General features: G+C 67.8%; 846 protein-coding genes, 9 tRNA genes, 8 pseudogenes and 1 riboswitch (2 of these 864 only partly in view). Of the genes and pseudogenes, 492 read left to right on the top strand and 371 right to left on the bottom strand.

From position 1 onward, the window contains the following. A protein-coding gene (locus tag QE360_RS05250) for a bifunctional precorrin-2 dehydrogenase/sirohydrochlorin ferrochelatase (protein ID WP_309699830.1) crosses the window boundary here: on the top strand, positions 1-599 show its 3' portion. The gene continues 175 nt to the left of window position 1, outside the view; the window shows 599 of its 774 coding nt (coding positions 176-774); its start codon lies beyond the left edge, outside the window; the stop codon is at positions 597-599. After that, positions 596-1,549 (top strand): zinc transporter ZntB, encoded by a 954-nt coding sequence (locus QE360_RS05245; RefSeq protein ID WP_309699828.1) that lies wholly within the window; start codon positions 596-598, stop codon positions 1,547-1,549. The genes QE360_RS05250 and QE360_RS05245 overlap by 4 nt, the downstream gene beginning before the upstream one ends. Positions 1,550-1,971: 422 nt before the next feature. Here QE360_RS05245 and QE360_RS05240 read toward each other — a convergent pair whose 3' ends face one another. From QE360_RS05240 to QE360_RS05155, 18 genes are all read right to left on the bottom strand, one after another. Then, positions 1,972-2,391, bottom strand: a complete 420-nt coding sequence (locus tag QE360_RS05240) for a flagellar protein FliS (protein WP_307102081.1) — start codon at positions 2,389-2,391, stop codon at positions 1,972-1,974. 1 nt (position 2,392) lies between these two features. Next, the gene (fliD, locus tag QE360_RS05235) at positions 2,393-3,847 is read right to left on the bottom strand and encodes a flagellar filament capping protein FliD (protein ID WP_309699826.1); all 1,455 of its coding nucleotides are present in this window, start codon (positions 3,845-3,847) and stop codon (positions 2,393-2,395) included. 100 nt (positions 3,848-3,947) lie between these two features. Then, entirely contained in the window at positions 3,948-5,075 is a 1,128-nt protein-coding gene (gene flhB, locus QE360_RS05230) for a flagellar biosynthesis protein FlhB (RefSeq protein ID WP_309691536.1), read from the bottom strand. After that, on the bottom strand, positions 5,075-5,848 hold the full coding sequence (gene fliR, locus QE360_RS05225; protein WP_309699824.1) for a flagellar biosynthetic protein FliR: 774 nt from the start codon (positions 5,846-5,848) through the stop codon (positions 5,075-5,077). Before fliR ends, flhB begins: the two co-directional genes overlap by 1 nt. Before the next feature lies 1 nt (position 5,849). Further along, positions 5,850-6,119 (bottom strand): flagellar biosynthesis protein FliQ, encoded by a 270-nt coding sequence (fliQ, locus tag QE360_RS05220; RefSeq protein ID WP_307102089.1) that lies wholly within the window; start codon positions 6,117-6,119, stop codon positions 5,850-5,852. Between the two features lie 192 nt (positions 6,120-6,311). Continuing rightward, complete coding sequence (gene fliP, locus QE360_RS05215) at positions 6,312-7,193, bottom strand: flagellar type III secretion system pore protein FliP (RefSeq protein ID WP_309699821.1); 882 nt, start codon at positions 7,191-7,193, stop codon at positions 6,312-6,314. Then, the gene (locus QE360_RS05210) at positions 7,190-7,546 is read right to left on the bottom strand and encodes a flagellar biosynthetic protein FliO (protein WP_307102093.1); all 357 of its coding nucleotides are present in this window, start codon (positions 7,544-7,546) and stop codon (positions 7,190-7,192) included. The genes fliP and QE360_RS05210 overlap by 4 nt, the downstream gene beginning before the upstream one ends. An 8-nt stretch (positions 7,547-7,554) precedes the next feature. Then, positions 7,555-7,845, bottom strand: coding sequence for a flagellar motor switch protein FliN (gene fliN / locus QE360_RS05205; protein WP_007406148.1), 291 nt, complete (start codon positions 7,843-7,845; stop codon positions 7,555-7,557). Continuing rightward, positions 7,842-8,828, bottom strand: a complete 987-nt coding sequence (locus tag QE360_RS05200) for a flagellar motor switch protein FliM (RefSeq protein WP_309691554.1) — start codon at positions 8,826-8,828, stop codon at positions 7,842-7,844. Before QE360_RS05200 ends, fliN begins: the two co-directional genes overlap by 4 nt. A 3-nt stretch (positions 8,829-8,831) precedes the next feature. After that, positions 8,832-9,515 (bottom strand): flagellar basal body-associated FliL family protein, encoded by a 684-nt coding sequence (gene fliL / locus QE360_RS05195; protein ID WP_309691556.1) that lies wholly within the window; start codon positions 9,513-9,515, stop codon positions 8,832-8,834. 10 nt (positions 9,516-9,525) lie between these two features. Next, positions 9,526-10,911: a flagellar hook-length control protein FliK gene (locus tag QE360_RS05190; protein ID WP_309699818.1), complete on the bottom strand. Its 1,386-nt coding sequence runs from the start codon at positions 10,909-10,911 to the stop codon at positions 9,526-9,528. A 10-nt stretch (positions 10,912-10,921) separates the two neighbouring features. Then, positions 10,922-11,359: a hypothetical protein gene (locus QE360_RS05185; RefSeq protein ID WP_307102103.1), complete on the bottom strand. Its 438-nt coding sequence runs from the start codon at positions 11,357-11,359 to the stop codon at positions 10,922-10,924. 21 nt (positions 11,360-11,380) lie between these two features. Beyond that, positions 11,381-12,718 carry a FliI/YscN family ATPase gene (locus QE360_RS05180; protein ID WP_309699816.1) on the bottom strand — a complete coding sequence of 446 codons (1,338 nt, stop codon included), beginning with the start codon at positions 12,716-12,718 and terminating at the stop codon, positions 11,381-11,383. Then, complete coding sequence (locus QE360_RS05175; protein ID WP_309699815.1) at positions 12,712-13,515, bottom strand: FliH/SctL family protein; 804 nt, start codon at positions 13,513-13,515, stop codon at positions 12,712-12,714. The genes QE360_RS05180 and QE360_RS05175 overlap by 7 nt, the downstream gene beginning before the upstream one ends. Beyond that, positions 13,508-14,521 carry a flagellar motor switch protein FliG gene (fliG, locus tag QE360_RS05170; RefSeq protein WP_309699813.1) on the bottom strand — a complete coding sequence of 338 codons (1,014 nt, stop codon included), beginning with the start codon at positions 14,519-14,521 and terminating at the stop codon, positions 13,508-13,510. Before fliG ends, QE360_RS05175 begins: the two co-directional genes overlap by 8 nt. Further along, a complete protein-coding gene (gene fliF, locus QE360_RS05165; RefSeq protein ID WP_309699811.1) occupies positions 14,521-16,344 on the bottom strand; it encodes a flagellar basal-body MS-ring/collar protein FliF in 1,824 nt (607 codons plus the stop codon). The genes fliG and fliF overlap by 1 nt, the downstream gene beginning before the upstream one ends. Position 16,345: 1 nt before the next feature. Beyond that, positions 16,346-16,720: a flagellar hook-basal body complex protein FliE gene (fliE, locus tag QE360_RS05160; protein WP_307102113.1), complete on the bottom strand. Its 375-nt coding sequence runs from the start codon at positions 16,718-16,720 to the stop codon at positions 16,346-16,348. After that, positions 16,717-18,000, bottom strand: a complete 1,284-nt coding sequence (locus QE360_RS05155) for a sigma-54 dependent transcriptional regulator (RefSeq protein WP_309699809.1) — start codon at positions 17,998-18,000, stop codon at positions 16,717-16,719. Before QE360_RS05155 ends, fliE begins: the two co-directional genes overlap by 4 nt. Positions 18,001-18,285: 285 nt before the next feature. Between QE360_RS05155 and QE360_RS05150 the strand changes: the two genes are divergently transcribed. Together QE360_RS05150 and QE360_RS05145 are read left to right on the top strand one after the other, a co-directional pair. After that, entirely contained in the window at positions 18,286-19,146 is an 861-nt protein-coding gene (locus QE360_RS05150) for a flagellin (RefSeq protein ID WP_309699807.1), read from the top strand. Between the two features lie 212 nt (positions 19,147-19,358). Continuing rightward, positions 19,359-20,213 carry a flagellin gene (locus QE360_RS05145; RefSeq protein WP_307102121.1) on the top strand — a complete coding sequence of 285 codons (855 nt, stop codon included), beginning with the start codon at positions 19,359-19,361 and terminating at the stop codon, positions 20,211-20,213. 137 nt (positions 20,214-20,350) lie between these two features. On the opposite strand, the gene QE360_RS05140 is transcribed toward QE360_RS05145, so the two are convergent. The 9 genes from QE360_RS05140 to QE360_RS05100 form a co-directional block, all read right to left on the bottom strand. Then, complete coding sequence (locus tag QE360_RS05140) at positions 20,351-21,577, bottom strand: ABC transporter permease (RefSeq protein WP_309699803.1); 1,227 nt, start codon at positions 21,575-21,577, stop codon at positions 20,351-20,353. Positions 21,578-21,672: 95 nt separating this feature from the next. Beyond that, a complete protein-coding gene (locus QE360_RS05135; RefSeq protein WP_309699801.1) occupies positions 21,673-22,482 on the bottom strand; it encodes an RNA polymerase sigma factor FliA in 810 nt (269 codons plus the stop codon). After that, positions 22,479-24,545, bottom strand: a complete 2,067-nt coding sequence (flhA, locus tag QE360_RS05130; RefSeq protein WP_309699798.1) for a flagellar biosynthesis protein FlhA — start codon at positions 24,543-24,545, stop codon at positions 22,479-22,481. Before flhA ends, QE360_RS05135 begins: the two co-directional genes overlap by 4 nt. A gap of 3 nt (positions 24,546-24,548) precedes the next feature. Further along, positions 24,549-25,415, bottom strand: a complete 867-nt coding sequence (locus tag QE360_RS05125; RefSeq protein WP_309699795.1) for a lytic transglycosylase domain-containing protein — start codon at positions 25,413-25,415, stop codon at positions 24,549-24,551. 213 nt (positions 25,416-25,628) lie between these two features. Continuing rightward, positions 25,629-25,940, bottom strand: coding sequence for a flagellar protein FlgN (locus QE360_RS05120; protein ID WP_307102131.1), 312 nt, complete (start codon positions 25,938-25,940; stop codon positions 25,629-25,631). After that, positions 25,937-26,230: a flagellar biosynthesis anti-sigma factor FlgM gene (flgM, locus tag QE360_RS05115; protein ID WP_307102133.1), complete on the bottom strand. Its 294-nt coding sequence runs from the start codon at positions 26,228-26,230 to the stop codon at positions 25,937-25,939. Before flgM ends, QE360_RS05120 begins: the two co-directional genes overlap by 4 nt. Positions 26,231-26,338: 108 nt before the next feature. Beyond that, positions 26,339-26,836, bottom strand: coding sequence for a flagella basal body P-ring formation protein FlgA (locus QE360_RS05110; RefSeq protein WP_309699793.1), 498 nt, complete (start codon positions 26,834-26,836; stop codon positions 26,339-26,341). Further along, positions 26,836-27,384 carry a flagellar motor protein MotB gene (locus QE360_RS05105; RefSeq protein ID WP_309699790.1) on the bottom strand — a complete coding sequence of 183 codons (549 nt, stop codon included), beginning with the start codon at positions 27,382-27,384 and terminating at the stop codon, positions 26,836-26,838. The genes QE360_RS05110 and QE360_RS05105 overlap by 1 nt, the downstream gene beginning before the upstream one ends. Next, positions 27,381-28,088: a MotA/TolQ/ExbB proton channel family protein gene (locus tag QE360_RS05100; protein WP_309699788.1), complete on the bottom strand. Its 708-nt coding sequence runs from the start codon at positions 28,086-28,088 to the stop codon at positions 27,381-27,383. Before QE360_RS05100 ends, QE360_RS05105 begins: the two co-directional genes overlap by 4 nt. 291 nt (positions 28,089-28,379) lie before the next feature. Between QE360_RS05100 and flgB the strand changes: the two genes are divergently transcribed. From flgB to QE360_RS05035, 13 genes are all read left to right on the top strand, one after another. Further along, a complete protein-coding gene (gene flgB / locus QE360_RS05095) occupies positions 28,380-28,736 on the top strand; it encodes a flagellar basal body rod protein FlgB (RefSeq protein WP_307102142.1) in 357 nt (118 codons plus the stop codon). Positions 28,737-28,739: 3 nt separating this feature from the next. Continuing rightward, the gene (gene flgC, locus QE360_RS05090) at positions 28,740-29,150 is read left to right on the top strand and encodes a flagellar basal body rod protein FlgC (RefSeq protein ID WP_307102145.1); all 411 of its coding nucleotides are present in this window, start codon (positions 28,740-28,742) and stop codon (positions 29,148-29,150) included. A 2-nt stretch (positions 29,151-29,152) separates the two neighbouring features. Continuing rightward, a complete protein-coding gene (locus QE360_RS05085; RefSeq protein ID WP_309699786.1) occupies positions 29,153-29,848 on the top strand; it encodes a flagellar hook assembly protein FlgD in 696 nt (231 codons plus the stop codon). A gap of 29 nt (positions 29,849-29,877) precedes the next feature. Then, positions 29,878-31,170, top strand: coding sequence for a flagellar hook protein FlgE (locus QE360_RS05080; RefSeq protein ID WP_309699783.1), 1,293 nt, complete (start codon positions 29,878-29,880; stop codon positions 31,168-31,170). Positions 31,171-31,212: 42 nt separating this feature from the next. Continuing rightward, positions 31,213-31,968, top strand: coding sequence for a flagellar basal body rod protein FlgF (locus QE360_RS05075; RefSeq protein WP_309691587.1), 756 nt, complete (start codon positions 31,213-31,215; stop codon positions 31,966-31,968). Between the two features lie 13 nt (positions 31,969-31,981). After that, the gene (flgG, locus tag QE360_RS05070; protein WP_309691588.1) at positions 31,982-32,770 is read left to right on the top strand and encodes a flagellar basal-body rod protein FlgG; all 789 of its coding nucleotides are present in this window, start codon (positions 31,982-31,984) and stop codon (positions 32,768-32,770) included. Positions 32,771-32,844: 74 nt separating this feature from the next. Beyond that, entirely contained in the window at positions 32,845-33,504 is a 660-nt protein-coding gene (locus QE360_RS05065) for a flagellar basal body L-ring protein FlgH (protein WP_307104708.1), read from the top strand. An 11-nt stretch (positions 33,505-33,515) separates the two neighbouring features. Beyond that, on the top strand, positions 33,516-34,610 hold the full coding sequence (locus QE360_RS05060) for a flagellar basal body P-ring protein FlgI (protein WP_307102152.1): 1,095 nt from the start codon (positions 33,516-33,518) through the stop codon (positions 34,608-34,610). Next, the gene (locus QE360_RS05055; protein WP_309699780.1) at positions 34,607-34,960 is read left to right on the top strand and encodes a rod-binding protein; all 354 of its coding nucleotides are present in this window, start codon (positions 34,607-34,609) and stop codon (positions 34,958-34,960) included. Before QE360_RS05060 ends, QE360_RS05055 begins: the two co-directional genes overlap by 4 nt. A 15-nt stretch (positions 34,961-34,975) precedes the next feature. Further along, a complete protein-coding gene (flgK, locus tag QE360_RS05050; RefSeq protein ID WP_309699778.1) occupies positions 34,976-36,328 on the top strand; it encodes a flagellar hook-associated protein FlgK in 1,353 nt (450 codons plus the stop codon). A 5-nt stretch (positions 36,329-36,333) separates the two neighbouring features. Continuing rightward, positions 36,334-37,227 (top strand): flagellar hook-associated protein FlgL, encoded by an 894-nt coding sequence (gene flgL, locus QE360_RS05045; protein ID WP_307102157.1) that lies wholly within the window; start codon positions 36,334-36,336, stop codon positions 37,225-37,227. A gap of 100 nt (positions 37,228-37,327) precedes the next feature. Further along, positions 37,328-38,191 carry a flagellar motor stator protein MotA gene (gene motA, locus QE360_RS05040; RefSeq protein ID WP_219018840.1) on the top strand — a complete coding sequence of 288 codons (864 nt, stop codon included), beginning with the start codon at positions 37,328-37,330 and terminating at the stop codon, positions 38,189-38,191. A 3-nt stretch (positions 38,192-38,194) separates the two neighbouring features. Continuing rightward, positions 38,195-39,088, top strand: a complete 894-nt coding sequence (locus tag QE360_RS05035; protein WP_309699776.1) for a flagellar motor protein MotB — start codon at positions 38,195-38,197, stop codon at positions 39,086-39,088. Positions 39,089-39,284: 196 nt separating this feature from the next. Here QE360_RS05035 and QE360_RS05030 read toward each other — a convergent pair whose 3' ends face one another. The 7 genes from QE360_RS05030 to QE360_RS05000 all read right to left on the bottom strand — a co-directional run bounded on the left by QE360_RS05030 (position 39,285) and on the right by QE360_RS05000 (position 45,191). After that, positions 39,285-39,776: a MucR family transcriptional regulator gene (locus tag QE360_RS05030; RefSeq protein WP_307102164.1), complete on the bottom strand. Its 492-nt coding sequence runs from the start codon at positions 39,774-39,776 to the stop codon at positions 39,285-39,287. A gap of 726 nt (positions 39,777-40,502) precedes the next feature. Continuing rightward, on the bottom strand, positions 40,503-40,856 hold the full coding sequence (locus QE360_RS05025; RefSeq protein ID WP_309699774.1) for a hypothetical protein: 354 nt from the start codon (positions 40,854-40,856) through the stop codon (positions 40,503-40,505). Positions 40,857-40,928: 72 nt separating this feature from the next. Next, positions 40,929-42,413, bottom strand: coding sequence for an RNA polymerase factor sigma-54 (gene rpoN, locus QE360_RS05020; RefSeq protein WP_309699772.1), 1,485 nt, complete (start codon positions 42,411-42,413; stop codon positions 40,929-40,931). A gap of 90 nt (positions 42,414-42,503) precedes the next feature. Beyond that, a complete protein-coding gene (gene lptB, locus QE360_RS05015) occupies positions 42,504-43,292 on the bottom strand; it encodes an LPS export ABC transporter ATP-binding protein (RefSeq protein WP_307102170.1) in 789 nt (262 codons plus the stop codon). Positions 43,293-43,354: 62 nt separating this feature from the next. Next, on the bottom strand, positions 43,355-43,897 hold the full coding sequence (locus tag QE360_RS05010; protein ID WP_307102172.1) for an LptA/OstA family protein: 543 nt from the start codon (positions 43,895-43,897) through the stop codon (positions 43,355-43,357). Between the two features lie 18 nt (positions 43,898-43,915). Beyond that, a complete protein-coding gene (gene lptC / locus QE360_RS05005; RefSeq protein ID WP_309699770.1) occupies positions 43,916-44,542 on the bottom strand; it encodes an LPS export ABC transporter periplasmic protein LptC in 627 nt (208 codons plus the stop codon). A 28-nt stretch (positions 44,543-44,570) separates the two neighbouring features. Beyond that, positions 44,571-45,191, bottom strand: coding sequence for a ribonuclease D (locus tag QE360_RS05000; RefSeq protein WP_307102176.1), 621 nt, complete (start codon positions 45,189-45,191; stop codon positions 44,571-44,573). A 300-nt stretch (positions 45,192-45,491) separates the two neighbouring features. Between QE360_RS05000 and QE360_RS04995 the strand changes: the two genes are divergently transcribed. The 5 genes from QE360_RS04995 to QE360_RS04975 all read left to right on the top strand — a co-directional run bounded on the left by QE360_RS04995 (position 45,492) and on the right by QE360_RS04975 (position 48,707). Then, on the top strand, positions 45,492-46,337 hold the full coding sequence (locus QE360_RS04995; RefSeq protein ID WP_307102178.1) for a cold-shock protein: 846 nt from the start codon (positions 45,492-45,494) through the stop codon (positions 46,335-46,337). Between the two features lie 320 nt (positions 46,338-46,657). Then, a complete protein-coding gene (locus tag QE360_RS04990) occupies positions 46,658-47,005 on the top strand; it encodes a low molecular weight protein tyrosine phosphatase family protein (RefSeq protein WP_309698067.1) in 348 nt (115 codons plus the stop codon). A gap of 87 nt (positions 47,006-47,092) precedes the next feature. Next, a complete protein-coding gene (locus QE360_RS04985; RefSeq protein WP_309699768.1) occupies positions 47,093-47,584 on the top strand; it encodes an SMI1/KNR4 family protein in 492 nt (163 codons plus the stop codon). Positions 47,585-47,670: 86 nt separating this feature from the next. After that, positions 47,671-48,132 carry a nuclear transport factor 2 family protein gene (locus QE360_RS04980; RefSeq protein WP_309699766.1) on the top strand — a complete coding sequence of 154 codons (462 nt, stop codon included), beginning with the start codon at positions 47,671-47,673 and terminating at the stop codon, positions 48,130-48,132. Between the two features lie 2 nt (positions 48,133-48,134). Beyond that, positions 48,135-48,707: a TetR/AcrR family transcriptional regulator gene (locus tag QE360_RS04975; RefSeq protein ID WP_309699764.1), complete on the top strand. Its 573-nt coding sequence runs from the start codon at positions 48,135-48,137 to the stop codon at positions 48,705-48,707. Between the two features lie 31 nt (positions 48,708-48,738). On the opposite strand, the gene QE360_RS04970 is transcribed toward QE360_RS04975, so the two are convergent. The 5 genes from QE360_RS04970 to lgt form a co-directional block, all read right to left on the bottom strand. Beyond that, positions 48,739-50,076, bottom strand: coding sequence for a cystathionine gamma-synthase family protein (locus QE360_RS04970; RefSeq protein WP_309699762.1), 1,338 nt, complete (start codon positions 50,074-50,076; stop codon positions 48,739-48,741). Positions 50,077-50,157: 81 nt separating this feature from the next. Further along, positions 50,158-50,922, bottom strand: coding sequence for a peptidoglycan editing factor PgeF (gene pgeF / locus QE360_RS04965; RefSeq protein ID WP_309699760.1), 765 nt, complete (start codon positions 50,920-50,922; stop codon positions 50,158-50,160). Beyond that, positions 50,919-51,428, bottom strand: a complete 510-nt coding sequence (locus QE360_RS04960) for a GNAT family N-acetyltransferase (protein WP_309699758.1) — start codon at positions 51,426-51,428, stop codon at positions 50,919-50,921. The genes pgeF and QE360_RS04960 overlap by 4 nt, the downstream gene beginning before the upstream one ends. Further along, entirely contained in the window at positions 51,425-52,507 is a 1,083-nt protein-coding gene (locus tag QE360_RS04955; protein WP_309699756.1) for an SAM-dependent methyltransferase, read from the bottom strand. Before QE360_RS04955 ends, QE360_RS04960 begins: the two co-directional genes overlap by 4 nt. A gap of 40 nt (positions 52,508-52,547) precedes the next feature. Continuing rightward, on the bottom strand, positions 52,548-53,429 hold the full coding sequence (gene lgt, locus QE360_RS04950) for a prolipoprotein diacylglyceryl transferase (RefSeq protein WP_405052565.1): 882 nt from the start codon (positions 53,427-53,429) through the stop codon (positions 52,548-52,550). A 477-nt stretch (positions 53,430-53,906) separates the two neighbouring features. On the opposite strand from lgt, the gene QE360_RS04945 reads away from it, so the two are divergent. The 3 genes from QE360_RS04945 to phbB all read left to right on the top strand — a co-directional run bounded on the left by QE360_RS04945 (position 53,907) and on the right by phbB (position 57,931). After that, positions 53,907-56,111: a molybdopterin cofactor-binding domain-containing protein gene (locus tag QE360_RS04945; RefSeq protein WP_309699754.1), complete on the top strand. Its 2,205-nt coding sequence runs from the start codon at positions 53,907-53,909 to the stop codon at positions 56,109-56,111. Then, entirely contained in the window at positions 56,111-57,124 is a 1,014-nt protein-coding gene (gene hemH / locus QE360_RS04940; protein WP_309699752.1) for a ferrochelatase, read from the top strand. Before QE360_RS04945 ends, hemH begins: the two co-directional genes overlap by 1 nt. Positions 57,125-57,208: 84 nt before the next feature. Continuing rightward, complete coding sequence (phbB, locus tag QE360_RS04935) at positions 57,209-57,931, top strand: acetoacetyl-CoA reductase (protein ID WP_309699750.1); 723 nt, start codon at positions 57,209-57,211, stop codon at positions 57,929-57,931. Positions 57,932-58,041: 110 nt separating this feature from the next. On the opposite strand, the gene QE360_RS04930 is transcribed toward phbB, so the two are convergent. After that, complete coding sequence (locus QE360_RS04930) at positions 58,042-58,380, bottom strand: glycine zipper 2TM domain-containing protein (RefSeq protein WP_307102199.1); 339 nt, start codon at positions 58,378-58,380, stop codon at positions 58,042-58,044. 190 nt (positions 58,381-58,570) lie between these two features. Between QE360_RS04930 and QE360_RS04925 the strand changes: the two genes are divergently transcribed. Continuing rightward, on the top strand, positions 58,571-59,572 hold the full coding sequence (locus QE360_RS04925; protein WP_309699748.1) for an esterase-like activity of phytase family protein: 1,002 nt from the start codon (positions 58,571-58,573) through the stop codon (positions 59,570-59,572). A gap of 481 nt (positions 59,573-60,053) precedes the next feature. On the opposite strand, the gene rpmB is transcribed toward QE360_RS04925, so the two are convergent. Beyond that, positions 60,054-60,362 carry a 50S ribosomal protein L28 gene (gene rpmB, locus QE360_RS04920; protein ID WP_307102206.1) on the bottom strand — a complete coding sequence of 103 codons (309 nt, stop codon included), beginning with the start codon at positions 60,360-60,362 and terminating at the stop codon, positions 60,054-60,056. A gap of 150 nt (positions 60,363-60,512) precedes the next feature. Between rpmB and QE360_RS04915 the strand changes: the two genes are divergently transcribed. After that, positions 60,513-60,725: a hypothetical protein gene (locus tag QE360_RS04915; protein ID WP_307102207.1), complete on the top strand. Its 213-nt coding sequence runs from the start codon at positions 60,513-60,515 to the stop codon at positions 60,723-60,725. An 81-nt stretch (positions 60,726-60,806) separates the two neighbouring features. After that, positions 60,807-61,235, top strand: coding sequence for a nucleoside deaminase (locus tag QE360_RS04910; RefSeq protein ID WP_309704061.1), 429 nt, complete (start codon positions 60,807-60,809; stop codon positions 61,233-61,235). Between the two features lie 7 nt (positions 61,236-61,242). Here the strand turns inward: QE360_RS04910 and QE360_RS04905 are convergent, their stop codons facing one another. Together QE360_RS04905 and QE360_RS04900 are read right to left on the bottom strand one after the other, a co-directional pair. Beyond that, the gene (locus QE360_RS04905; protein ID WP_309699746.1) at positions 61,243-61,476 is read right to left on the bottom strand and encodes a hypothetical protein; all 234 of its coding nucleotides are present in this window, start codon (positions 61,474-61,476) and stop codon (positions 61,243-61,245) included. 100 nt (positions 61,477-61,576) lie between these two features. Next, the gene (locus QE360_RS04900) at positions 61,577-62,254 is read right to left on the bottom strand and encodes an OmpA family protein (protein ID WP_307102212.1); all 678 of its coding nucleotides are present in this window, start codon (positions 62,252-62,254) and stop codon (positions 61,577-61,579) included. Between the two features lie 141 nt (positions 62,255-62,395). Between QE360_RS04900 and QE360_RS04895 the strand changes: the two genes are divergently transcribed. Then, on the top strand, positions 62,396-63,697 hold the full coding sequence (locus QE360_RS04895; RefSeq protein WP_309699743.1) for a hemolysin family protein: 1,302 nt from the start codon (positions 62,396-62,398) through the stop codon (positions 63,695-63,697). A 45-nt stretch (positions 63,698-63,742) separates the two neighbouring features. Here QE360_RS04895 and QE360_RS04890 read toward each other — a convergent pair whose 3' ends face one another. The 4 genes from QE360_RS04890 to purD form a co-directional block, all read right to left on the bottom strand. Then, positions 63,743-64,132, bottom strand: coding sequence for a hypothetical protein (locus tag QE360_RS04890; protein WP_309699741.1), 390 nt, complete (start codon positions 64,130-64,132; stop codon positions 63,743-63,745). A gap of 318 nt (positions 64,133-64,450) precedes the next feature. After that, on the bottom strand, positions 64,451-65,011 hold the full coding sequence (locus QE360_RS04885) for a hydrolase (RefSeq protein WP_309699739.1): 561 nt from the start codon (positions 65,009-65,011) through the stop codon (positions 64,451-64,453). Between the two features lie 34 nt (positions 65,012-65,045). Next, positions 65,046-65,759, bottom strand: coding sequence for a hypothetical protein (locus tag QE360_RS04880; RefSeq protein WP_309699737.1), 714 nt, complete (start codon positions 65,757-65,759; stop codon positions 65,046-65,048). A 44-nt stretch (positions 65,760-65,803) separates the two neighbouring features. Then, positions 65,804-67,096, bottom strand: coding sequence for a phosphoribosylamine--glycine ligase (purD, locus tag QE360_RS04875; protein WP_309699735.1), 1,293 nt, complete (start codon positions 67,094-67,096; stop codon positions 65,804-65,806). On the opposite strand from purD, the gene xseA reads away from it, so the two are divergent. From xseA to QE360_RS04860, 3 genes are read left to right on the top strand one after another with little or no spacing between them, the layout of a single operon-like run. Beyond that, positions 67,095-68,528 carry an exodeoxyribonuclease VII large subunit gene (gene xseA / locus QE360_RS04870; protein WP_309699733.1) on the top strand — a complete coding sequence of 478 codons (1,434 nt, stop codon included), beginning with the start codon at positions 67,095-67,097 and terminating at the stop codon, positions 68,526-68,528. The genes purD and xseA overlap by 2 nt on opposite strands. Positions 68,529-68,544: 16 nt before the next feature. Beyond that, positions 68,545-68,745, top strand: a complete 201-nt coding sequence (locus QE360_RS04865; protein ID WP_307102226.1) for a DUF2093 domain-containing protein — start codon at positions 68,545-68,547, stop codon at positions 68,743-68,745. Then, on the top strand, positions 68,742-69,596 hold the full coding sequence (locus QE360_RS04860; RefSeq protein ID WP_309699731.1) for a M23 family metallopeptidase: 855 nt from the start codon (positions 68,742-68,744) through the stop codon (positions 69,594-69,596). Before QE360_RS04865 ends, QE360_RS04860 begins: the two co-directional genes overlap by 4 nt. Positions 69,597-69,602: 6 nt before the next feature. On the opposite strand, the gene QE360_RS04855 is transcribed toward QE360_RS04860, so the two are convergent. Further along, complete coding sequence (locus QE360_RS04855; protein ID WP_309699729.1) at positions 69,603-70,037, bottom strand: hypothetical protein; 435 nt, start codon at positions 70,035-70,037, stop codon at positions 69,603-69,605. Positions 70,038-70,362: 325 nt separating this feature from the next. Between QE360_RS04855 and QE360_RS04850 the strand changes: the two genes are divergently transcribed. The 3 genes from QE360_RS04850 (at position 70,363) to QE360_RS04840 (ending at position 78,110) form a co-directional block, all read left to right on the top strand. Then, a complete protein-coding gene (locus QE360_RS04850) occupies positions 70,363-73,251 on the top strand; it encodes a TonB-dependent receptor domain-containing protein (protein WP_309699727.1) in 2,889 nt (962 codons plus the stop codon). Positions 73,252-74,158: 907 nt separating this feature from the next. Next, positions 74,159-77,230 carry a TonB-dependent receptor domain-containing protein gene (locus tag QE360_RS04845; RefSeq protein ID WP_309699725.1) on the top strand — a complete coding sequence of 1,024 codons (3,072 nt, stop codon included), beginning with the start codon at positions 74,159-74,161 and terminating at the stop codon, positions 77,228-77,230. Between the two features lie 139 nt (positions 77,231-77,369). Then, positions 77,370-78,110, top strand: coding sequence for a 2OG-Fe(II) oxygenase family protein (locus QE360_RS04840; RefSeq protein ID WP_309699722.1), 741 nt, complete (start codon positions 77,370-77,372; stop codon positions 78,108-78,110). A gap of 50 nt (positions 78,111-78,160) precedes the next feature. Here the strand turns inward: QE360_RS04840 and clpB are convergent, their stop codons facing one another. Continuing rightward, complete coding sequence (gene clpB, locus QE360_RS04835) at positions 78,161-80,740, bottom strand: ATP-dependent chaperone ClpB (protein WP_309699720.1); 2,580 nt, start codon at positions 80,738-80,740, stop codon at positions 78,161-78,163. A 213-nt stretch (positions 80,741-80,953) separates the two neighbouring features. Here clpB and QE360_RS04830 point away from each other — a divergent pair, with 213 nt between their 5' ends. The 5 genes from QE360_RS04830 (at position 80,954) to QE360_RS04810 (ending at position 88,099) form a co-directional block, all read left to right on the top strand. Next, positions 80,954-83,809 carry a pitrilysin family protein gene (locus QE360_RS04830; protein WP_309699717.1) on the top strand — a complete coding sequence of 952 codons (2,856 nt, stop codon included), beginning with the start codon at positions 80,954-80,956 and terminating at the stop codon, positions 83,807-83,809. Between the two features lie 12 nt (positions 83,810-83,821). Then, positions 83,822-84,121: a hypothetical protein gene (locus QE360_RS04825; RefSeq protein WP_309699715.1), complete on the top strand. Its 300-nt coding sequence runs from the start codon at positions 83,822-83,824 to the stop codon at positions 84,119-84,121. Between the two features lie 257 nt (positions 84,122-84,378). Next, positions 84,379-84,813 carry a hypothetical protein gene (locus QE360_RS04820; RefSeq protein ID WP_309699713.1) on the top strand — a complete coding sequence of 145 codons (435 nt, stop codon included), beginning with the start codon at positions 84,379-84,381 and terminating at the stop codon, positions 84,811-84,813. A gap of 622 nt (positions 84,814-85,435) precedes the next feature. After that, the gene (locus QE360_RS04815) at positions 85,436-87,241 is read left to right on the top strand and encodes a DUF885 family protein (protein WP_309699711.1); all 1,806 of its coding nucleotides are present in this window, start codon (positions 85,436-85,438) and stop codon (positions 87,239-87,241) included. Positions 87,242-87,286: 45 nt separating this feature from the next. Next, positions 87,287-88,099, top strand: a complete 813-nt coding sequence (locus tag QE360_RS04810; RefSeq protein WP_309699709.1) for an energy transducer TonB — start codon at positions 87,287-87,289, stop codon at positions 88,097-88,099. Positions 88,100-88,111: 12 nt separating this feature from the next. Here the strand turns inward: QE360_RS04810 and QE360_RS04805 are convergent, their stop codons facing one another. The 5 genes from QE360_RS04805 to glmM form a co-directional block, all read right to left on the bottom strand. Further along, on the bottom strand, positions 88,112-89,167 hold the full coding sequence (locus QE360_RS04805) for a 5-(carboxyamino)imidazole ribonucleotide synthase (protein WP_309699707.1): 1,056 nt from the start codon (positions 89,165-89,167) through the stop codon (positions 88,112-88,114). Positions 89,168-89,171: 4 nt separating this feature from the next. Then, the gene (gene purE, locus QE360_RS04800) at positions 89,172-89,651 is read right to left on the bottom strand and encodes a 5-(carboxyamino)imidazole ribonucleotide mutase (RefSeq protein ID WP_309699705.1); all 480 of its coding nucleotides are present in this window, start codon (positions 89,649-89,651) and stop codon (positions 89,172-89,174) included. Positions 89,652-90,098: 447 nt separating this feature from the next. After that, entirely contained in the window at positions 90,099-90,785 is a 687-nt protein-coding gene (gene gpmA, locus QE360_RS04795) for a 2,3-diphosphoglycerate-dependent phosphoglycerate mutase (protein WP_309699703.1), read from the bottom strand. A 57-nt stretch (positions 90,786-90,842) separates the two neighbouring features. Then, the gene (locus tag QE360_RS04790) at positions 90,843-91,067 is read right to left on the bottom strand and encodes a DUF1272 domain-containing protein (protein ID WP_294238197.1); all 225 of its coding nucleotides are present in this window, start codon (positions 91,065-91,067) and stop codon (positions 90,843-90,845) included. Further along, complete coding sequence (gene glmM / locus QE360_RS04785) at positions 91,067-92,407, bottom strand: phosphoglucosamine mutase (RefSeq protein WP_309699702.1); 1,341 nt, start codon at positions 92,405-92,407, stop codon at positions 91,067-91,069. Before glmM ends, QE360_RS04790 begins: the two co-directional genes overlap by 1 nt. Positions 92,408-92,503: 96 nt before the next feature. Between glmM and QE360_RS04780 the strand changes: the two genes are divergently transcribed. Further along, complete coding sequence (locus QE360_RS04780) at positions 92,504-93,748, top strand: cation:dicarboxylate symporter family transporter (RefSeq protein WP_309699700.1); 1,245 nt, start codon at positions 92,504-92,506, stop codon at positions 93,746-93,748. Next, positions 93,745-94,737 carry an aldo/keto reductase gene (locus tag QE360_RS04775; RefSeq protein ID WP_309699697.1) on the top strand — a complete coding sequence of 331 codons (993 nt, stop codon included), beginning with the start codon at positions 93,745-93,747 and terminating at the stop codon, positions 94,735-94,737. The genes QE360_RS04780 and QE360_RS04775 overlap by 4 nt, the downstream gene beginning before the upstream one ends. A 193-nt stretch (positions 94,738-94,930) precedes the next feature. Here QE360_RS04775 and QE360_RS04770 read toward each other — a convergent pair whose 3' ends face one another. Continuing rightward, on the bottom strand, positions 94,931-96,517 hold the full coding sequence (locus QE360_RS04770) for a peptide MFS transporter (RefSeq protein ID WP_307102257.1): 1,587 nt from the start codon (positions 96,515-96,517) through the stop codon (positions 94,931-94,933). Between the two features lie 149 nt (positions 96,518-96,666). On the opposite strand from QE360_RS04770, the gene QE360_RS04765 reads away from it, so the two are divergent. Both QE360_RS04765 and QE360_RS04760 read left to right on the top strand, forming a co-directional pair. Further along, positions 96,667-97,245, top strand: a complete 579-nt coding sequence (locus QE360_RS04765) for a nitroreductase (RefSeq protein WP_309704059.1) — start codon at positions 96,667-96,669, stop codon at positions 97,243-97,245. A gap of 83 nt (positions 97,246-97,328) precedes the next feature. Beyond that, the gene (locus QE360_RS04760; RefSeq protein WP_309691671.1) at positions 97,329-97,685 is read left to right on the top strand and encodes a GntR family transcriptional regulator; all 357 of its coding nucleotides are present in this window, start codon (positions 97,329-97,331) and stop codon (positions 97,683-97,685) included. Here QE360_RS04760 and QE360_RS04755 read toward each other — a convergent pair. From QE360_RS04755 to cobS, 4 genes are all read right to left on the bottom strand, one after another. Beyond that, positions 97,666-98,676 carry a PepSY-associated TM helix domain-containing protein gene (locus QE360_RS04755; RefSeq protein ID WP_309699695.1) on the bottom strand — a complete coding sequence of 337 codons (1,011 nt, stop codon included), beginning with the start codon at positions 98,674-98,676 and terminating at the stop codon, positions 97,666-97,668. The two genes, QE360_RS04760 and QE360_RS04755, sit on opposite strands and share 20 nt — an antisense overlap. 543 nt (positions 98,677-99,219) lie before the next feature. Continuing rightward, positions 99,220-99,465, bottom strand: coding sequence for a ribbon-helix-helix domain-containing protein (locus QE360_RS04750; RefSeq protein WP_309691674.1), 246 nt, complete (start codon positions 99,463-99,465; stop codon positions 99,220-99,222). Then, positions 99,462-101,285, bottom strand: a complete 1,824-nt coding sequence (gene cobT / locus QE360_RS04745) for a cobaltochelatase subunit CobT (protein WP_309691676.1) — start codon at positions 101,283-101,285, stop codon at positions 99,462-99,464. Before cobT ends, QE360_RS04750 begins: the two co-directional genes overlap by 4 nt. Before the next feature lie 5 nt (positions 101,286-101,290). Then, the gene (cobS, locus tag QE360_RS04740; RefSeq protein ID WP_307102269.1) at positions 101,291-102,298 is read right to left on the bottom strand and encodes a cobaltochelatase subunit CobS; all 1,008 of its coding nucleotides are present in this window, start codon (positions 102,296-102,298) and stop codon (positions 101,291-101,293) included. Between the two features lie 210 nt (positions 102,299-102,508). Between cobS and QE360_RS04735 the strand changes: the two genes are divergently transcribed. After that, a complete protein-coding gene (locus tag QE360_RS04735) occupies positions 102,509-103,273 on the top strand; it encodes a VOC family protein (protein ID WP_309699692.1) in 765 nt (254 codons plus the stop codon). Positions 103,274-103,642: 369 nt separating this feature from the next. Here QE360_RS04735 and QE360_RS04730 read toward each other — a convergent pair whose 3' ends face one another. Continuing rightward, positions 103,643-104,257, bottom strand: coding sequence for a J domain-containing protein (locus QE360_RS04730; protein ID WP_307102273.1), 615 nt, complete (start codon positions 104,255-104,257; stop codon positions 103,643-103,645). Positions 104,258-104,297: 40 nt separating this feature from the next. Between QE360_RS04730 and QE360_RS04725 the strand changes: the two genes are divergently transcribed. The 4 genes from QE360_RS04725 to QE360_RS04710 are packed head-to-tail and all read left to right on the top strand — an operon-like array spanning position 104,298 to position 106,614. After that, the gene (locus QE360_RS04725; RefSeq protein WP_309699689.1) at positions 104,298-104,582 is read left to right on the top strand and encodes a BolA family protein; all 285 of its coding nucleotides are present in this window, start codon (positions 104,298-104,300) and stop codon (positions 104,580-104,582) included. A 4-nt stretch (positions 104,583-104,586) separates the two neighbouring features. After that, the gene (locus tag QE360_RS04720; protein ID WP_309699687.1) at positions 104,587-105,279 is read left to right on the top strand and encodes a glutathione S-transferase; all 693 of its coding nucleotides are present in this window, start codon (positions 104,587-104,589) and stop codon (positions 105,277-105,279) included. Beyond that, on the top strand, positions 105,276-105,722 hold the full coding sequence (locus QE360_RS04715; RefSeq protein ID WP_309699685.1) for an NUDIX domain-containing protein: 447 nt from the start codon (positions 105,276-105,278) through the stop codon (positions 105,720-105,722). Before QE360_RS04720 ends, QE360_RS04715 begins: the two co-directional genes overlap by 4 nt. Then, a complete protein-coding gene (locus QE360_RS04710; RefSeq protein WP_309699683.1) occupies positions 105,715-106,614 on the top strand; it encodes a pirin family protein in 900 nt (299 codons plus the stop codon). The genes QE360_RS04715 and QE360_RS04710 overlap by 8 nt, the downstream gene beginning before the upstream one ends. A gap of 247 nt (positions 106,615-106,861) precedes the next feature. On the opposite strand, the gene QE360_RS04705 is transcribed toward QE360_RS04710, so the two are convergent. From QE360_RS04705 to QE360_RS04650, 12 genes are all read right to left on the bottom strand, one after another. Beyond that, positions 106,862-106,937: transfer RNA gene (locus tag QE360_RS04705), tRNA-Phe, on the bottom strand. 31 nt (positions 106,938-106,968) lie between these two features. Beyond that, positions 106,969-107,136, bottom strand: a complete 168-nt coding sequence (locus tag QE360_RS04700) for a DNA gyrase inhibitor YacG (protein ID WP_307102281.1) — start codon at positions 107,134-107,136, stop codon at positions 106,969-106,971. Further along, positions 107,133-108,083: a ribonuclease gene (locus tag QE360_RS04695; RefSeq protein WP_309699681.1), complete on the bottom strand. Its 951-nt coding sequence runs from the start codon at positions 108,081-108,083 to the stop codon at positions 107,133-107,135. Before QE360_RS04695 ends, QE360_RS04700 begins: the two co-directional genes overlap by 4 nt. Next, a complete protein-coding gene (locus QE360_RS04690) occupies positions 108,076-108,645 on the bottom strand; it encodes a nucleoside triphosphate pyrophosphatase (RefSeq protein ID WP_309699679.1) in 570 nt (189 codons plus the stop codon). Before QE360_RS04690 ends, QE360_RS04695 begins: the two co-directional genes overlap by 8 nt. 14 nt (positions 108,646-108,659) lie before the next feature. Further along, positions 108,660-108,878: a translation initiation factor IF-1 gene (infA, locus tag QE360_RS04685; RefSeq protein ID WP_007403889.1), complete on the bottom strand. Its 219-nt coding sequence runs from the start codon at positions 108,876-108,878 to the stop codon at positions 108,660-108,662. A gap of 159 nt (positions 108,879-109,037) precedes the next feature. Continuing rightward, a complete protein-coding gene (locus tag QE360_RS04680; protein ID WP_405052668.1) occupies positions 109,038-110,987 on the bottom strand; it encodes an alpha/beta hydrolase family protein in 1,950 nt (649 codons plus the stop codon). A 102-nt stretch (positions 110,988-111,089) separates the two neighbouring features. Next, positions 111,090-111,995 (bottom strand): thiamine-phosphate kinase, encoded by a 906-nt coding sequence (gene thiL / locus QE360_RS04675; RefSeq protein WP_309699674.1) that lies wholly within the window; start codon positions 111,993-111,995, stop codon positions 111,090-111,092. 16 nt (positions 111,996-112,011) lie between these two features. Continuing rightward, a complete protein-coding gene (nusB, locus tag QE360_RS04670) occupies positions 112,012-112,467 on the bottom strand; it encodes a transcription antitermination factor NusB (RefSeq protein WP_307102290.1) in 456 nt (151 codons plus the stop codon). A 176-nt stretch (positions 112,468-112,643) separates the two neighbouring features. Continuing rightward, positions 112,644-113,057, bottom strand: coding sequence for an aminoglycoside 6'-N-acetyltransferase (aac(6'), locus tag QE360_RS04665; protein WP_405052667.1), 414 nt, complete (start codon positions 113,055-113,057; stop codon positions 112,644-112,646). Further along, positions 113,057-114,352, bottom strand: coding sequence for a histidinol dehydrogenase (hisD, locus tag QE360_RS04660; protein WP_309699668.1), 1,296 nt, complete (start codon positions 114,350-114,352; stop codon positions 113,057-113,059). Before hisD ends, aac(6') begins: the two co-directional genes overlap by 1 nt. Further along, positions 114,349-115,011, bottom strand: a complete 663-nt coding sequence (hisG, locus tag QE360_RS04655; protein ID WP_261271083.1) for an ATP phosphoribosyltransferase — start codon at positions 115,009-115,011, stop codon at positions 114,349-114,351. Before hisG ends, hisD begins: the two co-directional genes overlap by 4 nt. A 186-nt stretch (positions 115,012-115,197) precedes the next feature. Further along, entirely contained in the window at positions 115,198-115,926 is a 729-nt protein-coding gene (locus QE360_RS04650) for a murein L,D-transpeptidase catalytic domain family protein (RefSeq protein ID WP_309691769.1), read from the bottom strand. Positions 115,927-116,124: 198 nt separating this feature from the next. On the opposite strand from QE360_RS04650, the gene QE360_RS04645 reads away from it, so the two are divergent. Further along, positions 116,125-116,727: a L,D-transpeptidase family protein gene (locus QE360_RS04645; protein ID WP_309699666.1), complete on the top strand. Its 603-nt coding sequence runs from the start codon at positions 116,125-116,127 to the stop codon at positions 116,725-116,727. Between the two features lie 100 nt (positions 116,728-116,827). Here the strand turns inward: QE360_RS04645 and QE360_RS04640 are convergent, their stop codons facing one another. Further along, positions 116,828-117,457: an HAD family phosphatase gene (locus QE360_RS04640; RefSeq protein WP_309699664.1), complete on the bottom strand. Its 630-nt coding sequence runs from the start codon at positions 117,455-117,457 to the stop codon at positions 116,828-116,830. A 39-nt stretch (positions 117,458-117,496) separates the two neighbouring features. Then, on the bottom strand, positions 117,497-117,622 hold the full coding sequence (gene ykgO / locus QE360_RS04635) for a type B 50S ribosomal protein L36 (protein WP_003046794.1): 126 nt from the start codon (positions 117,620-117,622) through the stop codon (positions 117,497-117,499). Positions 117,623-117,809: 187 nt separating this feature from the next. On the opposite strand from ykgO, the gene QE360_RS04630 reads away from it, so the two are divergent. Further along, a complete protein-coding gene (locus QE360_RS04630) occupies positions 117,810-118,427 on the top strand; it encodes a DUF4136 domain-containing protein (protein ID WP_307102305.1) in 618 nt (205 codons plus the stop codon). 4 nt (positions 118,428-118,431) lie between these two features. After that, positions 118,432-119,538 carry a M14-type cytosolic carboxypeptidase gene (locus tag QE360_RS04625; protein WP_309699662.1) on the top strand — a complete coding sequence of 369 codons (1,107 nt, stop codon included), beginning with the start codon at positions 118,432-118,434 and terminating at the stop codon, positions 119,536-119,538. A 134-nt stretch (positions 119,539-119,672) separates the two neighbouring features. Here the strand turns inward: QE360_RS04625 and pgmG are convergent, their stop codons facing one another. From pgmG to QE360_RS04610, 3 genes are read right to left on the bottom strand one after another with little or no spacing between them, the layout of a single operon-like run. Then, positions 119,673-121,046 (bottom strand): phosphoglucomutase/phosphomannomutase PgmG, encoded by a 1,374-nt coding sequence (gene pgmG / locus QE360_RS04620; protein WP_309699660.1) that lies wholly within the window; start codon positions 121,044-121,046, stop codon positions 119,673-119,675. Next, positions 121,039-121,308, bottom strand: coding sequence for a DnaJ domain-containing protein (locus QE360_RS04615; RefSeq protein ID WP_309699658.1), 270 nt, complete (start codon positions 121,306-121,308; stop codon positions 121,039-121,041). Before QE360_RS04615 ends, pgmG begins: the two co-directional genes overlap by 8 nt. Before the next feature lie 22 nt (positions 121,309-121,330). Then, positions 121,331-122,158, bottom strand: coding sequence for a division plane positioning ATPase MipZ (locus QE360_RS04610; RefSeq protein WP_307102313.1), 828 nt, complete (start codon positions 122,156-122,158; stop codon positions 121,331-121,333). 75 nt (positions 122,159-122,233) lie between these two features. On the opposite strand from QE360_RS04610, the gene panC reads away from it, so the two are divergent. From panC to QE360_RS04595, 3 genes are all read left to right on the top strand, one after another. After that, the gene (panC, locus tag QE360_RS04605; protein WP_309699655.1) at positions 122,234-123,076 is read left to right on the top strand and encodes a pantoate--beta-alanine ligase; all 843 of its coding nucleotides are present in this window, start codon (positions 122,234-122,236) and stop codon (positions 123,074-123,076) included. A gap of 76 nt (positions 123,077-123,152) precedes the next feature. Beyond that, positions 123,153-123,455, top strand: coding sequence for a hypothetical protein (locus tag QE360_RS04600; RefSeq protein WP_309691788.1), 303 nt, complete (start codon positions 123,153-123,155; stop codon positions 123,453-123,455). 57 nt (positions 123,456-123,512) lie between these two features. Continuing rightward, entirely contained in the window at positions 123,513-123,761 is a 249-nt protein-coding gene (locus QE360_RS04595) for a hypothetical protein (RefSeq protein ID WP_309699652.1), read from the top strand. Positions 123,762-123,888: 127 nt separating this feature from the next. Here the strand turns inward: QE360_RS04595 and topA are convergent, their stop codons facing one another. The 4 genes from topA to plsY all read right to left on the bottom strand — a co-directional run bounded on the left by topA (position 123,889) and on the right by plsY (position 128,774). Beyond that, positions 123,889-126,480 (bottom strand): type I DNA topoisomerase, encoded by a 2,592-nt coding sequence (gene topA / locus QE360_RS04590; protein WP_309699650.1) that lies wholly within the window; start codon positions 126,478-126,480, stop codon positions 123,889-123,891. Between the two features lie 113 nt (positions 126,481-126,593). Next, positions 126,594-127,100: a GNAT family N-acetyltransferase gene (locus tag QE360_RS04585; protein ID WP_309699648.1), complete on the bottom strand. Its 507-nt coding sequence runs from the start codon at positions 127,098-127,100 to the stop codon at positions 126,594-126,596. After that, positions 127,097-128,176 (bottom strand): DNA-processing protein DprA, encoded by a 1,080-nt coding sequence (gene dprA, locus QE360_RS04580; protein ID WP_309699646.1) that lies wholly within the window; start codon positions 128,174-128,176, stop codon positions 127,097-127,099. The genes QE360_RS04585 and dprA overlap by 4 nt, the downstream gene beginning before the upstream one ends. Then, on the bottom strand, positions 128,169-128,774 hold the full coding sequence (gene plsY / locus QE360_RS04575; protein ID WP_309699644.1) for a glycerol-3-phosphate 1-O-acyltransferase PlsY: 606 nt from the start codon (positions 128,772-128,774) through the stop codon (positions 128,169-128,171). The genes dprA and plsY overlap by 8 nt, the downstream gene beginning before the upstream one ends. A 105-nt stretch (positions 128,775-128,879) precedes the next feature. Between plsY and murI the strand changes: the two genes are divergently transcribed. Together murI and hemA are read left to right on the top strand one after the other, a co-directional pair. Continuing rightward, entirely contained in the window at positions 128,880-129,677 is a 798-nt protein-coding gene (murI, locus tag QE360_RS04570) for a glutamate racemase (RefSeq protein ID WP_309699642.1), read from the top strand. A 147-nt stretch (positions 129,678-129,824) separates the two neighbouring features. Next, complete coding sequence (gene hemA, locus QE360_RS04565) at positions 129,825-131,066, top strand: 5-aminolevulinate synthase (RefSeq protein WP_309699640.1); 1,242 nt, start codon at positions 129,825-129,827, stop codon at positions 131,064-131,066. A 514-nt stretch (positions 131,067-131,580) separates the two neighbouring features. Here hemA and QE360_RS04560 read toward each other — a convergent pair. Continuing rightward, a complete protein-coding gene (locus tag QE360_RS04560) occupies positions 131,581-132,027 on the bottom strand; it encodes a hypothetical protein (protein WP_309699638.1) in 447 nt (148 codons plus the stop codon). Between the two features lie 118 nt (positions 132,028-132,145). Between QE360_RS04560 and rpiB the strand changes: the two genes are divergently transcribed. The 5 genes and pseudogenes from rpiB to QE360_RS04530 all read left to right on the top strand — a co-directional run bounded on the left by rpiB (position 132,146) and on the right by QE360_RS04530 (position 135,805). Then, complete coding sequence (gene rpiB / locus QE360_RS04555; RefSeq protein ID WP_309699636.1) at positions 132,146-132,589, top strand: ribose 5-phosphate isomerase B; 444 nt, start codon at positions 132,146-132,148, stop codon at positions 132,587-132,589. Between the two features lie 19 nt (positions 132,590-132,608). Next, on the top strand, positions 132,609-133,907 hold the full coding sequence (glyA, locus tag QE360_RS04550) for a serine hydroxymethyltransferase (RefSeq protein ID WP_309699635.1): 1,299 nt from the start codon (positions 132,609-132,611) through the stop codon (positions 133,905-133,907). A 12-nt stretch (positions 133,908-133,919) separates the two neighbouring features. Next, a complete protein-coding gene (locus QE360_RS04545; RefSeq protein WP_309699633.1) occupies positions 133,920-134,111 on the top strand; it encodes a hypothetical protein in 192 nt (63 codons plus the stop codon). Continuing rightward, entirely contained in the window at positions 134,112-134,579 is a 468-nt protein-coding gene (nrdR, locus tag QE360_RS04540) for a transcriptional regulator NrdR (protein ID WP_307102340.1), read from the top strand. A 177-nt stretch (positions 134,580-134,756) separates the two neighbouring features. Then, positions 134,757-135,805, top strand: a pseudogene (locus QE360_RS04530) (TrmH family RNA methyltransferase). Positions 135,806-135,939: 134 nt separating this feature from the next. On the opposite strand, the gene QE360_RS04525 reads toward QE360_RS04530, so the two are convergent. Continuing rightward, positions 135,940-136,248, bottom strand: coding sequence for a chorismate mutase (locus tag QE360_RS04525; protein ID WP_307102347.1), 309 nt, complete (start codon positions 136,246-136,248; stop codon positions 135,940-135,942). A 102-nt stretch (positions 136,249-136,350) separates the two neighbouring features. On the opposite strand from QE360_RS04525, the gene QE360_RS04520 reads away from it, so the two are divergent. The 7 genes from QE360_RS04520 (at position 136,351) to aguB (ending at position 142,743) form a co-directional block, all read left to right on the top strand. Then, complete coding sequence (locus tag QE360_RS04520) at positions 136,351-136,575, top strand: hypothetical protein (RefSeq protein ID WP_307102349.1); 225 nt, start codon at positions 136,351-136,353, stop codon at positions 136,573-136,575. A gap of 160 nt (positions 136,576-136,735) precedes the next feature. Then, on the top strand, positions 136,736-137,350 hold the full coding sequence (rpsD, locus tag QE360_RS04515) for a 30S ribosomal protein S4 (RefSeq protein WP_183950038.1): 615 nt from the start codon (positions 136,736-136,738) through the stop codon (positions 137,348-137,350). 199 nt (positions 137,351-137,549) lie between these two features. After that, positions 137,550-138,017 carry a GNAT family N-acetyltransferase gene (locus tag QE360_RS04510; RefSeq protein WP_309699625.1) on the top strand — a complete coding sequence of 156 codons (468 nt, stop codon included), beginning with the start codon at positions 137,550-137,552 and terminating at the stop codon, positions 138,015-138,017. 75 nt (positions 138,018-138,092) lie between these two features. Next, complete coding sequence (locus tag QE360_RS04505; RefSeq protein ID WP_309699623.1) at positions 138,093-139,724, top strand: M28 family peptidase; 1,632 nt, start codon at positions 138,093-138,095, stop codon at positions 139,722-139,724. 11 nt (positions 139,725-139,735) lie between these two features. After that, positions 139,736-140,707, top strand: coding sequence for an agmatine deiminase family protein (locus tag QE360_RS04500; protein ID WP_309704057.1), 972 nt, complete (start codon positions 139,736-139,738; stop codon positions 140,705-140,707). Positions 140,708-140,984: 277 nt separating this feature from the next. Beyond that, a complete protein-coding gene (locus QE360_RS04495) occupies positions 140,985-141,875 on the top strand; it encodes a hypothetical protein (RefSeq protein WP_309699621.1) in 891 nt (296 codons plus the stop codon). A 19-nt stretch (positions 141,876-141,894) separates the two neighbouring features. Then, positions 141,895-142,743: an N-carbamoylputrescine amidase gene (gene aguB, locus QE360_RS04490; protein WP_307102357.1), complete on the top strand. Its 849-nt coding sequence runs from the start codon at positions 141,895-141,897 to the stop codon at positions 142,741-142,743. 40 nt (positions 142,744-142,783) lie between these two features. On the opposite strand, the gene QE360_RS04485 is transcribed toward aguB, so the two are convergent. After that, entirely contained in the window at positions 142,784-143,458 is a 675-nt protein-coding gene (locus QE360_RS04485) for a uracil-DNA glycosylase (protein WP_309699620.1), read from the bottom strand. A 22-nt stretch (positions 143,459-143,480) separates the two neighbouring features. Between QE360_RS04485 and folK the strand changes: the two genes are divergently transcribed. The 4 genes from folK to QE360_RS04465 all read left to right on the top strand — a co-directional run bounded on the left by folK (position 143,481) and on the right by QE360_RS04465 (position 147,811). Further along, positions 143,481-143,957 (top strand): 2-amino-4-hydroxy-6-hydroxymethyldihydropteridine diphosphokinase, encoded by a 477-nt coding sequence (gene folK, locus QE360_RS04480; RefSeq protein ID WP_309699618.1) that lies wholly within the window; start codon positions 143,481-143,483, stop codon positions 143,955-143,957. 20 nt (positions 143,958-143,977) lie between these two features. Then, positions 143,978-144,053 (top strand) — tRNA-Lys (locus QE360_RS04475). Between the two features lie 114 nt (positions 144,054-144,167). After that, positions 144,168-146,720 carry a DegT/DnrJ/EryC1/StrS family aminotransferase gene (locus tag QE360_RS04470; protein ID WP_309699616.1) on the top strand — a complete coding sequence of 851 codons (2,553 nt, stop codon included), beginning with the start codon at positions 144,168-144,170 and terminating at the stop codon, positions 146,718-146,720. Further along, positions 146,717-147,811: a glycosyltransferase gene (locus QE360_RS04465; protein ID WP_309699614.1), complete on the top strand. Its 1,095-nt coding sequence runs from the start codon at positions 146,717-146,719 to the stop codon at positions 147,809-147,811. The genes QE360_RS04470 and QE360_RS04465 overlap by 4 nt, the downstream gene beginning before the upstream one ends. Before the next feature lie 146 nt (positions 147,812-147,957). On the opposite strand, the gene QE360_RS04460 is transcribed toward QE360_RS04465, so the two are convergent. Next, positions 147,958-148,089 (bottom strand): hypothetical protein, encoded by a 132-nt coding sequence (locus tag QE360_RS04460; protein WP_309691896.1) that lies wholly within the window; start codon positions 148,087-148,089, stop codon positions 147,958-147,960. A 286-nt stretch (positions 148,090-148,375) separates the two neighbouring features. On the opposite strand from QE360_RS04460, the gene QE360_RS04455 reads away from it, so the two are divergent. Further along, on the top strand, positions 148,376-149,017 hold the full coding sequence (locus tag QE360_RS04455) for a phosphatase PAP2 family protein (protein WP_309699612.1): 642 nt from the start codon (positions 148,376-148,378) through the stop codon (positions 149,015-149,017). Here the strand turns inward: QE360_RS04455 and QE360_RS04450 are convergent. Together QE360_RS04450 and galE are read right to left on the bottom strand one after the other, a co-directional pair. Beyond that, entirely contained in the window at positions 148,994-149,845 is an 852-nt protein-coding gene (locus tag QE360_RS04450) for a CoA ester lyase (RefSeq protein ID WP_309699609.1), read from the bottom strand. The genes QE360_RS04455 and QE360_RS04450 overlap by 24 nt on opposite strands. Positions 149,846-149,850: 5 nt before the next feature. After that, positions 149,851-150,858: a UDP-glucose 4-epimerase GalE gene (galE, locus tag QE360_RS04445; RefSeq protein WP_309699607.1), complete on the bottom strand. Its 1,008-nt coding sequence runs from the start codon at positions 150,856-150,858 to the stop codon at positions 149,851-149,853. A 77-nt stretch (positions 150,859-150,935) separates the two neighbouring features. On the opposite strand from galE, the gene msrA reads away from it, so the two are divergent. After that, entirely contained in the window at positions 150,936-151,475 is a 540-nt protein-coding gene (msrA, locus tag QE360_RS04440; RefSeq protein WP_309691905.1) for a peptide-methionine (S)-S-oxide reductase MsrA, read from the top strand. 232 nt (positions 151,476-151,707) lie between these two features. Here the strand turns inward: msrA and QE360_RS04435 are convergent, their stop codons facing one another. Next, positions 151,708-152,643 carry an L-threonylcarbamoyladenylate synthase gene (locus QE360_RS04435; protein ID WP_309699605.1) on the bottom strand — a complete coding sequence of 312 codons (936 nt, stop codon included), beginning with the start codon at positions 152,641-152,643 and terminating at the stop codon, positions 151,708-151,710. Between the two features lie 107 nt (positions 152,644-152,750). Between QE360_RS04435 and QE360_RS04430 the strand changes: the two genes are divergently transcribed. From QE360_RS04430 to QE360_RS04355, 16 genes are all read left to right on the top strand, one after another. Beyond that, positions 152,751-153,569: an arylamine N-acetyltransferase gene (locus QE360_RS04430; protein WP_309699603.1), complete on the top strand. Its 819-nt coding sequence runs from the start codon at positions 152,751-152,753 to the stop codon at positions 153,567-153,569. Between the two features lie 466 nt (positions 153,570-154,035). Then, a complete protein-coding gene (locus QE360_RS04425; protein ID WP_309691914.1) occupies positions 154,036-154,350 on the top strand; it encodes an STAS domain-containing protein in 315 nt (104 codons plus the stop codon). Next, entirely contained in the window at positions 154,347-154,715 is a 369-nt protein-coding gene (locus QE360_RS04420; RefSeq protein WP_307102379.1) for a response regulator, read from the top strand. The genes QE360_RS04425 and QE360_RS04420 overlap by 4 nt, the downstream gene beginning before the upstream one ends. After that, positions 154,712-156,709, top strand: coding sequence for a chemotaxis protein CheA (locus tag QE360_RS04415; RefSeq protein ID WP_309699601.1), 1,998 nt, complete (start codon positions 154,712-154,714; stop codon positions 156,707-156,709). Before QE360_RS04420 ends, QE360_RS04415 begins: the two co-directional genes overlap by 4 nt. Positions 156,710-156,713: 4 nt before the next feature. Next, positions 156,714-157,217 carry a chemotaxis protein CheW gene (locus QE360_RS04410; protein ID WP_309699600.1) on the top strand — a complete coding sequence of 168 codons (504 nt, stop codon included), beginning with the start codon at positions 156,714-156,716 and terminating at the stop codon, positions 157,215-157,217. Between the two features lie 59 nt (positions 157,218-157,276). Further along, positions 157,277-159,061 carry a methyl-accepting chemotaxis protein gene (locus tag QE360_RS04405; RefSeq protein WP_309699598.1) on the top strand — a complete coding sequence of 595 codons (1,785 nt, stop codon included), beginning with the start codon at positions 157,277-157,279 and terminating at the stop codon, positions 159,059-159,061. 130 nt (positions 159,062-159,191) lie between these two features. Then, on the top strand, positions 159,192-161,117 hold the full coding sequence (locus tag QE360_RS04400) for a CHASE3 domain-containing protein (RefSeq protein WP_309699596.1): 1,926 nt from the start codon (positions 159,192-159,194) through the stop codon (positions 161,115-161,117). Further along, the gene (locus QE360_RS04395; protein WP_309699594.1) at positions 161,114-161,599 is read left to right on the top strand and encodes a chemotaxis protein CheW; all 486 of its coding nucleotides are present in this window, start codon (positions 161,114-161,116) and stop codon (positions 161,597-161,599) included. Before QE360_RS04400 ends, QE360_RS04395 begins: the two co-directional genes overlap by 4 nt. Before the next feature lie 72 nt (positions 161,600-161,671). Further along, complete coding sequence (locus QE360_RS04390) at positions 161,672-163,591, top strand: methyl-accepting chemotaxis protein (RefSeq protein WP_309699592.1); 1,920 nt, start codon at positions 161,672-161,674, stop codon at positions 163,589-163,591. Positions 163,592-163,793: 202 nt separating this feature from the next. Beyond that, positions 163,794-165,488 carry a methyl-accepting chemotaxis protein gene (locus tag QE360_RS04385; protein WP_309699590.1) on the top strand — a complete coding sequence of 565 codons (1,695 nt, stop codon included), beginning with the start codon at positions 163,794-163,796 and terminating at the stop codon, positions 165,486-165,488. Beyond that, a complete protein-coding gene (locus QE360_RS04380; protein ID WP_307102393.1) occupies positions 165,485-165,976 on the top strand; it encodes a chemotaxis protein CheW in 492 nt (163 codons plus the stop codon). Before QE360_RS04385 ends, QE360_RS04380 begins: the two co-directional genes overlap by 4 nt. Positions 165,977-166,045: 69 nt before the next feature. Then, positions 166,046-166,897: a protein-glutamate O-methyltransferase CheR gene (locus QE360_RS04375; RefSeq protein WP_307102395.1), complete on the top strand. Its 852-nt coding sequence runs from the start codon at positions 166,046-166,048 to the stop codon at positions 166,895-166,897. After that, positions 166,897-167,976 (top strand): chemotaxis response regulator protein-glutamate methylesterase, encoded by a 1,080-nt coding sequence (locus QE360_RS04370; RefSeq protein ID WP_309699585.1) that lies wholly within the window; start codon positions 166,897-166,899, stop codon positions 167,974-167,976. Before QE360_RS04375 ends, QE360_RS04370 begins: the two co-directional genes overlap by 1 nt. A gap of 14 nt (positions 167,977-167,990) precedes the next feature. Then, positions 167,991-169,733 carry a methyl-accepting chemotaxis protein gene (locus tag QE360_RS04365; protein WP_309699583.1) on the top strand — a complete coding sequence of 581 codons (1,743 nt, stop codon included), beginning with the start codon at positions 167,991-167,993 and terminating at the stop codon, positions 169,731-169,733. 211 nt (positions 169,734-169,944) lie between these two features. Then, positions 169,945-171,618 (top strand): ubiquinone-dependent pyruvate dehydrogenase, encoded by a 1,674-nt coding sequence (gene poxB / locus QE360_RS04360; protein WP_309699581.1) that lies wholly within the window; start codon positions 169,945-169,947, stop codon positions 171,616-171,618. Continuing rightward, positions 171,615-172,130, top strand: a complete 516-nt coding sequence (locus tag QE360_RS04355) for an FUSC family protein (protein WP_307102404.1) — start codon at positions 171,615-171,617, stop codon at positions 172,128-172,130. The genes poxB and QE360_RS04355 overlap by 4 nt, the downstream gene beginning before the upstream one ends. Before the next feature lie 10 nt (positions 172,131-172,140). Here the strand turns inward: QE360_RS04355 and QE360_RS04350 are convergent, their stop codons facing one another. The 3 genes from QE360_RS04350 to QE360_RS04340 are packed head-to-tail and all read right to left on the bottom strand — an operon-like array spanning position 172,141 to position 178,326. Further along, positions 172,141-174,783: a cellulosome protein gene (locus tag QE360_RS04350; protein WP_309699579.1), complete on the bottom strand. Its 2,643-nt coding sequence runs from the start codon at positions 174,781-174,783 to the stop codon at positions 172,141-172,143. 14 nt (positions 174,784-174,797) lie between these two features. Then, entirely contained in the window at positions 174,798-176,204 is a 1,407-nt protein-coding gene (locus tag QE360_RS04345; RefSeq protein ID WP_309699577.1) for an MFS transporter, read from the bottom strand. A gap of 55 nt (positions 176,205-176,259) precedes the next feature. Further along, positions 176,260-178,326, bottom strand: a complete 2,067-nt coding sequence (locus tag QE360_RS04340; RefSeq protein ID WP_309699574.1) for a glycoside hydrolase family 31 protein — start codon at positions 178,324-178,326, stop codon at positions 176,260-176,262. A gap of 63 nt (positions 178,327-178,389) precedes the next feature. Between QE360_RS04340 and QE360_RS04335 the strand changes: the two genes are divergently transcribed. Then, positions 178,390-179,454: a substrate-binding domain-containing protein gene (locus QE360_RS04335; protein WP_309699572.1), complete on the top strand. Its 1,065-nt coding sequence runs from the start codon at positions 178,390-178,392 to the stop codon at positions 179,452-179,454. A 211-nt stretch (positions 179,455-179,665) separates the two neighbouring features. Further along, positions 179,666-181,561 carry a beta-L-arabinofuranosidase domain-containing protein gene (locus tag QE360_RS04330; protein WP_309699570.1) on the top strand — a complete coding sequence of 632 codons (1,896 nt, stop codon included), beginning with the start codon at positions 179,666-179,668 and terminating at the stop codon, positions 181,559-181,561. Positions 181,562-181,846: 285 nt separating this feature from the next. On the opposite strand, the gene QE360_RS04325 is transcribed toward QE360_RS04330, so the two are convergent. After that, a tRNA-Val gene (locus tag QE360_RS04325) sits at positions 181,847-181,922 on the bottom strand. Between the two features lie 185 nt (positions 181,923-182,107). Between QE360_RS04325 and QE360_RS04320 the strand changes: the two genes are divergently transcribed. From QE360_RS04320 to QE360_RS04230, 19 genes are all read left to right on the top strand, one after another. Next, positions 182,108-182,584, top strand: a complete 477-nt coding sequence (locus tag QE360_RS04320; protein ID WP_309699568.1) for a hypothetical protein — start codon at positions 182,108-182,110, stop codon at positions 182,582-182,584. Beyond that, complete coding sequence (locus QE360_RS04315) at positions 182,584-183,894, top strand: terminase large subunit domain-containing protein (protein WP_309699566.1); 1,311 nt, start codon at positions 182,584-182,586, stop codon at positions 183,892-183,894. Before QE360_RS04320 ends, QE360_RS04315 begins: the two co-directional genes overlap by 1 nt. A 170-nt stretch (positions 183,895-184,064) precedes the next feature. Next, entirely contained in the window at positions 184,065-185,183 is a 1,119-nt protein-coding gene (locus QE360_RS04310; protein WP_309699564.1) for a phage portal protein, read from the top strand. Continuing rightward, positions 185,180-185,500 (top strand): DUF6127 family protein, encoded by a 321-nt coding sequence (locus tag QE360_RS04305; RefSeq protein ID WP_309699562.1) that lies wholly within the window; start codon positions 185,180-185,182, stop codon positions 185,498-185,500. Before QE360_RS04310 ends, QE360_RS04305 begins: the two co-directional genes overlap by 4 nt. Beyond that, positions 185,497-185,877: an HK97 family phage prohead protease gene (locus tag QE360_RS04300; protein ID WP_309699560.1), complete on the top strand. Its 381-nt coding sequence runs from the start codon at positions 185,497-185,499 to the stop codon at positions 185,875-185,877. The genes QE360_RS04305 and QE360_RS04300 overlap by 4 nt, the downstream gene beginning before the upstream one ends. 1 nt (position 185,878) lies before the next feature. Beyond that, positions 185,879-186,877 (top strand): phage major capsid protein, encoded by a 999-nt coding sequence (locus tag QE360_RS04295; RefSeq protein WP_309699558.1) that lies wholly within the window; start codon positions 185,879-185,881, stop codon positions 186,875-186,877. A 197-nt stretch (positions 186,878-187,074) separates the two neighbouring features. Continuing rightward, positions 187,075-187,572: a hypothetical protein gene (locus tag QE360_RS04290; protein WP_309699556.1), complete on the top strand. Its 498-nt coding sequence runs from the start codon at positions 187,075-187,077 to the stop codon at positions 187,570-187,572. Next, the gene (locus QE360_RS04285) at positions 187,569-187,958 is read left to right on the top strand and encodes a DUF3168 domain-containing protein (RefSeq protein ID WP_309699554.1); all 390 of its coding nucleotides are present in this window, start codon (positions 187,569-187,571) and stop codon (positions 187,956-187,958) included. Before QE360_RS04290 ends, QE360_RS04285 begins: the two co-directional genes overlap by 4 nt. Before the next feature lie 11 nt (positions 187,959-187,969). Beyond that, positions 187,970-188,377, top strand: coding sequence for a phage major tail protein, TP901-1 family (locus tag QE360_RS04280; RefSeq protein WP_307102433.1), 408 nt, complete (start codon positions 187,970-187,972; stop codon positions 188,375-188,377). Beyond that, positions 188,374-188,688: a gene transfer agent family protein gene (locus tag QE360_RS04275; protein ID WP_307102435.1), complete on the top strand. Its 315-nt coding sequence runs from the start codon at positions 188,374-188,376 to the stop codon at positions 188,686-188,688. The genes QE360_RS04280 and QE360_RS04275 overlap by 4 nt, the downstream gene beginning before the upstream one ends. Then, on the top strand, positions 188,685-188,885 hold the full coding sequence (locus tag QE360_RS04270) for a phage tail assembly chaperone (protein WP_309699552.1): 201 nt from the start codon (positions 188,685-188,687) through the stop codon (positions 188,883-188,885). Before QE360_RS04275 ends, QE360_RS04270 begins: the two co-directional genes overlap by 4 nt. Next, the gene (locus QE360_RS04265) at positions 188,878-189,414 is read left to right on the top strand and encodes a tail tape measure protein (RefSeq protein ID WP_309699550.1); all 537 of its coding nucleotides are present in this window, start codon (positions 188,878-188,880) and stop codon (positions 189,412-189,414) included. The genes QE360_RS04270 and QE360_RS04265 overlap by 8 nt, the downstream gene beginning before the upstream one ends. Before the next feature lie 42 nt (positions 189,415-189,456). Continuing rightward, positions 189,457-191,730 carry a DUF2460 domain-containing protein gene (locus QE360_RS04260; RefSeq protein ID WP_309699548.1) on the top strand — a complete coding sequence of 758 codons (2,274 nt, stop codon included), beginning with the start codon at positions 189,457-189,459 and terminating at the stop codon, positions 191,728-191,730. Next, positions 191,727-192,533 carry a DUF2163 domain-containing protein gene (locus tag QE360_RS04255; protein ID WP_309699546.1) on the top strand — a complete coding sequence of 269 codons (807 nt, stop codon included), beginning with the start codon at positions 191,727-191,729 and terminating at the stop codon, positions 192,531-192,533. Before QE360_RS04260 ends, QE360_RS04255 begins: the two co-directional genes overlap by 4 nt. Continuing rightward, positions 192,530-192,898 (top strand): peptidoglycan endopeptidase, encoded by a 369-nt coding sequence (locus QE360_RS04250; RefSeq protein ID WP_309699544.1) that lies wholly within the window; start codon positions 192,530-192,532, stop codon positions 192,896-192,898. The genes QE360_RS04255 and QE360_RS04250 overlap by 4 nt, the downstream gene beginning before the upstream one ends. Continuing rightward, complete coding sequence (locus QE360_RS04245) at positions 192,898-195,036, top strand: phage tail protein (RefSeq protein ID WP_309699542.1); 2,139 nt, start codon at positions 192,898-192,900, stop codon at positions 195,034-195,036. Before QE360_RS04250 ends, QE360_RS04245 begins: the two co-directional genes overlap by 1 nt. Next, a complete protein-coding gene (locus QE360_RS04240) occupies positions 195,029-195,532 on the top strand; it encodes a DUF2793 domain-containing protein (RefSeq protein ID WP_309699541.1) in 504 nt (167 codons plus the stop codon). Before QE360_RS04245 ends, QE360_RS04240 begins: the two co-directional genes overlap by 8 nt. Positions 195,533-195,648: 116 nt before the next feature. Beyond that, positions 195,649-196,776, top strand: coding sequence for an OmpA family protein (locus QE360_RS04235; RefSeq protein ID WP_307102452.1), 1,128 nt, complete (start codon positions 195,649-195,651; stop codon positions 196,774-196,776). 171 nt (positions 196,777-196,947) lie between these two features. Then, positions 196,948-197,487, top strand: a complete 540-nt coding sequence (locus tag QE360_RS04230; protein WP_354294117.1) for a PilZ domain-containing protein — start codon at positions 196,948-196,950, stop codon at positions 197,485-197,487. A 13-nt stretch (positions 197,488-197,500) separates the two neighbouring features. Here the strand turns inward: QE360_RS04230 and QE360_RS04225 are convergent, their stop codons facing one another. Beyond that, positions 197,501-198,265, bottom strand: a complete 765-nt coding sequence (locus tag QE360_RS04225; RefSeq protein ID WP_309699538.1) for a folate-binding protein — start codon at positions 198,263-198,265, stop codon at positions 197,501-197,503. A gap of 47 nt (positions 198,266-198,312) precedes the next feature. On the opposite strand from QE360_RS04225, the gene QE360_RS04220 reads away from it, so the two are divergent. Together QE360_RS04220 and QE360_RS04215 are read left to right on the top strand one after the other, a co-directional pair. Next, positions 198,313-199,632 (top strand): dihydroorotase, encoded by a 1,320-nt coding sequence (locus QE360_RS04220; RefSeq protein ID WP_309699536.1) that lies wholly within the window; start codon positions 198,313-198,315, stop codon positions 199,630-199,632. Continuing rightward, a complete protein-coding gene (locus tag QE360_RS04215) occupies positions 199,629-200,030 on the top strand; it encodes a hypothetical protein (RefSeq protein WP_309699535.1) in 402 nt (133 codons plus the stop codon). Before QE360_RS04220 ends, QE360_RS04215 begins: the two co-directional genes overlap by 4 nt. 105 nt (positions 200,031-200,135) lie before the next feature. Here the strand turns inward: QE360_RS04215 and QE360_RS04210 are convergent, their stop codons facing one another. Then, positions 200,136-200,888: a DUF1134 domain-containing protein gene (locus tag QE360_RS04210; protein WP_309692141.1), complete on the bottom strand. Its 753-nt coding sequence runs from the start codon at positions 200,886-200,888 to the stop codon at positions 200,136-200,138. A 164-nt stretch (positions 200,889-201,052) separates the two neighbouring features. Here QE360_RS04210 and QE360_RS04205 point away from each other — a divergent pair. After that, positions 201,053-201,142 (top strand) — tRNA-Ser (locus tag QE360_RS04205). 193 nt (positions 201,143-201,335) lie between these two features. Then, positions 201,336-202,532, top strand: a complete 1,197-nt coding sequence (locus QE360_RS04200; protein WP_309699533.1) for an alpha/beta hydrolase-fold protein — start codon at positions 201,336-201,338, stop codon at positions 202,530-202,532. A gap of 45 nt (positions 202,533-202,577) precedes the next feature. On the opposite strand, the gene QE360_RS04195 is transcribed toward QE360_RS04200, so the two are convergent. Beyond that, entirely contained in the window at positions 202,578-202,991 is a 414-nt protein-coding gene (locus QE360_RS04195; protein WP_309699531.1) for a DUF3597 family protein, read from the bottom strand. 154 nt (positions 202,992-203,145) lie between these two features. On the opposite strand from QE360_RS04195, the gene QE360_RS04190 reads away from it, so the two are divergent. After that, positions 203,146-203,721, top strand: a complete 576-nt coding sequence (locus QE360_RS04190; protein ID WP_309699529.1) for a DUF4142 domain-containing protein — start codon at positions 203,146-203,148, stop codon at positions 203,719-203,721. A 40-nt stretch (positions 203,722-203,761) separates the two neighbouring features. Here QE360_RS04190 and QE360_RS04185 read toward each other — a convergent pair whose 3' ends face one another. The 4 genes from QE360_RS04185 to QE360_RS04170 form a co-directional block, all read right to left on the bottom strand. Beyond that, positions 203,762-205,915 (bottom strand): TonB-dependent siderophore receptor, encoded by a 2,154-nt coding sequence (locus QE360_RS04185; protein WP_309699527.1) that lies wholly within the window; start codon positions 205,913-205,915, stop codon positions 203,762-203,764. 53 nt (positions 205,916-205,968) lie between these two features. Then, on the bottom strand, positions 205,969-206,943 hold the full coding sequence (locus tag QE360_RS04180) for a FecR domain-containing protein (protein ID WP_309699525.1): 975 nt from the start codon (positions 206,941-206,943) through the stop codon (positions 205,969-205,971). Beyond that, entirely contained in the window at positions 206,936-207,451 is a 516-nt protein-coding gene (locus tag QE360_RS04175; RefSeq protein ID WP_309699522.1) for a sigma-70 family RNA polymerase sigma factor, read from the bottom strand. Before QE360_RS04175 ends, QE360_RS04180 begins: the two co-directional genes overlap by 8 nt. A 140-nt stretch (positions 207,452-207,591) precedes the next feature. Continuing rightward, positions 207,592-210,303, bottom strand: coding sequence for a TonB-dependent receptor (locus tag QE360_RS04170; RefSeq protein WP_309699520.1), 2,712 nt, complete (start codon positions 210,301-210,303; stop codon positions 207,592-207,594). 271 nt (positions 210,304-210,574) lie between these two features. On the opposite strand from QE360_RS04170, the gene QE360_RS04165 reads away from it, so the two are divergent. Further along, positions 210,575-211,291 carry a phosphatase PAP2 family protein gene (locus tag QE360_RS04165; protein WP_309699517.1) on the top strand — a complete coding sequence of 239 codons (717 nt, stop codon included), beginning with the start codon at positions 210,575-210,577 and terminating at the stop codon, positions 211,289-211,291. Here QE360_RS04165 and QE360_RS04160 read toward each other — a convergent pair. Further along, entirely contained in the window at positions 211,269-214,103 is a 2,835-nt protein-coding gene (locus tag QE360_RS04160) for a TonB-dependent receptor domain-containing protein (RefSeq protein WP_309699515.1), read from the bottom strand. The two genes, QE360_RS04165 and QE360_RS04160, sit on opposite strands and share 23 nt — an antisense overlap. Before the next feature lie 96 nt (positions 214,104-214,199). Here QE360_RS04160 and QE360_RS04155 point away from each other — a divergent pair, with 96 nt between their 5' ends. The 5 genes from QE360_RS04155 to QE360_RS04135 are packed head-to-tail and all read left to right on the top strand — an operon-like array spanning position 214,200 to position 221,067. Continuing rightward, entirely contained in the window at positions 214,200-214,967 is a 768-nt protein-coding gene (locus tag QE360_RS04155; RefSeq protein ID WP_309699513.1) for an SDR family oxidoreductase, read from the top strand. After that, entirely contained in the window at positions 214,964-215,926 is a 963-nt protein-coding gene (locus tag QE360_RS04150; protein ID WP_405052559.1) for a glycosidase, read from the top strand. Before QE360_RS04155 ends, QE360_RS04150 begins: the two co-directional genes overlap by 4 nt. A 37-nt stretch (positions 215,927-215,963) precedes the next feature. Next, complete coding sequence (locus QE360_RS04145; RefSeq protein ID WP_309699511.1) at positions 215,964-219,968, top strand: Pls/PosA family non-ribosomal peptide synthetase; 4,005 nt, start codon at positions 215,964-215,966, stop codon at positions 219,966-219,968. Then, positions 219,965-220,534, top strand: a complete 570-nt coding sequence (locus tag QE360_RS04140) for a 4'-phosphopantetheinyl transferase superfamily protein (protein ID WP_309699510.1) — start codon at positions 219,965-219,967, stop codon at positions 220,532-220,534. The genes QE360_RS04145 and QE360_RS04140 overlap by 4 nt, the downstream gene beginning before the upstream one ends. Beyond that, positions 220,531-221,067 carry a GNAT family N-acetyltransferase gene (locus tag QE360_RS04135; RefSeq protein WP_309699508.1) on the top strand — a complete coding sequence of 179 codons (537 nt, stop codon included), beginning with the start codon at positions 220,531-220,533 and terminating at the stop codon, positions 221,065-221,067. Before QE360_RS04140 ends, QE360_RS04135 begins: the two co-directional genes overlap by 4 nt. 494 nt (positions 221,068-221,561) lie before the next feature. Here the strand turns inward: QE360_RS04135 and QE360_RS04130 are convergent, their stop codons facing one another. Continuing rightward, positions 221,562-225,059 (bottom strand): DUF3857 domain-containing protein, encoded by a 3,498-nt coding sequence (locus QE360_RS04130; protein WP_309699506.1) that lies wholly within the window; start codon positions 225,057-225,059, stop codon positions 221,562-221,564. Between the two features lie 158 nt (positions 225,060-225,217). Between QE360_RS04130 and QE360_RS04125 the strand changes: the two genes are divergently transcribed. The 3 genes from QE360_RS04125 (at position 225,218) to QE360_RS04115 (ending at position 227,689) form a co-directional block, all read left to right on the top strand. After that, the gene (locus tag QE360_RS04125) at positions 225,218-226,312 is read left to right on the top strand and encodes a Gfo/Idh/MocA family oxidoreductase (protein WP_309699504.1); all 1,095 of its coding nucleotides are present in this window, start codon (positions 225,218-225,220) and stop codon (positions 226,310-226,312) included. 99 nt (positions 226,313-226,411) lie between these two features. Next, complete coding sequence (locus QE360_RS04120; protein ID WP_309699502.1) at positions 226,412-227,266, top strand: MBL fold metallo-hydrolase; 855 nt, start codon at positions 226,412-226,414, stop codon at positions 227,264-227,266. A gap of 72 nt (positions 227,267-227,338) precedes the next feature. Further along, positions 227,339-227,689 (top strand): VOC family protein, encoded by a 351-nt coding sequence (locus QE360_RS04115; RefSeq protein ID WP_309699500.1) that lies wholly within the window; start codon positions 227,339-227,341, stop codon positions 227,687-227,689. A 15-nt stretch (positions 227,690-227,704) separates the two neighbouring features. On the opposite strand, the gene QE360_RS04110 is transcribed toward QE360_RS04115, so the two are convergent. Then, positions 227,705-227,884: a hypothetical protein gene (locus QE360_RS04110; RefSeq protein WP_007403839.1), complete on the bottom strand. Its 180-nt coding sequence runs from the start codon at positions 227,882-227,884 to the stop codon at positions 227,705-227,707. A gap of 157 nt (positions 227,885-228,041) precedes the next feature. Here QE360_RS04110 and QE360_RS04105 point away from each other — a divergent pair, with 157 nt between their 5' ends. Then, positions 228,042-230,198, top strand: a complete 2,157-nt coding sequence (locus tag QE360_RS04105; RefSeq protein WP_309699498.1) for a TonB-dependent receptor — start codon at positions 228,042-228,044, stop codon at positions 230,196-230,198. A 43-nt stretch (positions 230,199-230,241) separates the two neighbouring features. On the opposite strand, the gene QE360_RS04100 is transcribed toward QE360_RS04105, so the two are convergent. Then, entirely contained in the window at positions 230,242-231,999 is a 1,758-nt protein-coding gene (locus tag QE360_RS04100) for an aspartyl protease family protein (RefSeq protein ID WP_309699496.1), read from the bottom strand. Between the two features lie 335 nt (positions 232,000-232,334). On the opposite strand from QE360_RS04100, the gene QE360_RS04095 reads away from it, so the two are divergent. The 3 genes from QE360_RS04095 to QE360_RS04085 are packed head-to-tail and all read left to right on the top strand — an operon-like array spanning position 232,335 to position 235,983. Beyond that, a complete protein-coding gene (locus QE360_RS04095; RefSeq protein ID WP_309699494.1) occupies positions 232,335-233,618 on the top strand; it encodes an MFS transporter in 1,284 nt (427 codons plus the stop codon). Further along, a complete protein-coding gene (locus QE360_RS04090) occupies positions 233,615-234,736 on the top strand; it encodes a metallophosphoesterase (RefSeq protein ID WP_309699492.1) in 1,122 nt (373 codons plus the stop codon). The genes QE360_RS04095 and QE360_RS04090 overlap by 4 nt, the downstream gene beginning before the upstream one ends. After that, positions 234,733-235,983 carry an arsenic transporter gene (locus tag QE360_RS04085; RefSeq protein WP_309704053.1) on the top strand — a complete coding sequence of 417 codons (1,251 nt, stop codon included), beginning with the start codon at positions 234,733-234,735 and terminating at the stop codon, positions 235,981-235,983. The genes QE360_RS04090 and QE360_RS04085 overlap by 4 nt, the downstream gene beginning before the upstream one ends. Positions 235,984-236,092: 109 nt before the next feature. Here the strand turns inward: QE360_RS04085 and QE360_RS04080 are convergent, their stop codons facing one another. The 3 genes and pseudogenes from QE360_RS04080 to QE360_RS04070 all read right to left on the bottom strand — a co-directional run bounded on the left by QE360_RS04080 (position 236,093) and on the right by QE360_RS04070 (position 238,796). Continuing rightward, complete coding sequence (locus QE360_RS04080; RefSeq protein WP_309699490.1) at positions 236,093-237,316, bottom strand: threonine synthase; 1,224 nt, start codon at positions 237,314-237,316, stop codon at positions 236,093-236,095. A gap of 40 nt (positions 237,317-237,356) precedes the next feature. After that, positions 237,357-237,806: pseudogene (locus QE360_RS04075) on the bottom strand (SDR family oxidoreductase); the annotation flags it as partial. 360 nt (positions 237,807-238,166) lie between these two features. Next, positions 238,167-238,796 carry a DUF2238 domain-containing protein gene (locus QE360_RS04070; RefSeq protein WP_309699488.1) on the bottom strand — a complete coding sequence of 210 codons (630 nt, stop codon included), beginning with the start codon at positions 238,794-238,796 and terminating at the stop codon, positions 238,167-238,169. 103 nt (positions 238,797-238,899) lie between these two features. Here QE360_RS04070 and QE360_RS04065 point away from each other — a divergent pair, with 103 nt between their 5' ends. The 4 genes from QE360_RS04065 to QE360_RS04050 all read left to right on the top strand — a co-directional run bounded on the left by QE360_RS04065 (position 238,900) and on the right by QE360_RS04050 (position 242,173). After that, the gene (locus QE360_RS04065; RefSeq protein WP_309699486.1) at positions 238,900-239,643 is read left to right on the top strand and encodes a dienelactone hydrolase family protein; all 744 of its coding nucleotides are present in this window, start codon (positions 238,900-238,902) and stop codon (positions 239,641-239,643) included. Between the two features lie 90 nt (positions 239,644-239,733). Further along, positions 239,734-240,309, top strand: a complete 576-nt coding sequence (locus QE360_RS04060; protein WP_309699484.1) for a TadE/TadG family type IV pilus assembly protein — start codon at positions 239,734-239,736, stop codon at positions 240,307-240,309. After that, positions 240,306-240,851 carry a pilus assembly protein gene (locus QE360_RS04055; protein ID WP_309699482.1) on the top strand — a complete coding sequence of 182 codons (546 nt, stop codon included), beginning with the start codon at positions 240,306-240,308 and terminating at the stop codon, positions 240,849-240,851. Before QE360_RS04060 ends, QE360_RS04055 begins: the two co-directional genes overlap by 4 nt. Continuing rightward, positions 240,848-242,173, top strand: a complete 1,326-nt coding sequence (locus QE360_RS04050; RefSeq protein WP_309699480.1) for a pilus assembly protein — start codon at positions 240,848-240,850, stop codon at positions 242,171-242,173. Before QE360_RS04055 ends, QE360_RS04050 begins: the two co-directional genes overlap by 4 nt. 21 nt (positions 242,174-242,194) lie before the next feature. On the opposite strand, the gene QE360_RS04045 is transcribed toward QE360_RS04050, so the two are convergent. Further along, positions 242,195-243,979, bottom strand: coding sequence for an ATP-binding cassette domain-containing protein (locus QE360_RS04045; protein WP_309699478.1), 1,785 nt, complete (start codon positions 243,977-243,979; stop codon positions 242,195-242,197). 113 nt (positions 243,980-244,092) lie between these two features. Between QE360_RS04045 and QE360_RS04040 the strand changes: the two genes are divergently transcribed. The 3 genes from QE360_RS04040 to QE360_RS04030 are packed head-to-tail and all read left to right on the top strand — an operon-like array spanning position 244,093 to position 246,518. Continuing rightward, positions 244,093-244,398, top strand: coding sequence for a hypothetical protein (locus QE360_RS04040; RefSeq protein ID WP_307102527.1), 306 nt, complete (start codon positions 244,093-244,095; stop codon positions 244,396-244,398). Positions 244,399-244,441: 43 nt separating this feature from the next. Then, positions 244,442-245,128 (top strand): response regulator transcription factor, encoded by a 687-nt coding sequence (locus QE360_RS04035; RefSeq protein WP_307102529.1) that lies wholly within the window; start codon positions 244,442-244,444, stop codon positions 245,126-245,128. A gap of 25 nt (positions 245,129-245,153) precedes the next feature. Beyond that, positions 245,154-246,518 carry an ATP-binding protein gene (locus QE360_RS04030; protein WP_309692236.1) on the top strand — a complete coding sequence of 455 codons (1,365 nt, stop codon included), beginning with the start codon at positions 245,154-245,156 and terminating at the stop codon, positions 246,516-246,518. Between the two features lie 333 nt (positions 246,519-246,851). Here the strand turns inward: QE360_RS04030 and QE360_RS04025 are convergent, their stop codons facing one another. After that, entirely contained in the window at positions 246,852-247,853 is a 1,002-nt protein-coding gene (locus QE360_RS04025) for an LLM class flavin-dependent oxidoreductase (RefSeq protein WP_309699475.1), read from the bottom strand. 49 nt (positions 247,854-247,902) lie between these two features. Next, complete coding sequence (locus QE360_RS04020) at positions 247,903-250,185, bottom strand: S8 family peptidase (RefSeq protein WP_309699473.1); 2,283 nt, start codon at positions 250,183-250,185, stop codon at positions 247,903-247,905. A gap of 105 nt (positions 250,186-250,290) precedes the next feature. On the opposite strand from QE360_RS04020, the gene QE360_RS04015 reads away from it, so the two are divergent. Both QE360_RS04015 and dapD read left to right on the top strand, forming a co-directional pair. Beyond that, positions 250,291-250,953, top strand: coding sequence for a pyrimidine 5'-nucleotidase (locus QE360_RS04015; RefSeq protein WP_307102540.1), 663 nt, complete (start codon positions 250,291-250,293; stop codon positions 250,951-250,953). Between the two features lie 2 nt (positions 250,954-250,955). Continuing rightward, complete coding sequence (dapD, locus tag QE360_RS04010) at positions 250,956-251,783, top strand: 2,3,4,5-tetrahydropyridine-2,6-dicarboxylate N-succinyltransferase (protein ID WP_307102542.1); 828 nt, start codon at positions 250,956-250,958, stop codon at positions 251,781-251,783. 347 nt (positions 251,784-252,130) lie between these two features. Here dapD and QE360_RS04005 read toward each other — a convergent pair whose 3' ends face one another. Together QE360_RS04005 and QE360_RS04000 are read right to left on the bottom strand one after the other, a co-directional pair. Next, positions 252,131-253,672 carry a glycine betaine ABC transporter substrate-binding protein gene (locus tag QE360_RS04005; protein WP_309699471.1) on the bottom strand — a complete coding sequence of 514 codons (1,542 nt, stop codon included), beginning with the start codon at positions 253,670-253,672 and terminating at the stop codon, positions 252,131-252,133. Then, positions 253,669-254,454, bottom strand: coding sequence for an ATP-binding cassette domain-containing protein (locus QE360_RS04000; RefSeq protein ID WP_405052558.1), 786 nt, complete (start codon positions 254,452-254,454; stop codon positions 253,669-253,671). The genes QE360_RS04005 and QE360_RS04000 overlap by 4 nt, the downstream gene beginning before the upstream one ends. Before the next feature lie 122 nt (positions 254,455-254,576). Here QE360_RS04000 and glpX point away from each other — a divergent pair, with 122 nt between their 5' ends. Then, positions 254,577-255,548, top strand: coding sequence for a class II fructose-bisphosphatase (gene glpX, locus QE360_RS03995; protein ID WP_309699470.1), 972 nt, complete (start codon positions 254,577-254,579; stop codon positions 255,546-255,548). A 186-nt stretch (positions 255,549-255,734) separates the two neighbouring features. Further along, positions 255,735-256,460 carry a CPBP family intramembrane glutamic endopeptidase gene (locus QE360_RS03990; RefSeq protein ID WP_309699468.1) on the top strand — a complete coding sequence of 242 codons (726 nt, stop codon included), beginning with the start codon at positions 255,735-255,737 and terminating at the stop codon, positions 256,458-256,460. Positions 256,461-256,604: 144 nt separating this feature from the next. Here QE360_RS03990 and QE360_RS03985 read toward each other — a convergent pair whose 3' ends face one another. From QE360_RS03985 to QE360_RS03970, 4 genes are read right to left on the bottom strand one after another with little or no spacing between them, the layout of a single operon-like run. Then, the gene (locus QE360_RS03985; RefSeq protein WP_307102552.1) at positions 256,605-257,366 is read right to left on the bottom strand and encodes an ABC transporter permease; all 762 of its coding nucleotides are present in this window, start codon (positions 257,364-257,366) and stop codon (positions 256,605-256,607) included. Continuing rightward, positions 257,363-258,295, bottom strand: coding sequence for an ABC transporter ATP-binding protein (locus QE360_RS03980; RefSeq protein WP_309699466.1), 933 nt, complete (start codon positions 258,293-258,295; stop codon positions 257,363-257,365). Before QE360_RS03980 ends, QE360_RS03985 begins: the two co-directional genes overlap by 4 nt. Before the next feature lie 46 nt (positions 258,296-258,341). Next, positions 258,342-259,049 carry a DsbA family protein gene (locus tag QE360_RS03975; protein ID WP_309699464.1) on the bottom strand — a complete coding sequence of 236 codons (708 nt, stop codon included), beginning with the start codon at positions 259,047-259,049 and terminating at the stop codon, positions 258,342-258,344. Further along, positions 259,046-260,395, bottom strand: coding sequence for a M48 family metalloprotease (locus QE360_RS03970; protein ID WP_309699462.1), 1,350 nt, complete (start codon positions 260,393-260,395; stop codon positions 259,046-259,048). Before QE360_RS03970 ends, QE360_RS03975 begins: the two co-directional genes overlap by 4 nt. 117 nt (positions 260,396-260,512) lie before the next feature. On the opposite strand from QE360_RS03970, the gene QE360_RS03965 reads away from it, so the two are divergent. Next, complete coding sequence (locus tag QE360_RS03965) at positions 260,513-260,926, top strand: hypothetical protein (RefSeq protein ID WP_309699459.1); 414 nt, start codon at positions 260,513-260,515, stop codon at positions 260,924-260,926. Between the two features lie 216 nt (positions 260,927-261,142). On the opposite strand, the gene QE360_RS03960 is transcribed toward QE360_RS03965, so the two are convergent. Continuing rightward, positions 261,143-263,803 (bottom strand): ribonuclease E/G, encoded by a 2,661-nt coding sequence (locus QE360_RS03960; RefSeq protein ID WP_309699457.1) that lies wholly within the window; start codon positions 263,801-263,803, stop codon positions 261,143-261,145. 486 nt (positions 263,804-264,289) lie between these two features. Here QE360_RS03960 and QE360_RS03955 point away from each other — a divergent pair, with 486 nt between their 5' ends. From QE360_RS03955 to QE360_RS03915, 9 genes are all read left to right on the top strand, one after another. Further along, positions 264,290-265,525: an N-acetylmuramoyl-L-alanine amidase gene (locus tag QE360_RS03955; RefSeq protein ID WP_309692274.1), complete on the top strand. Its 1,236-nt coding sequence runs from the start codon at positions 264,290-264,292 to the stop codon at positions 265,523-265,525. Positions 265,526-265,595: 70 nt separating this feature from the next. Next, positions 265,596-266,024 (top strand): hypothetical protein, encoded by a 429-nt coding sequence (locus QE360_RS03950; protein ID WP_309699455.1) that lies wholly within the window; start codon positions 265,596-265,598, stop codon positions 266,022-266,024. 12 nt (positions 266,025-266,036) lie between these two features. Continuing rightward, a complete protein-coding gene (locus QE360_RS03945) occupies positions 266,037-266,426 on the top strand; it encodes a hypothetical protein (RefSeq protein ID WP_309699453.1) in 390 nt (129 codons plus the stop codon). Positions 266,427-266,489: 63 nt separating this feature from the next. Next, positions 266,490-267,464 (top strand): rhodanese-related sulfurtransferase, encoded by a 975-nt coding sequence (locus tag QE360_RS03940; RefSeq protein WP_309699451.1) that lies wholly within the window; start codon positions 266,490-266,492, stop codon positions 267,462-267,464. A 65-nt stretch (positions 267,465-267,529) separates the two neighbouring features. Further along, entirely contained in the window at positions 267,530-270,025 is a 2,496-nt protein-coding gene (locus tag QE360_RS03935) for a transglycosylase domain-containing protein (protein WP_309699449.1), read from the top strand. A 66-nt stretch (positions 270,026-270,091) separates the two neighbouring features. After that, positions 270,092-271,219, top strand: a complete 1,128-nt coding sequence (prfB, locus tag QE360_RS03930; RefSeq protein ID WP_307102574.1) for a peptide chain release factor 2 — start codon at positions 270,092-270,094, stop codon at positions 271,217-271,219. A 1-nt stretch (position 271,220) separates the two neighbouring features. Beyond that, the gene (locus QE360_RS03925; RefSeq protein WP_307102576.1) at positions 271,221-271,967 is read left to right on the top strand and encodes a class I SAM-dependent methyltransferase; all 747 of its coding nucleotides are present in this window, start codon (positions 271,221-271,223) and stop codon (positions 271,965-271,967) included. Positions 271,968-272,104: 137 nt separating this feature from the next. After that, positions 272,105-272,551 (top strand): hypothetical protein, encoded by a 447-nt coding sequence (locus QE360_RS03920; protein WP_307102577.1) that lies wholly within the window; start codon positions 272,105-272,107, stop codon positions 272,549-272,551. Further along, on the top strand, positions 272,548-273,300 hold the full coding sequence (locus QE360_RS03915) for a TorF family putative porin (protein WP_309699446.1): 753 nt from the start codon (positions 272,548-272,550) through the stop codon (positions 273,298-273,300). Before QE360_RS03920 ends, QE360_RS03915 begins: the two co-directional genes overlap by 4 nt. A 24-nt stretch (positions 273,301-273,324) precedes the next feature. Here the strand turns inward: QE360_RS03915 and QE360_RS03910 are convergent, their stop codons facing one another. Further along, on the bottom strand, positions 273,325-273,717 hold the full coding sequence (locus QE360_RS03910) for a JAB domain-containing protein (protein ID WP_307102581.1): 393 nt from the start codon (positions 273,715-273,717) through the stop codon (positions 273,325-273,327). A gap of 96 nt (positions 273,718-273,813) precedes the next feature. Here QE360_RS03910 and QE360_RS03905 point away from each other — a divergent pair, with 96 nt between their 5' ends. The 7 genes from QE360_RS03905 (at position 273,814) to QE360_RS03875 (ending at position 280,952) form a co-directional block, all read left to right on the top strand. After that, positions 273,814-274,608 carry a thymidylate synthase gene (locus QE360_RS03905; RefSeq protein ID WP_309699444.1) on the top strand — a complete coding sequence of 265 codons (795 nt, stop codon included), beginning with the start codon at positions 273,814-273,816 and terminating at the stop codon, positions 274,606-274,608. Next, the gene (locus QE360_RS03900; RefSeq protein WP_309699442.1) at positions 274,605-275,075 is read left to right on the top strand and encodes a dihydrofolate reductase; all 471 of its coding nucleotides are present in this window, start codon (positions 274,605-274,607) and stop codon (positions 275,073-275,075) included. Before QE360_RS03905 ends, QE360_RS03900 begins: the two co-directional genes overlap by 4 nt. A gap of 97 nt (positions 275,076-275,172) precedes the next feature. Next, complete coding sequence (locus tag QE360_RS03895; RefSeq protein WP_309699440.1) at positions 275,173-276,201, top strand: diguanylate cyclase domain-containing protein; 1,029 nt, start codon at positions 275,173-275,175, stop codon at positions 276,199-276,201. Positions 276,202-276,234: 33 nt separating this feature from the next. Continuing rightward, complete coding sequence (locus QE360_RS03890; protein WP_309699438.1) at positions 276,235-277,164, top strand: bifunctional riboflavin kinase/FAD synthetase; 930 nt, start codon at positions 276,235-276,237, stop codon at positions 277,162-277,164. A 45-nt stretch (positions 277,165-277,209) separates the two neighbouring features. Beyond that, positions 277,210-280,041, top strand: a complete 2,832-nt coding sequence (gene ileS, locus QE360_RS03885) for an isoleucine--tRNA ligase (RefSeq protein ID WP_309699436.1) — start codon at positions 277,210-277,212, stop codon at positions 280,039-280,041. Continuing rightward, positions 280,034-280,540, top strand: a complete 507-nt coding sequence (gene lspA / locus QE360_RS03880) for a signal peptidase II (RefSeq protein WP_309692308.1) — start codon at positions 280,034-280,036, stop codon at positions 280,538-280,540. Before ileS ends, lspA begins: the two co-directional genes overlap by 8 nt. Beyond that, complete coding sequence (locus tag QE360_RS03875) at positions 280,533-280,952, top strand: DUF3035 domain-containing protein (RefSeq protein ID WP_309699434.1); 420 nt, start codon at positions 280,533-280,535, stop codon at positions 280,950-280,952. Before lspA ends, QE360_RS03875 begins: the two co-directional genes overlap by 8 nt. A gap of 91 nt (positions 280,953-281,043) precedes the next feature. Here QE360_RS03875 and QE360_RS03870 read toward each other — a convergent pair whose 3' ends face one another. The 6 genes from QE360_RS03870 to QE360_RS03845 all read right to left on the bottom strand — a co-directional run bounded on the left by QE360_RS03870 (position 281,044) and on the right by QE360_RS03845 (position 288,492). Next, positions 281,044-282,180: an energy transducer TonB gene (locus QE360_RS03870; RefSeq protein ID WP_309699432.1), complete on the bottom strand. Its 1,137-nt coding sequence runs from the start codon at positions 282,178-282,180 to the stop codon at positions 281,044-281,046. 161 nt (positions 282,181-282,341) lie between these two features. Continuing rightward, positions 282,342-283,178 carry a TorF family putative porin gene (locus QE360_RS03865; RefSeq protein WP_309699430.1) on the bottom strand — a complete coding sequence of 279 codons (837 nt, stop codon included), beginning with the start codon at positions 283,176-283,178 and terminating at the stop codon, positions 282,342-282,344. 197 nt (positions 283,179-283,375) lie between these two features. Beyond that, positions 283,376-284,668 carry a mechanosensitive ion channel family protein gene (locus QE360_RS03860; protein ID WP_307102600.1) on the bottom strand — a complete coding sequence of 431 codons (1,293 nt, stop codon included), beginning with the start codon at positions 284,666-284,668 and terminating at the stop codon, positions 283,376-283,378. Beyond that, positions 284,665-285,861, bottom strand: a complete 1,197-nt coding sequence (metC, locus tag QE360_RS03855; RefSeq protein WP_309699427.1) for a cystathionine beta-lyase — start codon at positions 285,859-285,861, stop codon at positions 284,665-284,667. Before metC ends, QE360_RS03860 begins: the two co-directional genes overlap by 4 nt. A gap of 5 nt (positions 285,862-285,866) precedes the next feature. Then, positions 285,867-286,712, bottom strand: a complete 846-nt coding sequence (locus QE360_RS03850) for a sulfurtransferase (protein WP_309699425.1) — start codon at positions 286,710-286,712, stop codon at positions 285,867-285,869. A gap of 247 nt (positions 286,713-286,959) precedes the next feature. Further along, positions 286,960-288,492: a cryptochrome/photolyase family protein gene (locus QE360_RS03845; RefSeq protein ID WP_309699423.1), complete on the bottom strand. Its 1,533-nt coding sequence runs from the start codon at positions 288,490-288,492 to the stop codon at positions 286,960-286,962. A gap of 21 nt (positions 288,493-288,513) precedes the next feature. Between QE360_RS03845 and queF the strand changes: the two genes are divergently transcribed. The 4 genes from queF to QE360_RS03825 all read left to right on the top strand — a co-directional run bounded on the left by queF (position 288,514) and on the right by QE360_RS03825 (position 293,109). Next, a complete protein-coding gene (gene queF / locus QE360_RS03840) occupies positions 288,514-288,954 on the top strand; it encodes a preQ(1) synthase (protein ID WP_007403692.1) in 441 nt (146 codons plus the stop codon). A 78-nt stretch (positions 288,955-289,032) separates the two neighbouring features. Continuing rightward, positions 289,033-289,290 carry a DUF333 domain-containing protein gene (locus QE360_RS03835; RefSeq protein WP_309699421.1) on the top strand — a complete coding sequence of 86 codons (258 nt, stop codon included), beginning with the start codon at positions 289,033-289,035 and terminating at the stop codon, positions 289,288-289,290. Between the two features lie 205 nt (positions 289,291-289,495). Continuing rightward, complete coding sequence (locus tag QE360_RS03830; protein WP_309699419.1) at positions 289,496-291,766, top strand: glycosyltransferase family 4 protein; 2,271 nt, start codon at positions 289,496-289,498, stop codon at positions 291,764-291,766. A gap of 59 nt (positions 291,767-291,825) precedes the next feature. Next, a complete protein-coding gene (locus tag QE360_RS03825) occupies positions 291,826-293,109 on the top strand; it encodes a glycoside hydrolase family 130 protein (RefSeq protein WP_307102613.1) in 1,284 nt (427 codons plus the stop codon). Positions 293,110-293,252: 143 nt separating this feature from the next. Here the strand turns inward: QE360_RS03825 and QE360_RS03820 are convergent, their stop codons facing one another. The 5 genes from QE360_RS03820 to hflK form a co-directional block, all read right to left on the bottom strand. Beyond that, the gene (locus QE360_RS03820; RefSeq protein WP_309699416.1) at positions 293,253-295,244 is read right to left on the bottom strand and encodes an OPT family oligopeptide transporter; all 1,992 of its coding nucleotides are present in this window, start codon (positions 295,242-295,244) and stop codon (positions 293,253-293,255) included. 586 nt (positions 295,245-295,830) lie between these two features. After that, a complete protein-coding gene (locus QE360_RS03815) occupies positions 295,831-297,435 on the bottom strand; it encodes a helicase HerA-like domain-containing protein (RefSeq protein ID WP_309699414.1) in 1,605 nt (534 codons plus the stop codon). Between the two features lie 93 nt (positions 297,436-297,528). Beyond that, entirely contained in the window at positions 297,529-299,058 is a 1,530-nt protein-coding gene (locus tag QE360_RS03810; RefSeq protein WP_309692345.1) for a Do family serine endopeptidase, read from the bottom strand. Between the two features lie 106 nt (positions 299,059-299,164). After that, complete coding sequence (locus tag QE360_RS03805) at positions 299,165-300,031, bottom strand: protease modulator HflC (RefSeq protein ID WP_309692347.1); 867 nt, start codon at positions 300,029-300,031, stop codon at positions 299,165-299,167. Further along, on the bottom strand, positions 300,028-301,158 hold the full coding sequence (hflK, locus tag QE360_RS03800; RefSeq protein WP_307102620.1) for a protease modulator HflK: 1,131 nt from the start codon (positions 301,156-301,158) through the stop codon (positions 300,028-300,030). Before hflK ends, QE360_RS03805 begins: the two co-directional genes overlap by 4 nt. 71 nt (positions 301,159-301,229) lie before the next feature. Here hflK and QE360_RS03795 point away from each other — a divergent pair, with 71 nt between their 5' ends. The 5 genes from QE360_RS03795 (at position 301,230) to QE360_RS03775 (ending at position 303,950) form a co-directional block, all read left to right on the top strand. Continuing rightward, the gene (locus tag QE360_RS03795; RefSeq protein WP_307102623.1) at positions 301,230-302,192 is read left to right on the top strand and encodes an Mrp/NBP35 family ATP-binding protein; all 963 of its coding nucleotides are present in this window, start codon (positions 301,230-301,232) and stop codon (positions 302,190-302,192) included. Between the two features lie 95 nt (positions 302,193-302,287). Then, positions 302,288-302,722, top strand: a complete 435-nt coding sequence (locus tag QE360_RS03790) for a CoA-binding protein (RefSeq protein ID WP_309699411.1) — start codon at positions 302,288-302,290, stop codon at positions 302,720-302,722. Positions 302,723-302,753: 31 nt separating this feature from the next. Further along, a complete protein-coding gene (locus QE360_RS03785) occupies positions 302,754-303,023 on the top strand; it encodes a hypothetical protein (protein ID WP_309699409.1) in 270 nt (89 codons plus the stop codon). 109 nt (positions 303,024-303,132) lie between these two features. Continuing rightward, on the top strand, positions 303,133-303,519 hold the full coding sequence (locus QE360_RS03780; RefSeq protein ID WP_309699407.1) for a hypothetical protein: 387 nt from the start codon (positions 303,133-303,135) through the stop codon (positions 303,517-303,519). Further along, a complete protein-coding gene (locus QE360_RS03775; RefSeq protein WP_309699405.1) occupies positions 303,516-303,950 on the top strand; it encodes a hypothetical protein in 435 nt (144 codons plus the stop codon). The genes QE360_RS03780 and QE360_RS03775 overlap by 4 nt, the downstream gene beginning before the upstream one ends. Before the next feature lie 97 nt (positions 303,951-304,047). Here the strand turns inward: QE360_RS03775 and QE360_RS03770 are convergent, their stop codons facing one another. Next, entirely contained in the window at positions 304,048-304,611 is a 564-nt protein-coding gene (locus QE360_RS03770; RefSeq protein ID WP_309699403.1) for a 3'-5' exonuclease, read from the bottom strand. A 122-nt stretch (positions 304,612-304,733) separates the two neighbouring features. Here QE360_RS03770 and QE360_RS03765 point away from each other — a divergent pair, with 122 nt between their 5' ends. After that, a complete protein-coding gene (locus QE360_RS03765) occupies positions 304,734-306,023 on the top strand; it encodes a homoserine dehydrogenase (protein WP_307102634.1) in 1,290 nt (429 codons plus the stop codon). A gap of 193 nt (positions 306,024-306,216) precedes the next feature. Here the strand turns inward: QE360_RS03765 and QE360_RS03760 are convergent, their stop codons facing one another. After that, a complete protein-coding gene (locus tag QE360_RS03760; protein ID WP_309699401.1) occupies positions 306,217-307,173 on the bottom strand; it encodes a 2-oxoglutarate and iron-dependent oxygenase domain-containing protein in 957 nt (318 codons plus the stop codon). A gap of 85 nt (positions 307,174-307,258) precedes the next feature. Beyond that, complete coding sequence (locus tag QE360_RS03755; protein WP_309699399.1) at positions 307,259-307,768, bottom strand: hypothetical protein; 510 nt, start codon at positions 307,766-307,768, stop codon at positions 307,259-307,261. 165 nt (positions 307,769-307,933) lie between these two features. Between QE360_RS03755 and QE360_RS03750 the strand changes: the two genes are divergently transcribed. The 5 genes from QE360_RS03750 to QE360_RS03730 all read left to right on the top strand — a co-directional run bounded on the left by QE360_RS03750 (position 307,934) and on the right by QE360_RS03730 (position 311,222). Next, positions 307,934-309,181, top strand: coding sequence for a multidrug effflux MFS transporter (locus QE360_RS03750; RefSeq protein ID WP_309699397.1), 1,248 nt, complete (start codon positions 307,934-307,936; stop codon positions 309,179-309,181). A gap of 75 nt (positions 309,182-309,256) precedes the next feature. Further along, positions 309,257-309,598, top strand: a complete 342-nt coding sequence (locus QE360_RS03745; protein ID WP_309699394.1) for a DNA primase — start codon at positions 309,257-309,259, stop codon at positions 309,596-309,598. Continuing rightward, positions 309,595-309,921 carry an MliC family protein gene (locus QE360_RS03740; protein WP_309699392.1) on the top strand — a complete coding sequence of 109 codons (327 nt, stop codon included), beginning with the start codon at positions 309,595-309,597 and terminating at the stop codon, positions 309,919-309,921. Before QE360_RS03745 ends, QE360_RS03740 begins: the two co-directional genes overlap by 4 nt. Positions 309,922-310,151: 230 nt before the next feature. After that, a complete protein-coding gene (locus QE360_RS03735; RefSeq protein WP_307102644.1) occupies positions 310,152-310,796 on the top strand; it encodes an outer membrane protein in 645 nt (214 codons plus the stop codon). A 93-nt stretch (positions 310,797-310,889) separates the two neighbouring features. Further along, on the top strand, positions 310,890-311,222 hold the full coding sequence (locus tag QE360_RS03730) for an HNH endonuclease (protein ID WP_309704049.1): 333 nt from the start codon (positions 310,890-310,892) through the stop codon (positions 311,220-311,222). 361 nt (positions 311,223-311,583) lie between these two features. On the opposite strand, the gene QE360_RS03725 is transcribed toward QE360_RS03730, so the two are convergent. Then, a complete protein-coding gene (locus tag QE360_RS03725; protein WP_261268832.1) occupies positions 311,584-312,639 on the bottom strand; it encodes a ribonucleotide-diphosphate reductase subunit beta in 1,056 nt (351 codons plus the stop codon). A 46-nt stretch (positions 312,640-312,685) separates the two neighbouring features. Beyond that, the gene (locus tag QE360_RS03720) at positions 312,686-312,883 is read right to left on the bottom strand and encodes a hypothetical protein (protein ID WP_307102650.1); all 198 of its coding nucleotides are present in this window, start codon (positions 312,881-312,883) and stop codon (positions 312,686-312,688) included. Positions 312,884-312,939: 56 nt separating this feature from the next. Between QE360_RS03720 and QE360_RS03715 the strand changes: the two genes are divergently transcribed. After that, a complete protein-coding gene (locus QE360_RS03715) occupies positions 312,940-313,191 on the top strand; it encodes a DUF2171 domain-containing protein (protein WP_261268835.1) in 252 nt (83 codons plus the stop codon). A gap of 77 nt (positions 313,192-313,268) precedes the next feature. Here the strand turns inward: QE360_RS03715 and QE360_RS03710 are convergent, their stop codons facing one another. From QE360_RS03710 to QE360_RS03695, 4 genes are all read right to left on the bottom strand, one after another. Next, on the bottom strand, positions 313,269-313,661 hold the full coding sequence (locus tag QE360_RS03710) for a DUF559 domain-containing protein (protein ID WP_309699389.1): 393 nt from the start codon (positions 313,659-313,661) through the stop codon (positions 313,269-313,271). A 118-nt stretch (positions 313,662-313,779) separates the two neighbouring features. Continuing rightward, positions 313,780-315,693: a ribonucleoside-diphosphate reductase subunit alpha gene (locus tag QE360_RS03705; RefSeq protein ID WP_309704047.1), complete on the bottom strand. Its 1,914-nt coding sequence runs from the start codon at positions 315,691-315,693 to the stop codon at positions 313,780-313,782. Between the two features lie 374 nt (positions 315,694-316,067). Continuing rightward, entirely contained in the window at positions 316,068-316,508 is a 441-nt protein-coding gene (locus QE360_RS03700; protein ID WP_309699387.1) for a DUF3429 domain-containing protein, read from the bottom strand. 87 nt (positions 316,509-316,595) lie between these two features. Next, the gene (locus tag QE360_RS03695; protein WP_309699386.1) at positions 316,596-319,250 is read right to left on the bottom strand and encodes an EAL domain-containing protein; all 2,655 of its coding nucleotides are present in this window, start codon (positions 319,248-319,250) and stop codon (positions 316,596-316,598) included. 141 nt (positions 319,251-319,391) lie between these two features. Here QE360_RS03695 and QE360_RS03690 point away from each other — a divergent pair, with 141 nt between their 5' ends. After that, on the top strand, positions 319,392-320,915 hold the full coding sequence (locus QE360_RS03690) for a fumarate hydratase (RefSeq protein ID WP_309699384.1): 1,524 nt from the start codon (positions 319,392-319,394) through the stop codon (positions 320,913-320,915). Between the two features lie 283 nt (positions 320,916-321,198). Here QE360_RS03690 and QE360_RS03685 read toward each other — a convergent pair whose 3' ends face one another. The 3 genes from QE360_RS03685 to QE360_RS03675 form a co-directional block, all read right to left on the bottom strand. After that, positions 321,199-322,986: an AMP-dependent synthetase/ligase gene (locus tag QE360_RS03685; protein WP_309699382.1), complete on the bottom strand. Its 1,788-nt coding sequence runs from the start codon at positions 322,984-322,986 to the stop codon at positions 321,199-321,201. 71 nt (positions 322,987-323,057) lie between these two features. Then, positions 323,058-324,803, bottom strand: a complete 1,746-nt coding sequence (gene ggt, locus QE360_RS03680; protein WP_309699380.1) for a gamma-glutamyltransferase — start codon at positions 324,801-324,803, stop codon at positions 323,058-323,060. Positions 324,804-324,849: 46 nt separating this feature from the next. Next, positions 324,850-325,878 (bottom strand): quinone-dependent dihydroorotate dehydrogenase, encoded by a 1,029-nt coding sequence (locus QE360_RS03675; protein WP_309699378.1) that lies wholly within the window; start codon positions 325,876-325,878, stop codon positions 324,850-324,852. A gap of 347 nt (positions 325,879-326,225) precedes the next feature. Between QE360_RS03675 and QE360_RS03670 the strand changes: the two genes are divergently transcribed. Further along, positions 326,226-327,314 carry a catalase family protein gene (locus QE360_RS03670; RefSeq protein ID WP_309699376.1) on the top strand — a complete coding sequence of 363 codons (1,089 nt, stop codon included), beginning with the start codon at positions 326,226-326,228 and terminating at the stop codon, positions 327,312-327,314. Between the two features lie 28 nt (positions 327,315-327,342). Next, a complete protein-coding gene (locus tag QE360_RS03665; RefSeq protein ID WP_309699374.1) occupies positions 327,343-328,116 on the top strand; it encodes a metallophosphoesterase in 774 nt (257 codons plus the stop codon). A gap of 123 nt (positions 328,117-328,239) precedes the next feature. On the opposite strand, the gene QE360_RS03660 is transcribed toward QE360_RS03665, so the two are convergent. Then, on the bottom strand, positions 328,240-329,478 hold the full coding sequence (locus tag QE360_RS03660) for a hypothetical protein (RefSeq protein ID WP_309699372.1): 1,239 nt from the start codon (positions 329,476-329,478) through the stop codon (positions 328,240-328,242). 398 nt (positions 329,479-329,876) lie between these two features. Between QE360_RS03660 and rpoB the strand changes: the two genes are divergently transcribed. The 3 genes from rpoB to QE360_RS03645 all read left to right on the top strand — a co-directional run bounded on the left by rpoB (position 329,877) and on the right by QE360_RS03645 (position 338,876). Then, a complete protein-coding gene (rpoB, locus tag QE360_RS03655) occupies positions 329,877-334,055 on the top strand; it encodes a DNA-directed RNA polymerase subunit beta (protein WP_309699370.1) in 4,179 nt (1,392 codons plus the stop codon). An 84-nt stretch (positions 334,056-334,139) separates the two neighbouring features. Continuing rightward, a complete protein-coding gene (rpoC, locus tag QE360_RS03650; protein ID WP_309699368.1) occupies positions 334,140-338,426 on the top strand; it encodes a DNA-directed RNA polymerase subunit beta' in 4,287 nt (1,428 codons plus the stop codon). A gap of 270 nt (positions 338,427-338,696) precedes the next feature. Then, positions 338,697-338,876 (top strand): hypothetical protein, encoded by a 180-nt coding sequence (locus QE360_RS03645; protein ID WP_307102675.1) that lies wholly within the window; start codon positions 338,697-338,699, stop codon positions 338,874-338,876. A gap of 537 nt (positions 338,877-339,413) precedes the next feature. Here the strand turns inward: QE360_RS03645 and QE360_RS03640 are convergent. Beyond that, complete coding sequence (locus QE360_RS03640; protein WP_309699366.1) at positions 339,414-339,848, bottom strand: nuclear transport factor 2 family protein; 435 nt, start codon at positions 339,846-339,848, stop codon at positions 339,414-339,416. A gap of 281 nt (positions 339,849-340,129) precedes the next feature. On the opposite strand from QE360_RS03640, the gene QE360_RS03635 reads away from it, so the two are divergent. Then, positions 340,130-341,878, top strand: a complete 1,749-nt coding sequence (locus QE360_RS03635) for a hypothetical protein (protein WP_309699364.1) — start codon at positions 340,130-340,132, stop codon at positions 341,876-341,878. A gap of 98 nt (positions 341,879-341,976) precedes the next feature. Here QE360_RS03635 and rplL read toward each other — a convergent pair whose 3' ends face one another. Both rplL and rplJ read right to left on the bottom strand, forming a co-directional pair. Further along, positions 341,977-342,351 carry a 50S ribosomal protein L7/L12 gene (gene rplL, locus QE360_RS03630; protein ID WP_007403895.1) on the bottom strand — a complete coding sequence of 125 codons (375 nt, stop codon included), beginning with the start codon at positions 342,349-342,351 and terminating at the stop codon, positions 341,977-341,979. Between the two features lie 70 nt (positions 342,352-342,421). Beyond that, positions 342,422-342,943, bottom strand: a complete 522-nt coding sequence (gene rplJ, locus QE360_RS03625; RefSeq protein WP_007403805.1) for a 50S ribosomal protein L10 — start codon at positions 342,941-342,943, stop codon at positions 342,422-342,424. Between the two features lie 442 nt (positions 342,944-343,385). On the opposite strand from rplJ, the gene QE360_RS03620 reads away from it, so the two are divergent. The 3 genes from QE360_RS03620 (at position 343,386) to QE360_RS03610 (ending at position 348,131) form a co-directional block, all read left to right on the top strand. Next, on the top strand, positions 343,386-345,866 hold the full coding sequence (locus tag QE360_RS03620; RefSeq protein ID WP_309699362.1) for an alkaline phosphatase PhoX: 2,481 nt from the start codon (positions 343,386-343,388) through the stop codon (positions 345,864-345,866). A 96-nt stretch (positions 345,867-345,962) separates the two neighbouring features. Then, positions 345,963-347,054 carry a lactonase family protein gene (locus QE360_RS03615; protein WP_309699360.1) on the top strand — a complete coding sequence of 364 codons (1,092 nt, stop codon included), beginning with the start codon at positions 345,963-345,965 and terminating at the stop codon, positions 347,052-347,054. Between the two features lie 417 nt (positions 347,055-347,471). Next, positions 347,472-348,131, top strand: a complete 660-nt coding sequence (locus QE360_RS03610) for an HPP family protein (RefSeq protein WP_309692441.1) — start codon at positions 347,472-347,474, stop codon at positions 348,129-348,131. Positions 348,132-348,196: 65 nt separating this feature from the next. On the opposite strand, the gene QE360_RS03605 is transcribed toward QE360_RS03610, so the two are convergent. Further along, on the bottom strand, positions 348,197-350,515 hold the full coding sequence (locus QE360_RS03605; protein WP_309699358.1) for a TonB-dependent receptor domain-containing protein: 2,319 nt from the start codon (positions 350,513-350,515) through the stop codon (positions 348,197-348,199). A gap of 519 nt (positions 350,516-351,034) precedes the next feature. On the opposite strand from QE360_RS03605, the gene QE360_RS03600 reads away from it, so the two are divergent. Then, positions 351,035-351,679, top strand: a complete 645-nt coding sequence (locus tag QE360_RS03600; RefSeq protein ID WP_309699356.1) for a DUF47 family protein — start codon at positions 351,035-351,037, stop codon at positions 351,677-351,679. Positions 351,680-351,689: 10 nt separating this feature from the next. Then, positions 351,690-352,703, top strand: a complete 1,014-nt coding sequence (locus tag QE360_RS03595) for an inorganic phosphate transporter (protein WP_307102701.1) — start codon at positions 351,690-351,692, stop codon at positions 352,701-352,703. Positions 352,704-353,118: 415 nt separating this feature from the next. Here QE360_RS03595 and QE360_RS03590 read toward each other — a convergent pair whose 3' ends face one another. The 3 genes from QE360_RS03590 to QE360_RS03580 are packed head-to-tail and all read right to left on the bottom strand — an operon-like array spanning position 353,119 to position 359,005. Then, entirely contained in the window at positions 353,119-354,552 is a 1,434-nt protein-coding gene (locus tag QE360_RS03590) for an efflux transporter outer membrane subunit (protein WP_307102704.1), read from the bottom strand. After that, entirely contained in the window at positions 354,549-357,743 is a 3,195-nt protein-coding gene (locus tag QE360_RS03585; protein WP_309699354.1) for a CusA/CzcA family heavy metal efflux RND transporter, read from the bottom strand. Before QE360_RS03585 ends, QE360_RS03590 begins: the two co-directional genes overlap by 4 nt. Continuing rightward, positions 357,743-359,005, bottom strand: a complete 1,263-nt coding sequence (locus tag QE360_RS03580) for an efflux RND transporter periplasmic adaptor subunit (RefSeq protein ID WP_309699352.1) — start codon at positions 359,003-359,005, stop codon at positions 357,743-357,745. The genes QE360_RS03585 and QE360_RS03580 overlap by 1 nt, the downstream gene beginning before the upstream one ends. 257 nt (positions 359,006-359,262) lie before the next feature. Here QE360_RS03580 and QE360_RS03575 point away from each other — a divergent pair, with 257 nt between their 5' ends. Continuing rightward, complete coding sequence (locus QE360_RS03575) at positions 359,263-359,418, top strand: hypothetical protein (RefSeq protein WP_307102708.1); 156 nt, start codon at positions 359,263-359,265, stop codon at positions 359,416-359,418. Between the two features lie 34 nt (positions 359,419-359,452). Here the strand turns inward: QE360_RS03575 and QE360_RS03570 are convergent, their stop codons facing one another. Next, the gene (locus tag QE360_RS03570) at positions 359,453-359,788 is read right to left on the bottom strand and encodes a hypothetical protein (protein WP_309699350.1); all 336 of its coding nucleotides are present in this window, start codon (positions 359,786-359,788) and stop codon (positions 359,453-359,455) included. On the opposite strand from QE360_RS03570, the gene QE360_RS03565 reads away from it, so the two are divergent. From QE360_RS03565 to alr, 7 genes are all read left to right on the top strand, one after another. Beyond that, positions 359,787-360,416, top strand: a complete 630-nt coding sequence (locus tag QE360_RS03565) for a YoaK family protein (RefSeq protein WP_309699348.1) — start codon at positions 359,787-359,789, stop codon at positions 360,414-360,416. The genes QE360_RS03570 and QE360_RS03565 overlap by 2 nt on opposite strands. A 125-nt stretch (positions 360,417-360,541) precedes the next feature. After that, a complete protein-coding gene (locus QE360_RS03560) occupies positions 360,542-362,047 on the top strand; it encodes a CoA-acylating methylmalonate-semialdehyde dehydrogenase (protein ID WP_309699347.1) in 1,506 nt (501 codons plus the stop codon). A gap of 128 nt (positions 362,048-362,175) precedes the next feature. Then, complete coding sequence (locus QE360_RS03555) at positions 362,176-363,333, top strand: acyl-CoA dehydrogenase family protein (RefSeq protein WP_309699346.1); 1,158 nt, start codon at positions 362,176-362,178, stop codon at positions 363,331-363,333. Positions 363,334-363,450: 117 nt separating this feature from the next. Then, positions 363,451-364,500: an enoyl-CoA hydratase/isomerase family protein gene (locus QE360_RS03550; RefSeq protein ID WP_309699344.1), complete on the top strand. Its 1,050-nt coding sequence runs from the start codon at positions 363,451-363,453 to the stop codon at positions 364,498-364,500. Positions 364,501-364,513: 13 nt separating this feature from the next. Continuing rightward, a complete protein-coding gene (locus QE360_RS03545) occupies positions 364,514-365,290 on the top strand; it encodes an enoyl-CoA hydratase (RefSeq protein WP_309699342.1) in 777 nt (258 codons plus the stop codon). A 143-nt stretch (positions 365,291-365,433) separates the two neighbouring features. Next, the gene (gene mmsB / locus QE360_RS03540) at positions 365,434-366,309 is read left to right on the top strand and encodes a 3-hydroxyisobutyrate dehydrogenase (protein WP_309699340.1); all 876 of its coding nucleotides are present in this window, start codon (positions 365,434-365,436) and stop codon (positions 366,307-366,309) included. 424 nt (positions 366,310-366,733) lie between these two features. Beyond that, positions 366,734-367,762: an alanine racemase gene (alr, locus tag QE360_RS03535; protein WP_309699337.1), complete on the top strand. Its 1,029-nt coding sequence runs from the start codon at positions 366,734-366,736 to the stop codon at positions 367,760-367,762. A gap of 51 nt (positions 367,763-367,813) precedes the next feature. On the opposite strand, the gene QE360_RS03530 is transcribed toward alr, so the two are convergent. The 3 genes from QE360_RS03530 to QE360_RS03520 all read right to left on the bottom strand — a co-directional run bounded on the left by QE360_RS03530 (position 367,814) and on the right by QE360_RS03520 (position 373,428). Next, positions 367,814-370,999, bottom strand: a complete 3,186-nt coding sequence (locus QE360_RS03530; RefSeq protein ID WP_309692481.1) for a TonB-dependent receptor domain-containing protein — start codon at positions 370,997-370,999, stop codon at positions 367,814-367,816. Between the two features lie 186 nt (positions 371,000-371,185). Continuing rightward, a complete protein-coding gene (locus tag QE360_RS03525) occupies positions 371,186-372,358 on the bottom strand; it encodes an acetyl-CoA C-acetyltransferase (protein WP_309699335.1) in 1,173 nt (390 codons plus the stop codon). 23 nt (positions 372,359-372,381) lie between these two features. Beyond that, positions 372,382-373,428 carry an alpha/beta fold hydrolase gene (locus QE360_RS03520; protein ID WP_309699333.1) on the bottom strand — a complete coding sequence of 349 codons (1,047 nt, stop codon included), beginning with the start codon at positions 373,426-373,428 and terminating at the stop codon, positions 372,382-372,384. A 39-nt stretch (positions 373,429-373,467) separates the two neighbouring features. Here QE360_RS03520 and phaR point away from each other — a divergent pair, with 39 nt between their 5' ends. The 3 genes from phaR (at position 373,468) to hslU (ending at position 376,205) form a co-directional block, all read left to right on the top strand. Beyond that, positions 373,468-374,031, top strand: a complete 564-nt coding sequence (gene phaR, locus QE360_RS03515) for a polyhydroxyalkanoate synthesis repressor PhaR (protein WP_309699331.1) — start codon at positions 373,468-373,470, stop codon at positions 374,029-374,031. Positions 374,032-374,354: 323 nt separating this feature from the next. Beyond that, positions 374,355-374,897: an ATP-dependent protease subunit HslV gene (gene hslV / locus QE360_RS03510; protein ID WP_058744342.1), complete on the top strand. Its 543-nt coding sequence runs from the start codon at positions 374,355-374,357 to the stop codon at positions 374,895-374,897. Between the two features lie 12 nt (positions 374,898-374,909). Continuing rightward, positions 374,910-376,205, top strand: a complete 1,296-nt coding sequence (hslU, locus tag QE360_RS03505) for an ATP-dependent protease ATPase subunit HslU (RefSeq protein ID WP_309699328.1) — start codon at positions 374,910-374,912, stop codon at positions 376,203-376,205. A gap of 170 nt (positions 376,206-376,375) precedes the next feature. On the opposite strand, the gene QE360_RS03500 is transcribed toward hslU, so the two are convergent. From QE360_RS03500 to murC (QE360_RS03465), 8 genes are all read right to left on the bottom strand, one after another. After that, entirely contained in the window at positions 376,376-376,741 is a 366-nt protein-coding gene (locus QE360_RS03500; RefSeq protein ID WP_309699326.1) for a DUF6491 family protein, read from the bottom strand. Beyond that, positions 376,741-377,169, bottom strand: a complete 429-nt coding sequence (locus tag QE360_RS03495) for a hypothetical protein (RefSeq protein ID WP_309699325.1) — start codon at positions 377,167-377,169, stop codon at positions 376,741-376,743. The genes QE360_RS03500 and QE360_RS03495 overlap by 1 nt, the downstream gene beginning before the upstream one ends. A 37-nt stretch (positions 377,170-377,206) precedes the next feature. After that, positions 377,207-377,923 carry a hydroxyacylglutathione hydrolase gene (gene gloB, locus QE360_RS03490; RefSeq protein WP_309699324.1) on the bottom strand — a complete coding sequence of 239 codons (717 nt, stop codon included), beginning with the start codon at positions 377,921-377,923 and terminating at the stop codon, positions 377,207-377,209. 10 nt (positions 377,924-377,933) lie between these two features. After that, positions 377,934-378,350 carry a VOC family protein gene (locus QE360_RS03485; protein WP_309699322.1) on the bottom strand — a complete coding sequence of 139 codons (417 nt, stop codon included), beginning with the start codon at positions 378,348-378,350 and terminating at the stop codon, positions 377,934-377,936. A gap of 121 nt (positions 378,351-378,471) precedes the next feature. Beyond that, complete coding sequence (locus tag QE360_RS03480; protein WP_309699320.1) at positions 378,472-379,242, bottom strand: tetratricopeptide repeat protein; 771 nt, start codon at positions 379,240-379,242, stop codon at positions 378,472-378,474. Further along, on the bottom strand, positions 379,239-379,970 hold the full coding sequence (locus QE360_RS03475) for an alpha/beta hydrolase (RefSeq protein ID WP_309692503.1): 732 nt from the start codon (positions 379,968-379,970) through the stop codon (positions 379,239-379,241). Before QE360_RS03475 ends, QE360_RS03480 begins: the two co-directional genes overlap by 4 nt. Positions 379,971-380,056: 86 nt before the next feature. After that, positions 380,057-380,311: a DUF6356 family protein gene (locus tag QE360_RS03470; RefSeq protein ID WP_307102750.1), complete on the bottom strand. Its 255-nt coding sequence runs from the start codon at positions 380,309-380,311 to the stop codon at positions 380,057-380,059. A gap of 79 nt (positions 380,312-380,390) precedes the next feature. Continuing rightward, positions 380,391-381,782, bottom strand: coding sequence for a glutamate ligase domain-containing protein (gene murC, locus QE360_RS03465; RefSeq protein WP_309699317.1), 1,392 nt, complete (start codon positions 381,780-381,782; stop codon positions 380,391-380,393). A 73-nt stretch (positions 381,783-381,855) separates the two neighbouring features. On the opposite strand from murC (QE360_RS03465), the gene QE360_RS03460 reads away from it, so the two are divergent. The 6 genes from QE360_RS03460 to infC all read left to right on the top strand — a co-directional run bounded on the left by QE360_RS03460 (position 381,856) and on the right by infC (position 387,511). Next, positions 381,856-382,671, top strand: a complete 816-nt coding sequence (locus QE360_RS03460) for an LD-carboxypeptidase (protein ID WP_309699315.1) — start codon at positions 381,856-381,858, stop codon at positions 382,669-382,671. 23 nt (positions 382,672-382,694) lie between these two features. Next, positions 382,695-383,453, top strand: a complete 759-nt coding sequence (locus QE360_RS03455) for an SIMPL domain-containing protein (protein WP_309699313.1) — start codon at positions 382,695-382,697, stop codon at positions 383,451-383,453. 239 nt (positions 383,454-383,692) lie between these two features. After that, the gene (locus tag QE360_RS03450) at positions 383,693-383,890 is read left to right on the top strand and encodes a general stress protein (protein ID WP_307102756.1); all 198 of its coding nucleotides are present in this window, start codon (positions 383,693-383,695) and stop codon (positions 383,888-383,890) included. 117 nt (positions 383,891-384,007) lie between these two features. Beyond that, positions 384,008-384,757 (top strand): EAL domain-containing protein, encoded by a 750-nt coding sequence (locus tag QE360_RS03445; RefSeq protein WP_309699311.1) that lies wholly within the window; start codon positions 384,008-384,010, stop codon positions 384,755-384,757. A 102-nt stretch (positions 384,758-384,859) separates the two neighbouring features. Continuing rightward, on the top strand, positions 384,860-386,863 hold the full coding sequence (gene thrS / locus QE360_RS03440) for a threonine--tRNA ligase (RefSeq protein WP_309699309.1): 2,004 nt from the start codon (positions 384,860-384,862) through the stop codon (positions 386,861-386,863). Between the two features lie 114 nt (positions 386,864-386,977). After that, the gene (gene infC / locus QE360_RS03435; RefSeq protein WP_037569087.1) at positions 386,978-387,511 is read left to right on the top strand and encodes a translation initiation factor IF-3; all 534 of its coding nucleotides are present in this window, start codon (positions 386,978-386,980) and stop codon (positions 387,509-387,511) included. A gap of 574 nt (positions 387,512-388,085) precedes the next feature. Here the strand turns inward: infC and QE360_RS03430 are convergent. Then, positions 388,086-390,830, bottom strand: coding sequence for a [protein-PII] uridylyltransferase (locus QE360_RS03430; RefSeq protein ID WP_309699307.1), 2,745 nt, complete (start codon positions 390,828-390,830; stop codon positions 388,086-388,088). 263 nt (positions 390,831-391,093) lie between these two features. Between QE360_RS03430 and QE360_RS03425 the strand changes: the two genes are divergently transcribed. Genes QE360_RS03425 through QE360_RS03405 form a run of 5 tightly spaced genes read left to right on the top strand, consistent with a single transcriptional unit; the run spans position 391,094 to position 394,985 of the window. Beyond that, positions 391,094-392,368 (top strand): glutamate-5-semialdehyde dehydrogenase, encoded by a 1,275-nt coding sequence (locus QE360_RS03425; protein WP_309699305.1) that lies wholly within the window; start codon positions 391,094-391,096, stop codon positions 392,366-392,368. Further along, positions 392,365-392,964: a nicotinate-nucleotide adenylyltransferase gene (locus QE360_RS03420; RefSeq protein WP_309692534.1), complete on the top strand. Its 600-nt coding sequence runs from the start codon at positions 392,365-392,367 to the stop codon at positions 392,962-392,964. Before QE360_RS03425 ends, QE360_RS03420 begins: the two co-directional genes overlap by 4 nt. A gap of 12 nt (positions 392,965-392,976) precedes the next feature. Beyond that, a complete protein-coding gene (rsfS, locus tag QE360_RS03415; protein WP_307102768.1) occupies positions 392,977-393,381 on the top strand; it encodes a ribosome silencing factor in 405 nt (134 codons plus the stop codon). Between the two features lie 18 nt (positions 393,382-393,399). Further along, positions 393,400-393,822, top strand: coding sequence for a 23S rRNA (pseudouridine(1915)-N(3))-methyltransferase RlmH (locus QE360_RS03410; protein WP_309699302.1), 423 nt, complete (start codon positions 393,400-393,402; stop codon positions 393,820-393,822). Positions 393,823-393,824: 2 nt separating this feature from the next. Beyond that, positions 393,825-394,985, top strand: coding sequence for a peptidoglycan DD-metalloendopeptidase family protein (locus tag QE360_RS03405; RefSeq protein WP_309699300.1), 1,161 nt, complete (start codon positions 393,825-393,827; stop codon positions 394,983-394,985). A 20-nt stretch (positions 394,986-395,005) separates the two neighbouring features. On the opposite strand, the gene QE360_RS03400 is transcribed toward QE360_RS03405, so the two are convergent. After that, positions 395,006-395,766, bottom strand: a protein-coding gene (locus QE360_RS03400) for an IS5 family transposase (protein ID WP_309698734.1) whose coding sequence is annotated in 2 segments (ribosomal slippage) — positions 395,006-395,433 and positions 395,433-395,766 — 762 coding nt in all. Because the reading frame shifts where the segments join, the coding sequence is not laid out codon by codon here. A 289-nt stretch (positions 395,767-396,055) separates the two neighbouring features. Between QE360_RS03400 and QE360_RS03395 the strand changes: the two genes are divergently transcribed. From QE360_RS03395 to QE360_RS03380, 4 genes are read left to right on the top strand one after another with little or no spacing between them, the layout of a single operon-like run. After that, entirely contained in the window at positions 396,056-397,405 is a 1,350-nt protein-coding gene (locus tag QE360_RS03395; RefSeq protein WP_307102778.1) for a S41 family peptidase, read from the top strand. 1 nt (position 397,406) lies between these two features. Then, positions 397,407-397,901 carry a disulfide bond formation protein B gene (locus QE360_RS03390; RefSeq protein WP_309692545.1) on the top strand — a complete coding sequence of 165 codons (495 nt, stop codon included), beginning with the start codon at positions 397,407-397,409 and terminating at the stop codon, positions 397,899-397,901. After that, positions 397,898-398,440, top strand: a complete 543-nt coding sequence (locus tag QE360_RS03385) for a demethoxyubiquinone hydroxylase family protein (RefSeq protein WP_307102782.1) — start codon at positions 397,898-397,900, stop codon at positions 398,438-398,440. The genes QE360_RS03390 and QE360_RS03385 overlap by 4 nt, the downstream gene beginning before the upstream one ends. Before the next feature lie 24 nt (positions 398,441-398,464). Continuing rightward, positions 398,465-398,992, top strand: a complete 528-nt coding sequence (locus QE360_RS03380) for a hypothetical protein (RefSeq protein WP_309699297.1) — start codon at positions 398,465-398,467, stop codon at positions 398,990-398,992. A gap of 293 nt (positions 398,993-399,285) precedes the next feature. On the opposite strand, the gene QE360_RS03375 is transcribed toward QE360_RS03380, so the two are convergent. Next, positions 399,286-400,122, bottom strand: coding sequence for a CoA ester lyase (locus QE360_RS03375; RefSeq protein ID WP_309699295.1), 837 nt, complete (start codon positions 400,120-400,122; stop codon positions 399,286-399,288). Between the two features lie 140 nt (positions 400,123-400,262). Between QE360_RS03375 and QE360_RS03370 the strand changes: the two genes are divergently transcribed. From QE360_RS03370 to cyoD, 5 genes are read left to right on the top strand one after another with little or no spacing between them, the layout of a single operon-like run. Then, on the top strand, positions 400,263-400,715 hold the full coding sequence (locus QE360_RS03370; protein ID WP_309699293.1) for a hypothetical protein: 453 nt from the start codon (positions 400,263-400,265) through the stop codon (positions 400,713-400,715). Positions 400,716-400,762: 47 nt separating this feature from the next. Next, a complete protein-coding gene (cyoA, locus tag QE360_RS03365; protein WP_309699291.1) occupies positions 400,763-401,650 on the top strand; it encodes a ubiquinol oxidase subunit II in 888 nt (295 codons plus the stop codon). Next, positions 401,647-403,659 carry a cytochrome o ubiquinol oxidase subunit I gene (gene cyoB / locus QE360_RS03360; RefSeq protein ID WP_309699289.1) on the top strand — a complete coding sequence of 671 codons (2,013 nt, stop codon included), beginning with the start codon at positions 401,647-401,649 and terminating at the stop codon, positions 403,657-403,659. Before cyoA ends, cyoB begins: the two co-directional genes overlap by 4 nt. After that, entirely contained in the window at positions 403,656-404,291 is a 636-nt protein-coding gene (locus tag QE360_RS03355) for a cytochrome (ubi)quinol oxidase subunit III (RefSeq protein ID WP_309699287.1), read from the top strand. The genes cyoB and QE360_RS03355 overlap by 4 nt, the downstream gene beginning before the upstream one ends. Then, complete coding sequence (gene cyoD / locus QE360_RS03350) at positions 404,288-404,671, top strand: cytochrome o ubiquinol oxidase subunit IV (protein WP_309692566.1); 384 nt, start codon at positions 404,288-404,290, stop codon at positions 404,669-404,671. Before QE360_RS03355 ends, cyoD begins: the two co-directional genes overlap by 4 nt. Here the strand turns inward: cyoD and glgX are convergent. From glgX to ubiA, 8 genes are all read right to left on the bottom strand, one after another. Next, complete coding sequence (gene glgX, locus QE360_RS03345) at positions 404,668-406,467, bottom strand: glycogen debranching protein GlgX (protein ID WP_309699285.1); 1,800 nt, start codon at positions 406,465-406,467, stop codon at positions 404,668-404,670. The two genes, cyoD and glgX, sit on opposite strands and share 4 nt — an antisense overlap. 144 nt (positions 406,468-406,611) lie before the next feature. Continuing rightward, positions 406,612-408,237 carry an alpha-D-glucose phosphate-specific phosphoglucomutase gene (locus tag QE360_RS03340; protein ID WP_309699283.1) on the bottom strand — a complete coding sequence of 542 codons (1,626 nt, stop codon included), beginning with the start codon at positions 408,235-408,237 and terminating at the stop codon, positions 406,612-406,614. Then, the gene (gene glgA, locus QE360_RS03335; RefSeq protein WP_309699281.1) at positions 408,234-409,685 is read right to left on the bottom strand and encodes a glycogen synthase GlgA; all 1,452 of its coding nucleotides are present in this window, start codon (positions 409,683-409,685) and stop codon (positions 408,234-408,236) included. The genes QE360_RS03340 and glgA overlap by 4 nt, the downstream gene beginning before the upstream one ends. A gap of 8 nt (positions 409,686-409,693) precedes the next feature. Beyond that, positions 409,694-410,956 carry a glucose-1-phosphate adenylyltransferase gene (glgC, locus tag QE360_RS03330; protein WP_309699279.1) on the bottom strand — a complete coding sequence of 421 codons (1,263 nt, stop codon included), beginning with the start codon at positions 410,954-410,956 and terminating at the stop codon, positions 409,694-409,696. A 78-nt stretch (positions 410,957-411,034) separates the two neighbouring features. Next, positions 411,035-413,188, bottom strand: a complete 2,154-nt coding sequence (gene glgB, locus QE360_RS03325) for a 1,4-alpha-glucan branching protein GlgB (RefSeq protein WP_309699277.1) — start codon at positions 413,186-413,188, stop codon at positions 411,035-411,037. Further along, the gene (locus QE360_RS03320) at positions 413,185-415,617 is read right to left on the bottom strand and encodes a glycogen/starch/alpha-glucan phosphorylase (RefSeq protein WP_309699275.1); all 2,433 of its coding nucleotides are present in this window, start codon (positions 415,615-415,617) and stop codon (positions 413,185-413,187) included. Before QE360_RS03320 ends, glgB begins: the two co-directional genes overlap by 4 nt. A 90-nt stretch (positions 415,618-415,707) precedes the next feature. Beyond that, entirely contained in the window at positions 415,708-417,018 is a 1,311-nt protein-coding gene (locus QE360_RS03315; RefSeq protein WP_309699273.1) for an Nramp family divalent metal transporter, read from the bottom strand. A gap of 200 nt (positions 417,019-417,218) precedes the next feature. Continuing rightward, positions 417,219-418,127 (bottom strand): 4-hydroxybenzoate octaprenyltransferase, encoded by a 909-nt coding sequence (gene ubiA / locus QE360_RS03310; RefSeq protein WP_309699272.1) that lies wholly within the window; start codon positions 418,125-418,127, stop codon positions 417,219-417,221. A 29-nt stretch (positions 418,128-418,156) separates the two neighbouring features. On the opposite strand from ubiA, the gene QE360_RS03305 reads away from it, so the two are divergent. Next, positions 418,157-418,360, top strand: a complete 204-nt coding sequence (locus QE360_RS03305; RefSeq protein WP_309692589.1) for a hypothetical protein — start codon at positions 418,157-418,159, stop codon at positions 418,358-418,360. 67 nt (positions 418,361-418,427) lie between these two features. Here QE360_RS03305 and QE360_RS03300 read toward each other — a convergent pair whose 3' ends face one another. Next, positions 418,428-419,435 carry a glycosyltransferase family 2 protein gene (locus tag QE360_RS03300; RefSeq protein ID WP_309699270.1) on the bottom strand — a complete coding sequence of 336 codons (1,008 nt, stop codon included), beginning with the start codon at positions 419,433-419,435 and terminating at the stop codon, positions 418,428-418,430. 125 nt (positions 419,436-419,560) lie between these two features. Then, positions 419,561-420,328, bottom strand: a complete 768-nt coding sequence (gene ppk2 / locus QE360_RS03295) for a polyphosphate kinase 2 (protein WP_309699268.1) — start codon at positions 420,326-420,328, stop codon at positions 419,561-419,563. A 76-nt stretch (positions 420,329-420,404) separates the two neighbouring features. Between ppk2 and QE360_RS03290 the strand changes: the two genes are divergently transcribed. Together QE360_RS03290 and QE360_RS03285 are read left to right on the top strand one after the other, a co-directional pair. Further along, positions 420,405-421,148: a 16S rRNA (uracil(1498)-N(3))-methyltransferase gene (locus tag QE360_RS03290; protein ID WP_309699266.1), complete on the top strand. Its 744-nt coding sequence runs from the start codon at positions 420,405-420,407 to the stop codon at positions 421,146-421,148. Positions 421,149-421,193: 45 nt separating this feature from the next. Next, entirely contained in the window at positions 421,194-422,567 is a 1,374-nt protein-coding gene (locus tag QE360_RS03285) for a glutamate--cysteine ligase (RefSeq protein WP_309699263.1), read from the top strand. Positions 422,568-422,657: 90 nt separating this feature from the next. Here QE360_RS03285 and QE360_RS03280 read toward each other — a convergent pair whose 3' ends face one another. Both QE360_RS03280 and QE360_RS03275 read right to left on the bottom strand, forming a co-directional pair. Next, positions 422,658-423,926 carry a DUF1295 domain-containing protein gene (locus QE360_RS03280; protein WP_309699261.1) on the bottom strand — a complete coding sequence of 423 codons (1,269 nt, stop codon included), beginning with the start codon at positions 423,924-423,926 and terminating at the stop codon, positions 422,658-422,660. 38 nt (positions 423,927-423,964) lie between these two features. Then, positions 423,965-424,429 carry a hypothetical protein gene (locus tag QE360_RS03275; protein ID WP_309699259.1) on the bottom strand — a complete coding sequence of 155 codons (465 nt, stop codon included), beginning with the start codon at positions 424,427-424,429 and terminating at the stop codon, positions 423,965-423,967. Between the two features lie 160 nt (positions 424,430-424,589). Here QE360_RS03275 and QE360_RS03270 point away from each other — a divergent pair, with 160 nt between their 5' ends. Continuing rightward, positions 424,590-424,793: a hypothetical protein gene (locus tag QE360_RS03270; protein WP_309699257.1), complete on the top strand. Its 204-nt coding sequence runs from the start codon at positions 424,590-424,592 to the stop codon at positions 424,791-424,793. 29 nt (positions 424,794-424,822) lie between these two features. Here the strand turns inward: QE360_RS03270 and trmB are convergent, their stop codons facing one another. Beyond that, positions 424,823-425,503: a tRNA (guanosine(46)-N7)-methyltransferase TrmB gene (trmB, locus tag QE360_RS03265; protein ID WP_309699254.1), complete on the bottom strand. Its 681-nt coding sequence runs from the start codon at positions 425,501-425,503 to the stop codon at positions 424,823-424,825. 64 nt (positions 425,504-425,567) lie between these two features. Here trmB and QE360_RS03260 point away from each other — a divergent pair, with 64 nt between their 5' ends. Further along, entirely contained in the window at positions 425,568-426,377 is an 810-nt protein-coding gene (locus tag QE360_RS03260; protein ID WP_309699252.1) for a formate/nitrite transporter family protein, read from the top strand. 48 nt (positions 426,378-426,425) lie between these two features. Here the strand turns inward: QE360_RS03260 and metK are convergent, their stop codons facing one another. Both metK and lnt read right to left on the bottom strand, forming a co-directional pair. After that, entirely contained in the window at positions 426,426-427,625 is a 1,200-nt protein-coding gene (gene metK / locus QE360_RS03255; RefSeq protein WP_309699250.1) for a methionine adenosyltransferase, read from the bottom strand. 41 nt (positions 427,626-427,666) lie between these two features. Beyond that, the gene (gene lnt, locus QE360_RS03250) at positions 427,667-429,205 is read right to left on the bottom strand and encodes an apolipoprotein N-acyltransferase (protein WP_309699248.1); all 1,539 of its coding nucleotides are present in this window, start codon (positions 429,203-429,205) and stop codon (positions 427,667-427,669) included. 402 nt (positions 429,206-429,607) lie between these two features. Here lnt and QE360_RS03245 point away from each other — a divergent pair, with 402 nt between their 5' ends. From QE360_RS03245 to QE360_RS03235, 3 genes are read left to right on the top strand one after another with little or no spacing between them, the layout of a single operon-like run. Next, positions 429,608-430,039, top strand: a complete 432-nt coding sequence (locus tag QE360_RS03245; RefSeq protein WP_309699246.1) for a VOC family protein — start codon at positions 429,608-429,610, stop codon at positions 430,037-430,039. After that, complete coding sequence (locus QE360_RS03240; RefSeq protein WP_307102839.1) at positions 430,036-430,338, top strand: polyhydroxyalkanoic acid system family protein; 303 nt, start codon at positions 430,036-430,038, stop codon at positions 430,336-430,338. Before QE360_RS03245 ends, QE360_RS03240 begins: the two co-directional genes overlap by 4 nt. Before the next feature lie 41 nt (positions 430,339-430,379). Beyond that, the gene (locus QE360_RS03235) at positions 430,380-431,009 is read left to right on the top strand and encodes a LysE family translocator (RefSeq protein ID WP_309698094.1); all 630 of its coding nucleotides are present in this window, start codon (positions 430,380-430,382) and stop codon (positions 431,007-431,009) included. A 51-nt stretch (positions 431,010-431,060) separates the two neighbouring features. Here QE360_RS03235 and QE360_RS03230 read toward each other — a convergent pair whose 3' ends face one another. Further along, positions 431,061-432,392: a sorbosone dehydrogenase family protein gene (locus QE360_RS03230; RefSeq protein ID WP_309699243.1), complete on the bottom strand. Its 1,332-nt coding sequence runs from the start codon at positions 432,390-432,392 to the stop codon at positions 431,061-431,063. Between the two features lie 238 nt (positions 432,393-432,630). Between QE360_RS03230 and QE360_RS03225 the strand changes: the two genes are divergently transcribed. Both QE360_RS03225 and QE360_RS03220 read left to right on the top strand, forming a co-directional pair. Further along, positions 432,631-433,464, top strand: coding sequence for a hypothetical protein (locus QE360_RS03225; protein ID WP_309699241.1), 834 nt, complete (start codon positions 432,631-432,633; stop codon positions 433,462-433,464). A 323-nt stretch (positions 433,465-433,787) separates the two neighbouring features. After that, complete coding sequence (locus QE360_RS03220; RefSeq protein ID WP_309699239.1) at positions 433,788-434,066, top strand: hypothetical protein; 279 nt, start codon at positions 433,788-433,790, stop codon at positions 434,064-434,066. A gap of 110 nt (positions 434,067-434,176) precedes the next feature. Here the strand turns inward: QE360_RS03220 and QE360_RS03215 are convergent, their stop codons facing one another. From QE360_RS03215 to QE360_RS03160, 12 genes are all read right to left on the bottom strand, one after another. Beyond that, the gene (locus tag QE360_RS03215; RefSeq protein WP_309692636.1) at positions 434,177-435,082 is read right to left on the bottom strand and encodes a hemolysin family protein; all 906 of its coding nucleotides are present in this window, start codon (positions 435,080-435,082) and stop codon (positions 434,177-434,179) included. A 9-nt stretch (positions 435,083-435,091) separates the two neighbouring features. Next, positions 435,092-435,607, bottom strand: a complete 516-nt coding sequence (gene ybeY / locus QE360_RS03210; RefSeq protein ID WP_307102851.1) for an rRNA maturation RNase YbeY — start codon at positions 435,605-435,607, stop codon at positions 435,092-435,094. Between the two features lie 93 nt (positions 435,608-435,700). Continuing rightward, on the bottom strand, positions 435,701-436,699 hold the full coding sequence (locus QE360_RS03205; RefSeq protein WP_307102852.1) for a PhoH family protein: 999 nt from the start codon (positions 436,697-436,699) through the stop codon (positions 435,701-435,703). A gap of 412 nt (positions 436,700-437,111) precedes the next feature. Further along, a complete protein-coding gene (miaB, locus tag QE360_RS03200) occupies positions 437,112-438,434 on the bottom strand; it encodes a tRNA (N6-isopentenyl adenosine(37)-C2)-methylthiotransferase MiaB (protein ID WP_309699237.1) in 1,323 nt (440 codons plus the stop codon). A 98-nt stretch (positions 438,435-438,532) separates the two neighbouring features. Further along, positions 438,533-439,282, bottom strand: coding sequence for a lysophospholipid acyltransferase family protein (locus QE360_RS03195; RefSeq protein ID WP_309699234.1), 750 nt, complete (start codon positions 439,280-439,282; stop codon positions 438,533-438,535). After that, the gene (locus QE360_RS03190; protein WP_007406973.1) at positions 439,279-439,701 is read right to left on the bottom strand and encodes a Fur family transcriptional regulator; all 423 of its coding nucleotides are present in this window, start codon (positions 439,699-439,701) and stop codon (positions 439,279-439,281) included. The genes QE360_RS03195 and QE360_RS03190 overlap by 4 nt, the downstream gene beginning before the upstream one ends. 99 nt (positions 439,702-439,800) lie before the next feature. Then, complete coding sequence (locus QE360_RS03185) at positions 439,801-440,271, bottom strand: GNAT family N-acetyltransferase (protein WP_309699232.1); 471 nt, start codon at positions 440,269-440,271, stop codon at positions 439,801-439,803. Continuing rightward, on the bottom strand, positions 440,271-440,909 hold the full coding sequence (gene tsaB, locus QE360_RS03180; protein WP_309699231.1) for a tRNA (adenosine(37)-N6)-threonylcarbamoyltransferase complex dimerization subunit type 1 TsaB: 639 nt from the start codon (positions 440,907-440,909) through the stop codon (positions 440,271-440,273). Before tsaB ends, QE360_RS03185 begins: the two co-directional genes overlap by 1 nt. Positions 440,910-440,917: 8 nt before the next feature. After that, positions 440,918-441,508 (bottom strand): malonic semialdehyde reductase, encoded by a 591-nt coding sequence (locus QE360_RS03175; RefSeq protein WP_307102863.1) that lies wholly within the window; start codon positions 441,506-441,508, stop codon positions 440,918-440,920. Next, entirely contained in the window at positions 441,508-442,080 is a 573-nt protein-coding gene (locus QE360_RS03170) for a NifU family protein (RefSeq protein WP_307102865.1), read from the bottom strand. Before QE360_RS03170 ends, QE360_RS03175 begins: the two co-directional genes overlap by 1 nt. Positions 442,081-442,227: 147 nt before the next feature. Then, positions 442,228-443,970 (bottom strand): methyl-accepting chemotaxis protein, encoded by a 1,743-nt coding sequence (locus QE360_RS03165; RefSeq protein ID WP_309699229.1) that lies wholly within the window; start codon positions 443,968-443,970, stop codon positions 442,228-442,230. Positions 443,971-444,073: 103 nt separating this feature from the next. Beyond that, complete coding sequence (locus QE360_RS03160; protein ID WP_309699227.1) at positions 444,074-444,790, bottom strand: aspartyl/asparaginyl beta-hydroxylase domain-containing protein; 717 nt, start codon at positions 444,788-444,790, stop codon at positions 444,074-444,076. A gap of 200 nt (positions 444,791-444,990) precedes the next feature. On the opposite strand from QE360_RS03160, the gene QE360_RS03155 reads away from it, so the two are divergent. Both QE360_RS03155 and typA read left to right on the top strand, forming a co-directional pair. Next, the gene (locus tag QE360_RS03155) at positions 444,991-447,951 is read left to right on the top strand and encodes an insulinase family protein (protein ID WP_309699225.1); all 2,961 of its coding nucleotides are present in this window, start codon (positions 444,991-444,993) and stop codon (positions 447,949-447,951) included. A gap of 153 nt (positions 447,952-448,104) precedes the next feature. Beyond that, positions 448,105-449,946 (top strand): translational GTPase TypA, encoded by a 1,842-nt coding sequence (gene typA, locus QE360_RS03150; RefSeq protein WP_307102873.1) that lies wholly within the window; start codon positions 448,105-448,107, stop codon positions 449,944-449,946. A gap of 364 nt (positions 449,947-450,310) precedes the next feature. Here typA and QE360_RS03145 read toward each other — a convergent pair whose 3' ends face one another. The 3 genes from QE360_RS03145 to QE360_RS03135 all read right to left on the bottom strand — a co-directional run bounded on the left by QE360_RS03145 (position 450,311) and on the right by QE360_RS03135 (position 452,530). Next, positions 450,311-450,811, bottom strand: a complete 501-nt coding sequence (locus QE360_RS03145) for a hypothetical protein (RefSeq protein WP_309699223.1) — start codon at positions 450,809-450,811, stop codon at positions 450,311-450,313. A 135-nt stretch (positions 450,812-450,946) separates the two neighbouring features. Continuing rightward, the gene (locus tag QE360_RS03140; RefSeq protein ID WP_307102875.1) at positions 450,947-451,834 is read right to left on the bottom strand and encodes a TIGR00730 family Rossman fold protein; all 888 of its coding nucleotides are present in this window, start codon (positions 451,832-451,834) and stop codon (positions 450,947-450,949) included. Between the two features lie 33 nt (positions 451,835-451,867). After that, entirely contained in the window at positions 451,868-452,530 is a 663-nt protein-coding gene (locus QE360_RS03135) for an extensin family protein (RefSeq protein WP_309699221.1), read from the bottom strand. Positions 452,531-452,825: 295 nt separating this feature from the next. On the opposite strand from QE360_RS03135, the gene QE360_RS03130 reads away from it, so the two are divergent. The 5 genes from QE360_RS03130 (at position 452,826) to QE360_RS03110 (ending at position 458,719) form a co-directional block, all read left to right on the top strand. Beyond that, positions 452,826-453,980 carry a phosphoserine transaminase gene (locus QE360_RS03130; protein ID WP_309699219.1) on the top strand — a complete coding sequence of 385 codons (1,155 nt, stop codon included), beginning with the start codon at positions 452,826-452,828 and terminating at the stop codon, positions 453,978-453,980. 152 nt (positions 453,981-454,132) lie between these two features. Beyond that, complete coding sequence (gene serA / locus QE360_RS03125) at positions 454,133-455,710, top strand: phosphoglycerate dehydrogenase (protein WP_309699216.1); 1,578 nt, start codon at positions 454,133-454,135, stop codon at positions 455,708-455,710. Between the two features lie 116 nt (positions 455,711-455,826). Beyond that, entirely contained in the window at positions 455,827-456,213 is a 387-nt protein-coding gene (locus QE360_RS03120; protein ID WP_309699214.1) for an endonuclease domain-containing protein, read from the top strand. After that, positions 456,210-457,316, top strand: a complete 1,107-nt coding sequence (locus QE360_RS03115) for an ATP phosphoribosyltransferase regulatory subunit (RefSeq protein WP_309699212.1) — start codon at positions 456,210-456,212, stop codon at positions 457,314-457,316. Before QE360_RS03120 ends, QE360_RS03115 begins: the two co-directional genes overlap by 4 nt. A gap of 113 nt (positions 457,317-457,429) precedes the next feature. Next, positions 457,430-458,719 (top strand): adenylosuccinate synthase, encoded by a 1,290-nt coding sequence (locus QE360_RS03110; RefSeq protein WP_309699210.1) that lies wholly within the window; start codon positions 457,430-457,432, stop codon positions 458,717-458,719. A gap of 199 nt (positions 458,720-458,918) precedes the next feature. On the opposite strand, the gene QE360_RS03105 is transcribed toward QE360_RS03110, so the two are convergent. The 6 genes from QE360_RS03105 to QE360_RS03080 all read right to left on the bottom strand — a co-directional run bounded on the left by QE360_RS03105 (position 458,919) and on the right by QE360_RS03080 (position 463,892). After that, positions 458,919-459,305 carry a hypothetical protein gene (locus QE360_RS03105; protein ID WP_307102889.1) on the bottom strand — a complete coding sequence of 129 codons (387 nt, stop codon included), beginning with the start codon at positions 459,303-459,305 and terminating at the stop codon, positions 458,919-458,921. A gap of 62 nt (positions 459,306-459,367) precedes the next feature. Further along, positions 459,368-460,435 (bottom strand): chorismate synthase, encoded by a 1,068-nt coding sequence (aroC, locus tag QE360_RS03100; RefSeq protein WP_309699208.1) that lies wholly within the window; start codon positions 460,433-460,435, stop codon positions 459,368-459,370. Beyond that, entirely contained in the window at positions 460,432-460,977 is a 546-nt protein-coding gene (locus tag QE360_RS03095; RefSeq protein ID WP_309699207.1) for an N-acetyltransferase, read from the bottom strand. Before QE360_RS03095 ends, aroC begins: the two co-directional genes overlap by 4 nt. A 200-nt stretch (positions 460,978-461,177) precedes the next feature. Next, positions 461,178-461,969, bottom strand: a complete 792-nt coding sequence (fabI, locus tag QE360_RS03090) for an enoyl-ACP reductase FabI (protein WP_261269366.1) — start codon at positions 461,967-461,969, stop codon at positions 461,178-461,180. A gap of 8 nt (positions 461,970-461,977) precedes the next feature. Next, the gene (locus QE360_RS03085; protein ID WP_307102896.1) at positions 461,978-462,949 is read right to left on the bottom strand and encodes a YihY/virulence factor BrkB family protein; all 972 of its coding nucleotides are present in this window, start codon (positions 462,947-462,949) and stop codon (positions 461,978-461,980) included. Positions 462,950-462,956: 7 nt separating this feature from the next. Then, positions 462,957-463,892, bottom strand: coding sequence for a J domain-containing protein (locus QE360_RS03080; protein WP_309699205.1), 936 nt, complete (start codon positions 463,890-463,892; stop codon positions 462,957-462,959). Positions 463,893-463,991: 99 nt separating this feature from the next. Here QE360_RS03080 and QE360_RS03075 point away from each other — a divergent pair, with 99 nt between their 5' ends. Continuing rightward, the gene (locus QE360_RS03075) at positions 463,992-464,237 is read left to right on the top strand and encodes a hypothetical protein (RefSeq protein ID WP_307102899.1); all 246 of its coding nucleotides are present in this window, start codon (positions 463,992-463,994) and stop codon (positions 464,235-464,237) included. 197 nt (positions 464,238-464,434) lie between these two features. Here QE360_RS03075 and QE360_RS03070 read toward each other — a convergent pair whose 3' ends face one another. Genes QE360_RS03070 through QE360_RS03055 form a run of 4 tightly spaced genes read right to left on the bottom strand, consistent with a single transcriptional unit; the run spans position 464,435 to position 471,151 of the window. After that, on the bottom strand, positions 464,435-465,328 hold the full coding sequence (locus tag QE360_RS03070; RefSeq protein ID WP_309699202.1) for a transglutaminase family protein: 894 nt from the start codon (positions 465,326-465,328) through the stop codon (positions 464,435-464,437). After that, positions 465,325-467,781 carry a circularly permuted type 2 ATP-grasp protein gene (locus QE360_RS03065; RefSeq protein ID WP_309699200.1) on the bottom strand — a complete coding sequence of 819 codons (2,457 nt, stop codon included), beginning with the start codon at positions 467,779-467,781 and terminating at the stop codon, positions 465,325-465,327. The genes QE360_RS03070 and QE360_RS03065 overlap by 4 nt, the downstream gene beginning before the upstream one ends. 45 nt (positions 467,782-467,826) lie before the next feature. Continuing rightward, a complete protein-coding gene (ligD, locus tag QE360_RS03060) occupies positions 467,827-470,271 on the bottom strand; it encodes a DNA ligase D (RefSeq protein ID WP_309699198.1) in 2,445 nt (814 codons plus the stop codon). Next, complete coding sequence (locus tag QE360_RS03055; RefSeq protein ID WP_309699196.1) at positions 470,264-471,151, bottom strand: Ku protein; 888 nt, start codon at positions 471,149-471,151, stop codon at positions 470,264-470,266. Before QE360_RS03055 ends, ligD begins: the two co-directional genes overlap by 8 nt. Positions 471,152-471,247: 96 nt before the next feature. Between QE360_RS03055 and pdxH the strand changes: the two genes are divergently transcribed. Genes pdxH through QE360_RS03040 form a run of 3 tightly spaced genes read left to right on the top strand, consistent with a single transcriptional unit; the run spans position 471,248 to position 473,582 of the window. Next, positions 471,248-471,829 (top strand): pyridoxamine 5'-phosphate oxidase, encoded by a 582-nt coding sequence (pdxH, locus tag QE360_RS03050; RefSeq protein WP_309699194.1) that lies wholly within the window; start codon positions 471,248-471,250, stop codon positions 471,827-471,829. Continuing rightward, complete coding sequence (locus tag QE360_RS03045) at positions 471,826-472,779, top strand: cation diffusion facilitator family transporter (protein ID WP_309699192.1); 954 nt, start codon at positions 471,826-471,828, stop codon at positions 472,777-472,779. Before pdxH ends, QE360_RS03045 begins: the two co-directional genes overlap by 4 nt. Then, entirely contained in the window at positions 472,779-473,582 is an 804-nt protein-coding gene (locus QE360_RS03040; RefSeq protein WP_309699190.1) for a PhzF family phenazine biosynthesis protein, read from the top strand. Before QE360_RS03045 ends, QE360_RS03040 begins: the two co-directional genes overlap by 1 nt. Positions 473,583-473,776: 194 nt before the next feature. Here QE360_RS03040 and QE360_RS03035 read toward each other — a convergent pair whose 3' ends face one another. Continuing rightward, on the bottom strand, positions 473,777-477,163 hold the full coding sequence (locus QE360_RS03035) for an AAA family ATPase (RefSeq protein ID WP_309699188.1): 3,387 nt from the start codon (positions 477,161-477,163) through the stop codon (positions 473,777-473,779). A 182-nt stretch (positions 477,164-477,345) separates the two neighbouring features. Here QE360_RS03035 and QE360_RS03030 point away from each other — a divergent pair, with 182 nt between their 5' ends. Both QE360_RS03030 and QE360_RS03025 read left to right on the top strand, forming a co-directional pair. Further along, positions 477,346-477,537 carry a hypothetical protein gene (locus tag QE360_RS03030; RefSeq protein WP_307102915.1) on the top strand — a complete coding sequence of 64 codons (192 nt, stop codon included), beginning with the start codon at positions 477,346-477,348 and terminating at the stop codon, positions 477,535-477,537. Positions 477,538-477,614: 77 nt separating this feature from the next. Continuing rightward, positions 477,615-478,007: a hypothetical protein gene (locus QE360_RS03025; protein ID WP_309699183.1), complete on the top strand. Its 393-nt coding sequence runs from the start codon at positions 477,615-477,617 to the stop codon at positions 478,005-478,007. An 89-nt stretch (positions 478,008-478,096) separates the two neighbouring features. Here the strand turns inward: QE360_RS03025 and QE360_RS03020 are convergent, their stop codons facing one another. Continuing rightward, positions 478,097-479,374 carry an FAD-binding oxidoreductase gene (locus QE360_RS03020; RefSeq protein WP_309699181.1) on the bottom strand — a complete coding sequence of 426 codons (1,278 nt, stop codon included), beginning with the start codon at positions 479,372-479,374 and terminating at the stop codon, positions 478,097-478,099. A gap of 33 nt (positions 479,375-479,407) precedes the next feature. On the opposite strand from QE360_RS03020, the gene QE360_RS03015 reads away from it, so the two are divergent. Continuing rightward, positions 479,408-480,421, top strand: coding sequence for a 4-hydroxyproline epimerase (locus QE360_RS03015; protein ID WP_309699178.1), 1,014 nt, complete (start codon positions 479,408-479,410; stop codon positions 480,419-480,421). A gap of 223 nt (positions 480,422-480,644) precedes the next feature. On the opposite strand, the gene QE360_RS03010 is transcribed toward QE360_RS03015, so the two are convergent. The 3 genes from QE360_RS03010 to QE360_RS03000 form a co-directional block, all read right to left on the bottom strand. After that, positions 480,645-481,847, bottom strand: a complete 1,203-nt coding sequence (locus QE360_RS03010) for a Xaa-Pro peptidase family protein (RefSeq protein WP_309699176.1) — start codon at positions 481,845-481,847, stop codon at positions 480,645-480,647. Positions 481,848-481,898: 51 nt separating this feature from the next. Next, the gene (locus tag QE360_RS03005) at positions 481,899-485,216 is read right to left on the bottom strand and encodes a DNA methyltransferase (protein WP_309699174.1); all 3,318 of its coding nucleotides are present in this window, start codon (positions 485,214-485,216) and stop codon (positions 481,899-481,901) included. Between the two features lie 210 nt (positions 485,217-485,426). Continuing rightward, a complete protein-coding gene (locus tag QE360_RS03000; RefSeq protein ID WP_309699172.1) occupies positions 485,427-486,929 on the bottom strand; it encodes a S10 family serine carboxypeptidase-like protein in 1,503 nt (500 codons plus the stop codon). A 200-nt stretch (positions 486,930-487,129) separates the two neighbouring features. Between QE360_RS03000 and uvrA the strand changes: the two genes are divergently transcribed. From uvrA to QE360_RS02980, 4 genes are all read left to right on the top strand, one after another. After that, positions 487,130-490,030 carry an excinuclease ABC subunit UvrA gene (gene uvrA, locus QE360_RS02995; RefSeq protein WP_309699169.1) on the top strand — a complete coding sequence of 967 codons (2,901 nt, stop codon included), beginning with the start codon at positions 487,130-487,132 and terminating at the stop codon, positions 490,028-490,030. Between the two features lie 868 nt (positions 490,031-490,898). Continuing rightward, positions 490,899-491,309 carry a glycine zipper 2TM domain-containing protein gene (locus QE360_RS02990; protein WP_309699167.1) on the top strand — a complete coding sequence of 137 codons (411 nt, stop codon included), beginning with the start codon at positions 490,899-490,901 and terminating at the stop codon, positions 491,307-491,309. Positions 491,310-491,424: 115 nt separating this feature from the next. After that, positions 491,425-492,495: a type I restriction endonuclease gene (locus tag QE360_RS02985; RefSeq protein WP_309692751.1), complete on the top strand. Its 1,071-nt coding sequence runs from the start codon at positions 491,425-491,427 to the stop codon at positions 492,493-492,495. 149 nt (positions 492,496-492,644) lie between these two features. Beyond that, entirely contained in the window at positions 492,645-492,959 is a 315-nt protein-coding gene (locus QE360_RS02980) for a hypothetical protein (RefSeq protein ID WP_309699165.1), read from the top strand. 37 nt (positions 492,960-492,996) lie between these two features. Here QE360_RS02980 and QE360_RS02975 read toward each other — a convergent pair whose 3' ends face one another. The 14 genes from QE360_RS02975 to QE360_RS02910 all read right to left on the bottom strand — a co-directional run bounded on the left by QE360_RS02975 (position 492,997) and on the right by QE360_RS02910 (position 507,337). Then, on the bottom strand, positions 492,997-493,962 hold the full coding sequence (locus QE360_RS02975; RefSeq protein ID WP_309699163.1) for a cell wall hydrolase: 966 nt from the start codon (positions 493,960-493,962) through the stop codon (positions 492,997-492,999). A 101-nt stretch (positions 493,963-494,063) separates the two neighbouring features. Continuing rightward, positions 494,064-496,901: a pitrilysin family protein gene (locus QE360_RS02970; protein WP_309699161.1), complete on the bottom strand. Its 2,838-nt coding sequence runs from the start codon at positions 496,899-496,901 to the stop codon at positions 494,064-494,066. Positions 496,902-496,926: 25 nt separating this feature from the next. Beyond that, the gene (locus QE360_RS02965; RefSeq protein WP_307102939.1) at positions 496,927-497,139 is read right to left on the bottom strand and encodes a hypothetical protein; all 213 of its coding nucleotides are present in this window, start codon (positions 497,137-497,139) and stop codon (positions 496,927-496,929) included. A 22-nt stretch (positions 497,140-497,161) separates the two neighbouring features. Beyond that, positions 497,162-498,292: a tRNA guanosine(34) transglycosylase Tgt gene (tgt, locus tag QE360_RS02960; RefSeq protein WP_309699159.1), complete on the bottom strand. Its 1,131-nt coding sequence runs from the start codon at positions 498,290-498,292 to the stop codon at positions 497,162-497,164. After that, positions 498,289-498,792 (bottom strand): EF-hand domain-containing protein, encoded by a 504-nt coding sequence (locus QE360_RS02955; RefSeq protein ID WP_309699157.1) that lies wholly within the window; start codon positions 498,790-498,792, stop codon positions 498,289-498,291. Before QE360_RS02955 ends, tgt begins: the two co-directional genes overlap by 4 nt. After that, positions 498,789-499,826, bottom strand: a complete 1,038-nt coding sequence (queA, locus tag QE360_RS02950) for a tRNA preQ1(34) S-adenosylmethionine ribosyltransferase-isomerase QueA (protein ID WP_309699155.1) — start codon at positions 499,824-499,826, stop codon at positions 498,789-498,791. The genes QE360_RS02955 and queA overlap by 4 nt, the downstream gene beginning before the upstream one ends. Continuing rightward, positions 499,823-500,611, bottom strand: coding sequence for a peptidylprolyl isomerase (locus QE360_RS02945; protein WP_309699153.1), 789 nt, complete (start codon positions 500,609-500,611; stop codon positions 499,823-499,825). The genes queA and QE360_RS02945 overlap by 4 nt, the downstream gene beginning before the upstream one ends. 212 nt (positions 500,612-500,823) lie before the next feature. Next, positions 500,824-501,327: a pantetheine-phosphate adenylyltransferase gene (gene coaD / locus QE360_RS02940; RefSeq protein WP_307102949.1), complete on the bottom strand. Its 504-nt coding sequence runs from the start codon at positions 501,325-501,327 to the stop codon at positions 500,824-500,826. Further along, positions 501,324-502,223 (bottom strand): farnesyl diphosphate synthase, encoded by a 900-nt coding sequence (locus QE360_RS02935; RefSeq protein ID WP_309699151.1) that lies wholly within the window; start codon positions 502,221-502,223, stop codon positions 501,324-501,326. The genes coaD and QE360_RS02935 overlap by 4 nt, the downstream gene beginning before the upstream one ends. Positions 502,224-502,225: 2 nt before the next feature. After that, positions 502,226-502,465 (bottom strand): exodeoxyribonuclease VII small subunit, encoded by a 240-nt coding sequence (locus tag QE360_RS02930; RefSeq protein WP_007406073.1) that lies wholly within the window; start codon positions 502,463-502,465, stop codon positions 502,226-502,228. Positions 502,466-502,534: 69 nt separating this feature from the next. Further along, entirely contained in the window at positions 502,535-502,732 is a 198-nt protein-coding gene (locus QE360_RS02925; RefSeq protein WP_309692789.1) for a hypothetical protein, read from the bottom strand. Beyond that, complete coding sequence (locus QE360_RS02920; protein WP_309699149.1) at positions 502,711-504,510, bottom strand: diguanylate cyclase; 1,800 nt, start codon at positions 504,508-504,510, stop codon at positions 502,711-502,713. Before QE360_RS02920 ends, QE360_RS02925 begins: the two co-directional genes overlap by 22 nt. Before the next feature lie 141 nt (positions 504,511-504,651). Beyond that, entirely contained in the window at positions 504,652-506,970 is a 2,319-nt protein-coding gene (gene clpA, locus QE360_RS02915) for an ATP-dependent Clp protease ATP-binding subunit ClpA (RefSeq protein WP_307102958.1), read from the bottom strand. A 172-nt stretch (positions 506,971-507,142) separates the two neighbouring features. After that, positions 507,143-507,337 (bottom strand): DUF1192 domain-containing protein, encoded by a 195-nt coding sequence (locus tag QE360_RS02910; protein WP_309699147.1) that lies wholly within the window; start codon positions 507,335-507,337, stop codon positions 507,143-507,145. Positions 507,338-507,466: 129 nt separating this feature from the next. Between QE360_RS02910 and QE360_RS02905 the strand changes: the two genes are divergently transcribed. The 4 genes from QE360_RS02905 (at position 507,467) to QE360_RS02890 (ending at position 510,545) form a co-directional block, all read left to right on the top strand. Beyond that, positions 507,467-508,450 carry an NAD(P)H-quinone oxidoreductase gene (locus tag QE360_RS02905; protein WP_309704045.1) on the top strand — a complete coding sequence of 328 codons (984 nt, stop codon included), beginning with the start codon at positions 507,467-507,469 and terminating at the stop codon, positions 508,448-508,450. Between the two features lie 112 nt (positions 508,451-508,562). Next, on the top strand, positions 508,563-509,255 hold the full coding sequence (locus QE360_RS02900) for a hypothetical protein (protein WP_309699145.1): 693 nt from the start codon (positions 508,563-508,565) through the stop codon (positions 509,253-509,255). Between the two features lie 177 nt (positions 509,256-509,432). After that, entirely contained in the window at positions 509,433-510,107 is a 675-nt protein-coding gene (locus QE360_RS02895) for a DUF1013 domain-containing protein (protein ID WP_307102965.1), read from the top strand. Between the two features lie 117 nt (positions 510,108-510,224). Then, complete coding sequence (locus QE360_RS02890; RefSeq protein ID WP_309699142.1) at positions 510,225-510,545, top strand: hypothetical protein; 321 nt, start codon at positions 510,225-510,227, stop codon at positions 510,543-510,545. A gap of 185 nt (positions 510,546-510,730) precedes the next feature. Here QE360_RS02890 and QE360_RS02885 read toward each other — a convergent pair. After that, a tRNA-Trp gene (locus QE360_RS02885) sits at positions 510,731-510,806 on the bottom strand. Between the two features lie 306 nt (positions 510,807-511,112). Between QE360_RS02885 and rpsL the strand changes: the two genes are divergently transcribed. From rpsL to QE360_RS02750, 27 genes and pseudogenes are all read left to right on the top strand, one after another. After that, positions 511,113-511,484, top strand: coding sequence for a 30S ribosomal protein S12 (gene rpsL, locus QE360_RS02880; RefSeq protein ID WP_007406072.1), 372 nt, complete (start codon positions 511,113-511,115; stop codon positions 511,482-511,484). Between the two features lie 66 nt (positions 511,485-511,550). Then, positions 511,551-512,021, top strand: a complete 471-nt coding sequence (gene rpsG / locus QE360_RS02875) for a 30S ribosomal protein S7 (RefSeq protein ID WP_007406077.1) — start codon at positions 511,551-511,553, stop codon at positions 512,019-512,021. Positions 512,022-512,168: 147 nt separating this feature from the next. Next, on the top strand, positions 512,169-514,244 hold the full coding sequence (gene fusA / locus QE360_RS02870) for an elongation factor G (protein WP_309699140.1): 2,076 nt from the start codon (positions 512,169-512,171) through the stop codon (positions 514,242-514,244). A 135-nt stretch (positions 514,245-514,379) separates the two neighbouring features. Beyond that, positions 514,380-515,573, top strand: a complete 1,194-nt coding sequence (gene tuf, locus QE360_RS02865; RefSeq protein ID WP_007406059.1) for an elongation factor Tu — start codon at positions 514,380-514,382, stop codon at positions 515,571-515,573. 590 nt (positions 515,574-516,163) lie between these two features. Then, entirely contained in the window at positions 516,164-516,472 is a 309-nt protein-coding gene (gene rpsJ / locus QE360_RS02860) for a 30S ribosomal protein S10 (protein ID WP_007406109.1), read from the top strand. A 284-nt stretch (positions 516,473-516,756) separates the two neighbouring features. After that, positions 516,757-517,491, top strand: a complete 735-nt coding sequence (gene rplC, locus QE360_RS02855; RefSeq protein WP_175313818.1) for a 50S ribosomal protein L3 — start codon at positions 516,757-516,759, stop codon at positions 517,489-517,491. Positions 517,492-517,494: 3 nt separating this feature from the next. Next, the gene (rplD, locus tag QE360_RS02850; protein WP_056430747.1) at positions 517,495-518,121 is read left to right on the top strand and encodes a 50S ribosomal protein L4; all 627 of its coding nucleotides are present in this window, start codon (positions 517,495-517,497) and stop codon (positions 518,119-518,121) included. After that, positions 518,114-518,425 (top strand): 50S ribosomal protein L23, encoded by a 312-nt coding sequence (locus QE360_RS02845; protein WP_042491181.1) that lies wholly within the window; start codon positions 518,114-518,116, stop codon positions 518,423-518,425. Before rplD ends, QE360_RS02845 begins: the two co-directional genes overlap by 8 nt. Positions 518,426-518,429: 4 nt before the next feature. Continuing rightward, the gene (gene rplB, locus QE360_RS02840) at positions 518,430-519,281 is read left to right on the top strand and encodes a 50S ribosomal protein L2 (protein ID WP_042491179.1); all 852 of its coding nucleotides are present in this window, start codon (positions 518,430-518,432) and stop codon (positions 519,279-519,281) included. A 6-nt stretch (positions 519,282-519,287) separates the two neighbouring features. After that, entirely contained in the window at positions 519,288-519,566 is a 279-nt protein-coding gene (rpsS, locus tag QE360_RS02835; RefSeq protein ID WP_037569384.1) for a 30S ribosomal protein S19, read from the top strand. Next, positions 519,566-519,943 carry a 50S ribosomal protein L22 gene (gene rplV, locus QE360_RS02830; protein WP_042491177.1) on the top strand — a complete coding sequence of 126 codons (378 nt, stop codon included), beginning with the start codon at positions 519,566-519,568 and terminating at the stop codon, positions 519,941-519,943. The genes rpsS and rplV overlap by 1 nt, the downstream gene beginning before the upstream one ends. Further along, positions 519,943-520,654 (top strand): annotated as a pseudogene (gene rpsC, locus QE360_RS02825) (30S ribosomal protein S3). The gene rplV and the pseudogene rpsC overlap by 1 nt, the downstream one beginning before the upstream one ends. Positions 520,655-520,666: 12 nt before the next feature. After that, positions 520,667-521,101, top strand: a complete 435-nt coding sequence (gene rplP, locus QE360_RS02820) for a 50S ribosomal protein L16 (RefSeq protein WP_007406071.1) — start codon at positions 520,667-520,669, stop codon at positions 521,099-521,101. Further along, the gene (rpmC, locus tag QE360_RS02815; RefSeq protein WP_007406063.1) at positions 521,101-521,301 is read left to right on the top strand and encodes a 50S ribosomal protein L29; all 201 of its coding nucleotides are present in this window, start codon (positions 521,101-521,103) and stop codon (positions 521,299-521,301) included. The genes rplP and rpmC overlap by 1 nt, the downstream gene beginning before the upstream one ends. Positions 521,302-521,313: 12 nt before the next feature. Further along, positions 521,314-521,586, top strand: coding sequence for a 30S ribosomal protein S17 (rpsQ, locus tag QE360_RS02810; protein ID WP_037569382.1), 273 nt, complete (start codon positions 521,314-521,316; stop codon positions 521,584-521,586). Positions 521,587-521,824: 238 nt separating this feature from the next. Beyond that, on the top strand, positions 521,825-522,193 hold the full coding sequence (gene rplN / locus QE360_RS02805) for a 50S ribosomal protein L14 (protein WP_007406105.1): 369 nt from the start codon (positions 521,825-521,827) through the stop codon (positions 522,191-522,193). Further along, positions 522,193-522,510, top strand: coding sequence for a 50S ribosomal protein L24 (rplX, locus tag QE360_RS02800; RefSeq protein ID WP_261269266.1), 318 nt, complete (start codon positions 522,193-522,195; stop codon positions 522,508-522,510). Before rplN ends, rplX begins: the two co-directional genes overlap by 1 nt. Next, positions 522,503-523,084, top strand: coding sequence for a 50S ribosomal protein L5 (gene rplE / locus QE360_RS02795; RefSeq protein WP_309699135.1), 582 nt, complete (start codon positions 522,503-522,505; stop codon positions 523,082-523,084). The genes rplX and rplE overlap by 8 nt, the downstream gene beginning before the upstream one ends. 57 nt (positions 523,085-523,141) lie before the next feature. After that, positions 523,142-523,447 (top strand): 30S ribosomal protein S14, encoded by a 306-nt coding sequence (gene rpsN, locus QE360_RS02790; RefSeq protein ID WP_007406083.1) that lies wholly within the window; start codon positions 523,142-523,144, stop codon positions 523,445-523,447. A gap of 12 nt (positions 523,448-523,459) precedes the next feature. Further along, positions 523,460-523,855, top strand: coding sequence for a 30S ribosomal protein S8 (gene rpsH, locus QE360_RS02785; RefSeq protein ID WP_037569377.1), 396 nt, complete (start codon positions 523,460-523,462; stop codon positions 523,853-523,855). Further along, on the top strand, positions 523,855-524,388 hold the full coding sequence (gene rplF, locus QE360_RS02780; protein WP_307102999.1) for a 50S ribosomal protein L6: 534 nt from the start codon (positions 523,855-523,857) through the stop codon (positions 524,386-524,388). The genes rpsH and rplF overlap by 1 nt, the downstream gene beginning before the upstream one ends. Further along, the gene (rplR, locus tag QE360_RS02775; protein ID WP_007406066.1) at positions 524,388-524,744 is read left to right on the top strand and encodes a 50S ribosomal protein L18; all 357 of its coding nucleotides are present in this window, start codon (positions 524,388-524,390) and stop codon (positions 524,742-524,744) included. Before rplF ends, rplR begins: the two co-directional genes overlap by 1 nt. A 1-nt stretch (position 524,745) precedes the next feature. Then, the gene (gene rpsE / locus QE360_RS02770) at positions 524,746-525,462 is read left to right on the top strand and encodes a 30S ribosomal protein S5 (protein ID WP_307103002.1); all 717 of its coding nucleotides are present in this window, start codon (positions 524,746-524,748) and stop codon (positions 525,460-525,462) included. Positions 525,463-525,468: 6 nt separating this feature from the next. Next, a complete protein-coding gene (gene rpmD, locus QE360_RS02765; protein WP_307103004.1) occupies positions 525,469-525,645 on the top strand; it encodes a 50S ribosomal protein L30 in 177 nt (58 codons plus the stop codon). 247 nt (positions 525,646-525,892) lie between these two features. Beyond that, positions 525,893-526,423, top strand: a complete 531-nt coding sequence (gene rplO / locus QE360_RS02760) for a 50S ribosomal protein L15 (protein ID WP_307103006.1) — start codon at positions 525,893-525,895, stop codon at positions 526,421-526,423. Between the two features lie 159 nt (positions 526,424-526,582). Continuing rightward, positions 526,583-527,947 (top strand): preprotein translocase subunit SecY, encoded by a 1,365-nt coding sequence (gene secY, locus QE360_RS02755; RefSeq protein ID WP_307103009.1) that lies wholly within the window; start codon positions 526,583-526,585, stop codon positions 527,945-527,947. Positions 527,948-527,991: 44 nt separating this feature from the next. After that, on the top strand, positions 527,992-528,639 hold the full coding sequence (locus tag QE360_RS02750) for an adenylate kinase (protein ID WP_309699133.1): 648 nt from the start codon (positions 527,992-527,994) through the stop codon (positions 528,637-528,639). A 321-nt stretch (positions 528,640-528,960) separates the two neighbouring features. On the opposite strand, the gene QE360_RS02745 is transcribed toward QE360_RS02750, so the two are convergent. Then, a complete protein-coding gene (locus tag QE360_RS02745; RefSeq protein ID WP_309699131.1) occupies positions 528,961-529,746 on the bottom strand; it encodes a hypothetical protein in 786 nt (261 codons plus the stop codon). Between the two features lie 82 nt (positions 529,747-529,828). On the opposite strand from QE360_RS02745, the gene QE360_RS02740 reads away from it, so the two are divergent. Then, entirely contained in the window at positions 529,829-530,707 is an 879-nt protein-coding gene (locus QE360_RS02740; RefSeq protein ID WP_309699129.1) for a tyrosine recombinase XerC, read from the top strand. Between the two features lie 12 nt (positions 530,708-530,719). Here the strand turns inward: QE360_RS02740 and QE360_RS02735 are convergent, their stop codons facing one another. After that, positions 530,720-531,325 carry a DedA family protein gene (locus QE360_RS02735; protein WP_309692871.1) on the bottom strand — a complete coding sequence of 202 codons (606 nt, stop codon included), beginning with the start codon at positions 531,323-531,325 and terminating at the stop codon, positions 530,720-530,722. 113 nt (positions 531,326-531,438) lie between these two features. Here QE360_RS02735 and lepB point away from each other — a divergent pair, with 113 nt between their 5' ends. Further along, positions 531,439-532,248 (top strand): signal peptidase I, encoded by an 810-nt coding sequence (gene lepB, locus QE360_RS02730; RefSeq protein WP_309699127.1) that lies wholly within the window; start codon positions 531,439-531,441, stop codon positions 532,246-532,248. After that, positions 532,203-532,910, top strand: a complete 708-nt coding sequence (rnc, locus tag QE360_RS02725) for a ribonuclease III (RefSeq protein ID WP_373424724.1) — start codon at positions 532,203-532,205, stop codon at positions 532,908-532,910. Before lepB ends, rnc begins: the two co-directional genes overlap by 46 nt. Before the next feature lie 138 nt (positions 532,911-533,048). Here rnc and QE360_RS02720 read toward each other — a convergent pair whose 3' ends face one another. After that, positions 533,049-533,270, bottom strand: coding sequence for a hypothetical protein (locus QE360_RS02720; protein ID WP_309699123.1), 222 nt, complete (start codon positions 533,268-533,270; stop codon positions 533,049-533,051). 134 nt (positions 533,271-533,404) lie between these two features. Here QE360_RS02720 and era point away from each other — a divergent pair, with 134 nt between their 5' ends. Continuing rightward, entirely contained in the window at positions 533,405-534,301 is an 897-nt protein-coding gene (gene era, locus QE360_RS02715; protein WP_309699121.1) for a GTPase Era, read from the top strand. 182 nt (positions 534,302-534,483) lie between these two features. On the opposite strand, the gene queG is transcribed toward era, so the two are convergent. Next, complete coding sequence (queG, locus tag QE360_RS02710) at positions 534,484-535,533, bottom strand: tRNA epoxyqueuosine(34) reductase QueG (RefSeq protein ID WP_309699119.1); 1,050 nt, start codon at positions 535,531-535,533, stop codon at positions 534,484-534,486. Positions 535,534-535,573: 40 nt separating this feature from the next. Here queG and QE360_RS02705 point away from each other — a divergent pair, with 40 nt between their 5' ends. Genes QE360_RS02705 through msrB form a run of 3 tightly spaced genes read left to right on the top strand, consistent with a single transcriptional unit; the run spans position 535,574 to position 538,245 of the window. After that, positions 535,574-536,491, top strand: a complete 918-nt coding sequence (locus QE360_RS02705; RefSeq protein WP_309692885.1) for an ATP-binding cassette domain-containing protein — start codon at positions 535,574-535,576, stop codon at positions 536,489-536,491. Continuing rightward, positions 536,488-537,711, top strand: a complete 1,224-nt coding sequence (locus QE360_RS02700; protein WP_309699117.1) for an ABC transporter permease — start codon at positions 536,488-536,490, stop codon at positions 537,709-537,711. The genes QE360_RS02705 and QE360_RS02700 overlap by 4 nt, the downstream gene beginning before the upstream one ends. Positions 537,712-537,750: 39 nt before the next feature. After that, on the top strand, positions 537,751-538,245 hold the full coding sequence (gene msrB / locus QE360_RS02695; RefSeq protein WP_309699114.1) for a peptide-methionine (R)-S-oxide reductase MsrB: 495 nt from the start codon (positions 537,751-537,753) through the stop codon (positions 538,243-538,245). Positions 538,246-538,479: 234 nt separating this feature from the next. On the opposite strand, the gene QE360_RS02690 is transcribed toward msrB, so the two are convergent. Both QE360_RS02690 and QE360_RS02685 read right to left on the bottom strand, forming a co-directional pair. Beyond that, positions 538,480-538,989, bottom strand: a complete 510-nt coding sequence (locus tag QE360_RS02690) for a CHAP domain-containing protein (protein WP_309704043.1) — start codon at positions 538,987-538,989, stop codon at positions 538,480-538,482. A gap of 206 nt (positions 538,990-539,195) precedes the next feature. Then, on the bottom strand, positions 539,196-541,058 hold the full coding sequence (locus QE360_RS02685) for a M1 family metallopeptidase (RefSeq protein ID WP_309699113.1): 1,863 nt from the start codon (positions 541,056-541,058) through the stop codon (positions 539,196-539,198). A 99-nt stretch (positions 541,059-541,157) separates the two neighbouring features. Between QE360_RS02685 and QE360_RS02680 the strand changes: the two genes are divergently transcribed. Beyond that, the gene (locus QE360_RS02680; protein WP_309699111.1) at positions 541,158-541,556 is read left to right on the top strand and encodes an HIRAN domain-containing protein; all 399 of its coding nucleotides are present in this window, start codon (positions 541,158-541,160) and stop codon (positions 541,554-541,556) included. Between the two features lie 103 nt (positions 541,557-541,659). Here the strand turns inward: QE360_RS02680 and QE360_RS02675 are convergent, their stop codons facing one another. The 3 genes from QE360_RS02675 to QE360_RS02665 form a co-directional block, all read right to left on the bottom strand. Next, on the bottom strand, positions 541,660-541,896 hold the full coding sequence (locus QE360_RS02675; protein WP_307103037.1) for a hypothetical protein: 237 nt from the start codon (positions 541,894-541,896) through the stop codon (positions 541,660-541,662). Between the two features lie 249 nt (positions 541,897-542,145). Continuing rightward, on the bottom strand, positions 542,146-542,526 hold the full coding sequence (locus tag QE360_RS02670; RefSeq protein ID WP_309699108.1) for a hypothetical protein: 381 nt from the start codon (positions 542,524-542,526) through the stop codon (positions 542,146-542,148). After that, positions 542,523-543,200: an EI24 domain-containing protein gene (locus QE360_RS02665; RefSeq protein WP_309699105.1), complete on the bottom strand. Its 678-nt coding sequence runs from the start codon at positions 543,198-543,200 to the stop codon at positions 542,523-542,525. Before QE360_RS02665 ends, QE360_RS02670 begins: the two co-directional genes overlap by 4 nt. 127 nt (positions 543,201-543,327) lie before the next feature. Here QE360_RS02665 and QE360_RS02660 point away from each other — a divergent pair, with 127 nt between their 5' ends. Then, positions 543,328-544,320 carry an adenosine kinase gene (locus QE360_RS02660; RefSeq protein WP_309699104.1) on the top strand — a complete coding sequence of 331 codons (993 nt, stop codon included), beginning with the start codon at positions 543,328-543,330 and terminating at the stop codon, positions 544,318-544,320. A 104-nt stretch (positions 544,321-544,424) separates the two neighbouring features. On the opposite strand, the gene QE360_RS02655 is transcribed toward QE360_RS02660, so the two are convergent. The 8 genes from QE360_RS02655 to hisB all read right to left on the bottom strand — a co-directional run bounded on the left by QE360_RS02655 (position 544,425) and on the right by hisB (position 550,516). After that, positions 544,425-545,963 carry an amino acid permease gene (locus QE360_RS02655; protein ID WP_307103046.1) on the bottom strand — a complete coding sequence of 513 codons (1,539 nt, stop codon included), beginning with the start codon at positions 545,961-545,963 and terminating at the stop codon, positions 544,425-544,427. 189 nt (positions 545,964-546,152) lie between these two features. Continuing rightward, positions 546,153-546,530 (bottom strand): histidine triad nucleotide-binding protein, encoded by a 378-nt coding sequence (locus QE360_RS02650; RefSeq protein ID WP_309699102.1) that lies wholly within the window; start codon positions 546,528-546,530, stop codon positions 546,153-546,155. Between the two features lie 17 nt (positions 546,531-546,547). Continuing rightward, positions 546,548-546,862 (bottom strand): phosphoribosyl-ATP diphosphatase, encoded by a 315-nt coding sequence (locus QE360_RS02645; protein ID WP_307104744.1) that lies wholly within the window; start codon positions 546,860-546,862, stop codon positions 546,548-546,550. 32 nt (positions 546,863-546,894) lie between these two features. Beyond that, positions 546,895-547,050 carry a hypothetical protein gene (locus QE360_RS02640; RefSeq protein ID WP_307103050.1) on the bottom strand — a complete coding sequence of 52 codons (156 nt, stop codon included), beginning with the start codon at positions 547,048-547,050 and terminating at the stop codon, positions 546,895-546,897. A 787-nt stretch (positions 547,051-547,837) separates the two neighbouring features. Further along, the gene (gene hisF, locus QE360_RS02635) at positions 547,838-548,599 is read right to left on the bottom strand and encodes an imidazole glycerol phosphate synthase subunit HisF (protein ID WP_307103052.1); all 762 of its coding nucleotides are present in this window, start codon (positions 548,597-548,599) and stop codon (positions 547,838-547,840) included. Then, a complete protein-coding gene (gene hisA / locus QE360_RS02630) occupies positions 548,596-549,330 on the bottom strand; it encodes a 1-(5-phosphoribosyl)-5-[(5-phosphoribosylamino)methylideneamino]imidazole-4-carboxamide isomerase (RefSeq protein ID WP_307103054.1) in 735 nt (244 codons plus the stop codon). Before hisA ends, hisF begins: the two co-directional genes overlap by 4 nt. Continuing rightward, complete coding sequence (gene hisH / locus QE360_RS02625) at positions 549,327-549,932, bottom strand: imidazole glycerol phosphate synthase subunit HisH (RefSeq protein ID WP_309699097.1); 606 nt, start codon at positions 549,930-549,932, stop codon at positions 549,327-549,329. Before hisH ends, hisA begins: the two co-directional genes overlap by 4 nt. Continuing rightward, positions 549,929-550,516 carry an imidazoleglycerol-phosphate dehydratase HisB gene (gene hisB / locus QE360_RS02620; RefSeq protein WP_309699095.1) on the bottom strand — a complete coding sequence of 196 codons (588 nt, stop codon included), beginning with the start codon at positions 550,514-550,516 and terminating at the stop codon, positions 549,929-549,931. Before hisB ends, hisH begins: the two co-directional genes overlap by 4 nt. Before the next feature lie 72 nt (positions 550,517-550,588). On the opposite strand from hisB, the gene QE360_RS02615 reads away from it, so the two are divergent. Next, positions 550,589-551,074: an SspB family protein gene (locus QE360_RS02615; protein WP_261269238.1), complete on the top strand. Its 486-nt coding sequence runs from the start codon at positions 550,589-550,591 to the stop codon at positions 551,072-551,074. Between the two features lie 190 nt (positions 551,075-551,264). Then, positions 551,265-552,668, top strand: a complete 1,404-nt coding sequence (fumC, locus tag QE360_RS02610; protein WP_309699093.1) for a class II fumarate hydratase — start codon at positions 551,265-551,267, stop codon at positions 552,666-552,668. Positions 552,669-552,782: 114 nt separating this feature from the next. Here fumC and QE360_RS02605 read toward each other — a convergent pair whose 3' ends face one another. After that, the gene (locus QE360_RS02605; RefSeq protein ID WP_307103064.1) at positions 552,783-553,409 is read right to left on the bottom strand and encodes a trimeric intracellular cation channel family protein; all 627 of its coding nucleotides are present in this window, start codon (positions 553,407-553,409) and stop codon (positions 552,783-552,785) included. A gap of 134 nt (positions 553,410-553,543) precedes the next feature. On the opposite strand from QE360_RS02605, the gene QE360_RS02600 reads away from it, so the two are divergent. Both QE360_RS02600 and QE360_RS02595 read left to right on the top strand, forming a co-directional pair. Further along, positions 553,544-553,852 (top strand): glycine zipper 2TM domain-containing protein, encoded by a 309-nt coding sequence (locus QE360_RS02600; protein WP_058715332.1) that lies wholly within the window; start codon positions 553,544-553,546, stop codon positions 553,850-553,852. A gap of 169 nt (positions 553,853-554,021) precedes the next feature. Next, complete coding sequence (locus tag QE360_RS02595; protein WP_309699091.1) at positions 554,022-554,585, top strand: glycine zipper 2TM domain-containing protein; 564 nt, start codon at positions 554,022-554,024, stop codon at positions 554,583-554,585. A gap of 58 nt (positions 554,586-554,643) precedes the next feature. On the opposite strand, the gene QE360_RS02590 is transcribed toward QE360_RS02595, so the two are convergent. Further along, a complete protein-coding gene (locus tag QE360_RS02590; RefSeq protein WP_309699089.1) occupies positions 554,644-554,865 on the bottom strand; it encodes a hypothetical protein in 222 nt (73 codons plus the stop codon). Positions 554,866-554,985: 120 nt separating this feature from the next. On the opposite strand from QE360_RS02590, the gene QE360_RS02585 reads away from it, so the two are divergent. From QE360_RS02585 to QE360_RS02575, 3 genes are read left to right on the top strand one after another with little or no spacing between them, the layout of a single operon-like run. Next, positions 554,986-555,723, top strand: a complete 738-nt coding sequence (locus QE360_RS02585) for a hypothetical protein (protein WP_309699087.1) — start codon at positions 554,986-554,988, stop codon at positions 555,721-555,723. 49 nt (positions 555,724-555,772) lie between these two features. After that, positions 555,773-556,147 carry a fluoride efflux transporter CrcB gene (gene crcB / locus QE360_RS02580; RefSeq protein WP_309699085.1) on the top strand — a complete coding sequence of 125 codons (375 nt, stop codon included), beginning with the start codon at positions 555,773-555,775 and terminating at the stop codon, positions 556,145-556,147. Further along, a complete protein-coding gene (locus QE360_RS02575) occupies positions 556,144-557,238 on the top strand; it encodes an RluA family pseudouridine synthase (protein WP_309699083.1) in 1,095 nt (364 codons plus the stop codon). The genes crcB and QE360_RS02575 overlap by 4 nt, the downstream gene beginning before the upstream one ends. A 7-nt stretch (positions 557,239-557,245) precedes the next feature. Here QE360_RS02575 and QE360_RS02570 read toward each other — a convergent pair whose 3' ends face one another. The 3 genes from QE360_RS02570 to QE360_RS02560 all read right to left on the bottom strand — a co-directional run bounded on the left by QE360_RS02570 (position 557,246) and on the right by QE360_RS02560 (position 558,676). After that, positions 557,246-557,818, bottom strand: a complete 573-nt coding sequence (locus tag QE360_RS02570) for an HAAS signaling domain-containing protein (RefSeq protein ID WP_309699081.1) — start codon at positions 557,816-557,818, stop codon at positions 557,246-557,248. Then, entirely contained in the window at positions 557,815-558,159 is a 345-nt protein-coding gene (locus QE360_RS02565; RefSeq protein WP_309699079.1) for a PadR family transcriptional regulator, read from the bottom strand. Before QE360_RS02565 ends, QE360_RS02570 begins: the two co-directional genes overlap by 4 nt. A 124-nt stretch (positions 558,160-558,283) precedes the next feature. Continuing rightward, positions 558,284-558,676 carry a glycine zipper 2TM domain-containing protein gene (locus QE360_RS02560; RefSeq protein WP_307103081.1) on the bottom strand — a complete coding sequence of 131 codons (393 nt, stop codon included), beginning with the start codon at positions 558,674-558,676 and terminating at the stop codon, positions 558,284-558,286. A gap of 164 nt (positions 558,677-558,840) precedes the next feature. Between QE360_RS02560 and QE360_RS02555 the strand changes: the two genes are divergently transcribed. The 3 genes from QE360_RS02555 to QE360_RS02545 are packed head-to-tail and all read left to right on the top strand — an operon-like array spanning position 558,841 to position 560,398. Next, positions 558,841-559,506 (top strand): HAD-IA family hydrolase, encoded by a 666-nt coding sequence (locus QE360_RS02555; protein ID WP_309699077.1) that lies wholly within the window; start codon positions 558,841-558,843, stop codon positions 559,504-559,506. Beyond that, positions 559,503-559,718 carry a hypothetical protein gene (locus tag QE360_RS02550; protein WP_309699075.1) on the top strand — a complete coding sequence of 72 codons (216 nt, stop codon included), beginning with the start codon at positions 559,503-559,505 and terminating at the stop codon, positions 559,716-559,718. The genes QE360_RS02555 and QE360_RS02550 overlap by 4 nt, the downstream gene beginning before the upstream one ends. Then, on the top strand, positions 559,715-560,398 hold the full coding sequence (locus tag QE360_RS02545) for an ATP12 family protein (RefSeq protein ID WP_309692954.1): 684 nt from the start codon (positions 559,715-559,717) through the stop codon (positions 560,396-560,398). Before QE360_RS02550 ends, QE360_RS02545 begins: the two co-directional genes overlap by 4 nt. 381 nt (positions 560,399-560,779) lie before the next feature. On the opposite strand, the gene gmk is transcribed toward QE360_RS02545, so the two are convergent. The 7 genes from gmk to rsmI all read right to left on the bottom strand — a co-directional run bounded on the left by gmk (position 560,780) and on the right by rsmI (position 564,778). Continuing rightward, positions 560,780-561,439, bottom strand: a complete 660-nt coding sequence (gmk, locus tag QE360_RS02540) for a guanylate kinase (protein ID WP_307103088.1) — start codon at positions 561,437-561,439, stop codon at positions 560,780-560,782. A 79-nt stretch (positions 561,440-561,518) separates the two neighbouring features. Next, on the bottom strand, positions 561,519-561,728 hold the full coding sequence (locus QE360_RS02535; protein WP_309699073.1) for a hypothetical protein: 210 nt from the start codon (positions 561,726-561,728) through the stop codon (positions 561,519-561,521). Then, on the bottom strand, positions 561,725-561,934 hold the full coding sequence (locus tag QE360_RS02530) for a hypothetical protein (RefSeq protein ID WP_309699071.1): 210 nt from the start codon (positions 561,932-561,934) through the stop codon (positions 561,725-561,727). Before QE360_RS02530 ends, QE360_RS02535 begins: the two co-directional genes overlap by 4 nt. A gap of 87 nt (positions 561,935-562,021) precedes the next feature. Beyond that, on the bottom strand, positions 562,022-562,984 hold the full coding sequence (gene gshB, locus QE360_RS02525; RefSeq protein WP_309692966.1) for a glutathione synthase: 963 nt from the start codon (positions 562,982-562,984) through the stop codon (positions 562,022-562,024). Positions 562,985-563,071: 87 nt separating this feature from the next. Next, positions 563,072-563,449: a YraN family protein gene (locus tag QE360_RS02520; protein ID WP_309699069.1), complete on the bottom strand. Its 378-nt coding sequence runs from the start codon at positions 563,447-563,449 to the stop codon at positions 563,072-563,074. Between the two features lie 27 nt (positions 563,450-563,476). Further along, positions 563,477-563,845, bottom strand: a complete 369-nt coding sequence (locus QE360_RS02515; protein ID WP_309699067.1) for an STAS/SEC14 domain-containing protein — start codon at positions 563,843-563,845, stop codon at positions 563,477-563,479. A 63-nt stretch (positions 563,846-563,908) separates the two neighbouring features. Continuing rightward, on the bottom strand, positions 563,909-564,778 hold the full coding sequence (gene rsmI / locus QE360_RS02510) for a 16S rRNA (cytidine(1402)-2'-O)-methyltransferase (protein ID WP_309699065.1): 870 nt from the start codon (positions 564,776-564,778) through the stop codon (positions 563,909-563,911). On the opposite strand from rsmI, the gene QE360_RS02505 reads away from it, so the two are divergent. After that, positions 564,777-566,009 carry a penicillin-binding protein activator gene (locus tag QE360_RS02505; RefSeq protein WP_405052554.1) on the top strand — a complete coding sequence of 411 codons (1,233 nt, stop codon included), beginning with the start codon at positions 564,777-564,779 and terminating at the stop codon, positions 566,007-566,009. The two genes, rsmI and QE360_RS02505, sit on opposite strands and share 2 nt — an antisense overlap. Positions 566,010-566,106: 97 nt before the next feature. Here QE360_RS02505 and QE360_RS02500 read toward each other — a convergent pair whose 3' ends face one another. Both QE360_RS02500 and hemW read right to left on the bottom strand, forming a co-directional pair. Beyond that, on the bottom strand, positions 566,107-569,193 hold the full coding sequence (locus tag QE360_RS02500) for a carboxypeptidase regulatory-like domain-containing protein (RefSeq protein WP_309699063.1): 3,087 nt from the start codon (positions 569,191-569,193) through the stop codon (positions 566,107-566,109). Positions 569,194-569,557: 364 nt separating this feature from the next. After that, a complete protein-coding gene (hemW, locus tag QE360_RS02495; protein WP_309699061.1) occupies positions 569,558-570,712 on the bottom strand; it encodes a radical SAM family heme chaperone HemW in 1,155 nt (384 codons plus the stop codon). Here hemW and QE360_RS02490 point away from each other — a divergent pair. Further along, the gene (locus tag QE360_RS02490) at positions 570,711-571,334 is read left to right on the top strand and encodes a CAP domain-containing protein (RefSeq protein ID WP_309699060.1); all 624 of its coding nucleotides are present in this window, start codon (positions 570,711-570,713) and stop codon (positions 571,332-571,334) included. The genes hemW and QE360_RS02490 overlap by 2 nt on opposite strands. 30 nt (positions 571,335-571,364) lie before the next feature. Further along, positions 571,365-571,751, top strand: coding sequence for a hypothetical protein (locus QE360_RS02485; RefSeq protein ID WP_309699057.1), 387 nt, complete (start codon positions 571,365-571,367; stop codon positions 571,749-571,751). A 133-nt stretch (positions 571,752-571,884) separates the two neighbouring features. Here the strand turns inward: QE360_RS02485 and rdgB are convergent, their stop codons facing one another. Both rdgB and rph read right to left on the bottom strand, forming a co-directional pair. Next, entirely contained in the window at positions 571,885-572,511 is a 627-nt protein-coding gene (gene rdgB, locus QE360_RS02480) for an RdgB/HAM1 family non-canonical purine NTP pyrophosphatase (RefSeq protein WP_309699055.1), read from the bottom strand. Further along, positions 572,508-573,224 (bottom strand): ribonuclease PH, encoded by a 717-nt coding sequence (gene rph, locus QE360_RS02475; protein ID WP_261269213.1) that lies wholly within the window; start codon positions 573,222-573,224, stop codon positions 572,508-572,510. The genes rdgB and rph overlap by 4 nt, the downstream gene beginning before the upstream one ends. Before the next feature lie 295 nt (positions 573,225-573,519). Here rph and hrcA point away from each other — a divergent pair, with 295 nt between their 5' ends. Beyond that, entirely contained in the window at positions 573,520-574,560 is a 1,041-nt protein-coding gene (gene hrcA / locus QE360_RS02470; protein WP_309699053.1) for a heat-inducible transcriptional repressor HrcA, read from the top strand. Positions 574,561-574,572: 12 nt separating this feature from the next. Continuing rightward, on the top strand, positions 574,573-575,118 hold the full coding sequence (gene grpE / locus QE360_RS02465) for a nucleotide exchange factor GrpE (protein ID WP_309704038.1): 546 nt from the start codon (positions 574,573-574,575) through the stop codon (positions 575,116-575,118). A 222-nt stretch (positions 575,119-575,340) separates the two neighbouring features. On the opposite strand, the gene QE360_RS02460 is transcribed toward grpE, so the two are convergent. The 3 genes from QE360_RS02460 to QE360_RS02450 all read right to left on the bottom strand — a co-directional run bounded on the left by QE360_RS02460 (position 575,341) and on the right by QE360_RS02450 (position 578,822). Next, complete coding sequence (locus tag QE360_RS02460) at positions 575,341-575,799, bottom strand: vgr related protein (RefSeq protein WP_309699051.1); 459 nt, start codon at positions 575,797-575,799, stop codon at positions 575,341-575,343. 70 nt (positions 575,800-575,869) lie between these two features. Beyond that, positions 575,870-577,951 carry a LamG-like jellyroll fold domain-containing protein gene (locus tag QE360_RS02455; RefSeq protein ID WP_309699049.1) on the bottom strand — a complete coding sequence of 694 codons (2,082 nt, stop codon included), beginning with the start codon at positions 577,949-577,951 and terminating at the stop codon, positions 575,870-575,872. A gap of 439 nt (positions 577,952-578,390) precedes the next feature. Continuing rightward, a complete protein-coding gene (locus tag QE360_RS02450) occupies positions 578,391-578,822 on the bottom strand; it encodes a copper chaperone PCu(A)C (protein WP_309699047.1) in 432 nt (143 codons plus the stop codon). Between the two features lie 179 nt (positions 578,823-579,001). Here QE360_RS02450 and dnaK point away from each other — a divergent pair, with 179 nt between their 5' ends. The 4 genes from dnaK (at position 579,002) to QE360_RS02430 (ending at position 583,747) form a co-directional block, all read left to right on the top strand. Then, complete coding sequence (gene dnaK / locus QE360_RS02445; protein ID WP_309699045.1) at positions 579,002-580,900, top strand: molecular chaperone DnaK; 1,899 nt, start codon at positions 579,002-579,004, stop codon at positions 580,898-580,900. Positions 580,901-581,065: 165 nt separating this feature from the next. Beyond that, positions 581,066-582,199: a molecular chaperone DnaJ gene (gene dnaJ, locus QE360_RS02440; RefSeq protein WP_309699043.1), complete on the top strand. Its 1,134-nt coding sequence runs from the start codon at positions 581,066-581,068 to the stop codon at positions 582,197-582,199. Between the two features lie 512 nt (positions 582,200-582,711). Beyond that, a complete protein-coding gene (locus tag QE360_RS02435) occupies positions 582,712-583,149 on the top strand; it encodes a hypothetical protein (RefSeq protein ID WP_309699041.1) in 438 nt (145 codons plus the stop codon). An 85-nt stretch (positions 583,150-583,234) separates the two neighbouring features. Continuing rightward, positions 583,235-583,747 carry a thioredoxin family protein gene (locus tag QE360_RS02430; protein ID WP_309699039.1) on the top strand — a complete coding sequence of 171 codons (513 nt, stop codon included), beginning with the start codon at positions 583,235-583,237 and terminating at the stop codon, positions 583,745-583,747. A gap of 215 nt (positions 583,748-583,962) precedes the next feature. Here the strand turns inward: QE360_RS02430 and purB are convergent, their stop codons facing one another. Beyond that, on the bottom strand, positions 583,963-585,276 hold the full coding sequence (gene purB / locus QE360_RS02425) for an adenylosuccinate lyase (protein ID WP_309699037.1): 1,314 nt from the start codon (positions 585,274-585,276) through the stop codon (positions 583,963-583,965). Positions 585,277-585,491: 215 nt separating this feature from the next. Between purB and QE360_RS02420 the strand changes: the two genes are divergently transcribed. Further along, a complete protein-coding gene (locus QE360_RS02420) occupies positions 585,492-585,950 on the top strand; it encodes an EF-hand domain-containing protein (RefSeq protein WP_307103132.1) in 459 nt (152 codons plus the stop codon). Positions 585,951-586,145: 195 nt separating this feature from the next. Here the strand turns inward: QE360_RS02420 and QE360_RS02415 are convergent, their stop codons facing one another. The 5 genes from QE360_RS02415 to QE360_RS02395 all read right to left on the bottom strand — a co-directional run bounded on the left by QE360_RS02415 (position 586,146) and on the right by QE360_RS02395 (position 588,698). Continuing rightward, entirely contained in the window at positions 586,146-586,751 is a 606-nt protein-coding gene (locus tag QE360_RS02415) for a 50S ribosomal protein L25/general stress protein Ctc (protein ID WP_307103134.1), read from the bottom strand. A 122-nt stretch (positions 586,752-586,873) separates the two neighbouring features. Beyond that, positions 586,874-587,761, bottom strand: a complete 888-nt coding sequence (locus QE360_RS02410) for a TraB/GumN family protein (RefSeq protein ID WP_309699034.1) — start codon at positions 587,759-587,761, stop codon at positions 586,874-586,876. Positions 587,762-587,802: 41 nt separating this feature from the next. Continuing rightward, positions 587,803-588,237 carry a hypothetical protein gene (locus tag QE360_RS02405; protein ID WP_309699032.1) on the bottom strand — a complete coding sequence of 145 codons (435 nt, stop codon included), beginning with the start codon at positions 588,235-588,237 and terminating at the stop codon, positions 587,803-587,805. Beyond that, entirely contained in the window at positions 588,234-588,413 is a 180-nt protein-coding gene (locus tag QE360_RS02400) for a hypothetical protein (RefSeq protein ID WP_309699030.1), read from the bottom strand. Before QE360_RS02400 ends, QE360_RS02405 begins: the two co-directional genes overlap by 4 nt. 81 nt (positions 588,414-588,494) lie before the next feature. Beyond that, positions 588,495-588,698 carry a helix-turn-helix transcriptional regulator gene (locus tag QE360_RS02395; RefSeq protein ID WP_261269196.1) on the bottom strand — a complete coding sequence of 68 codons (204 nt, stop codon included), beginning with the start codon at positions 588,696-588,698 and terminating at the stop codon, positions 588,495-588,497. 246 nt (positions 588,699-588,944) lie between these two features. On the opposite strand from QE360_RS02395, the gene QE360_RS02390 reads away from it, so the two are divergent. From QE360_RS02390 to ppdK, 3 genes are all read left to right on the top strand, one after another. Beyond that, complete coding sequence (locus tag QE360_RS02390) at positions 588,945-589,784, top strand: glycine--tRNA ligase subunit alpha (protein ID WP_309699026.1); 840 nt, start codon at positions 588,945-588,947, stop codon at positions 589,782-589,784. Then, positions 589,784-591,958: a glycine--tRNA ligase subunit beta gene (gene glyS / locus QE360_RS02385; RefSeq protein WP_309699024.1), complete on the top strand. Its 2,175-nt coding sequence runs from the start codon at positions 589,784-589,786 to the stop codon at positions 591,956-591,958. The genes QE360_RS02390 and glyS overlap by 1 nt, the downstream gene beginning before the upstream one ends. A gap of 124 nt (positions 591,959-592,082) precedes the next feature. Continuing rightward, positions 592,083-594,743 (top strand): pyruvate, phosphate dikinase, encoded by a 2,661-nt coding sequence (gene ppdK, locus QE360_RS02380; RefSeq protein ID WP_309699022.1) that lies wholly within the window; start codon positions 592,083-592,085, stop codon positions 594,741-594,743. Positions 594,744-594,970: 227 nt separating this feature from the next. On the opposite strand, the gene QE360_RS02375 is transcribed toward ppdK, so the two are convergent. The 8 genes from QE360_RS02375 to QE360_RS02340 all read right to left on the bottom strand — a co-directional run bounded on the left by QE360_RS02375 (position 594,971) and on the right by QE360_RS02340 (position 602,412). Further along, positions 594,971-595,333, bottom strand: coding sequence for a hypothetical protein (locus tag QE360_RS02375; protein WP_309699020.1), 363 nt, complete (start codon positions 595,331-595,333; stop codon positions 594,971-594,973). A 66-nt stretch (positions 595,334-595,399) separates the two neighbouring features. Next, the gene (locus tag QE360_RS02370; RefSeq protein WP_309699019.1) at positions 595,400-596,401 is read right to left on the bottom strand and encodes a type II secretion system F family protein; all 1,002 of its coding nucleotides are present in this window, start codon (positions 596,399-596,401) and stop codon (positions 595,400-595,402) included. Further along, entirely contained in the window at positions 596,402-597,379 is a 978-nt protein-coding gene (locus tag QE360_RS02365; protein ID WP_309699018.1) for a type II secretion system F family protein, read from the bottom strand. A gap of 4 nt (positions 597,380-597,383) precedes the next feature. Beyond that, positions 597,384-598,646, bottom strand: a complete 1,263-nt coding sequence (locus QE360_RS02360) for a pilus assembly protein CpaE (RefSeq protein ID WP_309699017.1) — start codon at positions 598,644-598,646, stop codon at positions 597,384-597,386. Continuing rightward, positions 598,643-599,311, bottom strand: a complete 669-nt coding sequence (locus QE360_RS02355; protein WP_309699015.1) for a CpaD family pilus assembly lipoprotein — start codon at positions 599,309-599,311, stop codon at positions 598,643-598,645. Before QE360_RS02355 ends, QE360_RS02360 begins: the two co-directional genes overlap by 4 nt. A 26-nt stretch (positions 599,312-599,337) precedes the next feature. Continuing rightward, on the bottom strand, positions 599,338-600,867 hold the full coding sequence (locus QE360_RS02350) for a type II and III secretion system protein family protein (protein ID WP_309699013.1): 1,530 nt from the start codon (positions 600,865-600,867) through the stop codon (positions 599,338-599,340). A 2-nt stretch (positions 600,868-600,869) separates the two neighbouring features. After that, positions 600,870-601,865: a Flp pilus assembly protein CpaB gene (gene cpaB / locus QE360_RS02345; RefSeq protein ID WP_309699011.1), complete on the bottom strand. Its 996-nt coding sequence runs from the start codon at positions 601,863-601,865 to the stop codon at positions 600,870-600,872. Positions 601,866-601,917: 52 nt separating this feature from the next. Beyond that, positions 601,918-602,412: a prepilin peptidase gene (locus QE360_RS02340; RefSeq protein WP_309704035.1), complete on the bottom strand. Its 495-nt coding sequence runs from the start codon at positions 602,410-602,412 to the stop codon at positions 601,918-601,920. Positions 602,413-602,462: 50 nt separating this feature from the next. On the opposite strand from QE360_RS02340, the gene QE360_RS02335 reads away from it, so the two are divergent. Then, the gene (locus QE360_RS02335) at positions 602,463-603,398 is read left to right on the top strand and encodes an alpha/beta hydrolase (protein WP_309699009.1); all 936 of its coding nucleotides are present in this window, start codon (positions 602,463-602,465) and stop codon (positions 603,396-603,398) included. Further along, positions 603,395-604,474 (top strand): FAD-dependent oxidoreductase, encoded by a 1,080-nt coding sequence (locus QE360_RS02330; RefSeq protein WP_309699007.1) that lies wholly within the window; start codon positions 603,395-603,397, stop codon positions 604,472-604,474. The genes QE360_RS02335 and QE360_RS02330 overlap by 4 nt, the downstream gene beginning before the upstream one ends. Positions 604,475-604,495: 21 nt before the next feature. On the opposite strand, the gene rnhA is transcribed toward QE360_RS02330, so the two are convergent. The 3 genes from rnhA to ispH are packed head-to-tail and all read right to left on the bottom strand — an operon-like array spanning position 604,496 to position 606,843. Continuing rightward, positions 604,496-604,933: a ribonuclease HI gene (gene rnhA / locus QE360_RS02325; protein WP_307103169.1), complete on the bottom strand. Its 438-nt coding sequence runs from the start codon at positions 604,931-604,933 to the stop codon at positions 604,496-604,498. After that, positions 604,930-605,883, bottom strand: a complete 954-nt coding sequence (thrB, locus tag QE360_RS02320) for a homoserine kinase (RefSeq protein WP_309699005.1) — start codon at positions 605,881-605,883, stop codon at positions 604,930-604,932. The genes rnhA and thrB overlap by 4 nt, the downstream gene beginning before the upstream one ends. A 3-nt stretch (positions 605,884-605,886) precedes the next feature. After that, entirely contained in the window at positions 605,887-606,843 is a 957-nt protein-coding gene (gene ispH / locus QE360_RS02315; RefSeq protein ID WP_309699003.1) for a 4-hydroxy-3-methylbut-2-enyl diphosphate reductase, read from the bottom strand. Between the two features lie 101 nt (positions 606,844-606,944). On the opposite strand from ispH, the gene QE360_RS02310 reads away from it, so the two are divergent. The 5 genes from QE360_RS02310 to gcvPB all read left to right on the top strand — a co-directional run bounded on the left by QE360_RS02310 (position 606,945) and on the right by gcvPB (position 612,784). Continuing rightward, positions 606,945-607,595: a hypothetical protein gene (locus QE360_RS02310; protein ID WP_309699001.1), complete on the top strand. Its 651-nt coding sequence runs from the start codon at positions 606,945-606,947 to the stop codon at positions 607,593-607,595. Positions 607,596-607,845: 250 nt separating this feature from the next. Beyond that, positions 607,846-607,953, top strand: a riboswitch (glycine riboswitch). Positions 607,954-608,114: 161 nt separating this feature from the next. Further along, the gene (gcvT, locus tag QE360_RS02305) at positions 608,115-609,290 is read left to right on the top strand and encodes a glycine cleavage system aminomethyltransferase GcvT (RefSeq protein WP_309698999.1); all 1,176 of its coding nucleotides are present in this window, start codon (positions 608,115-608,117) and stop codon (positions 609,288-609,290) included. A 2-nt stretch (positions 609,291-609,292) separates the two neighbouring features. Continuing rightward, entirely contained in the window at positions 609,293-609,664 is a 372-nt protein-coding gene (gene gcvH / locus QE360_RS02300) for a glycine cleavage system protein GcvH (protein WP_309698997.1), read from the top strand. Positions 609,665-609,872: 208 nt separating this feature from the next. Continuing rightward, the gene (gcvPA, locus tag QE360_RS02295; RefSeq protein WP_309698995.1) at positions 609,873-611,231 is read left to right on the top strand and encodes an aminomethyl-transferring glycine dehydrogenase subunit GcvPA; all 1,359 of its coding nucleotides are present in this window, start codon (positions 609,873-609,875) and stop codon (positions 611,229-611,231) included. Beyond that, positions 611,228-612,784 carry an aminomethyl-transferring glycine dehydrogenase subunit GcvPB gene (gene gcvPB, locus QE360_RS02290; RefSeq protein ID WP_309698993.1) on the top strand — a complete coding sequence of 519 codons (1,557 nt, stop codon included), beginning with the start codon at positions 611,228-611,230 and terminating at the stop codon, positions 612,782-612,784. The genes gcvPA and gcvPB overlap by 4 nt, the downstream gene beginning before the upstream one ends. A gap of 124 nt (positions 612,785-612,908) precedes the next feature. Here gcvPB and QE360_RS02285 read toward each other — a convergent pair whose 3' ends face one another. Continuing rightward, positions 612,909-613,148 carry a SemiSWEET family transporter gene (locus QE360_RS02285; RefSeq protein WP_042484722.1) on the bottom strand — a complete coding sequence of 80 codons (240 nt, stop codon included), beginning with the start codon at positions 613,146-613,148 and terminating at the stop codon, positions 612,909-612,911. A 118-nt stretch (positions 613,149-613,266) separates the two neighbouring features. On the opposite strand from QE360_RS02285, the gene bluB reads away from it, so the two are divergent. Further along, positions 613,267-613,890, top strand: coding sequence for a 5,6-dimethylbenzimidazole synthase (bluB, locus tag QE360_RS02280; protein ID WP_309698991.1), 624 nt, complete (start codon positions 613,267-613,269; stop codon positions 613,888-613,890). Between the two features lie 127 nt (positions 613,891-614,017). On the opposite strand, the gene QE360_RS02275 is transcribed toward bluB, so the two are convergent. Then, complete coding sequence (locus QE360_RS02275; RefSeq protein WP_307103186.1) at positions 614,018-614,914, bottom strand: DMT family transporter; 897 nt, start codon at positions 614,912-614,914, stop codon at positions 614,018-614,020. A 71-nt stretch (positions 614,915-614,985) separates the two neighbouring features. After that, positions 614,986-616,113: a helix-turn-helix transcriptional regulator gene (locus QE360_RS02270; RefSeq protein ID WP_309698989.1), complete on the bottom strand. Its 1,128-nt coding sequence runs from the start codon at positions 616,111-616,113 to the stop codon at positions 614,986-614,988. Between the two features lie 113 nt (positions 616,114-616,226). Between QE360_RS02270 and QE360_RS02265 the strand changes: the two genes are divergently transcribed. Both QE360_RS02265 and proS read left to right on the top strand, forming a co-directional pair. Beyond that, positions 616,227-616,430 carry a hypothetical protein gene (locus tag QE360_RS02265; protein ID WP_309698988.1) on the top strand — a complete coding sequence of 68 codons (204 nt, stop codon included), beginning with the start codon at positions 616,227-616,229 and terminating at the stop codon, positions 616,428-616,430. Positions 616,431-616,494: 64 nt separating this feature from the next. Further along, positions 616,495-618,027 carry a proline--tRNA ligase gene (gene proS / locus QE360_RS02260; protein ID WP_309698987.1) on the top strand — a complete coding sequence of 511 codons (1,533 nt, stop codon included), beginning with the start codon at positions 616,495-616,497 and terminating at the stop codon, positions 618,025-618,027. Positions 618,028-618,152: 125 nt separating this feature from the next. Here the strand turns inward: proS and QE360_RS02255 are convergent, their stop codons facing one another. Further along, positions 618,153-619,121 (bottom strand): glutathione S-transferase family protein, encoded by a 969-nt coding sequence (locus QE360_RS02255; protein WP_309698985.1) that lies wholly within the window; start codon positions 619,119-619,121, stop codon positions 618,153-618,155. Between the two features lie 178 nt (positions 619,122-619,299). After that, positions 619,300-621,498: a ribonuclease R gene (rnr, locus tag QE360_RS02250; protein WP_309698982.1), complete on the bottom strand. Its 2,199-nt coding sequence runs from the start codon at positions 621,496-621,498 to the stop codon at positions 619,300-619,302. 143 nt (positions 621,499-621,641) lie between these two features. Here rnr and QE360_RS02245 point away from each other — a divergent pair, with 143 nt between their 5' ends. Continuing rightward, positions 621,642-624,140, top strand: coding sequence for a family 20 glycosylhydrolase (locus tag QE360_RS02245; RefSeq protein WP_309698979.1), 2,499 nt, complete (start codon positions 621,642-621,644; stop codon positions 624,138-624,140). A 19-nt stretch (positions 624,141-624,159) separates the two neighbouring features. On the opposite strand, the gene QE360_RS02240 is transcribed toward QE360_RS02245, so the two are convergent. Together QE360_RS02240 and QE360_RS02235 are read right to left on the bottom strand one after the other, a co-directional pair. Further along, positions 624,160-626,109, bottom strand: coding sequence for a beta-N-acetylglucosaminidase domain-containing protein (locus QE360_RS02240; protein ID WP_309698977.1), 1,950 nt, complete (start codon positions 626,107-626,109; stop codon positions 624,160-624,162). Between the two features lie 511 nt (positions 626,110-626,620). Then, positions 626,621-628,408, bottom strand: a complete 1,788-nt coding sequence (locus QE360_RS02235) for an ABC transporter transmembrane domain-containing protein (RefSeq protein ID WP_309698975.1) — start codon at positions 628,406-628,408, stop codon at positions 626,621-626,623. 228 nt (positions 628,409-628,636) lie between these two features. Between QE360_RS02235 and QE360_RS02230 the strand changes: the two genes are divergently transcribed. Next, positions 628,637-629,854, top strand: coding sequence for a polyhydroxyalkanoate depolymerase (locus QE360_RS02230; RefSeq protein ID WP_309698973.1), 1,218 nt, complete (start codon positions 628,637-628,639; stop codon positions 629,852-629,854). A 222-nt stretch (positions 629,855-630,076) separates the two neighbouring features. On the opposite strand, the gene QE360_RS02225 is transcribed toward QE360_RS02230, so the two are convergent. After that, the gene (locus QE360_RS02225; RefSeq protein ID WP_309704032.1) at positions 630,077-630,556 is read right to left on the bottom strand and encodes a pyridoxamine 5'-phosphate oxidase family protein; all 480 of its coding nucleotides are present in this window, start codon (positions 630,554-630,556) and stop codon (positions 630,077-630,079) included. Positions 630,557-631,134: 578 nt separating this feature from the next. On the opposite strand from QE360_RS02225, the gene QE360_RS02220 reads away from it, so the two are divergent. After that, positions 631,135-634,065, top strand: a complete 2,931-nt coding sequence (locus QE360_RS02220; RefSeq protein ID WP_405052664.1) for an L-glutamate gamma-semialdehyde dehydrogenase — start codon at positions 631,135-631,137, stop codon at positions 634,063-634,065. A 109-nt stretch (positions 634,066-634,174) separates the two neighbouring features. Here the strand turns inward: QE360_RS02220 and QE360_RS02215 are convergent, their stop codons facing one another. Then, positions 634,175-635,338 carry a mechanosensitive ion channel domain-containing protein gene (locus QE360_RS02215; protein ID WP_309698969.1) on the bottom strand — a complete coding sequence of 388 codons (1,164 nt, stop codon included), beginning with the start codon at positions 635,336-635,338 and terminating at the stop codon, positions 634,175-634,177. Between the two features lie 25 nt (positions 635,339-635,363). Then, positions 635,364-636,365, bottom strand: coding sequence for a DNA topoisomerase IB (locus QE360_RS02210; RefSeq protein ID WP_309698967.1), 1,002 nt, complete (start codon positions 636,363-636,365; stop codon positions 635,364-635,366). A 125-nt stretch (positions 636,366-636,490) separates the two neighbouring features. Here QE360_RS02210 and QE360_RS02205 point away from each other — a divergent pair, with 125 nt between their 5' ends. Beyond that, positions 636,491-637,063, top strand: coding sequence for a type 1 glutamine amidotransferase domain-containing protein (locus QE360_RS02205; protein WP_309693136.1), 573 nt, complete (start codon positions 636,491-636,493; stop codon positions 637,061-637,063). Between the two features lie 227 nt (positions 637,064-637,290). Next, positions 637,291-638,217, top strand: a complete 927-nt coding sequence (locus tag QE360_RS02200; protein WP_309698965.1) for a right-handed parallel beta-helix repeat-containing protein — start codon at positions 637,291-637,293, stop codon at positions 638,215-638,217. On the opposite strand, the gene QE360_RS02195 is transcribed toward QE360_RS02200, so the two are convergent. Continuing rightward, positions 638,192-639,550 (bottom strand): putative O-glycosylation ligase, exosortase A system-associated, encoded by a 1,359-nt coding sequence (locus QE360_RS02195; RefSeq protein ID WP_309698963.1) that lies wholly within the window; start codon positions 639,548-639,550, stop codon positions 638,192-638,194. The two genes, QE360_RS02200 and QE360_RS02195, sit on opposite strands and share 26 nt — an antisense overlap. Further along, positions 639,543-639,695 carry a hypothetical protein gene (locus QE360_RS02190; protein WP_307103216.1) on the bottom strand — a complete coding sequence of 51 codons (153 nt, stop codon included), beginning with the start codon at positions 639,693-639,695 and terminating at the stop codon, positions 639,543-639,545. Before QE360_RS02190 ends, QE360_RS02195 begins: the two co-directional genes overlap by 8 nt. 95 nt (positions 639,696-639,790) lie before the next feature. On the opposite strand from QE360_RS02190, the gene QE360_RS02185 reads away from it, so the two are divergent. Then, the gene (locus QE360_RS02185; protein WP_309698961.1) at positions 639,791-641,005 is read left to right on the top strand and encodes a TIGR04063 family PEP-CTERM/XrtA system glycosyltransferase; all 1,215 of its coding nucleotides are present in this window, start codon (positions 639,791-639,793) and stop codon (positions 641,003-641,005) included. Continuing rightward, positions 641,002-641,676, top strand: a complete 675-nt coding sequence (locus tag QE360_RS02180; protein ID WP_309698959.1) for a hypothetical protein — start codon at positions 641,002-641,004, stop codon at positions 641,674-641,676. Before QE360_RS02185 ends, QE360_RS02180 begins: the two co-directional genes overlap by 4 nt. Before the next feature lie 333 nt (positions 641,677-642,009). Here QE360_RS02180 and acnA read toward each other — a convergent pair whose 3' ends face one another. Next, positions 642,010-644,697, bottom strand: coding sequence for an aconitate hydratase AcnA (acnA, locus tag QE360_RS02175; protein WP_309698957.1), 2,688 nt, complete (start codon positions 644,695-644,697; stop codon positions 642,010-642,012). A gap of 393 nt (positions 644,698-645,090) precedes the next feature. On the opposite strand from acnA, the gene QE360_RS02170 reads away from it, so the two are divergent. From QE360_RS02170 to QE360_RS02145, 6 genes are all read left to right on the top strand, one after another. Continuing rightward, positions 645,091-645,288, top strand: a complete 198-nt coding sequence (locus tag QE360_RS02170; RefSeq protein ID WP_307103224.1) for a hypothetical protein — start codon at positions 645,091-645,093, stop codon at positions 645,286-645,288. A gap of 152 nt (positions 645,289-645,440) precedes the next feature. After that, positions 645,441-645,986: a helix-turn-helix transcriptional regulator gene (locus QE360_RS02165; protein WP_309698954.1), complete on the top strand. Its 546-nt coding sequence runs from the start codon at positions 645,441-645,443 to the stop codon at positions 645,984-645,986. 53 nt (positions 645,987-646,039) lie between these two features. Next, positions 646,040-646,387 carry a hypothetical protein gene (locus tag QE360_RS02160; protein WP_307103229.1) on the top strand — a complete coding sequence of 116 codons (348 nt, stop codon included), beginning with the start codon at positions 646,040-646,042 and terminating at the stop codon, positions 646,385-646,387. 50 nt (positions 646,388-646,437) lie between these two features. After that, positions 646,438-646,908 (top strand): hypothetical protein, encoded by a 471-nt coding sequence (locus tag QE360_RS02155; RefSeq protein ID WP_307103231.1) that lies wholly within the window; start codon positions 646,438-646,440, stop codon positions 646,906-646,908. Next, the gene (locus QE360_RS02150; protein ID WP_309698952.1) at positions 646,898-647,356 is read left to right on the top strand and encodes a hypothetical protein; all 459 of its coding nucleotides are present in this window, start codon (positions 646,898-646,900) and stop codon (positions 647,354-647,356) included. Before QE360_RS02155 ends, QE360_RS02150 begins: the two co-directional genes overlap by 11 nt. A 77-nt stretch (positions 647,357-647,433) precedes the next feature. Then, on the top strand, positions 647,434-647,793 hold the full coding sequence (locus tag QE360_RS02145) for a phasin family protein (protein WP_307103235.1): 360 nt from the start codon (positions 647,434-647,436) through the stop codon (positions 647,791-647,793). Positions 647,794-647,911: 118 nt separating this feature from the next. On the opposite strand, the gene QE360_RS02140 is transcribed toward QE360_RS02145, so the two are convergent. Genes QE360_RS02140 through QE360_RS02130 form a run of 3 tightly spaced genes read right to left on the bottom strand, consistent with a single transcriptional unit; the run spans position 647,912 to position 653,926 of the window. Beyond that, complete coding sequence (locus QE360_RS02140) at positions 647,912-649,489, bottom strand: efflux transporter outer membrane subunit (protein WP_309698950.1); 1,578 nt, start codon at positions 649,487-649,489, stop codon at positions 647,912-647,914. Further along, positions 649,489-652,716, bottom strand: coding sequence for an efflux RND transporter permease subunit (locus QE360_RS02135; protein WP_309698948.1), 3,228 nt, complete (start codon positions 652,714-652,716; stop codon positions 649,489-649,491). The genes QE360_RS02140 and QE360_RS02135 overlap by 1 nt, the downstream gene beginning before the upstream one ends. A 7-nt stretch (positions 652,717-652,723) precedes the next feature. Further along, positions 652,724-653,926, bottom strand: coding sequence for an efflux RND transporter periplasmic adaptor subunit (locus QE360_RS02130; RefSeq protein ID WP_309698946.1), 1,203 nt, complete (start codon positions 653,924-653,926; stop codon positions 652,724-652,726). A gap of 251 nt (positions 653,927-654,177) precedes the next feature. Here QE360_RS02130 and rpiA point away from each other — a divergent pair, with 251 nt between their 5' ends. From rpiA to QE360_RS02095, 7 genes are all read left to right on the top strand, one after another. Continuing rightward, positions 654,178-654,849 (top strand): ribose-5-phosphate isomerase RpiA, encoded by a 672-nt coding sequence (gene rpiA / locus QE360_RS02125; protein ID WP_309698944.1) that lies wholly within the window; start codon positions 654,178-654,180, stop codon positions 654,847-654,849. Positions 654,850-654,924: 75 nt separating this feature from the next. Beyond that, on the top strand, positions 654,925-657,012 hold the full coding sequence (gene tkt, locus QE360_RS02120; RefSeq protein WP_309698942.1) for a transketolase: 2,088 nt from the start codon (positions 654,925-654,927) through the stop codon (positions 657,010-657,012). After that, positions 657,012-658,136, top strand: coding sequence for a transaldolase (tal, locus tag QE360_RS02115; protein ID WP_309698941.1), 1,125 nt, complete (start codon positions 657,012-657,014; stop codon positions 658,134-658,136). Before tkt ends, tal begins: the two co-directional genes overlap by 1 nt. Positions 658,137-658,213: 77 nt before the next feature. After that, positions 658,214-659,197, top strand: a complete 984-nt coding sequence (gene gnd / locus QE360_RS02110) for a phosphogluconate dehydrogenase (NAD(+)-dependent, decarboxylating) (protein ID WP_307103249.1) — start codon at positions 658,214-658,216, stop codon at positions 659,195-659,197. Further along, positions 659,194-660,015 carry a Cof-type HAD-IIB family hydrolase gene (locus QE360_RS02105; protein WP_309698938.1) on the top strand — a complete coding sequence of 274 codons (822 nt, stop codon included), beginning with the start codon at positions 659,194-659,196 and terminating at the stop codon, positions 660,013-660,015. Before gnd ends, QE360_RS02105 begins: the two co-directional genes overlap by 4 nt. Next, positions 660,012-660,758 (top strand): HAD-IIB family hydrolase, encoded by a 747-nt coding sequence (locus QE360_RS02100; protein ID WP_307103253.1) that lies wholly within the window; start codon positions 660,012-660,014, stop codon positions 660,756-660,758. The genes QE360_RS02105 and QE360_RS02100 overlap by 4 nt, the downstream gene beginning before the upstream one ends. Positions 660,759-660,925: 167 nt before the next feature. After that, positions 660,926-661,264 (top strand): biliverdin-producing heme oxygenase, encoded by a 339-nt coding sequence (locus tag QE360_RS02095; protein ID WP_309698936.1) that lies wholly within the window; start codon positions 660,926-660,928, stop codon positions 661,262-661,264. Between the two features lie 179 nt (positions 661,265-661,443). On the opposite strand, the gene QE360_RS02090 is transcribed toward QE360_RS02095, so the two are convergent. Next, a complete protein-coding gene (locus QE360_RS02090) occupies positions 661,444-663,597 on the bottom strand; it encodes a histidine kinase dimerization/phosphoacceptor domain -containing protein (protein WP_309698934.1) in 2,154 nt (717 codons plus the stop codon). A gap of 180 nt (positions 663,598-663,777) precedes the next feature. Here QE360_RS02090 and QE360_RS02085 point away from each other — a divergent pair, with 180 nt between their 5' ends. The 5 genes from QE360_RS02085 to QE360_RS02065 all read left to right on the top strand — a co-directional run bounded on the left by QE360_RS02085 (position 663,778) and on the right by QE360_RS02065 (position 669,259). After that, on the top strand, positions 663,778-664,944 hold the full coding sequence (locus QE360_RS02085; RefSeq protein WP_309698931.1) for an acyl-CoA dehydrogenase family protein: 1,167 nt from the start codon (positions 663,778-663,780) through the stop codon (positions 664,942-664,944). A 139-nt stretch (positions 664,945-665,083) separates the two neighbouring features. Next, a complete protein-coding gene (locus QE360_RS02080; protein ID WP_405052552.1) occupies positions 665,084-666,682 on the top strand; it encodes a carboxyl transferase domain-containing protein in 1,599 nt (532 codons plus the stop codon). A 5-nt stretch (positions 666,683-666,687) separates the two neighbouring features. After that, a complete protein-coding gene (locus QE360_RS02075; protein WP_309698927.1) occupies positions 666,688-666,960 on the top strand; it encodes a barstar family protein in 273 nt (90 codons plus the stop codon). Further along, entirely contained in the window at positions 666,960-668,813 is a 1,854-nt protein-coding gene (locus QE360_RS02070) for an acetyl/propionyl/methylcrotonyl-CoA carboxylase subunit alpha (protein WP_309698925.1), read from the top strand. The genes QE360_RS02075 and QE360_RS02070 overlap by 1 nt, the downstream gene beginning before the upstream one ends. Then, positions 668,810-669,259: a MaoC family dehydratase gene (locus QE360_RS02065; protein ID WP_309698923.1), complete on the top strand. Its 450-nt coding sequence runs from the start codon at positions 668,810-668,812 to the stop codon at positions 669,257-669,259. Before QE360_RS02070 ends, QE360_RS02065 begins: the two co-directional genes overlap by 4 nt. A 104-nt stretch (positions 669,260-669,363) precedes the next feature. Here the strand turns inward: QE360_RS02065 and QE360_RS02060 are convergent, their stop codons facing one another. Next, entirely contained in the window at positions 669,364-671,412 is a 2,049-nt protein-coding gene (locus QE360_RS02060) for a TonB-dependent receptor domain-containing protein (protein WP_309698921.1), read from the bottom strand. A 268-nt stretch (positions 671,413-671,680) separates the two neighbouring features. On the opposite strand from QE360_RS02060, the gene ccmC reads away from it, so the two are divergent. The 6 genes from ccmC (at position 671,681) to QE360_RS02030 (ending at position 676,390) form a co-directional block, all read left to right on the top strand. Then, positions 671,681-672,406 (top strand): heme ABC transporter permease CcmC, encoded by a 726-nt coding sequence (gene ccmC / locus QE360_RS02055; RefSeq protein ID WP_309698919.1) that lies wholly within the window; start codon positions 671,681-671,683, stop codon positions 672,404-672,406. A 97-nt stretch (positions 672,407-672,503) separates the two neighbouring features. Next, positions 672,504-672,938, top strand: coding sequence for a cytochrome c maturation protein CcmE (gene ccmE, locus QE360_RS02050; RefSeq protein ID WP_309698917.1), 435 nt, complete (start codon positions 672,504-672,506; stop codon positions 672,936-672,938). Next, the gene (locus tag QE360_RS02045; RefSeq protein ID WP_309698915.1) at positions 672,935-674,869 is read left to right on the top strand and encodes a heme lyase CcmF/NrfE family subunit; all 1,935 of its coding nucleotides are present in this window, start codon (positions 672,935-672,937) and stop codon (positions 674,867-674,869) included. The genes ccmE and QE360_RS02045 overlap by 4 nt, the downstream gene beginning before the upstream one ends. Next, on the top strand, positions 674,866-675,393 hold the full coding sequence (locus tag QE360_RS02040; protein ID WP_307103276.1) for a redoxin family protein: 528 nt from the start codon (positions 674,866-674,868) through the stop codon (positions 675,391-675,393). The genes QE360_RS02045 and QE360_RS02040 overlap by 4 nt, the downstream gene beginning before the upstream one ends. Next, positions 675,390-675,764 (top strand): cytochrome c-type biogenesis protein, encoded by a 375-nt coding sequence (locus QE360_RS02035; protein ID WP_309693221.1) that lies wholly within the window; start codon positions 675,390-675,392, stop codon positions 675,762-675,764. The genes QE360_RS02040 and QE360_RS02035 overlap by 4 nt, the downstream gene beginning before the upstream one ends. Next, positions 675,728-676,390, top strand: a complete 663-nt coding sequence (locus QE360_RS02030) for a hypothetical protein (protein ID WP_309698912.1) — start codon at positions 675,728-675,730, stop codon at positions 676,388-676,390. The genes QE360_RS02035 and QE360_RS02030 overlap by 37 nt, the downstream gene beginning before the upstream one ends. A gap of 4 nt (positions 676,391-676,394) precedes the next feature. Here QE360_RS02030 and QE360_RS02025 read toward each other — a convergent pair whose 3' ends face one another. Further along, positions 676,395-676,607, bottom strand: coding sequence for a DUF3072 domain-containing protein (locus QE360_RS02025; protein ID WP_309698910.1), 213 nt, complete (start codon positions 676,605-676,607; stop codon positions 676,395-676,397). Positions 676,608-676,857: 250 nt separating this feature from the next. Further along, entirely contained in the window at positions 676,858-677,964 is a 1,107-nt protein-coding gene (ald, locus tag QE360_RS02020; protein WP_309698908.1) for an alanine dehydrogenase, read from the bottom strand. A gap of 129 nt (positions 677,965-678,093) precedes the next feature. On the opposite strand from ald, the gene QE360_RS02015 reads away from it, so the two are divergent. The 3 genes from QE360_RS02015 (at position 678,094) to QE360_RS02005 (ending at position 681,679) form a co-directional block, all read left to right on the top strand. Next, complete coding sequence (locus QE360_RS02015; protein WP_307103285.1) at positions 678,094-678,537, top strand: Lrp/AsnC family transcriptional regulator; 444 nt, start codon at positions 678,094-678,096, stop codon at positions 678,535-678,537. 338 nt (positions 678,538-678,875) lie between these two features. Beyond that, entirely contained in the window at positions 678,876-680,549 is a 1,674-nt protein-coding gene (locus QE360_RS02010) for an amidohydrolase family protein (RefSeq protein ID WP_309698906.1), read from the top strand. 65 nt (positions 680,550-680,614) lie between these two features. Continuing rightward, a complete protein-coding gene (locus QE360_RS02005; protein ID WP_309698904.1) occupies positions 680,615-681,679 on the top strand; it encodes a choice-of-anchor A family protein in 1,065 nt (354 codons plus the stop codon). A gap of 430 nt (positions 681,680-682,109) precedes the next feature. Here QE360_RS02005 and ctrA read toward each other — a convergent pair whose 3' ends face one another. The 3 genes from ctrA to QE360_RS01990 form a co-directional block, all read right to left on the bottom strand. After that, positions 682,110-682,811: a response regulator transcription factor CtrA gene (gene ctrA, locus QE360_RS02000; protein WP_307103291.1), complete on the bottom strand. Its 702-nt coding sequence runs from the start codon at positions 682,809-682,811 to the stop codon at positions 682,110-682,112. 100 nt (positions 682,812-682,911) lie between these two features. Next, the gene (locus QE360_RS01995; RefSeq protein WP_309698902.1) at positions 682,912-684,006 is read right to left on the bottom strand and encodes an AI-2E family transporter; all 1,095 of its coding nucleotides are present in this window, start codon (positions 684,004-684,006) and stop codon (positions 682,912-682,914) included. Beyond that, positions 684,003-684,926, bottom strand: coding sequence for a LysR family transcriptional regulator (locus QE360_RS01990; protein WP_309698901.1), 924 nt, complete (start codon positions 684,924-684,926; stop codon positions 684,003-684,005). Before QE360_RS01990 ends, QE360_RS01995 begins: the two co-directional genes overlap by 4 nt. A 138-nt stretch (positions 684,927-685,064) precedes the next feature. Here QE360_RS01990 and QE360_RS01985 point away from each other — a divergent pair, with 138 nt between their 5' ends. Together QE360_RS01985 and wrbA are read left to right on the top strand one after the other, a co-directional pair. Beyond that, positions 685,065-685,796: a pirin family protein gene (locus tag QE360_RS01985; protein WP_307103297.1), complete on the top strand. Its 732-nt coding sequence runs from the start codon at positions 685,065-685,067 to the stop codon at positions 685,794-685,796. Positions 685,797-685,823: 27 nt separating this feature from the next. Next, positions 685,824-686,426: an NAD(P)H:quinone oxidoreductase gene (gene wrbA / locus QE360_RS01980; protein ID WP_309693240.1), complete on the top strand. Its 603-nt coding sequence runs from the start codon at positions 685,824-685,826 to the stop codon at positions 686,424-686,426. Positions 686,427-686,835: 409 nt separating this feature from the next. Here the strand turns inward: wrbA and QE360_RS01975 are convergent, their stop codons facing one another. Beyond that, the gene (locus QE360_RS01975) at positions 686,836-687,609 is read right to left on the bottom strand and encodes a M15 family metallopeptidase (protein WP_309698899.1); all 774 of its coding nucleotides are present in this window, start codon (positions 687,607-687,609) and stop codon (positions 686,836-686,838) included. A 49-nt stretch (positions 687,610-687,658) separates the two neighbouring features. On the opposite strand from QE360_RS01975, the gene QE360_RS01970 reads away from it, so the two are divergent. Together QE360_RS01970 and arfB are read left to right on the top strand one after the other, a co-directional pair. Next, a complete protein-coding gene (locus tag QE360_RS01970) occupies positions 687,659-688,303 on the top strand; it encodes an RluA family pseudouridine synthase (protein WP_309698896.1) in 645 nt (214 codons plus the stop codon). A gap of 12 nt (positions 688,304-688,315) precedes the next feature. Then, positions 688,316-688,741 (top strand): alternative ribosome rescue aminoacyl-tRNA hydrolase ArfB, encoded by a 426-nt coding sequence (gene arfB / locus QE360_RS01965; protein WP_219020560.1) that lies wholly within the window; start codon positions 688,316-688,318, stop codon positions 688,739-688,741. Positions 688,742-688,918: 177 nt separating this feature from the next. Here arfB and QE360_RS01960 read toward each other — a convergent pair whose 3' ends face one another. Beyond that, complete coding sequence (locus QE360_RS01960) at positions 688,919-689,296, bottom strand: hypothetical protein (RefSeq protein ID WP_309693246.1); 378 nt, start codon at positions 689,294-689,296, stop codon at positions 688,919-688,921. Positions 689,297-689,421: 125 nt separating this feature from the next. Between QE360_RS01960 and QE360_RS01955 the strand changes: the two genes are divergently transcribed. From QE360_RS01955 to QE360_RS01930, 6 genes are all read left to right on the top strand, one after another. Then, positions 689,422-690,384 carry a metalloregulator ArsR/SmtB family transcription factor gene (locus QE360_RS01955; protein WP_309698893.1) on the top strand — a complete coding sequence of 321 codons (963 nt, stop codon included), beginning with the start codon at positions 689,422-689,424 and terminating at the stop codon, positions 690,382-690,384. Next, the gene (gene metF / locus QE360_RS01950; RefSeq protein WP_309698891.1) at positions 690,381-691,322 is read left to right on the top strand and encodes a methylenetetrahydrofolate reductase; all 942 of its coding nucleotides are present in this window, start codon (positions 690,381-690,383) and stop codon (positions 691,320-691,322) included. The genes QE360_RS01955 and metF overlap by 4 nt, the downstream gene beginning before the upstream one ends. 257 nt (positions 691,323-691,579) lie before the next feature. After that, a complete protein-coding gene (locus QE360_RS01945; RefSeq protein ID WP_309698889.1) occupies positions 691,580-692,626 on the top strand; it encodes a homocysteine S-methyltransferase family protein in 1,047 nt (348 codons plus the stop codon). A 133-nt stretch (positions 692,627-692,759) separates the two neighbouring features. Beyond that, on the top strand, positions 692,760-695,456 hold the full coding sequence (metH, locus tag QE360_RS01940) for a methionine synthase (protein ID WP_309698887.1): 2,697 nt from the start codon (positions 692,760-692,762) through the stop codon (positions 695,454-695,456). Positions 695,457-695,586: 130 nt separating this feature from the next. Next, positions 695,587-696,306: a guanitoxin biosynthesis heme-dependent pre-guanitoxin N-hydroxylase GntA gene (gntA, locus tag QE360_RS01935; protein WP_307103313.1), complete on the top strand. Its 720-nt coding sequence runs from the start codon at positions 695,587-695,589 to the stop codon at positions 696,304-696,306. Next, on the top strand, positions 696,303-696,899 hold the full coding sequence (locus QE360_RS01930; RefSeq protein WP_309698884.1) for an urea carboxylase-associated family protein: 597 nt from the start codon (positions 696,303-696,305) through the stop codon (positions 696,897-696,899). Before gntA ends, QE360_RS01930 begins: the two co-directional genes overlap by 4 nt. A 126-nt stretch (positions 696,900-697,025) precedes the next feature. Here QE360_RS01930 and QE360_RS01925 read toward each other — a convergent pair whose 3' ends face one another. Continuing rightward, positions 697,026-698,717 (bottom strand): alkaline phosphatase family protein, encoded by a 1,692-nt coding sequence (locus tag QE360_RS01925; RefSeq protein ID WP_309698882.1) that lies wholly within the window; start codon positions 698,715-698,717, stop codon positions 697,026-697,028. A gap of 67 nt (positions 698,718-698,784) precedes the next feature. On the opposite strand from QE360_RS01925, the gene QE360_RS01920 reads away from it, so the two are divergent. The 4 genes from QE360_RS01920 (at position 698,785) to QE360_RS01905 (ending at position 704,221) form a co-directional block, all read left to right on the top strand. After that, positions 698,785-700,812: a protein-disulfide reductase DsbD domain-containing protein gene (locus tag QE360_RS01920; protein ID WP_309698880.1), complete on the top strand. Its 2,028-nt coding sequence runs from the start codon at positions 698,785-698,787 to the stop codon at positions 700,810-700,812. A gap of 207 nt (positions 700,813-701,019) precedes the next feature. Beyond that, positions 701,020-702,513: a circularly permuted type 2 ATP-grasp protein gene (locus QE360_RS01915; protein WP_309704030.1), complete on the top strand. Its 1,494-nt coding sequence runs from the start codon at positions 701,020-701,022 to the stop codon at positions 702,511-702,513. After that, entirely contained in the window at positions 702,513-703,448 is a 936-nt protein-coding gene (locus QE360_RS01910; RefSeq protein ID WP_307103322.1) for an alpha-E domain-containing protein, read from the top strand. The genes QE360_RS01915 and QE360_RS01910 overlap by 1 nt, the downstream gene beginning before the upstream one ends. Next, positions 703,448-704,221, top strand: coding sequence for a transglutaminase family protein (locus QE360_RS01905; RefSeq protein WP_309698877.1), 774 nt, complete (start codon positions 703,448-703,450; stop codon positions 704,219-704,221). The genes QE360_RS01910 and QE360_RS01905 overlap by 1 nt, the downstream gene beginning before the upstream one ends. 53 nt (positions 704,222-704,274) lie before the next feature. Here QE360_RS01905 and QE360_RS01900 read toward each other — a convergent pair whose 3' ends face one another. Together QE360_RS01900 and QE360_RS01895 are read right to left on the bottom strand one after the other, a co-directional pair. Continuing rightward, entirely contained in the window at positions 704,275-705,072 is a 798-nt protein-coding gene (locus tag QE360_RS01900; RefSeq protein ID WP_307103326.1) for an arginyltransferase, read from the bottom strand. 128 nt (positions 705,073-705,200) lie between these two features. Then, positions 705,201-706,478 (bottom strand): threonine ammonia-lyase, encoded by a 1,278-nt coding sequence (locus QE360_RS01895; protein ID WP_309698875.1) that lies wholly within the window; start codon positions 706,476-706,478, stop codon positions 705,201-705,203. A gap of 441 nt (positions 706,479-706,919) precedes the next feature. Here QE360_RS01895 and QE360_RS01890 point away from each other — a divergent pair, with 441 nt between their 5' ends. From QE360_RS01890 to QE360_RS01870, 5 genes are all read left to right on the top strand, one after another. Further along, entirely contained in the window at positions 706,920-708,839 is a 1,920-nt protein-coding gene (locus QE360_RS01890) for a potassium transporter Kup (RefSeq protein ID WP_309698873.1), read from the top strand. Then, positions 708,836-709,348 carry a 2'-5' RNA ligase family protein gene (locus QE360_RS01885; protein ID WP_309698871.1) on the top strand — a complete coding sequence of 171 codons (513 nt, stop codon included), beginning with the start codon at positions 708,836-708,838 and terminating at the stop codon, positions 709,346-709,348. Before QE360_RS01890 ends, QE360_RS01885 begins: the two co-directional genes overlap by 4 nt. 55 nt (positions 709,349-709,403) lie before the next feature. Further along, positions 709,404-709,480, top strand: a tRNA-Met gene (locus QE360_RS01880). Positions 709,481-710,055: 575 nt separating this feature from the next. Beyond that, positions 710,056-710,391 carry a hypothetical protein gene (locus QE360_RS01875; protein WP_309698869.1) on the top strand — a complete coding sequence of 112 codons (336 nt, stop codon included), beginning with the start codon at positions 710,056-710,058 and terminating at the stop codon, positions 710,389-710,391. 395 nt (positions 710,392-710,786) lie between these two features. Continuing rightward, complete coding sequence (locus QE360_RS01870) at positions 710,787-712,019, top strand: GGDEF domain-containing protein (RefSeq protein WP_309698867.1); 1,233 nt, start codon at positions 710,787-710,789, stop codon at positions 712,017-712,019. Positions 712,020-712,026: 7 nt separating this feature from the next. Here the strand turns inward: QE360_RS01870 and fdhD are convergent, their stop codons facing one another. Genes fdhD through QE360_RS01855 form a run of 3 tightly spaced genes read right to left on the bottom strand, consistent with a single transcriptional unit; the run spans position 712,027 to position 715,635 of the window. After that, positions 712,027-712,833: a formate dehydrogenase accessory sulfurtransferase FdhD gene (gene fdhD / locus QE360_RS01865; RefSeq protein WP_309698865.1), complete on the bottom strand. Its 807-nt coding sequence runs from the start codon at positions 712,831-712,833 to the stop codon at positions 712,027-712,029. Then, positions 712,830-713,336, bottom strand: coding sequence for a molybdenum cofactor guanylyltransferase (locus QE360_RS01860; RefSeq protein ID WP_309693293.1), 507 nt, complete (start codon positions 713,334-713,336; stop codon positions 712,830-712,832). The genes fdhD and QE360_RS01860 overlap by 4 nt, the downstream gene beginning before the upstream one ends. Before the next feature lie 10 nt (positions 713,337-713,346). Next, complete coding sequence (locus QE360_RS01855) at positions 713,347-715,635, bottom strand: FdhF/YdeP family oxidoreductase (protein WP_309698862.1); 2,289 nt, start codon at positions 715,633-715,635, stop codon at positions 713,347-713,349. A gap of 121 nt (positions 715,636-715,756) precedes the next feature. On the opposite strand from QE360_RS01855, the gene trxB reads away from it, so the two are divergent. Next, a complete protein-coding gene (gene trxB, locus QE360_RS01850; protein ID WP_309698860.1) occupies positions 715,757-716,725 on the top strand; it encodes a thioredoxin-disulfide reductase in 969 nt (322 codons plus the stop codon). Positions 716,726-716,854: 129 nt separating this feature from the next. Here the strand turns inward: trxB and QE360_RS01845 are convergent, their stop codons facing one another. Then, positions 716,855-717,310, bottom strand: coding sequence for a universal stress protein (locus QE360_RS01845; RefSeq protein ID WP_307103347.1), 456 nt, complete (start codon positions 717,308-717,310; stop codon positions 716,855-716,857). A gap of 130 nt (positions 717,311-717,440) precedes the next feature. On the opposite strand from QE360_RS01845, the gene QE360_RS01840 reads away from it, so the two are divergent. The 4 genes from QE360_RS01840 to lpdA all read left to right on the top strand — a co-directional run bounded on the left by QE360_RS01840 (position 717,441) and on the right by lpdA (position 720,882). After that, positions 717,441-718,781 carry a pyruvate dehydrogenase complex dihydrolipoamide acetyltransferase gene (locus QE360_RS01840; protein WP_309698858.1) on the top strand — a complete coding sequence of 447 codons (1,341 nt, stop codon included), beginning with the start codon at positions 717,441-717,443 and terminating at the stop codon, positions 718,779-718,781. Positions 718,782-718,800: 19 nt separating this feature from the next. Continuing rightward, a complete protein-coding gene (locus tag QE360_RS01835; RefSeq protein WP_307103351.1) occupies positions 718,801-719,013 on the top strand; it encodes a hypothetical protein in 213 nt (70 codons plus the stop codon). Continuing rightward, the gene (locus QE360_RS01830) at positions 719,010-719,405 is read left to right on the top strand and encodes an acyl-CoA thioesterase (RefSeq protein WP_307103353.1); all 396 of its coding nucleotides are present in this window, start codon (positions 719,010-719,012) and stop codon (positions 719,403-719,405) included. Before QE360_RS01835 ends, QE360_RS01830 begins: the two co-directional genes overlap by 4 nt. Positions 719,406-719,469: 64 nt before the next feature. Continuing rightward, a complete protein-coding gene (gene lpdA, locus QE360_RS01825) occupies positions 719,470-720,882 on the top strand; it encodes a dihydrolipoyl dehydrogenase (RefSeq protein WP_309698854.1) in 1,413 nt (470 codons plus the stop codon). A gap of 164 nt (positions 720,883-721,046) precedes the next feature. Here lpdA and QE360_RS01820 read toward each other — a convergent pair whose 3' ends face one another. Then, on the bottom strand, positions 721,047-721,592 hold the full coding sequence (locus QE360_RS01820) for an isochorismatase family protein (protein ID WP_309698851.1): 546 nt from the start codon (positions 721,590-721,592) through the stop codon (positions 721,047-721,049). On the opposite strand from QE360_RS01820, the gene QE360_RS01815 reads away from it, so the two are divergent. From QE360_RS01815 to QE360_RS01805, 3 genes are read left to right on the top strand one after another with little or no spacing between them, the layout of a single operon-like run. Beyond that, positions 721,564-721,761: a hypothetical protein gene (locus QE360_RS01815; RefSeq protein ID WP_309698849.1), complete on the top strand. Its 198-nt coding sequence runs from the start codon at positions 721,564-721,566 to the stop codon at positions 721,759-721,761. The genes QE360_RS01820 and QE360_RS01815 overlap by 29 nt on opposite strands. Next, positions 721,758-723,140: a hypothetical protein gene (locus QE360_RS01810; RefSeq protein ID WP_309698847.1), complete on the top strand. Its 1,383-nt coding sequence runs from the start codon at positions 721,758-721,760 to the stop codon at positions 723,138-723,140. The genes QE360_RS01815 and QE360_RS01810 overlap by 4 nt, the downstream gene beginning before the upstream one ends. A gap of 46 nt (positions 723,141-723,186) precedes the next feature. Then, positions 723,187-723,525, top strand: coding sequence for a DUF3140 domain-containing protein (locus QE360_RS01805; RefSeq protein ID WP_309698845.1), 339 nt, complete (start codon positions 723,187-723,189; stop codon positions 723,523-723,525). A 302-nt stretch (positions 723,526-723,827) separates the two neighbouring features. On the opposite strand, the gene QE360_RS01800 is transcribed toward QE360_RS01805, so the two are convergent. Beyond that, entirely contained in the window at positions 723,828-725,582 is a 1,755-nt protein-coding gene (locus tag QE360_RS01800) for a fatty acyl-AMP ligase (protein ID WP_309698843.1), read from the bottom strand. Between the two features lie 132 nt (positions 725,583-725,714). Between QE360_RS01800 and QE360_RS01795 the strand changes: the two genes are divergently transcribed. The 5 genes and pseudogenes from QE360_RS01795 to QE360_RS01775 form a co-directional block, all read left to right on the top strand. Next, the gene (locus QE360_RS01795) at positions 725,715-726,245 is read left to right on the top strand and encodes a regulatory protein RecX (protein WP_307103362.1); all 531 of its coding nucleotides are present in this window, start codon (positions 725,715-725,717) and stop codon (positions 726,243-726,245) included. Between the two features lie 132 nt (positions 726,246-726,377). Continuing rightward, entirely contained in the window at positions 726,378-726,941 is a 564-nt protein-coding gene (locus tag QE360_RS01790) for a cold shock domain-containing protein (RefSeq protein ID WP_309704027.1), read from the top strand. Between the two features lie 36 nt (positions 726,942-726,977). Continuing rightward, a complete protein-coding gene (locus QE360_RS01785; RefSeq protein ID WP_405052662.1) occupies positions 726,978-727,451 on the top strand; it encodes a DUF192 domain-containing protein in 474 nt (157 codons plus the stop codon). Positions 727,452-727,649: 198 nt separating this feature from the next. Next, entirely contained in the window at positions 727,650-728,042 is a 393-nt protein-coding gene (locus tag QE360_RS01780; RefSeq protein WP_307104758.1) for an NADH:ubiquinone oxidoreductase subunit NDUFA12, read from the top strand. Positions 728,043-728,248: 206 nt separating this feature from the next. Further along, positions 728,249-728,482 (top strand): annotated as a pseudogene (locus tag QE360_RS01775) (DUF2155 domain-containing protein); the annotation flags it as partial. A gap of 35 nt (positions 728,483-728,517) precedes the next feature. Here the strand turns inward: QE360_RS01775 and aat are convergent. From aat to QE360_RS01760, 3 genes are all read right to left on the bottom strand, one after another. Further along, positions 728,518-729,276: a leucyl/phenylalanyl-tRNA--protein transferase gene (gene aat / locus QE360_RS01770; RefSeq protein WP_309698839.1), complete on the bottom strand. Its 759-nt coding sequence runs from the start codon at positions 729,274-729,276 to the stop codon at positions 728,518-728,520. Further along, a complete protein-coding gene (locus tag QE360_RS01765) occupies positions 729,273-729,986 on the bottom strand; it encodes a ParA family protein (RefSeq protein ID WP_309698837.1) in 714 nt (237 codons plus the stop codon). Before QE360_RS01765 ends, aat begins: the two co-directional genes overlap by 4 nt. 117 nt (positions 729,987-730,103) lie before the next feature. Next, entirely contained in the window at positions 730,104-730,490 is a 387-nt protein-coding gene (locus tag QE360_RS01760; protein ID WP_307103371.1) for a hypothetical protein, read from the bottom strand. A 185-nt stretch (positions 730,491-730,675) separates the two neighbouring features. Here QE360_RS01760 and QE360_RS01755 point away from each other — a divergent pair, with 185 nt between their 5' ends. The 21 genes from QE360_RS01755 to QE360_RS01655 all read left to right on the top strand — a co-directional run bounded on the left by QE360_RS01755 (position 730,676) and on the right by QE360_RS01655 (position 754,836). Next, the gene (locus QE360_RS01755) at positions 730,676-731,641 is read left to right on the top strand and encodes a cysteine synthase A (RefSeq protein ID WP_307103373.1); all 966 of its coding nucleotides are present in this window, start codon (positions 730,676-730,678) and stop codon (positions 731,639-731,641) included. Positions 731,642-731,762: 121 nt separating this feature from the next. Beyond that, positions 731,763-731,990 (top strand): hypothetical protein, encoded by a 228-nt coding sequence (locus QE360_RS01750; protein ID WP_309693344.1) that lies wholly within the window; start codon positions 731,763-731,765, stop codon positions 731,988-731,990. A gap of 457 nt (positions 731,991-732,447) precedes the next feature. Beyond that, positions 732,448-732,963, top strand: a complete 516-nt coding sequence (locus QE360_RS01745; RefSeq protein ID WP_307104761.1) for a division/cell wall cluster transcriptional repressor MraZ — start codon at positions 732,448-732,450, stop codon at positions 732,961-732,963. A gap of 14 nt (positions 732,964-732,977) precedes the next feature. Continuing rightward, entirely contained in the window at positions 732,978-733,949 is a 972-nt protein-coding gene (rsmH, locus tag QE360_RS01740; RefSeq protein WP_309704025.1) for a 16S rRNA (cytosine(1402)-N(4))-methyltransferase RsmH, read from the top strand. Next, on the top strand, positions 733,946-734,620 hold the full coding sequence (locus QE360_RS01735) for a hypothetical protein (RefSeq protein WP_309698835.1): 675 nt from the start codon (positions 733,946-733,948) through the stop codon (positions 734,618-734,620). Before rsmH ends, QE360_RS01735 begins: the two co-directional genes overlap by 4 nt. Continuing rightward, positions 734,617-736,335 carry a penicillin-binding protein 2 gene (locus QE360_RS01730; protein WP_309698832.1) on the top strand — a complete coding sequence of 573 codons (1,719 nt, stop codon included), beginning with the start codon at positions 734,617-734,619 and terminating at the stop codon, positions 736,333-736,335. Before QE360_RS01735 ends, QE360_RS01730 begins: the two co-directional genes overlap by 4 nt. 10 nt (positions 736,336-736,345) lie before the next feature. Beyond that, positions 736,346-737,776, top strand: a complete 1,431-nt coding sequence (locus QE360_RS01725) for a UDP-N-acetylmuramoyl-L-alanyl-D-glutamate--2,6-diaminopimelate ligase (RefSeq protein ID WP_309698830.1) — start codon at positions 736,346-736,348, stop codon at positions 737,774-737,776. After that, complete coding sequence (locus tag QE360_RS01720; RefSeq protein WP_309698828.1) at positions 737,773-737,904, top strand: hypothetical protein; 132 nt, start codon at positions 737,773-737,775, stop codon at positions 737,902-737,904. Before QE360_RS01725 ends, QE360_RS01720 begins: the two co-directional genes overlap by 4 nt. Continuing rightward, complete coding sequence (murF, locus tag QE360_RS01715; RefSeq protein ID WP_309698826.1) at positions 737,901-739,280, top strand: UDP-N-acetylmuramoyl-tripeptide--D-alanyl-D-alanine ligase; 1,380 nt, start codon at positions 737,901-737,903, stop codon at positions 739,278-739,280. The genes QE360_RS01720 and murF overlap by 4 nt, the downstream gene beginning before the upstream one ends. Further along, positions 739,280-740,350 carry a phospho-N-acetylmuramoyl-pentapeptide-transferase gene (gene mraY / locus QE360_RS01710; protein WP_307103386.1) on the top strand — a complete coding sequence of 357 codons (1,071 nt, stop codon included), beginning with the start codon at positions 739,280-739,282 and terminating at the stop codon, positions 740,348-740,350. Before murF ends, mraY begins: the two co-directional genes overlap by 1 nt. Beyond that, positions 740,347-741,633 carry a UDP-N-acetylmuramoyl-L-alanine--D-glutamate ligase gene (gene murD / locus QE360_RS01705; RefSeq protein ID WP_309698824.1) on the top strand — a complete coding sequence of 429 codons (1,287 nt, stop codon included), beginning with the start codon at positions 740,347-740,349 and terminating at the stop codon, positions 741,631-741,633. The genes mraY and murD overlap by 4 nt, the downstream gene beginning before the upstream one ends. 47 nt (positions 741,634-741,680) lie before the next feature. Further along, positions 741,681-742,862 carry an FtsW/RodA/SpoVE family cell cycle protein gene (locus tag QE360_RS01700; RefSeq protein ID WP_307104767.1) on the top strand — a complete coding sequence of 394 codons (1,182 nt, stop codon included), beginning with the start codon at positions 741,681-741,683 and terminating at the stop codon, positions 742,860-742,862. Continuing rightward, on the top strand, positions 742,859-744,010 hold the full coding sequence (gene murG / locus QE360_RS01695) for an undecaprenyldiphospho-muramoylpentapeptide beta-N-acetylglucosaminyltransferase (protein ID WP_309698822.1): 1,152 nt from the start codon (positions 742,859-742,861) through the stop codon (positions 744,008-744,010). The genes QE360_RS01700 and murG overlap by 4 nt, the downstream gene beginning before the upstream one ends. Further along, the gene (murC, locus tag QE360_RS01690) at positions 744,007-745,422 is read left to right on the top strand and encodes a UDP-N-acetylmuramate--L-alanine ligase (RefSeq protein WP_309698820.1); all 1,416 of its coding nucleotides are present in this window, start codon (positions 744,007-744,009) and stop codon (positions 745,420-745,422) included. Before murG ends, murC (QE360_RS01690) begins: the two co-directional genes overlap by 4 nt. Next, a complete protein-coding gene (murB, locus tag QE360_RS01685) occupies positions 745,419-746,306 on the top strand; it encodes a UDP-N-acetylmuramate dehydrogenase (protein ID WP_309698818.1) in 888 nt (295 codons plus the stop codon). Before murC (QE360_RS01690) ends, murB begins: the two co-directional genes overlap by 4 nt. 169 nt (positions 746,307-746,475) lie before the next feature. After that, complete coding sequence (locus QE360_RS01680) at positions 746,476-747,408, top strand: D-alanine--D-alanine ligase (RefSeq protein WP_309698817.1); 933 nt, start codon at positions 746,476-746,478, stop codon at positions 747,406-747,408. Beyond that, complete coding sequence (locus tag QE360_RS01675; RefSeq protein WP_309698815.1) at positions 747,405-748,358, top strand: cell division protein FtsQ/DivIB; 954 nt, start codon at positions 747,405-747,407, stop codon at positions 748,356-748,358. Before QE360_RS01680 ends, QE360_RS01675 begins: the two co-directional genes overlap by 4 nt. Positions 748,359-748,365: 7 nt before the next feature. Next, positions 748,366-749,625 (top strand): cell division protein FtsA, encoded by a 1,260-nt coding sequence (gene ftsA / locus QE360_RS01670; protein WP_307103401.1) that lies wholly within the window; start codon positions 748,366-748,368, stop codon positions 749,623-749,625. A 119-nt stretch (positions 749,626-749,744) separates the two neighbouring features. Continuing rightward, positions 749,745-751,253 carry a cell division protein FtsZ gene (gene ftsZ / locus QE360_RS01665; RefSeq protein ID WP_309698813.1) on the top strand — a complete coding sequence of 503 codons (1,509 nt, stop codon included), beginning with the start codon at positions 749,745-749,747 and terminating at the stop codon, positions 751,251-751,253. A 359-nt stretch (positions 751,254-751,612) separates the two neighbouring features. Next, positions 751,613-753,673 carry an SPOR domain-containing protein gene (locus QE360_RS01660; RefSeq protein ID WP_309698811.1) on the top strand — a complete coding sequence of 687 codons (2,061 nt, stop codon included), beginning with the start codon at positions 751,613-751,615 and terminating at the stop codon, positions 753,671-753,673. After that, positions 753,670-754,836 carry a deoxyguanosinetriphosphate triphosphohydrolase gene (locus QE360_RS01655; RefSeq protein WP_309698809.1) on the top strand — a complete coding sequence of 389 codons (1,167 nt, stop codon included), beginning with the start codon at positions 753,670-753,672 and terminating at the stop codon, positions 754,834-754,836. The genes QE360_RS01660 and QE360_RS01655 overlap by 4 nt, the downstream gene beginning before the upstream one ends. A 741-nt stretch (positions 754,837-755,577) precedes the next feature. Here the strand turns inward: QE360_RS01655 and QE360_RS01650 are convergent. Beyond that, on the bottom strand, positions 755,578-755,874 hold the full coding sequence (locus QE360_RS01650; RefSeq protein WP_309698807.1) for a hypothetical protein: 297 nt from the start codon (positions 755,872-755,874) through the stop codon (positions 755,578-755,580). A gap of 224 nt (positions 755,875-756,098) precedes the next feature. Here QE360_RS01650 and argS point away from each other — a divergent pair, with 224 nt between their 5' ends. The 8 genes and pseudogenes from argS to tatC all read left to right on the top strand — a co-directional run bounded on the left by argS (position 756,099) and on the right by tatC (position 762,884). Beyond that, entirely contained in the window at positions 756,099-757,823 is a 1,725-nt protein-coding gene (gene argS, locus QE360_RS01645) for an arginine--tRNA ligase (RefSeq protein ID WP_309698805.1), read from the top strand. After that, a complete protein-coding gene (locus tag QE360_RS01640) occupies positions 757,823-758,566 on the top strand; it encodes an SPOR domain-containing protein (RefSeq protein ID WP_309698803.1) in 744 nt (247 codons plus the stop codon). Before argS ends, QE360_RS01640 begins: the two co-directional genes overlap by 1 nt. A 52-nt stretch (positions 758,567-758,618) precedes the next feature. Further along, complete coding sequence (locus QE360_RS01635) at positions 758,619-759,623, top strand: glycoside hydrolase family 3 N-terminal domain-containing protein (protein WP_309698801.1); 1,005 nt, start codon at positions 758,619-758,621, stop codon at positions 759,621-759,623. Between the two features lie 287 nt (positions 759,624-759,910). Then, a pseudogene (locus QE360_RS01630) lies at positions 759,911-760,637 on the top strand (segregation and condensation protein A). Next, complete coding sequence (gene scpB, locus QE360_RS01625; protein WP_309698799.1) at positions 760,634-761,239, top strand: SMC-Scp complex subunit ScpB; 606 nt, start codon at positions 760,634-760,636, stop codon at positions 761,237-761,239. The pseudogene QE360_RS01630 and the gene scpB overlap by 4 nt, the downstream one beginning before the upstream one ends. Positions 761,240-761,380: 141 nt before the next feature. Continuing rightward, positions 761,381-761,617, top strand: coding sequence for a Sec-independent protein translocase subunit TatA (locus tag QE360_RS01620; RefSeq protein ID WP_007405493.1), 237 nt, complete (start codon positions 761,381-761,383; stop codon positions 761,615-761,617). Positions 761,618-761,646: 29 nt separating this feature from the next. Further along, positions 761,647-762,105 carry a Sec-independent protein translocase protein TatB gene (gene tatB, locus QE360_RS01615; protein WP_309698796.1) on the top strand — a complete coding sequence of 153 codons (459 nt, stop codon included), beginning with the start codon at positions 761,647-761,649 and terminating at the stop codon, positions 762,103-762,105. Continuing rightward, positions 762,102-762,884, top strand: coding sequence for a twin-arginine translocase subunit TatC (gene tatC, locus QE360_RS01610; RefSeq protein ID WP_307103423.1), 783 nt, complete (start codon positions 762,102-762,104; stop codon positions 762,882-762,884). Before tatB ends, tatC begins: the two co-directional genes overlap by 4 nt. 225 nt (positions 762,885-763,109) lie before the next feature. Here the strand turns inward: tatC and QE360_RS01605 are convergent, their stop codons facing one another. The 3 genes from QE360_RS01605 to QE360_RS01595 form a co-directional block, all read right to left on the bottom strand. After that, positions 763,110-763,244, bottom strand: a complete 135-nt coding sequence (locus QE360_RS01605) for an entericidin A/B family lipoprotein (RefSeq protein WP_007405456.1) — start codon at positions 763,242-763,244, stop codon at positions 763,110-763,112. A 284-nt stretch (positions 763,245-763,528) separates the two neighbouring features. Further along, on the bottom strand, positions 763,529-765,121 hold the full coding sequence (locus QE360_RS01600) for a histidine kinase dimerization/phosphoacceptor domain -containing protein (protein ID WP_309698793.1): 1,593 nt from the start codon (positions 765,119-765,121) through the stop codon (positions 763,529-763,531). A 12-nt stretch (positions 765,122-765,133) separates the two neighbouring features. Next, positions 765,134-765,283, bottom strand: a complete 150-nt coding sequence (locus QE360_RS01595; protein ID WP_307103427.1) for a NepR family anti-sigma factor — start codon at positions 765,281-765,283, stop codon at positions 765,134-765,136. A 270-nt stretch (positions 765,284-765,553) separates the two neighbouring features. Here QE360_RS01595 and QE360_RS01590 point away from each other — a divergent pair, with 270 nt between their 5' ends. The 3 genes from QE360_RS01590 to QE360_RS01580 all read left to right on the top strand — a co-directional run bounded on the left by QE360_RS01590 (position 765,554) and on the right by QE360_RS01580 (position 767,313). Further along, positions 765,554-766,354: a response regulator gene (locus tag QE360_RS01590; protein WP_183951702.1), complete on the top strand. Its 801-nt coding sequence runs from the start codon at positions 765,554-765,556 to the stop codon at positions 766,352-766,354. Positions 766,355-766,418: 64 nt separating this feature from the next. Beyond that, positions 766,419-766,556, top strand: coding sequence for a hypothetical protein (locus QE360_RS01585; RefSeq protein ID WP_309698791.1), 138 nt, complete (start codon positions 766,419-766,421; stop codon positions 766,554-766,556). Positions 766,557-766,674: 118 nt separating this feature from the next. Beyond that, on the top strand, positions 766,675-767,313 hold the full coding sequence (locus QE360_RS01580) for a sigma-70 family RNA polymerase sigma factor (protein WP_307103431.1): 639 nt from the start codon (positions 766,675-766,677) through the stop codon (positions 767,311-767,313). 110 nt (positions 767,314-767,423) lie between these two features. Here the strand turns inward: QE360_RS01580 and QE360_RS01575 are convergent, their stop codons facing one another. Further along, complete coding sequence (locus QE360_RS01575) at positions 767,424-767,591, bottom strand: hypothetical protein (RefSeq protein WP_309698789.1); 168 nt, start codon at positions 767,589-767,591, stop codon at positions 767,424-767,426. Between the two features lie 108 nt (positions 767,592-767,699). On the opposite strand from QE360_RS01575, the gene QE360_RS01570 reads away from it, so the two are divergent. From QE360_RS01570 to QE360_RS01535, 8 genes are all read left to right on the top strand, one after another. Continuing rightward, a complete protein-coding gene (locus QE360_RS01570) occupies positions 767,700-770,360 on the top strand; it encodes a bifunctional [glutamine synthetase] adenylyltransferase/[glutamine synthetase]-adenylyl-L-tyrosine phosphorylase (protein ID WP_309698786.1) in 2,661 nt (886 codons plus the stop codon). A 4-nt stretch (positions 770,361-770,364) separates the two neighbouring features. Then, a complete protein-coding gene (locus QE360_RS01565; protein ID WP_309698784.1) occupies positions 770,365-770,820 on the top strand; it encodes a peroxiredoxin in 456 nt (151 codons plus the stop codon). 2 nt (positions 770,821-770,822) lie between these two features. Then, the gene (locus QE360_RS01560; RefSeq protein ID WP_309704023.1) at positions 770,823-771,647 is read left to right on the top strand and encodes a ferritin-like domain-containing protein; all 825 of its coding nucleotides are present in this window, start codon (positions 770,823-770,825) and stop codon (positions 771,645-771,647) included. Positions 771,648-771,736: 89 nt separating this feature from the next. After that, on the top strand, positions 771,737-772,477 hold the full coding sequence (locus QE360_RS01555; protein WP_309693425.1) for a M23 family metallopeptidase: 741 nt from the start codon (positions 771,737-771,739) through the stop codon (positions 772,475-772,477). A 170-nt stretch (positions 772,478-772,647) separates the two neighbouring features. Then, complete coding sequence (gene erpA / locus QE360_RS01550) at positions 772,648-772,986, top strand: iron-sulfur cluster insertion protein ErpA (protein ID WP_307103440.1); 339 nt, start codon at positions 772,648-772,650, stop codon at positions 772,984-772,986. 1 nt (position 772,987) lies between these two features. Next, positions 772,988-773,764, top strand: coding sequence for an exodeoxyribonuclease III (gene xth / locus QE360_RS01545; RefSeq protein ID WP_309698782.1), 777 nt, complete (start codon positions 772,988-772,990; stop codon positions 773,762-773,764). A 512-nt stretch (positions 773,765-774,276) separates the two neighbouring features. Further along, positions 774,277-774,498: a hypothetical protein gene (locus QE360_RS01540; protein ID WP_309698780.1), complete on the top strand. Its 222-nt coding sequence runs from the start codon at positions 774,277-774,279 to the stop codon at positions 774,496-774,498. A 28-nt stretch (positions 774,499-774,526) separates the two neighbouring features. Continuing rightward, on the top strand, positions 774,527-774,784 hold the full coding sequence (locus tag QE360_RS01535; protein WP_309698778.1) for a hypothetical protein: 258 nt from the start codon (positions 774,527-774,529) through the stop codon (positions 774,782-774,784). 48 nt (positions 774,785-774,832) lie between these two features. On the opposite strand, the gene QE360_RS01530 is transcribed toward QE360_RS01535, so the two are convergent. Next, on the bottom strand, positions 774,833-775,984 hold the full coding sequence (locus tag QE360_RS01530) for an N-acetyltransferase (protein WP_309698772.1): 1,152 nt from the start codon (positions 775,982-775,984) through the stop codon (positions 774,833-774,835). A 135-nt stretch (positions 775,985-776,119) separates the two neighbouring features. Here QE360_RS01530 and QE360_RS01525 point away from each other — a divergent pair, with 135 nt between their 5' ends. Further along, positions 776,120-777,214, top strand: a complete 1,095-nt coding sequence (locus QE360_RS01525; protein WP_309698770.1) for a fatty acid desaturase — start codon at positions 776,120-776,122, stop codon at positions 777,212-777,214. Positions 777,215-777,636: 422 nt separating this feature from the next. On the opposite strand, the gene lptG is transcribed toward QE360_RS01525, so the two are convergent. The 14 genes from lptG to hspQ all read right to left on the bottom strand — a co-directional run bounded on the left by lptG (position 777,637) and on the right by hspQ (position 791,297). Then, the gene (gene lptG / locus QE360_RS01520; protein WP_309698767.1) at positions 777,637-778,734 is read right to left on the bottom strand and encodes an LPS export ABC transporter permease LptG; all 1,098 of its coding nucleotides are present in this window, start codon (positions 778,732-778,734) and stop codon (positions 777,637-777,639) included. Next, positions 778,731-779,930: an LPS export ABC transporter permease LptF gene (lptF, locus tag QE360_RS01515; RefSeq protein WP_309698765.1), complete on the bottom strand. Its 1,200-nt coding sequence runs from the start codon at positions 779,928-779,930 to the stop codon at positions 778,731-778,733. Before lptF ends, lptG begins: the two co-directional genes overlap by 4 nt. Positions 779,931-780,119: 189 nt before the next feature. Continuing rightward, entirely contained in the window at positions 780,120-781,985 is a 1,866-nt protein-coding gene (locus QE360_RS01510; protein WP_373424728.1) for an ATP-binding protein, read from the bottom strand. Between the two features lie 117 nt (positions 781,986-782,102). Continuing rightward, positions 782,103-783,365 (bottom strand): serine palmitoyltransferase, encoded by a 1,263-nt coding sequence (spt, locus tag QE360_RS01505; protein ID WP_309693447.1) that lies wholly within the window; start codon positions 783,363-783,365, stop codon positions 782,103-782,105. A gap of 22 nt (positions 783,366-783,387) precedes the next feature. Then, the gene (locus QE360_RS01500) at positions 783,388-783,633 is read right to left on the bottom strand and encodes an acyl carrier protein (protein WP_294272475.1); all 246 of its coding nucleotides are present in this window, start codon (positions 783,631-783,633) and stop codon (positions 783,388-783,390) included. Between the two features lie 66 nt (positions 783,634-783,699). Then, positions 783,700-784,596: an NAD(P)H-binding protein gene (locus tag QE360_RS01495; protein ID WP_309698762.1), complete on the bottom strand. Its 897-nt coding sequence runs from the start codon at positions 784,594-784,596 to the stop codon at positions 783,700-783,702. Further along, positions 784,593-785,693, bottom strand: a complete 1,101-nt coding sequence (gene proB / locus QE360_RS01490; protein WP_309698761.1) for a glutamate 5-kinase — start codon at positions 785,691-785,693, stop codon at positions 784,593-784,595. The genes QE360_RS01495 and proB overlap by 4 nt, the downstream gene beginning before the upstream one ends. Positions 785,694-785,910: 217 nt before the next feature. Continuing rightward, positions 785,911-786,960 (bottom strand): GTPase ObgE, encoded by a 1,050-nt coding sequence (obgE, locus tag QE360_RS01485; protein WP_307103463.1) that lies wholly within the window; start codon positions 786,958-786,960, stop codon positions 785,911-785,913. Positions 786,961-787,021: 61 nt separating this feature from the next. Then, entirely contained in the window at positions 787,022-788,641 is a 1,620-nt protein-coding gene (locus QE360_RS01480) for a pilus assembly protein TadG-related protein (protein ID WP_309698758.1), read from the bottom strand. Further along, positions 788,638-789,012, bottom strand: a complete 375-nt coding sequence (locus QE360_RS01475; protein ID WP_307103467.1) for a TadE/TadG family type IV pilus assembly protein — start codon at positions 789,010-789,012, stop codon at positions 788,638-788,640. The genes QE360_RS01480 and QE360_RS01475 overlap by 4 nt, the downstream gene beginning before the upstream one ends. 417 nt (positions 789,013-789,429) lie before the next feature. Next, positions 789,430-789,957 carry a GNAT family N-acetyltransferase gene (locus tag QE360_RS01470; RefSeq protein ID WP_405052661.1) on the bottom strand — a complete coding sequence of 176 codons (528 nt, stop codon included), beginning with the start codon at positions 789,955-789,957 and terminating at the stop codon, positions 789,430-789,432. Between the two features lie 204 nt (positions 789,958-790,161). Beyond that, positions 790,162-790,428, bottom strand: coding sequence for a 50S ribosomal protein L27 (gene rpmA, locus QE360_RS01465; protein WP_183951678.1), 267 nt, complete (start codon positions 790,426-790,428; stop codon positions 790,162-790,164). Positions 790,429-790,470: 42 nt separating this feature from the next. Further along, on the bottom strand, positions 790,471-790,770 hold the full coding sequence (gene rplU, locus QE360_RS01460) for a 50S ribosomal protein L21 (protein WP_007405484.1): 300 nt from the start codon (positions 790,768-790,770) through the stop codon (positions 790,471-790,473). 161 nt (positions 790,771-790,931) lie between these two features. After that, entirely contained in the window at positions 790,932-791,297 is a 366-nt protein-coding gene (hspQ, locus tag QE360_RS01455) for a heat shock protein HspQ (protein ID WP_373424686.1), read from the bottom strand. A gap of 146 nt (positions 791,298-791,443) precedes the next feature. Here hspQ and QE360_RS01450 point away from each other — a divergent pair. Next, a tRNA-Ser gene (locus QE360_RS01450) sits at positions 791,444-791,533 on the top strand. 792 nt (positions 791,534-792,325) lie between these two features. Here the strand turns inward: QE360_RS01450 and QE360_RS01445 are convergent. Then, positions 792,326-796,867 carry a hypothetical protein gene (locus QE360_RS01445; RefSeq protein WP_309698753.1) on the bottom strand — a complete coding sequence of 1,514 codons (4,542 nt, stop codon included), beginning with the start codon at positions 796,865-796,867 and terminating at the stop codon, positions 792,326-792,328. A gap of 320 nt (positions 796,868-797,187) precedes the next feature. Between QE360_RS01445 and QE360_RS01440 the strand changes: the two genes are divergently transcribed. Together QE360_RS01440 and QE360_RS01435 are read left to right on the top strand one after the other, a co-directional pair. Further along, entirely contained in the window at positions 797,188-798,921 is a 1,734-nt protein-coding gene (locus tag QE360_RS01440; RefSeq protein WP_309698751.1) for a hypothetical protein, read from the top strand. After that, a complete protein-coding gene (locus tag QE360_RS01435; RefSeq protein WP_309698749.1) occupies positions 798,918-800,666 on the top strand; it encodes a hypothetical protein in 1,749 nt (582 codons plus the stop codon). The genes QE360_RS01440 and QE360_RS01435 overlap by 4 nt, the downstream gene beginning before the upstream one ends. Positions 800,667-800,677: 11 nt before the next feature. Here QE360_RS01435 and QE360_RS01430 read toward each other — a convergent pair whose 3' ends face one another. Both QE360_RS01430 and QE360_RS01425 read right to left on the bottom strand, forming a co-directional pair. Further along, complete coding sequence (locus QE360_RS01430) at positions 800,678-800,815, bottom strand: DUF6471 domain-containing protein (protein WP_309698747.1); 138 nt, start codon at positions 800,813-800,815, stop codon at positions 800,678-800,680. 113 nt (positions 800,816-800,928) lie between these two features. Continuing rightward, positions 800,929-801,117, bottom strand: a complete 189-nt coding sequence (locus QE360_RS01425) for a hypothetical protein (RefSeq protein WP_309698745.1) — start codon at positions 801,115-801,117, stop codon at positions 800,929-800,931. Positions 801,118-801,353: 236 nt separating this feature from the next. On the opposite strand from QE360_RS01425, the gene QE360_RS01420 reads away from it, so the two are divergent. The 3 genes from QE360_RS01420 (at position 801,354) to QE360_RS01410 (ending at position 803,117) form a co-directional block, all read left to right on the top strand. Then, positions 801,354-802,300, top strand: a protein-coding gene (locus QE360_RS01420) for an IS630 family transposase (RefSeq protein WP_309698743.1) whose coding sequence is annotated in 2 segments (ribosomal slippage) — positions 801,354-801,690 and positions 801,690-802,300 — 948 coding nt in all. Because the reading frame shifts where the segments join, the coding sequence is not laid out codon by codon here. 147 nt (positions 802,301-802,447) lie between these two features. Beyond that, a complete protein-coding gene (locus QE360_RS01415; RefSeq protein WP_309698741.1) occupies positions 802,448-802,627 on the top strand; it encodes a hypothetical protein in 180 nt (59 codons plus the stop codon). Between the two features lie 13 nt (positions 802,628-802,640). Then, positions 802,641-803,117, top strand: a complete 477-nt coding sequence (locus tag QE360_RS01410) for a nuclear transport factor 2 family protein (RefSeq protein ID WP_309698739.1) — start codon at positions 802,641-802,643, stop codon at positions 803,115-803,117. Positions 803,118-803,260: 143 nt separating this feature from the next. Here QE360_RS01410 and QE360_RS01405 read toward each other — a convergent pair whose 3' ends face one another. Next, positions 803,261-803,632 (bottom strand): response regulator, encoded by a 372-nt coding sequence (locus QE360_RS01405; protein WP_309698736.1) that lies wholly within the window; start codon positions 803,630-803,632, stop codon positions 803,261-803,263. Between the two features lie 93 nt (positions 803,633-803,725). On the opposite strand from QE360_RS01405, the gene QE360_RS01400 reads away from it, so the two are divergent. Next, positions 803,726-804,486, top strand: a protein-coding gene (locus QE360_RS01400) for an IS5 family transposase (protein WP_309698734.1) whose coding sequence is annotated in 2 segments (ribosomal slippage) — positions 803,726-804,059 and positions 804,059-804,486 — 762 coding nt in all. Because the reading frame shifts where the segments join, the coding sequence is not laid out codon by codon here. Here QE360_RS01400 and QE360_RS01395 read toward each other — a convergent pair. The 3 genes from QE360_RS01395 to QE360_RS01385 all read right to left on the bottom strand — a co-directional run bounded on the left by QE360_RS01395 (position 804,480) and on the right by QE360_RS01385 (position 810,253). Further along, a complete protein-coding gene (locus QE360_RS01395; protein ID WP_309698732.1) occupies positions 804,480-805,778 on the bottom strand; it encodes a PAS domain-containing protein in 1,299 nt (432 codons plus the stop codon). The genes QE360_RS01400 and QE360_RS01395 overlap by 7 nt on opposite strands. Before the next feature lie 39 nt (positions 805,779-805,817). Next, positions 805,818-808,451 carry a PAS domain S-box protein gene (locus tag QE360_RS01390; protein ID WP_309698730.1) on the bottom strand — a complete coding sequence of 878 codons (2,634 nt, stop codon included), beginning with the start codon at positions 808,449-808,451 and terminating at the stop codon, positions 805,818-805,820. A 506-nt stretch (positions 808,452-808,957) separates the two neighbouring features. Beyond that, complete coding sequence (locus tag QE360_RS01385; RefSeq protein ID WP_309698727.1) at positions 808,958-810,253, bottom strand: phage integrase central domain-containing protein; 1,296 nt, start codon at positions 810,251-810,253, stop codon at positions 808,958-808,960. A gap of 476 nt (positions 810,254-810,729) precedes the next feature. Between QE360_RS01385 and QE360_RS01380 the strand changes: the two are divergent. Then, positions 810,730-811,335: pseudogene (locus tag QE360_RS01380) on the top strand (transporter); the annotation flags it as partial. Positions 811,336-811,575: 240 nt separating this feature from the next. Here QE360_RS01380 and QE360_RS01375 read toward each other — a convergent pair. Then, positions 811,576-812,307, bottom strand: a complete 732-nt coding sequence (locus QE360_RS01375; RefSeq protein ID WP_309704021.1) for a TetR/AcrR family transcriptional regulator — start codon at positions 812,305-812,307, stop codon at positions 811,576-811,578. Between QE360_RS01375 and QE360_RS01370 the strand changes: the two genes are divergently transcribed. From QE360_RS01370 to QE360_RS01360, 3 genes are read left to right on the top strand one after another with little or no spacing between them, the layout of a single operon-like run. Beyond that, positions 812,271-813,467, top strand: a complete 1,197-nt coding sequence (locus tag QE360_RS01370) for an efflux RND transporter periplasmic adaptor subunit (protein ID WP_307103829.1) — start codon at positions 812,271-812,273, stop codon at positions 813,465-813,467. The genes QE360_RS01375 and QE360_RS01370 overlap by 37 nt on opposite strands. A 6-nt stretch (positions 813,468-813,473) precedes the next feature. Then, positions 813,474-816,677 carry an efflux RND transporter permease subunit gene (locus QE360_RS01365; RefSeq protein WP_309693489.1) on the top strand — a complete coding sequence of 1,068 codons (3,204 nt, stop codon included), beginning with the start codon at positions 813,474-813,476 and terminating at the stop codon, positions 816,675-816,677. Positions 816,678-816,680: 3 nt separating this feature from the next. Next, positions 816,681-818,195 carry an efflux transporter outer membrane subunit gene (locus QE360_RS01360; RefSeq protein WP_405052549.1) on the top strand — a complete coding sequence of 505 codons (1,515 nt, stop codon included), beginning with the start codon at positions 816,681-816,683 and terminating at the stop codon, positions 818,193-818,195. A 285-nt stretch (positions 818,196-818,480) separates the two neighbouring features. Here the strand turns inward: QE360_RS01360 and QE360_RS01355 are convergent, their stop codons facing one another. Next, entirely contained in the window at positions 818,481-819,065 is a 585-nt protein-coding gene (locus QE360_RS01355; protein ID WP_309698725.1) for a transcriptional regulator, read from the bottom strand. Beyond that, complete coding sequence (locus tag QE360_RS01350) at positions 819,062-819,454, bottom strand: hypothetical protein (protein WP_309698723.1); 393 nt, start codon at positions 819,452-819,454, stop codon at positions 819,062-819,064. The genes QE360_RS01355 and QE360_RS01350 overlap by 4 nt, the downstream gene beginning before the upstream one ends. A 113-nt stretch (positions 819,455-819,567) precedes the next feature. On the opposite strand from QE360_RS01350, the gene QE360_RS01345 reads away from it, so the two are divergent. The 3 genes from QE360_RS01345 to QE360_RS01335 all read left to right on the top strand — a co-directional run bounded on the left by QE360_RS01345 (position 819,568) and on the right by QE360_RS01335 (position 820,522). Further along, on the top strand, positions 819,568-819,813 hold the full coding sequence (locus tag QE360_RS01345; protein ID WP_309698721.1) for a hypothetical protein: 246 nt from the start codon (positions 819,568-819,570) through the stop codon (positions 819,811-819,813). A 123-nt stretch (positions 819,814-819,936) separates the two neighbouring features. Then, positions 819,937-820,101 carry a hypothetical protein gene (locus QE360_RS01340; RefSeq protein ID WP_309698719.1) on the top strand — a complete coding sequence of 55 codons (165 nt, stop codon included), beginning with the start codon at positions 819,937-819,939 and terminating at the stop codon, positions 820,099-820,101. Between the two features lie 52 nt (positions 820,102-820,153). Continuing rightward, a complete protein-coding gene (locus tag QE360_RS01335; RefSeq protein ID WP_309698717.1) occupies positions 820,154-820,522 on the top strand; it encodes a DUF4440 domain-containing protein in 369 nt (122 codons plus the stop codon). Positions 820,523-820,580: 58 nt separating this feature from the next. On the opposite strand, the gene QE360_RS01330 is transcribed toward QE360_RS01335, so the two are convergent. The 4 genes from QE360_RS01330 to QE360_RS01315 form a co-directional block, all read right to left on the bottom strand. After that, positions 820,581-821,180, bottom strand: coding sequence for a phosphatase PAP2 family protein (locus QE360_RS01330; RefSeq protein ID WP_309698715.1), 600 nt, complete (start codon positions 821,178-821,180; stop codon positions 820,581-820,583). Positions 821,181-821,260: 80 nt separating this feature from the next. Further along, positions 821,261-822,805, bottom strand: coding sequence for a porin (locus QE360_RS01325; protein ID WP_309698713.1), 1,545 nt, complete (start codon positions 822,803-822,805; stop codon positions 821,261-821,263). A 104-nt stretch (positions 822,806-822,909) separates the two neighbouring features. Then, a complete protein-coding gene (locus tag QE360_RS01320) occupies positions 822,910-824,250 on the bottom strand; it encodes an MFS transporter (protein WP_309698711.1) in 1,341 nt (446 codons plus the stop codon). After that, positions 824,247-825,074 (bottom strand): substrate-binding domain-containing protein, encoded by an 828-nt coding sequence (locus QE360_RS01315; RefSeq protein WP_309698708.1) that lies wholly within the window; start codon positions 825,072-825,074, stop codon positions 824,247-824,249. Before QE360_RS01315 ends, QE360_RS01320 begins: the two co-directional genes overlap by 4 nt. A 199-nt stretch (positions 825,075-825,273) precedes the next feature. Between QE360_RS01315 and QE360_RS01310 the strand changes: the two genes are divergently transcribed. Further along, positions 825,274-826,545 carry a cation:dicarboxylate symporter family transporter gene (locus tag QE360_RS01310; protein ID WP_309698706.1) on the top strand — a complete coding sequence of 424 codons (1,272 nt, stop codon included), beginning with the start codon at positions 825,274-825,276 and terminating at the stop codon, positions 826,543-826,545. Here QE360_RS01310 and QE360_RS01305 read toward each other — a convergent pair. Together QE360_RS01305 and QE360_RS01300 are read right to left on the bottom strand one after the other, a co-directional pair. Then, on the bottom strand, positions 826,453-827,391 hold the full coding sequence (locus QE360_RS01305) for a LysR family transcriptional regulator (RefSeq protein ID WP_309693523.1): 939 nt from the start codon (positions 827,389-827,391) through the stop codon (positions 826,453-826,455). The two genes, QE360_RS01310 and QE360_RS01305, sit on opposite strands and share 93 nt — an antisense overlap. A gap of 64 nt (positions 827,392-827,455) precedes the next feature. After that, positions 827,456-828,517, bottom strand: a complete 1,062-nt coding sequence (locus QE360_RS01300; protein ID WP_309698703.1) for an SDR family oxidoreductase — start codon at positions 828,515-828,517, stop codon at positions 827,456-827,458. Between the two features lie 92 nt (positions 828,518-828,609). Here QE360_RS01300 and QE360_RS01295 point away from each other — a divergent pair, with 92 nt between their 5' ends. Together QE360_RS01295 and QE360_RS01290 are read left to right on the top strand one after the other, a co-directional pair. Continuing rightward, positions 828,610-828,990, top strand: a complete 381-nt coding sequence (locus tag QE360_RS01295) for a helix-turn-helix domain-containing protein (protein WP_309698701.1) — start codon at positions 828,610-828,612, stop codon at positions 828,988-828,990. Positions 828,991-829,438: 448 nt separating this feature from the next. Further along, complete coding sequence (locus QE360_RS01290; RefSeq protein ID WP_309698699.1) at positions 829,439-831,775, top strand: EAL domain-containing protein; 2,337 nt, start codon at positions 829,439-829,441, stop codon at positions 831,773-831,775. 6 nt (positions 831,776-831,781) lie between these two features. Here the strand turns inward: QE360_RS01290 and QE360_RS01285 are convergent, their stop codons facing one another. Further along, complete coding sequence (locus QE360_RS01285) at positions 831,782-832,690, bottom strand: LysR family transcriptional regulator (RefSeq protein ID WP_309698697.1); 909 nt, start codon at positions 832,688-832,690, stop codon at positions 831,782-831,784. 89 nt (positions 832,691-832,779) lie between these two features. On the opposite strand from QE360_RS01285, the pseudogene QE360_RS01280 reads away from it, so the two are divergent. From QE360_RS01280 to QE360_RS01255, 6 genes and pseudogenes are all read left to right on the top strand, one after another. Then, a pseudogene (locus tag QE360_RS01280) lies at positions 832,780-833,566 on the top strand (DODA-type extradiol aromatic ring-opening family dioxygenase). A gap of 22 nt (positions 833,567-833,588) precedes the next feature. Next, the gene (locus QE360_RS01275) at positions 833,589-834,434 is read left to right on the top strand and encodes an SDR family oxidoreductase (protein ID WP_309698695.1); all 846 of its coding nucleotides are present in this window, start codon (positions 833,589-833,591) and stop codon (positions 834,432-834,434) included. Positions 834,435-834,491: 57 nt separating this feature from the next. Further along, positions 834,492-834,878: a DoxX family protein gene (locus QE360_RS01270; protein WP_405052547.1), complete on the top strand. Its 387-nt coding sequence runs from the start codon at positions 834,492-834,494 to the stop codon at positions 834,876-834,878. Positions 834,879-834,949: 71 nt separating this feature from the next. Next, positions 834,950-836,419: a PAS domain S-box protein gene (locus QE360_RS01265; RefSeq protein WP_309698690.1), complete on the top strand. Its 1,470-nt coding sequence runs from the start codon at positions 834,950-834,952 to the stop codon at positions 836,417-836,419. Positions 836,420-836,595: 176 nt separating this feature from the next. Beyond that, positions 836,596-838,239, top strand: a complete 1,644-nt coding sequence (locus tag QE360_RS01260; RefSeq protein WP_309698688.1) for a hypothetical protein — start codon at positions 836,596-836,598, stop codon at positions 838,237-838,239. A gap of 110 nt (positions 838,240-838,349) precedes the next feature. Next, positions 838,350-841,178 (top strand): TonB-dependent receptor domain-containing protein, encoded by a 2,829-nt coding sequence (locus QE360_RS01255; protein WP_309698686.1) that lies wholly within the window; start codon positions 838,350-838,352, stop codon positions 841,176-841,178. 232 nt (positions 841,179-841,410) lie between these two features. On the opposite strand, the gene QE360_RS01250 is transcribed toward QE360_RS01255, so the two are convergent. Beyond that, entirely contained in the window at positions 841,411-842,082 is a 672-nt protein-coding gene (locus QE360_RS01250) for a 2OG-Fe(II) oxygenase (protein ID WP_309698684.1), read from the bottom strand. Between the two features lie 106 nt (positions 842,083-842,188). On the opposite strand from QE360_RS01250, the gene QE360_RS01245 reads away from it, so the two are divergent. The 21 genes and pseudogenes from QE360_RS01245 to QE360_RS01145 all read left to right on the top strand — a co-directional run bounded on the left by QE360_RS01245 (position 842,189) and on the right by QE360_RS01145 (position 861,950). After that, entirely contained in the window at positions 842,189-843,019 is an 831-nt protein-coding gene (locus QE360_RS01245) for a type II secretion system protein N (RefSeq protein WP_309698683.1), read from the top strand. Next, positions 843,016-845,238 carry a type II secretion system secretin GspD gene (gene gspD, locus QE360_RS01240; RefSeq protein ID WP_309698681.1) on the top strand — a complete coding sequence of 741 codons (2,223 nt, stop codon included), beginning with the start codon at positions 843,016-843,018 and terminating at the stop codon, positions 845,236-845,238. Before QE360_RS01245 ends, gspD begins: the two co-directional genes overlap by 4 nt. Positions 845,239-845,266: 28 nt before the next feature. Next, a pseudogene (gene gspE / locus QE360_RS01235) lies at positions 845,267-846,836 on the top strand (type II secretion system ATPase GspE). Between the two features lie 417 nt (positions 846,837-847,253). After that, positions 847,254-848,477: a type II secretion system inner membrane protein GspF gene (gene gspF / locus QE360_RS01230; protein ID WP_309693568.1), complete on the top strand. Its 1,224-nt coding sequence runs from the start codon at positions 847,254-847,256 to the stop codon at positions 848,475-848,477. Positions 848,478-848,494: 17 nt separating this feature from the next. After that, entirely contained in the window at positions 848,495-848,950 is a 456-nt protein-coding gene (gene gspG / locus QE360_RS01225; protein WP_307103881.1) for a type II secretion system major pseudopilin GspG, read from the top strand. A gap of 113 nt (positions 848,951-849,063) precedes the next feature. Beyond that, positions 849,064-849,567, top strand: a complete 504-nt coding sequence (locus QE360_RS01220; RefSeq protein ID WP_309698679.1) for a GspH/FimT family pseudopilin — start codon at positions 849,064-849,066, stop codon at positions 849,565-849,567. 73 nt (positions 849,568-849,640) lie between these two features. Beyond that, a complete protein-coding gene (gspI, locus tag QE360_RS01215; RefSeq protein WP_405052659.1) occupies positions 849,641-850,096 on the top strand; it encodes a type II secretion system minor pseudopilin GspI in 456 nt (151 codons plus the stop codon). Beyond that, a complete protein-coding gene (gene gspJ, locus QE360_RS01210; RefSeq protein WP_309698675.1) occupies positions 850,060-850,773 on the top strand; it encodes a type II secretion system minor pseudopilin GspJ in 714 nt (237 codons plus the stop codon). The genes gspI and gspJ overlap by 37 nt, the downstream gene beginning before the upstream one ends. Continuing rightward, positions 850,766-851,755: a type II secretion system minor pseudopilin GspK gene (gene gspK / locus QE360_RS01205; RefSeq protein WP_309698673.1), complete on the top strand. Its 990-nt coding sequence runs from the start codon at positions 850,766-850,768 to the stop codon at positions 851,753-851,755. The genes gspJ and gspK overlap by 8 nt, the downstream gene beginning before the upstream one ends. Continuing rightward, entirely contained in the window at positions 851,755-852,837 is a 1,083-nt protein-coding gene (gspL, locus tag QE360_RS01200) for a type II secretion system protein GspL (RefSeq protein WP_309698669.1), read from the top strand. The genes gspK and gspL overlap by 1 nt, the downstream gene beginning before the upstream one ends. Beyond that, positions 852,834-853,304: a type II secretion system protein GspM gene (gene gspM / locus QE360_RS01195; protein ID WP_309698667.1), complete on the top strand. Its 471-nt coding sequence runs from the start codon at positions 852,834-852,836 to the stop codon at positions 853,302-853,304. Before gspL ends, gspM begins: the two co-directional genes overlap by 4 nt. Next, positions 853,304-854,026 (top strand): type II secretion system protein N, encoded by a 723-nt coding sequence (locus QE360_RS01190; RefSeq protein WP_309698665.1) that lies wholly within the window; start codon positions 853,304-853,306, stop codon positions 854,024-854,026. Before gspM ends, QE360_RS01190 begins: the two co-directional genes overlap by 1 nt. An 81-nt stretch (positions 854,027-854,107) precedes the next feature. Beyond that, a tRNA-His gene (locus QE360_RS01185) sits at positions 854,108-854,184 on the top strand. 132 nt (positions 854,185-854,316) lie between these two features. Next, entirely contained in the window at positions 854,317-855,363 is a 1,047-nt protein-coding gene (locus QE360_RS01180) for a Glu/Leu/Phe/Val dehydrogenase dimerization domain-containing protein (protein WP_309698663.1), read from the top strand. 227 nt (positions 855,364-855,590) lie between these two features. Next, positions 855,591-856,046 carry an SUF system Fe-S cluster assembly regulator gene (locus tag QE360_RS01175; protein WP_309698661.1) on the top strand — a complete coding sequence of 152 codons (456 nt, stop codon included), beginning with the start codon at positions 855,591-855,593 and terminating at the stop codon, positions 856,044-856,046. Then, on the top strand, positions 856,046-857,509 hold the full coding sequence (sufB, locus tag QE360_RS01170; RefSeq protein WP_309698659.1) for a Fe-S cluster assembly protein SufB: 1,464 nt from the start codon (positions 856,046-856,048) through the stop codon (positions 857,507-857,509). Before QE360_RS01175 ends, sufB begins: the two co-directional genes overlap by 1 nt. Before the next feature lie 313 nt (positions 857,510-857,822). After that, positions 857,823-858,566 (top strand): Fe-S cluster assembly ATPase SufC, encoded by a 744-nt coding sequence (gene sufC / locus QE360_RS01165; protein WP_219019223.1) that lies wholly within the window; start codon positions 857,823-857,825, stop codon positions 858,564-858,566. A 145-nt stretch (positions 858,567-858,711) separates the two neighbouring features. Then, entirely contained in the window at positions 858,712-859,791 is a 1,080-nt protein-coding gene (locus tag QE360_RS01160; protein WP_309698655.1) for a SufD family Fe-S cluster assembly protein, read from the top strand. 142 nt (positions 859,792-859,933) lie between these two features. Continuing rightward, positions 859,934-861,139, top strand: a complete 1,206-nt coding sequence (locus tag QE360_RS01155) for a cysteine desulfurase (RefSeq protein WP_309698653.1) — start codon at positions 859,934-859,936, stop codon at positions 861,137-861,139. Then, the gene (locus QE360_RS01150; protein WP_307103911.1) at positions 861,136-861,594 is read left to right on the top strand and encodes an SUF system Fe-S cluster assembly protein; all 459 of its coding nucleotides are present in this window, start codon (positions 861,136-861,138) and stop codon (positions 861,592-861,594) included. Before QE360_RS01155 ends, QE360_RS01150 begins: the two co-directional genes overlap by 4 nt. Before the next feature lie 2 nt (positions 861,595-861,596). Next, positions 861,597-861,950 carry an iron-sulfur cluster assembly accessory protein gene (locus tag QE360_RS01145; protein WP_306998889.1) on the top strand — a complete coding sequence of 118 codons (354 nt, stop codon included), beginning with the start codon at positions 861,597-861,599 and terminating at the stop codon, positions 861,948-861,950. A gap of 277 nt (positions 861,951-862,227) precedes the next feature. Here the strand turns inward: QE360_RS01145 and QE360_RS01140 are convergent, their stop codons facing one another. The 3 genes from QE360_RS01140 to thpR are packed head-to-tail and all read right to left on the bottom strand — an operon-like array spanning position 862,228 to position 864,036. After that, positions 862,228-862,890, bottom strand: coding sequence for an HAD-IA family hydrolase (locus tag QE360_RS01140; RefSeq protein WP_309693611.1), 663 nt, complete (start codon positions 862,888-862,890; stop codon positions 862,228-862,230). Positions 862,891-862,900: 10 nt separating this feature from the next. Beyond that, entirely contained in the window at positions 862,901-863,437 is a 537-nt protein-coding gene (locus QE360_RS01135) for a superoxide dismutase family protein (RefSeq protein WP_309698648.1), read from the bottom strand. 47 nt (positions 863,438-863,484) lie between these two features. Continuing rightward, the gene (gene thpR, locus QE360_RS01130) at positions 863,485-864,036 is read right to left on the bottom strand and encodes an RNA 2',3'-cyclic phosphodiesterase (protein ID WP_309698646.1); all 552 of its coding nucleotides are present in this window, start codon (positions 864,034-864,036) and stop codon (positions 863,485-863,487) included. A gap of 122 nt (positions 864,037-864,158) precedes the next feature. On the opposite strand from thpR, the gene QE360_RS01125 reads away from it, so the two are divergent. From QE360_RS01125 to QE360_RS01110, 4 genes are all read left to right on the top strand, one after another. Beyond that, positions 864,159-864,905 (top strand): Bax inhibitor-1/YccA family protein, encoded by a 747-nt coding sequence (locus QE360_RS01125; RefSeq protein WP_309693618.1) that lies wholly within the window; start codon positions 864,159-864,161, stop codon positions 864,903-864,905. A 74-nt stretch (positions 864,906-864,979) separates the two neighbouring features. Beyond that, complete coding sequence (locus QE360_RS01120) at positions 864,980-865,759, top strand: transglutaminase family protein (RefSeq protein ID WP_309698644.1); 780 nt, start codon at positions 864,980-864,982, stop codon at positions 865,757-865,759. A gap of 63 nt (positions 865,760-865,822) precedes the next feature. Then, the gene (locus QE360_RS01115) at positions 865,823-866,098 is read left to right on the top strand and encodes a hypothetical protein (RefSeq protein WP_309698642.1); all 276 of its coding nucleotides are present in this window, start codon (positions 865,823-865,825) and stop codon (positions 866,096-866,098) included. Positions 866,099-866,395: 297 nt separating this feature from the next. Next, positions 866,396-866,953, top strand: coding sequence for a hypothetical protein (locus tag QE360_RS01110; protein WP_307103923.1), 558 nt, complete (start codon positions 866,396-866,398; stop codon positions 866,951-866,953). A gap of 35 nt (positions 866,954-866,988) precedes the next feature. Here the strand turns inward: QE360_RS01110 and QE360_RS01105 are convergent, their stop codons facing one another. The 3 genes from QE360_RS01105 to QE360_RS01095 all read right to left on the bottom strand — a co-directional run bounded on the left by QE360_RS01105 (position 866,989) and on the right by QE360_RS01095 (position 868,675). Beyond that, a complete protein-coding gene (locus QE360_RS01105) occupies positions 866,989-867,720 on the bottom strand; it encodes an extensin family protein (protein WP_309698640.1) in 732 nt (243 codons plus the stop codon). Then, positions 867,720-868,502, bottom strand: coding sequence for an NUDIX domain-containing protein (locus QE360_RS01100; protein WP_309698638.1), 783 nt, complete (start codon positions 868,500-868,502; stop codon positions 867,720-867,722). Before QE360_RS01100 ends, QE360_RS01105 begins: the two co-directional genes overlap by 1 nt. A 97-nt stretch (positions 868,503-868,599) precedes the next feature. Beyond that, positions 868,600-868,675, bottom strand: a tRNA-Ala gene (locus tag QE360_RS01095). Positions 868,676-868,922: 247 nt separating this feature from the next. Here QE360_RS01095 and QE360_RS01090 point away from each other — a divergent pair. After that, on the top strand, positions 868,923-870,197 hold the full coding sequence (locus QE360_RS01090) for a DUF2171 domain-containing protein (protein WP_309698636.1): 1,275 nt from the start codon (positions 868,923-868,925) through the stop codon (positions 870,195-870,197). Between the two features lie 69 nt (positions 870,198-870,266). After that, positions 870,267-871,283: an NADP-dependent oxidoreductase gene (locus QE360_RS01085; protein WP_405052546.1), complete on the top strand. Its 1,017-nt coding sequence runs from the start codon at positions 870,267-870,269 to the stop codon at positions 871,281-871,283. A gap of 48 nt (positions 871,284-871,331) precedes the next feature. Here the strand turns inward: QE360_RS01085 and QE360_RS01080 are convergent, their stop codons facing one another. After that, entirely contained in the window at positions 871,332-872,240 is a 909-nt protein-coding gene (locus QE360_RS01080) for a neutral zinc metallopeptidase (RefSeq protein WP_307103931.1), read from the bottom strand. Between the two features lie 125 nt (positions 872,241-872,365). Here QE360_RS01080 and QE360_RS01075 point away from each other — a divergent pair, with 125 nt between their 5' ends. Next, on the top strand, positions 872,366-873,151 hold the full coding sequence (locus QE360_RS01075; protein WP_309698633.1) for a 3-hydroxybutyrate dehydrogenase: 786 nt from the start codon (positions 872,366-872,368) through the stop codon (positions 873,149-873,151). Continuing rightward, positions 873,136-873,759 (top strand): DUF4893 domain-containing protein, encoded by a 624-nt coding sequence (locus tag QE360_RS01070; RefSeq protein ID WP_307103936.1) that lies wholly within the window; start codon positions 873,136-873,138, stop codon positions 873,757-873,759. Before QE360_RS01075 ends, QE360_RS01070 begins: the two co-directional genes overlap by 16 nt. Here QE360_RS01070 and QE360_RS01065 read toward each other — a convergent pair. The 4 genes from QE360_RS01065 to aceA form a co-directional block, all read right to left on the bottom strand. After that, positions 873,711-874,352 (bottom strand): hypothetical protein, encoded by a 642-nt coding sequence (locus tag QE360_RS01065; protein WP_309698630.1) that lies wholly within the window; start codon positions 874,350-874,352, stop codon positions 873,711-873,713. The genes QE360_RS01070 and QE360_RS01065 overlap by 49 nt on opposite strands. 8 nt (positions 874,353-874,360) lie before the next feature. Next, complete coding sequence (locus tag QE360_RS01060) at positions 874,361-875,320, bottom strand: cation diffusion facilitator family transporter (protein WP_309698628.1); 960 nt, start codon at positions 875,318-875,320, stop codon at positions 874,361-874,363. A gap of 130 nt (positions 875,321-875,450) precedes the next feature. Beyond that, positions 875,451-875,609 carry a hypothetical protein gene (locus tag QE360_RS01055; protein WP_307103943.1) on the bottom strand — a complete coding sequence of 53 codons (159 nt, stop codon included), beginning with the start codon at positions 875,607-875,609 and terminating at the stop codon, positions 875,451-875,453. 28 nt (positions 875,610-875,637) lie between these two features. Next, positions 875,638-876,918 carry an isocitrate lyase gene (gene aceA / locus QE360_RS01050; RefSeq protein ID WP_309698626.1) on the bottom strand — a complete coding sequence of 427 codons (1,281 nt, stop codon included), beginning with the start codon at positions 876,916-876,918 and terminating at the stop codon, positions 875,638-875,640. A gap of 188 nt (positions 876,919-877,106) precedes the next feature. Here aceA and QE360_RS01045 point away from each other — a divergent pair, with 188 nt between their 5' ends. Then, entirely contained in the window at positions 877,107-878,501 is a 1,395-nt protein-coding gene (locus QE360_RS01045) for a short-chain fatty acyl-CoA regulator family protein (protein ID WP_309698624.1), read from the top strand. Positions 878,502-878,559: 58 nt separating this feature from the next. Beyond that, positions 878,560-880,605 carry an EAL domain-containing protein gene (locus QE360_RS01040; protein ID WP_309698622.1) on the top strand — a complete coding sequence of 682 codons (2,046 nt, stop codon included), beginning with the start codon at positions 878,560-878,562 and terminating at the stop codon, positions 880,603-880,605. Between the two features lie 19 nt (positions 880,606-880,624). Here QE360_RS01040 and QE360_RS01035 read toward each other — a convergent pair whose 3' ends face one another. From QE360_RS01035 to QE360_RS01025, 3 genes are read right to left on the bottom strand one after another with little or no spacing between them, the layout of a single operon-like run. Next, complete coding sequence (locus QE360_RS01035) at positions 880,625-880,990, bottom strand: response regulator (protein WP_309698620.1); 366 nt, start codon at positions 880,988-880,990, stop codon at positions 880,625-880,627. A gap of 60 nt (positions 880,991-881,050) precedes the next feature. Beyond that, the gene (locus QE360_RS01030) at positions 881,051-882,007 is read right to left on the bottom strand and encodes an aldo/keto reductase (protein WP_309698618.1); all 957 of its coding nucleotides are present in this window, start codon (positions 882,005-882,007) and stop codon (positions 881,051-881,053) included. A 6-nt stretch (positions 882,008-882,013) separates the two neighbouring features. After that, positions 882,014-882,211, bottom strand: coding sequence for a hypothetical protein (locus QE360_RS01025; RefSeq protein ID WP_309698616.1), 198 nt, complete (start codon positions 882,209-882,211; stop codon positions 882,014-882,016). Positions 882,212-882,332: 121 nt separating this feature from the next. On the opposite strand from QE360_RS01025, the gene QE360_RS01020 reads away from it, so the two are divergent. Beyond that, entirely contained in the window at positions 882,333-882,785 is a 453-nt protein-coding gene (locus tag QE360_RS01020; protein WP_309698614.1) for a DUF4126 family protein, read from the top strand. 322 nt (positions 882,786-883,107) lie between these two features. On the opposite strand, the gene QE360_RS01015 is transcribed toward QE360_RS01020, so the two are convergent. Further along, positions 883,108-884,295, bottom strand: a complete 1,188-nt coding sequence (locus QE360_RS01015) for a Gfo/Idh/MocA family oxidoreductase (RefSeq protein ID WP_309704015.1) — start codon at positions 884,293-884,295, stop codon at positions 883,108-883,110. A gap of 121 nt (positions 884,296-884,416) precedes the next feature. On the opposite strand from QE360_RS01015, the gene QE360_RS01010 reads away from it, so the two are divergent. The 9 genes from QE360_RS01010 (at position 884,417) to QE360_RS00970 (ending at position 893,137) form a co-directional block, all read left to right on the top strand. Beyond that, positions 884,417-884,806: a c-type cytochrome gene (locus tag QE360_RS01010; RefSeq protein WP_405052545.1), complete on the top strand. Its 390-nt coding sequence runs from the start codon at positions 884,417-884,419 to the stop codon at positions 884,804-884,806. A 14-nt stretch (positions 884,807-884,820) separates the two neighbouring features. Continuing rightward, positions 884,821-885,861: a sugar phosphate isomerase/epimerase gene (locus QE360_RS01005; RefSeq protein ID WP_309704010.1), complete on the top strand. Its 1,041-nt coding sequence runs from the start codon at positions 884,821-884,823 to the stop codon at positions 885,859-885,861. A 69-nt stretch (positions 885,862-885,930) separates the two neighbouring features. Then, entirely contained in the window at positions 885,931-887,235 is a 1,305-nt protein-coding gene (locus QE360_RS01000) for an MFS transporter (RefSeq protein ID WP_309698612.1), read from the top strand. Then, entirely contained in the window at positions 887,232-888,152 is a 921-nt protein-coding gene (locus QE360_RS00995) for a TIM barrel protein (protein ID WP_309698610.1), read from the top strand. Before QE360_RS01000 ends, QE360_RS00995 begins: the two co-directional genes overlap by 4 nt. Positions 888,153-888,169: 17 nt before the next feature. Continuing rightward, positions 888,170-888,979, top strand: coding sequence for a DUF1080 domain-containing protein (locus tag QE360_RS00990; RefSeq protein WP_309704008.1), 810 nt, complete (start codon positions 888,170-888,172; stop codon positions 888,977-888,979). Next, positions 888,976-889,551, top strand: a complete 576-nt coding sequence (locus tag QE360_RS00985) for a gluconate 2-dehydrogenase subunit 3 family protein (protein WP_309698608.1) — start codon at positions 888,976-888,978, stop codon at positions 889,549-889,551. Before QE360_RS00990 ends, QE360_RS00985 begins: the two co-directional genes overlap by 4 nt. Beyond that, positions 889,548-890,393 (top strand): sugar phosphate isomerase/epimerase, encoded by an 846-nt coding sequence (locus tag QE360_RS00980; protein WP_309698605.1) that lies wholly within the window; start codon positions 889,548-889,550, stop codon positions 890,391-890,393. The genes QE360_RS00985 and QE360_RS00980 overlap by 4 nt, the downstream gene beginning before the upstream one ends. Positions 890,394-890,424: 31 nt before the next feature. Beyond that, positions 890,425-892,107: a GMC family oxidoreductase gene (locus QE360_RS00975; protein WP_309698603.1), complete on the top strand. Its 1,683-nt coding sequence runs from the start codon at positions 890,425-890,427 to the stop codon at positions 892,105-892,107. Positions 892,108-892,117: 10 nt separating this feature from the next. Continuing rightward, positions 892,118-893,137 (top strand): LacI family DNA-binding transcriptional regulator, encoded by a 1,020-nt coding sequence (locus tag QE360_RS00970; protein WP_309698601.1) that lies wholly within the window; start codon positions 892,118-892,120, stop codon positions 893,135-893,137. 284 nt (positions 893,138-893,421) lie between these two features. On the opposite strand, the gene QE360_RS00965 is transcribed toward QE360_RS00970, so the two are convergent. Then, on the bottom strand, positions 893,422-894,441 hold the full coding sequence (locus QE360_RS00965; RefSeq protein WP_309698599.1) for a class 1 fructose-bisphosphatase: 1,020 nt from the start codon (positions 894,439-894,441) through the stop codon (positions 893,422-893,424). Positions 894,442-894,653: 212 nt separating this feature from the next. Here QE360_RS00965 and epsC point away from each other — a divergent pair, with 212 nt between their 5' ends. Further along, complete coding sequence (gene epsC, locus QE360_RS00960) at positions 894,654-895,628, top strand: serine O-acetyltransferase EpsC (protein ID WP_307103980.1); 975 nt, start codon at positions 894,654-894,656, stop codon at positions 895,626-895,628. Further along, on the top strand, positions 895,625-896,365 hold the full coding sequence (locus QE360_RS00955) for a gamma-glutamyl-gamma-aminobutyrate hydrolase family protein (RefSeq protein ID WP_309698597.1): 741 nt from the start codon (positions 895,625-895,627) through the stop codon (positions 896,363-896,365). Before epsC ends, QE360_RS00955 begins: the two co-directional genes overlap by 4 nt. Positions 896,366-896,377: 12 nt before the next feature. Here QE360_RS00955 and QE360_RS00950 read toward each other — a convergent pair whose 3' ends face one another. After that, positions 896,378-898,852 carry a sulfite reductase flavoprotein subunit alpha gene (locus QE360_RS00950; protein ID WP_309698595.1) on the bottom strand — a complete coding sequence of 825 codons (2,475 nt, stop codon included), beginning with the start codon at positions 898,850-898,852 and terminating at the stop codon, positions 896,378-896,380. A 77-nt stretch (positions 898,853-898,929) separates the two neighbouring features. Between QE360_RS00950 and QE360_RS00945 the strand changes: the two genes are divergently transcribed. Continuing rightward, a complete protein-coding gene (locus QE360_RS00945; protein ID WP_309698592.1) occupies positions 898,930-901,164 on the top strand; it encodes a TonB-dependent receptor domain-containing protein in 2,235 nt (744 codons plus the stop codon). A gap of 22 nt (positions 901,165-901,186) precedes the next feature. Here QE360_RS00945 and QE360_RS00940 read toward each other — a convergent pair whose 3' ends face one another. After that, positions 901,187-901,630 (bottom strand): MarR family transcriptional regulator, encoded by a 444-nt coding sequence (locus QE360_RS00940; RefSeq protein WP_309698590.1) that lies wholly within the window; start codon positions 901,628-901,630, stop codon positions 901,187-901,189. A 69-nt stretch (positions 901,631-901,699) separates the two neighbouring features. Beyond that, a protein-coding gene (locus QE360_RS00935) for an HlyD family efflux transporter periplasmic adaptor subunit (protein WP_309698588.1) crosses the window boundary here: on the bottom strand, positions 901,700-902,115 show its final stretch. 772 nt of this gene lie beyond the right edge of the window; the window shows 416 of its 1,188 coding nt (coding positions 773-1,188); its start codon lies off the right edge, out of view; its stop codon occupies positions 901,700-901,702.

Raw genomic sequence — 902,115 nt, 5'->3', positions numbered from 1 at the left:
AAGCGCAGGCCGCCATCGCTCGGCTGAAGGCGCGCGGCGTGCTGGTCAATGCGGTCGATCGCCCGGCGGCGTGCGACTTCACCCTGCCCGCCATCGTCGAGCGGGGGCCGGTCATCGTCGCGGTCGGAACCGGCGGCGTCTCGGCCGGACTGGCGGCGGCGCTGCGCCAGCGGCTGGAGGCGTTGCTGCCCGCCGGGCTGGGGGCGCTGGCCGAGGGACTCTATGCCGCGCGGGCGGGTCTGCGCGCGCGCTTTCCCGACGGGGCGGAGCGGCGGCGGGCGATCGGGGCGGCGCTGTCGCCGAGCGGGCCGCTCGACCCGCTCAAGGCGGAGGGCGATGTCGCCGCCTGGCTGGCGGGGGCGGACCGGCCTGCGGCGCGGTTCGAGGCGTTCGTGCTGACCTCGACCGATCCCGACGACCTGACGCTGCGCCAGGCGCGCGCGCTCGCTGCGGCGGACCGGGTCTATCACCGCGCCGACGTGCCGGGCGCGATCCTCGACCGTGCGCGCGCCGATGCGGTGCGGATCGCCAGCGACGCCGCCCCCGCCGATCCGGGCGAGGGGCAGGTGGTCGATCTGGCGATGGCGATCCCGGCATGACCGGCTTTGCCTATCGCGTCGATCAGGGCCAGGCGACGACCATCCCGATCCGCGAGGCGATCGCGACTCAGGCCCGGCTGGTCTGGGTGCATCTGGAGACCAACGACGCGGTCGCGCAGCGCTGGCTGAGCGATTCGGCGCATGTCGGCGATTATGTCGTCGACGCGCTGACCGCGACCGAGACGCGCCCCCGGTGCGAGGCGGTGGGCGAGGGGGCGTTCGTCAATCTTCGCGGGCGGAGCAGCGAACCGCTCGACGGCTCCGACATGCTCGCCTCGGTGCGGATCTGGGCGGTGAAGGGCCGGGTCTATTCGGTGACGCGCCGTCCGCTGCTGGCGGTCGATCTGGTGCGGCAGGAAGTCGAGAAGGGCGCGATCGACGATCCCGGCGACCTGATCACCGCCTTCGCCACCGCGATCACCAACGATCTCGACCCCGATGTCGCGGGCCTGGGCGACGATCTGGACGATTGCGAGGAGCAGCTGGACGAACGCCGCGTCTTCCAGCTTCGCCGCACGGTCAGCCGGGTGCGGGTCGCCGCGATCGGCTATCGCCGCTTCCTCAACCCGCAGCGCGCGGCATTGGAGAAGCTGGCGGCGCTTCCCGGCGACTGGCTGGCCGATGACGACCGGCTGCACCTGTCCGCCGCCGCCGACCGCGCGGCGCGCATGGCCGAGGAGCTCGAGTCGATCCGCGAACGCTCGGCGCTGATCCACGAGACGCTGACCGACCTGCGCGCCGAACAGATCGACAATCGCGCGCTGGTCATCTCGATCGTGGCGATGGTGTTCCTGCCGCTGACCTTCATCACCGGGCTGTACGGGATGAACGTCAAGAACCTGCCCTATGCCGAGGAGCCCTGGGCGTTCGACGCGATCCTGGGCGCCTGCGCGCTGATCTCGGCGGGGATCGTGATCTACTTCGTGCAGAAGCACTGGTTCCGGCGGTAGGGCGGATCGGCATTCAGTATCGCTTCTTCTTCCCTCTCCCCTGGACAGGGGAGAGGGTTAGCGAAGCTTGCCAGCCTGCTGGCTAGCGCAGCTTGGGTGAGGGGTTGAGCGAGCCCAAGGGCTCGCGCGCTCGCTTCGCGAGCGCCCACCCCTCACCCAGCTCCGACTAAGCCTTTGCTCTCGCAAAGGCCAAGTCTGCGCAACCCTCTCCCCTCACGAGGGGCGAGGGACGGAAAGGCGTCGCTGAATGTCGATCGGCCTTAGGTCATACCGCCTTACGGTCCCAACGGCCGTTCACGCTGGGCGAAGTCGAAGCGCATGTTCCGCGTTTTGCCAGGAATCCCCTGTCATCCCGTGGCCTTCGACGTCGCTCAGGCTGAACGGAGGGAAGGGATCCGGTGAGAACCGGGGGGGAAAGGGCCTCAGCTGTCCTTCTTGGGGTTGTTCATCTTGCGCACCGTCTCCCATGCCTCGGCAATGTCGGCGATGCTGGCCGCGACGTTGCGGAACACCTGGGCGTTCTGGCCCAGCGAGGCATCGACGATCTGCTTGCGCGCGCCGCCATAGAGCTTGGCGAAGGTGATCGACATCTCGCCGCCATTCTCGAAATCAAGTCCCGCCTCCAGCGCGAACAGGATCGCGGTGGCGCGCGTCACCCGCTCGCTCTTGCGCGCCAGTTGGCCATGCTCGGTCGCCCAGGCGGCGGAGCGGAGCGCGGCGACCAGTTCCTCGTAGAGAAGCGTGACCAGCGCGGGGCCATCGGCCATGGCGGTGCGGCCGACCACGTCGATCTGGCGATAGACGGCGGCAGGATCGGTCAGAAGGGCGGAGGCGTACGTCATCTCAATTGCCCTTCGTCCACATCTTCACCTGCTGGTCCATGAAACTCTGTACCGATTTATAGGCGGTGACCCGGCTGTTCATCTGCGCGAAGCGCGCGGTCAGCGCGTCGCTGGCCGTCTGGCGGGAGTCCGCCAGCTTGGTCTGCGCCAGGGCCGTATCCGATTTCTGCTGGGTCAGATTGTTATAGGAGGCGGTCAGGCCATAGATGCTGCTGGTCGACGACATCTGGATCGTGTTCATCTGGGCCGACAGGCCGATGACATTGTCGTCGCTGGCCCGGAACATCTTCTCGACCACGTCGGGATATTTGCTGAGCGCCTGCGACAGGCGGGTCTGGTCGACGGTCAGCGTGCCGTCCTTCTCGGTCTTCACGCCCAGATCGGCCAGGGTCAGCGGGGCGCCCGCCGCCGAATCGCCGGGCACCAGCTTGGTCGTGGTGATGGTCCGCAGCGTCTGGGCCAGCGAACGCGCGGCGGGGTCGGCGCGCAGCGAGCCGGTGATCGGATCGGTCGCCTTGGCGATCGCCTTGATATTGTCGTTGAAGGTCGACACGAAGTTGGACACGACATTGCTGAGCGCGGTGGTCGGCGACGAACCGGTCAGCGACACCGCCTTGCTGGTCACCGCCGACAGGGTCATGGTCACGCCCTGGACCAGATCGCTGACGGTATTCGAAGAGCGTTCCACGGTGACGCCGTCCATCGTGATGCTGGCATTGGCCGCGGTCGACGAGGTGGAGGTGCCGCTCGCATTGTTGCCCACGTTCAGCCGCGACAGGCCGGCCGTGTCGCCTTCGCTCGCGGTGATGGTGAAGCTGTTGTCCTTGCCGGTCGCGCTCGAGAAGGACAGATAGGCGTTGCCCGACGAATCGGTGATGACCGCGGCCTTGACGCCGGTATTGGCGGCATTGACCTTGGCCGCGAGCGCCGACGGGGTCGAATCGGCGCTGTCGATGGTGACCGAAATCGCATCCTTCGACCCGACCTTGATCGACAGGCTCCCCGTGCCCAGCGAGGCGGTCGAGGAATAGGAGGATTTGGTCGAGGAGACCTGCGCGGTCGCGAGCGCGTTGATGGTGATCGACTTGGACATGCCCGCCAGCTTGGCGCCCGCCGAGGTGGTGACGGACAGGCTGTTGGGGTCCGAACTGACCGCCTGCGTCGCGAGCGTCCCCCCCTTCGCCAGCGAGGCGAGGGCGGAGGCGAAATCGGTGATGCTGCTCTTGATCGAGGACACGTCCGAAATCTGCGAGGTCAGCGTGTCCGACTGGGTCTTGAGCGCCGCCGTCTTCGCGGCGAACTGGGCCTCGATCAGCGCGGGGACGACCGACGACAGGTCGATGCCCGATCCCGTCTGCAGCGAGTTGAACAGCGCCTGGGCGGCCGTCTTGGTGGTGCTGGCGGTCGTACTGGTCGTCGTACTGGTCGACGACGCGGTCACGGAAACATCAGTCATCGGCAATCCTTCGGCACGCGCCCGACATCCTTAACGACCGCCTGCGTCCGAACTTTAGGCGGATGCGGCGAATGGAGCGCGGCGATCACGGCCTTGCCCCTCATGGCTGGGCCACGCCGTTTTCGTCGAAGCGGGCGCCCTCCGGCACTTCGACCGGCGGCTGGGCGGTGCCGCCCGCGCCCGCGTTGAGCCCGAAGACGAAGGCCAGGACGACCGCGATCGCCTGATACAGGTCGGCGCGCACCTCCTGCCCCTCGCGGCTGGTATAATAGACCGCGCGGGCGAGCTGCGGATATTCCAGCACCGGCGTATCGAGTTCGGCGGCAAGCTCGCGGATCGCCAGCGCGGTGGCGCCGCGACCCTTGGCGACGACGACCGGCACCTCGTCTTGGCCCCGCTCGTAGCGCAGCGCGACCGCGAAATGGGTCGGGTTGGTCAGGATGACATGCGCCTCCTGCACCGCCGCGCGCACCGCCCGGCGCGACATCTCGCGCTGCTTGCCGCGGATATGCGCCTTGGCCTCGGGGTTGCCTTCGCTTTCCTTATGCTCGTCCTTCACTTCCTGCTTGGTCATCTTGAGCTTGGACATCAGCTGGAAGATCTGGATCGGCACGTCGAAGCCCGCGATCAGGACCAGCCCCATGCCCATCACCAGCAGGATGGAGGTGAAGGTGCCGCCCAGCGAGCCGATCGCGCTGTTCAGGTCGGACTGGGCCAGCCCCATGGTGGTGCGCGACGAGCGCCACAACAGGACGCCGCCGATCGCGCCGAGCAGCACGACCTTGAGCAGCGACTTGCCCAGCTCGGTCCAGCCCTGCATCCCGAAGATGCGCTTCAGCCCCGAGGCGGGGTTGAGCTTGGACGGCTTGGGCGCCAGCGCCTTGGCGTTGAAGTGGAGCGAGCCCAGCCCCGCCTGCGACGCGATGGTCGCGACGATGGTCACCGCGAACAGCGAGGCGAGCGAGGGCAGCAGCTTCCATCCCGCCTCCATCAGCGGGCGGAACGGCTCGAAATCCTCGACATCGGCATGGGTGAACTGGAAACTGGTGGCCATCACCGCCTTGCACGCGCCGAGCAAGGTGGGCCCCGCGAACATCAGCCAGGCGATACCCGCCATCATCACCAGCGCGGCCGCCAGATCGCGGCTGCGCAGCACCTGCCCGTCGTCGCGCGCTTTGTCGCGGCGCTTTTGGGTTGGGGCTTCTGTTTTCTCGCCGCCCTCCGACATCAGCCGATCACCAATGTTTCGGTGGCGGACAGCGCCTCGCGGATGATGACGAGCATGTAATCGCCCATGGCGGGGAAGGCGACGGCGATGGCGATCACCCCGACGCCGAGCGCGGCGGGCAGGCCCACCGAGAAGAGGTTGAGCGCGGGCGCGGCGCGGCTCATCATGCCGACCACCAGATTCAGGCAGAGCAGCAGGAACCCGACCGGCAACGCCAGCAGCAGCCCGGCGAGGAACGCATAGCCGCCGAACAGCGCGATCGCCTTGAACTGCGTCGGGGCCATCCAGGCCTGGCCGGGGGGCAGCGCCTCATAGCTTTTCACGATCGTCTCGACGAGCACCAGATGCCCGTCGACCGACAGGAACAACAGGGTCAGCATGACGGTGAAGAACTGGCCCAGCGCCTGGGTCGAGCGGCCGTTGAGCGGATCGATGGTCGCGGCGAAGTTGATCCCCATCGACCCGCCGATCAGCTCGCTGGCGACCAGCGGGGCGGTGAAGGCGACCTGGAGGATCAGCCCCAGCGCCAGCCCCACGATCGCCTCGGCCGCGACCGACAGGATGGTGGGGACCGAGAAGATGACCGGCGGCGGCACCACCGGATGGACCGAATGGACGAGGAAGGCGATGGCCCCGGCCAGGCTGATCCGGACGGGCAGGGGGATCGACACCGCACCGAATACGGGCGCGGTGACGAACGCCGCCCCGATGCGGATCATCAGGAACAGGATCGCCCAGGCCTGCGGCTCGATCGAGAGGCCGAAGCCGAGCATGTTATTTTACAAGATCCGGGATGCGCTCGAACATGCTGACGGTGAAGTCGCTGAGCAGCCCGACGATCAGGCTGCCGAAGATCAGGATCGAGACGGCGACGACGATCAGCTTGGGGACGAAGGACAGCGTCTGCTCGTTGATCGAGGTCGCGGCCTGGATCATGCCGATCACCAGACCCGAGACGAGCACGGGCAGCAGGATCGGCGCGGCCGCGAGCGCCAGCACCCACATGGTCTGGTTGGCCAGCGTCAGGAAATATTGGGCGTCCATGATGCGGTCTTTGTCCCGTGTGGGTCAGGGTTTCCCATGGCCTTCGACTTCGCTCAGGCTGAACGGGGTTATGGTCTGAAAATGGTTAACGAAGGCCTTCCGCTACGGCCGTTCAGGCTGAGCCGATGAGGGGAGGGGGCTCTTCCCTTCAGCCGTTCAGGCTGAGCGAAGTCGAAGCCCACGCCCCACCCCTCAAGTCGCGAAACTGTTCGCCAGACTGCCCATGGTCAGCGCCCATCCGTCGACCAGGACGAACAGCAGCAGCTTGAACGGCAGCGAGATGATCGAAGGCGACAGCATCATCATGCCCAGCGCCATCAGCACGGTGGCGACCACCAGATCGATGACGATGAAGGGCAGGAAAATGAGAAAGCCGATCTGGAACGCGGTCTTCAGTTCCGAGGTGACGAAGGCGGGCAGCAGCACGGCATAGGGAATGTCGTTCGGGCTGGCATAGGGGCCCGACTTGGCCATTTCGGCGAACATCGTGACGTCCTTCACCCGCGTCTGCTTGGCCATGAAGGCGTGGAGCGGCGCGCCGGCGGTCTTGATCATCTCGGTGCCGGGCAGGCGACCCTCGGCATAGGGCTGGATCGCGTTCGCGTTGATCTCGCTGATGGTCGGCGCCATGATGAACAGCGACAGGAACACCGACAGGCCGATCAGCACCTGGTTGGGCGGGGTCTGTTGCAGGCCCAGCGCCTGGCGCAGGATGGCGAGCACGATGACGATCCGGGTAAAGCTGGTCATCATCAGGATGATGCCCGGCAGGATCGTCAGCAGGCCCATGATGATGAGGACCTGGAGCGACAGGCTCAGCGAGCCCGAACCGCCATTGGCCCCGCCGCCCAGCTGGCCCAGCGCGCGGTCGACCGCGTCGCCGACACCCGGTGCGGGGGCGGCGGCCGGGGCTGCGCCGGGCGCGGCCTGGGCGAAGGCGGGCATTGCGATGACCAGCGCCAGCAGCAGCGCGAGCAGGATCCACAGCGGCTTCAGGCTGCGGCGCGGCGCGTCCTGGCTATGGGCGCGGATCAGCGCGGGGCCGGTGCCGCGACGGGTGACGGAAATGCTCATTGGTCGAACGATGTCGGCTTGGGCGCGAAGCGCGAGACGAAGTCGCCGCGGCGCGGGGGCGTGGGCGGCACGGGCGCGGGGGCGATCGGGGCCTGGCCCTTGCCCTCCACCTTGTCGACCAGCTGGACGCCGCCGCGCCCGACCGAGACGAGCAGGTTGCGCCCCTCGAACTCGATGACCGCCAGCCGCAGGCCGGGCGAGATCATCATCGTCTCGCGGACATGGATCAGCCGCGTCGCGGGACGGCCCGGCATCCGGCTTTCCAGCCGCCGCCACAGATACAGGCACCCGATCATCAGCCCGCAGATCAGCGGCAGCAGGACGGCGAGCTTCAGGATGTAGGACCAGAGCATGGCGGGGGTCAGCCGCGCTTGTCGGGGTTGACCAGCTCGGTCATGCGCACGCCGAAACGGTCGCCGACCGTCACCACCTCGCCACGCCCGATCAGCGTGCCGTTGACCAGCACGTCGAGCAGTTCGTTGGCCTGGCGGTCCAGCTCGATCACGCTCGATTCGGACAGCGCCAGCAGCTCGCGGAGCGACAGCTGGGTCGAGCCGATCTCGACGGTCAGCTTGACATCGACATCCTGGAGCAGCCGGAAATTGGCGGCGACCGACGTGTCGACGGGGAATCCCCCGGCCATATCGTTCATTCTACGGGTCCTTCGTGGAAATTCTGCGCCAGACCTTCGGCCGAGCGGGCAAGCGAGGTGAGCTGGACGGCGGCGCGACCATTGGCGGTGCCGACCGTGCCCATGCCGAGCAGGTCGCCGCCGACCATCACCGGCACTTCGGGGCCGAAGCTGATCGGGATCACGTCGCCGATCTTCAGCTCCATCAGGCGGCTGAGCGAGACGACGGGTTCGGCCAGCACCGAGCGGACCGGGAAACGCACCGTCATCACCGCGCGGGTCAGGTCGCCGCGCCAGGTCGGATCGGCCTCGGCCTGCTTGTCGACGACCTTGCCGGTCAGCGCCGAGCCGTGCGGCTTCAGGGCGGCGACCGGATAGAGGATGTCGAGCATGGTCGGGCGGCGGTTATGCCCCGCAATGCCGAAGCGGGTGACGATCATCGCATCCTCGCCCTCCAGGCCCGGCAGCATCGCGGGCGAGGATTCGGGCGGGCCCGCGGTGAACTCGATCCGGGCGAGCGATTCCCAGGCGCGGCGCAGCGGCTCGGCCATCATGCCGCCCAGGCGGCGGATCATCGCGTCGGCGGCGGGCGAGAACTCGCCGGGCAGCGTGTCGGGCGCGGTGCCGTTCCCGCCGAACAGCAGGTCGATCAGCGACAGGCTGAACCCGCCCTCCAGCACGCACAGCGCATGGGCATTGTCCTGGATCGCGGGGCCGCCGACCGACACCATCGCCATCGGCAACCACGCGCTCAGGCCGTCGCCGCGCTCGGCGCGATAGTCGGAAAAACGCTGGACGACCAAAGGCTCGGCCCAGCAGCGCAGCTCTTCGCGAAGCAGCGATTCGAACAGCCCCCGCAGCGACCGCGCGAGACGCGCGGACAGATGCTGCATCGTGTGCAGGTCGCCGAACGGATTGAGCTTCGTCGTCCCCAGCACGCCGTGATCGGCGCTTTGGGGACGAAGACGCTCGCGTTCGTCGGCCTGGGCGGGGGCGTTAACCATGCCTCACTGAACAACGAAATTGGTAAAGTAGACGTTAGCGATACCCCCGAATCCCTCCTTTTGCCGAAGAATCTCGTTGATCGCGTCGACCAGCTTGCGTTGCAGCTGGCGCTTGCCCTCGCTGCTGAACACCTGTTCCTCATTGGCATCGCCCAGCGCCATCAGGATCGCCGAGCGGACCGCCAGGTCGTTGGTCTTCAGATTGTTGATGACCGTATCGTCATAGGGGGTCGACACCGCCAGCCCGACCTGGATGACATGCACCGAGTCGCGCAGGTTCGAGGTGAAGTCCTTGGGCATCTCGTAATAGTTGGACGCATAGCGTTCGCCGCCGTCGCCGACCGGGGTCGCCATGCCGACATGCTCCTTGGCCTCGCCGCCTTCGCCGCCCTCGCCGCCGCCATGGCCGCCGCCCTCGCCACCTTCGCCCTCGCCGCCTTCACCCGCGCGCTTCTGCTCGGACTTGGGCACCAGCTTGGGGCCGGGGTGGTTGGCCTCGGCCTCGGCCTCGCCATGGTCCTCTTCCTTGGCATGGCCGCCGCCGATCAGGCCCGAATTGGCGGCATAGAGCCCCGCGCCCACGCCCCCGCCCAGCAGGACGAGCACGCCGACCACCATCACGATGATCTTGCCCAGCTTGCCCTTCTTCTTGGGCGCCTTCTCTTCGGTTTCCTTGGCGTCGCTCATGTCTCAATCCTCAGGCGATTCGGGTGGTGGCGTCGGCGGGGGCATCCCCGGCGTCGCTGGAGGCCGTCCCCCCGGCAAGCGCCGGGCGGGTGGGCAGAACGGGTTCGGGCTGGCGCTGCGGCTGGCGCTCGCCGCCGCCGCCGCCCGACTGGCCCAGATCGACCGCCGTCTGGCCCAGCCGCATGCCCTTTTCCTCGGCAAGCCGGGCGAGCGTCGGCTGCGCATCGGCGAGCATCGTCGCGGTCTGCGCCTGGTCGGCGGTGAAGTGGATATGCGTCGCGCCGTCCTCATGGCGCAGCGCGACGGCGATGCCGCCCAGCGCGTCGGGGGACAGCTGGATCCGGGTGTCGGCGGTGGCGGCGTCCTCGCGCATCCGCTCGATCCGGTCGATCATGCCCTGCGGCCAATGGCCTTGCGTCATGTCGAGCGGGGCCTGCTCGGCGCCCGTCATCGCCGCGACCGGCGCGGCGGTCAGCGAATCGGCGCGGGTCAGCGTCGCGGGGTCGATGGCGCCCAGCCCTGCATCCTTGCGGCGGCCGGACCGCTCCTCGGGTTCGTCCTGTGCCGCGCGCATGGCACCGGCGAACAGCTGGAGGGCGGGCGCGGTCTGGCCCGTCTGCAGGATCGGGGCGGAGGCTTCGGCGGTCGGCGGCGCAGCGAGCGGCACCGCCTGCGCCGTGGCGGCAAAGCGCGCCGGTACGTCCGAGCGTAGCGCCGGGCCCTGCTCCCGAGTGGCTTGGGTCACGGTCGAATCGGTCGACAGGGTCGCCAACGCCGCTTCCCCCGTCGAGCGGAGGGTGGACCCCGTACCGGAGGGCAGGGGGGCGGTGGTCCGTGTCGCGGATGCCGTGGTGGCAAGGGCCTGCCCGTCGCCGGGAGCAGCCATCGCCTGTGCCGGTATGTCCGCAGCGACCGGCAGGGCTTCGGACGGGAAGCGGGGCGCCTTCGCCAAGCCTGTCGTGCCGCTCGATGCGACCGCATCGGCGGGCGCCGCGCCGTCGCCGGTGGAGGTGGCCACGGGCATCGCCTGTTCCGGCGAAACCGGCATGGTGGCGAGCAACGTCGTGATCGGGGCGGCCGAGGCGCGTACCGCATCGGTCGGCGCCGCCACGGTCGTCTCCTCGACCGGAAGGATCGGGAGCGGCGGCACCGCCGTCGGCAAGAGGGTGGCGTCGCTCGGCAAGGGCTTGCCGTCCTTGTCCGTCTCGCCGCCGGTCTTGCCCTTGCCCTGTTTCGCGGCCTCGCCCGTCTCCGCCGTGGCGTCCCCGCCCATGCCGGGCACCAGCGCGAACAGCATTGCGAAGGCGGAGCTCATCGCATCGCCCGCGCCCGCCGTCAGCGACGAGCGGACGGCGGAGGGACCGGAAGCGGGGACGGAGGCGAGGGGCGACATCATGACAGACATGTCAGCAAGGTTCGTGCCGATTGCGCCGGTTGCCGCCGCTGGACGGCATATCCTCCAGCGCGCGCATCTCGGCACGGATCGCGGCGAGGCGCGCGCGGTCGAGCAGCTTCTCGACGGCGGTCTGGTCGCGCTTGGCGGCCTTGGTCTGTTCGCCCGCATGGGCGGCGCGCTGTTCGGCGACCTGGATGCGCATGGTCGCGGCATCGGCCGATTCGAGCAGCCGGTTGCGGAAATGCGCATTGGCCATCAGCGATCCCGCCGAGGCGCTGGCGGTCGGGGCGGGGGAAACCGCCTCGATCAGCTGGCCGATACGCTGGGAGAGTTGCTGTTCGGTGGCGACGCGTTCCTGCGCGCGCGCTTCCTCCGCCATCGTCAGGTTGAGTTGCAGCGTGCGGACCCGGTGGAGCCGGTTCAGCATCGTCTGTTGCCGGGATGCCATGGATGTCCCCCTTTACCGGGCTCAGCCGAGCGGCTGGCCGAAAATGCCCACCAGTTCCTCGACCGCATGGTCGAGTGGCACGACCTCGTCGGCGTCCTGCCGGATATACTCCATCACCGCCGGATGGCAGGCGATGGCGGCGTCGATCGCGGGATCGGCGCCGGCGCGATAGGCGCCCATCAGGACGAGATCGCGGTTTTCCTCATAGGTCGCCAGATGACGACGCAGCGTCCGCGCGGCCTGGGCATGGGGCTTGCCGACGATGTCGGTCATCACGCGGCTGACCGAGGGGCCGATGTCGATCGCGGGATAGACGCCGCGCTCGGCAAGATGGCGGTTGAGCACGATATGCCCGTCCAGGATCGAGCGCGCCGAGTCGACCACCGGGTCATTGCCGTCGTCGCCGTCCGCCAGCACGGTGTAGATGGCGGTGATCGATCCCGGCCCGTGCGCATCGGCGCCCGCCCGCTCGATCAGATTGGGCAGCATCGCGATGGCCGAGGGCGGATAGCCGCGCGCCGAGGCGGGTTCGCCCAGCGCCAGCCCGATCTCGCGACCGGCATGCGCGACGCGGGTCAGCGAATCCATGATGAGGAGGACCTTCTTGCCCTCGGCGCGGAACGCCTCGGCAATGGCGGTCGCCCGCAATGCGCCGCGAATACGCAGCACCGGCGAATGGTTGGCGGGCACCGCGACCACCACCGAGCGCGCGCGGGCTTCACCGGCGACCTTGGTTTCCAGGAAGTCGGCAACCTCGCGGCTGCGCTCGCCGATCAGGCCGATGACGATGACGTCGGCTCGCGCGGCGCGGACCATCATGCCCAGCAGCACCGACTTGCCGACGCCCGATCCCGCCATGATGCCGACGCGCTGGCCCTGGCCGATGGTCAGCAGACCGTTGATCGCGCGCACGCCGACATCCATCGGCTCCAGCACGCGGCCCCGGTCGAGCGGCGACTGCATCCGGCCCGCCAGCGGCCAGCGGCCCGCGCCGCGAATGGGGCCCAGGCCGTCGATCGGCTTGCCCGATCCGTCGACCACGCGGCCGAGCATCGCCGCGCCCACTTCCGCCTCGCCCGGAGGGCCGAGCGGGCGCACCGGCGCGCGCGGGAGCAGGGGCGCGGGGCCGCCCAGATTCATCATCAGCGTGCGGCCGTTGCGGAAGCCGATCACCTCGGCTTCGACGCATGATCCGCCCTTCTCGCCGATCGCGCAGACCGTGCCGACCGGCAGCGAGAGGCCGACCGCCTCCATCAGCAACCCGTCATAGGAGGCCAGCCGCCCCGCCACCACGGGACGCGGCGCGAACTCGGCCTGGGCCAGCGTATCGAGATAATCGGCGGTGAAACGGTTCAGCATTGGGGAACGGGCACCTTGTCGATCGCGGCGGAAAGCTGGTCGAGCCACAGCGAGGGGCCGTCCTCGACGATGGTGGACGCGCTTTCGAGGACGAAGCCGCCGCGCTCCACGGCGGGGTCGCCGACCGGGAAGACGGTCTGGGGCAGGCGGCCTTCGAGCAGTGCGACATCGTCCGGATGGACGCGCAGCATCGCGGCTTCCTGCGTATCGGCGAGCAGGTCGATCGCGGCCTCGATCCGGCCGGTCAGCCGGTCGGCATCGACGCCGATTTCGCCCACCAGCTTGCCGACCAGGGCGAGGACGGTCTGGCGCAGCTGTTCGGCCATCATCGACCGGTCGACGCGCGAGGACAGCGCCTGCGCGATCGCATCGACCATCCGGCCGTCGCGCGCCTCGGCCTCGGCCCGCGCCTGGAACTGCGCGGCGGCGGCGGCCAGCCCGGCGGCATAGCCCTCGGCATGACCGGCGTCGTGCGCGGCGGTGATCGGATCGATTGCAGGGGCCGCCGCGTCCTCGCACGCCGCGAACGGGTCCCAGCCCTCGGTCGGGTCCTGGTCGCGATTGGCGGGGTGGAAGTGACGCGGTTGCCCCTCGGCCTGCCGGCGCGCGCCGCCGGTCTGGCCCCCGCCCGTGCCCGCCGGTCCCTGCGGCCGGAAGGAGATCGGCCCCGAACCCAGGTCGATGCCCAGTCCCGCCATGTTGGACGGCGCGAAGCCGCCCGGCGGGGCGAAGGCCTGGTGCAGTGCGGCCGCGGCGGCATTCTGGCGTGCGGAGAAACCCGCGACGAAATCAGACATAGTCGTCCTCGCCTCCGCCCATCATGATCGTGCCTTCCTTGGCGAGATTGCGCGCGACGGTGATCATCGCCTTCTGCGCCTCGAGCACCTCGGACAGCTTCATCGGTCCGCGCGACTCGATCTCGTCGCGGATACCCGCCGCCGCCCGCGCCGACATGCAGCCCAGGAAGCGTTCGCGGGCGGCCTCTTCCGCGCCCTTGAGCGCGCGGGTGAGGATTTCGCCATCGACGTTGCGGATGAGCGTGCCCAGATTCTTGTCGTCCATGTCGAGCAGGTTCTCGAAGATGAACAGTGCCTCCTCGATCTGCTTGGCGACGTCGCGGTCGATCTTGAACAGCTTGGGCATGACCCGCTGCTCGGTCGCCTTGCGCGCGCTCGACAGGATCTTGGCCGCCTCGCGCGAACCGCCCAGCGCCAGGCCCTGGCCGCCGCCGCTGCCCTCGCTCCAGCGCTTGAGGATCTCGTTCAGCGTGTCGATCGCCTGCGGCGTCACCGGGCCCAGCCGCGCGACGCGGTGGAGGATGTCGGGCTGCATCGTCTCGGGAAGCAGTTCCAGCACCTTGCCCGCGACGGCGGGATCGCAATTGGCGATCAGGACCGCGCCGATCTGCGGATGTTCCTTCTCGACGATCTTGGCGATGTCGACGGGATCGAGCCAGCCGAGCATCTCGATCTCGCACTGCGCCTCGGTGGGCACGATGCGCGACAGCACGCTGCCGGCGCGTTCGGGGCCGAGTGCGCGGTTCATCAGATTCTCGACGATCGGCTTGGGCTGGAACGCGATCGAGGCGCGGGCGCGGGCACAGCCGACGAAATCGTCCAGGACGAAGCCGACATCCTGCTCGCTGACATCGGCGATCGAATACATCGCCTTGCCCAGTTCGCGGACCTCGTCGGGCTCCAGCTTCTGGAGGATCGCGGCGGCTTCTTCCTCGCCCACCAGCATCATCAGGACCGCGGCGCGCTCGACACCCGAATAGACGCGCCCTTCTTCGGCAGAGGCCATTATTGCTGCGCCTCCGAACGGATCATGTCGCGGACGGCCAGCGCGGCGCGCGCCGGATTGTCACGGGTGAAGCCGCGCACCTTGGTGATGCGCTCGTTGAAATTGTTCGTGTCCTCGATCTCGTCGAGCGTCACGGCGGGCGGCTGCGTGCCGATCATGCCGGGCAGGGGCTGGCCGTCCGCGCCGACCCACACCGGCTGGCCGTTGGGGCCGATCCGCACGGGTTCGCCGTTGGGGCCGATCACCGGCTGGCCATCGGCGCCCATCAGCACTTCGCCGACACCCTCGCCCGCGCCCGCGCCGTCGGCGGCGCCCATGGGCAGCGCCTTGGCCGCCTCGGCCTCCGCCTTCTTGCGGGTCATCGCCTTGACCAGCGGACGCACGCCCAGCAGCAGGACCAAGAGCGCGATGACCAACGCGGTGGCGTTGCGGGCGACGATCGGCAGCCAGCTATTGTCGTACCAGGCGCGCTTGTCGTCCAGGCTGGCGTCGGCGAACTTGCGGCTGATGACGGTGACATTGTCGTTGCGCTGCTGGTCGAAGCCGACCGCCGACTTCACCAGGTCGGAAATCTGGGTGATCTCCATCTGGCTGCGCTTGCCGGTGGCGGGATCGCGCAGCAGGACCGCGACGGTCAGCCGCTTGATCGAACCCGGCGTGGCCCGCGTCACCGAAACCTCCTTGTTCAGGTCATAGGCGCGCTGGAAGGCGTCGGACTGTTTTTCCGGATTGAGGCCGGGACCACCGGCGACCGGCTTGCCATCGGCGGGCGGCGCGCCGCTCGCGCCGTTCGCGGGCTGCGGTTGTTGCAGCGTGCTGGCGGGCGGCGGCGTGTTGGACAGCGCGCCGGGGATGCCGCCGGGGGTGGTCGGGTCTTTCTGGTTGCCGGTCCAGTTGCCGGTTTCGGCCCGCAGCGCGCCGTCCTTGTCGTAACGCTCGCTCGTGGCGCTGGTCTCGTCCAGATTGACGTCGGCCTGCACCTCGGCCGTGAAATTGCCCGCGCCGACCAGCGGGGTCAGCAGCTGGATCAGCTGGGTGCGGTATTTCTCTTCCATGCGGCGCTGGAAATCGATCCGACGATCGTCGCCGGTCGCGCCGTCGGCGCCCTTCTTGGACAACAGGCCGCCCATCTGGTCGACCACGGTCACATCCTCGGGCTTCATGCCCGGCACCGACGAGGCGACGAGATTGACGATCGACTGGACCTGCGATTCCGACAGCGAGCGCCCGGCATTCAGCTTGAGCACCACCGAGGCCGAGGGCGAGGACTTGTCGCGGATGAAGGGCGAGGCGTCGGGCGTGGCGAGGTGCACGCGCGCCTCGGCCACCGCGTCGATCTCCTGGATCGAGCGGGCCAGTTCGCTCTCGCGCGCCTGGCGAAGCCGTTCGCCCTCGACCGCGCGGCTGACGCCCATCGGCAGCTGGTCGAGGATCGCATAGCCGCCGGGCGCCTGTTTCGGCAGCCCCTGACCCGCCAGCAGCATCCGCGCCCGGGAATAATCCTCTTCGTTGACGGTCAGCGCGCCGGTGCCGTCGTTGATCTTGCTCTTGATGTTCGCCGCCGACAGCGCGGTCGTCACCGCCTGCTTGTCCGCGTCCGACAGATTCTCGAACAGCGTCTTCTGCGTCGGGCTGGACAGCGCCATCCAGGCGAGCGCGGCGGCCGCGATCAGCCCGATCAGCAGCGCCATCGGCGCGGAGCGGCGGACGGCGGGCTGCGCCATCACCGACTTGATCTGGCGAAGCGGGTTGGCGAACTTTTCCGGCAGCGGCGGCAGGGCCGGTGCGGGATTGGTCGATGCGGGGGTGAGGGCAGTGCTCATCTTACACCGGCATGCTCATGATGTCCTTGTAGGCGGACAGGAGTTTGTTGCGGACCTGCAGCGTCGCCTCGAACCCGACCGACGCCTGCTGGCGGGCCATCATCACCTTGGCGATGTCGACGGTTTCGCCGCGTTCGTAGGATTCGGACAGGCGCGCGGCCTGTTGTTGGCCCTCGTTCACGCCCTTCAGCGCGGACTCCAGCGTGTCGGCAAAGGTCGCCGGCGCGGCCGGGGCTTGAGTCTGGGCGGCCTGTGCCGCCTGGTTGGCACCGGCCTGGCTTGCCGCCTTGAGCGCCTGATTGCGTTCCAGGATCTGGGCACGAAGCGCCATCACCCGGTCGACGCTCATCGCGCCGCCGACACCGCCGACGCTCATGCCATCATGGCCCGGCTAGAGGGGCGGATGATCTCCTCGCCCTGCTCGCGCGCCTTGGCGAGACGGTAGCGAAGCGTGCGCTCGGAAATGCCCAGGCGCTTGGCGGTCTCGACCCGGTTGCCGCCGCACGCGGCCAGCATCTCGCGGATCGCGGCGAATTCGCTCATCTGCACGACCTTGCCCAGCGTGGCTTCCGCGGTCGTCACGGTCAGCGGCATGTCATCGGTGTCGTTGGCGACCATCGGGCGGTCGAACACGATATGCTCGGCCTCGATCGTCGCACCGCCCGCGAAGAGCAGCGCGCGCTGGATCACATTCTCCAGCTCGCGGACATTGCCGGGCCAGTTGTGCATCGCCAGCTTCTCGATCGCGGCGGTGCTGGGCCAAGGCATCACGGTGCGGCCCGCGGCGTGGCGCAGGATCATCGTCGCGGCGAGCGCGGGAATGTCCATGCGGCGCTCGCCCAGCGCCTTGGTGGTCAGCGGGAAGACGGACAGGCGGTAGTAGAGGTCGGCGCGGAACCGGCCCGCCGCCACTTCGGCCTGGAGGTCGCGATTGGCGCAGGCGATGACGCGGACATCGACCGACTGCGGCATCGACGCGCCGAGCGGGATCACCTCGCGCTCCTGGAGGACGCGGAGCAGCTTGGCCTGGAGCTGGAGCGGCATCTCGGCGATCTCGTCGAGGAGCAGCGTGCCGCCGTCCGCCGCGCGGAAAAAGCCTTCGCCCGCCTGCGCCGCGCCGGTGAACGCGCCCTTCTGGTGGCCGAAGAGCAGTGCTTCCAGCATCGACTCGGGCAGGGCGGCGCAGTTGATCGCGACGAAGGGCTTGGCCGCGCGGGCCGACTGGGCGTGGATGGCGCGGGCCACCACTTCCTTGCCGGTGCCGGTCGGGCCGTTGATGAGGACGGTGATGTCCGACTGGGCGACGCGCTCGGCCAGCGTGAACAGCGCCAGGCTCTCCGGGTCGGCGGCGGTCGGCACGGTCGGCCCGGCGACCAGTGCACGCACGAAGCTGTTGCCCACGCCCGCCTCGGCCGCCGAATAGGTCACGGTGGCGGGGCGGCCGGCGCTTGCCGGGACGATGGCGGGGACCGGGCCGTCGATGACGACGACCGAGCGTGCCGGATGCTCGACCGGGTCGCCCTCGGCCAGCAGGAACATGTCCCCGGCCTGGGGAACGGCACCCGAGTCGGCGATCGCCAGGCCCTGGGCACGCAGCGCGGAAATCAGCGCGTATTTCTGCTTAACCAGCGCAGCGGAGGGGAAAATCGACGACATCGGGCTTGAGTCCTTTCGTGACTCTCCAATGCCCCTTCTTTGGTAAAACCGTGGTTAATGCGGCAACGCGAACGGCAAGTTTTTTCCGGGCGCGACGCGCGCCCGTATGTGTGCCCGCGACGCCCGGCTGCGCGCGCGACCGTTCCGGCAAAACCGGCAAGCCAACCGGCAAAAATTTGCATGCCACCGGCTAAAGCCTGCCGGAAAGCGGCCGTTACTCCACTCGGCGGCTCGGTGATCCAGAGGGGACACAGACGGATCGCCGAGCAGATTTGGAGACATCACATGACCGTTATTGCCAGCAATATCAGTGCATTGCGTGCTACCGCCGCGTCGACCTCGGCGTCCTTGGCCCTCAGCAGCTCGATGGAGCGCCTGTCGACCGGCCAGCGCATCAACTCGGCAAAGGACGACGCTGCCGGTCTGGCGATCAGCAACTCGATGACCGCGCAGATCAAGGGCATGGCGCAGGGCATCCGCAACGCCAATGACGGCATCTCGATGGCGCAGACGGCCGAAGGCGCACTGAACGAGGTCAGCAACATGCTGCAGCGCATGCGCGAGCTGAAGGTCCAGTCGTCGAACGGCACCTATTCGGCCGACGACAAGAAGAACATCACCAACGAGCAGACGACGCTCGCCGACCAGATCAGCTCGGTCGTGAAGAACACCAAGTTCAACGGCACGGCGCTGTTCAATGCGGCCTCCACGGTCTCGATCCAGACCGGCGCGACCAGCAGCGATACGGTCTCGATCAACCTGCGCGACATGACCGCGACCTATGCGGCCGGTACCGGCGGCGCGGCCGACACGGGTTCGAAGCTGAGCGCGGTGGTCGATTTCGCCCCGGCTTCGGGTTCGACCTCGCTGAAGTCGGACACGCTGGACAATTACGACGCCGCGATCGCCGACGTGTCGAAGATCCGCGCGGGCCTGGGTGCCACCCAGAACCGTCTCCAGTCGGCGGTCAACAGCGCGACGTCGAACATGACCAACCTGTCCGAAGCGCGCAGCCGCATCCAGGACACCGACTTCTCGGAAGAAACCACCGCGCTCGCCAAGGCGCAGATCCTGAGCCAGGCGTCCACCGCGATGCTGAGCCAGGCCAACCAGTCGCAGCAGGGCGTGCTGAAGCTCCTCGGCTAACGCCCTGGGCGAATGCCGACCGCGGTTATCCCCTCGGTCGCGGAAGGTGGACCCCCCGGTACCTTATAATAGGGTGCCGGGGGGCTCCGCCCGAAAAAACGCGCCCAAACGACTCTTTTCTCTAAAGTCTGGTCCCAGGCGGTCGTTACCCGTCTTGGCAGCTCGACCTTCGCCTTGGGGGCGGCGGAGAGCTCCGGCTTTGGAGAACGACCATGACGGTTATCGCCAGTAATATTTCGGCGTTACGCGCGTCGAGCGCCAATGGCGCCGCATCGGAAGCGCTGAACGTATCGATGGAGCGCCTGTCGACCGGCAAGCGAATCAATTCCGCGAAGGACGACGCCGCCGGCCTCGCCATCGCCGCCTCGATGTCGGCGCAGGTGCGCGGCATGAACCAGGCCATCCGCAATTCCAATGACGGCATCTCGATGGCGCAGACCGCCGAAGGTGCGCTCCAGGAAGTGAGCAACATGCTCCAGCGGATGCGCGAACTGGCGGTGCAGAAGGCCAACGGCATCTATTCGACCAACGACAAGGCGAACATCACCTCGGAACAGAACGCGCTGGCGGCACAGGTTTCGACGATCCTTCGCAACACCCAGTTCAACGGGCAGAAGCTGCTGAACGGCACCGCGGGCAATTCGGGCGCGGTCCAGATCCAGGCGGGCGCGAACACCAGCGACGCGATCACCATGAATTTCAGCGACCTGACGACGGCGACCGAAATGACCAACGTCATGGTCCTGGGCGATCCGAATGCCAGTCCGCCGACCGACAGCTCGGTGAAGTCCACGGCGACGCTCGAGAATTTCGACTCGGCCATCGGCAAGGTCGCCAATATCCGCGCGGGCCTCGGCGCCACGCAGAACCGGCTCCAGTCGGCGGTCAACAACCTGACCTCCAACGTCACCAACCTGACCGATGCGCGCAGCCGTATCGAGGACACCGATTTCTCGGCCGAAACCACCGCGCTCGCCAAGGCCCAGATCCTGAGCCAGGCATCGACCGCGATGCTGAGCCAGGCCAACCAGTCCCAGCAGGGCGTGCTCAAGCTGCTCGGCCAGTAACACCCGGTTCCTGAGCGCCCCGGCACCGCGCCCCCACTCGGGTGACGGGGCCGACCGGCCGCGAGTCCCTCGCCAGGCCGGTTTGCAGGACAAACCCCGGCGGCCTCCGTGCCGCCGGGGTTTACTCATGTCCGCGCTCAATCGGCGCGCAGCACCAGCGCGGGCGAGGTCCGCCCCGCCCGCCACGCGGGATAGAGGCTGGCCAGCACCGCCCCCGCCACCACGCTCAGGCCGATCGCGGCCAGCTCGGTCCGCGAAATTCCGATCGGCAAGGACAGGAAGACGTCCCATTCCGCCTGCCGCGCCGGGGACAGATGGCGCACCGCCGCGACGATCGCGGCGCGCTGGGTCAGCAATCCGGCCGCCAGCGCCAGGCCGACGCCCGCGCCGGTCAGTGCGATGATGCTGCCGACCGTCGTGAAGATCCGCGCGATGCTCGCCACCGACACGCCCATCGTCCGCAGGATCGCGATCTCGCGCCGCTTGGCCCGCGCCAGCAGCGTCATCGACGACAGGATGTTGAACAGCGCGACCAGGGTCACCAGCCCGACCGCGATCGTCATCCCGATCTTCTCGGTGACGAGCGCGGCGAGCAGCGCGCGATTCGCCTGCCGCCAGCTGGTGATCGGATAGCCGGGGCCCAGGCGCCTGCGGATCGCCGCCGAGACCGCCGCCTCCCGCGCGGGGTCGCTCAGGACGACGGCGATCCGGCGGGTGACGGCGGCGTCGTCCTTCAGGATGGGCAGCGAATCGAGCGGCGCGAACACCGTCACCCGGTCGCTCCCCTTGTCCTCGTCGGGATAGAAGGCGGCGACCCTTGCGTCGAACAGGTCGAGCGACGGCATATGGTCGGGGCCGAGCCGGACCCGGCCGATCGCGATGGTATCGCCGGGGAACAGCCCCAGTTGCAGCGCGGCATCCTGTCCGATCGCGACCGCATTCGCCGGGTCCGGGCTATGGGCCAGCGCCGATCGCATCGTCGGGACCAGCCGGGCGAGCGTCGCCGGGTCGCGACCCTGCAACTGGATGGGGGTGATCCGCCCGTCGATCGACAGCGCGGCGGTCAGTTCGCGAATCGGCTCGGTGCGCGCGACGCCGGGCAGGTGCGCGATGACGGCGGCGGCCTGGCCCTCGGTCATCGCGGCATGGGCGGGGACGGTGACGCTGAGATGGCCATCGACCGGCGCGACGCTGTCGGCCAGCCTGGTCTGCGCGCCGTTCATGACCGCGATGACCAGCACCAGCGCGGCGACGCCGATCATGACGCCGGTGCATCCGATCGCGGCGACCAGCAGGACCAGCCGCCCGCCCGCGCCCGGCCACAGATAGCGTGCGATCAGTCGGCGTTCATGGCGTGCGAACATCGGCGTCCCCGGTCATCGGGGACGCGCTTAGAGGAAGATGGCGCCATCGGAAATGGCGCGGGCCCATTCCTCCCCCTCGCAGGGGAGGAATCGCCTTATCGCTGGCTGGCGAGCGCCTTTTTCAGGCGGGCATGCGCCGCGCTCTTGATCTGGCAGATGCGCGCGGCGCCGACGCCCAGCACCTGGCCGATTTCCTCCAGGTTGAGTTCCTCGACATAATAAAGCTGGATCACCATCGCCTCGCGCTCGGGGAGCGCCGAGATGGCGGCGATCAGCGCGTCGCGCAGGTCGCTCTCGGCCAGTTGCTCGAAGGCGTCGGGGGTGTCGTCGGCGAACCAGGGCAGATCGTCGGCATAGACATCGTCGATCGCCTCCATCCGCACCGCCTCGGCCGTCTTGTAGTCGGCGCGCAGCCGCTCGACCGAGATGCCCAGCTTTTCCGCCACCGCCTCGTCGGTCGGGGCCTGGCCGCCGGACTGCGACAGGGTGGTGACCGCCTCGCTATACTGGCGGCGGCGGCGCATCGCACCGCGCGTCGTGGTGGCCTGGCGGCGCAGCTCGTCGATCATCGCGCCGCGCAGGCGCGACTTCAGATAATGGCCGAACTCGACCCCGCGCTCCTCGAACGAGGCGGCGGCCTCGACCAGCGCGACCAGCCCGACCTGGACCAGATCCTCGACCTCGATCAGGCTCGACATGGATCCGTGCACATGCCACGCGATCCGGCGGACCAGCGGCAGATGCTGGCGGATGATCGCGTCGGTGTCGCCGCCGGGGCGACGGACGACCGGCCGATAGGTGATCGGGCGGTCGGCGACCGTGGGGTTGGCCAGCGCCGGATCGAAATTCGCCGGGTTGAGGCTCTGGGCGTTGACGAACGCGCCGCTCAGGGGATGCGCGCTCATGCGGCCAGCGCCTGCGGAGCGCCGATCACGGCGACGACCTCGACCGCCTTCTCCTCGGGCACCTCGAAGAAGGACAGGACCGGCGTGTCGGGCATGCAGGTGCGCAGCAGCTTGCGCATCGCGATCCGCACACCCGGCTGGACGACCAGCGCGAACGGCTTGGCCTCGGCGATCAGCGGCTGGGCGGCATGGGTCAGCGCCTCGGTGATGCGGCGGCCCAGATCGGGCTCGATCACATGGCGGCGCGCGGTGTCGGCGCGCATGGCCTGGCCCAGCAGCCCTTCGAGCTGGCCGTCCAGCGTCATGACGCGCAGCGGCTCGCGCATCCCGCACAGTTTCTGGATGATGAGCGCGCCCAGCTGCGGCCGGATCAGCTCGACAATCTCTTCGGCGTCGAGCGTCTTCTGGGCCGCCACGGCGATCGCGCTGGCGATGCGGCGGAACTCCTTCAAGGTGATATTCTCCGAAAGAAGGCCCTTGAGAACCTGGGTCAGGGTGGTGAGCGGCAGGGGGTTGGGGCTGAGCGAGGCGGCGAGTTGCGCGGCGCGTTCCTTCAACCCGTCGAGCAGCGACTGGACCTCGTCGGGGCCGAGCAGCTCGGCGGCGTTGGAGCCCAGAATGTGGTTCAGATGGGTCGCCATGACGGTGCCCGGATCGACGACCAGATAGCCCATGCCGGTGGCGGCATCGGCGTCGCCCTTCAGGATCCAGGTCGCGGGCAGGCCGAAGGTCGGGTCCTGGACCGGCTTGCCGTCCAGCGTGCCGAAGGCCTGGCCGGTGTCGAGCGCCAGCATCTCGTCGGGCGACACCTGATCCTCGGCAGCGACGACGCCGTTGATGAGGATGCGGTAGTTGAACGGCCCGAGATTGATGTCGTCGCGGACCCGCGCCTGCGGCACGACGAAGCCCAGTTCCTTGGACAGCTGGCGGCGGACGCCGGTGATGCGCGCCATCAGCGGGGCGCCGCGACGCTCGTCGACCAGCGGCACCAGGCCATAGCCGATGTCGATATGCACCTGCATCCCGTCGATGACCTCGTCCCAGCCGATGCGCGAGGGATCGACCGGCTCGGCGGCGGGGGGCGGGGGGACGGGGACCGGGCGCTTCTCGATCTGGCGCAGCTTCCACGCGGTGAAGCCGGCAATGGCGGCGGCGGGCAGCAGCACCAGGTGCGGCATGCCGGGCAGCGCGCCGAGCAGGCCCAGGATCACCGCGACCGGGATCCAGGTCTTGGACGCGCCGAACTGCGATCCGATCTGGCCCGCCAGATCCTTGTCGGACGACACGCGCGTCACGATGGCGGCGGCGGCGATCGACAGCATCAGCGAAGGCAGCTGCGCGACCAGCGCGTCGCCGATGGCCAGCAGGATATAGGTCTTGGCCGCATCGGCCACGCCCATGCCGTGGCTGACCGGGCCCAGGATCAGGCCGCCGATGATATTGGCCGCCAGGATCAGCATCGCGGCGACCGCATCGCCCTTCACGAACTTGGACGAACCGTCCATCGAGCCGTAGAAATCGGCCTCGGTCGACACCTCGACGCGGCGCGCCTTGGCCTGGTCGGGGGTGATGAGCCCGGCGTTCAGGTCGGCGTCGATCGCCATCTGCTTGCCGGGCAGCGCGTCCAGGGTGAAGCGCGCCGACACTTCCGACACGCGGCCCGCGCCCTTGGTCACGACGATCAGGTTGATGATCATCAGGATCGCGAAGACGAAGAGGCCCACGACATAGTCGCCGCCGATCAGGAAGGTGCCGAACGCCTCGATGACATGGCCCGCCGCGCTCTCGCCCTCATGGCCATGGACCAGCACGATACGGGTCGAGGCGACGTTGAGGCCCAGGCGGAACAGCGTGGCGAACAGGAGGACGGTCGGAAAGGCCGAGAAGTCGAGCGGCTTTTCGGCGTTCAGCGCGACCATCAGGACGGCCAGGCTGATCGCGATATTGGCGACGAAGAAGATGTCGAGCAGCGCGGGCGGGATCGGCACGACCATGACTAGGACGAGCAGCAGGATCGCCGCGGGAAGGGCCATGGTGCGGCCGCCGGAAAACAGCTTGCCCATCGTTTAACCCCCCATGCTCGCGAGCATCATGTACGCCAGCCGCGCATGGTCGGGCTTGGGGCGCAGCACGCTGTCGCTGTCGGTGATGCTGGCCGATCCGTTGCGCAGGCCCAGCCGGTTCATCGTGCTGTTGGCCCAGGCCATGGCGTCGGCGGCGCTTTCGTTGTTGCCGGTGACGACCGTCGCATCCTCGCCCATGCCCTTCAGCGCGAGCGCCTGTGCGGCGAATTGCAGGTTGGCGGCGCGGGTCGCGTCGCTGTCGGCGCTGCTGCCCGCCAGCTTGTCGGCGAAGCGGTTATAGATGTCGGAGAGCGTGCGCGGCTGGCCGTTCGCGGCGTAGAAGATCGAGCGGTTGGCGCGCGCGGCGGCGGGGAACAGCGCGGCGCCGGTCGCCTGCGGGCTCGACGCCATGGTGCTCAGGAACTTGGTCGCGCCGCCCAGGCCCAGGAAATGCGCCATATACAGGTCGGTGCCGCCCGCCTCGCGACCCAGCGTCGCCTCCAGCGCGCTCTTGTTGTCCGAGGCATGTTCGGCCGCCATCAGCGAGGCGGCGGTGGGATCGTTGCGCAGCCCCATGACGGCGGCGCGCGCCTCGCCCGACACATGATAGCGTCCGCCCGACTGGCCGATCGAATCCGCCGCCCAGCCCAGGCCATGCTCGGCGCCGTGCTTCTTGACCACCGCGAGCCAGCTCTGCTCGACGAACTGGTACAGACCCGAGGCCGAGGAGGTCCCCGCACGGGCATTCGCGTTCAGCCCGGACTCGAGCTTGGCCTGCCCCAGCAGATAGCCGAAATCGACACCCGTGCGGCTGGACGCCAGCGCGATGGCCGATTGGATCCTGGTTTGAGAGACGGGTTGGACGGTCATGCTGTTCGGTAAAAGCCCTTGTTCGGGCTCTACTCAGCAAAGGGCGTGCCAATTCCCCGCGGCTGTGCCGGGGATCGGTGCGAATCCGGCGCGGGATAGGAAAAAAGCCCGGCAAAGCGGGCTTTCGTGCTGGGGACCGGCAGGGCCGGCCATCAGGGTCGGCAGGGGGCGTGGCGGCAAAGCGGCAACGGCTTGCCGCCCGGCAAGCGGCAATCAGGCGTAGGCGCGCATCGCGGGGCGATAGCCCATGCCGGCATCCCCGGTCAGGGTCTGGAGCTTGCGACGGACATTGGCCGCCATCAGGTTCACATAGATGCGGCAGGTCTCGTTCAGGCGGTTGGCCTCGTCGGCCAGCTCGCGCAGCTCGGGTCCGGCGGGGCCGGTGCCCAGCGCGGCGACCTGTTCGATCGCGGCCAGCTTTTCGGAGGTGGCGCGTTCGAGGGCGACCACGTCGTTCGACTTCAGCGCCGCGATTTCGCGGTGCAGGGCCTCGATGACCTGGATCAGGGCGTCACGGCGCGTCATTTACCGTTCCAGTCGAGCTTCAGGGCGATCATCTGGTCGGCGATGGTCGCCGGCAGGATCGGGAAATCGCCATTGGCGATGGCCTTCTTGATCTGGGCGACACGATCCATGTCGACCGGCGGCTGGGCCGCCAGGTCGCGCGCCAGATTGCCGACGCCGCTGGTCTCGCTGGCCGCCTTGGCCGGGTTCGGAGCGGTCTGGGTGCTCGCCGCGAGCGCGTTGGGACGCGTCACGGCGGCGATCCGCCCGATCCTCGCTTCCCCGGCACTCAGCCTTGTTACATCCACCATGTCCGCACCTTCTGGTTCCGCTGACATGGAGGGTAACGGCCGAATCCGGGGAATCTTTAGGGGGAATTTACGCTCTCGCCCCCGATTTTCCGGCCCATGGGCATTCCGCTATTCGGCCCAGCCGGGCAGGGTGGCGCGACCGCTGGCCAGCGCGACCGCCTGGACCGGCTGGCGGGACGAATCGATGCGGACCAGGAAATGCGCGCCGGGCGCGGCATCGGCCATCGCCACGCCTTCGCGGGTGATCGAAAAGCCGTTCGATCCCGCCTCGATCACCACCGGATCGCCGCGTCTGATGACCGGCTCCACCCGGGCGGCGGCGACGGGAATCGGGCGCGGCTCGGCGGCGGGCTTCGGCATGGCCAGCACCGGCACGAAGATGCGCCATTGCGGGCTGGAACAGGTGACGACCACCGCGTCGTGCATCTCGGTGCGCCATGATAGCGCGACGGTGGGGCATTGGCTGAGCTTCAGCCTGGCATCGACCGGCGACCGGGCGCCCCCCTCCACCCCGACGGGGCGGCCGGTAAAGGCGGTGACGGCGGCGTCGAGCGCGGCAATATCCTGAAAGCCGGCGGCACCGGCCAGAAGCAGCGACAGGATCATCAGGGTCTCCGTGGCGGATCGCCGGCAAAGACGAGCGTGACCATCGCGATGCGCGGGCCCGGCTTGGCGGCGGTGGAAAGGATCAGGCGGTCGGCGGCGGCGGGGCCGATCAGCGCGGCGGCGGCGCGGGCGCGATCGGCGGCCAGCACGACCGCGCTATGGGTGACGGGATCGACATCGGCGGCGCTGCCGTCGGTGGCCCCGGTGATCGACAGGCGGATGCGCGGATCGGCCAGCGCCTCGCGCGCCCAGGGGCCCAGCAGCGGGTCGGGATCGACCGGCTCGGCCGAACCGGGGGCGAAGCTCAACGAGGCGGTCGCGACCGGCATGGCGGGCGGCGGGGCGGGGGGCAGGCGGAGCGCCTGCGACGCGGGATCGGTGTTGGCGCCGAACTGCGCACGCAGTCCGTTGAGCAGCGCGGGCCGCCGCTCCGCCCCCGTCGCCTGGACGAGGACGAGGAAGCCGACCAGCAACAGGGCAAGGTCGGCCAGCGTGATCAGCCAGATCGGCCGCGACGGCACGGGATCGGGAAACACCGGATCGGTCATGCCACGCTCATCAGGCTGGGGGGCGAGGACGGGCCCGACTTGGACGACGCCGTCGATCCGCGCGAGGGGCGCGGGGCCTCGCGCGCGGCCAGGGCGGCGAGCGGGGCGACGATGCGGGTCCGCTCGAACGCCTCGATCCGCGCGGCGCGACGCAGCCGCATCGCGATCGGCTGGGCGACCAGATTGGCGAACAGCGCGCCATAGAGGGTGGCGAGCAGCGCGATCGCCATCGCGCCGCCGATCCGCTGCGGATCGTTCATCGTCGCGAACATCGCCGCCAGCCCGATCAGCGTGCCGACCATGCCCATGGCGGGCGCCACCTCGGCCGCGCCGGTCCAGATGTCGGCGACCGCGACATGGCGTTCGATCCGCCCCTGCCGCGCCAGGTCGAGCCGCGCGGTCACGGCGTCGGGGCCCTCGCCATCGACGATCGCGGCGATCGCCTCGGCCAGATCGGGGTCGGTGACGACCGAACGGTCGAGCGTCAGCACCCCGTGCCGCCGCGCGACGCGCGACAGATGCGCGATCTGTTCGATCAGCGGCTCGGCGGCGAAGGGCTTTCGCGCCAGCACGGCCAGCGCCCGGAGCGCGCGCCGCCCGTCACGCCACGGCGTGCGCAACAGCGTCGCGATCAGCGTCCCGCCCAGCACGATGGCGAGCGCCGCGGAGTCGAAGAACTGGTGGAGCGGTGGAAGGGCTATCATGCGCGCCGCCACGCAAAGACCGGGCCAAATGCCTGTGCGGATTCGCCAAAGTCGCACCCGGTGGGGGGAGCGCGTCGGCGCCGCGCGCGCGGCGCGGGCGGGGCGGCAGGACCATGCTGCCGCTTCGTTGCCGCCGACCGGCAAAAGGCGGCAACGCCTTGCCGGAGGGCGGGCGGGCCGGGCGGCCGGGCCAGCCCGACCCCGCGCCTTTCCGCGCCTTTCGACAGGTTGGCACGGTGATTGCGTATCCCCGGCTATCGCGATGATCCGCGTGGGAAAGGAGGTTGAACGATGGCCGCAGAAACGCTTTTCGGAATTCACGGCGCGGCGCTGGAAGTCCGGGCGCAGCGCATGGGTGTGCTGGCCTCGAACATCGCCAACGCCTCCACCCCCGGATTCAAGGCGCGCGACATCGATTTCAAGGCGGCGCTCGCCGCGATCGAGGGCGGCTCCGACCAGGGGCAGGGCAAGGGGATCGCCGGCGCGACGAAGTATCGCGTGCCGCTCCAGACCTCGCTCGACGGCAACACGGTCGAACTCAACCAGGAACAGACCGCCTTCGCCGAAAACGCCGTCCAGTATCAGACGACGCTGTCGTTCCTGAACGGCCGCATCTCCACCATCACCCGCGCGCTGAAGGGCGAATAAGCGATGGCCGACACGCCTCTCTCCATCTTCCAGGTCGCGGGCCGCGCCATGTCGGCGCAGCTGGTGCGGATGAACACCACCGCGTCGAACCTCGCCAATGCGGGCGGCGTCGCCGGGTCGGCCGAGACCGCGTACAAGACGATGAAGCCGGTCTTCCGCACCAGCTTCGACGCCGCGACCGGCCTGTCCACCGTCGACGTCGAGAAGATCGTGACCGCCGGGGAGGACCCCGCCAAGCGGCACGATCCGAACAACCCCTTGGCCGACAAGGACGGCAATATCTACGAGGCCGCCGTCGACGAGACCCGCGAGCTGGTCGACATGATGGAGACCTCGCGCACCTACCAGAACAATGTCGAGGTCATGCAGACGGCCAAGTCGCTGATCCTCGACACCCTCAAGCTGGGACGCTGATCATGACATCCACCGCGCTCGAGTCGACGCTCGACAGTCTGGGCATCGCGCGAACCGGGTCGACCGGCTCTTCCTCGACCACCACGGCGGCGAAGAAGTCCACCACGCTGGGCCAGGCCGATTTCCTGAAGCTGCTGACCGCGCAGCTGAAGAACCAGGATCCGTTCTCGCCGATGGACAATACCCAGATGGTCGCCCAGATGGCGCAATTCTCCAGCGTGGCGGGCATCTCCGAGATGAACACCACGCTGACCTCGCTCGCGAACAAGCTGACCGGGACCACGCCCGCGGCCGCGATGAACTATGTCGGCAAGACCGTGCTGACCCAGGGCACGACCGCCTATGGCCGCACCAGCGGCGGGCTGGCGGGCCAGGTCGAACTGGATGCCGCGGCGTCCAACGTGACGGTGACCATCGCCGATGCCAGTGGCGGGGTCCTCAAGACGCTGTCGCTCGGCGCGCAGAAGGCGGGCGCGGCCAGCTATGACTGGGACGGCAAGACCGCCGACGGCAAGAGCGCCGGATCGGGGCCCTTCACCATCTCGGTGTCCGCCAACAATGGCAGCACCGCCGTCACCAGCCGCTCGCTGGTCTGGGCGCCCGTCCAGTCCGTCTCGCTGCCCTCCACCGGCTCGCCGGTCCTGACCGTCGCCGGTCTGGGCCAGGTCCAACTCTCCGCCGTCCGCGCCGTCGGCTGATCCCCCTTCACGTACCAGGAAGATAGCCCATGTCCTTCTACACCTCGCTCAGCGGCCTTCAGGCTTCGCAGACCGACATGTCGGTCATCTCGCACAACCTCGCCAACGTCGGCACCAACGGCTTCAAGAAGAGCCGCGCCGAATTCGCCGACGTGATGGCCGCCAATTTCGCCACCGACCCGTTCAAGCAGGTCGGCTCGGGCACCGTAGTCAAGGCCAACCGGCAGGAGTTCAAGGAGGGCAATTACACCAGCACCTCCAACGCGCTGGACCTCGCCATTTCGGGCGACGGCTTCTTCACGGTGCAGGCGGGCGGCACCGCGGGTACGCTCCAGTACACGCGCAACGGCTCGTTCCAGGTCGACACCAACAACTATGTCACCGACACGCAGGGCAACCGCGTCCAGGTGTTCCCGGTCGACAAGGACGGCAACGTCACCGCCTTCGGCAATGACGGCCTGACCAGCCTCCAGCTGCCCACGACCAGCGGCACGCCGGTCGCCACCAAGAAGGTGACGATGGCCATCAACCTGTCGAGCACCGCCGTCGCGCCGACCGCCGCGTTCGACCGCACCAACATGGGCACGTACAACAACACGACCCAGACCAAGATCTACGACACGGCGGGCAATGCCATGACGCTGACCAACTATTATGTCCGCGCGCCGTTGCCGGTCGATGCGAATGGCAATGCGATCCAGCCCTCGGACGGCAGCAGCAGCTGGCTGGTCTACAGCTTCGTCGGCGATCAGCAGATGACGACCAATGGCGGGTCGAAGGACCCGATCAAGATGACCTTCGATTCGGGCGGCAACCTGAAGTCGCCGACCGGGGCGACCAAGTTCGACAATTTCACCCCGCGCACCTCGACCACGTCGCAGCCGCTGTCGATCGACTATACCGGCTCGTCGCAGTCGGGTTCGATCTTCTCGGTCGCCTCGCGCACCCAGGACGGCAAGTCGGTGGGTCTGTTGTCGGGCGTGTCGGTCGGCGACGACGGCCTGGTGACCGCCTCCTTCTCCAACGGCGAGACCGCCGCGCTGGGCAAGGTCGCGGTGGCGACCTTCGTCAACATGCCGGGCCTGCGCCAGGAGGGGAACAGCTATTGGGAGGCGACCGGCAAGTCCGGTGCGGCCAAGTTCGGCACCGCCAACCAGGGCGCCTATGGCGCGATCCGGTCGAGCACCATCGAGGGGTCGAACGTCGACATCACCGAGGAGCTGGTCAACCTGATCGCGGCGCAGCGCGATTTCCAGGCGAACGCCAAGGCGCTCGATACGTCGAGCCAGATTTCGCAGACCATCTTCAACATCCGCAGCTAAGCGAAACGGGCCGGGTAACGGGACAGGTAACGGGGGGCAGCGATGGACAAGCTGGTCTATACGGCGGCGACGGGACTGCGGGCACACATGTCGGCGCAGTCGGCGATCGCCAACAACATGGCCAATGCCTCGACGATCGGCTTCCGTTCGGACCGGGTCGTGTTCGACCGCATCGACCTGAAGGGCGGCGGCGCGGCGTTCGAGGCGCGGATGCCCACCGCCGAGGAAGTGACCGATGCCGACCGCCAGCCCGGCACCGTCCAGCATACCGGCAATCCGCTGGACGTCGCGGTCGCGACCTCCAGCGCGTGGCTGGCGGTGCAGGCTCCCGACGGGTCGGAAGCCTATACCCGGCGCGGCGACCTGGAGGTCACGGCCTCGGGCGTGCTGCAGACCGGCGACGGCTTTCCGGTGATCGGCCAGAACGGCCCGATCACCGTGCCCCCCTATAATTCGATGAGCGTCTCGCCCGACGGCACGCTGTCGATCGTGCCGCTGGGCGCGGGGCCCGGCACCCAGCCGCAGGTGATCGACCGGATGAAGCTGGCCGACACGCGCGGCAGCCAGACGGTCAAGGGGCTGGACAATCTGCTGCGCGTCAAGGGCGGCGGGGCGCTGCCGCAGGACATGGACGCCACCGTCCAGTCTGGCGCGCTCGAAGGGTCGAACGTCAACATGACCCAGACGCTGGTCGACATGATCGAGAACCAGCGCAGCTACGAGGTGCAGGCCAACCTCATGAAAGAGGCCAAGTCGATGGACGAGAACAGCGCATCGCTGATGCGGCTGCCGAGCTGAGGATTAAGGATTTATGTCTTCCGCCGCCATGCACATCGCGCGCACCGGGCTCGACGCCCAGGACATGCGCATGCGGGTCATCTCGAACAACCTGGCCAACGTCAACACGACCGGGTTCAAGCGCGATCGCGCCGCGTTCGAGACGCTGGCCTATCAGACGATCACCGCGCCGGGCGCGGCCAGCTCGACCGAGAGCAAATATGCGACCGGCCTGAACCTGGGCACCGGCGTGCGTATCCAGGGCACCGCGCGGATCAACACGCAAGGGTCGATGCAGACCACCAACAACAGCCTGGACATGGCGCTCGACGGCGAGGGCTTCTTCCAGGTGCAGATGCCGGGCGGGACGCTGGGCTATACCCGCGCGGGCAATTTCTCGCGCTCGGCCGAGGGGCTGCTGGTCACGTCCGAGGGCTATCAGGTGATGCCGGGCATCACCGTGCCGCAGGGCGCGACCCAGATCACCATCGGCTCCGACGGCACCGTGTCGGCCACCATCCAGGGCCAGGTCGCGCCCGCCGAGATCGGCCAGATCCAGGTCGCGACCTTCCCCAACCCGGCGGGCCTTCAGTCCAAGGGCGACAATTACCTGACCGAAACCGCCGCCTCGGGCGCGGTCGGCATGGGCGTCGCCGGGCTCGAGGGGCGCGGCCAGATCCGCCAGGGCATGCTCGAAGGGTCGAACGTCAACGTCGTCGAGGAGCTGGTCGACATGATCGAGACCCAGCGCGCCTATGAGGTCAACTCGAAGATGATCAAGTCGACCGACGAGATGCTCCAATACGCCAACCAGAATCTGTGAGGCCGGTGATGCGTCTGGCTCTTCCCCGTTTCGACTATTGGATCGAACTGGCGCTGTCGACGGCGGCCGCCGCGATGGTCGTCGCCGCGCTCGCGCCGTTGCCCGCGCAGGCCAGCCTCTTCGGCAAGAAGCAGCCGGTCGAGGATTTCACCACCACCCGCCCCGCGCCCATGCCCGCCCAGCCGGTCCAGCCCGCCAACGGCTCGATCTTCCAGGCGGCCGACGGCTATGCCGCGCTGTACGAGGGGTGGCGCGCGCGCCGGGTCGGCGATCCCCTCACCATCGTCCTCGTCGAGCGGACGGCGGCGTCCAAGTCGGCGACCTCCAAGCTCGGCTCGAAGGGCGATCTGGGGATCAATCCGCCGACCACCGGCCCGCTGGGCTCGCTGCTGAAGTCGACCGATATCGGCATGGGCGGCAGCCGCAACTTCAACGGTTCGGGCGCGGCCGACCAGTCCAACTCGCTGTCGGGCGAAATCAGCGTGACCGTGGCGCAGGTGTTCCCCAACGGCACCATGCTGGTCCAGGGGCAGAAGCGCGTGACGCTGAACCGCGGTGACGAGTTCATCCGGATCAAGGGGCTGGTCCGCATGGCCGATATCGGCATCGACAACCGCGTCGAATCGACCCGCGTCGCCGATGCGCAGATCGCCTATACCGGCAAGGGCGACGTCGCCCGCGCCAGCCGCCAGGGCTGGCTGAGCCGTTTCTTCCAGGCCGTCAGCCCGTTCTGAGGCATAGAGACATGATCCGCTTCCTCCTCACGCTCCTCGCCACGCTCCTGATCGCGGCCCCGGCCTCGGCCGACCGGATCAAGGACCTGGGCGGTTTCCAGGGCATCCGCACCAACCAGCTGACGGGATACGGCGTCGTCGTCGGCCTGCCGGGCACGGGCGACGACAATCTGGAATATACCGTCCAGTCGCTGAAGGCGGTGGTTTCGCGCTTCGGCCTGCAACTGCCGCCGGGCGCCAATCCGGGGATGAAGAACGCCGCCGTCGTGATGGTCACCGCCGAGCTGCCGCCCTTCGCCAAGCCGGGGCAGAAGCTGGACATCACCGTGTCCTCGATGGGCAAGGCCAAGTCGCTGCGCGGCGGCGCGCTGATCCTCACCCCGCTCCAGGGCGCCGATGGCCAGATCTATGCGATGGCGCAGGGAAATCTCGCGGTCGGCGGCCTGGGTGCCGAGGGTGCGGACGGTTCGAAGATCGTCGTCAACGTCCCCTCCACCGGCCGCATCCCCGAGGGTGCGACGGTCGAGCGTGCGGTCGCGACCGGCTTCGACACCGCGCCGATGCTGACCTTCAACCTCGCCCGCGCCGACTTCACCACCGCGCAGAATGTCGCGCAGGCGATCAATGCGCGGCTGGGCATGGGCATCGCGCAGGCGATGGACGCCGTGTCGGTCGCGGTCCGCGCGCCGATGGGCGCCGATGTCCGCGCCACGCTGATGTCCGAGATCGAGAATCTCGACGTCGCCTCCGCCGAGCCGCCCGCCAAGGTGATCGTCAACGCGCGTACCGGCACCGTCGTCATCAACTCGGCGGTCCGGGTCGGCCCGGCGGCGGTGACCCACGGCAAGCTGACCGTGAAGATCGACGAGCAGCAGCGCGTCAGCCAGCCCGGCCCCTTGAGCGGCGGCCAGACCGCGATCACCCAGAAATCGGGCGTCTCGGTCGAGGAGGAGCGTCGCCCGATGTTCGTCCTGGCCCCCGGTCCCAAGCTCGCCGACATCGTCAAGGCGGTGAACGCGATCGGCGCGGCCCCGTCCGATCTGGTCGCCATCCTCGAAGCGCTGAAGGAAGCCGGCGCGCTGAAAGCGGAGTTGATCGTCCTGTGACCCAGAGCATCGCACCCAGCTCGGCGATTTCGCCGACCCCCATCTCCTCCGGCGCCGCCGCTTCGGCGATTTCGGGAAGCGTGTCGACCGACACCCGGCGGCTGTCCAACGGCGCCAATCTGGACAAGGCGGGTACCCAGTTCGAGGCGATCTTCACCGGCATGATGCTCAAGGCGATGCGCCAGACCAAGCTGGGCGACACGATGTTCGAATCCAAGGCGCTGGACACGTTCCGCGACATGCAGGATCAGCAGGTCGCGCAGACGATGGCGGTCCAGGCGCCGCTGGGCATTGGCAAGGCGGTCACCGCCTTCCTCGCCAAATCTCAACCTGCCGTTAACCAGAAATAATGTAGCACGAGTCGCATGAGCGATCTGCTCTCTATCGGCGCTTCGGGCGTCCGCGCATATCAAACCGCGCTGACCGCCGTTGGTGAGAATATCGCCAATGTCGCGACGGACGGCTATTCGCGCCGGACGGTCACGACGCAGGAGGTCTCGCCGGCGGCGGGGCTGTCGGCGAACAAGGTGTCGGCGGGCTCGGGCGTGGTGGTGCTGGGCATCGCGCGTTCGACCGACGTCTATGCCACCGCCGCGGTGCGCTCGGCCACCTCCGACCTGTCGCGGACCCAGACGGGGGCGACCTGGCTGAGCCGGATCGAGAGCACGCTGACCGGCGATCAGGTGCAGACCCGCCTGACCTCCTTCTTCACCGCCGCGCGCACCCTGGCGTCGGACCCGAGCTCGAACGCGTTGCGCGCGACCATGCTGGAGGCGGCGCGGTCGACCGCCAGCGCCTTCAGCGCGACCAATGCGGCCTTCGACCAGGTCCAGTCCGATTTCGACGGCCAGGCGCGGCAGGCGGCGCAGGACCTGTCCTCGCTCGCCGTCTCGCTGGTGCGCGTCAATGACGGGCTGGGCCGGACCCAGGCGGGAACGGCGGCGGCGGCGCAGCTGACCGACCAGCGCGACCAGATCCTGACCAAGATGAGTGCGCTGGCCGACATCACCAGCACCACCGACTCTCTGGGGCGCGCGACGGTGCGGCTGGGCGATCGCGCCGGGCCGGTGCTGGCCGCACCCGATGTGACGGGTTCGGTGACCTATCAGCGCGGAACCGACGGCAGCGTGTCCTTCAAGGTGGCGGTGCAGGGCGAGCTTCACGACTTCATCCCCACCGGCGGGTCGATGGCGGGGATGCTCGACGGGGCGGAGCGGATCAACGCCACGCGCGGCGCCTTCAACCAGGTCGCGAAGGATTTCGTCAACACCGTCAACACCTTGCAGGCGGGCGGCCAGGACGTGAACGGTCAGCAGGGCGCGAAGATGTTCGCCCTGACCGACGGCACCGCCAATATGAGCCTGTTGCTGACCAGCGGCTCCGGCATCGCGGCGGCCAGCAATGGCGCGGGATCGCGCAACGCCGACAATCTGACCCTGCTCGAACAGGCGCGCAGCAACACGAGCACCGGCAATTTCGAAACCCGGCTGACCCAGATCGTCACCGGCAACGCCACCACGCTCAAGCAGCGCCAGACCGTCGCCGAGGCGCAGACCGCGATCAGCGACGGCGCCAAGGCGACGCTGTCGGCGGCCTCGGGCGTGACGCTGGACTCGGAGGCGGTGACGCTGATGCGGTTCCAGCAGGCCTATTCCGCGTCGAGCCGCGTCATCCAGGCCGCGCGCGACACCTTCCAGTCCATTCTCGAGCTCCGGTAACGGCCATGCAGATTTCCACCAACGTCTTCTATGAAACGGCGTCGCGCCGGATGTCGGAGCTGACGGGCAAGGCGAATGCGCTGCAGGTCGAGATTTCGACCGGCAAGAAGCTGCAGACCCCGTCCGACGACGCCGCCGCATCGGCCCAGATCGCGGAATTCAACCGGCGCGACGCCAATGACGCGGTCTACAAGACCAATCTGACGGTGGCGGGATCGCTGCTGCAACAGGCGGACACCACGCTGGGCCAGATCGGCAAGCAGGTGCAGAAGGCGCTGGAACTGGCGACCCAGGCCGCCAACGGCACGCTGTCGGCCGCCAACCGGTCGAGCGTGGGCGACCAGATCGCCTCGATTCGCGACGCCCTGGTCGGGCTTGCCAATTCCAAGGATGCGCGTGGCCTGCCGCTGTTCGGCGCGGCGGCGGGGACCGATGCCGTCAAGCAGGTCAACGGCACCTATGTCTATTCGGGGGCCAGTGTCTCCGACATCCCGATCGCCGACGGCCAGTCGATCGACGTGTCGGTCGGCGCGGACCGGGTGTTCAAGGCGGGCAGCGACGACACGCTCAACGTGCTTAACAACCTGGTTACCGCACTTCAGTCAGGATCTGGTGACGTCAGCGCGTCCATCAAGGACGCGATGAACAAGTTGAGTGCCGCGAACGACAATATCGCGAGCGTGCAGGCCTCGGTCGGCGCGCGCGCGGCGCGTGTCGAATTGCAGCAGGGGTTGCAGCAAAAGGCCGCCACCGACCGCACGGCGCTCCGCTCCAGCGTCGAGGACGCCGATGCCGTCACGACCATCACCCAGTTGCAGCAGACGATGACCGTGTTGCAGGCGACCCAGGCCAGCTTCACCAAGCTGTCGAACCTGTCGCTGTTCGATTACCTCAAGTGATGCTGTCCGGGCCCGCGCCCGGTAACCCTATTTTGACCTAACAGGCGTAGGCGGGTGGTCTGACAGGCACAGCGCCGGTCTTCGGGAGAATCGGTTCACCATGTTTCCTGCCATCGGCCTCGTCATCCTGCTCGGCATGGTGTTCGGCGGCTTCGCCATCACCGGCGGCAAGCTGGGCCCCGTGTTCGAGGCGATCCCGCACGAGATGCTCATCATCGGCGGCGCGGCCGTCGGCGCGCTCGTCATCGGCAATTCCGGCAAGGAGCTGAAGGCGCTGGGCGGCGCGATGGGCAAGATCTTCAAGGGCCCGAAATACAAGAAGCAGGACTATCTCGACGTCATCTTCCTCGTCTCGAAGCTGATGAAGATGCTGCGCACCGAAGGCCCGATCGCGCTGGAACCGCATGTCGAGGACCCGAAGTCTTCGTCGGTCTTCGCCGAATATCCGCGCCTCGTCGCCGACCATACCCTCGTCAACCTGATCGCCGACACGCTGCGGCTGGTCGTCGTCTCGTCGGGCACGCTCGACGTGCATGCGGTCGAGGAGGTGATGGACAATGCGATCAAGACCCACCACCACGAGGTCGAGGGGCCGCAGGGCACGCTTCAGAGCCTGGCCGACTCGCTGCCCGCGCTCGGCATCGTCGCCGCCGTGCTCGGCATCGTGAAGACCATGGGTTCGATCGACAAGCCGCCGAGCGTGCTGGGCGGGATGATCGGCTCGGCGCTGGTCGGCACCTTCATGGGCGTGCTTCTGGCATACGGCATCGTGAACCCGTTCGCGGGGCGGCTGAAGCAGGTGATCGACGCCGACGCGGCCATCTATCACGTGGTCAAGCAGATCATCATCGCCTCGCTCCACGGCCATCCGCAGCCGCTGGTCATCGAGGCCGCGCGCTCCGGCATCGCGCACAAGGACCAGCCCGGCTTCGCCGAGGTGTTCGACGGCCTGCGGGGCAAATAAGCCATGGCCCGCGCACCGCACGGCAAGAACGAGCCGCCCAAGATCGTCATCGTCAAGAAGATCATCGCCGATGGTCATGGCGGGCATCATGGCGGCGCGTGGAAGGTCGCCTATGCCGACTTCGTGACGGCGATGATGGCGTTCTTCCTGCTGCTCTGGCTGCTGGGCGCCACCACCGAGAAGCAGCGCAAGGGCATCGCCGACTATTTCGCGCCGACCCTGCTCGACACCAAGTCGGTGGGCATCGGCGGCGGCGTCCTGAACGGCGGCGCGGGGCTGGGCCAGATGCACAAGGAAAGCAGCGCGGCCATCACCCAGACCATGGTCATGAAGATCAACGGCCAGGGCGGCAACAAGGCGGGCACCGGCAACAAGGGCTCGCTGCGTAATCCCGACAGCATGGCGCGCGACCAGCAGACCTTCGACGCGGTCAAGCGCGAGCTTCTGAAGAAGATGGAGGTCACGCCCCAGCTCAAGAAGCTGGCGCAGCAGGTGCGTTTCATCCCGACCGATGACGGCTTGCGGATCGACCTGGTCGACAATGCCAATTATTCGATGTTCGCGATGGGGACGACCACGCTGACCCCGGAGGCGTCCGAGCTGATCGGCACCATCGCCAAGACGGTCGCCGACGTGCCCAACACCATCATGATCCGTGGCCATACCGACGGCGTGCCTTACGGCGATCCGCGCGCGATGAACAACTGGCTGCTGTCGTCCAGCCGCGCCGAGGCGACCCGCCGCCGGCTGGCATCGGGCGGGCTCCCGGAGTCGCGATTCGAGCGGATCGAGGGCGTCGCCGATCGCGAACCGATGATCGCCAACAACCCCTCCGACCCGCGCAACCGCCGCGTGGCGATCACCCTGCTCTACCGCAAGGGCTCCTTCGGCCAGTAAGCGCTCGGTCCGTTTCGTCCGGGCGTCTTTGGGGGATCGACAGTCCGTAATGGGTATTCTTCCCTCGCCCCTGTCCAGGGGAGAGGGAAGGGATGACAACCCCATCCAAGCAAAAGGCCCGCCCAACCATCCTGCTCCGGGAGACGAGCAGGACGGTCGGACGGGCCTTCATGCGATCGGTCGATCGCGCCGTCGCTTATTCGGCGTCGGCGGCCTCGGCCTTGCGCGGCTTGCGCGCGGCAGGCGCGGCGCCCGCGTTGCGCGGACCGGGCTTGCGGCCCAGGCCGATCTTCTTGGCCATCGCGCGACGGCTTTCCGAATAGCTCTCGGCGACCATCGGATAGTCGGGCTTCAGGCCGTAGCGCTCACGATATTCCTCAGGGGTCAGGCCATGGGTCGCCAGATGACGGCGCAGCGTCTTGTAGGGCTTGCCGTCGATCATCGAGACGATGTGGTCCTTCGACGCAAGCGACTTGCGGACCGAAACCGCCGGAACATATTCGGTCGGCGCTTCGACATCGGCGGCCTGCGGCGCGCTGCCCAGAAGCGAAGATACGGTTTCGTGCATCTTGTGCAGAAAGGCCGGAACCTCTTCGGACGAAGTGCGGGTGTTGGGATTACCCAGCCACGCGATGGTCAGTTCGGTCGCCAGTTCTACGGCATTCACATCGATAGGGTCGTCGGCCATGATACGCTCCTTTTTTATTTATGGTTTGACCTAACCGTCAATCTCGCCGCGTCAACCGTCCGGAGCGGAAATGGGTCAAATATATCCGTTTCTCTATTCGTTTGACTTGGTGGGGCGCCAATATCTCTATTTGGGACGGCGTTGCTGCGGCTGATGGGCGCAGATGCACGGCGATAGGGTCGGCAACCCGAACAATGCTTGGTGAAGCAGGTTTAAATCCAGATCAAGAATTGGATGGCGGCCCCGTCATCAGCGTGGTTTTGCAAGCAATTACCCAGCTGTTTCCACGCCCCTTCGGTTCCACGATTGCAAAAAATGCAACAAAAATTGTTTAGCTTGCAGTTGTGCTAATCGTGTCGATCGGCCAAAGAGAGCGGGCCTTTCAGGCATCCTCTCCTAAAAACTTTCACGGCTGGTCCTCGGACCAGCCTTTTTTTTGCTATGCATTCGGCGGGCATGCGCCTAGGTTGCCGCATCGCCGCGCTTCAATGACAAGATAAGCAGGAGTGGAAGCCGCCGGAAAGACCGGCATCGCGCGTCGGTGCCGGGGGTCGAGCGACCCGGGTCGCTCCCCCCGTCCAACCTGATTCGATGACCACCGGCGGCGTCAGCGCCGACAAGCGATCAGGTCGGCGCGCGTATCGCATCGCAATGATGGGCCGGGGATGGGCCGGGCGTCCCATGCGGTCGACCCCGGCCTGAAGGTGAGGGGCGACGCGACCGCGTCTATGCCTTGTCCTCGGGCGTCTTGCGGCGAATGAACTGGTCGAGCGCGGACAGCGCCATGCCCGCAAAGGCCGCCGCTTCCGAAACGCCGGGGACCGACGGAGCGGGATCGCGCGGCAGGCCGTCCTGCGGCGGCGGTCCGGAGGGTTCCTCGGCGCTCGGGCGTTGGGTATCGCGCGCCAGCGCGGCGGCGGCGACCACCAGGCCCGTGGCGATCAGCTGGCGTCCCATCGGGCTGCGCGCCTGATCCAGCAGGACCTGCCCGACCCGGTGCAGCGGCGACGCCGTGGCGGGCCCGGCCTGCTCGGCGCGTGCCGCCTTTTTCTGCTTCTTCTTGTGCTTCTTCTTGCCCATCGACGGCGCACTCCTGCCCTGGTGTATTTTCAATATAATACACCTTGGTCCGCGTACAAGGTGGCGGGGTGGTCAGCCGTTGAGCGCGCGCGCGCGCCGTCGCTGGACCGAGCTGCCGATCCCCATCGATTCGCGATATTTGGCGACGGTGCGTCGGGCGATGTCGAAGCCCTTGGCCTGGAGCAGTTCGACCAGCGTGTCGTCGGACAGGATCTTGGCGCCTTCGCCCGCGATCAGAGTCCGGATCGCGCTCTTCACCGCCTCCGCCGACACCGCATCGCCGCCATCCGCCGTCGCGATCCCACTTGTGAAGAAGTATTTCAGCTCGAACAGCCCGCGCGCGCAGCTGAGATATTTGTTGCTCGTCACCCGGCTGACGGTCGATTCATGCATCCCGATCGCCTCGGCCACGCGCGCCAGCGTCAGGGGTTTCAGATGCGCGACGCCGTTCAGGAAGAACGCCTCCTGCTGCTTCACGATCTCGGTCGCGACGCGGATGATCGTCCGCTGCCGCTGGTCGAGCGCCTTCATCAGCCAGTTGGCGCTGGCCAGGCAATCGGCCAGCCAGGCCTTCGACCCCTTGTCCTGCGGTCCGTGGCGCAGTTCCTGATAATAGCGGCGATTGACCAGCACGCGGGGCAGGGTGGCGGTGTTCAGTTCGATGCCCCAGCCGGCCTTGGTCCGCGTGACGAACAGGTCGGGCACCACCGCCTGTGCGGGTTCGCCGCCATAGCGACAGCCGGGCTTGGGATCATAGCCGCGCAGCTCGCGGATCATGTCGGCCATGTCCTCGTCATCGACCCCGCAGATCCGCTTGAGCCGGACCAGGTCGCCGCGCGCCAGCAGGTCGAGATTGGCGATCAGCCGCGCCATGCAGGGATCGTAGCGGTCGGACTCGCGCGCCTGGAGCGCCAGGCATTCGGCCAGGTCGCGTGCGCCCACCCCCGTCGGCTCCAGCCCCTGCACGACCGACAGGATCGATTCGACACGCGCCAGCGGGACGCCCAGTCGTTCGGCGATCTCGGCCAGCGGTGCGGTCAGATAGCCCGCCTCGTCCAGCAGGTCGATGATATGGGTCGCGATCGTCAGGTCGGCGCCCGACAGGATCATCGCGATCTGCGCGCCCAGATGCTCGGCGAGGCCCGGCGCATCATTGGCCAGCGAATCCCAGTCGGGTCCGTCCTCGCCGCCCAGGCCCCCGCCCGTGCCCGCGCCGTTCAGCGACAGCCCGCCATCGGGGCCGGTGCCGCCATCGGCGACGCTGTCCTGCTGGTGGCTCTCGGTCGCGTAATCCAGGTCGAGCCCGCGATCCTCGGCGGGCGCGGTGCCCGCGACCAGTTCGTCGGCACCGGCGGGCGCCTCGCGCTCGGGACGCTCGGGGGTGGCCACGTCGCGGATCGTGGTCGCGTCGAGCAGGGGGTTCTTCTCCACCTCCTCGGCGATGAACGCCTCGATCTCCAGATTGGACAGCGCCAGCAGCTTGATCGCCTGTTGCAGCTGCGGCGTCATCACCAGCGACTGGGACTGGCGGATGTCGAGGCGCGGGGCCAGGCTCATGCGGACGCCCCCGGTCCGACGCCCCGTGCCCATCGCCCGGCAAAGGCGATGAAGCGGAACGGGGCGGAGCGGGGCGCGGTCCTCATGCGGTCAGAGCGAGAAGCCCTCGCCCAGATAGAGGCGGCGGACATTGGCATCGGCCACCAGCTCTTCGGGCGATCCGGTGAACAGCACGCGGCCGTCATAGATGATGTAGGCGCGGTCGACGATGTCCAGCGTCTCGCGGACATTATGGTCGGTGATCAGCACGCCGATGTCGCGCCGCTTCAGGTCCTTCACCAGATCGCGGATATCGGCGATCGAGATGGGGTCGATGCCCGCAAACGGTTCGTCGAGCAGCATGATCGACGGATCGGCGGCCAGCGCGCGGGCGATCTCGGCGCGGCGCCGCTCGCCGCCCGACAGCGCCATGGCGGGCGCGGCGCGCAGGCGCGTCAGCCCGAATTCCTCCAGCAGCTTGTCGAGCTTGCGCGCGCGCTCGGCCGGATCGGGCTCGGCCAGTTCGAGCACGGTCAGGATGTTCTTCTCGATCGACAGTCCGCGAAAGATCGAGGTTTCCTGCGGCAGATAGCCCAGGCCCAGGATCGCGCGGCGATACATGGGCAGCCCGGTGATATCCTCGCCGTCCAGCATGATGCGGCCCGAATCGGGCTTCACCAGCCCCATGACCGAATAGAAGCAGGTCGTCTTGCCCGCGCCGTTCGGGCCGAGCAGCCCGATCACCTCGCCCCGCCCGACCGAGACCGAGACGTCGGTCAGGACGGTGCGCTTGTCATAGCTTTTGGCGATGGACACGACCTGCAGGCCGTTCGCCACGGGCGGCTCGGCCACAGGGGGCCTGTGCTCCTGCGCCTCGCGAATCGGGGTTTCCATATCCATCGGCCAGTCTTTTCCCTTCATTGGCAACCACGGTAGCGCGGGCGGGCGCCCGGCGTCACGCGTCAGTTGCGATCGGGGACCGAGAAGGTGCCCGTGACCCGGCCCGACGGCGCGCGCGACACGGTGCCGCCATTGCCGCCCGATGCGCCGCCCGCCACCGACGATCCGTCGATCACCGCGCGCCCGGTATCGAGATTGATGGTCAGCCGCCCGCCATTCACCGTGTTGCCGTCCTGGGTCAGGGTGACGTTGCCCAGCATGGTGATGACCCGGCGGTTCAGGTCATAGATGCCGTAATTGGCGCGCGCGGTCTGGTTGGGGCGCTTGACCACGACATTGCCCGACGCGTCGAAGCGCGACACCTGCGGCTTCCCGCCGATCACCTGGCCCGTATAGGTGATCGTCATCCGCGCGGCGGTCAGCGTCATCTCCGCCTGGCGCAGTGAGACATTGCCCGACAGGACGCCGCGATTCTGCTTGTCCTGCAACTCGATGACATCGGCACCGAAATCGATCGGCGCGCGGCTGTTGTGCCGGACCTGCGCCGCCGCGGACACGGCAAGGACGATGAGGGCAGGAGCCGTCGCGGCGATGAACTTGTTCATGGTCGGCTATTTCGTGCTTTACGGCACGATGCGCAAGCGGGCGTTGCCTTCCAGCCGGACGGTGCGATCCTCCAGATTGGCGCGCAGCTTGTCGGCGCTGAAATGGCCCTGCGGCATGCGGCCCGTCACCGCGCCCCCCGATACCAGCGTGCGCTGTTGCAGGTCGATCGTCGCGTTCTGCGTCTGGAGGTTGTAGCCGCCCTGCGACTGGACGTTGAGCGGGCCGTCCAGCTTCACCTGCTCGGTGCGCATGTCGTACAGCCCGGAATTGGCGCGCACCGTGGCGGGGCCGTCCGACAGCTGGATCGCGGCGGCCAGTCGGTTCAACTCCACCACCGGCTCGGCCGAGCTGCGCTGGATCGCCGAGCCCGCGTCGAGCGAGAAGGGCTGCCCCTTGTCGTCGACGCCGCGATATTGCGCGGCCTGGATCTTCATCCGTTCGCGCGCGACCTCGACCTTCTTCTTGTCGAGGACGAAGGACACCTCGCTGGAGGAATAGATCGGCGCCATCACCAGGAACGCGGTCAGCACACCGATCGCGCTGGGCAGGATCCAGCGCGCCGCCGTCACGAACCGGTCGTGGCGGCTGCCCGGCGCGGCCCAGCGCTGGCGCTGGGTGCGGACGCGATCGGCGATCTCGGACATGGCGGCGGCTTCCTCCGTGTGAATCGGATCAGGCGTGGGCGAAGATATCGACCTCGGGCCAGCCCGCCAGGTCCAGCTCGGCGCGGGCGGGCAGGAAGTCGAAACAGGCCTGGGCCAGTTCCATACGCCCCTCGCGCACCAGCCGCTTGTCCAGCTCGACCTTCATCCGGTGCAGATAGCGCACGTCCGAGGCGGCATATTCGCGCTGCGCATCGGACAGCTCGGGCGCGCCCCAGTCGGACGATTGCTGCGCCTTGGACAGCTCGACGCCCAGCAGCTCGCGGACCAGCTCCTTCAGGCCGTGGCGGTCGGTATAGGTGCGGATCAGCCGCGAGGCGATCTTGGTGCAATAGACGGGCGCGGCGACCACGCCCAGATAATGGCGGATCGCGGCGATATCGAATCGCCCGAAATGATAGAGCTTCAGCCGCGCCGGATCGGCCAGCAGCGCGCGCAGATTGGGCGCGGCATAGTCGCTGTCCGGGCCGAAGCGCACCAGATGCTCGTCCGGGCCGCCATCCGACAGCTGGACGACGCACAGCCGGTCGCGCGGGGTGATCAGGCCCATCGTCTCGGTATCCACCGCGATCGCGGCACCGGCGGCGAACAGGTCGGCGGGGATGTCTTCTTCATGCAGATGAACGGTCATATGTCCTGCCCTAGCGGGGGCGGGGGAAAGCCTCAACCGCGATCGGCCGAATCGGCGGGCTGATGCCCCCGCTTTTTCCCACAGGAATTGTGGAGTTTTGGCCACAATTCCGACGCAATCTGCCTCGTTCGCGATGAACAGAGGGGCGCGTGCACGATTTCGTTCGCGATGGGAGAGCTTCTGCGTTATGGATAGCAACTAGGCGCAAAAGGTTTGGCGCCAAAAGACCCGCGCTCTTCGTCCGGCGCACGGTTCTTGAAGATAGCATTTGCGGGCGAACCGGGAAGACGAACAGGGCTTATGGGTTTCGATAGAGGTAGCCGAGGCAATCGCGGCACGCGTGGTCGCGACAAGCGGGACAATTTCGGCGGCGGCGATGAAGGCGGCTTTGGTGGCGGCTTCGGCGGCGGTGATCGCTTCGGCGGTGGCGGCTTCGGCGGCGGCTTCGGTGGCGGCGACCGCTTCGGCGGTGGTGGCGATCGTGGCGGCTTCGGCGGCGGTGATCGCTTCGGCGGCGGCGGCGGCGGTTTCCGTGGCGGCGGCGGTGGCGGCTTCGGCGGCGGTCGTGGCGGCGGCATGCCCCCCCAGGTCGTTGGCGAGGGCACGGGCGTCGTCAAGTTCTTCAACGCGCAGAAGGGCTTCGGCTTTGTCGTGCGTGATGACGGCGGCGAAGACGTGTTCGTCCACATTTCGGCGGTCGAACAGGCCGGCCTGACCGGCCTGGCGGAAGGCCAGCCGCTCGGCTTCACGCTCGTCGATCGCGGCGGCCGCATCTCGGCCACCGAGCTGAAGATCGAAGGCGAGCCGCTTCCGGTCCAGGATCGCGCGCCCCGCGAACCGCGTGAAGGCGGCTTCGGCGGCGACCGTGACCGCGGTCCCCGCGGCGGTGCGGCCGGTGGTTTCGGCGGCGCCCCGCAGCGCCAGCTGACCGGCGAGAAGGCGACTGGCACGGTCAAGTTCTTCAACGCGATGAAGGGCTTCGGCTTCATTCAGCGCGACGACGGCCAGCCCGACGCGTTCGTTCACATTTCGGCCGTCGAGCGCGCCGGCATGGGTTCGCTGAACGAGGGCGACCGTCTGCAGTTCGAGATCGAAGTCGATCGTCGCGGCAAGTATGCGGCGGTGAACCTGCAGAACGAGGGCTGATCCCCTCGGCTGAATAAGCCATCCCTTTTCGGGCGACAGGGCCCGGCGTTGCAGCGATGCGACGCCGGGCCTTTTCGTTTTACGGACGGCCCGCGCCGCGCCACTGGTGGCGATTTCCGGCCTGGTGATGGCAGCCGCGATAACGGGTTGGCCGAACGCGCTCAGCCGCGCGGCCGGAGAGGCCATGCGGCCGCTCCGATTGCCCGTTGAACTCGCACCGGCATCCCCTACGTCCAGCGCCCGCCCCCTATCGCGGTCGGGCGAAAGTCCGCCGATCGAGGCTTCCCAGCAGCATCGCGAAACGGATAGGCTTGGGCGCCATGCCCCGCCGACCCGCAATCACCCATGTCCTGTTCGTGTGTAGCCAGAACCGGCTGCGCAGCCCGACGGCGGAGCAAGTTTTCGCGTCACGTCGTGACCTGGAGGTCTCGTCCGCCGGGACGAACAACGACGCCGAAAATCCGCTGACGGCCGAGCTAGTGATCTGGGCGGACGTCATCGTGGTCATGGAGAAGGTCCACCGAACCAAGGTTCAGCAGCGGTTCCGCCGGGCGTTGAACGGCAAACGGCTGATCTGTCTGGACATCCCCGACAACTATGCCTTCATGGATCCGGCCTTGATCGACCTGTTGCAAACGCGGCTGGCCCGGCATTTGCCTGAAGCGTGACCATGGCCATGGTGGAATGGAGGCGTTGAGGTGATCGCCTGGCTCAAGAGGCTTCCGTTCTTCGGGCGACCGGCATCATACCCGTGTGTGACCCCGCCGCTACTGGGCGACGCACCGGCGGAGCAACGCTATGCGGCTCTGGCCGATTACTGGGCGCTGGCAGAATCCAAATTCTATACGCCCGCCCATGACAAGGACGACATCGCGGCGCTGGAGTCGCGATATGGCATCCGTCTGCCACCCGAATTTCGCGCCTATCTCTCGATCGCGGCGCCGCGCCGGCAATTCATGGACCAAGTGACGATCAGCTGGTGGGCGGTCGGTGACATAAAGTCACTGGCGGAAGAATGCGCCAAATGGACACCCGGATGGGGCGATGCCGTCGAGTCCGACGCGCACCGTTACTTGGTCTTTGCGGACTATATGATCTGGTGCTGGGCCTGGGCGATCTGCTGCGTGGAAGGGCCAGATTACGGCCGGATCGCGCTGATTCGTGGCGATCCGCCCGATGCCTTCGTCGCCGACGATATGGGCGCGTTCATCGCCCTGGCCTTGCGCGACGATCCCCAGATACACTGACCGGCGGCCGTATCGCGTTGCACGACGCATTCCCATTCTGTACTGATCGATACAGACATGAATATGTGGTCAGGAGGTTTCTCACCATGCGCCCGCCCTTGCCGCCCTTCTCCGCCGAAAGCGCCGCGCAAAAGGTGCGCGCCGCCGAAGACGCTTGGAACAGCCGCGACCCCGAGCGCGTGGCGCAGGCCTATACCCCCGACTGCCATTGGCGGAATCGCACCGAGTTCATCACCGGCCAGACCGAGATCGTCGCCTTCCTGCGCCGCAAATGGGCGCGCGAGCGCGACTATCGGCTGATCAAGGAACTCTGGGCGCAGGAGGGGAGCCGGATCGCGGTTCGCTTCGCCTATGAATGGCATGACGATCACGGCCAGTGGTTCCGTTCCTATGGCAATGAGAATTGGGACTTTGCCGAGGACGGGCGGATGCGGCGGCGGATCGCGTCGATCAACGACCTGCCGGTCGCCGAGGCCGAGCGGTTGTTCCGCTGGCCGCTCGGCACCCGTCCGGCCGACCATCCCTCGCTGAGCGATCTGGGGCTGTAAAGGTGGCGCGGCTGATCGCGGAGCGGGCCGACGCGCTGCCGGGTCTGGCCGAGGTGTTTCGCGAACATGGCTATGCCGGGGCCAGCCTGTCGCTGATCGGTGCGGCGACCGGGCTGGGGCGGGGCAGCCTTTATCACTTCTTCCCCGGCGGCAAGCAGGAGATGGCGGAGGCGGTGCTGGCCGAGATCGGCGACTGGTTCGAACGCCAGGTCTTCGCGCCGCTTGCCCAGGCGGAGGACCCGCGCGGCGGTATCGATGCGATGATGGTCGCGATCGACCGTTATTACCGCTCCGGGCAACAGGCGTGCCTGATCGGCGCCTGGGGTCTGGGGGCGACGCGCGAACCCTTTGGCGTCGCGATCGCGGGCTATTTCCAGCGCTGGATCGCGGTGCTGGCCGATGCACTGGCGCGGGGCGGGGTGGAGGATGACCGCGCGCTGACCCTGGCGCAGGATGTGGTCAGCGGCATCCAGGGGGCGATCACCCTGTCGCGCGCACTGGCCGATCCCACGCTGTTCCGTGCGACGCTGGGGCGGCTGACCGCGCGGCTCTATACCGCGCTCGCCGCGGCGTGAGGGGGGAGGCGGCGCTCCCCCCTTCGTCCGGTCAGATCGCGGCCAGCGCCTGTTCGCAATCGGCGATCAGGTCGCCCGCATCCTCGACCCCGATCGAGATGCGCACCAGATTGTCGGTGATGCCCAGCGCCGCCTTGCGCTCGTCGGGGACCGACAGATGCGTCATCGCGGCCGGGTGGCTCGCCAGCGTCTCGGTCCCGCCCAGGCTGACCGCCAGCTTGGCGATGCGCAGGCTGTCGAGGAAGCGGAACGCCTCCGCCTCGCCGCCCTTGAGATAGAGCGAGAAGGTCGAACCGCCCCCGGTGCAGTGACGGCGATAGATATCGGCCTGCCGCTCCAGGCCGGGCGTGCTGTCGAGAAAGCCGAGATAGCCGACACGCTCGACCTTGGGATGATCGCGCAGATAGGCGCAGACCTTGGCGGCATTCTCGCCCGCGCGGCTCATCCGCAACTCCAGCGTCTCGAGCGAGCGGAGCAGCATCCAGGCGGTGTTGGGGTCGCAGATGGTGCCGATGGTGTTGCGCATCGACCGGATGGTGGCGATGTGCGCCTTGGACCCCAGCACGCCGCCCGCGACCAGGTCCGAATGGCCGCCCGCATATTTGGTCAGCGAATAGACGACCAGGTCGGCCCCGTGGCGCAGCGGCCGCTGCCACAGCGGCCCGAGAAAGGTGTTGTCGATCGCGATCGGGGGCTTTTCCGCCGAATCGGCAAAGGCCGCGTCGCGCGCCGCCGCCACCGCCTCGATATCGACCAGCGCGTTGGTCGGGTTGGCGGGGCTTTCCAGATAGATCAGCGCGACCCGGCCGATCTCCGCCGCACGGGCCATGACCGCGTCGATCTCCTCGCGCGTCGCACCGGCGGGGAAGTCGAGCCACTTCACCCCGAACCGGCCCAGGATGCGGCCGATCAGCGTCTCAGTTGCGGCATAGAGCGGCCCCGAATGGACGATCACGTCACCCGGCTGGATCATCGACAGGAACAGCGTGGCGATCGCCGCCATGCCGCTGGAAAAGGTCAGCGCGTCCTCCGCCTCGTCCCAGATGGCGAGGCGATCCTCCAATATCTCCTGATTGGGTCCGTTGAAGCGCGAATAGACCAGGCCGTCCGCGCCGCCCGGCCGCTTGCCGGTCACGCCCTCGAAATGGCGCTTGCCCGCGGCCGCATTGGGGAAGACGAAGGTGGAAGTCAGGAAGATCGGCGGCTTGAGCGATCCTTCGGACAGGGTCGGGTCGAAGCCATGGCCCATCATCAGCGTCGCGGGGCTCAGCTTGCGGTCGCCGATGCTGGTCGCATCGCTCCTGCGCTCGGCCGTGGCCGGGGTCTGAGTCTGGGGCGGGACGCCGGTCAGATCGGATTCGGTCGGCATGTCGGTTTCCTTGCGAACGAGGGGGCCGCTCTGTCGGCGGCGATACGGGCAGGATAGCGCGGCAAACGGCTTTGGCGAGGCTCAGGCCAGGCCGATCAGCGAAATCTGGCGGCCATAGGATGGCTCGGCGCGGTGGGTGGCACGGCGGAAGCTGAAGAATCGGTCGCCCTGCGCATAGGTGTCCTCGCCCAGCGCGGCGACGCGCGAGACCCCGGCGGCGGCGAGGCGGTGCGCGACATAGGCCTCCAGATCGAACTGGTAATGGTCGATGCGGCGACCATCGGCGAAGAAGCGCTCATTCTCGGGCGCCTGTTCGACGAAGCGCCGGAGGAAGGCGGCATCGACCTCATAGCTGGCGCGGGCGATGCACGGGCCGATCGCGGCGGCGATCCGCTCGCGCCGCGCGCCCAGCGCCTCCATCGCCAGCAGCGTGGCGTCGGTGATCCCGCCGAACGCGCCCTTCCAGCCCGCATGCGCGGCGCCGATCACCCCCGCTTCGGCATCGGCGAACAGCACGGGCGCGCAATCGGCGGTCAGGATGCCGAGCAGCAGCCCCGGCCGGTCGGTCACCAGCGCATCGCCATGCGGGCGGACATCGTCCTCGGGCGGGGTCAGCACCGTCACCGCCTCGGCCGAATGGATCTGGTAGCAGGTGACGAGCCGCGCGCCGGGCAGCACCGCGTCACGCGCGCGGCGACGATTCTCGGCCACCGCATCGGCATCGTCCTGCGAGCCGAGCCCGACATTCAGCCCGCCATGAATCCCCGCCGACACGCCGCCGCGCCGCCCGAGAAAGCCGTGCGGCACATCCCCCAATAACGGGGTGCGAAGCGTTTCGATGGTCATAGCGACAGCCTCATGATCCGGTCCTCGTCGATCGTGTCGCCGACCGCAAAGTCATAGCGCCCGACATCGACAAAGCCGTGGCGCGCGTAAAAGGCCTTGGCGCGGTGGTTGTCGACATAGACCGACAACATCAGGTCGCGCGCGCCGCGAAGCCGGGCCGCGTCGATCGCCCATTGCATCAGCGCGGGGCCGACACCCGCGCCCAGATGGCTCGACAGGACATAGAGCTGGTACAGCTCGACCGCATCGTCCGGCCAGTCGCCGGGAAAGGCGACGGGGCCGATCTTGGCAAAGCCGATCACCGCATCCCCCTGCAACGCCAGGCGTATCGAAAAGGCCGGATCGCCGATCTGCGACGGCAGGCCGTCCGGGCCGAAGGCCTCGTCCAGAAAGGCGTTCAGGTCGGCGGGCGGATAGAGATGGCCGAACGTCTCGGTAAACGCCGCCCGCGCCATGGCGGCGAGGGGGGCGGCGTCGTCCGGGCCTGCGTCGCGATAGGCGATCATTCGCCATAGCCCGCAGGAACCGGCCAGTCGGGCCGCGTCACCGCCAGCGCGCGGAACAGCGTGCCCATGTCCTGCATCAGCCGGTTGCGATCGGCGAGCAGCGCCTCGGCGCGGTCGGGATGCGCGCGGGCCAGCGCGGCGGTGCGCTGGTCGATTCCCAGCGCGCCGAGCAGGTCGCGCTGCGTCACCGGTCCGAAGGCGGCGAGGCCGGCGCCCTGCGCGGCAGCGGCCAGCGTCGTGAAGTCGACATGCGCGCTCAGATCCTGTTCGCCCGGCCGGTCGAAGGGATTGGCATAGGCATGGCCGCGCACCGCCTGGAGCGTGTCGGCGATGGCGGGGCCTTCATAGCCGTAATCGACGATCAGCGCGGCGCCCCCTTGCGCGGCGATCCGGGCGGACAGGCCGCGCATCACCGCGACGCTGGCGGGGGACACCTCGATCACCGACCCGGCCTCGGCCGCGCGCAGCGGTTCGGGGATGATCTCCGGGGGCACCGGCGGTCCGGCGATCGGCAGGAACAACAGGTCCTGCGCGGCGACCAGCCGCTCATGCCAGCCATCCCCGCGCCGGACGAGCTGGCGGATGGGCAGCGCGTCGAAGAATTCGTTGGCGACGACGATCAGCGGCCGGTCGGTGGGCAGCGTCTCGACGGTGTCGTGCCACTGGGCGTCCGCGACCCGCTCGCGCTGCGCGGTGCGGAGCGTCGCGCTGGTCTCGACGAAATGGATGGTCGGGGTCAGCCCCGCTTTCGCCATTGCCCGCCGCGCATCCGCCGCCAGCGTGCCGCGCCCCGGACCCAGTTCGACCCAATGTATCTCGGGCCGCCCCGCGCGGTCCCACAGGTCGGCGCACCACAGGCCGACCAACTCGCCGAACATCTGGCTGATCTCGGGGCTGGTGGTGAAGTCGCCGCCCGCGCCCAGCGGATCGCGGGTGCCGTAATAATGCGCATTGGCGGCGGCCATGAACTGCGCCACCGGGATCGGTCCGGCGAGCGCGATCGCGCGGGCGAGCCGTTCGGGCAGCGCGTCCTCGGGCTCGGGCTTGTGATCGGCGGGGGGGATCAGCGGGTTCGTCATGCCCCCGCTCTGCCCCCCGGCACGCCCGCCCGCAAGAGCGTCAGGCGACGCTGTCGGTGCCCGCGATCGGCTCGACCCGGACGCGGCGGGCCTTGGCGCTGTTCATCAGGTACAGCCCGCCCAGGATCATCGGCACGCACAGCCACTGGCCCATGTGCAGCCCGGTCATCTGCGCAAAGGCGCGCAGCTGCTGGTCGGGTTCGCGGAAGAACTCGACGATGAAGCGGGCGATGCCATAGCCGAGCAGGAACAGGCCGGACAGCTTGCCGGGATCGTAGCGCGCCTTGGTCCGCCAGAAGGCGAAGCTCATCACCGCGAACAGGACCAGCCCCTCCAGCCCCGCTTCGTACAGCTGGCTGGGGTGGCGCGCCGGGTCGGGCAGGCCGAAGGGGACGGTGCGCGGAAAGACGATCGCCCAGGGCACGTCCGACGGCTTGCCCCACAGCTCGCCGTTCACGAAATTGGCCAGGCGGCCCAGGAACAGCCCGACCGGCGCGGCGCAGACGAGATAGTCGAGGATGCGCAGCCAGTTGAGCTTGTGCTTGCGCGCAAACAGGATGACGCCGATCCCGGTGCCGACCGCGCCGCCATGAAAGCTCATCCCCCCGTCCCACAGGCGCAGGATCCGCACCGGGTGCAGGAACATCTCGGGCGCGTAGAAGATCACATAGCCGATCCGTCCGCCCAGGATGATCCCCAGCGTGGCATAGAAGACCAGATCGTCGGCATGGGTCCTCGACATCGGCGCGCCCGGCCGGTCGAGCATCCGGCCCAGATACCACCATCCGAACAGGATACCGGCGATATAGGCCAGGCTGTACCAGCGCAGCGTGAAGAAGCCGATCGAGAAGATGTCCGGGTGCAACCCCAGATCCTCGAACCGGATATGGCCGCCGGCGGCCGCGAGCATGGACAGGATCAAGCGCGTTTCCCTTTCTGGCCCGTCTCCATAGAGCGGTCGTGAGACAACACCAAGACCGGGGCTTCGGTGCCGTGGGGGCTTGGCGGGGTGGGGTGTGGCCTTCGACTGCGCTCAGGCTGAACGGTCTTTTGTATCCAGACCCATTCCCTCCCGCCGTTCAGCCTGAGCGAAGTCGAAGGCCACGCCAGGACGGTCGCCGAACCGGATTCACGCGAAGCCGCGAAGTCACGAAGATTTTTGCGCGCAGAGGCGCAGAGGTGTCCGGCCCGGCCGCCAGGCCAGTCTGCCTATCATGCACAACAGCGTCTGCCGATCGAGACGGCGGGATGATCGTGCGGCGGGTCCCCCTCTGCGCCCTCCGCGCCTCTGCGCGAACCAAAAGACTTCGCGGCATCGCGCGAACAATCGACTCCGTCGCTTTGAGACAGCGAAACCCCCGGCTTGTCTGCACCTGCCTGTCGGCTAAGGCTGGCGGGGATGGAGCTGAACCGGCGCAACATATTGATCGGCGGAGGCGCGGGGGCGGGGTTGCTGGTCGCCTGGGGGCTGTGGCCGCGCGCCTATGTGCCCGATCTCGCCACCGAGCCGGGCGAGCAGGCGTTCGGCGCATGGCTGAAGATCGGGCGCGACGGCATCGTCACCGTCGCGGTGCCCCAGGCCGAGCATGGGCAGGGGATCGCGACGACGCTGGCGCAGGTCGTCGCCGACGAACTGGGCGCGGACTGGCGGACGGTCGCGGTCGAGCCCGCGCCGCTCGGCCCGCTTTATGCCAATAGCGTCGGGGTCGATTCGCTGTTCGAGGGCGCGTTCGACCGGCTGCCCGAGGCGGTGCGCGCCGAGTGGCTGCGCCGGGACATGGTGATGCTGACCGCCGGGTCAAGTTCGATCCGCATGTTCGAGGCCCCCGCGCGCGCCGCCGCCGCGACCGCGCGCGCGCTGATGGCGCAGGCCGCCGCGCGCCGCTGGGGCGTCGCATGGACCGCATGCGAGGCGAAGGACGGCTTCATCATCCATGGCGCGCAGCGGCTGCGCTTCGCCGAACTGGCCGAGGCGGCGGCGGGCGAGACGGTGCCCGAGCCCCTGCCGCTGGGCAGCGGCGGTGCGGGGGCACTGGCGGGCCGGGATCTGCCCCGGCTCGATTCACCCGCCAAGGTCGATGGCTCGGCCAATTTCACCGCCGATATCCGGTTGCCCGAGATGGTGCATGTCGCGGTTCGCCATGCGCCCTGGGGGCGGACCCGCTCCATCGCGATCGACCGTGCGGCGGCGATGCGGGTGCAGGGCGTGGTCGATGTGGTCGAGGGCGACGACTGGGTCGCGGTCGCCGCCGCCAGCTGGTGGATCGCGCAAAAGGGCCTCGATGCGCTGGCACCGCGCGCCGTGACCGAGGGGCCGATCCCGACGACGGCGGACATGGCCCGCGCGCTCGACGCGGCGCTGGCGGGGAAGGGGCGCTCGGTCGCCTCGCAGGGCGATGTCGAGGCTACGCTGGAAGGCGGGGGGCGGATCGCGGCACGCTATCGGATCGGGGTGGGCGTCCATGCCGCGATCGAGCCGCGCGCGGCAGTGGCCGCCTGGCGCGACGGCGGGCTGGAGCTGTGGTTGCCGACCCAGGCCCCGGTCCGCGCGCGCGAAATCGCGGCGCGGGCGGCGGGGATCGCGCCGGACCGGGTGATCGTCCACCCCATGCCGATCGGCGGGTCCTTCGGCGTCGCGCTGGAGAGCGAGGCGGCGGCGCAGGCGGCGATCGTCGCAGTCCGGTTGAAGCGGCCGGTCAACCTCCTCTGGTCGCGGACCGAGGACCTGCGCCGCGACGCGTACCGCGCGCCGATGCGGGCCGAGATGACCGCACGCGTGGCGGGCGGGCGGCTGCTGGCGTGGCGGGCGCGCGTCGCCGCGCCTGACACCGGCCGCGATCTGGCCTCGCGGCTGATGCCTGGCGGGTTCGTCCGGGTGGGTATGGCGCGGGGCGACGCCTATGCGATGGGGGGAGCGGTGCCGCCTTATGCGATCCCGGCGCTGGCGGTGGATCATCACGCCGTCGACCTGCCCATTCCTACCGGCCATGTGCGCGGCGGCGCCCATGTCGGCCATGGCTTCGTGACCGAATCCTTTCTTGACGAATGCGCGCAGGCCGCCGGGGCCGATCCGCTGGCCTGGCGGATGACGATGCTGGGCGAGGCGCCGCGCCTGGCGCGCTGCCTGTCCACTGCCGCGTCGCTCGGCGGATGGGAAGGGGGCCGTGCGGGCAGCGGGCAGGGCGTGGCGGCGCACGCCTTTCGCGGCAGCTTCGTCGCGGTGATGGCGGAGGTTCACCGCGATGCCGCAGGGCGGCCGATCGTCGACCGGCTGGTCGCGGCGGTCGATGCCGGGCGGATCGTCAACCCCGACATCGTGCGCCAGCAGATCGAGGGCGGGCTGATCTTCGGCCTCGCCGCATGGCGCGGCGGCGCGGTCGGCTTTGCCCAGGGGCTGGCCGAGCCCGCGCGGCTGGGGGCGCTGAACCTGCCGCGCCTGGCCGACACCCCCGACATCACGGTCGAGCTGATCCGCTCGGACGAAGCCCCCGGCGGCGTGTCCGAACTGGCCGTGCCGCCGGTCGCGCCCGCCATCGCCAACGCGCTTGCCACCCTGCCGGGCTTCCCACGGATACGAAGCCTGCCGATGGAGTTGTCCGCCTGATGCTGCCCCCCGACCATCCGCCCGTCCCGCGTCCGAAGATCGGCGTGCTCCTGATGAATCTGGGCACCCCCGACGCTCCCGAGCCGCGCGCGGTCAAACGCTATCTGGGCGAATTCCTGTCGGACCGCCGCGTCATCGAGATTCCGGCCCTGTTGTGGCAGCCGATCCTGCGCGGCATCATCCTGAACACCCGGCCCAAGAAGTCGGCGCATGCCTATTCACTGGTCTGGCGCGAGGACGGCTCGCCGCTCGCCGCGATCACCAGGGCACAGGCGGCGGCGCTGAAGGACGCGTTCGGGCCCGGCGTCATGGTCGACTGGGCGATGCGCTATGGCCGTCCCGCCATTGCCGACCAGGTACAGGCGATGAAGGATGCCGGGTGCGAGCGGATCCTGCTCGCGCCGCTCTATCCGCAATATTGCGCGGCGACGACGGCGACCGCCAATGACCGGGCCTTCGCGCATCTGGCGACGATGCGCTGGCAGCCCGCGATCCGCACCCTGCCACCTTATTATGACGATGCGCTCTATATCGACGCGCTGAAGACGCAGCTGGAGTCGCAGCTCGCCGCGCTGGATTTCACCCCCGAGGCGGTCGTCGCCAGCTTCCACGGCATGCCGCAGCGGACGCTGGAGCTGGGCGATCCTTATCATTGCCATTGCCGCAAGACCGCGCGGCTGCTGGCCGAGGCGATGAAGGACACGCTGGGCGACCGCGAATTGCTGGTCGCGTTCCAGTCGCGATTCGGCCGCGCCAAATGGCTGGAGCCCGCGACCGACACCGTGCTGGAGGCGCTGCCCGGACGGGGCATCCGCAAGGTTGCGATCCTGGCGCCGGGTTTCTCGGCCGACTGTATCGAGACGCTGGAGGAACTGGCGATTCGCGGTCGCGAAAGTTTCGAGGGCGCGGGCGGCACCCATTTTGCCTATCTGCCCTGCCTCAACGACAGTGACGTCGGGATCGCGATGCTGCGCGGATTGATCGCACGCGAGCTTCAGGGGTGGTTGCCGTAGCGTAATATTACGTTTCGCCCGGTCTTCGCCATTGCGGATGACCTCTGCCCCTTTTAAGCCACAATCAGAAATGGGAGAGGTCTGATGGCACGGGTCGCGATTGTGACGGGTGGTACGCGCGGTATTGGCGAGGCGATCAGCCTGGCACTGAAAGAGGCGGGCGTGACCGTCGCCGCCAATTATGCGGGCAATGACGAACGCGCTCGTGAATTCTCCGAACGCACCGGGATCAAGGCGTATAAGTGGGACGTCGCCGATTATGACGCGGTCCAGTCGGGCGTCGCGCAGGTCGCCGAGGAACTGGGCCCGGTCGACATCGTCGTCAACAATGCGGGCATCACCCGCGACGGCACGCTGCTGAAGATGACCTACCAGATGTGGAAGGAGGTCATGGACACCAATCTGGGCGGTTGCTTCAACATGGCCAAGGCGGTGTTCCCCGGCATGCGCGAGCGCAAATGGGGCCGCATCGTCAATATCGGTTCGATCAACGGCCAGGCGGGCCAGTATGGCCAGGTCAACTATGCCGCCGCCAAGTCGGGCATCCATGGCTTCACCAAGGCGCTGGCGCAGGAAGGCGCACGCGTCGGCGTGACCGTGAACGCGATCGCGCCGGGCTATATCGACACCGACATGGTCGCCGCCGTCCCCGCCGACGTGCTGGAGAAGATCGTCGCCAAGATCCCGGTCGGCCGACTGGGCCAGGCGCATGAGATCGCGCGCGGCGTCGCCTTCCTGTGTTCGGACGAGGCGGGCTTCGTCACCGGCTCGACCCTGTCGATCAACGGCGGCCAGCACATGTATTGATGCAAGAACGCCGACCTCCACGGGGGAGATCGGCGTTCCGTCCTCGATACGCTACGCGAGGAAAACCGGGGCGGGTGGGGCGGATACAGGCCCCGCCCGCCCGAACTGTGTCAGCGGCAATAGCCCGGACGGCCCGACCGCTCGATCGCGCGGCCCGCCAGCGCGCCCGCACCGCCGCCGATCAGCGTGCCCAGCGTGCGGTCGCCATCGGTGTCGATCGTCCGGCCCAGCAGGCCACCAGCGACCGCGCCGACGATGGTGCCGGTGGTGCCGGAGCGGCGGCACTTGCGCGCCTGATATTCGGCGCGCGCGCCATCCTCATAACCCCGGTCGTAGCGATCGGCATGATAGGCCCGGCGATAGCGGTGCGCATCCGCGGCGGTCGCGGGCAGGACAGCGCCGCCGAGCATCGCCAGCGTGGTCGCCGCCAGGGTCAGGGTCTTCATCATGATATCACTCCCGATATTTCATTTCGATCGGCGGTCCCGTCCGCCGTTGATCCGCTTCTGGACGATTCGGCTTGAGCCTTTCCTGAATGCCGCGGTTATCCGCCGTTCATCCGCGCCGGCCTGTGCCGATCCGATCGGGTGGCCGTATTTTTGGCGCTGTCGTGTTGCGGCGCGGCGCGTATGAGGCGCCATGCGTATCCTCCTGTCCTGCCTGTTGCTGCTGGCCTGTATCCCCGGATGGTCGGGTGAGGCGCGGCTGGGCCTGCTGGAGCAGCCGGGGCAGATGGACGTGCGCCGCGTCGCGCTCGACCCGAATGATCCGTCGCGCCGGACGCTGGGCGCGCTGACCTATCTGGGCGGTGTGGCGCTGACCAGCCGCGATCCGGCCTTTGGCGGATTCTCGTCGCTGACGGTGACGGGGGACCGCTTCACCCTGCTCAGCGACGGCGGCAATGTCGTGCAGTTCGCAATGGGCGGGGACTGGCGTCCGCACGGCATCCACTTCGCCAACCTGCCCGCGGGGCCGGGGATCGGGTGGCAGAAATGGGACCGCGACAGCGAATCGATGGCGGTCGATCCGCGCACTGGCGCCCTATGGGTGGGGTTCGAGCGCTATAACCAGATCTGGCGCTATGCCCCCGACTTCGCGCGCGCCGAAGGATTCGTCGCGCCGCGCGCCATGAAGCGCTGGCCGATCAATGGCGGCCCCGAGTCGCTGGCCCGGATGCCCGACGGGCGATTCGTCACCATTTCCGAAGAGGCCAAGATCCGCCGTGCGCTATGGCGCGGCGGCGAGGCGTCGCGCAAGACCACGCGGCAGGGGCTGATCTTCGCGGGCGACCCGTTGCGCCACCGCCCGCGCCTGTTCGCCTATCGCGTGTCGCCCGATTACGACGTGGCGGACGCCGCCGCCTTGCCCGACGGCGCGCTGATCGTGGTCGAGCGGCGGTTCCGACTGCCGTTCCGATTCTCGAATCGAATCATGCTGGTCCCGGCGGAGCGAATCGCGCCGGGGCGGGTGGTGCGGGGGCATCTGCTCGCCGAACTCGACGCGCCGCTGATCCATGACAATTTCGAAGGAGTCGCGGTGACGCAGGAGGGCGGGGCGACGATCCTGTGGCTGGTGTCGGACGACAACCAGCTGCCGATCGAGCGCAGCTATCTGCTGAAATTCCGGCTGGACCGACGCTGATCGGGCGATTCGCGAACGTGATTCGCGTGGCCTTCGGCTTCGCATCGGCCGAACGGCGGTTTGGAATGGGCCAGGCGAATCGCGGACACGGATGCTGACACCCGTTCAGCCTGAGCGAAGTCGAAGGCCACGCCCCAGGGCCGATCGGCATTCCATGATGCCTTATCCTTCCCTCGCCCCTCGCAGAGGGGAGAGGGTTGCGCAGACTTGGCCTATGCAAAAGCAAAGGCTTAGTAGGAGCTGGGTGAGGGGTGGGCGCTCGCTTGGCGAGCGCCGCGAGCCTTCAGGCTCGCTCAACCCCTCACCCAAGCTGCGCTAGCCAGCAGGCTGGCAAGCTTCGCTAACCCTCTCCCCTGTCCAGGGGAGAGGGAAGAAGCAATCCTGACTGTCGATCCGACCTAGCCGACTCCGAACCAAACGTCGAAAACCCGCCGCTCCGGGGAGCGGCGGGCTTCGAAACCTCGGCAGTCGCGTCGCGCGATTACGCGGCGGCGGCTTCGGTCTGGGTCGAGGCCAGCTTCTTCACGACGTCGCGCTTCAGGCGACGGGCGCGCAGGCTGAGCTGGTCGTCCGAGGTCTTCACGAGCCAGTTGTCGAGGCCGCCATTGTGCTCGACCGAGCGCAGGCCGTGGGTCGAAACGCGAAGACGGACGCTCTTTTCCAGCGCGTCGGAAATCAGCGTGACGTTCTGCAGGTTCGGCAGGAACGTACGCTTGGTCTTGTTGTTGGCGTGGGAAACGTTGTTACCCACCTGCCGGCCCTTGCCGGTCAGCTCGCAAATGCGCGACATGATCGTTATCCTGGTTTCAGGCAATGCCCGGAAAGGCCGCGCGGATAACCCGTACCGGCGTCCGCGTCAACCGATTCCCCATCGGGGCACGTGCAACCGGCCCGGTGAACGGGGCGTTGTTACGGCAACGAACCTGATGGAGCCAGACCCATGCGCGCCTTTCTCGTCCTTATCGGCATCGTCCTCCTGCTGGTCGCCGGGGCCATGGCGATGGGCTGGGTCAATATCGACCAGACCCGTCCAGCGGTGGTGCAGGCGCCCGCTTTCCGCGCCGAGGGGCCCAAGGTCTCGGTCGGCACCGAGACCAAAACCGTCGAGGTGCCCACGGTGAAGGTCGAAAAGCCCGCCGACAACGCGCAATAAGCCATAAGGGGCAGGGGCACCGCTCTTGCCCCTGTTCGCCGCGCGCGGCAGGGAGGGGGCATGTTCCCGCTCCCCGCCCCGATGCGCGCCGCGCTCGACGCCGCTGCCCAAGCGGGGCAGGCCGGAGAGGTGCCGGTCGGCGCGGTGGTGATTCGCGATGGCGTGATTCTGGCCACGGGGGCCAACGCGCCGCGCCGCCTGCACGACCCCACCGCCCATGCCGAGATTCAGGCGATTCGCGCGGCGGCGGCCAAGCTCGGCCGCGACCGGCTGGAGGATTGCGACCTCTGGGTCACGCTGGAGCCCTGCGCGATGTGCGCGGGGGCCATCGCCCATGCCCGGATCGCGCGACTCTATTATGCGGCCAGCGATCCCAAGGGCGGGGCGGTCGACCACGGCCCCCGCTTCTTCGCCCAGCCGACCTGCCACCACCGGCCGGACATCTATGCCGGGATCGGCGAGGGGGAGGCGGCGGGCCTGTTGCGCGATTTCTTCGCGGTCCGGCGATGACGACGCGTCAGTCCGGTCCCTGGCGCGTCCGGAGGCGGCCCACCAGATAGTTCGCCAGAGCACCGCTCGACCCGCAGACAAGCACATTGCGCCATGTCGAATTCACACCGACATGCCATGCGTTGAGGATCATCAGCACGACGTAGGTGAACAGTCCCGTCAGCAGGGGCGACGCCCATCTGGAGGCCCGCCAGCCCGTCTTGCCCGCTTGTGCCTCCATGACCTTCGCCCCTTCGATCACCGAGGCATATCATAGGCGCGTGCGGGCGGGCCGCCCATGAAAAAAGGCCCGGACGGTATCCCGTCCGAGCCCTTTGCCCTGTTCGCGAATCGCGACTCGATCAGCGCAGGTCGCCCTCGCGGATCGGCACGATCTTGATCTCGACGCGGCGATTGGCGGCGCGGCCTTCCTCGGTGTCGTTCGAGGCGATCGGCTGCGACTTGCCGAAGCCGCGCGTGCCGATGCGGGCGGGCTGCACCCCGCGCGAGGCGAGATAATCCGCGACCGAGACCGCGCGCTGTTCGGACAGGCGCTGGTTGTACGCATCGCTGCCGGTCGAATCGGTGTGGCCGTACACGTCGATATAGGTCTGCTTATACTGCGACAGGATGTCGGCGACCTGATCCAGCGTCTGGCGGAACTGCGGCTGCACCTGCGACGAGTTATAGGCGAAGGTGATGCCCGAGGGCAGGTTCAGCAGCAGGTCGTCGCCCTGGCGGACCACCTGTACGTCGGTGCCCGCGGTTCGCGCGCGCAGGTCGCGCTCCTGCTTGTCCATATAGGCGCCGATCCCGGCCCCGGCGAGGCCGCCGATACCGGCGCCCAGGATCTTCTCGGTCCGGTCGCGTCGACCGCCGACGAGATCGCCGAGCAGATAGCCGCCGACCGCGCCGCCGATGCCGCCGATCGCGGCCTTGGACAGGCGCTGCTGTCCGGTTTCGGGATCTGTCGTGCAGGCCGAGGTGGCAAGCACCGCCGACATTGCGGCCATGGACAGGAACTTTGCGGACGTCTTCATGCGCATAACCCTTGTTAGATTGTCGCGTCTCACCCCCGGAAACGCGGACCCGGTCGCGCTTGTTCCGCAAGCGATCTGAACGGAACATGACGACGGGAGTTGTCGAAGGCCCTCCCGTCCCGCTATGAGCACCCTGTACCGATGGCACCGCTGCCCCCCTTTCCGTGGATCGACGTCCTCATCATCCTCGCGCTTGTCGCGTTGAACGGGGCGTTCGCGATGAGCGAGCTGGCGATCGTGTCGTCGCGCCGCGCCCGACTGGAGGCGATGGCGCGCAGCGGCCGCAAGGGCGCGCAGGCCGCGCTGACGCTGGCCGCCGATCCGGGCAAGTTCCTGTCGACCGTTCAGATCGGCATCACCCTGACCGGCATCATCGCGGGCGCCTATTCGGGTGCCAGCCTGGGCACGCCGACCGCCGCCCGGCTGGAGACGCTGGGCATCGCGCCCTCGACCGCCGCGACGCTGGGCTTCGCGCTGGTGATCGGGCTGACCACCTATGCCTCGCTGATCCTGGGCGAGCTGGTGCCCAAGCAGTTCGCGCTGCGCAAGCCCGAGCCGATCGCCGCCTTCGTCGCGGTGCCGATGCGCTGGCTGGCGATCGGCACCGCGCCGATCGTCTGGATCCTCGATTCGACCAGCGGGGTGATCTTCAAGCTGCTGGGCCTGAACCGCGACAATGAGGATCAGGTGACCGCCGAGGAGCTGCACCTGATCGTCGCCGAGGCGTCCAAGTCGGGCGTGATCGAGGAGCATGAACGCTCGATCATCTCGGGCGTGGTGCGGCTGGCCGACCGGCCGGTGCGCGAGGTGATGACGCCGCGTACCGAGATCGACTGGCTGGACTGCACGCTGGACGATGCCGCGATCCGCGCCAAGCTGCTCGAAAGCCCGCGCACCCGCCTGCCGGTGGGGGAGGGCTCGATCGACGCGGTGGTCGGGGTGGTGCAGGCGCGCGACATCGCGATGGCGCTGTTCCGGGGCGAGCCGCTCGACCTCAAGCAGCTGATGCGCAAGGCGCCGGTCGTCATCGACCGGATCGACGCGATGGACGTGCTTCTGGCGCTGCGCCAGGCCGAGGTGCCGATGGCGCTGATCCATGACGAGTACGGCCATTTCGAAGGGATCGTGACCCCGGCCGACCTGCTGGCGGCGATCGCGGGCGAGTTCGCCTCGGACGCCGATCCGGGCGAGGCCCCCTCGGTGGTCGAGCGCGACGACGGCTCGCTGCTGGTCGCAGGCACCATGGCGGCGGACGCGCTGGCCGACCGGCTGGGCATCGACCTGCCCGACGACCGCGACTATGCGACCGTGGCGGGCCTGGCGCTGGCGGTGTTCCGCCACCTGCCGACCGAAGGCGAGAGCTTCGTCGAGCAGGGCTGGCGCTTCGAGGTCGTGGACCTGGACGGACGGCGGATCGACAAGCTGCTGGTCAGCGAAGCGTAGCAGACCGATAGCCCGCTGCGGCGGCTCCGCCACGCGAAGACCCGCCTATCCGGCCCAGCGGAACTGGACCAGCGCCATGACGAGCGCGAACACATACGCATAGCCGAAGCGGTCCAGGCGGATCAGGGACAGACCCTTGCGCCGCCGGAGGCTGCCGATCACCGCCATGACGCCGCCCGCGACGAACGGCGTCACGATCACATTGATCCGGCGCCAGTCCGGATTGGTGATGGGCGAGGATGGGAACAGCAACAGGCTCAGCCCGCCTGCCGCCAGGCCCCAAAGGGCGAAGCCGATGGTGGCAATGACCGGGTTCTTCGGCTTGCTGAAGGTCTCGCTTATGCTGTGCAGCCCGATCTCCGCAGCCGTCTCGATCAGCAGCTGGATCAGGATTTCGCCGCCATATTGAATCAGTATCTCGAACAGGAATTCCATGCCGTTCCCCCACCCGTTTTGACCGAAAGGTCATGACCGATCGACATTCCGCAATGCCTTTCCGTCCCTCGCCCCTCGCAGAGGGGAGAGGGTTGCGCAGACTTGGTCTTTGCGAAAGCAAAGGCCTAGTCGGAGCTGGGTGAGGGGTGGGCGCTCGCTTAGCGAGCGCGCGAGCCTTTGGGCTCGCTCAACCCCTCACCCAAGCTGCGCTAGCCAGCAGGCTGGCAAGCTTCGCTAACCCTCTCCCCTGTCCAGGGGAGAGGGAAGAAGATGCAATACTGAATGGCGATCCGCCATGGGTGGGATCGATGGCGCGCCTCAGCTTCCCAACCGAATATCCCCGGACGCCACCACACGCGCGATCAGCGGCAGGATATGGTCGACCGCAAAGGCGTGGAGTTCGCTCGACCGCGATGCGCAGGCGTCCTCGGCGATGACCACGTCATAGGACAGCTCCCACGCCGACCGCGCGGTCGATTCGACGCCCATATTGGTCGAGATGCCCGCGATCACCACCGTCCGCACCCCGCGCCGCCGCAGTTGCAGGTCCAGGTCAGTACCGGTGAAGGCGCCCCAGTGATGCTTGAGCACCACGATGTCGCCGGGCTCGACCAGGCCGGGGACCAGTTCGCTGAAGTCGGGCGGGGTGCCCTCGGGCGGCAGGCTGGGGCGGTCGATACTCTGGCTGGGCATCGTCTCGGGCGTGAAGCCGACATGGACCAACACGACCGGCGCACCCGCCGCGCGGAATCGGGCAGCGAGCGTCTTGGCGGTGGCCACGACCTCGTCACCGGACCGGGGGCCACCGGCGCGCGGGACGATGCCCCGTTGCAGGTCGATGAGGATGAGCGCGGTGGTGGCGGGATCGAGTGTCGTCATCGCGCCTCAACCGACCGGAAAAGCCCCCGTTCCGTCAAAGCCTGCCGAACACCGCCTCGAAGCCCGCACGGTCGCCCGCCGCCAGCAGTCGCGCCTGTTCCAGCCAGCGGTCGCGCGCCATCCGGCCCGAAAACGGCCCCAGTTGCGCATCGAGCGACTGGGCCTGTGCCTCGCTCAGCCCCGCCATGTCGCCGACCGTGGTGATGCCATGTTCGGCCAGCTTCTGGGTCAGCTTGGGCCCCAAGCCCTTGAGCAGGGTGATCGGCTGATCTTCGGGCCGCGCGGCCTGGGCCGGAGCAGGTTGCGGAGCAGCCTCGGCGGCGGGGCTGGCGGCCAACGGGGCAGCCGCGGCAACCGGCTCGGCGTTCAGCGGCTCGTCCGCCACCGGCGATTCCTCCGGTGCCGCAGGGGCGGGCATGACCGGGGGCGGCGGCGGGGCGGCCGGAGCCGGAGCGGGTGCAGGCGCTGGTGCGGGTGCAGGCGCTGGTTCCGGAACGGGCCGGGGCTGCGTCAGCGCGGCCTCGCGGATCGGGGCGCTGTCGGGCTGGCGGAGCGCGACACCCGCTTCCTCGGCATTGTCCTCGACCTGGCGGGTGGCCTTGTTCCGGCGATGCTTGAGCCGCATCCCGATCAGGATGACCGCGATCGCTGCCACCGCGACCAGCGCGATCAGGGCGAAATGGATGGTGGTGATGGTCGCCACGCCATCGGGGATCAGGCTTTGCGCCGTCGCAGAAGTCTCGTTCATCGCCTTACCCTATTGTCCCATCGCCCCGATCGCGAGCCCAATCGTCAGGCTCCGGCCTCGGTTCCCTGCGCATCGGCCTCCCGCGCGACCTCGCGCCAGCCGATGTCGCGGCGGCAGAAGCCGTCGGGGAAGCGGATCGCGTCGACCGCGCGATAGGCGGCGGCTTGCGCCTCGCCCACGGTGGCGGCGCTGGCGGTGACGGCCAGCACGCGGCCGCCGCTGGCGACCAGCTGCTCGCCGTCCATCCGGGTGCCCGCCTGGAACACGACCGCGCCGGTCGCCTCGGCGGCGTCGATCGCATCGATGCTCCCGCCCGCGCTGGGCGTGCCGGGATAGCCCGAAGCCGCCATTACCACGGTCAGCGCGGGATCATCCGAGAAGGTGGGCGCGGGCAGCTCGGCCAGCCGCCCCTCGGCCACCGCCAGCATCACCGCCAGCAGATCGCCCTGGAAGCGCAGCATCAGCACCTGGCATTCGGGGTCGCCGAACCGCGCATTATATTCGATCAGCTTGGGCCCCTGCTCGGTCAGCATCAGCCCGGCATAGAGCACGCCCGAAAAGGGCGTCCCTTCGGCGCGCAGCGTATCCACGGTGGGGCGGACGATCCGGTCGATCGCCTGGCGCTCCAACTCGGGGGTCAGGACGCGCGCGGGGCTATAGGCGCCCATGCCGCCGGTATTGGGGCCGGTATCGCCATCGCCGACCCGCTTGTGATCCTGCGCCGAGCCGAAGGGGAGCAAGGCCTCGCCATCGGTCAGGACGAAGAGGCTGGCCTCCTCGCCCGCCAGGAATTCCTCGATCACCACCTCGGCACCGGGGACGGAGAACAGGTCGGCGATCGCGGCATCGGCCTCGGCGCGGGTGAAGGCGACGGTCACGCCCTTGCCCGCCGCCAGTCCATCGGCCTTGATGACGACGGGCAGGCCGAAGGTCGTGGCCAGCGCGGCCTGCGCGTCGGCGAGGGTCGAGACGCGGACATAGCCCGCGGTCGGGATGTCGGCGCGGCGGCACAGGTCCTTGGTAAAGCCCTTGGAGCCCTCCAACTGCGCGGCGGCCTTGCTCGGGCCGAACACCGGCACGCCCTCGGCGCGCAGCGAATCGGCCAGCCCGTCGACCAGCGGCGCCTCGGGCCCGACCACGACCAGGCCGATGGCGTGCTCCTTCACGAACGCCACGACGGCGGCGTGATCGGTCGCGTTCAAACCGACGCAGGTCGCATGCGCGGCGATACCGGGGTTGCCGGGCGCGGCGTAGAGCGTATCTAACCCGTGCGACTGGGCCAGCTTCCATGCCAGCGCATGTTCGCGGCCCCCCGATCCCAGCAGCAGGACGTTCATGCCCGATCCTTATCCCTATGACGAAAGTTCGAGGCTGGTAGCCGAGGAGATCGCCGGCGACAACGCGCTCGCGCTGTCGGTCGGCGAACTCAGCTTGAAGCTGAAGCGGATGGTGGAGGGCGAGTTCGGCCATGTCCGCCTGCGCGGTGAGATTTCCGGATATAAGCGCGCCACTTCGGGCCATGTCTATATGAGCCTGAAGGACGAGAATGCCGTCATCGACGCGGTGATGTGGAAGGGCGCGGCCAACAGCTTGCCCTTCCAGCCGCAGGACGGGATCGAGGTGATCGCCACCGGCCGCCTGACCACCTTCCCCGGCCGGTCCAAATACCAGATCGTCGTCGAACGGATGGAGCTGGCGGGCGCGGGCGCGCTGATGGCCCTGTTCGAGAAGCTGAAGGCGAAGCTGGCGGGCGAGGGGCTGTTCGCGCGCGAGCGCAAGAAGCCGCTCCCCTTCATGCCGCCGGTCATCGGCGTCGTCACCTCGCCGACCGGCGCGGTGATCCGCGACATCCTCCACCGGCTGGAGGATCGCTGCCCGACGCACGTCATCGTCTGGCCGGTCAAGGTGCAGGGCGTAGGCTCGGCGGAAGAGGTCGCCGCCGCGATCCGGGGCTTCGACGCGATCCAGCCCGGCGGCCCGGTGCCGCGCCCCGACCTGGTGATCGTCGCGCGCGGCGGCGGCTCGATCGAGGATCTGTGGTCGTTCAACGAAGAGGTGGTGGTCCGGGCGGTCGCGGAATGCACGATCCCGATCATCTCGGCGGTGGGGCATGAGACCGATACGACGCTGTGCGACTATGCCGCCGACCTGCGCGCGCCGACCCCCACGGCGGCGGCCGAGATCGCGGTGCCGGTGCTGGCCGATCTGCGCCTGACCGTGGCGAGCCACCGCCAGCGGACCGAACGCTGTGCGCGCCGCTATGTCGAGCGCGGGCGCGAGCGGCTGGACGCCATGGCCCGCCTTCTGCCCAAGCGCGACCAGTTGCTGGGCCCCCAACGCCAGCGCGCCGATGAGGCGGGGGCGCGGCTCGATCGCGGGCTGGAGCGGCGGGTGACGCTGGCGCGCGGCGGGCTGGACCGGGCGGGCGCGGCGCTGCGCCCGGCGGTGCTGGAACGCCAGGTCGAGCGCGGGCGGGACCGACTGGCCGCGACCTGGCGGCTGGTCCAGTCGCTCAACCCCGACCGCATCCTGGAGCGTGGCTATGCCCGGATCACCGCGCGGCCCGGCGGCGAGACCTTGTCCTCGGCCGAGGCGGCGCGCGCGGCGGACACGCTGACGCTGCGTTTCCGCGACGGGACGGTCGATGTCGCGGTGGACGGGGACGGTAGCCGGGCCGGGGTTGAGCGCCCCGCCCCCAAAACCTATGACAAGCCCAAACGGGAGCCCAGGTCGGATCAATCCCGGCCGGACCAGCCCACGCTCCTTTGACCCGAAAGTGACGAAGATGCTGATGTCGAACACCGATCGCCCCGCGCGGCTCCATTATCTGGCCAATGGCTTTCGCGTCCTGTCGCCGGGCGACCATGTCGTCTGCGCGGTGACCGGCCGTCGCATCCCGCTCGAGGAGCTGAAATATTGGAGCGCCAGCCGACAGGAAGCCTATGCCGATGCGCAGGCGACCGCGCAGGTGCTCGCCCCGCAATGAAGAAGGCGGGCGGTGTCGCGCTGGGGCTGCTGGTCGCGGGGCTGGGCCTGTCCCCGGTCCCGGCGCAGACCGTCGCGGTGCCCGCCGCCGCCCGCTCGGCGTTCCGCTGGACCGGCGAACTCAGCCAGGGCGGGTTGATCCGGGGACAGGCGCCTGCGGGTACGGTCGCGATGACGCTCGACGGACAGGATGTGCCGATTGCGCCGGACGGGGCCTTCCTGATCGGGTTCGACCGCGACGCCGGACCCACCGCCGAGCTGGTCGCGACGCTGGCGGACGGTCGCCAGTTGCGCCAGAGCCTGACTGTCGCGCCGCGCGCCTGGCGGATCGAGCGGCTCGACCGCCTGCCCAAATATCCCGTCCCCGATCCCGAATTCCAGCGGCTGCGCCCGCCCGAACTCGGCCGGATCCGCGCCGCCCGTGCCCAGGTCACCGATGCGGAGGGCTGGCGTCAGCCGCTGATATGGCCGGTTCGGGGGCGCATCTCCGGCCTGTTCGGGGCGCAGCGAATCTATCGCGGCGAGCCGGGCAGCTATCACTCAGGCACCGACATCGCCGCCGCCACCGGCACCATCGTCCGCGCGCCCGCCGACGGCGTCGTGATCCTGGCGGCGGACACGCCCTTCACGCTGGAGGGGCATCTGCTGATGCTCGACCACGGCCAGGGTCTCAACAGCGCCTTCCTGCATCTGTCGCGCATCGACGTCCGCCCCGGCGACCATGTCCGCCAGGGCCAACCCATCGGCGCGGTCGGCGCCACGGGCCGCGCCACCGGCCCGCACCTCCATTGGAGCCTGCAATGGCGCGGACGCAAGCTCGACCCGCTGCTGGTGACGGGGCCGATGGGGTGAGGGGGGTCATTCGACCCGTTCGATCCGTACCGCCAAGTTGCCGTTGAACGAGGCTCGGAAACTGCCCATCGCCGCCTTGAAGATCCGTACCGACTGACCGACCTCCGGATCGAATCGTGCCTTTTCGGTCGTGCGCCAGACGCCGCCCTGGTCCAGCCAGACGGTCCATTGGTCCCGCCCGAATGGGGCCAGTCGAACCACCTTGGAGTGGACCTCGCGGATTTCCGGCTCCTTGGCTTCCTCGTGGCCGAACAGCTGAATCTCCGGCAGGCGCAAGCCGAACAGCGATTGCCGCTTCTGTCGGACCTCGCCCCGGTCGAGCACGACCATCTGTCGTTCGCTGCGCGCCTTGGCAAGCGCGACCGCCGCTTGGTCGAAACAGGTCAGCCGCCGACCCGCATCGGCGATCGCGCGACAGGCCGTGATCTTGTCGATCAGCAACGCCGACTGCCCGCTATCCGGCGCATCCTGCGCCGCAGCCGGGCAGGCGCCCAGAATCGTGATCGCTAAAGCTATGACGTGTATAGCTTTTTTGGGTGTTTTTTGGGTCATTTTCCGCCGTCTACCCTTTCTGTGATCCGACACGCCCTGTGTCAGTTTTGTCACTAGATTGCTAAAAGCCACGTCATTTTTGCTGTTTGTGCGTGTTAGATTGTTGCCTGATGTCAAAACTATTGCATAAACCTTAACCCAGTCGATGGCGCACGGTCTTCGTGTGAGCATCGCCGATCCGCGAAGACGGATGAACAAAAAAAGGGGTTAGTATATGAAGGGAATGCGTTCGCGCTTGCTCGCGACGACGTTCATGCTGGGGGCTTTCGCGGCTGGCACGGCCGCTCAGGCGCAGACGGCGCCGGCCACCGGCGGTAACGCCGATGTCTCCACCTCCGCCGCAACGCAGCAGCCGGAAAGCGGCGAAGTCGTCGTCACCGGTTCGCGCATCGCGCGGCGTGACCTGCAGACGGCCGCTCCGATTGCGGTCGTGGGCCAGGAAGAGTTCCAGCTTTCCGGTACCGTGAACGTCGAGCAGGTCATCAACACCCTGCCGCAGGTGATCCCGGGTTCGACGGCCTTCTCGAACAACCCAGGTGGCGGCGTGTCGACGCTGAACCTGCGTGGTCTGGGCTCGCAGCGTACCATGGTGCTGGTCAATGGCCGTCGCTGGGTCTCTTACGACACCTCGCAGGTTGTCGATCTGAACACCATTCCGGCCTTCCTGCTGGAAGGTGTGGACGTGGTGACCGGCGGTGCATCGGCCGTTTACGGGTCGGACGCGCTGGCTGGCGTCGTCAATTTTCGTCTGCGCAACAACCTGAACGGCGTGATCGCCGGTGGCCAATATGGCATCACCGAGCGCGGCGATGGCCGTCGCTATGAGGGTTATGTCGCGATCGGCGGCGAACTCGGTGATCGCGGCCATGCGACGGTTTACGGCGAATATTACAACCGTGCCTCGATTTTCCAGAGCGCGCGTGACTTCTCGCGAGTCGCCCAGCAGGAGAATTTCGACGCCAACGGCAATCCGACCGGCTTGGTCGCTGGCGGGTCGTCGACCACCCCGAACGGCCGCGTCACCTCCACTTATGGATCGTCCGTCTGCCCGACGGGTAACGTCTTCTGTTCGCCGGGTGCCTTTTTCACTGCGCCGGGCGTCAGCCGTCGTCGGACCTCGACCGACCTCTATAACTATGCGGTCGACAATTATCTGATGGTCCCGCAGGAGCGTTACCTCCTCGGCGGCTATGCGGATTATGAGTTCAAGGACGGGCACACGGCCTATGTCGAGGCGACGTTCGTCAACAACCGCGTTGCCAACGAACTGGCACCGACCCCGGTCACGGGTACGTATCAAGTCAACATCAACGCCGTTTCGCCGTTCCTGTCGGCAAATGACGTGGCGGCGCTCCGTGCGCTGGATGCCGTCGCGGCGTCCGGTAACACGGTGGGCGATGGCATTGTCCCGCTCGCTATCCAGCGCCGTGTCAATGAAACCGGGTCGCGCAATTCGCTCGACGAGCGTAACGCATTTCGCCTGCTCGTCGGCGTTCGTGGTGCCATCACCGACGCTCTGAACTACGACGCATATTATTCCTATGCGCGGACCCGCAACTCGAACATTCAGGCCGGCAATATCTCCAAGTCGGCGTTCCAGGCGGGCCTGAACGGTTCGGCGAACGCGATCAATATCTTCGGTCCGGGTACCCTGACCAAGGCGATGGTCGATCAGATCTCGATCGTGGCACAGAACAGCGATATGTCGGTCCTGCAGGTGGCCAACGCCTCCGTGTCCGGCTCGCTTTTCAATCTGGGCCTGGGAGCCGGTGATGTCGGCTTCGCTCTGGGCGGCGAATATCGCAAGATGTCGGCCGAATTCGTGCCCGACACGGCGCTGTCGTCCGGTGACGTGATCGGCTTCAACGCCGGTGACCCCACCAGCGGTAGCTACAACGTCAAGGAAGTCTTTGGCGAATTGCGCGTGCCGATCGTTGCGGACCGCCCGTTCTTCCACCGCCTCGAACTGGGTGGTGCAGGTCGCTATTCCAGCTATTCGCTGGGTGGCGTGGGTAACGTCTGGACCTATGCGGCGGATGCCCAGTGGGCGCCAATCCGGGACATCACCTTCCGCGCTCAGTACCAGCGCGCGGTTCGTGCGCCGAACATCGCTGAACTGTATCAGGGGGCCGCAGTCAACTTCCCGACCGCGACCGATCCTTGCGCGCTGGCGTCGGCGGCGAACAATGCGACCATCCGGGCGCTCTGCATCGCGACGGGCGTTCCCGCATCGGCCGTCGGCAACGCAAGCACGCAGATCAACTCGCAGATTCAGGGCGTTTTCGGCGGTAACCCGAACCTGAAGCAGGAAGTGTCGGACAGCATCACCGCAGGTGCCGTGATCCAGCCGTCCTTCATCCGTGGGCTGACCATCAAGGCCGACTATTTCAACATCAAGGTCAAGGATGCGATCAGCGTCTTTGGCGGTGGTCTCGGAAATTCGCTCAGCCTTTGCTATAACTACTTCCAGAACATCAACAGCCCATATTGCCAGATCTTCGTTGGCAAGCGTAATGCATTGGGTCAGTTGGACGGTCAGAATCTGCCGTCGCTGCTGAATGCGAACGTCGGCAAGCTGGAAGTCGAGGGCGTCGACCTTGCCGTGGACTATGCCACCAAGCTGGGCTTCTCGGTGTTTGGTGGGGAACAGGCCAGCCGCCTGAACTTCTCGTTCCAGGGCACCTATACCGGCAAGAACACCCTGACTCCGGTCGCAACTGCGCCACAACTGAACAACAAGTGCGCGGGTGCCTTCGGCTCGCTGGCTTGCGGAAGCCCGACTCCCCGCTGGAAGTGGGCGAGCCGCGCATCGCTGCTGGATGGTCCGTCGACCATCAGCGTGCGTTGGCGCCATCTGTCGGGTGTTCGCGACGACGATCCGGATACGACCTACTTCGTCGAGCGTATTCCCGCGTATGACGTGTTCGATCTGACGTTCGCGTTCGATGTCACCAACAACATGAACTTCGCGATTGGCGTGAACAACCTGTTCGACAAGAAGCCGAAGGTCCTGGGCTTGAACCAAGAGCAGTCGAACACTTATCCGGGCGTCTATGACGTGCTGGGGCGTGATTTCTTCGCGTCGGTTCGTTTCACCTTCTAATTTTCGCTATTCATTGGCGAAATTCGCGGGCGGCAGGTCAATGATCTGCCGCCCATTTTTTTGGGCTATATCCCACGATGCCGGTTGAACGGTCCTGCATAGGTCCGGCGGCATTTTGCCTGTTCGCAGAACGAAGACGAGGGAGGCCATGGGGGTGCCCCGCGTAATATCCGCGCGATGCTGTGGACCACGCTCCCGGACCAGGGCCCCGCGTCGCGGGAGGTGAGCCTGATTGCAAGGTCAGGTCCTACCCTGTGACAACATGACCGACCCATGGCTGCGAGGTCTCACAGGTCAGGCCGATTCACGCGATGCACTGTCTGGGTTTTTCCCCCTTCCAAGCGCAGGCGGTGCCCGAAATCTGTCTGTCGTTCTTGATCGGGTCAGAGGACTGGCGAACGGGTCAAGTGGCGGAATAAGCCTTGGGCGGTCCTATCAAGACGCCCATTTTGCTGTCGACGGCGTCATTTTATCATCACGTCCTGATCGAGCGATATTGGCCTCGCCATGTCTACGCGCTGACCATGCTGGCGGATCTTGCCGGTAACCCATTCCGGTAGTTGATAACCCCCGATCCGGGCTTGCTCCGCGTCCGATGCTGACGGCTGTGGCTACGTTCACTTGCCGCACAAGCGACAGGGATGTTGTCATATCGTTTGCATTCAGAAACATGTCATCCTTGTGTCATGTGATGCCACGGCACCCGGAAAGGCCAATGTGGAAGTGGTTGTGTCATTTTTGCGACACGCGCACGCTTGATGCGATTGCGGCGGTATTCCGGACTTTACAGCGGCGAAACTTCGTCTCAATCAAGCAACATTCCATCACGAAACGCAATTTTTGTTTCACGAGGGTGGGGAGCCGCCGAGCCCAAGGCCGGACGGGTAAAACAAGAGGGGTAATAAACATGACCAATTCATGGATCGGTCAGCGCAAGCTTGGCTTGTTGGCGACCGTTGCGCCGCTGTCGATGCTGTTGGGCGCGCCCGCACTGGCGCAGACCGCGCCTGCCGCGAGCCAGAATGCCGAGAACAATGCGCAGGTCGCTCAGGGCGCCGAGCAGGCGAATGCGGGCACGAGCGGCGACATCGTCGTCACCGGCTCGATCATCCGCGGCGCCGATGTCGGCCCGTCGCCGGTGTCGACCATCACCGCCGAGAATCTCGACGTGCGCGGCATCAACACGGTGCAGGCCGGTATCCAGGCGCTGGCATCGAACAACGGCCCGGCGCTGACCAACTCATTCACCGCCAATGGCGCGTTCGCGACCGGCGCGTCGTCGGTGTCGCTACGTGGCCTGTCGACCAACTCGACGCTGGTGCTGTTCGACGGCCTGCGCGCCGCCTATTACCCGCTGTCGGATGACGGCACGCGCAACTTCGTCGATCTGAACACCATCCCCGACGACATTGTCGACCGCGTCGAAGTGCTGCGCGACGGCGCTTCGTCGAGCTATGGTGCCGACGCGATCGCGGGCGTGGTGAACATCATCACCAAGCGTTCGGTGAAGGGTATCATGGGCCGCGCCGAAGCCGGCATCTCCGAGCGTGGATACAACGCCAACCAGCGCCTGTCGCTGACCGCCGGCACCGGCGACCTCGATGAGCAGGGCTATAACGCCTATATCAGCGGCTTCTATTACCGCTCGGAAGGCGTGAGGGCGCGTCAGCTGCCCGCACCGTATAATTCGAGCGACGAGCGCGGCATCTGCTCCAGCCGCACCGGCACGCTGGTCTGCGGCCCCAACAACATCGCCAACGGCCTGGATCAGAACAACCAGTACACCAACGGCTTCGCGATCAACACGCCGAACTTCTATGTTCGTCCGGCGGATGCGACCAACACCACCGCGCTCGGCCGCTATCAGCTGCTGAACCCGTCGGCGGGCTGTCTGACCGGCAACCCGTACAACCCGACCGCGGCCGAACTCGCGCTGCCCGCCAACGCGACCGCACCGGGCACCGTCTGCCAGGTCGACGGCCAGAATCGATACGGCAATATCACCCCGGACATCGAGCGTATCGGCGGTTCGGCGCGCTTCACCGCCAAGATCGGTGACACGTCGGAAGCCTATCTGCAGGTCAATTTCCAGCAGGCGACGACCAGCTATACCGGCACCCCCACGGTGATCCGCGCCAATGCGCCGGCCGGTATCCTGTTCCCGCAATATTCGACGTCGCAGAACGCCACGCCCTCGATCGATCCCAACTCGTCGATCCTGGCGCTGCCGATCTATATCTGCCCGCGCTCGACCGTCGGCGCGTGCAACGCGACCAACGGCACGCTGAACCCGAATAACCCGTTCGCGGCCCAGGGCCAGGTCGCGCGTCTGGTCGGCCAACTGCCGGGCAGCTTTGAATCGACCCAGACCCGCAGCCGCGTCTATCGCGCCGCCTTCGGCATCCACGGCACGATCTTCGACGATGTCGACTATCGTTTCGATGCGACCGCGATGCACACCGATCTGCGTCTCGAGCAGAACGGCTATGTCTACATCCAGCACCTGCTCGATGTGATCAAGGACGGCAGCTACAACTTCGTCAATCCGGGCCTGAACAGCCAGGCGACGCTGAACTATCTGACGCCGACCAACATCACCAACGACAGCTCGGACCTGCTGCAGGCGCAGTTCACCCTGGGCAAGGCGATCATGGCATTGCCGGGCGGCGACCTGCGCGTCGCGGTCGGTGGCTCGATCTTCTACGAAGCGATCGACGCGCCCAGCGCCAATTCGGACGAGAACGGCCCGACCCAGCGCTATTTCCGCCTGAACGCGTTCGGCACCCAGGGCAATCGTACCGTCTCGTCGGCCTTCTACGAGGTCAATGCGCCGGTGTTCGACCAGCTGACGCTCAACGCCTCGGGTCGTTATGACCATTATTCGAGCGGCCAGAGCGCCTTCTCGCCCAAGTTCGGCGCGATCTTCAAGCCGATCCGCCAGGTCTCGCTGCGTGGCACCTACTCGCGCGGCTTCCGCATCCCCTCGTTCGGCGAGGCGAATGCGCTGCCCACCACGGGTTACGTGACCCAGCAGCTGACGAGCATCCCGGCGGCGTTCCTGCGCCAGTACAGCATCAATCCGGGCGCCAACCAGATCTGCTCGGCCCAGACGCCGCAATTCTGCTCGTCCTACATCACCAGCTACTCGATCGGGCAGACGACGCTGGCCTCGCAGAATCTCGACCCTGAAAAGTCGCGCAGCTTCACCGCGGGCATCAAGGTCGATCCGGTGCGCGGCCTGTCGCTGACCGTCGACTATTACAACATCCGCAAGACCGGGGCGATCACCACCCCCGACCTGTCGCCTGCCATCGCCGCTTATTATGCGGGCGGCGCGATCCCGTCCGGGTTCCAGGTCATCCCGGATGCCGTCGACGTCAACAACCCGACCGCCACGCCGAAGATCGCCTTCGTCCGTTCGCAGCTGATCAACGCCCAGACCATCAAGTCCGAGGGCATCGATTTCGGCATGAACGGCTTCTACGACTTCGGCACGTTCCGCTGGAACACCAACCTGAATGCCAGCCTGATCCTGGAGCTGAGCACGACGGTGAACGGCGTGCGGCAGACCTATGTCGACACGCTGGGCAACTTCAACCTGACGGCGGGTTCGGGCACGTTCGAGTGGAAGGGCAACTGGGTCAACACCTTCGACTTCGGCAACTTCGCCTTCACGGGTACGGTCAACTACACCTCGGGCTATGACCTGTCGGCCATGGACCAGGGCGATGCGTACAAGGATTGCGGCCAGGCACCGGCCTATTTCGGCTGCCGCGTGAAGAGCTACATCACGGCGGATGCGAACGCGTCGTTCAAGGTCAACGACAAGTTCACCTTCTACGTGAACGTCCTGAACGTGTTCAACCGCCTGCCTCCGATCGATCCGGTCACGTATGGCGCGTATCTGTACAACGCGGTGCAGGGCGGCGACGGCATCTTCGGCCGTCAGTTCCGCGCCGGCGCCAAGTTCAACTTCTAACCCCAGGGTTCGCTTCGGCGAGCCCTACTCGGGGGCGGTTCCTTCGGGAGCCGCCCCCAATTTTGTGGAGCGGACAAGCGCGACCGGCCGCGCATGTTAAGGGTTGCTGGCGGGTGGCGGATCGCCGAACAATAACGGCATGAACCTGCCCCCGCTTCACCTCAATCCATCCCTCGACCCGGATCGTCTGGCCGGGGATTTCGCGCGTGACCGCCGGGTGCGGATTCCCGATATCCTGACCGATGAATGCGCGGGCTGGTGGTACGATCATCTGCGTCAGCGCACCGATTGGCGGCAGGTGGTGAACAGCGGCGACCGGATATTCGAACTGGATCGTACGACGCGCGAAGGGATGAGCGCCGCGCAGCGACAGGCGCTGGACGATGCCGTCTATGCGGGCGCCCGAACCGGGTTCCAATATCGCTATGAGACGATCCGCACGCCCGATGGCACCGCCGCTCGCGAGGCGAGCGACGATCCGCTGACGGCCTTTGGTCGCTGGATGTCCGAAGGGGCCGTGTCCGACCTCTTGCGCAGGATCGTGGGCGACCCTGCCGTCGCCATGGCCGATACGCAGGCGACCGCCTATGCGCCGGGGGACTTCCTGACCGGCCATGACGATGGCATGGCGGGCAAGAACAGGGTGGCGGCCTATGTCCTGGGCCTGACGCCGGCATGGCGATGCGAGTGGGGCGGCCTGCTGCTGTTCCACCCGACACAGGCGGATGGGGATGCGGCGGAAGCCTGGGTGCCCCGATTCAACACGCTCAACATCTTCGCGGTGCCGCAACCGCATAGCGTGTCGGAAGTGACCCGCGCCGCGCCCTATCGTCGTTATGCGATCACGGGCTGGCTGCGACGCGGGCCGATTCCGGCCTGATCGGGCAGGGCGGGCGAAGCCGGGCATATCATCCCGGCTTCGCATGGACATCACCCCACCGACAACGCCAGTTTGCCGTCGCCTTCGTCCACGGTGACGGTCGCGCCGTCCTTCACATGCCCGCGCAGGATTTCCTCGGCCAGCGGGTCCTGGAGGTGCCGCTGGACCGCGCGGCGCAAGGGGCGTGCGCCATAGACCGGGTCGTAGCCCACCCGGCCCAGCCATTCGCGCGCGGCGTCGGTCAGGTGCAGGGTGATCTTGCGATCGCTGAGCAATTTGGCGACGCGGCCGACCTGGATGTCGACGATCGGGCCCATATGGCTCTGGCCCAGCCGGTGGAACAGGATGATCTCGTCCAGCCGGTTGAGGAATTCCGGGCGGAAATGCGCGCGGACGATCTCCATCACCTGCGGCTCGACGCTTTCGACGCTCTGCCCGTCCTCGACATTGGCCAGATACTGGCTGCCCAGGTTGGAGGTCAGGATGATCAGCGTGTTCGAGAAGTCGACCGTCCGCCCCTGGCCATCGGTCAGGCGACCGTCGTCCAGCACCTGGAGCAGCACGTTGAACACGTCGCCATGCGCCTTCTCCACCTCGTCGAACAGCACGACCTGATAGGGCCGCCGCCGCACCGCCTCGGTCAGCACGCCGCCTTCCTCATAGCCGACATAGCCGGGAGGGGCGCCGATCAGCCGCGCGACGCTGTGCTTCTCCATGAACTCGCTCATGTCGAGGCGCACCATCGCGGAGGGATCGTCGAACAGGAATTCGGCCAGCGCCTTGGTCAGCTCGGTCTTGCCGACGCCCGTGGGCCCCAGGAACAGGAAGCTGCCCAGCGGCCGGTTCGGGTCCTGTAGCCCGGCGCGCGCCCGGCGGACGGCGGTGGAGACGGCGCGGACCGCATCCTCCTGGCCGATCACGCGCGCACCGATCACCTCCTCCATGCGGAGCAGCTTTTCGCGTTCGCCCTGCATCATCCGGTCGACCGGCACCCCGGTCCAGCGGCTGACCACGCCCGCAATATCGTCGGCGGTGACTTCCTCGCGCAGCATCGCGCCCTCGGTCGCGGACTGGGCTTCGGCAAGCTGCTTCTCCAGCTGCGGGATGCGGCCATAGGACAGCTCGCCCGCCCGCGCGAGGTCGCCGCTACGCTGCGCCTGGTCGAGTTCGATCCGCGCCTGGTCGAGCTGTTCCTTGAGCTTCGCCTCGCCCGCGATCTTGTCCTTCTCGGCCTGCCAGCGCTGGGTCAGCGCGTGCGACTGTTCCTCCAGATTGGCGAGTTCCTCCTCCAGATGGCCGAGCCGGTCGATGCTGGCGGCGTCGCTCTCGCGGCGCAGCCCCTCGCGCTCGATCTTCAGGCGCAGGATGCGGCGGTCGAGCGTCTCGATCTCCTCGGGCTTGGACTCCACCTCCATGCGGATGCGGCTGGCGGCCTCGTCCATCAGGTCGATCGCCTTGTCGGGCAGGAAGCGGTCGGTGATGTAGCGGTTGGACAGCGTCGCCGCCGCCACCAACGCGCCGTCGGTGATACGCACGCCGTGATGGAGTTCATATTTCTCCTTCAGGCCACGCAGGATCGAGATGGTGTCCTCGACCGTGGGCTCGCCGACGAAGACCGGCTGGAACCGCCGCTGGAGCGCGGGATCCTTCTCGACGTACTTGCGATATTCGTCGAGCGTGGTCGCGCCGACACAGTGCAGCTCGCCGCGCGCCAGAGCGGGCTTGAGCAGGTTGGAGGCGTCCATCGCCCCGTCGCCCTTGCCCGCGCCGATCAGCGTGTGCATCTCATCGATGAACAGGATGATGTCGCCCTCGGCGGCCTTCACCTCGTCCAGCACGCCCTTCAGCCGCTCCTCGAACTCGCCGCGATATTTGGCACCCGCGATCAGCGCGCCCATGTCGAGCGCCATGAGCCTGCGGTCCTTGAGCGTATCCGGCACGTCGCCGTTCGCGATGCGCAGCGCCAGCCCTTCCGCGATCGCGGTCTTGCCGACGCCGGGTTCGCCGATCAGCGCGGGGTTGTTCTTGGTCCGGCGCGCCAGGATCTGGATGGTGCGGCGGATTTCCTCGTCGCGGCCGATCACGGGGTCGAGCTTGCCGTCGCGCGCCACTTGGGTGAGGTCGCGGGCGAATTTCTTCAGCGCGTCATAACGGTCCTCGGCGCCCGCCGTGTCGGCGGTGCGGCCCTGGCGCAGCTGTTCGATCGCGCCGTTCAGTCCTTGCGGATTGACCCCGCCCGCCGCCAGCGCCTTGCCCGCCGCCGTGGTGGAGGCGAGCGCCAGCGCGAGCAGCAGCCGCTCGACGGTGACGAAGCTGTCGCCCGCCTTTTGCGCGACCTGCTCGGCCTGGTCGAGCACGCGCACCAGGTCATTGTCGAGGCCGGGCGACGACTGCGCCCCCGAGCCGGAGACGGCCGGAATACGGCTGAGCGCCGCATCGGTCTCGCGCTCGACGCGCTTGGCGTCGCCGCCCGCCGCCTGGATCAGACCGGCAGCCATGCCCTGATCGTCCTCGATCAGCGCCTTGAGGAGATGTTCGGGGGCGATACGCTGATGGTTGTTGCGGATCGCCACGGTCTGCGCGGCTTGCAAAAAGCCTTTTGCGCGGTCGGTGAATTTTTCGAGGTTCATCTGGGGTTCCTGTCGCTTTCCAGGTCAGATGGTGTTGCAAATTGGCAACACAAGGGGTGGGCGCACGATGCTGTCCGCAAGATGGGATGGCCGTTTCGATTGCGAAAGGGTGGCAAGCGGGATGCGGCGAAATCACTGTGTCGGACCGGGATTGCGGTCCGTCGCGCGCCCGCTATGCTCGACCCCTTACTGAGTGGGGAGACTCAAAAGATCATGCGTATCAAGTCCGTGGCGCTGACCGGCGCCGCCGCCCTCGCGTTCGTCCTGCCGGGCCAGGCCGTTTTTGCACAGACCGCGGTCAAGGCCGCCGCCACCGCGAAGCCCGCGCCCGTATCGACCCTCGTGAAGGCGGTCGACATCCCCTATCAAACCTTCACCCTGAAGAACGGCCTGCGCGTCGTCGTCCATACCGACCGCAAGGCGCCCGTCGTCGCGGTCAGCGTCTGGTATGACGTCGGCTCGAAGCACGAGCCCAAGGGCAAGACCGGCTTTGCGCATCTGTTCGAGCATCTGATGTTCAACGGGTCGGAGAATGCGCCGGGCGATTTCTTCGCGCCGCTTAAGTCGGTGGGCGCGACCGACTATAACGGCACCACCTATTTCGACCGGACAAATTATTTCGAGACGGTGCCGACCGCCGCGCTCGACCGCGCGCTGTTCCTGGAATCGGACCGCATGGGCTATCTGCTCGGCGCGGTGACGCAAAGCGTGCTCGACGAGCAGCGCGGCGTCGTCCAGAACGAGAAGCGCCAGGGCGACAACCAGCCTTACGGCCTGACCCAGTACAAGATCCTGGAGGGGCTGTTCCCTGCGGGTCATCCCTATGCCCATACCACGATCGGCTCGATGACCGATCTCGACGCCGCGACGCTCGACACGGTGAAGGACTGGTTCCGGCAGCATTACGGCCCCAACAACGCCGTGCTGGTGCTGGCGGGCGATATCGACGTCGCCACCGCCAAGCCGTTGGTGGAAAAATATTTCGGCGCGATCCAGCCGGGCCCCAAGAGCGTCCTGCCGACCGTCGCCATCCCGACCCTGCCCGCCCCCGTCAACGAGGTGATGAAGGACCGCGTGGCGGCGGTCATGATCAGCCGCAACTGGGCGGTGCCGGGGCTGAACGATCCCGAAAGCGCGCCGCTGGTGGTCGCGGGGTCGATCCTGGGCGGGCTGGCCTCGTCGCGGCTCGACAATATCCTGGTCAAGCAGGAGAAGCTGGCGGTGCAGGTGTCGGCCAGCGACCGTCCCTTCGCACAGGTCGGCATGTTCAACATGACCGCGATCGTCCGCCCCGGCGTCGATCCGGCGCTGGTCGACAAGCGGATGCAGGAGATCCTGGCCGACTTCCTGAAGAACGGCCCGACCGCCGACGAGGTGCGGCGCGCGGTGACCCGGTTCGTGTCGGGCCGTGTCGAGGGGCTGGAATCGGTCGGCGGCTTCGGCGGCAAGGCGGTGGCACTGGCCGAGGGGGCGCTCTACTCCAACGATCCGGGCAAATATAAGAAGCAGTTGCTGGCGATCGCGGCGCAGACGCCCGCGACCGTCAAGGCGGCGGCCGACAAATGGCTGTCGCGCCCGGCCTATACGCTGACCGTCGTGCCCGGCGCGCGCGACGCCTATGAGGAGGCCAAGGTGCCGCCGCGCGCCGATGTGCCCGCCGCGCCCGACCAGCCCGTCAAGGGGACGCGCGGCAGCCTGCCCGAAGTCGGCGAGGTCAAGCCGCTGAGCTTCCCGGCGGTCGAGCGCAGCCGCCTGGCGAACGGGATCGAGCTGATCTACGCGCAGCGGACCGCCGTGCCGGTGACCCAGATCGCGATGTCGTTCGACGCCGGGATCGCCGCCGACGTGCCCGGCAAGCTGGGGACGCAGCGCCTGGTCCAGTCGATGCTGGACGAGGGCACCACCCACCGCAACACGATCGCGATCGCCGAGGAGCAGGAGCGGCTGGGCGCCTCGATCGGGTCGAGCGCGTCGAACGACCGCACGGTCGTCGGCCTCGACGTGCCGAGCGCCAATCTGGCGCCCGCGCTCGACCTCTATGCCGATATCGTCCGCAACCCCGCTTTCCCCGATGCCGAACTGGCGCGGGTCAAGGCGCAGACGCTGGCGGGCATCAAGCAGGAGCTGACCAGCCCGCAGGGGCTGGCGAGCCGTGTCCTGCCGCCGCTCGTCTATGGGCCGACCAGCCCCTATGCCAAGGCGCAGGGCGCGGGCGATCCGCGGGCGGTGGCGGCGCTGACCCGCGCCGACCTGATCGCGTTCCAGCAGGCGTGGCTGCGGCCCGACAAGGCGAAGATCTTCGTCACCTCCGACCGTCCGCTGGCCGAGGTGAAGGCGGCGCTCGACCGGGTGCTGGGCGACTGGCGCGGCACGGGCGCGGCGGGGGTCAAGAACTTCGCGGCGGGGCAGCCCTCGGCACCCAGGATCGTGCTGGTCAACCGGCCCGACAGCCCGCAGTCGATGATCCTGGCGGGCGCGCCGACGGGGCTGAAGGGCATCGACAATCTGCTGGTGCAGAACACCGCCAACGATGCGCTGGGCGGCAGCTTCCTCAGCCGGATCAACACCGATATCCGCGAGAACAAGCACTGGTCCTATGGCGTGCGCGGCGGGTTCCAGACCTCGGAATTCGCGGCGCCCTATGTCATGTCGGCGCCGGTGCAGGCGGACAAGACCGGCCCGTCGATCGACGCGCTGCGCACCGACGTCACCGAATTCCTGACCACCAAGCCGATGGACCAGGTGGAGTTCGACCGCGCGATCACCGGGGCGATCCGATCGCTGTCGGGCAGCTTCGAGACGTCGGGCGCGGTGCTGTCGGCGATGCAGGCCAACGACCTGTTCCGCCGTCCCGACGATTATTATGCGACGATCACCCGGCGGTATCAGGCGATGACGCTGCCCGAGCTGAACAAGTCGATCGAGGCGGCGTTGAACCCCAGGCAATTCATCTGGGTCGTGGTCGGCGATGCCAAGACGGTCAAGCCGCAGCTCGATACGCTGGGCCTGCCGGTCGAGGTGGTCGAGGCGGCCGATGTGGCGGGGCCCGCCCCCGCCGCCGGACAATAAGGGAGAGCGAATATGGCCGACATCGACGGCACCTGGAACTGCACCGTCAAATCGCCGCTGGGCGACCAGGAGATGACCCTGACCGTCGCCACCGAGGGTGATCGCTTCACCGGCTCGGGCGGTGGCCAGATGGGGGCGATGGATATCGAGGGAAGCGTGTCGGGCAACACGATCCACTGGAAGATGTCGATCTCCTCGCCCATGCCGATGACGCTGGACTGCGAAGCGACCGCCGATGGCGACGCGCTGACCGGATCGGTCGGCGCGGGCGCGTTCGGCAGCTTCCCGCTGTCGGGCACGCGCGCGGGGTGATTTCCACGCCTTGAGCGGGGGAAGGGCGGTGCGTCGCGGGACGGGCCGCCCTTTTTCTTTGGGGGGTTTCCCTTGGCCTTCGACTTCGCTCAGGCTGAACGGCTGTAGGGGAAAGCCCCGCACCCGACCGCCGTTCAGGCTGAGCGAAGCCGAAGCCCATGTGCAAACATCTTGTGTGATTGCGGTCCCGCCGCAAGCGGGAAACGGCTCTGCGGCATTCCGCTTGCGGACGTTCGCTGGACCGCTAACATCGCGCCATGGCTAAAGTCGCTGACCTAATTCCTGAATTGAAAAGGTGGAACGAAGGCACCGGCATTTCGCCTGAAGATTGGATATACATCGAAGGGCGAGCCGACCACGCGCTTGGCTTCTGCGCCCTTTTCTGGCCGGATTTTGTGCAAATAGACGATTACGTGTTGCGCGCCCCACTCGATGTTGATCGGTTAAGAGGTTGGGAAAGCACCGGGCATTCTAAGCAGCAGGTTGAGGCGGCTATGAACGCCTTCCTATTTGATTACATGTTCCCAGATGATGTCGCCCCAGTCGAACTGAAGAGCGCTCAACTCAACCGCCTGGCCACTATTATGTCCAATATGCTCGTTGCGAAGCTGAAGAGCGAATTTCCGGATCGCAACTTTTGCGCTTTCGTACTGGAAGGAGCCGATTTTGGGCTGTCATTCTATCAGGTGTGACGTCCATTTTTCGGCAAGTGAAGGCTATTTGGGAGAGCAGGCGATGCAAAGCGCGACCAAGCGGGACGCCTGACCGGACGATACTACAATTGGGCTGCCGAGGTTCGCGCTTGTGTCCGAGGTCGGCGCTGGGCCGCCTCACCATGGGTCGTTCGATGGCTGATCGAGGGCTGCTATCTACCTTGGACCGGCTCTGGTGGCACTCTGGTTACAGCGCAGTCGCCTCGACCTCGTTCTCTCGGGTTGCCCCCGCCTCGCGGCGGAGCTGGTAAAGGTGGAGCGGAGAGCGGCCCGCGCGATGAGCATCGGCCTCACCATAGCGCGCTGCTCGAACCGCCCCGACGCTATCCGGCCCGAGAGTTTCAGTCCGAAGGCGCGGAGCGTGCCGCGTACTTCGTTTTCAATGTCGCCGTACTTGACCAGCAGGGTCTTGCGGTTGGCCAGCAGCATGCGCAACTCCTGGCCGAACGGGGCTCTTGATGTGGACCGGCCGATACCAGCCGGCCCGGATCACGGTGCGCGTCGAAGAGTGTGAACCGCAATCACCCTACCCGCCCCATAACCGCTTCAATTCCCGCCAAATCCCGTTACGCTGCCCATCGAAAACCAAAAGGGGGCAAGCATGATCGACCGGCGGCATTTCCTGGGGGGCACGGCGGCGCTGGCCGTGGCGGCGGGCAGCGAGGGGGTTCTGGCCCAGACCAGCGCATCCGCCCGCCTGACCGCGCTGTTCGACACGCTGGTCCAGGAACAGCTCCGCCGCAGTCCGGAGGGCGCGACCAGCCTCGGCCTCGACACCGGTACCAATGCCGATCTGCGGGGGCGTCTGTCCGACCAGTCCCCCGCCGGGATCGCGGCGGCGAAGGCGGCGACGAAGGCCGATCTGGCCCGGCTCCAGGCGATCGACCCCGCCACCTTGTCGCCCGAGGAGCGGATCGACCTGGAATCGGTCCTCTATACCCGGCGCTCGGCGGAAGCGGTGCAGGCGTTCGATTTCGGCGGCTATTCCTATGGCCCCAGCCCCTATGTCGTGTCGCAGCTGTCGGGCGCCTATCAGTCGGTTCCCGACTTTCTCGACACCAAGCACAAGATCGCCAATGCGGGCGATGCCGATGCCTATCTGATGCGGCTGCGTGCCTTCGGGCAGCAGATGGACGCGCAGACCGACCGGATGCGCCACGATGCGGGGCAGGGGGTGGTGCCGCCCGACTTCATCCTCGACCTCGCGATCGAACAGATGGGCAAGACCCGCCAGCCCGCGAGCGAGGCGCTGGTCGTCCGGTCGCTCGCGCGCCGCGCCGCCGACAAGGGGCTGGGCGACCGCCATGCGCAGGCGGCCGCGAAAATCTATGAGGCGGAGGTGCTGCCCGCGCTGGATCGCCAGCTCGCCTATGCCAAGGCGTTGCGCGCCAAGGCGACGCATGATGCGGGCGTGTGGAAACTGCGCGAGGGGGCGGCCTATTATCCGGTCGCGCTCAAGGCCAATACGACGACCAGCTTCTCGCCCGACGAGGTCCATCGCTTCGGCCGCGACCAGGCGGCGATGCTGTCCGCCCGGCTCGACGCGCTGCTGAAGAAGCAGGGCTTCACCAAGGGCACGGTGGGGCAGCGCATGGCCGCGCTCTACAAGAATCCCGACCAGCTCTATCCCAATACCGACGAGGGCAAGCGCGCCGCCATCGCCTATTGCAACGCGCGGCTGGATGCGATCCGGACGCGCCTGCCGCAGGTGTTCGAACGCATGCCGCCCTATGGCTTCGAGGTGCGCCGTGTGCCCCCGCAGACCGAGGCGGGCGCGGCGGCGGCCTTTGCGCAGGGGCCCGCCATCGACGGATCGCGCCCCGGCCTGGTCTATTTCAACCTGAAGGACAGCGCCGACTGGCCCAAATTCTGCCTGGCGACGACCGTCTATCACGAAGGGTTGCCGGGGCATCAGATGGAGGGCGGGCTGGCGCTGTCCAACACGCGGCTGCCGCTGATCCGCAAGATCAACGGCTTTTCGGGCTATGGCGAGGGCTGGGCGCTCTATGCCGAGCAGCTGGCGGACGAGATCGGCATGTATGATGACGATCCGCTGGGGCAGCTGGGCTATCTGAAGTTCCTGCTGTTCCGCGCCAATCGCTGCGTGGTCGATACCGGGCTGCATCACCTGCGCTGGACCCGCGAACAGGCGATCCGCCATTTCGTCGAGGCCGAGGGCGAGGCGGAGGGGTTCGCGACGCGCGAGGTCGAGCGTTACTGCGTCAATCCCGGCCAGGCGGCGAGCTACAAGCTGGGCCATTCGGTCTTTGTCGACATTCGCGAGTCCGCCCGGAAGCAGCAGGGCGCGCGGTTCGACCTGAAGGCGTTCCACACCGCCGTGCTGCGCCACGGCCGCGTGCCGCTCGACGTGCTGCGCCGGATCGGTGAGGACTGGGCGCGGACTTGACGTCGATCAGCGTCGCGGTGATCCTCCGTCCGGGAGAATAGCGCGATGCAGGACAGCGTTTCGGTCCGGCGGGATCATGGGCGGCGATCGGTGGCGGTCGTCGCCACGGTCGCGGTCCATGCCGCGATCCTGGCGCTGCTGATCTGGGGGCAGCCCCGGCATCGCCTGATCGACGACCCGGCCCGGCCGGTGCTGACGCTGTTCGACGTGCCCCGCCCGCCGGAGCCTCCGCCCGTCCCCGTGCCGCCGCCGCCGGTCGCACCCGCCCCGGTCAAGCGCGAGAGCATGGTGCCGCGTCCGACCGCCGGGGGCGGATCGCCACGCCCGGCGCCCGCGCGCCCAGCCCGACAGGCCGCTCCGGCGGCGGTTGCGCCTGCCCGGTTCGACATGGTCGACCTGCCCGCCCCGGCGGCGGGATTGGCGGCCGAGCCGGCCTTGCGCGTCGGGACGGCGATTTCGGATGGGCTGGGGACGGGAATCGCCAGCGGGCGCGGGACGGGCGGCGAGGGGCGCGGCACCGGCAATGGACGCGGCGACGGCGATGGTCCGGGCGAAGGACGGCTCCGCTACGCGCTTGCCGAATGGATCGAGAAGCCGCCGCAGGAGCTGATCGACAAAGCCTTTCCCAAAATGGCTTGGGCGGGCGGGGTCAGCGGTATCGCGGTGCTGCTATGCGATGTGCCTAGGCCGGGAACGCCCAAAAGCTGTTCGATCGCGGCGGAGCGTCCCAAGGGGCGTGGTTTCGGCGCGGCGGCATTGGGGCTCTACCGGCAATTCCGGATCCGGCCGGTGATGAAGGGCGATCAGGTCTATCAGCCGCAGGTGCTGGTGCCCGTGACCTTCACCGTCCGGCGATAGCGTGACGCCCGCTCAGCGCGTCACGCGCGTGATATGCCCCATCTTGCGCCCCGGCCGCGACTCGGCCTTGCCATAGAGGTGGAGATGGGTGCCCTTTTCGGTGAACGCGCCGTCCCAGGCATCGTCGCCGATCAGATTCTCCATCTGCACCCACGCACCCGTCAGCGACGTGTCGCCCAGCGGCAGGCCGCAGATCGCGCGGATATGATTCTCGAACTGCGAGGTTTCGGCGCCCTCGATCGTCCAATGGCCCGAATTGTGGACGCGCGGGGCCATCTCGTTGAAGACGGGGCCGTTCTCGGTCGCGAAGAACTCGCAGGCCAGCACCCCGACATAGCCCAGCTGCTCGGCGATGCGGATGGCGAGCGCGGTCGCTTCCTCGGCCTGCGCCACGATCTCGGGCGGCGCGGGCAGGGTGGAGGTGCGCAGGATCGCGTCGCGGTGGATGTTATGCGGCGGGTCGTAGCGGACGGTCGTCCCGTCGGTCCCACGCGCCACCAGGATCGAGAATTCGTGGCTGAAATGGATGAACCCCTCCAGCACGGCGGGGCCGCCGATCGCTTCCCAGGCGGCGGGGGCATCGGCCATCTCGCGGATCAACGCCTGGCCCTTGCCGTCATAGCCGAAGCGCGTGGTCTTCAGGATCGCGGGACAGCCGATCCGCTCCAGCGCGGCGGTCAGGTCGGCGGCGCAGTTCACCGCCGCCCAGGGGGCGGGGCGGCCGCCGACCTTCTCGACGAAGCTCTTCTCGGCGATCCGGTCCTGCGCGACGCGCAGCGCGGCGGGTGCGGGATGGACGGGCAGCCGCTCGGCCAGCCATTCGACCGGCGTCACGTCGACATTCTCGAACTCATAGGTGACGACATCGCAGGCGGCGGCGAAGTCGGCGAGCACGACCGTATTGTGATAATCGGCGCGGGTCAGCGCGGACGCGGTCTGCGCCGCGACGCTTTCCTCGTCGGGGGCCAGCACATGGGTGCGATACCCCAGTTGCGCGGCCGCCACCGCCAGCATCCGGCCCAGCTGGCCGCCACCCAGAATCCCGATCGTCGAACCCGGCTTCAGCATCGGCTTACCCTTGTGGATCGTTGGCGACGCCGTCGGTCTGGCGTTGACGCCAGTCCTTCAGACGCTCGGCGAGGTCTTCGTCGGACAGCGACAGGATCGAGGCGGCCAGCAGGCCCGCATTGATCGCACCCGCCTTGCCGATGGCCAGCGTACCGACGGGGATGCCGCCGGGCATCTGGACGATCGACAGCAGGCTATCCATGCCCTTCAGCGCCTTGGACTCGACCGGCACGCCCAGCACGGGCAGATGGGTCATCGACGCGGCCATGCCGGGGAGGTGCGCCGCGCCGCCTGCGCCCGCGATGACGACCTTGATCCCGCGATCGGCGGCGGTGGTGGCGTAATCGTACAGACGCTGCGGCGTGCGGTGCGCGGAGACGACGCGGGTCTCATGCGCCACGCCCAGCGCCTCCAGCGTCTCGGCGGCATGCCGCATGGTTTCCCAGTCCGAAGTGGACCCCATGATGATCCCGACCGACGTCATATCCGCTGTTCCGCCTTAGCCCCTTTGGCCCCGTTGCCGGGGAAGCGGGCTGCCTAGCGGGACGGGGCGAGGGGGGCAAGTTTCCGTATGCGTTCGGGCATGGTGGCGGGTGATTTTGCCGGAGCGTGGGGGCGTGGGCTTCGACGTCGCTCAGCCTGAACGGAGGATGGAGTTTGGTTCGCGCGGAGACGCGGAGACGCGGAGGTGTCGGTATGGGCCGCCGCGTAGCCCTCCCTGTCGAACGGAAGACGATGGCAGGCTCCGATGGGAACAATAGACCTGCCGCGCGGACCAAATCTCCGCGCCTCCGCGCCTCCGCGCGAACAAAAATCTTCGTGTCTTCGCGGCTTCGCGTGAAATCAAATGGCTCACGCGAAGCCGCGATGGCGCGAAGAGGTCGGGGCGCGAGGCGATCGCACGTCAGACCGCCCCTCGTCTCCCGATCGCTTACCGCTCCGACAGATAATAACGGTCGGTCGGGGTCAGGTCGTCGGCCAGTTCATAGACGATCGGCTGCGCGGTCGGAATTTCCAGGCCGGTGATCTCGGCGTCGGGGATGTTCGACAGATGCTTGACCAGCGCGCGCAGCGAGTTGCCGTGCGCGGAGATCAGCACGCGGTTGCCGTCGCGCAGGGCAGGCGCGATGCGCTCTTCCCAATAGGGCAGAACGCGCGCGATCGTGTCCTTCAGGCTTTCGGTCTGCGGCACGTCGATGCCCGCATAGCGGCGGTCGCCCGACACGTCGAACTCGCCGCCCGCATCCGCCGGGGGCGGCGGCACGTCGAAGCTGCGGCGCCAGATCTTGACCTGCTCGTCGCCATGCTTGGCCGCCGTCTCCGCCTTGTCGAGGCCGGTCAGCCCGCCATAATGGCGCTCGTTCAGCCGCCAATGCTTCTCGGTCGGCAGCCAGAGGCGGCCCATCGTCTCCAGCGCCAGGTTCAGCGTCTTGATCGCGCGGGTCTGCAGGCTGGTGAAGGTCAGGTCGAAGTCGAGGCCCTTCTCGGCCATCATCGCACCCGCCGCCCGCGCCTCGGCGGCGCCCTGCGCGGTCACGTCGACATCCCACCAGCCGGTGAAGCGGTTCTCGAGATTCCAGGCGGACTGGCCGTGGCGGATCAGGACGAGCTGGGGCATGGAAACTCCTTCAATGTGATGATGCCCGCATAGAGCGGCGGGCACGCGGGGTCGAGGTCAGCCGCGAAAGCGGCCTTGCGTGGAGGCGGGATTGGCCTTCAGCACGCGGCCCATGCGGGTCGGCCGGTCGAGCAGCTCGCCGCCGCAATCGGGGCAGATCTCGTCCAGCTCGTCCGCGCATTCGGCGCAGAAGGTGGTTTCCAGCGAACAGATGAAGGCGCCACCCTGGCTGGGGGGCAGGTCCGCGCCGCAACGCTCGCAATCGGGACGCATCTCCAGCATCAGGCGGCCACCTCGCGCACCACGTCGCAGATACGGTCGACCAGGGTTTCGACCTGGCGCTTGTCCTCGCCCTCGGCCATCACGCGGATGACCGGTTCGGTGCCCGAGGGGCGGATGACCAGGCGGCCGCGCCCGGCCAGTTCGGCCTCGGCGGCGGCGATGACGCCCTGCACCTTTTCATGCTCCAGCGGCTTGCCGCCCGCGAAGCGGACATTCTTCAGGAGCTGGGGGAGGGGATCGAAACGGTGCAGCACCTCGCTGGCGGGTGCGCCCGCGCGCTTCAGCTCGGCCAGCACCTGGAGCGCGGCGACCAGCCCGTCGCCGGTGCGGGCATAGTCGGACAGGATGATATGCCCCGACTGCTCGCCGCCGACATTGTATCCGCGTGTCCGCATCGCCTCCAGCACATGGCGGTCGCCGACCTTGGTACGGATCAGGCCCAGCCCCTGCGCGGCCAGGTGCCGCTCCAGCCCCAGATTCGACATGACGGTGGCGACCAGGCCGCCGCCCGCCAGCCGCCCTTCGCGGGCATAGCTGGTTGCGATCATCGCCATCAGCTGGTCGCCATCGACCACCGCGCCGGTCTCGTCGACGATGATGAGGCGGTCGGCATCGCCGTCAAGGGCAATGCCGATATCCGCGCCGCTCGCGACCACCGTCTCGGCCAGGGTCTGCGGCGCGGTCGAGCCGACGCCGTCATTGATGTTGGTGCCATTGGGGGTCACGCCGATCGCGACCACGTCCGCGCCCAGTTCCCACAGGGCGGCGGGGGCGACCTTGTACGCCGCGCCGTTCGCGCAGTCGATCACGACCCGCAACCCGTCGAGGCGCAGGGCCTGCGGGAAGGTCGACTTGGCGAAGTGGATATAGCGCCCGGCGGCGTCGTCGACCCGGCGCGCGCGGCCGATCTTGCCCGAGGGGACCAGCGGGACATTCTGCTCGATCAGGCTCTCGATCGATTCCTCGGCCTCGTCGGACAGCTTGTAGCCATCGGGGCCGAACAGCTTGATGCCATTGTCGGCAAAGGGATTGTGGCTGGCCGAGATCATCACGCCGATATCGGCACGCATCGAATGGGTCAGCATCGCGACCGCAGGCGTGGGCAGCGGGCCGAGCATCACCACGTCCATGCCGACGCTGGTGAAGCCCGCGACCAGCGCCGATTCGAGCATATAGCCCGACAGGCGGGTGTCCTTGCCGATCACCACGCGGTGGCGGTGATCGCCGCGCTGGAAATAGGCACCGGCCGCCATGCCGACCTTCATCGCCATCTCGGCGGTCATCACCGCGCCGTTGGTCGCGCCGCGAATGCCATCAGTGCCGAAATATTTTCTTGCCATGCGGCCAAGTCCCTGCCGGATTAAGAGGAAACACCATGCGGTCGCGCCCCGTTTAGCGTGACCTTTCCAAAAGCTCAAAGGAACCGAGGGCCCTTCATGTCCCGTGCCACGCTGATCCTATTGTGTCTGGCCGCCGGTCTGTTGGTGGGGGTGGGGCTGGCGGCGGGCTCGCCCGGGGTGGCGCAAGCGGGTGTCGCGGTCGCGCGGCCGGTCGGCACGCTCTGGCTGAACGGGTTGCAGATGACGGTCATCCCGCTGGTCGTCACGCTGCTGATCACCGGCGTGACCGCCACCGCCGAGGCGGCGCAGGCCGGGCGGATCGCCGCGCGGGCGATCCTGACCTTCCTGATCCTGGTCACGCTGACCGCGACGATGGCCGCCGTCGTCACGCCCGCGCTGCTGCACGCGGTGCCGATCCCGCGCGACGCGGCGGAGGCGCTGAAGGCGGCGCTGGGCCATGCCGAGCCGGTCGCCGCCCCGCCGCCCATCGCCGAGTTCGTGACCGGCATCGTGCCGACCAACATCTTCGCGGCCGCCACCAACAATGCGCTGCTGTCGCTGATCCTGTTCACGCTGGCCTTCGCCTTTGCGATCACCCGGATCGAGGGCGAGGGGCGCGCGCTGCTGCTGCGTTTCTTCACCGCGATCCGCGACGCGATGCTGGTCCTGATCGGATGGGTGCTGTGGCTGGCGCCGTTGGGCGTGTTCGCGCTGGCCTTCGTCGTCGGGGCGAGCGCGGGCGGGGGCGCGTTCGGGGCGCTGGCCCATTATATCGCGATCATCGCCAGCATCGGGGTGATCGTCATGCTGATGGCTTACGGCGTGGCGATGCTGGGCGCGCGGGTGCCGCTGGCGCGCTTCGCCCGCGCGCTGGCCCCGGCGCAGGCGGTGGCGATCTCCACCCAATCCTCGCTCGCCAGCCTGCCCGCGATGGTCGAGGGGACGAAGGTGCTGCGCATCGCGCCGGGCACCGCCAGCCTGGTCCTGCCGATGGCGGTCGCGATGTTCCGCGCGACCCAGCCCGCGATGAACGTCGCGGTGGCGCTCTATATCGCCGACTGGTTCGGGATCGTGCCCGGCATGGCCTCGGTCGCGGCCGCCGTGGTCGTGGCGATCCTGTGCTCGCTGGGCTCGGCCAGCCTGCCGTCGCAGATCACCTTCTTCGCCTCGATCGCGCCGGTCTGCGTCGCGCTGGGGGTGCCCGCCGCGCCTTTGGGGCTGTTGATCGCGGTGGAGACGATTCCGGACATCTTCCGGACGCTCGGCAATGTCAGCATGGACCTTGCCGCCACCGCGACCGTTTCCCGAGCCAGCCGCACCATCGACGAGGACACCCCATGAAATACCGCACGCTCGGCCCCGAATTCGAGGTTTCCGCGCTGGGTCTCGGCTGCATGCCGATGGCCGGTGTCGGCCGGAACATGTACGGCCAGGCCGACGAGGCGGAGAGCATCGCGACCATCCACCGCGCGATCGAGTTGGGCGTGACCCTGTTCGACACCGCCGAAATCTATGGCCCGCTGGTCAATGAGGAACTGGTCGGCCGTGCCATTCGCGGCCAGCGCGACGCGGTGGTGATCGCGACCAAATTCGGTTTCCGCTATGACGAGAACGGCATGACGGGGGTCGATTCCACCCCCGCCAATGTCCAGCGCGCGTGCGAGGGCTCGCTCAGGCGGCTGGGGGTCGAGACGATCGACCTGTTCTACCAGCACCGGGTCGATCCCAATGTCCCCATCGAGGATACGATCGGCGCGATGGGGCGGCTGGTCGAACAGGGCAAGGTCCGGCGGCTGGGTCTGTCCGAGGCCGGCGCCGAGACGATCCGCCGCGCCGCCGCCGTCCACCCGATCGCGGCGGTCCAGTCGGAATATTCGCTGTGGGAACGCGATGTCGAGGCCGACATCCTGCCCGTGGTGCGCGAACTGGGCATCGGCTTCGTGCCGTACAGCCCCTTGGGGCGCGGTTTCCTGACCGGGCAGATCACCCGGCGCGAGGATCTGCCCGAGGACGATTATCGGCGGAACGATCCCCGTTATTCGGAGGAGAATTTCGACCGGAACATGGCACTGGTCGAGGTGGTGAAGTCCATCGCCGCCGCGCATGACGCGAGTGCCGCGCAGGTGGCGCTGGCATGGCTGCTGGCGCAGGGCGACGACATCGTGCCGATCCCCGGCTCCAAGCGGCGCGTGACGCTGGAGGATTCGATGAAGGCGGCCGAACTGACGCTCTCGGCCGGGGAGCTGGCGACGCTGGACGAAGCGGCTCCGCGGGGCGGCACGGCCGGGCCGCGTTATGGCGAGCGGGCGATGGCGATGACGCGGCTCTGAGCCGCTCGCCGGAGTAATACCCCCGAACCTCCGTTCAGGCTGAGCGAAGTCGAAGCCCACGCCCCGGCCTGTTCGCAGGCGTCATCCCGTGCACTTCGACTTCGCTCAGTGCGAACGGAGGTGGGGGTGATCGGAAGAGCAGGGGGGTAGGGAAAAAGGGGCGGCTGGGTCATTCCAAACCGCCCCATTTGGTTCACAGCGGCTTCTGCTCCAGCCGCGTATCGACGCCCGCCGCCGCCGGTTCGGCCAGTTCCTTGTCGCCCGCCAGTGCGGCATCGGCCTTCAGCAGGTCGAGGTGCATCAGCCTGGCGATGAAGGGCGACACGACCAGCACGACGACGCCGATCCCGATCGAGAACCAGCCGATCCGCGTATAGACGTCGAGCACCTTGTCCGGCCCCGCGCCCTCGCCGCCGGTCGCCTGCGCGATCAGCCCGGCGATGAAATTGCCCGCCGCCGTCGCGAGGAACCAGGTGCCCATCATCAGCCCGGTCATGCTGGGCAGCGACAGCCGCGTCATCGCCGACAGCCCGACCGGCGAGAAGCACAGCTCGGCCATGGTGTGGATCAGATAGACGAGGATGACGAAGATCACCGGCGTCGGCGCCCCGGCATATAGCGCGGCCCCCGCCACCAGGACGAGAAAGCCCGCGCCCACGCCGACCAGCCCGATGCCGAACTTGAACGGCGCGCTCGGCTCCCATCCCCGCTTGGCGAGCAGGGTCCAGACCGCCGCGAAGACCGGGGCCAGCAGGATGATGAAGATCGAGTTGACCGACTGGAAGGCCGAGGCCGGGATCGTCCAGCCTAGCAGGCTGCGATCGACCGAGCGGTCGGTATAGACGTTGAGCGAGGAGCCCGCCTGTTCGAACAGCGCCCAGAAGAGCGGGCACAGCGCGATCAGGAACAGCGCGGCCAGGATACGGTCGCGGTCGATTTTGCCCAGGGTGAACACCGCCCGCCACAGGATGAAGCCCACCGTGCCGATGCTGAACACGATCAGCAGCGTGCCGACCGCATCCTGGTGCCGGATCAGCTGCCACGTCACCAGCGTCGCCACGATCGCGCCCAGATAGATCAGCCATTCGCGCGACAGACCGGCCACGACCGGGGCGCGCAACGCGGGCAGCGAGGGCGCTTCACCCGCGCCATGGAGTTCGCGCTTCAGCCCGATAAAGGCGACCAGGCCCAGCAACATGCCGATGCCCGCCGCGCCGAAGCCATAGGCCCAGCCCACCGTCTCGCCCAGCACGCCGCACACGATCGGCCCCAGCGCGCCGCCGCCGTTGATCCCCATATAGAAGATCGAGAAGGCGGGATCGCGCCGCATGTCGTCGCGGGCATAGAGTTGCCCGACCAGCACCGAGATATTGGCCTTGAGGAACCCGGTGCCGATCACGATCGCGGCCAGCGCCAGGTAGAAGCCCTCCAGATAGACGCCTTGCGCGCCCTGCGGCCCTTCCATCACGGCGATCAGCAAATGGCCGAAGGCGATGAAGATACCGCCCGCCAGCACCGCGCGTCTGGCCCCCAGATAGCGGTCGGCCAGATAACCGCCGATCACCGGCGTGAAATAGACCAGCGACATATAGGCGGCGTAGATGCCGAAGGCCGGTTCGTCGGTGAACAGGAAATGCTTGGTCAGGTAGAAGACCAGGATAGCGCGCATCCCGTAGAAGGAAAAACGCTCCCACATTTCGGTGAAGAACAACAGGAACAGGCCTCGGGGATGCCCCAAAACCGTCTTGCCGCGCGCGGCGGCCTCATACGCAGTCGCCATGCCGGCGTTTACTCCATCGAAATCGCCCCGCGCGCCGGTCGGCACGCTGGGGCGTAATGGTTCGGTAACCTAGCGGCAAAGCCGCGACTGTAAATATCATGCGCGACGCCGTAAGGATCGAACCCATGAGCGATTCCTCCTCCGACATGGTGTTCAACGACCGTACGACCCCGCTTTCGCTGCTGGCGACGCGCCGCTCGGGCAAGCCGCGCGATCTGGTCGCGCCGGGGCCGGACGCCGCCCAGCTGGCCGAGATGCTGACCATCGCCGCGCGCACCCCGGACCACGGCAAGCTGGGGCCGTGGCGCTTCGTGATCGTGCCGACGGAGGCGCGCGGCCGACTGGCGGAGGTCATCACGACGGCGTACCGCGCCGAACGGCCCCAGGCGGGCGCGACCGAGATCGCCGCGCTGGACCAGTTCGCGCATCAGGCGCCGTCGCTGGTCGTCGTCCTGTCCTCTCCCCGCACCGAAAGCCACATCCCCTTGTGGGAACAGGAATTGTCGGCGGGGGCGGCGTGCATGAACCTGCTCCATGCCGCGCATGCCATGGGCTATGCCGGGGGCTGGCTGACCGGCTGGCCCGCCTTTTCCGATGCGGTGCGCGACGCGTTCGGCGCCGCGCCCGAGCGGATCGTCGGCTTCGTCTTCCTCGGCACGCCCGGCCGCCCGCTCGACGAACGGCCGCGCCCGGACATGGCGCGGATCGTGTCGACCTGGGGCGGATAGGCCGAGCCGCTGCCGCGACGATCGTGCAAACGTTGTCACCATAGCCCCTCGACTTTCCCGAGGCGTTGCTGTATTAACTTGGCATGACAGCTCTTAGCGGCGACGACAGCCCGGTTTACATCCGCCTGCGCGGGACGATCGCGGCGGGCATTCTCAACGGCACCTACCGGACCGGGGACCAGCTTCCCTCGGTCCGCGCGCTGGCGGCGGACCAGGGGGCGAACCCCCTGACGGTCGCCAAGGCCTATCAGAGCTTTCAGGACGACGGCTATGTCGAGGTGCGGCGCGGCGTCGGCATGTTCGTGATGCCGGGGGCCGCCGACCGGCTGCGCGCCGCCGAGCGCGAGAGCTTCCTGGCGGTGCAATGGCCGCGCATCCGCGACCATATCGACCTGCTCGGCCTGGACGCGACCGACCTGCTCAGCGTCGAGCGGGTCTGACCTTCGGACGCCGCGTCCAGGCGATCAGCCCGGTCGCTGCGGTTCCCAGCGCCAGCAGGCCGACCAGCACCGCCAGCGCGCGCCCGGCCCAGGACATGGCGCGACCATCATGCAGGCGGCGCGCCCAGGACAGCATCACCGGCGCGGCATGACCCGGCGCGGCGACCGCCCCGACGCTGTCATCGGCGACCTTGACGATGCCGGGCGCGGACCCCGCGAAATACAAGGTCCAGTCCGCCGAGCGTTCGGTCGGCCAGTCGATCGCCAGGAGCGACCCTCGTGACCAGCGCTGCGCGCTGGCGACCACCCGCGCGACGGGCAGGGCGGGGCGGGCGACCGGCGGCGCGGGGCGCGGCGCGGTGGCCGTATCGGACAAGGCGAGCGCGATGCCGCTGACGGTCATCGCCAGCACCGGGACCGCCGACCAGAATCCGACCCCCCGATGCCAGGCCCTGACGGCGTCGCCTCTCCGGGCAAACCGCCTGGCGGGCCGTTTGCGGGCCAGCGCTGCCCAGAACCCGCTCAGGCCGGTCAGGACGATGGCGATCCCGGCGATCCCCACGATCCATCGCCCCGCCGCCGCCAGGAACAGCCCGTCATGCAGGCGCCGGACCGCGCCGATCACCCCGCCGTCGCGCCAGCCGCTGGCGAGGATATGCGCGGTCGGCGGGTCGAGGAACAGCTGGCGCTGCGCACGGTCGCTCGCCCGGTCGAGCGTCACGACGACCGGCGTCGATCCCTCGCCGAGCGCCAGCGTGGCGATCCGCTCGCCGGGACGAAGGCGGCGAGACGCGGCGTCGCTATAGGCCTGTGCGGCGATCCGGGTTTCGCCACTGGTCCGGTATCGGTCCGGCGCGGCGATCCGATCGATCAGCGGCGCGCAGGCCAGGATCACGCCGGACAGCGCCAGCGCGACCGCGAACAGCCCGCTCACCAGCCCCAGCCAGCGATGGACCCGCAATCCCCGGTCGCGATGCGTAATGCCGGCCACACATACCCCGAAACAGACGGCGCGCCCTGCCGGAGCCGCGCGGCGGCGTCAATCGGGGAGGGGCGTCTTCCCCACCTCCGCTCAGGCGGAGCGACGTCGAAGCCCGCGCCCGGTCCTTTGCCTCAGGGGGCAACCGTCATCCCATGGCCTTCGACTTCGCTCAGGCTGAACGGAGGGAGGGGATGGGGGTGTTGTCGGTGTCGACAGCGATTAAGCCCTGATCATGCCAAGGGTTCGGGTGGCGTAGGTCCCTCCATCCGTTCAGGCTGAGCGAAGTCGAAGCCCACGCCCCGTCCTTCGCCCCGGGGGCAACCGTCATCCCATGGCCTTCGACTTCGCTCAGGCCGAACGGGGGGAGGGAATGGGGGCATGGTCTGTGTCGAAAGCGATCATGCTGCGGTCATGCCAAGGGTCCGGGTGGCATAAGTCCCTCCATCCGTTCAGGCTGAGCGAAGTCGAAGCCCACGCCCCGCCTTCCCCTCAAGGGCAATACTCATCCGTGGCGCGTCGACAACGCCCAGCTCCGCCGCTTCGCGAACCCGATCACCGCCGCAGGAACAGCCAGGACCGGATCGCGCTTGCCAGATTGGGGGGATCCTCCGCGCCGATCCTGAGCGCGTCGATCTCCGCCACCAGCGCGGACAGCGGCAGGGCATGCGCCACCGCCGCCTCTTCCAGCGCGGTCCAGAAGACCGGCTCCAGGCTGATCGAGGTCGCGTGGCCCGCGATCGTGATCGAGCGTTTGACCGGCCCGACGAAACCCTCCGCCGGGGGCGCGATCCGGCTCACGGGGTGTCGAACAGGCTGGCCAGCTGCTCGATGATCGTGCCGCCCAGCTGCTCGGCGTCCATGATCGTCACCGCGCGGGCGTAATAGCGGGTCACGTCATGGCCGATGCCGATCGCGACCAGCTCGACCGGGCTCTTGCTCTCGATCCAGCCGATCACCTGGCGCAGATGCCGCTCCAGATAGCTGCCCGAATTGACCGACAGCGTCGAGTCGTCGACCGGCGCGCCGTCGGAGATGACCATCAGGATGCGCCGCTCCTCGGGCCGCGCGACCAGGCGGCTGTGCGCCCACATCAGCGCCTCGCCGTCGATATTTTCCTTGAGCAGCCCCTCGCGCATCATCAGGCCGAGATTGTTGCGCGCGCGCCGCCACGGCTCGTCGGCTTGCTTGTAGACGATGTGGCGAATGTCGTTCAGCCGCCCCGGCTGCGGCGGACGCCCGGCGGCCAGCCAGGTCTCACGGCTCTGCCCGCCCTTCCACGCACGGGTGGTGAAGCCGAGAATCTCGGTCTTCACCCCGCACCGCTCCAGCGTGCGCGCGAGGATGTCGGCGGAGATGGCCGCGATGCCGATCGGCCGCCCGCGCATCGAGCCCGAATTGTCGATCAGCAGGGTGACGACGGTATCGCGGAAATCGGTGTCGCGCTCGATCTTGTAGGACAGCGACTGGCCGGGATTGACCACCACGCGCGCCAGCCGCGCCGCGTCGAGAATCCCCTCTTCCTGGTCGAAATCCCACGACCGCGACTGTTGCGCCATCAACCGGCGTTGCAGCCGGTTGGCCAGCTTCGACACCGCCGATTGCAGATGCGCCAGTTGCTGGTCCAGATAACCGCGAAGCCGCGCCAGCTCGTCGGCGTCGCACAGCTCGCCCGCCGCGATCACCTCGTCATATTGGGTGGTCCAGGGCTTATAGTCGAATTGCGACGCCAGATCGTTCATCGGGCGGTTGGGGCGGGTCGGCTGGCTGCCTTCGTCGCCATCCTCGCCGGGTTCGCCATCGAGATCGTCGAGCGAATCCTGGCTCTGCTCCTGCGATTCGCCGTCCTCGCTGTCCGAGTCGCGCTTCTCGGCGCGGGCTTCTACCTCGCCTTCGCCCTGGCCCTGTTCGTCGTCCTGATCGTCGCTTTCGTCCTCATTCTGCTGGTCCTCGCCCTCCTGGTCGTCGCCGCCCTCATCGGCCTGTTCGGGCTCGGCGGGGGGCTCGGCGAGTTCGAGGTCGGCGAGCATGCGCGCGGCCAGCGTCTGGAACCTCTTCTGATCGTCCATCGCGCCCGCCAGCGCGTCGAGATCGGTCGCCCCCTCCAGCCAGTCGCGGACCAGCGCCAGCGCGGGCGCCGTCTCGGCGGGCGAGGGGCGCCCCGTCATCCGCTCGCGCAGCAGCAGCCCCAGCGCGGTCGACAGCGGCACCTCGTCGCGGTTGCGCGCGCGCGTCATCGGATCGGAGCGCAGCCGCACGTCGAGCGCATGCGCCAGATTGTCGCCGATCCCGGCATAGCCCCGCGCACCCAGCGCCTCGATCCGTGCGGTTTCCACCGCGTCATAGACCGCGCGCGCCACCGCTTCGGTCGGCGCGGCGCGGGCATGGAGCGCGGTGTCGTGCAGCTTCAGCCGCAGCGCGAAGGCATCGGCAAAGCCGCGCGCCTCGGCCACCTGTTCGGGCGGCAGCGCGCGGCCGGGCATCGGCACGCGGATATGCTTGCCCGATTGCGCGGGCGCGTCGGCGGTGAAGGCCAGCTCCACCTCCGGCTCCTGCGCGATGGTGCGCGCCGTGCCGCCGAGGACCGCCTTGAACCGGTCGAGAGGGGTTTCGTTGCCCAAGGGAGTCAGGCCCGGCTGACGACGCTCTCGGGCAGGTCCTTGCCGAACACGCGCTGATAATATTCCGCAACCAGCGCGCGTTCGTTCTCGTCGCACTTGTTCAGGAACGACAGGCGGAAGGCAAAGCCCGGATCGTTGTTGAAGATCAGCGTGTTCTGCGCCCAGGTGATGACCGTGCGCGGGCTCATCACGGTCGAGATGTCGCCGTTGATGAAGCCCTTGCGGGTCATGTCGGCGACGCGGACCATGTTCTCGACCAGCTGCTTGCCCTCGGGCTTGTCATATTCGCCCGATTTGGCGAGCACGATCTGCGCCTCGGTCGCGGCGGGCAGATAGTTGAGCGTCACCACGATGTTCCAGCGGTCCATCTGGCCCTGGTTGATCTGCTGCGTGCCGTGATACAGGCCGCTGGTGTCGCCCAGGCCGATGGTGTTGGCGGTGGCGAACAGGCGGAACCACTTGCTGGGGCGGATGACGCGATTCTGGTCGAGCAGGGTCAGCTTGCCCTCGGTCTCCAGCACGCGCTGGATCACGAACATCACGTCGGGACGGCCCGCATCATATTCGTCGAAGACGAGCGCGGTCGGCGTCTGGAGTGCCCAGGGGAGCAGGCCCTCGCGGAACTCGGTCACCTGCTGCCCGTCCTTCAGGACGATGGCGTCGCGGCCGATCAGGTCGATACGGCTGATATGCGCGTCCAGGTTGATGCGGATGCACGGCCAGTTCAGGCGGGCGGCGACCTGTTCGATATGGCTCGACTTGCCGGTGCCGTGATAGCCCTGCACCATCACGCGGCGATTGTGCGCGAAACCGGCCAGGATCGCCAGCGTCGTGTCGGGATCGAACACATAGGCGGGATCGAGATCGGGGACGCGCTCATCGGCCTCGGAGAAGGCGGGCACCTCCATGTCGGTATCGATGCCGAACAGGTCGCGCACCGACACCATCTTGTCGGGTGCGTCGAGGATCGTCGTATCGCGGCTGTCGGGAAGCGTATTCGGGATGTTGGTCATCAGGCCCTCGTCTCGTCGCTCAACGCCTTAGGCCAAGCGCGGCTCCCTACTCAATGGCGGTGATCGCAGGAAGATGGCGGATCGGCCCGGTCGCGGCGATTGCGTCGGCGGGGCTTGGGCGTCATCGTCGGGGGAGCCGACGGGCCGCCGAATCGGCTCCGGGGAGCGTCATAACGCCCTGAGAGATCGGCAATAAGATGGGGTGGGGTGATGGCGAATTTCATCTGGTACGAATTGCTGACCGACGATGCGGCGGCGGCGCAGGCCTTTTATGCGGGCGTGATCGGATGGCAGGTGGGCGACAGCGGCATTGCCGACCTGGATTACCGAATCTTCGCCACGACCGAGGGCGAGGCGATCGGCGGCTTGATGCAGCGGCCGCCGGGGGCGGCGGGCAAGCCGGTCTGGCTGGGCTATCTGCCGGTCGTGGATGTCGACGAGTCGCTGGCCACCATCGTCGAGGATGGCGGATCGGTGCTGATGCCCGCCTGGACCATGGCGGGCGTCGGGCGGCTGGCACTGGTCGCCGATCCGCTGGGCGCGCCCTTCTATATCATGGCGGCGGAGGAGCAGCGCCCGTCGCGCGCCTTTGTCGAGCATGGCACCGGCCCCGCAACCGGGCATGTCGTGTGGAACGAGCGGATCGCCAGCGACCCCGACCGGGCGCTCGCCTTTTTCCAGCGGCATTTCGGCTGGGCCCATCGCGGCGGGATGCCGATGGGCGAGCTGGGCGAATATCGCTTCCTGGCCGATGGGCCGGTGGTGCTGGGCGCGTTGATGGGGTGCCCACCGGGGGGCGTGCCGGGATGGCATTTCTACTTTGCGGTGGACGATATCGATGCCGCGGCGGCGCGCGTGACCGAGCATGGTGGCACGATCGCGTTCGGGCCGATGGAGATTCCCGGCGGCGATTATTCGCTGTCGGCGCTGGACCCGCAGGGCGCGCGATTCGGGTTGGTCGGGCCGCGAAAGTAACTGGGGCGAATCCTTTCCTTCCCTCGCCCCTCGCAGAGGGGAGAGGGTTGCGCAGACTTGGCCTTTGCGAGAGCAAAGACTTAGTCGGAGCTGGGTGAGGGGTGGGCGCTCGCGAAGCGAGCGCGCGAGCCTTTGGGCTCGCTCAACCCCTCACCCAAGCTGCGCTAGCCAGCAGGCTGGCAAGCTTCGCTAACCCTCTCCCCTGTCCAGGGGAGAGGGGAAGAAGAAGTCCTGAATCGCGATCGGCCCCTTATTCCTCCCCTGCAAGGGGAGGTGGCAGGCCGCAGGCCTGACGGAGGGGTGTCCCGCTATCGAAAGCTTCACCCGCTTCGCTGGTCCCCTTCCCTTTACAGAGGAGAAATAAGGGGTTCAGGCGAACGCCGGGGCCTGGCGCAACTGCTGATAGGCCGCGATCACCTTTTGCAGCCGTCCCTCATGGCTCCGGTCGCCGCCATTGCGGTCGGGGTGATAGCGTCGCACCAGTTCGCTATAGCGGCGGCGCAGCGCGCTGCGATCCGCATTCGCCTCCAGCCCCAGTACTTTCAGGCTTTCGCGATCCTGCCCCGACAGCGGCTTGCCGTCGCTGCGCTCGGGTGCGGCCTCGCGGCGATAGCGCGCGGCGATGGCGTCGAGCGGGTCGGAGAAATCGGCCCAGCGCGGCCCCGGATCAGTGCCGCCTTGCGCAAAGGCGCGCGTCTCGCGCTCCCAGCCCGCATAGGGGCGTTGCGCGCGGTGAATCTCGTCGGCGCTCATGCCCTCGAAAAAATTGTACCGGCTGTTGAACGCGCGGACATGCTCCAGGCAGAACCAGCGGAACTGCCCCGGCCCGTCGCCGCTGCGCGTGCCCTCGGGCGGGGGCGCGCGAAACTCGCCCGCTTCGGCGCAACCGGCATGGTCGCAGGCGCGGCCGGTATTTTCGACCCGGCCGTGAAACCGCGCGCCGGGTTTGTCCTTGGAGGTATCGCTGCTCGACCGACGTACCACGGCTATCCGCTTGTCCCGAAAAACCGTCTATATAGGGGCCATGACCGATATCACCACCGCTCCTGTCGCCGACCAGATCACCGCCCGCCTGACGCAGGCGCTGGCCCCCACCCATTTGGAGGTCATCAACGAAAGCGCGATGCACCGGGGCCATCTGGGCGATGACGGCACCGGCGAGAGCCATTTTCGCGTCGTCGTCGAATCGCCCCTGTTCGCCGGGGAGTCGCGCGTCGCCCGCCAGCGCCGGGTGAACCACGCGCTAGCCGATCTGTTGTCCGAGCGTATCCATGCGCTGGCGATCAGCGCGAAGGCGCCCGGAGAATAAGCCCATGCCCTATGACCTGTGGTACTGGCCCGGCCTGCCGGGACGCGGCGAGTTCGTCCGGCTGGTGCTGGAGGCCGCAGGTCTGCCCTATCGCGACCGGGGCGTGGAGGAGGGCGCGGAGGCGCTGCTTGCCGATATGCGCAAGGGCAGCCGCCTGCCATTCGCGCCGCCCTATCTGCGCGCCGGGGGACAGGCGATCGCGCAGGTCGCCAACATCCTCCACTGGCTGACCGAGCGGCACGACTTGGCGCCCGCGCCCGAGCGTGTCTGGCTCCACCAGCTGCAACTGACGATCAGCGACATGGTCGCCGAGGTGCACAACGTCCATCACCCGGTCGCGGCCGGCGCCTATTATCACGAGCAGAAGCCCGAGGCCGCGCGCGCCGCCGTGCAGTTTCGGGGCGAGCGGCTCCCCAAATTCCTTGGCTATTTCGAGGATGCGCTCGAGGACCGCGACTGGATGGCGGGCGGACGCTGGTCGCCGGTCGACACCTCGCTGTTCCAGCTGGTCGCGGGCCTGCGCTACATGTTCCCGAAACGGATGGCGGCGGTCGAAGGCGACTATCCCGCGCTGATCGGCTTGCACGACCGTGTGAAGACCCTGCCCGGCATCGCCGCCTATCTGGACAGCGAGCGGCGACAGGCGTTCAATGAAGACGGAATCTTCCGCCATTATCCGGAGCTTGATGCCGAATGACCCGCTTGCCCCGTCCCGCCGCGCGCATCCTCCTGGTGGATGGGGCGGGCCGGACGCTGATGTTCCGCTTCACCCCCGGCGATCGCCCGCCCTTCTGGTGCACGCCGGGCGGCGCGGTCGATCCGGGCGAGAGCTATGAGGACGCCGCGCGCCGCGAGCTGCTGGAGGAAACCGGGCTCGACCGCGATTGCGGGCCGCAGGTCGCGCGGCGGCAGGTCGCGTTCCGCACCATCGAGGGGGTCGAGGTGGATGCCGACGAACGCTATTTCCGCGTCGACATCGACGCGCATGAGGTGACGGGCGCGGGCCATACCGCGCTCGAACAGCGGGTCATGCAGAGCTGGCGCTGGTTCACCCGCGACGAACTGGCCGCGCACGCCGAACCCTATTTCCCGACCGACCTGATCGAGCTGCTCGACGCCACGGAGGCGACCCATGTTTGACGATTTCCTGCTGCGCACGCTGCAACCGTCCACCCACGACCTGGGCGGGTTCAAGGTGCACCGGACGCTGCCCAACAAGGAGCGGACGATGGTCGGCCCCTTCCTGTTCTTCGACCAGATGGGCCCGGCGCAGCTGGCGCCCGGATCGGGGATCGACGTGCGGCCGCATCCGCATATCAACCTGTCGACCGTGACCTATCTGTTCGACGGAGCGCTGGGGCACCGCGATTCGCTGGGCACCGACCTGGTGATCGAGCCGGGGGCGGTGAACCTGATGACCGCCGGACACGGCATCGTCCATTCCGAACGCTCGCCCGGCGAGACGCGGCCGCAGGGGCCGATCCTGTCGGGCATCCAGACCTGGCTGGCGCTGCCCGAAGCGCAGGAGGAGATCGACCCCGCCTTCGAGCATATCGGGGCCGAGGCGCTGCCGGTGATCGCGGGGCAGGGGGCGACCGCGCGGGTCATCATGGGCGAGCTGTGGGGACAGCGTGCGCCGACGACCACCTATGCGGGCACCATCTATGCCGACATCGCGCTGGAGCCGGGCGGAAGCGTGCCCATCGATGCGTCGGCCGAGGAGCGCGCCGTCTATTGCGCGCTGGGCGAGGCGAGCCTGGAGGGGATGCCGCTGGAGCCGCAACGGCTGTACATCCTGAAGCCGGGGATCGCGGCGACGCTGCGGTCCGGATCGGGCGGGCGGGTGATGTTGTGCGGCGGCGATGCCTTCACCACGCCGCGCCATGTGTGGTGGAACTTCGTCTCCTCACGCCGCGAGCGGATCGAGGAGGCCAAGCGGGCCTGGCGCGCGCGGGAGTTTCCGACCGTGCCGGGGGATGATGCCGAGCGGATCGAGATTCCGGAGATTCCGAAGACCGTCAGCTATCCGTGAGGGGGGAGAGTCGCGGGCTGCCCACTCGGTGAGGCTCCTTGCCCTCCCCCAGCCCCTCCCGCCTGCGGGAGGGGAGTGGTGTTGGCATGGCCTTCGACTTCGCTCAGGCTGAACGGGGCGTAGGATCAGGTCCTATTTACAAACATCCGTTCAGCCTGAGCGAAGTCGAAGGCCATGGGTCAACGCCAACCACACGAAAACAGCCCGCAAGAGGCGAACCGTCAAAACACCATCGATGTCAGAAAAATGGTGCCCAAGGGCGGGATCGAACCACCGACACTGCGATTTTCAGTCGCATGCTCTACCAACTGAGCTACTTGGGCCCACACCGCGATTGCGATTGGAGGCGTGCCTTTACGGGTGGCTTTGCCCCGTGTCCAGCCCCTCTTCGTCATTTTCTTTGACCGGAATGCGATAACCCTCGCCCAGCCATTGCAGCAGGTCGCGGTCCTTGCATCCGCGCGAGCAGAAGGGGGCGTGGTCGGCGGCGGTCGGCTTGTCGCAGATGGGGCAGGTGGTCATGCGCGTTCCAGTTGCAGCGGGCGACCCGTGCGGCGCGCGCATTCGTCGCGCCAGTCGGGCTGGGCCATCAATCGATCGTAAAGGGGGCCGGGGAGCCGGTGGACCATCGCCGGGCCGGGCGGCTCGCGCTCCCATTGGCGCAGGATTGCGCGGGCGCGGGCGCCGACGGGGTCGATCCCCAGCCGCTCGGGGATCGAGGCACGCGGGCGCGGGCGCACGATCTGGAGGAAGCCGAAACCGTTGACCGCCGTCCGCTCGAAGGGAAGGGGGAGCGCCGCATCCAGCGCCTCCGCCACCGCCTGGCGCGGCGCCTTGCCCTCCAGCGTCGGAAAGTCGATCCCGATCGACCCGCCAATGCCGTGGCGCAGGATCGCCCCGGCCACCGCACGCGCCGCCGCGATCGCCAGCGGCTCATGCGGGGGCGAGCCGTCGACATCGAACAGCGTCATCGCCGGGGTCGGCGTCATCCGCAGCACGCCCGCGCCAAAGCCGATCTCCCCCGTCACCGCCTCGTCGAGCAGTTCGGACCAGCCCGCCGCTTCCAGAGCGTCCGCCTGATGCGCGCGCAATTCGCGGACCGGCAGGCCGGTGGCGGCGATGCGGGCGCGCAGATCGGGGCCGGGGGCGGGCGTCGCGTCGTCGGGGGCCTGTTGCGCCTTGGGCAGCTTGGCGCGGCCGCGCTCGGGTATGGCTTCGCGGGTGACGATGACGGTCAGCGCGGAGCCTTGCGTCATCCCCTTGGGCACCGGCGACAGCAGCACCTCGCCGCCGCCCGCCAGCGTCACCCGGCCCTGTCGACCGGGGAGCAGTTCGACCAGCCGCCCTTCGGCCACCGTGCCGACGGTCAGCGTGGCGGTCGGCTCGATTGCGGCCTGGACGATCCGGCCATCCGCAACCAGCGCGGCGCGCGCCTCGCCGATCCCGGCCTCATAGAGCCATTCAGACAAGCGGCAGCCCGGCGGCTTTCAACAGGGCGCGGGTCTCGAACAGTGGCAGGCCGATCACGCCCGAATGCGACCCTTGCAGGAAGCGGACGAACGCCTCGGCACGGCCCTGGATGGCATAGCCTCCGGCCTTGCCCAGCCCTTCGCCGCACGCGACATAGGCGTCGATCTCGTCCTCGGAGAGCGGCTTGAACGCGACGATGGTGTCGGCCAGCCGGGTGCGCGCCTTGCCGGTGGCATCGATCACGCACACCGCCGACAGCGCATGGTGCCGCCGTCCGGACATCAGGCGCAGCAGCTTGCGCTGAACGTCTTGCGTCTCGGCGGGGGGCAGGATGCGGCGGCCCAGCGCGATGGTGGTGTCGCCCGCGACGACGATCTCGCCCTCGGCACGCTCGACGGCCTGCGCCTTTTCCACCGCCAGCCGCAGCGCATAGACACGGGGAAGCTCGGCGGGGCGCGGCGCTTCGTCGATATCGGGGGAGGCGACTCGGTCGGGCACGACTCCCAGCCGCGCCAGCAGATCGCGGCGGCGCGGGGAGGAGGATGCAAGGACGAGCGGCATGTGGGGCCGGTCGCTCACTTGAAGCGGTAGGTGATCCGGCCCTTGGTCAGGTCGTACGGCGTCAGCTCGACGAGCACTTCGTCGCCGACCAGCACGCGGATGCGGTTCTTGCGCATCTTGCCTGCCGTATGCCCCAGGATCTCGTGATCATTCTCGAGCTGGACGCGGAACATCGCGTTGGGGAGGAGTTCCACCACGCGGCCGCGCATCTCGAGCAGTTCTTCCTTGGCCAAAAAATACCTCGGTTCGTCGTGTTATAGGGTATGTCGAAGAGGCGCCGCCATAGCCGCAATGGCCCCAAAAGGAAAGGCGCGCCGAATCCACCTAGGATATGGGGTTGCGGGACGCCTTCGACAAGGTGGAGGCGGCACCCCGCAACCGCGAGGGAACGGTCAGGCCGGGTTATGCTTGGCCAGGAAGGCGGCCATGGCTTTCAGGAATTCCAGCCGGTCTTCGGCGCGGGTGAAGTGGTGGTCGGCCAGCGGTTGTTCGATATAGTTGACCGGCTTGCCCGCCGCCTTCAGCGCCGCCACCATCATCCGCGACTGGTTGACGGGCACGCGCTTGTCCGCCTTGCCGTGCACGATCAACAGCGGGATCGTCATGTCGGCGGCGCCGAAACGCGGCGACACCGCGTGATAGTCGGGCGCCTGTTTCTGCAGCCAGTCGGCGCGCGTCTTGCTGAACAGGAAGCGCGAGTCGTAGCGCTTCATCGCCTGAAGGTCGGAGACGCCCGCATAGGAGATGGCGCAGCGATACAGCGCTCCGTCGCGTTGTGCCGCGCGCATGGCCGCATAACCGCCATAGGAGGCGCCGACCATGCAGACCCGCTTGGGGTCGGCAATGCCTTCCTTGGCGAGATAGGTGACCGCGTCGTTGAGGTCGTCCTGCATCTTCAGGCCCCATTCGCCTTCTCCCTTGCGGGCAAAGGCGGTGCCATAGCCGGAGGAGCCGCGATAATTGGGCTGGATCACGGCATAGCCCAGCTCCGCCAGATACTGGGTCCACCAGTCCCAGCTTTCCGAATCGCGGGCGAACGGCCCGCCATGGGGCAGCACGATCAGCGGCAGGTTCCGGTCCGGCTTGCCACGCGGCAACGTCAGTATCGCCTCGATCGACGTGCCGTCGCGCGCGCTATAGCGGACGCTGCGCACCGGGGAGAGGCGCCGCCCGCGCAACTGCGCATTGTTCCAGGTCAGGAACTGCATGGTCCCGTAATCGATATCCCAATAATAGAGCGCGCCCGCCTGGGACGCGCCGCCGACTTCGACCAGGAAGCGGTTCCGCACCTTGTCCCAGGAGGTGATCTCGGCGCGACGCGGCGCGACGGCCTTGTCGATCAGGCCCTGCAATTCCTTGATCCGCGGATCGGTCCAGGCATCGTGATAGGATTGGTCGGTATAGCGGATGGCGGAAATGTCGTTGCCCGCTTCGTTGCCGATGACCCCGTCAATGTCATAGCCGGTGACGCTGCTGAGCTTGCGGCCCAGCTTCAGGTCGGGAAGCGTGACTTCGTAGAGCGCGTCATAGCCGTCGCTGTCATCGATCGCGAGTGCGGTGCCGTCGGCGCGGAAGATGCGCGGAATCAACACCGATTCGTCCTTGCGGCCATTGGCGCGCGCGATGGTGTGGAACGATTCGGCATTGGACCGGCGATAGAGGACGCTCTTCTGCCGGGTATCGTCGCTATAGCGGACGCCCATGCGCAACTGGCCGTCACCATCGGCATACCAGTCCCACACATCGGTCTGGCCGGAGGCAATCCGCTTGACCCGCCCGGTCGCGACATCCGCCTCGTACACCGAGGGATAGACGTCCTGCATCTCGTAGATGCCGGTCTGCTTGGCGAACAGGATGCGGGTGCTGCCATCGCGTGCGGTCCACAGCAGTTCGTCGGCGCGGAAGCCCGAATTCTCCCAATCGATCCGCACCATCTTGGTCATGTCGGCGCGGATGCCGATCAGGCGGGTGACATAATAATCCTCGCCCCGGATCGTGTCCTGGCTGCCCAGCCCGACGACCAGCCATTCGTCATTGACCCAGCGCCACCAATTCACGTCGACCTTGTCGCTGAGCGCGGCCAGCGCGGGCTTGCCCTGTCCCTTGATCAGCGGGGCGACCATCAGATATTGCTTGCCGTCGATCGCGCGCTTGGCGGCGATGCGGGTGCCGTCGGGCGACAAGGCCGGGCTATCGAATTCGGGCAGCGCGGCAAAGGCCTCGACCGGGACGGGCGCGGCGGCCGCCGACGGACTGGCGGCCATGGGCGGCGGGGCGGCCTGTTCCTGAGTCATCGCGGTCAGGCTCATCAGGGCAAGCGCCATCACCGACGCGCCCAGCATCCTCGTCACACCCGTCGTCACGCTATCCCCCCTTGTCCGGGCGATCTCCCCATGCCCGGATGATGCAGGTTAGCAGCGGGCGATCGGCGTGGAAAAGGAAATTCAGCGCGAGGGCGCGTGCTCGAAACCAAGCCGTGCGGGCAGGGGAACCGGGCCGCCAGCGTCGAACAGGCACAGTCCTTCGCCCGGATCGAACTGGCCGACCCGCGTTGCCGTGACGGGGGGCGGGGTGTCGGGGGGCAGGGCGAAGAGGAGTTCGTAATCGTCGCCCGCGGTCGCTGCGGCCAGCCGGGCGGCGCGATCCTCGCCGCCATGGCTGCGCGCCTCGGCGGAGAGCGGAACCGAGTCGAGGTCGATCGCCACCGCCAGCCCGCTCGCGCCCGCCATGCGCATCGCGTCGATCAGCAGGCCGTCCGACACGTCCATCATGGCATGAACCACGGGGCCCAGCGTGCGGCCTTCGGTCAGGCGCGGGACGGGGCGGCGATAGGCGTCGCGCAGGATCGTGGGGCCATCGCCCTTCATCGCGATCGCGAGGCCCAGTCCGGCATCGCCGATCGTCCCGGTGACCCACAGGCCGTCCCCCGCCTTGGCCCCGTCGCGCGACGGGGCGGCGGCGTCGCGGCCGAAGGCGGTCAGCGTCAGTGTGCGGGGCCCGCGCATCGTCACCGTGTCGCCGCCGATCAGCCGGGCCCGGAACCGGGTCAGCACGGCGTCGAGCCCGGCGAGGAACGCGCGGTCCCAGGCGGCGTCGCCCAGCGGATAGTTGAGCAGGACGCCCTCGACCAGCGCGCCCTTGGCGGCGAGGTCGGACAGGTTGGTCGCGACCAGCTTCCACGCCACATCGGCGGGCGGGTCATGGGGCAGGAAATGCACCCCCTCGACCAGCGTATCGGTGGTGACAACCAGCGGCGCGGCGGTCAGCACCGCGCTGTCGTCGATCAGCCCGCGCGCGCCGGGATGCAGCGGCATCCGGCGCAACGCGGCGATGAACTCCGCCTCGGTCATCGGGGCGGTCGGGGCTTCAGGCCCGTGCGACCTTGGCGATCGCGTCGAGCAGGCCGTTGACGAAGCCCGATTCGCGCTTTTCATAAAAAGCGTGGGCGACGTCGACATATTCGCTGATGACCGCGCCGACCGGCACGTCGTGCCGCGCGAGCAGTTCATAGGTCCCGGCGCGCAGGATCGCCTTCATCGGCTTGTCGAGCCGGTTCAGCGACCAGCCCTTGGCCAGCTTGTCCTCGATCGCCCGGTCGATCTCGCCCAGGCGGGCATGCACGCCCTTCACGATGTCGTCGAAGAAATCGATGTCGGCATCGGCATATTCGACATCCTCGATGGTCGCGCCGATGCGGTGATTGTGGAATTCGTGGAGCAGCGTGGCCAGCGGCGTCTGTTCCATGTCATGCTGGTAAAGCGCCTGAACGGCGGCAAGGCGCGCGGCGGCGCGCGCCTGGGTACGGGCGGTGGGACGAGTCATTGGCGGGCCTTTACCGGGCTGTCGCCAATTCGTCACGTATTTTGGGAGAGGCTGGGTGGGACGGGTGCGGGGCGTGGCCTTCGACTTCGCTCAGGCTGAACGGAGGTTCGGGAGCTGGGCTGGATACCAAACCCCGCTCGGCCTGAGCGAAGTCGAAGGCCAAAGGGCCGAAACCCTCACAATTCCCGACGGAAATAGACCACCCGCTCGGTCTCGACGAACCCCAACGCGCGGTGCATCGCATGCGAGTCGGTATTGGCCAGCTCGGCGTCCGACGCGAACTCGGCACAATCCTGCGCCCGGCCCCAATCCGCCACCGCCGCGACCAGCGCCCCGGCCACCCCTTGGCGGCGATGGCCCGGATCGACATACAGCCCTTCGAGAAAAAGCACCGGCGAGCCGTCGCAGCCATTGACGTAATCGCGCCGCACCGCCGCCTCGGCAAAGCCGATCACCCGGCCGTCCAGCAGCGCGACGAAATTGCCGTCACCCTCGGGCAAATCCGCCGGATCGCCCGCCTCGTCGCCCCAGAGCGCCGCCCGCAACGCCAGCCATCCTTCCCGATGCTCTGGCGCGGCGGGCGTGACGATCACCGGTTGAGCCGCAACCGCAGCGCCACCGACTTGGCGTGCGCCGGAAGCCCCTCGGCATGCGCCAGCGCCACCGTCGCGGGGCCGAGTTCCGCCAGCGCAGTCTCGGTCAGGCCCAGGAAGCTGGTCCGCTTCATGAAGTCGAGCACCGACAGCCCGCTGGCGAAGCGCGCGCGGCGTCCCGTGGGCAGGACATGGTTCGGCCCGGCGACATAATCGCCGATCGCTTCGGGGGTATGGCGGCCCAGGAACACCGAGCCCGCATGGCGCAGCCGGTCAAACAGGGCCTGTGGATCGTCCACCGCCAGTTCCAGATGCTCGGGCGCGAGCCGGTCGACCAGCGGCATCGCGGCCTCCAGCGAATCGACCACGATGATCGCGCCATTCGCATCCCAGGCGGTGCGCGCGACGCTGGCGGTCGCCAGTTCGGGAATCTGCCGGTCGACGGCTTCGGCCACGCGGGTCGCGAAGTCGGCATCGTCGGTGAACAGGATCGACTGGGTGACGGTGTCGTGCTCGGCCTGGCTCAGCAGGTCGGCGGCGATCCAGTCGGGATCGTTCTTGCCGTCGGCCACCACCACGATCTCGGAAGGCCCCGCGACCATGTCGATGCCGACCATGCCGTACACCTGGCGCTTGGCCTCCGCGACCCAGGCATTGCCGGGCCCGGTGACGACATCGACCCGCTGGATGCGGCCCGCACCATAAGCCAGCGCGCCCACGGCCTGTGCGCCGCCGACCCGCCATACCTCGTCCACGCCCGCCAGATGCGCGGCGGCGAGGACGAGATGGTTGATCTCGCCCTTCGGGGTCGGCGTGACCATCACCAGCCGCTCGACGCCTGCCACCTTGGCGGGAATCGCGTTCATCAGCAGCGAGGAGGGATAGGCCGCGCGGCCGCCGGGGACATAGATCCCGGCCGCGTCCACCGCCGTCCAGCGCGCGCCCAGACGAACCCCTTGCGCATCGACATAGTCGGTGTCGGTCGGCTTCTGCTTTTCGTGATAGGCCCGGATGCGCGCGGCAGCGAGGTCGAGCGCGGCGCGCAGTTCGGGCTCCAGCGCGTCATAGGCGGCGCGACAGTCGGTCGGTTCGATCCGCCAGCCCGTTTCGCTCAGGTCATGGCCGTCAAACTGCTTGGTGAAGGCTGCCACCGCCGCCTCGCCATCGTCGCGGACCGCACGCAGGATCACCTGCACGTCGCGCGCGACATCGGCATCGCTCTCGCGCCGGGCGTCGACCAGTTCGTCGAACGCGGCGGCAAAGCCCGATTCTTGCGTGTTCAGCCGGATCATGCCGCTTCCCTCTCGGCCACCGCGCGGCGGAACGCCTCGACCAGCGGCACCACGGCGCTGCGCGTCTTCATCGCGGCGCGGTTGACGACCAGCCGCGAGGTGACCTCCTCGATCACCTCCACCTCGACCAGCCCGTTTTCCTTCAGCGTGCGGCCCGACGACACCAGATCGACGATGCGCGGCGCCAGGCCCAGCGTCGGGGCCAGCTCCATCGCGCCGTTCAGCTTGACGCACTCGGCCTGCACGCCCCGCGCGGCGAAGTGGCGGCTGGTGATATGCGGATATTTGGTTGCGACGCGGACATGACTCCATCCGCGCGGATCGTCGCCCTCGGCCATCGCGACGGGCTCGGCGACCGAGATGCGGCAATGGCCGATCTTCAGGTCGACGGGCGCGTACAGCTCGGAATAGCCGAATTCGGACAGCACGTCCGATCCGACGATGCCCAGCTGTGCCGCGCCATGCGCGACGAAGGTGGCGACGTCGAAGGCGCGGACGCGGATCAGCTCGATGCCGGGGACATCGGTCGCGAAGCGCAGCGCGCGGCTGTCCTTGTCGGTGAAGGCCGGTTCGGGCCGGATGCCGGCGGCGGCGAGCAGCGGCAGCGCCTCGGCCAGGATGCGTCCCTTGGGGACGGCGATGATGAGCGGCTGGACCATGAGGATCGGGGGCTTAACCCCCGCCATCGGGGATCGCAATGTCGTTTCCCTTCCTCCCCTGCAAGGGGAGGTGGCATCGCGTCGGCGATGACGGAGGGGTGTCACCCTGTCGAGAACGCCCCTGCCCCTCCACCACCGCTTCGCGGCGGTCCCCCCTCCCCAAGCAAAGATTGGGGAGGTTTGGATTTACACCTTCGCGGCGTAGATCATCCGGCCGGGGCCGAGATTGGCGAACACCCGGTCCAGGTCGCTTTCGCCGACCGCGAAGCAACCCTGGCTGCGGCCCAGCATCCCATGGGTGCGGATCATGTCGCGATTGGCGTACCAGGCCGAATGGATCACGATCGCGCGGCCCAGCGCATTGTCGTTGGTCGGGTCCAGCCCGACGAGACGCTGCGACCGGCCATGCTTGCCGACATAATAATCGTCGGTCAGGAAGGCGCCCTCGCTGCTGGCGTTCGAGTTGAACGCATTCGAGAAGCGCTGGAGATAGCCGCTGTGCGACGGGTCCGACCCGCTGCCGTGCGAGACGAGCAGCGACTGGCTCTTGCCGCTGACCAGATCGATCAGGTGGAGGCGCGGTTCGGACGAGCCGACCGCGAAGTCGACGATCGCCATCCGGTCGCGCTGGCCGATCCGTCCGTTATGCCGTTGCAGCGAGGCCATCGCCGCGCGCAGCAGTTCCGGACGCACCACCCGCGACGAGGCCAGGATCGGCTGGGCCGGGATCGGATCGGGCGCACCGGGCAGCGTGGGATGTTTCGGAACCGGCGGCTGGCGAAGAGGGCGGAGATCCCCCGCGGTCAGGCGACCCCGGGCCGTTGCCGCACCCGGAACCGCGAGCGCCCCGGCCAACACCAGCGCGTTCTTCAACAGCGCGCGCCGACCCGGCGCAGCGTCCAGATTTTCGAGCATTATGATCCTTCAAACCCCAGAATTCCCGCGACTCCTAGATAGCAGGGAAGGGGCCGTTTTTCTGCCCTTCCCCCTATCGGTTGATCGCTTGGTTCCATCGATTCGGCGAAAGTTCCGGCTCAGCGTAAAAAATTTCGCTCGGCACCAAATGTGGCTTGACGTGTTTAAGAAATTATGAACTCGCCAAGGAAAAGGGATATGAAGGCTTTCGCTTTTGCCGCCCTGCTCGGGGTGACCACTCTGGGTTTCGCCGCACCCGCTTTTGCCGAAGAGGGGCCTGCCACCGCCACCATCGCCCAGGCCGCCGCCGCGCTGGCGCCCAACCGATTCGTCTGGGCCGATCCGCAAATGGCGGCGGTCGATCCGGTCATCCAGCCGGTGACGGTCGTCGTCAGCCTGCCGATGCAGCGCGCCTATGTCTATCGTGGCGATACGATGATCGCGGCGGCTTCGGTGTCGACGGGCAAGGACGGCAAGGACACGCCGGTCGGCATCTTCCCGATCCTGCAGAAGCGCGAGATGCATCGCAGCAATCTCTACAATTCGGCGCCTATGCCGTTCATGCAGCGGCTGACCTGGGACGGCGTGGCGCTGCACGCAGGCAACAATCCCGGATTTCCGGATTCGCATGGCTGCATCCGGCTGCCCAGCGCTTTCGCCAAGAAGCTGTTTTCGATCACCACGGTCGGGACCAATGTGATCGTCACCGACCAGATGGTCGGGGATCATCTGGATCCGGCGCTGCTGGATACCGAGGCGAGCCAGGCCAATCAGGCGCAGCTGGCGTCGCTGGCGCGGTGAGGTCGGGGCGTGGCCTTCGACTACGCTCAGGCTGAACGGAGTTTGCTCCCGCGCTCCGTTCACGCTGAGCGAAGTCGAAGCGCACGGGCTGGCCGTGCGGCTAGGCCACCAACCCCAGTTCCCGAAGCTGCGGCCGAAGCGTCGCCTCGTCGGTGAAATGCAGCGCATGGATTCCCATCGCCGCCGCCGCATCGATATTGGCGCGGTTGTCGTCGATGAACACCGCCTGCCCCGGCTCCAGCCCGAACCGGGCGAGCGCGATGGCGTAGATGGCGGGGTCGGGCTTCACTAGCTTCTCGTCGCCCGACACCACGATGGCGCGGAAGCGATCGAACAACGCCGCCTCGCGCGCCCGGAAGGGCGGCCAGAATTCATGGCTGAAGTTCGTGATCGCGAACAGCGGCACGCCCGCCGAATCGAGTTCGGCGACCAGTTCGTGCATCCCCGGTATCGGATCGCCGATGCTCTCGCCGAAGCGCGGGCCCCAGGCGGCGATCAGGTCGCGATGCTGCGGGTATAGCGCGATCAGCTCCGCCGAGGTGTCGGCGAAGTCGCGGCCCGCATCATGCTGGAAATGCCATTCGGTCGTGACGACATCGCGGACAAATGCATCGAGCGCCCGATCGTCCGCGATCAGGCGCCGATACAGGATCCGGGGATCCCAGTCGTAGAGTACGCGACCGACGTCGAAGATGACGGCGGTCGGCCGATCGGAACGGGCCGCGGACACGCCGCCAGCCTCGTCCTGTTCGATCAGCCCCAAGAGCGATTAGCCCTGGCGCGCCTTGAAACGACGGTTGGTCTTGTTGATGACATAGGTGCGGCCGCGACGGCGGATCACGCGGTTGTCCCGGTGGCGATCCTTGAGCGACTTCAGGGAATTGCGGATCTTCATGATCGATTCGCTTCTTTTGAACTGGAGGGTGATCTGGAAAGCGTCGCCGCCTAGTGGCAAAGGGCGGCCAAGTCAAGGTTGGGGCATGACATGGCGGTCATCCGCCACGCGGCCTCTTCCGCCGCTGGATCAACCCCCATATGTCATGCGTTGCCCATCCGTAACATCTTCAAGGTGCCCCCCACTCATGAAAGCCCGCTCGCTCCTGATCCTCGCGGCCGCCGCCGGAACGCTGGCCGCCTGTTCCACCACGGGTGGGCGCCTGCCGCCGACCGAGGTGATTCGCTATCACCTGGGCGAGCCGATCGCGCGCGGGACCGTCCGGGTCGAGCCGCTGTCGAACACCGGCCCGGCCAGCATCGAGTTCAAGACCTATGCCGCCGCGGTCGAAACCGCGCTGCTGCGCAACGGCTATACGCTGCCCCAGGGCGATGCGCAGCCCGACTATATCGCGACCGTGGCCTTCACCCGCGCCAACCGGCTGGGCCCGCCGCGCCCGTCGCCCTTCTCGATCGGCCTGGGCGGCGGCAGCTTCTCGGGCGGTCGTGGCGGCGGCGTCGGGCTGGGCGGGGGCGTCAGCTTCCCGATCGGCAAGAGCCGTCCGCAGGAGATCATCGGCACCGAGCTGTCGGTCCAGATCAAGCGCCGCGCCGACCAGTCGCCGATCTGGGAAGGCAGCGCGCGCAACATCGCCCCGATCGAGGCGGTGGCGAAGGTCGATGCCCAGGCTCAGGCCGCCAAGCTGGCCGATGCGCTGTTCACCAAATTCCCCGGCGAGTCGGGCCGCACCATCGAGGTGAAGTAAGGCGATGACGCTGACCATCAACGCCGCCTTCGACGGCGGTAATATCCGCCTTGTCGGGATCGAGGGCGACCGGGTCGACCTGGAGATCGTGAACGACCGGGATTCGGACTTCTACCAGTGGTTCTATTTCCGGGCCGGTGGGGTGAAGGGGCGCACGCTGACCTTCCGGATCCTGAACGGCGCAGGCTCGGCCTTTGCCGATGGCTGGCCGGGCTATCATGTCCGGGCCTCGACCGACCGGCAGGACTGGCGCATGACCCCGACCCGCTATGCCGACGGGGTGATCGAGTGGCAGTGGACCGGCGGGTCGGACCTGGTCTGGTTCGCCTATTTCGAGCCCTATACGATGGAGCGCCACCACGACCTGGTCGCGCGGATCGCCGGGCGCGGCGTCCATCACGAAGAGATCGGCCAGACGCTCGACGGCCAGCCGATCGACTATTTCCGCCTCGGTTCGGGTGCGAAGCAGGTGTGGCTCTATGCCCGCCAGCATCCGGGCGAATCGATGGCCGAATGGTGGATGGAAGGCGCGCTCGACTGGCTGACCAGTCCGGCGGCGGAGTCGCTGCTGGCGGCGGCGACCGTGCATGTCGTGCCCAACATGAATCCGGACGGCACGCGGCGCGGGCATCTGCGCACCAATGCGGTGGGGGTGAACCTCAACCGCGAATGGCACGCGCCCAGCCCCGAGCGCAGCCCCGAAGTGCTGTGCGTGCGCGACCGCATGGACCGGACCGGCGTCGACTTCGCGATCGACGTCCATGGCGACGAGGCGATTCCGGCGAACTTCATCGCCGGGTTCGAGGGGATTCCCAGCTGGACCGAGGAGCATGGCGCCAAATTCTATGAATTCGGTCGCCGCCTGGCTGCGCACACCCCCGATTTCCAGACCCAGATGGGCTATGAAAAGGCGAGCGCGGGCAATGCCAACCTCGCCATGTCCACCAACCAGCTCGCCGAGCGGTTCGGCGCGGTGTCGGTGACGCTGGAAATGCCGTTCAAGGACCATGATCCCAATCCCGACGCAGTCCATGGCTGGTCGGGCGAGCGGTCGGCGAAGCTGGGCGTGTCGTGCCTGGAAGTGCTGTCGGAGATGATCGGGGACATCTGATCCGGGAGTGGGGGGACGCTCCGGGAAAGGGCGTCCCTTGGCCTTCGACTTCGCTCCGGCCGAACGGAGCGACGGACGTTCCGATTTCCCGAACCTCCGTTCAGCCTGAGCGAAGTCGAAGGCCACGCCCGGCGCTACCGCCGCACCCCCTCCATCGCGAGGTAATGGTCCAGCTCCGCCAGCACCCGCTCCAGCCCCGCCGCATCCCCGGCCTCGGCCCGCACGGTCAGCGCGGCTTGCGTGTTGGACGCTCGCAACAGCCACCAGCCATCCGCCGTCCGCACCCGGACGCCATCCGTGTCGTTGACCTGGGCCCCGTCACGGACCAGCGCCGCCGCCACCCGGTCGACGATCGCGAACTTGTCCGATTCGGATATGACGATCCGCGTTTCGGGAATATCGACCATTACGGGCATCGCCCCGCGCAGCTCGGTCATCGAGCGGCCTGCCAGATGCGCCGCGCGGATCAGGCGGATCGCGGCATAATGCGCATCGTCGAAGCCGTACCATTCGCCCGCGAAGAACATATGGCCCGACATCTCGCCGCCCAGCGGCGCGTCGGTTTCGGCCATCTTGGTCTTCATCAGGCTGTGCCCGGTCTTCCACATCACCGGCTGGCCGCCCAGCGTCGTGATATGGTCGAACAGCGCCTGGCTGGCCTTCACGTCCGCGACGATCGGCGCGCCGGGATGCTCGGCGAGTGCGGGCCCGGCCAGCAGCATCAGGATCTGGTCGCCCCAGATCACGCGGCCCAGCCCGTCGATCGCGCCGATCCGGTCGCCGTCGCCGTCGAAAGCGAATCCGAAGTCGAGCGACTTCTCGGTCACGAGTCGCTTCAGCGCGTCTAGGTTGCTCTCGACCGTCGGATCGGGGTGATGATGCGGGAAATGACCGTCCACATCGGTGAACAGCGTGTGATGCTCACCCGGCAGGCGCTGGACCAGCTTCTCGATGACCGGGCCCGCCGCGCCGCTGCCGCAGTCCCAGCCGATGCGATAGGCACCCCCGGCATAGCCCGCCATCAGCCGGTCGACATAGGTGTCGAGAATGGCGTGCTCGCTCACCCGCCCCTGGCCTATGGTCCAGTCGCGCGTCCGCGCCATCCGCGCCAGGTCCTGCACGTCTTCGCCGAAAAACGGGCGGTGGTGCAGCACCATCTTGAAGCCATTGTCGTCGCGGGGATTGTGGCTGCCCGTTACCTGTACGGCGCCGTCCACCCCTAGGGTCGCCTCGGCGAAATAGACCATCGGGGTGGGGCCCAGTCCCAGCCGGACGACATCGACGCCGCTTTCGCACAGCCCCTCGACCAGCGCGGCCTCGAGTGCGGGCGAGCTGAGCCGGCCGTCGCGCCCGACCGCGACGCGGGAACCGCCCGCCCGCCGCACCCGGCTGGCAAAGCCGCGCCCGACCGCATAGGCGGCGGCTTCGTCCAGCGTCTCGGGCACGGTGCCGCGCACGTCATATTCGCGGCACGCGCTGGGATGGATCGCGGCGGCGCGTTCAGCCACCACGCCGGTCCAGCAACAGGTCGCGCGCGGCGTTCACCCGCCGCGCGAGTTCGGCCGATCCGCCGCGATCGGGATGGACCTGGCTCACCAGCCGTCGATGTGCCTGGCGAATCGCGTCGGCATCGGCATGCGGCGGCAGGTCGAGGATCGCCAGCGCCTCCGCCTCGTCACGCGGCAGGCGGGGCGTGCGCGCCGCTCTGGCGGGGCGGGGCATGTAGCGCCACACCAGCCAGATCACCGCCAGCGCGATCAGCCATTTCACGCCGTCCGCATCCCGTATCCGATCATGCGGCCGCGTCGGTTTCGGTCGTGCCGCCCAGCGCGGAACCGTCCTCGCCCGGCTCGGGCAGCTGGAGCGCGGCCATCATCTCGCGCAGTTCCTGCCGCGCGGCGACATGGCCCAGCCCCATCGCGCCGAATTCCTTGGAGTCGATCATGGTCAGGCCGTTGGGGAACATCTCGCGATAGATGACCCGCTCGCCCAGCCCCGGAATGATCCGGAAGCCGACCCGGCGCGACAGCTGGGTCAGCGCGTCCGACACGCGGCGCATGTTGCGCGCCTCGATATGCTGAAGCCGGTTGCGCAGCACGACCCAGTCGATGGTGGTGCCGTCGGCCCGCGCCCGCTGCTTGCGCGCGTCCCAGATCAGCTCGGAATAGAAGCTGGGGCGCGTGACCTGGAAACTCTCCGGATCGACCTGGCCGATCAGGTCGAAATCGACGAAGCTGTCGTTCATCGGCGTGACCAGCGTGTTGGACAAGGCCGCCGCCGTCCGCGCGAAATGGTCGTCGCGGCCCGGCGTGTCGACGATCAGGAAGTCGGCATCCTGCGACAGGCCGAACCACAGCTCCTCGAACCCCTCCTCGGTCTGGGTGGTGTGGGTCGCATGGACCGGCATGGGCAGGGCATGGCCGGTGCGCCGGATCGTCTCGGCGCGATTCTCCAGATACCGGCCGACAGTGCGCTGACGATGATCCAGATCAAGACAGGCGACTCGGGCCCCCTTGGCGGCCAAAGCGATGGCGACATGGACCGCCGTCGTCGATTTGCCAGTGCCACCTTTTTCATTGGCAAAAACAATTACGTGGGTTGAAGATAGCCGCTCCGGCAACTCGTCGCTTCCTTATTGATCCCCGTTGCCACCCTTCATAGAAGCCCTCGGCGTGGGGAACGAGGGGTAAAATCAGTGGAAGTCATTCGGGATCGCGAAGCGCTGGCCGCGACGCTCGGCACGTTGCGGGCCGAGGGGGCGCGCGTGGCGTTCGTGCCGACCATGGGCGCGCTCCATGCCGGGCATATCGCGCTGATCGAGGCGGCGAAGCGGCCGGGAACCAAGGTGGTCGCGTCGATCTTCGTCAATCCCCGGCAATTCGGCGCGGGCGAGGATCTGGGCCGCTATCCCCGGCGCGAGGCGTCAGACCTGCGCATGCTGACCGAGGCGGGATGCGATGCCGTCTGGATGCCCAGCGTCGAGGCAATGTACCCGGAGGGGCATGCGACCACGATCCATGTCGCGGGCGTCAGCGAGGGCTTTGACGGCGAGGCGCGTCCCGGCCATTTCGACGGCGTCGCCACCGTCGTCGCCAAGCTGTTCAACCAGGTCCGCCCCGACGCCGCCTATTTCGGCGAAAAGGATTTCCAGCAGCTGGCGGTGATCCGCCGCATGGTCGCCGATCTCGACTTCCCCATCGATATCGTCGGCGTGCCGACCCAGCGCGACGATGACGGTTTGGCGCTGTCGTCGCGCAACATCTATCTCGACGAGGAACAGCGGGCCAAGGCGGTGGCGCTGCCCCGCGCGCTGGGCGTCGCGGCACGGGCGATCGGGCGGGGCGAGGAGGTGGCGACGGTGCTGGCCGATGCCCGCGCCACGCTGACCGCCGCCGGGTTCGAGGTGGACTATGTCGCCCTGGCCGATGCCGAGACGCTGGCCCCCGATCCCGCCGCCGACCGCCCCCGCCGCCTGCTCGCGGCGGCACGCATGGGTTCGACCAGACTGATCGATAATATCGCTATCACACTCGGTTAATGAGTTAACCAATTTGTGACCGTTATGGCCATAGAACCATGCTCGTGGACACGGTGTCCGCAAGAGGGGCATGGATATGGCCAATAGCAGCAAATCCGCGCAGTTCCTGATGGAAAGCCGGATCGCCGACCAGATGGCGACCGACGGCGCGGCGATGTACGATCTGGGCGTCGCCTTTTCGACCGGCTCGGGCGGCACCCGCCTGGACCTGATCGAAGCGCACAAATGGTTCAACCTGGCGGCGGTCGCGGGCTTCCTGCCCGCGCAGATCGCACGGTCCGAAGTGGCCGAAGACATGACCGCGCGCGAAATCGCCGAAGCGCAGCGCCAGGCCCGCGCCATGCTCTACGGCCATCTCCCGCAGATGCGTGCGGCTTGAGGTCCTGACACCCCGCCGATAGATGGCCCTGATCGTTTTCGATTGGGGGGGGGGGCGATGGACGACAAGAGTGACGGCCAGGTGACCCTCAGTCTTGGGCGCGTCGCCGTTCATGTCGGGGTCGCGACATTGGTGGGCATGTCGGTCACGATCATGCTGGAGCGATACGGCCATTTACCGCACTGGATGGTGGTCAATAACGCAAGAGGCAGGTCGTTCGTCTGGCTGATCGGGCTGTTGCTCGGTTCTCTCGCATGGCGAATGCTGAACAAGGTGTTCCCGGTGCAGGGGAAAGGCGGAGCGTAGAGGCCGCCATGTCCGCGACATGAGGGATTCGGGATCGCAGGGGCGGTGACGGCTCCGTCATCGGCCGACGGGAATGATCGACGAGGCTTAATCCCCGCCGACCATTTACGCCGTCATGCAATCGCGATCAGTCCGCCGCCTTTTTCGCAGCCGTCTTTTTGGGCGCGGCCTTTTTGGCCGGGGCCTTCTTCTCCGTCGCGGATTTGGCCGCCGTCTTGGCAGGCGCCTTCTTGGCTGCGGCCTTCTTCGCCGGTTTCTTGCGGGCCGGAGCCGCCGCCGCCCGCGCGTCGATCAGCTGCGCGGCTTCCTCCAACGTCAGCTGGTCCTTGTCGACCGTCTTGGGGATGGTCGCGTTCGTCTCGCCATCCGTGACATAGGGGCCATAGCGCCCCTCCATCAGCTTGATCTCCGCCTCGGTGCGCGGATGCTTGCCCAGCACCTTGAGCGGTTCGCGCGACGCCGTGCCGCGCGCGGCACGCCCGCCGCCCGCCGCCGCCTCGGCCAGTTTGACCACGGCGGCGTTCATGCCCGTTTCGAACACTTCGGCGGTCGAGGTCAGGCGGGCATATTTGCCGCTATGCGCCAGATAGGGGCCATAGCGCCCGATCGACGCGGTGATCGGCTCGCCCGTCTCGGGATGGTTGCCGATGGTGCGCGGCAGGCTGAGCAGCTTGAGCGCCCATTCCAGGTCGAGATCGACATCCTTGGGGATGGAGGCGCGCTTGGCGTCCTTGCCCTCGCCGAGCTGGATATAGGGGCCGAAGCGCCCCGACTTGCGCTCGACCGGCAGCCCGGTTTCGGGGTCCTGTCCCAGCGTTTCCGGCCCCGTATCCTCACCCGCGCCCTCGCCCCCCTGCGCGAAGCGGCGGGTATATTTGCACTCGGGATAGTTGGAGCAGGCGATGAACGCGCCGAACCGGCCGCCGCGCAGCGCCAGCCTGCCCTCGCCGCAATTGGGGCAGAGGCGCGGGTCCGAGCCATCGGCCTTTTCGGGGAAGAGATAGGGCGCCAGGAACTGGTCCAGCTCGGCGGTGATCGCCGAGGGTTGCTGTTCCATGACTTCGGACGTGCGCGGCTTGAAGTCGCGCCAGAAGGCGTCGAGCACCGCCTGCCACTGGGCGCGGCCACCGGATACGTCGTCCAGCTCCTCTTCCAGCTCGGCGGTATAGTCGTAACCGACATATTTCTCGAAGAAGCGTTCGAGGAACGCCGTCACCAGCCGCCCGCTCTCCTCGGCGAAGAAGCGGTTCTTCTCGACGCGGACATAGGCGCGGTCCTTCAGCGTCTTGATGATCGACGCATAGGTGGACGGCCGCCCGATGCCGAGTTCCTCCATCCGCTTGACCAGCGACGCCTCGGAGAAGCGCGGCGGCGGCTGGGTGAAGTGCTGTTCGGCCTTCACCTCCTTCTTGGCGGGCGCATCGCCCTCGCGCAGGCGGGGGAGGCGGCGCGCCTCCTCGTCCTGGCTGTCGTCCTGGCCTTCCTCATAGAGCGCCAGATAGCCGGGGAAGAGCACGACCTGGCCGGTCGCGCGCAGCACATGGCGGCCGGTGCCGTCGGCCATGTCGATGGTGGTCCGCTCCATCCGCGCCGAGGCCATCTGGCTTGCCAGCGCGCGCTTCCAGATCAGGTCGTAGAGGCGGCCATGATCGCCCGAACCGGCACGATCGCGCGAGAAGTCGGTCGGGCGGATCGCCTCGTGCGCTTCCTGGGCGTTCTTCGCCTTGGACTGATAGACGCGCGGCTTGTCGGGGACATAGGAGGCGTCATAGCGATCGGCCACGGCTTTCCGCGCCGCCGAGATGGCCGACCCGTCCATCTGGACGCCGTCGGTACGCATATAGGTGATCGCGCCGTCCTCATAGAGTTGCTGCGCGATCCGCATGGTGTGATCGGCCGAGAAGCCCAGCTTGCGCGCGGCCTCCTGTTGCAGCGTGGAGGTGGTGAAGGGCGGCGGCGGGTTGCGCGTCGCGGGCTTGGTCTCGACCGACTGGACCTGGAAACGGGCCGCCTCGACATCCGCCTTGGCGCGGGTCGCGTCGCCTTCATTGCCGATCGACAGGCGGTCGAGCTTCTTGCCCTCCCACTGGACCAGCCGCGCGACGAAGGGCGTGCCGTCCTGCTCCATATCGGCCGTCACCGACCAATATTCCTGGGGCTTGAACGCCTCGATCTCGCGCTCGCGCCCGACGATCAGGCGCAGCGCCACCGACTGCACGCGCCCCGCCGACTTGGCGCCGGGCAGCTTGCGCCACAGCACCGGCGACAGCGTGAAGCCGACCAGATAGTCGAGCGCGCGGCGCGCCCGGTACGCGTCGATCAGGTCGGTATCCAGCTCGCGCGGGTTCTGCATCGCGTGCAGGATGGCGGGCTTGGTGATCGCGTTGAAGGTCACCCGCTCGACCTTGTCGGGCAGCGCCTTGCGGTTCTTCAGCACTTCCTGGACATGCCACGAAATCGCCTCGCCCTCGCGATCAGGGTCGGTGGCCAGGATCAGGCGGTCGGCCTTCTTGGCCTCGTCGGCGATCGCCTTAAGCTGGCGCGCCTTGTCCGCGTAATTCTCCCACTCCATCGCGAAATTCTGGTCGGGATCGACCGAGCCGTCCTTGGGCGGCAGATCGCGGACGTGACCATAGCTCGCCAGGACGCGGTAGTCCGAACCCAGATATTTCTCGATGGTCTTCGCCTTGGCGGGCGATTCGACGATGACAAGCTGCATGAGTGGTGAAACGCGTCCCTTATGTGCGTACGCGAGGATGGGGAGGGGGCGGGGGGCCGTCAAGCGGGGTTGGGTCGTTGGCGGTGGAGGTTCGGGCGGGGGCGGGTGCCCCGTTAACGCTCTCGGACGAAACGCAGCGCCTCCCCCCGATAGGTCGGCCGGTCGTGCAAAGCATAGCCCAGCCGCTCCGCCAGGCGGATCGAGCCGAGATTGGCGGGCGATATGATGCACTGGGTCGCGGCGGGCGCATGATGCTGCTCCATCCAGCGATGCGCGGCGGTCGCGGCCTCGAACGCATAGCCCTTGCCATGCGCGGCGCTGGTGAACACCCAGGCGGCTTCGGGCGGAGAGGGTGAAAGTTTCGGCATCACCTCGCGACGGAAGTCCATGAAGCCGGTCTCGCCGAGATACTGCCCGGTGGCCCGGTCGAACACCGCGAACATCCCATGGCCGAATACCGACCAATGGCCGATGAAGCGCAACAGCCGCATCCATGCTTCCTCGCCCGACATCGGCGCACCGGCGTGACGGACCACGACGGGATCGGCGACCATCGCGGCATAGGCATCGAAATCCGCCACCTCATAGGGACGCAGGGTCAGGCGTTCGGTCTGGATCATGCCAGCGCCACCCGCCCGCCCGCGTGGCGCTCCAGCCGTCCGGCCAGTTCCAGTTCCAGCAGGATCGTCTGGACGATGGCGGGCGGGCGACCGCTCTGGCGGATGAGTTCGTCCACGCTCACCGCCACCGGGCCGAGCAGGTCGCCGACCCGCCGCCGGTCGGCATCGCTCGCCTCCTGCGGCGGCGGCGGGGTGTAGGCGCTGTCCGGCGCGCGGACCATGCGCGGGTCGATGGGGCGGATCTGTTCCAATATGTCCCCCGCCGACTGGATCAGCGTCGCGCCCTCGCGGATCAGCATGTTGCAGCCTTGCGCGCGCGGGTCCGCCGGGTGGCCGGGCACCGCCATCACCTCGCGCCCCGCCTCGCCCGCCAGCCGCGCGGTGATCAGCGAGCCCGAACGCGGCGCGGCCTCGACCACCACCGTCCCTTGCGCGAGTCCTGCGATGATCCGGTTGCGCGAGGGGAAGTGGCGGGCCAGCGGCTGCGTGCCCGGCGGCTGCTCGGCGATCAGCAGGCCGCGCGTCGCCACCTCTTCCTGCAACCGGGCATTTTCGGGGGGAAAGGCGATGTCGATGCCGCTGGCGATGACGCCGATCGTGCCGCCCTCCAGCGCGCCGAGATGCGCCGCGGTGTCGATCCCCCGCGCCAGGCCCGAGGTGACGGGCACATGCTGCGCCGCCAGATCCTGTGCCAGCCCGCGCGCGAAGCGGCAGGACGCGGCCGAGGCATTGCGCGCGCCGACCAGCGCCACTCCGCCGCGATGCGCCAGCCCGATGTCGCCGCGCACGATCAGCGCGGGCGGCGCGGTGTCGAGCTCGGCGAGCAGCGGCGGATACTCGGCCTCGCCCAGCAGGACATGCCGCGCGCCGAACCGTGCGACCGCCTCGATCTCACGGGCGATCAGCGCGGGATCGGGGATGCGCGGGCCATCGCCGCCGCCGCGCCGGGCGAGCATCGGCACCGCGTCCAGCGCCGCCTCCGCCGCGCCGAAGCGCGCCATCAATTGTCGCCAGGTGACAGGACCGATGCCATGCGTCCGCAGCAGCCGGAGCTGCGCGAACCGGGCGTCAGCCACGCGTCTTGCCGATGCGCGGTTCGGTGCCCGCCAGCAGCCGTTCGATGTTTGACCCGTGCTTCCACACGACGATCAGCGCGAGCGCGATCAGCAGCAGGACCAGGTCGAACCGGCCGAGCACGGCGGCGGCCAGCGGCGCACTGATCGCCGCGATCATCCCCGCCACCGCCGAGATGCGGATGGTGGCGAGCAGGCCCAGCCAGACCACCGCATAGACCAGGCCCAGCGGCCAGTAGAGCGCGGTGACGACGCCCATCAGCGTGGCGACGCCCTTGCCGCCGCGAAACTTCAGCCAGACGGGATAGCAATGGCCGACGAATGCCGCCGCCGCCGCCAGCACCTCCTGGCCGGGCAGCCAGTGGCGGACCAGCAGCACGGCGGCGACTCCCTTCAACATGTCGAGGATCAGCGTCGCGGCGGCCAGCCCCTTGCGGCCGGTCCGCAACACGTTGGTCGCGCCGATATTGCCCGATCCGATGCTGCGCAGATCGCCCGCGCCCGCCATCCGGGTCAGGATGATGCCGAAGGGAATCGACCCCAGCAGATAGCCGATCAGCAAGGCCCAGCTCGGCGGTCCCCAGATGATGTCGGTCGGCAATGGTCTTCCCCCGGTTCTCCGGGACAGACATAGAACAGTGATCCCGGCCTGTCCAATCGCGGCCCGCTCTGGCCTCGGCGTCGGGGGGCGCTTAAAGACGGCGGGATGAGCGATGCGCGTCCCATCCTGTTCTTCGATTCCGGTGTCGGCGGACTGTCGATCGCGGGGCCCGCGCGCGCCCTGCTGCCGACCGCGCCCTTCGTCTATGTCGCGGACAGCGCGGGCTTTCCCTATGGCGAAAAGACCGAGGCGGAGATTGCCGGGCGGGTGCCCGCCCTGCTGGGGCGGCTGGCGGAGCGGTATCGGCCAAGGCTGATCGTCGTCGCGTGCAATACGGCCTCGACCATCGCGCTGCCCGCGGTCCGCGCCGCGCTCGACGTGGCCGTGGTGGGCACCGTGCCCGCGATCAAGCCGGCGGCGGCGATGAGCGAGACGCGGGTGATCGGCGTGCTCGGCACGCGCGCGACGGTGCGACAGGCCTATGTCGACGATCTGGCGGCGCGGTTCGCGGGCGATTGCCGGGTGATCCGGCACGGCTCGGCCGAGCTGGTCGAACTGGCCGAGGCCAGGCTGCGCGGCGAGACGCCGCCGTCCGAATCCTTCGCGGCGGTGCTGGACGGGCTGTTCGGGCAGCCGGGGGGCGAGGCGATCGACGTGATCGTCAACGCCTGCACCCATTTCCCGCTGGTCGAGGCCGAACTGACGGCGGCGGCATCGCGTCCGGTGCGCTTTGTCGATGGCGGGCCGGGAATCGCGCGGCGAATCGCGTTTCTGACCCAGGGGCAGGATTGGCCTGACTCGGCGGGAGAGGGGGTGGCGGTGTTCACGCATCTGGGCGCGCGCGAGGCCGCCCTGCGACCGGGACTGGCGGCGCGCGGCTTTTCGCGGATCGAGGCGCTATAGCATCGCTCGCACCGCCCGAACGGGGCTTGCGGGCCATCCGCATCGGGAACCGTGGGGACGCTGGGACAATATGTCCACCATGATCGATCACAGTCATCGCGGTTATCGACTCGCATCGCCCGCCGCATCGTCCTACATTCCCAACCTATGAGCATGGACGGTACGGACGCGCGCGTGGATTATTCCCGCGTCTTCACCCAGGCGATCGATCGCCTGCACGCCGAGGGACGTTACCGCGTCTTCATCGACATTCTGCGCAACAAGGGCATGTTCCCCAATGCGCGCTGCTTCGCCGGTCATAACGGGCCCAAGCCGATCACGGTCTGGTGCTCCAACGACTATCTGGCGATGGGACAGCATCCCAAGGTCATCGCCGCGATGGAGGAGGCGCTGCACGATGTCGGCGCGGGCTCGGGCGGCACGCGCAATATCGGCGGTAACACCCATTATCATGTCGATCTGGAAGGCGAACTGGCCGACCTGCACGGCAAGGAAGCCGCGCTGCTGTTCACCAGCGGCTATGTCTCCAACGAGGCGACGCTGGCGACGCTCGCCAAGATACTGCCCGGTTGCGTGATCTTCTCCGACGAACTCAACCACGCCTCGATGATCGCGGGCATCCGCAATTCGGGGTGCGAGAAGCGGGTCTTCCGCCACAACGACCTGGCGCATCTGGAAGAATTGCTGGCGGCGGCCGATCCGGGCGTGCCCAAGCTGATCGCGTTCGAGAGCGTCTATTCGATGGAGGGCGATGTCGCCCCGATCGCGGCGATCTGTGATCTCGCCGACAAGTATAATGCGCTGACCTATCTGGACGAGGTCCATGCGGTCGGCATGTACGGCGCGCGCGGCGGCGGGATTTCGGAGCGGGACGGGGTAGCGCACCGGCTGACCGTGATCGAGGGGACGCTGGGCAAGGCGTTCGGCGTCATGGGCGGCTATATCGCGGCCGACCGGATGATCGTCGACGTGATCCGCTCCTATGCGCCGGGTTTCATCTTCACCACCTCGCTGTCGCCGGTGCTGGTCGCGGGCGTGCTGGCGAGCGTCCGCCACCTCAAGCAAAGCGCGGTCGAGCGCGAGGGGCAACAGGCCGCCGCCGCCCGGCTGAAGGCGATGATGCGTGACGCGGGACTGCCGGTGATGCTGGGCGAGACGCATATCGTGCCGGTGATGGTCGGCGACCCGGTCAAGGCCAAGAAGATCAGCGACATCCTGCTCGCCGAATATGGCATGTACGTCCAGCCGATCAATTATCCCACGGTCCCGCGCGGCACCGAACGCCTGCGCTTCACGCCGGGCCCGGCGCATGACGAGGCGATGATGGCGGAACTGGTGTCGGCCCTGGTCGAGATCTGGGAACGCCTCGAACTAAAGATGGCGGCGTAAGGGCGCTCACCATTCAGCGATGCCTTTCCGTCCCTCGCCCCTCGCAGAGGGGAGAGGGTTGCGCAGACTTGGCCTTTGCGAAAGCAAAGGCTTAGTCGAAGCTGGGTGAGGGGTGGGCGCTCGCGAAGTGAGCGCGCGAGCCTTTGGGCTCGCTCAACCCCTCACCCAAGCTGCGCTAGCCAGCAGACTGGCAAGCTTCGCTAACCCTCTCCCCTGTCCAGGGGAGAGGGGAAGAAGACGCGATTGTGAATTCGATCCGCCCTAAGGCCTCTCCATCATTCCATGTTCCCCGGCGAAGGCCGGGGCCCAGTTGCTGCAAAGGCAATGGTACGCAGAACTATGCGTGGGAGGCATGCGGCAAGGCGTCGCTTGGGCCTCCCACGCTTGACCAGTCCGCTCCATCAAGGTCGTGGCAACTGGGCCCGGGCCTTCGCCGGGGAACGGGAGTCGATAGGGCTGTCGGACGCCGGAATTCGCGGGGAAGCGAGTCCGTGATCGACGGCTCGGCCCCGCTTTACGTCTTGCAATAGCCTTCGCCCGTCTTGACCGTCAGGCACTCGGTCTTTCCCGCCAGATATTTCAGCCCGGTCGCATCGCCGCCCGTCGGGCGCAGCGTCTCGCGCACGCCGTTGCGCTCGAAGACGATGGTGTCGCCCACCGCATCGCCCCGGAACTCGCCCCTGTGGTCGAGGTCCCATTGCATCTCCAGCCGATAGCGGCCGGGCGTTGCGGCATGTTTCACGTTCAGGACCATGCCCTCCACCCCGATCCAGCGGCCGACATAATCCGGTGCCTTCTTCTTCGGCACGCCGTTGAAGGTCGCGCCGTCGCCCGCCGGTCCCGCCGTCGCGGCCGCCTGGGGCCCGCTGGCCGGGGCGGCGCCGTTGGTCACCGAGTCGGGCGCCTCGCGCGAGCAGGCGGAGAGGGTGGCGAGGGCGGCGAGGATCAGGATACGCGTCATGCCGCGCAGAACCCCTGGCCATGGCGCACGTTCCGTTGCGCGAAGGGGTAGCCATCCGCCCCGTGCGCGCGTAAAGGCGCGCTCATTCCATTCCTACCCCGTCAGGAGCGCCCGTCCCATGCGCATCGCGATCGCATCCGATCATGCCGCCGTCTCGTTGAAGACCGTGCTGGCGGACTGGCTGCGCGAACAGGGGCATGAGGTGCTCGACCTGGGCACCGACGGCACGGCGAGCGTCGATTATCCCGATTTCGGCCATGCGGTGGCCGAGGCCCTGGCCGATGGTCGCGCCGAGCGCGGCGTGGCGCTGTGCGGCTCGGGCATCGGCATCTCGATCGCCGCCAACCGCCATCCCGCCTGCCGCTGCGCGCTCGTCTCCGAGCCGCTGTCCGCCGCGCTCGCCCGCCAGCATAACGACGCCAACGCCATCGCCATGGGCGCGCGCGTCATCGGCGAGGAAATGGCCAAGGCCTGCCTGACCGCCTTCCTGTCCACCCCGTTCGAGGGCGGACGTCATCAGCGCCGCGTCGACATGCTGTCCGCCGCATCCGCCCAGAATTGAACGCCCAAGGATATCCGCAATGAGCACGCTTAACGACGTCCAGCCCGCCGGCTTCTTCACCCGCACCCTGGCCGATGCCGACCCCGCCGTCTTCGCCGGTGTGTCGCACGAGCTGGAGCGCGAGCAGACCCAGATCGAGCTGATCGCCAGCGAGAACATCGTCTCCAAGGCGGTGATGGAAGCGCAAGGCTCGGTCTTCACCAACAAGTACGCCGAGGGCTATCCGGGCAAGCGCTATTATCAGGGCTGCGCGCCGTCCGACGAGGTCGAGCAGCTGGCGATCGACCGCGCCAAGCAGATCTTCGGCTGCGACTTCGTCAACGTGCAGCCGCATTCGGGCGCGCAGGCGAACGGCGCGGTGATGCTGGCGCTGGCCAAGCCCGGCGACACGATCATGGGCCTGTCGCTCGACGCCGGTGGCCACCTGACCCACGGTGCCAAGGCGGCGCTGTCGGGCAAGTGGTTCAACGCGGTCCAATACGGCGTCGACCCCGAGACGCACCTGATCGACTATGACGAGGTCGCCCGCATCGCGCGCGAGTGCCAGCCCAAGATCATCATCGCGGGCGGATCGGCCTATCCCCGCGTCATCGACTTCGCCAAGTTCCGCGCGATTGCGGATGAGGTCGGCGCGTACTTCATGGTCGACATGGCGCACTTTGCGGGCATCGTCGCGGGCGGCCTGCACCCGACCCCGTTCGGCCATGCGCATGTCGTGACCACCACCACGCACAAGACGCTGCGGGGCCCTCGCGGCGGCATGATCATGACCAATGACGAGGCGATCGCCAAGAAGATCAACTCGGCGGTCTTCCCCGGCCTTCAGGGCGGCCCGCTGATGCACGTCATCGCCGCCAAGGCGGTCGCGTTCGGCGAAGCGCTCCAGCCGGAGTTCAAGACCTATATCGCGGCGGTCGTGGAGAATGCCCGCGTGCTGGCGGCGACGCTGAAGGCGCGCGGCGCGAACCTGGTCGCGGGCGGCACCGACACGCATCTGGCGCTGGTCGACCTGACCCCGCTGGGCATCACCGGCCGCGACGCCGACGAGGCGCTGGAGCGCGCGGGCATCACCTGCAACAAGAACGGCATCCCCAACGACCCGCTGCCGCCGATGAAGACCAGCGGCATCCGCGTCGGCTCGCCCGCGGGCACCACGCGCGGTTTCGGCCCGGCGGAGTTCGAGCAGATCGGCCATATGGTCGCCGATGTGCTCGACGGTCTGAAGGCCAAGGGCGAGCATGGGGACCCCGAGGTTGAGGCGAACGTTCGTGCTCGTGTGCGTGAGCTTTGCGCACGCTTTCCGATCTATCAGGGATAAGGACGTAAACGCATGGCCAAGTTCGACGAGAAGTTTTCCGAGGTGCAGAACGACATCAAGTCGACCCCCGGCCTCGGCAAGAGCATGGCGAAATGGGGCGCGCTCGGCGCCGTGGTCGCGATCCCGGTGCCGTTCGTCGGTCCGGTCCTCGGCGCGGCGGCGGGTGCCGGTTACGCCTATTTCAAGGCAAAGAAGAAGGCCTGAATGCGCTGCCCCTTTTGCGGCCATGAAGACAGTCAGGTAAAGGACAGCCGCCCCACCGAAGATGGGGCGGCGATCCGCCGCCGCCGCCAGTGCGAGGGCTGCGGCGCGCGCTTCACCACGTTCGAGCGCATCCAGCTGCGCGAATTGACCGTGATGAAGAGCGAAGAGCGGCGCGAGCCGTTCGACCGCGAAAAGCTGCTCCGCTCCATCGCCATCGCGACCCGCAAGCGCCCGATCGACCCGGTGCGGGTGGAAAAGCTGGTGTCCGGCATCCAGCGCCAGCTGGAGACCAGCGGCGAGGGCGAGGTATCGTCCAAGCGGATCGGCGAGATGGTGATGGAAGGGCTGAAGCGCCTGGATTCGGTGGCCTATATCCGCTTCGCCAGCGTGTATCGCGAGTTCGGCGAGGCCAAGGATTTCGAGGCGTTTGCCGGGACGGTTGAGGAAGTGGCGCCGAAGGGGGAGTGAGGTTTTGGTGAGGGCGGGGCGTGGGCTTCGACTTCGCTCAGCCTGAACGGAGGTTAGGAGTTATCTGGCTTTAACAAGGCAGCCGTTCAGGCTGAGCGAAGTCGAAGCCCAAGGGAATTCCCTTGCCCCAAATCCCGAAAGCGATAGCCTTGCGGTGCTCGCTTTCGGGGAAAGTGAATGGCCTTCTACTGCTACATCCTCCGCTGCTCCGACGGCAGCTTCTACACCGGCCACACCGAAAACCTCGAACACCGCATCGCCCAACATCAGACCGGCGAACTCCCCTGCTACACCCAAACCCGCCGCCCGGTGGAATTGGCTTGGTCGCAGGACTTCCCCACCCGCCACGAAGCCCTCACCGCCGAGCACCAGATCAAGGGCTGGTCCCGCACCAAGAAGGCCGCGTTAATCGCATCGGACTGGACGGCGCTGAAAGAAGCCGCGATACCGCGCGCGGAACGTGCCCTTCGACTTCGCTCAGGGCGAACGGAAGAGTGAACGTGAACAAATCCCAGCCCCCCGTCATCGTCCTGGTCCGCCCGCAGCTGGGCGAGAATATCGGCAAGGCCGCGCGTGCCATGCTCAATTTCGGGCTGGTCGAGATGCGCCTCGTCACCCCGCGCGACGGCTGGCCCAATCCGCAGGCGGGGCCCGCCGCCTCGGGCGCGGACAGCGTGCTGGAACAGGCCAAGGTCTATGAGAGCGTCGCCGATGCGGTCGCCGACTGTGCGCAGGTCTATGCCACCACCGTGCGCAAGCGCGGCGTCACCAAGCCGGTCGTGACCCCGGAAGAGGCGGCGCGCGAAATCCATGCCGACACGACCGGCCGGGCGGCCTTCCTTTTCGGGCCCGAGCGATCGGGGCTGGAGACCGACGACGTGGCGATCGCGCGCAAGATCGTCACCGTGCCGATCAACCCCGAATTCGGCAGCCTGAACCTGGCCCAGGCGGTGATCCTGATCGCCTATGAATGGTCGAAGGGCGTCGAGCTGGCCCAGCCGCCCGAGGTCGAACTGCCCGAGGTCGCGCCGCAATTCGAGCTGGACGGCATGATCGGCCAGTTGGAGGAGATGCTGGACGGCGCGGGCTATTTCTTCCCGCCCGACCGGACGCCCGCCACCAAGCGGACGCTGCGCACCCTGCTGACCAAGCCCGGCTGGTCGAGCCAGGAAATCCGCACCCTGCGCGGCGTGCTGTCGACGCTGGCCCGCCCGCGCGAGCGGTAAAGACCGCGCGTCCAAACTCCGTTCAGCCTGAGCGTAGTCGAAGGCCACACCGTGATCTCCGCCACGGGGGCCGCTTGGCGGGGGATGGCCCTTGGCCTTCGACTACGCTCAGGCCGAACGGAGGTGGGGCCGCCTTACCCCCGAGTCCGGTCGAAGGTCGCCAGTTCATAGGCGATCGACCCTTCGACCAGAACGTCCCACATCTCGGCGATCACGGCGCCGGGCAGGCCCAGCCGTTCGGCCTCGGCGCGCGCCTGTTCGATCACCTGGGTCTTGCGATCCTCGTCGCGCACGCGGTCGCGGCTCGGCTTGATCCGCGCGGCGGCGTCCATATAGCCGAAGCGGCGCGCAAGCAGCGCCACCAGCTCGCGGTCGAGCTGGTCGACGCCCGCGCGAACCTCCGCCATGGTGGTGCAATCGGGTCCGGCGAGAATCTGGGTCATGGCCAAGCTCTGCCGGGCGGCGTTCGCGCTGTCCAGTCCGGCTTGCGGGTCGGGACTGGCGCGGGATAGGCTGGGGCTTCGTTCCAATTGGGAGATAGGACGATGCTGACCACCTTGCTGCTGCTTGCGCTTTCCGGCCAACAGGCCGAACCCACCCCCGCACCGGTGAAGGAAAAGAAGATCTGCCGCGCGCAGGAAACCACCGGCTCGCGCCTCGCCAGCAAGCGGATCTGCAAGACCCAGGCGGAATGGGACGAGATCGCTGCCAATGCCCGCAACGATGTGGAAAGCACCGCCGGACGGCTGAGCACCGCCAACGGCCGCTGATCCGCCGCTTCGCTTGACTCCGGGGTGCGTCTCGGTTAGGCGCGCCCCTTCGCAATTGCCCCCGCATCCCGGTGAAGCGGTGGGCCTGCGCTTGTCCCCATAAAGGCTTGCATGGTGCGATACCGGGACCAACGTCGTTCGTAATTGCCAAGGATTTAAGATGTCGAAGCGTCAGAGCGCGAAGTACAAGCTCGATCGCCGTATGGGCGAGAACATCTGGGGCCGCCCCAAGAGCCCCGTCAACAAGCGTGAATATGGCCCCGGCCAGCACGGTCAGCGTCGCAAGGGCAAGATGTCGGACTTCGGTCTGCAGCTGCGTGCCAAGCAGAAGCTGAAGGGCTACTATGGCGACGTGACCGAGAAGCAGTTCAAGGCCTGCTACCAGGAAGCCGCCCGCATGAAGGGCGACACCTCGCAGAACCTGATCGGCCTGCTCGAGCAGCGTCTGGACATGATCGTGTACCGCGCCAAGTTCGCGCCGACGATCTTCGCCGCGCGCCAGCTGGTCAGCCACGGCCACATCCGCGTCAACGGCGTGAAGTGCAACGTCGCGTCGCGTCGCTGCTTCGTCGGCGACGAAATCTCGCTGGGTTCGAAGGCGACCGAAATGGCGCTGGTCATGGAAGCGCAGCAGCTCGCCGAGCGTGAAGTGCCCGATTACGTCACCGCCGACGGCAACACCAAGGTCGCGCTGACCCGCATCCCGACCCTGGACGAGGTGCCCTATCCGGTGAAGATGGAGCCGAACCTGGTCGTCGAATTCTATTCGCGCTAAGTTTTCGGGTCTTACCGAATGCGAAGAGGCGGTCCTTCGGGGCCGCCTTTTTTCGTTTCGGCGTCGCGTGGCGGAGGATGCCGGGCGTCTCCATGCTCCGCTCGTTCGAAGGGACGGGGTTATGAGGCGTTTCGATTCCGTCATGATCTGCCCGCTTTTCGTCGTCGTGGTGCCAAGATTCCCCTGAAGACTACCCGTCATGACGATCATACGGACTGCCCGCTTTCCGGACGATATGATGGCCGTTGTGGACATTTGGCGAGAGTTCGTCGCAAGCCCCAGCGTCAGTCTGGATCATCAGAACAATGAGGCCGAGTTTGCCCTGCTCCCCGGCAAATATGCCCGTCCGGCAGGATGCGTCTTGCTCGCCGAGCGGGGCGGCGCGATCGATGGTTGCATCGCCTTTCGTCGCGTGACCCCCGCCATCGCCGAGATGAAGCGGCTTTACGTTCGTCCCAGAGCGCGTGGCGAGAGGCTGGGCCATAGGCTGGTCGAGCGGTTGATCGAAGAGGCGCGGGGCGCGGGCTATTCGGAAATCCGTCTCGATGTGCTGGCTGAATTTACTCAGGCGCAAAAACTCTATGCCGAGTTCGGCTTCGTTGCAGCCGACGCGGTATCCTATAATCCCTTGCCCGGAACGGCGTTTCTGGGACTGACGCTGGATTGAGGACAAACGCCGGCATGCTTGCCCTCGGCGACGCCGCCCGGCACAACCTCCCCAAACACAAGGGGAAAGCACATCATGCGTCGTCTGGTCCTATTGTCCCTCCTGCTTTCGGGCACCGCCATCGCGCAGGAACGGCCCGCCATTTCGGTCGACACGCTCAAGACCGTGACGCAGGTCCTGTCCTCCGACGAATATGAAGGCCGCGCGCCGACCACGCCCGCCGAGGACAAGACCGTCGCCTATATCATCGACCGTTTCCAAAAGGCCGGGCTGAAGCCCGGCAACAAGGGCAGCTGGACCCAGGACGTGCCGATGGTCGAGATCACCGCGACCGACGTCCAGCCCTTCACGGTGGCGGGCAAGGGGCAGCCCATTTCGCTGGCCTATCGCACCGACATGGTGGCGGGGACCTATCGCGTCACGCCCCGGATCGACGTGAAGGACAGCGAGATGGTCTTTGTCGGCTATGGCATCACCGCGCCCGAAAAGGGCTGGGACGATTATGCCGGGGTGGATGTGCGCGGCAAGACGGTGGTCATCCTAATCAACGATGCCGACTGGCAGACCATGGGGCGCGAAGGGCCGTTCGAGGGCCGCGCGATGACCTGGTATGGTCGCTGGCCCTATAAGTTCGAGAATGCCGCGAAGCACGGCGCCGCCGCCGCGCTGATCGTGCACCAGACCGAACCCGCCGCTTACCCCTGGGCGGTGGTCCAGTCCTCCTGGACCGGGCCGCAGCTGGAGCTGGACGAGGCGGGGGATCATAGGGACCAGAGCCAGGTGATCGGCTGGATCCAGCAGCCCGTGGCCGAGCGCATCCTGAAGGCGGCGGGCAAGGACCTCGCCACGCTGACCAAGGCGGCGCAGCAAAAGGGGTTCAAGGCGGTGCCGCTGGGCCTGACCCTGTCGGGCGGCTTTACCAACACGATCCGGCGCCAGGCATCCAAGAATGTGATCGGCGTCCTGCCCGGCACCACCGAGCCGGGCGATTACGTCCTCTATTCGGCGCATTGGGACCATCTGGGCCGCTGCGACGCGGTGGACGGCGACGATATTTGCAACGGCGCGCTCGACAATGCCACGGGCATCGCCGGGCTGGTCGCGCTGGCCGAGGCGCAAGCAAAGGCGGGGCCTGCCAAGCGATCGATCGCGTTCCTGGCGGTGACGGCGGAGGAAAGCGGGCTGCTCGGCTCGGGCTATTACGCACAGCATCCCGTGTTCCCGCTGGCGCGGACCGTGGGGGGCGTGAACATGGACGGGCTGAACGTGACGGGCCGCTCGAAGGACTTCGTGCTGGTCGGCAAGGGCAAGTCCGAGATCGAGGATCTGGCCAAGGGCTTTGTCGGCCGGCAGGGCCGCTATATCGGCGAGGAAGCCAATCCCGAGCGCGGCAGCTATTACCGCTCCGACCATTTCTCCTTCGCCAAGCTGGGCGTGCCGATGCTCGACGGCGGGTCGGGGCAGGACAAGGTGATGGGCGGTATCGCCGCGGGAAAGAAGGCGACCGAGGATTATGTCGCCAACCGCTATCACAAGCCCGCCGACGAATATGATCCCCGCTGGGATTGGTCGGGCGCGGTCGAGGATTTGACGGTCTATTATCAATTGGGCAGGACGCTGGCCGACCGGCCGGGCCTGTGGCCCAACTGGTATCCCACCGCCGAATTTCGCGCCATTCGCGATCAAAGCAGGAAGAACGTCCAGTGACCACGCAGACCGTGACCACGCCCCCGCCGCCCGAATGGGCCCCGCATGACGCCGTGTGGATCGGCTTTCCCAGCCATCCCGAGCTGTGGCAGGAGGATCTGGAGCCTGCGCGCGAGGAGGTGCTGGCCTTTGCCCGCGCCGTCCATGCCGATGGCCGGGGCGAGCGGGTGATCCTGGTCGCCGCAGACGGCGAGGCGGCCGACGCCGCGCGGGCCATGGCGGGCGATGCGGCGGAGGTGATCGTCCAGCCCTTCGGCGATATCTGGCTGCGCGACACCGGCCCGATCGTCACCGGCGACGGATCGGCGCGGCTGTTCCAGTTCAACGGCTGGGGCGGCAAATACGACCTGCCCGGCGACGATACGGTCGGCGCGCGGCTGGCCGAGGATCGCGGTATCGCGGCGACGGTGTGCGACTGGGTGCTGGAAGGCGGCGCGATCGATGGCGACGGCACCGGCCTGGTCGTCACCACGCGCCAGTGCCTGCTCAACCCCAATCGCAATCCCGAGCTGAGCGAGGCGGCGATCGCCGACCGGCTGGCGCGCGACCTGGGGCTGACGCGGATCGTCTGGCTGGGCGACGGCCTGCTCAACGACCATACCGACGGCCATGTCGACAATCTGGCGCGCTTCGTCGGCCCGAACCGGGTCGCCATGCCCGAGGCCGCCGAGAACGACCCCAACTGGCAGGTCTATGCCGCCGCCAAGCGGACCGCCGAGGCGGCCAGGCTGGAGGTCGTGACCATCCCGTCGCCCGGCCGCGTGCTGCGCGACGAAGAGGTGGTGCCCGCCAGCTATATGAACTTCTATATCGGCAATGCGGCGGTCGTCGTGCCAATCTATGGCAGCGAGAATGACGATGCGGGCGTTGCGGCGATCCAGGCGATCTTCCCCGACCACCAGGTCGTCGGCCTGCGCGCCGACGCGATCCTGACCGGCGGCGGCAGCTTCCACTGCATCTCGCAGCAGATCCCGGCGCGCTGATCCGAATCGCGGCCGACAAAGGGCCCGCGCTTCCAGAGGGGAGCGCGGGCCTTTTTGCTGTGTAGCGCTTCCGGCGGAGGGGGATCAGGGATGCGGCCCCTCGCATAAGGTGCTACTCCTCCCATGATAGAAGGGGGATGCGCCATGATGATCGTCCGCTCGACTGCCACGCCCGGTCGTTCCGTCTGGTCGGCCATCGTCCCTCCCCTCGTTATCATGGCGGCGGCGGCCCCTGCTCCGCCTGCCGATCGCACTGGCCCATCCCCATGCGGCGGCATTGCTGTTCCTGTGGATCGCTTCCGACGCGATGATGCTCGGCCTGATCGCCCGCCATCGCCGTCCCGGCTGGCGCGCGGGCATTGCTGCCATGGCGATGGCGGGTTCGGCGGTCCTTTCCCTGTCGCCGGTGCCGATCCGCGCCGCCCTGGTCGACATGCCCTGGGCGCTGGCGGTGCCGGTGGTCGCGATCGGCCTTCATGGCGGCTGGGGCCTGTGGCGCGTGGCGGAGCGGGTGCGACATTGGGATGCGCGTGATCCCGATCGCTGGGGCGCATTGCTTGGCGAAATTCTACCCCCGCCACTCGCGCGCTTCGCCATGGCCGAGGCGAGGCTGCTGCATCTGGCCCTGTTTCGCTGGAACGGCGCACCCGACGTGCCGCCGGGGACGATCGGCTTTGCCTATCACCGCTATCTCCAGCCGATGATGATCGCGCTGCTGCTGCTATCCTGCGTCGAGATCGGGGTCACGCACCTGCTCATCGCGCATTGGAACCGGACGCTGGCGTGGATCCTGTTCGCGATCAGCGACGTGTCGCTTCTCTATCTGGTCGGCCTCATCAAGTCGCTGCGGCTGGCACCTGTGTTGCTGACCCCGACGGGGGTACGGATTCGCGCCGGGATTCTGATCGACCGGATAATCCCCTATGAAGCGATCGCCGAAGTCACGGCGAATCCCGATGGCGAAACGGTGCGGGCTCCGGGCAGCTGGGACGTGGCGTTGCTTGCCTGGCCTAACCTGATGCTCCGGCTCGAAACGCCGCTGCCGCCCCGTTCGCCCTGGCATGGCGCGCCGGTTCAAGCGATCGCCTTGCGGCTCGACGAGCCCGGTCGCTTCCTCGACGAATTGCGCGCCCGGCTGGTCACTCGGCGGGTGACGGGCCGGTCCTGAGCCATTAAAGGGCGTGGCCATGACCCAGATCACCGTCGCCGCGCTGCAACTGGCCTTCACCGCCGATATCGACCGCAACATCGCAGAGGTGTCGCGCCTCGTCCGCGAGGCGGCGGCCCAGGGGGCGCAGGTGATCCTGCCGCCCGAATTGTTCGAGGGCGAATATTTCTGCCGTGTCGAGGACGAGGGGCTGTTCGCCAACGCCAAGCCGACCGCCGAGCACAAGGCGGTGCGCGCGATGCAGGCGCTGGCCTCCGAGCTGAAGGTCCATATCCCGACCAGCTTCTTCGAGGCGGACGGCCCGCATCACTATAACTCGCTGGCGATGATCAATCCCGACGGGCAGGTCGCGGGCGTCTATCGCAAGAGCCATATCCCGGACGGTCCGGGCTATGAGGAGAAATTCTATTTCCGCCCCGGCAATACCGGGTTCAAGGTGTGGGACGGCCCCGCGACCAAGCTGGGCGTCGGCATCTGCTGGGACCAATGGTACCCTGAGACGGCGCGCGCGATGATGCTGATGGGCGCGGAGATCCTGTTCTACCCCACCGCGATCGGCAGCGAGCCGCATGACGATAGCCTCGACACCGCCCGGCTGTGGCGGCGGGCGATGGTCGGCCATGCGGTGTCGAACGTCGTGCCGATCGTCGCAGCCAACCGGGTCGGCTGCGAGCATGGCCAGACCTTCTACGGCACCAGCTTCATCTGCGACGAGCGCGGCGACATCCTGGCCGAGCTGGACCGGGAGGAAGAGGGCGTGATCGTCGCCACGCTCGACATCGACCGGGTGAAGCGCCACCGCGCGGCGTTCGGCTTCTTCCGCGACCGCCGTCCCGAGCTGTACGGGCGGCTGGTCCAGGATATCTGACGTCTTGTTCCTCCCCAGGCGCGCTTGGGGAGGAGGGGGATCATCCCCGCAAGGCCAGCGCCCGTTCGAACACCGCCTCGAACATGGCGGGGGTCAGTCGCCCGGTATTCTGGTTGTAGCGGGAGCAGTGATAGCTATCCAGCACCACCGGCCCGCCGCCGGGCAGGCGGTGCTCGGCCAGATGCGCGAACCGCGCCTTGGGCAGGCGCCCGCCCAGCGCCTTGATGACCGATCGGTGCGCGATCTCGCCCAGTGCGATGACGACCGACAGCCGGGGCAGCGCGGCGAGTTCGTGCTCCAGGAAGGTGCGGCAGGTGCGGATTTCGTCGGGCGTCGGCTTGTTCTCGGGCGGCAGGCACTTGACCGCGTTCAGGATCACCGCGCCGTTCAGTGTCAGGTCGTCATCGACCCGCGCGTCGAAATTGCCCTCGGCCAGCCCGAACCGGGCGAGCGTGCCATAGAGCAGCGGCCCGGCGCCATCGCCGGTAAAGGGGCGGCCGGTGCGATGCGCGCCATGCTTGCCGGGGGCCAGGCCGACGATCGCCAGCCAGGGATCGGCATCGCCGAAGGGCGGCACGGGGCCGTTCCACCAGCCGGGATATTCGGCCGCGACCGCGTGGCGGACTTCGACCAGGCGGGGGCATAGCGGGCAGTCATGGGGCGGCTGGACGGGCACGAGCGGTGCGGGGATGGCGGGAAAGGATGCATCGGACATCGCGCTCGGGTAGTCGTCGGGCATGACGACGACAAGCTATGCCATCGCGCTGGGTTCCAACCGTCCGGGGCGGCATGGCTCGCCGCGCGCCGAGATCCGCGCGGCGCTGGCCGAACTGGGCGGCGTTCGCGCGGTGTCGCCGATCATCGTCACCGCGCCGGTCGGCCCGTCGATCCGGGCCTTCGCCAATGCCGCCGCGCTGGTCGACAGCCCGCTCGATCCGCCCGCGATGCTGGCGCGACTGAAGGCGATCGAGCGCGCCTTCGGGCGGCGGCGCGGGCAGCGCTGGGGGACGCGGGTGATCGACCTCGACATCATCCTGTGGTCGGGCGGGGCCTGGCGGTCGCCGGGGCTGGTCGTCCCGCACATCGCCTATGCTGCACGCGCCTTCGTGCTGCACCCGCTGGCCGCCATCGCCGCGGACTGGCGCGATCCGCGCGACGGCCGCCGGGTGAGACATTTGCGACATGGTGTTGACCGCAGGCGTCCGCGCCCCTAGGTCGCTTCCACCCCGATGGAGGGTCCGTAGCTCAGTTGGTAGAGCAAGCGACTTTTAATCGAGAGGTCCCGGGTTCGAGTCCCGGCGGACCCACCACGGGGTGTTTCAAGACATTGCGGACCTTTCCCGATCGGCGGGTGGCATAAGCGCCCCGCAAGTCCCCGCCTGATACGCGTGGCGCGATGGGGTCATGGCGGCAGGGGCTGCCCCATGGTAATCCGTAGCGGCGCCAATGACGTAGGATGCTGGCGCGCCGAACAGGACGAGCGCCGCATGGATTTTCCGCTGATCGCCCCCCGACCGCCCCGGCTGTCCGAACATCTGGACGGGCTGAAGCGGATCGAGGCGTCCGGGCAGTTCAGCAACAACGGCCCCGAAGTCCGCGCGCTCGAGGGGGAGATGGTGGACCGGCTCTTCGACGGCCGGGGGGCGGCGCTGGCGGTGGGCAATGCGACGCTGGGGCTGATGATCGCCATCCGGCAGGCGGCAGGCATGACGCCGAAGCCCGGCATGCTGGCGATGATGCCCGCCATGACCTTTGCCGCGACCGCGCAGGCGGCGATCTGGGCGGGGCTGACTCCGTTGATCGTCGATGTCGATCCGCAAAGCTGGACGGCCGACCCGGGCGAGGAGGAGCGGATGCTCGCGCGCCATGGCGACCGGATCGGGGCGATCGTGCCCTATGCCACGTTCGGCACGGACATCGACCTGGATCGCTACGCCTGGTTGGCCAGGCGCCATGGCGTGGGGGTGGTCGTCGATGCGGCGGCCTCGCTGGGCACGCTGGACGAACGGGGGCAGGGGTTCGGCACGGGCGCGCCCTTCACGCTGGTCTATTCGATGCACGCGACCAAGACCTTTTCGGTCGGGGAGGGCGGGCTGGTCTATAGCGGCGATGGCGACCGCATCGACCAGTTGCGCGCGATGGTGAATTTCGGTTTCGAGCGCGGGCGGGTCGCGACGCTGCCCGGCATCAACGCCAAGATGCCCGAGATACTGGCCCTGATGGCGCGCGCGAAACTGGCGGAGATCGACGCCGTCTGCGCCGCGCGCGCGGATCTGGACCGCGAATATCGCGACAGCCTGCCCGGCTATGGCTTTCAGGCGGAGCGGGGGCGGCGGCAGGCGACGCAGTTCATGCCGGTGCTGTTGCCGCCAGCGATTGCCGGGCGCCGCGATGCGGTGATCGCCGCCCTGGCGGCGGACGGCGTCGGGGCGGGCCATTATTTCAGCCCGCATCTCGGCGAGCAGCCGCTGTTCCGCGACACCGCGCTGATCCAGCCGACCCCAGTGGCGGATGCGCTGTCGGCGCGGATGTTGAGCCTGCCGATCACGGACGGGATGAAGCCGGGCGATGCCGGGATCGTCGCCGAGCGGCTGAAGGCGGTGGTCGCGCGCATCGCCGCCGGGGGCGAGCCCGCGCCCGCGCCGGACCGCGACCGGGCCTGTGGTTGCCTGGTGGTGGGGGGCGGTCCGGCGGGGACCGCGATCCTGATCGCGGCGAGCAAGACGGGACAACTCGTGCCGCTGGCCCGGCAGGGACTGGTCCTGGTCGAGCGGTCGAACCGGATCGGCGCGGGCGAGCTGGGCGGCTATGCCATCCGCTCGGACACCACCGCCGAGACCTTCCTGTCGGCGGTGAAGGGCAATCCACATCCCGAACTGGCCGCGCTGGAGGCGCATCCGGCGGGGCAGGTGATGGCGGGCTATTGCGGGGCGCTGGGCGCGCCGCTCCGCGATACCGCGCCGCTGCTGGAGGCGACGGCGCAGCGGCTGCGCGGGATCGTCATGGATCATGGCGGGGCGGTCCTGACCGCGACCGAGGCATTGCGCGCGGACCGCTTGCCGGATGGCGGGTGGCGCACCACCCTGAACGGTCCCGATGGCGTCCGCACCCTCACCTCGCGGCATATCGTCATTGCCACGGGGGGATACCAGAACGACGAACAGATCGCCGACACGATGGTGGCGGGCGTGCGGCTGGGCGACATGGCGGGGGAGCGGCTGATGCGATCCGACACGCTGCTGCGGCATGACGGGATCGACCGGGTGCGGGAGCGGCTGGCGGGTGTCCGCGCGCCGCGCGTCGCGATCATCGGCGCATCGACCAGCGCGATCGCCTGCGCCGTGCAACTGCTCAAATGCCATGATCTGCCCTTCGGAGCGGAGGCGATCACCCTGCTCGCCCGGACGCCACCCAAGCCCTTCTTCCCGACGGTCGAGGCCGCCCATGCCGAGGGGTTCACCGATTTCACCCCGGACGACATCTGCCCGGTCAGCGGCTTCGTGCTGCGCCTTGCCGGGTTGCGGCTGGAGTCGCGCGAACTGGTCCTGCGGATGCTGGCGCTTGGCGGGCGCACGCCCGATCCGCGGCTGGCGCTTCACCGGATCGCGGGAGAGGCGGACCTGCACGCGCGCGCCATCGTCGGCGCGGCCGATCTGGTGATCGGGGCGCTCGGTTATCGCCCGCGCGCGTTGCCGCTGTTCGACGCCGATGGGGTGGCCATCGCTTTGGCGCATGAGGAGGGGCGGCCGATGGTCGACCGCCATTGCCATATCCTCGATGCGCAGGATCGGCCGGTGCAGGGCGCCTATGGCATCGGCCTGTCCGCCGGTTTCGTGCCCTGGGGGCCGCTGGGGGGAGAGAAGAGCTTCCGGGGGCAGGCCAACGGGCTGTGGCTGTGGCAGAACGATGTCGGCCGGATGATCGTCGATCAGGTGCTGGGGCAGGGCGATGCGCAATCGGGTGCGGCGGCGGCATGAGCGATCCGATCGTCAGCGTCGTCATTCCTGCCTATAACGGCGCGGCGCTGATCGGTGAGACCCTGGCCAGCCTGGAAACCCAGACGATGACCCGGTGGGAGGCGCTGGTCGTCGACGATTGTTCGTCCGACGACACCCGCGCGCTGGTGCGCCACTGGCGCGATCCGCGTGTCCGCCTGATCGAGAATGCGGTGAATGGCGGCCCGGTGCGGACGCGCAATCGCGGCTTTGCCGAAGCGCGGGGGCGCTATCTGGCGGGGCTGGACCAGGACGATCTCTGCCGTCCCGAAAGGCTGGCGCGGCAGGTCGCCTATCTGGAGGCGAATCCCGATGTCGTGCTGGTGGGGGCGCAGGCGGAGCAATGGGTCGAGGGGCGGATCCTGCCCATGAATTATGCGCCGCACACCACCCCCGATCTGATAGCCTGGCTGAGCTGGATCGAGAATCCGCTGGTCTGGTCGACGGTGATGGTCCGTGCCGAGGTCGCGCGGCGGCTCGATCCGTTCACGCGGCCCGACATCCTCTATGCCGAGGATTTCGACCTGTATCATCGCATCCGCCGATTCGGCCGGATCGCGCGGCTGGACGAGCCGCTGCTGATCTATCGCCAGCATGCCGGGGGCGTGTCCAAGCGCTTCACCGACACGATGCGGGACAGCGCGACGCGGGTCCTGGCCGAGGCGCATCGGCGGCATCTGGGCGCGGAGGCCGAGGCGGTCGCGCGGCTGCTGGTCCGGCACAATATGGGCGGCCTGCCGGTCGCGGACGGGGCGACGTTCCGGCGGCTGGGACGGGCGATCGCCGGATTGCAGGCGGCCTTCGTCGCCGAGGTCGCGCCGCGCGACGAATCCCTCGCGCTGATCCGTTGGGAAACCGCGCGGCGATGGCGGCAACTGGCGCGCGCCGCGTTACGCTCGGGCCGCGTGACGCTCGGCGATGTGCTGAGCGCGCGGCCGCCGCATCTGGGGCTGGGCTATGCGGGGCTGGACGATCTGTTGCGCTGGCGCGCGATCGGCGCGGTGCGGCAGCTGCGTCGCATCCGCCCGGAATCGGACTCATCCACCGTCGAAAACGAATCGCCCAAGGGGTGATTCGCCTCGCCGACGTCGCGCTTCGGGATCGGGAAGGGCCGCTTGCGGACGGCCCAAACAAAAGCCCGCGCAGAGGGGGCTGCGCGGGGGATGGCAATCAATGCGTCTTGGGAGCCGGGCTTGTCGATCCGCAAGCCCCGGAAAAATCAGAAAAGATGATGAACCAGTCGCGAGGCGCCCAGCGCGACGCCGCCAACGGCGACCCAGCTAGCCATCGCACCGAAGGCCAGGATCAGCAAACGGTCGACGGGCGAAATGGCGTTATCGTTCATGGTCATCGGTCCTCTCCGACCGGTCTGCCTGCCGGTATGAGACATTTCTGCGACAAAATTCGCCGAGAAGCAAACCCATTTTTCAAATCAGCCTGATTGATAAATTCTCCGTTCAGGAAAAAGGGAAGGGGGAAATGCGCGCCTTGGCCTCGCCAGGCCCGGAAATCGGGCATTTCCCCTTGCCTTGCCAGGGAGATGGCACGATCAGCACCCTCGTATGACAGACCCGAACCCCGTCCCCGATATGCATCCCGCGTCCGTATTGAGCGAACCCGGTGTTCGACCCTCGACCATGCCGCTGGCCTTGCGTGGCGCCGCCGCGGGCGCAACGGCGCTGGCGCTTCTGCTGATTCTGGGCCTGCTGATCGATCATTGGCCCTTTGCCTGGGACCGGGCGATTCTGACCGGGCTGCGCGCGCACGGCCAGTCGCGCGCGCTGATGCGGGCGGCGGTCGATGTCACCGCGTTGGGCAGCGTGCCGGTGCTGATCCTCATCATGGCGGGGGCCGTATCGCTGCTGGCCGCGCGTCGGCTGTGGCTGACCGCGATCGCCACGGCGGCGGCGGGGATCAGCGGGGGCATGGCGGTGACCCTGGTCAAGACGATCGTCGCGCGGGCGCGGCCCGATCTGGTGCCGCACTGGGTCGACGTGTCCAATGCCAGCTTTCCCAGCGGCCATGCGGCGGGCAGCGCGATGGTCTATCTGACGCTGGCCGCGCTCGCGACGCAGGTGACGCAGGAGCGGCGGGTGCGCCACATGATCGTGATCCTGGCGGTGCTGCTGGTCGGGATGATCGGGGTCAGCCGCGTCTATCTGGGCGTGCACTGGCCGTCCGACGTGGCCGCCGGATGGTGTTTCGGAACGCTCTGGGCGCTGGGCTGGTGGTGGGCGACCGCCGCCGCCCGCGAGTCATGGCGCGGCGCGCGCCAATAGCCGCTGCGCCGCCTTCAGGTGCGGCGCATCGAGCATCTTGCCGTCCAGCTGGAGCACCCCCGCGCCGGGATTCGCCGCGAACAGGTCGACGATCGCCTGCGCCCGGATCACTTCTTCCGGCGTCGGGGTGAAGGCGGCGTTGATCACCGGCACCTGCCGGGGATGGATCGCCATCATGCCGGTAAAGCCGTCGCGCCGCCCGCGCGCGGCATAATCGGCCAGCCCCTCCGCGTCGCCGAAATCGGGATAGACCGTCTCGATCGCCGCGACGCCCGCCGCATGCGCCCCGAACAGGGTCAGCGAACGGGCCAGCTGATAGGGGGCGGTATAGCCGCCATCGGCCTGGCGCGCGGTCGTGGCGCCGATTGCGGCGGGCAGATCCTCCGCGCCCCAGGTCAACCCGGCGAGCGGCAGGCGCGCGCGCGCATAGTCGCCCAGCCGGAAGATCGCCGCCGGGGTCTCGGTGGCGATGGGCAGGATGGGGGGCAGGACGGGGATGTCCGCCACCCCCAGCGCCGCCAGCGCGTCCAGGCTGGCCAGCCCCTCCGCCTTGGGCAGGACGAGGCCGTCGGGACTCGTGGGCAGGATGATGGCGAGATCGTCGGCGGCCAGCGGTCCGTCGACCGGGTTGATCCGGACGAAGATCGCCTTGTCCGTCTCGCGCGGGGCGGACAGGAACCGGGCGACCGCCTCGCGCGCCGCCGGTTTGGCCTGGGTCGCGACCGAATCCTCCAGATCGATGATCAGCGCGTCCGCCTCCGTCCGCAGCGCCTTGGCCATCAGGCTGGGCTGGTCGCCCGGCACGAACAGGAGCGAACGCAGCCGCATCGGCGTCAGCGGCCCATTTCGGCCAGCTTGCGCTCCCAGGCCAGCGCGTCGCGGACGATGCCGTCGAGGTCGTCGCGCTGCGGGCGCCAGGGCAGCGCCGCCAGGATCGCGCTGTTGTCGGCGACCAGCTCCGCAGGATCGCCCGCGCGGCGGCCCTCCATCCGGCGCTCGATGGTCAGGTTCGTCACCCGGTCGACCGCGTCGAGCACTTCGAGGACCGAGAAGCCGCGACCATAGCCGCAGTTGAGCGTGTGGCTCTCGCCCGGCTGCGCGACCAGCAGCTCCAGCGCGGCGACATGCGCGGCGGCGAGGTCGGAGACATGGATATAGTCGCGCACGCCGGTGCCGTCGCGGGTCGCGAAGTCGGTGCCATAGACGCCGACCGCCTCACGCTTGCCGATCGCCGCCTCGACCGCGATCTTGATGAGATGGGTCGCGCCGACCGTCGACTGGCCCGAGCGGCCCTGCGGATCGGCCCCCGCCACGTTGAAATATCGCAGCGCGCAATAGTTGATCGGATGCGCGGCGGCGACGTCCTTCAGCATGATCTCGGTCATCAGCTTGGACATGCCATAGGGATTGATCGGCGCCTTGGGATCGCTCTCCTTGATCGGCACGCGTTCGGGCGTGCCATAGGTGGCGGCAGTCGAGGAGAAGATGAAGTGGGCCACGCCCTCGGCCACCGCGCTTTCGATCAGCGAACGGCTGGCGGCGGTGTTGTTGCGGTAATATTTGAGCGGGTCGCTGACCGACTCAGGGACGACGACCGATCCGGCGAAGTGCATGATCGCGCGCACGCCATGCTCGCGGATCGCGGTGCGCACCGCTTCGTCGTCGGCGACATTGGCGACCACCAGCGAGGCACGCGGATCGACCGCCCAGTCGAAGCCGGTGACGAGATTGTCGAGCACGACGACCTCATAGCCCGCATCCAGCAGCGCCAGCACGGCATGGCTGCCGATATAGCCGGCGCCGCCGGTCACCATCACCTTGCCGTCGATCGTCGCCATCATCTTTTGTCCCAAAGCCTTGGATTGTCGTCGCCTAGCGCCTTCCTATCTAGGCACACAAGACGACAAGGAGATTCCGAGTGACCGAATATGTGACGCTGGCCGGCGGATGTTTCTGGTGCACCGAGGCGGTGTTCAAGGACGTGATCGGGGTCGAGTCGGTCGAGAGCGGCTATATCGGCGGGACCGTGCCCAACCCGACCTACAAGCAGGTGTGCGGCGGCGATACCGGCCATGCCGAGGCGATCCGTATCGGTTTCGACCCCGAGCAGCTGGCGCTGGACGATCTGCTCGACATCTATTTCGCGACGCATGACCCGACGCAGCTGAACCGCCAGGGCAATGACGTCGGCACGCAATATCGCTCGGCGATGTTCCCGGCCGACGAGGCGCAGGAGGCCGCGATGGTGGCGGCGAAGGCGCGCGCGCAGGACGGCAGCGACAAGCCGATCGTCACCACGATCGAGCCGATGGCCGAATGGTATCCGGCGGAGGATTATCACCAGGATTATTGGGAAACCTCGGGACGGTCCAACCCCTATTGCATGGCGGTGATCCCGCCCAAGCTCCAGAAACTGCGCAAGAGCTTCGCCGCGCGGTCGAAGGCGGTGACGGCGTAAATTCCGGGGCGAGGTCGGGGCGTACGCTTCGATTTCGCTCAGCGTGAACGGAGCATTGGAGCGATCCCATCCTCCCGCTCAGCCTGAGCGTAGTCGAAGGCCACGCCCCGGACCTTTGCCAAAAATGCCCTTGTGGTGTCGGTTGATCCCTTGGCCTTCGACTTCGCTCAGGCTGAACGGAGGGAGGGTTTTTCCTTCGCGCTGAGCGAAATCCAGGGCCTCGCCGCAAACACTATCGCGTCGCCGCGCGCCGCAGCCGGTCGTTGATCGCCTCGCCGATCCCGTCCGCCGGGATCGGGGCGACCGCCAGGCGGGCGTGGTCGCTCGCATCGGCGCGGTGGAGGGCGTCGAACAGCCGAGCGGCGGCCTCGACCGTATCGCCGCTCGCCGACAGCGTGTCGTGTCCCGCGACCGCGCCGAAGCCGATCAGCCATTCGTCCGCATCCGCTGCCGTGGCGTTCAGCCGCAGCGCCTTGCGCGGGGCATAATGGCTGGCAAGCTGCCCCGGCGCGGTGACGATTGCGGGAGTGTCCGGCCCCTGTTCGACCGTGCCCAGCATGCCCGCCAGCATCGCCGCCGTGACCGGACCGGGGCGCAGGATGGTGCGGCCCGCGACGATCGTCGATTCCAGCCCCGCCTCGGTCGCGCCGTCGTCCAGAATGGGTACGTCCGGCCCCAGGCTGGCGCGGACATGGGCGGCGCGGGTCGGGCTGATCCCGCCGCTGGCATTGGCCGAGGGGGCGGCGAGCGGACGGCCGCTCTCCGCCAGCAGCGCCTGCATCGCGCGGTGGCGCGGCACCCGGATCGCCACCGTGTCCAGCCCCGCCGTCACCAGCGAGGCGATGCCCGACCCCGCCCGGACCGGGCGCACCAGCGTCAGCGGGCCGGGCCAGAAGGCCTCGGCCAGCGCCAGCGCCTCGGCATCGAACGCGGCCAGCGCCTGCGCCGCCGCCAGATCGGCGACATGGACGATCAGCGGGTTGAAGGACGGCCGCCCCTTGGCCGCATAGATACGCGCCACCGCCGCCGCGTCGGTCGCGTCGGCGGCGAGGCCATAGACCGTCTCGGTCGGCACCGCGACGATCCCGCCCGCCGCGATCACCGCGGCGGCGGCACGGATCGCGGAAGGGCCGAAGGGCAGGGTCGGGTCGTGGTCGGGAAAGGTCATGGCTGACGCGGCCTATATCCTGTCGGGACGTGCGCGATAAGGGGGCGGGGCAGGGCCATTCGCGCGCCCCTTCGACAATCGCGGTCCGGCATCCTATCTGCTGGGCCATGTTCGACCTCGATTCCTATCTCGCCCGCATCGCCCTTCCCTCGCGCGTGACCGTCGATGCCGAAGGGCTGGCGCGGTTGCAGCGCGCGCACCGGCTGGCCATCCCATTCGAGAATCTCGACGTCCGCCTCGGTCGTCCGATCGCGATCGACAGTGCCAGCGTCTTCGCCAAGCTGGTCGGGGCCCGGCGCGGCGGATATTGTTTCGAGCAGAACCGGCTGCTCCTCGACGTGCTGGCGGCGCATGGCTTTGCCGCGCGGCCGCTGCTGGCGCGGGTCTGGCTGCGCGCGACCGACGTGCCGCCGACCACCCATACGTTCAGCCTCGTCCATATCGACGGCCAGGACTGGATCGCCGATGCGGGCTTCGGGGGCAGCTATTCGCCACCGATGCCTTTGATCGACGGAGCGGAGGCGGAGGGCCCCGACGGCGCGCGCTTTCGGCTGGCCCGTGACGTCCAGCATGGCTGGATGCTGCTGCGCGACGGGCATCCGGGCAACACCGACGGCCGCTCGATGGGCGAGGGGTGGGAGCCGCAATACAGCTTCACCACCGACCATGTCTGGGATGCCGATCTGGCGATGGGCAACCACTGGACCTCGACCTATGAAGAGAGCCGGTTCCGCCTGGCCAATATCGTCAGCATCATCCTGCCGCGCGGCTTTGCGACGCTGACCGGCCGGCATTATCGCCGCTGTGTCGGGCAGGAGGTGACGGAAGGGACGATCACCGATCCGCGCGTCTATCGGATGCGGATGAGCCTGATGTTCGGCATCGACCTGACCGCCGACGAAACCGCGACCCTGTTCGCCGAATAATCCCGAACCCCGTCAGCGAATCGCGCCGTCGCCCGGTGGCGGTGCGATTCGCGGACGCGCCCGATCGATCTCCACCGAAATGCCGTCCGGCGGATGCTCGCCCGGACGGGTTTTCCCGTGCGCGCCACGTCATCTGATGCCGACGAAATGGCGGCTTTCCAGGACATCGCACAGGCGCGGCCAATAATTCGCCATTTTGGGCAGAAAATCTTGCCCATTTAAGGGGCATTTTACCTTTGTTCCCTATCCCTCCAAATGAATGCGGGGGAATTACAAATGAGTCGACCCTTAAAGACGCCCCTTCACCCGTGCCAAGGCAAGCCGGGTGCAGCCGCGCGACAAGGGTGACTCCCGATTGGGATACGGAACCGGGCGCCGAAATCTTGACGATCGTCCCGATAGATAAGTGATCCTCGACGCAGGCGCGATCCTGCGCCGTCGAATCTTTGCTGCGAAGGATAAAATCATGTCGATCACGACAGTGATGGCAAGCGAGAATCTGTGCCTGCCGAACATCGGCACGCTTGCCGAGGAATTGCAGGCCGTCATCACGCCGGGCGCGACGGTCCGGCTGGATCTCTCCGAGGTCGCCGCCCCCGATCTGAGCGTCGTCCAGCTCGTCCAGGCGGCACGGGTCGGCGCGGCGGAGGTCGATTGCGATTTCGCCCTGGCGGCCCCGGCGGGCGAGTCCTTCCGCGCGCTTCTCAACCGGGCGGCCTTCCTGCCCCACCCCAACCCCGAACACAGCCAATTCTGGTTCCACGGAGATACGGACCAATGACCGCCTCGATCCTTACCGTTGACGACAGCGCCTCCTTGCGCATGGCGATCCGCATCGCGCTGACCGGCGCGGGCTATGCGGTGACCGAAGCCGCGGACGGCGTCGAGGGGCTGAGCAAGGCGACCGCGACCCGGTTCGACCTGATCGTCACCGACCTGAACATGCCCAATATGGACGGGTTGGAGATGATCCGCGCGCTGCGCCAGCAACCCGCGCAGGCGGGTGTGCCGATCATCTTCCTGACCACCGAATCGGACGACGCGATGAAGGCGCAGGCCAAGGCGGCGGGCGCGACCGGCTGGCTGGTCAAGCCCTTCCAGCCCGAACAGCTGATCCGCGTCGCGCAGAAGGTCCTCGCACGGTGAGCGGCGAGGATCCGACAGCCGCCTTCCGGATCGAGGCGGGCGAGCTTCTGGAGCAGGTCGAACAGGGGCTGCTCGACCTGGGGCACCGGCTGGACGACATGAGCCTGGTCAATGCCGTGTTCCGGGGGCTTCACACGCTCAAGGGCTCGGGCGCGATGTTCGGCTTCGACAAGCTGGCGGCCTTCACCCATCACTGCGAAACCGCGTTCGACCGCGTCCGCAAGGGCGATGTCCGCGCGACGCCGGACCTGGTGTCGGTCATCCTGTCGGCGGGCGACCATATGCGCGCGCTGGTCGAGGGCGATGCGCCCGAGGCCGAGGGGCAGGCGATCCTGACCCGGCTGGCGGCGGCGGTCGATGCCGCGGCGGGCGGGGCCGGCGAAGCGCCCGCGCCCGTCGCCGGGCCGGTCAGGACGGGCTGGACGCTGTCCTTCCGCCTGCCGCCCGACGCGATGGCCAATGGCACCAATCCGCTGGCGCTGCTCGACGAGCTGCGCGAGCTGGGCGAGGCGACGATCGTTGCGCGGACCGACGAGATTCCCGCGCTCGGCACCTTCGAGCCCGGCCACTGCGTCGTCGGCTGGGACTGCACGCTGATCGGCGACATTTCGCGCGATGCGATCGAGGACGTCTTCCTGTTCGTCATGGACGATATGGAGATCACCATCGCCCCGCTGGCGGTCGAGGCGAGCGAGGAACCGGCGGTGGCGGACGAACCGGCGGCGGCATCGCCCGTCGCGGCTTCGGCCCCCGCACCCGCCGTCACGGCCCCGGTCGCGGCGAACGACCAGCCCGCGCGCACCCCGGCCAACCGGTCGCAGGGCGAGCATGTCCGCGTCCCCGCCGAGCGTCTCGACGAACTGATGGACCGGGTCGGCGAGCTCGTCATCGCGCAGAGCCGCTTGTCGCAGCTGGCGGGCCATGGCCATGACCTGAGCCTGCGCTCCGTCTCCGAGGAGATCGAGCGGCTGGCGGGCGAGATGCGCGACACGATGATGATCCTGCGCATGGTGCCGGTCTCGACGCTGTTCGGCCGCTTCCGCCGCCTGATCCACGACCTGGCGATCGAAACCGGCAAGACGATCGAGCTCGTCACCGAGGGCGAGACGACCGAGGTCGACAAGACGGTGATCGAGCGGCTGTTCGACCCGCTGGTCCATATCATCCGCAACAGTTGCGACCATGGCCTGGAACGGGCCGAGGACCGCCTCGCGGCGGGCAAGTCGGCCAGCGGTCTGATCCGCCTCAGCGCGCATCAGGCGGGCGGCGAGGTGCTGATCACCATCACCGACGACGGGCGCGGCATCGATGTCGAGCGCGTCCGTGCCAAGGCGGAGGCCAATGGCCTGATCCAGCCGGGGCAGGTGGTCGGCGAGGACGAACTGCTGGGCCTGATCTTCCACCCCGGCTTCTCGACGGCGGCGCAGGTCACCAACCTGTCCGGGCGCGGCGTCGGCATGGACGTGGTCAAGCGCACGATCGAAAGCCTGCGCGGCTCTATCGACGTGAAGAGCGTGCCCGGCCAGGGTTCGACCATCACGCTGCGCATCCCGCTGACGCTGGCGATCATCGAGGGGCTGCTCGTCCGGGTGGGCGAGGGACGCTATGTCATCCCGCTCGCGGCGGTCGAAGAATGCCTGGAGTTGTCGCTGGAGGAGGATCTGCGCTCGCGCGGGCGCAGCATCATCACGCTGCGCGAGCGGCTGGTGCCGTTCCTGCGGCTGCGCGACCTGTTCGACACCGGGACCAAGCCCGACACCTATCAGAAGATCGTCGTGGTCGGCACCGGCCAGGAGCGGGTCGGCCTGGTCGTCGACCAGATCATCGGCAACCACCAGACGGTGATCAAGGCGATGTCGCCGCTTCACCGCAACGTCGCGGCCTTTGCGGGCGCGACCATATTGGGCGACGGTTCGGTCGCCCTGATCCTCGACATCGCCCAGCTGATCGCGCTGAGCCAGCCCAGGGAGGAGCGGCGTCTGGCCGCTGGATAAGCCCATGCCCTATCACAAAGTACCCCATTGGACGCCCGACCAGGGGCTGGAGGTCCTGACCTTCGGCCTGGGCGGAGAGACCTTCGCACTGGAGGCGGGCATCGTCCGCGAGATACTGGACATGATGCCGGTCACCGCGGTGCCGGGCGCCGATCCGCTGGCCGCGGCGGTCATCAACTTTCGCGGGCGCATCGTGCCGCTGGCCGATCTGCGCGGTTCGTTCGGGATGGAGGCGCTGAGCACCACCGCCGACAGTCGGATCATCGTGATCGAGCTCGACCTGGACGGCAATCCGATCCTGATCGGCCTGACCGCCGACCGGGTGAACGAGGTGACCGTGCTGCATGCGCGCGATGCGGAGGAGGCGCCCGTCATCGGCATGCGCTGGCCGCGCGACCATGTTCGCTGCCTGGTCCGGCGCGAGGGCGACGTCGTCGTCCTGCCCGATCTGGCGGCCCTGTTCTCGCGTCTGACCGCTCATGCGACCGAGGCGGCAAGCATCCACTAAAACATACGACATATCAGCCATTTGCGCGTGGGGACAAAATCATGCGAGCAACGATAAAAATGAAACTGGCGGCCAGCTTTGCCGTCACGATATTGCTTTTGCTGGCCGTCATCGGCGTCGGCATCGCCAAGATGAACGCACTGAACTCCGCGATCACCGAGGTCATCGCGGGCCCCGCCAAGCGGCTGGAGATCGCGCTCATGGTCAATGAGCGGATGAACAAGACGCTGCGCTTCGAAAAGAACATGGCGCTGACCAACGACGATGCGCTGACCCGCAAGTTCGACGAACAGGTGATGAAGGCGCGCAGCGAGACGCGCAACTTGATCGCGACGGGGCTGAACATCGCCAGCGCCGACGGCAAGCCGCGCTGGATGCAGGTCCAGTCGCTCTTCGAGCAATATGTGCCGATCAACGACCAGATCCGCAGCCTGGCGCTGGTCAACAAGAATGCCGAGGCCGGACAGCTTTCGGTGTCCAAGTCGCGCGAGATCGCGGGCACCATGTCCGAACAGATCGACCAGATCGTCAATATCGCGCAGGACGCGATGAAGCAGGCCGATGCCGATACCAATGCGCAATATGAGCAGGCGCGCAACATCCTGCTGGCGACGGCGGTGGCGGCGATCCTGATCGCGATCGGTGCGGCCTTCTGGATCGCGCGCCTGGTGTCGCAGGGGCTGAGCAAGGTGTCGGTCGCGCTCGACGCGGTGGCCATCGGCGATCTCAGCCAGGATGTGACCGTCAAGACCAATGACGAGATCAAGGACCTGGTCGACACCGTCAACCGCATGACCGCCAATCTGCGCGAAAGCGCCCAGCTGGCCGATACGATCGCCAGCGGCGACCTGACCATCAGCCACCAGCCCCTGTCGGACAAGGACGTGCTGGGCCATGCGCTGGTCTCGATGGTCGAGCGTCTGCGCGGCGTGGTGAGCGACTCGACCCAGGCGGCGCAGAATGTCGCGGCGGGCTCGCAGCAGCTGTCCTCCTCGTCGGAACAGGTGAGCCAGGGCGCGACCGAACAGGCCGCCGCCGCCGAGGAAGCCTCGGCGTCGATGGAGCAGATGGCCGCCAATATCAAACAGAATGCCGACAACGCGACCCAGACCGAGAAGATCGCGCGTCAGTCGTCGCAGGACGCCGAGCAGAGCGGCGCGGCGGTGCAGAAGGCGGTCGTGGCGATGCGCACCATCGCCGAGAAGATCGGCATCGTGCAGGAGATCGCGCGTCAGACCGACCTGCTGGCGCTGAACGCGGCGGTCGAGGCGGCGCGCGCGGGCGAACATGGACGCGGCTTCGCGGTCGTCGCCGCCGAGGTCCGCAAGCTGGCCGAGCGCAGCCAGACGGCGGCCGCCGAGATCAGCGGCATGTCCTCGGATACCGTCGCCGCCGCCACCCAGGCGGGCGAGATGCTGACCAGGCTGGTCCCCGACATCCGCCGCACCGCCGAACTGGTCGCCGAGATCAGCGCCGCGTGCCGCGAACAGGATATCGGGGCGGTCCAGATCAACGAGGCGATCCAGCAGCTCGACAAGGTGACCCAGCAGAACGCCTCGGCCTCCGAGCAGATCTCGTCCACCTCGGAGGAACTGGCCAGCCAGGCCGAGGAGCTTCAGGAAGGCATCGCCTATTTCCGCGTCGAGAAGGCCGGTGGCCAGCATGTGCGCAGCTCGGCGGTTCGCAAGCCGGTCGTCCAGCGCGCCGCGCCAGCCAAGAAGGCCAGCCCGGCCTCGCGACCCGGCTCGATCGCCGACCAGCAGGCGCGGGTGCGCGGCTTCGCGCTCGACCTGGCCAATGGCGGTCCCGACAGCGAGGACGCCGATTTCGGACGCGCCGCCTGATCGCTGCGTGACCGGGGGAGGCGGGTCGCCTCCCCCACCAACCCTTTCCCATCCGTAACGCCGACCGTCATCCGCGCGCCAAGACGCGGAGGCCCCGGCGTGCGCCCTTTTTTCCTCCTTGGGACATCACATGCTGACGCTGTTCAACAATCTGTCGATATCGAAGAAGCTGACATTATGTCTGGGCGCGATCATCGCGATTACGGTCGGCGTCGACGGGGTGATCCTGTCCAATGCTGGCAAGGTCAAATCGACCACCGAGATCAACGAACATACCTATAAGGTCATCGCCACGGCGGACGATATCGTCACCAACATGGTCAACCAGGAAACCGGCTATCGCGGCTATCTGGTGTCGGGCAACGATGACTTCCTGAAGCCCTATCACAAGGGCTGGACCGATTTTTCGCATGCCTGGACCGAGGTCAAGGCGATGACCAGCGACAATCCGGCGCAGCAGTCGCGGCTGGACGATATCCGGCGGCTGGCGGAAAGCTGGCATAACGATGTCGCCGAAAAGGCCATCCGCCTGATGGCGCATCCTGAAACCCGCGAAAGCGCGCGCGCGCTGGAGAGCAGCGGTGCGGGCAAGGCGGCGATGGACCAGTTGCGTGGCCGGGTCGGTGAACTGGTCGCCACCGAACGCACCCTGCTCGCCCAGCGGCAGGAGGCGCAGCGGGACGCCTTCTCGACGATCACCCTGGCCATCTGGATCGGCATGGCGGCCAGCGTGCTGGCGGCGGTCGCGATCGGCCTGTTGATGACCCGCACGATCGCCCGCCCCATCGGCCTGTTGTCCCAGGCGCTGGCCCGCATCGCCGAGCCGCTGGCGACCAATCGCCGCGACGAGATCGGGCAGATGCAGGGCAGCGTCGGCGCGGTCGAGGGCGCGTTCGACCAGATTTCGGGCGTGCTGGATGCCGTGTCGAAGGGCGACACGACGGTCGGCATGACCCAGCGTTTCGGCGGCCTGACCGATCAGCTGAACGCCAATCTCGACGCGCTGCGCCGCAGCTTCGAGGGGATCGCCGCCATCGCCGGAGAGATTGCCGGGGGCGACCTGACCGTCCAGCCCAAGCCGCTGTCGGACAAGGACCGGCTGGGCCATGCGCTGGTCACGATGGTCGAGCGTCTGCGCGGCGTCGTCGGCGATGCGACCCAGGCGGCACAGAATGTCGCGAGCGGCAGCCAGCAGCTGTCCTCTTCGTCGGAGCAGGTGAGCCAGGGCGCGACCGAACAGGCCGCCGCCGCCGAAGAGGCCTCGGCGTCGATGGAGCAGATGGCCGCCAACATCAAACAGAATGCCGACAACGCGACCCAGACCGAGAAGATCGCGCGCCAGTCCTCGCAGGATGCCGAACAGAGCGGCGCGGCGGTGCAGAAGGCGGTCGTCGCGATGCGCACCATCGCCGAGAAGATCGGCATCGTGCAGGAAATCGCGCGCCAGACCGACCTGCTGGCGCTCAACGCGGCGGTCGAGGCGGCACGCGCGGGCGAACATGGTCGCGGCTTCGCGGTGGTCGCCGCCGAGGTCCGCAAGCTGGCCGAGCGCAGCCAGATGGCGGCGGCCGAGATCAGCGGCATGTCCTCGGACACCGTCACCGCCGCCGTCGAGGCGGGCGAGATGCTCAGCCGCCTCGTCCCCGACATCCGCCGCACCGCCGAGCTGGTCGCCGAGATCAGCGCCGCGTGCCGCGAACAGGATGTCGGCGCGGTCCAGATCAACGGCGCCATCCAGCAGCTCGACAAGGTGACCCAGCAGAACGCCTCGGCCGCCGAACAGATCTCGTCCACCTCGGAGGAACTGGCGAGTCAGGCCGAGGAGCTTCAGGAGAGCATTTCCTATTTCAACGTGGATGACCGCGACCGCACCGGGTCGGCCCGATCGTCGCGTGCCGCCAAGCCGGCCGATCGCCGCGCCGCCGCCCGAAAGGCCAAGCCCGCGCCGCGTTCCCAGTCGGTTGCCGATCAGCAGGCCCGCGCGCACGGCTTCGCGCTCGACCTGAGCAATGGCGGCCCGGACGGCGAGGACGCCGAATTCGGACGCGCGGCATGAGCGCGCGCGGCGACATCCAGGTCGTGGTCTTCGGGCTGGGGGAGGAGGAATTCGCGCTTCCCGTGACCAGCGTCCGCGAGATCCTGGACCATCGTCCGGCCTATCGGGTGCCGGCCGCGCCCGACTGGTTCCTGGGGCTGGCCGATGTGCGCGGCCTGTCGGTGCCGATGGTCGACCTGCGCGCGCGGTTGGGCCTCTCGCCGGTCGAGCCGACGTTGACGACCCGGATCCTGGTCGTCGACTTGGCCGGGGCGGGGGACGTGCCGCTCTCGCTCGGGCTGGTCGTCGACCGGGTGCTCGACGTCAGCATCTTCGCGGCGGACATGATCGAGGATTCGCCCGGTATCGGCGGCCGATGGCGATCGCAGCAGATCGAGGCGATCCTGCGACGCGGCACGGGCTTCGTCGCGTTGCTCGATCCCGGTCGGCTGTTCGCGGCGGACGATCTGGACGGCCCCATGTCCCTTGCGGCGGCGGCCTGACTTTCGGGGGCGGTATCGATCGATACCGCCCCGCTTCCTTTTTCAAGATCATAACCTCTTCGGAGCAGTAAAATGCGTTTCCATGCCTCGCTCAAGACCACATCGCATGTCGATGTCGCCACGATGGAGATCACCCGGTTGCAGCGCGCCTTCGCCCAGGGGCGGACGCAGGAGCGGGCCGATCTGACCGGCGCGACCGGCAAGGCGCGCGACATTCTGGTCGCGGTGAACGACATGATCGAAGCGGCGGCGTCCCCCACCGCCGCCTTTACCCGGCGGCTGTCGCACATGGCCGCCGAGCATGACCGCGGCGACATCGACGCGATGCTGCCGGTCGACGATTTCCACGGCGACCTCGCCGCCGCCGCCCGCCTGATCAACGACCTGGTCGCCAGCCATATCGCGGTCAAGAAGATGGCCATGGCCTGCGTCAAGTCGCTGGGCGAGGGCGATTTCGAGGCGCCGCTGGCGCCGCTGCCCGGCAAGAAGGCGTTCATCAACGACACGATCGAGCAGCTTCGCGGCAATCTGAAGGGCCTGATCGCCGAGATGAACACCATGTCGGCCGAGCATGATCGCGGCGATATCGACGTCTTCGTGCCGGTCGAGCGGTTCCAGGGCGACTTCGCGGCGATGGCCAAGGGCCTCAACGACATGGTGGCCAACCATATCGCCGCCAAGAAGAAGGCGATGGCCTGCATCAAGCAGTTCGGCGAGGGCGATTTCGACGCGCCGATGGAGCAGCTGCCCGGCAAGAAGGCCTTTATCAACGAGACGATCGAGCTGCTGCGCACCAATTTCAAGGCGATCATCGGCGAGATCCAGCGGCTGATCGCCGCCTCGACCGCGGGGCAGCTGAGCGAGCGGGGCGAGGCCCAGCGCTTCCCCGGCGACTTCGCGCGTCTGGTCCAGGGCATCAACGGGATGCTCGACGCGATCCTGCTGCCGATCGGCGAGGGCAACCGGGTGCTCAATCTCGTCAGCACGGGCTCGCTGCTCGAACGGGTCGAGATTGCGTGCGAGGGCGATCATCGCCGGATGAAGGATGCGATCAACAATCTGGTCGACAATCTGACCAGCTTTGCGATCAACGTGTCGGGCGCGGCGGATCTGGTCGCGGCGGGCAGCCAGCAGCTGTCCTCCTCGTCGGAGCAGGTGTCGGGCGGCGCGACCGAGCAGGCTGCGGCGGCGGAAGAGGCCTCGGCGTCGATGGAGCAGATGGCCGCCAACATCAAACAGAATGCCGACAACGCCACCCAGACCGAGAAGATCGCGCGCCAGTCCTCGCAGGATGCCGAGATCAGCGGGGCGGCAGTGCAGAAGGCGGTCGTCGCGATGCGCACCATCGCCGAGAAGATCAGCATCGTGCAGGAGATCGCCCGTCAGACCGACCTGCTGGCCCTCAACGCGGCGGTCGAGGCGGCGCGCGCGGGCGAACATGGTCGTGGCTTCGCGGTCGTCGCCGCCGAGGTCCGCAAGCTGGCCGAGCGCAGCCAGACGGCGGCGGCCGAGATCAGCGGCATGTCTTCGGATACGGTGGCGGCCGCGACCCAGGCGGGCGACATGCTGACCAGGCTGGTCCCCGACATCCGCCGCACCGCCGAACTGGTCGCCGAGATCAGCGCCGCCTGCCGCGAACAGGATATCGGTGCGGTCCAGATCAACGAGGCGATCCAGCAGCTCGACAAGGTGACCCAGCAGAACGCCTCGGCCTCCGAGCAGATTTCGGGCACGTCGACCGAACTGGCGGGCCAGGCCGAGGAATTGCAGGAGAGCATCGCCTTCTTCCGCGTGGCGCAGGAGGCGCGACCGGCGGCGGCCAAGTCGGCGGCGCGCAAGCCCGCGCCGCGTCCGGCGGCGGCCAAGGCGCGGCCCGGTGGCGGACGTGCGGGATCGGTCGCCGACCAGCAGGCGCGCCTGCGCGGCTTCGCGCTCGACATGACCAGCGGCGGCCCGGACGGCGAGGATGTGGATTTCGGCCGAGTCGCCTGACGTCGCCATCCGGGGGCGGGTATCGGGGGCGGGGCGTCGCATTGCCTCGCTCCCGGACGCCATCGCCGCGCAAGGCCGCGTAAAATCGGCACAAGAGCATCCGCTCTGAACCAATCCTTCATCAGTTGCCGGTTAATTGATGATCGGAATTTTATGGGTGATTCGAAACCACCTCGAAAGGTGGTTCTTACGGGGACTGACGATGCGCGCAACCATCAAGATGAAGTTGGCCGGGACATTCGCGGTAGTATTGTTGCTATTGGCGGTGGTCGTCGGGGTCGGCATTTCCAAGATCAACGTTTTGAACACCATGATCGCGGACATCATTGATGGACCGGCCAGGCGCATCCAGCTCTCGTTGACCGCCGATGGGGATATCGGCCGCGCGATCCGCGCCGAAAAGAACATGATGCTGACCCAGGATGCGGCGGCGAACCGCAATTTCGAGGCGCTGTTCGCGCAATATGACGCCAAGATCCAGGAAAGCCTGAACGGCGGGCTGAAGATCGCCACCGAGCAGGGGCGTCCGGTCTGGACCAAGGCGCTGGAGGAATGGCGCGCCTACAAGACGGTCAGCGAGCGGGCGCGCGGCCTGGCGATGGAGAATCGCAATGCCGAGGCCGCGCAGATCTCGGTGACCGAGGGGCGCGCCATCGCCAGCAATCTGAGCGAGACGCTGGGCAAGCTGGCGATCATCACCCAGGGGCAGATGGTCAAGGCCAATGCCGAGTCGGACGCGCTCTACGCATCGGCGCGCACCACCATGTTCGCCACCGCCGCGGTCGCGCTGCTGATCGCGATCTGCGGTGCGGTGTGGATCGCGCTGCTGGTGTCCAACGGGCTGCGCAAGGTCGGCGAGGCCATGTCCGCCGTGGCCGAAGGCGACCTGAACAACGAAGTGTCGGTCCGCAGCAATGACGAGATCAAGGATCTGGTCGACACGGTGAACCGCATGACCGGCCGCCTGCGCGACACGATCACCCAGACCGCCCAGGCGGCGCAGAATGTCGCGAGCGGCAGCCAGCAGCTGTCCTCTTCGTCGGAGCAGGTGAGCCAGGGCGCGACCGAACAGGCCGCCGCCGCCGAAGAGGCCTCGGCCTCGATGGAGCAGATGGCCGCCAACATCAAACAGAATGCCGACAACGCCACCCAGACCGAGAAGATCGCACGCCAGTCCTCTCAGGACGCCGAACAGAGCGGTGCGGCGGTGCAGAAGGCGGTCGTCGCGATGCGCACCATCGCCGAGAAGATCGGCATCGTGCAGGAAATCGCCCGCCAGACCGACCTTCTAGCGCTGAACGCGGCGGTCGAGGCGGCCCGCGCAGGCGAACATGGTCGCGGCTTCGCGGTCGTCGCCGCCGAGGTCCGCAAGCTGGCCGAGCGCAGCCAGACGGCGGCCGCCGAGATCAGCGGCATGTCCTCGGACACCGTCGCCGCCGCGACCCAGGCGGGCGAGATGCTGACCAGGCTGGTCCCCGACATCCGCCGCACCGCCGAGCTGGTCGCCGAGATCAGCGCCGCGTGCCGCGAACAGGATATCGGCGCGGTCCAGATCAACGAGGCGATCCAGCAGCTCGACAAGGTCACCCAGCAGAACGCCTCGGCGTCCGAACAGATCTCGTCCACCTCGGAGGAACTGGCCAGCCAGGCCGAGGAGCTTCAGGAGGGCATCGCCTTCTTCCAGGTCGACACGATCGGCCATGGGGCTGCCGCCCGCACGCCGCACAATCGCCGCCCGGCCTCGCGCCCGGCCGTCGCCAAGGTCAGGGCCAAGGCTCCGTCGCCCGCGCGGCCCGGTTCGGTCGCCGACCAGCAGGCGCGGGTGCGCGGCTTCGCGCTCGACCTGACCAATGGCGGCCCGGACGGCGAAGACGCCGAATTCGGACGCGCGGCATGAGCGCGGCGGGGGGAGACATCCAGGTCGTGGTCTTCGGTCTGGGGGACGAGGAGTTCGCGCTTCCCGTGACCGCGGTCCGGGAGATCCTGGACCATCGTCCGGCCTATCGGGTGCCCGCCGCGCCCGAATGGTTCCTGGGCCTGACCGATGTGCGCGGCCTGTCGGTGCCGATGGTCGATCTGCGGTCGCGGCTGGGATTGCCGCCGGTCGAGCCGACGCTGACGACCCGCATTCTGGTCGTGGACATGACCGGCGCGGGGGGCGCGCCGCTCGCGCTGGGGCTGGTGGTCGACCGGGTGCTCGACGTCAGCACCTTCGCCGCCGACTCGGTGGAGGGCTCGCCCGATATCGGCGGCCGCTGGCGGTCGCAGCAGATCGAGGCGATCCTGCGGCGCGGGGCGGGCTTCGTCGCGCTGCTCGACCCCGCCCGGCTGTTCGGCGCCGATGACGGGCCCGACGCGCTGGCGACCCTGGGCCTGGCGGCCTGATCCTTCTTGCAACCGGCCGCCCGGCGCGGCGGCCGGTCCCTTTCCTTCCGGCGAACAGGAACCGACCCCTTGAGCAATCTGGCCCGCGTGGCAGACACGACCGATGCGCTGCAACCGCGCGATTTCGATCGGCTTGCCGCCTATATCTACAAGGAGTGCGGCATCCGCCTGCCGCCGGTCAAGATCACCATGATCGAGGGGCGGTTGCGCCGCCGGGTGCGCGCCAACGGCCTGTCCAGCCTGCGCGACTATTGCGGCTGGCTGTTCGACGGCAATCATCTGGAGGGGGAGCGCGAGCATCTGCTGAACGCGGTTACCACCAACAAGACCGACTTTTTCCGCGAACCCAAGCATTTCGACTATCTGGTCGATACCGCGCTGCCCAAGATGCACCGTGAGGGCGTGCGCCAGCTGCGGGTGTGGAGCGCGGCCTGCTCGACGGGGGCGGAGCCCTATACGCTGGCGATGCTGCTCGATGCCTATGCCCAGGACAAGGGCGGCCCCGATTTCGGCATCCTGGCGACCGATCTGGACAGCGAGGTGCTGCGCACCGCCCGGCGCGGCGTCTATCCGGCGGCGATGCTGGACCCGGTGCCGACCGCGCTGCGCAACCGTTATGTGATGCGGCCGAGCGATCCCAAGCGCGGCGAGATGCGGATCGCGCCCGCCCTCCGCTCGGCAATCGGCTTCGCGCAGATGAACCTGATGGACGAACGCTATCCGGTGGGCGATGCGATGGACATCATCTTCTGCCGCAACGTGCTGATCTATTTCGACAAGCCGACCCAGGAAAAGGTGGTGTCGCGGCTGGTCGCCTGTCTGCGGCCCGGCGGGCTGATCTTCCTGGGCCATTCCGAGTCGATCGCCGGATTCCAGCTACCGCTGCGCCCGGTCGCCAACACCGTGTTCGAGCGCGTCTGATGCCGGTCAAGAAGATCCGCGTCCTCGTCATCGACGACAGCGCCAGCGTCCGCCAGGCGATGACCGCGATCCTGTCCGCCGATCCGGCGATCGAGGTCATCGCGGCGGCCGCCGATCCCTTCGCCGCCGCGCGCTACATCCAGGAGGAGGTGCCCGACGTCATCACGCTCGACGTCGAGATGCCGCGCATGGACGGCATCACCTTCCTGCGCAAGCTGATGGCGCAGCGCCCGGTGCCGGTCGTCATGTGCTCCTCGCTGGTCGAGGAGGGGTCGGAGACGCTGCTCCAGGCGCTGGAGGCCGGCGCGGTCGACGTGATCCTGAAGCCGCGCGTGGGGGTGGCGGACCATCTGGCCGAGGCGCATCTGATGATCCGCGAGACGGTCAAGGGCGCCGCCACCGCGCGGCTGGGCGCGCGGCGCCAGGGGCGGACCACCGCCCCCGCGCAGAAGCTGACCGCCGATGCCGTCCTGCCGCCGCCGACCGGCCGCGCGATGAGCCGCACGACCGAGATGGTGGTGTGCATCGGCGCGTCGACCGGCGGGACCGAGGCGCTGCGCGAGGTGCTGGAGGCGCTGCCCGCCAATTCGCCCGGCATCGTCATCGTCCAGCATATGCCCGAGAGCTTCACCCGCGCCTTCGCCAAGCGGCTCGACGGGCTGTGCCAGGTCGACGTCAAGGAGGCCGAGGACGGCGACACGGTGATGCGCGGCCGGGTGCTGATCGCGCCCGGCGGCCTGCGCCACACCATGCTGGAACGGCAGGGCGCGCGCTATGTCGTGTCGGTGCGCGAAGGACCGCTGGTTTCGCGCCATCGCCCGTCGGTCGACGTGCTGTTCCGTTCGGCGGCGCGCAACGCCGGGGCCAATGCGGTCGGCATCATCCTGACCGGCATGGGCGACGACGGCGCGCGCGGCCTGCTGGAGATGAAGCAGGCGGGCGCGCGCACCTTCGCGCAGGACGAGGCGACCTCGATCGTCTTCGGCATGCCCAAGGAAGCGATCGCGCGCGGCGCGCATGACAGGATCATCCCGCTGGGCAGCGTCGCGCGCGAACTGCTGCAAGCCACGGCCCGCTGAGAAGGGGAAATACCATGTTGATGGCACGGATCGATACGCCCCTGGCCACCCCCGTCCTGGGACCTGTTCCGGGTGCCCCGTCGGTCGGGGAACTGGCCGATCATCTGCAAGGCGAGATGACGGGGCTGGAGGATGCCTTTCGCCAGACCGGCGAGGCGCTGGCCTCGGCGATCGACACCATCGACGGGCTGGCGCAGGGGCTGGCGGTGATCCGCGAGTCGCTGTCGCCCGAGACCGCCGGGGTCGCCGTCACGCGGCTGCGCGACGTCGCCTATCGCCTGATCACCCTGCCGATGATCCAGGCGCGCCGCGCGGTCGAGGTCGAGACGCTGAACGGCCGCACGCGCGAGCTGCGCGGGCTGCTGGGCGAAGTGGGCATGATCCTGAAGCTGCTCGGCATCTATGGCATGAACATCAAGATCGCCTCGTCGGGCGAGCCGTCCTTCCTGAACTTCGTGGTCGGCATGGACGAGAAGCTGGCCAGCGGCCGGAACGAGCTGCGCCACATCGAACAGGATCTGGGCCAGTTCAACCAGGTCATCGGCGAGGTGCAGGCCGCCGACCAGCGGCTGGCCCGCGAATGCGCGAGCGCCGGGGGGACGGTGCCGTCCGAACTGACCGGCAATGCCAATGCGTTGCAGGACCATGTGAACGCGGTGATGCGCACCACCGACGAGGTGGCGGGCATCATGCGCACCGTGCAGGGCGAGGTGGCGCGCATCCTGGGCGCGATCCAGATCGGCGACAGCGTGCGCCAGCGCGCCGAGCATGTGATCACGATCCTGCGCCGCATCGCGCCCGCGACCATCGGCGACGTGCCGCCGGTGCCGCCTGGCGCCGCCGCGCATCTGGCCCGGCTGGCCGCCGCGCAGATGGAGGCGATGGCCGATGATTTCGGGCGGGAGATCGTCGCGATCGTCCAGTCGCTCGAACGGCTGGGGCCGCTGGCCGATCATCTGCGCACGCTGCTGGGTTCGCACAATGCCGATGACGGGCAGATCCTGGTCCGGCTGGAACTGGACATCGCCAAGCTGACCAGCGTCACCGACCAGCTGTGCGACGCCGACGGGCATCTCGCCGAACTGACCGGCTTCGTCAGTCGGACGCTGGCCGATCTGACCCAGGGGCTCAGCCGGATCCGCAACATCGCGACCAGCGTGCAGGACATCTCGACCAATACCCAGTTGCTGTGCCGTCGCCACGGCACCCTGGGCCGCGCGGTCGCGGTCATCGCCAAGGAGGTCGCCCCCTGCGCCAGCCGTCTGGACCAGTTGAGCGTCGCGGTCGGTCGGCTGGTCGGCGTGCTGGCGGCGATCGATCTGGTGCAGGACAGCACGCAGGACGGCACGGTGCGCACGCGCGGCGCGCTGAACGACGCGCTGGCGGTGGTCCGCGCGGCCTGCGAAAGTTCCAGCGCGGTGATGGCCAAGGGCGATGGCGACGCGCAGCGCGTGCTGGCGTCGCTCCAGGCGAGTGCCAGCGACCTGGCCGAACAGCGCGCCTTTGCCGACACGCTGGCGACCGCCGCGCAGGGGCTGGCACTCTATGCCGAGCAGCAGGGTCATGCGGCCGATGCGGGTGCGCTGACCGCCGAGGATTTCGCCGCGCTGACCGAACTGCTGCCCTGGGCGGGAAGCCTCTACACCATGGCGTGCGAGCGGGTGATCCATGCGGACTTCCTGTTGCCCGGCATGGCGGTTCCCGCGCCGTCGGTCGCGGCGGTCACCTTCGACGACGACGATGACGGGCTGTTCTGATCCGGTTCGCGGGCCGCGCCCGTCCCGGCGGCGGGGCGGGCGAGGGTTACGATAGCTTCACCCGTCCGTCACGAAGCCAATCGGCTCACCAATCGTTTCGCTCCTGCAGCATGAACGGGGACACGCCTGTCCCCGTGGCACAGCAAGGGACTATGCGAGATGGCCGAGACGATCGCCGACCTTTTGAACCGCACGCTGATCGAGGCGGGGTGTGGCGCGTATCTGGGGCGTGACGGGCGACAGCCTGAACGCGTTCAACGATTCGCTCCGCAAGTCGGGCAAGATCGCATGGATGCATGTCCGCAACGAGGAGGCGGGCGCCTTCGCCGCGGGGGCCGAGGCGGCGGCGACCGGCGCGCTGGCGGTGTGCGCGGGCAGTTGCGGGCCGGGCAATCTCCATCTCATCAACGGCCTGTTCGACTGCCACCGCAATCGCGTTCCCGTGCTCGCCATCGCCGCGCATATCCCGTCGAGCGAAATCGGCCTGAACTATTTCCAGGAGACCCATCCGACCGAGCTGTTCCGCGAGTGCAGCCATTTCTGCGAGATGGTGCAGGATGCGCGGCAGATGCCCGAGATCCTCCACCGTGCGATCCGCACCGCAATCGGCCAGCGCGGCGTCGCGGTGCTGGTGATCCCCGGCGACGTCGCGTTGCAGGCCGCGCCCGCGACGCGCGCCATTCCCTTCCCCGCCCTTGCCGCGCCGCGCCTCGTGCCCGACGCGCAGGCGCTGGGGCAGGTCGCCGCGCTGCTCAACGAATCCAGGGCGGTGACGCTGCTGTGCGGCGCGGGCACGGCGGGCGCGCATGACGAGGTGGTCGCGCTGGCCGAGGCGCTGAAGGCCCCGATCGTCCATGCCTATCGCGGCAAGGAATGGATCGAATATGACAATCCCTATGATGTCGGGATGACCGGGCTGATCGGCTTCTCGTCGGGCTATCACGCGATGATGGAGTGCGACACGCTGCTGATGCTGGGCACCGACTTTCCCTATCGCAACTTCTATCCCGAAAAGGCGAAGGTGGTGCAGGTCGACCGCGATCCCGGCGCGCTGGGGCGGCGCGTGCCGCTCGACCTGGGGGTGGTCGCCGATGTCGGCGAGGTCGCGCGCGGCCTGATCCCGCTGATCGCGGGCGAGCGCGACGGGCGCTTCCTGGACAAGGCGCGCGCGCATTACCGCGACGCGCGAAAGGGGCTGGACGATCTCGCCACCCCGCGCGACGGCGACAAGCCGCTCCACCCGCAATATGTCGCCCGGCTGGTCGACCGGATCGCGGCCGAGGATGCGGTCTTCACCGCCGATGTCGGCACGCCCGCCGTCTGGGCGGCGCGCTATCTGACGATGAACGGCAAGCGGCGGCTGATCGGATCGTTCAACCACGGATCGATGGCCAATGCGCTGCCCCAGGCGCTGGGCGTGCAGGGGGCGTATCCCGCGCGGCAGGTGGTGTCGCTGTCGGGCGATGGCGGGCTGACCATGTTGATGGGCGACATGCTGACCGCCGTGCAGATGAAGTTGCCGGTCAAGATCGTCGTCTTTAACAATCGCTCGCTGGGTTTCGTCCAGATGGAGCAGAAGGCGGCGGGCTATGTCGATACCAATGTGTCGCTGCACAATCCCGACTTCGCCGCCATCGCGCGCGAGATGGGCTATTTCGGGGTGCGCGTCACCCGCTCGGACGCCTTGGAGGAGGCCCTGCGCGCGGCGTTCGCGCATGACGGGCCCGCGCTGGTCGATGTCGTGACCGAGACCCAGGAACTGATCATGCCCCCCAAGATCCAGGCCGAGCAGGTCAAGGGCTTCAGCCTGTACGCCGCGCGCGCGGTGCTGAGCGGACGCGGGGACGAGGTGATCGAACTGGCCAGGGCCAATCTCTTCCGGTGATCCGGCGGCTTGCCCTGAGGGACTGGGTCGGGCAGCGCCTGTCGCGGGCGGACACGATCCGCAGCGTGGCGTTCGTCGCGCGCTGCACCGGCGCGGCGGTGCTGGCGCTGGTGGTGGCGAACCGGCTGGGGCTCGACCATCCGGTCTGGGCCAGCGTTTCCGCGCTGGTCGTGTCGCAGGACACGCTGGGCGACACGCACCGGTCGCTGAGCTGGCGGATCGTCGCGACGGTGATCGGGGTGGGGGTTGCGGTGCTGGTCGCGCTGATCCTGCACGGGGCGGGGCCGGTGGCGATGCTGGCGGTGGCGGTGGGGATCACCGCCGCCGTCGCGCGGCTGCGCACCGAGCTGCGCGTGTGCATGTGGACCTCGGTCATCGTCCTGCTGACCGTACCGCCCGGCGGCACCATCCTGACCGCCGCGCTCGCCCGCGCGCAGGAGGTGCTGCTGGGCGTCGCGATCGGCGCGGCGCTTCACTGGGTGGCGGAACGGTTGCTGTTCCGCCGGGCCTAGCCGTGGGAGGTCATCGGCCGGGCATCGGCGCGATCGTGATGCGGTCGATATTGGGGGCGTAGCGCGACCGCAGCAGGACGCCGGGCCAGGTCTGCGACGCATAGGTGCGGCCGTCCCATTCGGGCTGTTCCTCGCCCGAGATGCGGATCGTGTTCGCACCGGCGCGCAGCGTGACGGGCACCGTCATCTCCCACCAGTTGTTGGCATGGAAGCTGTTGGGGAAGGTGGCGAGCAGCGGCTTGGCGCCGTTGACCGAGATGCGTGCGATCCGGGCGAGCGGGTCGGGATTGTAATGCGTCGCCTTGGACTGTTCGTCGTTGGAAAAGCGGATGGTCAGCGCATAGGTGCCCGCCCGGTCGGCCATGACGCGAGGGAAGGTCAGCGTGTTGCCGTTGCCGGGCGCGCCGCCGATGTCGAACACCGCGCGTCCGCCCTCGGCGCGCGAGGCGGCGCCGATCCGCGCGGTTCCGGCGACCTGTGCCTCCTCGGCCTGATAGCGATGCGGGGCGGCGGAGGCGGCCTCGCGGGTGACGCGCAGCGCGCGCAGCACGGGCGATCCGCCTGCGCCGCCGATCACCACCTTGTTGATCCCGCCCAGCAGGAAGGCGCGCCCGTCGGTCAGCGTGCGGCCATTGACCGTCATGCGCGCCGTGCCGCCGCGCATATCCGCCGCCAGCCGCATCGGCCCGTCCTGCGGCGCATAGACCCAGAAGGTCGCGCTCGTCCCCGGCGACAGGGTGATGCCGTCGCCCGCCGGGGCGGGATCGCCGTGCAGCACCGAGTCCTGCACGTCGTACAGCGCGGTCGTCGGCGCCGGGTCGGCGGCGGTCAGGGTGATCCGGTCGACCAGCGCATTGCCCTGGGTGTGGCGGCGCCCGTCCCGGCTGCGCGTCGAGAGGGTCAGCACGTGCCGCCCCTGCGTCAGCGACACGACCGTATCGACATGATCGAGTACCGATGGCTTGTAGCCCAGCGGCAGCAGCAGCTCGGTCTCGCCCGCCGCCTTGCCGTCGATGGTCAGGAAGACGTTGGTCGCCCCCTGCGCCTGCGCCAGCGGGTCCTTGTTGAAGGTGCTGGCCAGCACCCGCAGGTCGTAGCGGCCGGTGCGCGGCACATCGACCGCGAAGTCCAGCGCGGCGTCATGGCCGGTCGCGAATCCCTCGACCGAATAGCGGCCCGAGGTGTGGAAGCGATCGACATTGTCGGGCGATCCCTCCGGCCCGCGCAGCGTCAGGCCGGTGCCCCGGCGGGTCGCCTGTTCCGCCTCGTAATCCTGCCGCCAGGGCAGGGTGACGGCGGCGGGCCGCGCGGCCTGGCCGGGGGTCAGGACCAGCTCATAGGCGGCTTCCTCGCGCAGGGCGGGCAGGCCGTCCTGGCCGAAGCGCATCTCCACCCGCCCGTCGCGGACCGGCAGGACGCGGTCGGCGATCAGGTCGGGCGGGGTGGCGTCGCCCAGCTGGCCTGTCCAGCCGATCTCGCGCACCCGCGCGCGCACCGTCCCGCCGAACAGCGCGGGAATCCGGTCGAGCGCGACGATCGCGTCGCCGCTCTTGCCACCGAACAACAGCCGCGCCTGGTGCCGGGCGGGATCGAGCGTCGCCAGCCCCTGCAGCGTATAGCTCTGGTCGGGATGCGGCGGCGTGACCGCCAGCGTATGGCCGCTCATCGTCGCATAGGCGTTGAGTAGCCACCATTGCCCGTTGCCGCGATTGGCCTGCACCGCCGAGTCGCTGAGATTGCCGTCGATATTCCAATAGGCGATGTCAGCATCGACCTTGGAATCCTCGATCGCGGCGACCCATTGCACCATCTGGCCGGGGACGGAGGTGTGGTAGTTATAGGCATATTCGTTGATGTTGATCGGCAGGTGGCGGCCCTGCCACCTGGTCCCGGCGAACAGCCTGTCCTCCCATTGCCGATATTGGCGCACGCTGGTGCGCACCGTCGCCGGGTTGCTGAGTTCGTGCCAGGTGATGACGTCGGGCACCGTGTCGGCCGCGATGGCGTGGCGCAGGAAGCCCTCCACCTCGGGGAACAGGATGCTGGTATTGGGCCCGGCGATCCGCGCATCGGGCATCTCCTGCCGGATCATGCGATAGGCGCGGTCCCAGGCGTCGTTGAAGACGGTCGGGTCCTTCTGCCAGCGCACGCCGTTGCAGCTCTTGGGACCGTCGGCGAACATGTTCCCGTCGGGCTCGTTATAGGGGACGAAGACGATGCGGTCGCGATAGCGCTTGGCCATGCCCTTCACCTGGCGGACCTGCGCGCGGAGCTTTTCGATATAGGCCGCGACCGACTGGGCGCAGTCGCCCGTCTTCCAGTTGTACGGGAATTCGCGGTTGATGTCGGTCATGTAGATATAGGTGTCGCCGCCCGACGCATCGGTCAGCAGCGTCGCCACCTCCAGCGCGTCGGCGCCGGGATGCTGTGGCCCGTCCTGCGCCTTGGTCGAGACGGTGCGCAGGCCGATGCCCTCGACCAGATTGGGATGCGGCAACCGCGCATCGTACAGGCCGTAAAGCGTGCCCGATGCGCCGCCGTGAAAGGCGCCGGTGTCGCTCGACAGGTCGACCGTGATCCGGTCCTGCGCGGTGGCCAAGGTCGCGGTCGATCCGAGCAGCGCGGCAAGCATCAGGCGAAGCGGGGAGGGCATCAGGCGGGCTTTCGTCAGGAGGAGCATGGGGTGCGCTCGGCGGTCATGCGCTCGATCGTCGCGCGGGTCAGGATCAGGCGGGCGGCGGTGGCGGCGAGCGCCAGGTGCATCAGGCCGGGGATGAGGGTCGACAGCGCGCGGATGCCGGTCAGCGACAGCGGCGTCTGGTTGCCCGCCCCCGCCCGGTACGACACGATGACCAGCACCCCGCTGATCAGCACGCCCGCCAGCGCCCAGGCCAGCTTCACGAAGAACTGGTTGAAGGCGAAGCTCATGCCCGAGGATCGCATGCCCAGCTTCCACTCGCCATATTGGTCGGCCAGCTGGATCAGGGTGAAGTGCAGCGGCAGGGTGCAGCCCAGCACGACGCAGCACAGCCCGACCAGCACCAGCCACAGCATCGGATGGCCGCCCGGCACGAAGAAGGCGGCGAAATGCCCCGCGACCAGGATCAGGTTCACCCCGACATAGACGGTCTTCACGTCGAACCGCCGGGTGAAGAAGGGCACGATCACCGATCCCAGGAACCCGCCCGCCGTCGCGGTGCCGAAGAACAGCGCCTGATAGGTCGTGTCGCCGCCCAGCACATAGGTGATGAAATAGAGGGCGGCGCCCCCCTTGGTGTTGAAGATGCCGATCAGCAGCAGCGTCATGACGAAGGTCAGGCGCAGCTGGTCGTTCTTCAGCGTGGTGGCGACCGCGACCTTCAGCGGCACCTCGGCCGAGTCGGCGGCGACCACCCGCTCGCGTACGAACAGGAAGCAGATCAGGAACATCGCGACCGCCGCCAGCGACAGGATCGCCACCCCGTCCCGGTAACCGCGCGCGATGTCGGTGCCGCCCAGCTGGCGGACCATGATGGGCAGGCCGACCGACACGCAGAAGGAGGCGATGGCGACCAGCGCGAACCGCACCGACTGGCACGCCACGCCCTCGCGCGCGCTGTCGGTCATGCGGGTGATCAGCGCGCAATAAGGCACGTTGTTGAGCGAATAGGAGAAGGCGAGCAGGAAATAGGTCGCCGCCGCATAGGCGACCTTGCCGTCATAGCCGAGATCGGGCGACTGGAAGGTCAGGAAACAGCTCAGGCCCACGGGGATCGCGGTCCACAGCAGATAGGGGCGGAACCGCCCCCAGCGGGTGGAGGTGCGGTCGGCCATGATCCCGATCAGCGGGTCGGAGATCGCGTCGAAGATGCGCAGCGACAGGAACAGGATGCCGACGATCCCCGGCGCCAGCCCGAACACGTCGGTGTAATAGAAGGTCAGGAAATTGGCGATCAGCCCGGTGACGATCGTGCCCCCGGCGTCGCCCAGCCCGTAACAGACCTTCTCGACGAACGGGATCGAAGCGGCGACGGCGGCCTCGCTCCGCTGTGCTCCGTTCGCCGCTATGGCGTGGTCCGCCCCCGATGCCGCCATGACCCTCTCCCTTGCTCCCCCGTCTATCGCCTGACGATTCCGATTCCGCTTTCCCTTATTCCCAACCGTCCCGATCGAAGGCCGCGGCGACCGCCGCGCCGTCGCGTACGAAGACCGGAATATGGTCGAGCGGCGCCGCGACCGACAGGTCGCCGCCGCCTTCGATCAGGTCACCGTTCCATGCGTCGCGCCACACCCCGGCAGGAAGATAGACGCAGCGCATCGTCTCCCCCGCCGCCGTCACCGGCGCGACGAGCAGGTCGGGGCCGAACATATATTGATCGTCCACCGCCCAGCAGCGCGGATCGTCCGGATGGTCGTAGAACATCGGCCGCATCAGCGGATCGCCGCGCTCGTGCGCATCGCGCATCAGGCCGGCGACATAGGGGCGCAACCGCTCGCGAAGCGCGGCATAGCGGTGCAGGATCGCGAAAACCGGCTCGCCGAAACTCCAGAGTTCGTTGCCAGCGCCCGTATCGCATTGCGCCACGCCGTCGCGGAACGGCTCGGACGGCGGGGTGATGGGGTCGCGATGGCCGTGCATCCGCAGCACGGGGGTGAATACCGCCCATTGGAACCAGCGGACCATCAGTTCGTGAAAGGCCGGGTCGCCGACATCGCCGCCGTGGAAGCCGCCGATATCGGTCGTCCACCAGGGGATTCCCGCCATTCCCATGTTCAGCCCGGCGCTCAGCTGGTTGCGCATCGCCTCGAACGAGGAATGGATGTCGCCCGACCAGACCAGCGCGCCGTAACGCTGGCTGCCCGCCCAGGCGCAGCGGATCAGGCTGACGATCTCGGTCTCGCCCTCCGCCGCGAGCCCGTCGTGAAACGCCTGGGCATAATGGAGCGGATAGGCGTTGCCGACCGCCAGCACGCTGCCCGCATGATAGCGATAGGTGTCGAAATCATAGGCGCTATATTCAGGTTCGGCCTCGTCCAGCCAGAACAGCGCCACCCCCTGGTCGCGATAGTTGCGCTTCGCCTTTTCCCACAGAAAGGCGCGCGCGCCCGGATGGGTGGTGTCGATGAAGCGGGTATTGCCCAGAAATTCCTGTTGCACGTCCAGCCCGCGATTGGCGCGGACCAGATAGCCCTTTTCGGCCATCTCGGCGTAATTTTCCGACCTGGGGTCGACGGTCGGCCAGATCGAGACGAGCAATTCGGTGCCCATCGCCTTCAACTCGGCGGTCATCGCCGCCGGGTCGGGCCATTCGCGCGGATCGAACCGCCAGTCGCCCTGGACCGGCCAGTGGAAGAAGTCGGCGACGATCACCGCCAGCGGAATGCCGCGCCGGTGATAGTCGCGCGCGACCGCCAGCAACTCCTCCTGGGTGCGATAGCGCAGCTTGCTCTGCCACAGGCCCAGCGCGAAGTCGGGCATCATCGGCACGGTCCCGGTGACGCGGGCATAGTTGCGCACGATCTCGGCGGGGGTGTCGGCGGCGGTGATCCAATAGTCGATCTCGCGCGCGGCGCGTGCGGTCCAGACGGTGCCGTTGGCGGCGAAATGCACCTCGCCCACCGCCGGGTTGTTCCACAGAAAGCCATAGCCTTCGCTCGACACGACGAAGGGGACACTGGCCTGCGAATTGCGCTGCGCCAGTTCCAGCGAGCAGCCCGCCAGATCGAGATTGGGCTGCTGATACTGGCCCATGCCATAGAGCCGTTCGCCGCGCTTGGCCTCGAACCGCACGCTGATCGCGGCGACCTCGCCGGGCAGCGGCTTGAACTCGCGCCCCGACAGGCCGAGCGCGCTGATCGTGCGCACCTCGTCGGTGCCGACCGTCCAGAATGTGTTGATCGTATCGCGCTGCCGCCATTTCTCCTCGAGCAGAAGCTGCCCCCGCGCGTTCAGGAAGCGGACCCGGCCCTGAAGGTCGACCTCGGCGGTGATCCGCCCATGGGTGATGCGGGCGATGGCCCCGTCGCGGGTGACGTGCGGCGTGCCGTCATGGGTGACGGTATCGAGCAGCGCATGGGTCTTGGCATCGGTCGCCGGAAAGGTCGAGGCGCGCAGCCGAAGCCCGTCGGGACCATGCGCCTCGATCCGCAGCCAGTCGCCATTGTAGCGCCATGCGATCGCGCGCGATTCCAGACACAGCGTGTCCAACCCTGTCACCCTCCCGATCTTTGTACGTCCGTAAACGTTTACGAATAGTGATCGGAACAATCGGGACTGTCAATGACCCTTGTGCGGATCGCGTCGTCCCGCAATCACGGGCGGATGGACATACGCCAGCTCGCCAAGCATTTGGGGCTTTCGATCGGCACGGTTTCGCGCGCGCTGAACGATCGCAAGGATGTCAGCCCCGCCACGCGCGAGCGGGTGATCGCGGCGGCGCGGACCCATGGCTATATCCCCAACCAGTCGGGGCGGACGCTGCGCAGCGGGCGGACGGGCACGATCGGCTTCATGCTGACGCTGGAGAATGACAGCGCGATCCATGGCGACCCGTTCTTCATGGCGCTCCTGGAGGGATTGCAGAGCGGGCTGGGCGAGCATGACCTGGACCTCGTCGTCCTGCTGGCGCGCAAGGGCGAGGACGGGCTGACCTTTTTGCGGCGGCACGTGTCGCGCGGGACGGTCGATGGCTGGGTGCTGTCGGGGACGCAGCAGGACGATGCGCGGATCGCGTTCCTGCTCGAGCGGGGGATTCCCTTCATCGCGCTGGGGCGGACCGCGACGGCGCAGGACTATGCCTGGATCGACCTGGATTTCGAGGGGGTGGTGGCCGAGGCGATGGGCCTGTTCACCCAGGCCGGGCACCGGCGTATCGGGCTGGTCGCGCCGCCCGTGTCGATCAACAACAGCCAGATCGTCCTCGCCTGCTACCGCGCCGCGCTGGAGCGGGCGGGGCTGCCCTTCGACCCGGTGCTGGTCCATCATGGCGAGACGGACGAGAGCGACGGCGAGGAAACCGCGCGCGCGCTGATGGCGCTGGCCGATCCGCCGACCGCCTTGCTGCTGATGGGCGAGACCGCGCCGGTCGGGGCCTATCGCGCGCTGCGCAGCATCGGGCTGGAGCCTGGGTGCGATGTCGCGGTGATCGGCTTGCGCGACAGTCCGGCGTGCCGGGCGCTGTCACCCGATCTGACCTGCTTCACGCTGACGCTGGGCGATCTGGGGCTGGCGCTCGCCAAAGGCGTGGTCGCCCGGCTGCCGGGCCGGTCAACGGACGAGCCGCTCGTCCAGCATCTCTGGCGCATGAGCCTGCGTGCCGGGCGGAGCCATCTGACAGCCTCCTGATCGCCCCTATCTGTCCGACAAGAAAAAACGGCGCCGTGGCGGAATGCGCGCCTTTTCGCCGTCGATCCCCTCCGCGCGCGAAAGCGGTTGCGAATCCCGATCGAAGCCCGCTACCCCATGGGTAAAGATAAATAGTCGGAGAAGATCGGTGCCCTCATGCTGCCACGCCCCGTCGCGTCGCGACGTCCTTGCCACCGCCAGCGTGGGGGCGATGGCCACCGCCTGGGGCGCGGCGATGCCCGCCAGCGCCTGGGCGCAGAACGGGCCGGGGCTGGGGGCGCGGCCGATCGCCACCGCATCCGCCGCCATGGTCCAGCCCTTCGACATGGCCGATGTCACGCTGGCGGACGGGCCGTTCCTCCATGCGCAGAAGATGACCGAGGCGTATCTGATGCGGTTGCAGCCCGATCGGATGCTCGCCAATTTCCGCAAGAATGCCGGACTGAAGCCCAAGGCCCCGGTCTATGGCGGCTGGGAGTCGGAGGCCCAGTGGGACGACATCAACTGCCATGGCCATACGCTGGGCCATTATCTGTCGGCCTGCGCGCTGGCCTATCGCGCGACCGGCGACCGGAAATACCGCCAGCGCATCGACTATATCGCGAACGAACTGGCCGAGTGCCAGAAGGCGGCGGGCACCGGGCTGGTCTGCGCCTTTCCCAAGGGGGCCGCGCTGGTCGCGGCGCATCTGCGCGGCGAACCGATCACCGGCGTGCCGTGGTACACGCTGCACAAGGTCTATGCGGGCCTGCGCGACGCCGCCTTGCTGGCGGACAGCGAACCGGCGCGGGCGGTGCTGATCCGGCTGGCCGATTGGGGCGTCGTCGCCACCAAGCCGCTATCGGATGCGCAGTTCGAGACGATGCTGGAAACCGAATATGGCGGCATGAACGAAATCTATGCCGACCTGTATGTCATGACCGGCAACGCCGATTACCGCCGCGTCGCCGAGCGTTTCTCGCAAAAGGCGATCATGAACCCGCTGGCGCAGGGGCGCGATTATCTCGACGGGCTGCACGCCAATACGCAGGTGCCCAAGATCATCGGCTTCCAGCGCGTGTTCGAGGCGACCGGCGAGCCCAAATATCAGAATGCGGCGGCGTTCTTCTGGCGGACCGTGGCGCATACCCGCTCCTTCGCGACCGGCGGGCATGGCGATGGCGAGCATTTCTTCGCCATGGCCGATTTCGACAAGCATGTCTTTTCGGCCAAGGGGTCGGAAACCTGTTGCCAGCACAATATGCTGAAGCTGACCCGCGCGCTGTTCCTGCACGATCCGCGCGCCGAATATGCCGATTATTACGAGCGCACGCTCTACAACGGCATCCTCGCTTCGCAGGACCCGGATACGGGCATGGCGACCTATTTCCAGGGCGCACGGCCGGGTTACATGAAGCTCTATCACACCCCCGAAGACAGTTTCTGGTGCTGCACCGGCACGGGGATGGAAAATCATGTGAAGTATCGCGACTCGATCTACTTCCATGACGACCGCGCGCTCTATGTGAACCTGTTCATCCCCTCGAGCGTGACCTGGGCCGACAAGGGCGCGGTGCTGACCCAGGTGACGACCTTCCCGGAGACGGCGACCACCCGGTTCCAGTGGAAACTCCGCCAGCCGACCGAACTGACGCTGAAGCTGCGCCACCCGAAATGGAGCCGGACCGCGACCCTGCTGGTCAATGGCGCCGAGGTGGAGCGCTCGGACAAGCCCGGCCGCTATGCCGAGCTGACCCGGACGTGGAAGACCGGCGACACGGTCGAATGGCGGATGGTGATGGAGCCCGGCGTCGAAAGCGCCCCTGCCGCGCCGGAGATCGTCGCCTTCACCTATGGCCCGCTGGTGCTGGCCGGTGCGCTGGGCCGCGAGGGGCTGGCGCCAGGTGCGGACATCATCGTCAGCGAGCGCAAATATGGTGATTACAACAACACGCCGTTCCAGGCCCCGACGCTGGCGGGCGAGCCGGAGGAACTGACGCAGAAGATCCGGGCCTCGGGCAAGCCGCTCGAATTCACCATCCCGGCCGCGGACGGCCAGCCGGTGCGACTGGTCCCCTACCACCGGATCGCGCATGAGCGGTACGCGACCTATTGGAAGCTGGCCTGATCACGATTCGACCGCCCCGGCGAAGGCCGGGGTTGAGTCACTATCCGATTACAAGATCCTAGAAGATTTGTTCGCGCGGAGGCGCGGAGGACGCAGAGAGGCTGTCCGATCGGCTGCGGCACGTCTTCATCTTTATGCGGTGGAGAGAGGCATAGGTTGCCACGGGCGAAACACCTCCGCGTTCTCCGCGCCTCCGCACGAACACAATCTCTTCTGATCCACTGCCCCGCACGGCATCTGGACCCCGGCTTTCGCCGAGTCGGGCCTATCCGATGATGTCTGAAGTGGTGGGCGCTGACGGGTTCGAACCGCCGACCTACTCGGTGTAAACGAGCCGCTCTACCAGCTGAGCTAAGCGCCCCCCTCTCGGGAAGCCCCGCCTAATGCCGGGGTGTCGGGCATCTGGCAAGCCGCTTTTGCGTCGCGAACCGCAGCGGTTCCTTTGTTGGATACAAAGCCGATCGCATCCGGTACATAACAGGAACATCGGAGGCGGCCTGACCGGGGGAGCGGTCGGGGGCGTCCGGTGCTTCGGGGGGAGCGGGGATGGCCGGAACGGGGGAGGGCGCGCGGTGGACGCAGGCGCGGCGACGGCAATTCCTGGCGGCGCTGGCGGTCAGCGCGGATGCGGGCGTGGCGGCGCGCGCGGTGGGAGAGACGCTGGGCGCCGTGCGCGGGTTGCGGCGACGCGATCCGACCTTCGCGGAGGGCTGGGCCGAGGCGATCGGTGCGGCGCACGCGCTGGTCGAGGAAGGCCTGCTGCGCCGGATGCTGACCCTGTTGGCCCAGGGTGGGGAGGAGGGCGGAGAGGCCGGTGCGGGGACCACCGGCCTCTCCATCACCCCGCCGCTTTCGGCCACCGAGGTGCAACTCTATTTGAAGCTGCTCGCCCGGCGGGATGCGCTGGCGCAGGCCGGTGACGGGGCGAACGCGGCGGTGCGCGCCGATGCGGCGGAAACCGATGCGGCGCTGGAACGCGCGCTCGACGGCCTGGCGCGGCGGCGGTTGAAGGGGATGGCGTGATGGCGGGAGAGGATGCGGCGACGCGGCTCGCCACGCTGGCGATGCTGGAACCGGAGGCGCGGGGGCAGGCGCTGGCGGCGCTGACCCCGGCGCAGAAGCGCGAGCTGGTCGAGCGATGGGAATTATGGGCGCATGACGGACAGATCGCGCCGCCGGGCGACTGGCGGGTCTGGCTGATCCGCGCGGGACGCGGCTTCGGCAAGACGCGCGCGGGGGCGGAGTGGGTGAGTGCGCTCGCCCGCGACAATCCGGGCGCGCGGATTGCGCTGATGGGGGCGACCCTTCGCGATGTCGAGCGGGTGATGGTGCGCGGCGAAAGTGGCCTGCTGGCGGTGGCGCGCAAGGGGGAGACGCCGCGCTGGATCGGCAGTCTGGGGCAGGTGCATTTCGCATCGGGCGCGATCGGCTTCGCCTATTCGGCGGCCGCGCCCGAGGCTTTGCGCGGGCCGCAGCATCATGCGGCCTGGTGCGACGAACTGGGCAAATGGAAGGGGGAGGCCGGGTGGGACAATCTGATGATGACGCTCCGGCTGGGGGAGCGTCCCCGCGTGCTGGTCACGACCACGCCGCGCGCGACGCCGCTGATGCGCAAGGTCATGGCGCTGCCCGATTGCGTCGAGACGATCGGGCGGACCAGCGACAATGCGCATCTGCCCGACAGCTTCCAGGACGCGATGCTGGCGCAATATGGCGACACGCGGCTGGGGCGGCAGGAACTGGACGGCGAGATGGTCGACGACCGCGAGGGGGCGCTGTGGACCCGCGCGCTGCTCGACCGGCAGCGGGCGAAGACGGTGCCCGCGCTCGACCGGGTGGTGGTCGGCGTCGATCCGCCCGCGACCAGCAGCGGCGATGCCTGCGGGATCGTCGCGGTCGGGCTGGGCCGCGACGGCCATGGCTATGTGCTGGAGGACGCCAGCGAGGCGGGGCTGTCGCCCGAGGGCTGGGCGGCGCGGGTCGCGGGCTGCGCCAGGCGCAACCGCGCGGACCGGGTGGTGGCCGAGCGCAACCAGGGCGGCGACATGGTGGAAAGCGTGCTGCGGCTCGCCGACCCGACCCTGCCGGTGCATCTGGTCTATGCCTCGATCGGGAAAGCCGCGCGGGCGGAGCCGGTGTCGTTTCTCTATGCGCAAGGCCGCGTGTGGCATTCGCGTGGCTTCCCCGCGCTGGAGGACGAGCTGTGCGGGCTGGGCGTGGCGGGAGCCTATGACGGACCGGGCCGCTCGCCGGATCGCGCCGATGCGCTGGTCTGGGCGCTGACCGAGCTGATGCTGTCGGGGCGCGGGGTGCCGGGGATACGGAATTTATGAGGTCAGCTTTTCCTCCCCTGCAAGGGGAGGTGGCAGGCCGAAGGCCTGACGGAGGGATGTCCTGGTTGGAGATGTGGGACTGTCTTCGCGGGCGGTGACACCCCTCCACCATCCTGCGGATGGTCCCCCTCCCCTTGCAGGGGAGGAATGGTTTTCGAGGAGATTCGACGATGAGGATGTTCGGTCGCAAGGCCGGGCGGGGGGCTGCGCGTCCCTTGCTCGGGCTGGGCTTGGCCCGGTCGGGGGTGCCGCTGACGGGGGCGGCGCCGTCCTATGAAAGCCAGGTGCGCGAGGGCTATCTGCGCAACCCGGTGGCGCAGCGCGCGGTGCGGATGGTCGCGGGCGGACTGGCGGAAGCGCCGCTGGTCGCCTCGCACCCCGAACTGGTCGCGCTGGTCGCGGCGCGCAGTGAGGGGCAGGCGCTGCTGGAGACGGTCGCGACGCATATGCTGCTGCACGGCAATGCCTATGTGCAGCTGCTGCGCGACGGCGATGGTGCGGTCGTCGAGTTGTTCGCGCTGCGTCCCGAACGGGTGACGATGGAGCTGGACGCGAGCGGCTGGCCCGCCGCCTATCTCTACCGCGCAGGGGGGCGGGTGACGACGCTGCCGGTCGATCCGATCCGGCCGCAGGTGGTGCATCTGAAAAGCTGTCACCCGCTCGACGATCATTATGGGCTGGGCTGTCTGGGCGCGGCGGCGGGGGCGATCGCGATCCACAATGCGGCCGCGGCGTGGAACCGCGCGCTGCTCGACAATGCGGCGCGGCCGTCGGGGGCGCTGGTCTATGATCCGGGCGACGGCTCGACCCTGACCCCCGACCAGTTCGAGCGGCTGCGCGCCGAGATGGAGGGCTTTGCGGGCAGCGGCAATGCGGGGCGGCCGTTGCTGCTGGAAGGCGGGCTGAAGTGGCAGGCGATGAGCCTGACCCCGGCGGAGCTGGACTTCATCGCCGCAAAGTCGTCCGCAGCGCGCGAGATCGCGCTGGCCTTTGGCGTGCCGCCGATGCTGCTCGGCCTGCCCGGCGACAACACCTATGCCAATTACCGCGAAGCCAACCGCGCGCTGTGGCGGCAGGCGATCCTGCCGCTGGCGGGCGCGATCCTGAGCGGACTGGCGCAGGGGCTGGCGGGCTGGTTCGAGGGGGCGAGCCTGTCGGTCGATGTGAATCGCGTCACCGCGCTGGCCGAGGAGCGCCAGATGCTGTGGCAAATGGCGGCGAGCGCGGACTTCCTCGATCCGGCGGAGAAGCGCGCCATGGTGGGCCTGTCCGGGGTCGGCCTGTCATGAGCGGCCCACAACTCGACACCAATGTTCTGGCGCGGCTCTTGGCGCAGGCGGCAGACAGCGGTGCGGACCTCGTGACGCTGCGCGCGGTCGCCGAGGAGGCGGGCGAGCTGGGCGCGACGCGTGCGCTGACCCGGCTGGGCCTTTCGGACGCCGAGGCGGCGGGGGATGTCGCGGAACTGCGCGAGCTGCTGACCGCGTGGCGCGAGGCCAAGTCGTCGGTGTGGAAGAGCATGGTCGGCTGGATCAGCCGGTTGCTCGGCGCGCTGCTGCTGGCGGGAATCGCGATGCGGCTGGGGATGGAGGACTGGCTGAAATGAGCCTTTCCTTCACCGGCTATGCCGCGATCTGGGACCGGATGGACCGCGTGGGCGACGTCATGCGGCGCGGCGCGTTCGCGGGCGCGGGGCGGGTGCCGCTCCTCTGGCAGCATCGCGGGGCGGCGATGGGGCGGATCGAGTCGCTCGTCGAGGACGCCACCGGGCTGGCGGTCGCGGGCGTGGTCGAGGACCCCGCGCTCGCCGCGCTGGTCCGGTCGGGCGCGGTGGCGGGGCTGTCGGTCGGTTATCGGCCGCGCGTCGTCCATCAGGGCGCGGCCCGCGCGATCCTGTCGGCCGAGCTGGTCGAGATCAGCCTGGTGACGGTGCCGATGCAACCGCTCGCCCGCGTGAATCACCTTTCAACCAAGGGGAATTGATATGGACGTGATCGAACGACCCGTGCTGGACGGCGCGCGCGACAAGAGCGACGGCGCGTTCGGCGGCTATGTGCGCAGCGGCACCACCGTCGAGCTGAAGGCCTTTACCGGCACGACCGGGGACAGCGGCGGCTATGCCGTCCCGCGTGAGATCGATGCGGCGATCGCCTCGGTCCTGAAGACCGTCTCGCCGATCCGGGGCATCGCCAATGTCGTGGCGGTGGGATCGGCGGGCTATCGCAAGCTGATCACCACCGGCGGCACGCCGTCGGGCTGGGCGAGCGAGACGGCGGCGCGGCCCGAGACCGCGACGCCCGCCTTTGTCGAGCTGGCGCCGCCGATGGGCGAGCTCTATGCCAATCCCTCGGCCAGCCAGGCGATGCTGGACGATGCGGCGTTCGACGTCGAGGGCTGGCTGGCGGAGGAGATCGCCACCGAGTTCGCACGGGCCGAGGGCCAGGCCTTCATCACCGGATCGGGCGTCAACCGGCCGCGCGGCTTGCTGACCAGCCCGATATCCTCGGCCCGGGACGGCACCCGTCCCTTCGGCACGCTGCAATATCTGGCGAGCGGGGCGCCCGGCGCGTTCGGGCCCGCCCCCGACGAACGGCTGGTCGACCTGATCCAGTCGCTTCGTGCGCCCTATCGCCAGGGGGCGTGCTTCGTGATGAACGCCGCGACCTCGGCGCGCATCCGCAAGATCAAGTCGGGCGACGGCCAGTTCCTGTGGGCGCCGGGGCTGGTGGCGGGGCAGCCCGCGACGCTGCTCGGCTATCCGGTGGTCGAGGCGGAGGACATGCCCGACATTGCGGAGAATAGCTGCGCGATCGCGTTCGGCAATTTCCGGCTCGGCTATCTGATCGCCGAGCGCGCCGAGACGGCGATCCTGCGCGATCCGTACAGCAACAAGCCGTTCGTCACCTTCTACGCCACGCGGCGGGTCGGCGGCTGTGTCAGCGACTCGGAGGCGATCAAGCTGATGAAGTTCGCGACGAACTGACCCCTCGGAAAAATCGGGGCAGCCGGCAGGCGGCTGCCCCGTAGTTCAGGGAGGATGCCGGACCCGGCCGGGGGGCGCGGGGTCGGCATGGCCGGTGCCCAAGGGGGAGGCGGGCAGCGGCTGAGCAGGTCTCTGCTCCCCAAGTGTGACGATCATATGTCGCGCCTGTCGCAACTTGTATCGGTGAAGGAGAATTCATGATGAGCGGGACGATGGAGCCCCTGCCCGCCGCGACCGTGACGGCGGCGGCGGGCGCGGTGCGCGCGCTGTTGCGGCTGGACGAGGGCAATGAGGCGGCGCTGGTCGAGCGGGTCGCGGGCGTCGCGCTGGGGCTGGCCGAGTCCTTTTGCGGGCAGGTGCTGATCGCGCGAGTCGTCGAGGAGCCGGTGACGGCGTCGGTCGCGTGGCAGGCGCTATCGGCGACGCCGGTCGGCGCGATCCTGTCGGAGGGCGAGGGGGCGATAGACCGTGATGGTCGTGGCTGGGTCCGTACCGGCGCGGCGATCACGGTGCGTTATCGCGCCGGGCTGGCAGCGGACTGGGCGGGCCTGCCGCCCGAGATCGCGCATGGCGTGGCGATCATGGGCGCGCATCTGTTCGACAATCGCGAGGCCGCCGCCGTGCCGCCCGCGGCGGTCGCGGCGCTGTGGCGGCCCTGGCGGCGGATGCGGCTCGATACGCCGAGGCGGTCGTGACCGCGCGCGAGGCGCTGCGCACCGGCCTGTTGACCGGCCTGCGCACCGTTTTGCAGCCGCTGGCGGTGACGGTGTTCGACGCGGTCCCGGTGCGCGGCGGCGTCCCGCAGGCGGTGCTGGGCGAGCCGAGCGACAGCGACTGGGGCGCGGCGGGGATCGAGGGACGCGAGCTGCGCGTGACCGTGACGCTGAGTGACGAGGGCGAACAGCCCCGGCGGCTGCGCATGGCGATGCAGGCGGTCGAGGGGATCGCGCTGCCTGCCGCGCTGTCGGACGGATGGCGGGTCGCCGGGCTGGCGGTCATCGCGACCCGCATGGCGAAGACGGGCGCGCGCTGGACCGCGAACGTCGAATGGCGCGCCCGTTTGTGGCGCGCGGGACAATAAGGGGGGACATCATGGCGATCGAAAAGGGAAGCGCCTTTCTGCTCAAGATCGGCGACGGGGCCGAGCCGCCCGCCTTCGCGACGATGGCGGGGCTGCGCACGACGCAACTGTCGATCAACGGCGAGACGGTGGTGGTGACGAACAAGGATTCGGGCGGCTGGCGCGAGCTGTTGTCCGGCGCGGGGGTGCGGCATGTCAGCGTCGCGGGCGCGGGCGTGTTCACCGGATCGGCGGCGGAAGCGCGGATGCGCGGCCATGCGCTGGCGGGCACGATCGAGACCTATCGGCTGAGCTTCGAGAGCGGCGGGTCGATGACCGGCCGGTTCCTGGTCACGCGCCTCGACTATAGCGGCGATTTCGGCGGCGAGCGGACCTACACGCTGGCGCTCGAAAGCTCCGGCCCGGTGGTGGCGGCATGAGCGCCGGGGCCAATCCGGTGCGCGGCGAGGCGGCCTTGCGGGTCGGCGGCGCCGAGCTGGTCGTGCGGCCGAGCTTCCAGGCGCTGGTCGCGGCGGAGGGCGAGCTGGGCCCGCTGTTCGAACTGGTCGAGCGCGCGGGCGAGGGGAAATTGTCGCTGGGCGAGGCGGCGGCGCTGATCTGGCACTGCCTGCGCGAGGTGCCCGAGGGGCTCAGCCGCGAGCAGCTGGGCGAGGCGCTGGTCGAGCTGGGGCTGGCGGCGCTGGCGCCGGTGCTGCGGCAATTGCTGCGCCAGATCCTGGGCGGGCGATGAGCTTTGCCGACGATGCGGCGCGGCTGGCGGGGATGGCGGGCGCGGTGCTGGGCTGGTCGCCCGACCGCTTCTGGCGCGCCACCCCGGCCGAGCTTCACGCGGTGGTCGGGGCCTTGACGGGGGCGGGGCAGGGCGGGGGCGATCCGCCGTCGCGCGCCACGCTCGCCCGGTTGCGGGAGATGTATCCGGATGGATGAGCAGGATTTCGCGCCGCGCATCGATATGCGTGGCTTCACCGCGGACATGGCCGCGATGCGCGCCGACCTGTCGCATGGGCTGGGCGATGCCGCCGAGCTGGGCGCGCGTAGCGTCGAGGGGGCGCTGCTCCGGGCGGCGCGGACCGGCCGGTTCGGTTTCGAGGAGCTGAAGGCGACCGCGCTGTCCGCGCTCGACCAGATCGCCCGCGCGGCGTTGCGGCAGGGGGTGGGGGCGGTCGGTGACGGCGGCCTGCTGGGCCTGCTGGGCGGACTGGCGTCGGGCCTGCCGGGGCGGGCGACCGGCGGGCCGGTATCGCCCGCCCGCCCCTATCTGGTCGGCGAGCGGGGGCCGGAGGTCTTCGTGCCGACCAGCAGCGGCCTGGTCGAGCCGTTGCGCCCCGCCGCATCACCGCGCGACGTGCGGGTAGCGATCACGATCAACGCCGGGGCGGGCGAGGCGGCGGGGGTGCTGCAACGCTCCGGCCGCCAGGTGGCGCGTGCGGTTCGCGCGGCGCTGGCGGAGGATTGAGGCGCCCGCGACGGCCCAAGGGACAAGGGGAGGGGAAAAGCGGTGCAATGGTGTCTGCATGAGCAGCGGCGGGATCAGCGGAGCGATCACCTGTCGCGCTTCGATCCCCGTTACTGGACCGTCGACTTTCCGCGCCCGATGATGGCGGCGGTGGTCGCGAGCGGGGCGGACAGCCTGCGCGTCGACACGGTCTTCTATCGCACCGACGATCTGGCGGGGCTGATCTGGGAGTCGGCCGACCGGCACGACCATCCGCTGCTTCGCTATGACACGGTGCGCGACTATCGCGATTGCCGGTTGCGGTTCCGCTGGCGTTCGGGCGGGATCAAGCCGCTCGACGCGCGGCATGGGCCGACGCTGACCATCGAGGGGCGCGACGCAAGCGGCAAGGCCCGCGCCTGGTATGTCCGGCTGTGGAATTATGCGACCGGCACGGCGGAGGATGCGGAGGTCGCGATCGACTTCGCGAACCTGGCGGGCGGGTTCAGATTTCCCGAGGAGCGCGATCCCGTCTGGGCGGGCGATGTCGACCGCATGTTCGTCTCGCTGGTCGCGCCCGATTACGATGCCGGGACGGCCTTTCTGGCGCGACCGCAGGAGGGGTGGGTCGAGCTGACCGGCATCGCCTGCGACGGGCCGGGCGCGGTGATCGGGATCGGCGCGGCGGTGCTGCCCGAACAGGGGTTCCGCATCGCCAGCGGCTATGACGACAGCTATCACCTGACGCCGCAGCGTTTGCTGCGCAACATGCTGCACCTCGGCTATCGCGGCGACCTCGTCCATTATGTCGGCATGAGCCATTATTTCCGGCTCGAACGCAGCGGCGACGGGCTGTACGCCAGCCTGGCGGGCGGCGTGCTCAACGCGCCCTGCACCGCCTGGCATCGCGGGTTCGCGGTCGAGGCCAGGGCGCTGGGCTATGACCCGATCTGGTCGCTGTCCTATGAACTGTTCGACGCGCATTGCTGGGGCGACTGGAAGCAGCGTTCGGCCGATGGCGCGCCGGCGCTGACCGGCTGGTCGCCGCCCTCGACGCTGCTCAGCCCGGCGCAAGGCGGGGCGATGGCGTATCTCCAGGCGGTGGCGCGCGCATTCCTGGCGATCGGGCAGGCGGCGGGGCTCGCCCCGAAATTCCAGGTGGGCGAGCCCTGGTGGTGGGTGCGTCCCGCCGACGGCGCGCCGTGCCTGTATGACGCGGCGGCGGTGGCGGCCTTCGCGCCGGTGCCGATGGCGAGCATGGCGGAGGCGCGGAGCCAGGCGCAGCGCGATACGCTCGACCGGGCGGGGGCGTGCCTGGCGGCATCGACGGCGGCGTTGTGCGCGGCGGCGAAGGCGGCGGCGCCGGGCTGCGTCACCCATTTGCTCACCTATCTGCCGACCGTGCTCGACCCGGCCGCGCCCGAAGCCGTCCGCGCGAACATGCCGGTCGGCTGGGCGAGTCCGGCCTTCGATATCCTGCAACTGGAGGATTATGACTGGGTGACGGCGGGCGACACCGCCTCGACCCGCAAGGGCGTCGCGCTGGCCGAGGCGCGGCTGGGCTATCCGCCGGAGCGGCAACATTATTTCTCGGGCTTCGTGCTGCGCGCCGATCAGCGGGCGCAATGGGGCCGGATCGCGGAGGCGGCCGGGGTCGCGCGGGCGCGCGGAATCGCGGCGACCTTCGTCTGGGCGATGCCGCAGGTGATGCGCGACGGGTTTGTCTGTTGGGAAGGGGGAGAGGATCGCGTGCAGGCTTTCGACGATGTGCTGTTCCCGCTGGCGCTGGGCCGCGAGGCAGAGGTGACGCCGGGCTTTTCCACCGCGATCCTGACGAGCGCGGGTGGGCGCGAGGCGCGCAATGCCGCCTGGGCGGAGGCGCGGACCACCTATGATGTCGGCCCCGGCCTCCGCTCGGCCGAGGATATCGCGACGCTACTCTCCTTCTTCCGCGCGCGGCTGGGCCCGGCACGCGGATTCCGGCTGCGCGATCCGTTCGACAGCAGCGCCACTGACGAGGCGATCGGCACCGGCGACGGCACCACCCGCCGCTTCGCGCTGGTCCGCCATTATGGCGACCAGCCGCGCCGGATCACCCGGCCGGTCGCGGGCAGCGTCTCGGTCAGGGTGGCGGGCCGGGGCGTGACGGGCTTCGTCGTCGAGCCGGGCGGGTGGCTGTTGTTCGACACCGCTCCCGTGGCGGGCGCGGCGATCGCCGCCAGCTTCGCCTTCGACGTGCCCGTCCGCTTCGCCGAGGACCGGCTGAGCGTCACGCTGGCCGGGTTTCGCGCCGGGGCGGCGGCGTCGGTGCCGCTGGTCGAGGTGCGCGAGCCATGAGCGGCGATACGCTGACCGGCTGGGTGCTGTGCTGGCGGATCGAGCGTTCCGACGGGGTGACGATCGGGCTGACCGGCCATGACCATGACCTGTGGATCGACGGCCTGCGCTACCGCGCCGCGCCCGGCCTGATGCCCAGCGCGATCCTGCGCGGCGACGGCCTCGACCCCGATCTGATGGATGCCTCGGGCGCACTCACCAGCGAGGCGATCGGCGAGCGCGACCTGTTGGCGGGCCGCTGGGACGGCGCGCGCGTGGCGGCGATCGCGGTCGACTGGAGCGGGGCGGGCGACCCGGTGCCGCTGGGCCAGGGGACGATCGGCGCGGTGCAGCTGGGCGAGGGGGGCTTCACCGCCGAACTGCGCGGCGTCGGCGCGCTGCTCGACCGACCGGTGGCGGCGGAGACCTCGCCCGACTGCCGCGCCGCGCTGGGCGACCGGCGGTGCCGCGTGCCGATGGCGGGGCGGCGGCGCATCGCGCGGGTGACCGACTGGGACGGCGAGGCGATGCTGACCGTCGCGCATGACGAGCCGGTCGCCAATGCCTATGGCCAGGGGCGGCTGATCTGGTTCGGCGGCGCGAACAGCGGGCTGGAGGCGGTGGTGTTGCGGTCGGAGGGGCGGCGTCTGTGGCTGGCCGCCACGCCCGCCTTCGCGGTCGAGGGCACGCCGCTGGTCGAGCTGGTCGAGGGGTGCGACAAGCGGCTGGAGACCTGTGTCGCGCGGTTCGGCAATGTCCTGAATTTCCGGGGCGAGCCGTTCCTGCCCGGCATCGACCTGCTCACCCGCTATCCCGGCGCATGAGCGCGGTGGCGGCGGCGGCGGTCGCGCTGGTCGGCGTGCGGTTCCGGCTGCACGGGCGCGACCCGGCGCATGGGCTGGACTGTGTCGGGCTGGTCGCGGCGGCGACCGGGCGGGCGGCGCCGACCGGCTATGGCTGGCGCAGCGGCGACGCGGCGACGGCGGCGGCGGCGCTCGATGCGCAATTTCAGAGGACGACGGATTCGCCGGGCGCGGTGCTGCTGCTGCGCGCCGGGCCGGGGCAGCTCCATCTGGCGATCCGGGTCGGTGACGGGATCGTCCATGCCGATGCGGGCCTGCGCCGGGTCGCCTGGCGGCCGGGGGCACCGCCCTGGCCGGTGCTGGGCTGTTGGAAGGGGGAGGGATAATGGCGACCTTGGTATTGGGCACGGTGGGGCGGGCGCTGCTGGGGCCGGTGGGCGGCGCGATCGGTGCGCTGATCGGCAACCGCGTGGATCATGCGGTGCTGGGCCCGCGACGGCAGCAGGGCCCGCGCCTGACCGAGCTGTCGGTCCAGACCTCGACCTATGGCACGCAGATGCCCGCCGTCTTCGGCACGATGCGGGTCGCCGGGCCGGTGATCTGGGCGACCGACCTGGTCGAGGCGCGCGGGTTGACCGGCGGGGGCAAGGGGCGTCCGGCGACCGAAAGCTATAGCTATACCGCCAATTTCGCGGTCGCCTTGTCGGGGCGGCCGATCCGGCGGGTGGGGCGTATCTGGGCCGATGGCCGGTTGCTGCGCGGGGCGGCGGGCGATTTCAAGGTGGCGACGGGCTTTCGCCTTCATCCCGGCACCGAGGATCAGCCGGTCGACCCGCTGATCGCCTCGGTCGAGGGGGTGCGCGCCTCGGCCTGTCGGGGCCTCGCCTATGCGGTGTTCGAGGGGCTGGCGCTGGCCGAGTTCGGCAATCGCATCCCCCAGCTGACCTTCGAGGTCGAGGCGGACGAGGCGCCGCTGTCCTGCCGTGCCATCGCGCAGGCATTGTGCGGGCAGGTGCGCGGCGGCGATGCGGGCGCGACCGTCGCGGGATTCGCCGCAAGCGGGGGCAGCGTGCGTGCGGTGCTGGACATGCTGGCCGATATGAGCGGCGGGCAATGGGTCGCCGAGGGCGACGGCATCCGGCTGGTCGCGCCGTCCGCATCCGCCACGCCCGCCGTCACGATCCGCGACGATGCCGTGGCGGCGGACGGCCATGGGCGGCGCGGCCAGCGCGCCATCGCCAGCGAGGCGAGCATCGCCGCCAGCGTGACGGTGGCGCATTACGACCCCGCCCGCGACTATCAGATCGGGCAGCAGCGCGCGCGCCGCCCCGGCGGGGTGCGCGACGAGCGGCTGGAGCTGGCCGCCGCGCTGGATGCGGCGACCGCGCGGACATTGGCGCAGGACCGGCTGGCGCGGCTGTCGGTCGAGCGGGTGCGTCGCACGGTGACTCTCGGCCCCGAAGCGCTGGCCATCGCGCCGGGCACCATTGTCGCGATCGCGGGAGAGGCGGGGCGCTGGCGGGTGATCGAATCCGCCTGGGAGAATATGGCGGTGCGGCTGACCTGCGTGCCGCTGGGCCGGGGCGGGCCGATGCTGCCCGCCGCATCCGGCCGGATCGCGCCCGCGCCGGACCGGGCCATCGGCGCCACCCGGCTGATCGCCTTCGAAGCGCCGCCGCTCGACGACCAGCCGCTCGGCACGCCGCGCCTGTCGGTGGTGGCGGCGGGCGGTCCCGGATGGCGGCAGGCCTCGCTCGCCTATAGCCTGGACGACGGCGCGAGTTGGACCGCGCTGGGCCTGACGGCGATGCCGGGCGTGATCGGGCGGGTGACGGCGGTCTCCCCCGGCGGGGCGATCGGCCTGATCGACCGGCGCGGGGCCTTCGTCGTCGCGGTGGCGGAGGATTTGGCGGATGCCGATCCGGCCGCGATCGATGCGGGGGCCAATCTCGCCTGGGTCGGCGGCGAGCTGTTGCAGTTCGCGCGCGCCGAGCCGCTGGGCGACGGGCAATGGCGGCTCAGCCAGCTGCGACGCGGCCTGCGCGGGACCGAGGCGATGGTCGGCCAGGCCGGACCCGGCGACGCCTTCGTCCTGATCGCGGCGGCCAGCGTCCGGACGATCGACATTCCCGTCACGATGCTGGGCACTCGGGTCCGCTTCCTGGCGCATGGCGTGGGCGACGGCGTCGAGGGGGTGCAGGCATCGGCGATGGTGACCGGCCAGTCGGTCCGCCCGCCCGCGCCGGTCCATCTGCGCTGGCGGCGAGGCGAGGACGGGCGGGTCACCATCGGCTGGACCCGGCGGAGTCGCATCGGCTGGGGCTGGACGGACCGGGTCGATGCGCCGCTGGGCGAGGAGAGCGAGCGCTACCGCGTGACGATCGGCGAGCGGGAGGAGGAGGTTTCGGCACCCGTCTGGACGGGCAGCGCGCCCGCCGGGACGCGGGTGGCGGTGCGGCAATTGGGAACGCTGGCGGCATCGCTGCCGCTGGTCGCGATATTGGGGGAGGGACGAGATGGGTGAGGAAACGCCGCGCTGGACGCTGCCGCTGCTGTCGGCGGGGCAGGCGCAGAAAGAGGTGACGCATAACGAGGCGCTGAGCCTGCTCGATCTGGTCGTGCAGCCCTGTGTCGAGGCGGTCGGGCTGAACGCGCCGCCCACCGATGCGACACCGGGTCAGGCCTGGGTGGTCGGCGACCAGCCGACCGGCGCCTGGACCGGCCATGCCCGGCATCTGGCGGGCTGGACCGCCGGGGGCTGGCGGTTCCTGATTCCGCGGCCCGGCCTGTCGGTATGGAGTCGGGCCGATCGCTGCCGATCGGATTGGGGTGAGGATGGCTGGCGGACGGGCCGGGTGATGGCGCGCGAGTTGCTGGTGGAGGGAAAAAAGGTTGTTGGCCCGCAACAAAGTGGCATTGCGCTTACAGAAGGTGGCCAAGTCATTGATTCACAGGCAAGATCGGCGGTCGACGCGGTGATCCGCGCGCTGCGGAACCATGGCTTGATCGCCTCGGCATGACCCAAAATCTGTGCTTTTAATGCCACAGTCGGGGGCTTTTGTTTGCTTGCGTGGAAACCAACCCTCCGATAGTGAGTTTGCGCTGTCCGTAGTGACAACCAAGAAAGGGGACTATGATGCGGAAGCTTGCCATTGTTCTGGCACTTGCCTCCACCGCCCTCGCTTCGCCTGCCCTCGCCCGCGACAAGTCGTGGTATGTCGGCATCGAAGGCGGCGGGATGATCGTCGAAGATATCAACTATGATATCACCGGCACGCGTACCGGCACCGCCACCGTCGACCATGACTATGGTTATGACATTGACGGCGTGATGGGTTACGACTTCGGTGGTTTCCGTCTGGAAACCGAAGTCGGCTATCGCCGCGCGACGGTCGACAGCTTCAGCTCGACCACGCTGACCAACACCGGCATCGGCACGGGTACCGTTCCGGCCGGCAACTATGACTATGCCGGTGGCTCCACCTCGGCGCTCAGCTTCATGCTGAACGGCTTGCTGGACTTCGGTGCCGATGACGGCATCCAGGGCTTCGTCGGCGGCGGCGTCGGCGTCGCGCGCGTCAAGGCGAACTACGCCCTGAACAACCGCGCCGACTTCCTGAACGACTCGGACACCGTGTTCGCGTGGCAGGCTCTGGCGGGCATCCGCGCGCCGCTGACCGACCACATCGACGCGACGCTGAAGTATCGCTTCTTCAACGCCGAGAACGTCAAGCTGGTCGACGTTGCGAACAACACGTTCGACGGCCGCTTCCGTTCGCACTCGATCCTGGGTGGCGTGGCGTACAACTTCGGCGAACCGGCAGCTCCGCCGCCCCCGCCGCCGCCCCCGCCGCCCCCGCCGCCTCCTCCCCCGCCGCCCCCGCCTCCGGCTCCGGAGCCCGTGGTGTGCTCGCCGGGTCCGTTCATCGTGTTCTTCGAGTGGAACAAGTCGGACGTCACCCCGGAAGCGGCGTCGATCCTCGACAACGCGATCACCCAGTACCAGAGCTGCGGCAATGCCCGCGTGATGGTCGCCGGCTTCACCGACACCTCGGGTACGCCGCGCTACAACATGGGTCTGTCGCAGCGTCGTGCCGACGCGGTGAAGGCGTACATGACGTCGCGTTCGATCCCGGATGGCTCGATCTCGACCGAAGCGTTCGGCGAAGACCGCGACCACCTGCGCGTTCAGACTGCGGACGGCGTCCGCGAGGTCCAGAACCGTCGCGTGGAAATCACCTACGGTCCGGGCGCTGGCCAGTAAGCCACGCTCAGCCAAGGCTGATTGCAAAAAGGGAGGTCGGCGAAAGCTGGCCTCCTTTTTTCATGCGCGCGCGGCCTGTACACGGGCCGTAATCGATTTCGGCGATTCATACTTTCTTCGCCCCTGCCCAATATGAACAGGTGACTGGGGACACGAAGGGGCAAGGCCGCCATGCCGCGCGGAGGACAACATCATCGAAGCCGGGAAGCGCGTCGGCAGGTCATGATTCCGTGCCGGATGAAGTCGGTGCGGGGATGGGGCGACGCCTGCATCCACAATATCTCGTCGCGCGGCATGATGATCGCCTCCGACGATCCGCTGGTGCCCGGTGACTATGTCGATATCCGCCGGGGCCGCCAGGTGGTGATCGGCCGCGTCATCTGGCGGCGCGATTGCTATACCGGCATCCGAACCCAGGACGTGATCAGCGCCGATACCCTCATCAACGAACCGCGCCTGGAAGGGCGTCCGGTCCAGTCCGCCGCCGAGGCCGATCGCCGCACCAGTCGCAGCCGCGCGGTCAGCCGCATCGACACCGCGCATGGCCTGGACCGGAGCCGCTGGCTGGCTGGCAATCTGCAATTCGGCGCGCTCTGTGTCTTCGGGCTGGTCGCCGCCATCGTCATCGCCCTGCAAGTGGCGCAGATGCTCGCCATTCCCACCGGCCGCATCACCCAGGCGCTGGCGGTAAAGCCCGACGCGCGCCCCTGATCCGCGAAGGGGATCAGGCCGGTTCGTCCGCCCCGATCGCCGCCGCCAGCCAGGCGGGGCACAGCGCATCGCCCAGCGTCTCGACCCGGCGATGCTCGACCATCAGCCCCAGCTCCGGATAGGTCGCCCGCGTCCGGTCGCCCGCATCGCCCAGGGGCGCCACCACCAGCCGCCGGTTGACCTTCGAGCGGTGATGCATCCGGGCGGTATTTTCCTGCCCGACATAGCAGCCCTTGGTGAAGCTGACCCCGTTCAACTCGCGCGCATTGCATTCCAGCCAGAGCGTCTCGCCCGACCCCAGCTCGCCCACGCCCTCGGTAACACCCAGCGACAGGCGGTGCGCGACCCAATCGGTCGCTGGGTCACCGGCGGGGGCCAGCCAGCGCTTGCCCAATTCGGGCAGGCGCGGGTCCTCGGCATGGCCATCGGCGTCGCGGCTCCAATGCACCGCCAGATCCTCCATGGGCTCGATCGTGATCGCCCGGCGCAGGCGATAGATCGACAGCCGCCGCGCCAGCGCCTCGGCCTGCGCGGCCTCCGCATCGATCAGCACCGCATCGCCGTCCGCCCATAGCAGGAAGTCGAACAGCGCCTTGCCCTGCGGGGTCAGCAGCCCCGCCCAGCGCGGCCGGTCGGGCGTCAGGCCGATCACGTCCTGCGTCACCAAGCCTTGCAGGAAACCGCGCACATCCTCGCCCGCCACGCGGATCAGGCGCCGGTCGGCCAGGGTCGTGGCGGGCGTGGCGCCGGGCTGCGTCGTCGGGGTGGTATCGCTCATGGCGGCAAGGTAGGAGGGCGCGACCAATCGCGAAAGGCCCGTTTGTCATGACCTTCGATCTGCTTCTCTCCGGCGGCACCGTTCATACCCCCGGCGGCCCCGTTCGTGCCGATGTCGGCGTGACGAACGGCCGGATCGTCGCCATCGGGGCGAAGGGCGATGCGGGGCGGGTGATCGACTGCACCGGGCTCGACATCCTGCCCGGCGTGATCGACAGCCAGGTCCATTTCCGCGAGCCCGGCCTGATGCACAAGGAAGACCTGGCGAGCGGAAGCCGCGCGGCGGTGATGGGCGGCGTGACCGCCGTCTTCGAAATGCCCAACACCAAGCCGAACACCGATTCGGCCGACGCGATCACCGACAAGCTGACCCGCGCGAAGACGATGTATTGCGACCACGCCTTCTATGTCGGCGCGACCAACCACAATGCGCGCGACCTGGCCGAGCTGGAGCGGATGCCGGGCACGGCGGGCGTCAAGATCTTCATGGGCGCGTCGACCGGCGACCTGCTGGTGTCCGAGGATGTGCGGCTGGCCGAGGTGCTCGCCTCGGGCCATCGCCGCGTCGCCATCCATGCCGAGGACGAGGACCGGATGAACGCGCGTGCGGGCGAACGGATCGAGGGCGATCCGTCGTCGCACCCGGTCTGGCGCGACGACGAAAGCGCGCTGCTCGCCACCCATCGCATCCTGCGGCTGGCGCGCGCGGCCAATCGCCGCATCCACATCCTGCACGTCACCACGCCCGCCGAGCTGGAATATATCGCCAAGCACAAGGACATCGCGACCTGCGAGGTCACGCCGCAGCATCTGACGCTGGCGGGCGAGGAGGCTTATCCGCGGCTCGGCACGCTGGCGCAGATGAACCCGCCGATCCGTTCGGGCGCGCATCGCGACGGGCTGTGGCACTGGCTGAACCAGGGCGTGCCCGACGTCATCGGCTCGGACCATGCGCCGCACACGCTCGAGGAAAAGGCCAAGCCCTATCCGGGCAGCCCCAGCGGGATGCCGGGTGTCCAGACGCTGCTGCCGCTGCTGCTCGACCATGCCGCGAACGGCCGCCTGTCGCTCCAGCGCGTGATCGAGCTGACCAGCGCCGGTGCGCAGCGCATCTTCGGCATCGTCGGCAAGGGGCGGATCGCGGCGGGCTATGACGCCGACTTCACCATCGTCGACCTCAAGAAGCGCTGGACGATCGAGGAACAGTGGCTTCAGTCCAAGTGCGGCTGGTCGCCCTTCACCGGCATGGAGCTGACCGGCAAGCCGATCGGCACGATCGTGCGCGGCCAGGTGGCGATGTGGGAAGACCAGCTGGCGGAGGCCCCGACCGGCCAGCCAATCCGTTTCGAGGCGGTCGATTTCGGATGATCGCAGAGCGCCGGGTGCGCGACATCCGGGTCTATTGCCCGGTCGCGCACCCCACGCTGGCGGCGATGATCGCGGGCGATCCGATGGCGGTCGAGCGCGACGCGACCGCCGCCGCGCTGCTCGCGATCCTGCGGACGCCGCCGCTGGGCGATTTCGGGCGGTATCGCGAGGTGGTGGAACTCGCGCTCGGCTATGAGGGCTTCCGCCCGGCCGAGGGCGCGGTGCCGACCCTGGGGACGGTGGGCGAGGCGAGCTGGTCGCCCACCGTCATCCTGACCGCGATCTATGATGCGGAGGCGGATGTGTCGGGCCTGGCGGAACGGCTGCTCGCCGCGCATCCCTGGGACGTGCCGGTGATCGCGGTCAGCGAGCCCTATCGCTTGCTGATGCGCGGATAGGGGCGGGCTTCGACTTCGCTCAGCCTGAACGGCTGTTTGGGAATCACCCGCTCCGTCCGTTCAGCCTGAGCGAAGTCGAAGGCCAAGGGAATCCCCCAGCCCCGATCAGAACGGCAACCACCGCGCCTTGTGCGTGAAGTTCATATAGCCGACATTGACGCCCGCGCGCCAACCGACGCCCAGCCGCACCGGGATCAGCACGACATTGCCGCGCCGCAAATAGGTCGCGGCGAACCCGCCGACGAAATAGAGCCGCCCCTCGGCCGCCGGGAAGCGGTGGAACAGCTCCTCGGTGTCGTAGAGGTTGTAGACCAGCACGAACACCTTGTTCGCGTCGCCGCCAATGTCGAAGCCCAGCGAGGGGCCGGTCCAATAGACCGGCATCTGCCCCTCGACCTTGTGCGTCATCACGCCCGAGCCATAGCGAAGCCCGACGACGAACGCGCCCGACGCCTCGCGCCCCGCGATATAGGCATTGGGGCGGCCCTGCTCGCGCAGGATGCGCTCGATCATCCCCGCCAGGCCCTCGGCGCCCTTGCCGAACACATCCTCGCCCGCGGCCATCAGATCGTCGCGCTCGAAGGTTTCGGAGGCCTGGGTCGTCTGCGTCGCGCGCGAATCGGGAATGGGGGTGGTGACCGGGGGCGGGGTGGTGGTCTGGGCGGGGGGCAGGGACTGGACCGGCGGCTCGACCGGTACGGGATCCCGCTGTGCCGGGCGCGAGGGCTGGGTCGCCAGGTCGCTGTCGATTCCCTGGTTCGGATCGATGGTCCGGACCTGGGCGACGGCGGGCATGGCGGTCGCGGCGACGGCGGACAGGCCGCACAGGACCGACAGACCCAGATGGACGAAACGCATGACCTTCAACTCCCCCGGCAAGCCGATGCGGCACGTTAACCAGCCGCCGCCTTGCAGTGCAATGAACGACCTGAAGGCCCCTAGTCGATTTTCTCCACAAAATCCCGTCCAACCCCGGTTGATTGCCTCCCCCGGCCCCGCTATAGCCGCACCTCGCCGCAACCGGAGACGTGGGTGAGTGGCTGAAACCAACGCTTTGCTAAAGCGTCGTACGGGAAACCGTACCGAGGGTTCGAATCCCTCCGTCTCCGCCATATGCCGCACTCCCCGATCATGTTCGAAACGCCGTAAGGCCGACCCGTTCTTCACTGCCCTGTCGAGCGGCCGGGACAGCATCTGATCCGTTTCCGGACCTGTGCCGATCGGCGCTTGTGTTGTCCTGTCCTTGCGATCACCCTCGCGGAAACGAACCGGCGTTCGGAACCGGGAGACGAGGGAGGATGAGCTATGAGGATCGCATTCGCGGCGCTGGCGATGGGCATGGCGGGCGTGGCGGCGGCCGGGTCGGCCCATACCCCGTCGGCCCAGACCCCGCCCACGCCCGCGCCGGTGAAGGAGGATTTCAGACCCTCCTCGCTCAACCAGCCGGGCCAGCTCTATCCGCAGGTCAATTCGCAGGGTTATGCCCGTTTCCGCATCCTTGCCCCCGATGCCAGGGCGGTGAAGGTCAGCCTGGGGCTGGGTGGACGCGGCGGGACCGTGCTGACCAGAGCACCCGACGGGTCATGGATGGGCACGTCCGAAGGGCCGCTGGACGAGGGATTTCATTATTACCACCTGACCGTCGACGGCGGCACGTTCAACGATCCGGGGACGCTGAACTTCTACGGCTCGACGCGCTGGGAAAGCGGGATCGAGATTCCCGCGCATGACGCGGACTTCTATGCGCTGAAGGACGTGCCCCATGGCCGGGTCGAGCAGATCCTGTTCGCCTCGCCCAGCACGGGCACGCAGCGGCGCGCCTTCGTCTACACCCCGCCCGGCTATGACCGGAGCGCGGGCGAACGCTATCCGGTCCTCTATCTCCAGCATGGCTGGGGTGAGGACGAGACCGCCTGGTCCAACCAGGGCCATGCCAACCTCATCATGGACAATCTGATCGCCGCCCGAAAGACGCGGCCGTTCCTCATCGTCATGACCTATGGCATGACCAACGACCTGCGCCCCGGCGGTCCAGGCGGGCTGGCCGCGTTCGATATCCGGCCGTTCCAGACGGTGCTGCTGAACGAGCTGATCCCCTATATCGACGGGCATTTCCGCACCCTGTCCGACCAGCGTCACCGCGCGATGGCGGGGCTGTCCATGGGCGGGTTCGAGACCAAGCTGATCGCCCCCAAACATCTCGACACCTTCGGCGCGATCGGATTGCTGAGCGGCGGGACCGTGTCGATGGAGGATGTGAAGGCGGCACCCGGCTATCGCGACAAGGTGCGGCTGACCTTTGTCAGCTTCGGCAGTCGCGAACTGGAGGGCGGTCGCACCGGCCCGCCGGGCGGTCCGCGCAGCGATCCGCGCGCCAATGCCGAAGCGTTGAAGAAGGCCGGGCTCAACAGCGTCTTCTTCGTCTCGCCGGATACGGGGCACGAATTCCAGACATGGCGGCGCAGCCTCCACGCCATGGCGCCGCTGCTGTTCCGCGACTGAAGGGGACGGGGTCGGCGGCGGTGATGCGCCGCCGACCTTACGCCATCAGTTGCGCAGGCTGTCGGGCACGACGCCGCCATTTTCGGCGAGCTTGGCCATCACCGCCTTGTGCAGCGCGATATTCTGTTCGGCCGACCCGTCCTGGGCGGCGTGGACGCCCAGTTCGTCGGCCAGTTCCTTGCGCGCCGACAGGCTGGAATCCAAGTCGAGCAGCTTGAGCAGATCGACGATCGAGCTTTGGTAGTTACCACCGCCGCCCTTCATCGACGCCATTTCGGACAGGACCGCACCGACATCGACCGCCTGGGGCGATGCGGGTTCAGGGGCAGGGGCGGCGGCGGCCGGGGCGGGCTGGGTCGGTTCCGCCTGGATCGTGGCGGGCGCCGGGGTGGGAGCGGGGGCAGACGTCTTGCTGCCATGGTGGAATATCTTGTTCAGGATATTGCCGAAAATGCTCATGACCGAGTTCCTTCGCTGATACGGATGACGGCGATGCCCGCCTCAACGACGAAAAGTGGCGTCCGGGTCCGTCACGGGTCGCTTCCCTGTTGGGAACGTCATCGCCCGACAGACGCTTACACCCCATCTCCCGACGCTTTTTCAGGGGTTTGCCATGACCATTCGTACGACGCTCATCGCCACGACCGCCCTTCTCGCGCTGGCGGGGTGCGGCAAGAAACAGGATGCGACGCCCGCCGACACGACGAACAGCGTCGCCGCCGCCAACCAGCTCGACGCCGCGACGCCGACCCCCGCCGCCGTCAGCGCGTCGCAGAGCTTCGTCAACACCGCCGCCGCCAGCGACGCGTTCGAGATCGAAAGCTCGAAGCTGGCGCTGACCAATGGTTCGTCCGCCTCGGTCAAGTCCTATGCCCGCAAGATGATCGAGGCGCACACCGCCTCGACCGCCAAGCTGAAGGCGACCACCGCCACGCTGAGCCCCGCGCTCACCCCCGACCCCGCGCTCAATGCCGAGCAGCAGCAGACGATCGACCAGCTGAAGTCGCTCAACGGCGCGGCGTTCGACCAAGCCTATATCGCCGCGCAGGCGGCCGGGCACCAGCAGACGCTCGATGCGCTGAAGGCCTATGCCGCGACCGGCGACGTGCCTCAGCTGAAGACCTTTGCCAACGGGCTGATCCCGACCGTCGCCGCGCATCTGAACATGGCGAAGGGCCTGAAGGCCTGAGCTGAGGGACAGGGGCGGCGGGTATGCGCGCCGCCCCTTCTCAAAAGGCGAAGCTGACCGTGCCGATCGCGCGACGCGGGTCGCCGATCGCGACGCCATATTGGTTGACCGCCGAGGTGTAATAGGTCCGGTCGAAGATGTTCTTCAGGTTGAACTGGAACGTCATCCGCCGCCCCGCCATTTGCGTGTCATAGGTCATGAAGGCGTCAGCCACGACATAGGATGCCAGCCAGAAGCTGTTGGCATCGTCCCCCGGCCGCCGCGCGACATAGCGTCCGCCCGCGCCCAGCCTCAGCCGATCCTCGCCCGCGATCGCCCCGACATCATAGGCCGCCGACAGCGACGCGGTATGCGGCGCGACATTGGCGAGCTGGTTGCCCGAAAATGCCGGGTCATCGACGGTGCGCGCATAAGTATAGGCATAGCTGCCGATCAGGCTGAGCGCGCGCGTCACCTGGCCCGCCACGTCCAGCTCCACCCCGCGCGAGATGGCACGGCCCGCAGTGCGGTAATCGGTCAGCGCGGTCGCCGGATTGAACTGCGACACCAGCACGTTGCGCTTGTCGATATCGTACAGCGCCAGCGTCGCGGTGACGCGGTCGGGCACGTCCAGCTTGGCCCCGACCTCGAACGAGCGTCCCCGCTCTGGCGCGAAGGCCGAGGTGAGGGTGACGCCGCTGGCCAGCGGCGCGATGGTCGAGGTCGGCTTCAGCGAGCGGGTATAGCCGCCATAGAGCGACAGTGTATCGGTCGCGCGCCAGACCAGCCCGGCCTGGGGCACGAACTCCCAGCGGTCCAGATCGGTGTTGGCGGTGAAGGGCCGCCCGCGCCCCGCCCGCTGGTCGAACCCGACCAGCCTTCCGCCCGCCGTCACGATCCAGCGCTCACCCAAATGGATCGCGTCCTGGCCGAACAGCGAATAGTTATACAGCCGGTCGGTCTGGTCGCTGTCGGAGGGCGACACGGTGGTCGGAAAGGGCTCACGCCCATAGACGGGGCGCAGATAGCTGAAGGTCGTGGCGGTCGCCTGGCGGATCAGGTCGCGGCGGTAATAGCGGCGATATTCGCCCTCCACGCCCAGGATGATCTGGTGCCGCATCCCCAGCGCCTCGACCTGGCCGTCGAGATAGGCCTGGACATAGGCGTCGGTGCTGAGCGAGCCGACCGTGGCGTCGTTCCGGCGGGTCAGCGTGCCGCGCGTCGTGTTGACCGCCGTCACCCGCAACTGCCCGGCATCGTAACGCTCGCTATTGAAGCTGGCCGCCAGATGCGCCGCCCATGTGCCGCCCAGCCGGTGGTCGAGCGCCAGCTGGACCAGGTGGCTGTCGCCGACCATCCGGTTGTTGCGATCGTCCAGCCGCTCGCGACGCGGCACCGCCAGCGGGGTCATGGTGCGGGGATCGAGCACCGTCCCCCGGTCGAAGGGCGTGTCGAACCGGCGATATTCATACCACAGCACCGCCTGGGTATCGCCGCCATACCAGCCGAGCGAGGGCGCGATCAGCGTGTCGCGGCGCTCGCCGAAATTGCGCCAATAATCCTCGTCCTGATGGTCGAGCACCAGCCGCCCGGCCAGAGGACCCGCGATCGGGCCGGTCAGGTCGGCCATCGCCTCCAGCCCGGTGCGCGATGCGGCATAGGCCGATCCGGTCAGCGCGACCGCCAGATGCGGGTCGAGCAGCGGCTTCTTCGCGACGGTGTTGATGACCCCGCCGGGGTCCATGATGCCATAGAGCAGCGAGGCGGGGCCCTTCAGCACCTCGACGCTCTGGTTGGCGGCGTTGAAGGCGCGGCCCTGCACCAGTGGCATGCCGTTGCGCATCACCGACCCGTCGCGATTGCCGCCGAAGCCGCGCTTGAGCACCGTGTCCTGCGTCGCGGCCAGCGTATTGCCCTGGGTGATGCCGCTGACATTGGCGAGCACATCGTCCAGGAAGCGCGGGCGCTGGTCGCGGATCACCTGCGCGGGCACGATATTGACCGCCTGCGGCGTTTCCAGCGGCCCGGCCGAGGAGCGCAGGGTCGAGGCGTCGGGGGTCGGCTTGTACCGATCGTCTGCCGCCCTGGGCGCAGGCGAGGCGCGGCCGGTGACGACGATCTCCTGCCCGGTGGTGCCGTCGTCATCGAGCGTCGCCGCCTGCGTGGAAGCGGCGGTCAGGCCCAGGACCAGCAACCCGCCGGTGATCGTTCGCATAGGATGTCCCCTTTGCGAGCGCCTCATATACTTTTGATAGGGACTCGCAATAGCTACCTGCGCGCGAGGGTGATCCCGTCCGGCCGCTCGCGCACCGACAGGTCGAACAGCGCGCCGATCAGCGTCAGGCTCTCGACCGGGCGGTCCAGCCGAAAGCGGCCGTTGAACGTCTCGTCCGCCAGCGCCGGATCGGCCAGCCGGATGGGGCGGGGGCTGTAGCGCCCGATCCGCGCCACCGCATCGCCCAGCCGGATGCGGTCGCCGGTCAGCCAGCGATCCTGCCACCCCTGATAGCTGGCGATGTCGAAGCGGTGGAGCGCGATCCGGTCGCGCCCGGCCTCGGCCCAGTAACCGGCGGTGACGACCACCGGCGGCTGCCCCGGCACGGTCAGCCGCACCCGGCCGCGATAGACGCGCAACTCGCTACGCCCCGCGCCGCGATCGACGCTGAAATTGGTGCCCAGCGCGACCATCTGCCCCTCGGGTGTCGAGACGGCGAAGGGGCGGTCGGCGTCGTGCCGCACCTCGAACCGCGCTGCGCCGCCTTGCAACGTCAGGTCGCGTGCGCCGTCCGAAAAGGCGATGGCGACGCGCGAGGCGGCGTCGAGCGTCATGTCCGATCCGTCGGGCAGCGTGACCCGGCGCTGCTGCCCGACCGCGCTGGCATAGTCTGCGCGCACCGTCCCGCCGGAGGGCAGGGCGTGCCACAGCACCGGCGCGACCGCCATGGCGGCGAGCGCGGCGGCGACGCCGATCGCCCGGCGGCGGGTCGCGAGGGCGGTCGGCGCGCGCCAGCGGCGGAGGCGGGGCCGGGGTGGGGGCGCCGGAACGGACAGGCTCGCCCGCTCTGCCTGCTCGACGACATGGAACAGCGCCGGGTCGCCCAGCAGCCGCACCATCCGCCCCAAGGCGTCGCGATGCGCGGGGGAGCGGTTCAGCCATGCGCCCAGTTCGGCGCGATCGTCCGGCGACAGCGCGTCCAGCCGGTCGGCCCAGTCCGCCGCCTCTTCGATCAGCCCGTCAGTCATGCGCCCGGCTCCGGGGAAGGGGGCGGATGGGGCCGTCGTCCACGCATCCGGCGAGGTCGACCATGGCGCGGACCAGATGCTTCTTCACCGCCTCGACGCTGATGTTCATCTCCTCGGCGATCTGCTGGCGCGACTTGCCCTCCAGATGGCGTTCGACAAAGACCGCGCGGCGCTGCGGCGGCAGGGTGTCCAGCACGGCGCGGAACCGGTCGAAACGCTGGCGATAGTCCAGCACCTCGTCCGCCAGCGGCAGCGCGCAGGCCAGTTCGGTGTCGACCGGGCCATGGTCGGCGACGATGCGCCGGGCGCGGTTATGGATGACCGAGTCGGCCACGCGAAAGGCATAGGCGAGCGGCTGTTCGATCACCTGTCTGCGCTCCTGCTCGATGACGCGCATGATCGCCTCCTGCACGATGTCCTCGGCCTGTTCGGGCTCGCGGATCCGCCTGCGGACATAGGTCAGCAGCCGGTCGCGCCCGTCCGCCACCCAGGCGAGCGGCCCGCTCATTCGGTCCCGTCCATGAAGAGCCGGTCGCACCGCATCCGGGGACATTCCCTCGCGAAAAACAGGATGCGTCGGCCTCGGGGAGAGGCCGACGCACCATGATCCGATATCCTGCGCGGGCAGGACATCAAGTGGCGTCAGGATCAGAAGGTGACCCGCACACCGCCCAGCAGCGTCGTGCCCGAACGGGTCACGACATAGAGCCGCTTGGTGCTGTTCGAATATTGCTTCTCGCGCTGGTTGGTCAGGTTGATGCCGTTCAGCGTCAGCTGCACGTTCTTGGTGACCGCATAATGCGCCGACATGTCGACATAGACGGTGCCCTCGAACCCGGTGACGTCCTGGTCGGGGCCGAGCGACGTCAGCACCGGCGAGGCGCTGAAGATATAGCCGCTGCGGTAATTGGCCGAGACGCGCGCGTCGAACGCCTTGTCCTGGTAATAGAGGGTGGCGTTGGCGTTATACTTGCTCAACCCCTCCAGCGTCGTCGGGATGCTGCCCGCGTAGATTTTGGAATAGTCCAGCCGCGAGTCGACATAGGTGAAGTTCATCGCGGTCCCCAGCCGGTCGAACGGCGCGGGCAGGAACTTGAAGTCGGTCTGGCCCGACAGCTCGACCCCGAACAGGTTCGTCGCCAGCAGGTTCACGGGGCGCGAGAAGCTGTCGATGATCGTCTTGCCGGTGACGCCCGGATAGAGATTGTCGGGCAGCCCGGTCTGCGAATAGGGCACGTCGCTGACCGTCTGGGTCGAGATATAGCCGTCGAGATGCTTGTAGAACAGGGCGGCGGCGACATAGCCGACCGAGCCGAAATACTGCTCGGCCGAGATGTCGAAGTCGTTCGACTTGTAGGGGCGCAGGTTCGGGTTGCCGATCGACACGGTGATGTCGCCATTGTTGTTGCTGACCGACCCGTTGACCGCCAGCGCGCCCAGCGCCGGGCGGTTGATGTTCTGCGACGCGGCGAAGCGCAGCATCAGCCCCGGATTCAGCTCGAAGATCAGGTTCGCGGCGGGCAGCACGCCCTGATATTCGCCGCGCACCGTGACCGGGCCGACACTGGCCAGCCCGTCCGAGGTGACGGTGGTGCGATAATAGCGCGCCCCGATATTGCCGCGGAAGGGCACGCCGCCCAGCACATGGTTCCAGTCATATTGGACAAAGGCCGCGCCGGTGCGCTCCTCGACCGCGAAGACGCCCAGCTTGCTGGACAGATATTGCGCGCGGTCGATGCCCAGCGTCTGGAGCATCCGGGGGAAGTCGACGATGGTCCAGTCCTGGCCGGTATAGCCGCCGTAAACCTGCGCATAGGCCGCGACATTGGCGCTGACCTTGCCCGACTGGAACTGGCTGGTCAGGATATTGTCCTGCTCGCCATAATAGCCGGTATTGGCGAAGCGTCGCCACTCGCCGCCGATGCTGATCGTGTCGTCGGGCGAGAATTTATAGTCGAACCGGCCTTTGATGTTGTCGAACGCCGTGTCCTGATAGGTGTTGTTCACGTACAGCCGCTTGGCATGCCAGAAATTGGCGTCGGCCGGGTTGAACTTATAGGTGTTGACCAGCGAATAGGTGCCGCCGCGATAGTCGGAGGTGACGTCGCCGAACCCCTCGACCGTGAACTTGTCGTTGACCGGCATCGAATAGGCCGACCGCTCGACCCCGCCCAGCCAGGTGAAGGTCAGCCCCTCGGCCAGCTCGGCGTCACCGCTCAGCACCAGCTGCTTGAAGATGTTCTTGGTGTTCTGGATGCGCGTCTCGGTCGATGCCTTGCCGCCCGACACGTCGAGATAGACGACCTCGTTACGGTCGTTCCACTGGAGCGCGTTGACCCGCGAATTGGGATAGACCACGCCCGCGAACGTCTCGCCGCCGCCCAGCCAGGTCGAGCTGCCGCCGCCGCGCGAGGCCAGGTGGGTCTCGAAACGGTCGCCCTTGAACTGGCCGTAAAGGCCGTCGAGCGTCAGATGCACCTTGTCGGTCGGCGCCCACTGGACCGAGGTGGTCAGCCCGATCCGCTCCTGCTTGCTGTCCCATACCGACAGGCGGTTGCCCCGCGCGAACAACAGGTCGCCCGAGTTGATCTTGGCCTGTTCGGCGGCGGTCAGGCCGCTGATGTTGCTGCCATTCGCCTTGTTGCGGCGCCAGCGATAGGTGTCGAACCCCTCCTCGCGGGTGTTGCGGCGGCTATAGGCGGCCGAGACGAGGATGCCGAAATCGCCCCAGTTCTTGGAGATCAGGCCGGTCAGGCGCGGCTGGAAATCGCGGGTCAGCGTATTGGTGCCGCCCTGCGCCGACATGGCGATCTTGGTGCCTTTGAAGTCGAACGGACGCGCGGTGTAGAGCCCGACCGTGCCCGCCAGGCCGCCCTCGGTCTGCTTGGCCTGGTACGACTTTTCGACATCGACATGGTTGAACAGTTCGGCGGCGAACAGGTTGAAGTCGAAGGCGCGGTCGCGCGTCGTCTGGCCGCGGCTGTCCTGCGGCGAGTCGACATTGCCCAGCACCTCCATCCCGTCGAGCTGGACGCGGGTGAAGTCGGGGCCCAGGCCGCGCAGCGAGATGCGGCGGCCCTCGCCCGCTTCACGGTTGATCGCGACGCCGGGCAGGCGCTGCAGCGCTTCGGCCAGGTTCAGGTCGGGAAAGGCGGCGATGTCGCTGGCCGCGATCGAATCCTTGATGATCGACGCCTCGCGCTTGGAATCGCGGGCGGCGGCCAGGCTGGTGCGATAGCCGGTGACGACCACCTCGCCCTGGTCCGCCGCCCCGTCCTGCTTCGGCGCTTCCTGCGCTACCGCCGGCTGCACAGCGAACAGTGCGCTCGACGCCAGCAGCAGCGTTCTCTTCGTCCACATCTCGAATAACCCCCCAAGGAATGAAATCACGCGTCCGGCCAAACGGACGGTCGCGGGGAAGACGGGGGTTCGCGCAAAACGGGGACAAGGAAATTTGTAAAAGTTTTAAGACATTTATGGCGTTTTTGTTACGGTTTTTCTACGGATTTGAGAATGACCCGAAGAATCCGCGGGCCATGTCCCCGGTTGCCGGGGAAAAACGTCTTGGGATAGGCGAACGACAACTTGGGCAGGGGGCGAACGGATGCGGACGATGCGAACGGGCTGGGGAATGGCAGCGGTCCTGATGGTTGCGCTGGCGATGCCGGGCGGCGCGGTCGCGCGGGAGACGGCGGGCTATCTGGCGGCGGGCGAGGGGCTGGACCTCGCCGCGATCCTCCCCGGCCCGCCCGCTCCCAGCAGTCCGCGCGCGCTGGCCGATGCGCGGGTCTTTCGCGACAGCCGGACGCTCGCCGGCACCGCGCGCTGGCAACAGGCGACGGCGGACGTGTCGAGCGATCTGGGCGATCGCTTTGCCGGGGCGCTGGGCTTTCGGCCGGACTGGAGCAAGCTGCCCGTCACCCGCGCGCTGATCGCGCGGTTCGATGCCGACCGTTCGACGGCGATCGGCGCGGCCAAGCGGCACTGGCAGTCGCCGCGCCCCTTCATCGACACCGACCTGCCCATTTGCGAACCGCGCACCGCCTCGCTGATCGCCAATGGCGATTATCCCTCCGGCCATACCGCACATGGCTGGGGCTTTGCGCTGCTGATGGCGGCGCTGATCCCCGACCGGGCGCAGGCGATCCTGGCGCGCGGGCGCGACTATGGCGACAGCCGCTGGATCTGCGGATCACACAGCCAGAGCGCGGTCGAGGGCGGCTATCTGGCTGCCAGCGCGGTGTTCGCGCGCGAACAGGGCCAGCCCGCATTCCGCCGCGACATGGCGGCGGCGGCCGAGGAGCTGGCGCGCTACCGCCGGGGCCTTACAGCCGCCAGTCGACGCTGAACGCCACGACGCGCCCCTGCTGCGCGCGGACGGTGATGACGCCGTCGCTGGCCCCGGCGCGGATCTCGCCGCCCAGCGCGTCGCCCTGCATCACCGCGATCCGGTCAAGGATATTGGTCGCGCGCAGCCGCAGCGTCAGGACGGGCGTCGCCGCCCAGCTCGCGCCCAGATCGACCAGCGCGAAGCCGGGCAGCGCCAGCGTATTGGCATCGTCGGCAAAGCGCCGCCCCATTGCCGAGACATCGCCGTCCAGCGTCCAGCCGGTGCCGGGCAGGGTGGCGCTGGCCGACAGGCTGGCCATCAGACGAGGCACCCGGCGCGGCATCCGGCCGCTCAGGTCGGTGATGACGGGGGCGCCGCTAGTGGCGTCGGCGAAGCGATAATGGCGCAGCCTGGGGTCCTGCCAGGTCAGGGTGCCGCGCAGGGTAATGCCCGGCCGGGGGCTGGCATGGCCGCTGAGCTCCAGCCCCAGCGTGCGCGCGGTCGCGTCATGCTGCCCCACCTGCACCGCGCCGGTCGCGGGATCGAGCGACAGGTCGGGCAGCGCGATGTCGGGAAAGCGGCTGGCGAACAAGGTCGCGTCCAGCCCCGCGCCGCCACGCCGCCAGATCAGCCCCAGCTCGGCCTGTTCGACCGACAGGGCGCGGACGGCATCGCCGCTGCCGATGCGGAATGCGCCGGGATCGGGCAGCCGCATCGCATGGGTCGCGCGGGTGAACAGCCCCAGCCGATCGGACGCCCGCCAGTGCAGCGCCAGCGTCGCCGCCGTCCGCGCGATGCGGGCCCGGCGCTGGTCCCATATCCCCGAACCGATCGCGATCCGGTCATCCGCCAGTGTCGTCGGATCGCCGCCATTCACTGTCGTTGCGCGCTCGACCCGGGCGGACAGCGCGGCGCGCTCGTGCCGCAGGCCCCAGTCGAGCCGCCAGCCCGGCGCGAACCGCCATTCGTCGGCGGCATAGAGCGCGACCATGCGCTGGTGCCCGTCGACCGCCTCATAGGTCGATCCCCGGCTCGACAATCCGCCATCGGTCGCGCGGCCCAGCACCTGTCCGGCGGCATCCAGCGCGACGAGATCGAGCAACCGGCCCTGTCCCCGCGCCTCGACCAGCGCGCGCGCGACCGCGCGGCGGAAGCGCCAGTCATAGCCGACGCCGTACAGCCCCAGCGTCAGTTCGTGATGCCCCGCCGCCTCCAGCGCGCGCGAATAGGACAGGTCGGCGATCGCTTCGGACAGGCGGACATCGGCGGCGACGGGGTTCAGCGTCACGACCCGGTCGTTGCCGGGAATGGCGGCAAAGGGGCTGTCGTCGCTCGCATGGCGCAGAGCGGCTGAGACGGTGCCCGGAAAGGCGGCGGCGAGGCGGGGCAGCGCCTCGGCGATGGCGCTCGCCGCCGGAACCGCGCTGCCCGAGGAGGACAGCGCATAGCGCGCGGTGCGCGACCGGCGGCCATGCGCGCGTAACGTCAGCGTGCCCCCGCCCATATCCTGGGTCAGCGCCAGCGAGGGCATGGTGAGCCGGTTGCGATTGTTCCGCCCCAGCGGCCGCTCGCCCAGCGCGGCGAAGCGCAGGGTCGCCAGCTCGGGGCCGAAGAAACTGTCCCGGCGCGGATCGAAACCGGGCAGCGGCTCCAGCCCGCCACCGACATAGCGCATCGGAAAGGACGAGATGTTGAGCGTGTCGTCGGCCAGCCCGCGCCAGGCCAGCGTCAGCCGCCCGCCCCGCCAGTCGTGATCGACCCGCGCGCGGATCTGGCCGCCGCCCAGCGTCGCGGCGATGCGCCGCACCGTCGGATCGCGCGCCACAGACCCGCCGATGATCGCGCGCCAGCCGGGGGCGACGGGGCCGGTCGCATAGCCTTCCCAGCGGACCAGCCCGTAATCGGTCAGCGTCGCGCGCATCTCGCCGCCGGGCCGCCCGGCGGGGGCGCGGGTGCGCATGTTGATCACGCCGCCCGGCGCGTTGCTGGCAAAGATCGCGGAGGGGCCGCCGCGTACATAATCGACCGTCTCGACCATCAGGTCGGGGCGGACGAACTGGTCGATATCGGTCCAGGGCAGCGTGTCGTGCTGTACCGGCAGGCCGTCCTCCTGCACCGCGATCGCCTGATAGCCGTCGAGCGGGATGCCGCGCACCCGGACGGTGTTGGCCGCGGTTCCCGCCGAGGTGTCGACCCACAGGCCGGGCAGGCCCGACAGCATCTCGGCCAGGCTTTGCGGCGGCCGCCGCGCCAGTTCCACCGCGTCCAGATGCGAGGCGGAATAGCTGCGATCCAGTTCGCCTTGCACGTCGGTGCCGCGTCGTCCGGACACGATCACCTCCTCGCCGACCACCGGCGGCGGGGGCGGGGAGGCGGCGCGGCGCGGCGGCGTGACCTTGGGCGGCAGCGGTCGGCCGGCGCGCACCACGATCCCGCCCGGCATCCGGCGACAGGACAGCCCGGCCGGGCGACACCAGCGGTCGAGCGCGCGTGACAGCCGCAGCGTCCCCTTCAGCGCGGGCGCCTGGCGACCGGCCAGGTCGGCGGGCCGCGCGACGAGCGCCTGCCCCGCCTGCCGCGCCAGCCGGTCGAGCCCGGCCGCGACTGTCCCGGCGGGCAGGTCGACACGCAGCATCGGGTCGTCCTGCCCGGCGGCCAGCACCAGCGCGGCGAGCAGCATCATCGCCGCCCCGCCGTGTCCCGCGCGCCCATCACTGTCCGACCGTCGCCACCCATTCCGCCACCACAGGAGCCGCGCCCTTGCGCGCCGCCGCCCCGGCATCGCCATCGACGGATGCGCGCCGATACCGCGCGAATATGTAGCGCGCATGTCAGTCGCGCCCGACATTCCGCGGCTCCGCGAAAATGCCGCTGAACCGATCTGGATCAAGAATCGTTACGCCCGATCATCGATGGAGGACAGGACGTGGCGGGTCAGACAGTGATCGTGACGGGCGCGGAATCGGGCATCGGCGCGGCATGCGCGGAGGCGTTCGGCGCTCGGCAGGCGCGGGTGGCGGTGCTCTATTATGCGGATGCCGCCGCCGCCGAAAAGACCGCCGGGGCGGTGCGCGCCGCCGGAGGCGAGGCGATCACCGTCCAGGCGCATGTCGATGACGAGGCCTCGGTCGATCATGCCTTCGCGACCGTCGAACGGCATTGGGGCCCCGCCGATGTGATGGTCAATTCGGCCGGGCTGAACATGTCGGGCGTGACGGTGCGCGACATGACGCTGGCCCAGTGGCGGCGGCTGCTCGACACCGACCTGACGGGCGCGTTTCTGACCTCGCGCCGGTTCCTGACCGGGCGGGGTGCGGCGACGGGCGATGCCGCGATCCTGCACATCTCGTCGATCCACGCCTATGCGGTGCGCGCCGGGGGCGCCGATTACTGCGCGGCCAAGGGCGGGCTGTCCAACCTGGTCGAGACGCTGGCGATCGAGGAAGCGCCGCACGGCATCCGTGTGAACGCGATCGAGCCGGGCATGATCCTGACCCCGATGAACGCGCATGCGCAGGCCGATCCGGTCTATCGCCGAACACTCGAGCAGAATATCCCGATGGGGCGCGCGGGGAATGCCTCGGAGGTGGCCGACCTCGCCGTCTTCCTCGCCTCCGACAAGGCGCGCTACATCACCGGGGCACGGATCGTCATCGATGGCGGCCTGTCGCTGATGCAGGCGCTCGGCGCATGATGGCCCCCGACGCGCAGGGCCCGGTCGCCGATCCGCACCGCAAGGACCGGGTGGTCGACGCCCCGCTCGACCTCGACTTCAACGTCAAGCGGATCGAGGAGGTCACGCTGTCGGGCCCGCCCGCGCTGATGGCCCGCGACCTGATGAGCCCCTATGTCTGGCGCGAGGCGGACGGGCGATGGGGCATGATGGTCCGCGCGGTGGTCCGTCCGGGCGAGACGCTAACCGATACCGGCGTGATCTGGTCGGGATGGAGCGAGGACGGGCGGCATTTCACCATGCTCGACACCCCCTCGATCGCGCCGGGGCCGGGCGACCATGACGCGGGCGGGGTCGAGGACCCGACCGTCGTGCGCCGCGAGGACGGCTATCTCGTCTATTATTCGGGCGTGCTGGCGGACCATTCGCATGGCGAGCTGTCCTATGCCACCGGCCCCGCACTCGACCGGCTGGCAAAGAGCGGCGTCGCGCTGGCTTCCTCCAAGTCGGAGGGCAATACGAAGGAAGCGACGGTCGACCGCACCGCCGACGGCCGCTGGCGGCTGTTCTACGAATATGCCGCCGATGAGGCATCGCGCATCGGCATGGCGATCGGCGCGGATGTCGCGGGCCCCTGGACCGAACAGCCCACCCCCTTCATGCCGCGTGAGAACAGCTGGGACGACTGGCATCTGTCGACCGGCCCGCTGCTGACCGACGACAAGGCGTGTCCGGTCATGTTCTACAACGGCGCGACGCGGGACGCGCGCTGGCGGATCGGCTGGGTCGCGTTCGACGAACATTATACCCGCGTCGTCGCGCGCGGGATCGAGCCGCTGATCCTGCCGCCGCCCGCCGATGATCGGGGCGCCACCGACATCGCCTTCGCCGCGTCGGTGGTGGTGGCCGAGGATGGCATCTGGCTTTACTATTCGCTGGAGGATCGGCGATTGTCACGGGCGCTCATCCGGCGCAGTTGAGCCGTCTCCCGTCCTTGTTCCCCAGGAAAGCGTATCGATGTCCGCAGATACCGAAGCCTCCGTCGCGCCGAGCATCCATGCCTCGATCGCTCCGGCCCCGGCGCTGCGGCCCGACCGCCCCTATGCGCGGGACGAGTTGCTCCACGAGCTGTTCGACGCGACCTGCCGGGACCGGGGCTGGACCACCGCGCTGAAGCTGATCGGCGCGGACGAGGAATTCGGCCGCTCGACCGAATGGACCTATGACATGCTGGCGCAGCGCAGCCTGTCGCTGGCGCACCGGCTCCGCGCGCTGGGGGTGGGCAGGGGCGACCGCGTCGTCCTGTGCCTGCCGCGCGGGCTGGACCAGTATATGGCGATCCTGGGGGTGCTGCGCGCCGGTGCCGCCTATGTGCCGGTCGACTGGGGCTATCCGCAGGACCGCATCGCCTACATCATCGAGGATAGCGGCGCGGCGCTGACCATCACCACGAGCGCGCGGGCGGGGGAGATTCCGCGGCGGACTTTGTGCCTGGACGCCGAATTGGGCGATCTCGCCGCCGAGCCGCCGCTGCCGATGGGGCGCGAGGCCACCGGATCGGACCCGCACGACCTGGCCTATATCATCTATACCTCGGGCACGACCGGGCGGCCCAAGGGGGTGATGATCACCCATGCCAATGCCTGCCACCTGGTCCGCTCCGAAAGCGCGATCCTGGCGCTGGAGCCGGGCGACATCGTGTTTGGCGGGTTCAGCCTGGCCTTCGACATGTCGGTCGAGACGATGTGGAGCGCCTTCTTCGTCGGCGCGAAGCTGCTCGTCGCGACCGAGGCGCTGGCGTCGAGCGGGCCCGATGTCGCGATCGCGCTGGCCGAGGAAAAGGCGACGGTCTGGCACGTCGTCCCCTCGCTGATCGCGCTGGTCGAGCATCCGGTGCCCACGCTCCGCCTGATCAACATGGGGGGCGAGGCGTGCCCGGCGGACCTGCCGCGTCGCCTCGCGCGGCCGGGCTTGCGGCTGCTCAACACCTATGGCCCGACCGAGACTTCGGTGACCGCGACCTGGACCGAGGTACAGCCGGGCAAGCGCATCACCATCGGCAAGCCGCTGCCCGGCTATACCGCCTGGATCGTCGACGAGGCGTTGCAACCCGTGGAGGCGGGGCAGGAGGGCGAGCTGGTGATCGGCGGCCCCGGCGTCGGCGTCGGTTACGTCAACCGCCCCGACCTGACCGCCGAGAAATTCACCATGACCCCGTTCGACACCGTGTCGGGCGGGCCGGAGCGCATCTATCGCTCGGGCGATCTCGTCCGGCTGGACGCGGCGGGCGACATCGATTTCGTCGGGCGCATCGACACCCAGGTCAAGATTCGCGGCTTCCGCGTCGAACTGGCCGAGATCGAGGCGGTGATCGGCGAGGCGCCGGGCGTGGCGCAGGCGGTCGTCCATCTGTTCACCGATGCCGATGGCGCCGAATTCCTGGCGGCCTTCCTCGTCGCGCGCAGCGGCGAGGGCGTCGACATCCCCGCGATCAAGGCACGGGTCACCGAACGCCTGCCCAATTACATGCGCCCCGCCGCCTATCAGCTGCTCGCCGCGCTGCCGACGCTGCCCGCCTCGGGCAAGGTCGACCGCAAGGCGCTGGTCAAGCCCGAGGTGACGGTCGACACCGGCCGCGCCATCGAGGCGCCCGCGACGCCGATGGAGGAACAGCTCCACCGCATCTGGGCGGAAGCCTTCGCGCCGCAGCCGGTATCCGTCACCGACGACCTGTTCGAGGATCTGGGCGGCCATTCGCTCAAGGCCGCACGGCTCGTCTCGGCGGCGCGCAAGGTGCCGGGGCTGGCGGGGTTGTCGCTGGAGGATCTCTACGCCGCGCCGACCATCCGCGCACTGGCGCTGCGCATCGGCGGGACCGCACCCGTGGCGGTCGCGACCGAGGCGAGTTTCCACCGCGTCCCCGAATGGCAGCGGATGCTGTGCGTCGCGGCGCAGACCGTCGCGCTGCTGCCCATCTATACCATTGCCGGGCTGCAATGGTTCTTCCCCTATGTCGCCTATACCCATCTGGCGGGGCGGATGAGCCGGATCGACGCGCTGATCCTCAGCGCGCTATTCTTCACCATCGTGCCCGTCGCCTCGATGCTGTTCTCGATTGCGGCCAAGTGGCTGATCGCCGGGCGGTTCAAGGCGGGCGACTATCCGCTCTGGGGCTGGACCTATTTCCGCTGGTGGCTGGTGCGCCGGATCATCGCGGTGACGGCGACCCCCTATCTGGCGGGCACCCCGATGATCCGGGGATATTATCGGATGCTGGGGGCCAGGATCGGCAAGCGCGCCTATATCGGCACCGGCATCATCGACACCGCCGACCTGTTCGCGTGCGGCGACGATGCCATCGTCAGCGACCAGGCGGTGCTGGCGACCAGCTCGGTCGAGCGCGGGCTGCTGCGGCTGGGTACGGTCCATCTCGGCGCGCGGTCCTTTGTCGGGTCGCAGGCGGTGGTCGGGCGGAATGCGCGGCTGGAGGAGGATGCGATCCTCGACGACATGTCCGCGCTCCCCGCCGATACGGTGATCCCCGCGCGGCAACGCTGGACCGGATCGCCCGCCGCCTTCGATACGGTGGTCGAACCCGGCACAGTGCGGACCGCCAGGAGCGGCACGGCGTCGCTGGGGCTGCTGATCGGCGCGCTGCTGCTGCCGATCCTGGCCATCCTGCCCATCGCGCCGGGCCTGATCGCGCTGATCGAGCTGGACTGGGCGACGACCGGCTATGGCTATATGCTCGTCTCGCCGCTGCTTGCCGCGACCTATATCGTGATGATGTGCGTGCTGACCGTGCTCGCCAAGCGGTTGCTGCTCGGCCGGGTCGCGCCGGGCGTCTATGATCTGAACAGCGGCTTCTATGTCCGCTACTGGATGGTCAAGCAGATCAACGATCTGGCGCTCCGGCTGCTGCACCCGATCTTCGCGACGCTCTACGTCATCCCTTGGTATCGCGCGCTGGGCGTGAAGGTCGGGCGGCGCGCGGAGATTTCGACCGCCAGCGCGATCATCCCCGACCTGGTCGAGATCGGGCCGGAGAGCTTCATCGCCGACTCGGTGATCTTCGGCGCGGCCAAGATCGGGTACGGCACCATCGAGCTGGCGCATACCCGGATCGGCCGCCGCAGCTTCATCGGCAATTCCGCGCTGCTGCCGACCGGCGCGCAGATCGGCGACGAGGTGCTGATCGGCGTCCTGTCCAAGCCCCCCGCCGACCCCGCGCTGGCGACCGAGGCGGGGAGCACCTGGTTCGGCTCGCCCGCCTTCAAGCTGCCGGTGCGCCAGATCGCAACGATGTTCGACGAGGGCGCACGCTTCAACCCGTCGCGCGGGCTGATCGCCACGCGTCTTTCCATCGAGGCGATCCGCACCACCCTGTCGCTGACCGCCTTTCTGGTGTTCTTCAGCATGTTGCTCTCGGTGGTCGGCGATCTCGACGATCTGGAGCGCGGCGGGCTGGTCATCGTCTCGACCTTCCCCTTCCTCTATCTGGGCTTTTGCCTGGCCTGCGGGGCGTTCGTGCTGGCGCTGAAATGGCTGGTCGTCGGGCGGTACAAGGCGACCACCGCGCCGCTGTGGAGCACCTTTGTCTGGCGGACCGAGCTGGTGACGGCGACCTATGAAAATCTGGCGGTCAGCAACCTGCTCGAACCGTTGCGCGGGACGCCTTGGATCGGGCTCTACCTGCGGCTGATGGGCGCGAAGGTCGGCAGACGCTGCTATATCGACACCACCGACCTGACCGAGCATGATCTGGTCACGATCGGCGACGATGTCGCGCTGAACGACTATGCCGGGCTCCAGACGCATCTGTTCGAGGACCGGGTGATGAAGGTCGGCGCGATCACCGTCGGCGACCGCGCGACCATCGGCTCGCTGGCGATCGTGCTCTACGATGCCGAGATCGGGGCGGATGCGCAGCTGGGCGACCTGTCGGTGGTGATGAAGGGCGAGACGCTGCCCGACGGCACCAACTGGGAAGGCAGCCCGGCGCGCATCGTCACCGGGGGATGACGCCGCTTTGGCATGACGGCGCGCTGGAGGCGCTGGACGCGGATGGCCCGGTGGTCTGGCGGACCGAGGATCCGGGGGCGGGGCGGCGAGGGGCTCTGGCCGCGCGGCTGCTCGCCCGGCTTGGCGGCCTTGATCCGCAGGCGGTTATGCTGGCGCGCAGCCCGGCGGGGCAGCCGCAGGTCGTGGTTCCGCGTGGCTGGCATCTCGGCCTGTCGGGGCGCGGCGGCCAGTGCCTGATCGGTGCGGCGTGCCGGCCGATCGCGGTCGACCGCGAGATGATCGAGGATGCCCCGCCGCTCTGGGACATGCTGACCCCGCTGGAAGCACAGGCGCTGCGCGCCGCGCCGCCGGGTGACCGATCGCGGCAATGGCTGCGCCGCTGGACGATCAAGGAAGCGCACGCCAAGCTGGTCGGAGAGCCCCGGCGGCTGGCGGCGGAGGCGATCGAGACCCGGCTGCTCGACCCGGTCATGGCGACCGCGAGCTGCGAGGGCACGTCCCGCTGCTGGAGCCGCGAGGCGGGGGGCGCCATCGACACCGTCGCACTCTGGGACCGCACGCCATGATCGACATTCTCGTCCGCGCCTATGAACAGGCCGACCGCGCCGCCGTGCTGGCGATCTTTGACGACAATCGGGCGGACTATTTCGGCGCGGGCGACCGCGAATGGCTGGAGGAGACGCTGGACGACCCCGACGGCCCGGCCTTCGTGGTCGTGCTGGACGGGGTGGCGGTGGCGTTCGGCGGCTATGAACTCTGGGAGCATTACAACAGGGCGCTGCTCTATTGGGGCATGGCGGCGCGGCGTTGCCACGGCATGGGGCTGGGCCGGTTGCTGCTGTTCGAGCGGCTGCTCCATATTGCCACCCATGCCGATCCGCCGACCCGCTATGTCACCGTCGACACCTCGCCACGGGTCGCGCCCTTTTTCCAGCGCTGCGGCTTCGAACAGACCGCCGTCTGGCCCCAGGGTTATCGCTCGGGCATGACGATGCACGAATTGCGCTTCGATCTGGCGGAGGTCCCGGCGGCGACACTGAGGGCATGGCGCGATGCGGCACTGGACAGCGCACGCCGCCGTCTGGGTGGCGCGGGGTAGTCCGGTGAAGCCCCTCTCCCGGCAGGGGGAGGGGTTGGGGAGGGGCGAGGGCCACAGGCTTTGGGCTCGGTGAGACCCCATGCCCTCCCCCGACCCCTCCCGCTTGCGGGAGGGGAGAGGTTCGGACGGGCGTCGGATCGTTCCACCAGCCCTGCGCCCATTCGTCATAGCGGAGGGCCCGGCCCATAAAGCCCCTCTCCCGGCAAGGGGAGGGGTTGGGGTGGGGCGAGGGCCACGGGTTATGGGCTCGGTGAGACCCCATGCCCTCCCCCGACCCCTCCCGCTTGCGGGAGGGGAGGAGGTTCGGACGGGCGTCGGATCGTTCACCAGCCCTGCGCCTATTCGTCATAGCGGAGGACTCGGCCCATAAAGCCCCTCTCCCGGCAGGGGGAGGGGTTGGGGAGGGGCGAGGGCCACGGGTTATGGTCTCGGTGAGACCCCATGCCCTCCCCCGACCCCACCCGCTTGCGGGAGGGGAGAGGTCCGAACGGGCGTCAGAACGTACCCCAACCCCCCGCCATCCCGGCATAGCGGACCGCGCGGCCATATTTGGCGAGTTCGGCCTGCACCTCGGGCAGTGCGCGGGCCTTGTCCATCGTCTCGACCATCTCGGCCTCCAACGGCGTGCGGTGCGGGGAGGGCGGCAGGATCAGGAACAGGCCGATCGCCTGCCCCCGGCTGTCCTCGGCGCGCAGGCGGGCGACCAGATGCTCGCCGATCGCCTTCACGTCGCCCCGGCATGCCGCGGCGGCGGTCGTCGCGCTCCAGTTTTCGGCGGGCTTGGCGGCCAGCCGGTCCTCGTCGGCCTTCGCCTCCGCCGCATGGCCCAGCCGGTGCTGCGCACAGGCGCGGTTGGACCAGATCCACATCTTGCCATAGAGGCTGATCTTCGCGCCCTGCCCGGCCTCCAGCGCGGTCAGGCTGTCGATGCTCGCCTGATAGCGTCCGGCGGCGGTCAGCATCTCGGCGCGGTTGATCGCCAGCGAGACCAGCTCGGGATATTGCTCCATCCCCAGCGCCAGCATCCGGTCATATTGCGCCACCGCCTCGTCGGTCCGGCCCAGCGAGCGCAGATTCTCGGCATATTCGTTGGCCAGCCAGAAGCCGTCATGGCCGACCATCTCGATCCGCGCGGTGTCGGTGGCGAGCGCCTTGCCCGCCTCAAGTGCCTCCTGAGAACGGCCGAGCGTGCGCAGCGTGCGCATCTGTTCGGTGACCGCCTTGTAATCGCGCGGCGCGGCGCGGGCGGCGGCCTCCGCGCTGGCGGCGGCGCTGGTCAGCGACTGGCGGAAGCCGTCGGCGACCAGCCGCTCCATGTCGCCCCACAGCGGCTGGTGCCGCCTGTCGGTGGCCAGCGCCAGCAGCGCGGGCGTCGGCGGGGTCCTGGCCAGCCCGGCCCGCGCGGCGGCGAGATCGCCCCGGCGGCTCTGCGCCACGATCGCGCAGCCCAGCATGCTGCCGCCGAAGGCGGTGCGCGGCGATTGCTGCCATTCGCTGTCGGACAGGACGATGCACAGATCCTCATGGGCCTTCGTCCGCGCCTCGGTGGGCAAGGCCTGGATCTTCTGGAGTGCGGCGCGAACCCATGCATCTTCGAGTCCGGTGACGATCGCGGGCTGGGCGGCGCGGGTGCGCTGCAAGGCCTTCACGACCGAGTCCGGCGTTCCCAGGTCCAGCTCATAGGCGATCCACATGCGGAACACCTCGGGATTGCCGTCGAACTGCGCGGTCGCCGACTGGAATGCGGCGAGCGCCGCCTGCGGACGCCGCAGATCGGACAGCACCGCCGCCTTCAGCCCGTCGACCATCCCCGCCATCGGCGAGGGGTGCGGCAGCTTTTCGGACATTGCGGCGATCAGCGACAGCGCCTCGATCTTCGACGGCTGGTCCGGCTTCTGGATCAGCGCCATCAGCTTTTCCAGGTCGGGCCGGATCGTCGCCGCCAGGGCGGGGTCGAGCCCGGCGGGCATTCCCGAGGGGCGCGGGGACTTTTCCAGATAGAATTCGATGCCCGTCTCGTTCGAGACCTTCTCCGACACGGCATAGACCGCCTCCGCCTCGGCGGCGGGCACCATGTCGCGCGGGCCGGTGTCGAGTCGATAGACGATGTGCAGGCCGTCGGGCAGCTTGGTCGAGCGGCGCGAGAAGGCGACCGGCCCGCCCTTGGCCTCGACATCGTCCAGCGGCTCGAGCAGCCGGTCCTTGACCCGCAGGTCGATCGTCTGCTCGTTCACCACATGGTCGGGCAGCGCCAGCGGCTGGCGGCGCGGATCATCCTGCCGGTCGGGCAGGATATCCTGCGCGGCATAGGCGCGGGTGATCAGCTTGGCGGACAGCTTGGCCTTGTCGAACGCGGCGCGCGACATCGTATAGTCCTCGACCATCGTCACCACATTGGCGTCGCGATCGTCGGTCTGGACCAGCGGCTTGCCCTCGACCAGTTCGGGAAAGCGCTTGCGATAGAAAGCGAGATTGTTGTCCGCGATCTTGCGCGCGGAGGTCGAGGCCCAACTGCCGCGCACCTGGTCGGCGCGGGCGTCGGTATAGCGGGTCACGACGTGCAGGGTCATCGCGACCTCGGCCTTTTCGTCGACCGCGAATTCCTCGACCACGGTCATGCGCCCGGCCCGCTCGCCATAGCCCGCCATCGGCTCGAGCGCCGCCTGGCCGTCGCGGATCGGCAGCGCATGGCCCAGATTGGAGGGGACGATCGCGCTTCCCCGGCCGCCGCGATGGGTGCCGGTCGGGTCGATCCACAGCACCCGCCCGTCGAGGACCGCACGGACGATGACATGGTCGAACACCAGCGGCGAGGGCAGGCGCTCGGTCAGCCGGGGGCCGTCGGTGGTCGACACCAGCGCAGGCACCGCGTCGATGCCCAGCCGCCGCAGCGCCACCGCCAGCAACAGGCTCTTGTCCTTGCAGTCGCCGTAACCGCGCGCCAGCACCACGCCGGGCCGCCGCGGCACGAACGAGCCCTCGCCCAGCTCCTCGCCGACATAGCGGATATTGTCCTGGATATAGCGGGTCGCGGCGGTCAGCCGGTCGGCGGGGGCGGGCGACGCCTTGGCGATGGCGTCCAGCCGCGCGGCGAAGTCGGCGGGCAGCGTGTCGTCGCCCCGGTAGAGCCCGGTCGCCCAGGCTGCGACCTCGCCCCAGTCGCGCATCGTCGAGATTTCGCCCAGTCCCCACTGGAACACGCCGCCGGGCACATTGTCCTCGCCCTTCATCGGCGCGGGATCGGTGACGCTCCATTCCCATTCGGTGCCGCGATCGGTCTTGCGCGGCGGAAAGGCGATGTCGCTGTTGATCGCCTTGAAACGCGGCGTCATCCCCTCGGGCCAGACGAACCGCAGGCTGCGCATCGCCAGTGGCTCGGAGAAACGCTGGGAGAAACCGTAAAAGGCGTGGCCCTCCCACAGGCTGGACCGGGCATGGACCGTGGTCGCGTAATCGACGATGTCGCCGACCCGCACGTCGCGCAGATTGGCGATGACCTTCATCGTGCCGCTGACGATCCCGTCCTCCAGATCGTCCTCGCGCTCGACCACGCGGAACTGTGTGTCGCGGGTCAGGTCGATGACCTTGCCGTCGCGGATCAGGTGGACGAAATGGACGCCCAGCGTCTCGAAGGCCGGATTATAGGCCATGGTGATCTGACCGGCCGACTCCAGCCCGCTGCGGTTGATGACCTTGCTCGTCAAGCGGAACCAGTCGTCATGACCGTCCGGGCGCGAGCGATATTGCGCATCGTTGAGCAGATAGACGACGCCGTCCTGCGCCCGCTCGACGCGCGGCTTCGTCGCCTCGGGGATGGCAAGCGTGCGGACCCAGTCGGGCATCGGCTCGACCGCCGGGGCCTGCGCGGCGGCGGGGCCCGCAGTCTCCACCGCCACGGCGACCGGTCGGGTGGCGTGAAGCGGAAAGGCGGCGACGCCCGCCATCAGAAGCGCCGGCGCCAGCCGGTGCCGCGGCACGAATATGGTACGCACGTCTCTATTCCCCCCAGATCCCCGGCCGCGACGCTATGGCGCGTCGGAAATCCTGGCAAGGGGGGACGGGGGGCGGCGGAAACGGCGCGCGGTGGTGCGGATCGGCGGATGATGCTAAGCCATTGACAGATATAGCCATAACCGATCGGGAGAGGATCATGCGCGACACCAGCCGTCGAACCGTCATCACAGGGCTGGGCGCCGGACTGGCCATGGCGGCCGGGGGTGCCTGCGCCGCGCCGGGCGGGCGCAGGATCGGCTATGCCATTGTCGGACTGGGCCGCTATGCCGAACTGATCATGTCCAAATTCGCCGAGTGCGACCATGCGCGCCTGACCGCGCTGGTCAGCGGCACGCCCGGGAAGCTGGCCCGCTTCGGCGAGACATATGGCGTGCCCGCCAGCCATCGCTATAGCTATGCGGACTTCGACACGATCCGCGACAATCCCGATGTCGACGTCGTCTATGTGATCCTGCCCAACGCCCTGCACGCCGAATATACGGTGCGCGCGGCGCGGGCGGGCAAGCATGTGATGTGCGAGAAGCCCATGGCGGTGTCGTCGTCGGACTGCCGGACGATGATCGAGGCCTGCCAGGCGGCGGGGCGCAAGCTGATGATCGGCTATCGCTCGCGGTTCGAGCCGTATAACCGGCTGGCGATCGATCTGGCGCGCAAGGGCTTTGTCGGGCCGACGCGGATCGTCACCTCCGACCATGGCTTTGATGCGCAGCCCAACCAGTGGCGGCTCGACCGTGCGCTGTCGGGAGGCGGGTCGCTGATGGACATCGGCATCTACAGCCTGAACGCGGTCCGTTACCTGACCGGCGAGGAGCCGGTGGAGGTCAGCGCGGTGGAATCGACCGACCGCAACGACCCGCGCTTCCACACCGTCGAGGACCGCATCACCTTCCTGTTGCGCTTCCCCTCCGGGATCGAGGCGACCTGCGTGTCGAGCTACAGCTCGGGGCATAATATCTACCGCGTGACGGGCACGAAGGGCTGGATCGAGCTGGAACCCGCCACCGCCTATGAGGGGCAGCGGATGTTCGTCCACCGCGACGGCCGGACCGAGGAGCGGCGCCTGCCGCCGAGCAAGGGGCAGCATGCCGGACAGCTCGACCATTTCGCCGAGTGCATCCTGAACGACACCCGACCGCTGGTCCCCGGCGAGGAAGGCCTGGCCGATCTGCGCGTCATCGAGGCGATCTATCGCTCCGCGCGGGAAGGGCGGCGGATCACCCTGACCGCCTGAGCCGTGATGGCGGGCTTCCTGATCCAGATGATGCGGTTTATCCTGTTGTAAAATATGGATAAGAGGGAACGATCGCCCGATCGATCGGGTTGGGGTCCGATGCGAATCCACCATCTCAACTGCGGGACCGACTGCCCCCTGGGGGGTGCGTTGTTCGACGGGCGCAGCCATGGGCCGCTGGGGCATCTGGTCTGTCACTGCCTGTTGGTCGAGACCGAGGCGAGCGGGCTGGTGCTGGTCGATACCGGCTATGGCCTGCGCGACGTGGCGCATCCGCATCGCCGCCCCGATCCTCGCATCACCCTGCCGTGGCGGGCCATGCTCAACATCCGACTGCGCGAGTCGGAAACCGCGATCCGCCAGATCGAGGCGCTGGGCCATCGCGCCGGGGATGTCCGGCACATCGTGCTGACCCATCTCGACTTCGACCATGCGGGCGGGCTGGAGGATTTTCCCAATGCGGCCGTGCATGTCATGCGCCGCGAATATGACGATGCCGCCGGGCCGCATGCGGGGATCGTCGCGCGCAACCGCTGGCGGCCCCGGCAATGGGATCAGGTCGCGCGGTGGCAGTTCCACAGCGCCGGGGGCGAGGGCTGGTTCGGGTTCGATGCGGTCCGCGACCTGCCCGGCCTGCCGCCCGAGATCCTGCTGGTGCCGCTGCCCGGCCACACCTGGGGCCATGCGGGCGTGGCGATCCGACAGCCCGGCGGGCGATGGCTGCTCCATGCCGGGGACGCCTATTTCTATCGCGGCGAGATGCGCGAGGCGAGGCGCCGCTGCACGCCGGGCCTGCGCGCCTATCAGCGGCTGATGGAGGTCGATGCGCGTGCGCGTCTGGCCAACCAGGCCCAGCTGCGCGACCTGTCGATCGCACGCCGCGACACGGTCACGCTGGTCTGCGCGCATGATCCGGTCGAATGGGAGCGGTGCCGCGACGGCTATCCGCTATAGCGGCAAACGACTTTCGCGAACGACGCCATGCGATAGGATGCGCCGGTCCCGCCAACGGGACGGGAGAGGGCCATGAGTCATCATTGCGTCGCGATCGTGCCGGCTGGCGACATGGCGGCCAGCACCGCCTTCTACCGGCTGCTCGGCTTTACCGTCGCGGCCGATTTCGGCGGCTATCGGATAATGGAGGACGGGCGCGGCTGGCATCTGCATTTGAACCACATGCCCGGTTGGCCACCCCGCGTGGAGGAGAATCCCTTCGGCCTCTATCTCTATGTCGAGGACGTCGAGGCGGTCGCCGACCGGGTGCGCGACCGGATCATCGAGCCCGGCGCCCCCCACCTCAAGCCCTGGGGCACCTATGAGTTCGCGGTCAGCGACCCCAGCGGCGTGCTGGTGCGGATCGGGCGGGTCGCGGGATAGCGCCGCCCGTCCGGCTCAGTGCAGCTTGGCGATCGACAGCCCGTCTTCCTTGGCGCGCGCCTTGACCGACTCCTCGCTGCGGGTCAGCGCCTTGGCGATCGCCTTCAGCGCCATGCCCTTCTTGGCGAGCGTGTGGAGTTTCTGAATCTCGTCGGGCCGCCACGGCTGGCGGTGTCTCTCAAAACGTTCGGCCATATCCGCATGATAGCGTGATCCGACCCCGCTGGCCATGGCGGGCGGGCGGATGATGACTGTCTTACAAATGCGTCATGGAGCGCGACGGCGCTTGCCTTCGCACCGCAGCAAGGCGAAGCAGAGCGTCCGGGAGACTATATATCATGCGAGTATCTCTATGCGCTTATACGCCCTGTTGTGTTGCGTAGCCACGGCCGCGATCGCCATGCCGGCGATGGCGCAGACGCGCGGCGTGCCCACGCCTGACGCGGACCAGACGCAGGGCGGCGACAGCAGCGACATCGTCGTGACCGCCAAGCGGCTGGACACGGCGCGTGCGCATATCCAGCCCAGCCTCGGCGCGTCGAATTACGAGATCACCAGCGCGACGATCAAGGCGCTGCCCGGCGGCGAGAACCAGCAGTTCAACCAGATCCTGCTCCAGGCGCCCGGCATCGTGCAGGACGGTTTCGGCCAGTTCCACGTCCGCGACGACCATAATGGCCTGCAATATCGCATCAACGGCACCATCCTGCCCGAAGGCCTGGCGGTGTTCGGCCAAACCCTGTCGCCGCGCCTGGTCGACAAGGTCAACATCCTGACCGGCGCGCTGCCGGCGCAATATGGCCTGCGCACCGCGGGCGTGATCGACATCACGACCAAGAGCGGGCTGTTCGACAATGGCGGCACCGCCTCCATCTATGGCGGCAGCCACAACACCATCCAGCCCAGCCTGACCTATGGCGGCTCTTCGGGAAGCACCAATTACTTCGTGTCGGGCGATTACCGGCACAGTGGCCTGGGCATCGAGAGCGTCGACGGCCGGTCCAATCCGGTGCATGACGATACCGACCAGTATCAGGGCTTCGCCTATGTCGACCATATCCTGGACGACCAGAACCGGGTGTCGTTCGTCGGCGGCTATTCCAACCAGTGGTTCCAGATCCCCAACCCGGTCGGCCAACAGCCGGGCGGCACCTGGAGCGTCGGCGGACAGAAGACGTTCCCCAGCGAGAAGCTGAACGAGACGCAGCTGGAGAAGACCGGCTTCGGCCAACTGGCCTTCCTCCACGATGCCGAGCCGTTCACCGTGCAGGCGTCGCTGTTCGCGCGCTATTCCTCGCTGCGCTATCGGCCCGACGTGCTGGGCGAGCTGCTCTATAACGGGCAGGCGCAACAGGCGTACAAGCAGGATTTCGCGATCGGCGGGCAGGTCGATGCCGTCTATCATCTGGGCGATGCGCACACGCTGCGCGGCGGCCTGCTGCTGTCGCGCGACCGCTCGACCAGTGCGACCACGACCAATGTCTTCCCCGTCACCACCGGCACGGACCAAAACGGCCAGCCCGTCACCACCCAGGCAGGCGAGCCGATCGCGATCGTCGACAATAGCGGCAAGACCGCGACCAGCGTCAGCGCCTATGTGCAGGACGAATGGAAGCTGCTGCCCAGGCTGACGCTGAACTATGGCGCGCGCTACGACCTCTATAACGGCTATCGCCGAGAGGGGCAGCTGTCGCCGCGCGTCAACCTGGTGTGGCAGCCGGACGATGTCTATACGCTGCACGCGGGCTATTCGCGCTATTTCGTGCCGCCGCCCTTCGAGCTGGTCGGCAATACCAGTATCAACAAGTTCGTCGGCACCAGCGCCTATCCCTCGGTCACCGTCAACGACGTCCCCTATGCCGAGCGGCAGGATTATTTCGACGCCGGGTTCCAGGCGCGGCTCAGCCGCTACTTCACCTATGGCATCGACGCCTATTACCGCATCTCGAAGAACCTGATCGACGAGGGGCAGTTCGGCGCGCCGATTATCCTGACCCCGTTCAACTATCGGCAGGGGCGCATCGGCGGGATCGAGGCGAATATGAGCTATCAGCGCGGGCCGCTGCTCGCCTATGCCAATTTCGCCGCCGCCAAGGCCAAGGGCCGGGGCATCGTCTCCAGCCAGTTCAGCTTCGGCCAGGACGATCTCGACTATATCGCCCGGCACTATATCTATCTGGATCACGACCAGACCTTCACCGGATCGGCGGGTGTGTCCTATGCCTTTGCGGGGGGCACGAAGCTGGGCGGCAGCATGATCTATGGCTCGGGCCTGCGCCGCGACGACGATGTGCGGAGCATTCCCAACGGCGCCAAGATCGCGCCCTATGCCCAGTTCAACCTGACCGCGAGCCACCATCTGGCCGGGCCGAACATCGACATCCGCTTCGACGTCATCAACGCGCTCGACCACAAATACGAGATCCGCGACGGAACCGGCGTGGGTGTCGGGGCGCCGCAATATGGGCCGCGTCGCGGCTTCTTCGTCGGCGTGTCCAAGTCGTTCTGAGGAGGGGTGGCGGGGCGGCGCGAACCGCCGCCCCGCCACCCGGTCAGGCGATGCCGAACGTCCTGATCCGGTCGGGCATGTGCCGGTCGAGCGCGATGGCGGCGGCGCGGTCGCGATCGGCCTCGGCGGTCCTGCCCAGCCGCTGCTCGACGATGGCGCGGCCATAGAGCGCCCAGGCGCGCTTGGGATCGATGGCGAGCGCGGCGTCGAAATCGGCAAGCGCGGCCTGATCCTCGTGGCGCCGCAGCCGGACGAAGCCGCGGCTGTCGAGATAGCTGGGATTGCCCGGCACCGCATGGATGGCGGCGTTGCAGTCGCTCATCGCCTTGTCCAACTCGACATTCGCGAGCATCCGGGCCCAGCATCGCCCATTGAGCGCGGTGCCGCGCCGGGCATCGTCGCGATGCGTGTCCAGCCATAGGCCATATTGCGCGATCGCGGGGGTGAAGGCGTCGGCATTGGCATAAAGCTGTGCGATCTGAAGCCGCTGCATGTCCTCGCGCGGCAGGGCGGCGCTGATCTGGTCGAGATCGGCGACCGCGCCCGCCGGATTGCCCGCCCGCTGGCGAAGCTCGGCGCGCAGGAAACGGGCGCGGGTGTCGGCGGGGTCGAGCGTCAGCGTGGTGTTGAGGTCGTCGATCGCCAGCACCGGCCGCCGCTGCTCCAGATAGGCGAGCGCGCGCTGGCGGGGGAAGCGCGGGTCGCGGGGCGCGAGCGTCATGGCATGGGTGAAGGCGTCGATCGCGCCGGGCAGGTCGTGCTGGGTCTGCAGCATCGCGCCGCGACGGCTATAGCCCTCGGCATCGGTCGGTGCGGCGGCCTCGGCGACGACCTGCACCGCGCCCGACGCGGCGGGATCGACATGCGCGGCGGCGTCGAACAATCGTCCGCCATTATAGGTGAAATACAGCCGGTGCTGCGCATTCGAGACATAGAGGCGGTGCGACACGAAATAATCCGCGCCCAGCAGCATGTCGGTGTCCAGTCCGCCCAGATCGGCGATATGCAGCCGGACATTGTGCAGTTCCTCATTGCCGATCCGCAGCAGCTTGAACCGCGCGACCCAGCCCTTGACGACATGATGCCCGATCCCGGTCGACCAGCCTGCGGGCTCCACCCCCGGATCGCCGGGATGCACCCCGGCCCGCGCGGCGGCGCGCAGGGTCAGCACGGTGCCGTCCGCACCGGTGTCGAAGGTGGCGCGCAGCTTCGCGCCGTCCAGCTCGACCGTGCCGACCGTGTGGTGCTGGCGGCTGTCGCGCGGCTCGATCGGCATTTCGAAGAAGGGCTGCCCCTTGGTCCAATAGGCCATGGCGGCCTTGGCGCAGTTGCTGGGCTTGAACAGCCGCACCATGCCGCCGGGCAGGTCATATTCGACATCGGCCAGCCCCAGCACATTCTGGCCGAGCAGTCCGGTCTCTCCGACATCGCTGCCGCTGACGATGAATTCGACATGGGCCAGGTCGAACCCGGCCAGCGTGAAGCGGCGGACGGTGGTGACGCGGGCCTCCGAACTGCCGCCGACCCCGTTCACGCGATACCCGTCGGGAAGCGGGCTCAGCGACAGCCCGAACTCGCGCGCGACGGGCGGCGCGATGTTGCTGTAAAAGGCCCCGCTATCGAGCAGGAAGGGGGCGGGCCTGCCGTTGATCTGCGTCTCGACCACCGGGCGAAGCCCCTGCATGGTGACGGGGATCGCGGCCATCATCCCCACCTGACACCCCGTGGCCGCCATGGCGGGCGCGGCGCAGCCCGCCAGCAGGCCCGCCGCCACGACATATCGCCCCATCGTCCCCATCATCGCGCCATCTCCCCATGCCGGCTGCCTTGGTGATGCAGCATAGCGGGACACCGAAGCAGCAAAGATGACGCGAATCTGAAATTCCTGATATGTCACGCCCGAGCATAGCCAGAGTTTTCATGGCCGCTGGATTTTGTTCCCGGTCGCTCCGATTCTTTCGAGAGCGGGCCATTTCTTCGTGTCATGGGCAGGGTCGTCGGAAATAGCGTGGGATTTCGAGACGGTTGATTTCACCGAACGCCCGGCGAGCGGTCGCCGGCCAACATAAATCAGCCTGACTGCGGATATTTCAAAACATTGCTGAGTTGGGGCCCCGCATCTTGCGGAGACGATCCATGGCGACAGCTGCCCTACCCGACGCCTCCGGCGCCCATGCGCCGGACGCCGACCGCCGCCGCGCGACGCGCTGGCTACAGGCGCTCAATTTCTTCATGGCCGACATGCAGGCGGGGATCGGCCCTTTTCTGGGCGTCTTCCTGCAACAGCGCGGGTGGCAGACGGGGCCGATCGGCACCGTCATGACGCTGGGCGGCGTGGCGGGGATGGTGATGACCGTGCCTGCGGGCGCCTTTATCGACCATACCGACAAGAAACGCTGGGTGGTGGTCATCACCGGCATCTGCACGGTGCTGGCGTCCTTCCTGATCCTCTGGTCGCAGACCGGGCTGGTCGTCGGGATCAGCCAGGTGGCGACCGCCATTGCGGGCGCGGCGATCGGGCCGGCGGTGACCGGCATGACGCTGGGCGTCGTCCGGCAAAAGGGCTTCAACGCGCAGAATGGCCGCAACCAGGCCTGGAACCATGCCGGGAACATGGTCGGCGCGGGGCTGTCGGGTTTTCTCGGCTGGAAGTTCGGGATGCCCGCCATCTTCTTCCTGGCCGCCGCCTTCGGGGTGCTGGCGGTCATCTCGGTCCTGTCGATCCCCGAGCGCGCCATCGATCACCGGGCCGCGCGCGGGCTGGAGGATGACAAGGGCGAGGATCAGGACGGCGGGCAGGCCGAGGGGTTCAAGGCGCTGCTGTCCAACAAGCCGATGCTGATCCTGGCGGCGGCGCTGGCGTGCTTCCATCTGGGCAACGGCGCGATGCTGCCGCTCTATGGCATGGCGGTGGTCGGCGCGGGCAAGGGCGATGCGGCGATGTTCACCGCGACGACGGTGATGGTCGCACAGGCGGTGATGATCGTCGCCAGCCTGGTCGCGATGAAGGTCGCCGCCGGGCGCGGTTACTGGCTGGTCCTGCTGATCTCCTTCGCCGCGCTTCCGCTGCGGGGATTCCTGGCGGGGACCTTTATCGAGCATTGGGGCGTCTGGCCGGTCCAGGCGCTCGACGGGATCGGCGCGGGGCTTCAGAGCGTCGCCGTGCCGGGGCTCGTCGCCTGCCTGTTGAACGGCACCGGCCGGGTCAATGTCGGGCAGGGCGCGGTGATGACGATCCAGGGCGTCGGGGCCAGCCTGTCGCCCGCGATCGGCGGGTGGCTGGCGCAGGAGCTGGGCTACAGCACGGCCTTCTACATATTGGGCGGCTTCGCGGTCGCCAGCCTCGCGCTGTGGATCGGCTTTGCGGGCACGCTGCGCCCGGCCTGCGGGGGCGATGCCGGAAAGGAGGCCAAGGCATGAGCGGCGGCATCTGCTGGGCCCATATCGGCGACCTGCATCTGGACGCGGACGACGGCTGGCAAAGCCTCGACCGGCTGCGCGCCATCGTGGCGCAGGTCAACGCGCGGATCGGCGAGGGCGCGGACTTCGTCTTCCTGCCCGGCGACAATGCCAATCACGGCACGCCCGAACAATATGCCCGGATGCTGGACGCGCTGGCGCCGCTGTCGCGACCCTGGCGGATCATCCCCGGCGACCATGATTTCGAGCCTGGCGACCTCACCGCCTATGACGCCGCCATCCCCGGGGCCAACCGGCCCGAGACGGAGGTGATCGCCGGGCATCGCTGCCTGTTCCTCGACATCGTATCGGCTGGCGCGGGCGGGCCGGATTTCCGGCTGACCATGCACGACCGCAACCGGCTGGCCGAGGAACTCGCGCGGGCCAGGGCGGCGGGGCAGGTGCCGCTGGTCTTCATGCACGCCTATCCCGGCGATCTGGCCGCCGATGGCGAGACGATCGCGCGCCAGTTCATCGATGGCGAGGTCGCCTTCGTCGATACCGGCCATACCCATTATAACGAGCTGCTGAACGATGGCCGGGTCATCTATGGCGCGACCCGCTCGACCGGGCAGATCGAGGAGGATGGCGGCGCGGCGGGCTTTGCCATCGTCCATGTCCAGGACCGGGTGGTCAGCTGGCGCTTTCGGCGGCTGGACGCGCCCTGGCCGCATGTCCAGATCGTGGCCCCCGGCGATGTCCGCCTGATCACCCGATCGACCGACCCGCATCAGGTCCCCCGACCGGGCCCGGTGACGATCACGGCCAGGCTGTTCGGCGCCGATGCCGATGCGGTGCCGATGGTTGCGGCGGATGGCGGCGCAGCGACGCCGATGACGCGCGGGGAGGATGGATACTGGCACGCCGCGGTGACGCTCGACGCCGGGCTGCACGCGGTCGAGGTGGCGTGCGGCGAAGGGCGCGACCGCATCGACTGCCTGGTGCGGGGCGTGGACGCGATCCCCAAGCGGCGCCTGCCCGTCGCGCCGGGCGAGGATTGCCATGCGATCGGCCCCTGGCCTATCGCCGGGATCGACGGGGCCCGGCTGGGGCCGAACAAGAATGGATGCGGATGGTGACTCTGGCGACGGGTGCGACCTGGGCGATTGCGGGTCTGTCGACCGCCGGAGTCATCGCGCGGCCGATGCGCTGGCCCGAATGGATCTGGGCGGTGGCAGGGGCGGCGTTGCTGATCGTCCTGGGCCTGATGCCGCTGGCAGAAGCGGGGCAGGCGGTGGCCAAGGGGGGCGACGTCTATCTGTTCCTGATCGGCATGATGCTGCTCAGCGAGACGGCGCGCGAACATGGCGCGTTCGACTGGATCGCCGCCACGGCGGTCAACGCGGCGAAGGGGTCGCGCGCGCGGCTCTTCGCGCTGGTCTATGCGACCGGGGTGGTCGTCACGACCTTCATGTCCAATGACGCGACCGCCGTCGTGCTGACCCCGGCGGTCTTCGTCGCGGCGAAGAAGGCGAAGGCCGACCCGCTGCCGCTGCTGTTCGCCTGCGCGCTGATCGCCAATGCCGCCAGCTTCGTGCTGCCGATCTCCAACCCCGCCAACCTAGTGCTTTATGGCGGGCATATGCCGCCGCTGGGCGCATGGATGGCGGCCTTTGCGCTGCCCTCGATCGGGTCGATCGTCATGACCTTCCTCGTGCTGCGCACCATCGAGCGCCAGCGGATCGCGGGCGGTTGCGAGCGCGACGTCGCGCGCGACCCGCTGACCAATGGCGGCAAGCTGGCGATTGCGGGCATCGTGCTGACCGCGCTGCTCCTCCTCACCATGTCGGCGCTGGACGAGCCGCTGGGGTTGCCGACCGCGATTGCGGGGATCGCGACGGCGGTGATCGTGTCGCTGCTGGCGGGACGCTCGCCGCTGACGCTGGCGCGGTCGGTGAGCTGGGGCGTGCTGCCGCTGGTCGCCGGGCTGTTCGTGCTGGTCGAGGCGCTCGACCGGACGGGTGTGATCGCCTGGGTGGCGAACGGCCTGCGCGGCATGCTGGCCGATCCGACGCGCGCGGCGGCGGTGTCGGGGACGGTGCTGGCGTTCGGCAGCAACCTGATGAACAACCTGCCCGCCGGGCTGATCGCGAGCAGCGCGATCGCCCAGGCGCAGCCGCCGCAGATCGTCACCGACGCGCTGCTGATCGGTGTCGATCTGGGCCCCAACCTGTCGGTGACGGGCTCGCTGGCGACGATCCTGTGGCTTCAGGCGATCCGGCGCGAGGGGGAGGATGTCGGCTTCCTCGCCTTCCTCAAGATCGGCGCGGTGGCGATGCCGCTGGCCTTGCTGGCGGCGCTGGGGATTCGGTTGCTGATCGGGTGAAAGTCCGTGGGTGAGGGGGGGCGTGGCCTTCGACTTCGCTCAGCGTGAACGGAGTGGGGGAAGGGATCCCAACCTCCGTTCAGCCTGAGCGAAGTCGAAGGCCAAGGGCCTAGAGCGCCGCCAGATCGATCGCCCCATTCTTGTCCAGCCACTGCCCCGCCTCCGGCATCGGGTATTTCAGCCCGGTGGCGCAGTTGAACAGCACCACCCGCTCATCCTCGTCGACCAGATTGTCGCGCACCGCCTGCTTGTACGCCGCCAGTGTCGCGCCCCCTTCGGGGCAGAGCAGCAACCCGTCCCGCTTCGCGCAGTCCTCCACTGCCTTCAGGATGGCAGGATCGCCGACCGCCAGCGCCGCGCCGCCGGACTCGCGCACCGCGCGAAGGATCAGGAAGTCGCCGACCGCCTTGGGCACCCGGATGCCCGCCGCCACCGTCGCGGCGTCTTCCCAGCGTTCGGCATGCTCCTCGCCCGCCTCATAGGCGCGGACGATGGGGGCGCAGCCGCTGGCCTGGACCGCATACATGCGCGGTCGCCTGGACCCGATCCAGCCCAGCCGCTCCATCTCGTCGAACGCCTTCCACATGCCGATCAGGCCGGTGCCGCCGCCGGTCGGGTAGAAGATCGCATCGGGCAGTTCCCAGCCCAGCTGCGCGGCCAGTTCCAGCCCCATCGTCTTTTTGCCCTCGATCCGATAGGGCTCCTTCAGCGTCGAGAAGTCGAACCAGCGCCCCTCCGCCGCGCCGCGCCCGACGATCGCGCCGCATTCGTCGATCTGGCCGTTGACCCGCCATACGCGTGCGCCCTGCGCGGCGATCTCGCGGACATTCACTTCCGGCGTTTCCTCGGGGCACAGGATCACCGTCTCGATCCCGCACCGCGCGGCATAGGCGGCCAGCGCCGCGCCCGCATTGCCGTTGGTCGGCATCGCGATCCGGGTCACGCCCAGCTCGCGCGCCATCGCCACCGCCATGACCAGCCCGCGCGCCTTGAACGATCCGGTGGGCAGCCGCCCCTCGTCCTTGACCAGCACCTGTCCGCCGCCCGAGCGGGGAATCGGGATCAGCGGCGTCTCGATCTCGCCCAGCGACACGATGCTCTCCGTGCGCCGGACGGGCAGCAGCTCGCGCCAGCGCCACAGATCGGTGTCGCGCGCGGCGATCGCATCGCGCGACACCGCGCGGCCCATCGCCTCCAGATCGTACCGCACCAGCAGCGGACGGCCCGCGCGCGACAGGCCGTGGAGCCGGTCCGCCTCATAGCGTTCGCCGGTCAGCGAGCATTCCAGATGGGTGACGAAGGTCGGGCGGTCTTCGGTGAGGTTGCGGTTCATGGGGTCAGCCTATCGGCCGAAACTGCCCGACGCCATAGGCTTAGCCCGGGCTCGCCGCCGATCCCGCGAGCAGCCCGCCATCGATGTTGAACTCCGCGCCGGTGACATAGGTCGCCTCGTCCGAGGCCAGCATCACCGCGATCGCCGCGACCTCGTCGGGTTCGCCGAAGCGTTTCAGCGGGGTATCGGCGACCAGCGCCGCCATGCGCGCCGCGCGGTCGGGTCCGTCGCCCAGCATCGGTTCCCAGATCGGGGTCAGGATCGCGGCCGGGTGGATCGCGTTGCAGCGGATCGTCCAGCCCCGCTGCGCGCAATAGAGTGCGACCGTCTTGCTGTGGTTGCGGATCGCCGCCTTGGACGAGGCATAGGCCGCCGCCGCCGGAATCCCGACCAGCCCGGAGCGCGACGAGATGTTGATGATCGATCCGCTGCCCTTTGCCTTCATCGCGCCGATGGCATAGCGACAGCCCAGGAAGGTGCCGTCCGGGAAGACCTGTGCCGCGTCAGCGGTGCCGCTGGATCATTTCAAAAAAACTCCCGTTCGATCGCGTCTTCTAGGGCGGATCGATATTCAGCATTGCTTCTTCTTCCCCTCTCCCCTGGAAAGGGGAGAGGGTTAGCGAAGCTTGCCAGCCTGCTGGCTAGCGCAGCTTGGGTGAGGGGTTGAGCGAGCCCAAAGGCTCGCGCGCTCGCAGAGCGAGCGCCCACCCCTCACCCAGCTCCGACTAAGCCTTTGCTCTCGCAAAGGCCAAGTCTGCGCAACCCTCTCCCCTCTGCGAGGGGCGAGGGACGGAAAGGCGTCGCTGAATGTCGATCGGTCCTTGCACGAATGGCGCGGGTCATCACCCCTTCAGCGCTTCCATCGAATCAACTGCCGGTCGTGCAGCCGCGACAGGGTCAGCAGCGCGGTCGCCGCGCCGATCAGGCACATCAGCATGTCCCATTGCGTGTCCCAGACATCGCCCTGCGTGCCCAGAAACGCCTCCGCCCCCTGGCCCAGCACCGACGCGGCGGCGAATTCGATCAGCTCATAGGTGGCGCTGACCGCCAGGCAGCAGGCGAGGACGAGAAAGGTCGTCAGCCCGCCGCGCGGCAACCCGCCCCGCCGGATCAGCGCCTCGCGAAACACGATGGCGGGCACGAAGCCCTGCGCGAAATGGCCCAGCCGGTCATAGGGATTGCGCGCCAGATGCAGCCAGTCCTGCACCCAGGCCCCGGCGGGCACCCGCGCATAGCTATAGGCCCCGCCCAGCATCAGGATCAGCCCGTGCAACCCGACCAGCGCCAGCGCCAGCCCGGTCCAGGCAAAGCGCCGCCGCGTCGCCCAGAGGATCGGCAGCACGATCAGCACCGGCGCGACCTCCATCGCCCAGGTCGCCCGGTCGAACGGCCGCCACCCCGATGCGACCAGCCCCGCCGCCCAGATCAGGGTCAGCAGCACCAGCCGCCGGTCGTCGCGCTTCCATCGTTCCCGTTGCATGCGCCGACGATAGCGGCGTGGCGACCCCATGCAACGCCCGCACCGGATTGCCGGGGGCGCTCGCCGGTGCCAAGGACGCCGCGGAGAATGGAAGGGACCGGCGATGATCGTGCGCGGCGATGAGTTTCAGGATGTCGAGGTGCCGGGCAGCGGCGCGATGCGGATCCACCTGATCCGTCCGGCGGTCGAGGGGCGCTTTCCCGCCATCCTGCTGTTTTCCGAAATCTATCAGGTGACCGCGCCGATCCGGCGGCTGGCGACGATGCTGGCGGGGCAGGGCTATGTCGTCGGCATCCCCGAGGTCTATCACGAATATGAGCCCGCCGGCACGGTGCTGGCCTATGACAAGCCGGGCACCGATCGCGGCAACGACCTGAAATTCACCAAGCCGGTCGCGGCCTATGACGCCGATGCGACGGCGGCGCTGACCGCGCTGGCGGCGCATCCGGCGTGCACCGGGCGGCTGGGCACGTTCGGCGTGTGCCTGGGCGGGCATCTGGCCTATCGCGCCGCGCTCGACCCGCGCGTGTCGGCGGCGGCATGCTTCTATGCCACCGACATCCATTCGGGCACGCTAGGCGAGGGGCGCAGCGACGACAGCCTGGCGCGGATGGACGAGCTGAAGGCCGAGGCGATGTTCGTCTGGGGACGGCAGGACCCGCATGTCCCCTATGCCGGACGCGAGGCGATCCGCGCCCGGCTGGAAGCGGTCGGCGCCCGCTATGAATGGCATGAGGTGAACGGCCAGCACGCCTTTCTGCGCGACGAGGGGCCGCGCTACGACCCCGCGTTGTTCCTCCAGGCGATGCAATGGACCCTCGCGCTCTATGCGCGGACGCTGCGTTGATCGTACTGCGGTATCATCCCGAAATCGCGGGACATTTGCGGATGTTTAACCCTTTGTGACCGATATGGGCGGAAACGAGACCGCCCTTCCATGATCCTTCGTCCCCCCTCGCTTCGTCGCGCACGCGCCCGGCGCTCGGTCCTGAGCGATCGGCGGGGGGCTGCGATCGTCGAATTCGCGCTGGTCGCGGCGCCGTTCCTGGCGCTGCTGCTGGCGATCCTGCAGACCAGCCTCGCCTATCTGGCGCAGGAATCGCTCGAAACCGCGGTTGAGGTCGCGGCGCGCGGCATCGTGACCGGACAGACCCAGTCGGCGGACATCAAGTCCCTGGCGCAGGGGATGACCCAGGCACAGCTTGCCGAGCGGTTTCGCAAGTCGGGCTGCGCGCAACTGCCCATCTTCCTGTCCTGCTCGCGTCTCTATGTCGATGTGAAGAGCGCGCCCGGCGGCGGGCTGGCCATCGCGCCGCTCGATCTGCGTCTCGATGCCAATGACAAATTGTCCGCGCCGCTGTCCTATAGCCTGGGCGAGCAGGGGGCGGTCGTGATCGTGCGGTTCGTCTATGTGTGGCCGATGCGGATCACGCCGCAGCCCGATCTGAGCGGCAATGCCGGTTCGTCGATCCTGATGGCGACATCGGTGTCCAAGTCGGAACCCTATACGTGAGGCGGCGGCTCCTGGCGACGATGCGAGGCGACACGCGCGGGGTCGCCCTCGTCGAATTCGCGCTGATCCTGCCGGTGATGCTGTTGCTCTATCTGGGCGGCGTCCAGCTTCAGGACGGGATCGCCTGCAATCGCAAGGTGACGATCGCCACCCGCGCGGCGGCCGACCTGATCGCGCAGAACACGACCGGTATCATGTCGGCCGCCGAGATCCAGGACAATCTGGTCGCGGCCGCGCAGGTGCTGCAACCCTATGCCGCGGACAAGGCGCGCTTCCGGATCACCGAGATCGCGACCGATGCCCGCGGCAATACGACCGTGCAGTGGAGCCAAGGACTGAACACCACCGGCTATGCCGTCGGCACCACCCTTGCGGTTCCGGCCGCGATGCGCGGTGCGGGCACCTATTTCCTGCTCGCCGAGGTCAGCTACGCCTATTCCCCTCCGGTATCGTTCGGCACCATCGGTCCGATGACCTTCCAGGATCGTCTGTTCATGGTGCCGCGCAATACCGACAAGATCGATTGTTCGAACTGCCAATGATCCGTCGCATCCTGTCCGTCCGCCTGCTTCGCGCGGCGCTTCGCCATCGTCGCGGGAACGTGATGATGCTGTTCGCCCTGGCCCTGCCGGTGCTGACCTTCGCCATCGGCATGGGGGTCGACTATGCGCGCGCGATGAAGGCCCAGACCAAGCTCAACGCGATCGCCGATGCGGCGGCGCTCTCGGCGGTCAGCAAGGCCAAGCTGGGCGTCAGCGACAGCGATGCGGCGGCCTATGCGGCCCAGGTCTTCCAGGCGCAGGCCAAGGGCGTCGGCGGGGAGGGGGCGATCCAGGTCACCGGGCTGACCGTGCAGGCGCCGACCGACGCCAACGGACGGCGCAACGCCACGGTCAGATACACCGCCACATCCTCGAACGCATTCGCCCAGATATTGGGGCTCAAGACCCTGCCCATATCGGGCCTGTCGGCCACCACCAACGCGGTGGCGCCCGATATCGACTTCTACATGGTGCTGGACGTCTCGGCCTCGATGGCGCTGCCGACGACCTCGGCGGGGCTGGCCAAGGTGGCGCAGAGCAACAGCCAGGGCTGCAAATTCGCCTGTCATTCCCAGGCCGATCAGACCGGGCGCGATGCGAACGGCAGGATAACGGACCTGTACGGGGTCGCGACATCCTATGGCCTGACCTTGCGCATCGATGACGAGGGCACCGCCCTGTCGCGCCTCAGCACCAATATCCGCAGCGCGTCGAGCAAGAACGGCGCGGCGTACCGGGCGGCGGTGGTGACCTTTCGCGGCAAGGGCGGCATCACCGTTCTGACGAAGCGGACACCGGACATGACGATCGTGGCCAGCAAGGCCAAGACGCTGAAGGTGCCGCTATACTACACCAACAACTGCCCGACCCGCGCCTGCGATCCGGACGAGGTCGGCTTTGGCGACAGGGACTCGGCGCATAGCGACATCCTGAGCTGGATGCGCGACAATATGGAAACGCCGGGCAGCGGCACCGACAACCAGGCTCCGCAGGGCGTGATGTTCATCGTCACCGACGGCATGCGGGATGAGGCCCGCACCAATGGCCGACCCGAGGTGGCGATCGACACGACGCTTTGCGATGCGATCAAGGCCCGCAACATCCGTATCGCGGTTCTCTATACCGAGTATCTGCGCGAAGCGATGGACAACCACAGCTGGTCCCAGAAGAATGTCGCGCCCTATCTGTACCAGCTCGAACCGGCGTTGCAGAAATGCGCTTCGCCCGGCCTGTATACCAAGGTCACGACCGACCAGGATATCTTCGCCGCCATGGATGGCCTGTTCCAGAGCGCCGTCGCGACCGCGCGCATCACCCGGTAGGATGCGCGCAGGGACGCGGGGTCAGCCCGCCAGCGCCTCGACCTGTTCGGCCAGCTCCAGCCAGCGCATCTCGGCCGCGTCCTTTTCCTCCCTCGCCTTTTCGATCGCCTTCATCAGCCGGTCGAACTGGGCGGGGTCCTTGGCATAGAGATCGGGGTCGGCCAGCTTCACCTCGTCGCGCGCGATGGCCGCTTCCAGCTCCTCGATCCGCTTGGGCAGCAGCTCGTAATCGCGCTGGTCCTTGTAGCTGAGCTTGGTCTTGGCCTGGACCGGCGCGGGGGATGCCGGGGCGGCGGCCTTGGCCGGAGCCTTCTTCTCCGCGACCGGCTTGCGCTTGGCGACCCAGTCGGCATAGCCGCCCGCCACCACATCGACCGTGCCCGATCCGTCCAGCCCCAGCGTCACCGTGACGGTGCGGTCGAGGAAGTCGCGGTCGTGGCTGACGATCAGGACGGTGCCGTCATAATCGCCGATCACCTCCTGCAACAGGTCGAGCGTTTCGAGGTCGAGGTCGTTGGTCGGCTCGTCGAGGACCAGCAGGTTGGATTCGCGCGCAAATTCGCGGGCGAGCAACAGGCGCGACCGCTCGCCGCCCGACAGCGTCCCGATCTTCGCCTCGGCCAGCGAGGGATCGAACAGGAACTCCTTGAGATAGCCGTGGATGTGCTTGCGGACGCCGCGCACGTCGATCCAGTCGCCGCCATCCGCCAGCACCTCGCGCACCCGCTTTTCCGGGGCCATCAGCTTGCGTTGCTGGTCGATGATGACGCCGTCCAGCGTCTTGGCCAGGAACACCGTGCCTTCGTCGGGCTCGATCTCGCCGGTCAGCAGCTTGAGCAGGGTGGTCTTGCCCGCGCCGTTCGCGCCGACCAGGCCGATCCGGTCGCCGCGCGTCACCTTCAGGCTCAGGTCCTTGATGATCGTGCGGTCGCCATAGCGCTTGGTGACATGCTCGGCCTTGATGACCTCCTTGGTCTTCACATCGTCCGACGCGATGCCCAGCTTGGCCGCGCCCTGCGGCCCGATCATCGCGGCGCGGGTGGCGCGCATCTGGTGCAGCTTTTCCAGACGGCCCTGGTTGCGCTTGCGCCGCGCGGTGACGCCGCGGTGAAGCCAATGCTCCTCGATCTTGAGCTTGGCGTCGAGCTTCTCGGCGGCGCGCTGTTCCTCGGCATAGACCTGTTCGGTCCAGGCGTCGAAGCCGCCGAAACCCACCTCGTTGCGCCGCATCTGCCCGCGATCCAGCCACAGCGTCGACTTGGTCAGGCGGGTCAGGAAGGTGCGGTCGTGGCTGATGACGACGAACGCGCCGGTGAAGCGCTTCAGCCAGTCCTCCAGCCATTCGATGGCGGCGAGGTCGAGATGGTTGGTCGGCTCGTCGAGCAGCAGCACGTCGGGGTTCATCGCCAGCGCGCGGACGATCGCGGCGCGCCGCTTCTCGCCGCCGCTGGCGGTCGAGGCCTCGCGGGTCAGGTCGATGCCCAGCTGTCCGGCGATCGCCTCCGCCTCATAGCTTTCCGGCGCGCCCTCGCCCGACAGGACATAGTCCATCAGCGTGGCGCAGCCGGTCAGGTCGGGGTCTTGCTCGAGATAAACGACATGGGTGCCCGGCACGATCATACGCCGCCCCTCGTCCGAATCGATGATCCCGGCGATCAGCTTGAGGAGCGTCGATTTGCCCGCCCCGTTACGCCCGATCAGCGCCAGCCGGTCGCGCGGACCGATATGGATGTCGAGATGCCGGAAGAGCCAGCCCGAGCCTTGCACAAGGCCCAGGTCTTCATAGGAAAGAACGGGTGCTGCCATGATGGATTGGCAGTTAGGCGCGAAGGGGGAACCCGGCAAGCGCTCCATGCGCTGTCGCACGGCCGCATGATCCATTCAGAGGCTGTTCAACGGTTTCCCGCTATGCCAGTTTCATGTCGATGACCGTCCTTCTGGCTCTGCTCGCCGCACCGATGGGTCCGCCGCCGATGATCGGGTCGCCCCCCGATCAACGTCGCGGCGACCAGATGCGCGCGGCCCAGGCCCGCCGGGAAGGCAATTTGTCGCTGCGCGAGATCGAGGCGCGGGTGGTGCCCACCATGCGCGATTCGCAATATATCGGCTTCGACTATGATGCGGGCGCGGCCATTTACACGCTGAAGTTCCTGCGCAATGGCACGGTCATCTGGGTGGAGGTCGACGGTCGCACCGGCCGCGTCATCGGCCGGACCGACGGGTGAGCGCGACCCCCGCCGGTTGCAATCGAACAACAGGAGTTTTGCGATGCGCGTTCTGATCGTCGAGGACGAGCCCAATCTCGGCCAGCAGCTGAAGTCCACGCTGGAGGGCGCGGGCTATGCCATCGACCTGGCCACCGATGGCGAGGAGGGGCATTTCCTGGGTTCGACCGAAAGCTATGACGCGATCGTGCTCGACCTGGGCCTGCCCGAGATTGACGGGCTGACCGTGCTCGACCGCTGGCGGAAGGAGGGCAAGACCATGCCCGTCCTCGTCCTGACCGCGCGGGACAGCTGGTCGGACAAGGTCGCCGGGCTCGACGCGGGCGCCGACGACTATGTCGCCAAGCCGTTCCAGACCGAGGAGCTGATCGCCCGTCTGCGCGCGCTGATCCGGCGGGCCAGCGGCAACGCCTCGTCCGAGCTGACCGCCGGCGACGTCCGCCTCGACACCCGTTCGGGTAAGGTCACGCGCGCGGGCGAGCCGGTGAAGCTGACCGCGCAGGAATATAAGCTGCTGTCCTATCTGCTCCACCACAAGGGCAAGGTGGTCAGCCGCACCGAGCTGATCGAGCATATCTACGACCAGGATTTCGACCGCGATTCGAACACGATCGAGGTGTTCGTGACGCGCATCCGCAAGAAGCTGGGCCAGGACGTGATCACCACCATTCGCGGCCTGGGCTACAGCCTGGACGATCCGGCGGCCGGGTCGGCGGGCGCGGCGGCCTGACCGGCGGCCGCACCGGGACATTGCCATGAAGGACGGTGCCACCCTGCGCCCGACACGGCGCACCGGATCGCTGTCGCGCCGCATGATCCTGATCGCCGCCGGGTGGATCACGGTCTTGCTGGCGGGCGGCGGCTTCGCGCTCGACCGGGTGCTGGTGTCGGCGGTCACGCAGAATTTCGACGACCGGCTGGCCTATGTGCTGCGCTCGCTGCTCGTCTCGGCGGAGATCCAGCAGGGCGAGGTGTGGTTCAGCCGCGAGCCCGCCGACCAGGCGTTCCTGGAGCCGGGCTCGGGCGTCTATTGGCAGGTGTCGGCACCGGGGCGCGAGGCGTTTCCCTCGCGATCCCTGTGGGACCGGCAGCTGGCCTATGGCACGCCGCACAATGACGACAGCATCCATACCTATAACAGCGACCAGTTCCCCGAGGAAAAGCTGCGCATCGTCGAACGCGATGTGAAGCTGCCCGGATCGGAGGTGCGCTGGCGGTTCCAGGTCGCGCAGAGCCGCCAGGGGCTGGATGCGCAGATCGCCGCGCTCCGGCGGACGCTGGTGCGCAGCTTTGCGCTGCTGGCGGTCGGGCTGTTGCTGATGGCGGCGATCCAGACCTTTTACGGCCTCTATCCGCTACGCCGGGTGCGCGAGGATATCGCGGCGATGCGCGCCGGTCGGGCGGACCGGATTTCCGACGCCATGCCCGACGAGGTCGCGCCGCTGGTCGAGGAGCTCAACGCGCTGGTCGAGCATAACGAGAAGCAGGCCGAGGAAGCGCGGCGGCATGCGGGCAATCTGGCGCACGCGCTCAAGACCCCGCTGACCGTTATCATGAACGCCGCCACCGCGCATGCCGACGATCTGGCCGAGACGGTCATTCGCGAGGCGCGGACGATGCGGCGGCAGGTCGACCACCATCTGGCGCGCGCCCGCGCGGTCGGGCGGCGCGGCTCGGCGCACAGCCGGGCGGAGGTCTGGCCCAGCCTGCAATCGGTCGAGCGCGCGGTCGGCCGCCTCTATCGCCACGCCCGGATCGATGTCGACGGGCCGAAGGATCTGGTCGTCCATGTCGAGCGCCAGGACCTGGACGAGATGCTGGGCAACCTGGTCGAGAACGCGGCCAAATATGGCGGCGGCAGCGTCTTCGTGACGGTGGCCGCGCAGGCGGGCTTCGTCGAGATCCTGGTCGAGGACGACGGCACCGGCATCCCCGAAAGCGAACGCGTCCGCATCTTCGATCGCGGCGTCCGGCTGGACACGGGCAAGCCCGGCACGGGACTGGGCCTCGCCATCGTGCGCGACGTGGCGGAGATTTACGGCGGCACCGTGTCGCTGGAGGAGAGCGAGGACCTGGGCGGCCTGCTGGTGCGGCTCAGGCTTCCGGCGGCGGTGGGGTAGGCCGTCCACCCCGGGCTCGTCGCCCCAGCGAAGGCTGGGGCCTTGTGCGGCCCTCGTCCCTTTACGACAAGATCACAGCCTTTGCTGGGATGACGTTTGGATCGGGCTATGGGCTTTCCGGGTTCGCGCGAAGCCGCGATGACGCGAAGAGAAACAGAATAGTTCACGCGGAGGCGCGGAGATTTCGTACCCGGTGGCACCGCCACCCCATGTATCTCGCCCGGTTTGCTGGAGAATATTGAGCGGGCCGCTGGGCACGTCCTCTCCGCGCCTCCGCGTCTCCGCGCGAACAAAAAATCTTCGCGCCTTCGCGCCTTCGCGTGAATCAACGAATCAGGCCGCCACCGTCTCCAGCGCCTCCATCGCCCGCGCCGCGATCCCGATGGACCGTTTGCGCGCCTCGTGGTCGAAGATCGAACTGACCACTATCACCTCGTCCACCTTGGTCCGCTCGACAAAGGCGGCGAGCTGCCGTTCCACGGTCGCGGGCGCGCCGATCGCCGAGCAGGACAGGACATGATCGAGGATCGCGGCCCCCTGCGCGCCCAGGCTTTCGCGATAGCCGGGGACGGGCGGGGGCAGCTTGCCGGGGTTGCCGGTGCGCAGCGCGACAAAGGCCTGTTGCTGCGAACTCGCCAGCAGTTCCGCCTCTTCGTCGGTGTCGGCGGCGAAGACATTGAACCCCGCCATCGCATGGGGCTTGTCGAGCACCGCCGACGGCCGGAAGTCGCGGCGATAGATGGCCAGCGCGTCGTCCAGCGCGTCGGGCGCGAAGTGCGAGGCGAAGGCATAGGGCAGGCCGAGCGCGGCGGCGAGCTGCGCGCCGTAGAGGCTCGATCCCAAAATCCACATTTGCGGCCGCGCGCCCGCGCCCGGCGTCGCGACGATGCCGGTCTGGCCGTCATCGGCGAAATAGCTTTGCAGCTCCATCACGTCGCGCGGGAAGCCATTGGGATCGCTGTCCAGCGTCCGCCGCAGCGCGCGCGCGACGCGCTGGTCCGATCCGGGCGCGCGGCCCAGCCCCAGGTCGATCCGGCCGGGGAACAGCGCATCGAGCGTCCCGAACTGCTCGGCGATGGTCAGCGGGGCATGGTTGGGCAGCATGATGCCGCCAGCACCGATGCGGATCGTCTTCGTTGCCTGCCCGACATGCGCCAGCACGACGGCGGTCGCGGCCGAGGCGATGCCGGTCATGCCGTGATGCTCGGCGGTCCAGTATCGGTGATAGCCGTTCGCCTCGGCATGAGCGGCCAGATCGGCGGCATTGGCCAGCGCCTGCGCCACGGTGCCGCCCTGGATGACGGGCACCAGATCGAGCAAGGAATAACGTGTCATAAGAGCAAGATGGGGGTGGCGCGCGCCCTTCGCCAGCCAAGACCGGGTATCAGAAGGTCAAGCCATACTTCACCGCCGCCCCGCGCTCGTCGGGCAGGGCGGCGATCTGCCCCGGATCGTGCCGCCAGAACAAATGGGTGGACAGCTCGCCCGCGCCCAGCGGCACGGCATGGCGCGCCTCGATCAGCGTCTCGCGCCCGGTCGGCGCCAGCGCCAGTCGCTGCGTGGTCCAGCCGTCGACCTGCCCGGCGGCATAATCCCAATGCGCCGGGAGCCGCAGGTCGAGCCCGCCGCCGGTGACGCGCAGCGGTTGCGACAGCCGCACGTCCAGCCGGTCGCCGCCGAACAGGCCGCGCTTGCCCGCCTCGACCGACCAGGACCGGCTGACCAGCAGCCCGCCGCCCATGCCGCCAAACGCGTCGGTCCAGCCCCGGCGCCAATGCCCCGCCAGCGTCCAGCCGCCATCGCCGCGCCAGCGTGCAGCGGCATCGGCGAACCAGCTGGTCGCGCGCGGTTGCCCCAGCGCGCCGCCAAACCAGCCGCCCAGCACCGTCGACCGCTCGGCCAGCCGGGTCAGGCCCAGCGTCGTCGCGATCGCCCCGACGCGCCGGTCGAGCCCCAGCGCCATCTGGTCGTAGCGCGGTGGCGTCATCCCCGGCACGGCGGCGGCGAAGCGGCCATTCTCCGCCGACAGGCTGATGCCGAGCGCGCCCAGCCGCTGGCGCAGCGCCGCCGAGGCGCGCGGTGCCCGGTCGATGCCGAAGCCCGGATCGGTCAGCAGAAAGCCCGGCCCCGCCTGTCCGGTCCACCCGGCCACCAGCGCGTCGGCACCGCTGGCAAAGCCGAAGCCGATGGCGGTGCCGGGCGCCAGCGCCTGGGTCATCGTGCCCGCGACGATCCGGCGACCGGCGGCGGGCGCGTCGGAGGGGACGATGGCGCGCAGCCGCGCCTCGCCCGCCGTGGTGATCGCGCTGGTGACCGCGATCGTGCGGACGCCGTCGGAGAAGCTCGCGCCTTCGATCCGGCCGAGCAGGCTGGGGGCGAGCAGCGCGCGCGGCGCGGCGCGCGCCACCGTGCCCGACAGATCGAGCTGATAGGCGCGCGCATAGCCGTCGAGCGCAACCATGCGCAGCCCCGCGACGGCCGCGTCGCCCATGGCGGGGGACAGGCGCGCATTGACCGACAGCGAGACGGCGGCTCCGGCCGCTCCCGTGCCAGCCACGTTCAACGCGCCGACCGGCTGGAAGGCGTTGGTCAGGTCCAGCGTCCCCCGGCCATAGACGCCGTCGCTGCCCGCCGTTCCCGTGTCGCGCGCGGTGCGCAGCAACAGCTCGACGATCTGCGCGGCGGTCAGGTTGGGAAAGGCCTGGGCCAGCAGCGCGGCGGCGCCGCTGATCTGGGGCGCGGCGAAGGAGGTGCCCGACCATAGCTTGCGCGTGCCGGTCTGGTCGGGCGCCTCGACCATCTCGCCCAGCGCGGTCAGGTAGTGCGCGGCGGACTGGCCCGCGCGGTTGCTGAAGCTGGAGATGACGCCGCTGGCATTGACCGACCCGGCGATGATGACCTGGCCGCGCGCGACGCCGGCATCGTTGGCGATCTGGGCCAGCGCGGTGGGATCGGCCTCGCCGTCATTGCCCGCCGCGATCACCACGACCATCCCCGCCGCCGTCGCGCGGCCGATCGCGGCGGTCAGGCTGGCGGGCGGAGTCTCATTGGCGCCCAGCGAGATGTTGACCACCTTCGCACCCGATTGCCGCGCCACGTCCAGCCCGCGCGTGATCGCATCGAGCGGAAAGGCGCAACCGCTGCCCGCGTCGCCCCCGGCGGTGCTGGAGCAGCTGCCGGGCCGGTCGGCGCGCAGGACCACCAGTGTCGCGTCGAACGCGACGCCCTGCGCCCGAACGCCATCGCGCCCCCCTGCGGCAGTGAAGGCGACGGCGGTGCCGTGCCCGTCCTCGTCGGTGATGCCGCGCGTTCCCGCGACGTCCGAGGAAGCGCTGGCGATCCGTCCGGCGAACAGCGCGTTCGTCGTGTCGATCCCCGAATCGATGATGCCGAGCGCGACGCCCTTGCCGGTCGCCCCGCGCTGATAGGCGGCCAGCGCGTTCATCGCGACCGCCCCCGTCGTCGCACGATACCCGGCGGTGTCGTAATTGGGGATCGGGGTGGGTGTCGGTGTTGGAGCCGGCGTGGGGCTGGGCGTCGGCGTGACCAAGGGCGGCGTCGGTGTCGGCTGGATGCCCGATCCGGCCCCGCCGCACGCGCCGAGCGTCAGGCCGGTCACCAGCACCGTCGCAATGCCGGTCATGCCCCGCAGGCGCTCGATCCTCACATATCCCCCTTCGTCCGACCCCGTGTGCGATCCTTATCGCCGATCCTGCATCCTGACGAGCCCGGCGGCTTGCGGCGAGGCGACGGCCCGCCTACACGCCCGACCATGCTGCCCGCCCTTGCCCATATCGACGCATGGATCTTCGATCTGGACAATACGCTGTATCCGGCGAGCGCCAATCTGTTCGCGCATATCGACCGGCGGATGACCGCGTTCGTCGGCGAGCTGCTGGGCCTGGACCCCGCCGAGGCGTTTCGCGTGCAGAAGGAATATTTCCACGCGCACGGCACCACACTGGCCGGGCTGATGGCCGAGCATGACGTCGATCCCGCCGCCTTCCTCGCCTATGTCCACGATATCGAGATGGACGTGCTGGAACAGGACGCGCCGCTCGCCGCCGCGCTGGCCAAGCTGCCGGGGCGCAAGCTGGTCTTCACCAATGGCGACAAGCCCTATGCGCTGAAGGTCCTCGACCGGCTGGGGCTGGGCGAGCATTTCGAGGCGGTGCACGACATCACCGCCATGGGCCTGGTCCCCAAGCCGCAGCCCTCCGCCTATGCGGGGCTGTGCGCGGCGTTCGACATCGATCCGACCCGTGCCATCTTCTTCGAGGACATGGCGCGCAACCTGATCCCAGCCAAGGCGATCGGGATGACGACCGTGTGGGTCGACAACGGCTCCGAACAGGGGCCCGAGGCCGCCCGCGACCATATCGACTATACCGTCCACGCGCTGACGCCGTGGCTGACGAGCATATTGGAGGACTGACGATGGCTCACGAACTGGCCGCCACCATCGATGCCGCCTGGGAAAACCGGGCCGAGCTGGGTTTCGCCACGCAGGGTGAGGCGCGGATCGCCGTCGACCGCGCGCTGGCGCTGCTCGACCGGGGCGAGGCGCGCGTTGCCGAGCCCGACGGCAATGGCGGCTGGACGGTCAACCAGTGGCTGAAAAAGGCGGTGCTGCTGTCGTTCCGCCTCAACGACAATGTCCTGATCGACAACGGCCCGGGTGCGGGCCACTGGTTCGACAAGGTGCCGTCGAAGTTCAGCGGCTGGTCGGAAGCCGAATTCCGCGCCGCCGGTTTCCGCGCGGTGCCCGGCTCGGTCGTGCGGCGCGGCGCGCATGTCGCCAAGGGCGCGATCCTGATGCCCAGCTTCGTCAATATCGGCGCCTATGTCGGTGAAGGCACGATGGTCGATACCTGGGCGACGGTGGGCAGCTGCGCGCAGATCGGCAAGAACGTCCATCTGTCGGGCGGTGCGGGCATCGGCGGCGTGCTCGAGCCGCTGCAGGCGGGTCCCGTCATCATCGAGGACGGCGCGTTCATCGGCGCGCGCGCCGAGGTGGCCGAGGGCGTGCGCGTCGGCGAGGGCGCGGTGCTGTCGATGGGTGTATATCTCGGCGCCTCGACCAAGATCATCGACCGCGAGACGGGCGAAGTCTTCCGCGGCCATGTGCCGCCCTATTCGGTCGTCGTTCCGGGCACGACCCCCTCGGTCGACGGCAAGCCGGGCCTGTACTGCGCGGTGATCGTCAAGCGCGTGGACGCGCAGACGCGCTCCAAGACCAGCATCAACGATCTGCTGCGCGACTAAACGCGCCGGACGCGCGATCCTTGGCACGCCCCTCCCGCAGGCGGGAGGGGATGGGGGAGGGCCTGGCCACAGGCGATAGGCTCAGTGAGACACCATACCCTCCCCTCCCGTTTACGGGAGGGGCTTATCCCTCACGCGAAGCCGCGAAGTCGCGAAGAAGAATGGGTTTCGCGCGGAGGCGCGGAGAACGCAGAGGTGTCTCGCCCGGCGGCAGCCTCAATATTGCTCCCCCGGCCTATGATGAAAACGGGATGTCCGCCCAAAGCGATACCCCTCCGCGCCTCCGCGTCTCCGCGCGAACAAAATCTTCCCTGCTTCGCGGCATCGCGGCTTCGCGTGAACCCAAACTACAAACCGACCCGCTCCGCCAGCCACCGCGCCGCAGCCTCCGGGCTTTCCTTCGCCGCGTCATCTCGGTCCACCCGGTAGTTCGCCTCGCGCATCGCCTCGACCGGAATCCGGTTCAGCATCGGCCGCAGCGCCTCCACGAATGCCGCATCCGCCGCCCGGTCCTTAGCGACCAGTAGCACCGCGTCATAACCCGGTATCGCGCGCTTCGGATCGCCCAGCACCACCAGCCGGTCCGCCGCGATCCGCCCGTCCGAAGAGAAAGCGGAGATCACATCCGCCCGCCCGCTCTCCAGCGCGCGGTACATGAAGGTCGGGCTGTACGGCGTCTGCCCGGCGAAGCGCAGGCCATAGGCATCGCGCACCGCCGCCCATTCGGGGCGGTCTAGAAACTCCAGGTCGCTGCCCAGCTTCAGTCGGGGCGCCACATGGCCCAGATCGGCGAGCGACCGCACGCCCAGCCGCTGCGCGACCGGGGCCTTCATCGCAAAGGCATAGGCATTCTCGAACCCCAGCGGCCCCAGCATCGCCACGTCGCGCGTCGCGGCCCATTGCTGGAGCGTGCCCAGCATGGCGGCGCGGGGCGGCGAATCCTGCCGGTGCATCGCGGTGGTCCACAGCGTGCCCGCATAATCGACATAGACGTCGACCCGGCCCCCCGCCGTCGCCTCGAACGCCACCGCCGAGCCCAGCCCGTCGCGATAGCTGACCGAATAGCCCGCACGGGTCAGCCGGTCGCCGATCAGGCGCGCCAGGATATATTGCTCGGAAAAATTCTTCGCGCCGATCACCACCTGGCGCCGCTGTTGCGAGCCGCGCGGCCATAGTGGCTGCGTCGCCAGCGCACAGCCCAGCGCCAGCGCGATCAGCCCGCCGATCCACAGGCCCTTCCGTCGCGTCGCCAGCCCGCGCTCGATCAGCCCGATCAGCGCGTCCACCCCCAGCGCCAACGCGGCGGCGGCGACGCAGCCCGCCAGCACCAGCGCCCAGGCCTGGGTCTGGAGCCCGGCAAAGATCATGTCGCCCAACGAGGGCTGGCCCACCGTCGTCGACAGGGTCGCGGCGCCGATCGTCCAGACCGCCGCCGTCCGGATTCCCGCCGCCAGCACCGGCGCGATCAGCGGCGCCTCGACCAGCCGCAGCTTCTGCGCGCGGGTCATCCCGACCGCATCGGCCGCCTGCAACACCGCCGGATCGAGCCCGGCCAGCCCCGTCACGCCGTTGCGCAGGATCGGCAGCAGCGCATAGAGCGTCAGCGCCAGCAGCGAGGGCAGGAAGCCCAGCGCCGGTATCCCGCCGCCGACCAGCCCGGACAGGCTGAGCAGTACCGGATAGAAGAGCGCGAGCAGCGCCAGCGCCGGAATGGTCTGGACCAGACTGGCCAATCCCAGCGCGACCCGCGACAGCCCCGGCCGCCGCGCGCATGCAAAGGCCAGCGGCACCGCAATCAGGATGCCGAGCAGCAGTGCCGCCATGCTGACCAGCACATGCTGAGCGAGGAGCGGGGGGACGCGGGCGAGGGCGTCGAGAAAGGAACTCATGACCGGAGCGTCGCCAACCGATCGGCCTGACGCCTGGGCACCGCCATAAGCGCCTGTGCCGCTTCGCCGCCTTGTCCGGCGACCAGTTCGGCGGGTGTCGCATCGGCGACGATCCGGCCCGCCTCCATCACCAGCACGCGGCGCGCGGTCAGCAGCGCCTCGGCCATGTCGTGCGTCACCAGCACCGTAGTCAGGTCCAGTCGCTCGTGCAGCTCCACCAGCCGCCCCGCCACCGCATCGCGCGTGACGGGATCGAGCGCGCCCAGCGCTTCATCCAGCAGCAGGATCGGCGGCTCGGTCGCCAGCGCGCGGGCGATCGCCACCCGCTGGCGCTGGCCGCCCGACAGCGCGTCGGGCATCCGCCCGGCCAGCTCGCGGGGCAGGTCGACCAGATCGAGCAGTTCGCCCACGCGATCCCCCACCGGCCGCCCCGCGATGCGCAGCCCGATCGCGATATTGGCTGCGACCGTCATGTGCGGGAACAGGCCGTGCTGCTGGAAGACATAGCCGATCCGCCGCCGCCATTCGGGCGCGGGCCGCGCGCCGGCATCGTCTCCGTCGATGGTGACGCGGCCCGTATCGGGCGCCTCCAGCCGGTTGATCATCCGCAACAGCGTCGACTTGCCCGATCCCGACGCCCCGACCAGCGCGACGAAGCTGCCCCGCGTGACGGTCAGCGAAACCCGGTCCACCGCCGCAACCGATCCGTAGCGGCGGCTGACATCGGCCAGGTCGATCATGGCGGGGGCGATCATGGCGGGAGCGGGGGATGGCATCGGCATGTCCAACGCAGGGTCGGCCGTTTCCGCCCCACCGTCCATCGCCTTTCGCTCTGTTCGCGGGGAACGAGACGCGGTATGGCGTGTAAAACATGTTCAACAAAATGCCGCGTCAGGAGAGTCCCATGAACACTATCGCACAGCCCGCCAGCCATGTACTAGACCGTGTCCTCGTCCTCGAAATGGTCCGCGTGACCGAGGCGGCGGCGATCGCCGCCTCGACATTGGTCGGGCGCGGTGACGAGAAGGCGGCGGACGCGGCGGCGGTCGAGGCGATGCGCGCCGCGCTCAACGAGCTGGAGATGGACGGTACCGTCGTCATCGGCGAGGGCGAGCGCGACGAAGCCCCGATGCTGTTCATCGGCGAGAAGGTTGGCACCGGCCATGGTCCGGAGATCGACATCGCGCTCGACCCGCTGGAGGGCACGACCATCTGCGCCAAGGCGGGGCCCAACAGCCTGGCGGTGCTGGCGATCGCCGAGAAGGGCCATCTGCTCAACGCGCCCGACGTCTATATGGACAAGATCGCGGTCGGCCCCGGCTATCCGGCGGGCATCATCGATCTGGACCGCAGCCCCAGCGAGAATATCCGCGCCATCGCCGAGGCCAAGGGGGTGAAGCCCGGCGACATCGTGGTCTGCGTGCTCGACCGGCCGCGCCACGAGACGTTGATCGCCGAACTGCGGTCGCTGGGCTGCGGGGTGGTGCTGATCGGCGATGGCGACGTGGCGGGGGTGATCGCGACGACCGATCCGGACACGACGATCGACGTCTATATGGGCTCTGGCGGCGCGCCGGAGGGGGTGCTGGCCTGCGCGGCGTTGCGGTGCGTCGGGGGGCAGTTCAAGGGGCGGCTGCTGTTCCGGAATGATGCCGAGCGGGCGCGGGCGTATAAATGGGGCGTGACCGATCTCGACAAGCAATATGACCTGACCGAGCTGGCGCAGGGCGACTGCATCTTCGCGGCGACCGGCGTGACCGACGGCTCGCTGCTGGCGGGGGTCAAGCGGCGGCCCAAGGTGATGACGACCGAAAGCGTGGTCATGCGCGCCTCGTCGGGCACGGTGCGCTGGGTCAAGGGGCAGCACCGGCTGTGATTTGCCAGGTTGATCGTCTTTCCGACGACGTAGCGCCGTGACCTTCACACCCGCGCCGTTCAGCCTGAGCGAAGTCGAAGGCCATGGGATAAGCGTCGCCAAGCCGCGAACGCGGGGCGTGCGCTTCGACTTCGCTCAGCGCGAACGGAGGGGTGAAGTGCGATCGGATGTGGAAGGGCAATGGTCATGATGTCGCCCATTCTAGCCGCCCTTCTGCTGCTCGCCGCGCTGGGTGGCGTCTGGTGGTTCCAGAAGGGCGATCTGGGCGAGTATCGGCGGTTCAAGGCGCTGAACGACGGTCATTCGCGGCGGATGCGCTTCCGGCTGTGGCTGGTGCGCGCGGCGCTGGTCTTCGTCGTGCCGGTGGGGATCGGGCTGGCGCTGCTCGGGCGGCTGGTGGCGCTGGTCACCATGCCGGGCGAGTTCGCACCCCTATCCGCGCTGCTGCCGTCGGTCCTTGCCAGTGACGACGGGGCGCTGGGGCTGTTGCTGGGTGGCGCGGTGGGTGGGCTCGTCGTCGGCGCGGTGCTGGCGCGCGTGTTGAAGCGCAGGCCGCTGGGCGATGTCTCCGCGCTGTTGCCGCGTGACCGGCGCGAATTGAAATATGCCGCCGCGCTCAGTGTCATGGCCGGGGTGAGCGAGGAGGCGTTCTTCCGCCTCTATCTGCCGTTGCTGGTTGCGCTGGTGACGGGACAGGCCTGGATCGGCTTCGTCGCCTCGCTGGTGCTGTTCGGGGCGATGCACCGCTATCAGGGTTGGGCGGGGATTCTCGCCACCACCGCGCTGGGGGCGGTGATGACGGGGCTGTACCTGATGACCGGCAGCCTGTGGGTCGTGATGCTGGTCCACGCGCTGGTCGACCTGAACGGCCTGGTGGTGACGCCGCTGCTGGGCGGAGCACTCAAAAGATAACCTGCTCCCCGGCGAAGGCCGGGGCTGACGCAATGTTTATGGTGCGTCGAAACGGCGAGGGGGAGGCCCATGTCCCGCATCCTCGACAACCCACCGCAACTGGCCCCGGCCTTCGCCGGGGAACAGATAGGTTTCAGGCCGCGCTCAATTCTTCAGCCGCCAGCCGGTGCGGAAGATCCAGCCGATCCACGCCAGGCACGCCAGCAGGAACAGCCCCGTCACCCCCAGGCTGACCGTCGGGGCCACGTCCGACGTGCCGAAAAAGGTCCAGCGGAAGCCGTTGATCAGATACACGACCGGATTGAACAGCGTCACGGTCCGCCACGGCTCGGGCAGGATCGTCACCGAGTAGAAGGCGCCGCCCAGAAAGGTCAGCGGCGTGACGATCAGCAGCGGGATGACCTGCAACTGCTCGAACCCGCGCGCCCAGATGCCGATCGCGAAGCCGAACAGCGAGAAGGTCGTCGCGACCAGCAACAGGTAAAAGATCATCGCCACCGGATGCAGGATCGACAGATCGACGAACAGATAGGCGGTCGCCAGGATCACCAGCCCGATCACCATCGACTTGCTCGCCGCCGCGCCGACATAGCCCAGCACCGTCTCGATCGGCGACAAGGGCGCGGACAGGATCTCGTACATCGTCCCGGTGAATTTGGGCATGTAGATGCCCAGGCTGGCGTTCAGGATGCTTTCCGAAAAGATCGACAGCAGCATCAGCCCCGGCACGATGAATGCGCCGTACGGCACGCCCGAAACCTGATTCATCGCAGAGCCGATCGCGGTACCGAACACCACGAAGTACAGCGTCGTGGTGATGACCGGCACCATCAGGCTGGTCCACACGGTCCGCCGGAACCGCGCCATTTCGAAGCGATAGATCGCCCATATGCCATGCAGGTTCATGCGCGCGTCCCCTCGACCAGATCGACGAAAATATCCTCCAGTGAGGATTTGTAGGTTTCCAGATCGACGAACCCGATCCCCATCTCGCCCAGCATTCGCAGGAGCGAGGGGATGCCGGTATGCTCGGCCCGCGCGTCGAAGATGTAGCGCAGGCGGCGCCCTTCATCCTCCAGCGTCAATTCCCATTCCGCCAGCGCGGCGGGGATCGCCGCCATCGGCTCGGCCAGCGTCAGCACCATTTCGCGCTTGCCGAGCTTCTTCATCATCTCGGCCTTTTCCTCGACCAGAAGAAGCTGGCCCTTGGCGATCACGCCCACCCGGTCGGCCATCTCCTCGGCCTCCTCGATATAATGGGTGGTCAGGATGATGGTGACGCCACGTTCCCGCAGACGGTGGACCAGCTTCCACATATCGCGGCGCAGTTCGACATCGACGCCTGCGGTGGGTTCGTCGAGGAACAGCAGGTCGGGTTCGTGGGCGAGCGCCTTTGCGATCAGCACCCGGCGCTTCATGCCGCCCGACAATTCCATCAGCTTGGCATGGCGCTTGTCCCAGAGCGACAGGTCGCGGAGCACCTGCTCGACATAAGCAGGGTTGGGCGCGCGGCCGAACAGGCCCCGGCTGAAATTCACCGTGTCGATGACCCGCTCGAACATGTCGACCGACAATTCCTGCGGCACCAACCCGACTTTCCGCCGCGCGCCCTTGTAATCGCGCAGCGCGTCATGCCCGTCGACCCGGATCGTACCCGCAGATGGCGTGACGATGCCGCAGACGATCGAGATCAGCGTGGTCTTGCCCGCGCCATTGGGGCCGAGCAGCGCGAAGATCTCGCCGCGCCGGATGGCCAGGTCGACCGGATGCAGCGCGGTGACGCCGCTCTTATAGGTCTTCGTCACCCCCTGGATGGACAGGATCGGGTCGGTCATGCGGCAGTCCCCCGTATTTGGCCCCCGTTGGAAGACTGCCGCTTTATCAACCGTTTCGCGCGTCGGCGATGGCCTTTTGCAATTGTTCGATCGGCAGCGCGCCCGACAGGACGCGGTTGCCGACGATCCAGCTGGGTGTGCCGTTCAGGCCCAGGCGACTCGCCGCCTCCATGTTGCGCGCGATCTCGGCATCGGCCTGGGGCTGGAAGGCGGCGAGCTTGGTCGTGTCGACCCCGGCCACCCTGGCCGCCGCCGCGATCGTCGCGTCGCTGACCGGCCCTCCGGCATAGAGCGCGTCGTGGAACGCCTGGAACTTGCCCTGCGACGCGGCGAGCAGGCTCATCCGCGCCGCCGCCCGGCTGGACGGCGCCAGGATCGGCAGCTCGCGATAGACGATGCGCAGTTTCGGATCGGCCTCGGCCAACTGCTTGAGCAGCGGCAGGCTGGCCCGGCAATAGCCGCAATTATAGTCGTAGAATTCGACCAGCGTGACATCGCCCTTGGGGTTGCCCGAATAGGCGTTGCCGAACGGCTTGGTCAGGTCGCCGCCGATCGCCGCCACCGCCTTGCCCTGTTCGCGGTCCTGAAGCCGCTGCATCGCCTCCGGGATCACCTCGGGATGGTCGAGCAGATAGGCGCGCATCGCCTCGCCCGAGGCGCCGTGCGGCGCGGCCAGTTGCTGGATGCCGATCGCGGCGCCGCCACCGATCAGGCCGCCGATCACCGCGACGGCGGCCAAGGCCTTCATGCTCATTTGCGGCGCTTCTTCTTGGAACTGGCGGCGGCGTCGGCAGAGGTCATCGCAATATCCTGCGCCCGAATCCATTCGGACGTATTGGGGGTGAGATTGGCCATCGCATAGCGGGCGCTCTGGATGGCGGTGCGGGTGTCGCCCATCATGCTGGCCCGCTCGGCGGTGGCGAGCGCGGCGCGCGGCTCGTCGCCCAGCTGTTCATAGGCGGTGCCGAGCTGGATCCAGGCAAAGGGATTGTCGTCGTCGCGCTGCACCGCGACCTTCAGCACCTTCACCGCCTCGGCCAGATGGCGCTTGTCCTCGGTCGCGATCAGCGCATGGCCGAAGGTCGTGGCGATCAGCGCATTCTGGCCCGACCCCATGGTCGCGGCGCGAAGCGGGGCCAGGGCCTCTTCGGGCTTGCCCGATTCGAGCAGGATCTGGCCCTGGATTTCCTCGAAATAGGGATCGTGCGGGTCGCGCGCGATCAGCGCGGCGGCCTCCGCCTCGGCTTTGTCGGGGTATCCCGCCTTGTGATAGGCATAGGCGCGCGCATAATGCGCATAGACCGACTGGTCGCTGACCGGATATTTGATCAGCGTCGCCTCGGGCGTGGCGACATAGCCCAGCAGCTTGGCCTTCACCCGCAGGAAGCGTTCCTGCAATTTCGCGTCGACCGGCTTGTTCCAGGCGGGCGCGGCCTGGAGATCGGCGGTGAGCGCCTGGATGCGGTCGGCCGATAGCGGGTGGGTCTGCGCGAAGGGGTCGATATTGGTGTAGCCGTAGCGATATTGCTGGTTCTGCAACTTCTTGAAGAAGCTCAGCATCCCCTTGCCGGTGATCCCCGCGGTGGTCAGGTAGCGCGCGCCCGCCGCGTCGGCGCTGGATTCCTGCGTACGGCTGAACGCCAGCACCTTGCCCATCGCGGCCTGCTGTCCCGCCGCCATGATCCCCGCGCCCGCCTCGCCGCCGCCCGCCGCCATCGCGGCCAGCCCCAGCACCATCGAGAGCAGGTACATGCCCATGGCGGGCTTCATCGCGGCATCGCCCAGCACGACATGGCCGTCGGCGATATGGCCCAGTTCGTGCGCGACGACGCCCTGCACCTCGTTCACATTGTCCGCCGCCTGGATCAGCCCCGAATGGACATAGACGATCTGGCCGCCCGCCACGAAGGCGTTGATCGAATCGTCGTTGATCAGGACGATCTTCACATCGCGCGGCGACAGCCCCGCCGCCTTGATCAGCGGCGCGGACATGTCGGCGAACAGCGTCTCGGTTTCCGCATCGCGCAGGATCGACTGCGCGGCGGCCGGCTGGGCCCAGAGCAGGGCGGTGGCGGCGAAGGCGGCGATCAGGCGCTTCATGATATCCTCTATCGTCGGGTCGGGCCCCGCGCACAACCGGCTTTGCAGGCGCGGGTGCGATGGATAGCCTCTGGCAGCGCATGGCTGAACGCCGGGCGAACGAAAGGGGAGACGGGGATGGTGGCGATAACGATCGACGAACGACCCGCGCCAGTGACGGTGCGACAGGGCCTGCCACCCTGCCGGATTCGGGCCAGTGGTGCGGAGATCCGGCGGATCGCCGACCTGCCCGCCTCCGTCGCCGCTGCGATGGACGCGGCGGCCGGGGGTGTCGTGGCCGAGGCGGGCCAGCCCTTCCATGCCACCGACGTCGCGCACCGCGATGCGCCGCCGGGGGTCCGCTTCCTGCGCGCCTATCGGGTGCGCGACCTGTGGCTGGTCTGGGTGGAGCGCGGCGGGATCGCGCATCGTTACGATGTGTTGGGGTTCCGGGACGCGCCGCATGGCATGGTGGCGACGGTTCCGACGAATCCGGGCCGGATGGGGCTATGCGCCGCGTCGCGCAAGTTGGCGGCGGCGCAGCGGGGATAGGGCGGGGCGGCATGGCTTCCGGTGGTCGTCGCGCTACCCTCACCCTTCCCACCCGCTGACGCGGGCGGGCCCCTTCCCTCTCCCGGTGGGAGAGGGAGGGAGGCGCGGAGCGCCGGAAGGGTGAGGGTGGCGCCCGAACCGTAGCGTCCACCCCCCAACAAAAACGCCCTCCTTCCGCCGGGGAAGGAGGGCGTCTTCGCGTTCAGGGTTCGGCGATCAGGCGCCGAAGGTCCGCTGCCACCAGCCGCGACGCGGGGTTTCGCCCGTGGCGGCGTCCGGCTCGGCGGTCGGGGCCGGTTCCTCGGCGGTCACGGCTTCGGCCTCGACGGGGGCTTCCTCGGCGACCGGTTCGGCGGCTGCCTTGGGGGCGGCCTTCTTGCGGGTGCGCTTGGGCTTGGCGGGGGCTTCCGCCTCGGCGGCGGGGGCCTCCTCGGCGACCGGCTCGGCGGCTGCCTTGGGGGCAGCCTTCTTGCGGGTGCGCTTGGGCTTGGCGGGGGCTTCCGCCTCGACCTCGGCGACCGGGGCGTCCGCCGCCGGAGCCTCTTCGGCCACCGGCGCCTCGACCGTTTCGCTCACCACCGGCGCGGCCTTGCGGGCGCGCGGGCGACGACGGGTCTTGGGCGCGGTTTCCGCCTCGGCCTCGGCCACCGCCAGCGGGGTGGTCACGGGGGCGGCATCGCCCGCCTCGATCGGCTCCTCGATGGTCAGCGGCGTTTCGGCCGCGTCGTCATCGCCCTCGGCGACCGTTTCGGCACCGGCGTCGGCCGCAACCTCGGTCGCGCCGCCGTCCTGGCGACGGCCACCGCGACGGCCGCGACGGCCACGACGGCGGCGACCGCCTTCGCGCGGCTCACCGGACTCGGCCTCGGCCTCGGTCGCCTCGACGGCTTCGGCGGCGTTCTCCTCGCCTTCCTCGGCCTCATCGGATTCGACTTCCTCGGTCGCCTCGGCACCTTCGCCCTGCTCGCCTTCGCCACGGTTGCGGCGACCACGACGGCGGCGGCGACGCTTGCGGCCGCCTTCGCCTTCCTCGCGGGGCTCGCGCGGCGCGGCGGCTTCGGTGGCCTCCTCCTCGACCTCGTCCTCTTCTTCCTCCTCGATCTCGTCGATCAGATCGTCCTCATCCTCCTCGACGGGCAGGAGCGTGTCGATCTTGGGGGCATAGGCGGGCGGCGGGCCGGAGGCCTCGACCGTCATGCGCGCACCCTCTTCCTCGCGGTCCGGGATGATCTCGACGGTGACGCCGTAGCGATCCTCGATCTCGGCGATGTCCGCGCGCTTGCGGTTCAGCACATAGATGGCGGCTTCCTGGCTGGCGCGCAGCGTCAGGATCGAGCCGCGACCGCGCGCGGCCTCGTCCTCGATCAGCCGCAGCGCCGACAGGCCCGAGGACGAGGCGGTGCGGACCAGGCCGGTGCCCTCGCAATGCGGGCAGGGGCGGGTCGAGGCCTCGAGCACGCCGGTGCGCAGCCGCTGGCGGCTCATTTCCATCAGCCCGAAGGACGAGATGCGGCCGACCTGGATACGGGCGCGATCGTTCTTCAGCGCCTCCTTCATCGCCTTCTCGACCTTCCGGACATTGGAGTTGTTGTCCATGTCGATGAAGTCGATGACGACCAGGCCCGCCATGTCGCGCAGACGCAGCTGGCGCGCGATTTCCTGTGCGGCTTCCAGGTTGGTCGCGGTCGCGGTCTGTTCGATATTATGTTCGCGGGTCGAACGCCCCGAGTTGATGTCGATCGACACCAGCGCCTCGGTCGGATTGATGACCAGATAGCCGCCCGACTTCAGCTGCACGACCGGATTGTACATCGCGGCCAGCTGGTCCTCGACATGCGCGCGCTGGAACAGCGGCACGGCGTCGGCATATTGCTTCACCCGGCGGGCATGGGCGGGCATGAGCAGGCGCATGAAGTCCTTCGCCTGGCGATAGCCTTCCTCGCCCTCGACGATCACTTCCTCGATCTCGCGGTTGTAGATGTCGCGGATCGCGCGCTTGATCAGGTCGCTGTCGCCATAGATCAGCGCGGGCGCCGACGAATGCAGCGTCTTTTCGCGGATGCCGTCCCACAGGCGCGCCAGATAGTCGAAGTCGCGCTTGATTTCGGTCTTGGTCCGCTGGAGCCCGGCGGTGCGGACGATGCAGCCCATGGTCGAGGGCAGCGCCATGTCGGCCATGATGGTCTTCAGGCGCTTGCGGTCGGCCGCGTTCGAGATCTTCCGGCTGATGCCGCCGCCGTGGCTCGTGTTGGGCATCAGCACGCAGTAACGACCCGCCAGCGACAGATAGGTGGTCAGCGCCGCGCCCTTGTTGCCGCGCTCTTCCTTGACGATCTGGACCAGCAGCACCTGTCGGCGATGGATGACGTCCTGGATCTTGTAGCGGCGGCGCAGATTCTGGCGACGCTGGCGCAGCGCCTCGACCTGGTCGTCATTGACGGTCGACTTGCGGGCGCGCGGGGCGGCGCCATTCTCTTCACCGTCCTCGTCGTCGTGATGGTCGTCGGCGTGATCGTCATGATCGTCGCCGTCGTGATCCTCATCATCCTCGGCATCGAGCTCGGCGCGCAGCGCGGCCTCTTCGGCGGCATGCTCGGCCTCTTCGCGCAGCAGGGCTTCGCGGTCTTCCTTGGGGATCTGGTAATAGTCGGGGTGGATTTCCGAAAAGGCCAGGAAGCCGTGACGGTTGCCGCCGTAATCGACGAAGGCCGCCTGCAGCGACGGTTCGACGCGGGTCACCTTGGCGAGGTAGATATTGCCCTTGAGCTGCTTGCGCTCGGCCGACTCGAAGTCGAATTCCTCGATCCGGTTACCCTTGACGACCGCCACGCGGGTTTCTTCCCGGTGGCGTGCGTCGATCAGCATACGCGTGGTCATTATGAAGTCTCCACGCGCGCGTCGGGCCCGGTGGCAGCCGTCGCGCGCGGTAAATAAGGTGGGCGGCGGCGCGGGGCGCCGGTCCGCTGGAAAAAACGGAATGCGTGTCGGCCGCAGCCGCAGCGCCGGCAACGGGGCCGGTGCGGATCCACGACACCGCGTTCCCGCCGGCATAGGCCGGTCGGACTGCGGGGTGGATCATATGCGTCATGCGAGCGTCAACCTGGTTGGCCCTGGCGCGAAAGCCTTCGCGTTCCCGGCCCTTGATGGATGGCCCCGCCCCGATCGTGGGAGAGGTGATCGGGGTCGGGGTCCACCGGATTGCTAGCATCATCGGAACGTTTGCGCAACAGGCGGAAAACTGCCGATTCTCCCGGCCAGAAAATGCCGAATTGCCGGTTAACCATGGGTGGAAAGGCTGGATACAGCTGCGCGGCGTTACCCCCGAATGTCGATCGACCGATCGCCGAAAAGGGTTTTGGGGTGATGGCTTTTCGCTGGACCAGCGGCCGGCGGGCGCGGCATGTACGCCGCGTCGTGTTGATGCTGATCGCTTTTCTGATGGGGGTGTTCGCGCCGGCGGGTGCGTGGGCTGCCACGATTCGCAAGGTCGTGGTGCGCGGCGCGCAGGTGATCATCCGGTTCGATACACCCGTCAAACGCGCGCGCAGCGTCATGCTGGACGAGCCGCGCCGCGTGTCGATCGACGTGACCGGCGCCTCGCCCAACGCGCTGGCGGTGCGCGAAGGGGTGGTGCGCGGCCTGACCCAGCGGCGAATCAAGCCCGACGTCACCCGCCTGGATTTCGACCTGGCGGAGAATGCGACGATCTTCGACGGCGGCTTCGACGATGACGGGCGGCAATTGTCGCTGACCCTGAAGCCGGTGCGCCAGGGCTATACCCAGGCGAGCTTCGCCGGCGCGCTCGACTTCTTTCCCTTTCATTTCCAGCGCAAGCCCACCTATGCGCTGTCGGTGCCGGTCCCGGCGGCGACGCGCACTTTGCCGCTGCCACGGGTCAAGGGCGCCGACGACCGCCCGCTGGTGGTGATCGATGCGGGCCATGGCGGGGTCGATCCCGGCGCGATCAATCCGCAGACGGGATTGCGCGAAAAGGATGTGACGCTCGCCATCGCCAAGGCGATTCGCGATACGCTGGTGGCATCGGGCCGGGTCCGCGCGGCGCTGACCCGCGAGGACGACCGCTATATCCTGCACCGCGAACGCTATAATATCGCGCGGCGGCTGCATGCCGACCTGTTCATCTCGATCCATTGCGACAGCGCGGGCGCGGGCGAGGCGCGCGGGGCCACCGCCTATACCCTGTCCGACGTCGCCTCCGACAAGGAAGCCGCGCGGCTGGCGGCGCGCGAGAACAAGGCGGACGTGATCGCGGGCGTCGATCTGGGCGGGAACAGCGACGTATCCTCGATCCTGATCGACCTGACCCAGCGCGAGACGATGAACGCCTCGGCCAGCTTCGCGCGCCTGCTGGGCCGCGAGGCGCAGCCGCTGATCCCGGTCAAGCCGGTCTTCCACCGCATGGCCTCGCTGATGGTGCTCAAGGCGCCCGACATGCCCTCGATCCTGTTCGAGACGGGCTATATCTCGAACATGCAGGACGCCGCGTTCCTGGCCAGCAAGGACGGGCAGAAGCGGATCGCGCAGGCGGTGCTCCAGGCGGTCGAGGTGCATTTCGCGCGGCGGATGGCGTCGCGCTGAGCCCGCCGGAGATCGGGGCGAACCCGTCCGGCAACACTCGTTAAACTTTTGCGGTTAGGGTCATTTTCCAATGACCGAATATGTAGAACAGCTTGAGGGGCAGTATCGGCGCACGACGGAGCAGCTGGCCCTGTATCGCCGTGCCTGCGCGTCGCCGGTGCTGGACCTGGCCGCGCTGTGCGCCGCCCGGCACGGCCTGCTTTCCGCCAGCACCGCGCGCGCCAAATTCCTCCAGACGGAAATCTATCCGCTGATCCTGCGCGGCCAGGGCGATGCCTTCGCGGCCCGCATCGAGGAACTCGACAGGGACCTCGCCGTCAAGCGGCGGCTGTCGAGCGGACATATCGCGCAGTGGTCGACGGCGGCGGTGCAGGCGGATTGGCCGGGCTATAAGGTGGCTTCGGCGCAAATCGTTCGCCTAGTGGAGACGCGCCTGGTGCTCGAGAAAGCGGTCATCCTGCCCGCGCTTCGCACGCTGGCGATGCGGCGCGTGGCGTAACGGGCGCGACCAATGAAGGACTATTACGACATCGCGTTCGACGAGCGCGCCCGGATTCTGCACATCACGACCAACGGCTTCTGGTCGCTCGCGGTGACGACGATGTTCTCGGCCGATCTGCTGGCGCGCGGGACCGCGATCCGGATCCGGCACGGGACGTTCTGCACGCTGGCCGATCTGCGCAAGGCGCCCATCCAGCCGCTGCCGGTGATCGATGCGCTCGCGGCGATGATGCCCAAGGCGCTGAAGCTGACCTCCGCCCCGATCGCGGCGGTCGCGGGGTCCAGCCTCGCCAAGTTGCAGACCGAGCGCTATCTGGTCGGTCCCAATTGCCGGACCTTCCTCCGCCATGACGAGGCCGTGGCGTGGCTGGCGGAGGCGTCGCTGCCCGTGCGGGCGTGATGCCGCGGCGGCGCGGGGCGCCATGTCTGGCCCCCATCGCCGGATCGGCGTAAGGGGCGGGTGATGATCCGCGTCTGTGCCCTTTACCGTTTCGCCCCTTTCCCCGACCCCGCCGCGCTGCGCGAACCGCTGCTCGCCGTTGCCGAGGCGAACGGGATTCGCGGCACGCTGCTGTTGGCGGCCGAGGGGATCAACGGCACCATTGCGGGCAGCCATGACGGGATCGCGGCGGTGCTGGACCATATCCGCACGCTGCCCGGCTGCGCCGACCTGGACTATAAGGACTCGACCGCCGAGACCATGCCGTTCCACCGGATGAAGGTGCGGCTGAAGCGCGAGATCGTGTCGATGGGCGTGGACGGCATCGACCCGACCCGCGAGGTCGGGACCTATGTCGCGGGGGCGGAATGGAACGCGCTGATCGCCGATCCGCAGACCGTGCTGATCGACACGCGCAACGATTACGAGGTCGCGATCGGCAGCTTCGACGGCGCGGTCGACCCGAAGACGAAGAGCTTCCGCGACTTTCCCGCCTGGTTCCGCGATCACCGTGACGAACTGATGGCGGGCAAGAGCCGGGTCGCGATGTTCTGCACCGGTGGGATACGCTGCGAAAAGGCGACCGCCTTCCTCAAGGCCGAGGGGGTGGAGGATGTCTTCCACCTGGACGGCGGCATCCTGAAATATCTGGAGACGATGCCCGAGGAGGAGAGCCGCTGGCAGGGCGAATGCTTCGTCTTCGATGCGCGCGTGGCGGTGGGGCACGGGCTGGCGCAGGGCTCGCATGCGCTATGCCATGGTTGCCGGATGCCGGTCAGCCCCGAGGATCGCGCATCGCCGCTCTATGTCGAGGGGGTCAGCTGCCCCGCCTGTCACGGCACCCGCGACCCCGAGCGGCTGGCCGCCTATGCCGAGCGGCACCGGCAGGAGCGGCTGGCGGCGGCGCGGGGGCAGGCGCATGTCGGCGCGCGCCTTGCTCCCTCGGCCGGTGCCGACCCCGCCCTCGGCCCGGATCGCGACGAGCCGCCCGCCGCCTGACGCGGGCGTGACGGCTGGCAGGTGGCAAGCCGGAGCGAACCTGCTACACGGACCGTCGCAAAATCATGGCCGTCACCTTCTCCCATCCGTCCGAAGCCCCCGAAACGCCGCGTCGCCCGCCATGGCGCCGCTGGTGGGTGAGGCTGTCGGCCGCGCTCGCCCTGCTGGCCGTGATCGGCGCGGGCCTGTTCTGGTTCCTGTTCATGCGCGACCTGCCCTCGGTCGATGCGCTTAAGGCCTATGAGCCGCCGCTGCCCACCCATGTCCGCGGCATCGACGGCACCCCGATCCAGTCCTATGCGCGCGAACGCCGGGTCGAGCTGTCCTATAACGAATATCCGCCGCTGCTCGTGCGCGCGTTCCTGGCGGCGGAGGACAAGACCTTTTTCGAACATGGCGGCGTCGACTATCCGGGTCTGGCGGGCGCGGTGCTCGACTATGCGCAGAAATGGGGCACCGGGCGGCGTGCGCGCGGCGGTTCGACCATCACCCAGCAGGTCGCCAAGAACCTGCTGATCGGCAACGCCTATTCCCCGACGCGCAAGGTGCGCGAGGCGATCCTGGCGTATAAGATCGAGAATGCGCTGACCAAGCCGCAGATCCTGGAACTGTATCTCAATCAGATCGCGCTGGGGCGTAACGCCTTTGGCGTCGAGGCGGCGTCGCATGCCTATTTCGACAAGGAACTGAACGAGCTGACGCTCGGCCAGATGGCCTATCTGGCGGTGCTGCCCAAGGGGCCGTCCAATTACGATCCCATCCGCCATCCCGACCGCGCGCTGGAGCGGCGCGGCTATGTGCTGGGGGAGATGCTGCGCAACAACTTCATCACCCGCGCGCAATATGACGCGGCGATGGCCGAGCCGCTGGGCACCGTGCTGCGCCGCACCCCCAAATATGCGCAGGTCGGCGGCTATTTCGTCGAGGAGGTCCGCCGCCAGCTGATCAAGCAGTTCGGCGAGAACGCCAAGAGCGGGCCGCACAGCGTCTATGACGGCGGGCTGTGGGTGCGCACCTCGCTCGACACGCGGCTCCAGGACCTGGCGACCCAGGCGCTGCGCGACGGGCTGGTCCGGTTCGAGGGCGGGCGCGGCTGGTCCGGGCCGATCCGGCACGAGACGATCGACGACAGCAATTGGCAACAGGTGCTGCTCAACACCAATATCGCGCTGGACTATCGCGACTGGCGCGCCGGGATCGTGACCGGCAAGGGTGGCAGCGAGGCGACGATCGGCTTCGCCAACGGCCGCACCGGCACGCTGCCCCGCAGCCTGGCGCAGATGCCGCGCCGGGGGACGGCGGCGACCGCGTTCAGCGCGCTGAAGGTCGGCGACATCGTCGCGGTCGCGCCGGAGGGCAGCGTGTTCGGCCTGCGCTCGATCCCGCGCATCTCGGGCGGCTTCGTGGTCGAGGAACCCGCCAGCGGCCGCGTGCTGGCGATGCAGGGCGGCTTCGACGCGCGGCTCCAGGCGTTCAACCGCGCCACCCAGGCGCAGCGCCAGCCGGGCTCGACGATCAAGCCGATCGTCTATTCCGCCGCGCTCGACCATGGCATGACGCCCGCCTCGATCATCGTCGACGGGCCGTTCTGCGTCGACCAGGGCGCCAATCTGGGCACGAAATGCTTCCGCAACTTCGGCAATTCGGCGGGCGCCGGGCCGCACACCATGCGCTGGGGCATCGAGCAGTCGCGCAACCTGATGACGGTGCGCACCGCCGCGACCGTGGGCATGAAGAACGTCGTCGCCACCATCAAGCAGATGGGGATCGGCGACTTCCCGCCCTATCTGGCCTATGCGCTGGGCGCGGGCGAGACGACGGTGGGGCAGATGGTCAACGCCTATGCGATCCTGGCCAATAACGGGCGCGGCGGCGATCCCTCGCTGATCGACTTCGTGCAGGACCGGCATGGCAAGGTCATCTGGCCGGAGAATTGGCGCGCCTGCGACCGTTGCAACATGGCCGATTATGACGGCAAGCCGATGCCGCGCCCGGTCACGCACCAGCGGCAGGTGCTGGACGCGATGACCGCCTATCAGATGGTCCATATCACCGAGGGCGTGATCCAGCGCGGCACCGCGACCGGCCTGCGCGACCTCGACCGTCCGATGTTCGGCAAGACCGGCACCAATAACGGCCCGACCGATGTCTGGTTCGTCGGCGGCACCCCGCAATTCGTCGGCGGCCTCTATATCGGCTATGACCATCCGCGTTCGCTGGGCGGCTATGCGCAGGGCGGGACGGTCGCGGTGCCGATCTTCCGCGAATTCGCCGAAAAGGCCTATGAGGGGCTCGACAAGCTGCCCTTCCGTGCGCCGCCGGGCATTCGCATGGTGCGGATCGACCGGGCGAGCGGACGGCCGGTCTATGGCACCTTCCCGACCGGCGACGATCCCAAGCCCGCGGTGATATGGGAAGCGTTCAAGCCCGAGAGCGAGCCGCGCCGCCGCGCCCGCCGCGCAGGGCCCGCGACCGAGGCCCCCGCGACGCCGACCGGCCCCGCCACCCCGGCGGCGCCCCGCGACAGCGATTTCTTGCAAAGAGAAGGCGGAATCTACTAGCCCGCTTCCCATATTCGTTTTGCCGTCCCCGTTCGGACGGCCGCACGACCGATTCGGAGAATTTTCATGCGCGCTGAAGCGCAGGCTCATGTCGACACGATCAAGGATGCCCTGGAGCTGCTGCGCCGCTTCCTCGACTGGGACCGCGCGCTGCGCCGCCTGGACGAGCTGAACGCGCGCGTCGAGGATCAGGCGCTGTGGAACGACCCCAAACAGGCCCAGGCCGTGATGCGCGAGCGTCGTCGTCTGGACGAGGCGATCACCGCCACCCGCGCCATCGAGAACGAGCTGTCGGGCACGGTCGAGCTGATCGAGCTGGCCGAGATGGAGGGCGACGAGGAGCTGGAGAAGGAAGCCGTCACCAGCCTGGGCGAACTCGCCAAGCGGGCCGAGGCCGACAAGGTCAAGGCGCTGCTGGCCGGCGAGGCCGACGCCAACGACACGTACCTGGAAATCAACGCGGGCGCGGGCGGCACCGAGAGCCAGGACTGGGCCGGGATGCTCCAGCGCATGTACACGCGCTGGGCCGAGCGGCACGGCATGAAGGTCGAGCTGATCGACTTCCATGCGGGCGAGCAGGCCGGGATCAAGTCGGCGACGCTGCTGGTCAAGGGCGAGAACGCCTATGGCTATGCCAAGACCGAGTCGGGCGTGCACCGGCTGGTGCGGATCAGCCCGTACGACTCCGCCGCGCGCCGCCACACCAGCTTTTCGAGCGTCTGGGTCTATCCGGTGATCGACGACAATATCGAGGTCGAGATCAACGAGAGCGAGCTGCGCATCGACACGTACCGCGCGTCGGGCGCGGGTGGTCAGCACATCAACACCACCGACTCGGCGGTGCGCATCACCCACTTGCCGACCGGCATCGTCGTGCAGTGTCAGAATCAGCGGTCGCAGCACAAGAACAAGGCCGAGGCCTATAACCAGCTCCGTGCCCGCCTGTACGAACGCGAACTGGCCGAGCGCGAGGCGGCGGCCAATGCGCAGAACGCGACCAAGACCGATATCGGCTGGGGCCACCAGATCCGCTCCTATGTCCTCCAGCCCTATCAGCTGGTGAAGGATCTGCGGACCGGCGTCACCTCGACCGCGCCCGGCGACGTGCTGGACGGCGATCTCGACTCGTTCATGGCGGCGGCGCTGTCGCAGCGCGTGACCGGCGAGGCGGTCGCGGTGGAGGATGTCGACTAAGATGCGTATCCAGGGGGCGGGATCGATCCTGGCGGCGGCACTCGTCATCGCGCTGGGGGGCGCGGTGGCGGCGTGCGACGGCTCCAAGCCGCTGATCCAGCGCGACGAGGACAAGCCCGGACCCTTTCCGGCGGCGGACCGCCCGGTCGCCGACGTGGTGTCGGCGCGCTGGTCGAGCGAGGATGCGCGGGACCGGCTGCGCGAGGCGGACCAGGTGATGGACCGCGCGAAGATCCGCCCCGGCATGACCGTCGCCGATATCGGCGCGGGCGAGGGCTATTACACCGTCCGCCTGGCGCAGCGCGTCGGCAAGCAGGGGCGGGTGCTGGCCGAGGACATCGTCGCGGCCTGGCGCGACCGGCTGGCCGACCGCGTCGCGCGCGAGCGGCTGGACAATGTCAGCGTCCGGCTGGGTGAGCCCGCCGATCCCAAGCTGCCGCCGAACAGCTTCGACCGGGTGCTGATGGTCCATATGTATCACGAGATCGACCAGCCCTATGAGTTCCTCTGGCGGCTGTTCCCCGCGCTGAAGCCCGACGGGCTGGTCGTGGTGGTCGACGCCAATCGCCGCACCCGCGCGCACGGCACCCCGCCCGAACTGTTGAAATGCGAGTTCGAGGCGGTCGGCTTCACTCAGGTCTCGATCGAGAACATGCCCTCGGCGGGCGGTTATCTGGCCACGTTCCGCGCGACCGGGCCGCGCCCCGAACCCGACACGATCCGGCCCTGTCGGATGCCGGGCAACTGAGCCGGGACCCTTACGTCATCATTGCGCCGACAGACTTGGAACATGACATATCTGTCATGTATTGATCGGTCATCGGTCCCGCACGGGGCCGATACGCCACCGGCCAGCATGGGCCGGGGCACGCCAAGGAGAAGACCATGACCATGTTGTTGATCGCCGGGCTGGTGCTCGGCACCGCCGCCGCATCCGATGGAGCGATCGAGCACCGGATGCAGCTGGACCATCATTCCGGGCCGGTCGCGGTCCGCTACAGCGCCGATGTCGGCGTGACCCATAAACAGATCGGCGCGGTCGCCACCGGCGGCCGCCCCTCGACGCTGCGGTGCCTTTGGAGCGCCAATGTGACCGTCCATCGCGAGGCGCGGGCGACCACCGGCACGACCCTGAGCCGCAGCGCGGCGCGCGACGGCGTGATCGAGGGCAGCCGTCCGGGCTGGTGCAGCACCCAGCGCGCGGCGATCGCGCGCGAGGTGGCGCAGCGCCAGGACGCGGTGCGCGATCATGTCCAGGCGGTGGCGCAGGAGGATCATCCCACGCTGCGCGCCGAGATGGATCGTCTCCATGCCGAGACGCGCGCCGGATGACCATGACGCACAAGGCCCTGTGGGCGGCGGCGTCGATGCTCGCCCCGATCGTCGCGGCGCATCCCGCCACCGCGCAGGATCGCCCCGCCATCGGGGTCGAGCTGGACAGCGACGAGAATCGCCGTGGCCTGAGCTGGAGCGGGGGGCGGGTGTCGCCCTCCGCCGACATCTTCGCGACCCGTGGCGCGCTGGAGGCGAGCGGCCGGATCGTGGCGTTGCGCGAATCGGACCGCCATGGCGGCGCGGGCCTGGTCGGCGACCTGACGCTCGGCGCCAGCAGGCTGGTGGGGCCGGTGACGCTGCGCGGCCGGGTGACGGGGCACCTGTTCGGCGGCGCGGGCTTCGGCGCCGATTATGTCGAACTGGGCGGTGCCGCATCCTATACGCTGGGGCCGGTCCAGCTGGACGCCGGCGCGGATTACGCCCCGTCGCAGGACGCGATCGGCGGCGACAATCTCTATCTCCATGCGGGTGCGCAGGCGGGCGTGCCCGGTACGCCCTGGACCGTGCTGGCCGGGGTCGGCCATTCGACCGGCCAGACCGACAATGCCGCGCGCGCCGCCCGGCTGCGGCCCGGCGGCGACTATAGCGACTGGCGGATCGGCGTGGAGCATGTCGCGGGGCCGGTGACGCTGGGGCTGGACTATGTCGGCACCGACGTGTCGGAGCGGGCGGCATCGGCCTTTCCGCTGGCCGATGCGCGGCATTCGGGCGACCGGCTGGTCGGGCGCGTGCGGTTCTCCTTCTGAACGGATCGCGGCGCCGATCGGCCCTCATAGCATCCCCTGATCGCGCAGGCTGACCACCGCGCCCCGCGACAGGATCAGATGGTCGAGCAGCTTCACGTCCAGCGCCGCCAGCCCCTGTGCCAGCCGCCGGGTCAGCGTCAGGTCGGCGGCGCTGGGGCGGGGATCGCCATCCGGGTGGTTGTGCGCCATCACCACCGCCTTCGCCGCCAGCAGGATCGCGTCGCGCGCCACCCGCGCCAGGGGCACGCCGACCGAATCGGCATGACCCGCGACATGGCGCAATCCCAACAAGGTCCGTTCCGAACCCAGAAAGGCGATCCCCAGGGCCTCGCCGCCGGTCCGGTCCAGCCCCGCGAACAGCCGACACGCATCCTGGCGCGTGCGGATTCGCAAGGGAGGGCGAAGAAGGGCGGGCATTCCCGGCCCTGCTTCACCCCGGCGTCGAAAGCATCTTCAGCCCGCACCGATCCGGTCGCGCTTGGCGCGGGGCGTGCGCGGCGCTAGGCCCGGGGCATGCGGCAATATCTCGACCTCATGGACCGGGTTCTGACCCACGGCGTGCAACAGATGGACCGGACCGGCACCGGCACCCTGTCGGTGTTCGGCCATCAGATGCGATTCGATCTGGCCCAGGGCTTTCCCGCCCTGACCACCAAGAAGCTCCACCTGCGCTCGATCATCGTCGAGCTTTTGTGGTTCCTGCGCGGCGACACCAATGTCCGCTGGCTGCAGGAGCGGAAGGTCAGCATCTGGGACGAGTGGGCCGATGCGCAGGGCGATCTCGGCCCCGTCTATGGCAAGCAGTGGCGCGACTGGGCGACGGCGGACGGCCGCCATATCGACCAGATCGCCGAGCTGGTGGAGCAGATCCGCACGCAGCCCGCCTCGCGTCGCCAGATCGTGTCCGCCTGGAACCCCGGCGACCTGCACGCCATGGCGCTGGCGCCCTGCCATTGCCTGTTCCAGACGCATGTCGCGAACGGGCGGCTGTCGCTGCAACTCTATCAGCGCTCGGCCGACATCTTCCTGGGCGTTCCGTTCAACATCGCCTCCTATGCGCTGCTGACCCATATGCTGGCGCAGCAATGCGATCTGGAGGTGGGCGAGTTCATCTGGACCGGCGGCGACTGCCATCTGTACCTGAACCATCTTGACCAGGCGCGCACCCAGCTGGGCCGCAAGCCCGGCGCGCTGCCCCGGCTGGAGATCGTGCGCAAACCCGATGCGATCGACGGCTATGAGCCCGAGGATTTCGTCCTGCACGATTATGTCGCACAGCCGCATATCAAGGCGGCAGTGGCGATATGATCGTCTTCGTGCTGGCGCGGGCGCGCAACGGCGTGATCGGGCGCGACGGCCAGCTTCCCTGGCACCTCCCCGCCGACCTGAAGCATTTCAAGGCGCAGACCATCGGCAAGCCGATGATCATGGGCCGCAAGACCTTCGAGAGCTTTCCGGCACCCTTGCCCGGACGGCGGCACATCGTCCTGACCCGCGATCCGCGCTGGAGCGCCGAGGGGGCCGAGGTCGCGCATGACGTCGAGGCCGCCTTGGCGCTGGCGGGATCGGGCGATGTCGCGGTGATCGGCGGCGCGGAGATCTTCGCGCTCTTCCTGCCCCGCGCCGATCGGATCGAACTGACCGAGATCGACGCGGAGCCCGAGGGCGATGCGGTGGTCCCGGCCTTTACCGGATGGCACGAGACCCGGCGCGAGACGCATCCGGCCGAAGAGGGGCGTCCCGCTTATGCCTTTGTCTCACTGGTGAGACGATGATCGGCTGACCGGGATTTCCGCTGTCCGTTGCGCGATGGGCATCGGCAAGCGCCGCAAAGCCTTCTATGACGGGCGGGCGCGTCGATCATGAGGCGCGATGATCCTATCGGACGGGCAAGATCGCATGATCTGGGAAGCGCAGCGGCAGGCGGAGGAACGATGGGATGCCGAGCGGGAGGCCATGCTGTTCCTGGAGGCGCACCGGCTGGCGCATACGCCCGACAGCCATGCGGTGGCGCTTCACGCCCTGCGCCATCCCGGCAGCGTGCTGGGTCGCGAGGTCGCGCGGCGGACCGATGGCGGCGTCCGCCTCACGCCCGACGATGTCGATTCGCTCCGCCCGCTGCTGCGCGTGCACGAGGAGGCGGGGCACAGCCATGAGGCCTGGCAGCGCGACCTGGGCGTCCAGGCCGAACGGCTCGAGTCGCTGACCACCGACGCGCGACAGATCACCCGCGACTTCACCAGCGACATGGCCGCGCTGTCCGGCGTGGACCGGGATGCGCCGGAGGCGAGGAGCGCGGGCGACGTCGCCGGTCTGCTCGAACAGCTGATCGCGCGTATCGCGAAAACCGAGCGCGAGCTGGCCGAGCTGTCGGGCCATATCGCGGCGCTGCGTGATCGGATCGACACGGTGCCGCGCAACGAGGATGTCGACCCGCTGACCGGCGTGATGACCCCGACCGGCGCCCGCCAGATGATCGCGGAGCTGCCCGACCTTGCGCATGGCTATGTCCTGGCGAGTTGCGGGCTGGACGATCTCGACGCGATCGAGGCGCGATATGGCCGGTCGGTGGCGGACAATGTCGTGCGTGCCTTCGTCGCGACGCTGCGCCAGAGCTGTGTCGGTGCCGACATCATCCGCTGGCAGGACAATCTGTTCGTCCTGCTGTTGCGCGGCCGCCCGCTGTCGCATCTGGCGATGATGATGGAGGAGGCGCGCGGGGCGATGCTGGCGCGCACGCTGCGGCTGCGCGGATCGGGCGAGCCGATCGGGGTCGTCACTCTGTCGGCGGGTGTCGCCATGGGGCAGGGCGCGGAGCTGCCGGAGGTGCTCGACCGGGCTGAGGCCTTTCGCGCCGTGGCCAGCGCGGGGCAGGGCAATCGCGTCGTGTCGCGCGCCTAGCCAATTTGCGCGGGCCTGTTATAGCGCGCGCCCATGCAGCGTCTTGATGGCGTGAGCCCCGTTCCGGCCCATCTGGCCGGGGGGATCGTCGCGCTGGGCAATTTCGACGGATTCCATCTCGGCCACCAGGCGGTGGTCGGGGCCGCGGTTTCGCGTGCCCGTGCCGAGGGGCGTCCGGCGCTGGTCGCGACCTTCGATCCGCATCCGATTCGCCTGTTTAAGCCCGACGCCGCGCCGTTCCGCCTGACCACGCTCGACCAGCGCGAGCGGTTGTTCGCCGAGGCTGGGGTGGATGCGATGGTCGTGTTCGGCTTCGACACCGCGCTGGCGGCCCTTAGCGCGCAGGAATTCGTCGAGCAGCGGCTGCTGGGTGCGCTGCGGGTCGGCGGCGTCGTGACCGGCGAGGACTTCACCTTCGGCCGGGGGCGCAGCGGCACGGTCGCGACCCTGCGCGAATGGGGGCGGCGGCAGGGCTTCTCGGCCGAGACGGTCGCGCCGGTGACGCTGGACGGCGAGCCGGTCTCGTCGAGCCGGATCCGCGCCGCGCTGACCGCCGGAAACCCGCGCGAGGCGGCCCGGCTGTTGACCCGGCCGTTCGCGATAGAAGGCATGGTCCAGCATGGCGACAAGCTGGGCCGCACCATCGGCTATCCCACCGCCAATCTCGACATGGGGCATTATCTGCGCCCCGCTTACGGCATCTATGCGGTGCGCGGGACGCTGGACGACGGGCGGGTGCTGGACGGTGCGGCCAATCTGGGCATCCGGCCCAGCTTCGACCCGCCCAAGGAATTGCTGGAGCCGCATTTCTTCGACTTTGCGGGCGATCTGTACGGGCGGACCCTGTCGGTCGCGCTGATCGAGTATCTGCGGCCCGAGGCGAAGTTCGACACGCTCGACGCGCTGATCGCGCAGATGGACGGCGATTGCGCCCGCGCGCGCGACATTCTCGCCCGTGCATAATCCGGCATGACGTGTTAACCTAAAGTCGTTAAGGGCGTGTCCCCTATGACCGACGCGCCCGATTATCGCGACACCGTCTTCCTGCCGAAGACCGATTTCCCCATGAAGGCGGGGCTTGCCGCCAAGGAACCGGCGATTCTGGATCGCTGGGCCAAGATGGGGCTGTACGACCGCCTCCGCCGCGAGCGGGCCGGGCGCGAGCGGTTCATCCTGCATGACGGCCCGCCTTATGCGAATGGCGACATCCATATGGGCCATGCGCTCAACAAGGTGCTGAAGGACATCATCGTCCGTTCGCAGACCTTGTTGGGCAAGGACGCTCCTTACGTCCCCGGCTGGGACTGCCACGGCCTGCCGATCGAGTGGAAGGTCGAGGAGGCGTATCGCGCCAAGAAGCTGAACAAGGACGAGGTGCCCGTCGCGCAGTTCCGCGCCGAGTGCCGCGCCTATGCCGATACCTGGGTCGGCACGCAAAAGGCGCAGTTCGAGCGGCTGGGCATCATGGGCGACTGGGCGAACCCCTATCTGACCATGACCTATGACGCCGAGGCGGTGATCGCGGGCGAGCTGTTGAAGTTCGCCGAGTCGGGCCAGCTCTATCGCGGCGCCAAGCCGGTGATGTGGTCGCCGGTCGAAAAGACCGCGCTGGCCGAGGCCGAGGTCGAATATGAGGATATCGTCTCGACCCAGATCGATGTCGGGTTCGAGGTCGCATCCTGCCCCGAATATCCCGATCTGGTCGGCGCGCTGGCGGTCATCTGGACGACGACCCCGTGGACGATCCCGGTCAACCAGGCGCTGAGCTATGGCGAGGCGATCGACTATCTGCATTTCGAATGCGATGGCCGCCGCTATCTCGTCGCCGAGCCGCTGCTGCCCGCCTTCACCAAGCGCACCGGCATCACGATGAAGGGCTTTATCGGTCTGGTGAAGGGCCCGGTGCTGGAAGGCGCGACGGCCAGGCACCCGATGCACGCGCTGGGCGGTTTCTTCGCCAGGCCGCGTCCGTTCCTGGCGGGCGAGTTCGTCACCACCGACGCGGGTACGGGTCTGGTCCACATGGCCCCCGATCACGGCGAGGACGACTTCCTGCTGTGCAAGGCGCATGGGATCGACCCGGTCTTCGCGGTGCAGGGCGACGGCACCTACCGCGCCGACTGGGCCTGGCTGGGCGGCCAGGGCAGCGTCATCAACAAGAAGTTCGTCTCCGCCGAAGGGCCGATCTGTTCGGACCTGCGCGAAGTCGGCGCGCTGCTGTCAGCCTCGGACGATTTCCAGCACAGCTATCCGCATAGCTGGCGCTCGAAGGCCAAGGTCATCTTCCGCGCGACGCCGCAATGGTTCATCCCGATGGACCGCGCCGAGGCACCGGTCGATCCGACGCTCGCCATGGCGAATGTCGATCCGATCTCGGGCGTGACGCCGCTCCTCACCGTGCCGCTGGGCAATGGCGCGACGCTGCGCCAGACCGCACTCGACGCGATCGAGCGGACCCGCTGGGTGCCCGAGCGCAGCCGCAACCGCATCCGTTCGATGGTCGAGGGGCGCCCCGACTGGGTCATCAGCCGCCAGCGCGCCTGGGGCGTGCCGATCGCGCTCTATGTGAACCGCCAGACCGGCGAATATCTGGCCGACAAGGCGGTCAATGCCCGCATCCTCGACGCCTTCCGCGAAGGCGGGGCGGATGCGTGGTTCACCGCCGACCACCAGGCGCTGCTCGGGGCCGATTACGCCCTCGCCGATTTCGAGCCGGTCAACGACATCCTCGACGTGTGGTTCGACTCGGGCTCGACCCATGCCTTCGTGATCGAGGCGCGCTATGGCGAGGGGACGCGCGCGAACCTGTATCTCGAAGGGTCGGACCAGCATCGCGGCTGGTTCCAGTCGTCGCTGCTGGAGTCGTGCGGCACGCGTGGGCGCGCACCCTATGACGCGGTGCTGACCCATGGCTTCGCGCTCGACGGGCAGGGGCGCAAAATGTCCAAGTCGCTGGGCAATGTCGTCGATCCGCTGAAGATCATCGGCGAGTCGGGCGCCGACATCCTGCGCATCTGGACCGCCTCGACCGATTATTTTGAGGATGTGCGCATCGGCAAGGAGGTGCTCGCCACCGCCTCGGACAGCTATCGCAAGCTGCGCAACACCTTCCGCTACATGCTGGGCGCGCTCGACGGGTTCAGCGAGGAGGAGCGCATCTCGTTCGACGCGATGCCCGAGCTGGAGCGTTACGTCCTAGCCCGCCTGACCACGCTCGACGCCGAGCTGCGCCGGGCGGCGGACGCCTATGAGTTCAACCGCTACCTGCGCGCGCTGACCGATTTCGCGAATGAGGACCTGTCGGCCTTCTTCTTCGATATCCGCAAGGACTCGCTCTATTGCGACGCCGCGACCGATCCGAAGCGGCGCAGCTATCGCACCGTGCTCGACATCCTGTTCCATGCGCTGGTCCGCTATGCCGCGCCGATCCTGTGCTTCACCGCCGAGGAAGTGTGGCAGTCGCGCTATCCGTCGGAGGATGGCTCGGTCCATCTGCTCGAATGGCCGGAGCTGCCGCAGCTGGGCGAGGACGAGGCGCTGATGGCGCGCTGGACTGAGATCCGGGGCCTGCGCGCGCAGGTGACCGAGGCGATCGAGCCGCTGCGCCGCGAAAAGACCGTGCGCTCGTCCAACGAGGCCGAGGTGACGGTGCCGTCGCTGCCGCTCGAGCCGCATGCGCTGGCCGAGGCGTTCATCGTCGCCGATGTGGCGCTGGCCGATACGGTGACGGTGACGCGCACCACGAAGCACAAATGCGGTCGCTGCTGGCGTCATCTGCCCGATGTGGCGGTGGACGGCGAGCTGTGCGGGCGCTGTGCCGAGGTGGTCGCGCATGGCTAAGTTCCCCCGGCTGGGGCTGGTGACGGCGGTTGCGCTGTTCCTGCTCGATCAGGTCATCAAATGGGCGATCACCGGGCCGATGGGCCTGCGGTCGCTCGGCGACGTGCGCGAGATCGCGCCGATCTTCAACCTGCGCTTCGTCCCCAATTTCGGCATTTCGCTGGGGTTGCTGACCGCCGACAGCAACGCCTCGCGCTGGGCGCTGGTCGCGATGACCGGGGCGATCGCGCTGGCGGTCGGCTATTGGATGACGCGCGAGCGCAACCCGGTCGACCAGGTCGCGCTCGGCTGTGTGCTGGGCGGGGCGCTGGGTAATATCCTGGACCGGGTGCGGTTCGGCTATGTCGTCGATTTCGCCGATCTGCACTTCGGCGAGTGGCGGCCCTTTTTGGTCTTCAATGTCGCCGATGCAGCGATTACGATAGGCGTTCTGGTTCTGCTGGCGCGCGCGCTTCTCGTGCGCGATCGGCCTGCTCCCGTGGAGAAGAGCAATGCGTAAGTTGGTGCCCGTCATCGCAGGTCTGTCCTGCGCCGCGTTGCTGACGGGATGTGGGGCCGGGCGCGGCCTCGACCGGGCGCGTCCCGACGAGTTCGCCGTCGCGCGTCAGCCCTCGCTGATCATCCCGCCCGATTTCGCGCTGGTCCCGCCCCAGCCGGGCGCCGCGCCGGTCCAGGCGCGTAGCAACCAGCAGCAGACGCTCGACGCGCTGTTCGGCGGCCAGGCGGCACGCAGCCAGTCCGAATATGGCCTGGTGCAGAATGCCGGCGGCGACAGCGCCGATGCGGGCATCCGCTCCTCGGTCGGCGATCCGGGCACGAACGTCGTCGACAAGGGTGCGACCACGCGCGACATCGTGGCGGCGCCCGAGGGTGACGGCCAGGACGCGCGCGCCGCCGCTGGCACGCGCTGATCCCGCGACAGGTTCGAGAGGGAAGGGGCCGGGGCGCAATATGCGTTCCGGCCCCTTTTTTCATCGCCGGGATGCGCGCCCGGATCGCCTCTCAATAAGCGGGCGGCGGAGCCCCTTCGCCATCGGCATAGGCCATGGTCTCCGGCCCGATCCTGAAGCGGACGCGGTCGACGCAGCCGGTATAGCCCTGTCCGCCCGCCGGGAACCGCGCGGTGCGCAGGACCGAGATCGCCTGCTCGCCGAAATCGCTGGAGGGCTGGGCGGCAATCACCTTCAGATTGCCGATCTCGCCCCAGGGCGCGACGTCATAGGCGACGACCGCCCAGCCTTCGATCGAGCGACGGCGATAGGCTTCGGCGAAGAATAGCCTGGGCGGGGTCGCCCAGCCATGATCCTCGGGGCAGTTGCCCGGCATCTTGGTATCGCGGATCATCGCGGGCATGTCCGGCGCGGGTAGCGTGGCGGGCGCACGGCGGAAGGGATAGAGGCAGCCGGTCCGCGCGCCGTTGGTGAAGCGCGAGGCGTTGACCGCGACCAGCGAAGCCTTATCGAGCGCGGCATTGCCAGTGCCCGCCAGGATGGCCGCGCCGACCGGCCTGCCGCCCTTGTCCAGATCATAGCGGACCATCGACCAGTCGGACGCGCCAGGCGTCGCGGGGATCGCCTGGAAATCGGGGAAATGCCGGATCAACGGCGCAGGGTAGGGGGCGGTGAGGCAATCGCCCGCGCCGGCGCGAATCCGGTCCCAGCCCGCGCGGGGCAGAACCCCCGACATCGGGTGCAGCGTATAGGCCATCAGCTCGACCGGATCGGCGTCGGCCAGCGGCGAACCGCCGGGGGTGTAGGTCACGCTGCATTCCGAATGGGGCGCCCCCGCCGCGAACCGGCTGGCGGTGAAGGCGGGCGCCACATCCTCGCTGAGGGGGGCATAGCCGGTGCCCTGGCGCGTGATCGAGATCGGTCGGCCGCTCGCATCGATCGCGAAGCGCAGCGTGACCGAGTCCTGCGGGGTGCGCGGCGCCCAGCTGAGCGAATTCCATGGGCGGCGGATCATCTGCGCGCTCACCACCGCGCCCTCGCACCGGACCTCGCCCGGTATCCAGCGGATCAGCCATTGTCCCCCGGGCGCGATCGGCGTCAGCGCGCGGGCGGGCAGGGCCGGGGTCAGTATCGCGACAGTCGCCAGCAACGTGGCGGTCCAGGCGGTCGGGCGTGACGGCTGAGGCATGTGGCGGCGCTCCCCTGATGTCCCGGACACCGGAGCCGGGCCAGGGGAACGTTCTAAGGCCCGGACAGCGGCAATGCCAGTGACGGGAATGTCATCGGACAGCAAAAGGGCGGCACCGTTGCCGGCGCCGCCCCTTCATCCCCGAAAAGCCATTTCGTCGTTTAGAACGCCGCGGTCACCGAGAACACCACCGTCGCCCCCGCGATGGTGTCGCCGCCCGGAACCTGCCCCTTGGAGAAATTGGGCTGGAGATAGGCCGACTTGGAGCGGGTGATGTCGGTGTCGATATAGGACACGTTGAAGGTGAAGTTCTTGTACGCCGCGACATCGGCGCCCAGCGACCAGTCCCAATATTGGCCCGTCGGCGACAGGCTGGTGCCGTTCGGGCCCAGGCCCGGATTGCCCTTGGAATAACCGATATGCGCCTTGGCGGTGATCGGGGTGTTGGGAATGCCGACCGCGCCGTCGCCGGTCAGGTACAGATTGTCCCAACGCTGGCCCCGGCTGTACGAGGTGTTGGAGAAGTTGCCGAGCGAGGTCTGCTTGGGCGCGTAATAGACGCCGGCGGTCAGCGTGGCGGGACCGGCGGTCCCCGACAGGCGGCCGAAGAATTCGACCACGTCCGATTCGGACGCGCCGCCCGGATAGGTGTACCAGGTCACGCCCGCATCGACGGTCGCGGTGCCATAGCTGTGCTTGTACCCGGCAATGCCGTCCAGCTCCATATTGGCGCCGCCGAACGTGCCCCAGCCCGCCAGGTTGGAGGCGAAGGTGCCGATATAGAATCCGCTTTCGTGGCTGACCGTCAGCGCGGCCTGGACCGCGGCGTTCTTGTTGGTCTGCGAGATGCCGCGCAGGCGGTAGTCGGTCAGGATCGCCGCGCTGCCGCTGACCGTGATCGGCGAGGGCGGTGCGGTTTCGGTGCCGCTGTCCTGCGCGAAGGCGGGCGTCGCGGCGACCAGCGAGAGGCCGCCGAGGAGGATCGTGGAGAAGCGCATCGTTTCCCTTTCAAACGGAAATTCGATGTTCTCACCTGCAACCCCGCATGGGTGCGGCCTCTATCATGTCGGGTCAAACCCGGCGGACCGTCTGCCGTAGCGAGTTGGCAAGAATTGGCAGGACGTGGTGCGCCGCACAAGTATAATCTAACGCAGGTTGGCTTTCATGTGACGCGATGTTGCGCAAACAGCACAGGTCATGCCCCCAGATTTTCGTGACGCGCCCCGCCCGGCAGCGAACGGATGTGAATGTCGCGCTGGGGATAGGGCAGGCCGATGCCATGCTCCTTGAACAGGAACCACAGGCGGTTGAGCACGTCGGAGCGGACATTGCCGACCCCGCTTTCGGGATCGCTGATCCAGGCCAGTATCTCGTGCTGGAGCGCATGGTCGCCAAAGCTCATCAGCCAGACGGTCGGCTTGGGGCTTTTGAGCACGCGCGGCGATTCGCGCGCGGCGCGCAGCATCAGCTCCTGCGCGAGTTTCAGATCGTTGTCATAGGCGATCGAGACGGGAATGCGGACGCGGACGTTGCGGTCGGAATAGGACCAGTTCTCCACCTCCTGGGTCATCAGATTCTCGTTGGGGATCAGATGCTCCTTGCCGTCGCGGGTGATGATCGACACCGCGCGCACCCCGATCTTGTTGACCCAGCCGATCTCATTCTGGAGCGCGATGACGTCGCCCGGCTTGATCGACCGGTCCATCAACAGGATGATGCCCGCGATCAGATTGCCGATCGTCTTCTGCAACCCAAAGCCGATCGCCAGGCCGAAGCCGCCCGAGAACAGCGCCAGGCTGGTCAGGTCGATCTCCAGCAGGTCGATGGCGAAGAAGAAGGCGATGACGACGATGCCGATGCTGGCGAGCTTCTGCGCCAGCAGCTTCTGGGTCGGGTCCAGCCCGCGCGCATGGCCGATCCACTGCTCGGTGATCCGCGTCACCGCACGGGTCAGAGCCAGGATGGCGACCACCGTGACCAGCATCGTCACCAGCAGCATCACCGAGAATCGCCGCGATCCCACGGTAAAGCCGATCTGCTCGGCCAGCCGGGTGACCGGCTCCAGCCCGCCGATCTCGCGGCTGAACAGCGCGACGAAACAGACGGTGGCGAAGACCCAGGCCAGCCAGCGCGGCAGGTTCAGCCCGCGCAGCAGCTGGAACCCCGCCCGCGCCACCGAACTGCCCAGCGCCAGCCCGATGGGCACGCCCGCCAGCGACTCCCACGGCCAGATCGCACCCAGCGTCATCAGCAGGAGGGCGGCGGCCAGATGGCGGGTGATCGCACAGATGCGCGCTTGCAGCGCCTCGCCTTGGGTCGCGGCGAAACGCTGGACCAGCGCCGCGACATGCGGGCCGAGCTTGCGCCCCGCGACCACGCCGCCCGCCAGCATGGCGAGCGTCAGGACCGAGGCGACCCCGGCCTCGATGGCCTCGACGCGGGTCGGCAGTTCGATGCCGCTCGCCTGAAGCCATTCGACCAGCGTCACCCGCGCGCGGCCCGGAAGCGGGCAAGCCCCCGGTCGAGATCGGCGATCAGGTCGTCCGTGTCCTCCAGCCCGATCTGGAGCCGGATCAACGGCCCGGCGAAATCGCGTTTGGTGACGCTGCGATAGCGGTGCGGGTCGGCGGGGATGGCGAGACTCTCATAGCCGCCCCAGCTGAACCCCAGCCCGAAATGCGCCAGCCCGTCGAGCATCGCGGTGCGCGCCGCATCGTTGCCGCCGTCGAGGACGAAGGCGAACAGCCCGCTCGACCCCAGGAAATCGCGCGCGAATATCGCATGGCCGGGGCAGGAGGGGAGCGCGGGATGGAGCACCTGCGCGACGCCCGGCTGTTCGGCGAGCCATTTCGCGATGGTCAGCGCGCTTTGCTGATGCTGCGCCAGCCGCACGCCCATGGAGCGCAGTCCCCGGCTGCCCAGATAGGCGTCGTCGGGACTGGCGACCTGCCCCAGCTGGAAGCTGGTGTCGCGAAGCGCCGCCCAGTGCGACGGCGCTGCCGTCACCGAGCCCAGCATCGCGTCAGAATGGCCGACGACATATTTGGTGCAGGCCAGCACCGTCAGGTCGATGCCCTTCTCGATCGCCGGGAAGAACAGCGGCGTCGCCCAGGTATTGTCGAGGATCGTGGTGATCCCGCGTTCCTTGGCGACGGCGACGATGGCGGGAATGTCCTGCACCTCGAAGCTGAGCGAGCCGGGGCTTTCGAGGAAGATCGCGCGGGTCGCCGGACCGATCAGCTCGGCAATGCCCGCCCCCACCAGCGGGTCGTAGAAGCGCGTGGTAATCCCCATCCGCGCCAGCAATCCGGTGGCGAGCCCGCGCGTCGGGTCATAGGCGCTGTCGACCAGCAGCAATTCGTCGCCCGGCGACAGGACCGACAGCAACGCCGCCGCGATCGCCGCCACGCCCGAGGGGTAGAGGAAGGTCGCCTCCGCCCCCGGCTCCAGGCTGGTCAGCGCATCGGCCAGCGACCATTGGGTGGGCAGGCCCTTGCGACCATAGAACAGCTTTTCGTGCAAATTGCCCGCACCGGTGGCGCGCATATGCGCGACATTGTCGTAGAGGACCGTGGAGCCTCGCCAGACGGGGACGTTGACCACGCCCTTCGTCCATTCCGCGCGGCGGCCCGCCTGGACCAGACGGGTGGCGGGCTTGATGGGCAGGTCGTCGTCGGTCATCGGGGTCACGCGTCTTTCGCTTTGGGGGTGCTGGGGTCGGAGCCCCATTCGGTCCAGCTGCCGTCATAGACCGGCATCATCCCGCCGATCCGCTCGGCCCCGAAGGCCAGCACGCAGGCGGTGATGCCGGAGCCGCAGGTGGCGACCATCGGCCTGGTCGGGTCCACCCCGGCGGCGGCAAAGGCCTCGGCAATGGCGGTGGGGGATTTCCAGCGGCCATCGGCCTCGAACAGCCGGGAATAGGGCAGGTTCAGCGCGGTCGGAATATGGCCCGGCTCGACGCCGGGGCGGGGTTCGGGCTCGGACCCGGCGAAGCGGCCGGGCGAGCGGGCATCGACCAGTTGCGCATCCCCCGCCTCGACATGGGCATGGACTTCGCGGAGCGTGCGCAGCCGGGCCAGATCGGCATGGGCGACGAACAGGCCGGGCGTATCGACCGCACCCGCCGGGCCCGTCATGACCGGATGCCCCGCGGCGGTCCAAGCCTCCAGCCCGCCATCGAGCAGGGCGACCGACTTCGCGCCGAACAGCGTCAGCATCCACCAGGCCCGCGCCGCGCTGTGCAGCGGGGAGCGGTCGTAGAGGACGATCCGGTCGGCATGGCCGACGCCCGCCTCGCTCATCGCATGGGCGAAATGCTCGGCCATGGGCAGGGTCATGGGCAAGTCGCTGTCGGGATCGGCCAGCCCTCCCAGCGCCAGGAAGCGCGCGCCGGGAATATGCCCGTCCTCGAACCCGCGCCGTGCTTTCGCGTCGCCGGGATCGTCGAGGAAGTATGTGACGTCTAGGATGCGCACATCCGCTTCGCCCGCGATGGCGGCGAGTTCGTCCGGGTTGATGAGTGGCGGCATCCTGGGGTCCCCTTGGTCGAGTGCCGTACCTAGGCGTGTTCGGGGCGGGGTCGCAAGCCAAGCTAAAGCCCCTCTCCCGGCAGGGGGAGGGGTTGGGGAGGGGCAAGGGCCACGGGGGCTGGTCTCGGTGAGACTCCAGACCCTCCCCCATCCCCTCCCGCTTGCGGGAGGGGAGCGGCCAGAGGCGAGTATAGGTTATTCCTCGCTTCGTTCACTCTGAGCGAAGACGAAGGCCACGAGAATCTCGCTATTCCAACCCCTCCAGAAATCCCGCCGCCTGCGCCCGGATCGCCTTGCGGTCTTCCTCCGCCATCCGGTTCCAGTTGCGATAGGGCATCGCCATGCGCGGATTCTCGCCGAAACGCTCCTCGTGCCGCGCCAGGAAATCCCAATAGAGCGCGTTGAACGGGCAGGCGTCCTCACCCACCCGCTGCTTCACATCATAGCGGCACGCCCCGCAATAATCCGACATGCGGTTGATATAGGCCCCCGACGAGACATAGGGCTTGGAGGCGATGATGCCGCCATCGGCGAACTGGCTCATGCCCACGACATTGGGCAGCTCGACCCATTCATAGGCGTCGATATAGATTTCCAGATACCAGCGATGCACCTCCGCCGGGTCCGCGCCGATCAGGATGGCGAAATTGCCCGTCACCATCAGCCGCTGGATGTGATGGGCATGCGCGGTGTCGAGCGTCTGGCCCAGCGCCTCGGCCATGCAGTGCATGTCGGTCTGGCCCGTCCAGTAGAAGCCGGGCAGCGGCCGGGTCGCGCGCAGGGCGTTTCGGTTCACATAGTCCGGCCCGACATGCCAGTAGAGCCCGCGCACATATTCGCGCCAGCCGATGATCTGGCGGATATAGCCCTCGACCGAATTGAGGCTGACACGCCCGTCCTCATATTCCCCTTCCGCCATCCGGCAGAGCTCGAGCGGGTCGAGCAGCCCCGAATTGATATAGGGCGACAGGACCGAGTGCCACAGCTGGTGCTGCCCGGTCAGCATCGCATCCTGATAGTCGCCGAATTTGGACAGGCCGTTCGCCATGAACGCCTCGGCCTGTTTCTGCGCGTCCTCCGCCGTGGTCGCATAGGCGAAACCGTCGAGCGAGCCGGGATGGTTGTCGAACCGCGCGGCGACCAGCGTCAGCACCTCGCGCGTGATCGCATCGGGGGCGAAGGCGAGCGGTTCGGGCGGCCTGTCCTTCCTGGGGGCGGGCTTGCGGTTGTCGGCGTCGTAATTCCACTTGCCGCCCTCGGGCTTGTCGCCCTTCATCAACAGGCCGGTCTTGCGCCGCATCAGCCGATAGAAATACTCCATGCGCAGTTCCTGGCGGTCCTCCGCCCAGGCCTCGAACTCGGCCTGGCTGGCGATGAAGCGCGTGTCGGGACGGATGTCGACGGGGATGCCGAACATCGTCTCCCACGCTTCCAGCATCGCGGCGACGCGCCATTCGCCCGCCTGGGTGACGACGATCCGCGCGGGGTCGTGGCGTCCGACCGCGCGCGCGACTTCGCCGGTGAAGCTGCCCATATTGTCGGGGTCGTCCAGCCGGACGTAATCGACCGTCCAGCCCGCCTCACGCAACGCCTCGGCATGATGGCGCATCGCGGACAGGATATAGGCGATCTTGGCCTTGTGATGGCGGACATAGGCCGTCTCGTCCGCCACCTCCATCATCAGCAGGACCGCGCTTTCGGGATCGGCACCCTCCAGCGACGACAGGTTCATCGACAATTGATCGCCCAATATCGGGATCAGCGTTGGCGATTCGGGCATGGTTGTCCTACATGGCCTTTCATGAAGCATCTCGGCCAGACCAGCGCGCTGCCCGCTTCCCCGGAAGAGGCGGTGCTCGATTATGTTCCCAACCCCCGACCGGGGCGCACCTATCTGATCCGGTTCGCGGCACCCGAGTTCACCTCGCTCTGCCCGGTGACCGGCCAGCCCGACTTCGCGCATCTGGTGATCGACTATGTGCCCGGCGAGACGATCGTCGAGTCCAAGTCATTGAAATTGTTCCTGGGCAGCTTCCGCAACCATGCCGGTTTCCATGAGGATTGCACCGTCGGCATCGGCGAGCGTCTGTTCGAGGAGATGAAGCCGGTCTGGCTGCGCATCGGCGGATATTGGTATCCGCGCGGCGGCATTCCGATCGACGTGTTCTGGCAGTCCTCGGCCCCGCCCGCCGATCTGTGGCTGCCCGACCAGGGCGTCGCGGGCTATCGCGGCCGGGGCTGACGACCCCCGGCCGGGCCGGTCAGCGGGGGTTCAGCGGGCCATGCTAGACGGAGCGCCTCACAGAATGGAGGTTCCGTCGTGAAGACCAGGTTGATGATCGCCGCTTCCCTTCCCCTCTGTCTTGCCGCCGCCGTCCTGCCGACCGCGGCGCAGGCCATGCCCAACCCGGCATCGGTCTTCTGCCAGAAGATGGGCGGCCGCTCGGTCAACGCCACGCTGCCGGACCGGTCGCAGCTCGGCCTGTGCTATCTGCCCGGCAAGAAGATCGTCGAGGAATGGACGCTGTACCGGATGTTCGACGGCAAGAAGCCCTCGCCCCGGCACAATCCCTTTTGATAGGACATTCCGCTTCGCAATGGGGGCCTGAGCGACCCTTTTCGTCGGCAGACCGGGCCTTTGCAGCGCCCGGTCGCCTGAGACGGTTGCGGTGCAGCAAATATGTAATACGGTCTGCAACCTTCCTGCCAAATGCGGGTTAACCTTGAAACGATGTGTCCGGTGGGAAACCCGCCCCGACGTGTCGTGCTTAAGGACTGGCAATATGGCGGATGCGAACGGAACCGTGATCGAACGACTGGCGCTGATCGGAAACTTCCTGCCCCGGCAATGCGGGCTCGCGACATTCACCACCGACGTCTATTCGGCCCTTCGCGATCGCTTTCCCAATCTGGCGGTCGACGTATACGCGATGGACGATCATCCCGGCCGCTACGCCTATCCCCCGGCCGTGACCGCCGCCATCCCGCAGAACGAGCGCTCCGCCTATATCGACATGGCCCGCCGGATCGAGGCGAGCGGCGCGCAGGCCATCTGGGTCCAGCACGAATATGGCATCTATGGCGGCGCGGCGGGCGAGCATCTGCTCGCGCTGCTCGACCGTACCACGCTGCCCGTCATCGCGACGCTCCACACGGTTCTCGAAAAGCCCTCGGCCGACGAACGCCGGGTGATGGAGGGGCTGCTCCGCCGTTGCGCCAAGATCATCGTCATGGCGGACAAGGGCTGCGACATCCTCAAGCGCGTCTATGGCGCCGATCCGCGCCAGATCGCGATGATCCCGCACGGCGTGCCCGACCGCGAGCTGATCTCGCCGGATATGTTGAAGGCCCGGTTCGGCTGGGAAGGTCGCAAGGTCGTCTTCACCTTCGGGTTGCTGGCGCCCAACAAGGGGATCGAGACGATCATCAAGGCGCTGCCCGCCGTCGCCGCGCGTCATCCCGAGCTGCTCTATGTCGTGCTGGGCGCGACCCATCCCAATCTGATCGCGCATGAGGGCGAGGCCTATCGCGACCGGCTGAAGGCGCTGGCCGAGGCGCGCGGCGTGGCGGACAATGTCGCCTTCGTCGATGCGTTCGTCGACCATGACGACCTGATCGAATATCTCCAGGCCGCCGACATCTACGCCACGCCCTATACCAACCCCGCCCAGATCACGAGCGGGACGCTGTCCTATGCGGTCGGCGTCGGCAAGGCGGTGATCTCCACCCCCTATGTCCATGCCGCCGAGATACTGGACGACGATCACGGCGTGCTCGTCCCCTTCGGCGACGTCGAGGGATTCGCGCGCGAGATCGACCGGCTGCTCGGCGACGACACGGCGCGCGAGCGGCTGTCGCAGCGTGCCTATGCGCGCGGCCGCACGATGATCTGGCCGCGTCTGGCCGAGGCGGCGATCAAGCAGATCGGCACCGCGATCACCACCCGCCCGCGCCGCATCGCCACCGGCCATACGCCGACGATCAAGCCGCTGGCCCCCGATCTGGCCGCCGTCGAGCGGATGAGCGATTCGACCGGCATGTTGCAGCATGCCATCTATTCGGTGCCCGATCGCCGCCATGGCTATTGCATCGACGACAATGCCCGCGCACTGATCTTCATGACCCAGGCGCCCGGTATCGATCCCGTCACGCGCGACAAATGGACCACCATCTACGCCTCGTTCCTGCAATATGCCTGGAATCCCGAAGCGCGGCGCTATCGCAACTTCATGCGGTTCGATCGCAGCTGGTGCGAGGATGTGGGGTCCGAGGATTCCAACGGTCGTACCCTGTGGGCGCTGGGCGTCGCCGCGCGCGACGCGCAGCTCGCCAAGCATCGCGACTGGGCGCAGATGTGGTTCGACGCGACCGCCTCGCTGGCGCTCGACCTCGGTTCGCTGCGGGCCCAGGCCTTTGCGATGCTGGGCGCCGCCGCCATGCTGGAGGCGCGGCCGGGGCATCAGCTGGCCCGCACCATCCTGGAAAAGCTGCCCCCGCTGCATCTGGCGCTGCTGGAAGAAGCGCGGCGGCCCGAATGGCAGTGGTTCGAGATCGTGCTCGCCTATGACAATGCCCGCGTGCCGCAGGCGCTGATCGAGGCGGGGCGTGCGCTGGGGCGTCAGGACCTGATCGACTGCGGCATTTCCACGCTGGACTGGATCGTCGCCAAGCAGACCTCGCCGGAAGGCCGTTTCCGCGCGGTCGGCAGCGAGAGCTTCGGTCGCCCCTATGCCGAGCCGTTGCAGTTCGACCAGCAGCCGCTGGAGGCGCAGGCGACGGTCGAGGCCTGCCAATCGGCCTATGCTGCCACGCAGGACCCGCGCTGGATCGCCGAGGGCGAGCGCGCCTATGGCTGGTTCCTGGGTCTGAACGACCTCGACCTGCCGCTGGCGACGGCGCAGGACGGCGGCTGTTTCGACGGATTGATGCCCACCGGCCTCAACCGCAACCAGGGCGCGGAGTCGATCCTGGCCCTGCAGCTCGCCAATTGCGCGATCGCCAGCCTTTGCCATTCCGCATCATCCATGGCAGGAGCCGATCGTCACATCGCCTGATGCGTCCAGCATGGGGGATGGGATGAGCGTTTTGGGTAAAGTGGCGAGACGGTAGCGCGATGGATCTTTTCAACCACCGGCTGCGGCTTCATGCCGATCCTTCCCGCGTCGTGGTGCGGCCGTTTCACATCGCCTGGGGCGGTGGCAATGGCGCGCCGCCCAGCCGGACCGAACGGCTGGTGGGCGAGGTGCTGGCGATGACCCCGCAGGAGGCGCGCGACCAGCTGGAAACCGTGCTGAAGGATTTCGAAGCGCGGCACTGGCAGACACGGCGCGTCTTCATGACCCGCTACGACCAGATCGAGGATCTGCTGAAGCTCGACGGGGCGACGATCAGCGACGAGAAGCGGCAGCTTATCGGTGCGTATTTCTGTCACGAATACAGCTATGCCGCCGCCGCGCTGATGAACCCATCTGCGGTCCCGCATTTCGACCAGACGGGCATCCAGCCGGGGTCGCAGCGCATCCTGATGTCGATGCGCGCGGTGGGCGAGGGGCATATTTCCTCGGTCGCCTTTCGCGAAGGCATCATCAACGACCAGAACCAGCTTCGCCTCGCGCCCGAGCCGCCCTTCGCGACCGCGACCGACGTGCATGGCTGGGGCGACGACGATGTGCCGGGCGGCCCCGTCACGGTGCATCGCCACCGCGACTCGACGCTGTCGGGCACGGTCATCTTCCCGATCACCCAGGCCCAGTCCAAGGGGCTGGAGGACATGCGCATCGTCCAGTTCACGCATGACGACGGCGCGGTCGAGTGGATCGGCACCTATACCGCCTATGACGGCTCGGGCATCCAGTCCGAACTGATGCGCACCCGCGACTTCCGCGCGTTCGACCTCGTGCCGATGACCGGCTCGGCGGCGCGCAACAAGGGTATGGCGCTGTTCCCGCGCAAGGTCGCCGGGCAATATATGATGATCGGGCGGCAGGACGGCGAGAATCTGTTCCTGCTCAAGTCCGACTCCCTGACCCATTGGGACGAGGGTGAGAAGATCCTGACCCCCGTCTATCCGTGGGAGCTGGTGCAGATCGGCAATTGCGGCCCGCCCATCGAGACGGACGAGGGCTGGCTGCTGCTGACGCACGGCGTCGGTGCGATGCGCAAATATTCGATCGGCGCCGCGCTGCTCGACAAGGACGACCCCTCCAAGGTGCTGGGCCGGACGAAGCAGCCGATCCTGGCCGCCAAGGACCAGGACCGCGAAGGCTATGTGCCCAACGTCGTCTATTCGTGCGGCGCGATCCGGCACGGCGACTCGCTGTTCCTTCCTTACGGCATCGCGGACAGCTCGATCGGCTTCGCCTTCGTGAAGATCAGCGAGTTGCTGGCGGCAATGTAACGCCCTGCGGCCCCCTCCATTCCTTCCCTGTAAAAGGAGGGGGACCATGCGGAGCATGGTAGAGGGGTGTTGTCGTGGCGAAGCGAAGCCCGCCCCTCTCACCGGGACACCCCTCCGTCAGGGCTGCGCCCTGCCACCTCCCCTTACAGGGGAGGAATGGTGGTTTGCTCGTGCGGCAAGCTGACGACCTGGCGGCGCGTATAGCGATACAGCGCCGCCAACAGCCCCAGGAACAGCAGCGTCCCCCCGACCAGCGCGGGGGTGGCGAAGCCGTCGCCGACCAGCGCCAGCGGCGCGTCCGAATCGGTCAGATAGACGATTCCCGCAAAGCCCACGCCCCACAGGCTTTCGCCCACGATCAGCCCGGTCGCCGCCAGCACGCCCAGCCGCTCCGCCGTCTCCGGATTGGCGCTGCGCCGCGCCCAGCGGTCATAGCCATGGCCGATGACCGCGCCCAGCACGACGGGCAGCGTCGCGGTCATCGGCAGATAGATGCCCAGCCCCACGCCCAGCGGCGGGAGGCGCAGCCAGCCCATCTTGCCGCAGAGCTCGTCGGCGATGATGACGCCGACGCCGATCAGCGCGCCGACGCCGATCATCGTCCAGTTGAGATCGCCGCCCAGCACCCCCTTGGCCAGGGCCGAGATCAAAGCGGCCTGCGGTGCGGACAGCGCATTGGGCCCCGCGCCCGGCGTGCCCGCGAATCCCAGCGTCGCGTTGAGCAGGTCGAGCACCGGCGGGATCACCAGGCTGCCGAAGACGACGCCGATGACCAGCGCCACCTGCTGCTTCCACGGCGTCGCGCCGACCAGCTCGCCGGTCTTCAGGTCCTGGAGATTGTCGTTGGAGATGGTCGCCACGCCGAACACGACGCCGGTGACGATCAGCGCATAGGCGACCAGCGCCTGCGTCGTCTCGGGCGGGGTGCCGCGCCCGAACAGTCCGACCAGCAGCAGCGCGGCGGCCAGGACCGACAGGATGCCGATCCCCGACACCGGGCTGTTGGACGCGCCGATCAGCCCCGCCATATAGCCGCACACGGCCGCGATCACGAGGCCGATCAGCAGGATGAAGAGCAGCGCGCCGCCGATCAGCGCGACGCCCGACGCCGCCAGCGGCCCGCCCGCGATCACCGACCAAAGCAGCCCGGCGATGGGCACCAGCGTCGCCAGCGCGACCGCCGCGACGATCCCAATCGGCAGGTCACGCTCGCCCACCGCCAGCACCGCCCCGTCGCGCCTGGCCGAGGCGGCGGCGAGCGACGAGCGGATGCCGCCGATGACCGGCCCGATGATCTTGAGGAGCGTCCAGATCGCCGCCACCCCGATCACGCCCGCGCCCAGGAAGCGGACGTCGCGGGAAAAGATGCTGCCCGCCCATTCGGCGACGGGCCCGGTCGAGGGGGCCATGGCGGTCAGGATCGGCAACGCCCCCCACCATCCGATCGCGATCCCCGCCAGCATCGCCATGCCGACCGACAGACCGACCAGATGCCCGACCCCGATCAGCGCGAAGGACAGCCCGCCCGCGATCCCGGTCGCGCCCGCGCCGGTGCGGAAGAAGACCGCCGCCTCGGCCACCGCCAGCTTGGTCTGGGTCAGGATCGCGAACGCGGCCGAGGCAAGCGCGTTGACGACGATCAGCCGCAGCCCGACCGCGCTCTCCACCTCGCCCTCGCGGCTGCCTGCACCAACCTTCAGCACCTCGGCAGCGGCGCGGCCCTCGGGATAGGGCAGGTCGGTGTCGACCACGAGCGCGCGGCGCAGCGGGACCGAGAACATCACCCCCAATATGCCGCCCGTCGCGGTGATCCCGGCGGTCAGCAGATAGGGGAAACCCTGCCACCAGCCGATCATGACCAGGCCGGGCAGTACGAAGATGATCGCCGCCAGCGTCCCCGCCGCCGAGGCGACGGTCTGGACGATATTGTTCTCCAGCACCGAGCTGTTCGGCAGATAGCGCAGGATTGCCATCGAGATGACCGCTGCGGGAATCGAGGTCGCGAAGGTCAGCCCGACCTTGAGCCCCAGATAGACATTGGCGGCGGTGAACAGCAGGGTGATGATCCCGCCCAGCGCGATCCCGCGAAGGGTCAGCTCGACGACGGGGGCGGCGGTGGCAGAGGTACGGCTCATGCGCGCAGATGTGGCAGATGGCGGGGCGCGCGACTAGGGTTTCGTGGCCGGGGGGCGGGGCGTGCACTTCGACTTCGCCCGGCGCGAACGGGCGGCGAATGGATCACCCACCCTCGGTTGGCGGGCGGGGGGTATCCTCTGACATCCGTTGAACGGGCCCCAACCTCCGTTCAGCCTGAGCGAAGTCGAAGGCCAAGGGAAACCCGTTATCTCAAGCCCCCATCCCGGCGGAGGCCGGGGTCCAGGCACCACCAAGGCCGATCGCCATTCACCGATGCCTTTCCCTCCCTCGCCCCTCGCAGAGGGGAGAGGGTTGCGCAGACTTGGTCTTTGCGAAAGCAAAGGCTTAGTCGGAGCTGGGTGAGGGGTGGGCGCTCGCTTTGCGAGCGCGCGAGCCCTTGGGCTCGCTCAACCCCTCACCCAAGCTGCGCTAGCCACCAGGCTGGCAAGCTTCGCTAACCCTCTCCCCTGTCCAGGGGAGAGGGGAAGAAGACCGCAATACTGCATGTCGTTCCGTCCCAAGTCTGTGGCAGGCGGTATCGCTTGGCCTTCGACTTCGCTCAGGCTGAACGGATGTTGGGGAGGGTCAACCCCGGAACAGATTCCCCAAAACCCCGCGCACCACCGCGCCCATGATCCCCCCGCTGTTCGACCGCCGCCGCGAACCACCGCCGAACACCTGCTTGCCGATCTCGTTGGCGACCTGTCGCCCGATCGAGGAGCTGGCCGAGCGTGCCGCGCTGGTCGCGATCTTGGCCCAGGGGGAGTTGGCGGCCTCGCGCTGTTCGGCGATGCGGGCGCGTTCGGCCTCCTTCGCGGCCTTCGCTTCGGCCTTGGCTGCCTGCGCCGCCTGTTTGTCGGCTTCGGTCGCGGCCCGCGCTTCCGCAGCGGCGGCGGCGGCTTCCTGCGTCTTGGCGGCGAGCAGTTCCTCGGCCGATTCGCGGTCGATCGCCTGGTCATATTTCGCGCCGACCGCGTCGGTTTCGACCAGGACCTTGCGCTCCTCGGGCGTGGCGGGGCCGACCCGGCTGCGCGGCGGGGCGATCATCGTGCGTTCGACCGGCGAGGGCGAGCCGTCGGGCTGGAGCAGCGACACCAGCGCCTCGCCGACCTTCAGCTCGGTGATCGCGCTGGCGACATCGACGCCGGGATTGGCGCGGAACGTCTCGGCGGCCGAGCGCACCGCCGCCTGGTCGCGCGGGGTGAAGGCGCGCAGCGCGTGCTGGACGCGGTTGCCCAGCTGCCCGGCGATCTTGTCGGGCACGTCGATCGGGTTCTGGGTGATGAAATAGACGCCGACACCCTTCGACCGGATCAGCCGCACGACCCGCTCGATCGTGTCGACCAAGGCGGGGGCGGCCCCGTCGAACAACAGATGCGCCTCGTCGAAGAAGAAGACGAGCCTGGGCTTGTCGGGGTCGCCAATCTCGGGAAGCTGCTCGAACAGTTCGGACAGCAGCCACAGGAGGAAGGTGGCATAGAGCTTGGGGCTCGCCATAAGCTGGTCGGCGGCCAGGATGTTGACGACGCCGCGCCCCGCATCGTCGGTGCGGATCAGGTCGGCGAGTTCGAGCGCGGGTTCGCCGAAGAAATGCTCGCCCCCCTGCGTGCGCAGCTGGAGCAAGGCGCGCTGGATCGCACCGACCGACTGTTTGGAGACATTGCCATAGGTGGTGGTCAGTTCGTCGGCCCGCGCGGCGCATTCGGCCAGCATCGCCTGGAGGTCGTCGAGGTCGAGGAGCAGCAACCCCTCCTTGTCCGCGACATGGAAGGCGATGGTCAGCACCCCCTCCTGCGTCTCGTTCAGCCCCATCATCCGCGCGAGCAGCAGCGGCCCCATCTCCGACACGGTGGCGCGGACCGGATGCCCCTGGGTCCCGAACAGGTCCCAGAACTGCACGGGCGCGGCCTCATAGGACCAGTCGGTCATCCCCAGCTCGGCGGTGCGCGCGGCGAAGGCGGTATGGGTCTTGCCCAGCGCCGATCCGGCCAGCCCCAGCCCCGACAGGTCGCCCTTCACATCGGCGACGAAGCTGGGCACCCCGGCGCGCGAGAAGCCCTCGACCATGGTCTGCAACGTCACCGTCTTGCCGGTGCCGGTCGCGCCCGCGATCAGGCCGTGCCGGTTCGCGCGCTTGAGGTCGATCGCCTGCGGCTTGCCGCCGCCCATGCCGATGAAGATGCCGTCCATGGCGGCATATTATCGCGGCGTTCGGTGACGGGAATAGCAAAAGGGCCGCCGCATCGGGGAGATGCGACGGCCCTTTTCGGACGGGCGGGACCGTTACTTGATGCGCAGCGGCATCAGGCGGTCGGCGATCCGGCCGCGGGTGATCTGCGCCAGCACCTGCGGACGACCGGCGGCCTTGGCGGCGGCGACGACGCGCTGGACGTCGGCGGCGCTGCGGACCGGGGTGCCGTTGATCGCCGTGATGACGTCGCCGCGCTTCAGCTTGGAGGCGGCATCGCTCGACGGGTCGACCGCCGCGATCACCACGCCCTGGGTCGATGGCTCGACATTGATCGCGCGGGCGATCGCCGGGGTCAGCGTCTGCACCGACAGGCCCAGGCCGCCACCGGCCGCCGGAGCGACCTGCGCATCGTCGTCGCTGTCGGGGAAGGCGTCGGAGCCGTCACCCAGCGACGCGGCCAGTTCCTCGTTGGACGGACGCGTCGCGGCGGTCGCGGTCAGCGAGACCGGCTTGCCGCCGCGCAGCACCTCGAGGTTGACGCGGCCGCCCGGCGGGACATTGGCGATCAGATAGGACAGCGTCTGTTCGGGCGTGACCGACTGGCCGTTGACCTTCGTCACCACGTCGAACGCCTTCAGCCCGGCCTTGGCGGCGGGGCCGTTGGGCTCGACCTTGGCGATGACCTCGCCCTGGTTCTTGGGGATGCCCAGCGACGCGGCGACATCGTCGGTGACCGGGCCGCCGATCTGCACGCCCAGATAGCCGCGCTCGATCTTCTGGCCCTTCATCAGCTTGTCGATGATCGGCTTGGCGTCTTCGGCCGGGATGGCGAAGCCGATGCCGATATTGCCGCCCGACTGCGAATAGATCTGGCTGTTGATGCCGATCACATTGCCGTTCATGTCGAACATCGGGCCGCCCGAATTGCCCTGGTTGATCGCGGCGTCGGTCTGGATGAAGCGGTCGTTCGCGCCGCCCTGGCCGGTGACGCGGTGGACGGCCGAGACGATACCGGCGGTCACGGTGCTCGACAGGCCGAAGGGCTGGCCGATCGCCAGCACCCAGTCGCCCGGCCGCGCGCGCGACGAATCGCCGAAGCGGACGAAGGGCAGGTTCTGGCCGTCGATCTTCAGGACCGCCAGGTCCGAGGTCTCGTCGCGGCCGACGACCTTGGCGGTATATTCCTTGCGGTCGTTGAGCGTGACGGTGATCGAATCGACCGAGGCGCCCTGCGCGCCCGGTGCGATGACGTGGTTGTTGGTGACGATATAGCCGTCGGGCGAGATCAGGAAGCCCGAGCCCAGCGAGGCGCCTTCGCGCTTCTGCGGCTGCGGCCCGGTCTGGCCGCCGAACTGGCCGAACATGCCCTCGAACGGCGTGCCCGCGAACGGGTTCGGCTGCTGCTTGACGGTGATCGACTGCTTGGTGGAGATGTTGACGACGGCGGGCTGGAGCTTGGCGACCATGTCGGCAAAGCTCATAGGCGCGCCGGCGCGGGGGGCGACCGCCTGGATCGCGCCCGGTTCGTTCTGCGCGACCTGGGCGGTGCCGGGCTGGAGGGCCAGGGTCGCGGTCGCGCCACCGAGGAGGAGCGCACTGGTAATGGCGTAGGCGTAGCGCACTGGGCTAGGGTCCTCTCAAAGAAAATTCAGTTTGACCGTGTCCTATTTGTCACGGTCTGGCTGAACGACGCTTGAATATGAACGAGCGGAAAGGTGGCGAAACCACCTATCGGCCCGGCGCGGTGAATTCCTTCAAATAGCTGTTCTGCGGCGACAGAATGATCTGGGTGCTCCCATGTTCCTGGGTCGAGCCGTCCGCGCCGAAGGTGTGGCGATAGGACTGCATGGCCCGGTAGAAGTCATAGAAATCCGCATCCTTGCCAAAGGCCTGGGCATAGATTTGCGCGGCCTGGGCATCGGCGTCGGCGCGGACGATCTGCGCCTGCTTCTGGCCTTGCGCGGCAATGGTGATCGCCTCCTGCTGGCGCGCGGTTTGCATCCGGGCGAGCGCGCTTTGCAGCGGGGTGCCCGGCGGCAGTTCGGCTTCCTTGATCCGCACGTCGACGATCTGCACGCCATACTGGCGCGCGATCCGGTCGAGCCGGACCTGGATCGCGTCCATCACCTGCCCGCGCTCGGGGCTGAGCAGTTCGGACGACCGCCGCTTGCCCAGTTCGTTGCGCAGCGCCGATCCGAAGATCGGGCGAAGCTGGTTGATGACACCGTCGACGCTGCCCGCCGTCGCCAGCATCCGGCGCGGGTCGATCACGCGGAAACGGGCAAAGGCATCGACGTTCATGCGCAGCTGGTCGGTCGACAGCACCTGGGTCTTTTCCAGGTCGAGGTCGAGCACCCGCTTGTCGACCCAGACGATGCGGTCGATGAAGGGAATGCGCGCGATCAGCCCGGCGCCGCTGTCACCCAGTTCCTCGTTCGGGCGATAGCCGTTGACGATCCGGCGCGGCTGCTCGAACCGATAGATCACGGCCTGCTTGGTCTCGGGCACGATGGCGAAGGTCGCCGCCGCCACGATCACCGCGACCAGCAGGGCGACGCCCAGCACGATCGGATTGCGCATCGACAGGCCGTTCACTGGCCGCCTCCCTGCGTCGCGACGGGCGCGGCGGGTTCGGGGGCCACCATTTCGGGGGCGGGGCGCGCCTTTTGCAGCGGCAGATAGGGCACGACGCCCGGCGCCTCGACGATGGTCTTGTCCGACTTGGCCAGCACGGCCTCCATGGTCTCGTAATACATGCGGCGACGGGTCACTTCGGGGGCCAGGCGATATTGTTCGTACACCTTGTCGAACTGCGCCGCCTCACCCTGGGCGCGGGCGATCACCTGCTGCGCATAGGATTTGGCCTGGTTCACATCGGCCACCGCGCGCTGCTGCGCCGCCGTCACCTTGTTGAAGTCGTCGACGATCTGCTGCGGCGGGGCGGCCTGCTTGATCGCCACGCCCTGGATACGCACGCCCGAGCGATATTCGTTCAGGATGGACTGGGTCAGCTCCTGCACCCGCTGTTCGATGCCGGTGCGGCCCGAACCCAGCGCCTGGTCCAGCGTCGTCTCGGCGATCACCGCGCGCATCGCGCTCTCGGCGGCGGCGCGCACCGTCTCCTGCGGCTGGGCGAGGCGGAAGGCGAAGTCGCGCGGATTGGCGATGTCCCAGCGGACCGAATAGGTCAGGTCGATGATGTTCTGGTCGCCGGTCAGGACCAGATTCTCGCCCGAGCCCTCGGGGAAATTCTCGGTCCGGATCTTCTGCACGTCCAGGACGCGGACGGCGGCGATGGGGGCGGGGGCGGTCAGCTGGATGCCGGGTTCGAGCACGCCGGTATAGCGACCGAAATAGGTGACGACGCCGCGCTGCTGCGGGCCGATCGGATGGATCGAGGTGTAGAGCAGCCAGATGCCGACCAGGATCGCGGCACCGATCGCCCAGAGGGTGCGTCCGCCGGGCGCGCCGGGCAGGCCGCCAAAGCCGCCGCCCGATCCGCCGGGGCCTTCGCCCGGTCCGCCGCCGCCCGATCCGCGCGCCTTGCGGATGAACTCGTCCAGCGCGGTCGGCTTGGCAGGGGCCTTGCGACCGCCCGGCGGGACGGCCCAGGGATTGCGGGGCCCGCCATCGGAGTCCTCACCGGACCCGCCCCATGGGCCCTTCGGCGTCTCGGCGGCAAGAATGGGGGGGCGTCGGAAGCGACCCGTCAGCTTTCTCATAGTCATCGTTATAGGAACGGTTCGCCGACAAAAACAGTGCCAAGCCGCGTAACCCATCCTATCTGCCCCCCATGAGCATGATCGAGACGGTGAAGGCGGCGGTGGCCGCGGTGGCGGGCAAGCGCGCGAGCGTGCGGATGGAGGGCGCGCGCGCGGGCGTCGTGCTCGACGCCACGGGGCTGGACGGCGCGGGCCGACAGGCGCTGGAGGACGGGGTCAAGGCCGCCGCGATCCAGTCGGGGGCGGAGGATGTCCGTGTCGTCCTGACCGCCGAGAAACGCGAGCGCCGGATCGTCGCCGTCGCCAGCGGCAAGGGCGGGGTGGGCAAGTCCACCCTGTCGGCCAATCTCGCCATCGCGCTGGCGCGGGGCGGGCGCAAGGTCGGGCTGGTCGATGCGGACATCTATGGCCCGTCGCAGCCCCGGCTGATGGCGGCCGAGGGGGTGAAGCCCGTCGCGCAGGACGGCAAGCTGCAACCCGTGCCGACCCCTCACGGTGTTCCCCTGCTGTCGATGGGCCAGCTGGTCGAGCCGGACAAGGCGATCGCCTGGCGGGGGCCGATGGCGGCGGGGGCGCTCAGCCAGCTGGTCGATGGCGACTGGGGCGCGACCGAGCTGCTGGTGCTCGACCTGCCGCCGGGGACGGGGGACGTCCAGCTGACCATGGTGCAGAAGCACCGCCCGGCGGGCGCGGTCATCGTTTCGACGCCGCAGGACCTGGCGCTGATCGATGCGCGCCGCGCGATCGACCTGTTCGCCAAGGCCGGGGTGCCGATCATCGGGCTGGTCGAGAATATGGCGGGCTATTGCTGTCCGCATTGCGGCGGCATCTCGGACCCGTTCGGTTCGGGCGGGGCGGAAGCGGCTGCGGCGGAGCTGGGCATTCCCTTCCTGGGCCGGGTGCCGCTGACCATCGCGATTCGCACCGCCTCCGACGCGGGGCAGCCGCCTGCGGCGGGGGAGGGGGACACGGTCTTCGCCCCGCTGGCCGAACGGGTGGCGCAGTGGCTGGACGCGAGCCCGGCGGCGGCATGAAACCGGCGCGGCGGCAGGGCGTTAGAGCCGGATAAGCCGCCCGCATCCCCTTGATCCCGCAAGCTGGACGGGCGGTTCGACAAAAGGGACCGTCCATGCCGCTGACCGCCGACGAGGATATCCGCGCCCTGCTGAGCGAGGCGCGCACCATCGCGCTGGTCGGCGCCTCGGACCGCCCCGACCGGCCCTCCTACGGGGTGATGAAGCGGTTGCAGGATCATGGCTATCGCGTGATCCCGGTCAATCCGCAGATCACCGGGGAGCATGTGCATGGCGAGTTCGTGTTCCGCGAGCTGGGCCAGCTGGGCGATCCCATCGACATCGTCGACATCTTCCGCCGCTCGGACGCGGTCGGCGCCATCGTGGACGAGGCGATCGCGGTCGGGGCCAGGGCGATCTGGATGCAGCTGGGCGTCGTCAATGACGAAGCGGCGGCGCGCGCCGAGGCGGCCGGGCTGAAGGTGGTCATGAACCGCTGTCCGGCGATCGAGATACCCCGGCTGGGCATCGCGCCGGTGATCGGGGGCTGAGATCGGGGGCGAAGAACAGGGAGATGCGACGATGATGATGCCGTTCCTGATCCTGCTGGGCGCGCCGCAAGCACCGGAGCGTCAGCTGGTGACACTTCCCCGACTGACGACGGGATGTGTGCCGGGTCGCTGTCCGATGACGGCACGCCCATCGCCCTATCGGTTGGGCCCCGACAGGACGAGCGCGATCGATTCCAAGTCCCGCGCCTTTGCCAATGACGGCACCTATTGTGCTGTTGTCGGGGACAAATATTGCACCAGCAAGCCGCGAACCCTGTTCCGGATGCCGATCGACCAGTAATCGATCGGCACTGGTGCAAAGCAATACTGGCGCGATGCCCGCGAAACAGGCATGATCCCGACCGTGGCGGTCATCCGACCGCGCGCATGCACGATGCCGGGAGAGCGTCATGGTTGCGACGATTTGGGCGATAGGGATGATGGTGGCACCCATTCAGGGGGAGATGCCGCCGCCCCAGCCATCGGTCGACGCGATCATGGCCAGGACCCGGCGACTGACCAGCGTCGAGAGCCGCTGCATCTATGATCCCAACTCGACCGATGTGACCGTGTGCGGTCGTCGCAATGCCGATCGCTTTCGCTTTCCCTATCAATCCGCACCCGATCCCGGCGACCCCAGGCATGAGGGGGTGATGGCCGAGCGCACCCGGATACTGGCGCGCAGTACGCCGTTGAAGGATCTGTCCCCCTTTCAGGTCGGCGGCGGCCTTGCTGGCGTCACGGTCGGAACAGGTGGGCGAAGCGGCGCGCTGACCCTGCGGAAGCCCGCGCCATGATGCTGGTGCCGCTGATCCTCGCGCTCCAGGCGACTCCGGCGGCGGCCGGGCCTCCACCGGGCACCCAGCGTTTCTCGATCCTGGCTCCCGATCCCTGCCCGCCCTCGGCCGGGACGAAGGACGAGGTGATCGTGTGCGGACGGCGCCTGGGCGACAATCGCCTGCCCCCCGATCCGGATGCGCCGCCCGCCAAGCCGCTGATGTCCAACCCCGATCTGACCGGCATCGGGGCGTTGCGGGCCGCGAGCACGCCCTGCGCCGCGCGGCTTGCGGGATGCGGGGGGATGGTGGACGTCGTGACGCCCGTGCTGATGCTGGCGAACGAGGCGCGGATCGGGCTCAGCAAGATCGTCGACAAGGCGCGCGACAAGCGCAATCGCGTGCCGATCGCGCTCGACGGTCCGGGGCCGCGAGGGCATTTGGAGCCATAGGCCGGATCGCCCCCCAAATCCTCTCCTTCCAGGGGAGGAATGGACGGAATGTCGATCCGATCGAGACGCCCGCGCCGATGAAGCGGGCGCGCGCGCCTCAGCCGCGCGCCTGTCGCCGCGACCGGGCCGAGGGCGGCGGGGCGAACCAGTCGGCCAGGGTCAGCCCGGTCTGCGCCATCGCGCGCAGCACCACCTGTCCCGCCGCGCGCGCATCGCTCAGCGCGTCATGGTGGCGGTGTTCCAGCTCGAGGAAGGCGGCCAGCGTGCTCAGCTTGTGATTGGGCAGCTCGGGCCAGGCCCGCCGGGCGATGGTCACGCTGTCCAGCCAGCGTGCGGCGATCGGGGGCAGCGCGTCGCGTTCGCAGGCGCGGCCCAGCGCCCCCTTGTCGAACCCCGAATGCGCCACCGTCACCCGCCCGCCCAGATGCCCGGCCAGTTCGGGATGGAGCGCGGCGAAATTGGGCTTGCCCAGGACATGATCGGCGGTGATGCCATGGATGCCGATATTGAAGGGGCTGAACTCGTCGCACGGATCGACCAGCGTTTCATAGGCGAGCACCTCGATCCCGTCCGTATAGCCGACGATACCGATCTGGCAGATGCTGCTGGTACGCGAACAGGCGGTTTCGACGTCGATGACCACGAAATCGGGGGAAATCATCCTGCTGCTTTAGCGCGATCTGGCGTTTCGAGCAATAAAAGGTCGCCTGCCTGCTCGACAGCGACCATTTCTATCCGCTACCCGCCCAGGCTCAACGAACGCTCTGGATACGGGAAAAGATGATGGGCGACGCATTGCGGGTGGCTTTGGCGGGACTCGGTACGGTGGGGGGCGGCGTCATTCGCCTGCTCGACGCGAACCGGGAGCTGATTACCCGGCGCGCCGGTCGCCCGATTGAGATCGTCGCCGTCTCCGCGCGCGACCGGACCAAGGATCGCGGCGTCGACCTGTCGCGGTTCGAGTGGGTGGACGACACCGCCGCGCTCGCCGCGCGCGAGGATGCCGATGTGGTGGTCGAGCTGATCGGCGGATCGGACGGCCCCGCGCTGACGCTGGCGCGCACCGCGCTGGAGGCCGGGCGGGGCTTCGTCACCGCCAACAAGGCGATGCTGGCGCATCACGGGCTGGAACTGGCGCAGAAGGCGGAGGCGTCGAAGGCCGCGCTGAAGTTCGAGGCGGCGGTGGCGGGCGGCATCCCGGTCATCAAGGGGCTGCGCGAAGGCGCGGCGGCCAATGCCATCGCGCGCGTCTATGGCATCCTGAACGGCACCTGCAATTTCATCCTGTCCAAGATGGAGGCGGAGGGCCGCGACTTCGCCGAGGTGCTCGCCGAGGCGCAGGCGCTGGGCTATGCCGAGGCGGACCCCAGCTTCGACATTGACGGGGTGGATGCCGCGCACAAGCTGTCGATACTGGCCGCCATCGCCTTCGGCACCCAGCCGGCGTTCGGCGATGTCGCGATCGGCGGGGTGCGCCATGTCCTGGCCGCCGATATCGCGCAGGCGGCCTCGCTGGGCTACCGGGTGCGGCTGGTCGGCGTGGCGGAGGAAGGGGCGAACGGCCTGTTCCAGCGGGTGCATCCGCATCTCGTCCCGCTCGACCATCCTCTGGCGCATGTCACCGGATCGACCAATGCCGTGGTCGCGGAGGGCAATTTCGTCGGCCGCCTGCTGTTCCAGGGTGCGGGCGCGGGCGATGGCCCGACCGCCAGCGCGGTGGTCGCCGACCTGATCGACATTGCGCGCGGCGAATATGGCGCATCCTTCGCCATGCCCGCGCACGAACTGATCCCGGCGGCCAAGGCCGATAGCGGCGAGCGGCGCGGGCGTGCCTATCTGCGCTTCACCGTGCAGGACAAGGTCGGCGTGCTGGCCGAGATCGCGGCGGCGATGCGCGATGCGGGCGTGTCGATCGAAAGCCTGATCCAGCGCGGCGAGGCGGCCGATGGCGGCGTGATGATCGCTATCGTGACGCATGAAGGGCCGGAGCGCGCGGTCGCCCAGGCGCTGGAGCGGTTGCGCGGCAGCCAGAGCCTCGTGGGGCAGCCGCTGTTGATGCATATTCTGGGGTAATTTTCGGGGGCGTAAGGTCTCTGCGAGGCCCCTTGCCCTCCCCCAGCCCCTCCCGCCTGCGGGAGGGGAGTTTTAGGGTGATGCCTCCCGCTTGCGGGAGAGAAGTTTATGGAATTCGGCGTTTCGTCCTTGCCGCTCCCCTCCCGCAGGCGGGAGGGGCTGGGGGAGGGCGGTGTCTCACCGAGCCCTTCCCTTACTTCTTGATCAACCCGATCTCGACCAGCCGCTCGTACAGATAGTCATGCGCCGTGATCGGCGTCGGATAGCGGTTCGGATTGTCCGCCGTCACCGTGCCTGGCAGCGTCTCGATCAGGAAATCGGGCGCGGGGTGCAGGAAGAAGGGCATGGAGTAACGCGAGAAACCGCGCCGCTCGACCGGCGGGTTGACCACCCGGTGCGTGGTCGAGGGCAGGACATGGTTGGTCAGCCGCTGGAGCATGTCGCCGACATTGACCACCATCGCCCCCTCGGGCGGGCGGATCGCCAGCCATTCGCCCGAATCGCGGTCGAGCAGTTCCAGCCCGGCCTCTTCCGCGCCCAGCAACAGGGTGATGAGGTTGATATCCTCATGCGCGCCCGCCCGCACGCCCTCGGCATCCGCCGGGATGGGGGGATAATGGAGCAGGCGCAGCACCGAATTGCCGTCCTTGACCGCCGGATCGAACCAGTGCGGATCGAGCTTCAGATGGCGGGCGATGGCCGACAGCAGGCGATCCCCCGCCCGGTCGAACGCGGTGAAAAGTTCGAGAAAGTCGTCGCGGAACCCCTCGGGCCGGGTGGGCCAGATATTGGCGGGCATCCGGTCGGCATAGGCATGGCCCTCGGGCAGTTCGCGGCCGACATGCCAGAATTCCTTGAGGTCGACGACCTTGGCATCCTTGGCAATCTCGGTCTTGAACGGGGTATAGCCGCGCGCGCCGCCGCCGCCGGGGATGTGATAGCCGCGCTTCTCCTCCTCAGGCAGGTCGAACAGCGCCTTGGTCTGCGCCCAGGCGCGGTCGATCAGCTCGGCGGGGACGCCGTGATCGGCGACGATCGCAAAGCCGAACCGCTCGAACGAACCGCCCAGTGCGGCGGCGAACGCCTCGGGATCGCGGTCCTGATCGGCCAGGCTGAGCGTCGGGACCTCGGCGGAGCGGGTGTCGGTCATGAATATGTCGTCCAGAAAATCGAATAGGCGTAAGGCTATATAATGTCCCTACCGGCCCGAACAGGCCAGCCGGTCGGCGGTCAATTTATCCGCCGAGCGTGATCGTGCCCGTCGATCGGTCGCCGCCCGCATCGCGCAGCTCGAGGCGGAAGCGCTTGTTCTCGGCGGTGGTGCCGACCAGCCCCTCGCCGCGATCGGTCAGGGTGAAATCGGCATCCGTCATCTTGTCGCGGAACCAGTCGCGCACCGTCTGCGGATCGGCGGGGCTGTCGAAGGTCATCACGAACGCCTTGTCGCGGCCATTGCCGACATCGACGTTGCGGATCTTCGAGCCGGGATAGAGATGGACGCCGTTCAGCTCGAAATTATCCGCCTCCAGCGACACCTTGGGCAGCTTGAACGCGCCGGTGAATCCGGGCAGCGCCAGCTTCACCTCGCCCGACCTGCCGTCGACCGCCGCCACCGTCTGGCCGTCCGAGCTGTTGATCGTCACCGAGGTCCCGTCAGTCGGCCGGTCGCAACCCGCCAGCGCCCCCGCCAGCGCCAATGCCATGCCCAGCGAAAGGGGCAGGGCGGTTCGATGCAGGATGGTCATGACGGCAAACTCCCTCCAGTGTCCTGTCGGTCCGATACACGTGGGGGTGGTGTGTGGCGCGCACAAGCTGTCGACGCGCTGAACGCGGTTGACGGCGAAGGTGATCGGCTCGGTTGGGTTTTCCCGGTTTCCCTGGCGTCCGAACGCGCTTATGGGACAGGCATCATGTCCGAATCCCGTTCCGCTGATCCGGCGACCCCCGTCGCCGCCGACACCCCCGGCGCGCCCATCGGCTTTGTCGAATTCGTCCTGCTGATCGCGGCGCTGATGGCGCTGACCGCGCTGGGGATCGATTCGATGCTGCCCGCGCTGCCCGCCATCGGCGAGGCGCTGAACGCGTCGCCCACCCAGCGGCCGTTCGTCGTCACCGCCTTCCTGATCGGGTTCGGCGTGGCGCAGCTGGTGCATGGGCCGCTGGCGGACCGTTATGGGCGGCGGCGGGTGCTGATCGTGGCGCTGGTCATCTATATCATCGCCAATGGCGCGGCGGCGATGGCGGGCAGCTTCCTGCTGTTGATGGTCGCGCGCGTCTGTGCGGGCGCGGCGATTGCGGCGACGCGGGTGGCGACGGTGGCGCTGGTCCGCGACTGCTATCATGGTCGCGCCATGGCGCAGGTCATGTCGATCGCCTTCATGGTGTTCATGGTGGTACCGATCCTGGCGCCCGCCTTCGGTGAACTGGTGCTCTTGTTCGGCAACTGGCGGCTGATCTTCTGGACCATTGCGGGCCTCGCCACGCTGGTGCTGATCTGGTTCGCAGTCCGCATGCCCGAGACGCTGAAGCCCGAGGCGCGGCTGCCCATCTCGCTCGACCGGATCTGGCGCGGCTGGCGGCAGACCGCGGCCGACCGGCTGTCGCTGGGCTATACGCTGGCGGCGACCGCGCTGATGGCCGCGCTCTATGGCTATCTCAACTCGGTGCAGCCGATCATGGCGGTGACGTTCGGGCGCGAGAAGCTGCTCGCGCTGATCTTTGCCACGACCTCGGTGACGATGGCGGCGGCCAATCTGCTCAACTCGCGGATCGTCATGCGGCTGGGCACGCGGCTGATCAGCCACAGCTCGGTGACGATCCTGATCGTCGTCTCGGCGCTGCATCTGGCGATCGCTTGGTTCGGCGGCGAGTCGCTGGTCGTGTTCGCGGTGCTTCAGGCGATCACCATGGCCTGTTTCGGTCTGGCGACCTCCAATTTCTCGGCGATGGCGATGGAGAATATGGGCGGCATCGCGGGCACCGCGTCGAGCGTGCAGGGCTTTGCCAGCGTCACCATCGGATCGGTCATCGGCGCCGGGATCGGCCAAGCCTTTGACGGGACGACCCGGCCCTTGACGCTGGGCTTCCTGGTGGCGGGATGCGCGGCCTTCGCCTTCGTGTTCGCGACCGAGCGCGGGCGAATGTTCCGCCCCCTCTGACACGCGCACGGCCCGCGCCGGGAACCGGCCGGGCCGCCGCACCGTTCCACCCTCCACAGATCACAGGAGGCAAGGATGGGCGGACATCAGGTTTCCAGCCAGGGACCCGGCGACGATGGCTGGGACGAGGAAGGCTATGACGAGAGCCAGCGTGCCGAAATCCTGGAGGCGACGCGCGACGGCCCCAGCGATGGCGTGCTGATCACCGATATCGACCCCGATCTGGGCGACGATACGATGGAGGACGAGCCGATCGACGAACTCGACATGGACTCCGAAGAGGTGGGCGAGAGCGATGCCTCGGTCGACATGGCCGCCGAAGACATCGACGAGGACGATCTCCAGGAGGATTTCGAGGACGACACCGTCGCCGATGGCGATATCGACGAAGCCGACGACGCCGCGCTGCGGCCATGAACCGCCTGCCAGTCGCGCTGGCGGCCGGGGGGATCGTGCTGGTCGGCTGTTCGACCATGCCCGATCCCCGCTCCTCCATGCCGCCGATGGTCTCGACCGATTTCCGGTGCGAGAATGGCAGTCGCTTTTGGGTCCGTTTCGACAATCGCGACGACAGCGCGCTGATGCGGCTGGACGGCGATCTGGCGATACGCCTGACCGGTCAGCCGGTCGCATCCGGCATCCATTATGCCGGATTCGGCCATGACCTGCGCGGCAAGGGGGGTGAGGTTGTTTTGACACGCCCCACCGGCGATTCCCTCCGCTGCCAGGCCGTCCGCTGAGGCGCAGCCATCATTCAAGGCGAAAAAATGGCGGAAAATCTGGGCCGCCGCATTCTCCCCTCAATTGGTTCATCTAGGTGACAGGAACTGTGTCATCACGGCAACAGGTTCCCACAACGCGACCAAAATGACGATCTTCGTGCAACCCAGCACGGTTTTGCCGGTTAAGCGGGCCTGGGCTGAGCGGTTCGATCCGCCGCCCCACATAGAATAAGAGAAGGGTATCTCACATGCGTAAGCTTTCCCTCGTCGCCGCTGCGGCGGCCGCGTTCGTTGCCGTGCCTGCCATGGCACAGGACATGAACACCACCGACACGACGGCTGCGGCACCCGCCCCGGCCGCCGACACCGCGACCGCTCCCGATGGCACCCGCGCCTTCGGTATCGAGCCGTACGTCGCGGTCATGGGTGGTTGGGAGCAGTTCGATCGCCAGTCGGTCGCCGGCATTCCCACGCAGCCCAAGGGCTATAACCTGGACGGCGCGCTGGTCGAGGGCATCGTCGGCTTCAACGTGCCGCTGGGCCCCGTGTTCGTCGGCGCCGAGGGCGCGGTCGCCAAGGGCGTGTCGGGTGACATCGACTGGCAGTATGGCGCCTATGGCCGCGCGGGCTTCCGCGCCGGTGAGAGCGGCCTGTTCTACGGCAAGGTCGGCTATCGCTGGAACAACTTCCACAACTTCGCTCCGGGCGTCGCTGGCGACCTGAAGCGTGACTATCACGCGACCGTCTATGGCGTCGGCGCCGAAGTCGGCCCGAAGGACATCGGTCTGGGCGGCCTGACCGGCAACTCGGGTCTGCGTCTGCGTCTGGAAGTCTCGACCTTTGACGACGCGCACTCGTTCCGTCCGATGGCGGGTGTCGTCGCACACTTCTGATCCCTCGGGGTCCAGTTGGCGTAAGGTGGCGGGGTTCGGCAGTGATGCCGGACCCCGTTTTCCTTTGTGGACAGGCTTCCCATATCGATGGCGATGGTCGGTCGGGTAAAACGCAAGGCGGGACTGGCGGCCGCCGCCCAACGGGTCGAGCGGGCACCGCCTCGATCCTGCGCGCTGTGCGACCGGCCGCTGGGGGCGAAGGTGGAATGGCACCACCCCGTACCCAAGAGCGAAGGCGGGCGCGAGACAGTGCCGGTCCATCCCATCTGTCATCGGACCATCCATGCGACCTTTTCCAACGCGGAACTGGCGCGGGGGTTTTCGGACTTCGCGGTATTGCGCGCGCATCCGGAGATGGCGCGGTTCCTGCGGTGGATTGCAGGGAAACCGGCGGACTTCCATGCGCCGACGCGGGCGGCGCGGTGATTTAGTTCGCGCGAAGCCGCGATGGCGCGAATAGGTGTGGTTCGCGCAGAGGCGCGGAGGGCGCGGAGAAAAGAGGGCGGGGATTATATCCTCACATCCGTTCAGCCTGAGCGTAGTCGAAGGCCACGGGATAACGCCTGTTACACTATGAAATGTCGAGTTTGGCCTACGGCCGTAAGGGCTGTGGGGACACGGTTTCCCTTGGCCTTCGACTACGCTCAGGCTGAACGGAGAGTGGGGAGCGCGGGGCGCATCCAAATGATCTCCGCGCCCTCCGCGCCTCTGCGCGAACCACACCTATTCGCGCCATCGCGGCTTCGCGCGAAAAAAAAGGGCGGACCGAAGCCCGCCCTTTCGGCAATCACTCCGCCGCGACGCCCGCGGCCGAGAACATGTCGCCGGTCTCGCCCGGCTCCTCGTTCGCCGCCTTGGCGGTCTTGGCCTTTTGCCGGGTATCGAACGCGTCCCAGACGTCGTTCCACTGGCCGCGCGTCGCCGCCTTGGAATATTCGGTCGCGCGCGTCTCGAAGAAGTTCGCATGCTCCACGCCGTTGAGCAGCGGGGTCAGCCAGGGCAGGGGATGCTCGTCGATCATATAGATCGGCTTCAGGCCGAGCTGGCCCAGGCGCCAGTCGGCGATGTAGCGGATATACTTCTTGATCTCCTTGGGCTTCATCCCCTCGACCGGGCCCATTTCAAAGGCGAGGTCGATGAAATTGTCCTCCAGGCGGATCGTCGTCTGGCATACATCGGCGATGTCGTCCTTCACCGCCTTGGTCAGGCACTGGCGCTCTTGGCAGAAGGCGTGGAACATGCGGATGATGCCTTCGCAGTGCAGGCTCTCGTCGCGCACCGACCAGCTGACGATCTGGCCCATGCCCTTCATCTTGTTGAAGCGCGGGAAGTTCATCAGCATCGCGAAGGACGCGAACAGCTGGACGCCTTCGGTGAAGCCGCCGAACATCGCCAGCGTGCGCGCGATGTCCTCGTCGCTGTCGACGCCGAAATTCTGCATGTAATCATGCTTGTCCTTCATCTCGGCATATTCGAGGAAGGCGCCATATTCGCTCTCGGGCATGCCGATCGTGTCGAGCAGATGGCTGTACGCCGCGATGTGCACCGTCTCCATGTTGGAGAAGGCGGTCAGCATCATCTTGATCTCGGTCGGCTTGAACACCCGGCCATATTTCTCGTGATAGCAGTCCTGCACCTCGACGTCCGCTTGGGTGAAGAAGCGGAAGATCTGGGTCAGCAGGTTGCGCTCGTGATCGGTCAGCTTCTGCGCCCAGTCGCGGCAATCCTCGCCCAGCGGCACCTCTTCGGGCAGCCAGTGGAGCTGTTGCTGGCGCTTCCAGAACTCGAACGCCCAGGGGTATTCGAAGGGCTTGTACTGCTTGGAGGCTTGGAGAAGTGGCATCGGGGTTACTCCGGATACGAATGACGTGAAGAGGGTGAAGGCCGGTTCAGCCGCTGCTGGCCCAGGAGCGCAGAGCGGTGGCGAAACCGGCGAGAATGATCCCGCCCATGGCGAACATGGTGCCCGCGATCAGCCGGGCGTAACGGCCCTGCTCCGACCGGGGCGTGCGGAGCTGCAACAGCAGGATCAGCCCGATCCCGCCGAGCAAGGCCGCGACGGCGTACATGATGAACGCCGATGTCATGCGACCAATTCCGGTGTGGCGCGTTCCGAAACCGAACCCAACACAGGAGATTCAAGATGGTCGATGTCAGCCAGATCAAGGAACATGCCGAAGTCATCGGTGCGGACGGCGTCCATGTCGGGACGGTCGACCATGTCCAGGGCGACCGCATCAAGCTGACCAAGAACGACAGTCCCCAGACCGAGGACGGACAGGGCGCCAAGCATCATTACCTGCCGATCGGCCTGGTCGCCGAAGTCGAGGGCGATCAGGTCCGCCTGTCGGCGACCGCACAGAACGCCGTCGACCAGTTCGAAGAGGCGGAGTGAACTCCCAACCCCTCTCCCCTTGTGGGAGAGGGAGGGGCCCGCGGCCGCAGGCCGTGGGAGGGTGAGGGGGCCGTCCATCATGGGCGGCCCTTTTGCCTGTGCGCGATCCGCACGCCGATCGCCGCCACGACACCGTCGAGGTTGGTCATCACATCGGCATTGGCGAAACGGATCACGTCATAGCCTTCATGTTTGAGGACGCGAGTGCGTACGGCGTCGCTTTCCGACTTCACGGCATGGTCGTCGCCGTCGATTTCGACGATCAACCGTGCCGCGTGCGAGCAGAAATCCGCGTGGTACGGGCCGATCGGAACCTGACGGCGAAACTTCATGGTCGGCAGCGACTCACGCAAGGCACGCCATAGTCGGCGTTCGGGTTCGCCGGCGTTCTGACGCAGCTCGCGCGAGCGGGTGACGGTGGTGGCGGGGAGCAGCTGGCGCTTGGTCAGGCCCTGAGCGTTGCCCCTCACCCTTCCCACGGCCTGTGGCCGCGGGCCCCTTCCCTCTCCCACAAGGGGAGAGGGAGGATTGGAGGAATGAGGGGCCATGGCTCTGCCTTCCCGTCAGGCGATCAGCATTGCTCCTGCCTCACTGACAGGCCAGGCACTCGTCGTAATCGGTCGTCTCGCCGATCTCGAACTTGGGTGCGCTGATCGTGTTGTCCGCCTCGACGCCGCCGCTCCCTGCGAAACCGGCGCGCTGCACCGACTTCGACCGCAGATAATAGAGCGACTTGATGCCCAGCTCCCACGCGCGGAAGTGGAGCATCAGCAGGTCCCACTTCTCCACGTCGGCCGGGATGAACAGGTTCAGCGACTGCGCCTGGTCGATATAGGGCGTGCGATCCCCCGCCAGTTCGAGCAGCCAGCGCTGGTCGATCTCGAACGAGGTCTTGAACGTGTCCTTCTCTTCTTGGCTCAGAAAGTCGAGATGCTGGACCGAGCCGCCATGTTCGAGGATCGAGTTCCACACCGCGTCCGAGTTCTTCGACTTCTCGATCAGCAGCTTTTCAAGATAGGTGTTCTTGACCGAGAACGAACCCGACAGCGTCTTGTGGGTATAGATGTTCGCCGGGATCGGCTCGATGCACGCGCTGGTACCGCCGCAGATGATGCTGATCGACGCGGTCGGCGCGATCGCCATCTTGCAGCTGAAACGCTCCATCACGCCGACGTCGGCCGCATCGGGGCACGGGCCACGCTCGACCGCCAGCGTCATCGACGCCTGGTTCACCTGCGCGTTGATGTGCTTGAACATGCGCAGGTTCCACGACTTGGCCATCGCGCCCTCGAAGGGAATGCCACGCGCCTGGAGGAAGCTGTGGAAGCCCATCACGCCCAGGCCTACCGAACGCTCGCGACCGGCCGAATAGGCGGCCCGCTCCATGCCCGGCTCGTGGCGGTCGATATAGTCCTGAAGGACGTTGTCGAGGAAGCGCATCACGTCCTCGATGAACTGCTTGTCGTCCTTCCACTCGTCCCAGGTTTCCAGGTTCAGCGACGACAGGCAGCAGACGGCGGTGCGGTCCTTGCCCTTATGGTCGATGCCGGTCGGCAGCGTGATTTCCGAACACAGGTTCGAGGTCGACACCTTCAGCCCCAGCTCGCGGTGGTGCTTGGGCATGTTCTTGTTCACATGGTCGGCGAAGACGATGTACGGCTCGCCGGTCGCCAGACGGGTCTCGACCAGCTTCTGGAACAGCGCGCGCGCGTCGACCGTGGCGCGGACCTCGCCGGTCTTCGGGCTCTTGAGATGCCATTCGGCGCCGTCGCGCACCGCCTCCATGAAGGCGTCGGGGATCAGCACGCCGTGATGGAGGTTCAGCGCCTTGCGGTTGAAGTCGCCCGAGGGCTTCCGGATTTCCAGGAACTCCTCGATCTCGGGGTGCGAGATGTCGAGATAGCAGGCGGCCGAACCGCGACGCAGGCTACCCTGGCTGATCGCCAGCGTCAGCGAGTCCATCACGCGGACGAAGGGGATGATGCCGCTGGTCTTGCCGTTCAGGCCGACCGGCTCGCCGATGCCGCGCACCTGGCCCCAATAGGTGCCGATGCCGCCGCCACGCGAGGCGAGCCAGACATTCTCGTTCCAGGTGGTGACGATGCCGTCCAGGCTGTCGGGCACCGAGTTGAGGTAGCAGCTGATCGGCAGGCCGCGACCCGTGCCGCCGTTCGACAGGACGGGCGTGGCGGGCATGAACCACAGCTTCGAGATATAATCGTACAGCCGCTGGGCATGTTCGGCATTGTCGGCATAGGCCGAGGCGACGCGCACGAACAGGTCCTGATAGCTTTCGCCGGGCAGGAGGTAGCGGTCGTTCAGCGTTTCCTTGCCGAAATCGGTCAGCCGCGCGTCGCGGGCATGGTCGACCTCGACCGGATAGGGCTGCGGCCGGACCGACTTGGTGTCGGCGGGCGTCGGGGCCGGGGCGGCAATGTCCGCCGCCATCTTCTCAAGCATGTCAGTCGTCATGTCGCTATCCCGGTCATCCCTGAAGTCCATCATTGATGCCGCTCCTTTGTTCCTGATCCGTTCGGGTCGGTGCCCCGCCCCCGGCACAGCCGTGCCACAGGCGTCGCGAACGGTGGGAAATAGCATCGCAAAGGCCGTTTTCCGGCGCTTCCGCGATCCCGACCGGACCTGTCGGTCCGATCCCTTCCTACCAGCGATTGGGGTTGTCCCCGACCTCTTCCACTATCCATAGTGGAAAATCCCGGCGATCACCGCAAGGGGGGTAAAGCGCGGAAAGGGGGTTGGTTGCGACGAATGGCGGTCGTCAAAGCGGTGTCGAAACCCGCGACGCATGGATGTCTGCGGGGTTCGCGAAGCGCAAGCCCCAAAGAAATATTTTTGAGCGCCGACGGTGCCCGCCCCGGTCAGCCGAGCGACAGCCAGAACAGCGCCGCCAGCCCGGCCAGGGCGACCAGCATCTGGGGCGGGCGCAGCCGCGCGAAGTGGCGCGGCGCCCCGCCCCACCGGGCCAGCCAGGGATCGGTCAGCGCGATTGAGGCATAGCCGATCAGCAACAGCGCAAAGCCCGTCGCCGGCCCCGCAACCAGCGCCAGCAGCCCCAGCGAGAAGCGCAGGATCATGGTCAGCATCTGCGACACATGGGGCCCGCCGGGCGTGAAGAAGCTCAGGCCGCGCGCCACGCCCGCCAGGAAGATCAGGATCGCCGCCCCCCAGATCTGCCCGATCAGCAGCGCCAGCGGCACCTTCGCCCAAGCCGCCAGCGCCGCGATCGGCAGGACCAGCACCGGCCCATAGCCGAAGATCAGGCTGAGCGGGGGAATGCGCGCGTCGGCGGCCTCCGCCATGGGGAGGGGGCCGGGGGCGGGGGACGGTGCGGGGGAAGACATGACGGCGCGAACGTGCGGCGACCCTTTCCTATCCCGCCATCCGCCTCATGCCGATCGGTGATGCGGCTCGGCCTCGTCGCGCGCGACCTCCAGCCAGGGGTGGTCGTCGGGCAGCGGGGTGGCGAAGGCGATGCCGACCCGCCCTTCGCGCTCCCAGCGGATATAGCCGCGCAAGGGCGGGTCGACACCCAGCCGGACACCCACCGCCGCGCCGCCTACGATATAGGCGGGGGGCAGCCCCTCGATCATCATGCCGGTGGTCGACAGGTCGCGAAGCCGGACATCGACGGTCGCCCCGCCCGAGACGATCTGCGCGACGCGCAGGACCTTGGTGCGCGGCCGACGGTGCGACTTCATGCCCACCGGCGTGGCGCGCGCGCCCTGTTCGCTCAGCAGGCGGTGGACCTCCTCCACGCCGCTCGGCTTGCCATAGACATAGCCCTGGATATGGCTGCACCCCAGATCGCGGATCAGCGCGATCTCGTCCTGCAACTCGACGCCCTCGGCGGTCGTCTCCATGCCCAGCGTGTCGGCCAGCGTCACGATCGCGCGGATGATCGCGGCATTGCGGCTGCCGGTCCCGACCGCGCCGCGCACGAAGGACTGGTCTATCTTGATCTTGTCGAACGGCGCATGGCGCAGATAGCCGAGCGAGGAATAGCCGGTGCCGAAATCGTCCAGCGCCAGCCGCACGCCCAGCGCCTTGAGCGCCACGAACTGGCGCTGCGATTCCAGATCGTCGTTCAGGAAGACGCTCTCGGTGATCTCCAGCTCCAGCCGCGACGGGGCCAGTCCCGATTGCTCCAGCGCCTGACCGATCAGCACGGGCAGATGCGGCTTGGCGAACTGGATGGACGAGACGTTGACCGCCACCCGCGCGGCACGCGGCCAGCTCGCCGCCTCGAGACAGGCGGTGCGCAGCACCCATTCGCCGATCTGTTCGATCAGGCCGCATTCCTCGGCCACCGGTACGAACTGCGCGGGCGAGATGTCGCCCTGGGTCGGATGGGACCAGCGCAGCAGCGCCTCGAACCCGACAATCTCTTCGTCGCGGGTCGACACGACCGGCTGATAGGCGAGGCGGAACTGGTTCTGCGCGATGGCGGTGCGCAGATCCTCCTCCATCCGCTTGCGGCTGCGCGCGCCCTCCAGCATCGCCTCGGCATAGAATCGGTGGACGCCGCGCCCGTCGCCCTTGGCGGCATAGAGCCCCAGATCGGCGTTGCGGATCAGCGTCTGCGAGTCGGCGCCGTCCTGGGGCGCGATGGCGATGCCGATCGAACAGCCGATCGTCACGTCATGGCCCTGGATGCCATAGGGTTGCGACAAGGTATCGATGATGACCCTGGCCAGCGTCGCCAGCCTTTCGCGCGAATCGGTGCCGGGCAGCAGGATCTGGAACTCGTCGCCGCCCAGACGGCCGACCAGCCCGGCATCGCCCACCGCCTGCTCCAGCCGCCGCGCCACCTGTTGCAGCAACAGGTCGCCCGCCTGGTGGCCCAGCGTGTCATTGACCGCCTTGAACCGGTCGAGGTCCATCAGGAACAGCGCGGTCGGGCGATAGGGGCTGACCGATTGCTTGAGCATCGTGTCGAGCGACAGCTTCATCCGCTGGCGATTGGCGAGGCCAGTCAGGCTGTCGAACAGCGCCAGCCGGGTGATCTCCGCCTCCGAGCGGCGCTTTTCGGTCAGGTCCGAGCCCGAGCCGATAAAGCCGCGGAACCGGCCGATGCCGTCGATGATCGGACGGCCCGAGATCGACCACCATCGTTCCGGATCGCCCGCGCCCGAATCGACCGCGCAGACGGTATAGTCGGAAAAACTGGTGCGCGAGGCCATGTGGAAGGACAGCGTCCGTTCGGTCCCCGGTGCCGAGGGGTCCATCTGGAACAGATCGGTCAGCAACCGGCCCTTGCAGGCGAGGCCGGTGGACTGGAGATCCTCGGCCACCTTCCTCGACAGATAGGTCAGGCGCCCATGCCGGTCGGTTTCCCAGAACCAGCCGGTGCCATGTTCCTCGAACTCGGCGATCATCTTGACCGCCTGCTGCCCCTCGCCAAAGGCGCGGGCGCGGGCGTCCGCGACATTATAGTCCAGGCGGCCGACGCGCCGGGCGTTGAGGACCAGGATGATCAGCGGTGGCACCACCGCGCCGAGAATCGGGGCCAGCGGCACCCGCCAGGCCAGCGCCGCGATCACCGCCATGAAGGCGAAACCGAAGGAATAGCCGATCATCGCCCCGCGCACCGGATGCAGCATCGCGGCGGTCGTCCACATCGCGCAGATCAACGCCAGCGTCGGCGTCCAGGGGCCGGGGGCATGCTGCGACCCGATGACCAGCGCCAGCAGCGCGCCGGTCGCCAGCGCCACGAGGAAACCCAGTCCGACTAGATATTGCTTGAGCCGGTAGAAGGGCCATTGGCGCGCCTCGCCGCAGGCGAGCACGATGCCGAAGATCAGCGTGCTGCCGACCAGCACGCCGCTCGCAATCTCCTTCTGGACCTGCATCCAGGACGGGTCGTCGCGCAGGCTGAAGCTGAGGACGAGCGCGACCGCGACCAGATTCTGCAGGATCGCTAGCGGCCAGGTCCGGCACAGCGTCTGCAACCGCTTGAGATGCACCTCGACCAGCAGCTCGTCATTGTCCTCGACGAGCCCCAGCAAGGCCAGAAACGATAGGCGGTCGGAAGCGGAAGGCATGCGCGAAAGGGGGTCCCGATCGGTGGTCCCCCGTCTTGCCTCAGCGAAGTTAAGATAGATTAAAGTTTGGCCGGACGCGAAATGCCGTCATGGCTCCGCTGCGGCGTTGCAAGCCACGCGCCGCTGTCGCAAAAGGCGCGCATGACGACCCTGATCCGCGACACCGACCTGATCGAGAGCGTGGCCGACGCGCTCCAGTTCATCAGCTATTACCACCCGATGGATTATATCCGCGCGCTCGGCAAAGCCTATGAGGCCGAGAAGAGCCCGGCGGCCAAGGATGCCATCGCCCAGATCCTGACCAACAGCCGCATGTGCGCGGAGGGGCATCGCCCGATCTGCCAGGACACCGGCATCGTCACCGTCTTCGTCAAATGGGGCCAGGATTGCCGCCTGTCGGGCGACCGGTCGCTGCAGGAAGTGGTCGATGAAGGCGTGCGCCGCGCCTATCTCCACCCGGAGAACAAGTTGCGCGCCTCGATCCTCGCCGACCCCGCCTTCACCCGCCGCAACACCAAGGACAACACGCCTAGCGTCCTCCATGTCGAGATGGTGCCGGGCAACAAGGTCACCGTCGACGTCGCGGCCAAGGGCGGCGGGTCGGAGAACAAGTCCAAGTTCAAGATGATGAACCCGTCCGACTCGATCGTCGACTGGGTGCTGGAGATGGTGCCGCAGATGGGCGCGGGCTGGTGCCCGCCGGGGATGCTCGGCATCGGCATCGGCGGCACGGCGGAGAAGGCCGTGCTGCTCGCCAAGGAATCGCTGATGGGCGCGATCGACATGGGCCAGCTGAAGGAGCGCGGCCCCCGCAACGATATCGAGGCGCTGCGCATCGAGCTGTTCGACAAGGTCAATGCGCTGGGCATCGGCGCGCAGGGGCTGGGCGGCCTGTCCACCATCCTCGACGTCAAGATTCTCGACTGGCCGACCCATGCCGCGTCCAAGCCGGTGGCGATGATCCCCAATTGCGCCGCGACCCGCCATGCGCATTTCACGCTCGACGGCTCGGGCCCGGTCTATCTCGAAGCCCCCAAGCTTGAGGAATGGCCCAAGGTCGACTGGAAGCCCGACCTCCAGGCCGCTCGCCGCGTCGACCTGAACACGCTGACCGCAGAAGAGGTGAAGAGCTGGAAGCATGGCGACCGGCTGCTGCTGAACGGCAAGATGCTCACCGGCCGCGACGCCGCGCACAAGCGGATCAAGGACATGCTCGACCGTGGCGAGGAGCTGCCGGTCGAGTTTCGCGGCCGCGTGATCTATTATGTCGGGCCGGTCGATCCGGTGGGCGAGGAAGTGGTCGGCCCGGCGGGCCCGACGACCGCGACCCGCATGGACAAGTTCACCCGCATGATGCTCGACCAGGGCCTGCTCGCGATGGTCGGCAAGGCCGAGCGCGGTCCGGCGGCGACCGACGCGATCCGCGAATATCAGTCCGCCTATCTGATGGCGGTCGGCGGTGCGGCGTACCTGGTCGCCCGCGCGATCAAGGGATCGAAGGTCGTCGGCTTCGAGGATCTGGGCATGGAGGCGATCTACGAGTTCGACGTTGAGAATTTCCCCGTCACCGTCGCGGTCGACTCCGAGGGCCAGAACGTCCACACCCTGGCCCCGCTGGTCTGGCGGGACAAGATCGCCAAGGAAGGCCTGCTGACCCCCGCGTGATGGGGGCGACTCAGGGCTGATCGACATTCAGTACCGCTTCTTCTTTCCCTCTCCCCTGGACAGGGGAGAGGGTTAGCGAAGCTTGCCAGCCTGCTGGCTAGCGCAGCTTGGGTGAGGGGTTGAGCGAGCCTGAAGGCTCGCGCACTCGCGAAGCGAGTGCCCACCCCTCACCCAGCTCCGACTAAGCCTTTGCTTTCGCAAAGGCCAAGTCTGCGCAACCCTCTCCCCTCTGCGAGGGGCGAGGGCGGTTCTCAAGCGTCGGACGCGATCGCCATCCGTCCGTTCAATTCCTGTAGAGCGCGTCCAGTCGCTCGCCATAGATCTCGCGCAGGACGTGGCGGCGGATCTTCAAGGACGGGGTCAGCTGCTCGTTCTCGATCGTGAAGGGTTCGTCGGCGATGATGAAGCGGCGGATGCGTTCGGTCACCGACAGGTCGCGATTGACCCGGTCGACCGCCGCCGAGACCGCCGCGCGAAAATCCAGATCGTCGTCCAGCGCGGTGCGGTTGCACCCCGTCCCCGACTTCGCGCACCATTCCGCCGTCCATTCGGCATCGGGCACGATCAGCGCGACCATATAGGGGCGCCGGTCGCCCGCGATCATCGCCTGGCCGATCTCGGGTTGCAGGGTCAGCATCCCCTCGACCTTCTGGGGGGCGACATTCTCGCCCTTGTCGTTGATGATCAGGTCCTTCTTGCGGTCGGTGATGCGCAGGCGACCGGCCGTGTCGAACTCGCCGATATCGCCGGTATGCAGCCAGCCATCCTTCAGCACGCGCTCGGTCTCGACCGGATTGCGCCAATAGCCGTGCATGACCAGCTCGCCGCGCACCAGTATCTCGCCATCCTCGGCGATGCGGACCTCGGTATCCGCCAGCGGCGGGCCGACCGTTTCCATCCGCACGCCGGCGCGCGGCCGGTTGCAGGCGATGACCGGCGCGGCCTCGGTCTGGCCATAGCCTTGCAGCAAGGTGAGGCCGATCGAATGGAAGAACAGCCCGACCTGGGGGTTCAGCGGCGCGCCGCCCGACACCATCGCCTTCAGCCTTCCGCCGAACCTCTTGGCAATCTTGGGCTTGAACAGCGTCGCCACCGCCAGTTGCGCGGGCCGGTCGACCAGCCGGAGCTTGCCGTCATAGCTGCGCGCGCCCAGCGCCAGCGCCTGGTCGAGCAGACGCGCGCCGAGCCCGCCCTTCTTCTCGATCGCCTTGGCGATGCGGGTGTGCAGCACCTCGAACAGGCGGGGCACGACGAACATGATCGTCGGGCGCACCTCCTCGATATTGGCGGCCAGCTTGTCGAGGCCCTCGGCGTAATAGATCTGCCCGCCGAGCGCGATCGGGAAATGCTGGCCCCCGGTATGCTCATAGGCGTGGGAGAGGGGGAGGAAGGACAGGAACACCTCGTCCTCCCAGCCAAAATCCTCCGCGATCACCGCGCTGCACCCGGCGCAATTGTGCAGGATCGCGCCGTGATGCTGCATCACCCCGCGCGGCGCGCCGCCGGTGCCCGAGGTGTAGATGATGCAGGCCAGGTCCTTGCGGCCGAAATCGGCCTGCGCGGCCACCGCATCGGGCGCGGTCGGATGCGCGGCGATCAGCGCGTCATATTGGCGGCACTCGATCTGCGCGGGGCCGAGCTTGAGCGGCTCGAACCCGATCACCGTCTGGACATGGTTGGAGCGCAGCGCGGCGGGCAGCAGCGTCGTCGCCAGTTTCTGGGTCGAGACGATGACCGCGCGCGCGCCCGAATTCTCGATGATGTGGGTATGATCGCGCTCGGTATTGGTGGTGTAGGTCGGCACCGTGACGCAGCCCGCCGCCATGATGGCGAGGTCGGCGATGCACCATTCGGGGCGGTTCTCCGACACCAGCATCACCCGGTCGCCGCGTTGCAGCCCGGTCGCGCGCAGCCCCGCCGACAGGCTGGCCACCTGCCGCGCCGCCTCGGCCCAGCTGATCGCGTGCCACGCGCCGCCCTGCTTGCGCCACAGGAACGGCGCGTCGCCCTTCTCGGCGGCGCGGGTGAAGAACATGGTGACGAGATTGGGGAAATATTCGAGCGTACGCATGGTGCCTCTCCCACCGGCCCGTATCGTGCACGTCAACGCGCGATCGGGCTCTTTGTTTGCTGGTTCGTCGCTTACTCGGCCGGACGGCCCGGCTTGTCGCCGACACGCCGGATCGCCGTCATGCGACCCGTCACGTCGATCGCCACGCCCTCGCTGCGCGGATCGGCAGCGCCGACCCAGCGGCCGCCGACGCGCTCGATGGCATTGGCCTTCAGCCCCATCGGCGCGACCGTCACTGTCTCGCCCAGCGCCTGGAGGCCGGGGACCAGCGCAACCAGCGAAGTGCCCTGTTCGACCGTCGCCACATGGCCCGGCGCGAAGAGCAGCCCCTGCGCGATCGCATCCTGCGCACTCAGCTTCCAGTCGATGACGCCGATGATCGCCTTGGCGACCTGCGCGATGATGGTCGACCCGCCCGCCGCGCCGATCGCCAGCCGGACCTTGCCGTCGGGGCCATAGACGATGGTCGGCGACATCGAGCTGCGCGGACGCTTGCCGCCCTCGACCCGGTTGGCGACGAGATCGCCGTCCTTGACCGGCACGATGTCGAAATCGGTCAGTTCGTTGTTGAGCATCGTGCCGTCGACCGACAGGCCCGATCCGAACGAGCCCTCGACGGTGGTCGTCACTTCGGCGACATTGCCCGCGTCGTCCACGGTCACGAGGTCGGTGGTGCCGGGCACCTCGCTGACCGGCGCGCGGACGCGCGGCGGGGCGCCGGGCGGCGTGCCGGGCGACACCGAGGCCATGGTGCGATCGGGCGAGATCAGCGCCGAGCGGTCGGCGATATAGGCCGGATCGAACAACCCTTTCAGCGGTACGCGGACATAATCGGGGTCGCCCAGATACATGTCGCGATCGGCATAGGCGAGCCGCGAGGCCTCGGCGAAGAGATGCCAGGAGACCGGCGAATCCTTGCCCAGCTTGGCCATGTCGAAGCGTTCGAGCAGCTTCAGGATCGACAACATGGTCGATCCGCCGCCCGAGGATGGGCCCATGCTGCAAATCCGGTAGCCGCGATAGGGCGCGCAGAGCGGCGGGCGGGGCTTGGCGGCATAGGTGGCGAGATCGCCGGTCGTCATCTTCGACGGGTTGCGCGGGGCGGTGTTGACGGTCGTGACCAGCTTCTGCGCCTGGGGGCCGACATAGAAACTGTCGGGGCCGAGCCGTGCGATCCGCTCGAGCAGCGCGGCCTGTTCGGGATTGCGGATGATGCTGCCCAGCGGGAGGACCTGGCCATCGGGGCCGGTCAGCCGCGCGCGGGTCGCGGCATCGACATGGCCGCCATAGCGGGTCAGCGCGGTCTGGAGCCGCGGGGTCAGCTGGAACCCGTCGCGCGCCAGTCGGATCGCGGGCTGGAACAGCCGCGCCCAGGGCAGCCTGCCGCCTTTGGCATGCGCCAGCGCCATGCCGCGCAGCGCGCCGGGGACGCCGACGCTGCGCCCGCCGGGAACCGCCTCGGCATGGGATAGCGGGCGGCCATCGGGGCCGTAGAACCAGTCGGGGGTGGCGGCCATCGGCGCGGTCTCGCGCGCGTCGATCGTGTCGGTGCCGCGCGCGCCGTGGCGGACCCAGTAGCTGCCGCCGCCGATGCCGGAGCTTTGCGGCTCGACCACGTTGAGCGCCAGCATGGTCGCGATCGCGGCGTCGGTGGCGCTGCCCCCGGCGCGCAGGATCTCGACCCCGGCGGCGGCGGCGCGGGGATCGGCGGCGCTGACCATGCCCTGGGCGGGGGCCTTGACGGCGGGCTGGCGCGCCTCGACGGGCGCGACGGGGGCCAGCGCGAGCGCCGCCACGGAGAGGAGCCAGTGCTTCATGCCGCCGACCCTAGCGGCAAGGGTCGGCCCCCGCCAAGCCGTAACGTCAGGCGCCGACCGCTTCGGCGATGCTGGCGAAACCGTCGCGGGCGAGCAGCGCGTCGAGATCGGCGAGGATGCGCGCGGCCAGCCCCGGCCCTTCATAGACCAGCGCGGAGTAGAGCTGGACCAGGCTCGCGCCGCTGCGGATGCGGGCATAGGCCTCCGCGCCCGAATCGATCCCGCCCGCCGCGATCAGCGTCATCGCCGCCCCGGTGGCCTTGCGGAAATCGGCGAGCCGTGCGCGGGCCAGCGGGGCGAGCGGACGGCCCGACAGTCCGCCGGTCTCGGCGGCGTTGCCGCTCTTCACGTCCGGCCGGGTGATGGTGGTGTTGCCGATGATGATCGCGTCCAGCCGGTTGTCGATCGCGGCGCGGGCGATCTCGTCGATCTGCGCGGGCTCCAGGTCGGGGGCGACCTTCAGGAACAGCGGCACGGCGCCCGCGGCTTCGCGCGAGGCGGCCAGAAGCTCGGCGAGGGCGGGGCCGTGTTGCAGATCGCGCAGGCCCGGCGTGTTGGGGCTGGAGATGTTGATCGTGACATAATCGGCGATCGGCGCGGCCTGGGTCACGCCGTGGCGATAGTCGGCGATGCGGTCGGCCGCGTCCTTGTTCGCGCCGACATTGATGCCCAACACGCCCTTGCGCTTCGCGGCGCGCGCCCGCGCCAGTCCCGCATCCAGCCCGCCATTGTTGAAGCCATAGCGGTTGACCACCGCCTTGTCCTCGACCAGCCGGAACAGGCGGGGCTTGGGGTTGCCGGGCTGGGGCCTGGGGGTCAGCGTGCCGATCTCCACCATGCCGAAGCCCAGCCCGAAAAAGCCGTCGATCGCCTCGCCATTCTTGTCGACCCCCGCCGCCAGCCCCAGCGGGTTGGCGAAGTCGATCCCAGCCACCCGCGTCGCCAGCCGGGGATAGCGCGCCGGATCGGCCCCCATCGGCGCGCCCAGCGACCCCCAGCGCGACAGCATCGAAACCGTCAGACCATGGGCGCGCTCGGCATCGAGGGCGAAGAGGAGCGGGTGATAAAAGGCCATGTCGGCCCGGTTAGCGGATTGCGGGGGGAGGGGGAAGATTGTGCTTTCTTCCGTCAATTTCTCCGCTCCCCCTCCCGCAGGCGGGAGGGGGTAGGGGGGAGGGCAGGGTGTCTCACCGAGCCTGCCGCCCGTGGCCCTTCCCTCCCTCATCCCAGTCTCAGGTAAACGATGCCCCGCATCGTTCAGGTCATGCCGGGGGCATGACCGGCCTGAAACTCGCTTGCGGGGGGGGGGGGGGGGGGGGAGCGGCAAGATCGAAGCAGCGTGCGCCATCATTGAGTCAGTGCCCGTAAAGGAACGCTATCACCCAACATGGGTTGGTGGGGACCCACAGGGAGATCCCCCCGATGAAGACCCCCGTCGCATTCACCCCCCAGGTCGAAGACGTGAAGCCCGATGAAGGCGAAACCGTCGACCAGATGAAACAATCCTTCGCGCATATCCTCGACACCACGTCCAGGGACTATGGCCACGGCGTCCGCGCGGTCCATGCCAAGGCGCATGGCATCATCCGGGGTAAGCTGACGGTGCATGGCAATCTCCCGCCCGAGCTGGCGCAGGGGCTGTTCGCGACGCCGGGCGAGTATGAGGCGGTGGCGCGCATCTCGACCAATCCGGGGGACATATTGGACGATGCGATCGCGTTGCCGCGCGGATTGGCGCTGAAGGTGATCGGGGTCGAGGGCGAGCGGCTGCCCGGTTCGGAGGGCGATGCGACCCAGGACTTCGTGATGGCCAATGCGCCGGTCTTCACCGCACCGACGGCGGACGCCTTTGCCAAGAACCTGAAGATGCTGGCCGCAACCACCGACAAGGCGGAGGGCGGCAAGAAGCTGCTGTCCGGCATATTGCGCGGGATCGAGGCGACGTTGGAGACGGTCGGGATCGAAAGCGCGACGCTCAAGACGCTGGGCGGGGCCAAGCAGGTCCACCCGCTGGGCGAAACCTATTACAGCCAGACGCCGTTCCGCTATGGCGACCATATCGCCAAGTTCGCGCTATTCCCGGTCAGCCCCGCGCTGACCCAGCTGACCGGCGACACGGTCGACACCCATGACCGTCCCGATGCGCTGCGCGAGGTGGTGCGCGAGGTGATGATCGAGCAGGGCGGCCAATGGGAGCTGCGTGTCCAGCTCAACCGCGACCTGGACTCCATGCCGATCGAGGATGCGAGCGTCGAATGGAGCGAGGCGGACAGCCCCTATGTCACCGTCGCGACCTTCACCGCCGAACCGCAGATCAGCTGGCGCGACGGCGAGACGAATGCGATCGACGACGCGTTGTCCTACAGCATCTGGCACGGGCTGGCGGCGCACCGGCCGCTGGGCAATATCAACCGCGCGCGCAAGGACACGTACCGCTTCTCCGCCGAGTATCGCGGCCGGGTGAATGGCTGCCCGATGCACGAGCCGCGTGCCATGGCCGAGTTGCCGTGACGGGCGCGCGCAGGCTAGGACGGGCCGCATGATCCGCCTGTTTCATGTCAGCGACGTGCATTTCGGTGCCGAGGACCCCGCCGCGCTCGCCTGGTTCGCCGAGCGCGTGGCGGTGGAAAAGCCTGATGCCGTCATCATGACGGGCGACCTGACCATGCGCGCGACCAAGCGCGAGTTCCAGGCGGGCGGCGCGTGGCTGCAATCGCTCGGCGTGCCGGTGACGGTCGAGGTCGGCAATCACGACATCCCCTATTATTGGGACCCGTTCCGGCGGCTGTTCGCGCCCTATCAACGCTATGCCGCGGTCGAGCGGATGATCGAGAAGCCGCTCGACCTGCCCGGCGTGACCGTGGTGCCGCTCAAGACCACGGCGCGCGCCCAGTGGCGGTGGAACTGGTCCAAGGGGCGGGTCAGCACGGGGTCGCTGCGCCGCGCGCTGGCGCTGATCGAGCAGGCGCCCAAGGATCACCTGATCCTGGTCGCGGCGCACCATCCGCTGATCGAGGGGCCGACCAAGGGCACCGCCAAGACCCGCAACGGCGATGTCGCGCTGACCCAGCTCGCGGCGGCGGGCGCGCATGCGGTGCTGAGCGGGCATGTCCATGACCCGTTCGACGTGCCGATCGACCGCGATGGCCGGATCATCCGGATGATCGGCGCGGGCACCCTGTCCAAGCGGACGCGCAAGACGCCGCCCGCCTTCAACGAGCTGCGGATCGAGGGGCTGGGGTTCGAGACGCTGGTCCGCAGCCTCGATAAAGCCCCGCCGCATGTCATTACCGAGGATATGCGGGCGGGGTGATCGGAGGAGTTGGGCCCTGGCCTTCGACTTCGCTCAGGCGGAACGGAGGTTGGGGCCCGCTTTCTGATCGCCAGCCGTTCGGGCTGAGCGAAGTCGAAGCCCAGGCCCCGACCTCGCCGAAAATCACCCCCGCATCACATGCGGCCGCGCCGCGATCTGGTCGTACATCCGCCCCGGCTGGTCGAGCCAGATCGGCGACAGCTTGGTCGAGTCCGCCCGCGCCAGCCCGACCGCATAGGTGCAGCGCGCCACACCCCAGTCGGTATGCGCGGCGGCGGCCAGGATGGGCACGAACATGGGGCGGCCCGCCGCATCGATCACATGGATCGCCTCGCGCGGCAGCGCGGTGACCCCGCGGACCGTCCGGCTCTCGCCCGGCGCCAGCGCGAAGGGCGGAACCACCGGCCGTCCCTGCGGCTGATAGGCGAGTTCGACGAGCTGCTCGTCGAGCCCGGCATGCGCGCTGAGCAGCCGCAGATCGACCGCGACCCGCCCGATCGGGGTCGCGCCGGTGTTGCGGACCGTCACCTCCGCCTCGATCGTCGCCGACAGCATGTTGAGTCCGACGCGTAGCGGGCGCGCCTCGACCGCCAGGAAGCTGGGCTCGGGCGGCAGCGGCGGCAGCGCTGGCGGGGCCGGGGGGGCGATCGGCTCGGGCGCGGCGGGGGCGGGGCGCGGGTCGGGCCCCGCCGGACGCGTCGCCACCGGCTCGGCGGCGGGTTCTGCGCGGGGCGACGGCGCGGGCAGCGCGCGCGCGGGGCGGCTGCGCCGACCCAGCCAGATTCCGATCAGCAACGCCGTCAGCCCGGTGCCGATCAGCAGCGGCCAGAAGGGCAGGGCGCGATCCGTGTCGGCCTGTTCGGGCGCGGTGGTGCCCGGCGCGACGATGGCCGGGGCCTGGCCATTGCTGATCGTCATGCCGTCCATCGATTCGGTCCGGTCGACCATCGGCGTCTCGGGATCGGGCAGGCGCGTCGCGGGCGGCTCGGGCGAGGGCAGCGGCGTCGGCTCGGCGGCCGGGCTGGGCGTCGGTGTCGGCGACGGCGCGGGCGTGGGGCGCGGCGTCGGCCGGGGGGCGGGGGTCGCACGCGGGGTCGGCGTTGGCGTCGCCTCGGGCGTGGACTGGCCGGGCAGGACCAGGCGCGGCGTCGGCGGCGTCGGCACCGGGGTCTGGGTGGATTGCGGCGAGGATGCGCGCGGCGTCAGGCTGAATCCGTCCAGCCCGCCGGAGGAACGGCCCGCAGCGTCACTGTCCTGCGTGGTGGTCTGGGCGAGGACGGGGCTGGCGAGCATCGGGGCAAGCACCGGCGCCAGCGTCAGGGCAAGAAGGCGCGCGATGCGACGCGGCCCGGACGATGTCATCAACTGCATTCCTCGTGGTAACTACAATCTTCACCGGCCGCCTGGGCCATCGACCCGACCATATAGCCGTGCCCGGTAGGCCCGGCGGATGCAACCCCTTGTGTAGCGCGATATGCGGCCAATATATGGCAGAGCGCGCCGGGGCCGGAACTTTCCCGCCCTTGTGGCGTGCGGCGGCTGGACAGTTCGGGTGTCCGTCCCTATATGGCAATCATCCACCACAATCTTCGGGAAATGATGCGCCTTCGCGCAGCGTGTCGGTCGAATGGAAGATTGCTGGTTCAACGGACGCCGGATGCCGCCGCATGTGAATGCGAGCGGCCTTTCGGCGTCCGATGTTGCGTCCCGTCCGGAGGCATCCGGGCAGCGAATTGACGGCTGACGAGGCAGACAGACCCATGGCAACCAAGGCGATCGACAGCGGCTCCGCCCCGCGCAAGGGCGATGGCGGCACCGCCAAGCGGCGTATCCGCAAGGTGTTCGGCGACATCCACGAAGTGGTGCAGATGCCGAACCTGATCGAGGTTCAGCGCGAAAGCTACGAACAGTTCCTCCGTTCGGACAAGTCGCGGGGCCATGTCTCCGGGCTGGAAAAGACGCTGCGCAGCGTCTTCCCGATCCAGGATTTCGCCGGGACGGCGTATCTCGACTTCGACGACTACGTCCTCGAGGACCCGAAGTTCGACGTCGAGGAATGCCGCCAGCGGGGCATCACCTATGCCGCGCCGATGCGCGTCACGCTGCGCCTGACCGCGTTCGAGGTCGATCCCGACACCGAAGCCAAGTCGGTCATCGATATCAAGGAGCAGGACGTCTACATGGGCGACATGCCCCTGATGACGGAGAACGGCACCTTCTTCATCAACGGCACCGAGCGCGTCATCGTCAGCCAGATGCACCGTTCGCCGGGCGTGCTGTTCGACCATGACCGCGGCAAGACCCATGCCTCGGGCAAGTATCTGTTCGCCGCGCGCGTGATCCCGTATCGCGGCTCGTGGCTGGACTTCGAGTTCGACGCCAAGGACATCGTCAACGTCCGTATCGACCGCAAGCGCAAGCTGCCGGTGACGGCGCTGCTCTATGCGCTGGGCATGAACTCGGAAGAGATCCTCAACTATTTCTACAACCGCCTGACCTTCGTCCGCGGCGACGGCGGCTGGAAGATCCCGTTCCAGGCCGAGAACTGGCGCGGCGCCAAGCCGATGTTCGACATCGTCGATGCGAACTCGGGCGAGGTCGTGTTCCCCGCCGGTCAGAAGATTTCGCCCCGCGCCGCCAACAAGGCGGCCAAGGACGGCCTGACCCAGCTGCTGATCCCGACCGAGGAAATCTTCGGTCGTTACTCGGCCTATGACCTCATCAACGAGCAGACCGGCGAAATCTACGTCGAGGCCGGTGACGAGATCAGCGCCGAGAATCTCGAAGCGCTGGACAAGGCGGGCGTCGACACGATCGAGCTGCTCGACATCGACCATGTCGCCACGGGTCCGTGGATCCGCAACACGCTGAAGGCCGACAAGGCCGAAGAGCGCGAGCAGGCGCTGTCCGACATCTACCGCGTCATGCGCCCCGGTGAGCCGCCGACGCTGGAAACGGCCGAGGCGCTGTTCGCCGGCCTGTTCTTCGATCCCGACCGCTACGACCTGTCGGCCGTGGGTCGCGTGAAGCTGAACATGCGCCTCGACCTCGACTGCCCGGACACGGTGACGACGCTGCGCACCGAGGACATTCTGGCGGTCGTCAAGACGCTGGTCGATCTGAAGGACGGCAAGGGCGAAATCGACGATATCGACAATCTCGGCAACCGCCGCGTGCGTTCGGTGGGCGAGCTGCTGGAAAACCAGTATCGCGTCGGCCTGCTGCGCATGGAGCGTGCCGTGAAGGAGCGCATGTCGTCGGTCGACGTGTCGACGGTGATGCCGAACGACCTGATCAACGCCAAGCCTGCGGTCGCTGCGGTGCGCGAGTTCTTCGGTTCGTCGCAGCTGTCGCAGTTCATGGATCAGACCAACCCGCTGTCCGAAGTGACGCACAAGCGTCGCGTCTCGGCGCTCGGGCCGGGCGGTCTGACGCGTGAGCGTGCGGGCTTCGAGGTCCGCGACGTTCACCCGACGCACTATGGCCGTATCTGCCCGATCGAAACGCCGGAAGGCCCGAACATCGGTCTGATCAACTCGCTGTCGACCTTCGCGCGCGTCAACAAGTATGGCTTCATCGAGACGCCGTACCGCAAGGTGATCGACGGCCGCGTCACCGACGAGGTCGTGTACCTGTCGGCGATGGAAGAGCAGAAGCACACCGTCGCCCAGGCTTCGGCCGCGACGGATGCGGACAACCGCTTCACCGAGGATCTGGTCTCGGCGCGTCAGGCGGGCGAGTTCCTGATGGCGCTGCCCGATCAGATCACTCTGATGGACGTCAGCCCCAAGCAGCTCGTCTCGGTCGCCGCCTCGCTCATTCCGTTCCTGGAAAACGACGACGCCAACCGCGCGCTCATGGGCTCGAACATGCAGCGTCAGGCCGTGCCGCTGGTGAAGGCGGAAGCGCCCTTCGTTGGCACCGGCATGGAAGAGACCGTGGCGCGCGACTCGGGCGCGGCGATCGCGGCGAAGCGCGCTGGTATCGTCGACCAGGTCGATGCGAGCCGCATCGTGGTTCGCGCGACCGGTGAGGTCGATGCGGGCAAGTCGGGCGTCGACATCTACACGCTGATGAAGTTCCAGCGTTCGAACCAGTCGACCTGCATCAACCAGCGTCCGCTGGTGAAGGTGGGCGACGTCGTGAAGGCGGGCGATGTGATCGCCGACGGCCCCTCGACCGAGTTTGGCGAGCTGGCGCTGGGCCGTAACGCGCTCGTCGCGTTCATGCCCTGGAACGGCTACAACTATGAGGACTCGATCCTCATCTCCGAGCGGATCGTGAAGGACGACGTGTTCACGTCGATCCATATCGACGAGTTCGAAGTCATGGCGCGCGACACCAAGCTCGGGCCGGAAGACATCACCCGCGACATTCCGAACGTGGGTGAAGAGGCGCTGCGCAACCTCGACGAGGCGGGCATCGTCTATGTCGGGGCCGAAGTGGAGCCGGGCGACATCCTGGTCGGCAAGATCACGCCGAAGGGCGAATCGCCGATGACGCCGGAAGAAAAGCTCCTCCGCGCGATCTTCGGTGAAAAGGCCAGCGACGTGCGCGACACCTCGCTCCGCCTGCCGCCGGGCGTCGCCGGTACGATCGTCGACGTGCGCGTCTTCAATCGTCACGGCATCGACAAGGACGAGCGCGCGATGGCGATCGAGCGTGAGGAGATCGAGCGTCTGAAGAAGGACGCCGACGACGAGCGCACGATCCTCAACCGGGCGACCTGGAGCCGCCTGCGCGAGATGCTGCTCGACCAGACCGCCACCGCCGCGCCCAAGGGCGTGAAGAAGGGCATCGTGATCGATGCCGAGGTGCTGGAATCGGTCGATCGTCACGAATGGTGGAAGTTCGCCGTCGCCGACGATGCGCGCCAGAGCGATCTGGAAGCGGTCAAGGCCCAGTATGACGAAGCCGCCAAGCGGATCACGGACAAGTTCCATGACCGCCGCGACAAGCTGGAGCGTGGTGACGAGCTGCCGCCGGGCGTGCTGAAGATGGTCAAGGTCTTCGTCGCGGTGAAGCGCAAGCTGCAGCCGGGCGACAAGATGGCCGGCCGTCACGGCAACAAGGGCGTCATCAGCCGCATCCTGCCGCAGGAGGATATGCCCTTCCTCGCGGACGGTACGCCGGTCGATCTCGTGCTGAACCCGCTGGGCGTGCCGTCGCGCATGAACGTCGGTCAGATCTTCGAGACCCATCTCGGCTGGGCGGCGCGCAACCTGGGTATGCAGGTCGCGGCGCAGCTGGAGGATTGGCGCGAAGCCAATCCCGACGCCAAGCCGGGCGCGGTGCCGGAAGCGGTGAAGGCGCGGCTCGTGGAAATCTACGGCGATCACTATGCCGAAGACATCCAGAACCGTGATGACGAGGAAGTGGCCGAGCTGGTCCAGAACATCCGCACCGGCGTGCCGATGGGGACCCCGGTGTTCGACGGCGCGCGCGAGAGCGACGTGTCGGAGATGCTGGAACTGGCGGGCCTGCACACCTCGGGCCAGTCGGACCTGTTCGACGGGCGCACCGGCGATCAGTTCGACCGCAAGGTGACCGTGGGCATCATCTACATGCTGAAGCTCCACCACCTGGTCGACGACAAGATCCACGCCCGTTCGATCGGCCCGTACTCGCTCGTCACCCAGCAGCCGCTGGGTGGTAAGGCGCAGTTCGGTGGCCAGCGCTTCGGTGAGATGGAAGTGTGGGCGCTGCAGGCTTATGGCGCGGCGTACACGCTCCAGGAAATGCTGACGGTGAAGTCGGACGACGTGGTCGGCCGCACCAAGGTCTACGAAGCGATCGTCAAGGGCGACGACACCTTCGAGGCGGGCATTCCGGAGAGCTTCAACGTGCTGGTCAAGGAAATGCGCTCGCTGGGTCTCAACGTCGACCTCAAGTCGATGGAAGAGGCGCAGGACGACGGTCTGGCCGAGGCGGCGGAGTAAGAAACGGAGCCGGTGGGGCCACCCGCCCCGCCGGCACCTTTCTCGCTCGCCCGATGAATTTTCCCTCCCTGTGAGGAAAGCAAAATGAACGAACTGACCAACTTCGCCAATCCGGTGGCCAAGCCGGAAACCTTCGACCAGATTCAGATCGGCATCGCGTCGCCCGACAAGATCCGTTCCTGGTCGTTCGGCGAGATCAAGAAGCCCGAGACGATCAACTATCGCACGTTCAAGCCGGAACGTGACGGCCTGTTCTGCGCGCGCATCTTCGGTCCGATCAAGGATTACGAATGCTTGTGCGGCAAGTACAAGCGCATGAAGTACAAGGGCATCGTCTGCGAAAAGTGCGGTGTCGAAGTCACGGTGTCGAAGGTCCGCCGCGAGCGGATGGGCCATATCGAACTGGCCGCACCGGTCGCGCACATCTGGTTCCTGAAGTCGCTGCCGTCGCGCATCGGCCTGCTGCTCGACATGCAGTTGAAGCAGCTCGAGCGGGTGCTGTACTTCGAAGCCTATATCGTCATCGAGCCGGGCCTGACCCCGCTGGAGAAGTATCAGCTTCTCACCGAGGACGAACTGCTCGACGCGCAGGATGAATATGGCGAGGATGCCTTCTCGGCCGGGATCGGCGCGGAAGCGGTCCGCATCATGCTCGAGAGCCTCGACCTCGAGGGCGAGCGCGTGCAGCTTCTGGAAGAGCTGGCGACGACCAAGTCGGAGCTGAAGCCCAAGAAGATCATCAAGCGCCTGAAGGTCGTCGAGAGCTTCATCGAATCGGGCAACCGTCCCGAATGGATGATCCTGGAAGTGATCCCGGTCATCCCGCCCGAGCTGCGCCCGCTGGTGCCGCTGGACGGTGGCCGCTTCGCGACCTCGGACCTGAACGACCTGTATCGCCGCGTCATCAACCGCAACAACCGCCTGAAGCGCCTGATGGAGCTGCGTGCGCCGGACATCATCGTCCGCAACGAAAAGCGCATGTTGCAGGAAGCGGTCGACGCGCTGTTCGATAACGGCCGTCGCGGCCGCACGATCACGGGCGCCAACAAGCGTCCGCTGAAGTCGCTGTCCGACATGCTGAAGGGCAAGCAGGGCCGCTTCCGTCAGAACCTGCTCGGCAAGCGCGTCGACTATTCGGGCCGTTCGGTCATCGTGACCGGTCCGGAGCTGAAGCTGCACCAGTGCGGCCTGCCGAAGAAGATGGCGCTCGAGCTGTTCAAGCCGTTCATCTACGCCCGTCTGGACGCCAAGGGTCTGTCGATGACCCTGAAGCAGGCCAAGAAGTGGGTCGAGAAGGAGCGCAAGGAAGTCTGGGACATCCTGGACGAGGTGATCCGCGAGCATCCGGTCATGCTGAACCGCGCGCCGACACTTCACCGTCTGGGCATCCAGGCGTTCGAGCCGGTGCTGATCGAGGGCAAGGCGATCCAGCTTCACCCGCTGGTCTGCTCGGCGTTCAACGCCGACTTCGACGGCGACCAGATGGCCGTGCACGTCCCGCTGTCGCTGGAAGCGCAGCTGGAAGCGCGCGTCCTGATGATGTCGACCAACAACATCCTGTCGCCCGCCAACGGCAAGCCGATCATCGTGCCGTCGCAGGACATGGTGCTGGGCCTGTATTACCTCTCGCTCGAAAAGCAGAAGGAACCGGGCGAGGGCATGATGCTGGCGGACATGGAGGAGGTCCATCAGGCCCTCTTCGCGGGTGCCGTCACGCTGCACACCAAGATCATCAGCCGCGTTCCGCAGACCGATGAGCAGGGCAACCAGTATCTCAAGCGCTATGAGACCACGCCGGGTCGCATGCTGCTGGGCGAGTGCCTGCCCAAGAGCCACAAGGTGCCCTTCGACATCGTCAACCGCGTCCTGACCAAGAAGGACGTCGGCGAGGTGATCGACGAGGTGTATCGTCACACCGGCCAGAAGGAGACCGTGCTGTTCGCCGACGCGATCATGGCGCTGGGCTTCCGTCACGCGTTCCGCGCCGGCATCTCGTTCGGCAAGGACGACATGATCATCGCGCCGGACAAGGATCGTCTGGTCGATGAGACGCGCGAGCAGGTGAAGGACTTCGAGCAGCAGTATCAGGACGGCCTGATCACGCAGCAGGAGAAGTATAACAAGGTGATCGACGCCTGGAGCCGTTGCGGCGACCAGGTCGCGAACTCGATGATGAACGAGATCAAGGCGGTCCGGCATTACGAGGACGGCCCGATGGAAGGCCGTGAGAAGCCGATCAACTCGATCTACATGATGGCCCACTCGGGCGCGCGTGGTAGCCCCGCCCAGATCAAGCAGCTGGCGGGTATGCGCGGCCTGATGGCCAAGCCGTCGGGCGAGATCATCGAGACGCCGATCATCTCGAACTTCAAGGAAGGTCTGACCGTTCTTGAATATTTCAACTCGACCCACGGCGCGCGTAAGGGCCTGGCCGACACGGCACTGAAGACGGCGAACTCGGGTTACCTGACCCGCCGTCTGGTGGACGTGTCGCAGGACTGCGTCATCATCGAAGAGGATTGCGGCACGACCCGCGCCCTCGAGATGAAGGCGATCGTGCAGGGCGGTTCGACCATCGCCTCGCTCGGCGAGCGTATCCTGGGCCGCACCACGGCCGAGGACATCGTCAACGCCAAGACCGGCGAAGTCATCATCCCGTCGGGTGTCCTGCTCGACGAGCCGATGGTGGCACGGATCGAGGCGGCAAACACCCAGTCGGTCAAGATCCGCAGCCCGCTGGTCTGCGAATCGAAGGTCGGCGTCTGCGGTAAGTGCTATGGCCGTGACCTCGCCCGCGGTACGCCGGTGAACATCGGCGAAGCGGTCGGCGTCATTGCGGCGCAGTCGATCGGTGAGCCGGGTACGCAGCTGACCATGCGTACCTTCCACATCGGTGGTGCGGCGCAGCTGAACGAGCAGTCGAACCTGGAAGCTGCGGTGGACGGTGTCGTCCAGTTCCGCGACCTGCGCCTGATCGTCGACCAGCGCGGTCGCCGCGTGGTGCTCAGCCGTTCGGGTGAGATCGCGATCGTCGACATGGACGGCCGCGAGCTGTCGGTCGACCGTATCCCCTACGGTGCGTACGTGCTGTTCGACGATGGCCACATCGTGTCGAAGGGCGACCGCATGGCCGAGTGGGATCCGTTCACCATGCCGGTGATTACCGAAAACCCCGGTACGGTGAAGTTCCAGGACCTCATCGAGGGCAAGACCCTGACCGAGCAGGTCGACGAAGCCACGGGTATCGCCCAGCGCGTCGTCACCGAATACCGTGCCTCGACCAAGTCGAAGGAGGATCTGCGTCCGCGCATGACCCTGCTCGACGACAATTCGGGCGAGGCCGGCCGCTACATGCTGGCGCCGGGTGCGACGCTCTCGGTCGAGGACGGGGCGCAGGTGCAGGGCGGTGACGTTCTGGCCCGTGTGGCTCGCGAGTCGGCCAAGACCCGCGACATCACCGGCGGTCTGCCGCGCGTCGCCGAGCTGTTCGAGGCACGCGTTCCCAAGGACTCGGCGATCATCGCCAAGGTCTCGGGTCGTGTCGTGTTCGGCAAGGACTACAAGGCGAAGCGCAAGATCGGCATCCAGCCCGAGGATGGCGGCGAGGTCGTCGAGTATCTGGTGCCCAAGTCGAAGGTGATCGACGTTCAGGAAGGCGACTACGTCAAGCGTGGCGACAACCTGATCGGCGGCTCGCCCGATCCGCACGACATTCTGGAAACGATGGGCGTGGAGCCGCTGGCCGAATATCTGGTCAGCGAAATCCAGGAAGTTTACCGTCTCCAGGGCGTCAAGATCAACGACAAGCACATCGAGACGATCGTTCGTCAGATGCTGCAGAAGGTCGAGATCACCGACGGCGGCGACACCACGCTGCTGAAGGGCGAGCAGGTCGATCGCGAGGAAATGGACGCGATCAACGACAAGCTCGATGCGAACCAGGTCCGTGCGCAGGGCAAGCCCGTCCTGCTCGGCATCACCAAGGCGAGCTTGCAGACCCGCAGCTTCATCTCGGCGGCGTCGTTCCAGGAGACCACCCGCGTCCTCACCGAGGCGGCGGTCCAGGGCAAGCAGGACACGCTGATGGGCCTGAAGGAGAATGTCATCGTCGGCCGCCTGATCCCGGCGGGTACCGGTGCGGGCATGAACCGCCTGCGCGTGGCGGCCTCCAGCCGCGACGCCGCGCTCCGCGCGCAGCAGCGCAAGCTGGCCGAGGCGATCGTCGCGCCGGTCAGCGCGGCCGAGCAGCGGGCGGCGGAAAACGCCCGTTCGCCGCGCGAAGACGTCGGCACCGGCAATGACCCGCTCGCCGAGGTCGCGCCTTCGGGTCACGGCACCGATGCGGATGCCGGTGAGTATCTGAACGACTGATCCAGCTAACGGATTGGAAACAAAGGGCCGCCGTCCGGGCAACCGGGCGGCGGCTTTTTTTGGAACGCCGCCGATCGGGTTTTATCGTTGACGCGGATGCATGGCTGATCGAGAGGCCAACGCGATGAAAGTCCCGGATTTGCGCCGAATGGAGGGTGCGTAGAGCCGGATACGGGAACCGAAATGCCCTCCCAACCATATACGAATATTGGAGAAGATCCCGGACGCGCGCGGGTTGTTGGCGTGCCGATGGGACCCCGGAGACCTGAAATGACGTCCCCCGAGATTGACGAAGACTATTTCTATCAGCGTGCCGAAACCGAACTCGAACTGGCCCAGAAAGCGACCCACCCCGCCGCGGTTCGAGCCCATTACATCATCGCGAACCACTATCTGGATCGCGCCTATAACCAGCCCGCCCATGGCGAGGTGATCGAAGCAGCGGAGTAACGAAAAGGGGGCCTGCGGGGCCCCCTTTTTTCCCAAGGGCTAAGGGGGCCGATCGACATTCAGCGATGCCTTTCCTTCCCTCGCCCTTCGCAGAGGGGAGAGGGTTGCGTAGACTTGGTCTTTGCGAGAGCAAAGGCTTAGTCGGAGCTGGGTGAGGGGTGGGCGCTCGCGAAGCGCGCGCGAGCCTCTGGCTCGCTCAACCCCTCACCCAAGCTGCGCTAGCCAGCAGGCTGGCAAGCTCCGCTAACCCTCTCCCCTGTCCAGGGGAGAGGGAAGAGGAAATCCCGAATGTCGGTCCCGCCTAGTCTTCGCAACCCTCTCGCATCATGGAGGAGAAAGGGTAGGCGGGGCGGAATGGTGATACGACCTGGGGCATAGTAATACGGTGTTGAGTTGACGCGAGCCCCTCTCCTTCAGAGAAGGGGGGCGGGCATCGCCGCGAACCCCACGCTTGCGGAGGCTCCCCACCCCCGGCGATCTCCTGGCATGTTTCTCGCCAAGAACTCGGTGCACGGAGCCCCTATGGCCATCGCCCGGTCAGGGCGTCTTGGCCGGCGGGATCGGCGTATATTGCGTGGAGATCAGTCGCCATTGGCCGCGATCCCGTCGCGCGACATAGCGGGCTCGAACTGCGCGGGTCGTGCCGTTGGGAAAGGTGATCGATCGCCTGGCGGTGACGAGCGCGACCGGCCCTTGCGCTCTGACGACGACGTCATCGGTCGTGATGGGCGGCACCGGAGCCTTGGCGGTCGGCGCATAAAAGCCCAGCACTTGGGCGCGGGAATCGACATCGCCGATCGGCGAGATTTCCTCATAATCGGGGGCCAGCGTGTCGGCCAGTGCAGCGGGGTCGAACCGGCTCCGCGCCGTCTCGAAGCGGTCGACCAGGTGGCGTAGCGGCGCCTCCTGGGCGGAGGCCGTCGGTGTCATGCCGATTCCCGCGACGGCCAGTCCCAAGGCCAGAATGTTCATTGCGATCCCCCTCTCATCCGGTCCGGCATCACAACCGATATCGGGCATCCGTGCAAGATGCGGAGGGATTGGCGATCCTCCAGTGCCCGACACCGACAGCCAGGCCATTCTACTGCCGTCGAAAAGGAGAATCGGTGGACTTGGAAGAAACCCGGGATCCCCGGTTAAGTCTTTGGGCAAGCGCAAGGAATATGGCGGCTGTATGCGCGCGGCGGGAATGGGCCTTGCGCGACGATGGGCGAAGGCTCGACAGAGGCTCGGGCTGGCCATAGGCGGCAGCCATGGCTCTTTCCCGCCCGCATGACGCCCCCGTTTCGCTTCCCTTCCCGTCAGGGGCCCCGGCTTCGGGCGGCGTGATGGCCTGGGTGGCCACCTATGCGCTGGCCATGGCGATCTTCTTTCGCACGGTGATTGCGAGCGGCTTCGATCTGGGCTTTGGCGAGCGGGGGGACGCGCTGATCGAGATGACCATTCTCGAACATTGGCGCAACGTCCTGTCGGGCGTGTCGCCCTGGGATGCGGCCTTCTACTTCCATCCCTATGGCGGCTCGCTGGGCTATAATGACGGTTATTTCCTCTATGGCCTGTCCTATTCGGTCTGGCGGCTGGTCGCGGACCCGTTCCATGCCGACACGCTCAACATCCTGACCTTCAAGACGATAGGGTTCGCGGCCGCATATCATCTGGTGAAGCGGACGCTGGGCTGGGGGCGGGGGAGCGCGCTGCTGGTGGCACTGCTCTGGAGCATCGCCAGCAATATCCACCTCCAGGCCGTCCATGCCCAGTTGCAGAGCGTCGCGCTGCTGCCGGTGGCGATGATCCTGGCGATAGGCTGCGTCCGCGCCGAAGGGTGTGGCGATCGCATCGCCGCGCGCTGGCGGGCGGTCGTGCTGGCGGCGCTGATGGCGGCGTGGCTGTTGACCTCCTATTACATGGCCTGGTTCACCATCTTCTCCGCCTGTCTGTTCGTGCTCTGCTGGGCGATGCTGAGCGGGAACGCCAGGCCGGCAGCGCTGGCCGGGCTGGTCCGGCGACATGCCGGGACGCTGGCCTGGGGCGGCGGTGCCTTTGCCGTGCTGATCCTGCCCTTCCTGGCCGTCTATCTGCCCAAGCTGCGCGAGACGGGGGGCGAGGGCTATTATGAGATGCTCGGCTATCTGGTGACGCCGGGGATCGACATGATCAATGTCGGGCCGGGCAATTATCTGTGGGGCTGGCTCTTCCGCCCGCTGTTCGCGCTGCTGCACGCGCTGTTCCCCGCCGACCCGCTATTGCCGGGGCGGGTGCTGGGCGGAGAGCATGAGGCGGGGTTTCCGCCGTTGCTGTGCGCGTTGCTGTTCGTCGCGGCGTGGCGGATCGTGGTGCGGCGGCGGATCGGGATCGCGGGGGAGGCGCCGGTGGCGTGGCGCGCCTTTGCGCTGGCGATGATCGTCGCCTGGGCGCTGACGCTGCAATTCTGGGTGGCGTCGCCCTGGAACCTCGCCTTCTGGCTGGTGCCGGGGGCCAAGGGGCTGCGCACCGTGTCGCGCTATCAACTATGGCTGAGCCTGCCGTTCCTGCTGATCGTCCTGGCGGCGTGGCGCGAGCAGGCGGCGCGGCTGGCGGCCACGCGTCCCTGGTGGCTGGCGGGGATCGTCGCCTTGCTGGTCGCCGAGAATCTGAGCGCGGAGACGCCCAACCAGATCAGCCATGCCGTCCATCACGACGCGCTGGCGGCCATCCCCGCGCCGCCCCGCGACTGCGCGGTCTTCTACGTCGTCGCGACGCGGGTGAACGAGCCGCTCTATATCAATGCCGAGCTCAACGCGCTCTATCCGCACAATGTCGATGCGATGTTCCTGGCGGAGCGGTGGCGGGTGCCGACGATCAACGGCTTCTCGACCTTCAATCCGCCCGACTGGCATTTCGCCGATCCACAGGCGGCCGATTATGATGCCCGGGCACGGGCCTATGTCCGGGCGCATGGGCTGCGGCACGTCTGTCGGCTGGATATGCGGTCCGTGCGGCCGTGGAGCCGGATGGCGGGATAGGGATTTGGGCCAAAGAAAAAGGGCGACCCCCGCAAAGGGGCCGCCCTTTCTTTAGCTCGCCAAGCGAACGGGTGCGGGGGTTGCCCCCCGCAGTCCGATTACTTGAGCTCGACGGTCGCGCCGGCTTCTTCGAGCTGCTTCTTGATCTTCTCGGCCTCGTCCTTGGCAATGCCTTCCTTGACGGGCTTCGGAGCGCCTTCGACCAGCGCCTTGGCTTCGGTCAGGCCCAGGCCGGTGATCGCACGGACTTCCTTGATGACGTTGATCTTCTTGCCACCGTCGCCGGTGAGGATCACGTCGAACTCGGTCTTCTCTTCAGCGGCCGGAGCAGCAGCGCCGCCAGCAGCAGGAGCAGCGGCAACGGCCGCAGCGGCCGAGACGCCCCACTTCTCTTCGAGCATCTTCGAGAGCTCGGCGGCCTCGAGGACGGTCAGCTCGCTCAGCTGGTCAACCAGCGCGTTCAGGTCTGCCATGATCTTATCTCCAATACGGGCCGTCTAAAATGGCCCGAGTGTGTCAGTTCAAATCGTATTCGCCCGAAGATCAGGCGGCTTCCTTGTCCTTGTCGGCATAAGCCGCGAGGACGCGGGCGATCTGCGCCGCGGGAGCCTGGGTGATGGTGGCCAGCTTCGTCGCCGGAGCGACGATGAGACCAACCAGCTTCGCCCGGAGCTCGTCCAGCGAGGGCAGAGTCGCCAGCGCCTGCACGCCTGCGACATCAAGGACGTTCGCACCCATCGATCCGCCGACGATCTCGAACTTGTCGGTCGTCTTGGCGAATTCCACGGCCACCTTGGCGGCGGCCACGGGATCGATCGAGCTGGCGATGCCGACGGGACCCGTCAGCATGTCAGCGACACCGGCATAGTCGGTGCCCTGGGCTGCGATCTTGGCAAGCCGGTTCTTCGAGACCTTGTAGGTCGCGCCGGCTTCCCGCATCTTCGTGCGCAGGGCCGTCGACTGGGCGACGGTCATGCCGTGGTTGCGGGTGATGACCACCACGCCAACCTCGTTGAAGTTGCGGTTCAGTTCGGCGACGGCCTGGGTCTTTTGATCGCGATCCATGCCATTCTCCATGGTTGGAACGACCGCGAACGGTCATCCCGGTTGCTTGACCGGGGGGTGTGACCACCCCTCGGGGTGTCCAGCGATGGGGAATGGGCAACCGACGCGTGAGAAACGCGGGGCAGACCGGACGGAACCAGCGAGTGGCACGACCGGCAAAATCCTTTTCCCCGTCTCGGCAGGCCATTAAGCCAGGGCATATTCCCCGGCACCTGCTGTCTAGGACGGAATCCGAACGGGCAAGCCCATCCGGATGCGGGGCTGCCCTTAGGCCGATCGTCATGGGGAGTCAAGCAGGCTGGCATGATGAAGCAAGCGTCATCTGGGAGTCATGGCGATGTCACCGTCATGACGCGGAAGTGAAGCCTGTGTGACTTGGTTGCGCGGCAAAGCCCGGCGCGAGGCCGCGCATCTTTCCCGACGCGGTATCGGGGGAAATTCCATGTCCGATATCAATAGCATGGTCGCCTATGACGATGGTGACGTCGATACCAACCGCTCGACCAACACGCATATGAGCGAGCTGATCGCCACCCGCCTGTCGCGCCGCCAGACGCTGCGCCACGGGGTGTCGGCGATGACCACCGCGCTGTTCGGCGGCATGTTGCTGGCGGGCTGCGACGACGAGAATCCGCAGGGCGTCACCGCCACGGCGGCGGGCAGCACCGCCAGCGTCGCGGCGGGGCGGCTGGTCACGCTGACCGGCACGGTGAACAGCGGCCAGGTCGCCAATGTCAACTGGAGCCAGACGGCGGGCCCCTCGGTCACGCTGACCAACGCCAACCAGCTCGTCGCCACGTTCCGCGCGCCCGCCGTGGCGACCGCGACCCAGCTGGCGTTCAAGCTGGAGATCACCAGCCGCGACGGCCTGGTCACCAACAACAGCGTGACGATCACGGTGACGCCGATCGCGCTCGACTTCACCGCCGTCCCGCACAGCCTGGCGGACGTGGTGACGGTGCCCTCGGGCTATAGCGTCAGCGTGCTCTATCGTCTGGGCGATCCGATCGCCTCGGGCGTGGCGGCGGCCGCCAATAACGGCACCGACAGCAATTTCGCGCAGCGTGCGGGCGACCATCATGACGGCATGAGCTATTTCGGCCTCGCCGCCAGCGGGGCGACCCCCGATCCGACCAACAGCACGCGCGGGCTGCTCGTCCTGAATCACGAGAACATCACCCAGCTCTATCTCCACGCCAACGGCCCCACGCCGTCGCCGCGCCCCGAATCGGAGGCGATCAAGGAGATCGAGTGCCACGGCGTCTCGGTGGTCGAGGTCACCCGCACGAACGGGGCCTGGACCTATGTCCAGGCCTCGGCGCTGAACCGTCGCATCACCCCCAACACCCCGATGGCGTTCAGCGGCCCGGTGAAGGGCAATGCCTGGCTGAAGACCGCTTATTCGACCGATGGCACCGGCGGGCGCGGTACGATCAACAATTGCGCCAACGGCACGATGGCGTGGAACACGTACCTGACCAACGAGGAAAACTGGGCGGGCTATTTCCGTCGCACCAGCGGCGATGCGGCGGTGCGCGCCGCCACGACGCCCAAGCAGAATGTCTCGCTCGCCCGCTATGGCATCGGCGAGGGGCGCTCGGGCAATTATGGCTGGACGACCGTCACGCCGTCGGATTCGTCGAGCACGGTCTTCCGCCGCTGGAACGCGACCGCCAATGCCGCACTGGCGGCGGACGGCACCGCCGATTTCCGGCACGAGCCGTTCCAGTTCGGCTGGGTGGTCGAGATCGATCCGTTCAACCCCGCCTCGACCCCGCGCAAGCGCACCGCACTGGGCCGCATGAACCATGAAGGCTGCCAGAGCGGCCGGATGATCGCGGGCGTCCGCCCCGCCTTCTACATGGGTGACGATGCGCAGAACGAATATATCTACAAGTTCGTGTCGGCCACGCCGTGGAGCACCTCGGACGCCAGCGCCAGCGACCGGCTGGCGGTGGGCGACAAATATCTCGACAACGGCACGCTCTATGTCGCCAAGTTCAATGCGGACGGCACCGGCATTTGGATGCCGCTGGTGTTCGGGCAGAACGGGCTGACCGCCTCGAACAGCGTCTATCCCTTCGCCGACCAGGCCGATGTCCTGATCAACACGCGGCTGGCGGGCGACGCGCTGGGCGCGACCAAGATGGACCGGCCGGAGTGGACTGCGGTCAATCCGGCGACCGGCGAGATGTATTGCACGCTGACCAACAACGCCTCGCGCCGCCCCGTCGCCTCAGGCAGCCTGACCGGGGTCGATGCGGCCAACCCGCGCGCCTATGTCGATCCGCCCTCGACCTCGGTCGGCAACCGCAACGGCCATATCATCCGCATCCGTGAAGCGAACGACACGACCGAGGCGACCAGCTTCACCTGGGACGTGTACGCCTTCGGGGCGGGGGCGGACCTGGATGCGACGAACATCAACCTGTCGGGGCTGGACGCGACCAACGACTTCTCGTCGCCCGACGGCCTGTGGTTCAGCCTGCCGAGCAATGTCGCCGGGCAGCAGACGCCGGTGATGTGGATCCAGACCGATGACGGCGCCTTCACCGACGTCACCAACTGCATGATGCTGGCCGCGATCCCCGGCCGGGTCGGCGATGGCGGCACGCGTTCGGTCACCAGCAGCGCAGGGGGCGCCTCGGCGACCGTCACCACCCGGATCGGCAAGGCACCGGGCGTGACGCTGAAGCGTTTCCTGGTGGGGCCGAAACAATGCGAGATCACCGGCATCCACTCGACGCCGGACGGCACCTCGGTCTTCGTCAATATCCAGCATCCGGGCGAGGACGCCAGCAGCGTCGCCGCGCCGACCAGCAACTGGCCCGACAGCCAGAGCGGCAGCGCGGCCGCATCGGTCCGCCCGCGCTCGGCCACGATCGTCATCACCAAGAATGACGGCGGCGTCGTTGCGATCTGATCGGCTGGTCGCATCGTGACCCCATGAGGGGGCGGGAAGTGATTGCCTTCCCGCCCCCTTTCGCGTTCAAGGGCTGGCGGACAAGGGAGGGGCGGCATGACGACGACACGGCGCGAGGTGATGGCGGGCGCGGCCGCCATCGGGCTGGGAACGGCGATCGGGCCGGTGCTGGCGCAGGTGCCGGGCCGCGACAGGCTGATCGCGGGCACCTATGCCAATGAAGGGGGCCGGGGCCTCTATCCGATCGTCGATGGCCGTGTGGGACCGCCGGTGGCGGGGATCGTCAACGCCTCTTACGGCGTGGGCAACGGGCCGGGCGGCGCCTTTTACCTGTTGCGGGAGCAGGCCGAGGGGCGCGTCACCGGCTATGGCCCCGGCTGGGCGTCGCGGGGCGGGGCGTCGACCGGCGGGGCCGATCCCTGCCATGTCGCGCTCGACCGGTCCTCCGCCTGTCTGGCGGTTGCCAATTATTCCAGCGGCTCGGTCGCCTTCTATCGGCTCGACCGGCGGACCGGCGCGCCGGGCGAGGCGCAGGTCTTTCGCCATCGGGGTCACGGCCCCAATGCCGAGCGGCAGGCGGGACCGCATGCGCATTGGGTGGGGTTCAGCCCCGACCGGCGCTGGCTGCACGCGGTCGATCTGGGGGCGGATGCGATCTTCGCCTATCGCTTCGACCCCGCCGCGCGGACGCTGGCCGAGCCGGTGATCGGCTGGCAGGCCCCGGCGGGGGCGGGGCCGCGCCACATGGTCCGCCACCCGACCCTGCCGCGCGCCTATGTCGCCTGCGAGTTGCAGCCCCGGCTGTTCGTCCTCGACGCGCTGCCCGAGGGGCGCTTCCGCACGGCGGGCGAACGGGCGCTGCTGGCCGAGGGCACGACCACGCCCTCCTATGCGGCGCATATCGCGATCGATCGGGCGGGGCGGACGCTCTATGTCTCCAATCGCGGGGCGAACAGCATCACCGTCTTCCGCCTGAACGCCAAGGGCGATCCCGAGCCGGTCCAGCATGTCCCGACCGGCGGCGACTGGCCGCGCTTCTTCCTGCTGCGCGAGGGGCGAGGCGAGATGCTGGTGGCGAACGAGCGTTCGGGTACGGTGAACGCCTTCCGGATCGGCAAGGACGGCCGCCTGACCGCCACCGGCCGCAGCATCGCCATTCCGGGCGTGGTCTTCCTCGCCGAGGTTTGAGGGGCGCACTCCAACCCCGTTCTTGAGTGGATCGCCATTCAGCGATGCCTTATCTTTCCCTCGCCCCTCGCAGAGGGGAGAGGGTTGCGCAGACTTGGTCTTTGCGTAGCAAAGGCTTAGTCGGAGCTGGGTGAGGCGTGGGCGCTCGCTTTGGCGAGCGCTGCGAGCCTTTGAGCTCGCTCAAACCCTTACCCAAGCTGCGCTAGCCAGCAGGCTGGCAAGCTTCGCTAACCCTCTCCCCTGTCCAGGGGAGAGGGGAAGAAGACGCAATCGTGAATGTCGATCCCCCTAGGCGGCGGGCCTTGCGCCAAGTTCCGCTGGTATCGCGGCAAGTTATTGGCGGTGGCCGACGGACAGGCTCTTGGCTAGGTCCGATCGCCATTCCACGCCTTTCCATCCTGAGCGACCAGAGCCTCCATGCGTTTCTTCCAACCCCTGCTGGCCGGCGCCACCCTGTCCGGCCGTCTGCTCGCCTGTATCGGGGCGGTCATCGGCATCGCGCTGACCATTATCGTCTGTGGCGGGTTGCCCCCGCTGGGCCCTGACCTGCCGATCATCGTCGCGCCGCTGGGGGCGTCCGCCGTGCTGGTCTTCGCCGTCCCCGCCAGCCCGCTCGCGCAGCCCTGGTCGGTGGTCGGGGGCAATGTCCTGTCCACGCTGGTCGGAGTGGCGATGTTCCATGCGATCCCTTCGCTGCCGCTGGCGGCGGGATGCGCGGTGGGTGGGGCGATCCTGGTCATGTCGCTGGCCCGGTGCCTGCACCCGCCGGGCGGCGCGGCGGCGCTGACCGCGGTGATCGGCAGCCAGGGAATCCATGCGGCGGGCTTTTCCTTCGCCTTCGCGCCGGTGGCGATCAACTCGATCGCGCTGGTGGCGCTGGGCATGTTCTTCCACCGCGCGACGGGGCGCAGCTATCCGCACGAACCGGGCGTGACCCCGCCCGCGCCCGCCGCCGTGATCCGGCCGGAGGATGTCGAGGCGGCGCTGGCGGACATGCATGAGAGCTTCGACATCGCGCGCGAGGATCTCGACATGCTGCTCGCCCATGCCGAGCGCCATGCGCGGGCGAGGACATAGCCCAACGAAAAAGGCCCGCCCCTCGCATGGAGGGACGGGCCTTTCGCGTCATCCGGTCGTGCCGATCAGCGATACTTGCCGCTGAACGAGATGCCGATGATGCGCGGTTCGTTGAACACGGCCGCCATATAGTTCTCGATCACGCCCTTGAGGTTCTTCTCGTTCGTGATGTTGCGGGCGAAGACCGACAGGCTCCAGTCGTCGTTCGGCGCCGAATAGCCGATGCTCAGGCCGCCCTCGAAATTGCCGTTCGAGGTGAACTCCTTGGTCCGGTACAGGACGAAGTTGGTGTAGCCCTGAAGATTCCAGTCGGTCGAGATGAACGCCTTGCCGCCATCGGACAGCGGCAGGTCGTACTTGGCCGCCAGGTTGACGTTATATTCCGGCGCGTTGGGCAGCGGGTTGCCGTTGATCGGCACGAAGAATGCGTTCGCCCCGAAGATGCGGCGCGTCGTCACCGGGCCGTTCAGCACGGTGCAGACCATCACGCCGTTCAGGCCGCAGGTCTGGACGCTGACATTGCGGTCGCGGATTTCCGAATGCAGCAGGCTGACACCCGCCGACAGCGCCAGGTTGCGCACCGGCAGCCACTGGGCATCGGCTTCCAGACCGTAGGCGACGGCCTTGTCGGCATTCAGGAGCACGCCGTTGCCGTCCGAGTCGTTGCCGTTCAGCTGGATGTTCTTCACGCGGTACGCGAAGGCGGCGGCGTTCAGGCGCAGCGTGTTGTCGAACAGCTTCGACTTGAAGCCGGTCTCGAACGACAGGTTCGTCTCCGAACCGGCGGTCGAGAAGTCCGAGTTGAACACCGCCGAGCGACCCTGGATGGTCGGACCGCGGAAGCCCTGCGCCGCGCGGACATAGACGTTCAGGTTCGGATTGACCTCATAGAGCGCCGACAGGTCCCAGCTGGGCTGGGTGTCCGACAGACGCACGTCGCGACGACCACGATAGGTCGAGACGCCGGCGGCGCTGTCGGCGGTGCGCAGCAGCCGGGTCCGCTTGGTATCCTCGCTGATCCGGCCCCCGGCGGTCAGGGTCAGGCGGTCGGTCGCCTGATAGCTGACCTGCCCGAACACGCCCCAGCTGGTGTTGACGTCGTGCAGGCGGACCCAGTTGTTCGGGTTCGCCCCGATCAGGAACGCGCGCTGGTAGAAGTCGGTGATGTCGCGGCTGTCGAAATAGATGCCGCCGACCTGCCACTTGAACGGCCCGCTGCCGGTCGAGGCGAGGCGGACTTCCTGCGTCCACTGGTCGAGCCCGCGGACCTGGCCCATGCTCAGGCCATAGCCATTGGCCACGCCGTTGACCGGGAAGTTGGCCGCCGCGCCGCCATCGGTGTCGCCCTTGCTGAAACCGGCCGTGGTCTCATAGGCGGTGATCGAGGTCAGCTCGGCCGCGCCCAGGTCCCAGGCGGCGCGCAGCGAGGTGCCTTGCGTGTCATAGGACTGCGGATTGCCGCGCCCTTCGTCATAGGCCACCCGGTCGCGCGGTTCGGCCGAGACGTCGCGCGAACCCTTCTTGATCGCGCCGCGATGGAACAGGGTCGAGGTGCCGTCATACCAGCGGGCATGGCCCGACAGGTTGAACGACAGCGTGTCGGTCGGCGTGAAGAGCAGCTGGAGCCGGACGTCGCGCTCGGTGAAGCCGCCCATCGCGTCCTTCTTCGGCGTCAGCGTGCCGTCGGCGCTGGGACCCGAATAGACATTGTCGACCCAATCGTCGCGGTGCTGCACCAGCGCCGACAGGCGGAAGGCCAGCACGTCGCGGATCAGGGGGCCGCCGACACCGGCGTCCATGCTGATCGTGTTGTAGCTGCCGATCGAGGCGGTCGCGCGGCTCTGGAAGCTCTGCGTCGGCTTGATCGTGTCGAACTTGATGATGCCCGCGGTCGTGTTGCGACCGAACAGCGAGCCCTGCGGCCCGCGCAGCACCTCGACCTGGTCGACGTCGAACACCGGGTTCGACTTCAGCACGACATGTTCCAGCACCACATCGTCCTGGATGATCGACACCGGCTGCGACGCGCCGAGATAGAAGTCGATATTGCCCAGGCCGCGAATGTAGAAGCGCGGGAAGATGCGGCCGGTGGTGGTTTCGGCATACAGGCCGGGCACCCGGCCCGACAGCGCCAGAATATCCTCGCCGCCCTGCTGGAAGGCGCGCAGGTTCGAACCGCTGACCACGCCCACCGACACGGGCACGCGGTTCAGATTCTCCGAGCGACGCTCGGCGGTGACGGTGATTTCGCCCAGCCCCTGTTCGGGGCCATTGTCGGCCGGGGTGGCCGCCGCCTGATCGGCGGTCTGGGCAAAGGCGGGCACGGCCGCCAGCGTTCCCCACGCCGCGCCCAGCAGCGCCACGGTCTTGATTACGGATTTCATGTCGTTCCCCACGCTCGGCGGATCGGTCGATGCCGTCCGCCCGATTGATTTTCTCCCGGTACGCCGAGCGGTTAAAAGTGCATTATGGCGCTTACGTGACAGGACTGATGCGCAAAAAGCACAGCGGGACATGAAAAATTCATGACGACATGGCGCGACCGTCATGCGAGGTTGTGCCCCGGCCAGACTGCGTCCTGCCCGCCGTTGCGGGGGCGGAACGGAATGGCCGGGAGGCAGCCATGACAGGGCGGAGCGGCGGAAATGCAGGGGGAACACAGGCCATGGCGGTCCACGAAACCTCGCCAGTCGCCCACCGGCAAAGGGGCCGGAATCCCGTTTCTGTCACATTGCTGTAACAGTGTTTTGCTTGACGCGGGGCGTTCGGCTGGTCAGGGGGGCGGCGTTCGTGCAAGCTTCGATCCCAGGGTCCATTTCGACGGTCCGGCGTTCCGCCGTGGCCCGCAAAGCCATGGGTGCTGAACACGCACGCTATCGGATCACTATCGGGGTTACCGACTGATGTTCGCCTGGTTCCAACGCCTCCTGCCGAAGACGGGGAATTTCTTCGAGCTGTTCGAGGCGCAAGCCGCCACCATCCTGGCGGGGGCCGAAGCCACCGTCCGGCTGTTCGATACGCAGGGCAATACCGCCCACGAGATCGCCGCCGTCGCCGCGCGCGAGCATGAGGCCGACGCGATCACGCGCGATGTGCTGACCTCGGTCCGCTCGACCTTCCTGACGCCGTTCGACCGCGCCTCGATCACCTCGCTGATCGGTTCGCTGGACGATACGATCGACGAGATGCACGCCGCCGCCACCGCGATCGGCCTGTACCGTGTGACCAGCTTCGCGCCCGAGATGCGCGAAATGGCGGCGGTCGCGGTCGAGGCGGCCAAGCTGACCGTCGAGGCGATGCCGCTGATGCGCGACGTCGCGCGCAACGGCGACCGCCTGCATGCGCTGACCGAAGAGCTGGTCCGGCTGGAAGGGCGTGCCGACGAGATCCATGCGGCGGGCCTGAAGCGCACGCTGGACGAATGCGGCGAGCGCGACACGCTGCGCTTCGTGATCGAGAAGGAAGTGTACAAGCATCTGGAGCGCATCCTCGACGCGTTCGAGGATGTCGCCGACGAGATCGACGGCATCGTCATCGATCACGCCTGAGGCGTCGGAGATGCACGAACTCGCCTTTCCGTTGCTGGTCGGCCTGATCCTGGTCGCGCTGGCGTTCGATTATCTCAACGGGCTGCACGATGCGGCCAATTCGATCGCGACGGTGGTGGCGACCCGGCTGCTGCCGCCGGTCGCGGCGGTGGGCTTTGCCGCCTTCTTCAACTTCGCGGCCTATTTCCTGACCGTCGCCTTTCCCAGCCTGCACAAGGTGGCCGAGACGATCGGCAAGGGCCTGATCGACCAGAGCATCGTCACCCCCGCCGTCATCTTCGGCGCGCTGGGCGGAGCGATGGCCTGGAACGTCATCACCTGGCTGCGCGGCATCCCCTCGTCGAGCAGCCATGCGCTGGTCGGCGGGCTGGTCGGCGCGGGCGTGGCGCATGCGGGCATGGACGCGGTGAAGTGGGCGGGTCTGAACAAGACGCTGCTCGCCATCGTGCTGTCGCCGATGCTGGGCATGATGCTGGCCATGCTGGTCATGCTGGCGAGCAGCTGGGCCATGCGCCGGTCGAGCGCGGGACAGGCGGAGCGCAGCTTCCGCGCGATGCACCTGGTCTCCTCGGCGGCCTATTCGCTCAGCCACGGGCTGAACGACGCGCAGAAGACGATGGGGATCATCACCGTCCTCCTCTATTCGACCGGGCGGCTGTCCGGCCCGTTCGAGGTGCCGCACTGGGTCGCCATCTCCTGCTATGTCGCGATCGCGCTGGGCACGATGACCGGCGGCTGGCGGATCATCGAGACGATGGGCACCCGCATCACCAAGCTGTCGCAGCACCAGGGGTTCAGCGCCTCGACCGCGGGGTCGATCGTGATCTTCTGCGCTTCGGCGCTGGGCATTCCGGTGTCGACGACGCACACCATCACCGGCTCGATCATTGGCGCGGGCGTGGCCCGACGGGCCTCGGCGGTGCGCTGGGGCGTGGCGGGCAATGTCGTGATCGCCTGGATCATCACCATCCCCGCCTCGGCGGTGATGGGGGCGGGCTTCTACCTGCTGACCCGGTTGTTCTGACAAGGGGGAGGGCGAAGGTCCTCCCCTTTTTCGTTGGGCATCATCCTACTCTCCGTTCAGCCTGAGCGAAGTCGAAGGCCAAGGGAGTCGGTTCGCGCAGAGGACACCGAGAGCGCCTTCTCTAGAACGCCACCTCAACATCCTTCTGTTCCCTGGCGAAGGCCGGGGCCCAGTTGCGGCCCACCATCGACGGCGGGCCGCTCTTGCCTCCCACGCACCGACGCCGCGCATATAGTAACTGGTCCCCGGCCTTCGCCGGGGAACGGAGCAGCATTGAGGGGGGGCGTTATCCCAAAGAACGCGATCTCTGCGTCCTCCGCGCCTCTGCGCGAACCGAATCCCGTGGCCTTCGACTTCGCTCAGGCTGAACGGAGGTGAGTTGGGGGGCGGACTCCTTCATCCGCCCCCCAAACCTTCAAGATCCCGTGACCGGCCCCCCGGCGGCCTGGAACAGCGCGACCGAGTCGGTCATGCGCGCCGCCTTGGCCTGGATCAGCTGCGACCGGGCCTGCGCGTCGGTCGCGGTGGCGTTGAGCAACTGCAACGTCCCGACATCGCCCAGCGCCAGCTGCCGCCGTGCGAAGGTCAGCGCCTGGCCCGCCGCGTTGCTCGCCCGCTGTGCGGCGTCCAGCGCCTGCGCGTCGGTGGACAGGCCGGTCAGCGAGTCGGCGACATCGCCGAACGCCTGGAGCACCGCCTGACGATATTGCGCCTTGGCGCCCTCCAGCGCCGCCTCGGCCGCCTTTTGCTGGTGGCGCAGCGCATTGGCGTGGAACAGCGGCTGGGTGATCCCGCCGAGCAGCGCCCAAAAGGGATTGCCGCTCTTGAACATGTCGCCGAAATTCTGTGCCGAGCCGCCCGCATTGGCGGAAAGCTGGATGCTGGGCAGCCGCGCGGCGATGGCGGCGCCGACATCGGCCCCGGCACCTCGCAACTGGGCTTCGGCGGCCAGCACGTCGGGACGGCGATGCACCAGATCGGAGGGGACGATGGCGGGCAGCTCGGTCGGCAGCGTCAGCTGCGCCAGCTCGGGCAGCGGCGGCAGCGCCGAGCCCGCCGGGCGGCCGATCAGCGTCGCGATGATGGTGCGCTGCGCCGCCTCGGCACGGACCAGCGGGGGCAGCGCGCCCTCGGCGGTCGCCAGCGCGGCTTGCTGCGTCGACACGTCCGACGCGCCGACCGCGCCCAGCCGCTGTCGCTGTTGCAGCGCGCCCAATATGTCGCGATTGACCTGCACCGCCGTCTGCGCGGCGGCGACCTGTTCGGCCAAGCTCGCCCGCTCGATCAGCGCGGTGACGAGGTTGGCCGCCACTGTCATCCGCGCCGCGTCCAGCTGGTGCCGCTCGACCTCGGCGCGCGCGGCGGCGGAGCGGACTTGCGCCCGGTTCCCGCCGAACGCGTCGACATCATAGGACACGCTGACCTGCGCGGTGTGCAGCGTATAAAGCTGCTGGTTCTGGTCGGCGACCGCCGGCGACAGCGCGTTGGACACGCGGGTCCGCTGCGCCTGATAGTTCAGGCCCCCTTGCGGGAACAGCAGCGAGCCGCGCGTCGCCCGCGCCTGTTCCTGCGCCTGCTTCAGCGAGGCTTGCGCGACGGCCACGTCGTTATTGTGCGCCAGCGCCTCGGCGACCAGCGCATCGAGCTGGGCATTGCCGAAGGCGTGCCACCATTGGGGCGCGACAGTGGCGGACACCGTCTGCGCCGGGCCGGTCGCGGGTGCGATGACCGGCGCAGGCGCCAGCGGCGGCAGGCTGGCATGCGCGTCCAGGTCATGCGGTCCCACGGCGCAGCCCGAGATACTGGCCGAAACGCACGCCAGCAGCGGCAGGGTCAGGAAACGCTTCATGCCGGAACCCCAGAGTCGGAGATGGTGGTATCGTCCTGGTCGTCGACCATCGGATCATGCTTCTTCTTGCGCTGCGACAGCGGCAGGCGGGTCGAATAGCGGCTGATGAGCACCGGCAGGACCAGCAGGATCAGCACGGGGGCCAGCGTCATGCCGCCGACGACGACCAGCGCCAGCGGCTTCTGCACCTGGCTGCCGATCCCGTGCGACAGGGCGGCGGGCAGCAGGCCGATCGCGGCGACCAGACAGGTCATGACGACCGGGCGCAGGCTGTTCTTGACGGTGTTGGCCAGCGCATTCTCGCGCGGGGCGCCCTCGTCGATGGCGTTGTTGAAGGTGGTGACGACCAGGATGCCATCCATCACCGCGATGCCGAACAAGGCCACGAAGCCGATCGCCGCCGAGATGCTGAACGCCGTGCCGGTCAGGGCCAGCGCCAGCACACCGCCCACGATCGCCATCGGGATCGCGGAGAAGGCGAGCAGGCTGTCGCGCATCGATCCGAAGTTCGCATAGAGCAGCAGCAGGATGAGCACGAGGCTGATCGGGACCACGATCTCCAGCCGGGCGATCGCGTTCTTCAGATTGTCCAGCTCGCCCGCCCATTCCAGGTGATAGCCCGGCGGGAGGTGGACATTCTGGTTGATCCGCGCGCGCGCCTCCTCGACCGCACCGCCCAGATCGCGGCCACGCACCGAGAATTTGATCGGGACATAGCGTTCCTGATGCTCGCGATAGATGAACGAGGCGCCGCTGGTCAGCTTGACGTTGGCGACTTCGGACAGCGGCACCTGGATGGTCCCGTTGCCGTCGGGCGAAGGCGCGCCGATCGTAATGTTGCGCACCGATTCCAGCGAGTCGCGCTGGGCGGGCTTCAACCGCACGATGATCGGGAAGTGGCGGTCGGTGCCGGGTTCGTACAGGTCGGCGGGCGACTGGCCACCGATGGCGGCGGCCACCGTCTGGTTGATGTCGTCGGGCGTCAGGCCATAGCGCGCGGCCTTGGCGCGATCGACGTCGATCCGCACGGTCGGCTGGCCCAGAATCTCGAACACGCCGAGATCCTCGATGCCCTTCACCTTGGCCATCTGCGCCTTGATCTGGTTGGCCAGCTTTTCCAGCGTGACGAGGTCGGGGCCGAACAGCTTGATCGAATTAGCGCCCTTCACGCCCGAGGCGGCTTCCTCGACATTATCCTCGATGATCTGCGAGAAGGAGAAGTCGACGCCCGGATATTTCTTGGCGAGGCGGCTCGACAGTTCCTCGATCAGCTTTTCCTTGGTCATGCCGCTCGGCCAGCTGTCGAAGGGCTTGAGCGGCACGAAGAACTCGATGTTGAAGAAGCCGGTCGCATCGGTGCCGTCGTCCGGGCGGCCATGCGCGGACAGCACCGCCGTGGTCTCCGGATAGCTGGCGATGATCTTGCGCACCTCGTTGGTCACCTTCTCGCCCGCCTCGAGGCTGATCGAGGAGGGGAGGGTGGCGCGGATGTACATATTGCCTTCTTCGAGGTGCGGCAGGAACTCGATGCCCAGCGAGCGCACGCCGACGACCGCCAGGCCCATCATCAGCAGGCCGCCGCCGATCGTCACAATCTTGTTGCGCAGCGCAAAGGACGCGGCGGGTTCATAGACGGCACGCAGCTTGCCGACGATGAACGTCTCGGTCTCGGCCAGCTTGTCCGGCAGGAGCAGCGTCGAGAGGACGGGCGCGACGGTGAAGGTCGCGAGCAGGCCGCCGGTGATGGCATAGGCATAGGTCTTGGCCATCGGACCGAAGATATGCCCCTCCACGCCGGTCAGGGTGAACAGCGGCAGGAAGCTGGCGATGATGATCGCGGCGGCGAAGAAGATACCGCGGCTGACCTCCGACGAGGCGCCCAGCACCGCGCCGAAGCGGCTGGCCAGGGTATAGCGGCCCTGGCCATTCTCCACCGCGGTCGAGCGTTCGACCATGTGGCGGAAGATATTCTCGACCATGATGACGCAGGCATCGACGACAAGGCCGAAGTCGAGCGCACCCACCGACAGCAGGTTCGCACTCTCCCCCTGGAGCACCAGGATCAGGATCGCGAAGGCCAGCGCGAAGGGAATGGTGGCCGCCACGATGATCGCCGAGCGCAGATTGCCGAGGAACAGCCATTGCAGCGCGAAGATCAGCAGGATGCCGACCACCATGTTTTCCATGACGGTGTGGATGGTCAGGTTGATCAGGTCGGACCGGTCGTAGATCCGCTCCAGATGGACGCCGGGGGGCAGGATGCCGCTGTCGTTGATGTTGGCGACCTCGGCCTGCACGGCCTTGATCGTCGGCATCGACTGGGCACCGCGCTGCATCAGGACGATGCCCTGCACGATGTCGTCGTCGTTATTATACCCGGCGATGCCCATGCGCGGGGCGTTGCCGATCTTGACGGTGGCGACGTCCTTGACGAGCACGGGCTGGCCGCCCGCCTGGCCGACCAGGACGTTCTGGATCGCGTCGGGCGACTGGATCAGGCCGATGCCGCGCACGATCGCGGCCTGTTCGCCGAAGTTGATCGTCTGGCCGCCGACATTGCCGTCGCTCTTGGACAGCGCCGCCAGCACCTGCGACACGGTCACGCCGTGCGCGTTCAGCCGGTTCTGGTCGATCACCACGTCATAGGCGCGCAGCTTGCCGCCCCAGCCGGTGACGTCGATCACGCCCGGAATCCGCTTGAACCGGCGCTGGAGCACCCAGTCCTGCAACGTCTTCAGGTCCATCACCGAATAGCCCTTGGGCGCGGAGATGCGGTAGCGATAGATCTCGCCCACCGGCGAGGTCGGCGACAGCGTCGGCTGCGCGCCACCGGCCAGCGGCGGCAGCTGCGACAGGCGGTTGATGACCTGCTGGCGCGCCTGTTCGTTGGTATAGTCGTAGGTGAACTGGATCTTGATGTCCGACAGGCCGAACAGGCTGATCGCGCGGATCGCGGTCAGATGCGGGATGCCCGCCATCTGGACCTCGATCGGGATGGTGACGTTGCGCTCCATCTCCTCGGCCGACAACCCTTGCGTCTGGGTGATGACCTCGACCATCGGCGGGACGGGATCGGGATAGGCTTCGATGTTGAGGTTGATGAAACCGATGACGCCAGCGACGATCATCGCGAAGAACAGGCCGACGATCAGCAGTCGCTGACGCAGCGCAAAGTCGACGATGCGGTTCATTACTCGCCGATCCCCGCTTCGTTGACGAACAGCGCGCCCGAGGTGACGATCTTCTCGCCCGGCTTCAGACCCGACGTGATGGTGACGAGCCCGTTGGCCGAGTCGCCGGTCGTCACGTCGCGCGCGACCAGCAGGCCGTCGGGCCGCATGATCCAGACGCGGGCCGCGTCGCCTTCATGGATGACGGCGGCGGCGGGGACGCGGATCGCCTGACCCGCACCGCGATGCTGGATCGCGAAGCTGGCGAACATCTGCGGCTTCAGCGCCTTGTCGGGGTTGGGGATCGAGGCGCGCACCGGCAGGCGGTGGGTCTGCGGGTCGAGCGCGGCACCGACCAGGTCGATGGTGGCGTGGAAGACGCGGCCGGGGATGGCGGGGGTCGTCACCTCGACGGGATCGCCGACGCGGACATTCTCGGCATCGCTCTCGGCCACCTGCGCGACCAGCCAGACGCGCGAGGGGTCGGTGATCGTCATCACCGGCTTGTCGCCGCCCTGCGAGACATATTGCCCCGGCGCGACATCGCGCGAGGCGACGACGCCACTGATCGGGGCGTGCAGCGTGGTGATGTCGTGGATGCCCGCGACCTCGCCGACATTCTCCAGCCGGTTGATCTCGCCCTGCGACTTGCCGAGGATCGCCAGCTTGTCGCGCGCGGCACCCAGCGAGGCGGCGGCGGTGCGTGCGGTCGCCTGCGCGGCGGTCAGGTCGACCTTGGCCTGCTGATAATCCTTCAGCGCGCCGCCCGCGGTCTCATAGATTTGCTGCTGGCGGTCGGCATTGCGCTGCGCCGCGACCAGCTGCGCCTGCGCATTCTGATAGGCCGCGCGGGCCGAGAACAGCCCCGAGCGCGCATCGACGAAATCGCTGGTCTTGATCTGCAGCAGCGGCTGGCCCTGGCGTACCGCCTGGCCCGCTTCGGCCAGCACGCGCACGACCTGCCCCGCATAGGGCATCAGCACGGGGGTCGAGCGGGTCGCATCGACCGTGATCGCGCCCGTCGCCATGGTCTGGTCGCCCGACGCGCCCAGCCCGACGCGCACCGTCGGCATCGCCGCCAGCTGTTCCCTGGACAGGCGCAGCGTGCCCGGCGGCGGCGGGGCGGGGGGCGTTTCCTCCTTGTGGGTCAGCTTGCCGATCACCGTGATCAGGATCAGCGCACCCACCAGCACGGCGGCGGCGATCCCGATCCAGCGCCATTGCTGCGCGGAGGACAGGCGGCGGGTTTCGGGTAATGTCGCGTCGGCAGGATTGACGTGCATCGGAGTCTTTCGGCGCAAGGAACGGAATTGCTTCGGCCAATACGGGCAAGGCTCTGACGCTTTCCTTGCGGAAATCTTACGAGACGTTCATCTGTGCGGGCATTGCGGCATCGATGGCGATGCCGTTCTTGGCATCTTCCTCATCTATTCAAATGCTTGGTCATTGCGGACGCGTCATGAACAGCATGTCACCTGGCAGGGAACAAAAGTTTCGGTTCGTCGTTCGAATCGAACGGCTCAACTGAGGGAGGGTGAAGATGGCCAGCCATAGACCGCCACCGCGGATTTCGGACCTGCCGCGCGAGGAACGTCTGGATGCCTTGTATCGTCGCGCCGCCGACGATCGCGCGCGCTATATGGCGATGCGGGACCGCAAATCGGGCCTGTTCGACCGCCTGCTTCACCTGTTCTGAAATTTGCCGCCGCCGGGGCCTTCCCGGCGGATCGTCAGTGTCCGGCCGTCATCCGGCGCTTGCGGCGGGCGGGTTGACCGCTCCGGACAGCGCGCAGGCGAAAGTGCCGCTCCATGCCGATATCGCTATGTCCGATCGCGATCAGGACGATCGACAGCGACGACAAAGCGGATATCGTGAGCCATATCTCTAGCAGCGCACCCGCCATCCGATATCCCCTGCGTGAGCCGGGCCAACGGCCCGTATGCGGCTTTGCTCCCCACAGATAAAAATAAAGTGACGGAAGGCGCCCATAGGGGCCGATGATGGCCATGCGCGGCGAAATACGATCATGACGCGCGCACGGCCTGGCTTTATGACGGCGCATCATGATCCGATCCGATCGACGTTCCTGGCCCCTGGCCATCGGGCTGGCGCTGCTCGCGGGCTATGTCGACGCGATCGGGTTCCAGCATCTGGGCGGTTATTTCGTCTCTTTCATGAGCGGCAACGGCACGATGCTGGCCGTGCATCTCGTTCGTCCCGGTCCGGCGGACGGGAGCGTGGCGATGCTGGCCATGCTCCTCGCGCTGTTCGTCGGCGGGGTGATGGGGGGCACGTTGATCCGCCTGGTCCTGCCGCGTGGCGGACAGGCGGCGGTGCTGCTGCTGGTCGCGCTACTGCTGGGGCTGGCGGGATTCAATGTGCGGCTCGGCTGGGGGATGGCGGTGGCGATGGGCGCGGCCAACGCCACCTTCGAGCGGGACGGCGAGGTCAGCATCGGCGTCACCTACATGACCGGCACGCTGGTCAAGATCGGCCAGCATCTGGCGCAGGCCGTGGCGGGGCGCGAGCGGTGGCGCTGGCTGCCCTATACGCTGCTCTGGGCGGGATTCGTCGCGGGGGCGGGGCTGGGCGCGTGGCTCTATCCCTTTTGGGGCATGGCGGCGTTGCACGGCGCGGGTATCGGCGCGCTGGCGGCGGCGGCGGTTGCATGGCGCTGGCGTCCGGCGGCCTGACGCGCATCGGGGGCGTTCCGGCGGGGCGCTGGTCGGCTTTTGTTACGGTCCGACTTGGATTTCACGCGCGAGTAATATAATTACAAGACCTAGAGTCGGGCAGCAGACCCGCGACAGGAGAGCCTATGCGCGTGATCGACCATGTGGTCGCCGGTGGACAGACCGCGACCGACGCCGCTTTGACCCGTCAGGGTGATGTGTTCGACCCCAATAGCGGCCAGGTGCAGGCGCGCGTGCCGCTGGGCGATGCCGCGCTGCTCGACCGGGCGGTCGCCGCCGCGCAAGCCGCGCAACCCGCCTGGGCCGCGACCAATCCGCAACGCCGGGCGCGCGTGATGTTCCGGTTCAAGGAACTGGTCGAGCAGAATATGGACGCGCTGGCGCATCTGCTCTCCTCCGAACATGGCAAGGTGATCGCCGATGCGAAAGGCGACATCCAGCGCGGGCTGGAGGTGATCGAGTTCGCCTGCGGCATCCCCCACGCGCTGAAGGGCGAATATACGCAAGGCGCCGGGCCCGGCATCGACGTCTATTCGATGCGCATGCCGCTGGGCATCGGGGCGGGCATCACCCCGTTCAACTTCCCCGCGATGATCCCGATGTGGATGTTCGGCATCGCCATCGCCTGCGGCAACGCCTTCATTCTGAAACCGTCCGAGCGCGATCCCTCGGTTCCCGTCCGCCTGGCCGAGCTGATGCGCGAGGCGGGCGCGCCCGAGGGCATCCTGCAGGTCGTGCACGGCGACAAGGCGATGGTCGATGCGATCCTGGACCATCCCGCGATCGGCGCGGTCAGCTTCGTCGGCTCGTCCGACATCGCCCATTATGTCTATCGGCGCGGCGTCGAGGCGGGCAAGCGCGTCCAGGCGATGGGCGGGGCCAAGAACCATGGCATCGTCATGCCCGATGCCGATCTGGACCAGGTGGTCGCCGACCTGTCGGGCGCGGCCTTCGGCTCGGCGGGCGAGCGGTGCATGGCGCTGCCCGTCGTCGTGCCGGTGGGGGAGAAAACCGCGGATGCGCTGCGCGAAAAACTGATTCCCGCGATCGATGCGTTGCGGGTCGGTGTCTCGACCGATGCACAGGCGCATTACGGCCCGGTCGTCAACGCCGTGCACAAGCGCCGGGTCGAGGACTGGATCCAGACCGGCGTGGACGAGGGCGCGGAGCTGGTGGTCGACGGGCGCGGCTTCAAATTGCAAGGCTATGAGGAGGGCTTCTTCATCGGCCCGTCGCTGTTCGACCGGGTGACGCCCGCCATGCAGAGCTATCGCGAGGAAATCTTCGGCCCCGTGCTCCAGATCGTCCGCGCGCCCGATTTCGAGACGGCGGTGCGCCTGCCGAGCGAGCACCAATATGGCAATGGCGTCGCCATCTTCACCCGCAACGGCCATGCCGCGCGCGAATTCGCCGCGCGTGTCGAGGTCGGCATGGTCGGCATCAACGTGCCGATCCCGGTGCCCGTGGCCTATCACAGCTTCGGCGGATGGAAACGTTCGGCTTTTGGCGACGTGAACCAGCACGGCATGGAGGGCGTCCGCTTCTGGACCAAGGTGAAGACCGTGACGCAGCGCTGGCCCGATGGCTCGCCCGATGGCGGCAACGCCTTCGTGATTCCCACCATGGCCTAAAAGCACGCCCCTCCCGCAGGCGGGAGGGGATGGGGGAGGGCAGGGCCACGAGCGATGGTCTCGGTGAGACTCCTTGCCCTCCCCAAACCCCTCCCGCCTGCGGGAGGGGCTTACAGATGGAAGCGTAGATGACCCAATTCGACCTGACCGACGAGCAGCGCGAAATCCAGGAACTGGCGCGCCGCTTCACCGCCGACCGCATCACCCCCTTCGCCGCCGAATGGGACGAGAAGCATATCTTCCCCCGCGACACGATTCGCGAAGCCGCCGAACTGGGCTTCGCCGCGATCTACGTGTCCGAGGAATCGGGCGGCATCGCGCTCGGCCGGCTGGAGGCGGCGCTCATCATGGAGGCCATGGCCTATGGCTGTCCCTCCACCTCTGCCTTCATCTCGATCCACAATATGGCGTCGTGGATGATCGACCGTTTCGGCGATGCGGACGTGAAGGGGCGGTATCTGCCCGATCTCGTCACCATGGAACGCATGGCCAGCTATTGCCTGACCGAGCCGGGTTCGGGCTCCGACGCGGCGGCGCTCAAGACGCGCGCGGTGCGCGACGGCGACCATTATGTCGTCACGGGCTCCAAGCAGTTCATCTCGGGCGGCGGCGAGAATGAGGTCTATGTCACCATGGTCCGCACCGGCCCAAATACTCCAGAGGGGGAGGGGCCCAAGGGCATTTCCTGCCTGGTGATCGACAAGGACACCCCCGGCGTGTCCTTCGGCGCGAACGAGCGCAAGCTGGGCTGGCATTCGCAGCCGACGCGGCAGGTGACGTTCGACAATGTCCGCGTGCCGGTCGCCAACCGGCTGGGCGCGGAGGGCGAGGGCTTTCGCATTGCGATGATGGGGCTGGACGGCGGGCGGCTGAACATCGGCGCCTGCTCGCTGGGGGGCGCGCAGCGCTGCCTGGACGAGGCGGTCGCTTACGTGAAGGACCGCCGCCAGTTCGGGAAAGCGATCGCAGAGTTCCAGAATACCCAGTTCACTCTGGCCGACATGGCGACCGAGCTGGAGGCGGCGCGTGCGCTGCTCTATCTCGCCGCCGCCAAGGTGACGGCGGGTGCGCCGGACAAGACGCGCTTCGCCGCCATGGCCAAAAGGCTGGCGACCGATACCGGATCCTCGGTGGTCGACCGGGCGCTGCAACTCCATGGCGGTTACGGCTATCTGATGGATTACCCGATCGAACGCTTCTGGCGCGATCTGCGCGTGCATTCGATCCTGGAAGGCACCAACCAGGTGATGCGGATGATCGTTGGTCGGGAGTTGCTCAAAGACTAAGCTGTTCCCCGGCGAAGGCCGGGGTCCAGTTTCCAAGCAGCCGATGGCGCGCTTCATAGCTTGCCACAACTGGACCCCGGCCTTCGCCGGGGAACGGGAAAGGATAGAAGGACCGGCATGACCCAGGATCTGATCGTCACCCGCGAAGGCCCGGTCGGGCGGCTGCGGCTCAACCGGCCCAAGGCGATCCACGCGCTGACCCGTGCGATGTGCGAGGGCGTGCTGGCCGCGCTGGAGGACTGGCGCGGCGATCTGTCGGTCGAGGCGATCATCATCGACCATGCCGAGGGGCGCGGCTTCTGCGCGGGTGGCGACATCCGCCTGCTCGCGGAAAGCGGAGCGAATGACGGCGAGGCGGCACGGGGCTTTTTCCGGGCCGAATATCGAATGAACCACCGGCTGTTCACCTATGCCAAGCCGATCGTCGCCGTGATGGACGGCATCACCATGGGCGGCGGCGTCGGCATTTCCGCGCCCGCGCGCTTCCGGGTCGCGACCGAGAATACCCGGTTCGCCATGCCTGAGACGGGCATCGGCCTGTTCCCCGATGTCGGCGGCGGCTGGTATCTGTCGCGACTGCCGGGGCGGATGGGCGTGTTCCTGGCGCTGACCGGGCATCGGCTCGACGGGGCGGAGGCGCATGCGCTGGGCCTCGCCACCCATTATCTGCCATCGTCCGCGCTGGAGGAGGCCAAGGCCGCGATCCTCTCGGCCCCGCAGGAGATCGCCGCGACGCTCGACCGGCTGTCCGCCCCCGTGGCCGAGGCCGGGATCATGGTCCATGCCGCCGACATCGACCGGCTGTTCGCCGCCGACACGCTGGAGCAGATCGTCGCCGCACTGGCGGCGGATGGCGGCGAATGGGCCGCGCAGCAGCTGGCGATCTTGCGCACCAAATCGCCGCAAGCCTGCAAGGTGTCGCTGCGTCTGCTGCACGAGGGGGCACGGACCACCGACTTCGCCGAGGAGATGCGCCGCGAATATGGCGTCGCCAGCCGCGTGGTGCAGCGTCCCGATTTCGTCGAAGGCGTTCGTGCGCTGATCGTCGACAAGGACAATGCGCCGCGCTGGAACCCCGCCACGCCCGAGGGCGTGACCGACACGATGATCGACCATATCTTCGCCCCCCTGCCCGAGGCCCAGGCCTGGACACCCGAAGACCGCTGAAGAGGACGCCCGCATGACCGACTATACCACCCTGATCGTCGAGCGCCGCGAGGCGGTGACGCTGGTGACGCTGAACCGGCCCCAGGCGCTCAATGCGCTGAATGCCGAGTTGCTGACCGAATTGCTCGAGGTGATGCGCGCCTATGACGCCGATCCCGAACAGCGCTGCGCCGTCATCACCGGCAGCCCCAAGGCCTTCGCGGCGGGGGCGGACATCAAGGAGATGCAGGAAATGGACTTCGCGGCCATGTATGGCGGCGACCATTTCTCCGGCTGGGACGAATTCACTCGTGTCCGCAAGCCGATCATCGCGGCGGTCGCGGGCTATGCGCTGGGCGGCGGGTGCGAGTTGGCGATGATGTGCGACTTCATCCTGGCCGCCGACACCGCCAGGTTCGGCCAGCCCGAGATCAAGCTGGGCGTGACGCCGGGCATGGGCGGATCGCAGCGGCTGGCGCATGCGGTCGGAAAGGCCAAGGCGATGGAGATGTGCCTGACCGGCCGGATGATGGACGCCGAGGAAGCCGAGCGGGCGGGCCTGGTCGCGCGCATCGTCCCCGCCGCCGATCTGGTCGAGGACGCGCTGAAGACCGCCGCGACCATCGCCGGCATGGCCCCGATCGCGGTGCGTGCCAACAAGGAGATGGTCAACGCCGCCTTCGACATGGGGCTGGCGCAGGGCGTGCAGTTTGAACGCCGCCTGTTCCACGGCCTGTTCGGCTCGGCCGACCAGAAGGAAGGCATGGCCGCATTCGTGGAGAAGCGCAGCCCCAACTGGACCAACCGCTGATGTGACTCACGCCCCTCCCGCAGGCGGGAGGGGATGGGGGAGGGCCGGGAGTCTCACCGAGACCATTGGTCGCGGCCTAGCCCTCCCCAAACCCCTCCCGCCCGCGGGAGGGGCTTAAAAGAAGAAGATTATAGGAGAGCATCATGGCGCGGATCGCGTTTATCGGCCTGGGCAATATGGGCGGCGGCATGGCCGCCAATCTGGCGAAGGCGGGGCATGACGTCCGCGCCTTCGACCTGTCGGCGGACGCGCTGGCGGCGGCGCGGGCGGCGGGGTGCCTGCCGGTCGACAGCGCGGTCGCGGCGATGGAGGGCGTCGAGGCGGTGGTGACGATGCTGCCCGCCGGAACCCATGTCGAGCGCGTCTATGCCGACGCCGTCTTCACCGCCGCGCCGCCGTCCGCGATCCTGATCGACTGCTCGACCATCGACGTCGCCACCGCGCGACGCGTGGCGGAGGCGGCGCGGGGCAAGGGCATGATGGCGGTCGATGCTCCCGTCTCGGGCGGGATCGCGGCGGCCAGGGCGGGCACGCTGACCTTCATGGTCGGCGGCTCCGACCAGGCCTTCGAACGCGCCGAGCCCTTCCTGTCGGCGATGGGCCAGGCGGTGATCCATGCCGGGGGCCATGGCGCGGGGCAGGCGGCCAAGATCTGCAACAACATGCTGCTCGGCGCGACGATGATCGCGACTTGCGAGGCATTCGTGCTGGCGGAAAGGTTGGGGCTGGAGCCGCAGACCTTCTACGACATCGCCTCGGTGTCGTCGGGGCAGAGCTGGTCGATGACCAAATATTGCCCGGTGCCCGGCGTTGGGCCGGAAACGCCCGCCGATCACGACTATCAGGGCGGCTTCGCGGCGGCGCTGATGCTCAAGGACCTGAAGCTGGCGATGGAAGCCGCACGCGACGCGGGCGCGACCACGCCGATGGGCGAGCGCGCGGCCGAGCTCTACACCGCGTTCGTCGGCGAGGGGCAGCCGTCGGTCGACTTCTCCGGCATCATCCGCACGCTGCGCTAGGGCCGATCGCCATTCCTTTCCTCGCCCCTCGCATAGGGGAGAGGGTTGCGCAGACTTGGTCTTTGCGAGAGCAAAGGCTTAGTCGGAGCTGGGTGAGGGGTGGATGCGCGCAGCGCGCGAGCCTTTGGGCTCGCTCGACCCCTCACCCAAGCTGCGCTAGCCAGCAGGCTGGCAAGCTCCGCTAACCCTCTCCCCTGTCCAGGGGAGAGGGAAGAGGAAGCAATGGTGAATCTCGATCCGACCTGAAAAACCACCGTTCAGCCTGAGCGAAGTCGAAGGCCAAGGGAATCGCTATTCCACAGGAGCCGCCTGCAAAAAGTGCATAGCGTCGCCTTCGCCCGCGTAAGGCCGGTCGGGGCGCTACATGCGAAAAACCCATCGCGCCTTTTCCCTCCCGCCAATGCGGCCTAAAGCCCGCAACGTGATGGAAATACCCGCCCCCCTTCGCCTGCGTATCGATCGCGATGCGCTTGTTTCCAACTGGCAGGCCATGGACCGGATGAGCGGGACGGCGGCGTGCGGCGCGGCGGTCAAGGCCAATGGCTATGGCTTGGGGGCGACGCTGGTGGCGCAGACGCTAGCCGGGGCGGGATGCCGCGACTTCTTCGTCGCCAACTGGGCCGAGGCGCTGGCGCTCGCCCCGCTGGGCCTCACCCTGTCGGTCCTGCACGGCCTGCGCGCCGAGGACATGGCCGCGGCCATGGCGGGGTTCGCGCGTCCGGTGCTCAGCACCCCCCAACAGGTGGCGCGGTGGCGCGAGGGCGGCGGCGGCGCGTGCGACGTGATGGTCGACACCGGGATCAACCGGCTGGGCGTGTCGGTGCAGGCGGTGGCCGACGGCCTGCTCGACGGGCTGGCGATCGAGACGCTGATCAGTCACCTGGCCTGCGCCGATGAGGATGTGCCGATGAATGCGCGCCAGCAGGCGGCCTTTGCCGGATTGAAGGGGCGGACGCGCGCGCGCCGGATGAGCCTGGCCAATTCGGCGGGGATCGGGCTGGGCGCCGACTATCATTTCGACCTGACCCGGCCGGGGCTGGCGCTCTATGGCGGCATTCCGCGCCCCGACATGGCCGGACCGCTGCGGCAGGTCGCCCGGCCCGAGGCGCAGATCCTGCAGCGCCGCCTGGTCCCCGCAGGCGAGACGGTCGGCTACAACGCCACCTGGACCGCCCCCGTCGATACCGAGGTCGCTATCCTGAACCTGGGCTATGCCGACGGTTATCGCCGCGCGCTGTCGGGCCTGGGGGCGGCACGCGCGGACGGTGTGGTCCTGCCGGTGCTCGGCCGGGTATCGATGGATCTGGTCGCGGTCGACGTGACCGCCAGACCCGATCTGGCCGAGGGCGACTGGCTGGCGATGGACTATGACCTGGCCGCGGCATCCGCCGCATCGGGCGTGTCGCAATATGAACTGCTGACCGGATTGGGGCAGCGGTTCGGGCGGGGATAAAAAAAGGGGCCCTCCCGAAGGAGAGCCCCGATCAGTTCCGGTCCTGGCGGATCAGAAGTTGGCCTTGAACCCGGCATAGAAGAACCGGCCGATATTGTCGTACGGATCGCCCGATGCGACGCCCAGCAGGTCATAGGGCGGCTTCTTGTCGGTGACATTGTCGACGCCGACATAGAAGCGGAAGCGCTCGGTCGCGTTGAAGCCGACCTGGATCGCGTGGTAGAACGCCTCGGGATACCAGACCACCGGGAACGCGTCCGGGTTGCGCGCCGGACGGCCGTCATAGCTGTTCTGCGTTTCATACTCGGCGGCAACGGTCGACTTGCCTTCATACCGCAGGCGATACTGGATATCGAAGGTCTCGAAGTTCAGGTTGCCGACGAACTGACCGCGCCATGCGGAAAAGCCCAGCTCGCCCTTGTACCGGTCGCGGAAGGTCGGATCGCCCACATCGGTATAACCGTTGTTCTGCGCCATGTAGCTGGCGAGAAGGCGCAGGGTCAGCGTACCCGTGTCGCTGATCTTGGTGCGATACGACGCATCGATGTCGATGCCCGAGGTTTCCAGCTTGGCGTAGTTGAAGCCCTGCGAGAAGAAGGACGGCCCCGTGGTCGGGAACGACACCGTCGCACCGCCATGGATGACGTTCTGCTGGCCCGCGAAGGTGCCGTTCGGATTGCGGAACACCGCCGCGCAGAACGGATTGTTGATGCCGCTCGGATTGTCATAGCACTGGTTGATGATCGTCTGCGCCGGCAGCGAGAAGATCGCGTCCTTGATCGTGATGTTGTAATAATCGACGGTCAGCGAGAAACCGCGAATGGCCTGCGGCTGGATCACCGTGCCGATGGTGAAGCTGCGGCTCTTCTCGGCCTGGAGCGCCGAATTGCCACGGTTGAAGCCGTAGATGCTCGACGCCGCATTGTTGGTGAAGGGCTCGGTCGTGCCGTTGAAGGTCTGGGTGGTCGGCACGCCCGCCGCGGCGCAGTTGCGGACGCGGTTGGGATTGTTGTTGATGTTGTTCTGGCTGCAGGGATCCGACGGCTGGGCGAAGGTCTGCGAGCTGGCGGCGTACAGTTCGCTGAGCGACGGAGCACGGACCGAGCGGGCATAGCCGCCACGGAAGGTGATGTCGCGGATCGGCGACCAGATCGCGTTGACGTTGTACGTCCACGGCGTGCCCGCATTGCCGACATTGTAATGCGACACGCGTGCCGCGCCGGTCAGGGTCAGTTCGTGGAAGAACGGACGGTCGGCCAGCAGCGGCACGCTGATCTCGCCGAACGCTTCCTTGATGTCGTACGCCGGCGGTGCGAAGGTCGGGATCGAGTTCAGGAACGTCGCGCCGCTGGCGGTCAGATCGTCATACTTCGAATAGGCCGTCTCGCGACGATATTCGCCGCCCAGCGAGAAGGTGACATCGCCGCCCGGCAGACGGAACAGCGTGCCATTGACGAAACCGACCAGGTCGAACTGCTCGGCCTTCTGCTTGCGCGTCGAGGTGATCGAGAAATAGTTCAGCGCCGCCTGGCTGACCTGACCCGAACCGAACAGATTGACGGGCACGCAGGCCGCGTCGTCATTGGCGGTCGAGGCATCGGCGTTGATCCCGCAGACGATCTGACCGGCGGCGTTGCGCACCGCGTTGATCGAGTTCAGATACTTCTGCGTTACGTAGTTGCCGTTGGTCTTGTAGAAGGTGTCGAGACGGCCATAGTTGGCCGACACTTCATAGTGCCACCCCTCGGCGAAATCCCCCTCGACACCGCCGACGATGCGGAAGGTCTCGCGCCTGTGAACCTCGCCGCGACCGCCGAAGTCGACGTTGAAACGTTGCGCCGTGAAGGTCGTCGCCCCCGGTGCGAGCGCCGAGACGAGCGTCGCACGGGCCTGGCTGCTGAGGAACGGGTTGTTGATGCTGAACGTGTTGTTGGCGAAGGTCGGCTGACCTTCCTGCAACGCGTCGATGCGGACATATTTGGCCTCGACGAACGGCTTGAACGCGTCCGAGACGTCGAAATGGGCCAGGATGTTGCCCGAGAAGCGTTCCAGCTTGGGCTGGAGCATGCCGTTCAGGCGCAGGGTCGAACCCTGGCCGCCGACGCAGTTGCCCGAGCCGAAGGGGCGCAGGTCGGTAACGCAGTTGTTGGCGGTCAGCGTACCATCGGGATTGAAGACGAAGGTGCGGCCATATTGGCTGAGCGTGTTCGAGCTGCCGATATTGGCCAAGCCCGAACAGGCGACCCCGCGCCGGGCCGCAAAGGCTGCGGCGGACTCGCCGGTGGCAGCGACCGTCGGGCAGCTGGCGGTGAACAGGCCGCCTTCCGAGATGGTGTTGTTACGGACGTTGCGCAGGAAGGCCGTATCGGGAATGCCGTCGCCCAGCGACGATTCCGGCGTCGTGCGGATCGGACCGCCATTGGGATTCAGCTGCGGGCCGGTGTTCTGTACCGCGTTGAACTGGCTGCGGCCCGAATAGGCGCCGGTGATATCGTCGCGGTCGGTGTAATAGACCACATCCGAAAACGAGTATTCGGCGGCGGCGGCGATATTGCCACGGCCTTCGGCGAAATTCTTGCCGACGGTGAGAGCCCCGAAATAGGATCCGCGCGTACCGTGGCTGGACACGCCGCTCTGGCCGGTGGCGCGAATGCCCTCGAAATTGCGCTTCAGCACGAAGTTGACGACACCCGCCATCGCGTCCGAACCATAGACGGCCGAGCTGCCGCCCGTGACGACGTCGACGCGTTCCAGCAGTTCGGTGGGGATCGTGTTCGTGTCGATCACGAAGCTGCCCGGCTGCGCGGTCACATGGCGACGGCCATTGACCACGACCAGCGTGCGGCTGGTGCCCAGACCACGAAGGTCGAGCAGGTTCAGGCCGGCGGTGCCGATGAAGCGGGTCGAGTTGGCCTGGCTGTAGGTCGAGCGCAGCGCCGGCAGCTGGTTGAGCGAATCGCCGATATTGAGGTTGCCGGTCGAGGTCAGCAGCTCGGCGGTGACCGAGGTGACCGGGGTCGGCGAATCCAGGTTCGGTCGCGCCAGACGCGAGCCGGTGACGATGACGTCACCCTTGGCCTGTTCGTCGCGCTCGGTGACGTTGGGATCGGTGGCCGCTCCTTCTTGCGGCTGCGTCGCGGTGGTTTCGGACGTCGCGGTCTGTGCCAACGCGGCGACCGGCAACAGAACCAGGGTGCTGGCCAGCGCAGAGGCTCCCAGCAGGGTACGCATTGTCATTCTTTACCCCCATTATGACGGATCGTTCATGTCCGTTCATCCAAGGGAAAGAAATTTCCGACGCGAAAACAAGCGCCTCTAAAATCGCAAATGAAAATTGTGTAACCGATGTTGCAGGGATGTGACAGGTTCGACACATCCCTGCAATATAACCGTTAATCGCGAAATTTTCGCATAGAAGCGTGTTTACCGCTCAACACACATGGCGATGCCCATGCCGCCGCCGATGCACAAAGTGGCGAGGCCCTTTCTGGCGTCGCGCTTCTGCATTTCGTAGATCAGGGTCGTGAGCACCCGCGCGCCGCTGGCACCGATCGGATGGCCCAGCGCGATCGCGCCGCCGTTGACGTTGACCTTGTCGGGGTCGAAACCCAGCTCCTTGCCGACCGACAGGGCTTGGGCGGCAAAGGCTTCGTTGGCCTCGATCAGGTCGAGGTCGCCGACGCTCCAGCCCGCCTTTTCCAGCGCGCGCCGGGTGGCCGGGACGGGGCCGATGCCCATCACCGACGGGTCGACGCCCGCCGAGGCCCAGCTCTTGATCGCCGCGAGCACTGGCGTGCCGCGCTTCTCGGCCTCTTCGCGGCTCATCAGGACGAGCGCGGCGGCGCCGTCGTTCAGGCCCGAGGCGTTGGCGGCGGTGACGGTGCCGTCCTTCTTGAAGGCGGGGCGGACGCCCGACACGCTCTCGAGGGTGGCGCCGGCGCGGATATATTCGTCGTCGGCGACCACCGTCTCGCCCTTGCGGGTCTTGATGGTGACGGGGGCGATCTCGTCCTTGAACCGGCCTTCGCCGCGCGCCTTTTCGGCGAGGTTCTGCGAGCGGACCGCGAACCGGTCCTGATCGTCGCGCGTCACCTGATATTGCTCGGCAAGGTTTTCGGCGGTGATGCCCATGTGATAGCCCGCAAAGGCATCGGTCAGACCGTCATGGACCATGGTGTCGACCATGGTCAGCGGACCCATTTTGGTGCCGCCGCGCATCGTCTGGGCGTGGGGCGAGAGCGACATGGATTCCTGGCCACCCGCCACAACGATGGTCGCATCGCCATTGGCGATCGCCTGAAGTCCCAGCGCGACCGCGCGGAGGCCCGAGCCGCAGACCTGGTTCACGCCGTAAGCAGGCACTTCCTTGGGAATGCCCGCCGCGATCGAGGCCTGGCGCGCGGGGTTCTGTCCCTGCGCGGCGGTCAGCACCTGGCCGAGGATCACCTCGGATACGTCCTCGCCCTTGATGCCCGCCTGTTCGAGCGCGGCGGTGATCGCCACCCGGCCCAGTTCATGTGCGGGCGTGGCGGCGAAGGCGCCCAGGAAGCTGCCCACGGGGGTACGCTTGGCGGCGGTAATGACGATCTCGGTCATGAAGGCTCCTCTCTACTTACACTCTATCTAGGGGCAGGCAGGCCCGCGATCCAGTCGGCCAGCGGTTGCCAAAGCTGTTGCTCCGCGCGTCCGCCGACGACCATCCCGACATGCCCGGTCCCGCCCTGACGCCGGTCGGCCAGCCCGATCGCGGTGGCGGCGGGGACGATCCGGTCGGCGGCGGCGACGAACTCGACGCTAGGGGCGTCGCATTGCGACGGTGTGACGATTTCGCCGCCGACGCGCCATCGTCCCTGACCGGGACGATCCTCGGCGATCAGCCGCTCGAACAGTTCCAGGCCGAAGCCATGGGGCAGGGGGGCGCCCTGGTTGGCCCAGTCCTCCAGCCGGATGAAGCGGCGTGCGGCGTCGCTGCGCGGATCGAGATCGGCGAAGGCGGCATATTTGGCGATGGTCCGCGCCGGGTCGAGCCGCCAGAATCCCGCCTGCAATGCCTCCATGGGAACGACGCCGAGCGCCTCGGAGGTCGGCTTGATCGCGGCCCATTGCGCGGCCATCGCGGCGCGCGCCTCTTCGCCATAGCCGCTGAAATGCCACGGCGCGGCGATGGCGGCGATCCCGGCCACCCTGCTGCGCGCCGCCGCCGCCATGGCCAGCGTGCCGCCCAGGCAATAGCCGACCAGCACCGGCGGCTCGGGGAATGTCGCGATCAGCGGCAGCAGGAAATGCTCGACATGCCCCGCCACGTCGATGTCGCGATCCTTCGCGCCGGGCGTGCCCCAGTCGATCAGCCAGGGGTGGCAGCCCCGCTCGCGCAGCCAGCGGATCAGCGAGCGGTCGCGGGACAGGTCCAGGATCGAGGCCGGGTTGATCAGCGAGGGGACGAACAGCACGGGCCGCCCTTCCCCTCCGGCATCGCGCAACCGCACCCGTCCGCGCCGTCGCCGCACGGCCAGTGCGCGCATCGGCCGTTCGCGCTTCGCGGCCTGGAACAGCCGCAATCCTTCCATGGCGCGCGTCACCAGATCGGGATTTTCCGCGGCCTCGCTGCGCAACATCGCCAGGAACAGCGGCAAGGGGCGCGGACCATGTTGCGATGCGAAATCCATGACGTTAGGCTAGGTCAAAATCATAGAAGGCGGGGGTCCATGAAAAAGCAGGCAGCGGACGGCGTCGTGATCGTCAAGAAATATGCGAACCGGCGGCTCTACAACACCGAAACCTCCTCCTACATCACGCTCGACCATCTGGCGGCGATGATCCGGGCGGGGCGCGACTTCAAGGTGGTCGACGCCAAGACCGACGAGGACATCACCCATAATGTCCTGACCCAGATCATCATGGAAGAGGAAAGCCGGGGCGAGACGATGCTGCCGGTCAATTTCCTGCGCCAGCTGATCTCGATGTACGGCGACTCGATGCAGGCGGTGGTGCCCGGCTATCTGGAGGCGTCGATGGACAGCTTCCGCCGCAACCAGGAACAGTTCAAGTCCGCGGTCGAGGGCGCGTTCGCGGGCACGCCCTTCGCCGACATGGCCAAGCGGAACCTGGCGATGTTCGAGGCGGCGACGCAGGGGTTCAAGCCCGGTGCGCCCGCCCCTGCACCCGCGCCCGCCCCGGCGGCTCCTGCGTCCGGCAGGGACGACGAGATGGCGGCGCTGAAGGCGGAACTAGCGGCGCTGAAGGACAAGATCGAGAAGCTGGGGGAGTAAGCCCCGACCGCCGTTCAGCCTGAGCGAAGTTGAAGGCCATGCGGAAACGGTGACCGCCGCGCACCTTTGTCTTCCTCTCCTGCAAGGGGAGGGGGAGCAGCGGAGCTGGTGGAGGGGTGTCCCCGGTCGCGAGCGCGGCAGCACCTCTCCAACCGGGACACCCCTCCGTCAGGCCTTCGGCCTGCCACCTCCCCCCGCAAGGGGAGGAATGAAAATATGGCCTTCGACTTCGCTCCGGCTGGACGGAGGTCGGGAAACTCCCTCCATTGAACCCGCGCCCACCCGCATCCATATCGCCGCGCATGAGCGGGAATGAACACGCCATGCCCACCTGGCATGGCACGACGATTTGCTCGGTGCGCCGTGGCGGCCGGGTGGTGGTGGCCGGGGACGGTCAGGTTTCGATGGGCCAGACGGTCATGAAGCCCAATGCGCGGAAGGTCCGGCGCCTGGGCGACGGATCGGTCATCGGCGGCTTTGCGGGGGCGACGGCGGATGCCTTCACCCTGTTCGAGCGGCTGGAGGCCAAGCTGGAGCGTCATAACGGCCAGCTGCTGCGCGCCGCGGTCGAGCTCGCCAAGGACTGGCGGACCGACAAGTTCCTCCGCAACCTGGAGGCGATGATGATCGTCGCCGACAAGGACGTGACGCTGATCCTGACCGGCAATGGCGACGTGCTGGAGCCGGAGAACGGCATCTGCGCGATCGGGTCGGGCGGAAATTACGCGCTCGCGGCGGCGCGCGCGCTCGTCGATTACGAACAGGATGCCGAGACGATCGCGCGCAAGGCGATGGCGATCGCCGCCGATGTCTGCGTCTACACCAATGACCGCGTCACGCTCGAAGCCATCGACGGCGCGCAGTAATTTAGGGTTCCCATGAACGACCAGTTGACCCCCAAGGCGATCGTCGCCGCGCTCGACGCGCATATCATCGGCCAGGCCGACGCCAAGCGCGCGGTCGCCGTCGCGATGCGCAACCGCTGGCGTCGCCAGCGGCTGGGCGCGGACCTGCGTGACGAGGTGACGCCCAAGAACATCCTGATGATCGGTCCGACCGGTTGCGGCAAGACCGAGATCAGCCGCCGTCTGGCCAAGCTGGCCGATGCGCCCTTCGTCAAGGTCGAGGCGACCAAGTTCACCGAGGTCGGCTATGTCGGCCGCGACGTCGAACAGATTGCGCGCGACCTGGTCGAGGAAGCCATCCGGCTGGAAAAGGAACGCCGCCGGATCGCGGTGAAGGACAAGGCGGAAGAGGCGGCGATGAACCGCCTGCTCGATGCGCTGGTCGGCAAGGATTCGAGCCATGCGACGCGCGAGGCCTTCCGCCAGCGCTTCCGCGACGGCCATCTCGACCAGACCGAGATCGAGATCGAGCTGGAACAGGCCCCGGCCATGCCGTTCGAGATTCCCGGCGCCGCGCCGCAGATGATCAACCTGTCCGAGATGATGGGCAAGGCGTTCGGCGGCCAGCCGCTCAAGCGGCGCAAGCTGACGGTCGGCGCGGCCTGGACCAAGCTGGTCGAGGAAGAGGCGGACAAGCGGCTCGACCAGGACGAGGTCAGCCGCGCCGCGCTGGCGGATGCCGAGGCGAACGGGATCGTCTTCCTGGACGAGATCGACAAGATCGCCGTGTCCGACGTGCGCGGCGGCTCGGTCAGCCGTGAGGGCGTGCAGCGCGATCTGCTGCCGCTGATCGAGGGCACGACCGTCTCGACGAAGTACGGCCCGATGAAGACCGACCATATCCTGTTCATCGCGTCCGGCGCCTTTCATGTCGCCAAGCCGTCCGACCTGCTGCCCGAGCTTCAGGGCCGGTTGCCGATCCGGGTCGAGCTGAAGGCGCTGACCGAGGGGGATTTCGTCGCGATCCTGTCGGATACCAAGGCATCGCTGCCTGCGCAGTACAAGGCGCTGATCGGCACCGAGGGGGTGGACATCTCCTTCACCGAGGACGGCATCGCCGCGATCGCGCGCATCGCGGCCGAGGTGAACGCGCAGGTCGAGAATATCGGCGCGCGGCGGTTGCAGACGGTGATGGAGAAGCTGCTCGAGGATATCAGCTTCGAGGCGGAGGATCGTCAGGGTACGGTGCTGACCGTCGATGCGGCCTATGTCGACCAGCAGCTGTCGGCGGTGGCGCGCAATACCGATCTCAGCCGGTTCGTTCTGTGATCCCGGGGTGAGGGCTCGGTGAGGCACCGTGGCCCTCCCCCATCCCCTCCCGCTTGCGGGAGGGGCGAGCCAAGACCGTCATTGGCGGATAGATCGAACCCTTCGATCTTGCCGCTCCCCTCCCGCAGGCGGGAGGGGGTGGGGGAGGGCAGGGCCCCGGGCGACACCGCCTATTTCTTCACCCGGTCATAGGGCACGAACCCGTCGAATACGCACCATTGCGACGGGATCGACATGCCCTGTTGCAGCACCCGGAACCGGTCGTTGCGGCAAATCTGCGAGCCCCAGCGTTCGACGATCAGCGTGTTGAACGGCTGGAGCCCCGGACATTGTCCGCGCACCTTGGCGCGCCACATGCGCTGGCCGCCGCCATTGATGACGATCGTGTCGTTGTCATAGATGGACGGCCCCGACATGGCGGTGGTGGTATCGACACACTTGGCGGGCGGCCCCGCGACCCGGCCCGCAAAGGGATCGGACTTGGCCGCCACCAGGCTCAGCCCCAGCGCGACGAGCGGAAGGATGCGCCAGCGCATCACCGGGCCTTCCGATAGGGGGTGAATTCGCCGAAGCTGCAACTGCCGGTGAAGAAGCCCGATGCGCGGTCGACGGTCTGCGCGATATCGCCCGAGCAGAGCTGGCCGGTGGTGGTGCGCGTGACGAAGATGTTGTTGCCCTGTCCGCCGACCCCGTCGCAGCCGCCCGAGGTCTGGCTGACATATTTCAGATTGGGCGACACGGTATAGACGATGGTCGGGCCATAGGAGCGGACCTGCTGCGTCCGATACTGGCTGATGCACTGGGTCGGCGATCCCGGCGTCAGGCCGCGCAACGCCTTGTCCAGATCGGCCTTCTCGTTTTCGGCCCGTTGTTCGATCCGCGCCTTTTCCGCCGGGGTCAGCGTACAGCCCGCCAACGCCACCGCCGGAACAAGCACCGAAAGCCATGTCGCGATACGCATCATTTCGTCTCCTTCGATCAGCGTCTCCCGTAGCTAGACGTTAACCTCTGAACGCATCCTTGGCTGCACGTCTCTCGGCCAATTCGTCGGCATCGACCGAACGCAGGAACGGATTGGTGGCGCGCTCCAGCGCGATGGTCGTCGGGACGGTGGGCTCGCCCTGTTCGCGCATCGCTTCGACATCGGCCAGCCGGGCCGCGATCGCCGCATTGTCCGGCTCGACCGTGGCGGCGAAGCGTGCGTTCGACAGCGTGTATTCGTGTCCGCAATAGACCCGCGTATCCTCGGGCAGCGCGGCGAAACGGCGCATATTGGCGTGCATCTGCGCCGCCGTCCCCTCGAACAACCGGCCGCATCCCATCGCGAACAGCGTGTCGCCGGTGAAGATCACCCCGCGATCGGCCAGGTGGAAGGCGATATGCCCCGCCGTATGCCCCGGCACCGACCAGATGACGGCCTGCGCATGGCCGACCGCGATCCCGTCGCCTTCCTCCAACAGCGTATCGAGCCCTGCGATCCGGTCCGCCTCCGCCGCCGGCCCCGCGACCGTCGCGCCCGCGGCGCGCAACGCGGCCGCGCCGCCGACATGATCGGGATGCCAATGGGTCAGCCAGACCTGCCCGATCGTCCAGCCGCGCGCGGCGGCGGCGGCGGCCACCGGCCCGGCCTCGCCCGGATCGAGCGCCACGGTGTGCCCGGCATCGTGGATCAGCCAGGCATAGTTGTCGGACAGGACGGGGACTCGGACGATTTCCATGAACGGCGCCTTACCAGCTTCCGACATTGGGCATCGAGGCCCAAGGTTCGGTCGGGGGCAGCGCACCGTCCTGCAACAGCTCGATCGAGATGCCGTCGGGCGTCTTGACGAAGGCCATATGCCCGTCGCGCGGCGGGCGGTTGATCGTGACCCCGGCGTCCATCAGCCGCTGGCAGGTGTCGTAGATATTGTCGACTCGGTAGGCCAGATGCCCGAAATTGCGCCCGCCGCCATAGATTTCGGGGTCCCAATTATGGGTCAGCTCGACCTCGGCGCGGCCTTCGTCCCCCGGCGCGGCCAGGAAGATCAGCGAGAAGCGGCCACGCTCATTGTCGATCCGTCGCACCTGTTTCAGCCCCAGCAGCTCGAAGAAGCGGATGCTGGCATCGGGATCGCTGACCCGGATCATGGTGTGAAGATAGCGCATCGTGTCTCCTGCCTGGGAATAGAGGGGCGGCGCACCGGTCGCGGGAGGCGATAGCCGCCTCGACCGGATCACCGTCCTACCCGCAACGAATCCGTTCCACCTTGACCTGCGATAAGCGGCGTCAGCGGCTCTGGAACTGGGCCAGGGCCTTGGCGGTCAGGCTGCGGATCGGGCTGTCGGCGGGGGCCAGCCGCGCGGCCTCGCTCCACGCCTTGCGCGCGCCCGCCTCGTCGCCGCTGGCTGCGGCGATATTGCCCGCTTCCAGCTGGACATTGGCATCGTCGGCGGAGCGGGCCAGCGCCTGGGCGATGTCCTTCTGCGCGCGGGGGAGGTCGTTCATCCGCCGGGCCAGCGTCGCCGACAACAGCCAGGCGAGCGGGTCGCCGGGCACGTTGGTCAGCGCGGCGTCCAGATCGACGCGCGCCGCCGCCATCTGGCCGTCGGCGACCAGCGCGCGGGCGCGGTCGAGCTGCACCTCGCCGCGTGCGAAGCCGGTCAGTTCGCCCGCCCCCAGCGCGGCGTCGAGCGCGGCGCGCGCCTTGACGGCGTTGCCCGCCGCCAGCTGGGCATTGCCCGCCTGCGCCCAGTAATTGGCGGCGCGGACGTCATGCGCCGTCTCGGCCGCGCGCGCCGCCTGCTCGAAGGCGCTGGCCGCCGCCACCCAGTTGCGCTCGGTCGCATAGGCGAGCCCCAGGCATTGCTGCGCGAAGAATCCGCCCCCGGCCAGCTGCCATCGCGCCGCCTCCGCATGCGCCGTCCCCGGATCGCGTTCGGCCAGGGTGACGCAGCGTTGATAGCGCGCCTCGCGCGGGTCGGCGGGCAGGGCGGGCTTGGTCACTGCGGGAGCCCCGGTCTGAACCAGCGCGGCGAGCGCGAGGGGGAGAAGGATCATAGACGGCTCAACACTTCCTCGACGCTCCGGATCAGCAGCGCGATGTCGGCCTCGCGCGACAGCCGATGATCGCCATCCTTGATGAGGAGTGTCTGCACATCGGCTGAACGGAACAGCCCGGCCAGATGCGCGGTGCGGTGCCACGGCACGTCGCTGTCCGCCATCCCCTGGAGCAGCCGGACGGGGCCATCGAACTCGATGGGGGCGAAGGTCAGCCGGTTCGCCTCGCCCGAGGACCAGAAGCGGCGGGTATAGAGGGTGGGCGCGGGGCCATAGGGGTTGGGTCGCTCCAGCCGCCCTTCCTGAAGGATCGCCATCTTCTCCTCGGGCGAGAAACCCCAGTCGGTGAAGTCGGGCGCGGGGGCGATGCCGACCAGCGCCTTGACCTGGGTCGGCCGGGCGCGCGCGGCCAGCAGCATCAGCCAGCCGCCCATCGACGATCCCACCAGCACGGCGGGGCCGGGCACGACCGTATCGAGCATCGCGATGACGTCGTCGCGCCAGTCCGCCAGTGCCTGATCCTCGAACGCCCCCTCCGACTCGCCGCAGCCGCCATAGTCGAAGCGCAGGAACGCCCGCCCGTTGGCCTTGGCCCATTGTTCGAGCGCCAGGGCCTTCGACCCCTGCATGTCCGAGGCATAGCCCGGCAGGAAGACGATCGCGGGCGCTTTGCCCGGCGTCCAGTGATGGGCGAGCCTGGGGCGCGGCGGGGCGGGGGTGTCGGTCATGCGCGGGATTTAGGGGATGGAGGAAACAATGGAAACCCATGGGCTTATCCTCCCCTCCGTTCGGCCCGAGCGGAGGGGAGGGGGCTTCAGATCACATATTCCACGCTTTTCATCTGCGCCTGCGCCGCCTGGACCTTGCGACGCTTGGCCACCATCTCGGCATGGAGCCGTGCGATCGTGTCGCTGCCGGTCGTGGTGCACAGCCCCGGCACCACCGCATGGACCAGCGCGCCCAGGCCGCCGGCGATCATGATCCCCCCGAACCGCGCCGCGACGCCGAAATGCTGGACATAGCTCTCGCCGACGCTTTCGGGATGCTCGGTAAACAGGCGGCGGAACATGACAGGCGTTCTCCTATGGCTGTTTGCGCTGATCCTATCATGGCGGTGGGGATTGGCCAAATGACGAAGGGGAGGCCCTTTACCGGCCCGCCAGCCGCTCCATCATGTCCTGCGCCAACAGGCTCAGCGTGTCGTCGCGCGCGCCCATTACCACGATCCGGTCGCCCGGCCGTGCCTCCGCGACCAGCGCCTCGGCGGCCTCCGCCCGCTCGGCGATATGGCGGGCATCGACGCCGCGCGCGCGCAGGTCGGCGACGATGTCGGCGCTCGTCACCTCGCGCGCGACCGTGCCGCCGAAATAGGCCGGGTCGGGCAGCGCCAGCACGTCGCCGGGCTTCATCCGCGCGGCGATGCTGTCGACCAGTTCGCGGCGCATGACCTTCAGCGGGCTATAGCCATGCGGCTGGAACAGGACCAGCAACCGGCCCGGAAAGGCGTGGAGCGTGTCCAGCGTGGCGGCGATCTTGTCGGGGTTGTGGCCGAAATCGTCGATCACGGTCACGCCGTTCGCCTCGCCGACCTTCTCGAACCGGCGCTTGAGCCCGGTGAATCGCTCGACCGCGCGGATCGCGTCGATCAGGGGCACCCCCGCCGCCACGCTCGCACCGATCGCCGCCAGCGCGTTGGAGACATTGTGGCGGCCCGGCACCGACAGCCGGACATGATAGCCCGCGCCCCCCGTGATCAGGTCGAAGCCGATCGCAAAGGGTTCGGGCTTCAGCGCCTCGGCCACCAGATCGCCCGCCCCCTCGACCGCGAAGGTGGTCAGGTTGGGGATGTCCGCCAGCAGCGCCGCCGTCTCGGCATCGCCCGCATTGGCGACGACATGGCGTGCGCGCCGGGCAAAGCCGCCGAACAGGTCGCGCAATTCCTCCAGCGACTTGTGGTCCAGGCTGACATTGTTCAGCACCGCGATGGCGGGGTCGTAAAAGGCGATCGAGCCGTCGCTTTCGTCCACCTCGCTGACGAACGCCTCGCCGCCGCCGACCAGCGCGCTGGCAAAGGGGCTGTCGGGCGAGACGAAATCCTTCATCACCGCGCCGTTCATCGCGGTCGGGTCGCGCCCCGTCTCGTGCAGGATGAAGGCGATCATGCCGGTGACGGTCGACTTTCCGCTGGTCCCGGCGACGCCGATGGGCAGCGCGCTGTCGTTGAACAGCCCCGCCAGCATCCGCGCCCGGGTGGCGCGCACGCAGCCCAGCCGGTTGGCGGCGACGATGTCGGGCACCGTCTCCTCCACCGCCGCCGAGGCGATCACCAGCTGGTCGGCCGACACCACGCCCGACCCGTCCTGCGGGAACAGCGCGATGCCCACCCGGCGCAGCGCGTCGAACTTGGCCGCGACCCGGCCCTGGTCGAGCCCCCGGTCGGAACCCGAAACCGCCCAGCCGCGGGCGCGCAGGATCATGGCAAGCGGCATCATGCCCGATCCGCCGATGCCCACCAGAAAACAGGAATTGCCGTTGTCCATGGCGTCACGCTATCGGCGAGATGGCGGTGCAGGGCAATGCCCGGCCGGACGAGCGACTGGAGGGACGCAGGACATGAAGATCGGAATCCTCGCCCCGGCCAGCATCGGCAACCCCGCCGCCGAGGCGCCGGTCAGCGCCTTCGCCGCGATCGCCTATCCGGACGTCGACCTGATCTTCCACCCGCAATGCTATGAGCAGGACGGGCATTTCGCCGGGTCCGACGAACGCCGCGCCTCGGCCTTTCTCGAATTCGCCAACGATCCCGGCATCGACGCGATCTGGTTCCTGCGCGGCGGTTACGGATCGAACCGCATCCTGTCGCGGGTCATGCCCCATCTGAACGCGGCGGCGGGGCACAAGACCTATATCGGCTATTCCGATCTCGGCTTCGTGCTGGCCGCGCTCTATGCCCGGCGGATCGGGCGGCCGGTGCACGGACCGATGGCGAGCGACATACGGCGCCAGCATGGCGACGTGACGGTGGCGCGCTCGCTCGGCTGGCTGACCGGCGGCGACCGGCAGGGGCTGGAGCCCGGCCTGGACGGACGCCCGGCGGCGGCGTTCAACCTGTCGATCCTTCACGCCCTGATCGGCACGCCCTGGCTTCCCGACCTGACCGACCATGTCCTCATCGTCGAGGAGGTGTCCGAGCATATGTATGCGATCGACCGGATGCTGTTCACCATGGCGAACGCCACCCAATTGAAGGGCGTGGCGGGCGTCCGGCTGGGTGCGGTCAGCAATGTGCAGGAAAATGAACCGGAATGGGGCGAGACGCTGGAGTTCATGATCCAGCGCTGGTGCACCGACATGGGTGTGCCCTATCTGGGGCGGGCACGGGTCGGGCACACCCAGGACAATCATCTGGTGCCGTTCGGAATCGTGTGACGCCATAAAAAGGGAGGTCTGACGTGAAAGCAACGACGGTCGGAATGCTGATGCTGCTATCGGCAAGCGGAGCCATCGCGCAGACGACGGAGCCGCCCCAGATCCGGGTCTCGGGCACCGGCACGGCCAAGACGTTGCCCGACCGCGCCACGGTCGGGTATCGCGTGCGGGGCGAGGGCACGACCTCGGACGAAGCGACCGCCAGGCTGCGCGACACTGCAAAGGTCATTCGCACCGGCGTAGAAGGATTGCTGCGCGGCGAAATGGAGCTTCATTCGACCGATTTCGACATCGTGCCCGTCCGGTCGCGCGAATGCACGCAGAACAGCTATGGCCAGGCGCAGCTCTCGACGGGGCCCTGCGCGATCCTGGGCTATGTCGCGACCATGCCGGTGTCGATCGATACGCCGCGCATCAAGGACGCGGGAACGCTTGTCGGCTTGATCGGGCGCCTGGGTGGCCTCGACGCCGGATTGCAGCGTTTCTGGCTGAAGGATGACAGGGCGGCGCGGCAACAGGCGATGCAAGCCGCGCTGGCCAGCGCCAAGGCACAGGCCCGGCTGATCGCCGAAAGCTCGGGCGCCAAACTCGGTGCGCTGCTGCGTGTTCAAGATGGGAGCTTTGCCGACACGACGATCATCGTGTCCGCGGCTCGCGCGGATCAGGCACCTCCACCGCCGCCGCCTCCGCCGCCCGCGCCCGAGGCCATCCGGGTCGATCTGGCCCCCATGCCGATTTCGACCAACGTCAATGTCGTGGTGGCGTACGCTATCGATCAATGATCCGGCGTTCGGTGGGCGATAGGAACCGGTGATCGCCCACCGTCCGTTCGCGATGGGACTGTCGCACGCCTGATACGGATAATGATCTGGGTCAGAATGGTCGCCGGGGACGCCGCTTCGCTCCATAAACCAGATCACGTTCATGCTCTTATGCAGAATAATATTATCCGTTCCTTTTCAGAAACTTGATGGGCCTCAATATCGTCTTTGGGCTGCGGGGGCGCAGTAGGAGAGATAAGATGGCCAACAGCAATGGCGGCGGCGGCCGCGAGAACAATCCGGGCAATTTCGCCAATGATCGCGAAAAGGCCTCCGAAGCCGGGCGCAAGGGCGGCCAGGAAAGCGGCGGCAACTTCAAGAACGATCCGGAGCGCGCCGCCGAGGCGGGGTCGAAGGGCGGACAAGCCAGCCATGGCGGCGGCGGCCAGGGTAGCTGACGCTTCGACGCGCCAATTGAGGGCGGCGGTGGAGTCGGACCACCGCCGCCCTTTTTCTTTTGAAAACCTGGGATGGGGAGGCTGTTAACTATTCGCGGATACCCTAAGGGCATGGAAATGCGCAAAATCTGTAGCGGATGCCGGGACGGTATCGATTTCGACATCCCGTTCACGATGGCATTCCAGCCGATCGTCGACACGATGACCGGACGTCCCTTCGCCTATGAGGCGCTGATCCGCGGCCTTGGGGGCGAGGGGGCGTATAGCGTGCTGTCGCAGGTGACCCAGGTCAATCGCTATTCCTTCGACCAGGCGTGCCGGGTCAAGGCGATCGAGACAGCGATGGCGGCAGGGATCATGGACGGCGACGCGCGATTGTCGATCAACTTCCTGCCCAATGCCGTCTATTCGCCGATGGCCTGTATCCAGCTGACCCTGCGCACCGCCCAGGCCGAAGGCTTGCCGATCGACCGGCTGATCTTCGAATTCACCGAAAACGAGGAGATGGGCTCGCCCGAGCATGTCGGCGGGATCATCGACACCTATAAGCAGATCGGCTTTTCGGTCGCGATCGACGATTTCGGCGCGGGTCATTCGGGGCTCGACCGCTTCGTCCGCTTCCGGCCCGACGAGGTGAAGCTCGACATGGAGCTGGTCCGTGGCATCGACACCGATCCCCGCCGCCGCGCCATCGTGCGCGCGATGGTCGGCATGTGCGCCGAACTCGACACGCTGCTGATCGCCGAGGGGATCGAAACCGCCGCCGAGGCCGGGGCCTTGCGGGACCTGGGCGTGCGCTATCACCAGGGTTACTGGTATGCGCGCCCCGCGCTGGAGACGCTGCCCGGGGTTCAGGGACGGGCCTGAGCCACCCCATATACGCCGCCGGGATTCTTCCCTATAGAGCCGCGCTGTGCCCGCCGATCCCGCGCAGGCGCATCATCCGCACCTATCGAAGAGAGTTGTTCCATGTCCGCGATGTTCCGTATCACGCTGCCCGACGGTTCCGTCCGTGAGGTCGCGCCCGGAACTACCCCCGCGGACATCGCCGCCGCGATCGGGCCGGGGCTGGCCAAGGCGGCGATCGCCGCGCGCGTCGATGGCGAGCTGCGCGACATCATGCGCCCGTTCGAGGGCGACTCCGCGCTGGCGCTGGTGACCGCCAAGGACGAGGCCGACGCGCTCGAACTCGCGCGCCACGATTATGCGCATGTGCTGGCCGAGGCGGTGCAGGCGCTGTTCCCGGGCACGCAGATCACCTTCGGTCCCGCGACCGATGACGGCTTCTATTACGACTTCGCGCCCAAGGATCGCCCCTTCACCGAGGAGGACCTGCCCGCGATCGAGGCCGAGATGCGCAAGATCATCGCGAAGGACGAGCCGCTGATCCGCGAGGTATGGACCCGCGAGCAGTTGATCGAACGCTGGACCGCGCAGGGCGAGACGTTCAAGGCGCAGTGGGCCGCCGAGCTGCCCGATGACGAGGAACTGACCGTCTATCGCGCCGGCAAGGGCGAGGACGCCTGGCTCGACATGTGCCGGGGGCCGCATCTGGCTTCGACCGGCAAGCTCGATCCCAACGCCTTCAAGCTGACCCGCGTGTCGGGCGCCTATTGGCGCGGCGACCAGAAGAACGCGATGCTCAGCCGCATCTACGGCACCGGCTGGCTGAACAAGAAGCAGCTGGCCGAGCATCTGACGCGCTTGGAAGAGGCCGCCAAGCGCGACCATCGCAAGCTGGGCAATGAGATGGACCTGTTCCATCTCCAGCAGGAAGCGCATGGCTCGGTCTTCTGGCATCCCAAGGGCTATCGCATCTGGCGCGAGCTGGAGGCCTATATGCGCCGCGCGATCGACTCGACCGGCTACCGCGAGGTCAAGACGCCGCAGGTGATGGACGCGCGCCAGTGGGAGCAGTCGGGCCATTGGGGCAAGTATCGCGAGAATATGTTCGTCATCCCCGACGAGGTGCCGAACACCGAGGACGAGGGCCCGCTGGTCTCGGACGATGCGCAGTGGATGGCGCTGAAGCCGATGAACTGCCCCGCGCACGTCCTGATCTTCCGCCAGGGGATCAAGTCCTATCGCGACCTGCCGCTGCGTCTCTATGAGAATGGCTGCTGCCACCGCAACGAGCCGCACGGCGCGCTCCACGGCCTGATGCGCGTGCGCCAGTTCACCCAGGACGACGCGCATATCTTCTGCCGCGAGGACCAGATCGTCGAGGAAGTCCGCGCCTTTTGCGAACTGGCGGACCGGATCTACAAGGATTTCGGCTTCACCTATTCGATCAAGCTGGCGCTGCGCCCCGAAAAGCGTTTCGGCACCGAAGAGATGTGGGACCAGGCCGAAGAGGAACTGCGCAATGCGGTCGTCGCGGCGGGGCTCGCGACCGAGCAATATGGCTGGGAAGAGCTGCCGGGCGAGGGCGCCTTTTATGCGCCCAAGCTGGAATGGCATCTGACCGACGCGATCGGCCGGACGTGGCAGGTCGGCACCATCCAGTCCGACCGCGTCCTGCCCGAGCGACTCGACGCGTCGTACATCGGCGAGGATGGCGAGCGGCACCGCCCGATCATGCTCCACCGCGCGATCTTCGGCTCCTATGAGCGGTTCATCGGCATCCTGATCGAGCATTATGCGGGCCGCTTCCCCGTCTGGCTCGCGCCTGTCCAGGCGGTGGTCGCGACCATCGTGTCGGATGCGGACGGATACGCGGAAGAGGCGGCGGCCAAGCTGGCGGCGGCGGGCATCCGGGTCGAGACCGATCTGCGCAACGAGAAGATCAACTACAAGGTGCGCGAACACTCGGTCGCCAAGGTTCCCGTGCTGCTGGTCGTCGGCAAGCGCGAGGCCGAGGAAGGCAAGGTCGCCGTCCGCCGTCTGGGTAGCCAGGCGCAGGAGGTGATGACGCTGGACGAGGCCATCGCCATGCTGCGCGAAGAGGCGACCCCGCCCGATCTGCGCGGCTGAAACGGCGCGACGTAAAGGAAAGGGCGGGACGTTTGTCTCGCCCTTTCAAATTTGTGCCCGATCGCTTATATTGAAATCGCAATTGCCACAGGAGAAATACCCATACGTCCTCCCATGATGCGCCGTCCGATGCAGGCGCCGCCGATGAACGGTCCTCGGTTCAACGAGTGGATTCAAAGCCCCAAGGTTCGCGTGATCGACCATGAGGGCGAGAATCTTGGCGTGATGTACACGCGCGAGGCGATGGCCCAGGCCCAGGAACTCGGCCTCGATCTGGTCGAGGTGTCGCCCAACGCCGATCCGCCCGTCGCCAAGTTCCTCGACGTCGGCAAATATAAGTACGAGGCGCAGAAGAAGGCGAACCTCGCCCGCAAGTCGCAGAAGACGCAGGAGATCAAGGAGATCAAGATGCGTCCGAACATCGACGACCATGATTACGACACCAAGATGAAGAAGGTGGTCGAATTCATCGGCGAGGGCGACAAGGTGAAGGTCACCATGCGCTTCCGCGGTCGCGAGCTGAGCCATGGTCAGCTGGGTATGAACGTGCTCCAGCGCGTCGCCGAGCAGGTGGCCGAGGTCGCCAAGGTCGAAGCCTATCCGCGCATGGAAGGCCGCCAGATGCTGATGGTGCTGGCCCCGAAGTGACCCGGATCGACTCGGGGGCGTGAGCCCGCCGGGTGATGGCATCGAAAGACCCCGGAGCCCTTTGGGTTACCGGGGTTTTTCTTTGGAGGCGCGGAGCGGTGAAACCGCGTGCGGGCACCGAATTGTTGCTCCACGCTCCGTTCAGCCTGAGCGAAGTCGAAGGCCAAGGGAATCCCACGCCTCACGCGACTTGGCACGCGCCGGGGCTGCACTTCGACTTCGCTCAGTGCGAACGGGTGGGGGATGAGCGGCTTCGTGGAAGGCGGAGGAAAGGTCCCGGTAGCCTAAATTCATTCCTCCCCTGCAAGGGGAGGGGGACCAGCGAAGCTGGTGGAGGGGTGTCACCCGTCGCGAGGACAGGTCATCTCTTCGGCCGAGACACCCCTCCGACTGGCCTTCGGCCAGCCACCTCCCCTTGCAGGGGAGGAAGATATTCCGGTTCGCCAAGAGCAACCTCTACGCCCTCCGTGCCCCTGCGCGAACCTCCGTTCGCAATGAGCGAAGTCGAAGTGCATGGGAAAGCGCCGGACCCTTGGTACCTTCGACCTCGCTCATCCCAACCGGCGCGCAGATATCACGCCGCCACCTCCAGCACTTCCCCCGCCGCCGCGCCGAGCAGCCTTTTCTCCAGCGTCTTCAGCCGCCCGCCATTGGTGATCTGGTCGCCGGTCAGGTCGGTCAGGTAGAAGACGTCGACCGCGCGCTCGCCATAGGTGGCGACATGCGCCGAGTGGATCGTCACCTTCGACTGGAACAGCGCATGGGCGAGCTGGTTGAGCAGCGCCGGGCGGTCGCGCGCATGGACCTCGACCACGGTGAAGCGGTTGGAGGCGCGATTGTCGATCAGGACATTGGGGGCGATCGGAAAGGCGTCCGCGCGCGGACGGACCGAGGGCTTGGCGACCAGCCGGTCGGCCAGCTTGCTGCGATTGGCCAGCGCATCCTCGATCGCGCGGCGCAGGCGGCCCAGCTGGCCCGGATCGTCGAACGGCCGCCCCAGCGGATCCTGCACCAGGAAATTGTCGATCGCCATGCCGTCGCGCGTGGTGTGGATGCGCGCGTCGATGATGTTGCCGCCCGCGACATGGATTGCTCCCGCGATGCGGTAGAACAGCCCCGGATGGTCGGCGGCATAGATGGACACCAAGGTCGCGCCGCGCTCGCCATAAACCTGCGCATCGATCGACAGCTGCGCATCGCCCGCCGCCGCCATCTGGCGCGCATTATGCGCCAGCACATCCTCGGGCTCGGCGATCCAATAGGCTTCGGGCAGGCGGCGGACATGCGCGGCGAACTGCGCCTCGGGCCAGCCCAGCGTCTCGCGCAGCCGTTCCTGCTTGGCCGTGATCCGCTCGCCCCGGCCACGCTGCTTGTGGCCGAGCCGCAGCACCTCCTCGGCGGCGTCGTAGAGATCGGCGAGCAACTGGCGCTTCCACCCGTTCCACGTCCCCGGCCCGACCGCGCGGATGTCGACGATGGTCAGCAGGAGCAGCAGGCGCAGTCGCTCGGGGCTCTGCACCGTTTCGCAAAAGTCGAGGATCGTCTTGAAGTCGGACAGGTCGCGCTTGAACGCGGTCGCCGACATCAGCAAATGCCAGCGGACCAGCCACGCCACCGTTTCGGTCTCGGCCTCGCTCAGCCCCAGCCGGGGGCAGAGCCGCTCGGCGACTTCGGCACCCAGGATCGAATGGTCGCCGCCACGCCCCTTGGCGATGTCGTGGAGCAGCACCGCGACATAGAGGACGCGCCGCGACACGATCTGGTCGATGATCGCTGAGGCGACCGGGTGTTCCTCGACCAGTTCCTGCCGCTCGATCTTCGCCAGCAGGCCCAGCGCGCGGATGGTGTGCTCGTCGACCGTATAGTGATGGTACATGTCGAACTGCATCTGCGCGACGACGCGGCCGAAATCGGGCACGAAGCGGCCGAAGACCCCCGCCTCGTTCATCCAGCGCAGCACCAGTTCGGGGTCGTGGCGGCTGGTCAGCACGTCGAGGAACAGCGCATTAGCCCTGGGGTCGCGGCGGATATCGTCGGCCAGCTTGGCGTCGCGCGACGCGGCGCGCATCGCCAGCGGATGCACCTCCAGCTCATAGCGGTCGGCGAGCTGGAAGATCTCGATCAGCCGGACCGGATCCTCCTGAAAGAAATCGTCGCGCGGCAGGGCCAGCCGCCCGCGATCGAGGACGAAGCCGTTCAACCGGCGCGGTCGCCTGCGGATCGTGGGCAGGCCGAAGCGATGCCCGCGCGCCGCGAACCGCTCGTCCAGATGCGCCAGGAAGGCGCCGGTCAGCGCGCCGACCGTCTTCACCTGGAGGAAATAGAGCTGCATGAACCGCTCGACCTTGGCCTTGCCGGGCCGGTCGGAAAAGCGCATCCGTTCGGCGATCTGGCGCTGCACGTCGAAGGTCAGCCGGTCCTCGGCGCGGCCCGTGATGGTGTGGAGGTGGCAGCGCACCGCCCAGAGAAAATTATCGGCGCGGTGGAATTGCCGATATTCCTCGCGGGTGAACAGCCCGCGCTCGATCAGGTCGGCGGCGCGGTCGACGTCATAGACGTACTTCCCGATCCAGAAGAGCGCATGCAGGTCGCGCAGGCCGCCCTTGCCCTCCTTGACATTGGGTTCGACGACATAGCGGGTGTCGCCCATCTTGCGGTGGCGCAGGTCGCGCTCGGCCAGCTTGTCGGCGATGAACTGGCGGTGCGAGTCGGTCTGGATCTCGGACTTGAAGCGGCGTGAGGCCTCTTGATACAGTGCCTGGTCGCCGCACAGGAACCGCCCTTCGAGCAGCGCGGTGCGCACCGTCACGTCGGCGCGCGCCTGGCGGATCATCTCGTCGATCGAGCGGCTGGAATGGCCGACCTTCAGTCCCAGGTCCCAGAGCGAATAGAGCATCGATTCGATGACCTGCTCGGCATGCGGCGTCTGCTTGAAGGGCGTGAGGAAGCCGATATCGACGTCCGAATAGGGGGCCATCTCGCCCCGGCCATAGCCGCCCACCGCGATCAGGGTCAGCCGCTCGCCCGCCGTGGGGTTGCTGAGCGGGTAGAGCGTCTCGGTGGTGAATTCGAACAGCAGCTTCAGCACCTGATCGGTCAGATAGGCCTGTGCGGCGGCCGCCTCCAATCCGCGCGAGGGGTGGAGGGACAGCCGCCGCGCCACCTCCTGCCGCCCGGCGTCGAGCGCGGCGCGAAGGATCGGCGTGACCTGCGTCCGCCCTTCCGGCCCGGTGATGCCCAGCGCCGCCACCTGCTCGGCAAGGGCCCGGCGGTCGACGATGGCGCGGCGGTTGGGGAGGGATTCGAAACGGCTGTGCATGGGGCCTTCATAGGGACTGGTGATGAACAAATGGAGAGGGGCTTCGGCAGAAGCGGTGGGAATGCCCCTCCACCACCCGGCTGCGCCGGGCGGTCCCCCTCCCCAAGCCATGCTTGGGGAGGAATGATGTCGCCCAAATCCTCCCCAAGCCGTGCTTGGGGAGGGGGACCATGCGCAGCATGGTGGAGGGGCGCGGCCCGCTCTTTCCACCGGCCAAGATTCCCATGCTTGGGCCCGCCGCCCGACCATGATACCGCCGCGCCATGGCCGACCATCACGACATGCCCGCCCTGATCGCCGACATGGGCCGCCGCGCCCGCACCGCCGCGCAGACGCTGGCGCAGATGCCGACCGCCGCCAAGGCGCAGGCCCTGCGCGCCGCCGCGCAGGCGATCCGTCAGGACAGCCCGGCGATCCTGGCCGCCAATGCGCAGGATGTCGCGGCAGGCGCGGCGAACGGTCTGTCCCCGGCGATGCTCGACCGGCTGAAACTGGACGAGGAGCGGATCGCGGGCATCGTCGCGGGCGTCGAGGCGGTGGCGGGGCTTCCCGATCCGGTCGGCGAGCGGATCGACGAGCGGACGCGGCCCAACGGCCTGAACCTGTCGCGCATCCGCGTGCCGGTGGGGGTGATCGGCATCGTCTATGAAAGTCGTCCCAACGTCACGGTCGATGCCGCCGCGCTGTGCGCGATGGCGGGCAATGCCGCGATCCTGCGCGGTGGCTCGGAGGCGGTGCACAGCAACCGCGCGCTCCATGCCGCCTTCGCCCGTGGCTGGACGGCGGCGGGCGGTCCGGCGGACGCGGTGCAGCTGGTCCCCACGACCGACCGCGCGGCGGTAGGCGCGATGCTGGCGGCGGACGGGCTGATCGACCTGCTGATCCCGCGCGGCGGCAAGAGCCTGGTCGCGCGGGTCCAGGCCGAGGCGAAGGTGCCGGTGCTCGCGCATCTCGACGGGATCAACCATGTCTATGTCGACGGCTCGGCGGACCATGCGATGGCGACACGGATCGTGCGCGACGCCAAGATGCGCCGTACCGGCATTTGCGGCGCGATGGAGACGTTGCTGATCGACCGCGCCTATTGCCACGCCGCCGAACTGGTCGCCGCGCTGATCGATGCGGGCTGTACGGTGCGCGGCGACGATGCGGTGCGCGAGATCGTGCCCGGCCTGGAGGCGGCGAGCGCGGAGGACTGGGACACCGAATATCTCGATGCGATCGCCAGCGTCGGGCTGGTCGACGGCGTGGCGGGCGCGATGGCGCATATCGCCGCGCACGGGTCGCACCATACCGATGCGATCGTGGCCCAGGACGAAGCCGTCGCCGAGCGGTTCCTGGCCGAAGTGGACAGCGCGATCGTGCTGTGGAACGCCTCGACCCAGTTCGCCGATGGCGGGGAGTTCGGGCTGGGGGCGGAGATCGGCATCGCGACGGGGCGTCTGCACGCGCGCGGGCCGGTCGCGCTCGAGGGGCTGACGACGTATAAATGGGTCGGGCGGGGCACGGGCCAGATCCGCGCCGACGCGCGGGGATGAGGATCGGACTGCTTGGCGGGTCGTTCAATCCCGCCCATCGGGGGCATCGGCGCATCTCGCTGGACGCCATGCGCGCTTTGGGGCTCGACGAGGTGTGGTGGCTGGTCTCGCCCGGAAACCCCCTGAAGGACGGGGCGGGGGACATGGCGCCCTTCGCCGCGCGGCTGGCCTCGGCCGAGCGGATGGCGCGCCGCGCGCCGATCCGGGCCAGCGCGATCGAGCGGGAATTGCACACCCGCTATACCCTCGACACCGTGCGCGCGATCACCCGGCGCTACCCCGGCCATGACTTCATCTGGCTGATGGGGGAGGATAATCTGCGGCAGTTTCACCGGTGGCGCGGATGGCGATCGATTGCGCGCGCGATCCCGATTGCGGTTATCGGCCGTCCGGGGTACAATGCCGCCGCCCACGCGACACCCGCGCTGGGCTGGTTCAGGCGTTTCCAGAGGCGTCCGGGCCAGGCGAAGAACTGGACGATGTGGAGTTTGCCGGCCTTCGTGCTGCTGCGCTTCCGCCCCGACCCGACTTCCGCCACGGGCCTTCGGGCCCGCGATCCGGACTGGTTTCGGCATATGGGCCGAAACGTCCCCTGAACAGGAGCTAACTTGGCCACTTCCCCCCAATCGCCGCGTCCGTCCGATCCTGCCGAGGTGGAGGCGCTGCATCGCCTGATCCTCGCCTCGCTCGACGACGACCAGGCGGTGGAGACGATTTCGATCCCGCTGGCGGGCAAGTCGTCGATCGCAGATTTCATGGTGATCGCCAGCGGTCGGTCGACCCGGCAGGTCGCGTCGATGGCGATGAAGCTCGCCGAGAAGATCAAGGCCGAGTTCGGCCGTTCGGTGCGGATCGAAGGTCTGCCGACCGCCGACTGGGTTCTGATCGACGCCAATGACGTCATCGTCCACCTGTTCCGGCCCGAGGTGCGGACTTTCTACAATCTCGAGCGGATGTGGGCGTTCGGCGATGCGCCGACTCCCCCCGCCAGCCCGGCCGACCGCAACCTCTGACGCCCAGGGGTTTCGCCCGTGCTGCTGCATATCGTCGCGCGCGGGCGAATCGGCCGTTCGCCCGAGGCCGAGCTGGTCGATCGCTATATCAAGCGGATCGGCTGGCCGACCCGGATCACCGAACTCCCTGACACCGGCGGGAAAATCCCTCCGCTGGAGGGACAGGCGCGCCTCGTCCTGATGGACGAGAAGGGCGAGAACCTGACCTCGATGGACTTTGCGCGTCGGCTGGAGCGCTGGCGCGACGATGGCGTGCGCGAGTGCCGCTTCATGATCGGCGCGGCGGACGGGTTCGAGGATGCCGACCGCGCGCGCGCCGACCTGCTCATCTCCTATGGCCGCGCGACCTGGCCGCACATGATGGCACGGGCGATGCTGGCCGAACAGCTTTTCCGCGCGACCAGCATCCTGGCCAACCACCCCTATCACCGCGAGGGATAGGCGTGGCCCGGCGGCATGCAACGCTGGCGCTGGCCGCTCTGGCGCTGCTCGGCGCGACCGACATCGCCGCCGACCAGCGACGGCTGGCCGATGCCCGCGCGGGCGCGGCGGCGGCGCAGGCGCGCGCCCAGGCGCTGGAACGACAGGCGGATGCCGAACGCGATGCCGCCGCCATCGCCCAGGCGCGCGAACGGGCCATGGCCGCACGCGTCGCGGCGGCCGAGGCGGAGGTGCGTGCGGCACGCGCGCGGGTCGATCTGGTCGCCGGCCTGCTCGCGCAGCAACAGGCGCGGCTGGCTCGGGCGCAGGCGCCGCTCGCACATCTGCTGGCGGCGATGCAGGGCATGGCGGCGCGCCCCCCTATCGCGGCGGTGGCGCAGCCGGGTTCGGTCGCCGATGTCGCGCATGTCCGCGCGGTTTTCGGCACCATCGCGCCGGTGATCGCGGAACGATCGGCGGTGGTGCGCGCCGAGCTGGCGGCGACCCGGCGAATTCGCGCCCAGGCGGGGCTGGCGGCGCGGGCGCTGTCGGCGACCACCGCGAAATTGGAGAGTGAGCGTCAGGCGCTGGCCCGGCTGGAGGCGGTGCATCGCGGACGGGCCGACACGCTGGGGCGCGGCGCGGTGGACGAGGCCAATCGCGCGTTGGCGCTGGGCGAAGCGGCGCGCGACATCGTCGACCGCATGGCCGAGCGGGGCGAGGCGCAGGCGACGGCGGGCGAACTCCTGGCGCTGCCCGGCCCGGTGGCGCGGCCCCTGGCGCCGGGTGCGGCGGGACCGGCGATCCCGCCGGGCACCTATCGCCTGCCGGTCGCCGGACGGGTGGCGAGCGGCTTTGGCGAGATTTCGGATGCGGGCGTGCGTGCGCGCGGCATCACGCTGGCGACGGGGCCGCAGGCTCCGGTCGTCGCGCCGGCCGGGGGCGAGATCCGCTATGCCGGACCGTTTCGCGGCTATGGCGGGATCATCATCGTGGATCACGGCGCGGGCTGGACCAGCCTCGTCACCGGGCTGGGCGGCATCGCGGTGCGGGTCGGGCAGAGAGTCGCGGCGGGTGCGGTGCTGGGCCGGGCGGGCCAGGGGCGCGGGGGCATGGCGCCACGCGTGACGGTGGAGCTTCGCCGCGACGGGCGACCGATGGATATCGCGGCTATCCTGGGGTGAGAGCCTTCTAGGCTCAGGACTCATTGATTGATCCAGAAGATGACGGTGGCAGCGAGTGCGATGGCCGACATGAAGGCGTGAGCACATCGGTCGTAGCGGGTATGGATGCGTCGCCAGTCTTTGAGGCGGCCGAACATGTTCTCGATCCTGTGACGACGTCGGTAGAGTGCAGCATCATGCGGGATCGGCGCCTTGCGGCCTTTGCGTGACGGGATGCAGGCGGCGGTTCCACGCGCGGTGAGCGCCTGGCGGAACCAGTCGGCGTCGTAGCCGCGATCGGCGAGCAGAATGGGAGCGGGTGGCATCGCCTCGAACATGAGGGCTGCGCCCTTGTAGTCGCTCATCTGCCCTTCGGTGAGCAGCATGACACGCGGGCGTCCACGATCGTCGCAGACGGCGTGCAGCTTGGAGTTCAGGCCGCCCCTGGTGCGCCCGATACATCGGGAAAGAGCCCCTTTTTGAGCAGGCTGGCTGCCGTCCGGTGCGCCTTCAGATGCGTGGCGTCGATCATCAGCTGATCCGGTGGTCCGCCCTCGGCTGCCAGTCCGGCAAAGATGCGGTTGAATACCCCCATCCGGCTCCAGCGGATGAACCGGTTGTAGATCGTCTTGGGCGGACCATAAGCCGCTGGCGCATCCCGCCAGCGCAGGCCGTTGCGGATCACGAAGATGATGCCACTGACGATCCGCCGGTCATCCACGCGCGGCACGCCATGCGACAACGGAAAATACGGCTCAATCCGCTGCATCTGCTTGTCCGTCAGCCAGAACAGGTCACTCATCGGCCGCACCTCCACCGCCAATGAATCAACCCGCCACCGATCATGCAAGTTACTTAATAGGTCCTGAGCCTAATTTACGATCGCCCATCTCAATTACGGAAATGGAACGATCCCGTTCATATCGGGGCAGGGCATTTGGTCGGGGGCGATGGCAGTCCGCCATTGTGGGCGTTCGGTACAAGGAGAGTCCGGCATCCCACCGCTCACCCCCCGTTCAGCACGGTTGCGCTTTGATTGGGAACGGCTTCCCGCTACACAGGCGGTCCGCTTTTCTGGTCCAGGACCCTCGATGCCCCGTTTGCTGCCGAAACGTCCGCTTCTGACTGCTACTGCCATTGTCGGCGCGCTGGCCATGGTGCCGATCACGACCTCCGCGATGGCGGCGGTGGACAGCTCGACCGTGCGGCAGTTCGACCGGTTCCTCGACGTCTATAACCGGATCAAGGCCGATTATGTCGACAAGGTCGATGACGACACGCTGATCAAGGGCGCGATCCAGGGGATGCTGGCCGCGCTCGACCCGCATAGCAGCTATGTCGACGCGCTGGATTTCGACAATCTCAAGATCCAGACCGAGGGCAATTATGGCGGCCTGGGCCTGACCGTGTCGATGGAGGACGGCGCGATCAAGGTCATCGCGCCGCAGGAGGATACCCCGGCGGGTCGCGCAGGCATCAAGTCGGGCGACTATATCACCCATATCGACGGCAAGCTGGTCTATGGCCAGTCGCTGGATGAGGCGATCGGCCAGATGCGCGGCAAGCCCGGCACGAAGATTCGGCTCACCATCGTCCGCCCCGGCCGCGACAAGCCGCTGGAGCTGACCCTGACCCGCGAGGTCATCGTCCAACGCCCGGTCAAGTGGGAGGTCAAGGGCGATGTGGGCTATATCAACATCAACACCTTCTCCGAAAACACCGGGGCCGACACGCGCGCCGCGATCATGGCGATCGACAAGGCGCTGGGCCACCGGCCGCTGGGCTATGTCGTCGACCTGCGTGACAATGGCGGCGGCCTGCTGACCCAGGCGATCGCGGTCAGCGACGCCTTCCTGGACCATGGCGAGATCGTGTCGCAGCGCGGCCGCGAGAAGTCGGACATCGAACGCTATTATGCCAAGCCCGGCGACGACGCGCATGGCCTGCCCGTGATCGTCCTGACCAATTCGGGCACCGCCTCGGCCTCCGAGATCGTTGCGGGCGCGCTTCAGGATCATCACCGCGCGCTGGTGATGGGCGAGCGCAGCTTCGGCAAGGGATCGGTCCAGACGCTGTTGCCGCTCGGCCCCGAAACCGCGCTTCGCCTGACCACCGCGCGCTACTACACCCCTTCGGGCCGGTCGGTGCAGGAGGGCGGGATCGAGCCGGACATCAAGGTGCCGCAGATTTCCGATCCCGATTACAAGACGCGGCCCGTCTTCCGCGAGGCCGATCTGCGCCGCCACCTGATCAACGAGGTGAAGGCCGACAATGCGATCCTGGAAGAGGATACCAAGACCGATCCGCGCTTCGCGATGACCCCCGATGCGCTCAAGAAGCAGGGGGTCGAGGACTTCCAGCTCTATTACGCACTGAAGACCATCGCGCGGCTGGGCGGGGCCGCGCAGGTCGCCGCCGCCACCAAGCCGCCGGTGAAGTGACATGACGACCCCGCGTACCCGCAACGAACGCCGCGCCAACTGGATCGCGCTGCTGCTGCCTGCCGCCTTGCTGGCGGGGGCGTGGGGCAGCCAGCTGATCGGCGGGCTGTATCCGTGCGAGATGTGCCATTGGCAGCGCTGGCCGCATTATGCCGCGCTGGTGCCCGCGCTGCTCGCCTTTGTCGTGCCCCAGCGCAGCATCCGGGGATCGCTTGTCATCCTTGCCGCGTTGTTGATCGCGGTGTCGGGGGCGATCGGTGTCGCGCATGCCGGGGTCGAATATGGCTGGTGGCAGGGCTTCACCGCCTGCACCTCGACGGTGGACTTGAACGGATTGAGCGCGACCGACCGGTTGAATGCGATCATGCATGCGCCGGTCATCCGCTGCGACGTGGCGCAATGGACGCTGGGCGGCATTTCGCTGGCCGGGTTCAACGCGATCTTCTCGCTGGGCGGCGCGGCGGCGATCCTGATGTTGATGAGGAAGGCGCGATGAGCCAGCTTCGCTGGATGCCGGGCGACCGGCGCGAACCGATGAAGGCGATGGTCCGGGTGGACCAGGCCGGGGAATATGGCGCGACCCGCATCTATGCGGGGCAGCTGGCGGTGCTGGGCGACCGGCATCCCTTTGCCCGCGCCATCCACCACATGGCCGAGCAGGAGGAGCGCCACCGCGCCTTTTTCGACCGGATGATCGCCGAACGCCGGGTGCGGCCGACGCTGTTCCAGCCCTTCTGGGACAAGGCGGGATTCGCGCTGGGCGCGATCACGGCGGCGATCGGGCCGAAGGCCGCGATGGCGTGCACGGCGGCGGTCGAGACCGAGATCGACAAACATTATCAGGACCAGCTCGACCAGCTGGGCGACAGCGACCCCGAACTGTCCGAGGCGATCGCCGATTTCCAGGCCGAGGAACTGGAGCATCGCGACCATGCGCTGGGCGCGGGCGCGGAGGAGGCGATCGCCTATCCGGTGCTGTACGGATTGATCCGGGCGGGCTGCAAGGTCGCGATCGCGGCGGCCAAGCGGATCTGACACGGGGTGAGCGGGAGAGAGGATATGGTCGAGCGGACGTGGCGCAGGGCGATGCTGGCGGGGCTGGGCGTGATCGCGGCGGCGAGCCCGGTCGCGGCCCAGCAGGCCCCCGTCCGGCAGACCCCAATCCAGCCGATTCCGATCCAGCAGGCTCCGGTGCAACCGGTCGCCGCGCCCGGTGCGGTCAAGGCCAAGCCCGCCCAGGCGCCGGGCGAGGTGTCGCGCAACGCGCCGATCAACGGCGTGCTGACCCTGTTCGGCAACGAACGCTGCCCCACCGACAATAACGGCAACGAGATCGTCGTCTGCGTCCGCCGCAGCGCGCAGGAGCAGTTCCGCGTGCCCAAGGAGCTTCGCGAACTCCAGGTGACGCCCGAGAATGAAAGCTGGGCGGTCCGTGCGACCGGCACCACCAATGAGGGCGTCGGCGTCAACAGCATCGGCAGCTGCTCGGCGGTCGGCGCGGGCGGCGCGACCGGCTGCTTTGCCCAGCGCGTCCGCGAGAATCGCGCCGCCAATGCCGACCGCAAGCGCGAGGCCAGCGTCCCCTAGGGCCGATCGACATTCAGCGACACCTTTCCGTCCCTCGCCCCTCGCAGAGGGGAGAGGGTTGCGCAGACTTGGTCTTTGCGAAAGCAAAGGCTTAGTCGGGGCTGGGTGAGGGGTGCATGCGCGCAGCGCGCGAGCCTTTGGGCTCGCTCGACCCCTCACCCAAGCTGCGCTAGCCAGCAGGCTGGCAAGCTTCGCTAACCCTCTCCCCTGTCCAGGGGAGAGGGGAAGAAGAAGCAATAGTAAATGTCGATCCGCCCTAATCCTCCCCGGAACGGGGAAGGCGGAGATAGTCGCTACACCACGCCCGCCAGCGCCAATATCCGCTCCGCCTCGATCAGATGGAGTCGCTCGACCATCTGCCCGTCCAGCCGGATCGCGCCCAGCGCCGCCTGTTCGGGTTCGGCAAAGGCGGTGACGATCCGCCGGGCCCAGGCGATCTCAGCCTCGTCGGGGCCGAAGCCGCGATGGGCGGCGTCGATCTGGTTGGGATGGATCAGCGTCTTGCCGTCGAACCCCAGCCGCCGCCCATCGGCGCATTCCGCCGCCAGCCGTTCGGGCGCATCGAGCGCGTTGCACACCCCGTCGAGCGCGATCATCCCGCCCGCGCGGGCCGCCACGACGATCTGCACTCGCAACGGCAGCAAGGCCTCGGGCGGCGGCGGCGCGGGCAGGCGCATCTCCTTGGCGAGATCGTTGGTGCCCGCCACCAGCGCGGTCAGCCCGACCTCGCGCGCGGCCTGTGCGATCGCGCCCAGCGACAGGATGCCCCGGCACGTCTCGATCATCGCCCAGAGCGGCACGCCAGGCCCCAGTGCCGCCCGCGCCCGTGCCAGGGTCGGAACGTCATCGACCTTCGGAATCAGCACCGCCGCCGGACGCACGGCGGCGAGCGCGGCGAGATCGTCCGCCGCCCAGCGGGTGTCGAGCCCGTTGGTCCGCACCACCAACGGCCTGTCCCCAAAGCCTCCCTCGCGCACCGCGGCCACCGCCGCCTCTCGCCCGGCCGCCTTGGCATCGGGGGCCACCGCATCCTCCAGGTCGAGGATCACCGCATCGCTGTCGAGCGTCCGCGCCTTGGCGATGGCGCGGGGATTGGAGGCGGGAAGGAACAGGGCGCTGCGCAGGGTCATGGCACGAGCATAGACGCGAGCGGGCGCCGCCGTCACGCCTCTGGTAAATCGCCATTTCGTCTCCATAGTGGGACGGTCGCGAAAATCGATTCCACCATCCCCGCAAAGGGACGTGGAGGCGGCAGGGGGATCGAAGGGGGATGATCGTGGAGACGACCGCGCTGTTGCTTCTGGGGCTGACGATTCTGCTGCGCTGTTGCCCGAGCTTGCCGATAAGCCGCTGGCTGGCGCACCTGTTGGTCGAGGCGCCGGCGCGGCAATTGAATCGGGTCCGACCGGGGCATTGGGCGACGATCGCGCTCGGGGTGGCGCTGATCGGGTTCGCCATCTGGTTCGAGATCGATGAGATCCGCATGCTCGGCGGGGCGGCGGGGTCGATGGGCGATCTGGTGATGATCGTCTCGACGATCGAATGGGGCGGGCTGGTCGAACTGACCATGGCTACGGTCCTGTCCTCCTCGATGCTGGCGCGCTGGCCGGTCTTCCGTCGCGGGGGACGGCAAATGTCCGCGAGCCGGGCAGCGCGCCCGCGCCGGACGGAGCGGCCCGCCAATGACAGCGGCGACGGCGAGGGACGACGACTGGCGGCCTGACCATGCGGGGGCGGAACGAAAGCATGAGGCCGCCGTTCACCGTCTGAATGCTCCGCGATCCGCGCCTAGCCCGATTTTCCGCGCGTTTTACGTGCCTTGGCCTGTGCGCTGTCCTGACCGCCTGTGAGCCGGGCATATTGAACCCGGCCGGGCCGATCGCGGCGGGCGAGCGCAGCATCTTCTTCAATGCGCTGGCGGTGATGCTGGCCATCGTCGTGCCGGTGATCGTGCTGGCCTTCGCCTTTGGCTGGTGGTTCCGGGCGGGCAACAGCCGCGCCAAGCATTTGCCCGAATGGGCCTATTCGGGGCGACTGGAATTGCTGGTCTGGTCGATCCCGGCGCTGGCCATCATGTTCTTGGGCGGTATCGCATGGATCGGCAGCCACGATCTCGACCCGCCCAGGCCGATCGCCTCCCGGGCAAGGCCGATGACGATCGAGGTCGTCGCGACCGACTGGAAATGGCTGTTCCTCTATCCCGAACAGGGGATCGCCACGATCAACCGGCTGGTCGTGCCGGTCGGCACCCCGGTGAAGTTCCGCATCACCTCGGCGGGCGTCATGAACAGCTTCTTCGTGCCGCAGCTGGGCAGCCAGATCTATGCCATGTCGGGGATGGACTCGACGCTTCACCTGCGCGCCGACAAGGCGGGGCGGTATCGCGGGCTGTCGGCGCATTATAGCGGGGAGGGCTTTGCCGATATGGACTTTTTCGTCGATGCGGTGCCGCAGGCGGCGTTCGACCGCTTCGTCGCGACCGCCAGGGCGGGGCAGGGCAAGACGCTCGACTGGAACGAGTTCGTGGCGATGGCGCATCCCAGCCGCAATGTCCGCCCCGCCAGCTATCCCCGGCTTCAACCGGGCCTCTACGACCAGATCGTGATGCGCAACGGCGCGCCCGAGGGCGACCGGGCCGAGGATGGGCGCGAGCAATGAGCCTGACCGGCAAGCTGGGCTGGGATTCGATCCCGTTCCACGAACCGCTGCCGCTGGTGTCGGCCGGGGTGATCGGCGTGGTCCTCTTGGGCGTCTTCATCTGGGTCTGGCGGCGCGGGGCTCTGCCCTATCTGTGGAGCGAGTGGATCACCAGCGTCGACCATAAGCGGATCGGCGTGATGTACTGCCTGCTGGCGGGCGTGATGCTGTTGCGCGGCTTTTCCGACGCGCTGCTGATGCGGTCGCAACAGGCGCTGGCCTATAACAGCGACGGCTATCTGCCGCCGGATCATTACGACCAGATCTTCTCGGCGCATGGCACGATCATGATCTTCTTCGTGGCGATGCCGTTCATGATCGGGCTGATGAACTTCGTCGTGCCGTTGCAGCTCGGCGTGCGCGACGTGGCCTTTCCGACGCTCAATTCGGTCAGCTTCTGGCTGACGTGCAGCGGCGCGCTGCTCATCAATATGAGCCTGGTGATCGGCGAGTTCGCCAAGACCGGCTGGCTGGTCTATCCGCCGCTGTCGGAGCTGCGCTTCTCGCCCGGCGTTGGCGTGGATTATTATCTCTGGGCGTTGCAGATATCGGGGATGGGGACGCTGCTGTCCGGCGTGAACCTCGTCACCACCATATTGAAGATGCGCGCGCCGGGCATGGGCTATAGCCGGATGCCGATGTTCACCTGGACCTCGCTGGCGTCCAACCTGCTGATCGTCGCGGCCTTTCCGGTGCTGACCGCCTGCCTCGGCATGCTGATCCTCGACCGTTATCTGGGCTTCCACTTCTTCACGCCCGAGGCGGGGGGCAACCAGATGATGTTCGTCAACCTCATCTGGGCCTGGGGCCATCCGGAAGTCTATATCCTGATCCTGCCCGCCTTCGGCGTGTTTTCCGAGATCATCTCGACCTTCTCGTCCAAGCCCCTGTTCGGTTATCGGTCGATGGTCATCGCCACCATGGTGATCTGCATCCTGTCCTTCATGGTCTGGCTGCACCATTTCTTCACCATGGGGGCGGGGGCCGATGTGAACGGTTTCTTCGGCATCACGACGATGATCATCGCGGTGCCGACGGGGGTGAAGGTCTTCAACTGGCTGTTCACCATGTATGGCGGGCGCATCCGCTATACGTCGATGATGCTGTGGTCGATCGGGTTCATCGTGACCTTCGTGATCGGCGGCATGACCGGGGTGATGCTGGCGGTGCCGCCCGCCGACTTCGTGCTGCACAACTCGCTGTTCCTGGTCGCGCATTTCCATAACGTCATCATCGGCGGCGTGCTGTTCGGCGCCTTTGCGGGCTTCACCTTCTGGTTTCCCAAGATGTTCGGTTTCACCCTGGACGAGCGCTGGGGCAAGCGCGCCTTCTGGTTGTGGATCAGCGGCTTCTACGTCGCCTTCATGCCGCTCTATGTGCTGGGGCTGATGGGCATGACGCGGCGGATGCAGCATTATGACGTGCCCGGCTGGCATCCCTGGCTGCTGGTGGCCGGGGTCGGTGCGCTGCTGATCCTGGGCGGGATCATGTGCCAGGTCATGATGCTCTATGTCTCGATCAGGACGCGCGAGACCCGCATCGACGAGAGCGGCGACCCCTGGGACGGCCGCACGCTGGAATGGATCACCAGCTCGCCGCCCCCGTCCTTCAACTTCGCGGTGCTGCCCGATGTGAAGGGCGAGGAAGCCTATTGGGGGATCAAGTCCAAGGCGCGCGAGAATCGCCGCCTGTCGGACCGCCCCGATTACGAACCGATCGAGATGCCGCGCAACTCGCCCACCGGAATCGTCAGCGCCTTCTTTGCCACTGCCATGGGCTTTGCGCTGATCTGGCATATCTGGTGGCTGGTGATCCTGGGCTTCTTCGGGGCCTGGGGGACGTTCATCGTCTTCGCGTGGCGCGACAAGGCCGAATATGAAATCCCGGTCGAGGAGGTCGAGCGGCTGGACCAGGCGCGCCGCCGGAGCAAGGCGACGCTGCTCGACCTGCCCGAAGAGGCGCTGTCATGAGCCAGACCGCCAAGGCCCATGATCCCAACAAGCTGGGCCGCGCCGCCGAGCCCAATCCGGATGGCCCCGCGCCCAAGCGGATCGTGGTGTCCTATGGCTTCTGGATCTTCCTGCTGTCGGACTTCATCCTGTTCGCCTGTTTCTTCGCCGCCTATGCGGTGCTGGTGGACGCGACGGCGGGCGGCCCCTCGGGCAAAGAGCTGTTCGAGCTTAAGCTGGTCGAGGCGGAGACGGTGCTGCTCCTCCTGTCCAGCTTCGCCTGCGGGCTGGCGGGCGTGGGCACGATGGCGCGCAACATGCGCTGGTTCCAGATCGCCATGGCGGTGACCGCTTTGCTCGGTGCCGCCTTCCTCGCGCTGGAGGCCTATGAGTTCCTCCACCTGATCGGCGAGGGGGCGGGGCCGGGGCGCAGCGCCTTCCTGTCGGCGTTCTTCGCGCTGGTCGGTTGTCACGGATTGCATGTGACGCTCGGTCTGCTCTGGCTGACGACGATGATGGCGCAGGCCTGGGCCAAGGGGTTTCGCGAGGACATATTGCGCCGCATCCTGTGCTTCAGCCTGTTCTGGCATGCGCTCGACATCATCTGGGTGGCGTTGTTCACCATGGTCTATCTGATGGGAGTGCGCGGATGAGCGAGCGGCCCGACGAGGAAATGGCACGCGACGAAACCGCGCCGGGCGTGGATGGCGAGCGCGACTCGATCGTCGGCGGCGTGCGCAGCTATGCGATCGGGCTGGTCGCGGCGGCGATCCTGACGGCGGCGTCCTTCGCATTGGTGCAGTTCGACATCGTCTGGGGTCCGGCGGTCCCCGCCGCGCTGGTGGCGCTGGCGATCGGGCAGATGGGGGTGCATCTGGTGTTCTTCCTCCACATTACCACCGGGCCGGACAACAGCAACAATGTGCTGGCGCTGTTGTTCGGCGTGCTGATCGTGGCGCTGGTGCTGCTGGGGTCGATCTGGATCATGGGGCATCTGAACCACAATCTGATGGGACCGATGGCGACGCCCTAGCTTTCCAGCAGCAGGCCCCGGATGGCGGAGACGCCGTGGATTCGGTCGAAGCGCAGGATCAGGCTTTCCTCGCTTATGGGCAGGTGGAGCGCGAAGCCATCGCCCCGGTCCCAATCCTCGGGCGTCATCGGGGCACCGGCCAGATGGCGCCACTCGGCCCCCGCCAGCCAGCCGGTCGCATCGAGCGGCAGCGCGCGGCGAAAGGCGCTCAGCCGTGCGACGAACTCCTCCAGTGCCTCGTCCCGGTTCGCCCAGTCGAGCCAGGTCGTGTCATTGTCCTGCGCATAGCCATTGTTGTTGCCGCCCTGGCTGCGCCCGAACTCGTCCCCGGCGGTCAGCATCGGGGTGCCGCGCGACAGGAACAGCGTGGCGAGCAGCGCACGGACCGAGCGGATGCGGGCGGTGTGGATGGCGGGATCGTCGCTCGGCCCCTCGGCACCATGGTTCCACGACACCTCGTCGCCATGCCCGTCGCGATTGTCCTCGCCATTGGCCTGATTGTGCCGCCCGGCATAGGCGACCATGTCGGCCAGGGTGAAGCCGTCATGCGCCGCGACGAAATTGACCGAGCGGCTGGCCGCGCCAGTGAATATGTCGGCCGATCCCGCCACCCGCGTCGCGAGGTCGCCGCTGCGCCCGTCGCCGCGCCAGAAGCGGCGCACCTGGTCGCGGTAGCGGTCGTTCCACTCCAGCCAATGCTCGGGGAAAGCGCCCAGCTGGTATCCGCCGGGGCCGATGTCCCACGGCTCGGCGATCATCACGCGGGTCGAGAGGATCGGATCGGCGGCGATCTCGGCGAAGATGGGGGCGTTCGGATCGAATCCCGGCCCGCGCGCCAGCACGGGGGCGAGGTCGAAGCGGAAGCCGTCGACCCCGGCCCGCGCGAAATGGCGCAGGCTGTCGAGGATCGTCGCGCGGACGCTGGGGCGGCTGGCGTCGAGCGTGTTGCCCGTCCCCGCATCGTTGATGAGCGTGCCGTCCGCCGTCCGGGCATAGACGTCCGGATCGAGCCCCCGGAAGGACAGGGTGCCGCCCTGCACGTCGCTCTCGCCCATATGGTTGAAGACGAGGTCGAGGATGACGCCGACCCCCGCCTGTCGCAGCGCGGCGATGGTGGCGACCAGTTCGGCGACGCCGCCCGGCACCCGCTCCGGACAAAGCGCCATCGGCACGACCGGATTATAGCCCCAGCCATTGCGCAGGCCGAGCGGCGGCAGGTGGCGCTCGTCGATCGCGGCGGTGATCGGCATCAGCTCGACCGCCGCCACACCCAGCTTGCGCAGGTGATCGAGCACCGCCGGATGCGCAAGCGCCGCCAGCGTGCCGCGCTGTTCCGGCGGAATGGCGGGATGGCGCATCGAGAAGCCGCGAACGTTCAGCTCATAGATCAGCTCGCCCGGTCGAAAGAGCGGCGGGGCGGGGGACTCGGTCAGCGGGGCGACGACGCGGGCGCGCGGGACGATGTCGGCGGTGTCCTCGCCATATCGGCCAAGGCGCGGCGACTGGACGAAGGGGCGGTCGAGTTCGAGCGCGTAAGGATCGACCAGCAGCTTGGCGGGATCGAACCACAGGTTGCGTGCCGGGTCGTACGCGCCATGCGCGCGATAGCCGTAGAGATGGTCGCGGCCGGGAACGGTGGCGCTCCAGACATCGCCCTCGCGGGTCAGGGCGACGCGGCGTTCCTGCGCTCCGTCGAACAGGCATAATTCCACCCGATCGGCGGTCGAGCGGACGGCGAAGCGGGTGCCGCCGGGGACGGGCGTTGCGCCAAAGAGCGGGGTGGGCTGATTCGTCATGGCGGCAGCATGGCGATTCTTCCCCTGTAAGGGGAGGGGGACCGCCGCGAAGCGGTGGTGGAGGGGTGTCCCCGCTGATGGTGACACCCCTTCGTCAGTCCTGCGGACTGCCACCTCCCCTTGCAGGGGAGGAAGAAGGTGGGATCACGTCACCACATCGGGTTCGGTGCGGCCGGTATGCTGGGTGATCCCGGCGATTTCGTCCGCCGCGGCGATGATGTCGGCGAGCATCTCGGGCGTCTCGCGGTCGAGTTCGTCGGCCGAGTAACGCTCCAGATAGACGCGCAAGGTCGCGCCGCTGGTGCCGGTGCCCGACAGGCGGAACACGACGCGGCTGCCGCCCTCGAACAGCACGCGAATGCCCTGGTTGCGGCTGACCGACTGGTCGGTCGGGTCGGTATAGGCGAAGTCGTCCGCCGTCTCGACCGTCAGCCCGGCGAAGGTCTCGCCCGGCAGGGTCGGCAGCTTGGCGCGCAGGTCCGCCATCAGCGCATCGGCGCGCTCGCTCTCGACGCCTTCATAGTCGTGGCGCGCATAGTAATTGCGGCCATAGGTTGCCCAGTGATCGCGCGCGATCTGGTCGACCGACTTGCCCGAGGCGGCGAGGATGTTGAGCCAGAGCAGCACCGCCCACAGCCCGTCCTTCTCGCGCACATGGTCCGAGCCGGTCCCTGCGCTCTCCTCACCGCAGATGGTCGCCATCCCCGCATCGAGCAGGTTGCCGAAGAATTTCCACCCCGTCGGCGTCTCATAGGCGGGGATGCCCAGCTTCTCGGCCACCCGGTCGGCGGCGGCGCTGGTCGGCATAGAGCGGGCGATGCCCTTCAGCCCACCGGCATAGGCAGGCGCCAGATGCGCGTTCGCCGCCAGCATCGCCAGGCTGTCCGAGGGCGTGATGAACCGCCCGCGCCCGATGATGAGGTTGCGGTCGCCGTCCCCGTCCGAGGCCGCGCCGAAATCGGGCGCGTCCGCCGCCATCATCCGGTCGTAGAGTTCCCTGGCATGGACCAGATTGGGGTCGGGATGATGCCCGCCGAAATCGGGGAGGGGCGTGCCGTTGCGCACGGTGCCGGGCGCGAAGCCCAGCCGCTTTTCCAGGATCTCGGTCGCATAGGGGCCGGTCACCGCGCTCATCGCGTCGAACGACATGGTGAAGCCGCCCTCGACCGCGCGTCGGATCGCGGCGAAGTCGAACAGGCTCTCCATCAGCGCGGCATAATCGGCGACCGAGTCGATCACCTCGACCGTCATGTCGCCGACCGTCACCTCGCCCAGCGTGTCGAGGTCGATGTCATCGGCCTCGACGGTCAGCAAGCGGCTGATCGCCTTGGTATTGGCGTGGATCGCGTCGGTCACCTTCTCCGGGGCGGGGCCGCCATTGGAGATATTGTACTTGATGCCGAAATCCTCATCCGGCCCGCCCGGATTGTGGCTGGCCGACAGGACCAGGCCGCCCAGCGCCTTGCGCTGGCGGATCACGTTGCTGGCCGCCGGGGTCGACAGGATGCCGCCCTGGCCGACCACGACGCGGGCAAAGCCGTTCGCGGCGGCCATGCGGATTGCGACCTGGATCACCTCGCGGTTCAGGAAGCGGCCGTCGCCGCCGATGACCAGCGTCTGGCCGGTCTTCTCATCGCCCAGCGCGTCGAACACCGACTGGACGAAATTCTCGGCGTAATGGGGTTGCTGGAACACCCGCACCTTCTTGCGCAGGCCCGAGGTGCCCGGCTTCTGGTCGAGATAGGGCTGAGTCGCGACGGTCTTGATCATTGGTCCCCCAAGACGGATCGGTAGAGTTCGGCATAGTGGCGGCCGCTATGGTGCCAGCTATAATCGGCATTCATGCCATTCACCTGAATGGTACGCCATTGGTCTTGATCGGCATAGAGTCTCATTGTGCGACGCAGCGCCGCGACGATATTGTCGGGGGTCATGTCGTCGAACTGAAGGCCGGTCGCCACGCCCGCGGCCAAGGCGGCCTCGTTGGCGTCGATGATCGTGTCGGCCAGCCCGCCGGTCCGCGCGACCACGGGCACGCAGCCATAGGCCAGGCCGTAAAGCTGGGTCAGCCCGCACGGCTCGAAGCGCGAGGGGATGATGATCGCGTCGCAGCCCCCTTGCAGCAGATGCGAGACCGGCTCGTCATAACCGATGCGCACCGAGACGCGGCCGGAATGGCGCAGCGCGGCGGTGGCGAAGGCGATTTCCAGCGCCGGGTCGCCGGTGCCCAGCACGACCAGCCTTCCGCCCATCGCGACCAGATCGTCGATGACCTCGACCAGCAGGTCCATGCCCTTTTGCCAGGTCAGGCGGCTGATGACGGTGAAGATCGGGCCGTCATCCCGCTCCAGCCCGAACTGCTCCTCGACCGCGCGCTTGTTGGCGACGCGATCGTCCAGCGTGTCGACGGTGAAGGGGGCGGGCAGCGCGGCGTCGGCCCTGGGGCTCCAGATGGCGGGGTCGATACCGTTGACGATCCCGCTGACGCATTCGGCGCGGGCGGCGATCAGCCCTTCCAGCCCCATGCCATATTGCGGCCGGTGGATTTCCTCAGCGTAGGTCGGGCTGACCGTGGTGATCGCATCGGCGGTGCGCAGTCCCGCCTTCAGATAGCCGATCTGGCCGTAATATTCGACGCCGTCGACGCTCCACGCATAAGGCGGCAGGCCCAGATCGGGGAAGTGGTGCGCCGCGAACGAGCCCTGAAAGGCGATATTGTGGATGGTGACGATGCTCTTGGCGACCTTGCCGGGGCCGGGGGCATAATGGAGAAAGGCCGGGGCCAGCGCCGCCTGCCAGTCATGCGCGTGGAGCAGGTCGAAGTCATATCCCGGCACCGCGCCCGAGGCGAGGTCGGCGCCCGCGCGCGCCAGCACCGCGAAACGCCGCCAATTGTCGTGCCAGTCATGGCCGTCGGTATCGACATAGGGAAGCCCCTCGCGCTCATAGAGGTGCGGCGCGTCGATGACGAGCAGCCGGTGCTCGCCGATCTTGGCCTCGCGCAGCCAGGCCTCGGTGCCGATGATGTGCGGGAAGTGATGCACGCGCGGTGCGTCGCCGATCGCGCGCATGACCTTGGGAAAGCCGGGGATCAGCGTGGTGACGGCGATGTCATGGGGGCTGAGCGCCTCGGGCAGCGCCCCCACGACATCGGCGAGGCCACCGGTCTTGATGAGCGGGAACGCTTCCGAGGCGACCGACAGGACAGAGAGGGTCATGGGGACTTTCAGTTGGCCAGACGGTCGATCATCGGCTGGGTGATGAGGCAGATGCCCTTGTCGGTGCGCCGGAAACGCTGTCCGTCGAGCACCGGATCGTCGCCGACCACCAGCCCGTCGGGAATCCTGACGCCGCGATCCAGGATCACCCGCCGCAGCCGCGCGCCGCGCCCGATATGGCAGAAGGGCAGGACCACCGCCTCGTCCAGCATCGCGAAGCTATGCGTGCGCACGCCCGTCGACAGCAGCGAGCGGTGGATGGACGACCCCGACACGATGCAGTCGCCCGCGACCAGGCTGGCCACCGCCGATCCGCGCCGTCCGTCGATGTCATGGACGAACTTGGCGGGGGGCGTGATCTCCGCATAGGTCCAGAGCGGCCAGCTGCGGTCGTACAGGTCGAGCTGCGGCACCACGTCGGTCAGGTCGAGGCTGGCCTCCCAATAGGCGTCGACCGTGCCGACATCGCGCCAATAGGCGCCGGGCTCGTCGCTGGAGCGGACGCAGGAGGCGGAGAAACGGTGCGCCTGGGCTTTGCCGTGGGCGACCAGATAGGGGATGATGTCCTTGCCGAAGTCGCGGCTCGACCCCGGCGTGGCGGCATCGCGGCGCAGCTGCTCGAACAGGAAGGATGTGCGGAAGACATAGATGCCCAGCGACGCCAGCGACACGTCCGGATTGCCGGGGATGGAGGGCGGATCGGCGGGTTTTTCGACGAAATCGACGATGCGGTCGCTCTCGTCGACATGCATCACGCCAAAGGCGCTCGCCTCGGTCCGCGTCACCTCAAGACAGGCGACGGTGACGTCGGCACCACTGTCGCAATGCTGCTGGAGCATCAGCTCATAGTCCATCTTGTAGACATGGTCGCCCGCCAGGATGACCATGAATTCGGGCGCATAGCTCTCGATGATGTCGATATTCTGGAACACCGCGTCGGCGGTGCCCTCATACCATTGGAATTCGCTGATCCGCTGGCTGGCGGGCAGGATGTCGAAGCTCTCGTTGCGTTCGTCGCGCAGGAAGTTCCAGCCGCGCTGGAGGTGGCGGATCAGCGAGTGCGCCTTGTACTGGGTCGCGACGCCGATGCGGCGGATGCCGGAATTGATCGCGTTGGACAGGGCGAAGTCGATGATCCGCGCCTTGCCGCCGAAATAGACAGCGGGCTTGGCGCGGGTATCGGTCATCTCCATCAGGCGACTGCCGCGGCCGCCCGCCAGCACATAGGCCATGGCATCGCGCGCCAGCGGTTGTCCGCGCCTCAGGTCCATCGTCCGTCTCCCATTCTTCTGTCCGTATCGCAACGCGCCGGCCACGCGTTGATATTCGTGAAAAGGTCTAAATCTGGATCATCCGTCGAACCGCAGGATGACGGTGGCGAGCGGCGGCAGGGTGATCCAGGCCGCGCCGTCGCTGGCATCCACGCCCCCCATATTGCCCAGCCCCGATCCCCAATATTGGGCCGCGTCGGAGTTCAGCACCTCGGTCCAGCGGCCGTCATGCGGCAGCGGCAGGCGATAGGGCGCGCGGGCGACCGGGGTCATGTTGGCGACAACCGCGACCGGCTTATCGCCCGGCGCCTTGCGCAGCCAGGCGAAGACCGAATGCGCACTGTCGTCGGCGACCAGCCATTCGAACCCCTCGGGCTCGCAATCGCGGGCGTGGAGCGCGGGCGTCTCGCGGTAGAGATGGTTGAGGTCGCGGACCAGCGAGCGGACGCCCTCATGCGCATGGCTGGTGCGCAGATGCCAGTCGAGCGCGCGCGCCTCCGACCATTCCTCGCGCTGGGCGAATTCCTGGCCCATGAACAGCAGCTTCTTGCCCGGATAGCCCCACATGAAGGCGTAATAGGCGCGCAGATTGGCGAATTTCTGCCAGTCGTCGCCCGCCATCTTGGTCAGCAGGCTGCCCTTGCCGTGCACCACCTCGTCATGGCTGAGCGGCAGGACGAAATTCTCGTCGAATGCGTAATGCAGCCCGAACAGGATCTCGCCATGATGGTGCCGCCGATGCACCGGCTCGCGCGCCATATATTGGAGCGTGTCGTGCATGAAGCCCATGTTCCACTTGAACCCGAAGCCCAGCCCGCCGTCATGCGCGGGGGCGGAGACGCCGGGCCAGGCGGTGGATTCCTCGGCGACGGTGAAGACGCCGGGATGCTGGCCGTAAACCTGCCGGTTGACCTGGCGGAGAAACTCGACCGCTTCCCAATTCTCGCGGCCGCCCTGTTCGTTGGGCACCCATTCGCCGTCCTTGCGGCTGTAATCGCGGTATAGCATCGAGGCGACGGCATCCACGCGCAGGCCGTCGATATGGTAACGCTCGGGCCAGAACAGCGCGTTGTTGACCAGGAAGCTCGAAACCTCGCGCCGCCCGAAATTATAGATGGCGGTGTTCCAGTCGGGGTGGAAACCCTGGCGCGGGTCCTCATGCTCGTAGAGCGCGGTGCCGTCGAAATGCGACAGGCCGTGCGCATCGGTGGGGAAGTGCGCGGGCACCCAGTCGAGGATCACGCCGATCCCGGCCCGGTGCGCGCCGTCGACGAAGCGCGAAAACCCCTCCACATCGCCGAACCGCGCCGAGGGGGCGTAGAGGCCGGTCGTCTGATAGCCCCAGCTGGGGTCGTAGGGGTGTTCGGAAATGGGCAGGAATTCGATATGGGTGAACCCCATCTCGACCACATAGGGGATCAGCCGGTCGGCCAGCGCGTCCCAGCTCAGATACCAGCCATTCTCGTCGCGGTCCCACGACCCGGCATGGACCTCATAGATGCTGATCGGCACGCGGCGCGGATCGACGCCCGCCCAATGCTCGCGATGCTCCTTGTCCTGCCAGCGATGCTCGGGCGGGGCGGTGGTGATCGAGGCGGTCTTGGGGCGGAGTTCGGCGGCGAAGGCGAAGGGGTCGGCCTTCATCGGCTGTTCGGCGCCGTGGGGCCCGTGGATCGCGAACTTGTAGGCGCGCCCCTCGCCGATATCGGGGATGAAGATTTCCCAGACGCCGACATCCAGGCGGCGGCGCATGACATGGCGGCCGGGGTTCCAGTCGTTGAAGTCGCCGACCACCGCCACCCGCTCGGCATTGGGGGCCCACACCGCGAAGTGGACGCCCGCCACGCCCTGATGCTCGATCAGATGCGCGCCCATCTTGTCATAGAGGCGGAAGTGATTGCCCTCGCCCATCAGGAAATCATCGAGCGGCCCCAGCACCGGGCCGAAGCTGTAGGGATCGGTGATCCACCATTCCGCGCCATGCCCGCTGGCGCAATATTTGACCGGCTGCGGCTCGCCCGTCACCGCGCCCTCGAACAGCCCGCGCGCGTCGACCTGCTTCAGTTCGCCCAGCCGGTTGCCCGCCAGGTCGAAGGCGGTCACCCGTTCCGCCCCCGGCACCACGGCGCGAAGGAACGTGCCGCCCGGTCCCTGATGAGGTCCCAGCAACGCGAAGGGATCGGCGTTGCGGCCCTCGATCAGGGCTTCCAGAGCGGCACGGGGTGGCTTCACATCACGTTCCAGATTTCCTCGGCATATTGCCGGATGGTGCGATCGGAGGAGAACCATCCGACTTTCGCGACATTGTGGATGGCCGAGGTCGCCCAGCCCGCCTGGTCCTGCCAGCGGGCATCGACCTGGCGCTGCGCGGCGGCATAGGCATCGAAATCGGCGGCGACCATGAACCAGTCGCCATCATACAGCCCGCCCATCAGCCCGGCATAACGGCCGGGTTCGTCGGGTGAGAACACGCCCGAGGCGATGGCGGAGACGGCCTGGCGCAGTTCCGGGCTGTTCTCGATCACCTCGCGCGGATTGTAGCCGTCGCGGCGCTTGGCGGCGACCTCGTCGGCGGTCAGGCCGAAGATGACGATATGATCGTCGCCGACATGCTCCTTGATCTCGACATTGGCGCCGTCGAGCGTGCCGATGGTCAGCGCGCCGTTGAGCGCGAACTTCATGTTGCCGGTGCCCGACGCCTCCATGCCGGCGGTCGAAATCTGTTCGGACAGGTCGGCGGCCGGGATGATCTTCTCGGCCAGGCTGACATTGTAGTTGGGCACGAACCCGACCTTCAGCAGATGGCCGACGCTGGGGTCCGAATTGATCCGGCGGGCGACGTCGTTGGCCAGTTTGATGACCAGCTTGGCATTGTGATAGCTCGACGCCGCCTTGCCCGCGAACAGCTTCACGCGTGGCGTCCAGTCGCGCTCGGGATGGCTGCGGATCTGGTCGTAGAGCGCTACCGTCTCGATGATGTTCAGCAGCTGGCGCTTATATTCGTGGATGCGTTTGATCTGGACGTCGAACAGCGCATCGGGGTCCACGCGCAACCCGGTCGACTCTTTGAGATAATTTGCCAGCCCCACCTTGTTGGAACGTTTGATGGCGAGAAACCGTTCCCTGAAATTCGCGTCTTCCGCAAATTCCGTGAGCGCTATCAGTTTTTCCGCGTCATCCTCGAAGCCTGGCCCGATCGCCTCGCGGATCAGCGCGGTCAGCTGCGGGTTGCATTGCTGCAACCAGCGGCGCGGGGTGATGCCGTTGGTCTTGTTGTTGATCCGCGTCGGATAGAGGTGGTGCAGGTCGGCGAAGACCGTCTTCTTCATCAATTCGGTATGCAGCGCGGCGACGCCGTTGACGCTGTGGCTGCCCGCAAAGGCCAGGTTGGCCATGCGCACCCGGCGCTCGCCGCTCTCGTCGATCAGGCTGATCGCGGCGATGGCGCGGTCGTCCACGCCCTCCATTGCCCGCGCCTCGCGCAGCAGCTTGGCGTTGATCGCATAGATCAGCTGCATGTGGCGCGGCAGCAGCCGCTCGAACAGGTGCAGCGGCCAGCTTTCCAGCGCCTCGGGCAGCAGCGTGTGGTTGGTATAGCCGAAGGTGCGGCGGGTGATGTCCCACGCCTGTTCGAAGCCCAGGTCGTGATGATCGATCAGCAGCCGCATCAGCTCGGCGACCGACACCGCCGGATGGGTGTCGTTCAGCTGGATCGCCGCCTTGTCGGGCAGGGTCCGGATGTCGTGGAAATACTGGATATGCCGCCGGACGATGTCCTGGATCGAGGCGGAGGAGAAGAAATATTCCTGCCGCAGCCGCAGCTCTTGCCCGGCGGGTGAGCTGTCCGAGGGATAGAGGATGCGGACCAGCGTCTCCGCCGCCAGCTGTCCCGCCAGCGCGCCGGTATAATCGCCCGCGTTGAAGCGATCGAGCCGGATGGGGTCGATCGCCTGCGCGGTCCATAGCCGCAGCGTGTTGACCCGCTTGCCGCGCCAGCCGACGACGGGGGTGTCGACCGCGATCGCCTCGATCGCCTCGCCCGGCTTCCAGTGGACCGCGCCCGTCTCGGTGCCCACCACCTCGCCGCCGAAGCCGACGAAATAGGCGCTCTCGCGACGTTCGAACTCCCAGGGATTGCCGTGGCTCAGCCAGGTCTCGGGCAGCTCGACCTGCCAGCCATCGTCGATCCGCTGGCGGAACATGCCGTTCACATAGCGGATGCCATAGCCATAGGCGGGCAGGTCGAGGCTGGCGAGGCTTTCCATGAAGCACGCCGCCAGCCGTCCCAGGCCGCCATTGCCCAGCGCGGCGTCGGGTTCCATCTCCTCCAGATCGGCCAGGTCGACGCCCAGCGACTGGAGCGCGCCCGCGACCTGCGCCATCACCCCCAGATTGGACAGCGCGTCGCGCAACAGCCGCCCGATCAGGAACTCCAGGCTGAGATAATAGACTCGCTTGGCGCCCGCCGCATGCGCTTCGCGGGTGGAGGCCATCCAGCGTTCGATGATGTCGTTGCGCACGGTCAGGATGGTTGCGGCCAGCCAGTCGTGGCGGCGGGCATTGGCGGCATCCTTGCCGATCCGGTGGACCAGCGTGTCGACGATCGCATCGGCCAGCGGTCCGGTATCGTCGACGTGCAGGGTGGTGATGGTGGTCGTCATTGATTCGGCGATCCCTGTGTCCCAGTTCTCGCCAGATTAACGGGGCCCGATCCGAAGTCACGCGCCAACCTCTCGCCACCGCGAAACCATTCAGCCGGTGGCGATTCCCCAGAGCAGGGTGAGGTTGAGGACGATGATCGTCGCCGCGATGATCCAGGCCAGGATGCGCAGCCAGACCGGGCTGGCGAACGGTCCCATCATGGCCTTGTTCGCGGTGAAGCGGACCAGCGGCACCACGGCGAAGGGCAGTTGCAGGCTGAGGATCACCTGGCTGAGCACGAGGAGCCTGGTCGCCCCCGCCTGGCCGCTGGCGCCGACGACCAGCACGGCGGGAATGATCGCGAGGCCGCGGGTGATCAGCCGCCGCAGCCAGGGCGCGAGCCGGAGGTCGAGGAAACCCTCCATCACGATCTGCCCCGCCAGCGTCCCCGTCACGGTCGAATTCTGGCCCGAGGCGAGCAGCGCCACGCCGAACACCACGCTCGCCGCGCCCGCGCCCAGCATGGGGGCGAGCAGGCGATAGGCCTGGTCGATCTCGGCGACGTCGGTGCGGCCCGCGACATGGAAGGTCGCCGCCGCCACGATCAGGATCGCGGCATTGATGAAGAAGGCGAAGAACAGCGCGACCGTGCTGTCGATCGTCGCCATCCTGATCGCGTCGCGCTTGCCCTCGGCGGTCAGGCCGAAGGCGCGGGTCTGCACCACCGAGGAATGGAGGTAGAGATTGTGCGGCATCACCGTCGCGCCGAGAATGCCGATGGCGATGTACAGCATCGCCGGATCGGTCACGATCCGCGTCGTCGGCACGAACCCCGCCAGCACCGCGCCCGGATCGGGGCGCGAGGCGATCAGCTCATAGAGGAAACAGCCGCCGATGATGAGGAGGAGCGCGATGATGAACGCCTCGACCTTGCGGAAGCCGTAACGCTGGAGCGCGAGGATCAGGAAGACGTCGAATCCGGTGATCAGCACGCCCCAGACCAGCGGCAGGTCGAACAGCAGTTGCAGCGCGATGGCGGTGCCCAGCACCTCGGCCAGGTCGCAGGCGATGATCGCGATCTCGCACAGCAGCCACAGGATGCGAGAGACCGGCTTGGAATAGGCCGCGCGGCATGCCTGCGCCAGGTCCAGCCCGGCGGCGATGCCCAGCCGCGCCGACAGTGCCTGGAGGATCATCGCCATGATGTTGGACAGCAGGATGACCGACAGCAGCGCATAGCCATAGGCCGATCCGCCCGCAATGTCGGTCGCCCAGTTGCCGGGGTCCATATAGCCGACCGCGACCAGATAGCCCGGCCCCGCAAAGGCGAACAGCCGCCGGAGGAAGGACGCGCCTTCCGGAATGGCGATCGAGCGATGGCTTTCGGCAAGCGAGCGGGTGGCGGGCGTGGCTACGGTCATCGACCTTCAGATGTGACGGAGTTTCCGCAACGCGACAACCCGCCAAAGCGTTGCGCTGGGTAAGTTTGGCGAGGGTTTTCAATTCTTCCCCTGCAAGGGGAGGTGGCAGGGCGAAGCCCTGACGGAGGGGTGTCGCGCTACCGAGAGGGGGACACCCCTCCGACGCGCTGCGCGCGCCACCTCCCCTTGCAGGGGAGGAATCAGAGGGACGACCCCACCACCGCACAGGCCAGCGCCATCAGCAGCCCGGCGAAGCGGTTCGAGCGGAACCGGTACAGCGCCCCGGCGCCGTCATCGGGCGTCAGCGTCGCGACCTGCCACCCCAGATGCAGCGCCACCGGCACCAGCGCGGCGACCGCCAGCACGTCCGGCCGCACCAGCCAGATCGCCCCCGCCCAGCACAGCAGCGCCACCGCATAGAAGGCGCCCACGCCCGGCTTCACATAGGCCCCCATGCGCAGCGCCGAGGAGCGCACGCCGATCAGCGCATCATCCTCGCGGTCCTGCAGCGCATAGATGGTGTCATAGCCGATCACCCAGGCGATCGACCCGGCATAGAGCAGCCAGAGCGGCGCGGAGAGCGCGCCCGCCACCTCGGCCCAGCCGACCAGCGCCGCCCAGCTGAACACCATGCCCAGCCAGGCCTGCGGCCACCAGGTGATCCGCTTCATGAAGGGATAGGCGGCGACGGGCGCCAGGCTGGCGAGCGCGACGAGGGCGGCCAGCGGGCGCAGCTGCACCAGCACGACCAGCCCGATCAGGCAGAGCGCGACCAGCCAGATCGCGGCCAGCTTCACCGATACCAGGCCGGAGGGGATGGGCCGCGCGCGGGTCCGGGCGACCTGCGCGTCCAGATCGCGGTCGACAATGTCGTTGAAGACGCAGCCCGCGCCGCGCATCGCGATCGATCCCAGCAGGAACCACAGGATCAGCGGCAAGCGATCCGGCAGGCCACCCGCCAGCGCGATCGCCCAGACGCCGGGCCAGAACAACAGCCACCAGCCTATCGGCCGGTCGAACCTAGCCAGCAGCGCCAGCCCGCGCAGGCGGGGCGGCAACCGCCCGACCAGTCCCTTATGCTCGCTATCGGGTACGATCTCGATGGTCATTCGCATCGCCTATGGGGGCGACCCGTGGCGTGCAAGCCCGTTCGCGGCTATCCTGCGTCGGTGATCCTCCCGCCATCTTCCGTTTCATGATCGGCCTGTCGGTCGCGGTCGGCCGTTTCGTCGAGGCCCTGTTCTGGGCGATCCTGCGCGTGGCGGGGATGGTGGGCGGCGTCGTACTGGCCGTGGCGCTCGCCCTCGCGCTGGCATGGTGGCTGATCCGGCGGCGGCGCTAGGGCCGATCCCTTCCTTCCCTCGCCCCTCACAGAGGGGAGAAGACACAATCCTGAATGTCGATCCGCCTTAGGCCGCCAGCGTCGCCAGTTGCGAGCGGACGATGTCGAGGCTCTGCTGCGCCAGATGGCTGCCGCGTCCGGCGACGCTGCCGTCCAGGTCGGGACGCTCGCCGATGGCCAGACAGCGTTCCCATGCGCTTTGCGCCAAGGGCAGCCAATGGCCGATCGCCTGTGCCGGATCGGCCATCGCCTGATCGAACAGCACATCCCCCAGCACATAGAAATAATCGGGCGACTCGGGCCATTGTCCGAATTCGGCATCGGCCAGCGCCACCGCATCGGGCAGCCGCCCCGCGCAGGAGAGGAGCGGGATGGCGGCGGTGACCAGGGCGTGCCGCCAACCCGCCTCGCGCGGGGCCGTCGCCAGCGCGCGCATCACATAATCGCATGCCATCGGCAGGTCGCGACGCGCCTGGGCCTCCATGCCGAACTGGAACATCAGATAGGGATTGTTGGGCTGCTCGGCGAGTTCGCGCAGCAGCAGCGCATAGTTGCGGTCGCGCTTCCTGGCCTTCTGGGCGGCCAGATAGCCGTCATGGCCGATGTGCAGCGGGATGCGCGCCTGGGGGGCGAGGGAGACGACCTGTTCGTGGACCCGCCCCTCGTAACGGGCGCCGCGCGGCAGCAATCGCGGAATCCAGCAGCGCGTCGGGTCGGCGCTGCCCTCCACGGCATTCTCGATACAGGCAAAGCCCAGCCGCGGCGGCCCGGCACACCAGCGGCGCAGCCGCTTGCCGCCGTCGCGAATCCACTCGTCGGCGTCGAGCACCAGGTTCCAGTCGGTATCGGCCAGGTCCAGCACATGGTTGCGCGCGGCGGCGAAGTCGTCGGGCCAGGGCAGGTGATGCACCTCGGCCCCCGCCGCCTGCGCGATGGCGACGGTGTCGTCGGTCGACCCGGTGTCGAGCACCACCATGCGGTCGACCCAGGGGGCGATGCTCGACAGACAGCGGGCGATGCAGCGCGCTTCGTTCCGGGCGATCAGCGTCGCGGCGATCCGCGGGGAGGAAGGCATTCGGGTCGGTCCTCGATGAGGGCGTTTGCCGGGATAAAGCCATGTCTTGGTAAAGATCGGCCTAAGAGGCTGTCCGAAAACGTCCCGAGGTCACGTGTCAGCGGCACCGGTCCGCGCGCCGCCGCCTATCGCGCCAGCCGACCATCCTCCAGCGCGGCCATGTCGAACGCGAACAGCAGTTCGGGGTCGGGCGCGTCGACCGTGTCGGCGATCCTGGCGGGCGCGATGCGGTGGAGGATGTGGCGGATGATCGCGATCCGCGCGTCCTTCTTGTCGTCGGCGCGCACCACATGCCACGGGGCGAAGGGGGTGTGGGTGCGGGTCAGCATCGTGTCGCGCGCCGCCGAATATTCGGCCCATTTGGCCTGCGCGACCTTGTCCATGTCGGACACCTTCAGCGCCTTGAGCGGATCGGTGCGCCTGGCCTCCAGCCGTTCGGCCTGCTCCTTCTTCGAGATGTCGAGCCAGATCTTGACCAGCCGGATGCCGCTTTCGACCAGCATCCGTTCGAAATCGGGCGCGTCGCGCAGGAACGCCTCCTGCTCGGTGGCGGTGGAAAAGCCCATCACGACCTCGACGCCGGCGCGGTTGTACCAGCTGCGGTTGAAGATCACGATCTCACCCGCCGCGGGCAGATGCGCGACATAGCGCTGAAAATACCATTGGGTGCGTTCGCGGTCGGACGGCTTGGGCAGCGCGACGACGCGGGTCGCGCGGACCGAGAGATGTTCGGTGATCCGCTTGATCGTCCCGTCCTTGCCCGCGCCGTCGCGGCCCTCCAGCACGATGACGACGCGCTCGTCCGATTGGGCGTCGGAGCCCGTCATCGCCATCTGGGTACGGACCAGCGCCAGTTGCAGCGCCTCCAGCTCCTCGTGATAATGTTTCGCCATCGATACCTCCTTGCCGCAGGAAACGCCCGGCGCTGCAAAAGTGGCAAGCCGCGCGCGAGCCGTGTAAGCGGACCCCATGCCCGCTACTCCCGCCTGGCCGCCGCAATCCACGCCCCGCCTGTTCGTCGACCAGATGCTGGGCGAGGGGCCGATCCGCATCGACGGACCCGCCGCGCATTATCTGGTCTCGGTGATGCGCACCAAGGTCGGCGATCCGGTCAAGCTGTTCGACGACCGGACCGGCGAATGGCTGGGCGTCGCGGCCTCGGTCGGCAAGCGCGACCTGACGCTCGACGTGACCGAGATGCTGCGCGCGCGCGAAGCGGTGCCCGATCTGTGGCTGTGCGCCGCGCCGCTCAAGAAGGGGCGGGTCGACTGGCTGGCCGAAAAGGCGTGCGAGCTGGGCGTGGCGCGGCTGGTCCCCGTCGTCACCCGCCGCACCGTGGTCGACAAGCCCAATACCGAACGGCTGCGCGCGCACATGATCGAGGCGGCCGAGCAATGCGGCCGCACCGCGCTTCCCCAAGTGGCCGAGCCGGTAAAGCTGCCCGCGCTGCTGCGCGACTGGCCCGAGGGTCGGGCGCTGTTCTTCGCCGACGAGACGGGCGGCGTGCCCGCGCTGGAGGCGATGCGCGCGCATGACGGCCCGGCGGCGATCCTGATCGGGCCGGAGGGCGGCTTCGACGCCGAGGAGCGCGCGGCGATCCGCGCGCATCCGGGTGCGATCGGCATCGGCCTGGGGCCGCGTATCCTGCGCGCCGACACGGCGGCGGCGGCGGCGGTGTCCCTCTGGATGGCGGCGGCGGGCGACTGGCGTTGATTCAGCCTATGGCGTCTCCGCGCGCGCCCGCGTAAGGCGCGGTTCATGAGCACCAAGACCGCGAGCACCGCCAAGGGCGCCATCATCGAGTCGCGCGATCAGCTGATCGCAAGCTTTGCCCGCGGCGAGAAGCCGAGCGACCGCTGGCGGATCGGCACAGAGCACGAGAAGTTCGTCTATGCGCTGGGCGATCATCATGCCCCCTCCTATGACGAGGCGTCGGGCATCCGCGCGCTGCTGGGCCAGCTCGAACAATATGGCTGGGCCCCGGTCCTGGAAGGCGACAACGTCATCGCGCTGACCGGCGCCGACGGCTCGATCAGCCTGGAGCCCGCCGGGCAGTTCGAGCTGTCGGGCGCGCCGCTCGACAATCTGCACCAGACCTGTGCCGAGACGGGCCGCCACCTGCAACAGGTGAAGGCGGCGGGCGACACGCTGGGCCTGGGCTTTCTGGGCCTGGGCATGTGGCCGGACAAGACCCGCGCCGAGCTGCCGATCATGCCCAAGGGGCGTTATGCGATCATGCTGCGCCACATGCCGCGCGTCGGCTCGCTCGGGCTGGACATGATGCTGCGGACCTCGACCATCCAGGTGAACCTGGATTACGCGTCCGAGGCCGACATGGTGAAGAAGTTCCGCGTCGGGCTGGCGTTGCAGCCGCTGGCGACCGCGCTGTTCGCCAACTCGCCCTTCACGGAAGGGAAACCCAACGGCAAGCTGTCCTTCCGCAGCCATATCTGGTCGGACACCGACCCCGCGCGCACCGGCATGCTGCCCTTCGTGTTCGAGGACGGGTTCGGCTATGAGCGTTATGCCGACTATGCGCTCGATGTGCCGATGTACTTCGTCTACCGCGACGGCAAATATATCGACGCGGCCGGGCTGTCCTTCCGCGACTTCCTGAAGGGCGAGCTGTCGGTCCTGCCGGGCGAGCGGCCGACGATCGACGACTGGAACGACCATCTGTCGACCGCCTTTCCCGAGGTGCGGTTGAAGACCTTCCTGGAAATGCGCGGGGCCGATGGCGGTCCCTGGAACCGCATTTGCGCGCTGCCCGCGCTGTGGGTCGGATTGCTGTACGACGATGCGGCGCTCGATGCCGCCTGGGATCTGGTCAAGGGCTGGTCGCTGGACGAGCGGCAGGCGCTGCGCGACGCGGTGCCCGAGCTGGCGCTGGATGCCCCGCTGCCGGGCGGCGGGCGGCTGCGCGACATTGCGGGCGAGGTGCTCGACATCGCCCATGCCGGGCTCGCCGCGCGCGGGCGGCTGAACGGGGCGGGGGATAACGAGACCGGCTTCCTCGACCCGCTGCGCGAGATCGTCCGCTCGGGCAAGGTGCCCGCGCAGGTGCTGCTCGATCGTTATCACGGCGAATGGGGCGGGGACATCTCGCGGGTCTATGGCGAGGCGAGCTTCTGAGGGAGTCGCCTGGGCTTCGACTTCGCTCAGCCTGAACGGATCATAGGGAAAAACCTCCGTTCAGCCTGAGCGAAGTCGAAGGTCAAGGGCTCACCCCCGCCCCGAAACCCACCGAAAGAAGCGCGGCACCAGCCCGTACCGCGCCATCCAGTCATCATAATCCCGATACGCCGGATCGGCCGACAGATGCCGCTCCTCGGTCTTGGCGCGCCAGTAATAGACCCCGCTGACCGCGCCGAGCAGCAGCGTGCTGCGCATCGCATCCCCCCAGCTTCCGGTCGACAGGACCGGCACGGTCGCGATCCACCAGAAGATGTTCTTCGACAGATAGGCCGGATGCCGCGAGACCGCATAGGGGCCATGGGTCAGGATGCCCCGGTGCGTCAGGTTGGAGAAGCGAAGCCCGAACGCCACCGTCGCCCAGGCATAGATGGCGGTCAGCGCCACCAGCACCGCGCCGATCGCGGCCAGCATCACCGGATGCCCGGCGAACCAATGGCTCCACGGCGCGGTGCCGGGGCGATAGTCGAGCGGTCCGCCATCGGTCATCAGGATCGTCGGCGGGTAGCAGATCAGCGCCGCCATCCACGCCGCCGCATAGGGATTGGCCGAGCGGATATGCGCATCGAGCGGTCGCATGGTCAGCATATAGCCGACGGTCGCAAAGGCCACGTCGATCAGGAACATCAGCGTGATCAGCCAGTTGGCCAGCGCCACCGGATCGCGCATCAGGGTCGGCAGGTCGCCGTCGACAAAGGCGGCAAATCCCCCCGGCACCACCCCCAGCATGAAGGCGAGGAAAAAGGTCTTCACCCCCCAGGCGCGCAGATGCGCGTGGATCGCCTGCGGCTCGACGCCCTTCTGCCCGGTCAGCCAGGCCCCCAGGCTCCACGCGCCGTCCCTAGGCTCGACCAGCCGCCGGTCTAGCCACAGGACATAGGGGATCGACCCCAGGAACAGCACGGGCGCCAGCCATCCCAGGCACCACATGGCAAAGGCGAAGCTGCCCTGCCAATAGAAGCGGAACGTCATGTAGATCAGCGCGATACCCGCAAAGGTCGCCCAGAAACCGGCCAGCTTGGTCAGGCTGATGTCCAGCGTCTCGCGGGGCTTGCGCGGATTGGCCCAGTCGATCCCGGTCGAGGGGTTGCGATGCACCCGGTCGACCAGCAGCGACCACAGGATCATCGGCACCGCCACGGCGACCAGATGGGTCAGCGCGGCATAGGGCCCGTCGAGATGGCGGGAATAGGCAAAGCCGAGCCAAGCCAGCGACCCCGCCAGTCCCGCCAGCCCGACGCCGTGCCCGACCGCCGAGGCGGGGCGGGGCGGGCGGGGCGGGGCGGCGGCTTCGGACATCAGGCGGGCACCCCTAGCGCAATTTGGTAAGCGAGGCGTTAGGCCGGATCGGCCTCGGGCTCCGTTTCCAGGATTCGCCGGATTTCATCCTGTTCGATCCCGAACGCCGCGGCCAGTCCGCCCAGCGACGCGCCCCGCTTGGCCAGTTCGCGAATCCGCCCCTCATCGACCAGCGTGGCATAGCCGCGCGTGTCGCGTTGCTCGCGCACCACGTCCTTGCGACCCGAGGTGCGGTGGCGCTTGGCGGCGGCGGCATGCGGATCGCGCGCGGCGGCGGCCATTTCCTGTTCGCGCCGGGCGGTCCGCTCGGCCTCGCGCGCCGCCGTGTCGCGCACGCGATTGGCCATGCGGGCCTCCATCCGGTCGGCCATGATCGCGGCCCGCTCGCCCGCCCGGGCTTCGCGCGCCTTCGCACGGGCGGCGGCCCGTTCCTCCAGACTGTCGTTCGTGCGCACGCGCAATCCGCCGCGCGGTGGGGACACGCCCCAGCTGTCATCGACCAAGATTCAGGCTTTCCACCATCATATCCGCGCCCGGCTCTATAGCGCCACGCCCCCGTGGTGCCAGTCCCGATCGGCGAACCCGTAACGGCGGCATGCGACGAGGCAACCGCAACGCGATCCGCTTGTTATCTCCGATAATAATCCAGGATGGGAGGATGCGATGGACCCGATGTTCGACCCGGATCTGATCGAATTTATGGACGATGCGACCCTGCTGACCGCGCTGGCCACCATCGCGGTCGCGCCGGAGCGGGGCGACCGCACCGTCATCCTCGCCGAGATCGCCCGGCGCGACCTGGGACCGCTGACGGTCTCGCACGACCCGGCGCCGACCTCGCCGATGATCGCCCAACTGCGCGCCTGACCGCCCAGGGCCATCAGGCGCGCCCCCCGTCACTGGCGGATATACCGGAAATACCACACCTCATGCCCCTGCCGCCGGGCCTTGCGCTCGTAACGGGTTTCGGGCCAGTCGGCGGGGCGGGTGAGGAAGTCGGCGGGGGTCCGCGCCTGCCAGGTGAAGTCGGTCCGCGCGTTCATGATCATCATCGACCAGTGGCAATAGGTCGGATCGTCGGTGCCCAGCCGGAATTCGCCGCCTGATTTCAGCTTGCGGGCGATGGTGTCGAGCGGACCGTGGTTCATCATCCGGCGCTTGGCGTGGCGGGCCTTGGGCCAGGGATCGGGATGGAGCAGGTACACGCGGTCGAGGCTGGCATCGGGCAACCGCTCGATCACCTCCAGCGCGTCGCCCATGTGCAGGCGGACATTGGTCAGGTCGCGGTCGCGGATATGACCCAGCGCGCCGACCACCCCGTTCAGGAACGGCTCGCATCCGATGAAGCCGGTGCCCGGCGTCGCCTCGGCCTGGCCCGCCAGATGCTCGCCCGCGCCGAAGCCGATCTCGACCTGGAGCGGGCGCGCGTCGCCGAACAGCCGCACGGCGTCGAGCGGGCCGTCCTCGGGCACGCTGAGGGTGGGCAGCATGTCCTCGACCAGCGCGGCCTGACCTTGGCGCAGCTTATGGCCCTGTCGCCGGCCATAGAGGCGGCGGATCGTCGTCGGATCGTTCATCGCGCGCCCTTAGCGCGGGGAGGGGGCGGGAGCCAAGACCGTGCGCGCGCGTTGCTGGCGGGGAATGGATCAGGATGACAGCAAAGCCGAGGGCAAGGCGCAGAAAGCCGCCGATGCCAAGGATCTCCACCGTGCGGTGCGCGAGGCGGGGGAGAGCGAGCTCGACCGCCCCGCAGGCGCGCTGTTCTGGTCGGGGCTGGCGGCGGGAATCGCGATCCACAGCTCGCTGATCGCCGAGGGCGCGCTGCATGCGGGTTTGCCCGAGGCGCCGTGGCGCGAGCTGGTCACGGCGCTAGGCTATCCGGTCGGGTTCCTCGTCGTGATCCTGGGGCGGATGCAGCTGTTCACCGAAAGCACGATCACCGCGATGCTGCCGCTGGTGACCAGGCCATCGGGCTGGGCGTTGCAGCGGACGCTGCGATTGTGGGGGATCGTGCTCTTCGCCAACCTGATCGGCACCGCGCTCGCCGCCGGGATGGTTGCGGGCGGGGCGCTGGGCAATCCGGAGATTCGCGAGGCGATGATCGCGGTGTCGGCGGGCATTCTGGACCTGAACGGGTGGCAGACGTTCATCAACGCCATCCCCGCCGGTTTCCTGATCGCGGTGGTCGCCTGGATCCTGCCCAATGGCCGGAACCAGGCCTTCTGGATCATCCTGGCGATCACCTATGTCATCGCCATCGCCGGGTTCAGCCATTCGATCGTCGGCGCGGACGAGACGTTCCTGCTGGTCTTCACCGGGAAGGTCACGATCGAACAGGCCGTGTTCGGGCTGATGCTCCCGGCGATCCTCGGCAATCTAGTCGGCGGAGCGGGCCTGTTCACGCTGCTGGCGCATGGCCAGGTGCAGGGCGAGACGCCGGACCAGCCATGAAAAAGGGGAGCCGAAGCTCCCCTTTCGCGTCATTCCTCGGTGATCGGATCAGGCGACGGCGCCCTTGATCCGGTCGACCAGATCGGTCTTTTCCCAGGTGAACAGCGCGCCTTCGGCTTCGCGGCCGAAATGGCCATAGGCGGCGGTCTTGGAATAGATCGGCGCGTTGAGCTTCAGGTGCTCGCGAATGCCCTTGGGCGTCAGGCGGACCAGCTTGGGAAGCGCGGCTTCCAGCTTGGCTTCCTCGACGGTGCCGGTGCCGTGCAGGTCGACATAGACCGACAGCGGCTCGGCGACGCCGATCGCGTAGGACAGCTGGATGGTGCAGCGCTTGGCCAGGCCCGCCGCGACGACGTTCTTGGCGAGATAGCGCGCGACATAGGCAGCCGAGCGGTCGACCTTGGTCGGATCCTTGCCGCTAAACGCGCCGCCGCCATGCGGAGCCGCGCCGCCATAGGTGTCGACGATGATCTTGCGGCCGGTCAGGCCGGCGTCACCATCGGGGCCGCCGATTTCGAACAGGCCGGTCGGGTTGACGTAGATCTGCTTGTCCTCGGGCAGCCAGCCTTCGGGCAGGATTTCGGTCAGCACCGACTTCACATAGTCGCGAAGCTTGGCCTGGCCCGCCTCGTTCGACAGCTCGGCCGAATGCTGGGTTGACACGACGATCGCAGTCGCGCGGACCGGCACGCCGTTTTCATATTGCAGCGTCACCTGGCTCTTGGCGTCGGGCTCCAGGAAGGGGGCCGCGCCGGAGTGGCGGTCGGCCGCCATCTTTTCCAGGATCTTGTGGCTGTAATAGAGGGTGGCGGGCATCAGGCCGGGGGTCTCGTCGGTCGCGTAACCGAACATGATGCCCTGGTCGCCGGCGCCTTCGTCCTTGTTGCCGCTCTCGTCCACGCCCATCGCGATGTGCGCCGACTGGCCGTGCAGGTTGTTCGAGAAGTCGAAATTCGCCCAGTGGAAGCCCGACTGCTCATAGCCGATCCGCTTGACGGTATCGCGCACGGTCTGCTCGATCTCTTCCAGCGCGCCCTCGGCCCACTGGTCGTTCTCGAACACGCCCTTGCAGCGGATCTCGCCCGCCAGCACGACCTTGTTGGTGGTGGTCAGCGTCTCGCACGCGATGCGCGCTTCGGCATCCTTGGACAGGAACAGGTCGACGATCGCGTCGCTGATCTGGTCGGCGACCTTGTCGGGGTGACCTTCGGAAACCGATTCCGAGGTGAAGATGTACGAGTTCCGCATTCTCGTCCTCATAAGGATATAAAGATAGCTTTATATCGGTCCTAGCGGGCGCGGCGGCGGATGGCAACGCCGATCGCGGCCAGCGCCGCCGCGATAGCCAGCGCCAGCATGTTGCCGATCCGCGAGAAGGGCGTCGGCGGCAGGGCGGCGGGCAGCGGGGCCTGCGCCGCGCCGGTCACCAGATGCGGGACGGTCGCGACCAGCCGGCCATCGGCGGCGATGATCGCGGAGATGCCGTTGGGCGTGGCGCGCAGGATGGGCAGCCCTTCCTCGATCGCGCGCATCCGCGCCTGCGCCAGATGCTGCGGCGGGCCCCAGCGGCCGAACCAGGCGTCGTTGGACGGGTTGAACAGCAGGCGCGGACGATGCGCCTCGTCCACCACCTGGCCCGAGAAGATGATCTCGTAGCAGAGCTGCACCCCGACGGGCCCGAAATTCGGGACGCGCAGGTTACGTGGGCCGGGGCCCGCGCTGAAATCCATGTCGCCGGGGACGAGCCGCGCCAAGCCCAGCGGCTTGAGCAGCCAGGGCATGGGCAGATATTCGCCATAGGGCACCAGATGCGCCTTGTCATAGCGGCCGGTGATCTGCGCCGCCGGGCTGATCGCGAAGACGCTGTTGGTCGCGCTGACCACCCGGCGGCGATCGGGCGAGAAGTTCAGCGCGGTGCCGCCGACCAGCCCCGTATCGCGCGGGCCCAGCACGCTGGCGATCCGGCGGCGATCCCAGAAGGGCGGGGCATAGTTGAACCCGAAATAGGCCCAGTCGGGATAGCCGTCCTCGATCATGTCGCGCACCACGCCCTCGGGCCAGACGACCAGGCGCGGGCGGGGACCGGGGCGGCCCGACAGCGCGATCAGCCGCTCGAGCATTTGCGGCCCGTCACTCTCGCCGCGCTGGTCTTGGCTGACATTGGGCTGGACGACGCGGACCAGCGGCGCATCGGCACCGGGCTCGGGCGCGCGGGTGAGCGGGGCGGACAGGGCGGCGAGCGCGGTCGCGGGCACCATCACGGCGGCCGGACGCCAGTCCCGGCGCAGCGCCAGCCAGATCGCCCCCGCCAGAAGCACGGTGAGCCCCGACAGCGCATAGGTGCCGACAAAGGCGCTCATCCGCGCCACGCCGATCACCGGCAGCCAGACGACCGACACCGGGTCCCAGGCATAGCCGGTGAACAGCCGCGCGCGCAGATATTCGGTCGCGATCCAGGCCGCGGCGAAGATCAGGACATAGGCGGTGTCGGCCCGTCGCCCGCGAAACCGCCACGCGACGCCCGCCGCCGCCATCGGAAACACCGCGAGATACAGCGCGAGGCCGACCGCCGCGAAATAGCCCAGCACCGGCGGCATCTTGTCCTGAAAGTCGAAGGCGTGCTGGAACCAGTTGTTGTTGACGGTGAAATGCCCGACCCCGAACGCCCAGCCGCGCCACAGCGCCGCCCGCATGGTCGGCGCGTCCTGCACCAGCGCGAGCAGGACGATCAGCCCGGCCAGCATCAGCGGCCAGAAGTCGAGCGGGGCAAAGCCGCAGGCGGCGACGGCCCCGGCGATCAGGGCGAGGAGGGCGGGATAGCGGGTCACGGCGGCAGGATATGGCGCGTGGCCATGACAGGAGCAATGCGGGAGTTCGCAATCCTCCCTGGGGCCGATCGACATTCAGCGATGCCTTTCCTTCCCTCGCCCCTCGCAGAGGGGAGAGGGTTGCGCAGACTTGGCCTTTGCGAAAGCAAAGGCTTAGTCGGAGCTGGGTGAGGGGTGAATGCGCGCAGCGCGCGAGCCTTTGGGCTCGCTGTACCCCTCACCCAAGCTGCGCTAGCCAGCAAGCTTCGCTAACCTTCTCCCCTGTCCAGGGGAGAGGGCAAGAAGGCGCAATCGTGAACGTCGATCTGACCCCGCCCCCTCCACCCTGCTGCGTATGTGCAAGCGAGCCGTGCCGGGGAGGAAAGGGTGGCAAAACGCACCCTGCCTCCCTAGCTTCCCTCCATGACCCTGCGCCCCTTCCACCTCGCCTTCCCGGTCCACGACCTGGCCGCCGCCCGCCATTTCTATGGCGAGATTCTCGGCTGTGCCGAGGGGCGTTCGAGCGATCACTGGATTGACTTCGACCTGTTCGGGCATCAGATCGTCGCGCATCTCGACCCCGCCGCACAGCCGGTCGCGGTGGAGAATGCGGTCGACGGCCATCAGGTGCCGGTGCCGCATTTCGGCGTGGTGCTGACCATGGCGGACTGGCAGGCGCTGGCCTCACGGGTCGAGGCGGCGGGCGTGACGTTCGGCATCGCGCCCTATGTCCGCTTCCGGGGCCAGCCCGGCGAGCAGGCGACGATGTTCTTCCGCGACCCCAGCGGCAACGCGCTGGAGTTCAAGGCCTTTGCCGATGATAAGATGCTGTTCGCCACGGAGATGCCCGCATGACCGCGCCCATTTCGCTCGATATCCCGCACAAGCTCGGCAAGGAGGGCGTCCGTCAGCGGCTGGACGGCGGCATCGGCAAGATCGGCCGGATGATCCCCGGCGGCGCCACGGTCGAGCATCGCTGGGACGGCGACACGATGCACTTCACCGTCGGCGCGATGGGCCAGACCATCGGCGCGCAGGCGACCGTCTATGACGACAAGGTCCATGCGGTGGTGAACCTGCCCGCCTTCCTGTCGCTGTTTTCCAGCCAGCTGGAAGCGGTCATCCGGTCGGAGGCGCCCAAGCTGCTGAAGTAGGGGCGCACGCGCGGGCTCATCGGGAAAAAGGGGGGGGAATGATGGCACTGCATACATGGTGGCTCTTCGTCGGGGCGGTGTTCCTCCTGTCGGGCACGCCCGGCCCCAACATGCTGCACATCATGACCCGCTCGGTCGATATGGGGCTGAGGCGCAGCACGGCCGCCATGGCCGGATGCCTGAGCGCGGTGGTGATCGTGCTGGCCGCGTCTGCTGCGGGGCTGACGACCCTGCTGCTGGCGCTGCCCGGCGCGTTCGAGGTGATCCGCTATGCGGGCGTCGCCTATCTGCTGTTCCTGGGGATCAAGGCGTGGCGCGCGGACGTCGCGCCGGTCGATGTCGGTGACGGTGCGATCCCGCCCAGCCTGTCGCACCGCGCGGTCTTTCGCGGCGGCTTCCTGATCGGGATCAGCAACCCCAAGCTGATCCTGTTCGCCGTCGCCTTCCTGCCCCAGTTCATCAATCCCGCCAGGGCCCAGATGCCGCAATTCGCGATCCTGGTCGCCACCTTCGCGGTGATCGAGGGGCTGTGGTATGCGGTCTATGCGCTCGGCGGGCGTTCGCTGTCGCGCTATCTGGGCAGGCCGTCGGTGAAGCGCGCGTTCAACCGCCTGACGGGCGCGATCTTCATGGGCTTCGGCCTGGCGCTGCTGAAGGTGAAACCCGCCTGAGCGGGCCCTGAGCGGGAGGGTGGGGCCCGGACCGACCGGACCCCTCCGACCTTACTGGGCGGCGTGGACCTTCCACACGACATTGCCGACATCGTCCGCCACCAGCAGGCCGCCCGTCGCCTTGTCGACGATCACGCCGACGGGGCGTCCCTGCGCCTCGCCCTTGGCGTTGAGGAAGCCGGTGACGACATCGACCGGCTTCACCCCCGGCACCGGAAAGCCGTTCGCGGCGAACGGCACGAACACGACCTTGTAGCCCGAGGGCGGCTTGCGGTTCCACGAGCCATGCTCGCCGACGAACACGCCCTGGGCGAAGCGGTTGCCCAGCCTGGCCCCCTGTGCGAAGGTCAGGCCCAGCGCCGCGACGTGCGGCCCCAGCGCATAGTCGGGGCGCTTCACATATTGCTGGAGCGCGGGGTTGGCGGGCTGGACCCGGTCGTCGGGATAGCCGCCCCAATAATACCAGGGCCAGCCGAACTGGTCGCCGAACTCCACCTGCGTCAGATAGTCGGGCGCCAGGTCCGAACCGAGCATGTCGCGCTCGTTGACCACGGTCCACAGCCGCCCGTTCTGCGGGTTCAGCGCCATGCCGTTCGGGTTGCGCAGGCCCGAGGCATAGATCCGCCAATTCTTGTCCTTGGGCCAGACCTGCAGGATGGCGGCGCGGTATTTCTCGGCCTCCATGCCGTTCTCGGCGACGTTGCTGGCCGATCCGACCGAGACGAACAGCGTCTGGCCGTCGCCCGAGGCGATGACGTTACGCGCCCAGTGGTTGCCCGCCGGGTTCAGCGGTACGACCTTTTCGGGGCGCGCGGTGATCCTGGTCTCGCCGTCGCGATACGGCACGCGCACCAGCGCATCGGTGTTGCCGATGTACAGATAGCCGTCGAACAGCACCATGCCGAAGGGCGAGTTCAGCCCGGTCAGGAACGGCGTCTTCAGATCGGCCACGCCGTCGCCATTGGTATCGCGCAGCAGCGTGATCCGGTTGGCCGACGGCACCGCCGCGCCCGCCCGGCCGAAGAAGAAGTTCATGACCCGCTGCACGATCCCGGCATTGGGCCGGGGCGGCGAGTTGGTTTCGGCCACCAGCACGTCGCCATTGGGCAGTTCGTACAGCCAGCGCGGATGGTCGAGCCCGCTCGCAAAGGCCTGGATCGCCAGCCCCGGCGCCACGCTCGGCTTGGCCTCGTTCGCCCAGCCCACCGGCTTGGCGATGTCGACGGTCGGGATCACCTGTTCACGCGGTGCCCCGATGGTCGGCTGCTTGCCCGCCACCTGGTCGACGCTCAGCCGGGCCGTGTCGGGCCAAGCCAGCCAGACGACGATGGCGATGCCGATCAGGACGATGATGCCGGATACGATCAGGACGTGTTTGCGCATCCCTCGAGGATAAGCGGGGCCGCGTGCGGGGGGAAGGCACTAAGGCGACGCGTGCCCAATTTTTCGCAGGCGGAGGGAAGGCGTGTCAGGGTTGCTGACAGATTCGGGCGCAGTTCGTTGATAGGATGTTACGAGGCGAACCAATATCCAAGCAATTCCAGTACTTCTGGAAAGTATTCGCAAAATGTATAATTTCCTATCATAACAGGATCGGCTCAAACCTATCGGGGGTAATGGAGTGTTCAAGATATTCATGCTGGCCGTCGCGGCGTTTGCGCTGCCGACCGTGCAAGCATCCGCTTCCGCTCAGGATAAATCCAATGCCCAGGCGACCGAAAAGACCGGTCAATCGGGTGAAGTCGTCGTCCAGGGCAGCAACGATCGCAACGCGCCGCCGCCGCCGGGGATCAACAAGGTGATTACCGGGCAAAGCTTTGCGATCGTGGCCGACCGTTCCGCCCGATTCGCCAAATGCGCGAAAAATCTCGATGCCAAGATGCTTGGTCCCCTGATTGATGGCGACATGAACAGCGCGCCGCAGACCTATGCGCTCGACCGGATCATCCGGGCGAACAGTGGATGCTATTCGGACCTGCCCTTTGCCAGCGCGCCGCCACAGCTGGGGGAGTGCAATCCCGTCGCGCAGCAGGACATCGTGACGTGCCGCAACCTGTACGATCGTGGTGCGCTGCTCGAAGAGGCGATGGCACGCTATGCCCCCGATGCCACGCTGAGCGAAGCGGACGTGAACAATCCGGCGATCCAGCAGCGGCTGAACATGCGTGAGGCGGGGCGCAACGCCCGGCGCATTCCGAGCGATCGGCTGTTGTTCCAAATCGGCATCTGCATGACCCGGCTGCGCCCCGATCTGGTGACCCGCATGGTCCAGGCGCATGGCAATCCCGCCTTGCAGGAACGCCTGACCCTGATGGTGCTCGATCAGGCCCGCCCGTGCGTCGGCAATGCCAAGAAGGTGACCATGGAGCCGATCCAGCTGCGCTATTATCTGGACGACGCCTTTTACCGCTGGGTCGTGGCGGCACGCGACGTGGGTACGCTGCTCGAATCGTGATTTGGCCGCCGACGCCTTGGGGAGCGCGTCGACGGCCGTCGAAGGCGCGAAATGTCAGGGAGTTTATTTCGCGCCCTCGAACTTGGAAGCTTGGGCTTCGATCATCCTGAACGATGTTGGGATTTCCCGCGCGCCGTTCTGATCGTCAGAGCATCCATAAGCGAGTCGGTTTGACTGGCATAATGCATTAAAATGGCTTCAGTGATCGGGTGGCTGATTTATTCGGCGGCGTAGGTAAATCCGAAACGAATGCGAGAGTCATTGCGTACGACCTGACCAGGCCTAGCATCCTCATGCCACATGGCATGTTCAGGGAGGCCAAGATGACGAAGATTGTGCTGTCCATTCCAGGGTTCGCCGCACTGGCGACGGTTGCCATTGCGGGGGCGGCCACGCCAGCGCTGGCACGGCCGACCTGTCAGCAGGAGGTGGAGATCCGGTGTTCAGGCTATGACTTTGCCGGTCAGCCGCGCCTGGACATCCATTACTCCAGCTATGAGCAATGCGTCGAAAGCGAAACAGCGGTCCGATGCACCGCACCGCGCGATGGTTCGGAGACTGCCAACCTGATGCGTTTCCGATCCCCGCAGGCGCGGGGATGAACAGGGGCGGTTTGCCGGGGCGTCCGGCAAACCGCCCACCATATCGCCGTGGTGAAGGGGACTGACCAGGTCCTCGCTGCGCAGACCCGCCGATCCCCGTCAGGCGCGGATCAATCCTCCGCCGCCGCCACCGCGGGATGCAGGCGCAGGCGGTGGATGCGGCGCTCGTCGGCCTCCGTCACCTCGATCCGCCAGCCGCTGGGATGGTCGAGGCACGTGCCGACCGGCGGCACCTGTCCCGCCATCACCGCGGTCAGGCCGCCCAGCGTGTCGACATCGTCCTCCGCCTCTTCGAGCGCGGGGTCGACGGTGCGCGCGACCTCCTCCAGCCCGACCCGCGCATCGGCGTCCCAGGCCCCGCCGTCGAGCGGCACGAGCAGCGCCTGCGGCGCCTCGTCATGCTCGTCCTCGATCTCGCCGACGATTTCCTCGATCAAGTCCTCGATGGTGACGAGCCCTTCGGTGCCCGAATATTCGTCGAGCACCACCGCCAGATGCACCCGCTTCTGGCGCATGTCGGCGAGCAGATCGAGCGCGCCACGCGACATCGGCACATACAGCGGATCGCGGATCAGCCCGGCGAGGGTGGCGGGATGCTCCGCGCCGGTCGCCAGGATGTTGAACACGTCCTTGATATGGACCATGCCGATGATCTGGTCGAGCGTCTCGCGATAGACGGGCAGGCGGCTATGCCCGGCCTCGGCAAAAATTTGGACGAGATGGTCGAAGGTCGTCCGCTCCTCGATCGCGATGATGTCGGCGCGGGGGACGCCCACATCGCCCGCGTCGCGCTCGCCGAAATGCAGGAGGTTGCGGACCATCTGCCGCTCCAGCGGGGTCAGGTCGCCCTTGGCGTCGGGGCCGGGATCGTCCTCGTGCCGGTCGATCGCCTCTTCCAGCTGGTCGCGCAGCGATTCTTCCTGATCGCCGCCGAAGATCAGGGATTTCAGCCCCTGCCAGATACCGGATTCGTGGGAGTCACCGTTGCCGGTGCTGCTACTGGGGCCGTCGGCCATCGGGGGGTGTCAGTCCTCGCGTATCAGATAGGGGTCGGCGATGCCGAGGCTGGCCAGCGCGTCGCGCTCGATCGCTTCCATCGCTTCGGCCTCGTCATCCTGCATATGGTCATAGCCTAGCAGATGAAGCACGCCGTGCACCAGCAGATGAGTCGCATGGGTTTCGGTCGCGATCCCGCGTTCGGCCGCCTCGGCGACGCACACGCCATGCGCCAGCACGATGTCGCCCAGCAGCACCTCGCCATCGTCCGAATTCTGCGTGACCGTCTCGATCAGGTCGGGCTGGACCATTGGGAAGGACAGGACGTTGGTCGACTTGTCCTTCTGTCGGTACTGGCGATTGAGCGCGTGCACCTCGTCATCGCTGGTCAGCCGGACCGAGATCTCGATGATCGCGGGCGTGGTCAGCAGGGGGCCATGCGGCGTCCGCTCGATCGCGGCGCGGGCGGCGCGGGTGGCGAGCGCGGTCCACTGGTCCTCGTCGCCGGACCAGGGCTCTTCATGGATCAGCGCAATCTCGATCATCGGGGCCTTTCAGGGGCGGCGGGGGCGGTCGGACGGTAAATCGCCGCCCCCTATCAACAGTTCCGGCGTTACGCCAACGAAAGGACGAGGCCGTCAGGCATTTGGCCCTTCATAGGCATCGACGATCCGCCCGACGATGGGATGGCGCACCACGTCGGCGGCGGTGAAGCGGCTCATCGCGATCCCCTCCACGCCCTCCAGGCGCCGCACCGCATCCGCCAGGCCCGAGGCCGCGACGCCGCCGGGCAAGTCGACCTGGTTGGGATCGCCGCAGATCACCATCCGGCTGTTCTGGCCGAAGCGGGTCAGGAACATCTTCATCTGCGCAGGGGTGGTGTTCTGCGCCTCGTCGAGGATGACGAAGGCATCGGCCAGCGTCCGGCCGCGCATGAAGGCGATCGGCGCGATCTCGATCTCGCCGCTGGCGATCCGCCGTTCCACCTGCTCGGCGGGCAGGCAGTCGTAGAGCGCGTCGTAGAGCGGACGGAGATAGGGATCGACCTTCTCCTTCATGTCGCCGGGCAGGAAGCCCAGCCGCTCGCCCGCCTCGACCGCGGGGCGCGACAGGATCAGCCGCTGGACCGATCCGGTGATGAGCTGCGCCACCGCCTGCGCGACCGCGACATAGGTCTTGCCGGTGCCCGCCGGACCGAGCGCGAAGATCATGTCGTTGGACACGAGCTGCTTCATGTAATGCGCCTGGGCGGGCGTGCGCGGGACGATCGTCTTCTTGCGCGTGCGGATCATGATCGGCGGGGCGGACGTCCGCTCGGCGCTGAGAATGCCGTCGAGCGTCGGTTCGGAGGCCATCGCGATCGCGGCGTCGACCAGGCCGGTGTCGACCTCCTCGCCGCGCTGGATACGGGCATAGAGGTCGTTCAGCACGTCGCGGGCCAGCGCCACCTGCTCCGAGGTCCCCTCCAGCCCGACGCGGTTGCCGCGCGCGGTGATGTAGACGCCCAATCGATTTTCCAACGCGACCAGATTGCGGTCATATTGGCCGAACAGCTGCGCCAGCACTTGCGGCTTGTCGAAGCTGAGTTCCGCCCGGCTGCGTTCACCGGCCTGGGCGGGGAGGGGCTTGCGGCTCATGCGGTCCTTTCACCGTCTGTTGTCCCGCCAAGATGGGATGGCAGGGCACGGAACGCCAGCGAAATTGCATGACATAGGTGTGTCGGCGGGACGGTTTTTCGCGCGCAGAGGCGCGGAGGACGCAGAGAAGAAGAGCCCCCCTTTGCGATCGGGAGACCCTCTTCTTCCTCTGCGCTCTCTGCGCCTCTGCGCGATCCAGAAAATTTGGTTCGCGCGGAGACGCGGAGGCGCGGAGAGTGCGCATCCAGCCGCGATCTCGGCCTGTTAGCCATTCGCCATGGAAAAGGTCTTCCGGTCGCGCGGGCTGAGTGAAGCATCAGCGGGCGGGACATCTCCGCGCCTCCGCGTCTCCGCGCGAACAATCATCTTGGGCTTCGACTTCGCTCAGCCTGAACGGAGGTAGGGGGACGGCTTACGCCGCCGCCTTGACCTTGGCCTGTCCGGTCAGCGAGTTCGGGCCCGCCGCGACCAGTTCCACCTCGACCAGATCGCCGATCTGGTGGTCGCCGATCAGGTGGACCGACTGCAACCAGGGCGACTTGCCCAGCATCTGGCCGGGTAGCTTGCCGCGCCGCTCGATCAGGACGGTGCAGTTCCGCCCGACGCTCGCCATGTTGAAGGCGTGCTGGTCGCGGTTGAGCGCGGCCTGGAGACGCTGGAGCCGGTCGTCCATCACCTCGGCGGGGACCTGGTCGGCCATGGTCGCGGCGGGGGTGCCGGGGCGGGGGGAGTATTTGAAGCTGAATGCCTGCGCATGGCCCATCGCGTCGACCAGGCTCAGCGTGTCGGCGAACTCCGCCTCGGTCTCCCCCGGAAAGCCGACGATGAAGTCGCCCGACAATGCGATGTCGGGGCGCGCCGCGCGCACCCGGTCGATCACCCGCATATAGCTGTCGCGGCTATGCTGGCGGTTCATCGCCTTCAGGATGCGGTCGCTGCCCGACTGGACCGGCAGGTGGAGGAAGGGCATCAGGCTCTCGACATCGCGGTGCGCGTCGATCAGCCCCTGCGTCATGTCATTGGGGTGGCTGGTCGTGTAGCGGATGCGGTGCAGCCCCGGAATCCGGTCCATCTCGCGGATCAGCCCGTGCAGCCCCCGGTCGTCGGCGTCGTTCCAGGCATTGACGTTCTGGCCCAGCAGCGTGATCTCGCGCGCGCCCGCTTCGACCAGTGCGCGCGCCTCGTCCATGATCGCCGAATAGGAGCGGCTGACCTCCGCCCCGCGCGTATAGGGCACCACGCAATAGGTGCAGAATTTGTCGCAACCCTCCTGCACGGTCAGGAAGGCCGAGGGGCCGACCTTGCGACGGCCGGGCAGGTGGACGAATTTTGACTCGACCGGCATGTCGGTGTCGAGCGCGGCCTCGCCCGCCGCCGCCCTGGCGACCAGGTCGGGCAGGTTGTGATAGGCCTGCGGGCCGACCACCACATCGACCTTGGCGCGGCGGACGATCTCGGGCCCTTCGGCCTGCGCGACGCAGCCGGCGACCGCGATCATCGGCTTGCGGCCCTCGTCGGCGGCGTCCTTGCGGATACGGCCGATCTCCGAATAGACGCGCTCGGTCGCGCGTTCGCGGATGTGGCAGGTGTTGAGCACCACCAGATCGGCGGCACCGGCATCGTCGGTCGCGGACAGGCCTTGCGCGGCCATCAGCTCGGCCATGCGCTCGCCGTCATAGACGTTCATCTGACAGCCGAAGGACTTGACGTGGAAGGTCTTGGGAGATGCGGGCATGACGCGCCCCTTATCGCAAATCGCGGGGCCTCGCCAGCGTCGGCGATGGGGGCGTCGTGCCTGGCAGGACAGGGGCCCCGCGCGATGCGACAAACGGGTCAGGACGCGGCGATGCGCGCCCGTGCCTCGGCGGCGATCGCCTTGCGGTCGGGGAAGTCGGCGGGGTCGAACGGCTCCAGATAATGAAGCGTCACCACGAAGCGCCCCGGTCGCCGCAGCACCCGCCTGGCATGGGCGTCGCCCGCATCGTCGCCCAGCCACGCCAGATCGGCCGCCGCCGCGCCATAGTCGATCCGCACCGGCTGGACGCGGATGCCGGGAATGGGCGGGACCAAGGCGGCGAACAGCGCGGGCTTGAAGGGCAGGAGGTGCAGATCGTCGCCCGTCGTCCCCTCCGGAAAGATCGCCAGCGTCTGCCCCTCGGTCAGCGCGGCGCGGATGGTCGCCACCTGATCGCCGACCCCCAGGCGGTCGCCGCGCGCGACGAACACGGTGCGGTTGAGCCCCGCCAGCCAGCCGATCAGCGGCAGCGCCGCCACCTCCGCCTTGGCGACGAAGCGGGTGCCCGATGTGCCCGCCAGCAGCAGTATGTCCATCCAGCTCAGGTGATTGGCCGCGATCATCGCATCCCGCCGGAGCGGGGTGCCGGTGACCCGAATGTCCGCGCCCAGGATGATGGCGACCCGGCGCAGGAACCGGGGCGGCCAGGGCGAGCGGCGTCCGAGTGCCCGCCAGGCCCCATGCAGCATCAGCGCGACCAGCAGCGTGCCGATAATGCACGAAAGGCGACCCGCTGCACGCAGGCCGCCCTTGTGGTCGGCATCGGACAAGGCGATGCTCGCCGTCATCCCTTGCGGTCGAGGCTGACGCCGTAAAGCTCCATCCGGTGGTCGACCAGGCGGAAGCCCAGCTTCTCGGCGATCGCCTTTTGCAGCTGTTCCAGCTCGGGGTCGACGAACTCGATCACGCGGCCGGTCTCGACATCGATCAGGTGATCGTGATGCGCCTCGGGCGAGGGTTCATAACGGGCGCGGCCGTCGCCGAAATCGTGGCGGTCCAGGATGCCGGCTTCCTCGAACAGGCGGACGGTGCGGTACACCGTCGCGATCGAGATGCCCGGATCGATCTTGGCGGCGCGCTCATAGACCTTTTCCACATCGGGATGGTCCTCCGCTTCCGACAGGACGCGGGCGATCACGCGGCGCTGTTCGGTGATGCGCAGTCCCTTTTGCGCGCACAGCGCTTCAAGATCGATTTTGCGGGCCATGGTAACGTTCAACTCCTCGGGCTGACCCCCTCTCTACGCGCAAAGCCTAATTGCGAAAAGGGGATAGCGACTCGCAATAACCCGGAAACTGTGATCGGGTCAGGCGATGGCGCGGGCATAGGTGTGGGCATCGTAATGCCGCCCGTCCGCGCCCTTGTAATAATTACGCCGTTCGCCGCATTTGGCAAAGCCGTGCGCGGTATAGAACAGCACGGCCGGATTGTTCGAGCGGACCTCCAGGTGCAGCGTCACCACCCCCGACGCGGCGCAGTCGGCGATCACCGAGCGGATCAGCGCGCTGGCGATCCCATGGCGGCGATGATCGGGGACGACGCCCAGCAGCAGCAGCTCGGCCTCGTCCATCACGGCGCGGGTCAGCGCGAAGCCCGCCGGTTCGCCGCCCGCCTCGGCGATCAGCAGATGGACGCCGGGCATCGTCATGACGCCCAGCAACTGGGCCCGCGTCCAGGCCTCGCCCCATTGCGGATCGAAGGCGGCGGCCATGACCTGCTCGGCCGCGCCCGCATCGCGGGCATCCCCGGCGCGCAGCTGCACGCTGAGGCTGGCCATCAGGCGACGAGCTCGGGCGGGGTGATGCCACCCGGCAGCTTGGCATCGGGCGCACGGCCATAGACGGGGCGCGGCGCCAGGCCGACCAGCCCGGGCGGCAGTCGCCAGGCCTCGGACGCATCGGGCAGCGCCTCGACCACCGGCAGGTCGGGGGCGAGCGCAGTCAGCCAGCGCACGCCGTTACCGACCGCCACCCGGCCCTCCAGCGCGGCGAGCGCGGCATCGGGCTTCATCGAGGCGAAGGGGGAGAGCGGCGTCAGGTCGCGGGCAAAGGCCTGGACGAACACCTCGCCATGCCCGCCCTCCAGCACGACGGTCAGCGCCTCGTCCGTCCGCGTCGCAAAGGCGGCGGCGGCGACCAGCGCCAGCGAGTGATAGCCGGTGGCGCCGACGCCCCAGCCCAGCGCCAGCCCGCGCGCGGCGGCGATGCCGACCCGGATGCCGGTGAAGCTGCCGGGGCCGCAATCGACCAGGATGCGCGCCGCCCGGCCGCCATCGGGCAGCGCGGCGATCATCGGCACCAGCTTTTCGGCATGGCCGCGCCCGACGACGTCATGGGCATGGCCGATCACCCGCTCGCCCTCCAGAAGGGCGACCGAGCAGGCGGCGGTGGCGGTGTCGATGACCAGCGTGCGCAAGATGGGGCTCAGACGATCCGGTTGGCCTGTTCGAACGACAGGCGGGGATTGCGCGGGTGCAGCGTGCTGCGGTCGCCATAGCCGATCGTCGCGATGAAGTTGGACCGCACGCCCGGCTGGTCGGCGAAGAACGCCTTGTCCACCGCGCCCTGGTCGAAGCCCGACATCGCGCCGGTATCCAGCCCCAGCGCGCGCGCGGCCAGGATCAGATAGGCGCCCTGAAGCGAACTGTTGCGGAAGGCGGAGGCTTCGCGCAGCTCGGTATTGCCGTCGAACCAGCTCTTGGCATCCACATGCGGGAACAGCTGCGGCAGGTTTTCGTGGAAATTCACGTCCATGCCGATCACCACGGCGGCGGGGGCGGCGCGGATCTTGTCCGCGTTGCTGCCCGTCGCGCAGTCGGCCAGCCTGTCCTTCGCCTCCTGGCTCAGGCACCAGACCATGCGTGCCGGGCTCTGGTTGGTCGAGGTCGGGGCCATCTTCATCAGGTCCCAGACCGCGCGAATCTCGTCCTCGCCGACGGGCGTGTCGAGATAATGGTTGAAGGTCCGTCCTTCGCGGAACAGCCGGTCGAGGCTGGCGTCGTCGATCGGGTTCATCAGACGGCCCTCACTTCGGTGACTTCGGGGACATAATGGCGCAGCAACTGCTCGATGCCGTTCTTGAGCGTCGCGGTGGAGGAGGGGCAACCCGCGCAGGCGCCCTGCATCTTGAGATAGACCTTGCCCTTGTCGAAGCCGCGATAGACGATGTCGCCGCCGTCATTGGCGACCGCGGGCCGGACGCGCGTGTCGATCAGTTCGCGGATTTGCGCGACGATGTCGGCATCCTCGGGATCGTCGGCGAACGCCTCTTCCTCGCCCGGAACCGCGAAGTCGGCCGCGCCCTGCCTGAACAGCGGCATCTGTGCCGAGAAATGGTCGAGCAGAATGCCGAGCACGTCGGGCTTCACATCCGACCAGTCGGTGCCGGGCGCGACCGTGACCGAGACGAAGTCGCGGCCGAAGAACACGCCGGTCACGTCGCCCAGGTTGAAGATCGCCTCGGCCAGCGGGCTGGCGGCGGCTTCCTCGGGCGAGGCGAAGTCGCGGGTGCCGCTGTCCATGACCTTGCGGCCGGGCAGGAATTTCAGCGTCGCCGGATTGGGCGTCGGTTCGGTCTCGATCAGCATATCCCCCATGTGGCGCGGGTCGCGACGGGGATCAAGCACGGGCAGGGAAAGGATGCGTTTCGAATCCCCAAGCCATGATGGTCCCCACCCGATTCCGGCGGGCCGGTACCGCCCGAACGCGCTGCCAGCGCGTTTCCAAACGACCCCTCAGGCGACGAGGTGCAGCGGCGCCGACGGCCGGGCGCTGCGCGGCTCGGCCAGGCGGAAGCGGGCGATCGCCGCGTTCAGCTCCTCCGCCTCCTGCGCCAGGGTGCGCGCGGCGGCGGTCGCCTGTTCGACCATCGCGGCATTTTGCTGAGTGACGCCGTCCATCTCGGTCAGCGCGAGGTTGATCTGGCCCATGCTGCCCGCCTGATGCGCGGTATCCTTGGCGATGCCGGTCATCAGCGCGCCGATCTCGCCCATCCCCTGGTTGATCCGGGTCAGCGCGTCGCCGGTCTGGCCGACCAGGTCGACGCCGACGCGCACCTGATCCGCGCTGGCCAGGATCCGCGCCTTCACGTCGCGCGCGGCATCCGCCGAACGCTGTGCCAGCGCGCGCACCTCGGACGCGACGACCGCGAAGCCCTTGCCCGCATCGCCCGCCCGCGCGGCTTCGACCCCGGCGTTGAGCGCGAGCAGATTGGTCTGGAAGGCGATGCCGTCGATCACCCCGATGATCGTGGCGATCTCGGTCGAGGCGTGTTCGATGTCGCCCATCGCGGCGCGTGCGCGGTCGACCACCGCGCCGCCCTCGCGCGCTTCGCTGCGGGTCCGCTCGACCACCTGCGCGGCCCGGGCGGCACCGTCGGCGGCGTGGCGGACGGTGGCGGTGACCTCGTCCATCCCGGCGGCGGTTTCCTCCAGGCTGGCGGCCTGTTGCTCGGTCCGGCGGGACAGGTCGTCGGAGGCTTGGCGAATGTCGATCGCGCCCGCCCGGATGCCGTCCGCCGTGCCCGCCACCGCCGCCATGGCGGCCTGCAAGGCCAGCATCGCGCCGTTGAAATCGGCCTTCAGCCGCGCGAAGGGCGCCTCCAGCGGCGCGTCGATCCGGGCGGTCAGGTCCCCCTTCGCCAGCGCGGACAGGCCCTGGCCGATGCTCGACACGATCAGGTCGGTCTGGCGCGCCTTGGCCGCCTCGGCCTCGGCCAGATGGTCGCGAAACGCCGCCATCGAGCGGGCCATCTCGCCCACCTCGTCCGCGCGCGATCCGTGCGGGATGGCGATGTCGGTCCGCCCTGCGGCCAGCGCCCCCATCGCGGCGCGCAGGTCGTGCAGCGGGCGCACCACCGTGCGCAGCGCGATGGTCAGCCCCATGGCCAGCCCGATCACCGCCAGCATCGCGGTCGCGCCGATCAGGATCCAGCGACCCTGTTCGGCGGTCTCGGCGGCGCGGTCGTGAAGCGCGGCGACGTCCTCCTTCAGCGCGTCGATCCGGCTGTCGGCGATCGTGGAGGCGCGCCGTTCGGCGGGGCGGACGCGCTGGCGGAAATGGGCCAGGCCGCCCGCCCGGTCGCCGCCATTGGCCAGCCGCCCGGCGATCGCCAGTTCGGCGCGCACCTGATCCTGCGACGCCAGATACTCGGCCGACACCGATCCCGGCGGCGCGCGGCGCAGCGACGCCAACTCGTCGCCGAAGCTCGCCAGTCGCTTGGTAAATTTGGTCAGGATCACCTGCCGCTCCGCCGGGTCCTCCTCCAGTGCCAGGTTGAGCGCGTCGCGCTGCAACGACCGGCTGAGCGAGCGCAGTTCCGCCAGCCGGAACATCAGCGCGCCCGCATCGGTGGCGGCTTCATTGGCGGCGGCCACCCTCTGCGAGAGGTGCAGCGTCACCCCCGACAGGCTGGCGAGCAATATTACGGACACCAGGACCGGGGCGATCAGGCGGGCGGCGACACTTTTGATTTTCATGACAATTTTGTGACAAAAGCCAATGGAAAGAATGACTTGCCATTGGTGTCGGCGGGTTGCCAAAATATTAACGTTGCCGCGTCACGGGCCCCGGTCGGGATTTTTAGGCGGGGCGGTCGTGCTGCCCCAGTCCCAATAGCGACTCGGCGATCCAGCGTCCCGGCTGGCGCAGCGGGCGGACGACCTGGACGACCAGGACGGTGCGCGTCCCGCCCGTCTCGTTCCACATTTCATGGACATAGGTGTCGTCGAACACCAGGGTCTCGCCCTCGGCCCAACGGACGATGCGATCCTTCACCCGCATCCGCGCATCGCCGTCGCGCGGGACGGCGAGCCCCAGATGGCAGGTGATCAGCCCCTTGGTCGCGCCGCGCCGGGGCGGGACATGCGCACCGGGCGCGAGTCGGGCGATATGGGCATCATGAAGCCCCGGAATCGCCGCGACGATCGCTGCCAAGCGCGGACAGGCGCGCCAGTCCGCCCCGGCCGCCGGATCGGCGCGCACCTCGTCGCGGATCGCGGTCCACTGGCAACGGAGCCCCGCCGTCCAGCCGAAGTCGCGCACGTCGAGTACCGGATCATTGGCAACCAGCGAGGAGGCCGCGAGCACCCGGTCGGGCAGGTGCCGCAACCGCATGCCGATCGCCCGGCCGAGCGACGGACGCGCCGCCGCGTCGGTCGGCGGGAACGGAGCGGGCTGGGGCGGGACCAGCGACAGGTCGGCCCTGGGGGCGGGGGCATCCGCGTCGCATGCGCCCGATTTATGCCATATTGCGCCCCGCGAAGGACGCTGGACTCCGGCATTCATCGACTTGGTCATCACGCGCTTCATATCCCCGGCCTCGACGCCTGCATCGGGGACGTTGGCCGTCCTCCTGCCGCAAGGTCAGTGTCGCCGGACTAGCCCGCCTATGGGTCGAAATGATGGCGACGACCCGGCGGGGGAGCGCCGCGGGGCGGGGGATTGGGGCGATTTGGGGGCGACTGGCGGTGGCGCGTTCGCCGCGATAAGAGGGGGGCATGGCGTTCACGATCCGCGCGTTGCGCAGTCTTGCCCTGCCGGTCCTGATCGGGCTGGCCCTTCCCGTCATCGCCCAGGCCCCCCGGCCGGGCCCGACGGACCAGCGCTCGGTGCCGCAGGGGATGCCCGTCCCCGTCACGGTGGCGACCGCGCCCGCCGCGCCCGCCGAGCGCGATCCGCTCGCGCCGCTGCCGCCCATTCCCGGCGTCGACCAGAGCGCCTGGCTCTACAAGGGCTCCGACCTGCCGCAGGACAAGGCGTGGAAGTTCGGGCGGCTGGCCAATGGCCTGCGCTTTGCGGTCCGGCGCAACGGGGTGCCGCCGGGGCAGGTGGCGGTGCGGGTGCGGATCGATGCAGGGTCGCTCAACGAACGCGACTCGGAACGCGGCTTCGCCCATCTGATCGAGCATCTGTCGTTCCGCGGCTCGCAATATGTCCCCGATGGCGAGGCCAAGCGGATCTGGCAGCGGCTGGGCGCGACCTTCGGGTCGGACTCCAACGCCTCGACCACGCCGACCCAGACCGTCTATCAGCTCGACCTGCCCGGCGCGACCGAGGCGGGGCTGGACGAGAGCCTGAAGATCCTGGCGGGCATGATGGCGGCCCCCTCGATCACCGCCCAATCGCTGAATGCCGAGCGGCCGGTGGTGCTGGCCGAGCGCCGCGAGCAGCCGGGGCCGCAGGTCCGCTATTTGGACAAGCTGCGCGAGACCTTCTTCGCTGGCCAGCCGCTCGCCGATCGGTCGCCGATCGGGCAGCTCGCCACGCTGGAGGCGGCGACGCCCGAGAGCGTGCGGGCGTTCCACGACCGATGGTATCGGCCCGAGCGCGCGGTGGTCGTCATCTCGGGCGACATGGACCCGCTCGTCCTGGCGCAACTGGTCACCCGGAATTTCGGCGGCTGGCAGGGCGTCGGCGCCAATCCGCCCGATCCCGATTTCGGCAGCCCCCGGGCCGATGCGCCGATGGCGGGTGCGCTGGTCGAACCCGCCCTGCCGCCGACCGTGGCGATGGGGGTGCTGCGCCCCTGGCAGTATCGCGACGACACCGCGATCTTCAACCAGAAGCGGATGGTCGACATGGTCGCCGCGCGCCTGATCAGCCGCCGGCTGGAAAACCGGGCGCGGGCGGGGGGCAGCTTCCTGCAGGCCAGCGTCGCGCTCGACGACGTGTCCCGCTCGGCCAATATGACGACGGTGAACGTCGTGCCCCTCGGCGAGGATTGGGAGGCTGCGCTCAAGGACGTGCGCGCGGTCATCGCCGATGCGATGGCGACCGCGCCCACCCAGGCCGAGATCGACCGCGAGCTCGCCGATTACGACGCCATCCTGCGCACCGAGGTCGAGACCGCGCGGGTCGAGGCGGGGGCCAAGCAGGCCGACGACATGGTCGGCGCGCTCGACATTCGCGAGACCGTTACCGCGCCGGAGAGCAGCTATCAGATCTTGAAGCAGGCGGTGGCGGCGCGGATGTTCACGCCCGAGACGGTGCTGGCGTCGACCCGCCGGATCTTCCAGGGGACTGCGACGCGCGCGCTGGTCAACACCCGCACCGCGCAAGCCGATGCGGTCGCCCGGCTGACCGCCGCGCTGAAGGCCGATGTCCGCCCGCTTGCCGAACAGCGCCGCCGACAGGGCACGATCAGCTTCGCCCAGCTGCCCAGGCTGGGCGCGCCGGGCAAGGTCGTGGCGCGCGAGAAGATCGATGCGCTGGGGCTGGAAAAGGTCACCTTCGCCAATGGCGTGCGGCTGTTGCTGTTCGCGAATGACGGCGAGACGGCGCGCATCTATCTGCGCGTCCGGTTCGGGCGTGGCTATGACGCGCTGCCCGCCAACCGCGAGAGCCCGGCCTGGGCGGCCGATCTGGCGCTGGTGGCGGGCGGGATCGGTAAGTTCGACCAGGGCGATCTCGACCGGCTGACCGCCGGGCGGCGCATGGGGATGGACTTCGGGATCGAGGACGATGCCTTTGCCTTCAACGCGCTGAGTTCGCCCGACGACTATGCCGACAATCTGAAGCTGATGGCGGCCAAGCTGATCGCGCCGCGCTGGGACGCCGCGCCGGTCAACCGGGCCAAGGCGGCGATGCTGGCGGGGTATGACGGGCTCGACGCCTCGCCCGACAGCGTGCTGGGCCGCGATCTGGAGCGGTTGCTGCGCGACGGCGATCCGCGCTGGGGCACCCCGCCGCGCGAGGCGGTGGCGGCGGTCACCCCCGCGTCGTTCAAGGCGCTGTGGGCGCCCTTGCTCGCCTCGGGCCCGATCGAGGTGTCGGTGTTCGGCGACGTGAAGGCCGACGAAGCGATCAAGGCGGTTGCGGAGAGCCTGGGCGCGATCCCCGCGCGCAAGGTCGATGGGTCGCCCGCGCCCCCGGTCCGCTTCCCCGCGCATGTCGCCACGCCGGTCGTGCTTACCCATGGCGGCCCGGCCGACCAGGCGGCAGCGGTGATCGCCTGGCCGACCGGCGGCGGGGCGGGGGACGACCGGATCCGCAACCGGCTGGACGTGCTGGCGCAGGTCTTTTCGGACCGGCTGTTCGACCGGCTCCGATCGCAGGCCGGGGCCAGCTACAGCCCGCAGGTCGGCAGCCAGTGGCCGCTCGGCCTGCCCGGCGGCGGGCGGATGATCGCGATCGGCATGGTCGCCCCCGACAAGGTCGACTTCTTCCTGTCGACCGCGCGCGCCATCGCCGCCGACCTTGCCGCGCATCCAATCGATGCCGACGAGTTGCAGCGGATCAAGCGTCCGATGGCGCAGCGGCTGATGCGGATGTCGTCGGGCAACCAGTTCTGGATGCAGCGCCTGGCGGGGGCCTCCTACGACCCCCGCCGGATCGAGGCGACCCAGCGGCTGGCACAGGATTTCGTCTCGATCGGCCCCGCCGACATCCAGGCGGTGGCGGCGAAATATCTGCGGCCCGACACCGACTGGACGCTGAAGGTGGTGCCGCGCGCCAAGTAATCCTCCCCACGAGCGGGGAGGAACCTGTCGCTTTCCCGCTCGTTTCAGCCATTCACCGCCTTTGTGCGCCGCAAAATCCCCGCTGCCCTTTCGCTTTGCGCAGCTTTCGGCTATGGCGCGCGGCGACATACCCTCCGAACAAGAGAAACCTGCATGAGCCTCCGCAACGTGGCGATCATCGCGCACGTCGACCATGGCAAGACGACCCTGGTCGATCAGCTGTTCCGCCAGTCGGGCACCTTCCGTGACAACCAGCGCGTGGAAGAGCGCGCGATGGACTCCAACGACCTGGAAAAGGAGCGCGGGATCACCATTCTCGCCAAGCCGACCTCGGTCGACTGGACTCCCCCGGGCAGCGACGAGTCGATCCGCATCAACATCGTCGACACCCCCGGTCACGCCGACTTCGGCGGCGAGGTGGAGCGCATCCTCTCGATGGTCGACGGCGTCGTCCTGCTGGTCGACTCGTCGGAAGGCGCGATGCCGCAGACGAAGTTCGTGACCGGCAAGGCGCTGGCGCTCGGCCTGAAGCCGATCGTCGTCGTCAACAAGGTCGACCGTGCCGACGCGCGTATCCAGGAAGTGCTGGACGAAGTGTTCGACCTGTTCGTCTCGCTCGACGCGAATGACGAGCAGCTGGACTTCCCGGTCCTCTACGCCTCGGGCCGCAACGGCTATGCTTCGACCGACATGGACGCGCGCGAAGGCACGCTGATCCCGATGTTCGAGACGATTGTGAACCACGTCCCCGCCCCGAAGGTGGAAGTCGAGGACGTGCCCTTCACCTTCCTGGTGACTTTGCTCGACCGCGACAACTTCCTGGGTCGTATCCTGACCGGCCGCGTCAACTCGGGCACGGTCAAGCTGAACCAGGCGATCCACGCGCTCGACGCCGAGGGCAATGTGATCGAAACCGGCCGCGCGTCGAAGATCCTGTCGTTCCGCGGCCTGGACCGCGTGCCGGTCGAGGAAGCCAAGGCGGGCGACATCATCTCGCTGGCGGGTCTGGCGGTCGCCACCGTCGCGAACACCATCGCCGACACCTCGGTCACCGTGCCGCTTCAGGCGCAGCCGATCGATCCGCCCACGCTGTCGATGCGTTTCGCGGTGAACGACTCGCCGATGGCGGGCCGTGAGGGCACCAAGGTCACCAGCCGCATGATCCGCGACCGCCTGATGCGCGAAGCGGAATCGAACGTCGCGGTGAAGGTCACCGAGAGCGACGACCGCGACAGCTTCGAGGTCGCCGGTCGCGGCGAACTCCAGCTGGGCGTTCTCATCGAGACGATGCGCCGCGAAGGCTTCGAGCTGGGCATCAGCCGCCCGCGCGTGCTGTTCGGCGAGGACGAGGACGGCAAGAAGACCGAGCCGTACGAAACCGTCATCATCGACGTGGACGAGGAATATTCGGGCACGGTCGTCGAGAAGATGAACCTGCGCAAGGCCGAGATGACCGACATGCGTCCCTCGGGCGGCGGCAAGACCCGCATCACCTTCTCCGCGCCGTCGCGCGGCATGATCGGCTATCACGGCGAGTTCCTGTCGGACACGCGCGGCACCGGCATCATGAACCGCCTGTTCGAGAAGTACGGCCCCCACAAGGGCAAGATCGAGGGCCGCAAGAACGGCGTCCTGATCTCGAACGGCGCGGGCGAAGCGCAGGGCTATGCCCTGGGTCCGCTCGAAGAGCGCGGCATCCTGTTCGTCGGGCACGGCGAAGCGCTGTACGAAGGCATGATCATCGGCGAGAACGCCAAGACGGATGACCTCGAGGTCAACCCGATGAAGGCCAAGCAGCTGACCAACTTCCGCGCGTCGGGCGGCAAGGATGACGCCATCCGCCTGACCCCGCCGAAGAAGATGACGCTGGAGCAGGCCATCGCCTATATCGACGACGATGAAATGGTCGAAGTGACCCCAAAGTCGATCCGTCTGCGCAAGCGCTTCCTGGATCCCAACGAGCGCAAGCGCGCCGCGCGCTCGAAGGCGGCGTAACAGCCAGCCTGTCGGAAAGGGGGTCGGACGGAAACGTCCGGCCCTTTTTCTTTGGGGGCGGCGGCCTGTCCGAAGGAAGGACGCGGCCGCCTTCCATCACGCCTCCGATCACCGATTGCGAACAAGTTTGTTAGCGCGATAGTGTTTATCCCGATATAAAGGTCGTCATAGAGAGACGGGGAGGGGTGTCATGGCACTGGCCATTGAAATCGGTGTGAGCTGGATGGTGGGTTCGGTCGTGTTTGGCTGCGCGATCGCCCGGATGATTCCGACGACTCGCTGACGCGCGGGCGGCGTTTTCCGCCGCCCGGCTCGGTCATGAGCGGGGGCTAATGATCGGCGGGTGAGAACGGCCCGAATGGGCTCAGCGGCTGCCCGAGCGGGCGGTGGGCGCGCACCCGACCAGATCGAAGAATTGTGTGGCCGCCCGATCGCGCTGGCCCGTGTCGCCATGCCACGCCGCATCGCCCAGACCGGGAAGCAGGATGTGCGCGGGTGCCGCTCCGCCGCGCCGTGGCACCGATTCGATGACATCATAGGTGGCGGTCGTTCCGACATAGGCCATGTCGCCCAGCGGCCGGGGCCCGCCATCGGGGGAGGGCGGGTGCCAGCCGGGCCGGGTCACGTCGGTCGTGGAGGCCAGATGCTGGCGGCCGTCGGTGCCGCCGTTCCAGGGCAGCCACCAAAGGCGCCGCCCGCTATCGCCGAAGCGAATGGCCATGGCGACCCCGGCGGGCCATTCCGGGCCGCTGTCGACCGGGCGGAACGCGGCGGTCACGCTCGGCTGATGGCGCAGCACGTAGCGGGCATTCTCGACCCGGCAATGATCCGCAGCGACGAAAGCGAAAAAGGCCAGCGCAAGCATCGACGATCATCCCAAGAGGTGCCGCGATCATGCGCGACGCCGTGGGCGAAGACAATCGATTCCCGCCGCCAACGACAAAGCCCGCCTTCTTGCGAAGACGGGCTTTGGGAACCACTTTTGTCGGATTGCCGGGGTTCAGCCCCGCTCGGCTTCCTTGCGGGCGCGTTCCTCATAGAAATTGCGCACCACGTCCCACGCTTCCTCGGCGGTCTCGACATAGGTGAAGATGCCCAGGTCGCGCTCGGACACCACGCCCTCCTCGACCAGCGCCTCGAAATTGACGACGCGCTCCCAGAAGGCCCGGCCGAACAGCAGCACGGGAATGGGCTGGATCTTGCCGGTCTGGATCAGGGTCAGCAGCTCGAACAGCTCGTCGAACGTCCCGAACCCGCCCGGAAAGGCCGCCAGCGCGCGCGCATGGAGCAGGAAGTGCATCTTGCGCAGCGCGAAATAGTGGAACTGCAGGCTCAGCGAGGGCGTGACATAGGGGTTGGGCGCCTGTTCGTGCGGCAGGACGATGTTCAGGCCCACCGACTCGGCGCCGACGTCATGCGCGCCGCGATTGGCCGCCTCCATGATCGACGGGCCGCCGCCCGAGCAGACGACGAACTGCCGCATGCCCCGATCGTCGCGCGGCAGGCGGCTGGTGATCTGCGCCAGCTCGCGCGCGATGTCGTAATATTTGCTCTTGGCGACGAGATTCTCGGCGATCTTGCGCGATTTGTCGTCATGCGCCAGCTCGAGCATCGCCTGCGCCTTGGCGGGCTCGGGGATGCGCGCCGAGCCGTAGAAGACGAAGGTCGAGGCGATCTTGGCCTCTTCGAGCAGCAGCTGCGCCTTCAGCAATTCCAGCTGGAAACGGACGGGGCGAAGGTCTTCGCGCAGCAGGAAGTCCATGTCCTGAAAGGCCAGCGTATAGGCCGGGCTTTCGGTCTGCGGCGTCGAGACGATCGTCTTGGCGCTTTCGGCGTCCTGGCTGGCATTGGGGAAGACGCGGTTCGGTACTTGGGTCTTATCGGTCATTTCGGATGATGTAGGGGATCGCCGGGGCCGATGCTACCGGCAAAAATGGGCGTTATCGTCTTCCAGATGCAGGTGATTGCGGTGCGCGGCATTATAGTCGGGACTGAGCACCGTGCCGAAGCGCCGACAGGCAGACGCGCGAATCGTCGTCCAGAACTGGCGGATTTGCGGATCGCTGGAGTACCAGTCGTTCAACAGGGTGATCCGCCGCCCGTCCTTCAGCACGAAACCGCCGACATCCGCCGCATTGGCCAGCGCATGGCCCGATCGGCGATCCCCCATCCGCGTGGTGCCGACGATGTTGCGACAGGCATAGCTGCCCATCCCCTCGACCTTGACCAGTTGCGATCCCAATATCTGCCAGGCGGCGGGGGCCACGGCATTGCGCACCCATCCGGCAAAGGCGCGGGCATTGCCGCACCGCATCGCGGTGACGCCAGTCACGGGCACGCCGATATCGGTCAGCTGCACCGCGCCGTACAGGCCGCAACCCGGCCCCAGTTCCTTGTCGGGCAGGCGGCGATAGGCCACGCCCTCGCGCCGCAGATCGGCCTCGCACTGCGCGGTTTCGCGCACCGGCGGGCGATAGGGCTCGGGCCGCGAGGCCGGTTGGGTGGGGCGGTCGGGGCGGCCGCATCCCGAAAGCAGAACGGCCCCGAGAATCGGGAGGGCGAGGGAAAGGGGAACGCGAACCATGTATCCCCTTGTCCGCTGCCGCTGCGCTTTTGTCAGCCCCGATCCGGCGTGCGGAGGCGGGGTTGCGACATGCTCCGGCCCATTACCGGGCTGGCAGTCCAGCGCGGTCGCGGCGGCGTCGGGTGGCTGACGACCTCTGTCGCTGCAACCGTTTCGACATTCTTGGGAAAGGCCCGGATCGACGCAAAATTGCGCCGTTGCGATTGTGGTTGTCATCTTCGATCGACATCGCTAGGGCCGTCGACGGGCCACGCGGTCCCAACGCCGCGCGTGCTCTCTGTGAGGAGAGTCTTAAATGACTGATACGATTGCCGCCGACGCCACTCTTGCGCCCGCGAAGCCCGCCACCAAACCGGCGCGCCCCTATTTCTCCAGCGGTCCCTGCGCCAAGCCTCCCGGTTGGGAAGCGGCCAAGCTCGCGACGGACAGCCTCGGCCGTTCGCATCGCTCGAAGATCGGCAAGCAGCGGCTGCAATATTGCATCGACCTGATGCGCGAGCTGCTCAAGCTCCCCGATACCCACCGCATCGGCATCGTCCCCGGCTCCGACACCGGCGCGTTCGAGATGGCGATGTGGACCATGCTGGGCGCGCGCCCCGTCACCACCCTGGCCTGGGAAAGCTTTGGCGAGGGCTGGGTAACGGATGCGGTCAAGCAGCTGAAGCTTGATCCCACCGTCCTGCGCGCCGATTACGGCCAGATCGCCGATCTGAACGCGGTCGACTGGTCGAACGACGTGCTCTTCACCTGGAACGGCACCACCTCGGGCGTGCGCGTGCCCAATGGCGACTGGATCGCCGACGACCGCGAGGGCCTGTCCTTCGCGGATGCGACCAGCGCGGTGTTCGCCTATGACCTGCCCTGGGACAAGATCGATGTCGCGACCTTCTCGTGGCAGAAGGTGCTGGGCGGCGAGGGCGCGCACGGCGTCCTGATCCTGGGCCCCCGCGCGGTCGAGCGTCTCGAAACCTACACCCCCGCCTGGCCGCTGCCCAAGGTGTTCCGCCTGGTGTCGAAGGGCAAGCTGGCCGAGGGCGTCTTCAAGGGCGAGACGATCAACACGCCGTCCATGCTCGCCGTCGAGGACGCGATCTTCGCGCTCGAATGGGGCAAGGGCCTGGGCGGCGCGGCGGCGCTGGTCAAGCGTTCGGACGCCAATGCGGCGGCGCTGAACAAGATTGTCGAAGAGCGCGACTGGCTGGGCCATCTCGCGGCCGATCCGGCGATCCGCTCGACCACCAGCGTCTGCCTGACGGTCGAGGGCGCGGATGAGGCGGTCATCAAGAAGATGGCCGCGCTGCTGGAGGCCGAAGGCGCCGCCTATGACGTGGCGGGTTACCGCGACGCGCCCGCGGGCCTGCGCATCTGGTGCGGGGCCACGGTCGAGACCGCCGATATCGAGGCGCTCGGCCCCTGGCTCGACTGGGCCTACGCCACCGCCAAGGCCTGACCCTTCTAAAGCCCTCTCCCCGCCGGGGAGAGGGTGGGGTGAGGGGTGGCACTAGGCTGATCCGCAAATGGATCGCCCAGCCCCAACCCCTCACCCCGACCCTCTCCCCAGCGGGGAGAGGGAGCTATTCCCCTATTCCCGGAGCAATCCCCATGCCCAAAGTTCTCATCAGCGACAAAATGGACCCCAAGGCCGCCCAGATCTTCCGCGAGCGCGGGGTCGAGGTGGACGAGATCACCGACAAGACGCCGGACGAGCTGAAGGCGATCATCGGCCAGTATGACGGCCTGGCGATCCGCAGCTCGACCAAGGTCACCAAGGACATCCTCGAGCACGCGACCAATTTGAAGGTCGTCGGCCGCGCCGGGATCGGTGTCGATAACGTCGACATCCCCGCCGCCAGCGCCAAGGGCGTGGTGGTGATGAACACCCCGTTCGGCAACTCGATCACCACCGCCGAGCACGCCATCGCGTTGATGTTCGCGCTCGCCCGCCAGCTGCCCGAGGCCGATGCTTCGACCCAGGCCGGCAAGTGGGAGAAGAACCGCTTCATGGGCGTCGAACTCACGTCCAAGACGCTGGGCCTGATCGGCGCGGGCAATATCGGCTCGATCGTCGCCGACCGCGCGCTGGGCCTGCGGATGAAGGTCGTCGCCTTCGACCCGTTCCTGACGCCCGAGCGCGCGCTGGAAATGGGCGTCGAAAAGGTGACGCTGGACGAACTGCTCGCCCGTGCCGACTTCATCACGCTGCACACGCCGCTGACCGACCAGACCCGCAACATCCTGTCGGCCGAGAATCTCGCCAAGACCAAGAAGGGCGTGCGGATCATCAACTGCGCGCGTGGCGGCCTGGTCGATGAGGAGGCGCTGAAGGCAGGCCTCGATTCGGGTCATATCGCGGGCGCGGCGCTCGACGTGTTCAAGGTGGAGCCCGCCAAGGAGAGCCCGCTCTTCGGCACGCCGAACTTCATCTCGACCCCGCATCTCGGCGCGTCGACCACCGAGGCGCAGGTCAATGTCGCGATCCAGGTCGCCGAGCAGATGGCCGATTTCCTGGTGTCGGGCGGCGTCACCAACGCGCTCAACATGCCCAGCCTGTCGGCCGAGGAGGCCCCCAAGCTGAAGCCGTATATGGCGCTCGCCGAAAAGCTCGGCGCGCTGGTCGGCCAGCTGACGACGGGTGCGATCGCGCGCATCTCGGTCCATACCGAGGGTGCGGCGGCCGACCTCAACGCCAAGCCGATGGTCAGCGCGGTGCTGGCCGGGTTCCTGCGCAACCAGACCGACACGGTCAACATGGTCAACGCGCCGCTGCTCGCCCGCGATCGCGGTGTCGAGGTGCGTGAAGTGCGGACCGAGCGCGAAGGCGATTACCACACGCTGCTGCGTGTGTCGGTCAAGACGGCGGACGGCGAGCGCTCGGTCGCGGGCACGCTGTTCGGCGATCAGGCCCCGCGCCTGGTCGAGCTGTTCGGCATCAAGGTCGAGGCCGATCTGGCCGGGCCGATGCTGTACGTCGTCAACGAGGACGCGCCGGGCTTCATCGGCCGCCTGGGCACCACGCTGGGCGAGGCAGGCGTCAATATCGGCACCTTTCACCTCGGCCGCCGCTCGGCGGGCGGCGAGGCGGTGCTGCTGCTCTCGGTCGACGAGGCGGTGGACGCGGACCTGCTTGCCAAGGTCAAGGCGCTGCCGGGCGTGAAGACCGCGATGGGCCTGGTGTTCTGATCGGTTGAGGTAAAAAAAGAGCCCTCTCCCCCTCGGGGAGAGGGTTGGGTGAGGGGCGGGGGCTGGGCACAAACGTCTCGCCTTAGCCCCCGCCCCTCACCCCGCCCCTCTCCCCAGTGGGGAGAGGGAGTGGTACGTTCCCCAAAACGGGGAGCTATCATAATGCAGACCGATCCGGTCCTCCGCGACCATGCCCGCGCCATGCGTCGCGAGATGACGGAACCCGAAAGCGCCTTTGGCTCATCCTGCGCGACCGCCGCTTCCACGGAATCAAATTCTCCCGCCAAGTCCCGATCGGCCCTTATATCGCCGACTTCGCCGCGCGGTCCCACAAGCTGGTCATCGAGGTTGACGGCGATACGCATAGCGACCAATCACGCGATGCCCGTCGTACGGCATGGCTGGCGCAAGCGGGATACCAGGTGATCCGGTTTCCCAATGCGGACGTCATGACCAACCCCGACGGCGTGGCGCACACGCTGATGAACAGGCTTATTCGATGACCGCGCTCCTTCCCGAAGGCTATCACGACCGTCTTCCGCCCTATGCCGATGCCGCTGCATCGGTCGAGGCGCGGGTGCTGGAGGCGGCGCGGCTGCATGGCTATGAGCGCGCCGATCCGCCGTCGATCGAATTCGCCGAGGCGCTGGGCTCGCGGTTGAAGGCGGGGGGGCTGCATGACGCCGTGCGCTTCGTCGATCCGGTGTCGCAGCGCACGCTCGCCATCCGGCCCGACCTGACCGCGCAGGTGGCGCGGATCGCCGCCACGCGCATGGGGCATCACCCGCGCCCGGTCCGGCTGTCCTATGCGGGCACCGTCGTGCGCCTGCGCGGCTCCGAACTCGCGCCCGCGCGCGAGTGGCGGCAGATCGGGGCGGAGCTGATCGGGCTCGATTCGACGGCGGCGGCGACCGAGGTGGTGCGCGTCGCGGTCGAGGCCCTGGTCGCGGCGGGGACGACCGGCATTTCGATCGACTTCACCCTGCCCGATCTGGTCGACCTGCTGGCCGCCGGGCCGTTGCCGGTCGCGGGCGACCAGGTGGCGGCGCTTCGCGATCGGCTGGATGCCAAGGATGCGGGCGGCGTCGCAGCGATCGCACCCGCCTATCTGCCGCTGGTCGAGGCAGCCGGGCCGTTCGCGACCGCGATGGAGCGGCTGCGAGCATTTGATACCCAGGGCGTACTCGCCAGCCGCCTGGACGCGCTGGAGGCAATTGCCGCCGCTTTGGGCGAGGGGGTGTCGATGACGCTCGACCCAACCGAGCGGCACGGCTTTGAATTCCAGAGCTGGCTGGGCTTCTCGCTGTTTGTCGCGGGCCCCCCGCGCGAGGTGGGACGCGGCGGCACCTATACCATTTTTCACGAGGACGGTGCCGAGGAGAAGGCGACCGGCTTCTCGCTCTATGCCGACGCCATCGTCGCCACCGCCCCGCCGACCGAGCGGCGGCGGCTGTTCCTTCCCTTCGGCACCGCGCCTGCGACGGGCGCCTCGCTCCGCGCGCAGGGTTGGGTAACGGTGCAGGCGCTGGAGGAGGGGGACACCCCGCAGGCACAGCTTTGCACCCATATCCTCGACGGCGGCGCGCCGCGCGCCATCGCCGGTTGACATCAGGGGCCGCGTCCCGCTAGGCGCGCCCCGCACATCATTGGAAACCCCCCTCGCGCCGAGTCCTGTCGAAGGGCGCATGGGGTCCGTCCGGCAGGCGGAGCATAGCATCCATGGCAAATGTAGCAGTCATCGGCGCGCAATGGGGCGACGAAGGCAAGGGCAAGATCGTCGACTGGCTGGCCGAGCGCGCCGACATGGTCGTCCGCTTCCAGGGCGGGCATAATGCCGGTCACACGCTGGTCGTCGGCGAGAATGTCTACAAGCTGTCGCTGCTTCCCTCGGGCATCGTGCGCGGCACCCCCAGCGTCATCGGCAACGGCGTCGTCCTCGACCCCTGGGCGCTGAAGGCGGAGATCGAGCGTCTTGCCGAGCAGGGCGTCCATGCGTCGCCGGAGACGCTGCGCGTCGCCGACAACTGCCCGCTGATCCTCCCCATCCACCGCGATCTCGACGGTCTGCGCGAGGATGCGAGCGGCGCGGGCAAGATCGGCACCACGCGCCGCGGCATCGGCCCGGCCTATGAGGACAAGGTCGGACGCCGCGCGATCCGCGTGTGCGATCTGGCGCATCTGGATGACCTGGGGCCGCAGCTCGACCGTCTCTGCGCGCATCATGACGCGCTGCGCGCCGGGTTCGGCGAGCCGCCGATCGATCGCGAGCGGCTGCTGGCCGATCTGCGCGAGATCGCCGATTTCGTCCTGCCCTTCGCCAAGCCGGTGTGGCGCGACCTCAACGAGGCGCGAGCCGGCGGCAAGCGCATCCTGTTCGAGGGTGCGCAGGGCGTGCTGCTCGACATCGATCACGGCACCTATCCCTTCGTCACCTCGTCCAACACCATTGCGGGTGCGGCGGCGGGCGGCTCGGGCCTGGGGCCGTCGGGCGTCGGCTTCGTGCTGGGCATCGCCAAGGCCTATACCACCCGCGTCGGATCGGGCCCGTTCCCGACCGAGCTGGAGGACGAGACCGGCCAGCGGCTGGGCGAGCGCGGGCATGAGTTCGGCACCGTCACGGGCCGCAAGCGGCGTTGCGGCTGGTTCGACTCGGTGCTGGTGCGCCAGTCGGCGGCGGTCGGCGGCATCACCGGCATCGCGCTGACCAAGATCGACGTGCTCGACGGGTTCGATGAGGTGAAGATCTGCGTCGGCTACAAGCTGGGCGACCAGACGCTCGATTATTATCCGACCCATGCGGCGGACCAGGCCAAGGTCGTTCCCGTCTATGAGACAATGGAAGGCTGGCAGGAATCGACCGCGGGCGCGCGCAGCTGGGCCGACCTGCCTGCCCAGGCGATCAAATATATCCGGCGGATCGAGGAATTGATCCGCTGCCCGGTGGCGCTGGTTTCGACCAGCCCGGAGCGGGAGGACACGATCCTGGTTCGCGATCCGTTCGCGGATTGATCTGGAAGGCCCCGGCGAGAGTCGGGGCCTTTTTTGGGGCGTGGCCTTCGACTTCGCTCAGGCTGAACGGAGCGGAGGGCAAGACCTTCCAAAACATCCGTTCAGCCTGAGCGAAGTCGAAGGCCACGCGCCCACCCAAACAAAAGACCCGGCCGCTCGCGCGACCGGGTCTTTTCCGTAGTGACGAACCCAAAAGGGGTTACATGCCGCCGCTGCTGCCCGGCGGGGTGGTGGTGCCGCCCGTCGTGCCGCTGCCTGCCGAGCCGCTGGTGGTCGGGTCGCTGCCCAGCGTGCCGCTGCCCGTGGTCGTCGACGAGCCCGTGGTGTCGGGCATGGTCGAGGGGGTGTTGACCGTGCTGTCGGGCGTGGTCGTCCGGCTGCGGCTCTTGCTGCGCGTGGTCGAGCGGGTGGTGGTGCTCGGCGTCGTGCTCATCGTGTCGCCGGGCTGGCCCATCGTCTGTCCGGGCGCCTGGCCCGGCATGGTCGTCTGACCCGACATCGTGCCCGTCGTGCCGCCCGTGACCTGCGCCATGCCGGCGGCGGGGATCAAAAGGGCACCGGCTGCGATCATATGCATGTAACGCATTGATTCTCTCCTGCTTTATTCTCGCAATGGTTAACGAGGCAGGAGAACGTCCGTTCCTCTATTTAACCACACTGGCCGCGATGAAGCAACGCCTGATCGGCTAAAACCAGCGCGACCATCGACTCCACAACCGGAACGCCGCGAATGCCCACACAGGGATCATGACGGCCCTTGGTCGCGATCTGCGTTTCCTCGCCGGTGCGGGTGATGGTGTCGACGGGGGTCAGGATCGAGCTGGTCGGCTTGAACGCGACGCGCATCGTCACCGGCTGGCCGGTGGCGATCCCGCCTGCGATCCCGCCCGCATGATTGGCCAGGAAGCGCGGGCCGCCATTGCCGCTGCGCATCGGGTCGGCATTCTGCTCCCCGGTCAGCGCGGCGGCGGTGAACCCGTCGCCGATCTCGAAACCCTTGACCGCATTGATGCTCATGCAGGCCGAGGCGAGTTCGCTGTCCAGCTTGGCATAGAGCGGCGCGCCCCAGCCCGCAGGCACGCCGGTCGCCTCGCACGCGACGACCGCACCGACCGAGGAGCCCGACTTGCGCGCGCCGTCCACGATCGCTTCCCAGCGTTCCGCCGCCGCCGCATCGGGGCAGAAGAACGGGTTCGCGTCGATCTGCGCATCGTCAAAAGCGTCATAGTCGATCCGGTCGCCGCCGATCGACTCGACCCAGGCGCGGATGCGGACCTGCGGGATCACCGCCCGCGCGACCGCGCCCGCCGCGACCCGCGCCGCCGTCTCGCGCGCCGAGGAGCGCCCGCCGCCGCGATAGTCGCGAAAGCCGTATTTCGCGTCATAGGCATAATCGGCATGGCCGGGGCGATAGGCGAGCGCGACGTTGGAATAGTCCTTCGACCGCTGGTCGACATTCTCGATCATCAGGCTGATCGGGGTGCCGGTGGTCTTGCCCTCGAACACGCCGGACAGGATGCGGACCTGATCGGGCTCGCGCCGCTGGGTGGTGAAGCGGCTGGTGCCCGGACGGCGCTTGTCGAGCCAGGGCTGGATGTCCTCCTCGGACAGCGCGATCCCCGGCGGGCACCCGTCGACCACCGCGCCCAGCGCCGGGCCATGGCTTTCGCCCCAGGTGGTGAAGCGGAACAGGCGGCCGAAACTGTTGAAACTCATGCTGCGTCTCCAAGCCGGGCGAAGGCGGGGGCATGGGCGGCGGCGCCCCGCACGCCGCAGGGGATCAGTCCGCCTTGCAGCGGCACCGCCAGGAAATAATCGCCCGCATAGGGGCTGTCGAAACCGCGCGCCACGTCCGCCGCAAAGCCGAACCGTCCGTAAAAGGCGGGATCCCCCAGCGCGAAGCACAGGACGACGCCCTCCTGCTCCAGCCGCTCGATCCCCGCGGCGACCAGCGCCTCGCCGACGCCCTGTTGCCGCCAGTCGCGCGCGACGGCGATCGGGGCGAGCGCGACCGCGTTGATCGGCTTGCCGCCGATCTCGACGTTCATGCGGCTGAAGGCGATCGCGCCGACCAGCGCGTCCGTCGCCTCGTCGATCGCGACCAGCATCAGCACCATGTCGCCCTCGACGCACAGGTCGCGGACCAGTGCGGCTTCGGCGGGGGCGGGGAAGCTGGCGACCAGCAGCGCGTCGAGCGCGGCGACGTCCTGCCCCTGCGCAGGGCGGATGGTGATGGCAGCGTTGGGCTGTTCGGACATGGGTTCGTCTTTAGCGAGGTCGCAGCGGAAGACGCGATAGATAATGTTGGCCGCTATTCCTCCCCTGGAAGGGGAGGTGGCAGGGCGCAGCCCTGACGGAGGGGTGTAGCCGGTGGAGAGGAAGGGCTTCGCTCGCAGAGCGCGACACCCCTCCACCAGCTTCGCTGGTCCCCCTCCCCTTGCAGGGGAGGAAGCGTTGATTACGCCAGCGCGATGTCGGGCGCGTCCTCGGCCTTCATGCCGATGACATTATACCCGGCATCGACATGGTGGATCTCACCGGTCACGCCCGACGACAGGTCGGACAGCATGTACAGGCCAGCACCGCCCACGTCCTCGATCGTCACGGTGCGACGCAGCGGCGAGTTCAGCTCGTTCCACTTGAGGATATAGTTGAAGTCGCCGATGCCGCGCGCGGCCAGCGTCTGGATCGGACCCGCCGAGATCGCGTTGATGCGGATATTTTCCGGACCCAGATCGACCGCGAGATACTTCACGCTCGTCTCCAGCGCCGCCTTGGCCACGCCCATGACGTTGTAGTGCGGGATGACCTTTTCCGCGCCATAATAGGTCAGCGTCAGGATCGAGCCGCCCTCGGGCATCATCGTGCGCGCGCGCTGGGCGACCGCGACCAGCGAATAGGCCGAGATGTTCATGGTCATCAGGAAATTGTCGAGCGTCGTGTCGTAATAGCGCCCGCGCAGCTGCGACTTGTCGGAAAAGCCGATAGCATGGACGACGAAGTCGATCGTCGGCCATTCCGCCTTCAGGTCCTCGAACAATTTGTCGAGCGACTCCATCTCGGAGACGTCGCAGTCGAACAGGCGCGCCACGCCCAGCTGTTCCGCCAGCGGGCGGACCCGCTTTTCCATCGCCGCGCCCTGATACGAAAAGGCGAGCTCCGCGCCCGCCTCCGAAAGCTGCTTGGCGATGCCCCAGGCCAGCGACTTGTCATTGGCCAGGCCCATGATGAGCCCCCGCTTGCCTGCCATCAATCCGTTCACGCCGTTACCGCTCCTGCCGGTTCGCTGTCTTCAATCGCCCTCTCTAGCGCCGGTTCGGGCGGTTCCGCCAGTGCCGCGTTCAAATGAGCGCCGAAAACCAGCCCCAGGCCGATCAGATAGAAGAACAGCAGCATCACGACGACGCCCGCCAGGCTGCCATAGGTCAGGTCGTATCCGCCCAGTTGCGACAGCGCCCAGGGCAGCAGCGCGGTCATGCTGACCCACCAGACGGCGGTGAACAGCGCGCCAGGCCATTTGCGGCAGTTGCTCTCGCGATATTTGGAAGGGGTGACCGAATAGAACAGCATATAGAGCGCGCCGAACATCACCGCGCCGGGGATCAGCCGCGACAGCCCGACCCAGCCGGCGACATTCTGCGCGAAGGGGACGAGGCGATAGATGAACTGCTCGGCGGCGGTCAGGATACCAGCCGCCAGGAAGGAGAGCAGCGCGATGACGACCGAGGCGATGATGACCAAAGTCGAGGACAGCCGCGATCGCCAGAAGGCCGCCGTCGCCTTCACGCCGTAGGCCCGGTGGAAGATGTCGCGGATCGTCTCGATGAAGCCGCCCACCGTCCACAGCCCGACCAGCCCGCCCAGCCAGAGCAGCGAGCCCGTCCGCGCCGCCAGCACGTCGCGGATCGGCTTGCGCAACAGGTCGCTGACATCGGGGGGCAGGACGTGCAGGAAGCTCTCGACCGCATGCTGCGTCTCGTTGCTCTGCCCGAACAGCGAGAGGAGGGCGGCCGTCGTGATGAAGAACGGGAACACCGTCATCAACGCCAGATAGGCCAGGTTGCCCGCATGGATGAACCCGTCGTTGAAGACGCCGATCGAGGTCCGCTTCAGGATCTCGAACGCGTACGAACCCGGCCGGACCTTGGCGAGTTGCCGGTCCAGCCCGGTTCGGGCCTTGCCCCTGTGATGCGCGCGGTCTTCGGGGGTCAGGCCATTCGGGTCGTTCATGAAACGATCAGACGCCCAGCGCGGCCCTCGGGTTCCTGTCGTCGCTCCATTCGGCCGCGAAGCGTTGCAAGGCTGCATCATCGGCCGGAATGTCGATGATCAGCGTGATGAGCTGATCGCCGCGTCCGCCATCCTTGCGGTGGAAACCTTTTCCCTTCAATCGCAATGTTTTGCCCGAGCTGGTGCCCGGCGGCACGGTCAGCATTACGGGGCGCTCGACGGTGGGAACCTTCACCTTGCCGCCCAGCACCGCCTCGCCCAGCGAGATGGGCAGGTCGAGCCGGACATCGTCGCCGTCGCGGATGAAGAAGGCGTGCGGGCTGACCTCGATCGCGACGATCGCATCGCCCGCGCCGCCTGGACCCGGCTCGCCCTTGCCCGCCAGACGCATCTGCGTGCCCGTCTCGACTCCGGCGGGCAGCTTCAGGTCGATCGTCTTGTTGTCGCCCAGCGTTACCCGCTGCGGGCTGAGCGTCGCGGCGTCGATGAAGGGCACCTTGAGCGCATAGGTGATCGTGTTGCCCTTGGGCGCCTCGCGACGGCCGCCGCCGCCGAAACCGCCAAAGCCGCCGCTGAATCCGCCGCGCCGCGCGCCGCCGAACATCCCCTCGAAGATGTCGGACATGTCCGCACCCTCGCCGCCAAAGTCGAACTGCTGGCGAAAGCCGCCTCCGCCGGGACGCGGACCCGCGCCGCCACCGAAGCCAAAGGGCGCGGCGGGGTTGCCGTCGCCGTCGATCTCGCCCCGGTCGAACCGGGCGCGCTTGTCCTTGTCGTTCAGCAGGTCATAGGCGTTGGTCACCTGGCTGAACTTTTCCGCCGCCTTGGGATTGTCCTTGTTGCGGTCGGGATGCAGTTCCTTCGCCAGCTTGCGATAGGCTTTCTTGATATCGGCTTCGCTGGCCGTGCGGCTTACGCCCAGCGTCTGATATGGATCGGCCACTCTTGTCCCCGTTGCCAGTGTATTACCGATCTATGTGGGGAAGTCCGCACCGGAGCGCAATCCGTCTCCCATGCGTTGCAGCATCGAAGGAGACGGATCATGACCCAGCCGATGCAGGCGACCGGCAAAGACGGCAAGATGGGCGACGCCAAGAAGGGCGCCCCCGACGGCGTATCCGACGCGCCCGGCAAGCATGGCGGCGAAAGCCAGGGCGGCGGTTACGAAGGCGTGCCCGAGCGCGAGGGCGATTTCCACGGCGGCCAGAGCGGTGCGGCCTATCACGGCACGGGCGGCCATCCCGACCCCGACAAGGACAATCCCAATGCGGTGACGGAAGAGGGCTAAAACCCCAACCCCCGTTCAGCGATGCCTGTTCTTCCCTCGCCCCTGTCCAGGGGAGAGGGAAGAAGCCATCCCGAATGTCGATCCGCCCTAAAACCGCAACCCCCGTTCAGCCTGAGCGAAGTCGAAGGCCACGGGACTCGGTCTGACGCCGCGCCGCGCCCTTTGCTCCGTCCGAACGGTGAGAAGGCGGAGGCCGGTTACCCCGCCACCATCTCCCCGACCGGCGCGACGTCGACGCTGACGTCCATCTTCTGGGCGCCCGAGCCCAGCACCACGCCGTCGACCGGCGCGATCTCGGCATAGTCGCGGCCGACCGCGACGATGATATGGTCGCCCGCCATCCAGATGCCGTTGGTCGGATCGACCCCGACCCAGCCGCGTTCGGGCCCGCACCAGATCAGCACCCAGGCATGGGTCGCATCCGCCCCCACCAGCCGGGGCTGGCCCGGCGGCGGCAAAGTGCGGATATAGCCCGAGGCATAGGCCGCCGGAATCCCCGCGGCGCGCAGGCCGGTGATCATGATCTGCGCGAAATCCTGGCACACGCCGCGCCGCTGGCGAAACGCCTCGGCCGGGGGCGTGTCGACCAGGGTGGCGGCGGGGTCGAAGGCGAATTCGCGCTGGATGCGGCCCGCCAGCGCGAACCCGGCCTCCAGCGCGCCACGCTCCGGCGACAGGTCGGGGGCGCACCATTCGGCGATGGCGGGATCGAGCGGGATCAGCGCCGAGGGAAAGATGTAATTGGCCGGGCCCGCCGCCGACAGGTCGCGGCTCGACCGGGCGAGCGCGGACACCTCGGCCAGCGTCGGGTCGCCGGGCGAGGGTATCGGCACCGGCCGGTCGACAACCATATGCGCGCGGCTTTCGATCGTCAGGCTGCGCACAGGCCGGTCGACGACCAGCCGGGTGACATGCGCCAGCCCCGCCTCGGCCCGCGCGGTGCGGGTGCGGCCGACCGGCTCGACGATCAGGTCATAGGCCTCCAGCGTCTGGCCCGGCCAATCGATCGGCTTCAGCCGCAGGTTGCACCGCGCATATTTGACCTGCGCGCCGTAATCGAAGCGCGTGATGTGGCGGATGTCGTAGATCATGCCAGTGTCAATCCGCCCGCCCGCAAAGGCTCGGCTCCCTGCAGGAAATAGCGGCGCGCGATCGCCTCGGAGAGCAGGCCCAGCCGCCGCTCGACATCGCCCAGCGTATCGGCGTCCAGGGTGCGCGCATCCTGGGTCTCGACGGCGGCGCGGATGGCGACGGCCAGCGCCTGTTGCGGCTCGGCCATGTCGTCGTCGGACAGGACCGGCAGCCGCGACAGGCAGTCGGCGATGCGCGCGGTCTGATAGGCAAGCGCGCGCGGGTTGTTGGGGTCGAGCGCGACCAGATCGACCACCGCGACACGCGCCAGCCCGGTCGGATAACGCTGGCGATAGCTGATCTGGCTGTTGGCGAGGTCGAGCAGCGTCGACAGGTCGTCCGCCGACGCCCCCGCCATGCCGAACAGCCGCGACGCGCGCGCCACCGCCATCGCCCGCTCCACCCGGCGGCCGAGATCGTGGAAGCGCCAGGCGGTGGTGCGGACCATATGTTCGGCCGACAGCCCGGCGATGGCGGCGTAGCGGCGCTGGAGCGACCCCGCCCGGTCGAGCATCCCGGCATGGCTGGGGAAGGGCGCCTCCAGCAGCCGCACCATGTCGGCGGACAGGCGATCGCGCGACCCCTCGCTGATCCCGCGCGCCAGCCGGTTGATCCGCGCGACCGAGTGCCAGGCCTCGTCCTCCATCGCGGTGCGGGCGAATTGGGTGAGGGCGGCGCGGTGCAGGCTGTCGGGATGCGGCGCGGCCCCGCCGCCTGTGATCAGCCCGACCAGCCGTCCGACGGTGCGCGGGTCGAGCGCCGCGCCGCCATCGACGTCGATCGAATTGCCCAGCATCACCCGGATCGCGGCGAGCAGCGCCTCGCCACGCTCCAGATACCGGCCCAGCCAGTAGAAATTGTCGGCGACCCGGCTGGGCAAGGTCCCCGGATTGCGCCGGACATGCAGCGAATCGGGCGCGGCGAGCAGCGACATCGGCGCCACCGGGTCCGGCCCATGGACGCAGACATCGGCGGACCACAGCCCTTCGCCGATCATCGCGGCGGTCGCTTCCGGATGGTCGCCGATCCGGCCGAAGCCGCCGGGCAGGACGATCCAGCGCCCCTCGGCATCGCGCGCGGCGAAGACCCGCAGGGTGAAGGGGCGCGGCTCCAGCCGGTCGCCGATGACGACGGGCATGGTCGACAGCCGCACCATCTCCTGCCCGACATAATCCTGCGGGCGGCGGGCCATGTCGGCGAGCAATGTCGCGCGCTCCCCGGCCGACAGGGTCGCGCCCGGCCGCGCGCCGTCCGGCAGGCCGAGCGGCCGGGGACCGAAGGCGGGGGCGATCAGCAGCCGGTCGAGATGCGCGGCGACATGCCCGGCCTGAGCAGGGCCGCCGCACCACCAGGTCGCGATATTGGGCAGCCTGAGCGGCGCGCCCGCCAGCTTCTGCGACAGTGCGGGCAGGAAGGCGGAGAAGGCCGGGCTTTCCAGCACGCCCGCGCCCGGCGCGTTGGCCAGCACCACCTGTCCCTCGGCATAGGCGTCGATCAGGCCGGGCACGCCGATTTGCGAATGGCTGTCGAACGCCAGCGGGTCGAGCAGCCGGGGATCGAGCCGCCGCCACAGCGCGTCGATCCGCTTGAGCCCGCCGACCGTGCGGACATAGACCTGCCCCTCGATCGCGGCCAGGTCGGCGCCCTCGACCAGCAACAGCCCCAGATAGCGCGCCAGATGCGCCTGTTCGGGATAGCTGGGGTTGAACCGGCCGGGGGTCAGCAGGCCGATGCGCGGATCGGCGCGACGGCATTGCGCCGCCAGCCCCGCGCGGAAGGCGGCGAAGAAGGGCGCATGACGCTGGACGTTCAGCCGGTTCTGGAGCCCGCCGAGCGTCCGGCTGACCGCCAGCCGGTTCTCCAGCGCATAGCCCGCGCCCGCCGGGTTGCGCAGGTGATCGGCCAGCACCCGCCATTCGCCGTCCGGCCCGCGCGCCAGGTCGAAGGCGACGAAGCTGAGATGATGCCCGCCCGGCGGCGTCACCCCGACCATGGGCCGCAGGAAATAGGGGCTGCCGGTCGCGAGCGCCGCGGGGATATGCCCCTCGGCCACCAGATCGCCGGGGCCGTAGAGATCGGCGAGGATCGCCTCCAGCAGTTCGGCGCGCTGGACCACGCCCGCCTCGATCCCCGCCCATTCGGCGGTGTCGATCAGCAGGGGGACGGGCGAGACGGGCCAGGGGCGCTCGTCGGTCTCGCCGATGATGCGGAAGCCCGTGCCGATATCGGCGGCATGGCGCTGCACCCGCTCGCGCGCATGGGCCAGGTTGCTGGCGACGGCGGCCAGTTCCTCCAGCATCGCGGGCCAGGCCGGGTCGGCCGATCCCGCCAGCACGTCCGAGGGCGTCGCGATGCTGCGATAGGTGGCGATCCAGGCGGCGGCCTGTGCGGGGCTGTCCTCGGATGGGTCCATCGGGCGGGGAAAATCGCCGCATCCGCCCAAGGTTGCAACAGGCGATTAGAGATCGGGCAGGATTTGATCCGCGACCCCCCAGCCGCGCAGGGCCGCGCCGTCGGCGCGCGCGACCAGTTCGGCGGCGTCGCGGATGGTCCAGCGCGCCGCCCGGTCGATCGCGTCCAGCTCGTGCCACGCCACCGGGGCGGCCACCGGCGCCCCGGCCCGTGCCCGCGCCGAATAGGGCATGACCGCCGTCGCGCCGCGCTGGTTGCGCAGCCAGTCGATGAAGATGCGGCCCTTGCGCTTGGCCTTGGTCATGACCGCGACGAAGCGTCCCGGATCGCTCTGCGCCAGCGCCTTGGCGAAACGCTCGGCAAAGTCCGATACGGCAGGCCAGTCGGCATCGGGCGTCAACGGCACGACGACATGCACGCCCTTGCCCCCCGACAGCATCGCGAAGCTCGCCAGCCCCAGCTCGGCCAGCTGGTCGTGGATATGCACGGCGGCGCGCTTCACCTCGTCGAACGACACGCTGGGGTCGGGATCGAGGTCGAAGATCATCCGGTCGGGCTGTTCCAGCGCGGCGATGCCTGCACCCCAGCCATGGAATTCGATCGACCCCATCTGGATACAGGCGCGCAGCCCCTCCGCATCCTCGACATAGAGATAGGGTTCGGTGCCGCCGTCCTTCTCGCGGATCGGCACCGAATGGACCTGCGGCCCGAAACTGCCCGCGTCATGCTTCTGGAAGAAACAGGCCCGCGCGCGGCCTTGCGGACAGCGGACCAGGCTGACCGGCCGCCGCGCGACCCAGGGAAGCATCAGCGGCGCGACGGTCGCGACATAATCGGCCAGGTCGCCCTTGGTCAGGTCGCTGTCGGGAAAGATCACCCGATCGGGATGGGTGATCGTGACCGCGCCTTCGCCCGACGAGGAAGCGGGGATGGGGGCGGGGCGTTCCTCGACCACCTGATCGGCGGGCTTGTCCTCGCGCAGCCCGATGAAGCTGGGATGGCGGAGCAGGCCATCGGGCGTCGTCTCGGTAAAGGCGATCTCGGCGACCAGATCGGGGCGGACCCATTTGGCCCCCCGCACCATGGCGCGCGGCGCCTCGACGGTCGCGGTCCGGCGGGCGCGGGCGTCGAGCAGGCGGCGGAGCTCGTCCATCCGCGCTGCGGTGAAGCCGGTGCCGACCTTGCCGACATAGGTCAGCTTGCCGTCGCGGTTCACGCCCAGCAGCAGCGACTTGAACCCGCGCCGTGCCTTGTCCGAGGGGAGCCAGCCGACGATGACGAATTCCTGCCGCCTCAGGCATTTGGCCTTCAGCCAGTCGCGGCTCCGGCCGCCGGGATAGCGGCTGTCGGCGCGTTTGGAGACGACACCCTCCAGCCCCTCGGCACACAGCCTGTCGAACAGCGCCTCGCCGGAGCCCGTGACATGTTCGGCGAACTGGATCGTCTCGTCGCCATCGGGGACGATCGCGCGCAGCCGCTCCTTGCGCTGGACCAGCGGCAGCTCGGCCAGATCCTCGCCGTCGAGCGAGAGCAGGTCGAAGGCGAACAGGCTCATCGGTTTGTCGCTGCCAATCGCGTCCTTCAGTGTCGAGAAATCGGGGCGCCCGTCCTTGAACGCGACGATCTCGCCATCAATCAGCGCCGAGGTGACGGGCAGGTCGGCCGCCGCCGCGACGATGCCGGGAAACTTGTCGCTCCAGTCCAGCCCGTTGCGGGTGAACACCTGCGCCTTCCCGCCGCCGACCGCGATCAGCGCGCGATAGCCGTCATATTTGATCTCGTGCAGCCAGCCCTGGCCCGCGGGCACCCGGTCGACCAGCGTGCACAGCGCCGGGGGCCGGAACGCCGGCGGCGCGGCCTTTTTCGCCTTCGTCCGGCGCGGGGCGGCCTTCGCCTTTCCGGCGGGCTTTGCCTTGGCCGGTTTCCCCTCGGCGATCTGCGCCATGGTCCGCCCGGTCGCCACGCTGGTCAGCGCCTGATCGGTCAGCGTGTCGGTGCCCCCGGCCTGCGCATCGGCGACCTTGCGGAGCAGCCAGTTCTCGCGCTTCTCCCGGCCGCGCGGCTTCATGCGGACCAGCAGCCATTCGCCCTTCATCCGCTCGCCATCGAGGATGAAGTGGAGGTGCCCGTCCTCCAGATCGGCGGCGCTCTTGCCCGCGACCGGCGACCAGGTGCCGCGATCCCACAGCATCACCGTGCCGCCGCCATATTCGCCCGAAGGGATCGTCCCCTCGAATGTCGCATAGGATAGCGGATGGTCCTCGGTCCTGACCGCCAGCCGTTTCTCGTCCGGGTCCAGGCTCGGCCCGCGCGTCACCGCCCAGCTCTTGAGCACGCCGTCCACCTCCAGCCGAAAGTCCCAGTGGAGCCGCGTCGCGTCATGCTTCTGCACGATGAAGCTGTTGCCGCTGCCGGGTTCCAGCGTTCCCGCAGGCTCGGCGGTGCGGGTGAAGTCGCGCTTGGCGTTATAGCGGGCGAGCGGATCAGCCATGTTTGCGCGCCGGGGCCTTGCGGGCGGGCTTCTTGGCGGGCGCCTTGCGCGTCGTCTTGGCCGGGGCCTTGCGCGGGCGGCTGCGGGTCTCGCCGGTCTCCATCGATTGCTTCAGCGCCGCCATCAGGTCGGCGACATGGCCGCCCGATTTGGCAGGCGCGTCGTCCTCGTCCTCGATGATCTTCCGGCCCTTGGCCTTGCGCTTGCGTTCGATCAGGCGGTGAAGCGCCTCGACATAATGATCGTGGAACTGCTTGGGGTCGAAGGGGCCGGATTTCTTCTCGATCAGCGCCTCGGCCAGTTCGAGCAGTTCGGCATCGGGTTTGGCATCGCCGATATCGCCGAAAAACCCTTGCGCCTTGTTCACCTCGTCGGCGTAGCGCAGCGTCTCCAGGATCAGCCCGCGCCCGCACGGCCGAAGCGACACGATATATTCGCGGCCGCGCAGCGCCAGCTGGCCGAGCCCGACCTTGCCCGTCCGCTTCAACGCCTCGCGCAGGACGATGAACGCTTCCTCGGCCAGATCGTCGGCGGGGACGACGAAATAGGGGCGTTCGTAATAAAGGACGTTGATCTCGCCCGCATCGACGAAGCGGGTCAGCTCCAGCGTCTTCTTCGACTCCAGCTTGACCGCGTCGATCTCGTCCTGGTCGAGCAGGACATAATCGCCCTTGGCGACCTGATAGCCCTTCACGATGTCGTCGGTGTCGACCGGGCCGATGTCGCTGACGACCTTTTCGTAATGGATCGGCTTGCCGCTGGGTTCGTGGATCTGCTTGAACTGGATGGTCGCGCCGCTTTTGGTCGCGGGATACAGCTCGACCGGGATCGACACGAGGGCGAGGCGGATCTGACCCTGCCAGTAAGCGCGTGCGGGCATTGGGAATTTCTCCGTTGCGTAACGGGACCAATGACGGACCCGGCGTTTCCGTTCCCGACATTGGTTTTCGTCGGCCACAGGCGTATGGACGCGCGCATGGCTGACGATCCCTTTGCCCTGTTCGATGCGTGGTTTGCCGAAGCGCGTGCGAGCGAAATCAACGATTCCAACGCGATGGCGCTGGCGACGGTCGATGCGCGCCTTCAGCCCTCGGTCCGCATGGTCTTGCTGAAGGGGCATGATGCCCGCGGATTCGTGTTCTACACCAATCGCGAGAGCCGCAAGGCGCAGGATCTGGGCGAGGGCAGCCGGGCCGCGCTGCTGTTCCACTGGAAGTCGCTGCGCCGCCAGATCCGGATCGAGGGCATGGTCGCCCGCGTCTCCGATGCGGAATCGGATGCCTATTTCGCCAGCCGGGGCCGCGACTCGCAGCTGGGCGCCTGGGCGTCGGACCAGTCGCGGCCGCTCGCCGACCGCGCGACGTTCGAGGCGCGGTTCGAGGCCGTGCGCGCCCGGTTCGAGGGCGGCGAGGTGCCGCGCCCGCCGCATTGGGGCGGATACCGCGTGTCTCCCGAGCGGATCGAATTCTGGCTCGATCGCGAACACCGGCTGCACGAACGGCGTGTCTTCACCCGCACGCCCGAGAATGGCTGGGACGAAGGGCTGCTGTTCCCGTGACCCAGGACGAACGCAAGAAGGTCATTCCGCTGGCGACCAAGGCGGCGCTGGCCAGCGTCGCGATGGCGCTGTTCCTGCTGGCGCTGAAGGGTTTTGCCGCGTGGCGGACGGGATCGGTCGCGATGCTGGGGTCGCTGGCCGACACCGCGCTCGACCTGCTGGCCAGCCTGGTCACGCTGTACGGCGTCCGGCTGGCGGCGACCCCGGCCGACCATGACCACCGCTTCGGCCATGGCAAGGCGGAGGCGCTGGCGGCGCTGTTCCAGGTCGCGCTGATCACCGCCTCGGCGGCGGGCATCGCCTGGCGCGCGGTGATGGCGCTGGGCGCGGACAATCCCACCTCCGACGCCGAGTTCGGCATCGGCGTGTCGGTCATCGCGATTGCCGCGACCGTGGTGCTGCTCGCCTATCAGCGCAGCGTCATCCGCCGCACCGGGTCGGTCGCGATCCTGGCGGACAATGTCCATTACCAGTCGGACGTGCTGCTCAACGGGTCGGTGATCGTCGCCATGGTGCTCGACCAGTATTTCGGCTGGCACGGTGCCGACCCGATCTTCGGCATCGCCATCGCGCTGTGGCTGGCCTGGGGCGCGTTCCAGGCGTCCTCGACCGCGATCGACCAGCTGATGGACAAGGAATGGCCCGACGATCAGCGCGCCGCGTTCCTGGACGTCGCCGCGCGCCAGCCGGGGCTGAAGGGCATTCACGACTTCCGCACCCGTCGTTCGGGCAGCCACGACTTTGCGCAATTCCATATGGAGGTGGCGCGCGACCTGACCGTCGCCGCCGCGCATGATATTGTCGAGGGGGTCGAACGTGCGCTGCGCCGGGCCTTCCCCAAGGTCGAGGTGCTGATCCATCTCGATCCCGAAGGCCATGTCGACACCGACAATCCGCTGGTCGAGGCGGACGTGACCCCGCACTGGTTCGGCAAGCGGATCGGCTATTGATGCGCATCCCCTTCACCCAGGTCGATGCCTTTGCCGAGGCGACGTTCGGCGGCAATCCGGCGGCGGTGATGATGCTGTCGGAGTGGCTGGACGACGCCATGCTGCTGGCGATCGCGCAGGAGAACAACCTGTCCGAAACCGCCTTTCTGGTGGCGGCCGACGGCGCGGCGGCGGATTTCGCGCTGCGCTGGTTCACGCCGGGCGACGAGGTCGAGATGTGCGGCCACGCCACGCTGGCGAGCGGGCATGTCGTGCTGTCCTCCGATACGACGCGCGAGCGGGTGCGCTTCGCGACCCGCCATGCCGGGGTGCTGGAGGTGGCACGCGACGGGCTGGGCTACAGCCTGTCGCTGCCCGAGCGGACGCCGGTGCCGGAGGCGTTGCCGGGCGTGGTCGAGGCGCTGGGCGTCGGGGGCGTGGTCGCGACGCTGCGCCATCCGGCGGGCTATGCGGTGGTCGTGGTCGATAATGCGGCGCGGGTGCGGGTCTGTACGCCCGACTTTGCGGCGCTGGCGGCGGCGGGCCGCTACGTCGTGATCCTGACCGCGCGCGGTGGGGCCGGCGAGGCGGACGTGGTCAGCCGCGTCTTCGTGCCCGCCTTCGCGATCGACGAGGACCCGGTGACGGGCGCGGCGCATGCGGTGATCACGCCCTATTGGACGCAGGAGCTGGGCCGCGATGCCTTTGTGGCGGAGCAGGCGAGCGCGCGCGGCGGGCGGCTGCGCTGCCGGATGGAAGGCGACCGGGTGGTGCTGGGCGGCGGATGCGTGACGGTGATCGAAGGGACGTTCCTGCTGCCGTGAGCGGCCGGGTGCGGGCTTCGTGAACGGGTTTTGAAACTCCGCAATACCCCGGCGAAGGCCGGGGCCCAGGCTCCACCAAGCCTGTGGCGCGCCACGCGATGCGGGGGAGGCCAATGCTCGGCGCCTTCGATGACACATAGCAACTGGACCCCGGCCTTCGCCGGGGTGACGTTATAGGGACTGCAAGGACGGCCTCACTCCGCCGCCAGCAACGTCTCCGCCGCCTGCAAATCCACCGACACCAGCCGGCTGACCCCGCGCTCGATCATCGTCACGCCGAACAGCCGGTGCATCCGGCTCATCGTCACCGCATTGTGCGTCACGATCAGATAGCGCGTGTCCGTCTCGCGCGTCATCCGGTCGAGTAGCCCGCAGAAACGATCGATATTGGCATCGTCCAGCGGCGCGTCGACCTCGTCCAGCACGCAGATCGGTGCAGGGTTGGTCAGGAACAGCCCGAAGATCAGCGCCACCGCCGTCAGCGCCTGTTCGCCCCCCGACAACAGGGTCAGCGACTGGAGCCGCTTGCCCGGCGGCTGCGCCATGATCTCCAGCCCCGCCTCCAGCGGATCGTCCGAATCGACCAGCGCCAGATGCGCCGAGCCGCCGTCGAACAGCGTCGCGAACAGCGTCTGGAAATGCCCGTTGACCGCCTCGAACGCCTCGAGCAGTCGCTGCCGCCCCTCGCGGTTGAGCAGCCCGATCGAACCGCGCAGCCGCGCCACCGCCTGGACCAGATCCTCGCGCTCGGCCGCGCTCGCCGCGCCACTGGCCTCGAGTTCGGCCAGTTCCTGTTCGGCGACGAGGTTGACCGGACCGATCCGCTCGCGATCGGCGGACAGCTTCTCATGCGCGGCACCCTCCGCCTGGGGCGAGCCGACGCCCGCGCTCTCGAACCCCAGCTTCTCCGGCAGAACCGGCGCGGGGCAGGCGAAGCGCTCGCCCGAGACGCGGCCCAGCTCGACCCGGCGCAATTCGTGATTCTCGACCCGCGCCAGCGCGCCCGCCCGCGCTTCCCGCGCCGCCGACAGCAGGGCGTTGGCCCCGGCATGGGCCGCCTCGGCGGTGCGCAGCGCGCGTTCGGCTTCGGCCTCCTCCGCCTGGGTCCGCTCCGCCTCCGCCTTGGCGGCATCATGCGCAGCGGCGAGCGTGGCGATCTCCTCGGCCAGCTGCTCCGGGCGATCGGCGATGGCGGCGGTATCGCGGTCCAGCGTGGCGGCGCGGGCATCCATCTCGGCGATCCGTCCCGCCGCCTGACCCGCCCGCTGTTCCCAGCCCTGCGCCTCGGCAATGGCGGCGGCCAGCCGGTCGCGGGTCTGCGCCAGGCTGCGTTCCAGCGTGGTCCGCTCCGACCGCGCGAGCGCCACCGCGGAGCGGGCGAGCTGCGTCTCGGTCTGGAGCCGTGCCGTCTCCGCCGCGCTCGCGCTGCCGTCGGGCAGGGCGGCGAGCGCGGCGGCGGCGCGGTCGCATTCGATCGCCGCCTCGTCCATCTCGTTGGCAATCCGTTCGGCCCGGATGGCGAGGTCGGCGCGCTGTCCGGACAGGCGTTCGATCTGGGCCTGCGCCCGGTCCTCGGCGCGCTGCGCCTCGCGATGCGCGGCCTCGGCCTGGGCGAGCAGCGTGCGGGCGCTGGCGGCGGCACCCCGCGCACGCGCGATCCGCTCGTCGATCGTGACGCGCGCGGCGGTGGCGGCGGCGACCGCGCTTTCCGCCGCTGGCCGCTCCGCCTCCAGCTTCGCCAGCCGGTTGCGGCGTTCCATCCGCTCCGCCGCCGCCGCGCCGCCGCCCTCGCCGACATAGCCGTCCCAGCGCCGCAGCCGCCCCTCACGCGTGACCAGCCGCTGGCCGACGCGGAGCGGCTGGCCCGAATCCGCCTCGACCAGAAAGATCTGCGACAGCCGCCGCGCCAGCGTCTCGGGCGCCTGGATCCGCGCGCCCAGCGGCAGCGTGCCGACCGGGGCGGGGGGATCGTCCTCGGCGATGGGCGATCCCTGCCAGTCGACCAAAGGCGTATCCAACTCGTCGCCCAGCGCCGCCGCCAGCGCGCGCTCGAAGCCCGGATCGGCCTGCACCTCGTCCAGCAGGCGGTCGCCGCCCTTGCGCTCGGTCGCGCGGGTCAGCGCGGTCATCTCGGCATCCAGCGCGGCCAGCGCGGCGATCGCCTGCGCGCGCGCCGCCTCGGCGGGATCGCGTTCGGCGGTGGCCATCGCCTCGCTCTCCTCGGCCCATTGCGAGGCGGCGCGCGCCTTGTCGGCATCGGTGCGCGCGGCGGCCTGGGCGGCGATGGCGGCGTCGCGCACCGCCTCCTGCCCGGCCAGGTCGGGCAGCGCCTCGATCGCGGCGGCGACCCCGCGCGCCTCGCGCTCGGCGCGTTCGTGGCGCGCCCGCGCGGAGCTCAGCCCGGCCTCGGCGATGCGGCGTTCGGCGGCTTCGGCGGCCTGGGCGGACAGGGCCCGCGCCAGCGCCACCTCGGCATCGCGATTCTTGCTCTCCGCTTCGGCCAGCAGCGTGTCGAGCCGGGGCATGGCCTGGGTCGCATGGGCGATGCGCGCGTCCAGATCCTCGCGCTCGTCGGTCAGCCGCTGGATGGCGGCGGCGGCGTCATGCGCCAGCGCATCCTCGCGCGCGCGATCCTCGCCGACGCGGGTGCGCGAGGATGCCAGTTCCTCGATCCGGCGTTGCAGCCCGTGACGCTGGTCGCGGGCGCGGGACAGGGCATGGCCCGCCTCGCTCAACGCATCGCGCGCCGCCAGCGCGGCGGCACGGGTCCGCGCGGCCAGCGCCACCGCCTGCTCCTGCGCCCCGGCCGCGATCCGTTCGGCCTGCGTCGTCTCGGTCACGCGGCGTTCGGCGGCGTCGGCCTCGATCCGGGCGGCCGCGGCGGCATCGGCGGCGTCGCGCCAGCGGGCGAAGATCATCCGCGCCTCGGCCATGCGGATCTGGTCGGAGATCAGGCGATAGCGCTCCGCCGCGCGCGCCTGTCGCCGCAGGGTCGCGATCCGGGCATCCTGGTCGGCGATCGCCTCGTCCAGCCGGGTGAGATTGGCCTCGGTCGCGCGCAGCTTGGCCTCCGCATCGCGGCGGCGGACGTGGAGCCCGGCGATCCCGGCGGCTTCCTCCAGCATCGCGCGGCGCTCGGCGGGCTTGGCGGCGATGACCGCGCCGATCCGGTTCTGGCTGACGAGCGCAGGCGAATGCGCGCCGGTCGCGGCATCGGCGAACAGCAGCGCCACGTCCTTGGCGCGCACGTCGCGCCCGTCGATCCGGTAAGCCGAGCCCGCGCCCCGCTCGATCCGGCGGACGATCTCGGTTTCCTCGCCCTCGCGCTCGGCCAGGATCGTGACCTCGGCGAAGTCGCGCGGCGGGCGGCTGGCGGTGCCCGCGAAGATGACGTCTTCCATCCCCGCGCCGCGCATCGACCGCGCGCTGTTCTCCCCCATCGTCCAGCGCAGCGCCTCGAGCAGGTTCGACTTGCCGCAGCCATTGGGCCCGACAACGCCGGTCAGCCCCGGTTCGATGACCAGATCGGCCGGATCGACGAAGCTCTTGAAACCCGAAATGCGAAGCCGCTTGATCTGCACGGACCCGGTCGCCGCTCCCCCCGATGCGCTGTGGTTAACCGATAGCGGATGGAGGCGGGATGTCGAGGGGGGAGGCGTGGTGGAGACGCTCGCGGCGTGGTTGGGGATTCTTCGCACGGAATGGGGGATGTCGCCCACTTGCAGACATTGAGCATGGCTTTGCGATCTGTCATCGTGCGGTAATGTCGCTTGAACACCAGCCGCGCCTGTTGGACGAACAAACCGCTTTCAGGGCGATGTGCGTTTATCTTGAGGCTTACTGGGAGCGAGGCCTGCGGTCATCTGATGACATTGCCCAGCTTTTGTCGATCATCCACAACGACCCGGCAACGCCGGATGATTGGGCAAATGCTATCGAGCAGGTCGTCCGCTAACGCCCACTTGCGGACATTGACCGTCACCCTCGTACTTCTTGATTGCGGACGTTGATTGCCCGGTGCAGCGTGTCAGAATGCAGCACGGATCGATCGTCAAGTTTTTGTCGGGCACACTCTCCGCGGAAGGTTTGGCACGAGAGATACGCGCTGAAGTTGCCGCATTTAGAACCGCACTGAGAGACACGGCGAAGGGCAACATCGTAGTCTCCAGGGGGCCGCGATTTGTGGTGACCAGAGAGGGCGCACGACGTTTGCTAAAAGCCGTAGCCGACGATCGGTTGCCGTTCGATGCGGCGAACTACCTCGCAGATTGCATCGTCATGAACGACGACTTTGAATTTGCGGACGATGCCGTGCGGGACGCCGTGTTCTTCATCGAAGATGACAGCGGCCGGTTTGCCACGGGCAATGATGAATGGCGACCCTCTCGGGCGGAAACGCTGAACGCGATTGCTCTGCTGGATTGAACAACAACTATCTTTGGCTCACCTCTGAAAGCTGCCGGACCGCTCACCACCAATTTCCGTCATTCGCGCCGGGGCATGTCGTTTCCGGATCACCCGAACCGCGCCAATCCGAACGGTTCAAGAGGCACGGGTGACGCCTTTCCATCCAGCATCACCGCCACCAACTCCCCCGTAATCGGCGCGAGGGTCAGCCCCAGATGGTTGTGCCCGAACGCATAGGACACGCCCGTCATCCCCGGCACCCGCCCGATCGCGGGCAAATAATCCGGCAATGTCGGCCGCGCGCCCATCCAGGGTTTGGCGTCCTCGCCGATCGGCAGGCCCAGCGCGGCGATGTGGCGGCGCAGGCGGTTCCACTTGGCGGGGTCGGGCCTGGCCTGGGCGCGGGCGAACTCGACGATGCTGGCGGCGCGCAGGCCACCGGCGAAGCGGGTGACGATCATCGAGCGGTCCTCGAACACCACCGGGGGCAGGTCGGCGGGCCAGTCGACCGCCGGGCCGGTCTGGAGGTGATAGCCGCGCTCGGCGATGATCGGGGCCTTGAGCCGGAACGGACGGAGCAGCGCCGCGCTCGCCACGCCCGCCGTCACGACGATCTGCGCTGCCGACAGGCGGCGGCCGTCCTCGAGCCGCGCCTCGCCGTCGCCGACCGCCGCCACCCGTCCCATGATGCGCGTGCCGCCGTCCGCCAGGAAGCGGGCGAGGGTGGCCTCGGCAAGATGGGTCGGGTCGGCGATCTGGCCGCTCCCCTCGAAGCGGATGCCGCCTGCGAGCGGGGCGTGGACGCGGGTGCGCCAGTCCTGCAACTCCGCCTCGGTCAGGGCGCGGAAGCGCGCGGTGCCGGTGTCCGCCGCCTGCCACCCGGCAAGCCCGCGCGCGGCGCTTTCGGGGGTTTCCCACAGCACGACATGACCGTCCTCGCGCAGCAGTTCGGGCGCGCCCAGCGCCGCGACATGACGCCGCCAGGCGGGCATGGCCTGTGCCAGCAGAGCGGCAAGCGCGCCATGCGCCCGCCGATAGCGATCCGCCCGCGCCGCGCCCAGCAACCGCAGCGCAAAGGGCAGCCAGGTCGCGATCTCGCGCGGGGGCAGCGCCAGCGCGCCGCCGCGAAAGAACAGCCGTCTGGCAAAGCCGCGCACCATCGCGGGCGAGGCGATCGGCTCGGCCTGCTCGGTCGCGATATGGCCCGCATTGCCCCAGGAGGCGGCGCGCGGGGTGTCCTCCGCCTCGACCAGCGTCACCGCCCATCCGGCCCGTTGCAGCGCCAGCGCGGTGGTGGTGCCGATGACGCCGCCCCCGACGATCAGGGCGGTGCGATCTTGCGGGGCGGCGGCGTGATTTTCGGGCTTGGGCATAAGTCGGGTCATATCGTATACGGATTTCCTAGCAAGGGAATCCCGATGACGTCACCGACCATCCGCCACACCTTTTTCTGTATCGACGGCCATACCGCGGGCAATCCGGTCCGGCTGGTCGCGGGCGGTGCGCCGCTGTTGCGCGGGAGCAGCATGGCCGAGCGGCGGCTGGACTTTCTGGAACGCTTCGACTGGATCCGCACCGGCCTGTGCTTCGAGCCGCGCGGGCATGACATGATGTCGGGCGGCTTCCTCTATCCGCCGTGCGAGCCCGACAGCGACGCGGCGATCCTGTTCATCGAGACCAGCGGCTGCCTGCCCATGTGCGGGCACGGCACGATCGGCATGATCACCTTCGGCCTGGAAAACGGCCTCATCACCCCGCGCGAGCCGGGCAGGCTGAAGGTCGAGGTGCCGGCGGGCACCATCCATATCGAATATGAGAAGGAGGGCGCCAAGGTCACGGCGGTCCGCATCCGCAACGTCCCCGCCTATCTGGCGGCCGAGGGCATCGCAATCGACGTGCCGGGCTTCGGCCCGTTGACGCTGGATGTCGCCTATGGCGGCAATTATTACGCCATCGTCGAGCCGCAGGGGGCCTATACCGGGCTGGACGATCTGGGTGCGTCGAAGCTGGTCGAACTCAGCCGCACGATCCGCGAGCTGGTGCGCGAGAAGTTCGAGCCGGTGCATCCGCTCGAACCCTCGATCCGGGGGGTCAGCCATGTGCTCTGGGCGGACAAGCCCTCGGCTGAGGATGCCGATGGGCGCAACGCGGTCTTCTATGGCGAACGCGCGATTGACCGTTCCCCGTGCGGCACCGGCACCTCGGCGCGGTTGGCGCATCTGGCGGCCAAGGGGCGCTTGCGCGTCGGCGATCGCTTCGTCCACGAAAGCTATATCCGCAGCCGCTTCATCGGCCGGGTCGAGGCGGAGACCGAACTGGGCGGGCAGGCGGCGATCGTGCCGTCGATCCAGGGCTCGGCGGTGGCGACGGGCTTCAACACGATCTGGATCGATCGCGAGGACCCTTTCTGGGCCGGGTTCACCGTCGTCTGAGGCGATTTTCACGCGAAGACGCGAAGAAGAAGAGGTTCGCGCGGAGACGCGGAGGTGGAGGGACTTGCCGCGCTAGCGGCCCTCCAATCTCCACCCGTTGCTGATTCCAGAGCGCTGCCGCGCGGGCGACCATCTCCGCGCCTCCGCGTCTCCGCGCGAACAAAATCCTTCGCGTCTTCGCGCCTTCGCGTGAACCAATCCCGGCCTCAGCCGGGCTCGCGCCTCACCCCAGATCGTCGATCGCGGGCTGCGGCTCGGTGAACCAGGCGGCACCCGTCTCCGTGACATAGAAGTGATCCTCCAGCCGCACGCCGAAGCGATCCGGCACGACGATCATCGGCTCGTTGGAAAAGCACATGCCGGGGCTCAGCGGCGTCCGGTCGCCGCGCACCAGATAGGCGGGCTCGTGAATCGACAGGCCGATGCCGTGCCCGGTCCGATGCGGCAGGCCGGGCAGGCGATAGTCGGGCCCCAGTCCCGCCTTTTCCAGCACCGCGCGCGCGGCGTGATCGACCGCCTCGCACGGCGCGCCCGGCCGGACGGCGGCGAAGGCGGCGGCCTGCGCTGCCTTCTCAATGTCCCAGATGCGACGGACCTCATCGCCGACATCGCCGAACGCATAGGTGCGGGTGATGTCGCTATGATAGCCGTCGATCAGCGTGCCGGTGTCGACCAGCACCACGTCGCCGTCGCGCAGCACGTCGTCCTGCGGCAGTCCATGCGGAAAGGCGGTCGAGCGGCCGAACTGCACCGCGCAGAAATAATTGCCGGTCGATGCGCCCAGCGCGCGGTGCGCTTCGTCGATGAAGCGGATCACCTCCGACGCGCGAATGCCCTCGTGCAGGATGCGCGCGGCGCGGCGATGCACCTCCAGCGTCATGTCCATCGCCTGTTGCATCAGCGCGATCTCGGCGGGCGACTTGATCATCCGACAGCCATCGACGACCGCCGCGCCGCTGACCAGCGTGACGCCGGGCGCGGCGGCGCGGATCCGGTCGACGAACAGGAACGCCATGGCGGGATCGATGGCGAGCGTCCTGGCCCCCATCGCCGCCAGCGCATCGGCGACCAGCGCGGAGGGGCTTTCATCCTCTTCCCACAGACGGATGTCGGTGGCGGGGATGGCAAGGCTCGCCTCGAACGAGCCCAGCTCGAAGCCGGGGCAGATGAAGATCGGATCGCCCGCGACCGGCAACAGCATCGCGACCAGCCGCTCGGTCGCGCCCCACGCGACGCCGGTGAAATAGCGCAAGGATGCCCCCGCGCCGATCAGCAGCGCATCGGCCCCCGTCTCGACCATCAGCGTGCGGGCGCGCGCGATCCGGCGGGCGCGTTCGGTGGCATCGATCGGCGGCGCGGGGTTGGCCCAGGGCGACAGCTCCGCCAGTTCGCGCTCCGCCGTCGATCCGCCGATCATCCCTGCCATGTCACTCGCTCCGTTTCGTATACGGTTGCGGCTCTAGCGTGGATCGGCGGCTCATGCCACCCGGCGCAGGCGATAGCCCTCCGGCCCCTGCGCGACATAGCCCAGCCGCACCGCGCCCTGGAGCGCGGCGACGACCGCGCGCTCGACCTGGCGGCCTTGCGCGAAATGCCGGGCGATGGCGGCGGCGGACAAGGGGCGGTCGGTGCCGAGCAGCGCGAAGACGCTGGCGATCCGCCCGCCAAGGTCGCGCGGAAAGCTGGGCTTGGCCGGGGCGGGCTCGGCGAGCGGCAGCGCCCGTTCGGTCGGGCCGAGCGGGGTCGCGCCCGCGCGGCGGCTCTGGAAGTCGGGGCGCAGCCACAGAACATGGCCGGCGCGCTCGTCCGCCCGGCGCTGCGCGTTGAGCGCGACCAGCCGCGCGACCATCTCCGCCGCCGGGATCGCGGCGGGCCAGCCATAGGCGGCGATGACGGCGGCATCGATCTGGTCGTGCAGCCGCGCGATCAGGTCGACCGACCCCCGGCGGCGAAGCGCTTCGTCCCCGGCGGTCAGCCTGTCCCCTGCGACCAGCCGGTGGCGCAGATTGTACAGGCCGGTCAGGGTCAGGTCGGGCGTTTCGGCCAGGATGCGCTTGCGCGTGGCGTCGAGTTCCTCGGCGAGGTCGGCGATGACCCGGCGGGCGGGGTCGCTGGCATCGGGAAAGGGGAAGGGGTCGAAACTCGTCGTCTTCACATAGACCGCAGGCTGGTCATAGACCCCCAGCATGCCTGCGTTCGCGAGATACCATGCCTCATGGGTCGAGGATTGCAGGATACCCAGGACGTCGCTGTCTGCCGTGGCAATGCAGATCAGCTTGTTGTCGGGCAGGGTGTCGGCGGGCAGGAACTGGAAGATGCGATGCTTGGCCGTCTCGACGGTCGCGATATAGCGCGAGAGGCCATCGAGCGCGGGGCGCAGCTCGCGGCGGGGTTCGCCGAACAGCCACCATTGGTTGCGATAGGTCGCCCGTGCATTGCCGTCGCGCTCGGGCTTCACGCTCCGCAGCACATGGCCATAGACCTCGGGGAAGCGCTGGCGCACCTCGGCTTCGGACAGGCCGAGCAGGTCGATCACCATGGCCCCGCGCGTCCGCGCGGTCAGGTCGCGGCCGTGGCAATAGGGGCGGATATGCCGTTCCAGCCCCTCGCGGCGGCCGAGCCCCAGCATCCCCGCCTCGGCCGGGGACACGATGAAGCCCGCGCCGTGGAGTTTCACGCCGGGCGAACATAGCCACTGGTTTGCGAGCAACGGCCGGGCCTGGGTCACGTCCGTTCCCACCGACAGGTCCGCATTGATCCGCCCGACCGTCTCGGCGAAGCGGATGTCGGGCGTGTCGCTGTCCAGCCCGCTCTCCCCGGCGATGCGCAGGCGTCGGCCGTCGACCGTGCTGCGCCCCATGACCGTCATCGCGATCCGCACCATCGCGGCATCGGGTGTCGCCTTGGTCCAGGGATGGTCGGGGATGGCCAGCAGGATCGACAGCGGTGGCGTACCCTCCAGCGCGCGGGCGATGACCCGGCGGCCGAAGGTCTGGGTGATCGAATTGGTCGTGACGAAGCCGAAGCGGATCAGCGGCGTATCCCGCGCCGCCAGCGCCTGCGCGGTGCGGTCCCACCAATAGAGGACGTAATCGGCGGCGCGCGGCATCTTGGGATAGGCGCGCCACAGCGCCTCCGCCATGCCCTCGGGCAAGCGCCCGCGCAGGTCCTTGCCGCCGATGAACGGCGGGTTGCCGACGATGAACTCCGCCTCCGGCCAGGGCGTCCGCTGGCCCGAGGGGGTGAGCAGCGCGTCGGCGGTGACGATCGACTGGACATCTTCCAGCACCGGGTCGGACACCTGCCCGCCATTGCGCAGCTGCCAGCGTATATAGCCCAGCCACAGCACCAGCTGCGCGATGGCGGCGGCGCGGGCGTTGACCTCGATCCCGTGGAAATTGCGCGGGTGCACCGTCTCGGTATCCAGATGCAGTATCTCTTCGCCCGACAGCTCGGCCAGCACCTCCAGCACCTCGCCCTCCAGCCGCTTCATCAGCTCGAGCGTGACATAGAGGAAATTGCCGGTGCCGCAGGCGGGGTCCAGGACGCGGATCGCCGCCAGCCGCCGATGGAAATCGCGCACCCGCTGGACGGCAGCGCGGGGATTGTCGGCGCGTTCATTCTCCATCGCGCTCAGCACCTGCGCCCAGTCGTCGCGCAAGGGGGCGATGACGGTCGCGGTCACCAGCCGCTCGACATAGGCGCGCGGCGTGTAATGCGCGCCCAGCCGCCGCCGCTGCGCCGGATCGAGCGCCTGTTCGAGCAGCGTGCCGAAGATGGCGGGCTCGACATCGCGCCAGTCGCGCCTGGCGGCGGCGAGCAGCTCGCCAATCTCCTCGCGGTTGAGGGGCAGGGCGTCGGCGGTGTGGAACAGCCCGCCATTGAACCGCCGCACCGCGCAGCGCAGCACATTGGCCTCGCCGCCCCGGTTCATCGAATGCCACAGATCCTCGATCCAGGGCACGAAGGCATCGGGCCGCTCGCGCGCGTCGGACAACAGGGTGACGAAACCCCCGGCGGGCAGCAGCCCGCTATGTTCGGCGAACATGGTGAACAGGCAGCGCATCAGGAACAGCGCCACCCCCTCCGGCTCATGCCCGCGCTCCTCCAGCAGCCTGGAGATGCTGGCCAGCCGCGTCGCCACGTCGCGGGTGACGGCGGCGGCATGGCGGGTCGGGTCGAGCGAATGCGGCGCGTCCCAGATCGCCGCCAGCCGCTGGCGCACCTCCTCGCGGCGCAGATCGTCCAGCGCGATACGGAAGCGGGCGCGGTCGGGGAATTGCTTGTAATGCTTCCCCTGGCCCGAAAAGTCGGCGAACAGCTCGATCACCCGGCCGACATCGACCACGATCAGGAAGGGCGGCCAGCCATGATCGACGGGCAGCGCGCGGGCATATTGCTCGGCCTGTTCGCGCGCGCGGCGCATCAATATGTCCCATTGCCGCGACCGGGGCGCGGTGCCCGCCCCGTCGGGGAGCAGGCCGGGGAGCAGCGGGCCCTCGGCGGCGAGCGATTTCGCGCCCAGGCCCTCGCGGCTCTGCTTGGCCTCCAGCACGAAGCAGCCGCGCTTGTAGAGGTCGATCCGCCCGCGCCGGTCCTCGTCGCCGGGCAGGACGACCGCTCGTTCGAAGACATAGTCGTTGCGGGTGCTGGTCGCGTGGGCGGGGTCGGGCGGGGCGACGCCTAGGATCGCGCACAGCTCGGTCAGGAACAGCGCGTAATTGGCGCGCTCCGCCCCGCCCTCGCATGCCTGCCAGCGCCGGATGAACGCCTCGATCGCCGCCGGGGTCGCCATGAATCGAAATCCTCCCGATGGGGATCATCGGGAGGATTTCAAAAGGGCAAAGCAAAGTTGGAACCGGTTTCGCCCAATCCCTCGTTCCGTTCAGCCTGAGCGAAGTCGAAGGCCAAGGGAAACGGGAACCCGCCGGACGTGCGCTTCGACTTCGCTCAGCGTGAACGGCCGTGGGGATTTTGGGGTAAACATCCAGATCGGATGCAAGACTTATCCCCCGTACATCGCCATCGCATCGCGCCGGAACGCCGCGCCGCTGTCGGTGCGGCTGTAGAACATGTGCCCGCCCGGATAGACGTTCAGATGCACCCGCTGCGCCACGCCATAGCTCGGCATCTGGTCGACGATCAGCCGCGACGCGAAATAGGGGCAGGACAGGTCGTCCCAGCCATGGACGATCATCACCTTCATCTTGGGATCGTTGGCGATCGCCTTGCGCAGGTCGGTGACGGGGGTGTCGTCGGGCTTGCCGCGATCCCAGGCGCTGTTCACCTCATAGGACAGCGCATGATAGCGCGCATCGGTCTTCCAGCCCACTTCGCGCGTCACGAAATCGACCATCGCGCTGGTCGTCGGCGCGATCAGCGAGTCGAGCAGCGGGTCGTTGGACCGCTGCTGCGACGACCAGGGGAAGGGGTCGAAGGCGGTGACGTTCGAGTCGTAGATGCTGCCGATCGTCGCATCATTGCGGTGAATCTCGCGCAAGTACGTCCGCGTGTCGATCCGCCCGCCCAGCCGGCGGACCAGCGCGGGGTCGAGACCGGTCAGCTCGGTGACGCGGCTGACCAGCCGGTCGACCGCCTGGGTGTCCGACCGCCCGCGCATCAGGTCGCGCAGGTAATCGCCGCGGGCATAGGCCTCGACGCCCGCCATCGCCTCGGGGGTCAGCTTGCCCTGCCGCTCCAGCTGGGCCGCCGCCATCGAGGGCAGGTCGATCATCCAGGGCAGCGGCGACAGCGCGGTGGCGTCGTCGCCCGACGCCGGGTCGAGATAGGGCGACACCATCACCAGCCCGTTGACCCCGACGCCGATCTGCGACTGAAGCTCATAGGCGATGCGCGGCGCGCGGTAGCCGCCATAGCTTTCGCCCATCACATATTTAGGCGAGCGCAACCGGCCTTCCTTGACCAGCCAGTCATAGACGACCTTGGACAGATATTTGATGTCCGGGTCGTTGGCGTAGAAAGCCTTCTTGGTCTCCGCCTCGTCCACCAGGCTGCGGCTGAAGCCGGTGCCGATCGGGTCGATGAAGACCAGGTCGGTAAAGTCCAGCCAGCTGTTCGGATTGTCGGTCGTGACCGGCGCGTCGGACGGTGCATCGCCCTGCGCGCCGAAGGGGACGCGCTTGGGCCCCACCGCGCCCATGTTGAGATAGACCGACGACGCGCCCGGCCCGCCGTTGAACGCGAAGGTCACCGGGCGCCGCACGTCGCCGCCGGGCACGGTATAGGCGGTATAGACGACCTGCCCGATCTCCTTGCCCTTGTCGTCGCGCACCGGGATCGTGCCCACGGTCGCCTTGTAGGTGACGACCCGGCCGCCGATCCGCGCGCTTTGCGTGATCGTCCTGTCGGCGGGGAGCGGCGGACGGTTGCTGTCGTCGTCCTTGGTCTCGGTGGTCTTGGTCTCGGTCTTCTCGGCCTTTTGCGCCAGGGCAGGCGTCGTCTGGGCGGCCAGCAGCAACAGGGCGGACAGGTGCAGGGTCTTGGACAAGATGGAAACGCTCCCCCTCGGAAATGAGACAGTGTATCATGCAAAGCGCGGGAATTGCCAAGCCCCCGGCTTTTCAAGGGGATCATGGGCGAAGCTCCGGCGTTCCTGCAAGCCCGTCCCAAACCGCCCCTCGCAATGGGGCCTGTCGCTTCCTATCTCGCCTCTGGCCTTCTCTCCGGAACAGAAGTAGAACCTGCCTCATGCTGACCAAGATTTCCGTCCGCGGCGCGCGCGAGCACAATCTCAAGGATGTCGATATCGACATTCCCCGTGACACGCTGACGGTGATCACCGGCCTGTCGGGGTCGGGCAAGTCTTCGCTCGCCTTCGACACCATCTATGCCGAGGGGCAGCGCCGCTATGTCGAGTCGCTGTCGGCCTATGCGCGCCAGTTCCTGGAGATGATGCAGAAGCCGGACGTCGACCATATCGAGGGGCTGTCGCCCGCCATCTCGATCGAGCAGAAGACGACCAGCCGCAACCCGCGCTCGACCGTGGCGACGGTCACCGAGATCTACGACTATATGCGCCTGCTCTGGGCGCGCGTCGGCATCCCCTACAGCCCCGCCACCGGCGAGCCGATCGCGGCGCAGACGGTCAGCCAGATGGTCGACCGGGTGATGACGCTGCCCGAGGGCACGCGCCTCTATCTGCTCGCGCCCGTGGTGCGCGGCCGCAAGGGCGAATATCGCAAGGAAATGGCCGAGTGGCAGAAGGCGGGCTTCACCCGCGTCCGCATCGACGGCCAGCTCTACGAGATCGACGAGGCGCCCGCGCTCGACAAGAAGTTCAAGCACGACATCGAGGTGGTGGTCGACCGTCTGGTAGTGCGCGAGGACATTGCAACCCGCCTGGCCGACAGTTTCGAGACCGCGCTGAAGCTGGCCGATGGCCTGGCCTATGTCGACCCCGCCGATCCGGTCGAGCCGCACACGCCCAAGTCGGCGGTGCTGGGCGACAATGCGCCCGATGGCCGCATCGTATTCTCGGAGAAATTCGCCTGCCCGATCTCCGGCTTCACCATTTCCGAGATCGAGCCGCGCCTGTTCTCGTTCAACGCGCCGCAGGGGGCGTGTCCGGCCTGTGACGGCCTGGGCGAGAAGCTGATCTTCGACGAGGATCTGGTCGTCCCCAATCATGAGCTGTCGATCAAGAAGGGCGCGGTCGTGCCCTGGGCCAAGTCCAACCCGCCCAGCCCCTATTATATGCAGGTGCTGGGCAGCCTTGCGCGCGAGTTCGGTTTCTCGCTGGAGACGCCTTGGAAGGACCTCGACCCCAAGGTGCAGGAGGTGATCCTGCATGGCACCAAGGGCAAGGCGGTCACGCTGACCTTCATCGACGGCAAGAAGTCCTATGACGTCAAGAAGCCGTTCGAGGGTGTGATCGGCAACCTCAACCGCCGGATGCTCCAGACCGAGAGCGCCTGGATGCGCGAGGAACTGTCCAACTATCAGTCGTCGCAGCCCTGCGAAGTTTGCCACGGCGCGCGGTTGAAGCCCGAGGCGCGGGCGGTGAAGGTCGCGATGCAGGACATCTCTTACGCGACTCGCCTGTCGGTGGTGGACGCGCTGGCCTTCTTCACCGGCCTGCCCGAACATCTGACCGACCAGCAGCGCGCCATCGCGCAGCCGATCCTGAAGGAGATTGTCGAGCGGCTGGGCTTTCTGAACAATGTCGGGCTGGATTACCTGAATCTCGACCGGACCAGCGGCACGCTGTCGGGTGGCGAGAGCCAGCGGATTCGCCTGGCGTCGCAGATCGGCTCGGGCCTGTCGGGCGTGCTGTACGTGCTGGACGAGCCGTCGATCGGGCTTCACCAGCGCGACAACGACATGCTGCTGGCGACGCTGCGGCGGCTGCGCGACCTGGGCAACACCGTGCTGGTGGTCGAGCATGACGAGGATGCGATCCGCACCGCGGACTATGTCATCGACATGGGGCCGGGGGCGGGCGTGCATGGCGGCCAGATCGTCGCGCACGGCACGCTCAAGCAGTTGCTCAAGTCCAAGACCAGCGTCACCGCCGATTACCTCAACGGCACGCGCGAGATCGCGGTGCCCGCCAAGCGCCGCAAGGGTTCGGGCAAGAAGCTGACCGTGCACAAGGCGACCGCCAACAACCTTCAGGGCGTGACCGCGAGCATTCCGCTCGGCACCTTCACCTGCATCACCGGCGTATCGGGGTCGGGCAAGTCGAGCTTCACCATCGACACGCTCTATGCCGCCGCCGCGCGCACGCTGAACGGCGCGCGCATCCTGGCGGGCAAGCATGAGAAGATCAGCGGGCTCGAACATCTCGACAAGGTGATCGACATCGACCAGTCGCCGATCGGCCGCACGCCCCGGTCGAACCCGGCCACCTATACCGGCGCCTTCACCCAGATCCGCGACTGGTTCGCGGGGCTGCCCGAGGCGCAGGCGCGCGGGTACAAGCCCGGCCGGTTCAGCTTCAACGTCAAGGGCGGCCGGTGCGAGGCATGCCAGGGCGACGGCGTGCTCAAGATCGAGATGCACTTCCTGCCCGACGTCTATGTGACGTGCGACGTCTGCCACGGCGCGCGCTACAATCGCGAGACGCTGGAGGTGAAGTTCAAGGGCCACTCGATCGCCGATGTGCTCGACATGACCGTCGAGGACGCCGCCGAATTCTTCCAGGCGGTGCCGCCGATCCGCGACAAGATGGCGATGCTGGTCGAGGTCGGCTTAGGCTACGTCAAGGTCGGCCAGCAGGCGACGACCCTGTCGGGCGGCGAGGCGCAGCGGGTGAAGCTGGCGAAGGAATTGTCGCGCCGCGCGACTGGCAACACGCTCTACATCCTCGACGAGCCGACCACGGGGCTTCACTTCGAGGACGTCCGCAAATTGCTCGAAGTGCTCCATGCGCTGGTCGAACAGGGCAATACGGTGGTGGTGATCGAGCATAATCTCGATGTCATCAAGACCGCCGACTGGATCGTGGACCTCGGCCCCGAAGGCGGCGTGAAGGGCGGCGAGATCGTCGCGGTCGGCACGCCCGAAGTGGTCGCCGCCGAACCGCGCAGCTTCACGGGGAAGTATCTGAAGCCGCTGCTCGACAAGGGGCAGGCGCAGGCGGCGGAATAGCGATCCCCCCGGCATGGGGAGGGAAACCATGCCGGTATGGGGAAGGGGGCAGTCTGTTGCTTGCTCCTTTCCGCACCACCCCGGCGAAGGCCGGGGGCCAATCGCGGGACGCGTAGGGCAAAGCATCAATGTCCGCCCAACTGGATCCCGGCCTTCGCCGGGATGGTGGGGGGCGCTAATAGCGGCATGACTTGCTTGGACATCTTGTCCGACAGGGGCGTCTTTGGCGCACTGGGAGCGGGACGGGTTTTCCCTTGGCCTTCGACTTCGCTCAGGCTGAACGGAGGTTTGGGGATGGGAAGGGCTTGGCGACCCAGCCCGTTCGCACTGAGCGAAGTCGAAGTGCAAGCCCCGACATCCCGCAAACAGCCCCGCCCCCACGCGGCAAACCGATTTAACATATCGCAACTCTCCCCAGTATTGGAGGGAACCATGCCAGTATGGGGAAGGGGGCAGCCTGTTGCTTGCTGCTTTCCGCGCCACCCCGGCGGAGGCCGGGGTCCAGTCGCGGGACGCGTGAGGCAATTCGTCCATGCCCGCCCAGCTGGATTCCGGCCTTCGCTTAGATGGTATGTGGGATTTGTATCGATCGCGGCAGGACTTGGGTGGGTATCTCCGGCAGGGAGCGTTTTGCCGTCCCCGGATTGGGACGGGGTTTCCCTTGGCCTTCGACTACGCTCAGGCTGAACGGAGTGTGGGGGATGGGAAGGGGCTTGGCGACCCAGCCCGATCGCACTGAGCGAAGTCGAAGTGCACGCCCCGACATCCCGTAAACAGCCCCGCCCCCACGCGGCAAAACCAATTTAACATATCGCAACTTTTGTCGCATCAAAGCGATTACCCCACATCACCCATAAGGGAGGATGTGATGCGTGCACTGACACTCGGCCTGATTGCGGCCGCGACGCTGGTTTCGGGTTGCTCGACCTATGGCGGCGGGTTGGGCGGGGGCTATGGCGGCCCGCGCTACGCCTATGATTACGACCGGCCCGACCCGGCCTATGGCGGCTATTATGCCGACCGCTATTATGTCGACAACAGCCGCTATCGCGAACGCCGCCTGGGCGCCAACGACCGCGTCTATGTCGGTCAGGACGGTCGCTATTATTGCCGCCGCAACGACGGCACCACCGGCCTGATCGTCGGCGGTATCGCGGGCGGCGCGCTGGGCGCGGCGATAACCTCGGGCGGGTCGCAGACGCTGGGAACGCTGCTGGGTGCCGCTGGCGGCGCACTGGCGGGCCGTGCGATCGAGCGCAACAATGTCCGCTGCCGCTGATCGCAAGTACTGATCGATCAAGGGCCGGTCGGTCGCCTCCGTTTCGGATGCGACTGGCCGGCCTTTTCACACCCGCCTCGCCTACGCTGTCGCCCATCAAGGCATGGGGATGGCGATGGATTTGGCGACGAAGCTGGTCGAATTGGAAAAGCGGACCGCGCAGCACCGCGAATTGCTGCTGACGGAGGAAGCGGCCAAGACCGCGCTGGTCATGCCCTTCATCCAGGCGCTGGGCTATGACGTGTTCAACCCGGCCGAGGTGATCCCGGAATTCACCGCCGATGTCGGCATCAAGAAGGGCGAGAAGGTCGATTACGCACTGGCGATCGACGGCAAGCTGGCCATCCTGATCGAGTGCAAGCCCTCCTCGATCGAACTCGACCTGAAGCACGCCTCGCAACTCTATCGGTATTTTTCCACGACCGAGGCACGGGTGGCGATCCTGACCAACGGGGTCGTCTATCAATTCTATTCCGACACCGAACAGCCCAACAAGATGGACGAAAAGCCGTTCTTCGTCTTCACAATGGACGGCATCCGGCGCACCGATCCGGCGATCCTGGAGCGTTTCGCCAAGGCGTCGTTCGACATCGACCTGATCATCGCCGAGGCCGGGCGGCTGAAGCTCCAGTCGCTGCTGCGTATCGAACTGGAGAAGGAGTTCGCGCATCCTTCGGAGGATTTCGTGCGGATGATGATGGCGCGCCTCTATAACGGCCGCGCCAATGCCGCGATGAAGGAGCAATATCACGCCGCGCTGACCAATTCGATCGCGACGCTGATCCGCGACCGGGTGAACGAGCGACTGACCTCGGCGCTCAACGTCGCCAATCCGATCCCCGACATGATCGAGGAGGGCGCGTCGGACGATATGTCCGAGGGCTCGGGGATCATCACCACCGAGGACGAGATTGCGGGCTTTCGCATCGTCCAGGCGATCGCCGCGCGGCATGTCGACCCGGAGCGGGTGGTGATCCGCGACTCCAAATCCTATTGCGCGGTGCTGCTCGACGATAACAACCGCAAGTCGCTGGTCCGGCTGCACTTCAACAGCCCGACGACGCGCTATGTCGGCACCTTCGAGGGCAAGGTCGAGACACGCCATCCGGTCGCGGCGCTGACCGACATCTATCGGCTGGAAGAGGCGATCGTCGCGCGCATCCGCGAGCTGGCGGGGGCGGCCTGAGGCCAAGGAAGATGAACAAAGTCGAACGAATTGCGACACTTGGCGACATATTCGCGGGGTGGTTGCGATAGCTTTGGGATCAGCGCCACCCATATTGCGGATCGGGCCAGTATTCGCCCGCTTGTTATGGGAGTAACGCTATGAAAGCCATGATCCTCGCGACCCTGGGGTTCGCCACCATCGCGGTTCCGACCGTCGCCGATGCGCAGCGCTGGACCCCGATCGCCCAGCGTCAGGGCCAGCTTCAGGGGCGGATCGACCAGGGCATCCGTTCGGGGGCGCTCAACCGTCGCGAGGCGGATCGGCTGCGGGGCGAGCTCCGCCAGCTCGACCGGCTGGAAAATCGCTATCGCCGCTCGGGCGGGGGCCTGAGCATGTCGGAGCGCAACGATCTCGACCGTCGCTATGCGGTGCTCAGCCGCCAGGTCCGCTTCGAGAAGCATGACCGCAACCATCGCCGCTGATCGGTGAGCAAGACCGCGCCCGTCGCTTCGGGCGCGGTCAGTCGCGGGGCGGCAGCGGGCGGCCGCTGTCCTTCCACTTGTCGAGGATCTGACCCGACGTCGCCAGCCGATCGCTGATGCCGGTATCGCCGGCGGGCGCGGCCCTGGGCGGTTCGGTCGTCGGTCGGGGCGGTGTCGCGACCGGGCTCGCGGACGCCGGAAGCGGCGGCACGGCCATGGTCGGCGGCGCGATCACCGGCTCGGCCGGGGCTTTGCTTCGCGCGGACGGCAGGACCGGCACGACCTCGCCCCCGGCATAGCTGCGGTTCATCGCCGCCGCCGTGCCCCAATAGCCTTTCCACCGATGGAAGAGATGCGCGCCGACCATGTCGGTCATCACCATCGCGCGGTTCCAGCCTGGGGCGACCGCGAAGCTGTGATAATGGGTCGCCAGCCCGACCGGCGCATAGACGCTGCCCGCCAGCGCCGCCGCCGCGATCCGCGCCGCGCGTGCCCAGCCCGCCACGGCGGGCGTTCGCGACAGCGCTCCGTCGCAGACGAAGCTGAACTGGCAATGCGCTTGTTCCACCCCCTGATAGACGACGCCGCAGACGCTGGCGGGAAAGGCGGGATGGCGCGCGCGGTTGAGCACGACCTGCGCCACCGCGCGTTGCCCATCGATGCTCTCGCCGCCCGCTTCGTAATAGATGGCGGCAGTCAGGCACTGCATCGCGCGGGCCCGGTCCACGACCGTCGCCCGGCCCCAGCGAAAGGGCTGGGCGGCGACCACGCCGCTGTCCGCCAGGACCGCGCCGGGCGGGATGGGCAGGCTGGGCAGCGCGACGGTGCCGGTGCTGCCGTCGGAGGCGGGGAGGGGGCGGGACGGCGCCATGACGGGCGCGGGCGCGACCGGCGCGCGAGACGGCCGGGGCGCGGCCCCGTCCCCGCGTCGCCAGGCGGCCTGGGCGGCGAGCATCAGCCCCCCGGCCAGCATCAGGCCCAGCATGGCGAACCATGCCTGCACCAACCGCCTTACTGTCCGCCTCGCCACCCGCAACGCGCCGCCGTCCTTCCCATCCCGTGGCTTTTCAGCGCGCTATAACGCTTGGGGTTAAGGATTTGGCCTCAACGCAATTTGGGGGTGTCGAGATCGACCGCCGCCGCCGGGATCACCTCCACATCCGGATGCGCCTGGCGTAGCGCGGGCAGGAACTGCCTGGCGTCGCCGACCACCACGATGCTCGCCTCCTTGGGATCGAGCAGGCTGGCCGAGGTCGCCTGCACCGCCGCCGGATCGACCGCCTGGACGCGCGGGATATAATGGCTGAGCTCGCCCAGCGGCACGCCCTGCAGCGTATAGCTGGCCAGGATGTCGGCGATGCCGTCGGTGGTCTCGACCGTCCGGCCGAAGCCGCCGACCAGCACCGCCTGCCGCGCCGCCAGCTCGGCGGGCGGCACCGGCTCGCTGCCCAGCTTGCGCATCTCGGCATCGATCAAGTCCACCACCTCGGCCGCCGAGGGGTTCTTGGTCTGGGTCCGTGCGGAGATCAGGCCGATGTCGCGCCCGGTCGCCACCGAGCTGCCCGCGCCGTAAGCCAGCCCGCGCTTGATGCGGATTTCCTGGTTGAGCCGCGAGGAGAAGCCGCCGCCCAGCACCGTATTGGCGACCGCCAGTGGATAATAGCGATCGTCGGCCCGGCGAATGCCCGGGCGGGCCACGACGACCCCGGCCTGTCCGGCATCGGGCATGTCGATGACGACGACGCGCGGCGCGGGGAAGGCGAGTTCGGCCGGGCGTGGCGCGGCGGCCGTGGCGCCGGGCGCGCGCCAGTTGCCCAGATAATGCTCGGCCACCTGCCGGGCCCGCGCCGGGGTGATGTCGCCGACCAGCAGCAGCGTGGCCTGTCCGGGCTTCCAGCTGCGCGCATAGGCGGCGGTCAGGTCGGCGCGGGTCAGCGCCTTGAGCGAGGCGGGCGTGCCCGACAGGGGCTGGCCATAGGCGCGCGAGCCGTACACCACCCGGTCGGCGACCATCGCGGACAGTTGTGCCGGGTTCTTCATCGCCACGTTCAGCCCGTCGATCGACTGGGTGCGCGCGCGCTCGATCTCGTCGGCGGCAAAGGCCGGGTGGGTGGCGACATCGGCCAGGATCGTCATCGCGGTGTCGATCTGCGCCGAGGGGACGGTCAGGTCGATCGTCGCGCCGTCATCGGTGGCGCTGCTGGCGATCGATCCGCCGACGCTTTCGACCGCGCGCGCGATCTGCGTGGCGGAGCGGGTCGTCGTGCCCTTGGTCATCAGCTCGGCGGACAGGCTGCTCGCCCCGGCCTTGCCGGTCGGATCGGTCGCCGCGCCGCCCAGCGCGACCAGCGAGGCGGTGACCAGCGGCAGGTCGTGCCGCTCGACCGTCACGACGCGCACGCCATTGGCCAGCCGCGTCTCGGCCGGCTGGGGCAGGACGGGCGCGATCGGCGCGCCGGGGGCGGGGGGCAGGATGCGCTGCCCCTCGGGGGCCGGGGTCACGACCGGGATGTCGGCGGGCGGGGTCAGCGCGGCGGTCTGGACGGTCGGCGCCAGTTCGATCGGCATCTCCCGGACATTGGCCGGGCGGTCCGAGTCGGGGAGGTAGCGGATCGTCGCGCTCTGCTGATCCTTCAGATAGGCGCGCGCCACGCGCTGAATGTCGGCGGCGGTCACCGTCTGGATCGCGGCGATCTGGCGATCGGCGGCATGGGGATCGCCATCGACGATGACGCTGTTGGCGATCAGGCTGGCCTTGCCCTCGGCCGTCTCGCGCTGCTTGAGCGCGCTGGTCAGCAGTTCGTTCTTCGCCTCGGCCAGTTCGGTCGCGCTGACGGGCTGGTCGCGCAGGCGGGCGATCTCGCGCTTCAGCGCGGCCTCGCCCTCGGCCACCGGCTTGCCGCTGGCCATCATCGCATAGGCGACGAGGTTGCCGGTCGACTGTTTGGTGTCGAGGAAGGTCGCGGCCGACTGCGCCAGCTGGTCGCGATACACCAGGGTCTCGTACAGCCGCGAGCTTTCGCCCGCCGACAGGATCGCGTTCAGCACCATCAGCGCGGGCGTGTCGGCGCTTCGCTCGGGCGGGATGTGATAGCTGATGAGGACCGCAGGCAGCGGCACATTGGCGTCATAGGCGGTGCGCGACACCGCCGCCGTCCGCGCTGGTTCTGCGACCGTCACGCGCGGAATCGGACCGGCGGGGCGCTTGATGCCCGCGAAATACTGGTCGACCCAGCGGTCGAGCTGCGCAGGGTCGAAATTGCCCGACACGACCAGCACGGCATTGTCGGGCCGGTAATAGGTCGCATGGAAGGCGCGGACATCGTCGATACCCGCCGATTCCAGTTCCTCCAGGCTGCCGATGCCCGGCCGCGCATAGGGATGCGTGGTATAGGCCAGCTTGGGATAATAGATGGAGAACAGCTTGCCATAAGGCTGGGCGAGGGTGCGCTGGCGCAGTTCCTCCTTCACCACGTCGCGCTCGCTGGCGAAGCTCTTGGGCTCGACCACCAGCGCGGCCATCCGGTCCGCCTCGGCGAAGAGCAGGCGTTGCAGGTGGTTGGCGGGCACCACCTCGAAATAATTGGTATAGTCGTCGGCGGTGGAGGCGTTGTTATAGCCGCCGACATCCTCGGTCAGGCGATCCATCTGTTCGGGGACGAGGTTGCGCGTCGCCTTGAACATCAGATGCTCGAACATGTGCGCAAAGCCCGAGCGGCCCTTGGGATCGTCCTTCGACCCGACATCGTACCAGACCTGGACCGAGACATTGGGCGTCGTCGTGTCGCGAATGGCATAGACGCGCAGCCCGTTGGGCAGGGTGCGCGTGGTGAAGGCGATCGGCTTCACGCTTTCCGTGCGCGCAGAAGTGGCAGTCTGTGCCCCCGCCAGCGAGGGAAGGGCGGCGACGCCGAGCAGGAGCGCGGCACGGAAAAGGCGCATGAAGACCCTCTTGATGGAGTGCGGGTTACTTGGACTTGTTGCGGTTGCCGTAGAGAACGGCGGCGGCGATCGCGGCCGATCCGATGCCGACGCCCAGACCGATCTTGCCCAGCGGCCAGTTGCGCGTCTTGTCCTTCACCGAGTCGGCGGCGGCTTCGGCCGCGGCGACGGCATGCTCCTTGGCCTCCTTGGCGGCGGCGAGGATTTCGTTGGGGGCGTCTTCGGTATGATCGGTCATGTTACTCTCCTACTCGACCAGCTTATTCCTTGGCAGCGTAGCGCGCCCGGAAGTCGTCCGCAAAGGCCGTGAGCCGCCCCTCGGCGATCGCGCCGCGCAGATCGGCCATCATCTGCTGATAGAACCAGATATTATGCTCGGTCATCAGCATCGCGCCCAGGATCTCGCCCGCGCGGACCAGGTGATGCAGATAGGCGCGGCTATATTGCGCGCAGACCGGGCAACCGCAGGCGGGATCGAGCGGCCCCTGATCCTCGGCGAACCGCGCATTGCGGATGTTGATCGGCCCCGATCGGGTAAAGGCCTGCCCGGTCCGGCCCGAACGCGTCGGCAGCACGCAGTCGAACATGTCGACCCCGCGCTCGACGGCACCCACGATGTCGGTCGGCTTGCCCACGCCCATCAGATAGCGGGGCTTCTCGACCGGCAACTGACCCGGCGCGAAGTCGAGGCAGCCGAACATCGCCTCCTGCCCCTCGCCGACCGCCAGGCCGCCGATCGCATAGCCGTCGAACCCGATATCGATCAGCGCGTCGGCGGACGCCTTGCGGAACCCTTCGTTGAGCGCACCCTGCTGGATGCCGAAGATCGCATTGTCCTCGGCATGCTGCCCGCCCGCGTCGAAGGCATCGCGGCTGCGCCTGGCCCAGCGCATCGAGCGTTCCATCGCGGCGGCCTGAACCTCGGGCGAGGAGGTGGTCGGGACCAGCTCGTCGAACGCCATGACGATGTTCGAGCCCAGCAGCCGCTGGATCTCGATCGAGCGTTCGGGGCTGAGCATATGGCGGGTGCCGTCGAGATGGCTCTTGAACGACACGCCGTCCTCGGACCGCTTGGTCAGGTCGGCCAGGCTCATCACCTGATAGCCGCCCGAATCGGTCAGGATCGGCCGGTCCCAGCCCATGAAGCCGTGCAAGCCCCCCAGCCGGTTCACCCGCTCCGCGCCGGGGCGCAGCATCAGGTGATAGGTGTTGCCCAGGATGATGTCCGCCCCGCTGGCGCGCACGTCGCCGGGCTTCATCGCCTTGACGGTGGCGGCGGTGCCGACGGGCATGAAGGCGGGGGTGCGGATCTCGCCGCGCTTCATGGTGATGGTGCCGGTCCGGGCGCGGCCGTCGGTGGCGTGGATGGCGAAGGAGAAGCGGGCGGTCATTTTCTTCTGTCTCGGGGCGCGAGCGGGCCGGTGGGGCCATTGGCGTCGGCGGGAATGGTGCGGATGGTCAGCGCTTCGGCGCGGCTGATCGCGCCGTCATGGTTGCGGTCGAAGCGCGAGAACAGGCGCGAGAAATGCGCCTGCAACTCGGGCAGGGTGATGCGGTTGTCATTGTCCTTGTCGACATCGAACGGGCTGGGCAGCGCGTTGCGGTCGCCCAGCCAGCGTTCGGCCCAGTCGGCGAACTGGAGATAGCCGATCGAACCCTGATGCGCGGTGTCGATGGCGTCGTAGGATCGCTGGACCCCCGCCTCCATCTCCTCGCGCGTGGTCTTCCCGTCGCCGTCCGCGTCGAAGGCGGCGATCATCATCGCCACCGGCTCGACCACCATCGTCGCCGGGGTCTGGGCGAAGGGCGCGGGGCGCGCGGTGACGGTCACCGTCTCGTTCGCCCCCGGCATCGGCGTCGCCGCCTGGAGCAGCAGCGCCAGCAGGATCATGCGCGCGGCCCCGGCAGCAACAGCGAGGCGTCGCCATAGGAATAGAAGCGATACGCGTGCGCGATCGCATGGGCATAGGCCGCCTGCATCCGATCCAGCCCCATCAGCGCCGAGACCAGCATGAACAGGGTCGAGCGCGGCAGGTGGAAATTGGTCATCAGCCCGTCGATCCCGCGAAAGCGATAGCCCGGCGTGATGAAGATGGCGGTGTCGCCCTCGAACGGACGGATCACGCCGTCCTCTCCGGCCGCGCTCTCGATCAGCCGGAGCGAGGTGGTGCCAACCGCGATTACCCGGCCGCCGCGCGCCTTGACGGCGTTCAGCCGGTCGGCGGTGGCGGCGTCGATGCGTCCCCATTCGGCGTGCATCTTGTGATCGACGGTGTCGTCGGCCTTGACCGGCAGGAAGGTGCCCGCACCGACATGCAGGGTCAGCGTGGCATGTTCGATCCCTGCGGCCGCCAGCGATTCGAGCAGGCCGGGCGTGAAGTGCAGCGCCGCCGTGGGCGCGGCGACCGCGCCCGGCTCGTTGGCGAACATCGTCTGATAGTCGTCGGCGTCCTTCTCGGTCACGCCGCGCTTCTGCGCGATATAGGGGGGCAGCGGCATGGTGCCCGCCCGCTCCAGCAACAGCTCGACCGGCTCGTCCCCGGCAAAGTCCAGCGCGAAGCTGCCGTCCTCGGCCCGATCGCGCGCGGTCGCGCTGACCCCGGCGCCGAAGTCGATCACGTCGCCGTCGCGCAGCCGCTTGGCGTTGCGGATGAAGGCGCGCCAGCGCCGCGCCCCCTCGCGCTTGTGCAGCGTCGCGCCGATCTTCGCCTCGCCGCGTATCCCCTCCAGCTGGGCGGGGATGACGCGGGTGTCGTTGAAGACCAGCAGGTCGCCGGGGCGCAGCGCGGCGGGCAGGTCGCTCACCCGCTCGTCACGGGTGGCGTCACCGTCGAGGACCAGCATCCGCGCCGAATCGCGCGGGGATGCCGGGTAAAGCGCGATCCGCTCGGGCGGCAGCGCGAAGTCGAAGAGATCTACGTTCACTTGGTGGCCGTTGCCGCCTTCTTGGCCGGAGCCGCCTTGGGGGCGGAACGACGTGCCGGAGCGGGCCGGGGCGCGGGCTTCGTCGTGGAGGCCGCGCCGGGCAAAGTCACCGGCGCGCCCAGGTTGGGGGCGGCGACGGGGGCGGGGACATAGGCGGGGGGATTGTCGGCCGCGACATAGGCGTGGACGATCCGGCTGGGGTTCGCGGGCGGCTCGCCCCGTTCGATCTTGTCGACATATTGCATGCCGTCGATCACCCGGCCGAACACCGTGTACTTCTTGTCGAGCGCGAAGCGCGGCTGGAAGACGATGTAGAACTGGCTGTTCGCGCTGTTGGGATCGTCGGCGCGCGCGGCGGCGACCGATCCGCGGACATGCGGCAGATAGTTGAACTCGGCGGGCACGTTGGGCAGGTCCGACCCGCCGGTGCCGTCGCCCTTGGGATCGCCGCCCTGCGCCATGAAGCCGTCGATCACGCGGTGGAAGGTCAGCCCGTCATAGAAATGGCGACGGGTCAGCGTCTTGATCCGCTCGACCATCTTGGGCGCGACATCGGGACGCAGCCAGATCGTCACCCGGCCGCCGGTCGACAGGTCGAGCAGCCAGAGATTCTCCTTGTCGGTGACGGGCGGCGGGGCCGGCCGGCCGGTGACATTGTCCTCCAGCACCTGTGCCGCCTTGGCGGGAGTGGTGAATTTGGGCTGGGCCTGGGACCTGCTTTGGGCCTGTGCCGGAACGGCGATCAGGCTGGCCATCATCATGGCAAGAGCGGCGAGAACGCGCATCACATCTCTACGACAAGGAAAGGAATGGGGAGGCTGTAGAGCAAATCGCCCCTTGCGCCAATCTGAACCTTTTCGAGGATCAACTCCTCCCCGGCAGGGGAGGGGGACCGTCGCGAAGCGATGGTGGAGGGGGTGTGCGGCAAAGGATGCCGGTTGCGGAGAGCCCCCTCCGTCAGGCTGCGCCCTGCCACCTCCCCGCGCCGGGGAGGATCCTAAGATCCCTTGCGGCCGATCTTCTCGACCCGCGCGACGACATCCTCGCGCACGGCGGGGGTCACGAACTTGGCGATATTGCCGCCATAGAGCGCGATCTCCTTGACCAGGCGGCTGGCAATGGGTTGCAGCGCGACATCGGCCATCAGGAAGACGGTCTCGACGCGCGGATTGATCTGCTGGTTCATCCCCGCCATCTGATATTCATATTCGAAATCGGCGACCGCGCGCAGGCCCCGGACGATGACCTTGGCGCCCTCGCGCTCGGCAAAGTCCATCAGCAGCGAATCGAAGGCGACGACATGGATCTCGCCCGCCACACCGGCGACCTCGCGCCGGACCATCTCCATGCGCTCGTCCAGCGTGAACATGGGCGACTTGGAGGGGTTGGTGGTGACGCCGATCACCAGCCGGTCGACCAGCTTCGCACCGCGCCGGATGATGTCCATATGGCCCAGCGTGACGGGGTCGAAGGTGCCGGGATAGACGCCGATCCGGGTCATCGATCGCGCTCCACGACATAGGCGGCGATGGCGCGGAGCAGGTCGGCCTCGGGGCCGTAATCGCGCAAATGCTCGATCGCCTGGGCGACCAGCATCCGACATTGTTCGCGCGCGCGCTCGACGCCGAGCAGGCTGAGGAAGGTGGCCTTGCCCGCCTCCTCGTCCTTGCGCAGCTTCTTGCCTGCCGCCGCCTCGTCCCCCTCGGCGTCGAGCAGGTCGTCGGCGATCTGGAAGGCCAGACCCAGGTCGTGCGCATAGCCGCGCAGATGGATGCGGCCCTCGGGCGCGACGCGACCCAGGATCGCGCCTGCCTCGACCGCGGCGCAGATCAGCGCGCCGGTCTTCATCTGCTGGAGCCGGGTGACGGTGGCGAGGTCGAACACCTGCCGCTCGGCCTCCAGGTCCATCATCTGCCCGCCCGCCATGCCGCTGGGCCCGGAGGCGCGGGCGAGGTCGAGGATCAGCTCGGACCGGACGAAGGGATCGGCATGGGTCGACGGATCGGCCAGGATCTCGAAGGCCAGCGCGTGGAGGCAGTCGCCCGCCAGGATCGCCGTCGCCTCGTCGAACGCCTTGTGGACGGTCGGCTTGCCGCGCCGCAGGTCGTCATCGTCCATCGCGGGCAGATCGTCATGGATCAGCGAATAGACATGGATCGCCTCCAGCGCGGTCGCGACCCAGCCCGCACAGTCGCGGTCCACGTCGAACAGATGCGCGGTGGCGAAGACGAGGAGCGGGCGCAGCCGCTTGCCCCCGCCGATCGCGGCATGGCGCATCGCGGCATAGAGCGAGGCGCGGGGATCGCCCGGATCGGCCAGTACCTGCGCGAAGCGGCGGTCGATATCCTCGGCGACCTCGGCCAGCGCGCCCGACAGGGTCGTGGCGGTCAGCGTCACGCTCAACCCGCCTGGAACGGGCGGGTGCCCGCGGCCTTGCCTTCGGCGTCGAGGCGGATCGCCTCGATCCGGGCCTGGGCGGCGTCGAGCCGCTCGGCGCAACGCTGACGCAGACGGTCGCCGCGCTCATAGAGGCGGATCGATTCGTCGAGCGTCGCTTCGCCGCTTTCCAGTCGGCCGACGATCCTCTCCAGTTCCTTGAGGGCGTCCTCGAACGTCAGTTCTTCGATGGGCGTATCCATGACGTCGCTATGCGGCACGCATCCGGCGCGCGCAAGGATGCTTGATCCATCCTTATGCCGCGCCTGTCCCTATCGGAGTCGGTCGACGGTCCAGGTGTAGAGGAACGAGACGCTGAGCAGCCCCAGATCGACCGCCGCCTGCACCCGGCGCGGCGACCGGTCGGTCAGGTCATGGGTGATGAGGCGGATATCGGCGGTCGGATGGCGATAGGCGAGCGCGACCAGCGCCAGCACCGCCATTCCCATCACGATCCGCCGTTCGCGCACGCCCCCGTCTCCCCGCGCGCCGGTCTAGGCCGTGTCCGGACGAGCGGCAAGGGGGCTGCGGGGCGGCTTTCCGCCATCCCGCCGGTCATCGGGAGGGAGCGGCCCCGGCACGCCCGGTCTCGTCCGCAATTCTTGGCGGCGTAGAGCGCCTGATCCGCCTCGCGGTAGATCGCCCTCCAGTCCGTCTCGTCCCGCATCGGGCCGGTGCACAGCCCCAGGCTGGCGGTGACCTTCAGCCCCGAGGGATAGGCGACCTCGCGCAGCCGGGCGAGCAGCTGGTCGATGTCCGGCCCGCGCGCGGCGTCGGTCAGCAGCGCGAACTCCTCGCCGCCGATCCGTGCGATCAGCGTGTCGGGGCCGACCAGATCGGCCAGCGCATGCGCAAAGGCGCGGAGGACCTCGTCGCCGCCGTCATGGCCCAGCTGGTCGTTGATCCGCTTGAAATGATCGATATCGACCAGGATCAGCGTCTGCGGCCCGCTGCGCCCGATGGCCTGGTCGAGAAAGGCGCGGCGGTTGAACAGCCCGGTCAGCGAATCGGTATCCGCCAGCCGCCGTGCGACCCGCTCGTCGGCGCGCGCCAAGTCGCGGTCGCGGCTGAGCAGATAGATGCGATAGGCGACGCCCAGGCTGGCGATCAGCGCCTCGGCCCCCATCGACAGCACCGTCGACTGGTCGATCCATGGTCGCCAGGCGATCAGATGCGCGGCGTGGAGCAGCCGGAACATGGCAAAAACGATCGGCGCGCCCCATGCGAAGGCGAAGGCCCAGAGGAAATTGCTCCGTCGCCGCCAAGCCTGGACGAGTACCGCGATCAGGAAGAACAACAGGACGAGGAAGCCGAAGACCACGGCCTGGTCAAGCGGCAGGATCCAGCGCGGCGCGAGCAGCGCGAAGGCGACGTTGGGAATGGCGATCAGCACGAACGACACGATCGCCAACCGGTCCAGCCATCCCTCGAACACCTTCCGCTCGAAGAAGTGGCGCGCGAAGATGACCAGGGTCAGCGCCACCCCGCCCAGCATGATGGCATTCCATCGGTGCCGCTCGTTATTGTCCAGCCAGGGCAGCCACTGGCCGATCAGCCCCGACGACGCCAGCGCATAGCCGGTGATGAAGAACAGCAACAGGCAATAGACGGGCTGGAGCGGCTGGCGCAGCGCGGGCCAGAGCGCGAGATTATAGACCGCCAGTCCGATCACCATCCCCATGATCAGGCCATAGATCAGCCCCAGCGAGGATTCGGTCGCCAGCATGTCGCCATGACGACCCAGACGCGCGCCGCGCACGACGCCGCGCATGTTCGCCGCGCCATGCGCCTCCCACAGGATGCGGATCGGCCGCGCCCCCTCGCGCGGCAGGGGGACGCCGATCATCGCGCCCAGCAGCAGATAGGGGGAGGTGGTCGCGCTGGTATAGGCGACCCGGCGCATCTGGCCGTCGGCATAGAGGATATGCAGGGTCGTCGCGTCCTGCCAGGTGCTGGCGAAGCGGACCGCCAGCCGATCGCGCGGATCGCCGGCAATCACCGGCAGCGGCTGCGAGAGCACCCAATAGTCGCCGACACCATAAGAGGACTGGTCGCTCCGGCAGTCGAAGCGCTGCGGGGCCGCCAGCATCGCCTGCGGCGTATCGCCGGGGTGGATGGGCCGGATACAGGTGGTCAGCGGTTGGCCCACCTGCGCCCGCGCGGCGGACAATGGCACAAGGCCCAGCATGATCGCCAGAATCAGCGTGCCAATCCTGGTCAGCCATCCACCACCCATGGCGCGGACCATATCATGGCTTAATTTAAATTTGGCTTAAATTTTATGAGTGTGTGGTTAACGGATTGATCTGGGAAAACCGCCGCATCGGCCCTTCGCACGGCCCCCCGAAAAAGGGCCGGGTGATGCCACCCGGCCCGATCATGTTGCCAATTAGCCCGCGTCGACTTCCGCCGGCTTGCCGCCCTTCTTGCGCGGCTTCTTCGGTGCGGCGGGCTCGATCGCGAAGGACAGCGCGCCGTCCTTCATCCTCACCGTCACCTCGCCGCCATGGACCAGCTTGCCGAACAGCAGTTCCTCGGCCAGCGGCTGCTTGATCTTCTCCTGGATCAAACGGCCCATCGGACGCGCGCCGTACAGGCGGTCATAGCCCTTTTCGGTGAGCCAGCTCTTCGCCGCTTCGTCCAGGCTGATATGGACGTGACGATCGGCCAGCTGGAGTTCGAGCTGGAGGATGAACTTGTCCACCACCCGCGCCACGACTTCCGGCGGCAGGTAACCGAAGGGCACGATCGCATCGAGGCGGTTGCGGAACTCGGGCGAGAACATCTTCTGCACCGCCTGCTCGTCCTCACCCTCGCGGGTGAGGTTGCCGAACCCGACCGTCTCGCGCGCCATGTCGGCGGCGCCCGCATTGGTCGTCATGATGATGATCGTGTTGCGGAAATCGACCGTCTTGCCGTGGTGATCGGTCAGCTTCCCATTGTCCATCACCTGCAACAGGATGTTGAACAGATCGGGATGCGCCTTCTCGATCTCGTCGAGCAGCAGCACCGAGTGCGGATTCTGGTCGACCGCATCGGTCAGCAGGCCGCCCTGGTCGTATCCGACATAGCCCGGAGGGGCACCGATCAGACGGCTGACCGAATGGCGCTCCATATATTCGGACATGTCGAACCGCTGGAGCGGAATGCCCAGGATCGTGGCGAGCTGGCGCGCAACCTCGGTCTTGCCGACGCCCGTGGGGCCGGTGAACAGATAGTTGCCGATCGGCTTGTCGGGATCGCGCAGGCCCGCCCGGCTGAGCTTGATCGCCGAGGACAGATTCTCGATCGCGGCATTCTGGCCGAACACCACGCGCTTGAGGTCGGTCTCCAGCGTCTCCAGCTGCTGGCGGTCGTCGGTCGACACGCTTTTCGGCGGGATGCGCGCCATGGTGGCGATCACGGCCTCGATCTCCTTGGGCGTGATCGTCTTCTTGCGCTTGCTGACCGGCACCAGCATCTGCATCGCACCGACCTCGTCGATCACGTCGATCGCCTTGTCGGGCAGCTTGCGGTCGTTGATGTAGCGCGCCGACAGCTCGACCGCCGACTTGATCGCATCGGGCGTGTACTTGACCTGATGGTGATCCTCGAACGCCGAGCGGAGCCCTGCCAGGATCTTGATCGTGTCCTCGATCGTCGGCTCGTTCACGTCGATCTTCTGGAACCGGCGCAGCAGCGCGCGGTCCTTTTCGAAGTGGTTGCGGAACTCCTTGTAGGTGGTCGAGCCGATGCAGCGGATCGTGCCGCCCGACAGAGCGGGCTTGAGCAGGTTCGACGCATCCATCGCCCCGCCGCTGGTCGCGCCCGCGCCGATGACGGTGTGGATCTCGTCGATGAAGAGCACCGCGTGGGGCAGCTTCTCCAACTCGTTGACGACCGCCTTCAGCCGCTCCTCGAAGTCGCCGCGATAGCGGGTGCCCGCCAGCAGCGCGCCCATGTCGAGCGAGTAGATGACGGCGTTCAGCAGCACCTCGGGCACATTGCCCTCGATGATCTTGCGCGCCAGGCCCTCGGCGATGGCGGTCTTGCCGACGCCGGGATCGCCCACATAGAGCGGGTTGTTCTTCGACCGGCGGCACAGGATCTGGACGGTGCGGTCCACCTCGGGCCCGCGCCCGATCAGCGGATCGACCTTGCCCAGCTTGGCCTTTTCGTTGAGGTCGACGGTGAACTGCTTGAGCGCGCTTTCCCCCTTGCCCTTTTCGGCGGGCTTGGCGGGCTTTTCCTCCTCAACGCCCTTGGGCGGGGTCGACTCGCTGGCGGCACCACCCTTGCCGACGCCGTGGCTGATGAAGCTGACCGCGTCCAGGCGGCTCATATCCTGCTGCTGGAGGAAATAGACGGCATAGGATTCGCGTTCGGAGAACAAGGCGACCAGCACGTTCGCGCCGGTCACCTCGTCGCGGCCCGAGGACTGGACGTGCAGGATCGCGCGCTGGACGACGCGCTGGAACCCGCTGGTGGGGGAGGGGTCGGTCGCCGCCTCGACCTTCAGCGCGTCGAGTTCGGTGTCGAGATACTGGGCGACCGTCGCCTTCAGCTCGCCCAGGTCGACATGGCATGCTTCCATCACCTTGGAGGCATGGTCGTCGTCGATCAGCGCGAGGAGGAGGTGCTCCAGCGTGGCATATTCGTGGCGCCGCACGGTCGCGGCTTCCAGCGCCTTGTGAAGCGTGGTCTCGAGCGCGGGGGCGAAAGATGGCATCTACGATACTCCTTCCGAAGCGCCATGGACTGACGCCTCGTTTCGACCAATGTCGGGATGGTTCGCCCCGGCATCAAGCGGGTGTAACGCGCGGCGGCTGAACAAAGCGTATCGCGCGAACGAAAATATGGGACCGCCTCGGAGCGTGCGCGCCGGGTGGGGCCCCCCTGCGTCACCGCTTGAACAGCGCGTCGGCGCTGGCGCGGTGGAGCGCGGCGCGGTCGATGTGGCGGCGGGCCCGTTCGATCTCCTGCTCCAGCACCGCGATCCGCGTCTCCAGCTCGGCGAGCGAGAGCGGATCGAGATCGGTCCGGACCAGCATGGTCAGGCTGTCGGGAATGCGGATCGGGGAGTCGTCCTGTTCCATATCGGGATGCAGCGTTGACCCGGTCGTCGCCGATGTCAATAACGGGGCGACATGGCGACGTTCACGAAGGGGCGGTAATCGGTGCACGCGGATAACGACGTGATGGGGATCGGCGATCTCCCCGAGATGATGACCGCGATCGATCCCGAAGCGGCGGGCGGGCCGGAGGTGCTGGTCCCGACCCGTCGGCCGACCCCGCGGCCCGGTGCGGGCGAAGTGCTGATCCGGATCGCCGCCGCCGGGGTCAACCGGCCCGATGTGATGCAGCGCCAGGGGCTCTATCCGCCGCCGCCGGGCGCGCCCTCCATCCCCGGTCTGGAAATCGCTGGCGAGGTCGTCGCGATCGGCGAGGGCGTCGGGCCCGAGCTGATGGGCCAGCCGGTCTGCGCGCTGATCGGCGGCGGCGGCTATGCCGAATATGCGGTGGCGGTGGCCGAGCACTGCCTGCCCGTGCCCAACGGCCTGTCGATGGTGCAGGCGGCGGCGCTGCCCGAGACGCTGTTCACCGTGTGGACCAATGTCTTCGAGCGCGCCTATGCCCGCGAAGGCGAGACGCTGCTCGTCCATGGCGGGACCAGCGGCATCGGCACCATGGCGATCCTGCTGGGCAAGCTGTTCGGCCTGACGGTGATCGTCACCGCCGGATCGGACGACAAATGCGCGGCCGCCGAAAAGCTCGGCGCGGCCAAGGCGATCAACTATCGCACCGGGGATTTCGTCGAGGCGGTCCAGGCCTTCACCGGCGGCAAGGGCGTGGACATCGTCCTCGACATGGTCGGCGGCGATTATGTGCCGCGCAACCTGAAATGCCTGGGCGAGGAGGGGCGGCATGTCTCGATCGCGGTCCAGCGCGGCGCGAAGGCCGAAATCCCGCTCTGGGAGGTGATGCGTCGCCGCCTGATCCTGACCGGATCGACGCTGCGCGGTCGCGATGCCGAGTTCAAGGCGATGGTCGCCGACGAGGTGGCGCGGATCGTCTGGCCGCATGTCGAGGAAGGGCGGCTGCGCCCGATCATCGATCGCAGCTTTCCGCTGGCGCAGGCCGCGGACGCGCATCGCCGCATGGAGGCGGGCGACCATATGGGCAAGATCGTCCTGACCATCGGCGAATAATCCGATCTGCCCATTTCGGACTCTGGTCGACCGGGGTAACGGATCGGACGAGCGAATCGGCCGGGTCGGCCCGATCCGTTCGGTCCGCACGATTGGCCAAGGGGGGATGCGAATGCTGCGATGGGGGCTGGCCGCCGGGATCGTGATGGCGGGCAATATGGCGGCGATACCCGCCGCTGCCCAGTCGGCGCGCGACATCCTGACCCAGGCTTCCTTCGCCGATACCGACGAGGCGAGCGCGCTGCGCCGGGTGACGCTGGCCTATGCGACCGCCGGCAATATGCTGAAGCACAGCCCCGACGATCACGAGGCGCTGCTGATGCGCGCCACCGCGCTGGGCTACCGCGCCAAGCTGACCGGCAACCGCACCGACGCGCTCGCGGCGCGGCGTCAATTCGAGGCGCTGATTGCGGAGAATCCCCGCGATGCCGAGGCGCAGCTGGCGCTGGGTGCCTGGCATATCGGCGCGGTCAAGAAGCTGGGGGCGATCGTCGGGCGCGCGGCGCTCGGGGCGCAGCGGGGGGCGGGCTTCGCCCTGCTCGACCGGGCGATCGCGCTGGGCGGCGACCGGGCCTTGTTCCCCGGACTGGCGGCGCTGCTGCGGCTGGAGCTCGATCCGCGCGACCCACGTGGCCGCGCTCTGGCGGAGGCGGCGGCGCATGCCGCGACGGTGACGCCGATCGACCGCATCCTGCAACGCGCCGCCATCGCCGTGCTGACGCCGGTGCACGCGGGCGATGGTCCGGCGACCCGCAGGCTGGCCTCGCAGCTCCTGCCCTTCGGACGATTCGACGACGATAATTGATGCGAGGCGGGGCCGCCGGGGCGCTAGACGGCGCAAGGGCAGGGGCGTATGAGGCACTGTTTCGGTCACTTTGTGGCGCCGCACCTTGCTCTTGGAGGCGGCTCGCATTAGATTTGCCGCCGCTACGGCCGCTCCGATGAGGGGCGGCCCTTTTATTTTCCGACTGGAGTGATCCCCGTGGCCCAGCCGCTCATGCCCCATGCGACCGCTTCCTGGCTGGTCGACAACACCTCGCTCTCCTTCGAGCAGATTGCGGATTTCTGCGGCCTTCATATCCTGGAAGTGCAGGCGATCGCCGACGACACGGCGGCGACCAAGCTGACCGGCCGCGATCCGGTCCGCGCGCACGAAGTGACGCAGAGCGAGATCGAGAAGGCGCAGGCCAATCCCGATTACCGCATGAAGATGACCAAGGGCCCCGAGCAGGTCCGCCGGACCAAGGGCCCGCGCTACACGCCGGTCAGCAAGCGGCAGGACAAGCCCGACGGCATCGCCTGGATCATCCGCAACCACCCGGAAATCTCGGACGGCGCGATCAGCAACCTGATCGGCACCACCCGCACCACGATCGCCGCGATCCGCGACCGCAGCCACTGGAACATCGCCAACATCACGCCGAAGGACCCGGTGACGCTGGGCCTGACCACCCAGCGCGAGCTCGACTCGGCGGTGGCCAAGGCGGCGAAGGCGACCGGCGGCAATGCCGATGCGCAGCCGACCGACACCCGGCTGGAGGGCGACCGCGAAGCGCTGCTCGCCTCGCTGCGCGCCGAGCGCGATCAGCAGAGCCGCGATTCCGACTCGATCGGGCATGGCGACATCATCGATCCGCACTCGCTGTTCCGCAGCTGATCGGCACGCTTCGGCTTGACGAAAGGGGGGCGTCCACCGACTGGGTGGGCGCCCCTTTTGCGTGATGGGGAACGGCGTCACCCTTGCCCCGTTGAGTCCGGGCAAAGGAGATCATCCATGTCCGAGCAGGAAAAGCGCGACCCTCAGCCCTTCGATCGCGATGGTGGCTATACGGGCCAGGACTATCATCGCGACGACGAGCACGCGATGGGCCGAGCGGAGCCCTCGGGCCGCGTGACGACCACCCCGCCGGTACCGGGCGAGGGCAATGCCGACGCCAGCCTGCCCGACGACGATGGCAGGCGCGCCACGGTCGATCCGAAGACGGGCGAAGTCCATGGCAGCGGGGCAGGCGCCGGTGGCGGCCATCGCGGCGACGAGATCGATGAAGTGGACCCCGCCACTCCGCCGGGCGTGGGGCGGCGGCCGGTAAACTGAAATCCCCGGCAGCCTGTTGTCACCCCAGCGCAGGCTGGGGTCTTTTGCGGCAGGCGCCCCTTGCTGCCAACGCTCCCCGCTTTCGCTCGGATCGCGAGTGTTGTGGAGGAGGCTTTCCGGATGGCAGGCGCAGCGCGGCGCTCACCGCAGAGGCGGCGCGATCATTGCGGCGATGTCGGGAAAAGTGGCAGGAGTGCACGGACTCGAACCGTGGGCCCTCGGTTTTGGAGACCGATGCTCTACCAACTGAGCTACACTCCTGCGAGGCGGCCGCCATTAGCCCGGCTGATCGGGCAGGGCAATAGGCTGTTTCACTATTTTCGCGTAATCGCTCGCCCGATGCGTCGAGAGCGGCGCGGGGCGCGACATTGACCCCAGGGCGACTCCCGCGTATAGGCCGCCGCTGCACGAAGGGGATTTCTCGGGAATCGGGACATGTCCGTCGGGCAAGCTTGAACATTGCTGGATGCGAATATGGGCCGGGCGCAAGCCGCGATGGCCCCTTTTTGTATTCCTAAGTGCTGTGATGGCTCCAGCAAAGTAACCTCATGGAAAGGTGAAGGCTTCATGCCGACGATCAACCAGCTGGTCCGCAAGGGCCGCGAACTGCAGAAGGCCAAGTCCAAGGTCCCTGCAATGGAGCAGAACCCGCAGAAGCGCGGCGTTTGCACCCGTGTCTACACGACGACCCCGAAGAAGCCGAACTCGGCACTTCGCAAGGTGGCCAAGGTCCGTCTGACCAACAGCCGCGAAGTCATCTCGTACATCCCGGGCGAAGGCCACAACCTGCAGGAGCACTCGGTGGTGCTCATCCGCGGCGGCCGTGTGCGCGACCTTCCCGGCGTGCGCTACCACGTGCTGCGCGGCGTCCTCGACACGCAGGGCGTGAAGGATCGCAAGCAGTCCCGCTCGAAGTACGGCGCGAAGCGTCCGAAGTAAGCCGGTCGGGCCTCATCCGAGGCTCCTCGACCACCAAAGGCTGAAGTTTTGTAAGGAAATACGAGAATGGCTCGTCGTCGTCGTCCCGAAAAGCGGGAAATCCTGCCGGATCCCAAGTTCGGGGATGTGGTCCTGTCGAAGTTCATGAACTCGGTCATGCTGGACGGTAAGAAGTCCGTGGCCGAAGCCATCGTGTACGGTGCCCTGGAAACCGTCGAGACGCGCGCCAAGCGCGATCCGATCGGCGTGTTCCACGATGCGCTGAACAACATCAAGCCGGGCATCGAAGTCCGTTCGCGCCGCGTCGGCGGTGCGACCTACCAGGTCCCGGTCGAAGTCCGTCCGGAGCGTGCCCAGGCTCTGGCCATCCGTTGGCTGATCGGCGCGTCGCGCGCCCGTTCGGAAAACACGATGGCCGCGCGTCTGTCGGGCGAGCTGATGGACGCCGCGAACAACCGCGGCAACGCGGTCAAGAAGCGCGAAGATACGCACCGCATGGCGGAAGCGAATCGCGCCTTCTCGCACTACCGCTGGTAAGGGCCTTGCGGCGGACCGGATTCCTTTCCGCTCTGCCGCAACCTTTTCGGGGTGCGGTGCCGGCGGTCTTCCGCTGGTCACGCAAACAGCCTATATAAGGGGGAGCCGGGCCAACCGGCTCCCCCCTACGCTTGAGGAAGATCGATCATGGCCCGCAGCCATCCGCTCGAGAAGTATCGCAACATCGGCATCATGGCGCACATCGATGCCGGCAAGACGACCACGACCGAGCGCATTCTTTATTACACCGGCAAGTCCTACAAGATCGGCGAAGTGCACGAAGGCACCGCCACCATGGACTGGATGGAGCAGGAGCAGGAGCGCGGCATCACCATCACGTCGGCTGCGACGACCTGTTTCTGGAACGACAACCGCATCAACATCATCGACACCCCCGGGCACGTCGACTTCACCATCGAGGTGGAGCGTTCGCTCCGCGTGCTCGACGGCGCGGTCGCCTGCTTCGACGGCGTGGCGGGCGTTGAGCCGCAGTCGGAAACCGTGTGGCGTCAGGCCGACAAGTACGGCGTGCCGCGCATGTGCTTCGTCAACAAGCTCGACCGCACCGGCGCCGACTTCTATTTCTGCGTGAACTCGATCATCGAGCGCCTGGGCGCGCGTCCGGCGGTCCTGTATCTGCCGATCGGCATCGAGGGCGGCTTCAAGGGTCTCGTCGACCTGGTCGAGAACCGCGCGATCATCTGGCTCGAAGAGTCGCTGGGCGCGAAGTTCGAATATCAGGACATCCCCGATGACCTGAAGGAAAAGGCCGCCAAGTATCGCAGCGACCTGATCGAAATGGCCGTCGAGCAGGACGATGCCGCGATGGAAGCGTATCTGGAAGGCAACGAGCCTTCGGTCGCCGAACTCAAGACGCTGATCCGCAAGGGCACGCTGGAAATGGCGTTCGTCCCCGTGGTCTGCGGCTCGGCGTTCAAGAACAAGGGCGTGCAGCCCCTGCTCGACGCGGTCATCGACTATCTGCCGTCGCCGCTCGACGTTCCGGCCATCAAGGGCGTGAAGCTCGACGGCGAGACACCGGACGAGCGTCCTTCGTCGGACACCGAGCCCTTCTCGGCGCTGGCGTTCAAGATCATGAACGACCCGTTCGTCGGTTCGCTGACCTTCGCCCGCATCTATTCGGGCAAGCTCGAGACCTCGTCGCAGGTCCTGAACTCGGTCAAGGACAAGAAGGAAAAGATCGGCCGCATGCTGCTGATGCATGCGAACAGCCGTGAGGACATCCAGGAAGCCTATGCGGGCGACATCGTCGCTCTGGCGGGCCTCAAGGACACCACCACGGGTGACACGCTCTGCGCGCAGAACGCCCCGATCATCCTCGAGCGGATGGAATTCCCCGAGCCCGTGATCGAGCTGTCGGTGGAGCCGAAGACCAAGGCCGACCAGGAGAAGATGGGCGTCGCGCTCAATCGTCTCGCTCGCGAGGACCCCTCGTTCCGAGTGACCTCGGACGCCGAGTCGGGCCAGACCATCATCAAGGGCATGGGCGAGCTCCATCTCGAGATCCTGGTCGACCGCATGAAGCGCGAGTTCAAGGTCGAGGCGAATGTCGGTGCGCCGCAGGTGGCGTATCGCGAATACCTCAAGAAGCCGGTCGACATCGACTACACGCACAAGAAGCAGTCGGGCGGCACCGGCCAGTTCGGCCGCGTCAAGGTCAAGCTGACCCCGGGCGAGCGTGGTTCGGGCTTCGTCTTCAAGGACGAGATCAAGGGCGGTAACATTCCGAAGGAATATATCCCCGCGATCGAGAAGGGCTTCCGTGAAACCGCGGAAACCGGTTCGCTGGTCGGCTTCCCGATCATCGACTTCGAAGTCCTGCTGTATGACGGCGCGTATCACGACGTCGACTCGTCGGCGCTGGCGTTCGAAATCTGTGCCCGCGGCGCAATGCGCGAAGCGGCCCAGAAGTCGGGCATCACGCTGCTCGAGCCGGTCATGAAGGTCGAGGTCGTGACCCCGGAAGACTATCTGGGCGACGTCATCGGCGACATGAACAGCCGTCGCGGCCAGATCCAGGGCACCGACACGCGGGGCAACGCGCAGACGGTCGAGGCGATGGTCCCGCTGGCCAACATGTTCGGCTATGTGAACGCGCTCCGCTCGTTCACCCAGGGTCGTGCGCAGTACTCGATGCAGTTCTCGCACTATGACGAAGTGCCGCAGAATGTTGCGGACGAGGTCAAGGCGAAGATGGCCTAACAGCGTCCGTCGCGCCCTCGGGGCAACTGGGGGCGCGGACACGCTAGGGGCTGGCAATCGCTTCAAACACCCGCTATGGGGCCGCGTTCGCGTGGCCTCGGATGCGGCACCGAATTCGATTCAGAAGGTAGGAAAATGGCAAAGGCAAAATTCGAGCGGAACAAGCCGCACCTCAACATCGGCACCATCGGCCACGTCGACCACGGCAAGACCTCGCTGACCGCAGCGATCACCAAGGTTCTGGCCGACAACGTCGCCGGCAACGCGGCGGTGGACTTCGCGAACATCGACAAGGCGCCGGAAGAGCGTGAGCGCGGCATCACCATCTCGACCGCGCACGTCGAGTATGAGACCGAAGCGCGCCACTATGCGCACGTCGACTGCCCCGGCCACGCCGACTATGTGAAGAACATGATCACCGGCGCGGCGCAGATGGACGGCGCGATCCTCGTCGTTTCGTCGACCGACGGCCCGATGCCGCAGACCCGCGAGCACATCCTGCTCGCCCGCCAGGTCGGCGTGCCCGCAATGGTCGTGTTCATGAACAAGGTCGACCTGGTCGACGACGAGGAAATCCTCGAGCTGGTCGAGCTGGAAATCCGCGAGCTGCTGAGCTCGTACGAATTCCCGGGCGACGACATCCCCGTCGTCAAGGGTTCGGCCACCTGCGCGCTGTCGGGTTCGAACGACAAGTTCGGCAAGGATGCCGTTCTCGAGCTGATGAAGCAGGTCGACGAATACATCCCGCAGCCGGAGCGTCCGCTCGACAAGCCGTTCATGATGCCGATCGAAGACGTGTTCTCGATCTCGGGTCGCGGCACCGTCGTCACCGGCCGTGTCGAAACCGGCATCATCAAGGTTGGTGAGGAAGTCGAGATCGTCGGCATCAACGACACCCGCAAGACCACCGTCACCGGTGTCGAAATGTTCCGCAAGCTGCTCGACTCGGGCCAGGCCGGCGACAACATCGGCGCGCTGATCCGTGGCGTTGCCCGTGACGAAGTCGAGCGTGGTCAGGTTCTGGCCAAGCCGGGTTCGATCACCCCGCACACCGACTTCCAGTCGGAAGTGTACGTCCTGTCGAAGGAAGAAGGCGGCCGTCACACCCCGTTCTTCGCGAACTATCGTCCGCAGTTCTACTTCCGCACGACTGACGTCACCGGCACCGTCGAGCTGCCCGAGGGTACCGAGATGGTCATGCCGGGCGACAACGTCGCTCTGGGCGTGAAGCTGATCGCTCCGATCGCCATGGACATCGGTCAGCGCTTCACGATCCGTGAAGGCGGCCGTACCGTCGGCGCGGGCGTCGTCAGCTCGATCGACAAGTAAGTCTCGGGCGAAAGCCTGAAACTTATCCGGAAAGGGCCGGCCCCGGCGACGGGGTCGGCCTTTTTCGTATGTGGTTTCCGGGGCGCGACACCCTCACCCTTCCGGCGCTACGCGCCTCCCTCCCTCTCCCGCCGGGAGAGGGAAGGGGCCCGCCCGCGCCAGCGGGTGGGAAGGGTGAGGGCGGTCCGACACCGTTCGCACTGAGCGAAGTCGAAGTGCACGCCCGGCGGTCGCTGTTTTCCCATGGCCTTCGACTTCGCTCAGGCTGAACGGGGGCAGGGGTTTTCCGGGTCAGGGGCCCTGGTTCCATCCCTCTCAACAAAAACCGCACCCACCCCTTGCGGCACCCCCGGCATATGCGTATAGGCACACGCCTTGAGGGAATCGGCTGGCACCGGGCACACCGGAGTCGGCCGTTTGCTTTTAGTGAGGGCAGGGGTGGTTTTCCGCTCTTGTCGTAACCCAGAGTTTGTTTCGGCCCAGGGTCGCCTTCACGGCGAACGGTCGAGTGCCCGGTCGGATAGCCGATCGCACTTGCCGCTCACCGCGATCGCAACCGGAAAGCCCGCTCTTTCGCATCGGTAGGGATCATGGACAGCAATATCCGCATTCGTCTGAAGGCGTTCGACCATCGCGTGCTCGATCAGGCGACCGGCGACATCGCCGACACCGCGCGCCGCACCGGCGCTCTTATCCGCGGTCCGATCCCGCTTCCGACGCGCATCGAGAAGTTCACGGTCAACCGTGGTCCGCACATCGACAAGAAGTCGCGCGAGCAGTTCGAGGTCCGCACCTACAAGCGGATGCTGGACATCGTGCAGCCGACCCCGCAGACCGTCGATGCGCTGATGAAGCTCGACCTCGCCGCAGGTGTTGATGTCGAGATCAAGCTGGCGTAAGAGAGCCGGCATTCCCGTGGTCGACGATTCCGTCCCACGGGATTTTGGCGTTTCTCCGGCCTGAAGCTACCGGAGAACGCGCCGAGGTCGCTCCCGCGATCCGGCACTCTTAAGGGATACCGCCCGGTGGTCTCGCGCAAGCGGGATGGTGCCGGGGCAGCGTCCCCCGTCTGACCGGTTCGCCGGTCGCCAGCCCGGGACGGGGGCTCGTTTCGCTTTAATCGGGCTGGATATGCCCCCCTTGAATGGTTCTTGGGGGCCTCTGTCGAGGAAGGAACAGGATCATGCGTACCGGCGTGATCGCGAAGAAGCTGGGGATGACCCGCCTGTTCCAGGACGATGGTCGGCACGTGCCGGTCACCGTTCTGGCGCTTGAAGGCGTACAGGTCGTCGCTCGCCGCGAGATGGATCGTGACGGCTACACTGCCGTCCAACTTGGTGCAGGTGTCGCCAAGGCCAAGAATGTTGCCAAGCCGCAGCGTGGCCACTTCGGCAAGGCCGAAGTCGAGCCCAAGCAGGTGCTGGTCGAGTTCCGCGTGAACGAAGACGGCCTGCTGGACGTCGGCGCGGAAATCTCCGCCGACCATTTCGTCCCCGGCCAGTATGTCGATATCCAGGGTCGTACCCAGGGTAAGGGCTTTGCCGGTGCGATGAAGCGCTGGAACTTCGGTGGTCTGCGCGCGACCCACGGCGTCTCGGTCTCGCACCGTTCGCATGGTTCGACCGGTAACCGTCAGGATCCGGGCCGCGTCTTCAAGAACAAGAAGATGGCCGGCCACATGGGCGACAAGAACCGCACGCAGCAGAATCTGGAAATCGTGTCGACCGACGTCGAGCGCGGCCTGATCTTCGTTAAGGGCTCGGTGCCCGGCTCGAAGGGTGGCTGGCTGATCGTCAAGGACGCGGTCAAGGTTTCGCGCCACGCGGACGCCCCGTTCCCCGCCAGCATCAAGGCGGCCGCCAACAACAATGCTTCTGCCGAGCCTGCTCCGGAAGCCACCGAGAGCCAGGAGGGCTAAGTCGTGAAGGTCAAGGTTCAATCCTTCGCCGGCACCGACGCCGCGGACATCGAGCTCAACGACGAGGTCTTCGGCCTCGATCCGCGCGCCGACATCCTGCACCGCGTTGTGACCTGGCAGCTGGAAAAGCGTCGCGCCACCGCGCGCGGCACCCGTGAGCGCGCCGATGTCGCGCGTTCGGGCAAGAAGCTCGGTCGCCAGAAGGGCGGCGGTGTCGCTCGTCACGGCGATCGTCGGGCCCCCGTCTTCATCGGCGGTGGTAAGGCGCACGGCGCCCGCGTCCGCGACTTCAACCCGGGTCTGAACAAGAAGGTTCGCGCCCTGGGTCTGAAGATGGCGCTGTCGAGCCATGCCAAGGCGGGTTCGCTGATCGTGATGAACGATCTGGCGGTCGCTGGTAACAAGACGAAGACGCTGCAGGGCGATCTGGCGAAGCTCGGCTTCGGCAAGACCGCGCTGGTCATCGATGGCGACGCCGTCGAGACGTCGTTCGCACTGGCCGCAGGCAACCTGAAGGAAATCAACGTCCTTCCGGCCGCTGGCGCCAATGTCTACGACATTCTGAAGCATGACACCCTGGTGCTGACGCGCTCGGCTGTCGAAAAGCTGGAGGCCCGTTTCCATGGCTAAGCAGCAGAAGGCGGTCGATCCGCGTCATTACGACGTGATCGTTGCGCCGCACATCACCGAGAAGGCGACGCTCCTGAGCGAGCACAACGCCGTGGTGTTCAAGGTCGCCCCCGGTGCTACCAAGCCCGAGATCAAGGCGGCGGTGGAAGCGCTGTTCGACGTCAACGTCACCGGCGTGAACACCATCGTCCAGAAGGGCAAGACCAAGAAGTGGAAGGGCGCTCCGTACCAGCGCTCGGACATGAAGAAGGCGATCGTCACCCTCAAGGACGGTCAGTCCATTGACGTGACGACGGGGATCTGAGCCGATGGCACTCAAGCATTATAACCCGACGAGCCCGGCCCGCCGCGGCCTGATCCTCGTCGACCGCTCGGCGCTGTGGAAGGGCGCGCCCGTCAAGGCGCTCACCGAAGGCAAGCGCAAGACCGGCGGCCGCAACAACAAGGGCCATGTGACCAGCCGCGGCATCGCGGGCGGCCACAAGCAGCGCTACCGTTTCATCGACTTCAAGCGTCGCCAGTGGGACGTCGAGGGCACCGTGGAGCGGATCGAATATGATCCCAACCGCACCGCCTTCATCGCGCTCATCAACTATGGCACCGATGAAGCCGGCAAGGTCGACCAGTCCTACATCATCGCTCCGCAGCGCCTCGCTGTCGGCGACAAGGTGATCGCGGGCAAGAAGACCGACGTGAAGCCGGGCAACGCCATGGAACTGGGCCAGATGCCGGTCGGCACGATCGTCCACAACGTCGAGATGAAGCCCGGCAAGGGCGGTCAGATCGCACGTTCGGCCGGCACCTATGTGCAGGTCGTGGGCCGCGACAAGGGCATGGTCATCGTCCGTCTGAACTCGGGCGAGCAGCGCTACATCCATGCGAACTGCATGGCGACCGTCGGCGCGGTGTCGAACCCCGACAACGGCAACACCAACCTGGCGAAGGCTGGTCGCAACCGTTGGAAGGGCCATCGCCCGCTGACCCGCGGTGTTGCGAAGAACCCGGTCGACCACCCGCACGGCGGTGGTGAAGGCCGGACCTCGGGCGGCCGTCATCCGGTCACCCCGTGGGGCAAGCCGACGAAGGGTGCGCGCACTCGTCACAACAAGGCGACGGACAAGATGATCATCCGTAGCCGTCACGCCAAGAAGAAGGGCTAACACGCAATGGCTCGTTCCGTTTGGAAGGGTCCTTTCGTGGACCTCCATCTCCTGAAGAAGGCCGAAGTGGCTCAGGATGCTGGCAACCGCGCAGGTCCGATCAAGACCTGGTCGCGTCGCTCGACCATCCTGCCGTCGTTCGTCGGCCTGACCTTCAACGTCTACAATGGTCGCAAGTTCGTTCCCGTCTCGGTGAACGAGGACATGGTCGGCATGAAGCTCGGTGAATTCGCGCCCACGCGCTACTTCCCCGGCCACGCTGCCGACAAGAAGGGTAAGCGCTGATGTCGAAGCCCGCATCCCCCCGCAAGGTCGGTGACAAGGAAGCGCTGTCGGTCGGCACGCAGATCCGTGGTTCGGCGCAGAAGCTGAACCTGGTCGCGGCCCTGATCCGCGGCAAGAAGGTCGGCGACGCGATGAACATCCTGGCCTTCTCGACGAAGGCGATGGCTGTCGACGCGCGCAAGATCCTGGCCTCCGCGATCGCCAATGCCGAGAACAACCACAACCTCGACGTCGACTCGCTCGTCGTCGCCGAGGCGTCGGTCGGCAAGTCGATCACCATGAAGCGTTTCGCGACGCGCGGCCGTGGCAAGTCCACCCGCATCCTGAAGCCGTTTTCGCGGCTCCGCATCGTCGTCCGCGAGCAGGAAGAAGCATAATGGGTCAGAAGAGCAATCCGATCGGCCTGCGTCTCCAGATCAACCGCACCTGGGACAGCCGCTGGTTCGCCGAAGGCCATGACTATGGCCGCCTGCTGCTGGAGGATCTGAAGATCCGCCAGTACATCATGAAGACGCTGCCCCAGGCCGCGATCTCGAAGGTCGTCATCGAGCGTCCGGCCAAGCTGTGCCGCATCTCGATCTTCGCGGCGCGTCCGGGCGTGATCATCGGCAAGAAGGGCGCCGACATCGAAAAGCTTCGCAAGAAGCTGGGTTCGATGACCTCGTCCGACGTGTCGCTGAACATCGTCGAGATCCGCAAGCCCGAGATCGACGCCAAGCTCGTCGCACAGGGCGTGGCCGACCAGCTGGAGCGCCGTATCGCGTTCCGCCGCGCCATGAAGCGTGCGGTGCAGTCGGCGCTCCGTCTGGGCGCCGAAGGCATCCGTATCACCTGCGGCGGCCGTCTGGGCGGCGCGGAAATCGCGCGGACCCGAATGGTATCGTGAAGGCCGCGTTCCGCTGCACACGCTGCGCGCGAACGTCGACTATGCCGAAGCGCAGGCGCACACCGCTTATGGCGTGTGCGGCGTGAAGGTGTGGATCTTCAAGGGCGAGATCCTGGGCCATGACCCCATGGCGCAGGACCGGCTGATGATGGAGGCTCAGACCTCCGGCGTGCGCCCGGCGCGCGACGATCATCGCCGCTAAGGATCAAAGAACATGCTGCAACCAAAGCGCACCAAGTTCCGCAAGGCCTTCAAGGGCCGCATCCACGGCGATGCGAAGGGCGGCACGAGCCTGAACTTCGGTTCCTATGGCCTGAAGGCCATGGAGCCGGAGCGGATCACCGCTCGCCAGATCGAGGCGGCTCGCCGCGCGATCACGCGTCACATCAAGCGCCAGGGTCGTCTCTGGATCCGCATCTTCCCGGACGTCCCCGTCTCGTCGAAGCCTGCCGAAGTCCGCATGGGCTCGGGTAAGGGTTCGCCGGAATTCTGGGCCGCCCGCGTGAAGCCGGGTCGCATCCTGTTCGAACTCGACGGTGTCGACGGCCCGCTGGCCGCCGAGGCATTCGAGCGCGCCGCGATGAAGCTGCCCATCAAGACCAAGGTCGTTGCCCGCCTGGGCGACACCTCGCACCTCGGAGGCGAGTAATGGCCAAGACTGAATATACCGGCCAGAGCGACGACCAGCTCGTCGAGGCGCTGGGCAACCTGAAGCGTGAGCAGTTCAACCTGCGCTTCCAGGCGGCCACGAGCCAGCTCGAAAAGCCCAGCCGGGTCAAGGAAGTCCGTCGCGACATCGCGCGGATCAAGACCATCCAGGCGCAGCGCACCGCTGCGGCTGCCAAGTAAGGACCGAGACACATGCCGAAGCGCGTGCTGACCGGGGTGATTGTCTCGGACAAGACCGACAAGACGGTCGTCGTCAATGTGGAGCGGAAGGTCAAGCACCCCCTCTACGGCAAGATCATCCGTCGGTCGAAGAAGTATCATGCTCACGACGAGAGCAATGAGTTCAAGGCCGGTGAGACGGTGCGGATCGAAGAGACCGCCCCGATCTCGAAGCTGAAGACCTGGAAAGTGATCGAGCGGGTGAACACCCACACGACGCCGGAACGGGCATCGGCAGAGGGCTGAACCCTTTGACATCCGACCCCGCTCTTTCCGCGTGAAAGGGCGGGGTTCGGGTTGAAAAGGGCGCCCTTCGGGGCATCGAGCGGATTGGTCGAAAGGCCCAAGCGACTCGCTTGCCTTTCGCACCAGGAGTGGCTATGGGGCCTCTCCCCCTGGCGCGGGTCATCCCTGCGCCGGGGGTCGTTTTTTAAGGCGGGGTCGGGTCGGTATCCACCCCAGGTAGAGAGAAGGAAGCGGATCCATGATCCAGATGCAGTCCAATCTCGACGTCGCTGACAATAGCGGCGCGAAGCGGGTGCAGTGCATCAAGGTGCTGGGCGGCTCGAAGCGCCGTACCGCATCGGTCGGCGACATCATCGTCGTCAGCGTCAAGGAAGCGCAGCCGCGTGGCCGCGTGAAGAAGGGCGACGTTCACCGCGCGGTGATCGTGCGTACCGCCAAGGACATCCGTCGCGCCGACGGCTCGGTGATCCGTTTCGACGGTAACGCCGCTGTGCTGGTCAACAAGAACGAGGAGCCGATCGGCACCCGTATCTTTGGCCCGGTCGTGCGTGAGCTTCGCGGCAAGAAGCACATGAAGATCATCTCGCTGGCTCCGGAGGTGCTGTAATGGCCGCCGCCAAGATCAAGAAGGGCGATCGCGTCATCGTCCTGTCCGGCAAGGACAAGGGCAAGACCGGCACCGTGTCGCTGGCGATGCCGAAGGACGGCAAGGTCGTCGTGGACGGCGTCAACATCGCCACCCGTCACCGCAAGCCCACCCAGGCGAACCCGCAGGGTGGCCTGGAGCGCACTGCTGCGCCGCTGCACATCTCGAAGGTCGCGCACGTGACCGCCGATGGCAAGCCGACCCGCGTCCGTTTCGAGACGCAGGATGGCAAGAAGGTCCGTGTCGCCGTCAAGACCGGGGAGAAGATCGATGGCTAATTACAAGCCCCGCATGAAGGCTATCTACGACGATAGCATCATCAAGGCGATGACCGACAAGTTCGGTTACAAGAACGTCAACGAGATCCCCCGGATCGAGAAGATCGTGCTCAACATGGGCGTGGGCGAAGCGACGCAGGACAAGAAGCGCGTCGACCAGGCCGCCTCCGAGATGGAGCTGATCGCGGGTCAGAAGCCCGTCATCACCAAGGCGAAGAAGTCGATCGCGCAGTTCAAGCTGCGTGAAGGCATGCCGATCGGTGTGAAGGTCACGCTGCGTCGCGAGCGCATGTACGAATTCCTGGACCGCTTCATCACGATCGCGCTGCCGCGCGTTCGCGACTTCCGCGGCCTGAATCCGAAGTCCTTCGACGGTCGCGGCAACTATGCCTGCGGCATCAAGGAACAGATCATCTTCCCCGAAATCAACTATGACCGCATCGACAAGGTGCGCGGCATGGATGTGATCGTGACCACCACGGCGAAGACCGACGACGAGGCGCGCGAGCTGCTCCGTCTCTTCGGCTTCCCGTTCCCCAAGGAAGACGCTGCCGACGAGAAGAAGGCGGCGTAACCGGACTGCCCCCTCTCCACGCCGGGGAGGGGGTCCTTACAGAAAGAGCTTAAGTCCATGGCGAAACTGAGTTCAATCAACAAGAACGAGAAGCGTCGCCTTCTCGTCAAGAAGTATGCCGGCAAGTACGCGAAGCTGAAGGCGATCGCGAACGACCAGAGCCTCGATGAGACCGAGCGTCTGATCGCGCGCCTGAAGATGGCCGAGATCCCCCGCAACGGCAATCCGACCCGTATCCGCAACCGCTGCGAGATCACCGGTCGCCCGCGTGCGTATTACCGCAAGTTCCGTCTCGCTCGCGTCATGCTGCGCGATCTGGCCAACAAGGGCCTGATCCCCGGCGTCACCAAGTCGAGCTGGTAAGGACCATTTGAGATGGCAGTGACCGATCCCCTGGGTGACCTGCTCACCCGCATCCGCAACGGCCAGCGCGCGCGCAAGGACTCCGTCCTGACGCCTGCGTCGAAGCTGCGCGCCCGCGTGCTCGACGTGCTCCAGCGCGAAGGCTATATCCGTGGCTACAGCGAAGAGCAGATGGGCCCCGCGGCCGGCATCCGCATCGAGCTGAAGTATTTCGAAGGCCAGCCCGCGATCAAGCATGTCGCGCGCGTGTCCAAGCCCGGCCGCCGTATCTATTCGGGCGCGCAGGAGCTTCCGCGCGTTCGCAACGGCCTGGGCATCACCATCGTGTCGACGCCGCGTGGCGTTCTGTCGGACGCCGAAGCGCGCGAGCAGAATGTCGGTGGCGAAGTCCTGGCGGAGGTGTTCTGATGAGCCGCATCGGTAAGAAGGCGGTCCCGGTTCCGGCCGGCGTCACCGCGACCATCGCCGACAAGGTGCTGAGCGTGAAGGGTCCCAAGGGCACCCTGTCCATGCCGCTCGTTGACGAGATCACCTATGACGTCCAGGCGGACGCCATCGCGGTGCAGCCTGCCAACGCCACGAAGCGCGCCCGCGCCTTCTGGGGCATGCAGCGCACCATGGTGCAGAACCTCGTGACCGGCGTGACCGCAGGCTTCTCGAAGAAGCTGGTCATCACCGGCGTCGGCTACCGCGCCGCCGCGCAGGGCAAGACCCTGAAGCTGCAGCTCGGCTACAGCCACGACGTCAACATCGACGTGCCGGAAGGCATCGAGGTGAAGACGCCGGACGCCACCACCGTCGAGATCAGCGGTTCGGACAAGCAGAAGGTCGGCCAGCTGGCCGCCGAGATCCGTCGCTGGCGCAAGCCCGAGCCGTATAAGGGCAAGGGCATCAAGTACGACGGCGAGTTCATCTTCCGCAAGGAAGGGAAGAAGAAGTAATGACCAAGGGTCTCTCTCTTTTCGAGAAGCGCCGTCGGCGCAACCGTACCGCGCTGCGTGCGCGTGCGGGCACCCGTCCGCGCCTGTCGGTGCATCGCTCGGGTAAGCACATCTATGCCCAGGTGATCGACGACGAGGCCGGTCGTACCGTGGCTTCGGCCTCGACGCTGGAGAAGGACGCACGCGGCCAGTCGGGCGCGAACGTCGCAGCGGCGAGCGAAGTCGGCAAGCGCGTGGCCGAGAAGGCCAAGGCCGCCGGCGTCACGCAGGTCGTTTTCGACCGTGGCGGCTTCCTGTTCCACGGTCGCGTCAAGGCGCTGGCCGAGGCGGCACGCGAAGCGGGATTGGAGTTCTAATATGGCTGACGAGAACAACGTGGCCGTTGCCGGTGCCGAAGGCGCCGCGCAGGACGCGACCCAGGGTCGCGGTCCCCGGGGCGGCCGTGGCCGTGGTCCGGGCGGCGATCGCGGCCGTGGCGGCCGTGACGGCAACCGTGGTCGTCGCGACGACCGTCGCGGTGGCGCCGAGGAGCAGGGCGAAGAGCTGATCGAAAAGCTCGTCCACATCAACCGCGTCTCGAAGACCGTGAAGGGCGGTAAGCGCTTCGGCTTCGCCGCGCTCGTCGTGGTCGGCGACGGCAAGGGGCGTGCGGGCTTCGGTCATGGCAAGGCGCGCGAAGTGCCGGAAGCCATTTCGAAGGCGACGGCTGCCGCCAAGAAGGCGATGGTCCGCGTTCCGCTGAAGGACGGTCGCACGCTGCATCATGATGGCAACGGCCATTTCGGTGCGGGCCGCGTGACGGTGCGTTCGGCGCCGCAGGGTACCGGCATCATCGCCGGCGGTCCGATGCGCGCGATCTTCGAATCGCTCGGCGTTGCCGACGTGGTGACGAAGTCGATCGGCACCTCGAACCCGTACAACATGATCCGTGCCACCTTCGAAGCGCTGGGCGACCAGACTTCGCCGAAGGCGGTGGCGCAGCGTCGTGGCAAGAAGATCGCCGACCTGCTGGGTCGCGGTCACGGTGCCACCCAGCAGACTGCCGAGGCGGAAGCCGCGGCCGTCGTGGAGTAAGCGACCATGGCAACCATCAAGATCAAGCAGACCGGTTCGCCGATCCGCCGCACCAAGGACCAGCGCGCGACCCTCGTCGGCCTGGGCCTCAACAAGATGCACAAGGTCGCCGAGCTTCAGGATAGCCCTGAAGTCCGTGGCATGATCCGCAAGGTGCAGCACATGGTTCAGGTGGTGGACTGAGGCACTTCGGGATCGATCCTGCGCTCCGTTCAGCCTGAGCGTAGTCGAAGGCCACGCCGCTCGGCTTGCACTTCGACTTCGCTCAGTGCGAACGGAGAGAGGGATGAGGTCCCGGTCTCATATCCGTCACATTGAACAGTGACAAACACGGGGAAGGGGGCTATGCGGCCCCCTTCCTTTTATCCAGCGGTCGTGATTCTTCCCGAATGACGGCCATGCGCGAAACAAGCGAAAGCGAGTGCAAATCATGAAGCTGAACGAACTTTTCGACAACCAGGGTGCCCGCAAGTCCAAGATTCGCGTCGGTCGCGGTATCGGTTCGGGCAAGGGCAAGACCGGCGGTCGCGGCGTCAAGGGGCAGAAGAGCCGTGAGGGCGTGTCCATCGCGGGCTTCGAGGGCGGTCAGATGCCGCTCCACATGCGTCTGCCGAAGCGCGGCTTCAACAACATCTTCGCCAAGGACTATGCCGAGGTGAACCTGGGCGCGATCCAGAAGGCGGTCGACTCGGGTAAGCTGAAGACCGACGGCACGATCGATCACGCCGCGCTGAAGGCCGCTGGCCTCGCCCGTGGCGGCAAGGACGGCGTCCGTCTGCTCGGCAAGGGCGAACTGACCGCCAAGCTGTCGTTCGTCGTGCAGGGCGTGTCGGCCTCGGCACGTGAAGCGGTCGAGAAGGCCGGTGGTTCGGTCGACGTGCCGCACGTCGTGCCTGCCGCCGAGAAGGCCGCCGCGAAGAAGGGCCAGGCCCGCGCCGCGAAGCTCGCCGCCAAGGCCTGAACCGGATAGGATCCGCCGCTGTCGAATGGCGCCACGCCATCCCTGACAGCGGCGGATTTTGCATCCGGGTTAGACAAGCGCGTCTTCGCGCCTATATGAGCGGCGGGGCGGTTCAAAACGCATCCCGCCGTTTTTCGTTTCCAGGATAACGCAACAGCTATGGCATCCGCAGCCGACCAGATGGCGCAAAGCATCAGCCTGGCGAAATTCGCCAAGGCCACCGACCTCAAGAAGCGGCTGTGGTTCACGATCGGCGCGCTGATCGTCTTCCGCCTGCTCAGCTATGTCCCGCTGCCGGGCGTCGACCCGACCGCGCTGGGCCTGCTGAGCCAGAAGACCACGGGCGGCGTGCTCGACTTCTTCAACACCTTCTCGGGCGGTTCGCTCAGCCGCATGTCGCTGATCGCGCTGGGCGTGATGCCGTACATCACGGCCTCGATCGTCATCCAGCTCGCGACCTCGCTGAGCCCGCAGCTCGCCGCCATCAAGAAAGAAGGCGAGAGCGGCCGCAAGAAGCTGAACCAGTACACCCGCTACGGCACGGTGCTGCTGACCGCGATCCAGGGCTATTTCATCGCCGTGGGGCTCGAGACGCTGGGCGCCAGCCAGGGCATCCAGGCGGTGATCGAGCCGGGCATGACCTTCCGCATCGCGGCGGTCATCTCGCTGATCGGCGGTACGATGTTCCTGATGTGGCTGGGCGAGCAGATCACCAGCCGTGGTATCGGCAACGGCGTGTCGCTGATCATCATGGCGGGCATCGTCGCGCATCTGCCGACGACGCTGGTCAACCTGCTTGAAGGCGGGCGTACCGGCAGCATCGATCCGGTCCGCCTGATCGGCATCATCGTCGCGGTCGTCGTCCTCGTCCTGTTCATCTGCTTCATGGAGCGCGCGCAGCGCCGCATCCTGATCCAATACCCGAAGCGCGCGACGCAGCGGGGGATGCAGGCCGATCGCAGCCACCTGCCGCTGAAGATCAACACCGCAGGCGTGATTCCTCCGATCTTCGCCTCGTCGCTGCTGCTGATGCCGCTGACCATCTCGCAGTTCGCAGGCCAGCGCGTTGCCGGTGAGAGCCGCTGGGGCGACTTCATCATCAGCCTCAACCAGTATCTGCAGCACGGCAGCCCCGTGTACATGCTGCTTTACGGCGCTGGCATCATCTTCTTCTCGTTCTTCTACACTGCGGTTGTCTTCAACCCGGAGGAGACGGCGGACAATCTGAAGCGCTATGGCGGCTTCATTCCCGGCATCCGTCCGGGCAAGAACACCGAGACCTATCTCGATTACGTGCTGACCCGTATCACGGTGATCGGGGCGGCCTATCTGACGATCATCTGTCTGCTGCCCGAATATCTGGTGTCGGCGCTGCAGATTCCCTTCTATCTGGGCGGGACCAGCCTGCTGATCGTCGTCAACGTGACGATGGACACGGTGACCCAGATCCAGAGCCATTTGCTGGCGCATCAATATGGCGACCTGATCAAGAAGGCGAAGCTGAAGGGTGGCCGCCTGCGCTGAGGCGCGGACGGGACTAGCGGAAAACAGGGGAGAATGACGTGGGCGTGAACATCATCCTGCTGGGGCCGCCGGGCGCGGGCAAGGGGACCCAGGCGCAGCGGCTGGTGGCGAATCGCGGCATGGTGCAGCTGTCGACCGGCGACATGCTGCGCGCGGCGGTCAAGGCGGGCACCCCCGTCGGCCTTCAGGCCAAGGCGGTGATGGATGCGGGCGAGCTGGTGTCGGACGCGATCGTCTCGGCGCTGATCGGCGAGCGGCTGGATGCGGCCGAGGCCGAAGGCGGCGCGATCTTCGACGGCTATCCGCGCACCGCGGCGCAGGCCGAAGCGCTGGACGTGCTGCTCGCCGAGCGCGGCAAGTCGCTGGACCATGTCATCGAGCTGGCGGTGGACGAGGATGCGCTGGTCGAGCGGATCACCGGCCGCTTCACCTGCGCCTCGTGCGGCGCGGGCTATCATGACAGCTTCAAGCCGACCCAGGTAGAGGGCGTCTGCGACGTCTGCGGCTCGACCGAGTTCAAGCGGCGTCCCGACGACAATGCCGAGACGGTGCGGACGCGGATGGCCGAATATCGAGCCAAGACCGCGCCGATCCTGCCGATCTACGAGGCGCGCGGCATCGTGACGCGGGTCGACGGCATGGCCGGGATGGACGATGTGGGCACGGCGATCGACGCGATCCTCGATCGCTGACCGACCGCATGACGCGATGGCAAAGGGGGCCGCTTCCGATCGGGAGCGGCCCCCTTTTTTGCACGTTTCCAAGGGGGATCGACGTTCGGTATTTCTTCCCTCTCCCCTGGACAGGGGAGAGGGTTAGCGAAGCTTGCCAGCCTGTTGGCTAGCGCAGCTTGGGTGAGGGGTCGAGCGAGCCCAAGGGCTCGCGCGCTACGCGCATGCACCCCTCACCCAGCTCCGACTAAGCCTTTGCTCTCGCAAAGGCCAAGTCTGCGCAACCCTCTCCCCTCTGCGAGGGGCGAGGGAAGGAAAGGCCATCCCGAACGTCCATCGGCCCTATGTCGTGACGGGGGCGCTGGCGTCACGGGGCAGGAGTTTCTGGAAGTCCTGCCAGGAGTCCGTCATTTCCGTCAGTTCGTGGCGTTGCCGGTCGGTCAGCATATTTTGACGACCGGAATCCAAGGATTTGTTCACCAGCGCGACGATCTGCGAAACGCGTGTGTCCGCATCCTCGCCGCTGCGGGCGATGGTGAGGGTGGATGCGGCGAGGTCGGCCCGGATCGGGGTGGCGTCGGCCATCCTGTCGAACACCCGGCCGAGGATCGCGGTGGCTTCCTCCTTATGCTCGGGGGCGATCAGGCGGTCGGCGATCGCGGTCATCTTCATATGCTTCAGCGCGAATTCGGCCGCATAGGTGGTGTCGGTGCGCTGCCCCTGCTGCGGCAGGACGCTCGTCAGCGCGGCGGTGAGGGCCTCTTTCGCCGATGCGCCGTCCTTCAGCATCCCATAGAGCGGAGCGACATCGGCCGCGAAGGGCGCGGTATAGGGGTTGGTGACGAGCGTGTTGCCGGTATCGCCCAGATCAATGCCCCTGCCGCGCCCGATCACGTCCTGGCGGGCGGCGAGCAGCGCCTTGACCGTCTTGTCATAGGTCACGGGGTCCTGGGGTTTCGCGACGGCCCCCTTCTCCAAACTCTCCAGCGCCTCGAACGCCTCGCGGGAAATCGAGATGGTGGTCGGGCCCTTCGGCTTGTCGAAAGGCGATGGCGCCGACGCCGGGGCGTCCTGGCCCGACAGCGGGCTGAAGCGGATCGGAGAGGCGGACGAAACGGGCGAGATCATGGTCTTTATGACGACCGTTTCATCTGAATCCTAACCGATTTATCTTTGCCGCCGTGCCGCCGCCTGTCATCGTTTCGCGCCTATGACCGCGCTGATTGCCGATTATTACCGCCATCTCACAGTCGACCTGCGACGGTCCGACCATACGGTGCGGGCCTATGTCGCCACGGCCGGGCGGCTGTGCGGCTTCCTGGGCGAACATTGGGGCGAGGCCATGGACGGCGAGGCGCTCGCCCGCCTGACGGCCGCCGACCTGCGCGCCTATCTCGCGCGGCGTCGGGGGGAGGGGCTGACATCGGCGTCGACGGCGCGGGAATTGTCGGCGGTGCGCCACTTCCTGCGCTGGGCGGGCGCCGAGCCGCCGCCGATGAAGGGCCCGCGCCGCAAGCGGACGATCCCTCGCCCACAGGCCCCCGCCGACATCATGGCGCTGGGCGAGGATGTCGCGGAAAACGCCGCCGAGCCCTGGATCGCCGCGCGCGACTGGGCGGTGCTGATGCTGCTCTATGGCGCGGGGCTGCGGATCGGGGAGGCGCTGTCGCTGCCGGCGGGCATCCTGCCGCTGGGCGAGACGATCCGCGTCACCGGCAAGCGCAACAAGACGCGGATCGTGCCGCTCCTTCCCGAACTGCGCGCCGCGATCGAGGCCTATGCCGCGCAGATGCCCTTTGCGGTGGCGGGCGACGAGCCGCTGTTCCGGGGCGCCAAGGGCGGGCCGCTGTCGCCCACGATCATCCGGCGCGCGGTCCAGGCGGCGCGGGAGCGGCTGGGTCTGGCGGCGCGGACGACGCCGCACGCGCTGCGGCACAGTTTCGCCACCCATTTGCTGGGCCGGGGCGCCGATCTGCGCCAGCTTCAGGAACTGCTCGGCCATGCCAGCCTGAGTTCGACGCAAATCTATACCGAGGTCGATGCCGCGCGGCTGCTCGACATTTACCGGACCGCGCATCCTCGCGCCTGAGGCGCGGGCGGATCATCGCTCGCCGCGCGGCTTCCAGGTGAAGACCCGCCAGAGATAGCCGACCGCGATCGCCCCCGTCATCACGATGGCGGCGGGGCCGACATAGCGGTCGATCGCCTCGAAATTGGCGCCCAGCCAAAGCCCCGCATAGGCCAGGATGGCATTCCAGATCGTGCTGCCCGCAAAGGTCCAGATCAGGAACTTGGCCAGCGGCATTCGCGTGATCCCGGCGGGAAGCGAGATCAGGGTGCGGAAGGCGGGCATGAAGCGGAACACGAACACCACCCAGCCGCCATGCCGGACGAAGAACTCGTGCAGCCGCTCGACATCGCGCCATTCCATCGTCAGCCAGCGGCCATGGCGGTCGATAAAGGGGCGGAACCGCTCATAGCCGATATAGCGGCCGACCGCGTACCAGGCATAATTGCCCGCCGTGGTTCCTGCCGTGCCCCACAGGATCAGCGGGATCATCTCCATCTGCCCGCGCGCGACCGCCATGCCGCCCAGGCCCATGATGACCTCGGACGGGATGGGGGGCAGGATATTTTCCAGCGCCATCAGCAGGAAGATGCCGAAATAGCCGCCCCAGGCGATCAGGTTGAGGATGAAATCGGTCATGCTTGATGGACTGTACCGCCGAACGCAGGGGCGGTTCCCGTATCGCCGCGGCGAACGCGGCGAAAGGGGGAAGCCGCTTGACGAGGCGAGCGGGTTGCGCGAACCCGACGAGCATGGCCGACACGTCCCCCTCATCGCCCAGATCGTCGGAAGCGAAGGATACGCTGCGCTTCTTCCTGAAGCTGGCGCTGTTCGTCTTCATCCTGCGCAGCTTCATCGTCACGTCCTTCGTGATCCCGTCGGAATCGATGCTGCCACGGCTGTTGATCGGCGATTACCTGTTCGTGACGAAGTGGAATTACGGCTATTCGCGCTGGTCCCTTCCGTTCGGCGTGCCATTGCTGCCGGGGCGGATATTGGGCCGCGATCCGGCGCGCGGCGACGTGGTGGTGTTCCGCTCGCCGGGGCCCGACGACCATGACGTCATCAAGCGGGTGATCGGTCTGCCCGGCGATACGATCCAGGTGACGAACGGGCAGGTGATCCTGAACGGCCGCCCTGTCCCCAAGCAGCGCGTCGCCGATTTCGTCCTGCCGCTGACCCCTAATTTCGGGCCGACCGAGTGCGGCGCGGCCTATCTCGACTCGGTCGGCGGCCGGTCGGTCTGCCGCTATCCCCGGTTCCGTGAGACGCTGCCGGGCGGCAAGAGCTATGACGTGATCGACCAGGGCAATTTCCCCGATCGCGACGATACCGGCGTCTATACCGTGCCCGCCGGGCGGGTCTTCCTGATGGGCGACAATCGTGACGATTCGGCCGACAGCCGCTTCGCGCCGCCGATGGGCATGGGGATGATCCCGATGGACCGGCTCGAGGGGCGCGCCGCGGTGACCTTCTTCTCGACCGACGGCTCGGCAGAGTGGATCAAGCCATGGACCTGGGTGACCGCCGCGCGCTGGAAGCGGATCGGAGAAGGGTTTTGAGCGCGGTCGATGACTGGCTGAAGGCGATCTTCGGCCGCGCGCCCGCCGACACCGCGCCGTTCCAGCGTGCGCTGACCCATGGCAGCCAGGCGGCGGAGAATTATGAGCGGCTGGAGTTCCTGGGCGACCGGGTGCTGGGGCTGGTCATGGCCGAATGGCTGTGGGAGCAATTCCCGAACGAGCCCGAGGGGCAGCTGTCACGGCGCCTCAATTCGCTGGTGACGGGCGCCGTCTGCGCCGATGTCGCGCGCGACCTGGGGGTGCGCGAGCATCTGCGGCTGGGCAAGCAGGCGCGCGATGACGGCGCATCGGACAGCGACAATGTGCTGGGCGACGTGATGGAGGCGCTGATCGGTGCCTGGTATCGCGAGGCGGGGCTGGACGCGGCGCGCGGCTTCATCCGCAAGGCCTGGGGCGACCGCGTGCATGCGCAGGGTAAGGCGCCGCAGCATCCCAAGTCGGCGCTGCAGGAATGGGCCGCCGCGCATAATCGCAAGGCACCCGAATATGTGGTGACGGATCGCTCGGGACCGCACCATGCGCCGCGCTTTACCGTGGCCGTCCGGATCGGTCGCACGGCAGAGGCCAGCGCGAGCGGCGCGAACAAGCAGGAGGCGGAGACGGCTGCGGCCAAGGCGTTGCTGGCGAAGCTGAAGGCCTGAGCCGGGGGTGAGGCCGGGGCGTGGGCTTCGACTTCGCTCAGCCTGAACGGCTGTTTGACAGGAAGGCCACGCGTCCCAACCTCCGTTCAGCCTGAGCGAAGTCGAAGGCCAAGCCCCGACCCCGCCCAAGCACCGGACTTAACGCCCCCTGGCGGCCGCCGCTTCCTTCCTCGCCTGAACCTTCGCGCGGTGGTGTCCGATCGCGCAGCCTGCGACCGCGCCCAGCACCGCATGGCCCTTGCCGACGAAATGCCCGGCGACGCCGCCGACCGCCGCGCCCTTGAGGCAGCCCTTGGCCGAGGCGGGGCCTGCCACCGTCAGCAGGATCGCGGCCGACAGGGTGGTCATCAGGGTCTTCATGACACGCACTCCTTTGCGAAAACGGAGCGGGGATATGGCCGGTGACGAATGGCCGGGTGTTGATCGCGATGTGACGATCCGTCCATGCGGGCTTTTCCTTGCAGGCAGGGCCGCTTCGCCTGTACCGCTGGGGCATGACTGAACAACGTTGCGGCCTCGTGGCCGTCGTCGGCGCGCCCAATGCCGGAAAATCCACCCTCGTCAATGCGCTGGTCGGCCAGAAGGTCGCGATCGTCAGCCCCAAGGCGCAGACGACTCGCGCCAAGCTGCTCGGCGTGGCGATCGAGGGGGATGCGCAGATCCTGCTGGTCGACACCCCCGGCATTTTCGAGCCCAAGCGCCGCCTGGACCGCGCGATGGTCGCCGCCGCCTGGGAAGGCGCGGAGGGGGCCGACATCCTGGCGCTGGTCGTCGACGGCAAGGGCGGGATCGGGCCGAAGGTGACCGCCATCGCCGAGTCGATCGCGCACCGGCCCGAGCCCAAGCACCTGATCCTCAACAAGGTCGACATCGCCGACAAGGCGCGGTTGCTGGGCCATGCCGAAAAGCTGAACGCGGTCGTGGCGTTCGACGAGATCTGGTTCGTCTCGGCGCAGACCGGCGACGGCCTGCCCGAGCTGAAGGCGCATCTGGCGAAACTGATGCCGGAGGGGCCCTGGCATTATCCCGAGGACCAGGTCTCCGACGCGACCGAGCGCGCGCTGGCCGCCGAGGTGACGCGCGAGCAGATCTATCTCCAGCTCCATGCCGAACTGCCCTATGCCAGCGCGGTCGAGACCGAGGCCTATAAGGAGCGCGAGGACGGATCGGTCGAGATCCACCAGCAGATCCTGGTCGAACGCCCCACCCAGCGCGCGATCGTGCTGGGCAAGAACGGCGTGCGGATCAAGGAGATCGGGGCGAAGGCCCGCGAGGAGCTGTCGCGCATCCTGGGGCACCAGGTGCACCTGTATCTGCACGTGAAGGTGAAGCCGGGCTGGGACGAGGATCGCTCGGTCTATAAGGATATCGGGTTGGATTGGGTGGATTGATTATTTGGGTTGGGGGCTCGGTGAGACACCTTGCCCTCCCCCATCCCCTCCCGCTTGCGGGAGGGGCGTGCCTAGCCGCACGGATTTGCGCTTCAAAAAGCGACGCGCTCGTTACTTCTGCAGACCACTCGCCAAGCAACGCACCCCTCCCGCAAGCGGGAGGGGATGGGGGAGGGCAGGGGCTAGGCCACTCCCTCACCCAACCGCCCCAAGGCCCATTCTGCGGCTTCGACGACAACCGGATCGGCATCCCCCAACAACCCCCGCAACACCGGCACCAGCTCCGCCGCCCCGCTATTCCCCGCCGCGATCGCCGCATTGCGCACCATCCGGTTCCGCCCGATCCGCTTGATCGGCGACCCCGCGAAAACCTGCCGGAAACCCGCATCGTCCAGCGAGAGGATATCCCCAAGCTCCGGCGCGGTCAGTTCGGCGCGCGGATGGAACGCCATATTCGCCTGCGCCGCCGCCGCGAACTTGTTCCACGGGCACACCGCCAGACAATCGTCGCAGCCATAGATGCGGTTGCCCATCGCCGCCCGGAATTCCTCCGGGATCGGCCCCGCATGTTCGATGGTCAGATAGGAGATGCAGCGCCTGGCATCGAGTTGATAGGGCGCGGGAAAGGCGTCAGTCGGGCACGCCCGCTGGCACGCATCGCACCGGCCACAGGTGTCGCGCGCCACCGCATCGGGCTCCAGTTCCAGCGTGGTATAGATCGCCCCCAGGAACAGCCAGCTGCCATGCTCGCGACTGACGAGGTTGGTGTGCTTGCCCTGCCAACCCAGCCCGGCCGCCTCGGCCAGCGGCTTTTCCATCACCGGCGCGGTGTCGACAAAGACCTTGAGGTCGCAAGCCCCCTCCTGCGCCAGCCAGCGGCCCAGCGCCTTCAGCTGCCGCTTCACCACGTCGTGATAATCGGCACCCTGCGCATAGACCGAGATGCGCCCGATCCGCCCGTGATCGGCCAGCCGCATCGGGTCCTCGGCGGGGGCATAGCTGACGCCCAGCGAGATGATGCTCTTCACCTCGGGCCACAGGCTGGCGGGGCTCTGCCGCTGGTGCGCGCGGTCGGCCATCCAGATCATCGATCCGTGCCGCCCCTCGGCCAGCCACTGGTGCAGCCGCTCGACGGTTTTCGGCGCGGCGTCGGCATGGGTGATGCCGATCGCGGCAAAGCCCAGTTCGGCCGCCTTCGCCTTGATCCGGGTTTCCAGCTTGTCTTGCGCCACGCAGGCCCGCTACCACATGCGATCAGGGAGGAACAGTTGCGTGGATAATCAGTGGGCGGTCACCGCCTCGGGCCTCGCCAAACGCTTCGGGGATCGCCGGGTGGTCGACGGGGTCGACATCGCGGTGCCGACCGGCGCGGTGTACGGCGTGCTGGGCCCCAACGGCGCCGGCAAGACGACCACGCTTCGGATGCTGCTCGGCATCATCGAACCCGATGAGGGGCAGCGCACGCTGCTGGGCCATGCCCATCCGCGCGATGCCAGCGACATGGTCGGCTATCTGCCCGAGGAGCGCGGGCTGTACCCGGCGATGAAGGCGCGCGAGGCGATCGCCTTCATGGGCGCGCTGCGCGGGCTCGACTGGGCGACCGGGCGCGCCCGCGCGGTCGAACTGCTGGAGCAGGCCGGGCTCGGCCATGCCGCCGACAACAAGATCCGCAAATTGTCCAAGGGCATGGCGCAGCTGGTCCAGCTGCTCGGCTCGGTCGTGCATCGCCCGAAGCTGCTGGTGCTGGACGAGCCGTTCTCGGGCCTCGACCCGGTCAACCAGGAACGGCTGGAGGCGCTGATCTTGGGCGAGCGCGACCGGGGGGCGACGATCCTGTTCTCCACCCATGTCATGGCGCATGCCGAGCGGCTGTGCGACCGGCTGGCGATCATCGCGGGCGGACAGCGGCGGTTCGAGGGGACGGTGGACGAGGCGCGTGGCACGCTGCGCTCCTGGGTCCGCTATCGTCCGCGCGATCCCGCGCAGGTCCTGCCGCCGCTCTTGCCCGCCGATGCGGTGCGCGACGGCGAGGATTGGCGATTCCCGTTGCCCGATGAGGGGATCGAGCCGGTGCTCGGACGGCTGCTCGCGGCCGGGGCCGGGGTGCTGAACCTGTCGATCGAACGCCCCAGCCTGCACGAAGCCTTTGTCCGCATCGTCGGTGCGCCCGCCGAGGAGATTGCGGCATGAATTCCACCCGCCGCCTGATCCGCCAGACGATGACGATCGCACGCCGCGATTTCATCGCGACCGTCTTTACGCCGATCTTCCTCCTGTTCCTGTTTGCGCCGCTCATCATGGTCGCGTTCAGCACCATCGGCGCGATGGGCGCGGCACAGGCCGCCGATCACGGCGCCGACCATGTCCGCATCGTCGCGATCGTCCCCGACGCCCTGGCGGGCAGCTTCGTGGAGGCCGACCGGCGGTCGCGCGCCATCTTCCGCCGCGACGAGGAGCCGCCCGCGCTGGTCACCCTTGCCCCGGCACGCGATCCGGCGGCCCAGGCGCGCGCCACGTTCGAATCGCGGGATTATGACGCGACCGCGGTACTCTATGGCCCGCTCGACCGGCCGATCCTGCTCTATGGTGCACGCGGCTCGCGCGCAGCGGATTATCTGGCCGTGCTGGCGGGCAGCGCGCTGGCGGCCGAGCGGCTGGGCGGGGAATTGCCGCGCGTCACGCCGACCAAGATCAGCTTTTCGCGCCAGCGCGCGACGCTGGGCGGGCAGAACCAGACCGCGTTCCTCGCGGTGTTCGGCGTGTTCTTCCTGACCCTGTTCCTGGCGGGGCAGGTCGTCGGCACCATGGCGGAGGAACGCTCGAACAAGGTGATCGAAGTGCTGGCCGCCGCCGTGCCGCTGGAGGCGGTGTTCCTGGGCAAGCTGCTGGGCATGTTCGGCGTGGCGGTGCTGTTCATCGGCTTCTGGGGCACGGTGCTGGGCCAGGTGACGAGCGTCCTGCCCCCGGCGTTCAGCGGGGTGGTCGGCGAATTGTCTCCGGCGGTTGGCCTGCCGATATTCGCGATCCTGTTCGTCAGCTATTTCACCATGGCCTATCTGCTGCTGGGATCGGTGTTCCTGACGATCGGCGCGCAGGCGACCACGATGCGCGAGATCCAGATGCTCTCGCTGCCCATCACCATCGTCCAGGTCGGCATGTTCACCCTGACGCTGAGCGGACTGTCCAAGCCCGACAGCTGGCTGGCACGGGTGGCGGAGATATTCCCGCTATCCTCGCCCTTCGCCATGGCGGGCATGGCGGCGGCGAGCCCCTCGCTCTGGCCGCATGCGCTGGCGCTGGCGTGGCAGGCGCTGTGGGTGGCGATCTTCGTGACGCTGGGTGCGCGGCTGTTCCGGCGCGGCGTGCTGCAATCGGGCAGCACGCGGCCCTTCTGGCGACGCAAGGGCTGACCCCCTGTCATCGGGCGGCGGCCTTCCTATCTTGGGGGCATGAGCACGCAACCTGCCGATCGCCGCGCCTTTCTCTCGCTTGCCGGTCTGGGGCTGGCGGGGATGGGGCTGTCCGCCTGCGGCCGCGAGGCGGTGGCCGCCGAGCGCTATCCGGTGACGATGAGCGACGCGGCATGGCGGCAGAAGCTCGGCCCGGCGGCCTATGCGGTGTTGCGGAAGGAAGGGACCGAGCGGCCCTATAGCAGCCCGCTCAATGACGAGCATCGCAGCGGCGTCTTCGGGTGCAAGGGCTGCGGCCAACCGCTCTTCTCGTCTAGGACGAAGTTCGACAGCGGCACCGGCTGGCCGAGCTTTTGGGCATCGCTGCCCCGCGCGGTCGGCACCACGTCCGACCGGTCGCTGATGATGGAGCGGGTGGAGGTGCATTGCAGCCGCTGCGGCGGGCATCTCGGCCATGTCTTCGATGACGGGCCCAAGCCGACGGGCAAGCGTTATTGCATGAACGGCGTGGCGATGACGTTCCGGGCGGGGTGAGGGGGAAACGGCCCTTCACGATGCGCAAGGTCGCAGCATGGGCTGCGCGCTGGGGGTGAGGTGTTCCCTTGGCCTTCGACTTCGCTCAGGCTGAACGGGGGTTTGGAAGAGGAATGGGGGCAGCTTCCGCCCCATTCGACCCTATCCGGTCACACTGCGCGACGTCGAGGCGTATGTCCCGCGTGATACGCCGGGCTTTCCCTACCATCGCCGATGCGGGCCGGGCGGAAAATCTTACTGAGTCGGGGCCGCGAAGGTCAGGATGCCCGAGACGCGGCTGTCGGTGCGCGAGGCGATCTCGTTGGCGGGCAGGGCGCTGCTCGGCGCATGGTCCGAATAGATGAAGCCCTTGGTCGGATAGGCCGACGTGCCCAGGTCGCCATTGGGGCCGTACCACACCTTGACCATCGACCAGTCATTGTTGGGCGAGACGTCGATCGCGCGGACGTCGCGCTCGATGCCGCCGCGGCGCGACCAGTTGGCATGGGTGAGCAGGACTTCGCGGTTGCTGACGACCCGGCTGACCATCGCGACATGGCCGACGCGCATCCGGTGGGTCGCTTCGAAGGCGAGGACCGATCCTTCCTTCGGGGTGTGGCCGCGCTCGTAACGGCCCTCGGCCTGGCCCCACCAGGTGTTGGCGTTGCCGTGAAGATCGATGCCCGAAATCTCGCGGGCATAGGGTGCGCACTGCCAGAACTGCGCCGCAGCAGGAGTGGCCATCATCAGGCCGCACGATGCCATCAGCGCGAATCGCACTGCAAATGCCTTGAACTTCACATGACCCCCCGGTCGGAATGTCGGTGTGAGTGTCGATTAACCGGGGCTAAACGGGTTGGAAAGCGCAGGCGCAACCATATCCGGTGAACGGTGTTGCGGCGGCGATGACTTGAAAATCCGGCGGCGAAACGAGTTTTTCGTTCCTCGTTTCGCCGCGCGGCAGGCTCGTTTTATCGTCCGAGCAGACGGTCGACCGTAACCTGGGTCACCGAATGATAGCCGGGACGCGCCTTGTCATAGATTCGCTTGGCCAGTGCTTGGCCCCATTCGCCCTGTCCCTGAAGCTGCTGGAACAGCGGCGCGACGAACTTGCGGCGGCCCTGCGCGGTCAGGAACTGCTCGGCCGACGCCTCGGCGGGCGGATAGCGGTTGGCGAGCGCGAGGCGCAGCCAGGCGAAGCGGATCTCGCTATTGCCCGTCCCGTTCCAGTGGAAACGTCCGTCGAGCGCGGCGAGCCGTTCGGCGGTCAACTGGCGGGGCAGCTGGTCGAGGAAGCGGACATATTCCTGCGTCGTGACCTTGTCCGGCACCGCCGAGACCGGGCCACCCGCTGCGAAGGCCTTGGCCGCCGCGTCGATCGCGGGGAAGGCGTCGGAGCGGACATGGACCGCATTCGCAGGGATACCGGGCTGATAGACCCATTGGTCGACGCCGATCCTGGCATCCTCGCCGGGCTTGAGCAGGTTCTGGCGCAAGTCGGCCAGGAAGCCGGCGCTCGTCTGCGGCTGGAAGGCATGGCGGTCGAAATAGCCGCGCAGATACGCGTCCCAGCGTGCGCGCCCGACGACGGACTCGATCGTCCGCAGGAAGGTCGCGCCCTTGTCATAGGCGATCTGGGTCATGCCGTCATCGGGGTCGCGCGCGGCATTCAGGTCGAGATGCAGCTTGGTGTCGGGCGACTGAGGGCCACCGGCTTCCTTCACCGCATTCTGCATGTCGGTCCAGGCCAGGTCCGCCTCCATCGCGGCGCGGCGCTTGCCGTACATCGACTCCATGATCCGGTTCTCGAAATAGCTGGTGAAGCCCTCGTTCAGCCAGAAATCGTCCCAGGTCGCGTTGGTGACGAGGTTGCCCGACCAGCTATGCGCCAGCTCATGCGCGATCAGGCTGACGAGGCTGCGGTCGCCCGCCAGCACGGTCGGCGTGGCGAAGGTCAGCATCGGGTTTTCCATCCCGCCGAACGGAAAGCTGGGCGGCAGGACCAGCACGTCATAGCGGCCCCAGCGATAGGGGCCGTACAGCCCCTCGGCGGCGCTGACGAACTTGTCGAGCCCGGCGAACTCCCATGCCGCCTTGTCGAGCATCGCGGGTTCGGTCCAGATGCCGGTATGGGCGCTGAGCGGCTTGAACTTCAGGTCGCCGATGGCGAGTGCGATCAGATAGGGGGCGACCGGCTTGTCCATGCGATAGCTGGCGGTGTGGCGGCCATCGTTGCAGGGCGTCTCGCCGGTCCGTTCTCCGCTCATCACCACGGTCAGCGCGCAGGGGGCGTTGACCGTGGCGTCCCAGGTCTGGCGGATGCCGGGCGAATCCTGGGTCGGAATCCAGCTGCGGTTGAGGATCGCCTCGCCCTGGCTGAACAGATAGGGCTGTTTCTTGCCCGCCGTCTGCTCGGGCGACAGCCATTGCAGCGCCTTGGCCCCCGGCGCGGAGGCATAGGCGATCTTGACCGTGCGCTGGCCGTTCAGCGTGATGGTCAGCGGCGCGCCGTGCACCTTGTCGACCGCGCCGACCGTATAGGGCAGGGGCCGGTTCTGCGCATCGGTGACGGTGACGATGCGCAGGCCGTTGTCGTCGACGACCAGCTGCTGGGCATCCGGCCTGGCATCGACCGACAGGGTCGCGATGCCGCGCATCACATGGGTGTCGAAATCGGCATAGAGGTTCAGCGAGACATGCGTGACCCGCGCCTCCAGCGGTCGGGCATAGCTGTGCACGTCGCGCGCATCGGGGCTGGCCATGACAGGCGCGACGGTCGGGGCGGGGGCGGGGCTTTGGGCGGCGAGCAGCATCGCCAGGGCGGCAACGGACATGGATACTCCGGATGGGACAGGATGATTGCACTATAGCCCGCCCGGCCCGGATTGGGAGGGCTCTGGACCCGGGCGACCGGGATACCCAGTTAGGGGTGCATGGATGAATTGACGCTGGCCGTGGTCGGGATCGACTTTCCCAATGAGGACAAGGCGCGGAGCAACCGACGCTTCGAGCTGCTGGCATCGGCCATCGGCGATCCCGTGACGCTGCGGCCCGAGCCGCGCAATCGGCACGATCCCCATGCAGTCGCGGTGTTCAGCGCGCGGGATGTCCAGGTCGGCTATCTCTCCGCCGAACGCGCGCCGCTGATCGGTGCCCGGATCCGACGTGGCGAGGCGGTGCGCGCCGTCTTTCAGGGGCTGAGCGGATCGGTCGCCTATATCCGGGTCCGCTTCGGCGGCGAGCCGCCAAGCCTGCCGCCGCTACGCCCGGACGCGCCCGCCCAAGGCGATGATTTCTTCCCCGACCCGGACGGCCCCGACTGGGGCGCCTGAGCCCCTGTTACGGACAACAAAAAAGGGAGCCGAAACGGCCCCCTTTTCCGTGCATGTCACCATGCGATGATGGCCGGGGCGGGCACAGACCCGCCCCCGACGATCAGTTGCTGTCCGAGTTGTCGTCCTTGACGATCGCGACGACGCCGATGGCGACCACGCCAGCAGCGATCAGCGCGGCGAGGATGCCGCCGCCGGCCAGCTTGTTGCCCTTGGCGGTCGGAGCCGAGGCGCGGACCGACTTGGCGACCGACAGGCTCGAAGCGGCGTTGGTCGGCGCAGCGGCGACCGGAGCAGCGACGAGGGCGGTGGCAGCAACGGCAGACAGGAACTTCATCATATATAATCTCCCATGGCGAACTACAGCCAAGACGCGGCGTTGTTCTTCGTCCCGATAGCGCATACGCTTCGATCCGCAAAATTGTTCCTGCAGCGCATCAATTTTTTGCAAATGCACGGAACCCTTTTGCAACACCCATAAATCATGAAGATTTGTTAACCACTTGGCATCCCGGCCATGGGCAGGTCGTGGCCATCGCCGGACCTGCGGCGCATTTCATCCACACCGGGAGCCGGTGCCGCCTGCCGGTCAGCGTCCGCCGTCACGCCTGGTCAGCGCCGCGACACAACTGGCGCGGTCGATCGCGCTGCCATCGGGTTCGCGTGCGTCGATATAGGTGACGCGTGGCTCGGCCCCGTCCTTGGGGTAGAGATAGGCGTCGAGGACGCAGAAGCGGCCCTGATATTGCAGCTTGCGTGCAGTCCCCTCGCGCACATCGGCATCGGCCGTGCCGAACAGCTTGGTCAGTCCGGCGGCGTCCTGCCCCAGCACCCGTTCCAGCCCGACGCTGGTATAGGGCACCGGCACCGGGGCCATGCCGCCGGTGCGGACCGGCGCGGCGGTCTGCGGTACGGTACAGCCCGCCAGCGCGATCGGGGGCAGCAGCATCAGCGCGAATGGGCGGTTCATGCCTTACGTCTCATGTGAAAGAAATGGGTCGCCATGCTCGCCCCCAGGACGGGGGCCAGCAGGTTCACCCCCGGAACCACGAACAGGGCGGCGGCGGCAAGCCCCAACAGGAAGCGCGCGGGTCCGGTCGCCTTGCGCCAGCGACGCATGGCGGCCCGGTCCATGTGCCGCGCCGCCACCATGTCGCCCAGATCGCGCGCGAGCAGCCAGGCATTGACGAGCAGAAAGGCCGCCGCCGTGCCCACCCCGGTCGCCAGCAGGACGATATAGAGCGGCAGGAGGATCAGGTTGATCGCGATCACGCGCCCCGCCGACCCCAGCCCTATGGCTACCCCGCGCGCGAAGGGCACCGGCCGCGCGCTTGCCAGCCGGTCGGGATAATGGCGCGCCTCGACCGCGGCGACGATGTCGTCGGCGAACAAGCCGACCACCGCGACCGCCACCGCCCGAAAGGCGAGCCAGAAGGCCAGCAGCTCGACCACCACGGTCAGCGCCGCCGACCATCCGCCCGCCTGCGCGCCCAGCCACCCGCTCAGCGCCGCGCGCACGCCCCACCACAAAGCGATCCCGGCGCCCGCGAACAGGGCGAGCGTGACCGCCAGCGAGCGAAACAGCACGCGGCGGATCGCAGGATCGCCAAGCTGGGCCAGCGACAGGAAAAAGGCGCGGATCATGGCGTCGGGAATGGCGCGGGGCCAAGGCTTGAGTCAATGCGCGGCGGCGGCGTCCGCGCCTCCCTTGCGCGGGGGTAGCGCGCTGACTAGGGCGGCGGCATCACAGCTTTTTCCCGGAGTCCCTTTCTTGACCAACCCCACTTACGACGTGGTGGCGATCGGCAATGCCATCGTCGACATCCTCAGCCCGGCCGAAGATGACTTCATCGCCGAAAACGGCATGACCAAGGGCGCGATGCAGCTGGTCTTCTCGCCCGAAGAGGCCGATGCGCTTTATGCCAAGATGGGGCCGGGGCGCGAGATTTCGGGCGGCTCGGCGGCCAATACGCTGGCGGGGATCGCGGCGCTGGGCGGCAAGACCGCGTTCATCGGCCAGGTCGCCGACGACCAACTGGGCGAGGTCTTCGCGCATGACATCCGGGCGGCGGGCGTCCGCTACGACACGCCGGTCCGCGCCGGACAGCCGACGACGGGCCGCTGCATGATCTTCGTCAGCCCCGACGGGCAGCGGACGATGAACACCTTCCTGGGCGCGTCGCACTACCTGCCTGCCCAGGCGCTTGACCGCGCGCTGATCGCCGATGCCGCCTATCTCTATATCGAGGGCTATCTCTGGGATCCCGAGGAACCGCGCGCCGCGATGCGCGCCGCGATCCAGGTCGCGCGCGAGGCGGGTCGCAAGATCGCCTTCACCGCCTCGGCTGAGTTCGTCATCGACCGCCACCGCGCCGATTTCCACGCTTTGATCGATGCCGGGCTGATCGACGTGATCTTCGCCAACGAGACCGAGATCGTCGCGCTGACCGAGACGGCGGATGTCGAGGCGGGGATCGCCTTCCTGAAGGACAAGGTCGAGACGCTGGTCGTCACGCTCGCCGAAAAGGGCGCGCTGGCGGTGCGCGGTGACGAGCGCGTGACCGTGCCCGCCCAGCCGGTGGACAAGGTGGTCGACACGACGGGCGCGGGCGACCTGTTCGCGGCGGGCTTCCTCCATGGCCAGACGCATGGCCGCGACCTGCAGGCCTCGCTGACCCTGGGTGCCGTTTGCGCGGCCGAGATCATCAGCCATTTCGGCGCGCGCCCGCAGGTCGATCTGAAGGCGCTCGCTGCCAGCCTGTAATCCGCCACCCTCCCCTGGGCCTTGGCCTGGGGGAACGGCAGCGCCCCAAACAGAAAGGGCCGGAGGATCGCTCCTCCGGCCCTTTTCCATGGTCGTGAAACCGATCAGCGATCGAGCGGCCGGGCGACCTCCGGCTGCATCGCGGGGTCCTCGACCACGTCGATGATGCCGCGCCCGACATGGCTGCGCTTGCGGCTGTAGAGGAAGTAGATCAGCAGGCCGACCGCACCCCAGCCCGGCAGGACCAGGATCGCGATCAGCGGCAGCGAGAAGTACAGATAGGCGCACCCGATCATCGCGGCGGGGGCGACGATCCACACCGCCGGGGTGCGGAAGGGGCGCTTGCGGCCCGGATCGGTCCGGCGCAGCACCATCACCGACAGCGCCACCATGAAGAAGGCGAACAGCGTGCCCGAGTTGGAATAGTCGGCCAGCTTGCCGACCGGCAGGAAGGCCGAGGCGATGGTCGCGGCGATGCCGGTGACGATCGTCACGACGTGCGGGGTCCGATAGCGCGGATGCACCGAGGCGAGCTTTTCGGGCAGCAGGCCGTCGCGCGCCATGGTGAAGAACACGCGGGTCTGGCCGAACATCATCATGAGCACGACCGAGGGCAGCGCCAGCGTGGCGGCCAGGCCGATCAGGTTGCCGATCTTTTCCCAGCCGATGGTGCGCAGCACATGCGCCAGCGCCTCGCGCGAGCAGGACAGCGGCTCGGCCGCGCCGCCCGCGACGATCGCCTTGCAGCGATCGGCCAGTTCCGAGGTGCCCGGCGACAGCAGGACGCCCGCGGCGTCCCGCACCGGCTGCGCGCCCAGCGGCGATCCGATCGCGCCCGCCGATACCAGCAGGTAGAAGATGGTGCAGAACAGCAGCGAGGCGATCAGACCGATCGGCACGTTGCGCTGCGGATTCTTGGTTTCCTCGGCGGCGGTCGACACCGCGTCGAAGCCGACATAGGCGAAGAAGATCGACGCCGCCGCCCCCGCGACGCCGGTCAGTCCCGTCGGCATGAAGGGTTCGAAATGCGCGCCGTTCATGACCGGCACCGACAGCGCAATGAACAGGGTCAGCGCGGCGACCTTGATCGCCACCAGGATCGCGTTGACGCGCGCGCTCTCGGTCGTGCCGACGACGAGCAGCCAGGTGACCAGCAGCGAGATGATGACGGCGGGCAGGTTGATGTAACCGCCCGAGGAGGGGCCGTTGACCCATTCCATCGGTATGTCGATGCCCAGCAGGTTGCGGATCTGCCCCACCACATAACCCGACCAGCCGACCGCGACGGCGGACGCGCCGACCGCATATTCCAGGATCAGCGCCCAGCCGACCATCCAGGCGAGCAGTTCGCCCATGACCGCATAGGTATAGGTATAGGCCGACCCCGCGACCGGCACCATCGAGGCCAGCTCGGAATAGCACAGCGCCGCCACCGCGCAGACGAAACCCGCCAGCACGAAGGACAGCATCATGCCCGGCCCCGCCTTTTGCGCGGCTTCGGAGGTGAGGACGAAGATGCCCGTGCCGATGACGGCGCCGATGCCCAGCATGGTCAGCTGGAACGCGCCTAGCGATCGTTGCAGCCCCTTCTTCTCAGCGGTCGCCAGAATGGCGTCCAGAGGCTTAACGCGCCCGAAAATCATGAATGTCCAATCCCCCCAAGGGAAGGGCCGCCCCGACAGGGGGCGCACCCGGCGTTCGGTGAATGATCCGGGAAGTTAGCTGCAATTTTATTACGCGCAATCCCTAAGACGCAGCCGATGCGGTCAGGGGAGGAGAAAGGCGTGCGTTTAAAGCCCCTGCCCCGGCAGGAGGAGGGGCAAGTGGCTCGATCAGCGCGCCAGCATCGGGCCGAGCGGCTTGCCCGCCAGGATATGGACGTGGAGATGCGGCACCTCCTGCCCGGCGTCCGGGCCGATATTCGCCAGCAGGCGGTAACCCGGCGCCACCGCGCCCGCCTCGCGCGCGACACGGCCGACCGCGCGGACGAAGCCCGCAATCTCCGCCTCGCTGGCGCGGGCCGAGAAATCGTCCCACGACACATAGGGGCCGCGCGGGATCACCAGGATATGCGTCGGGGCGTGCGGCGCGATGTCGTGGAATGCGACCGCCCATTCATCCTCATAGACGCGCTTCGAGGGGATTTCGTCGCGCAGGATCTTCGCGAAGATATTCTGGTCGTCATAGGGAAGCGTGGCGTCGATCGGCATCGATAATCTCCGTGGGATCAGCGCGCGCGCGCGGCCTTTTCGTCGTGACCCGATATGCCCTCGCGCCGCGCGAGTTCGGCGCGCACATCGTCCAGCGATAGTCCCGCATCGGTCAGCAGCACGATCAGATGGAAGAGCAGGTCGGCGGCCTCGGACACGATCTTGTCGGGCTGTGCCATGGCGGCGATGACGGTTTCCACCGCTTCCTCGCCCAGCTTCTGCGCGATCTTGGGCCGCCCCTTGGCGAACAGGCTGGCGGCGTAGGAGGTGGCGGCGTCGCCCTCGTCCCGGCGCGCGCGGATCGTGGCTTCGAGGCGGTCGAGCATGTCCATGGCGGCGTGGGTGGCGCAGGCGGCGGGCGGCGTCAATCCTTGCGGTTCCGGCGACGCAGCGCGCGCCGCAAAAACCAGATCGCGCCGATCGCGAAGACGAACAGTGCGATGTCCGACAGCTCGGGATGGCTGCGCAGGCGGACGACGCCGCTATGGCCATTGGCCGGGGTCATGATGGCGAGTGGCATAGGGGATGTTTAGCAGCCTGTTCGGCGGCGGTCATCGGGGGAGATTTCCACGCGAAGGCGTGAAGGTTTTTGGTTCGCGCGGAGGCGCGGAGGCGCGGAGGGTTTCGATTTGGGGCGGGCGCTGGCTCGCGCTTCGAATGTGGGAAGGTCTCCCGATCGAAAGCGATGGCTCCGCAACCCCACCTCCGTTCAGCCTGAGCGAAGTCGAAGGCCACGGGAGTCCGGCGTGCCAAAGGGCAAAGCGGGGCCGCCGCGTGACCAATCTCTCCGCGCCTCCGCGCGAACCAAAAACCTTCGCGGCTTCGCGTGAACCTAATGAACCCAGACCTGCGAACCTGCTGCAGCAAGCGGTTGGTCCGCATCCTCCGACGGTTCGGAATGGCTGTGCAGATCGACGACGCCGTTAGGGTCGTTGGCCGGGGTCGGGATGGCAAGTGGCCTGGGGGGAGCAGCTCTGTTCGGCGGCGGTCATCGGAGAGAGATTCTCACGCGAAGACGCGAAGCCGCGAAGATTTTTTGGTTCGCGCGGAGGCGCGGAGGCGCGGAGGGTTTCGATTTGGGGCGGGCGCTGGCCCGCGCACCGGATGCGGGAAGGTCTCCCGATCGAAAGTGATGGCTCCGCAACCCCTCCGTTCAGCCTGAGCGAAGTCGAAGGCCACGGGAATCCGGCGCGGCAAAGGGCAGGGCGTGCGCTTCGACTTAGCTCAGCGCGAACGGGAGACGGAATCTGTCAAAGGCGCACCAAGCCGCCCGCCCGGAAACCAAACCCCGCGTCGTCGTGCGAACCTCAATGCGCCCGAACCGGCACCCCCGCCGCCGCGAGCGCGCGGTGGGCGTCCGCGATCGAGGCATCGCCGAAATGGAAAATCGATGCCGCCAGCACCGCCGAGGCATGGCCGTCGCGCACGCCCGCGACCAGATCGTCCAGCCCGCCGACGCCGCCCGACGCCACGACCGGCACGCTGGTCCGGTCGGCGATGGTGCGGATCAGGTCGAGGTCGTATCCACCCCGCGTCCCGTCGCGGTCCATCGAGGTGACCAGCAACTCGCCCGCGCCCAGTTCGGCCAGCCGGAGCGCATGTTCGACGGCATCGATCCCGGTCGCGCGCCGCCCGCCATGGGTGAACACCTCCCAGCCATCGGCCGTCCGCCGCGCATCGATGCTGGCGACGCAGCACTGGCTACCGAATCGCTCGGCAATGTCCGAGACGACTTCCGGGCGGCTGACCGCAGCGGAGTTGACGGCCACCTTGTCTGCGCCTGCCAGCAGCAGCGCCCGCGCATCCTCGGCGGTGCGCACCCCGCCGCCGACGGTCAGCGGCATGAAGCACACCGCCGCCGTCCGCCGCACCACGTCCAATATGGTGCCGCGCGCCTCATGGCTGGCGGTGATGTCGAGGAAGCACAGCTCGTCCGCGCCCGCCGCGTCATAGGCGCGTGCCTGCTCGACGGGATCGCCCGCATCGATCAGGTCGACGAAGTTGACGCCCTTGACCACGCGCCCATTGGCGACGTCGAGGCAGGGGATGACGCGCGCCCGGACGGTCATGCGGCCGCCGCCACCGACAGCGCCGCCGCCAGATCGAGCCGACCGTCATAGAGCGCGCGGCCGGTGATGACGCCCTCGACCCCGTCCTGATGGTGGAGCGCCAGCATATGGATGTCGCCGATCCCCGCCACGCCGCCGCTGGCGATCACCGGAATCCGCACCGCGCGGGCCAGATCGACGGTCGCGGGCACGTTGCAGCCCTTAAGCAGACCGTCGCGGCCCACGTCTGTAAACAGCAGCGAGGCGACGCCCGCATCCTCGAACCGCCGCGCCAGATCCTCGACCGACACGTCCGACACATCCGCCCAGCCGCGCGTGGCGACCATGCCGTCCTTGGCGTCGACCGCGACGACGATGCCGCCCGGATAGGCCTTGGCCATGTCGCGTACGAAGTCGGGATTCTCCAGCGCCGCGGTGCCGATCACCACGCGCGAGACGCCCAGATCGAACCAGCGCTCGACATTCTGAGGGTTACGGATGCCGCCGCCCAGCTGGACGTGACCGGGAAAGGCTTTGACGATCGCCTGCACCGCCTCGCCATTGACCGACTCACCCGCAAAGGCGCCGTCGAGATCGACGACGTGCAGATGCTGCGCGCCCGCCTCGGCGAACAGCATCGCCTGATGGGTGGGATCGTCGCCATAGACGGTCGCGCGGTCCATATCGCCCTCGGCCAGACGCACCACTTGGCCGCCCTTCAGGTCGATGGCGGGGAAGACGATCAGGCTCACGGATGCCACTCCAGGAAACGGGTGAGGAAGGAGAGGCCATAACGCTGGCTCTTCTCGGGGTGGAATTGCGCGCCGACCACCGTGTCGCGACCGATCGCGGCGGTGACGGGGCCCGCGTGATCGGTGGTCGCCAGCACATGCTCGCCGGTAAAGGCAAAACTGTGGAGGAAATAGGCCTCGCCCGGCACGATCAGCGGGTGGTCGCGCAATGGGCGGACATCGTTCCAGCCCATATGCGGGACCTTCGCCGCCGGGTCGGTGGGAGCGAGTCGTGCGACTCGGCCGGGAATCCAGCCCAGTCCGCGATGCTCGCCCATCTCCTCGCCCGTGTCGGCGAGCAGCTGCATGCCCACGCAAATCCCCAGGAACGGGCGGGCACGGGTGAGGGCGGCCTCGCGCAGCGCATCTTCCAGCCCGTCGACCGCGCGCAGATTGGCCGCGCACGCCCCGAACGCGCCGACGCCCGGCAACACGATCCGGTCGGCCTTGGCGATCACATCCGGGTCGGCGGTGATGACGACATCGCTCGCCCCCGCCGCGCGCAGGGCATTGTCGACCGAGTGGAGATTGCCCGACTCGATGTCGATCAGCGCCAGCGTCACAACATACCCTTGGTCGAGGGGATGGCGTCGGCCTTGCGCGGGTCGATCTCGACTGCCATCCGCAGCGCACGCGCCAGGCCCTTGAAGACGCTCTCGGCGATGTGATGGTTGTTGTGGCCGTGCAACAACTCGACGTGCAGCGTGATGCCGGCTTCCTGGGCGAAGCTGTGGAACCAGTGCTCGATCATCTCGGTCTGGAGCGTACCCAGCATCGGATTGGAGAAGGGCACTTTCCACACCAGCCAGGGGCGGCCCGAAATGTCGAGCGCGGTGCGGGTCAGCACCTCGTCCATCGGCGACAGCGCCTCGCCGTAGCGATAGATGCCGCGCTTGTCGCCCAGCGCCTTGGCAAAGGCCTGTCCGATCGCCAGCGCGCTGTCCTCGGTCGTGTGGTGCCCGTCGATATGCAGGTCGCCCTCGACCTTGACCGACAGGTCGATCAGCGAATGCCGCGACAGCTGGTCGAGCATATGGTCGAGAAAGCCGATGCCGGTGGCGTTCTGATAGACGCCGGTGCCGTCGAGATTGACGGTGACGTCGATGACGGTTTCCGCGGTGGCGCGGTGGACGGAGGCGGTGCGCATGGCCCCTCCCTTAAACACCTATCCGTCCCATGCAATCTTGACCCGCGATCAAAGGCCGCTAGTCCATGGGCCATGACCGAAGGATTGCCCGACAGCCTCATCCCCTATGACGACATCGTGCAGGAGGCCCTGCGCGCCGTGGTGGGGCGTGTACTCGGCCCGGTGGCGGAGACGGGGCATCTGCCCGGCACCCACCATTTCTACATCACCTTCAAGACCCAGGCGCCCGGCGTCGACATCCCGCAGCGGCTGGTCGAGCGATTCCCGGACGAAATGACCATCGTCCTCCAGAATCGGTTCTGGGACCTGACGGTGGACGAGAATCGCTTCTCGGTGGGCCTCAGCTTCAACCAGGTGCCGTCGAAGCTGGTGATTCCCTATTCGGCGATCACCCGCTTCCACGACCCCGAAGTGCAGTTCGAACTGGGCTTCCACGTCGCCGATGATCCCCAGGGCGATCCCGATCCGCATGATTCGGCCGAGAATGACGAGCCGGTCGCCAAGCCGGTCGAGGACGGCAGCAACGTCGTCGCGGTGGATTTCAAGCGGAAGAAGTAAAACGGAAGCGGAGAAGGACGAGACCCTTCTCCCTCTCCCCCTCGGGGAGAGGGCCGGGGTGAGGGGCTGGGGCCGGGCCTGCACTCCGCCGTCTCGCCAAGCCCCAACCCCTCACCCAACCCTCTCCCCGGAGAGGAGAGGGCTTGATATTCACCGGGAACCCATTCCCCATCCGGTGAGTCCCTAGCCCATGACCCAGACCCCCACCGCTACCCGCACCGAAACCGATTCGATCGGCCCGATCGAAGTCCCCGCCCACGCCTATTGGGGCGCGCAGACCGAGCGGAGCCTCGAGAATTTCCCCTTCGGCGCGCGCGAGCAGATGCCGATCGGCATCGTCCATGCGCTGGCCATCGTCAAAAAGGCCGCCGCGCGAATCAATCGCGGGCACGGGCTGGCGGCGGAAAAGGCCGATGCGATCGAGGCGGCGGCGCAGGAGGTGATCGACGGGCGGCATGACGACCAGTTCCCGCTGGTCATCTGGCAGACCGGCTCGGGCACCCAGTCCAACATGAACGCCAATGAGGTAATTGCGGGCCGCGCCAATGAAATCCTGACCGGCACGCGCGGCGGCAAGAGCCCCGTCCACCCCAATGACGATGTGAATCGCGGCCAGTCGTCCAACGACACTTTCCCGACCGCGCTGCACGTCGCCGCCGCGCTGGCCGTGACGCGGCAGCTTTATCCCGCGCTCGACCGGCTGCACGCCGCGCTGGATGCCAAGGCCAAGGAATGGGATTCGATCGTCAAGATCGGCCGCACCCATTTGCAGGACGCGACCCCGCTGACGCTGGGTCAGGAATTTTCGGGCTATGTCCAGCAACTCGCCAATGCCCGCGCCCGGATCGAGGGGACGCTCCACCGCAATATCCTGCCGCTGGCGCAGGGGGGTACGGCGGTCGGCACCGGGCTGAACGCCCCCCATGGCTTTGCCGAGGCGATCGCGGCGGAAATCGCCGAGGCGACCGGGCTAGACTTCGTCACCGCGCCCAACAAGTTCGAGGCGCTGGCGAGCAATGACGGGCTGGTCGACCTGCATGGGACGCTGAACGTGCTGGCGGTGGCGCTGACCAAGATCGCCAACGACATCCGCCTGCTGGGCTCGGGCCCCCGCTCGGGGCTGGGCGAACTGGAGCTTCCGGCCAACGAACCGGGCAGCTCGATCATGCCGGGCAAGGTCAACCCGACCCAGAACGAGATGCTGACCATGGTCGCCGCGCAGGTGATCGGCAACAATGCCGCCGTCACGGTCGGGGGGCTACAGGGGCATCTCGAACTCAATGTGTTCAAGCCGTTGATCGGTGCGAATGTGCTGCGTTCGATCCATTTGTTGTCGGTCGGCATGGAGAGTTTCGCCGAGCGCACCGTCGAGGGCATGACCGTCAATCGCGACCGGATCACCGACTTGCTCGACCGCTCGCTGATGCTGGTGACCGCGCTCGCGCCAGAGATCGGCTATGACAATGCCGCCAAGATCGCCAAGCATGCGCATCACAAGGGGCAGACGCTGAAGGAGGCCGGGCTGGAACTGGGGCTGGTCGACGAAGCGACGTTCGACCGGGTGGTGCGGCCGGAGTTGATGCTGGGGCGGTGAGGGATTCCCTTGGGCTTCGACTTCGCTCAGCCCGAACGGGGGTTCGGGGATGCTTCCTCGCTCCGTTCAGCCTGAGCGAAGTCGAAGGCCACGCCCCGGCGCTACCGCTCGATCCTACCCCTTCGCCGGATAGGCGGGCAAAGCGAGCCGATACCGGATCGCCGCCCCGCGCAGGGCGAATCCCGCCAGCGCGGCGATCGGCCCGGCCCCAGGCACGCCGAGCGCGCTGAGCAGCACATAGCTGGTCGAGGCCAGCGCGGCGGCGGTGACGTAGAGTTCGGGCCGCATCAGGATCGACGGCTCCCCCGCGATCACGTCGCGGATGATGCCGCCGACACAGGCCGACACCACGCCCAGCATCGCGGCCGGGATCGGCGAGATGCCATAGCCGCTCGCCTTGGCCGCGCCATAGACGGCATAGGCCGCCAGCCCCACCGCGTCGAACCAGTCGAGCGCGCTGCCCCGCCACCAGCGCGCGGGCGTCGCCCAGACCGCGACGGCGGCGACCAGGCAGACGAGCGGCACGCGCGGATCATGCACCCAGAAGACCGGCGCATTGAGCAGCAGGTCGCGCAGCGTGCCTCCGCCGACCCCGGTGATCAGCGCGAAGAAGACCAGCGTCACCATCGTCTGGCGATGCCGCGCGGCGGCCAGCGCGCCCGACACGGCAAAGACGGCTAGGCCCGCCAGGTCGAGCCAGGGCATGACGGCGGGCAGCATGGCGGTCGGTTCGGGCAGCATCGCGCGACCCTAGAGCGATGGACCGGGGTCGGAAAGGGCGCGGCGAAGATGAATGCGGCGTTATCTCATGTTCATGCAACGGACCGTAGAATGCGGACGTTACGGCATCAGATCAAATTGGAAGGATATATCTCATGCGCAAATTGATGCTTGCTCTGGGCTGCACCGCCATGGTCGTCCCCTCGCTGGTCCTGCCGGCCACCGCCGCCGATGCGCAGCGCCGCTACAAGTATCGCGAATGGCGTGACGATCGCGGCCGCGTCCGCTGCCGCAAGCCGGACGGCACCACCGGCCTGGTCGTCGGCGGCGTCGCGGGTGCGCTGCTGGGCCGCACGATCGACACGCGCGGCGATCGTACGCTGGGTACGCTGGGCGGTGCCGCCGTGGGCGCGCTGGCCGGTCGCGAGATCGAGCGCGGCACGAGCAATCGCCGCTGCCGCTGATCCGACGGCGCATCGGGCTCTCAAAGGGGCGTCACCTGCGGGTGGCGCCCTTTTTCGTGGCCGGGCGGGGAGGGCGCCTGTCCCTTCGGTGAACGGCAAGTAGTTTCCGGTTCACGCAACAGTTTGAAAGATGACGGGTTTTATCGGCATCATCATCGGGAGTTGAGTTATGCGTATCGCTATGTTGTCGGTTGCCATGGCCGCCACGGCATTTGCCGCCTTGCCTGCCGAAGCGCAGCGCAATGGTTGGGAAGCGCGGCAGGAATATCGCGAAGACGTTCGCGACGCGCGCCGGGACTATAATCGCGACGTCCGCAACGCCGATTCGCGCCGGGATATTCGGGATGCCCGCCGCGAATATCGCGAGGATGTGCGCGATGCGCGCAAGGATTATCGTCGCGACATGCGCAACGTCCGCTGGCGCAATTACGACTATAACCGGTTCGAGCCGGGCCAGCGCGGCTATTATCCCGAGCGCTATTATCGCGACGGCCGCTTCTATCAGCCGCGTACGCTCGGTCGCAACGACCGCATCTATCGCGGCATGAACGGGCGCTATTATTGCCGCCGCAACGACGGCACCACGGGTCTGGTGATCGGCGGCCTGGCGGGCGGCGCGCTGGGCAATGTGATCGCGGGCGGCGGTTCGCGGCTGCTGGGCACGGTGATCGGTGCGGGCGGCGGCGCGCTGCTGGGGCGGCAGATCGACCGCGGTCAGGTCCGTTGCCGCTGATCGGGCGGCCCGGACGTCAGGACGGCCCGGCGGGGACACCCGCCGGGCCGTTTTGCCATCAGATCAGGCCGCCGCCCAGCATCAGGCGCAGGCCGAAGATCAGGATCAGGATCAGGTTCAGGTTCCGCCCGCTGTTTCGCGACGACAGCGCGCCGATCGCCGCGCCGACGATCGCGATGGGAATGACGAACCAATAGCCCCAGGCGAAGAAGGGCAGGAACGGCACGATCCCGAGCAGAAGCGCGACGAGGCCGATGACGATCGAGAACAGGTTCAGCATGCAATCAAGATGGAGACCGGCCATGCGATTCACAAGTCGCAGCGAAGCTCATCCCGTCACGGGACGGCGGCGGCGGGCGCGTTAACGACCGGCTGGCATCGACATGCTAGGGGTGACGCCATGATTGCCGTGTCGCCGCGAATCCTGATCCCGCTGGTTTGTCTGCTACTTGCCGCCTGTGGCCGCGGCGCGTCCGACGACGATGCGCAGCTGAACGCGCTCGACAACGAACTGGCCGCGATGAACGACGGCAGCCCAGCGCGCGATCCGCAGCTTCGCGAGGCGCTGGCGGGGCAGATCATGGTCGATCCCGGCCTGACCCAGAGCGCCAACGCCAATGCGGTGCGCCCGCCGAATCGCCCCGTGACCGACCAGCTTCCCGCGATGCCGCCGCCCGCCGATCCGGTCGATGCGCGCACCCTGAAGGCCGCGCCCGCGCCGACCCGCGACTGCCCCGAATGCCGTGCCTCGACCAAGGCCTACACGCTGGCCGCGCTGGCGGGGCAACAGGCGCGCAATGCCGGATGCCTGTCGGGCCTGCGTTATGCGGCGGGCTGGGCCGGGCGATTGCCGGGGGCCTTCGCACCCTATCCGGGCAGCCGGCTGGCGGAGGCGGCGGGCAACGACGCCGCTGGCTGCGGCTTGCGTATCGTCAGCTTCCGCGCCGGCGGCGGGGTGGGCAAGGTCGTCGACTATTATTACACCCGCGCCGTCCAGGCGGGCTATACCGCCGAGCACAAGATGGACAGGATGCAGCATGTGCTGGGCGGCACGCGCGGCGAGGCGGCCTATATCCTCTATGCGACCCCCCGTGCGGAGGGCGGCAGCGATGTCGATCTGGTGGTCAAGGGCGGCTGATCGCTTGTCCTTTGCGCATCGCGCGGGGTTGCGCTAGGGAAAGCGGATTATGTCACCGCTTCTTCTCGTGATGCTGGGCGGCGCGCTGGGCTCGGGGGGACGGTATTTGACGGGGCGGGTGCTGACCGATGCACTCGGCCCCGGTTTTCCGTTCGGCACGCTGGCGGTCAACTGGATCGGATGTCTCGCCATGGGCGTGCTGGCCGGGGTGCTGGCGCGCATGGGGGGCAGCGAAGGCTGGCGGCTGTTTCTGGGCGTCGGGGTGCTGGGGGGCTATACGACCTTCTCGGCCTTTTCGCTGGATACCATCACGCTGGTCGAGCGGGGGCAGGGGGCGATGGCGCTGGGTTATGTCGCGCTGTCATTATTGGGTTCGCTGGCCGCGCTGTGGGCGGGGCTATGGATGACGAGGATTTTCGCATGACGGACTTTGTCCGCCAATTCACGGTCGGTTATGACGATGACGGCATCCGGCTTGATCGCTGGTTCAAGCGGCATCTGCCCGACACCAGCTTCACCACCGTCGCCAAATGGGCCCGCACCGGGCAACTGCGCGTCGATGGTTCGCGCGCCACGCCCGGCGACCGGATCGTCGCGGGCCAGGTCCTGCGTGTCCCGCCCGCCGAGCCCGCCCCCGCCGAAAGCAGCAAGCCGACGATGCGGCCGCGCAACATCCTGTCCGAGGACGAAGAGTCCTTCGCGCGCGAGATGGTGATCCACAAGGACCGCGACGCGCTGGTCCTGAACAAGCCGCCGGGTCTGGCGACGCAGGGGGGGACCAAGACGACCACCCATGTCGACGGCCTGCTCGACGCGCTGCAATTCGAGGCGGAGGGGCGGCCCAAGCTGGTCCACCGGCTCGACAAGGACACCTCGGGCGCACTGCTCGTCGCGCGCAATGCCCGCGCGGCGGCGTTCTTCGCCAAGGCGTTTTCGGGGCGGACCGCCAAGAAGATCTACTGGGCGCTGGTCGTCGGCGTCCCCTCGATCGAGGACGGTACGATCGAACTGCCCATCGCCAAGCAGCCGGGCACCGGCGGCGAGAAGATGCATGTCGACGAGGAGAATGGCCAGGCGGCGCGCTCGCGCTACCGGGTGATCGAGCGGGCGGGCAATCGCTGCTGCTGGGTCGAGCTGCAGCCCTTTACGGGGCGCACCCACCAGCTGCGCGTGCACATGGCGGCGATCGGGCATCCGATCGTCGGCGACGGCAAATATGGTGGCGCGGCGGCGTTCCTGACCGGCGGGATCAGCCGCAAGATGCACCTGCACGCGCGGCGCATCCGGGTCGACCATCCCGATGGCGGCCGCATCGACCAGACCGCCGAACTGCCCAGCCACTTCGCCGAATCGATGAACCAGCTGGGCTTCGACGAGATTCGCGGCGACGTCCTGCCCCAGGACGAGGATCGCGGCCCGCCGCCCAAGGACGTGCTGAAGCAGCGCGCCAAGGCGCACGCCAAGCAATATCGCAAGGAACGCCGCGGCGAACGGCGCGGCCGGGGTTCGCGCTGATCGAAGGTCAGAAGGCGGGGGCGCGGCGGAGGAGATGCCGCCCCGTCCCCCGCAATATGAAGGTGGCCAGCGCATAACAGGCCAGTGCGCCCGCAATTCCGATCGGCAGCACCCAGAATCCGATCATCTCCGGTGTGGCGGGCGTATCCGCCAGAATGCCGAATGCCGGTCCCTGAGGCAGCGACCATAGGCCGACATGGCTGGGGAAGAGCGGCTTGACGATCGCGACCGCCGCGAAGCTCAGCGCAATCAGATAGAGCAGCATGGCCACCAGCATGGCGCCAAACGCTGCCGCGCTCCGCCCCGACCGGACCAGCATCGCCGCGATCAGCGGAGCCGGGCGATCTTCGCCCAAGGCCCCCGCCAGCCGATATTCCTGGACGAAGCGCGCCGCGAGCGCATGCGGTGTACCGAGCGCGGCGAGGCTGGCGCCGAGGCGCTCCGAGCTGGCGGCCAGGCTTTCGGCCAGGTGGCTCTCGATCTCGCGCGCGATTCCTTCGCGGTCCTTGCAAGGGATCGACTGGAGCGACCAGCGCAGGCGGCGCACATAGTCGGCGATGATACGGGCAGGCTCGGTCATGGCTGATCCTCCACTAGAGTCGTGATGGTGGTGCGAAAATCGATCCAGGCTGCGCGCATCGCTTCGGCCAGCGCGGCGCCTTCATCGGTCAGGCGATAATATTTGCGCGGATTGCCGCCCTCTGCGGGCAAATCCCAGCGGCCGATGATACGCCCGGCCTTCTCCAGCCGATTGAGCAGGGGGTATAGACTGCCTTCGCTGACCAACTCACCGGCCGACCGGATGCGCGCGAGAATCTCCAGGCCATAAGCCTCGCCCCGCGACAGGACGGCCAGCAGAACCAGTTCCGCCGCTCCCTTGCGCAATTGCGACTGCCAGCCTGCCATGTCCATGAGTGACATGATGTTGCAATATGCCTTGCTATGCAAGGTACATTGTGACGATATGGCAAGAGCCCCGCCGACCTTATGGCCGACGGGGCTCTTCCTTGTTACGGCGGAGGGCGCTTGCCCCCCGCCTTCGCGATTAACGGCAGTAGCCGGGATTGTTCGACTTTTCGATCGCATGACCGGCCAGCGCACCCGCGCCGCCGCCCAGGATCGTGCCGAGCGTCCGGTCGCCGCGCGTGTCGATCGTCCGGCCCAGCAGGCCGCCCGCGATCGCGCCGACGATGGTGCCGGTGGTGCCGCTGTTGCAGCGCTGCGGACCACGGTTGTAATAGCCGCGGTCATAGCCGCCGCGACGGTCGTAATAGCCGCGATCATAACGCGGGCCACGGTTGTAGCCGTCATAATAGGCATCGCCATAGGCGCGCTCATAGCGGTCGCCATAATAACGCTGCGCCGAGGCGGCGGTCGGAACCATCGCCGTCGCGCCGACGGCAAGGGCAGCGGCTGCGAGCGAGAGCTTCTTGAACATCGTCTTCTCCCTTGATCTTCAATCCGGCGGCGAAGGGACCAATCCCGTCGTCGTTGATGCTCTTCTGCCCGATTCGCCATGATGCGATGCTGAATGCGTTTGTTAGCTATCGTTCATGGACGAGGGCGCTTCCCCCGCCGCGACCTTGCCGATAGGACGGGCCGATGACGCGCCTGCGCCTTGCCCTGTTCGATTGCGACGGCACCCTTGTCGACAGCCAGGCCAATATCTGCCTTGCCGCCGTCGAGGCGTTCGCCCTGTCCGGCCTCACCCCACCGCCCGCGCCGGCAATTCGCCGGATCGTCGGGCTGAGCCTGGTCGAGGCGATGCGCGTGCTCGCCCCCGACCAGCCCGACGAGGCGCATCACCGGCTGGCGAGCGATTACAAGGCGGCGTTCTTCCGCCTGCGCACCGAAGGCGCGATGGCGCCCGAGCCGCTGTTCGACGGCATCCCCCCGCTGCTCGACCATCTGGCGGCGGAGGGCTGGCTGATGGGCGTGGCGACCGGCAAGTCGGACCGGGGGCTTGCCCGCGTGCTGGCCGAACATGGCCTGGCGCATCATTTCGTCACGTTGCAGACCGCCGACCGACACCCCTCGAAACCCGATCCTGCGATGGTGTTCGCCGCCATGGCCGAGACGGGGGTGGCCGCGGCGGACGTGGCGATGATCGGCGATACGAGTTTCGACATGGCGATGGGCAAGGCGGCGGGCGCCTTCGCGGTCGGCGTGGCCTGGGGATATCATGGCGTGCACGAACTGGTGAATGCGGGCGCGCAGGTCGTCGCGCAGGACGTGGCCGACCTGCCTGCGCTGCTGGTGCGGGCATGAGCGCGGATAGCCGCGCGCGGCGGCACTGGTTCATCATCACGGGCGTCCGCCTGATCGGCGTGGCGGGGGCGCTGTTCGGCATCGTGCTCGCCTCGCGCGGGGTGGCCTGGCCGCAAAAGGCGCTGGGCGTCGCCATCGTCCTGTCGGCCTTGGCGATGATCGCGGTGGTGCCTGCCGGTCTGGCGCATCGCTGGCGGAGTGGTGCGGAATGAAGCGGTTCTGGACGAATGTCGGCGTCGATGCCGATCGGGTGGTCCGGCTGGACGATCGGCCGGTGCGCACGCCGGGCCGCGCGCCGCTGGCCCTGCCGACGCCCGCGCTGGCCGAGGCCGTGGCGGGGGAATGGCGCGCGGTCGAGGAGACGGTGGACCCGCGCGCCATGCCGTTGACCGGGCTGGCCAATGCCGCGATCGACCGGATCGGCGCGGATCCGGCGCCCTTTGCGCAGGGGCTGGCGCGCTATGCCGAAACCGACCTGCTCTGCTACCGCGCCGACTCGCCGCCCGAGCTGGTCGAGCGGCAGGACCGGGTGTGGAACCCGCTGCTCGACTGGGCGCGCGATCGCTACGACGTGCATTTCACGCTGGTGAGCGGGATCATGCACCGGCCCCAGCCCGATGCGACGGTCGATCGGCTGGCGCAGGCGGTGGCGGCGCTCGATGCCTTCCGGCTGGCGGCGCTGTCGCCGGTGGTGACGATCACCGGCTCGCTGGTCCTGGCGCTGGCGCTGCTGGAGGGCGCAGCGGAGCCCGATGCGGTGTGGATCGCCGCGCATGTCGACGAGGATTTCCAGGCCGAGATTTGGGGCGAGGACTATCTCGCCATCGAGGCGCGCGAGGGCAAAAGGCGCGAGTTCGACGCGGCGGTGCGGTTTCTGGCGGCGCTGGGGTAGGGGCGTGGGCTTCGACTGCGCTCAGCCCGAACGGGGGTGGGGCGCGAGGTGGGGATTTCTACTGGCAGGCCACGCCCTCCGTTCGCACTGAGCGAAGTCGAAGTGCACAGGATTCGTTTGCGGCCAGGCTTTCCCTTGGGCTTCGACTTCGCTCAGCCTGAACGGGGGTGGGGCGCGACGAGAGGCTGTCTGCTGGCACGCCCGTCTTCCGTTCGCACTGAGCGAAGTCGAAGTGCGCGGGACTCGTTTGCGGCCCGGCTTTCGCTTGGGCTTCGACTGCGCTCAGCCTGAACGGAGGTGGGGGTGAGGAGAGGCTCTCTGCTGGCACGCCACCCCTCCGTTCGCACGGAGCGAAGGGCGCGCCCGGCACACACCCCGTAGTTACTTCGTGGTCAGCTTCCGGATGAACCCGATCAGTCCGGTCTGGCGCGAACGCTTCAGCCGTTCGGCCTGGAGGATGGTCTTCACCCCCTGGAAACATTGTTCGACATCGTCATTGACCAGGACATAGTCATAGCCGTCCCAGTGGCTGACCTCATTGGTCGCACGGGCCATGCGCGCGTCGATCACCGCCACCGAGTCGGTCGCGCGGCGCTCGAGTCGCTGGCGCAGTTCCTCCATCGAGGGGGGGAAGATGAAGACGCGGACCACGTCGCCGCCCGCAATCTGGAACAGCTGCTGCGCGCCCTGCCAGTCGATGTCGAACAGCACGTCCTTGCCGGCCGCCAGCATCGCCTCGACCTGCGCGCGTGGCGTGCCGTAGCGATTGTCGAAGACATGCGCCCATTCCAGGAACTCGTCATTCGCCACCATGTGACGGAATTGCTCGAGATCGACGAAGTGATAGTCCTTGCCGTCCTCTTCGCCGGGACGGATCGGACGGGTCGTCGCCGACACCGACATCTGGAGGCCCGCATCGTCCGCCAGCAGCTTGCGCGCGATGGTCGACTTGCCCGCGCCCGAGGGCGAGGACAGCACGAACAACATGCCGCGGCGCTTCAGCTTGTGGGGATCGTCGGGATTGGCGGGCGAATTGGGCATGGCTGCCTTTGACGCACGCCACCACAGCGCGTCAAGCCATGGCTGACGCGCTGCGACGGGGCGAAGGCGATCGGGCGCGTCAATAGCGCGTGGCGGTCGCCTTGCTGGCCTTGTGGCGGTCATAGGCCTTCTTGGCCGCATAGCCGCCGCCGAGCAGCAGACCGAGCGGGCCCAGCCGCCGCATGCCGCCCACCGCCAGCGCGCCCAGTGCGGCACCCTTCAGCCCGTCATTGCCTTCGCGACGGCTGACTTCACGCCCGACCAGCGCACCGATGATTCGTCCGATCATTGCACCTCTCCAAAAACCCGGTCCTTGAGCTCGCCCGCGCCGCGCAGCACCGCCCAGCCCACCGCATAGGTGATGGCCAGCGGCAGTACGACCTTCAGGACATTGGCGGTCACCGCGCCGATGATCGCGCCGTCGGCGACGCCATCGTCGCCCGACAGGCCATCGATCGCGGAACCGACCAGCGCGCCGATAGTGGTTGCACTCATAGCTCTGCCCCTCATTGCTCAAGGCAGGAAAAGCGCGGGAGGGGCGATGGGTTCCGTGCGCATCGCCGGCCATGCGCGCCGTGATCCTCAGCCCTTGGCCGCGACCTTGGCCTCGATCGCGTCCCAGATCATGGCGGCGACATCGGTGCCGTCGAATTTCTCGATCGCGACGATGCCGGTGGGGGAGGTGACGTTGATCTCGGTCAGCCACTCGCCGCCGATCACGTCGATCCCGACGAACAACAGCCCGCGCCGCTTCAATTCCGGCCCCAGCACCGCGCAAATCTCGCGTTCGCGCGCCGTCAGCTCGGTCTTCTCCGCCGAGCCGCCGACCGCCAGATTGGAGCGAATCTCGCCCTCGCCGGGCAAGCGGTTTATCGCGCCCGCGACCTCGCCGTCGATCAGGACGATCCGCTTGTCGCCCTTCGCCACGGCGGGGAGGAAGGCCTGGACCATATGCGGTTCGCGATACGCGGTGTTGAACACCTCGATCAGCGCGGACAGGTTCGCGCCGTCGCGCCCGACCTTGAAGATCGCCTTGCCGCCATTGCCGTGCAGCGGCTTGATGACGATCTCGCCATGCTCGGCCAGGAACGCGCGCGCCTCGTCCAGCGAACGGGTGACGAGCGTCGGCGGCATGAATTGCGGATAGTCGAGGACGAAGACCTTTTCCGGTGCGTTGCGCACGCTGCGCGGATTGTTGACGACCAGCGTCTTCTCGGCGACCCGCTCCAGCAAATGGGTGGCGGTGATATAGCCCAGGTCGAAGGGCGGATCCTGGCGCATCAGCACGACATCGGCCTCGTCGCCCAGGTCGAGTTTCACTGGTTCGCCGAAGCTATAATGATCGCCCGCGACCCGCTGCACGGTGACCGGATGCGCCTTGGTCCAGAGATGCCCGTCCGACCAGTTGAGGTCGCCCGCATCATAGTGGAACAGCTTGTGTCCCCGTGCCTGCGCCGACAGCATCAGCGCGAAGCTCGAGTCCCCGGCGATATTGATCTGGTCCATCGGGTCCATCTGGACAGCGACGGTCAGCGGCTTGGACATGGGGAGCGTTCCTTCCTTCGGACGGGTCTTTGGCAGGGGAGGTAATCCTTCGCCCCGCCCCTGTCACCCGCCCCTGTCACCCGCGCGTCACCCGCACCAGGCATTTTCGATGTGACGCGGCCGCGTACCCGGCGCGAGCAGGATGACGTCGATGCGGATATCGTCACTCGGCCCCGCATAGGTCGCCATCAGGATTTCCGCCGCCGCCGCGACCCGTGCCAGCCGCCGTCCGTCGATCGCGAAGTCCAATTCTGCGGCAGTCTTGCGCGTCTTGACCTCGACAAAGGCGACCAGCGATCCGCGCCGCGCGATCAGGTCGACCTCCCCCGCAGGCGTGCGGACCCGGCGGTCGAGAATGGTCCAGCCCTTCAGCCGCAGCCACCATGCGGCCAGGCGCTCGCCGCGTCGGCCCGACTCTTCGGCGGCGCGGCGGTCCCGGCGGGGGCGAGGCGGAACGAGCGACATGCGCCCTGTTAACCCATGACCCGGTGGTCAGGCGAGGCTTTCCTCCGGCGACACGAGCCATTCCAGGGCGGATTCGGGCGTTTCGAAGATGCGCAGATAGGGTTGCTTCATCAGGCGCAGGATCTGCTGCCGTGCGATCGCGCTGTTGGTCACCATGCCGATGCGGCGGGCGCGCGGGAAATTGCGCATATTGTTGTGGACGACCATGACGGAATCGGACGGCTGGACGCGGATGACGCTCATATCGACGCGCAGGAGATAGCCGGGCACGAAGCCGCTGCGCCAGAAAGCGTCCGTCAGCTCATGGGCATAGCGCGCCGCGATCTCGGGCGTGAACAATCCTGTCCAGCGTATGTCCAGCAGGTTGATGTCGTGATGAAAATCGAAGGCGTACATGAGGGAGCGGCTCCTGGCCCCGCCATGCGCCTGCGTCCCTTAGAAATTCCCTAACGCCGCATCCTAATCGCTTGAATTCCCGCTCTTCAGCGCCAGGGCACGGGCGTAGAGCGCCTTGCGGTCGAGCCCCAGCGCCTTGGCCACCTCGCTCGCCGCGCGGCCGACCGGCAGGCGGGTCAGCGCCTCGGCCAGCGCGGCGTCGGCATCCTGCTCGGTGGCGGGCGGAGCTTCACCCGGCGGTGCGACGACGATCGCGATCTCGCCCTTCGGTCCACCCTCGGCATAGCGCGCGGCGAGGGTGGAGAGGGTGCCGGTCACCGCCTCCTCGAACTTCTTGGTGATCTCCCGCGTCACCGCCGCCTCGCGGTCGCCCAGCCCTTCCGCCAGCGCGGTCAGCGTCGCGGACAGGCGCGGTCCCGATTCGTAGAGGACCAGGGTCGCGCGGATCCCGGCGATCTCGGCGATCGCATCGGCGCGCGCCTTTTCCTTGGGCGGCAGGAAGCCCGCGAACAGGAACCGGTCGGTCGGCAACCCTGCCAGGGTCAGCGCGGCGATGGCGGCGCAGGGGCCGGGGATCGTCACCACCGCATGCCCCGCCGCGCGCGCATCGCGCACCAGCTTGTAACCCGGGTCCGAGATCAACGGTGTCCCGGCATCGGACACCAGCGCCACCGCCTGGGTCGCCATGCGCGCGATCAGGCCGGGGCGGACATGCTCGGCATTGTGGTCGTGATAGGGCTGCATGGGCCGCTTGACCCCGATATGGCGGAGCAGACCGGCGGTCACGCGGCTGTCCTCGACGGCGATGACATCGGCGTTTGTCAATATGTTGGCGGCGCGCGGCGACAGATCGCCGAGATTGCCGATCGGGGTCGCGACGATGTACAGCCCGGGTTCGAGAGTGTGTTCGGATTGGGTCACGGGGATCGTCATGACAGAGGCAGGGCTGTTCGTACAACCGGGGGCCGCAGATTCGGGCGGCTCGCAATTTCACGGCTGGCGGATCGGGCGCGGCCTGGCGCTGGCGACGACGCTGTTCCTGGGAGCGTGCCAGACGATCGTCCCGCGCGGGCCCGTCGAACAGCCCCAGACCCGGCCCGTGCCCACGACGCCGCGCCCGTCGACCGAGGTCGAGCATGGCCTGCCGCGCGACACCGCGCGCCACCGCGTCGCGCTGCTGGTGCCGCTGTCGGGCGCCAATGCGGGCGTGGGCCAGTCGATCGCCAACGCCACGATGATGGCGCTGCTCGATGCGCAGGCGGACACGATCCGAATCACCAATTACGACACCGCGAACGGCGCGGCGGCGGCGGCGCAGAAGGCGATCGCCGAGGGCGCGCAGCTGATCCTGGGGCCGCTGCTGTCCGAGGATGTCCGCGCGGTCGCCCCCGTCGCACGGGCAGCGCGGGTGCCGGTCATCAGCTTTTCCAACGATGCCGGGGTCGCGGGCGGCGGCACCTATCTGATGGGCTATACGCCCGCCCAGTCGATCGACCGGGTGGTGGATTTCGCGCATGAGCGCGGCGTCACGACCTTTGCGGGCCTCGTCCCCAACGGCCTGTATGGCGAGCGCGCCTCGACCGCCTTTCTCCGCGCGGTCGAGGGGGCGGGGGGGCAGGTCGTCTCGCTCCAGCCCTATGGCCGGGTCGCGGGCGGGATCGCGGCGGCGGCGCAGCGGCTGAACGCCAAGGCGCCCTATGACGCGGTGCTGGTCGCCGATGGCGGCGCGGCGGCGGCGGCGGCGGCCCCGGTCCTGAAGCGCGGGTCGGGCGCGAACACGCATCTGCTGGGGACCGAGCTGTGGAACTCCGAATCGGGAATCGCCGCGCGCGCGCCTCTGAACGGGGCCTGGTTCGCCAGCGTGTCGAACACGCTCTACCGGCAATATGCGACCAAATACCGCGCCCGGTTCAGGACCGCGCCCTATCGCCTGTCGAGCCTGGGCTATGACGCGGTCCTGCTGACCGTGCGCATCGCCCGCGACTGGAAGATGAACGCGCCGTTCCCCGAGACCCGGCTGCGCGCGTCGGACGGTTTTTCCGGGATCGACGGCGCCTTCCGCTTCGGCCGCGACGGCGTGGCCGAACGCGCGCTGGAGGTGCAGGAAATCCGCGACGGCACCACGATCACCGTATCCCCCGCCCCGACCGGGTTCGGGGAGTGATGTCTTCCTGACAAAAAAGGCCGGGACGATCGCTCGTCCCGGCCCGAAGTCGAAGCCTGTCTGAGCCAACACGGCCCAGACAGACTTCGGGGGTAAATCAGAAGGCGTATTGGAACTGGAACCGGGCGTTGCGACCGGCCTGATAGCCGGTGATCGTCCGGTAGTAGATCGACGCCGTACCAGCATTGTTGGTGCCGAACTCGTTGAAGTTGCTCGGCGTCTTCAGGTTCAGGAAGTTGAAGACGGTCAGACGGATCGTCGCGTTGGAGCGACCGATCGGCAGCTTCGTCGAGATGTCGAGATTGTCGGTGAACAGCCAACGGCCATCGAATGCCGTGCCGCGCCGGACCAGCTGGACCGGGTAGGCGGTGTTCGGATCGGTGTTGATCGAGCCGTCCGGCTTGACCTGGCAATAGGCACCCGCCGCGCCATAGGCACGCGCATAGGGATCTACATCGAGCGGCACGCGGCCGATACAGCCATATTTGCGCGGTGCGGTGGCCGAGAAGCTGAAGCCGAAGTTGAACCAGCCCAGCTGATAGCTACCGAACAGCTTGAAGACGTGGCGACGGTCGTTCGGCGTATAGCCGTACATGCCGCGCGTCAGGCCGGGCTGGTCGAAGTCCTGGGTCAGGCCGGTATCGCTCTGGCCGTTGTCGCTCTTCACGCCGCCTTCATAGTTGCCATAGGTCTTGCCATAGACATAGGACCCTTCGAGGCTCCACACGCCGTCGAACTCACGCCAGGCGCGGAAGGTCATCGAGCGGTGGAAGCGCTGCGCCTTGGGGTAGCCCAGTTGTTCGGCGGTAAAATTGACGGTCCGAGGTGTGGTTTCGCCGTTGATCGGATCCGACAGGGTGATCGGACCACCACGACCCGGATTGATCAGCACATATTGGTGGAAGCCGTCCCAAGTGTTGCTGCAGCCCGAGATGTTCTGCGCCTTGCAATAATTGTTGACGGCCAAGTCGATCGCCGCGTCTTCCAGCACTTCGTTGAGCTGGGTGACGGTCAGAAAGGCGTTGAACCGCCAGCGATCGACCCGCTTTTCATAGCCGATGATCATTTCGTCGGCCGATTGCGGCTTCAGCCCTTGCGCCACGACGCTGCGCGTGTCGGGAGCGCGGCCGGTGCCGGTCACGTCGCAGTTGCGGATGCCCGTATCGGGACACGCTGCCGCACCTGCATAGAGCACCGGTGCGCCCAGGACCGGAATGTTGTTGCCATCCAGGCCGTTGAACACGTTGGTACGCGTGTAATATGTTTCACCACCTGCCAGGCGGATATTGGTGTTGGCGGCCACGGGGATGAACAGACGGCTGAAGCTGGCATAGATCTTGTCGGTCTGGTTGCCGATCGGATCGAAGGTCACGCCGAGGCGCGGACCCCATTGGTTGCCCGACTTGTAGAAGGTCGCCCCATCGCCATTCTTGTTCTCGAACCGATCGAGACGCAAGCCGAGATTGAGGTTCAGCCGGTTGTCCATCAGCGACCAGCTGTCCTGCGCATAAAAGGCGTCGTTGCGCGAGGCGAAGCCGCCACCCGACGCATAGGTCCACTGGCGGACATAGTCGGTACCGATCGGCAAGCCATATTGGTCGCCCGCACGGGCACGGAAGATGGTGTAGCCGATGCCACCGCCATTGCCGAGGGTCTGGACCTTTGAGGACAAGTCTTCGCGGTCATAGCCGAAGCGGACATGGTGAGCGCCGAGCGCCTTGAAATAGACATCGACGTCGGTGCGGTAGAATTTGCGGACGTCTTCGGCCGACTGGATCGCGCCGCCGGGGTTGGTCAGGCTGATCGGCGAGTCTGTGCGCGAATCGCTGACCGGCGGCAGATTGGTGCCGAAGCGGTTGATCGACTGACCAAAGCTGACATTCTCGTTACGACCATAGGCTGCCGATACCGTCAGCCACTTGCTCATCACGCCGGTGTAGCGGCCGACATAGTTCTTGCCGCCGTAACGGCCATAGCTCTGCCCCTGATATGGCCCGTCGACTCCGGTCACCGGGTTCCAGCGATCGGCCACCGAGTTGGTGTTGCCATAGGTGCGGGTCGTGCCCTCGCCCGAGGTGTCGAAATAGGTGAATTCCAGGCGTTGGCCGTTGGTGATGACCGCGTCGATCTTGCCGCCGAAGAAGGGAGAGGTGGTACGGTAGGTGTAACGCGAGGTGCCGAGGAAGGTGTTGGTTGCCGGGAACCACTGACGTCCCGCAGTGATCGAGCTGATATTGCGCGACTGATACAGGCCGTAGAAGAAGAGGTGATCCTTCCACAACGGGCCCGACAGTTCCGCCGTCATCGACGTGGAATCATAGCGGCTATGCTTGTTGTCCGAATAGATGGTGTCCTTGGTGGCGCTCATCAGTTCGTTGGGGCTGGCGGTGAAGATGATGCCGCCATGGAATTCGTTCGAACCCGACTTGGTGGTCGCGTTGATGAAGCCGCCGGTCGAACGCCCGAACTCGGCCGCATAGCCGCCGGTCTTGGTTTCCACCGTCTGGTAGAAGTCGAACGGAACCGTCACCGCGCCCAGGCTCTTGCGGAAGTCGGTGATGTTCAGGCCATTGATGAAGAAGGCGTTTTCGGACACCGCCGCGCCGTTGATCGACGGCAGGCCGCCAAACGCACCCGCGCCCGCATTGGCGCCCGGCGCCAGCAGGATGACCGATTGCAGGTCGCGACCGACCGGCAGGCGGGTGGCGATGTCGGCGACGTCGATGACCGCGCCGGTCGTGGTGCTGTCGAAGTCCGAGGTGCGGATACGCTTGCCCGACACCATGATCTCGCCCGCATTGCCCTCGACCTCGCCGCCGAGCGCGAAGCGGTTCGACGACGATCCGGCGCGCAGAGCCACCTTTTCCTCGTTATAGGTCGTGAAACCCGGCGCGGTGATCGTGAAGCTGTAGGTGCCTGGCGGAAGTTCCGGGATCTGATAGCTGCCGTCGCGATCGGTCTTGACGCTGCGGGTGAAACCCTGTGCATCCGAGGTGACGCTGACGGTGGCACCCGCGACCGGCTTGCCCGATGCGTCGGTGACCTGGCCGCTTGCGATGACGTTGACATAACCCTGTGCGGCGGCGGGTGCCGCCACGACGGTCAGGCTGGAAACGGCGACGATCCCGGCCGCTGCGGACAATAGGATGCCTTTGCGGCGACGCCGCATTGCTTCGATCCCCATCGATGTAAATCCCCCTTCATCGTGCCCGCCCGTTTATGGGTCGGACACCAGATCAAGGCCTGAACCTGTTCTTCAGGCCTCTGTCCGGCATCTAGGCAGAGCGCAAAACCAGGGTCAATATAGTATAACATATTGTATTATTGATCTAAATCACCGATTAAATCGCTGGTTTGTCACATTAAATTTCGGAATTTGACAAAAATGGACAAATTGAACCAATCCTGAACGGAAATTTCATTCACTTTCGGTTCAGTTGTTGCATTGTTACCACAGCAAGCCCGACGGTCAGATTTTTATTACCAAATGCGTACCATTCGTCGCAAAGTCAGCAGGTCTGAAATCGGCATGGTGACGCCCAAAGTCGTCAGAGTACGATGTCGCGCAGGATGGCATCGAGCAGCAGAGCGCCATCTCCCGTCACGATCAGGCGCCCGCCGGCATGCCGGACCAGCCCTTGGCGAGAGAGTGTCGCTACGGCTTTCGCATCGACCATCTCCCGACCCCCGGCCAGCGCGATGATGCGGGTCAGGTCGACGCCTTCGCGCAGGCGCAGGCCCATGACCAGCGCCTCGGTCGCGCGAGTGACGGGATGGAGCGTTTCCTCGGTTTCGATGCCGTGGCCGTTGCGATCGACCGCCGCCATCCAGTTTTCGGGCTTCTTGCGGCGCACCGTCGCCACGCCCTCGCGGCGGCCATGCGCGCCGGGGCCTATCCCGACATAGTCGCCGTAACGCCAATAGGTCAGGTTGTGGCGGCTCTCCGCCCCCGGCCTCGCATGGTTGGACGTCTCATAGGCGGGCAGCCCGGCGGCGGCGGTGCGCTGGCGCGTCGCCTCGAACAGATCGGCGGCGGCGTCGCCGTCGGGGATGGTCAGCCGCCCTGCCGCCGCCTCGGTGTGGAAGCGCGTGCCCGGCTCGATCGTCAGCTGATAGAGCGACAGATGCTCGGTGCCATAGCCGATCGCGCGGCTGAGCTCGGCCTCCCAGTCGGGCAGGGGCTGGCCCGGGCGGGCATAGATCAGGTCGAAGCTGACCCGCCCGAACACCCCTTGCGCGGTCTGGAGCGCGCGCAGCGCCTCGTCCACGCCGTGCGCCCGGCCCAGGAAATGCAGCGCCTCGTCATCGAGCGCCTGGACGCCCAGCGAGGCGCGGTTGACCCCGGCGGCGGCCAGATCGGCGAAACGCGCCGCTTCGACCGAGGAGGGATTGGCCTCCAGCGTGATCTCGATCCCCTCGGCAAAGCCCCAGTGGCGCTCGGCGGCGTCCAGGATCGCGGCGACCGTGGCGGGGGGCATCAGCGAGGGCGTGCCGCCGCCGAAGAAGATCGAGGTCAGCCGCCGATCGGGCAGCGCCTGGGCCTCATGCGCCAGATCGGCGAGCAGCGCCTTTTGCCACGCCGCCTGGTCCACCGACTCGCGGACATGGCTGTTGAAGTCGCAATAGGGGCATTTGGAGACGCAAAAGGGCCAATGGACATAGAGCGCGAGCGGGGCGGGGGTCGGCGATATTGCGGAGGACATGATGCGGCCCGATATGGCGGCGATGCGTGCGCTTCGCCATCTCTTATCGATTCCCGTCTTCGCCCTGTTGCTGGCGGGATGCGGCCAAATGGTCCCGTCCTCGCGGCCGGGGACGGGGGAGCGTCCGCCCGCGCGCGTGGTCGAGGCGCGCCCCTCCGATGCGCCCGCGCCGCGGGGGGCCGGATTGTTGCGCCAGGCGATGCTGGCCGGGCACCGCGCGGCGCGGGCCGAAATTGGGTTGCCACCCCTGGCCTGGGACGACCGGCTGGCGGCGAGCGCGCTGGCCTATGCGCAGGACATGGCGCGTACCGGCCGCTTCCAGCATGCCGAACAGCCGCAGGGGCCGACCCGGCAGGGCGAGAATCTGTGGACCGGCACGCGCGGCGCCTATCGCTATGACGAGATGATGGGGCATTGGATCGCGGAGAAGCGCGACTTCGTGAATCTGCCCGTGCCGCAATCGAGCCGGACCGGGCAGTTCGGCGACGTGGCGCATTATACCCAGATCGTCTGGGCGCGTTCCACGACGGTCGGATGCGCGATGGCGAGCAACGCACGCGACGACTTCCTCGTTTGCCGCTATAGCCCGACGGGCAACGTCTTTGGCGAACGGGCATTCTGACTCGACGGACGCGGCAAAAGGAACGGCGCAATGGCGAATCCCTATGATCCGATGGCGTGGATCGCCTTCTGGAGTGCGCCCGCGCGTTTCGCGGTGATGGCCGGGGAGGCGGTGCTGAGCGCGCAAAGCGTGATCGCGACCCGCATGGGGGCGATGGCGACGGGCACGTCCTCGGTCGCCGAGATGACGCTGATGGTCAGCGAGAAGGTGAAGGCATTGGACCAGTCGGCAAAGGTCTGGAACCGCGATCAGGCGGCGCTGACGCGTCTGTCGCGGCACGATCCGCGCGGCGGGATCATCGATGCATGGGAGTCGATGGCCCGCGCCATGCTGATCGGCGCGTCGATGCCGGTCCAGGCGATGGCGCCGGTGCACAAGGCGGTGACCGCGAACCAGAAGCGGCTGGCCAAGGGGTAACAGATTTCCTCCCCTGCAGGGGGGAGGGGGACCATGCGCAGCATGGTGGAGGGGTGTCACCCTCTCGATAGCGCGACACCCCTCCGTCAGCCCTTCGGGCTGCCACCTCCCCTTTCAGGGGAGGAATAGAAGGTCAGAACACTGCCTTCACCAGCTGGCCGAACGCGTCGGCGCGGTGGCTGATGCGGTTCTTTTCGTCCTGGTCCATCTCGGCGAAGGTCTCGCTATAGCCGATCGGCTGGAAGATCGGGTCATAGCCATGGCCCTTGTCCCCGCGCGGCGGCCAGACGATGGCGCCGTCGACGCGGCCCTCGAACCATTCGACATGGCCGTCGGGCCAGCCGACCGCCAGCGCGCAGACGAAATGCGCCGAGCGCGCCATGTCCGGTTCCTCGTTCAGCCGATCCTCGACCGCGCGCATCGCCATGGCGAAGTCCTTTTCCGGCCCTGCCCAGCGCGCCGAGAACAGCCCCGGATCGCCGCCCAGCGCCTCGACGCACAGCCCGCTATCGTCCGACAGCGCCGGGAGCCCCGACAGGTCGGCGGCGGCCAGCGCCTTCAGCTCGGCATTGGCGACGAAGGTGGTGCCGGTCTCCTCGGGCTCGGGCAGGTCGAGGTCGGCGGCCGCGATCACCTCGACGCCGTAGGGGGCGAGCAGTTCGCGGAATTCGACGATCTTGCCCTTGTTGTGGCTGGCGAGGACCAGCTTGCCGGGTTCGAGCTTGCGGATCGCCTGGCGGCCATTGCCTTCGCCGCTCATGCGCGGATCGCCCGGTCCTGCGCCGCGAAGATCTCGGTGCAGCCCATGCGCGCCAGACGCAGCAGACGCAGCAGCGCCTCTTCGTCATAGGTGGCGTGCTCGGCGGTCGCCTGGACCTCGGCGATATGGCCGTTCTCGATCAGCACGAAATTCGCATCGGCATCGGCATTCGAATCCTCGATATAGTCGAGGTCGAGGACCGGGGTGCCTTTATGGATGCCGCACGACACGGCGGCGACCTTGTTGCGGATCGGGTCGCTGGTCAGCTTGCCCTCGGCCATCAGCTTGTTGACCGCCATGCGCAGCGCGACCCACGCGCCCGAAATGGCGGCGGTGCGGGTGCCGCCATCGGCCTGGATCACGTCGCAGTCGATGGTGATCTGCCGCTCGCCCAGCGCCTTCAGGTCGCAGACGGCGCGCAGGGAGCGGCCGATCAGCCGCTGGATCTCCTGGGTGCGGCCCGACTGCTTGCCCTTGGCCGCCTCGCGGCTGCCGCGCGTATGGGTGGCGCGGGGCAGCATGCCATATTCGGCCGTGACCCAGCCCTCGCCCTTGCCGCGCAGGAAGGGGGGCACGCGCTCCTCGACGCTGGCGGTGACGAGCACCTTGGTATCGCCGAACCCGATCAGCACCGATCCTTCGGCGTGGCGGGTGAAATTCGGCTCGATGGTGATGGGACGCATCTGGTCGGGCATCCGGCCGGACGGGCGCATAGTCTTCTCCTTGTTCCTTGACCCAGCCCTAACCGGCCCCCGCGACTTGCGCCAGAGACCAAGGTGTCGATCGGAAGACACTCCCCTTCTTCTCCGCGCCCTCTGCGCCTCTGCGCGCAAAGAAGAAGAATGGTTCACGCGGAGGCGCGGAGACGCGGAGGAGGAGCCGAACAATCTCCGCGTCTCCGCGTCTCCGCGTGAGAAAATTTCGCGCAGAGGCGCAGAGGGCGCGGAGAAGAAGGGGCGTCTCCCGATCGCGGTTGAGCGGCGTGCGGGGAATGCCTACATTTCCGGCATGGTCACGCCACCGATCACCGAGCTGACCGACCGGGCGCGCGATATCTTTCGCGTGGTGGTCGACAGCTATCTCACCAGCGGCCAGCCGGTGGGGTCGAAGACCATCGCGCTGTCGGGGATCAACCTGTCGCCCGCCTCGATCCGCAACGTGCTCCAGGAACTGGAGGAGCGCGGGCTGCTGGCCGCGCCGCATACCAGCGCGGGGCGGATGCCGACCGATGTCGGGCTGCGGCTGTTCGTCGACGGCATGATGCACGCGATGGAGCCCAGTATCGAGGAACGCGCCGCGATCGAGGCACGCGCCGCGCGCTCCGGCCCGGTCGAGGAGGCGCTGGCGGCGACGACGGCGGTCCTGTCGGGGCTGTCGGCCTGTGCAGGGCTGGTGATGGTGCCCAAGCGCGAGATGAAGCTGCGCTCGATCGGCTTCGTGCCGCTGTCGCCGACCCAGGCGCTGGCCGTGCTGGTCGCGGAGGACGGCGCGGTCGAGAACCGGGTATTGGAGCTACCACCGGGCATGACGCCCTCGGCACTGGTCGAGGCGGGCAATTACCTGTCCGCCACGCTGGCCGGGCTGACGCTGGGCCAAGCGCGCGAGCGGCTGGAGCGCGAACTGGCGGCGGGGCGCGCGGCGCTGGACGGGGCGGCGCGCGCGCTGGTCGAACAGGGGCTGGCGGTCTGGAGCGAGGACGGCAATCGCCGCCCGATCCTGATCGTGCGCGGGCAGGGGCGGCTGATCGATGCGGCCGCCGCCGCCGATCTGGAGCGCGTGCGCGACCTGCTCGACGATCTGGAGGGCAAGCAGGAGATTGCCAGCCTGCTCGATTCGGCGCGCGCGGGGGATTCGACCCGCATCTTCATCGGCGCGGAGAACAAATTGTTCGCGCTGTCGGGATCGTCGGTGATCGCGCGACCGTTTCGCGGGCTGGACGGCCAAGTGGTCGGCGTGGTCGGCGTAATTGGCCCCACGCGGTTGAACTATGCCCGCGTCGTGCCCATGGTGGATTTCACGGCGGCAACGCTTGCCCGGATGATGGGCTGAACAGGGATTATGATGAGCGAGAACACGACCAACGCACCCCAGAACGACCTGCGTGAGGAAACGGCCGAGGCCGCGCCCGAAGTGGCGGGGCAGGACCGTCTGGCCGAGCTGGAGAACCAGCTGGCCGAGGCCAAGCAGCAATATCTCTATGCCCAGGCCGAGAATCAGAATGTCCGCCGTCGCGCCGAAAGGGAAGCGGCGGATGCGCGCAACTATGCCGCGACCGCCTTTGCGCGCGACGTCCTGTCGGTCGCCGACAACCTGCAACGCGCGCTTGCGGCGATCCCGGCCGATCTGCGCACCGACGACAAGTGGAAGGGCCTCGTGACCGGCCTCGACGCCACCGGCCGCGAGCTGGACAGCGTGCTGGGCCGCCACGGCATCACCAAGATCGAGGCGATGGGCCAGCCGCTCGACCCCAACAGGCATCAGGCGATGATCGAAATGCCCTCCGACCAGGAGCCGGGCACGATCGTGCAGGAGATGCAGTCGGGCTATATGATCAAGGACCGCCTGCTGCGCCCCGCGCTGGTCGCGGTGGCGAAGAAGCCGGACTGATCGGTTCTAGAGGAATGACGAGGGGCGGGCCGGTTGGTCCGCCCTTTTTTGTTGAGGGATGCGCGGCTTTCCCTCCCCCATCCCCTCCCGCTTGCGGGAGGGGCGTGTTGCCTGACAACGTTGACGCCTGCCCCCGAAGAAGCGCTCGCGGTGACCGCGAGCACGCCCCTCCCGCAAGCGGGAGGGGATGGGGGAGGGCCTCCGCCCAGGGGTAAACGCCCGCTAATCGCCCCGAAACGGCACCAAGGTCTGATACTGCGCCAATGGCGGCGCCCCCGCCACCACCGCGCCGCGCTTCAGCAGAAAGGCATGGCGGACGATCTCCGCCTGCTGCTCGATGCCATAGCGACCAAAGGGCTGTCCCGGCTTCAGCGCATAGTCGTATCGGCAAAAGGGATGGCGCTTCAGCGGCAGGAAGATGCCCTGCTGATGCTGCCAGATATGCACCATCTCATGGATGAACAGCCCCTGCTCATGGAGCGGGCAGCCGCCGAAATCCTCGCGCCACAAATCGCCCTTGGGGTGGAAATGGATGCAGCCGGTGGGCGCCATCACCGTGTCGCGCGGCTGGAAGAAGGCCCATTTGGTCGGGGACAGCCGCACCTTCGCATAATCGATCGCATCGCCAAAGACGGACCGGGCCAGCCGTTCCTCGTTGGGGGTGAGCGCGCGCTTGGTCATGGGGACCAGATGGGGGGCGTGCGGGCGGCGGGAAAGGGGCGGGCCACCATCACGGCCCGCCCCCGATGCGTCAGCTCCGCCGCGCGGTCAGCCACTGGCTGTTGGACAGCGGCTTGGCGACGACGCGGACCTCGCCGATATGGCCGAAATAGCCGTCCTTGCGCGCGCCGTCCCACCAGGCGGCACCCAGCACCCAGGGCATGTCGGCGGCCAGCGTCGCGATGCCGACCTGGCCCGCGCTGTTGCGCAGGACGGGCGCGCCGTCGACATAGAGGATCGTCTCGTTCGCCACCGGATCGTTGACGATCGCGATGTGATACCAGGTGTCGACCATCACCTCGCCCGACCAGTTGGCTTGGGGATAGCTGGTGTTGGACGACGGCACGACCTCCCACTGGATTTCGCGCAGCGACGAGATGGCGAACAGCACCGGCGGCGATTGCCGGTCGCCCCCGGCAAAGCCCGGCAGATTGCCGCGATTGCCGTTGCGGGTCAGGATATTGCCCCAGCGGTGGTTGGTCACGGTCCAGTTGGCGTCGATCTTGATGAACGCCTCGACCGTATAGCCCGCGCCGAAGGTCGCCGCGTTGATCGGCGCGGTGGTGGCGGTGGCGAAGGCGCTGCTGCGCGCGGTCACCTTGTCGGTGTTGCGGAAGCGGACGCTGCCCGGTGCCGAAGACAGGCGGTGGCGGTCGGTCGACCAGACCACATCCTCGACCATCGCCGGACCCGACAGCGGCACGCGCGCCATGGGGTTGCGGCCGGTCACGTCGGGCAGCGTCTCGCCGACCTGGACGACCTTGCCGTCGACGATGCCGCTTGCGACGCGCCAGTGCGCGGCGGTCTCGGCGATCTTGGGATAGTCGTCGGCGTCGCGCGGCAGCACCTCGGCGGGCGCGGCGGGCTCGGTATAGCCGTTCAGCAGCGCCGAGCGGACGCGCGGCAGGATCGGCACGCCCGCCGTCATCTCGGTATAGGCAAAGCCCGGCAGGAAACGGGCGAAGCGCTTCTTGAAGTCCATGCTGATGGTGAAGCGGTTGTTCGCATCCTCCAGCACCGCGCGGTCGAACTGGTTGAGCGTCGCCTTGGGCTTCTGGACCACCCAGGGCGAGAAGCTCATCACGTCGATCTTGTTGGCCGAGAAGTCGATCTCGTACAGCCGCATCATCGCGTTGCCGCCCTGATAGGCCATCTGGTAATCGACGACCATCTCATGGACCGGATTGCCGAAGTCGTTGGTCTTGGTGAGCAGCGCGGCGCCGTGGTGATGGCCGTTCAGCGTCATGAAAATCTGGTCGTTGTCGCGGATCAGGTTGTTCCACAGCATCAGGCCGTAATCGGTCTCCAGCGGGCTCTTGCCGTCCTTGTCGATGTTGAGCAGCTGGTGGTTGGCCAGGATCACGGGCAGGGTCGGGTTGCGGCGGATCACGTCGCGCGCCCACAGGATCCCGGCGTCCGAGATGCGCCAGGACAGCGACAGCACCATGAACGTCACGCCGTACATCTCGAAGATGTGATATTCGTGGAAGCCGGTGCGGTCGCGCTCGCGGAAGGTCGTCTGCGCCTGCGCGCGCGAGGTCGGGAACCAGTTGAGATAGGGCTCGGCCGACAGGGTGCGTTGGCTGTCGGTGCCGTTCTGCTGGTCGGACGGGACGTGGTAATCGACATCGTAGAGGACGTCGTGATTGCCCGCCAGGATCGAATAGGGAATGCGCGCCGTCTCCAGCCGCTTCATCGCGGCATCGGCCACCGCCCACTGCGCGGGCTTGCGCACCTGGTCCACCACGTCGCCCAGATGGATGACGAAGGGGATCGAATAGGCCTGGGCGTTGTCGACGATCCACTGGGTCTGCGCGGCGAAGGGCTCGGAGCCATATTTGCGCTGGAACTGGCGGTTCTCGTCAGTGGTCGCATAGCGCGAATAGAATTGCGTGTCGGGCAGCACCGCGATCGAGAAGCTGGTGGTACCGACCGGCGTGGCGGCGGCCGTTCCGGCGGTGGTCGTCGGCTTGGCGTTCAGCAGCGCATCGTCGTCGCACCCCGCCAGCGCCCCCGTCAGCGGCAGCATCGACAGACCCGCAGCGCCGCGCAGCAGCGTCCGCCGGTCGGCGATCCGCCGCAGGCTGAACCGGGTGTCGTTCGTATCGGACATGGTCAAAATTCCCCCATTTCTGGCTCGTTCGAGCCAGCGGGGCGCGCTGTATGGCGCTTGTTTGACACATGAAGGACCGATTCATTACCGATTTAGGTCGATGCTTGAAAAATAAATTATTCTGCCGTCATTTTTCGGTCATCGGGGGGAGGCGGATCGTCCCCAGAGCCGATCGACATTCACGATTGCTTCTTCTTCTTCTTCCCCTCTCCCCTGGACAGGGGAGAGGGTTAGCGAAGCTTGCCAGCCTGCTGGCTAGCGCAGCTTGGGTGAGGGGTTGAGCGAGCCCAAAGGCTCGCGCGCTCGCTTCGCGAGCGCCCACCCCTCACCCAGCTCCGACTAAGCCTTTGCTTTCGCAAAGACCAAGTCTGCGCAACCCTCTCCCCTCTGCGAGGGGCGAGGGAAGGAAAGGCATGGCTGAATGTCGATCGGCCCTGGCTTATTCCGGCGCCGGATCGCCCGCCCCGATCACCCGCGCCCCCTGGCGCAACCGGGTGCCGTCCGAAAAGGACAGGAGCAGCGACAGGATGCGTCCGGGCTTCACGCCGGGGTTCATGTCGTACAGCATGACATGCCGTCCGCCGGGGGCGAAGGCGACGGTTCCTCCGGCGGGGATGGGGACGCGGTCGACCTTCTTCATCGCCATCCCGCCCTCATGCATCTCGCTGGTGATCGCGACGTCGCTGCTGACCGAGATCAGGTCGACGGCCTTGGGGCCGCCATGGACGATGAAATAGGCGGCGGCGGGGCGGCCGGGCACGGCGGCCAGACGGACCCAGCCTTCCTCGGCGTAGAGTTCCGGCTTTTGTGCGCATCCCGTCAGCGTCGCCCCGGCAAGCGCACAAAGGCCCAGAAAAACGGCGCGACGCATGATGAACCCTCTCGTTTCGGCAAATCCCGAGACCACACTAGGTTCCATCCAATCTTGCGGCAACGGATCGCCCACCTATATCCGCCTCGTGAACGGGGTTTTCGGGTTGCCGCTTTCGGGACCGGCGAACCCCGGCATTGGACTTCCAGACTATGTTCTTGAGGGGCATTTAGAGACTTATGGCAAAAGTGATCGGCATCGACCTCGGCACCACCAACAGCTGTGTCGCTGTCATGGAGGGCGGCAAGCCCAAGGTCATCGAGAATGCGGAAGGCGCGCGCACCACGCCGTCGATCGTCGCCTTCGCCAAGGATGGCGAGCGCCTGATCGGCCAGCCCGCCAAGCGCCAGGCGGTGACCAACCCCGACAACACCATCTTCGCGGTGAAGCGCCTGATCGGCCGCCGCTATGACGATCCCGTCACCCGCAAGGACACCGAGCTGGTTCCCTACGCCATCGCGCGCGGTCCGAACGGCGACGCGTGGGTCAATGCGGGCGGCAAGGATTACAGCCCGTCGCAGATCTCGGCCTTCACGCTCCAGAAGATGAAGGAAACCGCCGAATCCTATCTCGGCGAAACGGTCACCCAGGCGGTCATCACGGTTCCCGCTTACTTCAACGACGCGCAGCGCCAGGCGACCAAGGACGCCGGCCAGATTGCGGGCCTCGAAGTGCTGCGCATCATCAACGAGCCGACGGCTGCTGCTCTGGCCTATGGCCTGGAGAAGCAGGACGGCAAGACGATCGCGGTCTATGACCTTGGCGGCGGCACGTTCGACATCTCGATCCTCGAGATCGGCGACGGCGTGTTCGAGGTGAAGGCGACCAACGGCGACACCTTCCTGGGCGGCGAGGACTTCGACAACAAGATCGTCGACTTCCTGGCGTCGGGCTTCCAGAAGGAAGAGGGCATCGACCTCACCAAGGACAAGCTGGCGCTCCAGCGTCTGAAGGAAGCGGCCGAAAAGGCGAAGATCGAGCTGTCCTCGGCCCAGTCGACCGAGGTCAACCTGCCCTTCATCACCGCCGACCAGAACGGCCCGAAGCACTTGGTCAAGTCGATCACCCGCGCCGACCTCGAGCGTCTGGTCGAGGACCTGATCCAGCGTACGCTGGAGCCCTGCAAGAAGGCGCTGGCCGATGCGGGCATGAAGGCCGACGAGATCGCCGACGTGGTGCTGGTGGGCGGCATGACCCGCATGCCGCGCGTCCGTGAGGTCGTGAAGAACTTCTTCGGCAAGGACCCGCACACCGGCGTGAACCCCGACGAAGTCGTCGCCATGGGTGCGGCGATCCAGGCGGGCGTGCTGCAGGGCGACGTCAAGGACGTGCTGCTGCTCGACGTGACCCCGCTGTCGCTGGGTATCGAGACGCTGGGCGGCATCATGACCAAGATGATCGACCGCAACACGACGATCCCGACCAAGAAGAGCCAGGTCTATTCGACCGCCGACGACAACCAGAATGCGGTGACGATCCGGGTCTTCCAGGGCGAGCGCGAGATGGCGCAGGACAACAAGCTCTTGGGTCAGTTCGACCTGGTCGGCATCCCGCCCGCACCGCGCGGCGTGCCGCAGATCGAGGTCACGTTCGACATCGACGCCAACGGCATCGTCAACGTCTCGGCCAAGGACAAGGGCACCGGCAAGGAGCAGCAGATCCGCATCCAGGCCTCGGGCGGTCTGTCGGACAGTGACATCGACCAGATGGTCCGTGACGCGGAGAAGTTCGCGGAAGAGGACAAGAAGCGTCGTGCCGAGGCCGAGGCCAAGAACAACGCCGAGTCGCTGATCCACACCACCGAGCGTCAGCTGGCCGACAATGGCGACAAGGTCGACGCGTCGCTGAAGTCGGAAATCGAGGCGGCCATCGCCGAGACCAAGACGGCGGTCGAGGGTGGCAACCCCGACACCATGAACGAGAAGGCGCAGGCCCTCGCTCAGGTCGCGATGAAGCTGGGCCAGGCGATCTACGAGAAGCAGCAGCAGGCCGAGGCTTCGCCCTCCGCCGATTCCGGTGCGGCCAAGCAGGACGATGTGGTCGACGCCGAATTCTCGGAAGTCGACGAAACCAAGTAAGGCTGGCGGCCCGGTCCACCCTGTGGTGGGCCGGGCCTTCGGTTGCTGTTGAGAATACCGCCTTTCGGGGCATGAAGTGGCGAAGCGCTTGGGCGTCCGCTCCGTCCGGCCTGACGGCACGGTCGGTCGGCGGGCCACGCACAGGCGGACGGGGCGAGACCGGGCATGAGCACGACGATCGACTATTATGAACTGCTCGAATGCGAGCGCACGGCGGACGATGCGACGATCAAGTCGCGTTACCGCAAGCTGGCGATGCAGTACCATCCGGACCGCAATGCGGGCTGCAAGGACTCCGAGGCCAAGTTCAAGGCGATCAGCGAAGCCTATGACTGCCTGAAGGACCCCCAGAAGCGGGCGGCCTATGACCGCTATGGCCATGCCGCGTTCCAGCAGGGCATGGGCGGCGGTGGCGGCGGCCATGGCGGGCAGGATTTCGGCGCTTTCTCCGATATTTTCGAAAGCGTCTTCGGCGAATTCATGGGCGGCGGACGCGGCGGCGGGCGGCAACAGCCCCGGCGCGGCGCGGACCTGCGCTACGACATGGAAATCTCGCTGGAAGAGGCGTTCCATGGCAAGTCGACCGAGATCACCATCGATGTCTCGGCCGCATGCGACACCTGCGACGGCACCGGCGCCAAGCCCGGCACTAGCGCCAAGACCTGTCAGCATTGCGGCGGCCATGGCAAGGTCCGCGCGCAGCAGGGCTTCTTCGTGGTCGAGCGGACCTGCCCGGTCTGCCAGGGCGCGGGCCAGATCATCGCCGATCCGTGCCCCGATTGCCGCGGTGACGGCCGGATCGAAAAGACCAAGACGCTGGCCGTCAACATCCCGGCGGGCGTCGACGAAGGCACCCGCATCCGCCTGACCGGCGAAGGCGAGGCGGGCGCGCGCGGTGCGCCTGCGGGCGACCTCTATATCTTCCTCCACGTCAAGCGGCACGCGCTCTTCGAGCGGGAGGGCACGACCCTGTTCGCGCGTGCGCCGATCAGCTTCACCACGGCGGCACTCGGCGGGGCGCTGTCCATCCCCGGCCTCGACGGGCGGATGCACGAGATCAAGATCCCGGCGGGCATCCAGTCGGGCAAGCAACTCCGCCAGCGCGGGGCGGGCATGCCCGTCCTGCAAGGGCGCGGCACCGGCGATCTGGTCATCCAGATCGAAGTCGAGACGCCGACCCGGCTGTCGACCCGCCAGCGCGAATTGCTCGAACTGTTCCGCGAAACCGAGACCGGGGACGAATGCCCTGAAAGCCAGGGCTTTTTTGCCAAGTTGAAGAGCGTCTTCGCGGGCGAATAAGCAAGGTTTTCCGTCGATAGACACTATCGAACGATGCAGGGCCGGGATGATCGTCCATCCCGGCCCTGTTGACTCCCGAGCAGGGCGGGAGTCATGATTGTCGCGCGACTTTGACAGGGAAGTCCTGCGATGCGTCACCTGCTTGGATGCTTGATCGCCCTCGGTGCGATGGTGTTCGCGCCTGTCGCGGCGCAAGCTGTTCCATCCCGGAAAGTCGAAAAGATACTTCTGCCGGATGCGGGATCGTCCGACGAGATCATCGTCCAGGCGCTCAGCCTTCCGCGCGACGCCTTGCCCGTCAATGTCCGCTGGGCCCCGGTCGACAATACGCAGGTCAACATCGCCTATGAGCGCGCGGACCAGTTCCTGGCCTGTGCCTTCGACAAGGCCAGCCGCGACTGGTTGCGCAAGGCGGTCGAAGGACCCCCGTCGCTGGCCAGCACCGAATATGCGCAGGGCATGGTCATCGTCACCAACTGGGGATGTTACCCGCCACTGGGATCAAGCCCGCCGTGGAACCCCGCGCTGGCGGGACGGATATCCTCCATCGCGGCATTCTCCTCGAGCGGACGTTGCGCGCCTTCGCGCCGGATGCGTCGCTCGATGCCGCGCAGACCTTCGACCCGGTGGTACGCACGCGCTTCCGCAAGGTGGAAACCGACCATAACCGCTATCGGCAGAATCCGGAGAAATCAGGGTTCGTGGTGGCCGCCTGCCTGGTTCAGACCCAGCCGGTCCTCGCGACCCGGCTATTCCACGCACCGCAGGGCAGCGATCTGGTCCGGGGGCTGGAACAGGCGATGCTCGTCAATGCGCCCGAGTGTCTGGAGGGGGTGAAGAAGCTGAGCGTCGAGCCGACCACGCTTCGTGTGTATCTGATCGATGCCTTTTACCGCTGGCTGCTCGCCGCGCGGAACGTGCCGACCCTGATCCCGGCCAGTGGGGCATAGGCGCGGCGTCCAGCCCCCAAGCAAAGCCATATTGCATTGCAGCGACGGTCGCGCTCCAATGGCGGCCATCAGGATGGAGATTGTCATGTCGCCGTGGAAAGCCGCTTTGCCCCTTCTTGCTGCGTGCGCGCTGCTCCCCGCCGCTGCGCCGGTCGCCGCGCCGCGCGTCGGGATCGCCAGTTTCGAGGCGCTGCCCAAGCCCCTGCCGCTGCCCTATCATGCGGGCGACGCCAAAGCGGCCATCGCGGCGGCGCGCGCGCGGGCGGTCAAGGCGCACAAGCGGTTGCTGATCGATCTGGGCGGCAACTGGTGCCTCGATTGCCGGTTGCTGGCGGGGGTGATGGAGTCGCCGAAGATGCGGCCCTTCGTCGCCCGGCATTTCGAGGTGGTGACGGTCGATGTGGGTCGGTTCGACCAGAATATGGATGTCCCGGCCTCTTACGGCATCACCGGGCGGCTGGCGGGCGTGCCCGCGGTGCTGATCGTCGATCCGAAGACCAACAAGCTGGTCAATGCCGGGCGAGAAACCGCGCTGGCCGATGCGCGGGCGATGACGCCGCAGGCGGTGGCGGACTGGCTGGCGCAGTGGGTGGGGTGAGGGGGCTCACGGCCGGTTGACCGTCATGTGACGACTCATGGGCCGATCGCATTTGATCGGCCGGGCTCCCTCCCCCAGCCCCTCCCGCCTGCGGGAGGGGAGAGGGAAAAGGGTAAGCGCTTCCCCAGGCAACTCCCCTCCCGCAGGCGGGAGGGGTAGGGGGAGGGGAGTCCGTCTCGGCGGGACAAGCCGCCAATGGGACTCCCCCCAACCGATTACGCGCCGAACACCCGCGCGAAGATCGTGTCGACATTCTTGTAATGGTAATCGAGGTCGAACCGCGCCTCGATCTCCTCGGGCGACAGCGCCGCCGTCACGTCCGCATCGGCCTTGAGCAGTTCCATCAGCGACAGTTCGCCATCGGACTCCCACACCTTCATCGCGTTGCGCTGGACGAGGCGATAGCTGTCCTCGCGGCTTACGCCCGCCTGGGTCAGCGCCAGCAGGACGCGCTGCGAATGGACCAGGCCACCCATCTTGTTGAGGTTCTTCTCCATCCGCGCCGGATAGACGACCAGCTTGTCGATGACGCCGGTGAGGCGGGCGAGCGCGAAGTCGAGGGTGATGGTCGCGTCGGGGCCGATATAGCGCTCGACCGAGCTATGGCTGATGTCGCGCTCATGCCACAAAGCGACATTCTCCAGCGCCGGGGTGACATAGCCGCGCACCATGCGGGCCAGGCCGGTCAGGTTCTCGGTCAGCACCGGGTTGCGCTTGTGCGGCATAGCCGACGAGCCCTTCTGGCCGGGCGAGAAATATTCCTCGGCCTCCAGCACTTCGGTGCGCTGCAGGTGGCGGACCTCGGTCGCCAGCCGCTCGATCGAGCTGGCGATGACGCCCAGCGTCGCGAAGAACATCGCATGGCGGTCGCGCGGGATGACCTGGGTCGAGACGGGCTCGACGGTCAGGCCCATCTTCTCGGCGACATGGGCTTCGACGCGCGGGTCGATGTTCGCGAAAGTGCCGACCGCGCCCGAGATCGCGCAGGTGGCGATGTCGGCGCGCGCCGCGACCAGGCGGGCGCGGTTGCGGTCGAACTCGGCATAGGCTTGCGCCAGCTTCAGGCCGAAGGTGACCGGCTCGGCATGGATGCCATGGCTGCGGCCGATGGTCGGGGTCAGCTTATGCTCGTAAGCACGGCGCTTGATGACGGCGAGCAGCGCGTCGAGATCCTCGATCAGGATGTCCGAGGCGCGCGCCAGCTGCACCGCCAGGCAGGTGTCGAGCACGTCGGACGAAGTCATGCCCTGGTGCAGGAAGCGCGCCTCCGGCCCGGTCCGCTCGGCGACATGGGTCAGGAAGGCGATGACGTCGTGCTTGGTCTCCGCCTCGATCGAATCGATGCGGTCGATGTCGAAATCGCCCGCCGCCTTGTCGGCTTCCCAAATGCGCGCGGCGGCTTCCTTCGGGACGACGCCCAGTTCAGCGAGCGCGTCGGTGGCGTGCGCCTCGATCTCGAACCAGATGCGGAAACGGGTCTGGGGATCCCAGATCCGGGTCATGGGAGCACGGGAATAGCGCGGAATCATCGGGGCACCTTCAGGTCGTGGAAACGGCACGGCTTACCGTGCACTCCCTCTCGGAATCACGGTGTGCCGTGCCGTTAGCAGGGACGAGCCGAGCCTTCAAATCCGAAGATGCAAACCCCATATGGTCAAATGCGGAACGGGATCGTATCACTAAAGGCGAAGATGCGTTTCCGGTCTTCATAGTCATCGATCGACCAGAGTAAGGGAGAGACGAGATGATGAAATATGCTTTTCTTGCCGGTGCCATGATGGCGTCTGCCCCGGTGCTTGCGCAGGTCGCGCCCGCCCCCGCCCAGACCACGCCGGCGGCGCCGCAATCGGCGACGACAACCACGGCTGATCCGATGCAGGCCGCCACGCCGTCGGCGGAACCCGCCGCGCCTGCCCAGGCGGCCCCCGCTGAGGGGCAGGTCCAGGCGACCGGCAGCCAGATCGCGCAGGTCGTCGACACCCAGTTCCCGACCTATGACAAGGACGGTGACGGCCAGCTGAACAAGGCCGAGTTCACCCAATGGATGGTCGCGCTGAAGGCGCAGACCGACCCGTCGACCAAGGCCGAGTCGCCCGCGACCAAGAAATGGGTGGGCACCGCCTTTGCCCAGGCCGACACCGACAAGAGCAAGAAGGTGTCGAAGACCGAGCTGACCGGCTTTCTGAGCCAGGGCCAGGGCTAAGCCGGAACACCCCCTCCGTTCCTACGATTCCCCGAGCGGGGATGAGCGGGGCCGTCGGACCACCCGGTTCGGCGGCCCTTTCCCATTCCTCCCCAAGCAGAGCCTGGGGAGGAATAGGGCGCGAAAAAGGGCAGGGGCGTCGCCGCCACCTGCCCTGATTTCGTTCGCTCGCTCGTGAGAGAAAGCGAGGCCGGATCAGGCCTCTTCCGAACCTTCCGACGCATCGGCCGCTTCGTCCGCAGCGGTCGGAACCGTCGGCGGAACGATGGTGGCGATCGCGAAGTCGCGGTCGTCGATGGCGGGCTCGGCGCCCTTGGGCAGCTTCACGTCCGAGATGTGGATCGAGTCGCCCACGGCCAGACCCTTCAGCGAGATGCTGATCTCGGTCGGGATGTTGGCGGCGTCGACGACCAGCTCGATCTCGTGGCGAGTGATGTTCAGCACGCCGCCCTGCTTCACGCCGCTCTCGTCTTCGTCGGTGAAGACGACCGGAACGGCGACCGTGACGGTCTCATGCTCGCCGATGCGCAGGAAGTCGACGTGCAGCGGGCGGTCGGTGACGGGGTGGAACGCGACGTCCTTCGCCAGCGTGCGCTGGCCGTCCACCATGATGACCGAGGTGAAGAAGTGGCCGGTCATCAGCGCCTTGACGAGCGCCTTCTCTTCGAGATGGATCGACGCGGCGGCCTTGTTCTGGCCATAGATCACGGCGGGGACGCGGCCTTCACGACGCAGCGAACGGGAGGCTCCCTTGCCAACCTGATCGCGCGTCTCGGCGGCGAGCGTAAGGGTGTCGCTCATTCCAGTAACTCCGAAACAAAAGGGATATAGCTTCCCGATCACGCCTCCAGGGATGACCATGACCGGAAGCGGCGGCGCATAGCCGCAAAGGCGGCAAAAGGCAAGGTGTCGGCCGCCGCGCCTCAATAGGCGATGCGCTGCGCCTTGATCCCTTGCTTGGCGAGCTGTGCCTGGACGCTGTCGTCCCCGGCCAGATGGCCCGCGCCGACCGCCATGAAGATCGTGCCGGGCTTGGCCAGCCGCTGCTTGATCCAGCTCGCCCAGCGACCGTTGCGGTCGGTCAGCAGCGTCTTGGCGACCTCGGGCGAGTCCTTCAGGCTCTCGTTCATGTCGCGGGCCAGCGCGTCGGGGTCGCCATGCGCCCATTCGTCGACCATCTTCGCCATTTCCTCGCCCGCCTTGGGCATTTCGTCCACGGTCGAGGTCAGGAACTCGATTTGCGCCTTGGGCGACAGGCCGTTGAAATAGCCGATCTGCTGCTCGGCGGTTTCCAGCCCCTCGACCGGCTTGCCCTCCGACCTGGCGGCTTCGGTCAGCACCTTTTCCGGCCCGTTGGCGGGATCGTAACCCTGTTTCTGGAGCGGCGCGATCGACAGGGTGACGGCGGCGAGCCATGGCTTCATCCGGTCGAACGCCTGGGGCGGCGCGCCCAGATCGGCGATCGCCTTCAGATAGGCGCCGCGCTTGTCGGTGGGCAGCTGTTCGGTCAGCGTGGGGCCGGTGGGCGAAAAGCCGTTCTTCAGCACGATCTGCTGCATCGTCGCCTTGTCGGGTTCGACCATCTCCAGGACCAGTTGGTCGGATTTGTCGAACGCGGTCTTCACCGCCTCGTCGAACCAGGTCAGGCCGGGCTTCAGCACATGGATGGTGCCGAACAGATAGATGGTGGTGTCGGCATCCTTGACCACCCACAAGGCGGGGTCCGCGTCATTGGGGGCCTGGGCGGGCTTGCTCTGCGCGCAGGCGGGGAGCGCCAGCATGAGGGCGAGCGAGGTGAGGGCGGTCTTCATGATCGTCTTCATGGGATCGGGCTTTCGGAAAGGGAAGGGGATCAAATGTACTTGCGCCACAGCCAGACCAGGCCGGCGACCGCGAGCATCGCGCCGTACACCCATTCGATCTGCACCGGGGGCAACACGCCGCCGCGCCACAGGAACCACCAGACGGGCACGCCCAGGCCGACCGTATAGAAGCTGGCGACCGCACCGTCGCGGTAAGCCTGGCGTTCGTGCTCGTCGACCACCCGATGCCAGCGCCATGAGATGATGGGGACGATCACGCCCCAGATCAGCGCCATCAGCACGGCGAACCAGAGCGGCAGTGGGGAGGACCACAGGTCTGGGCGGGCTGCACCCCGCGGCTGTTGTAAAACGATCAGCGCGGTCGACAACCCGGCGATCCCGCCGACGGCGCCGGATATGGCAAGTAGGCGGTGATTGGCGCGTTCGCTCGGTCCCTTGGCGATGCGCGAAGCATTCATGGTCATGGCCGCACCTCGATGGAAAGATGGACGGAGAAGCCGGGCAGCGCAGCCTTGGGGGCGGCCTGCATCTTCGGGCGGAACGTGTCGAACGCGATCCCGCCTACGCGACCGGCGCCCCAGCCGAGCAGCGACAGCGCGATGCCGGTCCCGATCACCGTGCGGGTCAGGCGGCGGCTCATGATCGCACCCGGCGGATCAGATAGGCCGGGCCTCCGCCGCGCGTCATCCGTTCCGGTTCCTGCGGATCGCAGTCCGGCGAGTCACTCACCATGGTGCTCGTCATCGAAAATCTCCTCGATGGGCATGTCGAACAGGCGGCCGATGCGGAAGGCGAGCGGCAGCGAGGGGTCGTATTTCCCCGTCTCGATGGCGTTGACGGCCTGTCGCGACACGTCCAGCCGCCCGGCGAGTTCCGCCTGGCTCCAGTTGCGTTCGGCGCGCAGCACCTTGAGGCGATTTTTCATGTCCACCTCCTCTTGCATGGCAACCTCCCTTTGTCACCCGTGCATGACGGAATGTCAGGTCACCATGACAAAGTGACAGCGAGTCGCGACTGTGTCAACAAGACATGACAAAATATCATGCTTGGCTGACTGGTGGCGTCGCGAGCGCGGCGGCTCGCCTTGACCGCGAAGGGGGCATGAGCCAAAGCCTGCCGCGTTATGCTGACCCGGAACGGACCCCCGGAAGGACCACTTTCCTTCCAGCGCATGATCCTCACCCTCCATGACTATTGGAGCGAGCGCGGATGCGTGATCCTGCAACCCTATGACATGGAGATGGGGGCGGGCACCTTTCACCCCGCGACCACGCTGCGCGCGCTGGGTCCGGATTCGTGGAACGCGGCTTTCGTCCAGCCCTGCCGCCGTCCGACCGACGGCCGCTATGGCGAGAACCCCAACCGGCTCCAGCATTATTACCAGTATCAGGTGATCCTGAAGCCCTCGCCCGCCGACCTGCAGGACCTGTATCTCGGCAGCCTGGCCGCAATCGGCGTGGACATGGCCAAGCACGACATCCGCTTTGTCGAGGACGATTGGGAAAGCCCGACCCTGGGCGCCTGGGGCCTGGGCTGGGAAGTCTGGTGCGACGGGATGGAGGTGACCCAGTTCACCTATTTCCAGCAGATGGGCGGTTACGACATGAAGCCGGTCGCGGGCGAGCTGACCTATGGGCTCGAGCGTCTGGCCATGTACATCCAGGACGTCGACAACGTCTACGACCTGCGCTTCAACGATGCGGGCGTGAGCTACGGCGACGTGTTTCTCGAAAACGAGAAGCAGATGTCGACCTGGAATTTCGAGGTGGCCGACACGGAGACGCTGTTCGACGCCTTCAAGAAGGCGGCGGCCGAGTGCGAGCGCTGTCTGGAGGCCAAGCTGCCCATCCCCGCCTATGAACAGGCGATCAAGGCCAGCCACACCTTCAACCTGCTGCAGGCGCGCGGCGTGATCTCGGTGGCGGAGCGCCAGGCCTATATGGGCCGCGTCCGCGATCTGGCGAAGGGCGCGTGCGGCGCCTGGATGGACAAGAACGGCTGGGCCGCGTGATGACCGATTTTCTGCTCGAACTCCGCTCCGAAGAAATTCCCGCCCGGATGCAGGCGGGGGCGCGGGAGAACCTCGCCAAGCTGTTCGCCGCCGAACTCGCCAAGGCCGGTCTGTCGGCGGGTGAGATCGTCACCTATGCGGGCCCGCGCCGCCTGGCGCTGATCGCCAAGGGTCTTCCGTCCGCGACCGAGGCGGTGTCCGAGGAAGTGAAGGGCCCGCGTGCCTCCGCCCCGCCCCAGGCGCTGGAGGGCTTCCTCCGCAAGACCGGGCTGACGCGCGAGCAGTTGACCGAGCGCGACGGCGTGCTCTTCGCGATCACCGAAAAGCCCGGCCGCGCGACGGCGCAAGTGCTGGCCGAGGCGATCCCCGCGATCGTCCGCGCCTTCCCCTGGCCCAAGTCGATGCGCTGGGGGGCGGAGTCCGCCTCGACCGAGTCGATGCGCTGGGTCCGCCCATTGCACGCGATCGTCGCGCTGTTCGGCGGCGAGGTGGTGCCGTTCGAGGTCGCCGGGATCACTAGTGGCAATGTCACGCGCGGTCACCGCTTCCACGCGCCCGCCGAGATCGTGCTGACCGGCGCGGACACCTATGTCGAGCAGCTGCGCGGCGCCAAGGTGCTGGTCGATCAGGACGAGCGCGCCGCGATCATCCGCAAGCGCGCGTCGGCGCTGGCCGCCGAGGCCGGGCTGGAACTGGTCGAGGACGAAGGGCTGGTCGCCGAGAATGCCGGGCTGACCGAATGGCCGGTGCCGCTGCTCGGCCGCTTCGACGAAGCCTATCTCGACGTGCCGCCGGAAGTCATCCAGCTCACCGCGCGGGTGAACCAGAAGTACTTCGTCTGCCGCTCCGGCGACGGCAAGCTGGCAAACGCGTTCGTCTGCACCGCCAATATTGAGGCGAGTGATGGCGGGGCAAAGATCGTCGAGGGTAATGGCAAGGTGCTCGCCGCCCGCCTGTCCGACGCGCGCTTCTTCTACGAGACGGACCTGAAGACCAAGCTCGACGATCTGCGGCCCAAGCTGGAAAAGATCGTCTTCCACGAAAGGCTGGGCTCCGTCGCCGACAAGGTAGAGCGGGTGGCTAAGCTCGCCCGCTGGCTGGTCGAAGAGGGGATCGTCACCGAGTCCCCCTCCCGCAGGCGGGAGGGGTTAGGGGAGGGCCGTGCCCCAAGCGACGTCGCCAGCGGAACCGCCCCCCCCCCATCCCCCCCCGTGAACGGGGGGGGCGAGCTTGCCGATCTGGCGGAGCGCGCCGCGTATCTGGCGAAAGCCGATCTGGTCACCGGTATGGTCGGCGAGTTTCCCGAATTGCAGGGCCTTATGGGTGGCTATTACGCCGCCGCTCAGGGCGAGGACCCGCGCGTCGCCGAGGCGGTTCGCGATCACTATAAGCCGGTCGGTCAGGGCGATGATGTCCCCACCGCGCCGGTGACGGTGGCCGTGGCGCTGGCCGAGCGCCTTCATACGCTTGCGGCATTTTTTGAAGCGGGGATTGAGCCGACTGGATCAAAAGATCCGTTTGCACTTCGCCGTGCAGCACTTGGAACCCTTCAGCTCATTCTCACTAATGGCCTTCGATTCAGGCTTCGCCGCGTGTTTGAGATTGTTCTGGCCAATAATCGGTATGGGCAGACCTATCTTACGGAGGAGCCGACACTCGGAAAGCTCCTCGATTTCTTCGCCGACCGCCTCAAGGTCCAGCAACGCGAGGCAGGCGTCCGTCACGACCTGATCGACGCGGTCTTCGCTCTCGGCGGCGAGGACGATCTCGTCCGCCTGCTCGCCCGCGTCCGCGCGCTGCAAGCCTTCGTCACCACCGACGACGGCACCAACCTGCTCGCCGGGTATAAGCGCGCCGCGAACATCCTGAAGAAGGAAGGCGTCGAGGGCGACCAGGGCTGGACCGCGCCGACCTACACGCCCGAACCCGCCGAGGCCGATCTGATCGCCGCGCTCGACGCCGCCGAGCCCAAGGCGGCCGAGGCGGTGAAGGCCGAGGATTTCGAGGCCGCCATGGCCGCGCTCGCCTCGCTCCGTGCGCCGATCGACCGGTTCTTCGATGATGTGACCGTCAACGACGCCGACCCGGCCAAGCGGGCGGTGCGCCTGGCATTGCTCGCCCGCGTTCGGGCCGCCGTCCACATGGTGGCGGATTTTTCGAGGATCGAGGGATGAGTTGAGCCGGATCGGGAGACGGACCGACAGCTTCCTGTCTTCCCCTCCGGCAATATCGCCTTATTAACACCGACGCCTGTGTCCCCAGGGCGTCGGACGATACGACCAGTAAAGGATCGAACCGATGACCTATGTGTACCGCTTCGGCGGCGGCGTTTCGGACGGCGGTAAGGGGGACAGGAACCTGCTTGGCGGCAAGGGCGCGAACCTGGCCGAAATGGCGTCGATCGGGCTGCCGGTGCCGCCGGGCTTCACCATCTCGACCGCGATGTGCACCCGTTATTACGAGGATGGCGAGCAGTTTCCACAAGAGCTGCGCGACGAGGTGGCGGACGGCATCGCGCATATCGAGGCGGTGACCGAGAAGCGCTTCGGCGACCCGGAAAACCCGCTGCTCGTCTCGGTCCGCTCGGGCGCGCGCGTGTCGATGCCGGGCATGATGGACACGGTGCTGAACCTGGGCCTCAACGACGCCACCGTCGAGGGGCTGGCGAAGAAGGCCGGCGACGAGCGTTTCGCCTGGGATAGCTATCGGCGTTTCATCCAGATGTACGCCGATGTCGTGCTGGAGCTGGATCACGGCGCGTTCGAGGAAGCGCTGGAGATCGCCAAGGAGGATAACGGCTTCACCCTCGACACCGAGATGAGCGCCGCCGACTGGAAGGCGCTGGTCACGACCTATAAGGGCCTGGTCGAGGAGCAATGGGGCAAGCCCTTCCCGCAGGACGTGCAGGACCAGCTCTGGGGCGCGGTCGGCGCGGTGTTCGGGTCGTGGCAGTCGGAGCGGGCCAAGGTCTATCGCCGCCTGAACGACATTCCCGCCGACTGGGGCACCGCCGTCAATGTGCAGGCGATGGTCTTCGGCAATATGGGCGATACCTCGGCGACGGGCGTGGCCTTCACGCGCGATCCGTCCAAGGGCGACCGCGCCTATTATGGCGAGTTCCTGATCAACGCGCAGGGCGAGGATGTGGTCGCGGGCATCCGCACGCCGCAGTACCTGACCAGGGCCGCGCGCGAGGAGGCGAAGGCCAAGCCCGCCTCGATGGAAGAGGCGATGCCCGAGGTCTATGCGGAGCTGGCCGCCGTCTTCGACCGGCTGGAAAACCATTACCGCGACATGCAGGACATCGAGTTCACGGTCGAACAGGCCAAGCTCTGGATGCTCCAGACCCGATCGGGCAAGCGCACCGCCAAGGCGGCGCTGAAGATCGCGGTCGACATGGCCAATGAGGGCCTCATCACCCGCGAGGAGGCGATCGCGCGGGTCGATCCGGCGGCGCTCGACCAGCTGCTCCACCCGACGCTGGACCCCAATGCCTGGCGTGACGTGCTGACCAAGGGGCTGCCCGCCAGCCCAGGGGCGGCCTCGGGCAAGGTGGTGTTCGACGCCGATGCCGCCGAGCGTGCGGCGGCGGCGGGCGAGGCGGTGATTCTGGTCCGCGTCGAAACCTCGCCGGAAGATATTCATGGCATGCACGCGGCCAAGGGCATCCTGACCGCGCGCGGCGGCATGACCAGCCATGCGGCGGTCGTGGCGCGCGGCATGGGGCGGCCTTGCGTCTCGGGTGCGGGTTCGCTGTCGATCGACAACAAGGCCAAGCTGCTGCGCGTCGGTGCCCGCGAGGTGCGCGAGGGCGATATCCTGACGCTCGACGGTTCGACCGGCGAGGTGATGGTCGGCGCGGTGGCGACCGTCCAGCCCGAGCTGGCGGGCGATTTCGGCACGCTGATGGAATGGGCCGATCAGGTCCGCCGCCTGAAGGTCCGCGCCAATGCGGAAACGCCGCTCGACTGCCAGACCGCGCGCGATTTCGGCGCGGAGGGCGTCGGCCTGTGCCGCACCGAGCATATGTTCTTCGACGCCGCGCGGATCACGGCGGTGCGCCAGATGATCCTGGCCTCGGACGAAAAGGGCCGCCGCGCCGCGCTCGACAAGCTGCTGCCCGAACAGCGCGCCGACTTCACCGCGATCTTCGAGGTGATGGCGGGCCTGCCGGTGACGGTGCGCCTGCTCGACCCGCCGCTGCACGAATTCCTGCCGCAGCAGGAGGCCGAATTCGCCGAGGTCGCGACGGCGGCGGGCGTGGATGTGGATACGCTGAAGCGTCGGGCGAGCGAACTGCACGAGTTCAACCCGATGCTCGGCCATCGCGGCTGCCGTTTGGGCGTGACCTATCCCGAAATCTACGAGATCCAGGCGCGGGCGATCTTCGAGGCGGCGCTGGACGTCGCGGAGAAGTCGGGTGAAGCCCCGATCCCCGAGGTCATGATCCCGCTGGTCGCCACCCGGCGCGAGCTGGAGTTGATGAAGGCGGTGGTCGACAAGGCCGCGCAGGCCGTGTTCGCCGAGCGGGGCAAGACGGTCGAGTATCTGGTCGGTACCATGATCGAACTGCCGCGGGCCGCGCTGAAGGCCGGGGAAATCGCCGAGGTGGGCGAGTTCTTCTCCTTTGGCACCAACGACCTGACCCAGACGACTTTGGGCGTCAGCCGCGACGACGCCGCACGCTTCCTGGGCGCCTATGTCGAGAAGGGCATCTACGCCAAGGACCCGTTCGTCAGCCTGGATGTCGAGGGCGTCGGCGAACTGGTCAGCCTGGCCGCCGAGCGCGGCCGCGCGACGCGCGCCGGCATCAAGCTGGGCATTTGCGGCGAGCATGGCGGCGATCCGGCGTCGATCGCTTTTTGCGAGCAGGTCGGATTGGATTATGTCTCGGCCAGCCCGTACCGGGTCCCGATCGCCCGGCTGGCGGCGGCGCAGGCGGCGTTGAAGGCGCGGTAACCGTCCACGGGGAGGGGAGCGTTTCGCCGGGCGCTTTCCCTCCCCCATCCCCTCCCGCTTGCGGGAGGGGCGTGCCTAGGAGCGCGAGCAGCGTACATCTCGATCGCGTTGCACGGTGCAATCGGTGATTCGGGGCTGAATGCGCCCCAAGTTCCTCCCCTCCCGCAGGCGGGAGGGGCCGGGGGAGGGCAGGGTGTCTCACCGAGCCCACACCCGATGAAACCCCGTTACCCGCGCGTCGAAACCCGGTTCCCGAAATCGAACCAGCCCCGACGCTCACCCGCCGGATAGGCCGGACGCGCGGCGGTGGCGGCGACCGGGCGGTACGGTACCCGCTCCGTCACGGGGGCCGCCGCCACGGGTTGCGCACTGGCCAGCCGCTGGTTCTCGCGCTCCAGTTCGGCGATGCGGGCCTGTGCGGCGGACAATTTGGTCTCGGTATCCTTCACCTGCGCGGCATGGGCGTCGCGCTCGGTCGAATAGCGGGTGCGCCATTTGCGGCCGCCCGGATGGCTCGCCAAGCCGAAGAGCCACCCTGCGATGAGGACCAGCCCCAGCACGGCGAATTGTGTCGTCGAAGTGAACAGCATCGCGGTCGATCCCTGCCTGTTACGTCCGGACAACGACCGGACGCGTCGGTGGTTGCGCGAGTGTTACTAGCCGGTGACGAGCGTATCCTTGATCGAGCAGGCGGCGGGGCCCAGGATCACCACGAACAGCGTCGGCAGGATGAACAGGATCAGCGGCACCGTCATGATCGCGGGCAGGCGCGCGGCCTTTTCCTCGGCGCGCATCATGCGTTCGTTGCGGAACTCGGCCGACAGGACGCGCAGCGCGCTGGCGAGCGGGGTGCCGTATTTCTCGGTCTGGATCATCGTGGTGACGACCCCCCGCACCGAATCGAGATCGACCCGCATCGCCAGATTCTCCAGCGCCTGCCGCCGGTCGGTCAGGAAACCCAGCTCGACCGAGGTCAGCTGGAACTCGTCGCCCAGCTCGGGATAGGCGCGGCGCAATTCGCGGGCCACGCGCATGAAGGCGGCGTCGATCGTCAACCCGGCCTCGGCGCAGATGACCAGCAGGTCGAGCGCATCGGGCAGGCCCTTGCGGATCGCCTGGCTGCGCTTGGTGATCTGGTTCTTCAGCGCCAGATCGGGGGCCTTGTACGCCAGCAGCAGCGTACCCGCGACCAGGATGTTGCGGCTGAACGGGCTCCAGGTGGCGAAACCGTCGGTGCCGTAGACCCACAAGGCGATCAGCCCGCCCAGCACGATCGGCAGCGCGAGGCGGCCGAAGATCACCGCGACCGCCATCTCCTTGGACCGGATACCCGCCTGGAGCAGCTTGGTCTGGACGGCGCGGACCTGTTCGTCCTGCAACATCTTCAGCGAATCGAGGATGGCATGCATCCGGTTCAGCATCGTGTCGCGGTCGATCAGCCGCGCGCGCGACGGGGGCGGGGCGGTGGTCCCGGCCTTGAGCTGCTCGCGGCGCGCGTTGAGGGTACGCACCCGCGCCTTCATCGGATCGCGGCTGCCGATCAGCAGATAGCCGACGAACAGCAGGGCCAGGATGCAGACGCCCCATAGCAGCGTGGCGGTGGAGGCGGCGTCGAGGCCGAACGGGCCGGTCGCGGAAGAGGGGGCGGGGCTGCGCATTCAGATCTCGAAATTGATCATGCGGGACATGATGAACGCGCCCAGACCCATCCACAGGATGCCGACGCCGCCGACCAGCATCAGGCGCGGGTCGATGAAGAAGCGCGCCATATAGGGCTGGTTGATCATCCAGATCATGGCGAACACGGCAAAGGGCAGGACGCCGATAATATAGGCCGACGCCTTGGATTCGGACGACATCGCCTTGATCTTCAGCTTCATCTGCGCGCGCTTGCGCAGCACGTCGGCCAGGTTGGACAGCGTCTCGGCCAGGTTGCCGCCGGTTTCGCGCTGGATGGCGATGGCGATGACGAAGAACTGGAATTCGGGCGTCTCCAGCCGGTCGGCGACGTCCTGCAGCGCGGCATCCATCGTCCGGCCGATCCGCATCCGGTCATAGACCGCGCGGAACTCCTCGCCGACCGGGCCGGGCACCTCCTGGCCGACGACCGCCATCGTCTCGGCGATGGGCAGGCCCGAGCGCAGCCCGCGGACCAGCAGCTCGATCGCGTCGGGAAAGCGGGCGGTGAACTTCGCGATCCGGCGGCCGATCGTCATCGACAGGAAGACATGCGGCAACCACAGCCCGATCCCGATGCCCAGCAGCAGCGCCAGGATGAAGGACAGCCCGATCATCAGGCCCAGCATCAGCGTGACGAGCGCGACGGCGGCGCAGCCCAGGCCATATTGCCCCAGCGTCCAGCCGCGCCCCGCCCGGTCCAGCCGCCTGGCCAGCTTCGCCGGGTTGGGCAGCAACCGGCCGAACGCCTTGTCCATGCGGGTATCGGTGGCGAACGCGATCCCACGCGACGCGGTCGCCACGGCGGGCTTGTCGAGATCGAGCGCGACCCGCGTGCGCAGGCCCGCCAGCCGCCGCGACTGCGCGCGCGGCGTCGACGGGGCCGACAGTGCGGCCATCACCAGCATCAGCGTCGCGAAGACGCCGATCGCCAGGATCAGGGTCGCCAGGATGCTCACCCGGTCAGGCCGTCCCGGCGCGCTTCGACAGCAGCGCCTTGAAGTCGAACCGGTCGAGCAGCCCGCGCCGCGCCGGGGCGGCGGCGCCGTCCTCCGCCGAGGTGCAGATGCGCTGGACCATCGCGATCATCGGCGCGACGGTGCGCGAGGACTTGCCCAGCTCGGCGATCGGCTTGCCCAGCTTGGCGGCCTGCACGACCAGCTTCTGGTCATAGGGGATGAGGACATCGACGGGGCGCTCGATCGACCCCTCGAAATCGCTCTGCGCGATCTCGCAGAGCGCGGCCGGCTGGACCCGGTTGGCGACGAGCAGGACGGCGGCCTGCGGCGCGTTGAGCTTCAGCCAGGCGAGCATGCGGATCGTGTCGCGCGCGGCGGCCAAAGTGAGTTCGGTCACCAGCACCACGGTCTGGGCGGTGTTCAACAACATCGGCTGTTGCAGGGCCATGTCGCGCGGCAGGTCGACCAGCGTCGTCTCGAAGGTCAGCCGCATCTCCTCCTGCAACTGGGCGAAGGCGATGCCGTCGGTCAGGATCGGCGCGCTGATCGGCGCCTCGGCGGACAGGATGGCCAGCCGCTCCGACGCCTTGACCATCGCGCGTTCCAGGAACAGCCCGTCGATCCGGCTGGGATTGTCGATCGCGTCGACCAGCCCGCGTCCCGGCTCCAGGTCGAGCGAGAGCGCGGCGGTGCCGAAATGCACGTCCAGGTCGAGCAGCGCGGTCGAACGCCCCAGCCGCTCCGCCATCAGCCAGCCGAGCGAGGTGGCGATGGTCGAGGCACCGATGCCGCCGCGCACGCCGATCACCGCGACGCCGCAATGCGCCCGTTCGGGCGTCTGGTCGGCGGGGCGGGGGGCGTGCAGGATCGCGCGCGCCTGTTCGAGCGTGTCGCGAAGCTGATCGGCGCTCAGCGGCTTGAGCAGATAATCATGGATGCCGCTGTTCATCAGCGTGCGATAGAGGCGCACGTCGTTGACCTGCCCGATCGCGATGACGATCGTGCCGGGTTCGCACACCTCGGCCAGATTGTTGATCTCCCCCACCGCATCGTCGGTGTCGCTCAGGTCGACCAGCAGGATCTGCGGGCTGGCCGACACCGCCAGCGACTGGATCGCACCGCGCATGCCGGTCTTGAAGACCTTGTCCGGCGACCATCCCTGTTCGTCGGCGATCGGGCGGATCGCCTCGGCCGCCCAGTCGTCGCAGACATAGGCCTGGAACGGGTCGCGCTTCAGCGCGCGTTGGGGATTCCAGGGGGCGTTCACTGGGGCTCTCCGCTGCTGGTCGGCGCGGGGCCGCTGCTCGCGGTCGCGTTGGGATCGCGCAGCGTGGTGCCGCCCGTGCCGGTGGTGCCCGCCCGCCGCATCGCGACGATCGCGCGGGTGGCGGAGCGCGGGTCGGCGGTGGCGGGGCCGTCGGTGCCGCGGACCAGTTCCCGGGGATCGGCGACCATCGCCGCCAGATTGCGGTTGATCGCGCAGCCATGGTTGGACGAAGTGTCGCCGCTCCAGTCGGGGGCCAGATCGCTGCGCCAGTCGGGGCAGCCGGGCACCGTCGCGCGGGCGCGGGTCACGATCACGCGGATCGTCGCGGGCGCGACCGGGCTCTGCGCGATGGGCGAGGACGGACCGAGCAGCAGGCCATAAGCGCCGATCACCGCCGCGACCTGGCGATAGGCGCCGGGGGCCTCGCCCGCCGGGTCCTCGATGGTCACGCGGTCGCCATAACCCAGCCGCAGGTTGCGCGCCCAGCCGTCGAGGCGACGATCCTCGTCGGCCGCCAGTTGCCCGCGCGACACGGCGAGGTCGAGCGCATAGTCGGTCTGCGACACGACCGGCTGATGCGCGGTTTCCAGCCCGTGCTGGCCGCCGGCGTTACAGGCGGACAGCAGCAGGCCGAGGGACGTCAGGCAAAGCGGGGCGCGGCGCATGGGGCGGGGCATCCTTGGGCGGGCGGTCATTCGGAAAAGCCCGGCATGGGAACGGCCTTGCCGGGCCGGGCGGCGGGCGCGGCTCCGACCGGCGCGGCGGCGCCGGATACGGGGCGACCCTGGACCGGCGGGGCCATGGTGGGGACGGGGCGCGGCTCTCCGGACCCGGCGGCGACCCGTCCCAGCAGGACGCGCTCGGCATCGTTGGGCGGGCGCTGGCTGTCCGTCGGCAGGGCGATGTCCGAAGGGGAATCGACCGGCTTGACCAGATAGGGGGTGATGATGATGACCAGCTCGGTCTCGTTGCGCTTGAACGCGTTGGAGCGGAACAGCGAGCCGATCAGCGGCAGGTCGCCCAGCCACGGCGCCTTTTCGATGCTGTTGTCATGGGTGTTGGACAACAGCCCACCGATCATCATGCTCTGCCCCGACCCCAGCTCCAGCGTCGTCTCGGCGCGGCGGGTGGACAGAGCGGGGATCGAGGTGCCGTTGATCCGGACCGACCCCACCGACGAGATTTGCGAGACTTCGGGCCGGACGCGCAGCGAGATCCGCCCGTCGGACAGCACCGTCGGCGTGTAGGACAGGCTGACGCCATATTGCTTATAGTCGACCGACACCGCGCCGAAGCCGCTGGTCAGCGGAATGGGGATCTCGCCCCCCGCCAGGAAGGTCGCGGTCTCGCCCGACAGCGCGGTCAGGTTGGGATTGGCCAGCGTCGACACCTGGCCCAGTGTCTCGCCCAGATCGATCGCGGCGAGCAGGTTCATCCCCAGCACCCGTCCGGCCAGCCCCACCGACGTCCGCGCGTCGCCCGAGGTGAAGCCATAGCGGGTGCCGATGATCTGCCCCGTGGTCGGATCGGTGACGTCGCTGATCGTTCCAGCATTGCGGCCCGACGCGACGCCGAACAGGAAGCCGCCGCTATTGTCGCGGCTCAGCAGGTTGACGCCGATCGTCTTGACGAAGCTGCGACTGACCTCGGCGATGCGGACCTGAAGGTTCACCTGAAGCGGGGTCGCGGTCTTCAACCGGCTGATGATCCGGGTGTCCTTGCCGACATAGGCCTGGACCAGCCGCTCCGCCTCGGCGACATCGTCGGGGGAGGCGACGGTGCCGGTCAGCAGGATCATGCCGTTGATCGGCGTGGCGGCGATCTTGGCCTCCGGCATGGCCAGCCGCAGCATCCGGCCGATCGAATCGGTGTTGTTGCCGACCCGCACCGTCGCCGAATAGACGACCGCCCCGCCGCGCCCGGTGGCCGAGATCGTCGTTTCGCCCGGCTTCTTGCCATAGATATAGAGCTGGGTGGGCGAGCGGACCTGGACGTCGGCGATGCTGTCGTCGGCGACGAACAGATCGGTCATCGGACGGCGCAGGGTGATGAGGCGCGCCCGCCCGGTGTTGATCTCCATCGCGCCCGACCCGTCGCTGACGACCGTGGAGCCTTCCGGATCGGCGGCGGCGGATGGCGCGGGGGCGAGGAGCAGCGGTGCGAGGATCAGCATATGGGCGGCGGCGCGTGCCGAGCCCGCCAGGATGGACCGGGACGCCATGTTCAATTCATCCTGCCAGCTGTGGACGGACCCGAATCGCCCGACCCATGGCCGCGCGTGACCTGCACGCCGCCTTCGCGAACCGGGGCGCCCATTCCCGTGGCCGCGCCCGCGCTGCCTGCCACGGGCATCGCGCCGCCGGGCATCGGGATCGTGCCGTGATCGGGCCCGGCATTGGCCTGGCGTCCGGGCACCGTCCGGCGCTGATAGCGCGACACGTCGCCGCCGGTGGCATAGGAGGCGCGGTCGATCATCGGCTGGCTGGCCCCGGCGCTTCGGTCGGGCTGGTCGGCCAGCGCGCGCAGCGACAGCGACAGCGTGCCGACCGTCTGCGCGACGGCGAGCTGTTCGGCCATTTTCGGCGTCGTCTCGACCGTGACGGTGGTGAAGGGGTGGACCGCCGTCTTGCCGTCCGAGCCCGCCTGATGGTCGGTGCTCTGGTCGGTGGCGAGCACGCGGACGTTGCGCATGATCGTCTCCGACACCTTCAGCGGGGGCCCGTCGCCGCCGCCCGCGACATCCTGGGTCAGCACCATGTCGATGCGGTCGCCGGGAAACACGAAGCCCGCCACCGCCGTCTGCGCCGATACCGGCACCGTCACCGCGCGCATGCCCGGCGTCAGCGCCGCGGCCAGGAAGCCCCGGTCGCCCGGCGGCACCACCGACCCCTGGGTCAGCGGCTGCCCGGCGGTGATCGCATAGCGCAGCACCGTGCCCTGCAGCTTGGTGGGATCGGCCTGGCCCTTCACATAATAGGCACCCTGGACCATGTCCTTGGGCCAGGGCTGGAATTTCAGCGCGGTCGGGTCGATGATCGTACCGACCGGCAGGGTGCGGGTCGCGACCAGCACCTCGGGGCCCGATTCGGCGGGCGCGACGATGACGGCGGCGGCGGCCTGCGGCGCGCTGCTGCCCGACGTGATGGTCCGGGCGAACAGCGCGGTCATCCCCGCGACCACCAACGCGCCCAACACCAGTAACAATTTGCGACTGTCCATCCCGCGCTCTTGGCCTCGTCGCCGAACCCTCTGCCCGGCCTGTTCAGGAAAATCAGGTATGATTGAATGGGTTAAATATCGGTTCCCGCAGGATCATCAGCCCGGCCACCGCGATCGCGACGCCATAGGGAACCTCGATCGGCCGCGCCGCCCCGCCCTGGCGCCGACGGCGCCACCGATGGTCGAGAATCATGGCGAAGGTCACCGCGCCGCCCGCGATCGACATGATCAGCAGCATCCGGAACAGCGGTTGCAGCGGCAGCCATAGCGCCAGCGCGGCGATCATCTTCACGTCGCCGCCGCCCATCATGCCGACGCGAAAGGCCTGCGCGAACAGCAGGAAGACGAAGCCCGCCACCGCCAGCTGCACCACGATATCGGGCCAGACCGACAGTCCCGACGCCCACCACCAGAGCGGCGCGAGCAGCGCGATGGCGGCGTTCTTGCGGTCGGCGATCTCGCGGGTGCGCGCGTCCTCGATCCCCGCCGCCACCAGCAACAGGGTCAGCGCACCGATCAGCGCGATACGGACAATGGTCCATTCCATCATAGAACCACCTAGACGGCAGGGCTTTCTAAACCGTAACCGGGAGGCGGATGACCGACGCCTTCGCCCTTCGCCGATCCTTCCCCGCCGACGCGCGGCTGTCGCACTGGACCGCGCCCGATGGCTGGGCGCATCGCCGGTTCGACTGGGTGGCGACGCGGCCGGTCGGTCGGTTGCTGTTCCAGACGGGCCGCGCCGACATGATCGAGAAATATCTGGAGGTCTTCGCGCATCTGGTGGCGCGCGGCTGGAGCGTCACCGCGTTCGACTGGCGCGGGCAGGGGGGATCGGGACGCCTGCTCGCCGACCGGCATGTCGGGCATGGTGCCGATTTCTCGGTCTATGTCGCGGACCTGCGCAGCTTCTGGCAGCAATGGCGGGGCGAGGACGGCGTGGGGCTTCGCCATGTCCTGCTCGGCCATTCGATGGGCGGCCATCTGGCGTTGCGCGCCGTGGTCGAGGGCGCGGTCGATCCCGATGCCCTGGTGCTGGTTTCGCCGATGCTGGGGCTTCGCCTGCCGACCGGCGCGCTGCTGGGGGCGATCCTCATCCGTGCGATGGCGGCGCTCGGCCGGGGCGAGCGTGCGATCTGGCGCGCCGATGACGGGGCGGGCCGTCATACCCGCCAGCGCAACCTGACCCATGACGTCACGCGTTACGAGGACGAGGCCTATTGGTACGCGCGGATGCCCGAGCTGGCGCTGGGGCCGCCGAGCTGGGGATGGCTGGCGGAGGCGTCGCGCTCGATCCGGGGGCTGTCGCGCGATCCCCGGCTCGACCGGATGGGCCTGCCGACGCTGATGCTGATCGCCGAGGCCGACCGGCTGGTCGATTCGCGCGTCGCGGCGCGGGTCGCCGCCCGGATCGGCGCGCGCACGGTCCGCTTCGGCGACGAGGCGGCGCATGAGCTGCTGCGCGAGGCGGATACGGTGCGGCTGCGCGCGCTGGAGGCGATCGATACGTTCCTGGCTGGGGTCGCCGCATGAGCCATGACATCGCGATCGTCGGCGCGGGCATGGCGGGGGCGAGCCTGGCGGCGGCGATCGGATCGCGCGCACGCGTCATCCTGCTCGAAGCGGAGGACATGCCCGGACGCCATGCGACCGGGCGCTCGGCGGCCTTCTGGTCGGAAACCTATGGCGGCCCGGCGGTCCAGCCGCTGACCACCGCCTCCGGCGCGGCGCTGCGCGGCGGCGGGTATCTGACCCCGCTCGGCTCGCTTCACGTCGGGCGCGCGGAGGATTCGGCGCAGATCGAGCGGCTGCTCGGCGATTTCGCGGGCAGTGGGGTGGACCTGTCGCCGGTCGATCCCGCCACGCGCATCCCCGGTCTGCGCCCCGAATGGGTGCGGGGCATCTGGGAGCCGAGCTGCGCCTATATCGACGTGGCCGCGCTCCACGCCGATTTCCTGGCGGCGGCGAAGGGCGCGGGGGCGGTGCTGAGGACCGATGCCGCGCTGGTCGCCGCCGAACGCCGCGACGGGCTATGGCATCTGGAGACGCGCGCCGGGCCGGTCCAGGCGCGGATATTGGTCGACGCGGCGGGGGCCTGGGCGGACGAGGTCGCGCGGATCGCGGGGGCCGCGCCGGTCGGCATCACGCCCTATCGCCGGACGATGATGCAGCTGCGCACCGATCCGCCCGCGCCGTCCGGCCTGCCGCATGTCATCGACATCAACGGCCGTTTCTATTTCAAGCCCGAGGCGGGCGGGCGGCTGTGGCTGACCCCGCATGACGAGACCCCCAGCGTCCCCTGCGACATCGCGCCCGAGGAATGGGACGTGGCGGTCGCCATCGACCGGCTGGAAAAGGTGGTCGACTGGCGCGTCGCAGCGGTCGAGCGCCGCTGGGCGGGGCTGCGCAGCTTCGCCCCCGACCGCGCGCCGGTCTATGGTTTCGACGCCAGGGTGCCGGGCTTCTTCTGGTGCGCGGGGCAGGGCGGCTTCGGCATCCAGACCGCCCCCGCCGCGTCGCGCATGGCGGCGGCGCTGCTGCTGGGCCAGGGGGATATGCCGGGCGGCGTGGATGCGGCGCGCTATGCGGCGGCGCGGTTCTCGCGATAGCCACGGACCGCCCGGAAGCGGCTATTTGCGGAACGTCTCCGCCGCGTCGCTCGCCAGCTTGTCGGCGCGTTCATTGTCGGGGTGGCCGGCATGGCCCTTGACCCATTTCCACTCGATCTGGTGCCGCTCCGCCGCCGCAACCAGCGCCTGCCATAGCTCGGCATTCTTGACCGGCTTCTTGTCCGCCGTGCGCCAGCCATTGCGTTTCCAGCCATGGATCCACTTGGTCAGGCCGTCCATCACATAGCGGCTGTCGGTCGACAGCGTCACCGCGCACGGACGCTTGAGCGCGTTCAGCGCCTCGATCGCCGCCATCAGCTCCATGCGGTTGTTGGTGGTCAGCGGCTCGCCGCCCGACAATTCCTTCTCATGCGCGCCCGACCGGATCAGCGCGCCCCAGCCGCCGGGGCCGGGATTGCCCTTGCACGCGCCATCGGTGGCGATCTCCACGGGGGTCACAGTCCGGCCTTTCCGTCGCGATAGGCGATATAGCGCCGCCAATAGGCGAGCGGGTCCTTGCGCGTCACCAGCGCATCGGCCGGGGTGTTCAGCCAGTCCCAGGCCCGCGACAGCGCGAAGCGGAGGCACGCGCCCATCGCCAGCTTCGCGAAGGCCGCGCGCTCGGTGTGGGACAGCGGGAAGTGGCGCTCATATCCTTCGATCAGCGCCGCGCCGATTTCGGGTGCATAGGTCTCGCCGGCCGCGTCGAAGCTCCAGGCCGAGTGCATGACGGCGAGGTCATAGACGCGGTAGTCGGTGCAGGCGAAATAGAAGTCGATCAGGCCGGTGACCTGATCGCCCAGCACCAGCACATTGTCGGGGAACAGGTCGGCATGGATGACGCAAGCGTCGAGGCTCTGCGCGTCCCAGCCGTCCAGCACCGTGTCGAGCGCTTCGCCCATCGCGTCGTGCAGGCCCGGCTGAATCCGGTCGAGATCGCGGCCGCATTGTTTGAATAGCGGCCGCCAGCTGGCATGGCCCATCGAATTGGCGCGGCTCTGCGGAAAGTCCGCCACCGCCCGGTGCATCGCGCCCATCGCGTCCGCCGCCGCCAGCGCCTGCGCCGGGGTCGGGTGCGACAGCGACACGCCGGTCAGGAACTGGATCAGGCAGGCGGGGCGGCCCGCCAGCTCCTGGATCTCGACGCCCTGCCGGTCCTTGATCGCGGGCGGCACGGCCAGGCCCTTGGCGGCGAGATGGTCGAGCAGCGCGAGGAAGAAGGGCAGGTCGCCCGCCGCCACGCGCTTTTCGTACAGCGTCAGGATGAACCGCGCGGTCGTGGTGTCGACCAGGTAATTGCTGTTCTCGACCCCCTCGGCGATCCCCTTGGCGGAGATCAGCTCGCCCACGTCATAGCGTGCCAGAAACGCCGACAGCGCCTCGGCCGAAACCTGCGTATAGACGGCCATGGTTCAGGCGGCCGCTTCCAGACCGCGCGGCAGCTTGAACGCGATCGTCTCGCGCGTCGTCTCTTCCTCGCGTTCGGTGACGGTGAAGCGTTCGGACAGACGATCGACCAGCTCGCGGACCAGCAGCTCGGGCGCCGAGGCCCCGGCGGTCAGGCCCAGCGTCCTGACCCCGTCGAGGAACGCCCAGTCGAGATCGGCGGCGCGCTGGATCAGCTGCGCGCGCTTGCCCGCGCGCTCGGCCACTTCGACCAGCCGCAGCGAGTTGGACGAGTTGGGCGCGCCGATCACCAGCACCGCGTCGCACTCGGCGGCGATCGCCTTGACAGCGGCCTGGCGGTTGGAGGTGGCGTAGCAGATATCCTCGCCACGCGGCGCCTGGATGCTGGGGAAGCGGCGCTGGAGCGCATCGATCGTCGCGGCGGTGTCGTCGACCGACAGAGTGGTCTGGGTCAGGAACGCCAGATTGTCGGGATCGGCGGGGGTGAAGGCTTCGACATCGGCGACCGTCTCGACCAGCGACATCGAGCCCGGCGGCACCTGGCCGAAGGTGCCGATGACCTCAGGGTGGCCGGCATGACCGATGAAGACGATGTGGCGGCCCATCTCGACCAGCCGCTCGGCCTGGCGATGGACCTTGGACACCAGCGGGCAGGTGGCGTCGAGATAGTCGAGGCCCCGGCTCTCGGCATCGGCGGGCACCGACTTGGGCACCCCGTGCGCGGAGAAGACGACATGCGCGTGCGGCGGCACCTCGTCCAGTTCCTCCACGAAGATCGCGCCCTTGGCCTTCAGGCTGTCGACGACGAACTTGTTGTGGACGATCTCGTGCCGGACATAGACGGGGGCGCCATGTTTTTCGAGCGCCAGCTCAACGATGCGGATGGCGCGGTCGACGCCCGCACAGAAGCCGCGCGGGGCGGCGATCAACAGGTCGAGCGGCGGCTTGGGGGCATCGGTCATGCTGCGGCTCTACGCCATTGCTTGCGCGCGTCCAACCCGGTTCCTATGCTGGCGGCCAAACCGGCATCCTGCTTCGGCATCCAGAATAGGCGTTTCGACCTGTGAAAGCATCGCTCCCCGTTTCCGTCTTGGCGCCCGTTGCCCTTGCGCTCGTGCTGGGGGGCTGCGCCCGCACCGGTGAGATCGATGCCTCGGGCGGGATCACCGCCGTCCGCTCGGCCTGCCCGGTGGTGGGCGTGGCGGCGGGCACCGGTGACGTGACCCTGTTCAAGACGCCGGGCGCGACCGACGAGGGGGCGATCGATCTGGTCGCCAACATGACCGATGTCCGCTCGACCTGCGCCGATGTGGGCAGCGACATCGTCACCACCGTGACCTTCAACGTCGAGGCGCGGCGCACCGACACGGCGGCGGCGCGCGACGTGACGCTGCCCTATTATATCGCGATCGTGCGCGGCGGGACCAATGTCGTCGCCAAGCGGGTGAGCCGCGTGTCGGTCCATTTCGACGCGGGCCAGGCGCGCGGCCAGGTGGCGGGCGAGGCCTCCACCACCATCGCGCGCGCCGCCGCGACCCTGCCCGACGAGGTCCGCGAAAAGCTGACCCGTCGCCGCAAGGCGGGCGACGAGGACGCGGCGGTCGATCCGCTGAGCCAGCCCGAGATCCGCCAGGCGGTGGCAAGCGCCAGCTTCGAGGCGCTGGTCGGGTTCCAGCTGACCGAGGCGCAGCTGAAGTATAACGCGACTCGCTAACGTCGTATTCCTCCCCTGCAAGGGGAGGGGGACCAGCGAAGCTGGTGGAGGGGTGTCGCCGCTTGCGCGTGCAGGACGCCGTCGCGGCGGGTTACACCCCTCCGTCAGGCCTTCGGCCTGCCACCTCCCCTTGCAGGGGAGGAATAGGGCTACAATCCACAAGATTGATCGCATCCCCCACTGTTCCCCGATTGACTTGGGCACCCCCTGTCGGCAGAGGGCGCGGCGTCGATGTCGGACATGTCCGACATAGGCGCGCGCGGGAGAGCGCCGGGTGCATCTTTCAGATGGCAAGACCCGGCCGCCGAAGGAGCAACCACCCCGGAATCTCTCAGGCAAATGGGACCGCGCGATCGCCATCGACACTCTGGAAAGCGCGCCTCGACCCCGGTCGCGGCGCCACCGAAGGGGTAAGCCGGAAATTCCGGTGAAAGCTCTCAGGTTCCGTGACAGAGGGGGATCGGATCGGGTAGGAGACACGCGTCCCTAGCCGACACCCTTTTGACGGAGACCGGCCCCGTGAGCGACGCAACCGACCTGAATGTAGAAGACGCCCCCGAGGGTCAGGAGATCATCCAGACGCTGCCGCTGGACGCCTGGCACCGCGCGCGCGGCGGGCGGATGGTCCCGTTCGCGGGCTATGAGATGCCGGTCCAGTATGAAGGCATCATGGCCGAGCATCTGTGGACCCGCGCGTCGGCCGGGCTGTTCGACGTCAGCCATATGGGCCAGGTGGTCTTCACCGGCGACAATGGTCTTGCCCCGGTCATCACCGCGCTGGAAAAGGTCCTGCCGGGCGACATCACCGGCCTTGGCGATCGTAAGAATCGCTATTCGCTGCTGCTGAACGAAGAGGGCGGCATCCTCGACGACCTGATGGTGACCAAGCGCACCCTGGACGGTGCCGAGGAACTCTACATGGTCGTCAACGGCGCGACCAAATATGACGACATCGCCTATCTGCTCGACTTCATCCCCGACGATGCGACGCTGAACCTGCTCGACGAGCAGGCGCTGCTGGCGCTCCAGGGGCCCAAGGCGGTCGATGCGCTGTCGCGGATCGTGCCGGGCGTCGAGGCTCTGGTGTTCATGACCGCCGCCGACTTCGTGTGGAACGACGTGCCGCTGTGGATCAGCCGCTCGGGCTATACCGGCGAGGACGGTTACGAAATCTCGATTCCCGCCGAGCATGCCGCCGCATTCGCCGACGTGCTTTGCGAGCAGGCGGAAGTGAAGCCGATCGGCCTGGGCGCGCGCGACTCGCTGCGTCTGGAGGCGGGGCTGCCGCTCTACGGCCATGACCTTGACCCCGAGACGACGCCGGTGATGGCCGATCTGGGCTTCGCGCTCGCCAAGAAGCGCCGCGAGGCGGCCGATTTCCTGGGGGCCGGGCGTATCCTCGCCGAGCGCGAGAACGGCCCCGCCGTCAAGCGCGTCGGCCTGACCGTCGCGGGCCGCCAGCCGGTGCGCGAGGGCGCGTCGGTGGTCGCCGAGGACGGATCGGTCATCGGTCGCGTCACCAGCGGCGGCTTTGCCCCCTCGATGGGCGCGCCGATCGCCATGGCCTATGTCCCCACCGAGCTGGCGACGCCCGGCACGGCCCTCAAACTGCTTCAGCGCGGCAAGACCCATGACGCCACCGTCACGGCCATGCCGTTCGTCCCCCATCGTTACGTTCGTTCAGGAGCCAAGTGACCATGAGCCGCTATTTCACCGAAGATCATGAGTGGATCGACGTCGACGGTGATGTCGGCACGGTCGGCATCTCCGATTACGCGCAGGGCGCGCTGGGCGACATCGTGTTCGTCGACGTCCCCGAGGAAGGCCGCGCGCTGTCCAAGGGCGACGAGGCCGCCGTGGTCGAGTCGGTCAAGGCCGCCTCGGACGTCTATGCGCCCGTCTCGGGCACCGTGATCGAGGGCAATGCCCAGCTGTCAGACGAGCCCGCGCTGGTCAACACCGATCCCGAAGGCGAGGGCTGGTTCTTCAAGATCACCCTGTCGGACGCGTCGGAGCTGGACGGCCTGATGGACGAAACCGCCTACGCCGCGTTCGTCGCGAAGCTGTGATTTAAAGCCCCTCCCTCATTAGGGGAGGGGCCTTCTTCCTCCCCTCCCGCAGGCGGGAGGGGCCGGGGGAGGGGACTCGATCTCCTCCAGCGACATCGCCTGCCGAAGCCGGGTGCCCTCCCCCGGCCCCTCCCGCCTGCGGGAGGGGAGAAGAAGAAGCCCTCCGCTCGGCGGCGGGGGCGAAGAGGAGGGCGGAGAAATGGAACGCATGCGCTACCTGCCCCTTACCTCTTCCGACCGGGCCGAGATGCTCTCGGTCATCGGCGCGGGATCGGTCGACGACCTGTTCGTCGACGTGCCCGAATCCGCCCGCCTGTCCGGCCCCATCGAGGGACTGCCCAACCACGCCTCAGAACTGGCGGTCGAGCGGCACATGACCGCGCTCGCTCGCAAGAACACCGTGGCGGGCGATGTGCCCTTCTTCCTGGGCTGCGGCGCGTACCGCCATCATGTCCCCGCCAGCGTCGATCACCTGATCCAGCGCGGCGAGTTCCTGACCGCCTACACGCCCTATCAGCCGGAAATCGCGCAGGGCACGTTGCAGATGCTGTTCGAGTTCCAGACGCAGGTCGCGCGTCTGCTCGGCACCGATGTCGCCAACGCCTCGATGTATGACGGCTCGACCGCCTGCTGGGAAGCGATCGGCATGGCGCGGCGCATCACCAAGAAGTCCAAGGCGATCCTGTCCTCGGGCCTGCACCCGCATTACGTCTCGGTCGCCAAGACGATGGCGAAGTACACCGGCGACACACTGGAGACGGCCGCGCCCGTCCTGACCGCCGAGACGGATATCGACCAGATGATCGCGGCGATCGACGGCGATACGTCCTGCGTCGTCGTCCAGTATCCGGATATTCTCGGCCGCATCGCCGACCTGACCCCGCTGGCCGAGGCCTGCCACGCCAAGAAGGCGCTGCTGATCGCCGTCGTGACCGAGCCGGTCGCGCTGGGCGCGATCCGCGCACCCGGCGAGATGGACGCCGACATCGTCGTCGGCGAAGGCCAGTCGCTGGGCGTCGGGCTTCAGTTCGGTGGTCCTTACGTGGGCCTGATGGGCTGCAAGGATAAGTATATCCGCCAGATGCCCGGCCGCTTCTGTGGCGAGACGGTGGACGCGGACGGCAAGCGCGGTTTCGTGCTGACGCTGTCGACCCGCGAGCAGCATATCCGCCGCGAAAAGGCGACGTCGAACATCTGCACCAATTCGGGGCTGTGCGCGCTCGCCTTCTCGATCCACATGACGCTGCTGGGCGAGGCGGGTCTGCGCCGGATGGCGGGGATCAACCACGCAAACGCCTGCCGCGCGGCGGACCGTCTGGCCAAGGTGCCCGGCGTCAAGCTGGTCAACGACGTGTTCTTCAACGAGTTCACGCTGGACCTGGGCCGCGAGGCGCGTCCGATCGTGCGGACGCTCGCCGAGCGCGGCGTGCTGGCGGGCGTGTCGCTCGGCCGGCTCTATCCGGGCGAGGACGCGCTCGCGAACGGACTGGTGGTGGCGGTCACCGAGACGGTGACGGCGGAGGATATCGAGACGCTTGCCCAAGCGCTTGAGGAGGTGCTGGCATGACGATCAACCAGAGCGGCTGGAAGCCCACGAGCCCCGAAGCCAAGGACGGCGAGGTCAGCGCGACCTTCACCGGCAACCGCGCGCTGATGCTGGAAGAAAAGCTGATCTTCGAGATTGGCGATGCCGAGACGACCGGCGTCGATTTCGCCGAGGGCGATGTCGCGGGTTCGCGCCTGGGTGATCTGAGCCGCAAGGCGCCGATCGGCCTGCCGGGCCTGTCGGAGCCGGAGACGGTCCGCCACTATACCCGTCTGTCGCGTCAGAATTACGCGATCGATCTGGGCCTGTTCCCGCTGGGTTCGTGCACGATGAAGCACAATCCGCGCCTGAACGAGAAGATGGCGCGGTTGCCGGGCTTCAGCGACGTTCACCCGCTCCAGCCCGTCGACACGGTGCAGGGTGCGCTGGAGGTCATTCACCAGCTGGCGCACTGGCTGGTCACGCTGACCGGCATGACCTCGGTCGCGATGAGCCCCAAGGCGGGCGCGCATGGCGAGCTGTGCGGCATCCTGGCGATCAAGGCGGCGCTGGAGAAGCGCGGCGAGGGTCATCGCAAGGTGATCCTGGTCCCCGAATCAGCGCACGGCACCAACCCGGCGACGGCGGCGTTCGCGGGCTTCTCGGTCGAGGACATCCCCGCGACCGCCGATGGCCGCGTCGATACCGCGGCGCTGAAGGCGCGGTTGGGGCCGGACGTGGCGGGCGTGATGATCACCAACCCGAACACCTGCGGTCTGTTCGAGCGTGACCTGAAGGACATTTCCGACGCGGTCCATGCGGCGGGCGGCTATGTCTATTGCGACGGCGCGAACTTCAACGCCATCGTCGGGCGCGTGCGTCCGGGCGACCTGGGCGTCGATGCGATGCACATCAACCTGCACAAGACCTTCTCGACCCCGCATGGCGGCGGCGGGCCGGGTTCGGGGCCGGTGGTGTTCTCGGAAGCGCTGACTCCGTTCGCGCCTTTGCCCTTCGTCGAGAAGACGGGCGAGGGCTTCCGCCTGGTCGAGGAAGAGAATGCCGAGGACCATCATGCGGACAGCTTCGGCCGCATGGTCGCCTTCCACGGCCAGATGGGCATGTTCACCCGCGCGCTGACCTATATCCTCAGCCACGGCGCGGACGGCCTGCGTCAGGTCGCCGAGGATGCGGTGCTCAACGCCAACTATGTCCTGCGCTCGCTGGAAAACACGCTCGACGCCCCCTTCGCCAAGAGCGGCCCGTGCATGCACGAAGCCATCTTCTCGGACGAGGGGCTGGCCGAGGGCTTCTCGACGATCGACGTCGCCAAGGCGCTGATCGACGAGGGCTTCCACCCGATGACCATGTATTTCCCGCTGGTCGTCCACGGCGCGATGCTGGTCGAGCCGACCGAAACCGAATCCAAGGCCGCGCTCGATCAGTTCATCGGCGCGCTGGCGTCGGTGGCGGAGCGGGCCAAGGCGGGCGATCCGTCGCTCAAGACCGCGCCGCACTTCGCGCCGCGCGCGCGCCTCGACGAGACGCTGGCAGCGCGCAAGCCCGTGCTGGTGTGGAAGGACAAGGCGGCCTGATCGGCTGTTCCCCGCGCCGCCCGAGCGGTGGCGCGGGGGCATCGTCATCCCGGCGCAGGCCGGGATCTCTGGCGATCGTCAGCTGCCGTCGCCAAAGGCCCCAGCCTTCGCTGGGGCGACATCGCTAGAGCGCGGTAAACAGGCAAATCCCGCCCAAGATTACGCCGGGCGCATTGGCGAAGACGATCGGCCAATCCCGCTTCTCGCGCAAAAACCCATAGGCGACCCAGAGCGAGCAGTTCACCATCGTCGCCAGCGGCTGAATCACCGAACCCTTTTGTCCCGCCAGGTTGAGTTGGATCTGGTCGATATAGGACAGGTACATGGCCACCGCCGTGGCGGTCGCGATCCAGCCGAGCAGCATCAATTTCCGTTCGCTCACAGCCGTTTGGTCTCCTTCTTCATGACAGATAAATCGATTGAAGCCTGGTGCTGCAACGCGCAAGCGGGGCAGGATGCTCCGGGGCGAAAAAGGGACCAGCATGCGCTTTGACACAAGCGACGCGACGACGCTGGAGACGATCCTGCGCTGGCGCCGCGACGTCCGCCATTTCCGCACCGATCCAGTCGACGAGGCGGTGCTGCTGCGGCTGGCCGAGGCGATGGCGCTGGCCCCCTCGGTCGGCAATGCCCGGCCATGGCGGGTGATCCGCGTCGAGGACCCCGTATTGCGCGCCGCCGTCCGCGCCGATTTCCGACGCTGCGACGGAGAGGCGGCGGCCGATTATGCCGACGAACAGGCTGCGGCGTATCGCGCGCTGAAACTGGCGGGCCTGGACGCCGCGCCGGTCCAGTTGGCGGTCTTCACCCATGTCGATCCGGCGGAGGGGCACGGCTTGGGCCGTCGCACCATGCCCGAGACGCTGCGCCAGTCGACCGCGATGGCCATCCACACGCTCTGGCTGGCGGCGCGGGCGGCCAATCTGGGCATGGGAATGGTCTCGATCCTCGACCCCGCCGCCATGGAGCGGATCTTCGAGGTGCCGGAGGACTGGAGCTTCGCCGCCTATCTGTGCTTGGGTCATGCCGAGTGGGACGACGATACTCCGTTGCTCCATCGGGCCGGGTGGCAGGAAAATGCGCCCACGCGGTGGGAGGTGCGGTAAATAAGTCCTCCCCTGCAAGGGGAGGTGGCGCGCGCAGCGCGTCGGAGGGGTGTCGCCCTGTCGATGGCGGGACACCCCTCCGTCAGGCCTTCGGCCTGCCACCCCCCCTTGCAGGGCAGGAATAATGTCAATCTTCCGCGGCGGCGGAGATCGTCTGTTGCTTGCCCAGCCGCTGCTCGCGCCAGACGATGAACAGTCCGCTGGCGATGATGACCGGGGCGCCCAGCCAGGTTCCGGCCGTGGGCAAGGCCCCGAAGATCAGCCAGCCATAGACGGTCGCCCAGATCAGCCCCGAATAGTCCATCGGCACGACGGCGGCGACGGGGGCCAGCCGCGATGCGCCGGTCAGCGCCAGCTGCCCCATGCCGCCCGCCAGCCCGATCGAGACGAGCACCACCCAGGTCAGCGGATCATGCATCTTCAGATGGAAGGCATAGGGCAGGGCGATGAAGGGCAGGGTCAGGATGGTGAAGTAGAAGACGGTCGTGGTCGCGGGCTCGTCGCGCAACTGGCGCAGCACGATCGCGACGATCGCCACGAACATCGCCGCCATCAACCCGACGCCCGCCCCGAACATCGACATGTCGCTCGCCCCCGGCCGCACGACGAGCAGCACGCCCGCAAAGCCGACCAGCACCGCGCTCCACCGTTGCAGCCCGGTCTTCTCCCCCAGCACCAGCGCGCCGAGCAAGGTGGCGAAGATCGGCACGGTGAACTGGAAGGTCGTCGCCTCAGCCAGCGGCAGCAGCATCACCGCGCCAAAGGTGAAGACCATGCCGACCAGCCCGACCATCGCCCGCTTGGCATGACCCTTCAACCGGGTGGTGCGCAGCGACGCCAGCCCCGGCCCCGCCATGACGAAGGCGAGCACGACCGGCAGCGCGCAAAGCTGTCGAAAGAACATGGTTTCGGACAAGGTCGCCCCACGCGACTCGGCCAGCTTCACGAGCGCCGACATGGTCGACAGGAAGAAGATGGCGATCAGGCGCAGGCCGATGCCTTTGAGCACGCGGTCGCCGGTCATGACCCTGCGCTTAGAAGAGCATTTCATAAACGGCAATGGGCGAGGCTGGTCTGCGGTCGCCCGGCACCGGGCTATGGCGTGGCCTGGCCCACCGACAGGGCGGGGTGGCAGAGCATGGCAACCAGTTCGCTTTGGCGGGTGCAGCCGATCTTGCCGAATATGGAGCGCAAATGCGTGCGCGCGGTCGCATAGCTGATGCCGCGGATGATCGCCGCCTCCTGCAGCGATCGACCGGCCGCCAGTTCGACCGCCAGCATCGCCTCCGCCGGGGTCAGGTCGAACAGCAGTTTGAGCAGCCCCGCCTTCGGGACGGACCGGTTGGCAGGATCGGCGGCGATGATGATGAAGCCGTCGGCGTCGAAACGTGACCTGGCCATTTGGCGTAGCGGGATGAAGTGGAGGGCACAGGGCGGCATCATGGCATGCGCGTCCAGCAGGATCGTCGCGCTGACCACCGCATCGGTGCGGCTGGCGGCCAATGCCCTTCGGATCTTGGCATCGATGGCGGTGTTCCGAAAGCGAATCCGCCCCTGGAACGTCGTGATACGATCGCCCATCCCGACCTCGAATTGTCGGTTATGGGCGCGCAGCCGTCCGCTGCGTTCGATGACGGCGGCGGGGGTGTTCAGCAGGTCGAGCGCATCGACCGTCGCCTGGGCGGCGACCTGGTTCATCTGCATCGAAAGGCTGGCCGCGCGCGCCAGATGAGGGCGCAGCCGATCCAGCTGAGGCAGGGCGGCGCGGGCACTGGCTTCGCTGGCAAAACCTTCCAGCGTGACGGTGATCATCTTGTCCGCCACGCCTTGGATGACGGTTCCGGCGCCGATCGCATATCCCTCGGGGATCAGAAAGTCGCGATAGACCGGCAGAGTGGCCATCATGTCCGGATGATGCAGGTCGCTGTCGGTACGGAACCGGGGCGCGTGTTCGGCGACGAGCGGCGCGGCTCTGACATTGGGTTCCATCCACCCCTGATCGATATAGCGCTGGAAGAAATCATCATGTCTCAATGACATGATGAATAAATTCTGCCATTCCGAAGTGGCAAACAGGCAGGCGCAGCGAGCGCCAAAGTGTCTCGAGAGATTTTCGAGAAGTTGCGGCCAGCGATTGGGATCCGCAACCGTCGCATATATTTCGTCCAAAAGCCTTGGGTCGACCATGAAGCGGTCGCTATCGGAAATTCCTTTACGCGACATACCACAAATGGATGATGTAGACGCAATATCCGGCCGCTTATGATGACGGCGATGACATATGGCCATTATGCCATACATCCTTGTTTTCATACCAGAGATGAGCGGCGGGGGATATGATCGATCAGCATGAAGGGCGCGTGGACATTCACGACTTGTCGGCGCGTTCGCAAGGAAGGGATGGTGAATATGGTTCGCATCTATCGAAAAAGACTGATGAAGTCGTGCGCGACAACGGGCGGATGAAGCCAAGAATGGCCCTTTTGGTCATCCTGTTCATTACGATCCTGTCCTGGTCCTGGATTTTCCTGCTTTTCTGATTGTCGATGCCCTGCGGTGCGTAGCGGCTTGGCGAAACCGGGTCTTTGCCGCTATCGGGCGGGCATGAAGCACGCTCTGTCCGTCACCCGCGACGCGGATTTCTCCGCCTGGTATCAGTCCGTCATCGCCGAGGGCGATCTGGCCGAGGAATCGGGCGTCCGGGGCTGCATGGTCATCCGCCCCTGGGGCTATGGCATATGGGAGCGCATTCAGCGGCTGCTCGACGACCGGATCAAGGCGACGGGGCATGAGAATTGCTATTTCCCGCTGTTCATCCCGCTGTCCTATTTCGAAAAGGAGGCCGAGCATGTCGACGGCTTCGCCAAGGAAATGGCGGTCGTCACGCATCACCGGCTGATCGCGGACGGCAAGGGTGGGCTGGTCCCCGATCCCGAGGCCAAGCTGGAAGAGCCTTTGGTCGTGCGCCCGACCTCGGAAACGGTGATCGGCACCGCCTTTGCCCGCTGGGTCCAGTCGTGGCGCGACCTGCCGGTGCTGATCAACCAGTGGGCGAACGTTGTCCGCTGGGAAATGCGCACCCGCATGTTCCTGCGCACCGCCGAATTCCTGTGGCAGGAGGGGCATACTGCCCATGCGACGGTAGACGAGGCGCGCGCCGAGACGCTGCAGATGCTGGAAGTCTATCGCAGCTTTGCCGAGGATTGCCTGGGCGTCCATGTCATCGCGGGCGAGAAGCCCGAGAATGAGCGCTTCCCCGGCGCGGTCTCGACCTATTCGATCGAGGCGATGATGCAGGACGGCAAGGCGCTTCAGACCGCGACCAGCCATTTCCTGGGCGACAATTTCGCCAAGGCGCAGAATATCCGTTTCCAGAATGCCGAAGGCGGACTGGATTATGCCCAGACCACCAGCTGGGGCATGACCACGCGCACGATCGGCGCGATGATCATGGTCCACGGCGACGATGACGGTATGCGCGTGCCACCCAAGGTCGCGCCGTGGCAGGTGGTGATCGTGCCGATGCTGCGCGACCAGCCCGAGGACGAGGCGCTGCTCGCCTATTGCCGCGATCTGCAAAAGGAACTGGTGGGCCAGTCTGCGCTTGGCGAGCCGATCCGCGCCATGGTCGATGCGCGCGCCCAAAAGGCTGCCAACAAGCGCTGGGGCTGGGTCAAGAAGGGCGCGCCGGTCATCATCGAGGTCGGTGGCCGCGACATGGCGGGCGGCAACGTCTCGGTGATCCGTCGCGACCGGCTGTACCGCGAGGACGGCAAGCTCGACTCGGTCGTGAGCCCGCGCGGCGATTTCGTGTCGGGCGTCGAGGCGCTGCTGGTCGACATCCAGGGCGAACTCCACCGCCAGTCGGCCGAGCGGCTGAAGGCACAGATCGTCCCCGTCGACGACTGGGCGGGCGTCGAGGCGCATTTCGCCGACGGCGTAAAGAACCCCGGCTGGGTCGATGTCCGCTGGGCCAAGCCGACCGGCGAGGAACTGGAGCAGGTGGTCGAGAAGCTGAAGGGCTTGAAGCTGACCATCCGCAACGCGCCGATGGGCCAGACGGGTTGCGATGACGGCCCCTGCATCTTCACCGGCCGCGCGGGGGTGGAGCGGGTGCTGATCGGCCGGGCGTATTGATCCTGGCACGCCCCTCCCGCAAGCGGGAGGGGATGGGGGAGGGAGGGCCCCAGGCGATGGTCTCTGCGAGACACCATGCCCTCCCCAAACCCCTCCCGCCTGCGGGAGGGGCTTAAGAAGAAGGGCTAGCCTCGCACCAATCCCGCCCAGGGCAGGTCCGGCCCGGCGGGCACGATGCCGGTCGGGTTCAACTCCAGATGGCTGGCGTAATAATGCGTCTTGATGTGATCCAGATGCACCGTCTCCGCGATCGCCGGAATGGCCAGCATCCGCTCCAGCAGGGCCTCCAGCGCCGGATAGTCCTGCACCCGGCGGACATTGCATTTGAAATGGCCGTGATAGACCGCGTCGAAGCGGACGAGCGTGGTGAACAGCCGGATATCCGCCTCGGTCATCCGGTCGCCGACCAGCCAGTCTCGACCCGTCAGCCGCTCCTCCAGCGTATCGAGTTCGGCGAATAGCGGGGCGACCGCCGCGTCATAGGCCTCCTGGCTCTTGGCGAAGCCGCATTTGTAGACGCCGTTATTCACCCGGTCATAGACGGTGTCATTGATCGCATCGATCTCGCCGCGCAGGGCGGGCGGGTAATAGTCGCCCTCCAGCGCGCCCAGCCCGTCGAACGCGCCGTTCAGCATGCGGATGATCTCGGCGGATTCGTTGCTGACGATCGTGTCGCGGTCCTTGTCCCACAGGACGGGCACCGTCACCTTGCCGCTATAGCCGTCGCGCGCGCGGGCATAGAGTTGCCACAGATAGTCCGCGCCGTGCAGCCTATCGCCGGTCCCGCCCCGTGTCGTTGCGAAGGTCCAGCCATTCTCGCGCATCAGCGGGTCGACCACCGACAGGTCGATCATCGACTCCAGTCCCTTCAGCGCCCGAACGATCATTGTCCGGTGCGCCCAGGGACAGGCATAAGAGACATAGAGATGATAGCGCCCCGGCTCGGCCCGGTGGCCGGGCTGGCCGTCGGGGCCGGGGCCTCCGTCCGCCGTCACCCAGTCGCGGAAGCCCGAGTCCGGGCGCTTGAAGCTGCCCTTCTCGTCCGACTTGAACAGCCCGTCGGCGTGCCAGACGCCGTCCACCATATTGCCCATGCGCGTGTCTCCTTTGGGGGAGGTACGCATGGGGGCGGGGGAGCGATCCCAGCTTTTCCTTCCCGGTCAGGGGAGGGGGACCATGCGGGGCGTGGTGGAGGGGGGTGCCCCCTTTCGGTAGCGGGACACCCCTCCGTCGCGCTTCGCGCGCCACCTCCCCTTGCAGGGGAGGAATGGATCAGCGGCGCTTGCCGTTGTGGCGGATGTTCGCAGGCCGCCCACGCCGCTTCAGCACGCGGCGCGGTTCGGGCTTGGCGCCCTTGCCGTCGGGGAGTTCGAAGCGCAGCGCGCCCGACACCGGGTTCGCCTCCGCCAGGCGCAGCGGCAGGCGCTGGCCCAGCTTGTAGATTTCGCGGGTCTTCTCGCCGAGCAGTTGCTGCGAGCCTTCGTCATAATGGAAATAATCGCCGCCCAGATCGCGGATCGGCATCAGCCCGTCGCCGCCCACCCCGTCGACGGTCGCGAAGAAGCCGAAATTGGTGACGCCGGTGATCCGGGTCTCGACCACCTGGCCGACATGCTCGGCGAGGTACGCCGCGACATAGCGGTCGATCGTCTCGCGCTCCGCCTCCATTGCGCGGCGCTCATATTGGCTGATCGACGTGCCCAGCCGCTCCATCTCCTCGCCCTCGGGCAGCAACCCGCCATCGCCCAGCTTGTACGCCCCCACCAGCGCGCGGTGGACGACGAGGTCGGCATAGCGCCGGATCGGCGAGGTGAAATGCGCATAGGAGCCCAGCGACAGGCCGAAATGCCCCTGATTGACTGGCGCATAATAGGCCTGGGTCTGCGAGCGGAGGATCTGCTCCATCACCTGCGGTTTGAAGTCCGCGTCGCCGATCTTGTCGATGATCCGGTTGAAGGTCGCCGGGCGGATCACCTGTCCCATCGCAAAGGGGATGTCGAAGGTTTCGAGATACTCCTTCAGCGCGACCAGCTTGGTGCGGCTAGGCACCTCATGGACGCGGTACATCACGGGTGCCTTCTTCGCCTCCAGCGCCTTGGCGGCGGCGACATTGGCGGCGATCATGTAATCCTCGATCAGCCGGTGCGCATCCAGCCGCGCGCGCGGCGCGACCGACAGGATGCGGCCATTCTGGTCGAGCACCACCCGCCGCTCGGGCAGGTCGAGGTCGAGCGGCTCGCGCGCATCGCGTGCCTTGGCGAGCGCGGCCCAGCAGTCCCAGAGCGGCCGCAGCGCCGTCTCGGTCAGCGGATGCGACAGCTCGCCGTCGATCGCGGCCTGCGCGTCTTCATAGGCGATGTTCGCTGCCAGCCGCACCACCGCGCGGGTGAAGCGGAAGCCCTTGAGCTTGCCGTCCTTCGTCACCTGCAAGTGACAGGCGAGCGCGGCGCGGTCCTCGCCTTCCTTCAGCGAACAGACATCCGCCGACAGGATCTCGGGCAGCATCGGCACGACCCGGTCGGGGAAATAGACCGAATTGCCCCGCCGCCGCGCATCCTTGTCGATCGCCGAGCCGGGACGGACATAGAAGCTGACGTCCGCGATCGCGACGATGGCGCGCCAGCCCTCGGGATTGGCGGGATCGTCGTCGGGTGCGGCCCAGACCGCATCGTCATGGTCGCGCGCGTCGACCGGATCGATCGCGACGATCGGCAGGTCGCGCAAATCCTCGCGGTCGTCGCCCAGTGGCTGGCGCGCGACCCGCTCGGCTTCCTCCAGCGTTTCGGGCTGGAAGCGGTCGGGAATCTCGAACTTGTGGATCGCGATCAGCGAGAAGCTGCGCGGGGCGAAGGGATCGCCCAGCCGCTCGACCACCTTTGCGGTGATGCGCGGCGGGCGGCCCGCCTTCTCGGCCAGCACCAGGTCGCCCGCTTCCGCGCCGCCGGTGTCCGACACCATCATCTCGCGCCGGTCCTTCTTGTCGACGGAGGTCAGCCAGAAACGCCCCGCTTCCTCGCGCAACACGCCCAGCACCTGTTCGGAGGCGGGCGCGATCGTCTTCATGACATGCGCGATCCAGCCGCCGCCCGCTTCCTCGGTGCGCGCCAGCACCCGCTGGCCGATGCCAAGTTGCCCACGCTTGCGTTCGCGGATGCGCAGGCGGGGGATGGGCACGCCGTCCGCTTCCCAGCGTTCCGGCTGGCCCCAGACATTGCCGCCGTCATCGACATCGACGACGCGCAGCACCGTCACCTTGGGCAAGCCGCCCATCTTGTGGAAGGCGCGACCCGGCGCGCTGTCGATCAGCCCTTCGTCGGCCATGTCCTTGAGCAGCGCCTTCAGCCCGATCTTCTCCTGCGCGGACAGGCCAAAGGCGCGTGCGATCTCGCGCTTGCCCGCCGGCTGGTCCGACTGTTCGATGAAGGCGAGGATTTGCTCACGGGTCGGCAGACCCGGCTGGGGTTTTTTCATGGGATGGAGATAGGCGGTGGGGCGGGCGACGTCACCCCCGGCATTCTATTCCTCCTCTTGCAGCGGCAGGAATGTGTTTGGCTTGCGCGTCCAGCCTTGTCATGATCCAATGTAATACCAGTACGGCGTAGCGGGACGGGCAGATGATGATGACTTTATGGGCTTCGGCTGCGATCCTGGCAGTGGCTCCGGTGCAGGCCGATCTGGATCGGCTGGCCGCGACTTTGGGCTATCGCTACACCATCCTGACCAACCGTCCGGCATCCTGTCCCACCGGCATTCCGCGCTGTTTCGAGGCGGATATCGCCATCGCCGTGCCCGGGGACGCGCCCAGCCTGCCGGTCGAGATCCGCTACAGCCTGGTCAACCCGGTGCTGAAGGTCGAAAGCGACCTGTTCGACAACCGGACGATCAACGGCGACCTGAACGTCCTGACGCTGAAACCCGGCCGGAGCTTGACGCCGGGGCAGGTCTATCATGTGAAGCTGACCGGGCTGGGCGCGTTCTTCTCGCGCAATCACATGATGCCCAACGCGACGCTGGCCGCCGCCGGTCTCGCGCCGCGCGTGATCGCGGCGACCCGGACGGGGACCGATGCGGAGACGGGGCTGGAGACCTTGCCCTTCGCCGCGCCGATGACCGACGAGGCCGCGCTCGCCCGCAGCGCGCCCGACGACCAGACGCTGTGGCGGACGCCCGAGCGCGCCTTTGCGCTCTATGCCGAACGGGGGGCGGCGACCCCGGTCGATGTGGCGATCCTGCCCAGGCCGATGACGGTCAGGCGACCCGCCGGTGCGCCGGTCGATCTGTCCGGGGGGCTTCGCGTGACCACGGACGGCATCGCCCGCGCCGCCATCGCGCCCGCGCTGGCCGGATTGCCGGTGGGCCATGTGCCGCTGACCATCCGCAAGACGGCGGGGCTGGCGGCGGAGGGCTATCGCCTGACCATCGGCCAGGGCGGCGTGACCATCGCGGCGGCGGATGCGGCGGGGGCGTCCTATGCCCTGCGGTCGCTGGCGCAGCAGATGGCGGCGGAGGGCCCGCGCCTGCGTCCGCTGATCGTCGAGGACGCGCCGCGCTACGGCTTTCGCGGGCTGCACATCGACCTGGCGCGCAATTTCCACAGCAAGGCCGAAATCCTCAAGCTGATCGAGCAGATGGCGGCGTACAAGCTCAACACGCTGCACCTGCATCTGGGCGATGACGAGGGCTGGCGCCTCCAGATCGCGGCGCTGCCCGAACTGACCGAGATCGGGGCCTATCGCTGCGAGGACCTCAGCGAGAAGACCTGTCTCTCGCCGCAGCTCGGTGCGGACCCGGCGCGCGATGCGCCGAGCAACGGCTATCTGACCGCCGCCGATTATACCGACATCCTGCGCGCCGCCGCCGCGCGGCAGATCGCGGTCATCCCCTCCTTCGACATGCCCGGCCATTCGCGCGCGGCGATCCGGTCGATGGAGGTCCGCTATCAGCGGCTGATGGCGAAAGGCGACCGCGCCGGCGCCGAACGCTTCCGCCTGGTCGAGCCGGGCGACACCACCCGCTATTCCAGCGTCCAGCATTATGACGACAACACGCTGAACGTCTGTATCGACAGCACCTATCGCTTCATCGACACGGTGATCGACGCCATCGCGGGTCTGCACAAGGCGGCGGGGGTGCCGCTGACCACCTATCATATCGGCGCGGACGAGACGGCGGGCGCCTGGACCCAGTCGCCCGCCTGCAAGGTGATGATGGCCAGGACCGGCCTGCAACCCAAGCAGCTGGGCGCCTATTTCATCGAACGGATCTCGGCCGATCTCGCCAAGCGCGGCATCGCGGTCGCGGGGTGGAGCGACGGCCTGGGCCATACCGACCCCGCAAGGATGCCCGCCAAGGTCCAGACCAATATCTGGAGCAACCTGCACGCAGGCGGCGTCGCCGAGGCGCATGGACAGGCCAATCACGGGTGGAAGACCGTGCTGTCGATCCCCGATCTCGGCTATTTCGACATGCCCTATGCCGCCGATCCGGACGAGACGGGCTATGACTGGGCCTCGCGCGGGGTGGACAGTTTCCAGGTGTTCGGCTTCATGCCGGGCAATCTGGCCGCCAATGCCGCGCTGATCCCCAATATCCTCGCCCAGCCCAAGTCCATCGCCGACACCGTGCCGCTCCAGCCCGGTCGCGAGATCGCGGGTATCCAGGCGCAATTGTGGAGCGAGACGGTCCGCCGCGACAGCCAGGTCGACTATATGCTGTTCCCGCGCCTGCTCGCGCTCGCCGAGCGGGCGTGGCGCAAGCCGGACTGGGAGCCCGCCTATGTCGCGGGGGCGGGCTATGAACCCGGCGATGCGCGGGTGGACCGGGCGAAGCTGCTGGCGGGCTGGCGCGACTTTGCCGGGCGGATGGGCGTGCAGATGCGGATGCTCGACCGGGCGGGCGTGACCTATCGCCTCGCCCCGCCGGGCGCGCGGATCGCGGGCGGTCGGCTGGAGGCGAACGCCGAGTTTCCCGGCACCCCGATCGAGTATCGCATGGGCGGCGCCACCGCGTGGCGGCGCTATGACGGGCCGGTGGCGGTGACGGGGGCGGTCGAGCTTCGCACCCGCACCCCCGATGGCCGCCGCGCCAGCCGAACGGTTACGGTCTCGCCGTAACCGCGATCAGGCCCATCGGTTACGGTCTCGCCGTAACCGCGATCAGGTTGGGCGCGTCCGCGACGAACGTATCGAGCACGCCGTCCGCGATCTTGACCGGCCCGCCGAAGCGGGTGGCGCCGGGGATGGTTGGCACCGCGGCGGCCTGGGCGGCGATCCGCTTTGCATCGGCGAAATAGCGCGTTGCGGCCGGATTGCCCCGGTCGGCGGCGTCGAGCCCGGCGGCGGTCTGTTGCAGCGCGCGGCCCCAGAGCTGCATCGCATCGACCCAGGGGGCGGCCTGTTCGGCAAAGCCCGGATCGGCCACGCCCGCGCGGATCGTGTCGGGCGCATCGGCCAGCGCATCGGCCTTGTGGCCCAGCGCCGCGATCGCCGCGCGCCGCTCGGCCTCGTCGCCATTGGCCAGCGCCTCGCGGACATGGTCGAGCAGCGCCTTCAGCTTCGGCGCCTGTTCCTGCCAGGGCTGGCTGCCGAAGGTCGGGGCCAGATGCTGGGTATCGAACAGTTCCAGCAGCGCGGCCGTCGCGCGCGCGTCATTCCCCGCCAGATCGCGCGCGGCATAATGCCAGGCGCGATCCGCGTCATAGCCCTTGTCGTTCCAGCCAAAGGCCAGCACGCCCGTCACCGCGACCCGGCTGGGCGCTTCCTGGTTCATCGGGTTGGACAGGATGCCGGTCAGCTCGGACGACAGCCCCGCCTCGCGCTTGGCATAGGGGGCGAGCAGCAGCCGCCCGGCCGAGCTGGCATAGTCGTTGACCGGATAATTGTCCCACAGCAGCGTCTTGCGCCCGAACGCCTTGGTCGCCGCCTTGGCATCGGGGATGGAGATGGCGGGGGGCACGACATCGGTGCCGGTCCATTGCACGACGATGCGCGGGTTCAGATGGGCGCGTAGCGCGGCCTTGTAGGGGCTTTCCTTGGCGTCGTAATATTCGGTCGGCACCATGATCAGCGGACGCGAGGCGGGGTCCTGGCGCAGCAGGTCGGCCTGTACTGCGTTGAGCAGCTTCGACTGGGCGATGCCCGCCGCCTCCGCGCCCGAGGGGCCGAATGCCGCCTTGTCGGCGTCGCAATTCCACTTCTGATATTCGATGTCGTCCAACGCGACATAGAAGCTGTGCACGCCGATCCCGCGCAGCGCCGCGAATTTGCGCAGCAGCGCCTGTTCGTCCGCCGGGTTGGAGAAGCAGATGCTCGGCCCCGGCGAGATGGCATAGACGAAATCGACATGGTTCGCCCGTGCCCGCGCGACCAGCGTACCGAGTTCGCTCAGCGTGGCCGCCGGATAGGCCTCGCGCCACTTGTCGCGCGCGAAGGGGTCGTCCTTGGGGCTGTAGACATAGGTGTTGGCCTTCATCTCCCCCAGGAAGTCCAGATGCCTGGTCCGGTCGGTCATCGACCAGGGCTTGCCGTAAAAGCCCTCGATCGTGCCGCGGATCGGCATGGCGGGATGATCGCGGATGGTCAGCGCGGGGATGGTCGGCCGGGCGAGCAGCTGGCGCAGCGTCTGCACCGCATGGAACAGGCCGTCGGCATCATGCCCCGCCAGCGTGATCAGCCCCGCGCCCGTGCTGCGGGTCGCCAGCGTATAGCCTTCAGTCCGGTCGTCGGCGGCCGCGCCGCTCCGTGCCAGCGCCTCGCGGACGATCGCGGCGCTGTCGGGACCGATCACGATCGTCGGGCGGTCGGGAGTGGCGGGCAGGCGGCTGGCGGTCGCGACCTCGCTGATCCCCGCCTTGGCGAGAAGCGTGCGGACCAGCGCGGCGGTCGCGGGCTCGGTGCCGGGCGCGACGATCAGCGTGACCGGGCGCCCCAGCGCGATCGCCCCATCGCCCAGCATCATCGCGGTCGGCGCGGGGAAGATGGCGGGAAGCGTGGGGGTGGCGGCCTGCGCCGAGGGGGCCGCGAGGCTCGCGAATGCGACCGCCGCGATGACGCCGCCGTTCCACCTGTTTGCCCGCCGCGTCATCCTCGTTCTCCGGTATTGAAATGGTATTGTCGGAGACTAGGGGAGAGGGACGTGGGCCGCAAGCGGGTTTAGATCATGGGGTAATGGTTTGAGTTTTCGGGATTTTGTTGGGGCGGCGGGGCGTGGCCTTCGACTGCGCTCAGGCTGAACGGTGGCTGGACGTGTGCTGAATCCTAGAGCCGATCGACATTCACGATTGCTCTTCTTTCCCTCTCCCCTGGACAGGGGAGAGGGTTAGCGAAGCTTGCCAGTCTGCTGGCTAGCGCAGCTTGGGTGAGGGGTTGAGCGAGCCCAAAGGCTCGCGCGCTCGCTTCGCGAGCGCCCACCCCTCACCCAGCTCCGACTAAGCCTTTGCTTTCGCAAAGACCAAGTCTGCGCAACCCTCTCCCCTCTGCGAGGGGCGAGGGAAGGAAAGGCATCGCTGAATGTCGCTCGGTCCTAACACCCGTTCCGCCTGAGCGCAGTCGAAGGCCACGCCCCTCCGGAAGTAACTGGTACTAAACCGGCCCTATCAGTCGTGGAATTGCAGGCTGGCCAGCCGCGCATAGAGTCCGCCATGCGCGATCAGTTCGGCATGATGGCCCTGCTCGACGATCCGGCCGCCGTCCATCACCACGATCCGCTCGGCCGCCCGGACCGTCGCCAGCCGGTGCGCGATGACCAGCGTGGTCCGGTCCGCCATCAACCGCTCCAGCGCCTGTTGCACCAGCTGCTCGCTCTCGGCGTCGAGCGCGCTGGTCGCTTCGTCCAGCAACAGGATCGGCGCATCGCGGAGTAGCGCGCGGGCGATGGTGATCCGCTGGCGTTGCCCCCCGGACAGGCGCGCGCCGCCTTCGCCCAGGAAGGTGTCGAGCCCCTGCGGCAGCGCGCGCAGGAAATCGGCGGCGTTGGCGGCCTCTGCGGCGGCCCAAAGCTCATCGTCGCCGGCGTCCCACCGGCCATAGCGCAGATTGTCGCGCGCCGAGGCGCCGAAGATCACCGTCTCCTGCGGCACCATCGCGATCCGCGCCCGGATCGCGGCCGGATCGGCATCGCGCAGCGACACGCCGTCGAGCGAGATTTGGCCGCCCTGCGGGTCGTAGAAACGCTCGGCCAGCTGGAACAGCGTCGACTTGCCCGCGCCCGAGGGGCCGACCACCGCCACCGTCTCGCCCGGTCGGATGTCGAGCGAGAAGTCGTTCAGCGCGGCGACCTCGGGCCGGGTCGGATAATGGAAGACGACATGCTCGAATCGCAACGCGCCCATCGGCACGACCGGCAGGACGGCGGGGGCGGGGGGCGGCGCGATTTCCGGCTCTTCCGCCAGCAATTCGGCCAGGCGCTGCGCCGCGCCCGACGCGCGCAATATGTCGCCCCACACCTCGGTCAGCGCCTGGAACGAACCCGCGACCAGCATGCCCGTCACGACGAAGGCGGTCAGCGACCCGCCCGACAGCCGCCCGCTGGCGACATCGGCGACCGCTTCCCAAAGCAGCAGGGTCAGCCCGCCGAAGAACAGCCCGATCACCATCGCGGTCATCACCGCGCGCAGCAGGAAGCGCTTGCGCGAGGTCGCGAAGCCGTTGCTGACGGCATGTTCGAACCGCTCGGCCTCGCGCCGCTCCTGGCCGAACGCCTGCACGACCTTCATCGCGCCCAGCGTCTCGACCGCGATCGCGCCGATATCGGCCAGCCGGTCCTGGCTGTCGCGCGAATAGCTGCGCACGCGTCTGCCCAGCAGCACGATGGGCAGCACGACGAGCGGGATGCAGACCAGCAGCGACAGGGTCAGCTTGGGCGACAGCGCGAACAGATAGATGGTGCCGCCGATCCCGATCACGACATTGCGCAGCGCGATCGAGATGGTCGATCCGACCACTTGCTCGATGATCGCGGTGTCGGCGGTCAGCCGACTGGCGATCTCGGAGGGGCGATTCTCCTCGAAATAGCGGGGCGCCAGCCGCAGCAGATTGGCCTGCACCGCGACGCGGATGTCCGCGACCGTCCGCTCGCCCAGCCACGACACGAAATAGAAGCGGAACGCCGTCGCCAGCGCCAGGACGACCACGACCGCCAGCAGCCCCTGGAAATAGGGGGTGATATCCTCCCCCTTGGTCAGGTTGCCGAAGCCGTGGTCGATCACCTTCTGGAAGGTGCGCGGGATGAACAATGTCGCGCTGGCCGCGACCAGCAGCGACAGCGCGGCGGCGGCGAGATGCGCGGGGTAGCGCAGCGTGAACCGCCAGACCATCTTCAGATTGCTGATGCGGCGGCTGGCCGGAACGGGGGCGGAATCGCGGGGGGCGGCGGGTTTGGCCATGATCGCTGCGGCCTAGCAGCGCGGAGGCGGCGGCTCAACGCCGGGTGTCGACCCTCCGGCATCGTTTGGCCGCTTTGGAGCGTTCAGCGGCATGTAATCGTGAACATGATCCTGTCATCGACCCGGCACCATGACCGATCGGCCATATTATGGTCATCTCGCGCAAACGGTTTCGTGCTAGACCGATGGCAATCAGGGCTCCCGCTGGGGAGCGCAGGGGAATCGACGATGTTGTACGACGCCTATGAAATGCAGCGTTCGATGCTGGCGGGTGCGAGTGCGCTGGCCAATTTCGGCGCGGGCCTGCTTCAGAACCCGGCCAATCCCTTCGCCTATCTGGGCGGCGGCGCGATCATGGGGTCGGCGCTGGAGGTGTTCGCCCATGCCGCCGCGCCGCGCGGCAAGCCCGCCTTCGGCCTGACCAAGACCGAGATCGACGGGCGCGAGGTCGCGGTCCATGAGGAGATCGTGCTGCGCAAGCCTTTCGGCCAGCTCAAGCGCTTCCGCCGCGAGGGCGTGGAGGACAGCCCCAAGCTGCTGATCGTCGCGCCGATGTCGGGCCATTATGCGACGCTGCTGCGCGGCACCGTCCAGCGGATGCTGCCGACCTGCGAGGTCTATATCACCGACTGGCGCGACGCGAAGCTGGTGCCGCTGTCGGACGGGCGGTTCGATTTCGACGATTATGTCGACTATCTGATCGACTTCCTCACCAAGATCGGGCCGAACGCCCATATGCTGGCGGTGTGCCAGCCTTCGGTGCCGTCCTATGTGGCCGCCTCGGTGATGAGCGCGGACAAGCATCCCTGCACGCCGCGCACCCTGACCCTGATGGGCGGTCCGGTCGACACGCGCGAGGCGCCGACCGCCGTCAACCTGCTGGCGACCGAGCGGCCCCATGCCTGGTTCGAGCAGAATGCGATCGCGACCGTGCCGATGACCTATCCGGGGGCTGGGCGGCGGGTCTATCCGGGCTTCCTGCAGCTGGCCGGGTTCATGTCGATGAATTTGGGCAACCACATGATCTCGCACTGGGAGATGTTCAAGCATCTGGTCCAGGGCGACGACGAGAGCGCCGAGGCGACCAAGCGCTTCTATGACGAATATCGCGCGGTGTGCGACATGACGTCGGAATTCTATCTCCAGACCGTCGAACTGGTGTTCCAGCGGCACGCGCTGCCCAAGGGCGAGATGCTGCACCATGGCAAGCGCGTCGATCCGGGCGCGATCACCGATATCGGCATCCTGGCGATCGAGGGCGAGCGCGACGATATTTCCGGCCTGGGCCAGACCCGCGCCGCACTGACGCTGGCGACGAACCTGCCCGACGAGAAGAAGCGCTATTACATGGCCGAGCAGGTCGGCCATTACGGCATCTTCAACGGCTCCAAATGGCGCAACCGCATCGCGCCGGTGGTCGAGGAGTGGATCAAGGCCAACGGGTGAGGGGGCTGCCGACGCCTGACTCAACGTCCCATTCTCCGTTCAGCCTGAGCGAAGTCGAAGGCCACGGGGTGCCCTCAGCCAAAAGCGCGTGGCGAGCCGTTTCCCTTGGCCTTCGACTTCGCTCAGGCTGAACGGGGCGGGGGCCGGACAGGGATGGGGGGAAATAGAAAAACGCCCGGAAGCAATGGCCTCCGGGCGTTTCACATTCCCGTAACCGCGTATTTACGCGACCGAGCCGACCACCGCATGGCTGGACGACTCGTCCGAACGGATCGTGCCGCCGAACAGCATCTTCACCCGGCCCGACAGCGAGATATCGGTTTCCCACAGCTCGGCCGAGCTGATGTCGAAGCGCAGCAGGGTCAGATTGGGGTCCGACTTGCCCTGCGGGAACCAAGCTTCGACCTGATTATTCCACAGCTTGTCGATCTGCGCCCGATCATCGTCCTTCGAGACATGGCCCGCGAGGCAAGCGAAGAAGTCATGCCCCTTGCCCACGAACTGCGCCATCGCCTCGCCACCGCCCGCGATGCGGTTGTCGCGACCCGCGAAGAAGAACAGCGTGTTGGGCTGATCGTCATCGATCTGCGCGGTCATCGGTTCGGAATGCTGGCCGTCATTCAGGCCGATCATGACGAACGGGCTGTCCTTCAGCTTGTCGAGGAACTTGGCGGCGATTTCCTGGGGGCTGTCGTCGGCCATCATGGCTCTCCTTTCATGGGTTTGTCGGGAGAACGATGCGGGGGCGGGGATGGTTGCGCGTCTTGTAAAGAGCCTCTCTACAAGACTTCCCCCTGACGCCGTTCAACAGGATGTGCCACAAAGCCTCTGACGGCACTTCCGCCGTCACTCACAGAAAGGACCACGGATGTCCGTTGCCGATCTGTGCCTGATCCTGGGCGTCATCATCGCCTTCGCGACCTTGGTCGTGAAGATCGTGGATGTTCGCAACAGGTAAGGTGCCCGGCGGGGCTCGGGTAGCAGCCTGAGCCCCAAAGGATTTGAGCCCCGGCCGTAGCAGCGACCGGGGCTCTACAGAAAGGCGGATGTCCTCGCCTGCGAATCATATAGTCCGAAATCGTTCAAAATTCAATTTCGGACACGGGTCGATCTCGGGCGAGATGGTCGTATCAAACGATACCCATTCCCCGCATTTCCCGCTAAGCGCTGGTCCATCACAGCATAGCCATGCGACCCGCCAGTGCCCTACCGCGCGCCGGGCCGCTCGACCGGAATTTGGACCTATGACCTCTGCCGTTACCGCCGATGCGCGCAAGACCATGAAATCGCTGTACCGTGCCCCCGAACCCGATGTCCTGAAGCCGCTGCTCGACCGCGCCGCCGCGACGCCGGAGATGCGCGAGCGGATCATGGGCCATGCCTCAGGGCTCCTCGCGGACCTGCGCGCCGCGCAGAATCGCGGTTGGGTGAACCAGTTCCTCCAGGAATATCGCCTCAACTCGTCCGAGGGCGTGGCGCTGCTGAGCCTCGCCGAGGCGTTCCTGCGCGTCCCCGATCCCGAGACCGCCGACCTGCTGATCGCCGACAAGCTGGGCGAGGCGGACTGGCGCGCGCATACCGGGCGGTCGGCGTCGAAGCTGGTGAACTCGGCCACCTGGGGCCTGGTCGTCGGCCGCGCGCTGGTCGGTGAGGGCGAGGCGGGGCCGCTCAAGCGGCTGTTGTCGCGCGCGGGCGAGCCGTTCGTGCGGCAGGCGGTCGGTGCCGCGATGCGCATGATGGGCGAGATCTTCGTGATGGGCCGCACCATCGAGGAAGCCATGCGCCGCATGAAGAAGCCCGAGAACAAGGGCTTCACCGCCAGCTTCGATATGCTGGGCGAGGCGGCGCGGACGCATGAGGATGCGGAGCGCTATTTCCAGGCCTATGTGAAGGCGATCGACGCGGTGGGCTCGGACCCGGCGGCGGGGCATTCGGTGTCGGTCAAGCTGTCCGCGCTCCATCCGCGTTACGAGCTGCCGCGTGCCTATGAATGCGTGCCCGCGCTCACCGACATGCTGGCGCAGCTGGCGCGGCAGGCGGCGGACAAGGGCATCGCCCTGACCGTCGATGCCGAGGAGTCCGAGCGGCTGGAGATGAGCCTCGACATCATCGGCGGCGTGGCTGCCCTCCCCGCGCTGAAGGGTTGGGACGGTTTTGGCATGGCAGTGCAGGCTTACGGTAAGCGTGCTCGCGCGGTCATCGCCTGGGCCAATGGCCTCGACCGGATCATGAACGTCCGGCTGGTCAAGGGCGCGTACTGGGACAGCGAGATCAAGCGTACCCAGGTCGAGGGTCTCAACGACTATCCGCTGTTCACCCGCAAGGCGGCGACCGACGTGTCCTATCTGGCGGTCGCCAAGGACATGCTGGCGGCGGAGAATATCCGCCCCGCCTTCGCCAGCCACAATGCACTGACCGTTGCGACCATCCTGGAATGGGCGGGCAACAGCCACGATTTCGAGTTCCAGCGGCTGCACGGCATGGGCGACGGCCTGTATGAGCGGCTGGTGCGCGAACAGGGCCATAAGTGCCGCATCTATGCGCCGGTCGGCGGGCATCGCGACCTGCTGGCCTATCTGGTCCGCCGGTTGCTGGAAAATGGCGCGAACTCCAGCTTCGTGCATCAGCTGGCCGATGCGCGGCTGACCGAGGCGGAGATCCTGGCCGATCCGGTCGCCAAGATCGCGGCTGTCGGCGGCGCGCGCCACCCGAGCATTCCGCTGCCCGTCGACCTGTTTGCGCCGGGCCATCGCAACTCGACCGGCATCGACCTGAGCGACATCGCGACGCTCGACGCCACCGTGAAGGCGGTCAACGCGCCTGCCGTGACCCCGGTCGCCGCCACCGCCGATGTGGCGTCGCTGGTCGCGCGCGCGCATGCGGCTTTCCCGGCCTGGAACGCGACGCCGCTCGACACCCGCGCTTCCGTGCTGGAAAAGCTGGCCGACCTGCTGGAGCAGGACCGCGAGCGGTTGATGGCGATCCTGGTGCAGGAGGCGTTCAAGACCATCCCCGACGCGATCGGCGAGGTGCGCGAAGCTGCTGATTTCTGCCGTTACTATGCGCAGCAGGCGCGGGCGCGGCTCGGTTCGGTAGAGCTGCCCGGGCCGACGGGCGAGCGAAACACGCTGCACTTGGAAGGGCGCGGCGTCTGGGCGACGGTGGCACCGTGGAACTTCCCGCTGGCGATCTTCCTCGGCCAGACGGTCGCGGCGCTCGTCACCGGCAACACCGTCGTCGCCAAGCCCGCGCCGCAGACGCCCGCTATCGCGCAGGCCGCGGTCGAGCTGGCGTACCGGGCGGGCGTGCCGCGCGACGCGCTGCTGCTGGCGGTCGGCGGGCCGGAGGTCGGCCAGAAACTGACCAAGGATCACCGGATCGCGGGCGTGGCCTTCACCGGATCGACCGCCACCGCCAAGCGGATCGCGCGGACCCTGGTGGCGGACGATGACCGCCCGATCGTGCCGCTGATCGCCGAGACCGGCGGCATCAACGCGATGATCGTCGATTCGACCGCCTTGCCCGAACAGGTGGTGGCGGACGTCATCACCTCGTCCTTCCGCTCGGCGGGGCAGCGTTGTTCGGCGCTACGGCTGCTGCTGGTGCAGGCGGACGTCGCGGACAATGTCATCGAGATGCTCAAGGGCGCGATGGAGACGCTGGTGCTCGGCCCCACGGGCCAGCCAGCGACCGATGTCGGGCCGGTGATCGACCGCGCCGCCTATGACAAGCTGATGGCCTATCGCGCGGCCATGACGGCGCGCACGATCAAGACGCTGGAGGCGCCCGCCGACGGGCTGTTCGTGCCGCCGACGCTGATCCGGCTCGACCGCGTCGAGGACCTAACCCAGGAATGGTTCGGCCCGATCCTGCACGTCGCCACCTGGGAAGCGGGCACGCTGTCCGAGACGATCGCGAAGGTGAATGCCAAGGGCTATGGTCTGACCATGGGCCTGCACAGCCGCATCGCCCGCGCCAGCGAGGTCGCCGAGAGTGAGGCGGCGGTCGGCAACCTCTATATCAACCGCTCGATGATCGGCGCGGTGGTGGGCAGCCAGCCCTTTGGTGGCGAGGGTCTGTCGGGCACCGGGCCCAAGGCGGGGGGACCGCATTATCTGTACCGCTTCTGCGCGGAGCGGGCGGTGTCGGTCGATACGACCTCGGCGGGCGGGAATGCCACGCTGTTGTCGCTGGACGAAGGCGGGATCTGAGGGCCGCCACACCCTCACCCTTCCGGCGCTTCGCGCCTCCCTCCCTCTCCCAATGGGAGAGGGAAGGGGCCCGCCCGCTTTAGCGGGTGGGAAGGGTGAGGGTGTTCGCTCAGGCCCGATGCACCTCGACCGGCTGGACCTGCGGATAGGGCATGACCAGCGTCCCGTCCGGCGCGGCGGTGTAGGTCGTCTGGGTGGGATAGGGGATGGAAATCCCCTCCGCCGCGAACCGCTTCATCAGCGTGACGAGCATCCTGTTGCGCAGGTCGTGCGCGGTGGCCCAGTCGTCGCCGGGCACGTCGAACTGGAGCGCAAAGTCCAGGCTCGAAGCGCCGAAATTCTCGAACCCGGCGCGGGCGACCTTGCCGCCTTCGCCCTCGACGATCTCGGTCAACAGGGCCGGGATGCGCGCCAGCGTCTCGGGCGGGGTTTCATAGGCAACGCCGATCATGAACGACAGGCGGACATGGTCGCGCACCGTGGTATTCTGGATTTCCTTGTCGAGCAGCTGGCGGTTGGAGATGATGCGCAACTCGCCGGTAAAGGCGCGAATGCGGGTGGATTTCAGGCCGATCGCCTCGATCACGCCGTTCGTATTGTCGTAACTGATCTTGTCGCCGCGCCGGAACGGGCGGTCGAAGATGATGGCGAGCGCGGCGAACAGGTCGCCGAAAATCCCTTGCGCCGCCAGACCGATGGCGATGCCGCCGACGCCCAGACCCGCGACCAGGCCGGTGACGTTCACCCCCAGATTGTCGAGCACCACGACCAGCGCGACGGCGAATAGCACCGCCGTGACTAGCAGCCGGATCAGCCCCATCGCCGAGAGCAGCGCCTCGCCCGAATAATGTTCGGACTGGGTGCGGTGCTCGATCGTGCCGAGGATCAGTTCGCGCGCCCAGATCGCGGCCTGGAACGCGCTGGCGATGGTGAAGAAGAAGCTGATCGTCTTGGCGACTTCGCCCGGCGCGCCCGCATAGCCCGCGACCAGTTGCGCGGCGAGCGTGATGATGAAGAACATGTTCGTCCGCGCGATGGCGTGGCCCAGGATTATGCCCCAGCCCCCGGCGAAACCGGGGCGGCTGCACAGCTTGTCGCCTAGCCTGCGGACCCAGAGCAGCGCCAGTACGATAACGGCACCTATGCCAATCGCGATCAGCACCTTGAGCCAGTAATCCTGCACCCATTGATAGGTTGCGTTGACGATGCCCCTGACCTGGTCGGGGATGCGGGAGCCGTCGAAGATCGGCGCCTTGGGCGAGGATTTCGCCATGGGGACTCCTTGAATACGGTGGCGGTCAGGCCGCCTTGCTGGCCGGGGTTCCGGCCTCCAGAAATGCGATCAGCCCGCACTCGACGCGGGACAGCCCCGCGCGCGCACGCGGCAGGCGCAGGGTCTTGCGAAACGCTGCTTGGCCGTCCTTGACGAGCGCGATCAGCGAGGGGTGGACATAGGATTTGCGCGCGATGGCGGGGGTGTTGCCCAGCTTTGCGACCACGGGCTCCAGCATCGCCTTCAGGCTGAGGTCCGCCTCGGCCAGCGCCAGCGCCTCGAACGCCGCGACGCTGGCGGCCCAGGTGCGGAAATGCTTGGCGGTGAAGTCGCAGCCCGTGGCTTCGCGGATATAGCCATTCACGTCCGACGAGGTGACCGGATTGGCCTCGCCATCCTCGTCCACCCAGGCGAACAAATGCTGTTCGTCCAGATCCTGGCACCGCTTCACGAAGCTGGCGAGCGAGCGGTCGGTCAGGGTCATGTCGCGCATCTTGCCCGACTTTCCCCGGTAACGCAGGCGCAACGTGGTGCCCTTCACCTGTCCGTGGCGCTTGCGCAGCGTCGTCGCGCCGAAACTCTTGTTGGTGGCGGCATAGGCTTCGTTGCCGACGCGGATATGGCCGTTGTCGAGCAGCCGGACGACGGCGGCGACCGCGCGATCCTTGCACAGGCCGCGCTTCTTCAGGTCGGCCTCCACCCGCTTGCGGAGCCGGGGCAGGGCATGGCCGAACGCGGCGCAGCGTTCATATTTCGCCGCTTCCTGCGCCTCGCGGAAATCGGCGTGATAGCGATATTGCTTGCGCCCCTTCTCGTCCCAGCCGACCGCCTGGATATGGCCGTTGGCGCGCGGGCAGAACCAGGCGTCCTGATAGGCGGGGGGCAGGCCGATGCGGTTCAGCCGGTCGATTTCGTCGCGATCGGTGATCCGCTCACCCTTCGGGCTCCAATAGGCCCATTGGCCGCGAACCTTGGTCCGGGTGATGCCGGGCTTGCTGTCGTCGCAAAAGACTAATCGGGTGGCCATCGCTCTCTCTCGGGTCGTCCTTGCAAATGCGTCGCTGGTCGCTTCGTTCCGGAACGGCCGATGCGGTCACGGGTTCTGACTGGGCCGATCCCCCCCCCCAGGCATTCCCGACAGGAGTTTTCATCATGGCCGATCTTTCCCAGGCACGCGTCCTGATGCTCGCCGCCGACGGATTCGAGACCGTCGAGCTGTTCAAGCCCCGCCAAGCGCTGGAAGACGCCGGTGCGAAGGTCACGCTTGCCTCGCTCAAGTCCGACCCGATCCAGGGCATGGAAGGCGACATCAACAAGGCGGAGACCGCGACCCCCGACCTGACCGTCGACGAGGTCGATACCGACGATTACGATGCGCTCGTCATTCCCGGCGGCACCTGCAACCCCGACAAGCTGCGCCTGAACGAGCGCGCGGTCGAGATCGTCACCGAATTCATGGAGGACGACAAGATCGTCGCCGCCATCTGCCACGGCCCCTGGCTGCTGGCCGAGGCGGACGTGATCGATGGGCGTCGCCTGACCAGCTATCCCTCGATCCGCACCGACCTGTCCAATGCGGGCGCGGACGTGGTGGACGAGGAGGTCGTGGTCGACGGCAACCTGATCACCAGCCGCAAGCCGGATGACATCCCCGCCTTCAACCAGGCGATCCTGACCGCGCTGGAAGACGAACTGGCCGACGAGGAAGAGACTGAAGAGGCGTAAACTCGATCCTCCCCATCGCAGATGGGGAGGGGGACTGCGCCCGCAGGGCGTGGTGGAGGGGCATGGCTGGTCCGTCGCCCCTCCACCACCGCTTCGCGGTGGTCCCCCTCCCCAAGCAAGCTTGGGGAGGATAGGCATCATCCCTTCGCGGGACGATCGCGGGCGTCGCATCCTTTGCCCATGCATGGCAGGATGCGGTGCCCGTTCGCTTTTTCAGGATGTCCTCCATGCGCCTGGTTACGCTCCTATTCCTCGGCATGACGTCGGCCACCGCCCTCGCGCAGGGAAGTGGTCCGCCCTTCACGGTCGGCGGGCGGGGCTTCGGCACGTTGCAGGAGGCGGTGACGGCGATCGGCGATGGCGACGGGACCATCCGGATCGCGCCGGGCACGTACCGCGAATGCGCGGTGCAGACGGCGGGGCGGGTCGCCTATGTCGCCGCCGAGCCGGGCAAGACGATCTTCACCCGCATCGCCTGCGAGGGGAAGGCGGCGCTGGTCCTGCGCGGGCGCGGCGCGCAGGTGCAGGGCATCGTGTTCAGCCATATCGAGGTCGGCGACGGCAATGGCGCGGGCATCCGCATCGAGAAGGGGCCGCTGTCGGTCAGCAACGCGATGTTCCTCGACAGCCAGTCGGGCATCCTGTCCGCCGACGATCCCAACGGCACGGTCAGCGTCGACCATTCGACCTTTTCGGGGCTGGGCCATGACCCGACCGGCACCGGCGCGCATGGCATCTATATGGGCCGCTATCGATCGCTGCGCGTCACCGCCTGCCGGTTCGAGCGCGGGCAGGGCGGCCATTATGTCAAGACGCGCGCGCCTTATGTCGAGGTGCTGGACAGCAGCTTCGACGACAGCCAGGGTCATATGACCAACTATATGATCGACCTGTCCAACGGGGCGAAGGGGCGGATCGCGGGCAACGAGTTCGTCTTCGGCCGCGACAAGGACAATCACTCGACGCTGATCACCGTCGCGCCGGAGGGGGCGAAGAACGACTCGTCGGGGCTGGTGGTCGAGAATAACCGCGCGCGGCTGGCACCCGGCGCGGGCTTCAATCCGGTGTTCGTCGGCAACTGGGCGGGCGAGCCTCTGGTGATCCGCGGCAACATCCTGGGCCCCGGCATCACGTCGACGGCGCGAAAGTGGTAGGGCGGAACTGCGGCTTCTGCCGCGCCTCGCGCGTCTTGCGGGTCAGATAGGTGTCGAGCCCGATCTGCGCGGCCATCAGCTGATAGAGGAAGGGGTTGAACGCGATCCCGACGAACGCCCCGCCCAGCAGATAGATCAGGTGCCCGTGCTGGAGCGCACCCGCCAGCTGCCCGCCCCAGTGCAGCGGATCGCTGGCGGCCCGGTAACGGCGGCGCAGCGCCTCCATCCGCAGGATTCCCGCCAGGTTGATCCCCAGCCACAGGAACAGCCCCGGCCAGCCCTGTTCGCCCAGCATCTCGAAATAGCTGGAGTGATAGGCGCGGGCACGGTCGGTGGTGACGCGCTTCTCCACCTTCGAGTCGTGCGCCGAGCCCTCGACCGAGGTCAGGTCGAACCGCACCGAATTTTGGAGGTAGGCCTCGAACCCGCCGCCGAACGGGTTGGAGGTCGCATAGTCGAGCGTCCATTTCCACACCGCCAGCCGGGTCGAGGCGGACTCGTCCCCCTGATAGGTGCGGATGGTGTTCATCCGCTGCGTATAGGAGGAGGGCAGCAGCGGCACGACCGCCACCCCGGCGACCGCCAGCGCGCCGATATAGAGCAGCCGCCGCTTGACGTCGCGCAGCATCAGGATCGCCAGCAGCCCGATGCACAACAACCCGGTCCGTGCCGATGTGCCGACCGGGATCAGCAGACAGGCGAAGACCAGCCCCAGCCCGAACACCCGCACCCGCCAGTCGGGTGGGAAGATCGTGCCGTGCCGCATCAGCCACAATATGGTCGGAATGACCGAGATGGCGACCGCCGAGATGATACTGCCCTCGTACAGCCCGGTATTGTTGTTCACCATCAGGTTGAGTTCGCCGTAACCGCCGCCGCTGACCAGCGTCTTGACCCCGCCGACGATGACGATCGATGCCAGCGACAGGACCATGAACAGCAGCAGCGCCTCGATCCGCAAGCGGGTGCGCAGGGTCAGCGGCAGGAAGACGGCAAAGGCCAGCGCCTTCCATACCCATCCCCATTTGTCCGCCGCCTCGATCGGGAAATCGGCCCCGAAATAGGTGGTGATCCCGCAATAGATCAGCAGCATCAGAATGCCCGCCTGCCGCGCGGTGAACCGGCTGTCGCGCTTGTCGTCGACCAGCGCCCAGGCCCCGACCGCCGCGACCACCGCGATCAGCGAGATCGGCACCGTGTTCAGCAGATAATAGGTCAGCCGCTGGGGCGAGACGATGTCGATATAGATATAGGTCAGCACCAGCAGGAACGGGCGGCGCAGGCCCATGCCGAACAGGCTGACCAGAAAGCCGATCAGGAACAGGTCACGCATCGCCGCGTGGCCGTTCGCCGGGACGTTTGATTCGCGACGGACGCTCGACCTCGCCCTCCTGGTCCAGATCGCGGCGGGTCAGCAGGCGCCACGCCGCCAGCAGCATCAGGCCATGGGTCAGCAGCAGGGCGAAACTGTCGATCATCGCCCCTCCTTCCCATTCCAAAACGGCGCGGTCGGCCACGCTTATAAACCCACGGTTGACGCGGCGTTAAGGGGTGGCATGACAGGCGTAACGCCATGCGTATCCTGCATATCCTCGACCACGGTCTGCCGCTGCAAAGCGGATACACGTTCCGGACGCGCGCGATCCTGAAGGCACAGGTCGCCCAGGGGCATGAGGTGGCGGCGGTGACCGGGCCGCGTCAGGGCAAGGGCGAAGGCGGGGTCGAGATGCTCGACGGGCTGACCTTCTACCGCACCCCCAGCGCGACCGGCACGCCCGACGGGCTGGTCGGCGAGGCGAGGGGGATGGCCGCGCATGTCCGGGCGATCGGGGCGGCGGTCGACGCGTTCCGGCCCGATATCCTCCATGCCCATTCGCCCGTGCTCGATGCGCTGGCCGCCTGGGTCGTGGCACGGCGGCGCAAATTGCCGCTGGTCTATGAAATCCGCGCCTTCTGGGAGGATGCGGCGGTCGGCAACGGCACCGGCGTCGAGGGCAGCCGCCGCTACCGCGCGACCCGCGCGCTGGAAGGCTGGGCCTGTGTGCGCGCCGATGCGGTCGCGGTCATCTGCGAAGGGCTGCGCGGCGACCTGATCGCGCGGGGAATCGCGGCGGACAAGATCATCGTCTCGCCCAATGGCGTCGACCTGACCCTGTTCGGCCGCCCGCCCGCGCGCGATGATGCATTGGCGCGCGAGCTGGGACTGGACGATGCGGAGGTCATCGGCTTCATCGGCAGCTTCTATGATTATGAGGGGCTGGACGACCTGATCGCCGCCATGCCCCGTCTGGTCGCGGCGCGGCCCCGCGCGCGGCTGCTGCTGGTCGGCGGCGGTCCGATGGAGGCGGCCTTGCGCGCACAGGCGCAGGCATCGCCGGTGGTGTCGGCGATCCGCTTCATCGGGCGCGTGCCGCATCAGGCGGTCGAGCGTTATTACGGGCTGGTCGATATCCTCGCCTATCCGCGCAAGAAGATGCGGCTGACCGATCTTGTCACGCCGCTGAAACCGCTGGAGGCCATGGCGCAGCGGCGGCTGGTCGCGGCGTCCGATGTCGGCGGGCATCGCGAGCTGATCCGCGACGGCGAGACGGGGACGCTGTTCCCGCCCGACGATCCGGTGGCGCTGGCCGATGCGCTGGCGGACCTGCTGTCGAATCGCGGGATATGGGAGGCGCGGCGCGATGCGGGGCGATATTTTGTTGAAACCGAACGCGATTGGGCCTCGAATATCCGCCGTTACGAACCTGTTTACCGAAACCTGCTAGGCAAGGCGCCGATCGGATCATGACCTTCACCGCGACGCCTTCCCCCTATCGCCTCGTGCCCGCGCTGGTCGGCGGGGCGTTCGGCGTGCTGCTCGCCTTCATCCTGCTGATCGCGCCGGTCTGGCGCCTGGAAATGCTGGTCGCGCAGCTGGGGCTCGCCGATATCTTCTCCGCCGCGCAACCGCCCTTGGGCGTCAAGGCGCGGCTGTTGCTGGCGTTCGGGATCGGCGCGGGCGGTGGGGCCGTCCTGTGGGCCGCGACCTATCTGCTCTGGGGTCCGGGCGGGCTGCTCGCCCGGCGCGCCAAGGCCGAGGATGCCGAGGACGAGGATTATGTCCCCAGCGTCCGCCGCTCCGACCGCCACCCCGATGCGCCGCCGCGTCGCCCGCTGCTCGCCGCCGAACTGGGCGCACCGCCGCCGCCGCCGGAGGACGAGGACATGCCCGACATAGAGCGGACGCTTCCCGCCGATCTCGACATGCCGCTGGCCGCGTTCGATCCGGACGCGATCCGCGCCGTCCCGCGCGAACCGGTCCGCGCCGAACCCGAACCCATGCCGATCCCCGCGATGCGCGAGCCCATTGCCGACGAACGCGGCGGCGCGCTGCCGCTTCGTGGGGACGAGTCGATCGAGGCGATGCTGGAACGGCTGGAGCGCGAAACCGCGCTGCGCAAGGCGCACCGGCAGGGATAAGGCGCTTCGGGCCGAGTCGAAATAAAGAGTATTCGGTTCGCGCAGAGGCGCGGAGGACGCAGAGACAGGATCTCGGAAATCGTGCCTTTTTCCATGGGGAGAGAGGGGCAACGCGTCCCCGGGCGGCGACACCTCTGCGTCCTCCGCGCCTCTGCGCGAACCTGATTTTGCCTTGAGAAGCACCACGGCGCGCAACGCTCACGTGAATGGATGACGGGCAAAGCGCGGACCCGGCCACCGCCAAAAACCAAACGCCCGCCCGGACGAATCCGGACGGGCGTCTGATGCCATCGGCAAGAGGAGCGGGCCACCGGCCCGCCCCCGACGGGCGGCTTAGGCCGCCAGCTTGCGCAGCACGTACTGCAGGATGCCGCCGTTCAGGAAATATTCCAGCTCGTTGACGGTATCGATGCGGCACTTGGTCAGGAAGGTCTCGGTCGAGCCGTCCTTGCGGGTCAGGATCACCTCGACATCCTGACGCGGGCGGATGGCCGCCACGTTCTGGATGGTGAAGCTCTCGGTGCCGTCCAGCTTCAGCGTCTCGCGGGTCACGCCCTCGGCGAACTGAAGCGGCAGGACGCCCATGCCGACCAGGTTCGAACGGTGGATACGCTCGAAGCTCTCGGTGATGACCGCGCGCACGCCGAGCAGGTTGGTGCCCTTCGCCGCCCAGTCGCGCGACGAGCCGGTGCCATATTCCTTGCCCGCGATGATGACGAGCGGCGTGCCGTCGGCCTTGTGACGCATCGCGGCGTCATAGATCGGCATCACTTCGCCGTCATACTGGGTCATGCCGCCTTCGACACCCGGCACCATCTCGTTCTTGATGCGGATATTGGCGAAGGTGCCGCGCATCATCACGTCGTGGTTGCCGCGACGCGCGCCATAGGAGTTGAAGTCCTTCTTGGCGACCTGATGCTCCTGCAGGAAGATGCCTGCCGGGCTGTCGGCCTTGATCGAACCGGCCGGGCTGATGTGGTCGGTGGTGATCGAGTCGCCCAGGATGGCGAGCGGCTTGGCCTCGATGATGTCGGTGACGGGCTTCGGCGTCATCTCCATGCCCTCGAAATAGGGCGGGTTGGCGACATAGGTCGAAGCGGCGGGCCAGCTATAGGTGTCCGAGCCGGTCACCTCGATCGCCGACCACTTGGCGTCGCCCGCATAGACGTTGCCGTAGCGCGAACGGAACATCTCGTCGTCGATGTTCGCATCCATCAGGCTGCGGACTTCGTCGTTCGAGGGCCAGATGTCCTTCAGATAGACGTCCTGGCCGTCCTTGCCCTGGCCGATCGGCGTCTCACGCATGTCCTGCGTGACGGTGCCCTTCAGCGCATAGGCCACCACGAGCGGCGGCGAGGCGAGGAAGTTGGCGCGCACGTCGGGCGACACGCGGCCCTCGAAGTTGCGGTTGCCCGACAGGACCGAGGCCGCGACGATGTCGTTGCCGTTGATCGCCTTCGAGATCGGCTCGGCGAGCGGACCCGAATTGCCGATGCAGGTGGTGCAGCCATAGCCGACCAGGTTGAAGCCGATCGCGTCGAGATCGGCGGTCAGGCCCGCCTTGTCGAGATAATCGGTGACGACCTGGCTGCCGGGGGCGAGCGAGGTCTTGACCCAGGGCTTGGGCTTCAGGCCCAGCGCGTTCGCCTTGCGGGCGACCAGGCCGGCGGCGACCAGCACGCTCGGGTTCGAGGTGTTGGTGCAGCTGGTGATCGCGGCGATCACGACGTCGCCGTCACCGATGTCATGGCCACGATCGTCGACCGCGACGCGCTTGGCCTCGTCCTTCTTGTACACCTTGGCGAGGTCGGCGTTGAACACGTCGTCGACTTCGGTGAGGACGACCTTGTCCTGCGGACGCTTCGGACCCGCCAGCGACGGCACGACCGTCGACATGTCGAGTTCCAGCGTGTCGGTGAAGACGGGGTCGGCGGCATCGTCATGACGCCAGAAGCCGTTGGCCTTGGCATAGGCCTCGACCAGCGCGACATTCTCGTCCGAACGCGCGGTCAGGCGCATATAGTCGAGCGTCTTGTCGTCGACCGGGAAGAAGCCGCAGGTCGCGCCATATTCGGGCGCCATGTTGGCGATCGTCGCACGATCGGCGAGCGTCATCGACGACAGGCCGGGGCCGTAGAACTCGACGAAGCGGCCGACCACGCCCTTGGCGCGCAGCATCTGGGTGATGGTCAGCACCAGGTCGGTGGCGGTGATGCCTTCCTGGAGCTTGCCGGTCAGCTTGAAGCCGACGACTTCGGGGATCAGCATCGACACGGGCTGGCCGAGCATCGCGGCTTCCGCCTCGATCCCGCCGACGCCCCAGCCGAGCACGCCCAGGCCGTTGATCATCGTGGTGTGGCTGTCGGTGCCAACCAGCGTGTCCGGGTACGCGATCGCGGCCGAGCCGGTGGCATGCTCGCCGGTTTCGGTCGAGGACCAGATGGCCTGGCCGATATATTCCAGGTTCACCTGGTGGCAGATGCCGGTGCCCGGCGGAACCACCGAGAAATTGTCGAGCGCCTTCGAGCCCCACTTCAGGAACTCATAGCGTTCCATGTTGCGCTGGTATTCGAGGTCGACATTGTCCTCGAACGCCTGCGGCGTGCCGAACTCGTCCACCATGACCGAGTGGTCGATGACGAGGTGGACGGGGACCTGCGGATTGATCTTGGCCGCATCGCCGCCCAGCTTGGTGATCGCGTCGCGCATCGCGGCGAGGTCGACCACGCAAGGCACGCCGGTGAAGTCCTGCATCAGCACGCGGGCCGGGCGATACTGGATTTCGCGGTCCGAACGCTGGGTCTTCTGCCAGTCGACGATCGCCTGGATATCCTCGCGCGTGACGGTCGTGCCGTCCTCGAAGCGCAGCAGATTCTCCAGCAGCACCTTCATCGAGAAGGGCAGGCGGCTGATGTCGCCGAGCTGCTCGGATGCCTTGGCGAGGCTGAAATAATCATAGGTCTTGCCGTCGACGTTCAGCGTCGAGCGGGTCTTCAGGCTGTCCTGGCCTATCGCAGTCATGGGCGTCCCTTCTTGGTCGAGCCGAGCACGCCCGGGGGACACGGCAGCATGCAGCCGCGAGCAGGCGCGCCGGGAATAAATCCGGTAGACGCCAGCGGCCTTAGCAATGGCGGGGCCGACAGGGAAGGGTGTCAAGCTGCGGAAACGCCGTCGTCCCGTCCTTTCCCGCGATGCCCTTTCCCGCAACGATCGCAACCGGCGGTCCTGTCGTGGAAAATCCGTGGAACAGCTGTGCCGAATGACGGGTTGAGCCGTCATGGATGGAGTTCGGATAATGCACGGCCTGATCGTTTCACGATTCCCCGTATCGGATAGGGGGCACGAAGCGGTAACGGCGCGTTCGCCATTGTCCGCGATGCGCCGCGACGCGCGTACCGATGGTGGATGGCGGTGATGGCGAAGGACACGCCCCAATCGCCCCGCCGACCCGACCCGATCGTCGCGGTCGGCCTGCTTACCCAGCGCGATTTGGACGTGCTGGGGTCAGGCTTCCGGCGGTCCTTCCCGGTCCAGGAGGATACGGCGTTCGACGATCTGCTGAAGGCGCTCGACTCGATCGAGGGGATCGCGTCCTCGACCCGGCGCGAGTGAGGCCGGCGGGAGCCGAATCAAATCCTTAAAAATTCGTGTCCTGGCCAGATCGGACGCCAAATCGGACAAGGAGTGTCTTGGCGAGGCACCACTCTCGCGGCTAGGGCGTAGAACGCACGCGGGCGATCCGCCCGGCGTGGCCGGAAAAAGTGATGACCCCCGAACGTTTCGCCCTGTTGACCCGCCGCCATCGCGAATGTCTGCGCGGGGTGAAGGCCTTGAAAGGGTCCAAGGAAATCGCTGCCGAGCTGGGGCTCGGGAAATCCACCGTCGACAGCTATCTGACCGAGGCCGTTCGCCTGCTGGGCGCGCGCAATCGCCGCGACGCGGCCATCGCACTGGCTGATTTCGAGGCCCATGAAAATGACCAAGTCCCTGAAATCGAAGCAGAACCTACCCCGCATAAAATCATACCCGATTCTGCGGGGCTAGTTTCCGAACCGACGCCCATGCCACTTCCGATGGCACCGGATGGGAGTACGGTCGGCGGGGCGGTGCAGGGCGGCCATGTCCACGCATCGCCCCGCTTGTCTCTCCCGGTCCGGCGTCAGGGCCAGGCCCGCAACGACATGACCATGGCCGAAAGGCTGCTGTGGATCCCCACGATCGCCGTCGCGCTCGCCATCGGCTTCGGCATGCTGGCGACGGGACTCGATGTGATGACCCGGGTCATCGGGCGGCTGTCGCACCTTGGCTGACGGCAATGTGCCATGCCGCAGGGAGTGGGCATGGTCGAAATCGGGGGCAAGCGATGATGACCGAACATGAATCGGCACTTCAGGTGACCGAGCTGCTGTGGAAGCTGGAAAACGATCTCGACGCGGCCTTCGCGACGGCGGGCGCATTGGCGATGGCCCTGCCGCGGGCACGGGCCGAGGCGAAGCTGTCGGCGGTCGTCGGCCAGCACGCCTTCGAGATGCTGGGCCAGGCGATGATGGCGATCGGCCAGGCGCGCGGCCATACGGTGCAGAGCCACCGCATCCTCGAGAAGGTCGGCAAGACGATCGGCTTCGACGCCGACGAATATGGCGACAATCGGCCCAAGCCGCCCGAAGTCACCGGCACGGTGTCGCCGATGCCGCTGCGCGCCGCAGCCTGACCCGACAGGCACGGCGTGTCCGACCCATCATCCAGGCAACGGGGCACGCCGTGACTCACGTGTATGTCTTCAACTTCCTGCAAGGGCTGGTCTGCCTCTATGCGCTGACGCTGGGGGGATGGCCCGAGCGCACCACCGCCGTGATCCTGCTATGCGCCTCGGTCGCGACGGTGGTCCTGCCCTTCGATCCGTCGACCAGCTTTCACCGGGTCGAGGCGCTGGAGCTGGGCATCGACCTGGCGTTGATGATGGGGCTGACCGGCGTGGCTTTGCTGGCCAACCGGTTCTGGCCGCTATGGCTGGCCGCGTTCCACCTGCTGGCGGTGGGGATTCACGGGGTCAAGGGCTTCGACCCGGCGCTGATGCCGTGGATGTATGCGGCGGCGGGCGGCAAGCTGGCCTATCCCATGCTCGTCCTGCTGGGGATGGGGGTGCTGCGCCATCGCATCCGGCTGGCGCGCTATGGCACCGATCCCGACTGGACCCTGCCATGGCGGGGCGGCGAGCGGCATGGAGCCTGAATTTCGCCTGCTGCACTGGCCCGAGGCGGATCGCGCGAGCTTCCAGCATTTCGTAGAGGTCATGGCGGACGTGCAGACTCGTATCGCGGCCATTTCGGGGACGCCTGGCGGCGGTGTGCCGGTGCCGCGTGCGCCGCGCGTGCCGACCCCGCGGGAATGCGCGCGGATGATCCTGAACCAGCGGATCGAGCTGCGCCGGATCGCGGGGCCCTGTGCCGATATGTTCGGCGATCCGGCCTGGGAGATCATCATCGCACTGTTCGAGGCGGGCGAGCCGCTGTCCGACGAGGCGCTGCTGAACGCCATCGGCCTGCCGCCGCAGGGTCTGACCGGCCCCCGCTGGATCGCGTTGCTTGTCCAGCGCGGCTGGGTCGGGCGCCACGAGGACGGATTGACGCTGGGCGCGCCCGCCGAGGCGATGCTGGCCCGGTATTTCGCAGGGTTCTGAGCGCGACCGGGCGGGGTGAAACTCCTGACGCGGCCAAGGGTTCAAGGAACACGGGCAAAGGCAAGGAGACGGACGAGATGGCCGAGGATAATGGCGGCGGCGCGGGTGCGATCGGTGGCGACATGGGCACCGGCGCCTTTGCCGACCGGGTGAAGGGCGCGGGCGAGGCGATGCAGGCGACCGGCCAGAAGATGGCCGAGGGCGGATCGCAGGTCACGCTCAAGATGCTGGAACAGGCCGAAACCAACACGCGCGAGGCTTTCGCCGCGATGCGCTCGGCGGCCTCGGCCAAGGATCTGGGCGACGTGATGCGCATCCAGACCGAGTTCCTGCGCGAACAGGGCAATCGCTCGATGGCGCAAGCGCGCGAGATCGGTGAACTGATCGTCCAGTTCGGTCGCGACGCCGTCGGCGCGGCGCGCGGGTCCGGCAATTAGGGCCGATCGACAGTCAGCGATGCCTTATCCTTCCCTCTCCCCTGTCCAGGGGAGAGGGAAGAAGACGCAATCCTGACGGCATCCCGCCCGGCGCGAGAGGCAGCCGGGCGGGATCGCCTCAGCTGGCGGGGCTGACCGGCACCGGGCCGTTGGCCGTCGCCTCCAGCAGCGAGTCGCCGCCCAGCACGCGGTAGAGGGTGACGCGGTTGCTCGCCGCCGTCAGCTGGGTCGCGATCACCGTGCGCTGCGCCGAATAGAGCGAGCGCTGCGCATCCAGCGTGTTCAGGAAGGGCGTGATCCCGCCGCGATAGCTGGCTTCGGTCAGGCGATAGGTATCCGCCGCCGCCGTCAGGAAGCGGCGATTGGCCCCCAGCTGGTCGGCGATCGTCCCCTGCCGGGCCAGCGCATCGGCGGTTTCCTGGAACGCGGTCTGGATCGTCTTTTCATAGGTCGCCAGCGCGGCATCGCGCTGCGCCTCCGAATAGCGGACCCCGGCGACGCCCGCGCCCGCCTGGAAGATCGGATAGCTGACCGACGGCGCGACCGAATAGTTGAAGCTGCCGCCCGAGAAGAGCGAGGACAGCGCCGTGCTGGCAAAGCCGACCAGCCCGGTCAGCGAGATACGCGGGAACAGTGCCGCGCGCGCCGCGCCGATCTGGCCATTGGTCGCGCGCAGCTGATATTCGGCCTGCACCACATCGGGGCGGCGCAGCAGGATACCCGAATCGAGCCCGGCGGGCAGGGTGGCGATGGTGGGGGCGGCCTCCTCGATCGACGCGGGCAGCAGACTGGTCTCGATCGGTGCGCCGACCAGCAGTTGCAGCGCGTTGACGTCCTGCGCCACGGCGGTCTTCTGCTGCGCGAGATCGGCCTGCGCGGTGGCCAGCACCTGTTCGGCCTGCCGCAGGTCGGTGCGCGGCGCGATGCCACCCTCCAGCCGGGCGCGGGTCAGCGTGACGCTGCGCTCGGCACTGGCGGCGGTCTGCTGCGCGATGGCGAGCAGGCTTTGGTCGGCGCCATAGTTCAGCCAGGCATCGGCGATATCGCCGACCAGCGTCAGCCGGGTCGCCCGCGCCCCCGCCTCGGTCGCGAAATAACGGTCGAGCGCCGCGCCGGTCAGCGACCGCACGCGCCCGAACAGGTCCAGCTCGAACGCGGTTGTGCCCAGATTGACCGACCAGGCGCTGCCATTGCCGCCCGAGCCGGTGACGATCGAGCCGCCGGTGCCCCCGGTGCCGACACCCGTCCCGGTTCCGCCGGTGCCGACACCGCCCGTGCCCGTGCCCGTTCCGCCGGTTCCGGTGCCTGTGCCGCCATTGCCGACCGCCTGGCTCGCCGCGCCGCCCGATCCGCGATCGGTATAGCTGTAGCGGCCAGTCGCATCGACCTGCGGCAACAGGCTGGCGCGCTGGATGCGATATTGCGCCCGCGTCGCGGCGATGTTGGCGGCCGCCACGCGCAGGTCGCGATTGTTCGCCAGTGCCTGCGCGATCAGCCGTTGCAGCCGCGCGTCGCGGAAGATGTCGCTATAGCGCACGCTGGGCAGCGCCGCCTCCGACTGGCGGAGATAGGCATCGCCGACCGGCCACGAGGCTGGCACCGGCAAGGCGGGCTGGACATATTTGGGCGCCATCGAACAGCCCGACAGGGCGGTGGCGGCCAGCAGGATCGCGGGCAGGGGGGATGGAATACGCATCAGGCCTTCTCCGCGCCTTCGGTGGCGGCGGGACGATGCCCCGCGCCATGCTCGCTCGTCGGACGCCCACGCAGACGGGCCAGGCCGTTGCGCACCGACCGGCGGACCAGCACGAAGAAGAGCGGGATATAGAAGATCGCGAGCACGGTCGCCGTCAGCATGCCCCCGATCACCGCCGTGCCGATCGCGATCCGGCTGTTCGCGCCCGCGCCGGTCGAGATGGCGAGCGGCAGCACGCCGAAGATGAAGGCGAAGCTGGTCATCAGGATCGGCCGCAGGCGGATCTTGGCCGCCTCCAGCGCGGCGTCGATGATCCGCTTGCCCTGTTTCTCCGCCTGCTCGGCGAACTCGATCATCAGGATGGCGTTCTTGGCCGCCAGCCCCATCGTCGTCAGCAGGCCGATCTGGAGATAGACGTCGTTGGTCAGCCCGCGCAGCGTCACGAAGGCGACCGCGCCGATCAGGCCCAGCGGGATGACCAGCAGCACCGCGAACGGGATCGACCAGCTTTCATAGAGCGCGGCCAGGCACAGGAAGACGACCAGGATCGACAGCCCGTACAGGATCGGCGCCTGCCCGCCCGACAGCCGTTCCTGATAGGACAGCCCCGCCCAGGCGACCGAGGTGCCGGGAATGTCCGCCGCCAGCTCGGTCATCCGCTGCATCGCGTCGCCCGAGCTGTAGCCCGGCGCGGCCGATCCCTGGAATTCATAGGAAGGGATGCCGTTGAACCGCGACAGGGTGGTCGGCGCCACGCCCCAGTTGATCGTCGAGAAGGAGGAGAAGGGCGCCATCTGCCCGCTCGACCCGCGCACGAACCATTGCTTCAGGTCCTCGGGCTCGGCGCGGTACGGCGCGTCGCCCTGGACATAGACGCGCTTCACGCGGCCCCGGTCGATGAAGTCGTTGACATATTGCCCGCCCCAGGCGGTGGACAGCGTGCTGTTCACCTGTTGCTGCGAGAGGCCGAGCGCGGACAGCTTCTGCTGGTCGAGATCGACGCGCAGCGTGGCGATGTCGGGCAGCTCGGTCAGGCGGACCGAGGCCAGCTTGGGATCGGCATTGGCCTTGGCGAGCAATTCGTCGCGCACCGCCTCGAACTTCTCCAGCGGCATGCCGGAGGTGTTCTGCAACTCCATGGTGAAGCCGTCCGACTGGCCCAGGCCGCGCACGGCGGGAGGGACCAGCGCGAAGACCTGTGCGTCGCGCAAGCCCCGGAACGCGGCGGAGGCGCGGCCGGTGATCGCATCGGCGCTGTTTTCCTTGCCCTTGCGATCGGCCCAGTCGACGAAGTTGATGAAGCCCTGGCCGGTATTCTGGCCGCTGGTGCCGCCACCGCCGCCGCCCGCGACCGAGAACAGCACCTGGACGTTCTTGCCCTCATGCTGCGCGAAATATTGCTCGACGCGGCGCTGGATCTCCATGGTGCGGTTCTGCGTCGCACCGGCGGGCAGGCGGAACTGGACGATCGCCGCGCCCTGGTCCTCGGTCGGCAGGAAGCCGGTGGGCAGGCGCAGGAACAGGATCGCCAGCAGCGCGACGACGCCGACATAGATCAGCAGGAACAGCCATTTGCGGTCGACCACGGTGCGCACGGCCGAGACATATTTCTCGACCGTCCAGTCGAATCGGCGGTTGAACCCGTCCTTCGCGCGCTGGAGCCCATGCGCCACGCGTGGGAATTTGCGGTCGAGCCAGGCGCCGTCCTCGCCCTCCTTCGCCTTCTGCTTGAGCAGCGTCGCGGTCAGCGCGGGCGACAGGATGATCGCGACCGCCACCGACAGGATCATCGCCGAGACGATGGTGATCGAGAACTGGCGATAGATGACGCCGGTCGACCCGCCGAAGAACGCCATCGGCAGGAACACCGCCGACAGGACCAGCGCGATGGCGACCAGCGCGACGGTGATCTCGCGCATCGACTCGATCGTCGCCTCGCGCGGGGTCATATCCGGATTTTCCTCGAGCAGACGCTCGACATTCTCCACGACCACGATCGCGTCGTCGACCAGCAGACCGATCGCCAGCACCAGCCCGAACAGGGTCAGCGTGTTGATCGAGAAGCCCGCCATGTAGAAGATGGCAAAGGTGCCCAGCAGCACCACCGGCACCGCGATCGTCGGGACCAGGGTCGCGCGCCAGCTTTGCAGGAAGACGAACATGACGATGACGACGAGGATGATCGCCTCGATCAGCGTCTTGACCACCTCGTCGATCGACAGCTTGATGAAGGCGGTGGTGTCGTTGGCATAGGCGACCTTCAGGCCCGGCGGAAAGCCCTTGGCGACGCGGGTGATCTCGGCCTTGACCAGCTCGGCGGTCTTCAGCGCGTCGGCGCCCGGCGCCATCAGCACGGCGATACCGGCGCCCGGATGCTGGTTGATCCGGCTGACCGCGGCATAGCTTTCCGCGCCCAGCTCGATCCGCGCCACGTCGGACAGCTTGACGGTCGCACCGTTGTTCAGCGTCTTGACGATGATCTCGCGGAATTGCTCGGGCGTCTGGAGCCGCGACTGCGAGGTCACGGTGGCGTTGAGCATCTGGGTCGAGGCGGAGGGCGTGCCGCCGACCTCGCCCGCCGCGACCTCGGTGTTCTGGTTCTGGATCGCGGTGGTCACGTCCGAGGGCATCAGCTGGTACGAGGCCAGCTTTTCCGGGTTCAGCCAGATGCGCATCGCATATTGCGATCCGAACACGTTGGTGTCGCCGACGCCCTGGATACGGCCCAGCGGGTCCTGGAGATTGGAGACGAGATAGTCGGAGACGTCCTGGTTCGTCATCCGGTTCGTCTCGTCATAGACGCCCGCGATCAACAGGAAGTCGGGGTTCGACTTGCGGACGACCAGCCCTTGTTGCTGCACCTGTTGCGGCAGGCGCGCGACCGCCTGCTGGACCTGGTTCTGGACCTGGACCTGCGCGATGTCGGGGTCGGTGCCCTTGGCGAAGGTGGCGGTGATCGACACCGAGCCGCGGCTGGACGAGGAGGACTGGAAATAGAGCAGCCCGTCGATGCCGGTCAGCTGCTGTTCGATGACCTGGGTGACCGAGTTTTGCAGCGTCTGCGCCGAGGCGCCGGGGAAGGTGGCGCGGATCGACACCTGAGGCGGGGCGACGTCGGGATATTGCGCGATGGGCAGGCCCATGATCGCGCCGACGCCCGCCAGCATGACGATGATGGCAAGGACCCAGGCGAAGATGGGACGATCGATGAAGACGCGGCTGAGCATGGTCCGGTCAGCCCGCCTTGCCCTTGGCGGCCTGCATCGTCTTCATCTGTTCGGGCGAGGGAGGCTGGACCTTTTGCGGGCTGTTGGCGGGCACCGCGCGCACGCTCTGGCCGTCGCGCAGGTTGGCCAGGCCCTGGGTGATGATGCGATCGCCCGGCTTCAGCCCGTCGGTGACCACCCAGAAGCTGCCCTGCGTGCGTTCGGCCTTCACCGTCTTCTGCTGCACCTTGTCGTTGGGGCCGACGACGAACAGCGTCGCATTGCCCTTCGCGTCGCGCGACACCGCCTGCTGGGGGACCAGATAGGCGCTGGTGTCGATCGCCTGCGCGAACCGCGCGCGGACGAACATGCCGGGCAGCAGCAGCCCCTGCGGATTGGGGAAGCGCGCGCGCAGCGTCACGGTGCCGGTCTGCGGATCGACCACCGCCTCGGCGAATTCGACCGTGCCGACCTGCCCGTAATCGGTGCCGTCCTCCAGCCGCAGCCGGACCTGCGCGCTGGCGGGGATCAGGCCGTCGCGCGCCGACAGGCTGCGCCGCAGCGACAACAGGTCGCTCGCCGATTGCTGGATATCGACGAAGATCGGGTCGAGCCGCTGGATCTGCGCCAGCGGATCGGTCTGGTTCGAGCTGACCAGCGCGCCGACGGTGAACAGCGAGCGGCCGATCCGCCCGCTGATCGGCGCGGGGACGGTGGTGAATTGCAGGTTCACCCGCGCCGTCTCCAGCGCGGCGCGGGTCTGGGCGACCTGGGCCGCCGCCTGGCGCGCGCTGGCCTGGGCGTTGGTATAGTCCTGCTTCGAGATCGCCTCGATCTGCGCCAGCGGGCGATAGCGTTCGGCCTGGATTCGCGTCGCCTCGGCATTGGCCTGCGCGCTTTGCAGGTTCGCGGCGGCCTGGTTGGCGGCGGCGCGATAGAGGCGGGGATCGATCTCGTAGAGCGGCTGGCCGCGCTTGACGAGCGCGCCCTCGGTGAACAGGCGGCGGCGGATGATGCCGGTCACCTGCGGCCGGACGTCGGAGCTTTCAAAGGCGCTGGTCCGCGCGGCCAGTTCGGTCACGATCGGGGCGTTGGTCGGCTGCACGGTCACGAAGCCGACGGTCGGCGTCGCCTGCGCGCCATTGCGTCCCTTGGCGGCGCCACCCGCTTCCTTCCCGCCGCATCCCGACAGCGTCAGCAGTGCGACGGCCATGGCCGTACCGGCGAGCATGCCGTGCCCGCGAAAACCTGCAAAGTTCAATTCGTCCACCTGCCTGAAAAGTCCGGCCGCGCGCCCGGCATGCGCGAAAATGCGCGACCGGGACGAAACGTTGCTGAGCGCCAACAAATTGCACGCGGCGGGTCCGAAAAGGCAAGCGATGATGGCCTAATTCCCCTGCCTTAATTGTCGCAAATTGTCGCGCTGCGGCAAAACCGCACCGGGTGGGGAGCCTTTGCGTTTCTCAAGCATTTTCAAACGACATGACCGATCGCGATGCCGATAAGCGCCTGGCCGCTGCCGCAGCGGTCGATGAGGTTTGCGACAACATGCTCGTCGGACTGGGAACGGGATCGACGGCCGTCCATGCCATCGCCGCGCTGGCCGCCCGAAAGCTGAGGATCGACGCCGTCGCCACCTCCGAGGCAAGCGCCGCGCTGGCGACGTCGCTGGGGATCCGGGTGCGCGATTTCGCCACGGTCTCGCGCGTCGACCTGGCGATCGACGGCGCGGATGCGATCGATGCGCGGCTGCGCGCAGTCAAGGGCGCGGGTGGCGCGATGCTGCGCGAAAAGGTCGTGGCGGCGTCCGCCGACCGGATGATCGTGATCGCTGATGGGTCAAAACGCGTGGCCCGTCTGGGCGGCGCGGCGCTGCCGGTCGAGATACTGCCCTTCGCGACGGCCTTTGCGACGTCGCGGCTGGCGCAGCTGTTCGTCCGCTGCGTCGAGCGACAGGATTACCGGACCGACAATGGCAATATCGTCGTCGACGGCCATGGCTGGGACGATGCGGTCCCGCATGCGCTCGCGGACGCGCTGATGGCGATCCCCGGCGTCGTGGGGCATGGCCTGTTCCTCAGCGAAATCGATGCCGCCTATATTGCCGACGACGGAATCGTTACCCGGCTGGAACGGGGGCGGAACCCGCGCTAAGGCCGGTGGCGCATGGCAACCAGGATCGTTCGCGCCCGCGTGCGGTCACATATACGAAGGATGAGGCCAGATTCCATGACCGATGCCACCACCAACGCCGTGGCCGACACCCATCTGCATGAAGATGGGTCGATCGAGCGCCTGACCATCGACACGATCCGTACCCTGTCGATGGACGCGGTGCAGCAGGCCAATTCGGGCCACCCCGGCACGCCGATGGCGCTGGCCCCGGTCGGACATACCATCTGGTCCAAATTCCTGCGCTATGACCCCGCCCATGCCGACTGGCCCAATCGCGACCGTTTCGTGCTGTCGGTCGGCCATGCCTCGATGCTGCTCTACTCGCTGATCCACCTCGCGGGGATCGAGGAGATCGACGCGGACGGCAACAAGTCGGGCAAGCCCGCGCTGAGCCTGGAGGACTTGAAGGGTTTCCGCCAGCTCAACTCCAGGACGCCGGGCCATCCCGAATATCGCCACACCACCGGCGTCGAGACCACGACCGGCCCGCTGGGCGCGGGCTGCGGCAATTCGGTCGGCATGGCGATCGCCGAGCGCTGGCTGGCCGCGCATTTCAACCGCGAGGGTTTCCCCGTCTTCGACCATGACGTCTATGTCGTGTGCGGCGACGGCGACATGATGGAGGGCGTGGCGTCGGAAGCCGCCTCGACCGCCGGGCATCTCAAGCTGTCCAACCTCTGCTGGATCTACGATTCGAACCAGATTTCGATCGAGGGCGGCACCGACATCGCGTTCAACGAGGATGTGGGCAAGCGGTTCGAGGCCTATGGCTGGAACGTGCTGCATGTCGACGACGCGAACGACGTCGCCGCCCTGACCGCCGCGCTCGACACCTTCAAGGCGACCGAGGACAAGCCGACCTTCATCGTCGTCAAGTCGGTGATCGGCTATGGCAGCCCCAAGGCGGGCAGCGAGAAGGCGCATGGCGAGCCGCTGGGCGAGGAGGCGATCCGCGCGACCAAGAAGGCCTATGGCTGGCCCGAGGACGCCAGGTTCCTGGTCCCCGACGGCGTGCGCGAAGCCTTTCAGGGCGCGATCGAGGCACGGGGCAAGCCGCTGCGCGACGAATGGGTCGCGATGACCGATCGCTACCGCGCCGCATATCCCGAACTCGCCGCCGAACTCGACGCGATGCTCGCCGACAAGCTCCCCGAGGGCTGGGACAGCGACATCCCGGTGTTCGAGGCGGATGCCAAGGGCATTGCCAGCCGCGACTCGGGTGGCAAGGTGCAGAACGCCATCGCGGCCAAGGTGCCGTGGCTGATCGGCGGTTCGGCCGACCTCGCGCCCTCGACCAAGACTCTCATCAAGGACGGCGGCTCGTTCCAGCCGGGCAGCTATGAGGGGCGCAATTTCCACTTCGGCGTGCGCGAGCATTCGATGGGCGCGATCGTCGACGGCATGGCGCTGTCGCACCTGCGCTCCTATGGCGCGACCTTCCTGGTCTTCTCCGACTATATGCGCGCGCCGATCCGCCTCGCCGCGATCATGGAGATCGGCGCGGTGTTCGTCTTCACGCACGACTCGATCGGCGTGGGGGAGGACGGCCCGACCCATCAGCCGATCGAGCATCTGGCGACGCTGCGTGCGATCCCCGGCCTCGACACCATCCGCCCCGGCGATGCGAACGAAGTGGCCGAGGCATGGCGCTGCGCCGTCGAGTCGGCCAGCCACCCGACCGCGCTGATCTTCTCGCGCCAGGCGCTGCCGACGCTCGATCGCGGTAAGTACGCGCCTGCCTCGGGCGTGAAGAAGGGCGGCTATGTCCTTGCGGATTGCGACGGCACACCCGACATCATCCTCATCGCAACGGGGTCGGAACTGTCGCTGGTGACGGACGCCTATGAGACGCTGAAGGCCGATGGCATCAAGGCGCGCGTCGTCTCGCTGCCCAGCTGGTATCGCTTCGAGCTGCAGGACGCCGAATACAAGGAAAGCGTCCTGCCGAAGGGCGTGACCAAGCGTCTGGCGGTCGAGCAGGCCGGGTCGATCGGCTGGGACCGCTATGTCGGGTTCGACGGTCGCACGATCACCATGTCGACCTTCGGGGCGTCGGCGCCGCTCGCCAAGTTGCAGGACAAATATGGCTTCACCCACGACAATGTCGTGAAGGTGGCCCGCGAAATGCTGGAGACCAAGTGATGAGCAAGCTGTCGGAACTGGGCGCCAAGGGCTGCGCCCCCTGGCTCGATTTCGTCGATCGCAAGTTCCTCGAGGCGAAGGGCTTGGAAAAGCTCGTCGCCGAGGACGGGCTGACCGGCGTCACCTCCAACCCGTCGATCTTCGAGAAGGCGATGGGGCATGGCGACGCCTATGACGGCACGCTGGCGGCGTTCGACAAGGAAAACCCCGGCGCGGCGACCATCGACCGTTACGAACATCTGGCGATCCAGGACATCAAGGCGGCGGCGGAAACGCTGAAGCCCGTCTATGACCGTCTCGACGCCAAGGACGGCTATGTCAGCCTGGAAGTGTCGCCTTACATTGCCGACGACACCGATGCGACCATCGCCGAGGCCGAGAAGCTGTGGCACGCGGTCGACCGCGCCAACCTGATGATCAAGATCCCCGGCACCGACGCCGGCGCACCCGCCATCTCGGCGACGATCGCCAAGGGGATCAACGTCAATGTCACGCTGCTCTTCTCGCAGGCCGCCTATATCAAGGTGGCCGAGGCCTATGCGGCCGGGCTGGAAGAGCGGGTCAAGGCCGGGCAGCCGATCGACCGGATCGCCAGCGTCGCCAGCTTCTTCATCAGCCGCATCGATTCGGCGATCGACAAGAAGATCGACGAGCGCGTCGCCGCTGGTGATGCGGAAGCCGAGGCGCTTAAGGCCGTGCGCGGCAAGGTCGCGATCGCCAATGCCAAGCTGGCCTATCAATGGTATCTGGACTTCCTGAAGTCCGACCGCTGGCAGGCGCTGGCCGCCAAGGGCGCGCAGCCGCAGCGGCTGCTCTGGGCGTCGACGGGCACCAAGGACCCGTCCTTCCCCGACACGCTCTATATCGACACTCTGATCGGGCCGGACACGGTCAACACCATGCCGCCCAAGACCATGGACGCCTTCCGCGACCATGGCACGGTGGCCGAGACGCTGACCGCCGATATCGACGAGGCCAAGCATGTTCTGGCCGAGGCCGAACGGCTGGGCCTGGACCTGGACGGCGTGACCGGCACGCTCGTGGCGGAGGGGGTGGCCTCCTTCGTCAAGGCGTTCGACGATCTGCTCGGCGCGATCGGGCAGAAGCAGCCCGCGACGGCCTGATCCGACAGGCCCCCTTCCCAGGACGGGAAGGGGGCCTTTCACTTTCTAACGACATCAAGAACATAATGGAGTTCCGCATGAAGATCGGTCTGGTCGGCCTTGGCCGCATGGGTGGCAATATCGCACGCCGCCTGATGCAGGCTGGGCATCAGGTGGTGGCCTGGGATCGCAGCGAAGAGGCGGTGCAGACGCTCGCCAAGGACGGCGCCGAGGCGGCCACGGGGCTGGAGGACATGGCCACCAAGCTCGCCGACAAGGCGATCTGGTGGGTGATGCTGCCCGCAGGCGGCCCGACCGAGGACACGATCGCGGAAATCGCCAAGCTGGCCAAGGACGGCGACGTCGTGATCGATGGCGGCAACAGCTTCTACAAGGACGATATCCGCCGCGCCAAGTCGCTGGCCGAACAGGGCATCCATTATGTCGATGTCGGCACCTCGGGCGGCGTCTGGGGCCTGGAGCGCGGCTATTGCATGATGATCGGCGGCGACAAGGAAACGGTCGACCATCTCGACCCGATCTTCGACGCGCTGGCGCCGGGGCTGGGTGACATCGTCCGCACGCCGGGCCGCATCGCCGAAAAGGTCGATCAGCGCGCCGAGAAGGGCTATATCCATGCCGGTCCCGCCGGTGCCGGTCACTTCGTCAAGATGATCCACAACGGCATCGAATATGGGCTGATGCAGGCCTATGCCGAGGGCTTCGACATTCTGAAGTCGAAGAACAGCGACAAGCTGCCCGAGGATGAGCGTTTCGACCTGAACCTGACCGACATCGCCGAAGTGTGGCGTCGCGGCAGCGTCATTTCGTCCTGGCTGCTCGACCTGACCGCGATCGCGCTGGCCAAGGACGAGATGCTCGAGCAGTTCTCGGGCCATGTCGCCGATTCGGGCGAGGGCCAGTGGACGATCGACGCCGCGATGGAGGAGAAGGTCCCGGCCAACGTCCTGACCGCCTCGCTCTTCGCGCGCTATCGCAGCCGGGTCGATCATACCTATGGCGACAAGGTGCTGTCGGCGATGCGCTTCGGCTTTGGCGGCCATACCGAAATCCCGCAATGAGCGGGGCCATCCGGCTTGTCGTGTCGGATGTCGACGGCACGCTCGTCGACCCCGACAAGAAGCTGCGCGCCGCCACCATCGCCGCCGTCAAGCGGCTGGAGGCGGCGGGGGTCGGCTTCACCATCATCAGCGCCCGGCCCCGGTCGGGGCTGGGATGGCTGGCCGACGAGCTGGCGATCGATGCGCCGATCGGCGCGTTCAACGGCGGGACCGTGTTCCGCCGCGACGGCCGCGTCGATGCGCAGTTCCGGGTGCCGGTCGCGGTCGTGAACGACGTGCTGGCGATGGCGGCGGACAATAACGTCGCCATCTGGGTCTTCGCCAACGATCGCTGGTATGCCAGCAGCGATGAAGGCACCCATGTCGAGCATGAGCGCAAGGCTTCGTCGCAGGAGCCGGTGATCACGCAGGACTTTGCCGCGCTGGTCGACAAGGTCGACAAGATCACGCTGGTCAGCGACGATGCCGATCTGCTGCGCGGCCTGCACGAAAAGGCGAATGCGGCGCACGGGACCGAGGCGACCATTGCCCAGTCGCAGACCTATTATCTCGACGTGACGGCGCTGGCCGCGAACAAGGGCGACGGCGTCGCGACACTCGCCAAGGCCTTTGGAGTTCCCCTCGAACAGGTCGCAGTATTGGGCGATCAGGCCAATGATCTTCCCATGTTGACACGCGCCGGGTTGCCGATCGTGATGGCGAATGCGCCGGACGCTGTTAAGGAACAGATATCGGTACACACCCGTTCCAACGCGGACGACGGCGTGGCCTATGCCATCGATACCTTCATCATGCCCAGAATCGGAGTGTCTTCATGAAGCAACTGGTTGCGTTCGACCTCGACGGTACGCTGGCCGAAAGCAAACAGCCCCTGGGCGAGCCGATGGGGGAGGCGCTGGCCGACCTGCTCGACGTCGCGCATGTCGCGGTGATCTCGGGCGGGGACTGGCCGCAATTCGACAAGCAGGTGGCCAGCCGCCTGCCCGAGCGCGCCGACCGCACCAAGCTGTGGCTGATGCCGACGACCGGCACCAAGCTCTACACCTATCAGGACGGCGGCTGGACCCCGGTCTATGCCGAGCTGTTCGACGATGCGACCAAGGCGAAGATCCTGGAGGCGTTCGACGCCTCGCTGGAGGCGACCGGCTTCGTGCCCGAGCAGACCTGGGGCGAGCGGATCGAGGATCGCGGCAGCCAGATCACCTTCTCCGCGCTCGGCCAGCAGGCGCCGATCGACGCGAAGGAACATTGGGACCCCAAGTTCGAGAAGCGCAAGGTCATCCAGGCCGACCTGAAGCAGCGCCTGCCCGGCCTGTCGATCAACATGGGCGGGGCGACCTCGATCGACATCACCCGTGAGGGTGTCGACAAGGCCTATGGCCTCAAGAAGCTGCGTGACGCCAGCGGGATTCCGCTCGATACGATGATGTTCATCGGCGACGCGATCTTCCCCGGCGGCAACGACTATCCGGCCAAGGAACTGGGCCTCGATACCGTCCGCGTGCGCGACCCCGAGGAGACGCTGGCGGTGATCGCGGGGATCGTCGCCTGTCTGAAGTAAGCACGACCGCGTCGGAGGCGCTGCGCGCGCGCACCGCCTCCGCGCATGATGCGGTCGATACGGCTTATGGCGCGTATCGGCTGGACGATCGGGACAGCTACGCGGCCTTTCTGACCGCCCATGCCCGCGCTTTGCCGGCGGTCGAGGCGTGGTTGCAGGGGCAGGATGTGGCGTTCCCATGGCGGTCGCGGCGCGAGGCGTTGGCGGCCGACCTTGCGGCGCTGGGGCAGGAGATGCCCGAGCCGCTGCCTTTCGATCTGCCCGACGAGGAGGCGACCGGCTGGGGCGCGCTCTATGTCACCGAGGGCTCAAGGCTGGGCGGCGTGATGCTGGCCCGGCAGGTGGGGGAGGGCTTCCCCCGCGCCTATCTCGAATCGGGGTTCGGTTCGGGCGAGTGGCGGGCCTTTCGGCATGCGCTGGACGATGCGGCGGTGGACCCCGCGTGGATCGACCGTGCCGTGGCGGCGGCGGAACAGGTGTTCGGTCTGTATCGACGGGCGGCCTAAGAGGACTTCCACCGGGGCGTTCCCTCCGCTCCTGCTCGATTCCCCCCTCCGTTCAGCCTGAGCGAAGTCGAAGGCCACGCCCCTCCCATCGCCTCACTCTGCCTGGCGGGGTGGATTCTCTTGGCCTTCGACTTCGCTCAGGCTGAACGGGGAGTGGGGGCTGGCATTATTGCCGCCCCTCAATCCGCGATCGGGGCGATCACGATGGCGCGCAGGCCCGGCTGGTTGTCGGCATATTCGATCGTGCCCGACAGCCGCTGCATCATCGCCGTCATCATCCGGCTGCCGAAGCCGCGCCCGTCATCGTCGCCATGGCTGCGTCCGCGCCCTTCGTCCGCGACGACCAGGCGCAGGCGGTTGCCATATTGCTCCAGCGTGATCGTCACCGGCCCGGCCGCGCCGCCATAGGCATATTTGGTCGCGTTGATGATCAACTCGGTCGTCACCAGCCCCAGATTGACCGCCCGGTCGGTCGGCATCAGCGCGGGCGCCAGGTCGAGACGCATCATCGAGGCCCACTCCGCCCCCAGCGACTGTTTCATGTCGCCGACCAGTTCCTCCAGATAGCGCGCCAGATCGACCGTCTGGATCTGGTCGTCGCGGTACAGCCTGCGGTGGACCAGCGCGACCGCGGACAGCCGGGCTTGCGCCTCGGTCAGCTGCTCGCGGACCTGCGGGTCGTTGGTCGACCGCGCCTGGAGCGCCAGGAAGGACGAGACGAGCTGAAGGCTGTTCTGGACGCGGTGGTCCACCTCCTTCATCAGCACGTCCTTCTGGAGCAGGAGCGCGTCCTTGTCGTCCATCGTCCGCTGAAGCGCGGCGTTCAGCCCGCGCAGCCGGTTGTTCTGAAAGGCATCGTGCAGCGCGCGGCGCAGGCGATGTGCCGCCTCCATCTCCTCCAGCGTCCAGCGGCGCGACCGGCCGCACACCGTCTCGCTCCAGCTGGCGAAGGAGGCGCGCGGGGTCAGCGTCTCGTCGGGCGACAGGCCGACCGACTTGTGCGGATTGCCCGCCCATTCGATCTCCTCGACCTGTTCGGGACGGAACCACAACAGGGTCACCCCGCCATCGACCAGCGGCAGCACCAGCATCCCACTGGCGGTCGCGGCGAGCGCCTTGGCGTCGGGCGACACGCTGCCCAGCTCATGCGTCGCATAAAGCTCGCCGCCGGTGCGCGCGGTCGCCCAGCGCGCCAGCTCGATCATCGCCAGCGGCGGCGGGCAGACGCCATGGCTCTGCACCTTGCCGCCCTCGACCATGGCAAAGCCGGTCGCGCCCAGCATCGCCATCAGTTCGGGCATCATCCGCGCGACGGCGGTCGAAATCTCGCCCAATCCGGTGATGCGCGGCAGGATCGCATCCTCGTCCGCGCGCAGGCGCAGCCGCTCACGATAGAGCTCGGCCTCTTCCCGCGCGCGAATCTGGCGGGCCAGTCCACCCGCCAGCGCGGCGGCGGCGGCGCGCAACTCGCAGGACAGGCGACGCGGGCTGTGATGGTGGCAGGCGATCATCCCCCATAACAGCCCGTCCTTGACGATCGAGATCGAGGCGGAGGCCGCGACCCCCATATTCCTCAGATAGCGGACATGGATGGGCGACACGCTGCGCAGGCCGACATCGCTGAGGTCCACCGTCTCGAACCCGGCGGGGCGCAGCGGGGCGGGGACATAATCCACATCGGGAATGCTGCGCGTCCGGTTGCGGATATACAGCGCGCGCGCCTGTTTGGGGATGTCCGAGGCGGGGAAATGATGGTTCAGGAAGGAATGAAGCTCGGGCGTACGGGACTCCGCCACGACCTGCCCCGAATCCTCGTCCATGAAGCGATAGAGCATGACCCGGTCGAACCCGGTCAGCGTGCGAAAAAGCGTCGCCGCCCGCTCGTAAAGCATCGGCAGATCGCCCGCCCGCTCGAAACTGGTTGCCGCCGCGTCCAGCCAGTTCAGCGGACTGCCGCCGCCCCAGGGGGTGTCGGCGATCCCCGGCTCCAGTTCGACCAGCAGCAGATGGTCGGGCGTGCGATGGACGACCGCGGTGAAGATTTCGGAAAGGCCATGGACCGGGCGCACCGCCGACACCGATCCCATGACGGAGGGCATCGCGCCGACGATCTGCGCCACCTCATCCCCGACCAGTGCGGCGATCGGCTGGCCGAGCCAGTCGGGCGCCAGCCGCTCCTCGATCGCACCGGCTCCGGCGACGACGCACAGCGTATCGGCCGCCACGACCAGCAACAGGCCGTGGGGTTGGATGGCGCCTGGAATGTGAATGGGTTCCCGATCGCAAGCCGTGATATCCTGGCCAGGGTCGGTTGCGATGGTACGGGTGGCCATCAGGGTCGGGCTTTCCTCTCTTCCCTGCCACATGCCGGGTTACTGACCCCTTTGCAAATGGTTGAGCACGGCAATCGATCCCTTATCGCGACACCTAATCTCGTTTTGGAACAATCATTGCGCGGTCGGGTAATATCCGGTTAAAGCCACGCAACGGACATCAGATCCGCTGGAGAGGACATGATCGACGATTTCGACTTCGCGCTCGGCGAGAGCGCGGACATGATTCGTGAGGCGACGCGCCGCTTCGCCACCGACCGGATCGCCCCGCTGGCCGCGCGCATGGACGCGGAGGACTGGTTCCCGCGCGACATCTGGCCCGAAATGGGTGCGCTGGGTCTGCACGGCATCACCGTCGACGAAGTCGATGGCGGGCTGGGTCTGGGCTATCTGGAGCATGTCGTCGCGATCGAGGAAGTGTCGCGCGCCTCGGCATCGCTCGGACTGTCCTATGGCGCGCATTCCAATCTGTGCGTCAACCAGATCCGCCGCTGGGGCGGCCCAGAACAGAAGGCGAAATACCTGCCCGGCCTGATCTCCGGCGAGCATGTCGGCAGCCTGGCCATGTCGGAAGTGTCGGCCGGGTCGGACGTCGTCTCGATGAAGCTGCGGGCCGTGAAGGCCGATGGCGGCTGGGTGCTGAACGGCACCAAATTCTGGATCACCAACGCGCCCTATGCCGACACTTTGGTCGTCTATGCCAAGACGGGCGAGGGCAGCCGGGGCATCACCGCCTTCCTGATCGAGAAAGCCATGTCCGGCTTCGCGATCGGGCAGAAGATCGACAAGATGGGCATGCGCGGCAGCCCGACCGCCGAGCTGGTCTTCAGCGACTGTTTCGTGTCGGACGCGCAGGTGATGGGGCCGATGAATGGCGGCGTCGGCGTGCTGATGAGCGGGCTCGACTATGAACGCGCGGTGCTGGCGGGGATTCAGCTGGGCATCATGCAGGCGTGCCTCGACGTGGTCGTGCCCTATGTCCGCGAGCGGCGCCAGTTCGGCCGGGCGATCGGCGAGTTCCAGCTGATCCAGGCCAAGGTCGCCGACATGTATGTCGCGCTCAATTCGGCGCGGGCCTATGTCTATGCGGTGGCGCGGAGTTGCGATGCCGGACGGACGACGCGCTTCGACGCGGCGGGCGCGATCCTGCTGGCGAGCGAAAATGCGGTGAAAGTGGCCATGGAGGCGATCCAGGCGCTGGGCGGGGCGGGCTATACCAAGGACTGGCCGGTCGAACGCTTCGCGCGCGATGCCAAGCTGCTCGACATCGGCGCAGGCACTAACGAAATCCGCCGGATGCTGATCGGCCGCGAACTGATCGGCAAGCTCGAAAAGGTGGTGCAATGACGGCAATCGCAATCCTCCCTGCGCCTTGCGCGGGGAGGGGGACCGCTTGCGAAGCGAGTGCTGGAGGGGCTGGAGGGGCTTGCCCCTCCACCACCGCTTCGCGGCGGTCCCCCTCCCCATCGAAGATGGGGAGGATGTGATGGGGGCTATTCTTTCCACACGGGTCGCCCGTGACGATGCGGCGTTCCGCGCCAACGCCGACCATAACCGCGCGCTGGCCGAGCGTCTCCGTGCCGATGTGGCCAAGGCTGCTCTTGGCGGGAGTGAAACCGCCCGCGAACGCCATGTCGCGCGCGGCAAGCTGCTGCCGCGCGATCGCGTCGAACAGCTGCTCGACGCGGGCGCGCCCTTCCTGGAAATCGGCCAGCTTGCCGCCAATGGACTGTACGAAGACGCCGTGCCCGGCGCAGGCGTGATCGCGGGCATCGGCCGGGTGCATGGCCGGCAGGTGATGATCGTCGCCAACGACGCGACGGTGAAGGGCGGCACCTATTATCCGCTGACGGTCAAGAAGCACCTCCGCGCGCAGGAGATCGCGCTGGAGAACCGGCTGCCCTGCATCTATCTGGTCGACAGCGGCGGCGCGAACCTGCCGCACCAGGCCGAGGTGTTTCCTGACCGCGATCATTTCGGCCGCATCTTCTTCAACCAGGCGCAGATGTCGGCGGCGGGCATCCCTCAGATCGCCTGCGTCATGGGCAGCTGTACGGCGGGCGGCGCCTATGTTCCCGCCATGTCGGACGAGACCGTGATCGTGCGCGGGCAGGGGACGATCTTCTTGGCCGGACCGCCGCTGGTGAAGGCGGCGACGGGCGAGGTCATCTCGGCCGAGGAACTGGGCGGCGCGGACACCCATGGGCGCAAGTCGGGCGTGGTCGACCATGTCGCGCAGGATGACGACCATGCCCTGTCGATCGTCCGCGACATCGTCGCGACGCTGCCGCCGCCGATGCTGCCCGACATCAACCTGGCCGAGCCGGATGCGCCGCTTTATCCGGCCGAGGAGCTGTACGGCCTGATCCCCCAGGACGTGCGGGCGCCCTATGACGTGCATGAGGTCATCGCCCGGCTGGTCGACGGATCGCGCTTCCACGAGTTCAAGGCGTTGTACGGTGCCAGCCTGGTCTGCGGCTTCGCCCACATCCATGGCAAGCCGGTTGCGATCCTGGCGAATAACGGCGTTCTGTTCTCGGAGAGTGCGCAGAAGGGCGCGCATTTCATCGAGCTGGCCTGCCAGCGGCGTATCCCCTTGCTGTTCCTGCAGAATATCTCCGGCTTCATGGTCGGCGGCCGTTACGAGGCGGAAGGAATCGCCAAACATGGCGCCAAGTTGGTGACGGCGGTGGCGACCGCGCAGGTGCCCAAGATCACCGTGCTGATCGGCGGCAGCTTCGGCGCGGGCAATTACGGCATGTGCGGGCGCGCCTATTCCCCGCGCTTCCTGTTCACCTGGCCCAATGCGCGGATCAGCGTGATGGGCGGCGAACAGGCGGCGAGCGTGCTGGCAACGGTCCACCGCGATGCCGAAAGCTGGACGCCGGACGAGGCGGAGGCGTTCAAGGCCCCCATCCGCCAGCGTTACGAGGACGAAGGCAATCCCTGGTACGCGACCGCGCGGCTGTGGGATGACGGGATCATCGATCCGGCGCAGACGCGCGATATGTTGGGCTTGGCGCTGGAGGCGTGCCTGAACGCGCCGATCGCGGAGGCGCCCCGCTTCGGGGTGTTCCGGATGTGATGCCGATGGACCTGGCCATCGACGGCGCGACCCTGGTGGACGAGGCCGATTTCCATGCCCGCATCCGCGAGGCATCGGGCGTCACATGGTATGGCGGTAACCTGGACGCGCTGTTCGATCTGCTGGTCGCGGTCGTCGATCCACCGATCAGCTTGTCTATCACCAACGCCGCCGCCGCGCGAAAGGTGATCGGTGAGCGTTTCGATCGCATCCTGACCGTGATCTTCGACGCGATCGCCGAACGCCCGGGTGCCATCATGTTCAAGCTGGAATCCTGATGATGAACAGCCTCCTCATCGCCAATCGCGGCGAGATCGCCTGCCGCATCATCCGCACGGCGCGCGACATGGGTCTGCGCACCATCGCGGTCTACTCCGAAGCGGATGCGCGGGCGCTCCACGTCCGGCTCGCCGACGAAGCCGTCGCCATCGGCCCCGCCCCGGCGCGCGAAAGCTATCTGGACGCCGACCGCATCCTCGCCGCCGCGCGCGAGAGCGGGGCGGAGGCGATCCATCCCGGCTACGGCTTCCTGTCCGAAAATGCCGAGTTTGCCGAGAAGGTGATCGCCGCCGGCCTGGTCTGGGTCGGCCCCGATCCCGACAGCATCCGTGCCATGGGCCTGAAGGACGCCGCCAAGGCGCGGATGATCGCCGCCGGGGTGCCCGTCACCCCCGGCTATCTGGGGGAGGATCAGTCGCCCGACCGCCTTGCCGCCGAGGCCGACGCGATCGGCTATCCCGTGCTCATCAAGGCGGTGGCGGGCGGCGGCGGCAAGGGGATGCGCCGGGTCGACGACTCCGCCGGTTTTGCCGAGGCGCTGGCTTCCTGCCGTCGCGAGGCGTCGTCGTCGTTCGGCGACGACCGGGTGCTGATCGAGAAATATATCCTCTCGCCGCGCCATATCGAGGTGCAGGTCTTTGGCGACCGCCATGGGCAGGTCGTTCATCTGTTCGAGCGCGACTGTTCGCTGCAACGCCGCCACCAGAAAGTGATCGAGGAAGCCCCCGCGCCCGGCATGGACGACGCCACCCGGCAAGCCGTCTGCGCCGCCGCGGTCCGCGCCGCGCAGGCGGTGGACTATGTGGGGGCGGGCACGATCGAGTTCATCGCCGACGCCTCCGAAGGGCTGCGTGCCGACCGGGTGTGGTTCATGGAGATGAACACCCGCCTCCAGGTCGAGCATCCCGTGACCGAAGCGATCACCGGCGTCGATCTGGTCGAATGGCAGCTGCGCGTCGCAGCGGGCCAGCCCTTGCCGATGACGCAGGGCGATCTCTCGATCCAGGGTCATGCCATCGAAGCGCGGCTCTATGCCGAGGACCCGGCCAAGGGTTTCCTGCCCGCGATCGGCACGCTGGAGGTGTTCGACCTGGGCGACGACCCCGCGATCCGCATCGACACCGGCGTCGAGCAAGGCGCGGAGATCACCCCCTGGTACGACCCGATGATCGCCAAGGTCATCGCGCATGGCGACACCCGCGAGGAGGCGCGCGAGGCGCTGGCCGATGCGCTGGACGAGGCGGTGATCTGGCCGGTGCGCACCAATGCGGGCTTTCTGGTCCAGACGCTCGACCATGTCGACTTCGCGGGCGGCCGGGTCGATACCGGCCTGATCGCGCGCGAGGGCGAGGCGCTGATGCCGCCGCCCGAGCCGTCCGAGGAAGCGCTGGCCGAAGCCGCCGCCGCGCTGATCGGGCAGGACGAACTGACCGGCTTCCGCCTCAATGCCGCGCCCCGGCGAAGCGCGCGCTTCCTGCTCGACGGGCGGCCGATCACCGTCGATTTCAGCGAGGTGGGCGATGTGCCCCCGGCGCCGACCGATCAGGTGCTGATCTCGGAGGGCGGGCAAAGCTGGTCCTTCACCCGCTGGCGCGCCGATGGGCTGGCGGCGGGCGGGGCGGGGGATGGCGCGATCCTGTCGCCCATGCCCGGCCGGATCATCGCGGTCGCGGCGACCGAGGGACAGGCAGTGACGACGGGCCAGCCGCTCGTCACGCTGGAGGCGATGAAGATGGAGCATGTCCTGACCGCGCCCTTCGACGGCATCGTCACCGACCTGAAGGCCCAGGCTGGCGGGCAGGTGGCAGAGGGCATTGCGCTGGTTCGCATCGTCGCGGAGGATGCGGCATGAGCGGGCGCTTCTTCGAGGACTGGACCATCGGCGACCGGATCGACCATCCGATCCGCCGCACCGTGACCGAGACGGACAATCTCCTCTTCTCGACCATGACGCACAATCCGCAACCGCTGCACATCGATGCGGAAGCCGCACGGGCCAGCGAGTTCGGGCAGATCCTCGTCAACGGCACCTTCACCTTCTCGCTGATGGTCGGGCTGTCGGTGGGGGAGACGACGCTGGGGACGCTGGTCGCCAATCTCGGCTATGACGAACTGGTCATGCCCGCGCCGGTCTTCCTGGGCGACACGCTGCGCGCGACGAGCGAGGTGACGGCGCTTCGGGCAAGCAAGTCGCGGCCGGGCGCGGGGCTGGTGACGTTCCGGCACGAGGCGTGGAACCAGCGCGACGAGGTGGTGTGCCGGTGCCTGCGGACGGCGCTGGTGAAGAAGCGGGGATAGGGGCGAAGGCCCTTCGACTTCGCTCAGGGCGAACGGGGTTCAGTACCACCCTCCGTTCAGCCTGAGCGAAGTCGAAGGCCAAGGCCAAGGCCAAGGCCAAGGGATTACAACCGCGTTCGAACCCCGATCCACAAGGTGCGCGGCGTCGCCCGCTCGATCAGCCCCGCGCCGCTATACGCCGCCTCGACCCGCGCATCGGCCAGGTTTTCCGCCCGCGCCTCGATCAGCCAGCCGCGCGTGACCGGCACCGCGGCATAGGCGTCCAGCGTCGTCGCGGGGGCCAGCGACCGGACATTCTGGTCGTCCTCGAACTGGCGTCCGACATGCCGCACCGTCCCGCTGAGCGCCGCGCCGCGATGCGCGACCGCCAGCGTCGTCGAGAGCTGGTCGCGCGGAGTCTGGGCCGGACGCAAGCCATCCAGCGGCGCGGCAAGCCCCGATGCCTCGACCCTGGCATCGACGTGCGACCAGGAGGCGCGGGCGCTGACCGGCCCCGAGGACGCATTGGCCTCCAGCTCGAACCCTTGCGACCGGATCGCGTCGAGATTCTGCCGCATCCGGTACACGCCGTTCGCGGCGACGAAGCCGACGCCGGGAAAGGTCCCCGGCCCGCGCCCCATCGTCACATTGGCGATCGCATCGGTTAGGCGGTTGAGGAAATAGGTGCCCGACAGGCGCACGCCCGCCAGTGGCGTCAGGTCGAACCCACCCTCGATACCCTCGACATGTTCGGGGTTCAGCGCGGCATTGGCGGCGGTGGCGTCGGCACCCGCCCGGAACGGCCGGTAGAGTTCGTTGAGCGTCGGCAGGCGCCAGCCGCGATAGGCCGCCGCGCGCAGCGTCACGGGCTCGCCCGGCCGCAGCGCCACGCCCAGCCGCCCGGTGAACTCCTGCCCCGAACGGTCGGGAAAATCGCTGTCGGTCAGCACCGCGCCGGTCGCCAGCGCATTCTCGTCCAGCCGCCCGTTGCGGATGCGCCAGTCATCCACCCGCGCGGCGGCGGTGAGGGTCAGCGCTCCCGCCTCGACGCTGCCATCGGCGAACAGCCCCATGGTCCGCGTCGCACCGCCCGCCTCCCGCCGCCGGGTGGGGAGGCCCGCGACATAGGTGTAAAGCTCCTGCGTCCGTCCGCTCGTATCGCGAATGTCCCCGCCCAGCCGCAGCGTCACGGCCTCGCCCAACGGCGGGGAGACCTCCAGCCGGCCGCCCAGTCCGGTGGCGGGCACATTATACTGGTCGAGCGTCAGCGTCGCTGTGGTCCGCGCGGCGTTCACGCTGGCATAGCGCGAGGCGAATTGCCGCGTCTGGACATAGCCGAGCGCCGACCAGCCCCAGGCGCCGCGTCCGACCAGCCGGACGCTGGCATCCGCCCCGTCCGAGCGATTGTCGGTAAAGTCGGTGCCCCGATCGCGCGCATCGTGAAACGCCGCCAGCGTCATCTGCAACTCGGTCGAGGGCGCGATCCCGACGACGCCGCGCACCGCCCCCGAATATTGCTCATACGGGGCGGGGCGGTCGACCGGCCCCCGCTGCCCCTCGACAATGGGGGTGAAGCCATCGCCGCGTGCATAGGCCCCCGATAATGTCAGGAACCCATCGCCCCGCACCAGCGACGCCGCCCCTTGCGCATCGATCGAATCCCGGCTGCCATAGGACAGCGCCAGATCGAGCGGGGACAGCTGGTCGGGGGTGGCGCTGTCCATCTCGATCGTGCCCGCCAGCGCGCCGGGGCCCCAATATCCCGACCCGCCGCCGCGCGTGACCCGGATGCGCCCCAGCCGCCCGGTGGCATAGGCCGGGAACACCACCCAGCCGCCGAACGGATCGGCCTGCGGCACCCCGTCGAGGACGAGGAGCGCCCGGCTGGAGGCGTTGCCGCCCAGTCCGCGCAGCGTGATGCCCTGCGACGTCGGATGCGCCGAGCGGCTGTCCGATCGCCGGAACTGCTGGAGCCCCGCGACATCGGCCAGGACGTTCTCCAGCCGCTGCGAGGCGTTCTGCGTGATCCGGTCGCGGTCGATCGTCACCACATCCAGCGCGCGGTCGCCCGGCTGGTCGCTCAGGCCCCGGCCGGTGACGATGATGTCGGGTTCGGTGGTTTGCGCGGGGAGGGTGGTGGGGGCGAGCGCGAGGGCGAGCAGAAGAACGGGCATGGTGAAGTGAGGGTCCCCTTTGCTCCCCTTGATAGGGATGCTGCGATGGGAAGACGAATCAGGGCGGGAAGAGGTCCCGACTTCCATGAGTCTCACGCCCCTCCCGCAGGCGGGAGGGGATGGGGGAGGGCAAGCCACGGGCGACGCACTCTGCGAGACACCATGCCCTCCCCAAACCCCTCCCGCCTGCGGGAGGGGCTTAAGATGGAATGGGTTGGCCGGAAACACGGATGACGCGCCGGAAAAACCCGCTTACAGTCCTGTCATCGTGGCCACCCTGCACACCCTTGCGAACCCCGCGCGCTTCCTGAAGATCGCCCGTCCGCTCACCGGGATTTTCCTGGGGCTGGGCGTCGTGCTGATCGCGATCGCGGTCTGGGCGGGACTGACCCAGACGCCGCCCGATTATCTTCAGGGCGAGACGGTGCGCATCCTCTATATCCATGTCCCCGCCGCCTGGCTGGGCATGGGTGGGTGGAGCGGGATCGCGGTGGCCAGCCTGTCGCTCCTGGTCTGGCGGCATCCGCTGGCGCAGGTCGCCGCGCGCGCCATCGCTTGGCCGGGGGCGGTGTTCGCGGCGCTGTGCCTGGCGACCGGGTCGATCTGGGGGCGGCCGACCTGGGGGACATGGTGGCAATGGGACGGGCGGCTGACCTCGATGCTGCTGCTGCTGTTCGTCTATCTGGGCTATATCGCATTGGCGCGGGCCGATGCCGATCGCGGCGGGGACGGGCGGATTCCGGCGCTTTACGGTTTGGCGGGCACCGCGCTGCTGCCGGTGATCCGGTACTCGGTGGTGTGGTGGAACACGCTGCACCAGGGCCAGTCGATCGGGCTGACCGGCTCCAGTATCGACGGGTCACTGCTCTGGCCTTTGCCCATCGCGCTGGGCGGCTTCACCTTTCTGTTCGCCGCGATCGTGCTGATGCGGATGCGGACCCTGCTCGCGCAGGCCAAGGCCGAGGCGCGGATGCGGCGGATGGCGCGCGCATGAGCCAGTGGGCATTCGTCGCGGCGGCCTATGCGGTCATGCTGGGGGGCGCGGCCACACTGACGCTGGTCAGCTATCTGGCGATGAAGCGCGCCGAGAAATGACGCCCAAATCGCAACGTCTCACGCTGGCGCTGCTGGCGCTGGCCGCGATCGTCGCAGCGGTGCTGCTCGCCATGTCCGCGATGAAGGACCAGGCCGCGTTCTTCTACACCCCCTCCGACGCGCAGAGGCAGGGCCTGCCGCTCGGCCGCGCGGTGCGGCTGGGCGGGATGGTCGAGGCGGGCTCGGTCCGCCGTGCGCCCGACGGGGTGACGGTCCGCTTCGTCGTGACCGACGGCAAGGCGACGACGCCCGTGACCTTCGCCGGGATCACTCCCGACCTGTTCCGCGAGAAATCGGGCGTGGTCGCCGAGGGGCAGTTCCAGCCCGATGGCCGCTTCATCGCGACCAATTTGCTCGCCAAGCATGACGAGAAATATATGCCCCCCGAAATGGCGGGCAAGCTGCACGAGAGCCGGAGCCTGAAACCGTGATCGCGGAAGGCGGCCTCGCCGCGCTCTGGCTCGCCGCGATGCTGGCGGGGTTGCAGTTGCTGCTCGGCGTCCTCGCGCTGCGACGCAAGGATGCGGCGGGCGAGCAGGCCATGGCCGCGATCGGGCCGGTCGCGATCGTGCAGGGGGCGCTGGTCGCGATCGCCATGGCGGCGCTGATCGCGGTGTTCGTCGGCACCGACCTGTCGGTCAAGCTGGTCGCCGAGAACAGCCATTCGGCCAAGCCCTGGATCTACAAATTCGCCGGTGCCTGGGGCAATCACGAAGGCTCGATGCTGCTCTGGGTCACGATCCTGGGCGCGGGCGGTGCGCTGGTCGCGTGGAAGGAACGCGCGCTCGACCGGGCGACGCATGTCGCGACGCTGGCCGCGCAGGGCGTGATCGCGCTGGGCTTCTATGCCTTCCTGCTGTTCGCCTCCAACCCGTTTGCGCGGCTGAACCCGGCGGCGGTCGAGGGGCAGGGGCTCAACCCGCTGTTGCAGGACCCCGGCCTCGCCTTTCACCCGCCGACGCTTTATGCAGGCTATGTCGGGCTGTCGGTCGCCTTTTCCTTTGCCGTTGGCGCGCTGGTGACGGGGCAGGTCGGGCCGGTCTTCGCGCGCGCGATGCGGCCCTGGGTGCTGGGCGCCTGGGTGCTGCTGACCATCGGGATCACGGCGGGGTCCTACTGGGCCTACTACGAGCTGGGTTGGGGCGGCTGGTGGTTCTGGGACCCGGTCGAGAATGCCTCGTTGATGCCGTGGCTGGCGGCGACCGCGCTCCTTCATTCAGTCAATGTGCTGGCGGCACGTGACGGGCTTCGCGCCTGGACGGTGATGCTGGCGGTGGTCGCCTTTTCCATGTCGATGATCGGCACCTTCCTGGTCCGGTCGGGCATATTGACCAGCGTCCACGCCTTTGCCGTCGATCCCCGGCGCGGGGCGTTCATCCTGGGGCTGCTGGGTCTTTATATCGGCGGCGCGCTGGCGCTGTTCGGGGCGCGGATCGGGCAGGCGCGCGCGGGCCGCAGCTTCGCCTTTGTCAGCCGCGAAGGCGGGCTGGTCGTCAACAACCTGTTGCTGTCGGTGATCCTGGGCATCGTGCTGATCGGCACGCTCTATCCGCTGGTCGCGGCCGGGTTCGGGGTGCGGCTGTCGGTCGGGCCGCCCTTCTTCCAGGCCGCCGCCGGGCCGATCGCGCTGGCGCTGGTCGCCGTCATGGCGGTCGGGCCTGCCTTGCGCTGGCGGAGCGACGTGGCCGAGGCGGTGCTGATCCGCATGTTGTGGCCGATGGTCGCGGCGGCGGGGACCTTTGCGCTGCTGCTGACGCTGGCGGGGCGCATGAGCATCCTGTCGCTGCTCGGCCTGTCCTTCGGCATCGGGCTGATCGTCGCCAGCGTCCTGCCGGTCACCCGGCGCAACTGGCGGCGCACGCCTCTGCCGATCTGGGGCATGGTCGTCGCGCATGTCGGTATGGGGGTGAGCATGGTCGGCATGGCGTGCGACAGCGCCTTCACCGCCGAGCGGCTTGTCGCGCTCTATCCAGGGCAGGCGACGATCGTCGGGCCGTGGCGGGTACAGCTGGACCGCATCTATCCCAATGTCGGGCCGAACTGGTCGGCGCTGGAGGCGCGGCTGACCGCGACGCGCGACGGCGACGGCGCCACGCTGCGCCCGCAACAGCGTTTCTTCACCGACCCGCCGACCACCACCAGCGAGAGCGCGATCGCGACCCGCTGGGACGGACAGCTCTATACCGTGCTGGGGCAGCAGGATGCGGCGACCGGCCGCTGGCAGTTGCGGCTGTGGTGGAAGCCGTTCGTGACGCTGATCTGGCTGGGCGGCGTGCTGATCGCGCTGGGCGGCGCGCTGGCGCTCGGCGGGCGCTGGTTCAAGGGCTGGCAGCAGCGGCGGCGCGAGGCGCTCTGGGGATGAAGCGCTGGCTGATCTGGGTGCCGCTGGCGGGTTTTGCGATCCTGTTCGTCGTCGTGGCGAGCGGGCTTATGCGGCCGTCCGACACCACCGTCCGTTCGACCCTGGTCGACAAGCCGCTGCCGGACTTTCGTCTCGACCCGATGGTGCCGGGCAAGCCGGGGGTGGCGAGCGCCGATTTCGGCAAGGGGCAGCCGCGCCTGCTCAATGTCTTTGCCAGCTGGTGCATCCCCTGCATCGCCGAGGCGCCGCAGCTGATGGCGCTGAAGGCGAAGGGCGTGCCGATCGACGCGATCGCGATCCATGACAAGGGCCCGGCCATCGCCGATTTCCTGCGGCGCAACGGCGATCCCTATGCCGCGATCGGCGACGATGCGCATAGCCGGGTGCAGATGTCGCTCGGCTCGTCGGGCGTGCCGGAGACGTTCCTGATCGACGCGCGGGGCCGGATCGTGCGCCAATATATCGGGGATATCCGCGCCGATCAGGTCGACCGGATCGTCCGCGACGTGGCGGCGGCGCGATGAGCCTGTTCCTCGCCTTGGCGCTGAGCGGCGCGGCCGTGGTCGATTACGGCAACACCCAGCTGGCCGATCCCCGCGCCGAGGCGCAGGCGCGCGCGCTGATGGGCGAGCTGCGCTGCGTCGTGTGCCAGGGCCAGTCGATCGCCGACAGCGATGCCGACATGGCTGCCGACATGCGCGCGCTGGTCCGCCAGCGTATCGCGAAGGGCGAAAGTCCGGCGGCGATCCGCCGGTGGCTGATCGAGCGGTATGGCGATTATGTCAGCTACGACCCGCCGCTGTCCGGGGCGACCGCGCTCTTGTGGGCGACGCCCCTGCTGTTGCTGGTCGCCGGGGCGTGGATCGCGCGCGGCAGCTTTCGGAGGCGGCGCTGATGGGCTGGCTGGCGCTTCTGGTGCTGATGGGCGGCGCGCTGGCACTGGCGTGGCGGTTGGGCCTGCCCCGGCCGCTGTGGACGATGCTGGGCGCGGCGCTGGCGCTGGGCGGGGTGGGCTATGCCTGGCAGGGGCGGCCGATGCTGGCGGCGAGCGCGCCCGCGCCCCGGCCCGATCCGTTGCTCGACAATGACGCGCTGGTCGAGCTGCGCGGCCAGCTGATGGGGCGTTATGGCGGCGAGGCGGCGATGTTCACCGCCGCCGACGCGCTGGCGCGCTCGGGCGACAAGCGGACCGCGGTGCGGATCATGCTCGCCGCCGTGGGGGGGAACCCGCGCAGCGTCCCCTATTGGACCGAGCTGGGCAATGTCCTGTTCGCGCATGACGGCTATCAGATGTCGCCTGCCGCACGCTTCGCCTTCCGCCGCGCGCGGACGCTGGGGCCTGGCGATCCGGCGCCCTTCTTCTTCGAGGGGCTGGCCTGGATGCGGGCGGGGGACTTTGCCAAGGCGCGTGTCCGGTGGCGACGCGCCTTGGCGCTGACCCCCGCCGATGCACCTTATCGCGACGCCATCGCGCAGCGGGTCATGCTGCTCGACCAGGCGATGACGATGATGGGGCAATAGGGGCTTATTTGCCCCGGCCGGTCTTTTCCTGAAGCGCGTCGATCCGCTTGGAGGCGTCGGCCTTGCTCAGCGTGTCGTCAAAGTCTTCGCCCGCCTCTTCGGACAGGGTCTTCAGGTAGCTGGCCTGCGCGCCGGTCATCGGCTCGTCGCCGGTGGTCCAGTCATCGGGGTCCTTCTCGGCATTGGAGAAGGGTTCGGATTTTGGATTATCGGTCATGGGTTGATCCTTTCGACGGGATCAACGGCGATGTTCTGTTTGCGTTCCGCTTGGCTGCGTTCACGCGAAGGGACTGGTCGACTTTGTGGCCGACGGCGGAACGTGCGCTTCGACTTCGCTCAGCGTGAACGGAGCGGGGGAGGCGATAATTGCAAAGCGCCCGTTCAGCCTGAGCGAAGTCGAAGGCCACGGACCAACCTTGCGGCCAGGTCCGTGGCGTGCGCTTCGACTTCGCTCAGCGCGAACGGCTTTAGCCCGCCCAAGCCTCGAACGGCAGGTCGAGCGCCTCGGCGACCGCCGCGTGGCGGATCTTGCCGCCCGAGACGTTCAGGCCCGCCGCCAGATGCGCGTCGGCCTTCATCGCGGCCTCGGCACCCATGTTCGCCAGCTTGACGGCGAAGGGCAGGGTGGCATTGTTGAGCGCGAAGGTCGAGGTGCGGGCGACCGCGCCGGGCATGTTGGCGACGCAGTAATGGATCACGCCGTCGACCTCGAACACCGGGTCCTGATGAGTGGTGGCATGGCTGGTCTCGAAGCAGCCGCCCTGGTCGATCGCGATGTCGACCATCACCGATCCGCGCTTCATCGTCTTCAGCATGTCGCGGGTGACCAGCTTGGGCGCCGCCGCACCGGGGACCAGCACCGCGCCGATGACGAGGTGGGCATTCTTCACCGCCGCCGCGATCGCCGCCTTGGAGGCATAGGCGGTCTTGATCTGGCTGGAGAAGAACATGTCCAGCTCGGCCAGACGATCGTTGTTGATGTCATAGATGGTGACGTCGGCGCGCAGACCTACGGCCATCTGCGCCGCGTTCACGCCCGAGACACCGCCGCCCAGGATCGCGACCTTGGCCGGTGCCACGCCCGGCACGCCGCCGAGCAGGATGCCACGGCCGCCCTGCTGCTTTTCGAGATAATGCGCGCCGACCTGCACCGCCATGCGGCCCGCGACTTCCGACATCGGCTTCAGGAGGGGCACGCCGCCGCGGGGGCTGGTGACGGTCTCATAGGCGATGCAGGTCGCGCCCGACTTCATCAGGCCTTCGGCCTGCGGCTTGTCGGCGGCGAGGTGGAGATAGGTGAACAGGACATGGTGCGGGCGCAGCATCGCGACCTCGACCGCCTGCGGCTCCTTGACCTTCACGATCATCTCGGCCTGGTCGAACACCTCGGCCGCAGTGGCGACGATGCGCGCGCCCGCGTCGACATAGTCCTGGTCCTCGAAGTCGATGCCGCTGCCGGCCTTGGTCTCGACGATCACCTCATGACCGGCCGCGACCAGCTCGGCGACCGAGGGCGGGGTCAGGCCGACGCGATATTCGTGGTTCTTGATTTCCTTGGGGACACCGACGCGCATGACGAACTCTCCTGAAAAGGCGTTGTCCCGATAATAGCGCCGATCAGGCGGGAGAGGTGTGCAAAGCCGTCCCGGAGGATCGTATAAAATGGGATTTCCTTGCGTGCAGGGCGGGTGTAGCGGGATGGAATGTCCGACGCGATCGACCGCCGCATCCTGGCCCAGCTGGCCCGCGATTCCGACCTGACCAGCGCCGCGCTGGGGGAGAAGGTCGGGCTGTCCGCCAGCGCGGCGCATCGCCGGGTGGCGCAGCTGCGGGAAAGCGGGGTGATCTGCGGCTATCGCGCGATCCTGAGCCATGAGGCGCGGGGGCGGCCCTCCACGGTGATGGTCAATGTCACGCTCAAGGACCAGCGCCAGGATACCATGGCCGCGTTCGAGCGCGAGATCCTGCGCTGTCCCGAGATCGTCGAATGTTTCCTGATGAGCGGCGAGGCGGACTACATGATCCAGGTCGAGGTCCGCCGCGACGACAGCTATGAGCGGATCCACCGCGAGACGCTGGCGCGATTGCCGGGGGTGACGCGGCTGGCCTCGCACTTCGTGATCCGCGAGGTGGTGCGGCGATCCTAGGATTGATCGACGTTCAGCGATGCCTTTCCGTCCCTCGCCCCTCGTAGAGGGGAGAGGGTTGCGCAGACTTGGTCTTTGCGAAAGCAAAGGCTTAGTCGGAGCTGGGTGAGGGGTGGGCGCTCGCGAAGCGAGCGCGCGAGCCTTTGGGCTCGCTCAACCCCTCACCCAAGCTGCGCTAGCCAGCAGGCTGGCAAGCTTCGCTAACCCTCTCCCCTGTCCAAGGGAGAGGGGGAAGAAGACGCAATCGTGAATGGCGACCCGCCCTAAAAATCCTCCCCGTGCCGGGCAGGATCGAACCGTGCTTCCCACCCCTCGAATCTCCCGATAGGGATCGGCCCATGGCACAGTTTGCTTTCACGTCCCCCATCCTCCGCGCCGCGCTTGCGACCTTGGCGATCGCGCTGACCCCCGCCGCCGCCTTTGCCGATGGGCTGGTCGACAATGTCACGGGGCTGACGCTGGGCAAGGACGGCAAGGTGGTGCGCTTCACCGGCCTGCTGATGAGCCCGGACGGCAAGGTGACGAAGCTGTTGTCGGCCAAGGATAAGCGCCCCGAAAAGCTCGACTGGCGCGCCGACATGAAGGGGCGGGTGCTGATCCCCGGCTTCGTCGATTCGCATGGCCATGTGATGGGGCTGGGCTTTCGCCTGCTCGAACTCGATCTCGCCCCTACCAAGTCGCTGGATGAGGCCAAGGCGCGGATCGCGGCCTATGCGGCGGCCAATCCCGATCGCAAATGGGTGATGGGCGGCGGCTGGAACCAGGAGGCCTGGGGGCTGGGCCGCTTCCCCACCTCCGCCGATCTCGACGCGGTAGTGCCCGACCGCGCGGTCATCATGGAGCGTGCCGACGGCCACGCGCTCTGGGCCAACAGCGCGGCGATGAAGGCGGCGGGGATCACCGCCAAGACCGTCTCGCCCCCCGGCGGTCGGATCGAGAAGGTCGGCGGCCAGCCATCGGGCGTGTTCGTCGACGCGGCGATGGCGCTGATCCAGAAGGTGGTGCCGCAGCCGCTCGCCAAGGATCGCAACGCCGCCTTCCTGAAGGCGCAGAACGACCTGCTGTCGCATGGCATCACCGCGACAGCCGACATGGGCACGACGCTGGACGAATGGATGACCTATCGCCGGATGGGCGATGCGGGCAATCTGCGCGTCCGCATCATGAGCTATGGCGGCGGGATCGAGGACACGGTGCGGATCGGCGGCACCGGGCCGACCCAGTGGTTGTACAACAACCGGCTGCGGCTGGTCGGGGTCAAGCTGTACGGCGACGGCGCTCTGGGATCGCGCGGCGCCTGGCTGAAACAGCCCTATGCCGATGCGCCGGGCCAGACCGGGCTCGGCTTCATGACCGACGACGTCATCCGCAACCTGATGAGCCGCGCGGCGATGGACAAGTATCAGGTCGCGGTCCACGCGATCGGCGACAAGGCCAATGCGCAGGTGCTCGACGCGATCGACGAGCTGGCCGAGACCTATAAGGGCGACCGGCGCTGGCGGATCGAACATGCGCAGGTGGTCGATCCCGCCGACCTGCCGCGCTTCGGCCGCCACGGCATCATCGCCTCGATGCAGCCGGTGCACGAGACCAGCGACCGCCAGATGGCCGAGGCGCGGCTGGGCCCATCGCGGCTGTCGGGGGCCTATGCGTGGAACACCATGCTGAAGAACGGCGCGACCCTGGTCTTCGGGTCCGACTATCCGGTCGAGAGCCCCGATCCCTTTGCGGGCTGGGCGGCGGCGATCACCCGGCAGGGGGCGGACGGCCAGCCCTATGGCGGGTGGCAGCCGCAGGAGATCATCGGGCGTGAGGCGGCATGGCGCGCCTTCACCATGGACGGCGCCTATGCGGGCTTTGCCGAGGATCTGTTCGGGCGGCTGGGCGTGGGCCAGCAGGCGGACTTCGTGATCGTCGACCGCAACCCGCTGGACGCCAACCCCAGCGAACTGCGCGCGACCCAGGTCGAGGAGACGTGGATCGGCGGCCAGAAGGTGTGGGAGCGGCGCTGATCCATCCCGGATCGGGACGCGGATCGATAATGATTTGGCAGGGCTTCGGGGCGTATCCTGGGCGCATGAAACATCGTCTGCTCGTCGCGGGTCTGGTCCTGGCCGCCCTACCATCGCTTGCGGTCGCGTCGCCGGTCGTGGGGATCGACGCGCTCAAGCAGTGGAATCTGATTGTGCTGGGCGACCTGACCTCCAGTTCGGAGGTGGAGGGGCGGACCTTTGTCGGCGGCAATCTCAGTGGCAATTCGTCCAACTACCAGATCCGCACGGTGGCCGCGTCCGACTATGCGCTGCCCGGCCTGACCGTGGTCGGCGACGTGCTGGGCGGCACCAAGAATCTGAACAACGGGTCGGGGGCGCTGGTCGGCGGCAATGTCCAGAGCGGCTTCAACCTGAACGGCGGCATCCAGACGGTGAAGGTCGGCGGCCTCCTGTCCAACACAAACATCAACCAGAATATCGTCCAGGCGGGGCTGGGCACCAGCGATCCCGGCTTCGTCGCGGGGTTGAACCAGCAGAAGACGCTGCTGGCGAGCAGCATGACCGATTTGTCGAACAGCTATGCCGGGCTGGCGGCGACCGGGCAGGTGGCGATCAGCGGCAACCGCGCGACCTTCAACGCGGTGGTGGGCGCCAATGGCGTGGGCGTGTTCAACCTGACCGCCGCCGACCTCTCGCGCTTCGGCGAGATCGCGTTCAACACCAATGGCGCCGATACGGTGATCGTCAATGTCAGCGGATCGTCGATCCGGCTGGACGATAATTTCCTGGGCGGCGCGACGGGGTTGGGCGAGCATGTCATCTGGAACTTCCCCGAGGCGACCAGCCTGGAACTGACGACCGCGTGGAAGGGCTCGGTCCTGGCGCCCAAGGCGGCGGCGGTAACGGGCAATTATATCGAGGGCTCGGCCGTGTTCGGCAGCCTGATCCAGAACGGCGAATTCCATCTGGGCACCTATATCGGTACCTATTCGCCGCCCGCACCCAATCCGCCGAGCAGCTCGGGCGGCGGGACGGGCAGCAGCGGCGGATCGCCCGCGCCGGTGCCGGAGCCCGCCAGCCTGTTGCTGATGGCCGGGGGACTGGGCCTGTTGGCGATGGTGATGCGGCGGCGGCGCGCATCGGCCTGACGGCGGGTGCATCGCGTGGCCTTAGGGCCGATCGCCATTCAGCGATGCCTTTCTGTCCCTCGCCCCTCGCAGAGGGGAGAGGGTTGCGCAGACTTGGCCTTTGCGAGAGCAAAGGCTTAGTCGGAGCTGGGTGAGGGGTGGGCGCGCGCAGCGCGCGAGCCTTTGGGCTCGCTCAACCCCTCACCCAAGCTGCGCTAGCCAGCAGGCTGGCAAGCTTCGCTAACCCTCTCCCCTGTCCAGGGGAGAGGGGAGAAGGCGCAATCCTAAATGTTGATCCGACCTCGACTGCGCTCACGCCGAACGGGGGTTTGATGCATCCCCTCACGCCGCTTAGCCTGAGCGAAGTCGAAGGCCACGCGACACCCAGGCAACGAAAAAGGCCGGTCCGCCCCCGCGAACCGGCCTTTTTGCATTTCCGAAACCGGGGCGATCAGGCGACGGCGGCCTGTTCGCCCTCGTCGGGCTCGCGCAGCACATAGCCGCGGCCCCAGACCGTCTCGATATAATTCTCGCCCTCGCAGGCCAGGCTCAGCTTCTTGCGCAGCTTGCAGATGAAGACGTCGATGATCTTCAGCTCGGGCTCGTCCATGCCGCCATAGAGATGGTTCAGGAACATCTCCTTGGTCAGCGTCGTGCCCTTGCGGAGCGACAGCAGCTCCAGCATCGCATATTCCTTGCCGGTCAGGTGGACGCGGGCGCTGTCGACCTCGACCGTCTTGGCGTCGAGATTGACCGCCAGCTTGCCGGTGCGGATGATCGACTGCGAATGGCCCTTGGAGCGGCGGACCACGGCGTGGATGCGCGCGATCAGTTCCTCGCGGTGGAACGGCTTGGTGACGTAATCGTCCGCGCCGAAGCCGAAGCTGCGCACCTTCGAGTCCATCTCGTTGATGCCGGAAAGGATCAGGACCGGGGTCGAGACACGGGCGACGCGCAGCCGCTTCAGCACGTCATAGCCGTGCATGTCGGGCAGGTTCAGGTCGAGCAGGATGATGTCGTAATCATACAGCTTGCCGAGATCGAGGCCTTCTTCGCCCAGATCGGTGGTATAGACGTTGAAGCCTTCGCTGCCGAGCATGAGCTCGATCGCCTTGGCGGTCGTCGGTTCGTCCTCGATCAGCAATACGCGCATCGATTGTCCCCATTCGCGGAAATGTCGCCCCCTGTGCCCCGGCGACTGGTATTCTAAACATTAACCAATGCAGCAGTGAACGTAAAAGGTTAATTCGGTCCTAACCCGGAACATTGTCGTCGGGTTTCAGCCTGGCACCGGGTCCCAGCAGCGTCTGGTGTTCGACGCGCGGAATGTCCTCCCCCAGCACTTCGCGCAGATACAGGCTGCGGATCAGGGTGAAGGCGACGATCAGCAGCGCGGCGGAAAAGAACAGCCCGAACAGGCCGAAGATCGTGCCGATGCCGATGATCGCGAACAGCGTGACCGCCGGGGGGATGGCGACCACGCGGCTGGTGACGAAGGGGGTGATCGCATTGGTCTGGACCAGCCGGACGACCGCGAAGGTGATGAGCGTGCCGATGATCGCGCCGTTGCCGCCCTGCGCGGCCAGCCCCAGCGCGGGCAGCATCGCGGCGATCGGCCCGACATAGGGCACGAACTCGCTAAGGCCGGTCAGCAGCCCCAGCGCGGCGGCGGAGGGTACGCCCGCAATGGCGAGCCCGACGCCGACCAGCACCCCCATCGTCGTCATCTGGATCAGCTGCGCGCGCAGCCACAGGCGCAGCGTCGACCCCGTGTCGAACAGCGCATCCTCCATCGCCGACCGCATCGAGCGGGGCACGAGCAGCAGGAAGCCACGCTCATAGATTTTGGGATCGGCGGCGAAGAACAGCGCGCCGACCAGCAGCAGCAAACAGTTGAGCACGAACTCGCCCGCGCCCGACACGATGCCTCCGATATCCTGCGCGACGCGACTGCCCGCATAGGCGGCGCGCACCGCGTCGACGACCTTGGCCCCGACCGGCGACTGCGACGCCCAGGCGGCGAGTTGGTCGATCAGGATCGGCAGTTGCGTGACCAGCGTGTTGAGCTGCTGGCGAAAGGCGACGCCGAACAGCCAGGCCAGGAAACCCAGCACCGCCAGCACGGTGGCGACCGACAGGGTCAGCGATCGCTTCGGCCCGATCGGCAGGTGGTCGGCATAGAGGTCGGCGATCGCATGGATGACGATCGCCCCCAGCACCGATCCGAAGGCTAGGATCAGCAGGTCGCCCGCACGGAACAGGGCGGCGGCGATGCCCAGGACCAGCAGGGTCAGGACGATGCGGCGGATGAAGCGCGCGTCGCTGTCGTCGGGGCGCAGCCGGTTCATCGCACCGCCTCCCGTTCGCGCGCCACGGTACAGGGATCGCGCACCGTATCGGCCAGCCAGGCGATCAGCGCCTCGACGCGGGCGGGACGCAAGGGGCTGGGCGGGGTCAGCAGATGCAGCCCGATCGGCGGTGGGGTCCAGTCCTCCAGGATCGGCACGACGCGCCCGCTGACCATGTGCGGCCCGATGATGAAGCCCGGCAGCCGTGCGATGCCCAGCCCGGCGACCACCGCGGGCACCAGCGCGTCGCCGCTATTGGCGGTCAGTGGACCCTGCGGCCGCACCGACACCTCGGCCCCGCCGGGATGGCGGAAACGCCAGGGGCCGGTGACGTTGGAATAGCTGAGCAGCCGATGCTCGCCCAGTTCGTTGGGATGGCGCGGCGTGCCATGTTCGGCCAGATAGCCGGGCGAGGCGACGACATGGGTCGAGATGCCGCACAGCCGCCGGGCGCGCAGCGAACTGTCGGGCAGGTCGGCGATGCGCAGCGCGATGTCATAGCCCTCCGCGACGATATCGACCTTGGCGTCGGACAGGCTCAGCTCGATCTCGATCCCCGGATGCCGCGCCAGGAAGTCGGCGATGACCGGCGCGATGTTGGTGACGCCGAACGACATCGGCGCGGCCAGCCGGATGCGGCCCGCCGGCGCGCTGGCGGCGTCGCGCGCGGCCTCCTCGGCGGCGCGCGCCTCGGCCAGGATGCGCGCGGCATGCTCGGCCAGCGGCTTGCCCGCCTCGGTCAGCGCCAGGCGGCGCGAGGTGCGGTGGAACAGCGACTGGTTGAGCTGCGCCTCCAGCCGGGTGATCGCCTTGGACACGGTCGCCTTGGACAGCCCGATCGCATCGGCGGCGGCACTGAACGAACGATGCTCGACCACGGCGGCGAAGATCGCCCAGGCCTCCAGATCCGGCAGACGCATCGCTTCCCCTTGCCCCTTCGCGCGACCATCGGCGATCGGCTCCGCGCTACAATGAACGTGGAAACGATCGGTTTCCAGCGTTTCCGTTTACGCGATCCTATTCGGCCCTATCTTGTGAGCATCCAAGGGAGAAATTCCATGACTGCCATTACTGCCGAGAAGGGCATCGACCGTCGCAGTTTCGAAAGCCTGGGCCATGCCAATCATGGCTGGCTGGACGCGCGGCATCATTTTTCCTTCGCCAGCTATTATGATCCCGCCCGCATGGGCTGGGGTGCGATCCGGGTGTGGAACGACGACGTCATCGCGCCCAATGCCGGTTTCCCGCCGCATCCCCATGCCGATATGGAGATCATCACCTATGTCCGCACCGGCGCGATCACCCATCAGGACTCGATGGGCAATGTTGGCCGCACCGCGGCGGGCGACGTGCAGGTGATGAGCGCCGGGTCGGGCGTCCGCCACGCCGAATATAATCTCGAGAACGAGCCGACGACGCTCTTCCAGATCTGGGTCGAGCCGCGCAGCCGTGGCGGCCAGCCCAGCTGGGGTGCCAAGCCCTTTCCGAAGGGCGAGCGGTCGGGCCGGTTCGTGACGCTGGCGAGCGGCTTCGACGATGATGGCGACGCGCTGCGCATCCGCGCCGATGCCCGCGTGCTGGCCGCGACGCTGCGCGCCGGGGAAAGCGTCGAGCACCGGGTGGGCGCGGGGCGTCATGCCTATCTCGTCCCCGCCACCGGACGGATCGAAATCGACGGTGTGCCGTTCGCGGCACGCGATGGTGCGGCGCTGTCGGGCGATGCGGAAGGCCGGACGGTGACGATCACCGCCATCGAGGATGCCGAGATCGTTCTGGTCGATTCCGAATAATTCCATTTACCCAAGGGAGTATTTCACATGGCGAAGGTTCTGGTCCTTTATTACTCGTCCTATGGCCATATCGAGCAGATGGCCGACGCCATCGCCGAGGGCGCACGTTCGGCCGGTGCCGAGGTGGACATCCGCCGCGTCGCCGAGACCGCCCCGGCCGAAGTGGTCGCCGCGGCGCACTTCAAGACCGATACCGCGCATCCCGAGATCGAGGGCCCCGACGCGCTGACCAATTATGACGCGATCATCGTCGGGACGCCCACCCGCTATGGCCGGATGGCCAGCCAGATGGCGGCCTTCTGGGACACGACCGGCGGCGTGTGGATGCGCGGCGGCCTGGTCGGCAAGGTCGGCGGCGCCTTTACCTCGACCGCCAGCCAGCATGGCGGGCAGGAGACGACCCTGTTCTCGGTCCTGACCAACCTGATCCACCACGGCATGACCATCGTCGGCCTGGATTATGGGTTCCAGGGGCAGATGGGCGTCAAGGAAGTCCATGGCGGCACGCCCTATGGCGCGTCGACGCTGGCGGACGGCGACGGCAGCCGCCAGCCCAGCCAGGTCGATCTGGACGGCGCCCGCTATCAGGGCAAGCGCATCGCCGAGACGGCGGCCAAGCTGTTCGGTTGATATAAGGGGCGATCGCCATTCGGCGATGCCTTTCCTTCCCTCGCCCCTCGCAGAGGGGAGAGGGTTGCGCAGACTTAGTCTTTGCAAGAGCAAAGGCTTAGTCGGAGCTGGGTGAGGGGTGGGCGCTCGCGAAGCGAGCGCGCGAGCCTTTGGGCTCGCTCAACCCCTCACCCAAGCTGCGCTAGCCAGCAGGCTGGCAAGCTTCGCTAACCCTCTCCCCTGTCCAGGGGAGAGGGGAAGACGCAATTCTGGATATCGATCCGACCTGGGGACGGGGGTGCCGAAGGGTGCCCCCGTTCTTGGCGCCGGGCGTGGCCTTCGACTTCGCTCAGGCTGAACGGAGGTTGGGGAACTAGGCTGGATACCAAACCCCGTTCAGCCTGAGCGAAGTCGAAGGCCAAGGGAAACCCTATCGCCGCTTGCCCTTCGTCTTCACCGGCGCAGGCGGAGCCGTCACCGGCACCGGCGGCTGGCTCGTGACCACCACATTCAACGGATCGCGCACGCCCGGATCGGCGGGGAACTGCGCGCGTGCCTTGGCAAAGACCGCCCGCGCCTGTGCCGCGCCCGGTTCGGTCGGACTGGTGCCGACCCAGCGCCAGTGCCACGGCTCCCACTTCACCCGCTGCCTGTTGCCCGCCGGGAAGCTCATTTCGAACCCGAAGCGCGGCGCGTTGGCGATCAGCCAGCGTGCAGCCGGGGTCGCCGCCATGCAGGCCTCGGCATCGGGGCAGCCCTTGGCCGGGCGGACCGCGAAGTCCAGCGCATAGCCGGTCGCATGCTCGCTATGCCCCGCAGGCGCGACCGAGACGGCGCGCTCGGCGGCGGACACGCTGCGGTCGCGGCAGAAGACGTTGCGCTGGCGCGCGACCTCGCGGTGGCAGGACAGGCCGCGCAGCGTGCCCCCCACCGACGGATCGCGGCGGGCCGCGTCGAGCAGCCGCTGAAGATCGGGGATCATCGCCCGGTGCAGGCGGCAATAGGGCTTGAGTCCGAAGCCTGCCGGGGCGGGCACGATGTCCTCGGGCGGCGCGTCGCCATAAGCGAAATGCCCCGCGACCCGGCCGTCGGGGCCGGGCGGCGGCAGCGCGCCGTCGCAGGATTGCGCCTGTGCCGTCACGGGCATCGTGGCGATCGTCAGCAGCGCCAGGAAGCGCAGGAAAAGGGCGGGGGCGGTCGGCATGACGCGCGCGCCTCTGGCATGTCGGCGCGCACGGTGGCAAGGGAGCGGCATGCACGGAGATCGCGTTCTATTCATCGACGGCGAAGCGCTGGTGATCGACAAACCGGCGGGCTTGCCTGTCGATCGGCCCCGTAACGGGTCGATCAGCCTCGAAAACCATCTGGAATCGCTCAAATTCGGGTTCAAGCGCTGGCCGACCGCGGTCCACCGGCTGGACCGCGACACCAGCGGCTGCCTGTTGCTGTCGCGCAATCCCAAGGCGCATGCCCGCTTCCAGCAGGCGTTCGAGGCCGGGCTGGTCGAGAAGCGCTATCTGGCGGTGCTGAACGGCGTGGTTGAGGGCGAAGGGATGATCGACCTGGCGCTCGCCAAGGTCTCGACGCGCGAAGAGGGCTGGCGGATCGTCGCCGATCCGGCGGGCAAGGCGGCCCGCACCGGCTGGCGCGCGCTGCGCCATGAGGCTGGGCGGACGCTGGTCGAGTTCCGTCCCGAAACCGGCCGCACGCATCAGATTCGCGTCCATGCCGCGACGGGCCTCGGCGCGCCGGTGGTGGGCGATCCCGTGTACGGCGCGGGCGAGGCGGGGGGGATGCTGCTCCACGCCGCCAGCCTGACGCTGCCGCGCGGCGAGGCCAAGGACCCGATCACGGCGGAGGCCCCGTTGCCCGAACGCTTCGGCGCGTTTCGCGACTAGGGCGGACCGGCGATGGCGCTGATCCCCGTCACCCGCGCCATCGCGATCGACGAGCGCGAGATTGCCGAGAGCTTCACCCGCGCCTCCGGGCCGGGCGGCCAGCATGTCAACACGACCGACAGCGCGGTGCTGCTTCGCTTCGATGTGGGCGGGTCGCCGAGCTTGCCGGAGGCGGTAAAGATGCGGCTGGCCGTGCTGGCGGGGCAGCGGCTGAGCAAGGACGGCGTGCTGACCCTGCGCGCCGATGCCAGCCGGTCGCAGGAGATGAACCGACGCGAGGTGCGCGAGCGGCTGATCGACCTGATCCGCGAGGCGACGATCGTGCCCAAGAAGCGCCGTCCGACCAAGCCGACTCGGGCGTCCCAGACCCGGCGGGTCGATGCCAAGAAGGGGCGGGCGCAGGTGAAGGCGGGGCGGGGGAAGGTCCGGTTCGATTGAAAGCGTTGGGGCGTGGCCTTCGACTTCGCTCAGGCTGAACGGCGTGAGGGGTTTGTGGCCCCATATTCCAACGTCCGTTCAGCCTGAGCGAAGTCGAAGGCCATGCGAATTGCCCAAAGAAAAACGGGCCGGCGAACTGATCGCCGACCCGCTTCCCATTGCCGAAGGGCGAACCCTTTAGCGGCGGACATCCTCGCCCGCGCGGACCAGCGCGTTGCCGGTCGCCTGGCGGGCATTGTCTGCGCCCTGCTCGATCTTGTCGCCCGCCCGGTCCAGGCCACGGTCGATATTGTCGCCTGCGCGGTCGGCATGGGCCGCGGCCCGGTCACCGGCGCGGTCCAGCTTGTCGCCCGCCTTGTCCATGGCATTCTCGGCCGAGTTCAGCGCGCGTGCGGTCGCTGCCTCGACATCGTCCGAGGCGTTCTGCGTCGTCGCCTTCACGTCCGAGCCGATGGCGTCGGCGGCCTGCTCGGTCTGCTGCTGGGCATTCTCGCTGCACGCGGCCAGCGACAAGGCGGCGGCACCGGTCAGGGCGAGGATCAGGGCCTTCTTCATGGCAAACACTCCCGTTTCAAACATATGATCGGCGTGCCAACGCAGATTATCCGTTTCGGGTCCGTGTCGGCCGAAATCTGTTCGCTCCGTTGACCGCATATAAAGATATCTTTATATCGTGATCCATGGCCAATGCGCTCGAAATCTTTCGCGCCCTCAGCGATCCGACGCGGCTGCGCATCCTGGCGCTGCTGCGGTCGATGGAGCTGTCGGTCGGCGAACTGGCGCAGGTGCTGGGCCAGAGCCAGCCGCGGGTCAGCCGCCATGTGAAGATCCTGGTCGATGCCGAACTGGCCGAGCGCCGCAAGGAGGGCAGCTGGGTCTTCGTCGCGCTGGGCGACCGCGAGGCGGTGGAGCCGATGATGGCGGCGCTCGATCGCTGGACGGCGGGGGCGCCCGATCCCTGGATGGTCGCCGATGTCGCGCGGCTGGCGGCGGTGCGGGCCGACCGGGCGGCAAGCGCGGCGGCCTGGTTCGAGGATCATGCGGGCGAGTGGGATGCGATCCGATCGCTCCATGTCGCGGACAGCGAGATCGAGGAGGCGATGGCGGGCCTGATCGGCGAGGGCGATCTGGGCGCGCTGATCGATATCGGCACCGGCACCGGGCGGATGCTGGAGCTGTTCGGTGACCGCGCGGATAGCGCGCTGGGGATCGACCGCTCGTCGGAGATGCTGCGGCTGGCCCGCGCCAAGCTGCACGGCCGCGCCAATACCGAGTTGCGGCAGGCGGACCTCTATGCGCTACCCATGGGCGACGGCGCGGCGGATATCGCGATCCTGCACCATGTCCTGCACTTCGCGCAGCAGCCGGGCGCGGCGATCGCCGAGGCGGCGCGGGTGCTGGGGCCAGGCGGGCGGCTGCTGATCGCCGACTTCGCGCCGCATGATCGCGAGGAATTGCGGCAGAAGGCGGCGCATAGCCGCCTGGGTTTCGCCGACGAACAGATGGCGGGCTGGTTCGCCCCCGCCGGGCTGACGCTGGCGCGGACCGAGACGCTGGAGGGCGGCGAGCTGACCGTCAAGCTCTGGCTGGGTGTGAAGAAGGGGCTTCGGCCCGTCGAGACGAATAGGGTGAAGGCGGCATGACGAACACGATCCTGACGCGGGCCGAGGCCGCGCTGGCGCATGAGGAACCGCTGTTCGCCGATGTCGGCGGCGATATCGCGGTCAGCTTCGAATTCTTCCCGCCCAAGACGGAGAAGATGGACGCGCAGTTGTGGGACGCGATCCGAACGCTGGAGCCGCTGGACCCGCGCTTCGTGTCGGTGACGTACGGCGCGGGCGGCTCGACCCGCGAGCGGACCCATGCGACCGTCGCGCGCATCCAGCGGGAGACGACGATGGACGCCGCCGCGCATCTGACCTGTGTCGAGGCGACCCGCGAAGAGATCGACCAGGTGGCGCAGGAATATTGGTCGGCGGGCGTGCGCCATATCGTCGCGCTTCGCGGCGATCCCCCCGCCGAGGGCGCGCGCTTCGTCAGCCATCCCGGCGGCTATGAGAATGCCGCCGATCTGGTCGCGGGCCTGAAAAAGCTGCATCCGTTCGAGATTTCGGTCGCGGCCTATCCCGAATGTCACCCGGACTCGGCGGATCAGAAGGCGGATATCGACAATCTGAAGCGCAAGATCGATGCGGGCGCCAACCGCGCGATCACGCAGTTCTTCTTCTCGCCCGAGGCCTATTTCCGCTTCCGCGATGCCGCCGCCGCGGCGGGTATCACCGCCGAGATCGTGCCGGGCATCCTGCCGGTGTCCAACGTCGCGCAGACCCGCAAGTTCGCCGCGATGTGTGGCGCGGCGATCCCCGAATGGATGGACCGTCTGTTCGAGGGGCTGGACGATCATCCCGGCGCGCGCCAGCTGGTCGCCGCCACCATCGCCGCCGAAATGTGCCGCCGTCTCTATGCGGGCGGGGTGAAGGGGTTCCACTTCTACACGCTCAACCGCGCCGAGCTGGCCTATGCGATCAGCCATTTGCTGGGCGTGCGGGGAAAGAAGGCCGAGGCGGTCGCGGCGGCGTGATCTTAACCCTTCGGGGGTAGGGCGGGGGCGATATGGCAGGCCGTGTCGCCTGGGGCTTTCCCTCCCCCGGCCCCTCCCGCTTGCGGGAGGGGAGTGATGAATTCGAGGGTCGGGGTCGGCGACGGCGCATAACCCACGACCCAGGCACGCCCCTCCCGCAGGCGGGAGGGGATGGGGGAGGGCAGGGCCACAGGCGGTGACGCTTGCGGCGCACCCGAACCAGACGAACAACCGCTCGCCAGAGCAGGAGCAAGACGATGACGACCCGCGACACATTCCTCGCCGAAGCGGCCAAGCGCATCCTGATCACCGACGGCGCGTTCGGCACCGAGATCCAGAACTGGAAGCTGGACGAGGCGGCCTATGCGGGGACGCTGGGCCTGTCGCACGACCAGAAGGGCAATAACGACATACTGGCGCTGACCAAGCCCGAGGTGCCCGAGGCCATCCACCGCGCCTATTTCGAGGCGGGAGCGGACATTGCCGAGACCAACACCTTCTCCGCCAACCGGATCAGCCAGGCCGATTACGGCGCGGAACATCTGGTGCGCGAGATCAATGTCGAGAGCGCCAAGCTCGCGCGCCGTCTGGCCGACGAATTCGCCGCGAAGGACGGCCGCCCCCGCTTCGTCGCGGGCGCGATCGGGCCGACCAACAAGACGCTGTCGCTGTCGCCGGACGTCAACGATCCGGGTTACCGCGAGATCGACTTCGATTACCTCAAGGACGTGTACCGCGAACAGATCGACGCATTGGTCGAGGGCGGCGCGGACTTCATCCTGATCGAGACGGTGTTCGATACGCTGAACGCCAAGGCCGGGATCATGGCGACGATCGAGGCGGGCGAGGCGCTGGGCCGCGAGATTCCGATCATGTTGTCGATGACGCTGACCGACCTGTCGGGCCGCAACCTGTCGGGCCATACGGTCGAGGCCTTCTGGCATGCGGTGCGCCATGCCCGGCCGCTGACCATCGGGCTGAACTGCTCGTTCGGCGCCGAGCAGCTGCGCCCGCATGTGAAGACGCTGTCGGAAATCTGCGACACGCTGATCATGATCTATCCCAATGCCGGGCTGCCCAACGAACTGGGCGCCTATGACGAAGCGCCCGTCACCACCGCCGGTCTGGTCGGCGAATGGGCGGTCGAGGGGCAGGTCAATGTGCTGGGCGGCTGCTGCGGCTCGACCCCTGCGCATATCAAGGCGATCGCCGACAAGGTGAAGGGCATGACCCCCCGCACCATCCCGACCCCGCCGGTCGTCACCCGCCTCGCCGGGTTGGAGCCGTTCACCATGGCGGCTTGACCTTCTAGCCCTCTCCCCTCTGGGGAGAGGGTTGGGTGAGGGGTAGGGGTCTCGTAGAGACCGGCCTCTCAGTGAGACACAGCCCCTCTCCCAACCCTCTCCCCAGAGGGGAGAGGGCTAAGAAGAAGAACCAATGACCACCAACACCTCCACCAATTTCGTCAATGTCGGCGAGCGGACCAACGTCACCGGTTCGGCCGCGTTCAAGAAGATGATCCTGGCGGGCGATTACACCCGCGCGGTGGAGGTTGCGCGCAGCCAGGTCGAGAATGGCGCGCAGGTGGTCGACGTCAACATGGACGAAGGGCTGCTCGACGCCGAATACGCCATGACGACCTTCCTCAAGCTGATCGCCGCCGAGCCCGACATCGCGCGCGTGCCGATCATGATCGACAGCTCGAAATGGAGCGTGATCGAGGCGGGGCTGAAATGCGTGTCGGGCAAGCCGATCGTCAATTCGATCAGCATGAAGGAAGGCGAGGAGGCGTTCCTCCACTATGCCCGCCGCTGCATGGCTTACGGCGCGGCGGTGGTCGTCATGGCGTTCGACGAGGTGGGGCAGGCCGACACCCAGGCGCGCAAGGTCGAGATTTGCGCCCGCGCCTATGAGCTGTTGATGGGCATCGGCTTTCCGCCCGAGGACATCATCTTCGACCCCAATGTCTTCGCGGTCGCGACCGGCATCGAAGAGCATAACAATTACGGCGTCGACTTCATCGAGGCGTGTCGCGAGATCAAGGCGCGCTGCCCGCACGTCCATATCTCCGGCGGCCTGTCCAACCTGTCGTTCAGCTTTCGCGGCAACGAGCCGGTGCGCCGCGCGATGCACTCGGTGTTCCTCTACCACGCCATCCCGGCGGGCATGGACATGGCGATCGTCAATGCGGGCCAGCTCGACGTGTACGACACGATCGACCCCGAGCTGCGCCAGGCGTGCGAGGATGTCGTCCTCAACCGTGACCCGGAGGCCGGCGAGCGGCTGGTGGCGTTGGCCGAGCGCTATCGCGGCACCGATGCGGTGGCCGAGAAGCAGGCGGCCGAGTGGCGCAGCCTGCCCGTGACCAAGCGGCTGGAATATGCGCTGGTCAAGGGCATCGACGCGCATGTCGTCGACGATACCGAGGAATGCCGCCAGGCTTTTGCGCGGCCCATCGAGGTGATCGAAGGCCCGCTGATGGACGGCATGAACGTCGTCGGCGACCTGTTCGGATCGGGCAAGATGTTCCTGCCCCAGGTGGTGAAGTCCGCCCGCGTCATGAAGAAGGCGGTCGCGCACCTGCTACCCTTTATCGAGGCGGCGAAGGAACCCGGCGCCAAGGGCAAGGGCAAGATCGTTCTCGCGACCGTGAAGGGCGACGTGCACGATATCGGCAAGAACATCGTCGGCGTCGTGCTTCAGTGCAACGGCTTCGAGGTGGTCGATCTGGGCGTCATGGTCCCCTGGTCGAAGATCATCGCGGCGGCGAACGAGAATGACGCCGACATGATCGGCCTGTCGGGCCTCATCACCCCCAGCCTCGACGAGATGGTGACGGTGGGCGAGGAGATGCAGCGCGCGGGGATGACCATGCCGCTGCTGATCGGTGGCGCGACCACCTCCAAGGTCCACACCGCGCTGCGTATCGCGCCCGCCTATGAGGGCCCGGTGGTCCACGTCCTCGACGCCAGCCGCGCGGTTGGCGTGGCGACGACGCTCGTGTCCGATACCCAGCGCGATCCCTATGTCGCGCAGGTCGCCGCCGATTACGAAGCCGTCCGCAAGGCGCGCGAGGGGAAGGGGGCCAATGCCCTGTTGCCGCTGGAGGAAGCCCGCGCACGCGGCTTCGTCGCGGATATGGCGCTGAAGGCGGGCGATCCGAAGCAGCCGGGCGTGCATGTCTATCAGGACTGGGACCTGTCCGACCTGCGCGACTATATCGACTGGACGCCCTTCTTCCGCGCCTGGGAACTGGCGGGCAATTTCCCCGCCATCCTGACCGACGAAGTGGTCGGCGAGAGCGCCAGCGGGCTCTACGCCGATGCGCAGGCCATGCTCGACACGATCATCGCCGAGAAGTGGCTGACCGCGCGCGGTGTCGCCGCGCTCTGGCCGTGCCGCCGCGACGGCGATGACGTGATCCTGACTCCCTCTCCCCTCCGGGGAGAGGGCCGGGGTGAGGGGCAGGGGCTGGGCGATACCCTCGCCACCGCCCCTCACCCAACCCTCTCCCCGGAGGGGAGAGGGCTTGAAGCAGGCGAAGTCCGCATCCCCTTCCTGCGCCAGCAGATCGCCAAGCGCGAAGGCCGCGCCAATATGTGCCTGGCCGACTTCATCGACCCGGCGGGCGACTGGATGGGCGGCTTCGCGGTCGGCATCCACGGCATCGACGCGCATATCGAACGCTTCCGGGCGGGGCATGACGATTATAACGACATCCTGCTCAAGGCGCTGGCGGACCGTCTGGCCGAGGCGTTCGCCGAGCGGCTCCATGCGCATGTCCGCACCGACCTGTGGGGCTATGCGGCGGGCGAGCAGCTGACCAACGAGGCACTGATCCGCGAGCAATATCGCGGCATCCGCCCCGCGCCGGGCTATCCCGCCTGCCCCGAACACAGCATCAAGCGGACGCTGTTCGACCTGCTGGGGGCGGAGAGCGCGGTCGGGCTGGAGTTGACCGACAGCTTCGCGATGCTGCCGACGGCGGCGGTCAGCGGCTTCTACTTCGGGCACGCCCAGGCCGAATATTTCGGCGTCGCGCGGATCGGCGAGGACCAGGTGGCGGACTATGCCACCCGGCGCGGGGTCGATGTCGCGCAGGCGACCCGGTGGTTGCGCCCCAATCTCGATTGATCGGGGCGTTCCACGATTCCTGACGGCTTGATCTTGATTATTATCAAGGCTAGCGATCAATCTATGCTAATAGTATAGGATATAAAGGCTTTTTGGGAACGCTGCCCATCGCGTCGCGTTGGGGCATCCCATGTCGAAAACCGGAAGCAGCCTTTTCCCCGCACACGATCCCAGCGAGCCGCAATCGGCCGAGCTGCTGCGTGCGCATATCGCAGCAGCGGATTTCCCTTGCGTCGGCGCCAAGGCGGCGATGGCGCGGGGGACGCTGGATATCCTGGGCGCGCGCGACATCGCCAGCGCCTGGGACGATCTGCGCATCCATGACCGGCTGCGGCGTTTCGCCGAACGCTATCGCGCCGAGCCGCAGCTGTTCCGCAGCCTGGCGGTGGTCTTCGCCGGACCCGAGCAGCTCGACGAAGCCGCGTTCGAGCGCGCGATCTGGGCGCGGATCCAGTCGCTGTCGGACAAGGATGTCTGGCTGGGGCAGGACTGGGACGAACGGGTCAGCGCCGACCCGGAAGACCCGCATTTCTCGCTGTCCTTCGGCGGCGAGGCGTTCTTCGTCGTCGGGCTGCATCCCAACGCCAGCCGTCCGGCGCGACGCTTTCCGCGCCCCGCGATGATCTTCAACCTGCACGACCAGTTCGAGATATTGCGCGCCCAGGGCAAATATGAGGGGATGCGCGAGAAGATCATGGTCCGCGACGAGGCGCTGGCGGGATCGCGCAATCCGATGCTGGCGCGCCATGGCGAGATGAGCGAGGCCCGGCAATATAGTGGTCGCGCGGTGGAGGAGGGCTGGCGTTGCCCCTTCCACTATGCGGGCACCGATGCCGGGGCTGGGCGATGAGCGCGACGACGGTCGAGATTCCGCCCCGCAGCGGCGACGCCTTTCGCATGGCCAGGGGCGACAGCCTGACCGTCATCGACCCGCGTGGGCGACAGGTCGCCGATCTGCTCGCTTTTAATGCCGAGGATCTGGACGAGGTGATCTCGTCGGGCCGGACGCTCGATTATGCCGAGACGATTCGGCTGACCACCGGGCACAAGCTCTATTCCAACCGTTCGCGGGTGATGCTGGAGATCGTCGCGGATACGGTGGGGATGCACGACTTCCTGCTAACGCCCTGCTCGGTCGACACGTTCGACCATTTCTATCCCGACCTGCCGCGCCATCGCGGATGTTTCGGCAATCTGGCGGCGGCGCTGGCGCCTTTCGGCGTGGTGCCCGACCGGATTCCGGTGGCGTTCAACTGTTTCATGAACGTGCCGGTCGACGGGACGACCGGCAAGCTGGAGGTGCTGCCGCCGCTCAGCGGGCCGGGCGACCATATCCGCTTCGTGGCGCATATGGATCTGGTGATCGGCCTGACCGCCTGTTCCGCACCCGCGTCGAACGGGGGGAGCTTCAAGCCGATCGAATACAGGGTGGAGCGAGCCTGAAATTCCTCCCCTGTAAGGGGAGGTGGCAGCCCGGAGGGCTGACGGAGGGGTGTCGCGGCCAGCGGGGACACCCCTCCACCACCGCTTCGCGGCGGTCCCCCTCCCCTTGCAGGGGAGGAACAAGCTTTACTTCTTACACGTATCCGCGACACCGGGATCGAGGTCCAGGCAGCGTCCGTCCACGCCCGGTATCGGCAGGCCGATCGTCGCCGCCAGCGTCGGCGCGATGTCGACTGTCTCGACCGACAGCGGCTGCTCGAACCCGGCCATGCCCTTGCGCCAGAACAGGATCGGCACGCGGCGGTCATAGTCCCAGGGCGAGCCATGCGTCTCGACATAGCCCGGTGCGGCTTCCTCGATCGTCGTCACGCGCGGCTTGAGCAGGATCAGCAGGTCGCCCGACCGCGTCGGGTCGTAGGAGGACCGCGCCTTCTCCTTCAGCGTCCAGGTCTCGGGCGGGGTGGTGGGCCAGGGCGTCGCGGCGATCTCGTCGCGGGTCAGCGCGGCGGCGACCTGCGGCAGTGCCTCGTAACGGCGCTTCGCCTCGGCCAGCACCTTCGCGCGCGTGGCGGGTGGCAGATCGCGGTTGATATAGATGTCGCCCTCCGCGCTCATCATGATCGGCGGGGTGTTGGACAGGCCCATATCGCGCGCGATCGCGGCCGACATCGCCTTGGTCTTGGCCTCGGGCGCGATATGGCTTTCCATCGGCATGGCGCGGATCTGCTGCCGCTCGGTCATGTCATGCGCGCCGTGGTCGGCGGTCAGCATCACCTCATAGTCGACGCCGGTCGCATCGAGCACGTCGAAGAACCCCGCCAGCGAGCGGTCGAGCTCCTCCATCTGGATGCACATCTCGGCCCCCTGGGTGCCCAGCGCATGGCCGATATAGTCGGTCGCCGACAGGCCGACCGACAGCATGTCGGTCTGCGGACCCTGGCCCAGCTTCATGTCCTGGACGAAGCCCGCCGCCATCGCCAGCACCGCCGCATCGGCGGCGGGCGAGACGCGGAACGCCTTCAGGTCGCCCGCCGCGCGCTGGAACCGTCCGGTACCCAGGGTCTGGCTGCCGACCGTGATCGGCCGGTCGAGCGACTTGCAGAAGCCGGGTAGCGGCAGCGGCGCCTGCGGCCGGGCGACCAGATCGGCGACCGCCTTGCGCGTGCGCTCCACGACCGGCGGCACGGCGCGTCCGGCATAGGAGACATAGGTCTTGCCGTCCCACCACCAGATCTCGTCCATCTTGTGCCCGCCCATCATCACGGCGGCGCGGTCTTTCCCCGCGACCGAGACGGTGCGGACACGCGGGTCGGCGGTCTTCATCCGCTCGCCCAGCGTCGGCACCTTCAGGTGCATGTCCGACACGGTGTAGTTGTTATGGTCGTTGCCCGCGACGCGCTCGTCCTCCGAGCAATAGACGATCTTGTCCACGCGCCCGACCGACTGGTCGATCCAGTTGTTGGCGATGATCCCGGTATGCGCGGGGCGATAGCCGGTCAGGATAGTCGAGTGGCCGGGGCAGGTCTCGGTCGCGGCATGGCTCTGATAGCCCGAGGGGAAGACCGCGCCGGTCAGCAGGCGCGCCATGCCGCCGGTGAAATGGTTGCGATATTGCTGGAACAGGTCGGCGGAGAACTGGTCGACCGAGATCGCCACGATCAGCTTGGGCGGCGTGGTGGGAAAGGGGGGCTGCGGCGTGCCCGGCAGGGTGGCGACGGGGGCGGGCGCGGTGCCCGGCACGGGGCTGGCGGTCTGGGCGAGCGCCGGGGTGGCGAACAACGCGGCGGAGGCGAGAAGCGCGGCAGTCAGGGAGTTCATGGGCAACCTTGGTGCAAAGCGTGGACGGGGACGCTATGGAACGCGAAAGCGGGTTAGGGCAAGGTCGATGCGCGGTTGGTTTTACATCCTGATGACGGCGCTTTTCATGGTGATGGGCTATGCCCCCGCCCTGGCGGAAAGCGGCCCCCCGGCCGCGCCCGGCGCGATCCATCTGCCGATGCGCCTCGTTCCCGAAAGCGCGACCCCGGCGGCGGGCGGCCATGTCACGCTGGCCATCGCCGCCACGCCCGAAAAGGGCTGGCACGGCTATTGGAAGAATGGCGGCGATGCGGGCCTGCCGACCGAGGCGCACTGGACGCTGCCCCGGGGCGTGACGGCGGGCGAGTTGCGCTATCCGGTGCCGGGGCGGCTGAAGATCGCCGGGCTGATGAACTATGTCTATGAGCGGCCCTTCGCGCTGCTCGTCGATCTGAACCTGCCCGCCGGGCTTGCCAGGGGCACCGCGCTGCCCGTGTCGGTCAAGCTCGACTATCTGGTCTGCACCGACACCATCTGCGTCCCCGAAAGCCAGACGCTGTCGACCACGCTGACCGTGGGCGACGGCGCGGTCGCGCCTGCGACGCGCGCCGAGTTCGACCGCTGGCGCGCCGCGCTGCCCCGGCCGCTGGGCGGCGACGGCGTGATCGAGACGAAGGGCAAGGGCGTGCGGATCGCCATCCCGCTGCCCGCCTCGGTCGCGGTGAAGGATGCCTATTTCTTCCCCGACCGCAGTGGGGTGATCGACCATGCCGCGCCGCAGACGCTGACCCGCAATGGCGACCAGCTGATCCTGGCCATCCCGGCGGCCGCCGTGCCGACGCCGGGGCCGGTGTCGGGCGTGCTGTCGATCGGCGAGGGGCAGGGACTGGCCTTCACCGCCAAGCCGGGCGCGATCGCCGGGGCGGGCGGCGAGGCCGATCATGGCGTTGGCGCGGTGGCGCTGGCCTTTCTGGGGGCGGTGCTGGGCGGGCTGCTGCTCAACATCATGCCCTGCGTCTTCCCGATCCTGAGCCTCAAGGCGCTGAGCCTCGCCCGTGGCGGCGGCGACGAGCGGCATGCACGGGCCGAGGCGCTGGCCTATATGGCGGGCGTGGTGCTGGTGTGCGTGGGGCTGGGCGTGATCCTGCTGGCATTGCGCGCAGGGGGGCAGAGCGCGGGCTGGGCGTTCCAGTTGCAGGACCCGCGCGTGATCGGCGTCCTCCTGCTGCTCGTCGCGGGGATCGCGTTCAACCTGGCGGGGCTGTTCGAGCTACCGACCCCGGCCTTTGCGGGCCGTTCGGGCGCGATGGGCTCGTTCGCGACCGGCGCGCTGGCGGCCTTTGTCGCAACGCCGTGTTCGGGGCCGTTCATGGCCGGAGCGCTGGGTGCGGCGTTGGTCCTGCCCGCCGCCGCCGCGCTGGCGGTGTTCGCCGGGCTGGGGATCGGCATCGCGCTTCCCTTCATCGCGATCGGTTTCGTGCCTGCGTTGCGGCGGCGGCTTCCCAAGCCGGGCATGTGGATGGTGCGGCTGCGCCATATCCTGTCGGTGCCGATGTTCCTGACCGCGCTCGCGCTGGCGTGGATATTGGGGCAGGAGGCGGGGGTGACCGGCATGACGCTGGGGCTGGCCGCCGCGTTGCTGGCCTCGCTGGGCTTCTGGTGGACCGGGCTTCGCCAGCATGGCGGCAAGGGCCGCGCGGGTTGGCCCGCCATCGCCGCGCTGGTGCTGGCGGTGGCGATCGTGGTGACGGTCAAGCCCGCCGCGGCGGTGGCCAGGACCACCGCCGACACCGCCTTCAGCGAAGCCAGGCTGGAGGATTTGCGCAAGCAGGGCCGCCCGGTCTTCGCCTATTTCACCGCCGACTGGTGCCTGAGCTGCAAGGTCAACGAGGCCGCCGCGATCGAGCGCAACTCGGTCCGCGACGCCTTTGCGCGCAACAAGGTGGCGGTGCTGGTCGGCGACTGGACCGATGGCGATCCGGTTTTGGGACGCTTTATCGAGCGGCATAACCGGGCGGGCGTGCCGCTCTACCTCTATTATGCCCCCGGCGCGAAGGAGCCGCAGGTGCTGCCGCAGGTGCTGACCCCGTCGATGCTCGAGAAGCTGGGCGCGTAAGTCGCTGTAATTCCTCCCCTGCAAGGGGAGGTGGCAGGGCGAAGCCCTGACGGAGGGGTGTCCTGCTCTCGATAGGGTGACACCCCTCCGACGCGCTGCGCGCGCCACCTCCCCTTGCAGGGGAGGAATTATCCTATGCCCCCCTTGCACGCCCCCATCATGCGGTGCAGCATGGAACCCGGCCGCAAGGGGGAGCGTAACAACCGGATGGGGACCATCGCCGCGTTCGACGAAATCATGGGGGGCTCGGGCGCGGTTGCGTCTCGCCCCGAACTGTCTGCTTTGCACCGCTGGCTCGATACCACTCCCGACACCGAATTGCGCCGCCGCCAGCAGGCGGCCGAGGCGACCTTCCGGCAATTGGGCATCACCTTCGCCGTCTATGGTGAGAGCGATGCGGCCGAGCGGATCATTCCGTTCGACATCGTCCCGCGCGTCTTCCTGCCCGACGAATGGGCGCGCCTGTCCGAAGGGCTGGTTCAGCGGGTCGAGGCGATCAACGCCTTCCTCGACGACATTTATGGCGAGCGGAAGATCCTGCGCGACGGCATCCTGCCGCCCGACCTGATCTTCGGCAATCCGCAATTCCGCCCCGAAATCGCGGGGATGCGCCCGCCGCACGGGGTGTGGGCGCATATCTGCGGCATCGACCTGGTCCGGACCGGCCCGGACGATTTCTTCGTGCTGGAGGACAATGCCCGCACGCCCTCCGGCGTCAGCTACATGCTGGAGAATCGCGAGGCGATGCTTCGGCTCTGCCCCGAGCTGTTCCGCCAGTTCCGGGTGGCGGCGGTCGACAGCTATCCCGACCGGCTGCTCGCCACGATGAAGTCGGTCGCGCCGCACGGCGTGGCCGAGCCGACCTGCGTCGTGCTGACGCCCGGCCATTACAACTCGGCCTATTACGAGCACAGCTTCCTGGCCGATTCGATGGGGATCGAACTGGTCGAGGCGGCCGATCTGGTGGTGGACGACGATATCGTCTGGATGCGCACCATTGCGGGCCGGGTGAAGGTCGACGTCATCTATCGCCGGGTCGATGATGATTTCCTCGATCCCTTGGTCTTTCGTCCCGATTCGATGTTGGGCGTGCCCGGCCTGATCGCGGCCTATGCGGCGGGCAATGTCGCGATCCTCAACGCGCCGGGCAACGGCATCGCCGACGACAAGGCGATCTACAGCTATATGCCCGATATCGTCCGCTATTATTCGGGGGCCGAGCCCAAGCTGAAGAATGTCGAGACCTGGCGCTGTCGCGAGCCCGAGGCGCTGGCCTATGTGCTCGACCATCTGGACGAACTGGTCGTCAAGCTGGTCGACGGGTCGGGCGGATACGGGATGTTGGTCGGCCCGACCGCGACAAAGGCGCAGATCGAGCATTTCCGCGCCGCGCTGATCGCCGAGCCGCACCGCTATATCGCGCAGCCGACGCTGGCGTTGTCGACCGTGCCGACCCTGGTCGAAAGCGGGGTCGCGCCGCGCCATGTCGACTTCCGCCCCTTCGTCCTGACGGGCTCGGGCGGGGTGGAGGTGACGCCCGGCGGCCTGACCCGTGTCGCCCTTCGGGAAGGCTCGCTGGTCGTCAATTCCAGCCAGGGCGGCGGCACCAAGGACAGTTTCGTCCTGCTCCATCCCGAACCTGACAGCTGGGTGCAGGTGCAGGGCCAGCAGTCGCAGATCCAGACGCAGGGGGCGCGCTGATGCTGTCGCGGACCGCATCCTCGCTCTACTGGCTGGGGCGTTATTTCGAACGGGCGGACTTCATCGCCCGGCTGGTCGAGGCGACCGTCCGGCTCGACGTGCTGTCGCCGCGATCGGCGGGGCTGGCCGCTTGGGGCTCGGCGCTGGCCGTCACCGATACCGCCAGCGCCTTTGCCGATGGCGGGCGCGAGCTGCGTCGGCGCGAGGTCGCGCGTTTCCTGACGGTCGAGAGCTGCCATCCCGGCTCGATCGTCCGCTGCGTCGACATGGCGCGGACGAACGCGCGCGCGGTCCGCACCGCGCTGACCCGTGAGGCGTGGAGCGCGATCAACCGCGCCTGGCTGCATTTCGAGGCCAAGCCCGCCGCCGACGATCCCACCGCCGTCCTCGGCCTGGTCGAGGCGGTGAAGAACGAGACGCGGGGGTTCGAGGGTGCGGTGCACCGGATGCTGCGCAACCAGACGACATGGTTCATCCGGCTGGGCCAGGCGGTCGAGCGCGCGGACAACACCGCGCGGCTGCTCGACGTCAAATACCACATCCTGCTGCCGGCGGGCGAGCGGATCGGCGGCGTCGTCGATCGCGACCAGTGGACGACGATCCTCCAGACCGTCTCCGCCGTCACCGCCTATCGCTGGCTCTATTCCGACGGGTTGAAGCCCGCCAATGTGATCGACCTGCTGATCGCGCGCACCGAGCTGCCGCGCAGCCTGGCGGCGTCGGTCGAGGAAACGGTGGACGTGCTGGGGCAATTGGCCCGGCGAACGGGGCAGCATGGGGAAGCGGATCGTATGGCGAGGGTGCGCGCAAACCGGATGGGCAAGACGCGGTCGGGCGACGTGATCGCGGGCGGGCTTCACCAATATCTCGAAGCCTTTATCCAGGAGAATGCCCAGCTGCACGGCGCCATCGGCCGTCAGTTCAAGTTCGCCTGATGCGTATCGCCATCGAGCATCAGATCACCCACCGCGTGCAAGGGCGCGGCGGGGCGATCGCCCAGATGCTGCGCCTGACACCGGGCAACAGCGACGACCAGACGGTCGGGCACTGGCGGATCGATGTCGACTGTGACGCGCGGCTGCGCCCCGGCCAGGACGGGTTCGGCAATGCGGTGACGATGCTCTATATCGAGGGGCCGGTCGAACAGGTGACGATCACCGCCAGCGGCGACGTGCTGACCAGCGACGCGCATGGCGTGGTCCATGGCACCATCGAGACGCTGCCGCCCGCGCTGTTCCTGCGCGCGACCCCCGCGACCCCGCAGGACGCGGCGATCGCCGCCTTCGCTCGCGAGGTGACGCAGGACACGGACGGGCCGCTCGCCGCGCTCCATGCGCTGAACGCGGCCTTGCACCGGCGTTTTGCGGACAAGGTCGGGCCGGGGGCGGCCGATGCGGGACAGGCCTTCGCCGCAGATGCGGTCGGGGCGTGCGACCTGGCGCATGTCTTTTGCGTGGCGGCGCGGTCGCTGGCGATCCCGGCCCGCTTCGTCTCGGGCTTCGCGCTGCTCGACGGCGCGACCAACGCGCATTGCTGGGCCGAGGCGCATGTCGAGGGGCTGGGCTGGATCGGGTTCGATCCCAGCATCGGCCTCAGCCCGCAGGACCGCCATGTCCGGGTCGCGGTGGCGCTCGATGCGGCAGGCGCGGCGCCGGTGGCGGGCGAGGCGTGGAGCGACCGAGTTCCGGTGGCCGCTGCGAGCCAGTAGGATATAAGCCCCACCCCCGACCCTCCCCTGAAGGAGAGGGGAGGTGCCGTCGGCTATGCCTCGCCCGCCTCGATCGCGGTCTCGACCGCAGGCGGGCCGGAGGCATCGGGGTTGTCGGCATGGAGCGGCGCCCAGCCGCGCGGGCCCAGCGCCTCCAGCGGCTGGTAGCGGGTCTTGTACATCATCCGCGCCGACCCCTTCACCCAATAGCCCAGATAGACATAGGGCAGGTCGGCCGCGCGGGCGCGCAGGATATGGTCCATGATGATGAAATTGCCCAGGCCGGGCCGCGTCGCATCCTGGGTCTCGAAGAAGCTGTAGATCATCGACAGCCCGTCGCCCTGCCGATCGGTCAGGCAGGCCCCCAGCAACCGTCCGCGCTGCCCCTGCGGACCGGCGGGTTCGCGATATTCGATCAGCATCGACTTGACCGGCGACAGCTCGACCATGTCGGCATAGTCGCTCTCGTCCATCGTGGTCATGCCGCCGCCCGGATGCCGCTCGCCCAGATAGCGGCGCAACAGGTCGAACTGCTCGGCGGTCGCCCAGGGCTGGCAGGCGGTCACCTCCAGATCGGCGTGGCGGCGGAGCAGCTTGCGCTGGGTGGCGTTGGGGCGGAACCCCGTGCTGAGCACCCGAACCGAGACGCAGGCGGTGCATCCGGCGCAGGAGGGGCGATAGGCGACCCCCTGGCTGCGCCGAAAGCCGATCCGGCTCAGCGCCTCGTTCAGCTCGTCGGCATGTTCGCCGTTGAGCTCGGTGAACACCTTCCGCTCCTCGCGCCCCGGCAGATAGGGGCAGGGCGCCGGGCTGGTGACGAAGAAGCGCGGAAAACGAAAGGGCGCAGTCACCGCCGGGCAGTTCCTTCAGGAGGGGAGAAGCACATGTCTAGCGATCTTCCCGCCCGAAGGGATGGGGGTATCGTCGTACGGAAACGGGACGGCCGGCCGGGACATCGCTGACCCGGCCGCCATCGGGATCATGCGAGTTCGACCTGCGTCGTCTCGTAACCCGCCGCGCGCAACGCCTCGATCAGCCGGTGCAGGTGGAGCGCATCGCGCGTCTCGCACTCGATATCGGTGATCAGCCCCTTGGCGGGCAAAGTGGTGAAGACGCGCTGGTGATAGACCTCGATGATGTTCACCCGCTCGTGGTCGAAGATGCGCGCGACGTTGAACAGCGCGCCCGGCTGGTCCTGCAACCGGATGCGCAGCCGCGCCAGCCGCCCGGAGCGGGCGAGGTCGCGCAGCAGCACGTTGGCGAGCAGGCGCGTGTCGATATTGCCGCCGCACAGCACGATGCCGACCGTCTTGCCCCGGAAGCGTTCAGGGTAGGACATCAGCGCGGCCAGCCCCGCCGCCCCGGCGCCTTCGACCACCGTCTTCTCGATCTGGAGCAGCGCGCTGACCGATTCCTCCAGATGGCGTTCATCGACCAGCAGGATCTCTCGGACCAGCTGTGCCACCATCTGCGAGGTCAGGCCGCCCGGCTGCTTGACCGCGATCCCTTCGGCCAGCGTATCACCCGCGCAGGGCAGGGCGGTGCCGTTCAGATGGTTGTACATCGAGGGGAACAGCTGGGCCTGCACGCCGACCACCTCGACCGGCGGGTTGGCGGCCGCCGCGACCGTGGCCATGCCCGAGATCAGCCCGCCGCCGCCGATCGGCACGATCAGCGTGTCGATGTCGGGCGCATCCTCCAGCATCTCGAGCGCGACGGTGCCTTGCCCTGCGATGGTGCGGGGATCGTCGAAGGGATGGACGAAGGTATAGCCGCGCTCGGCCTCCAGCACGCGGGCATGGGCATAGGCGGCGTCGAACGTGTCGCCCTCCAGCACCACGGTCGCGCCGTGCCCTTCGGTCTGGACGACCTTCACGATGGGGGTGGTGCGCGGCATCACGATGGTGGCGGGCACGCCCAGCCGGTTGGCGTGATAGGCCAGGCCCTGCGCATGATTGCCCGCCGAGGCGGCGATCACGCCCTTGGCGCGCGCTTCGTCGGACAGTTGCAGCAGCGTGTTGAGCGCGCCGCGTTCCTTATAGGCGGCGGTGAACTGGAGATTCTCGAACTTCAGATAGACGGTCGCGCCGGTCAGCTGGGACAGGGTCCGGCTGATCAGGGTCGGCGTACGGATGATCCGGTCCGAAATCCGGGCATGGGCGGCGCGGACATCGTCGATCGTGACGATGGGCGCGGCCGATACAGGGACGGAGGACGGGATTTCCGAAGCGGCCTCTGGGGCGGTGCGAGTTACCATGGATCAGGCCGTAGCCGATCGGGGGCGGGAGGTGAACCGTTTCGGTGGGGAATGTCTTGTCGGGGCGGGGCCTTCTTCTCCCCTCCCGCAGGCGGGAGGGGCCGGGGGAGGGCAAGGTGTCTCACCGAGCCCGTCCGCTCGCGGCGTTCCCTCCCCCATCCCCTCCCGCCTGCGGGAGGGGCGTGCCTGGGTAAACGGCATGCACCGCCGCAGGCGTCCCCCTTCCTGCAGGGGCGCGCTCGCAGAGACCATTCCTCGAAGAACCACCCCACCACTGTTGCATTGCGGCATCGCCGCCCACGTGAATCGTGCCCGAATGCAACAAGCGCCCGGCACCTGCGTTGCTGGCCTTTTGGGGCCATGCTAGGGCGTCGCGATGATCACAGGGTTGCCACGGATGTCGCCGATGATCCGCTCCGTCACCGGCACGATCGCCCAGTCATGAGCGTCGCACCGACCGGGATCGCCACCACCGCGACCGAAGAATCCCATTCCCACCATCCCCAGGGGCTGGGGCGCCTGGCGCTGGGGGCGATCGGGGTCGTCTTCGGCGACATCGGCACCAGCCCGCTTTACGCCTTTCGCGAGACCTTCGCGAACCCGCACCACCCGCTGCCGCTCGACAATGCGCATATCCTCGGCGTCATCAGCCTGATCTTCTGGTCGATGATGATCGTCGTGTCGGTCAAATATGTCGCGATCATCATGCGCGCCGACAATCGGGGCGAGGGGGGCAGCCTGGCGTTGCTCGCGCTCGTGTCGGGGCAGACCAAGACGCGGCGCTGGTCGCGCGGGATCGTGCTGCTCGGCGTCTTCGCCACCGCGCTCTTCTATGGCGACAGCATGATTACCCCCGCCGTCACGGTGCTGGGCGCGGTCGAGGGCCTGGCGGTCGCCGCCCCCGCCTTTGGCAGCTTCGTCCTGCCGATCGCGATCACGATCCTGATCGTGCTGTTCAAGATCCAGCGTTCGGGGACCGAGCGGGTCGGGCTGTTCTTCGGGCCCGTCATGCTCGTCTATTTCACCGCCATCGCGGTGCTGGGCATCATGAGCTTCGTCCAGACGCCCGAGGTGCTGTTCGCCCTGTCCCCGCATTATGCGGCGCAATTCTTCCTGATCGAGCCCGTGCGCGGCTTCCTGGCGCTGGGTTCGGTCGTGCTGGCGGTGACGGGGGCCGAGGCGCTCTATGCCGATATGGGCCATTTCGGGCGGCGGCCGATCGGCCTGTCCTGGCTGGTCTTCGTGCTGCCCGCGCTGATGCTCAACTATATGGGGCAGGGGGCCTTGCTGGTCCGGGAGGGCGCGGCGGCGCTGGAGAGCCCCTTCTACATGCTGGCGCCCGAGGGGTTGCAGCTTCCCCTCGTCATCCTCGCCACCGCCGCCGCCGTGATCGCCAGCCAGGCAGTCATCACCGGCGCGTTCTCGGTGACGCAGCAGGCGATCCAGCTGGGCTTCATGCCGCGTCTGCGCATCGAGCATACATCGGCCGCGACCGCCGGTCAGATCTACATCCCGCTCATCAACTGGATGCTGATGGTGATGGTGATCCTGCTGGTGCTGTTCTTCCGCTCCTCGTCCAACCTGACCTCGGCATACGGGATCGCGGTGACGGGGGCGATGCTGATCGACACCTGCCTGCTGGGCGTCGCGCTGACCCGGTTGTGGAAATGGCCGCTTTATGCCGCGCTGCCGCTCCTCGGCCTGTTCTTCCTGGTCGACGGTGCCTATTTCCTCGCCAACCTGACCAAGGTGCCGTCGGGGGGCTGGTTCCCTCTGCTGGTCGGCTTCATCATCTTCACCTTCCTGACCACCTGGTCGACGGGGCGCAAGCTGATGATCCAGCGGTTGCGCGAAGGGACGATGCCGATCCACATCTTCATCGATTCGGCCGCCGGTGCCGCCAGCCGGGTGCCCGGCACCGCGATCTTCATGACCTCCTCGCCCGAGGGGGTGCCGCACGCGCTGCTCCACAACCTCAAGCACAACAAGGTGCTGCACGAGCGGATCATCCTGCTGACCGTCAAGATCATGAGCCAGCCCTATTGGTCCGAGGGCGAGCGCGCCAAGCTGGACGATCTGGGACATGGTTTCCACCGTCTGGTGCTGCGTTTCGGCTTCATGGAAGAGGCCGACGTCCCGTCGGCGCTCAAGCGGGTCGAGATGGCGGGCGGGGCGTTCAAGATGATGGACACCAGCTTCTTCCTGTCGCGCCAGACGCTGCTCGCCGCCGAACGGCCCGGCATGTCGGTGTGGCGCGAGAAGCTGTTCTCCTGGATGCTGCGCAACGCCGAGAGCGCGATGGAATTCTTCCGCCTGCCCACTAACCGCGTGGTCGAGCTGGGCAGTCAGGTCGAGATTTGAGCGGCGAGCCAGCCCCGATTATCGTCACCGCGCTGTTCGGGCGCGCCGACCAGGGCTGGTTCGACGGCTTGCGCCGCCAGCATTTCCCGCCCGAGCGCAACGTGCTCGATGCGCATTGCACGCTGTTCCACCATCTGCCGCCCTCGGTCGAGGCGGAGTTGAAGCATCGGCTGAACGGCCTGACGCGCGGGCAACGCGCGCCGCAGGCGCGGGCGGGGGGGCTAATGTCGCTGGGCCGGGGTGTGGCGATCCGGATCGAATCGCCCGGCCTCGTCGCGATCCGGCGCGAACTGGTCGATGCCTTTGCCGGGATGCTGACCCCGCAGGATGCGGGCGGCTGGCGCGCGCATGTGACGATCCAGAACAAGGTGACGCCCGCCACCGCCAAGCTGCTCCTCCAACAGATGGAGCGCGATTTCCGCCCGCGCGAGGTGGAGGTGATCGGGTTGGGGGCATGGTGGTATCGCGGCGGCCCCTGGGAAATGCTTTCGCGTCATTTGTTCGCTTGACGCCCGAAAATAGCCTGTCTATAGGCGCGCCTCCACCGGGTGGAACGCCTAGCATGGCGAAGTAGCTCAGCTGGTTAGAGCAGCGGAATCATAATCCGCGTGTCGGGGGTTCAAGTCCCTCCTTCGCTACCACCCGGTGTATTTCCTTCCTCAGAATGACGCGGATGGCCAAGCCTCCGATGTCTCCGGTCCTGGCTTACCGGATTGGCACGCGACGCTGACGCCGGGCGTCCTTTATCCCGCCAGTATCGAACGTGTCTCAAAGACCGGTGGCGTTGCGGACGCCGGAAATCGGGTCCCGCCATGTGCGATGATGCCCATTCCAGCGCATGATTGTTGGGCAAGCGAGAGTGCGCTGGATGCCCATGCGACCGCCCGCGATCGGAGCGTGCATCCTCTCAAAACTGGGATTCCTGAAAAGATGGAAGTGGCCACGCCCCAATCTCGATTGGTCATTCTGAATTGTCCAATATCTTGATGAACTTAGATCGGCTCATATAGTTCTCGATCAAGAAGTCTGTCGTCAAAATATTTACTAATAAAACAACTGGCGATATAGTTGAGGCATGGGAAACAAGCCCAGAAATTCTCTTATTTATTCAGTGGTATAATCGGAATGCCTCCATATTTGTCTGGCGCGATGTAATATGGGAGGGGCTCGCTATGCCGGATTGGGGCGGGTGGCCAGGGCGGCCGCGAGGGCGGTCATGGATCTGCTCGAATGGCCCAAGCAAAGGCCTTCCCCCGATTTGATCCCGCCCATGGTTTTTGATTATCGGACGGATGATGGTTCCGAAATCCATGTCCAGTTGCGCAACTGGATCGAGGATGGCGACTGTGTCTGGGGTTCGCCTTTTCCTGATGAAGAGCAGAGATGCTATCATCGTCTTCGTATCGTGCGCTTTCATTGGCCCGCGATGGATCAGGACACGTTCCGTCTGATCAAAGAATTGCCGCTCGCGAGCTTCATGTTTCGACGCGATATTCCAGTCGTTTTCGAAAATCTCGACCTGCCGGTCTATCCCCAGCGGAACGCAGGCTGAAGAAGGCGAGGCATCGCCTCGGCTTCATCGGACAATACACAGATTGATCCGCACCTTTTGGGACGCGGCGTCGAATAGCCTTGCCGCAGCCATGGGTGTTCGGGCTGTCCTGTCGGAATCGACCGGCGGCGGCATCTTGCCGCTTTCGCCTCAGGACTCGCCCGGCGGGTGAGCGGTCCGCGTGGGCATCCAGAAACCGTGCAAAATCCGCCGCATGCCCATTGTCCTCCCACCTGACCTATGCGGAAGGATGACATCTTGGCCATTGTTACGATAGAGGGGCGGCGGATGTATTTTCGTGCCGCGATTCATGACCTGATCTTAACGGATATTTGGTCAATCGGGCGATAGGTCCCCTCATCACGACCCCAATGGGAGGCTTTGGGTTCCACGCCGTGAATGCCGCCGTCTATGCCCTGATAGCCAATAGCTGCATGGCGGCGCTGTTCGTCGTGACTTACGGCGTCGTCGCGATAACCTATTCGCGGCAGCGCGGGGCCGTCTGGTTCATGGTCAGCTATCTGCTGGGTTTCCTGACCCCGATCTGCGAATTGCTGTTCCGCTTCACCGATTATCGGCTGCTGTTCGCGGTGCTGGGATATGCCGCGTTCCTGGGCGCCATCACCGTGATGTCGGTGGGGATCCAGGCCTTTGCGGGTCATCGGCTATGCCGCCGTCCCGCCGCCTTGCTATGGGCGGGCGGAATGGCCTTGCGGATGAGCCTGCTGGGTGGCACCCGCAACAGCCTGCCCTATGAGATGCTGTTCCAGCTGCCGTTCGCGCTCGGATCGATCCTGGTCCTGTTCTCCATCCGGCGGATCGCGCAGAAGGGGCCGATCCGAACCCTGCTGATGGTGGTGTTCGGGATCATCGGCGCGCATTTCCTGGTCAAGCCGTTCATGGCGGCGTCGCTGGGGTCGGGGCATTCGGCGCAATATTATGCGACCAGCTATTATGCGGTCGTGTCGCAGGTCTCGACCGGGGTGTTGCTGGTCGCGGCCGGGCTGTTCCTGATGCTGCTGGTCATCCAGAAGGCGCTGGACGACACGATACGGGATGCAGAGAGCGATCCGTTGACCGGGCTGGCCAATCGGCGTGGACTGGCCAGGGCTGGCCCCGCGCTGCTCGCCGAGGCCAAGCGCGACGGGCACGTCCTTTATGCGATGGTCCTGGACCTCGATCACTTCAAGCGGGTCAACGACATGTTCGGGCACGCGATGGGGGACCGGGTGCTGGTGGCCTTTGCCGACCTGCTGCGGACCGCGACCGCGCCCGATGTGCTGGCGGTGCGCCTGGGGGGTGAGGAATTCGCGCTGCTGGTGCCCGATGCCTTTGGCCCGGCGGAGCGATCCGACAACCGGGCCAGCCACCTGGCCGGCGACATCCGCGCCCTGCTTCGTCGTTTCGACCGGCAGGGCCTGCCACCTCTGACGGTCAGCGGCGGCATCGTGCGCCATGCACCGGGCGAGACGCTCGACGATCTGATCGCCCGCGCCGACCAGCTGGCCTATCGCGCCAAGCGGGCCGGGCGCGACCATATCCTGCACGAGCCGATGCCCGTGGCAGTCGAGCCCTCCCATGACTGGTACGACGAGGCCGAACCGGGGCGGCGCGTCGCCACGGGCTAGGGCCCGGTCAGTCGCGGAACAGCCCGTGCGGGTCGTTCGCGACCAGCATCGCATCGGCACGCGCCAGCGCGATCAGCGTCAGGCCCTGCGCATAGGCATGGTCGATCGCGAGACTGGTCGGGGCCGAGATTCCGACCAGCATCCCGACACCTGCGACCAGGGCCTTGTCGACCATCTCGTAGCTGATCCGCGAGGTGACGAGGATGAAGTCGGCCTCCCGACCCGATCGCGCCAGCGTGCCGACCAGCTTGTCGAGCGCATTGTGCCGCCCGACATCCTCCGCCGCCGCGAGCGTCGCGCCCACCGCATCGCAGGCGATGGCGGCATGGACCGCGCCGGTCAGCGCGTTGAGCGGCTGGGACGCGCGAATGCCCTCCAGCGCGGCGAACAGCGTCGCGGTGCGGGCCTGGGGGGCAGGGGGGCGGTTGGCGACGGGGCGGGCGATCTGCTCCAGCCCGGACAGGCCGCACAGCCCGCAGCTGGTGTCGCTCGTGCGGTGGCGGACCCGGTCGTGGATCCGCCCCCGGCAATGTTCGGCCAGCGTCACACGGACGATCCAGCCCGCCTCCGCCGCAAAGGGATCGATCTCGACGATGTCGCCCGGCGCGTCGATCAGCCGCTCGGTGAGCAGGAAGCCGGTGGCGAAGTCCGCCAGCCGCTCGGGCGTCATCATCATCACCGCATAGCCGAAGCCGTCGACCTCGATCGCGACCGGGCATTCGACCGCGACGGCGCGGGTGATCGGCTCGACCGTATCGGGCGACAGGCGGACGAGCGTCAGCGTCCGGACGGGATCGCCAGTGACCGCCGTCACAGGGCGGCAAGGTCGGCGGGAGTGTTCACATTGGCGATCGGCTGGGGCGATGCGATGGGGATCGCCCCGATCGCCCGGACCCAGCCGCGCACTGAGCGATCGCGGTTGAGCGACAGATGCGCCATCAGATGCGCCCCCAGGGCGGAGGGCCAGAGCCCCAGCACCGGCGCATCCTGGCAATAGCTGGGCTCGCGCCGCAGGATCGCGTCGATCAGCCCGTCGGGCAGGCGCGGCATGTCGCACCCGATGGTCAGGACACAGCGAAAGCCATGGGCGGCGGCATAGTCCAGCGCACCCGCGATCCCGCCGAGCGGCCCCAGATCGGGCTCGGGCATGTCGGGCACGCCTTGCGCGCCGCCCACCTGTACCACGCGCGCGCAATGGGGGGCGATGGTGGCGCGGGCATGCGCCACTAGGGTTCGGTCGCCCAGCATGGCGACCGCCTTGTTCGATCCGAACCGCGACGAACGCCCCCCGGTCAGGACGGCTCCCAATATGCTCATGACGTCATGCTCATGCGGGGACGCGCACCTTCACCGGCACCGACTTGCCCGCGGGCACATGGCTTTCCAGCGCATGATGTTCCAGCGGGATCAGATAGTTGAGTTCGGGGTAATAGCCGCCGATACACCCTTCGGGGATGTTGTACTCGACGACGCGCAGGCCCTCGACCACCCGGTCCTGCCCGTCATCGGCATCGCTTTCCAGCGCGATGGTCTGTCCGTCCGACAGGCCCAGCCTGGCGATGTCGGCCTTGTTCATCATCGCCACCATGCGCGTCCCGCTGATCCCCCGGAAACGATCGTCATAGCCATAGATGGTCGTGTTGAACTGGTCGTTCGAGCGCAGCGTGATGAGGCGCATCCGCCCCTCGGCGGGGGGGATGCCGGAGGCGTCCATGGCGCGCGGCACGTTGAACTCGGCCTTGCCGCTCTCGGTTTCCCATTTGCGGTGCGAGGCGGGATTGCCCTTCCAGAAGCCGCCGGGCTCGAACAGCCGTTCGTTGAAGTTGGCGAATTTGTCGGGATAGACATTCTCGATCGCGGTGCGGACCAGTCCGTAATCGCCGACCCATTCGTCCCATGGCACGTTGGGATTGGGCTCCAGCACCGCCTTGGCGATTCCCGCAACGATGGCGGGTTCGGACAGCAGCGTGTCGGCGGCGGGCGTCGCCTTGCCGACCGAGCCATAGATATGGCTGAACGAATCCTCCATCGACACCGCCTGGCGGCCGCCCTTCTGCATATCGGTCTCGAGACGGCCGAGACAGGGGAGGATGTAGCTTTCCTCGCCCGGCACCAGATGGCTCTTGTTGAGCTTGGTCGCGATATGGACGGTGATGGGCAGCTTCGCCCACGCCGCCTTCATCCTGGCATGTTCGGGCGTGGCGCGCAGGAAGTTGCCGCCCAGCTGGACGAAACCTTGCGCGGTCCCGGCGATGATCTGGCGGCACGCCTCGACCGTGTCCCAGCCCTTTTCGGTCGGCGGCTCGAACTCGAACAATTCCTTAAGCCGCTCGACAGGGGCGAGTTCGGTCTTCTCGGTGATACCGACGGTGCGCTGGCCCTGCACATTGCTGTGCCCGCGCACCGGACCCGGTCCCGCCCCCTCGCGCCCGATATTGCCGCGCAGCAGGAGCAGGTTGACGATCATGTGCAGCGCGTCGATGCCATAGCGATGCTGGGTGATGCCCATGCCGTACACCGCGATCACCCGCTCGGACTTCATATAAACGCGCGCGGCCTGTTCGATGGCATCGCGGGTCAGGCCGGAATCGCGGACGATGTCGCTCCACACGGCCTGGCGGCAGTAATTCGCGAAATCCTCGAACCGGGTCGTGTGCTGCTCGATGAAATGATGATCGAGGATGCGCTTGGTGCCCTTGGCTAGCGCGCGGTCGTCCTCCTCGATCACCAGCTTGCAGATGCCGGTCAGCGCGGCGATGTCGCCGCCCGCCTTCACCTGATGATATTGGGTCGAGATGTCGGTCGAACTGCCGGTCAGCATCTGTATCGGGTTCTGGGGCGAGGCGAAGCGTTCCCAGCCGCGTTCGCGCAGCGGGTTGAACGTCACGATCTCCACCCCGCGCTTGGCGCAGGCCTGGAGATTGTGGAGCATGCGCGGCGCGTTGGTCGCGACATTCTGCCCGAAGGAGAAGATCGCGTCGCACTTGTCGTAATCCTCCATCTGGATCGTCGCGACGGGCGAGCCGATGGCGGATTTGAGCCCGACCGAGGTCGTCTCGTGGCACATGTTGGAGCTGTCGGGCAGGTTCTGCTGCCCCCACATCCGCGCGAACAGCGAATACATGAACGAGGTTTCGAGCGAGGCGCGGCCCGAGGCGTAGAGCACGACCTTGGTCGGGTCGCAGGTCTTCAGCTTGGCGCCGATCGCCGCGAATGCCTCGTCCCAGCTGACCGCGACATATTTGTCGCTCGCGCGGTCATAGCGCATCGGATGGGTCAGGCGGCCCGCCTGCTCCAGATCATGGTCGGGCCATGCCTCCAGCTCCTTGACCGTATGCCTGGCGAAGAAATCTGGCGTGACGCGAAGCGAGCTGAGCTCCCACGCGGTCGCCTTGGCCCCGTTCTCGCAGAACTCGGCGATGTGCGGCTTGGCGGGTTTGCCCCAGGCGCAGCTGACGCACATCACCCCGCCGGGCTTGTTCTGGCGGCGCAACGTGTCGAGCGTCTCGGGCCCCAGCCCCTCCTTGGGCAAGATCTTGGCCATGCCCTTCATCGATCCCCAGCCGCCGGCGGGGGCGGTATATTCGGTGATCTTCACATCGTCGTCGTCGCGCATCAGGCCCATCTCCACTTGCAACGTCAAACGAAGCTAGCGCCGAATGGCCGCATGAGAAGCGGTTCATTTTTGTCGCTCGCGCGACTATCTAGGGCGCAAACATGCTTCACAGGACTATGACATGACCACCCACGCCACCCGCATGCTCATCCTCGGCTCGGGCCCCGCCGGGCTGTCCGCCGCCATCTATGGCGCGCGCGCGGGGATGCAGCCGATCGTGGTGCAGGGCATCCAGCCGGGCGGCCAGCTGACCACCACCACGGATGTCGAGAATTATCCGGGCTTTGCCGACGTCATCCAGGGCCCCTGGCTGATGGAGCAGATGCAGAAGCAGGCGGAACATGTCGGCGCGCGGATGATGTGGGACACGATCACGGAAGTGGACCTGACCAGCCGCCCGTTCCGCCTGATCGGCGACGGCGGCGACGTCTATGAGGGCGAGGTGCTGGTCATCGCGACGGGCGCGCAGGCCAAGTGGCTGGGCCTGGACAGCGAAGACGCGATGAAGGGCAAGGGCGTGTCGGCCTGCGCGACCTGCGACGGCTTCTTCTATCGCGGCAAGAAGGTCGCGGTGATCGGCGGCGGCAACACCGCGGTCGAGGAGGCGCTGTACCTGACCAACCATAGCGACGACGTGACGCTGATCCACCGCCGCGATTCGCTGCGCGCCGAGCGCATCCTGCAGGAGCGGCTGTTCGCGCATCCCAATGTGAAGGTGCTTTGGAACAAGGAAGTCCGCGAATTCGTCGACGGCGGCGGCAATGCGGGCCTCGTCGCGCTCGACCTGCTCGATACGGTGACGGGCGAGCATAGCCGCCTGGACGTGGAGGGCGGCTTCGTCGCGATCGGCCATCACCCGGCGACCGAGCTGTTCCGGGGGCATCTGGAGCTGGATTCGGACGGTTATATCGCGGTCGAGACGGGTTCGACGCGGACCAGCGTGCCCGGCGTGTTCGCGTGCGGCGACGTGGCGGACAAGGTCTATCGTCAGGCGGTGACGGCGGCGGGCACTGGCTGCATGGCCGCGCTGGATGCCGAACGCTTCCTGGCGGCGGCCGAGTTCGAGGACATGGCCAAGGCGGCGGAGTAACCGCGCGCATTCCTCCCCTGCAAGGGGAGGTGGCAGTCCGCAGGACTGACGGAGGGGTGTCACCATCAGCGGGCACACCCCTCCACCAGCTTCGCTGGTCCCCCTCCCCTTGCAGGGGAGGAATTTATTTCAACTTAACCGATCGATCGCCTCCAGCGTCAGCGATCCCGGAATGATCATCACCGGCACGGGCAGCGCGCCCGCGTCGGTGCCCGAGAAATGGCTGACCAGCTTGCCCGGCGCGCCGCTGGCGGCGGCGCCCAGCACCAGCGCGGCGATGTCGGGATTGGCCGCGATCATCTCGCGGATCACCTTGGGCGCATCGCCCTCGCGCACCGTGATCGAGGGACGCAGCCCCGATTCGTCGAGCAGCGTCCCCGCCGCGCTCGCGACCAGCGCCTCGGCCTGTTGGCGCGCCTCGTCCTCGATCGTCGCCTGGACACCGCCGAACGCGATGAATTCCTGCGGCGGCAGGACGGTCAGGATCTCGACGCCGCCGCCCGTCTTCACCGCGCGTCGCGCAGCAAAGCGCAGGGCGATCACCGATTCCGGACTGTCGTCGATCACGACCAGATAGATACGCATGGCGGCCCCCCAATTTGTGTCGAATGGATGCCGTTACATAACATTTCGTGCAAGGCCATGACTTGACCGGGCGCAATTCGGGCGCAAGAGACGGGCCGCTACGGAATTGGTTTGCCCCGAGAGGACCTCCATGTCGATCGAGATCAAGATGCCCGCGCTGTCGCCGACCATGGAGGAAGGCACGCTGGCCAAATGGCTGGTGAAGGAAGGGGATACGGTGAAGTCCGGCGATATCATGGCCGAGATCGAAACCGACAAGGCCACGATGGAATTCGAGGCGGTGGATGAAGGCGTGATCGCCAAGATCCTCGTCGCCGAGGGTTCGGACAATGTGAAGGTCGGCACCGTCATCGCGATCCTGGCCGAAGAGGGCGAGGACGCCGCGTCGGTTCAGGCGCCGTCCAAGTCGGAAACCCCGGCTCCGGCCAAGCCGATGCCGACCGACCCCACCGATCCCAACAAGACCGGCAGCGAAGCCAAGCCCGTCGAGCGCACGGTCGAACAGGCCGAGGATCATGGCAAGCCCGCCGATTCGGGCAAGCAGGCCGGCCAGGGCGGCCGCGCGATCGCCAGCCCGCTGGCGCGCCGCATCGCCTCGCAAAAGGGCCTCGACCTGTCGGCGCTGACCGGATCGGGCCCCAATGGCCGCATCGTGAAGGCGGACGTCGAGAATGCGCAGCCGGGCCAGGCCAAGGCAGCGGCTCCGGCCGCGTCGACCTCGGCTCCGGCGGAAACCGCCTCGGCTCCCGTCGCCGCGCCGAAGCCCGCGCAGGTGCCGGACATCCCGCACGAGGCGTCGAAGCTGTCCAACATGCGCAAGACGATCGCGCGTCGCCTGACCGAGTCGAAGCAGCAGGTTCCGCACATCTATCTGACGGTGGACGTGCGCCTCGACGCGCTGCTCAAGCTGCGTGGCGAGCTGAACGCGGGTCTCGAATCGCGTGGCGTCAAGCTGTCGGTCAACGACATGCTCATCAAGGCGCTGGGCGTCGCACTGATGGCGGTGCCGAAGTGCAACGTCATGTTCACGCCCGACCAGCTGATCAGCTTCAAGCGCGCCGACATCTCGGTCGCGGTGTCGACCCCGGCGGGCCTCATCACCCCGATCGTGTCGGAGGCCGATACGCGCTCGCTGTCGTCCATCTCGACCACGATGAAGGACCTGGCCACCCGCGCCCGCGACAACAAGCTGCAGCCGCACGAATTCCAGGGCGGCACCGCCTCGATCTCGAACATGGGCATGTTCGGCATCAAGCAGTTCGAGGCGGTCATCAACCCGCCGCAGGGCATGATCCTGGCGATCGGCGCGGGCGAGAAGCGTCCCTATATCGTCGACGACCAGCTGGGCGTGGCGACCGTCATGTCGGCGACCGGCAGCTTCGACCACCGCGCGATCGACGGGGCCGATGGCGCCGAGCTGATGAAGGTGTTCAAGGAACTGGTCGAGCGTCCGCTGGCGATGCTGGCCTGATAGACCGGGGGCGGGCGCCATGCGGGTTCGGATCGAGCTGTTCTATATCGGCCTGGGGTTGATCGCGGCGCTCGTCATGACCTGGGCCGCGGCCTGGGCCTATCCGCTGGGCCGCACCGAAATCTGGTGGTGCGGCGTGGCGGCGATGGTCGCGACGATGGCGATGGGCATCGGTCCGCTCCACCGGGCGCGCATCGCCGACCGCATGGCACGGAGACACGCCGAACAATGAGCACGCTGCCCGATCAGAACCCCACCATCCGCGTCACCGCCATGCCGTCCGACGCCAATCCTTACGGCGATATCTTCGGCGGCTGGCTGATGGGCCAGATGGATCTGGCGGCGGGTTCGGTGGCCTCGCGCCATTCGGGCGGCCGGGCGGTCACGATCGCGGCGGAGGGGATGAAGTTCCACGCCCCCGTGCTCGTCGGCGACGAGGTGTCGGTCTATGCGACGCTGGTCCGGGTCGGCAACACGTCGATGACGATCGAGGTCGAGGCCTGGCGCCGCGCCCGCCACGTCGAGGATGCGACCAAGGTGACGCAGGCCCGCTTCGTGTTCGTCGCGACCGACAAGGACCGCAAGCCGCGCAGCGTTCCGCCGCTGACTCCCGCGCAAGACTGATTGAAATTTTCTCGGGGTCACACCCCACGCACCGCCAAGGCGCGCGTTCAGAAGGAAGAGCAACGTGGCTGACACTTACGACCTTATCGTCCTCGGCTCCGGCCCCGGCGGCTATGTCGCGGCGATCCGCGCGAGCCAGCTTGGCCTGAAGGTCGCGATCGTCGAGCGCGAGCGGCTGGGCGGCATCTGCCTCAACTGGGGCTGTATCCCGACCAAGGCGCTGCTGCGCTCGGCCGAGGTCTATCACTATATGACCCACGCCGCGCAGTACGGCCTGTCGGTCGAAAAGCCCTCGTTCAGCCTGGACAAGGTGGTCGATCGCAGCCGCAAGGTCGCGGGCCAGCTGAATGCCGGCGTCAAGGGCCTGATGAAGAAGAACAAGGTCGCCGTGCATGAAGGCGTCGGCACGATCACCGGAAAGGGCAAGCTGTCGGTCGTCCAGGGCGACAAGACCACCGAGCTGACCGCCAAGCACATCATCGTCGCCACCGGCGCGCGCGCGCGCGACCTGCCCTTTGCCAAGGCGGATGGCGAGCGCATCTGGACCTATCGCCACGCGATGGTGCCGCCCGCCATGCCGACCAAGCTGCTGGTCATCGGATCGGGTGCGATCGGCGTCGAGTTCGCCAGCTTCTACAACGACATGGGCGCGGAAGTGACCATCGTCGAGATGCTCGACCGGATCATGCCGGTCGAGGATGCCGAAGTCAGCGACTTCATGACCAAGCAGCTGACCAAGTTCGGCATGACCATCAAGACCAAGACCGGCCTGGAAAAGCTGGAGGCGACCGCATCGGGCGTCAAGGCTGCGATGAAGGGCCCGGACGGCAAGGTCGAGACCGCCGAGTTCAGCCATGCGATCGTCGCCATCGGCATCGTCCCCAACACCGAGAATATCGGCCTGGAGAAGCTGGGCATCACCACCGATCGCGGTCACATCAAGACCGACGGCTATGGCCGCACCAATGTCGACGGCATCTGGGCGATCGGCGACGTGACGGGCGCGCCCTGGCTGGCGCACAAGGCGAGCCATGAGGGCGTGATCGCCGCCGAGGCCATCGCGCAGGCGCTGGGCAACAAGGACGTCCACCCGCATGCGATGGACAAGGGCAACATCCCGGGCTGCACCTATTCGCGTCCGCAGGTCGCCAGCGTCGGCCTGACCGAAGCGAAGGCCAAAGAAGCCGGTTACGAAGTGAAGGTCGGCAAGTTCCCCTTCATCGGCAACGGCAAGGCGATCGCGCTGGGCGAGGCCGAGGGTTTCGTGAAGACCGTGTTCGACGCCAAGACCGGCGAGCTGCTGGGCGCGCACATGGTCGGCGCGGAAGTGACCGAGATGATCCAGGGCTATGTCGTCGCCCGCCAGCTGGAGACGACCGAGGCCGAGCTGATGGAAACGGTGTTCGCGCATCCGACCATTTCGGAGTCGATGCACGAGTCGGTGCTGGCCGCCTATGGGCGCGCGTTGCACATCTGATTTTTACGGATCGGATACAGGTGAGGGGCTCGCTGCGGCGGGCCCCTTCTTTGTTGGGGTATGCCCGTGGCCTTCGACTTCGCTCAGGCTGAACGGGGGTTGGGGAGCGGCATCATTCCATCACTCCGTTCAGCCTGAGCGAAGTCGAAGGCCACGCCCAACCCTCACCCCAATCCGGCCAGCACCGCCTCGCTGTCGCGCAATTTGGCGAAATCCGCCGCCAGCAACCCCATGGTGACATCGAAGATCGCCTGCGCGTCCAGCCCGGCGGAGGGCAGGTCGAAGCCCAGCACCGCATCCGGCACCACCGTCACCGCAAAGCCCAGATCGGAGGCCGCACGCGCCGTCGAATTGACGCAGAACCCCGCCACCGCCCCGACGATGTGGAGATGCGACAGCCCCTGTTCGTGCAGATGTGCCGCCAGCGGCGTCGTGGCGAAGGCGGAGGAGCTTCGCTTCACGAAGATCGCCTCACCGGGCCGCTCCAAGGCGCAGGCCATCGGCGGATAGCCGGGCGCGTCGGAATGCAGGGGCGAAGTCGGGTCGGCCTCGGCATGGCGGATATGGATGACCGGCCGCCCGGCCCCGCGAAACGCCTCGGCCAGAACCCCGATCCTGGCGGGCGCATCCCCGTTGACGTGCGGACGCCCGGCCTCGATCCGGTCCTGCATCGCCTGTTGCATGTCGATGATCACCAAGGCGCTGGTCATGCCCACTCGCTCCCCCATCTTCGCTGCAATGTCCCTAATCCACGCGGGCGACCGCGCAAAGGCCATCGCCGATCGGCCGATCCGGGCCATCCTGCCGCATTCCGCTTGCGAAACGGATGGTTTTGGCCGCATCGGTCGCATCCGCAACAGTTCGACCGGCGAGCCATGACCCGAGCCCTTTCCCACCGCCTGCGCATCGCCATCGCGGCGCTGATCCTGTTCGGGCTGAGCCTGCTGATCTTCGCACCGGGCTATGTCGAATATGACAGCGTGGGCCAATATGCGCAGGCGCTGACCGGGACATATGACGACTGGCACCCGCCGATCATGGCGCGGCTCTGGTCGCTGTTTCCGGGGCAGGGCGCGCGGCCGATGCTGGTCCTGCAACTGGCGACATGGTGGCTGGGGCTGGGGTGCATCGCGGCGGCGATCGTCGACCGGCGGCCGCGCGCGGCGCTGGGCGTGCTGGCGGTCGGACTGGTGCCGCCCTGGCTGGGCTGGGAGGTGGCGATCCTGAAGGACGCGCAGATGACCGGCGCGGCGTTGGCGGCGGTCGGCATCCTTGGCTGGTGGCGATTGCGCGGACGGCCGGTGCCCGGCTGGGGCTGGGCGGCGGCGGGCATGTTGCTCGCCTATGCCGCGCTGGTCCGGGCCAATGCGATCTTCGCCATCGCGCCGCTGGTCGCCTTGCTCGTCGCCGATCGCTGGGGCCGCCGGATCGCGATCACCGTCGCGCTGACGCTGGCGACGCTGGCGGTGGCGCCGCTCGTCAATCACAAGCTCCTCGGCGCGAAGCCCAGCGGCGTCGCGCGATCGCAGGCGCTGTACGATCTGGCCGGAATCGCCGTGCGGGTACCCTATGACGCGCGGCTGGGTTTCTCTCCGCAGGAAGTTGCCGAAATCCGCGTCAAGGGGTGCGTGAAGCCGTTCTTCTGGGACCCTCTGGGCGAGCCCGCGCGGTGCGGCACCCGGTTGCAGCGGTTCGAGACGATCCCGCCTTCGCGTCTCTACGCCCGGCTGGCCCCCGCCATGCTGCATCATCCGCTGGCCTATGCGGCGCAGCGGCTGGCGCATGTCAATTCGACCTGGCGTCTGTGGGTGCCGCCGCGCTGGCCCAATGCCGCGCCGCCGCAGGGCAGCGAGGCGAACGACTATGGCCTGGGCCATCCGGGGCCCGTCGCGCTGACGTGGCAGCGCATGGCGAGCCCCTGGGTCGATGCGCCGGTCATGTGGCCGATCATCTGGATCATCCTGGCGGCGGGCGGCCTGGCCGTGACGCGGGGGAGCGGGCTGGCGGGGGCGTTGTTCGGATCGGCGCTGGGGCTGGAGGCCAGCTTCCTGGTCGTCAGCGTCGCCTCGGATTTCCGCTATCATCTGTGGCCGGTCATGGCCTGCGCGCTGGGGCTGATCCTGGCCAAGCCGTGGCAGGGCGACCGGCGCATCGTCCGCGCGACGCTGGCGGCGTTGGTCGCGGTGCTGCTGCTCGGCGGGATCGCACGCGCGACCATGGCCGCGCCGCCGCAAAGCTATCAGGGCATGCTGGTCTGAACCCGAAATCCGGTCGGCGGCGTTACCCCGCCGAAAGGAGCCGCAAATGGCCGACGATCACGACCAGATCTATGCCGATTTCAAGGAGGCCGTGAACATGGCCCCCGCCGAACTCGAGAAATTCCTCGACAGCGACGAGTCGAAGGAGGTCGGGCAGAAGAAGGACGGCGCCGACGAAAGCGTGGGGCATGAATCGGGCGGCAAGATCGTCGCGATCAAGCGCAAGAATAAGGCCGATCTGACCGACGACGACTATGCGCACATGAAGAAGGTCGTCGGCTATGTGCACCGGCATTTGAAGCAGGGCGGCCCCGACAAGGATGTCGAGCATTCGCCATGGCGCTATTCGCTGATGAACTGGGGGCATGACCCGCTGAAGGATTGAGATGCCCGGAACGCCGTTCAGCCTGAGCGAAGTCGAAGGCCACGCCTCGTCCTCACCCCACGCCGCCGCCCCGGCGAAGGCCGGGGTCCAGTCGGGGTGGTCTATCGAGCACGCCACGGACTTGGTGGCCATTGGACCCCGGCCTTCGCCGTGGTGGTGGTTGGAGTGGGAGCGACCGGATTCCCTTGGCCTTCGACTTCGCTCAGGCTGAACGGGGGATGGGGATACCGGCTCCAAGGTGATGGAGATAGGAAAAGGGCCCGGCCTTTCGACCGAGCCCTCTCTCAAATCTCGAACCGGGATCAGGCCGCGACGTCGTACGGCTTGATCTCGCCCGCCAGATACAGGTTGCGGGCCTTGGCGCGGCTCAGCTTGCCCGAGCTGGTGCGGGGCAGGGTGCGCGGCGGGATCAGTTCGATGACGCAGTTCATGCCGGTCACCGCGCGTACGCGCTCGCGGATTTCGTCACGCAGGCGGGCGCGTTCCTCGTCGTCCGAGCTACGGCACTGGACCAGCACGGCGGGGGTTTCCTCGCCGCCCGGCGTGGTGATGGCGAAGGCGGCGATGTCGCCCGCCTTGAAGCCCGGCAGCTGCTCGACCGCCCACTCGATGTCCTGCGGCCAGTGGTTGCGGCCGTTGACGATGATCATGTCCTTGGCGCGGCCGACGATGTAGATATAGCCCTTGGACATATAGCCCATGTCGCCGGTGTCGAGCCAGCCATCGACCATGCAGGCTTCGGTCGCGGCCTGGTCGCGGAAATATCCGACCATGACCGACGGGCCCTTGCACCACACCTTGCCGATCGCCCCGTCGGGCAGCGGCGTGCCGTCCTCCTCGCGGATTTCGATCACCATATCGCGCGCGGGCTTGCCGCAATTGACGATGGCGCGGAAACGCTGCGGCCGGTCGGTGCCGCGTGCGCCGCCCGACAGCTGGGTTTCCTCGACCAGCTCGACGCGGATGCCTTCGCCCGGTGGCATGATCGACACCGCCAGCGTCGCCTCGGCCAGCCCATAGGAGGGCAGGAAGGCGGTTGCCTGGAAGCCCGCATCGGCAAAGGCGTCGACGAAGGACTGCATGACGTCGGGGCGGATCATGTCCGCGCCATTGCCCGCGATCCGCCAGCGCGACAGGTCGAAACGGTCCGACGCCTTGGTCTGCGACGAGATGCGGCGCGCGCAGATGTCATAGCCGAAGGTCGGCGAATAGCTGACCGAGGTGCCCGGATTGCGGCTGATCATGTCGAGCCACGCCAGCGGGCGACGCGCGAAATCCTCGGTCTTCAGGTAATCGGTCGACACCTGGTTGGCGACTGGCGACAGGAAGCAGCCGACCAGACCCATATCGTGATACCAGGGCAGCCACGAGACGCAGCGGTCGCTCTCCTGGATCTTCATGCCATGGCTGTGCGCCGCCAGATTGTTGAGCAGCGCATGGTGGGTGATCGCCACGCCATGCGGAAAGCGGGTCGAGCCGCTGGAATATTGCAGATAGGCGATCGCGTCCGACTTAGCCTCGGGCAGCGGCGCCTCGGGCGCCTCGCGCCGGGCGAAACTGTCCCAGTCGATCCCCTCGACGCCCGCCGCCTCGGCCGCCGCACCGGCCATCTGCGCCAGTTCGGGCGGGAAGATCAGCATCTTGGGGTCGCAGCTGGCAAGCTGGACGCGCAGCTGCTCGATATAGCTGTCGCGCCCCCCGAACGAGGTCGGCAGCGGCAGCGGCACCGGCCAGGCGCCCGCATAGATCACGCCGAAGAAGAGGGCGGCGAATTCCGGCCCCGTCTCGGCGACCAGCGCGATCCGCTCCTCGGGGCGCACGCCGCTGGCGATCAGCCGGCGGGCGCAGGCCAGCGCGTCGTCGCGCAGCTCGGAGAAGGGATAGGGACGGGTCAGGACCCCGCGCGCATCGTGGAAGTTCAGACCGCGCGAGCCCGAGGCGGCATAGTCCAGCGCCTGGCCCAGCGTATCGAAGTCGGCGAAGCGGCGCGGCAGCGCATCTTCGGTCGGCGTCGCGATGATGGCGCGCGCGTCGTCCTGATGGTGCTCGATCGTCATGGCCTTGCCTTCGTTCCTTATGCTCTTGCATCGTCCGGGCCGCGGGGCCGCGGAGACGAGTATGATTCTTTCGCCGGATGGACGGCGGCTTCCCGCGTTCTAATTCCAGTGTCAGTGTGGCACAAACAAGGCGTGTCTGCCGATCGTCGCCCGCCAAAGCCCCTTGATCCCAAATTGCTGGAGCAGATCGCGCTGCGCTATGTCGAGCGTTTCGCGACGACCGAGGGCAAGCTGGTCGAATATCTGACCCGCAAGCTGCGCGAACGCGGCTGGGCGGGGGAGGATGCGCCCGATCCGCGCGGGCTGGCGGCCAGGATGGTCGAGCTGCGCTATATCGACGACCGCGCCTATGCCGAGATGAAGGCGGCGTCGCTGGCTCGCCGGGGGCTGGGCGCGCGGCGGGTGCGACAGGCGCTGCAGGCGGCGCGGGTCGGGCCCGAGGATCACGAGGCGATTGCGGGGCAGGTGGCGGAGGCGGCGCGCGATGCCGCGCTGGCCTTTGCCCGGCGGCGGCGAATCGGGCCTTTCGGTGACGGCGAGGCGGATCGCGCGCTTCGCGAGAAGCAGTTCGCGGCGATGCTGCGCGCCGGTCATGACATGGCGCTGGCCCGGCAGATCGTGTCGGCGGCGCCCGGCGAGATGATCGACGACCGGGAATATTGATCCAAATTCGCCAAATTTCCGTTCAAGTAAAGAATCTTGGCCGTTTCGTCCCACTCCGGACCAGCAAAAAGTGATCCGCCTCGCATTGCGGGTGCGAACAAAGATGCTAGCAATGCATCCAAGGGTGCGATGATGCTGGATGAAACGCCAAATACAGGGGGCGGCATCGACGGCGAAGCGACGGATGCGGCCGTAAGGCTGACGGGGGTCGTCAAGTGGTTCGATGTGACGCGCGGCTTCGGCTTCGCGGTCGCGGACGATCGGGCGTACGGGGATGTGCTGCTGCACTTTACCGTGCTTCAGCCGCATGCCCGGCGCAGCCTGCCCGAAGGCGCGCGGGTGGAGATGCTCGCGGTGGAACGTGGGCGCGGCTATCAGGCGCGCGAGGTGCTGAGCATCGACCTGACCCATGCCGTGCCCGAAATGCCCAAGCGGCCCCGCTCGCCCGACAGGGTCGATCCCGAGACGCTGGTCGATGCGGCGGGCGATCCCGAACTGGTCGCGGTCAAATGGTTCAACCGGCTGAAAGGCTATGGCTTTCTGCTGCGCGACCGCGACGGGGCGGATATCTTCGTGCATATGGAAACGCTGCGGCGCGGCGGCCTGATCACGGTCGAGCCGGGGCAGCCGCTGGCCGCGCGGATCGTCGATGGACCCAAGGGGCCGTTGGCGGTGGTGGTGACGGAAAGGATGTAAGGCGTGCGACAGCGGGCTATGGGGGCGGGGCGCGGCATGGCGCTCGCGCTGGGGCTGGCCGCGATCCAGCTGAGCGGCTGCTCGGGCGCAGAGCAGACCGCCAAGACGGCGGACGCCCAACAGGCGTCGAAAATGCCGGTGACCATCACCACCGCATTGGGCAAGCAGCAACTGCACGTCGAACAGGCCCGCACCGCCGCCGAGCAGCAGCAGGGGCTAATGTACCGCACCGACCTGAAGCGCGATGACGGCATGTTGTTCGCGCCCTATCCGCCCGAAGGAGGCGGCCCGCGCGAGGCGAGTTTCTGGATGAAGAACACGCCGACCTCGCTCGATATCATCTTCATTCGTGCCGACGGCACCATCGCGCGCATCGCCGAGAATACCACGCCCTTCTCGGAAACTCCCATCCCCTCGGGCGAGCCGGTCGCCGCAGTGCTGGAACTGGTCGGCGGCCGCGCGGCCGAACTCGGCCTGTCGGAGGGCGATTCGGTGTCCTGGGCGAAATGAGGCCGTTCGGGGCGGGTAAGGTCTGAACCGCGCCGAGCCACTCCCGAAGGTGGGAGGGCAGGGGGGCTCACCGAGCGAACCCCTTGCGGTGCTTCCCCCACCCCAAACCCCTCCCCCTGCCGGGAGGAGAGGCTTCATGTGCCCCGCTCATGCGGAACGCGGTTGAAGGGCGGCGAGAGCCGGGCTACACGGCGCGTCATGGGCATCAACCTCAATCCCTTCACCTGGTGGAACGGCGCCACCATCGGCACCTGGTTCGGTCTGCGCGGCAAGGCGCAGGTGGGCGAGGATGCCCACGGCAATGTCTATTATGAAGGCGGCAGCGACACCGCCGGACGCCCGCGCCGCTGGGTGATCTACAAGGGCTCGAACGATGCCAGCCGGGTTCCGGCGGAATGGTTCAGCTGGCTGCATCATCAGATCGAGGATGTGCCCGACCGCTCGCTGCCGCTGCGTCGTGCGTGGCAGAAGCCGACCCTGCCCAACCAGACCGGCACCGCCATGGCCTATCGCCCGGCCGGTGCGCTCGAAAAGGGCGGCCAGCGCGCCGCCGCGACGGGCGATTACGAAGCCTGGACGCCCGAGGGGTGAAGACGGCTGGCTGGCTGGCCGGCGCTGCGCTGGCGGCCGCGCTGGGCGTGGGGGGCTGGTTCGGCTATCACGCCCTGACCCATAAGGACGGGGCGACCGCCGAGGATGCGGCGGTCAGCCAGATCCTGCCCGACCGCCCCGGCGGCGGGTCGGGGATCGAATCGGTCGATGCGAGCCAGGCGAACCTGCCCGGCGGCGGCACGCCGATGGCCGAGCGCGTCGCGGTGGTCGGCCTGCTCAACAAGCGCAACGGCGTCTCACGCGAGCTTACCTTGAAGCCGGGCCAGGCGATTCGCGTCGGCGACGCGGTCGTGCGCCTGCGCGCCTGCGAAAAGACCGCGTCCTGGGAACCCGAACAGCTGACCGGCGCCTTCGTCCAGCTGGACGTGCGCGGGGCCAATCAGCGGTGGCAGCGCGTCTTTTCGGGATGGCTGTACAAGGAACGCCCGGCGCTGAACGTCGTGCAGCACCCGGTCTATGACGTCTGGGCCAAGAGCTGCACGATGTCCTGGCCCGAAACCGGCCCGGAGACGGTGCCCGCCGCCTCGTCCGGCGCGGCGCCCAGGCGGTCGAGCGCGGCGAAGTCGCCCGCCGCCGACACGCCCGCGGACGAAGCGCCCGGCGCGACCACCCCGGCCAACGCATCGGACAGCAGCGCGACATAATCGTCGCGCCCGATCTCGACCGCGCCCATGGTCGACAGATGCGGCGTCTGGAACTGGCAGTCGAGCAGGCTGTACCCCCCGGCGCGCAGCCGCGCGACCAGCCAGACCATCGCGACCTTGGACGCGTCGGTCCGGCGGCTGACCATCGATTCGCCGAAAAAGGCGCGGCCCAGCCCCAGGCCGTACAGTCCGCCGACCAGCTCGTCGCCGTCCCAGCATTCGATCGAATGGGCAAAGCCCATGTCGAACAGGTCGATGAAGACCCGCTCGATCGCATAGTTGATCCAGGTCTCGGGCCGGTCGGGCACGCTTTCCGCGCACATCCGGATGATCGATTCGAACGCGGTGTCGGCGGTCACGCGGAACCGGTCGGCGGCGACCGTCTTGCGCAGCGAGCGCGACAAATGAAAGCCGTCGAGCGGCAGGATCGCGCGCTTGCGGGGCTCGACCCAATAGACATGGTCGGCCTCGCGCGTGTCGGCCATGGGAAACACCCCCACGGCATAGGCGCCCAGCACGAGATGGGGAGTCAGCCGCTCGACCGGGCCCGGCTGATCCCGCCGGCTCATTTCCCCGACAGCCGCCGTTCGACCGCCCGCCACAGGGTCGCATAGGCCTGCGCCGCCGCACTGCGCGGGGCGAAGGCGCCGACGGGGGCGCGGTGCTCGCCCATCGCTTCGACCAGGCTGGCCATGGGGATGGGGGGCCAGTCGGGCTGGGCGGCGACGGCCTCTGCGTGAAGGCGGCGGCGGCGGTCGACCATGACATGGACCGGCAGGATCGGCACGCGGCCCCGGACATGGCTATCCACCACCTCCAGCGCGCGGGTCGACAGCGCGGAGGGGACTACCGGCACCACGATCAGGTCGACCGCGCGCAGCACCTGGTCGGTCGTCTCGGTCAGCCCCGGCGGGCAGTCGAGCAGCACCCGGTCATAGCCGTCCAGCCCGTCGATCAGCTTGCCCAGCCGCTTCTTCTTGTCGAGCTGGTGGAACAGCAGGTCGAGCCCGCGCAGCGAGGTGTCGGCCCCGATCAGCGACAGGTTCGGCGTGTCGGTCCGGCGCACCAGCCGTTCGACCGCGACGTCGCGCGAAAAGATCGCCTGCGCCTGATCGCCGGGGGCCGGGCCGCCCAGCAGCCAGGTCGACGCGGCCTGCGGATCGAGATCCCATAACAGCGTGCGGCGCGCGCACTGGGTCGCCGCGCACCAGGCCAGGTTGACCGCCATGCTGGTCTTACCCACGCCGCCCTTCATGCTGTAGATCGCGATCGCCGCCACGATTCGTCCCCCGACCTCCCGAGCCTGCCCCAAGAAAAAGGCCGACGAGGTATCCCCGCCGGCCCGATTTCGATCAAGTCCCTATCGTCCGATTGCGGAACGATGGAGAAAGACGTCTTAGACGTGGCAGCTCTGCGCGGCCTTTTTCGGGGTGGTCAGGGTGATGGTCTTCTCGTCACCCGTCAGGCGCCAGCCGCCCTCGGCGGTCAGCGGCTCACCGGCGGCCGGAGCCTTCAGCACGACCGGCGTCTCGCCTTCCTTCAGGCGGACATTGGCCTGCTTGTCACCCTGGAAGAAGGTGACGTAGGCCAGGCTCTGGTCCTTGCAACGGAAGGTCTTTTCGGCCTTGATCGCGGGCGGCAGTTCGACCGGCGCGCGGTTGGCCAGGACATTGGCCATGGGATCGGGGTTGGTGTCGACCACCTCGGGCTGGCTGGGCTTGGAATTGCACGCTGCCAGGGCGAGCAGCGGTGCGGCGACGATGAGGGGGAGAAGGCTCTTCATAGCGAGGCGTTGCTTCGCAAATGCAGCAATGCCCCGTCAAGCGCGCAGATGGCCGTCGGGTTCGAAATGTCCGGCATCCGCACGCGCCGCCGCGTCCTCCGCGCCCCGCGACCCGGCCTCGCGCTTGGGGCTTCCCAAGCAAGGCTTTGCTTGCCGAGCGGCGGGGCAGGGGCCATCTAGCGGGCATGGATGCGACACCCGACACGCTGGCCCTGATCGGCAACACCCCGCTCGTCCGTCTGAAGGGGCCGAGCGAGGCCACCGGCTGCGACATTTACGGCAAATGCGAATTCGCCAATCCGGGCGCCAGCGTGAAAGACCGCGCCGCGCTGTTCATCGTCGAGGATGCCGAGGCGCGCGGGGCGCTGCGTCCCGGCGGCACGATCGTCGAGGGGACGGCGGGCAATACCGGCATCGGCCTGGCGCTGGTCGCCAATGCCAAGGGCTATCGCACGATCATCGTGATGCCCGAGACGCAGAGCCGCGAGAAGATGGACACGCTGCGCGCGCTGGGGGCCGAACTGGTGCTGGTGCCTGCCGCGCCCTATTCCAGCCCCTGTCACTTCGTCCACACCTCGCGCCGGATCGCCGAGGAGACGGACAATGCCATCTGGGCCAACCAGTTCGACAATATCGCCAATCGCCGCGCACATATCGTCGGCACCGCCGAGGAGATCTGGACCCAGCTGGACGGGCGGATCGACGGCTTCACCTGCGCGGCGGGCACGGGCGGTACGCTGGCGGGCGTCGGCATGGGGTTGAAGGCGCATGACGAGTCGGTGGTCATCGCGCTCAGCGACCCGCACGGCGCGGCGCTCTATGACTATTATGCGCATGGCGAGCTGAAGTCCGAAGGTTCGTCGGTCGCCGAGGGGATCGGGCAGGGGCGGATCACCGCCAATCTTGACGGCGCGCCGATCGACACGCAATTTCGCATTTCCGACGCGGAAGGCTGGTACTGGGTGCAGCGGCTCCTGAGCGAGGAAGGGCTGTGCCTGGGCCTGTCGTCGGGCATCAATGTCGGCGGCGCGGTGGCGCTGGCCAAGGCATTGGGGCCGGGCAAGCGTATCGCAACCATTTTGTGCGATACGGGGTTTCGCTACCTCTCCACGCTCCATAATCCGGCGTGGCGGGCGGAAAAGGGTCTTTAAATCCGGGACGGTGGGGCCGTTCCGGTGGTAGAGGTCGACATCGGTGCAGGCGCAGGATAGTTACACCCACTTCATGAAGTCACCCGACCACCATCATATCATGCAACGTGTGAAGGTCGGTATGATCGGCCTGGCTGCGGTCATCCTGTTGATCGCCATCGCCAGCACCATCCTGGGATCGCTGAATCGCGACAACCCGCCGGTCGAGACGGCCGGGGCGGCGCAGAGCAACATGGTGGCCGACATGGCCGTGGCGAACGCGACCGCCCCCAGCAGCGAGCCACTGGCCGAACTCGGCGTCGCGCCCGCCCCTGTCAACGCCCAGTCGCCCGCCGAACCCGCCCGCTGATCCGCGACACCGGGCTGGACCCGGTCCCGTCATTGCGGGCCGGGCGGGTCCGATGCCTGATCGCATGGATTGATTCGAATTAAGATCGATTCGGGCGTGCTTCGATCGGCAACCCGGCTCGGCCGTCGCGCCCCGCCGCCTTTCTTGCCACATCCCGACGCCGTCCGGCGATGATGGGAATCCTTCGGGGAAATCCGGGGATCGGTGCTTCGTGCGCCCGTTTTTCGGCACTTTTCCGCCAGTTCGCCGATGCGCTCCCTCCCACGCCGCGCCCAGCCGTTCGTCGCATATACAGCGATTTAGGAGCGGTTTCCCCGATCATCCCCAAAAATCCCGTTGCCACCCGTTGACGCTATAGGTAAACCCATTCCCAACAGAGGGGCAGGCTCATCATTGTCCAGCAATGGGTCGGAGCGCGGCATCGGCCGGGTTTCGAAGATGTGAGGCCGTGCGCGCCATGTGCGAGGTTGGCGTGTCCGAAAGGGGTTTGTATCAGGGAAGTGGCATTGGCCTTGTCGACGACAAGGGCCGCGTGGCCATCCCCAACGCCCTTCGTTCCACCCTGGCTCAGAACGCGCCGCGCCCCGATGGAAAGGACGGCGGGACCATCATCATCGCCGTACACGAAACCGAACGTTGTCTGATCGCTTATGACCCGGGTTATGTCGCGGTGCTGAAGAAGGAACTGGACGCGCGCACCGAGATGTCGCGCGGGCCCGACGGCCGCATCGACTATAACATCAAGCGCGATCTGGCGAATGGCGAGGCCGTGCCCTTCGACGGGTCGGGCCGTTTCATCATGCCGGGCTTTCCCCGTTTCCATGCCGGGATCACGGGCCATGCCTTTTTCTGGGGCACGTTCGACTATATCGAAATCTGGGACCCCAGGACGCTGGTCGAGACGCCGGGCCTGCCGCCCAAGATGATCTCGGCCGCGCGCTATCACTGCCAGGAAAAGGGGATCGCGCTGTGAGCGATCCCGTGACCATGCCCGCCGACGCCCCGCACATCCCCGTCCTGCTGGACGAGGTGCTGGACGCGCTCGCCATCCAGCCGGGCGAGACGCATGTCGACGGCACGTTCGGTGCGGGCGGCTATACGCGTGCGATGCTGGGCCGGGGGGCGAAGGTCGTCGCCTTCGACCGCGATCCCGACGCGATCGCCAATGGGCAGGCGCTGGTCGCGGCCGCGCCGGGGCTGACGCTGATCCACCGGGAATTTTCTAGCCTGGATCAGGAACTCGATACCCGCGTTGATGGCGTGGTGCTCGATATCGGGGTGTCCTCGATGCAACTCGACCAGGCGGAGCGCGGCTTTTCGTTCCAGGGGGACGGGCCGCTCGACATGCGCATGGCGCAGGAGGGGGAGTCGGCCGCCGATTTCCTCAACACGGCCGACGAGGCCGCGATCGCCGACGTCCTCTATCATTATGGCGAGGAGCCGCGTTCGCGCCGCGTCGCGCAGGCGATCGTCGCCGCACGCCCGCTGACCCGCACCGGCGAACTGGCCGCCGTGGTCCGCCGCGCGCTGGGCTATCGTCCGCATGACAAGAAGGACCCGGCGACCCGGACCTTCCAGGCGATCCGCATCCATGTGAACCGCGAACTGGACGAACTGGCCGAGGGGCTGGCGGCGGCGGAGCGCGCGCTGAAGCCGGGCGGGCGGCTGGTGGTCGTCACCTTCCACAGCCTGGAAGACCGCATGGTCAAGCGCTTCTTCCGCGAGCGCGCCGGGCAGATGCCGGGCGGGTCGCGTCACCTGCCGCAACAGGCCGCCGCCGCCGCGCCCAGCTTTGCCCAGGTCGGCAAGGCGGTGCGCGCGGGCGACGCGGAGCTGGCCCGCAATCCGCGCGCGCGTTCGGCGACGCTGCGTTTTGCGACGCGGACCGAGTCCCCCGCCTGGTCGGCGGGATCGAATGGATTGCCGGGGGGCGAGTTGAGTCAGGAGTTGGGCGTATGACGGCGGCGTATCGGTTGAAGGGGATCGGGTGGTTCGGGAGCTGCGTCGCGGTGGTCCTGGGCTTCTACCTGGTCTCGCTCCAGGTCGCGTCGGAGCGCAAGAAGCTGGACGACGTCAACGCCCGCATCGCCGCCGCGCAGCGCGACATCCGCGCGCTGGAGACCGAGTTCGACACCCGCGCCAACCTGGTCCAGCTGGAAAAGTGGAATGGCGACACGCTGGCGCTGACCGCTCCGGTCGCGGGGCAGTTCGTGGGTGACGAGTCGCAGCTCGCCTCGCTCGACGTGACGCAGGGGCCCGCCGCCGGTGCGATCCAGACCGCCGCGCTGCTCGTCCCCTCGCAGCCCCAGCCCGCCCCGGTCGCCCAGCCGGACGCGCCGGTCGCCGCCCCCGCCGCCGCCCCCGCCGCCGCCAAGCCCATCGCGCCCGCTCCCGTCGTCCGGCTCGCCAAGGTCGAGCTGCCCAAGGCCCAGATCGTCAAGGCCGTGTCCGAGCGTGTCGTCGCGACCAAGGGCGCCAAGCCCGCGCCGATCGCGACCGTGCGCACCGCCGCCGCCGTCGCGAAGGTCCGGCCGCAGGCGGTGGCGATGCTCGACCGCCAGCTGCTGTCCGACACGACGCTGGGCGACATTCTGAAGGGGGCCAAGTCCGAATCGCGGCGGCCGCGTTGAGCGTACTCGTCGCACGTCCCACCGGCACGCAGCGTACCGCCGGCAAGCGCCATGCGCTGGTCGCGACGACGCATATGCGGCTGATGATGCTGATGATGCTGTTCGGCGCGGCGGTGCTCGTCGTGATCGGGCGGCTGATGATGCTGGCGATCTTCGCCGGCCCGGCCGACGCGGCGGCGCGCACCGCGACGCTGGCCGCGCGCGGCGACATCGTCGACCGCAACGGCGCGCCGCTCGCGCGCACGATCGACAGCTGGACGATCGCGGTCCATCCAAAAAAGCTGATCGGCGACCCGATGGAGATCGCCGCGCGCCTTGCCGCGCTGATGCCCGATCGCGGCGATCAGGCCTGGTTCTACAACCAGCTGACCCGCAAGGCGAATTTCGTCTATCTGCAACGCCGCGCCAGCCCCGCGCTGGTCGAGCAGGTGAACGCGATCGGTGAGCCGGGGCTGGTCTTCGACCGCGAGACGCAGCGCCTCTATCCGCAGTCCAACCTGGCCGCGCATGCGCTGGGCTTCCTGTCGACCGACGGGCACGGCATGAGCGGCATGGAGCGTGTCCTCGACCAGCGGCTGCTCGACCCCGCTCAGGCGGGCAAGCCGGTCGCGCTGTCGATCGACACGCGCGTCCAGGCGGCGATGGAGAGCGAGCTGGGCCGCGCCATGACGACCTTCTCGGCGCGCGGCGGCGGCGGCATCGTGCTGGACGTGGCGACGGGCGAGGTGATCGCGATGGTCTCGCTGCCCACCTTCAACCCCAATCGGGTCGGCATGGCGGGGTCCGAACAGCTGCGCAACATCACGACGCAGAGCGTGTTCGAGCTGGGCTCGACCTTCAAGCCGATCACCATGGCGACCGCGATGGAGAATGGCGTCGTCACCTCGATGGCGCGGCGCTTCGACGCGACCCATCCGCTCAAGGTCGGCGGCTATACCATCCATGACGAGGCGGGCGATCCGAAGCGCTGGCTGAACATGGCCGAGACGCTGATCTATTCCTCCAACATCGCCACCGCGCGCGTCGCCGACGAGATCGGGCCGCAGCGGATGCAGGCGATGTTCAAGAAGCTGGGCTTCGATACCAAGCCCGATATCGAGCTGCGCGAAAAGGGCCGCCCGCTGCTTCCCACCTATTGGGCGCGGACGACGACGATGACGACCGCCTATGGCCATGGCATCGCGGTGACGCCGCTGCACCTCGCCTCGGCCTATGCCGCGCTGGTCAATGGCGGCATCTGGCGGCCCGCGACGCTGTTGAAGGTAGCGCCCGGCCATGCGCCCGAGGGACGCCGCGTGCTGAGCGAGGCGACGAGCGCCCGGATGCGCCAGATGCTGCGGCTGGTCGTGATGCGCGGCACGGGGCGCAAGGGCGATGCGCCGGGCTATCGCGTCGGGGGCAAGACTGGTACGGCCGAGGCGGCGGTGGCGGGCGGCTATGACCGTTCGCGCAACGTGGCGACGTTTGCGGCGGCCTTTCCGATGGATGCGCCGCGCTATGTCGTGCTGGCGATGCTCGACTCGCCAAAGGGGACGAAGGAGACGTTCGGGTGGAAGACCGCAGCCTGGAACGCCGCGCCGGTGGTCGGGCGGACGATCACGCGGGTCGGTGCGATGCTGGGCGTCGTGCCGGACGCCAACAAGGATGTGGACGTGTCGGACATTCTGCCGACCCTGTGGCAGGACCCCAAGGCGCCGCCCGTGGATGGACGATGAGGCGCGCGGCATGAAGCTGAACCAACTGGACCATGACATCACGGGCGAGGGCGGCGACGCCCTCGTCTCCGGTTTCGCGATCGATCATCGCAAGGTCGCGCCGGGCACGATCTTCGGCGCGTTCCAGGGCGCGCGGGTGAATGGCGAGGATTTCATCGCCGATGCGGTGCGCAGCGGCGCGGTGGCGGTCGTCGCCCGGCCGGGCGTGGCCGTGGAGGGGGCGGTGCACATCGCCTCCGACGAACCGCGCGCAGCCTTTGCCCGGCTGGCGGCGGCGTTCTTCGCACCCTTCCCGGCGACCGCGGTGGCGGTGACCGGCACCAACGGCAAGACCTCGACCGTCGAGATGACGCGCCAGCTGTGGCGGATGGCGGGGCATCATGCCGCCTCGATCGGCACGCTCGGCGTGACCACCGCCGACGAGCGGACCTATACCGGCCTCACCACGCCCGACGTCGTGACCTTCCTGTCCAATGTCGCGGGGCTGGCGCGCGAGGGCGTGACCCATCTGGCGTTCGAGGCGTCGAGCCACGGCCTGACCCAGTATCGGACCGAGGGGCTGGAGGTGTCGGCGGCGGCCTTCACCAATTTGTCGCGCGACCATCTCGACTATCATGGCGACATGGGGGCCTATCTGGCGGCCAAGATGCGGCTGTTCTCCGAGGTGCTGTCGCCCGAGGGGACGGCGGTCGTGTGGGCCGATGACGTGGAAAGCGGCCGGGTGATCGACCTGGCGCGTGCACGCGGCAACAGGCTGGTCACGGTCGGCACGCGCGGATCGACGCTGAAGCTGGTCGAGCGGCATCCGACCCTGCTGGGCCAGGGGCTGGTGATCGAGGATGAACAGGGCGCGGCGCACAAGGTGCAGCTGCCGCTGATCGGGGCCTATCAGGCGGCCAATGCGCTGGTCTCGGCTGGCCTGGTCATCGCGACCGGCGGCGACGTCGCGCGGACGGTCGCCGATCTGGCCCGGTTGCAGCCGGTGCGCGGGCGGCTGGAACGCGCCGCCATCGCGCGCAGCGGCGCGCCGGTCTATGTCGACTATGCCCATACCCCCGATGCGCTGGAGGCGGCGATCGCGGCGCTCAAGCCGCATGCGGGCGGGCGCCTGATCGTGGTGTTCGGCGCAGGCGGCGACCGCGATCCGGGCAAGCGCGAGGTGATGGGACAGGTCGCCTCGATGCATGCCGACCGGGTGATCGTGACCGACGACAATCCCCGGACCGAGGACCCCGCCGCGATCCGCGCGCAGGTGATGCGCGGTGCGACCGGCGCGATCGAGATCGGCGACCGGCGCGAGGCCATCGCCGCCGCCATCGCCGAGGCGGGCGAGCATGACATCGTGCTGATCGCGGGCAAGGGGCATGAACAGGGCCAGATCGTCGGCGACCTCGTCCTGCCCTTCGACGATGTGTCGGTGGCGCGGGAGTGCGCGGCATGACGTCCCAGGCCCCCACCAAGACGCCGCCGGTCGACAAGGCCGATTCCGCGCAGCCGGACGCACCCGCACGCGTGCGCCCCAAGCTGTCGCTGCATTATGGTGCCAAGACGCCCGAGGAGCGCAAATGACCCTGTGGACCGCGCAGGAGATCGCGGCGGCGACCGGCGGGCAGGCATCGGGCGATTTCGCCGTGTCGGGCGTCGCCTTCGACAGTCGCGAGGTCGGGCCGGGCGACCTGTTCGTCGCGATGGCGGGCGAGGCGACCGATGGCCATCGCTTCCTGGACCAGGCCTTTGTGCAGGGCGCGGCGGGCGCGCTGGTCAGCCAGCCGACCGATCATCCGCATGTCCGCGTCGCCGACAGCTTCCACGCGCTGGAGGACCTCGCGCGCGCCAGCCGGGCCCGGACCCAGGCGACGATCATCGGCGTCACCGGCTCGGTCGGCAAGACCAGCGCCAAGGAGGCGCTCTATGCCGCGCTGGACCGGGGCTGGCGCGGGGCGGTGCACCGTTCGGTCAAGAGCTACAACAACCATACCGGCGTTCCGCTGAGCCTGGCCCGCATGCCGCGGGGCGTCCGCGCGGGCGTGTTCGAGATGGGGATGAACCATGCGGGCGAGCTGTCCGCGCTGACCGCGATGGTCCGCCCGCACATCGCCATCGTCACCGCCATCGCGCCCGCGCATACCGAATTCTTCCCCGACGAATCCGCCATCGCGGATGCCAAGGGAGAGATTTTTCGGGGGCTCCAGCCCGGCGGCACCGCCATCGTCCCCTATGACAGTCCGCATCGCGACCGCCTGATCGCGGCCGCCCGGCCTCATGCCGACCGGATCGTGACCTTCGGCTTCGATCCCGCCGCCGATGTCCGCGCGGTCGAGGCGATGCGCGGGCCCAATGGCGGCAGCTTCGTGACCGCCCGGCTGGGCGACAAGGAACTGAACTTCACCCTGTCGCAGCCGGGGCAGCATTGGGTGTCCAACGCGCTGGCGGTGCTGGCGGCGGTGGATGCGGCGGGCGGCGATCTGGGGCTGGCGGGGCTTGCGCTGGCCGAGATGGGCGGGCTGGCCGGGCGCGGCGCGCGGTTCCGCATGGCGAACGGCGCGCTGGTGATCGACGAAAGCTACAACGCCAACCCCGCCTCGATGCGCGCCACGCTGGCGGTGCTGGCCGAGGAGCCCGGACGCCACGTCGCGGTGCTGGGCGAGATGCGCGAGCTGGGCGAGGATTCGGCCGCCTATCATGCGGGCCTGGCCGAGCCGATCCTGGCCGCGCGCGTCGAACGGGCGCTGCTGGTCGGTGAATCGATGGCGCCGCTGGCCGCCGCGCTTGAGGGGCGGGTCGATTTCGTCCATGTGGCCGATGCTAAGGCCGCGCAAGCCGCGCTGGCCTCGATCATCGCGCCCGACGACGTGGTGCTGATCAAGGGTTCCAACGGGGTCGGGCTGTCGCGGGTCGTCGCCGCTCTGGGACGCGAATCTCGACTGGGCGGGGCGCAGGGTTAATGTTGTACTGGATCGCGGAGCATCTGGGTTTTCCGGGGCTTTTCAACCTTATCCGCTATCAGTCCTTTCGCACCGGCGCGACGGTGGCGACCGCGCTGTTCATCGGCCTGATCATCGGCCCGCGCTTCATCGGCTGGCTGCGCGTCCGCCAGGGCAAGGGGCAGCCGATCCGCGCCGACGGGCCGCAGACCCATCTCGCCAAGCGGGGCACGCCAACCATGGGCGGGCTGATGATCCTGACCAGCATGGCGCTGGCGATCATCATCTGGATGAACGTCTTCAACCCCTATGTCTGGGCGTGCCTGTTCGTCACGCTGGGCTTCGGCGCGATCGGGTTCCTCGACGACTATGACAAGGTGCGCAAGGCCTCGACGGCGGGCGTGTCGGGGCGGACCCGGCTGCTGCTGGAATTCGCGATCGCGGGCATCGCGGCATGGATCATCATGGGGCAGAACGGGCCGCACCTCTATCTGCCCTTCACCTCGCGCATGTATATCGACCTCGGCTATTTCTATCCGTTGTTCGCCGCCTTCACGATCGTGGCGTTCGGCAATGCGGTGAACCTGACCGACGGGCTCGACGGCCTCGCCACCATGCCGGTCATCATCGCCAGCGTCGCGTTCATGGTCATCGTCTATCTGGCGGGCAACGCGAAGTTCGCCGACTATCTGGGCATTCCGCATGTGCCGGGCGCGGGCGAGCTGGCGATCTTCTGCGGCGCGGTGGTCGGCGCGGGGCTGGCCTTTCTGTGGTTCAACGCGCCCCCGGCGGCGGTGTTCATGGGCGATACCGGCAGCCTGGCGCTGGGCGGGGCGCTCGGCACCATCGCGGTCGTGGCGCATCACGAGATCGTGCTGGGCATCATCGGCGGCCTGTTCGTGGTCGAGGCGATGTCGGTCATCATCCAGGTCTTCTTCTACAAGCGGACCGGCAAGCGGGTGTTCCGCATGGCGCCGATCCACCATCATTTCGAACAGCTCGGCTGGTCGGAGCCGACGGTCGTGATCCGCTTCTGGATCATCGCCTTCGTGCTGGCGCTGGCGGGCCTGTCGACGTTGAAGCTGCGATGATCGTTTCGCGGGACTGGGCGGGAAAACGTTACGCGGTGCTGGGGCTTGCACGCTCCGGCGCCGCGACCGTTTCGGCGCTGCTGGCGGGCGGGGCGAGCGTGGTGGCGTGGGACAGCGATGCCAACAAGCGCGCGGCCTTTGCATTGGACGACCAGTTGAGCATCGCGCCGCTTGATGACCTTTCAGGTTTCGACGCGCTGGTCGTGTCGCCGGGGGTGCCGCTCAACACACATCCGCTCGCCGCCGCCGCGCGCGCGGCGGGCGTGCCGATCATCGGCGACATCGAACTCTTCGCCCAGGCGCGCCGCGAGCTGCCGTCGCACAGGGTCGTCGGCATCACCGGCACCAACGGCAAGTCGACCACCACCGCGCTCGTCCATCACATCCTGAAGACGGCGGGCGTGCCGACCCTGATGGGCGGCAATATCGGCCTGCCGATCCTGGGGCAGGCGCCGCTGCCCGAGGGCGGGGTCTATGTGCTGGAGCTGTCCAGCTATCAGATCGACCTGACGACCGGCCTCGATTGCGACGTGGCCGTGCTGCTCAACATCACGCCCGATCACCTTGACCGCTATGACGGCTTCGCGGGCTATGCCGCGTCGAAGGCCCGGCTGTTCGCGATGCAGTCGGCCGGGCATGTCGCGGTGGTCGGCACGGGCGACGAGGCGTCGGCCAATATCGCGCGGGGGCTTGCCGGGCGGACCGACGATCTCGTCACCATCGCGTCGGACCCGATCGACCAGAGTCGCTGGCCCGCCTTGCAGGGGCCGCACAATGCCCAGAATGCGCGCGCCGCCATCGCGGTCGCGCGCGCCCTGGGTATTGCCGAGGATGCGATCGAGGCGGGGCTGGCCAGCTATGCCAGCCTGCCGCACCGGATGCAGCAGGTCGCGATTCGCAACGGCGTGGCCTTCGTCAATGATTCCAAGGCGACCAATCCCGAATCCACCGCGCCCGCGCTCGGGGCTTTTCCGCGCGTGCATTGGATTGTCGGCGGCAAGCGCAAGGGCGACGATCTCGACGCGTGCGCCCAGCATCTGGACCATGTCGTAGCGGCCTATACCATCGGCGAGGCGGCGCCGCTGTTCTTCAATCTGTTGAAGGATAAGGTGCCCGTGGTCGAGCAGTCGGGCACGCTGGAGGCGGCGGTCGCGCATGCGGCGGCGGCGGCGCGGCCCGGTGACACGGTGCTGCTGTCGCCTGCCTGCGCCAGTTTCGACCAGTTTCGCGATTATGAAGCGCGGGGCGACGCCTTCCGCGCGGCGGTGGAGGCTCTCGCGTGACCGACCGCGCTCCCAAGCCAGGCCCGCGTCCCGGCCTGATCGGATCGATGAAGGGCCGGGGCGGGCGCGGCGACCGTTCGCCGCTGGGCACCTGGTTCTGGGATATCGACCGGGTGCTGCTGCTGCTCACCCTGTTCCTGATCGCCATCGGTCTGGTCGCGGTCGCGGCCGCCAGCCCGGCAACCGCGATGCGCTATTCGGGCGAGCACCGCAAATTCGCCCCGCTCTATTATTTCTGGCGACAGGTGATGTGGGTCGGCGTCTCGCTGCCCGTGCTGTTCGGCGTCTCGATGCTGCCGGTCGTCACCGCGCGGCGCATGGCGGTGCTGGGGACGGGAATCCTGATCGCGATCCTGGCGGTGACGCCGTTCATCGGGGTGGAGATCAACGGCGCGCGGCGCTGGATCGGCTTCGGCATCGCGCAATTCCAGCCGTCCGAATTCCTGAAGCCGATGTTCATCGTGACGACCGCCTGGCTGTTGTCGCTGAAGGCCAAGGAGCGCGACCTGCCCGCCACGCTCATCACCATGGGGATGACGGGACTGGTCGCGGGCCTGCTGATGCTGCAACCCGATTTCGGACAGACCATCGTCTTCTGCCTGGTCTGGGTCGCGCTGCTGATGATTTCGGGCACGCCGCTCAAGGTGATGCTGGCGATCGGGGCGATGGCGCCGGTCGGGCTGGTCACCGCCTATATGTTCTACAGCGTGGCGCGGAACCGCATCAACGCCTTCCTCTTCCCCGATGTCGATGGCGAGGGCGCGGCCGACCATTTCCAGGTCAATGCCGCGCATAACACGCTGACCGCGGGCGGCTGGACCGGCACCGGCCCCGGCGGCGGCACGGCCAAGTTCGGCCTGCCCGAAGCGCATACCGACTATATCTTCTCGGTGATCGGCGAGGAGTTCGGGCTGATCGCCTGTTCGATCATCGCGCTGGTCTTCCTGGCGATCGTGGTGCGGGTGTTCGTGAAGCTGCTTGACGAACAGGACGAGTTCAAGCTCTACGCCGCTTCGGGCCTTGCCGTGCAGTTCGGCGCGCAGGCGCTGATCTCGATGGCGGTGAATACGGGGCTGGCCCCGTCCAAGGGGATGACCCTGCCGTTCATCAGCTATGGCGGCTCGTCGATGATCGCGCTGTCGATCGGGATGGGGTTGTTGCTGGCATTCACCCGGCGCAATCCGTTCCTGACGCGCAGCCCCTATGTAGTCAGGTGGAGCGGGCAATGAGCCGTCACTTCGTCCTCGCCGCCGGGGGTACCGGCGGCCATATGGTCCCCGCCGCCGCGCTGGCGGCCGAACTGACCCGGCGCGGCCACCGCGTCGCGCTGGTATCGGATGCGCGCGGGGTGCGCTTTCCGGGGCTGTTCGAGGATATCCAGACCCATGTCCTGCCCGCCGGGCGCTTTGCGGGCGGGCCGGTCGGCTGGGCCAAGGCGCTGCGCGAGATGTGGCGCGGCCGGGCGATGGCGCGCGAGCTGTACAGCACCTTCCGCCCCGCCGCCGTCATCGGCTTTGGCGGCTATCCGGCGATGCCCGCCCTGCTGGCGGCGTTCGCGGACGGAATCCCCACCGCGATCCACGAGCAGAACGCGGTGCTGGGCCGGGTCAACCGGCTGGTTGCGGGGAAGGTCGATGTGATCGCGCTGTCCTATGAGGACACCCAGCGGCTGAGCGCCAAGTACGCGACCAAGACCCGGCTTATCGGCAATCCGGTGCGCGACCAGGTTCTGGCGCTCCGCTCGCGGCCCTATCCGCTGCTGGAGGAGGACGGCATCTTCCGCGTCCTGGTGACGGGGGGTAGCCAGGGGGCGAGCATCCTGTCCAAGGTGGTGCCCGATGGCCTCGCCATGCTGCCCGTCACCTTTCGGCGGCGGTTGCAGGTGACGCATCAGGCGCGGATCGAGGATATCGACGCGGTGCGCGCCAAATATGCCGAGCATGAGATTCCGGCCGAACTCGCCACCTATCTGCCCGACCTGCCCGAACAACTCGCCTGGGCGCATCTGGTGATCGCGCGGGCGGGTGCCTCGACGCTGGCCGAGCTGACGGTGGCGGGTCGCCCGGCGATCCTGGTGCCGCTGCCCTCCGCGACCGACGATCACCAGACGGTGAATGCGCGCGAGATGACGAAGGCTGGCGGCGCGCGGACCATCGCGCAGAAGGATTTCACGCCGGTCGAACTGGCCAAGCAGATGCAGAAGCTGGGCCTCGACCCGGCGGCGCTGGAGAATGCGGCGGGGCGGGCGCGCGGCTGTGGCCGACCGCAGGCGGCGAGCGACCTCGCCGATCTGGTCGAAAGCCTCGACGCGCCGCGCATGGTCTTGCCGGTGGGCAAATCGCAAAGGACACGGAATTTGGCAGGGATGGGCGCATGAAGGGCGTCGCCACGGATATCGGCACGATCCACTTCGTCGGGATCGGCGGCATCGGCATGTCGGGCATTGCCGAGGTGATGAAGAATCTCGGCTACCGCGTGCAGGGTTCGGACGTGGCCGAGGGCTATGTGGTGCAGGGCCTGCGCGACAAGGGCATTCCGGTCGCCATCGGCCATGCCGCCAACAATCTGGGCGATGCGGCGGTGGTGGTGACCTCGACGGCGATCACCCGCTCCAACCCCGAAGTCGAAGCCGCGCTGGAACGCCGCATCCCCGTGGTGCGCCGCGCCGAGATGCTGGCCGAGCTGATGCGGCTGAAATCCACCGTCGCGGTGGCGGGCACGCATGGCAAGACGACGACCACCTCAATGGTCGCGGCGCTGCTCGATGCCGGGGGTGTGGACCCGACCGTCATCAATGGCGGCATCATCAACAGCTATGGCTCGAACGCGCGTCTGGGCGCCAGCGACTGGATGGTCGTGGAGGCGGACGAGAGCGACGGCAGCTTCCTGCGGCTGGACGGCACGATCGCGGTCGTGACCAATATCGATCCCGAGCATCTCGACCATTATGGCTCGTTCGACCGGGTGAAGGACGCGTTCGTCGAGTTTGTCGAGAACGTCCCCTTCTACGGCGCGGCTTTGCTCTGCCTCGATCACCCCGAGGTGCAGAACATCCTGCCGCGCGTGCGCGACCGGCGCGTCGTGACCTATGGCTTTTCGGCGCAGGCCGACGTGCGCGGCGTCAATGTCACGCCGATCCCCGGCGGCAACCGGTTCGAGGCGATCATCCGCAACCGCGACGGCTCCAGCCGCTCGATCGAGGGAATCGAGTTGCCCATGCCCGGTCGCCACAATGTCCAGAACGCGCTGGCCGCGATCGGCGTCGCGCTGGAACTGGGCATCGACGATGCGACGATCCAGCAGGGCTTCGGCCAGTTCGGCGGCGTGAAGCGGCGCTTCACCAAGGTCGGTGAGATCGCGGTGGACGGCGGCACGGTGACCGTGATCGACGATTACGGCCACCACCCGGTCGAGATCCGCGCGGTGCTGGCCGCCGCCCGCGAAGGGGCTCGTGGGCGCGTGATCGCGGTGGTGCAGCCGCACCGCTTCACCCGGCTCGGCAATCTGATGGAGGAGTTCCAGACCGCTTTCAACGATGCCGACCGCGTGCTGGTGACGCCGGTCTTCGCGGCGGGTGAACAGCCGATCGAGGGCGTCGATGCGCAGGCGCTGGTCGAGGGGCTGAAGCGGCGCGGGCATCGCTCGACAGCAACTGTCGCCAATGCTGATGCGCTCGCCGAGGAGCTGGCGGGCTCGATCCGTGCGGACGACATGATCGTCTGCCTGGGCGCGGGCGACATCACCAAATGGGCGGCGGGTCTGGCCAGCGCGATCGAGGCGCGCCGATGACCCTGCCCGATACCGCCGGCCGACTGACCCCCGGAGCGCCGCTGGCGCCGCTGGTGTGGTTCAAGGCGGGTGGAGCGGCCGAATATCTGCTGGAGCCCAGGGACGTCGATGACCTGTCGGCGTTCCTGGGCGCGCTTGCGCCGGACGTGCCGGTGATGGCGCTGGGCCTCGGTTCCAACCTGATCGTGCGCGACGGCGGCGTGCCGGGCGTGGTCGTGCGGCTCGGCAAGCCGTTCAGCTATGCGCGGGCAGGGGAGGGGCACCTCGTCACCTGTGGCGGGGGCACATCGGGCATCCTCGTCTCGTCCAATGCGCGCGATGCAGGCATTGGCGGGCTGGAATTCCTGCGCTCGATCCCCGGCACGGTTGGCGGCTTCGTGCGGATGAACGGCGGGGCCTATGGCCGTGAGGTCGCGGACGTGCTGGTCTCCGCCACGGTCGTCCGCCGCGATGGCACGGTCGAGACGCTGGGTGTCGCCGATCTTGAGTACACCTATCGCCACTCCAACCTGACCGACGGGACGGTGGTGGTCGAGGCGGTCTTCCAGGGCCATGCCGCTGAGCCGGACACGATCCAGGCGGAGATGGACCGCATCGCCGCCGCGCGCGAGGCGTCGCAGCCGCTGCGCTCCAAGACCGGCGGCTCGACCTTCAAGAATCCCGACGGGCACAAGGCCTGGGCGCTGGTCGATGCGGCGGGCTGTCGCGGGCTGACCCTGGGCGATGCGCAGGTGTCGGAGAAGCACTGCAACTTCCTGCTGAACCTCGGTGGCGCCACGGCGGCGGAGATCGAGGCGCTGGGCGAGGAAGTCCGGACCAGGGTGAAGGCCCAGTCGGGGGTTTGCCTCGAATGGGAAATCCAGCGCGTCGGGGTGGCGAAGTGAAGGCCGCCACCTCCATCCTCCCCATCGTAGATGGGGAGGGGGACCGCCGCGAAGCGGTGGTGGAGGGGCGAGGGGCTTGCCCCTCCACCAGCCTGCGGCTGGTCCCCCTCCCCAAGCTACGCTTGGGGAGGAATGAAGAAGATCCCACGCAAACAACAAGGATCGCGTGATGCATATCGTCGTACTGATGGGCGGCTGGTCGGCGGAGCGGCCGGTGTCGCTGATGTCGGGGGCGGGCGTCGCCGATGCGCTGGAGCGGAACGGCCACCGCGTCACCCGGATCGACATGGGCCGCGATGTTGCGGCGAAACTGGTCGAGGCCAAGCCCGACCTCGTCTTCAATGCGCTGCACGGATCGCCTGGCGAGGACGGCACGGTGCAGGGCATGCTCGACCTGATGGGCATTCCGTACACCCATTCGGGGCTCGCCACCTCGGTCATCGCGATCGACAAGGTGCTGACCAAGCAGGCGCTGGTCCCGCACGGCATCCCCATGCCCGGCGGCCGGATCGTGAAGTCGCAGGAGCTGTTCGCGGGCGATCCGCTGCCCCGCCCCTATGTGCTGAAGCCGGTCAATGAAGGCTCGTCGGTCGGCGTCGCGATCGTCACCGACACCAGCAACCACGGCAACCCGATCGCCCGTGATGGGGCGGGGCCCTGGGCCGAGTTCGAGGAATTGCTGGCCGAGCCCTATATCCGGGGCCGCGAGCTGACCACCGCCGTGCTGGGCGGCCGCGCGCTGGGCGTGACCGAGCTGAAGCCCAAGAACGGCTGGTACGATTTCGACGCCAAATATACCGACGGCCTGACCGAGCATGTCTGCCCCGCGCAGATTCCGGACGAGATCGCCGAGGCGTGCAAGTCGCTGGCGCTGGAGGCGCACCGCATCCTGGGCTGTCGCGGGGCCTCGCGCTCCGACTTCCGCTGGGACGACGAACGCGGCGTCGACGGGCTGTTCCTCTTGGAGGTGAACACCCAGCCGGGCATGACCCCGCTCAGCCTGGTGCCCGAACAGGGCCGCCATGTCGGTATGGATTACGACGCGGTGGTCCAGGCGATCGTCGATGAGGCGGTCCACTGGTACAAGGACCAGGCGGGATGAGCCGGACGATCAAGCGCGGCACCTCGCCCCGCCGCCCGACGCCGCGTCGTCGCCAGCCGGTCAAGCGCGCGACGCTGTCCGAACGGTTGCTGGCGAAGCTGCCGGTCAGCGAGGAGACGGTCAAGAAGGCCGTGACCTGGACGATCCTGGGCGGTGCGGGCGCGGCGGCGCTGGCGCTGGCGACCTGGGTCGGGGTGCCCGGCATGATCGGCACCGCCATCGCCGAACAGGCGGGCCATGCGGGGTTCCGCGTCCAGCAGATCGAGGTCACGGGCCTGAAGCGGATGGACCGGATGACGGTCTATGCCGTCGCGCTCGACCAGCAGAGCCGGGCGATGCCGCTCGTCAATCTGGAGGATGTCCGTGCCAAGCTGCTCCGTTACGGCTGGATCAAGGACGCGCATGTCTCGCGCCGTCTGCCCGACACGCTGCTCGTCGATATCGAGGAGCGGAGCCCGGCGGCGGTGTGGCAGGACAATGGCCAGTTGACCCTGATCGACGCGGGCGGCGTGCTGCTGGAGCCGGTGCGGCCCGAGGCGATGCCCGACCTGCCGCTGATCATCGGGCCGGGCGCGAATTTGCAGGAGCCGGGCTATCAGGCGTTGCTGTCCGCCGCGCCCGCGCTGAAGCCGCGCGTGAAGGCCGCGACCTGGATCGGCAATCGCCGCTGGGACCTGACCTTCGACAGTGGCGAGACGCTGGCCTTGCCGGAGGACGGCGCACCGGCCGCGTTGATGAAGTTCGCGGCGATGGACGGATCGCGGCCGCTGCTGGGGCGCGGCTGGTTGCGGTTCGACATGCGCGACCCCGCAAAGCTGGTTGCGCGCAGGCCCGGTTTGAATCAGAATCACGCTTTGGCCGATCCGGCGAAGGCCGGGGGCATGGCGGGCGACGTCGGACCGGGGAACGGCGCGGATGCGGCGGCGGTCGACGGGACATCACAGGGGTAACAGGGGCATGGCGAAGATCGCACCCGAGGGACTGATTACCGCATTGGACATCGGATCGTCCAAGGTGTCCGCCCTGATCGCGCGGAAAGGCGATGGCGGCGAGCTGATCGTGCTGGGCACCGGCCAGCGCGAGAGCCGGGGCGTCAAGCGCGGCTATATCGCCGATATGGGCGCGACCGAGGCGGCGGTGCGCGAGGCGGTCGAACAGGCCGAACGCATTGCGGGGCTGAATATCGAGAATGTCTGGGTCGGCTTCTCGGCCGGAGGGTTGGTGTCCGACGTGGCCGAGGTCGAGTTCGAGCTGGGCGGGCATCAGGTCGAACAGGGCGATATCGACGCGCTGCTGGCGGCCGGGCGCAACTCGATCGATCCGCAGGGGCGGATGGTGCTGCACGCGCAGCCCGCGCTCTATACGCTCGACGGACTGACCGGCGTGAAGAAGCCGCTGGGGCTGCATGCCGACCGGCTGGGTGTGCATATCCATGTCGTCGCCGCCGACGGCTCGCCGGTGCGCAACCTCGACCTGTGCGTCCGCTCGGCGCATCTGGAGGTGAAGTCGATCATCGCCGCGCCGGTCGCGACGGGGCTGGCCTGTCTGTCCGACGAGGAGCGCGAACTGGGCGTCGCGCTGGTCGAAATGGGGGCGGGGATCACCAATGTCTCGCTGTTCGCCGGGGGCATGCTGGTCGGCCTGTGCTCGCTGCCGATGGGGGCGGCGGATATCACCGATGACGTGGCGTCGGCCTTCGGCACGCGCCGCCAGATGGCCGAGCGGATGAAGTGCTTCCACGGCTCGGCCAATGCGTCCCCGCGCGACAATCACGACATGATCCAGGTCACGCCGATTTCCGCCGAGGATGGCGGCGACACGATGCAGATCACCAAGGCGCAGCTGATCGGCGTGATCCGCCAGCGGCTGGAGCATCAGATGGGCGAGATTCGCAAGGCGCTCCAGCATCTGAAGTTCGAGGGGCCGGTGGGGCGCCAGGTCGTGCTGACCGGCGGCGGCGCGGAGCTGAAGGGTATCGCCGACTATGCGCAGCAGGCGCTGGGCCGCTCGGTCCGCATCGGCCGACCGCGCGGGCTGGCCGGTCTGCCCGATGCGCATGGCGGCCCGGCTTTCGCGACGCTCGCGGGTCTGGCTTTCTATGCCGCGACCGATCCGATTGACCTGCGCAGCATCGCCCCGGTCAACCAGACGGTGCACCGGCCGAGCGGCATGGGGCTGTTCCGGCGGTTAATTCAGGCGGCAAAGGCCAATTATTAACGAAAAGCCTTCCAAACTGGACGGTTTTATGTTGGCACCGGGCAGTCCTCTGGTGCACTAACGATCAATCAGGGGCCCGGTCTTAGCGTATCGACCGGGAACGGCGGAGTAATATTGGGATGAGCATCGAATTCATCGCACCCGAGGTCGACGAACTGACGCCGCGCATCGCGGTGATCGGTGTCGGCGGTGCCGGCGGCAACGCGATCGCGAACATGATGCGCGCCGAGGTGCAGGGCGTGGATTTCCTCGTCGCCAACACCGACGCGCAGGCTTTGAAGCAGTCGATCGCGCCGCAGCGTATCCAGCTGGGCGCCAAGATCACGCAAGGGTTGGGTGCCGGCAGCCGTCCCGAGATCGGCCGCGCCGCCGCCGAAGAGACGATCGACGACCTGTCCAAGCTGCTCGAGGGCAGCCATATGTGCTTCATCGCGGCGGGCATGGGCGGCGGCACCGGCACGGGTGCGGCCCCGGTCATCGCCAAGGCGGCGCGCGACATGGGCATCCTGACCGTCGGCGTGGTGACCAAGCCCTTCGCCTTCGAGGGCAATCGTCGCGCCAAGTCGGCGGACGGCGGCATCGAGGAGCTGCAGAAGTACGTCGATACGCTGATCGTCATCCCCAACCAGAATCTGTTCCTGATCGCCAATGCCAACACCACCTTCAAGGAAGCGTTCGCGATGGCGGACGAGGTGTTGCAGCAGGGCGTGCGCGGCATCACCGACCTGATGGTCATGCCCGGCCTCATCAACCTCGACTTCGCCGACGTCCGCTCGGTGATGCAGGAGATGGGCAAGGCGATGATGGGCACCGGCGAGGCGACCGGCGACAATCGCGCGATCGAGGCGGCGCAGAAGGCAATCGCCAACCCGCTGCTCGACGGCGTGTCGATGCAGGGGGCCAAGGGCGTCATCATCTCGATCACCGGCGGCGACGACATGCGCCTGCTCGAGGTGGACGAGGCCGCGAACCATATCCGCGAGCTGGTCGATCCGGACGCGAACATCATCTGGGGTTCGGCCTTCAACCCCGAGCTGGAAGGCCGCATCCGCGTGTCGGTGGTCGCCACCGGCATCGACGCCGAGGTGAAGGTCGCGCCGTCGCCCAGCGAGTCGAACCGCAGCGGCTTCAGCATGGGCGGCATGGCGCGCAAGACCGACGACACGCCCAGCTATCGCCCCAGCGAGCCCGCCGCCCCGGCACCCGCGCCGCAGGCGAGCGTGACCCCGCCCGCACAGGTCGAACAGCCCGTCGCCGCCGCTCCGGCACCCGCCCCGGTGGCACAGCCCGCCCCGGCGCCCGCCGCCGCTGCGCCTGCCGCTGCCAAGTCGACCGAGGAAGACGAACTGGTGCTCGGCGCGGACACGATGGTCCCGGCGCCGTCCGCAGCGCCCGCGACCCCGGCCGCTCCGGCGGCGGGTGGCGACGATGCCCGTCGCCGCTGGCTGGCCCCGGGCAGCGAAGCGGGCGAGGCTCCGGCCCAGCCCGCGCCGCGCGTGAAGCTGGGCGGCACGCTGTTCGAGCGCATGTCGAACGCGGCACGGGGTGCGCAGCGTGACGAGAATGCGCAGGGCGGTGACTCGTCGCTCGACATTCCGCGTTTCCTGCATCGGCAGAACAACCAGTAATCCCGTCCCGCAAGGGATGGACGAGAGGCCCGCGCGATCCGTTCGCGCGGGCCTTTTTCGTTGGGTGGCGGTCCCACGTCGCCATTTCCATCCGTCATCCCGGTGAGGCAGGGATTTTTCCCGAACCCTGACCCCGCAGCGAAAGGCCGGGCCTTTGCCGGGGCGACGGCGCAGGGCTGTCCCTTGCCGAATGTTCGAGATGTCACGCCTCGGCCCGATGCCACAAAAGGCCCCAGCCTTGGCCGGGGCGGCGGTCGGTCGCCGTGCCTGTTGGTCGACGGCGTGGAGCGATCGGGCGCGTCGGGGGCGGGAAGGGCATTGCCGTGCACGGCAAAACGCGCTTTATGCGGATCGGTCCCATGACGTTCCCCTATCTTTCCCGCGCTCCGCTGGCGCTCGCCCTGATGCTCGCATCGGCCCCCGTTCCGCTTCTGGCACAGGCCATGGTCCAGCCGCTTCCCGGCACGACCGATGCCGACCGGCTGGGCGATGTGATGCGCCGCGTCGCGCAGAATCCGCGCGACATCGACGCGCTGATCGAGGCGGGCGAGCTGTCCATCCGCCTCGATGATCTGTCGGGCGCGGCGTCGCTGTTCGCCCGTGCCGAGAAGGTCGATGCGCGCGATCCCCGGATCAAGGCGGGGATGGGATCGATCCTGGTCCGATCCGAGCGACCGGGCGAGGCGCTGCGCTATTTCGCGCAGGCCGAGGCGGCGGGACTGGCCCCGGCGAAGTTCGCCGCCGATCGCGGTCTGGCCTATGATCTGGTCGGCGATCAAGTGCGGGCGCAGCGCGATTATCGGCTGGCGCTGGCAAGCGAGCCGAATGACGAGATCGTCCGCCGTTATGCGCTGTCGCTGGGGATTTCAGGCCAGCGGGAGCGGGCGTTGCAGGAACTCGATCCGCTGCTCCGCAAGACCGACCGCGCGGCGTGGCGCGCCCGCGCCTTCATCCTGGCGATGGCGGGCGACCTGCCCGAAGCGACGCGCATCGCGGGCACGATGATGCCCGCCCAGCTGGCGCAGGGGCTGCAACCCTTTTTCCAGCGCCTGCCGACGCTGCCCGCCACCGACCGGGCCTTCGCCGTCCATTTCGGCGAGACGCGCGCCACGCCCGAGCGGCTGGCGGATGCCCGGCTGGCCCCCAGCCTGCCGGTGCTGACCCCGGATGCCCCCGTCGCGCTGGCCTCTGCGACGGTGGCGACGCCCGCGCCGGTGCAGCAGGCGACCGCCCGCGACGAGCGCCGCCGTGGCGGTCGCGGTTCGTCGCGCCGCGATCCCGGCGTCGCGACGGCGGCGCTTCCCGCTCCGGTCCGGACCGCGTCGACCGCGATGATCCAGCCCTTGCCCGACACGAACCGCGTCGTGGCCGCCGCCTCGCCGATGCGCCCGGTCCAGCCGCAGCCGGGCTTCACCTCCGCGCTGCCGACCGCGCCCGCCGCGCGCCCGGCGGAACCGGCCGCCGCGCCCACGGCCCCCGTCGCGCTGGCCGCCGCCGAGCCCGCACGGCCGATGATCCAGCCCTTGCCCGCGCCCGCCACGGCGCCGGTCACCACAGCACCGGTCGCCCCAGCACCGGTCACCACGCCGCCGGTCCAGATGGTCCAGGCGGTTCCGACCACGCCCGAGCCGACGCCTGCCGCGCCGCCGGTCCAACTTGCCAAGGCCGAGACCACCCCGATGGTCCAGCCGATCCCGGCCGAGACCAGCGAACCGACGCCTCCGTCGCGCCCGGCCCGCACGGCGTCGCGTCGTCCCTCGCTCGCCGCCTCGCACGCCTTGCGCGAGGATTCGGTGCTGGCACGGATCGTCGCCAATCTCTCCATCCCCGCCTCCGAACTGGGGGTCGAAGGGCCGGAGCGTCCGGCGGTGGTCGCCGCAAATACGCCGGTATCAGGCGGGGCACAGCGCGTCCTGGCCGAAGCCCGCGCCAAGGCCGATCGCGATCACCAGGCGCGCGAAAAGGCGAGCGAGGCCGCCGAGCCCGCCGCGAAGGAAAGCAAGACGCCGACCGCCGCCGAGCGCAAGGCCGCCGCGGCCAAGGCGGCCGCCGAGAAGAAGGCGCTCGCCGCCAAAAAGGCCGAGGCGGAGAAGAAGGCGGCCGAAGCCAAGGTAGCCGCCGAGGAGAAGAAGCGCGCCAGGGCCAATCCCGAGCGCATCTGGGTCCAGGTCGCGGGCGGCGCGAACGAGGACGATTTGCCCAAGGCCTGGGCGGCGACCAAGGCGAAGGCCCCCGAGCTGTTCGCCGCGCACAAGGGCTACAAGACTCCGCTGCGCGCGACCCACCGGGTCCTGACCGGCCCGTTCAAGACCGAGGCGGAGGCGCGCGCCTTCGGCAACCAGCTGGCCAAGAAGGGGGTTTCGGCCTTCCCCGTGACCAGCGACGCAGGGCAGGCGGTGACGCGGCTCGACGCGAAGTGAGCCGCTTCGCCCCCTGGGCCTCCTATCCCGACCGGAGCCGGGGCCGCCGCCATGACGAGGCCAAGGGGCTGGAGCGCGGCCCGCGCGACGCGTTCCAGCGCGACCGCGACCGGATCATCCATTCGATCAGCTTCCGGCGGCTGCGGCACAAGACGCAGGTGTTCATGGCGCCCGATGGCGACCATTTCCGCGTCCGCCTGACCCACAGCCTGGAAGTGGCGCAGATCGGGCGGACGATCGCACGGACGCTGGGGCTGAACGAGGATCTGACCGAGGCGCTGTGCCTGGCGCACGATATCGGCCATCCGCCCTTCGGCCATGCGGGCGAGGATGCGCTGAAGGCGGCGCTGACCGATCATGGCGGGTTCGATCACAACGGCCACACGCTGCGCACCCTGACCGCGATCGAGCGGCCCTATCCCCGTTGGGACGGGCTGAACCTCAGCTGGGAGACGCTGGAGGGGCTGGCCAAGCATAACGGCCCGGTCCGCCACCCCGGCTGGGCGCTGCGCGAGGCGGATGCGGGCTTTCCGCTCGACCTGGACAGCCATGCCTCGCTGGAGGCGCAGGTCGCGGCGCTGGCGGACGATATCGCCTATGACAATCACGATATCGACGACGGCCTGCGCGCGGGGCTGTTGACCCTCGACCAGCTGCTGAGCGTGCCGCTAGTCGCGCGCGGGTGGGACGTGGCGCGGGCGCAATTCCCCGATGTCGCGCCCAAGAGGTTGGCGAGCGAGCTGATCCGCTCGCAGATCGGGGTGATGGTCAACGACCTCGTCGCCGAGACGCGGGCGCGCATCGCCGATAGCGGGGTGGGGGACGTCGCCGATGTCCGCGCGGCGGGCCGGGCGCTGGTCGGCTTTTCGGATGCGATGCGGGCCGAGGAGCGCGACCTGAAGCGGTTCATGTACGCCAATCTCTACCACCACCCGCGCCAACTGGCGGCGGCGGATGCGGCGCACGGCATCGTCCAGGGCCTGTTCGCCGCCTATCGCGCCGACCCCGCGCAACTGCCCGAGGAATGGCGCGAGCGCTTGCCGGAGGACGAACCGGCGCGGAGTCGGCATATCGCCGACTTCATCGCGGGGATGACGGACCGTTATGCGGTGCGGTGCTATCGCGAGGTGATCGGCGCGATCGACCTGCCGGACGGCTTCTGACCGGAAGGCGGTGTTCGGGATTGGTGGCAATCGAGGCCCGACAAGCGCTATCGTGCCGTCATGCGACAGCGCTCGACCAGTTGGTTGCGATCTCGAAGAGCTGCACATGGTCCGGCCGCCGAAGCGAGCAGTCCAGAACCGCCGCCATTCCGGTCCGATCACGATCTCTATCGGTGGCGAATATGGATTCGCATCGCCTTCCCCTTGACGCTTCTCAGCTATGGGGGACTGTGCGATTTGGGACTGCCCCTGGTCTACGCTCCATTGGCCGTGGTTCCGGCGATCCTGGTCTACCTCGTGATGAAGCTGCAGGCATGGCGTGATCGCCGGGCGAGGCGACGCTTCAGCCACTATGACGTGCGCGACTTTCCCCGATGAGGGTGGAACCAGTCCGATGTGATCTAAGTAACTGAATTTACATGGAACGTGCCGGGGTTCGGTCCTGTTCTTGATCGGTTGAACAGGAGATCGATCATGGCACAGAAGGGCGCAGGCGGTAATCCCGGATCGGTTACGGCCAAAGGCGGAGACGGCGCGCGTGGCAGCTTGGGGACCGGGCGAGGCGGTGGCACGGGCACCGGCGCGAAGAAGACCGCTTCCGGAAAATCGGACAAGGAGGGCGGGCATTCGGGACAGAAGATCAGCGGTGCATGAACACGCCTGTCGGTCGCCCCGAATAGAAAACGGCCCGCTCTTCCCATCGGAAGAACGGGCCGTTTCTCTCAAGCCGTAAGGCAGAGATCAGCGAGCGCTGGTCTCGACGCCTGCGCCCAGTGCGCCACGGGCTTCGTCGGTCGTGAAGGCGACCTGGGTGGTGCCGGTCGTGCCGGTCACGCGGTGGCCCTTCACCACGAAGCGGAACGGCTCGCCGCCCGGATAGCGACGGCCCTGGATCACCGGATTGCCGTTTTCGGTCGACCGGGTGTAGACATAGGTCTGGCCTTCGTGAACGAAGCGCTGCTCGCCCTCGGCGGCGATCACGCCGACGGTGGGGATGGCGGCAACGGCCGCGGCCAGGATCAGAATGGTCTTGCGCATGATCGAAACTCCCGCTTTTTGCGTTGAGCCGGATCAGGTCCTCTCGCGCTGTAACTTTCGTATACGGAGTTATTGCGGCGCAGCATGGACGGCAACTGCAAAGGGCTGGGGCATGGATGCACTGCGCGCAATCGCTCGCCGGGCCCGCCCGCCAAGCATGATTTGAAGCGCGCGCCCGATTTCGCTAGAGCGCAACGCTTTCCTACCCCCGATCGGACGATGCGATGACCCTCTACACCCGCTTTGCCGCGCATATCGATGCGGCGCTGGACACGCTGGTTGCCGCCGGCACGTTGCCCGGCGGGCTGGATCGCCGCAACGTCACGGTCGAGCCGCCGCGCGACGCGTCGCATGGCGACCTTGCCACCAACGCCGCGATGGTGCTGGCCAAGCCCGCAGGGACCAACCCGCGCGCGCTGGCCGAGGCGCTGGCCGCCGAACTGGGCAAGCTGGACGAGGTGGACAGCGTCGCGGTCGCCGGGCCGGGCTTCCTCAACATGCGGCTGACCGATGCCGCCTGGCGCGACGAGCTGGCGGCGATCCCGCAGGCGGGGGGCGATTATGGTCGCTCGGCGCGCGGGAACGGTGTGACGGTCAACATCGAATATGTCTCGGCCAACCCGACCGGCCCGATGCATATGGGCCATTGCCGGGGCGCGGTGGTGGGCGATGCGCTCGCCACGCTGCTCGAATTTGCGGGCCACAAGGTCATCCGCGAATATTATGTCAACGATGCGGGCGGCCAGGTCGACGTGCTCGCCCGCTCGGCGCATCTGCGCTACCGCGAGGCGCTGGGCGCGACGATCGAGATCCCCGAGGGGCTCTACCCGGGCGAATATCTGAAGCCGGTGGGCGAGGCGCTGGCCGCCGAGTTCGGCGACGCTTACGTCGACGCGCCCGAGGGGGAATGGCTGATCCTGTTCCGCACCCGCGCGGTGGCGGCGATGATGGCGATGATCCGCGAGGATCTGGCGCTGCTCGGCATCCATCACGACCTGTTCTCCTCCGAGGCAGAGCTGCAGGCGGCGGGCAAGCCCGAGGCGGCCGAGGCCGAGCTGCGCTCGCGCGGCCTGGTCTATGACGGCGTGCTGGAGGCCCCCAAGGGCGAGACGCCCGAGGATTGGGAGCCGGTCGAGCTGCCGCTGTTCCGCTCCAGCCAGTTCGGCGACGATCAGGATCGCCCGATCAAGAAGTCGAACGGCAGCTGGACCTATTTCGGCGCCGACCTGGCCTATCACTATCAGAAGGCGCAGTCCGCCGATCAGCTGATCGACATCTGGGGCGCCGACCATGCGGGCACCGTCAAGCGGATCGTCGCGGCGGTCGAGGCGCTGACCGGCGGCAAGACCAAGTTCGACGTGAAGCTGGTCCAGATGGTCCGCCTGCTGCGCGGTGGCGAGCCGGTGAAGATGTCGAAGCGGGCGGGCAATTTCGTCACGCTGGCCGATGTCGTGCGCGAAGTCGGCAAGGACGTGGTCCGCTTCACCATGCTGACTCGGCGCGCCGATGCGCAGATGGACTTCGACTTCGCCAAGGTGGTCGAGGCGTCGAAGGACAATCCCGTCTTCTACGTCCAATATGCCCATGCCCGCATCGCCTCGCTGAAGCGCCGCGCGGCCGAGGCGGGGATCGAGGGCGGCACTGCCGACCTGTCGCTGCTCGATACCGAGGATCTGGCGCTGGTGAAGCTGGCCGCGCAATTCCCGCGCATCGTCGAGACGGCGGCGGCGGCGCGCGAGCCGCATCGCATCGCCTTCTATCTCTATGATCTGGCGGCGGCCTTCCATGCCGCGTGGAATGTCGGCAACGACCGGGTCGATCGCCGCTTCCTGATCGCGGAGAATCCCGATGTCACGCGCGCGCGGCTTTTCCTGAGCGAAGGGATCGGGCAGATTATCCGCAACGGCCTGGCGCTGATGGGCGTCGAGGCCGTGTCGGAGATGAAGTGATGGCGAACGAGATGGACCTGCGCGGCTATGACCAACAGGAGGACGATCGTCTTCCCTGGCTGGAAACCGTCGAGGCGGACGAGCCCGAGGGGGTCGGCATCGGCAAGGTCGTGGCGCTGGTCATCCTGGGCCTCGCCATTCTCGCCTTTATCGGCTTCGCGCTGTACAAGTGGCAGGCGCATACCGCCGCCGCCGATGGCGACGGCGCGATCATCGCCGCGCCCGAGGGCGACTATAAGGTGCGTCCGGCCGATCCGGGCGGGCTGAAGGTCAAGGGCGAGGGCAATACCGCGATCGCCACCAGCGCGGGCAAGCCCGGCGGCACCGGCGCGATCGATCTGCGCGCCGTGCCCGAGGCGCCGATGAACGGCACCCGCGTCGTCCAGAAGCCCGCCGAGCCCAATGGCGGCCGCAACGCCGTGGCGCAGGTGCCCGAATCGGGCGGCAGGCTGGTCGCGCCCGCGCCCGTGGCGGCGGCACGTCCCGCCCCCGTTGCCGCGACCGGCAGCGGGTCGATGGTCCAGCTGGGCGCCTATCCCAGCGAATCTTCGGCCAATGCCGCATGGGACCGCTTCTCCAAGCGCTTCTCCTATGTCGGCGCGCTGGGCAAGGTGGTCCAGCCGGTCGCCTCGAACGGCAAGACGCTCTACCGCCTGCGCGTGAATGCCGGGTCGGCCAACCAGGCCGCCGATATCTGCGGTCGCCTGCGCGTGGCGGGCGAGAGCTGCTTCGTCGCCAGCTGATCCATCACGCCCCTTTCCCGCCCATGCGGGGAAGGGGCCGGAGTGTGCGTTCATGATCCCCGTCATTTTCGGCCTGTCGGGCCCGGTGCTGACCCCCGACGAGCGGGCGTTCTTCGCCTCGGTCGAACCGGCGGGCTATATCCTGTTCAAGCGCAACATCGTCGACCGGGCACAGGTCCGCGCCCTGACCGACAGCTTGCGCGACTTGGCGGGGCGCGACGATCTGGCGATCCTGATCGACCAGGAAGGCGGCCGGGTCGCGCGCATGGGACCGCCCGAATGGCCCACCTTTCCCGCCGGGCCGGTCTTTGCGCGACTGTACGAGACCGCGCCGATGTCGGCGATCCAGGCGATGCGCGCCAATGGCCAGGCGCTGGGCCTGATGCTGCGCGAGGTGGGGATCAGCGTCGATTGCGCGCCGCTGCTCGACGTGGTGCAGCCGGATACGACCGAGGCGATCGCCTGCCGCGCCTATGGCGCCGAGCCGATGCAGGTCGCGGCGCTGGGCCGTGCGATGCTGGAGGGGCTGGCGACGGCGGGCGTCGTCGGCGTGGTCAAGCATATGCCCGGCCATGGCCGCGCGCTGGTCGACTCGCATCACCTCCTGCCCACCGTCACCGCGAGCGAGGCCGAACTGGCGGTCGATCTCGAACCCTTCTGCACGCTGGCCGCCGCGCCGATGGGCATGACCAGCCATATCGTGTTCGAGGCCTGGGACGCCGAGCACCCCGCGACGCTGTCGCCGACGGTGATCGAGCGGATCATCCGGGGGCGGATCGGGTTCGACGGGCTGCTGATGACCGACGATATCGACATGAAGGCGCTGAGCGGTACGGCGGGCGAGAAGGCGGCCGGCGCGCTGGCGGCGGGATGCGACCTGGTGCTCGATTGCTGGGCGCGGATGGACGAGATGGTCGAGATTGCGGGTCGGGTGCCCGCCATCACCGACGCGGCCCGCGCCCGGCTCGACCGCGCGATGGCGAGTGTCGGTCCGGGGGAGGGCGACTTCGCCGAACTGATCGCGCGCCGCGACGCACTGTTGGCGCTGGCGGAATAAGAGCCCCCCAATTCCTCCCCATCGAGGATGGGGAGGGGGACCGCGCCCGCAGGGCGTGGTGGAGGGGTGGCGGCGTCAGCCGCCGTCTGCGACGGCGCCCCTCCACCATCGCTATGCGATGGTCCCCCTCCCCAAGCTATGCTTGGGGAGGGGGACCGCCGCGAAGCGGTGGTGGACGGGCACGGGGGCGCACTTCACCTGGGAGGGATGATCCGGCCCCCCTTTCTCTCCGGAAAGATAAACCCCGCCCGTCTCGCCATGGCTTCGCATCGCCGCTAAGCTGGCACATGATGACGGGGGAACAGCTGACGCTTGATCTGGACGGGTGGGAAGGGCCGCTCGACCTGTTGCTGTCACTGGCGCGTTCGCAAAAGGTCGATCTGCGGCAGATTTCGATCCTGGCACTGGTCGAGCAATATCTGCGTTTCATCGACCGGGCGGGGCGGATGCAGCTGGAACTGGCCGCCGATTATCTGGTAATGGCGGCATGGCTCGCCTATCTCAAATCCTCGCTGCTGCTGCCCCGCCAGCCCGAGGAGGAGCCGGACCCCGAGGATCTGGCGCTGCGGCTGCAACTCCGGCTGGAGCGGCTGGCGGCGATGCGCGAGGTGGGGGGCGCGGCTGATGGCGCGCGACCGGCTGGGCCGCGACGTCTTCGCGCGCGGCGCGCCCGAGGGGCTGGCGGTGCAGCGCAAGGCGCAGTGGCAGGCCGGGCTCTATGACCTAATCGCCGCCTATGGCCGGATCAACGCGCGCACCCGCCCGGTCATGCATGTCGTCGCCGACCGGCAGGTGATGACGCTGGAGGCGGCGCTGGACCGCGTGTCGATGCTGGTCGGCAGCCGGATCGACTGGTCGGCGATCGAGACGTTCCTGCCCGACGGCAGCGAGCGGCTGCGGCGTTCGGCGCTGGCATCCAGCTTCCTCGCGGTCCTGGAACTGGCGCGGCAGGGGAAGGTCGAGCTGCGCCAGGCCGCGCCCTTCGCGCCGCTTCTGGTACGCCAGCCGCGATGAGCGCCGTCGATGCGACCGTCCGCGCGGTGGAAGCCGTGCTGTTCGCCTCGCCCGAGCCGATGAGCGTGGATTCGATCCGCGCCCATGTCGGCGTGACGAAGGGAGCCGCCGACATCCGCGCCGCACTGGACACGTTGGAGGCGCATTATGCCGGGCGCGGGATCGCGCTGGTCCGGCGCGGCGACCGCTGGCATTTCCAGACTGCGCCCGATCTCGCGCATTTGCTGCGCCGCGACCGTGAGGAGATGCGCCGCCTGTCGCGCGCGGGCATCGAGACGCTGGCGATCATCGCCTATCACGAACCCGTCAGCCGCGCCGAGATCGAGGCGATCCGCGGCGTCGCCATTTCCAAGGGCACGCTGGACGTGCTGATGGAGGCGGGCTGGGTGCGGCCCGCGGGGCGGCGCGAGGTGCCGGGGCGGCCGCTGATCTATGCGACGACGCCCGCCTTTCTCCAGCATTTCGGGCTGACCAGCCGACGCGATCTGCCCGGCCTGGAGGATCTGCGCGCGGCCGGGCTGCTCGATCCCGTCGATCTGGCGCTGGAGCGGCTGGAGGACGAGGAGGAGGCCGCATCCGATGCGTCGCCCGAGGGCGATTGAGCTTTTCTTTGCGTCACGCCCACGTCACAATGAGGCGGCACGGCTCCTTGCTCCCCGTTCGGGGCTTTGCACGCATCGCTGAACCATTGCCGCTGGCGATGCCAAGGCCTAGATAGACCATGAATTCCCAGGAGACGTGCCATGGGCAGCTTTAGCCCGATTCACCTTCTCGTCCTCGCGATCGTCGCCATCCTTCTGCTCGGCGGCGGCCGCTTCTCCAACCTGATGGGCGATGTCGCCAAGGGTGTGAAGAACTTCAAGAAGGGCATGGCCGAAGAGGACGAAAAGCCCGCCAAGCCGTCCGCCCGGATCGAGGCGCAGAAGTCGGCCGAGCCCGCCTTCGACCGTGATGGCGAGCGCGTGCGCGACGATCGCTGATCGCGTCCGCCAGCTGATACCGGACGTCCATGTTCAATATCGACTCCAGCGAGTTCCTGCTCGTCGCCATCGTCGCGCTGGTCGTGATCGGTCCCAAGGATCTGCCCAAGGCGATGCGCGTCGTCGGCTATTGGGTCGGCAAGGCGCGCGGCGTCTCGCGCCAGTTCCGGCAGGGCTTCGACAATATGGTCCGCGAGGCCGAGCTGGAGGAAATGGAAAAGCGCTGGGCGGCGGAGAATGAGCGGATCATGCGCGAGCATGCCGCCGAGGTGCCGCCGGTCGTCGATCCCGCGCCCGATCAGACGGCGCCGGATCACGCCGCGCCCGTCCCCGCCCTAGCCGACCCCGCCTTGTCCGACCCTCATGCGCCCGCGCACGAGGATCACAGCGACCGGCCGGTGATGGTCGAGAAGCCCGTCGTCGCCCCCGCGCCCGCCGATCCCGCCGCGCATCCGGCCCCGCGCCACAATGAAGGGGCGGCGTCGTGACCGACCATGACGAGATCGACGCCAGCCGCGCGCCCCTGCTCGACCATCTGATCGAGCTTCGTCGTCGGCTGCTCTATTGCATCGTCGCGATCGCGCTGGGCTTCGGCGTGTCGATGTATTTCTCGGAGTCGATCTTCGGCTTCCTCGCCAAGCCGCTGCTGGCGGCCGGGCAGGGCAAGCTGGTCTATACCGAGATTTTCGAGGCGTTTTTCGTCCAGGTGAAGGTCGCCTTCTTCGCCGCGATGATGATCGCCTTTCCGGTGATCGCCAACCAGCTGTGGCAGTTCGTCGCGCCGGGGCTGTACCGCAAGGAAAAGCGCGCGCTGCTGCCTTTCCTGCTGGCGACGCCGGTGCTGTTCCTGATGGGCGCGGCGATGGCCTATTATATCGCCATCCCGATGGCGCTGCACTTCCTGCTGGGCTTTGACGGGGTCGTCGGCGGCGTGCGGCGCGAGGCCTTGCCTGCCATCGGCAATTACCTGTCCTTCATCATGCAGTTCCTGTTCGCCTTCGGCCTGGCGTTCCTGTTGCCGGTGCTGCTGATGCTGCTGGAGCGGGCGGGGATCGTGACGCGCAAGCAACTGATCGGGGCTCGGCGCTATGCGATCGTCGCGGCGACCGCGATCGCGGCGGTGCTGACCCCGCCCGACCTGATGTCGCAGGTGCTGCTCGCGGTTCCGCTCATCATCCTCTACGAACTGGCGATCATCGGCATCTGGTTCACCGAACGGAGCCGGGCCAGACAGGCGCCCGAAGAGGAAGCCGACGCGGCGGCGTGATGTCGGTGTGGATGGTTCTGGAAAGGCCTCGGTGAGAACCGGGGCCTTTTTCTTTGGTGCTCGCTTGGCCTTTGACTTCGCTCAGGCTGAACGGAGCGAGGGAAGGGCTCCAAGGCCCCAAACGCCGTTCAGCCTGAGCGAAGTCGAAGGCCACGGACCGAACCCCAACAAAAAGGCCCCGGCGAAACCGCCAGGGCCTTTCCTGTCTTCAGCCGGGTGAAGGGCTTACTTGGCGTCGTCCGCCGTCTTGGCGACGGTGTTGCCCGCCGAGCTCACGTCGCGACCCACGCCCTCGACGGTGTTGCATGCGCTGACCAGCAACGCACCGGCGACGATTGCCAGACCCATGAGCTTACGCATTCTCAGTCTCCTTTGTGAAATCCTTGCGCGTCCAATGCGTCAACACGGCATTCGTTCCGGCCCTGTCACGGGTGGCGAAGCGGGCGGCGAAGCGGCGGAATCTCGGAATGCGGAAAAGATTAAGGCCTGGAAGCGTCACCGGGGGGGGAGGGTGGACGCTTCCAGGCCTATGGCTTGGATAGCGAGAGCGGGGGGGCATAAGTTCGCTATCCGAAGAGCAGAACCCTCTGCCGGGGCAAGGGTTCCCGGCTTTTTCGCAGTTGCGAATCTTTTTCGCCGATTTTTCAGTCGCGCCCGACGATCGCGATGGAAATCTCATAGGCGCCGGTCAGCGGATCATGGTGCAACGGCGCACGAAGCTGCCGCGCCAGCCCCTCCATGACCCGGCCATAGCGCTTGCCGATCAGGTGCCGCAGCTCGTCGGTCTCGACCAGCGCGCGCGATACGACGCGGACGACCGCGCGGCCTTCCTGCTCGGCGGGCTTGACCGCGACACGGATCTGCGCGGCGGGGTCGCAGTTCATCGCCAGCTCGATCGTCTCGGTGACGAGGAAGGCGACCGCGACCGCCACGTCCTGGTTGACCAGAAGCGGTGCGACGTCGAGCGAGATGCCGATCCCGGCGGCGTTCTCCGGCGCGGTGGCGCGGATGTTCGCCGCCAGCTCGCCGATCATCGTCCGCAGGTTCAGCCCGCGATTTTCCTCCAGCTCGGCGAAGTGATGGCGATGCACCACCGCCAGCGCATCGACGCGCCGCTGGATCGAGGAATAGGCGGCCATAGCCTCCGGCCCCGTCGCACCGCGCGCGTGGAAGTTGATCAGGCTGGAGATGACCTGGAGGTTGTTCTTCACCCGGTGATGGACTTCGCGGGTCAGCTTGGTCTGGCGGACCAGCCCTTCGGCCAGTCCAGCCTCGTGGGTGGCGACCGTCTGGGTGATCGCCTCGAACGTATCGGCCAGGTCGCGAATTTCCTGCGCCGGCGCGGCCTCCACCTGCGAGATGTCGAGCGTCTCGCCCGGCTGATAGGCGGCGACGATCCCGCGCAGCTGGCGCAGGGGGCGGATGAGCAGGCGGTCGACGATGAACCAGCCCAGCACCACGGCGGCCAGCCACATCAGCAGCGGCAGCGCGAGCGCCACGATCAGCGAGGAGGTGATCGGCGCGCTGGGGGCCGAGGTCCGCAGCACCAGGCCGCCAATGCCCAGCTCGGTCCGGATCGACTTCATCCGCGCGAGCGCGCCCCGGCCGGGCAGGATGGCCAGCGGCAGGGATTCGCCGTCCAGCTCGATCACCGATGCAACCGCGCTGGTGTGGTTGCTCTGGTCGATCAGCGTGCGCAGGAAGGGCAGGGGGAAGAAGGCGCGCGCCTGGGTGCGGCCGTCCTGATGCACGACCGACAGGACCAGGCCCTGTCCGGCCAGGATATCGGCGCCGATCGGCGATCCGTCAGCCAGCACCGGCAGCGCGGCGGGCAGCGGGTCGCCGCACAGCGTCTTGCCCGTCCGGTCGGTGATGAGGAAGCGAGCGCCGGTCATCGACTGTTGCGCGAACACGCCCTGAGCGCGGGCGCAGCTGGGCATGTCGAGCGGGTCTTGGCCCAGCGCACGGACCGCGACGCGCAACGCGGTCATGTCGCCGACCAGTTCGGTGGCGATGGCGCGCGCATCCTCGTTCGCGGCGATGCGCAGGCGACCGCTCGCCTCGCTGTCGGCCAGCCGGGTCGTCTGCAACGTAGCGAAGACCGCTATGGCCGCCAGGATCAGCAGCGTGCTGCCCAGCACCAGAACGAGCTTCGCGCCCGTCGTCAGGCGCGGTGCGGGGACCGGGGGGCGTTCGACGGGGTCAGCCGGGGCGGGAATGATGGGGGCGTTGGCCATGCGGCCGGATCGTCAGTCCAGCTTGCTGAGAAGGTCAAGCATCTCGTCAGGAATCTTTTCGTCGACGGTCTTCTGATATGCCTGGCGCAGGGCCGAGCCGGCATCCTTCTCGCCACCGTTTTCGGGCGTCGAGGAAGGCGTCTTCTTGGTCTTGTTGCCCAAACTCAAAATATCCCCCTGCACGACCCACTAGCGGGGCAACCGACGCAATGGCGACCCAATCGCGCCGCCGGTCGGCGTTACGCCAGAGCCATAGTTGATGTGGCGATGAAACCAAATTCGATCTTGTTGGTTCCCGATGCGATACGAAAAAACCGGACGGACGTCCATGCGGCGCGTCGATCGGGGATTTCGGAGAAAACGGCATTGAAAACACGCGCGGTGGCCAGCACATCAGGCTTTCGCGAATACCTCAGGGAGTGATCATTACCCATGTCGCTTGGACAGCAGCTTGCGCCCCATCTTCCCTTCCTGCGGCGCTATGGCCGGGCCCTGACCGGCAGCCAGATGCACGGCGACAAATATGTCCGCGCCACGCTGGAGGCGATCGTCGCGGCCCCCGACCAGTTTCCGCGCGACGTCGATCCGCGCCTGGGCCTCTACCGCATGTTCCAGGGCATCTGGTCGTCGGCCAATTACGACGAACTGGACAATGACGGCGTCGATGCCGACGGCAATGAAGGCGTGGCGCGCGCCCGGCTGGCGCGGATGACCCCGCTGTCGCGTCAGGCGCTGCTGCTGACCGCGATGGAAGGCTTCACGCCCGAGGACGCCGCCTATCTGATCGATGTCGAGCCGAGCGAGGTCGAGAATCTCGTGTCCGAGGCGCTGGCCGAGATCGAGAAGCAGACACGCGCCCGCGTCCTCATCATCGAGGACGAGCCGATCATCGCGATGGATATCGAGACGATCGTCCGCGACCTGGGGCATGAGGTGACCGGCGTCGCCGTCACCCGCGACGAGGCGGTGGCGCTCGCGATGGAAGACCGGCCCGGCCTGGTGCTGGCGGACATCCAGCTGGCCGACGACAGTTCGGGCATCGACGCGGTCAAGGACATCCTGGCCGAGTTCGAGGTGCCGGTGATCTTCATCACCGCCTTCCCCGAGCGTCTGCTGACCGGCGAGCGGCCCGAGCCGACCTTCCTCATCACCAAGCCGTTCCAGCGGTCGACGGTGAAGGCGGCAATCAGCCAGGCGCTGTTCTTCGACCAGAGCACCGTTCCGGCCGAGTAAGGCCCGTCGGGACGAAAGATCATCGGTTACGGACCCAAAACGGTCGACAGGCGTTGAGGTGGACATGGTTGATCCCGAACATCCCATCCATGTCTCCAAGGAAGACGCACGGGCAGGATCGACCCCGCATGTGACGCGGTACATCCTGCCCATATCGCTGGTGCTGGTCATCGCGATCTTTGCCTGGCTGGTGCTCCGCTGATCGCGATACGGCCTTCGGGCGGGTCCATTATGGCTTTGGACCGGCTGGCAATTTTGGGCCCCCAACCCTATATTTCGAAACGGTCGCACATGCGGCCGCTTCCGACGATCGGATTTTCATGACGCAGCCACTGATGCAGGACGATATCGAGGTCGACGCCCCCGTCGAGCACGTCGCCCTGCCCGATTCCGAGTTCAAGACCGAGCTGGCGCGCGTGATTCCCCATCTTCGCGCATTCGGGCGCTCTCTGTCGGGCAGCCGCGATCTGGCCGACGATCTGGTGCAGGAAACGCTACTCAAGGCCTGGGCGGCGCGCAAGCGGTTCCAGGCGGGCACCAATATGCGGGCCTGGACCTTCATCATCCTGCGCAACCTCTATCTCTCGCAGATGCGCCGCGCGCGCTTCAAGGGCGAGTGGGACGATTTGGTCGCCGACCGCATCCTCGCGGCCCCCGCCAGCCAGGACCGCCATGTCGAGCTGGGCGACATGCAGCGTGCGCTGATGCACCTGCCGCAGCCGCAACGCGAGGCGCTGATCCTCGTCGGCGCGGGTGGCTTTGCCTATGAGGAAGCCGCGGAAATCTGCAACGTCGCGGTCGGCACGATCAAGAGCCGGGTGGCACGGGGCCGCGTCGCGCTGGAAGCGATCCTGAGCGAAGGCGCATTGCCCTCGCGTCGTCTGCACGAAACCGACAGCAGCAAGACCGCGCTCGACAGCATCATGGGCGACGTCGACCAGCTGAGCGGCGGTCGCTAAGCCGACCCGACGAATTTTTCCCGGCCGCTCTGCCCGATGGGGTGGGGCGGCCGTTTTCGTGACATGGGGCCGGGCCGATATGGCATATCGGCCCGAGCATCGCGGCCGGATCAGTGGCGCTGCGCGGGTTCGTCCAGTCGCGCGAGCAGGCGGACCCAATGGTCGGGCAGGCGCAACGGATCGGAAAAGGCGGCGCGCAGCGCGCTGCCGATATCGTCCACCCGCCGGGGGGCGGGGACGATATGGATAGGTCCGGTCCATGCTTCTGTGCTCGTCATGCCATCATAACGGATGAGGGCTTGACAGGTTGCAAAAATTGTGAAGCCGCTTCGTTAACCTCGGGGAAAGCCTTTTGCGGTGCGCGCGCAAGAGGGTAGAAGCGGGGCATGAATGTCCCCGCCTGTCCGCAACTGCCCGATGCCCTCGACCGGGCGCGGCGTCATTCCCCCTTTCTGGCGATGTTGCTCGACCGCGAGCCGGAGATCGCGGCGATGGCAAGCGAAGGGCGGCTGGCCGATCTGCCGATGCTCGACCCCACGCTGCCGGTCGGCACCGCGCTGCGGCGGCGGCGGCGGGCGCTGGCGCTGACCGTCGCGCTGGGCGATCTGGCGGGGGTCTATGACCTGACCGAAGTGACCCGCCGGCTGACCGACTTTGCCGACGAGGCGCTGTCTCATGCGATCCGCGCCGCGATCCTGGAGCGGACGCCGGATGCCGAGCCGATCGGCTTCGCCGCCATCGCGCTGGGGAAACAGGGCAGCCGCGAACTCAACTATTCCTCCGATATCGACCCCATCCTGATCTTCGACCCCGAGACATTGCCTCGCCGCCCGCGCGAGGAACCCGAAGAGGCGGCGGTGCGGATCGGCAAGCGGGTGGTCGAACTGCTCCAGGCGCGCGACGGCGATGGCTATGTGCTGCGCGTCGATCTGCGGCTGCGCCCCTCGCCCGAGGCGACGCCGATCGCGATTCCCGTCGAGGGGGCGATTGCCTATTATGAAAGCCAGGCGCTGACCTGGGAGCGCGCGGCGTTCATCCGTGCCCGCGCGGCGGCGGGGGACATGGCGCTGGGGCAGCGTTTCCTCGACGCGATCCGGCCCTTCGTCTGGCGTCGCGCGCTGGATTTCGGGGCGGTGGGCGAAATCCGCGACCTGACTCGGCGGATTCGCGATCACCATGCGCAGGGACAGGCGCTGGGCCCCGGCTATGACCTGAAGCGCGGGCGCGGCGGGATTCGCGAGATCGAATTCTTCGCGCAGATCCACCAGCTGATCCATGGCGGCCGCGACCCGTCGCTGCGCGCGCCCGCCACCCGCGACGCGCTGGCGCGGCTGGCCGAGGCGGGGCGGATCGATCCGGGCGAGGCCGCGGCGCTGTCCGACGCCTATGTCCTGCTGCGCACCATCGAGCACCGGGTGCAGATGATCGACGATCGCCAGACGCACCAGCTGCCCAAAAGCGAGGCGCTCGACCGGGTGGCGCATCTGCACGGGCTGGCGGACGGCGCGGCGCTGGTTGCGACGCTGGCCCCGGTCACCGCGCGGGTGGGGCAATGCTATGATGCGCTGGACGCCGATGAGCGGCCGCGGCTGCCGCACGACCCGGTGCTGCTGAGCGAACGGCTGGTCGCGGCGGGCCTGCGCGATATCGAGGCGGCGGCGCGGCGGATCGCGGCCTGGCGTGGCGGCGACTATCCCGCGCTGCGCAGCCCGGCGGCGCGCGAGGCGCTCGACGCGGTGCTGCCCACCCTGGTCGAGGCGCTGGGCGAGGCGCCCGATCCGGATGCCGCGCTGCTCAAGCTCGATTCGCTGTTCGAGCGGATGACGAGCGCGATCAACATCTTCCGCCTGCTGGAGGCGCGGCCGGGGCTCGCCAGCCTGACCGTCGCGATCCTCAGCCATGCCGCGCCGCTGGCGACCGAACTGGCGCGGCGACCGGCCTTGCTCGACGGGCTGATCGACGCTTCGGCCTTCGAGCCGCTGCCCGCGATCGCGGTCCTCGAACGCGCGATGCGCGGCGGCGAGGCGGGGCAGGATTATCAGGACCGGCTGGACCATGTCCGCCGCGTCGTCGGCGAGCTGCGGTTCGCGCTGGGGGCGCAGATCGTGGCGGGGCGCGCCGATCCGCTGGAGGTGGCGGGCGGCTATGCCCGCGTCGCGGAGGCGGCAGTGGGGGTGCTGGCGCAGGCGACGGTCGACGCATTCGTCGCGGCGCATGGCCGGGTGCCGGATAGCGAGCTGGTGATATTGGCGCTGGGCCGGATGGGCGGGGCGGCGCTGACCCATGCCTCGGACCTCGACCTCGTCTATCTGTTCACCGGCGATTTCGCGGCCGAGTCCGATGGTCCCAAGCCGCTGGGTGCGACGCTCTATTACAACCGGCTGGCGCAGCGGGTCACGGCGGCCCTGTCGGTGCCGACCCAGGCGGGGCCGCTCTATCCGGTCGACACCCGGCTGCGCCCCTCGGGCACGCAGGGGCCGCTGGTCGTCTCGGTCGACAGTTTCGCGCGTTACCAGAGCGAGGATGCCTGGACGTGGGAGCATATGGCGCTGACCCGCGCGCGGCCAATCTTCGGATCGGCGGCGGCGCGCGCGCATGTCGCGGCGATCGTCGCCGATGTGCTGGGCGGCCGCCGCCCGCCACGCGATGTCCAGGCCGAGGCGGGCGAGATGCGCCGCGAGATGGCGCGGCACAAGCCGCCGCAGGGGCCCTTCGACGTGAAGCTGCTGCCCGGCGGCCTGGTCGATCTGGAGTTCGCGGTGCACCGTACCCAGCTGGCCGAGCGGACCGGCTTCGCCCCCGATCTTGCGCAGGCGATCGCGGCGCTGGTCGGGCAGGGGCTGATGCCGCCCGCCATGGCGCAGGCGCATGACGTGCTGACCCGCGCGCTGGTCGCCTTCCGCCTGCTGGTCCCCGATGGGCAGGAGCCGCCGATCGCGACCCGCCCGCTGATCGCGCGCGCCATGGGGCTGGCCGATTGGGCGGCGGTGGTTGCCACGCTGGAGGCGACGCGGCAGGAGGTGCTCCACGTCTGGCAAGGAGAATGAGGCGATGGACAAGGGCGATCCGATTCCAACGGTCACGGTGACCACGGCCGAGGGACAGCCGCTGGCGCTGGGCGAGGTGGCGGGGCCGCTGGTCGTCTATTTCTATCCCAAGGACGATACGAGCGGCTGCACCCGCGAGGCGCAGGACTTCACCGCGCTGGCCGAGGCGTTCCAGGCGGCGGGCGTGCGGGTGATCGGCATCTCCAAGGACAGCCCCGCCAGGCATCAGAAATTCGCGGCGAAATACGAGCTGACCGTCGACCTCGCCAGCGACGAGGACGGCACCGCGTGCGAGGCGTTCGGCGTGTGGGGCGAGAAGAAGCTGTACGGCAAGACCTATATGGGGATCGAGCGCGCGACCTTCCTGTTCGACCGCGAGGGGCGGCTGGCGACCAGTTGGCGCAAGGTGAAGGTGCCGGGACATGCCGAGGCCGTGCTGGAGGCGGCGCGCGCGCTTTGACCATGACCAGCCTGGCCGAGGCGTGCGCGGCGGTGCTGCGCGAGAGCGACCCGCTGACCAAGGTGCGGCTGGCCCGCGCGGCGGCGCGTGCCTGGCGGCGTGGCGATCTGGCGCATCGGTTCGACGCGGCGATGCCCGACGCGCCGGGGCGGCCCGCGCGTCCCGAATTGCTGCCGCCCAACCGCATGCCCAAGCGCGGGCGCGGCGGATCGGAAAAGGGGCGGATCGCGCTGCTCCATGCGCTGGCGCATATCGAGTTCGCGGCGATCGACCTGGCCTTCGACGCGGCGGGCCGGTTCGGCGCGCAGTTTCCGCGCAGCTTCGCCGACGACTGGATGTCGGTCGGCGCGGACGAGGCGATGCACTTCGCGGTGCTGTATCGGCGGCTGCGGGTTCTGGGGTCGGGTTATGGCGACCTGCCCGCGCATGCCGGATTGTGGGAGGCGGCCGAGGAGACCGCGCATGACGCGATGGCGCGGCTGGCGGTGGTGCCGCTGGTGCTGGAGGCGCGCGGGCTGGACGTCACGCCCGAGACGGTCGCGCGGGTCCGCGCCGGGGGCGACGAGGTGTCCGCGCGCATCCTCCAGCGCATCTATACCGACGAGATCCGCCATGTCGGATTCGGCGCCAAATGGTTCGGCTATCTCGCCGCGAACCATGACATCGCACCCGCCGAGCATTGGCGGATGCTGGTCCGCCGCCACTTTCGCGGGGTCGTTAAGCCACCGTTCAACGACTCGGCGCGCGCCGCTGCCGGTCTGACGCGCGACTTCTATGCGCCCCTTGCGGACGAGGAACCTTCGACGGCACAAGCTGACCGTCTGTAACGCGGTGGGGCTGCGAAACAGCATTGGATGGACGAAAGCCGGGCGATCCCGACAATGGGTGCGCTCGGCCGGAAAATTGCCGGGGTTCGATGAAGCAGCGTCATACGTGGGGTAAATCGATTGCGGCACTCGTCGGGATCCTGACTGTCACCCTTTCCGGCCAGGGCGCCATCGCTGCCACCGGCCGTGCCGCCGCCACCCATAGCCCCGCCGGCCATGCCGCTCCCGCCAAGGCGGTCGGCGGCGAGTATATCCCCGCCAACAGCGCCGAAGCCTCCGCCGACCTGCGCACCGACCAGCAGTTCCGCACCCTGTTCCAGACCTGGAAGAAGATGGACTCGGTCCAGAAGGGCGTGATCGCCATTCCGTCGGTCCAGCCGGTCGAACAGCTCAAGTTCACCAGCAATTTCGGCATCCGTTCCGACCCGTTCCGTGGCACCGCCGCGATGCATGCCGGGGTCGACATTCCCGGCCCGGTCGGCACCCCCATCTATGCCACCGCCGACGGCATCGTCGATCATGCCGGTTGGCAGGGCGGCTATGGCAATCTGGTCGAGATCAACCATGGCAAGGGTATCGCCACCCGCTATGGCCATTTGTCCAAGATCCTGGTCGCCGACGGCGCGCGGGTGACCCGCGGCCAGCTGATCGCGCTGATGGGTTCGACCGGCCGCTCGACCGGCCCGCACCTCCATTATGAAGTCCGCATGGACGGCCATGCGGTCAACCCGGTGCCCTTCCTGACCACCGGCGACTATCTGATGGCGTCGCAGGATCATGCGATCCACCAGATCCCGGTTTCGACCGACGGTCCGGCCGCGCAGGACTGATCGATATTCCTTCCCGGCAAGGGGAGGGGGACCATGCGCAGCATGGTGGAGGGGTGTCTCGCTGGCCGGAACACCCCTTCGTCAGTCCTCCGGACGGCCACCTCCCCTTGCTGGGGAGGAATAGTGCGATCGGGATTGTTCACCCGGCCCCCTGCGCCTATCTGATCCCCATGGCCACCCAGATTTCCGACATCGCGCTGACTCCGTCCGCCGCCGCCCGCGTCGCGGCGATCGCCGAGCGGCAGAACAAGCCCGCCATCCTGCGCCTCTCGGTCGAAGGGGGTGGCTGTTCGGGCTTCCAGTATAAGTTCGGGCTGGCCGACAGCCCGGCCGAGGACGACACGGTCGCCGAGACGAACGGCGTCCGGCTGGTCGTTGACAGCATCAGCCTGGACCTCGTGCGCGGGGCGGAGGTCGACTATGTCGAATCGCTGGGCGGCGCGGCGTTTCGCGTGACCAATCCCAACGCGGCCTCGGGCTGCGGCTGCGGCACTAGCTTCGCGGTCTGACGTGAAGATCACCACCTACAATATCAACGGGATCAAGGCCCGTTTGCCCCGCCTGCTCGAATATCTGGCCGAGGCGGATGCCGATATCGTCTGTCTCCAGGAGTTGAAGACCAGCGACGAGACCTTTCCCGCCGCCGAGATCGAGGCGGCGGGGTACGGCGCGGTGTGGCACGGGCAGAAGAGCTGGAACGGCGTCGCGGTGCTGGCACGCGGCAGCCAGCCCGTCGAGCGGCAGCGCGGGCTGGCGGGCGAGCCCGAGGACGAGCATAGCCGCTATCTGGAATGCCAGGTCGGCGATCTGGTCGTCGCCTCGCTCTATCTGCCCAACGGCAATCCGCAGCCGGGGCCGAAATTCGACTACAAGCTGCGCTGGATGGAGCGGCTCGCCGCACGCGCACGGGCCTTGCTGGCCGAGGAAGTGCCTGCGGTGCTGGCGGGGGATTACAACGTCATCCCGAATGACGACGACACCTTCTCGGTGCCCGCCATGGCCAGCGATGCGCTGATGCAGCCGGAGAGCCGCGCGGCCTATCGCCGGTTGCTGGCGCAGGGCTGGACCGACTCGCTGCGCACCCGCGCGCCCAAGGGCGGGGTGTGGACCTTCTGGGACTATCAGGCCGGGTCTTGGCAGCGCGATGCGGGTTTCCGCATCGACCATCTGCTGCTCAGCCCGCAGGCGGCGGATCGGCTGGTCGATGCCGGGGTCGACAAAAGCTATCGCGGCCGGGAAAAGGCCAGCGACCACGCCCCGACCTGGGTGCGGCTGCGCGGCGACTGACGCCGGTCTGGGCCATCCCGGTTTAGGCTGTGGCCCCCTACGCGCCGTACCCGTTTCCAAGGTGCCGGCATTCGCTCGGGCCGTTGAGGCTAGAGCCGATCGCCATCCAGCGCTGCCTTTCCTTCCCTCGCCCCTCGCAGAGGGGAGAGGGTTGCGCAGACTTGGCCTTTGCGAAAGCAAAGGCTTAGTCGGAGCTGGGTGAGGGGTGGGCGCTCGCCAAGCGAGCGCGCGAGCCTTTGGCTCGCTCAACCCCTCACCCAAGCTGCGCTAGCCAGCAGGCTGGCAAGCTTCGCTAACCCTCTCCCCTGTCCAGGGGAGAGGGAAGATGAGACGATAGTTCGGGCGCGTCGGTGAAGTTCGCTAACTCTATTGGTATAAGTCCCCGGCATTTGGCGGTTTATGCCATATGCGAAAATGAAAAATCCCAGTTTTTCAACGTTTCCACTGTATGGCACGCATAATGCAGTAACTCACCTGTCGGAGCCGATCCGACGCCAAAGGGAGTTACCACCATGTTCGCTTCGCTGCTGATCGCCTCCGCCCTCTCCGCCGCCCCTGCACCGGCCGCGACGCCGTCGCCTTCCTCGGCCCGGACGGCGGTGTCGGACACCACCCGCTATTGCATCATCGTGAACATCACCGGCTCGCGCATTCCTCGCAAGATCTGCCGCACTGCGGCCGACTGGATCGCGGTCGAGGGCGAGGTCCCCGGCGTCCCGGTCAAGACCCGCTGATCGCCGCCCCGAGGAACGGAGAGAAACGATGCTGTTCGCCCTGATCGCCGCTGCCGCCGCCAGCCTGACCGCCGCTCCCTCGCACGAGGGCGAGGTCAAGTCCGTGTCCGTCGCGGCGGCCGTCCCGCCCGCCCAGACGCCCGGCCTAGCCCCGGCCAAGACGGTTCGCTACTGCTTCCGCAACGTGCAGGAAGACCATATCGTCGTCGGCAAGCTCTGCCGCACCCGTGCCCAGTGGATGTGGCACGGCGTCGACCCGCTCGACTATATCGGCCGACGCAAGTGACCGTGAAGGGCAGGGGCCGCCGCGACCGGGCGGCCCCGCCCGTCGCGATCAGCCCAGATCGCGGGCATAGACATTGTAGGTCTTGTTCACCCGGCTGTTGATCGTCTCGGCGATCGAGCGCATCCCCTGATTGTCGTCGAGTATCCAGCCGATCTCGCCCCGCGAGGCGCCATATTTCGTCACCGAGGCGCGGCGGATATATTCGATCATCATGAAGGCCAGCTGGCTCGCCATGCGCGACGACTGAAGCTCCTTGACCACCCCCATCAACGGCACGCGCATCGTCCGCACTTTGGGCGCGCGCAGCCACAGCAGCAGCTTTGCCCAGCCGAAGGGCAGCAGGCTGCCCTTGAGCGGCTTGATCGCCTCATTCAGGTCGGGAAGGGTGATCATGAAGGCCACCGGCTTGCCGTCCAGTTCGGCGATGCGGATCAGGTCGTTGAACACGATCGGCTTCAGCTTGACGCCGACATCCTTGATCTCGGGCGGGGTCAGCGGGATGAAGCCCCAATTGTCCGACCATGCATCGTTCAGGATGCTCAGGATGATCGCGGCCTCTTCCTCGAACTTGGCCTTGTTCACCTCGCGGACGCGGATGCGCTCGTTCTTCTCGCCCGACTTGATGATCCGCTGGACGATCGGCGGAAATTCCTGCGTGATGTCCAGCTCATAGGTGAAGAGCTGCTTGATCGTCGTGTAACCCGCCGCCTCGATCCAGCCCTGATATTCGGGGCGCGCATGGCCCATCATGATCGTCGGGTCCTGGTCGAAACCCTGGACCAGCAGACCCGGCTCTTCCCAGACCGACTGCGACACGGGGCCGATCGCGCGGGTCATGCCCTGTTCGCGCAGCCAGCCCTCGGCCGTGGCCAGCAGCGCGGTGAACACCTCCTGCCGCTCGGCATCCATCAGGCCCCAGAAGCCGGTGCCCGGCCCGAACCCCTTGGACGGGTCCATCTCGAGCGCCAGCGTGTCGAGATGCGCGGAGATGCGTCCGACCACGCGGCCATTCTCTTCCGCCAGGAAAAGCTGTGCCTTGGCATGGCTGTACCACCCATTCTTCTCCGGGGTGATGAGGCCCAGCGCCTCGCCCTTCAGCGGCGGCACCCAGTGCGGATCGTTCGCGTACAGGCCGAAGGGAAAGTCCACGAAGGTCTTGCGGTCGCGCTTGGTGGCGACGGGGCGGATCGAAAGGGCCATGTCTGATCGGGTCCAGCGGAAACGGGAAAACCATGTCCTAACCGTCTGGTTCGATCATGGCGAGTGAGGATTCCGTCATTGCCGGACGTGGGAATGCCACCGTGTCGCCACTATGTGGGGGCAAAGGATAGAGCTATGGAATCGACGCTTTCTTTCGAACGGGCTGCCCCCGCCGCTGCGGCGACGCCCGCCGCGCGTGTCCCGATCGCGGACGACAAGGCGATGCTGCGTGCCGCCGCCGAACTGACCCGCGACCTGATCGCGCCGCGTCCCCGGCTCTATTGGGCCGACATGGTGGGCAGCGCGCTGGTCGGCTATGCCGCACTGGCGGTGGCGGTCACCGCCTCGTCGACCGGGGTGATCGTCGCGGCGTCGGTCGTGTCGGTGCTGGCGCTGTACCGCGCGCTGCTGTTCATCCACGAAGTCAGCCATATGAAGCACTCGGCGCTGCCGCGTTTTCGCGAGGGCTGGAACGCGCTGGTCGGCGTGCCGCTGCTGACGCCCGCCTTCATGTATGAAGGCGTGCACAATCTGCACCATGCCAAGACCCGCTATGGCACGGCCGACGATCCCGAATATCTGCCGCTGGCGCTGATGAAGCCGTGGACGCTGCCGATGTTCGTCCTGGTGTCCGCGCTGGCGCCGCTGGGGTTGCTGATCCGTTTCGCGATCCTGTCGCCCTTGTCCTGGGTTGTGCCGGGGCTGCGCAAGATCGTGGTCGAGCGCTATTCGGCGCTGGCGATCAATCCGCAGTTCCGCCGTCGCATGCCCGAGGGCGAGGCGCTGGTCCGCTTCAACCGGACCGATGCGGCAGGCTCGATCTGGGCGATCGCGCTGGTCGCGCTGGTCGCGACGGGGGTGATCCCGGTGCGGGGCTTTGCGATCGGGTTCGCGATCGGCTCGGCGGTGGCGGTGCTGAACCAGGTCCGGACGCTCGTCGCCCATCTCTGGGAGAATGAAGGCGAGCCGATGACGGTGACCGCGCAATATCTGGATTCGGTTAATGTGCCGCCGCCCGCCTTGCTGCCCGGCCTGTGGGCGCCGGTGGGACTGCGCTATCACGCGCTGCACCACCTGCTGCCGTCGCTGCCCTATCATGCGCTGGGCGAGGCGCATCGCCGGATCAGCGCGGCGCTGGAGCCGAACTCACCCTATCACAAGGCCAGCTACAAGGGCCTGCCGGGGCTGGTCGCGAAGATCGGACTGAGCACCTTCCACCGGGGGAAGTGAGCGAAAGACGCTGGGCGAGGGACGGGGGCGTGCGCTTCGACCTGGCTCGGCGCGAACGGCCTTCCCGATAATCCCATCATCCGTTCAGCCTGAGCGCAGTCGAAGGCCAAGGGAAATCCCTGTCCAGTTGCTATCCCTAACCCGCGCTTCTGACGAAGCTGGGTTGGATCAACATTCAGTATTGCTTCTTCTTCCCTCTCACCTGGACAGGGGGAGAGGGTTAGCGAAGCTTGCTGGCTAGCGCAGCTTGGGTAAGGGTTGAGCGAGCCTCAAGGCTCGCGCGCTCGCGAAGCGAGCGCCCACCCCTCACCCAGCTTCGACTAAGCCTTTGCTCTCGCAAAGGCCAAGTCTGCGCAACCCTCTCCCCTCTGCGAGGGGCGAGGGAGGGAAAGGCATCGCCGAATGGCGATCCGCCCCGGCCCCTATTCCTCGGTCCGGAACAGGACCGCTTCGCCGATCAGCAGGAACAGCAGGATCGGTGCCCATGCCGCGAGGAAGGGCGGGTACGCCCCCAGATCGCCCATCGCCATCGAGAAATTGTCCGCCACGAAATAGGCAAAGCCCAACGCCATGCCGATCACCGCACGGACGAACAGCTTGCCCGAGCGCGCGATGCCGAAGGCGGCGACCGCGCCCAGCAGCGGCATCAGCATGGCCGACATCGGCGCGGACAGCTTGTGCCACAGCGATCCCTCCAGCGAGGTCGTGGGCCGTCCCGCTTCGCGCAGGTCGTCGATCGCGTTCGACAATGCGTCGAAGGACATGTTGTCGGCGCTGACGCTGGCCAGGGTCAGCTGCTCGGGGGTCACGCCCCGGCCGACGATCAGCGAGGGGAAGGTGGTGACCTTGCCCGACGCCACCTGGAACCGGGTGGCGGGGCCGATCCGCCAGCCATCGCCGTCTCGCTGCCCGCGCGGCGCACGCACGATCGCCACCAGGCTGCCGCCCGTCCGGTCATAGAGCGTCACGCCGCCGAGCTGGGTCCTGGCGCCGCGCCCCTGGATCAGATCGACCGAGATCAGGTCGTCGCCGTCACGCACCCAGACATTGGACCGGTCGCCGCTGTCGATGGGCAGCGGGCCATATTGGACCTTCTGCCAGGCGCTGAGCGTCGCGCTGGCGCGCGGTACGATCCGGTCGTTGAACACGAAGCTGACCACCGCCACGCCCGCGCTGGCGATCAGCAGCGGGGCAAGCACCTGATGCGCCGACATGCCCGCCGCCTTCAGCGCGATGACCTCCGAATTCTGGTTCATCGTGAAGAAGGTCAGGATGGTGCCGAGCAGCACCGAGAAGGGCAGCAGGAACGAGATGATCTGCGGCGCGCGCAGCGACACGTAACGCCACACCTGCGCCTGGCCGTTGCCGGGCGCGGCCAGCACCGCGCCGGACTCGCTCAGCACGTCCAGCGTCTGGAGCACCAGCGCTACTGCGAACAGGATGGCGAAGGTGCGGATCAGGAACATCTTCGCCATGTAGATGGCGATCGTCTTGGACGGGAAAATGTTGGACAGGCTCATGCCGTATAGGCCTTTTTCCGGCGGCGGCCGGGCAGCCAGCGGCCGATCGCCTTGGCGATCTTGGCCACGCCGCGCTCCAGCGCCCCGATCGGCTGGCCGCCCGGGACATAGGCGGTCACATAATACATCCAGAGGACCAGCCCCGCAAAGACCGCGAACGGCCCCCATAGCGCCAGCAGCGGATCGACCCTGCCCAGCGCGCCGATATCGGCGGCATATTGGTTCACCTTGAAATAGGTGACGAGCATGACGATCGACAGGAAGACGCCCAGCGCCGAGGTCGATCGCTTGGGCGGAATGCCCAGCGACACCGCGAGCAGCGGCAACAGGAACATCGTCACCACCTCGACCACGCGGAAATGGAATTCCGCCCGGCTGCCCGCGCGTGCCTCGGCGCTTTGGGCATCCTGGCCGTGGCGGGCGAGTTCGGGGAGGGTGAACTCCAGGTCGCGGCCGCCGCGCTGGCGGAAATTGTCGAACTTGGGCAGGTCGATCGGCAGGTCGTGGCTGGAGAAGCTCAGCACACGCGGCGCCTTGAACTCGGGCCGGTTGTGGATCAGCGTGCCGTTGGTCAGCCGGAAGATGATGACATTGGGATCGTCGGTCGCCAGGAAGCGCCCGCGCTGCGCCGTCACGCCGATCCAGTCGCCCTTGGAGGTGTTGGCGTGGACGAAAATGCCCGACAGGTCGCGGCCATTCTCGCGGCTCTCCTCGATGCGCAGCGTCATGCGGTCGCCCAGATGGGTGAACTCGCCGACCTTGATCGAGGCGCCCAGCGCGCCGGTGCGCAGCTCGTAGCGCAGCCCCTCATAATAATAGCGCGCGATCGGCTGGATATAGCCGACGATTGCCAGGTTCAGCGCGGCCAGCACGATCGCGTACATATAGGGGACGCGCAGCAGCCGGGTGTAGCTCATGCCGACGCCGCGCATCACGTCCAGCTCGGACGAGGTGGCGAGGCGACGAAAGGCCAGCAGGATGCCCAGCATCAGCCCGATCGGGATGCCCAGCCCCAGATATTCGGGCAGCAGGTTGGCGAGCATTCGCCACACCACGCTGATCGGCCCGCCTTCGGTCGCGACGAATTCGAACAGGCGGCGGATGCGATCGAGCACCAGCAGCATCGCCGAGATGATCAGCGTCGCGAACAGCGGCAACGCGATCAGCCGGGCCATGTAGCGATCGATGGACTTCATGCGGGGGACATCACTCGCGCGATAAAACGGCCATGGCTATACGATCGGGGGAAGGGCGCGTCACCCCTTGTTTGCGATGGATCGGCGTGGCCTTCGACTTCGCCCGGACCGAACCGAGGTCGTATGCGGGACGGGGCAGCAAAAGCCGTTCAGTCCGGGTGACATCGAGGGCCATGCCCCGACCCGGGCTCAAGCCGCCGCGCTGACCGACCCGTCCCCGACATTGCGCGCCAGCGCCGCCGCCACCGCCCGCTCCAGTCCCACCAGGGTAAAGGGCTTGCGCAGCACCTCATAGCCCTCGAACCCGGTCGCCTGCGCATCGCCCGCAAAGCCGGTGACGAACAATACCGCGACCTCGGGATAGCGGGGGCGGAGCGCGGCGATCATCTCCGGTCCGGTCTGGTGCGGCATCAGCACGTCCGACACGATCAGCCTGATGTCGGCCTGACGCGCGAGCATCCCCTCGGCCTCACGCGGATCGCCGCAGGGCAGGGGATCGTGCCCCAGTTCGGTCAGCGCGGCCATCGTCGCCGACAGAACGCGCGGATCGTCCTCGACCACCAGGATGCGCATGCCGCCGGTGTCCTCGGCATCCGGCGCGGGGGCGACCGGCTCGGCCACGGGGGCGGGGGCGGTCGCGGCGTGGTGGCGCGGGAAATAGAGATGGACCGTGGTGCCCGCGCCGGGCGCGGTGCGGATGGTGACGTCGCCGTCCATCTGGCCGACCAGCCCGAAAATCTGGCTGAGCCCCAGCCCGGTGCCCTTGCCTGCGGGCTTGGTGGTGAAGAAGGGCTCGAACACCCGTTCGGCCACCTCGGGGGACATGCCCGCGCCGGTGTCGGTCACCGACAACAAAATATAGTCGCCCGCCGCCGCGCGCGGCAGCTCGTTCGCCATCACATGCGCCTCGGCGGTGCGGATGGTCAGCTCGCCGCGCCCGTCCATCGCATCGCGGGCATTCACCGCGAGGTTCAGGATCGCATTCTCCATCTGCGTCCGGTCGCCGAACAGCATCCAGCCGGTCGTCCGGTCCTCGACCGTCACCTTCACCCCGTCGCCCAGCGTCCGGTCGAGCAGGTCGCGCATCCCCGCCACCAGTTGCCGGGGCACGAGCGGCTCGGGGGTCAGCGCCTCCTCGCGGCTGAACATCAGCAATCGCCGGGTCAGCGCGGCGGCGCGGTGCGCGCCCTCGGTCGCGCTGTCGAGATGGCGGCGGACATCCTCCACCCCGTCCGCCCGGCGCGCCAGTTCCAGCCCGCCCAGAACGACCGCCAGCATATTGTTGAAATCATGCGCGATCCCGCCGGTCAGCTGGCCCAGCGCGTCCATCTTCTGCACCTGGCGCAGCTTGGCTTCCTGGAGCTTCAGCTCCTCGGTCGCGGCATCGACCGCGTCCGCCAGTTCCTCGGCACGGGCACGTTCGGCATGCGCCTCGGCGCGCGCCTCCGCCCGCTCGCCGACGGCATGGACGATCATCCAGGCCAGCAGGATCGCGCCGAGCGCCAGCGCCAGCCCGAACAGGCCCAGCCCACTGGCGATCCGGTTGGAGTGCAGCACCGTGTCGCGCGCCGCGGCGGTGCGCTGTTCGAGCAGGCGGCGCTCGCCCGCGATCAGGACGTTGAGCGTCCGGTTGATCTGCAACAGCGCCTCGGCCCGCCGCGCCTGGTGATAGAGCGCATAGGCCTGGCGATCGCGGTGATAGGTGGTCGACAGGGCGATGGCCGACAGCTCGCGCCCGCGTGCCTCATAGGCGGCGCGCAGCTGGTCGACCAGCCGCTGCTGCCGGGAATCCTCGACCAGCATGTCCAGCCGGTCGAGCTGCGCCGCCGCCAGCGACCATTCTTCCGAATAGATCTGCCCGATCTTGTTGTCGCCCGAGATGACGTATCGCCCCAGCGACGCCTCCGACCGGGCGATCGTGCCCTCCACGGTGCGCGCCAGGATCATCACGTCATAGCTGCGGCTTTGCAGGTCGAGCGCGCGATCCCGCTCGCGATTGGCATGGCCCAGCGTGACGATGAGCAGGACCAGCGTCGCCGCGCCGGTCAGCGCCATGGCGATCAGCGCAAAGGTCCGCCACCGGCCGACCCTTCCCTGGTCCTCCTGTTCGATCACGGTCGCCACGCTATCGCAAGCATGGGATATTGCAAAGCCGCCAGGGGCATAGGCCGATCAGGCGAGAACGCCGACCGCCTGCCCCGCCGCCCGGAACATGCCCAGCACCGTCTCGATCTGTTCGGGCGTATGCTCGGCGCAGATCGAGCAGCGCAGCAGGAAGGTCCCCGCCGGGGTCGCGGGCGGGCGCGCCATGTTGACGTAGAGACCGCCGTCGAGCAGCGCCTGCCACATGATGACCGCCTGTTCCTGGTCGTCCAGGATCACCGCGACGATCGCGCTGTCGCAGTTTTCGGTGCCCAGCCTGAACCCCATCGCCTTCAGGCCGCCATGCAGCGCGCGGGCGTTCGACCACAGCCGTTCGCGCTTCTCATGCGCGGTCATCAGCTTGCGGATCGAGGTCGTCGCGGTCGCGACCACCGACGGCGGCAGCGAGGCGGTGAAGATGTACGGGCGGCAGGCCAGGCGCACCGCCTCGAACTTCGGATGGTTGGACACGACGAAGCCGCCGACCGTGCCGACCGACTTGGAGAAGGTGCCGACGACGAAATCGACCTGGCCTTCCAGCCCCTGCGCCTCGTACACGCCGCGCCCGTTGGGGCCGAAAAAGCCCATCGAATGCGCCTCGTCGACCAGCACCATGCAGCCGTGCTTCTTGGCGACCGCGACCATTTCCTTCAGCGGGGCGATGTCGCCCAGCATCGAATAGACGCCCTCGAGGACGACCAGCTTGGCAGGCTCCTTGGGCAGTCGGCCCAGCCGCTTGTCGAGATCCTCGACCGAATTGTGGCGGAAGCGGACGATCTCGGCATTGCCCTGCTGGCAGCCGTCATAGATCGAGGCATGGCTGTCGGCGTCGAGGATGACATATTCCCCCTTGCCCGCCAGCGTCGAGATGATGCCGAGATTCGCCATATAGCCGGTCGAGAAGACGATCGCGCCGGTCGTGCCGTAGAAATCGCGCAGCGCCTGTTCGACTTCCATGTGGTCGTGGAAGGTGCCGTTGAGCATCCGGCTGCCGTTCGTGCCCGAGCCGAACTGCTCCAGTGCCGTCTTGCCCGCCGCGATCACGTCCGCGTCGAAGGTCATGCCCATATAATTATAGGTGCCGAGCAGGATCGTGTCCTTGCCCCGGATCACCGCCTCGGTGGGCGACTTCACCTGTTCCATCACGATCGCGAAGGGATCGGTGACGCCCGAGTCGAGCAGCTTCTGCCGCTCGGCGATCAGGCCGTCGAACTTGGACAGCAGGTCATGCTCGGGGGCGACCGTCTCGGGGTCGGCGGGCAGGGCGTGGGGCTGGGCGGCGGCTTCGGTCATGTCGGTGTCCGTTTGGAGGCGATCAGGCTTGCTTCAGCTTTTCGACCGCGTCGACCAGCTGGCCGACATTCTCGATCTCGGCCTGCATGTTCATCGTGATGATGATGTCGAATTCGTCCTCGATCGCGGCGACGAAATCCATCACGGTCAGGCTGTCCCACTCCAGGTCGCCCTGGAAGGTCGTCGCCTCGGTCAGTTCGACACCCTTTTTGTTGAAGGGCGCGATCTGGGCCGCGACGGTGTCGAAAATGGCTTGGCGGTCGCTCATGATGATCCTTTCGAGGGGCCAGTGGCACCCAAATGCGGCGGCTTTTCGACCGCGTGATGGCGCTCGCTATAGCAAGCCGTTGGCGCGATACCACCGTGCCGTATCCGCCAGCCCCTTGGAAAGCGCGATGGCCGGTTCCCAAAGTGCGGGGTCGGGGCGGAGCGCGGGGTCGGCGGTCCAGTCGGGATGGCAGAGATAGCCGACCCGGTCGGGGGTCAGCTTGGCGCCATTCCCGCGCAGCTTGCGGTCGATCTTCGCGCCCAGGCTCAGCAGCGCCTTGGGCAGATGGAAGGTCATCACACGCTGCCCCACCGCCGCCCCGATCGCGGCGGCCAGGTCGGCATGGGTCAGGACCTGTCCGTCATCCACCTCCAGCACCGCGCGCGGGCCGTCTGTGGCGACCAAAGTGGTCAACAGCCGCGCGAAATCCTCGACCGCGACCAGCGATACCTTGCCCGGCGGCGGCATCAGCGCGAGGCCCAGCCTGGCGGCGCGGAACATGTCGCGCATCTCCATATCGCCGGGGCCATAGATGCCGCTCGGCCGGACGATGGTCCAGTCGAGGCCGCTATCCGTCACCACATCCTCGGCCTGCCGCTTGGACCAGCCATAGGTGGAGAGGTCGGGTTCGCGCGCCGACAGCGAGGAGACATGGACGAAGCGCCGGATGCCCGCCGCCCTGGCCGCCTCGACCATGGCGCGGGTGCCGTCGATATTGCCCGCGACGAAGCCCGCGCGGTCGGGTGCGTTGACCACGCCCGCGATGTGCAGCACGGCATCCGCGCCCTCGACCAGCGTCGCGAGGCTCTCCGGCTTGTCGAGCGCGCCCGCGATCCAGGTGATGCCGGCGCGCGATGGCTGGGCGCGCCGGGTCAGCGCGCGCAGCGACAGCCCCGAACCGGCGGCGCGGTCCACCACCGCGCGACCGACGAAACCGGTCGCTCCCGTCACCGCGACGATCATAGCAGCGCGAGGTGGTTGCGATGGATCAGCGCGGCGCGTGGCGCATGGCCCAATATCCGCGCCTGCTGGTCCGACCGCGTGCCGATCAGCGCGCGCGCCTCGGTCGAATCATATTCGCTGAGGCCCCGCGCGATGGTGCCGCCCGGCCCCTCGACGGTCACGAGATCGCCGCGCGCGAAATGGCCCTGCACGGCGGTGGCACCGGCGGCGAGCAGGCTGTTGCCCTCGGCCAGTGCCCTGGCCGCGCCCGCATCCACCGTGATCGCCCCGCGTGCGGTCAGTCCGCCCGCCAGCCACGCCTTGCGCGCGGGTGCGCTCTTTTCGGCGACGAAGATGGTGTGGCGCGCAGGGGTCGATAGCGGATGCTCGATCCGCCCCGACGCGATGGCGAGGTGAGCACCCGCGCTGACCGCGATGCGCGCCGCAGCGATCTTGGACACCATGCCGCCCGAGCCCATGCCCGAGGCGGAGCCGCCATCGGCCATGCCGCTGACCGCGTCGATCCGATCGACCCGTTCGATGTGGCGCGCGGCGGGGTTGGTATGCGGATTGCTGTCGTACAGCCCGTCCACGTCGGAGAGCAGCAACACCCCGTTGGCGCTCGCCGCCTGACCCACCCGCGCGGCGAGCCGGTCATTGTCGCCGAACCGGATTTCCTCGGTCGCGACGCTGTCATTCTCGTTGATGACCGGCACCACGCCCAGCCCCAGCAACCGCCCCAGCGTCGCCGCCGCGTTCAGATAGCGGCGGCGATCCTCCAGATCGTCCAGCGTCACCAGCATCTGGGCGGCGGTCAGCCCCTGCGCCTGGAGCAGTTCGGCCCAGGCCTGGCTGAGCGCGATCTGCCCGGTCGCGGCGGCGGCTTGTGCGTCCTCCAGGCTGGCGCGGCCGCCCTTGGGCAGGCCAAGTCGTCGCGCACCCAGCGCGATCGCGCCCGAAGATACGATCGCGATCTGCTGGCCTGCACGGACGCGCGCGGCGATGTCGGCGACCAGCCCGGTCAGCCAGTCGCGACGGACTTCGCCCTCGGGCGTGACGAGGAGGGCGGAGCCGACCTTGACGATCAGCCGCTGGCAGGTGGTGGGGGGGAAGATCATGGGAACGTCAGGCCTCGCCGCACGCGGCCCTCCCCCATCCCCTCCCGTTTGCGGGAGGGGCGTGCTTGGGGGAAGCCTTGGCGACAATCGCGAAGGTTGATCTCTGGGCAAACCGACGTGGAGGATGTCACCCAGCTGCCAAGCAGCCTCTCCCCTCCCGCAAGCGGGAGGGGATGGGGGAGGGCAGGGTGTCTCACCGAGCCAGCCGCCCGCACCGTCAGGCCAGCGGCGACCACGTGATCTCGTCCTCGCCTTCATCGCCCTCCGGCACCGAATCCGGCCCCGGCCCGATCGCCTCGAGCAGCTTGTCGAGCACCCAGTCGACGCCGATTCCGGCCGCGCCCGACAAGGGGATCACATCCGCGCCGCTCGCCTCGGCCAGTTCGGCCGACAGCGCCTCGATCAGCTCGTCGTCCAGCGTGTCGATCTTGTTGAGCGCGATGATGTGCGGCTTTTCCGCAAGCCCGCCGCCATAGGCTTCCAGCTCGTCGCGGACGATGCGGTAGCTTTGCGCGACATCCGCGTCATTGGCGTCGACCAGATGCAGCAGCACGCGGCACCGCTCGATATGGCCAAGGAAGCGGTCGCCGATCCCGGCGCCGTCCGCCGCACCTTCGATCAGGCCGGGAATATCGGCGACGACGAACTCGCGCTGATGATGCCGCACCACGCCCAGCTGCGGCCGGGTGGTGGTGAAGGCATAGGCGCCGACCTTGGCCTGCGCGTTCGTCACCGCGTTGATGAAGGTCGACTTGCCCGCATTGGGCATGCCCACCAGACCCGCATCGGCCAGCAGCTTCAGCCGCAGCCAGACCCAAGCCTCCTCGGACGGCCAGCCGGTGCCGTGCTGGCGCGGCGCGCGGTTGGTCGAGGTCTTGTAGCTGGCATTGCCGCGTCCGCCGTCGCCGCCGCGCAGGAACACCTCGCGCTGGCCGACCTTGGTGAAGTCGAGGAGCACCTCGTCCTTGTCCTCGGACAGGACCTGGGTGCCGACCGGCACCTTGATGACCAGATCGTCGCCGCCGCCGCCGGTGCGGTTCGACCCCGACCCGCCATGGCCGCGCGGCGCGCGGAAATGCTGGGTATAGCGGAAGTCGATCAGCGTGTTCAGCCCGGCGACCGCCTCGAAGATGATGTCGCCGCCCTTGCCGCCATTGCCGCCATCGGGGCCGCCATATTCCATGAACTTCTCGCGCCGGAAGGAAACGGCGCCGGGGCCGCCCGCGCCGGAGCGGACGAAGATTTTGGCCTGATCGAGAAAATGCATGGCTGCGCTCTTAGTCCGGGCCGCGCCAAGAGGCCAGCCCGCCCGTCATCCTGCCCGCCATTCAGGCCACCAGCACGGCCCCGCCGCACCGCACGCCGTTGATCGTCACATCGGCCTGGCCGACATGCAGGCCCATCAAGTCGCTCAGATTGCCGATCAGCAGGTCGAGCGCCGGGGCGACCGGCAACAGCGCCGCGCCGACCGCGCCCGTCAGTCCGCCCAGCCCGATCGGGATGCCCAGCGGCACCAGTTGCAGGTCGACCTGCCGGATCAGCGACTGCGCGATGCCGCGCACCGCCGAATTGGCGGTGACCGTCCTGGTCGTGGCATTGGCGATATCGGTCTGGTCGAAACGGATACGCTGCCACGCGGTGTCGCTCGCCAGGTCGATCCGCGCATGGCCCATGACCTTGGCGAGCGGAATCTGGAGCAGCGTCGCCGCGCCGGTGATCGGCGCGCGGTTCATGTCGTCGAACAGCGTCCGGTCGACCTGCGCGACCGCCAGCGTGCCGGGCGAGGGAAGGCTGTCGACCGTCACCGCCGGGGTCGTGCCCGTGCAACGCACCGCGTTCAGCCGCGCCTGGGCCGAGGCGGTCTCGACGAACAGCGGCAACTGGATATTGGCGAGAAACGGCACCCCGATCTGGGTATCGACCAGCAACCGCTGCTGCGCGGTGCGGACGGTCGTCGATCCGTCGCGCGTCACCGCCAGCCAGGGCGAGGCGGCGGGCCGCTCGCCGATCGCCAGCAGCACCCTGGTCGACACCAGTCCGGGCACCGACGCGCCCAGGTCCAGCGCCACCTGCCGCCGTCCATTGGCGATGGCCAGCGATTCGCGCAGCATCGAATAGGCATCGACCCCGATCAGGTCGCGCGTCGTCGCCGATGTCGCATCGCCCAGCGGCCCCAGGTCGATCAGCCGGGTCAGCGGCACCGGCGATCCCGGTACCCGCAAGGCCAGGCGGCGCAGCAGCGTGGCCGTGCCCGCCTGGTCCGCCGTGTCGGCCATGGCGTTCAACAAGGCAGGCAGGGTGACGTCGGCGGCCAGTATCTCGCTATAGCTGGCGCCGGTCAGGTTCAGCCGCGTGCCGAGCGCCTTGATCATGGGCAGCAGCTCGATTCGCGTGTCGACCAGCGCCCGGTAATCGAGCAACGACAGCGACAGGTTGCTGCCCGCCAGGCCGCTGAGGAGCGCACCGGGCAGCCCGTCCTGGACCTGGGCCAGCCGGGTACCGAGCGAGAAGGCGGCAAGATCGACTCGCCGCGCCACCGCGCTGGCTGCGACGGGGCGCTCGGCATCGCCGGTCAGCACCCGCCCGAAGAACAGACGCACCGGCTGGCGCAGCACCACCCGAATCGCCCCGCCATCCGCGCCCGTCGCGAAGCGGTTTTCCGGTGCGATCGAGCGGTCGGCGCGGTAGGTGCCGATCGCCAGCGTGCTCGACACATGGACCAGGCCGTTCGCCGCGAGCAGGCGCTGCACCGCCTCGGCGCGCCGCTCGGGGCTGGAGGCGACCGCGGCGAGCGCGGCCTGGTCCGCCACTCCCTGCAATTTGCGCTGCGACAGGGTCAGCATGCCGATATCGACGCCCAGCGCCGCACAGCCGATCAGCGCCATGGCGGAAATCGCGGTCAGGATACTGACGCCGCCCCGCCGGTCGTCGCGGAGCCGTGCCCTCACAGGCCGCCGATCATCGCCACGCCCCGGGCCGACAGCATGCGTCCCGGCGTCGGCACGAAGGGAAGGTTCAGCAGAGGATCGTCATGCGCATCATAGCGGATCGAGACGGTCAGGATATTATTCTGTTCGACCGCGATGATCTCGCCCCGTTCGGGCCGAAGCGTGCCCGCCGCGCCGAGCAGCCGCCGGGCGGTATCGACCGCGATCGTCCGGCGCTCGCCCGCATCGATCCCGGCCAGCGCGGCGCGGGCGGCGTCATTGGCGGCCTGCTGCACCATATGCGCGGTCAGGAAATAGTCGGCGAAGCTGACGATCCCCATCAACAGCCCCAGCAGGATGGGCAGTACCAGCGCCAGTTCCACCACCGCCACGCCCCGACGATCGCGGCCGAGCGAAGAGGTCGGGACAGAGAGCCTAAATCGAAGCGCCCAGGGTGAGGGCTGCGAACGGGCAATATGGACCATCGATTTCCCCCTGACGGCTGATGGATATATCACATCAGGGGCGTTGATCCTTATCAATCGCCTAAATCTATCTCTCTAACCCCATGAATTTTTGGGCATGCTCGCAGAAGCGACCATAACGGGCAGGAATCGCCTAGTTGCGCGCGGACGACGTGTTCAAAGCGGGAAAGGTTAACGCGCGCGGCCGCTCGAATGGAGGACTTGGCCCATCCCCCGAGTCGCGGTGATTCGCGGCGGCGGGGAGCTCCCTGCCCCGCGTGTGACCCCGCCCGGATTCGGACGGGGCCCGGCTTCGCCTTTCCGGTGAGGGAAAGGCGAAGAGGTTCAGGCGGCGAGGGGCATGGACGCCCGTCGGTCGTCATCCAGGTCGAGCGCGTAGTGGATGCTGGGCGATAATGTCGCGCGCGCGGCGGAGGCGCGGGCCATGCGCTTTCCACTCGGGCGGAAGCCCAGCTTCGTCAGCACCTGCCCCGAGGCGGGGTTGTCGGCGAAGTGCCAGGCGCCCAGCCGCCGGATCGGCAGGGCATGGCGCGCCATCTCGACGACCGCGCGGCCCGCCTCGGTCGCATAGCCGCGCCCCCAGGCCGCCGGGGTCAGCCAATAGCCGAGTTCATGCCCGGTATCGCCCGCGATGATCGCGATGCCGCCGATCAGCTCGGGCGCGCCGCCGCGATCCAGCGCGGTGATCAGGAAGCGCGGCTCGGTCGCGCCGCAGGGCAGCGCCAGCCAGCGCTCGGCATCGGCCTGCGCATAGGGATAGGGAACGCGCGCCGCCATCCGGGCGACGGCTTCATGGCCGATCGCCCGCGTCAGGGCACCGGCATCTTCCGGCCAGGCTGGCCGCAACAACAATCTTGGGGTCCGCGCGAACATCACTCGACAACTCCTCGTCACGCCCGGCGCCTGTGGCACGTCCCGATGACGGGACGGAGACAGGCGCGGGGGCGGTGGAGGGAGCATGAAAAAAAGGGAGCCGGGGTGACCCGTCTCCCTTTTTTGCTGGTTCCTGCGCGGAACCCGGGTCACCCTGGTGGGCAACCCGGCGCGGTTGCCCGATTATTCGGCCGCTGCGGCCAGTTCGACCGAGCAGAATTTACGGCCCAGCTTGCCCTCGTGGAACGAGACGCGGCCATCGACGAGCGCGAACAGGGTATGGTCCTTGCCCATGCCCACGTTGCGACCCGGATAGAACTTGGTCCCGCGCTGACGCACGAGGATGTTGCCGGCGATGGCTTCCTGGCCGCCGAACTTCTTCACGCCAAGGCGACGGCCGGCCGAATCACGACCGTTACGCGACGAACCGCCTGCTTTCTTATGTGCCATTGCGAACTACTCCTGGATTTCGTTGGGTGGCGCGGCTGAGATTCAGGCGCCGACCGACACGATCTTCAGGATCGTGTGCTGCTGACGGTGGCCGTTGCGACGACGATAGTTGTGGCGACGACGCTTCTTGAAGACGATGACCTTGTCGGCCTTCGCCTGTGCGATGATTTCGGCGGCAACGGTGATGCCGTCGACGGCCTTCAGCTCCGAGCCTTCGCCCGCCAGCAGAACGTCACCCAGCGTCACCGACGCGCCGGCTTCGCCCTCGATCTTCTCGACGACGATCTTATCTCCGGCGGCGACGCGATACTGCTTGCCGCCCGTGCGCACGACTGCGAACATGGCTCTTATCACTTCCCAAATGCATGGCTCCCGCGCGGGAATGCCCGTCGGGAAAGAAGGGTCAGCTAGGCAAAGGTGGCCCGATTGTCAACCAAGGATTGCAGCTTTTGATGCCGGGTCAGGGGTTCCGCGCACCCCAAATCCCCGATGCCGCAGGCGACTCAGTGGCGATGTTCGCGCCGCAGCAGATAGCGCCCATCGGCATAGCCGGTGAACAGGCCGGGAATCGCGGGATGCTCGATCGGTTCGTCGCTGTCGTCGTGCAACAGATTCTGCTGGCTGACATAGGCGACATAGCTCGATTCGGCATTCTCCGCGAGCAGGTGATAGAAGGGCTGGTCCTTGGCGGGCCGGATCTGCTCGGGAATGGCGTCATACCATTCGTCGCTGTTGGCGAAGACGGGGTCGACGTCGAAGATGACGCCGCGAATGTCGAACATGCGGTGGCGCACGACGTCCCCGATCGCGAAGCGCGCGGTCGCGATCATCGGCGCGTCCACATCCAGGCGCGAGGTCAGGGGCATCATGTCGGTGGCGTCCATATCGCCCGATTTAATGTCTTTATCGCGCCGCACAAGTTTAGGCGCTTGCAATGCGCAAAAAGCTGATCTAACAGCGCGCCTCCAATCGATCAGCCCCGAAGGCCAACCGGCCTTTTTCGGATCGTCCTCGCGGAGAGGTGGCAGAGTGGTCGAATGCACCGCACTCGAAATGCGGCGTGCCGGCAACGGTACCGAGGGTTCGAATCCCTCCCTCTCCGCCATGATTCGTTGTAATAATTGGGTTTTTTTGAAGGTTGCGCCTCGCGACCCAAGTTTCAACCCAAGTTGAGCGGCGGATCGGTACGAACCGTTGTGACTTTGTGCGGACCCCGCATGGGTCGCGCTGCGGCATGTGCACTGTCGTATTGATCCTTGAGTCGCCGCCGCCTCGATGCTGGCCAAACCCGTTTCAGACGGATCGAACAGTTTACTTGCGAGCCCGCTCAACTCTTGGGCAGCATGAGACTCGAGGTAACTTTAATTCGTTGTCAGTTGGCCCCTGTTCCGCCTGGGCGTCGCGTTGTAGGCACACGCTCTGGTCGTCCAGATAGTTTTAATGGATCCCGTCCTTCGCCGCTGGATTTCCGTCTTGAGGAGGCCGCCCGACCGCTCTGGACCAGACCCAGTCTTCCGCGTTCGCTGCGGCAAACGTCTGGTCCCGACAATACCTGCCGTTCGCCCTGGAAAAGGCCAGCGACCGAAACATCCCAAATGGATGACGGTCTGCGTCGTCTTCAAACCTTGTGCCGCGAACCGACGCGTCGGAACTCTGGCGATCGAGCGGCCCATCAGCTTCGCCTGCCGATCAGATTATATATCGGAAGGGCGTTCATGGTGGATTGCGGCCTGGCCGCTTTCGGGCGACGAGCTGTAGTTAGCCGACGTTCGTTCAGGCGGTCGCTGACGACCGCTGGCGACTGAAGTCAGTCGCTGAGATCCGCACCGATGAACGTCCGAATTTGATGAAACCTGCCGGGGTAGCTACCAGCGGGATCAGCGCGCGTCGCCCGTCGTCAGTCGTGATTGGTCCAGTGCACCTCCCGCTTGGCGGCGCCGTCGAGCCACAGCAGGCCGTTGTACCGGATGCGTATGTCGGGCTGCCGCTTCCTCTTTCCTGTGGTGGCGCGGCGCTCGCCGATCACGGTCCAGACCGGCTCGAGGTCGTTCGCACGCGCCAGCGCGAGGAACTGTTCTCGGCGGACCAAGACGTGGCTGCCACGATCGCCGTCGTCCGCGGCACCCGATACGATCGTCGGCGCCCCGTTCCGGTCCACGTAGACCCCCAAGTTCGCGGCGTCGGCGGTAAGCTGCAGCGACCGGATGAGCCATGGGATCGGGACATGCCGCGAGAAGCCGTTGGGCAGGCTCCCGTCGAGATGGCTTTCCCACAGGAAGTCCGATGTCGGCAGGATTGCGCGGTAGCTGCGCCTCTTCCCGATCACGCGGGGCTCGAGCGTCCTCCACGGATCGTCGGGCCAGGTGCCCCGGCGGCCGAGTTCGCCGATGTAGGGGCCGTCGGTGAACTGGCCCGGCAGCCAGTCGTGGAAGTCGTATTCGTCGGCTGGAGCTTCCCGCACTAGCTCGGCGCGAACGCCAGGGGTGACGAGCATCGCCGCGACGAAGTGGAAGTCGCTCTGGAGCCACGGTGCGTCGAGGTGCCGGTCCTCGCGCTCGGCGTCGATGTCGTGGCGGGCAAAGCGGTAGAGGGTCAGCCAGCCGGGTTCGCCGACATCCGGGCAGGTGGCTAGCGCGAGCCTGCTTCCCGGTAGGCCGGGGTCGTTCACCCAGGCGTCCCGCCGCTCCACCGGCAGCGGCTCGCAGACGATCGGCGGAACGCGCGGCAGGTCAGCCCGGAGCGTCGCTTCGCGATCGTCGGGCATCACCGAGGGCTCGAGGTCCCTGGTGAACTCGATGTCGAGCGGGTTGTCGTAGGCCGCCGCTCCTGCGTCCCACTTCGGTTTCATCCAGAAGTTGTCGGCGAGGCACGCGAGCAGTTCCATCAGGGCGATCCGCTGGTACTTCTTGCCGATCCGCTCGATCCGCCCGCCGCGATCGCTGCGATTGGCCAGGTGCCTGTCGCCCGGGAACTGAACTGACGTCCATCCGAGCGACAGGGCGCGGTTGGCCACCCAGACCTTGCACTTGCGGGCATCGAACTCCTTGCCTTTCCCCTTTCCCGAGATCGTCCACTCGTGCTCCCTGTTGCCGGACACCCACGCGCTTGCCTCCGCTGCGTAGCGCTTGCGTTCGGCTGGCGTCAGCAGTGCCAGCAGCGTCGACGTCGCCCGGACAATCCTCGCGCGATCGGCGGCCGGGACGGTGACCTTGAAGCTGTCCCTGTCGAAGCTGACCCTCTTTTCGGCATGCGCGGCGCGCAGTTCGATAAACGCCGCCTCCACCTCGGGGCGTCCGCCGGTGACCTCGGCGAAGAACCTCTCACCACTCTCGCTGGACGTGATCGGTCGTGGTCCGGCAAGGCGTGCCTCGGAGAAGTTGTGGACGCGCCCTTCGAGGACATACCTGCCGAAGTCGGCGAGTCCTCCATAGCAGGAGCTGATGATCGAGTGCGCGCCTAGCCGCTCGCCGCGGGCGTCGACGCGCGCCTTTGTCACGTTGAACCGCGGCTCGGCCGCGCCATACGGGGGACGGCAGCGCGAGAGGTCGATGGACGGACCGCATGCCGCCGCCGCCGCCGCCATCTCGACCGTCCCGCGCGCGTAGTCCCTCGCGAGGAGATGGACCGGCGGACTTCCCGCGAAACAGTGCTTCCACGCGACGTCCGCGAACGTCGCCAAGGTGGTCGGGTCCAGCGTCCGGAGGGACGCTCCGTAGAGCGCGGCGTAGAGCCTCTCGACGACATACGGGTCATCGCAGCGGGTGAAGCGCGTGAGCAGCGGATCGGCCAGCGAGGGCCGGACGGAGAGGATCGCGAGGATCGCCTTCGAGGCGGAATCGCGGATGCGGGCGCTGGTGGAGGCGCAGCTCCAGGCGAGAGTCGCGAGCGCGAGGTCGAGCGTCTTGTCGGTTGCCTGCGAGATGCCGGCGTTGAGGCTCCAGTCGGTCAGCCGGACGAGCGGGTGTCCCGGGTCGTCGTGGGCGGCGTTGATGGCCACGGTCCAGAACGCGTCACGCTTGGGCAGCGGGCGCGACGCGAGGTTGCGGTGCAGGAGCTCGGCGTTCCAGGGATGGTCCTCGACGATCGCCAGCTCGACGAGCAGCGACATGAGATCTTCCTCGTGTCGGCTCGTACGGTTCAGGAGCTCCATCGTACGGGCCGTGAAAGCTGAGGGCGAGCGCCAGCGGATGCTGTCGATGAAGGCGTCGTCGATCGGCCACATGTCCCACCAGCGGTCGAAACCGCCGGGCAGGTGGTCCACGAGCTCGACACGGTAGCGGTCCGCGAAGTGAAGGAAGAGCGCGTAGAACAGTCCGCTCCACTCGTAGACGATGCCGTATGGGGAGAGGAGAAACTCCAACCGTCCGCCCGGATCGAACAGTCCATCGGGGGCGGTCGTGCCTTCCAGCAGCGCCCGTGCGATGAGATGGTCGCCGAATCGCTGGAACGAGAAGCGGACCACGTCCTGGGGCACGCCCATTGGATCGCCGGGAGCGGCGGCGGGGTCGGGATCGTAGCGCAGGAGGCCGCGGAAGCGCAGCGTCTCGAGCCAGGTCCGGCTCGCCGGTGGAGCGAAGCCCTTGAATGCGTCCTCAACGATGCTGTGCGCATCGACACGCGAAACATGGTCACGCCTTGCGTCCGCCATTGACGTCGCCAGCGCGAGGACCGCCGCGCGGAGGGGGCCGACGAGCGTATCGCTTCCGTCGTAGGTGGTCCCGAGGTGCCGCCCGGTGGAGGTGAGGTAAAAGCTGAGTACCTCGCTGGTGCCGCGCATACCACGGGGGAACGTCGTCCGGCGCTCGGCTTGCAGCGCCAGACAGGTTGTCCGCAGGAACAGTGGGTTGGAGAACTCCGGATTGAGCCACGGCGTCGCCGGACGCACGATCCCGCGCTTGTCCATGTAGACGCGCGCGGCCCGCTCGATGTCGGCTGCGGTCTCGAACCCGGCAACCTCGACCTTCGTCGCCAGCTGTGCGACGGTCGGGGCGACGAGTTGGTCGAGGTACTCGCGTCGGCAGGAGACGCACAGCGCGAGGTTCGGGAACGCCAGGACGCGCTTCGCGAACCCGAGGAGGGCAGTCCTCCAGAGCGCCGCACCCGCGCCCTCGTTGAGCGCGTCGATCGCGAAGATCCCTCGCGTCCCGGCCGCTTCGGCGCGTGCCGACAGCGCCCCGAGCAGCTCGTCGAAGGTGGACTGCCTGCACTCGAAATGCGCTAGCGTCTGATTCTCGGGGGTGCCGTGGATGGAGAAGTCCGTCCCAAGCATGAAGAGCGCGGGGGCGCCGTCGGCGAGCGCGCGCTCGATCTCGGACGCGATAAGGTGGGACTTGCCGGAACCGGCCCTGCCGTCAAGTAGGGCGAAGCGGCTGGCGTCGGCGCGGCATTTGCTGGAGCCGAGCAGTTGGAGCACGCCGCCGACCGCATCCTGCAGCTTGCGCAGCGCCTCGACATGATAGTCGAGCGCCGCGCGCTCCTTGCTCTCGTCGGCGTTAGGCGGATCCGGCTTGGTCGATGTCGCCGCCTTAGCCGTGCGCGACAGCTCGCTCGCGGCTTCGATCGAGTCGAATAGCATTTTCCGCAGTTCCAGCGCCGTGGCGTCCCAAGCCGGATAGGCCGGCGGATCGTCCGGTCCGCATGGCGTCGCCATGGCATCGACGATCTGCGTGACGCGCGTGCCGATGGCGTCGAGCCGCTCGCCGTCCTCGCTGGAGAGCAGTGATGGGCGCCGCCCGATGTTGCGCGTCTCGACGATCGCGGCGCGCGCGGCCGCGATCGACCGCGCAAGGGTTGCATTGTGCAGCAGGCCATCGAACACGGAGCGCGTCGAGACATCGACGTGGTCTTCGGGATGATACCGTTCCTCAAGCGCGTCCACCGTCCGTTGGCACTCCGCCGCGAGCCGCGTGGGCGTGAGCTCTATATCGCCGAACCAATATGCCGAGAGGCCGATGGTCTCCGGCCTCGTCAGGAGTTCCTCGAGATCGGGCGCGGTCCACGGAATGAACTCCATGGTCCGCCCGAGCGCCTTCGCCGCGGCAATCCACGCTTTCTTGTGCTTATCCCAATCGGTCCAGCCGTTCGCCGTAGGCTCGCCCTTCTTCGTCCTGCGGTTCGTCGCCCCGGTGAGCGAGCAGGCGATGCCGATGTACATGGTCTTCATCGCCGGATGCGTCGACAGCGCCGTCGCGACCGAGCCGTCGATCGCGCCCCAGTCGACCCCCGCGGAGGTCAGGTAGTACTTCGCCTGGTAGCCGACCTCTTCTCCAGTCTTCAGCAGCCACACCGCCTCAACGCCGCCGTCACCGCCCGCGCCGTGGATACGGCGGAATTCGGCGTTGCCGGTGGGCGGCAACCGTCTGGCGATCTGGCAGACGAGTTCCTCGAACGTCTCGCGCTGGCCGGCGACGCCGGCGATGATGCGTGTGAAGTCAAGCATGCCGGCAGACCCGGCGCTCGCGCTCGTTGATAGGTTCTGCGATGTCCATCGGTGGATTGAAGTCACTTTCGCGCTGCTTGTCGATAAGCCCTGCACCGTGCTCGGCGTTTTTTCCGCGCGTGGCAGTTCATCGTGTGCACGTGTTTGATAGGGTATCGTCGCAGGCGGACCAAGTGCTGCCTCATGGGCGAGGATGACTGTGACTTGTGTTCGCGGCGAACCTGGCGATCGGGCGGATAATAGTTCGGACCGGATGGTTCATGTTGTGGCTATGCTAAATATCGGTTGCCGATCGCATACCCGCGTGATCGGATGGCAGCATGGCGATGTCCCGTGAACCACCCGACACATCCCGCACGGCGCTCGTGAGAGCAGCCGCGGAAGGCACGCTGGAGAGGCTGTTCCGCGACTCGCTTCTCGCGATGGACGACGACACCAGCCGCAAATTCAAGTTGTCGGTGGTGGAGGCGCACCGCGCGGGCGTGATCGACTTGGTCGCGGCTGCGTCGGTCACAACAGGTCCGGTCGACCACTTCGCTGGCACCGTCTACGAGGCGGCCATCCCCGAACTGAAGCTCGACGCTACCACTGTCGTCGCTTTGGCAAACTCTTTCGCCCGGCGTTCGCGCGACGGGAGTGTTCCGTATTTCATGTTCGACGCGGTCGCCGGATGGGCTGCCGGCGACGCGGGCCGCGTGGCGTACATGCTCCGGGCGATCGACGCCGGCGATGCGCCGGCGTCGCTGCGGATCGCGACGTTGCAGGCCGGGCTCCGCGTCGACCGCGCGGAATATCTCGCGCTCCTCGCGACGGATCTCGCTAAGGGAGATCCGGCCGAGGCGAACGCCGCGGGCTTCGTGCTTGGCACCGTAGTGGCTCAGGACATCGCGGAACGCTTGATGATATCCGATGCGCTCTCGACTGCGCTCCACGCGGGCGATCCCGATCGCCGGGCGTCTGCGTTCGAGGCTGCGCTCACGATCGGCCTCCGGGAGGGCGGCGAGCCAGACGACGCGGAGCTGGCACTGGATGCGGTTGCCGATCATGGAGAGCCCCGGCTGCGGCGGATCGCCGCCAACCGCATGTTTATGACGCGCCCCGAGATTCCGGCGGCGCTCGAGCGGCGGTTGCTGACGATGCTCCGTCAGGTCGAGAAGGGCGAGGTCGAGACGCTCGAGGCGATCAACATGGCCATCGCGCAGAGGCTCCGGGGGCCCCCGGGTGAGCCATACAGGGCGCTGCTGCGGGACATCCTGGCAAGCGGCGTTGGCGACATCAAGGCGATGGACGACAGCGCGCACCAGGTCCTGACGGCGAACGACGGATCGCTGGAGGCTATGCTGGAGGAATGGATTGCCGATGGTTCCGATGGCCTGATCGCCGCCGTCCGGGACATCTCGTCCATCCCGGCGTCGCAGAGCGAACTTACCTTCGCGCTGGACTTCAGCCGCTTCGGACTGACCGCCGAGCGCACCCTGACTTCGGCGCGGAAGGTCGTCGCCGCCCTAATGCTGCAGGCGGACACGGCGACCTCTATCGCCCTCAGCTTGATGCGCACTGGGCATCCGGACGCCGGCGACGGTCTCGAGGCGCTGCTCTTCAATCCAGTGCTCATCAGCTACTGGGAAGGGCCAAAGGCTTACCTCGAGACCGTTTCGCCTGATCAGCCGCCGGATGTACGGGAACGCATCCGGCGGCTTCTGTCCGCGCTGGACGACTATGAGGGCGCGGTGCGGTCGACGGGCATTATCTCCGAGATGGGCCCGACCGCCCGGCAGCGTTTCCTGAGGCAGCTCTATCGGGCCGACGAGCAGCGCAAGGCCCGAGATGAGATGCCGAAGCGCGGCGGCTTCATGGACTTCATACCCGTCACGCGCGTGCTACACGGGGACAGCGTGGTGAGCGAGGTGCACACCGGTGACGGACCGCCCAGCCGGCAGGAGTTCCGGATGGGGAGCGTGTCCCACTCGATGCCGCTCGCCAGGTTGGACGCGATCGACCCGATCGGCTTCTGGTATCAGCGCATGGTGCTGTCGATGGGGAAGGCGCCGTGATTACGCCGATCATCCGCGAATACTTCAAGGGTCTGAAGGAGCAGGACGAGCTCGATGTCGTAATTCCCGATCTCCTCACGAGCATGGGCTTCGAGGTCGTGCGCCGGCCGAAGTCCGGCAATAGGCAGTATGGCGCGGACGTCATCGCGGTCGGCAACGACACCGACGGCGAACGCAAGCTGTTCGTGTTTTCGATCAAGCGGGGCGACCTGACGCGGCAGGAGTGGGCTGGCGGCGAGCAGGCGCTCCGCCAGTCGCTCGACGAGATCAAGGACGTGATCCTCAACAACCGCGCGCCGGAACACGAGGGCCTCAAGGTAGTGATCTGCATAACCCTCGGGGGCATCGTCCCCGAGGCGATCGAGCCCCTGGTCAACGGTTACATGCGGTCCAACCGAACCAGGACGCTCGATTATCAGGTCTGGACCGGCGACACGCTCACCCGCAAAATCTTGGACGGGGCGCTTCGCGAGGAATTGTTCTCAGGGAACCTGCGGACGCTGCTGCGCAAGGCCGCGGTGACGGCCGATGACCCGGAGCGTTCCATCGCCCACTTCGAGCGGCTCGTGGACGCGGTCGCGGGCGGCGACGCCGACCCGGTCGAGAAGGTGCGCATCCTCTATCTGGCGCTCTGGATACTCTTTGTGTGGGGCCGCGACGCGTCGAACCTCGAGGCGCCGTATCAGGCAAGCGAGATCGTGACGCTGCGCGCTTGGGAGCTGCTCCACGGCAGGATCGAGCGCGATCGGGGTCGCCGGCTCGACGCCAGCCACTCCTTCCACCAGGTCGTCACCCTGCACCTGCGGATCTGGGACGAGCTTTACTGGACGAAGGTGCTCCCGCACGCCGGGAAGCTGCACGTGCTCAGCTTCGCCGTCGGATCGGTTGACGGCCTCGACATCAACCTCTCGATGTTCGAGACGATCGGCCGCGTGGCGATAGGTGGACTGTGGCGCCTGTGGATGGAGCCTGGCCAAGGTGCGGTGCCGAAGACCTCCGACCTCGCACGTTGGCCGGCGCGGAGCATCGCCGAGGCACTCGGGAGGATGCCGGTGGCCAACCCGACGCTCTTCTCACCCGTCGCCGACCACCATTCGAGCGATCTCGCGCTCGCACTTCTGCTGCTCTGCTCCGTTCGCGAGACCCGGGACGCGGCGCGCCGGTGGGTGCGCGGGTTGGCGCAGCGCGTCATCTTCGCCTACCGCCATCATGGCCGCTACCCCGCGAACGACGGAAGCTACAGCTTTTTGCTGCGGCATCCGGAGGCCGCGACGGATGAGTACCGCCAGGCGACGATGGCGGCGAGCGTGACGCTACCGTTGCTGGCGATGGTAGCCTACCTCCTCGACGACGCCGAAACCGTCGCATCAATCGACGAGTTTCAGAAGACGGACGTCCCCGACTGCAGCTTCCAGGCCTGGGTCCCCAACAGTCGCACCGATGGGAAGATCTGGACTGGCGACCCTTGGCAGGGCTCGTCCGTCACCGGCCTCAAGGTGGGTGACGGCGGCTCGGAGCTGGTCGCGGCGCTGCAGGCCGAGTCCGACGCGAACCCAGATTATCCGATGCTCTCCGCGATACGTCTCGAGCACTGGCCGATCCTGCTTCTCGCCTGTCGACGGCTCCGGCTGCCGGTGCCACCTCAGCTCTGGATGACGCTGATGAACGAGATGAGGCTAGCGGACCACGATGCGGCCGCATCAAAATCCGACCCGCGCGGCGAGCGCGACGCTGCACCAGATTAGACTTGGTCGTGTTAAACCAGAAGCTCGGTCCGTTCGACCCCGATGGTAAACAGCACCGGCGTGAAGAAGACGGCCGAGAACGACCGTCGTACCACCTTCGAGCTGATGTTCTTCGGCGCCGCGTCCACGCCGATCTCCGCAAGCGCCACGGACAGATCTACTTATTTCATCCCTGCCAATTGTAGGTTCACCTTCACGATGGACGATGTCAGCTTCCGCAGCTCCGGTCGTCCACCAGATTTGGCGAGTTCTTATCGGCGGGCTAGACCGACGACACGGCGAGCTGCTCGCCATCGACGTCCACCCGGAGCCCGAGTTGCGTGACGAGCGTCTGGAGCGAGTTGAGAAGCGAATCGCGCGACGAGGCGTCCGGAAGTTGCGGATAGAGCGACAAGAGGCTGTCTAGTGCGGCAACGGTGCCCTGCCGGGAGATCGCGCGCAGGGCGGACATGCGCGCGTTGTGGGTTCTCGTAAGGGCGATGTTCTCGAGTTCGGCGAGGGGCAGTGGAACGTTCCGCTCTTGGAGCAGCTCAACGGCGTTTCCAATTACATGATCCTGAAAGTGAATGTCGCGCGCGCCCGTCTTCGGCGCGGCTAGAGCAGTTTCCGGCCGATCTGAGTCGATGCGGGATTCCCATTGGTGCAGTGATCTGATTCAAGATGCTGGCTGGATGGAGGCCGGCATGAATGGGCAAGCCGTTGTCGATGGACCTGCGGTCGCGAGCGCTAGCCGCGGTTGACGAGGGGATGAGCTGCCGGGCTGCGGCGCGGCGGTTCGGGGTGGCGGCCGCGACGGTGATCCGCTGGCACGATCAGCGCCGCAGCACCGGTGGCTATGCCGCCAAGCCGCAGGGCGGCGATACGCGGTCGCGGCGGATCGAGGCGTACGCGCACACGATCCTGTCGCTGCACGAGGCCCGGCGCGACATCACCTTGGACGAGCTGCGCAGCGAGCTGGGCCGGGCGGGGGTGACGGTCGCAATCTCGACGCTGCATCGCTTCTTCGCCCGTCACGGGGTCACGCGCAAAAAAAGACCGGCCATGCGATCGAGCAGGACCGCGCCGACGTCCTGAGCCAGCGGGAGGCATGGTTCGACGGCCAGCCCGATCTCGACCCCGCGCGTCTGGTATTCATCGACGAGACCTGGACGGCAACCAACATGACCCGCAGCCACGGCCGTTGTCGCCGGGGCGAGCGACTCCGGATGGGCTACCCGCACGGCCACCGCAAGACGACGACGCTGGTCGCAGGCCTGCGCACGACCGGCATGGTCGCGCCCATGGTGCTCGATGGCCCGATCAACGGCGACTGGTTCGAAGCCTATGTCGACCAAGTGCTCGTGCCCGACCTCAGGCGCGGCGACATTGTCATCATGGACAACCTGTCCAGCCACAAGCGCGCCAGCATCCGCGACCTGATCGAGGCGGCCGGTGCTCGGCTCATGTTCCTTCCGCCCTACAGCCCCGACTTCAACCCCATCGAAAAGGCGTTTGCCCGCCTCAAGGCCATGCTCCGCAAGGCCGGCGAGCGGACCGTTTCCGGGCTGTGGTCCCTCATCGGCAAGTTGGTCGACCTGTTCCAGCCGCAGGAATGCGCCAACTACTTCAGCTCCTGCGGCTATGACCCAGACTGAACGGAAGCCGCTCTAGCGGCGGAGCGCAGCACATCGCAGGCCGACCTGACGCCCGAGATATGTGCTGGAACGAGAGCGACCAGCTGCCCGCCATGGACAGGCTTTGGCCTCGGTTGGCAACTCCTCGGCTTTCCCGATGGCACGACGATGCTTCACACCGGCAAGGATGCGGGAGCCTTCACCTTCGCCGCGATCGATCGGGCGAGCGGCGACGGCATCGTCATCCTGACCAACAGCGACAACGGGTGGCGGGTCATCCTGCCCATCCTCGAACGTACGGGGAGCGATCCGAAGCTGATCGCCTTCCTCCGCGGCCAGATGAACTGACAGGACCATGAGCATGATGACCGCCATCACCTTTGCCGCAGCTTTGCTCGCGACGCCCGTGCCGCCCCCGGCCGATCCGTTGACGTCCGAGATTGGCGCGCTCGATACGAAGGTGTTCGACGCATACAACCGCTGCGACCTGCCGACCTTCTCCGAGTATTTCGATCCGAAGGTCGCCTTTTATCACGACACCGGCGGTGCGACGTTCAAGCGTGACGCGATGGTTGACGGCGTTCGCAAGTACATCTGCGGGAAGGTGAAGCGCGAACTGATCCCGACGACGTTCCGGGTCTATCCGATCAAGGACTATGGCGCGATCGAGGAAGGCGAACACCGCTTCTGTGAACTGGCGACGGGGCGATGCGAGGGTATCGCCAGGTTCGTGATGGTCTGGGCGAAGCAGGACGGCACCTGGCGGATCACCAGCGTCCTAAGCTACGGACACCGCGCCGCCACGCCTGCCGAACAGCGGAACGCTGCCGGCAGATAGCGTACCGAGGCTTCCCATTGGGATCGTGAATTGAGAATGCCTGTACCTTCGCAACATCCGTAACCAGGCGCCAGATTGGGAACGATCCGCGACATGTCAGACCGCAGCTACGTTCAAAACGATACTTCGACACCGGCCGATGCTTAGGGATGAATGACACGCCCGATCGCCTTTGTAATCCGTCTCATATTGATCGGCTTCTCGCACCGGTCGATATCGGCAAAGCGGGCTGGGATGATCGACCCATCATAGCCAGTCGTGAACAGGAACGGCACACCGCGCTCCGCCAAACGATCGGCGACAGGAAAGACAAACTCACCGCCCAAATTCACATCGAGGATGCTGCCATCGATCTCTGCTTCGGAAGCAATGAGGTCGATCGCTTCCTTGACGGTCGAAACCGGGCCAAGCACGATGGCGTCCGCATCAGCGAGTTCCATCTGAAGCTCGTCGGCCAGCATGTACTCGTCTTCCACCACGAGAATGCGACAATGCCGAAGGGTACGGTCAGCCATGATCCTCGACCTCTCCAGAGCTAGGCTCAGGACCTATTAAGTAACTTGCATGATCGGTGGCGGGTTGATTCATTGGCGGTGGAGGTGCGGCCGATGAGTGACCTGTTCTGGCTGACGGACAAGCAGATGCAGCGGATTGAGCCGTATTTTCCGTTGTCGCATGGCGTGCCGCGCGTGGATGACCGGCGGATCGTCAGTGGCATCATCTTCGTGATCCGCAACGGCCTGCGCTGGCGGGATGCGCCAGCGGCTTATGGTCCGCCCAAGACGATCTACAACCGGTTCATCCGCTGGAGCCGGATGGGGGTATTCAACCGCATCTTTGCCGGACTGGCAGCCGAGGGCGGACCACCGGATCAGCTGATGATCGACGCCACGCATCTGAAGGCGCACCGGACGGCAGCCAGCCTGCTCAAAAAGGGGCTCTTTCCCGATGTATCGGGCGCACCAGGGGCGGCCTGAACTCCAAGCTGCACGCCGTCTGCGACGATCGTGGACGCCCGCGTGTCATGCTGCTCACCGAAGGGCAGATGAGCGACTACAAGGGCGCAGCCCTCATGTTCGAGGCGATGCCACCCGCTCCCATTCTGCTCGCCGATCGCGGCTACGACGCCGACTGGTTCCGCCAGGCGCTCACCGCGCGTGGAACCGCCGCCTGCATCCCGTCACGCAAAGGCCGCAAGGCGCCGATCCCGCATGATGCTGCACTCTACCGACGTCGTCACAGGATCGAGAACATGTTCGGCCGCCTCAAAGACTGGCGACGCATCCATACCCGCTACGACCGATGTGCTCACGCCTTCATGTCGGCCATCGCACTCGCTGCCACCGTCATCTTCTGGATCAATCAATGAGTCCTGAGCCTAGTGGATACCGGGACGGCGATCGTGCAATGCACGCCGTCTGCCCCCAGCAAGTATGATGTTCTTGCCTGCAGCTGGTAGGGCAAAGCCTTCTCGATGAGTTCGCGGCCTTGTCCGGTGCCTCTGGGGGCCGCGCCCGCAGGAGCCATGATTACCCCGCTTTCGCGCCAGTCGATGTGCAGCCACGGCTTGTCGCCATCGTTTTGCAGCGACCAGGTGATGGCAAGCTTGCCCGCCGTTTGTCCAAGAGCACCATATTTCATCGCGTTGGTCGTCAGCTCGTGCAGCGCCATGGCGAGAGTCTGCACAGTAGATGAGCGCAGACGTATGCCCTTGGGGCCGCTGAGCGTCACGCGATCGGCGGTGCCGCCCATGACCGAGAGTTCGGTCCGGATCAGATCGTCGAACGTCACCCGGTCGTGATCCTCCAGGCGTGACAGCAGGCCTTGCACGCGCGACAATGCCTCCAATCGGTTGCGGAAGCGCATGCGAAAGTCGGGCAGGTCAGCGCTGGCCCGGGCAGTCTTGTCCGACATCGAGCGGACGACCCCCATCAGGTTGCGGGTGCGATGCTGGAGTTCGTTCACCAGCACCTTCTGGCGCTCTTCCCATTCGCGGCGCTCGGTGGTGTCGACCATGGCGCCGATCATGCGGATGGCCTCACCGCGATCGTCGTAGAAGAAGCGGCCGCGGGCCGAATGCCAGTGCACCGAGCCGTCGGGGTCCACGGCTCGGAACTCTCGCACAAATTCTTGCCGATCGGCCATCGCCTTGGCCAATGCCGTTTCGGCGCCAGCGCGATCATCGGCATGGAGACGCGATGCCCATGCCTCATAGCTCGGTGCCACCTCGCCCACGGCATAGCCCTGCATACGAAAATGTTCGTCGGACCAGTGAACCTCGCCGGTCACGATGTTCCAGTCCCATAGTCCGACCCTCCCGACTTCGACAGCATTACGCAGTCGTTCGGCGCCATGCTCCAGCTCCTGCTGGGTCGCCTTCGCCTCCGTGATGTCCTCGGCAATGCCCCCGATGCGCCGGACCTGACCGCCGTCGTAGAGTGGAAAGTCAGTGTTTCTGATCCACCGAATGGCGTGATCAGACGCCCGTCGGATGCGCAACTCATGCACGATGGTCTCGCCGTGCCTAGCCTGTTCGAGATGCTGGCGGGCGACATCGCGATCGGCAGGATGGATTATTCCGGTCCAGCGGGAAACGTCGCCGAGCAGGGCGTCGGGCTCCAAGCCGTAAATGTCGCCTATGGCCGGGCTGGTATATTCCATCGCGAGCGCTTCAGCGTCCCTGATCCACAAGCCGAAGGCCTATGCCTTGGCGAACTCCTGAAAGCGTTGCTCACTTTCGCGCAGCGCCGCTTCCGCCCGCGCGCGTTCGAGGGTGGCCCAGGTGCGCTCGGCAGCCTCAACGAGAAGTGAAGTCTCGCTTGCGGACCAGTCTCGAACCTTTGTGTCGCCGACGAGTAGAGTAGCAATCAGGCGGCCCTCTTTTATCAGCGGGGCAGCCATCATCGACCGAAAGCCCAAGGCCTTGAAGTTCTGGCGGATGCGCGCGGGCAGCTGTTCGTAGGTGGCATAGTCGCGAACCGTCAGCGTCTCGCCGACAGCCAGAAGCTGGAGAAACTCCGGCGCATCGGACACATCGTGGGCGCCTGCGAGCGATGGCAGTCCATTGCGAACGCTGTCGCGAAGCACCAGACCGACTCTTTGATCCAGATCCCAGTCGACATAGTAGCACCAACCCGCGTCCATCGCTTCGCGCAGCAGGCGGGTGGTTTCGCCCTGGATGTCGGCGGGAGCAGCGAGCGGTCGGACTGCATCGCTGAGTTTGAGCAGAAATGTCTGCCTTTCCTCGCTTTCGCGCAGCGCCGTCTCGGCCCGTTTTCGCTCGGTGATGTTGGTGAACAAGACCGCCACGCGGTTTCTGGTCGGGTCGAGGGAGAAGATATTGAGATCGAACGTGATCCCGAGCGTTGCTTCGCTTTCCTCGACACGGAGTGGCTGGCCTGTATCCAGGGCCTCGCCGTAGAGTTCGGTCCAGCGCGGGTTAGGTTCTCCCAGGAGTTCGGTTGCCGTCTTGCCCACCGGCCAGGGCATGGTCGTATGTTTCAGGAAGGCGTGGTTGACGTCGATGAAGCGGAAGTCGGCCCATCGTCCGGTGTCGTCCCTCAGGACCTCCACCACGGCACAGGCCTCGTCCATGGACTCAAATAGGGTGCGATAGCGTTCCTCGCTTTCACGAAGAGCATCATCGGCATACCTACGGTCCGTGATATCGCGCCAGAAGACAGCCAAACAACCGTCGGCCATTGGATGCGCGCGCATCTCGAGCCAAAGGTCCCGACCGTCCTTCCAGGCATATTGATGCTCCAGCGAAACCGGGCGGCGATCGGCCATTGCCATCTTCAATCGATGGCCGAGTTTGGAGTTCTCGCTTCCGGGGTAGACCTCCCAATGCGACCGGCCGACGACCTCATCGCGGGGACGCCCGTCCAGACGCAGTGCTTCAGCGTTGTGCTCGAGGATGATGAAATCGGGTGCCAGTACGCCGAACCCCTCGGCCATACCCTCGAGCACGTTACGCAGCCGCTCTTCGCTTTGACGCAACGTTTGCTCGATCCGGGCACGCTCAAGCGCGATCCAAATGCGCTCGGCCGCCCCCTTCAGCAGCTCGATGTCGCCACAACTCCAGTCGCGTACCCGAGTTTCTGCCGTGAGAAGCACAGCCGCCAACCGCCCATCGCGCATTAGCGGAGCGCCCATCGCAGAGTGCATGCCGAGATCGCGATAAGCCGCTGCGGCCGGTGCGCTGACGTGCTCGAACCTCTCCCAATCCGGGAAGGAGAATGCGCTCCCGGAATGCACCAAATCCAGGAATCGCCGTTCACCGGAGAGGTCGTGGACGCCGACCATGGAAGGAAGGTCGTCACGATGGAAGTCGCGCAGCACGACTGCATGTGTCCCGCGCGCGTCGAACTCGTTGAAATAGCACCAGGCGGCATCAAGACGCTCGGCGAGCATCCGCATGGCCTCTGCCTGTATGTCCGCGGGGTCGGTCAGCGGCGCCAAGGCGTCGCTCAGCTGCAACTGGAATGCCTGACGCTCCTCGCTCTCACGCAGCGCGGACTCTGCCAGTTTACGGTCGTCGATATCGATATTCAGGCCGAGCCACTTCTCGATCTGCCCGTCGGCATCGATCACCGGCGCAGCGCGGACATTGGTCCAGCGCCACTCGCCATCGGGTGCACGGAGCCGAAACTCGGCATCCACCGGTCGCTGAGCGGCAATTGCATCGCGCCATTGCCGCTCGGCATAGCCTTTGTCGTCGGCATGAATAGCGTCCAGCCAGCCATAGCCGAGCCATTCCTCAAGCGTCTGGCTGGTATAGCTGCGCCAGCTCGGGCTATCTGTGACGACGACCCCGTTGGGATCGGTTTCCCAAACTGCCTGTGCCCAACTGCCAATGAGCAGCCTATGTCGCGTTTCACTTTCGCGCAGGGCGCGCTCCGCCAACACTTGCGCGGTGACTTCCTTCAAAGTCCACAGGACGCCGGCCACCTTCCCCGCCTCGTCGCGGACCGGTGAATAATCGACGTCGAACCAGGCATCCTCCAATTCGCCATTGCGAAGGACCGGATATTTCTGCGCCAGCAATCGCGCCGACCGCCCAGACATGCCGCTGGCAACGTCTGCGGCAAAGACATCGCGTGATCGGGCGAAGGTCACGAACGCCGATTGTCCAAGTGCTTGGGCGTGATGCTCGCGGAGTAATTCGGTAAACCGATCATTATACAGGTGGATGGCGTCGGCTCCCCAGACCAAGCTCATCATGCTCGGTGAGCCGAGCATGAGGTCGACAATGGTCTTCAGGCTTTGGGGCCAGCAGGTAACCGGTCCGAGCGGTGTCGCACCCCAATCGCGAGCGCGAATCTGCGCCGCCATCGGGCTTTCCCCGCAGGGCCAGGGTAGCGGGTCTTCTGCTCCTTGGTTCGCCACTCGCACATCTCTCTGGTCAGGAGCGTCAACCACTAACCCACCGATGCCTCGATGTCGCAGACATGTACCCTAACCTACGTGCCTTTATATTGATTTCGTTAGTATATTTTGCTTCCGTGTCGCATCGTGATCCTGTCGGCAACAGTCCAGCTTAGTCCGGCCAGTCTGTCAGGTGCAGCGCCGACCAACAGGCTCATGTCGGTCGAGTAGTTTCTCGAAAACGAACGTGCAGCATGAAAGCCAGTAATATGGCACGATTGGAGGCACCCCAAGCATCGGCTTTCTCAAAACGTGTTCCCAAATGCCCCTTCCCAGAATCGACGGTTGGACATGGAGAAGCGGGAAAATCGGCACCCTAGAAGAAACGCTATATGCGAACAGCGAAGGCCTGCGAGAGACTCGGCCTCGCGCGGGATGGCCACGAAGCTATTGGGTTGCGTCAGTGCAGAATCTCACGCCGCTTGCAATTCCGGTTCAACGGCGTCCTGTCTTTGTTCCGAAAGCGTGCCGGTCACATATTGCGCCCAGTGTTCCATGAGGGCCCGCCGTTTCAGAAATGCATTGCGACGTCGATATGCGCGCCTAACCTCGCTGCCCACCTGATGGGCCAACGACTGTTCGATTAGTGCGTCGGGAAAATCCGTCATGTCGCCCATATAATCGCTGAACGCGCTTCGCATTCCGTGTACGGTGAAATGGCCGAAATTCATCCGCCTCAGCACCATGGTCATTGCCATCTGCGACAGCGGCATGCCCTCTTTTTCCCCCGGAAAGACGTACTGACCTGATGGTGGGGTGTTGGAACCGGCCATTCCCTTCAACAGCTCGATTGCGGTCGTTGATAGAGGAATGGCATGTTCAACCTCCATCTTCATGCGTTCCTTGGGGATCGTCCACGTTCCAGTATCAAGATCGACTTCGCCCCATGTCATCTTGAGCGTTTCGTTCGTCCGCGTAGCGCATAGAATCGTGAGTTCGAGGGCGCGTGCCGCGACTGCGTTCCGAGTGCGCAATTGACCGTAGAAGGATGGAAGGTCCTCAAACGGCATCGCGGCATGATGCTTCACTTTCGACTTGCGGCGCTGCGCCGGCAGGCGGTGAATGAGATTGCCACGCCAACGAGCCGGATTCTCCCAAGGGCCAGGAATGTGCTTAGCTGCCTTTGCAGCATCTAGGATGGTTTCGATCCGGCTACGTACCCGGCTCGCGGTTTCTGGCTTTTTCTGCCAGATCGGCGACAATATGATCGCCACGTCGTCTGCGGTTATCTCATTGACGGGCATGTCGAGAATATTGCTTGCATGAGTGTTGATGCTGTTGCGCCATTGCTGGCGGTGCTTCGCATTCTTCCAACCGCTTTCGTGAATATTGATGTAGGTCGAGGCGAATTCCTTGAACGTCGGCACAGTCGATGCCTCGGAATTGCGCTTGGCCTGAGCATCGGTCGTACCGTCCGGTTCTGCGGTGTTATCGACTTCGGATGTTGTCCGGGCGGCGATTGGATCAAGGCCCTGCGCAATCAGCGTCCGCGCCTTCTCAGCTTCCTGGCGGGCCTGAGCGAGAGGCACGTCGGCAACAGAGCCGAGGCCCATCTCCCGGGTCCGCTTATCTCGCTGCCAGATGAGAACCCAACGGCGGGAGCCGTCCTTGCCGACGCGTAGCCATAGGCCGCCGCCATCGCCATATTTGCCGGGCTCTTTGACCGTCTCGACGCGACGTGCCGAGAGCTTGTGAATCGCGCGGCCCATTCGAATCCTCCATTCTCCGCCGAACTCCAGCAACCCAAGTTGCAACCCAAGTTTGGCGCCGGATCGCGGCGAACGACCGTGGACCAATCAGAACCGCGACGGAAATCAGCCCGCAAAACCAGCTTGTTTATAAGGGTTTTATACCATTTTTCGGCTTTTTGCTCAAATGCTAAGAATGTGGGATACGAATCCCTCCCTCTCCGCCATATCTCGCTGATTTCAACCAAGACGTTGAAACTCGGGATTCCCGTTCACATCGATAGCCATTCCTGATCCGGTTCTCATCAGCCGATCGTGAACGGTTTCGCCAACTGGCCGACGATGCACTCGGCAGCGCGGCAGGGGCTGACGGTCATCGAACCGCCGGGAAATCCCGTTGGACGCGACGCGGCCGCTCGCCCGGAAGGGCTTTGGCGTTGCAAGGTGCAGCCAAGCCGGTGCAATGCTTTCCGATCAGAGAGTTAGCGGGGGCGTCGATGGTGAGGGTGATAGGCTGGGCGCTGAGTGCGGCGGTCCTGACGATGGGGGCTCCCGCCCTTGCCGAAGACGAACCGCGTTTCTGCCCCACCAGGCCGAACCTTGGCGGATCGAGCTGCACGACCGAGCCGGGGCGAGTCCATGTCGAGGTGACGGCGCTGGACTGGCAGCGTGACGACCAGGTGGATCAGCGCGAGGATCGTATCGTCACGGCGGACATCCTGGCCCGTCTGGGCATCGGGAAGAATAGCGAGGTGCAGCTCGACTGGGTCGGCTATGGCCGGAATCGGACGCGCGACAAGGCGGCGGGCAGGGTGGATACCGTCACGGGCACCGGCGATGTGACCTTCGCGATCCGCCAGCATCTGGCCGGGGACAAGCAAAAGCCCTTCTCGGCGGGCGTGCAGGCGTTCGTCACCGCCGCGACGGGGCGTTATCCGGTCGGTGGGGGCAGCTGGTCGACGGGTATCATCGTCCCCGTCCAATATGAGCTGACCAAGAAGGTCGCGATCGCCGTGACGGCCGAGGCCGATGCCGCGGCGAACCAGTCCGGCACGGGACGGCATTTGGCCTATAGCGAGATTGCGGGCCTGCGCTACAAGTTCACCGAGCGGGTCACCGCGACGGCGGAACTGTCGCTGGAGCGCGACGACGAACCCGATGGGCTACGAGACGCTGGCGCTGGCCGCCCTGTCGGCCGCGTGGCGCCCGACCAAGGTCGTGCAACTCGACATTCTGGCATCGGCTGGCCTGAACCATGCCGCGCCGGGCTTGCGCCTCGTAACCGGCGGCGCGATCCTGTTTTGAGCGGCGCGGGCCGGATTGTGGCCCGTGTTGCGCCGATGTCAGGGGCGCGCGCCATCGATCAGGCACGCAATGAGCTTGTCACTGGCAGGCTTTACATTCTCCTGATGGAGCGTCCTGGCGCAGACGGAGCCCAGCGAAATGACCATGAAGGCCTGGGCCAGCGTGTAATGCTCGCTCTTGACCGAGTCGCTGCCCATCAGGCCCGCAAAGGCGCGGCTGATATTCTCCGACGCGCGCTCGCGGACGTCGAGGAAGATGGCCTTGATCCGATCGTTCCGCGCCGCTTCCGCCGCGATCTCGAGAAACAGCCGGTCTCCGGCTTCGTCCTTGCGGGACGGTGTCCCCACCAGCCACGCGATGATCCCGTCGCGGTCCTTCGTCGCCAGCGCCCTGTTCAGCGTCTTCTGGTCGGCGAACCGTTCGCAGTCGGCCGCCACGATGGCCGCGATGATGTCCTCCTTCGACGGAAAGTCGCGGTACAGCTGCTGAACCGCGACGCCCGATTCCTTGGCGATGGCCGCGATTCCCGTGGCGTGAAAGCCATTTTCGACGAACAGGCGACGCGCCACCTCCTTGATATTGTGCCGGCGCAATTCGGCACGGGTGGGAGGTGGGCACTGGGTATTCAACACGTTGGGACCTCTCTTAAGGATGTTGACGCACTCGACCGGCGGGTCTAACGACACCGTTTGTGAGTGATCGCTCTCATACAATTTAGCAAGCGGGAAATGATATGTCCTCCAATCGGCTGATGGGTCGTGTGTTGGCATCCGGAGCCTTGCTCGCACTGGCCGCTTGCGGTGCCGGTAGCAAGCAACAGCAGCAGCAGGCTGCCCAGGGACCGGCGCCGGTCGGTTATGTGGTGGCGAGCGAGCAGCCTGTCACCCTGACGACCGAATTGCCCGGTCGAACCACCGCATTCGAAACCTCGGATGTCCGCCCCCAGGTCAACGGCCTGATCACCCAGAGGCTGTTCGTCGAGGGCGACATGGTCCGTCAGGGCCAGCCGCTCTATCGTATCGACCCGGCGCCCTATCAGGCCCAGGTGGCCAGCGCCCGCGCCGCGCTGACCCGTGCACGCGCAGGGATCGCGTCCAGCGCCGCGCTGGCCCGCCGCTATGGCGAGCTGGTCAAGATCAACGCGATCGCGCGCCAGGAGTTCGAGAACGCCCAGACGAGCGCGGCGCAGGCGCAGGCCGATGTCGCCGCGCAACAGGCGGCGCTGCGCACGGCGGAGATCGACCTGGCCCGCACCACCATCCGCGCGCCGATCACCGGGCGGATCGGCCGTTCGGTGTTCACCACCGGCGCGCTGGTGTCCGCGTCGCAGGCCAATGCGCTGGCCACCATCCAGCGGCTCGACCCGATCTATGTCGATATCCAGGAGCCGAGCGCCGAACTGCTGAAGCTGCGGCAGCAGATCATGAGCGGCCAGCTGACCCGCGATGGCAATGCCCGCGTCAAGCTGACGCTGGAGGACGGCAGCGAATATGGCCCGCAGGGCACGCTGCGCTTCGCCGACGTCACCGTCGACCCGACGACGGGCTCGCAGGTGATCCGCGCGCTGTTCCCCAATCCCAACGGCCTGTTGCTGCCCGGCATGTTCGTGCGCGCGTCGCTGGTCGAGGGAACGCGGTCGAACGCCTTCCTGGTGCCGCAACGCGCCGTCAGCCGCGACGAAAAGGGGCAGGCGACGGTGATGGTGATCGGCGCGGGCAACAAGGTCGAGGTGCGGACGCTCCAGACCGGCCGCTCGATCGGCGACAACTGGCTGGTCAACAGCGGGCTGAAGGCCGGGGACAAGATCATCGTCGAAGGCGGCATGCTGCTGCGGCCGGGCATGCCCGTCCAGGGCAAGCCATGGAACCCCAATGCCAAGCCCGCCGGCGCGCCGTCGCCAGCGGGCCAGGCACAGGCACAGGCGAAGTAAACGGCCATGGCACGCTATTTCATCGATCGCCCGATCTTCGCCTATGTGCTGGCGGTGATGGTCGTCATCGCCGGCTTCCTGTCGCTGCGCACGCTGCCCATTTCCCAGTTCCCGGCGATCGCGCCGCCCGCGGTGTCGATCACGGCCAATTATCCGGGCGCCGACGCCCAGACGCTGGAGAACACGACCACCCAGATCATCGAGCAGCAGATGAAGGGGATCGATCACCTTCGCTACTTCTCGTCCTCCTCGTCCTCGGCGGGCAGCGTGACGATCACGCTGACCTTCGAACAGGGGACCGATCCCGACATCGCGCAGGTGCAGGTCCAGAACAAGCTGCAGGCGGCGACCCCGCTTCTGCCGCAGGAGGTCCAGCGCCAGGGCATCATCGTCGCCAAGGCGACGCAGAACTTCCTGCTGTTCGTCAGCCTCTATTCGGAAAACGGCAAGCACAACGCGGACGACCTGTCCGATATCGTCGCCTCGCGGATCGCCGATCCGCTGTCGCGCGTCACGGGTGTCGGCGATACGATGATCCTGGGATCGCAATATGCGATGCGCATCTGGGTCGATCCGATCAAGCTGAACAATTATGCGCTGACCATGGCGGACGTGACCAATGCGGTCACGGCGCAGAACGCGCAGGTCTCGGCGGGCCAGATCGGCGCGCAGCCCGCACCCAAGGAACAGATGCTCAACGCGACCGTGTCGGTCTCGTCGCGGCTGACCACCCCTGAGCAGTTCGCGAAGATCCGCCTGAAGAGCAACACCGACGGTTCGATCGTCCGGCTGGGCGACGTCGCGCGTGTCGAGATCGGCGCGGAAAACTACGCCTTCTCGTCGCAGTGGAACGGCAAGCCCGCGTCGGGCATCGGCATCAAGCTGGCGCCCGGCGCCAATGCGCTCGACACCGTCGCGGCGGTCAAGGCGCGGGTGAACGAACTGGCCAAGCAGTTCCCGCCCGACGTCAAGGTCATCTACCCCTATGACACGTCGCCCTTCGTGCGGCTGTCGATCGAGCAGGTGATCGAGACGCTGGTCGAGGCGGTCGTGCTCGTCTTCCTCGTGATGTTCCTCTTCCTCCAGAATTTCCGCGCCACGCTGATCCCGACGATCGCGGTGCCGGTGGTGCTGATGGGCACGTTCGGGGTGCTGGCGGCGTTCGGTTATTCGATCAACACGTTGACCCTGTTCGGCATGGTGCTGGCCATCGGCCTGCTGGTCGACGACGCGATCGTCGTCGTCGAGAATGTCGAGCGCCTGATCACCACCGAGCATCTGTCGCCCAAGGAGGCGGCGCGAAAGTCGATGGACGAGATCACCGGCGCGCTGATCGGTATCGCCGCCGTGCTGTCCGCCGTGTTCCTGCCGATGGCGTTCTTCGGCGGATCGACGGGGGTCATCTATCGCCAGTTCTCGATCACGATCGTGTCGGCGATGGCACTGTCGGTCGCGGTCGCGCTGATCCTGACGCCCGCGCTGTGCGCCACGATCCTGAAGCCGCATGACCCGAACAAGGGGCAGGGGAACGGCCCGCTGGCGCGCTTCTTCCGCTGGTTCAACGACCGGTTCGACCGGGGGCGCGACCGTTATGAAAAGGGCGCACGCTCGACCGCGCGGCGCTGGGGACGTTCGCTGATCGCCTATGCGCTGATCGTCGCGGGCATGGCTTTCCTGTTCATGCGGTTGCCGAGCGGCTTCCTTCCCGACGAGGATCAGGGCGTGATGATCGCGTTGGTCCAGGGGCCTCCGGGGGCGACCAGCGCCCGGACCCAGAAGGGGCTCGACCTTGTTCGCGACCATTTCCTGAGCGATGCGGGCAGCGCCATTCGCGGTGTCTACACGATCAACGGGTTCAGCTTTGCGGGACAGGGCCAGAATAGCGGCATCGCCTTCATCCCGATGAAGGAATGGAAGGACCGCCCCGGCGCCGAGAACAAGGCGCAGGCGATCATTGGCCGCGCGATGGGGGCCTTCTCGCGTTACAGCGACGGCCTGATCTTCGCGGTCATCCCGCCTGCCGTGCAGGAACTGGGCAATGCCACCGGCTTCGACATGCAGTTGGTGGACGAAGGCGGCATCGGGCACGAAAGGCTGCTGGCGGCGCGCAACCAGCTGCTGGGCATGGCGTCGCAGAACAAGCTGCTGGTCGGCGTGCGCCCCAACGCGCTCGACGATGCGCCGCAGCTCAAGGTCAATGTCGACCAGGACAAGGCGGGCGCGCTGGGTCTCGACCTGTCGACCGTCAACAACACGATCGCGACGGCCTGGGGTGGTGCCTATGTGAACGACTTCATCGACCGGGGCCGCGTGAAGCGCGTCTATATCCAGGCCGATTCCGCCTATCGCATGGCGCCCGAGGATATCGGCGACCTCTATGTGCGCGGGGCCACGGGTACGATGGCGCCGTTCACCGCCTTCTCCACCGTCGCATGGCATCAGGGGCCGATGCAGCTCACCCGCTATAACGGCCAGCCCTCGATGGAAATCCTGGGCCAGGCCGCGCCGGGCGTGTCGTCGGGCGCTGCGATCAAGGCGATGGAGGAGATGCAGGCCAAGCTGCCGCCGGGCACCCGGCTCGACTGGACGGGCCTCAGCTATGAGGAGCAGTTGTCCGGCGGCCAGGCGCCGGCGCTCTACGGGCTGTCGCTGCTGATCGTCTTCCTGTGCCTTGCGGCGCTCTATGAAAGCTGGTCGGTGCCGATCTCGGTCATGCTGGTCGTGCCGCTGGGCGTGGTCGGTGCGCTGCTGGCCGCGTTGATCACCGGCCTGAACAACGACATCTATCTGCAGGTCGGCCTAATCACCACGATCGGCGTGTCGGCGAAGAACGCGATCCTGATCGTCGAGTTCGCCGAGGAGAAGATGCGGGAAGGGCTGAATGCGTTCGACGCGGCGATCGAAGCCGCCAAGCTGCGCCTGCGTCCGATCCTGATGACCAGCCTGGCCTTCATCTTCGGCGTGTTCCCGCTGGCGATCGCCGACGGCGCGGGCGCGGGCGGCCAGAATGCGATCGGTCGCGCGGTGGTCGGCGGCATGCTGTCGGCGACGGTCCTGGCGATCTTCTTCGTGCCGATGTTCTTCGTCGTCGTCATGCGGCTGTTCGATCGCAAGAAGGGCGAAATGCCGCCGGGCGATGCGCAGCCGCACGAAGGCGGCAGGCCCCATGATGGCGAGCAGAACCCGCCGACCGTGCCGCAGGGAGTTTGAATCGTGATCCATTCCAAATTCGCGCTGGCCCTGCTGGCGGCCACGACGCTGGCCGGGTGCAATCTCGCCCCCAAATATGTGCGCCCCGTGGGAGCCGTCCCGGCGACGCTCCCCCAGGACGGCATCTATCCGGCGGCGGCATCCGACGCGCCCGACGTCACCCGGATCGGGTGGCGGGACTTCTTCACCGACGACCGGCTGCGCCGGACCATCGCGCTGGGGCTGGAGAATAATCGCGACCTGCGGATCGCCGCCGCCAACGTGCTGCAGGCCAGGGCGCAATATCGCATCCAGCGTGCCGATCTGGTGCCGTCGACGACCCTGTCCGCCTCGGGGACCTATACCAACAACATCCAGGGCGCCTCGGGCGCGCTGGGCGGGGCGGCCGGTGGTGGAACCGGCACGGGCACAGGGTCGGGCACGGGTACCGGAACCGGCGCGGGTTCCGGCGGCACCGGACTGGGCGCCGGGGTGGGGGCATCCTCGTCCAACCTGGAATTCTATTCAGTCAATGCTGGTTTCTCCGCCTTCGAACTCGATCTGTTCGGTCGTGTCCGCAACCTCAACCGGGCGGCGCTGGAGCAGTATTTCGCGACCGAGGAAGCCCAGCGCTCGACACGCATCAGCCTGATCGCCGAGATCGCGACGGCCTGGCTGACCTATGCGTCGGATCAGGATCAGCTGCGCATCTCGCAGGAGTCGCTGAAATCCTTCGAGCAATCGCTGGAACTGACGCGGGCGCAATTCCGTATCGGCGTGGCCTCTGAGTTGGAGGCGCGGCAGGCCGAGACGACCTATCAGGGCGCGCGCAATGACATCGCGGTGCTCAAGACGCGGGTGGCGCAGGACAAGAACGCGCTAGACCTGCTGGTCGGCGCGCCCGTGGCCGGCGAACTGCTGCCGCAGGGGCTGGGCGATGCGAACGCGGCGTTGCAGGTGCTGCCCACCGGCCTGTCGTCGGACATATTGCTGCGCCGCCCCGACGTGTTGCAGGCCGAGCACCAGCTGATCGCGCAAAACGCCAATATCGGCGCGGCGCGCGCGGCGATGTTCCCCCGCATCTCGCTGACCGCGACGCTGGGCACGATCAGCACCGCGCTCAGCGGTCTCTTCGCGGGGGGCAGCTTCACCTATACCGGCGCGCCGTCGGTATCGCTGCCGCTGTTCGACGGGGGACGGCTCCGCGGCAATCTGGATGTCGCGCGGGCGCAGCAGCAGGCCGCCGTCTCGACCTATGAGAAAACCGTCCAGACCGCGTTCCGCGAGGTGGCGGATGCCCTGGCGCAGCGCGGCACCATCGACGAACAGATCGCGGCGCAGACCGCCCGCGTGGAGGCGGCCAATGTCGCGCTGAAGATTTCGGACGCGCGTTATCGGACGGGGGTCGAATCCTTCCTGACGACGCTCGATTCCCAGCGTACCGCCTATTCGGCGCAGCAACTGCTCGTCACCACGCGCCTCAACCGGGCGAGCAACATGGTGGAACTGTATCGCTCGCTGGGCGGCGGGCTGAACTAAGGCCGATCGCCGTTCGGCATTGCCTTTCTTTCCCTCGCCCCTCGCAGAGGGGAGAGGGTTGCGCAGACTTGGCCTTTGCGAGAGCAAAGGCTTAGGCGGAGCTGGGTGAGGGGTGGGCGCTCGCTTGGCGAGCGCGCGAGCCTTTGGGCTCGCTCAACCCCTCACCCAAGCTGCGCTAGCCAGCAGGCTGGCAAGCTTCGCTAACCCTCTCCCCTGTCCAGGGGAGAGGGGAAGAACAAGCGATCCTGAATGTCGATTCGCCCCAAGGCCGATCGCCCTTCGCTCTTATTCCTCCCCAGCAAGGGGAGGAATCGGCGGCCGCGGCGATGCCGTCACAATCGCCTGCGCCTGCTCCTGCACCCTTTGCCAGATCGCCCGTTCCTCGACCGCATCGGCAAGGGCGCGGTGGGCGGGCGTGGTGTCCTTGGTCGCGTTGGCCCATGCGACGAGGCGCGCGACCTGCGCCTCGAGTCGATCGGGGGCCACGCTGTCGCGCAGGATGCGGATCGCCGCATCGCGCAAGGCGATGTCGGTGTCCTGCAGGCGCAGCGTGTGGCGAGGAAAGCCCGCCGCGCGGAGCAGCGCGCTCAGCCATTTGCCGTCCCAGGACGGCGCGCTGGCGAAGAGCGCATGGCCGGACAGCTGCTCGACCATCTGCCGCGCGACGAAATCATGCGCCGCGCCGTCGCGGACCAGCGTCTCGCGCGACAGGCCATGGATCCGCTCGGCGACGGCGTCCCAGTCGGTCCAGCCCGGCGCGGGCGCGATCAGATGGCTTTGCGAGCGGCCATCCTCGAACACCCAGGCCACTTCGATCGGGTGGCTCTTGTCCGAGAGCGAGGATGCCTCGAAATCCAGGAAGACGTTCATCGCTGCGGCGCCCCGTCGGCATACCATTCGGCATAGCCGGTGTTGCGGATCAGGTGGCGGTTGAGGTCGGGCGTCCCATCGTCCCACCATACCGGCCCGCGCTCGCCCAGCGCGACCTTGGCGGCCTGGACCAGCGCCCGTGCGTGGCGGAGCCCGGCCTCGTCTTCCTGCGCCATCGCGGTCCGTATCGCGCGCCGGGCGTGCATCAGCGCGTCGACCAGCGCCTGCCGCTCGTCGGGGGCCAGAGCGGGGTTGGCCTTTCGCCATAACCGGCCCCGCACGACGATGTAGCGGCCGTCCGGCGTGGTCACGACATCACGCCCCCGGCCTCCGTCGCCGCTGGAGGCGTCGGCGACGACGACGCGCCGGGCCGGTCTGGTGCTGGTCACGCTCGCTGCCTCTTGAAAAGGGATCGGGGTACAGACGAACACCGGCAAGGGTCGTTCCGGACGGTCCGGGCGATGATGCTTGCGGGTGGCGGCGAAAGGATTAGGCTGATCGCATGGCCGCTTTCGACGACAGCTCCGATGCCGATCTCGGCGCAGCGTGCAACCGCCTGGCGGCCTGGGTGGAGAGCTTGCCCGCAGGCGTGCTGATCGATCCGGCGTCCGAGCTGACCGAAGACGATCTGGCGCTCATCCTGCGGCGTCTCTACGCCATGCGGCATATCGGGTCGGACCCGTCGCCGGTGGACCATGGTCGGGCCGCGAGCGCGCGGGTTTCGGTGCCGGTGACGGCGAAAAGCTGACGGCCCGGCCCGGGGCGGCGACTCTCCGGCGATTTTCCTGATCGGCGGACGGCTCCGATGGCGTGCGGGGGCGTTCTGTGACGGGGCCGACGAGATCATGTCGGCCGCCTCCGTGGAGCCGTCATGTCCGATCACCCCCAATCCTCGCCTGCGCCGCATGCCGTCCCGCCCGTCGAGAAGGCGGGGGAGGACGGATCGCCCGTCCATCCGGACCGGACTCCACCGGCCGAGAAACCGCTGCCGGACCGCACGGACGACGAAGCCGCCGCGCTCGGCGACTTCGCCTGACCGTCGCTGTCCGGCGCGCACGCCCTTTGCTTTACAATCGGGAGTCCCCAACATGGATGATGAACGCCTCTGGAGTTTCGAGGAAAGCCTGTGGACCCAGGGCCCGGACAATTACCGGGAAAAGGTCGATGCCGAGGTCGTGATGGTGCTGCCCCGGCCGCCCTTCGTGCTGGCTGGCGAGGCGGCGGTGTCGGCGGTGGCGGACACACCCGTCTGGGACAGCGCCGAGCTGACCGAGCGGCAGGTGTCGCGTCCGCAGGAAGGGTTGATCGTCATCGGCTATCACGTCGCGGCCAGCCGGGGCGACGAAGCCTATGAGGCCTATTGCACCTCGGTCATCCGGCGGCTCGAACATGAGGTCTGGCGCGTCGTGCAGCACCAGCAGACCCCGAAACTGGCCAAGCCGCTGGCCGACGCGTAACGGCGATACCGGCCCGTCCGATCGCGGGTTCGCTCCGGCGATCGGACGGGCCCCGCCGTCATTCCCGGATAGGTGCCCGGTCCGGATCGGCCGCAAGCCATCGTCGCGCCAGACCGATTGCGGCGTCGCTCGCCCGCTCGGCGATCAGGCCGATGGCGATCCCCGCGACGACATCCCCGGCATAATGCGTGCCGCGCGGCACCTGCACGACGGCCACCGACAAGGCCGCGCCACGCGCGCCGACCGCATGGTCGGGATAGGCCCGCGCCAGCGCCTCGCCGACCGCCACCGCGCCTGCGCTGTGACCGGAAGGAAAGGAATTGTCCTCGTGACGGTCGCTGTCGCCGGGGCACAGCCGAGGGTCGTCGCCGTCCTTCGGCCGCCTCCGGTCGATCACGGCCTTGATCCCGCTCTTGCCCCAGGTGGCGATGGTGTGGGCGGCCAGCATCCGGAGCCCGGTTTCGGCGAGGTGCCGGTCGCGCCGGGCGATGCCCAGCAGGACCGTCGCGGCGCAGATCGTCCGCATCTGCGGCTGATCCCCGATCTCGCTGGCCGTGCCGATCACCCGCATGGGCCACGCATCGCGCTGGCCGTTGACCTTCGTCGTGATCCGGCGGTCGGCCTGTTCGACCGCCGTGACTTCGTGTTTCGCGCCCATGGTCGATCCAACACATGGATCAGTCCTTTGGCTCCGCATGCCCGCCGATCGGGCCGATGGGCGAGCAAGGTCGGGAAAGGTCAGAAGGCGATCTGCGCCCGTCCGATCAGGGTTCGTCCGTGATCCGACGCCCCGGCATTCTGCGCCGGATTGGCGACCGTCCAGTCGATCCCGTTCAGCTGGAGCCGGACGAAATTGTTGAGATACCAGTTGACCCCCAGCGTCAGCGCGGTGCCGCGCCCGGCGGTGGGGTTGTCGCTGTAATCCAGTTCCTCATAGCGGGTGGCCAGCTCGATCGCGCCGCGCCCGCCCGAAGTGAAGGGGTGCAGCACCTTGGGGCGGCTCCACACGCCGCCGCGCGTCAGATAGGGCGGGGTCTCGCCGGTCAGGAACCAGCCCGCCTGCACCGCCCAGGCCGACTGGTCGGTCGCGGCGCCCGTGCGGCTCTCGATCCGTCGTCGGCCATATTCGCCATAAGCCCATAGCGACTTATGGAACGTCCCCAGTTCCAGGCCATAGCCGGTGCCCGACCGCGCGCCGGTGAAGGTGCCCGGCGCGATCCGCAGATTGTCGTTGAAGAAGCCGCCGACAGCGATGCGGCGCGTCGGGCGGCTGGCATCGGCGGCGATGCGCTCGCGAAAGCCCCAGGCGCCCAGATGGACCAGCCAGTCGGCGGTCTTGACCGGGTTCCAGTGCGCCCGCGCGCCGATGGTCAGGCCGTCGCTCTCGGTCCCCGGATTGTTGATGTCGTCGCCCGACAGCTGGACCCCGACATGCCAGCCATCGCCATAGACGCGCGCCGCCGCGCCCAGCCCGAAGAAGCCGCGCACCGGGATGATCCCCTGGCCGACGAAGTTTCGCTCCAGAAAGGGGACGGAGATGGTGCCGCTCGACCCGTCCAGCCCGCGATCGTTCAGGCGGTTGCCCAGCGCGAACTCGGTCTGTTGGCCCAGAAAGCGCGTCGTCCAGGCGAGATAGGCGGATTTGATCGCCACGTCATTGTCGGCGAAATCCCCCTCCAGCAGATAGGACAGGTGGCGGCCGATCGATCCCTCGAAACCGACGCGCAGCGAGCGGGCGGTGGTCCCGGTGACGTTGCGCGCGGGCAGGCTGCTGCCGCCGGTGGTGGCCGCGTCCACCAGGATACGGCCGCGCGGGCGGAACGAGAATTTGCCGTCGGCGCTGGTGAATTCGGGCGTCCCCTTCGACCAGTCGACCTGGACGCCCTGTTTCTGCGCCTGTTCGATCCGCGCCAGCCGCGCGTCGAGCGAGGGGGGATGCGCGTCGGAGGGGAGCGACTGGCCCAGCGGCGCGGGCTGGCGGCTCTGGGGCCGGGGCGGCGATGGCGAGGCGAGCTGCGGCGGCGCGGCCGGATGGGCGTCGGAGGGCAGGGGCTGACCCAAAGGCGCGGGGCCCGGTGCCGGGTTGGCTGCGGCGGCGACCGCCCTGGGCTCCTGGGCCTCGATCGCGGCCAGCCGGGCCTCCAGCCGCGCGATCTGCGCCTGTTGCTGTTCGACCAGGCGGGTCAGGCGGGCGACATCTTCTTGCGCCGGGGCGGGGGCGGCCTGCGCGACGGCGGGCACGGGCGCGCACAGGCCCATGGCGAGCATGGCGGCTCGGTGCATGACGGACATCCTCTCGGGGTGGGCGAGAGGCTCCGTGGCCGCCGCCTCGATGATCGCGAACGGGGGCCGCCGCGCCGCCGGGGGGCGTGCGGCGGCCGAGGGGTTCAGGGGGCGGTGCGGCGGCTCAGGCGCGATCCGATCAGCAGGGCGAGCAGCGAGAGCAGGGCGGCGGCGGCGCACCACGCGCCGGGGATCGCCTTGTCGCCGGTCGCGCCGATCAGCGCGGTGCTGATCGCGGGGGTGAAGCCGCCGAAGATCGCGGTGGCCAGGCTATAGGCCAGGCTGAAGCCGACGGTGCGGACATGCGCCGGGATCGCCTCGGTCAGATAGACGATGAACGCGCCATTATAGGTGGCATAGATGGCCGCGAGCAGCAGTTCGACCGTCAGCAGCCGCCCGAAGCTGGGCGCGGCGACCAGCCAGCCCATCAGCGGATAGGCGAGCAGCGCGCCGAGCAGCGTCGCGGTGATCAGCAAGGGCTTGCGCCCGATCCGGTCGGACAGCGCGCCCATGACGGGGAGCAGGACGAAGTTGGTCACGCCGACGCACGCCGTGACGAACAGCGCGGCCCCCGGCGTCAGCGACAGCACCTTGTTGCCGAAGGTCGGTGTATAGGCGGTGATCATGTAGAAGAAGACGGTCGTCATCACCGCCATCAGTGCCCCCTGCAGCACCACGCCCCAGTTGCCGCCGATGGTCCGCATGATCTGCGACAGCGGCGGATGCTCCTTGCGCTTCAGGAAGACCTCGGTCTCCTCCATGTGGCGACGGATGACGAACAGGAAGGGGATCATCACGCAGCCGATGATGAACGGAATGCGCCAGCCCCAGGCCTGCATCGTGACGGGATCGAGGCTGGTCGACACGATCAGGCCGATCAGCGCGGCGAAGACCACCGCCGCCTGCTGGCTGGCCGACTGCCACGAACAGAAGAAGCCCTTGCGGTTCGGCGGCGCGATCTCGTTGAGATAGACCGACACGCCGCCGACCTCGACGCCCGCCGACAGGCCCTGGACCAGTCGGCCGATCAGGATGATGACCGGGGCGGCCACGCCGATCTGCGCATAGGTGGGGGTGATCGCGATGGCGAGCGTGCCGAGCGCCATCAGGCCCAGCGTCAGGAGCAGGCCCTGGCGACGCCCATGCCGGTCGATATAGGCGCCCAGCACCAGCGCGCCGACCGGCCGCATCAGAAAGCCCGCGCCGAAGGTCATCAGCGTCAGCATCAGCGAGGCGAAGTCGCTGCCCGTGGGGAAGAACGCCTTGGAGATATAGGTGGCGTAATAGCCGAACACCATGAAGTCGAACATCTCCAGGAAGTTGCCGCTGGCAACGATGAAGATCGACTTGAATGCCGAACGGCGACGCTCGGGCGATACCGGCTCGGCCGCAGCGGGGGCGGCGGTGGGGAAGGGGAGGGATGCGTGGGTGGAGGCGGAGGTCATGGCTTGGCCTTTTGCGACGCGGGTTCCAATCCGCTTTCGCGGATGATCGGATAGGCTTTGGGGGAGGCGAGATAGGCGATCAGCGCGCGCGCCTCCGCCTGATGCGGCGAATAGGCGACGACTCCGGCGGAGAAGGGCGTCACCTTTTGCAGCGATTCGGGGATCAGGCCGACGATGTGGATGCCCTTGACCGGCTTCAATTCGCTCAGCTGCTGAAAGCCGATCTCGGCCTGGCCCTCGGCGACGATCCGGCCGACCGGGGTGGCGGGGATCATCCGGCCCTTCGGCCGGACCTGATCGGCGACGCCCAGCCGGTCGAGCAGCGTTGACTGGATATAGACGCCCGAGGCGCTGTCCGACCAGGCGACCGATCTGGCATGGACCAGGGTCGCGCGCAGCGCGTCGGGGGTGGCGATGTCGGGGGCGGGGGCGCCGGCCTTCACCGCCATCGCGATCCGGGACAGGCCCAGGTCGGTGACGGTCCCGCTGGTCACGGTCCCAGCCTGTGCCAGCTTGTCGAGCCCGCTGCGCGCGAGGATCACGACATCGGCATCCTCGTGCCGCGCCAGCCGGTTGGGGATCGCCTGTGGCGTGTCGCCCATCGAGGGGCCGTGTTCGGTGACGATATGGACGCCGGTGTCGCGCTCATATTTCGCCGCCAGCGCCTGGAAGGCGGCGGTGAAGCCTCCCGAGGTCACGACATGGAGTTCGCGGACCGTGGCGGCTTTGGTCTCGCGCGCGGCGGCGGGCTGGCCCAGCGTGCCCAAGCCCAGTGTGCCCAGGCCCAGCAGCAGCGCGAGGCCCAGCGCGCCGCGCCGGGGCATCACGGTTCCTAACCTTGCAAATGGCGCTTTCATCATACCTCTCTCGGTCGGGCCCGCTCGGTTGCGGGTTCTTGTTGCGCGGCAGAGGCTTGAGCCATCATGCCTTACCCGGCACTAGGCATCAGGAGCGGTGCTTCGATCAAATGCAATGATCGGTCCGCTTGATGCGTTTTGCGCATATATCGGGAGTGGGTCGACCTTGCGCGCCTTGCGGCACCTCTATGTCCAGATGCTGATCGGCATATTTGCGGGGACCGCGATCGGCGTCCTGGCCCCGGCCTTCGGGCGCGATCTGGGGCCGCTGGGCATCGCCTTCGTCAAGGCGATGCGGATGATGGTGCCGCCGGTGCTGTTCTGCACCATCGTCGAGGGGATCGTGCGCCACGGCGCCGCGCGCGACACCGGCGCGACGGTGCTGCGCAGCCTGATCGTCTTTCTGGGCATCACGGTCGCCGCGCTCGCCATCGGGCTGGGCATCGCGGCGCTGATGCAGCCGGGACGCGGCCTGCCGCTGCCGCCTTATGGCGAGGCGATGGCCGAGGTGGAGCGCCAGCTGGCCGGGCACCATATCACGGGGGCGGGAGATTTCCTGGTCCGCATCGTGCCCGACACGCTGTTTTCCGCCTTCACCGCGGGGGACGTCCTGCCGGTGCTGTTTGTCGCCGGGCTGGTCGGTTTCGGCCTGCTGCGCATCGGCGAGGCGGGCGCGCCGATCGTCCGCGCGGTCGAGGCGCTGACCCGGCTGCAATTCGCGATCTTCGGCTTTCTGATCCGCGCCGCACCGGTGGGGGCGTTCGGCGCGATCGCATACACGGTCGGGACGTATGGCGTCGGCTTCATCGGCTCGCTGGGGCTGCTGGTCGCGACGCTGGCGCTGGCCTGCGCCCTGTTGATCGCCGGGCTGGCGGTGCTGCTATGGCTGACCACCGGCCTGGGCGGCGGCGCGTTGCTGCGGGTGTTCCGCGACGAGATCCTGATCGTCCTCGGCACCTCCTCGACCGAGGTGGTGTTGCCGCGCCTGATCCAGAAGCTGGAGGCGCTGGGCTGCCCGCGCAGCGTGGCGGGCCTGACCGTGCCGCTGGGCTATTCGCTCAACCTGGCGGGAACGGCGGTCTATCTGGTCGTCGCGACGCTGTTCCTGGGCGAGGCGCTGGGGATCGCGCTGACCCCGGCGCGGGTGGCGGTCTATCTGGGCGTCATGCTGGTCACCTCGAAAGCGGCAGCGGGGGTGACGGGCAGCGGCTTTTCGGCCCTGCTCCTCACCCTGTCGCTGCTGCCCGATATTCCGGTCGGGGCGGCGGCCATGCTGATCGCGGTCGACCGCTTCCTGTCCGAACTCCGCGCGCTGACCAGCGCCACCGCCAATGTCTCGGCGTCCCTACTCGTCGCGCGCTGGGGCGGGGCGCGGCTGGGCCTGCCGGTTGGCCCAGGCGTCGGTGAGCAGCCCCATCAGCCGACCGGCGGCGGGTGACAGGGTGGCGGAGCCGCGCCGTAGCACGCCGATGGTGCGCGTCACCGTCGCCCCGCGCAACGGCCGCCACAACAGGTCGCGCGCATCGGGCCCCTCGCACGCCAGGCGGGGCAGGACCGAGGGGCCCAGCCCCGCCTGCACCAGCGCCAGCGCCGAGGTGAGCCGCGTCACCTCATAGAACCAGCGCAGCTCGATCCCCGCGCGGGCCAGCCCGGCGTCGAGCGCGGTGCGGTTGCCGCTGCCCGGATGCACCGTGACCAGCCGCAGCCCGGCCAGGTCGCTCCACGCCGGATCGACCAGTTCGGCCAGCGGATCGTCGGCGCGACAGACCAGCCCATAAGGGTCGTCGGTCAGCGGCTCATAGGTCAGATCGCTGTCCGCCGAGACGGGCAGGGTGATGGCGAACTCCGCCTCGCCGGTCCGCACCGCCTCGGCGCATTCGGTGGCGGTCAGGTCGAGCACGCGCACCCGCACATTGCGATAGTCGCGGCCCAGCGCCTCCAGCACGTCGGGCAGGAACCGCACCGTCGCGCTGGGGATGCTGGCGACGGTCAGCCGCCCCGCCTGCCGCTCGCCCAGCGCCATCATGCCGAGCATCGATTCGTCCAGCTCGCCCAGAAGCCGACGGAGCAGCGGCACGATCTCCTGCCCCGCCGGGGTCAGGCGGACCGTCCGCGTGGTCCGCTCCAGCAAGGGGGTGCCGATGGTCGCCTCCAGCTTCTGGACCCGGCGGCTGATCGCGGGTTGCGACAGGTTCAGCTGGCGGGCGGCGTGCAGGAAGCTCCTGCCGTCCGCGATCGCCACGAACACCCTTATGTCCAGAAGCTCGAAATTCAGAGAGGCCATGGCCGACGATAGCAGGGGCGGCCGCGACTAGGCCAGTCGGCCCCCGCGCCCCTGCCGTCCCTCCTCACGGGATCAGCCGCTCGCGGCGCAACTGGGCGAAGAGTGCGAAGAAGGCGTCGTCGGTCGGCTGATAATCGGTGAAGCCCAGCCGTCGGCTCTTGCTCATGTCGGTCACCACCTCGATCGGGCGGCCGAGATCGGCGTCGCTATGCCAGGGCGAGGCCAGCCGGGCGATGTCCGTCTCGACCAGCGTCTCGCGTTCGGCGATGTCGCGCCATGTATCGGCGGAGTCGGCCATCTGCTGTTCCAGCGGCCGGACGGTGCCATCGAACGCGGCGGCCTCGACCCCGAACCAGTCGGCGATGCGGCCCCACATCCATTGCCAGCGAAAGACATCGCCGTTCACCACGTTGAACGCCTGGTCGTGCGCCGCCTCGGTCTCGGTCGCCCAGAGCAGGTGACGCGCCAGCTGCCCCGCATCGGTCATGTCGGTCAGCCCCGACCATTGCGCCGCCGACCCAGGAAAGACCATCGGCCGCCCCGCCTCGCGGCACAGCGTCGCATAGACGGCCAGCGTCGTGCCCATGTTCATAGCATTGCCGACCGCGCGCCCGATCACGGTGTGCGGCCGATGGACGCTCCAGGTGAAGCCGTCGCGCGCGGCCGCCGCAAAGACCTCGTCCTCCTGGGCATAATAGAAATTCTCGACGTCGAGCCGACCCTGCTCCTCGCGGAACGGGGTTTGGGGCAGCGTGCCCTTTCCATAGGCCTCGAACGGGCCGAGATAATGTTTCAGCCCGGTGACCAGCGCGACGTGGCGCGGGCCGCTCGGGCTGGGGAGGCCGGACAGAAGGTTGCGGACCATCGCCGCATTGACCCGGATATTCTCCGCCTCGCTGTCCTGGCGCAGCCATGTCGTGATGAACACCGCATCGGGGTTCACGTCGCGCAGCGCGGCAGCGGTCGCCTCCGCATCCTGCAGGTCGGCCGCGACGGGCGCCACGCCCGGTTGCGCCACGGGACGCCGTGCGAGACCATGGACCGTCCAGCCCCGTTCCACGAGCAGCGTCGCGGTCGCACCGCCGACGATCCCGCTTGCGCCTACTACCAATGCCGTCTTCGTCATCCACGCCTCCTTGTCGCTGCCCCAGCTAGGCATGGCCTTGCGCGGCTTCCAGACGGCACCATCTGGGCCCCCAGGCACGGAAAGGTAACCATATGCAGCCCGGAACCCCCGACGAGGAATGGCGCGAGGATTGCGCGCCCCGCCGCGTGCTGGAGCTGTTCGCCACCAAATGGACCAGCATGGTGCTCCACACGCTGCACGCGCGTCATGGCGGCGTCGCCCGTACCGGGGTGCTCCAGCGCAGCCTGCCGGGCATCTCGAAGAAAATGCTGACCCAGACAGTGCGCGACATGGAGGGGAGCGGCCTGATCAGCCGCCATGTGCGCAGCGCCATGCCGCCCGAGGTCGAATATCGCCTGACCGATCTAGGCCGACGCTTCGTCGAGCCGGTCGAACTCCTCTATGGCTGGGGGCGCGACAATGCCGACGCGCTGGACCAGCTGGCACCGCGCCCGCATTCCCGCCGCGCCTAGGCCGGATCGACACTCAGTATTGCGTCTTCTTCCCCTCTCCCCTGGACAGGGGAGAGGGTTAGCGAAGCTTGCCAGCTTGCTGGCTAGCGCAGCTTGGGTGAGGGGTTGAGCGAGCCCAAAGGCTCGCGCGCTCGCTTCGCGAGCGCCCACCCCTCACCCAGCTCCGACTAAGCCTTTGCTTTCGCAAAGGCCAAGTCTGCGCAACCCTCTCCCCTCTGCGAGGGGCGAGGGGAGGATAAGGCATCGCTAAATGTCGATCGGCCCTGGATGCTGGAGGGCATGGATCGCGGCACGCCTCGCCTGATGGGGAGGGGTCTGCGTCCAACGCAATATCGTGATGACCCAGCGGGTTGGCCGGGCCGCATGTGCCGTTAACCAGGCATGTTAACCTCTAAATTTGTAGCCAAATTTAACATATGATTATAGCGCGTCCGTCCTGGAGGGACCGATGCGCTTTCTGACCTGTCTGACGCATGATCATGATCTGCGACTGGTGTTGCTCGCCGCGATATTCTGCCTGACCGGCTCGGCGATCACGATAAGGCTCCTTCAGCGTCTGCGCGCCGCCGATCCCGGCACCCGGCTGGCCTGGACGTTCATGGGGGGCGTATCCACCGGCGCGACGATCTGGTGCACCCATTTCATCGCCATGATCGCCTATCAGCCGGGCGTGACGGTGGTCTACGACCCGTTGCTGACCGGATTGTCGCTGCTGATCGCGATCGTCGGCAGCTCGATCGCGCTGGACGTGGCGGTGCGGCGCGGGGCGTTCGCGCCGATGCTGGGCGGTGCGCTGTTCGGACTGGCGGTCACCGCCATGCATTATACCGGCATGATGGCTTTCGCCGCCCGCGGGCTGGTGTCGTGGTCGAGCGCCTATGTGGCGGCCTCGGTCCTGTTCTCGGTCCTGTTCGGCGCGCTGGCGTTCGGCCGCGCGCTGTCGACGGGCAAGCGGGACACGCTGTGGCCCGCGACCACGCTGATGGTGACGAGCATCGTCCTGCTCCACTTCACCGGCATGGCGGCGCTGGCGATCGTCCCGGTCGAGCCGGGGCTGGGCCAGCCCGACAGCCAGGGCGCGACGATGATCATGGCCTGGGCGGTCGCGGTGGTGGGGATGCTGGTGCTCGGCACCGGCTTTGCCACCTATGTCCTCGACATATCCGCCCGTGTCGCCTCGCAGCGTCGGCTGGAACAGGTGATGGAGGGCAGCGTCGATGCCATGATCGTCGAGAGCGACGGCGTCATCATCGAGGCGAACCACGCATTCGCCGATCTGCTGGGCATCGACGGCGACGAGGTGCCGGGCCAGTCGCTCGGCCGCTGGGTCTCGGACATCGCATCGATCCAGCCGGGCGTGCTGACCCAGCGCAATATCGAGGCCGCCGATGGCTCCGCCATACCGATCGAGATCGCCTTGCGGGTCGACCGGGACCATGGCAGCTCGTACATGATCTATGCGCTTCGCGACGTGCGCCAGCGGCTGGCGCAGGAGCGGCGGATCGCGCATCTGGCGCGCAACGACGGCCTGACCGGCCTACCCAACCGCGCCTCGTTCCTGGAATGGTCGCACCGTCAGACCGCGGCCGACGGACCGGGACGCCGCCTGGCGCTGCTGTCGATCGATCTCGACCGGTTCAAGGACGTCAACGACACGCACGGCCATGCGGCGGGTGACCATCTGCTGACCACCATCGGGGCGCGGATGAAGCAGATGGCGCGCCCCGGCGAGTTCCTGGCCCGGCTGGGCGGGGACGAGTTCGTGGCGCTGACCGCCATCGAGGATCATGAGGATGCGATCGACCTGATCGACCGGCTGCGCGGCGCCATCACACGGCCGGTCGACTATGACCGCTCGTCGCTGAGTTGCGGCATGAGCGTGGGCGTCGCGCTGTGGCCGCAGGACGCCGACGAGATATCGGCGCTGATCAACAATGCCGATCTGGCCATGTACCGCGCCAAGTCGAGCATCGCGACCGACTTCTGCTTTTACGAAGAGGATATGGATCAGGCGGTCCGGGCCCGTCGGCGCATCGCCACCGAGCTGCGCGACGCGCTGGACCAGGAACAATTCGCGATCCACTGGCAGGTCCAGGCCTCGGTCGAGACGGGCGAGACCACCGGCTATGAGGCGCTGCTGCGCTGGACCAAGCCCGACGGCACCAGCGTGTCGCCGTTCGAGTTCATCGCGATCGCCGAGCAGACCGGGCTGATCCTGCCGATCGGCGAATGGGTCCTGCGGCGCGCCTGCCGGGAGGCGGCGGCCTGGCCGGTCCCCTGGAAGATCGCGGTGAACCTGTCGCCGGTCCAGCTCGGCCATGTCGACCTGCCCCGGCTGGTCCATCAGATCCTGATCGAAACCGGCATGACGCCCGCCCGGCTGGAGCTGGAGATCACCGAGTCCGCGATGATCGCCGACCCCGAGCGGACCACGCATGTCCTGCGCCAGTTGAAGGCGCTCGGCGTGTCGATCGCGATGGACGATTTCGGCACCGGCTATTCATCGCTGTCGACGCTGCGATCCTTTCCCTTCGACAAGATCAAGCTCGACCGCTCGTTCATGAGCGAACTCGACTTCGCCCCGCAATCGGCGGCGATCATCCGCGCGGTGCTGGCGCTGGGCGAAAGCCTGTCGATCCCGATCCTGGCCGAAGGCGTGGAAACCGCCTCGCAGCTCGACTTCCTCCGGGCCGAGGGGTGCAACGAAGCGCAGGGCTATCTGCTGGGCCGTCCCGGCCTGATCGTCACGGACAGACAGGCGGAGGCCGCCGGACACGCCGCCTAGCGCGGATCACCAGTCCTGCGCCATGCCGGGTATGCGCTCGACCAGGAAGTCGATCCAGGCGCGGACGCGCGCGGACAGGCGGCGGCGGCTGTGCGTCACCGAATGGACCGCGCCCAGCGCCATGTAATCGGCATCGAGCGTCACCTCGACCAGTTCGCCCCGGCGGATCGCGTCGGCGGCGATGAAGCGGGGGCCATAGACCAGTCCCTGTCCCGCGATCGCCGCGCGGACCAGCGCCTCGCCGTTATTGGCGTGCAGCGATCCCCGGACGGGCACCAGGCGGCTGCCGTCGCGACCAAAGCCCCACATCGTCGCGCCCGGCTGGGTCATCAGCGTATAGCCCAGGCAGTCATGGTCGCGCAGATCGTCCAGCGTGCGCGGCAGGCCCCGTTCGGCCAGATAGGCGGGGGCGGCGCAGATGGCGAGGCGGACGGGCGCCAGGCGGCGCGCGACCAGCGCGCTGTCGCTCAGCCGACCGATGCGGATCGCCATGTCCCACCGCTCCTCCAGCAGGTCGACATAGCGGTCGTCCAGCCCCAGCTCGATCGTGACGCCGGGGTGGCGACGATGGAATTCGGCGGCCAGCCCGGCGACATGCATCACGCCGAAGGTCGCGGGCGCGCTGACGCGGAGCAGCCCCTCGACCGCGCGCGACTGGGCCGAGGCATCGGCATCGGCTTCGGCGATCTCGGCCAGCACCCGCTCGGCGCGGTCGAGATAGGCCGCCCCCGCATCGGTCAGCGCCAGCCGCCGCGTCGAACGCTGGACCAGCGTGGTGCCGAGCCGCGCCTCCAGCGCGTCGAGATGCCGTGCCGCCATGGTCGGCGACATGCCCATCGCCCGCCCGGCGGAGGACAGTCCGCCCAGCCGGATCGCGCGGACGAACACCTCCATGCCGGTCAGTCGGTCCGCCATTTGATACTCCTGGTTGAAGGTCATTCTATCAGAACGTCGATTATCACGGATGCGGGGCCATTCCATATCGGTCGGCGAAAGGATGTCCCATGCGCCAACCCAGCCTCTTCATTCCCCATGGCGGCGGTCCCTGTTTCTTCATGGACGACCCGCGCGGCATCTGGACCGGGATGGGCGCGTTCCTGCGGGCATTGCCGGGCACGCTGGCGGAGCGGCCGCGCGCGGTGCTGGTCGTGTCGGGGCATTGGGAGACGGACGGCTTCGCCTTCACCGGCGCCGAGCGGCCCGCGCTGATCTATGACTATTATGGCTTCCCGGCGCACACCTATGCGCTGCGCTACGATGCGCCGGGTGCTCCGGCGGTGGCGGCACGCGCTGCCACGCTGCTGCGCGAGGCGGGGCTGGTCGCCTCGGTCGATCCGAGCCGTGGTCTCGATCACGGCGTCTTCGTGCCGATGAAGGTGGCGTGGCCCGAGGCGGAGATTCCGGTCGTCGTGATGTCGGTGGATCGCGGGCTCGACCCCGAACGGCATGTCGCGGCGGGCCGGGCGCTGGCGGCCTTGCGTGACGAGGGCGTGCTGATCCTGGCGTCGGGCATGAGCTTTCACAATCTGCGCCTGTTCGGCAGTCCGCGCGCCGCCGAGCCGAGCGCGGCCTTCGACGCCTGGCTGACCCATGCGGCGACGCAAAACGGCGCGGCGCGGGCCGAGGCGCTGATCCGCTGGGAAACCGCCCCGGCCGCGCGGCGTGGCCCATCCCCAGGCCGAGCATCTCCTGCCGCTGATGGTCGCCGCCGGGGCGGCCGAGGGCGCGGGCGAACGCATCTATTCGGAGACTGTCGCGGGCGCGGCGATCTCCGCCTTCCGATTCCATTGATCACGCACAAGGAGCGAATGTCATGACCATTGCCGTTACCGGCGCCACCGGCCAGCTCGGCCGCCTCGTCATCCGGCACCTGAAGGCCATGGGCACCGCCGAGCCGATCGTCGCGCTCGCCCGCTCGCCCGACAAGGCCGCCGATCTGGGCGTGGAGGCGCGGGCCTTCGACTATGCACAGGCCGACCGTCTTGCCCCGGCGCTGGCCGGGGTCGACACGCTGCTGCTGATCTCGTCGAGCGAGGTCGGTCAGCGGGTGGCGCAGCATCGCGCCGTGATCGCGGCGGCGGTCCAGGCCGGGGTGGGGCGGATCGTCTATACCAGCCTGCTCCACGCCGACCGCTCGCCGCTCGACCTGGCGGCCGAGCATCTGGCGACCGAGGCCGCGCTGGCCGAGGCGGGAATCCCCGCGACGATCCTGCGCAACGGCTGGTATAGCGAGAATTACACCGGCTCGCTCCCCGGCGCGCTGGCGGCGGGGGCGCTGATCGGCAGCGCGGGTGACGCGAAGATATCCTCCGCCGCGCGTGCCGATTATGCCGAGGCGGCGGCCATCGTGCTGACCGATGCGGCGCAGGCGGGCCGGACCTATGAACTGGCGGGCGACACCGCCTGGACCTTGCCGGACCTGGCGGCGGAACTCTCGCACCAGACCCGCCGCGATATCGCGTACCGGGACATGCCCGCCGCCGACTATGCCGCCGCGCTGACCGGCTTCGGACTGCCCGAAGGACTGGCGCACGCGATCGCGGGGTGGGATGTCGCCGCCTCGCAAGGCGCGCTGTTCGATGACGGGCGCCAGCTGTCGCGCCTGATCGGCCGCCCGACCACCCCGCTGGCCGAGACGGTGAAAGCCGCCATCGCCTGACCCTCCCTGCCGGGGCGCCGTGCACAGGCGCTCCGGCCCATTATGAAAGATTGCGCCATGTCCGTCTGGGCTCCCCGCATCCTCAGCCTCCTGCGCATCGTCGCCGCGCTGCTCTTCATGGAGCATGGGGTGATGAAGCTGTTCCATTTTCCGATCCCCCAGCCCGGCGTGCCCGATCCGCTGCCGACCCTGCTCGTCGTCGCGGCGGTGCTGGAGATCGGGCTCGGCGTCCTGCTGACCCTCGGCCTGTTCACGCGGATCGCGGCCTTCATCGCCTCGGGCGAGATGGCGGTCGCCTATTTCACCGCGCACCTGCCCTCCAGCATCTGGCCCGGCGTCAATGGCGGCAGCGAGGCGATCCTCTATTGCTTCGTCTTCTTCTACCTGGCCTTTGTTGGCGGCGGCGCGTGGAGCATCGATGCCCGCCGCCGCCAGCCGTCATAGCGGCGGCGCCATTTCCCCTTTTGGCGCGGACAGGGCATGATGGCGGGGATATGCCAGATCGCGAGGGACCGATGCCCCAGCCCATGCCCAGATTGCAGGTGAGCCCCGAACTGCTCCAGGCGACCATGGACGCCTCGACCGACATGATCCAGGTGTTCGAGGCGATCCGGGACGAAGCGGGGCGGATCGTCGATTTCCGCTGGGTGCTCAACAACCACACCTCGCAAAGCAAATATGGCGAGGTGCGGGGCGAGAGCCTGCTCGAGCGCAATCCGGGCGTCGTGCAGGAGGGCATTTTCGACACCTTCTGCCGCGTCACCGAAACCGGCGTGGCCGAACAGGACGAACGCTATTACGCGCATGAGCAGTTCGACGGCTGGTTCTTCCAGACGGTGGTGAAACTGGGCGACGGCATCGCCACCACGACCCGCGACATCACCGAATGGAAACGCTCGCAGGCGGAGATCGTGCGGCTTCGCGAGGAGGTCGTGCAGATCAAGCTGGCCGAAACCGAGGGACAGCTCGCCGCGATCTTCGCCACCGCGCCGGTCGGGCTGTCGGTCATCACCTCGGACGGGTGTTTCGTCCGGGTGAACGAGGAATTGTGCCGGATATTGGGCCGGCCGCGCGAGGAGGTGCTGGCGCTGAACGTCGCCGAGGTCACCCATCCCGCCTATCTCGCGCCCAGCCTGAAGGCGATTGCCAACGCGGCCGAAACCGGAATGCCGAGCAGCCTCGACAAACGCTATTGCCGCCCCGACGGAACGGAAGTGTGGGCGAGCAGCATCATATCGCTGCTGCCCGACAGCGGCGGGCACGGGAACCGCTTCCTCGTCGTCACCACCGACCTGACCGAGCGGCGACGGGCCGACCAGGAACTGCGCAAGAGCGAGGCGCTGCAACGCGTGCTGATCGCCGAGTTGCAGCATCGGACCAGCAACCTGATGGGGATCGTCCGGTCGATCGCGGACCACAGCACGCGCACCAGCCGCGACCTGCCCGAATTCCGCGCCCATTTCGACGACCGGCTGGCGGCGCTGTCGCGGGTGCAGGCGATGCTGTCGCGGCTGGGGGAGCATGACCGCGTCGCGTTCGACGACCTGATCCGCACCGAGCTGATGGCGATGGACGGCGGCGCCGATCGCGTCACGCTGGAGGGCCCGGCGGGTGTGCGGCTCCGCTCCTCGACCGTGCATACGCTGGCCATGGCGCTGCACGAACTGGCGACCAATGCCGTCAAATATGGCGCGCTGCGTCAGTCGGGCGGCCATTTGGCGATCCGCTGGGCGCTGCGCCCCGGCGGGACCGAGGGCAAGCCGTGGCTGCATATCGACTGGCGCGAAAGCGGGGTCGACATGGCGCCGGCGGGCACCTGGCCCGGCAGGGGGCAGGGCCGCGAGCTGATCGAACGCGCGCTTCCCTATCAGTTGGGTGCCAGGACGACCTATGAGCTGGGGGCCGAAGGGGTCCATTGCACCATCGCGATTCCTGTCTCCAGCACGCTCGATGTGGAGGAGCCGCTGGGGGCGGACGCCGTCTGACCGGCTGTCACATCACCGACGCGGATATGTCATAAAAGATTCTCGAAAACTGCATCTTGGCGTCATCTGCTGCGCCTAACGCCCGTGTCATGATCGATGGGGGGACGTGTCCCGGATCGGTCGGCGGGCGGCTCTTCGCCCGATAGAGCAATGACAAGATCGGGAGTGTTTCGGCGATGGCGAGCATCAAGCGGTTCGGCCTTCTTCTCATGACGAGCGCGGCCTGCGCCGCGCTGGCCGCGTGCGGCGGCGCGGACAGCGTGGCGTCGCCGGGTGCGGGCAGCGTGGTGATCGTGCAGCCCACCCCGACGCCGAGCGCCTCGCCGACCCCGACGCCCACCGCCAACATCACCGCCGCGCAGTTCGCCGCCGTGACGGCGGTCAACGGCGTCTCGGTCACCGCCGACGAACAGCTTGCGATCGTCAATGCGGGCAGCAACAACAACGTCAACGGCACCGGGGCCACGCTGAACGGCATCTATCCCGCCAGCAGCACCTCGCTGACCACCGCCGCCGATCCGTCGATCATCAACGGCTTCTTCACCTCGACCAACTATGTCGGCGCGCTCAACGGCCCGTCCGACACCGCCTTCCAGGGCTGGACCTGCAACTCGACCTCGGCGGAGTTCGGCGGTTCGGGCGCGCGGTGTACGGCGGTGCCGTCGATCGGCACCTATGCCGCCGCCACCTCGGTCTGCCCGACCGGCACGATCGATGACGGCACCAACAGTTCGTCCTCGCCCAGCCTGCGCTTCTGCCGCCTGCCGCAGACCATTTCCGCCGACCTGTCGCTGCCCAAGATCGCGGGCGTCGTCTATCGCCTGCGTGGCCAGACCGAGGTCGGCAGCGACCTGGGTTCCACCGGTGGTTCGGGCGTCACGCTGACCATCGCGCCCGGCGTGGTGATCGCGGCGGACTCGACCGAGGCGACCAACGACCTGCTGCTGGTCAATCGCGGCTCGAAGATTTCGGCGGTCGGCACCCGCGACGCGCCGATCATCTTCACCTCGCAGCAGAATCTGGTCAGCAACGGCGTGTCCGACGCGTCTCAGGGCCAGTGGGGCGGCATCATCCTGCTCGGCCGCGCGCCGACCGCGGTCTGCGTGTCGGGCACCGGCCCGAACAACGCCGCCGGTTCGTCGACCACCTGCCAGCTGGCGATCGAGGGCGTGACCGGCCGCTTCTATGGCGGCGCGAACCAGGCCGACTCGTCGGGCCAGATGTCCTATGTCCAGATCCGCTATTCGGGCATCGCCATTTCGGACGGCAACGAGCTTCAGGGGCTGACGCTGGGCGGCACCGGCTCGGGCACGGTTCTGGACCATATCCAGAGCCACAATTCGGCCGATGACGGCATCGAGATCTTCGGCGGCACGTCGAACCTGAAATATATCGCGATCACCGGCGCGGACGATGACGGCTTCGACATCGACAATGGCTATCGCGGCTTCATGCAGTTCCTGATCGCGGCGCAGCGCACGATCGGCGCGACCGCCGACAGCTTCTCGACCGAGATCGACTCGAACAATGCCGAGGAGCTGCTGCCGCGCACCTTCGGCCGCTATGCCAACTTCACCTTCCTCCAGACCGCGCTCGCGCCCGCCGCGATCCGTCTGCGCGGCGGGGCCGACATGACCTTCATCAACGGTATCGTGAAGTCGACCAATTCCGGCGTCGCCTGCGTCAACATCGTGGCCGGTGCGGGTTCGGACCGCACGACGATCCGCGCCGCCGGTGTCGGCCCGACCGACAATGGCGGCCCGCAGGAAGCCGGTCCGCCCGTCTTCACCTCGGTCTATTTCAGCTGCAACGGCCGCTAAGGCCCCGCTGACCATGCGCCCAGGGCTCGACCGGGCGCTCTCGGCAAGCCGGGGTGGCGGATCATCGCCGCCCCGGCTTTCCTCCATATATCTGATCGGATGACCCGGCCATGCAGCGACGCCTCGCTTATGCCTCCCTCCTTCTGCTGACGTCCCAGCTCGTCGCGCCCGCCCTGCTCGCGCAGACGGTGGGGGCGCCCGCGCCGACCAGCACCACCGCGACCAGCCCCGACGGGCAGGCGACCCCGCAGAGCCAGACCCCGACCGGGCAGGACGGCCAGTCGGCGGACGAGCCGGTCGAGATCTCGGCCCCCGGCGTCGACGCCTCGGCCAGCAACGAGATCGTCGTCGTCGGCCGCAACATCCCCAACACGATCCGCGCCACGCCGCAGATCGTCTCGGTCCTGTCCGCCGCCGATATTGCGCGCACGGGCGAGGGCGACATTGCGGGCGCGCTGACCCGCGTCACCGGCCTGTCGGTCGTGGGCGGCGGCTTCGTCTATGTCCGGGGTCTCGGCGACCGCTATTCCTCGTCGCTGCTCAACGGATCGCCGCTGCCCAGCCCCGAGCCGCTGCGCCGCTCGGTCCCGCTCGACATCTTCCCGACCACCATCGTCGGTTCGGCGCTGGTCCAGAAGACCTATTCGGTCAATTATCCGGGCGAGTTCGGCGGCGGCGTCATCAACCTGACGACCAAGGCGATCCCGGCGAAGAACTTCATTTCGGGCGGGTTCACGGTCGCGGCCGACGATGTGACCACCAGCGAGCTGGGCTATACCTATGCGGGCGGCAAGGCCGACTGGCTGGGCTATGACGACGGGACGCGCGCCGTGCCGCAGTTCGTCCGCGACGTCCAGGCGGGGCGCGGATCGGGCATCGTGCCCGCCGCGCAGGTGGCGCAGCTCTCCAACGCCTCGACCACGCTGCTCCAGCGCAACAACCATCTGCCCGCCAATCTGTCGGGGGAGATTTCGGCGGGGTCGGTGTTCGACATCGGCAGCGACCGGCTGGGCGTGATCTCGTCGCTCAGCCTGTCCAACACCTTCCGCACCCGCTCGGCGATCCAGCAGGATTCGGTGTCGACCGACGGCACGATCCGCAACGATTTCCGCACGCTGCTCACCGACAACCGCATCGTCGCCAATGCACTGGTCGGCCTGGGTTACGAGTTCGGCGACAACACGGTGCGCTGGACCAACGTCTATATCCACGACACGCTGAAACAGGGGCGCGGCTCGGCGGCGGAGGTCTATAACAATGCCAGCGGGCTTCGCTTCCAGCAGAACACCAACTGGTTCGAGCGCCAGCTGATTGAAAGCCAGCTGGTCGGCGAGTTCAAGCTGACCGACGCGCTGAAATTCGACGCGCGCGGCGCCTTCGCCAATTCCAAGCGCAATGCGCCCTATGAGCGCCAGTTCGACTATCTCTGCTCGAACCGCACCACCACGGGCCTGCCGATCAGCTATGACGGCGGCAATGGCGCGGGCGGGTTTCAGTGCAACGGCGCTTATCAGGTGACGCAGCGCTTCACCCCCTTCGCCTCGATCATCTTCTCGGAACTCAACGAGAATCTGTGGACCGGCCAGGCCGATCTTTCCTACAGGATCGACGGCGAACGGCCGATCACGCTGAGCAGCGGCTATTTCTACCAGGGCACGGACCGCTATTCGAGCCGTATCCAGTTCAACTACCAGACCAGCGACGGCGCGGGGACCGCACCGGGTTTCCCGTATAATCTCTATCGCCCCGACTATCTGCTGAGCCCCGACGTCATCAACAATGCCTGTCCGCTGCGCGGGCAGGGGGCATGTACGCTCCAGCTGGGTTCGCCGCAGCAGCTGGGCGCCTATGCCTATGATGCCAGGCTCGATGTCCATGCCGGATACGTCCAGGCCGAGGCCGAAGTGGCCGACGGGCTGCGCGCGGTGGCGGGTGTCCGCTACGAGACGGCGGTCGAGACGGTGACGCCGGTGCAGAGTGCTACGACGCGGCTGAAGAACGACTATTTCCTCCCCGCTGGCACGCTGACCTGGAATTTCGCGCCCGACATGCAGCTGCGCGCGAGCGGCGCCAAGACCATCTCGCGCCCGCAATTCCGCGAGCTGGCGCCGCAGCAGTTCCGCGACCCGGATTCGGACCGCCTGTTCTTCGGCAACCCGAACCTGCGCGACAGCGAGCTGTGGAATCTCGAGGCGCGCTACGAATGGTTCTATGCGCGCGACCAGCGTTTCACGGTCGCGGGCTTCTACAAGCGGATCAAGAACCCGATCGAGCAGGTCGGCTTCTATACCGGTGCGGACGATCGGTTGCAGACGGGCTTCACCTATCTGCCCTCGGCCAATCTGTATGGCGGCGAGTTCGAGTTGCAGAAATATGTGCCGCTCGCCGGGCTCGGCGGCGACTTCTTCGCCACCCGCCGCCTCGTCGCGATCGCCAACTATACTTATACCAAGTCGAAGATCCGCGCGGATGCGACCTGCGTGCCCAACCCGGCGGCGGCGCAAGGATCGCCGGGGCTGGCGGGCTGCGCCTCGGGCTTCGGTCCGGCGCGGTTGCTGTTCCGCGACGGTGCGTCGCTGACCGGCCAGTCGGACCATCTGGTCAACCTGCAACTCGGCATGGAGGACACCGCCGCGCTGTCGCAGGTCACGCTGCTGTTCAACTATGCCAGCAACCGCGTGACCAATCGCGGGCCGTCCAACCTGTCGGGCGACGGTTTCCAGCCCGACATCATCGAGGTGCCGGGCATCCGCCTCGACCTCGTGGCGCGGCAGGGCTTTGAGCTGGCGGGCGGCAAGTTCGAGCTGAAGGCCGAGGCCCGCAACCTGACCCGCACGCGCTATAACGAGCGGCAGGATTTCGGGAATGGCCGGTTCGTCTATCTGAACCGCTATAATCTGGGCCGGATCTTCTCGCTGGGGATCAGCACGACCTTCTGATCCCGGCATGTGGCCGTCGTCCGGAGCGATCCGGGCGGCGGCCTTTTTCGTTTGGGGAGAGGGTGGGGCGTGGGCTTCGACTTCGCTCAGCCTGAACGGATGTTAGGCCAAAAACGAAGCCCCCCCCTCCGTTCAGCCTGAGCGTAGTCGAAGGCCAAGGGATACCGTTTGCCAAGCCGCAACCGCTTCAACTTGCCCTTCGACTTCGCCCAAGGCGAACGGAGGTCCGTCTCTACCCCCGCCACGGCAACTCCCGATACCATTTGGTGATGACATATTTCACCCCCGCGCGCACCTTCATCGCCTGATGCAGCGTGGCCGGATTGGGTGAGCCGTCCGCGCGGCGGTTGCTCCACGCGACCAGCTTGCCGGGTTCGGGCTGGATCATCTTGTCCACCGCCTTGAACCGGGTCGCGCCGCCGGCCTCGGGCGTGTTCAGGTACAGCATCACCGTCCAGGTCCGGTTGCCCGACAGCGCACAATAGCGGTGATAGTCGAGGCCCGACGGCTCGAAATAATCGGTATGCTGCTTGAACTCCTGCCCGACGGCATAGCGCTGGCCCTGGATCGGTTCGCCGAATGCGGCCGACAGCCCGGTCAGTATCGCGATGCGGCGTTCGGTCTCGATCACCGCCGGATCGTCGCCGGGCAGGTCGCCCGTCTCGCTGGTCCGATAGCTGGCGTCGCCATTGGCGTCGGCGATGGTCGAGGGACGGCGCACCTCGTCGATTCGCGCCATCAGCGCCTGGCAGAGTTCGAGCGGCAGGACGTCGCGCTTCACGAAGAGCGTCAGCTTGGGGCTTGGCAGCCGCTGCACCCCCGGCGTGGCGGCCAGTCGGGCGATAATCGGTGTCGGATCAAGGCCGTTGCCCAGTTCTGGCGGGTCGGTCGGGATAGGGTTCATCGCAATGTCCATGTGAAACCCATATGACGAACATGTTTCGGGGCTTTGACGCAAACATGTAACATGCCATGCCTAGTGCCCGGAAAAGCGGATGGGGTCTGATTTCATGCGGTTGAGGCTCGACGCGCGCGGGCGCCGATGGTTGCGGCGGCTGCCGGTCGTGAATGTCTACTCGGTGGCCGAACTGGCGCTGATGGCGGTCCTCGCCGTTCAGGGCGCGCGGCTGCTATGGGTGCTCGTGACGCCGGTCTCGCCGCTGGGCGAGTGGCGCCCGGTCGCGCCCAGCGTCCTCGGATCGACCGCCGCGATCCTCGACGGCTTCGACCCCTTCTTCCGCCTGCAAGGACAGCAGGCCGCGCCCTCGGCGGTGACCAGCCTGCAACTCACCCTGTTCGGCACGCGCATCGACGAGGCGTCGGGGCGCGGCTCGGCGATCGTGGCGGGGCCTGACGGCGTCCAGCGCCCGGTCTCGGTCGGCGAGGAGATCCAGCCGGGCGTGACGCTGAAGTCGGTGGCGTTCGATCACATCACCATCGATCGCGGCGGCGCGACCGAGGACCTGTATCTCGACCAGTCGGACGCGCCCCCCGCCGCGCCCGGCGCGCCGGTGCCCGGCATCGCCGCTCCCCCGGCCGCCGGGCAGGGCGGCATCGCCATCGCGCAGCTGCGCAGCGATATCGGCTTCATCCCCCGGCTCGACGGCGGGCGCGTCTCCGGTCTCGTCGTCCGGCCGATGGGCGCGGGCACGGCGTTCCGCGCGGCGGGGCTGCGCGAGGGCGATATCGTCACCGCGCTCGGCGGCCGCCCCGTGACCGGCCCCGGCGACCTTGACCGCCTGGCGAGCGATTTCGCACAGGGCGGCTCTCTTTCCATCACGGTCGAGCGGGGCGATCAGACGCTGCCGCTCTCCCTCCAGATTGCGGCACCACGGCCATGAAGAAGCTCGTCCTCGGTTCGGTTCTGGCGCTCGCCCTGGCGGCGGGGGGGCAGGCGCAGACCACGCTCAACGTCCGCGACGCCGATATTCGCGCCTTCATCGCCGATGCGGCCAAGGTGACGGGGCGGACCTTCATCATCGACAGCCGGGTGAACGGCAAGGTGACGGTGGTGACCGACCGGCCGCTGTCCAAGTCCGAATATTTCGAGATATTCCTGTCGACGCTGCGCTCCAACGGGCTGGTCGCGGTGCCCAGCGCGGGCGGGGCGTTCCGGGTGCAGCCGATCGACAATGCCGCGTCTCAGCCCAGCCGGATCGGATCGTCGGGCGCGAACCGCAATTCCTATGTCACCGAGATCATCCGCCTGCGCGCGATCGACGCGCCGAGCGCGCTGGAGACGGTGCGCCCGCTGGTCAGCGCGCAAGGATCGGTGACCGCCAACCGCGCGGGCAACAGCCTGGTCGTGGTCGACTTCGCCGACAATATCCGCCGCATCCGCGAGGTGGTCCGCCGGATCGACGCCGACAATGCCTCGACCCGCGTCATCGCGCTGCGGAATGCGGGCGCGCGCGAGATCGCGACCGCGCTCCAGACGCTGGCGGGCAATGGCGGCGGCGGGCAGGGCGGCGCCCCGGCGCAAGGATCGACCGGCGTGTCGGTGGTGGCGATCGACAGCTCGAACGCGGTCGCGCTGCGCGGCGATCCGTCGAGCGTGGCGCGCTTCGCCCAGATCGCGCTGGACCTGGACAACAAGGCCAAGAGCGGCACCGAGATCCGCGTCGTCTTCCTGCAAAATGCCGATGCCGAGCAGCTTCTGCCCGTGCTCCAGCAGCTGGTCGGCCAGACGCCCGATCCGGTGCAGGAAACCACCCTGTCGCGCGGCAGCTTCACCCAGACCAACAGCCAGTCGGGATCGGCGGCGGGCACCGCCATCGCGCAGCGCGTCCAGCCGGTCGCCCAGCCCCAGGCGGCGAGCGCGCCCGGCGCGGGCGGCCAGACCGGCCAGCAACCCGCGATCAGCACGCAGGGCGGCCGCACTGCGGCGGTCGTCACCCGCTTCGTCGGCGCCAACGCCATCGTGATCGCCGGGCCCGCCGATATCCAGCGCCAGATCGGCGAGGTGATCCGCCAGCTGGACGTGCGCCGCGAACAGGTGCTGATCGAGGCGATCATCGCCGAGGTCTCCGACCAGACCGCACGGCGGCTGGGCGCGCAGTTCCTGCTGGGCAGCCTGACCGGCGGCGCGTTCGCCGCGTCGACCTATGGCAACACCGCGCCCAACATCCTCCAGATCGCAGGCGCGGTCGGGGCGAACACGATCGGCGGCACCACGACCACGGTGGTCGCACCCGACGGCACGCGGACCACGACCAACGTTCCCAACCAGGCCTATAGCCAGCTGACCCAGTCGGCGGTGCAGTCGATCCTGGGTACCACCGGCGGCTTTGCCGGCTGGGGCGGGAAGGTCGGCAACACCGTATTCGGCGCGATCATCAATGCGGTGAAGAGCGACACCACCTCCAACCTGTTGCAGGTGCCGCACATCATCACGCTGGACAATCAACAGGCGCACAGCCTGGTCGGGCAGGAGATTCCGGTCACGACCGGCCAGGCGCTGTCCAATGATTTCAACAACACCTTCCGCACCGTGCAGCGGCAGAATGTCGGCATCCAGCTGGACGTGAAGCCGCAGGTCAATGCGGGCGGCTCGCTGAAACTCTATGTCCGCCTGGAGGTCAGCTCGATCGCGGGGCCGGTGTCGAGCAACAACAGCGAACTGATCCTCAACAAGCGCGCGTTCGAGAATGTGTTCACCCCCGATGACGGCCAGATCACGGTCATCGGCGGGCTGCTCGACGACAATGAGCGGCGGACGATCGAGAAGATCCCGTTCCTGGGCGACATTCCGGGCCTGGGCGCGCTGTTCCGGTCCAAGGCGCGCAGCCGGTCCAAGACCAATTTGATGGTCTTCATCCGCCCCACCATCCTGCGCACCCCCGAGGACAGCCGCCGCGTCACCGAACAGCGTTACGGCTATCTGCGCCAGCTCCAGGGCTATGCCCAGCCCGGCGTCGAGCCGTCGATCGACGAGCTGGTCCGCGACTACATGAACGCCGCGCCGCCGATCCCGCACGCGCCGATGCCCGGCAATATCGAGGACCCGCGCATCGCGGTCCCCGTCGCCAAGCCGGTCGAACCGATCAAGCGCCGTGACTGACACGCCGGAATCCCTCCCCACGGGTGATATGGTCCCTCTGCCACTGGGCACGCCCCTCGCGCAGGCGGGAGGGGATGGGGGAGGGCCACCCGCTCTCCCGCTCCCCGCGCCCGACGAAGCGCTGGAGCTGGTCGCGCCGCTGACCATCCCCTACGCCTTCGCGCGCAAGTTCGGCACGGTGGTCCAGAGCGCCGATCCGCCTGACCGTCGCGTTGCGCGAAGGCGCGGACCCGCGCGCGCTGATCGAGCTGCGCCGCCATATCGGCCGCCCCTTCGCCATCGCCCGCGTCGAGGGGCCCGCCTTCGACCGGCTGCTGTCCGATGCCTATGCGATGGACGGACAGGCGACCGCGATCGCGGCTGTCGGCATGGGCGACGAGCTGGACATGCTGGCTGACGGGATTCCCACCGCCGAGGACCTGCTCGACACCGCCGACGACGCGCCTGCCATCCGGCTGATCAACGGCATCATCGCCGATGCCGCGCGCAACGGCGTGTCGGACATCCATATCGAGCCCTATGAGACCGGCCTGGTCGTCCGGATGCGGATCGACGGCGTGCTGCGCGAGACGCTGCGCATGCCGCCGCATGTCGCCCCGGTCGTGGTCAGCCGCATCAAGGTCATGGCGCGGCTCGACATCGCCGAACGCCGCGTGCCGCAGGACGGGCGCATGGCGCTGACGCTGGGCGGCAAGCTGCTCGACGTGCGCGTCTCGACCCTGCCCAGCCGTGCGGGCGAGCGGGTGGTGCTGCGTATCCTCGACAAGGAGAATGCCGGGATCGACCTCGATGCGCTGGGGATGAACCCGGCCATGTATGCGCTGCTGCGCGAGGCGCTAAGCGAGCCCAACGGCATCATCCTGGTCACCGGCCCCACGGGTTCGGGCAAGACGACCAGCCTTTACGCCGCGCTGCGCCTGCTGAACGATGGCAGCCGCAACATCCTGACCGTCGAGGACCCGGTCGAATATGCGGTGGAAGGGGTGGGGCAGACCCAGGTCAACGCCAAGGTCGGACTGACCTTCGCGGCGGGCTTGCGCGCGATCCTGCGCCAGGACCCCGATGTGGTGATGGTCGGCGAAATCCGCGACCGCGAAACCGCCGAGATCGCGGTGCAGGCGTCGCTGACCGGGCATCTGGTGCTGTCGACCGTCCACACCAACGATGCGGTCGGCGCGATCACCCGGATGCGCGACATGAAGGTCGAGCCCTTCCTGCTCGCCTCGACGCTGCGCGCCGTCATCGCGCAGCGGCTGGTGCGGCGGCTCTGCCCCGCCTGCAAGCGCCCGGTCGCGGCCCGGGACACGGTCGCGCCGCTGCTCGGCATCGACCCGCAGGCGACGGTGTACGAAGCGGTCGGCTGTCCCCAGTGCAACGGCAGCGGCTATAAGGGCCGGACCGGCGTCTATGAGGCGGTGCGGGTCGACGACACCATCCGGCGGCTGATCAACGAAGGCGGCGACGAACAGGCGATCGCCGCGCACGCCTTCGCCCGGCAACAGCCGCTGGCCAGCGCCGCGCGGACGCTGGTGCTGGACGGCGTGACGACGGCGGAGGAAGCCATCCGCGTGTCCCGCCGCGATTCCGACGCGGGGTGAGGGGGATGTGCGCTCGCTCCACCTACCGCTCCACCCCGGCGAAGGCCGGAGTCCAGTTGCCGTGCGTCGTGCATTTGCGTTCACGCGGAGACGCGGAGACGCGGAGAGGAAAGCTGTGTTCACGCGAAGGCGCGAAGCCGCGAAGAAGAAAGGTGTGTTCGCGCAGAGGCGCAGAGGACGCAGAGATGCCGTCCTCGCCGCGCCAGCGGCCCTCCTGCTTTGGCTGCTTGAAAAAGCTGTGCGCTGCCGCGCACGATTTGTCTCTGCGTCCTCTGCGCCTCTGCGCGAACCAATCTTCTCTTCGCGGCTTCGCGCCTTCGCGTGAGATAGGATTTCCATCCGAAACCCCGCGCCTGCACCGGCATCGCGACTGGACCCCGGCCTTCGCCGGGGTGGTGCATGGAGTAAGGCGCTGACATGGCCGGGTTCGACTATGTCGCCATCGACACCAAGGGCGCCGAGAAGCGCGGTTTCATTCCCGCCGAGACCGCCGACGCCGCGCGTGCCGCGCTGGAGAAACAGCGGCTCTATGTCGTCTCGGTCAAGCCGGGCAGCGGCGACACCGCCGAGCGCCGCCCGCTGTTCGGGCTGAAGCTCGGCCGCGCGCGTATGTCGGTCAAGCAGCTGACGCTGTTCACCCGCCAGTTGGCCACGCTCAACCGCGTCTCGCCGCTGGAGGAGTCCTTGCGCACCATCACCCGCCAGACCGAGCAGGAGCGGGTGCGCGCCATCGTCGCGACGGTGCATCAGGGCGTGACCGAGGGGCGTCGCCTGGCCGATGCGATGGCGCGCGAGCCCAAGAGTTTCCCCCCGCTCTACCGCGCGATGGTCGCGGCGGGGGAGAGTTCGGGCACCTTGCCGACGATCCTGGAGCGGCTCGCGGCCCTTCTGGAGCGGCAGGCGGAGATTCGGGGCAAGCTGATCACCGCGCTCGCCTATCCGACGATCCTGGCGGTGGTGGCGATGGGCGTCGTCACCGCGCTGATGATGTTCGTCGTGCCGCAGGTGGTCGAGCAGTTCGACACGGTCGGGCAGGAACTGCCCTTCCTGACCCGCATGGTGATCGGCGTGTCGGACCTGCTGGTCGGCTGGTGGTGGCTGATGGCGGGCGTCGCGGTGCTGGGCGGCGTCGCATTCTGGCGCGCGTTGAAGGTGCCGTCGATCCGGCTGTCCTTCGACAGCTGGCTGCTCAGGCTGCCGCTGCTCGGCCGGTTGCTGCGCGACCTGCACGCCGCGCGGATGGCGCGCACATTGGGGACGATGGTCGCCAGCCGCCTGCCGCTGCTCGAAGGGCTGACCCTGACGGCGGGCACGATCCACAACCGGCGGCTGCGGGTCGCGTCCGACGCGATCGTCGATGCGATCCGGGGCGGCGGGAGTCTCTCGGCGGCGATGCGGCGGGCGGGGGTGTTTCCGCCGCTGCTGACCTATCTGGCCGCCAGCGGCGAGGCGGCGGGGCGGCTGGACGAGATGCTGGAGCGCGCCGCCGACTATCTGGAGCGCGAGTTCGACCGCTTCACCGCCACCGCGCTCTCGTTGCTCGAACCCGCGATCATCGTCGTGATGGGCGGCGTGGTCGCGACGATCGTGTTATCCATCCTGCTGCCGATCCTCCAGCTCAACACGCTGGCGGGACAATGAGTCGAGAGGACAAGTCGATGCGTAACCCCACCCAACGGCCGACCCGCCGCAAGCGCCGCGAGGACGGCTTTACCCTTGTCGAGCTGATGGTCGTCATCGTCATCATCGGCCTGCTGGCGACGATCGTGGCGCTGAACGTGCTGCCCTCGGGCGACACCGCGCGGGTGCAGAAGGCCAAGGCCGACATCGCCCAGATCGAGGGCGGGCTGGAGATGTACAAGCTCCAGAACCTGACCTTCCCGACGACCGCGCAGGGCTTGCAGGCGCTAGTGTCGATGCCCGCCGGTCTCGCCGATCCGTCGCGCTATCAGAAGGGCGGCTATCTGAAGAAGCTGCCCGACGATCCCTGGGGCCGCCCCTATCTCTACGCCGCGCCCGGCCAGCATGGCGAGGCGGATGTCTGGACGTACGGCGCCGACGGCAAGGAAGGCGGCGAGGGGATCAACGCGGATATCGGCAACTGGGATAAGTGATGACGCGGCCCCGCCTGGATGCCGGGGACGGCGGCGGGTGGGGCCTGCCTGGGCGGCGTTCGGCCCGTGCGCTTCGACTTCGCTCAGCGCGAACGGACGGTGGGACAGGCTCGGTGCTGACCAAGCCGCCGTTCAGCCTGAGCGAAGTCGAAGGCCATGCCGAAACATCGCCGCAGGTACCAAACGGCTTCACCCTGGTCGAACTGATGATCGTCATCACCGTCATCGGCCTGGCCTCCGCCATCGCGGTCTGGTCGCTTCCCGACCGGCGCGGCCGCCTGACCGACGAGGCGTTGCGTTTCGCCGCGCGCGTCCGCGCCGCGCATGACGTGGCGGTGGTCGAGGCGTCGCCGGTCAGCATTTGGGTCACGCGCGGCGGCTATGGCTTTGACCGGCGCGCGGACGGCGCGTGGAGCCCGATGACCGTCAAGCCGCTGCGCGTCGCGCAATGGGAGGACGGGACACAGGCCGCGATCCCCGACAGCAGCGGGCGGGTGCGGATCACCTTCGACGTGACGGGCTTGGCCGACCGTCCGGTCGAATTGCGCCTGACCCGCGACCGGGCCAGCAGCATCGTGCGGATCGGTGCGGACGGCACGGTGCGGGTCGATGGGTGAGATGGCCCCAATTCCTCCCCTGCAAGGGGAGGTGCCACGGCGCAGCCGTGACGGAGGGGTGTCGCCGCTCGCGATTCACTTCCTCGCTGGCGGTTACACCCCTCCGTCAGGCCTTCGGCCTGCCACCTCCCCTTGCAGGGGAGGAGGAGAAGGCGGCTTCACCCTGATCGAGATCATGGTCGCGCTGGCGGTGTTCAGCCTGGCGGCGATGGCGATCGTCCGGCTGGAGAGTGCGACGATCCGGGGGGCCTCGATCCTCGACGAGACGCTGGTCGCGCAGATGGTCGCGCGCAACATCGCGATCGCCGCCGTCACCGATCCCCAGGCACCTGCGCTCGGCCGGACGTCGGGGGCGGAGGTGAATGGCGGGCGTAGCTGGAAATGGACGCGGATCGTCAGCGGGACGGGCGATGTGCGCGTGGTGCGGATCGATGTCGCGGTGACCAATGGCGCGGGAAGCGTCGTGGGCCGGATGACGATGGTCCGCCCGCCATGGCCCGCGCCGCCGGTCGGGGTGGTGACGTCGTGATGGTCGTCTCGGCCGACCCCGTCGAAGGCCGGAATGGAGGGGAAACCAACGGCTTCACCCTGGTCGAGGTCATGGTGGCGCTGCTCATCTTCTCGATGCTGGCCGCCGCCGCCGTGGCGATCCTGTCGCTGAGCGTGCGGACCCAGGCGGTCACGGGGCAGAAACTGGACGCGATGGCGGCGGTCAGCCGGACGACCGCGATCCTGTCCGCCGACCTGGCCCAGGCGGTGGACCGACCGACCCGCGACGAGGGCGCGGTGCTGACCCCCGCGATGGTCGCCGGGCCCGATGCGATGCGGCTGGTCCGCGCCGGGTGGAGCAACCTGGACGGTGCGCAGCGCCCGTCCTTGCAGAAGGTCGCTTACCGCCTGAACGGCGATGTGCTGGAGCGGGTGGCGTGGCCGCTGCTCGACGGGGCCGCGCCGATGGAGCCCGCCGCGCTGATGGACCATGTCCGCGAACTGCACCTGCGCTATCGCTTCAACGGCGCATGGCTCGACCAGTGGCAGGGGCAGCCCGGCATCGCCCTGCCGCAGGCGGCCGAGGTGACGATCGTGCGCGACGACGGCCTGATCTTTCGCCAGCTGTTCCTGGTCGGCACCGGCTTTATCGGCGACGCCGCGGCGGCTCCGGCGCCCACCCCCACACCGACGCCTGCACCGACGCCCAATGGCTAGGCGTCCGCCCCCCTCCGGCGAGCGCGGCGCGGCGTTGCTCACCGTGCTGATCCTGGTCGCGGTGATCGCGGTGATGGCCGCGACCGCGCTGGAGAAGCTGCGGCTGTCGACCCGGCTGGGCGGCAATGCGGTCGCGATCGAGCAGGCGCGCGGCTTTGCCTATGCGGCGGAGGCGCTGGCGATCATCCGCATCGGCGATCTGCTCCAGCGGTCGCAGGGGCGGGTGTCGTTGCTCGGCGGGTGGAGCGACCGGCCCTTCGCGCTGCCGCTGGGCGATGTCGCGGGCGGGGCGATCGCGACCGCGCGGGTCACCGATGGCGGGAACTGCTTCAACCTCAACGGCCTGGCACAGCGGGCGCCCGGCCAGCCCGGCATGCTGATCGGCAATGCCGTCGAGACGGCGCATTTCGCCAAGCTGATGCGGCTGATCGGCGTGCCGGGGCAGGTGGCCGAACAGGTCGCGGCCGCCACCGCCGCCTGGATCGACAGCGACCAGAACCCGCAAGGCGGCGGGGCGGAGGATGCGCTCTATCTGAGCCGCGATCCGCCTTACCGGACCGGCGGCACGCTGATGGCCGATGTCAGCGAGATGCGGATGGTCAACGGCGTCACGCCCGAACTCTATGCCCGGCTGCGGCCCTGGCTGTGCACGCTGCCCGATGCCAGCCCGACCATGGTTAACATCAACACGCTCGCCCCCGAACAGGCGCCGCTGGTGGCGATGGCGCAGGTCGATACGATTTCGCCCGGTGCCGTCGCCCAGGCCCTTTTGCGCCGCCCGCCGCAAGGCTATGCGGACGCGAGCGCCTTTTGGGCGCAGGTGCCGGGGGCGACGGGCGCGGGGGGCGTGGCGGTGACGACCCGCTGGTTCGCCCTGCGCATCGACGTGACGCTGGGCGGCGTGGCGGTGCAGGAGCGCGCGCTGGTCGATGCCAGGCGGGTGCCGCCGCAACTGGTGGCGCGGATATGGGGGGAAGAGTGATGAGTGCGACCAACCTCCTGTTCCTGCCGCCGGGCGAGGGCGGCGACTATCGCTGGATGCGGATCGAGGATGCGCGCGTCGCGGCGGCGGGCGAGGGCTTGCCGCAAGGCGATGGCGAGGTGATCGCGGTCGCGCCCGCCGATGCGGTGTCGCTCCACTGGGCCGAGATCCCCGCCCGATCGACCGCGCAGGCCGCCGCCGCCGCACGGCTGCTGGCCGCGGAGGTCAGCGCCGCGCCGATGGACGAGCTGCATGTCGCGGTGGGCGAGGATGACGCGGGCAGCCGGGCCATCGGCATCGTCAATCGTGGCGCGATGGCGGGTTGGCTCAACCGGCTGGCGGGGATGGGCGTCGATCCGGTGGCGGTGGTGCCCGCGCCGCTCCTGCTGCCGCGCCCCGACCAGGGCTATGTGCGGGGCAGCCTTGCCGGGCAGGGGGTGGTGCGCGGACGCGCCTCGGGCTTTGCCGACGAGCCCGGCTTTACCGAGATCGTGACGGGCGACGATCCGCTGGCCGATCTGGATGCCGATGCGCTGGCGGACACGCTGGGCGCGGCGGCGGCGGCGCCCGCGCTCGACCTGCGGCAGGGGCCGTTCGCGCGGCGGCGGTCCTTCGCGATCGACTGGCGGCTGGTGCGGCGGCTCGGCTGGCTCGGGCTGGCGATCGTCGCGGTGACGCTGGCGATCGATCTGGTGCGCTGGACCAAATACAGCTTCGCCGCCGACGCGACCGAGGCCAGGATCGAGCAGGTCGCGCGCACCGCATTGCCGCGCGGGGAAACGCTGGTCGATGCCGATCGCCAATTGGCGGAGCGGCTGTCGGCGGTGCGCGGGCCGGGCCAGGGGTTCAGCCGGACGGCGGCGGCGGTCTTCTCGGCGGTGCGCAGCGTGCCCGGCTCCGAGCTGACCGCGATGGATTTCCAGCCGAGCGGCGACATAAGGCTGGGCGTGGCGGTCGACCGCGAGGCGCTGGCCACCGACCTGAAGCGCGCGATCGAGGCGCAGGGCTTCACCGTCCAGGCGAGCACCTTCGTCGCGGCGGGCGGGCGGATCACGGGAGAATTCACGGTGCGCGGACGATGACCTCGCTCAAGCTCTGGTTCGACGGCCGCTCGACCCGCGAAAAGCGGTTGCTGCTGGTCATGGCCGCGCTGATGGTCGTCACGCTCCTTTGGGGCGGCATCCTGCGTCCGCTGGGCGACGGCCTGTCGAGCGCGCGCGAGCGCCATGCCGATGCGGTGATCCGGCTGGGCGAGGCGCAGGCCATCGCCGACGAACTGCGCCAGCGCCGCCGCCGCCCCGCCTTGTCGGGGACGCTGGCCGACACCATCCGCCTGTCGGCCGAGCAGGCGGGCTTCACCCTGTCCGGCCTGACCGAGGACGGCCCCGGCCGGGTGCGCGCGCAGATCGCCTCGGCACGCGCCGCCGCGCTGACCCCCTGGCTGGCGCGGCTGGAGCGCGGCGGGGTGCTGGTCGAACAGGCGACGCTGACCGACAATGGCGACCGGACGCTGGGCGTCGCGCTCGTCCTGCGGGCGCGGGTGTCGTGATGCGGTTGCGGCTCGCCACCCGTCCGCCGGTGCTGTTCGCCGCGATGCTGGTCGTGGCGCTGATCGTCTTCCTGCCGATGCGGCTGGCGCTGGGGGCTACGGGGCTGGCCGATCAGGGGCTGAGCGCGCGGCGGGTCGGCGGGACGATCTGGGGCGGCAGCATGCTGGAGGCGCGGTTCGGCGACGTGGCGCTGGGCGACCTGCGCGTGTCGCTGTCGCCGCTGGCGCTGCTGGTCGGACGGGCGAAGCTGGCGTTCGAGGGGGCGGGGGCCGATGGGCGTCCGGTCCTGGGTGCCGCGACGATCAGCCGCCATGCGATGGGGATTGACGGCGTGACCGCCAGCCTGCCCGCCGCCCCGCTGTTCGCGCCGCTGCCCGTCACGACGCTGGCGCTGGAGGATGTGACGGTGCGGTTCCGCGACGGGGTGTGCGAGGAAGCGGGCGGGCGGGTGCGAGCGACGGTCGCGGGCGAGGCGGGCGGCCTGCCGCTGCCGCCGGTGATGACGGGCAATGCCCGGTGCGAGGCGGGGGCGCTGCTGCTGCCGATGACGGGGCAGGGGGGAAGCGAGGCGGTGAACCTGCGCATCCATCCCGATGGTCGCTATACCGCCGACCTGGTCCTGACGCCGGGCGATCCGGCGGCGGCGGCGCGGCTGGAGCAGCTGGGCTTCGTCGCCGGATCGGGCGGCGGATACCGGCTTTCCGCGCAGGGGCGTTTTTAAAGGAGAGGTAATTTTTGACGGGGACGGTTTTGGGCGCTTGACGAGACCGGGTGATCCCGTTTAGGGGCGCAAGCCTTCGCGGCGACCGTAGTTCAATTGGTTAGAGCGCCGGCTTGTGATGCCGGAAGTTGCGGGTTCAAGTCCCGTCGGTCGCCCCATTCTTTCCGGCCACTCGCTGGCCACGGCACCGGCCCCTTTCAGGCCCGTGTCCCCCCAATATCCTCGCCGATCTGGGTGGCCGGGTCAGAAGCCTCGGTCCGGTACCGCTTTAGTCGGACCGAAGGACGAGCATGACGAACTGGGGCTTTCCCGATTTCGACGCGCATGAAGGCGTGCATCTGTTCACCGATCCCGCATCGGGGTTGCAGGCGGTCATCGCGGTGCATTCCACCCATCTGGGCCCGGCGGCGGGCGGTGCGCGCTTCTGGCATTATGCCACGCCCGCGCTCGCCATCACCGACGCGCTGCGCCTGTCGCGCGGCATGAGCTACAAGAACGCGATGGCCGGCCTGGCGCTGGGCGGCGGCAAGGGCGTGGTCCTGGCGGCCAAGCCGGGCGACGTCATCACCACCGCACAGCTCGAGGCATTCGGCCGCGCGGTCGAATCGCTGGGCGGCCGTTACGTCACCGCCGAGGATGTCGGCATGTCCGAGGAGCGGATGAAGGTCATCGCGACCCAGACCCGCTATGTCTCCGGCCTGCCGGTCGCGAGCGGCGCGGCGGGCGGCGATCCCGGCCCCTACACCGCGCACGGCGTCTATCTGGGCGTGAAGGCGGCGGCCAGGCGCGGGCTGGGCGCGACCGACATGAAGGGCGTGCGCGTCGCGATCCAGGGCGTCGGCTCGGTCGGCGGCGGGCTCGCCAAGCTGCTGGCCAAGGACGGCGCGGTGCTGACCATCGCCGACGTCGACCAGGCGCGGGCGGAAGCCATGGCGGCGGAGCTGGGCGCCAGCGTCGCCCCGGCCGACGAGATCCTGTTCGCCGACGTCGACCTGGTCAGCCCCAATGCGCTGGGCGCGGTGCTGACCGCCGATTCGATCCAGCGGCTGAAGGCCAAGGTCGTCGCGGGCGGCGCCAACAACCAGCTGGCGACCCGCGAGGACGGCGCGCGTGTGGCGGAAGCGGGCATCCTCTATGCCCCCGATTATGTCATCAATGCGGGCGGCATCATCAATGTCGGTCTGGAATATCTGGGTCAGGGCGACGAGGCCGAGGTCATGGCGCGCATCGCCAAGATTCCCGAGCGTCTGGAACAGGTGTGGCAGCGCTCGGCCGAGACCGGCCATCCGGCCTCGGATGTCGCGGATGAGATCGCGCAGGGCCTGATCGGCCGCTGACTTTAATTCCTCCCCTGCAAGGGGAGGTGGCAGTCCGAAGGACTGACGGAGGGGTGTCCCCAATGGCGGTGATACCCCTCCACCACCGCTTCGCGGCGGTCCCCCTCCCCTTGCAGGGGAGGAAGAGTTGATCACACCCATCGAAATTCCCGCACGCGAAACCCGGTTGACGAACCGTCCCCTCGCGCCCATTTGCCAATCGGACCAAATTCATCCGATTGGAGATCATGCGCCTTTCCAGCCTAGCCGATTATGCGGTCGTGATGATGACCGCCGCCGCGCGCGAGGGTGCCGGCGGGCGGAGCAATGCGACCCTGCTGGCCGGGCAGACGGGCGTGCCGCTGCCCACCGCGCAGAAGCTGGTCAGCCGTCTGGCCACCGCCGGGCTGATCGAGAGCACGCGCGGCACCGGCGGCGGCATCCGCCTGGCGCGCGACGCGGATGCGATCAGCCTGGCCGATATCGTCGAGGCGGTGGACGGGCCGATCGCGCTGACCGCGTGCGTCGAGGGCGCCGCGCATGAATGCGGCCTGGAAATGCAATGCCGCGTCCGGCCGCATTGGCATGTCGTCAATCAGGCGGTACGCGCCGCCTTTTCCGGGGTGACGCTCGCGACGCTCGCCGCCGATCCTGTTGAATCGCAAGTGATGGACGCTTCTCCGCGTCCGGGGGTATTCGCCTGATGGCCACGAAGAATGCAGAGGCGCTCGCCGCCGCCAACAAGAAATATGAGTGGGGCTTCGCCACCGAGATCGAGCAGGACTTCGCACCCAAGGGGCTGAGCGAGGATACGGTCCGCTATATCTCGGCCAAGAAGAACGAGCCCGAATGGATGCTCGACTGGCGGCTGAAGGCGTTTCGCCTGTGGCAGACGCTGGAGACGCCCGACTGGGCCAAGCTGAACATCCCGCCGATCGACTATCAGGACGCGTATTACTACGCCGAGCCCAAGCAGAAGAAGACGATCGCGTCGCTGGACGAGCTCGATCCCGAAATCCGCCGGACCTACGAAAAGCTGGGCATCCCGATCGCCGAGCAGGAAGTGCTGGCGGGCGTCGAGGGCGCGCGCAAGGTCGCGGTGGACGCGGTGTTCGACAGCGTCTCGGTCGCGACCACCTTCCGCAAGGAACTGGAAGCGGCGGGGGTGATCTTCCGCTCGATCTCCGAGGCGATCCGCGAATATCCCGAGCTGGTGAAGAAGTGGCTGGGCAAGGTCGTGCCGCAGCGGGATAATTATTTCGCCACGCTCAACTCGGCGGTCTTCTCCGACGGCACCTTCGTCTACATCCCCGAGGGCGTTCGTTGCCCGATGGAACTGTCGACCTATTTCCGCATCAATGCGGAGAATACCGGCCAGTTCGAGCGCACGCTGATCGTCGCGGACAAGGGGGCCTATGTCTCCTATCTCGAAGGCTGCACCGCGCCGATGCGCGACGAGAACCAGCTTCACGCGGCGGTGGTCGAACTGGTCGCGCTGGACGATGCCGAGATCAAATATTCGACCGTCCAGAACTGGTATCCGGGCGACGAGAATGGTGTCGGCGGCATCTACAACTTCGTCACCAAGCGTGCGCTGTGCCAGGGCAAGAACAGCAAGGTGTCGTGGACGCAGGTCGAAACCGGCTCGGCGGTGACGTGGAAATACCCGTCCTGCGTGCTGGCGGGCGATGGGTCGGTGGGCGAGTTCTACTCGGTCGCGGTGACGAACAATCGCCAGCAGGCCGATACCGGCACCAAGATGATCCATCTGGGCAAGAATACCCGCTCGACCATCGTGTCGAAGGGGATTTCGGCCGGGCGTTCGGACAATACCTATCGCGGCCTCGTCCGCGTGGCGGCGACCGCCGAGAATGTCCGCAACTTCACCCAGTGCGACAGCCTGCTGCTGGGCGATCAGTGCGGCGCGCATACCGTGCCGTATATCGAGGTGAAGAACCCGAGCGCGCAGATCGAGCATGAGGCGACGACCAGCAAGATCAGCGAGGACCAGCTCTTCTATGCGATGAGCCGTGGGTTGGATCAGGAAGCGGCCGTCGCGCTGATCGTCAACGGTTTTGCGCGCGAGGTGCTGCAGCAACTCCCGATGGAGTTCGCGGTCGAGGCGCAGAAGCTGCTGGGGATTTCGCTGGAAGGGAGCGTGGGGTGAGTTTAATCGTATTTGCAATAATGCAGGTGGCTGCAGCTACCACAGTTCCTAGCCAACTTGGCCCGACTAATTTGACTTTTAGCTTCGACCGAAACGGTCGAGTGGCGTCTTGCACGGTAACTAGGTCAAGCGGCGATTTAGAAACGGATGCTCGAGCATGTGATGCCATGAAGTGTCAGCCGTTTCATCGTAAACAGGCGGACAGCGCTTATCCAAAGTGCCTTGAGCGCCTCGAACGGGCGCGTCGGTCACAAAAGCGATGAACTGAAACCTATCCGACCCTGACACATGCGCCTGTGAAAGCTTGATGACAATGCTGAAAATTGAAAACCTTCACGCCGAAATCGACGGCAAGCCGATCCTCAAGGGCCTGACGCTCGAGGTGAATGCGGGCGAAGTCCATGCGATCATGGGGCCCAACGGCGCGGGCAAGTCGACGCTGGGCTATGTGCTGGGCGGGCGTCCGGGATACGAAGTGACCGAGGGTTCGGTGACGTTCGACGGCGTCGACCTGCTCGAGCTGGAGCCGAACGAGCGCGCCGCCGCCGGCCTGTTCCTGGGTTTCCAGTATCCGGTCGAAATCCCCGGCGTGTCCAACGTCCAGTTCTTGCGCGAGAGCCTGAACGCCCAGCGTGGCCAGCGCGACGAGAAGCCGCTGTCGGGCGGTGAGTTCTTGAAGCTTGCCCGCGCGCAGGCCGATGGGTTGGGGCTGAACCAGGACATGCTCAAGCGTCCGGTCAATGTCGGCTTCTCGGGCGGCGAGAAGAAGCGCAACGAGATGGTCCAGATGGGCATCCTGAACCCCAAGTTCGCGATCCTGGACGAGACGGACTCCGGCCTCGACATCGACGCGCTGCGCATCGTCGGCGACGGCATCAACCGCATCATGCGCGCGCCCGACAAGGCGGTGCTGCTGATCACCCATTATCAGCGGCTGCTCGACTATGTGCAGCCCGACCGGGTCCATGTGCTGGCCGATGGCCGCATCGTGCGTTCGGGCGGCCCCGAACTCGCGCTCGAGCTGGAGCGTGAGGGCTATGCCGGGGTGGAGGCATGAGCGCGACCTTCTCATTCCTCCCTGCGCGTAGCGCGGGGAGGGGGACCACTCGGCGTCAGCCGAGTGGTGGAGGGGCATGCGCCCCTCGCCCCTCCACCACCGCTTCGCGGCGGTCCCCCTCCCCATCTGTGATGGGGAGGAATTGATGGTGGACGTGTTGGAACTCCCTTCGACGCGTGAGGAGGCCTGGCGCTGGGCCGATATAGACGCGCTTCGCCGCGCGGCGGAGAGCGAGCGGGCGGTGCCGGTCGCGGGTGCGGATCGCTTCCTCGATCTGCCGGGCGCGCGGTTGCTGTTCGTCGACGGCGTGCTGGATGAAAGCGCCAGCAGCCCCGGCCCGGTTCAGCTGACCCAGATTGACGCCAGCGACCATCCGCTGGGTCGCCAGGCGCTCGGCCGTGGCTGGTCGCTGCGGCTGGAGCGCGATGCGGTCGCGGAGCCCGTGCAGATCGTCCATGTCGCCAGCGGCGCGGCCAATCACCTGCCCGCCGAGATCGTGCTGGCCGAGGATGCGGCGGCTCAGGTCTATGAGACCTATGTCGGGCGCGGCTGGACCAACCGGCTGACGCGGCTGAAGCTCGCCGCATCGGCGCGGCTGATGCGCGCGGTGCGGTTGTTGCAGGACGACGGCTTCGTGTCGCTGCGCGAGGAAGCCGAGCTGGGCGAGGGCGCGAGCCTGACCGCGACCTTCCTGGCGGCGGGCAATATGGGCGCGCGCATCGATGGCGGGATCACCCAGACCGGTGACGGGGCCTATGCCGAGTTCGGGGGCGCGCTGCTGACCCGGGGCGAGTTGAAGCAGGAGTGCGCGGTGTCGCTGCGCCATGCCGCGCTCAATGGCCAGAGCCATCAGCTGTGGCGCGCGGTCGCCGCCGATCGCAGCCAGGCGAGTCTGGCCGCGCGGGTCGAAGTGGCGCGCGATGCGCAGAAGACCGATGGCGAACAGTCGCTTCGCGGCCTGCTGCTCCAGCGGACCGCGACGGTGAACCTGAAGCCCGAGCTGGAAATCTTCGCCGACGACGTGAAGTGCGCGCACGGCGCGACCGTGGGCGAACTCGATGCCAAGGCGCTGTTCTACATGCAGAGCCGCGGCATTCCGAAGCCCCGCGCACAGGCGCTGCTGACGCGGGCCTTCGTGGCGGACGCGATCGACCGGATCGGCAATGAGGTGGTGCGCGAAGCCTTTGCGGCGGACGCGGACGCCTGGCTGGAGACCGCGCTTTGATGGTGATGACCCAGATCCTCCCTGCGCCTTGCGCGGGGAGGGGGACCGCTCGCGAAGCGAGGGGTGGAGGGGCCGGAGGGGCTTGCCCCTCCACCACCGCTTCGCGGCGGTCCCCCTCCCCATCGAAGATGGGGAGGATTTGATGGCGACGGCATCTCCCCTGGACCGGGTCGCGGATTTTCCGGCGATCCCGGACGGCTGGGCCTATCTCGACACCGCCGCGACCGCGCAGAAGCCGCAAGTGGTGATCGACGCCATCACGCGGGCCTATGACACCAGCTATGCCACCGTGCATCGCGGCGTCTACCAGCGTTCGGCCGACATGACGCTCGCCTATGAAGCCGCCCGCGAAGCGACCGCGCGGTTCATCGGCGCGGGGTCGCCGAACGAGATCGTCTTTACGCGCGGCGCGACCGAGGGGATCAACCTAGTCGCGCAATGCTGGGCCGCGACCCAGTTGAAGGCGGGCGACCGCATCCTGTTGTCGATGCTGGAGCATCATTCCAACATCGTGCCCTGGCAGATGGTCGCGGAGAAGCTGGGCGTCGCGATCGACGTGTTGCCGCTGACGGCGGATCACCGCATTGACCTGGACGCTATGGAGCGGATGCTGACCCCGGCGCATAAGCTGGTGTCGCTGGGCCATGTGTCGAACGTGCTGGGATCGGTGCTCGACGGGCGTCGTGCGGCCGACCTGGCGCATGGCGTGGGCGCGAAGATCCTGCTCGATGGGTGCCAGGCGGTGCCGCGCATCGCGGTCGACGTGAAGGCGCTGGACTGCGACTTCTACGTCTTCTCCGGCCACAAGCTCTATGGTCCGACCGGTATCGGCGTGCTGTGGGCGCGGCCCGAACTGCTCGACGCCATGCCGCCTTATCAGGGTGGCGGGTCGATGATCGACCGGGTCAGCTTCGAGAAGACCACTTACGCCCCGCCGCCCGGCCGGTTCGAGGCGGGGACGCCGCATATCGTCGGGGCGCTCGGGCTTCATGCCGCGATCGACTATGTGTCGGCCATCGGGCTGGACGCGATCCATGCGCATGAGGCCGCCCTGGTCGCGCAGGCGCGCGAGGGGCTGTCGGCGATCAACTCGGTGCGGCTGCTGGGGCCTGAGGACTCGGCCGGAATCGTCAGTTTCGCGATCGAGGGGGTTCATCCCCACGACATCGGCACCATATTGGACGAGAGCCGGGTGGCGATCCGGGCGGGCCATCACTGCGCCCAGCCTCTGATGGAGGCGCTCGGCCTGCCCGCCACCGCGCGGGCGAGTTTCGGCGTGTATAACGGACCCGATGACGTCGCGGCGCTGGTGGATGGCGTCCGGCGGGTCACGAGGATTTTCGGATGAGCAGTTTCAAGATCGAAGAGGTCGAAAGCGTCGAGCAGCCGCCCAAGGCGCGCGTGCAGGACGTGGTCGAGGCACCGGCCGAGCGGCAGCGCGACTATCTGTCGGGCTTCCTCTCGCAAAAGCCGACCGCCGACGATCCGACCCAGCCGGGCGGCGCGCTATATGACGGGATCATCGACGCGCTGAAGGAAATCTATGACCCCGAAATCCCGGTCAATATCTATGACCTGGGGCTGATCTACGGCGTCGAGGTGACCGAGGGCGGCCATGCGGTCGTCACCATGACGCTGACCACCCCGCATTGCCCGGTCGCCGAGTCGATGCCGGGCGAGGTCGAGTTGCGCGTCTCGGCGGTGCCGGGGATCGCGACGGCCGACGTCAACCTGATCTGGGACCCGCCCTGGGACCCGCAGAAGATGTCGGACGACGCCAAGCTCGAACTGGGGATGCTCTGACCATGGCGACCACACTCCGCCCGCGTCCCGCCGCGCTGAACCTGACGCCCTCGGCCGAGGCACGGATCGCCGATCTGATGGCGCGTGCGCCGGAGGGGGCGATCGGGGTCAAGCTGTCGACGCCGCGCCGGGGATGCTCGGGCCTGGCCTATTCGGTGGATTACGTCACCGAGGCCAAGGCGTTCGACGAGCGGATCGATACGCCCGGCGGCACGCTGTTCGTCGATGGCGGATCGATCCTGTACCTGATCGGCTCGACCATGGACTGGGTCGAGGACGACTTCACCGCCGGGTTCGTGTTCCAGAACCCCAACGCCAAGGGCGCGTGCGGGTGCGGAGAGAGCTTCACGGTCTGAGGTGAGGGGCACCCGACCGCCGTTCGCCCTGAGCGACGTCGAAGTACACGTCCAGACATGTGATCTTGGCCAAGTGAATCCCGTGGCCTTCGACTTCGCTCAGGCTGAACGGGGGTTGGGAAGGGGGCGCCTTCCGACAGGCCGTTCCCCGGCGAAGGCCGGGGCCCAGTTCTATTCGTTCGAGATGGTGGAATGTCTCCGCGTGGGAGGCAAATTTTCCGTGCCTCCGGCAACGCACCGCAACTGGACCCCGGCCTTCGCCGGGGAACAGATGGGATCAGACCCGGTGTTCGAGCTTCAGGCTGGCGCCATCCCATTCCACCGCCAGGTCACGATAGTCCGTCACCATCGCATGCGCGGTGTCCATCGCCCCCCGGTGCGTCTCGGTAATCACCACCACCGTCATCCCCGCCGCCTCGGCCGCCGCGATCCCCGCGGGGGCATCCTCGAACGCCAGACAGTCCTGCGGCGCGATCCCCAGTTTCTTCGCGCCCAGCAGGAAGCCGTCGGGGGCGGGTTTGCTCCGCTCGGCATCCTCGGCCGTCACGAACACGCCCGGTAGCGGCAGCCCCGCCGCCTTCAGCCGCACCTCAGCCAGCCTTTTGGGCGCCGAGGTCACGATCGCCCAGCGATCCGGCGGCAACACCGCCAGAAAGGCCGCCGCGCCTGCGATCGGCACGATGTCGTCCAGGTCGAGCATCTCCGCCTCGGTCAGCGCATGCGCCTCCGCCACCGGATCGACGCCGGGCAGGTTGAGCCGCCGGATCGTCTCGACCGACTGGACGCCGTGGATGGTCGGCAGGAACGTCGCCACGTCCAGCCCCTGCCGCGTCGCCCAGGCGCTCCAGGCGCGTTCGGCCGAGGCGATCGAACTCAGGATCGTCCCGTCCATGTCGAACAGGAAGCCGCCAAAGGCGCGGGTCGGCAGGGGCGTGGTCATGGTCGGCGGATCAGTTCGCCTGGAACACGCCGCAGGCGAGGCGCCCGCCGCTATTGCCGCTGGGGTCGGTCTTCAGGTCGTCGGCGGCGGCATGGATGACGATCGCCGAGCCGTCCGCGTCGAGCAGCCCGGCCATGGTCGCGCCCGGCAACACGATGCCCAGGGTGCCGCGTCCGTCATTGCCGACCGTCATGTTGGGCATGTCGCCCTCATGCGGCCCCTGCGGGTTCAGGCTGCCATGCTGGCGCTGGGTGGGGTTCCAATGGCCGCCCGCGCTGGTGAAGTCGGGCGCGTCGCAGCGGCCGACCGTGTGGATATGGACCCCGTGCATCCCGGCTGGGACGTTCTCGGCATCGAGCGTGATCCGCAGGCCCCCCGCCACCTCGGTCGCGGTCGCGCGGCCCGCCGCCACACCGGCCCCGGTCTGGAGCGAGGCGGTCGCGCTGGCACCGCCGGGCGTCGGGGCGCCGGTTTCCACCTTGGCCTGGTCGCAACCGGCCAGGCCCAGGCCCAGCAGGGCGGCGGTCGTCAGCGCGAGATATTTCATGTCGGAGGCTCCCTGATCGAACGAAAAACGGATGTGCGCGCCGGTCCTTACCGGTCGATGTCGAGCGGGCAACGCATCACGGGTTCATAGGATGCGCCGCCATGCCCCAGCTCGCTTCGATACAGGACCAGATGCTCCATCATGAAGGGCGCGCTGGCAAGCCCGGCATGCGCGGCGCGCCAGGCGCCGACCTCGGGCGCGGCCCCGGCGCTGCGTGGCATCCGGGCCAGCGTGATGTGCGGGCGATAGGCGCGGTGCTCGGGCGGCAGTCCGGCGCGGACACAGGCCTGGTCCACCTTGCGATGCAGATGCGCCAGCGCGTCGTGCGGCGTCACATCGGCCCACAGCGTGTCGGCGCGCTCGCGCTTCTCGAAGGCGCCGACGCCCGCGATCCGGATGACGGGCGCGGGCGCATGGACCTGCGCCAGCATCGCCGCGACATCCTCGGCCACCGGACGATCGACCTCGCCGATGAAGCGCAAAGTCAGGTGGAGCTGGTCGTCGTCCTGCCACCGGGCATGGGGCACGCCGTCCATGGCGTCGGTCAGCAGGTCGCGAATGGCGCGGGGCGGGCGGAGGGCGACGAACAGGCGGAGCATGACAAAATGTTTCTATCGCACGCACGCATGAAACGGGAACCGCTTTGGCTTGAAAAGCGTCCCCGAGAGAGCGATATTTCCATCAACCGGCATATGGCCGGTCAAAGGAGCAATAGTTCACCATGGCAAACTGGTCTGATCCACGGCCGAGCGCCGCGCCGTTCGGAACCACCGCCACCACGGGCTCGACCGCCTATGACGCGGGTCTGCGTTCGTACATGCTGTCCGTTTACAACTACATGTCGTCGGGCGTGCTGCTGACGGGTATCGTCGCGCTGCTCTTCGCATGGGGCGGGCGTGACAGCATGGCCGCGCAGGTCTTCCTCAATGGCGGCGCGCTGCGCTACGTCATCATGTTCGCGCCGCTGGGCTTCGTCTTCGCGCTGAGCATGGGCCAGACGCGGATGAAGACCTCGACGATGCAGCTGCTCTTCTGGGCGTTCGCGGTCGTCATGGGCCTGTCGCTGTCGACCATCTTCCTGGTCTATAGCGGTTCGTCGATCGCGGGCGCGTTCTTCGCCACCGCGGCGGGTTTCGCGGCGCTCAGCCTCTATGGCTACACCACGAAGCGCGACCTGTCGGCGTTCGGCACCTTCCTGATCATCGGTCTGGTCGGTCTGATCGTCGCGAGCGTGATCAACATCTTCCTGCAGTCGGGCACGATGGGCCTGGTCATCAGCTTCGTCGGCGTCCTGCTGTTCGCGGGCCTGACCGCCTATGACACGCAGCGCACCAAGTCGCTCTATTATGAGGTGCGCGGCACGTCGATGCAGGACCGCGTGGTCATCATGTCGGCGCTGAGCCTGTATCTCGACTTCATCAACATGTTCATGTTCATCCTGCGTCTGACCGGTTCGAGCCGCGACTGACGCCTGGAAACAGGGCAAGTCCCATGGGGCCCGGCGGATCGTCCGCCGGGCCTTTTTCGTGAAAGGATGACGGCATGCGCCTGTCGATCGAAGTGTCGCTCGACTATACCGTGACCGACCCCGCCGACATCCTGTTGCAGATCGAGGCGGCGGCGATGCCCGACCAGCGGCTGGAGCATCAGGCGCTGACCATCTGGTCCGATCATGGCATGACGGCGGTGCCCGGCGATGACGGGATCGGCCAGCGTTGCTGGGTCCGGGTCGATCATGCGCTGCGTGCGCGCTATGAAGCGGTGGTGGCAGTCGAGCGGCCGGTGGTGCTGCTCGATACCCTGCCCGCGACGCCCGCACGGGCGCTGGGCGGTGATCTGATCCCCTATCTGCTGCCCAGCCGTTATTGCGAGTCGGACAAGCTGGAGGGGTTCGTGCGGCAACGCTTCGCCGGGCTGTCGGGCGGCACGATGGCGGCGGCGCTGGCCGAATGGGTGGCGACGCGGATGACCTATCGCTCGGGCAGTTCGCAGGGGGTGACGACCGCGCTCGACACCTTCGCGTCGCGGACCGGCGTGTGTCGCGACTATGCCCATCTGCTGGTCGCGCTGGCCCGTGCGGCGGAGATCCCGGCGCGCTGCGTCTCGGCCTATGCGCCGGGCGTCGATCCGCCCGATTTCCATGCGGTCGCCGAATTGTGGCTGGGCGATGCGTGGCATCTGGTCGATGCGACCGGCATGGCGCGCGCGGATGAGATCGTCCGGGTCTGTGTGGGGCGCGACGCGACCGATATCGCCTTCATGACCGTGTTCGGCGAAGCCTGGCTTTGCGATCAACAGGTTAAGGTGCGCCGTCTGGACTGAGCGCGGGCAGGAACGCTGTGCGTCATGGCTCGTTGATCCTGTCCAATCAGATGGGGAATTGCCATGAACGACAGCATCGACGATCGCGCGCTCGACAGCGTTTCCGTCGCGCCGGGCGGCGACCAGGCCGAGCAGGGCAACCGTCCGCGCCCGCCCGAGCAGGATGCGGGGCAGGACCCCGACATCACCGGGAATCTGGCCAAGAACCCCGAGGATGTCGACGCCCAGCTCGACGAGAGCCTCGACGAATCGATGGATGCCAGCGATCCGCCCTCCAACACCCAGCCCGGCCGTGACGGCCCGGCGGAGTCGTCGGGCTACACCGAAGAGGAACGCTGAGGCGGTTCCGCAGTAAAGCCATGTCGGGGGCGACCGCGTCCCCGGCATCGCGCCCGACGGCCGGGCAAGAGGCTCGCCGACCCTATGGCCGCATATGAAACGCGTATCGGCTGTAACGGGCCTAAAATGTCGCCGATCATACCTATTCGGAAAAATTCCGAACATCATCCTGCACTTCGTCGCAATCAATGTTGCGGCGCGGCGAATTTCGTGATGCTCTGTACCCGGTCGTTCAGCGTTGCGTTAACCTAATGCGCGCATGATGATCGGGTTAGTTTCGATGGGCGGGGTGAGCACATGGGATCGAAGAACAGACCGGCCGAAGGCGCGATGACACTGGCCGAGATGAAGGAATTTGCAGGTTTCGCGGCGGCGACCCAGCGTTACATCCGCCGCTCGCTCGACATCGGGCTGGACCGTGAGGATGCGATGGCGCGCTGGTCGCGCGACGTGGTCGAGGCGGCGAGCATCCGGGCGCAGGCGCGGCTGTATCGCAATCTGCCCGAGATCCGGCACCATATCCCCGTCGACAGCGGATTGGAGTCGCTCGAACCCTTCATGGCGCCGTTCGTGACGATCGCCGCCTTCGATCTGGGGCAGGGGCGTCTGACCAGCTTCTCGGCCTTCCGCTTCCTGTACGAGCGGCTGGTCGGGGCCGAAGTCCGGCCCTGGCTGCCCGCGGTCTTCTGCTCGGCGGCGGCGCTGCCGCATCTGCATCCCGAACTGCGGCGGCAATTGCTCCAGTCGATCAGCGAGGCGGCGGCGACCGCTTCGGGCTGGTCCAGTCGCCAGCCCGCCTTCTTCCCGCATTGGGTGGAGAAGGTCGACACGAACGGCACCTCGCTGGCCAACTGAACCATGGTGGTGGCGGAGCGGGGGGCTCCGTCACCCTATCGACAGGCGCGCCAGCCCATCGGGCCGCGATAGGCTTGGTCCAGATGGAAATGGTCGGCATGGGCTGCATTGTAATCGGGTGACAGGGTCGTGGCGAACAGCCGACAGGCATCGTCGCGCACGCGGTGCAGGAAGCGTCCGGCCGGGCCGTCGTCCTTCCAGTCGCGCGCGACGCTGATCCGCCGCCCGTCGCTCAGGCGAAAGCCCGCCACGTCGATCGCATTGGCGCTGGCGTGCTCGCTCCAGTCGCTGGACGAACGGCCGCTGATCCGGCGGCAATTATAGCTGCCCAGATGATCGATCGCGACGACCTGTGCGCCCAACAGGTCGCGCGCGGCGGGCTGGACGCTGTCCCATTCCCATAGCGCGAGCGAGGCCGCGACCGGGCAGGATATGCCCAGCGAGGCGGGGCGATAGCCGATCGTCCGCGCGCCGCCGGCAGTGAACCGCACGACATCGTCATAGCCGCATTGCGGCCCGTCGCGGCGGTCGGGAAGGCGATTATGCCGAATCCCCGCCCGCTCCAGCAGTGCGAGGCATTGCGCAGGATCCTGGGTGAGCGCCGTCAGCTTGCGCCCGGTGAACAGCCCGACCGGCTGCCCCAGGTCGAGCGGCGCCCAGGGCATGTCCTGGGGGTGGCGCCGCGCCATGCTCCAGAGCAACAGGCCCAGCATCGCCGCTCCCGCCAGCGCGACCACCAGGGTCGTCCAGCGGCGGAGCGCGCGCATCAGCCGCGTCGGGCCTGTGCCACCGGCTCGGCGGTGATCGGAAAGCCCAGATCGTCGGGAATGCAGATGCTGGGCACGCCGTCACGCTCCGCCAGGAAGGGGATGATCCGCCGGACCGGCCATGCACGGGCATCGGCGACGGCAGAGGGGAAATCCCGATAGAGCGCCAATCGTTCCAGCGTCCGGCGGGTCGGATAGATGATCCGTATCTCGTCCCGATCGGCGCGGGCCAGCGCCTCGGCGGCAGGCAGCCATTCGGCGCGGACGGTCTCGCCGCCGTCGATCCGGGGCGTGGAGCGGCTCCGGTCGATCGCGGCGAGATAGAAGCGCGCATCGAACCGCCGGACCGGGACATGCTCGGGGCACCAGCGGGCAAATGGCGTCAGCGCCTCAGGCATCAGCGTCGATCCGGTCTCGGCCAGTAGCGTGGCGAGGCTCTCGCCCCGTCGCACCCCGTCGCGCAGCCTTTCCTGTCGGGCGTCGTCAGGCGTCGGGGCGATGCCGACCACCAGCCCGACCTCCTCGATCGTCTCGCGAATAGCGGCGATCCGCGCGGCGCTGTCCTCCGGATCGGCATCGGCGGCGGCGACCATCGCCCGGTCGCCCGGATCGACCCGCCCGCCGGGAAACACCATGGCGCCACCCAGAAAGGCCAGAGCCGCCCCGCGCTCGATCATCAGGATTTCGGGCGGGTCGCCCGCCTCCGCGCCTTCACGCATCAGGATCAGCGTGGCGGCGGGGATGGCGTCGGAAGGGGCAGGGAGGATCGGGTCTGGGGTCATCGCCCGATCAACGCATCACGGCGGCGAACGGCAAGACGATGCGACGAAAGTCCAGGCGGACCGCCATGCTGTTGCGATGTGGGAATAAAAGGCGGGGTGGTGGAGCTGAGGGGAATCGAACCCCTGACCTCTGCAGTGCGATTGCAGCGCTCTCCCATCTGAGCTACAGCCCCGCCCCGTGCCCGACTATCGTCGGGAGCGACGCCATTAGCCGGTCATCGGGGGCGACGCAACACCGCTTCGCGCGATACGGGCAAAAAAATTCGCGCGCCTCCGGTCCTTCGCCTCGGGCATCCCGTCGCGCCTGGCATGGCGGCAACGGAACCATGTCTTGATCTGCCTCATTGAAACACCCGGAAGGCACGACCCGCCGATCGAGTGGCGTCGGCCCCCGCAGGACCGAATTTCAGGAGGGTTTGAATGGCTTACGATCGCTATTCCCGCGGCGCCAATGGCGGAAACCGCGACTTCGACTATGGCCGGGACTACGGCTCGGGGCGGGATTACACCTATTCCAGCGCGCGCGATTACGAAGCCGCCGGTGCGTTCGACGACGATCGCGGCAACGACCGTAACGACAGCCGTCGCGGTTATGGCGCACGCGACTATGGCCATCAGGGCTATGGCCGCCAGGGCTATGACCAGCGCGGCGAGTATCGCGGCGGTTCGCGTCAGGATTTCGGCGGCCGTTACAATGAAGGGCGTTACGGCGAAGGCCGCTCGGGCGATTATGGCTATCGCAACGAGCGCGACCAGGGCCGCGATTCCTATCGTTCGGGCGACCGCGATCAGGGGTATCGGACGGCGAACTATGGCGATTCGTCGCGCGGCTATGGCTATACCGGCGACCGTTATGGACGCGATGACCGCCAGGGTCGCTATGAGCAGGGCCGTTACGAGCAGGGCCGGGGCCAGGACCGTCGTCCGCAATCGGGTGGCGATTATGGTCGCCAGCCCCAGGGCTATGACTATGAGGATCGCGGCTTCTTCGCCCGTGCCGGAGACGAGGTCCGCTCGTGGTTCGGCGACGAGGAGGCCGAGCGTCGTCGCGAGGCGGATGCGCAGTACGACGAGCGCTATTATGCGGCGCAAGACCGCGACTATGACAGCTGGCGCTCGGGCCAGATCGCCGCGCTCGACCGCGACTATGACGAATATCGCAGCGAAAACCGCACCAAGTTCCACAATGAATTCGACAGCTGGCGAACCGAACGCCAGGGCCAGCGCGGCCTGCTGGGCAAGGTGACCGAGCATCAGGAGGTCGTCGGTTCGGACGGCAGCCATGTCGGCACGGTGGACAAGGTGCGCGGCGACCGCATTCTGCTGACCAAGAACGATAAGGATGCGGGCGGCCAGCATCATTCGATCCCGTCGCGCTGGCTGAAGTCGGTTGAGGACAAGGTGACGCTGACCAAGACCGCCGAGGAAGCCAAGGCCCAGTGGCGCGAGGAAGAGAATGCCCGTGCGATGTTCGGCGACCGCACCAGTGAGCAGGGCTCGAACCGTTACGGCCAGAGTTCGTCCTATGGTCAGTCGAGCGGCTATGGCCAGACGTCCGCGACCGGCCAGACCGCCGCGACCGGCAATGCGGCTGGCAGCACGTCGACCGGTGCGACCACCGGCACCGGCAGCACGACGACGACGGGTGCCACGACCGGCTCGACCACGGGCCAGGATGGCAATCGGGGCTATTAAGGCCGAAATCGTCACGCATCAGTGACTTTTTCTCAGGGGCTCGGGTGGACAACATCCGGGCCCTTTCCCATGTCCGCAACCCATGACGAAAAGGACAAGATGATGAAGGCCTGGACTCTGGCGGCGCGTCCCAAGGGGATGCCGCGCGACGAGGATTTCGCGCTGGTCGAACAGCCGCTTTCCGAACTGGCCGACGGGCAGGTGCGCGTGGCGAACCGCTGGCTGTCGGTCGATCCCTATATGCGCGGCCGGATGAATGACGGGAAAAGCTATGTCCCGCCCTTCCAGCTGGGCGAGCCGATGCAGGGCGGGGCGATCGGCGAGGTGGTCGAGAGCCGCGCGGAAACCGTCCCGGTCGGCACGCTGGTCAGCCATATGGCGGGCTGGCGCGACGAGGCGGTGATCCCGGCGCAGCATGTCCAGCCGCTCCCCGATCTGGGCGTCGATCCGCAGGCGTTTCTGGGGCAGTTCGGCATGCCGGGCATGACCGCCTATTACGGCCTGCTCCAGGTGGCGGAGGCCAAGCCCGGCGACACCGTCTTCGTCTCGGCGGCGGCGGGGGCGGTCGGGTCGACCGTGGTCCAGATCGCCAAGGCGAAGGGCATGACGGTGATCGGCTCGGCAGGCGGCAAGGACAAGACCGACTGGGTCCGTTCGCTCGGCGCCGATGCGGTCATCGACTATAAGGGCGATGTGTCGGTGGTCGAGGCGCTGGGCAAGGCCGCGCCGGACGGGATCGACGTCTATTTCGACAATGTCGGCGGCGACCATCTCGACGCGGCGCTGGCCCATGCCAATCCGGGCGCGCGCTTTGCGATTTGCGGCATGATCGACGTCTATAACGACGCCAAGCCGACGAGCCTGAAGTATCTGGCGCGCCTGATCGGCAACCGGGTGCGGATCCAGGGTTTCATCGTCAGCGACTTCAAGGACCAGCAGGGCTTTTACCGCGATATGGCGGCGATGCTGGGCGAGGGGAAGCTGCAGCGCGAGGAGACGGTGTTCGAAGGTCTCGACCGCACGCCGGAGGCCTTTCTGGCGCTGTTCTCCGGCGGCAACAAGGGCAAGATGCTCGTCAAGCTATAAGCCGGAACGCCGCCGCCCCGGCCGTACGCCGGGGCGGCGAACCGGGCGTCAGATCGCGCCCGAGAAGGTGTCGCACTGGGCGGGATCGCCCGTCTCGATCCCGCGCCGCAGCCAGCGCATCCGCTGTTCCGAGGTGCCATGGGTGAAGCTGTCGGGCACGACCCGGCCGGTCGCCTCGCGCTGGAGCGTGTCGTCGCCGATCGCACGGGCGGCGGTCATGCCTTCCTCGACATCGCCGGGTTCCAGCCGATCGCGATTCTTCGCGGCCCAGACGCCCGCATAGCAATCCGCCTGCAATTCCAGCCGGACCGACAGGGCATTGCCCTCCGCCTCGCCCGCCGCCTGCTGTGCCTGCCGCACCTTGGTCGAGGTGCCGAGCAGGTTCTGGATGTGATGGCCGAACTCGTGCGCGACGACATAATAGCGTGCGAAATCGCCCTTTGCGCCGAAACGGGTCTCCAGTTCGTTGAAGAAGCTGGTGTCGAGATAGATGCCGCTATCGGTCGGGCAATAGAAGGGCCCCATCGCCGACTGCGCCGCGCCGCAGCCCGAGCGGCCCGATCCGCTGAAGAAGCGCAGGCCCGGCGCCTCGAAGCGCTGACCGGCCTGGGCGAAAATCTTTTCCCAGGTGTTGTCGGCATTGCTGAACGCGCGGCAGGTCTCACGCCGCTCGGGCGAGGCCTCGCACACCTGCCGGACGCTCTGTTCCCCCGACGAACCGGCGGAGCGGGTGACGGGCGCATTGCCGCCGCCACCGCCGCCGGTCAGCAGGCTCAGCGGGTTCAGGCCGACGACCGCCAGGATGATGAGGACGACGACGATCCCGCCGCAGCCGAATCGACTGCCGATCAGCGGCAACAGGCCGAAGAGCAGGCCGCCACCGCCTCCGCCGCCGAAGCCCCCGCTGGATTGCGCCTCGCCGACATTGATGTCGTTGTCATAATCGTCGAGCCGCATGGCGTCATTCCCCTTCGTTCCTGCCCCTATAACGGGTCTGTCATGCGTTGAACCCGCAAAGCCTTCCGGCGGTTGCACCGGGGGGCGTCTGCCAGCATGGTGCGGGCGGACCAAGGGAGAATGGCATGTTCCTGAAGGGCAAGACGGCGGTGATTTCCGGTTCCACCTCGGGCATCGGCCTTGCCTATGCCAGGGCGCTGGCCGCCGAGGGCGCGGCGGTGATGCTGAACGGTTTCGGCGAGGCGGACGCGATCGAGGCGAACCGCGCCGCGCTGGCGGAGCTCAGCGGTGCCGCGGCGCTGTACGATGCCGCCGACATGACCCGGCCCGACCAGATCGAGGCGATGATCGCGCGCGCGGCGGCGGAGACGGGATCGGTGGACATCGTCATCAACAATGCCGGTATCCAGCATGTCGCCCCGATCGCCGAATTTCCGGTCGAGAAATGGGATGCGATCATCGCGATCAACCTGTCCTCAGCCTGGCACATGATGCGCGCGGCGATCCCGCACATGCGGCAAAAGGGCTGGGGCCGGATCATCACTACCGCCTCGGCACACAGCCTGGTCGCCAGCCCCAACAAATCGGCCTATGTCGCGGCCAAGCATGGCGTGGTCGGCATCACCAAGACGGTGGCGCTGGAGGTCGCGACCGACGGCATCACCGCCAATTGCATCTCGCCCGGCTATGTCTGGACGCCGCTGGTCGAGAACCAGATCCCCGACACGATGAAGGCGCGCGGGCTGAGCCGCGAGCAGGTGATCGAGGACGTGCTGCTCAAGGCGCAGCCGACCAAGGAATTCGTCACCGTCGAACAGGTCGCGGCGCTGGCGCTGTTCCTGTGCCGCGACGAGGCCAGGGCGATCACCGGCGCGAACCTGTCGGTCGATGGCGGATGGACCGCGCAGTGAAGGCGGCCGGGCTGTTGGCCGCGCTCGCCGTCCTGGCGACGGCGGCGCCCGCCCCGGCGCGCCGCGATGCGGATGCGACCGACTGGCGACGCGCGGCGACCGAGTCGGACCGTATCCGGCTGCGCGGCTGGCGCACCGCCTGGATGAAGGCGCTGGGGCAGGCGCGGGCAGGGGGTGCGGGCAAGGAGATTGATGGCCTGGGCGAACTGGCCGACCCCGATCACTCGATCGCCGAGCCGACCCTGCCCGATGGCGACTATCGCTGCCGGACGATCAAGCTGGGGTCGCAAGGGCGCGCGGTGCTGACCTATGTCGCCTATTCCTATTTCCGTTGCCGCGTGTCGGCGGGCGGAACGCAACTGGCCAAGCTGGACGGGTCGCAGCGGCTCGCCGGGCGGATCTATGGCGACACCGATGCGCGCAGCATCTTCCTGGGCACGCTGATCCTGGGGGACGAAGAACGGTCCTATGCCTATGGTCGCGACGAGGCGCGCGACATGGCGGGCGTCGTGGAGCGGGTGGACGCCAAACGCTGGCGGATCGCCTTTCCCTATCCCGCTTATGAGTCGGTGCTGGACATCGTCGAGCTGGTGCCAGCCGGGACCTGAGCCACCGGCGCGAGGCTCGACGGGGCGGCGGGGAGCGGCGGCAGCGAGGCGAGATAGGCTTTGCCGCTCTGGCCGATGACGGTCACGCGGCCGGCATTCGCCTGCGCCACGGTCTTCAGATAGGAGCGGGGCTTCTTCATCAGCTCGGGATGCTCCAGCCCGACCAGCCCCAGCCGTCGTGCCGCTTCCTGCACGAAATGGACGCAGTTGCGCTGGTTCAGATTGTAACGGCCATCGCCCGTCTTCTCGTCCCAGGCGGCGACCAGCGCCAGGATGTCGCCATATTGCGCGTCGGTCATCACATAGGAAAATTGCGCGTCGCTGGTCGCGATATAGAAGGGCTTGGAGATATCCAGCCGCCCCTTGACCGTCCCCATCAGCAATGCCGGGGAAACCGACTTGGCGGTGAAGCCGTAATTGGCGTCGACCGGCGCGCCGGTGGCGTCGACCGTGCCGTGCAGGCTGAAAAAGGCATGGGGAAAGCTGTTCCCCAACTCATGGCTCCAGAAGGTGATGGTCACCGCCGCCTGCGCGGGAAGCGCGCCGAGAAGCGAAAAGGTCAGAGCGAGGGCAAGCCGCAAAAGCATCGTCATCAACGCACTCATAGCGGAGATTGGGGCACGGGCGGAGCGGCATTTTCATGCTTCTCCGGACGGATATAGATGGAGGACAGCATCGGCACCGCGCGGCGCAGATCGTCCTCCAGCGTCTCGATCAGCGTCTCCGCCTCGCCCATCGGAACGGAGTCGACGAAATCGGCGCTGATCGCGGCGAAGATGCTGTCGGGCGCGGTGTGGATCGTGCGGACATGGTTGACGTGCGCGATCCAGGGGCGGTCGGCGACGATCGTGCGGATCGTCTCCACCACCTGCGGGTCGGCGCGCTCGCCGATCAGCAGCCCCTTGGCCTCGCGCGCGAGCAGGATCGCGACCAGCCCCAGGACCAAGCCAATCAGGATCGAGGCGATGCCGTCGATCCGCGGATCGCCCAGCCGGTGCGACAGCCAGACGCCCAGTCCGGCGATGACCAGCCCGGCCAGCGCCGCCGAATCCTCGAACAGCACGATGAAGCCCGCCGGGTCCTTCGACTCATGGATCGCCTGCCACCAGCCGCCATCGCCCTTGGCCCGCGCGAATTCGCGCACCGCGATCGTCCAGGATGCGCCTTCGAGCGCGAAGGCGATGGCCAGGACGATATAGTTGACGGTGGGATCGCGCAGCTCTTCGGGCGTCTGGACATGCAGCCAGCCCTCATAGATCGAGATGCCCGCGCCCAGCGCGAAGATCAGGATGGCGACCACGAAGGCCCAGAAATACAGCTCGCGTCCATAGCCGAAGGGGTGGACCGCATCGGGCCCGCGCCTGGCGCGCTTCTGGCCATAGAGCAGCAGGATCTGGTTGCCGCTGTCCACCACCGAATGAACGCCCTCGGTCAGCATCGAGGACGAGCCGGTGATCCCGGCGGCGATGAACTTGGCGACGCCGATGCCCAGATTGGCGGCGAGCGCGCCGTACAGGACGATATTCTCGCGGATGCGCGCGGTCAGGCCGGTGTCGGGCATGGGCGGTCAAGCGCGCGATCGGGCCGCTTGTTCCGCAGCGCGAACAAACCCCGCCGATGCTGGATCGGCGGGGCGCTTCCTTCCCCAAGGAAGAGGGGTGATGGGCTGGTGGCGGCGGCGGGAGAAACCCTTATGACGCGATCCGCCCCAGCCGGTGGTACAGGTGGGCGAACTTGATCGATCGGGGATCGTCGGCGACACGCTTGACGTGTTCGGCGACGGCTTCCTTCATCAGCGCGAAATCCTCGGTGGAGAAGACGGCGCGGCTGCGTTGGGGTTCGGTCGGCATGGCATATTCTCCTCTCTTATGAACGGGGTCAGGCGGCCCGCTCGAACTGGGCGGCCTCGGTGGATTGGGCGAGCGCGGTGGTCGAGCTGTCGCCGCCCGCCACGGTCTGCGCGATCAGGTCGAAATAGCCGGTGCCTACCTCGCGCTGGTGGCGGGTCGCGGTATAGCCATGGCCCTCGGCGGCGAACTCGGCCTGTTGCAGCTCGGAATAGGCCGCCATGCCCCGGTCGCGATAGCCGCGCGCCAGCTCGAACATGCCGTAATTGAGCTGGTGGAACCCGGCGAGCGTGACGAACTGGAACTTGTACCCCATCGCCCCGATCTCCCGCTGGAAGCGGGCGATGTCGTCGCGGTCCAGATTCTTCTCCCAGTTGAAGCTGGGCGAGCAGTTATAGGCGAGCATCTTGTCCGGATAGGCGCGCCGGATCGCCTCGGCGAAGCGGCGGGCATCGGCAAGATTGGGCTTCGACGTCTCCCACCACAGCAGATCGGCATGCGGCGCGAAGGCCAGGCCGCGCTTGATGCAATGATCGACCCCGGTGCCCTCCTTCAGACGGAAAAAGCCCTCGGGCGTCCGCTCGCCGGTCAGGAATTCGGCATCGCGCTCGTCCACGTCCGAGGTGATCAGCCGCGCGCTTTCGGCGTCGGTGCGCGCGCAGATCACCGTCGGCACGCCCGCCACATCCGCCGCCAGCCGCGCCGCATCCAGATTGCGGATATGCGCGGCGGTCGGGATCAGCACCTTGCCGCCCAGATGGCCGCACTTCTTCTCCGATGCCAGCTGGTCCTCGAAATGCACGCCCGCCGCGCCCGCCGCGATATAGGCCTTCATGATCTCGAAGCAGTTGAGCGGACCGCCGAATCCGGCTTCGGCATCGGCGATGATCGGGGCGAACCAGTCGCGGGTCGCGCCGCCCTCGGCATGTTCGATCTGGTCGGCGCGCGCCAGCGTCGCGTTGATCCGCCGCGCCAGCTCGGGCCCGGCATTGGCGGGGTAGAGCGACTGGTCGGGATACATCTGCCCCGCCGTATTGGCGTCGGCCGCGACCTGCCAGCCCGACAGATAGATGGCCTTCAGCCCCGCGCGGACCATCTGCATCGCCTGGTTGCCCGACAGCGCGCCCAGCGCATGGACATAATCCTCGGCCTTCAGCAATTCCCACAGCTTCAGCGCGCCGCGCCGGGCGAGCGTATGCTCCACCGCGATCGACCCGCGCAGCCGCGCGACATCCGCCGGGGCGTAGGGACGGGCGATCCCGTCGAACCGCCCGGCAGGGGCCGGAACCAGGTCGGTGAAGCTCTGCGTCATGGCGTGATCCTTTACAAAATCGCTATTCCCTGAGGCGGAGAATGCGGCTGTTCAGAGCGATGAGATAGGCAGTTGCATTGTTTTGGCGCGTGTCGGGGTCACGTCGCTGCGGCCTCCAACATGTCGTCTTGTAAAGAATTGACAGCCTCTGCGCGGCATAGCAGCATGATGCCGGAGGAGAGCCGGGCATGGGCGGAGCCAAGCTGATCGCGGGTCATGCAGTGCGACGGTTGCGCCGCCAGCATGGATTGTCGCAGGCGGCGATGGCCGAGATGCTCGCCATCTCGCCAAGCTATCTCAACCTCATCGAACGCAATCAGCGCCCCGTCTCGGCGGCGCTGCTGGTGCGGCTGGTCGAGACGTTCGACTTCGACCCGCGCGCGCTGGCGGCGGATGCGCCGGGGGGCGGGACGGCGGCGATGCGGCGGCGGCTGGCCGATCCGATGTTCGCCGATCTGGAAATCGACCGGACGGAGCTGGAGGAATGGCTGGCGGCGGCGCCCGGCGGCGCGGAGGCCTTTGCCCGCGCGTTCGACCGGATCGCAGGGGTTGGCGAGGCGAAGGCTGCGACCCCGGCCGCGCCCGATCCGACACTGCTCGTCCGGCGCGAGATCGAGCGGTGGCGCAACCATTTCCCCGATCTCGACGCGGCGGCCGAGGGGCTGGCCGACGAACTGCGCATGGCGGCGGGCGATCTCTATGGCGCGCTGGCCGAGCGGCTTCGCGTCCGCCACGCGCTGACCATCCGCATCCTGCCGATCGACATTTTGCCCGATCTGCTGACCCGGCTGGACCTCCATGCGCGCCAGTTGCAGCTGTCGGAGATGCTGGAGGCCCCGGCGCGCGTCTTTGCGCTGGCGACGCAACTCGCCCAGTTGGAGGCCCGCGCCGAGATCGACGCGCTGGCGCGCGGCGCGGCCTTTGGCGACCGGATCGCCGAGCGGCTGTTCCGTCGCCACCTGCAACGCTATTTCGCGGCAGCTTTGGTCATGCCCTATGCCCGCGTCCTGCGCGCGTGCGAGGCGACCGGCTATGACCTGGAGATCGTCGCGCGGCGCTTCGGCGTTTCGTACGAGCAATTGGCGCATCGGCTGACCACCCTGGGGCGGGTCGGTGCGCGGGGGCTGCCCTTTTTCCTGATGCGCGTGGACCGCGCGGGGCAGGTGTCCAAACGCTATGCCGGTTCGGCCAATCCAGTGCTGGTCGAGGCCGAAGGACGGTGTCCGCTATGGACCGTCTTCGCCGCCTTCGAGCGTGTGGGGGAGGCGGTGTTCCAACTGGTCGAGATGCCCGATGGCAGCCGCTTCGCGACCATCGCACTGGCCGGGAGCCGCGCGGGGCGGTCGGTCTCGGGCGTGACCGCGCGTTTCGCGCTGGTCCTGGGACTGGAGGCCGGTCTGGCGGGGCAACTGGCCGCCGCGCGCGGGCATGCGCTGACCGGACCGGCGACGCCGATCGGGCCCGGTTGTCGCCATTGTCCTCGCCCCGCCTGTCCGCAAAGATCCCTGCCCCCCATCGGCCGGGCCCTGATCGTGGGCGAACGAGACCGGCCGATCAACGCGCTGGTCTTTGCCCCGGATTGAGAAATACGATCTGGATTACTTAACCTGTTTTAAGGGTTGATCGTATACAACGAACGCCATGACCTGGCTTCATCGTCGTATTCAGTCCCTGGAATTTCGGTTCGCGGCGATGCTGACCATCGTCCTTGGCATTTTCATGCTCCTCGGCGGCTGTGGACTTCTGTTGAACAACCAGTTGCTTACCATGGTCCAGTCGACGCGCCGGATCGCGACGCTGCTCGACCAGCATGACAAGAAGGACGCGCAACTGCGCGATTTCCGGGTCCGAATCGGTGCGCTGACCCGGCGGGTCGAGCAGGGGGGCAGCGTGCCGGCGCAACGCTGGCACATGCTGGACGTCAGCGCACGGGCCTGGCTGGCCGCCTCGCGGGTCGAGGATGGCGGCGTGCCGCCGGACCTCGTCACGGCCCATGACGAAGAGCTGGCGGCGGAGCGGCAGCTTCTGCGCACGGCGCGGGACGTGATCCGTCAGGCGAGTGATCGGGATTCGATGAAGCGGACCATGCCGGTCTTCATCGCCGAACTGCACGTGCTGGAGGGGCGGCGCGACGCCGTGCACGAACGGCTGATCCGTCGGCTGGGATGGCAGACGCGGGAGGTGGAGGCGCTGGCCAGGCGTGCGCTGGTCCAGATGGTCCTGGCCGGGTTGCTGGTCGTGATCCTGGTATCCGGGCTGATCCTCTGGCTGCGGAACCGGATCATGCGCCCGTTGATGAACATCGTCGCGGCGATGCGCGCGATGAGCGCGGGCCTGACGCTGGAGCCGCTCTGCCTGCGCCGTCGCGACGAACTGGGCGAACTGGCGCGCGGCATGGACGCGCTGGCCCGCGCCGCCGAGGAGCGCGAGCGTATCCAGCGACAGGTCGAATATCTGGCCCATCACGATCCGCTGACCGGGCTGGCCAACCGGGTCGTCTTTGAACGGCGGCTCAACGCGGCCTTGCAGGCCGGACGCCGGATCGCGTTGCTGGCGGTCGATCTGGACGGGTTCAAGGGTGTGAACGACACGCTCGGCCATGCCACCGGCGACACCATGCTCCGGCGCGCCAGCGATCTGCTCGCCGCGGCGGTGGGCAGCGGCGATACCGTCGCGCGGATCGGCGGGGACGAGTTCGCCATCATCCACCATCTGGCCCCCGACGAACAGGATGCCGAGGCGCTGGTGCGCCGTATCTATGCCATCGTCGCCAACGATCCCGCCAGCCCGGCGGTGCGGATGAGCATCGGCGTCGCCCTGTCGCCGCGCCATGGTCGCGAAGCCGACGAGCTTCAGGCCTGCGCCGATATCGCGCTCTACCGGGCCAAGGCGGACGGCCGCCACCGTGCCCGTCATTACGACTCGGCGATGGACGAGGAACGTCGCCAGCGCCGCTGGATTGCGCACGAACTGCGCGATGCGGGGGTGCGCGGCGAATTGCAGCTGGCGTTTCAGCCGATCGCGGATTGCCGGACCCGGCGGATCATTGGACAGGAGGCGCTGGCGCGCTGGACCCACCCGGTGCTCGGCCCGGTCAGCCCCGACGTCTTCATCGCCATCGCCGAGGAAGACGGCATGATCGGCGAGATCGGCCACCGGCTGCTGATCGAGGCGCTGATCGTCGCGCGCGCCTGGCCACGCGACTGGATGCTGGCGATCAACCTGTCGCCGGTGCAGCTGCGCGATCCGATGCTCGCTAGGCAGATGCTGGCGACGATCCTCGACCATGGCTTCGACCCGCGTCGTGTCGAGGTGGAGGTGACCGAGGGCGTGCTGATCGAGCAGCGCGAGACCGCCACCGCCAATCTGTGCGCGCTGCGCCAGGCGGGGGTGCGGATCGTCATGGACGATTTCGGCACCGGCTATTCCTCGCTCAGCAGCCTCCAGCAATTCCGGTTCGACAAGATCAAGATCGATCGCAGCTTCACCAGCGGCATGGATTCGCACGGCCCCGCTTTGTCGATCGTCCGCGCCTCGATCGGACTGGGACGCAGCCTGAACATCCCGATCGTCGCCGAGGGCGTGGAAACCGAGGCGCAACTGGCGACCCTGCGCGAATTGGGGTGCGACCAGATCCAGGGCTATCTGATCGGTCGTCCGGGCGTGGTCCAGGCCAGGGCGGCCTGACGCGAAAACGGGCCTGGGGTCAGGCCATTTCCTCTTCGAGCATCCGGATGATCTCGTGCCCGACATAAGGCTTGGCGACGAAGCGAATATCGTCGGGCAGGTCGGTGGGGGCAAAGGCCTGATGCCCCAACGTCACCAGCACCGCGACGCGCGGATAGGCCCCCCGGATGCGCTCCGCCAGCGCCGCGCCGTCGAGCGAGCCCGGCATCGCGACATCGGTGAAGACCGCGCGAATGTCCGGATGACGGTCCAGCGCGATCAGCGCCTCGTCGGCATTCGCCGCCTGGATCACCGCATAACCGGCATCCTCGAACGCGAAGCGGACATGCAGCAACAGCAGCGGCTGGTCTTCGACGATCAGGACGGTCGGTCGCGGTGCGGACATGGGCTCTGATGACAAGGGAATGACAAGATTTTCCAAATTAATATAGTTTAATTTCGCTGTCTAGGCGCCGCTGGCGTCGAGTCGGGCCATCTGGTCGTCGGTCAGGGTCAGGTGCATAGCGGGCGTCAATTCGCTCAGCTGGGTCACGCTGGTCGCGCTCGCGATCGGGGCGGTGACGCCCGCCTGGGCCATCAGCCAGGCCAGCGCCACCTGCGCCGGGGTGGCCCGCACCTCCTCTGCCACATCGTCGAGCGCGGCGAGGACATCGGCCCCCTTGCCGTGCAGCAGCTCCCCCATCCGGGCGCCCCGCACGCTTTGCGACAGATCGGCTTCGCTGCGGTACTTGCCGGTCAGGAACCCGGCGGCGAGCCCGTAATAGGGGACGACGCCGATATTCTCGGTGACGCAGTAATCCTGCAATTCGCCCTCGAACTTGTGGCGGCTGACCAGATTATATTCGGGCTGAAGGACGTGGAAGCGCGGCAGTCCCGCGTCACGCGCCGCGTCATTGGCGGACTTCAGCCGGGCGGCGTGGAAGTTGGACGCGCCGATCACGCGGACCTTGCCCGCCTCGACCAGCCGGGCAAAGGCCTCCATCACCGCCTCCTGCGGCTGATCCTCGTCATCCTGATGCGCGAAATACAGGTCGATATGGTCGGTGCCCAACCGCTTCAGCGAGGCTTCGGCCGCCGCCACGATCCGCGCGGGCGCCAGCTTCTCGCCGCCTTCGCCGGGCAGCATCCCGACCTTGGTCGCGATCAGCACCCGGTCGCGCTTTCCGCGGGCCCTCAGCCATTCGCCGATCATCGCCTCGGACTCGCCGCCTTGATGCCCGTCGACCCAGGCCGAATAGACATCGGCGGTGTCGATCATCGTACCGCCCTGGTCGACAAAGGCGTCGAGCACCGCAAAGCTCGCCGTGCGATCGGCGGTCCAGCCGAACACATTGCCGCCCAGCACCAAGGGCGCGATCATCAGGTCGGTCGATCCCAGGCGGCGCAGATTCTTGTCGGTCATGGACGCTTAACCCTCGGTATCATGGGATGTTTCCCCCGTAACGTTCGAAGGCGTCATCGCGTTCAGATCGACCGCATTGGCATCGAGCATGGCGGCGGCCTCGTTGAGCTGGCGATTCTCCTCCTCGCTCAGACCCGTGGGCTGGGTGTTGGAGGAACAGGCGGCAAGCGACAGCAGCGCGGCGAGGGGAAGGATGGGTTTCATGCCCGCATCATGGCGCAGTCGGGATGTCGTGGGAAAGGGGGCGCGACAGGCCGCCGGGAACCCGGTGGCGGGCGGCGGGATTGGTGCCGCTCGTCATGGGTTTCACGAAAAGGGTCGCGTCATGCTCGCATCGTTCAAAATGGGTCTGGTCGGCGGTCAGCGCGCCATGACCCCGCTGGCCGCCGTGTCGATCGCGGCGGCGCGTGGGGAATTGCGGCTGGGCAAGGGGCCGCTGAAATGGCTCGCCAACCCGCTGGTCGCGGCGGGCACGCTGGCGCTCGCCATCGGCGAGATGGCGGGCGACAAGCAGAAGACCGCGCCCGACCGGATCGTGCCGATCGGTCTCGCGGCCCGCTTCACCACCTCGGCGATCGCAGGCGCGGCGCTCGCCAGCCCGAAGCATCGCTGGCTGGGCGCGGCGGTCGGCGGCGTGACGGCGGTGATCGCCTCCTATCCCGGCTGGCGCGGACGCATGGCGGCGCTGGGCCGTTATGGCCAGACGAAGACGGGCTTTGCCGAGGATGCGGCGGTCCTGGCCGGAGCAGTCAGGATCGTGCGGGGGCGCAAGACCTGACGCCGCCGTGCCCCTCCCGATGAGCCGATAGCCCGGCGCGGCCCGGTCCGTCGGTCCTACCGATCAGACCTAGGGCCGATCGCCATTCAGCGATGCCTTTCCGTCCCTCGCCCCTCGCAGAGGGGAGAGGGTTGCGCAGACTTGGCCTTTGCATGAGCAAAGGCTTAGTCGGAGCTGGGTGAGGGGGCATGCGCGCAGCGCGCGAGCCCTTGGGCTCGCTCAACCCCTCACCCAAGCTGCGCTAGCCAGCAGGCTGGCAAGCTTCGCTAACCCTCTCCCCTGTCCAGGGGAGAGGGGAAGAAGACGCGATACTGAATGCCAGTCAGACCTGGCCCCCGATGCTATCGACCTCGGGAAACGCCGTCCATTTCTCGTCCGACGCGGCATTGGCGAGCGCCGCCTCGACAAAGGCCATGGTGCGCAACCCCGGCACCAATCCCGGAAACCAGTCCGCCGCGCCGATCGCGCCGCCTTCTGCCGGGCCATCCTCGTCCAGCGTCCGGGCGACCGCGCGGTAGAGATTGGCGAAGGCTTCGATATAGCCTTCGGGGTGGCCGCCCGGCGTGCGCTGGCGGGGCAGGGTGGTGTCGGCCAGCCCCGGCCCGCCCGCGCGGACGATCTCCGCCGGGCGGTCGAGCCAGCGCAGGGTCAGCGTGTTCGGCTCCATCTGCGACCATTCCAGCCCGCCCTTCTCGCCATGGATGCGCAGGCGCAGGCCGTTTTCCTCACCCGCCGCCACCTGGGTCGCGCGCAACGTGCCGCGCGCGCCGCCGTCGAAGCGGAGAAGCACGTTCACATCGTCGTCGAGCATCCGCCCGTCGACATGGGTCGTCACGTCCGCCGACAAGGCCGCGACTCGGTGGCCCGAGACATGCTCGGCCAGTTGAAAGGCATGGGTGCCGATATCGCCCAGGCAGCCGCCCAGCCCGGCGCGCGCCGGGTCGGTGCGCCATTCGGCCTGTTTGTTGCCTTCGCGGTCGAGCGGGCGGCTCAGCCAGCCCTGGATATATTCGACATGGATCAGCCGGATCGCGCCGAAATCGCCCCGCGCCACCCGCGCCCGCGCCTCCTCGACCATCGGATAGCCGCTATAGGTGAAGGCGAGCGCATAGAGCCGGCCCGAGGTGCGGGCGGCCTCGGCGATGGCGCGGGCTTCGGCGAGGTTCATCGCCATCGGCTTTTCGCTGAACACCGCGAAACCGGCGTTCAGTGCGGCGATCGCCATGGGGGCGTGGAGATGATTGGGCGTGACGATCGCGACCGCATCGATCCGGTCCCCTTCGGCACGCGCGCGCTCGTCGGCCAGCAGCGCGTCGAGCGTGTCATGGACCCGGTCGGGGGACAGGCCCAGCTGTTTGCCCGTCCGGCGGTTGCGCTGCGGATCGCTGCTGAACGCGCCCGCGACCAGATCCCAATCCCCGTCCAGCGCCGCGGCCATGCGATGGATCGCCCCGATAAAGGCCCCTTCGCCGCCACCCGCCATCGCCAGCCGCAACCTGCGCTTCGCCATCATCCTCTCCTTTGCCCCGGTCGCTCACATGGCGACATTCGATGCTTGCACGCCGACGGTTTAGCGGTAAACTCGATCGCGAACCAGCGAGTCTGGGAAAGAAAATGACAGGAGAGTGAGGATGAGGCAGCTGCTCTGGGTGGCCGCATTGCCCGGTGCCATGACCATCGTCATCGCCGCCAATGCGCCATCGACCGCGCAATCGGCCCCCGCCGCGGGGGCACAGGCCTTTGCCGCCTGCCGCGCCTGCCACACGCTCAACAAGGGCGGGCGGAACGGCGTCGGTCCCAATCTGAACGGGGTCTTCGGGCGGCAGGCCGGGTCGGTGCCCGGCTTCAACTATTCGCCCGCGATGAAGGCCTCCGGGTTGAAGTGGGACGACAAGACGCTGAACGAGTTTATCGCCGCCCCGATGAAGAAGGTGCCGGGCACGCGGATGCCGATCGGCGTCGCCGATCCGGCCAAGCGCGCCGCGCTGATCGCCTATCTCAAGGCCGAGACCGCCAAGTGAGTGCGGTGCCCACCATGCGCGGGCCGGGCATCTTCCTGGCGCAGTTCATGGGCGATGCGGCCCCGTTCGACACGCTGGACTCGGCGGCGCGCTGGATGGCGGAGGCGGGCTATGAAGGCGTGCAGATCCCGACCTGGGACGCGCGTTGCATCGACCTGAAGACGGCCGCCGAAAGCCAGGATTATTGCGATGATCTGGCCGGTCGCTGTGCCGATGCCGGGGTCGCGATCACCGAATTGTCGACCCATTTGCAGGGGCAGCTGGTCGCGGTCCACCCCGCCTATGACGCCGCGTTCGACGGCTTCGCGCCCGAGGCGGTGCGGGGCAAACCCGCCGAGCGACAGGCCTGGGCGGTCGAGCAACTCGGATATGCTGCCAAGGCGAGTCGGCGGCTGGGCCTGAAGGCGCATGCGACCTTTTCGGGCGCGCTGCTCTGGCCCTTCGTCTATCCCTGGCCGCAGCGTCCCGCCGGGCTGGTCGCGGAAGGGTTTGCCGAACTCGGCAAGCGCTGGCGGCCGATCCTGGATGCGTTCGAGGAGGAGGGCGTCGACCTCTGCTACGAACTCCATCCCGGCGAGGATCTCCACGACGGAACGACCTTCGAACGTTTCCTGGATTCGGTCGGCGGCCATGCCCGCGCCAATATCCTCTACGACCCCAGCCATTTCGTGCTGCAGGCGATGGATTATCTGCAATTCATCGACTTCTATCACGACCGCATCCGCATGTTCCACGTCAAGGATGCCGAGTTCAACCCGACCGGCCGCGCGGGTGTCTATGGCAGTTACAGCGATTGGATCGACCGGCCGGGGCGGTTCCGGTCGCTGGGCGACGGGCAGGTGGATTTCGGCGGGATTTTCTCCAAGCTGACCCAATATGGCTATGCCGGTTGGGCGGTGCTGGAATGGGAATGCTGCCTGAAGCACCCGGAGGACGGCGCGCGCGAAGGGGTTCCGTTCATCGCCGCCCATATGATCCGCCGGGCCGAGCGCGCCTTTGACGATTTCGCCGGTGGCGGCGATCCGGCGGCGAATAGACGCTGGTTAGGAATTTAAGCAATTCAATGGCTTGACCATCCGCTTCGGAAGGTAAAGTCTGACAAAAAATAAAAGCGGGAGTGGGGCATGGAAGCGGTACCGGACAATCGGTCGCGTCTGTTCTGGCTGAGCGTGCTGGCCTTGTTCACGGCCGCCGCCAGCGCGGCGTTGCGCGCGGCGGTGGCGAGCAGCCTGAAGGCGCAGTGGATCGATCCCATCGCGCCGGTGCAGGCGGGGGAGCTGATCGGGTCGGCGCTGGGCTCGGCCTTTCTGGGCTTTGCGGCGACGCTGTTCGTGGCGAGCGCCTTGCTCGACCGGATCGGCGCGCGGCAGATGCTGATCGGATGCGGCCTGTGCTTTCTGGTCGGGACGGCGGCGATCGTCGGGGCGGGCTCGCTGGCCAGCGGCATGGCGGTCTATCACATCGTCTGGGGCGGGATGCTGCTCAGCGGGATTGGCTGGGGTCTGGCGGAGGCGTCGATCAACCCGTTGACCGCGCGGCTCTATCCGGAAGAGACGACGCACCGGCTGAACGTGCTGCACGCCTGGTATCCCGGCGGACTGATCGTCGGTGGGCTGGCGGGCGTGCTCCTCGCTGAGGTCTTGTCGTGGCAGGCGATCATGGCACTGGTCCTGATCCCCGCGCTGGGCGTGCTGGTGATGGCGGCGACCACCCGCTTTCCGCCAGTGCCGCGCGAGGTGCGCGATGTCGGTTTCGGCGGGATGATCGCCGAGGTCTTCAAGCGGCCCAGCTTCTTCGTCTGGTTCGGCGCGATGTTCCTGACTGCCGCGTCCGAGCTGGCGCCGGGCCAGTGGCTCGACGTAGCGCTGAGCAGCCGGGTCGGGATGCGCGGCATCCTGCTGCTCGTCTATGTCAGCGCGCTGATGTTCGTGTTCCGCCATTTCGCCGGGCGGATTGCGGGGCGGCTGTCCAATCCGGGGCTGCTCTGGGTGTCGAGCCTGATGGCGGGGATCGGCCTGTTCCTGCTGTCGCGCGCGCAGTCGCCGGTGGCGGCGGTGCTGGCCTCGACCGTCTGGGGGCTGGGCGTCTGTGCGATGTGGCCGACCATGCTGGCGTCGGTGGCCGAGCGGTATCCCCGCGGCGGGGCCTGGGCATTGGGGCTGGTCGGATCGGCGGGCGCGCTGGCGAGCTTCTTCGTCCTGCCGCGTCTTGGCGCGATGTTCGATGCCGCCAAGGTCGAGCTGGCCGGTGGACCGGAAGCGTTCAAGCGGCTGACCGGCGAGGCGCTGCGCCAGGTCGAGGATGCGGCGGCGTCGCAGTCCTTTGCACGGCTGGCGATCGTGCCGGTGATCCTGTTGTTCGTCTTTGGCGGCATCTGGCTGGCCGAGCGCCGCCGTCCTCACCGCCCTGTCATGGAGACCGTCGCATGAGCTGGTCGCGACGCACCATCCTGGGCGGGATCGCCGCCGCCGCGCCGGTGGCCGCGCTGGCGGCGCAGAAGGCGGGTCGATCCTCCAATGCCGCGCGCTTCACCCTGGGCTTCGCGCCGCATCTGGGCAGCTTTGCCAGCCGGGGCGACAGCTCAGTCGAGCAGATTGCCTATGCCGCCGATCAGGGTTTCTGGGCCTGGGAGGACAATGAATATCGCCTCCGCCCGGTGGCCGAACAGGAAGCGATCGCCAAGGCGCTGCGCGACCGGAAGATGACGATGGGCGTGTTCGTCGCGTCGATGCCCAAATGGTCCGAGTCCCGGCCGCTGCTGGGCGGTGACGACGATGGGGAGCGGCAAGCCTTCCTCGCCGATGTGACAAGCGCGGTCGATGTCGCCAAGCGGGTCGGCGCGACGCGGATGACTGTCGTCACCGGCTTCATGGACAAGCGTCTGCACCCTGCGATCCAGATGGGCCGGATCATCGACGTGATGCGCCGCGCGGGCGATATCGTCGCGCCGCACGGAATGGCGCTGGTGATGGAGCCGCTCAACACCCGGACCAACCATCCCGGCGTCTTCATGCAGTCGATCGCAGAGGGCTATGCGGTGGCGCGCGGGGCGAACAGTCCGGGCGTGAAGGTGCTGGCCGACCTGTATCACGAGCAGATTCAGTCGGGGAATCTGATCCCGACCCTGAAACTCTGTTGGGACGAGATCGGCTATATCCAGTTCGGCGACAATCCCGGCCGCAACGAGCCGGGCAGCGGCGAGATCAACTATGCCAATATCTGCCGCTTCCTGAAAGCTCAGGGCTATGCCGGGGTGATAGGCATGGAACATGGCAATTCGGTCAAGGGCCGCGCGGGCGAAGAAAGGCTGATCGCCGCCTACCGCGCGATCGATCCTACAGCATGAGGAGGGGAGCGATGCGGATGCTATCGTTGATCGCGCTGGCCGTGGCGAGCGGCGCGGCGGCCCAGGACAAGCCGGGCCTGGGGTTTCGCGACACGCCGATGCTGCCCGGTGGCCAATGGCATGTCCATGATCCGGACCGGCCCGCGCCGCGCGTCGTGACGCCCGCCGCGCAGCCCGGCGGTGCGCCGTCGGATGCGGTGGTGCTGTTCGACGGGCGCTCGCTGGATGCCTGGACGCCCAGCGGCAAGCCCTGGCTGCTTCAGGGCGGCGTGCTGACCGTGCCGCCGCGCGACGGCAAGGCGGAGAGCGTGCTGGTCAGCAAGCAGAGCTTCGGCGATGTCCAGCTCCACCTCGAATTCCGCTCGCCCAACCCGCCGCGCAAATCGTCGCAGGACCGGGGCAATAGCGGCATCTGGTTCATGCAACGCTATGAGGTTCAGATCCTCGACGGCTATGACAATCCGACCTATGCCGATGGGCAGGTGGGGGCGGTCTATGCCTGGAAGCCGCCGCTGGTGAACGCCGCGCGCAAACCCGGCGAGTGGCAAAGCTATGACATCATCTTCGAGCGGCCGCGCTTCGGCGGCGACGGCAAGCTGCTCCGCCCCGCCTATGTCACCGCGCTGCTGAACGGCGTCGTCGTCCAGAACCATCAGGCGATGCTGGGTACCACCGTCTGGCGGCAGGTCGAAAAATACCAGGCGCATGGCGATGCCGCGCCGATTCAGCTTCAGGATCACGACTCGCCCGTCTCGTTCCGCAACATCTGGGTCCGCCCGCTGCCGCCCGAGGCGATCGCGCAGGACCTGCCGGAGGATGCCCGATGATAGACCGCAGACATGCCCTGGCGGGGATCACCGCCATGTTCGGCTCCGCGCTGTTCGCGCCCATCGCCCGTGCGGCGGGGGCGGTCGAGCAGACGCGCGGCGCCATTCCCGTCATTTCGAACGGCCCGCCCAGCGTGGCGGTCTTCACCCCCGTCCAGCGCGCGACGATGACCGCGCTGGCCGAACGCGTGCTGCCGACCACCGACACGCCCGGCGCGATCGCGGCCGGGGTGCCCGAATTCATCGAGAAGATGCTCGCCGACTGGTCGCTACCCGCCGACCGGGTGCCGATCATCGCCGGGCTGAACGCGATCGAGGCGCGCAGCCAGAGCGTCCACCGCGTGCCCGCCGCCAAGGCGACGGCGGCGCAGCAGGACACGCTGCTGACCGAGGCGATGGAGGGCGTGCTGCCCGAGGGCCGCGCCTTCTTCGAGCCGTTCCGGCAACTGGTCATCACCGGCTATTACACGTCGGAGATCGGCATCACGCAGGAACGCGAATATCTGCCCGTGCCCGGCGAGTATAACGGCGCCTTCCCCTATTCTCAGGTCAACAAGGTATATTCGGCATGATCGATCGTCGTTCGCTGATGGGCGCGGGGCTGGGGATGGGATTGGGGTTGGGCGCGGGCGCGCTGCTGCCGGGCATGGCGCAGGCCGCGCGGCTGGGTGCCATCGGGCTCCAGCTCTACACGATCCGCGAGCTGTTCGCGGCCGATCCGGTCAAGACGCTCGAGGCGGTGGCGAAGATCGGGTACCGCGAGATCGAATATGGCGGCGGCGGCTATGACGCGATGGACCATGCCATGCTCCGCCGCACGCAGGACCGGCTGGGGCTGAAGGCACCCTCGGTCCATGTCCCCTATGACGCGCTGCTCGGCAATTTCGGGAAATGCGTGACCATGGCGAAGACGCTGGGCGCGGACACCGTCATCCTGCCCTATATGACCGACGAGCATCGGACCGAGGCGGGCTGGAACGCGGCACTGCCCAACATCAACCGCTTCGCCGAGCAGTTGAAGAAGGCGGGGCTGGGCTTCGCCTATCACAATCACGATTTCGAGTTCACCAACAAGCCCGGCGGCGTCAGCCTGTATGACCGGCTGCTCAAGGGCACCGATCCTAAGCTCGTGAAGCTGGAGATCGACCTGTACTGGGCGATCCATGCGGGCGAGGACGCCGCTGCGCTGATCCGGCGGCTGGCCGGGCGCATCTATGCCTATCACGTCAAGGATGCGCGCGCCGATGGCAGCATGACCGCGGTGGGGGCGGGCAAGATCGACTTCGCGGCGCTCTTCAAGCTCAACGGCCTGTCGGGCGTGAAGCATTTCTATGTCGAGAACGACCAGGCGCCCGCGCCTTACCTGCCCGACATCACGACCAGCTTCCGGACGCTGCAAGCGCTTCGATTCTAAAACGACAAGAACGATATAGGGAGGATAGGCCATGGCGGCGACGAACCGTTTCGACGCGATCGTGATCGGGTCGGGGATCAGCGGCGGTTTCGCCGCCAAGGAACTGACCGAAAAGGGCCTGCGCGTCCTGATGCTCGACCGGGGTGTCATGGTCGAGCATGGCGAGGGCTATCCCTATGACGGCAAGCCGCCTTTCGAGGTGCCCGCGCGCAACATCATGCCCAAGCCCCTGGTGGAGAGCGATTATTTCATCGCCAAACAGGGCTATGTCGCGCCCAGCAACCAGAAATTTTACAATGACGACCGGCTGAACCCCTATGCCTATGACGAGGGGAGCAAATTCTACTGGATCCGCCCCGGCGCGGTCGGCGGCAAGTCGCTGATCTGGGGCCGCTGGTCGTTCCGCTGGAGCCCCGACGATTTCGAGGCGAACAAGCGCGAGGGCGTCGCCGCCGATTGGCCGATCCGCTATGACGACGTCGCGCCATGGTATTCGTATGTCGAGAAATATATCGGCGTCTCCGGCTCGCGCGAGAATCTGCCCTATCTGCCCGACAGCGAGTTCCAGCCGCCGATCCCGATGAACGTGGCGGAGAAGTGGTTGAAGGAGCGGCTGGAGGGCCAGTTTCCGGGCCGCAAGCTGATCAACACCCGCCTGTCCAACATGACCGAGGACAAGCCCGACCAGAACCGCACCAAATGCCAGTTCCGCAACCAGTGCGGCAATGGATGCTCGTTCGGCGCCTATTTCTCGACGCAAGCCGTGACGCTGCCCGCCGCGCGCGCGACCGGGCGGCTGACGCTGCAATCGGACGCGGTGGTGACGGGGATCGACTATGACCCTGCCGCCAAGAAGGTCACCGGCGTCCGCTATGTCGATGCGAAGACGGGGCAGGCGCAGACGGTGGCCGCCAATCTCGTCTTCGTCTGCGCCTCGGCGATGGCGTCGGTGCAGATCCTGATGAACTCGCGCGCGCCCGGCTCGGAGCGCAGCCATTTCGACAGCAGCGGGACGCTGGGCCGCTATGTCATGGACCATATCTTCCGCGTCGGCGTGTCGGGCGAGATTCCCGGCATGGAGGAGCTGATCGAATATGGCCGCCGTCCGGGCGGGGTCTATGTGCCGCGCTTCCGCAATCTGAAGGGTGACGAAGGGCTGGGCTTCCGGCGCGGCTATGGCTATCAGGGCTCGGCCTATCGCAATGCCGCCAAGCCGGTCGGCTTCGGCGCGGAGATGAAGCATGGCATGCGCCGCTATGGTCCCTGGCAGTTCAGCATGGGCGCGTTCGGCGAATGCCTGCCCTATGAGGACAATCGCATCTCGCTGCATTCCAGCAAGGTCGATCGCTTCGGCGTGCCGCTGTTGAAGTTCGACGTGACCTTCCGCGACAACGAACTGAAGATGATGGCCGACGCCCGGCGCGAGGGCGAGGCGATGTTGCGCGCGGCGGGCCTGAGGAACGTGACCAGCGGCGAGCAGGAGCATGTGCCGGGCGACGCGATCCACGAAATGGGCGGCGCCCGCATGGGGGCGGACCCGCGTGCCTCGGTGCTCAACAAATGGAGCCAAGCGCATGACGCGTCGAACCTGTACGTGACCGACGGTGCGCAGATGGCGTCGGTGTCGTGCGTCAACCCGTCGCTGACCTTCATGGCGCTGACCGCGCGCGCGGCCGATCACGCGGTCAAGGGGCTGAAGGCTGGCGCCGTCTGACCTCCCGCGCATGACCGCCAGGCGCCCCGAAGGCGTCACCATCCGCGCGGTGGGCGAGCGGGCGGGCGTGTCGGCGATGACGGTGTCCAACGTCATCAACGGCGCGGGCCGGGTCGGCGCGACCACGCGCGCGGCGGTGCTCGCGGCGATCGAGGAACTGGGCTATGTCCCCAATGTGGCCGCGCGTCGGCTGGCCAAGGCGCGCGCGACCACGCTGGGGCTGGTCTATAGCGACCGGAGCACGCCCTTCATCGACTCGGTGCTGCTCGGGGCCTTGCGCGCCAGCAATGCGCGCGGGCTGCAATTCATCGCGCAGGGCGAGGAAGGGCTGACCCGCGACGCGGCCGAGGCGGCGGTGCGCGCGCTGGTGCAGAGCGGGGCGGCGGGGGTACTGCTCGTGCCGCCCTTTGCCGAGCTGCTCAGCGGATCGGGACTGTTCGAGGAACTGGGCGTCGCGGCGGCGGCGATCGCGACGGGGCAGGCGCTGCCCGACATCGCCACCGTCCGGATCGACAACCGCGCGGGGATGGCGGCGATGACCGCGCATGTCGCACAGGCGGGGCACCGGCGGATCGGCCTCATCGCCGGGCCGCAACGCTTTTCGGTCGCCGACGAGCGGCTGGCGGGCTTTCGCGACGGGCTGGCGGCCGCGGGCCTGGCCTATGATCCCGCGCTGGTGATCCAGAGCGGATTCGATCCGCTGTCCGGCGCGGCGGCGGGGCGGGTCCTGCTGGACCTGGCGGACCGGCCGAGCGCGATCCTGTGCAGCAGCGACGACATGGCCGCCGGGCTGATCGGCGAGGCGCACCGCATGGGCCTGCGCCTGCCCGACGACCTGGCGGTGACGGGCTTCGACGACACCGCGATTGCATCGCGGGTTTGGCCACCGCTGACCGTCATCCGCCAGCCGGTCGAGGACATGGCGTTCGGCGCGGTGGAGCAGGTGCTGGCGGCACTACGCTCGCGGATCGTGGAGGACCGGGTGATGGCCTTTGAACTGGTCGTGCGGGATTCGGTGGGGCGGGGGTAGGGGCCGTGCACGGTCCGGACCGGGCGGATGGGGATTCCCTTGGCCTTCGACTTCGCTCAGGCTGAACGGAGGGGGTATCCCTTCGACCCCGGCGAAGGCCGGGGCCCAGGCGCCACCCGGCCGATGGCGCGCAAGGCAAAGCGGGGGAGGCAGGTACATTCCGTCTTTCCAGCCACATGGTAACTGGGCCCCGGCCTTCGCCGGGGTCAAAGAGATGTCTGAATTTCGATAACCTGCCCCGCCCCCCGTTCAGCCTGAGCGAAGTCGAAGGCCACGGGAATCCCTCACCCCGTCCGCCCATATTCCGCGACCAGCGCCACCTCCTCGGCATCGCCCAGCACCACGCCGACGCGTTGGTGCAGGCCGATCGCCTCGACATCCATGATCGGGATGGTGCCGTCGATCGCCGCGCCGCCAGCCTGTTCGATCAGGAAGCTCATCGGATTGGCCTCGTACAGCAGGCGCAGCTTGGCCTTGCCCGACTGGCGGTGGTCGCCCGGATAGAGGAAGACGCCGCCGCGCTTCAGGATGCGGTGGATGTCCGCCACCATCGAGGCGGTCCAGCGCATATTATAGTCCACCCCGCACGGCCCCTCTGTGCCCAGGATGCGTTCCTCGATATAGCGGGCGATGCCCGGCGACCATTGGCGGCGGCGCGCCATGTTGATCGCGAACTCGCGGTTCCCCGCCGGGATCCGCATCGGCCCGTCGGTCAGCCGCCACGAACCCAGCTCGCGGTCGAGCGTGAATTCATACACCCCGTCGCCGACCGTCAGCACCAGCAGCGTCTGCGGCCCGTAGATCGCATAGCCCGCCGCCACCTGCGCGCGGCCGGGCTGCAGGAAGTCCGCCTCGGTCACCTCGCGCCCCGCGCAATCCTCGGGCGCGCGCAGGACCGAGAAGATGGTCCCGACCGACAGGTCGACATCGACATTGCTCGACCCGTCGATCGGATCGAACAGCAGCAGATATTCGCCCTTGGGATAGCGGTTGGGGATGCGGTGGATCGTCTCCATCTCCTCCGACGCCATGGCGGCCAGGTGCCCGCCCCATTCATTGGCGTCGAGCAACAGGTCGTTGGCGATCACGTCCAGCTTCTTCTGGACCTCGCCCTGCACATTCTCGCTGCCTAGCGAGCCCAGCACATCGCCCAGCGCGCCCTTGGAGATCGCTTGGTTCACCGCCTTGCACGCGCGCGCCACGGTTTCGATCAGCAGGCGCAGTTCGGGAGGGCAGGTCTCCGGCGAGCGGCGCTGCTGCTCGATCAGGAAACGGGTCAGCGTCGTCTGGCGCGCTATGGTCATCGTCGCGGTGTTCCGGGGAATGGATGGGGCCGTGGGACGATCGGCCGGGCGGGCTCCCTCCCGCCGACCGGGCCATGATGGTGCACCGACCCTGCCCCAGCCCCCCGAGCCGCGCAACCGTCCGTTAAGCAAAGCCCGTGCTTTATAGGGACGTAGCATTTCTGTTATATCCCATTCGCCAAGTGGGATATGTTGCCGGTCGGAGGATCATCATGTCGACCCAAGCCCTGACCCCGACCGACCGCGCCGCCCCCGACGCCGCGACCGGCATCGACGCGATCGTCACGGGGCTGCGCCGCGCCCGCGACGGCTGGCGGCAGCGGCAGGATGCCGGCCGCGACGTCGAGCGTTTCCCGTCGCGCGCCGGGGTCGAGGATGTCGTCGCGCTGATCGCCGCCGCGCTCTATCCGCGCCGTCTGGGCCATTTCCGGGGGGCGGGGGTGGAGGAGGACCGTTTCGTCGCCGCCAAGCTGCTCGCCGGGCTGACCGCGCTGGAGCGGGAGATCGGGGCGGAACTGGCCTATTGGCAAAAGGACGCCGATGCCGCCTTCCCGCCCGAACAGGCCGCGCTGATCGCCCGGTTGTTCGGCGCCACCCTTCCCAAAGTCCGCGACCTGATCGACAGCGATGTCGAGGCCGCCTTCCTGGCCGATCCGGCAGCGCGCAGCGTCGACGAGATCCTGCTCTGCTATCCCGGCGCGACCGCCAGCCTGCATCATCGCATCGCGCATGAGTTGAACGAACTGGGGGCGCCCATCGTCGCGCGGATGATCTCCGAACTCGCCAATGAGCGGACCGGGATCGACATCCATCCGGGGGCGACGATCGGGCGGCATTTCTTCATCGACCATGGCACTGGCGTCGTCATCGGCGAGACCGCGATCATCGGCGAGCGGGTGCGGCTGTACCAGCATGTCACGCTGGGTGCGCGTTCGGCGCTGGGCACCGCGCCGCGTTCGCCGCGCGACCGCTTCGCGCGCCATCCGATCGTCGAGGACGACGTCATCGTCTATGCTGGCGCGACGATCCTGGGCCGGGTGACGATCGGCGCGCGCTCGGTGATCGGCGGCAATGTCTGGCTGCTGGCGGATGCCGCGCCCGACAGCGTGCTGGTCCAGCCCGAGGCGCAGGCCCTGGCCATCGCGGAGGGCCGCGCGCTACGACAGGAACTGGAGGGACGGGCATGATCCGGGGCGGCAAGCCGATCATCGGTCTGATGTGCGGAAACGAGGAGGCGAACCGGCCGATCCAGGCGGTGGCGACGCGCTTCATCGATCCGCTGGTCAAGCTGTGCGGCGCCAGCGTCGTGCTGATCCCCGCCATTCCGGAGGCGGTCGACACGGTCATGATGGCCGACATGCTCGACGGCCTGTTGCTGACCGGGGGACGCTCGCATGTCGCGCCCGCGCAATATGGCGACTGCGCCGAACTCGCGCCCCAGGCGTGCGATCCGCGGCGCGACTCGGTCGCGCTGGCGCTGGGCGGGCGGATGATCGAGCGCGGCAAGCCCGTCTATGGCATCTGCCGGGGGATGCAGGAGATCAACGTGCTGTTCGGCGGGTCGCTGACCTGCCTGGGCGGCTCGGCGCGCCATCATCGCGGCAGCTGGGACGAAAGCTACGAGTCGCTGTTCGGCCATCATCACCCCGTCGACCTGATGCCCGGCGGCGTGCTGGCGGGGCGGGACGGCGATCGGCGGCTGGAGGTCAATTCGGTCCACCAGCAGGGTGTCGACCGGCTGGGCTATGGCCTGGTGGTCGAGGCGCGCGATGCCGAGGACGGGCTGATCGAGGCGTTCCGCGCCCCCGGTTGCGGCGCGGACGTGCTGGCGGTGCAATGGCATCCCGAATGGGACGTCGCCCAGTGCCATGTCGCGCGCAGCTTCTTCACCCGCCTGGGCCATTCGGCGCGCGGCCATGCCTGAGGGAATAGCCCCTCAATAGATGTCGCGGGCATAACGCCCCGTCGCCGCCATCTCCTCCAGCACCGCGTCGCCGAGCAGTTCGGTCAGCGTGCGGTGCACATCGCCCGCCATGCCCTTCAGGCTGCCGCAGACATAGAGCGTCGCGCCCGCCGCCACCGCCGCGCGGATCGTGTCGCGCTCCATCGCCACCACGTCCTGCACATAGCGCGGGCCGGTCCCCAGCCGCGACCAGGCGGTCGCCATGCCGGTCAGCACGCCCGCCTGGCCGAGCGCCCGACGCTCGGCGGCATGGTAATCGTCGTGGTCGGGATGCCGCTCGCCCCAGAACAGCCAGGCGGGGCCGCCGCCGGTCGCGGCGCGCTGGCGCAGATGGCCCATCAGCCCGGCCAGCCCCGTGCCGTTGCCGATCAGCACGATCGGCATCGCGGGGTCGGCGGGGGAATGGAAGGCGGGATTGGCATGGACGCGCGCCTTGACCACCGAGCCGATGGCCGCGCCCCCGCACAGCCAGCCGGAGCCCAGGCCGGGCAGCCCGTCCTCGGCGGTGCAGAGCCGGACGATCAGTTCGACCCGGCCCGCCGCCGCGATCGAGGCGATCGAATATTCGCGGTGCGCGAGGGGGCGCAGCGTGTCGGGATCGAAACCGGGTCCGGCCTTGGGCGGCAGGATGCTGGTCATCAGCCGCGCGCGCATCGCGGGCGTGTCGGGCAGGCCGGTCGTCGCCAGGAAGGCGATGACCCGGCGGACATCCTGTTGCGGCAGGATTTCCAATATGTCGCCCGCCGCCCATTCGGCCGCGCCGTCGACCGGGGCGAGCGCGACGTGCCAGGTCGGTCCGCCATGGCTGCCCGGATTGAGCAGGCGCCGCTCGACCAGCCGCCAGTCGGCCATCGGCGCGGGGGTCCAGTCGGGCTGGTCGGTCCGCGCGCCCAGGCTGGCAAGCTGCTGCTGCCACAGCCGCTGGGCATCGGCATCGTCGCCGTCCAGCTCGATCGCGTCGAACAGCCGCTCCGCGCCGCCCGCATGCAGCCAGCGGTCGATCTGGTGCCCGAAGGCGCAGAAATCGCTATATTCGCGGTCGCCCAGCGCCAGCACGGCATAGCGCAGATGCGACAGGTCGCCGGGCGCCTCGGCCAGCGTCCGGGCAAAGCCGCGCGCGGCATCGGGCGGCTCGCCTTCGCCATAGGTGCTGGCGACGACGAACAGCTGCCGCAATCCCGCCAGCCGCGCCGGGTCGAGCGCGGTCACGGGCACGGCGGCGGCATCGGGCAGCGCCTGCGCGGTCAGCCGGGCGATCCGCTCGGCCGATCCGGTCTGGCTGGCATAGGCGACCAGCGTCGTCGTGGTTTCCGGGGCCGCGACCGGCGTCTCGGCCAGCACCGCGCCCAGCGCCTTCTTGCGTCGCCGCCGCGCGAAATAGAGGAGGAAGCCCGTCACCGTGAACAGCGGCATGGTCAGGCTGGTCAGCGCCATGACGATCCGCCCGACCAGCCCGAAATAGGCGCCGCGATGGATTTCATAGACGCTGGTCACGATATCGTCGCCCAGCGGGCGCGTCGCATAGGGCGTGTCGGAGACGATCCGCCCGGTCGCGCCGTCGACCGTCACCTCGTCCGACACGCGGTCATGCCGCCCGCCAGGCAGCTTGGCACGGAACTGGATGGCACCGTCGCGGACCGAGGCGGTGATCCGCTCATAGTCGCGCCCGCCGGTCGCCTGGGCGAAGCTGTTCCAGGCGCGCGGCAGGTCGGGCCTGGCATCCTTGGTGCCGCCGCCGCGCCGTCCATGCTCGACCTGCTCGGTCGTCAGCAGATGGCGCACGCCGTCGCGATACCAGCCATACGACCACCATAGCCCGGTGCCCGCGCTGATCAGGTAGAAGACCAGCACCCATCCGCCGACGACCGCATGCAGCGCGCGGTAGAGGTTGCGCCCCGTCTTGCGCAGGTCGAGCACCAGCCAGTTGCGCCAGTCGAGCGGGCGGCGCGGCCAGCGCAGATAGAGGCCCGACAGCGCGAAGAAGATCAGTGACAGTGCGGCAAAGCCGGTCAACTGCCGCCCGATACCGTTGCCCTTGCCGGGCAGCGCCAGCCAGCGGTGGAGATTTTCGACCGTCTCGAAAAATCCGCTGCCCCGCGGTTCGCCGAGCAGCGCGCCGGTCGCGGGATCGACATAGGCGCGTTCGCGCTTCTTGCTGTCGCCGATCGTATAGCCGACCATCGCCGCACGGGTCGGATCGCGCTCGACGATCAGCCGCTTGATGCGCAGGCCGGGTATCTCCGCCTGGATGCGTGCGATCAGCGCGGGCGCGGGCAAAGGCGGCGTCCGGCCGGGGGTGACGGTCACGATACCGGGATTGGTCGCGGCCAGGATCTCGGGCTCGAAGCTGATCAGCGCGCCGGTCACGCCCATCACCGCCAGCACCAGTCCGGCGGTGATGCCCAGAAACCAGTGGACCTGAAACAATATCGTGCGCGTCGAGATCACGGTCGATCCAGGCTTGTTATTGATAATGAGTAGCGTTAGGGCGCCTCGCGATTCGGGTCAATGGTTTCGAGGGGGTAATGATGCATAAGATTGGGGCGAATGCTCGGTCGAGTCTGCGCCGGGCGTGGCTTGCCAGCAGCGCGGTCGCGCTGTTGACGATGGCGGCACCCGCCGTCGCGCAGGTCCGACCTGCCGCCGAGCAGGGTGCGGCGGACGAGGCCGACAAGCAGGAAGTCGTCGTCACCGCCGCGCGCACCATCCTGCCGCCCAACGCGCTGCCGCTGACCATCGACATCATCGACAAGGCGGCGCTCGACCAGCAGATCGCGATCTCGGGCAGCACGACCGATGCCATATCGGTCCTGACGCCCAGCTTTTCCCCGACTCGCGGCAAGCTGTCGGGGGCGGGGGAGACGCTGCGCGGACGTTCGCCGCTCTATGCGATCAACGGCATTCCGCAGACGACCCCGCTGCGCGACGGCAGCCGCGACGGTTTCACCATCGACGGCTTCTTCATCGACCGGGTCGAGCTGATCTATGGCTCCAACGCGCTTCAGGGCGTCGGCGGGACCGGCGGCATCATCAACCAGGTGACGGTCGGCCCACCCCGGACCGAGGGCTGGTCGGGCCGTGCGCTGGTGCAGGGCACCACCGCCGACGGGTTCGAGGGCGAAGGGCTGGGCGGCAAGGCGGCGGGCCTCGTCCAGTACAAGTCCGGTATCTTCGACGCGACGCTGGGGGCGTCCTATGAACGGCGCGGCGTCTTCTACGATGCGCAGGATCGCCGGATCGGGATCAACCTGACGCAGGGCGAGACGCAGGATTCGCACGCGCTCGACCTGTTCGCGCGGCTGGGCGTGCAGTTGCGCGACACCGGGCGGCTGGACCTGATCGCCAATCGCTACACACTGGACGGCGAGGGACGGTTCGTGCCGCTGGCGGGCAATCGCCTGACCGGTGTGCCGACCAGCGCGGTGCGCGGCAACCCGCCCGGCAAGCCCGCCGCCAACCAGGCCGAGGCCCTGTCGCTATCCTATACCGACAGCGATGTTGCGGGCGGCAACCTGACGGCGCAGCTGTTCTTCAACCGCACCTATGACACGTTCGGCGGCGAGCCGACGGCGATCGCGACCTTCCAGGACCCGGCGATCGCGCCGGTCGGCACGCTGCTCGACCAGTCGGAGAACCGGTCGCGCAAGCTGGGCGCGCGGGCCAGCTATGAACGCGCGGTGCCGGGGTTCGAGGCGCTGGTCGCGACGATCGGCTTCGACGCGCTGTGGGACAAGTCGGAACAGCGGCTGATCATCACCAACCGCGTCTGGGTGCCACCCGCCGATTTCCGCAGCCTGGCCCCCTTCGCCCAGGCCAATCTGAAGCTGTTCGACGGCGTGGTCCGTCTGGCGGGCGGCGTCCGGTGGGAGAATGTGAAGGTCCGCATCAACGATTACCACACGCTCGCCTCCAACACCTATGACGGCAAGAATGCGGCGACCTATGGCGGCGTCAGCGTCAAGGGCGGCGAACCGGGTTTCGACCAGCTGCTGTACAATGGCGGCGTGATCCTGGAGCCCTGGAAGGGCATCCGCGCCTATGCCAGCTATGCGCAGGGCTTCACCATGGCCGATATCGGCCGCATCACCCGCGCGGTGTCCACCCCCGGCACCGACCTCAGCAATTTCCGCGCGATCGATCCGGTCATCTCGAACAATCGCGAGATCGGCGTCGAGGTGAAGCGTGGGCCGATGGACGCCAGCGCCACCTATTTCTGGTCGTCCAGCGACAAGGGCCAGGTGCTGCTGGCGCTGGGCAACGGCATCTTCGAGGTGCAGCGCCAGCGGGTCGAGATCCAGGGGCTGGAGCTCAATCTGGGCATGAAGATGCCGATCGAGGGGCTGCGCCTGTCGACCGGCTATGCCCATCTGATCGGCCGATATGACAGCGATACGCGCAATCCGGACGGCAAGGTCGACACCGATCTGGACGGCACCAACATCTCGCCCGACCGGATGAACGTGGCGGCCGACTTCGCCTCCGGCCCGGTTTCGGCACGGGTGCAGACGCAATTGTATCTGGCGCGCAATTTCCACGGCAAGGCCAATCCCGATCCGCGCAACAATTTCGGCGGCTATACGGTGACCGACGCCTATCTGCGCTACCAGACGCGGATCGGCGGCTTCTATGTCAGCGCGCAGAACATCTTCGATCGCTTCTATATCGACTATAACAGCGACACCCGTCTGCCCAACGACAACCTGGCCTTCTTCGCCGGGCGCGGGCGGACCTTCACCATCGGGTGGGACCAGCGCTTCTGATCGCCATGCGGTCGGGGACGGGTCAGCTTTGCGGCCGCCCGTCCTCGGTCATCGACAGGTCCAGGTGGCGCAGCATCGCGGTCATCGCATCGGTGCCGCGCTGGGTCAGGGTGACGGCCAGCCGCCGGTGATCCGCCGGGTCGGTCCGTCGCCGGATCAGCCCGGCCCCCTCCAGCCGGTCGATGCGGCGCAGCGCGCTGGTCGAGCTTTCGCCCGAGACGAGGATCAGTTCCTTGACGCAGAGGGGGCGGTTCTGCTGCTCGGCGATGAACAGCTCCAGCATCATGTCCCAGGCGGAATCGCGGAACACGTCGCGGGGAAAGAATTGGGCGGTATTGGCGCGCATCGCCTGGATCTGGCGGGCGAGGGCGAGCAGGGTGGGGCCGTTATGCCCCCGGATCGGCGCGGCGGACATCGCCGTGCGACCATGGGTGGCGGGATAGCGGGCTGCCAGGTTTTTCGACATCGACATATCCTGAGCTGAGGCCGGGGATGACGGTCATCCCTGGAATGGCGTGGGATGGGAGTGGGGCGACTACCGCTCACGCATCGCCTCGCGCGCGCGGTTGAGCGGTTTCAGAAGATATTGCAGCACGGTCTTGCTGCCGGTGTGGATGTCGGCGGTGGCGATCATGCCGGGCACGATCGGAAAGCGCTTGCCCGCCTTGTTGACCAGCGAGTCCGCCGTCGTCCGCACGAAGACGCGGTAATAATAGACGTCCGGGTTCACCTCGTCGCGGATGGTGTCGGGCGAGATGCTGCTCACCTTGCCCTCCAGCCCGCCGAAGATCGCATAGTCATAGGCGGTGATCTTGACGCTGGCGCGCTGGCCGGGGCGGATGAAGGCGATGTCGCGCGGCGCGATCCGCGCCTCGACCAGCAGGCGTTCGTCCAGCGGCACGATCTCCATGATCTTGCCATTGGGCGGGATCACGCCGCCGATGGTCGACA

The organism is Sphingomonas sp. SORGH_AS_0789 (assembly GCF_031453055.1).
GTDB lineage: Bacteria > Pseudomonadota > Alphaproteobacteria > Sphingomonadales > Sphingomonadaceae > Sphingomonas.
Note: the sequence above shows the minus strand (reverse complement) of the source record. Positions and strands in the feature narration are given on the sequence as shown.

Excerpts from the sequence above, each read along its gene's own strand:
- QE360_RS05245 (WP_309699828.1), top strand. The coding sequence starts at position 596 with ATGACCGGCTTTGCCTATCGCGTCGATCAGGGCCAGGCGACGACCATC.
- QE360_RS05240 (WP_307102081.1), bottom strand. The coding sequence starts at position 2,391 with ATGACGTACGCCTCCGCCCTTCTGACCGATCCTGCCGCCGTCTATCGC.
- fliD (WP_309699826.1), bottom strand. The coding sequence starts at position 3,847 with ATGACTGATGTTTCCGTGACCGCGTCGTCGACCAGTACGACGACCAGT.
- flhB (WP_309691536.1), bottom strand. The coding sequence starts at position 5,075 with ATGTCGGAGGGCGGCGAGAAAACAGAAGCCCCAACCCAAAAGCGCCGC.
- fliR (WP_309699824.1), bottom strand. The coding sequence starts at position 5,848 with ATGCTCGGCTTCGGCCTCTCGATCGAGCCGCAGGCCTGGGCGATCCTG.
- fliQ (WP_307102089.1), bottom strand. The coding sequence starts at position 6,119 with ATGGACGCCCAATATTTCCTGACGCTGGCCAACCAGACCATGTGGGTG.
- fliP (WP_309699821.1), bottom strand. The coding sequence starts at position 7,193 with ATGAGCATTTCCGTCACCCGTCGCGGCACCGGCCCCGCGCTGATCCGC.
- QE360_RS05210 (WP_307102093.1), bottom strand. The coding sequence starts at position 7,546 with ATGCTCTGGTCCTACATCCTGAAGCTCGCCGTCCTGCTGCCGCTGATC.
- fliN (WP_007406148.1), bottom strand. The coding sequence starts at position 7,845 with ATGAACGATATGGCCGGGGGATTCCCCGTCGACACGTCGGTCGCCGCC.
- QE360_RS05200 (WP_309691554.1), bottom strand. The coding sequence starts at position 8,828 with ATGGTTAACGCCCCCGCCCAGGCCGACGAACGCGAGCGTCTTCGTCCC.
- fliL (WP_309691556.1), bottom strand. The coding sequence starts at position 9,515 with ATGAGCGACGCCAAGGAAACCGAAGAGAAGGCGCCCAAGAAGAAGGGC.
- QE360_RS05190 (WP_309699818.1), bottom strand. The coding sequence starts at position 10,911 with ATGATGTCGCCCCTCGCCTCCGTCCCCGCTTCCGGTCCCTCCGCCGTC.
- QE360_RS05185 (WP_307102103.1), bottom strand. The coding sequence starts at position 11,359 with ATGGCATCCCGGCAACAGACGATGCTGAACCGGCTCCACCGGGTCCGC.
- QE360_RS05180 (WP_309699816.1), bottom strand. The coding sequence starts at position 12,718 with ATGCTGAACCGTTTCACCGCCGATTATCTCGATACGCTGGCCCAGGCC.
- QE360_RS05175 (WP_309699815.1), bottom strand. The coding sequence starts at position 13,515 with ATGTCTGATTTCGTCGCGGGTTTCTCCGCACGCCAGAATGCCGCCGCG.
- fliG (WP_309699813.1), bottom strand. The coding sequence starts at position 14,521 with ATGGCCTCTGCCGAAGAAGGGCGCGTCTATTCGGGTGTCGAGCGCGCC.
- fliF (WP_309699811.1), bottom strand. The coding sequence starts at position 16,344 with ATGAGCACTGCCCTCACCCCCGCATCGACCAATCCCGCACCGGCCCTG.
- fliE (WP_307102113.1), bottom strand. The coding sequence starts at position 16,720 with ATGAGCGTCGGCGGTGTCGGCGGCGCGATGAGCGTCGACCGGGTGATG.
- QE360_RS05155 (WP_309699809.1), bottom strand. The coding sequence starts at position 18,000 with ATGTCGTCGATTTTCCCCTCCGCTGCGCTGGTTAAGCAGAAATACGCG.
- QE360_RS05150 (WP_309699807.1), top strand. The coding sequence starts at position 18,286 with ATGACCGTTATTGCCAGCAATATCAGTGCATTGCGTGCTACCGCCGCG.
- QE360_RS05145 (WP_307102121.1), top strand. The coding sequence starts at position 19,359 with ATGACGGTTATCGCCAGTAATATTTCGGCGTTACGCGCGTCGAGCGCC.
- QE360_RS05140 (WP_309699803.1), bottom strand. The coding sequence starts at position 21,577 with ATGTTCGCACGCCATGAACGCCGACTGATCGCACGCTATCTGTGGCCG.
- QE360_RS05135 (WP_309699801.1), bottom strand. The coding sequence starts at position 22,482 with ATGAGCGCGCATCCCCTGAGCGGCGCGTTCGTCAACGCCCAGAGCCTC.
- flhA (WP_309699798.1), bottom strand. The coding sequence starts at position 24,545 with ATGGGCAAGCTGTTTTCCGGCGGCCGCACCATGGCCCTTCCCGCGGCG.
- QE360_RS05125 (WP_309699795.1), bottom strand. The coding sequence starts at position 25,415 with ATGACCGTCCAACCCGTCTCTCAAACCAGGATCCAATCGGCCATCGCG.
- QE360_RS05120 (WP_307102131.1), bottom strand. The coding sequence starts at position 25,940 with ATGACGCGCCGTGACGCCCTGATCCAGGTCATCGAGGCCCTGCACCGC.
- flgM (WP_307102133.1), bottom strand. The coding sequence starts at position 26,230 with ATGGTGGATGTAACAAGGCTGAGTGCCGGGGAAGCGAGGATCGGGCGG.
- QE360_RS05110 (WP_309699793.1), bottom strand. The coding sequence starts at position 26,836 with ATGATCCTGTCGCTGCTTCTGGCCGGTGCCGCCGGCTTTCAGGATATT.
- QE360_RS05105 (WP_309699790.1), bottom strand. The coding sequence starts at position 27,384 with ATGACCGATCCGGTGTTTCCCGATCCCGTGCCGTCGCGGCCGATCTGG.
- QE360_RS05100 (WP_309699788.1), bottom strand. The coding sequence starts at position 28,088 with ATGATAGCCCTTCCACCGCTCCACCAGTTCTTCGACTCCGCGGCGCTC.
- flgB (WP_307102142.1), top strand. The coding sequence starts at position 28,380 with ATGGCCGCAGAAACGCTTTTCGGAATTCACGGCGCGGCGCTGGAAGTC.
- flgC (WP_307102145.1), top strand. The coding sequence starts at position 28,740 with ATGGCCGACACGCCTCTCTCCATCTTCCAGGTCGCGGGCCGCGCCATG.
- QE360_RS05085 (WP_309699786.1), top strand. The coding sequence starts at position 29,153 with ATGACATCCACCGCGCTCGAGTCGACGCTCGACAGTCTGGGCATCGCG.
- QE360_RS05080 (WP_309699783.1), top strand. The coding sequence starts at position 29,878 with ATGTCCTTCTACACCTCGCTCAGCGGCCTTCAGGCTTCGCAGACCGAC.
- QE360_RS05075 (WP_309691587.1), top strand. The coding sequence starts at position 31,213 with ATGGACAAGCTGGTCTATACGGCGGCGACGGGACTGCGGGCACACATG.
- flgG (WP_309691588.1), top strand. The coding sequence starts at position 31,982 with ATGTCTTCCGCCGCCATGCACATCGCGCGCACCGGGCTCGACGCCCAG.
- QE360_RS05065 (WP_307104708.1), top strand. The coding sequence starts at position 32,845 with ATGGTCGTCGCCGCGCTCGCGCCGTTGCCCGCGCAGGCCAGCCTCTTC.
- QE360_RS05060 (WP_307102152.1), top strand. The coding sequence starts at position 33,516 with ATGATCCGCTTCCTCCTCACGCTCCTCGCCACGCTCCTGATCGCGGCC.
- flgK (WP_309699778.1), top strand. The coding sequence starts at position 34,976 with ATGAGCGATCTGCTCTCTATCGGCGCTTCGGGCGTCCGCGCATATCAA.
- flgL (WP_307102157.1), top strand. The coding sequence starts at position 36,334 with ATGCAGATTTCCACCAACGTCTTCTATGAAACGGCGTCGCGCCGGATG.
- motA (WP_219018840.1), top strand. The coding sequence starts at position 37,328 with ATGTTTCCTGCCATCGGCCTCGTCATCCTGCTCGGCATGGTGTTCGGC.
- QE360_RS05035 (WP_309699776.1), top strand. The coding sequence starts at position 38,195 with ATGGCCCGCGCACCGCACGGCAAGAACGAGCCGCCCAAGATCGTCATC.
- QE360_RS05030 (WP_307102164.1), bottom strand. The coding sequence starts at position 39,776 with ATGGCCGACGACCCTATCGATGTGAATGCCGTAGAACTGGCGACCGAA.
- QE360_RS05025 (WP_309699774.1), bottom strand. The coding sequence starts at position 40,856 with ATGGGCAAGAAGAAGCACAAGAAGAAGCAGAAAAAGGCGGCACGCGCC.
- rpoN (WP_309699772.1), bottom strand. The coding sequence starts at position 42,413 with ATGAGCCTGGCCCCGCGCCTCGACATCCGCCAGTCCCAGTCGCTGGTG.
- lptB (WP_307102170.1), bottom strand. The coding sequence starts at position 43,292 with ATGGATATGGAAACCCCGATTCGCGAGGCGCAGGAGCACAGGCCCCCT.
- QE360_RS05010 (WP_307102172.1), bottom strand. The coding sequence starts at position 43,897 with ATGAACAAGTTCATCGCCGCGACGGCTCCTGCCCTCATCGTCCTTGCC.
- lptC (WP_309699770.1), bottom strand. The coding sequence starts at position 44,542 with ATGTCCGAGATCGCCGATCGCGTCCGCACCCAGCGCCAGCGCTGGGCC.
- QE360_RS05000 (WP_307102176.1), bottom strand. The coding sequence starts at position 45,191 with ATGACCGTTCATCTGCATGAAGAAGACATCCCCGCCGACCTGTTCGCC.
- QE360_RS04995 (WP_307102178.1), top strand. The coding sequence starts at position 45,492 with ATGGGTTTCGATAGAGGTAGCCGAGGCAATCGCGGCACGCGTGGTCGC.
- QE360_RS04990 (WP_309698067.1), top strand. The coding sequence starts at position 46,658 with ATGCCCCGCCGACCCGCAATCACCCATGTCCTGTTCGTGTGTAGCCAG.
- QE360_RS04980 (WP_309699766.1), top strand. The coding sequence starts at position 47,671 with ATGCGCCCGCCCTTGCCGCCCTTCTCCGCCGAAAGCGCCGCGCAAAAG.
- QE360_RS04970 (WP_309699762.1), bottom strand. The coding sequence starts at position 50,076 with ATGCCGACCGAATCCGATCTGACCGGCGTCCCGCCCCAGACTCAGACC.
- pgeF (WP_309699760.1), bottom strand. The coding sequence starts at position 50,922 with ATGACCATCGAAACGCTTCGCACCCCGTTATTGGGGGATGTGCCGCAC.
- QE360_RS04960 (WP_309699758.1), bottom strand. The coding sequence starts at position 51,428 with ATGATCGCCTATCGCGACGCAGGCCCGGACGACGCCGCCCCCCTCGCC.
- QE360_RS04955 (WP_309699756.1), bottom strand. The coding sequence starts at position 52,507 with ATGACGAACCCGCTGATCCCCCCCGCCGATCACAAGCCCGAGCCCGAG.
- QE360_RS04945 (WP_309699754.1), top strand. The coding sequence starts at position 53,907 with ATGGAGCTGAACCGGCGCAACATATTGATCGGCGGAGGCGCGGGGGCG.
- hemH (WP_309699752.1), top strand. The coding sequence starts at position 56,111 with ATGCTGCCCCCCGACCATCCGCCCGTCCCGCGTCCGAAGATCGGCGTG.
- phbB (WP_309699750.1), top strand. The coding sequence starts at position 57,209 with ATGGCACGGGTCGCGATTGTGACGGGTGGTACGCGCGGTATTGGCGAG.
- QE360_RS04930 (WP_307102199.1), bottom strand. The coding sequence starts at position 58,380 with ATGATGAAGACCCTGACCCTGGCGGCGACCACGCTGGCGATGCTCGGC.
- QE360_RS04925 (WP_309699748.1), top strand. The coding sequence starts at position 58,571 with ATGCGTATCCTCCTGTCCTGCCTGTTGCTGCTGGCCTGTATCCCCGGA.
- rpmB (WP_307102206.1), bottom strand. The coding sequence starts at position 60,362 with ATGTCGCGCATTTGCGAGCTGACCGGCAAGGGCCGGCAGGTGGGTAAC.
- QE360_RS04915 (WP_307102207.1), top strand. The coding sequence starts at position 60,513 with ATGCGCGCCTTTCTCGTCCTTATCGGCATCGTCCTCCTGCTGGTCGCC.
- QE360_RS04910 (WP_309704061.1), top strand. The coding sequence starts at position 60,807 with ATGCGCGCCGCGCTCGACGCCGCTGCCCAAGCGGGGCAGGCCGGAGAG.
- QE360_RS04900 (WP_307102212.1), bottom strand. The coding sequence starts at position 62,254 with ATGAAGACGTCCGCAAAGTTCCTGTCCATGGCCGCAATGTCGGCGGTG.
- QE360_RS04895 (WP_309699743.1), top strand. The coding sequence starts at position 62,396 with ATGGCACCGCTGCCCCCCTTTCCGTGGATCGACGTCCTCATCATCCTC.
- QE360_RS04890 (WP_309699741.1), bottom strand. The coding sequence starts at position 64,132 with ATGGAATTCCTGTTCGAGATACTGATTCAATATGGCGGCGAAATCCTG.
- QE360_RS04885 (WP_309699739.1), bottom strand. The coding sequence starts at position 65,011 with ATGACGACACTCGATCCCGCCACCACCGCGCTCATCCTCATCGACCTG.
- QE360_RS04880 (WP_309699737.1), bottom strand. The coding sequence starts at position 65,759 with ATGAACGAGACTTCTGCGACGGCGCAAAGCCTGATCCCCGATGGCGTG.
- xseA (WP_309699733.1), top strand. The coding sequence starts at position 67,095 with ATGCCCGATCCTTATCCCTATGACGAAAGTTCGAGGCTGGTAGCCGAG.
- purD (WP_309699735.1), bottom strand. The coding sequence starts at position 67,096 with ATGAACGTCCTGCTGCTGGGATCGGGGGGCCGCGAACATGCGCTGGCA.
- QE360_RS04865 (WP_307102226.1), top strand. The coding sequence starts at position 68,545 with ATGCTGATGTCGAACACCGATCGCCCCGCGCGGCTCCATTATCTGGCC.
- QE360_RS04860 (WP_309699731.1), top strand. The coding sequence starts at position 68,742 with ATGAAGAAGGCGGGCGGTGTCGCGCTGGGGCTGCTGGTCGCGGGGCTG.
- QE360_RS04850 (WP_309699727.1), top strand. The coding sequence starts at position 70,363 with ATGAAGGGAATGCGTTCGCGCTTGCTCGCGACGACGTTCATGCTGGGG.
- QE360_RS04845 (WP_309699725.1), top strand. The coding sequence starts at position 74,159 with ATGACCAATTCATGGATCGGTCAGCGCAAGCTTGGCTTGTTGGCGACC.
- QE360_RS04840 (WP_309699722.1), top strand. The coding sequence starts at position 77,370 with ATGAACCTGCCCCCGCTTCACCTCAATCCATCCCTCGACCCGGATCGT.
- clpB (WP_309699720.1), bottom strand. The coding sequence starts at position 80,740 with ATGAACCTCGAAAAATTCACCGACCGCGCAAAAGGCTTTTTGCAAGCC.
- QE360_RS04830 (WP_309699717.1), top strand. The coding sequence starts at position 80,954 with ATGCGTATCAAGTCCGTGGCGCTGACCGGCGCCGCCGCCCTCGCGTTC.
- QE360_RS04825 (WP_309699715.1), top strand. The coding sequence starts at position 83,822 with ATGGCCGACATCGACGGCACCTGGAACTGCACCGTCAAATCGCCGCTG.
- QE360_RS04820 (WP_309699713.1), top strand. The coding sequence starts at position 84,379 with ATGGCTAAAGTCGCTGACCTAATTCCTGAATTGAAAAGGTGGAACGAA.
- QE360_RS04815 (WP_309699711.1), top strand. The coding sequence starts at position 85,436 with ATGATCGACCGGCGGCATTTCCTGGGGGGCACGGCGGCGCTGGCCGTG.
- QE360_RS04810 (WP_309699709.1), top strand. The coding sequence starts at position 87,287 with ATGCAGGACAGCGTTTCGGTCCGGCGGGATCATGGGCGGCGATCGGTG.
- QE360_RS04805 (WP_309699707.1), bottom strand. The coding sequence starts at position 89,167 with ATGCTGAAGCCGGGTTCGACGATCGGGATTCTGGGTGGCGGCCAGCTG.
- purE (WP_309699705.1), bottom strand. The coding sequence starts at position 89,651 with ATGACGTCGGTCGGGATCATCATGGGGTCCACTTCGGACTGGGAAACC.
- gpmA (WP_309699703.1), bottom strand. The coding sequence starts at position 90,785 with ATGCCCCAGCTCGTCCTGATCCGCCACGGCCAGTCCGCCTGGAATCTC.
- QE360_RS04790 (WP_294238197.1), bottom strand. The coding sequence starts at position 91,067 with ATGCTGGAGATGCGTCCCGATTGCGAGCGTTGCGGCGCGGACCTGCCC.
- glmM (WP_309699702.1), bottom strand. The coding sequence starts at position 92,407 with ATGGCAAGAAAATATTTCGGCACTGATGGCATTCGCGGCGCGACCAAC.
- QE360_RS04780 (WP_309699700.1), top strand. The coding sequence starts at position 92,504 with ATGTCCCGTGCCACGCTGATCCTATTGTGTCTGGCCGCCGGTCTGTTG.
- QE360_RS04775 (WP_309699697.1), top strand. The coding sequence starts at position 93,745 with ATGAAATACCGCACGCTCGGCCCCGAATTCGAGGTTTCCGCGCTGGGT.
- QE360_RS04770 (WP_307102257.1), bottom strand. The coding sequence starts at position 96,517 with ATGGCGACTGCGTATGAGGCCGCCGCGCGCGGCAAGACGGTTTTGGGG.
- QE360_RS04760 (WP_309691671.1), top strand. The coding sequence starts at position 97,329 with ATGACAGCTCTTAGCGGCGACGACAGCCCGGTTTACATCCGCCTGCGC.
- cobS (WP_307102269.1), bottom strand. The coding sequence starts at position 102,298 with ATGACCAACATCCCGAATACGCTTCCCGACAGCCGCGATACGACGATC.
- QE360_RS04735 (WP_309699692.1), top strand. The coding sequence starts at position 102,509 with ATGGCGAATTTCATCTGGTACGAATTGCTGACCGACGATGCGGCGGCG.
- QE360_RS04725 (WP_309699689.1), top strand. The coding sequence starts at position 104,298 with ATGACCGATATCACCACCGCTCCTGTCGCCGACCAGATCACCGCCCGC.
- QE360_RS04720 (WP_309699687.1), top strand. The coding sequence starts at position 104,587 with ATGCCCTATGACCTGTGGTACTGGCCCGGCCTGCCGGGACGCGGCGAG.
- QE360_RS04715 (WP_309699685.1), top strand. The coding sequence starts at position 105,276 with ATGACCCGCTTGCCCCGTCCCGCCGCGCGCATCCTCCTGGTGGATGGG.
- QE360_RS04710 (WP_309699683.1), top strand. The coding sequence starts at position 105,715 with ATGTTTGACGATTTCCTGCTGCGCACGCTGCAACCGTCCACCCACGAC.
- QE360_RS04700 (WP_307102281.1), bottom strand. The coding sequence starts at position 107,136 with ATGACCACCTGCCCCATCTGCGACAAGCCGACCGCCGCCGACCACGCC.
- QE360_RS04690 (WP_309699679.1), bottom strand. The coding sequence starts at position 108,645 with ATGCCGCTCGTCCTTGCATCCTCCTCCCCGCGCCGCCGCGATCTGCTG.
- QE360_RS04680 (WP_405052668.1), bottom strand. The coding sequence starts at position 110,987 with ATGCTGGGCGCGTCGGTGATGGCGCTTGCCCTGATGAGCCTGACCGCG.
- thiL (WP_309699674.1), bottom strand. The coding sequence starts at position 111,995 with ATGACCGAGGCGGAGTTCATCGCCGCGTTGCGCCGGATGCCGCTGCAT.
- nusB (WP_307102290.1), bottom strand. The coding sequence starts at position 112,467 with ATGACTCGTCCCACCGCCCGTACCCAGGCGCGCGCCGCCGCGCGCCTT.
- hisD (WP_309699668.1), bottom strand. The coding sequence starts at position 114,352 with ATGATCCGGCTGAACACGCAAGAATCGGGCTTTGCCGCCGCGTTCGAC.
- hisG (WP_261271083.1), bottom strand. The coding sequence starts at position 115,011 with ATGGTCCAGCCGCTCATCATCGCCGTCCCCAAGGGACGCATCCTGGCC.
- QE360_RS04650 (WP_309691769.1), bottom strand. The coding sequence starts at position 115,926 with ATGCTCGAAAATCTGGACGCTGCGCCGGGTCGGCGCGCGCTGTTGAAG.
- QE360_RS04645 (WP_309699666.1), top strand. The coding sequence starts at position 116,125 with ATGAAGGCTTTCGCTTTTGCCGCCCTGCTCGGGGTGACCACTCTGGGT.
- ykgO (WP_003046794.1), bottom strand. The coding sequence starts at position 117,622 with ATGAAGATCCGCAATTCCCTGAAGTCGCTCAAGGATCGCCACCGGGAC.
- QE360_RS04630 (WP_307102305.1), top strand. The coding sequence starts at position 117,810 with ATGAAAGCCCGCTCGCTCCTGATCCTCGCGGCCGCCGCCGGAACGCTG.
- QE360_RS04625 (WP_309699662.1), top strand. The coding sequence starts at position 118,432 with ATGACGCTGACCATCAACGCCGCCTTCGACGGCGGTAATATCCGCCTT.
- QE360_RS04600 (WP_309691788.1), top strand. The coding sequence starts at position 123,153 with ATGGCCAATAGCAGCAAATCCGCGCAGTTCCTGATGGAAAGCCGGATC.
- QE360_RS04595 (WP_309699652.1), top strand. The coding sequence starts at position 123,513 with ATGGACGACAAGAGTGACGGCCAGGTGACCCTCAGTCTTGGGCGCGTC.
- topA (WP_309699650.1), bottom strand. The coding sequence starts at position 126,480 with ATGCAGCTTGTCATCGTCGAATCGCCCGCCAAGGCGAAGACCATCGAG.
- QE360_RS04585 (WP_309699648.1), bottom strand. The coding sequence starts at position 127,100 with ATGATCCAGACCGAACGCCTGACCCTGCGTCCCTATGAGGTGGCGGAT.
- murI (WP_309699642.1), top strand. The coding sequence starts at position 128,880 with ATGAGCGATGCGCGTCCCATCCTGTTCTTCGATTCCGGTGTCGGCGGA.
- hemA (WP_309699640.1), top strand. The coding sequence starts at position 129,825 with ATGAGCATGGACGGTACGGACGCGCGCGTGGATTATTCCCGCGTCTTC.
- QE360_RS04560 (WP_309699638.1), bottom strand. The coding sequence starts at position 132,027 with ATGACGCGTATCCTGATCCTCGCCGCCCTCGCCACCCTCTCCGCCTGC.
- rpiB (WP_309699636.1), top strand. The coding sequence starts at position 132,146 with ATGCGCATCGCGATCGCATCCGATCATGCCGCCGTCTCGTTGAAGACC.
- glyA (WP_309699635.1), top strand. The coding sequence starts at position 132,609 with ATGAGCACGCTTAACGACGTCCAGCCCGCCGGCTTCTTCACCCGCACC.
- QE360_RS04545 (WP_309699633.1), top strand. The coding sequence starts at position 133,920 with ATGGCCAAGTTCGACGAGAAGTTTTCCGAGGTGCAGAACGACATCAAG.
- nrdR (WP_307102340.1), top strand. The coding sequence starts at position 134,112 with ATGCGCTGCCCCTTTTGCGGCCATGAAGACAGTCAGGTAAAGGACAGC.
- QE360_RS04525 (WP_307102347.1), bottom strand. The coding sequence starts at position 136,248 with ATGACCCAGATTCTCGCCGGACCCGATTGCACCACCATGGCGGAGGTT.
- QE360_RS04520 (WP_307102349.1), top strand. The coding sequence starts at position 136,351 with ATGCTGACCACCTTGCTGCTGCTTGCGCTTTCCGGCCAACAGGCCGAA.
- rpsD (WP_183950038.1), top strand. The coding sequence starts at position 136,736 with ATGTCGAAGCGTCAGAGCGCGAAGTACAAGCTCGATCGCCGTATGGGC.
- QE360_RS04510 (WP_309699625.1), top strand. The coding sequence starts at position 137,550 with ATGACGATCATACGGACTGCCCGCTTTCCGGACGATATGATGGCCGTT.
- QE360_RS04505 (WP_309699623.1), top strand. The coding sequence starts at position 138,093 with ATGCGTCGTCTGGTCCTATTGTCCCTCCTGCTTTCGGGCACCGCCATC.
- aguB (WP_307102357.1), top strand. The coding sequence starts at position 141,895 with ATGACCCAGATCACCGTCGCCGCGCTGCAACTGGCCTTCACCGCCGAT.
- QE360_RS04485 (WP_309699620.1), bottom strand. The coding sequence starts at position 143,458 with ATGTCCGATGCATCCTTTCCCGCCATCCCCGCACCGCTCGTGCCCGTC.
- folK (WP_309699618.1), top strand. The coding sequence starts at position 143,481 with ATGACGACGACAAGCTATGCCATCGCGCTGGGTTCCAACCGTCCGGGG.
- QE360_RS04470 (WP_309699616.1), top strand. The coding sequence starts at position 144,168 with ATGGTAATCCGTAGCGGCGCCAATGACGTAGGATGCTGGCGCGCCGAA.
- QE360_RS04465 (WP_309699614.1), top strand. The coding sequence starts at position 146,717 with ATGAGCGATCCGATCGTCAGCGTCGTCATTCCTGCCTATAACGGCGCG.
- QE360_RS04460 (WP_309691896.1), bottom strand. The coding sequence starts at position 148,089 with ATGACCATGAACGATAACGCCATTTCGCCCGTCGACCGTTTGCTGATC.
- QE360_RS04455 (WP_309699612.1), top strand. The coding sequence starts at position 148,376 with ATGCCGCTGGCCTTGCGTGGCGCCGCCGCGGGCGCAACGGCGCTGGCG.
- QE360_RS04450 (WP_309699609.1), bottom strand. The coding sequence starts at position 149,845 with ATGCGGCTGCGTTCGCTCCTGTTCGTGCCGGGCGACCAGCCCAGCCTG.
- galE (WP_309699607.1), bottom strand. The coding sequence starts at position 150,858 with ATGATGGCGACGATCGACGGCAAGGTGATGGTGACCGGCGGCGCCGGC.
- QE360_RS04435 (WP_309699605.1), bottom strand. The coding sequence starts at position 152,643 with ATGACCTTTCCCGACCACGACCCGACCCTGCCCTTCGGCCCTTCCGCG.
- QE360_RS04430 (WP_309699603.1), top strand. The coding sequence starts at position 152,751 with ATGTTCGACCTCGATTCCTATCTCGCCCGCATCGCCCTTCCCTCGCGC.
- QE360_RS04425 (WP_309691914.1), top strand. The coding sequence starts at position 154,036 with ATGTCGATCACGACAGTGATGGCAAGCGAGAATCTGTGCCTGCCGAAC.
- QE360_RS04420 (WP_307102379.1), top strand. The coding sequence starts at position 154,347 with ATGACCGCCTCGATCCTTACCGTTGACGACAGCGCCTCCTTGCGCATG.
- QE360_RS04410 (WP_309699600.1), top strand. The coding sequence starts at position 156,714 with ATGCCCTATCACAAAGTACCCCATTGGACGCCCGACCAGGGGCTGGAG.
- QE360_RS04405 (WP_309699598.1), top strand. The coding sequence starts at position 157,277 with ATGAAACTGGCGGCCAGCTTTGCCGTCACGATATTGCTTTTGCTGGCC.
- QE360_RS04400 (WP_309699596.1), top strand. The coding sequence starts at position 159,192 with ATGCTGACGCTGTTCAACAATCTGTCGATATCGAAGAAGCTGACATTA.
- QE360_RS04395 (WP_309699594.1), top strand. The coding sequence starts at position 161,114 with ATGAGCGCGCGCGGCGACATCCAGGTCGTGGTCTTCGGGCTGGGGGAG.
- QE360_RS04390 (WP_309699592.1), top strand. The coding sequence starts at position 161,672 with ATGCGTTTCCATGCCTCGCTCAAGACCACATCGCATGTCGATGTCGCC.
- QE360_RS04385 (WP_309699590.1), top strand. The coding sequence starts at position 163,794 with ATGCGCGCAACCATCAAGATGAAGTTGGCCGGGACATTCGCGGTAGTA.
- QE360_RS04380 (WP_307102393.1), top strand. The coding sequence starts at position 165,485 with ATGAGCGCGGCGGGGGGAGACATCCAGGTCGTGGTCTTCGGTCTGGGG.
- QE360_RS04370 (WP_309699585.1), top strand. The coding sequence starts at position 166,897 with ATGCCGGTCAAGAAGATCCGCGTCCTCGTCATCGACGACAGCGCCAGC.
- QE360_RS04365 (WP_309699583.1), top strand. The coding sequence starts at position 167,991 with ATGTTGATGGCACGGATCGATACGCCCCTGGCCACCCCCGTCCTGGGA.
- QE360_RS04350 (WP_309699579.1), bottom strand. The coding sequence starts at position 174,783 with ATGCCCTCCCCGCTTCGCCTGATGCTTGCCGCGCTGCTCGGATCGACC.
- QE360_RS04345 (WP_309699577.1), bottom strand. The coding sequence starts at position 176,204 with ATGGCGGCATCGGGGGCGGACCACGCCATAGCGGCGAACGGAGCACAG.
- QE360_RS04335 (WP_309699572.1), top strand. The coding sequence starts at position 178,390 with ATGACCCTTGTGCGGATCGCGTCGTCCCGCAATCACGGGCGGATGGAC.
- QE360_RS04330 (WP_309699570.1), top strand. The coding sequence starts at position 179,666 with ATGGCCACCGCCTGGGGCGCGGCGATGCCCGCCAGCGCCTGGGCGCAG.
- QE360_RS04320 (WP_309699568.1), top strand. The coding sequence starts at position 182,108 with ATGGCCGGAACGGGGGAGGGCGCGCGGTGGACGCAGGCGCGGCGACGG.
- QE360_RS04315 (WP_309699566.1), top strand. The coding sequence starts at position 182,584 with ATGGCGGGAGAGGATGCGGCGACGCGGCTCGCCACGCTGGCGATGCTG.
- QE360_RS04310 (WP_309699564.1), top strand. The coding sequence starts at position 184,065 with ATGAGGATGTTCGGTCGCAAGGCCGGGCGGGGGGCTGCGCGTCCCTTG.
- QE360_RS04305 (WP_309699562.1), top strand. The coding sequence starts at position 185,180 with ATGAGCGGCCCACAACTCGACACCAATGTTCTGGCGCGGCTCTTGGCG.
- QE360_RS04300 (WP_309699560.1), top strand. The coding sequence starts at position 185,497 with ATGAGCCTTTCCTTCACCGGCTATGCCGCGATCTGGGACCGGATGGAC.
- QE360_RS04295 (WP_309699558.1), top strand. The coding sequence starts at position 185,879 with ATGGACGTGATCGAACGACCCGTGCTGGACGGCGCGCGCGACAAGAGC.
- QE360_RS04290 (WP_309699556.1), top strand. The coding sequence starts at position 187,075 with ATGATGAGCGGGACGATGGAGCCCCTGCCCGCCGCGACCGTGACGGCG.
- QE360_RS04280 (WP_307102433.1), top strand. The coding sequence starts at position 187,970 with ATGGCGATCGAAAAGGGAAGCGCCTTTCTGCTCAAGATCGGCGACGGG.
- QE360_RS04275 (WP_307102435.1), top strand. The coding sequence starts at position 188,374 with ATGAGCGCCGGGGCCAATCCGGTGCGCGGCGAGGCGGCCTTGCGGGTC.
- QE360_RS04270 (WP_309699552.1), top strand. The coding sequence starts at position 188,685 with ATGAGCTTTGCCGACGATGCGGCGCGGCTGGCGGGGATGGCGGGCGCG.
- QE360_RS04265 (WP_309699550.1), top strand. The coding sequence starts at position 188,878 with ATGGATGAGCAGGATTTCGCGCCGCGCATCGATATGCGTGGCTTCACC.
- QE360_RS04255 (WP_309699546.1), top strand. The coding sequence starts at position 191,727 with ATGAGCGGCGATACGCTGACCGGCTGGGTGCTGTGCTGGCGGATCGAG.
- QE360_RS04250 (WP_309699544.1), top strand. The coding sequence starts at position 192,530 with ATGAGCGCGGTGGCGGCGGCGGCGGTCGCGCTGGTCGGCGTGCGGTTC.
- QE360_RS04245 (WP_309699542.1), top strand. The coding sequence starts at position 192,898 with ATGGCGACCTTGGTATTGGGCACGGTGGGGCGGGCGCTGCTGGGGCCG.
- QE360_RS04240 (WP_309699541.1), top strand. The coding sequence starts at position 195,029 with ATGGGTGAGGAAACGCCGCGCTGGACGCTGCCGCTGCTGTCGGCGGGG.
- QE360_RS04235 (WP_307102452.1), top strand. The coding sequence starts at position 195,649 with ATGCGGAAGCTTGCCATTGTTCTGGCACTTGCCTCCACCGCCCTCGCT.
- QE360_RS04230 (WP_354294117.1), top strand. The coding sequence starts at position 196,948 with ATGCCGCGCGGAGGACAACATCATCGAAGCCGGGAAGCGCGTCGGCAG.
- QE360_RS04225 (WP_309699538.1), bottom strand. The coding sequence starts at position 198,265 with ATGAGCGATACCACCCCGACGACGCAGCCCGGCGCCACGCCCGCCACG.
- QE360_RS04220 (WP_309699536.1), top strand. The coding sequence starts at position 198,313 with ATGACCTTCGATCTGCTTCTCTCCGGCGGCACCGTTCATACCCCCGGC.
- QE360_RS04215 (WP_309699535.1), top strand. The coding sequence starts at position 199,629 with ATGATCGCAGAGCGCCGGGTGCGCGACATCCGGGTCTATTGCCCGGTC.
- QE360_RS04210 (WP_309692141.1), bottom strand. The coding sequence starts at position 200,888 with ATGCGTTTCGTCCATCTGGGTCTGTCGGTCCTGTGCGGCCTGTCCGCC.
- QE360_RS04200 (WP_309699533.1), top strand. The coding sequence starts at position 201,336 with ATGAGGATCGCATTCGCGGCGCTGGCGATGGGCATGGCGGGCGTGGCG.
- QE360_RS04195 (WP_309699531.1), bottom strand. The coding sequence starts at position 202,991 with ATGAGCATTTTCGGCAATATCCTGAACAAGATATTCCACCATGGCAGC.
- QE360_RS04190 (WP_309699529.1), top strand. The coding sequence starts at position 203,146 with ATGACCATTCGTACGACGCTCATCGCCACGACCGCCCTTCTCGCGCTG.
- QE360_RS04185 (WP_309699527.1), bottom strand. The coding sequence starts at position 205,915 with ATGCGAACGATCACCGGCGGGTTGCTGGTCCTGGGCCTGACCGCCGCT.
- QE360_RS04180 (WP_309699525.1), bottom strand. The coding sequence starts at position 206,943 with ATGACTGACGGGCTGATCGAAGAGGCGGCGGACTGGGCCGACCGGCTG.
- QE360_RS04175 (WP_309699522.1), bottom strand. The coding sequence starts at position 207,451 with ATGAGCGGGCCGCTCGCCTGGGTGGCGGACGGGCGCGACCGGCTGCTG.
- QE360_RS04170 (WP_309699520.1), bottom strand. The coding sequence starts at position 210,303 with ATGTGGACGAAGAGAACGCTGCTGCTGGCGTCGAGCGCACTGTTCGCT.
- QE360_RS04165 (WP_309699517.1), top strand. The coding sequence starts at position 210,575 with ATGGCAGCGGTCCTGATGGTTGCGCTGGCGATGCCGGGCGGCGCGGTC.
- QE360_RS04160 (WP_309699515.1), bottom strand. The coding sequence starts at position 214,103 with ATGCGCGCTACATATTCGCGCGGTATCGGCGCGCATCCGTCGATGGCG.
- QE360_RS04150 (WP_405052559.1), top strand. The coding sequence starts at position 214,964 with ATGATGGCCCCCGACGCGCAGGGCCCGGTCGCCGATCCGCACCGCAAG.
- QE360_RS04145 (WP_309699511.1), top strand. The coding sequence starts at position 215,964 with ATGTCCGCAGATACCGAAGCCTCCGTCGCGCCGAGCATCCATGCCTCG.
- QE360_RS04140 (WP_309699510.1), top strand. The coding sequence starts at position 219,965 with ATGACGCCGCTTTGGCATGACGGCGCGCTGGAGGCGCTGGACGCGGAT.
- QE360_RS04135 (WP_309699508.1), top strand. The coding sequence starts at position 220,531 with ATGATCGACATTCTCGTCCGCGCCTATGAACAGGCCGACCGCGCCGCC.
- QE360_RS04125 (WP_309699504.1), top strand. The coding sequence starts at position 225,218 with ATGCGCGACACCAGCCGTCGAACCGTCATCACAGGGCTGGGCGCCGGA.
- QE360_RS04120 (WP_309699502.1), top strand. The coding sequence starts at position 226,412 with ATGCGAATCCACCATCTCAACTGCGGGACCGACTGCCCCCTGGGGGGT.
- QE360_RS04115 (WP_309699500.1), top strand. The coding sequence starts at position 227,339 with ATGAGTCATCATTGCGTCGCGATCGTGCCGGCTGGCGACATGGCGGCC.
- QE360_RS04110 (WP_007403839.1), bottom strand. The coding sequence starts at position 227,884 with ATGGCCGAACGTTTTGAGAGACACCGCCAGCCGTGGCGGCCCGACGAG.
- QE360_RS04105 (WP_309699498.1), top strand. The coding sequence starts at position 228,042 with ATGCGCTTATACGCCCTGTTGTGTTGCGTAGCCACGGCCGCGATCGCC.
- QE360_RS04100 (WP_309699496.1), bottom strand. The coding sequence starts at position 231,999 with ATGATGGGGACGATGGGGCGATATGTCGTGGCGGCGGGCCTGCTGGCG.
- QE360_RS04095 (WP_309699494.1), top strand. The coding sequence starts at position 232,335 with ATGGCGACAGCTGCCCTACCCGACGCCTCCGGCGCCCATGCGCCGGAC.
- QE360_RS04090 (WP_309699492.1), top strand. The coding sequence starts at position 233,615 with ATGAGCGGCGGCATCTGCTGGGCCCATATCGGCGACCTGCATCTGGAC.
- QE360_RS04080 (WP_309699490.1), bottom strand. The coding sequence starts at position 237,316 with ATGAACCGCAACCTCACCGAAGACCGCCCGACCTTCGTCACCCATCTG.
- QE360_RS04070 (WP_309699488.1), bottom strand. The coding sequence starts at position 238,796 with ATGCAACGGGAACGATGGAAGCGCGACGACCGGCGGCTGGTGCTGCTG.
- QE360_RS04065 (WP_309699486.1), top strand. The coding sequence starts at position 238,900 with ATGATCGTGCGCGGCGATGAGTTTCAGGATGTCGAGGTGCCGGGCAGC.
- QE360_RS04060 (WP_309699484.1), top strand. The coding sequence starts at position 239,734 with ATGATCCTTCGTCCCCCCTCGCTTCGTCGCGCACGCGCCCGGCGCTCG.
- QE360_RS04050 (WP_309699480.1), top strand. The coding sequence starts at position 240,848 with ATGATCCGTCGCATCCTGTCCGTCCGCCTGCTTCGCGCGGCGCTTCGC.
- QE360_RS04045 (WP_309699478.1), bottom strand. The coding sequence starts at position 243,979 with ATGGCAGCACCCGTTCTTTCCTATGAAGACCTGGGCCTTGTGCAAGGC.
- QE360_RS04040 (WP_307102527.1), top strand. The coding sequence starts at position 244,093 with ATGTCGATGACCGTCCTTCTGGCTCTGCTCGCCGCACCGATGGGTCCG.
- QE360_RS04035 (WP_307102529.1), top strand. The coding sequence starts at position 244,442 with ATGCGCGTTCTGATCGTCGAGGACGAGCCCAATCTCGGCCAGCAGCTG.
- QE360_RS04030 (WP_309692236.1), top strand. The coding sequence starts at position 245,154 with ATGAAGGACGGTGCCACCCTGCGCCCGACACGGCGCACCGGATCGCTG.
- QE360_RS04025 (WP_309699475.1), bottom strand. The coding sequence starts at position 247,853 with ATGACACGTTATTCCTTGCTCGATCTGGTGCCCGTCATCCAGGGCGGC.
- QE360_RS04015 (WP_307102540.1), top strand. The coding sequence starts at position 250,291 with ATGCTGCCCGCCCTTGCCCATATCGACGCATGGATCTTCGATCTGGAC.
- dapD (WP_307102542.1), top strand. The coding sequence starts at position 250,956 with ATGGCTCACGAACTGGCCGCCACCATCGATGCCGCCTGGGAAAACCGG.
- QE360_RS04005 (WP_309699471.1), bottom strand. The coding sequence starts at position 253,672 with ATGAGTTCCTTTCTCGACGCCCTCGCCCGCGTCCCCCCGCTCCTCGCT.
- QE360_RS04000 (WP_405052558.1), bottom strand. The coding sequence starts at position 254,454 with ATGCCGATGCCATCCCCCGCTCCCGCCATGATCGCCCCCGCCATGATC.
- glpX (WP_309699470.1), top strand. The coding sequence starts at position 254,577 with ATGAACACTATCGCACAGCCCGCCAGCCATGTACTAGACCGTGTCCTC.
- QE360_RS03990 (WP_309699468.1), top strand. The coding sequence starts at position 255,735 with ATGATGTCGCCCATTCTAGCCGCCCTTCTGCTGCTCGCCGCGCTGGGT.
- QE360_RS03985 (WP_307102552.1), bottom strand. The coding sequence starts at position 257,366 with ATGAACCTGCATGGCATATGGGCGATCTATCGCTTCGAAATGGCGCGG.
- QE360_RS03980 (WP_309699466.1), bottom strand. The coding sequence starts at position 258,295 with ATGACCGACCCGATCCTGTCCATCCAGGGGGTGACGAAGACCTATAAG.
- QE360_RS03975 (WP_309699464.1), bottom strand. The coding sequence starts at position 259,049 with ATGAGCATGAAGGCCTTGGCCGCCGTCGCGGTGATCGGCGGCCTGATC.
- QE360_RS03970 (WP_309699462.1), bottom strand. The coding sequence starts at position 260,395 with ATGAAGCGCCTGATCGCCGCCTTCGCCGCCACCGCCCTGCTCTGGGCC.
- QE360_RS03965 (WP_309699459.1), top strand. The coding sequence starts at position 260,513 with ATGGTGGCGATAACGATCGACGAACGACCCGCGCCAGTGACGGTGCGA.
- QE360_RS03960 (WP_309699457.1), bottom strand. The coding sequence starts at position 263,803 with ATGACCACGCGTATGCTGATCGACGCACGCCACCGGGAAGAAACCCGC.
- QE360_RS03955 (WP_309692274.1), top strand. The coding sequence starts at position 264,290 with ATGGCTTTTCGCTGGACCAGCGGCCGGCGGGCGCGGCATGTACGCCGC.
- QE360_RS03950 (WP_309699455.1), top strand. The coding sequence starts at position 265,596 with ATGACCGAATATGTAGAACAGCTTGAGGGGCAGTATCGGCGCACGACG.
- QE360_RS03945 (WP_309699453.1), top strand. The coding sequence starts at position 266,037 with ATGAAGGACTATTACGACATCGCGTTCGACGAGCGCGCCCGGATTCTG.
- QE360_RS03940 (WP_309699451.1), top strand. The coding sequence starts at position 266,490 with ATGATCCGCGTCTGTGCCCTTTACCGTTTCGCCCCTTTCCCCGACCCC.
- QE360_RS03935 (WP_309699449.1), top strand. The coding sequence starts at position 267,530 with ATGGCCGTCACCTTCTCCCATCCGTCCGAAGCCCCCGAAACGCCGCGT.
- prfB (WP_307102574.1), top strand. The coding sequence starts at position 270,092 with ATGCGCGCTGAAGCGCAGGCTCATGTCGACACGATCAAGGATGCCCTG.
- QE360_RS03925 (WP_307102576.1), top strand. The coding sequence starts at position 271,221 with ATGCGTATCCAGGGGGCGGGATCGATCCTGGCGGCGGCACTCGTCATC.
- QE360_RS03920 (WP_307102577.1), top strand. The coding sequence starts at position 272,105 with ATGACCATGTTGTTGATCGCCGGGCTGGTGCTCGGCACCGCCGCCGCA.
- QE360_RS03915 (WP_309699446.1), top strand. The coding sequence starts at position 272,548 with ATGACCATGACGCACAAGGCCCTGTGGGCGGCGGCGTCGATGCTCGCC.
- QE360_RS03910 (WP_307102581.1), bottom strand. The coding sequence starts at position 273,717 with ATGCCCGCCCTTCTTCGCCCTCCCTTGCGAATCCGCACGCGCCAGGAT.
- QE360_RS03905 (WP_309699444.1), top strand. The coding sequence starts at position 273,814 with ATGCGGCAATATCTCGACCTCATGGACCGGGTTCTGACCCACGGCGTG.
- QE360_RS03900 (WP_309699442.1), top strand. The coding sequence starts at position 274,605 with ATGATCGTCTTCGTGCTGGCGCGGGCGCGCAACGGCGTGATCGGGCGC.
- QE360_RS03895 (WP_309699440.1), top strand. The coding sequence starts at position 275,173 with ATGATCCTATCGGACGGGCAAGATCGCATGATCTGGGAAGCGCAGCGG.
- QE360_RS03890 (WP_309699438.1), top strand. The coding sequence starts at position 276,235 with ATGCAGCGTCTTGATGGCGTGAGCCCCGTTCCGGCCCATCTGGCCGGG.
- ileS (WP_309699436.1), top strand. The coding sequence starts at position 277,210 with ATGACCGACGCGCCCGATTATCGCGACACCGTCTTCCTGCCGAAGACC.
- lspA (WP_309692308.1), top strand. The coding sequence starts at position 280,034 with ATGGCTAAGTTCCCCCGGCTGGGGCTGGTGACGGCGGTTGCGCTGTTC.
- QE360_RS03875 (WP_309699434.1), top strand. The coding sequence starts at position 280,533 with ATGCGTAAGTTGGTGCCCGTCATCGCAGGTCTGTCCTGCGCCGCGTTG.
- QE360_RS03870 (WP_309699432.1), bottom strand. The coding sequence starts at position 282,180 with ATGCCTCAGCCGTCACGCCCGACCGCCTGGACCGCCACGTTGCTGGCG.
- QE360_RS03865 (WP_309699430.1), bottom strand. The coding sequence starts at position 283,178 with ATGCGCTTCTCCACGATCCTCCTCGGCGGCCTCTCGCTGGTCGCCGCG.
- metC (WP_309699427.1), bottom strand. The coding sequence starts at position 285,861 with ATGACCGACGACGACCTGCCCATCAAGCCCGCCACCCGTCTGGTCCAG.
- QE360_RS03850 (WP_309699425.1), bottom strand. The coding sequence starts at position 286,712 with ATGCCGCCACTCATCAACCCGGACGAACTCGCCGCCATCGCGGGCGAA.
- QE360_RS03845 (WP_309699423.1), bottom strand. The coding sequence starts at position 288,492 with ATGCCCGAATCGCCAACGCTGATCCCGATATTGGGCGATCAATTGTCG.
- queF (WP_007403692.1), top strand. The coding sequence starts at position 288,514 with ATGAAGCATCTCGGCCAGACCAGCGCGCTGCCCGCTTCCCCGGAAGAG.
- QE360_RS03830 (WP_309699419.1), top strand. The coding sequence starts at position 289,496 with ATGGCGGATGCGAACGGAACCGTGATCGAACGACTGGCGCTGATCGGA.
- QE360_RS03825 (WP_307102613.1), top strand. The coding sequence starts at position 291,826 with ATGGATCTTTTCAACCACCGGCTGCGGCTTCATGCCGATCCTTCCCGC.
- QE360_RS03820 (WP_309699416.1), bottom strand. The coding sequence starts at position 295,244 with ATGAGCCGTACCTCTGCCACCGCCGCCCCCGTCGTCGAGCTGACCCTT.
- QE360_RS03815 (WP_309699414.1), bottom strand. The coding sequence starts at position 297,435 with ATGGACGGCATCTTCATCGGCATGGGCGGCGGCAAGCCGCAGGCGATC.
- hflK (WP_307102620.1), bottom strand. The coding sequence starts at position 301,158 with ATGAGAAAGCTGACGGGTCGCTTCCGACGCCCCCCCATTCTTGCCGCC.
- QE360_RS03795 (WP_307102623.1), top strand. The coding sequence starts at position 301,230 with ATGAGCATGATCGAGACGGTGAAGGCGGCGGTGGCCGCGGTGGCGGGC.
- QE360_RS03790 (WP_309699411.1), top strand. The coding sequence starts at position 302,288 with ATGCCGCTGACCGCCGACGAGGATATCCGCGCCCTGCTGAGCGAGGCG.
- QE360_RS03785 (WP_309699409.1), top strand. The coding sequence starts at position 302,754 with ATGATGATGCCGTTCCTGATCCTGCTGGGCGCGCCGCAAGCACCGGAG.
- QE360_RS03780 (WP_309699407.1), top strand. The coding sequence starts at position 303,133 with ATGGTTGCGACGATTTGGGCGATAGGGATGATGGTGGCACCCATTCAG.
- QE360_RS03775 (WP_309699405.1), top strand. The coding sequence starts at position 303,516 with ATGATGCTGGTGCCGCTGATCCTCGCGCTCCAGGCGACTCCGGCGGCG.
- QE360_RS03770 (WP_309699403.1), bottom strand. The coding sequence starts at position 304,611 with ATGATTTCCCCCGATTTCGTGGTCATCGACGTCGAAACCGCCTGTTCG.
- QE360_RS03765 (WP_307102634.1), top strand. The coding sequence starts at position 304,734 with ATGGGCGACGCATTGCGGGTGGCTTTGGCGGGACTCGGTACGGTGGGG.
- QE360_RS03760 (WP_309699401.1), bottom strand. The coding sequence starts at position 307,173 with ATGACCGACACCCGCTCCGCCGAGGTCCCGACGCTCAGCCTGGCCGAT.
- QE360_RS03755 (WP_309699399.1), bottom strand. The coding sequence starts at position 307,768 with ATGACCATCCTGCATCGAACCGCCCTGCCCCTTTCGCTGGGCATGGCA.
- QE360_RS03750 (WP_309699397.1), top strand. The coding sequence starts at position 307,934 with ATGTCCGAATCCCGTTCCGCTGATCCGGCGACCCCCGTCGCCGCCGAC.
- QE360_RS03745 (WP_309699394.1), top strand. The coding sequence starts at position 309,257 with ATGGGCGGACATCAGGTTTCCAGCCAGGGACCCGGCGACGATGGCTGG.
- QE360_RS03740 (WP_309699392.1), top strand. The coding sequence starts at position 309,595 with ATGAACCGCCTGCCAGTCGCGCTGGCGGCCGGGGGGATCGTGCTGGTC.
- QE360_RS03735 (WP_307102644.1), top strand. The coding sequence starts at position 310,152 with ATGCGTAAGCTTTCCCTCGTCGCCGCTGCGGCGGCCGCGTTCGTTGCC.
- QE360_RS03730 (WP_309704049.1), top strand. The coding sequence starts at position 310,890 with ATGGTCGGTCGGGTAAAACGCAAGGCGGGACTGGCGGCCGCCGCCCAA.
- QE360_RS03725 (WP_261268832.1), bottom strand. The coding sequence starts at position 312,639 with ATGCCACTTCTCCAAGCCTCCAAGCAGTACAAGCCCTTCGAATACCCC.
- QE360_RS03720 (WP_307102650.1), bottom strand. The coding sequence starts at position 312,883 with ATGACATCGGCGTTCATCATGTACGCCGTCGCGGCCTTGCTCGGCGGG.
- QE360_RS03715 (WP_261268835.1), top strand. The coding sequence starts at position 312,940 with ATGGTCGATGTCAGCCAGATCAAGGAACATGCCGAAGTCATCGGTGCG.
- QE360_RS03705 (WP_309704047.1), bottom strand. The coding sequence starts at position 315,693 with ATGGACTTCAGGGATGACCGGGATAGCGACATGACGACTGACATGCTT.
- QE360_RS03700 (WP_309699387.1), bottom strand. The coding sequence starts at position 316,508 with ATGGCGGAGGCCGCCGACGCGCGCATTCCCCCGCTCAGCCTGATCTTC.
- QE360_RS03695 (WP_309699386.1), bottom strand. The coding sequence starts at position 319,250 with ATGCCTTCCGCTTCCGACCGCCTATCGTTTCTGGCCTTGCTGGGGCTC.
- QE360_RS03690 (WP_309699384.1), top strand. The coding sequence starts at position 319,392 with ATGACGACCCTGATCCGCGACACCGACCTGATCGAGAGCGTGGCCGAC.
- QE360_RS03685 (WP_309699382.1), bottom strand. The coding sequence starts at position 322,986 with ATGCGTACGCTCGAATATTTCCCCAATCTCGTCACCATGTTCTTCACC.
- ggt (WP_309699380.1), bottom strand. The coding sequence starts at position 324,803 with ATGAAGCACTGGCTCCTCTCCGTGGCGGCGCTCGCGCTGGCCCCCGTC.
- QE360_RS03675 (WP_309699378.1), bottom strand. The coding sequence starts at position 325,878 with ATGGCCTTTTATCACCCGCTCCTCTTCGCCCTCGATGCCGAGCGCGCC.
- QE360_RS03670 (WP_309699376.1), top strand. The coding sequence starts at position 326,226 with ATGAAGACCCCCGTCGCATTCACCCCCCAGGTCGAAGACGTGAAGCCC.
- QE360_RS03665 (WP_309699374.1), top strand. The coding sequence starts at position 327,343 with ATGATCCGCCTGTTTCATGTCAGCGACGTGCATTTCGGTGCCGAGGAC.
- QE360_RS03660 (WP_309699372.1), bottom strand. The coding sequence starts at position 329,478 with ATGACATCGTCCGGGCCGCGTCGCATCGCGCGCCTTCTTGCCCTGACG.
- rpoB (WP_309699370.1), top strand. The coding sequence starts at position 329,877 with ATGGCAACCAAGGCGATCGACAGCGGCTCCGCCCCGCGCAAGGGCGAT.
- rpoC (WP_309699368.1), top strand. The coding sequence starts at position 334,140 with ATGAACGAACTGACCAACTTCGCCAATCCGGTGGCCAAGCCGGAAACC.
- QE360_RS03645 (WP_307102675.1), top strand. The coding sequence starts at position 338,697 with ATGACGTCCCCCGAGATTGACGAAGACTATTTCTATCAGCGTGCCGAA.
- QE360_RS03640 (WP_309699366.1), bottom strand. The coding sequence starts at position 339,848 with ATGAACATTCTGGCCTTGGGACTGGCCGTCGCGGGAATCGGCATGACA.
- QE360_RS03635 (WP_309699364.1), top strand. The coding sequence starts at position 340,130 with ATGGCTCTTTCCCGCCCGCATGACGCCCCCGTTTCGCTTCCCTTCCCG.
- rplL (WP_007403895.1), bottom strand. The coding sequence starts at position 342,351 with ATGGCAGACCTGAACGCGCTGGTTGACCAGCTGAGCGAGCTGACCGTC.
- rplJ (WP_007403805.1), bottom strand. The coding sequence starts at position 342,943 with ATGGATCGCGATCAAAAGACCCAGGCCGTCGCCGAACTGAACCGCAAC.
- QE360_RS03620 (WP_309699362.1), top strand. The coding sequence starts at position 343,386 with ATGTCCGATATCAATAGCATGGTCGCCTATGACGATGGTGACGTCGAT.
- QE360_RS03615 (WP_309699360.1), top strand. The coding sequence starts at position 345,963 with ATGACGACGACACGGCGCGAGGTGATGGCGGGCGCGGCCGCCATCGGG.
- QE360_RS03610 (WP_309692441.1), top strand. The coding sequence starts at position 347,472 with ATGCGTTTCTTCCAACCCCTGCTGGCCGGCGCCACCCTGTCCGGCCGT.
- QE360_RS03605 (WP_309699358.1), bottom strand. The coding sequence starts at position 350,515 with ATGAAATCCGTAATCAAGACCGTGGCGCTGCTGGGCGCGGCGTGGGGA.
- QE360_RS03600 (WP_309699356.1), top strand. The coding sequence starts at position 351,035 with ATGTTCGCCTGGTTCCAACGCCTCCTGCCGAAGACGGGGAATTTCTTC.
- QE360_RS03595 (WP_307102701.1), top strand. The coding sequence starts at position 351,690 with ATGCACGAACTCGCCTTTCCGTTGCTGGTCGGCCTGATCCTGGTCGCG.
- QE360_RS03590 (WP_307102704.1), bottom strand. The coding sequence starts at position 354,552 with ATGAAGCGTTTCCTGACCCTGCCGCTGCTGGCGTGCGTTTCGGCCAGT.
- QE360_RS03585 (WP_309699354.1), bottom strand. The coding sequence starts at position 357,743 with ATGAACCGCATCGTCGACTTTGCGCTGCGTCAGCGACTGCTGATCGTC.
- QE360_RS03580 (WP_309699352.1), bottom strand. The coding sequence starts at position 359,005 with ATGCACGTCAATCCTGCCGACGCGACATTACCCGAAACCCGCCGCCTG.
- QE360_RS03575 (WP_307102708.1), top strand. The coding sequence starts at position 359,263 with ATGGCCAGCCATAGACCGCCACCGCGGATTTCGGACCTGCCGCGCGAG.
- QE360_RS03565 (WP_309699348.1), top strand. The coding sequence starts at position 359,787 with ATGATCCGATCCGATCGACGTTCCTGGCCCCTGGCCATCGGGCTGGCG.
- QE360_RS03570 (WP_309699350.1), bottom strand. The coding sequence starts at position 359,788 with ATGATGCGCCGTCATAAAGCCAGGCCGTGCGCGCGTCATGATCGTATT.
- QE360_RS03560 (WP_309699347.1), top strand. The coding sequence starts at position 360,542 with ATGCGCGTGATCGACCATGTGGTCGCCGGTGGACAGACCGCGACCGAC.
- QE360_RS03555 (WP_309699346.1), top strand. The coding sequence starts at position 362,176 with ATGACCCAATTCGACCTGACCGACGAGCAGCGCGAAATCCAGGAACTG.
- QE360_RS03550 (WP_309699344.1), top strand. The coding sequence starts at position 363,451 with ATGACCCAGGATCTGATCGTCACCCGCGAAGGCCCGGTCGGGCGGCTG.
- QE360_RS03545 (WP_309699342.1), top strand. The coding sequence starts at position 364,514 with ATGACCGACTATACCACCCTGATCGTCGAGCGCCGCGAGGCGGTGACG.
- mmsB (WP_309699340.1), top strand. The coding sequence starts at position 365,434 with ATGGCGCGGATCGCGTTTATCGGCCTGGGCAATATGGGCGGCGGCATG.
- alr (WP_309699337.1), top strand. The coding sequence starts at position 366,734 with ATGGAAATACCCGCCCCCCTTCGCCTGCGTATCGATCGCGATGCGCTT.
- QE360_RS03530 (WP_309692481.1), bottom strand. The coding sequence starts at position 370,999 with ATGACAATGCGTACCCTGCTGGGAGCCTCTGCGCTGGCCAGCACCCTG.
- QE360_RS03525 (WP_309699335.1), bottom strand. The coding sequence starts at position 372,358 with ATGACCGAGATCGTCATTACCGCCGCCAAGCGTACCCCCGTGGGCAGC.
- QE360_RS03520 (WP_309699333.1), bottom strand. The coding sequence starts at position 373,428 with ATGGATTTCGCATCGCAACATGGTCCGCGCCCCTTGCCGCTGTTCCTG.
- phaR (WP_309699331.1), top strand. The coding sequence starts at position 373,468 with ATGAAAAAGCAGGCAGCGGACGGCGTCGTGATCGTCAAGAAATATGCG.
- hslV (WP_058744342.1), top strand. The coding sequence starts at position 374,355 with ATGCCCACCTGGCATGGCACGACGATTTGCTCGGTGCGCCGTGGCGGC.
- hslU (WP_309699328.1), top strand. The coding sequence starts at position 374,910 with ATGAACGACCAGTTGACCCCCAAGGCGATCGTCGCCGCGCTCGACGCG.
- QE360_RS03500 (WP_309699326.1), bottom strand. The coding sequence starts at position 376,741 with ATGCGCTGGCGCATCCTTCCGCTCGTCGCGCTGGGGCTGAGCCTGGTG.
- QE360_RS03495 (WP_309699325.1), bottom strand. The coding sequence starts at position 377,169 with ATGATGCGTATCGCGACATGGCTTTCGGTGCTTGTTCCGGCGGTGGCG.
- gloB (WP_309699324.1), bottom strand. The coding sequence starts at position 377,923 with ATGGAAATCGTCCGAGTCCCCGTCCTGTCCGACAACTATGCCTGGCTG.
- QE360_RS03485 (WP_309699322.1), bottom strand. The coding sequence starts at position 378,350 with ATGCGCTATCTTCACACCATGATCCGGGTCAGCGATCCCGATGCCAGC.
- QE360_RS03480 (WP_309699320.1), bottom strand. The coding sequence starts at position 379,242 with ATGATCCTTCTCCCCCTCGCGCTCGCCGCGCTGGTTCAGACCGGGGCT.
- QE360_RS03475 (WP_309692503.1), bottom strand. The coding sequence starts at position 379,970 with ATGACCGACACCCCCGCCCCGCCGCGCCCCAGGCTCGCCCATCACTGG.
- QE360_RS03470 (WP_307102750.1), bottom strand. The coding sequence starts at position 380,311 with ATGTTCCGCCGCCTGTTTACCGAGCATCCCGAAAGCGTCGGCGAGAGC.
- murC (WP_309699317.1), bottom strand. The coding sequence starts at position 381,782 with ATGGACAACGGCAATTCCTGTTTTCTGGTGGGCATCGGCGGATCGGGC.
- QE360_RS03460 (WP_309699315.1), top strand. The coding sequence starts at position 381,856 with ATGAAGATCGGAATCCTCGCCCCGGCCAGCATCGGCAACCCCGCCGCC.
- QE360_RS03450 (WP_307102756.1), top strand. The coding sequence starts at position 383,693 with ATGGCCAACAGCAATGGCGGCGGCGGCCGCGAGAACAATCCGGGCAAT.
- QE360_RS03445 (WP_309699311.1), top strand. The coding sequence starts at position 384,008 with ATGCGCAAAATCTGTAGCGGATGCCGGGACGGTATCGATTTCGACATC.
- thrS (WP_309699309.1), top strand. The coding sequence starts at position 384,860 with ATGTCCGCGATGTTCCGTATCACGCTGCCCGACGGTTCCGTCCGTGAG.
- infC (WP_037569087.1), top strand. The coding sequence starts at position 386,978 with ATGATGCGCCGTCCGATGCAGGCGCCGCCGATGAACGGTCCTCGGTTC.
- QE360_RS03430 (WP_309699307.1), bottom strand. The coding sequence starts at position 390,830 with ATGCACAGCCGTTTCGAATCCCTCCCCAACCGCCGCGCCATCGTCGAC.
- QE360_RS03425 (WP_309699305.1), top strand. The coding sequence starts at position 391,094 with ATGGCCGACCATCACGACATGCCCGCCCTGATCGCCGACATGGGCCGC.
- QE360_RS03420 (WP_309692534.1), top strand. The coding sequence starts at position 392,365 with ATGAGGATCGGACTGCTTGGCGGGTCGTTCAATCCCGCCCATCGGGGG.
- QE360_RS03395 (WP_307102778.1), top strand. The coding sequence starts at position 396,056 with ATGCCCCGTTTGCTGCCGAAACGTCCGCTTCTGACTGCTACTGCCATT.
- QE360_RS03390 (WP_309692545.1), top strand. The coding sequence starts at position 397,407 with ATGACGACCCCGCGTACCCGCAACGAACGCCGCGCCAACTGGATCGCG.
- QE360_RS03385 (WP_307102782.1), top strand. The coding sequence starts at position 397,898 with ATGAGCCAGCTTCGCTGGATGCCGGGCGACCGGCGCGAACCGATGAAG.
- QE360_RS03380 (WP_309699297.1), top strand. The coding sequence starts at position 398,465 with ATGGTCGAGCGGACGTGGCGCAGGGCGATGCTGGCGGGGCTGGGCGTG.
- QE360_RS03375 (WP_309699295.1), bottom strand. The coding sequence starts at position 400,122 with ATGACCCTGCGCAGCGCCCTGTTCCTTCCCGCCTCCAATCCCCGCGCC.
- QE360_RS03370 (WP_309699293.1), top strand. The coding sequence starts at position 400,263 with ATGATCGTGGAGACGACCGCGCTGTTGCTTCTGGGGCTGACGATTCTG.
- cyoA (WP_309699291.1), top strand. The coding sequence starts at position 400,763 with ATGCTCCGCGATCCGCGCCTAGCCCGATTTTCCGCGCGTTTTACGTGC.
- cyoB (WP_309699289.1), top strand. The coding sequence starts at position 401,647 with ATGAGCCTGACCGGCAAGCTGGGCTGGGATTCGATCCCGTTCCACGAA.
- QE360_RS03355 (WP_309699287.1), top strand. The coding sequence starts at position 403,656 with ATGAGCCAGACCGCCAAGGCCCATGATCCCAACAAGCTGGGCCGCGCC.
- cyoD (WP_309692566.1), top strand. The coding sequence starts at position 404,288 with ATGAGCGAGCGGCCCGACGAGGAAATGGCACGCGACGAAACCGCGCCG.
- glgX (WP_309699285.1), bottom strand. The coding sequence starts at position 406,467 with ATGACGAATCAGCCCACCCCGCTCTTTGGCGCAACGCCCGTCCCCGGC.
- QE360_RS03340 (WP_309699283.1), bottom strand. The coding sequence starts at position 408,237 with ATGATCAAGACCGTCGCGACTCAGCCCTATCTCGACCAGAAGCCGGGC.
- glgA (WP_309699281.1), bottom strand. The coding sequence starts at position 409,685 with ATGACCCTCTCTGTCCTGTCGGTCGCCTCGGAAGCGTTCCCGCTCATC.
- glgC (WP_309699279.1), bottom strand. The coding sequence starts at position 410,956 with ATGGACCTGAGGCGCGGACAACCGCTGGCGCGCGATGCCATGGCCTAT.
- QE360_RS03320 (WP_309699275.1), bottom strand. The coding sequence starts at position 415,617 with ATGACGACCACCATCACCACCCTGCACGTCGACGATACCGGACCGCTG.
- QE360_RS03315 (WP_309699273.1), bottom strand. The coding sequence starts at position 417,018 with ATGACCGTAGCCACGCCCGCCACCCGCTCGCTTGCCGAAAGCCATCGC.
- ubiA (WP_309699272.1), bottom strand. The coding sequence starts at position 418,127 with ATGACCATCGAGATCGTACCCGATAGCGAGCATAAGGGACTGGTCGGG.
- QE360_RS03300 (WP_309699270.1), bottom strand. The coding sequence starts at position 419,435 with ATGCCTTCCTCCCCGCGGATCGCCGCGACGCTGATCGCCCGGAACGAA.
- ppk2 (WP_309699268.1), bottom strand. The coding sequence starts at position 420,328 with ATGGCGAAACATTATCACGAGGAGCTGGAGGCGCTGCAACTGGCGCTG.
- QE360_RS03290 (WP_309699266.1), top strand. The coding sequence starts at position 420,405 with ATGCCCGCTACTCCCGCCTGGCCGCCGCAATCCACGCCCCGCCTGTTC.
- QE360_RS03285 (WP_309699263.1), top strand. The coding sequence starts at position 421,194 with ATGAGCACCAAGACCGCGAGCACCGCCAAGGGCGCCATCATCGAGTCG.
- QE360_RS03280 (WP_309699261.1), bottom strand. The coding sequence starts at position 423,926 with ATGTCCGAAGCCGCCGCCCCGCCCCGCCCGCCCCGCCCCGCCTCGGCG.
- QE360_RS03270 (WP_309699257.1), top strand. The coding sequence starts at position 424,590 with ATGGACCCGATGTTCGACCCGGATCTGATCGAATTTATGGACGATGCG.
- trmB (WP_309699254.1), bottom strand. The coding sequence starts at position 425,503 with ATGAACGATCCGACGACGATCCGCCGCCTCTATGGCCGGCGACAGGGC.
- QE360_RS03260 (WP_309699252.1), top strand. The coding sequence starts at position 425,568 with ATGGATCAGGATGACAGCAAAGCCGAGGGCAAGGCGCAGAAAGCCGCC.
- metK (WP_309699250.1), bottom strand. The coding sequence starts at position 427,625 with ATGCGGAACTCGTACATCTTCACCTCGGAATCGGTTTCCGAAGGTCAC.
- QE360_RS03245 (WP_309699246.1), top strand. The coding sequence starts at position 429,608 with ATGACCCTGCGCCCCTTCCACCTCGCCTTCCCGGTCCACGACCTGGCC.
- QE360_RS03240 (WP_307102839.1), top strand. The coding sequence starts at position 430,036 with ATGACCGCGCCCATTTCGCTCGATATCCCGCACAAGCTCGGCAAGGAG.
- QE360_RS03235 (WP_309698094.1), top strand. The coding sequence starts at position 430,380 with ATGGCACTGCATACATGGTGGCTCTTCGTCGGGGCGGTGTTCCTCCTG.
- QE360_RS03230 (WP_309699243.1), bottom strand. The coding sequence starts at position 432,392 with ATGCGCAAACACGTCCTGATCGTATCCGGCATCATCGTCCTGATCGGC.
- QE360_RS03220 (WP_309699239.1), top strand. The coding sequence starts at position 433,788 with ATGACGAAGATTGTGCTGTCCATTCCAGGGTTCGCCGCACTGGCGACG.
- QE360_RS03215 (WP_309692636.1), bottom strand. The coding sequence starts at position 435,082 with ATGGCCGACGGCCCCAGTAGCAGCACCGGCAACGGTGACTCCCACGAA.
- ybeY (WP_307102851.1), bottom strand. The coding sequence starts at position 435,607 with ATGATCGAGATTGCGCTGATCCATGAAGAGCCCTGGTCCGGCGACGAG.
- QE360_RS03205 (WP_307102852.1), bottom strand. The coding sequence starts at position 436,699 with ATGAGCCGCAAGCCCCTCCCCGCCCAGGCCGGTGAACGCAGCCGGGCG.
- miaB (WP_309699237.1), bottom strand. The coding sequence starts at position 438,434 with ATGCCCGCATCTCCCAAGACCTTCCACGTCAAGTCCTTCGGCTGTCAG.
- QE360_RS03195 (WP_309699234.1), bottom strand. The coding sequence starts at position 439,282 with ATGACGGCGAGCATCGCCTTGTCCGATGCCGACCACAAGGGCGGCCTG.
- QE360_RS03190 (WP_007406973.1), bottom strand. The coding sequence starts at position 439,701 with ATGGCCCGCAAAATCGATCTTGAAGCGCTGTGCGCGCAAAAGGGACTG.
- QE360_RS03185 (WP_309699232.1), bottom strand. The coding sequence starts at position 440,271 with ATGGCCAGCCTCAGCGTGCAGCTGCGCGCCGGGGATGCCCGCGATGCG.
- QE360_RS03175 (WP_307102863.1), bottom strand. The coding sequence starts at position 441,508 with ATGAACCCGATCGACGACGCCAGCCTCGACCGGCTGTTCCGCGAAGGA.
- QE360_RS03170 (WP_307102865.1), bottom strand. The coding sequence starts at position 442,080 with ATGCTGATCGAGACCGAACCGACGCCCAATCCGGCGACGCTGAAATTC.
- QE360_RS03165 (WP_309699229.1), bottom strand. The coding sequence starts at position 443,970 with ATGAAAATCAAAAGTGTCGCCGCCCGCCTGATCGCCCCGGTCCTGGTG.
- QE360_RS03160 (WP_309699227.1), bottom strand. The coding sequence starts at position 444,790 with ATGACCAAGTCGATGAATGCCGGAGTCCAGCGTCCTTCGCGGGGCGCA.
- QE360_RS03155 (WP_309699225.1), top strand. The coding sequence starts at position 444,991 with ATGGCGTTCACGATCCGCGCGTTGCGCAGTCTTGCCCTGCCGGTCCTG.
- typA (WP_307102873.1), top strand. The coding sequence starts at position 448,105 with ATGAGCCTCCGCAACGTGGCGATCATCGCGCACGTCGACCATGGCAAG.
- QE360_RS03145 (WP_309699223.1), bottom strand. The coding sequence starts at position 450,811 with ATGCTTGCGCTGGCCTTTTTCGCTTTCGTCGCTGCGGATCATTGCCGG.
- QE360_RS03140 (WP_307102875.1), bottom strand. The coding sequence starts at position 451,834 with ATGACCGATAAGACCCAAGTACCGAACCGCGTCTTCCCCAATGCCAGC.
- QE360_RS03135 (WP_309699221.1), bottom strand. The coding sequence starts at position 452,530 with ATGGTTCGCGTTCCCCTTTCCCTCGCCCTCCCGATTCTCGGGGCCGTT.
- QE360_RS03130 (WP_309699219.1), top strand. The coding sequence starts at position 452,826 with ATGACTGATACGATTGCCGCCGACGCCACTCTTGCGCCCGCGAAGCCC.
- serA (WP_309699216.1), top strand. The coding sequence starts at position 454,133 with ATGCCCAAAGTTCTCATCAGCGACAAAATGGACCCCAAGGCCGCCCAG.
- QE360_RS03115 (WP_309699212.1), top strand. The coding sequence starts at position 456,210 with ATGACCGCGCTCCTTCCCGAAGGCTATCACGACCGTCTTCCGCCCTAT.
- QE360_RS03110 (WP_309699210.1), top strand. The coding sequence starts at position 457,430 with ATGGCAAATGTAGCAGTCATCGGCGCGCAATGGGGCGACGAAGGCAAG.
- QE360_RS03105 (WP_307102889.1), bottom strand. The coding sequence starts at position 459,305 with ATGCGTTACATGCATATGATCGCAGCCGGTGCCCTTTTGATCCCCGCC.
- aroC (WP_309699208.1), bottom strand. The coding sequence starts at position 460,435 with ATGAGTTTCAACAGTTTCGGCCGCCTGTTCCGCTTCACCACCTGGGGC.
- QE360_RS03095 (WP_309699207.1), bottom strand. The coding sequence starts at position 460,977 with ATGTCCGAACAGCCCAACGCTGCCATCACCATCCGCCCTGCGCAGGGG.
- fabI (WP_261269366.1), bottom strand. The coding sequence starts at position 461,969 with ATGGCAGGCAAGCGGGGGCTCATCATGGGCCTGGCCAATGACAAGTCG.
- QE360_RS03085 (WP_307102896.1), bottom strand. The coding sequence starts at position 462,949 with ATGAACGACCCGAATGGCCTGACCCCCGAAGACCGCGCGCATCACAGG.
- QE360_RS03075 (WP_307102899.1), top strand. The coding sequence starts at position 463,992 with ATGACCCAGCCGATGCAGGCGACCGGCAAAGACGGCAAGATGGGCGAC.
- QE360_RS03070 (WP_309699202.1), bottom strand. The coding sequence starts at position 465,328 with ATGATCTACGACATCCGCCACATCACGCGCTTCGATTACGGCGCGCAG.
- QE360_RS03065 (WP_309699200.1), bottom strand. The coding sequence starts at position 467,781 with ATGGACCCATCCGAGGACAGCCCCGCACAGGCCGCCGCCTGGATCGCC.
- ligD (WP_309699198.1), bottom strand. The coding sequence starts at position 470,271 with ATGGCTGATCCGCTCGCCCGCTATAACGCCAAGCGCGACTTCACCCGC.
- QE360_RS03055 (WP_309699196.1), bottom strand. The coding sequence starts at position 471,151 with ATGCCCGCACGCGCTTACTGGCAGGGTCAGATCCGCCTCGCCCTCGTG.
- pdxH (WP_309699194.1), top strand. The coding sequence starts at position 471,248 with ATGGCTGACGATCCCTTTGCCCTGTTCGATGCGTGGTTTGCCGAAGCG.
- QE360_RS03040 (WP_309699190.1), top strand. The coding sequence starts at position 472,779 with ATGCGCATCCCCTTCACCCAGGTCGATGCCTTTGCCGAGGCGACGTTC.
- QE360_RS03030 (WP_307102915.1), top strand. The coding sequence starts at position 477,346 with ATGTCGCTTGAACACCAGCCGCGCCTGTTGGACGAACAAACCGCTTTC.
- QE360_RS03025 (WP_309699183.1), top strand. The coding sequence starts at position 477,615 with ATGCAGCACGGATCGATCGTCAAGTTTTTGTCGGGCACACTCTCCGCG.
- QE360_RS03020 (WP_309699181.1), bottom strand. The coding sequence starts at position 479,374 with ATGACCCGACTTATGCCCAAGCCCGAAAATCACGCCGCCGCCCCGCAA.
- QE360_RS03015 (WP_309699178.1), top strand. The coding sequence starts at position 479,408 with ATGACGTCACCGACCATCCGCCACACCTTTTTCTGTATCGACGGCCAT.
- QE360_RS03010 (WP_309699176.1), bottom strand. The coding sequence starts at position 481,847 with ATGGCAGGGATGATCGGCGGATCGACGGCGGAGCGCGAACTGGCGGAG.
- QE360_RS03005 (WP_309699174.1), bottom strand. The coding sequence starts at position 485,216 with ATGGCGACCCCGGCGGCGATCGAGGCGTTCATCCGGCGCTGGCAGGCA.
- uvrA (WP_309699169.1), top strand. The coding sequence starts at position 487,130 with ATGCTGACCAAGATTTCCGTCCGCGGCGCGCGCGAGCACAATCTCAAG.
- QE360_RS02990 (WP_309699167.1), top strand. The coding sequence starts at position 490,899 with ATGCGTGCACTGACACTCGGCCTGATTGCGGCCGCGACGCTGGTTTCG.
- QE360_RS02985 (WP_309692751.1), top strand. The coding sequence starts at position 491,425 with ATGGATTTGGCGACGAAGCTGGTCGAATTGGAAAAGCGGACCGCGCAG.
- QE360_RS02980 (WP_309699165.1), top strand. The coding sequence starts at position 492,645 with ATGATCCTCGCGACCCTGGGGTTCGCCACCATCGCGGTTCCGACCGTC.
- QE360_RS02970 (WP_309699161.1), bottom strand. The coding sequence starts at position 496,901 with ATGCGCCTTTTCCGTGCCGCGCTCCTGCTCGGCGTCGCCGCCCTTCCC.
- QE360_RS02965 (WP_307102939.1), bottom strand. The coding sequence starts at position 497,139 with ATGACCGATCATACCGAAGACGCCCCCAACGAAATCCTCGCCGCCGCC.
- tgt (WP_309699159.1), bottom strand. The coding sequence starts at position 498,292 with ATGACCGCCCGCTTCTCCTTCGCCATCCACGCCACCGACGGCCGCGCC.
- QE360_RS02955 (WP_309699157.1), bottom strand. The coding sequence starts at position 498,792 with ATGATCCTGCTGGCGCTGCTGCTCCAGGCGGCGACGCCGATGCCGGGG.
- QE360_RS02945 (WP_309699153.1), bottom strand. The coding sequence starts at position 500,611 with ATGCGCGTTCTCGCCGCTCTTGCCATGATGATGGCCAGCCTGATCGCC.
- coaD (WP_307102949.1), bottom strand. The coding sequence starts at position 501,327 with ATGACCCGGATCGGCGTCTATCCCGGCACCTTCGACCCCGTCACGCTG.
- QE360_RS02930 (WP_007406073.1), bottom strand. The coding sequence starts at position 502,465 with ATGGATACGCCCATCGAAGAACTGACGTTCGAGGACGCCCTCAAGGAA.
- QE360_RS02920 (WP_309699149.1), bottom strand. The coding sequence starts at position 504,510 with ATGGTCCGCGCCATGGGTGGTGGATGGCTGACCAGGATTGGCACGCTG.
- clpA (WP_307102958.1), bottom strand. The coding sequence starts at position 506,970 with ATGCCATCTTTCGCCCCCGCGCTCGAGACCACGCTTCACAAGGCGCTG.
- QE360_RS02910 (WP_309699147.1), bottom strand. The coding sequence starts at position 507,337 with ATGGAACAGGACGACTCCCCGATCCGCATTCCCGACAGCCTGACCATG.
- QE360_RS02905 (WP_309704045.1), top strand. The coding sequence starts at position 507,467 with ATGACCGCGATCGATCCCGAAGCGGCGGGCGGGCCGGAGGTGCTGGTC.
- QE360_RS02900 (WP_309699145.1), top strand. The coding sequence starts at position 508,563 with ATGCTGCGATGGGGGCTGGCCGCCGGGATCGTGATGGCGGGCAATATG.
- QE360_RS02890 (WP_309699142.1), top strand. The coding sequence starts at position 510,225 with ATGTCCGAGCAGGAAAAGCGCGACCCTCAGCCCTTCGATCGCGATGGT.
- rpsL (WP_007406072.1), top strand. The coding sequence starts at position 511,113 with ATGCCGACGATCAACCAGCTGGTCCGCAAGGGCCGCGAACTGCAGAAG.
- rpsG (WP_007406077.1), top strand. The coding sequence starts at position 511,551 with ATGGCTCGTCGTCGTCGTCCCGAAAAGCGGGAAATCCTGCCGGATCCC.
- fusA (WP_309699140.1), top strand. The coding sequence starts at position 512,169 with ATGGCCCGCAGCCATCCGCTCGAGAAGTATCGCAACATCGGCATCATG.
- tuf (WP_007406059.1), top strand. The coding sequence starts at position 514,380 with ATGGCAAAGGCAAAATTCGAGCGGAACAAGCCGCACCTCAACATCGGC.
- rpsJ (WP_007406109.1), top strand. The coding sequence starts at position 516,164 with ATGGACAGCAATATCCGCATTCGTCTGAAGGCGTTCGACCATCGCGTG.
- rplC (WP_175313818.1), top strand. The coding sequence starts at position 516,757 with ATGCGTACCGGCGTGATCGCGAAGAAGCTGGGGATGACCCGCCTGTTC.
- QE360_RS02845 (WP_042491181.1), top strand. The coding sequence starts at position 518,114 with ATGGCTAAGCAGCAGAAGGCGGTCGATCCGCGTCATTACGACGTGATC.
- rplB (WP_042491179.1), top strand. The coding sequence starts at position 518,430 with ATGGCACTCAAGCATTATAACCCGACGAGCCCGGCCCGCCGCGGCCTG.
- rpsS (WP_037569384.1), top strand. The coding sequence starts at position 519,288 with ATGGCTCGTTCCGTTTGGAAGGGTCCTTTCGTGGACCTCCATCTCCTG.
- rplV (WP_042491177.1), top strand. The coding sequence starts at position 519,566 with ATGTCGAAGCCCGCATCCCCCCGCAAGGTCGGTGACAAGGAAGCGCTG.
- rplP (WP_007406071.1), top strand. The coding sequence starts at position 520,667 with ATGCTGCAACCAAAGCGCACCAAGTTCCGCAAGGCCTTCAAGGGCCGC.
- rpmC (WP_007406063.1), top strand. The coding sequence starts at position 521,101 with ATGGCCAAGACTGAATATACCGGCCAGAGCGACGACCAGCTCGTCGAG.
- rpsQ (WP_037569382.1), top strand. The coding sequence starts at position 521,314 with ATGCCGAAGCGCGTGCTGACCGGGGTGATTGTCTCGGACAAGACCGAC.
- rplN (WP_007406105.1), top strand. The coding sequence starts at position 521,825 with ATGATCCAGATGCAGTCCAATCTCGACGTCGCTGACAATAGCGGCGCG.
- rplX (WP_261269266.1), top strand. The coding sequence starts at position 522,193 with ATGGCCGCCGCCAAGATCAAGAAGGGCGATCGCGTCATCGTCCTGTCC.
- rplE (WP_309699135.1), top strand. The coding sequence starts at position 522,503 with ATGGCTAATTACAAGCCCCGCATGAAGGCTATCTACGACGATAGCATC.
- rpsN (WP_007406083.1), top strand. The coding sequence starts at position 523,142 with ATGGCGAAACTGAGTTCAATCAACAAGAACGAGAAGCGTCGCCTTCTC.
- rpsH (WP_037569377.1), top strand. The coding sequence starts at position 523,460 with ATGGCAGTGACCGATCCCCTGGGTGACCTGCTCACCCGCATCCGCAAC.
- rplF (WP_307102999.1), top strand. The coding sequence starts at position 523,855 with ATGAGCCGCATCGGTAAGAAGGCGGTCCCGGTTCCGGCCGGCGTCACC.
- rplR (WP_007406066.1), top strand. The coding sequence starts at position 524,388 with ATGACCAAGGGTCTCTCTCTTTTCGAGAAGCGCCGTCGGCGCAACCGT.
- rpsE (WP_307103002.1), top strand. The coding sequence starts at position 524,746 with ATGGCTGACGAGAACAACGTGGCCGTTGCCGGTGCCGAAGGCGCCGCG.
- rpmD (WP_307103004.1), top strand. The coding sequence starts at position 525,469 with ATGGCAACCATCAAGATCAAGCAGACCGGTTCGCCGATCCGCCGCACC.
- rplO (WP_307103006.1), top strand. The coding sequence starts at position 525,893 with ATGAAGCTGAACGAACTTTTCGACAACCAGGGTGCCCGCAAGTCCAAG.
- secY (WP_307103009.1), top strand. The coding sequence starts at position 526,583 with ATGGCATCCGCAGCCGACCAGATGGCGCAAAGCATCAGCCTGGCGAAA.
- QE360_RS02745 (WP_309699131.1), bottom strand. The coding sequence starts at position 529,746 with ATGATCTCGCCCGTTTCGTCCGCCTCTCCGATCCGCTTCAGCCCGCTG.
- QE360_RS02740 (WP_309699129.1), top strand. The coding sequence starts at position 529,829 with ATGACCGCGCTGATTGCCGATTATTACCGCCATCTCACAGTCGACCTG.
- QE360_RS02735 (WP_309692871.1), bottom strand. The coding sequence starts at position 531,325 with ATGACCGATTTCATCCTCAACCTGATCGCCTGGGGCGGCTATTTCGGC.
- lepB (WP_309699127.1), top strand. The coding sequence starts at position 531,439 with ATGGCCGACACGTCCCCCTCATCGCCCAGATCGTCGGAAGCGAAGGAT.
- QE360_RS02720 (WP_309699123.1), bottom strand. The coding sequence starts at position 533,270 with ATGAAGACCCTGATGACCACCCTGTCGGCCGCGATCCTGCTGACGGTG.
- era (WP_309699121.1), top strand. The coding sequence starts at position 533,405 with ATGACTGAACAACGTTGCGGCCTCGTGGCCGTCGTCGGCGCGCCCAAT.
- QE360_RS02700 (WP_309699117.1), top strand. The coding sequence starts at position 536,488 with ATGAATTCCACCCGCCGCCTGATCCGCCAGACGATGACGATCGCACGC.
- msrB (WP_309699114.1), top strand. The coding sequence starts at position 537,751 with ATGAGCACGCAACCTGCCGATCGCCGCGCCTTTCTCTCGCTTGCCGGT.
- QE360_RS02690 (WP_309704043.1), bottom strand. The coding sequence starts at position 538,989 with ATGGCATCGTGCGGCCTGATGATGGCCACTCCTGCTGCGGCGCAGTTC.
- QE360_RS02685 (WP_309699113.1), bottom strand. The coding sequence starts at position 541,058 with ATGTCCGTTGCCGCCCTGGCGATGCTGCTCGCCGCCCAAAGCCCCGCC.
- QE360_RS02680 (WP_309699111.1), top strand. The coding sequence starts at position 541,158 with ATGGATGAATTGACGCTGGCCGTGGTCGGGATCGACTTTCCCAATGAG.
- QE360_RS02675 (WP_307103037.1), bottom strand. The coding sequence starts at position 541,896 with ATGATGAAGTTCCTGTCTGCCGTTGCTGCCACCGCCCTCGTCGCTGCT.
- QE360_RS02670 (WP_309699108.1), bottom strand. The coding sequence starts at position 542,526 with ATGAACCGCCCATTCGCGCTGATGCTGCTGCCCCCGATCGCGCTGGCG.
- QE360_RS02665 (WP_309699105.1), bottom strand. The coding sequence starts at position 543,200 with ATGATCCGCGCCTTTTTCCTGTCGCTGGCCCAGCTTGGCGATCCTGCG.
- QE360_RS02655 (WP_307103046.1), bottom strand. The coding sequence starts at position 545,963 with ATGATTTTCGGGCGCGTTAAGCCTCTGGACGCCATTCTGGCGACCGCT.
- QE360_RS02650 (WP_309699102.1), bottom strand. The coding sequence starts at position 546,530 with ATGCCGATCGACGCCACGCTTCCCTATGACGACCAGAATATCTTCGCG.
- QE360_RS02645 (WP_307104744.1), bottom strand. The coding sequence starts at position 546,862 with ATGGACATGCTCGACCGCCTCGAAGCCACGATCCGCGCGCGCCGGGAC.
- QE360_RS02640 (WP_307103050.1), bottom strand. The coding sequence starts at position 547,050 with ATGCCACTCGCCATCATGACCCCGGCCAATGGCCATAGCGGCGTCGTC.
- hisF (WP_307103052.1), bottom strand. The coding sequence starts at position 548,599 with ATGACCGTCCGGGCGCGCGTCATCCCCTGCCTCGACGTCGCCAATGGG.
- hisB (WP_309699095.1), bottom strand. The coding sequence starts at position 550,516 with ATGCGCACCGCCTCCGTCCACCGCGCCACCGCGGAAACCGTCATCGAC.
- QE360_RS02615 (WP_261269238.1), top strand. The coding sequence starts at position 550,589 with ATGACCGAAGGATTGCCCGACAGCCTCATCCCCTATGACGACATCGTG.
- fumC (WP_309699093.1), top strand. The coding sequence starts at position 551,265 with ATGACCCAGACCCCCACCGCTACCCGCACCGAAACCGATTCGATCGGC.
- QE360_RS02605 (WP_307103064.1), bottom strand. The coding sequence starts at position 553,409 with ATGCTGCCCGAACCGACCGCCATGCTGCCCGCCGTCATGCCCTGGCTC.
- QE360_RS02600 (WP_058715332.1), top strand. The coding sequence starts at position 553,544 with ATGCGCAAATTGATGCTTGCTCTGGGCTGCACCGCCATGGTCGTCCCC.
- QE360_RS02595 (WP_309699091.1), top strand. The coding sequence starts at position 554,022 with ATGCGTATCGCTATGTTGTCGGTTGCCATGGCCGCCACGGCATTTGCC.
- QE360_RS02590 (WP_309699089.1), bottom strand. The coding sequence starts at position 554,865 with ATGCTGAACCTGTTCTCGATCGTCATCGGCCTCGTCGCGCTTCTGCTC.
- QE360_RS02585 (WP_309699087.1), top strand. The coding sequence starts at position 554,986 with ATGATTGCCGTGTCGCCGCGAATCCTGATCCCGCTGGTTTGTCTGCTA.
- crcB (WP_309699085.1), top strand. The coding sequence starts at position 555,773 with ATGTCACCGCTTCTTCTCGTGATGCTGGGCGGCGCGCTGGGCTCGGGG.
- QE360_RS02575 (WP_309699083.1), top strand. The coding sequence starts at position 556,144 with ATGACGGACTTTGTCCGCCAATTCACGGTCGGTTATGACGATGACGGC.
- QE360_RS02570 (WP_309699081.1), bottom strand. The coding sequence starts at position 557,818 with ATGACCGAGCCTGCCCGTATCATCGCCGACTATGTGCGCCGCCTGCGC.
- QE360_RS02565 (WP_309699079.1), bottom strand. The coding sequence starts at position 558,159 with ATGTCACTCATGGACATGGCAGGCTGGCAGTCGCAATTGCGCAAGGGA.
- QE360_RS02560 (WP_307103081.1), bottom strand. The coding sequence starts at position 558,676 with ATGTTCAAGAAGCTCTCGCTCGCAGCCGCTGCCCTTGCCGTCGGCGCG.
- QE360_RS02555 (WP_309699077.1), top strand. The coding sequence starts at position 558,841 with ATGACGCGCCTGCGCCTTGCCCTGTTCGATTGCGACGGCACCCTTGTC.
- QE360_RS02550 (WP_309699075.1), top strand. The coding sequence starts at position 559,503 with ATGAGCGCGGATAGCCGCGCGCGGCGGCACTGGTTCATCATCACGGGC.
- QE360_RS02545 (WP_309692954.1), top strand. The coding sequence starts at position 559,715 with ATGAAGCGGTTCTGGACGAATGTCGGCGTCGATGCCGATCGGGTGGTC.
- gmk (WP_307103088.1), bottom strand. The coding sequence starts at position 561,439 with ATGCCCAATTCGCCCGCCAATCCCGACGATCCCCACAAGCTGAAGCGC.
- QE360_RS02535 (WP_309699073.1), bottom strand. The coding sequence starts at position 561,728 with ATGATCGGACGAATCATCGGTGCGCTGGTCGGGCGTGAAGTCAGCCGT.
- QE360_RS02530 (WP_309699071.1), bottom strand. The coding sequence starts at position 561,934 with ATGAGTGCAACCACTATCGGCGCGCTGGTCGGTTCCGCGATCGATGGC.
- gshB (WP_309692966.1), bottom strand. The coding sequence starts at position 562,984 with ATGTCCAAGCCGCTGACCGTCGCTGTCCAGATGGACCCGATGGACCAG.
- QE360_RS02520 (WP_309699069.1), bottom strand. The coding sequence starts at position 563,449 with ATGTCGCTCGTTCCGCCTCGCCCCCGCCGGGACCGCCGCGCCGCCGAA.
- QE360_RS02515 (WP_309699067.1), bottom strand. The coding sequence starts at position 563,845 with ATGTACGCCTTCGATTTTCATCACGACATCAACCTGCTGGACATACGC.
- QE360_RS02505 (WP_405052554.1), top strand. The coding sequence starts at position 564,777 with ATGACAGAGGCAGGGCTGTTCGTACAACCGGGGGCCGCAGATTCGGGC.
- rsmI (WP_309699065.1), bottom strand. The coding sequence starts at position 564,778 with ATGACGATCCCCGTGACCCAATCCGAACACACTCTCGAACCCGGGCTG.
- QE360_RS02500 (WP_309699063.1), bottom strand. The coding sequence starts at position 569,193 with ATGGGGATCGAAGCAATGCGGCGTCGCCGCAAAGGCATCCTATTGTCC.
- QE360_RS02490 (WP_309699060.1), top strand. The coding sequence starts at position 570,711 with ATGATGCGGCCCGATATGGCGGCGATGCGTGCGCTTCGCCATCTCTTA.
- hemW (WP_309699061.1), bottom strand. The coding sequence starts at position 570,712 with ATGTCCTCCGCAATATCGCCGACCCCCGCCCCGCTCGCGCTCTATGTC.
- QE360_RS02485 (WP_309699057.1), top strand. The coding sequence starts at position 571,365 with ATGGCGAATCCCTATGATCCGATGGCGTGGATCGCCTTCTGGAGTGCG.
- rdgB (WP_309699055.1), bottom strand. The coding sequence starts at position 572,511 with ATGAGCGGCGAAGGCAATGGCCGCCAGGCGATCCGCAAGCTCGAACCC.
- rph (WP_261269213.1), bottom strand. The coding sequence starts at position 573,224 with ATGCGCCCGTCCGGCCGGATGCCCGACCAGATGCGTCCCATCACCATC.
- hrcA (WP_309699053.1), top strand. The coding sequence starts at position 573,520 with ATGGTCACGCCACCGATCACCGAGCTGACCGACCGGGCGCGCGATATC.
- grpE (WP_309704038.1), top strand. The coding sequence starts at position 574,573 with ATGAGCGAGAACACGACCAACGCACCCCAGAACGACCTGCGTGAGGAA.
- QE360_RS02460 (WP_309699051.1), bottom strand. The coding sequence starts at position 575,799 with ATGACCAAGCGCGCGCTCACCCCCAACGAGGAACGGCTGGCCCGGTCC.
- QE360_RS02455 (WP_309699049.1), bottom strand. The coding sequence starts at position 577,951 with ATGTCCGATACGAACGACACCCGGTTCAGCCTGCGGCGGATCGCCGAC.
- QE360_RS02450 (WP_309699047.1), bottom strand. The coding sequence starts at position 578,822 with ATGCGTCGCGCCGTTTTTCTGGGCCTTTGTGCGCTTGCCGGGGCGACG.
- dnaK (WP_309699045.1), top strand. The coding sequence starts at position 579,002 with ATGGCAAAAGTGATCGGCATCGACCTCGGCACCACCAACAGCTGTGTC.
- dnaJ (WP_309699043.1), top strand. The coding sequence starts at position 581,066 with ATGAGCACGACGATCGACTATTATGAACTGCTCGAATGCGAGCGCACG.
- QE360_RS02430 (WP_309699039.1), top strand. The coding sequence starts at position 583,235 with ATGTCGCCGTGGAAAGCCGCTTTGCCCCTTCTTGCTGCGTGCGCGCTG.
- purB (WP_309699037.1), bottom strand. The coding sequence starts at position 585,276 with ATGATTCCGCGCTATTCCCGTGCTCCCATGACCCGGATCTGGGATCCC.
- QE360_RS02420 (WP_307103132.1), top strand. The coding sequence starts at position 585,492 with ATGATGAAATATGCTTTTCTTGCCGGTGCCATGATGGCGTCTGCCCCG.
- QE360_RS02415 (WP_307103134.1), bottom strand. The coding sequence starts at position 586,751 with ATGAGCGACACCCTTACGCTCGCCGCCGAGACGCGCGATCAGGTTGGC.
- QE360_RS02410 (WP_309699034.1), bottom strand. The coding sequence starts at position 587,761 with ATGAAGACCGCCCTCACCTCGCTCGCCCTCATGCTGGCGCTCCCCGCC.
- QE360_RS02405 (WP_309699032.1), bottom strand. The coding sequence starts at position 588,237 with ATGACCATGAATGCTTCGCGCATCGCCAAGGGACCGAGCGAACGCGCC.
- QE360_RS02400 (WP_309699030.1), bottom strand. The coding sequence starts at position 588,413 with ATGAGCCGCCGCCTGACCCGCACGGTGATCGGGACCGGCATCGCGCTG.
- QE360_RS02395 (WP_261269196.1), bottom strand. The coding sequence starts at position 588,698 with ATGAAAAATCGCCTCAAGGTGCTGCGCGCCGAACGCAACTGGAGCCAG.
- QE360_RS02390 (WP_309699026.1), top strand. The coding sequence starts at position 588,945 with ATGATCCTCACCCTCCATGACTATTGGAGCGAGCGCGGATGCGTGATC.
- glyS (WP_309699024.1), top strand. The coding sequence starts at position 589,784 with ATGACCGATTTTCTGCTCGAACTCCGCTCCGAAGAAATTCCCGCCCGG.
- ppdK (WP_309699022.1), top strand. The coding sequence starts at position 592,083 with ATGACCTATGTGTACCGCTTCGGCGGCGGCGTTTCGGACGGCGGTAAG.
- QE360_RS02375 (WP_309699020.1), bottom strand. The coding sequence starts at position 595,333 with ATGCTGTTCACTTCGACGACACAATTCGCCGTGCTGGGGCTGGTCCTC.
- QE360_RS02370 (WP_309699019.1), bottom strand. The coding sequence starts at position 596,401 with ATGCGCAGCCCCGCCCCCTCTTCCGCGACCGGCCCGTTCGGCCTCGAC.
- QE360_RS02355 (WP_309699015.1), bottom strand. The coding sequence starts at position 599,311 with ATGCGCCGCGCCCCGCTTTGCCTGACGTCCCTCGGCCTGCTGCTGTCC.
- QE360_RS02350 (WP_309699013.1), bottom strand. The coding sequence starts at position 600,867 with ATGGCGTCCCGGTCCATCCTGGCGGGCTCGGCACGCGCCGCCGCCCAT.
- cpaB (WP_309699011.1), bottom strand. The coding sequence starts at position 601,865 with ATGGACAGTCGCAAATTGTTACTGGTGTTGGGCGCGTTGGTGGTCGCG.
- QE360_RS02340 (WP_309704035.1), bottom strand. The coding sequence starts at position 602,412 with ATGGAATGGACCATTGTCCGTATCGCGCTGATCGGTGCGCTGACCCTG.
- QE360_RS02335 (WP_309699009.1), top strand. The coding sequence starts at position 602,463 with ATGACCGACGCCTTCGCCCTTCGCCGATCCTTCCCCGCCGACGCGCGG.
- QE360_RS02330 (WP_309699007.1), top strand. The coding sequence starts at position 603,395 with ATGAGCCATGACATCGCGATCGTCGGCGCGGGCATGGCGGGGGCGAGC.
- thrB (WP_309699005.1), bottom strand. The coding sequence starts at position 605,883 with ATGGCCGTCTATACGCAGGTTTCGGCCGAGGCGCTGTCGGCGTTTCTG.
- ispH (WP_309699003.1), bottom strand. The coding sequence starts at position 606,843 with ATGACCGATGCCCCCAAGCCGCCGCTCGACCTGTTGATCGCCGCCCCG.
- gcvH (WP_309698997.1), top strand. The coding sequence starts at position 609,293 with ATGAGCCGCTATTTCACCGAAGATCATGAGTGGATCGACGTCGACGGT.
- gcvPA (WP_309698995.1), top strand. The coding sequence starts at position 609,873 with ATGCGCTACCTGCCCCTTACCTCTTCCGACCGGGCCGAGATGCTCTCG.
- gcvPB (WP_309698993.1), top strand. The coding sequence starts at position 611,228 with ATGACGATCAACCAGAGCGGCTGGAAGCCCACGAGCCCCGAAGCCAAG.
- QE360_RS02285 (WP_042484722.1), bottom strand. The coding sequence starts at position 613,148 with ATGCTGCTCGGCTGGATCGCGACCGCCACGGCGGTGGCCATGTACCTG.
- bluB (WP_309698991.1), top strand. The coding sequence starts at position 613,267 with ATGCGCTTTGACACAAGCGACGCGACGACGCTGGAGACGATCCTGCGC.
- QE360_RS02275 (WP_307103186.1), bottom strand. The coding sequence starts at position 614,914 with ATGACCGGCGACCGCGTGCTCAAAGGCATCGGCCTGCGCCTGATCGCC.
- QE360_RS02270 (WP_309698989.1), bottom strand. The coding sequence starts at position 616,113 with ATGTCGCGTAAAGGAATTTCCGATAGCGACCGCTTCATGGTCGACCCA.
- QE360_RS02265 (WP_309698988.1), top strand. The coding sequence starts at position 616,227 with ATGATCGATCAGCATGAAGGGCGCGTGGACATTCACGACTTGTCGGCG.
- proS (WP_309698987.1), top strand. The coding sequence starts at position 616,495 with ATGAAGCACGCTCTGTCCGTCACCCGCGACGCGGATTTCTCCGCCTGG.
- QE360_RS02255 (WP_309698985.1), bottom strand. The coding sequence starts at position 619,121 with ATGGGCAATATGGTGGACGGCGTCTGGCACGCCGACGGGCTGTTCAAG.
- rnr (WP_309698982.1), bottom strand. The coding sequence starts at position 621,498 with ATGAAAAAACCCCAGCCGGGTCTGCCGACCCGTGAGCAAATCCTCGCC.
- QE360_RS02245 (WP_309698979.1), top strand. The coding sequence starts at position 621,642 with ATGATGATGACTTTATGGGCTTCGGCTGCGATCCTGGCAGTGGCTCCG.
- QE360_RS02240 (WP_309698977.1), bottom strand. The coding sequence starts at position 626,109 with ATGACGCGGCGGGCAAACAGGTGGAACGGCGGCGTCATCGCGGCGGTC.
- QE360_RS02235 (WP_309698975.1), bottom strand. The coding sequence starts at position 628,408 with ATGGCCAAACCCGCCGCCCCCCGCGATTCCGCCCCCGTTCCGGCCAGC.
- QE360_RS02230 (WP_309698973.1), top strand. The coding sequence starts at position 628,637 with ATGTTGTACGACGCCTATGAAATGCAGCGTTCGATGCTGGCGGGTGCG.
- QE360_RS02225 (WP_309704032.1), bottom strand. The coding sequence starts at position 630,556 with ATGGCCGACGACAGCCCCCAGGAAATCGCCGCCAAGTTCCTCGACAAG.
- QE360_RS02220 (WP_405052664.1), top strand. The coding sequence starts at position 631,135 with ATGAAATCGCTGTACCGTGCCCCCGAACCCGATGTCCTGAAGCCGCTG.
- QE360_RS02215 (WP_309698969.1), bottom strand. The coding sequence starts at position 635,338 with ATGGCGAAATCCTCGCCCAAGGCGCCGATCTTCGACGGCTCCCGCATC.
- QE360_RS02210 (WP_309698967.1), bottom strand. The coding sequence starts at position 636,365 with ATGGCCACCCGATTAGTCTTTTGCGACGACAGCAAGCCCGGCATCACC.
- QE360_RS02205 (WP_309693136.1), top strand. The coding sequence starts at position 636,491 with ATGGCCGATCTTTCCCAGGCACGCGTCCTGATGCTCGCCGCCGACGGA.
- QE360_RS02200 (WP_309698965.1), top strand. The coding sequence starts at position 637,291 with ATGCGCCTGGTTACGCTCCTATTCCTCGGCATGACGTCGGCCACCGCC.
- QE360_RS02195 (WP_309698963.1), bottom strand. The coding sequence starts at position 639,550 with ATGCGTGACCTGTTCCTGATCGGCTTTCTGGTCAGCCTGTTCGGCATG.
- QE360_RS02190 (WP_307103216.1), bottom strand. The coding sequence starts at position 639,695 with ATGATCGACAGTTTCGCCCTGCTGCTGACCCATGGCCTGATGCTGCTG.
- QE360_RS02185 (WP_309698961.1), top strand. The coding sequence starts at position 639,791 with ATGCGTATCCTGCATATCCTCGACCACGGTCTGCCGCTGCAAAGCGGA.
- QE360_RS02180 (WP_309698959.1), top strand. The coding sequence starts at position 641,002 with ATGACCTTCACCGCGACGCCTTCCCCCTATCGCCTCGTGCCCGCGCTG.
- acnA (WP_309698957.1), bottom strand. The coding sequence starts at position 644,697 with ATGACTGCGATAGGCCAGGACAGCCTGAAGACCCGCTCGACGCTGAAC.
- QE360_RS02170 (WP_307103224.1), top strand. The coding sequence starts at position 645,091 with ATGGCGAAGGACACGCCCCAATCGCCCCGCCGACCCGACCCGATCGTC.
- QE360_RS02165 (WP_309698954.1), top strand. The coding sequence starts at position 645,441 with ATGACCCCCGAACGTTTCGCCCTGTTGACCCGCCGCCATCGCGAATGT.
- QE360_RS02160 (WP_307103229.1), top strand. The coding sequence starts at position 646,040 with ATGATGACCGAACATGAATCGGCACTTCAGGTGACCGAGCTGCTGTGG.
- QE360_RS02150 (WP_309698952.1), top strand. The coding sequence starts at position 646,898 with ATGGAGCCTGAATTTCGCCTGCTGCACTGGCCCGAGGCGGATCGCGCG.
- QE360_RS02145 (WP_307103235.1), top strand. The coding sequence starts at position 647,434 with ATGGCCGAGGATAATGGCGGCGGCGCGGGTGCGATCGGTGGCGACATG.
- QE360_RS02140 (WP_309698950.1), bottom strand. The coding sequence starts at position 649,489 with ATGCGTATTCCATCCCCCCTGCCCGCGATCCTGCTGGCCGCCACCGCC.
- QE360_RS02135 (WP_309698948.1), bottom strand. The coding sequence starts at position 652,716 with ATGCTCAGCCGCGTCTTCATCGATCGTCCCATCTTCGCCTGGGTCCTT.
- QE360_RS02130 (WP_309698946.1), bottom strand. The coding sequence starts at position 653,926 with ATGCTCGCCGGTACGGCCATGGCCGTCGCACTGCTGACGCTGTCGGGA.
- rpiA (WP_309698944.1), top strand. The coding sequence starts at position 654,178 with ATGACCGATCGCGATGCCGATAAGCGCCTGGCCGCTGCCGCAGCGGTC.
- tkt (WP_309698942.1), top strand. The coding sequence starts at position 654,925 with ATGACCGATGCCACCACCAACGCCGTGGCCGACACCCATCTGCATGAA.
- tal (WP_309698941.1), top strand. The coding sequence starts at position 657,012 with ATGAGCAAGCTGTCGGAACTGGGCGCCAAGGGCTGCGCCCCCTGGCTC.
- gnd (WP_307103249.1), top strand. The coding sequence starts at position 658,214 with ATGAAGATCGGTCTGGTCGGCCTTGGCCGCATGGGTGGCAATATCGCA.
- QE360_RS02105 (WP_309698938.1), top strand. The coding sequence starts at position 659,194 with ATGAGCGGGGCCATCCGGCTTGTCGTGTCGGATGTCGACGGCACGCTC.
- QE360_RS02100 (WP_307103253.1), top strand. The coding sequence starts at position 660,012 with ATGAAGCAACTGGTTGCGTTCGACCTCGACGGTACGCTGGCCGAAAGC.
- QE360_RS02090 (WP_309698934.1), bottom strand. The coding sequence starts at position 663,597 with ATGGCCACCCGTACCATCGCAACCGACCCTGGCCAGGATATCACGGCT.
- QE360_RS02085 (WP_309698931.1), top strand. The coding sequence starts at position 663,778 with ATGATCGACGATTTCGACTTCGCGCTCGGCGAGAGCGCGGACATGATT.
- QE360_RS02080 (WP_405052552.1), top strand. The coding sequence starts at position 665,084 with ATGGGGGCTATTCTTTCCACACGGGTCGCCCGTGACGATGCGGCGTTC.
- QE360_RS02075 (WP_309698927.1), top strand. The coding sequence starts at position 666,688 with ATGGACCTGGCCATCGACGGCGCGACCCTGGTGGACGAGGCCGATTTC.
- QE360_RS02070 (WP_309698925.1), top strand. The coding sequence starts at position 666,960 with ATGATGAACAGCCTCCTCATCGCCAATCGCGGCGAGATCGCCTGCCGC.
- QE360_RS02065 (WP_309698923.1), top strand. The coding sequence starts at position 668,810 with ATGAGCGGGCGCTTCTTCGAGGACTGGACCATCGGCGACCGGATCGAC.
- QE360_RS02060 (WP_309698921.1), bottom strand. The coding sequence starts at position 671,412 with ATGCCCGTTCTTCTGCTCGCCCTCGCGCTCGCCCCCACCACCCTCCCC.
- ccmE (WP_309698917.1), top strand. The coding sequence starts at position 672,504 with ATGACGCCCAAATCGCAACGTCTCACGCTGGCGCTGCTGGCGCTGGCC.
- QE360_RS02040 (WP_307103276.1), top strand. The coding sequence starts at position 674,866 with ATGAAGCGCTGGCTGATCTGGGTGCCGCTGGCGGGTTTTGCGATCCTG.
- QE360_RS02035 (WP_309693221.1), top strand. The coding sequence starts at position 675,390 with ATGAGCCTGTTCCTCGCCTTGGCGCTGAGCGGCGCGGCCGTGGTCGAT.
- QE360_RS02025 (WP_309698910.1), bottom strand. The coding sequence starts at position 676,607 with ATGACCGATAATCCAAAATCCGAACCCTTCTCCAATGCCGAGAAGGAC.
- ald (WP_309698908.1), bottom strand. The coding sequence starts at position 677,964 with ATGCGCGTCGGTGTCCCCAAGGAAATCAAGAACCACGAATATCGCGTC.
- QE360_RS02015 (WP_307103285.1), top strand. The coding sequence starts at position 678,094 with ATGTCCGACGCGATCGACCGCCGCATCCTGGCCCAGCTGGCCCGCGAT.
- QE360_RS02010 (WP_309698906.1), top strand. The coding sequence starts at position 678,876 with ATGGCACAGTTTGCTTTCACGTCCCCCATCCTCCGCGCCGCGCTTGCG.
- QE360_RS02005 (WP_309698904.1), top strand. The coding sequence starts at position 680,615 with ATGAAACATCGTCTGCTCGTCGCGGGTCTGGTCCTGGCCGCCCTACCA.
- ctrA (WP_307103291.1), bottom strand. The coding sequence starts at position 682,811 with ATGCGCGTATTGCTGATCGAGGACGAACCGACGACCGCCAAGGCGATC.
- QE360_RS01995 (WP_309698902.1), bottom strand. The coding sequence starts at position 684,006 with ATGAACCGGCTGCGCCCCGACGACAGCGACGCGCGCTTCATCCGCCGC.
- QE360_RS01990 (WP_309698901.1), bottom strand. The coding sequence starts at position 684,926 with ATGCGTCTGCCGGATCTGGAGGCCTGGGCGATCTTCGCCGCCGTGGTC.
- QE360_RS01985 (WP_307103297.1), top strand. The coding sequence starts at position 685,065 with ATGACTGCCATTACTGCCGAGAAGGGCATCGACCGTCGCAGTTTCGAA.
- wrbA (WP_309693240.1), top strand. The coding sequence starts at position 685,824 with ATGGCGAAGGTTCTGGTCCTTTATTACTCGTCCTATGGCCATATCGAG.
- QE360_RS01975 (WP_309698899.1), bottom strand. The coding sequence starts at position 687,609 with ATGCCGACCGCCCCCGCCCTTTTCCTGCGCTTCCTGGCGCTGCTGACG.
- QE360_RS01970 (WP_309698896.1), top strand. The coding sequence starts at position 687,659 with ATGCACGGAGATCGCGTTCTATTCATCGACGGCGAAGCGCTGGTGATC.
- arfB (WP_219020560.1), top strand. The coding sequence starts at position 688,316 with ATGGCGCTGATCCCCGTCACCCGCGCCATCGCGATCGACGAGCGCGAG.
- QE360_RS01960 (WP_309693246.1), bottom strand. The coding sequence starts at position 689,296 with ATGAAGAAGGCCCTGATCCTCGCCCTGACCGGTGCCGCCGCCTTGTCG.
- QE360_RS01955 (WP_309698893.1), top strand. The coding sequence starts at position 689,422 with ATGGCCAATGCGCTCGAAATCTTTCGCGCCCTCAGCGATCCGACGCGG.
- metF (WP_309698891.1), top strand. The coding sequence starts at position 690,381 with ATGACGAACACGATCCTGACGCGGGCCGAGGCCGCGCTGGCGCATGAG.
- QE360_RS01945 (WP_309698889.1), top strand. The coding sequence starts at position 691,580 with ATGACGACCCGCGACACATTCCTCGCCGAAGCGGCCAAGCGCATCCTG.
- metH (WP_309698887.1), top strand. The coding sequence starts at position 692,760 with ATGACCACCAACACCTCCACCAATTTCGTCAATGTCGGCGAGCGGACC.
- gntA (WP_307103313.1), top strand. The coding sequence starts at position 695,587 with ATGTCGAAAACCGGAAGCAGCCTTTTCCCCGCACACGATCCCAGCGAG.
- QE360_RS01930 (WP_309698884.1), top strand. The coding sequence starts at position 696,303 with ATGAGCGCGACGACGGTCGAGATTCCGCCCCGCAGCGGCGACGCCTTT.
- QE360_RS01925 (WP_309698882.1), bottom strand. The coding sequence starts at position 698,717 with ATGAACTCCCTGACTGCCGCGCTTCTCGCCTCCGCCGCGTTGTTCGCC.
- QE360_RS01920 (WP_309698880.1), top strand. The coding sequence starts at position 698,785 with ATGCGCGGTTGGTTTTACATCCTGATGACGGCGCTTTTCATGGTGATG.
- QE360_RS01915 (WP_309704030.1), top strand. The coding sequence starts at position 701,020 with ATGGGGACCATCGCCGCGTTCGACGAAATCATGGGGGGCTCGGGCGCG.
- QE360_RS01910 (WP_307103322.1), top strand. The coding sequence starts at position 702,513 with ATGCTGTCGCGGACCGCATCCTCGCTCTACTGGCTGGGGCGTTATTTC.
- QE360_RS01905 (WP_309698877.1), top strand. The coding sequence starts at position 703,448 with ATGCGTATCGCCATCGAGCATCAGATCACCCACCGCGTGCAAGGGCGC.
- QE360_RS01895 (WP_309698875.1), bottom strand. The coding sequence starts at position 706,478 with ATGGTAACTCGCACCGCCCCAGAGGCCGCTTCGGAAATCCCGTCCTCC.
- QE360_RS01890 (WP_309698873.1), top strand. The coding sequence starts at position 706,920 with ATGAGCGTCGCACCGACCGGGATCGCCACCACCGCGACCGAAGAATCC.
- QE360_RS01875 (WP_309698869.1), top strand. The coding sequence starts at position 710,056 with ATGGATCTGCTCGAATGGCCCAAGCAAAGGCCTTCCCCCGATTTGATC.
- QE360_RS01860 (WP_309693293.1), bottom strand. The coding sequence starts at position 713,336 with ATGAGCATATTGGGAGCCGTCCTGACCGGGGGGCGTTCGTCGCGGTTC.
- QE360_RS01855 (WP_309698862.1), bottom strand. The coding sequence starts at position 715,635 with ATGCGCGACGACGACGATGTGAAGATCACCGAATATACCGCCCCCGCC.
- trxB (WP_309698860.1), top strand. The coding sequence starts at position 715,757 with ATGACCACCCACGCCACCCGCATGCTCATCCTCGGCTCGGGCCCCGCC.
- QE360_RS01845 (WP_307103347.1), bottom strand. The coding sequence starts at position 717,310 with ATGCGTATCTATCTGGTCGTGATCGACGACAGTCCGGAATCGGTGATC.
- QE360_RS01840 (WP_309698858.1), top strand. The coding sequence starts at position 717,441 with ATGTCGATCGAGATCAAGATGCCCGCGCTGTCGCCGACCATGGAGGAA.
- QE360_RS01835 (WP_307103351.1), top strand. The coding sequence starts at position 718,801 with ATGCGGGTTCGGATCGAGCTGTTCTATATCGGCCTGGGGTTGATCGCG.
- QE360_RS01830 (WP_307103353.1), top strand. The coding sequence starts at position 719,010 with ATGAGCACGCTGCCCGATCAGAACCCCACCATCCGCGTCACCGCCATG.
- QE360_RS01815 (WP_309698849.1), top strand. The coding sequence starts at position 721,564 with ATGTCGATGATCACCAAGGCGCTGGTCATGCCCACTCGCTCCCCCATC.
- QE360_RS01820 (WP_309698851.1), bottom strand. The coding sequence starts at position 721,592 with ATGACCAGCGCCTTGGTGATCATCGACATGCAACAGGCGATGCAGGAC.
- QE360_RS01810 (WP_309698847.1), top strand. The coding sequence starts at position 721,758 with ATGACCCGAGCCCTTTCCCACCGCCTGCGCATCGCCATCGCGGCGCTG.
- QE360_RS01805 (WP_309698845.1), top strand. The coding sequence starts at position 723,187 with ATGGCCGACGATCACGACCAGATCTATGCCGATTTCAAGGAGGCCGTG.
- QE360_RS01800 (WP_309698843.1), bottom strand. The coding sequence starts at position 725,582 with ATGACGATCGAGCACCATCAGGACGACGCGCGCGCCATCATCGCGACG.
- QE360_RS01790 (WP_309704027.1), top strand. The coding sequence starts at position 726,378 with ATGCTGGATGAAACGCCAAATACAGGGGGCGGCATCGACGGCGAAGCG.
- QE360_RS01785 (WP_405052662.1), top strand. The coding sequence starts at position 726,978 with ATGGCGCTCGCGCTGGGGCTGGCCGCGATCCAGCTGAGCGGCTGCTCG.
- QE360_RS01780 (WP_307104758.1), top strand. The coding sequence starts at position 727,650 with ATGGGCATCAACCTCAATCCCTTCACCTGGTGGAACGGCGCCACCATC.
- aat (WP_309698839.1), bottom strand. The coding sequence starts at position 729,276 with ATGAGCCGGCGGGATCAGCCGGGCCCGGTCGAGCGGCTGACTCCCCAT.
- QE360_RS01760 (WP_307103371.1), bottom strand. The coding sequence starts at position 730,490 with ATGAAGAGCCTTCTCCCCCTCATCGTCGCCGCACCGCTGCTCGCCCTG.
- QE360_RS01755 (WP_307103373.1), top strand. The coding sequence starts at position 730,676 with ATGGATGCGACACCCGACACGCTGGCCCTGATCGGCAACACCCCGCTC.
- QE360_RS01750 (WP_309693344.1), top strand. The coding sequence starts at position 731,763 with ATGATCGGCCTGGCTGCGGTCATCCTGTTGATCGCCATCGCCAGCACC.
- QE360_RS01745 (WP_307104761.1), top strand. The coding sequence starts at position 732,448 with ATGTGCGAGGTTGGCGTGTCCGAAAGGGGTTTGTATCAGGGAAGTGGC.
- rsmH (WP_309704025.1), top strand. The coding sequence starts at position 732,978 with ATGCCCGCCGACGCCCCGCACATCCCCGTCCTGCTGGACGAGGTGCTG.
- QE360_RS01735 (WP_309698835.1), top strand. The coding sequence starts at position 733,946 with ATGACGGCGGCGTATCGGTTGAAGGGGATCGGGTGGTTCGGGAGCTGC.
- QE360_RS01725 (WP_309698830.1), top strand. The coding sequence starts at position 736,346 with ATGAAGCTGAACCAACTGGACCATGACATCACGGGCGAGGGCGGCGAC.
- QE360_RS01720 (WP_309698828.1), top strand. The coding sequence starts at position 737,773 with ATGACGTCCCAGGCCCCCACCAAGACGCCGCCGGTCGACAAGGCCGAT.
- murF (WP_309698826.1), top strand. The coding sequence starts at position 737,901 with ATGACCCTGTGGACCGCGCAGGAGATCGCGGCGGCGACCGGCGGGCAG.
- mraY (WP_307103386.1), top strand. The coding sequence starts at position 739,280 with ATGTTGTACTGGATCGCGGAGCATCTGGGTTTTCCGGGGCTTTTCAAC.
- murD (WP_309698824.1), top strand. The coding sequence starts at position 740,347 with ATGATCGTTTCGCGGGACTGGGCGGGAAAACGTTACGCGGTGCTGGGG.
- QE360_RS01700 (WP_307104767.1), top strand. The coding sequence starts at position 741,681 with ATGAAGGGCCGGGGCGGGCGCGGCGACCGTTCGCCGCTGGGCACCTGG.
- murG (WP_309698822.1), top strand. The coding sequence starts at position 742,859 with ATGAGCCGTCACTTCGTCCTCGCCGCCGGGGGTACCGGCGGCCATATG.
- murC (WP_309698820.1), top strand. The coding sequence starts at position 744,007 with ATGAAGGGCGTCGCCACGGATATCGGCACGATCCACTTCGTCGGGATC.
- murB (WP_309698818.1), top strand. The coding sequence starts at position 745,419 with ATGACCCTGCCCGATACCGCCGGCCGACTGACCCCCGGAGCGCCGCTG.
- QE360_RS01680 (WP_309698817.1), top strand. The coding sequence starts at position 746,476 with ATGCATATCGTCGTACTGATGGGCGGCTGGTCGGCGGAGCGGCCGGTG.
- QE360_RS01675 (WP_309698815.1), top strand. The coding sequence starts at position 747,405 with ATGAGCCGGACGATCAAGCGCGGCACCTCGCCCCGCCGCCCGACGCCG.
- ftsA (WP_307103401.1), top strand. The coding sequence starts at position 748,366 with ATGGCGAAGATCGCACCCGAGGGACTGATTACCGCATTGGACATCGGA.
- ftsZ (WP_309698813.1), top strand. The coding sequence starts at position 749,745 with ATGAGCATCGAATTCATCGCACCCGAGGTCGACGAACTGACGCCGCGC.
- QE360_RS01660 (WP_309698811.1), top strand. The coding sequence starts at position 751,613 with ATGACGTTCCCCTATCTTTCCCGCGCTCCGCTGGCGCTCGCCCTGATG.
- QE360_RS01650 (WP_309698807.1), bottom strand. The coding sequence starts at position 755,874 with ATGCGCAAGACCATTCTGATCCTGGCCGCGGCCGTTGCCGCCATCCCC.
- argS (WP_309698805.1), top strand. The coding sequence starts at position 756,099 with ATGACCCTCTACACCCGCTTTGCCGCGCATATCGATGCGGCGCTGGAC.
- QE360_RS01640 (WP_309698803.1), top strand. The coding sequence starts at position 757,823 with ATGGCGAACGAGATGGACCTGCGCGGCTATGACCAACAGGAGGACGAT.
- QE360_RS01635 (WP_309698801.1), top strand. The coding sequence starts at position 758,619 with ATGATCCCCGTCATTTTCGGCCTGTCGGGCCCGGTGCTGACCCCCGAC.
- scpB (WP_309698799.1), top strand. The coding sequence starts at position 760,634 with ATGAGCGCCGTCGATGCGACCGTCCGCGCGGTGGAAGCCGTGCTGTTC.
- QE360_RS01620 (WP_007405493.1), top strand. The coding sequence starts at position 761,381 with ATGGGCAGCTTTAGCCCGATTCACCTTCTCGTCCTCGCGATCGTCGCC.
- tatB (WP_309698796.1), top strand. The coding sequence starts at position 761,647 with ATGTTCAATATCGACTCCAGCGAGTTCCTGCTCGTCGCCATCGTCGCG.
- QE360_RS01605 (WP_007405456.1), bottom strand. The coding sequence starts at position 763,244 with ATGCGTAAGCTCATGGGTCTGGCAATCGTCGCCGGTGCGTTGCTGGTC.
- QE360_RS01600 (WP_309698793.1), bottom strand. The coding sequence starts at position 765,121 with ATGGCCAACGCCCCCATCATTCCCGCCCCGGCTGACCCCGTCGAACGC.
- QE360_RS01590 (WP_183951702.1), top strand. The coding sequence starts at position 765,554 with ATGTCGCTTGGACAGCAGCTTGCGCCCCATCTTCCCTTCCTGCGGCGC.
- QE360_RS01585 (WP_309698791.1), top strand. The coding sequence starts at position 766,419 with ATGGTTGATCCCGAACATCCCATCCATGTCTCCAAGGAAGACGCACGG.
- QE360_RS01580 (WP_307103431.1), top strand. The coding sequence starts at position 766,675 with ATGACGCAGCCACTGATGCAGGACGATATCGAGGTCGACGCCCCCGTC.
- QE360_RS01575 (WP_309698789.1), bottom strand. The coding sequence starts at position 767,591 with ATGACGAGCACAGAAGCATGGACCGGACCTATCCATATCGTCCCCGCC.
- QE360_RS01570 (WP_309698786.1), top strand. The coding sequence starts at position 767,700 with ATGAATGTCCCCGCCTGTCCGCAACTGCCCGATGCCCTCGACCGGGCG.
- QE360_RS01565 (WP_309698784.1), top strand. The coding sequence starts at position 770,365 with ATGGACAAGGGCGATCCGATTCCAACGGTCACGGTGACCACGGCCGAG.
- QE360_RS01560 (WP_309704023.1), top strand. The coding sequence starts at position 770,823 with ATGACCAGCCTGGCCGAGGCGTGCGCGGCGGTGCTGCGCGAGAGCGAC.
- QE360_RS01555 (WP_309693425.1), top strand. The coding sequence starts at position 771,737 with ATGAAGCAGCGTCATACGTGGGGTAAATCGATTGCGGCACTCGTCGGG.
- erpA (WP_307103440.1), top strand. The coding sequence starts at position 772,648 with ATGGCCACCCAGATTTCCGACATCGCGCTGACTCCGTCCGCCGCCGCC.
- QE360_RS01540 (WP_309698780.1), top strand. The coding sequence starts at position 774,277 with ATGTTCGCTTCGCTGCTGATCGCCTCCGCCCTCTCCGCCGCCCCTGCA.
- QE360_RS01535 (WP_309698778.1), top strand. The coding sequence starts at position 774,527 with ATGCTGTTCGCCCTGATCGCCGCTGCCGCCGCCAGCCTGACCGCCGCT.
- QE360_RS01530 (WP_309698772.1), bottom strand. The coding sequence starts at position 775,984 with ATGGCCCTTTCGATCCGCCCCGTCGCCACCAAGCGCGACCGCAAGACC.
- QE360_RS01525 (WP_309698770.1), top strand. The coding sequence starts at position 776,120 with ATGGAATCGACGCTTTCTTTCGAACGGGCTGCCCCCGCCGCTGCGGCG.
- lptG (WP_309698767.1), bottom strand. The coding sequence starts at position 778,734 with ATGAGCCTGTCCAACATTTTCCCGTCCAAGACGATCGCCATCTACATG.
- lptF (WP_309698765.1), bottom strand. The coding sequence starts at position 779,930 with ATGAAGTCCATCGATCGCTACATGGCCCGGCTGATCGCGTTGCCGCTG.
- QE360_RS01510 (WP_373424728.1), bottom strand. The coding sequence starts at position 781,985 with ATGGCGCTGACCGGCGCGGCGACGCTGGTCCTGCTCATCGTCACGCTG.
- spt (WP_309693447.1), bottom strand. The coding sequence starts at position 783,365 with ATGACCGAAGCCGCCGCCCAGCCCCACGCCCTGCCCGCCGACCCCGAG.
- QE360_RS01500 (WP_294272475.1), bottom strand. The coding sequence starts at position 783,633 with ATGAGCGACCGCCAAGCCATTTTCGACACCGTCGCGGCCCAGATCGCG.
- QE360_RS01495 (WP_309698762.1), bottom strand. The coding sequence starts at position 784,596 with ATGATCGTCGCGGTGACGGGAGCGACCGGTTTCGTCGGTCGCGCGGTG.
- proB (WP_309698761.1), bottom strand. The coding sequence starts at position 785,693 with ATGATCTTCCCCCCCACCACCTGCCAGCGGCTGATCGTCAAGGTCGGC.
- obgE (WP_307103463.1), bottom strand. The coding sequence starts at position 786,960 with ATGCATTTTCTCGATCAGGCCAAAATCTTCGTCCGCTCCGGCGCGGGC.
- rpmA (WP_183951678.1), bottom strand. The coding sequence starts at position 790,428 with ATGGCACATAAGAAAGCAGGCGGTTCGTCGCGTAACGGTCGTGATTCG.
- rplU (WP_007405484.1), bottom strand. The coding sequence starts at position 790,770 with ATGTTCGCAGTCGTGCGCACGGGCGGCAAGCAGTATCGCGTCGCCGCC.
- hspQ (WP_373424686.1), bottom strand. The coding sequence starts at position 791,297 with ATGATGCCCCTGACCTCGCGCCTGGATGTGGACGCGCCGATGATCGCG.
- QE360_RS01445 (WP_309698753.1), bottom strand. The coding sequence starts at position 796,867 with ATGCTTGACTTCACACGCATCATCGCCGGCGTCGCCGGCCAGCGCGAG.
- QE360_RS01440 (WP_309698751.1), top strand. The coding sequence starts at position 797,188 with ATGGCGATGTCCCGTGAACCACCCGACACATCCCGCACGGCGCTCGTG.
- QE360_RS01425 (WP_309698745.1), bottom strand. The coding sequence starts at position 801,117 with ATGTCCGCCCTGCGCGCGATCTCCCGGCAGGGCACCGTTGCCGCACTA.
- QE360_RS01415 (WP_309698741.1), top strand. The coding sequence starts at position 802,448 with ATGCTTCACACCGGCAAGGATGCGGGAGCCTTCACCTTCGCCGCGATC.
- QE360_RS01410 (WP_309698739.1), top strand. The coding sequence starts at position 802,641 with ATGATGACCGCCATCACCTTTGCCGCAGCTTTGCTCGCGACGCCCGTG.
- QE360_RS01405 (WP_309698736.1), bottom strand. The coding sequence starts at position 803,632 with ATGGCTGACCGTACCCTTCGGCATTGTCGCATTCTCGTGGTGGAAGAC.
- QE360_RS01395 (WP_309698732.1), bottom strand. The coding sequence starts at position 805,778 with ATGGAATATACCAGCCCGGCCATAGGCGACATTTACGGCTTGGAGCCC.
- QE360_RS01390 (WP_309698730.1), bottom strand. The coding sequence starts at position 808,451 with ATGGCGGCGCAGATTCGCGCTCGCGATTGGGGTGCGACACCGCTCGGA.
- QE360_RS01385 (WP_309698727.1), bottom strand. The coding sequence starts at position 810,253 with ATGGGCCGCGCGATTCACAAGCTCTCGGCACGTCGCGTCGAGACGGTC.
- QE360_RS01370 (WP_307103829.1), top strand. The coding sequence starts at position 812,271 with ATGTCCTCCAATCGGCTGATGGGTCGTGTGTTGGCATCCGGAGCCTTG.
- QE360_RS01375 (WP_309704021.1), bottom strand. The coding sequence starts at position 812,307 with ATGCCAACACACGACCCATCAGCCGATTGGAGGACATATCATTTCCCG.
- QE360_RS01365 (WP_309693489.1), top strand. The coding sequence starts at position 813,474 with ATGGCACGCTATTTCATCGATCGCCCGATCTTCGCCTATGTGCTGGCG.
- QE360_RS01355 (WP_309698725.1), bottom strand. The coding sequence starts at position 819,065 with ATGAACGTCTTCCTGGATTTCGAGGCATCCTCGCTCTCGGACAAGAGC.
- QE360_RS01345 (WP_309698721.1), top strand. The coding sequence starts at position 819,568 with ATGGCCGCTTTCGACGACAGCTCCGATGCCGATCTCGGCGCAGCGTGC.
- QE360_RS01340 (WP_309698719.1), top strand. The coding sequence starts at position 819,937 with ATGTCCGATCACCCCCAATCCTCGCCTGCGCCGCATGCCGTCCCGCCC.
- QE360_RS01335 (WP_309698717.1), top strand. The coding sequence starts at position 820,154 with ATGGATGATGAACGCCTCTGGAGTTTCGAGGAAAGCCTGTGGACCCAG.
- QE360_RS01330 (WP_309698715.1), bottom strand. The coding sequence starts at position 821,180 with ATGGGCGCGAAACACGAAGTCACGGCGGTCGAACAGGCCGACCGCCGG.
- QE360_RS01325 (WP_309698713.1), bottom strand. The coding sequence starts at position 822,805 with ATGCACCGAGCCGCCATGCTCGCCATGGGCCTGTGCGCGCCCGTGCCC.
- QE360_RS01320 (WP_309698711.1), bottom strand. The coding sequence starts at position 824,250 with ATGACCTCCGCCTCCACCCACGCATCCCTCCCCTTCCCCACCGCCGCC.
- QE360_RS01315 (WP_309698708.1), bottom strand. The coding sequence starts at position 825,074 with ATGCCCCGGCGCGGCGCGCTGGGCCTCGCGCTGCTGCTGGGCCTGGGC.
- QE360_RS01305 (WP_309693523.1), bottom strand. The coding sequence starts at position 827,391 with ATGGCCTCTCTGAATTTCGAGCTTCTGGACATAAGGGTGTTCGTGGCG.
- QE360_RS01300 (WP_309698703.1), bottom strand. The coding sequence starts at position 828,517 with ATGACGAAGACGGCATTGGTAGTAGGCGCAAGCGGGATCGTCGGCGGT.
- QE360_RS01295 (WP_309698701.1), top strand. The coding sequence starts at position 828,610 with ATGCAGCCCGGAACCCCCGACGAGGAATGGCGCGAGGATTGCGCGCCC.
- QE360_RS01290 (WP_309698699.1), top strand. The coding sequence starts at position 829,439 with ATGCGCTTTCTGACCTGTCTGACGCATGATCATGATCTGCGACTGGTG.
- QE360_RS01285 (WP_309698697.1), bottom strand. The coding sequence starts at position 832,690 with ATGGCGGACCGACTGACCGGCATGGAGGTGTTCGTCCGCGCGATCCGG.
- QE360_RS01275 (WP_309698695.1), top strand. The coding sequence starts at position 833,589 with ATGACCATTGCCGTTACCGGCGCCACCGGCCAGCTCGGCCGCCTCGTC.
- QE360_RS01270 (WP_405052547.1), top strand. The coding sequence starts at position 834,492 with ATGTCCGTCTGGGCTCCCCGCATCCTCAGCCTCCTGCGCATCGTCGCC.
- QE360_RS01265 (WP_309698690.1), top strand. The coding sequence starts at position 834,950 with ATGCCCCAGCCCATGCCCAGATTGCAGGTGAGCCCCGAACTGCTCCAG.
- QE360_RS01260 (WP_309698688.1), top strand. The coding sequence starts at position 836,596 with ATGGCGAGCATCAAGCGGTTCGGCCTTCTTCTCATGACGAGCGCGGCC.
- QE360_RS01255 (WP_309698686.1), top strand. The coding sequence starts at position 838,350 with ATGCAGCGACGCCTCGCTTATGCCTCCCTCCTTCTGCTGACGTCCCAG.
- QE360_RS01250 (WP_309698684.1), bottom strand. The coding sequence starts at position 842,082 with ATGAACCCTATCCCGACCGACCCGCCAGAACTGGGCAACGGCCTTGAT.
- QE360_RS01245 (WP_309698683.1), top strand. The coding sequence starts at position 842,189 with ATGCGGTTGAGGCTCGACGCGCGCGGGCGCCGATGGTTGCGGCGGCTG.
- gspD (WP_309698681.1), top strand. The coding sequence starts at position 843,016 with ATGAAGAAGCTCGTCCTCGGTTCGGTTCTGGCGCTCGCCCTGGCGGCG.
- gspF (WP_309693568.1), top strand. The coding sequence starts at position 847,254 with ATGGCCGGGTTCGACTATGTCGCCATCGACACCAAGGGCGCCGAGAAG.
- gspG (WP_307103881.1), top strand. The coding sequence starts at position 848,495 with ATGCGTAACCCCACCCAACGGCCGACCCGCCGCAAGCGCCGCGAGGAC.
- gspJ (WP_309698675.1), top strand. The coding sequence starts at position 850,060 with ATGGCCCGCGCCGCCGGTCGGGGTGGTGACGTCGTGATGGTCGTCTCG.
- gspK (WP_309698673.1), top strand. The coding sequence starts at position 850,766 with ATGGCTAGGCGTCCGCCCCCCTCCGGCGAGCGCGGCGCGGCGTTGCTC.
- gspL (WP_309698669.1), top strand. The coding sequence starts at position 851,755 with ATGAGTGCGACCAACCTCCTGTTCCTGCCGCCGGGCGAGGGCGGCGAC.
- gspM (WP_309698667.1), top strand. The coding sequence starts at position 852,834 with ATGACCTCGCTCAAGCTCTGGTTCGACGGCCGCTCGACCCGCGAAAAG.
- QE360_RS01190 (WP_309698665.1), top strand. The coding sequence starts at position 853,304 with ATGCGGTTGCGGCTCGCCACCCGTCCGCCGGTGCTGTTCGCCGCGATG.
- QE360_RS01180 (WP_309698663.1), top strand. The coding sequence starts at position 854,317 with ATGACGAACTGGGGCTTTCCCGATTTCGACGCGCATGAAGGCGTGCAT.
- QE360_RS01175 (WP_309698661.1), top strand. The coding sequence starts at position 855,591 with ATGCGCCTTTCCAGCCTAGCCGATTATGCGGTCGTGATGATGACCGCC.
- sufB (WP_309698659.1), top strand. The coding sequence starts at position 856,046 with ATGGCCACGAAGAATGCAGAGGCGCTCGCCGCCGCCAACAAGAAATAT.
- sufC (WP_219019223.1), top strand. The coding sequence starts at position 857,823 with ATGCTGAAAATTGAAAACCTTCACGCCGAAATCGACGGCAAGCCGATC.
- QE360_RS01160 (WP_309698655.1), top strand. The coding sequence starts at position 858,712 with ATGGTGGACGTGTTGGAACTCCCTTCGACGCGTGAGGAGGCCTGGCGC.
- QE360_RS01155 (WP_309698653.1), top strand. The coding sequence starts at position 859,934 with ATGGCGACGGCATCTCCCCTGGACCGGGTCGCGGATTTTCCGGCGATC.
- QE360_RS01150 (WP_307103911.1), top strand. The coding sequence starts at position 861,136 with ATGAGCAGTTTCAAGATCGAAGAGGTCGAAAGCGTCGAGCAGCCGCCC.
- QE360_RS01145 (WP_306998889.1), top strand. The coding sequence starts at position 861,597 with ATGGCGACCACACTCCGCCCGCGTCCCGCCGCGCTGAACCTGACGCCC.
- QE360_RS01140 (WP_309693611.1), bottom strand. The coding sequence starts at position 862,890 with ATGACCACGCCCCTGCCGACCCGCGCCTTTGGCGGCTTCCTGTTCGAC.
- QE360_RS01135 (WP_309698648.1), bottom strand. The coding sequence starts at position 863,437 with ATGAAATATCTCGCGCTGACGACCGCCGCCCTGCTGGGCCTGGGCCTG.
- thpR (WP_309698646.1), bottom strand. The coding sequence starts at position 864,036 with ATGCTCCGCCTGTTCGTCGCCCTCCGCCCGCCCCGCGCCATTCGCGAC.
- QE360_RS01125 (WP_309693618.1), top strand. The coding sequence starts at position 864,159 with ATGGCAAACTGGTCTGATCCACGGCCGAGCGCCGCGCCGTTCGGAACC.
- QE360_RS01120 (WP_309698644.1), top strand. The coding sequence starts at position 864,980 with ATGCGCCTGTCGATCGAAGTGTCGCTCGACTATACCGTGACCGACCCC.
- QE360_RS01115 (WP_309698642.1), top strand. The coding sequence starts at position 865,823 with ATGAACGACAGCATCGACGATCGCGCGCTCGACAGCGTTTCCGTCGCG.
- QE360_RS01110 (WP_307103923.1), top strand. The coding sequence starts at position 866,396 with ATGGGATCGAAGAACAGACCGGCCGAAGGCGCGATGACACTGGCCGAG.
- QE360_RS01105 (WP_309698640.1), bottom strand. The coding sequence starts at position 867,720 with ATGCGCGCGCTCCGCCGCTGGACGACCCTGGTGGTCGCGCTGGCGGGA.
- QE360_RS01100 (WP_309698638.1), bottom strand. The coding sequence starts at position 868,502 with ATGACCCCAGACCCGATCCTCCCTGCCCCTTCCGACGCCATCCCCGCC.
- QE360_RS01090 (WP_309698636.1), top strand. The coding sequence starts at position 868,923 with ATGGCTTACGATCGCTATTCCCGCGGCGCCAATGGCGGAAACCGCGAC.
- QE360_RS01085 (WP_405052546.1), top strand. The coding sequence starts at position 870,267 with ATGTCCGCAACCCATGACGAAAAGGACAAGATGATGAAGGCCTGGACT.
- QE360_RS01080 (WP_307103931.1), bottom strand. The coding sequence starts at position 872,240 with ATGCGGCTCGACGATTATGACAACGACATCAATGTCGGCGAGGCGCAA.
- QE360_RS01075 (WP_309698633.1), top strand. The coding sequence starts at position 872,366 with ATGTTCCTGAAGGGCAAGACGGCGGTGATTTCCGGTTCCACCTCGGGC.
- QE360_RS01070 (WP_307103936.1), top strand. The coding sequence starts at position 873,136 with ATGGACCGCGCAGTGAAGGCGGCCGGGCTGTTGGCCGCGCTCGCCGTC.
- QE360_RS01065 (WP_309698630.1), bottom strand. The coding sequence starts at position 874,352 with ATGACGATGCTTTTGCGGCTTGCCCTCGCTCTGACCTTTTCGCTTCTC.
- QE360_RS01060 (WP_309698628.1), bottom strand. The coding sequence starts at position 875,320 with ATGCCCGACACCGGCCTGACCGCGCGCATCCGCGAGAATATCGTCCTG.
- QE360_RS01055 (WP_307103943.1), bottom strand. The coding sequence starts at position 875,609 with ATGCCGACCGAACCCCAACGCAGCCGCGCCGTCTTCTCCACCGAGGAT.
- aceA (WP_309698626.1), bottom strand. The coding sequence starts at position 876,918 with ATGACGCAGAGCTTCACCGACCTGGTTCCGGCCCCTGCCGGGCGGTTC.
- QE360_RS01045 (WP_309698624.1), top strand. The coding sequence starts at position 877,107 with ATGGGCGGAGCCAAGCTGATCGCGGGTCATGCAGTGCGACGGTTGCGC.
- QE360_RS01040 (WP_309698622.1), top strand. The coding sequence starts at position 878,560 with ATGACCTGGCTTCATCGTCGTATTCAGTCCCTGGAATTTCGGTTCGCG.
- QE360_RS01035 (WP_309698620.1), bottom strand. The coding sequence starts at position 880,990 with ATGTCCGCACCGCGACCGACCGTCCTGATCGTCGAAGACCAGCCGCTG.
- QE360_RS01030 (WP_309698618.1), bottom strand. The coding sequence starts at position 882,007 with ATGACCGACAAGAATCTGCGCCGCCTGGGATCGACCGACCTGATGATC.
- QE360_RS01025 (WP_309698616.1), bottom strand. The coding sequence starts at position 882,211 with ATGAAACCCATCCTTCCCCTCGCCGCGCTGCTGTCGCTTGCCGCCTGT.
- QE360_RS01020 (WP_309698614.1), top strand. The coding sequence starts at position 882,333 with ATGCTCGCATCGTTCAAAATGGGTCTGGTCGGCGGTCAGCGCGCCATG.
- QE360_RS01015 (WP_309704015.1), bottom strand. The coding sequence starts at position 884,295 with ATGGCGAAGCGCAGGTTGCGGCTGGCGATGGCGGGTGGCGGCGAAGGG.
- QE360_RS01010 (WP_405052545.1), top strand. The coding sequence starts at position 884,417 with ATGAGGCAGCTGCTCTGGGTGGCCGCATTGCCCGGTGCCATGACCATC.
- QE360_RS01005 (WP_309704010.1), top strand. The coding sequence starts at position 884,821 with ATGCGCGGGCCGGGCATCTTCCTGGCGCAGTTCATGGGCGATGCGGCC.
- QE360_RS01000 (WP_309698612.1), top strand. The coding sequence starts at position 885,931 with ATGGAAGCGGTACCGGACAATCGGTCGCGTCTGTTCTGGCTGAGCGTG.
- QE360_RS00995 (WP_309698610.1), top strand. The coding sequence starts at position 887,232 with ATGAGCTGGTCGCGACGCACCATCCTGGGCGGGATCGCCGCCGCCGCG.
- QE360_RS00990 (WP_309704008.1), top strand. The coding sequence starts at position 888,170 with ATGCTATCGTTGATCGCGCTGGCCGTGGCGAGCGGCGCGGCGGCCCAG.
- QE360_RS00985 (WP_309698608.1), top strand. The coding sequence starts at position 888,976 with ATGATAGACCGCAGACATGCCCTGGCGGGGATCACCGCCATGTTCGGC.
- QE360_RS00980 (WP_309698605.1), top strand. The coding sequence starts at position 889,548 with ATGATCGATCGTCGTTCGCTGATGGGCGCGGGGCTGGGGATGGGATTG.
- QE360_RS00975 (WP_309698603.1), top strand. The coding sequence starts at position 890,425 with ATGGCGGCGACGAACCGTTTCGACGCGATCGTGATCGGGTCGGGGATC.
- QE360_RS00970 (WP_309698601.1), top strand. The coding sequence starts at position 892,118 with ATGACCGCCAGGCGCCCCGAAGGCGTCACCATCCGCGCGGTGGGCGAG.
- QE360_RS00965 (WP_309698599.1), bottom strand. The coding sequence starts at position 894,441 with ATGACCATAGCGCGCCAGACGACGCTGACCCGTTTCCTGATCGAGCAG.
- epsC (WP_307103980.1), top strand. The coding sequence starts at position 894,654 with ATGTCGACCCAAGCCCTGACCCCGACCGACCGCGCCGCCCCCGACGCC.
- QE360_RS00955 (WP_309698597.1), top strand. The coding sequence starts at position 895,625 with ATGATCCGGGGCGGCAAGCCGATCATCGGTCTGATGTGCGGAAACGAG.
- QE360_RS00945 (WP_309698592.1), top strand. The coding sequence starts at position 898,930 with ATGATGCATAAGATTGGGGCGAATGCTCGGTCGAGTCTGCGCCGGGCG.
- QE360_RS00940 (WP_309698590.1), bottom strand. The coding sequence starts at position 901,630 with ATGTCGAAAAACCTGGCAGCCCGCTATCCCGCCACCCATGGTCGCACG.